Annotated in this window: 749 protein-coding genes, 10 tRNA genes, 1 rRNA gene, 3 other RNA genes, 7 pseudogenes and 1 other annotated feature; of the genes and pseudogenes, 380 read left to right on the top strand and 390 right to left on the bottom strand. The window is 67.2% G+C overall.

Annotation, left to right across the window (positions count from 1 at the left end; translation table 11 throughout):
- The 6 genes from ABIC35_RS00005 to tkt all read right to left on the bottom strand — a co-directional run.
- Window positions 1–84 (bottom strand): 16S ribosomal RNA (locus tag ABIC35_RS00005); the annotation flags it as partial.
- 529 nt (window positions 85–613) lie between these two features.
- Window positions 614–1,312 carry a thiamine phosphate synthase gene (gene thiE / locus ABIC35_RS00010; RefSeq protein WP_121078069.1) on the bottom strand — a complete coding sequence of 233 codons (699 nt, stop codon included), beginning with the start codon at window positions 1,310–1,312 and terminating at the stop codon, window positions 614–616.
- Between the two features lie 142 nt (window positions 1,313–1,454).
- Complete coding sequence (locus tag ABIC35_RS00015) at window positions 1,455–2,372, bottom strand: class I fructose-bisphosphate aldolase (RefSeq protein WP_121078071.1); 918 nt, start codon at window positions 2,370–2,372, stop codon at window positions 1,455–1,457.
- A 296-nt stretch (window positions 2,373–2,668) separates the two neighbouring features.
- Window positions 2,669–3,859: a phosphoglycerate kinase gene (locus ABIC35_RS00020; RefSeq protein ID WP_121079504.1), complete on the bottom strand. Its 1,191-nt coding sequence runs from the start codon at window positions 3,857–3,859 to the stop codon at window positions 2,669–2,671.
- Between the two features lie 361 nt (window positions 3,860–4,220).
- Window positions 4,221–5,225 (bottom strand): type I glyceraldehyde-3-phosphate dehydrogenase, encoded by a 1,005-nt coding sequence (gene gap, locus ABIC35_RS00025; RefSeq protein WP_121078073.1) that lies wholly within the window; start codon window positions 5,223–5,225, stop codon window positions 4,221–4,223.
- On the bottom strand, window positions 5,222–7,189 hold the full coding sequence (gene tkt, locus ABIC35_RS00030) for a transketolase (protein ID WP_121078075.1): 1,968 nt from the start codon (window positions 7,187–7,189) through the stop codon (window positions 5,222–5,224). The genes gap and tkt overlap by 4 nt, the downstream gene beginning before the upstream one ends.
- A gap of 135 nt (window positions 7,190–7,324) precedes the next feature.
- Here tkt and ABIC35_RS00035 point away from each other — a divergent pair, with 135 nt between their 5' ends.
- The 5 genes from ABIC35_RS00035 (at window position 7,325) to ABIC35_RS00055 (ending at window position 8,815) form a co-directional block, all read left to right on the top strand.
- The gene (locus ABIC35_RS00035; RefSeq protein ID WP_354278132.1) at window positions 7,325–7,552 is read left to right on the top strand and encodes a hypothetical protein; all 228 of its coding nucleotides are present in this window, start codon (window positions 7,325–7,327) and stop codon (window positions 7,550–7,552) included.
- Window positions 7,552–7,860 carry a cell division protein ZapA gene (locus ABIC35_RS00040; protein ID WP_121078079.1) on the top strand — a complete coding sequence of 103 codons (309 nt, stop codon included), beginning with the start codon at window positions 7,552–7,554 and terminating at the stop codon, window positions 7,858–7,860. Before ABIC35_RS00035 ends, ABIC35_RS00040 begins: the two co-directional genes overlap by 1 nt.
- Before the next feature lie 13 nt (window positions 7,861–7,873).
- A non-coding RNA gene (gene ssrS, locus ABIC35_RS00045) (6S RNA) lies at window positions 7,874–8,033 on the top strand.
- Between the two features lie 21 nt (window positions 8,034–8,054).
- Window positions 8,055–8,609: a 5-formyltetrahydrofolate cyclo-ligase gene (locus ABIC35_RS00050; protein WP_183049500.1), complete on the top strand. Its 555-nt coding sequence runs from the start codon at window positions 8,055–8,057 to the stop codon at window positions 8,607–8,609.
- On the top strand, window positions 8,606–8,815 hold the full coding sequence (locus ABIC35_RS00055; protein WP_121078081.1) for a DUF2842 domain-containing protein: 210 nt from the start codon (window positions 8,606–8,608) through the stop codon (window positions 8,813–8,815). The genes ABIC35_RS00050 and ABIC35_RS00055 overlap by 4 nt, the downstream gene beginning before the upstream one ends.
- A 166-nt stretch (window positions 8,816–8,981) precedes the next feature.
- Here the strand turns inward: ABIC35_RS00055 and ABIC35_RS00060 are convergent, their stop codons facing one another.
- The 4 genes from ABIC35_RS00060 to ABIC35_RS00075 all read right to left on the bottom strand — a co-directional run bounded on the left by ABIC35_RS00060 (window position 8,982) and on the right by ABIC35_RS00075 (window position 12,203).
- Window positions 8,982–10,628 carry a M28 family metallopeptidase gene (locus ABIC35_RS00060; RefSeq protein ID WP_121078083.1) on the bottom strand — a complete coding sequence of 549 codons (1,647 nt, stop codon included), beginning with the start codon at window positions 10,626–10,628 and terminating at the stop codon, window positions 8,982–8,984.
- Window positions 10,629–10,712: 84 nt separating this feature from the next.
- Window positions 10,713–10,789: transfer RNA gene (locus ABIC35_RS00065), tRNA-Asp, on the bottom strand.
- Window positions 10,790–10,859: 70 nt separating this feature from the next.
- Window positions 10,860–10,936 (bottom strand) — tRNA-Asp (locus tag ABIC35_RS00070).
- Window positions 10,937–10,982: 46 nt separating this feature from the next.
- A complete protein-coding gene (locus ABIC35_RS00075; protein WP_436286767.1) occupies window positions 10,983–12,203 on the bottom strand; it encodes an AI-2E family transporter in 1,221 nt (406 codons plus the stop codon).
- 130 nt (window positions 12,204–12,333) lie between these two features.
- Between ABIC35_RS00075 and ABIC35_RS00080 the strand changes: the two genes are divergently transcribed.
- A complete protein-coding gene (locus ABIC35_RS00080) occupies window positions 12,334–13,809 on the top strand; it encodes an FGGY family carbohydrate kinase (RefSeq protein WP_121078086.1) in 1,476 nt (491 codons plus the stop codon).
- Here the strand turns inward: ABIC35_RS00080 and ABIC35_RS00085 are convergent.
- Entirely contained in the window at window positions 13,802–14,305 is a 504-nt protein-coding gene (locus tag ABIC35_RS00085) for a DUF2306 domain-containing protein (RefSeq protein ID WP_183049423.1), read from the bottom strand. The genes ABIC35_RS00080 and ABIC35_RS00085 overlap by 8 nt on opposite strands.
- Before the next feature lie 137 nt (window positions 14,306–14,442).
- Between ABIC35_RS00085 and ABIC35_RS00090 the strand changes: the two genes are divergently transcribed.
- Window positions 14,443–15,252 carry a LytTR family DNA-binding domain-containing protein gene (locus tag ABIC35_RS00090; RefSeq protein WP_121078090.1) on the top strand — a complete coding sequence of 270 codons (810 nt, stop codon included), beginning with the start codon at window positions 14,443–14,445 and terminating at the stop codon, window positions 15,250–15,252.
- 69 nt (window positions 15,253–15,321) lie between these two features.
- Here ABIC35_RS00090 and ABIC35_RS00095 read toward each other — a convergent pair whose 3' ends face one another.
- Complete coding sequence (locus ABIC35_RS00095; RefSeq protein ID WP_121078092.1) at window positions 15,322–18,021, bottom strand: TonB-dependent receptor; 2,700 nt, start codon at window positions 18,019–18,021, stop codon at window positions 15,322–15,324.
- A gap of 164 nt (window positions 18,022–18,185) precedes the next feature.
- Here ABIC35_RS00095 and ABIC35_RS00100 point away from each other — a divergent pair, with 164 nt between their 5' ends.
- Window positions 18,186–18,986, top strand: a complete 801-nt coding sequence (locus ABIC35_RS00100; RefSeq protein ID WP_121078094.1) for a DeoR/GlpR family DNA-binding transcription regulator — start codon at window positions 18,186–18,188, stop codon at window positions 18,984–18,986.
- Between the two features lie 144 nt (window positions 18,987–19,130).
- Here the strand turns inward: ABIC35_RS00100 and ABIC35_RS00105 are convergent, their stop codons facing one another.
- On the bottom strand, window positions 19,131–20,894 hold the full coding sequence (locus ABIC35_RS00105; protein WP_121078096.1) for a class I adenylate-forming enzyme family protein: 1,764 nt from the start codon (window positions 20,892–20,894) through the stop codon (window positions 19,131–19,133).
- Window positions 20,895–21,038: 144 nt separating this feature from the next.
- Between ABIC35_RS00105 and ABIC35_RS00110 the strand changes: the two genes are divergently transcribed.
- From ABIC35_RS00110 to ABIC35_RS00135, 6 genes are all read left to right on the top strand, one after another.
- Entirely contained in the window at window positions 21,039–22,262 is a 1,224-nt protein-coding gene (locus ABIC35_RS00110; protein ID WP_121078099.1) for a serine hydrolase domain-containing protein, read from the top strand.
- Window positions 22,263–22,318: 56 nt separating this feature from the next.
- Window positions 22,319–24,343: a 3-hydroxyacyl-CoA dehydrogenase NAD-binding domain-containing protein gene (locus ABIC35_RS00115; RefSeq protein ID WP_121078100.1), complete on the top strand. Its 2,025-nt coding sequence runs from the start codon at window positions 22,319–22,321 to the stop codon at window positions 24,341–24,343.
- A 166-nt stretch (window positions 24,344–24,509) separates the two neighbouring features.
- Complete coding sequence (locus ABIC35_RS00120) at window positions 24,510–25,697, top strand: acyl-CoA dehydrogenase family protein (RefSeq protein ID WP_121078102.1); 1,188 nt, start codon at window positions 24,510–24,512, stop codon at window positions 25,695–25,697.
- 164 nt (window positions 25,698–25,861) lie between these two features.
- Entirely contained in the window at window positions 25,862–26,986 is a 1,125-nt protein-coding gene (locus ABIC35_RS00125; protein ID WP_121078104.1) for an acyl-CoA dehydrogenase family protein, read from the top strand.
- Window positions 26,986–27,861: an acyl-CoA thioesterase gene (locus ABIC35_RS00130; protein ID WP_121078106.1), complete on the top strand. Its 876-nt coding sequence runs from the start codon at window positions 26,986–26,988 to the stop codon at window positions 27,859–27,861. The genes ABIC35_RS00125 and ABIC35_RS00130 overlap by 1 nt, the downstream gene beginning before the upstream one ends.
- Before the next feature lie 146 nt (window positions 27,862–28,007).
- On the top strand, window positions 28,008–28,625 hold the full coding sequence (locus tag ABIC35_RS00135; protein WP_354278136.1) for a CAP domain-containing protein: 618 nt from the start codon (window positions 28,008–28,010) through the stop codon (window positions 28,623–28,625).
- Between the two features lie 7 nt (window positions 28,626–28,632).
- On the opposite strand, the gene mutL is transcribed toward ABIC35_RS00135, so the two are convergent.
- Window positions 28,633–30,471, bottom strand: coding sequence for a DNA mismatch repair endonuclease MutL (gene mutL / locus ABIC35_RS00140; RefSeq protein ID WP_121078110.1), 1,839 nt, complete (start codon window positions 30,469–30,471; stop codon window positions 28,633–28,635).
- A gap of 153 nt (window positions 30,472–30,624) precedes the next feature.
- Here mutL and ABIC35_RS00145 point away from each other — a divergent pair, with 153 nt between their 5' ends.
- The 10 genes from ABIC35_RS00145 (at window position 30,625) to cyoD (ending at window position 40,819) form a co-directional block, all read left to right on the top strand.
- Window positions 30,625–31,665: a rod shape-determining protein gene (locus ABIC35_RS00145; RefSeq protein ID WP_064313791.1), complete on the top strand. Its 1,041-nt coding sequence runs from the start codon at window positions 30,625–30,627 to the stop codon at window positions 31,663–31,665.
- A 16-nt stretch (window positions 31,666–31,681) separates the two neighbouring features.
- Complete coding sequence (gene mreC, locus ABIC35_RS00150; protein ID WP_121078113.1) at window positions 31,682–32,581, top strand: rod shape-determining protein MreC; 900 nt, start codon at window positions 31,682–31,684, stop codon at window positions 32,579–32,581.
- Window positions 32,581–33,090, top strand: a complete 510-nt coding sequence (mreD, locus tag ABIC35_RS00155) for a rod shape-determining protein MreD (RefSeq protein WP_121078115.1) — start codon at window positions 32,581–32,583, stop codon at window positions 33,088–33,090. Before mreC ends, mreD begins: the two co-directional genes overlap by 1 nt.
- A gap of 3 nt (window positions 33,091–33,093) precedes the next feature.
- Window positions 33,094–35,121 (top strand): penicillin-binding protein 2, encoded by a 2,028-nt coding sequence (gene mrdA / locus ABIC35_RS00160; protein WP_121078117.1) that lies wholly within the window; start codon window positions 33,094–33,096, stop codon window positions 35,119–35,121.
- Window positions 35,121–36,239 (top strand): rod shape-determining protein RodA, encoded by a 1,119-nt coding sequence (gene rodA / locus ABIC35_RS00165; RefSeq protein WP_121078119.1) that lies wholly within the window; start codon window positions 35,121–35,123, stop codon window positions 36,237–36,239. Before mrdA ends, rodA begins: the two co-directional genes overlap by 1 nt.
- A gap of 99 nt (window positions 36,240–36,338) precedes the next feature.
- Window positions 36,339–36,414 (top strand) — tRNA-Lys (locus tag ABIC35_RS00170).
- A 31-nt stretch (window positions 36,415–36,445) separates the two neighbouring features.
- A tRNA-Lys gene (locus ABIC35_RS00175) sits at window positions 36,446–36,521 on the top strand.
- A gap of 327 nt (window positions 36,522–36,848) precedes the next feature.
- On the top strand, window positions 36,849–37,763 hold the full coding sequence (gene cyoA, locus ABIC35_RS00180; RefSeq protein ID WP_121078121.1) for a ubiquinol oxidase subunit II: 915 nt from the start codon (window positions 36,849–36,851) through the stop codon (window positions 37,761–37,763).
- Window positions 37,764–37,766: 3 nt separating this feature from the next.
- Window positions 37,767–40,436, top strand: coding sequence for a cytochrome o ubiquinol oxidase subunit I (cyoB, locus tag ABIC35_RS00185; RefSeq protein WP_183049426.1), 2,670 nt, complete (start codon window positions 37,767–37,769; stop codon window positions 40,434–40,436).
- A complete protein-coding gene (gene cyoD, locus ABIC35_RS00195; protein WP_121078123.1) occupies window positions 40,433–40,819 on the top strand; it encodes a cytochrome o ubiquinol oxidase subunit IV in 387 nt (128 codons plus the stop codon). The genes cyoB and cyoD overlap by 4 nt, the downstream gene beginning before the upstream one ends.
- A gap of 73 nt (window positions 40,820–40,892) precedes the next feature.
- Here cyoD and ABIC35_RS00200 read toward each other — a convergent pair whose 3' ends face one another.
- The gene (locus ABIC35_RS00200; protein ID WP_147425894.1) at window positions 40,893–41,414 is read right to left on the bottom strand and encodes a hypothetical protein; all 522 of its coding nucleotides are present in this window, start codon (window positions 41,412–41,414) and stop codon (window positions 40,893–40,895) included.
- Between the two features lie 203 nt (window positions 41,415–41,617).
- On the opposite strand from ABIC35_RS00200, the gene ABIC35_RS00205 reads away from it, so the two are divergent.
- Entirely contained in the window at window positions 41,618–42,751 is a 1,134-nt protein-coding gene (locus tag ABIC35_RS00205) for a DUF2252 family protein (RefSeq protein ID WP_436286768.1), read from the top strand.
- A 52-nt stretch (window positions 42,752–42,803) separates the two neighbouring features.
- Here the strand turns inward: ABIC35_RS00205 and ABIC35_RS00210 are convergent.
- Window positions 42,804–42,893, bottom strand: a tRNA-Ser gene (locus ABIC35_RS00210).
- Window positions 42,894–43,107: 214 nt separating this feature from the next.
- Here ABIC35_RS00210 and hspQ point away from each other — a divergent pair.
- The 5 genes from hspQ to ABIC35_RS00235 all read left to right on the top strand — a co-directional run bounded on the left by hspQ (window position 43,108) and on the right by ABIC35_RS00235 (window position 45,634).
- The gene (gene hspQ, locus ABIC35_RS00215) at window positions 43,108–43,488 is read left to right on the top strand and encodes a heat shock protein HspQ (RefSeq protein ID WP_093297460.1); all 381 of its coding nucleotides are present in this window, start codon (window positions 43,108–43,110) and stop codon (window positions 43,486–43,488) included.
- Between the two features lie 136 nt (window positions 43,489–43,624).
- The gene (gene rplU, locus ABIC35_RS00220) at window positions 43,625–43,930 is read left to right on the top strand and encodes a 50S ribosomal protein L21 (RefSeq protein WP_064313799.1); all 306 of its coding nucleotides are present in this window, start codon (window positions 43,625–43,627) and stop codon (window positions 43,928–43,930) included.
- Window positions 43,931–43,960: 30 nt separating this feature from the next.
- Window positions 43,961–44,230, top strand: coding sequence for a 50S ribosomal protein L27 (rpmA, locus tag ABIC35_RS00225; RefSeq protein WP_064313800.1), 270 nt, complete (start codon window positions 43,961–43,963; stop codon window positions 44,228–44,230).
- A 174-nt stretch (window positions 44,231–44,404) separates the two neighbouring features.
- Window positions 44,405–44,950, top strand: coding sequence for a GNAT family N-acetyltransferase (locus ABIC35_RS00230; protein WP_183049427.1), 546 nt, complete (start codon window positions 44,405–44,407; stop codon window positions 44,948–44,950).
- A 96-nt stretch (window positions 44,951–45,046) separates the two neighbouring features.
- Window positions 45,047–45,634, top strand: a complete 588-nt coding sequence (locus tag ABIC35_RS00235; RefSeq protein WP_354278139.1) for a TetR/AcrR family transcriptional regulator — start codon at window positions 45,047–45,049, stop codon at window positions 45,632–45,634.
- A gap of 14 nt (window positions 45,635–45,648) precedes the next feature.
- Here the strand turns inward: ABIC35_RS00235 and ABIC35_RS00240 are convergent, their stop codons facing one another.
- The 10 genes from ABIC35_RS00240 to obgE form a co-directional block, all read right to left on the bottom strand.
- Window positions 45,649–47,145 carry a SulP family inorganic anion transporter gene (locus ABIC35_RS00240; RefSeq protein ID WP_121078131.1) on the bottom strand — a complete coding sequence of 499 codons (1,497 nt, stop codon included), beginning with the start codon at window positions 47,143–47,145 and terminating at the stop codon, window positions 45,649–45,651.
- A gap of 56 nt (window positions 47,146–47,201) precedes the next feature.
- Window positions 47,202–47,257 (bottom strand) — a sequence feature (sul1 is cis-regulatory element that is thought to sense ions involved in sulfur or methionine metabolism; They are found in Alphaproteobacteria).
- Between the two features lie 61 nt (window positions 47,258–47,318).
- Window positions 47,319–47,765, bottom strand: a complete 447-nt coding sequence (locus ABIC35_RS00245) for a VOC family protein (RefSeq protein WP_121078134.1) — start codon at window positions 47,763–47,765, stop codon at window positions 47,319–47,321.
- A 52-nt stretch (window positions 47,766–47,817) separates the two neighbouring features.
- Window positions 47,818–49,782, bottom strand: coding sequence for an ATP-binding protein (locus ABIC35_RS00250; protein ID WP_121078135.1), 1,965 nt, complete (start codon window positions 49,780–49,782; stop codon window positions 47,818–47,820).
- A gap of 44 nt (window positions 49,783–49,826) precedes the next feature.
- Window positions 49,827–51,029: a serine palmitoyltransferase gene (spt, locus tag ABIC35_RS00255; protein WP_121078137.1), complete on the bottom strand. Its 1,203-nt coding sequence runs from the start codon at window positions 51,027–51,029 to the stop codon at window positions 49,827–49,829.
- A gap of 5 nt (window positions 51,030–51,034) precedes the next feature.
- Complete coding sequence (locus ABIC35_RS00260) at window positions 51,035–51,277, bottom strand: acyl carrier protein (protein ID WP_066720263.1); 243 nt, start codon at window positions 51,275–51,277, stop codon at window positions 51,035–51,037.
- Window positions 51,278–51,360: 83 nt separating this feature from the next.
- A complete protein-coding gene (locus ABIC35_RS00265) occupies window positions 51,361–52,914 on the bottom strand; it encodes a hypothetical protein (protein WP_121078139.1) in 1,554 nt (517 codons plus the stop codon).
- 35 nt (window positions 52,915–52,949) lie between these two features.
- Complete coding sequence (locus ABIC35_RS00270) at window positions 52,950–53,855, bottom strand: NAD-dependent epimerase/dehydratase family protein (RefSeq protein ID WP_121078141.1); 906 nt, start codon at window positions 53,853–53,855, stop codon at window positions 52,950–52,952.
- Window positions 53,852–54,997, bottom strand: a complete 1,146-nt coding sequence (proB, locus tag ABIC35_RS00275; RefSeq protein WP_121078143.1) for a glutamate 5-kinase — start codon at window positions 54,995–54,997, stop codon at window positions 53,852–53,854. The genes ABIC35_RS00270 and proB overlap by 4 nt, the downstream gene beginning before the upstream one ends.
- Window positions 54,998–55,039: 42 nt before the next feature.
- A complete protein-coding gene (locus ABIC35_RS00280; protein ID WP_121078144.1) occupies window positions 55,040–55,780 on the bottom strand; it encodes a suppressor of fused domain protein in 741 nt (246 codons plus the stop codon).
- Between the two features lie 51 nt (window positions 55,781–55,831).
- Window positions 55,832–56,887, bottom strand: coding sequence for a GTPase ObgE (gene obgE / locus ABIC35_RS00285; protein WP_121078146.1), 1,056 nt, complete (start codon window positions 56,885–56,887; stop codon window positions 55,832–55,834).
- A 191-nt stretch (window positions 56,888–57,078) separates the two neighbouring features.
- Here obgE and lptF point away from each other — a divergent pair, with 191 nt between their 5' ends.
- The 4 genes from lptF (at window position 57,079) to ABIC35_RS00305 (ending at window position 61,181) form a co-directional block, all read left to right on the top strand.
- Entirely contained in the window at window positions 57,079–58,290 is a 1,212-nt protein-coding gene (lptF, locus tag ABIC35_RS00290) for an LPS export ABC transporter permease LptF (RefSeq protein WP_183049428.1), read from the top strand.
- The gene (gene lptG / locus ABIC35_RS00295; RefSeq protein WP_121078148.1) at window positions 58,287–59,384 is read left to right on the top strand and encodes an LPS export ABC transporter permease LptG; all 1,098 of its coding nucleotides are present in this window, start codon (window positions 58,287–58,289) and stop codon (window positions 59,382–59,384) included. Before lptF ends, lptG begins: the two co-directional genes overlap by 4 nt.
- Before the next feature lie 38 nt (window positions 59,385–59,422).
- Window positions 59,423–60,517 carry a hypothetical protein gene (locus tag ABIC35_RS00300; RefSeq protein ID WP_121078150.1) on the top strand — a complete coding sequence of 365 codons (1,095 nt, stop codon included), beginning with the start codon at window positions 59,423–59,425 and terminating at the stop codon, window positions 60,515–60,517.
- A 118-nt stretch (window positions 60,518–60,635) separates the two neighbouring features.
- Window positions 60,636–61,181 (top strand): PEPxxWA-CTERM sorting domain-containing protein, encoded by a 546-nt coding sequence (locus ABIC35_RS00305; RefSeq protein ID WP_121078152.1) that lies wholly within the window; start codon window positions 60,636–60,638, stop codon window positions 61,179–61,181.
- Window positions 61,182–61,226: 45 nt separating this feature from the next.
- Here the strand turns inward: ABIC35_RS00305 and ABIC35_RS00310 are convergent, their stop codons facing one another.
- A complete protein-coding gene (locus ABIC35_RS00310) occupies window positions 61,227–62,018 on the bottom strand; it encodes a polysaccharide deacetylase family protein (protein ID WP_121078154.1) in 792 nt (263 codons plus the stop codon).
- Between the two features lie 124 nt (window positions 62,019–62,142).
- A complete protein-coding gene (locus ABIC35_RS00315; protein WP_121078156.1) occupies window positions 62,143–63,249 on the bottom strand; it encodes a fatty acid desaturase family protein in 1,107 nt (368 codons plus the stop codon).
- A 151-nt stretch (window positions 63,250–63,400) separates the two neighbouring features.
- Here ABIC35_RS00315 and ABIC35_RS00320 point away from each other — a divergent pair, with 151 nt between their 5' ends.
- Complete coding sequence (locus tag ABIC35_RS00320) at window positions 63,401–64,558, top strand: N-acetyltransferase (protein WP_121078158.1); 1,158 nt, start codon at window positions 63,401–63,403, stop codon at window positions 64,556–64,558.
- Window positions 64,559–64,607: 49 nt separating this feature from the next.
- On the opposite strand, the gene ABIC35_RS00325 is transcribed toward ABIC35_RS00320, so the two are convergent.
- The 8 genes from ABIC35_RS00325 to ABIC35_RS00360 all read right to left on the bottom strand — a co-directional run bounded on the left by ABIC35_RS00325 (window position 64,608) and on the right by ABIC35_RS00360 (window position 71,890).
- A complete protein-coding gene (locus tag ABIC35_RS00325; protein ID WP_121078160.1) occupies window positions 64,608–64,871 on the bottom strand; it encodes a hypothetical protein in 264 nt (87 codons plus the stop codon).
- Window positions 64,872–64,966: 95 nt separating this feature from the next.
- The gene (locus tag ABIC35_RS00330; RefSeq protein ID WP_147425895.1) at window positions 64,967–65,245 is read right to left on the bottom strand and encodes a hypothetical protein; all 279 of its coding nucleotides are present in this window, start codon (window positions 65,243–65,245) and stop codon (window positions 64,967–64,969) included.
- A gap of 223 nt (window positions 65,246–65,468) precedes the next feature.
- Window positions 65,469–66,239, bottom strand: coding sequence for an exodeoxyribonuclease III (xth, locus tag ABIC35_RS00335; protein WP_121078164.1), 771 nt, complete (start codon window positions 66,237–66,239; stop codon window positions 65,469–65,471).
- Between the two features lie 10 nt (window positions 66,240–66,249).
- Entirely contained in the window at window positions 66,250–66,594 is a 345-nt protein-coding gene (gene erpA / locus ABIC35_RS00340; protein ID WP_121079512.1) for an iron-sulfur cluster insertion protein ErpA, read from the bottom strand.
- A 40-nt stretch (window positions 66,595–66,634) separates the two neighbouring features.
- Window positions 66,635–67,810, bottom strand: coding sequence for a M23 family metallopeptidase (locus tag ABIC35_RS00345; protein ID WP_121078166.1), 1,176 nt, complete (start codon window positions 67,808–67,810; stop codon window positions 66,635–66,637).
- 123 nt (window positions 67,811–67,933) lie between these two features.
- Window positions 67,934–68,737: a ferritin-like domain-containing protein gene (locus ABIC35_RS00350; protein WP_354278141.1), complete on the bottom strand. Its 804-nt coding sequence runs from the start codon at window positions 68,735–68,737 to the stop codon at window positions 67,934–67,936.
- Complete coding sequence (locus ABIC35_RS00355) at window positions 68,734–69,204, bottom strand: peroxiredoxin (protein ID WP_121078168.1); 471 nt, start codon at window positions 69,202–69,204, stop codon at window positions 68,734–68,736. The genes ABIC35_RS00350 and ABIC35_RS00355 overlap by 4 nt, the downstream gene beginning before the upstream one ends.
- A 10-nt stretch (window positions 69,205–69,214) precedes the next feature.
- Window positions 69,215–71,890, bottom strand: coding sequence for a bifunctional [glutamine synthetase] adenylyltransferase/[glutamine synthetase]-adenylyl-L-tyrosine phosphorylase (locus ABIC35_RS00360; RefSeq protein ID WP_121078170.1), 2,676 nt, complete (start codon window positions 71,888–71,890; stop codon window positions 69,215–69,217).
- Between the two features lie 88 nt (window positions 71,891–71,978).
- Between ABIC35_RS00360 and ABIC35_RS00365 the strand changes: the two genes are divergently transcribed.
- Window positions 71,979–72,170: a hypothetical protein gene (locus tag ABIC35_RS00365; RefSeq protein WP_147425896.1), complete on the top strand. Its 192-nt coding sequence runs from the start codon at window positions 71,979–71,981 to the stop codon at window positions 72,168–72,170.
- A 3-nt stretch (window positions 72,171–72,173) separates the two neighbouring features.
- On the opposite strand, the gene ABIC35_RS00370 is transcribed toward ABIC35_RS00365, so the two are convergent.
- From ABIC35_RS00370 to ABIC35_RS00380, 3 genes are read right to left on the bottom strand one after another with little or no spacing between them, the layout of a single operon-like run.
- Window positions 72,174–72,506 carry a 2Fe-2S iron-sulfur cluster-binding protein gene (locus ABIC35_RS00370; protein ID WP_121078172.1) on the bottom strand — a complete coding sequence of 111 codons (333 nt, stop codon included), beginning with the start codon at window positions 72,504–72,506 and terminating at the stop codon, window positions 72,174–72,176.
- Entirely contained in the window at window positions 72,503–73,621 is a 1,119-nt protein-coding gene (locus ABIC35_RS00375; RefSeq protein ID WP_121079516.1) for a cysteine desulfurase family protein, read from the bottom strand. Before ABIC35_RS00375 ends, ABIC35_RS00370 begins: the two co-directional genes overlap by 4 nt.
- On the bottom strand, window positions 73,618–74,694 hold the full coding sequence (locus tag ABIC35_RS00380; protein ID WP_121078174.1) for a cysteine desulfurase family protein: 1,077 nt from the start codon (window positions 74,692–74,694) through the stop codon (window positions 73,618–73,620). The genes ABIC35_RS00375 and ABIC35_RS00380 overlap by 4 nt, the downstream gene beginning before the upstream one ends.
- A gap of 92 nt (window positions 74,695–74,786) precedes the next feature.
- Between ABIC35_RS00380 and ABIC35_RS00385 the strand changes: the two genes are divergently transcribed.
- Complete coding sequence (locus ABIC35_RS00385) at window positions 74,787–75,443, top strand: alpha/beta hydrolase (protein WP_064313821.1); 657 nt, start codon at window positions 74,787–74,789, stop codon at window positions 75,441–75,443.
- Window positions 75,444–75,456: 13 nt separating this feature from the next.
- On the opposite strand, the gene ABIC35_RS00390 is transcribed toward ABIC35_RS00385, so the two are convergent.
- The 4 genes from ABIC35_RS00390 to ABIC35_RS00405 form a co-directional block, all read right to left on the bottom strand.
- The gene (locus tag ABIC35_RS00390) at window positions 75,457–76,344 is read right to left on the bottom strand and encodes an alpha/beta hydrolase (RefSeq protein WP_121078176.1); all 888 of its coding nucleotides are present in this window, start codon (window positions 76,342–76,344) and stop codon (window positions 75,457–75,459) included.
- Between the two features lie 233 nt (window positions 76,345–76,577).
- Window positions 76,578–76,766 carry a hypothetical protein gene (locus tag ABIC35_RS00395; protein ID WP_121078178.1) on the bottom strand — a complete coding sequence of 63 codons (189 nt, stop codon included), beginning with the start codon at window positions 76,764–76,766 and terminating at the stop codon, window positions 76,578–76,580.
- Window positions 76,748–76,960, bottom strand: a complete 213-nt coding sequence (locus ABIC35_RS00400; protein ID WP_121078180.1) for a hypothetical protein — start codon at window positions 76,958–76,960, stop codon at window positions 76,748–76,750. The genes ABIC35_RS00395 and ABIC35_RS00400 overlap by 19 nt, the downstream gene beginning before the upstream one ends.
- Complete coding sequence (locus tag ABIC35_RS00405) at window positions 76,932–77,900, bottom strand: threonine ammonia-lyase (protein ID WP_121078182.1); 969 nt, start codon at window positions 77,898–77,900, stop codon at window positions 76,932–76,934. Before ABIC35_RS00405 ends, ABIC35_RS00400 begins: the two co-directional genes overlap by 29 nt.
- Before the next feature lie 155 nt (window positions 77,901–78,055).
- Here ABIC35_RS00405 and ABIC35_RS00410 point away from each other — a divergent pair, with 155 nt between their 5' ends.
- Both ABIC35_RS00410 and ABIC35_RS00415 read left to right on the top strand, forming a co-directional pair.
- A complete protein-coding gene (locus ABIC35_RS00410; protein WP_121078184.1) occupies window positions 78,056–79,282 on the top strand; it encodes a type III PLP-dependent enzyme in 1,227 nt (408 codons plus the stop codon).
- 200 nt (window positions 79,283–79,482) lie between these two features.
- A complete protein-coding gene (locus ABIC35_RS00415) occupies window positions 79,483–80,562 on the top strand; it encodes a 1,9-bis(guanidino)-5-aza-nonane synthase (protein WP_121078186.1) in 1,080 nt (359 codons plus the stop codon).
- 270 nt (window positions 80,563–80,832) lie between these two features.
- On the opposite strand, the gene ABIC35_RS00420 is transcribed toward ABIC35_RS00415, so the two are convergent.
- Complete coding sequence (locus ABIC35_RS00420) at window positions 80,833–81,609, bottom strand: SDR family oxidoreductase (protein WP_121079519.1); 777 nt, start codon at window positions 81,607–81,609, stop codon at window positions 80,833–80,835.
- 102 nt (window positions 81,610–81,711) lie between these two features.
- Here ABIC35_RS00420 and ABIC35_RS00425 point away from each other — a divergent pair, with 102 nt between their 5' ends.
- Window positions 81,712–82,113: a winged helix-turn-helix transcriptional regulator gene (locus ABIC35_RS00425; RefSeq protein ID WP_121078187.1), complete on the top strand. Its 402-nt coding sequence runs from the start codon at window positions 81,712–81,714 to the stop codon at window positions 82,111–82,113.
- A gap of 1 nt (window position 82,114) precedes the next feature.
- On the opposite strand, the gene ABIC35_RS00430 is transcribed toward ABIC35_RS00425, so the two are convergent.
- Complete coding sequence (locus tag ABIC35_RS00430) at window positions 82,115–83,161, bottom strand: extracellular catalytic domain type 2 short-chain-length polyhydroxyalkanoate depolymerase (protein ID WP_147425897.1); 1,047 nt, start codon at window positions 83,159–83,161, stop codon at window positions 82,115–82,117.
- Between the two features lie 212 nt (window positions 83,162–83,373).
- Between ABIC35_RS00430 and ABIC35_RS00435 the strand changes: the two genes are divergently transcribed.
- Window positions 83,374–84,219, top strand: a complete 846-nt coding sequence (locus ABIC35_RS00435) for an alpha/beta hydrolase (RefSeq protein WP_121078191.1) — start codon at window positions 83,374–83,376, stop codon at window positions 84,217–84,219.
- Window positions 84,220–84,271: 52 nt separating this feature from the next.
- On the opposite strand, the gene pspF is transcribed toward ABIC35_RS00435, so the two are convergent.
- Window positions 84,272–85,318: a phage shock protein operon transcriptional activator gene (gene pspF / locus ABIC35_RS00440; RefSeq protein ID WP_121078193.1), complete on the bottom strand. Its 1,047-nt coding sequence runs from the start codon at window positions 85,316–85,318 to the stop codon at window positions 84,272–84,274.
- 404 nt (window positions 85,319–85,722) lie between these two features.
- Between pspF and pspA the strand changes: the two genes are divergently transcribed.
- The 9 genes from pspA (at window position 85,723) to ABIC35_RS00485 (ending at window position 89,287) form a co-directional block, all read left to right on the top strand.
- Window positions 85,723–86,391: a phage shock protein PspA gene (pspA, locus tag ABIC35_RS00445; protein WP_121078195.1), complete on the top strand. Its 669-nt coding sequence runs from the start codon at window positions 85,723–85,725 to the stop codon at window positions 86,389–86,391.
- A 3-nt stretch (window positions 86,392–86,394) separates the two neighbouring features.
- The gene (gene pspB, locus ABIC35_RS00450) at window positions 86,395–86,667 is read left to right on the top strand and encodes an envelope stress response membrane protein PspB (RefSeq protein WP_121078197.1); all 273 of its coding nucleotides are present in this window, start codon (window positions 86,395–86,397) and stop codon (window positions 86,665–86,667) included.
- A 1-nt stretch (window position 86,668) separates the two neighbouring features.
- The gene (pspC, locus tag ABIC35_RS00455; RefSeq protein ID WP_121078199.1) at window positions 86,669–87,040 is read left to right on the top strand and encodes an envelope stress response membrane protein PspC; all 372 of its coding nucleotides are present in this window, start codon (window positions 86,669–86,671) and stop codon (window positions 87,038–87,040) included.
- A 26-nt stretch (window positions 87,041–87,066) separates the two neighbouring features.
- Window positions 87,067–87,357, top strand: a complete 291-nt coding sequence (locus tag ABIC35_RS00460; protein WP_121078201.1) for a hypothetical protein — start codon at window positions 87,067–87,069, stop codon at window positions 87,355–87,357.
- Window positions 87,358–87,374: 17 nt separating this feature from the next.
- Entirely contained in the window at window positions 87,375–87,704 is a 330-nt protein-coding gene (locus ABIC35_RS00465; protein WP_121078203.1) for a hypothetical protein, read from the top strand.
- A 14-nt stretch (window positions 87,705–87,718) separates the two neighbouring features.
- On the top strand, window positions 87,719–87,985 hold the full coding sequence (locus tag ABIC35_RS00470; protein WP_121078205.1) for a hypothetical protein: 267 nt from the start codon (window positions 87,719–87,721) through the stop codon (window positions 87,983–87,985).
- A gap of 196 nt (window positions 87,986–88,181) precedes the next feature.
- The gene (locus ABIC35_RS00475) at window positions 88,182–88,460 is read left to right on the top strand and encodes a hypothetical protein (RefSeq protein ID WP_121078207.1); all 279 of its coding nucleotides are present in this window, start codon (window positions 88,182–88,184) and stop codon (window positions 88,458–88,460) included.
- A 24-nt stretch (window positions 88,461–88,484) separates the two neighbouring features.
- Complete coding sequence (locus tag ABIC35_RS00480) at window positions 88,485–88,733, top strand: hypothetical protein (protein ID WP_121078209.1); 249 nt, start codon at window positions 88,485–88,487, stop codon at window positions 88,731–88,733.
- A gap of 149 nt (window positions 88,734–88,882) precedes the next feature.
- A complete protein-coding gene (locus ABIC35_RS00485) occupies window positions 88,883–89,287 on the top strand; it encodes a SufE family protein (protein WP_121078211.1) in 405 nt (134 codons plus the stop codon).
- Window positions 89,288–89,464: 177 nt separating this feature from the next.
- Here the strand turns inward: ABIC35_RS00485 and ABIC35_RS00490 are convergent, their stop codons facing one another.
- The 10 genes from ABIC35_RS00490 to ABIC35_RS00535 form a co-directional block, all read right to left on the bottom strand.
- Window positions 89,465–89,764, bottom strand: a complete 300-nt coding sequence (locus tag ABIC35_RS00490) for a (2Fe-2S) ferredoxin domain-containing protein (RefSeq protein WP_121078213.1) — start codon at window positions 89,762–89,764, stop codon at window positions 89,465–89,467.
- On the bottom strand, window positions 89,761–90,297 hold the full coding sequence (locus tag ABIC35_RS00495; RefSeq protein WP_121078215.1) for a J domain-containing protein: 537 nt from the start codon (window positions 90,295–90,297) through the stop codon (window positions 89,761–89,763). Before ABIC35_RS00495 ends, ABIC35_RS00490 begins: the two co-directional genes overlap by 4 nt.
- A 58-nt stretch (window positions 90,298–90,355) precedes the next feature.
- Window positions 90,356–90,734: RNase P RNA component class A (gene rnpB / locus ABIC35_RS00500), an RNA gene on the bottom strand.
- Between the two features lie 41 nt (window positions 90,735–90,775).
- Window positions 90,776–91,351, bottom strand: a complete 576-nt coding sequence (locus ABIC35_RS00505) for a hypothetical protein (RefSeq protein WP_354278146.1) — start codon at window positions 91,349–91,351, stop codon at window positions 90,776–90,778.
- An 81-nt stretch (window positions 91,352–91,432) separates the two neighbouring features.
- Window positions 91,433–92,134 carry an N-acetylmuramoyl-L-alanine amidase gene (locus ABIC35_RS00510; RefSeq protein WP_121078217.1) on the bottom strand — a complete coding sequence of 234 codons (702 nt, stop codon included), beginning with the start codon at window positions 92,132–92,134 and terminating at the stop codon, window positions 91,433–91,435.
- 43 nt (window positions 92,135–92,177) lie between these two features.
- On the bottom strand, window positions 92,178–93,029 hold the full coding sequence (locus tag ABIC35_RS00515; RefSeq protein WP_354278149.1) for a CheR family methyltransferase: 852 nt from the start codon (window positions 93,027–93,029) through the stop codon (window positions 92,178–92,180).
- Complete coding sequence (gene cheB, locus ABIC35_RS00520; protein ID WP_354278151.1) at window positions 93,026–94,111, bottom strand: chemotaxis-specific protein-glutamate methyltransferase CheB; 1,086 nt, start codon at window positions 94,109–94,111, stop codon at window positions 93,026–93,028. The genes ABIC35_RS00515 and cheB overlap by 4 nt, the downstream gene beginning before the upstream one ends.
- A gap of 25 nt (window positions 94,112–94,136) precedes the next feature.
- Window positions 94,137–94,502, bottom strand: coding sequence for a response regulator (locus ABIC35_RS00525; protein ID WP_121078221.1), 366 nt, complete (start codon window positions 94,500–94,502; stop codon window positions 94,137–94,139).
- Between the two features lie 77 nt (window positions 94,503–94,579).
- Window positions 94,580–95,008 carry a chemotaxis protein CheW gene (locus ABIC35_RS00530; RefSeq protein ID WP_121079524.1) on the bottom strand — a complete coding sequence of 143 codons (429 nt, stop codon included), beginning with the start codon at window positions 95,006–95,008 and terminating at the stop codon, window positions 94,580–94,582.
- Window positions 95,008–97,326, bottom strand: coding sequence for a chemotaxis protein CheA (locus ABIC35_RS00535; protein ID WP_121078223.1), 2,319 nt, complete (start codon window positions 97,324–97,326; stop codon window positions 95,008–95,010). The genes ABIC35_RS00530 and ABIC35_RS00535 overlap by 1 nt, the downstream gene beginning before the upstream one ends.
- A 132-nt stretch (window positions 97,327–97,458) precedes the next feature.
- Between ABIC35_RS00535 and ABIC35_RS00540 the strand changes: the two genes are divergently transcribed.
- From ABIC35_RS00540 to arsB, 3 genes are read left to right on the top strand one after another with little or no spacing between them, the layout of a single operon-like run.
- A complete protein-coding gene (locus ABIC35_RS00540; RefSeq protein WP_121078225.1) occupies window positions 97,459–97,788 on the top strand; it encodes an ArsR/SmtB family transcription factor in 330 nt (109 codons plus the stop codon).
- A 10-nt stretch (window positions 97,789–97,798) separates the two neighbouring features.
- Window positions 97,799–98,227: an arsenate reductase (glutaredoxin) gene (arsC, locus tag ABIC35_RS00545; protein ID WP_121078227.1), complete on the top strand. Its 429-nt coding sequence runs from the start codon at window positions 97,799–97,801 to the stop codon at window positions 98,225–98,227.
- Window positions 98,227–99,249: an ACR3 family arsenite efflux transporter gene (gene arsB / locus ABIC35_RS00550; RefSeq protein WP_121078229.1), complete on the top strand. Its 1,023-nt coding sequence runs from the start codon at window positions 98,227–98,229 to the stop codon at window positions 99,247–99,249. Before arsC ends, arsB begins: the two co-directional genes overlap by 1 nt.
- Window positions 99,250–99,257: 8 nt before the next feature.
- Here arsB and ABIC35_RS00555 read toward each other — a convergent pair whose 3' ends face one another.
- Both ABIC35_RS00555 and ABIC35_RS00560 read right to left on the bottom strand, forming a co-directional pair.
- Entirely contained in the window at window positions 99,258–99,902 is a 645-nt protein-coding gene (locus ABIC35_RS00555; protein WP_121078231.1) for a histidine phosphotransferase family protein, read from the bottom strand.
- Between the two features lie 246 nt (window positions 99,903–100,148).
- Window positions 100,149–100,292, bottom strand: a complete 144-nt coding sequence (locus tag ABIC35_RS00560; RefSeq protein ID WP_121078233.1) for a lmo0937 family membrane protein — start codon at window positions 100,290–100,292, stop codon at window positions 100,149–100,151.
- A gap of 136 nt (window positions 100,293–100,428) precedes the next feature.
- Between ABIC35_RS00560 and ABIC35_RS00565 the strand changes: the two genes are divergently transcribed.
- Complete coding sequence (locus ABIC35_RS00565; protein WP_121078235.1) at window positions 100,429–101,079, top strand: DsbA family oxidoreductase; 651 nt, start codon at window positions 100,429–100,431, stop codon at window positions 101,077–101,079.
- Between the two features lie 91 nt (window positions 101,080–101,170).
- Window positions 101,171–102,031: a hypothetical protein gene (locus ABIC35_RS00570; protein WP_121078236.1), complete on the top strand. Its 861-nt coding sequence runs from the start codon at window positions 101,171–101,173 to the stop codon at window positions 102,029–102,031.
- 147 nt (window positions 102,032–102,178) lie between these two features.
- Here the strand turns inward: ABIC35_RS00570 and ABIC35_RS00575 are convergent, their stop codons facing one another.
- Window positions 102,179–102,580, bottom strand: coding sequence for a M67 family metallopeptidase (locus ABIC35_RS00575; RefSeq protein ID WP_354278154.1), 402 nt, complete (start codon window positions 102,578–102,580; stop codon window positions 102,179–102,181).
- An 18-nt stretch (window positions 102,581–102,598) separates the two neighbouring features.
- Here ABIC35_RS00575 and ABIC35_RS00580 point away from each other — a divergent pair, with 18 nt between their 5' ends.
- The 3 genes from ABIC35_RS00580 to mtgA all read left to right on the top strand — a co-directional run bounded on the left by ABIC35_RS00580 (window position 102,599) and on the right by mtgA (window position 105,326).
- A complete protein-coding gene (locus ABIC35_RS00580; RefSeq protein WP_121078239.1) occupies window positions 102,599–103,555 on the top strand; it encodes an RluA family pseudouridine synthase in 957 nt (318 codons plus the stop codon).
- A 60-nt stretch (window positions 103,556–103,615) separates the two neighbouring features.
- Window positions 103,616–104,521 (top strand): RNA polymerase sigma factor RpoH, encoded by a 906-nt coding sequence (gene rpoH / locus ABIC35_RS00585; RefSeq protein WP_121078241.1) that lies wholly within the window; start codon window positions 103,616–103,618, stop codon window positions 104,519–104,521.
- A 61-nt stretch (window positions 104,522–104,582) separates the two neighbouring features.
- Window positions 104,583–105,326 (top strand): monofunctional biosynthetic peptidoglycan transglycosylase, encoded by a 744-nt coding sequence (mtgA, locus tag ABIC35_RS00590; protein ID WP_121078243.1) that lies wholly within the window; start codon window positions 104,583–104,585, stop codon window positions 105,324–105,326.
- A 125-nt stretch (window positions 105,327–105,451) separates the two neighbouring features.
- Here mtgA and ABIC35_RS00595 read toward each other — a convergent pair whose 3' ends face one another.
- The 6 genes from ABIC35_RS00595 to ABIC35_RS00620 form a co-directional block, all read right to left on the bottom strand.
- Window positions 105,452–105,712, bottom strand: a complete 261-nt coding sequence (locus ABIC35_RS00595) for a hypothetical protein (RefSeq protein ID WP_121078245.1) — start codon at window positions 105,710–105,712, stop codon at window positions 105,452–105,454.
- A 71-nt stretch (window positions 105,713–105,783) separates the two neighbouring features.
- Window positions 105,784–106,107 (bottom strand): YbaB/EbfC family nucleoid-associated protein, encoded by a 324-nt coding sequence (locus tag ABIC35_RS00600; RefSeq protein WP_121078246.1) that lies wholly within the window; start codon window positions 106,105–106,107, stop codon window positions 105,784–105,786.
- Complete coding sequence (locus ABIC35_RS00605; protein ID WP_121078248.1) at window positions 106,104–107,765, bottom strand: DNA polymerase III subunit gamma/tau; 1,662 nt, start codon at window positions 107,763–107,765, stop codon at window positions 106,104–106,106. Before ABIC35_RS00605 ends, ABIC35_RS00600 begins: the two co-directional genes overlap by 4 nt.
- A gap of 11 nt (window positions 107,766–107,776) precedes the next feature.
- Window positions 107,777–108,610: a CPBP family glutamic-type intramembrane protease gene (locus ABIC35_RS00610; protein ID WP_121078250.1), complete on the bottom strand. Its 834-nt coding sequence runs from the start codon at window positions 108,608–108,610 to the stop codon at window positions 107,777–107,779.
- A gap of 90 nt (window positions 108,611–108,700) precedes the next feature.
- An RNA gene (gene ffs, locus ABIC35_RS00615) (signal recognition particle sRNA small type) lies at window positions 108,701–108,798 on the bottom strand.
- Window positions 108,799–108,850: 52 nt separating this feature from the next.
- Window positions 108,851–108,979 carry a hypothetical protein gene (locus ABIC35_RS00620; RefSeq protein ID WP_354278157.1) on the bottom strand — a complete coding sequence of 43 codons (129 nt, stop codon included), beginning with the start codon at window positions 108,977–108,979 and terminating at the stop codon, window positions 108,851–108,853.
- 166 nt (window positions 108,980–109,145) lie between these two features.
- Between ABIC35_RS00620 and ABIC35_RS00625 the strand changes: the two genes are divergently transcribed.
- Window positions 109,146–109,856: a carbonic anhydrase gene (locus ABIC35_RS00625; RefSeq protein WP_121079526.1), complete on the top strand. Its 711-nt coding sequence runs from the start codon at window positions 109,146–109,148 to the stop codon at window positions 109,854–109,856.
- 15 nt (window positions 109,857–109,871) lie between these two features.
- On the opposite strand, the gene ABIC35_RS00630 is transcribed toward ABIC35_RS00625, so the two are convergent.
- The 3 genes from ABIC35_RS00630 to ABIC35_RS00640 form a co-directional block, all read right to left on the bottom strand.
- Window positions 109,872–110,522: a sigma-70 family RNA polymerase sigma factor gene (locus tag ABIC35_RS00630; protein ID WP_121079527.1), complete on the bottom strand. Its 651-nt coding sequence runs from the start codon at window positions 110,520–110,522 to the stop codon at window positions 109,872–109,874.
- A gap of 96 nt (window positions 110,523–110,618) precedes the next feature.
- Window positions 110,619–110,756, bottom strand: coding sequence for a hypothetical protein (locus ABIC35_RS00635; protein WP_164521758.1), 138 nt, complete (start codon window positions 110,754–110,756; stop codon window positions 110,619–110,621).
- Window positions 110,757–110,820: 64 nt separating this feature from the next.
- Window positions 110,821–111,618, bottom strand: coding sequence for a response regulator (locus ABIC35_RS00640; protein ID WP_121079529.1), 798 nt, complete (start codon window positions 111,616–111,618; stop codon window positions 110,821–110,823).
- Window positions 111,619–111,890: 272 nt separating this feature from the next.
- On the opposite strand from ABIC35_RS00640, the gene ABIC35_RS00645 reads away from it, so the two are divergent.
- The 3 genes from ABIC35_RS00645 (at window position 111,891) to ABIC35_RS00655 (ending at window position 114,046) form a co-directional block, all read left to right on the top strand.
- On the top strand, window positions 111,891–112,061 hold the full coding sequence (locus tag ABIC35_RS00645; RefSeq protein WP_354278159.1) for a NepR family anti-sigma factor: 171 nt from the start codon (window positions 111,891–111,893) through the stop codon (window positions 112,059–112,061).
- A 12-nt stretch (window positions 112,062–112,073) separates the two neighbouring features.
- Window positions 112,074–113,642 (top strand): sensor histidine kinase, encoded by a 1,569-nt coding sequence (locus tag ABIC35_RS00650; protein ID WP_121078253.1) that lies wholly within the window; start codon window positions 112,074–112,076, stop codon window positions 113,640–113,642.
- A gap of 269 nt (window positions 113,643–113,911) precedes the next feature.
- Window positions 113,912–114,046: an entericidin A/B family lipoprotein gene (locus tag ABIC35_RS00655; RefSeq protein WP_121078255.1), complete on the top strand. Its 135-nt coding sequence runs from the start codon at window positions 113,912–113,914 to the stop codon at window positions 114,044–114,046.
- A 43-nt stretch (window positions 114,047–114,089) separates the two neighbouring features.
- Here ABIC35_RS00655 and tatC read toward each other — a convergent pair whose 3' ends face one another.
- The 12 genes from tatC to ABIC35_RS00715 form a co-directional block, all read right to left on the bottom strand.
- On the bottom strand, window positions 114,090–114,887 hold the full coding sequence (gene tatC / locus ABIC35_RS00660; RefSeq protein ID WP_121078257.1) for a twin-arginine translocase subunit TatC: 798 nt from the start codon (window positions 114,885–114,887) through the stop codon (window positions 114,090–114,092).
- Window positions 114,884–115,345 carry a twin-arginine translocase subunit TatB gene (locus tag ABIC35_RS00665; protein ID WP_121078259.1) on the bottom strand — a complete coding sequence of 154 codons (462 nt, stop codon included), beginning with the start codon at window positions 115,343–115,345 and terminating at the stop codon, window positions 114,884–114,886. Before ABIC35_RS00665 ends, tatC begins: the two co-directional genes overlap by 4 nt.
- Window positions 115,346–115,444: 99 nt before the next feature.
- Complete coding sequence (locus tag ABIC35_RS00670) at window positions 115,445–115,678, bottom strand: twin-arginine translocase TatA/TatE family subunit (RefSeq protein ID WP_121078261.1); 234 nt, start codon at window positions 115,676–115,678, stop codon at window positions 115,445–115,447.
- Between the two features lie 106 nt (window positions 115,679–115,784).
- Complete coding sequence (gene scpB, locus ABIC35_RS00675) at window positions 115,785–116,384, bottom strand: SMC-Scp complex subunit ScpB (protein ID WP_121078263.1); 600 nt, start codon at window positions 116,382–116,384, stop codon at window positions 115,785–115,787.
- Window positions 116,381–117,115, bottom strand: a complete 735-nt coding sequence (locus ABIC35_RS00680; protein ID WP_121078265.1) for a segregation and condensation protein A — start codon at window positions 117,113–117,115, stop codon at window positions 116,381–116,383. The genes scpB and ABIC35_RS00680 overlap by 4 nt, the downstream gene beginning before the upstream one ends.
- Before the next feature lie 153 nt (window positions 117,116–117,268).
- Window positions 117,269–118,273, bottom strand: a complete 1,005-nt coding sequence (gene nagZ / locus ABIC35_RS00685; protein WP_121078267.1) for a beta-N-acetylhexosaminidase — start codon at window positions 118,271–118,273, stop codon at window positions 117,269–117,271.
- 41 nt (window positions 118,274–118,314) lie between these two features.
- A complete protein-coding gene (locus tag ABIC35_RS00690; protein WP_354278161.1) occupies window positions 118,315–119,034 on the bottom strand; it encodes an SPOR domain-containing protein in 720 nt (239 codons plus the stop codon).
- Window positions 119,034–120,758, bottom strand: coding sequence for an arginine--tRNA ligase (gene argS, locus ABIC35_RS00695; RefSeq protein ID WP_121078269.1), 1,725 nt, complete (start codon window positions 120,756–120,758; stop codon window positions 119,034–119,036). The genes ABIC35_RS00690 and argS overlap by 1 nt, the downstream gene beginning before the upstream one ends.
- Window positions 120,759–120,960: 202 nt before the next feature.
- Window positions 120,961–121,374: a hypothetical protein gene (locus ABIC35_RS00700; protein ID WP_121078271.1), complete on the bottom strand. Its 414-nt coding sequence runs from the start codon at window positions 121,372–121,374 to the stop codon at window positions 120,961–120,963.
- Window positions 121,364–121,783 carry a DNA/RNA non-specific endonuclease gene (locus ABIC35_RS00705; protein ID WP_121079533.1) on the bottom strand — a complete coding sequence of 140 codons (420 nt, stop codon included), beginning with the start codon at window positions 121,781–121,783 and terminating at the stop codon, window positions 121,364–121,366. The genes ABIC35_RS00700 and ABIC35_RS00705 overlap by 11 nt, the downstream gene beginning before the upstream one ends.
- 769 nt (window positions 121,784–122,552) lie before the next feature.
- Window positions 122,553–123,707, bottom strand: coding sequence for a DUF1501 domain-containing protein (locus tag ABIC35_RS00710; RefSeq protein ID WP_183049429.1), 1,155 nt, complete (start codon window positions 123,705–123,707; stop codon window positions 122,553–122,555).
- A gap of 4 nt (window positions 123,708–123,711) precedes the next feature.
- Window positions 123,712–125,202 (bottom strand): DUF1800 domain-containing protein, encoded by a 1,491-nt coding sequence (locus tag ABIC35_RS00715; protein WP_121078273.1) that lies wholly within the window; start codon window positions 125,200–125,202, stop codon window positions 123,712–123,714.
- Window positions 125,203–125,441: 239 nt separating this feature from the next.
- Between ABIC35_RS00715 and ABIC35_RS00720 the strand changes: the two genes are divergently transcribed.
- Window positions 125,442–125,723 carry a hypothetical protein gene (locus tag ABIC35_RS00720; RefSeq protein ID WP_093297561.1) on the top strand — a complete coding sequence of 94 codons (282 nt, stop codon included), beginning with the start codon at window positions 125,442–125,444 and terminating at the stop codon, window positions 125,721–125,723.
- Window positions 125,724–125,814: 91 nt separating this feature from the next.
- On the opposite strand, the gene ABIC35_RS00725 is transcribed toward ABIC35_RS00720, so the two are convergent.
- Window positions 125,815–126,078, bottom strand: a complete 264-nt coding sequence (locus ABIC35_RS00725) for a hypothetical protein (protein ID WP_121078275.1) — start codon at window positions 126,076–126,078, stop codon at window positions 125,815–125,817.
- A gap of 258 nt (window positions 126,079–126,336) precedes the next feature.
- Here ABIC35_RS00725 and ABIC35_RS00730 point away from each other — a divergent pair, with 258 nt between their 5' ends.
- Together ABIC35_RS00730 and ABIC35_RS00735 are read left to right on the top strand one after the other, a co-directional pair.
- Window positions 126,337–127,152 carry a TorF family putative porin gene (locus ABIC35_RS00730; RefSeq protein ID WP_121078277.1) on the top strand — a complete coding sequence of 272 codons (816 nt, stop codon included), beginning with the start codon at window positions 126,337–126,339 and terminating at the stop codon, window positions 127,150–127,152.
- 93 nt (window positions 127,153–127,245) lie between these two features.
- Window positions 127,246–128,151 (top strand): hypothetical protein, encoded by a 906-nt coding sequence (locus ABIC35_RS00735; protein ID WP_147425898.1) that lies wholly within the window; start codon window positions 127,246–127,248, stop codon window positions 128,149–128,151.
- 15 nt (window positions 128,152–128,166) lie between these two features.
- On the opposite strand, the gene ABIC35_RS00740 is transcribed toward ABIC35_RS00735, so the two are convergent.
- From ABIC35_RS00740 to ABIC35_RS00845, 22 genes are all read right to left on the bottom strand, one after another.
- Window positions 128,167–129,333 carry a deoxyguanosinetriphosphate triphosphohydrolase gene (locus ABIC35_RS00740; RefSeq protein ID WP_121078281.1) on the bottom strand — a complete coding sequence of 389 codons (1,167 nt, stop codon included), beginning with the start codon at window positions 129,331–129,333 and terminating at the stop codon, window positions 128,167–128,169.
- Between the two features lie 38 nt (window positions 129,334–129,371).
- On the bottom strand, window positions 129,372–131,156 hold the full coding sequence (locus ABIC35_RS00745) for an SPOR domain-containing protein (RefSeq protein ID WP_121078283.1): 1,785 nt from the start codon (window positions 131,154–131,156) through the stop codon (window positions 129,372–129,374).
- 84 nt (window positions 131,157–131,240) lie between these two features.
- Window positions 131,241–132,725: a cell division protein FtsZ gene (ftsZ, locus tag ABIC35_RS00750; protein ID WP_121078285.1), complete on the bottom strand. Its 1,485-nt coding sequence runs from the start codon at window positions 132,723–132,725 to the stop codon at window positions 131,241–131,243.
- 112 nt (window positions 132,726–132,837) lie between these two features.
- On the bottom strand, window positions 132,838–134,100 hold the full coding sequence (ftsA, locus tag ABIC35_RS00755; protein WP_064313874.1) for a cell division protein FtsA: 1,263 nt from the start codon (window positions 134,098–134,100) through the stop codon (window positions 132,838–132,840).
- Window positions 134,100–135,068 carry a cell division protein FtsQ/DivIB gene (locus ABIC35_RS00760; RefSeq protein ID WP_121078287.1) on the bottom strand — a complete coding sequence of 323 codons (969 nt, stop codon included), beginning with the start codon at window positions 135,066–135,068 and terminating at the stop codon, window positions 134,100–134,102. Before ABIC35_RS00760 ends, ftsA begins: the two co-directional genes overlap by 1 nt.
- Complete coding sequence (locus ABIC35_RS00765) at window positions 135,065–135,985, bottom strand: D-alanine--D-alanine ligase (RefSeq protein WP_121078289.1); 921 nt, start codon at window positions 135,983–135,985, stop codon at window positions 135,065–135,067. Before ABIC35_RS00765 ends, ABIC35_RS00760 begins: the two co-directional genes overlap by 4 nt.
- Window positions 135,982–136,875 (bottom strand): UDP-N-acetylmuramate dehydrogenase, encoded by an 894-nt coding sequence (gene murB / locus ABIC35_RS00770; RefSeq protein WP_183049430.1) that lies wholly within the window; start codon window positions 136,873–136,875, stop codon window positions 135,982–135,984. The genes ABIC35_RS00765 and murB overlap by 4 nt, the downstream gene beginning before the upstream one ends.
- Window positions 136,876–137,008: 133 nt before the next feature.
- Window positions 137,009–138,421 carry a UDP-N-acetylmuramate--L-alanine ligase gene (gene murC, locus ABIC35_RS00775; protein WP_121078291.1) on the bottom strand — a complete coding sequence of 471 codons (1,413 nt, stop codon included), beginning with the start codon at window positions 138,419–138,421 and terminating at the stop codon, window positions 137,009–137,011.
- Window positions 138,418–139,572, bottom strand: coding sequence for an undecaprenyldiphospho-muramoylpentapeptide beta-N-acetylglucosaminyltransferase (gene murG / locus ABIC35_RS00780; protein ID WP_121078293.1), 1,155 nt, complete (start codon window positions 139,570–139,572; stop codon window positions 138,418–138,420). The genes murC and murG overlap by 4 nt, the downstream gene beginning before the upstream one ends.
- Window positions 139,569–140,801: an FtsW/RodA/SpoVE family cell cycle protein gene (locus ABIC35_RS00785; protein ID WP_121078294.1), complete on the bottom strand. Its 1,233-nt coding sequence runs from the start codon at window positions 140,799–140,801 to the stop codon at window positions 139,569–139,571. Before ABIC35_RS00785 ends, murG begins: the two co-directional genes overlap by 4 nt.
- Window positions 140,798–142,192 (bottom strand): UDP-N-acetylmuramoyl-L-alanine--D-glutamate ligase, encoded by a 1,395-nt coding sequence (gene murD / locus ABIC35_RS00790; RefSeq protein ID WP_121078296.1) that lies wholly within the window; start codon window positions 142,190–142,192, stop codon window positions 140,798–140,800. The genes ABIC35_RS00785 and murD overlap by 4 nt, the downstream gene beginning before the upstream one ends.
- Complete coding sequence (mraY, locus tag ABIC35_RS00795; protein WP_121078298.1) at window positions 142,189–143,262, bottom strand: phospho-N-acetylmuramoyl-pentapeptide-transferase; 1,074 nt, start codon at window positions 143,260–143,262, stop codon at window positions 142,189–142,191. The genes murD and mraY overlap by 4 nt, the downstream gene beginning before the upstream one ends.
- A complete protein-coding gene (locus tag ABIC35_RS00800; protein WP_121079539.1) occupies window positions 143,250–144,635 on the bottom strand; it encodes a UDP-N-acetylmuramoyl-tripeptide--D-alanyl-D-alanine ligase in 1,386 nt (461 codons plus the stop codon). The genes mraY and ABIC35_RS00800 overlap by 13 nt, the downstream gene beginning before the upstream one ends.
- Window positions 144,632–146,047: a UDP-N-acetylmuramoyl-L-alanyl-D-glutamate--2,6-diaminopimelate ligase gene (locus ABIC35_RS00805; protein ID WP_121078300.1), complete on the bottom strand. Its 1,416-nt coding sequence runs from the start codon at window positions 146,045–146,047 to the stop codon at window positions 144,632–144,634. The genes ABIC35_RS00800 and ABIC35_RS00805 overlap by 4 nt, the downstream gene beginning before the upstream one ends.
- Entirely contained in the window at window positions 146,044–147,747 is a 1,704-nt protein-coding gene (locus tag ABIC35_RS00810; protein WP_121078301.1) for a peptidoglycan D,D-transpeptidase FtsI family protein, read from the bottom strand. The genes ABIC35_RS00805 and ABIC35_RS00810 overlap by 4 nt, the downstream gene beginning before the upstream one ends.
- A complete protein-coding gene (locus ABIC35_RS00815) occupies window positions 147,744–148,427 on the bottom strand; it encodes a hypothetical protein (RefSeq protein ID WP_121078303.1) in 684 nt (227 codons plus the stop codon). Before ABIC35_RS00815 ends, ABIC35_RS00810 begins: the two co-directional genes overlap by 4 nt.
- Window positions 148,427–149,374, bottom strand: coding sequence for a 16S rRNA (cytosine(1402)-N(4))-methyltransferase RsmH (gene rsmH, locus ABIC35_RS00820; protein WP_121078305.1), 948 nt, complete (start codon window positions 149,372–149,374; stop codon window positions 148,427–148,429). The genes ABIC35_RS00815 and rsmH overlap by 1 nt, the downstream gene beginning before the upstream one ends.
- Window positions 149,371–149,853 (bottom strand): division/cell wall cluster transcriptional repressor MraZ, encoded by a 483-nt coding sequence (locus ABIC35_RS00825; protein WP_121078307.1) that lies wholly within the window; start codon window positions 149,851–149,853, stop codon window positions 149,371–149,373. Before ABIC35_RS00825 ends, rsmH begins: the two co-directional genes overlap by 4 nt.
- 489 nt (window positions 149,854–150,342) lie before the next feature.
- Window positions 150,343–150,630, bottom strand: coding sequence for a hypothetical protein (locus tag ABIC35_RS00830; protein WP_121079541.1), 288 nt, complete (start codon window positions 150,628–150,630; stop codon window positions 150,343–150,345).
- A gap of 97 nt (window positions 150,631–150,727) precedes the next feature.
- A complete protein-coding gene (locus ABIC35_RS00835; RefSeq protein ID WP_121078309.1) occupies window positions 150,728–151,708 on the bottom strand; it encodes a cysteine synthase A in 981 nt (326 codons plus the stop codon).
- Window positions 151,709–151,754: 46 nt separating this feature from the next.
- Complete coding sequence (locus ABIC35_RS00840) at window positions 151,755–152,084, bottom strand: Mpo1-like protein (RefSeq protein WP_121078311.1); 330 nt, start codon at window positions 152,082–152,084, stop codon at window positions 151,755–151,757.
- A gap of 71 nt (window positions 152,085–152,155) precedes the next feature.
- Window positions 152,156–152,791 carry a PEPxxWA-CTERM sorting domain-containing protein gene (locus tag ABIC35_RS00845; RefSeq protein ID WP_354278164.1) on the bottom strand — a complete coding sequence of 212 codons (636 nt, stop codon included), beginning with the start codon at window positions 152,789–152,791 and terminating at the stop codon, window positions 152,156–152,158.
- A gap of 209 nt (window positions 152,792–153,000) precedes the next feature.
- On the opposite strand from ABIC35_RS00845, the gene ABIC35_RS00850 reads away from it, so the two are divergent.
- The 5 genes from ABIC35_RS00850 to ABIC35_RS00870 all read left to right on the top strand — a co-directional run bounded on the left by ABIC35_RS00850 (window position 153,001) and on the right by ABIC35_RS00870 (window position 157,119).
- Window positions 153,001–153,504: a hypothetical protein gene (locus tag ABIC35_RS00850; protein ID WP_121078315.1), complete on the top strand. Its 504-nt coding sequence runs from the start codon at window positions 153,001–153,003 to the stop codon at window positions 153,502–153,504.
- A 30-nt stretch (window positions 153,505–153,534) separates the two neighbouring features.
- A complete protein-coding gene (locus ABIC35_RS00855; protein ID WP_121078317.1) occupies window positions 153,535–153,933 on the top strand; it encodes a DUF1801 domain-containing protein in 399 nt (132 codons plus the stop codon).
- Window positions 153,930–154,448 (top strand): DNA-deoxyinosine glycosylase, encoded by a 519-nt coding sequence (locus ABIC35_RS00860; RefSeq protein WP_121078319.1) that lies wholly within the window; start codon window positions 153,930–153,932, stop codon window positions 154,446–154,448. The genes ABIC35_RS00855 and ABIC35_RS00860 overlap by 4 nt, the downstream gene beginning before the upstream one ends.
- 100 nt (window positions 154,449–154,548) lie before the next feature.
- Entirely contained in the window at window positions 154,549–155,880 is a 1,332-nt protein-coding gene (locus ABIC35_RS00865) for a sensor histidine kinase (protein ID WP_147425900.1), read from the top strand.
- A 111-nt stretch (window positions 155,881–155,991) separates the two neighbouring features.
- Entirely contained in the window at window positions 155,992–157,119 is a 1,128-nt protein-coding gene (locus ABIC35_RS00870; protein WP_121078322.1) for a glycoside hydrolase family 43 protein, read from the top strand.
- Between the two features lie 497 nt (window positions 157,120–157,616).
- Here ABIC35_RS00870 and ABIC35_RS00875 read toward each other — a convergent pair whose 3' ends face one another.
- The 4 genes from ABIC35_RS00875 to ABIC35_RS00890 all read right to left on the bottom strand — a co-directional run bounded on the left by ABIC35_RS00875 (window position 157,617) and on the right by ABIC35_RS00890 (window position 161,919).
- The gene (locus ABIC35_RS00875) at window positions 157,617–157,844 is read right to left on the bottom strand and encodes a hypothetical protein (protein WP_121078324.1); all 228 of its coding nucleotides are present in this window, start codon (window positions 157,842–157,844) and stop codon (window positions 157,617–157,619) included.
- Window positions 157,841–158,287: a hypothetical protein gene (locus ABIC35_RS00880; RefSeq protein WP_121078326.1), complete on the bottom strand. Its 447-nt coding sequence runs from the start codon at window positions 158,285–158,287 to the stop codon at window positions 157,841–157,843. Before ABIC35_RS00880 ends, ABIC35_RS00875 begins: the two co-directional genes overlap by 4 nt.
- A gap of 192 nt (window positions 158,288–158,479) precedes the next feature.
- A complete protein-coding gene (locus ABIC35_RS00885) occupies window positions 158,480–160,225 on the bottom strand; it encodes a hypothetical protein (protein ID WP_121078329.1) in 1,746 nt (581 codons plus the stop codon).
- The gene (locus tag ABIC35_RS00890) at window positions 160,225–161,919 is read right to left on the bottom strand and encodes an Hsp70 family protein (RefSeq protein WP_121079543.1); all 1,695 of its coding nucleotides are present in this window, start codon (window positions 161,917–161,919) and stop codon (window positions 160,225–160,227) included. Before ABIC35_RS00890 ends, ABIC35_RS00885 begins: the two co-directional genes overlap by 1 nt.
- A 328-nt stretch (window positions 161,920–162,247) precedes the next feature.
- Here ABIC35_RS00890 and ABIC35_RS00895 point away from each other — a divergent pair, with 328 nt between their 5' ends.
- The 7 genes from ABIC35_RS00895 to ABIC35_RS00925 all read left to right on the top strand — a co-directional run bounded on the left by ABIC35_RS00895 (window position 162,248) and on the right by ABIC35_RS00925 (window position 169,387).
- On the top strand, window positions 162,248–164,734 hold the full coding sequence (locus tag ABIC35_RS00895; protein WP_354278165.1) for a TonB-dependent receptor domain-containing protein: 2,487 nt from the start codon (window positions 162,248–162,250) through the stop codon (window positions 164,732–164,734).
- A 151-nt stretch (window positions 164,735–164,885) separates the two neighbouring features.
- A complete protein-coding gene (locus tag ABIC35_RS00900; protein WP_183049431.1) occupies window positions 164,886–165,461 on the top strand; it encodes a hypothetical protein in 576 nt (191 codons plus the stop codon).
- A gap of 335 nt (window positions 165,462–165,796) precedes the next feature.
- Window positions 165,797–166,417: a hypothetical protein gene (locus ABIC35_RS00905; protein WP_147425901.1), complete on the top strand. Its 621-nt coding sequence runs from the start codon at window positions 165,797–165,799 to the stop codon at window positions 166,415–166,417.
- A gap of 142 nt (window positions 166,418–166,559) precedes the next feature.
- On the top strand, window positions 166,560–167,660 hold the full coding sequence (locus ABIC35_RS00910) for a DUF47 family protein (protein WP_183049432.1): 1,101 nt from the start codon (window positions 166,560–166,562) through the stop codon (window positions 167,658–167,660).
- A gap of 6 nt (window positions 167,661–167,666) precedes the next feature.
- On the top strand, window positions 167,667–168,680 hold the full coding sequence (locus ABIC35_RS00915; RefSeq protein WP_121078334.1) for an inorganic phosphate transporter: 1,014 nt from the start codon (window positions 167,667–167,669) through the stop codon (window positions 168,678–168,680).
- Between the two features lie 11 nt (window positions 168,681–168,691).
- Window positions 168,692–168,922: a hypothetical protein gene (locus ABIC35_RS00920; RefSeq protein ID WP_121078336.1), complete on the top strand. Its 231-nt coding sequence runs from the start codon at window positions 168,692–168,694 to the stop codon at window positions 168,920–168,922.
- A gap of 75 nt (window positions 168,923–168,997) precedes the next feature.
- On the top strand, window positions 168,998–169,387 hold the full coding sequence (locus tag ABIC35_RS00925; protein WP_121078338.1) for a winged helix-turn-helix domain-containing protein: 390 nt from the start codon (window positions 168,998–169,000) through the stop codon (window positions 169,385–169,387).
- A 599-nt stretch (window positions 169,388–169,986) separates the two neighbouring features.
- Here the strand turns inward: ABIC35_RS00925 and ABIC35_RS00930 are convergent.
- Complete coding sequence (locus ABIC35_RS00930; RefSeq protein ID WP_121078339.1) at window positions 169,987–170,211, bottom strand: hypothetical protein; 225 nt, start codon at window positions 170,209–170,211, stop codon at window positions 169,987–169,989.
- 570 nt (window positions 170,212–170,781) lie between these two features.
- Between ABIC35_RS00930 and ABIC35_RS00935 the strand changes: the two genes are divergently transcribed.
- Entirely contained in the window at window positions 170,782–171,180 is a 399-nt protein-coding gene (locus ABIC35_RS00935) for a hypothetical protein (protein WP_183049433.1), read from the top strand.
- A 47-nt stretch (window positions 171,181–171,227) separates the two neighbouring features.
- Here ABIC35_RS00935 and ABIC35_RS00940 read toward each other — a convergent pair whose 3' ends face one another.
- A complete protein-coding gene (locus tag ABIC35_RS00940) occupies window positions 171,228–171,749 on the bottom strand; it encodes a hypothetical protein (RefSeq protein WP_121078341.1) in 522 nt (173 codons plus the stop codon).
- A 222-nt stretch (window positions 171,750–171,971) separates the two neighbouring features.
- Between ABIC35_RS00940 and ABIC35_RS00945 the strand changes: the two genes are divergently transcribed.
- The 3 genes from ABIC35_RS00945 (at window position 171,972) to aat (ending at window position 173,918) form a co-directional block, all read left to right on the top strand.
- Window positions 171,972–172,361, top strand: a complete 390-nt coding sequence (locus ABIC35_RS00945) for a hypothetical protein (protein WP_121078344.1) — start codon at window positions 171,972–171,974, stop codon at window positions 172,359–172,361.
- A gap of 85 nt (window positions 172,362–172,446) precedes the next feature.
- Window positions 172,447–173,181, top strand: coding sequence for a ParA family protein (locus ABIC35_RS00950; RefSeq protein WP_121078346.1), 735 nt, complete (start codon window positions 172,447–172,449; stop codon window positions 173,179–173,181).
- On the top strand, window positions 173,181–173,918 hold the full coding sequence (gene aat, locus ABIC35_RS00955; protein ID WP_121078348.1) for a leucyl/phenylalanyl-tRNA--protein transferase: 738 nt from the start codon (window positions 173,181–173,183) through the stop codon (window positions 173,916–173,918). Before ABIC35_RS00950 ends, aat begins: the two co-directional genes overlap by 1 nt.
- A gap of 35 nt (window positions 173,919–173,953) precedes the next feature.
- On the opposite strand, the pseudogene ABIC35_RS00960 reads toward aat, so the two are convergent.
- The 4 genes and pseudogenes from ABIC35_RS00960 to ABIC35_RS00975 all read right to left on the bottom strand — a co-directional run.
- Window positions 173,954–174,379, bottom strand: a pseudogene (locus ABIC35_RS00960) (DUF2155 domain-containing protein); the annotation flags it as partial.
- Window positions 174,376–174,768, bottom strand: a complete 393-nt coding sequence (locus ABIC35_RS00965; RefSeq protein ID WP_121078350.1) for an NADH:ubiquinone oxidoreductase subunit NDUFA12 — start codon at window positions 174,766–174,768, stop codon at window positions 174,376–174,378. The gene ABIC35_RS00965 and the pseudogene ABIC35_RS00960, both read right to left, overlap by 4 nt.
- Window positions 174,769–174,819: 51 nt before the next feature.
- Window positions 174,820–175,404, bottom strand: coding sequence for a cold-shock protein (locus ABIC35_RS00970; protein WP_121078352.1), 585 nt, complete (start codon window positions 175,402–175,404; stop codon window positions 174,820–174,822).
- Between the two features lie 65 nt (window positions 175,405–175,469).
- Window positions 175,470–176,012, bottom strand: coding sequence for a regulatory protein RecX (locus tag ABIC35_RS00975; RefSeq protein ID WP_121078354.1), 543 nt, complete (start codon window positions 176,010–176,012; stop codon window positions 175,470–175,472).
- Window positions 176,013–176,133: 121 nt separating this feature from the next.
- Here ABIC35_RS00975 and ABIC35_RS00980 point away from each other — a divergent pair, with 121 nt between their 5' ends.
- From ABIC35_RS00980 to ABIC35_RS00995, 4 genes are all read left to right on the top strand, one after another.
- Complete coding sequence (locus tag ABIC35_RS00980) at window positions 176,134–177,900, top strand: fatty acyl-AMP ligase (RefSeq protein ID WP_121078356.1); 1,767 nt, start codon at window positions 176,134–176,136, stop codon at window positions 177,898–177,900.
- 140 nt (window positions 177,901–178,040) lie between these two features.
- Entirely contained in the window at window positions 178,041–180,404 is a 2,364-nt protein-coding gene (locus ABIC35_RS00985) for a putative bifunctional diguanylate cyclase/phosphodiesterase (RefSeq protein ID WP_121078358.1), read from the top strand.
- Window positions 180,405–180,525: 121 nt separating this feature from the next.
- On the top strand, window positions 180,526–181,074 hold the full coding sequence (locus tag ABIC35_RS00990; protein ID WP_121078360.1) for an FxDxF family PEP-CTERM protein: 549 nt from the start codon (window positions 180,526–180,528) through the stop codon (window positions 181,072–181,074).
- 144 nt (window positions 181,075–181,218) lie between these two features.
- A tRNA-Trp gene (locus tag ABIC35_RS00995) sits at window positions 181,219–181,295 on the top strand.
- Window positions 181,296–181,335: 40 nt separating this feature from the next.
- Here the strand turns inward: ABIC35_RS00995 and ABIC35_RS01000 are convergent.
- The 3 genes from ABIC35_RS01000 to galA all read right to left on the bottom strand — a co-directional run bounded on the left by ABIC35_RS01000 (window position 181,336) and on the right by galA (window position 187,190).
- The gene (locus tag ABIC35_RS01000; RefSeq protein WP_121078362.1) at window positions 181,336–182,349 is read right to left on the bottom strand and encodes a heme-binding protein; all 1,014 of its coding nucleotides are present in this window, start codon (window positions 182,347–182,349) and stop codon (window positions 181,336–181,338) included.
- 39 nt (window positions 182,350–182,388) lie between these two features.
- Window positions 182,389–184,302 (bottom strand): flavin monoamine oxidase family protein, encoded by a 1,914-nt coding sequence (locus ABIC35_RS01005; RefSeq protein ID WP_121078364.1) that lies wholly within the window; start codon window positions 184,300–184,302, stop codon window positions 182,389–182,391.
- Between the two features lie 389 nt (window positions 184,303–184,691).
- Window positions 184,692–187,190: a beta-galactosidase GalA gene (gene galA, locus ABIC35_RS01010; RefSeq protein WP_121078366.1), complete on the bottom strand. Its 2,499-nt coding sequence runs from the start codon at window positions 187,188–187,190 to the stop codon at window positions 184,692–184,694.
- A gap of 157 nt (window positions 187,191–187,347) precedes the next feature.
- On the opposite strand from galA, the gene ABIC35_RS01015 reads away from it, so the two are divergent.
- Window positions 187,348–188,913: an alpha-L-fucosidase gene (locus ABIC35_RS01015; RefSeq protein WP_121078368.1), complete on the top strand. Its 1,566-nt coding sequence runs from the start codon at window positions 187,348–187,350 to the stop codon at window positions 188,911–188,913.
- A 6-nt stretch (window positions 188,914–188,919) separates the two neighbouring features.
- On the opposite strand, the gene ABIC35_RS01020 is transcribed toward ABIC35_RS01015, so the two are convergent.
- On the bottom strand, window positions 188,920–189,702 hold the full coding sequence (locus tag ABIC35_RS01020; protein WP_121078369.1) for an IclR family transcriptional regulator: 783 nt from the start codon (window positions 189,700–189,702) through the stop codon (window positions 188,920–188,922).
- 246 nt (window positions 189,703–189,948) lie between these two features.
- Here ABIC35_RS01020 and ABIC35_RS01025 point away from each other — a divergent pair, with 246 nt between their 5' ends.
- From ABIC35_RS01025 to ABIC35_RS01040, 4 genes are all read left to right on the top strand, one after another.
- Window positions 189,949–190,110: a hypothetical protein gene (locus tag ABIC35_RS01025; RefSeq protein ID WP_183049434.1), complete on the top strand. Its 162-nt coding sequence runs from the start codon at window positions 189,949–189,951 to the stop codon at window positions 190,108–190,110.
- Window positions 190,111–190,249: 139 nt separating this feature from the next.
- Window positions 190,250–190,786 carry an RNA polymerase sigma factor gene (locus ABIC35_RS01030; RefSeq protein ID WP_121078372.1) on the top strand — a complete coding sequence of 179 codons (537 nt, stop codon included), beginning with the start codon at window positions 190,250–190,252 and terminating at the stop codon, window positions 190,784–190,786.
- Entirely contained in the window at window positions 190,783–191,733 is a 951-nt protein-coding gene (locus tag ABIC35_RS01035; RefSeq protein ID WP_121078374.1) for a FecR family protein, read from the top strand. Before ABIC35_RS01030 ends, ABIC35_RS01035 begins: the two co-directional genes overlap by 4 nt.
- Window positions 191,734–191,857: 124 nt before the next feature.
- Complete coding sequence (locus ABIC35_RS01040) at window positions 191,858–194,830, top strand: TonB-dependent receptor (RefSeq protein WP_354278166.1); 2,973 nt, start codon at window positions 191,858–191,860, stop codon at window positions 194,828–194,830.
- A gap of 59 nt (window positions 194,831–194,889) precedes the next feature.
- On the opposite strand, the gene ABIC35_RS01045 is transcribed toward ABIC35_RS01040, so the two are convergent.
- The 3 genes from ABIC35_RS01045 to ABIC35_RS01055 all read right to left on the bottom strand — a co-directional run bounded on the left by ABIC35_RS01045 (window position 194,890) and on the right by ABIC35_RS01055 (window position 197,846).
- Entirely contained in the window at window positions 194,890–196,377 is a 1,488-nt protein-coding gene (locus ABIC35_RS01045; protein WP_183049435.1) for a PQQ-dependent sugar dehydrogenase, read from the bottom strand.
- Window positions 196,378–196,462: 85 nt separating this feature from the next.
- Window positions 196,463–196,921 carry a hypothetical protein gene (locus tag ABIC35_RS01050; protein ID WP_183049436.1) on the bottom strand — a complete coding sequence of 153 codons (459 nt, stop codon included), beginning with the start codon at window positions 196,919–196,921 and terminating at the stop codon, window positions 196,463–196,465.
- A 61-nt stretch (window positions 196,922–196,982) separates the two neighbouring features.
- Window positions 196,983–197,846 carry an NPP1 family protein gene (locus ABIC35_RS01055; protein ID WP_121078380.1) on the bottom strand — a complete coding sequence of 288 codons (864 nt, stop codon included), beginning with the start codon at window positions 197,844–197,846 and terminating at the stop codon, window positions 196,983–196,985.
- A gap of 391 nt (window positions 197,847–198,237) precedes the next feature.
- On the opposite strand from ABIC35_RS01055, the gene ABIC35_RS01060 reads away from it, so the two are divergent.
- Window positions 198,238–198,774, top strand: coding sequence for a PEPxxWA-CTERM sorting domain-containing protein (locus ABIC35_RS01060; RefSeq protein WP_121078382.1), 537 nt, complete (start codon window positions 198,238–198,240; stop codon window positions 198,772–198,774).
- A gap of 24 nt (window positions 198,775–198,798) precedes the next feature.
- On the opposite strand, the gene ABIC35_RS01065 is transcribed toward ABIC35_RS01060, so the two are convergent.
- Window positions 198,799–200,730 (bottom strand): glycoside hydrolase family 127 protein, encoded by a 1,932-nt coding sequence (locus ABIC35_RS01065; RefSeq protein WP_121078384.1) that lies wholly within the window; start codon window positions 200,728–200,730, stop codon window positions 198,799–198,801.
- Window positions 200,731–200,867: 137 nt separating this feature from the next.
- Between ABIC35_RS01065 and ABIC35_RS01070 the strand changes: the two genes are divergently transcribed.
- From ABIC35_RS01070 to nusG, 3 genes are all read left to right on the top strand, one after another.
- On the top strand, window positions 200,868–201,497 hold the full coding sequence (locus tag ABIC35_RS01070) for a DedA family protein (protein WP_121078386.1): 630 nt from the start codon (window positions 200,868–200,870) through the stop codon (window positions 201,495–201,497).
- A 351-nt stretch (window positions 201,498–201,848) separates the two neighbouring features.
- A complete protein-coding gene (gene secE, locus ABIC35_RS01075) occupies window positions 201,849–202,046 on the top strand; it encodes a preprotein translocase subunit SecE (protein ID WP_121078387.1) in 198 nt (65 codons plus the stop codon).
- Window positions 202,047–202,063: 17 nt separating this feature from the next.
- Entirely contained in the window at window positions 202,064–202,603 is a 540-nt protein-coding gene (gene nusG / locus ABIC35_RS01080; RefSeq protein WP_121078389.1) for a transcription termination/antitermination protein NusG, read from the top strand.
- An 86-nt stretch (window positions 202,604–202,689) separates the two neighbouring features.
- Here the strand turns inward: nusG and ABIC35_RS01085 are convergent, their stop codons facing one another.
- From ABIC35_RS01085 to ABIC35_RS01100, 4 genes are all read right to left on the bottom strand, one after another.
- Window positions 202,690–203,385 (bottom strand): GNAT family N-acetyltransferase, encoded by a 696-nt coding sequence (locus ABIC35_RS01085; RefSeq protein ID WP_121078391.1) that lies wholly within the window; start codon window positions 203,383–203,385, stop codon window positions 202,690–202,692.
- 2 nt (window positions 203,386–203,387) lie between these two features.
- Complete coding sequence (locus ABIC35_RS01090) at window positions 203,388–204,533, bottom strand: acyltransferase family protein (RefSeq protein ID WP_121078393.1); 1,146 nt, start codon at window positions 204,531–204,533, stop codon at window positions 203,388–203,390.
- 148 nt (window positions 204,534–204,681) lie between these two features.
- Window positions 204,682–205,290 carry a general stress protein gene (locus ABIC35_RS01095; RefSeq protein ID WP_121078395.1) on the bottom strand — a complete coding sequence of 203 codons (609 nt, stop codon included), beginning with the start codon at window positions 205,288–205,290 and terminating at the stop codon, window positions 204,682–204,684.
- Window positions 205,291–205,317: 27 nt separating this feature from the next.
- Complete coding sequence (locus ABIC35_RS01100; protein WP_121079550.1) at window positions 205,318–205,629, bottom strand: hypothetical protein; 312 nt, start codon at window positions 205,627–205,629, stop codon at window positions 205,318–205,320.
- 171 nt (window positions 205,630–205,800) lie between these two features.
- Here ABIC35_RS01100 and ABIC35_RS01105 point away from each other — a divergent pair, with 171 nt between their 5' ends.
- From ABIC35_RS01105 to ABIC35_RS01130, 6 genes are all read left to right on the top strand, one after another.
- Window positions 205,801–206,883: an AI-2E family transporter gene (locus ABIC35_RS01105; RefSeq protein ID WP_183049437.1), complete on the top strand. Its 1,083-nt coding sequence runs from the start codon at window positions 205,801–205,803 to the stop codon at window positions 206,881–206,883.
- 173 nt (window positions 206,884–207,056) lie between these two features.
- Window positions 207,057–207,869, top strand: a complete 813-nt coding sequence (locus ABIC35_RS01110) for a PEPxxWA-CTERM sorting domain-containing protein (RefSeq protein WP_354278168.1) — start codon at window positions 207,057–207,059, stop codon at window positions 207,867–207,869.
- 216 nt (window positions 207,870–208,085) lie between these two features.
- A complete protein-coding gene (locus ABIC35_RS01115) occupies window positions 208,086–209,042 on the top strand; it encodes a YiiG family protein (protein ID WP_354278169.1) in 957 nt (318 codons plus the stop codon).
- 167 nt (window positions 209,043–209,209) lie between these two features.
- On the top strand, window positions 209,210–209,641 hold the full coding sequence (rplK, locus tag ABIC35_RS01120) for a 50S ribosomal protein L11 (RefSeq protein WP_093297642.1): 432 nt from the start codon (window positions 209,210–209,212) through the stop codon (window positions 209,639–209,641).
- A gap of 4 nt (window positions 209,642–209,645) precedes the next feature.
- Window positions 209,646–210,338 (top strand): 50S ribosomal protein L1, encoded by a 693-nt coding sequence (gene rplA / locus ABIC35_RS01125; RefSeq protein WP_121078399.1) that lies wholly within the window; start codon window positions 209,646–209,648, stop codon window positions 210,336–210,338.
- Window positions 210,339–210,703: 365 nt separating this feature from the next.
- Window positions 210,704–213,346: a TonB-dependent receptor gene (locus tag ABIC35_RS01130; protein WP_121078401.1), complete on the top strand. Its 2,643-nt coding sequence runs from the start codon at window positions 210,704–210,706 to the stop codon at window positions 213,344–213,346.
- A gap of 111 nt (window positions 213,347–213,457) precedes the next feature.
- On the opposite strand, the gene ABIC35_RS01135 is transcribed toward ABIC35_RS01130, so the two are convergent.
- On the bottom strand, window positions 213,458–213,700 hold the full coding sequence (locus ABIC35_RS01135; RefSeq protein WP_121078402.1) for a hypothetical protein: 243 nt from the start codon (window positions 213,698–213,700) through the stop codon (window positions 213,458–213,460).
- Between the two features lie 1,169 nt (window positions 213,701–214,869).
- Between ABIC35_RS01135 and ABIC35_RS01140 the strand changes: the two genes are divergently transcribed.
- From ABIC35_RS01140 to ABIC35_RS01150, 3 genes are read left to right on the top strand one after another with little or no spacing between them, the layout of a single operon-like run.
- A complete protein-coding gene (locus tag ABIC35_RS01140; RefSeq protein ID WP_121078404.1) occupies window positions 214,870–215,988 on the top strand; it encodes a LysM peptidoglycan-binding domain-containing protein in 1,119 nt (372 codons plus the stop codon).
- Complete coding sequence (locus tag ABIC35_RS01145; RefSeq protein WP_147425909.1) at window positions 215,883–216,416, top strand: hypothetical protein; 534 nt, start codon at window positions 215,883–215,885, stop codon at window positions 216,414–216,416. Before ABIC35_RS01140 ends, ABIC35_RS01145 begins: the two co-directional genes overlap by 106 nt.
- Window positions 216,388–217,107, top strand: coding sequence for a hypothetical protein (locus ABIC35_RS01150; RefSeq protein WP_121078408.1), 720 nt, complete (start codon window positions 216,388–216,390; stop codon window positions 217,105–217,107). The genes ABIC35_RS01145 and ABIC35_RS01150 overlap by 29 nt, the downstream gene beginning before the upstream one ends.
- A 295-nt stretch (window positions 217,108–217,402) precedes the next feature.
- On the opposite strand, the gene ABIC35_RS01155 is transcribed toward ABIC35_RS01150, so the two are convergent.
- From ABIC35_RS01155 to ABIC35_RS01170, 4 genes are all read right to left on the bottom strand, one after another.
- Window positions 217,403–220,279 carry a TonB-dependent receptor domain-containing protein gene (locus tag ABIC35_RS01155; protein ID WP_121078410.1) on the bottom strand — a complete coding sequence of 959 codons (2,877 nt, stop codon included), beginning with the start codon at window positions 220,277–220,279 and terminating at the stop codon, window positions 217,403–217,405.
- A 472-nt stretch (window positions 220,280–220,751) separates the two neighbouring features.
- A complete protein-coding gene (locus ABIC35_RS01160) occupies window positions 220,752–221,339 on the bottom strand; it encodes a hypothetical protein (protein ID WP_147425911.1) in 588 nt (195 codons plus the stop codon).
- Window positions 221,340–221,971: 632 nt separating this feature from the next.
- On the bottom strand, window positions 221,972–222,463 hold the full coding sequence (locus ABIC35_RS01165) for a hypothetical protein (protein ID WP_147425913.1): 492 nt from the start codon (window positions 222,461–222,463) through the stop codon (window positions 221,972–221,974).
- 433 nt (window positions 222,464–222,896) lie between these two features.
- The gene (locus tag ABIC35_RS01170; RefSeq protein WP_183049438.1) at window positions 222,897–223,655 is read right to left on the bottom strand and encodes a hypothetical protein; all 759 of its coding nucleotides are present in this window, start codon (window positions 223,653–223,655) and stop codon (window positions 222,897–222,899) included.
- Window positions 223,656–224,217: 562 nt separating this feature from the next.
- On the opposite strand from ABIC35_RS01170, the gene rplJ reads away from it, so the two are divergent.
- On the top strand, window positions 224,218–224,733 hold the full coding sequence (gene rplJ, locus ABIC35_RS01175; RefSeq protein WP_121079556.1) for a 50S ribosomal protein L10: 516 nt from the start codon (window positions 224,218–224,220) through the stop codon (window positions 224,731–224,733).
- Window positions 224,734–224,793: 60 nt separating this feature from the next.
- Window positions 224,794–225,171, top strand: coding sequence for a 50S ribosomal protein L7/L12 (gene rplL, locus ABIC35_RS01180; protein WP_121078416.1), 378 nt, complete (start codon window positions 224,794–224,796; stop codon window positions 225,169–225,171).
- Window positions 225,172–225,256: 85 nt separating this feature from the next.
- Here rplL and ABIC35_RS01185 read toward each other — a convergent pair whose 3' ends face one another.
- The 6 genes from ABIC35_RS01185 to ABIC35_RS01210 form a co-directional block, all read right to left on the bottom strand.
- Window positions 225,257–225,955, bottom strand: coding sequence for a hypothetical protein (locus ABIC35_RS01185; protein ID WP_147425915.1), 699 nt, complete (start codon window positions 225,953–225,955; stop codon window positions 225,257–225,259).
- A gap of 451 nt (window positions 225,956–226,406) precedes the next feature.
- On the bottom strand, window positions 226,407–226,937 hold the full coding sequence (locus tag ABIC35_RS01190; protein ID WP_121078420.1) for a hypothetical protein: 531 nt from the start codon (window positions 226,935–226,937) through the stop codon (window positions 226,407–226,409).
- Window positions 226,938–227,059: 122 nt separating this feature from the next.
- Window positions 227,060–227,617 (bottom strand): hypothetical protein, encoded by a 558-nt coding sequence (locus ABIC35_RS01195; protein ID WP_121078422.1) that lies wholly within the window; start codon window positions 227,615–227,617, stop codon window positions 227,060–227,062.
- Between the two features lie 192 nt (window positions 227,618–227,809).
- Entirely contained in the window at window positions 227,810–229,717 is a 1,908-nt protein-coding gene (locus tag ABIC35_RS01200; protein ID WP_121078424.1) for a CocE/NonD family hydrolase, read from the bottom strand.
- A 127-nt stretch (window positions 229,718–229,844) separates the two neighbouring features.
- The gene (locus tag ABIC35_RS01205) at window positions 229,845–231,158 is read right to left on the bottom strand and encodes a hypothetical protein (protein ID WP_121078426.1); all 1,314 of its coding nucleotides are present in this window, start codon (window positions 231,156–231,158) and stop codon (window positions 229,845–229,847) included.
- Window positions 231,159–231,368: 210 nt separating this feature from the next.
- Window positions 231,369–233,660: a TonB-dependent receptor gene (locus ABIC35_RS01210; RefSeq protein ID WP_121078428.1), complete on the bottom strand. Its 2,292-nt coding sequence runs from the start codon at window positions 233,658–233,660 to the stop codon at window positions 231,369–231,371.
- 373 nt (window positions 233,661–234,033) lie between these two features.
- Between ABIC35_RS01210 and rpoB the strand changes: the two genes are divergently transcribed.
- Together rpoB and rpoC are read left to right on the top strand one after the other, a co-directional pair.
- Window positions 234,034–238,179 (top strand): DNA-directed RNA polymerase subunit beta, encoded by a 4,146-nt coding sequence (rpoB, locus tag ABIC35_RS01215; RefSeq protein ID WP_121078430.1) that lies wholly within the window; start codon window positions 234,034–234,036, stop codon window positions 238,177–238,179.
- A gap of 162 nt (window positions 238,180–238,341) precedes the next feature.
- Window positions 238,342–242,625 (top strand): DNA-directed RNA polymerase subunit beta', encoded by a 4,284-nt coding sequence (gene rpoC, locus ABIC35_RS01220; protein ID WP_121078432.1) that lies wholly within the window; start codon window positions 238,342–238,344, stop codon window positions 242,623–242,625.
- Between the two features lie 105 nt (window positions 242,626–242,730).
- Here the strand turns inward: rpoC and ABIC35_RS01225 are convergent, their stop codons facing one another.
- Window positions 242,731–243,807 (bottom strand): carbohydrate porin, encoded by a 1,077-nt coding sequence (locus ABIC35_RS01225; RefSeq protein ID WP_121078434.1) that lies wholly within the window; start codon window positions 243,805–243,807, stop codon window positions 242,731–242,733.
- A 204-nt stretch (window positions 243,808–244,011) separates the two neighbouring features.
- Here ABIC35_RS01225 and ABIC35_RS01230 point away from each other — a divergent pair, with 204 nt between their 5' ends.
- Window positions 244,012–245,808, top strand: a complete 1,797-nt coding sequence (locus ABIC35_RS01230; protein ID WP_354278172.1) for a methyl-accepting chemotaxis protein — start codon at window positions 244,012–244,014, stop codon at window positions 245,806–245,808.
- 303 nt (window positions 245,809–246,111) lie between these two features.
- Entirely contained in the window at window positions 246,112–247,140 is a 1,029-nt protein-coding gene (locus ABIC35_RS01235) for a right-handed parallel beta-helix repeat-containing protein (protein WP_121078436.1), read from the top strand.
- Window positions 247,141–247,289: 149 nt separating this feature from the next.
- On the opposite strand, the gene ABIC35_RS01240 is transcribed toward ABIC35_RS01235, so the two are convergent.
- On the bottom strand, window positions 247,290–247,664 hold the full coding sequence (locus ABIC35_RS01240) for a response regulator (protein WP_121078438.1): 375 nt from the start codon (window positions 247,662–247,664) through the stop codon (window positions 247,290–247,292).
- A 115-nt stretch (window positions 247,665–247,779) separates the two neighbouring features.
- Window positions 247,780–248,028, bottom strand: a complete 249-nt coding sequence (locus ABIC35_RS01245) for a DUF6894 family protein (RefSeq protein WP_183049439.1) — start codon at window positions 248,026–248,028, stop codon at window positions 247,780–247,782.
- Window positions 248,029–248,357: 329 nt separating this feature from the next.
- On the opposite strand from ABIC35_RS01245, the gene ABIC35_RS01250 reads away from it, so the two are divergent.
- Complete coding sequence (locus ABIC35_RS01250; protein ID WP_121078441.1) at window positions 248,358–248,726, top strand: response regulator; 369 nt, start codon at window positions 248,358–248,360, stop codon at window positions 248,724–248,726.
- A 9-nt stretch (window positions 248,727–248,735) separates the two neighbouring features.
- On the opposite strand, the gene ABIC35_RS01255 is transcribed toward ABIC35_RS01250, so the two are convergent.
- Genes ABIC35_RS01255 through modA form a run of 3 tightly spaced genes read right to left on the bottom strand, consistent with a single transcriptional unit; the run spans window position 248,736 to window position 250,816 of the window.
- A complete protein-coding gene (locus ABIC35_RS01255; protein ID WP_121078443.1) occupies window positions 248,736–249,350 on the bottom strand; it encodes an ATP-binding cassette domain-containing protein in 615 nt (204 codons plus the stop codon).
- A complete protein-coding gene (gene modB, locus ABIC35_RS01260; protein WP_121078445.1) occupies window positions 249,340–250,029 on the bottom strand; it encodes a molybdate ABC transporter permease subunit in 690 nt (229 codons plus the stop codon). Before modB ends, ABIC35_RS01255 begins: the two co-directional genes overlap by 11 nt.
- Before the next feature lie 10 nt (window positions 250,030–250,039).
- The gene (modA, locus tag ABIC35_RS01265; RefSeq protein ID WP_121078447.1) at window positions 250,040–250,816 is read right to left on the bottom strand and encodes a molybdate ABC transporter substrate-binding protein; all 777 of its coding nucleotides are present in this window, start codon (window positions 250,814–250,816) and stop codon (window positions 250,040–250,042) included.
- Between the two features lie 245 nt (window positions 250,817–251,061).
- On the opposite strand from modA, the gene ABIC35_RS01270 reads away from it, so the two are divergent.
- Genes ABIC35_RS01270 through ABIC35_RS01280 form a run of 3 tightly spaced genes read left to right on the top strand, consistent with a single transcriptional unit; the run spans window position 251,062 to window position 253,633 of the window.
- The gene (locus ABIC35_RS01270; protein ID WP_121078449.1) at window positions 251,062–251,844 is read left to right on the top strand and encodes a hypothetical protein; all 783 of its coding nucleotides are present in this window, start codon (window positions 251,062–251,064) and stop codon (window positions 251,842–251,844) included.
- Entirely contained in the window at window positions 251,841–253,040 is a 1,200-nt protein-coding gene (locus ABIC35_RS01275) for a M48 family metalloprotease (RefSeq protein WP_354278173.1), read from the top strand. The genes ABIC35_RS01270 and ABIC35_RS01275 overlap by 4 nt, the downstream gene beginning before the upstream one ends.
- Window positions 253,040–253,633, top strand: coding sequence for a hypothetical protein (locus tag ABIC35_RS01280; RefSeq protein WP_121078451.1), 594 nt, complete (start codon window positions 253,040–253,042; stop codon window positions 253,631–253,633). The genes ABIC35_RS01275 and ABIC35_RS01280 overlap by 1 nt, the downstream gene beginning before the upstream one ends.
- A gap of 40 nt (window positions 253,634–253,673) precedes the next feature.
- Here the strand turns inward: ABIC35_RS01280 and ABIC35_RS01285 are convergent, their stop codons facing one another.
- On the bottom strand, window positions 253,674–254,717 hold the full coding sequence (locus ABIC35_RS01285) for a glycosyltransferase family 2 protein (RefSeq protein WP_121078453.1): 1,044 nt from the start codon (window positions 254,715–254,717) through the stop codon (window positions 253,674–253,676).
- On the bottom strand, window positions 254,714–257,224 hold the full coding sequence (locus tag ABIC35_RS01290; protein ID WP_121078455.1) for a DegT/DnrJ/EryC1/StrS family aminotransferase: 2,511 nt from the start codon (window positions 257,222–257,224) through the stop codon (window positions 254,714–254,716). The genes ABIC35_RS01285 and ABIC35_RS01290 overlap by 4 nt, the downstream gene beginning before the upstream one ends.
- A 372-nt stretch (window positions 257,225–257,596) precedes the next feature.
- Between ABIC35_RS01290 and ABIC35_RS01295 the strand changes: the two genes are divergently transcribed.
- Window positions 257,597–260,074, top strand: coding sequence for a TonB-dependent receptor domain-containing protein (locus tag ABIC35_RS01295; RefSeq protein ID WP_121078457.1), 2,478 nt, complete (start codon window positions 257,597–257,599; stop codon window positions 260,072–260,074).
- A 67-nt stretch (window positions 260,075–260,141) separates the two neighbouring features.
- On the opposite strand, the gene ABIC35_RS01300 is transcribed toward ABIC35_RS01295, so the two are convergent.
- The 3 genes from ABIC35_RS01300 to ABIC35_RS01310 form a co-directional block, all read right to left on the bottom strand.
- Window positions 260,142–260,882, bottom strand: a complete 741-nt coding sequence (locus tag ABIC35_RS01300; RefSeq protein ID WP_121078458.1) for a hypothetical protein — start codon at window positions 260,880–260,882, stop codon at window positions 260,142–260,144.
- Between the two features lie 88 nt (window positions 260,883–260,970).
- Complete coding sequence (locus tag ABIC35_RS01305; RefSeq protein WP_354278174.1) at window positions 260,971–261,288, bottom strand: hypothetical protein; 318 nt, start codon at window positions 261,286–261,288, stop codon at window positions 260,971–260,973.
- A gap of 151 nt (window positions 261,289–261,439) precedes the next feature.
- Complete coding sequence (locus tag ABIC35_RS01310; RefSeq protein WP_354278175.1) at window positions 261,440–262,039, bottom strand: hypothetical protein; 600 nt, start codon at window positions 262,037–262,039, stop codon at window positions 261,440–261,442.
- Window positions 262,040–262,179: 140 nt separating this feature from the next.
- Between ABIC35_RS01310 and ABIC35_RS01315 the strand changes: the two genes are divergently transcribed.
- From ABIC35_RS01315 to ABIC35_RS01325, 3 genes are all read left to right on the top strand, one after another.
- The gene (locus tag ABIC35_RS01315) at window positions 262,180–262,380 is read left to right on the top strand and encodes a hypothetical protein (protein ID WP_121078462.1); all 201 of its coding nucleotides are present in this window, start codon (window positions 262,180–262,182) and stop codon (window positions 262,378–262,380) included.
- Window positions 262,381–262,832: 452 nt separating this feature from the next.
- Window positions 262,833–263,648 carry a transferrin-binding protein-like solute binding protein gene (locus ABIC35_RS01320; protein WP_183049440.1) on the top strand — a complete coding sequence of 272 codons (816 nt, stop codon included), beginning with the start codon at window positions 262,833–262,835 and terminating at the stop codon, window positions 263,646–263,648.
- Between the two features lie 342 nt (window positions 263,649–263,990).
- On the top strand, window positions 263,991–264,992 hold the full coding sequence (locus tag ABIC35_RS01325) for a hypothetical protein (RefSeq protein WP_121078466.1): 1,002 nt from the start codon (window positions 263,991–263,993) through the stop codon (window positions 264,990–264,992).
- Between the two features lie 181 nt (window positions 264,993–265,173).
- Here ABIC35_RS01325 and lepA read toward each other — a convergent pair whose 3' ends face one another.
- A complete protein-coding gene (gene lepA / locus ABIC35_RS01330; RefSeq protein WP_121078469.1) occupies window positions 265,174–266,982 on the bottom strand; it encodes a translation elongation factor 4 in 1,809 nt (602 codons plus the stop codon).
- A 162-nt stretch (window positions 266,983–267,144) separates the two neighbouring features.
- On the opposite strand from lepA, the gene ABIC35_RS01335 reads away from it, so the two are divergent.
- Window positions 267,145–268,107, top strand: coding sequence for a CsgG/HfaB family protein (locus ABIC35_RS01335; RefSeq protein ID WP_121078471.1), 963 nt, complete (start codon window positions 267,145–267,147; stop codon window positions 268,105–268,107).
- 103 nt (window positions 268,108–268,210) lie between these two features.
- Here ABIC35_RS01335 and ABIC35_RS01340 read toward each other — a convergent pair whose 3' ends face one another.
- The 3 genes from ABIC35_RS01340 to pnuC form a co-directional block, all read right to left on the bottom strand.
- On the bottom strand, window positions 268,211–270,490 hold the full coding sequence (locus ABIC35_RS01340; RefSeq protein ID WP_121078473.1) for a TonB-dependent receptor: 2,280 nt from the start codon (window positions 270,488–270,490) through the stop codon (window positions 268,211–268,213).
- Window positions 270,491–270,665: 175 nt separating this feature from the next.
- Window positions 270,666–271,190: an AAA family ATPase gene (locus ABIC35_RS01345; protein WP_121079563.1), complete on the bottom strand. Its 525-nt coding sequence runs from the start codon at window positions 271,188–271,190 to the stop codon at window positions 270,666–270,668.
- Entirely contained in the window at window positions 271,187–271,741 is a 555-nt protein-coding gene (gene pnuC, locus ABIC35_RS01350) for a nicotinamide riboside transporter PnuC (RefSeq protein WP_121078475.1), read from the bottom strand. Before pnuC ends, ABIC35_RS01345 begins: the two co-directional genes overlap by 4 nt.
- Before the next feature lie 187 nt (window positions 271,742–271,928).
- Here pnuC and ABIC35_RS01355 point away from each other — a divergent pair.
- Window positions 271,929–272,005, top strand: a tRNA-Pro gene (locus tag ABIC35_RS01355).
- An 85-nt stretch (window positions 272,006–272,090) separates the two neighbouring features.
- On the opposite strand, the gene ABIC35_RS01360 is transcribed toward ABIC35_RS01355, so the two are convergent.
- From ABIC35_RS01360 to ABIC35_RS01375, 4 genes are all read right to left on the bottom strand, one after another.
- Window positions 272,091–273,455 (bottom strand): tetratricopeptide repeat protein, encoded by a 1,365-nt coding sequence (locus tag ABIC35_RS01360; RefSeq protein WP_121078477.1) that lies wholly within the window; start codon window positions 273,453–273,455, stop codon window positions 272,091–272,093.
- 263 nt (window positions 273,456–273,718) lie between these two features.
- Window positions 273,719–275,008 (bottom strand): OmpP1/FadL family transporter, encoded by a 1,290-nt coding sequence (locus tag ABIC35_RS01365; protein ID WP_121078479.1) that lies wholly within the window; start codon window positions 275,006–275,008, stop codon window positions 273,719–273,721.
- 48 nt (window positions 275,009–275,056) lie between these two features.
- Entirely contained in the window at window positions 275,057–275,464 is a 408-nt protein-coding gene (locus ABIC35_RS01370; protein ID WP_121078481.1) for a DUF2147 domain-containing protein, read from the bottom strand.
- A gap of 146 nt (window positions 275,465–275,610) precedes the next feature.
- Window positions 275,611–276,336 (bottom strand): S8 family peptidase, encoded by a 726-nt coding sequence (locus ABIC35_RS01375; RefSeq protein ID WP_183049441.1) that lies wholly within the window; start codon window positions 276,334–276,336, stop codon window positions 275,611–275,613.
- Between the two features lie 132 nt (window positions 276,337–276,468).
- Between ABIC35_RS01375 and ybaK the strand changes: the two genes are divergently transcribed.
- Entirely contained in the window at window positions 276,469–276,942 is a 474-nt protein-coding gene (ybaK, locus tag ABIC35_RS01380) for a Cys-tRNA(Pro) deacylase (protein ID WP_121078485.1), read from the top strand.
- Between the two features lie 3 nt (window positions 276,943–276,945).
- Here ybaK and ABIC35_RS01385 read toward each other — a convergent pair whose 3' ends face one another.
- The 4 genes from ABIC35_RS01385 to ABIC35_RS01400 are packed head-to-tail and all read right to left on the bottom strand — an operon-like array spanning window position 276,946 to window position 280,061.
- Window positions 276,946–277,542 (bottom strand): hypothetical protein, encoded by a 597-nt coding sequence (locus tag ABIC35_RS01385; RefSeq protein WP_121078487.1) that lies wholly within the window; start codon window positions 277,540–277,542, stop codon window positions 276,946–276,948.
- Between the two features lie 52 nt (window positions 277,543–277,594).
- Window positions 277,595–278,479 carry a general secretion pathway protein GspK gene (locus ABIC35_RS01390; RefSeq protein WP_121078489.1) on the bottom strand — a complete coding sequence of 295 codons (885 nt, stop codon included), beginning with the start codon at window positions 278,477–278,479 and terminating at the stop codon, window positions 277,595–277,597.
- Window positions 278,476–279,030 carry a type II secretion system protein GspJ gene (locus ABIC35_RS01395; protein WP_121078491.1) on the bottom strand — a complete coding sequence of 185 codons (555 nt, stop codon included), beginning with the start codon at window positions 279,028–279,030 and terminating at the stop codon, window positions 278,476–278,478. Before ABIC35_RS01395 ends, ABIC35_RS01390 begins: the two co-directional genes overlap by 4 nt.
- Window positions 279,027–280,061 carry an ABC transporter substrate-binding protein gene (locus tag ABIC35_RS01400; protein WP_121078493.1) on the bottom strand — a complete coding sequence of 345 codons (1,035 nt, stop codon included), beginning with the start codon at window positions 280,059–280,061 and terminating at the stop codon, window positions 279,027–279,029. The genes ABIC35_RS01395 and ABIC35_RS01400 overlap by 4 nt, the downstream gene beginning before the upstream one ends.
- Before the next feature lie 83 nt (window positions 280,062–280,144).
- Here ABIC35_RS01400 and gspN point away from each other — a divergent pair, with 83 nt between their 5' ends.
- Window positions 280,145–280,777 carry a type II secretion system protein N gene (gspN, locus tag ABIC35_RS01405; RefSeq protein WP_121078495.1) on the top strand — a complete coding sequence of 211 codons (633 nt, stop codon included), beginning with the start codon at window positions 280,145–280,147 and terminating at the stop codon, window positions 280,775–280,777.
- A gap of 35 nt (window positions 280,778–280,812) precedes the next feature.
- Here the strand turns inward: gspN and ABIC35_RS01410 are convergent, their stop codons facing one another.
- The 4 genes from ABIC35_RS01410 to gspL all read right to left on the bottom strand — a co-directional run bounded on the left by ABIC35_RS01410 (window position 280,813) and on the right by gspL (window position 285,264).
- On the bottom strand, window positions 280,813–282,039 hold the full coding sequence (locus ABIC35_RS01410; protein ID WP_121078497.1) for a type II secretion system F family protein: 1,227 nt from the start codon (window positions 282,037–282,039) through the stop codon (window positions 280,813–280,815).
- A 149-nt stretch (window positions 282,040–282,188) separates the two neighbouring features.
- On the bottom strand, window positions 282,189–283,655 hold the full coding sequence (locus tag ABIC35_RS01415; protein WP_121078499.1) for a GspE/PulE family protein: 1,467 nt from the start codon (window positions 283,653–283,655) through the stop codon (window positions 282,189–282,191).
- Window positions 283,652–284,152 (bottom strand): type II secretion system protein GspM, encoded by a 501-nt coding sequence (gene gspM / locus ABIC35_RS01420; RefSeq protein ID WP_121078501.1) that lies wholly within the window; start codon window positions 284,150–284,152, stop codon window positions 283,652–283,654. Before gspM ends, ABIC35_RS01415 begins: the two co-directional genes overlap by 4 nt.
- Entirely contained in the window at window positions 284,149–285,264 is a 1,116-nt protein-coding gene (gene gspL, locus ABIC35_RS01425) for a type II secretion system protein GspL (protein WP_121078503.1), read from the bottom strand. Before gspL ends, gspM begins: the two co-directional genes overlap by 4 nt.
- A 93-nt stretch (window positions 285,265–285,357) precedes the next feature.
- Here gspL and gspG point away from each other — a divergent pair, with 93 nt between their 5' ends.
- From gspG to gspD, 5 genes are read left to right on the top strand one after another with little or no spacing between them, the layout of a single operon-like run.
- Window positions 285,358–285,780, top strand: a complete 423-nt coding sequence (gene gspG, locus ABIC35_RS01430) for a type II secretion system major pseudopilin GspG (RefSeq protein WP_220667369.1) — start codon at window positions 285,358–285,360, stop codon at window positions 285,778–285,780.
- Window positions 285,780–286,283, top strand: coding sequence for a GspH/FimT family pseudopilin (locus ABIC35_RS01435; RefSeq protein ID WP_121078507.1), 504 nt, complete (start codon window positions 285,780–285,782; stop codon window positions 286,281–286,283). Before gspG ends, ABIC35_RS01435 begins: the two co-directional genes overlap by 1 nt.
- The gene (gspI, locus tag ABIC35_RS01440) at window positions 286,280–286,630 is read left to right on the top strand and encodes a type II secretion system minor pseudopilin GspI (protein ID WP_121078508.1); all 351 of its coding nucleotides are present in this window, start codon (window positions 286,280–286,282) and stop codon (window positions 286,628–286,630) included. The genes ABIC35_RS01435 and gspI overlap by 4 nt, the downstream gene beginning before the upstream one ends.
- On the top strand, window positions 286,627–287,418 hold the full coding sequence (locus ABIC35_RS01445; RefSeq protein WP_121078510.1) for a type II secretion system protein N: 792 nt from the start codon (window positions 286,627–286,629) through the stop codon (window positions 287,416–287,418). The genes gspI and ABIC35_RS01445 overlap by 4 nt, the downstream gene beginning before the upstream one ends.
- Window positions 287,419–287,433: 15 nt before the next feature.
- Entirely contained in the window at window positions 287,434–289,521 is a 2,088-nt protein-coding gene (gspD, locus tag ABIC35_RS01450; protein WP_354278176.1) for a type II secretion system secretin GspD, read from the top strand.
- Here the strand turns inward: gspD and ABIC35_RS01455 are convergent.
- From ABIC35_RS01455 to ABIC35_RS01465, 3 genes are read right to left on the bottom strand one after another with little or no spacing between them, the layout of a single operon-like run.
- A complete protein-coding gene (locus ABIC35_RS01455; RefSeq protein ID WP_121078512.1) occupies window positions 289,515–289,946 on the bottom strand; it encodes a hypothetical protein in 432 nt (143 codons plus the stop codon). The two genes, gspD and ABIC35_RS01455, sit on opposite strands and share 7 nt — an antisense overlap.
- On the bottom strand, window positions 289,943–290,398 hold the full coding sequence (locus tag ABIC35_RS01460; RefSeq protein ID WP_121078514.1) for a hypothetical protein: 456 nt from the start codon (window positions 290,396–290,398) through the stop codon (window positions 289,943–289,945). The genes ABIC35_RS01455 and ABIC35_RS01460 overlap by 4 nt, the downstream gene beginning before the upstream one ends.
- Window positions 290,395–290,991, bottom strand: a complete 597-nt coding sequence (locus ABIC35_RS01465) for a hypothetical protein (protein WP_354278177.1) — start codon at window positions 290,989–290,991, stop codon at window positions 290,395–290,397. Before ABIC35_RS01465 ends, ABIC35_RS01460 begins: the two co-directional genes overlap by 4 nt.
- 117 nt (window positions 290,992–291,108) lie before the next feature.
- Between ABIC35_RS01465 and ABIC35_RS01470 the strand changes: the two genes are divergently transcribed.
- The gene (locus tag ABIC35_RS01470) at window positions 291,109–293,583 is read left to right on the top strand and encodes a PhoX family protein (protein WP_121078518.1); all 2,475 of its coding nucleotides are present in this window, start codon (window positions 291,109–291,111) and stop codon (window positions 293,581–293,583) included.
- Between the two features lie 54 nt (window positions 293,584–293,637).
- Here the strand turns inward: ABIC35_RS01470 and ABIC35_RS01475 are convergent, their stop codons facing one another.
- The 4 genes from ABIC35_RS01475 to ABIC35_RS01490 all read right to left on the bottom strand — a co-directional run bounded on the left by ABIC35_RS01475 (window position 293,638) and on the right by ABIC35_RS01490 (window position 297,690).
- Window positions 293,638–294,393, bottom strand: coding sequence for a MerR family transcriptional regulator (locus tag ABIC35_RS01475; RefSeq protein ID WP_121078520.1), 756 nt, complete (start codon window positions 294,391–294,393; stop codon window positions 293,638–293,640).
- Between the two features lie 111 nt (window positions 294,394–294,504).
- Window positions 294,505–294,876 carry a hypothetical protein gene (locus ABIC35_RS01480; protein ID WP_354278178.1) on the bottom strand — a complete coding sequence of 124 codons (372 nt, stop codon included), beginning with the start codon at window positions 294,874–294,876 and terminating at the stop codon, window positions 294,505–294,507.
- Window positions 294,877–294,982: 106 nt separating this feature from the next.
- Complete coding sequence (locus ABIC35_RS01485; RefSeq protein ID WP_121079569.1) at window positions 294,983–296,236, bottom strand: amidohydrolase family protein; 1,254 nt, start codon at window positions 296,234–296,236, stop codon at window positions 294,983–294,985.
- A gap of 53 nt (window positions 296,237–296,289) precedes the next feature.
- The gene (locus ABIC35_RS01490) at window positions 296,290–297,690 is read right to left on the bottom strand and encodes an amidohydrolase (protein WP_121078522.1); all 1,401 of its coding nucleotides are present in this window, start codon (window positions 297,688–297,690) and stop codon (window positions 296,290–296,292) included.
- A gap of 302 nt (window positions 297,691–297,992) precedes the next feature.
- On the opposite strand from ABIC35_RS01490, the gene ABIC35_RS01495 reads away from it, so the two are divergent.
- On the top strand, window positions 297,993–300,620 hold the full coding sequence (locus tag ABIC35_RS01495) for a PAS domain S-box protein (RefSeq protein ID WP_354278180.1): 2,628 nt from the start codon (window positions 297,993–297,995) through the stop codon (window positions 300,618–300,620).
- On the top strand, window positions 300,620–301,234 hold the full coding sequence (locus tag ABIC35_RS01500; RefSeq protein ID WP_121078526.1) for a response regulator transcription factor: 615 nt from the start codon (window positions 300,620–300,622) through the stop codon (window positions 301,232–301,234). The genes ABIC35_RS01495 and ABIC35_RS01500 overlap by 1 nt, the downstream gene beginning before the upstream one ends.
- Before the next feature lies 1 nt (window position 301,235).
- Here ABIC35_RS01500 and ABIC35_RS01505 read toward each other — a convergent pair whose 3' ends face one another.
- Window positions 301,236–301,583, bottom strand: a complete 348-nt coding sequence (locus ABIC35_RS01505; RefSeq protein ID WP_354278181.1) for a hypothetical protein — start codon at window positions 301,581–301,583, stop codon at window positions 301,236–301,238.
- Between the two features lie 92 nt (window positions 301,584–301,675).
- A complete protein-coding gene (locus ABIC35_RS01510) occupies window positions 301,676–302,941 on the bottom strand; it encodes an alginate export family protein (protein WP_183049442.1) in 1,266 nt (421 codons plus the stop codon).
- Between the two features lie 360 nt (window positions 302,942–303,301).
- On the opposite strand from ABIC35_RS01510, the gene ABIC35_RS01515 reads away from it, so the two are divergent.
- The gene (locus tag ABIC35_RS01515) at window positions 303,302–305,191 is read left to right on the top strand and encodes a methyl-accepting chemotaxis protein (protein WP_354278182.1); all 1,890 of its coding nucleotides are present in this window, start codon (window positions 303,302–303,304) and stop codon (window positions 305,189–305,191) included.
- A 443-nt stretch (window positions 305,192–305,634) separates the two neighbouring features.
- On the opposite strand, the gene ABIC35_RS01520 is transcribed toward ABIC35_RS01515, so the two are convergent.
- Window positions 305,635–306,021 carry a flagellar biosynthesis regulator FlaF gene (locus ABIC35_RS01520; RefSeq protein WP_121078532.1) on the bottom strand — a complete coding sequence of 129 codons (387 nt, stop codon included), beginning with the start codon at window positions 306,019–306,021 and terminating at the stop codon, window positions 305,635–305,637.
- A gap of 113 nt (window positions 306,022–306,134) precedes the next feature.
- Between ABIC35_RS01520 and ABIC35_RS01525 the strand changes: the two genes are divergently transcribed.
- The 14 genes from ABIC35_RS01525 to ABIC35_RS01590 all read left to right on the top strand — a co-directional run bounded on the left by ABIC35_RS01525 (window position 306,135) and on the right by ABIC35_RS01590 (window position 318,196).
- The gene (locus ABIC35_RS01525) at window positions 306,135–308,555 is read left to right on the top strand and encodes an HAD family hydrolase (RefSeq protein ID WP_121078534.1); all 2,421 of its coding nucleotides are present in this window, start codon (window positions 306,135–306,137) and stop codon (window positions 308,553–308,555) included.
- A gap of 93 nt (window positions 308,556–308,648) precedes the next feature.
- On the top strand, window positions 308,649–309,533 hold the full coding sequence (gene motA / locus ABIC35_RS01530) for a flagellar motor stator protein MotA (RefSeq protein ID WP_121078536.1): 885 nt from the start codon (window positions 308,649–308,651) through the stop codon (window positions 309,531–309,533).
- Window positions 309,508–309,828: an STAS domain-containing protein gene (locus ABIC35_RS01535; protein WP_066720975.1), complete on the top strand. Its 321-nt coding sequence runs from the start codon at window positions 309,508–309,510 to the stop codon at window positions 309,826–309,828. Before motA ends, ABIC35_RS01535 begins: the two co-directional genes overlap by 26 nt.
- A complete protein-coding gene (locus ABIC35_RS01540) occupies window positions 309,825–310,190 on the top strand; it encodes a response regulator (RefSeq protein ID WP_121078538.1) in 366 nt (121 codons plus the stop codon). Before ABIC35_RS01535 ends, ABIC35_RS01540 begins: the two co-directional genes overlap by 4 nt.
- Entirely contained in the window at window positions 310,187–312,469 is a 2,283-nt protein-coding gene (locus ABIC35_RS01545; protein WP_121078540.1) for a chemotaxis protein CheA, read from the top strand. The genes ABIC35_RS01540 and ABIC35_RS01545 overlap by 4 nt, the downstream gene beginning before the upstream one ends.
- Window positions 312,466–312,960 carry a chemotaxis protein CheW gene (locus ABIC35_RS01550; RefSeq protein ID WP_093297749.1) on the top strand — a complete coding sequence of 165 codons (495 nt, stop codon included), beginning with the start codon at window positions 312,466–312,468 and terminating at the stop codon, window positions 312,958–312,960. Before ABIC35_RS01545 ends, ABIC35_RS01550 begins: the two co-directional genes overlap by 4 nt.
- On the top strand, window positions 312,957–313,835 hold the full coding sequence (locus ABIC35_RS01555; protein WP_121078542.1) for a CheR family methyltransferase: 879 nt from the start codon (window positions 312,957–312,959) through the stop codon (window positions 313,833–313,835). Before ABIC35_RS01550 ends, ABIC35_RS01555 begins: the two co-directional genes overlap by 4 nt.
- A gap of 5 nt (window positions 313,836–313,840) precedes the next feature.
- Window positions 313,841–314,893, top strand: a complete 1,053-nt coding sequence (locus tag ABIC35_RS01560) for a protein-glutamate methylesterase/protein-glutamine glutaminase (protein ID WP_121079573.1) — start codon at window positions 313,841–313,843, stop codon at window positions 314,891–314,893.
- 2 nt (window positions 314,894–314,895) lie between these two features.
- Entirely contained in the window at window positions 314,896–315,285 is a 390-nt protein-coding gene (locus ABIC35_RS01565) for a response regulator (RefSeq protein ID WP_175488075.1), read from the top strand.
- Window position 315,286: 1 nt separating this feature from the next.
- The gene (locus tag ABIC35_RS01570; RefSeq protein WP_121078544.1) at window positions 315,287–315,811 is read left to right on the top strand and encodes a chemotaxis protein CheD; all 525 of its coding nucleotides are present in this window, start codon (window positions 315,287–315,289) and stop codon (window positions 315,809–315,811) included.
- Complete coding sequence (locus tag ABIC35_RS01575; RefSeq protein WP_121078546.1) at window positions 315,811–316,143, top strand: hypothetical protein; 333 nt, start codon at window positions 315,811–315,813, stop codon at window positions 316,141–316,143. Before ABIC35_RS01570 ends, ABIC35_RS01575 begins: the two co-directional genes overlap by 1 nt.
- Before the next feature lies 1 nt (window position 316,144).
- Window positions 316,145–316,990: an OmpA family protein gene (locus tag ABIC35_RS01580; RefSeq protein WP_121078548.1), complete on the top strand. Its 846-nt coding sequence runs from the start codon at window positions 316,145–316,147 to the stop codon at window positions 316,988–316,990.
- A 9-nt stretch (window positions 316,991–316,999) separates the two neighbouring features.
- Window positions 317,000–317,446 carry a hypothetical protein gene (locus tag ABIC35_RS01585; protein ID WP_121078550.1) on the top strand — a complete coding sequence of 149 codons (447 nt, stop codon included), beginning with the start codon at window positions 317,000–317,002 and terminating at the stop codon, window positions 317,444–317,446.
- 108 nt (window positions 317,447–317,554) lie between these two features.
- A complete protein-coding gene (locus tag ABIC35_RS01590) occupies window positions 317,555–318,196 on the top strand; it encodes a PilZ domain-containing protein (protein ID WP_121078552.1) in 642 nt (213 codons plus the stop codon).
- Between the two features lie 20 nt (window positions 318,197–318,216).
- On the opposite strand, the gene ABIC35_RS01595 is transcribed toward ABIC35_RS01590, so the two are convergent.
- Together ABIC35_RS01595 and ABIC35_RS01600 are read right to left on the bottom strand one after the other, a co-directional pair.
- On the bottom strand, window positions 318,217–319,218 hold the full coding sequence (locus ABIC35_RS01595; protein WP_121078554.1) for an SGNH/GDSL hydrolase family protein: 1,002 nt from the start codon (window positions 319,216–319,218) through the stop codon (window positions 318,217–318,219).
- Between the two features lie 158 nt (window positions 319,219–319,376).
- The gene (locus ABIC35_RS01600) at window positions 319,377–319,793 is read right to left on the bottom strand and encodes a flagellar assembly protein FliX (protein ID WP_121078556.1); all 417 of its coding nucleotides are present in this window, start codon (window positions 319,791–319,793) and stop codon (window positions 319,377–319,379) included.
- Window positions 319,794–319,877: 84 nt separating this feature from the next.
- On the opposite strand from ABIC35_RS01600, the gene ABIC35_RS01605 reads away from it, so the two are divergent.
- The 4 genes from ABIC35_RS01605 to ABIC35_RS01620 all read left to right on the top strand — a co-directional run bounded on the left by ABIC35_RS01605 (window position 319,878) and on the right by ABIC35_RS01620 (window position 322,506).
- A complete protein-coding gene (locus ABIC35_RS01605) occupies window positions 319,878–320,981 on the top strand; it encodes a flagellar basal body P-ring protein FlgI (protein WP_121078558.1) in 1,104 nt (367 codons plus the stop codon).
- Window positions 320,981–321,292 carry a rod-binding protein gene (locus ABIC35_RS01610; protein ID WP_121078560.1) on the top strand — a complete coding sequence of 104 codons (312 nt, stop codon included), beginning with the start codon at window positions 320,981–320,983 and terminating at the stop codon, window positions 321,290–321,292. The genes ABIC35_RS01605 and ABIC35_RS01610 overlap by 1 nt, the downstream gene beginning before the upstream one ends.
- Window positions 321,289–321,714: a flagellar protein FlgN gene (locus ABIC35_RS01615; protein ID WP_121078562.1), complete on the top strand. Its 426-nt coding sequence runs from the start codon at window positions 321,289–321,291 to the stop codon at window positions 321,712–321,714. The genes ABIC35_RS01610 and ABIC35_RS01615 overlap by 4 nt, the downstream gene beginning before the upstream one ends.
- A gap of 279 nt (window positions 321,715–321,993) precedes the next feature.
- A complete protein-coding gene (locus ABIC35_RS01620; RefSeq protein ID WP_147425919.1) occupies window positions 321,994–322,506 on the top strand; it encodes a PEPxxWA-CTERM sorting domain-containing protein in 513 nt (170 codons plus the stop codon).
- An 85-nt stretch (window positions 322,507–322,591) separates the two neighbouring features.
- Here the strand turns inward: ABIC35_RS01620 and ABIC35_RS01625 are convergent, their stop codons facing one another.
- Window positions 322,592–323,008, bottom strand: coding sequence for a flagellar basal body protein (locus ABIC35_RS01625; protein WP_121078566.1), 417 nt, complete (start codon window positions 323,006–323,008; stop codon window positions 322,592–322,594).
- 3 nt (window positions 323,009–323,011) lie between these two features.
- Window positions 323,012–325,810, bottom strand: coding sequence for a hypothetical protein (locus ABIC35_RS01630; RefSeq protein ID WP_121078568.1), 2,799 nt, complete (start codon window positions 325,808–325,810; stop codon window positions 323,012–323,014).
- Window positions 325,811–325,900: 90 nt separating this feature from the next.
- On the opposite strand from ABIC35_RS01630, the gene ABIC35_RS01635 reads away from it, so the two are divergent.
- The 3 genes from ABIC35_RS01635 (at window position 325,901) to ABIC35_RS01645 (ending at window position 328,759) form a co-directional block, all read left to right on the top strand.
- Entirely contained in the window at window positions 325,901–326,935 is a 1,035-nt protein-coding gene (locus tag ABIC35_RS01635) for a flagellar motor switch protein FliG (protein WP_121079575.1), read from the top strand.
- A gap of 13 nt (window positions 326,936–326,948) precedes the next feature.
- Window positions 326,949–327,596 (top strand): FliH/SctL family protein, encoded by a 648-nt coding sequence (locus ABIC35_RS01640; RefSeq protein ID WP_121078570.1) that lies wholly within the window; start codon window positions 326,949–326,951, stop codon window positions 327,594–327,596.
- A 68-nt stretch (window positions 327,597–327,664) separates the two neighbouring features.
- Window positions 327,665–328,759 carry a catalase family protein gene (locus ABIC35_RS01645; protein ID WP_121078572.1) on the top strand — a complete coding sequence of 365 codons (1,095 nt, stop codon included), beginning with the start codon at window positions 327,665–327,667 and terminating at the stop codon, window positions 328,757–328,759.
- A 42-nt stretch (window positions 328,760–328,801) separates the two neighbouring features.
- Here the strand turns inward: ABIC35_RS01645 and ABIC35_RS01650 are convergent, their stop codons facing one another.
- Complete coding sequence (locus ABIC35_RS01650; RefSeq protein ID WP_147425921.1) at window positions 328,802–330,412, bottom strand: hypothetical protein; 1,611 nt, start codon at window positions 330,410–330,412, stop codon at window positions 328,802–328,804.
- A gap of 130 nt (window positions 330,413–330,542) precedes the next feature.
- The gene (locus ABIC35_RS01655; protein WP_121078576.1) at window positions 330,543–331,316 is read right to left on the bottom strand and encodes a polysaccharide deacetylase family protein; all 774 of its coding nucleotides are present in this window, start codon (window positions 331,314–331,316) and stop codon (window positions 330,543–330,545) included.
- Window positions 331,317–331,509: 193 nt separating this feature from the next.
- Here ABIC35_RS01655 and fliF point away from each other — a divergent pair, with 193 nt between their 5' ends.
- The 6 genes from fliF (at window position 331,510) to ABIC35_RS01685 (ending at window position 339,138) form a co-directional block, all read left to right on the top strand.
- A complete protein-coding gene (gene fliF / locus ABIC35_RS01660; RefSeq protein WP_121078578.1) occupies window positions 331,510–333,114 on the top strand; it encodes a flagellar basal-body MS-ring/collar protein FliF in 1,605 nt (534 codons plus the stop codon).
- An 11-nt stretch (window positions 333,115–333,125) separates the two neighbouring features.
- On the top strand, window positions 333,126–333,485 hold the full coding sequence (fliN, locus tag ABIC35_RS01665; RefSeq protein WP_121078579.1) for a flagellar motor switch protein FliN: 360 nt from the start codon (window positions 333,126–333,128) through the stop codon (window positions 333,483–333,485).
- A complete protein-coding gene (locus ABIC35_RS01670; protein WP_121078581.1) occupies window positions 333,485–334,816 on the top strand; it encodes a sigma-54-dependent transcriptional regulator in 1,332 nt (443 codons plus the stop codon). The genes fliN and ABIC35_RS01670 overlap by 1 nt, the downstream gene beginning before the upstream one ends.
- A gap of 23 nt (window positions 334,817–334,839) precedes the next feature.
- Window positions 334,840–336,921 carry a flagellar biosynthesis protein FlhA gene (gene flhA, locus ABIC35_RS01675; RefSeq protein ID WP_121078583.1) on the top strand — a complete coding sequence of 694 codons (2,082 nt, stop codon included), beginning with the start codon at window positions 334,840–334,842 and terminating at the stop codon, window positions 336,919–336,921.
- Window positions 336,922–336,997: 76 nt separating this feature from the next.
- Window positions 336,998–338,461 carry a flagellar hook-length control protein FliK gene (locus ABIC35_RS01680; RefSeq protein ID WP_121078585.1) on the top strand — a complete coding sequence of 488 codons (1,464 nt, stop codon included), beginning with the start codon at window positions 336,998–337,000 and terminating at the stop codon, window positions 338,459–338,461.
- Between the two features lie 17 nt (window positions 338,462–338,478).
- Window positions 338,479–339,138, top strand: coding sequence for a flagellar hook assembly protein FlgD (locus ABIC35_RS01685; protein WP_121078587.1), 660 nt, complete (start codon window positions 338,479–338,481; stop codon window positions 339,136–339,138).
- Between the two features lie 645 nt (window positions 339,139–339,783).
- On the opposite strand, the gene ABIC35_RS01690 is transcribed toward ABIC35_RS01685, so the two are convergent.
- The 6 genes from ABIC35_RS01690 to ABIC35_RS01715 all read right to left on the bottom strand — a co-directional run bounded on the left by ABIC35_RS01690 (window position 339,784) and on the right by ABIC35_RS01715 (window position 344,153).
- Entirely contained in the window at window positions 339,784–340,185 is a 402-nt protein-coding gene (locus ABIC35_RS01690; RefSeq protein ID WP_121078589.1) for a hypothetical protein, read from the bottom strand.
- Between the two features lie 143 nt (window positions 340,186–340,328).
- Entirely contained in the window at window positions 340,329–341,183 is an 855-nt protein-coding gene (locus ABIC35_RS01695; protein WP_121079577.1) for a flagellin, read from the bottom strand.
- 235 nt (window positions 341,184–341,418) lie between these two features.
- Complete coding sequence (gene flgH / locus ABIC35_RS01700) at window positions 341,419–342,168, bottom strand: flagellar basal body L-ring protein FlgH (protein WP_121078590.1); 750 nt, start codon at window positions 342,166–342,168, stop codon at window positions 341,419–341,421.
- A gap of 11 nt (window positions 342,169–342,179) precedes the next feature.
- Entirely contained in the window at window positions 342,180–342,608 is a 429-nt protein-coding gene (gene flgA, locus ABIC35_RS01705) for a flagellar basal body P-ring formation chaperone FlgA (protein WP_121078592.1), read from the bottom strand.
- The gene (flgG, locus tag ABIC35_RS01710; RefSeq protein WP_121078594.1) at window positions 342,608–343,390 is read right to left on the bottom strand and encodes a flagellar basal-body rod protein FlgG; all 783 of its coding nucleotides are present in this window, start codon (window positions 343,388–343,390) and stop codon (window positions 342,608–342,610) included. The genes flgA and flgG overlap by 1 nt, the downstream gene beginning before the upstream one ends.
- A gap of 22 nt (window positions 343,391–343,412) precedes the next feature.
- Window positions 343,413–344,153, bottom strand: coding sequence for a flagellar hook-basal body complex protein (locus tag ABIC35_RS01715; protein ID WP_121078596.1), 741 nt, complete (start codon window positions 344,151–344,153; stop codon window positions 343,413–343,415).
- Window positions 344,154–344,270: 117 nt separating this feature from the next.
- Here ABIC35_RS01715 and ABIC35_RS01720 point away from each other — a divergent pair, with 117 nt between their 5' ends.
- The 4 genes from ABIC35_RS01720 to ABIC35_RS01735 are packed head-to-tail and all read left to right on the top strand — an operon-like array spanning window position 344,271 to window position 346,817.
- The gene (locus tag ABIC35_RS01720) at window positions 344,271–344,819 is read left to right on the top strand and encodes a flagellar basal body-associated FliL family protein (RefSeq protein WP_121078598.1); all 549 of its coding nucleotides are present in this window, start codon (window positions 344,271–344,273) and stop codon (window positions 344,817–344,819) included.
- Window positions 344,816–345,835: a flagellar motor switch protein FliM gene (fliM, locus tag ABIC35_RS01725; RefSeq protein WP_121078599.1), complete on the top strand. Its 1,020-nt coding sequence runs from the start codon at window positions 344,816–344,818 to the stop codon at window positions 345,833–345,835. Before ABIC35_RS01720 ends, fliM begins: the two co-directional genes overlap by 4 nt.
- Window positions 345,832–346,239: a DUF6468 domain-containing protein gene (locus ABIC35_RS01730; RefSeq protein WP_121078601.1), complete on the top strand. Its 408-nt coding sequence runs from the start codon at window positions 345,832–345,834 to the stop codon at window positions 346,237–346,239. The genes fliM and ABIC35_RS01730 overlap by 4 nt, the downstream gene beginning before the upstream one ends.
- Entirely contained in the window at window positions 346,239–346,817 is a 579-nt protein-coding gene (locus ABIC35_RS01735; RefSeq protein ID WP_121078603.1) for a MotE family protein, read from the top strand. The genes ABIC35_RS01730 and ABIC35_RS01735 overlap by 1 nt, the downstream gene beginning before the upstream one ends.
- A gap of 156 nt (window positions 346,818–346,973) precedes the next feature.
- Here the strand turns inward: ABIC35_RS01735 and ABIC35_RS01740 are convergent, their stop codons facing one another.
- Entirely contained in the window at window positions 346,974–347,390 is a 417-nt protein-coding gene (locus tag ABIC35_RS01740) for a hypothetical protein (RefSeq protein WP_121079579.1), read from the bottom strand.
- 89 nt (window positions 347,391–347,479) lie between these two features.
- Between ABIC35_RS01740 and ABIC35_RS01745 the strand changes: the two genes are divergently transcribed.
- Window positions 347,480–347,692 carry a hypothetical protein gene (locus ABIC35_RS01745; RefSeq protein WP_354278183.1) on the top strand — a complete coding sequence of 71 codons (213 nt, stop codon included), beginning with the start codon at window positions 347,480–347,482 and terminating at the stop codon, window positions 347,690–347,692.
- Window positions 347,692–349,518 (top strand): hypothetical protein, encoded by a 1,827-nt coding sequence (locus tag ABIC35_RS01750; RefSeq protein WP_121078607.1) that lies wholly within the window; start codon window positions 347,692–347,694, stop codon window positions 349,516–349,518. The genes ABIC35_RS01745 and ABIC35_RS01750 overlap by 1 nt, the downstream gene beginning before the upstream one ends.
- On the opposite strand, the gene ABIC35_RS01755 is transcribed toward ABIC35_RS01750, so the two are convergent.
- The 3 genes from ABIC35_RS01755 to folK all read right to left on the bottom strand — a co-directional run bounded on the left by ABIC35_RS01755 (window position 349,508) and on the right by folK (window position 352,441).
- Complete coding sequence (locus tag ABIC35_RS01755; protein ID WP_121078609.1) at window positions 349,508–351,673, bottom strand: TonB-dependent receptor; 2,166 nt, start codon at window positions 351,671–351,673, stop codon at window positions 349,508–349,510. The genes ABIC35_RS01750 and ABIC35_RS01755 overlap by 11 nt on opposite strands.
- Before the next feature lie 203 nt (window positions 351,674–351,876).
- Window positions 351,877–351,952: transfer RNA gene (locus tag ABIC35_RS01760), tRNA-Lys, on the bottom strand.
- Window positions 351,953–351,964: 12 nt separating this feature from the next.
- Complete coding sequence (gene folK, locus ABIC35_RS01765; RefSeq protein ID WP_121078611.1) at window positions 351,965–352,441, bottom strand: 2-amino-4-hydroxy-6-hydroxymethyldihydropteridine diphosphokinase; 477 nt, start codon at window positions 352,439–352,441, stop codon at window positions 351,965–351,967.
- A gap of 23 nt (window positions 352,442–352,464) precedes the next feature.
- Between folK and ABIC35_RS01770 the strand changes: the two genes are divergently transcribed.
- The gene (locus ABIC35_RS01770; RefSeq protein ID WP_121078613.1) at window positions 352,465–353,070 is read left to right on the top strand and encodes a uracil-DNA glycosylase; all 606 of its coding nucleotides are present in this window, start codon (window positions 352,465–352,467) and stop codon (window positions 353,068–353,070) included.
- Here the strand turns inward: ABIC35_RS01770 and ABIC35_RS01775 are convergent.
- From ABIC35_RS01775 to flgE, 3 genes are read right to left on the bottom strand one after another with little or no spacing between them, the layout of a single operon-like run.
- Window positions 353,057–353,962, bottom strand: a complete 906-nt coding sequence (locus ABIC35_RS01775; RefSeq protein ID WP_121078615.1) for a flagellin — start codon at window positions 353,960–353,962, stop codon at window positions 353,057–353,059. The two genes, ABIC35_RS01770 and ABIC35_RS01775, sit on opposite strands and share 14 nt — an antisense overlap.
- Window positions 353,963–353,975: 13 nt before the next feature.
- Complete coding sequence (flgK, locus tag ABIC35_RS01780; protein ID WP_121078617.1) at window positions 353,976–356,081, bottom strand: flagellar hook-associated protein FlgK; 2,106 nt, start codon at window positions 356,079–356,081, stop codon at window positions 353,976–353,978.
- 28 nt (window positions 356,082–356,109) lie between these two features.
- On the bottom strand, window positions 356,110–357,432 hold the full coding sequence (gene flgE, locus ABIC35_RS01785) for a flagellar hook protein FlgE (RefSeq protein WP_121078619.1): 1,323 nt from the start codon (window positions 357,430–357,432) through the stop codon (window positions 356,110–356,112).
- Window positions 357,433–357,629: 197 nt separating this feature from the next.
- On the opposite strand from flgE, the gene ABIC35_RS01790 reads away from it, so the two are divergent.
- The 10 genes from ABIC35_RS01790 to ABIC35_RS01835 all read left to right on the top strand — a co-directional run bounded on the left by ABIC35_RS01790 (window position 357,630) and on the right by ABIC35_RS01835 (window position 366,447).
- Window positions 357,630–358,034 carry a flagellar biosynthesis repressor FlbT gene (locus ABIC35_RS01790; RefSeq protein ID WP_121078621.1) on the top strand — a complete coding sequence of 135 codons (405 nt, stop codon included), beginning with the start codon at window positions 357,630–357,632 and terminating at the stop codon, window positions 358,032–358,034.
- 13 nt (window positions 358,035–358,047) lie between these two features.
- Window positions 358,048–359,415 (top strand): flagellar protein export ATPase FliI, encoded by a 1,368-nt coding sequence (gene fliI, locus ABIC35_RS01795; RefSeq protein WP_121078623.1) that lies wholly within the window; start codon window positions 358,048–358,050, stop codon window positions 359,413–359,415.
- Window positions 359,412–359,843 (top strand): hypothetical protein, encoded by a 432-nt coding sequence (locus ABIC35_RS01800; RefSeq protein ID WP_121078625.1) that lies wholly within the window; start codon window positions 359,412–359,414, stop codon window positions 359,841–359,843. Before fliI ends, ABIC35_RS01800 begins: the two co-directional genes overlap by 4 nt.
- Window positions 359,840–360,901 (top strand): peptidoglycan-binding protein, encoded by a 1,062-nt coding sequence (locus ABIC35_RS01805; protein WP_121078627.1) that lies wholly within the window; start codon window positions 359,840–359,842, stop codon window positions 360,899–360,901. The genes ABIC35_RS01800 and ABIC35_RS01805 overlap by 4 nt, the downstream gene beginning before the upstream one ends.
- Window positions 360,902–361,137: 236 nt before the next feature.
- On the top strand, window positions 361,138–362,193 hold the full coding sequence (locus tag ABIC35_RS01810; RefSeq protein ID WP_121078629.1) for a sigma factor-like helix-turn-helix DNA-binding protein: 1,056 nt from the start codon (window positions 361,138–361,140) through the stop codon (window positions 362,191–362,193).
- A 97-nt stretch (window positions 362,194–362,290) separates the two neighbouring features.
- Entirely contained in the window at window positions 362,291–362,767 is a 477-nt protein-coding gene (locus ABIC35_RS01815; RefSeq protein WP_354278184.1) for a hypothetical protein, read from the top strand.
- A gap of 92 nt (window positions 362,768–362,859) precedes the next feature.
- Window positions 362,860–363,516 carry a dTMP kinase gene (locus ABIC35_RS01820; protein ID WP_121078631.1) on the top strand — a complete coding sequence of 219 codons (657 nt, stop codon included), beginning with the start codon at window positions 362,860–362,862 and terminating at the stop codon, window positions 363,514–363,516.
- A 117-nt stretch (window positions 363,517–363,633) separates the two neighbouring features.
- A complete protein-coding gene (locus tag ABIC35_RS01825; protein ID WP_121078633.1) occupies window positions 363,634–364,746 on the top strand; it encodes a fumarylacetoacetate hydrolase family protein in 1,113 nt (370 codons plus the stop codon).
- Window positions 364,747–364,754: 8 nt separating this feature from the next.
- Window positions 364,755–365,552: an SDR family NAD(P)-dependent oxidoreductase gene (locus ABIC35_RS01830; protein WP_121078635.1), complete on the top strand. Its 798-nt coding sequence runs from the start codon at window positions 364,755–364,757 to the stop codon at window positions 365,550–365,552.
- A gap of 1 nt (window position 365,553) precedes the next feature.
- On the top strand, window positions 365,554–366,447 hold the full coding sequence (locus ABIC35_RS01835) for an SMP-30/gluconolactonase/LRE family protein (RefSeq protein WP_121078637.1): 894 nt from the start codon (window positions 365,554–365,556) through the stop codon (window positions 366,445–366,447).
- Between the two features lie 43 nt (window positions 366,448–366,490).
- Here ABIC35_RS01835 and ABIC35_RS01840 read toward each other — a convergent pair whose 3' ends face one another.
- From ABIC35_RS01840 to ABIC35_RS01855, 4 genes are all read right to left on the bottom strand, one after another.
- On the bottom strand, window positions 366,491–367,123 hold the full coding sequence (locus tag ABIC35_RS01840) for a TetR/AcrR family transcriptional regulator (protein WP_121078639.1): 633 nt from the start codon (window positions 367,121–367,123) through the stop codon (window positions 366,491–366,493).
- A 225-nt stretch (window positions 367,124–367,348) separates the two neighbouring features.
- Window positions 367,349–369,127, bottom strand: a complete 1,779-nt coding sequence (locus tag ABIC35_RS01845; RefSeq protein ID WP_354278308.1) for an IlvD/Edd family dehydratase — start codon at window positions 369,125–369,127, stop codon at window positions 367,349–367,351.
- A gap of 58 nt (window positions 369,128–369,185) precedes the next feature.
- The gene (locus tag ABIC35_RS01850) at window positions 369,186–370,592 is read right to left on the bottom strand and encodes a sugar porter family MFS transporter (protein ID WP_121078643.1); all 1,407 of its coding nucleotides are present in this window, start codon (window positions 370,590–370,592) and stop codon (window positions 369,186–369,188) included.
- Window positions 370,593–370,708: 116 nt separating this feature from the next.
- Entirely contained in the window at window positions 370,709–371,755 is a 1,047-nt protein-coding gene (locus ABIC35_RS01855) for a LacI family DNA-binding transcriptional regulator (protein ID WP_121078645.1), read from the bottom strand.
- 169 nt (window positions 371,756–371,924) lie between these two features.
- Between ABIC35_RS01855 and ABIC35_RS01860 the strand changes: the two genes are divergently transcribed.
- On the top strand, window positions 371,925–374,324 hold the full coding sequence (locus ABIC35_RS01860) for a glycoside hydrolase family 3 N-terminal domain-containing protein (protein WP_121078647.1): 2,400 nt from the start codon (window positions 371,925–371,927) through the stop codon (window positions 374,322–374,324).
- Window positions 374,325–374,363: 39 nt separating this feature from the next.
- Here ABIC35_RS01860 and ABIC35_RS01865 read toward each other — a convergent pair whose 3' ends face one another.
- On the bottom strand, window positions 374,364–376,187 hold the full coding sequence (locus ABIC35_RS01865) for a glycoside hydrolase family 9 protein (RefSeq protein WP_354278186.1): 1,824 nt from the start codon (window positions 376,185–376,187) through the stop codon (window positions 374,364–374,366).
- A gap of 12 nt (window positions 376,188–376,199) precedes the next feature.
- A complete protein-coding gene (locus ABIC35_RS01870) occupies window positions 376,200–378,356 on the bottom strand; it encodes an alpha-glucuronidase family glycosyl hydrolase (protein ID WP_220667370.1) in 2,157 nt (718 codons plus the stop codon).
- Between the two features lie 112 nt (window positions 378,357–378,468).
- On the opposite strand from ABIC35_RS01870, the gene ABIC35_RS01875 reads away from it, so the two are divergent.
- Window positions 378,469–379,623 (top strand): endo-1,4-beta-xylanase, encoded by a 1,155-nt coding sequence (locus tag ABIC35_RS01875; RefSeq protein ID WP_121078649.1) that lies wholly within the window; start codon window positions 378,469–378,471, stop codon window positions 379,621–379,623.
- 82 nt (window positions 379,624–379,705) lie between these two features.
- Window positions 379,706–380,713, top strand: a complete 1,008-nt coding sequence (locus tag ABIC35_RS01880; RefSeq protein WP_121078651.1) for an AAA family ATPase — start codon at window positions 379,706–379,708, stop codon at window positions 380,711–380,713.
- A 33-nt stretch (window positions 380,714–380,746) separates the two neighbouring features.
- Here ABIC35_RS01880 and ABIC35_RS01885 read toward each other — a convergent pair whose 3' ends face one another.
- Window positions 380,747–381,097, bottom strand: a complete 351-nt coding sequence (locus tag ABIC35_RS01885; protein ID WP_121078653.1) for an ArsR/SmtB family transcription factor — start codon at window positions 381,095–381,097, stop codon at window positions 380,747–380,749.
- Between the two features lie 236 nt (window positions 381,098–381,333).
- Here ABIC35_RS01885 and ABIC35_RS01890 point away from each other — a divergent pair, with 236 nt between their 5' ends.
- Window positions 381,334–381,894 (top strand): alpha-ketoglutarate-dependent dioxygenase AlkB, encoded by a 561-nt coding sequence (locus ABIC35_RS01890; protein WP_354278188.1) that lies wholly within the window; start codon window positions 381,334–381,336, stop codon window positions 381,892–381,894.
- Between the two features lie 33 nt (window positions 381,895–381,927).
- On the opposite strand, the gene ABIC35_RS01895 is transcribed toward ABIC35_RS01890, so the two are convergent.
- From ABIC35_RS01895 to hemN, 3 genes are all read right to left on the bottom strand, one after another.
- A complete protein-coding gene (locus ABIC35_RS01895; protein WP_121078657.1) occupies window positions 381,928–384,522 on the bottom strand; it encodes a TonB-dependent receptor in 2,595 nt (864 codons plus the stop codon).
- A gap of 353 nt (window positions 384,523–384,875) precedes the next feature.
- Window positions 384,876–388,190: a glycosyltransferase gene (locus ABIC35_RS01900; RefSeq protein WP_121078659.1), complete on the bottom strand. Its 3,315-nt coding sequence runs from the start codon at window positions 388,188–388,190 to the stop codon at window positions 384,876–384,878.
- Window positions 388,191–388,312: 122 nt separating this feature from the next.
- Window positions 388,313–389,635, bottom strand: coding sequence for an oxygen-independent coproporphyrinogen III oxidase (gene hemN / locus ABIC35_RS01905; RefSeq protein WP_121078661.1), 1,323 nt, complete (start codon window positions 389,633–389,635; stop codon window positions 388,313–388,315).
- 90 nt (window positions 389,636–389,725) lie between these two features.
- Here hemN and ABIC35_RS01910 point away from each other — a divergent pair, with 90 nt between their 5' ends.
- Window positions 389,726–389,980: a hypothetical protein gene (locus ABIC35_RS01910; RefSeq protein ID WP_121078663.1), complete on the top strand. Its 255-nt coding sequence runs from the start codon at window positions 389,726–389,728 to the stop codon at window positions 389,978–389,980.
- Window positions 389,981–390,055: 75 nt separating this feature from the next.
- Here ABIC35_RS01910 and ABIC35_RS01915 read toward each other — a convergent pair whose 3' ends face one another.
- Entirely contained in the window at window positions 390,056–392,902 is a 2,847-nt protein-coding gene (locus tag ABIC35_RS01915) for a TonB-dependent receptor domain-containing protein (protein WP_354278189.1), read from the bottom strand.
- 388 nt (window positions 392,903–393,290) lie between these two features.
- On the opposite strand from ABIC35_RS01915, the gene paoA reads away from it, so the two are divergent.
- The 7 genes from paoA to ABIC35_RS01950 all read left to right on the top strand — a co-directional run bounded on the left by paoA (window position 393,291) and on the right by ABIC35_RS01950 (window position 402,644).
- Complete coding sequence (paoA, locus tag ABIC35_RS01920) at window positions 393,291–393,935, top strand: aldehyde dehydrogenase iron-sulfur subunit PaoA (protein WP_121079587.1); 645 nt, start codon at window positions 393,291–393,293, stop codon at window positions 393,933–393,935.
- Window positions 393,932–394,882: an FAD binding domain-containing protein gene (locus tag ABIC35_RS01925; RefSeq protein WP_121078667.1), complete on the top strand. Its 951-nt coding sequence runs from the start codon at window positions 393,932–393,934 to the stop codon at window positions 394,880–394,882. Before paoA ends, ABIC35_RS01925 begins: the two co-directional genes overlap by 4 nt.
- 3 nt (window positions 394,883–394,885) lie before the next feature.
- Window positions 394,886–397,093 (top strand): aldehyde oxidoreductase molybdenum-binding subunit PaoC, encoded by a 2,208-nt coding sequence (paoC, locus tag ABIC35_RS01930; RefSeq protein WP_121078669.1) that lies wholly within the window; start codon window positions 394,886–394,888, stop codon window positions 397,091–397,093.
- A gap of 209 nt (window positions 397,094–397,302) precedes the next feature.
- Window positions 397,303–398,643, top strand: a complete 1,341-nt coding sequence (locus tag ABIC35_RS01935; RefSeq protein WP_121078671.1) for a chloride channel protein — start codon at window positions 397,303–397,305, stop codon at window positions 398,641–398,643.
- A 46-nt stretch (window positions 398,644–398,689) separates the two neighbouring features.
- Complete coding sequence (gene otsB / locus ABIC35_RS01940; RefSeq protein ID WP_121078673.1) at window positions 398,690–399,448, top strand: trehalose-phosphatase; 759 nt, start codon at window positions 398,690–398,692, stop codon at window positions 399,446–399,448.
- The gene (locus tag ABIC35_RS01945; RefSeq protein WP_121078675.1) at window positions 399,445–401,238 is read left to right on the top strand and encodes a glycoside hydrolase family 15 protein; all 1,794 of its coding nucleotides are present in this window, start codon (window positions 399,445–399,447) and stop codon (window positions 401,236–401,238) included. The genes otsB and ABIC35_RS01945 overlap by 4 nt, the downstream gene beginning before the upstream one ends.
- Window positions 401,235–402,644: an alpha,alpha-trehalose-phosphate synthase (UDP-forming) gene (locus ABIC35_RS01950; RefSeq protein ID WP_121078677.1), complete on the top strand. Its 1,410-nt coding sequence runs from the start codon at window positions 401,235–401,237 to the stop codon at window positions 402,642–402,644. The genes ABIC35_RS01945 and ABIC35_RS01950 overlap by 4 nt, the downstream gene beginning before the upstream one ends.
- Here ABIC35_RS01950 and ABIC35_RS01955 read toward each other — a convergent pair.
- On the bottom strand, window positions 402,595–403,689 hold the full coding sequence (locus tag ABIC35_RS01955) for a mechanosensitive ion channel family protein (protein WP_121078679.1): 1,095 nt from the start codon (window positions 403,687–403,689) through the stop codon (window positions 402,595–402,597). The genes ABIC35_RS01950 and ABIC35_RS01955 overlap by 50 nt on opposite strands.
- Window positions 403,690–403,839: 150 nt before the next feature.
- On the opposite strand from ABIC35_RS01955, the gene ABIC35_RS01960 reads away from it, so the two are divergent.
- Complete coding sequence (locus ABIC35_RS01960) at window positions 403,840–404,067, top strand: hypothetical protein (protein WP_121078681.1); 228 nt, start codon at window positions 403,840–403,842, stop codon at window positions 404,065–404,067.
- Window positions 404,068–404,163: 96 nt separating this feature from the next.
- Here the strand turns inward: ABIC35_RS01960 and cydX are convergent, their stop codons facing one another.
- Genes cydX through ABIC35_RS01975 form a run of 3 tightly spaced genes read right to left on the bottom strand, consistent with a single transcriptional unit; the run spans window position 404,164 to window position 407,049 of the window.
- Window positions 404,164–404,280: a cytochrome bd-I oxidase subunit CydX gene (gene cydX / locus ABIC35_RS01965; protein WP_121078683.1), complete on the bottom strand. Its 117-nt coding sequence runs from the start codon at window positions 404,278–404,280 to the stop codon at window positions 404,164–404,166.
- Window positions 404,281–404,292: 12 nt separating this feature from the next.
- Window positions 404,293–405,438, bottom strand: coding sequence for a cytochrome d ubiquinol oxidase subunit II (gene cydB, locus ABIC35_RS01970; RefSeq protein ID WP_121078685.1), 1,146 nt, complete (start codon window positions 405,436–405,438; stop codon window positions 404,293–404,295).
- Between the two features lie 21 nt (window positions 405,439–405,459).
- The gene (locus ABIC35_RS01975) at window positions 405,460–407,049 is read right to left on the bottom strand and encodes a cytochrome ubiquinol oxidase subunit I (protein WP_121078687.1); all 1,590 of its coding nucleotides are present in this window, start codon (window positions 407,047–407,049) and stop codon (window positions 405,460–405,462) included.
- A gap of 118 nt (window positions 407,050–407,167) precedes the next feature.
- Here ABIC35_RS01975 and ABIC35_RS01980 point away from each other — a divergent pair, with 118 nt between their 5' ends.
- From ABIC35_RS01980 to ABIC35_RS01995, 4 genes are read left to right on the top strand one after another with little or no spacing between them, the layout of a single operon-like run.
- Window positions 407,168–408,700 (top strand): ABC transporter ATP-binding protein/permease, encoded by a 1,533-nt coding sequence (locus ABIC35_RS01980; protein ID WP_121078689.1) that lies wholly within the window; start codon window positions 407,168–407,170, stop codon window positions 408,698–408,700.
- A complete protein-coding gene (locus ABIC35_RS01985; protein ID WP_121078691.1) occupies window positions 408,697–410,274 on the top strand; it encodes an ATP-binding cassette domain-containing protein in 1,578 nt (525 codons plus the stop codon). Before ABIC35_RS01980 ends, ABIC35_RS01985 begins: the two co-directional genes overlap by 4 nt.
- A 46-nt stretch (window positions 410,275–410,320) precedes the next feature.
- The gene (locus ABIC35_RS01990; RefSeq protein ID WP_147425923.1) at window positions 410,321–410,668 is read left to right on the top strand and encodes a hypothetical protein; all 348 of its coding nucleotides are present in this window, start codon (window positions 410,321–410,323) and stop codon (window positions 410,666–410,668) included.
- A 53-nt stretch (window positions 410,669–410,721) separates the two neighbouring features.
- A complete protein-coding gene (locus tag ABIC35_RS01995) occupies window positions 410,722–412,716 on the top strand; it encodes a TonB-dependent receptor (protein WP_121078695.1) in 1,995 nt (664 codons plus the stop codon).
- A 21-nt stretch (window positions 412,717–412,737) separates the two neighbouring features.
- Here ABIC35_RS01995 and ABIC35_RS02000 read toward each other — a convergent pair whose 3' ends face one another.
- From ABIC35_RS02000 to ABIC35_RS02015, 4 genes are read right to left on the bottom strand one after another with little or no spacing between them, the layout of a single operon-like run.
- On the bottom strand, window positions 412,738–413,745 hold the full coding sequence (locus ABIC35_RS02000) for a nucleotidyltransferase domain-containing protein (RefSeq protein WP_121078697.1): 1,008 nt from the start codon (window positions 413,743–413,745) through the stop codon (window positions 412,738–412,740).
- Window positions 413,742–414,593, bottom strand: coding sequence for an HprK-related kinase A (locus ABIC35_RS02005; RefSeq protein WP_121078699.1), 852 nt, complete (start codon window positions 414,591–414,593; stop codon window positions 413,742–413,744). Before ABIC35_RS02005 ends, ABIC35_RS02000 begins: the two co-directional genes overlap by 4 nt.
- On the bottom strand, window positions 414,581–414,856 hold the full coding sequence (locus tag ABIC35_RS02010; protein WP_121078701.1) for an HPr-rel-A system PqqD family peptide chaperone: 276 nt from the start codon (window positions 414,854–414,856) through the stop codon (window positions 414,581–414,583). Before ABIC35_RS02010 ends, ABIC35_RS02005 begins: the two co-directional genes overlap by 13 nt.
- A 10-nt stretch (window positions 414,857–414,866) precedes the next feature.
- Window positions 414,867–415,256: a hypothetical protein gene (locus ABIC35_RS02015; RefSeq protein WP_121078703.1), complete on the bottom strand. Its 390-nt coding sequence runs from the start codon at window positions 415,254–415,256 to the stop codon at window positions 414,867–414,869.
- 82 nt (window positions 415,257–415,338) lie between these two features.
- On the opposite strand from ABIC35_RS02015, the gene ABIC35_RS02020 reads away from it, so the two are divergent.
- The 10 genes from ABIC35_RS02020 (at window position 415,339) to ABIC35_RS02065 (ending at window position 425,310) form a co-directional block, all read left to right on the top strand.
- Window positions 415,339–416,544: an ATP-binding protein gene (locus ABIC35_RS02020; RefSeq protein ID WP_121078705.1), complete on the top strand. Its 1,206-nt coding sequence runs from the start codon at window positions 415,339–415,341 to the stop codon at window positions 416,542–416,544.
- A gap of 88 nt (window positions 416,545–416,632) precedes the next feature.
- Window positions 416,633–417,664, top strand: coding sequence for a substrate-binding domain-containing protein (locus tag ABIC35_RS02025; protein WP_121079589.1), 1,032 nt, complete (start codon window positions 416,633–416,635; stop codon window positions 417,662–417,664).
- Window positions 417,665–417,704: 40 nt separating this feature from the next.
- Window positions 417,705–419,081: a phosphate ABC transporter permease subunit PstC gene (gene pstC, locus ABIC35_RS02030; protein WP_121078707.1), complete on the top strand. Its 1,377-nt coding sequence runs from the start codon at window positions 417,705–417,707 to the stop codon at window positions 419,079–419,081.
- Complete coding sequence (gene pstA / locus ABIC35_RS02035; protein WP_121078709.1) at window positions 419,074–420,375, top strand: phosphate ABC transporter permease PstA; 1,302 nt, start codon at window positions 419,074–419,076, stop codon at window positions 420,373–420,375. The genes pstC and pstA overlap by 8 nt, the downstream gene beginning before the upstream one ends.
- Window positions 420,375–421,151, top strand: coding sequence for a phosphate ABC transporter ATP-binding protein PstB (gene pstB, locus ABIC35_RS02040; protein WP_121078711.1), 777 nt, complete (start codon window positions 420,375–420,377; stop codon window positions 421,149–421,151). Before pstA ends, pstB begins: the two co-directional genes overlap by 1 nt.
- A complete protein-coding gene (gene phoU, locus ABIC35_RS02045; protein ID WP_121078713.1) occupies window positions 421,151–421,852 on the top strand; it encodes a phosphate signaling complex protein PhoU in 702 nt (233 codons plus the stop codon). The genes pstB and phoU overlap by 1 nt, the downstream gene beginning before the upstream one ends.
- Window positions 421,853–421,861: 9 nt before the next feature.
- Window positions 421,862–422,554, top strand: coding sequence for a phosphate regulon transcriptional regulator PhoB (gene phoB, locus ABIC35_RS02050; RefSeq protein ID WP_121078715.1), 693 nt, complete (start codon window positions 421,862–421,864; stop codon window positions 422,552–422,554).
- Window positions 422,555–422,679: 125 nt separating this feature from the next.
- Window positions 422,680–423,132: a hypothetical protein gene (locus ABIC35_RS02055; protein WP_121078717.1), complete on the top strand. Its 453-nt coding sequence runs from the start codon at window positions 422,680–422,682 to the stop codon at window positions 423,130–423,132.
- A 103-nt stretch (window positions 423,133–423,235) separates the two neighbouring features.
- On the top strand, window positions 423,236–424,126 hold the full coding sequence (locus ABIC35_RS02060; RefSeq protein ID WP_121078718.1) for an SDR family NAD(P)-dependent oxidoreductase: 891 nt from the start codon (window positions 423,236–423,238) through the stop codon (window positions 424,124–424,126).
- Between the two features lie 71 nt (window positions 424,127–424,197).
- Window positions 424,198–425,310: a hypothetical protein gene (locus ABIC35_RS02065; protein ID WP_121078720.1), complete on the top strand. Its 1,113-nt coding sequence runs from the start codon at window positions 424,198–424,200 to the stop codon at window positions 425,308–425,310.
- Between the two features lie 38 nt (window positions 425,311–425,348).
- Here the strand turns inward: ABIC35_RS02065 and ABIC35_RS02070 are convergent, their stop codons facing one another.
- On the bottom strand, window positions 425,349–425,687 hold the full coding sequence (locus ABIC35_RS02070) for a DUF2794 domain-containing protein (protein WP_121078722.1): 339 nt from the start codon (window positions 425,685–425,687) through the stop codon (window positions 425,349–425,351).
- On the bottom strand, window positions 425,687–426,376 hold the full coding sequence (epsC, locus tag ABIC35_RS02075) for a serine O-acetyltransferase EpsC (RefSeq protein WP_121078724.1): 690 nt from the start codon (window positions 426,374–426,376) through the stop codon (window positions 425,687–425,689). Before epsC ends, ABIC35_RS02070 begins: the two co-directional genes overlap by 1 nt.
- Window positions 426,377–426,531: 155 nt before the next feature.
- Here epsC and ABIC35_RS02080 point away from each other — a divergent pair, with 155 nt between their 5' ends.
- Both ABIC35_RS02080 and ABIC35_RS02085 read left to right on the top strand, forming a co-directional pair.
- Window positions 426,532–427,305 (top strand): sulfite exporter TauE/SafE family protein, encoded by a 774-nt coding sequence (locus ABIC35_RS02080; RefSeq protein ID WP_121078726.1) that lies wholly within the window; start codon window positions 426,532–426,534, stop codon window positions 427,303–427,305.
- Between the two features lie 88 nt (window positions 427,306–427,393).
- A complete protein-coding gene (locus tag ABIC35_RS02085; protein WP_183049444.1) occupies window positions 427,394–428,629 on the top strand; it encodes an acyltransferase family protein in 1,236 nt (411 codons plus the stop codon).
- Here ABIC35_RS02085 and ABIC35_RS02090 read toward each other — a convergent pair.
- On the bottom strand, window positions 428,614–429,207 hold the full coding sequence (locus tag ABIC35_RS02090; RefSeq protein WP_121078730.1) for a hypothetical protein: 594 nt from the start codon (window positions 429,205–429,207) through the stop codon (window positions 428,614–428,616). The genes ABIC35_RS02085 and ABIC35_RS02090 overlap by 16 nt on opposite strands.
- A 155-nt stretch (window positions 429,208–429,362) precedes the next feature.
- Here ABIC35_RS02090 and ahpC point away from each other — a divergent pair, with 155 nt between their 5' ends.
- From ahpC to ABIC35_RS02105, 3 genes are all read left to right on the top strand, one after another.
- Window positions 429,363–429,926 (top strand): alkyl hydroperoxide reductase subunit C, encoded by a 564-nt coding sequence (gene ahpC / locus ABIC35_RS02095; protein ID WP_066722263.1) that lies wholly within the window; start codon window positions 429,363–429,365, stop codon window positions 429,924–429,926.
- A 131-nt stretch (window positions 429,927–430,057) separates the two neighbouring features.
- Window positions 430,058–431,638 (top strand): alkyl hydroperoxide reductase subunit F, encoded by a 1,581-nt coding sequence (gene ahpF, locus ABIC35_RS02100; RefSeq protein ID WP_121078732.1) that lies wholly within the window; start codon window positions 430,058–430,060, stop codon window positions 431,636–431,638.
- A gap of 107 nt (window positions 431,639–431,745) precedes the next feature.
- The gene (locus ABIC35_RS02105) at window positions 431,746–432,648 is read left to right on the top strand and encodes a hydrogen peroxide-inducible genes activator (protein WP_354278190.1); all 903 of its coding nucleotides are present in this window, start codon (window positions 431,746–431,748) and stop codon (window positions 432,646–432,648) included.
- Between the two features lie 33 nt (window positions 432,649–432,681).
- On the opposite strand, the gene ABIC35_RS02110 is transcribed toward ABIC35_RS02105, so the two are convergent.
- From ABIC35_RS02110 to ABIC35_RS02130, 5 genes are all read right to left on the bottom strand, one after another.
- Window positions 432,682–432,984 (bottom strand): ribbon-helix-helix domain-containing protein, encoded by a 303-nt coding sequence (locus ABIC35_RS02110; RefSeq protein WP_121078736.1) that lies wholly within the window; start codon window positions 432,982–432,984, stop codon window positions 432,682–432,684.
- Between the two features lie 33 nt (window positions 432,985–433,017).
- On the bottom strand, window positions 433,018–433,455 hold the full coding sequence (locus tag ABIC35_RS02115) for a molybdenum cofactor biosynthesis protein MoaE (RefSeq protein WP_121078738.1): 438 nt from the start codon (window positions 433,453–433,455) through the stop codon (window positions 433,018–433,020).
- Window positions 433,452–433,709: a molybdopterin converting factor subunit 1 gene (gene moaD, locus ABIC35_RS02120; protein ID WP_121078740.1), complete on the bottom strand. Its 258-nt coding sequence runs from the start codon at window positions 433,707–433,709 to the stop codon at window positions 433,452–433,454. Before moaD ends, ABIC35_RS02115 begins: the two co-directional genes overlap by 4 nt.
- A complete protein-coding gene (gene pgsA, locus ABIC35_RS02125) occupies window positions 433,709–434,263 on the bottom strand; it encodes a CDP-diacylglycerol--glycerol-3-phosphate 3-phosphatidyltransferase (protein WP_121078742.1) in 555 nt (184 codons plus the stop codon). Before pgsA ends, moaD begins: the two co-directional genes overlap by 1 nt.
- A 169-nt stretch (window positions 434,264–434,432) precedes the next feature.
- Window positions 434,433–435,119: an APH(3') family aminoglycoside O-phosphotransferase gene (locus ABIC35_RS02130; RefSeq protein WP_354278192.1), complete on the bottom strand. Its 687-nt coding sequence runs from the start codon at window positions 435,117–435,119 to the stop codon at window positions 434,433–434,435.
- Between the two features lie 111 nt (window positions 435,120–435,230).
- Here ABIC35_RS02130 and ABIC35_RS02135 point away from each other — a divergent pair, with 111 nt between their 5' ends.
- Window positions 435,231–436,526: an MFS transporter gene (locus tag ABIC35_RS02135; RefSeq protein ID WP_121078744.1), complete on the top strand. Its 1,296-nt coding sequence runs from the start codon at window positions 435,231–435,233 to the stop codon at window positions 436,524–436,526.
- A 6-nt stretch (window positions 436,527–436,532) separates the two neighbouring features.
- Here the strand turns inward: ABIC35_RS02135 and ABIC35_RS02140 are convergent, their stop codons facing one another.
- From ABIC35_RS02140 to rnr, 3 genes are all read right to left on the bottom strand, one after another.
- Window positions 436,533–436,697: a hypothetical protein gene (locus ABIC35_RS02140; protein ID WP_183049445.1), complete on the bottom strand. Its 165-nt coding sequence runs from the start codon at window positions 436,695–436,697 to the stop codon at window positions 436,533–436,535.
- Between the two features lie 123 nt (window positions 436,698–436,820).
- Complete coding sequence (locus ABIC35_RS02145; protein ID WP_121078746.1) at window positions 436,821–437,831, bottom strand: LacI family DNA-binding transcriptional regulator; 1,011 nt, start codon at window positions 437,829–437,831, stop codon at window positions 436,821–436,823.
- A 132-nt stretch (window positions 437,832–437,963) separates the two neighbouring features.
- Entirely contained in the window at window positions 437,964–440,207 is a 2,244-nt protein-coding gene (gene rnr / locus ABIC35_RS02150; protein WP_121078748.1) for a ribonuclease R, read from the bottom strand.
- 130 nt (window positions 440,208–440,337) lie between these two features.
- Here rnr and ABIC35_RS02155 point away from each other — a divergent pair, with 130 nt between their 5' ends.
- Window positions 440,338–440,484, top strand: coding sequence for a hypothetical protein (locus tag ABIC35_RS02155; RefSeq protein WP_183049446.1), 147 nt, complete (start codon window positions 440,338–440,340; stop codon window positions 440,482–440,484).
- Here the strand turns inward: ABIC35_RS02155 and ABIC35_RS02160 are convergent.
- Window positions 440,468–441,067, bottom strand: coding sequence for a TIGR02466 family protein (locus tag ABIC35_RS02160; protein ID WP_121078750.1), 600 nt, complete (start codon window positions 441,065–441,067; stop codon window positions 440,468–440,470). The two genes, ABIC35_RS02155 and ABIC35_RS02160, sit on opposite strands and share 17 nt — an antisense overlap.
- Window positions 441,067–442,311: a threonine ammonia-lyase gene (locus ABIC35_RS02165; RefSeq protein WP_121078752.1), complete on the bottom strand. Its 1,245-nt coding sequence runs from the start codon at window positions 442,309–442,311 to the stop codon at window positions 441,067–441,069. Before ABIC35_RS02165 ends, ABIC35_RS02160 begins: the two co-directional genes overlap by 1 nt.
- Window positions 442,312–442,368: 57 nt before the next feature.
- Between ABIC35_RS02165 and ABIC35_RS02170 the strand changes: the two genes are divergently transcribed.
- Together ABIC35_RS02170 and ABIC35_RS02175 are read left to right on the top strand one after the other, a co-directional pair.
- Window positions 442,369–444,024: an amidohydrolase gene (locus ABIC35_RS02170; protein WP_121079591.1), complete on the top strand. Its 1,656-nt coding sequence runs from the start codon at window positions 442,369–442,371 to the stop codon at window positions 444,022–444,024.
- A gap of 4 nt (window positions 444,025–444,028) precedes the next feature.
- Window positions 444,029–444,676 carry an HPP family protein gene (locus ABIC35_RS02175; protein WP_354278194.1) on the top strand — a complete coding sequence of 216 codons (648 nt, stop codon included), beginning with the start codon at window positions 444,029–444,031 and terminating at the stop codon, window positions 444,674–444,676.
- A 118-nt stretch (window positions 444,677–444,794) separates the two neighbouring features.
- Here ABIC35_RS02175 and ABIC35_RS02180 read toward each other — a convergent pair whose 3' ends face one another.
- The 4 genes from ABIC35_RS02180 to ABIC35_RS02195 form a co-directional block, all read right to left on the bottom strand.
- The gene (locus ABIC35_RS02180; protein ID WP_121078754.1) at window positions 444,795–445,190 is read right to left on the bottom strand and encodes a diacylglycerol kinase family protein; all 396 of its coding nucleotides are present in this window, start codon (window positions 445,188–445,190) and stop codon (window positions 444,795–444,797) included.
- 104 nt (window positions 445,191–445,294) lie between these two features.
- Window positions 445,295–446,002: a response regulator transcription factor CtrA gene (gene ctrA / locus ABIC35_RS02185; protein WP_066722241.1), complete on the bottom strand. Its 708-nt coding sequence runs from the start codon at window positions 446,000–446,002 to the stop codon at window positions 445,295–445,297.
- A 134-nt stretch (window positions 446,003–446,136) separates the two neighbouring features.
- A complete protein-coding gene (locus ABIC35_RS02190) occupies window positions 446,137–447,207 on the bottom strand; it encodes an AI-2E family transporter (protein ID WP_121078756.1) in 1,071 nt (356 codons plus the stop codon).
- Window positions 447,204–448,115, bottom strand: coding sequence for a LysR family transcriptional regulator (locus ABIC35_RS02195; RefSeq protein WP_121078758.1), 912 nt, complete (start codon window positions 448,113–448,115; stop codon window positions 447,204–447,206). Before ABIC35_RS02195 ends, ABIC35_RS02190 begins: the two co-directional genes overlap by 4 nt.
- A 113-nt stretch (window positions 448,116–448,228) precedes the next feature.
- Here ABIC35_RS02195 and ABIC35_RS02200 point away from each other — a divergent pair, with 113 nt between their 5' ends.
- The 11 genes from ABIC35_RS02200 (at window position 448,229) to ABIC35_RS02250 (ending at window position 462,500) form a co-directional block, all read left to right on the top strand.
- A complete protein-coding gene (locus tag ABIC35_RS02200) occupies window positions 448,229–448,927 on the top strand; it encodes a pirin family protein (RefSeq protein ID WP_121078760.1) in 699 nt (232 codons plus the stop codon).
- Window positions 448,928–448,978: 51 nt separating this feature from the next.
- The gene (gene wrbA, locus ABIC35_RS02205; RefSeq protein WP_121078762.1) at window positions 448,979–449,581 is read left to right on the top strand and encodes an NAD(P)H:quinone oxidoreductase; all 603 of its coding nucleotides are present in this window, start codon (window positions 448,979–448,981) and stop codon (window positions 449,579–449,581) included.
- A 122-nt stretch (window positions 449,582–449,703) separates the two neighbouring features.
- Window positions 449,704–450,363 carry an RluA family pseudouridine synthase gene (locus tag ABIC35_RS02210; protein WP_121079595.1) on the top strand — a complete coding sequence of 220 codons (660 nt, stop codon included), beginning with the start codon at window positions 449,704–449,706 and terminating at the stop codon, window positions 450,361–450,363.
- A complete protein-coding gene (gene arfB, locus ABIC35_RS02215; protein WP_121078764.1) occupies window positions 450,356–450,757 on the top strand; it encodes an alternative ribosome rescue aminoacyl-tRNA hydrolase ArfB in 402 nt (133 codons plus the stop codon). Before ABIC35_RS02210 ends, arfB begins: the two co-directional genes overlap by 8 nt.
- A gap of 170 nt (window positions 450,758–450,927) precedes the next feature.
- Window positions 450,928–451,410: a GAF domain-containing protein gene (locus ABIC35_RS02220; protein WP_121079597.1), complete on the top strand. Its 483-nt coding sequence runs from the start codon at window positions 450,928–450,930 to the stop codon at window positions 451,408–451,410.
- Window positions 451,411–451,684: 274 nt separating this feature from the next.
- Window positions 451,685–454,393, top strand: a complete 2,709-nt coding sequence (locus ABIC35_RS02225; RefSeq protein ID WP_121078766.1) for a TonB-dependent receptor — start codon at window positions 451,685–451,687, stop codon at window positions 454,391–454,393.
- A 69-nt stretch (window positions 454,394–454,462) separates the two neighbouring features.
- Window positions 454,463–456,796 (top strand): alpha-N-acetylglucosaminidase, encoded by a 2,334-nt coding sequence (locus ABIC35_RS02230; protein ID WP_121078768.1) that lies wholly within the window; start codon window positions 454,463–454,465, stop codon window positions 456,794–456,796.
- Window positions 456,793–457,941, top strand: coding sequence for an acyltransferase family protein (locus ABIC35_RS02235; protein WP_121078770.1), 1,149 nt, complete (start codon window positions 456,793–456,795; stop codon window positions 457,939–457,941). The genes ABIC35_RS02230 and ABIC35_RS02235 overlap by 4 nt, the downstream gene beginning before the upstream one ends.
- Before the next feature lie 114 nt (window positions 457,942–458,055).
- On the top strand, window positions 458,056–460,818 hold the full coding sequence (gene cphA / locus ABIC35_RS02240; RefSeq protein ID WP_121078772.1) for a cyanophycin synthetase: 2,763 nt from the start codon (window positions 458,056–458,058) through the stop codon (window positions 460,816–460,818).
- On the top strand, window positions 460,811–461,707 hold the full coding sequence (locus ABIC35_RS02245) for an isoaspartyl peptidase/L-asparaginase family protein (RefSeq protein ID WP_121078774.1): 897 nt from the start codon (window positions 460,811–460,813) through the stop codon (window positions 461,705–461,707). The genes cphA and ABIC35_RS02245 overlap by 8 nt, the downstream gene beginning before the upstream one ends.
- Entirely contained in the window at window positions 461,700–462,500 is an 801-nt protein-coding gene (locus ABIC35_RS02250; protein ID WP_121078776.1) for a cyanophycinase, read from the top strand. The genes ABIC35_RS02245 and ABIC35_RS02250 overlap by 8 nt, the downstream gene beginning before the upstream one ends.
- Before the next feature lie 9 nt (window positions 462,501–462,509).
- Here ABIC35_RS02250 and ABIC35_RS02255 read toward each other — a convergent pair whose 3' ends face one another.
- Entirely contained in the window at window positions 462,510–463,109 is a 600-nt protein-coding gene (locus ABIC35_RS02255; RefSeq protein WP_121078779.1) for an alpha/beta hydrolase, read from the bottom strand.
- 162 nt (window positions 463,110–463,271) lie between these two features.
- Here ABIC35_RS02255 and ABIC35_RS02260 point away from each other — a divergent pair, with 162 nt between their 5' ends.
- From ABIC35_RS02260 to bfr, 7 genes are all read left to right on the top strand, one after another.
- Window positions 463,272–466,184, top strand: coding sequence for a sensor histidine kinase (locus ABIC35_RS02260; protein ID WP_183049447.1), 2,913 nt, complete (start codon window positions 463,272–463,274; stop codon window positions 466,182–466,184).
- 113 nt (window positions 466,185–466,297) lie between these two features.
- Window positions 466,298–467,329: a sensor histidine kinase gene (locus ABIC35_RS02265; RefSeq protein WP_183049448.1), complete on the top strand. Its 1,032-nt coding sequence runs from the start codon at window positions 466,298–466,300 to the stop codon at window positions 467,327–467,329.
- Window positions 467,330–467,395: 66 nt separating this feature from the next.
- Complete coding sequence (locus tag ABIC35_RS02270) at window positions 467,396–467,788, top strand: DUF3052 family protein (protein ID WP_121078783.1); 393 nt, start codon at window positions 467,396–467,398, stop codon at window positions 467,786–467,788.
- A gap of 102 nt (window positions 467,789–467,890) precedes the next feature.
- Complete coding sequence (locus tag ABIC35_RS02275; RefSeq protein WP_354278195.1) at window positions 467,891–468,544, top strand: nitroreductase family protein; 654 nt, start codon at window positions 467,891–467,893, stop codon at window positions 468,542–468,544.
- Between the two features lie 9 nt (window positions 468,545–468,553).
- Window positions 468,554–469,798: a DUF418 domain-containing protein gene (locus tag ABIC35_RS02280; protein WP_183049449.1), complete on the top strand. Its 1,245-nt coding sequence runs from the start codon at window positions 468,554–468,556 to the stop codon at window positions 469,796–469,798.
- Window positions 469,799–469,831: 33 nt separating this feature from the next.
- Complete coding sequence (locus tag ABIC35_RS02285) at window positions 469,832–470,002, top strand: (2Fe-2S)-binding protein (protein ID WP_010545522.1); 171 nt, start codon at window positions 469,832–469,834, stop codon at window positions 470,000–470,002.
- A 70-nt stretch (window positions 470,003–470,072) separates the two neighbouring features.
- A complete protein-coding gene (gene bfr, locus ABIC35_RS02290) occupies window positions 470,073–470,555 on the top strand; it encodes a bacterioferritin (RefSeq protein ID WP_093298639.1) in 483 nt (160 codons plus the stop codon).
- Window positions 470,556–470,626: 71 nt separating this feature from the next.
- Here bfr and der read toward each other — a convergent pair whose 3' ends face one another.
- From der to ABIC35_RS02330, 8 genes are all read right to left on the bottom strand, one after another.
- Window positions 470,627–471,994, bottom strand: coding sequence for a ribosome biogenesis GTPase Der (gene der, locus ABIC35_RS02295; RefSeq protein WP_183049450.1), 1,368 nt, complete (start codon window positions 471,992–471,994; stop codon window positions 470,627–470,629).
- A 124-nt stretch (window positions 471,995–472,118) separates the two neighbouring features.
- Window positions 472,119–473,450: an outer membrane protein assembly factor BamB family protein gene (locus tag ABIC35_RS02300; RefSeq protein ID WP_121078787.1), complete on the bottom strand. Its 1,332-nt coding sequence runs from the start codon at window positions 473,448–473,450 to the stop codon at window positions 472,119–472,121.
- The gene (locus ABIC35_RS02305; RefSeq protein WP_121078789.1) at window positions 473,447–474,163 is read right to left on the bottom strand and encodes a tetratricopeptide repeat protein; all 717 of its coding nucleotides are present in this window, start codon (window positions 474,161–474,163) and stop codon (window positions 473,447–473,449) included. The genes ABIC35_RS02300 and ABIC35_RS02305 overlap by 4 nt, the downstream gene beginning before the upstream one ends.
- A gap of 73 nt (window positions 474,164–474,236) precedes the next feature.
- The gene (gene panB / locus ABIC35_RS02310) at window positions 474,237–475,097 is read right to left on the bottom strand and encodes a 3-methyl-2-oxobutanoate hydroxymethyltransferase (protein ID WP_121078791.1); all 861 of its coding nucleotides are present in this window, start codon (window positions 475,095–475,097) and stop codon (window positions 474,237–474,239) included.
- Window positions 475,098–475,145: 48 nt separating this feature from the next.
- Complete coding sequence (locus ABIC35_RS02315; protein WP_354278196.1) at window positions 475,146–475,577, bottom strand: hypothetical protein; 432 nt, start codon at window positions 475,575–475,577, stop codon at window positions 475,146–475,148.
- Window positions 475,578–475,661: 84 nt separating this feature from the next.
- Window positions 475,662–476,009 carry an ArsC family reductase gene (locus ABIC35_RS02320; protein WP_121078795.1) on the bottom strand — a complete coding sequence of 116 codons (348 nt, stop codon included), beginning with the start codon at window positions 476,007–476,009 and terminating at the stop codon, window positions 475,662–475,664.
- A gap of 6 nt (window positions 476,010–476,015) precedes the next feature.
- Entirely contained in the window at window positions 476,016–476,426 is a 411-nt protein-coding gene (locus ABIC35_RS02325; RefSeq protein ID WP_121078797.1) for a GNAT family acetyltransferase, read from the bottom strand.
- A 7-nt stretch (window positions 476,427–476,433) separates the two neighbouring features.
- The gene (locus ABIC35_RS02330; protein WP_354278197.1) at window positions 476,434–477,696 is read right to left on the bottom strand and encodes a YceI family protein; all 1,263 of its coding nucleotides are present in this window, start codon (window positions 477,694–477,696) and stop codon (window positions 476,434–476,436) included.
- A gap of 272 nt (window positions 477,697–477,968) precedes the next feature.
- Here ABIC35_RS02330 and ABIC35_RS02335 point away from each other — a divergent pair, with 272 nt between their 5' ends.
- From ABIC35_RS02335 to ABIC35_RS02350, 4 genes are all read left to right on the top strand, one after another.
- Window positions 477,969–478,934, top strand: a complete 966-nt coding sequence (locus ABIC35_RS02335; RefSeq protein WP_121078801.1) for a proline iminopeptidase-family hydrolase — start codon at window positions 477,969–477,971, stop codon at window positions 478,932–478,934.
- Between the two features lie 81 nt (window positions 478,935–479,015).
- Window positions 479,016–481,091, top strand: a complete 2,076-nt coding sequence (locus ABIC35_RS02340; protein WP_121078803.1) for an outer membrane assembly lipoprotein YfiO — start codon at window positions 479,016–479,018, stop codon at window positions 481,089–481,091.
- A 22-nt stretch (window positions 481,092–481,113) separates the two neighbouring features.
- Window positions 481,114–481,800: a DUF3142 domain-containing protein gene (locus ABIC35_RS02345; protein WP_354278198.1), complete on the top strand. Its 687-nt coding sequence runs from the start codon at window positions 481,114–481,116 to the stop codon at window positions 481,798–481,800.
- A gap of 110 nt (window positions 481,801–481,910) precedes the next feature.
- Window positions 481,911–482,849, top strand: a complete 939-nt coding sequence (locus ABIC35_RS02350) for a hypothetical protein (RefSeq protein WP_354278199.1) — start codon at window positions 481,911–481,913, stop codon at window positions 482,847–482,849.
- A gap of 16 nt (window positions 482,850–482,865) precedes the next feature.
- On the opposite strand, the gene ABIC35_RS02355 is transcribed toward ABIC35_RS02350, so the two are convergent.
- The 8 genes from ABIC35_RS02355 to ABIC35_RS02390 all read right to left on the bottom strand — a co-directional run bounded on the left by ABIC35_RS02355 (window position 482,866) and on the right by ABIC35_RS02390 (window position 498,721).
- Window positions 482,866–484,617, bottom strand: a complete 1,752-nt coding sequence (locus tag ABIC35_RS02355) for a ShlB/FhaC/HecB family hemolysin secretion/activation protein (protein ID WP_121078807.1) — start codon at window positions 484,615–484,617, stop codon at window positions 482,866–482,868.
- A 3-nt stretch (window positions 484,618–484,620) separates the two neighbouring features.
- Window positions 484,621–490,323 (bottom strand): MBG domain-containing protein, encoded by a 5,703-nt coding sequence (locus tag ABIC35_RS02360; RefSeq protein WP_121078809.1) that lies wholly within the window; start codon window positions 490,321–490,323, stop codon window positions 484,621–484,623.
- Between the two features lie 374 nt (window positions 490,324–490,697).
- Window positions 490,698–491,345 carry a DUF6445 family protein gene (locus ABIC35_RS02365; RefSeq protein ID WP_121078811.1) on the bottom strand — a complete coding sequence of 216 codons (648 nt, stop codon included), beginning with the start codon at window positions 491,343–491,345 and terminating at the stop codon, window positions 490,698–490,700.
- On the bottom strand, window positions 491,342–492,058 hold the full coding sequence (locus ABIC35_RS02370; protein WP_121078813.1) for a SapC family protein: 717 nt from the start codon (window positions 492,056–492,058) through the stop codon (window positions 491,342–491,344). Before ABIC35_RS02370 ends, ABIC35_RS02365 begins: the two co-directional genes overlap by 4 nt.
- A gap of 17 nt (window positions 492,059–492,075) precedes the next feature.
- Window positions 492,076–493,611: a tryptophan halogenase family protein gene (locus ABIC35_RS02375; RefSeq protein ID WP_121078815.1), complete on the bottom strand. Its 1,536-nt coding sequence runs from the start codon at window positions 493,609–493,611 to the stop codon at window positions 492,076–492,078.
- 106 nt (window positions 493,612–493,717) lie between these two features.
- Window positions 493,718–496,897: a TonB-dependent receptor gene (locus ABIC35_RS02380; RefSeq protein WP_354278200.1), complete on the bottom strand. Its 3,180-nt coding sequence runs from the start codon at window positions 496,895–496,897 to the stop codon at window positions 493,718–493,720.
- A 124-nt stretch (window positions 496,898–497,021) separates the two neighbouring features.
- The gene (locus ABIC35_RS02385) at window positions 497,022–497,999 is read right to left on the bottom strand and encodes a FecR family protein (RefSeq protein ID WP_354278201.1); all 978 of its coding nucleotides are present in this window, start codon (window positions 497,997–497,999) and stop codon (window positions 497,022–497,024) included.
- A complete protein-coding gene (locus ABIC35_RS02390; protein ID WP_354278202.1) occupies window positions 497,996–498,721 on the bottom strand; it encodes an RNA polymerase sigma factor in 726 nt (241 codons plus the stop codon). Before ABIC35_RS02390 ends, ABIC35_RS02385 begins: the two co-directional genes overlap by 4 nt.
- A gap of 20 nt (window positions 498,722–498,741) precedes the next feature.
- Between ABIC35_RS02390 and ABIC35_RS02395 the strand changes: the two genes are divergently transcribed.
- The 9 genes and pseudogenes from ABIC35_RS02395 to ABIC35_RS02435 all read left to right on the top strand — a co-directional run bounded on the left by ABIC35_RS02395 (window position 498,742) and on the right by ABIC35_RS02435 (window position 509,838).
- Window positions 498,742–499,185, top strand: coding sequence for an RrF2 family transcriptional regulator (locus tag ABIC35_RS02395; RefSeq protein ID WP_121078819.1), 444 nt, complete (start codon window positions 498,742–498,744; stop codon window positions 499,183–499,185).
- A gap of 59 nt (window positions 499,186–499,244) precedes the next feature.
- A pseudogene (cysK, locus tag ABIC35_RS02400) lies at window positions 499,245–500,156 on the top strand (cysteine synthase A); the annotation flags it as partial.
- Between the two features lie 284 nt (window positions 500,157–500,440).
- Window positions 500,441–502,864, top strand: a complete 2,424-nt coding sequence (locus tag ABIC35_RS02405; RefSeq protein WP_354278204.1) for a TonB-dependent receptor — start codon at window positions 500,441–500,443, stop codon at window positions 502,862–502,864.
- Window positions 502,865–502,868: 4 nt separating this feature from the next.
- Window positions 502,869–504,266, top strand: a complete 1,398-nt coding sequence (locus ABIC35_RS02410) for an MFS transporter (RefSeq protein WP_121078823.1) — start codon at window positions 502,869–502,871, stop codon at window positions 504,264–504,266.
- An 18-nt stretch (window positions 504,267–504,284) separates the two neighbouring features.
- Window positions 504,285–505,226, top strand: a complete 942-nt coding sequence (locus tag ABIC35_RS02415; RefSeq protein WP_121078824.1) for a TauD/TfdA dioxygenase family protein — start codon at window positions 504,285–504,287, stop codon at window positions 505,224–505,226.
- Window positions 505,227–505,289: 63 nt separating this feature from the next.
- Window positions 505,290–506,945 (top strand): arylsulfatase, encoded by a 1,656-nt coding sequence (locus ABIC35_RS02420; RefSeq protein ID WP_121078825.1) that lies wholly within the window; start codon window positions 505,290–505,292, stop codon window positions 506,943–506,945.
- The gene (locus ABIC35_RS02425; RefSeq protein ID WP_121078826.1) at window positions 506,942–507,886 is read left to right on the top strand and encodes a formylglycine-generating enzyme family protein; all 945 of its coding nucleotides are present in this window, start codon (window positions 506,942–506,944) and stop codon (window positions 507,884–507,886) included. The genes ABIC35_RS02420 and ABIC35_RS02425 overlap by 4 nt, the downstream gene beginning before the upstream one ends.
- A gap of 151 nt (window positions 507,887–508,037) precedes the next feature.
- Window positions 508,038–509,585, top strand: coding sequence for a hypothetical protein (locus ABIC35_RS02430; protein WP_147425926.1), 1,548 nt, complete (start codon window positions 508,038–508,040; stop codon window positions 509,583–509,585).
- A gap of 10 nt (window positions 509,586–509,595) precedes the next feature.
- Complete coding sequence (locus tag ABIC35_RS02435) at window positions 509,596–509,838, top strand: hypothetical protein (protein WP_147425928.1); 243 nt, start codon at window positions 509,596–509,598, stop codon at window positions 509,836–509,838.
- Between the two features lie 42 nt (window positions 509,839–509,880).
- Here the strand turns inward: ABIC35_RS02435 and ABIC35_RS02440 are convergent, their stop codons facing one another.
- Window positions 509,881–510,096, bottom strand: coding sequence for a hypothetical protein (locus ABIC35_RS02440; RefSeq protein ID WP_147425930.1), 216 nt, complete (start codon window positions 510,094–510,096; stop codon window positions 509,881–509,883).
- Window positions 510,097–510,430: 334 nt separating this feature from the next.
- On the opposite strand from ABIC35_RS02440, the gene ABIC35_RS02445 reads away from it, so the two are divergent.
- From ABIC35_RS02445 to ABIC35_RS02455, 3 genes are read left to right on the top strand one after another with little or no spacing between them, the layout of a single operon-like run.
- Entirely contained in the window at window positions 510,431–511,627 is a 1,197-nt protein-coding gene (locus tag ABIC35_RS02445; protein WP_147425932.1) for a hypothetical protein, read from the top strand.
- Window positions 511,561–513,477, top strand: a complete 1,917-nt coding sequence (locus ABIC35_RS02450; protein ID WP_121078831.1) for a sensor histidine kinase — start codon at window positions 511,561–511,563, stop codon at window positions 513,475–513,477. Before ABIC35_RS02445 ends, ABIC35_RS02450 begins: the two co-directional genes overlap by 67 nt.
- On the top strand, window positions 513,474–514,115 hold the full coding sequence (locus tag ABIC35_RS02455) for a response regulator (RefSeq protein ID WP_354278209.1): 642 nt from the start codon (window positions 513,474–513,476) through the stop codon (window positions 514,113–514,115). The genes ABIC35_RS02450 and ABIC35_RS02455 overlap by 4 nt, the downstream gene beginning before the upstream one ends.
- A 9-nt stretch (window positions 514,116–514,124) precedes the next feature.
- Here ABIC35_RS02455 and ABIC35_RS02460 read toward each other — a convergent pair whose 3' ends face one another.
- The 4 genes and pseudogenes from ABIC35_RS02460 to ABIC35_RS02475 form a co-directional block, all read right to left on the bottom strand.
- Entirely contained in the window at window positions 514,125–514,736 is a 612-nt protein-coding gene (locus ABIC35_RS02460; RefSeq protein WP_121078832.1) for a hydrolase, read from the bottom strand.
- Between the two features lie 37 nt (window positions 514,737–514,773).
- Window positions 514,774–515,229 (bottom strand): cupin domain-containing protein, encoded by a 456-nt coding sequence (locus tag ABIC35_RS02465; protein WP_121078833.1) that lies wholly within the window; start codon window positions 515,227–515,229, stop codon window positions 514,774–514,776.
- Window positions 515,226–516,143 carry an alpha/beta fold hydrolase gene (locus ABIC35_RS02470; RefSeq protein ID WP_121078834.1) on the bottom strand — a complete coding sequence of 306 codons (918 nt, stop codon included), beginning with the start codon at window positions 516,141–516,143 and terminating at the stop codon, window positions 515,226–515,228. Before ABIC35_RS02470 ends, ABIC35_RS02465 begins: the two co-directional genes overlap by 4 nt.
- Before the next feature lie 202 nt (window positions 516,144–516,345).
- A pseudogene (locus ABIC35_RS02475) lies at window positions 516,346–517,269 on the bottom strand (LysR family transcriptional regulator).
- Window positions 517,270–517,385: 116 nt separating this feature from the next.
- On the opposite strand from ABIC35_RS02475, the gene ABIC35_RS02480 reads away from it, so the two are divergent.
- Window positions 517,386–518,132 (top strand): SDR family oxidoreductase, encoded by a 747-nt coding sequence (locus ABIC35_RS02480; RefSeq protein WP_121079612.1) that lies wholly within the window; start codon window positions 517,386–517,388, stop codon window positions 518,130–518,132.
- Window positions 518,133–518,197: 65 nt separating this feature from the next.
- On the top strand, window positions 518,198–519,205 hold the full coding sequence (locus ABIC35_RS02485) for an aldo/keto reductase (RefSeq protein ID WP_121079614.1): 1,008 nt from the start codon (window positions 518,198–518,200) through the stop codon (window positions 519,203–519,205).
- A 222-nt stretch (window positions 519,206–519,427) separates the two neighbouring features.
- On the opposite strand, the gene ABIC35_RS02490 is transcribed toward ABIC35_RS02485, so the two are convergent.
- Both ABIC35_RS02490 and ABIC35_RS02495 read right to left on the bottom strand, forming a co-directional pair.
- Window positions 519,428–520,438 carry a patatin-like phospholipase family protein gene (locus ABIC35_RS02490; protein WP_121078835.1) on the bottom strand — a complete coding sequence of 337 codons (1,011 nt, stop codon included), beginning with the start codon at window positions 520,436–520,438 and terminating at the stop codon, window positions 519,428–519,430.
- Entirely contained in the window at window positions 520,435–521,289 is an 855-nt protein-coding gene (locus tag ABIC35_RS02495; RefSeq protein WP_121078836.1) for an MBL fold metallo-hydrolase, read from the bottom strand. The genes ABIC35_RS02490 and ABIC35_RS02495 overlap by 4 nt, the downstream gene beginning before the upstream one ends.
- Before the next feature lie 161 nt (window positions 521,290–521,450).
- Between ABIC35_RS02495 and ABIC35_RS02500 the strand changes: the two genes are divergently transcribed.
- The gene (locus tag ABIC35_RS02500) at window positions 521,451–522,944 is read left to right on the top strand and encodes an MFS transporter (protein ID WP_354278309.1); all 1,494 of its coding nucleotides are present in this window, start codon (window positions 521,451–521,453) and stop codon (window positions 522,942–522,944) included.
- Between the two features lie 3 nt (window positions 522,945–522,947).
- Here the strand turns inward: ABIC35_RS02500 and ABIC35_RS02505 are convergent, their stop codons facing one another.
- Together ABIC35_RS02505 and ABIC35_RS02510 are read right to left on the bottom strand one after the other, a co-directional pair.
- Window positions 522,948–523,688 carry an SDR family oxidoreductase gene (locus tag ABIC35_RS02505; RefSeq protein WP_121078838.1) on the bottom strand — a complete coding sequence of 247 codons (741 nt, stop codon included), beginning with the start codon at window positions 523,686–523,688 and terminating at the stop codon, window positions 522,948–522,950.
- Window positions 523,689–523,690: 2 nt separating this feature from the next.
- A complete protein-coding gene (locus tag ABIC35_RS02510; RefSeq protein WP_121078839.1) occupies window positions 523,691–525,910 on the bottom strand; it encodes a hypothetical protein in 2,220 nt (739 codons plus the stop codon).
- 670 nt (window positions 525,911–526,580) lie between these two features.
- On the opposite strand from ABIC35_RS02510, the gene ABIC35_RS02515 reads away from it, so the two are divergent.
- The 7 genes from ABIC35_RS02515 to ABIC35_RS02545 are packed head-to-tail and all read left to right on the top strand — an operon-like array spanning window position 526,581 to window position 532,126.
- Window positions 526,581–527,054, top strand: coding sequence for a c-type cytochrome (locus ABIC35_RS02515; RefSeq protein WP_183049452.1), 474 nt, complete (start codon window positions 526,581–526,583; stop codon window positions 527,052–527,054).
- Window positions 527,051–528,010, top strand: a complete 960-nt coding sequence (coxB, locus tag ABIC35_RS02520) for a cytochrome c oxidase subunit II (protein WP_121078841.1) — start codon at window positions 527,051–527,053, stop codon at window positions 528,008–528,010. Before ABIC35_RS02515 ends, coxB begins: the two co-directional genes overlap by 4 nt.
- A complete protein-coding gene (locus ABIC35_RS02525; protein WP_121078842.1) occupies window positions 528,007–529,905 on the top strand; it encodes a cbb3-type cytochrome c oxidase subunit I in 1,899 nt (632 codons plus the stop codon). Before coxB ends, ABIC35_RS02525 begins: the two co-directional genes overlap by 4 nt.
- Entirely contained in the window at window positions 529,902–530,519 is a 618-nt protein-coding gene (locus tag ABIC35_RS02530) for a cytochrome c oxidase subunit 3 (protein WP_121078843.1), read from the top strand. Before ABIC35_RS02525 ends, ABIC35_RS02530 begins: the two co-directional genes overlap by 4 nt.
- Entirely contained in the window at window positions 530,516–530,842 is a 327-nt protein-coding gene (locus ABIC35_RS02535; RefSeq protein ID WP_121078844.1) for a hypothetical protein, read from the top strand. Before ABIC35_RS02530 ends, ABIC35_RS02535 begins: the two co-directional genes overlap by 4 nt.
- On the top strand, window positions 530,830–531,726 hold the full coding sequence (locus ABIC35_RS02540; protein ID WP_121078845.1) for a cytochrome c oxidase assembly protein: 897 nt from the start codon (window positions 530,830–530,832) through the stop codon (window positions 531,724–531,726). Before ABIC35_RS02535 ends, ABIC35_RS02540 begins: the two co-directional genes overlap by 13 nt.
- Window positions 531,716–532,126 (top strand): c-type cytochrome, encoded by a 411-nt coding sequence (locus ABIC35_RS02545; protein ID WP_354278214.1) that lies wholly within the window; start codon window positions 531,716–531,718, stop codon window positions 532,124–532,126. The genes ABIC35_RS02540 and ABIC35_RS02545 overlap by 11 nt, the downstream gene beginning before the upstream one ends.
- 199 nt (window positions 532,127–532,325) lie before the next feature.
- Here the strand turns inward: ABIC35_RS02545 and ABIC35_RS02550 are convergent, their stop codons facing one another.
- From ABIC35_RS02550 to ABIC35_RS02565, 4 genes are all read right to left on the bottom strand, one after another.
- On the bottom strand, window positions 532,326–532,847 hold the full coding sequence (locus ABIC35_RS02550; protein ID WP_121078846.1) for a hypothetical protein: 522 nt from the start codon (window positions 532,845–532,847) through the stop codon (window positions 532,326–532,328).
- 211 nt (window positions 532,848–533,058) lie between these two features.
- Window positions 533,059–533,502 carry a hypothetical protein gene (locus ABIC35_RS02555; RefSeq protein ID WP_147425934.1) on the bottom strand — a complete coding sequence of 148 codons (444 nt, stop codon included), beginning with the start codon at window positions 533,500–533,502 and terminating at the stop codon, window positions 533,059–533,061.
- Window positions 533,503–533,505: 3 nt separating this feature from the next.
- Entirely contained in the window at window positions 533,506–547,731 is a 14,226-nt protein-coding gene (locus ABIC35_RS02560; protein WP_354278216.1) for a beta strand repeat-containing protein, read from the bottom strand.
- A complete protein-coding gene (locus tag ABIC35_RS02565; RefSeq protein WP_183049221.1) occupies window positions 547,728–549,257 on the bottom strand; it encodes a ShlB/FhaC/HecB family hemolysin secretion/activation protein in 1,530 nt (509 codons plus the stop codon). Before ABIC35_RS02565 ends, ABIC35_RS02560 begins: the two co-directional genes overlap by 4 nt.
- Before the next feature lie 30 nt (window positions 549,258–549,287).
- Here ABIC35_RS02565 and ABIC35_RS02570 point away from each other — a divergent pair, with 30 nt between their 5' ends.
- Window positions 549,288–549,461: a hypothetical protein gene (locus ABIC35_RS02570; protein WP_183049222.1), complete on the top strand. Its 174-nt coding sequence runs from the start codon at window positions 549,288–549,290 to the stop codon at window positions 549,459–549,461.
- 512 nt (window positions 549,462–549,973) lie between these two features.
- Here the strand turns inward: ABIC35_RS02570 and guaA are convergent.
- The 12 genes from guaA to ABIC35_RS02630 all read right to left on the bottom strand — a co-directional run bounded on the left by guaA (window position 549,974) and on the right by ABIC35_RS02630 (window position 561,214).
- Entirely contained in the window at window positions 549,974–551,533 is a 1,560-nt protein-coding gene (gene guaA / locus ABIC35_RS02575; RefSeq protein WP_121071581.1) for a glutamine-hydrolyzing GMP synthase, read from the bottom strand.
- 49 nt (window positions 551,534–551,582) lie between these two features.
- On the bottom strand, window positions 551,583–552,284 hold the full coding sequence (locus tag ABIC35_RS02580; RefSeq protein ID WP_121071582.1) for a YoaK family protein: 702 nt from the start codon (window positions 552,282–552,284) through the stop codon (window positions 551,583–551,585).
- Between the two features lie 11 nt (window positions 552,285–552,295).
- Complete coding sequence (locus ABIC35_RS02585) at window positions 552,296–553,666, bottom strand: alginate export family protein (protein ID WP_121071583.1); 1,371 nt, start codon at window positions 553,664–553,666, stop codon at window positions 552,296–552,298.
- An 88-nt stretch (window positions 553,667–553,754) separates the two neighbouring features.
- Window positions 553,755–554,180, bottom strand: a complete 426-nt coding sequence (locus ABIC35_RS02590; RefSeq protein WP_121071584.1) for a DoxX family protein — start codon at window positions 554,178–554,180, stop codon at window positions 553,755–553,757.
- 2 nt (window positions 554,181–554,182) lie between these two features.
- Window positions 554,183–555,058, bottom strand: coding sequence for a VOC family protein (locus ABIC35_RS02595; RefSeq protein ID WP_121071585.1), 876 nt, complete (start codon window positions 555,056–555,058; stop codon window positions 554,183–554,185).
- Window positions 555,059–555,085: 27 nt separating this feature from the next.
- Window positions 555,086–556,939: an amidohydrolase gene (locus tag ABIC35_RS02600; protein WP_121078847.1), complete on the bottom strand. Its 1,854-nt coding sequence runs from the start codon at window positions 556,937–556,939 to the stop codon at window positions 555,086–555,088.
- A gap of 89 nt (window positions 556,940–557,028) precedes the next feature.
- Window positions 557,029–557,277: a XapX domain-containing protein gene (locus ABIC35_RS02605; RefSeq protein ID WP_121071586.1), complete on the bottom strand. Its 249-nt coding sequence runs from the start codon at window positions 557,275–557,277 to the stop codon at window positions 557,029–557,031.
- A 28-nt stretch (window positions 557,278–557,305) separates the two neighbouring features.
- Window positions 557,306–558,145: an alpha/beta fold hydrolase gene (locus ABIC35_RS02610; protein WP_121071587.1), complete on the bottom strand. Its 840-nt coding sequence runs from the start codon at window positions 558,143–558,145 to the stop codon at window positions 557,306–557,308.
- A gap of 84 nt (window positions 558,146–558,229) precedes the next feature.
- Window positions 558,230–558,886, bottom strand: coding sequence for a hydrolase (locus ABIC35_RS02615; protein WP_121071588.1), 657 nt, complete (start codon window positions 558,884–558,886; stop codon window positions 558,230–558,232).
- A 337-nt stretch (window positions 558,887–559,223) separates the two neighbouring features.
- Entirely contained in the window at window positions 559,224–559,886 is a 663-nt protein-coding gene (locus ABIC35_RS02620; RefSeq protein WP_121071589.1) for a response regulator, read from the bottom strand.
- Window positions 559,887–559,954: 68 nt separating this feature from the next.
- The gene (locus ABIC35_RS02625) at window positions 559,955–560,536 is read right to left on the bottom strand and encodes a M17 family peptidase N-terminal domain-containing protein (protein ID WP_121071590.1); all 582 of its coding nucleotides are present in this window, start codon (window positions 560,534–560,536) and stop codon (window positions 559,955–559,957) included.
- A 117-nt stretch (window positions 560,537–560,653) separates the two neighbouring features.
- Complete coding sequence (locus tag ABIC35_RS02630; RefSeq protein WP_121071591.1) at window positions 560,654–561,214, bottom strand: helix-turn-helix domain-containing protein; 561 nt, start codon at window positions 561,212–561,214, stop codon at window positions 560,654–560,656.
- A 255-nt stretch (window positions 561,215–561,469) separates the two neighbouring features.
- Here ABIC35_RS02630 and ABIC35_RS02635 point away from each other — a divergent pair, with 255 nt between their 5' ends.
- The 3 genes from ABIC35_RS02635 to ABIC35_RS02645 all read left to right on the top strand — a co-directional run bounded on the left by ABIC35_RS02635 (window position 561,470) and on the right by ABIC35_RS02645 (window position 564,353).
- Window positions 561,470–562,441, top strand: a complete 972-nt coding sequence (locus ABIC35_RS02635) for a FecCD family ABC transporter permease (RefSeq protein WP_121071592.1) — start codon at window positions 561,470–561,472, stop codon at window positions 562,439–562,441.
- Window positions 562,432–563,211, top strand: coding sequence for an ABC transporter ATP-binding protein (locus ABIC35_RS02640; RefSeq protein ID WP_121071593.1), 780 nt, complete (start codon window positions 562,432–562,434; stop codon window positions 563,209–563,211). The genes ABIC35_RS02635 and ABIC35_RS02640 overlap by 10 nt, the downstream gene beginning before the upstream one ends.
- An 83-nt stretch (window positions 563,212–563,294) precedes the next feature.
- Window positions 563,295–564,353 (top strand): hypothetical protein, encoded by a 1,059-nt coding sequence (locus ABIC35_RS02645; protein ID WP_121071594.1) that lies wholly within the window; start codon window positions 563,295–563,297, stop codon window positions 564,351–564,353.
- A 9-nt stretch (window positions 564,354–564,362) separates the two neighbouring features.
- Here the strand turns inward: ABIC35_RS02645 and ABIC35_RS02650 are convergent, their stop codons facing one another.
- Genes ABIC35_RS02650 through ABIC35_RS02660 form a run of 3 tightly spaced genes read right to left on the bottom strand, consistent with a single transcriptional unit; the run spans window position 564,363 to window position 566,763 of the window.
- Window positions 564,363–565,157, bottom strand: a complete 795-nt coding sequence (locus ABIC35_RS02650) for a LysR family transcriptional regulator (protein WP_121071595.1) — start codon at window positions 565,155–565,157, stop codon at window positions 564,363–564,365.
- Complete coding sequence (gene apaG, locus ABIC35_RS02655) at window positions 565,154–565,558, bottom strand: Co2+/Mg2+ efflux protein ApaG (protein WP_121071596.1); 405 nt, start codon at window positions 565,556–565,558, stop codon at window positions 565,154–565,156. The genes ABIC35_RS02650 and apaG overlap by 4 nt, the downstream gene beginning before the upstream one ends.
- Window positions 565,555–566,763 carry a trans-sulfuration enzyme family protein gene (locus ABIC35_RS02660; protein WP_121071597.1) on the bottom strand — a complete coding sequence of 403 codons (1,209 nt, stop codon included), beginning with the start codon at window positions 566,761–566,763 and terminating at the stop codon, window positions 565,555–565,557. The genes apaG and ABIC35_RS02660 overlap by 4 nt, the downstream gene beginning before the upstream one ends.
- A 125-nt stretch (window positions 566,764–566,888) precedes the next feature.
- Here ABIC35_RS02660 and ABIC35_RS02665 point away from each other — a divergent pair, with 125 nt between their 5' ends.
- The gene (locus tag ABIC35_RS02665) at window positions 566,889–568,193 is read left to right on the top strand and encodes a phospholipid carrier-dependent glycosyltransferase (protein ID WP_121071598.1); all 1,305 of its coding nucleotides are present in this window, start codon (window positions 566,889–566,891) and stop codon (window positions 568,191–568,193) included.
- Between the two features lie 84 nt (window positions 568,194–568,277).
- Complete coding sequence (locus tag ABIC35_RS02670; RefSeq protein WP_121071599.1) at window positions 568,278–569,393, top strand: NADH:flavin oxidoreductase; 1,116 nt, start codon at window positions 568,278–568,280, stop codon at window positions 569,391–569,393.
- Between the two features lie 176 nt (window positions 569,394–569,569).
- Here the strand turns inward: ABIC35_RS02670 and ABIC35_RS02675 are convergent, their stop codons facing one another.
- The 5 genes from ABIC35_RS02675 to ABIC35_RS02695 all read right to left on the bottom strand — a co-directional run bounded on the left by ABIC35_RS02675 (window position 569,570) and on the right by ABIC35_RS02695 (window position 574,077).
- Window positions 569,570–570,670 (bottom strand): glycosyltransferase, encoded by a 1,101-nt coding sequence (locus ABIC35_RS02675; protein WP_121071600.1) that lies wholly within the window; start codon window positions 570,668–570,670, stop codon window positions 569,570–569,572.
- Window positions 570,667–571,719: a 3-isopropylmalate dehydrogenase gene (gene leuB, locus ABIC35_RS02680; protein ID WP_121071601.1), complete on the bottom strand. Its 1,053-nt coding sequence runs from the start codon at window positions 571,717–571,719 to the stop codon at window positions 570,667–570,669. The genes ABIC35_RS02675 and leuB overlap by 4 nt, the downstream gene beginning before the upstream one ends.
- Before the next feature lie 58 nt (window positions 571,720–571,777).
- Entirely contained in the window at window positions 571,778–572,509 is a 732-nt protein-coding gene (gene recO / locus ABIC35_RS02685; protein ID WP_121071602.1) for a DNA repair protein RecO, read from the bottom strand.
- A 74-nt stretch (window positions 572,510–572,583) separates the two neighbouring features.
- Window positions 572,584–573,633 (bottom strand): NAD(P)-dependent alcohol dehydrogenase, encoded by a 1,050-nt coding sequence (locus ABIC35_RS02690; protein ID WP_121071603.1) that lies wholly within the window; start codon window positions 573,631–573,633, stop codon window positions 572,584–572,586.
- Window positions 573,634–573,672: 39 nt separating this feature from the next.
- On the bottom strand, window positions 573,673–574,077 hold the full coding sequence (locus ABIC35_RS02695; RefSeq protein WP_121071604.1) for a (R)-mandelonitrile lyase: 405 nt from the start codon (window positions 574,075–574,077) through the stop codon (window positions 573,673–573,675).
- Window positions 574,078–574,183: 106 nt separating this feature from the next.
- Between ABIC35_RS02695 and ABIC35_RS02700 the strand changes: the two genes are divergently transcribed.
- Together ABIC35_RS02700 and ABIC35_RS02705 are read left to right on the top strand one after the other, a co-directional pair.
- Window positions 574,184–575,077: a LysR family transcriptional regulator gene (locus ABIC35_RS02700; protein ID WP_121071605.1), complete on the top strand. Its 894-nt coding sequence runs from the start codon at window positions 574,184–574,186 to the stop codon at window positions 575,075–575,077.
- A gap of 67 nt (window positions 575,078–575,144) precedes the next feature.
- Window positions 575,145–575,627 (top strand): cupin domain-containing protein, encoded by a 483-nt coding sequence (locus tag ABIC35_RS02705; protein WP_354278228.1) that lies wholly within the window; start codon window positions 575,145–575,147, stop codon window positions 575,625–575,627.
- A gap of 49 nt (window positions 575,628–575,676) precedes the next feature.
- Here ABIC35_RS02705 and ABIC35_RS02710 read toward each other — a convergent pair whose 3' ends face one another.
- The 3 genes from ABIC35_RS02710 to purB all read right to left on the bottom strand — a co-directional run bounded on the left by ABIC35_RS02710 (window position 575,677) and on the right by purB (window position 580,199).
- Window positions 575,677–578,247 (bottom strand): HWE histidine kinase domain-containing protein, encoded by a 2,571-nt coding sequence (locus tag ABIC35_RS02710; protein ID WP_121071607.1) that lies wholly within the window; start codon window positions 578,245–578,247, stop codon window positions 575,677–575,679.
- Entirely contained in the window at window positions 578,248–578,793 is a 546-nt protein-coding gene (locus tag ABIC35_RS02715) for a biliverdin-producing heme oxygenase (RefSeq protein WP_121071608.1), read from the bottom strand.
- 89 nt (window positions 578,794–578,882) lie between these two features.
- Window positions 578,883–580,199 (bottom strand): adenylosuccinate lyase, encoded by a 1,317-nt coding sequence (purB, locus tag ABIC35_RS02720; protein WP_121071609.1) that lies wholly within the window; start codon window positions 580,197–580,199, stop codon window positions 578,883–578,885.
- A 130-nt stretch (window positions 580,200–580,329) separates the two neighbouring features.
- On the opposite strand from purB, the gene ABIC35_RS02725 reads away from it, so the two are divergent.
- The 4 genes from ABIC35_RS02725 (at window position 580,330) to ABIC35_RS02740 (ending at window position 582,679) form a co-directional block, all read left to right on the top strand.
- Window positions 580,330–580,791, top strand: a complete 462-nt coding sequence (locus ABIC35_RS02725; RefSeq protein ID WP_121071610.1) for an EF-hand domain-containing protein — start codon at window positions 580,330–580,332, stop codon at window positions 580,789–580,791.
- A gap of 42 nt (window positions 580,792–580,833) precedes the next feature.
- On the top strand, window positions 580,834–581,283 hold the full coding sequence (locus ABIC35_RS02730) for a PH domain-containing protein (protein ID WP_121071611.1): 450 nt from the start codon (window positions 580,834–580,836) through the stop codon (window positions 581,281–581,283).
- A 92-nt stretch (window positions 581,284–581,375) separates the two neighbouring features.
- Window positions 581,376–581,831 (top strand): carboxymuconolactone decarboxylase family protein, encoded by a 456-nt coding sequence (locus tag ABIC35_RS02735; protein WP_121071612.1) that lies wholly within the window; start codon window positions 581,376–581,378, stop codon window positions 581,829–581,831.
- Between the two features lie 56 nt (window positions 581,832–581,887).
- Entirely contained in the window at window positions 581,888–582,679 is a 792-nt protein-coding gene (locus ABIC35_RS02740) for a sigma-70 family RNA polymerase sigma factor (RefSeq protein WP_436286769.1), read from the top strand.
- Between the two features lie 10 nt (window positions 582,680–582,689).
- Here ABIC35_RS02740 and ABIC35_RS02745 read toward each other — a convergent pair whose 3' ends face one another.
- The 9 genes from ABIC35_RS02745 to ABIC35_RS02785 form a co-directional block, all read right to left on the bottom strand.
- Entirely contained in the window at window positions 582,690–583,010 is a 321-nt protein-coding gene (locus tag ABIC35_RS02745) for a 2Fe-2S iron-sulfur cluster-binding protein (protein WP_121071614.1), read from the bottom strand.
- Window positions 583,011–583,099: 89 nt separating this feature from the next.
- A complete protein-coding gene (locus ABIC35_RS02750; protein WP_121071615.1) occupies window positions 583,100–585,541 on the bottom strand; it encodes a TonB-dependent receptor in 2,442 nt (813 codons plus the stop codon).
- Window positions 585,542–585,736: 195 nt separating this feature from the next.
- A complete protein-coding gene (locus tag ABIC35_RS02755) occupies window positions 585,737–586,654 on the bottom strand; it encodes a Vgb family protein (RefSeq protein WP_354278310.1) in 918 nt (305 codons plus the stop codon).
- Between the two features lie 18 nt (window positions 586,655–586,672).
- Window positions 586,673–587,557, bottom strand: a complete 885-nt coding sequence (locus ABIC35_RS02760) for a sterol desaturase family protein (protein ID WP_121071617.1) — start codon at window positions 587,555–587,557, stop codon at window positions 586,673–586,675.
- Window positions 587,558–587,731: 174 nt separating this feature from the next.
- A complete protein-coding gene (locus ABIC35_RS02765) occupies window positions 587,732–588,064 on the bottom strand; it encodes a UrcA family protein (RefSeq protein WP_121071618.1) in 333 nt (110 codons plus the stop codon).
- Window positions 588,065–588,270: 206 nt separating this feature from the next.
- The gene (locus ABIC35_RS02770; protein WP_121071619.1) at window positions 588,271–588,645 is read right to left on the bottom strand and encodes a hypothetical protein; all 375 of its coding nucleotides are present in this window, start codon (window positions 588,643–588,645) and stop codon (window positions 588,271–588,273) included.
- A gap of 60 nt (window positions 588,646–588,705) precedes the next feature.
- A complete protein-coding gene (locus ABIC35_RS02775; RefSeq protein WP_121071620.1) occupies window positions 588,706–590,250 on the bottom strand; it encodes a tetratricopeptide repeat-containing sulfotransferase family protein in 1,545 nt (514 codons plus the stop codon).
- Window positions 590,247–591,164, bottom strand: a complete 918-nt coding sequence (locus tag ABIC35_RS02780) for a response regulator (protein ID WP_121071621.1) — start codon at window positions 591,162–591,164, stop codon at window positions 590,247–590,249. Before ABIC35_RS02780 ends, ABIC35_RS02775 begins: the two co-directional genes overlap by 4 nt.
- Window positions 591,154–592,716, bottom strand: a complete 1,563-nt coding sequence (locus tag ABIC35_RS02785) for an ATP-binding response regulator (RefSeq protein ID WP_121071622.1) — start codon at window positions 592,714–592,716, stop codon at window positions 591,154–591,156. Before ABIC35_RS02785 ends, ABIC35_RS02780 begins: the two co-directional genes overlap by 11 nt.
- Window positions 592,717–592,939: 223 nt before the next feature.
- Here ABIC35_RS02785 and ABIC35_RS02790 point away from each other — a divergent pair, with 223 nt between their 5' ends.
- Genes ABIC35_RS02790 through atzF form a run of 8 tightly spaced genes read left to right on the top strand, consistent with a single transcriptional unit; the run spans window position 592,940 to window position 602,927 of the window.
- On the top strand, window positions 592,940–594,019 hold the full coding sequence (locus ABIC35_RS02790) for a putative urea ABC transporter substrate-binding protein (protein ID WP_121071623.1): 1,080 nt from the start codon (window positions 592,940–592,942) through the stop codon (window positions 594,017–594,019).
- 13 nt (window positions 594,020–594,032) lie between these two features.
- On the top strand, window positions 594,033–594,848 hold the full coding sequence (locus tag ABIC35_RS02795; RefSeq protein WP_121071624.1) for an ABC transporter permease: 816 nt from the start codon (window positions 594,033–594,035) through the stop codon (window positions 594,846–594,848).
- Window positions 594,845–595,651 (top strand): ATP-binding cassette domain-containing protein, encoded by an 807-nt coding sequence (locus ABIC35_RS02800; protein ID WP_121071625.1) that lies wholly within the window; start codon window positions 594,845–594,847, stop codon window positions 595,649–595,651. The genes ABIC35_RS02795 and ABIC35_RS02800 overlap by 4 nt, the downstream gene beginning before the upstream one ends.
- Window positions 595,652–595,683: 32 nt before the next feature.
- Window positions 595,684–596,127 carry a CopG family ribbon-helix-helix protein gene (locus ABIC35_RS02805; protein WP_206364592.1) on the top strand — a complete coding sequence of 148 codons (444 nt, stop codon included), beginning with the start codon at window positions 595,684–595,686 and terminating at the stop codon, window positions 596,125–596,127.
- Entirely contained in the window at window positions 596,124–596,942 is an 819-nt protein-coding gene (locus ABIC35_RS02810; RefSeq protein WP_121071626.1) for an urea amidolyase associated protein UAAP1, read from the top strand. Before ABIC35_RS02805 ends, ABIC35_RS02810 begins: the two co-directional genes overlap by 4 nt.
- Window positions 596,942–597,577 (top strand): urea amidolyase associated protein UAAP2, encoded by a 636-nt coding sequence (locus tag ABIC35_RS02815; protein WP_121071627.1) that lies wholly within the window; start codon window positions 596,942–596,944, stop codon window positions 597,575–597,577. Before ABIC35_RS02810 ends, ABIC35_RS02815 begins: the two co-directional genes overlap by 1 nt.
- Window positions 597,574–601,176, top strand: coding sequence for an urea carboxylase (uca, locus tag ABIC35_RS02820; protein WP_121071628.1), 3,603 nt, complete (start codon window positions 597,574–597,576; stop codon window positions 601,174–601,176). The genes ABIC35_RS02815 and uca overlap by 4 nt, the downstream gene beginning before the upstream one ends.
- Window positions 601,173–602,927: an allophanate hydrolase gene (atzF, locus tag ABIC35_RS02825; RefSeq protein WP_121071629.1), complete on the top strand. Its 1,755-nt coding sequence runs from the start codon at window positions 601,173–601,175 to the stop codon at window positions 602,925–602,927. Before uca ends, atzF begins: the two co-directional genes overlap by 4 nt.
- A 6-nt stretch (window positions 602,928–602,933) precedes the next feature.
- Here the strand turns inward: atzF and ABIC35_RS02830 are convergent, their stop codons facing one another.
- Window positions 602,934–603,830 carry an MBL fold metallo-hydrolase gene (locus ABIC35_RS02830; RefSeq protein WP_436286764.1) on the bottom strand — a complete coding sequence of 299 codons (897 nt, stop codon included), beginning with the start codon at window positions 603,828–603,830 and terminating at the stop codon, window positions 602,934–602,936.
- 136 nt (window positions 603,831–603,966) lie between these two features.
- On the opposite strand from ABIC35_RS02830, the gene ABIC35_RS02835 reads away from it, so the two are divergent.
- Both ABIC35_RS02835 and ABIC35_RS02840 read left to right on the top strand, forming a co-directional pair.
- Window positions 603,967–604,911 (top strand): sterol desaturase family protein, encoded by a 945-nt coding sequence (locus tag ABIC35_RS02835; RefSeq protein WP_121071631.1) that lies wholly within the window; start codon window positions 603,967–603,969, stop codon window positions 604,909–604,911.
- Window positions 604,908–605,369 (top strand): hypothetical protein, encoded by a 462-nt coding sequence (locus tag ABIC35_RS02840; RefSeq protein WP_121071632.1) that lies wholly within the window; start codon window positions 604,908–604,910, stop codon window positions 605,367–605,369. The genes ABIC35_RS02835 and ABIC35_RS02840 overlap by 4 nt, the downstream gene beginning before the upstream one ends.
- Before the next feature lie 9 nt (window positions 605,370–605,378).
- On the opposite strand, the gene ABIC35_RS02845 is transcribed toward ABIC35_RS02840, so the two are convergent.
- Window positions 605,379–606,824 (bottom strand): family 43 glycosylhydrolase, encoded by a 1,446-nt coding sequence (locus ABIC35_RS02845; RefSeq protein WP_121078848.1) that lies wholly within the window; start codon window positions 606,822–606,824, stop codon window positions 605,379–605,381.
- A gap of 8 nt (window positions 606,825–606,832) precedes the next feature.
- The gene (locus ABIC35_RS02850) at window positions 606,833–607,498 is read right to left on the bottom strand and encodes an acetylxylan esterase (RefSeq protein ID WP_354278240.1); all 666 of its coding nucleotides are present in this window, start codon (window positions 607,496–607,498) and stop codon (window positions 606,833–606,835) included.
- A gap of 338 nt (window positions 607,499–607,836) precedes the next feature.
- Between ABIC35_RS02850 and ABIC35_RS02855 the strand changes: the two genes are divergently transcribed.
- The 5 genes from ABIC35_RS02855 to ABIC35_RS02875 all read left to right on the top strand — a co-directional run bounded on the left by ABIC35_RS02855 (window position 607,837) and on the right by ABIC35_RS02875 (window position 613,945).
- The gene (locus tag ABIC35_RS02855) at window positions 607,837–609,033 is read left to right on the top strand and encodes an alpha/beta hydrolase (RefSeq protein ID WP_220667305.1); all 1,197 of its coding nucleotides are present in this window, start codon (window positions 607,837–607,839) and stop codon (window positions 609,031–609,033) included.
- A 130-nt stretch (window positions 609,034–609,163) separates the two neighbouring features.
- Window positions 609,164–610,684: a TolC family protein gene (locus ABIC35_RS02860; RefSeq protein ID WP_121071633.1), complete on the top strand. Its 1,521-nt coding sequence runs from the start codon at window positions 609,164–609,166 to the stop codon at window positions 610,682–610,684.
- Window positions 610,681–611,685: an HlyD family secretion protein gene (locus ABIC35_RS02865; RefSeq protein ID WP_121071634.1), complete on the top strand. Its 1,005-nt coding sequence runs from the start codon at window positions 610,681–610,683 to the stop codon at window positions 611,683–611,685. The genes ABIC35_RS02860 and ABIC35_RS02865 overlap by 4 nt, the downstream gene beginning before the upstream one ends.
- On the top strand, window positions 611,682–612,809 hold the full coding sequence (locus tag ABIC35_RS02870) for an ABC transporter permease (RefSeq protein WP_121071635.1): 1,128 nt from the start codon (window positions 611,682–611,684) through the stop codon (window positions 612,807–612,809). Before ABIC35_RS02865 ends, ABIC35_RS02870 begins: the two co-directional genes overlap by 4 nt.
- On the top strand, window positions 612,806–613,945 hold the full coding sequence (locus tag ABIC35_RS02875; RefSeq protein WP_121071636.1) for an ABC transporter permease: 1,140 nt from the start codon (window positions 612,806–612,808) through the stop codon (window positions 613,943–613,945). The genes ABIC35_RS02870 and ABIC35_RS02875 overlap by 4 nt, the downstream gene beginning before the upstream one ends.
- On the opposite strand, the gene ABIC35_RS02880 is transcribed toward ABIC35_RS02875, so the two are convergent.
- Window positions 613,897–615,342: an alginate export family protein gene (locus ABIC35_RS02880; protein WP_121078851.1), complete on the bottom strand. Its 1,446-nt coding sequence runs from the start codon at window positions 615,340–615,342 to the stop codon at window positions 613,897–613,899. The genes ABIC35_RS02875 and ABIC35_RS02880 overlap by 49 nt on opposite strands.
- A gap of 10 nt (window positions 615,343–615,352) precedes the next feature.
- The gene (locus ABIC35_RS02885) at window positions 615,353–616,705 is read right to left on the bottom strand and encodes a dicarboxylate/amino acid:cation symporter (RefSeq protein ID WP_354278244.1); all 1,353 of its coding nucleotides are present in this window, start codon (window positions 616,703–616,705) and stop codon (window positions 615,353–615,355) included.
- Window positions 616,706–616,926: 221 nt separating this feature from the next.
- On the opposite strand from ABIC35_RS02885, the gene ABIC35_RS02890 reads away from it, so the two are divergent.
- Genes ABIC35_RS02890 through ABIC35_RS02900 form a run of 3 tightly spaced genes read left to right on the top strand, consistent with a single transcriptional unit; the run spans window position 616,927 to window position 620,503 of the window.
- Window positions 616,927–618,612, top strand: coding sequence for a sensor histidine kinase (locus ABIC35_RS02890; RefSeq protein WP_121071637.1), 1,686 nt, complete (start codon window positions 616,927–616,929; stop codon window positions 618,610–618,612).
- Window positions 618,609–619,877 carry a sigma-54-dependent transcriptional regulator gene (locus ABIC35_RS02895; protein ID WP_121071638.1) on the top strand — a complete coding sequence of 423 codons (1,269 nt, stop codon included), beginning with the start codon at window positions 618,609–618,611 and terminating at the stop codon, window positions 619,875–619,877. Before ABIC35_RS02890 ends, ABIC35_RS02895 begins: the two co-directional genes overlap by 4 nt.
- A gap of 20 nt (window positions 619,878–619,897) precedes the next feature.
- Window positions 619,898–620,503: a cysteine hydrolase family protein gene (locus ABIC35_RS02900; RefSeq protein WP_121071639.1), complete on the top strand. Its 606-nt coding sequence runs from the start codon at window positions 619,898–619,900 to the stop codon at window positions 620,501–620,503.
- Between the two features lie 53 nt (window positions 620,504–620,556).
- Here ABIC35_RS02900 and ABIC35_RS02905 read toward each other — a convergent pair whose 3' ends face one another.
- The 6 genes from ABIC35_RS02905 to ABIC35_RS02930 all read right to left on the bottom strand — a co-directional run bounded on the left by ABIC35_RS02905 (window position 620,557) and on the right by ABIC35_RS02930 (window position 626,630).
- Window positions 620,557–621,306, bottom strand: a complete 750-nt coding sequence (locus ABIC35_RS02905; RefSeq protein ID WP_121071640.1) for an acetoacetate decarboxylase — start codon at window positions 621,304–621,306, stop codon at window positions 620,557–620,559.
- A 159-nt stretch (window positions 621,307–621,465) separates the two neighbouring features.
- A complete protein-coding gene (locus ABIC35_RS02910) occupies window positions 621,466–622,035 on the bottom strand; it encodes a helix-turn-helix transcriptional regulator (RefSeq protein WP_354278247.1) in 570 nt (189 codons plus the stop codon).
- 515 nt (window positions 622,036–622,550) lie between these two features.
- Entirely contained in the window at window positions 622,551–623,375 is an 825-nt protein-coding gene (locus ABIC35_RS02915) for an HvfC/BufC family peptide modification chaperone (protein WP_121071642.1), read from the bottom strand.
- Entirely contained in the window at window positions 623,372–624,316 is a 945-nt protein-coding gene (bufB, locus tag ABIC35_RS02920) for an MNIO family bufferin maturase (RefSeq protein WP_121078853.1), read from the bottom strand. The genes ABIC35_RS02915 and bufB overlap by 4 nt, the downstream gene beginning before the upstream one ends.
- Window positions 624,303–624,968 (bottom strand): hypothetical protein, encoded by a 666-nt coding sequence (locus tag ABIC35_RS02925; protein WP_121071643.1) that lies wholly within the window; start codon window positions 624,966–624,968, stop codon window positions 624,303–624,305. Before ABIC35_RS02925 ends, bufB begins: the two co-directional genes overlap by 14 nt.
- A 24-nt stretch (window positions 624,969–624,992) precedes the next feature.
- Complete coding sequence (locus tag ABIC35_RS02930; protein WP_121071644.1) at window positions 624,993–626,630, bottom strand: ferritin-like domain-containing protein; 1,638 nt, start codon at window positions 626,628–626,630, stop codon at window positions 624,993–624,995.
- A 276-nt stretch (window positions 626,631–626,906) separates the two neighbouring features.
- Between ABIC35_RS02930 and ABIC35_RS02935 the strand changes: the two genes are divergently transcribed.
- The 7 genes from ABIC35_RS02935 to ABIC35_RS02965 all read left to right on the top strand — a co-directional run bounded on the left by ABIC35_RS02935 (window position 626,907) and on the right by ABIC35_RS02965 (window position 637,353).
- Window positions 626,907–627,764 carry a hypothetical protein gene (locus tag ABIC35_RS02935; protein WP_121071645.1) on the top strand — a complete coding sequence of 286 codons (858 nt, stop codon included), beginning with the start codon at window positions 626,907–626,909 and terminating at the stop codon, window positions 627,762–627,764.
- Entirely contained in the window at window positions 627,757–628,761 is a 1,005-nt protein-coding gene (locus ABIC35_RS02940) for a hypothetical protein (protein WP_121071646.1), read from the top strand. The genes ABIC35_RS02935 and ABIC35_RS02940 overlap by 8 nt, the downstream gene beginning before the upstream one ends.
- A complete protein-coding gene (locus ABIC35_RS02945) occupies window positions 628,758–630,461 on the top strand; it encodes a Dyp-type peroxidase (RefSeq protein ID WP_121071647.1) in 1,704 nt (567 codons plus the stop codon). The genes ABIC35_RS02940 and ABIC35_RS02945 overlap by 4 nt, the downstream gene beginning before the upstream one ends.
- Window positions 630,462–630,506: 45 nt before the next feature.
- Window positions 630,507–631,868 carry a cytochrome P450 gene (locus tag ABIC35_RS02950; protein WP_121071648.1) on the top strand — a complete coding sequence of 454 codons (1,362 nt, stop codon included), beginning with the start codon at window positions 630,507–630,509 and terminating at the stop codon, window positions 631,866–631,868.
- On the top strand, window positions 631,865–632,635 hold the full coding sequence (locus ABIC35_RS02955; RefSeq protein WP_121071649.1) for a glutathione S-transferase C-terminal domain-containing protein: 771 nt from the start codon (window positions 631,865–631,867) through the stop codon (window positions 632,633–632,635). Before ABIC35_RS02950 ends, ABIC35_RS02955 begins: the two co-directional genes overlap by 4 nt.
- 378 nt (window positions 632,636–633,013) lie before the next feature.
- A complete protein-coding gene (locus ABIC35_RS02960; protein ID WP_121071650.1) occupies window positions 633,014–635,374 on the top strand; it encodes a GH92 family glycosyl hydrolase in 2,361 nt (786 codons plus the stop codon).
- A gap of 11 nt (window positions 635,375–635,385) precedes the next feature.
- Complete coding sequence (locus tag ABIC35_RS02965; RefSeq protein ID WP_121071651.1) at window positions 635,386–637,353, top strand: glycoside hydrolase family 2 protein; 1,968 nt, start codon at window positions 635,386–635,388, stop codon at window positions 637,351–637,353.
- A 22-nt stretch (window positions 637,354–637,375) separates the two neighbouring features.
- On the opposite strand, the gene ABIC35_RS02970 is transcribed toward ABIC35_RS02965, so the two are convergent.
- On the bottom strand, window positions 637,376–638,656 hold the full coding sequence (locus tag ABIC35_RS02970; protein ID WP_220667307.1) for an MFS transporter: 1,281 nt from the start codon (window positions 638,654–638,656) through the stop codon (window positions 637,376–637,378).
- 315 nt (window positions 638,657–638,971) lie between these two features.
- Window positions 638,972–639,874 carry an SDR family oxidoreductase gene (locus ABIC35_RS02975; protein WP_121071654.1) on the bottom strand — a complete coding sequence of 301 codons (903 nt, stop codon included), beginning with the start codon at window positions 639,872–639,874 and terminating at the stop codon, window positions 638,972–638,974.
- Window positions 639,875–639,964: 90 nt separating this feature from the next.
- Here ABIC35_RS02975 and ABIC35_RS02980 point away from each other — a divergent pair, with 90 nt between their 5' ends.
- Complete coding sequence (locus ABIC35_RS02980; protein WP_121071655.1) at window positions 639,965–640,801, top strand: helix-turn-helix transcriptional regulator; 837 nt, start codon at window positions 639,965–639,967, stop codon at window positions 640,799–640,801.
- Between the two features lie 137 nt (window positions 640,802–640,938).
- Window positions 640,939–641,424 carry a hypothetical protein gene (locus ABIC35_RS02985; protein ID WP_121071656.1) on the top strand — a complete coding sequence of 162 codons (486 nt, stop codon included), beginning with the start codon at window positions 640,939–640,941 and terminating at the stop codon, window positions 641,422–641,424.
- 226 nt (window positions 641,425–641,650) lie between these two features.
- Here the strand turns inward: ABIC35_RS02985 and ABIC35_RS02990 are convergent, their stop codons facing one another.
- The 3 genes from ABIC35_RS02990 to ABIC35_RS03000 all read right to left on the bottom strand — a co-directional run bounded on the left by ABIC35_RS02990 (window position 641,651) and on the right by ABIC35_RS03000 (window position 645,815).
- Window positions 641,651–643,666: a response regulator gene (locus ABIC35_RS02990; RefSeq protein ID WP_354278254.1), complete on the bottom strand. Its 2,016-nt coding sequence runs from the start codon at window positions 643,664–643,666 to the stop codon at window positions 641,651–641,653.
- On the bottom strand, window positions 643,663–645,147 hold the full coding sequence (locus tag ABIC35_RS02995) for an ATPase domain-containing protein (protein WP_121071657.1): 1,485 nt from the start codon (window positions 645,145–645,147) through the stop codon (window positions 643,663–643,665). The genes ABIC35_RS02990 and ABIC35_RS02995 overlap by 4 nt, the downstream gene beginning before the upstream one ends.
- 479 nt (window positions 645,148–645,626) lie before the next feature.
- Complete coding sequence (locus ABIC35_RS03000) at window positions 645,627–645,815, bottom strand: hypothetical protein (protein WP_220667308.1); 189 nt, start codon at window positions 645,813–645,815, stop codon at window positions 645,627–645,629.
- 253 nt (window positions 645,816–646,068) lie between these two features.
- On the opposite strand from ABIC35_RS03000, the gene ABIC35_RS03005 reads away from it, so the two are divergent.
- Window positions 646,069–646,455 (top strand): response regulator, encoded by a 387-nt coding sequence (locus ABIC35_RS03005; protein WP_121071658.1) that lies wholly within the window; start codon window positions 646,069–646,071, stop codon window positions 646,453–646,455.
- Window positions 646,456–646,468: 13 nt separating this feature from the next.
- Here ABIC35_RS03005 and ABIC35_RS03010 read toward each other — a convergent pair whose 3' ends face one another.
- The 5 genes from ABIC35_RS03010 to ABIC35_RS03030 form a co-directional block, all read right to left on the bottom strand.
- The gene (locus tag ABIC35_RS03010) at window positions 646,469–647,959 is read right to left on the bottom strand and encodes a sensor histidine kinase (RefSeq protein WP_121071659.1); all 1,491 of its coding nucleotides are present in this window, start codon (window positions 647,957–647,959) and stop codon (window positions 646,469–646,471) included.
- 338 nt (window positions 647,960–648,297) lie between these two features.
- Entirely contained in the window at window positions 648,298–648,549 is a 252-nt protein-coding gene (locus tag ABIC35_RS03015; protein WP_121071660.1) for a hypothetical protein, read from the bottom strand.
- A gap of 378 nt (window positions 648,550–648,927) precedes the next feature.
- The gene (locus tag ABIC35_RS03020) at window positions 648,928–649,158 is read right to left on the bottom strand and encodes a hypothetical protein (RefSeq protein WP_147425790.1); all 231 of its coding nucleotides are present in this window, start codon (window positions 649,156–649,158) and stop codon (window positions 648,928–648,930) included.
- 180 nt (window positions 649,159–649,338) lie between these two features.
- Window positions 649,339–649,626 (bottom strand): hypothetical protein, encoded by a 288-nt coding sequence (locus ABIC35_RS03025; RefSeq protein WP_121071662.1) that lies wholly within the window; start codon window positions 649,624–649,626, stop codon window positions 649,339–649,341.
- Complete coding sequence (locus tag ABIC35_RS03030) at window positions 649,623–650,012, bottom strand: hypothetical protein (protein ID WP_121071663.1); 390 nt, start codon at window positions 650,010–650,012, stop codon at window positions 649,623–649,625. The genes ABIC35_RS03025 and ABIC35_RS03030 overlap by 4 nt, the downstream gene beginning before the upstream one ends.
- 290 nt (window positions 650,013–650,302) lie before the next feature.
- Between ABIC35_RS03030 and ABIC35_RS03035 the strand changes: the two genes are divergently transcribed.
- From ABIC35_RS03035 to ABIC35_RS03050, 4 genes and pseudogenes are all read left to right on the top strand, one after another.
- Window positions 650,303–650,938, top strand: coding sequence for a glutathione S-transferase (locus tag ABIC35_RS03035; protein ID WP_354278259.1), 636 nt, complete (start codon window positions 650,303–650,305; stop codon window positions 650,936–650,938).
- A gap of 22 nt (window positions 650,939–650,960) precedes the next feature.
- Window positions 650,961–651,338 (top strand): hypothetical protein, encoded by a 378-nt coding sequence (locus ABIC35_RS03040; protein ID WP_121071664.1) that lies wholly within the window; start codon window positions 650,961–650,963, stop codon window positions 651,336–651,338.
- 171 nt (window positions 651,339–651,509) lie between these two features.
- Window positions 651,510–651,701 (top strand): annotated as a pseudogene (locus tag ABIC35_RS03045) (IS3 family transposase); the annotation flags it as partial.
- A 160-nt stretch (window positions 651,702–651,861) separates the two neighbouring features.
- Window positions 651,862–654,906, top strand: coding sequence for a sensor histidine kinase (locus tag ABIC35_RS03050; RefSeq protein ID WP_183049225.1), 3,045 nt, complete (start codon window positions 651,862–651,864; stop codon window positions 654,904–654,906).
- Window positions 654,907–654,993: 87 nt separating this feature from the next.
- Here the strand turns inward: ABIC35_RS03050 and ABIC35_RS03055 are convergent, their stop codons facing one another.
- The 3 genes from ABIC35_RS03055 to ABIC35_RS03065 form a co-directional block, all read right to left on the bottom strand.
- The gene (locus ABIC35_RS03055) at window positions 654,994–655,449 is read right to left on the bottom strand and encodes a hypothetical protein (RefSeq protein ID WP_147425792.1); all 456 of its coding nucleotides are present in this window, start codon (window positions 655,447–655,449) and stop codon (window positions 654,994–654,996) included.
- 51 nt (window positions 655,450–655,500) lie between these two features.
- Window positions 655,501–655,881, bottom strand: coding sequence for a lysozyme inhibitor LprI family protein (locus tag ABIC35_RS03060; RefSeq protein WP_121071667.1), 381 nt, complete (start codon window positions 655,879–655,881; stop codon window positions 655,501–655,503).
- Window positions 655,882–655,995: 114 nt separating this feature from the next.
- The gene (locus ABIC35_RS03065) at window positions 655,996–656,625 is read right to left on the bottom strand and encodes a LysE family translocator (protein WP_121071668.1); all 630 of its coding nucleotides are present in this window, start codon (window positions 656,623–656,625) and stop codon (window positions 655,996–655,998) included.
- 238 nt (window positions 656,626–656,863) lie between these two features.
- Here ABIC35_RS03065 and ABIC35_RS03070 point away from each other — a divergent pair, with 238 nt between their 5' ends.
- Window positions 656,864–657,949, top strand: coding sequence for a methyltransferase (locus ABIC35_RS03070; RefSeq protein ID WP_183049226.1), 1,086 nt, complete (start codon window positions 656,864–656,866; stop codon window positions 657,947–657,949).
- 45 nt (window positions 657,950–657,994) lie between these two features.
- Here the strand turns inward: ABIC35_RS03070 and ABIC35_RS03075 are convergent, their stop codons facing one another.
- The gene (locus ABIC35_RS03075; RefSeq protein ID WP_121071670.1) at window positions 657,995–659,146 is read right to left on the bottom strand and encodes an N-acetyltransferase; all 1,152 of its coding nucleotides are present in this window, start codon (window positions 659,144–659,146) and stop codon (window positions 657,995–657,997) included.
- A 98-nt stretch (window positions 659,147–659,244) separates the two neighbouring features.
- Window positions 659,245–659,826, bottom strand: a complete 582-nt coding sequence (locus ABIC35_RS03080; protein ID WP_121071671.1) for an FMN-dependent NADH-azoreductase — start codon at window positions 659,824–659,826, stop codon at window positions 659,245–659,247.
- 95 nt (window positions 659,827–659,921) lie between these two features.
- Between ABIC35_RS03080 and ABIC35_RS03085 the strand changes: the two genes are divergently transcribed.
- Window positions 659,922–660,296: a winged helix-turn-helix transcriptional regulator gene (locus ABIC35_RS03085; protein ID WP_121071672.1), complete on the top strand. Its 375-nt coding sequence runs from the start codon at window positions 659,922–659,924 to the stop codon at window positions 660,294–660,296.
- 32 nt (window positions 660,297–660,328) lie between these two features.
- On the opposite strand, the gene ABIC35_RS03090 is transcribed toward ABIC35_RS03085, so the two are convergent.
- The gene (locus ABIC35_RS03090; RefSeq protein WP_121071673.1) at window positions 660,329–660,754 is read right to left on the bottom strand and encodes an Ohr family peroxiredoxin; all 426 of its coding nucleotides are present in this window, start codon (window positions 660,752–660,754) and stop codon (window positions 660,329–660,331) included.
- A 176-nt stretch (window positions 660,755–660,930) separates the two neighbouring features.
- Here ABIC35_RS03090 and ABIC35_RS03095 point away from each other — a divergent pair, with 176 nt between their 5' ends.
- Complete coding sequence (locus tag ABIC35_RS03095; RefSeq protein ID WP_121071674.1) at window positions 660,931–661,830, top strand: LysR family transcriptional regulator; 900 nt, start codon at window positions 660,931–660,933, stop codon at window positions 661,828–661,830.
- A 43-nt stretch (window positions 661,831–661,873) separates the two neighbouring features.
- Here ABIC35_RS03095 and ABIC35_RS03100 read toward each other — a convergent pair whose 3' ends face one another.
- A complete protein-coding gene (locus ABIC35_RS03100) occupies window positions 661,874–662,599 on the bottom strand; it encodes a hypothetical protein (protein WP_147425793.1) in 726 nt (241 codons plus the stop codon).
- Between the two features lie 413 nt (window positions 662,600–663,012).
- On the opposite strand from ABIC35_RS03100, the gene ABIC35_RS03105 reads away from it, so the two are divergent.
- From ABIC35_RS03105 to ABIC35_RS03130, 6 genes are all read left to right on the top strand, one after another.
- Window positions 663,013–663,921 carry an alpha/beta fold hydrolase gene (locus tag ABIC35_RS03105; protein WP_183049227.1) on the top strand — a complete coding sequence of 303 codons (909 nt, stop codon included), beginning with the start codon at window positions 663,013–663,015 and terminating at the stop codon, window positions 663,919–663,921.
- Between the two features lie 56 nt (window positions 663,922–663,977).
- Window positions 663,978–665,270: a cytochrome P450 gene (locus ABIC35_RS03110; RefSeq protein WP_121071677.1), complete on the top strand. Its 1,293-nt coding sequence runs from the start codon at window positions 663,978–663,980 to the stop codon at window positions 665,268–665,270.
- Window positions 665,271–665,679: 409 nt separating this feature from the next.
- Window positions 665,680–666,762, top strand: coding sequence for a GAF domain-containing protein (locus ABIC35_RS03115; RefSeq protein ID WP_121071678.1), 1,083 nt, complete (start codon window positions 665,680–665,682; stop codon window positions 666,760–666,762).
- A gap of 398 nt (window positions 666,763–667,160) precedes the next feature.
- The gene (locus ABIC35_RS03120; protein ID WP_121071679.1) at window positions 667,161–668,777 is read left to right on the top strand and encodes a GMC family oxidoreductase; all 1,617 of its coding nucleotides are present in this window, start codon (window positions 667,161–667,163) and stop codon (window positions 668,775–668,777) included.
- 88 nt (window positions 668,778–668,865) lie between these two features.
- A complete protein-coding gene (locus tag ABIC35_RS03125) occupies window positions 668,866–669,627 on the top strand; it encodes a winged helix-turn-helix domain-containing protein (protein ID WP_220667309.1) in 762 nt (253 codons plus the stop codon).
- A 64-nt stretch (window positions 669,628–669,691) separates the two neighbouring features.
- The gene (locus ABIC35_RS03130; protein WP_183049228.1) at window positions 669,692–670,231 is read left to right on the top strand and encodes a VOC family protein; all 540 of its coding nucleotides are present in this window, start codon (window positions 669,692–669,694) and stop codon (window positions 670,229–670,231) included.
- Window positions 670,232–670,307: 76 nt separating this feature from the next.
- On the opposite strand, the gene ABIC35_RS03135 is transcribed toward ABIC35_RS03130, so the two are convergent.
- Entirely contained in the window at window positions 670,308–671,261 is a 954-nt protein-coding gene (locus tag ABIC35_RS03135; protein WP_121071682.1) for a hypothetical protein, read from the bottom strand.
- Window positions 671,262–671,528: 267 nt separating this feature from the next.
- Between ABIC35_RS03135 and ABIC35_RS03140 the strand changes: the two genes are divergently transcribed.
- From ABIC35_RS03140 to ABIC35_RS03150, 3 genes are read left to right on the top strand one after another with little or no spacing between them, the layout of a single operon-like run.
- Window positions 671,529–671,999 carry a hypothetical protein gene (locus ABIC35_RS03140; protein ID WP_121071683.1) on the top strand — a complete coding sequence of 157 codons (471 nt, stop codon included), beginning with the start codon at window positions 671,529–671,531 and terminating at the stop codon, window positions 671,997–671,999.
- A gap of 40 nt (window positions 672,000–672,039) precedes the next feature.
- Window positions 672,040–672,369 (top strand): nuclear transport factor 2 family protein, encoded by a 330-nt coding sequence (locus tag ABIC35_RS03145; protein ID WP_121071684.1) that lies wholly within the window; start codon window positions 672,040–672,042, stop codon window positions 672,367–672,369.
- Entirely contained in the window at window positions 672,366–673,145 is a 780-nt protein-coding gene (locus ABIC35_RS03150) for an SDR family oxidoreductase (protein WP_121071685.1), read from the top strand. The genes ABIC35_RS03145 and ABIC35_RS03150 overlap by 4 nt, the downstream gene beginning before the upstream one ends.
- 87 nt (window positions 673,146–673,232) lie before the next feature.
- Here ABIC35_RS03150 and ABIC35_RS03155 read toward each other — a convergent pair whose 3' ends face one another.
- Window positions 673,233–673,916: a DoxX family protein gene (locus ABIC35_RS03155; RefSeq protein ID WP_354278268.1), complete on the bottom strand. Its 684-nt coding sequence runs from the start codon at window positions 673,914–673,916 to the stop codon at window positions 673,233–673,235.
- Window positions 673,917–674,191: 275 nt separating this feature from the next.
- Between ABIC35_RS03155 and ABIC35_RS03160 the strand changes: the two genes are divergently transcribed.
- Window positions 674,192–675,478, top strand: a complete 1,287-nt coding sequence (locus tag ABIC35_RS03160; protein ID WP_147425795.1) for a DUF418 domain-containing protein — start codon at window positions 674,192–674,194, stop codon at window positions 675,476–675,478.
- A gap of 43 nt (window positions 675,479–675,521) precedes the next feature.
- Here ABIC35_RS03160 and ABIC35_RS03165 read toward each other — a convergent pair whose 3' ends face one another.
- Window positions 675,522–676,298, bottom strand: coding sequence for a winged helix-turn-helix domain-containing protein (locus ABIC35_RS03165; RefSeq protein WP_121071688.1), 777 nt, complete (start codon window positions 676,296–676,298; stop codon window positions 675,522–675,524).
- Window positions 676,299–676,654: 356 nt separating this feature from the next.
- Entirely contained in the window at window positions 676,655–677,281 is a 627-nt protein-coding gene (locus ABIC35_RS03170) for a response regulator (RefSeq protein ID WP_121071689.1), read from the bottom strand.
- A gap of 290 nt (window positions 677,282–677,571) precedes the next feature.
- Here ABIC35_RS03170 and ABIC35_RS03175 point away from each other — a divergent pair, with 290 nt between their 5' ends.
- The 10 genes from ABIC35_RS03175 to ABIC35_RS03220 all read left to right on the top strand — a co-directional run bounded on the left by ABIC35_RS03175 (window position 677,572) and on the right by ABIC35_RS03220 (window position 684,988).
- Window positions 677,572–677,928: a hypothetical protein gene (locus ABIC35_RS03175; RefSeq protein WP_121071690.1), complete on the top strand. Its 357-nt coding sequence runs from the start codon at window positions 677,572–677,574 to the stop codon at window positions 677,926–677,928.
- Window positions 677,929–678,044: 116 nt separating this feature from the next.
- Window positions 678,045–678,818 (top strand): response regulator transcription factor, encoded by a 774-nt coding sequence (locus ABIC35_RS03180; RefSeq protein WP_354278272.1) that lies wholly within the window; start codon window positions 678,045–678,047, stop codon window positions 678,816–678,818.
- A gap of 135 nt (window positions 678,819–678,953) precedes the next feature.
- Complete coding sequence (locus tag ABIC35_RS03185; protein WP_121071691.1) at window positions 678,954–679,733, top strand: alpha/beta fold hydrolase; 780 nt, start codon at window positions 678,954–678,956, stop codon at window positions 679,731–679,733.
- 60 nt (window positions 679,734–679,793) lie between these two features.
- Window positions 679,794–680,336 carry a RidA family protein gene (locus tag ABIC35_RS03190; RefSeq protein ID WP_121071692.1) on the top strand — a complete coding sequence of 181 codons (543 nt, stop codon included), beginning with the start codon at window positions 679,794–679,796 and terminating at the stop codon, window positions 680,334–680,336.
- Window positions 680,337–680,652: 316 nt separating this feature from the next.
- Entirely contained in the window at window positions 680,653–681,417 is a 765-nt protein-coding gene (locus tag ABIC35_RS03195) for an SDR family NAD(P)-dependent oxidoreductase (protein WP_121071693.1), read from the top strand.
- Window positions 681,418–681,746: 329 nt separating this feature from the next.
- Window positions 681,747–682,211 (top strand): DUF1348 family protein, encoded by a 465-nt coding sequence (locus ABIC35_RS03200; protein ID WP_121071695.1) that lies wholly within the window; start codon window positions 681,747–681,749, stop codon window positions 682,209–682,211.
- Window positions 682,208–682,795 (top strand): TetR/AcrR family transcriptional regulator, encoded by a 588-nt coding sequence (locus ABIC35_RS03205; RefSeq protein ID WP_121071696.1) that lies wholly within the window; start codon window positions 682,208–682,210, stop codon window positions 682,793–682,795. Before ABIC35_RS03200 ends, ABIC35_RS03205 begins: the two co-directional genes overlap by 4 nt.
- Window positions 682,796–682,839: 44 nt before the next feature.
- Complete coding sequence (locus tag ABIC35_RS03210) at window positions 682,840–683,448, top strand: pyridoxamine 5'-phosphate oxidase family protein (protein WP_121071697.1); 609 nt, start codon at window positions 682,840–682,842, stop codon at window positions 683,446–683,448.
- Window positions 683,445–683,855 (top strand): VOC family protein, encoded by a 411-nt coding sequence (locus tag ABIC35_RS03215; protein WP_121071698.1) that lies wholly within the window; start codon window positions 683,445–683,447, stop codon window positions 683,853–683,855. Before ABIC35_RS03210 ends, ABIC35_RS03215 begins: the two co-directional genes overlap by 4 nt.
- 542 nt (window positions 683,856–684,397) lie before the next feature.
- Window positions 684,398–684,988: a PEPxxWA-CTERM sorting domain-containing protein gene (locus ABIC35_RS03220; RefSeq protein ID WP_354278276.1), complete on the top strand. Its 591-nt coding sequence runs from the start codon at window positions 684,398–684,400 to the stop codon at window positions 684,986–684,988.
- A gap of 431 nt (window positions 684,989–685,419) precedes the next feature.
- On the opposite strand, the gene copM is transcribed toward ABIC35_RS03220, so the two are convergent.
- The 4 genes from copM to ABIC35_RS03240 form a co-directional block, all read right to left on the bottom strand.
- Window positions 685,420–685,776: a CopM family metallochaperone gene (gene copM, locus ABIC35_RS03225; protein ID WP_121071699.1), complete on the bottom strand. Its 357-nt coding sequence runs from the start codon at window positions 685,774–685,776 to the stop codon at window positions 685,420–685,422.
- A gap of 75 nt (window positions 685,777–685,851) precedes the next feature.
- Entirely contained in the window at window positions 685,852–689,064 is a 3,213-nt protein-coding gene (locus ABIC35_RS03230) for an efflux RND transporter permease subunit (RefSeq protein WP_121071700.1), read from the bottom strand.
- Window positions 689,065–689,067: 3 nt separating this feature from the next.
- Window positions 689,068–690,219: an efflux RND transporter periplasmic adaptor subunit gene (locus tag ABIC35_RS03235; RefSeq protein WP_436286765.1), complete on the bottom strand. Its 1,152-nt coding sequence runs from the start codon at window positions 690,217–690,219 to the stop codon at window positions 689,068–689,070.
- Window positions 690,216–691,490, bottom strand: coding sequence for a TolC family protein (locus tag ABIC35_RS03240; protein ID WP_121071702.1), 1,275 nt, complete (start codon window positions 691,488–691,490; stop codon window positions 690,216–690,218). Before ABIC35_RS03240 ends, ABIC35_RS03235 begins: the two co-directional genes overlap by 4 nt.
- A gap of 139 nt (window positions 691,491–691,629) precedes the next feature.
- Here ABIC35_RS03240 and ABIC35_RS03245 point away from each other — a divergent pair, with 139 nt between their 5' ends.
- A complete protein-coding gene (locus ABIC35_RS03245) occupies window positions 691,630–691,860 on the top strand; it encodes a hypothetical protein (RefSeq protein ID WP_147425797.1) in 231 nt (76 codons plus the stop codon).
- A 373-nt stretch (window positions 691,861–692,233) separates the two neighbouring features.
- Here ABIC35_RS03245 and ABIC35_RS03250 read toward each other — a convergent pair.
- Window positions 692,234–692,309: transfer RNA gene (locus ABIC35_RS03250), tRNA-Thr, on the bottom strand.
- Between the two features lie 203 nt (window positions 692,310–692,512).
- Between ABIC35_RS03250 and ABIC35_RS03255 the strand changes: the two genes are divergently transcribed.
- Entirely contained in the window at window positions 692,513–693,781 is a 1,269-nt protein-coding gene (locus ABIC35_RS03255) for a PAS domain-containing protein (protein WP_121071704.1), read from the top strand.
- A 103-nt stretch (window positions 693,782–693,884) separates the two neighbouring features.
- A complete protein-coding gene (locus ABIC35_RS03260; RefSeq protein WP_121071705.1) occupies window positions 693,885–698,507 on the top strand; it encodes an NAD-glutamate dehydrogenase in 4,623 nt (1,540 codons plus the stop codon).
- A 41-nt stretch (window positions 698,508–698,548) separates the two neighbouring features.
- Here ABIC35_RS03260 and ABIC35_RS03265 read toward each other — a convergent pair whose 3' ends face one another.
- Window positions 698,549–698,992: an NUDIX hydrolase gene (locus ABIC35_RS03265; RefSeq protein ID WP_121071706.1), complete on the bottom strand. Its 444-nt coding sequence runs from the start codon at window positions 698,990–698,992 to the stop codon at window positions 698,549–698,551.
- Window positions 698,989–699,273 (bottom strand): BolA family protein, encoded by a 285-nt coding sequence (locus ABIC35_RS03270; RefSeq protein ID WP_121071707.1) that lies wholly within the window; start codon window positions 699,271–699,273, stop codon window positions 698,989–698,991. The genes ABIC35_RS03265 and ABIC35_RS03270 overlap by 4 nt, the downstream gene beginning before the upstream one ends.
- Window positions 699,274–699,308: 35 nt before the next feature.
- On the opposite strand from ABIC35_RS03270, the gene ABIC35_RS03275 reads away from it, so the two are divergent.
- Both ABIC35_RS03275 and ABIC35_RS03280 read left to right on the top strand, forming a co-directional pair.
- On the top strand, window positions 699,309–699,920 hold the full coding sequence (locus ABIC35_RS03275; RefSeq protein WP_121071708.1) for a J domain-containing protein: 612 nt from the start codon (window positions 699,309–699,311) through the stop codon (window positions 699,918–699,920).
- A 244-nt stretch (window positions 699,921–700,164) separates the two neighbouring features.
- Window positions 700,165–700,491 (top strand): annotated as a pseudogene (locus ABIC35_RS03280) (endonuclease domain-containing protein); the annotation flags it as partial.
- A gap of 26 nt (window positions 700,492–700,517) precedes the next feature.
- Here the strand turns inward: ABIC35_RS03280 and ABIC35_RS03285 are convergent.
- Genes ABIC35_RS03285 through ABIC35_RS03305 form a run of 5 tightly spaced genes read right to left on the bottom strand, consistent with a single transcriptional unit; the run spans window position 700,518 to window position 703,057 of the window.
- Complete coding sequence (locus ABIC35_RS03285) at window positions 700,518–701,297, bottom strand: VOC family protein (protein WP_121071709.1); 780 nt, start codon at window positions 701,295–701,297, stop codon at window positions 700,518–700,520.
- Window positions 701,298–701,316: 19 nt separating this feature from the next.
- Window positions 701,317–701,673 carry a DUF1428 domain-containing protein gene (locus tag ABIC35_RS03290; RefSeq protein WP_121071710.1) on the bottom strand — a complete coding sequence of 119 codons (357 nt, stop codon included), beginning with the start codon at window positions 701,671–701,673 and terminating at the stop codon, window positions 701,317–701,319.
- 12 nt (window positions 701,674–701,685) lie between these two features.
- Window positions 701,686–702,357, bottom strand: a complete 672-nt coding sequence (locus tag ABIC35_RS03295; protein ID WP_121071711.1) for a glutathione S-transferase family protein — start codon at window positions 702,355–702,357, stop codon at window positions 701,686–701,688.
- Window positions 702,358–702,375: 18 nt separating this feature from the next.
- Window positions 702,376–702,606 carry a DUF4287 domain-containing protein gene (locus ABIC35_RS03300; RefSeq protein WP_121071712.1) on the bottom strand — a complete coding sequence of 77 codons (231 nt, stop codon included), beginning with the start codon at window positions 702,604–702,606 and terminating at the stop codon, window positions 702,376–702,378.
- A 19-nt stretch (window positions 702,607–702,625) separates the two neighbouring features.
- On the bottom strand, window positions 702,626–703,057 hold the full coding sequence (locus tag ABIC35_RS03305; RefSeq protein WP_121071713.1) for a VOC family protein: 432 nt from the start codon (window positions 703,055–703,057) through the stop codon (window positions 702,626–702,628).
- 78 nt (window positions 703,058–703,135) lie between these two features.
- Between ABIC35_RS03305 and ABIC35_RS03310 the strand changes: the two genes are divergently transcribed.
- The gene (locus tag ABIC35_RS03310; protein WP_121071714.1) at window positions 703,136–703,816 is read left to right on the top strand and encodes a winged helix-turn-helix transcriptional regulator; all 681 of its coding nucleotides are present in this window, start codon (window positions 703,136–703,138) and stop codon (window positions 703,814–703,816) included.
- A gap of 73 nt (window positions 703,817–703,889) precedes the next feature.
- Complete coding sequence (gene cobS / locus ABIC35_RS03315; protein ID WP_121071715.1) at window positions 703,890–704,894, top strand: cobaltochelatase subunit CobS; 1,005 nt, start codon at window positions 703,890–703,892, stop codon at window positions 704,892–704,894.
- A gap of 149 nt (window positions 704,895–705,043) precedes the next feature.
- On the opposite strand, the gene ABIC35_RS03320 is transcribed toward cobS, so the two are convergent.
- The 5 genes from ABIC35_RS03320 to ABIC35_RS03340 form a co-directional block, all read right to left on the bottom strand.
- Window positions 705,044–706,033, bottom strand: a complete 990-nt coding sequence (locus ABIC35_RS03320) for a hypothetical protein (protein WP_121071716.1) — start codon at window positions 706,031–706,033, stop codon at window positions 705,044–705,046.
- 57 nt (window positions 706,034–706,090) lie between these two features.
- Window positions 706,091–706,642, bottom strand: coding sequence for a hypothetical protein (locus ABIC35_RS03325; RefSeq protein WP_121071717.1), 552 nt, complete (start codon window positions 706,640–706,642; stop codon window positions 706,091–706,093).
- 50 nt (window positions 706,643–706,692) lie between these two features.
- Complete coding sequence (locus ABIC35_RS03330; protein WP_121071718.1) at window positions 706,693–707,025, bottom strand: GFA family protein; 333 nt, start codon at window positions 707,023–707,025, stop codon at window positions 706,693–706,695.
- A gap of 42 nt (window positions 707,026–707,067) precedes the next feature.
- Window positions 707,068–707,751: a Fe2+-dependent dioxygenase gene (locus ABIC35_RS03335; RefSeq protein ID WP_121071719.1), complete on the bottom strand. Its 684-nt coding sequence runs from the start codon at window positions 707,749–707,751 to the stop codon at window positions 707,068–707,070.
- Window positions 707,752–707,892: 141 nt separating this feature from the next.
- Entirely contained in the window at window positions 707,893–710,289 is a 2,397-nt protein-coding gene (locus ABIC35_RS03340) for a TonB-dependent receptor (RefSeq protein ID WP_354278287.1), read from the bottom strand.
- A gap of 340 nt (window positions 710,290–710,629) precedes the next feature.
- Between ABIC35_RS03340 and ABIC35_RS03345 the strand changes: the two genes are divergently transcribed.
- On the top strand, window positions 710,630–711,586 hold the full coding sequence (locus ABIC35_RS03345) for an alpha/beta hydrolase (RefSeq protein ID WP_121071720.1): 957 nt from the start codon (window positions 710,630–710,632) through the stop codon (window positions 711,584–711,586).
- A 239-nt stretch (window positions 711,587–711,825) separates the two neighbouring features.
- On the opposite strand, the gene ABIC35_RS03350 is transcribed toward ABIC35_RS03345, so the two are convergent.
- Both ABIC35_RS03350 and cobT read right to left on the bottom strand, forming a co-directional pair.
- Window positions 711,826–712,074: a ribbon-helix-helix domain-containing protein gene (locus tag ABIC35_RS03350; protein ID WP_121078861.1), complete on the bottom strand. Its 249-nt coding sequence runs from the start codon at window positions 712,072–712,074 to the stop codon at window positions 711,826–711,828.
- A gap of 13 nt (window positions 712,075–712,087) precedes the next feature.
- Window positions 712,088–713,917, bottom strand: a complete 1,830-nt coding sequence (cobT, locus tag ABIC35_RS03355) for a cobaltochelatase subunit CobT (RefSeq protein WP_121071721.1) — start codon at window positions 713,915–713,917, stop codon at window positions 712,088–712,090.
- 202 nt (window positions 713,918–714,119) lie between these two features.
- Here cobT and ABIC35_RS03360 point away from each other — a divergent pair, with 202 nt between their 5' ends.
- On the top strand, window positions 714,120–714,971 hold the full coding sequence (locus ABIC35_RS03360) for a fumarylacetoacetate hydrolase family protein (RefSeq protein WP_121071722.1): 852 nt from the start codon (window positions 714,120–714,122) through the stop codon (window positions 714,969–714,971).
- A gap of 147 nt (window positions 714,972–715,118) precedes the next feature.
- Here the strand turns inward: ABIC35_RS03360 and ABIC35_RS03365 are convergent, their stop codons facing one another.
- Together ABIC35_RS03365 and mgrA are read right to left on the bottom strand one after the other, a co-directional pair.
- Window positions 715,119–715,580, bottom strand: coding sequence for a GreA/GreB family elongation factor (locus tag ABIC35_RS03365; RefSeq protein ID WP_121071723.1), 462 nt, complete (start codon window positions 715,578–715,580; stop codon window positions 715,119–715,121).
- Window positions 715,577–716,641 carry an L-glyceraldehyde 3-phosphate reductase gene (mgrA, locus tag ABIC35_RS03370; RefSeq protein ID WP_121071724.1) on the bottom strand — a complete coding sequence of 355 codons (1,065 nt, stop codon included), beginning with the start codon at window positions 716,639–716,641 and terminating at the stop codon, window positions 715,577–715,579. Before mgrA ends, ABIC35_RS03365 begins: the two co-directional genes overlap by 4 nt.
- Window positions 716,642–716,789: 148 nt before the next feature.
- Between mgrA and thrC the strand changes: the two genes are divergently transcribed.
- Window positions 716,790–718,181, top strand: coding sequence for a threonine synthase (gene thrC, locus ABIC35_RS03375; RefSeq protein WP_121071725.1), 1,392 nt, complete (start codon window positions 716,790–716,792; stop codon window positions 718,179–718,181).
- Window positions 718,178–719,047: a class I SAM-dependent methyltransferase gene (locus tag ABIC35_RS03380; protein ID WP_121071726.1), complete on the top strand. Its 870-nt coding sequence runs from the start codon at window positions 718,178–718,180 to the stop codon at window positions 719,045–719,047. The genes thrC and ABIC35_RS03380 overlap by 4 nt, the downstream gene beginning before the upstream one ends.
- A 15-nt stretch (window positions 719,048–719,062) precedes the next feature.
- Here the strand turns inward: ABIC35_RS03380 and ABIC35_RS03385 are convergent, their stop codons facing one another.
- The 3 genes from ABIC35_RS03385 to ykgO all read right to left on the bottom strand — a co-directional run bounded on the left by ABIC35_RS03385 (window position 719,063) and on the right by ykgO (window position 721,759).
- On the bottom strand, window positions 719,063–720,484 hold the full coding sequence (locus tag ABIC35_RS03385; protein WP_121071727.1) for a radical SAM protein: 1,422 nt from the start codon (window positions 720,482–720,484) through the stop codon (window positions 719,063–719,065).
- A gap of 520 nt (window positions 720,485–721,004) precedes the next feature.
- Window positions 721,005–721,625, bottom strand: a complete 621-nt coding sequence (locus tag ABIC35_RS03390) for an HAD family hydrolase (protein ID WP_121071728.1) — start codon at window positions 721,623–721,625, stop codon at window positions 721,005–721,007.
- Window positions 721,626–721,633: 8 nt separating this feature from the next.
- A complete protein-coding gene (gene ykgO / locus ABIC35_RS03395) occupies window positions 721,634–721,759 on the bottom strand; it encodes a type B 50S ribosomal protein L36 (RefSeq protein WP_010543750.1) in 126 nt (41 codons plus the stop codon).
- Between the two features lie 230 nt (window positions 721,760–721,989).
- Here ykgO and ABIC35_RS03400 point away from each other — a divergent pair, with 230 nt between their 5' ends.
- From ABIC35_RS03400 to ABIC35_RS03425, 6 genes are all read left to right on the top strand, one after another.
- Complete coding sequence (locus ABIC35_RS03400) at window positions 721,990–722,601, top strand: DUF4136 domain-containing protein (protein WP_354278293.1); 612 nt, start codon at window positions 721,990–721,992, stop codon at window positions 722,599–722,601.
- On the top strand, window positions 722,598–723,716 hold the full coding sequence (locus tag ABIC35_RS03405) for a M14 family metallopeptidase (protein ID WP_121071730.1): 1,119 nt from the start codon (window positions 722,598–722,600) through the stop codon (window positions 723,714–723,716). The genes ABIC35_RS03400 and ABIC35_RS03405 overlap by 4 nt, the downstream gene beginning before the upstream one ends.
- Complete coding sequence (locus tag ABIC35_RS03410; RefSeq protein WP_121071731.1) at window positions 723,713–724,171, top strand: GNAT family N-acetyltransferase; 459 nt, start codon at window positions 723,713–723,715, stop codon at window positions 724,169–724,171. Before ABIC35_RS03405 ends, ABIC35_RS03410 begins: the two co-directional genes overlap by 4 nt.
- A 94-nt stretch (window positions 724,172–724,265) precedes the next feature.
- Window positions 724,266–725,078, top strand: coding sequence for a hypothetical protein (locus ABIC35_RS03415; protein WP_121071732.1), 813 nt, complete (start codon window positions 724,266–724,268; stop codon window positions 725,076–725,078).
- A gap of 73 nt (window positions 725,079–725,151) precedes the next feature.
- A complete protein-coding gene (locus tag ABIC35_RS03420; RefSeq protein ID WP_354278296.1) occupies window positions 725,152–725,364 on the top strand; it encodes a hypothetical protein in 213 nt (70 codons plus the stop codon).
- Window positions 725,361–725,678 carry a hypothetical protein gene (locus ABIC35_RS03425; protein WP_354278298.1) on the top strand — a complete coding sequence of 106 codons (318 nt, stop codon included), beginning with the start codon at window positions 725,361–725,363 and terminating at the stop codon, window positions 725,676–725,678. The genes ABIC35_RS03420 and ABIC35_RS03425 overlap by 4 nt, the downstream gene beginning before the upstream one ends.
- A 39-nt stretch (window positions 725,679–725,717) precedes the next feature.
- On the opposite strand, the gene ABIC35_RS03430 is transcribed toward ABIC35_RS03425, so the two are convergent.
- The 7 genes from ABIC35_RS03430 to ABIC35_RS03460 all read right to left on the bottom strand — a co-directional run bounded on the left by ABIC35_RS03430 (window position 725,718) and on the right by ABIC35_RS03460 (window position 731,401).
- Window positions 725,718–725,939, bottom strand: coding sequence for a hypothetical protein (locus ABIC35_RS03430; protein WP_121071733.1), 222 nt, complete (start codon window positions 725,937–725,939; stop codon window positions 725,718–725,720).
- A 90-nt stretch (window positions 725,940–726,029) separates the two neighbouring features.
- Window positions 726,030–726,647: a response regulator transcription factor gene (locus ABIC35_RS03435; RefSeq protein ID WP_093294478.1), complete on the bottom strand. Its 618-nt coding sequence runs from the start codon at window positions 726,645–726,647 to the stop codon at window positions 726,030–726,032.
- Window positions 726,644–728,413 carry a PAS domain-containing sensor histidine kinase gene (locus tag ABIC35_RS03440; protein WP_121071734.1) on the bottom strand — a complete coding sequence of 590 codons (1,770 nt, stop codon included), beginning with the start codon at window positions 728,411–728,413 and terminating at the stop codon, window positions 726,644–726,646. Before ABIC35_RS03440 ends, ABIC35_RS03435 begins: the two co-directional genes overlap by 4 nt.
- Window positions 728,410–728,772, bottom strand: coding sequence for a response regulator (locus ABIC35_RS03445; protein WP_121078863.1), 363 nt, complete (start codon window positions 728,770–728,772; stop codon window positions 728,410–728,412). Before ABIC35_RS03445 ends, ABIC35_RS03440 begins: the two co-directional genes overlap by 4 nt.
- A gap of 134 nt (window positions 728,773–728,906) precedes the next feature.
- Window positions 728,907–729,551 (bottom strand): sulfite oxidase-like oxidoreductase, encoded by a 645-nt coding sequence (locus tag ABIC35_RS03450; protein ID WP_121071735.1) that lies wholly within the window; start codon window positions 729,549–729,551, stop codon window positions 728,907–728,909.
- A gap of 15 nt (window positions 729,552–729,566) precedes the next feature.
- Entirely contained in the window at window positions 729,567–730,943 is a 1,377-nt protein-coding gene (locus tag ABIC35_RS03455; RefSeq protein WP_121071736.1) for an FAD-containing oxidoreductase, read from the bottom strand.
- A complete protein-coding gene (locus ABIC35_RS03460; RefSeq protein ID WP_121071737.1) occupies window positions 730,940–731,401 on the bottom strand; it encodes a DUF4126 domain-containing protein in 462 nt (153 codons plus the stop codon). Before ABIC35_RS03460 ends, ABIC35_RS03455 begins: the two co-directional genes overlap by 4 nt.
- 163 nt (window positions 731,402–731,564) lie before the next feature.
- Here ABIC35_RS03460 and ABIC35_RS03465 point away from each other — a divergent pair, with 163 nt between their 5' ends.
- The 13 genes from ABIC35_RS03465 (at window position 731,565) to ABIC35_RS03525 (ending at window position 742,796) form a co-directional block, all read left to right on the top strand.
- Window positions 731,565–732,677: an S-(hydroxymethyl)glutathione dehydrogenase/class III alcohol dehydrogenase gene (locus tag ABIC35_RS03465; protein ID WP_121071738.1), complete on the top strand. Its 1,113-nt coding sequence runs from the start codon at window positions 731,565–731,567 to the stop codon at window positions 732,675–732,677.
- Between the two features lie 14 nt (window positions 732,678–732,691).
- Window positions 732,692–733,078 carry a VOC family protein gene (locus ABIC35_RS03470; protein ID WP_121071739.1) on the top strand — a complete coding sequence of 129 codons (387 nt, stop codon included), beginning with the start codon at window positions 732,692–732,694 and terminating at the stop codon, window positions 733,076–733,078.
- A complete protein-coding gene (gene fghA, locus ABIC35_RS03475) occupies window positions 733,078–733,914 on the top strand; it encodes an S-formylglutathione hydrolase (protein ID WP_121071740.1) in 837 nt (278 codons plus the stop codon). Before ABIC35_RS03470 ends, fghA begins: the two co-directional genes overlap by 1 nt.
- A 63-nt stretch (window positions 733,915–733,977) precedes the next feature.
- Window positions 733,978–734,898 (top strand): TraB/GumN family protein, encoded by a 921-nt coding sequence (locus ABIC35_RS03480; RefSeq protein WP_121071741.1) that lies wholly within the window; start codon window positions 733,978–733,980, stop codon window positions 734,896–734,898.
- A gap of 67 nt (window positions 734,899–734,965) precedes the next feature.
- Window positions 734,966–735,451, top strand: coding sequence for a DUF1440 domain-containing protein (locus ABIC35_RS03485; protein ID WP_121071742.1), 486 nt, complete (start codon window positions 734,966–734,968; stop codon window positions 735,449–735,451).
- Window positions 735,452–735,750: 299 nt separating this feature from the next.
- The gene (locus ABIC35_RS03490; RefSeq protein WP_121071743.1) at window positions 735,751–737,940 is read left to right on the top strand and encodes a sodium-translocating pyrophosphatase; all 2,190 of its coding nucleotides are present in this window, start codon (window positions 735,751–735,753) and stop codon (window positions 737,938–737,940) included.
- A 270-nt stretch (window positions 737,941–738,210) separates the two neighbouring features.
- On the top strand, window positions 738,211–738,429 hold the full coding sequence (gene infA, locus ABIC35_RS03495; RefSeq protein ID WP_003049127.1) for a translation initiation factor IF-1: 219 nt from the start codon (window positions 738,211–738,213) through the stop codon (window positions 738,427–738,429).
- Window positions 738,430–738,442: 13 nt separating this feature from the next.
- Window positions 738,443–739,012, top strand: coding sequence for a Maf family protein (locus ABIC35_RS03500; protein ID WP_121071744.1), 570 nt, complete (start codon window positions 738,443–738,445; stop codon window positions 739,010–739,012).
- The gene (locus tag ABIC35_RS03505; RefSeq protein ID WP_121071745.1) at window positions 739,005–739,955 is read left to right on the top strand and encodes a ribonuclease E/G; all 951 of its coding nucleotides are present in this window, start codon (window positions 739,005–739,007) and stop codon (window positions 739,953–739,955) included. Before ABIC35_RS03500 ends, ABIC35_RS03505 begins: the two co-directional genes overlap by 8 nt.
- A 5-nt stretch (window positions 739,956–739,960) precedes the next feature.
- Complete coding sequence (locus ABIC35_RS03510) at window positions 739,961–740,143, top strand: DNA gyrase inhibitor YacG (RefSeq protein WP_121078865.1); 183 nt, start codon at window positions 739,961–739,963, stop codon at window positions 740,141–740,143.
- 31 nt (window positions 740,144–740,174) lie between these two features.
- Window positions 740,175–740,250, top strand: a tRNA-Phe gene (locus ABIC35_RS03515).
- Entirely contained in the window at window positions 740,218–741,087 is an 870-nt protein-coding gene (locus tag ABIC35_RS03520) for a TonB-dependent receptor (RefSeq protein WP_183049231.1), read from the top strand. The genes ABIC35_RS03515 and ABIC35_RS03520 overlap by 33 nt, the downstream gene beginning before the upstream one ends.
- 29 nt (window positions 741,088–741,116) lie before the next feature.
- Window positions 741,117–742,796 (top strand): carboxylesterase/lipase family protein, encoded by a 1,680-nt coding sequence (locus ABIC35_RS03525; protein WP_121071747.1) that lies wholly within the window; start codon window positions 741,117–741,119, stop codon window positions 742,794–742,796.
- 386 nt (window positions 742,797–743,182) lie between these two features.
- Here ABIC35_RS03525 and ABIC35_RS03530 read toward each other — a convergent pair whose 3' ends face one another.
- The 5 genes from ABIC35_RS03530 to ABIC35_RS03550 form a co-directional block, all read right to left on the bottom strand.
- On the bottom strand, window positions 743,183–744,124 hold the full coding sequence (locus ABIC35_RS03530; protein ID WP_121071748.1) for an N-acetylglucosamine kinase: 942 nt from the start codon (window positions 744,122–744,124) through the stop codon (window positions 743,183–743,185).
- Complete coding sequence (locus ABIC35_RS03535) at window positions 744,121–745,260, bottom strand: SIS domain-containing protein (RefSeq protein ID WP_121071749.1); 1,140 nt, start codon at window positions 745,258–745,260, stop codon at window positions 744,121–744,123. The genes ABIC35_RS03530 and ABIC35_RS03535 overlap by 4 nt, the downstream gene beginning before the upstream one ends.
- The gene (locus ABIC35_RS03540; RefSeq protein WP_121071750.1) at window positions 745,253–746,536 is read right to left on the bottom strand and encodes a D-tagatose-bisphosphate aldolase, class II, non-catalytic subunit; all 1,284 of its coding nucleotides are present in this window, start codon (window positions 746,534–746,536) and stop codon (window positions 745,253–745,255) included. Before ABIC35_RS03540 ends, ABIC35_RS03535 begins: the two co-directional genes overlap by 8 nt.
- Before the next feature lie 69 nt (window positions 746,537–746,605).
- On the bottom strand, window positions 746,606–747,517 hold the full coding sequence (locus tag ABIC35_RS03545; RefSeq protein WP_121071751.1) for an EamA family transporter: 912 nt from the start codon (window positions 747,515–747,517) through the stop codon (window positions 746,606–746,608).
- A complete protein-coding gene (locus ABIC35_RS03550) occupies window positions 747,514–749,595 on the bottom strand; it encodes a glycoside hydrolase family 36 protein (RefSeq protein WP_121071752.1) in 2,082 nt (693 codons plus the stop codon). The genes ABIC35_RS03545 and ABIC35_RS03550 overlap by 4 nt, the downstream gene beginning before the upstream one ends.
- Before the next feature lie 136 nt (window positions 749,596–749,731).
- Between ABIC35_RS03550 and ABIC35_RS03555 the strand changes: the two genes are divergently transcribed.
- Window positions 749,732–750,835 (top strand): amidohydrolase family protein, encoded by a 1,104-nt coding sequence (locus ABIC35_RS03555; protein WP_121071753.1) that lies wholly within the window; start codon window positions 749,732–749,734, stop codon window positions 750,833–750,835.
- 49 nt (window positions 750,836–750,884) lie between these two features.
- Here ABIC35_RS03555 and agaR read toward each other — a convergent pair whose 3' ends face one another.
- The gene (gene agaR, locus ABIC35_RS03560; RefSeq protein ID WP_121071754.1) at window positions 750,885–751,679 is read right to left on the bottom strand and encodes a transcriptional repressor AgaR; all 795 of its coding nucleotides are present in this window, start codon (window positions 751,677–751,679) and stop codon (window positions 750,885–750,887) included.
- A 373-nt stretch (window positions 751,680–752,052) separates the two neighbouring features.
- On the opposite strand from agaR, the gene ABIC35_RS03565 reads away from it, so the two are divergent.
- From ABIC35_RS03565 to ABIC35_RS03575, 3 genes are all read left to right on the top strand, one after another.
- Complete coding sequence (locus tag ABIC35_RS03565) at window positions 752,053–754,935, top strand: TonB-dependent receptor (RefSeq protein WP_121071755.1); 2,883 nt, start codon at window positions 752,053–752,055, stop codon at window positions 754,933–754,935.
- A gap of 91 nt (window positions 754,936–755,026) precedes the next feature.
- Window positions 755,027–755,857 (top strand): aldo/keto reductase, encoded by an 831-nt coding sequence (locus tag ABIC35_RS03570; RefSeq protein WP_220667310.1) that lies wholly within the window; start codon window positions 755,027–755,029, stop codon window positions 755,855–755,857.
- Between the two features lie 5 nt (window positions 755,858–755,862).
- Window positions 755,863–756,351, top strand: a complete 489-nt coding sequence (locus ABIC35_RS03575) for a metallophosphoesterase family protein (RefSeq protein ID WP_121078867.1) — start codon at window positions 755,863–755,865, stop codon at window positions 756,349–756,351.
- A 19-nt stretch (window positions 756,352–756,370) separates the two neighbouring features.
- Here the strand turns inward: ABIC35_RS03575 and ABIC35_RS03580 are convergent, their stop codons facing one another.
- From ABIC35_RS03580 to ABIC35_RS03610, 7 genes are all read right to left on the bottom strand, one after another.
- On the bottom strand, window positions 756,371–758,329 hold the full coding sequence (locus ABIC35_RS03580; RefSeq protein WP_121071757.1) for a serine hydrolase domain-containing protein: 1,959 nt from the start codon (window positions 758,327–758,329) through the stop codon (window positions 756,371–756,373).
- Between the two features lie 2 nt (window positions 758,330–758,331).
- Window positions 758,332–759,471 carry a YkvI family membrane protein gene (locus tag ABIC35_RS03585; RefSeq protein ID WP_121071758.1) on the bottom strand — a complete coding sequence of 380 codons (1,140 nt, stop codon included), beginning with the start codon at window positions 759,469–759,471 and terminating at the stop codon, window positions 758,332–758,334.
- Entirely contained in the window at window positions 759,459–760,493 is a 1,035-nt protein-coding gene (locus tag ABIC35_RS03590) for a DUF1611 domain-containing protein (RefSeq protein ID WP_121078869.1), read from the bottom strand. Before ABIC35_RS03590 ends, ABIC35_RS03585 begins: the two co-directional genes overlap by 13 nt.
- 23 nt (window positions 760,494–760,516) lie before the next feature.
- The gene (locus tag ABIC35_RS03595) at window positions 760,517–762,820 is read right to left on the bottom strand and encodes a TonB-dependent receptor (RefSeq protein ID WP_121071759.1); all 2,304 of its coding nucleotides are present in this window, start codon (window positions 762,818–762,820) and stop codon (window positions 760,517–760,519) included.
- A gap of 72 nt (window positions 762,821–762,892) precedes the next feature.
- Window positions 762,893–764,161 carry a peptide MFS transporter gene (locus ABIC35_RS03600; RefSeq protein ID WP_121071760.1) on the bottom strand — a complete coding sequence of 423 codons (1,269 nt, stop codon included), beginning with the start codon at window positions 764,159–764,161 and terminating at the stop codon, window positions 762,893–762,895.
- Window positions 764,158–765,147 carry a dipeptide epimerase gene (locus tag ABIC35_RS03605; protein ID WP_121071761.1) on the bottom strand — a complete coding sequence of 330 codons (990 nt, stop codon included), beginning with the start codon at window positions 765,145–765,147 and terminating at the stop codon, window positions 764,158–764,160. The genes ABIC35_RS03600 and ABIC35_RS03605 overlap by 4 nt, the downstream gene beginning before the upstream one ends.
- Window positions 765,147–767,096 (bottom strand): serine hydrolase domain-containing protein, encoded by a 1,950-nt coding sequence (locus ABIC35_RS03610; protein WP_354278300.1) that lies wholly within the window; start codon window positions 767,094–767,096, stop codon window positions 765,147–765,149. The genes ABIC35_RS03605 and ABIC35_RS03610 overlap by 1 nt, the downstream gene beginning before the upstream one ends.
- Before the next feature lie 148 nt (window positions 767,097–767,244).
- Between ABIC35_RS03610 and ABIC35_RS03615 the strand changes: the two genes are divergently transcribed.
- The 4 genes from ABIC35_RS03615 to ABIC35_RS03625 all read left to right on the top strand — a co-directional run bounded on the left by ABIC35_RS03615 (window position 767,245) and on the right by ABIC35_RS03625 (window position 771,052).
- Window positions 767,245–767,940, top strand: a complete 696-nt coding sequence (locus ABIC35_RS03615; protein WP_436286766.1) for a helix-turn-helix domain-containing protein — start codon at window positions 767,245–767,247, stop codon at window positions 767,938–767,940.
- The gene (locus tag ABIC35_RS03620; protein ID WP_121071764.1) at window positions 767,937–769,250 is read left to right on the top strand and encodes a dipeptidase; all 1,314 of its coding nucleotides are present in this window, start codon (window positions 767,937–767,939) and stop codon (window positions 769,248–769,250) included. Before ABIC35_RS03615 ends, ABIC35_RS03620 begins: the two co-directional genes overlap by 4 nt.
- Window positions 769,251–769,669: 419 nt before the next feature.
- Window positions 769,670–769,771: a hypothetical protein gene (locus ABIC35_RS21695; protein ID WP_436286770.1), complete on the top strand. Its 102-nt coding sequence runs from the start codon at window positions 769,670–769,672 to the stop codon at window positions 769,769–769,771.
- A 159-nt stretch (window positions 769,772–769,930) separates the two neighbouring features.
- A complete protein-coding gene (locus ABIC35_RS03625; protein WP_121071765.1) occupies window positions 769,931–771,052 on the top strand; it encodes an extracellular catalytic domain type 1 short-chain-length polyhydroxyalkanoate depolymerase in 1,122 nt (373 codons plus the stop codon).
- A 92-nt stretch (window positions 771,053–771,144) separates the two neighbouring features.
- Here the strand turns inward: ABIC35_RS03625 and ABIC35_RS03630 are convergent, their stop codons facing one another.
- Window positions 771,145–772,293 (bottom strand): epoxide hydrolase family protein, encoded by a 1,149-nt coding sequence (locus ABIC35_RS03630; RefSeq protein WP_121071766.1) that lies wholly within the window; start codon window positions 772,291–772,293, stop codon window positions 771,145–771,147.
- A gap of 28 nt (window positions 772,294–772,321) precedes the next feature.
- The gene (locus tag ABIC35_RS03635) at window positions 772,322–773,230 is read right to left on the bottom strand and encodes an NmrA family NAD(P)-binding protein (RefSeq protein ID WP_354278301.1); all 909 of its coding nucleotides are present in this window, start codon (window positions 773,228–773,230) and stop codon (window positions 772,322–772,324) included.
- 89 nt (window positions 773,231–773,319) lie between these two features.
- Here ABIC35_RS03635 and ABIC35_RS03640 point away from each other — a divergent pair, with 89 nt between their 5' ends.
- On the top strand, window positions 773,320–774,204 hold the full coding sequence (locus tag ABIC35_RS03640; protein WP_121071767.1) for a LysR family transcriptional regulator: 885 nt from the start codon (window positions 773,320–773,322) through the stop codon (window positions 774,202–774,204).
- Window positions 774,205–774,261: 57 nt separating this feature from the next.
- Here the strand turns inward: ABIC35_RS03640 and ABIC35_RS03645 are convergent, their stop codons facing one another.
- The 3 genes from ABIC35_RS03645 to ABIC35_RS03655 all read right to left on the bottom strand — a co-directional run bounded on the left by ABIC35_RS03645 (window position 774,262) and on the right by ABIC35_RS03655 (window position 776,292).
- The gene (locus ABIC35_RS03645) at window positions 774,262–775,092 is read right to left on the bottom strand and encodes a SirB1 family protein (RefSeq protein WP_121071768.1); all 831 of its coding nucleotides are present in this window, start codon (window positions 775,090–775,092) and stop codon (window positions 774,262–774,264) included.
- A 39-nt stretch (window positions 775,093–775,131) separates the two neighbouring features.
- The gene (locus ABIC35_RS03650) at window positions 775,132–775,797 is read right to left on the bottom strand and encodes an HAD family hydrolase (protein WP_121071769.1); all 666 of its coding nucleotides are present in this window, start codon (window positions 775,795–775,797) and stop codon (window positions 775,132–775,134) included.
- A gap of 237 nt (window positions 775,798–776,034) precedes the next feature.
- Window positions 776,035–776,292 (bottom strand): hypothetical protein, encoded by a 258-nt coding sequence (locus tag ABIC35_RS03655; RefSeq protein WP_147425798.1) that lies wholly within the window; start codon window positions 776,290–776,292, stop codon window positions 776,035–776,037.
- A gap of 66 nt (window positions 776,293–776,358) precedes the next feature.
- On the opposite strand from ABIC35_RS03655, the gene ABIC35_RS03660 reads away from it, so the two are divergent.
- From ABIC35_RS03660 to ABIC35_RS03680, 5 genes are all read left to right on the top strand, one after another.
- The gene (locus ABIC35_RS03660; protein WP_121071770.1) at window positions 776,359–780,366 is read left to right on the top strand and encodes a GAF domain-containing protein; all 4,008 of its coding nucleotides are present in this window, start codon (window positions 776,359–776,361) and stop codon (window positions 780,364–780,366) included.
- Between the two features lie 73 nt (window positions 780,367–780,439).
- On the top strand, window positions 780,440–780,859 hold the full coding sequence (locus ABIC35_RS03665) for a hypothetical protein (protein WP_121071771.1): 420 nt from the start codon (window positions 780,440–780,442) through the stop codon (window positions 780,857–780,859).
- A 362-nt stretch (window positions 780,860–781,221) separates the two neighbouring features.
- Complete coding sequence (locus ABIC35_RS03670; RefSeq protein ID WP_121071772.1) at window positions 781,222–782,004, top strand: DUF1206 domain-containing protein; 783 nt, start codon at window positions 781,222–781,224, stop codon at window positions 782,002–782,004.
- Window positions 782,005–782,086: 82 nt separating this feature from the next.
- Window positions 782,087–782,884 carry a DUF1349 domain-containing protein gene (locus ABIC35_RS03675; RefSeq protein WP_121071773.1) on the top strand — a complete coding sequence of 266 codons (798 nt, stop codon included), beginning with the start codon at window positions 782,087–782,089 and terminating at the stop codon, window positions 782,882–782,884.
- Window positions 782,885–783,028: 144 nt separating this feature from the next.
- A complete protein-coding gene (locus ABIC35_RS03680; protein WP_121071774.1) occupies window positions 783,029–784,255 on the top strand; it encodes a glycosyltransferase in 1,227 nt (408 codons plus the stop codon).
- Here the strand turns inward: ABIC35_RS03680 and ABIC35_RS03685 are convergent.
- The 9 genes from ABIC35_RS03685 to ABIC35_RS03725 all read right to left on the bottom strand — a co-directional run bounded on the left by ABIC35_RS03685 (window position 784,227) and on the right by ABIC35_RS03725 (window position 796,503).
- Window positions 784,227–785,168: a fatty acid desaturase gene (locus ABIC35_RS03685; RefSeq protein WP_354278312.1), complete on the bottom strand. Its 942-nt coding sequence runs from the start codon at window positions 785,166–785,168 to the stop codon at window positions 784,227–784,229. The genes ABIC35_RS03680 and ABIC35_RS03685 overlap by 29 nt on opposite strands.
- Before the next feature lie 396 nt (window positions 785,169–785,564).
- Entirely contained in the window at window positions 785,565–786,374 is an 810-nt protein-coding gene (cobA, locus tag ABIC35_RS03690) for a uroporphyrinogen-III C-methyltransferase (RefSeq protein ID WP_121071775.1), read from the bottom strand.
- Window positions 786,367–788,952: a molybdopterin-dependent oxidoreductase gene (locus tag ABIC35_RS03695; RefSeq protein WP_121071776.1), complete on the bottom strand. Its 2,586-nt coding sequence runs from the start codon at window positions 788,950–788,952 to the stop codon at window positions 786,367–786,369. The genes cobA and ABIC35_RS03695 overlap by 8 nt, the downstream gene beginning before the upstream one ends.
- Window positions 788,949–789,275, bottom strand: coding sequence for a nitrite reductase small subunit NirD (gene nirD, locus ABIC35_RS03700; protein ID WP_121078875.1), 327 nt, complete (start codon window positions 789,273–789,275; stop codon window positions 788,949–788,951). The genes ABIC35_RS03695 and nirD overlap by 4 nt, the downstream gene beginning before the upstream one ends.
- 5 nt (window positions 789,276–789,280) lie before the next feature.
- A complete protein-coding gene (nirB, locus tag ABIC35_RS03705) occupies window positions 789,281–791,779 on the bottom strand; it encodes a nitrite reductase large subunit NirB (protein WP_354278302.1) in 2,499 nt (832 codons plus the stop codon).
- Between the two features lie 192 nt (window positions 791,780–791,971).
- Window positions 791,972–793,177, bottom strand: coding sequence for an alginate export family protein (locus tag ABIC35_RS03710; RefSeq protein WP_121071777.1), 1,206 nt, complete (start codon window positions 793,175–793,177; stop codon window positions 791,972–791,974).
- Window positions 793,178–793,234: 57 nt separating this feature from the next.
- Window positions 793,235–794,482, bottom strand: coding sequence for a nitrate/nitrite transporter (locus ABIC35_RS03715; RefSeq protein WP_121071778.1), 1,248 nt, complete (start codon window positions 794,480–794,482; stop codon window positions 793,235–793,237).
- Between the two features lie 225 nt (window positions 794,483–794,707).
- Window positions 794,708–795,922, bottom strand: a complete 1,215-nt coding sequence (locus ABIC35_RS03720; RefSeq protein ID WP_121071779.1) for a CmpA/NrtA family ABC transporter substrate-binding protein — start codon at window positions 795,920–795,922, stop codon at window positions 794,708–794,710.
- On the bottom strand, window positions 795,919–796,503 hold the full coding sequence (locus ABIC35_RS03725; protein WP_121071780.1) for an ANTAR domain-containing response regulator: 585 nt from the start codon (window positions 796,501–796,503) through the stop codon (window positions 795,919–795,921). The genes ABIC35_RS03720 and ABIC35_RS03725 overlap by 4 nt, the downstream gene beginning before the upstream one ends.
- A 925-nt stretch (window positions 796,504–797,428) precedes the next feature.
- On the opposite strand from ABIC35_RS03725, the gene ABIC35_RS03730 reads away from it, so the two are divergent.
- From ABIC35_RS03730 to ABIC35_RS03745, 4 genes are all read left to right on the top strand, one after another.
- Window positions 797,429–797,731, top strand: a complete 303-nt coding sequence (locus tag ABIC35_RS03730) for a PadR family transcriptional regulator (protein ID WP_183049233.1) — start codon at window positions 797,429–797,431, stop codon at window positions 797,729–797,731.
- Complete coding sequence (locus ABIC35_RS03735) at window positions 797,728–798,372, top strand: hypothetical protein (protein ID WP_121071782.1); 645 nt, start codon at window positions 797,728–797,730, stop codon at window positions 798,370–798,372. The genes ABIC35_RS03730 and ABIC35_RS03735 overlap by 4 nt, the downstream gene beginning before the upstream one ends.
- 144 nt (window positions 798,373–798,516) lie before the next feature.
- Entirely contained in the window at window positions 798,517–799,035 is a 519-nt protein-coding gene (locus ABIC35_RS03740) for a hypothetical protein (protein WP_354278303.1), read from the top strand.
- Window positions 799,036–799,142: 107 nt separating this feature from the next.
- On the top strand, window positions 799,143–799,502 hold the full coding sequence (locus tag ABIC35_RS03745; RefSeq protein WP_121071783.1) for a UrcA family protein: 360 nt from the start codon (window positions 799,143–799,145) through the stop codon (window positions 799,500–799,502).
- Between the two features lie 485 nt (window positions 799,503–799,987).
- Here ABIC35_RS03745 and ABIC35_RS03755 read toward each other — a convergent pair whose 3' ends face one another.
- Entirely contained in the window at window positions 799,988–801,655 is a 1,668-nt protein-coding gene (locus tag ABIC35_RS03755) for a GH39 family glycosyl hydrolase (protein WP_354278304.1), read from the bottom strand.
- On the bottom strand, window positions 801,652–802,935 hold the full coding sequence (locus ABIC35_RS03760; RefSeq protein ID WP_121071784.1) for a metal-dependent hydrolase family protein: 1,284 nt from the start codon (window positions 802,933–802,935) through the stop codon (window positions 801,652–801,654). Before ABIC35_RS03760 ends, ABIC35_RS03755 begins: the two co-directional genes overlap by 4 nt.
- A 27-nt stretch (window positions 802,936–802,962) precedes the next feature.
- Here ABIC35_RS03760 and ABIC35_RS03765 point away from each other — a divergent pair, with 27 nt between their 5' ends.
- The 5 genes and pseudogenes from ABIC35_RS03765 to ABIC35_RS03785 all read left to right on the top strand — a co-directional run bounded on the left by ABIC35_RS03765 (window position 802,963) and on the right by ABIC35_RS03785 (window position 807,678).
- Window positions 802,963–805,164: a penicillin acylase family protein gene (locus tag ABIC35_RS03765; protein ID WP_121071785.1), complete on the top strand. Its 2,202-nt coding sequence runs from the start codon at window positions 802,963–802,965 to the stop codon at window positions 805,162–805,164.
- Window positions 805,165–805,355: 191 nt separating this feature from the next.
- The gene (locus tag ABIC35_RS03770) at window positions 805,356–805,766 is read left to right on the top strand and encodes a toprim domain-containing protein (protein WP_147425799.1); all 411 of its coding nucleotides are present in this window, start codon (window positions 805,356–805,358) and stop codon (window positions 805,764–805,766) included.
- 654 nt (window positions 805,767–806,420) lie between these two features.
- Window positions 806,421–807,200 (top strand): GAF domain-containing protein, encoded by a 780-nt coding sequence (locus tag ABIC35_RS03775; protein WP_121071786.1) that lies wholly within the window; start codon window positions 806,421–806,423, stop codon window positions 807,198–807,200.
- Window positions 807,167–807,478 (top strand): annotated as a pseudogene (locus ABIC35_RS03780) (PAS domain S-box protein); the annotation flags it as partial. The gene ABIC35_RS03775 and the pseudogene ABIC35_RS03780, both read left to right, overlap by 34 nt.
- Window positions 807,475–807,678 (top strand): hypothetical protein, encoded by a 204-nt coding sequence (locus ABIC35_RS03785; RefSeq protein WP_220667312.1) that lies wholly within the window; start codon window positions 807,475–807,477, stop codon window positions 807,676–807,678. The pseudogene ABIC35_RS03780 and the gene ABIC35_RS03785, both read left to right, overlap by 4 nt.
- Before the next feature lie 636 nt (window positions 807,679–808,314).
- Here the strand turns inward: ABIC35_RS03785 and ABIC35_RS03790 are convergent.
- The 3 genes and pseudogenes from ABIC35_RS03790 to ABIC35_RS03800 all read right to left on the bottom strand — a co-directional run.
- A pseudogene (locus ABIC35_RS03790) lies at window positions 808,315–808,545 on the bottom strand (IS630 family transposase); the annotation flags it as partial.
- Window positions 808,546–808,683: 138 nt separating this feature from the next.
- The gene (locus ABIC35_RS03795; RefSeq protein WP_121071788.1) at window positions 808,684–810,018 is read right to left on the bottom strand and encodes a surface lipoprotein assembly modifier; all 1,335 of its coding nucleotides are present in this window, start codon (window positions 810,016–810,018) and stop codon (window positions 808,684–808,686) included.
- Between the two features lie 13 nt (window positions 810,019–810,031).
- A complete protein-coding gene (locus tag ABIC35_RS03800) occupies window positions 810,032–810,781 on the bottom strand; it encodes a hypothetical protein (protein ID WP_121071789.1) in 750 nt (249 codons plus the stop codon).
- Between the two features lie 931 nt (window positions 810,782–811,712).
- Here ABIC35_RS03800 and ABIC35_RS03805 point away from each other — a divergent pair.
- Together ABIC35_RS03805 and ABIC35_RS03810 are read left to right on the top strand one after the other, a co-directional pair.
- Complete coding sequence (locus ABIC35_RS03805; RefSeq protein WP_354278305.1) at window positions 811,713–811,934, top strand: hypothetical protein; 222 nt, start codon at window positions 811,713–811,715, stop codon at window positions 811,932–811,934.
- A 616-nt stretch (window positions 811,935–812,550) separates the two neighbouring features.
- On the top strand, window positions 812,551–814,077 hold the full coding sequence (locus tag ABIC35_RS03810; RefSeq protein ID WP_121071791.1) for a sialate O-acetylesterase: 1,527 nt from the start codon (window positions 812,551–812,553) through the stop codon (window positions 814,075–814,077).
- 58 nt (window positions 814,078–814,135) lie between these two features.
- On the opposite strand, the gene ABIC35_RS03815 is transcribed toward ABIC35_RS03810, so the two are convergent.
- The 3 genes from ABIC35_RS03815 to ABIC35_RS03825 form a co-directional block, all read right to left on the bottom strand.
- Complete coding sequence (locus ABIC35_RS03815) at window positions 814,136–814,966, bottom strand: aldo/keto reductase (RefSeq protein WP_121078887.1); 831 nt, start codon at window positions 814,964–814,966, stop codon at window positions 814,136–814,138.
- Window positions 814,966–815,916 carry an NADP-dependent oxidoreductase gene (locus ABIC35_RS03820; RefSeq protein ID WP_121071792.1) on the bottom strand — a complete coding sequence of 317 codons (951 nt, stop codon included), beginning with the start codon at window positions 815,914–815,916 and terminating at the stop codon, window positions 814,966–814,968. Before ABIC35_RS03820 ends, ABIC35_RS03815 begins: the two co-directional genes overlap by 1 nt.
- Before the next feature lie 191 nt (window positions 815,917–816,107).
- Window positions 816,108–816,731 (bottom strand): arylesterase, encoded by a 624-nt coding sequence (locus tag ABIC35_RS03825; protein WP_121071793.1) that lies wholly within the window; start codon window positions 816,729–816,731, stop codon window positions 816,108–816,110.
- Window positions 816,732–816,781: 50 nt separating this feature from the next.
- Between ABIC35_RS03825 and ABIC35_RS03830 the strand changes: the two genes are divergently transcribed.
- From ABIC35_RS03830 to ABIC35_RS03840, 3 genes are read left to right on the top strand one after another with little or no spacing between them, the layout of a single operon-like run.
- Window positions 816,782–817,483, top strand: a complete 702-nt coding sequence (locus ABIC35_RS03830; protein WP_121071794.1) for an ABC transporter ATP-binding protein — start codon at window positions 816,782–816,784, stop codon at window positions 817,481–817,483.
- Window positions 817,480–819,975 (top strand): ABC transporter permease, encoded by a 2,496-nt coding sequence (locus tag ABIC35_RS03835; protein WP_121071795.1) that lies wholly within the window; start codon window positions 817,480–817,482, stop codon window positions 819,973–819,975. Before ABIC35_RS03830 ends, ABIC35_RS03835 begins: the two co-directional genes overlap by 4 nt.
- A gap of 34 nt (window positions 819,976–820,009) precedes the next feature.
- The gene (locus ABIC35_RS03840; RefSeq protein WP_121071796.1) at window positions 820,010–820,348 is read left to right on the top strand and encodes a hypothetical protein; all 339 of its coding nucleotides are present in this window, start codon (window positions 820,010–820,012) and stop codon (window positions 820,346–820,348) included.
- A 704-nt stretch (window positions 820,349–821,052) separates the two neighbouring features.
- Here ABIC35_RS03840 and ABIC35_RS03845 read toward each other — a convergent pair.
- Window positions 821,053–822,249 carry an MFS transporter gene (locus tag ABIC35_RS03845; RefSeq protein ID WP_121071798.1) on the bottom strand — a complete coding sequence of 399 codons (1,197 nt, stop codon included), beginning with the start codon at window positions 822,247–822,249 and terminating at the stop codon, window positions 821,053–821,055.
- A complete protein-coding gene (locus tag ABIC35_RS03850) occupies window positions 822,246–823,280 on the bottom strand; it encodes an aldo/keto reductase (RefSeq protein WP_121071799.1) in 1,035 nt (344 codons plus the stop codon). The genes ABIC35_RS03845 and ABIC35_RS03850 overlap by 4 nt, the downstream gene beginning before the upstream one ends.
- An 86-nt stretch (window positions 823,281–823,366) precedes the next feature.
- On the opposite strand from ABIC35_RS03850, the gene ABIC35_RS03855 reads away from it, so the two are divergent.
- Entirely contained in the window at window positions 823,367–824,272 is a 906-nt protein-coding gene (locus ABIC35_RS03855; RefSeq protein ID WP_121071800.1) for a LysR family transcriptional regulator, read from the top strand.
- The last annotated feature ends 92 nt before the right edge of the window (window positions 824,273–824,364 follow it).

Here is an 824,364-nt window from a genome sequence, read left to right on the forward strand (position 1 = left end):
CTAGATCCGAAGATCTCGTTCGACTTGCATGTGTTAGGCATGCCGCCAGCGTTCGTTCTGAGCCAGGATCAAACTCTCAAGTTTGATGTTCCACCACATAGCCGCCGGAATGTGCGACCATGCAGCAGCTCATTTCTAGGAGCCGTTCCTGCACATTCTTGTGAAACCATTTAATCAGGCCGAAACCCAACCAAACAGCTTCCACGTATGGAAACGTGTAAGGACATGTATGAAACGGCTTGGCTTTTACCGAGCACCTTGCACCTAGAAGCTGCAAGACCCGGAGCCGCCGCCCACATGTCCCTTCATCTAAACCAACAATGTCAAAGAGCGACAAAAATCGACGCTGCGCCTTTCCCCTTTTTCTCGGGGCGGCCGCTGCGCCTGAATTTCGGTGACCGTCGCTGCGTTCCGGTGAGGAGCACCGCGTCGGTGGAGTGGCTTCTATGCGCGGTTCCCAACACCGTCAACGAGAAAATGAAACTTTCTGTCGTTTTCGTGACAGGCAGCCCTGAAATCCGCAGAAATCTGCGGTTTTTGAACCCCGATGATCCCGGCGGGAATGACCGTTTGATGACCATTCCCGCCGAATCAGCGGCGAATCGCGCCAGAATCAGCCCTGCATCCCCTGAATCGCGGCGAAGGCACGCACTGCTTCGGCTTCATCCCCACCCCAGACGGCATGGCTCACGGCAAGGAAGTCCGCGCCCGCCTGCACCAGCGGGCTCGCATCGGCCGGGGTGATTCCGCCGATCGCGACGCAGGGGATCTCGAACAGCGCCGACCACCAGGACAGGATCACCGGCTCGGGGCGATGCTCGGCGGTCTTGGTGGTCGTTGGATAGAAGGCGCCGAACGCGACATAGTCGGCCCCCGCCTCGCCTGCTTCCATCGCCAGATGCCGGCTGTCGTGGCAGGTCACGCCGATCTGGACATTGGGACCGAGGATCACGCGCGCCTCGCGCGCATCGCCATCCCCCTGCCCCAGATGCACGCCGTCTGCGCCGAGACGCTTGGCGAGGCTGACGCTGTCGTTGACGATAAAGGCGACCTCGGCATCGGCGCAGATGCGCTGCAGCGGCTCGGCAAGCTTGGCGGCCTGGTGCTGGTCGACATCCTTCACTCGGAACTGGAAGGCGGCGACCGGACCGGCATCGAGTGCGCGGCGCAGGCGGTCGGCAAAGCCGCCGGTCACGTCGAGCGGCGAGATCAGATAGAGCTGGCAGGGCGGGCGACGATCGTCGCGGACGAATTTCTCGGCAAAGCCTTCGAGGTTCGCTTCGTCTTCGAGATCTTCGAAGGGTTCGGACATGGGATACTCCGCTGCTGAAATGTCGGCGGAATGCTACCGCCTTTGTCGACGGGCCTTCCACCCCCTGTCCTTCGGGGTCAAGCAGCGGCAGTTATGCGGCGGCGCCGTCCGGGCGAACCCGTCGGCGCCGCCGGGGCAGGTTTCAGGCCTCCTCGCCCTTGTAGATCGTCACCAGCTTGTCGAGCATCGCCAGCGCTTCGGCGCGCGGGCGCTGGAAGGTGTTGCGGCCGATGATCGAACCCTGGCCGCCGCCGGCGAGAATGTCGCGGGCGTCCTGGTACACCGCATCCGCGCCCTTCGACGCGCCGCCCGAGAAGACGACGATGCGGCGGCCGGCGAAGCAGCTCTGCACGACATGGCGCACGCGGTCGGCCTGGTTGGACCAGTCGGTGCCCTCATAGAGCCTCTTGGCCTCGGCCTGCTCGATGTTCGCGGCGGGCAGCTTCACCTTGATGATGTGCGCGCCGAGCAGCGCCGCCATGTGCGCGGCATAGGCGCCGACGTCGAGCGCCAGTTCGCCTTCCTTGCTGAGCTTGCCGCCGCGCGGATAGGACCAGATCACCGTCGCGATCCCGACCGAAGCGGCCTGGGCGCGCATTTCCTTGATCTCTTCCATCATCTCGAACACGCCGTCGGCGCCCGGATAGATGGTGAAGCCGATCGCCGAGCAGCCGAGGCGCAGCGCGTCGTCGACGCCGCCGGTCACCGCCTGGTCGATGCCCGTCGCCCAGCTGTTCGAGCTGTTGACCTTGAGGATGGTCGGGATCTGGCCGGCAAAGGTGTCGGCGCCCGCCTCGATCATGCCGAGCGGGGCGGCATAGGCCGAAAGACCGGCGTCGATCGCGAGCTGGAAATGATAGTGCGGATCATAGGCGTCGGGATTGACCGAGAAGCTGCGCGCCGGGCCGTGCTCGAAGCCCTGGTCGACCGGCAGGATGATCAGCTTGCCGGTGCCGCCGAGCTTGCCCTGCATCAGGATGCGCGCGAGGTTCGCCTTCACCCCCGGATTGTCGGAGCCGTAATTGTCGAGGATCGCTTTGACGGCCGGTGTGATGCCCATGATGTCCCTCTGGATGGTGATACCGAAGGGTCCGTATCGCGCCCCTTCCCTTACGAAAAGGCTGACAACGTTGCCGAGTTGCTGCGGAGCAAAACTATTTCCGCAGCTGCGTAACAGCTCAAGCACCTGCCGCGGAATTGGTACTTCTTTGGTTCGTATAAGCTGTCTTATTGACGCGGTACCACTGCATCGAACCACCGACAGCCCAGCGAAGCCGAGAGAATCGCCTTGCCCGTGCAAACAAAAAGGGCGGGAACGCCGTCGCGTCCCGCCCTTCCCTGTCGGTGAAGACTGCCTCAGCGCGCCAGTGCGGCGACGCCGGGAAGTTCCTTGCCTTCCATCCATTCGAGGAAGGCGCCGCCCGCGGTCGAGACGAAGCTGAACTCGCCGCCGACGCCGGCTTGGTTGAGCGCCGCCACCGTGTCGCCGCCGCCGGCAACCGAGACGAGCTGGCTTTCCTTGGTAAGCGCCGCCGCGGTGCGGGCGAGCGAGACGGTCGCCGCGTCGAAGGGCGGGATCTCGAACGCGCCGAGCGGGCCGTTCCACACCAGCGTCTTGCAGGTCTTGAGCACGTCGGCGAGCGCCTCGGTGGCGGCGGGGCCGACATCGAGGATCATCTCGTCCGCCGCGACTTCGTGGACGTTGACCGTGCGCACCGGCGGGTTGGCGCGGAATTCCTTGGCCACCACCACGTCGTACGGCAGGTGGACGGTGCAGCCCGCGGCGTCCGCTGCGTCCATGATCTCCTCGGCGGTGCCGGTGAGGTCATGCTCGCACAGGCTCTTGCCGACATCGACGCCGCGCGCGGCGAGGAAGGTGTTGGCCATGCCGCCGCCGATGATCAGATGATCGACGCGTGCCACGAGGTGCTTGAGCACATCGAGCTTGGTCGAGACCTTGGCGCCCCCGACCACGGCTGCCACCGGATGCTCGGGGTTGCCCAGCGCCTTGTCGAGCGCGTCGAGCTCGGCTTCCATCTGGCGGCCGGCGAACGCAGGCAGCTTGTGGGCTAGGCCCTCGGTCGAGGCATGCGCGCGGTGCGCGGCCGAGAAGGCGTCGTTGACATAGAGGTCGCCGAGCGCGGCGAAGCGATCAACCACGGCGGGGTCGTTCTTCTCTTCACCGCCGAAGAAGCGAGTATTCTCGAGGAGCGCGATGTCGCCGTCATTGAGCGTCGCGACCGAGGCAGCGTCGCCCTCCCAGTCGATATAGCGGACCGAGCGACCCAGCACCTGCTCGAGCGGCTTGACGACCTGCGAGAGCGAGAATTCGGGATTGGGATTGCCCTTGGGGCGGCCGAAATGCGCGAGGATCAGCACCTTGGCGCCGCGGTCGGCCAGTTCGGCCACCGTCTGGATCGCGGCGCGCAGGCGCGTGTCGTCGCTCACCTTGCCGTCGGCCATCGGCACGTTGAGGTCCTCGCGGACCAGCACCCGCTTGCCGGTGATATCGCCCATGTCGTCGAGCGTCTTGAAAGTGCGCGCCATGCTGAACCCCTCGCTTTTGAATATCTGCGCGAGCGGCATCCTGTCGGCGGCACGCTCGCATCCTGCGCCTGTGCCATCGTTCGCCGTGCCGCCCCCGCCCCACCATCGTCATCCCGGCGCAAGCCGGGATCCATTGGCCTGGACGTCTTCGCTCCTGCCTCGCCGGAGTGACGAATGGATCCCGGCTTTCGCCGGGATGACAGAGGAAGCGCTGCCCAGCGACACGAAGGCCGCCTTGAAGATGGGAGGGGCTGATCCTCGGGCCGATCGCCCGTGCAGCCGTCCTCCCCTCCCCTAGCCCCTCCCGCGAGCGGGAGGAGAATTTAGAAAGTGCCCTCCGCCGAAGCGGAGGACTTCAGTCTTAGAGCCCGGCCATCACGGTCGCGGTGTCGACCATGCGGTTCGAGAAGCCCCACTCATTGTCGTACCAGCTGACCACGCGGACGAGCTTGCCGTCGATCACTGCGGTTTCCAGGCTGTCGACGGTCGACGAGGCCGGGGTGTGCACGATGTCGGCCGAGACGATCGGATCGGCGGTGTAGACCAGCACGCCCTTGAGCGGGCCGCTCTCCGAGGCCGCCTTCAGCACCGCATTGACTTCCTCGACCGAGGTGTCGCGCTTCGGCATGAAGGTCAGGTCGACAAGGCTGCCGTCCGGCACCGGCACGCGGACGGCCGAACCGTCGAGCTTGCCCTTGAGCTCCGGCAGCACCTCACCGACCGCGCGGGCAGCGCCCGTCGTGGTCGGGATGATCGACATCGCGGCGGCGCGCGCACGACGCAGGTCCGGGTGGATCTGGTCGAGGATCTTCTGGTCGTTGGTATAGGCGTGGACCGTGGTCATCAGGCCGCGCTCGATGCCGATCGCGTCGTTGAGAACCTTGGCGACCGGCGCCAGGCAGTTGGTGGTGCACGACGCGTTCGAGACGATGGTGTGCTCGGCAGTCAGCTTGTCGTGGTTCACGCCGTAGACGACGGTGAGATCGACATTCTTGCCCGGGGCCGAGATCAGCACCTTCTTGGCGCCGGCGTCGAGGTGCTTCTGGGCATCTTCACGCTTGGTGAAGAAGCCGGTGCATTCGAGCACGATGTCGACGCCGTTCTCGGCGTGCGGCAGGTTGGCGGGATCGCGCTCGGCGGTCACCTTGATGCGCTTGCCGTCGACGACGATGTCGTTGCCGTCGGCTTCGACCGTGCCCGGATACTTGCCGTGGATGCTGTCACGCGAGAACAGCCAGGCGTTCGACTTGGCGTCCGACAGGTCGTTGATCGTGACCAGCTCGAGGCCGCTTTCCGGGCGCTCGAGGATCGCGCGTGCCACCAACCGGCCGATACGTCCGAAACCGTTGATCGCAACCTTGGTCATGCCTGTTCTCCGTTCAGCTTAGCGATGATCTGCGGAACGATGGCGTCCGCAGTGAGACCGAAATGTTCGTAGAGCTTTAGATAGGGACCCGAAGCGCCGAAGCTATCCACGCCGAAGCGCAAACCATCGTTTCCGGTATAGCGCTCCCAGCCGAAGGTGGTGCCAGCCTCGATCGACACCTTGAGTGCATCTTGCGGCAGGATGTCGCGCTTATAGGCGGCGTCCTGCGCATCGAAGCGCTCGAAGCACGGGACCGAGACGACGTCGGTGCCGATGCCCTGGGCTTCCAGCGCCTCGCGCACGGCGACGGCGATCTCGACTTCCGAGCCGGTGGCATAGACCACCACCTTGCGCGGGGCTTCCGCCTCCAGCAGCGCATAGGCGCCGCGGGCCGAGCGGTTCTCGGCGGCTTCGGTGCGCAGCTGCGGCAGGTTCTGCCGGCTGAGCGCGATCAGCGCGGGACCGTCGGTCTTGGCGAGTGCTGCTTCCCACGCCTCGGCGGTCTCGACGACGTCGCACGGGCGCCAGACGTCGAGATTGGGGATGACGCGCAGGCTCATGAGGTGCTCGACCGGCTGGTGGGTCGGGCCGTCCTCGCCGAGGCCGATCGAATCGTGCGTCATCACATAGACGACGCGGGCGTGCTGGAGCGCCGAGAGGCGGATCGCCGCGCGGGCATAGTCGGCGAAGACGAGGAAGGTGCCGCCATAGGGGATCACGCCCCCGTGCAGCGCCATGCCGTTCATCGCCGCGGCCATGCCGAATTCGCGGATGCCGTAATTGACGTAGCGGCCGCCGTAATTGTCGGCGTCCAGCCGCTGCAGCCCCTTGGTCAGCGTGTTGTTCGAGCCGGTGAGATCGGCCGAGCCGCCGATGGTCTCGTCGAGGATCGCGTTGACCGCTTCCAGCGCCAGCTCCGACGCCTTGCGGGTCGCGACCTTTTGCGGATTGGCGAGCAGCTGCTCGACATGCGGACGGAGCAGGTCCGCCGGCACGTCGCCGCGGCGTTCCCAGCCGAGGCGATCCGGATGCGCGGCAAGGCGCTGCTTCCAGGCGGCGTGCGGCGCTGCGCCGCGGGCGCCGGCGGCGAGCCAGGCATCGCGGATGTCCTGCGGGATCTCGAACGCCGGATGCGTCCAGCCGAGCGCGGCGCGCGCTGCGGCGACTTCGTCCTTGCCGAGCGGCGAGCCATGGACCTTGGACGAGCCCTGCTTGTTCGGCGCGCCCTTGCCGATGATCGTGCGGCACTTGACCAGCACCGGCTTGTCGCTGGCGATCGCCTCGTCGAGCGCGCGGGTGATGTCCGCCGCGTCATGACCATCGCACTCGACGACGTGCCAGCCGGTCGCGCGGTAGCGTGCAGGGATATCCTCGACCGACGACAGCGAGACCGGGCCATCGATGGTGATGTTGTTGGCGTCCCACAGCACGATCAGGCGGTTGAGCTTGAGGTGCCCGGCGATGCCGATCGCTTCGTGGTTGATGCCTTCCATCAGGCAGCCGTCGCCGGCGATCACCCAGGTGCGGTGATCGACCAGATCGTCGCCGAAGGTGGCGTTCAGGTGCCGCTCGGCGATCGCCATGCCGACCGCCATCGCCAGACCCTGGCCCAGCGGGCCGGTGGTGCATTCGACGCCCGCCAGCTCGAAATTCTCGGGGTGGCCGGCGCAGGGGCTGCCGATCTGGCGGAAATTCTTGATGTCCTCCAGCGTCGGGCGGGCATAGCCGGTCAGGTGCAGCAGCGAATAGAGCAGCATCGAGCCATGGCCGGCCGACAGCACGAAGCGATCGCGATCGGGCCAGGCCGGATCGGCCGGATCGAACTTCAGATAGTTCTGGAAGAGGACGGTCGCGACGTCGGCCATGCCCATCGGCATGCCGGGGTGACCCGAATTGGCGGCTTCCACCGCGTCCATGGAGAGCGCGCGGATCGCATTTGCGCAATCGGCGAAGGATGCTGTCACGTGATATTCCCCGTTTGGTCGCGCACGCCTTTGGAAGCACCGGGCTTCCGCGTCAACCGTTCGGCGCAGGCGTTACGACTTGCATTAACCCTGCTGCCCTTGCCGCTGCGGCGAACCATGCTATCCGGCAGGATAATGTCCGACTTAGTAGCAGATCGTATCGAGCGAGCGCTGAAGCGTATCGAGGTCGCCGCGGCCGCGCAGTCGCAGGTGCGCGCCAAGCTTGAGACCCGCAATGCAACGCTGCGCGCCCGGATCGAGTCGGCGCTGGTCGATCTCGATGCGCTGATCGCCCGCGAGCGCGAGCTCGAGGCACAGCTGGCCGGTGACGACACCGACACGGCGGAAGAGGAGCAGGGCTGATGGCGGAGATCACGCTCCAGGTCGCCGGGCGCAGCTATTCGGTGTCCGCACGCGACGAGGACATGCCGCATCTGCGCGAACTCGAGGCCCGGATCGGCAGCCATGCCGATGCCGCGCTGCGCGCCGCCGGCGGGCAAAGCGGCGAGCGCACCCTGCTCTATCTCGCGCTGATCCTTGCCGACGCGCTGGACGAAGCGGAGAAGAAGCCGGCCCCCGCCCCCGCGGTTCCCGACGGGCTGTTGGAGCGGATCGCCGATCGGCTCGAAGCCGTCGCATCGGCCCTTGAGGAAAGCGACGCGACGTCCTAGATTAGGACCGTGGCGGGAACTGCCCGGTGCGAGCCTTAGCAATTATCCCTGAGGCTATAATCTTCATCCATGGGAGCTGTCCCTGTGCAGATCCTGGTCTGCAACACATGGTTCCCACCTGACGTTCTGTGCGTCGGTGGATATTCAGGCCAACGGCCCATGGTGGTTCCCGTCACACCTTGCCCGCAGATCCGATGCTGAGCGACAAGCCCGCCCTCCGGGCGCGACTTCGCGCCGCGCGCGACCTGTTCGCGGCGGAATCGAGCACCGCGATCCGTGCACCCGAAGCCTTTGTCGAGCGGCTGACGCCGGGGCTGATCGTCGCCACCTATTGCCCGGTGGGCAGCGAGGCCGACCCGACCCAGCTCGCCGCCGCCGCCGCCGAGCGCGGTTGTGCGCTGGCGCTGCCGCACGTGATCGATCGTGCCGCGCCGATCCGCTTCCTCGCCTGGGAAATGGGCGCACCGCTGGTCGCCGGCCCCTTCGGACTGCGCCAGCCGGATGCCGCCAGTCCCGAGGTGGCGCCGGACGTGATCCTGACGCCGCTGATCGGCTATGACCCACGGCTCAACCGCCTCGGCCAAGGTGCCGGGCATTACGACCGCGCGTTTGCGCGCTTCGAGAAGGCGTGGCGGGTGGGCGTGGCCTGGTCCGCCCAGGAAGTGCCTGCTTTGCCCGCTGATATCTGGGACGTGCCGCTCCACGCCGTGGTGACCGAACAGGGCATGCGCTGGCACGCCGAGCCATGAGCCCGAGCTGGCGCAAACCCGCCGGCGCGCTGGCGATCATCGGGCTGATCCTGGTTTGGGTTGTGCTGGTCGCGAGCTTCTCGGGACAGATCGGGCGGCTGCCGATCCTGGTGCAGACCTTGGTGTATCTCGCGCTGGGGATCGTGTGGATCCTGCCGCTCAAGCCGCTGCTGCGCTGGATGGAGACGGGGCGCTGGCGGGCGTGAGGCGCGGGGTGCCCCCTCCACCACGCCGCTAACGCGGCGCGGTCCCCCTCCCCCGCTTGCGCGGGAGAGGAAATGCTATTCTAGCGCCGCTGCCCTTTGCCGTTTCCTCTCCCGCGCAGCGGGGGAGGGGGACCGCCGCCGAAGGCGGTGGTGGAGGGGGCTTGCCTCAGCGCCGCTCTCGCACCGCCTTGAACTCGGACCCCGCCTTCCATGTCGGCCAAGCCGTCCCGTTCGCCAGTTCCGCCCCGATCGTGCCGAGCAGATCGATATCCTGCACCGCCCCGGCAAGGTTCCAGTCCGGCCCCCAGGCATCACACGCCTGGTGGTAGCACTGCCCGGTATAGGCATCGATCCACGCCTGCCCGGCAGCCACCCCGCCCTGCTTCAGGTCCGAGGCCCCCGCGATGCCCATCAGCAGCAGCGTCGGCACGCCCTGCTTGGCGAAGGAGAAATGGTCCGCCCGGTAGAACAGCCCGCGCTCGGGCAGCCCCTCCGGCGTCACCCGCCGCCCTTGCGTCGCCGCAACCCGCGCCATGTCGTCCTCCAGCGTGTTCTGCCCCTTGCCGACGAGCACCACGTCGTTGGCGAGCCCCGCGGTCTGCAGGATGTCGAGCGTCAGGTTGGCGACGGTCTTGGCCATCGGCACCACCGGATGCTGGGTATAATAAAGCGAGCCGAGCAGCCCCCGCTCCTCCGCCGTCCAGGCGGCGAAGACGACGCTGCGCTTGGGCGCCGGTCCCGCCTTCATGCTCCGCGCGATCTCGAGCAGCCCAGCGATGCCCAGCGCATCGTCGTTGGCGCCCGCGCGATAGATGCGGCCCTTCGCATCGGGCTTGCCGACGCCGTACGCGTCCCAGTGCGCGCCGAACATGACCGCCTCGTCGGGCCGTTCGCTGCCGGGAATCTTCGCCAGCACGTTGTAGCTGTCGACCTGCTCGGCGGTGACCGGCACGTCGGCGGTGAAGCGGACGCCTTCCAGCGGCACCGGCCGGAAGCTCGCCTTGCGCGCTTCGACCCGCAGCTTGGCGAGATCGAGCCCGGCGGCGGCGAACAGCCGCGTCGCCGCCCCGCCTTCCAGCCAGCCCTGCAGCGCCACGCTGGTCAGATCCTCGGGCTTGCGGACGATGTCGTAATTCTCGCCGCCGCTGCTCACAACGACGTTCCAGCCATAGCCGGCGCCGGGCGTGTCATGGACGATCAGCGCGCCCACCGCGCCGCGCCGGGCGGCTTCCTCGAACTTGTAGGTCCAGCGGCCATAATAGGTCATCGTCCGCCCGCCGAACTTGCCGGCGACAGGCTCGCCCTTTTCGGCGGAAAAGTCCGGATCGTTGACCAGGAACACCGCGACCTTGCCCTTCAGGTCAACGCCCTTGAAGTCGTCCCACTGCCGCTCCGGCGCGGTGACGCCATAGCCGACGAACACCACCGGGGCGTTCGCGATTCGCGCGGCGGCGTCGGGGCGAATCGTCGAGACGTAGAGATCCTTGGCCTGCTCGACCGGCATCGCGCCCCTGGGGCCGTCGAATCGCAGCGTCGCGGGCGCGCCCAGGCGGGTGTGGAGCAGCGGCACCTTCTGGAGCCACTGGCCGTCCGGACCTGCCGGCTCCAGCCCCAGCGCCTCGAATCGCGCGACCAGATAGCCGAGGGTGCGGTCCTCGCCGCGGGTACCCGGCGCCCTGCCCTCGAACGAATCCGAGGCAAGCGTGCGGACCGTCTGTTCGATTCGCGACGAATCGGCAGCGATCTGGGCCGTTGCAGGGAGAGCGGTGGTGGCGAGGAGCAGCGCGAGCGCGCGAACGGAAGTGCGGATCATCGCAGCGGCTTAGCGCAGAAGAGAGAGGGCCTGCAAAGGCCTGGCCTGCGCGCATGTCCCGCATTTCCGGGGAGATGCGCCGCATGGCGCGAGTGACGGGGCTCGAACCCGCGACCTCCGGCGTGACAGGCCGGCGCTCTAACCAACTGAGCTACACCCGCTTGCTACCAAGCGAGGAAATCTTGGACGGCCAATCGCCGCCGGATTCCATCTGGAGTCCCGCAAGGCGAGTGGCGCGAGTGACGGGGCTCGAACCCGCGACCTCCGGCGTGACAGGCCGGCGCTCTAACCAACTGAGCTACACCCGCTTGAGCCAAGCGAGGAGGCGGCACCTAGCCGCGTGTTTTCAGGCTGTCAACCGGATTGATCGAGGTTCGCGCGACGACGCGAACGAATGTCCGAAGGATCGCGCACCAGCGTGCCCTGCTCGAACAGGAAACCGGCGATATCGGGCTTGCCCGCGGCGTTGAGCACGGTCTGGATGATGATCAGCAGCGGCACCGCCAGCAGCGCGCCGGTGGTGCCCCACACCCATCCCCAGAAGCTCAGCGAGATCAGGATCATGATCGGGTTGATGGTCAGCCGGTGGCCGACGATCAGCGGCGTCACGACATTGGCCTCTACGAGGTGCGCGGCGATCATGATCGCCGGGGGCACCATCGCCGTACCGATATCGGCATAGGACATCAGGCCACCCACCGCGAGCAGCAGCGCCGCGATGACGGGCCCGATGTACGGGATGTAGTTGAGCAGCGCGACGAGGCCGCCCCACATCAGCGGCGTCGGCATGCCCATCAGCCACAGCGCGCCCGCGACGATCAGGCCGAGCGTGACGTTGATCAGCGTGATCGTGCCCAGATAGGCCGAGGTATCGTCGACCACGTCCTGGATCACCCTCGCCGTCGCCATCGCGCCGCCGAAGCTGGCGCGGCTGGTGATCGCGCGGCGGCGCAGCCGGGTCCAGCCGGCTAGGAAGAAGTAGATGACGAGAATCGCGAAGAACATCTCGATCAGCGCCGACGGGGCGGAGGTGGTGAACAGGTCCATCAGCGACGTCGGCGGCTGGGCGGCCTGCACCACCGGCTGGCGGACGGGCGCCGAGGCGAAGTTGTTGAGCGTCTTGTTCACGAACCGCTCGAGGTTCGAATAGAAGCGGATCAGCGGTTCCAGATTGTGCTGGATCTTGGGAATGCTCTCGGGCAGCCGGCGGATCCACTGCCAGGCCGGCACCACGATCGAGGCGAGCGCGACGTTCGCCGCGGTGAGGAACAGCAGCACGCAGATGAACGAGGCGATCGGCGCGGGCAGCCGGTGCCGCTCCAGCCATTCGAGCAACGGCACCAGCGCGATCGCGATCACCAGCGAGGCAGTGACCGGCAGGAAGAAGCGCGCGCCCGCCTGGAGCGCGAACGGCAGCGCCAGCACCAGCCCCATGCCGGCGATCAGCACCAAGGCGGCCATCAGCCGGTCGCGGCGCAGGCTGGGCGCGGGCTCCTCGCCCTGCCAGTCCTCCGGCAGATCGGCGGCCGCGATCGGATCGGGAACGCCCCCCGCCCCGCCGCCGTCTCCACCCATCGTCCCGGTACGCTGGTCCACGCAAAAATCCCCTTCTGGTACAGTGTAGAGGCGCGATTGTGTTGCGGCAATGCAAGGCTCTAACACGGCGCAATTGCGGCGGCATCTGTTGCCAGCTAGCCTCAATTGCATGGCCGAATTGCTTCTGGTGATCGACGAGGGCACCACCTCGACTCGGGCGATGCTCTTCACGCCTTCCGGCCAATGTGTTGCGAGTAGATCTGCAGAACTGACGCAGCATTATCCCGGGCCCGGCCTCGTCGAGCATGACGCGGCCGAGATCTGGCGGCAGAGCCATGCCTGCGCCGCGGCGATGGTGTCGCTGGCGGGCGGCCCGCAGCGAATCGCCGCCATCGGCATCACCAACCAGCGCGAGACGGTGGTGTTCTGGGACAAGGCGACCGGCGAGCCGCTTGCCCCCGCGATCAGCTGGCAGGACCGGCGCACCGCGCCCTTGTGCCAGGCGATGCGGGAAGCAGGCGAGGAACCGGGCATCCAGGCCCGTACCGGGCTGCTGCTCGACCCCTATTTCTCCGGCACCAAGATCGCCTGGGCGATGACAAACTGGCCGCACCTCAAGGCGTTGGGCGATCGGCTGGCGATCGGCACGGTGGAGAGCTGGCTGGTGTGGAAGCTCACCGGCGGGCTCCACGTCACCGATGCGACCAACGCCTCGCGCACGCTGCTGATGGGGCTGGGCAGCGGCGGTTGGAGCGATGGGCTGGTCGAGCAATTCTGCGTGCCCCGCGCGGCGCTGCCCGAGATCGTTGATTGCGCCGGCCGGTTCGGGGTGACCAAGGCATTCGGCGGGGCGATCCCGATCTGCGGGCTCGCCGGCGACCAGCAGGCGGCGACAATCGGCCAGGCCTGCCTGACCCCAGGCGACACCAAGGCAACCTTTGGCACCGGCGCCTTCGTGCTCACCAACGCCGGCACGCTCCAGCCCCGCTCGCGCCACCGGCTGTTGGCGACGGTGCTGTGGCAGCTGGGCGGGCGGCGCACCTATGCGCTGGAGGGATCGGTGTTCGTGGCCGGCAGCCTGGTCCAGTGGCTGCGCGATTCGCTGGGGCTGATTACCACCGCGCCCGAAAGCGAGGCGATCGCGCGCTCGGTGTCCGACAATGGCGGCGTCTATTGCGTGCCGGCCCTCACGGGCCTCGGCGCGCCCTGGTGGGAGCCGGACGCGCGGGCGGCAATCTCCGGGCTCAGCTTTTCCTCCGGGCGCGCGCACATCGTCCGCGCGGCGCTGGAGGCGATGGCGCACCAGAGCCATGACCTCGAAACCGCGTTCGCCGCCGATGGCGCGCAATGGGGCCGGCTGCGCGTCGACGGGGGCATGATCACCAACGACTGGATCGCGCAGGATTTGGCTGACATCCTTGCCCTCCCCGTTGATCGGCCGGACTTCGCAGAGACCACGTCGCTGGGCGCGGCAATGCTGGCGGGGCTGGGCTGCGGCATGTTCGACAGCCTCGACGATGCGGCAATGATGCGCGGCACGATCCGCACCTTCGAGCCGCAGATGGAGCCCGGCGTGCGGGCGGCGCGGCTGGCGGGGTGGCGGGATGCGCTCGCGCGCGTCGTGGCCGCGCCGGCCATCAGCTGAACAGCCAGCTGCCCAGCAGCCGGCCGGGGAGCAGCGTGAACAGCCCGGCGGCTGCCAACCCGAGATAAGTGAGCGACATCACCCGGCGGTGCGCCTCGATCCGGTGGCGGCGGGCGAGCACAATACCGCGCGGGATCATCACCAGCACCACCACCGACAGCAAATGGATCGGGCTGAGGCTGCCGGTCATGCCGCGCAACCCGAAGCTGGACACCGCCGCGACCAGCATCAGCGCCGCCCAGAGCTTGCCGAGCATGCGGTGCAGCGCATCGCCCTTGCGCCGGAGCAGCACATAGGCGCCGAGCGGCAGCGCCGGCAGCACGGCGACGAGATGCACGGCCAGCCAGAGGTTGCGCATGCTTGACCGGGCGACGGCGCCGCTTGCAAGGCCATGCACGAAGGCCAGCAGGATGGCACCACCGGCGATCACGCCCAGGGTGACGATCAGCCGGTCGCGCGAGGGGAGCAGGAAGCCGGGATGTGCAACGTCGTTCATCAGTATCTCCTTTCCCGCCATCATGCCGCGGGCCCGGTCGCGGGCGAGGGGCTTTGCGGGAATGGCGAAATCGGCTTCGCGAAAGGTGCCTCCTGCGCGCGGGTGTACCGTTCGCGAAGCATGAACGGGCACGCCGCATGATCGGCAAGCGCAGACTGCTCGCGGAGCTGGCCATTTTGGGCGGGCTGATCCTGGTGCTGGCGGCGCTCGGGCCGTTCGGATCCTACGCAACGCCGCTGGGCCCTCGCCTGCTGCATTGGGCGCTGTACCTCGTCACCGGGTATATCTTCTTTCGCCCGGTTATCGCCGCCGGGAGCGCGCTCGCTAGACAGACAGGGATGTCGCGGCGCATCGCGATTGCCGTGGCCTGCGTGTTCGGGGCATTCCCGACCAGCATCATCTTCGTCTTCGTCGCCGCCGGCCCGACATGGCGGTCGGTGACCGGCGCCGATCTCGCCAGCGCCTATCTGCAAACGCTGATCGTCGGTGCGACGGTGACGATCGTGCAGCTGCTCGCCGGGCGCAGCGCTGTACCAGCCGATGCCGCCCCCGGCCCCTCAGCCGCGCCGCTTCCCGATTCGCAACCGACCACGGCTGTCGACGCGACCGAGGAGGCCCTGCCCGCGCTGCTCGACCAGCTGCCGCCCCATCTTCGCGGGCCGATCCTCTGCCTCGAAAACGAGGACCATTATGTCCGCGTGCACACGGCGCAGGGCAGCGCGCTGGTGCTGATCCGGATGCGCGATGCCGTCGCCCAGCTGGAGGGCCAGGGCGCGCGCGTCCATCGCAGCTGGTGGGTTGCGCGGCGCGCGTTGGCCGGTGCCGTCCGCCAGGATCGCAACTGGAAGCTGCGGCTCGTCGACGGGCGAGAGGTGCCGGTCGCTCGCGCCAGCGTGCCCGATCTGCGCGCGCAGGGCTGGCTGGGCGACGAGCCGCCCGCCGCCTGACAGCACAAAAAAAGGCCGGCCCGGGGGCGAACCCCAGGCCGGCCAGGTGGATCCTCGGGGAGAGGAACGTCAGAACTTCACGCCGATGCCGGCGAAGTAGGTGGTGCCGCTGCGCGTTTCGTTGTGCAGGCGGTGGTAGATGCTGTTGTACTGGACCTCGGTCTCGTTGGTGAGGTTGATCGCGTCGAGCGTCAGCCGCACCCGGTCGGTCACGTTGAAGAAGGCGGCGGCATCGACATAGACGGTGCCGTCGAAGCCATCCTTGCTGGCCGCGTTCTTGCCGTCATAGGCGGTGCGCAGGTACGACGAACGATAGTTCATCGAGCCCCGGATCCCCCAGCGCTTGGTCTCGTAATAGAGCGTCGCGTTGGCGTTGGTGTTCGACAGGCCCGGGATCGGGCTGTCGACGCCCTTGTTAGGCGCGTTGGAATCGAGCAGCGTCAGGTTCGCCGCCATGCCCAGCTTGTCGAACGGCGCCGGCAGGAAGGTGAAGTTGGTCTGCGCGGCCATCTCGACGCCGGTGACATAGGCCTTGGCGAGGTTCACCGGCTGGGTGAACTCGGCGACGATCGTGCTCGGCGTCGCACCCGGCACCATCGAGGTAGGCAGGCCGGTGCTGCTGTAGGGCACGTTCAGCAGCGTCTGGCTGGCCACCAGGTTGCGGATGTCCTTGTGGAACACGCCCAGCGAGACGAGGCCGATCTTGCCGAAATACCATTCGGCCGAGGCTTCGACCGAATTGTCCTTGTACGGCTTGAGGTTCGGGTTGCCGATGCTCGCGGTGATCTTGCCGTTATCGGCATTGGCGCTGCCCGAGGCCGCGACCGAGCTGAGGCCCGGACGGTTGATGTTCTTGGCGGCGGCAACGCGGATCAGGAAGCTCGGCGTCACTTCCAGCGTGGCATTGAGCGTCGGCAGCACGCCCGAATAGCTCGAGCTGGTGACGTTGGTGCCGATCGGCGTGTCGTTGCTGTTGGTGACATAGCCGGTGCTGTCGAGATTGGTGAAATACGCCCGCAGGCCGATATTGCCGCGCAGGCGCATGCCGCCCACGGGCGCGTTCCACTCGAGCTGGCCATAGCCGGCGGTGGTCGCCTCGATCACCTTGTAGGTGTTCTCGATATCGGTCGCGCCCGCCACGGTGTGCGCCGCGTTGTAGGTCGCGAACGCCTTGGCATAGTCGCCGGTGATCCAGCTCGCCGCCTTGTTCTGGCTGAACACCACCGCATAGGGCGTGACCGGCGTGCCGGTGACCGCGTGGAACTGGCCGTCATTGTAGATTTCCGAGCCCGAGGTCTCGTAGCGGCGATAGCTGCCGCCGGCGCGCAGCGTGAAGACCTCGTTCAGCTTCAGCGCGGCGTTGCCCACGCCCTCCTTCAGACTGGTCTTGTTCCAGAATTCGCGGAAGTAGAATTCCTTGAACGTGTAGTTGGCCGGATCGGTGGTATTCCAGCGATAGGTGTTGGTCGCGCCGGTGCCGTCGGCGTCGTAGGTAGTGGTCATGCCGCCCTGCGCGCGCAGGTACAGCTTGTCGTCATACGGGGTGGTGTACTTCGAATCCTCATAGCCGACATGGCCGTCGAAGGTCAGGCTGTCGCTGGCTTCCCACTTGCCGGTCAGGGCGATCTGGTTGAACTTGTTCTTGTTGAGCGAGCGGCGATGCTCGCTGGCATAGGTCGCCTTGTCGACGCTGATCGCATCGACGAAGTTGGTGCTGTCCCAGTGGATCGAATTGATCTTCGAGCCGGTATCGAAGATCACCGAGCCCGAGGTGTTATCGGGCCGCGTCGCCAGATGATATTCGTCGCGATGGGTGGTGAACTCGCCGTGGAGCCCGTCGATCGTGAACAGCAAATTGTCCGCCGGACGCCACTGGGTGGCGAGCGTCAGGCCCAGCCGCTCCTGCTTGGCATCCCATACCGAGAGGCGGTTGCCCGAGGCGAACACCAGGTCGCCCGACTTGAACTTGGCCTGCTGGTCGGCGGTTAGCGCCGAGATGTCGAGGCCCTTGCCCAGGTAGCTGCTAATCTGGCTCGCGCTCAGTTGGGTGGGCGAATAGGTGTTGTAGCCCTGCTCCTCGGTCTTGCGCTTCGAATAGGCGACCGAGAGGAGGATGCCGAAGCGATCGCCCCAGTTCTGGCTGAGCATCGCGGCGACGCGCGGCTGCGCGTCCTTGGTGTAGCTGTTGGTGCCGAGCTTGGCCGAGATCGCGCCGGTCAGCCCCTGCTTCTGCTCAAGCGGCTTGGCGGTGAACAGGCCGACGGTGCCGGCCATGCCGCCCTCGGCCTGCGAGGCCTGGTAGCTCTTCTCCACCTCGACGCGCGAGAACAGCTCGGAGGCGAAGATGTTGAAATCGAAGGCGCGGTCGCGCGAGCGCTGGCCGCGGCTGTCCATCGCCGAGTCGACATTGCCCAGCACTTCCATGCCGTTGAGCTGGACGCGGGTGAAATCGGGGCCGAGGCCGCGCAGCGTGATGCGGCGGCCTTCGCCGGCCTCGCGGTTGATCGCCACGCCCGGCAGGCGCTGGATCGATTCGGCGAGGTTGAGTTCCGGGAACTTCGCCATGTCCTCGGCGACGATCACGTCCTTCATGATGTTCGAATCGCGCTTCAGATCGCGCGCCTTGGCGAGCGAGGCGATGTAGCCGTTGACGACGATCTCGCCGTCTTCCTGGGCCTGCGACACTGCGTCCTGCGCAGCGGCGGCCATCGAGATGCAGCTCGCGCCGACGGCCAGCGCGGCGAGCGCCGCGCGATAGATGAATGCCATAATGCCCTCCCTTGTGGCGTGTGGGGGCCTGCCTGCCCTGGCTGCCCCGCAGCGGCGCCTAGGTTCGGTTCATGACGCGTATGTGACATTGTATGTTGCTTTATGTGGATTTGAACGTTCTCGTGTGGGTTCTCGGCAGCGACCAACGCTGATACAGTCGCCCTATGGAAAGCTTGGACCTGCCCGTTCGGGCGCCCTCTACCCGCGCGACACAGGCCGCACGCCTCACCACGCTGCTCGAACTGCTCGAGCAGCGCGGCCAATGGTCGATCGGCGAGCTCGCCGAGCGGTTCGACGTGTCCGAGGAGACGATCCGCCGCGACGTGCGCCAGCTGGAACAGGCCGGGCGCGTGCAGAAGATCCATGGCGGGGTGTGCCTGCCGGGCGGGGTGCTGGAGCCGCCCTATCGCCAGCGGCTGCGCGACCAGGCCGAGGCCAAGCAGCGCATTGCCGAGCGCGCAGTGGCGCTGGTGCGGCCGGGCATGACGCTGCTGCTCGATTCGGGCACCACCACTTTATGGCTGGCCCGAGCACTGGGGCATGTGCGCGACCTGACGGTGATCACCAACAGCATGGAAATCGCCGCGCAGGTGCTCGGGCACGCGGGGCAGCGGCTCTATGTAGCGGGCGGCGCAGTCGATCCTGATTATCATGCCGCATTCGGCAGCGAGGCGATCGACTATTGCCGCCAGTTCGCGCCCGACCTGACCGTGCTGTCGATGGGCGCGGTCGATCCGGTGCGGGGCTTCCTCGATTTCGACGCGGGCGAGGCGGCGTTCAAGCGCAGCCTGCTCCCCCAGGCGCGGCGCGTCGCGGTGCTGTGCGATGCGACCAAGTTCGACAAGTCGGGCTTCGTGCATGTCGCGGGGTTCGGGGATGTGCACGATCTGGTAACAGACCAGGCACCGCCGGAGGAGATTGCGGCCGCGGCGGCGGCGGCGGGGACGTCGATACACGTGGTTTGAGGGGCCTTATCCTCCCCCGCCAGGGGGAGGTGGCAGGCGCAGCCTGACGGAGGGGGAGGAAGCCCTGCCGTCCATTGGCTGCTTACCGCCCCCTCCGTCGCCTTCGGCGCCACCTCCCCCTGGCGGGGGAGGATACGGAGGGCCTCACGCCGCCTTGTCGGTAAGGAACAGCGCCTTCAGATCCTTTTTCAGAATCTTGCCATTGGCATTCCGCGGCAGAGTCTCCGCCGAGAAGCGGATCGCCACCGGCACCTTGAACGCGGCGATCCGATCGCGAACAAAGGCCTGCAGCTCGGCCTCGGTCGCGCTCGTCCCCGGCGCGAGATGGACTACCGCCACCGGCTCCTCGCCCAGCGTGCGGTGCGGAATCCCGATCAGCGCCGCGTCGGTCACCGCCGGATGTGCGTAGAGCACGTCCTCCACTTCCGACGAATAGATGTTCTCGCCGCCGCGGATGATGATGTCCTTGGCGCGGTCGACCACATAGAGGAACCCCTCCTCGTCCAGCCGCGCTAGGTCGCCGGTGCGCACCCAGCCGTCGCGGAAGGTTTCGGCGGTCGCCTCGGGCTTGTTCCAATAGCCCTTTACGATCATCGGCCCCTTGGCCCAGAGCTCGCCGACCTCGCCGACCGGCAGTTCACTTTTGCCGTCGACATCCATGATCTTGAGCTCGGCGACTGGCACCGGCGGCCCGGCGCTGGTCGGCCGGGCGAGATATTCCTCGCCGAGATGGTGCGTCACCGTCGCCATCGTCTCGGTCATCCCCCAGCCATTGCCGGGAAGCGCGCCGAATTCCTGGAAGATGCGCTTGACCAGCTCGGGCGCTGAGGGCGCGCCGCCATAGGAGATGCTCTCCAGGCTGGAGAGGTCGTAGTTGTGCCGCTCGGGATGTTCGAGCAGCTGCCAGGCGATGGTGGGCACCCCGCCGGTCTGGTTGACCTTCTCGCGCTGGATGATCTCCATCGCCTCGATCGGCTCCCAGCGGCGCATGAACACCACCGTGCCGCCCGCCGCGATCAGCGCCATCAGCCCGGCGCTGCACGCAGTGACGTGGAACAGCGGGATCACCAGCAGCCCCACCTTGTAGGGTGGCGCGGCCGGCGGCACCTCGCCCCGACGCAGCATCGACCGCGCAACCGAATAGCCGGCGGTGAGGATGTTGGTCATCAGGTTGCGATGCGTGCCCACCGCGCCCTTGGGATTGCCGGTGGTGCCGCTCGTATAGAAGAGCGTGACGTCGTCGTCCGGCGCTATCCCAACTTCCGGGAAAGCGATGTCGGTCAGCTGGGCCCAGCTGTTGCAGGGCCCCAGGATCGATTCCAGCGCGACCGCATCGCCCTCGAGCGGCGAACAGGCGCGGCTCACCACCACCTGCTCCAGATCGGGCAGCGCCTTGTAGCAGCTCTTCAGCCGTTCGTGCCGCTCGCCGTCGACGAACAGCAGCTTCGCGCCCGAATCCTTCATGCCATATTCGAGCTCGGCGCCGGTCCACCAGGCGTTGAGCGGCACCAGGATCGCGCCGATGCTCACCGCGGCGAAGAAGATCGTCGGCCATTCGGGCAGGTTGCGCATCGCCAGCGCGACGCGGTCGCCCTTGGCTATTCCCTTTGCTTGCATCCAGGAGGCGAGATGACAGGTAGCGCGGTAGTTGGCCTCGTAGCTGACCCGCTCGTCCTGATAGATGGTGAAGGGCCGCTCGCCATAGCCGCGCGCCAGCCGCGCCAGAATCGCCGCGGTGGGCGGCGCGTTCTTCCACACGCGCGTGGGAACGCCGCGGATCTCCACGGTATCCATTTCGAACTTGGCGCCGGGCGCGGTGAGCATGGCGTCCACGGCGGCGAGCGGGGCTTTGGGCCAGTCGGGGGGCAAGGGCACGATCGGTTCAAGGGTCAAGGCAGCGCTCTCCATCGACTTTCTGAACTTTGGGTTTGGCTCGTTGACCAACCGATACACACGTTAGTGTTGATTTGCCGCGCGCTCAAGGCAATAGAAAGCGCGCACCCGGCAGAAGGTGCATTGAACCGAATTCGAACGAGAGGTATGCCGCCAAGCATGGAAGTCGACGACCCGATCGCCCATGGATTCGATGCCGCCCGGCTGGCGCGGATCGATGCCTTTGTGAAGACGCGTTATCTCGACACCGGCAAGCTGCCGCATGCGCAGCTGCTGCTCGCGCGCGACGGGCGGATCGTCCATTTCTCGCACCAGGGCGCGGCGCGGGAGGGCGGCGTGCCGGTCGACGAATCGACGCTGTTCCGCATCGCCTCGATGACCAAGCCGATCACCAGCCTCGCCTTCATGATGCTGCTGGAGGAAGGGCTGGTCGCGCTAGACACACCGGTGCACCATGTACTGCCCGAGCTGAAGGGCGTCGGCGTCTATGCCGGCGGGGGCAATGGCGATCCCTTCGTCACGAAGCCCACCGCCCAGCCGATGCGGATGGTCGACCTGCTGCGCCATACCGCCGGCTTTACCTATGGCTTCCAGGAACGCACGCCGGTGGACGCCGCCTATCGCGCCGGGCGGATCGAGAGCTGGCACGGCAACCTGACGCTCGACCAGTTCATCGCGACGCTCGGCACGCTGCCGCTGGAATTCTCGCCGGGCGAGGCCTGGACCTATTCGGTCGCCACCGATGTGCTGGGCGCGGTGGTCGAGCGGCTGTCGGGCCTGACGCTCGACCGCTTCTTCGCCGAGCGCATCTTCGCGCCGCTGGGCATGCACGACACCTTCTTTCAGGTGCCGGCTGACAAGGTGCATCGCCTCGCCGATTGCTGGACGATGAAGGAAGGCGAAGGGCGGGTGCTGTACGATCGCGGCGAGGCATCGGCCTGGTCGCGCTTCCCTCGGCTGACCTCGGGCGGCGGCGGGCTGGTTTCGACCGCGCTCGACTATCACCGCTTCAACACGCTGCTGCTGAACCGCGGCGAGCTTGACGGTGTACGGCTGGTCTCGCCCAAGACTGTGCAGCTGATGACGATCAACCACCTGCCCGGCGGCCGCGATCTTGCCAGCCTGTCGCGCGGACTGTTCAACGAGACGACCAACGCCGGCGTCGGCTTTGGCCTGGGCTTCGCGATCAACCTGGACGTCGCCAAGACCATGATCCCCGGCTCGGTCGGCGAATTCTACTGGGGCGGGATGTTCTCGACCGCCTTCTTCGTCGATCCCGTCGAGCGGATCTCGATGGTGTTCATGACGCAATTCTCGCCGTCGATGCTCTACCCGATCCGGCGCGAGCTCAAGACGCTGATCTATTCGGCGCTCACCCGATGAGCGCCCCTCACCCCCTCCCGGCCCCGGCCGGAACTGCGAACTAGGAGTTCGAACGCATGTCCGTGATTACCACCAGCCGTCAGGGCGATGTCCTGATCCTCACCTCCGACAATCCGCCGGTGAACGCGCTCGGCGCGGCGGTGCGGCAGGGGCTGCAGGCCGGCATCGAGGAAGCCAAGGGTGACGACAGCATCAAGGCGGTCGTCATCATCTGCGCCGGCAACACCTTCTTCGCGGGTGCCGACATCACCGAGTTCGGCAAGGCGATGGCCGAGCCGTCGCTGCCGGTGCTGGTCGACCAGATCGAGGCGCTCGACAAGCCGGTGATCGCCGCCGTCCACGGCACCGCGCTCGGCGGCGGCTGCGAGGTGGCGCTGGCGTCGCACTATCGCATCGCGGTGCCCTCGGCGAAGTTCGGCCTTCCGGAAGTGAAGCTGGGCATCCTCCCCGGCGCGGGCGGCACCCAGCGCATGCCGCGCGTCGCGGGCGTCGAAGTCGCGCTGGAGATGGCGACCAAGGGCGACCCGATCTCCGCGACCCAGGCGAAGGACGCAGGGCTTGTGGATCGCCTCGCGGGTGAGGACAGCCTGCTCGCCGATGCGGTTGCTTTCGCGAACGAGGTGATCGGCCAGCCGGTCTCGCGCTCCAGCGAGCGCCCGGTCACCATCGATGCGGAGACCTTCGCCAAGTTCCGCGCGACCAACGCCAAGCGCTTCCGCGGGCTCGACGCGCCGAACACGATCATCGACATCATCGAGCAGACCGCCGGCAAGCCCTATGCCGAAGGCGTCCAGGCAGAGCGCATGGGCTTCATGAAGCTGATCATGGGCCAGCAGTCGGCAGCACTCCGCCACATCTTCTTCGCCGAGCGCAAGGCCGCCAAGATCGACGGCATCGCCGACGACATCCAGCTGCGCGACATCAAGCGCGTCGGCGTGATCGGTGCCGGCACGATGGGCGGCGGGATCAGCATGAACTTCCTGTCGGCGGGCGTGCCGGTGACCATCGTCGAGATGGCGCAGGACGCGCTCGATCGCGGCACCGGCGTCATGCGCAAGAACTACGAGGCGACCGCCGCCAAGGGCCGCATGACCGCCGAGCAGGTCGAGAAGGCGATGGGCCTGCTCAAGCCCACGCTCAACTTCGACGATCTCGCGGAATGCGACCTGATCATCGAGGCCGTCTATGAGAGCATGGACGTGAAGAAGGACGTGTTTGGGCGCTTGGACAAGATCGCCAAGCCGGGCGCGATCCTCGCCTCGAACACCAGCTATCTCAACATCGACGAGATCGCCGCCGCCACCAGCCGTCCGCAGGACGTGGTGGGACTGCACTTCTTCTCGCCGGCCAATGTGATGAAGCTGCTCGAGATCGTCCGCGGCGCCAAGACCGCCGACGACGTCCTGGCGACCGCGATGGCGCTCAGCAAGAAGATCAAGAAGGTCGCGGTGATCGCGGGCGTCTGCTACGGCTTCATCGGCAACCGCATGCTGATGCCGCGTCAGGTGGAAGCCACCAAGATGCTGCTCGAAGGCGCCACGCCCGAGCAGATCGACAAGGTCCATGTCGCCTTCGGCATGCCGATGGGGCCGTTCCAAATGGCCGATCTCGCCGGCGTCGACATCGGCTGGCACCGCGATCCCAACCGCATCGAGAATATCCGCGACGCGCTCGCCGCCGAGGGCCGCTGGGGCCAGAAGAAGGGCGCCGGCTTCTACGATTATGACGAGAAGCGGCAGCCCTCGAACAGCCCGCGCGTCGCCGAGCTGATCGAGGAATGGCGCGGCAAGCTGAACGTGCCCAGCCACGAAATCACCGAGGAAGAGATCGTCGTCCGCACGCTCTACACCATGGTCAACGAAGGCGCGCTGATCCTCGCCGAGGGCATGGCCCAGCGGGCAAGCGACATCGATGTGGTGTGGGTCTATGGCTATGGCTGGCCGCCGTACCGGGGCGGGCCGATGTTCTGGGCCGACACCGAGGGCCTCAAGAAGATCGTCGAGGGCCTGGAGAAGTACGGCTTCGAAGTCGCCCCGCTACTCCGCGAAAAGGCGGAAAAAGGCGAGAAGTTCAACCGGTGATGCTCTGCTCTCCCTCTCCCAGCGGGAGAGGGAGGGAGGCGCGAAGCGCCGGAAGGGTGAGGGTGAGCGGGGATAACAGGCTAACATGGCCACCCTCACCCTCCCACCGCCTGATGGCGGCGGGCCCCTCCCTCTCCCAAGGGGAGAGGAGTTTGGATGGGAGAGGATGATGACCGAGCAGCTTGAGCAGTTCCGTATGGACACCCGCGCTTGGCTGGAGGCGAACTGCCCCGCCACCATGCGCCAGCCAATCCGGTCCGAGAAGGACATCGTCTGGGGCGGGCGCAATCCCGACTGGGCGCATCCCGACCAGAAGCTGTGGATGGACCGCATGGCCGAACGCGGCTGGACCGTGCCGGACTGGCCGACGGCATATGGCGGCGGCGGGCTCTCCCCGGCCGAGACCAAGATCCTGCGCGAGGAAATGAAGCGGATGGGCGCGCGCACCCCACTCAACAGCTTCGGCATCTCGATGCTCGGGCCGGCGCTGCTCAAATACGGCACCGAGGAGCAGAAGCTCGAGCATCTGCCCAAGATCGCCCGGGGCGAAATCCGCTGGTGCCAGGGCTATTCCGAACCCAATGCCGGCTCGGACCTCGCCGGCCTGCAGACCTGGGCCGAAGATGCCGGGGACCATTATGTCGTCAACGGGCAGAAGGTGTGGACCAGCTATGCCGACAAGGCCGACTGGATCTTCTGCCTGGTGCGCACCAGCAAGGAGACCAAGCAGGGCGGCATCAGCTTCGTACTGTTCGACATGGCCTCGCCCGGCGTCTCGACCAAGCCGATCCTGCTGATTTCGGGCTATTCGCCCTTCTGCGAAACCTTCTTCGACAATGTGAAAGTGCCCAAGGCGCAGCGCGTCCACGACGAGAACAAGGGCTGGGACGTCGCCAAATACCTGCTTGGCCATGAGCGCGAGATGATCTCGGGCATGGGGCTGGACCGGGCCGGCGGCAATCCGCTGATCGAGGGCGCGATCGCGACGATCGGCCTCGACAATCAGGGCCGGCTCGCCGATCCCATCCTGCGTGCCCAGATCGCGCTGTTCGAGGTGCGGATGCGTGCCTTCTCGGCGATGTCCGAGCGCTTTCTCGACGAACTCAAGGCCGGCCGCGCGCATCCCGCCCAGCCGAGCATGATGAAATATGTCGGCACCGAGCTGAACAAGCAGCGCCACGAGCTAATTATGAGCGCGGGCGGGTCGGACGCGCTGGAATGGGAGAGCGAGGCCTCGGCCAAGGGCGCCAAGCCGCGCGCCTGGCTGCGCACCAAGGCCAATTCGATCGAGGGCGGGACGAGCGAGATCCAGCTCAACATCGTCGCCAAACGCATCCTCGAACTGCCGGGCTGAGAGGCATGCTTTCCCTCTCCCGCCTGCGGGAGAGGGAGGGAGCCGCCGCCAGGCGGCGGAAGGGTGAGGGTGTGTGGGGCGAATGCGGCCCTTCCCTTCGCCCGACTCACCCTCACCCCGACCCTCTCCCGCAGGCGGGAGAGGGAGTTTTCAAGGGAAGATCGATGCCGCTCTACCTCAACGACGAACAGACGATGCTCCGCGACACCGCCCGCGACTTCATCGCCGAACACGCCCCGGTCCGCCACCTGCGGGCCCTGCGCGACGCCAAGGACCCGACCGGCTTCAGCCGCGACCTGTGGAAGCAGTTCGCCGAGATGGGCCTCACCGGCATCCTGATCCCCGAGACCGCCGGCGGCCTGGGCCTCGGCCATGTCGAGGCGGGCGTGGTGCTGGAGGAGATCGGCCGCAACCTAACCCCCTCCCCCTTCCTCTCCACCGCCGTCGCCGCGGTCGAGGCGCTGAAGGGCACCGGCCATGCCGAGCGCTGGTTTCCCGGCATCGCCGCGGGCGAGGCGGTGATCGCCATCGCACATGACGAGAAGCCCAAGTTCGGCCGCGCCGTCGCCCTCAAGGCAGAGCGCGCCGGCAACGGCTTCCGCCTGACCGGCACCAAGCGCTTCGCCCACCATGCCCATGCCGCCGACCTGATCCTCGTCACCGCCCGCACTGCCGGTAGCGACACGGACGCGCACGGCATCACCCTGTTCGCGATCGACCCCAAGGCCGCGGGCCTAGATCTCCGTCCCGAGCGCCTGGCCGATTCCAGCCTCGCTGCACACGCCAGCTTCGACGGCGTCGAAGTCACCGCCGATGCGGTGGTCGGCGAGATCGACGCCGGCGCCGATCCGCTCGGCCGCCTGCTCCGCGCCGCCGGGGCCGGTGCCTCGGCCGAATTGCTCGGCGTCGGCGCAGGCGCAAGCGACATGACGCTCGGCTATCTCAAGGAACGCAAGCAGTTCGGCACACTGATCGGCAGCTTCCAGGCGCTCCAGCACCGCGCCGCGCATCTCTACAGCGAGATGGAAGTTGCTCGCGCAGCGACGCTCAAGGCACAGCAGCTGCTCGATGCCGGCGAGCCCGCCGACGAGGCCGTCGCCATCGCCAAGGCGATGACCGGGCTTGCCACCACGCTCGCCGTGCAGGAGGGTATCCAGATGCACGGCGGGATCGGTATGACCGACGAATATGACATCGGCTTCTACATGAAGCGCGCTCGCGTGCTCGCCGAGATGTTCGGCGATTCCAACTATCACGCCAATGCGCTGGCGGAGGCAGCCGGCTACTGATGACCGACGCGAAATCCCCCGAAGACCTGGTCGCCGGCCTTACCGCGTTGCTCGACGTCGAAACGCTCGATACCGATCTCTATCGCGGTGCCCGCCAGCCGGGCGGCGTCGGTCGGGTGTTCGGGGGCCAGGTGATCGCCCAGGCGCTGCAGGCGGCGCAGCGCTCGGTCGAGGACGGCAAGGTCGCCCATTCGCTCCACGCCTATTTCATGCGGCCGGGCGACGAGGACTATCCGATCCTCTACCGCGTGGTGCGCGATTTCGAGGGGCGCAGCTTCGCCAATCGCCGCGTGATCGCGATGCAGAAGGGCAAGCCGATCCTCAACATGGCGGCGTCGTTCCAGCTCCCCGCCGAGGGGCTGCACCACCAGGATGCGATGCCCGACGTGCCCCCGCCCGAGGAGCTCCGCTCCGAGGCCGAATTGCGCGAAGAAATCCGCGACCAGATCCCGGAGAAGTTCAAGCGCTTCTTCCTCCGCGCCCGGCCGATCGAGATCCGCCCGGTCCACCCGCGCAACTGGTTCCAGCCCGAGCCGCGCGAACCGCGGCAATTTAGCTGGTTCCGCGTCGTCGCCCCCCTGCCCGACGAGCCCGCGCTCCACCGCGCGATGCTCGCTTATGCCAGCGACATGACCCTGCTCGGCACCTGCATGCTGCCGCACAGCGTCAGCTGGATGAGCGGTCAGGTGCAGACCGCAAGCCTCGACCATGCCCTCTGGCTGCACGAACCGTTCCGCTTCGACGAATGGCTGCTCTACGCCACCGATAGCCCCTGGGCCGGCCACACCCGCGGCTTCAACCGCGGCAGCATCTATGCGCGCGACGGCCGGCTGGTGGCGAGCGTGACCCAGGAAGGGCTGATCCGCACGGCGTAACGATTTGTCGCAAAGGCGATCGATTTCATCTCACGTGCGCAATTATTACGCTTGATTATCCACCGTTCATGCAGATAAGCCCTTAGCCGGGAGGTTTGGGGTTTTATCCTATGTCGTATCGCGTACTCGCGATATGCGCGCCTCTCGTGTCGCTTTTTACCGCGACGGCGCTGCATGCGCAGACACTTGAGGACGCCGTCCTCGCCCAGATCAACGCCGCCCGGTCCAATCCTCGTGCCTATGCCGAAAAGCTGCGGGAATATCGCAGCTATTTCGATGGCGCCGTCGTCTATATGCCTGGCGACTATAACGGCCTGCTCACGCGCGAGGGCACGGTGGTCGTCGACGAGACGATCGCTTTCCTCGAAAAGCAGGAGCCGCTGCCGCCCCTCACCCGGGCCGAAATCCTGGCACTGGCCGCGGTCGACTTCTCCCGCGAGCAGGGCGCGCTCGGCGCGCGCGGGCATCGCGGGGCCGATGGCAGCGATCCCGGCGTCCGCGTCAAGCGTCACGGCGGGGACGTCTTCGTCGGCGAAGCGATCGCATACGGTTTCGACGATGCAGAGCAGGTAGTGCGGCAGATGATCGTCGACGACGGCGTTCCCGATCGTGGCCACCGAAGGCTGTTGTTCGACGCCAAGCTCCAGTTCGCCGGAATCGGCTGCGGGCCGCACAGCAAAATGGAGCATATCTGCGTCGTCGACGTCAGCGCGACCAAGGACGGCCGCCCGGTGCGTCTCCGCTACGCCCTGCAGCAGCGCTGAGCGGCCGTCACTTCCGGCCGAACAGCTTCTCGATGTCGCCATGCGCCAGCTTCACCCAGGTGGGGCGGCCATGGTTGCACTGGCCCGAATGCGGCGTGACCTCCATCTCGCGCAGCAGCGCGTTCATTTCCGCGACCGAGAGGATGCGGCCGGCGCGGACCGAGCCATGGCAGGCCATGGTCGCGGCGACATGGTCGAGCCGTTCCTTGAGGCTCAGCGCCTCGTCAAAGCTGGCGAGTTCGTCGGCGAGATCGGTGACGAGGCCGTGGACGTCGCCGGTGCCGAGCGCGGCGGGCACCGCGCGGACCAGCATCGCGCGCGGGCCGAAGCGTTCGAGTTCGAGCCCGAAGGCGCGCAGTTCCTCGACGCGCGCTTCGAGCCGGTCGCAGCCGGGCTCGTCGAGTTCGACCACTTCGGCGAGGAGCAGCGCCTGGCTGGGCACGGTCCCCCCGGCCATGGCGCGGCGCATGCGTTCGAGCACCAACCGCTCGTGCGCCGCATGCTGGTCGACCAGGACGAGCCCGTCCTGCGCTTCGGCGACGATATAGGTCTTGGCGACCTGGCCCCGGGCGACGCCGAGCGGGAAATCGGTGGCGAGCGGGGCTTCGTGGCGCGCGGGTTCGGCGCGGGCCAAGGGGGCGGCGGCGAAGAAGGTTTGGAAGTCCCGTACCATCCCGGAATAGTGCCGTAGCCCCTCCCCTTCAGGGGAGGGGTTGGGGTGGGGCTGTGTCTCACCGAGACCAACAAATGGTCTGGAATCCCTCCACCCCAACCCCTCCTCCAAGGAGGAGGGGCTAGTGGTAGGAACACCCCCCGGCTGCCACAATCCCAGCGCCGCCTCGCTCGGCCGCTGCACGCTGCGGTGCCCGGCCGCATCGAGCGCGCGCCGGAGCCCGCTGACGATCAGCCCCCGCGCCAGCGCCGGATCGCGGAAGCGCACTTCGGTCTTGGCGGGGTGGACGTTCACGTCGACCACCTCGGGCGGCACGTCGAGGAACAGCGCCACCACCGGGTGCCGGTCGCGCGCAAGCATCTCGGCATAGGCGCCGCGCACCGCGCCGACGAGCAGCCGGTCCTTCACCGGGCGGCCGTTGACGAACAGATATTGGTGGTCCGCCACGCCGCGGTTGAACGTCGGGATGCTGGCGACCCCGCCGAGCACCAGCCCCTCGCGCTCGAAGTCAATCGCGACGCTGTTCTCCTGCAGCGCGCGGTCGGTGAGCGCCGCCACCCGCGCCGGTCGGCTCTCGCCGCCCTGCACGCTCAGCACCCGGCGCCCGTCATGCTCGACCGCGAAGGCGATGTCGGGCCGCGCCATGGCGAGCCGCTTCATCCCGTCGAGGCAGGCGGCATATTCGGCGCGGGTCGAGCGGAGGAACTTGCGGCGCGCGGGCACGCGCCCGAACAGCGCCTCCACCCGCACCCGCGTGCCCGGCGGCAAGGCGGCCGGTCCCTCGGCGATCCGTGCGCCGTTATCCACCGTCAGCGACCAGCCTTCGGCGCCGCGCACCCGGCTTTCCAGCGTCAGCTGCGCGACGCTGGCGATCGAGGGCAGCGCCTCGCCGCGGAAACCTAACGTCGCGACGTGCTCGATATCGTCGGTCGGCAGCTTGGAGGTGGCGTGACGCTCCAGTGCGAGGGCCATTTCGGGCGCCGCCATGCCGCAGCCATCGTCGATCACCTCGATCAATTCGATGCCGCCGCCGGCCAGCTTCACGGTGATCCGTGTCGCGCCTGCGTCGATTGCGTTTTCAACGAGTTCCTTGAGGGCGCTGGCAGGGCGTTCGACCACCTCGCCGGCAGCGATACGGTTAACAAGATGTTCGGGCAGTCGGCGTATTGACATGCCATCCGCTGTAGCCCAAGCGACGGCCTCCCGCGACCCGCATCCGCAAGACCCCAGGCCGGCGTCAAAACCGTCCCGGAAAAGGTTCGGGCCAAACACTTAGTGCGAGCAGCCGGACGGGGGGGCGCCCAACCCGGCAGGACGGATCAATAAATGGCTTTCTCCCGCATTTTCAAATTCATGTCCCACGACATGGCGATCGATCTGGGTACTGCGAACACCGTCGTATATCTGCGTGGCCGCGGCATCGTGCTGAACGAGCCGTCGGTGGTGGCGGTCGAGACGCTGAACGGCGTGAAGAAGGTCAAGGCCGTCGGCGACGACGCCAAGCTGATGATGGGCAAGACGCCCGGCTCGATCGAGGCGATTCGTCCGCTGCGTGACGGCGTGATCGCCGACATCGATGTCGCCGAAGAGATGATCAAGCACTTCATCCGCAAGGTGCACGGGCAGCGCCGCTTCATGCGCTGGCCGGAGATCGTGATCTGCGTGCCGTCGGGCTCCACCTCGGTCGAGCGCCGCGCAATCCGTGACGCCGCGTCGAACGCCGGCGCCAGCCAGGTCTGGCTGATCGAGGAGCCGATGGCCGCCGCGATCGGCGCCGACATGCCGGTCACCGAGCCGATCGGCTCGATGGTCGTCGACATCGGCGGCGGCACCACCGAAGTCGCGGTACTCAGCCTGCGCGGCCTCGCCTATTCGACCAGCGTGCGTGTCGGCGGCGACAAGATGGACGAGGCGATCGTCTCCTACGTCCGCCGCAACCACAACCTGCTGATCGGCGAAGCCACTGCCGAACGGATCAAGCAGGAAGTCGGCGTCGCCAAGCCGCCGGTCGACGGCATCGGCAAGACGATCCACATCAAGGGTCGCGACCTGGTCAACGGCGTGCCCAAGGAAATCCAGATCAACCAGGGCCAGATCGCCGAGGCGCTGTCCGAGCCGGTCAACACGATCGTCGAAGGCGTCCGCATCGCGCTGGAGAACACCGCGCCGGAGCTGGCCGCCGACATCGTCGACCAGGGCATCGTCCTCACCGGCGGCGGCGCGCTGCTGCATGGGCTGGACGAAGTGCTGCGCGACGAGACCGGCCTGCCCGTCACCGTCGCCGACGATCCGCTGACCTGCGTGGCGCTGGGCACCGGCCGCGCGCTCGAGGATCCGATGTTCCGCGGCGTTCTCCTCCAGGTCTGACGAAAGGCCAACGGCGATGGCGCCGCCACGGAATCGGCGCCCGGGGTTCTCGCGACGGGCGCAATATGGGCTGTTCTTCAGCTATGTGGCGGCGATCGGCCTGTTGCTGATCGGCGGCGGGCTCGTGCTGGTCTCGCGCTACAACCCGCATCTGTTCGGCCCGCTGCGCAGCACCCTCGCCGAGGTGACCACCCCGGTCTCCTCGGGCCTCGACACGGTGCGGCGCGGCGTGGGCAGCGTGCCGACGGCGATCGGCAGCTATTTCGGGGTGCGTGGCGAGAATGCGCGGCTCAAGCGCCAGATCGAGGCCGAGCATGCCGCGCTCCAGCGCGCGCTGGGCCTCGAGCGCGAGAACCAGCGGCTGCGCCAACTGCTCAAGGCGCGCGATGCCACGCCGGAGACGATCGTCGTCGCCCGGCTGGTCAATTCCTCGGCGTCCAGCACCCGCCGCTATGCCACGCTCAATGCGGGCAGCTGGCAGCGCGTCGGCCAGGGACAGCCCGTGCGCGACGGCGACGGGTTGATTGGCCAGGTGGTGGAGGCCGGGCCGAACGCCTCGCGCGTGCTGCTGATCACCGATCCGGACAGCACCATCCCCGTCCGCCGGGCGAGCGACGGCCTGCCCGCCATCGTCACCGGCAAGGGCGACGGGACGCTCGACGTGCGCGCCGCCAATGCCGCGGCCAATCCCTTCCGGCCGGGCGACCTGCTCGTCACCTCGGGCACCGGCGGCGTGTTCCCGCCCAACATTCCGCTCGGCAAGGTGAGCGCGATCGGCCGCGACTCCTCGGTCGTCACCCCCGCGAGCAACCCCGACATGGCCGATTTCGTGATGGTGCTGCGCGTGTTCCTGCCCGAGCCGGCGCCGCCGCCCCAGGCCTTCCCGACACCCGCCGCCACGCCCAAGGCCAAGTGATGGCGCTCGACCTCCAGCCGCTGGGAGTGCCCTCGCCGCGCCCCCGGGCGCGCTGGCTCGCACCGCTGTCGATCGCGCTTGCCTCGCTGGTGACGCTCCTGCCGGTGGTGGCCACGGTGCCCTTCCTGCCGCCCTTCGGCCTGCTGATGCTGCTTGGCTGGCGGCTGCTGCGTCCCGACGCGCTGCGCGTCTGGGTCGCCGCCCCGCTCGGGCTATTCGACGATCTGCTCAGCGGCCAGCCCTTCGGCTCGGCGATGTTCCTGTGGATGGCATGCATGTTGATCATCGACGTGCTAGAGACGCGCATCGTGTGGCGAAACTTCTGGCAGGACTGGCTGATTGCCGCGGGCGCGACCGCTTTCGTGCTGATCGCAGGGCGGTTCCTTGCGTCCCCCATCTCGGCCAAGGTCGATGCCGCGCTGCTGCTCCAGGCTGGCGCCTCGGCGATGCTGTTCCCGCTCACCTCGCGGCTGTGCGCCTGGCTCGACCGTGACGTGGTGAAGGCCTGAGCCATGGTGCGGATCACCGAAGCCGCCCAGACCTACAGCTTCTCCCGCCGCGCGGTGGTGCTCGGCGCGGCGCAGGGTGCCGTCGGCATGGTGCTGGCCGGGCGCATGGCCTGGCTGTCGGTCGTCGAGAACGAGCAGTACAAGCTCAAGGCCGAAAGCAACCGGGTCAACAACACGCTGATCCCGCCGCGCCGCGGCTGGCTGCTCGATCGCAGCGGCAAGCCGCTCGCCAGCAACCGCACCGATTTCCGCGTCGACCTGATCCCCGATCGCATCGTCGACAAGGACAAGCTGCTCGCCGAGCTGACCCGGCTGCTCAACCTCGCCCCAGAGGACTTGGCCCGCATCGAGACCGACCTCAAGCGCGCCGGCGGCTTCCGCCCGGTCCAGGTGGCGGAAAATCTCGACTGGGATCGCTTCGCCGCGGTGCTGGTCCGCCAGCCCGAACTGCCCGGCGTGGCCCCCACCCGCGGCTATGCACGCCATTATCCGCTGGGCGCGGGCGTCGGCCATCTGATCGGCTATGTCGGCACCGCCTCGGCCGAGCAGTTCAAGGCCGACAAGGATCCGCTGCTCGTCACCCCCGGCTTCAAGCTGGGCAAGGATGGGCTGGAAAAGACGCTGGACCACCGGCTGCGCGGCAAGCCCGGCGCCAAGCGCGTCGAGGTGACGGCGCATGGCCGTCCGGTCCGTGAGCTGGAGACACGCGCCGACACGCCCGGCGAGAGCATCAAGCTCACGATCGACTCCGGACTGCAGGAATATGTCGCGCGGCGGCTGGGCACCAATTCCGGCTCGGCGATCGTCATCGACGTGGCAAGCGGCGACATCCTCGCCATGGCTTCGATGCCCGCCTATGATCCCAACAGCTTCTCCGACGGCATCAGCCAGACCGAATGGAAGATGCTGTCCGAGGACGATCACGTCCCCTTGATGAACAAGGTGCTGCAGGGCCTCTATCCGCCCGGCTCCACCGTCAAGCCGATGAACGGCCTGGCGCTGATGGCGGCCGGGGTGAGCGCGCACGATCGTGTGGTCTGCTCGGGCGCGTTGCGCGTCGGCAACGGTGTGTTCCACTGCCACAAAAAGGGCGGGCACGGGCCGCTCGACCTCAAGAACGCGATCATGCAGAGCTGCGACATCTATTTCTACGAGATGGTCCGCCGCGTCGGCTATGATGCGATCGCGCCGATGGCCCGGATGCTGGGCATGGGCCAGAAATTCGATATGCCCTTCACCACCCAGCGCTATGGCACCGTGCCCGACAGCGCCTGGAAGCTGAAGAAATACCATCACCCCTGGACGGTGGCGGATTCGCTCAACGCCTCCATCGGCCAGGGCTATGTGCTGGCCAACCCGCTGCAGCTGGCAGTGATGGCCAGCCGGCTCGCCTCGGGCAAGATCCTAGTGCCGCGGCTCCTCTCGAACGGCCCCTCGGGCGCCCAGCCGCTGCCGGTGAGCGCGGAGGATCTCGCGATCGTGCGCGATGCGATGTACGGTGTGATCAATGGCGGCGGCACCGGGGGCGCTGCGCGGATGTACGTGGCCGGCGTTGCGCTGGCGGGCAAGACCGGCACCGCGCAGGTCCGCCGCATCACCATGGCGGAGCGCCGCACCGGCGTGCTCAAGAACGGATCGCTGCCGTTCAAGATGCGCGACCACGCGCTGCTCGTCTGCTTCGCGCCGCACGATAATCCCAAATATGCTGCGGCAATCGTGCTCGAGCATAACGGACACACCGTCCGCAACCTCGACACGCCGATGATCGGCCGGGACATCATGACCTATCTGTTCGACCGCGACCTTGCGATGAAGACGCTGGCCGAGGTGGAGCCCACCTGGGGTGGCGACTATACGACGCGCATGGCCGCGCAAGGCGCCGCCTTCCGCGCCGCGCAGGCTACCCCGCCGCCGCCCCCGCCCGAGGATACCGAGGAAGCGGCGAGCAGCCTCGCTGATCAGGCCGCCAACAGCACCGCCGATTCGACCAAGCGCGACGTCGCGCCCACCGGCAGCGTGGAGGGCGACTGATGGCGCGCCCCGGCAACGGCATCGTCCCCGTCCAGGTCGCACAGCTGCCGTGGAAGGTGCTATTCTTGGTGCTGGCGATCGGCGGCTTCGGGCTGGTCGTGCTCTATTCGGCCGCCGGCGGCAGCATCAAGCCCTGGGCGTTCAATCAGGGAATCCGCTTCCTGCTGTTCCTCGGCGTCGCGCTGGCGATGTCGCGCGTGCCGGTGCGGTTCTGGTCGCAATGGTCGCTCCCCATTTACGGCGCGCTGGTGGTGGCGTTGCTCGGCGTGGAGGCGCTGGGCAAGGTGGCCGGCGGCAGCCAGCGCTGGATCAGCCTCGGCGGCTTCCAGTTCCAGCCCTCCGAGTTGATGAAGCCGATGATCGTGCTCGCGCTCGCCCGCTTTTACGAGATGCTGCCGGCCAGCGAGACGCGGAAGTTCGTGGCGATCTGGCCGGCCTGCATCTTGATCGGGGTACCGGCGCTGCTCGTCATCATGCAGCCCGATCTCGGCACCGGGCTGATGATCACCGGCTGCGGCGTCATGGTGATGTTCCTGGCGGGCGTGCCGCTGCGGCTGTTCATCGCCGGCGCGCTGGCGGTGGCGGTGGCCGCCCCCCTCGCCTTCAACTTCGTGCTGCACGATTATCAGCGCAACCGCGTGTTGATCTTCCTAGACCCCGAGCGCGATCCGCTCGGCACCGGCTATCACATCACCCAGTCGAAGATCGCGATCGGCTCCGGCGGCATCTTCGGCAAGGGCTTCCTGCAGGGCACGCAGAGCCATCTCGACTATCTGCCGGAAGGCCAGACCGACTTCGCGCTGGCGACGATGATGGAGGAATGGGGCTTGGCCGGCGGCGTGTTCCTGATCGTCGCGTTCGGGATGCTGATCGCCTGGGGGATCGGCGTCGGCATGCGCGCCAAGACGCGGTTCGGGCGACTGACCGCGGCGGGGCTTTCGGGGACGATGTTCCTCTATTGCTCGATCAATATGGCGATGGTGATCGGGCTGGCGCCGGTGGTGGGCGTGCCGCTGCCGCTGATCAGCTTCGGCGGCACCGCGGTGATGACCTTCATGCTGTGCCTGGGCATCCTCCTCTCGATCGACCGCGACGGCCGCACCAAGACGCGCTGGTGATTTTTTCATTTTTGGGGTTTACAAGCCGCGAGAGGCGACGCTAAAGGCGCGCCTCCGAAGCGGCGGTGCCCCACCAAGGGCGCCATGCAGAAGCCGGATGGACACATAGCTCAGTTGGTAGAGCAGCTGACTCTTAATCAGCGGGTCCTTGGTTCGAGCCCAAGTGTGTCCACCACTTCTCCTTCTGCCCAGACGCCTTCCGGTATGGACACATAGCTCAGTTGGTAGAGCAGCTGACTCTTAATCAGCGGGTCCTTGGTTCGAGCCCAAGTGTGTCCACCACCTTCCCACATGCCTGATGATGCGCCGCGCTCAGCAGGGCAGTCTGTTTGCTCTTTTCCAGATCCTCGCCGGCTCTGCCCGCGCAACCCTGCCCGCGCCAATTTCCGCTGCATGACGACCGATATCTGCGCACGTTAGCTGCCACCGTTGCATCGCAACATGCGACCAGCGATGCCAATTCGATCCAAGACCCTTCCGGCACCGCCATGTCACGTTCGCGGCAAGCGAGGACGCATCCTCCTTAGACCGTCGCAACATGTCGAGGTGCATTTTGAGAAAGCAGCAAAGGCTCGCCCGATCGAGGCGGCGTGCCGGGGCCGGGCCGCTATGAACGCGCGCAACCCCAAACCCATCCTCCCCTTGCGGAGCACCGGCGCGGGCGCGCTCGCGCTTCTTCTTGGCGGGTGCAACCGCGGCGTCCTGGATCCGCAAGGGCCGATCGGCGTCGCCGAGAAGACGCTGCTGCTCAACGCCACCGGCATCATGCTGTGCGTGGTCGTGCCAGTGATGATCGCCACGGTCGTCGTCGCCTGGTGGTTCCGCGCGAGCAACACCAGTGCGCGCTACCGGCCGACCTGGGCCTATTCGGGCAAGGTCGAGCTCATCATCTGGTCGATCCCGGCGATGATCATCCTCCTGCTCGGCGGCGTCACCTGGCTCGCCAGCCACGAGCTCGATCCGGCCAAGCCGCTCGCCTCGACCCAGCCGGTGCTCGAAGTGGAAGTGGTGTCGCTCGACTGGAAGTGGCTGTTCATCTATCCGAAGCAGGGCGTCGCCAGCGTCAATCGCGTCGTCGTCCCCGTGGGCGCGCCGGTGCAAATGAAGCTCACCTCCGCCACGGTGATGAACAGCTTCTTCGTGCCGCAGCTCGGCGGCCAGATCTACACGATGACCGGCATGGTCTCGCAGCTGAACCTGATCGCGGATCGGGCGGGCAGCTATGACGGGCTTTCGTCGCAGTTCAGCGGCGAGGGCTTCTCCGACATGCACTTTCGCTACGAGGCGGTGCCGCAGGCGCGCTTCGATGCGTGGGTGGCCGCCGCCAAGTCCGCCGGTCCGACGCTGGATACGGCCAGCTATGTCGCCCTCGCCAAGCCGAGCGCGAACGTGGCCCCGATGACCTACGCCACGGTCGATCCGACGCTGTTCGGTCGCATCACCACCGGCAAGCCGATCGTGACCGCCGCGGTCGCTCCCCATTCCATGGCCGCCGACCACGGCGCCAGCAACAAGGGTTATTGACGGATGCTCGGCAAACTCACCTGGAGTGCCATCCCGTTCGCCGAACCACTGCCGCTGATCACCTCGGCGGTCGTGCTCGCGGTGATCGGGGGCGTGCTCGCCTGGATCACGGCAAAGGGCCATTGGGGCTATCTGTGGCGCGAATGGATCACCTCGGTCGATCACAAGCGCGTCGGCATTATGTACTTCCTGCTCGGGCTGATCATGCTGCTGCGCGGCTTTTCCGACGCGCTGCTGATGCGCACCCATCTGGCCATGGCCACGGGCGTCAACCAGGGCTACCTGCCGCCGGAGCACTTCAACCAGATCTTCTCCGCCCACGGCACGATCATGATCTTCTTCGTGGCGATGCCGCTGGTGATGGGGCTGATGAACTTCGTGCTGCCGCTCCAGCTGGGCGTGCGCGACGTCGCCTTTCCGACGATGAATTCGATCAGCTTCTGGCTGACCGCATCAGGCGCGCTGCTGATCAACGTCAGCCTGTTCATCGGCGAGTTCGCGCGCACCGGCTGGCTGGCCTATCCGCCGCTCAGCGAGCTGCAATTCTCGCCCGGGGTGGGCGTCGACTATTATCTATGGTCGGTTCAGATCTCCGGAGTCGGCACGCTATTGTCGGCCGTCAACCTGGTGACGACCATCCTCAAGATGCGCGCGCCGGGCATGAGCTATACCCGCATGCCGGTGTTCTGCTGGACCGCGCTCGCCTCGAACCTGGTGATCCTGGCGATCTTCCCGATCCTCACCGCCTGCCTCGCGATGCTGACGCTGGACCGCTATCTCGGCTTCCACTTCTTCACCACGGATGGTGGCGGCAGCGCGATGATGTTCGTCAACCTGATCTGGATGTGGGGCCATCCGGAGGTCTATGCCTTGGCTCTGCCGGCTTACGGCGTCTATTCGGAAGTCGTCTCCACCTTCTCGAGCAAGCCGCTGTTCGGCTATCGCTCGATGGTCAGCGCGTCGATGGCGATCTGCGTGCTGTCGTGCATGGTGTGGCTGCACCACTTCTTCACCATGGGTGCCGGCGCGGACGTCAACGCGTTCTTCGGTATCGCCACGATGATCATCGCGGTGCCGACCGGCGTGAAGTTGTTCAACTGGCTGTTCACCATGTATGGCGGCCGCGTCCGCTTCGAAGTGCCGATGCTGTGGACGCTCGGCTTCATGATCACCTTCGTGACCGGCGGCCTCACCGGCGTGCTCCTCGCGGTGCCCCCGGTCGACTTCATCGTCCACAACTCGCAGTTCCTCGTCGCCCATTTCCACCACGTCATCATCAGCGGCGTCGTGTTCGGGCTGTTCGCCGGCTATACCTACTGGTTCCCCAAGGCATTCGGCTTCCGCCTGCATGACGGATGGGGCAAGGCGGCCTTCTGGTGCTGGTTCTTCGGCTTCTACCTCGCCTGGATGCCGATGTACGTGATCGGCATGCAGGGCGCGACGCGCCGGATGCAGCATTACAACGACCCGAGCTGGCAGCCCTATGAGATCGTCGCGGCGTGCGGCGCACTGCTCATCCTGTGCGGTGTGCTATGCCAGGCGACGCAGCTGATCGTCTCGATCCGCAACCGCGACAAGCTGCGCGACGTGACCGGTGATCCGTGGGACGGCCGTTCGCTCGAATGGTCGACCACCTCGCCGCCCCCGGCGTTCAACTTCGCGGTGCTCCCCGACGTGCGCGGCGAGGAGGCCTATTGGGGCGTGAAGCAGCGCGCGATCGCCCAGCTCCAGCTGGACGAAGCGCCCGCCTACCAGCCGATCGAACTGCCGCGCGCGACGCCGATCGGCGTGATCACCGCCTTCTTCGTCAGCTTCGCCGGCTTCGGAATGGTCTGGCACATCTGGTGGCTGGTCGCGGCCAGCGTCGCGGCAGGCTTCGTCGCGCTCGCCACGTTCGGCTGGCGCCGCGAGGACGAGTTTGAGATCCCGGCGGCCGAAGTCGCCCGGCTCGACCAGGACCGGCGCGCGATCCGCACCGGCGCGCTGGCCGACGTGGCGCCCGACCGGCAGGAGGCCGCGCACGCCGCCCTTGCGCTCGAGGTCACCGACCCGCACCAGCTGGGGCATGCCGGGGCCGATACCAAGCCCGGCGTGCGCGACAACGGTCCTGCCAGCAAGACCGTGGTCGCCGGCTTCGGCTTCTGGGTGTTCCTGCTGACCGACATCGTGATGTTCTCGGCGCTGTTCGCCACCTATGCGGTGCTGGCCAACGCCACGGACGGCGGGCCGACCTCCAAGATGCTGTTCAGCCGGACGACGGTGGGCATCGAAACGGTCTGCCTGCTCTTCTCGACCTTCACCTGCGGCCTCGCCTTCCTCGCGGCAAAGCGGCGGAACGTCGGGGTTACCCAGCTGATGCTCGCGCTCACCGGCGTGCTCGGTGCCGCGTTCCTCTCGATCGAGCTGCGCGAGTTCGCCAGCATGATCGCGCAAGGCGCGGGCCCCTCGCGATCGGCCTTCCTATCGGCCTTCTTCACGCTGGTCGGCTGCCACGGCATCCATGTCGCCGCCGGTCTGGTCTGGCTGGTGTCGCTGGCCGCGCAGATCGCCACCCGCGGGTTCGAGCCGAAGGTGCAGCGCAAGCTGCTGTGCTTCAGCCTGTTCTGGCACGCCTTGGACATCGTCTGGGTCGCCGTCTTCACCATCGTCTATCTGTTTGGAACCAGCCTATGACCGACCATCCCACGCATGCCGGCCACACCGATGCGGCGCCCGGCGAAGAACAGGACAGCTTCCTCTCCGGCAGCGCCGGCTACATCATCGGCCTGCTGCTGGCGCTGGCACTGACCGCCACATCCTTCTGGGCGGCGGAATCCGGGGCGCTCTGGCGTCCCGGCGTGCCGATCGGGCTGTGCGTGCTGGCGGTGGCGCAGATGGGCATCCACCTGGTGTTCTTCCTCCACATCACCACCGCGCCGGACAGCACCAACAACGTCCTCGCGCTTGCCTTCGGAATCATCATCGTGATGCTGGTCGTCGTCGGATCGATCTGGATCATGGACAACCTCAACGCCAACATGATGCCGATGGAGCAGGTAATGGGCATGCAGTCCTGAAGCCGTCGCGGCCGGGTGGTCGGAAGCGATGTCGGCCGGAAGGTCCGATCGCCGCCTTCCGACCACCTGCCGCTTACATCATCCCCGGCGCCATCGGAACGGCGTTGCTGAAATCCAGGATGTCATTGACCAGCCCGTCCTTGAAGGCGAACAAGAATTCGAACCGTTTCTCCTGGCACATTCCCTGGAGCGAGATCACCATCCGCGAGGTTCCGGGCTCCCCCGTCTGATCGATGCTCTCGTCGATCATCTCGACGGCGCATGACGGCCCGGGCAGCGCATCGCGCAACTTCATGAACGCGGCCGCACCCTCGGGGTTCAAATACGGCCGCGCTGCCGCGAGACCCTTGGTGTAATAGGCCTCCATCAGGCGCCGAACCTGCTCGACATGCTGCATGTCGATGTTCGGGAACACATAGGCCGTCCGCAACGTCGACACCATCTTCGGCGGCGCGTCCTCCGCACGGGCTTCCGTCGCCAGCAGCATCAGCCCCAGCGCCAGAAGGCTCCCCTTACTTCGCTTCATCGCCTTCCCCTCTTGTACGACCTCCGGTGGATCGATCGCTTCACCTGGCCGAAGTGCCGCGAGGGCCACGGCCTGCCTAGAGGGCGCAGCGCCGCGCCTCCCCCGACCACCGCGTCCGGCTTGCCGTTCGTCGCAAGCTGGCACGATCAACCTCCGAGCAACAGTTCGTTACGTTTACCGATCTCGTGCGTTGCAGCATCATGGCCAAGAAACCCGCACTGCCCTCCGCCGCCGAACGCAACACCATCCTCGAAGCCAACCGCACGCTGAAAATGGCACGCTCGGCGCACGCCTATGTCCGCGGCAACACCGCCAAATTCTACGACTGGCTGGAGAGCTCGCCCGTTTCCGCGCGCGTGCCGCAGGGGCCGTCGATCTGGATCTGCGGGGATTGCCATGTCGGCAATCTCGGCCCCCTCTCCAACGGCGACGGCCGCGTCGAGGTGCAGATCCGCGACATGGACCAGGCGGTGATCGGCAATCCCGCGCACGACATGATCCGGCTGGGCCTGTCGCTCGCCACCGCGGCGCGCGGCGCCGATCTGCCGGGGGTCGTCACCGCGCAGATGCTCGAGGAGATGATGGAGGGCTATGTCGCCGCCATTCACGATCCCACCAGCGGCGATCCCGGCGTCGAGCCCGACGTGGTGCAGAGCGTCAAGCGCCGCGCGCTGGGCCGCCGCTGGCGCCACCTCGCCAAGGAGCGGCTCGACGCGGTGGAGCCCCAGATTCCGCTCGGCAAGCGCTTCTGGCCGATCGAGGACAAGGAACGCGCCGCACTGGAGGCCGCGCTCGCCAAGCCGTCGGTGCTGGGCACCGTGCTGGGCGCCGAAGACGCCGACGCGGCGCGCGAGATCAGGCTCGTCGATGCCGCCTATTGGATGAAGGGGTGCAGCTCGCTCGGCCTGCTGCGCTATGCCGCGATCGTCGCCCTTCCCGATGAGAAGGGCCGGAAGGGCTATGCGCTGATCGACCTTAAGGAAGCGATCGACCCGATCGCCCCCGCCGCGCCGGGTGCCGAGTTGCCCGAGGACAATGCCGATCGCGTGGTGGCGGCAGCCCGCGCGCTCTCGCCGCATCTCGGCAGACGGATGGCGCCGGTACGCATGCTGGGCCGCTCGCTGTTCGTCCGCGAGCTGGCGCCGCAGGATCTTAAGCTCGAACTCGACCAGTTCAGCCGCGGCGAAGCGGTGAAGTCCGCCCGCTACCTCGCCTTCGTCGTCGGCAAGGCGCATGCCCGCCAGATGGATACCGATGCGCGCGCGGCGTGGCTGGAGATCCTCGCCGAGGATCGCCGCAGCAACCTGGATGCGCCGTCCTGGCTGTGGGAGAGCGTCGTCTCGCTCGCCGGCCGCCACGAGGTCGGCTATCTGGAGCATTGCCGGCGCTATGCCGTCGCTGCGTGATGCTGTTTGGGAGAGCAGCGCCGCTCCGCCCAGCGCGTCGGCGAGGGCCCCATGGCGGAGAGGGAGGGATTCGAACCCTCGGTACGGTTACCCGCACAACGGTTTTCGAGACCGCCCCGATCGACCACTCCGGCACCTCTCCGCTAGGGAGGATACGCGCTTCGGGAGTGCCCGAGCAGCGTACCGGTCGCTGTGAGGCGCGGCCACTAGCGCAAAGTTTTGGGGGCCGCAAGCAGGGTATTTCAAGTTTTTTCGCGAAGGCGGAGACGGTGCGCGCGCCCCTGCCCCTTCCCGGATCGGGAACGCACCGCCGCGCCACCGTTGCCGTTGCGCCTCCGCAACCCTAGATTGGTGCCATGTCAGAAACCAATGGTTCGCTTCTTTCCATCGACTCGGGCACGCCGATGCCGCCGATCGCCAGCGCGCGCTTCGCCATCGGCGACGTGGTTCGCCACCGCCTGCTCGATTTCCGCGGCGTGATCTTCGATGTCGACCCGGTCTTCGCGAACAGCGACGAATGGTATGATTCGATTCCCGTCGACATGCGGCCGGCCAAGGACCAGCCCTTCTACCATCTGCTCGCCGAAAATGCCGATTCGACCTATATCGCCTATGTCAGCCAGCAGAATCTGGTGGCCGACGACAGCGACGAGCCGGTCGATCATCCCGGAATCAGCGGGCTTTTCGACAGCTTCGACGCGGGACGCTACCGGCTGAAGCCCAACCACCGCCATTAAGCGCGCGTGACTCGGAAAATCGCAGTTTCGTCTTGCGGAACGGTTGACATTCCTGCCCCCCTCGCATAGTTGCGCCCTTCCTCCTGCCGAGGTGCAACCTTGGCGGGCACATGCATTTGAACCAGAGAAGAGACCGATGTTCGCTATCGTGCGCACGGGCGGCAAGCAGTATCGCGTTGCCGCAGGAGACAAGATCGTCGTCGAGAAGCTCGATGGCGAAGCCGGTTCGTCGGTGACGCTGGGCGATGTCCTGCTGGCCGGCGAAGGCGGCGAGCTGAAGGCTACCGACGGTCTGACCGTTTCGGCCGAAATCGTCGCGCAGGCGAAGGGCGAGAAGGTCATCGTCTTCAAGAAGCGTCGTCGTCACAACTATCGCCGCAAGAACGGTCATCGCCAGCAGCACACGATCCTCAAGATCACTGCTATCGGCGCGGCCAAGTAAGCGACTGACGAGACACGAGGAGTATAGACAATGGCACATAAGAAGGCAGGCGGCTCGTCCCGCAACGGTCGCGACTCTGCTGGCCGCCGTCTTGGCGTGAAGAAGTTCGGCGGCGAGACGGTTCTCGCCGGCAACATCCTCGTGCGTCAGCGCGGCACCAAATTTTACCCGGGCGTGAACGTGGGCATGGGCAAGGACCATACCCTTTTCGCGCTCGTCGAAGGCCGCGTGTCGTTCAAGGAAGGCAAGCTTGGTCGCAAGTTCTGCTCCGTAGACATGATTGCCGAGGCAGCCGAATAACATCGGGTGACCGCACGGGTTGCCCACCAGGGCGACCCGGGTTCGGATGAACCAACCGAAAAAGGGAGACGGGTCGCCCCGGTCTCCCTTTTTTCATGCTCCCTGCAATCGCAGCGCAACACCTACACACCATGGAAACGGCGTGGGGAGCTGCAGGACCGAGGAGTGGTGGTCATGTTCGTGCGGACCCAGAGATTGACGTTACGTCCCGGCTGGCCTGAGGACGCCCCTGCCCTGGCCCGGGCTATCGATCATGAGGCGGTCGTGCGCAATCTGTCGCGCGTGCCCTGGCCCTATTCGATCGAAGCGGCCGAGACCTTCCTTGCGCATTGGACCGACACGCGCTTCCTGGTGTTCGAGCACCAGGGCGGCAGCGTGGCACTGATCGGCTGCGTCGGCATCGACAGCGCCGGGGACGAGCAGCATGAGCTCGGCTATTGGTTCACGCCGTCGGCCTGGGGCAAAGGCTATGCCACCGAAGCGGGACGCGGCGTGCTCGCGGCAGCGCGCGCATCGGGCATCCGGCGGGTGACCTCGCGCCACGCCGTCGACAACCCCGCCTCGGGACACGTGTTGCGCAAGCTGGGCTTCCAGCCGACCGGCCGTGTCGAGCCGATCTGGTCCAAGGGCCGCGGCTGCGAGATGGCGTGCATCGGCTTCGAGCTCGATCTCGACGCCGACGACTGCCGATCGGGCCCGGAACCCCGCCTCGCGGCGTAATGCTACCTCCGGCCTCTCCGCGACCACCGGGGAGGCCGCTTCCCCCGGCGCGCAAGCTCGACTAAGCCGGCAACATATGGACACAAGGCCAACAGTTTGACGAGCACCGTGGTGCGCCGGCGCCTCTCCCCTGAAGAATCGCGAGACGCGGCGCTGGAAGCGGCACGCGCGCTGCTGATCGAGGACGGGCCGCAAGCGGTGACGCTCAAGGCGGTCGCCGCGCGGATCGGGCGGACGCATGCCAATCTGCTCCACCATTTCGGCTCCGCGGCAGGGCTGCAAAAGGCGCTTGCCGCGAGCATGGCCGAGGCGGTGACCGCCAAGATCGGCGAGGCGGTGCTGCGCGCCCGCACGACCGACCATGACCTGCGCGAAGTCGTCGCCCTCACCTTCGACGCGTTCGGCCGCGAAGGCGCCGGCGCACTCGCGAGCTGGATGCTGCTCACCGGCAATCAGGATGCGCTCGATCCGATCCTGGAGGCGATCCACCGGCTGGTCGACCGGATCAGCGAAGGCGAGGACGCCCGCGCCCCGCTGCGCGAGGAAACGCTGCAGCTCACCCTGATGGCGCTGGGGGACGCGCTGCTCGGAGCCCCCATGGCCCGCGCCCTGGGCCTCCCCCGCGACAAGGCCCGCGAGCTGGCGGCGACGATGCTGCGCGCGCGGATCGAGGCGGCCGACTAGCCGCCCCGCCGCCGTCAGTGCGGCACCACGCCCAGCTCCACGCCGGTCTTGTCGTGCAGCGCGAACCGATCGACGATGTCGGCACTGGCACGGTTATAGCCGACCACCTCGACCGACCGCCCCTCGCGCCGCAGCCGCGCGACGATCTTGTCGAGCGCCGCGACGCCGGAGATGTCCCAGAAATGGGCCGCGGACACGTCGATCCGCACCGCGTCCGCGACGCGTTCCGCCTGGAACGCGCGAGTGAAGCGCTCGACCGAGGCGAAGAAGATCTCGCCCGCCACGCGGTAGGTCGCCACGCTGCCGTCGGCGGAAAGAACCCGCTCGACCGCGAACATCCGCTGCACCTTGCCGGCGAAGAAGATGCCCGAGAGCAGCACGCCCGCCAGCACGCCCATCGACAGGTCGCGGGTCGCCACGACGACCACCACCGTCGCCAGCATCACCGCAGAAGAGGTCGGTGGATGGCGGCGCAGATTGGCGATCGAGTTCCAGCTGAACGTGCCGATCGACACCATGATCATCACCGCGACCAGCGCCGGCATCGGCACCCGGCCCACCCAGGGGCCCAGCACCGCCAGCAGGAACAGCAGGAAGGCGCCGGCGACGAAGGTTGACAGCCGGCTGCGCCCGCCCGAGGTGACGTTGATCACCGACTGGCCGATCATCGCGCAGCCGCCCATGCCGCCGAACAGCGCGGCGACGATGTTGGCGCCGCCCTGCCCCGCACATTCCTGCCGCTTGTCGCTGTCCGTGTCGGTCATGTCGTCGACGATCTGCGCGGTGAGCAGCGATTCGAGCAGCCCTACTGCCGCCATGGTCAGCGCGGTGGGGAAGATGATTCGCAGCGTCTCCAGCGTCAGCGGCACCTGCGGCAGCGCGAAGCTGGGCAGCCCCTCGGGCAGCTTGCCCATATCCCCTACGGTGTGGACCTGCAGACCCAGCCCGATGCTGATCGCGCTGAGCACCAGGATGGCGACCAGCGGCGACGGGACCGCCTTGGTCAGCCGGGGGAAGCCGTAGATGATCGCCAGCCCGCCGGCGACCATGGCATAGGTCTGCCAGCCGACATGGGTGAGCTGGGGCAGCTGCGCCAGGAAGATCAGGATGGCGAGCGCGTTGACGAACCCGGTGATCACCGAGCGCGAGACGAACTGCATCACCAGATGCACCCGCAGCAGCCCGGCGGCGATCTGGATCAGCCCCATCAGGATGGTCGCGGCGAACAGATACTCGACGCCCTGTGCCCGGACGAGCGGGCCGACCAGCACTGCCACGGCGGCGGTCGCGGCCGAGACCATTCCCGGCCGCCCGCCGATCAGCGCGATCGTCATGGCGATGGCGACCGAGGCGTAGAGTCCCACGCGCGGATCGACGCCGGCGATGATCGAAAAGCCGATCGCCTCGGGGATCAGCGCCAGCGCGACGACGATGCCGGCCAGGATGTCACGGCGCGCGCCGGCGCCGTCCGTGCGCCATTGGCGCAGATAAGCAGAAAAATCGAAGGTCATTGAAAATCCACAACAGGGCACGTGGCGCCAGGCGGCGCGTCAGCTTCGGTGCGTGTTGTTGTCCGGCGGATCGGCGGCCGGAATAGCCACCCGGAATTGCACCGGGTCCTTGCGAATGCGGTCGCCATAGACGCTGGAAGCCCGGGAGGCAACATCGCCTCCGGTACGGCGCTTCAACGACTTAGGGGCTGCCAGAGCTCGATCTTCGTGCCGTCCGGATCGAGGATCCAGGCGAACTTGCCCGTCTCGTCGCTGGTCCGCTTCAGGATTTTCACCCCCTTCGCTTCCAGCCGCGCGACGATGGCGTCGAGATCGTCGACCGCGAAATCGAGCATGAAGCCGCGCGGTGACGGCGCGATCTGCGGGCTGGTCTCGCGGAGTACCGTCCACACCGCCACCGGTGGATGTTCCGGCGCATCGTAGCGCAGCATGGCACCGCCCCAAGGTTCGACGGCGATTCCCAGCACGTCGCGGTACCAGGCGGCCAGCGCCTTGGGATCCTTGCTGGTAACGAAGACGCCTCCGATGCCGGTGATGTGCCCCGCCTGCGCCTGCGCCGCGGCTGGCGCGAGGATCGCGACCAGCCCGGCCAATAAAATTCCGATTCCGATGCTGCGCATGCCGTCTTCCCGATCGAATCGAACGCACTGGATACGCCGTACCGCCCCGCGCCTACTCCGCCGCCTGCCCCATCCGCTGCGCTTCGCCCGCCACCGCCTCGCGCACGGCACGCGAGAGTGCCGCGACGGTGAACGGCTTGCGCAGCACCGGGCGGTCGCGAAGTTGCTCGGCGCTCGCCTCGCCGGTGAAGCCGGTGACGAACAGCACAGCGACGCCGTGCAGCGTCGCCTCGACAGCGGCGATCATCTCCGGGCCGGTCTGGCCGGGCATCAGCACGTCGGTCATCACCAGGTCGAGCGAGGCCATCGCCTCGATCGCGGTCGGGGCGTGCAGCGGATCGGCGCAGCCCACCGCGCGGTGGCCCAGTTCGCGCAGCGCGGCCAGGGTCGCCGCCAGCACGCGCGGATCATCCTCGACGACCAGGATGTCGTAGCTGTCGCCCGCCTTCTCCTCCGCCGCCTCGATCACAACGGGCGCGGCGGCGCTGCCGGTCAGCGCGCCCTTGTAGCGCGGCAGGTACAGCGTCACCGTGGTGCCTGCATCGGGCGCGGTCTCGATCGCGATGCCGCCGCCAGACTGGCGGACAAAGCCGAAGATCTGGCTGAGCCCCAGCCCTGTGCCCTTGCCCACCGGCTTGGTGGTGAAGAAGGGCTCGAACACGCGCTCCAGCACCTCCGGGGTCATGCCGCAGCCCGAATCACGCACCGCCACCGAGACATAGTCGCCCGCCGCGCAATGCCCGACCTCGTTGGCGGCGAGCCGCGATTCGCCGGTAGTGATCACCAGCGTGCCGCGCCCGTTCATCGCGTCGCGCGCATTGACCGCCAGGTTGAGCACCGCGTTCTCTAGCTGGTGGCGATCGACCCAGATCCGCCAGCCCATGCCGCGATCCTGCGCCTCCACCCGGATCGCATCGCCCAGCGTGCGATCGAGCAGGTCGCGCATGCCGCGGATCAGCGCGCCAGCATCGACCGGCTCGGGCGCCAGCGATTCGGAGCGCGAAAAGGCGAGCAGCTGGCGGGTGAGCGCGGCGGCGCGGTGGGCGCCCTCCATCGCATTGTCGAGATGGCGTGCGGCTTCGCGGGGATCGCTTTCGATCTGGCGCCGCGCCAGTTCCACCCCGCCCAGCACTACTGCCAGCATGTTGTTGAAATCATGGGCGATGCCGCCGGTGAGCTGGCCGACCGCGTCCATCTTCTGCGCCTGCCGGAGCTTGGCCTCGGCGACCTCGCGCTCACGCGCTTCCTCGCGCAGCTGGGCGGTGGCGGCAGCGACGGCTTCGCGCAATTGCCCGGTCCGTTCGCGCTCCCAGGCGGCGTCGGCATCGGCGAGGGCGCGGTCGCCCTGTGCCTCGATCGCCAGCCAGCCGAAGATGACCGCACCCAGCGCGATCACCAGACCGAAGCCGCTGAGCACGCGCGAGGCATAGCTGCTGTTCTCGATCAACTGCGCGGCGGCGCGCGTGCGATCGCGCAGCAGCCGTCGTTCCTGCTCGACGATATCGTCGAGGATCGCTTCGACCTGCTTGCGCGCCGGGCTCTCACGGACCTGGTAATAGGCGCCGTAGGCGTCGTTGTTGCGCTTGTAGGTGGTGTAGAGCGCGGTCGCGTCCAGCTCCTTGCCGCGCTCGGCGAACACGCGCTGGAGCTGGCGGACCTGGGCGAACAGCGTGGAGTTGTCGCCGGTCAACTGGCGCAGCCGCTGGAGCTGCTCGCCGGCCTTGCCCCATTGATCGCTATATTGCTGGCCCAGGTTACGATCGGCGCTCACCACATAGCGCCCCAGCGCCGCCTCGGCAGAGGCGATGCCGCCGGAAAGCTGGTTGGCGCGCAGGATTACTTCGAAGCTATGTTGCTGGAGCGCGATCGCCCGGTCGCGCTCGAGATCGGTGCGCTGCTGGATCAGGATCAGCGCGCCGAGCACGAGCACCCCGGCCACCGCCAGGGCACCCAGCAGGACCAGGCGCCAGTTCTTTGCGTGAACCGAACGCTCCAGAGACGGGATCGCTTCGCTCATCCGGGCCCGACTCTAGGCGCTTGGGACGAAAGTGAAAAGGCCGGTTAGGCGATGACGCCCACGGCCTGGCCGGCCGCGCGGAACATGCCCAGCACGCGCTCGATCTGCTCGGGGCGATGCTCGGCGCAGAGCGAGCAGCGCAGCAGGAAGGTGCCGGCCGGAGTCGCCGGCGGGCGCGCCATGTTGACGTACAGGCCGTTCTCCAGCAACGCCTGCCACATCATCACCGCCTGCTCCTGGTCCTCCAGGATCACCGCGACGATCGCGCTTTCCGCCGTTTCCGTGCCCAGCTTGAAGCCCATTTCCTTCAAACCGCCGTGCAGCGTGCGGGCGTTTTCCCACAGATGCGCGCGCTTGTTATGCGCGTACATCAGCTTGCGGATCGAGGTCGCCGCGGTCGCCACCACGCTGGGCGGCAGCGAGGCGGTGAAGATGTACGGGCGGCAGGCCAGCCGGATCGCCTCGAACTTCGGGTGGTTCGAGATGCAGAAGCCGCCGACGGTGCCGACCGACTTGGAGAAGGTGCCGACGACGAAATCGACGTCCGCTTCCAGCCCCTGGTCCTCGTACACGCCGCGGCCATTGGGGCCGAAAAAGCCCATCGAATGCGCTTCGTCGACCAGCACCATCGCGCCGTGCTTCTTGGCGACGGCGACCATCTCCTTCAGCGGCGCGATGTCGCCGAGCATCGAATAGACGCCCTCCAGCACCACCAGCTTGCCGGCTTCGGCCGGCAGGCGGCCGAGGCGCTTGTCCAGGTCCGTCACGTCATTGTGGCGGAAGCGGACGATCTCCGCATTGCCCTGCTTGCAGCCGTCATAGATGGAGGCGTGGCTGTCGGCGTCGAGGATGATGTACTCGCCCTTGCCGGCGAGCGTCGAGATCATGCCAAGATTGGCCATGTAGCCGGTCGAGAACACGATCGCGCCCGACACGCCGTAGAAGTCGCGCAGCGCCTGCTCGACTTCCATATGGTCACGGAAGGTACCGTTGAGCATGCGGCTGCCGTTGGTACCCGAACCGAACTGATCGAGCGCGTCCTTGCCGGCCTGGATCACGTCCGGATCGAACGTCATCCCCATATAGTTGTAGGTGCCGAGCAGGATCGTATCCTTGCCCTTGATCACCGCCTCGGTCGGCGACTTGACCTGCTCCATCACGATCGCGAACGGATCGATCACGCCGCTGTCGAGCAGCGCCTGGCGCTCGGCGATGAGGCCGTCGAACTTGCTCATCAGGTCGGTCATGGCGATCAGCCCTTGAGCTTCTGCACGGCGTCGACCAGCTGGCCGACATTCTCGATCTCGGCCTGCATGTTCATGGTGATGACGATGTCGAACTCGTCCTCGATCGCGGCGACGAAATCCATCACCGTCAGGCTGTCCCATTCGAGATCGCCGGCGAAGGTGGTGGTTTCGGAAAGCGCGACGCCCTTCTTGTTGAAGGGCTCGATCTGCGCGGCGACGATGTCGAAGATTTCTGCACGGTCAGTCATGCGGCCGGTCCTTAGATTGATCGGCCGCAGGTGCCAAGCGAATGCGGCGAAAGCGGGCCCGTGGCGGGGCAGTGCCCCAAAGGTCAGGCCGCCGCCGCCGCATCCTCGCTGCCCGCGGTGAGCATGCCGTGCACCCACAGGTCCATCTGCCGCGCGATCTTCTGGAGCAGGCCCGGGTGGAAATGGGTCACGTCCGCCATCTCGTCCTGGCTATCGAGCAGGTCCGCCACTTCAAGGACGAAGATGCGGCCGGGATTCTCGCGCGCCACCTGCCGCCAGATCGCGTTGAACAGCCGGCAGCGCTCGGGCGAATGGTTGAGGCCCAGGCGGTATTTCTCGATCGGCGCGTCCTCGGGAGGCAGCACCACCAGCATGCGCAGGTCGTTCTCCATCAAGTGGATGCACAGCCGCAGAACGCATTTCTGATAGATCCCGCGTTCCAGCAGGTGCCACTTCCCCGGCCATCGATTGTCCAGATAATCGATGGTAGCGCCATAGACGAGGAAGGGCGGAAAGTGCTGCGCCTTGTAGCTGTCGTCGTCCATCATCCGCAGCGCGAACAGCCGCGGATTGTTGTCGAAGTCGATCGCCGGGCGAAACCGGCTGTAATGCGCGATGCCGCCGGACTGGCAATCGAACATGATGCGGATGCCCGCCTCGCCTGCCGACTGGCCGCTGAGTTCGGCACGGATCGCGGCGCGGACTTCGGGCTCGTCAAAGCCATGGTCCTCGATCCAATCGGGCTTCACCCGGCTGAACCGCCCGTTGAACGTGCTGAAATCCGCGTTCGGCCAATTCACCCGGATCTTGTCGAGCGCATATTCCTCCAGCCCCATGTGCATCGCGCGACACGAGAAGGTGAAGTGCACCGGCCGCTGGTCGACGCGGTCGTACATCACGAAGCCGACGAGCCCGTAGCGGCCATATTTGTCCCAGGCGAAAATCGACCAGCTGTCGTGCCGGGTGACGTTGATGATATCCGCTTCGAGCTGGGCGGGATAGACGCGCGACTGGGTGTAGTTGAGCTGGTTGGCGCGGTTGATCAGCTCGGCGATGCGCGGCACGAACTCGAGATTGTCCATCAGGAACGGCGCGCAGGCGCACAGGCCGGAGGCACGCAGGAACGCCTCGTTGGACTGGCCCGCCACCGCGCCGCGGTCGCGCTTCTTGGCTTCGAGGATGCGATATTCGGCGACGCGGCTGCGCGTGCCGGTCTGCAGCGCGAGCAGGCCGGCGAGCTGTTCGTCGGCATCCGCGGCCGTTGCGTCGAGCGTCTGGATCTCGGGCAGTGCGTGGCGCACTTCGGCAAGATTGTGCGGGTTGTCGTCGATGAAGAGGACGTTGACCGCGCGCAGCTGCATGTCCGCGATGAGGCCGCGGATCGCCTCGGCCTTGGGGGTGAAGGCGATGTGCGGGAAGACGAATTCGTCCCACAGCCCGAACGCCTCCAGCCGCGCTTTCGCCGCGTCGAAGTCGTTCTTCGAGCAGATCGAGGAGACCACGCCGCGCGCGTTGAAGGCGCGGACCATCTCGGCGCGCCGCTCGAACAGCGCAACCGCATCGCCGTCGGCGAGCGTGCCCTGCCACAGCGTGTCGTCGAGGTCCCAGAGGATGAGCTTGATCGGGGCGTTCCACATGCCCCCTTTATAGAGTGGTTAAGCCCCGTTCGGGCTCAGAGCAGCCCCTTAGCCCGGTACCAGCGCGCGGTTTCCGCCAGCCCGGCCTCGGTCTCGACCTGCGGCGTCCAGAGGTTCGCGGGCGCACGGTTGGCCGGGTTCGCCACCCAGTCGGGATGGCAGAAATAGGAGACGCGATCGGGGGTGAGCTTGGCGCGCTTGCCGCGCAGTGCCCGGTCGACATAGGCGCCGCCCATCAGCACCACCCTGGGCAGCGACAATGCCAGCACCTTCCGCCCCACGGCGCGGCCGATCGCGCGGGCGAACTCCGGATGGGTCCAGCCCCCTGCCCGGCCATCATCAGGGTCGATCTCGCCGGGGAAGCGATCGGCTGCGGCGAGCGCCAGCAGAAGCCGGCCGAGATCGCCGACCTCGATCACCGAGATCCGGCCACCCGGCGGCAGCAGCGCCAGCCCGAAGCGGGCGACGCGAAACAGCTCCAGCATCTCCAGATCGCCCGGACCATAGATCGCCGGCGGGCGGACGATCGTCCAGTCGAGTCCCGACGCGCGCACCAGCTTGTCGGCCTCACCCTTGGACCAGCCATAGGCCGAAAGCTCGGGCTCACGGCTGGCGAGCGAGGAGACATGGACGTAGCGGCGCACGCCTGCCTGCCTGGTCGCGGCGAGCATGTTGGCGGTGCCGGTGATGTTGCCGTGCGCGAAGCCCTCGCGATCGGGCGCGTTGACCACCCCGGCGACATGGATGACGGCATCGGCACCGGTGCACAGCTCGGTAAGCGCCGCGGTCGCATCGAGATCGCCGCGGATCCAGGTCACACCGTCGCGCGCCGGCTGGTCGCGGCGGGTGAGCGCACGGACTTGATGCCCGGCCTCCAGCGCTAGCTCGATCAGCCGCGATCCGACGAAGCCGGTGCCGCCGGTGACGGCGAACACGCTCACAGCAGCGCCATGTGGCTGCGGTGGACCAGTGCCGCGCGCGGGGCATAGCCGAGGATCTCGACCAGCTCCTCGCTCCGCCGGCCGACAATGCGCGAGGCATCGACATGGCCATATTCGGCCAGCCCTCGGGCGAGATGCTTGCCGTCCGGCCCCACCACCACCACGAGATCACCGCGCGCAAAGCGGCCCTCGACACGGGTCGCCCCGGCCGAGAGCAGGCTGCGGCCTTCCTTCAGTGCCTGTGCCGCGCCTTCGTCGATATGGATCGCGCCCTTGGCGGTGAGCCCGCCGCGCAGCCACGCCTTGCGTGCCGCCGCACCCTTCTGTCCCAGGAACAGCGTGCCCCGCCGCGTCGCCGCGAGACGTGCCAGCGGATGCTCGACCCGACCATCGGCGATGGCGAGATGCGCGCCCGCGCTGGTCGCGATCCGCGCCGCCTCGATCTTCGACACCATGCCGCCCGATCCCATGCCCGAGGCCGAGCCGCGATCGGCCATCGCCTCGATCCGCTCGTCGATCACGTCGACCAGCTCAATCAGCTGCGCCTCGGGGTTGGTGTTGGGGTTGGCGGTATAGAGCCCGTCGACATCGGAGAGCAGCACCACACCCTCGGCGTTGGCGGCGCTGGCTACGCGGGCGGCGAGCCGATCATTGTCGCCGAAGCGGATTTCTTCCGTAGCCACCGAATCATTCTCGTTGATCACCGGCACCACGCCGAGGCGGAGCAGCCGGTCCAGCGTCGCCGAGACGTTGAGGTAACGCCGCCGATCCTCAAGGTCGTCGAGCGTCACCAGCATCTGCGCGGCGGTCATCCCCTGGTCGTGGAGCAGCTCGGCCCAGATGCTCGACAGCGCGATCTGGCCGGTGGCGGCGGCGGCCTGCGCATCCTCGAGGCTCGCCCGGCCGCCCTTGGGCAGCTTGAGCCGCCGCGCGCCGAGCGCGATCGCGCCCGAGGAGACGATGACGAGCTGCTGCCCCTCGCGCGCCCGGGCGCCGAGATCGGCGACCAGCGCCGCCAGCCAGTCGCGGCGGATCTGCCCCTCGCGGTCGACGAGCAGCGAGGAGCCCACCTTCACGACCAGCCGGCCGCAGGTCGAGGGGCTGAAACCGATGGCGTCGGCATGGCGGGCAAGCGCGGACATGGTAGCGCTCTTAGCGGTGCGGTTCGGCATCTGCCAAGCCGATCAGACGATCGATTCGCGCTGAAGGTCGCTGCAATGGCCGACGCCGGTTGCCTTGAGCCGCGCGATCACCGCGTCGCGGGTGTCGCTGTCGCCGGCGCGGATCTCGCCAAGCTCGGCGGCGGTAAGCAGCACCACGGGGACCGCGCGGACCGGGGAGAGCGGCATATCCTCGATCCGCGTGTCGAAATCGGGCTCGGGGCCGCCGATCATCACGCCGAGCACGTCGTCGGCGGTGAGGAAATGCGCGGGCAGCCGCGCGGCAATTGCCGCCGAGCTGGAGACGTTGGTGAGTTCGAGCGGGATCGGGCCGTGGCGTTCGAGCGGGCGCAGGATGCCCTGCTCCTCGGCAACGATCGCAGCCACCCGGCGCAGCACCTCGAGCATCCAGCCATCGCCTGCCACCTGCGCGGGCGCGCCCTCGCCTGGCCCCTCGACAAACAGCTCGATCTCGAAGCCGTTGGCCGTCGCGCTTTCATCGAACGGATCGGACAGGCCGTCGGTCGCGAGCAGGATCGCGTTGCCGCGGTGAATCAGCCGGTACGCCTCGTGCCCGCCCGGCCAGAGCGAACCGGCCGGCGCGGACGAAAGGATGCGGTCGCTCGCCGGGCCCAGTGCCGACCAGAACCGGCCGCGCGCCTCGGCCGAGCGTTCGGCGACGCTGGCGATTCGGTGTGGCTCAGGGCAGCTAACCGCCTGCGGCTTCGCACCAAATAGCCCACGCAACCAGCCGAACGCACCCATCCGCATCTCTCCCGAAAGGAATCAGGCGGGAAGCGTTGCCCTAGAAATGCGTCAGACCGGCGACCATTGAACAGGTTCTTCACCATCTTCGAAGCTTTCGTCGGCCGCACGGTTCTCGTTCGGGCCGATCACTTCGAGCAACTGGTCGAGCACCCAGTCGACGCCGGTACCTGCGGCGCCGGACAACGGAATGACTTGCGCGCCGCTCGCTTCTTCGAGTTCGGCCGAGAGCGCCGCGATCAGTTCGTCGTCGAGCGTGTCGATCTTGTTGAGCGCGACTACCACCGGCTTCTCGGACAGGCCCCCGCCATAGGCTTCCAGTTCGTCGCGGACGATGCGGTAGCTGGTCGCCACGTCCTCGTCATTGGCGTCGATCAGGTGCAGCAGCACGCGGCAACGCTCGATATGGCCAAGGAAGCGATCGCCAATGCCGGCCCCTTCGGCCGCGCCTTCGATCAGGCCGGGGATGTCGGCGACCACGAACTCGCGCTGCTTGTGGCGCACCACGCCCAGTTGGGGCCGCGTGGTGGTGAAGGCATATGCGCCCACCTTGGCCTGCGCATTGGTCACGGCGTTGATGAAGGTCGACTTGCCGGCATTGGGCAGCCCGACCAGCCCAGCATCGGCGAGCAGCTTGAGGCGCAGCCAGACCCAGGCTTCCTCGCTCGGCCAGCCGGTGCCGTGCTGGCGGGGCGCGCGGTTGGTCGAGGTCTTGTAGGTTGCGTTGCCGCGGCCGCCGTCGCCGCCGCGCAGGAAGACGATGCGCTGGCCTTCCTGAGTGAGGTCGGCCAGCAGCGTGCGCTCGTCATCGTCGGCGAGGATCTGGGTGCCGATCGGCACCTTGATCACCAGGTCTTCGCCGCCTGCACCGGTGCGGTTCGAGCCCGAGCCCCCGCTCCCGCGCGGGGCGCGGAAATGCTGGGTGTAGCGGAAGTCGATCAGCGTGTTGAGGCCGGCGATCGCCTCGAAGACGATGTCGCCGCCCTTGCCGCCATTGCCGCCGTCAGGGCCGCCATATTCGATGAACTTTTCGCGGCGGAAGCTCACGGCACCGGGTCCGCCGGCACCCGAGCGGACGAAAATCTTGGCTTGATCGAGGAAATGCATCGCGGGCCCATATACGTTCGGCGCAATTTCGTCACCCCCGGCAGCACCCCTGCCGGCAATGTGGCTAACGCCATGACACTTTCCGGGTGGCATCGGCGTTCAGCACGGCTATACGCGACCGGATCGTTTCCGCCCGTTTTCCGTTTCAGGGGCGCAAGGATCCAAGCTCTGAAGGACGTTCAGCGAACAGCATGAATTCGATCGATCGCTACATGGCGCGGCTGATCGCGGTGCCGCTGATCTCTACCCTGATCATCTCCGCGATGCTGCTCGTGCTCGATCGCATGCTGCGGCTGTTCGAGTTCGTCGCGACCGAAGGCGGCCCGGTGAGCGTGGTGTGGCGCATGCTCGCCAACCTGCTGCCCGAATATCTCGGCCTCGGCATCCCGATCGGGCTGATGCTCGGCGTGCTGCTCGCCTTCCGCCGGCTCGCCACCTCGTCCGAGCTCGACGTGCTGCGCGCGGTGGGCGTCAGCTACACCCGGCTGCTGCGCGTGCCCTATATGTACGCGATCGTGCTGGCGGCGGTGAACTTCGCGATCGTCGGCTTCGTTCAGCCCACCTCGCGCTACAATTACGAGCAGCTGCGCTTCGAGCTGCGCTCGGGCGCGCTGGGCGCCTCGATCAAGGTCGGCGAGTTCACCAGCTTCGGCTCGAAAATGACGCTGCGCATCGAATCGAGCCAGGACGAAGGCCGCGACCTGCGCGGAATCTTCGTCGAGATGACCAACAAGGACGGTACCCCGCTGGCGGTGACCGCGCAGAAGGGCCAGTTCCTCCGCTCGGACGATCCCGACACGATCATCTTCCGCCTGACCAACGGCACGCTCGTCCATTACGACAAGAGCTCGCCGGTGCCGCGCGTGCTGACCTTCACCACCCACAATCTGCCGATCCCGCTCCCGAAGTACGAGCAGTTCCGCAAGCGCGGCGACAGCAATATCGAGCGGACCCTGCCCGAACTGGCGGTGATCGGCCGCAACCGATCGGCGAACGAGATCGATCGCGAAACCAGCCGCTCGGCCTTCCATTATCGCATGGCGGAAGTGACGACGATGTTCCTGCTGCCGATGCTGGCGGTGGCACTGGCGATCCCGCCCAAGCGGTCGACCTCGATGCTCGGCGTGTTCCTGTCGATCCTGATGATCGTCACCTATCACAAGGTGAACGAATATGCGCAGGGCGTGGGCAGCCTGGGGCTGATCGATCCGATCATCGCGCTATGGGTGCCGTTCTCGATCTTCGCGGGGCTGACCTTCTGGATGTACTATACCGTCGCCTATGTGCCCGGCGGGCAGCCGATCGGCGCGCTGGAACGCGTCTTCGCCAAGACCGCCAAGCTGATCGGCCGGCTGCTGCCGGGGGCCAAGCGACGGCGCCGCAAGGCGGAGGCGGCGCGATGAGCCTGCGCGGCCTGTTCCCCTCGCCCACCGTGTCGCTGTACATGGCGCGGCTGTTCGTGTTCCGCACCTTCGCGCTGCTCGGCGCACTGGTCCTGGTGCTGACCTCGCTCGACCTGCTGACCGAAAGCGCGAACATCCTCGCCCATCCCGGCAACGGCAATGCAGAGATCCTGCGCTATGTGACGCTGCGCGTGCCGCAGATCATCTCGACCTTCCTGCCCTATTCGGTGCTGGGCGGCGCGATCTTCACGCTCGCCCAGCTCAACCAGAACAGCGAGATCATCGCGCTGAAGTCGGGCGGGCTCTCGGCCCATCAGGTGCTGGCGCCGCTGATGCTCTCGGGCCTGGTCGTCGCCGGCCTTTCCTTCGCGTTCAACGACCGCATCGTCAGCCGCGCCACCTCGACGCTCGAGCAGTGGAAAAAGGTGGAATATGCCCCGCTCCCGATCGATCGCGGCGACCGCGCCAATGTGTGGGTGCAGGCGAGCGGCAATCTGATCAACGTCCAGCAGATCAAGGGCAAGGGCGACGCGGCGCAGCTGTACGACATCACGGTCTACCAGCGCGACAAGGGCTCGCTTGCCTCGATCCTCACCGCCAAGCACGGCGTGCGCGCCGGCGACGGCTGGCGCGTCGACGGGGTCAAGCGCTTCGAAGTGGCGAGCGCTACGCTGACTCCGGTCGGCGACACGATCATCGGCCAGGGCGTGCGGCCGGACCAGTTCACCCTCGCCCATGTCGATCCCAATTCAAGCTCGTTCAGCGAGCTCAGCGTAGCGATCGGCGAACTGAAGGCCGCCGGCCGCCCAACCAAGGCGCTGGAAGGCTCGCTGTGGCACAAGCTGTCGGGGCCGCTCTCCGCCTTCCTGATGCCGCTGCTCGGCGGCGTCTCGGCGTTCGGCCTGGCGCGCTCTGGCAAGCTGTTCGTCCGCGTCGTGATCGGCATGGCGCTGGGCTTCCTCTATTTCGTCGCCGACAATTTCGCGCTGGCGATGGGCAATCTGGGCGCCTACCCGCCCTTCCTCGCCGCCTGGGCCCCGTTCCTGCTGTTCCTGATGATCGGCGAAGCCGTGCTGTTGCGGACCGAGGAATAGGCTATCCAGGCGGCGACACCCGCCTGAGGCCCCTTTCGATGTACCGACGCACCGTCCGCTTGCTCGCCGCCACCGTGCTGGCCCTTGCCCCTGCCGCCGCATGGGCCGCGCAGGAGCAGCTCTACCAAGGCAGCGTCGGCACGGCGCGGATCGTGATGACGCTCAGCGAGGACAAGGCCGAGGTGTCCGGCCAGTATTTCTACCTCAGTTCGCGGCTCGACATCGATCTTTCGGGCAGCGTCCGCGGCCAGACGCTCGATCTCGAATCGCGGGTGACCGGCGACAAGCTGCATCTGACCCGCACCGGCGCGACGCTCAGCGGCACGCTGACCACCGCCAAGGCGAAGCGCCTGCCGGTGGCCCTACGCCCGGCGGGCGCGCCGGAGGGGCTGCCGGCCGACCTCCCGCCCAAGCTGAGCGCCTATGAGCGGTGGCATTTGACAGGTCTGAAGCTCACCCCGCAGCAGGCGGAGACGATCAACGGCAAGACGATCCGTTGGTACCGCGAGCCGCTGTCCGGCATGCGCCTGTTCCGCATCGAGAGCGGCTATGCCGCACCGGCCCTGGCGGCGGTCAACCATGCGCTCGCCCGCAACCAGTGGCAGGACGTCTCCGCCTGGTTCGCCTGCATCGGCTATGAGGGCGGCCCCGGCACCGATGTCGCTGAGGCACAGAAGCCGTGGCTGGGCGCGAACCACATGAGCTATGTGTGGAACGCGAGCTGGAGCTGCGCCGGCACCGCGCATCCGGACTTCGCCACCGCCGGCCACAGCTTCGACATGCGTACCGGCCGCGAGCTCCAGCTCGACGACCTCCTCCACTTCGGATCGACACCGGTTCCCGCGGAAGAGAGCGATGCCTGGTACAGCTATCGCAGCAAGCGCTTCGCGCCGGGCGTGGTGGCGCTTCTCCGGCGCTATCATCCCGAGGAGATGACAAAGCCGGCCGAGGGCGACGAGGACGGCTGCGACTATTCGGATCCGGAAGTGTGGGACTTCCCCGGCTGGGCGCTCTCGGAAAAGGGCTTGTGGCTCGGCGCCTATTTCGCCCGCGTGCAGCGCGCCTGCGACGCGCCGGACTGGTCGATCCTTCCCTGGTCGGCGATGGGGCTGAAGCTGGGCGAGCGGCCTTGATCAGGCGGCCCTGACGGCACCGCCTACGTGCCCCTGGACTAACATGCAATTCCATGAATATATAGCGCCGGGGGCAAGTGGGAGCGGGAGAACCCGTTCCCAACACGGAAGAGGATTCATGCGAAAAGCGCTTCTAGGCGCCGGCGTGGCATTGCTGCTGTCGGGAACTGCCCATGCCCAACAGCATTTCAAATTCTCCGCACATCTGACGTCGACACCCGGCTCGGGCGTGGTGACCGGCACGTTCGACGGCACGTTGAACGGCAACCTGATCACCAATCTCTCGAACATCTATGTGTTCGTCGACGGCGCCGCGTTCAACAGCAACGGCGCGCTATACAACTTCGCCTTCAACCTGTCCGATACGTCATGGACCGGCAACGCTGCCGTCGCATCGCTGGACGGAACGCAGAACAACTTCCTGTTCTCCGATGGCGATGTGGCCAACTATCAGCCGTATACGGGCTATTTCTACAGCCTCTCAAACTATGTCGACATTGCAATCATGCAAAGTACGTCGGCTAACTTCTTCGCGAACAGCCCCAGCAGCTTCCGCGCGGAGCTGGTGCCGGAGCCGGCGAGTTGGACGCTTATGATCGGCGGCTTCGGGCTGGTCGGTGCCGCCTTGCGGCAGCGGCGGAGCATGCGCGTCCGGTTCGCCTGATCGCCCCGCGCCCTCCTGCCAAGCGGGGGAGCGCCGAGCCCCCGATCAGCGCGCAGGGTGCGCCTTGGCCCAGTCGAGCGCGCCCTGCAGCGTCGTGACCCAGACGTCGCTGCGATGCTGTGCCAGCCAGGTGACGAAGGCGCGGTGCTCGGTATCGGGCACGGCCGAGTAATCCCCGCCGACACCGTGGAACAGGAACACCGCCCAGCCGCCGCCCTGCTCCGCCTCGCGGACATAGGCGATCATCTTCGCCGCCGTCGCGCCCTCACCAAAGCCGCGCGCGGGCACGTGCATGGGATCGGCCTTGGCGACATCGGCGCGGGCATCCGCCGGTGTGTCGACGACGCCGCGGACATAGGTGACGGTGCCCGCCTTGCGCAGGTCCTCCAGATAGTCCTTGCCCCCCGCCAGGCTCTGCCCGCAGGGCGTCGCGAAGCCGTGGCGGTCCTTGCCGTCCAGCGCGCGAAGCAGCACGTTCTGCTGGGCGATCTCGCGGAGCATGCTGGCGCTGGTGTACGCCTCGCTCACATAGCGCGGATCGGCGGGATAGACGTCGTGCGTGCAGGGGTGGAAGATGGTGTGGTTGGCAAGCTCGTGCCCGCCCTTCGCCGCCGCACGCCAGCGCTCGACATCGGCTTCCTTCACATTGGCGAGGAAGAAGGTGCCCTTCAGCCCGGCAGCATCGAGCGCCGGGATGGCGTGATCGAGCTGCGAGTCGAGCGCGTCGTCATAGGTGAGCACAACCGCCGCCTTGGCGCCGTTCGGCCAGCGCGTCTGCGCAGCTGCCGGCATCGCCATCCACGCGCAAAGCACCGCTGCTGCGAAAACCCGTCGCATCGCCCTCTCCTCCGATCCTCACGCTAGCCTAGCCCAGGACCGGAGGCGCGCAAGGACGGCGCCCAAAAAGAAAAGGGCCGGCGCACCGCCCGGTGCCCGGCCCCTTGTCTGTCGCCTGCGCCGATCAGCGCTGGCGCATCGTGCCCTGCGCCAGCTTTACCACCAGTCCCGAGAGCGTCGGGTAATTGGCCTTGTGATAGACCGAGTCGGTCGACAGCGCCGCGACCAGGCGGCGATGCGCCGTGCCCAGCGCATGGTACGGCACCGCCGGCAGCAGGTGGTGCAGCGCGTGATAGCGCAGGCCCACCGGCGCCCAGAGATAGGGCAGCAAGCCCGGCTCCGGCACGTTGACGCTGTCGAGATACTGCGCGGTCACGGTCAGCGGCTCGCCTTCATTCTCCCACAGATGCGCGATCAGCGTGCGGACCTGGTTGATCACCGCCGAGCAGGCGACGATCGCGATGTAGACGAGGAAGGCACGCAGCGGCAGGATACCCGCCACGGTGATGCCGATCAGCGTGATCGCGAACAGGCTCGCGCCCAGCTCCTGCCAGAACCACTGGCGGCGGAACTCGCCCTCGGGCGCACGGCGCTCGAACTTCGGATTGATCTGCAGCCCCGAGTAGCGCGCCACGACGAGGCGGCGCAGCTTCGGCGAGAAGAGCGACAGCGGCGCCAGCACTGCGAAGCGGAGCAGCAGCCCGATCGGCATCAGCACCGAGACGAGCAGGAACAGCGGCAGCGTCCACGGCTTCATCAGCGCGAGCGGCAGATATTCGGGATCCTGATCGGTGCCGTAGCGGGTGCGGGCATGGTGGATCGTGTGGATGCCCTCGTACATGAACGAGGGCAGCAGCAGCGGCACGCCGACGAACGCATTCCACGCGGTGCGGAAGCCCGGCAGCAGCGAATGCTTGAGATGGGTGATCTCGTGGATGAACAGCTCGGCGCGGTAGAGCGCCAGCACCGCGACGATGCCACCAATCACCGCCACCCAGGGCGAGGCCGCGAACATCGCAGTAGCCATGCCGGCATAGCCGATCGCCGCCGAAAGGAAGCAGTCGGTCCAGTACATCGCCTTGTTGGGCGTGTGGAGATCGCGGGTCAGCTCCGCGGCGGCGCGCAGCATCGCGCGGTCGTCGGGTACGCCCGAGAGCCGGATGCGCGCGATCGTCGCCGAGATTTCGGCGTCCGGTGCGTCCGGATGATCGAAGGCTAGCGATTGGGTCATGGGTAGTGCCATTGGCCTTAGATAGTGGCTACAAGGTGGCATTACAGGGCCCGTAAAGGGCAAGGCGCTGCACTGCCGCGTATAGCTTGACAGGCGCCTCCCGAAGCAAGACTGCATTGCGCCACATCAAGTTTTTCTGGGGACACTGCACGTGGCAAGCGCCGATCTCACGGTCCGGCCCGTTTCGGGCAAGGCGGATACCAAGGCTTTCATCGAACTCGCCTACCGCCTGAACGGCGACGATCCCAATTGGGTCGCCCCCTTGCGCGACGAAGTGGCGGGGACGATCGATCCGAAGAAGAATGGCTGGTTCAGCCACGCCGAAGGCCAGCTGTTCCTCGCCGAGCGCGGCGGCAAGGTCGTTGGCCGCATCTCGGCGCATATCGACACGCTGGCGCTGCAGATGCCGCCCGAGCAGGGCTTCGGCCCCGGCACCGGCTTCTGGGGGCTGTTCGAGGCCGAGGACGCCGAGGTCGCCGCCGCGGTGATCGCCCAGGCCGAGGAATGGCTGCGCGCCAAGGGCATGACCAAGGCGCTGGGCCCGGTGAGCCTGTCGATCTGGGAAGAGCCCGGCCTGCTGGTGAAGGGCCATGACCATTCGCCGACCGTGCTGATGGGCCACCATCCGGCGCGCTACCAGGGCTGGATCGAGGCGCAGGGCTATGGCCCCGCCAAGAAGCTGGTCACCTATGAGCTGGATATCAGCAAGGAATTCCCGCCGATCGTGCAGCGCATCGTCGCCGCCGGCGAGAAGAATGCGCGCATCCGCATCCGCGAGGTGAACAAGGCCAAGTTCGCCGAGGAAGCCGCGATCATCCTCTCCATCCTCAACGATGCCTGGGGGGACAATTGGGGGTTCGTGCCGCTCACCCAGCCCGAGGTGGACGATGTTGGCAAGAAGCTGAAGCCGCTGGTGTTCAACGACCTGATCCGCATCGCCGAATATGACGGCGAGCCGGTGGCGTTCATGGTCACCCTGCCCGACCTCAACGAGCCGCTGAAGCCGCTCAAGGGATCGCTGCTGCCGTTCGGCTGGATCAAGCTGCTGCTGTGGCTGCGTCGCCCCAAGGCGCGGACGATGCGCGTGCCGCTGATGGGCGTGGTGAAGCGGCTGCAGAGCTCGCGCATGGCGAGCCAGCTGGCCTTCATGATGATCGAATATATCCGCCGCGCGTCGGTGGCCAACTATGGCGCGAGCCGGGGCGAGATCGGCTGGATCCTCGACGACAACCAGGGGATGATCGCGATTGCCGATGCGATCGAAAGTAAGATCAACCGCGAATATATGATCTACCAGAAGGCGCTGTAAGGTCCGCGGTGGCAGCGGGCGGTCTTCCCGCCCGCTGCCGGCCGACGGCTTAGCGGGTCGCCAGCGGGTCGATGCCGGTGTCCTTGATCCACTGATCGCGGGTCTTGCACTGGCGCGGCGGTGCGATGCGGGTGCCGGTCGGCGCCTCGGACTGTACGCAGACCCGGACCGAACCGGCCGCGGTCTTTGCAGCGCTTTCGACGCGCTTTTCCTTGTCCGATGCGGCGCTGGCCGGGACGGCGGCGATAGCGACCAGGGCGCAAGCGCCGAACAGGGTGGCGCCGATGCGAGCGGTACGAGCGAACTTGGTCATGTCTCTTCTCCTGAAATAGGCGTGCGGGATCGTTCCGCCGCACGCGATGCGGGGGTTGGTACGCGTCTTGAATTGTCAGCGGTGGTTGCGGGCGATCAGTACTCGCGGAAGGGGTCGTTGCCTTCGCGGATCCAGGCCTCGCGGGTCTTGCACTGCTTGATCTTCTTGTCCGAGCCGTCGGCCGCCTTGCGCTCGACGCACCAGACGAACCGTCGGGCGATCGGGTCCAGCGAGCGAAGGTCCTTCTTCGCGGCCGCCTTGGTCTGCTCGGGCTCCGATGCAGCCTGAGCCGATGCCGCCGCGGTGAGGGTGGTGGCGAGCAGCACGGCGGCCGGTATCAGGCCGAGGATTTTTGGTGTGCGAATTGCGCTCATGTCAGGTTCCTGTCTGCTTCAAGGGCCGACGCTCCTTCGCTTTCGCCGGTACCTCGAAGTATTGCAGGACCTGTGCCAGTTTCCACCGACGCTTGTTTTCAATGACTTAGCAGAATTCACCGAAGTGTCATGGTGCCATAATACGGCATAACTAGCCAAGGGTTGGCGCTACACGCCAACCGCGCCGCCACGTCGGAAGAAAAGAAAGCCGGCCGTGCCGTGCCTAGCGCAGCGTCACCCAGGTCGGCGCATGATCGCTGGCCTTTTCGCGGCCGCGATAGTCCTTGTCGACGCCGGCGCCGGTGAAGCGGTCGGCGGCTTGCGGGCTGAGCAGCAGATGGTCGATGCGGAAGCCCGCGTCGCGCTGCCAGGCGCCCGCCTGATAGTCCCAAAAGGTCCACACGCCGCCCTTGGGAAAGCGGGTGCGCAGCGCATCGGTCCAGCCCTGGGCGAGCAGCATGCGGTAGCGCTCGCGCGATTCCGGCTGCATCAGCGCATCCTCGGCCATGGCGCGCACCGAGAAGGTGTCGTCGTCGTTCGGAATGACGTTGAAATCGCCGGCCAGGATCGCCGGCCGCTCCTCGGCGAGCAGCTGTGCCGCGCGATCGTAGAGCCGGTCCATCCAGCGCAGCTTGTAGTCGAACTTGGGGCCAGGCTGCGGATTGCCGTTGGGCAGGTACAGCCCGCCGACGATCAGGTCGCCGACTTCGGCCTCGATATAGCGGCTATGCGCATCCTCGGGATCGCCTGCGAGGCCGCGTTGGCGCTCGACCGGCTGCTGGCCCTTGGCGAGGATGGCTACGCCGTTGAAGCCCTTCTGCCCGTGCCACACCGCGCCGTAGCCCGCCGCCTCGATCGCGGCGACCGGCAGAGTATCGTCGGAGCTCTTCAGCTCCTGCAGGCACACGATGTCCGGCTGCTGCTCGGTGAGATACTCGACCAGGCGATCGATGCGCGCCTTGATGCCGTTGACGTTGTAGCTGACGATTTTCAAAGGGCTGCGCTCAGATCGAGAAGCTGGTGCCGCAACCGCAACCGGATGCCGCATTGGGGTTGGTCACCGCAAAATGCGCGCCGCCGAGATTGTCAATGAAATCCACCTGCGCGCCGCGGACCAGGTCGAGGCTGACCGGGTCGACCACCAGCCGCACGCCGTCGACTTCGGCGACACTGTCATCAGCGTCCACTTCCTCGGCCAGGCCAAAGCGATATTGGAAGCCCGAACAGCCGCCGCCTTCCACCGAAAGCCGCAGAATGGCGGGCTTGGCCTGCTTGGCGGCGATCGCGGCGACGCGCGCCGCGGCGGCGGGCGTCAGCGCGATGGTGGGCTGGTCGATGGTCGTCGTCATGGGCGTCAGATAATGCGCCCATGCCCGTCCGGCAATGCGCTCAGCGCTGGCCGCGCGGACCGCCGACGCCGCCGGCAACCGGTGCCTGCGCGATATATTCGCCCGACTGGATGAACGGGATCGGATTGATCGCGCGACCGTCCAGACGGACCTCGTAATGGAGGTGCGTACCGGTCGAGCGGCCGGTCGAGCCCATCAGGCCGATGATCTGGCCGCGGCGAACGCGGGTATTGTCCGCCACCAGGATCTTCGAGAGGTGGCCGTAGCGGGTTTCCATGCCATGGCCGTGGTTGATCTCGACCAGATTGCCATAGCCGCCCTGGCGACCCGCGTGGGAGACGATGCCGTCCGCCGTCGCGTAGATCGGGGTCCCCATCTGGCCGGGGATGTCGACGCCGGCATGCATCGCCGCGGTGCCGCGGAACGGGTCCGAACGGACGCCGTAATGCGAGGTGAAGCTGACATGCTGCACCGGCTGCATCGACGGGATCGCGATCGTGCTCGATTCGATCGAGTCGAGCTTCTTCCAGGTCTCGAACAGCGAACGGAACTGCGCGTCGGCATCGGCGGTCGTCGCCGCAGCGGCGTCCTCGTCGCTGACCGGCTCATACGGGCCGCCCATGGCGACATTGACCTTGACGAAGCGGTTGGGCGCAAGGCCGAGATGCTGTATGCGCGCGGCGGCCTGGCGGACCCGCGCCTCGCCCACCTTCTGCGCCTGCGCGGCGAGCGCGACCTGGCGCGCCTCGACCTTGCGCAGCGGCGCGACGATCTCGTCGGTCAGCGCGCTGGTCTGCTGCGGCACCGCCTTGAGATCGGCTTCGAGTACCGAACGATCGGCCTTGCCCGAGACAACGGCGTTCAGCACCGCCTGGCGCTGCTCGATCTTGGCGGCCTGGAGCTTGGCGGCGTCCTTGGCGGCGGCGACTTCGGCGCGCATATGGGCAACCTCGGCGCGCATCGCGGCGACCTGCGCCTCGGGCGAACCCGCCACCGGCGCGGTATAGGCGATCGCTCCGGCCATCGCCTGCGACATGCCATAACCGGAGAAGAGCACGGTCAGCGTCGCGGCGGTGGCGAACAGCGCCTGCGAACGGCCGCCCACGCTGAAGCGGCGCAGCTTGCCGCCTTCGTGGAGAATCACATCGCGGGTGGTGAAGAAGTCCCGGAACTTGCGTGCGAATTCGTCGTTCTTGCGTTCAGACGGTACAGCCATGAGTCCCCGGCGCATTCATGGAAGCGAAGCCGGTGCGACCCGACCTTCTACTTCAGGATGATGCGGACGGATTGGGCAGCCCCTGACCTCGCCGTCCCGCTTGGGGACTCTTTTGGAGGATAATCAGCCAGCGGCAAGCGCTTGGTAGTAATCCCGCGTCAGACCGGCTGCTTCGCGCGCCGAGTCGTTGAACGGCGGCTTAACGGCCCCGTGAAAATGGGTGCGGACCAGCGCGTGCCAGGTCGTTTCGGGTGTGCAATCGTCGGCCTTGCAGGCCGACTCAAACCACTCCGTACCAGCCCTTACGTGACGTACCTCATCGGTGACGATGCGCGTCAGAATCTTCGATGTGACCGTGTCGCCGGCCGCCTCGAACCGCTCGATCGTGGCCGGCGTGACGTCCAGTCCGCGCGCTTCCAGCACCATTGGCACAACGGCCAAACGTGCCTTGACATCGTGTGCGGTTTCGCTCGCGGCATCCCACAGACCATCATGCGCGGGCAGCGCGCCATAATGGCTGCCGAGGCTGCGCAGCCGCCGGTCGAGCAGCGCGAAATGCATCGCCTCGTCGGCGCCGACGCGCATCCAGTCGTCGGTGAAGCCGGTCGGGAATTGTGCGCCAAAGCGGCCGATCAGGTCGAAGGCCAGGTCGATCGCGACGAATTCGATATGCGCCAGCGCATGGATCAGCGCGATCCGCCCGCGTTCGGAACCGCCCTTCCCGCGCTTGGGCATGCGGTTGGGCGGCAGCAGCTCGGGCGCTTCCGGCCGCGCCGGGCGATCCGGCATGGCGACGTCGAAGCGGAAGTCGAGCCGGCCCAGCCGCCAGTCGCGTGCGGCGGCGCGGGCCTTCATCACCTTGTCGATAGGGTCGGCGGCGTCGAGCACCGCCCGCACCGCTTCGCCCACGCTGCGTCGTTCGGTCACCCGAGCGCCTTTGCCGCTTCCAGCACCTCGGCGGCGTGGCCGGGCACCTTCACCTTGCGCCAGGCGCGGACGAGCTTGCCGGACGCGTCGAACAGGAAGGTCGAGCGCTCGATACCCATATATTTCTTGCCGTACATCGACTTCTCGACCCACACGCCCAGCGCCTCCATCAGCGCACCTTCATCGGTGGCGAGCGGCACGGTGAGGTCATACTTGGCGGTGAACTTCTGGTGTTTGGCGGGCGGATCCTTCGAGATGCCGAGGATATTCACCCCGAGCGCGGTGAACTCCGGCATCAGCGCGGTGAAGTCCTGCGCCTCGCGGGTGCAGCCCGAGGTATCGTCCTTCGGATAGAAATAGAGGACGAACGGCGCGCCCGCGCCCCATTCGGGAAGCGCGATGTCGCTCCCGTCCGCCGCTACCAGCACGCCCTTCGGGAGCGCGTCGCCCTGCTCGATGCTCATCATCTGGTCTCCGTCAGTTGCCGGCCTGAATATCGGCCCAGCATTGGCGCACCTCCTGCCGCGTCGCATCGAGCGTCGCAACCACCGCTTCCCAATCGGGCAGGCCGAGCGCGCGGGCGATCAGCGCGCGGGTGCGCTCGCCCGGCGGCTGTGCGTCGGGGGCGACGAGCCGGAGCGTGACCAGTAGGCGCGTGAGGAAATCGTGCGCCGGCCGCAGCGCCGGGGGCACGATCCCCTGCGCCACCAGCGCGTCGATCGCCTTGCCCAGCTGCGGATCGAAGCCGGTGCGATGGCAGAGCTGCTGGACGTGCACCGCGAACTCCAGGTCGACCAGCCCGCCGTCGAGCAGCTTGGCGTCGAGCGGGCCCGCCGGCGGCTTGTGCGCGGCCATATCGGCGCGCATCTTGGCGGCATCGGCGAGGATGTCGCGCTCGGGTCGTGCGCCGTGGAGCACACGGCGAATGATCGCCTGCACCTGCGCGCGCGCCGCCGCCGAGCCGAACACCGGCCGCGCGCGGGTGAGCGCCATATGCTCCCAGGTCCAGGCGTCCTTTTCCTGATAGGTCGCAAAGCCTTCGAGCGAGACCGACAAGGGCCCCTGGGTGCCCGAGGGCCGCAGCCGCGTGTCGACTTCGTAGAGCGGGCCGGCGGCGGTGGGCACCGAGAGCGCGGCCGTCACCCGCTGCGCCAGCCGGTTGTAATAGGTGACGGCGCCGAGCGGCCGCCGCCCGTCCGATTCCGCGGCATAGTCGCCGGTGAACAGGTAGATCAGGTCGAGATCCGAGGCGTGGGTGAGCGCGCCGCCGCCCATCCGCCCGAGCGCGAGGATCACCAGCTCGCTGCCGGGCACGTGGCCGTGCTGGCCGGCGAACTCCTCCACCGTGGCGGCCGTCAGCACCTCAATCGCGGCCTCGGCCACCCGAGCGTATCCGGCGGAGACTTCGAGCGGATCGCTCGCGCCCGCGACGATCTGCGCGCCGAGCGCAAAGCGTTTCTCGTTGACGATGCGGCGGACATGTTCGAGCCGCCATTGATAGTCCGCGCCGCGCTCGGCAGCCGCCATCGCCGCGACGAGCTCGGGCACGTCGCCCACTCGGGCGAGCGCGCTGGCATCGATCAGCCCGTCGAGCAGTTCCGCGCGGCGTCCGAGCTGCTCGGCCAGCGTCGGCGCATGGCTGAGGATCGCGCTGAGCAGCCGGGTGAGCGCCGGTTGCGCCTCGAGCAGGCGGAAGATATTCACCGCGCTCGGCAGCCGCTTGAGCATCGCGTCGAAGCGGGTGATCGCATGCTGCGGATCGGGCGCGTCGCCGAAGCCCGCCATCAGCGTCGGCAGCACCGCCTCCAGCGCGCTCTGCGCCGCCGGGCTGCGCAGCGCGGGATAGGTCGCGCCGCGCCAGCCCTCCACCACGCGGCGCGCGACGTCTGCATCGGGGAAGCCCGCCTGCGCCAGCCGCTCGCCCAACGTGTCGGGGTCACTCGGCAGCCCGCTGCCGCCCGCCTCGGCCAGCGCGTCGTAGATGCGGCCGACCCGCTCGACATGCGGCTGGAGCAGCGCGATCAGCGCCGCGCCGTCCGCCACCCCGTGCAGCCGCGCGACATGGTCGAGCGCCGCCGGATCGCTCGGCAGCGTATGCGTCTGGCGATCGTCGATCATCTGCAGGCGATGCTCGATCGTGCGGAGCAACACATAGGCCTCGTCGAGCGCCGCCGCCTCGCCCGCATCAATCCGCCCCGCCGCCGCCAGCGCCGCGAGCGCATCGCGGGTGGCGGGCACGCGCAGCGCGGGGTCTCGGCCGCCATGGATAAGCTGGTGGATCTGCGCGAAGAACTCGACCTCGCGGATGCCGCCCCGGCCCCGCTTGAGATCATAGCCGGGGCCGAAGCGCTGGCCCTGCTGGTAATGGTCGCGGATGCGGCGGGAGATCTCCTGGATCTCGCGGATCGTGCCATAGTCGAGCGCGCGCCGCCACACGAAGGGACGGATCGCATCGAGGAAGCTTTCGCCGAGCGCGGCGTCGCCACCGGCGACACGGGCGCGGATGAAGGCGGCGCGCTCCCAGGGCAGCGCTTGGCTCTCATAATAGCTGATCGCCGCCTCCACCGGCAGCGCGATCGGCGTCACCTCGGGCGAGGGGCGCAGCCGCAGGTCGACGCGGAGTACATAGCCGTCGCCGTCGCGCGCCTGGAGGATCTCCAGCACCCGCCGCGCGATCCGCACCGCCGCTTCCTCGGGCACCTCGCGCGCGCGGCAGGGCAGCGTCGCGGGGTCGAAGATCAGGATGGGGTCGATGTCCGACGAGTAATTGAGCTCGCGGCTGCCCTGCTTGCCCAGCGCGATCGCGGCAAAGCCCTGCGGTTCGGCATCGGGGGTGCGCTCGCGGATCGCGGCGCGAATCGCGCGGTCGAGCGCGTCGTCGGCAAAGTCGCTGAGCAGCCGCGTGGTGCGGCCGAAGTCATAGGCGCCGGAGAGGTCCCCGATCGCCGCTATCAGCGCCAGCCGCCGCCGCTGGATGCGCAGCGCCTGCGGCTCGGCCATGTCCCGGGTCGGGGCGGACGAGACACCTATCGGGTCGGCAAGCGCGGCGGCGGGGTTCTCCGCAATGTCGCCCTCGCGCCCCAAGACGACGCCAAGAAACGGGGAATGCTCGGAAATACGCGCCAGCGCGGCGGAGATGTCGGAATCGGTCACGCGGAAACCTGTCGTCCAAAAACCGTAAATCTGCGATGAAACGCAACTATCGCAAGCAACGAAAGCGCCCCAGGGCCGTTGGGGGAGCGTGGTTCAGACAACTCCCTCCAAGGCCCGGGCGGCAGACGCAGCGACACCCTGTCGCATCGAGCCGCCGCGTGCGTGCGACGGGATCGGTCGGGCGATCGCCAATGCCTATGCGCGCGACCTCGGCCTGCCGCAGGACATGGCGGTGCTGCTCGCCAGGCTGAACGACCGCGACCCTCGCTGCCACTGGTAGGCGTCACCGCCCCTGCATGTCCCGGTGGGCGCTCGGCATGCGCACCGTCAGCCCGTCCAGCGCCTCGGTGAGCAGGATCTGGCAGGCCAGCCGGCTGGTCCGCACCGCGCCCATTGCGAGATCGAGCATATCCTCTTCCGCCTCGCTCGCCGGCGGCAGTCGCTCGAAATCGGCGGGCGCGACGATCACATGGCAGGTCGAACATGCCATCTGCCCCTCGCACGTCCCCTCCAGCGGCTGACCGGCATTCTGCGCCACTTCGAGCAGCCGCGCGCCGGGCGGCGCCTGCACTTCCTGCACCGCGCCGCTCGCCGCTTCGAACCGCACCCGGATCATGCGGCTACCCGCTGGGCGTCGGCGGCGGCGCAAATACGGTCGAGTGCGGTCATCAATTCCTCCTCGGAAGTCATCCGGCCGAAGCCGATGCGGATACTGGAACGCGCCTGCGCGTCCGAAAGCCCAAGCGCGCGCAGCACATGGCTCGGCCGCCCCGAGCCGCTGGCGCAGGCCGAGCCGGCAGAAAAGGCGATGTCGCGCAGGTCGGACATCAGCAGGGCGACGTCGAGCCCGTCGCGGCGGAGGTTGAGATTGCCGTGATAGCGGTGGGTGGCGGAGCCGTTGAGGGTCCATCCTGCAGTCCCCCTACCGCTTGCGGGAGGGTGGGGGGATAGTTGGAGGCGCTCGGCGGCCAGTGCGAACAAGCGGGCGACATGGTCTGCGTCGGCCTCGGCTCGCATCGCCGCCACCTTGGCCGCAGCCCCGAACCCGGCACACAGCGCCGGCGACAGCGTCCCCGAGCGCCCGAGCGCTTCCTGCCCCCCGCCGTGCAGCAGCGGCGCCAGCGTCACCCCGTCGCGCACCCACAGCGCGCCGATGCCCTTGGGCCCGTGGATCTTGTGCGCGGAGATCGCCACCAGGTCGCACGCCGGCGGGATCGGCACCCGACCATAGCCCTGCACCGCGTCGCAGAGGAACAGCGCCCCCGCCGCATGGCCGATCTCCGTCAGTTCCGCGATCGGCTGAATCACCCCGATCTCGTTGTTGACCAGCATCGCCGCGACGAGCCCGGTGCCCGGCACGATCGCCGCACGGGCGACCGCCAGATCCACCAGCCCGTCAGTACCAACCGGCAGCACCGTCACCGGCCGCCCCGTCGCCGCCACCGTGTCCAGCACCGCCGCATGCTCGGTGGCCAGCGTGACGATGGGCCCGCTGGTGCCCTTGATCGCCCAGTTGAGCGCCTCGGTCGCGCCGCTGGTAAAGGCGAGGCTTCCCCCCGCCGGCAGCAGCGCCCCCACCTGCGCGCGCGCGACTTCCACCGCCGCCCGCGCCGCGCGGCCCGGCGCGTGCGGAGAATGTGGATTGGCGTGCAGCGCCTCCAGCCAGGGCAGCAGCGCGGCCAGCGCTTGGGGGTCGAGCGGCGTGGTCGCCTGATAGTCGAGATAGATCATGCCGCCCGCGCCCGTGCGTCCAGGAAGGTCGCGCGCCACAGTTCGGCGAAGCGATCGACTTCGGCCTCCGTGGTGCTCCGCCCGAAGCTGACCCGCGCGACTTCGCGCAGCGCAGGCTCGGTCCAGCCCATCGCGGTCAGCACATGGCTGGGCCGCATGCTCCCCGAGGAACAGGCGCTGCCCGCCGACACGGCGACACCCGCAAGATCAAAGCGGATCAGCTGCGCTGCGGAGGATACGCCCGGCATCCGATAGGCCCCGATCAGCGGGCTGCGGGGGCTCTCCGCCCCCACCACTTCGCCGCCCGCCGCAAGGATCGCCGCCTCCAGCCCCGCGCGCAGCCGGGCCATTTCCGCCATATCCTCGGGCACCGCCACGGCGGCCGCATAGCCGAGCGCGCCGGGCAGGTTCTCGGTCCCCGCGCGATAGCCCTTTTCCTGGCCGCCGGTCGGCAGCAGCACGCCCAGATCGCGGACCAGCAGCGCCCCGATCCCCGGCGGCCCGCCGCGCTTGTGGGCGGAGACGGCGACCAGATCGGCATGGCGCAGCACCTCGGCATCGGCATGCGCTGGCATCTGCGCGGCATCGACCAGCAGCAGCCCGCCCGCGCCGTGCACAATGTCGGCAATCGCCGCGATCGGCTGGCGCACCCCGGTCTCGCTGTTCGCCCATTGCACGCACACCAGCGTCTGGCCCTCGCCCTGCAGCGCGGCCGCCAGCGCATCCAGGTTCAGCAGCCCGCCAGCGGTCACCGGCAGCACCGTCGCGCCCTCGCCCAGCCGCAGCACGGCATCATGCTCCACCGCGGTGATGAGCCGCCGCTCGGCGACGCTCCGATTCATCGCGATCGCCAGCGATTCGCTCGCGCCGCTGGTCAGCAGCAGCTCGTGCGCCCAGCCATAGGCCGCTGCGATCCGGCGCCGGGCATCCTCCAGCACCGCCCGCGCTGCGCGCCCGTCGCCATGCGGCGAGGAGGGGTTCGCCCAGCGCTGCATGCCTTCGACCACCGCTGCGACTGCTTCCGGCAGCATCGGGGTCGTCGCGGCGTGATCCAGATAGAGTCGAGCGGCCAATGGCGTTCCAATTGCGTGAAGGGACCCGCTGCCTATATAGCGACCATGTTCCTGCGCTCCACCGCGCATCTCCCTATTGAACAGGATCCGCCTTGCCCGAAGTCATTTTCCCCGGACCCGAAGGCCGCCTCGAGGGCCGCTTCGCTCCCGCGCCGCGCCCGCGCGCACCGGTCGCGATGATCCTCCACCCGCACCCGAATGCGGGCGGCACGATGAACAACCGCATCGTCCAGGATCTCTACAAGACCTTCCAGCGTCGCGGCTTCGCCACGCTGCGCTTCAATTTCCGCGGCGTCGGCAAGAGCCAGGGCACCTTCGACAACGGCATTGGCGAGCTTTCGGACGCCGCCAGCGCGCTCGACTGGGTGCAGAGCTTCCACCCCGAGGCGTCGTCCACCTGGGTCGCGGGCTTCGGCTTCGGCGCCTGGATCGGCATGCAGCTGCTGATGCGCCGCCCGGAAATCCGCGGCTTCATTTCGGTCGCGCCGCCGGCGAACATGTTCGACTTCACCTTCCTCGCCCCTTGCCCCAGCTCGGGCATCATCATTCAGGGCGAGCAGGACGAGGTGGTCACGCCGGGTGCGGTGCAGAAGCTGGTCGACAAGCTGCGCACCCAGAAGCACATCACCATCCACCACGACACCATCCCGGGCGCGAACCATTTCTTCGAGCACGAGATGGACCAGCTGATGGGTTCGGTCGACCGCTATCTCGACATGCGGCTCGACCCCAACTGCCCGATCCGCTGAGGATCCTTGCGGCTCAGCGCGGCGCGAAGGTCGCGCTGAGCCAGCGATCGACCACGGCGGTGGCGGGATAGTCCGCCTCGCCCAGTTGCCGGTTCATCGCGACATGGCCACGCAGGCCCTGGCCCTCAAAGCCCTGCACCTCCACCTTCGATCCTTCCGCGCGCAGCGCCTTGGCGAGCGCTTCGGACTGGCGCGTGCCGTCCTCGCGCTGGACGTGCAGGATCAGGAACGACAGCACGTTCGGTCCTTTGGTATGCGCGATCGGCGACAGTGCGCGCTGCCGCGCGGGATCGCTGCCGAACGCCTCGGAATAGATCGGCCGCATGAAGCGTCCGGCCTCGGCCATCTGCGCGGGAACGTCATAGGCCGCACCGTCGAGCAGCACCACGCCGCGCAGCTGGTCCAGCATAAGGTCCTGCGCGTGCATGTAGCGCGGATCGGTGCCGACCAGCGCGGCGAGATGCGCACCCGCGCTATGCCCCATCAGCACCATGCGGCCCGGATTGAAGCCGAGCTCACGGGCATGCGCCACCAGCCAGGCGAGCGCGGCGGCCACGTCCTGCGCCTGCTGCTCGACGGTGGCACCGGGCACCAGCCGATAGTTGATCGTGGCAAACGCATAGCCCTCGCCGGTGAAATGCCGGATCTTGGCCGCCCCGGTCGCATTGTCCTTGGAACCATGCTCCCAGCCGCCGCCATGGACGAAGACGATCAGCGGCGGCGCGCTGCGGGTGGGGACGGTCGGCGGGTAGTAGTCCAGCTTCTGCTCGGGCGCGGCGCCATAGGCGAGATTGCGCTTCGGCGCGAAGGCGAAGGGCGTCGCCGGCGCGACCTGCTGCTGGGCGAGCACGGGCGGACCCGCGAGGAACAGTCCGGCTACCACCCATCCGATCGCGCGCATCCTGGCTCTCCTGCTGCGGGCGAAAGGTATCGCGAGGGGAATGGGCGGGTCGACTCGAAAAAGGTCGCAAGATGTAACGTGCCGAAGATCCTCCCCTGCAAGGGGAGGGGGACCGCGCCGAAGGCGCGGTGGAGGGGTGTCCTGGTTCAAGGCGTGGACGACGCTACCAGTGTGGACGCCCCTCCGTCATGCCTTCGGCATGCCACCTCCCCTTCCAGGGGAGGATTGAAGGATCAGACCGTCCAGATCAGCACGTTGGTCAAAATTACCAGCGCACATACCAGCATCAGCACGCCGCGCTGCCGGTCGCCGCGGCGGAGCACCGTCACCCCGCCCCAGGCGAGCGCGAACACCGCCAGCATGGCGATGCCCATCGTCAGCGGATAGAGGCCGGAAAGGCCGCTCAGGTCACCACCGCCCATACGGTCACGCCCGTGACGACGCAGACGCAGCAGCAGGCAGCTGCCGCCGCGAGCTTGGGATCGCTGCGATACGCGATCCGCAGCGCGAACCAGAGGAAATGGCCGAGCGCCAGCGTGCCGATGCTGGCGACTTGGGCGATTGCCCCGCCGATCGGATTACCGCGATCATTCCGTGCCCCCGAGCGCGCGCGCATAGTCCTCCTGGTCGACATTGCCGCCCGAAACGATCACCAGCGTTCCGAGTTCCGCGGATAGTTTTCCAGCAAGCAGTGCCGCGATTCCCGCCGCCCCGCCCGGCTCCACCACCAGCCGCAACTTCGCTGCCGCCCAGCGCTGTGCCGCCCGGATTTCAGCCTCGCTTACCGCGATGCCGGTCGCACCGCGCCGGGCAAGCACCTCGAAGGTAAGCGGAGAAACCCGCTGCGTCTGCAGCGAATCGCACGCCGTGGGCGGCGGATTGTCGCCAACCGGTTCGATCCAACCCGCTTCGAGACTCCGGCGCATGTCGTCCCAGCCTTCGGGCTCTACGGGGTAGATCTCCGCCTCGGGCAGCGCCAGCGCCAGTCCGGCGGAGAGCCCGCCGCCGCCGCAGGGCACCAGCACCCGAGTCGGGCCTTCCAACCCCGCCTCGGCCATCTGCTTCGCCGCTTCGATCCCGGCGCTCCCCTGCCCCTCGATGATCCAGGTATCGTCGAAGCTCGGCACCAGCGCGGCGCCGCGGGCGTGGGCGAGCTGCTCGGCGATCTTCTCGCGGCTTTCGGTGCGGCGATCATAGCGGACCACCTCAGCCCCAAGCGCCAGCGTCGCCTCCAGCTTCACCTTGGGCGCGTCGGACGGCATCACGATCACCGCCGGGATGCCCAGCCGCTTCGCCGCCCACGCGACGCCCTGCGCGTGGTTGCCCGAGGAGAATGCGACCACGCCCTTGTCGCGCACCCGTTCGTCCAACGCGGTCAGCCGATGCCACGCGCCGCGGATCTTGAAGGCGCCGATCGGCTGCAGGCTTTCCGCCTTGAACGCCACGGGCACGCCGCGCACCTCCTGCACCAGCAAAGGCGTCGGCGGGAGGATCGCCGCGACTTTGGCGGCGGCATCGCGGACCCCAGCGCGGGTGGGCTGTCGCAGAATCGTCACAGGGCATCCTCTCACCGTGAAAAAACGGACCCCGGAATCACTTTACACGGGGGTCCGACGCGCATATGTGCGCTCCTCCGCTGCCCCATGGGACTTCCAACCGCAAGGCAGCTTTTCGTCAATGTTTGCCTCACGGCATTTGGAGGTCCCTTGAGTTGCACAAGCATCATCGCGCGCTGGGGTTAGCGACCACCCTCGTCGGCACCACCCGAGTGGCCGACATCGCTAAGCTTCGTCCGGTCCAGCCGGTAACGCTCGTCCGCCCGCACGCCGCATCGCGTGCGGCCCGTTTCTTCGCCGAGAAGTTTCCGGGTCGCTCGATGTATGCCGTGAAGGCCAATCCCTCGCCGGATCTGATCCAGATTCTGTGGGAGAGCGGAATCACGCATTTCGACGTCGCATCGATCGCCGAGGTTCGCCTCGTGGCCGGTGTCGCGCCGGAAGCAACCCTGTGCTTCATGCACCCGGTAAAGGCTGAGGAAGCCATCGCCGAGGCGTATTTCGGGCACGGCGTGCGCGTATTCAGCCTGGACAGCATGGAAGAGCTGGACAAGATCGTTCGCGCCACCAAGGGCGCCACCGATTTAACGCTGTGCGTACGCCTCCGCGTCTCGTCGGATCACTCGAAGCTCAGCCTCGCGTCGAAGTTCGGCGTCGGCCCGGGCGAGAGCAAGGACCTGCTGATCGCGGTTCGCCAGGTGGCGGATGCCCTGGGCATCTGCTTCCATGTCGGCAGCCAGGCGATGTCGCCGGAAGCCTATGCCAATGCGATGGAGCGCGCCCGCGCCGCCATCGTCGAGGCGGGCGTCACCGTGGACGTCGTCGATGTCGGTGGCGGGTTCCCGTCCAGCTATCCCGGCATGGAGCCGCCGCCGCTCGAGCGCTATTTCGCGACGATCCACCGCGCCTTCGAAAGCCTGCCGATTTCCTATTCGGCGGAGCTGTGGGCCGAGCCGGGCCGTGCGCTGTGCGCCGAGTACAGCTCGCTGATCGTGCGCGTCGAGCGTCGTCGCGGCGACGAGCTGTACATCAACGACGGCGCGTACGGCGCGCTGTTCGATGCGGCGCATATCGGCTGGCGCTTCCCGGTCCGTCTGCTGCGCGAGCCGGATTCGAACGCCAAGGACATGGGCTTCAGCTTCTACGGCCCCACCTGCGACGACATGGATCGCATGGCGGGCCCGTTCGAGCTGCCGGCCGACATCCAGGCGGGCGACTATATCGAGATCGGCATGCTCGGCGCCTATGGTGCGGCGATGCGTACCGGCTTCAACGGCTTCACCGCCGGCGACACGGTGATCGTCGATGACGAGCCGATGGTCTCGCTCTACACCGGCGAAGACGAGGCGGCTGAGGTTTCCTCGAACGTCGTCAAGCTGTAACGCTGCAGCCGTAGCGAACGAAGATACTCCCCTCCCGCGTGCGGGAGGGGCTGGGGGTGGGCCCCCGATATCCTCGCGCCGGATCGCCGGTGGCGAGCGGGCGCCCACCCCCCGGCCCCCTCCCGCATGCGGGAGGGGGAGCAAGATGGGTTTCCGCGTCCCCTTTGAATGACGGCGGCCATGTGAAAATGGGAGTTCCCATGTCCGACAGCCTCACCAAGACCGCGGCGGCCAACGCCCCGATCAACGACAACCGCAAGGCCGAGCTGCTTTCGAAGCAGGTCAAGCACATCGACATCAAGAGCTTCGACGCGCGTCCGATCGTCGATGCGATGGCCGATATGAGCTTCACCAGCCGCGATCTCGGCCGCGCGACCAAGATCTACAACGACATGCTGGCCGATAAGGACTGCACGGTCTGCCTCGTGATCGCAGGCTCGACCTCGGCTGGCGGCTGCATGGACCTCTATGCGGACCTGGTGCGCAACAACATGGTCGACGTGATCGTCGCCACCGGCGCCACCATCGTCGACATGGATTTCTTCGAGGGCCTGGGCCACAAGCACTATCAGGCGCTCGAGATCCCCGACGACGACACGCTGCGCTCGCTCTACATCGATCGCATCTACGACACGTACATCGACGAGGAGCAGCTCCAGGACTGCGACTTCACGATCAACAAGATCGCGAACGAGCTGGAGCCCCGCGCCTATTCGAGCCGCGCCTTCATCCGCGAGATGGGCAAGTATCTGTCGGAGCACGGCAAGAAGGAAAACAGCCTCGTCAAGCTCGCCTATGAGCATGATGTGCCGATCTTCTGCCCGGCGTTCGTCGACAGCTCGGCCGGCTTCGGCCTCGTCAAGCACCAGGTCGACCAGATGAAGGCCGGCAAGCCCTACCTGATGATCGACGCGGTGGCGGACTTCCGCGAGCTGACCGAGATCAAGATCCAGGCGGGCACCACCGGCCTGCTGATGATCGGCGGCGGCGTGCCGAAGAACTTCATCCAGGACACCGTCGTCTGCGCCGAAATCCTCGGCCACGAGGACGTGGAAGTGCACAAGTACGCGGTGCAGATCACCGTTGCCGACGTGCGCGACGGCGCCTGCTCGTCCTCGACGCTGCAGGAAGCCGCCAGCTGGGGCAAGGTGAACACCGGCATCGAGCAGATGGTGTTCGCGGAAGCCGGTTCGGTGATGCCGCTGCTGGCCAGCGACGCGTACCACCGCGGCTACTGGAAGGATCGCGCCAAGCGCGGCTGGGCGAAGCTGTTCGCCTGAGCCTGAGCCGCACGGGGCGAGCACCGCTCGTCCCGAGACGGCGAAGGTCGGTCGGCGCGGCCCTGCCGCGTCCGACGTCGCGGGATTAACTCCCGCGACGGCCTGTCCGGAAAAACGAAGCGGCCGGGGAGCGATCCCCGGCCGTTTTTGCTGTGCTCTTTAAGCCCCTCCTCCTGGGAGGAGGGGTTTGGGGGTGGAGGGATTCCAGAACGCGGCTTGGTCTCGGTGAGACGCAGCCCCACCCCAACCCCTCCCCTAAAGGGGAGGGGCTTAAGAAGCCTCCACCGCTTCCCGCGCCGCCTGCACCATTGCGGTCAGCTGCGCGAGCGTCGCATCGAACCGCCCTTTGCGCTCGGCGAAACGCAGCGGCTTGACCCGCTCGACCAGGATCTCGGTCGGCGTCGGCACCTGCCCGAACAGCGCCATCACTTCGTCGGCGAAGTCGTCGAGCGGCTGGTAGGCTTCACGCTGGCTTTGCCCCGGGGTGATTTCGGTCTGCACGGCCGGCGGCGCCAGTTCGATCACCTCCACTTTGCCCTCCAGCGCGGTGCGCAGCGACACGGTGTAGCTGTGGATCGCCGCCTTGGTGGCATTGTAGGTCGACGCGATCACCAAGGGCACGAAGGCGAGCCCCGAGGTCACGTTGACGATCGCGGCGTCGGGCACCGACACCAGATGGTCGATCAGCGCGTTGGTCAGCCGAATCGGCCCGAGCAGGTTGGTGGTGATCGTCGCTTCCGCATCGGCGAGATCGCGGTGGGTATCGAGCGACTCGTAGCGCATGATCCCGGCATTGTTGATCAGGATGTTGAGCCCCGGATGCGCCGCCAGGAGCCGGCCCGCAAAGTCCGCAACGCCCTCCGCGCTCTCCACGTCGAGCGTCATGGCATGCATGTTCGCCCGCCCCTCGCATGCCGTCTGCAGCGCCTCAAGCCGCCGCCCGGCGACGATCACGGTGTTCCCCGCGTCGTGAAACCGATGCGCGAGTGCCTCGCCGATGCCCGAGCCGCCGCCGGTGATCAGGATGGTGTTGCCGCTGGTCTTCATCATAGCCTCCAGTGCTGATTGCTGGCGGCGATGTACGCCGCTAGGCTCCCAACGAAAGAAGGCACCCGAAAGATTTATACGCACCCGAAAGAGAGTGACCCGATGTCCGCGCCTGCCGCCACGCCCCATGCCGACTATCCCGAGCTTGATCCTCGCGTCGAAGCGCTGGTGACCGAGGTGATCGGCCGCGTCGCAGACAAATGGACGATGCTGATCCTCGAAACACTGACCGAGCAGGGCGAGTTGCGCTTCACCCAGATCGGCAAGGCGGTGCCTGGCATCAGCCAGAAGATGCTCACCCAGACGCTGCGCCAGATGGAACGCGACGGGCTGGTGATCCGCACCATTCACCCGGTGATTCCGCCGCGGGTCGACTATCGCCTTACCGATCTGGGCGGCACTCTCGCCGAAGCCTTTTGCGGCGTATGGATCTGGGCGGCGACCCATCTCGAACGGATCGAGGCGGCGCGGGCGGCATTCGACGCGCGCACCGCCAAAGAATAGCTCAGGGCTGCTGCTCCAGCCGGGCGAGCATCCGACGCACCGTATCGATCTGCAGCCCGTGGCGGAGCTGGAAGCCGAAGGGCTGGCTATAGCCCCACCAGTCCCAGCATCCTTTCGGATTGAGCTGCAGAGTCAGCGGGATGTTCCCCACGCTCGGCGAGCGGTCGACTTGGGGATACAGAACGATGATCCGATTGGTGTCGGCCCAGCGATCATAGCCGAGCTGCGCGTAGATCACGTCGCTGCCACCCAGCGAGTCGACGCTCTGCAGGCAACCGTGGAACACCACATGCACGCGGCAGCCGCGGCGACGGCGGCAGTCCTCGGGCACATAGGCATAGCCCGTGCGCGCCATCGCCGCCAAGGCGCTGCCATAGCGGGTCTGGTCGAACGCGATCGGCTTGGCGGAGAGCGCTGCGGCGGGGGCCGCCTTCAGCCCATAGATATGATCGAGGATCTCGTGGGGCTGGTCATAGGGCTGGCCATGATCGAGGCAGCGCACGACATAGCTCGCATCCGTGTCTTCGCACCGCCCGCCCACCGTGGCGGAGACGAAGGCGTGGCTCGCGGGCAGCGCATTGACATAGCGCAGCGCCGCGGGGGGCACCCGGGCAAGCCTGTAGAACTCAAAGACCGAGCGCATCACCGCCGGCACGACGATGCCGTCATGGCTGCCGCTGAACAGATACACCCGCTGGCGGGCAATATTGGCGACCGGGTCGATCACGGCGTCGCGTGCGAATCCGGTTACCGCGCGCCAGCTGTCGGCGGCGGACCAAGGCCGGCTCATGCAGCTCTCGATCAACACCTGAGGCCCCTGCCACGCGAACCGCGCGCCGCAATTATAGAGCCCGCCCGCCACCACGCCGACACCCATCACCTCGCTCGACCAGGCGACCGAATATTGCACCGCCATGAAACCGCCCGAAGAAAGTCCCGAGACGGAGACTTGGGTGCCATCCGCCCCCAGCGCCGGTAGTTCCTGGGCGGTGACAGCAGGTGCCCAGCACAAGGCAAGCAGCGACAGCAGCATGGAAAAGGCGCGCATCGTTCACCCCCCGGTGACCTTGAGGATCCGCGCCGCGACCGCTCCCCGGCAATCGCTGGACGCGTGTGCGACCTGATGTGCTTCTACCATGATTCGCTGCATCCGCGAAGACAAATCAGGCTTTCCCGCGATCCCCTCGCCAGTCGCGCAGCGCAACGCTATAGCGCTTGGCCCCAGTCTCCCGTGTACACCGTCATGATCAGGATCACCCGATGCTTCGCTCGCTGCTCCCGCTGCTATTGTTAACCATAGCGGTTCCCGCGCGAGCGCAAGATGAAAGCGCCGGACGACTGGCGGCGCCCTCCCCGACGACGCTGGTCGCCCATTATGGCGTCGATCCACAGCAGATAGGCGAACTGCGTCTCCCGCGGGGCAAGGGCCCCTTCCCCGTGGCGGTGCTACTCCATGGCGGCTGCTGGGACGCGTCGAAGGGCGATCTGCGCGATACCTCGCCCCTTGCCCAGGCGCTAGCGGCGCGCGGAATCGCGACCTGGAACATCGAATATCGCCGCACCGGCAACCCCGGCGGCGGCTGGCCCGGCACCTTCGAGGATGTCGCCGCCGCGACCGAGCATCTCGCGGTGCTCGCCCAGACCCAGCCGCTGGATCTCGCCCATGTCGCCATGGTGGGACATGACGTCGGCGCGCAGCTCGCCTTGTGGGTCGCCGCCCGCCCGAAGCTCATGGACGCGATCGCCGGCGCGATGGCGGTCCGGCCGGGGACGGCGGTCGCGATCGACGGCCCGGGTGCCGACGCGCAGCGCTGCGACGAAAGCGCCGCCGCCCGCTTCATGGGCGGCACGCCGGCGGAGAAGGCCGCGGCCTATGCGCTTGCCAACCCGCAGGCGCATCTGCCGTTCGGCGTTCACCAGCTGATCGTCGTCGGCGCGCTGGGCGCGCAGATGGCGCCCTATGTCCAGGCAGCGCTTGCCTCGGGCGACACGGTGGTGAAACTCGCGCCCGGCGGCGCGGACCACCGGAACGTCATTCAGCCCGACACGCCGCAGGGGAAGCAGGTGGCTGATTTCATTGCGGCGCAGGCGTTTGGCGACAGATAGCGCCATTTTATCGCGAACCGCTCGCAACAATATCGCGAGCGGTTCGCAATAATCATCCCCCAGCCCCCAGCAGATCGTGCCGTCGCAGAGCGTGGCGAAGCTGGTCATAGGTCAGCCCCAGCGCCTCGGCGGTGGCGCGCTGGTTGAAGCGATGCTCGGCCAGCGCCTGCGACAGCAGCTGCTTTTCGAACCGCGAAACCCGCGTCTTGAAGTCGCCGCCCAGATCCGCCGGCGCCGGGGGCGCGGCGGCGGGTGCGGCCGCAGCCGGGGCCGCCGGTTCGGCAGGCTTCTCCACCGGGCTCATCGACGAGGCCATCGGCCGTGGCCGATAGGGCGACGCGAAGGGGTCGATCTCGATCCGGTCGATAGGCCCGCCGCGATCCCAGCGATAGACCGCGCGCTCCACCACGTTGCGCAGCTCGCGGACATTGCCCGGCCAGTCATAGGACAGCAGCGCATCGAGCGCATGCGGCCCCCAGCCCGGCCAATCCTGCCAGCCCAGCTCGGAGGCCATGCGCCGGCCGTAGAACTCGGCCAGCACTTCCACGTCACCACCCCGGTGACGCAGCGGCGGCAATGTCACCACCTCGAAACTCAGCCGATCCAGCAAATCGGCGCGGAAGGTGCCCTTCTCTACCCGGCCCGGCAGATGCTCGTTGGTCGCCGCCACGATGCGCACGTCCACGCGCACCGGGCGGGAGGAGCCGATCCGGGTGATCTCGCCATATTCCACCGCGCGCAGCAGCCGCTCCTGCGCACCCATCGAGAGCGTGCCGAGCTCGTCGAGGAACAGCGTGCCGCCATCGGCTTCCTCGAAGCGCCCGGTGCGTGCCTTGGTAGCGCCGGTAAAGGCGCCGGCCTCGTGCCCGAACAATTCGGCCTCGATCAGCGTCTCGGGCAGCGCCGCGCAGTTCATCGTGACCAGCGGCTGGTCCCAGCGCGGGCTCAGGCGGTGGAGGCGCTCGGCGACCAGCTCCTTGCCGGTGCCGCGCTCCCCAATCACCAGCACCGGGCGATCCAGTGCCGCCGCCCGGCTCGCCTGTTCCAGCGCGTCGAGAAAAGCCGAAGATTGGCCGATGACCTGGGTGATCCGTTCCATTCCCCCAAGCTTGGCGAATTTTCCCAACTGTTAGCAAGCGTAATTTGCGCAACTACATTTGTGGTCGAATCAAAAACCGCAGTTTTCCGCCATTTCCAAAAACTGGCACGCCTCCTGCAAAGATGGAGGCAAGCCCGATGACGGGCATCAACTTCAACCTACCAAGGTTCAGGAACACGATCATGACCAACCAGATCCACACCCTCCGCAACGCCTTCGTGGCGGTTTCCTTCGCCTTCCTCGCCAGCGTGGTTCTCACCGCCGGCGCGGTGGCCCCGGCGATCGCCTGAGGCGGGCACACGAGGTCTCCCGGCACGACGTTCCCTCGCCGTGCCGGAGCCGCCGGGAGGGCCCCCATCCCTCCCGGCGGCACCCCCAAAGAACATACGAAGGAGCGCAATATCATGGGTATCTTCTCGCGAACCCGCGACATCATCGCCGCCAACGTTACCGACCTGCTCGATAAGGCCGAAGATCCGGCGAAGATGATCCGCATGATCATCCTCGAGATGGAGGAAACCCTGGTCGAGGTTCGCGCCAGCGCCGCCCGGACGATCGCCGATCAGAAGGAAATGCGTCGCCACATCGCGAAGCTGGAAAAGCTCCAGGAGAGCTGGACCGAGAAGGCCGAGCTGGCCCTGTCGAAGGACCGCGAGGACCTCGCCAAGGCCGCCCTGGTCGAGCGCCAGAAGGCCGCCGACATGTGCGACCAGCTGCAGCAGGAAATTGCCGTGCTCGACGACGCGCTCCGCGCTTCGGAAGAGGACATCAACAAGCTGCAGAACAAGCTGCGCGAGGCCCGCGTTCGCCAGAACTCGGTCGTAGCCCGCCTCGAAAGCGCGAACAACCGCGCCCGCTTGCGGGAAATGACCAACGGGTCGAAGATGCAGGACGCTTTCTCGCGCTTCGACATCCTCGAACGCCGCGTCGATCTGGCCGAAGGCCGTGCCGATGCGATGGGCCTGGGTGGCAACCCGAAGACGCTCGAAGAGGAAATCGCCGAACTCCGCTCGTCGGAAAAGGTCGATGCCGAACTCGAAGCGCTGAAGGCCCGTCTCAACAAGGGAGCCTGACGCGTGAACGACTTCCTCATCCCGGTCTTCATCTGTGCCATCCTCTTCCTCGGACTGCCCTGGATCGTCTTCCACTACGTGACCAAGTGGAAGCAGGCCGGGACAATCACCCGGGAAGACGAGAACCTTCTCGACGACCTCTACCGCACGGCGCGGATGCTCGAAGACCGGCTGATGACGGTCGAACGCATCATCGCCGCCGACAACCCCGACTATCGCCCGCTCTCGGCCCAGCGCCACGAGCAGGTGCCGTACGATCCTTCACGGAGGAACTGAGATGTCCGCTCGCACCAAATTCTATCTCGATCGCCAGAACCGCAAGTTCATGGGCGTCTGCGCCGGCCTGGCGGATTATACCGGGATCGACGTGACCTGGGTGCGAGTGGCCACCGTGCTGCTCACCCTTGCCACGGGGTGGGCCGCGCTGGGGTATTTCGTGATCGCCTGGATCGCGAACCCCAAGCCGGTAGGCCTCTATGACTCGCCGGAGGACGAGCGCTTCTGGCAGGGCGTCCGCTCGAGCCCCAAGCGCTCCACCGCCGAAGTCCGCTCGAAGTTCCGCGACATCGATCGCCGGCTCGCCGACATCGAGATGTTCTACACCAGCCGCAATACCCGGCTGGCCGACGAGATCGACAGCCTGCGCTGAGGCGCAGGCAACAGGGAGGCAGGACGATGAACTGGGGTGGTCCCGAATTCGTGATCGCGCTGATGGCGCTCTCCACCTTCGGGTGGCTCGCCAACAACTGGATCCGCGCCAAGCATGGCTATTCGATCAGCGACGATCACGGCGAGAATATTCACAAGGCCGACCCCGACGCCAATCGCAAGATCGGCCTGCTCGCAGCCGAGAACGAACGGCTCGCAGGCCAGATCAGCAGGCTGGAAGACCGTATTTCGGTGCTCGAACGGATCGCTACCGATCCCGCCGAGCGGACCGCCCGCGCCATCGACGCGCTGCGCTGAGACTGAGGAGAAGAACGATGATCGAAGTTGCCCTCGCCCCGTTTCTCCCCTGGATCATCCTGTCGGGCATCTCGCTCGGCTTCCTCGGGATCGTTGCGGCGATCTTCAACCAGTGGATCCGCATCAAGCACGGCTATCCGCTGGAAAATGCCTGGGGCAAGTCGGTCTATCCCCAGCGCAACGACGAGACGATCGAGCGGGTCAAGCTGCTCAGCCAGGAAAACGGCCAGCTGCGCGCCGAACTCGGCGCGGTGAAGGACCGCCTGGCCAATGTCGAGCGCATCGTCACCGACGGCGCGCACCAGCTCGATCGCGAGATCGACGCGCTCCGCAACCGCTCGAACTGAAAGGAACGCAAGCCATGCTTTCCCCCCTTCTCATTCCCATCCTCGGCATCAGCTGCGGCTTGGTAGCAATCATCGGCGGTGTATTCTTTCGTCCGCTGTTCAAGCTCTGGGAGCGCCGGATGGAGATCGAGGCGCAGATGACGGCAGAAAAGGCCGCGCAATACGCCGCACAGACCGCACGGCTGGAGCAGCGGGTCCAGGTGCTCGAACGGATCATCACCGATCGCGGCATGGGGCTCTCCGAAGAGATTGAGAAGCTGCGCGATGCGCCGCTGAACTGAAGAAACGTTTCCACCCTCTTCCAAGCAAGGAAATTTCGATGATTGTCATGCTCGCAGTGCTTGCCGCACTGTGCGGGGGAGCTATTGCCCTCGCTGAAAGCCGCGATCGCCCCCGCCGCCGCGCCCTCCGCGCTGCCCAGGCATCGCACGCAGGGAACTGAGGCGCCACGCGCGCCGGTTAGGGGAGTAAGGTGCAATGAACCCGTTCGAAATGGTCGTGGCCATCATCGTCGTGATCACGATCGGCAAGGTTCTCCAGGCGCGCTACGGCGTGATCAAGGGGGGCCGGGGCGACAGGATGGAAGGCCTGGCAAGCCGCGATCCCGCCGAGAAGTTCGAGGCCGACCGCCTCCGCGATGAGATCCGCGCCCTCAAGGAGCGCGTCCAGGTGCTCGAGCGCGTCATCACCGACAATGAAAACAGCCTGCGGCTCGACCATGAGATCGAGAAGCTGCGCGACAAGAACCGGATCTGAGCCATGTTTCTGGGAGCAAACCCCATGACCATCGACCCGCAAACCACCGTCACCCTCGCCGTCTCCGGCCTTGCCGGGCTCGGCATGATCACCGCCGCGGCATTGTCCGGCTGGCGCGGCTGGCTGGCGCTGAAGCACCGCGAGCTGGTCGAGCTCCGCCGCCCCGAGCCGACCGCCGCGACGATGCCCAGCCCCGCCTCGCGGATCGAGCTGGCCGACCTCAAGGAACGCATCCGCAAGCTCGAGGCGATCGCCGCCGGGGTGGACCTGTGAACCAGGCGACACCGCCGGTGGCGGAAACCCGGCCCGCGCCGGCGCCGGCGCGGGTGCCTCGCCCTCGGCTCGGCCTGCGCTACGACGCGCCTACGGCCAAGTAACCACGAGGCTGGAAAAGCGCGGCCGGTGCGGCTAGCGCGGACGCCATGACCAGCCTCGACGATCTCCAGGAAGAATACGGGTTTCTCGACGCCGACGATCGCTATCGCTTGCTGATCGATCTCGGCAAGGCGCTCGAGCCGATGCCCGACCCGCTCAAGACCGATGCGACGCTGGTGCGCGGCTGCTCGGCCTCGGTGTGGGTCTACCCCACGCGGACCGACGACGGACGGCTCCACTTCCTGGCAGATTCGAACGCGGCGATCACCAAGGGCATCATCGCGCTGGTGCTGCTGACCGTGCAGGACCGCAGCCCCGCCGAGATCCTGGCGACCGATATCGAAGGCGCGCTGGCGCCGTTCGACCTGAAGAACCAGCTCAGCTCGAACCGGACCCAAGGCATCCCCAACATGATCGCGCTGATCCGCGAAACGGCGGGGCGGTATGCCTGATCGGAAGTAAAGAGGCTCGCTACCCTTAGACGGTCGCCCCGGCGAAAGCCGGGATCCATTGGGGGCTATGCGTCCGTTCTTGCTGGCACCGAGTGGCGAATGGATCCCGGCTTTCGCCGGGATGACGAATAAGATGTATGGTGGTCCTGCCGACCGGCGCTCGAATGAGGGGAGGCCTCAGGAAAGCCCGAGCTCACGGCCGACCTCTTCCAGATCCGCGCCCTTCTTCACGATCAGCCACTCGCGTGCCTGCGCACCGTTGACCACGGTCACCGCACCGCCGGGGCATACCCCCAGGCACTTGGTCTCGACCACGCCGACCTCCGCCTTGCGCCCCTTGCCGAGGCCGAACTCCTTGCGCAGCGCCTTGGCGAGCGAGGTCTTGCCCTTCGGCCCGAAGCCGCCGCCGAGCTTCTTCGAACACTTCCCGCAGACCAGCACCGCATTGCCCCAGTTGGAGGCGACCAGCTGGCTCATTGCGGCTTCCACTGGCGCCGGTCCTCGGCGGTCCTGAGCACGTCGTATGCGGCCTGGATCGCCTGGAACTGCTTGGCAGCCGCAGCATCATTGGGGCGCACGTCCGGGTGATATTCCTTGGCGAGCCGACGCCAGGCACCGCGCACCGCCTCGAAGCTTGCGTCCACCTCCAGCTCCAGCACTTCCAGCGCCTTCATCTCGTCGCGCGAGCGGCTGCCGTCGCCGGGCCCGGCCCAGCTGTTGGTCGCCGAATGGGCGTAGCCGTTGGCGGTGCGGCGCTCATTGGCCTCGCGCTGCGCCGCCTCTTCCGCGGTCAACCCGGCGAAATAATCCCAGTTGCGGTTGTACTCCGCGGCATGTTCCTCGCAGAAATACCAGCGGTCCGGGTTGTTCGGCGACTTGGGCGCGGGCCGGTCGCCCGGTTTCTCGCAGCCGTCGCGGTCGCACAGCCGCACGCGCGCGGCTTCGCGCTCCGAGCCGTACTCGCGCCAGCGGGGAAAGCCCCAGTCCATCGATCGCGTGTGTCGCGCCATAGCCCGCCCAAATAGGGGCGCGGTCCAGCCTTGGCCAGTGCCCGCGCGCCGGAAGCAAAATGCCAGAGGGTCTGTAAGCCGGGTTCTGTCCACCCCCGAGGGGGATAGGCGACCATTCCTCTAGGCGACGGATTGCTCCGCCGCTCCAGCAACCAACCCGGACGACGCGCCGGAACGAGGCGCATGTGCCGTCCCTATTCGGTCTTGCTCCCGGTGGGGTTTACCAAGCCGCTTCCGTTACCGGTCGCGCGGTGCGCTCTTGCCGCACCCTTTCACCCTTGCCCTTACCCCGGCGAGCCGGGGCAGTGGGCGGTCTGCTCTCTGTGGCACTTTCCCTGGGGTCACCCCCGGCGGGCATTACCCGCCACCGTCGTTCCGTGGAGCCCGGACTTTCCTCCCCCTGCTTTTCAGCAAGCGGCGGCCGCCCGACCCTCTGGCGCGGTCCGCTCTAGCGGCTTCGCGCCGGGGCGCAAGCGGTTCAGCGTTCCGACGCGGAGGGCGCGCTTTGCGGGGGTGTCGAACCGCTGCTGCTCACCGTCGCGGTTTCTGCACCGGGGGTCTGCGCAGCAGCCTGTGGTGCCGCCTCAACCCGCTGCGCCGCAGCCTGCTCGGATGCGGCAGCGTCACGTGCCTTCACCTGCGCTGCCGAATCTTGCGTTTCGGCACGCGCGTCCTGCGCCTTCTTGGCGCTATCCTGATCCTTCGCCTGGTCCTTGGCCTTGTCGGCGGCCTGGGCGCGCTGCTCCTCGGGCTCTTCGCTCGGCTGGACCTTCACCGGCGCCATCGCGGTACCCCAGGCCTGCACGTCGATTCGCCACTGGGTGCTGGTCGTCCCCCCCGCGAGCGCGGCACGACGATAATCTGCGGCGACGCTCACTACCTTGTCGGCGCCTGCGACGCGCGCAACGCGATGCAGCTCCGCAGTCGCTTCGGCAGCCGTAGGTGCATTCATGATGCCGATGCCGGGCCCCTTCGCGTCACCGCGAACGAAGCTGGTCAGGCGGACGTGCACCGGGCCCAGCGGGGCCATTGCAGCGCGAATCGTGTTGCTCACCGTTCGTACCTCCGGCGTGCACCCAATCAAATTCCGCTTAGAATTCCGTAACCAAACATGGTTACCGGGCATCGATTCGCGTCAGTCCTCCCCTTGCGGCCGCGGCAGCAGCAGTGCGAGCAGGATGCAGCGGCATTCCATGTCGATCTCGCCGTCGATCAGCTCGGGGCGAAAGCGCCGCTGGAAGGCGGTGACCGCGGCGACCGGATCGGTCACGTCATAGCCGAACCGCTCCAGCGCCAGCATGAAGCCGCCTTCGGGCCAGCCGGGATCGACCAGATTGCGCGTCGGCCGCGGCAGCGCCAGTCGCAGGCGGGCAAGCGCATGCCAGTTGAACAACTCGCCCGGATCCTGCTTGCGCGCTGGCGCCACGTCCGAATGGCCGACGATGTTGCCGCGGGTGATACCGTGCCGCTCCTTGATGTCCGCCACCAGCGGGATGAGCGAGCTCATCTGCTCTGGCGTGAACGGCCGGTAGCCGAACTCATGCCCGGGATTGACGATCTCGATCCCGATCGACGCCGAGTTGACGTCGTCGATCCCGCGCCAGTGCGCGCGGCCGGCATGCCAGGCGCGCTTGGCCTCGTCGACCAGGCGGAAGATGCGGCCATCCTCCTCGATCAGATAATGCGCCGAGACCTGCGCCTCCGGATCCCGCAGCCGCGCCAAGGCCGCCTCGCCGCTCTCCATGCCGGTATAATGGAGCACGATCATCGAGACGGGGGAGAGGCGCTCACCGAAATTGGGCGAGGGCGCGTCGAGGATATCCAGGCCGCTGGTCATGCATTCTTCTACTGCACGCATCGGCGCTGACAATCCGCCCGGCTCAACCGGCCACCGCAAGCGGCGTCGGCTCGGCATCGGTGGCGCGGTAGAAGCCGCGAAAGGCCTCGCTGGGGGTGAAATGCTCGGTCAGCCCGATCACCGTCTCGCCCGCGCCGAGCACCAGCAGGCCGCCGGGCTGGATCGCCGTCGCCAGCCGGTCGAACACTTGGCGCCGCAGCGGCAGCGAGAAATAGAGCATGACGTTGCGGCACAAGATGATGTCGAACTTACCTGGCGGCGGCACATCGGCGGTGAGGTTCTGCTGGCGGAACTGGACGCGGCGGACCAGCTCCTGCCGCGCGACCCAGTCGCCGCCCTCGGTATCGAACCACTGGACCATCCGCCGCACGGGAAGCCCGCGCTGGATCTCGAACTGCGAATAGCGCCCTGCCCGTGCCCGGGCGAGCGCGGCGGGCGAGACGTCGGTGGCGACGATTTCGGGCGGCATCGGGAAGGCGTCGGCCTTCTCGTCGAACAGCATCGCCAGCGACAACGGTTCCTGCCCCGTCGAGCAGCCGGCGGACCAGATGCGCAGCCGGCGGTTGCCGATCGCCGCCTGCGTCGCCACCGCGGCCGCCGCGATCTGGTCGAGCACCGCGACGTCGCGGAAGAAGCTGGTTTCCTGGTTGAGCAGCACGTCTACCACCTGATCCGCCAGCTCCCCCGAACGCGCGCCGAGCAACTGCCCGACCAGCGCATCGAGGCTCGGCAAGCCCCGCTCGCGCAGCACCGGCTTCAGCGCCGTCTCGATCCGCCATGCGCGGTTGGCCGCAATCTGCTGGCCGGTACGCTGCTCGAGCAGCGACCCGATCAGCTGCATCGCTCCGCCGCTTGGCGCCATATGTTCGATCATCGCGCCCCTCCCCTGCCGATCAGTCGGCCGATCTCGTCGGGCGGCAGCACCGCGCTTGCCCGCCCTGCCGTCGCCACCGCGCCCGGCATGCCCCAGACGACCGAGCTCGCCTGGTCCTGCACCAGCACCTTGGCGCCGACCTCGACCATGCGTCCGGCGCCTTCGCAGCCATCGCGGCCCATGCCGCTCAGCACCACGCCCAGCGCCCGCGCGCCGAACACCTCGGCGATGCTGTCGAACATCGGGTCGACCGACGGCATGCAGCCGCTGCGCGCCCACTCCGTACTCAGACGGATGGCCGCGCCTTCCGAAGTGCGGACCACTTTCATGTGCGCGTCACCCGGCGCGATCACGATTCGGCCGGGGCGGATCCGCATCCGGTCGGTCGCGACGTCGCATGGCCGGCTGCCGAGCACGGCAAGCTGGGTGGCGAAATAGCTCATGAAGCTGGCTGGCAGATGCTGCGTGACCAAGATCGGCAGCTGGAAGCTCGCCGGGATCTGGCGGAAGAATTGGCTCAGCGCGTGGATACCCCCAGTCGAGGCGCCGACCGCGACGATCTGAAAGGCATCGAGCTGCACACTCGCGCTTGCAGGCCGCGGCGACGGGGCGGGCGGACAGGCGGCGCCCGGCTCCCCAGGCATGTCGAACAGCTTGGCCAGCCGCTCCTCCAGCACCTCGGCGAAGCGACCGCCGAACGCGCCGACGCCCGGCTTCACCAGCGTATCGGCGGCGCCCAGGGCCAATGCCTGCAGCGTCGTCGCCGCGCCCTCGTCGGCCGAGGAGGAGACGATCAGCACCTTCGCGCCCTTGCCCGCGGCAACCACGTCCGGCAGCGCGGTGAGGCCGTCGATGCCGGGCATGGCGATGTCGAGCAGGATGATGTCCACCGTCTCGCGCGCCAGATAGTCGAGCGCCGCCCGCGCCTCGCTCAGCGCCGCCGCTACCCGGAAGCGCTGCGTGCCTTCGATCATCCGGGTCAGCACCGAACGCGCGACGACCGAATCGTCGACGATCAGCACGCGCCCCGTGGCGGGAATGCGCGCTGGATCGACCGGCAGCTGAGAGGACTGGCTCGTCACGCGGGCGCGCTCCGGCGGGAGGAGGTCAGGCGACGCCGACGATCTGCAGCTTGCTTTCCAGCGTTTCGCGATCGAACGGCTTCATCACATATTCGTCGGCCCCGGCTTCGATCGCTGCGCGGATATAAGCCATGCCGTTCTCGGTGGTGCAGAATACCACCTTGGGGCGCTTCTCCAGCGCAGAGGTCTTGAGCGCACGCAGAAAGTCCATGCCGCTCATCACTGGCATGTTCCAGTCGAGCAGCACCACGTCCGGCGTGGCAGCAAGGCAGGAATCGAGCGCCTCGCGCCCGTCACCGGCCTCACGGACTTCGAAATCGAGGGTTTCGAGAATGTGCCGGGCGACTTTCCGGATCACTTTCGAATCGTCCACGACGAGGCACGTCTTCATGGGTCCCTGATCCCCTGGCAGGTGTCTTTGAAATTCCACTTTACCTGCAAAGGTGTAAGCTTCGCGTTAATCCGCGTTCACGAAAGCAGCGCCGATGCGGGGACCAACGCGGCGAGATCGACGACCAGGATCGGCTCGCCATCCCGCTCGACCAGCCCGCGCGCGGCGGTCCGCCAATTCCCTTCCAGCGCGATGCCACCGGCGAGCGGGCGCAGCTCGAAGGGTTCGACATCCTCCAGCGTGTCGACCAGCATCGCATAATGATGTCCGTCGATCGCGGTGATCACTGCGCGCCGGGCGAGCGTGCAGCCGTTCATCCCCAGCGCCGCCTCGGTATCGACGACGGTGACGACGCGGCTGCGCAGTGCGGCGAGCCCGCGCACCGCCTTGGCCGCGCGCGGCACCGCGGTCACCTCGCCGATATCGACCACCGATTCGACCTGGTCCGAATCGATCGCAACGGTACGCCCCGCCACTTCGGCGATCAGGTACAACTGGTCGGCCATCAGCACCCTCCCCGTGCGCCGACCCGCGCTTCGAGCGCGAAAAGCAGGCCCGCGCGATCATAACGATAGACGCTGTCGTCGCCCGGCTCGGCCTGGCGCTTGCGGCGCAGGCGAACCACCGGAGCAAGGGGCGTACCCGGATCGGCCGCATCGGCGGCGAGCACTACCGCGGGAATCTCGCCCGGCGCGAGGCTCCCGGCGACGCGGTAGCCTGCAGTCTCCAGCAACGGCCGGACGAAGGTCGCCAGCCAGCCGTCCTTGTCGCCCGCGAGTAGGCAGAGCGGCGCATCCTCGGCGGCGACACGATCGACATGCATGTCGAACACCCACAGCACGTCGAGTACCTCGATCTGCTCGCCCTCGACCAGCGCCACGCCCATGGCCGCGCCGGGCGAGCGTGCCGGGGCGATCTCGGCAGGGAGCGTCACGATCTCGATCGCCTCGTCGATGGCATAGGCGACTTCGGCATCCTCGTCCTTCAGCCGCAGCACGCTCAACCGCTCGCGACCGTCGAGCTGCCCCTGCATCGCCAGCGGCACGATCCGCCCGTCGATCGCCAGGCGGTGCGTGCCCGCCGCGAGCTGCACCTGCGCGGCCGACACCTTCTCGACACGATCAACCGCCGCCAGCGGCACGGCACGTCGGACGCCGTCGAGATCGTCGAACAACAAGGCCGGCATCCCGGGCGCGACCGCTTCCTCGACCACGTCACCGAACGCGGCGCTGAGGTCCCGGCTGAAATCTAGGCCGCCCACGCGCGCCATCCCGGCCGTATCGAGCAGCAGCATCGGCAGCCCGGAATCGGGCAAGGTCTGCCCGGCATAGATGCCGGTCGCCATCACCGCGGGCGAGGCGGGCTTGATCACCAGTTCCTCATTATCGAGCACCTCGTCGACGGCGAGCGCATAGCTCCCCGCCCCCGCCCCGACGATCACCAACATGCGCGGCCCATGCTGTTCGCGGTTCGGGCACAGCTCCAGCAGATGGCCCAGGTCGAGCAGCGGCATCCGCCGCTCCCGCACGGTGGCGATCGGGGTGCCGCCCAGTTGGTCGATGCGGATCGCCTCGCCGCGCTCGCTGACGATCTCCTCGATCGATTGGCGCGGGATGGCGAAGCGCTGCTTGCCCGCGCCGACGATGATCGCCGAGATGATCGACAGCGTCAGCGGCACATGGATGGCGATGCGCAGGCCCTTGCCGGGGACATTGTCCAGCTCGATCCGGCCGCCGATCTGGTCGATGCTCGCCTTGACCACGTCCATGCCGACGCCGCGGCCGCTGACCTCGGAAACGGTATCCTTGCTCGACAGGCCGGGGTGGAACATCAGCTCCAGCTTGGCCGCATCGCTCAGCGCATGCAGGTCGCGCTCGCTGCGGATGCCGCTCAAGGCAAGCTTCTGAATCAGCCGGTCGACATTCACGCCGCGCCCGTCATCGGCGATTTCGATGATGATCTGGTTGCCCGATTGTCGCGCGGAGACGCACAGCCGGCCCACCTCGCGCTTGCCCGCGGCGCGGCGCTCGGCCGGTGCCTCGATGCCATGGTCGATCGCGTTGCGGATGATGTGGACCAAGGGATCGCGCATCACCTCGATCATCTCGCGGTCGAGCTCGACGTCCGATCCCTCGATCTGCAGCGCCACCGACTTGCCAAGCCCCGCCGCGGTATCGCGCACCATGCGCGGCAGCGGCGAGAACAGCGCGTCGATCTTCTGCATGCGGGTGCGCGTGACCGTATCGCGCATCTCGCCGACGGTGAGCGAGAGCCGCTCCAGCGCCGCCTCGACCGTGGGATCGATCTCGCCGGCCCGCAACCGCCGGGCGAGCTCGTTGCGCGCCAGCACCATCTCCGACATGCCGCTCATCATCCGGTCGAGCAGGTCGACACCCAGCCGCACGCTGCGCGAGGGCGCCCGCTGTGCCACCAGCGTCGGCAGCACGATCTCCTCCGACCCTTCCGCCAGCGCGGCGATCAGCAATTCCTCGCCGCTGTCGTCGAGCGCGGCGCCGGCATCGATCGCCTCGACGATCTCGCCGATCCGGTCGACCACGCCCAGCACCGCATTGACCAGCGCCCGATCCGGCACCCGCGCGCCGTCGCGTACCTGCGCCAGCACGTCCTCGGCGGCATGCGCCAGCCGCTCCAGCCGCGGCAGGTCGAGAAAGCCGCAGCTGCCCTTCACGGTGTGGACGAAGCGAAAAATGGCGTCGAGCCGCGCCCGGTCGTCGGGCTGCGACTCCCAGGCGACGATCTCGCCCGAAAGCGCCTCGAGCGTCTCGCGCGTCTCGGCGATGAAGTCCTGCAGCAGGTCGTCCATGGGGCCCCGGTGGAAATTTCCGTCTGCCACCATGGCGACCGAGGGTTAATTCCGGGTTAGCCGCCGCAGGAGACGCATCGGCTATTCCCGATGCATCTTGCACCCACGCAAAGCATCGGATAATCCCGATGCATGAGTGAGGAAGATGCCCTGGTCGCGCTGGCCGCCTTAGCCCACCCGACGCGGTTGGCGACGTTCCGCCTGCTGGTGCGCCATGCCCCGGACGGGCTCCACACCGGCGCGCTGGCGGAGGCGATCGGCCTACCGCAGAGCACCTTTTCCACGCATCTCGGCGTGCTCGCCCGCGCGAAGCTGGTGACCGCCGAGAAGCAGGGCCGCCATTTCGTGCAGCACGCCGATCTCGCCCGACTGCGCGCGCTGATGGTGTTCCTCGCCCGCGATTGTTGCGAGGGCCGCGCCGAATTGTGCGCGCCCCTCCTCGAAGAACTCACCTGCTGCTGAGGGAAGCCCTATGTCGACCGACGTCATCATTTATCACAATCCGGACTGCGGCACCTCGCGCAACACGCTGGCGATGATCCGCAATGCCGGCATCGAACCGCATGTGATCGAATATCTGAAGACGCCGCCCGCCCGCGCGCTGCTGGCGCAACTGCTGGCGCGCGCCGGGCTCACCCCACGCGAGCTGTTGCGCGAGAAGGGCACACCCTATGCCGAACTCGGGCTCGGCGACCCGGCGCTCGACGACGACGCGCTGCTCGATGCGATGGAGGCGCACCCCATCCTGATCAATCGTCCCCTGGTGGTGACCCCGCTGGGCGTGGCGCTGTGCCGCCCTTCCGAGCGGGTGCTGGACCTGCTGCCGAGCGCGCAGCAAGGCGCGTTCGCCAAGGAAGACGGCGAGCAGGTCGTCGACGCCACCGGCCGGCGGATCGGCTGATGGGGACCTTCGAACGCTATCTGTCGCTGTGGGTGGCGCTGTGCATCCTCGTCGGCATCGCGCTCGGCCAGTTGCTGCCCGGTCCCTTCGCCGTGATCGCCGGGGCGGAGTTCGCCCAGGTCAACCTGGTCGTCGCCGGCCTGATCTGGCTGATGATCGTGCCGATGCTGCTCAAGATCGACTTCGCCGCGCTCGGATCGGTACGCCAGCATTGGAAAGGCGTTGCAGTCACGCTGTTCGTCAACTGGGCGGTGAAGCCCTTCTCGATGGCGCTGCTCGGCACCTTCTTCCTCGCCCATCTGTTCGCGCCGCTGCTGCCCGCGTCGGAGATCGGCAGCTATATCGCCGGGCTGATCCTGCTTGCCGCCGCACCCTGCACCGCGATGGTGTTTGTCTGGTCGAACCTGTGCGACGGCGAGCCCAACTACACGCTCAGCCAGGTCGCGCTGAACGACGTGCTGATGGTGTTCCTGTTCGCGCCGCTGGTCGGGCTGCTGCTCGGCGTCGCCTCGGTCAGCGTGCCTTGGGCGACACTGCTGCTATCGGTGCTGCTCTACATCGTCGTGCCCGTCATCGTCGCCCAGCTGCTGCGGCGCGCGGTGCTGGCGCGCGGCGGGCAGCCCGCGCTCGACCGGCTGCTCAAGACGCTCGCACCGCTGTCGCTGGTCGCGCTGCTGGCGACGTTGGTGCTGCTGTTCGGCTTCCAGGGCGCGGCGATCCTCGCCCAGCCGCTGGTGATCGCGCTGATCGCAGTGCCGATCCTCGTCCAGGTCTATCTGAACGCGGGCATTGCCTATTGGCTGTCGCGCAAGCTCGGCGTCGCCTGGTGCGTGGCGGCGCCGGCGGCGCTGATCGGCGCGTCCAACTTCTTCGAGCTGGCGGTCGCCGCCGCGATCTCGCTGTTCGGGCTGCGCTCGGGCGCGGCGCTTGCCACCGTGGTCGGCGTGCTGGTCGAAGTGCCGGTGATGCTGTCGGTCGTCGCGATCGTGCAGCGCACGCGCGGCTGGTACGAGCGGGGCTGAGCCCCCGCTCAGCCGATCGGGAAGGAGGCCCCGAACAGCAGCACTTCGGAATCGGGCGGGCTCACCTGGAGCTCGCCGCCATGCTGGACGACCAGCTCGTGCGCGAGGAACGCGGCCGCCGCGCGCGGGGTGATCGGCACTTCCTCGCGGCCGCCGGCAAGCGCGCCGCGCAGTTCGGGGTCGAGCACGATGCGCGGGCCGTCGGCGCGGATCACGATCTCGATCGTGCCGTCGGTCGTCTCGGCGCCGATATCGAGCTGGCCGCCGCGCACCAGCGCGTCGCCGCCGATCAGCGCGAGGTTGAGCAGCACCTTGATCGCCTGCTTGGCCATCACCGGCTCCTCGACCATCCAGCCGATCTTCACGCGGTGATTGTCGCCGAACAGCCCTTCGAGCGCGGCCTGCGCCTCGCGCGTGTCCACCGTCTCGCCGAATCCGCCCGCGGCGCCGAAGGCCAGGCGGAAGAACTTCAGCTTGTTGGCGCTCGCCCGCGCGCTCTCGGCCAGCAGTTCCAGGCAGCGCGCGCGCATCTCCGGATCATGTTCGTCGGCAAGCAGTTCCAGGCCATTGTTGAGTGCCCCCACGGGGCTCAGCAAGTCGTGGCACAGGCGCGAACAAAGCAGACTCGCGAATTCGGTAGGGCTGATATTCAAGTTGTGAGGCTCCAGCTGTGAATCCCCTTTGGCGCAGCGCGTGGGAAGCTGCAAGCATCGTGGCAGCAACCTCGCGCGATCGGTGGCACCTGTCGGACGACCCGGGATTGCGCGCTGCGGTCGCGATGAAATGCGCCGAATAGCTGCGCTTGCTGGTGGGGTAGAAAATCATCGTGGGGCGCGCGGCCCCGCATTCTTCGTGTGGCGAGGCCCGGCGGGCGCGAAAGCGTCCCGCCGGGCCCTGCGTCAGACCCTGCGGCCGGTGAACAGCTGGATCAGGCCGATCACGAGCGCGATCACGAGCAGGATGTGGATGATCCCGCCGGCGATGTGGAACGAGAAGCCGAGCAGCCACAGGATGACGAGGATTACGACGAGCGTCCAAAGCATGAATTCTCTCCCTGAAATTCGGACCGGTTAACGTGAGGAGGGGCAGGATCGTTCCGGCTATGCGCAGCGAGCGCAGACTTTTCAGACGCTTCGGTCTGGTCTAGCGCCGAACCTCACCCTTGCAGGAGCGCGCACCATGCCCCGACAGCTTACCATCGACTTCGTTTCCGACGTGGTCTGCCCCTGGTGCGTGATCGGGCTGAAGGGGCTGGAGGAAGCGCTGGCCCGCGCGAGCGACGTGGTGTCGGCGGAGATCCGCTTCCATCCCTTCGAGCTCAACCCGGCGATGGCGCCCGAGGGCGAGAACATCGTCGAGCATATCGGCCGCAAATATGGCGCGACGCCCGAACAGTCCGCCGGCACCCGTGCGATGATCCGCGAGCGTGCCGCCGCGCTCGGCTTCACCATCGCGATGGGGGACGAGTCCCGCATCTACAACACCTTCGACGCGCACCGGCTGCTCCACTGGGCCGGGCTGATCGGCGACCAGCATGCGCTCAAGATGGCGCTGTTCACCACCTATTTCACCGAGGGCAAGAACCCCGGCGACCGGGACGTGCTGCTCGCCGCCGCCGAACAGGCCGGGCTCGACCGCGACGACGCAGCACGCGTGCTCGACGAGGGGCGCTATGCCGAGGAGGTCCGCGCCGAGGAGGCGCTGTGGCAATCGCGCGGCATCCAGTCGGTGCCCGCCATCGTCATCGACCAACGCTATCTGATCTCCGGCGGTCAGCCGCCTGAAGCGTTCGAGCAGGCGCTGTGCCAGATCGCGACAGAAGCGCGCTAACCTGTAATTCCGGTTTTTTGTTACGGAATCGAATTGTTCCCAGTGAAAGTCGCATGCTAGCGAGCGAAACGTAGATTGGGGGTCGATACCAGTGCTTCAGGCGGCAACAACGGATCCGGAGGCGCTGCCTCCGCACTGGGTCGAGGTCGCCGCGCATCCGGCGTTCGGGGTGGCGGCGCGGTGCTTCGCCGCCAACATCCTTGCAGTGGCGGAGGCAGATCGCACGCTCGCCGCAGTGTTCAAGGATGCCGGCCATTACATCACGGCAATGTCGGCCGCCTATCTCGACAACCACGGCGGCCTCACCCTCACCCTGCTCCGCCAGATTTGCGCCGCCACCGGGCTGCTGACCGCCAATCGCGCCGCCGCGCTGATCGACTTCATGCAGCATATCGGCGTGCTCGCCCCCGCCGCCGACAATGGCTACCGGACGACCCCGGCCTTCCAGCGCGCCTGGTGCCGACACATCCAGGCCGCGCTGGAACCCGCCGCGATGCTCGATCCGGCGCTGGCGACGGTTGCGGAGGCGCTGGAAGACCCAGCGCTCTATCAGCACTTCCTCAGCGTTCAAGCGAGCCGGCTCTATGCGCTGGCGAGCGGACCGGACCCTTTCCCAAGCCTGCGCGCCTCGTTCCTACACCCGCTGGCGGGCTGCGCGATCCTCCACACGCTGGCGCTTGCCTGCACCGATGACCGGTTCACGCCGAATGAGGGCGCGACGGTCCCGCTAACAGAACTGGCCCGCAGGTTCGGCGTGTCGCAACCGCATGTCCGCCGGCTGCTCAAACGCGCGGAGGCGAACCGCTTCCTGCTGCATGACGGCCCCAGCCGCCGCGCCTTCCATCCCGAGGGCTTTCCGACGATCCGCTACCACTATGCCGCGCATCTCAGCGAGATGATCGAATGCGGACGGCTGGTGCTGGCGGCGGACCACGCTCCGGCGCTCGCTTGAGCGTTTCCTCCCCCGCCAGGGGGAGGTGGCGCCGAAGGCGTCGGAGGGGGAGGATGCCAGAACCTCGCGGCCGGCGTGCTTCCTCCCCCTCCGACCCGCTGCGCGGCCCACCTCCCCCTGGCGGGGGAGGAAACGCTCTTTCCGAACCTAGACGACGATCAGCGGTTCTTCCGCGAACCGGTCCCACAGCCCCGCTTCCCCGGCTCGCCAGCAGGTGACGTCCTGCCCGCCCAGGATCACCCACAATTTCCCGTCCGCCGCCGCCATCGCCGCGTCGGTGCGCGATGGGCTGGGATCCCCGCTGGGATGCGAATGCCAATAGCCGAGCAGCGCCGGCCCGCCCGCCCGCTCCGTGCGCAGCGCAGCAAACAGCGCCGCAGGATCGATCTCGAAGCGGATCTCCGGCACCTCGGAAACGTTTGCACACTCGGTGAAGCGTTCGATCCTGCCCCCTGCCCCAAGCAACAGCCCGCACGCTTCCCGCGGCGCCGCAGCGGCTGAAGCTTTTTTCATACCGTCCAGTATAGATCTTGAAATCGTAACGCCCATGCCCATTTCCGGTAAAACATGAATCAGGGGGTTTCCATCTTAGAAGCGCGGATCGCGGACGAGGCGCATGGCTGGCGGCTCGACCGTGCCTTGACCGATGCGCTGCCGACGCTCTCGCGAGAGCGGGTCAAGGCCCTGATCTCCTCCGGCGCCGTTACCGGCCCCGACGGTAATCTCGCCCGCGACCCCGCCCGCAAGGCCGTGGGCGGCGCGGTGTTCCAGGTCGTGGTGCCCGATCCCGCGCCTGCGCACAACGAAGCGCAGGACATCCCGCTCAACGTGGTGTTCGAGGACGAGCATCTGATCGTGATCGACAAGCCGGCGGGCCTGGTCGTCCATCCGGCGGCGGGCAATCTCGACGGCACGCTGGTCAACGCGCTGCTCCACCACTGCGCCGGCCAGCTTTCAGGCATTGGCGGCGTCGCGCGGCCGGGGATCGTCCACCGCATCGACAAGGATACCTCCGGCCTGATGGTGGCGGCCAAGACCGATCGCGCGCATGTCGGCCTCGCGGCGCAGTTCAAGGCGCACAGCATCGACCGGCGCTACCGGGCGATCGCCAGCGGCCGGGTGCTCGCCGCCTCGGGCACGGTGAACGCGCCGCTCGCGCGCTCGCCAAGCAACCGCAAGAAGATCGCGGTGTGTTCGCCCGGTCACGGCAAGCATGCGATCACGCACTGGACAAGATTGAACCAGCTTCGCGATGCGACGTTGATCGAATGTAGGCTGGAGACAGGACGTACCCATCAGGTACGCGTGCACATGGCGTCGATCGGCCACCCGCTGGTGGGTGATCCTCTATATGGAAGTATGCGTTCCACCCACCGCGGACTTCTGGCAACCTTGGGTTTCCAGCGCCAGGCCTTGCATGCGGCACGTCTCGGGTTCATCCACCCGATCAAAAGTAACGCTTTGGCGTTCGATAGCGTAATGCCTGCAGACATGCAGGAACTGTTCAACCAGCTTCTCGTATGAGTGTTGGGCGCCCGAGTCCCTCCGTTTGGACCGGCACCCGTTGGAAAGGGAGAAACGATCATGGCTAGCGGCAGCAACGTCCCCGCGACGATTCCGGCGCTTGGCGGCGAAGCGAGCCTCAATCGCTACCTGGCCGAGATCAAGAAATTTCCGATCCTGAGCTCCGAGCAGGAATATATGCTCGCCAAGCGCTTCCAGGAGCATGGCGACACCGATGCGGCGGCACAGCTGGTCACCTCGCACCTGCGTCTCGTGGCGAAGATCGCCATGGGCTATCGCGGCTATGGCCTGCCCGTCTCGGAACTGATCTCCGAGGGCAATATCGGCCTGATGCAGGGCGTGAAGAAGTTCGAGCCCGATCGCGGCTTCCGCCTCGCCACCTATGCGATGTGGTGGATCCGCGCCTCGATCCAGGAATTCATCCTGCGCTCGTGGAGCCTGGTGAAAATGGGCACCACCGCCGCGCAGAAGAAGCTGTTCTTCAACCTGCGCCGGATGAAGGCCAAGCTCGACGCGTTCGAGGATGGCGACCTGTCCCCGGAAAACCTCGCCAAGATCGCCACCGATCTGGGCGTGACCGAGGAAGAAGTCACCTCGATGAATCGCCGCATGGCGATGGGCGGGGATACCTCGCTCAACGTGCCGATGCGCGAGGATGGCGAGAGCCAGTGGCAGGACTGGCTGGCCGATGAAGGCCCGCTGCAGGACGAGGCCGTTGCCGACGCGCAGGAGGCGGATGTCCGCCACGACATGCTCGTCTCGGCGATGGAGGACCTCAACGAGCGCGAGAAGCACATCCTCACCGAGCGTCGCCTGACCGACGATCCCAAGACGCTCGAGGAGCTGAGCCAGGTCTATGGCGTGTCGCGCGAGCGCGTCCGCCAGATCGAGGTGCGCGCGTTCGAGAAGCTGCAAAAGGCGATGATGCGTCTGGCCGGCGATCGCCGCCTGCTCGCCGCCCACTGATCCGGCCGGCGGTTCCCGCAAGCGATTGCAGGAACCGCCCCGGCTGGGGCATGGCGGAAACGTGAGCAAGAATCGCGCCCGCCCCTCCTCCCCCCGCCGTTCCCCGGCCAAGGCCCGCAAGCCCTGGTGGCGCCGGCTGATCGTGCTGGGGATCCAACTCGTTCTCGGCTTCGTGCTGTTGTCGCTGCTGATGGTGACGGTCTACCGCTTCGTGCCGCCGCCCATCACCTGGACGATGATCGGCGACGTGTTTGCCGGGCACGGCGCCACCAAGGACTGGATGCCGCTCCGCCAGATCGACCCGAGCATGGCGCGTGCGGTGATCGCTGCGGAAGACGCACGCTTCTGCCAGCACAACGGCTTCGATTTCGCGGCGATCGAGAAGGCCTATCAGCGCAATGCCCAGGGCAATCACAAGATTCGCGGCGGCTCGACGATAAGCCAGCAGACCGCCAAGAACGTGTTCCTGTGGCAGGGCGGCGGCTATTTCCGGAAGGGCCTGGAAGCCTACTTCACGGTGCTGATCGAGAATATCTGGGGCAAAAGGCGGATCATGGAGGTCTACCTCAACGTCGCCGAGACCGGCATCGGCACCTATGGGGTGAACGCCGGTGCGATGCGCTACTTCCGCCATGATGCGTCGCAGCTCTCGGACCGCGAGGCCGCACTGATCGCCGCGGTGCTGCCGCTGCCCAAGAAGCGCGCGGCGATCGACCCGCGCGGGTTCACCCGGCGCTATGGCAACAAGATCAACGCACGGATCAACGTGGTGGCGGGGAACGGGCTGGATCGGTGCCTGAAGTGAGCGCCCTATACATTGTCATTCCGGCGAAAGCCGGGATCCATTCGCCACTCCGAGACAGCATGAGCCGCAGCGGCGAGGCCAATGGATCCCGGCTTCCGCCGGGATCACAGCTTTTCGGTTGAAGCTTACTTCGCCGAGTCCTTCGCCGCGTCGCCGACGTCCTTCGCGGCATCGCCGACGCTGCTCGCAGCGCTGGTCACCGCGTTAGTCTTGGCGTTCTCGCGGGCATTCTGGTTGAACAGGTAGAAGGCCCCGATCACCACCGCGATCAGCACCGCCAGCCCGATCAGCGCCATGCCGGCACCGCCGCCGCTGCGGCGCTCGATCACCGTGGTGTGGGTCGCGCGGTCGGTCGCCACGCCGTCTTCAACGATACGTTCGGCCATGATCGTCTCTCCTCGGTTACACTGGCGACAGCAACCGAGGGGACGAACTTATGGTTCCCTAAGCTATTGTCTCAGAACGGGAGCTTGAAGCCCGGCGGCAGCGGCAGGCCGCTGGTCATCTTGCTCATCGCTTCCGACGACGCGCTATCCGCCTTGACCCGCGCATCGTTGAAGGCGGCGACCAGCAGGTCCTCCAGCATCGCCTTTTCGGCGACGTTGACCAGCGAATCGTCGATCGCGATGCCGATGATCCGGCCCTTGGCGCTCGCCTTCACCTTGACCAGCCCGCCGCCCGACACACCCTCCACCTCGACCGTGTCGAGATTTGCCTGCGCCTTGGTGAGTTCGGCCTGGACGTTCTGCGCCATGGCCATGATTTCTTCGAGACTCTTCATCCGTCACTCCCGGTCTTGGTCCAGCCGATCAACTCGGCATCAGGAAAAGCTGCAATCGCGGCGGCGACGATCGGTGAGGCGAGCACTGCCTCGCGCTCCGCCGCTTCCTTCGCCGCCTGTTCCTCGCGCAGCGTCATCGCGGTGGCGCCTTCGACGAGGGTGATCTTCCAGTGCACGCCGGTGCTGTCCTTGAGCGCGCCGCCCAGCTCGCGCACGAAATCCTGCGGCAGCGGCCGCGCCGCGCCGAAATCGATCTCGCTGCCCTCGAAGCGCACCGGCCGCATATAGTCGCGCACGAACATCGCGAGCTGGAGGCGGCGATGCTCTTCCAGATGCTCGGCGAGCTCGGCGAGGTTGGTCGGCAGCACCGGCCCGGTTTCCTGCACCGTCGCCGGGGCCGGCGCGGTCGGCTCGGCAGGCGCAGCGGCGGCAGGAGCGCCCGCTGGCACCGCGATGCTGCCGCTGAGGATCTGCTTGGCCAACTCGCCGGGATCGGGAAGCTGCGCCGCGTGAATCACGCGCAGCAGCGCCATTTCGGTCGCCTCGATCGGCAGTGCCGCCTTGGCGACCTCGTCATGCCCGCGCAGCAGCAGCTGCCACAGCCGGTGAAGCGCCGGGAAGGACAGCCGGCTCGCCCAGCCTTCCATCGCCTCGCGCTCCTCGGTCGACTGGCCGGAGAGGCGGTGCGTGCCGAGCTTGACCAGGGTCACGCCGTGCACCGTCTCCAGCAGCGCCCGCAGCACCGCCAGCGGATCGACGCCCAGATCATATTGCGCCCGCAGCTCCGCCAGCGCCTGCTGCGCCAGCCCCTCGACCAGCGTCCCGAACAGTGCGCGGTTGGCGCCGCGATCGGACAGGCCGAGCATCTGGCGCACGGCTTCGGCCTTCACCCCCTCGCCTTCCAGACCCGCATGCGCGATCGCCTGGTCGAGGATCGAGAGCCCGTCGCGCGCCGAGCCTTCCGCGGCGCGGGCGACCAGCGCCAGCGCCTCGGGCTCCGCCTCGACCTGCTCGGCCTCGCAAACGCGCGCGAAATGCTCGGCGAGCAGTTCGGCCGGGATGCGGCGCAGGTCGAAACGCTGGCAGCGCGACAGCACCGTCACCGGCACCTTGTTCACTTCCGTCGTGGCGAACAGGAACTTCACATGCCCCGGCGGCTCCTCCAGCGTCTTCAGCAGCGCGTTGAACGCGTTCTTCGACAGCATGTGAACTTCGTCGATGATGTAGATCTTGTAGCGCGCCGAGACCGCCGCATAGCGCGACGCCTCGATGATCTCGCGCACGTCGTCGACGCCGGTATGGCTGGCGGCGTCCATCTCGATCACGTCGATATGGCGCCCCTCTGCGATCGCGCGGCAGGGCTCGCAGACGCCGCAAGGGTCGATCGTCGGCCCGCCCTGCCCGTCCGGACCGATGCAATTGAGCGCCTTGGCGATCAGCCGGGCGGTAGAGGTCTTGCCCACCCCGCGCACGCCGGTCAGCAGGAAGGCGTGCGCCAGCCGGTCGCGCTTGATCGCGTTGCCCAGCGTGGTGACCATCGCATCCTGACCGATCAGCGCGCTGAACGTCTGCGGCCGGTATTTGCGGGCAAGCACGCGATAGGCTTCGCCGCGCTGCGGCTGCGGGGGTTCGTCGAGGCCAAGCAGGGAATCGGACATCACGAACCTATCTAGGGACCCGCGCGGCGTTTGTCGAAGTCCGGCACTGTGATCGCGCGCCAGCCGGCGGGCGAGAGCAGTGCCCGGAGCAGCAGCGCCGCGCCCCACGTCATCACAATGGCGGAAAGCCCGGCCTGGAGCAGGGCCCCACCATCGGTTGCCGTGCCGAAATTATAGCCGGTGTGCCACAAGGCCGCCGCCAGCACGCTCCCGCGCGACGCGGCGCTCACCTGCGCCAGCACGAACCCGCCGAGCACCAGCCCAAGGCCGAAGCCGAAGACCAGCATCGCCGGCCCCATGCCGCGATAGGTCGCGACGATCCAGAACAGCGGCGCATGCCACACGATCCAGATCGCCGCCTGCGCCAGCACACCGCCGATCGCGCCGTAGCGTGCCTGCAAGCGGGGCAGCAGATAGCCGCGCCACCCCGCCTCCTCGCCATAGCCGTTCACCACCAGCACGACGGCGAACAGTGCGAGCGGCGGCAGCACCGGCAGTCCGCTGAACCGCAGCAGCGCGATGGCCTCGATCGGATGGCACATCCATGCCGCGGCAGCGCCAAACACGGCGATCAGGAGGAAGGGCGTGAGTGCGAGCAACCAGCCGCGCACCCCCTGGGGCAGCCCAATCAGCCGGCGGAGCCACGCCGCGCGCGCGGCTTTCGGCGCCGAGACCAGCACGCACACGCTGCCCGCAACCCAGGGGCGCAGCAGTCCACCGAAATGCGTCGGCAGCATCCCCGGCCGCACGACCACGCCGAGCAGTGCCATCGGGATCCAGATCGTCCAGGAAAAGCCGAACGCCAGCAGCAGGAACAGCCGGATTTGGCTCGAAGATCGTCGCATGCCCGCCCCTCCGCAGTGGAACGCACGGCATTTGCGGCCCAAGGCGCAGTCGCGCCATCGGGAGCTTCACGGATGCAGCGATGTGAGGTGATGGGTGGGAGCCGGAACGACCCGGGACGAAATCGTTACGGCTGCTTCCTTCCGGACCTGACCGGGTTGGCGACGATCCCGTCCGCCCGACTCCCGCGGCGCATATGGGGGAAGCGCGTGCGGGTGGCAAGAGCGCAATTGCGGCGCAGCTCAGGCCGCAAGTGCGAACAGTCGCCAGAGGACCAGCGTCAAAGCCAGGATCAGCGCCGTCGCAGCGATCACCGCTGCGGTGACAGGCCCGAAGCCGGTCTGATGAGGATTGGAACGGTCGAGTCGCATATGCCAGCCTCCGAATAGAGCGCGACGTTGCTCGCGTGGCCGATCTCCGCCCATACGGTAATTCCCGGACCGCCCCTCCTGTCAGGAGACTTTTTCTTCCACGATCAAAATACAAATGCTAATATCACGTAGTAGAGTCGTTGTGATCAACCAGACGGGGGTTAGGATGACCGACCAACTCAGTAGACGGCAGTGCTTCCTGGGCGCCGCAACCGCACTGGTTGCATCGACTTTTCCAGTTTCAGCGGACGCAAGATGGACGCAGAACAAGCCTGCACAGCAAGACAGCACTCGCCCGCGCACGCCGCAAGAAGCGCTGGCAAAACTGAAGGAGGGCAACAAGGCGTTCCTGGCGGATAAGGCTCGAGAAATCACAAGATCAGCAGCAAAATTAGCCGAGTCGCAGTCGCCCTATTGTGCTATATTGAGCTGTTCGGACAGTCGCGTCCCACCAGAACTGCTCTTCGGTGGCGGGCTAGGGGACATATTTGTCGTTCGCAACGCCGGCAACGTGCTCAGCACTGCAGCGCTCGGCTCGCTTGAATATGCAGTATGGCAGCTGAACGTGCCGCTGATCGTCGTGTTAGGGCACCAGAACTGCGGCGCAGTCTCCGGCGCACTACGCGTCGCCACGTCAGGCGACGATTTCCCAGGTGTGATCGGCAACATGCTGGAACCGATTCTGCCGGCCGCGATCGCGCATCGTTCGTCGAACAATGCATTGGAGAGCGCCACCAAGTTTCACGTTACGCGGATGGTTGGCGCGCTGCGCACACGGACAGACCCACTGCTACAGGAACCGCAACGGGCTGGCCGCCTACTCGTCACCGGGGCATATTACGAGATTGCCGACAAGCCAGTGCAGTTCTGGGACTAGTGATTATAGGCGATCTCAGCGCTCGCGGCTGAGATCGTCCACTTCGCCCATGATCGTGTCGAGCGCGGTGCGGCCGTCCTCGTTGAGCGAGGTCGAGCGGCGCGAGGGCAGCTGCCCTTCCGACATCAGCGCCTCAAGCGCGACACGGCCGCGAGCGACGCGGCTCTTGATCGTGCCGACCGCAACCTGGCAGATCTCGGCTGCCTCTTCGTACGCGAAGCCGCCCGCGCCAACGAGAATCAACGCCTCGCGCTGCGGCTGCGGCAAATGGAGCAGCGCGCGCTGCATGTCCGCCAGCTCGACATGGCGATCCTGGCTCGCGGGTGCTGCCAGCAGGCGGTCAGCGACCAGATCGTCCCATTCGCCCTTGAAGCGCGCGCGACGCATCTGGCTGAGATAGAGGTTGCGCAGGATGATGAAGGTCCAGGCGCGCATGTTGGTGCCGGCCTGGAAGCGCTTGCGCGCGGCCCATGCCTTCAGGAGGGTCTCCTGAACCAGATCGTCGGCGAGATCGCGGCTGCCCGACAGCGAGCGACCGAACGCGCGGAGATGCGGGATCACCTGTGCCAGCTGCGTCTTGAACTCGGGATCCGACAGCGAAACATGTTCCACCGGGGCCGCAGGCGTGCCCGGTTCGTCGTGATCCGTGTGGGTAGCTTCGGTCATGCAATCCCGATCGTTAGCGCGCAGGGCGTCGCGGTTCGTTGTCAAGCTGGGGTCGGACGGCTTGATGTCAAGCACCGTGCTGTGCAGCATTTGCCGTCAAACCAACAAGATAACAGCAAAAATCACAATGACCAACAGCGTGCCGATAATCAGCACGTAGCGCGTCACTCCCGGGGTCGTACCGGCGCGGGCGCGATCCGTGGAGAGGTGGGCGGGTTCGTCTTGCTCAGCCATGACATGCTAAACACCCGAAAACCGTTTTAGGTCCGTACCGGGTGGAACCCGCCCCATTTTACCATCACGCGGGGACAGTTGCCTCGTCGAAGAACAGTGCCTGGCTGATCGTCGCCTTCACCGTCTCGCGCTGGAAAGGCTTGGTGATCAGGAAGGTCGGCTCCGGGCGTTCGCCGGTGAGCAGGCGCTCGGGGAAGGCGGTGATGAAGATCACCGGCACCGCGAATTCAGCGAGGATGTCCTTCACCGCATCGATGCCCGAGCTGTCGTCGGCCAGTTGGATGTCGGCGAGCACCAGGCCCGGACGATCTTCCATGGCCAGCGCAACTGCCTCGTCGCGGGTGACGGCAACGCCGGTCACATCGTGGCCGAGGTCGCGGACGATCTGCTCGAGATCCATCGCGATCAGCGGCTCGTCCTCAATGATCATCACGCGGGTGCGCGTCTGGCGCTCGATCTCGGCAACCGCCTCGGCGACCAGTTCGGTCACGCGCGCGGACTGCTCGCCGATGAGATACGCAGCGTCCTCGGGCGGGAAGCCTTCCACCGTCGTCAGCAGCAGCGCCTGGCGCGATAGCGGGGTGAGGCGAGCGAGGCGCTTTCGGGCGATCGCCTCGGCATCGTTGCCCTGCTCGACCGCGTCGATGCTGTCGTCCCACTGGCTCGACTGCCAGATCACCTGGAAAGTGCGATACAGGCCGAGCCGCGCATCGACGTCGCGCGGGAACTGATCGGGCGCCTCGACGATCGCTTCGAGGGCGGCGCGGACATAGCGGTCGCCTTCGGCCTGGTTGCCGGTGAGCGCACGGGCATAGCGCCGCAGGAGCGGAAGGTGCGGCGCGAGTTGCTGACCAAGCGACATGAGCTGTGTATTCTCCATCAGGTTCGGGGGCGTTGTCGCCCCCGGCGGGCGGTATTTCAATCGATTCCGTCACCCGAAGAAGCCCCTCCCCGGATTTCGCATCGTGGGTGGAACAATCGAGGTGCTCTTTGGTTTCATCGTCCGGACCGCGTGGATGGTTATCGCGACGTCGGGTGCTTGCACTCGGCGTCGTTATCACTATTCGCGGTAGCGGTCACATCGTTCATTCGTCCGGGTGTCCGGACATTTTCCGGACCCTTAGGGGGGAATTGGTGCATTCCGCTAAAGATGATCAGGGCAAGCAGCCGCAGCCGGAGCAGGGGAGCGACAAGAAGCCGCGCCCCAATCCCGACGTGGGGGATGTATTGCGCCGTGCATATGACGAGACGCTGAACGAGTCGGTGCCGGATGACCTGCTCGACCTGCTGAAGAAGCTCGATTAAACGAATCCACCCATGAACGGCCTGGATTCTCCGCTCCGCGGCCGAGGCTTCTCGGCGGCGCTCGGGCGATTGCCCACGGGCGCCAAGGTTTTCCTGATTCTGGTCGGCGCGCTGCTGCCGCTGGCCCTCATTGCGCTGTTCACTACCCTGCAGACCACGCGCAGCGCCGATGACGAGGCGCGCGAGCGGCTGAGCGTCACCGCGCAGGAAAGCGCGGGCAATCTCGAGAATCTGCTCGCCAACCATGTCGCGCAGCTCGGCGAGGCGCTCGCCGCGCTCGAACGCAACCCTGACGACGCTCCCAGCTGCACAAGGCTCGCCGGCACCTATGCCGCGCAGGGCCAAGCGCATTTTGTCGTGCTCGATCGGCGCGGACGCACCCTGTGCGGGCGCGCCTTCGAGCAGATCCGCATGGCCGATACGCCCCGCAGCGATGTCGCCGCGCGAATCGTTCCGGGCGGGCTGCTGCTGCGGATCAGCGGAAGCGACGGCGCGACCGCCACGGCCTATTATCCGCGCGATCTGCTCGCGGGGCTCGCCCGGCCGAGCGGTTTCGTCCCCGAATATGGCGCGGCGCTGATCGGCCATGGTGATCGGCTGACGCTGCGGGCGCTCAAGGACAACGGCCCGCTCGATCGCGGCAAGAGCCTGCGCAGCAACCTCGGCGTCGACGATCTCGCGCTCGAGACCACCATGCCGGGCGCGCCGATCACCTCGCCGCTGGTGATCGCAACCGTGCTGCTGGTGGTGATGTGGATCGCCGCTGCCGCGATCGGCTGGTTCGTCGTCGACATCCTGCTGATCCGTCCCTTGCGCCAGCTGCGCAGCAGCGTCGCCAACTATCAGCCCGGCGACGTAATCGACACCGAGCGGCTGGGCCCCATCCCCGCGCAGGAAATCCGCGAGCTGGGCGACACGTTCAGCGAGATCAGCCGCACCGTGCAGGCGCACGAGGCCGATCTCGCCAAGGGGCTGGTCCAGCAGACCCGCCTCACCCGCGAGGTCCACCACCGGGTGAAGAACAACCTGCAGGTGATCTCCAGCCTGATCAACTTCCACGCGCGCGCCGCCCGGGGCGAGGAAGCGGCCAACGCCTATGCCTCGATCCAGCGCCGGGTCGATGCGCTCGCCGTGGTCCACCGCCACCATTATGCCGAGATGGAGGAAAATCGCGGGCTGGAACTGCGCTCGGTGATCGGCGAGCTCGCCGCCAATCTGCGCGCCACCGCGCCCGAGCAGTCACGCGGGCTGGGCATCACACTGGAAGTCGAATCGCTGCTCGTCACGCAGGACGTAGCGATCGCGGTGTCGTTCCTGCTCACCGAGATCATCGAGCTGGCGGTCAGCTGCAATCCGGCCGCGCAGATCCGCATCTCGATCAAGGCGCCCGAAGACGCCGATCGCGCCGTGCTGCGCGTCTCCTCGCCGGCGCTGGTGGGTGGTCCGGTCTTCGAGGGGCTGGTCGACAAGCGCTATGGCCGCGTGCTGCTGGGCCTCGCCCGCCAGCTGCGCACCCAACTCCACCATGACCCGCTGGTCGGCGCCTACGAGACCACGATCGCGATCACCGGACGCTTCTGAAAAAATCGTCCGAAGTGGTGGAACCCCGAGACAGGGGCGACGTTCTACACTTCGGATAGCGACCTTTGCCCCCCCGCTCTCGCTGTCCACGACATGGGCCCGGAAGCGTCTACCCTCCCCCCCCCCGGTGACGCTTCCGGGCCTACTTCCTTCCTGACATCGCCAGATTTAGATCGGCACAGCGCCTCTGCGCTGGACTGCAGGAACGTTTCCACGCGCGCCGCATTGAACCTTCCGTCCCGGCAAACGGGGAATGAAGGAGATTTTCGATGCGTAAACTCATCACCGCCGCCGCGCTCGCCGGTACCCTGCTGATCGCCGCGTGCAACACCGTGGAAGGCGCAGGCAAGGACGTTGCCTCGGCCGGCGACACCGTCGCCAACGCCGCCGACAAGTCCAAGTAAGCAGTTCAGCGAGCCCCTGCCGCACCCGCGGCGGGGGCTTCGCTCATTCGGCGGTCTGGGCCTCGCCCTCGGACTCCGCCACTTCCGCCTCGGTCGCCGCCGTGCGCTCGCGCCGCCGCCGGGTGAAGTAGATCGCGATCAGCGACAGGAAATACAGCCCGATCAGCGGGCCCGCCAGCAGCAGCTGCGAGCCGACGTCCGGCGGGGTCAGCACCGCCGCGATCGCCACCGAGGCGACGATGGCATAGCGCCATGCGCCCTTGAGCTGCTCATAGGTGACGATGCCGGCATGTTCGAGCAGCATCAGCAGCACCGGCAACAGGAACGAGATGCCGAAGCCGAAGATGAACTGCATGATGAATTTCAGATAGTTGTTCACGTCCGGCAGCGCGGTCTGCTCGACGCCGCCGAGATTGCCCTGGAAGCCCAGCAGGAACTTCAGCGCCACCGGGATCGCGACGAAATAGGCCATGCAGGCGCCGGCGGTGAACAGCAGCGGCGTGGCGAGCAGGAACGGCAGCAGCGCCTGCTTCTCGCGCCGGTAGAGCCCGGGTGCCACGAATTGCCAAAGCTGGTTGGCGATGATCGGGAAGGCGATCATCAGCCCGGCGAAGAACGCCACCTTCACCTCGACGAGGAAGCCGCCGAAGATATCGGTGTTGATGATCCTCGCCTGCCCCGCCGTCTTGAGCGGCGCGACGAGGAAGGAAAGGATACCGCGCGCGAAATAGAGGCAGCCGCCGAACGCCACCAGCAGCGACAGGATCGACCAGACCAGCCGCTTGCGCAGCTCGATCAGATGCTCGAGCAGCGGGGCCTGGGTGTCGTCGATCTCGCTCACGGCTGTACTTCGCTGGCAGGGGGTACGGGCTTGGAATCGTTGGCAGCGGGCTTCGGCGCGGAGACCTCTACCGGCGCCGGATCGGCATGGATCTCTGGCTGCGGCGTCATCACCGGGGCATCGCCGTCATGCGGGACATGGTCGTGCGGCGCAGGATCGTGCGAGACGGATTCGTGCGCGACATGCTCGATCGCGGGCGTTTCAGGCGCTGCGAGCGGCTGCGGCGGATATTGGCGCATGATCCGCTCATTCTCCGCCGCCCATTGCTTCTCCAGCTCGGCCAGCTCGGCCTCGCGGACCATCGAATCGATGCCCGAGCGGAATTGCCGCCCCACCGCGCGGGCCTTGCCGACCCATTTGCCGACGAAATGCATCGCCCGCGGCAGGTCCTTCGGCCCGATGAAGATGAGGGCGGCGATGGCCACGACCAAAAACTCGCCGGAATCGATATTGAACATTCTGTCGGCGCATCCACTCGCACGGCATGCGCCGGTTACCCCCGGCGCGCTGCGATCAACATCCGGGCCGCCGGGCCTTACCGGCGCCCCGGCAGGGGCTCAGCGATGCTCCTCGCGAGCGCGCTCGGCTTCCGGCGTATAGCCCGGCTCCGGTGCCGGCTTGCCTTCGATCCGGGTCGGCGGCGTCTGGGTATCGTCCTCGGCCATGCCCTTCTTGAAGTTCTTGATGCCCTTCGCGACGTCGCCCATCATGTGGGAGAAACGGCCGCCGCCCAGCAGAAGGATGGCGATGATGCCGACGACCAGCCAGTGCATCAGGCTGAAGCTACCCATGAGAATTCTCCTTGATATCCCGACCTATCTAAGGCCCGCGGCTCCCCACGGCAACGGCTGATCACCCTGTACCATGGTTGTACCGGCCGAATCCGGTATGACCCGCCTATTCGTCGTCCGTGACAGTTTCGCTTTCCGCCGCTGCCTCGGCCGCATCGAGCTGTTCCAAGGCGAGATCGACGGGGTCGAGCAGCCCCGCCGCCTTGAGGTCCTCGATCCCCGGCAGGTCACGCCGGCTGGCGAGGCCGAAATGGCTGAGGAAACCCGCCGTGGTGGCATACATCAGCGGCCGCCCCGGCACTTCGCGGCGCCCGGCGGGGCGTACCCAGCCCGCCTCCATCAGCACATCGATCGTGCCCTTGGAGATCTGCACGCCGCGGATCGCCTCGATCTCGGCTCGTGTCACCGGTTCGTGATAGGCGATGATCGCCAGCGTCTCGATGCCCGCGCGGCTCAGCTTGCGGCTGTCCTCGCGGTCGCGGCGGAGCAGATGGGCGAGATCGGCCGCGGTCTGGAAATGCCAGCGATCGCCGCGGCGGACCAGCTCGATGCCGCGCCCGGCATAGTGGTCGCCGAGCGCTGCGAGCGCCGCGCGGATGTCGACCTCGGGGCCGACATAAGCCCGAATCTCGTCGACGCTGAGCGGCGCTTCGGATGCGAACAGCACCGCCTCCACCGCGCGGATCGGATCCCCCGCATCGATCATATCGGGATCGCCTTGAGGTAGAGCGGCGCGAACGGCGCGTCCTGGCGAATCTCCAGCCGGCCCTGCCGCGCCAGCTCCAGCGCCGCGACGAAGGACGAAGCAAGCGCCGAGCGGCGAAACAGGTCGCTGGCGCCTTCGGGCAGGAAGCTTTCGATCACGTCCCAGTCGATGCGCGTGCCGAGCTGGGTGGAGAGCCGCTCCAGCGCCGCCTCCAGCGTCATCACGTCGCGGTGGGCGACGACGTGCATGACGGGCCGAGTGCGCGCGCTGATCCGGCCATAGGCGGCGATCAGGTCGTATATCTCGACTTCCCACTTGGCCTGGCGCTGGACGCGCAGGCCTTCGGGCGCGCCGCGCGGGAAGACGTCGCGCCCCATCCGATCGCGCGCAACCAGCCGGGCGCCTGCCTCGCGCATCGCGCTCAGCCGTTCGAGGCGGAGTTGCAGGCGCAGCGCCAGTTCCTCCGGGCTCGGGCTCTCGGCGGGGTTGCGGGGCAGCAGCAGCGCGGATTTGAGATAGGCGAGCCACGCCGCCATCACCAGATAGTCGGCGGCGAGCTCCAGCCGCAGCTCGCGCGCGGCGTGGACATAGGCGAGGTACTGCTCGACCAGCTCGAGGATCGAGATCTGGCGGAGGTCAACCTTCTGCGTGCGGGCGAGCGCCAGCAACAGGTCGAGCGGGCCTTCCCAGCCCTCGACCTCGATCTTCAGAATGTCGTCGCCCCCGTCCACCGGGTGGTCATAGGAGGGGGGAGCGGGCCGAGCAACAATAAGCCCCTCCTCCTTGGAGGAGGGGTTGGGGGTGGAGGGATTCCAGACCAGAAGTTGGTCTCGGTGAGACACTGCCCCACCCCAACCCCTCCCCTAAAGGGGAGGGGCTAAGGCCTAGCTCAGCCCCAGCAGCGCATCCCGCTTGGCCAGCAGCTCGGCGAGCGGCACGTCCTCCGCCTCGCCCACCGAGCCCGTCGCCCGTACCAGCCGATCGAGGCACACCGCCGGCGCATTCGGGATCCGGGATACGATCTCCACCATCTCGGGCATGCGCGCCCAGCAATCGAGCACCACGTCGCAGCCCGCCGCAAGCGCGCGCTCGGCCTTTTCGCCCGCGGTGCCCGAGAGCGCCTTCATGTCGATATCGTCGGTGAACAGCAGCCCGTCGAAAGCGATCCGCCCCCGGATAACCTCGCGGATCACCGTCGGAGAGAGCGTCGCGGGCAGCTCGGCGTCCCAGGCCTCGAACACGATATGCGCGGTCATCCCCATGGGCGCGTCGTGCAGCCGCTGGAACGGCAGCAGGTCCGCCTCCAGTTCCTCGGCGCTCGCCTTGACCCGCGGCAACTCCAGATGGCTGTCCACCATCGCCCGGCCATGCCCCGGCATATGCTTGATTACGCCAACCACGCCGCCGCGGTGCAGCCCGTCGAGCAGCGCGCGCCCGAGCGCCGCCACCCGCATCGGATCGCGCCCGAACGCGCGATCGCCGATCGCGGGGGTGCCGCCCTCCACTGCCACGTCGAGCAACGGTGCGCAGTCGACCGTCACGCCCGCCTCGCGCAGGATCGCGGCAAGCGCCTGGCCATTCGCCCGCGCCGCCTCGATCGCCGAGATCGGCGCGCGCTCGTACAGCGCGTCGAACGCCGCGCCCGCTGGAAAGGCCGGCCAGACCGGTGGCTGCATCCGCGCGACGCGGCCGCCCTCCTGGTCGATCAGGATCGGCAGGTCGCCACGCCCGCTCAAGCTCCGCAGCTCGTCGGTGAGCGCCCGCATCTGGGCGGCATCCACGCAATTGCGCTTGAACAGGATGTAGCCGAGCGGGTCCGCCTCGCGGAAAAAGGCGCGTTCGTCGTCGGTAAGCGTCGGGCCGGACAGGCCGAAGATCACGGGCTTCATAGGCGCAGGCCTAACCGATCCGGCTCGCCCCGCAACCCCTGTCAGCTCGCGACGAAGCAGTTCTCGCCGGCGACCTTCAGCTTGCCGCAGATCTCGCGCGCCTGGCCATTGCTGCCGGCGTTCACCCGCAGGCGGTACACGGTCTTGCCCTCGGGCGTGGCGAAGGGGACCACCAGCTTGCCGAGCGGGGCGAGATAGGCGAACCGCTTCGACATGCGCGTCCAGGCGATGTTGGCTGCGCCCTCGCTCGGGAAGGCCCCGAGCTGGACCAGCGCGCCTGCGCCCTCGCCTGCCGAACTTGCGGCCGCCACCTTGGGGGTGGGCGTCGGCTTGACGATCGTCGGCGCGGGCAGCGCGAGCGTCGCGCTGCTGCTCGCCTTGGGGCCGGTCTGCGGCGTCGCGCGCGGCTTCTGCCCTTCCACCGGCGCCTCGGGCAGCGCGCCGACATTGATACCCGCCTCGCTCGGCCCGCCCTGGCTGGTGCGGAAGACGATGTCGCCCTCGCCGTCGACTCGCATGCCGCCCGGCGTGTCCGGCCGCACCTTGTAGGGCTCGGCCGGCGCCGCGATCAGCGCGCCATTGCCGTCACGCGACGCACGATGCTTGAGCCAGTAATAGACGCCGCCCGCCGCGCCCAGCACGAGCAAGGCGAGGAAGACCGTAACGAACACGCGGCCCTGCCGCGGCTCCTCATAGGCCTCCTCCACCGTCTCCAGCCAGGGGAGCCGCTCGCTGTCGTCATACCGGCCGCGCATCGGCATCACATCTCCTCGACCGCCTCCACGCCCATCAGCGCGAGGCCGTTGCGGATGACCTGCTGGATCGAGCGACCGAGGAACAGCCGCGCGCGGGTCAGCGCCGGCTGGTCGGCCATCAGGAAACGGCGATCGGCAGAGTCGTTGCCCATATTGTAGAGCGCGTGGAATTCCGCCGCCAGATCATAGAGATAGAAGGCGATGCGGTGCGGCTCGCGGGCGCTGGCCGCCGCTTCGACCACGCGCGGGAACTGCGCAGCAAGCTTCGCCACGGCCAGTTCGCGCCCATCGAGCAGCGACAGGTCGGCCGTCTCGTCCAGGCTGATCCCGGCCTCGGCCGCGCGGCGATGCACCGATGCCACGCGGGCATGGGCGTACTGCACGTAGAAGACCGGGTTTTCCTTGGACGTCTCGAGCACCTTGGCGAAGTCGAAGTCCATCTGGGCGTCGGCCTTGCGGGTGAGCATGGTGAAGCGCACCACGTCCTTGCCCACTTCGCGTACCACGTCCGCCAGCGTGACGAAATTGCCCGCGCGCTTGGACATCTTCACCGGCTCGCCGGCGCGCAGCAGGCGGACCATCTGGACGAGCTTGACGTCGAAGCGGGTCTCGCCGCCGGTCAGCGCCTGCACCGCCGCGACGATCCGCTTCACCGTGCCGGCATGGTCGGCGCCCCAGATGTCGATCAGCTGGTCGGCCGACTGCGCTTTCTGGAAGTGATAGGCGAGATCGGCGCCAAAGTACGTCCACTGGCCGTTCGACTTCTTGATCGGGCGGTCCTGGTCGTCGCCAAACTGCGTCGAGCGGAACAGCGGCAGCTCCACCGGCTCCCAATCCTCGGGCGTCTCGCCCTTGGGGGCCTCCAGCACGCCGTCATAGACGAGGCCGCGCTCGCGCAGCCATGCCTCGGCCTGCTCCGGCTTGCCGGCGGCCTGCAGATCGGCCTCGGACGAGAACAGGTCGTGATGGATCCCGAGCAGCGCCAGATCGTCCTTGATCATGACGAGCATCGCCGCGACCGCGGTCTTGCGGAACAGCGCCAGCCATTCGCTCTCGGGCGCGTCGACATATTTGTCGCCATAATCGGCGGCGAGCTGCGCGCCGACCGGCTTCAGATAGTCGCCCGGATAGAGGCCCTCGGGGATCTCGATGGTCGCGCCCAGCGCCTCGCGGTAGCGCAGGTGCGCCGAGCGGGCGAGCACGTCGACCTGGCCGCCCGCGTCGTTGACATAATATTCGCGGATGACCTTGTGGCCGACATATTCCAGCAGGCTTGCCAGCGCATCGCCCACCACCGCGCCGCGGCAATGGCCCATGTGCATCGGGCCGGTCGGATTGGCCGAGACGTACTCGACGTTGACGGTCGTCCCCGCGCCCAGCGACGAGCGGCCATAGTCGGCGCCCGCGCGCAGGATCTCGGCGACTTCGCCGCGCCAGCTGTCCTCGTGCAGCGTCAGGTTGATGAAGCCGGGGCCGGCGACCGATACGGCCGCGACCTCGTCCAGCTTCTCCAGCTCGGCGACCAGCTTCTCGGCGAGCGCGCGCGGATTGGTGCCGGCGGGCTTGGCGAGCACCATCGCCGCATTGGTGGCGAGATCGCCATGGCTCGGATCGCGCGGCGGCTCGACCGTGATCGCGCGTCGCTCCAGCCCCGCAGGCAGATCGCCGGTGAGGACGAGCGCATCCAGAGCCAGATTCAGATGCGCGGCAAAACGAGCATAAAGCGTCATTGAGCAATCCAATGGGGAATGGGAGCGGCGGCTGTAGCGCAGTGGCGCGGCGCCGTCATCCCTATTGGGACTCGCGATCCTCTCCTGCAAGGGAAGGTGGCAGGCCGAAGGCCTGACGAAGGGGTGTCACCCGTCGAGGCGGAGGCGTGCCGCACCAGGGTCGACACCTCTCCGTCGCGCTTCGCGCGCCACCTTCTGAAGCTCAGAGCACGTAAGACGGCGCATTATTCTCCCAAGGTGGATACCGAACGGGCTTGTCGCCATAATAACGACGCAGCGCCTGTTCGCGCCGCTCCATCATGTCCTCGCTCCGGCTCGGATCGTCCGGATAGACGTAGGCAACCTCGAACCGCCCGTCGCGAACGAAGTATTCGATTTCTGACCATCGCTCCGGCCCCTCTTGCGCGTGCCAAAGTTCGAGCAGGACGTCGCTCCAGCGATCCAGATCCGGCCGTTGATACATAACGTGATCGCCACCATCCTTGTAGATCGAGGGCGAAATCATCTCCGGATCGACTTCAGCCTGGAGCAAGCTGTTTTCAATCGCATAAAGGGGGTCCGCCGCCAGCATCTGCCCGATCTGCGCCAGCAGACGCTCCGTCTCCTCAGTGGCCATGATGCCCTCTCCGCTCATTCGGCAGCTTCACACTGTTTTCACGTCCGTTGATGGTGAAAACGACGTCAATGGTTCTTGGCCGCTGTGACGTGCCACCAAAATGGGGTACGATCTTCACCGTTACTGCGCTTCCCGCCTTCTTTGCCCTCGCCCACTGATCTTCAAGAGCTCTGTATTTACCGCGGTTGACGTTTGCATCCTGCGCGAAATGGTTGATCGCTTCGGTCGGACCGTTAAAGCGCGGCGCAATGTAATGCCCGCCATCGTCCTTCGGCAGGCGATCGGTGCCACCGGCACTGCGTTGAAGATTTCTCGATCGAGGCTGCGGTGGCGCAAGAACTAACACGCCAGAAACTCGCCGAGTTCGCTCGCGCTCGTCGATTTCATAGTCATAGCCGTTGCGAAACACATGCCGCCAAGTTGGCTGATCGGATTGGCTGCCCAGGTCTGCACCGGAGTGATCTCTGTGGGTATCTGCGGAGCGCTTATCGACAGATGGAGCCTCCCAGCTCCCGCTAGCCCCTCCACCGCCAAAGCTCCCACCTCCGCCTAAAGCGCCGATGCTCGCGTCGTTCGGGATCGGCGGCCCTCGCCAACTGCCGCTAGACCCTCCACCACCTCCGCGCCCTCCACCACCAACGAATGCCCCTTCCCCAGACAAAGAAGGCGGATGAGGCGGAGGAGACGACAGTGGAGGAGAAGGAGGACGGAAATAATTGAGGTAGTACCGGTATCGCTTCTCTATCGCTTCTCGCCAATCCGGATCCCCCGGATGTTTGGCCAATTCGCTTGCTCTCCAAGCGTCCGCCTCTTCAAGCGACCTGATGGGCTCGAGCTTCGGATCGTCTCCATACGGCGGAACACGCTTCCGCTTCCGCTGCCGGGTGACGCCGGAGCCTCCCTCCGAGGTACTGCCAGTTCCTGCGAAGGTGAATCGACCATCGGAAGGATCATGCCAAGGGTTGAACTTGACTTCGATGGCATCGTCTTCATCAAGGCGCACATGTCGCCCCGTCCGCAACCAAATTGCAAAAGCTCGCCGTTGCTCCGTTGCTGTCTGCATGCGCATCCCCCCGTGTCTGCCGCCGGGAACATGTAGAACAAAACAGGAACTTTGTCAAGGTCGCGAAACGACCTCGTGGGATTACTCCTCCATTGCGGAGCAATCCGCCTCCCCCCTATCCCCGCACCAACCCCTCCATCCCCGCCGCCGCGGTCATCGCCGGGAACAGCGCCTTCGCCGTCCGCGTCGGGGCCAGCGCGAAGTGGCTGGAGACCGCGCTCGCGATCAGCACGTCGAGCGCCGTCGTCGGCTTGAGGTCGCGCCCCTCGTACAGCGCCACATCGCCCAGTCCCGGCCAGTCGGCCTGCACCCGGCCGCCCTGCACCGCGCCGCCGAGCAGCATCGCCACCGACCCGGTGCCGTGATCGGTGCCGCCGGTGCCGTTGGCCTTCACCGTCCGGCCGAACTCGGTCGCCACCACCACCAGCGTATTGTCCCAATGCGGCCCCAGCCCGGCTTTCAGCGCCGCGACCATCGCGTCGAGGCCCTTGAGCTGCCCGCTCAGCCGCCCGCGCTGGCCCGAATGCGTGTCCCAGCCGCCGGTCTCGATCATCGCGATCCGCGCACCGCCGCGGGCCGACAGCAGCTTGGCCGCCAGCGTGCCGGTGTCCGCGGCCTTCTTGCCGCCGTCGCTGCCGAGGTCGCCGGTGAGCATCCGCGTCGCCATCGCCTCCTGCCACAGCGGGTGGAGCTGCTTGTCGCCTTCGTACATCGCGGTCACCCGCGCGAGCAGGTCGTCCGAGGCCTCGGGCAGCGAGGAGGGCGCATAGCTGGCCACCTCCACGCTCCCGCGCAGCGCCATCGGCACCGCGGCGGCGAGCGCGATCGCCTTGTCGCCTTCGGGCAGCAGGCGGAGCAGCCGGTTCATCCAGCCGTCCTTGAGCTGATAGGCCGAGACGCCGCCGGTCTCGAGCACGTTTTGCCCATCGAAATGCGAGCGGTCACGGTACGGCGAGGCGACGGCGTGGACGAACAACGCCTGCTTCGACTGGTAGAGCGCGAGCGTGTTTGCCATCGCCGGGTGCAGCGCGAACATGCCGTCCAGCCTGGGCGCGCTGGCGAAATCGGCCGCTAGGTCGCCGCGCGCGCCGGCATAGGCCGGATCGCCGACGGGCGCGACGATGCCCAGCCCGTCGGCCGCGCCGCGCTGGATGAGGAAGACGAAGCGGCGCTCGGTCGGCGCGGCGGCGAAGGCCATCCGCGCGCCCAGCGGCGAGACCAGCAGCGCGGTCGCGCCGGCGGCGAGCAATTGACGACGGTGGAGCATCATGACGCTATCTCCGCAGGAACTCGGGTGCGACCAGCAGCAGTGCCACCCCCTGGCTGTTGCTTTCCGCCCGCGCGATCGATTGCGCGGTCGCGGGACTCAGTGCCTCGGGGAACATCGCGGCGGCGCGGGCGCGCGGGTCGATCTGGTCGCGCGTACGCTGCGCCATGCGCTCGGCGGCTTCCACCCGGCGCAGTACCGCATCGGGCCCGGCCCAGGCGCCGGCGACATCGTCCCACCCCGCCGGCGAGCCCGGCTTCCACACCGGCTGGCCGAGCTGATACATCAGCCCCGGCACCGCATTGGGCTGGAGCTGCTGGGTGCCGACCGCGCGCATCGCCGAGATCGACCATTCCCAGGGCGACTTGAATTTCACCGTCCCCGGCGCCCAGCATTCGGGCGAGGCGATGAGGGTGCGATAGAGGCTCGGCAGGTCGCCGCCGGTCTTGCGGAAATTCGCCTCCAGCCGCGCGACCAGCCTGGGCGGCGGATCGTCGCCGGCGAAATGGCGGGCGAGCTTGGTGGCGATATGGCGGGCGGTGGCGGGGTGCGTGGCGAGATGGTCGAGCACCGCCGCGGCCTGCGCCTCCCCCGCCTGCGGCCATTGCTGGCCGAGGATCGTACGGGTGCCGGGCTCGTGCATCGCATCGGCGAAGACGAAGTCGCCCGGACGGCCGCTGGCGCCGGTGAACTTCGCCACGGGGCCGCGGCCGAAGCCGGCGACCGTCCAGCCGGTCATCGCGCGGGCGAACTCGGTGACGTCGGCCTGACTGTAGCCGGTGCGCACGCCGAGCGTGTGCAGCTCCATGATCTCGCGCGCGAGATTCTCGTTGAGGCCGAGGTTGCGCCGCACGTTCGGCCGGTTGCCGGCGCGCACCGCCAGCGGGCTGTTCGGCCCCACCGACACCGCCTGGTCGAGGAACAGCAGCATCGCCGGGTGGCGCTCCACCGCGAACAGCATGTCGCGGAAGCTGCCCATCACGTGCGGGCGGATCGCCTCGAACTCGAACGCGCCGGCGAGGTTGGTCACCTCCATCTTGTCGCCCGAGACGGCGAAGTGATTGGCCCAGAAATGCACCAGCCGCTCGGCGAACGGTGCCGGCGACTGGATCGCGGCGAGCGCGCGGGCGGTGACGGCGCCGTTGTACACGTCGCGGCTTTGCTGGCCGAACTGCTTGCGCAGCGCCTCGGCGGGGTCGTCGCCGGTCTGGACGATCGGCGGCTGCGGCACGAGCGGCGCCATCGCAGCGGCAGGCTTGGTGGATATCGATAGCGCCGCTTCCGGCGGCGCGGTTTTCCGCAACCGCGAAATCTGCTCGCGATAGGCGGCGAATTGCGCGACCAGCGTGCCGCTCGCCGGCTGCCCCGCCATCGGCGGGGGTGCTGCCACATAGCGCTCCAGCTGCTGCGCCAGCCACGCGCGCGGCTCGGCGTCCAGGCTATCGTCCGGGCGCGCACCCAAACCGAAGCGATTCAACGCGATACTCATACCCGCCATCGGCTACACTCCGCTGACCGGTGCTCCGTCTACCGCGCGATTGTCGCAGGAGTTTGCCAGCGACCAACGGTTTGTCGCATCGGCGCGCCGTTCGTCCCGTGTCCGAACAGTTGCACGGACTGCAATCATGACCCCCGCGCTTTGCGGTTGTCGAATCTGCTGCAGCGCAACAAATTGTCTATCAAGAACATACGAAGGATGCCGATCTGGCTCTTTTGGACCCACGAAGGAGAAAGATCGTGACCCGTTTCACCATCGCACTCGCCGCTACCCTGTTCGCCGCCGCTCCCGCTTTCGCCGCCGACAATGCTGACGCGCGCAGCTTCACCCGTGATGGCGTGACCTACACCTACACCTCGACCACCAAGGGCGATGTGCAGGTCCTGGAAGGCGTCGCCAAGCCGGGCAACCAGAACTTCCGCCTCGTCGTGCGCAACGGCTGGGTCGACGGCAACGCCGCGGGCACCCGCGTCTCGTTCCGCGTCCCGAAGGTGACCAAGGTGCAGGTCGCGTCGCGCTAAGCGACGCCCCACCGGCTCCCGGAAAAATAAGAACCCCGCGGCCGCCTGGGCGACCGCGGGGTTTTCCGTTCTGGGGGGACGGAACTGAAAATTATTCGCTAGCGCCGACGGTGCTGCTGCCGGTCTCGCGGCGGGCCTCTTCGGCCGGGGACTTGCGGGTGGGCAGATACTGGTGCTTGCCGGCCTGGTGATGCGCCTGGGTGGCGGCGGGCTTGTGGTCCTTCATCCGCCAGGTGACGATCTGGCTCTTGCCCGCGGGCATCCAGACCCGCTCATGGGTTTCGTGCAGCGACTGGGCGGCCGCCGGCGCGGCGACCAGGGTCGCAGAGATCAGTGCGATGGTTGCGAGCTTCATGGTGGCGTTCCTTCATCGTGCGGTAGTTCTTGCATGAAGGAAATATACCTTCGCCGTTTCAACACGCTTGCGGCGCAGTAACAAAAGGTTGCTGCTGTAGCAGGATGGCGTTCAGCAACCTTTTCTTACAATCGAGCCAAGAAGCGGCAATGCTGCGGCGCGAAGATGCACTATCGGAGCGACAGGCTCGTCCTTGAGAACGGGTCGCCGCGCCGGCGCAGGCTGGAACTTTCACTCGCACCCGAGAGGAAAGTTTCCATGAAGATCCGTCTTGCCGCCGCAGCCCTGCTCGGCCTGTCCGCGCCCGCTTTTGCGCAGGAAACCGCCCCGCCCCCACCCGTCACCGTCTCCGGCAGCGTCGCGCTCGTCTCCGACTATCGCTTCCGCGGCGTCTCGCAGACCGACAAGGAAATGGCGATCCAGGGCGGCCTTACCGTCAGCCATGAAAGCGGCCTCTACGGCTCGCTCTGGGGCTCGAACCTCTCGGGCTGGGGGACGTTCGGCGGCGCTAATATGGAGCTGGACGTGGTCGGCGGCTACAAGCTGCCGATCGGCGGCGGCGCGGCGCTCGACGTGGGGCTCACCTGGTACATGTATCCGGGCGGCGCCTCCAAGACCGACTTCGCCGAGCCCTATGTCAAGCTGAGCGGCAGCATCGGCCCCGTCTCCGCGCTCGCCGGTGTCGCCTATGCCCCGCCGCAGCAGGCGCTCGGCAACTGGAGCAATACGCCCGAGAGCCGCGAGGGCGACAAGGAAGACAATCTCTACCTCTGGGGGGACGTCAGCACCGCGGTGCCGAGCACGCCGATCACGCTCAAGGCGCATCTCGGCTATTCGGACGGCAACAAGGGCCTCGGCCCCAACGGCACCAGCGTCGCGCCGACCGGCAGCTATGCCGACTGGCTTGTCGGTGCGGATCTGGCGCTGGGCAAGGTGGTGCTCGGCGTCGCCTATGTCGATACCAGCATCACCAAGCGCGACAGCGCATATCTGCTGCCCAATTTCTCGAGCTCCAAGGACGGCTCGACCATCGCGGGCAGCCAGGTGGTGTTTTCGGTGAGCGCAGCGTTCTGAGCGCGCGCCGGGGCTCTCGCGTGCGCAGAGAGCCCCGGCAAGGCTCCTACGCCCGCGCTTTACCGTGCGGCGTAGAGCCGATAGATCAACGGCATGCGCCGTTGCGGACCCACCCTCGTCCTGGCCCTAGCGCTTGCCGGATGCGGCAGTCCCGCCGCCGAGGTGCTTGCCAACGATGCCGCGCGCACATCGACGCGCGCGAGCAGCGGCGAGTCCGCCTACGCGGCGTGCCGCAACCGTGCTGCCGGCAATGCGGCGGCGCTGATTGCCTGCGCCGATGTCGCCATTGCGGCTGCCGGACAACCGGTCGACACACCCGAGGCCGCCACCGCCTTTCGCGCCGCACTCCGCCAATTGGGAGACGATGCGGCGCAGTCCGGCGGCGAGGCGGCGCGCGTGCTCTTCGCGCATCAAGCCGTGCACGTTGCACAGCGACGCGCGGAGCTACTATCCGGTGCCTTGCCACATACGACCACCGCCGCCGTGTCTCCAAAAGGCGACGCTACTTGGGCCAGAAGCCGCGCGATCAGCTGCCGTGCGCATCCCGTGCAGCAGTGCGCCGCGCGCTACGACGCACTGCTGCCGATGCTCCGACCTTCTCAGGCAAAGCATGCGACCACCTCCAGCGTCTCGCCCACGACAGGCCTGCCGCTGCCGAGCTGCGCGGCGCTCAAGGCCGAGGGCAAGGTGGGCAACGCGCTGGTCGACGCCTTCTACGCCCGCTATCCAAAGGCACTGGCCGGCAGCGACAGCGTGGAGACGGTGCCCCTCGATGCGGGGGCGCTCGACAATGTCGTGCGCTATGTCGTCTGCATCGCCGGGGCGACCGACTATGATCCCACCGTCGCCGAGAACGGACTGGCGCTGTTCGCCAGCAAGCGCCACGGTGCCATCGCCCGCCACGCGCTCGTAGCGCTGGCCCGAAGCTCGGATCCGGCAGCAGGTGCGGCCCGCCGCTTCGACGCGCAGATCAGCGGTTATCTGAAGAGCGCACGCTGATCGTCCGCTGAAGGTTTAGAACCCCTCGGGCAGGTCGATCGTGCCACACACCTCGCGATAACGGGCAATAGCGTAGCGGTCGGTCATCCCCGCGATGAAGTCGCCGATATGACGGCTGCGCCACGGCTCTTCCGCGGGCAGCGCGTCGCGCCATTCCACCGGCATCAGCGCCGGGTCCGCGGCATAGCCCGCGAACAGCCCGGACACGACTTGCCGTGCCGATGCCGCCGCCGCCAGCTGGCTCGGATGGTGGTAGAGGTTCGCATACATGAACCGCTTCAGCCCGCGCTCGGCATCGCGCATCGCGGGCGAGAAGCCCGCCAGGCAGCGCCCGGCCTTCCGCACATCGTCGACCGTCTCCACGCCCGAATCCGCGATCCGCGCCTTGGTTTCGCCGATGAAGTCGTTGACCATCAGCCCGATCTGCGAGCGGATCAGCTCGCCGGTCAGCCGCTTGGAGGATACGCCCGGGAACCGCGCCTGCACATCGGCCCAGGCCGCGGCGATCATCGGCACGGCCATAATCTGGTCGAGCGTCAGCAGCCCGGCACGCAGCCCGTCGTCGATGTCGTGATTGTCATAGGCGATGTCGTCGGCGATCGCCGCCACCTGCGCCTCGAGCGAGGGCCAGCTGTCCAGCTCGAGCGGGAATTCGGCATCCGCCGCCGCCAGCGCCCATTGCGGCTCGTGGATGGGACCATTGTGCTTGGCGAGGCCCTCCAACGTGTCCCAGGTCAGGTTCAGCCCGTTCCACGAAGGATAGGGGCTGTCGAGCAGGGTCAGCGTGCGGAGCGTATGGCCGTTATGGTCGAACCCGCCTTTCCCCGCCAGCGCCGCCTCCAGCGCATCCTCGCCGGCATGGCCGAAGGGCGGGTGGCCGATATCGTGCGCCAGGCACAGGGCCTCGGTGAGATCCTCGTTCAGCCCCAGCGCTCGGGCGATGGCGCGGCCGATCTGCGCCACCTCCAGGCTGTGGGTCAGCCGCACGCGGAAATGGTCGCCATCGGGGGCGAGGAACACCTGCGTCTTGTGGCGCAGCCGGCGGAAGCTGATCGAATGGATGATCCGGTCGCGGTCGCGCTGGAAGGCGTCGCGCGGGCCGCGCGCGCCGCCCCCAGCTTCGGGGTGCAGGCGGCCGCGCGTCCGGTCGGGCGTACAGGCCCAGGAGGAAAGCTGTTTCACCCGCGCGCCCTAGCCCAGCCGGACGGCCTTGCGAAGGGTCAAGGCGCGATCTTGGTGACCTTCTGCCCGGCCTCGCTGATGACGACGAACGCCGAGACGCCCTCCCCCGCCAGCTTGTTGACGAAGGCCTGCGCCTCGCCGCTGGTCTTGAACGGGCCGGTGACGATGCGGTTGGTCGCCTTGAACGGCATCCACCAGCCGCCGCGCGCCTTGAGCAGCTTGGGCGACTTGGCCGCGACGCCCTTCCAGGCGCGGTCGACGGTGGATTCGTTGGCGCCGCTCGCCACCTGCACCCAGACGCGCTCGGGATCGGCCTTTTTCGGATCCGGCTTTTTGGGCTCGGGCTTCTTGCCCTTGCCCGGCTTGGCGTCCTCGTCGTCCGCGGGCTTGGCGCCCTTCTTGGTGCCGGGCTTGGTGGGCTTGGCGTCGGCCTCCTCTTCGCCACGCGCACCCTTCTTGGCGCCCGGCTTGACCGGCTTGGCGTCCGCCTCGTCCTCTGCCTTGGCACCCTTCCGAGCGCCGGGCTTGGCGGGCTTGGCCTCTTCCTCGTCCGCGACGACCGGCCGCTTGGGCTCGGGCTTGGGCCGGACGGTGACGGTCGGCTTGGCGGCGACGACCGGCTTCGGCGCGACGGTGGTCGCGCGGGCCGCGGATGTGCGCTCGCTGGCGGGCACGTCGATATTCGCGATGATCGAGGCGAGCGGCGAATTCGCGGGCGCGACGTAGCGGACCTCGGGCTGCCGCGCCGGGGTCGGCTGAACGATCGGCCGGGGTGCGGGGCTCGGCTGTGGCACCGGCGTGGGTTGCCAGGTCGGTTGGGGCGTGGGCGTCGGTTGCGGCGCTGCCGGCTGGAGCGCGGGCTGGCTTGGCACGGCACGGGCGACGGGCGCCACGTCGGCCTTGGCGACCTGCACCGGGGCGGTCTTCGGCGTCGAAGCACCGCGACGCCCGCGCGTATCCGTGCGCACCGGTGCGGTGGCAGGCGCCACCGGCGCAGTCTGCGTGATCTGCACGGGCGCGGGGCCGGTATAGGCCGGCAGCGACGGCGCCATCCGCGCATCGGCAAGCCGCGCGGGCGTCGGGGTCAGCTCGCCGAAATGCACCGCAAAGGCACGGTCGGCAGGACCCAGCGTCGCGATGCGTCGGAAGAAGGGCAGCAGGTTCTTCCCCGCCGCGCCGGGCAGCACCGTGCCCGCGATCTTCTCGGCGCCCGCGACATCGCCGTTCATCGCCAGGATGAACGCGCGGTCGCGCCATGCCGCACGGTCCTGCGCGCGGAGCAGCGCGTCGAGCTCGCGCTCCGCCCCTGCACGGTCGCCGCTGATACCCAGCGACAGCGCATAGTGCCGCACCACGTCGTTCTCGCGCCTCGTCGCCAGCGCCAGCTTGTAATCACGCTGGGCGAGCAGCGGCTGGCCGAGCAGATCATAGGCGAAGCCGCGATCGGCGGCGAACTCGCGCGGATCGACGCCGCGCGATTCCGCCTGCTGGAACAGCTTCAGCGCCTCGCCCGGGCGCCCCTGCCGCACCAGCACCGCGGCGCGGTTGCTGGCAATGCGCGGATTGGTCGCCTCGATGTCTTCCGCCCGCTGGAGCAGCGCCAACGCGCCCGACAGATCGCCCAGCCGCGTGCTCAGCCGCGCCGCCGCGACCAGCGCCTCGATGTCGCGCGGGTTCTCGGCGAGCACGCGCATCTGCGTGGCGAGCGCATCGGCATCGGGATTGTGCGCCTGCACCACTTCGTTCTGCGCGAGCGCCGGATGTGCGCCGAGGAGCAGCGCCGACGCGAAGGCGCCGATGCCGAGATGTTTCTTGCTGATCATGTCGGGCTAACCGCTAGAGCCGCGGCGCTGAACCGCCGCTGACGGGGCAAGGGGTGGCCCGGCGAACCGTGCCACCCCTGCGCCTTACTGGTTGTTCTGGCTGCGCAGGAACCGCGGGATGTCGAGCGGATCCTTGTCCTCTTCCTCGGCGGCCTTGGTGCCACGCGAGGCCGAGGCCATGCGCTCGAACAGCGTGCCGCCGGTCTTGGGACGCGGGCGGGCATCGGCATCGTCGTCGCCGCCGGTCAGCCAGCGACGGCGGCCGGCCGGCGCCTCGGGGGCCGGTGCGGGCGCAGCGGCCGGTGCGGGCGTCGGCGCCGGGACCATCGTGTCGGCGCCGAGCAGCAGCTCGTCCGAGGCCGGGGCCGGCGGGGTCGGCTCGGGCGCCGGCGCAGGCGCGGCAGCGACCGGCTCGGGGGCCGGCGCGACGGGCGCAGGTGCCGGTGCTTCCTCGGCGACCGGCACGGGTGCGGGCTCGGGCGCGGCGGGTGCCGGCGCAGGTGCCGCTACCGGCTCCGGCGCAGCGGCCGCGGTGGTGCGGCGCGGCGTGGAGAAGGAGAAGACGCGCGGCTGCTCGGCCGGCGCGGCCGGGCGGTTCTCGACATTCGCGTCGATACCGGTGGCGACCACCGACACGCGGATGCGGCCTTCGAGCTCGGAATTGAACGCCGAACCCCAGATGATGTTCGCATCCGGGTCGACCAGCTCGCGGATATGGTTCGCGGCTTCGTCCACCTCGAGCAGGCGCATGTCCTCGCCGCCGGTGATCGAGACGATCACGCCCTTGGCGCCGTTCATGCTCACACCGTCGAGCAGCGGGTTGGCGATCGCCTTCTGGGCAGCGATCAGCGCGCGGTCGTCGCCGTCCGCCTCACCGGTGCCCATCATCGCCTTGCCCATCTCCTGCATCACCGAACGGACGTCGGCGAAGTCGAGGTTGATCAGGCCGGGCATCACCATCAGGTCGGTGATGCCGCGCACGCCCTGCTGCAGCACCTCGTCGGCCATCTCGAACGCTTCCTTGAAGGTCGTGTTCGCATTGGCGATCAGGAAGAGGTTCTGGTTCGGGATGACGATCAGCGTATCGACATACTTCTGGAGCTCTTCGATGCCCGCCTCGGCCGACTGCGCGCGGCGCTTGCCCTCGAAGGCGAACGGCTTCGTCACCACGCCGACGGTCAGGATGCCCATCTCGCGCGCCGCCTTGGCGATGACCGGAGCGGCACCGGTGCCGGTGCCGCCGCCCATGCCGGCGGCGATGAAGCACATGTGCGCGCCTTCGAGCGACTGCTGGACCTGCTCGATCGTCTCTTCCGCCGCCGCACGGCCGATCTCGGGCCGCGAGCCCGCGCCCAGGCCCTGGGTGATCTTCGCACCCAGCTGGATGCGCTGCGGGGCGACCGACTGCTTCAGCGCCTGCGCATCGGTATTGGCGACCAGGAACTCGACGCCCTGCACCTCGGCGCGGATCATGTTGGCGATGGCATTGCCGCCAGCGCCGCCTACCCCGATCACCGCAATCTTCGGCGTCAGTTCGTCCACGTCGGGCGGAAGGAAATCGATACTCATTCTATGGTCTCCCGTGGCAGCGCACGCGCACGCTGCACAGCCTGATATTCTCTGATGCACGAAGCGAAGCGACGACTCCAGCCATCCCTAGCACCCCGACACCCGCTTTTCTTCAATAATTCGCCCGGAACGCCGCGATCAACCGCTGGAAAAGCGCGCCCGGGCTCGCCCGCGTCACCAGCTGGTGCCGGCTGGGCTCCAGGGTGCGAAGGTCGATCGGATCGGCCGCGGCGAACTGGGTGAGCCCGGCCAGCGTCGAGAAGGCCGGACCGGCATGCGCATTGGGCATGGCGAGCAGCCCCCGCGGCCGCCCGACGCGGACCGCATTGCCCAGCGCCTGCTGGGCATAGTCGGCGATTCCCGCGAGCTCGGCACCGCCGCCGGTCAGCACGATCTGGCGGCCCACCGGCTCCTGGAAGTTGAGCTTCTTCAGCTCCTTCTGGATCTCGGCGACGATCCGCTCCAGCCGCTGGCGAATGACCGTGTTGAGGGCCGCCTTGGTGATGCGCGGCCCTTCGATGCCCTCGTCCGCGGTCGCGGGTGCGACGTCGATCGTCTCGCGATTGTCGCGCGGGGAAAGATTGGCCGAGCCGTGGAAGCATTTGGTCCGCTCCGCCCAGGCACGCGCGGTGCCGAAGGCGGCGGCGATGTCGTCGGTGATGTCGGCCGATCCCATCGGGATCGAGGCCAGCCCGGCCAGCACGCCCTGCGCGAATACGGAGACGTTGGTCACGCCCGCACCTATCTCGACCAGGGCGACGCCCAGTTCGCGCTCTTCCTCGGTCAGGCAGGCAAGGCCCGTCGCGACCGGCGCCGCGATGATCGAGCGGACCTCCAGATGCGCCGAGCGGACGCACAGGTCGAGATTGCGCACCGGCGAGCCATCGGTGGTGACGACATGCACGTCGACGCCCAGACGATCGGCATGCAGCCCCAGCGGCCGCTTGACGCCGCCCAGCCCGTCCACCGTGTAGCGCGTCGGCTGCGCGTGGAGCACCATCCGCCCCTGCGGATCGATCGCGCCGCGCCCGGCCTTGAGCAGATCGTCGATATCGGCCTGCTCGACCCGGTGGCCGCCCAGATCCGCCTCGACCTTGACGACGCTGGAGACCAGCCCGCCCGCCGAGAAGCTGACCCACACATCCTCGATGTTGAACCCGGCGATGCGCTCGGCCTGCTCCACCGCCTCGCGTATCGCGATCTCGGTGGCGTGCATGTCGGCGACATAGCCGCGCTTCACGCCCCGGCTCTCGCGCTGGCCGGTGCCGAGCACGATCAAATTGCCCTCGTCGGTCCGCTGCGCGATCAGCGCGGAGACCTTCGACGATCCCACGTCCAGCGCGGTGATCAACCCTTCGGGTGCTACTTTCGCCATTAGCCTTCCCCCGTGCCGGTGCCCGCCGGCGGCGGCGTTGTATTCGTTGGAGCGCTCGGTGCAGCCGTCGGCGCGGTGGAGACCGGCGGCGGCGGCTCGATCACGCCCTGCCGACGCACAACCAACTTGTTTGCGTCGCGCATGTCAAATCCGACATAGCCGCGGCCCAGCAGCCGCTGCGTTCCGTCGATCGCGACGAACTTCTTCAGCGCGGCGATCGCCTCGTCCTCGCCCTCGGGCAGCTGCAGCTTTTCACCCGAGGTGAAGAACAGATCCCAGCGCCGATTGCCGACCCAGCTGGTGGCTTTCACCAGCGGCTTGAGGCCCGGCTGCGTCTCCAGCAGATGCTTACGCGCGGCTTCCTGGGTGTTGGCGCCCTCGCCGATCAGCAGCGGCAGATCGGGCATCGCCTCCGGCGAGACCGGCTCCAGCGGCACACCCGAGGGATCGATCAGCATCAGCTGGCCGTGGTTCTGCCAGACCGCGGCGGGGGTCCGCTCCTCGATCGCGATGTGCAGCGTCGACGGCAGCCGCCGCGAAACGCGCGCATCCTTCACCCAGGGGAACTTCAGCAGCCGCTGGCGCACGTCTTCCAGATTGACCAGCGGCATCGCGCGCGAGTCCTGGTCGAGCACCTGCTCATAGACCGTCGCGCGGTCCATCCGCTTGAGCCCATCGATCTGGATCTCGTCGACCTTGAGGCCGGCATCGCCCACCGCCTGCGCGAAACCGACGCCGATCATCTGCGGCACGCCCGCGAGGATGCCGACGGTCAGCACCACCGCGGCGACTGCGCCGACGATGCTCCAGGTGGTGACCTTGTGCAGCGTCTCCGGGCTCATCGGCAGGCCCGCAATCGCCTGGTCGAGCACGCCCGCCCGCTGCGGCCGGCGCGCGGTGCCGCGCGGCTTCGGCTTCTCGCCGCGCCTTGTGGTCGCGCGCTGCGCTTGGGCGGGCCTGCGGCTCACAATGCCTCCTCGACGATCCGTTGCACGAGACTAGCATAGTCGATGCCGAGATGGCGCGCCTGTTCGGGCACCAGGCTGAGCGGGGTCATGCCCGGCTGGGTGTTGACCTCGAGCAGGAACAGCCCGTCGACGCCTTCCGTATCGTCCCAGCGGAAATCGGCGCGCGAGGCGCCCTTGCAGCCGAGCAGCCGATGCGCATCGAGCGCGATCCGCTTGCACGCCTCGGAGACATCGTCGGGGATCTGCGCCGGGAAGACATGCTCGGTGAGGCCATCCGTATACTTGGCGTCGTAATCGTAGAAGCCGTTCTTGGGCTTGAGCTCGGTCACGCCCAGCGCCTGGTCGCCCAGCACCGCGGTGGTCAGCTCGCGCCCGCGGATGAACGGCTCGGCCAGCAGTTCGTCGAACTCCTGCCAGGGCCCGCGCGCATCGGGGTGGATCGGGTTGCCGACATTGCTCTCGGTGGTGACGATCGCCACGCCCACCGACGAGCCCTCGTTGACCGGCTTCAGCACGTAAGGGCGCGGCAGCGGATCCTGCCGGTACAGCTCCTCGCGCGACACCATGCGACCGCCCGGCATCGGGATGCCCTGCGGCACCAGCGCCTGCTTGGTCAGCTGCTTGTCGATCGCGATGACCGAGGTGACCATACCCGAGTGAGTATAGCGGATGCCCATCAGATCGAGCATGCCCTGCACGCTGCCATCCTCGCCCGGCGTACCGTGGAGCGCGTTGAACACCACGTCCGGCTTCGCCTCGGCGAGCTTGGTGGCGACGTTCCGGTCCATGTCGATCCGGGTGACGCGGTGGCCCAGGCTCTCCAGCGCATCGGCGACGCCGTTACCCGACATCAGCGACACTTCCCGCTCAGCCGACCAGCCGCCCATCAATACGGCGATGTGAAGAGTTTCCGTCATTTACCCGCAACACCCACGCGCTGAATTTCCCATTCCAGTTCCACGCCCGACTGCGCCTTCACGCGTGCGCGGACGTCCTCGCCCAGCGCCTCGATATCGGCGCTGGTCGCTTCCCCCAGGTTGAGGAGGAAGTTGCAATGCTTCTCGCTGACCTGCGCGTCGCCGCGGCGCAGGCCCCGGCAGCCGGCCGCATCGACCAGCGCCCAAGCCTTGTGCCCCTCGGGATTCTTGAAGGTCGAACCGCCGGTCTTCGAGCGCAGCGGCTGCGATTCCTCGCGCGCGGCGGCGATGCGGTCCATCTCGGCCTGAATGTCCTCCGAAGGCTTGGGGAAGCCGCGGAAGGTGGCGCTGACCACGATCGCGCCCTCGGGCAGGCTGCTGTGGCGATAGGTGTAGCCGAGATCGGCATTGCTTAGCACGCGACGCTCGCCCGAGCGGAGCACGACCTCGCATTCCACAAGGATGTCGCAGGTCTCGCGGCCATAGGCGCCGCCGTTCATCCGCACGAAGCCGCCGACCGTGCCGGGGATCGAGCGCAGAAACTCGATGCCGCCAATCCCCCAATCGCGCGCCTTGGAGGAAACGAGGATGCCCGATGCCCCGCCGCCGCAGCGCAGGGTGGTCTCGTCGATCTGCTCGACCGCGGCGAAGACCTTGCCGAGGCGGATCACCACGCCGGGCACGCCGCCGTCGCGGACGATCATGTTCGAGCCGAGGCCGAGGCCCATCACCGGGGTCGCGGGATCGAGCGCGGCGAGGAAGCTCGCAAGATCGTGGGCATCGGCCGGCTCGAACAGCCATTCCGCCGCGCCGCCGCTCTTGAACCATACGAGCGGCGCGAGCGGGGCGTTCGGCGTGAGTTTGCCGCGAACGGGGGGCATGTCCGACATCAAAGCCCCTCCCCTTCAGGGGAGGGGTTGGGGGTGGGGCATGACGGAGAAGCGAGTCCTCCGCATGTGGCGGAGTCCCCCACCCCAACCCCTCCCCTGAAGGGGAGGGGCTTAAGAGTGAGAACCGCGTCGCTCACGCATCCCCCCGCGCAGCCGCGATCGCCGGTGCCAGCCCTGCCGCCCACTTCGTGATGTCGCCCGCGCCGAGGCACACCACCATGTCGCCCTCGCGCACCACGCCGCCGAGCGCATTTGCCAGCGCCGTCGCATCGGTGGTCGACGCCACCGCCCGGTGCCCGCGATGCGAGATCTGCTCGACCAGCGCATCGGCATGGACGCCCTCGATCGGCGCCTCGCCCGCCGGATAGACGGGCGCGACATACACCATGTCGGCGTCGTTGAACGCCTGGGCGAACTCGTCCATCAGATTGCCGAGCCGCGAATAGCGGTGCGGCTGCACCACCGCGATCACCCGGCCGCGCGTGCTCTCGCGCGCCGCCGCCAGCACCGCACGGATTTCCACCGGGTGGTGACCATAATCGTCGATGATCGCCGCCCCCGCGACTTCGCCCACCTTGGTGAAGCGCCGCTTCACCCCGCCGAACTTGGCGAAGCCCTGCTGAATCGTCGCATCCGGAATGCCCAGCTCCAGCGCCACGCCGATCGCGGCGAGCGCGTTCTGGACATTGTGGCGGCCGGGCATCGGCAGCTCGATATTCTCGATCGAGCGCGTCGAGCCGTCGCGATTGCGGATGATCGCCTCAAAGCGATTGCCTCCGGCATGCGGGGTGACGTTCACGCCGCGCACATCGGCGCTGGCCGCGAAGCCATAGGTCACGATCCGACGATCGCGGACGCGCGGGATGATCGCCTGCACTTCCGGATGGTCGAGGCACAGCAAAGCCGCGCCGTAGAAGGGCACATTCTCGACGAACTCGACGAACGCCGCCTTCACCCGATCGAACGAGCCGTAGTGATCGAGATGCTCGGGATCGATATTGGTGACGATGGCGAAGGTGCCGTCGAGCCGCAGGAAGCTGCCGTCGCTCTCATCGGCCTCGACGACCATCCAGTCGCCTTCGCCCAGCCGGGCATTGGAGCCGTACTGGTTGATGATCCCGCCATTGATCACGGTCGGGTCCACCCCGCCAGCATCGAGCAGCGCTGCGACCATCGAGGTGGTCGTCGTCTTGCCGTGGGTGCCCGCTACCGCAATGGTCGACTTGAGCCGCATCAGCTCGGCGAGCATCTCGGCGCGGCGTACCACGGGGATGCGGTTCTGATAAGCGGCTTCCACCTCGGGGTTGGTGCGCACGATCGCGGTGGAGACCACCACCACCGCCGCCTCGCCCAGATTCTCGGCGGCATGGCCGATCGTGACCGGGATGCCCCGGTCGCGCAGGCCCTGCACGACGTAGGAGTCCGCCACGTCCGAGCCCTGCACCTTGTAGCCGAGATTATGCATCACCTCGGCGATGCCCGACATGCCGATGCCGCCGATGCCGACGAAGTGAATGGTACCGATGTCGGTGGCGACGCCCTTCATGCGTAAGCAGGCCTTCCGTTCTTATTGGCTTTCTGCACCTTGCCCACCGGGGCGCGGGGTGCGTGGATCGATTCAACGAGGTCCGCCAGGTCGCGCACCGCGTCCGGGCGGCCTACGCCGCGCGCCCGCGCCGCCGCATTCTCCAGCGCCTTGGTGTCGAGCCCCAGCTTCTGCATCTGCTTGGCGAGTTCAGGAGCGGTGAAGGCGCGCTGCGGGATGGTGCGCGCGCCGCCGGCCTCGGTGATCTCGCGGGCATTGGCGGTCTGGTGGTCGTCGGTGGCGCTGGGCAGCGGCACCAGGATGGCGGGACGCCCGGCCGCGGTCAGCTCGGCGATGGTCGAGGCCCCTGCCCGCGCGATCACCAGATGCGCCCAGGCAAGCCGCTCCGGCATGTCGGGCAGATAGGTCGCCACCTCGGCCGGGATCTCGTGCTCCTGATATTTGGCACGGACCATCTCGATGTCCTCGAAGCGCGCCTGGTGCGTCACCTGCAGCCGGCGGCGGAAATGCACCGGCAGCAGCGCGAGCCCATCGGGCACCACCTGGCTGAGGATCGAGGCACCCTGGCTGCCGCCGGTCACCAGCACGCGGAACAGCCCGTCGTCCTCGATCATCGGATAGGGCTTGGCGCGCAGTGCCAGCACCGCCTCGCGCACCGGGTTGCCGGTGAGGTGGGTCTTGGTCTCCCAGCCGGGCTTCATCCGCTCGACCTTGTCATAGGAGGTGGCGATCGCCGCCACCCGCCCCGCGACCAGCCGGTTGACCCGGCCCAGCACCGCGTTCTGCTCGTGGATCACGGTGGGAATGCGCGCGCTGAGCGCCGCCAGCAGCGCCGGGAAGGCCGGATAGCCGCCGAAGCCGATCACCGCCGAGGGGCGCAGTTGCTTGTACAGCTTCCGCGCCATCGCCCGGCCGGCCATCATCTGCCGCGCCGCCTTCAGATACCCGATGGGCCCGCCGCCCAGCCGTCCGGCGGGCAGCACATGCGTCTCGACGCCCTCGAACAGGCCCGGAAAGCGCACGCCGCGCTCGTCGCTGACCAGCGCCACCTGATGCCCGCGCCGTGCGAGCTCCACCGCCAGCGCGGCCGCGGGCACCATGTGCCCGCCGGTGCCACCGGCAGCGAGGACATAACTACGGCGTTCGGTCATGCGGCTTTGCTCCAGCGGCCGGTATAGGGGGAGCGCTTCAGATACGGGTTTCGCCGCGTGAAAGCGAGCAGCAGGCCATAGCCGATCGAAAGCGCAATCATCGACGAGCCGCCATAGCTGATGAACGGCAGCGTCATGCCCTTAGACGGTGCGATGCCGGTGTTCACCGCCATGTTGATCAGCGCCTGCACGCCGAACTGCGAGGCAAGCCCCGCCGCCGCCAGCAAGCGGAACGGATCCTCCTCGTCTAGCAGCTTCATCAGCACGCGCACGACGATGGCGAGATAGAGCAGCACGATCACCGCGCAGGCGATCAGCCCGAACTCCTCGCCGATCACCGAGAAGATGTAATCGGTATGCGCCTCGGGCAGGCGGAACTTGATCTGGCCGCTGCCCGGCCCCGCGCCGAACAGCCCGCCCGCGGTCAGCGTGTCGTGCGCCATCTCCACCTGGTACCGATCCGCGAGCGCGGCTTCCTTGGTCGGGAACAGGAAATTGTCGATGCGCGTGCGCGCGGTACCGTAGAACAGATAGGCCGCGACCACGCCGCCGACCGCCACCCCGCCCAGCCCTGCGATCGCTGCGGGCGAGATGCCGGAGAGCATCAGCAGGATCACCCACACCGTGCCGAACAGGATGGTCTGGCCGAAATCGGGCTGGAGCATCAGCAGCACCGCGATCAGCGCGGTGATCGCGCCGGTGACGATCATCACCGGCAGCTCGGGATCCTTGGCGCGGAACGAGAGAATCCAGGCGGTGGAGACGATGAACAGCGGTTTCAGGAATTCGGATGGCTGCAGGTCCGAGATGCCGAGGCTGATCCAACGCTTGGCGCCGTTCACCTCATGCCCGACTAGCGGCAGCAGCATCATCAGCACCAGGAAGACCAGCGCCCCCGCCAGCGACAATCGCCGCGCCGCCGAGGTCGGCAGCATCGAGACGAGGATCAGCACCGGCACGCAGATGCACACCCACATCAGCTGGCGCCAGAAATAGTACATCGGCTGCACGATGTGCGCCGCGTCCGAATAGCGCCGCGCGGTGGCGGGCGAGGCGGCGGCGACCGCCACCAGCCCGATCGCGATCAGCAGCAGCGGCAGGAACAGCAGCACCCGGTCCACTTCCCAGAACCACATCCCCGCGCGAGACTTGCTGGCGCGGCTGAGCTGGTTCGAGATGCGCGGTAGGCCGGCGTGCTTCTCTTCCACGTCCCCGGACTGGCGGCTCACCCGAGCGCCTCCACGGCGGCACGGAAGGCATCGCCGCGATGTTCGAAGTCGCGGAACTGGTCGAACGAGGCGCAAGCCGGCGACAGCAGCACCGCCTCGCCCGGCTGGGCATGGGCGGCGGAGGCGCGCACGGCGGCTTCCAGTGTCCCGGACTGCTCGACGGGCATGTCGCCTTCGAGCAGGCGGGCGAACAGCGGCCCGGCTTCGCCGATGGTATAGGCACGCACGACATGGCCGAAGCCGGGGCGGCACGCCTCCAGGCTCTCGGTCTTGGCGACGCCGCCGAGAATCCAGTGGATGCGCGGGAACGCCGCGAGCGCAGGCGCGGTGGACTCCGGGTTGGTCGCCTTGCTGTCGTTGACGAAGAGCACGCCGTGCCGGCTGGCGATCCGCTCCATGCGGTGCGGCAGGCCGGGGAAGCTCTCGAGCCCCCGGTCGATCGCGGCGCGGTCGATGCCGAGCGCCTCGCAGGCGGCGATCGCGGCGAGCGCGTTCTGCGCGTTGTGCGGGCCCTGCAGCGCCGGCCAGCGCGACTGGTCCATGCACACGCCCGGCGCGATCTTGGTCACGTCCTCGCTGCGGCCGGAGAGCGCCACCTGCCGGGCGATGTTCGCCGAGGCGGCGTCGCCGATGCCGATAATGGCGGCGTGGCCCTTGGACTGCATGCCGAACAATCGGCCCTTGGCGGCGGCATAGCCCTCGAAGCCGTCATAGCGGTCGAGATGGTCGGGCGTGATGTTGAGCAGCACCGCGACGTCACAGTCGAGGCTGTGGGTCAGGTCGATCTGGTAGCTCGACAGTTCCAGCACATAGACGCCACCTTCGGGCAGCGGCTCCTGCCCGAGGATCGGCAGGCCGATATTGCCGCCGAGACGGGTGGGAATGCCGGCGGTCTCGACGATGTGATGGATCAGCGCGGTGGTGGTCGACTTGCCATTGGTGCCGGTGATGCCGACGACGCGGTGCGCCGGCAGATCGGCCCGCGCCTGTGCGAACAGCTCGATGTCACCGATCAGCGGCACGCCGGCAGCGCGGGCGTGCGCCGCGATCGGATGCCGGTTCAGCGGCACGCCGGGGGAGACGACCATGCCGGCAAAGCCGCTGAGATCGGATTCGAGAGGGTCGCCCATCTTAAGCCCCTCCCCTTCAGGGGAGGGGTTGGGGTGGGGCATGTCCGATTTACGCGCCAGCTCGCTGGTGGAGAGTCCCCCACCCCAACCCCTCCCCTGAAGGGGAGGGGCTTTAGCTAGCATCTCCCGCGCCGCTTCATTCGAATCCCAGCCCAGCACCCCCGCCCCACTGGCCAGCAGCGCGCGCACGGTCGCCGCGCCCGAGCGGGCGAGCCCGAGCACCGCGAAGCGTTTGCCGCGCCAGGCGGGGCTGGTGATCACCGCAGCTTGAGCGTCGCGAGGCCGGCCAGCGCCAGCACGAAGGCGATGATCCAGAAGCGGATCACCACCGTCGGCTCCGACCAGCCGAGCTGTTCGAAGTGATGGTGGATCGGCGCCATGCGGAACACCCGCTTGCCGGTGCGCTTGAAGAAGAACACCTGGATGATGACGCTCAGCGCCTCCATCACGAACAGGCCGCCGATGATGCCGAGCACCAGCTCATGGTGGGTGGTGACGGCAATCGTGCCGATCGCCCCGCCGAGCGCCAGACTGCCGGTATCGCCCATGAACACCGCCGCCGGCGGCGCGTTGAACCACAGGAAGGCGAGACCGGCCCCGATCATCGCGCCGCAGAAGATGGCGAGATCGCCCGCGCCATAGACGTGCGGAATGCCCAGATAGGTCGCGTAGATCTTGTTGCCGGCCAGATAGGCGATCAGCATGAACGCCATGCCCGCGATCACCACCGGCATCGTCGCCAGCCCGTCGAGCCCGTCGGTCAGGTTCACCGCATTGCCGAACGCCACGATCGTGAACGCCGCGAAGGCGATGTAGAAATAGCCGAGATCCGGGTGCACCCAGCTGAAGAACGGCACGTAGAGCTGGGTATTGCCCTCCGCGAAGATGATGATCCCGCTGGCGATGCCGGCGATGATGAACTCGCCGATCAGCCGCACCTTGCCGGAGACGCCCGCGGTCTTCTGCTTCCGCACCTTGTCGTAATCGTCGAGAAAACCGATCGCACCGAAGCCGAGCGTCACGAACATGCACGCCCAGACATAGGCGTTGCGCAGATCCATCCAGATCAGCAGCGCCAGCGTCAGGCTGGTCAGGATCATCAGCCCGCCCATCGTCGGCGTGCCGCGCTTGGCGAGGTGGCTCTGCGGCCCGTCGGTACGGATCGGCTGGCCCTTGCCCTGGCGCAGCCGCAGCCAGCCGATGAACTTCGGCCCGATCAGCAGCCCCAGCAGCAGCGCGGTCGCCACCGCCCCGCCGGTGCGGAACGACAGATACCGGAAGAGGTTGAGGACGCCGGGGAAGCCCAGCTGCTCCGCGATCAGATAGAGCATGATTGCCTTTCCGCCAGCGCCGCGACGATCGTCGCCAGCCGCACGCCGTTCGACCCTTTGATGAGAACCGCATCGCCCGGGGCGAGCATCGAGTCGAGCGCTGCCTTCGCAGCTGCGGCATCGGCCACATGGACGAAATCCAGCCGCCCCTCAAGCGCGGCCGCCAGCGGCGCCATCGCTTCGCCCACCAATATGGCACGGCTCACCCCGGCATCCGCGATCGGATCGGCGAGTTCGGCGTGGAGCGCATCCGAATGCACGCCCAGTTCGCGCATCTCGCCGAGCACGGCAAGTTTGCGGCCCGGTTCGGCGGCAAGCACCTTCAGCGTCGCGCGCATCGAGCTCGGGTTGGCGTTGTAGCTTTCGTCGATCACCAGCGCGGTGCCGTCGCCCACCGGCACGGTCATCCGCGCGCCGCGTCCGGCGAGCCCCCCGAGTTCGGCGAGCGCGAGGCCCGCGACCTCGAGGTCGCCCCCCACCGCATCGACCGCGGCGAGGATCGCCATCGCGTTCGACACCCAATGCTCGCCCGGCTGGGAGATGGTGAAGCTGAGCTCACGATCGCCAAAGCGCGCCATCACGAAGGTGCCGCCGCTGCGCGCGCGCATCGTCTCGACCGCGCGATAGTCGGCGCCCTCGCCCAGGCCGAAGGTGACGATCCGCGTCGCATAGGGCCGCGCGGCGTCGAGCAGCCGGTCGCGATAAGGGCTGTCATAGGGCACGATCGCGGTGCCGCCCGCGCCTAGCCCCTGGAAGATCTCGCCCTTGGCATCGGCAATGGCCTCGACGCTGTCGAAGAAGCCGAGATGCGCCGGCGCGATCGCGGTGACGATGGCGACGTGCGGCCGCACCAGCCGGGTCAGCTGCGCGAGCTCGCCGGCATGGTTCATGCCTATCTCGAACACGCCGTAGCGGGTGCTCTGCGGCATGCGGGCGAGGCTCAGCGGCACGCCGGTATGGTTGTTGTAGCTCTTCACCGAGCGGTGCGCGCAGCCGGGATCGATCCGGTCGAGCGCGGCGAACAGCGCCTCCTTGGTGCCGGTCTTGCCGACCGATCCGGTGACGCCGACGATCTTCGCCGAGGAGCGCTTGCGAGAAGCAGCACCAAGCGCGTTCAGCGCGGCAGTGGTGTCGGCGACGCGTACGCTGGGATGGTCGGTGGGGTCGGACACAACCGCGCCCGCCGCGCCCTGCGCGAAGGCCTGGTCGAGGAAGCGATGTCCATCGGTGCTCTCGCCTTTCAGCGCGAGGAACAGGTCGCCCGGGCCGACTTCACGAGAGTCGAAGGCGACGCCGGATACGGTGAAGTCGGCGGATGCGGTGCCATTCGTGGCAGCGGCGATCTCGTCGGAGGTCCAGAGCGTCGAGGTCACGCCGCGCACTCCCGCGCCACGGCGACATCGTCGAACGGCAGCACCATCTCGCCGACGATCTGGCCCTGCTCATGTCCCTTGCCGGCGATCAGCACGATGTCGTGCGGCTCGGCCATGGCAATCGCCGCGGCGATGGCCGCGCGGCGGTCGCCGATCTCGGTCGCCTCGGGTGCGCCCTTGAGGATCGCGCGGCGGATCTCGGCTGGGTCCTCGGTGCGCGGGTTGTCGTCGGTGACGATCGCCACGTCCGCGCCCGAAGCCGCCACCTGCCCCATCAGCTCGCGCTTGCCCGGATCACGGTCGCCGCCGGCGCCGAACACGAGGATCAGCCGCCCGTCGGTATGCGGCTTCAGCGCCGCGATCGCCGCTTCCAGCGCATCGGGCGTATGGGCATAGTCGACATAGACCGGCGCCCCATTGGCGGCGATCACCGCGCGCTCCAGCCGGCCGCGCACCGGCTGCAGGCGCGCGCAGTTGGCGAGCGTATCGCCAACGTCGCCGCCCGTCGCGATTACCAGCCCCGCCGCGGTCAGCGCATTCGCCGCCTGGTACGCGCCGATCAGCGGCAGCCGCACGGTGTGGAGCTTGCCCTCCGCCTCGATTTCCAGCGTCTGGCCGAGCAGCGAGGGCGTGCGGCCGACCAGCCGCAGCGTCTTGCCATGCTCGCCCACCGTGATGAGTCGGTTGCCGCGCATGCGCGCCAAATCCTCGACCTGCGGCGCGTGCGGGTCGTCCGCGCACACAACCGCGGTGCCGTCCTCGGCCAGCACTTCGGCGAAGAGCCGCATCTTGGCGGTGAAATAGGTCGCCATGTCGCCGTGATAATCGAGATGGTCGCGACTCAGGTTGGTGAACGCCGCCGCGCGCACGGGCAGCCCCTCCGTGCGATATTGCGACAGCCCGTGCGACGAGGCCTCGAACGCGACATGGGTCACGCCTTCGCGCGCCAGCCCGGCAACGTTCGACAGGAACGTCACGATGTCGGGCGTGGTAAGGCCGGTGGAGACGCGCTCGTCCGCCGTGGTCACCCCCAGCGTGCCGATCGAGGCGGCGTGGAAGCCCGCCATCCGCCAGAGCTGGCGGGTCATTTCGACCGTGGAAGTCTTGCCGTTGGTCCCGGTCACCGCCGCAGTGACGGCCGGGAACGGCGCGAAGAACTGCGCGGCAAGGTTCGCGAAGCGCTGGCGCGGATTGGCGTCGGCGATGTGCACCGCGCCTGCCACCTTCGCCTCGGGCCGTGCCACCACGGCGATGGCACCGGCCTGCACGGCGGCCTCGATATAATCCTCGCCGTTCACCCGCGCGCCTTCGAACGCGCCGAAGATCGTGCCCGGCGCCACCTTGCGGTGATCGATCGCGAATCCGGTGACGACCGCGTCGTCCGCGGTGCCCAGAAGTTGACCCAGTTTCATTCGGCGGTTGCTTTCGGCTCCGGGGAGCGATCGACCAGCGGCAGCAGCTCGCTTTCGTCGATGTCCTTGGCATTGTCGGGCGCGATGCCCAGGATGGCGCCCGTCCGCGCGATCACGCGCGAGACGACCGGCGCGATGGTCCAGGCCGCGGTGGTGCGCGGCGTGTTGGCATTGGCCTTGGGTGAGTCGAGCATGGCGACCACCACATAGCGCGGTGCGTCGACGGGGAAAGTCGCCGCGAAGGTGGAGACGTTGCGGTGATGGTCGTAGCCGCCCTCGCTCGCCGCCTCGGCGGTGCCGGTCTTGCCCGCGACGCGGTAGCCCGGCGCCTCGCCCTTGCGACCGGTGCCCTTGAGCACGATCAGCCGCAGCAGCTGGCGCATCCGGTAGCTGGTGGATTCCTGGAGCACCCGCTTGCCCTGCGCGGGATGCTCGGCGTCGACCTTCATCAGCGTCGCGGGATGCCAGATGCCGCCATTGACGATCGACGCATAGGCGGCGGCGAGGTGCAGCGGCGTCACCGCGATGCCATGGCCATAGGCGGTGGTCATCACCGTGATCCGCCCCCAGTTGGCCGGCCAGAGCGGGCGCACCGCGCCGATCTCGATGCTTGGCCGCTGGTCGAAGCCGAAGCGGCGGAACATGTCCTGCATCTTCTCCGCGCCCAGCTCATCGGCGATCCGCGCCGTCGCGATGTTGGACGAATAGATCAGCGTCTCGGGGATGTTGAGCCAGCGGAACTGCTCGTCGCCGCGATCGTCATGGATGGTGAAACGGCCCACCTTCATCGGCGCGGTCGCATCGAAGCGCCGCGACATCGAGGTGATCGTGCCGGAGTCAATCGCGGCTGCCACCGCGATGGGCTTGAAGGTGGAGCCGAGCTCGTAGACGCTCTGCGTCACGTTGTTGCGCGGGGGCGGGCCGCCCAGCTGGTTGGGGTTGAAGCTCGGCAGCGAGGCCATGGCGACGACCTCGCCGGTATGCACGTCGAGCACCACCGCCGCGGCCCCGCGCGCCTGCAGGTCCGTCATCGCGCGACCCAGTTCGCTTTCCAGCGCGGCCTGGACGCGGGCGTCGAGCGACAGCGTCACCGGCTTGCCACGCTGTGCGGGGTCGGTCAGTCGCGCCTCCAGCACCTTCTCCATGCCGGTGACGCCGTGACCCTTGTCGTCGAGATAGCCGAGCACATGCGCCGCCATGTCGGACTGCGGATAGAGCCGGTCGGTCTCGCGCTGGAACTCGATCGCCGGTTCGCCCAGCGCGTTCACCTGGTTGACCAGCTCCGGCAGCGCGCGGCGCTTGAGGAAGGCGAAGCCGCCGCCAGCCTTGAGCAGTGCATAATATTGCGATTCGCTGCGTTCGGGCATCAGCTCGGCGAGCTTCTGCGCCAGCGCGGCCTTGTCGCCGATCACCTGATTGGGGTGGATCGCGATCGTCCAGGCATCGATGCTGCGCGCGAGCGGCGTGCCGTTGCGATCGACGATGTCGCCCCGTGCCGGCACCAGCGCGTTGGACAGGTCGCGCGGGCTGGCGGGGCCCGCCGACAACGCCAGAAAGGCGAGCTTGACCAGGATCGCCAGCACGCCCGCGCCGAACAGGATCGAGAGGATCATCAGGCGCAACTGCGCCACCGCGACGAGCGCCTCGCGCCCCCCGCCCGAACCCCGCGAACGCGCGGGAGGGGCGACGACGACGATCATCGCTGCGCCGTTTGCTCGCGCTTCGCCACCCGGCGCAGGTCGCTGATCGTCGCGGCACTGAGCAGCGGGCGATCGGGCTGGGCCAGTCGGGCCTTGTCGATCTTGCGGATCAGCCGGTCGAGGTCCTGCGCGGGCTTGGTATCGGACTGCGCCACGCGGACCACGGTCGACTTGACGGGTGCAGCCTTGACCGGCGCGGCCGAAGCCATCGCCACCGGCTTCGCCGCGACGGGCTTGGCCGGCGCAACCGCAGCCGTCGCCACCGGCTTGGCCGCCGGGGTCGCGACGGGCGAAGTCGCGACTGCCGCGGTCTCCACCGGGCGCTGCCCGGTCGGGATCACGAGCGCGGCGGTTTCCACCTTGGCGGTGCCCGGCGCGGCCGCTGCCGGCTGCTGGTCGAGCGCGGCCAGCCCGCTGGCGCTGGCGAGATACTGCTGCGGCTGCGGCGCGTTCATCGCCAGCACGTCGCCGTTCCAGCGCTCGATCTGGGCCATGTTGGCGCGGGTGTCGAATTCGGTCTCCAGGCCACGGATGTCCTTGTGCGCCTGGACGATGGCGGAGTCCATCGCGCGCAGCTTCGCCCGTTCCGCCGCGCCGTGCGACGTCACCATATAGCAGGTCGGCGCAACGATGACGCCGCACAGGAACCAGCCAAGCCCCCTGAAGCCATACATAGCCATCACACCTTATCCTCACCGGACCACGGCGCCGCTTCGGTCCGCCGCGCGGCGCGCAGCGTTGCCGAACGGGCGCGTGGGTTACGCACCAACTCAGCCTCACCAGGGCGCACGGCCTTGGCAGGCGTTTCAAAACTCGGTTCCGCCCGCGGCCCCACCGCCGGACGATGCCGCGAACCCGCCGGCGTGCTGCCGCTGCGTTCGCGGAAGAAGCGCTTGACCAGCCGGTCCTCCAGGCTGTGGAAGGTCACCACCACCAGCCGCCCGCCGGGCTTCAGCACGCGCTCGGCGGCGACCAGCACGTCGGTCAGCTCGTCGAGCTCGCGGTTGATGTGGATGCGCACCGCCTGGAAGGTCCGCGTGGCGGGATCCTTCTTGTCGTGCGGGCGATGGCCGAGCGCACGACGCACCACCGCCGCCAGCTCCGACGTACGCGTCAGCGGCCGCGCCTCGACGATGAACTTGGCCACGCGGCGCCCGCGCGGCTCTTCGCCGAGGTGGAACAGCACGTCGGCGATCTCGCCCTCGTCGGCGCTGTTGAGCCAGTCGGCCGCGCTCATCCCCTCGCCTGCCATCCGCATGTCGAGCGGCCCGTCCTGCTGGAACGAGAAGCCGCGCTCGGCCTGGTCGAGCTGCATCGAGGAGACGCCGATATCGAGCACGACGCCGTCCACCGGCGCCAGGCCGCGTGCCTCCAGCTCTTCGGCCAGACGGCTGAACGGCGCATGGATCAGGGTGAGCTCGCCGTCGCTCTCCGCGACCAGCCGCGCGCCATTGGCGATCGCGGTCGGGTCGCGGTCGAACGCCGCCACCGCCGCGCCCGCACCGAGCATGGCGCGCGTATAGCCGCCGGCGCCGAAGGTGCCGTCGACATGGGTTTCGCCGGGCACAATCGCGAGCGCGTCCAGCACTTCGTCGAGCAGCACGGGGATATGGGGCGCGTCGGTCACATCGCCCCCTTTTGCTGCATCAGGTACAGGCAGATTTCCTTGAGTTCCGGATCGGCGGTCTCGCTCGCGAGCAGTTCGTCGGGCGCCCAGATGTCGAACGTGTCGCCGCTGCCGACGAAGAAGGCCCATTTCTGGATCTTCGCCTTGGCGCGGAAGAAGGGCGGCAGCACGAACCGGCCGCTGTCGTCGTACGGCGCCTTTTCGACCATGCCGAAGGCGCGGCGCTTGGGACGCACGCTGGGCTGCTCGCCACGATCGAGCGCCTGCTGGTCCAGCTTGTCGATGCGTTCGTACTTGGTCCGCGACCAGCCGGTATCGTGCGCGGAGAGGCACGGATCCTCCGCATGCACGCCGACGACGATCTGGCGGACGTCCGAATTGCGCTCGGCGGCAGCGCGCAGGTCTGCGGGTATGGCGACGCGACCCTTCTGGTCGACCGCCTGGAGCGCAAATCCTTCGAAGAGCTCCCTGTCTGCCACGCCAAACCCCAAGCCGGGCACGACTCTCCCGCCGCCGGAATCACGCGAAATCGTGCTCCGGCTGGTGCTGTTCGGGAGAAAGGGTTCGTGCCCCCCTTTAGTGTGCCCTTTTAATCACATTATAGGGCGGGAGACAACGGGACAGATGGGGACAGCACGGGAATTTCAACCACTGATCGCCACCCTTGGGCGTTTTTCGCGTAATGATCGCTATTTGTTCTCTATTCTCCCCCGCCGACGCGCGTATCCGTCCGGAAAAATCCCTAATCCACAGAAAGATGCGCAGATGACGGGAACCAACCCGGTCGACGTCAAACGCCCCACATGCGCCCAGCAAGCAACGGAAACTGCGGCATTTTTATCACCGCACCGGGAAGCGCGGAAATTCGGCATCCCAGCCGATCCCGGAAAGTGGGGCGATTTCCCCGGCGATCCCCGCACGGCGACTCCGGTGGGGGCACATCCCCGAAGCTGCCCGAGTCCCGAGGCTTATTTGCCTGCTGCGGAGTCCTGCCGGTGGGCCTGTTCGCGCGCCTGGGCGGCGGCGGCGGGATCGTCGGTGCTCGGCGCGACGCCGAGTTCGGCGAGCGGCTCGTCGCGACTGCGATCGGCGGCGCTGTTGTCGACCCCGGTCAGATTGGCGACGACCGAGGCGTTCGATGCCCCTGCCGCGCTCACCGGCGCCTCACGGTTCGCCTGGGAAAAGACCGCGAACGCCAGCACCATCAGCAGGACCACGGCCGCGAGTCCGGTCATGCCAACGCGGATGCGCTGCATGGCCTGGGCGTGATCCTGGGGCGAGCCTAGTTTCATGACTGTGGCATAAAAGTAACGCGCGCGGGGGCGCTTGTCGAGCGGTGCTGCCGTGCGGGGCTCATGCCGCCGGGGCCAGGAGCCCCTTCGCGGCCAGCCATTCGTCGTTGTACAGCGTCGAGAGGTAGCGGAAGCCGGTGTCGCACAGGATCGTGGCAATGCGCTTGCCCGGCCCCAGCGCCTTGGCGAGCCGCACCGCGCCCGCGACGTTGATGCCCGAGGACAGGCCGAGGCACAGCCCTTCCTCTTTGAGCAGCCGGCGAACCCAGATCATGCCTTCCTCGTCCGAGATGCGGAACTGGGTATCGATCGGCGCGCCTTCCAGGTTGCCGGTGATCCGCCCCTGCCCGATGCCCTCGGCAACCGACGAGCCTTCGCTGCGCAGCTCGCCACAGGCATAATATTCATAGAGCGCCGCGCCATGCGGGTCGCTGAGCGCGATGGTGATGGCCTCGTCCTTGGCCTTCAGCCCCAGGCCGACGCCTGCAATCGTGCCGCCGGTGCCCGCCGCGCAGGTGAAGCCGTCGACGCGGCCGTCCATCTGCGTCCAGATCTCCTCGGCGGTGCCATAGATATGCGCCTTGCGGTTCGCAGTATTGTCGAACTGGTTGGCCCAGATCGCATTGGGCGTCTCCTCGGCGATGCGGCGGCTGGTGTGGACGAAATGGCCGGGGTTCGAATAGGGCGCCGCCGGCACCAGCACCAACTCGGCGCCGAGCGCGCGCAGCGTGTCCATCTTCTCGCGCGACTGGGTCTCGGGCATCACGATGATCGTGCGATAGCCCTTGGCATTGGCGACCAGCGCAAGACCGATGCCCGTGTTCCCCGCCGTCCCCTCGACGATCGTGCCGCCGGGGGCGAGCAGGCCGCGCTCCTCGGCATCGTTGACGATGTAGAGCGCGGCGCGGTCCTTCACCGAGGCGCCGGGATTGGCGAATTCGCACTTGGCGAAGATGTCGCAGCCGGTTTCGTCGCTGGGGCCCTTCAGGCGGACGAGCGGAGTGTTGCCGATCAGCGCGAGCGTGTTCTGGGAAACGTGCATGGGCGCTAGATAGGGGGGCGCCCCCAGGCCACGCAAGCAACGCAATCTATTGCGCGACCCCGGCCTGCTTCAGATGCGGCCCTAGCCGCCCGCCGATCCACAGGAAGAACATCCGGTAATCGGAAGCGAGCGACCAGAGCGGATAGGTGAAGGTCGCCGGGCGGTTGCGCTCGACCCCGAAATGCGCGCCCCAGGCAAAGCCGTAGCCGGCCAGCGGGATGGCGATCAGCCACCAGGCGTTGAGCAGCAGCCCGGCGGCGAGGGCGGCGAAGGTCAGCGCGGTGCCGATATAGTGCAGCCTGCGCGTCGCAGGCTTGGCGTGCTCGCGCAGATAATGGGGCCAGAAGTCCCGGTAGCGGGTGATCGTACGGGCCATGGGGCGAGCATATCTGCTTTCGCCGCGCACCGGAAGGGGCCGGAGCGATGGCGCCCCGGCCCCCCTCGCACTCAGGCGAAACGCACGCGGACCTGGGTCCGCTGGCGCAGCGCCGCACCCAGCATGCCGAAGCCTAGGACCAGCATCGCCCAGCTCGCCGGCTCGGGCACCGCCGAAAGCGACGCGCTGAACCGCGCCGTAGCCTCGTCGTCATTGGCGAAGATCAGCGTGCCCGCGCTGGTCTGGAAGGCCGTGCCGAAGTTGAGGAAGTCGATCGGCAGGTTCGTCGCCGAGTTGATCCCGGTCTTGAGATCATAGCCCAGCAGCCCGGGGTCGCGCACGTCGATCAGATCGTTGCCGAACTGCTCGGCCTCGGTGAAGCCCACCAGCGCGCGCTGCCCGCCGCCGCTGCCCAGCGTCACGCTGAACGCGTTGAACTGGGTCGCGAAGCTGCCCGAGACGCCGTTGATAGTGAAGGACAGCGTCGCCGGTCCCGAATTGTACAGGCTGGGCCGGAAGTCGGGCCGCGGCTGGAACACGGTGTCGGTATCGGTGGCGAGCGACAGGACATAGTCGCTCAGCGTGAAGTCCTGCCCGTTCAGCGTGCCGCTGATCTGCCCGGAAAAGCTGTAGAGGATCGGTGCCGCCTGCGCGGTGCTGCCGGCCATCAATAGGCCGAGCGCCGCCACCATACTTGCCGTGCGCATGTTCTTTCCCCTCATCCTAAGGCCGGCCCTCCATTGCGGAGAGTGCTTTCGCCCAAGGCCATAACTGCGGGAAAGACTCGGAAATCCCTACACTTTTTCTTTGCAGCAACGCCATGCGGTGCGTCAAACGCGGTGAAGCAGGAAGCACATCGTTTGCCCCTCGCACGCGGCCCATGCCCTTCGCAGGATTCCTGCTAGAGGACCGCCCCATGATTCGCCCTACGGCCCTCTCCCTGCCCGCCCTCGCCCTGCTGCTGGCCGCCGCGGCGCCCGGCCTCTACACGCCCGCGCCCGGCAGCGCCGAGCGGCGCGCGATCGTGAAGGTGCTGCACCATGGCGACGACAGCCCCGAAGCGCGCTTCACCTTCGACACCTTCAAGGTATTCCACCGCGGCCCGCGCGCGCTCGCCTATGTCGGCGGCCGGGGCGCGGTCGGCGCCTTCGAGGCGCTGCTCGAGCAGGACGCAAAGGGCCGCTGGCGCGAGGTCTGGGGAGTCAGTGACGGCGGCAGCGACAGCTGCGAGGCCGGCGCGCGCCACTATGCCTGGGCGGTCCGCCTGATCCAGGGCTATGGCCTGGCGCCCGACACGCTGATCCCCGGCCTCACCCGCCTCGCGCGCGACCTTGCGCGCCAGGCGAAGACCGAGCCGGACCTGCAATGCGTCGGCGATCTCGAAGGCGGCCCCGAAGGCCCGGTCGAGCCCGACGCTTGACGCCGTGCCAGCGCGGCCTATCGGTCGGGCATGGCAGAGGCCGTCGGCACTTTCGACCAGATCGTCGCGCTCGCGCCCCGGCACGAAGCCCTGCTGCGCGCACTGCGGGCGCTTGCGTTCGATCTCCACCCGGGTCTCGTCGAAGTGTCCCGCCCCGGTGACCGCGCGGTGAGCTGGGGCTGGGGACCGAAGAAACTGTCCGAGGCCTATGCCTGCGCGCTTCCCTATCGGGACCATGTGAACCTCGCCTTCTATCGCGGCGCCGGACTGCCCGATCCGCACGGCCTGCTCCGCGGCACCGGCAAGGCGATGCGCCATGTTCCGCTCACAGCCCCTGAGCAGGTCGACGCGCCGGCGATCCGCGCGTTGCTGATCGCCGCGCGCGAGGAACGCCGACACGCACTGCGCCTCGACGCCGCGACCGCATGACCGAGCGCAAGCACAGCTTCCCGCCCGTCGTCGCGCCCGACACGCGGCTACTCGTCCTAGGCTCCCTCCCCGGCGAGCGCTCGCTGGCGGCGGCGCGCTATTATGCGCATCCGCAGAACCAGTTCTGGCAGCTGATCTCCCCCGCCGCCGGTCGCGACCTGGTGCCGCTCGCCTATGACGAACGTCTCGACGCACTGCGCGCCGCGCGGATCGGGCTGTGGGACGTCGTCGCCAGCGCGACTCGTCCCGGCAGCACCGACGCCGCGATGCGCGACATCGAAGCGCACGACATCGCCGCGCTTGCCGCCACCCTGCCCGATCTCCGCGCGATCGCGTTCAACGGCGGCACCGCCCAACGTCACGGCCTGCGCCAACTCGGGACAGCGGCCACGCGCTACACCATCCTCGGCTTGCCTTCGTCGAGCCCGCTGCATACCGTGGGCCTCGCGGCGAAAGCGCCAGCCTGGGCCGCACTTTCGGCCTATTCGCAACCGGTTACCTCTGCGAACGCTTAGCAATAGCAGTGCTCTCCGCGACTGTCTCGCAATAGAGTGATAGTCAGTAGCAATACGGAATGGCCGCTCCACAGGGCGAGGCATAGCCCTGTTGCACACCATGCTGAACCGCCGCAGTGCCCTTTTCCGCTCCAGCGGCCCGGCCACCGACACGGCGGAGGACGCCCCCTCCTACCGCTTCCTCGAACTGCTCGCGGTCAGCGCCAGCGACCTGCTCCAGGCCGAGGACCTTGCCCCCGCACTCGATCGCATCTTCGGACTGATCCGCAGCGAGGTCGAACTCGACGTATTCTTCCACTATGCCTTCGACGGCAACGGCCTGGATCTCGATGCATGGGCGGGCATCACCCCGGAGCAGGTGGTCGACTGGAGCCACGTCCCGATCGGCATCGCGATCTGCGGCGGGGTGGCGGAAAGCCTGACGCCGATGATCGCCCGCGACATCCAGCAATCGGACGATCCGCGGCTCTCCTACGCACGCGGCATGGGGCTAGACGCCTGCTTCTGCACGCCGCTGCTCCACAACAACGTGCTGCTCGGCACGCTCGCCTTCGGGCGACGCGGGCGCGCCACCTTCACCGATGCCGAGATCCAGTTCCTCCAGACGCTGGCAAGCTATGTCACGCTCGCCAAGCACCGCATCGGCGTCGACCAGGAACTGCGCGCGCGGCTGCAGGAGCGCGACCGGATGCTGGCGGAGCGGGTGACGATCGAGCGCCAGATGCTCGAGCTCACCCGCGCCAGCGCGCTCGGCTCGATCGCGGCGACGGTGGCACACGAGCTCAACCAGCCGCTCTCCGCCGCCGCCAACTATATGGCCGCGCTGCGCCTGTCGCCGGTAAGTGACGAGCGCACCCGCGACCTGACCGGCGCCGCCGAACAGCAGCTCCAGCGCGCCGGCGAGATCATCCGCCGCATCCGCCGGATGGTGCGCCAGAACGATCTGGTACTCGAAAACCGCTCGGTGACCGGGTGCATCGAGGAGGCGCTCAACCTCGTCCGCGCCGCCGCGCCGCTGCTGATGCCGCCGGTGACCATCCATGTCGCGGCCGAGGCGAATTGCGCGCGGTTCGACAATGTCCAGATCGTCCAGGTGCTCGCCAACCTGCTGCGCAACGCCGGCGAGGCTTGCCACCATCACGCGGATGCAGCCATCCGCGTCACCGCCGAGCGACAGGATCCGGAGGAAGTCACCATCCGGGTGATCGACAACGGCCCCGGCGTGCCGGCCGAGCAGCGCCATCTGCTGTTTCAGCCCGGCCTAGGCAAGGGCAGCAGCGACTCCGGCGGCGGGCTGGGCCTGGGCCTCGCCATCTCGCACCACCTGATCGAGGGCCATGGCGGCCGGATCTGGGCGGAGGAAACCCCGGGCGGCGGCGCGACCTTCGCCTTCACCATCCCGGCCGCACGCGAAGCAGACGCCGGCGCCTGAGCCGTCTGCGGCAACCGCGACGCCAAACCCCTTGCCGCAGGCGACGCCCGGATGGTAGCGCTATCGCAGATAGCAGCACGAGCTGCACCATCAGGACGAGAGGATAGGCTGTTGCGTCTTTCGCTGAAATTTTCGACGGCTGCGGCCGCCATTGCGCTGCTTGCCGGCTGCTCGGGCGGCAACACGGCAAAGAACGAGACCGCGGCGAACGCCGCCGCCCCGGCCAATGCGTCGGACGAGGCGCGCAGCCCGGACGGCAAGCGCTATCTCGCCCAGCCGCTGGTGAAGGACCTCTATTTCGCCGACCCGTCCGCGCACGTCTTCAACGGCAAGATCTATATCTATCCCAGCCATGACGTCGACATGGGCATCCCCGACGACGATCTCGGCAGCCAGTACGCGATGCACGACTATCAGGTGCTGAGCATGGATCGCCCGGGCGGCCCGGTGACGGTGAATCCGGTCGCGCTCGACCTCAAGCAGGTCCCATGGGCCTCCGAAAAGGCCTGGGCGCCCGACGCGGCGTTCAAGAACGGCACCTATTATCTCTATTTCCCCGCCAAGGATAAGCAGGGCGTGTTCCGCATCGGCGTCGCCACGTCCAAGTCGCCGGTCGGCCCGTTCAAGGCCGAGCCGCAGCCGATCCAGGGCAGCTATTCGATGGACCCGGCCGTCTTCACCGACGACGACGGCCAGAGCTATCTCTATCTCGGCGGCATCTGGGGCGGCCAGCTCCAGCGCTGGGCGACGGGCAAGTACGATCCCAAGGCCGGCGACACCGACCTCAAGAAGGACGACCAGCCCGCGCTTTCCGGCAAGGTCGCCCGCCTCGCGCCCGACATGAAGAGCCTCGCCGAGCCGCTCCGCGACGCGGTGATCCTCGACGAGAAGGGCAAGCCCGTGCTCGGCGGCGACCATGACCGCCGCTTCTTCGAGGCCGCCTGGATGTTCAAGCGCGGCGGCAAATATTACTATATGTACTCGACCGGGGACACGCACTTCCTCGCCTACGCTGTGGGCACGAGCCCCTATGGCCCGTTCAAGTATACCGGCCGCATCCTCGAGCCGGTGCAGGGCTGGACCAGCCATGGCTCGGTGTTCGAGTTCCAGGGCAAATGGTATCTGGCGTACCACGACACCCAGCTGACCAATAAGAACCACCTCCGCTCGGCCAAGATCACCGAGCTGACCTTCCGCCCGGACGGCACGATCGAGACGCTGAAGCCGTTCAACGACTGAGGCGAGGCGCGCTGCCGGTTCTTCCGGGGACCGGCAGCGGCCGACGTCCGCTTATGAAGAATGCGTTGCTGATTTATTGAGAGGAGCAACGCCTTGCGCGCGATAGTAGCCAATAGACAGCGGCTCCGGCGGAAGTTGGTGCGAAGCAGCTAGGCAGATCTCGCCCAATTCCACTGGTTCAGCATCACAATCATGGAATCCGAAACGGCGGAGCATAGAGCCCGTAGAGACGATGAAGAAGATGTTCACGCAGCGACATGTCCCAACTGCGCGCACGCCGCGGCTTAATCCAGACCACCGCGCCGCGATACGGCACTTCGAAACCGACCTTCAGATAGGCGGCGGCACGATGCCGAGGCGGCGTTGCGACGCACCAGTGCTCCTGTCGATGTCCCATGAGACCAAGGCACGGGCAGCAAGCACGGTCAGCGGCGGGTCGTGAGCTTCCATGTCGTCGCATAATTGAGCAGTAGCGGCAGAGCTGGCGTTGCAATGAACTAGGCCGGCCCGATGTAGCGGAACGTCAGCGGCAGATCTGAGCGATTGGTGACGGTGAAGCGATGCCAGGACTCATGCGCGTCGTTGCCCTCGCTATAGTCGATGCAAACCCGCAACCTCCGTCGCCACTGCGCTGTCAGGAATGTGTAGAATCCCGTGAGGCCGCCGATTAAATCAACCCAGCCGCCCGCCTCCTTAACGGTTGCGGCGATCGTGGCCCAGCTCATCCCCAGAAGTATCCGGCGGCCTGCAGGGCGAAGCCGAGCAGGATGAGGACCAGACCGCCATAGGTGACGCGCAGTGACATACGCGCCGTCTTCTCGTCGCTCTCGACCGTGGCCGCCATCATCCGCGCGACCGTGCCGACATGATCGGCGAGACCGTTGATTCCGTCCTTCACATCATTGAGACTGCGTTCTGCCGCGTCATGGTCGAAGGTCCCGGCGCTGGGAAGGAACTGTCCTTCGTCGCGGTAATACTCCCGGCAATCGCCCGAAACCGACTTTAAGAAGCACTCCATTCCGACCGCGCCATCGACCACCTCATTCAGCGCTGACAGACGGTCCGACGCGTCGATCCGCAATTTCCGTTGGACCCGAACGAGATCGGCGCCGAGCATGGTTACACCAACGAGATCGAGCACTAAGCCGCCCACGCTGAGCGCGATCATTCTGCAGACTTTCCGGCGAACCAACTGATGAGGCGATGTGGGCCTGCTCGCCAGATGGGATTGCCCGACTGAACCTTATCGACCCATATGCGGAACCGCTGATGGATATTCATGAAGCCCCCTTAGAAGGCACAATAGCAGGTCACACTAGGTCTGCTACTGGCCGACACCGGACGAAGCGCATGGCGCCCCTCACCCCCCGAACATCCCCCGCAGCAGCGTTAGCCCCAGCTTGTCGCGCCGCACCAGCGCGGCGTCGATCAGCGCGATCCGCGAGTTGCAGATCGCGAGCTGCGGCCCCTCGCGCTGCAGCGCCTGGTCGAACGCCGCGCGGTCTAGCCGGGCGCGGGCCATCGCATCCTCCAGCAGGGCCGGGGAAATGGTGTAGCGGCCGGTGTCCTTCACATCGTCGGCCGGCGGCATGCCGGTGCGGATCGCGCGGGCGAGCAGGCCGTAGCGCCGGTCGTGCAGATCGCTCGGCCCCGCACCGCTGTTGCCGCCGTCGATAAGGGCCACGCATTCCTCGGGCGCGGCGCGCTCGGCCCAGCGGAGGCGGGCCTCGTAATAGGCCGCATAGTCGAGCACCAGTTTCTCGTCGCCGTCGCGCAGCGCGCGCGTCATCAGCTTCGACAGGATACCGCCGACCCTTTCCACCAGCGTCTCGAACGCCAGATGCGGATCGCTGCCGCGCTGCGCCCGGGCGGTGTTCCATTCCCGCTTCAGCCGTGCGTAGAGCGCCGGATTGGCCGTCTGTAGTTCGACCACGGACAGCTCGCCATTGGTGAACCTGTTGAGCAGTTCCTCCAAGTCGTGATCAACGTCGACCAGATTAGGCATCGGCGGAACCACCGGTGCGTGGGCCGCTGAGCGTACGGCCCTATCTACCAAGTCCTGGTAGCGCTGGCGGCTGTCGTCCTCGCCTTGCCGCAACAGCATCGCGCCGAAGAAGAGCAGCAACGGCAGAAGCGAAGCCAGGCCGCGCAGGTTGAACGCGCGCGTCCGCTCGATCGGCTTGTCCAGTTCATTGTTGCACCGCCCACGATACCATTCGCCGAACGGATAGGCCGCCGCCCGCAGGCGCTGGCTGCGCTCGACCCACCAGTCGTGCGACGCTTCGTCGAGCCCGTTCACGATCGTCGGATGATAGGTCTGGCAATATGCGAGAATGTATTCGACCCGGGGGCCTGCCCTCCAGGCATCGATCCAGCCGCGTACGCCCGTCGGCGGCGGCTGCCGCAGCCGGCGCAGATATTGGTACATGCGACGGTTCTGGAGGCGCAGCTCGACCTCGAAGACCCGATCCCTGGAGCGCTGGAGGATCCAGTTGACCACCGGCGATCGGTGCAGTTCGGCATCGGCGCTGTCCCAGCGAAAATAGGCGATCGCCGGATCGATCAACGGGTCGCTGCGCGGGGTCCCCTGGGCGATGGTATCGGCGAAGAAGCCCTCGACATTGTCGGCATGCGCCAGGTTCTGCATCGCGGGGTCGGCGAGAATGTGCTCGACCAGCGCCGTCATCTCCTCCTGCGATATGCGGCGGCTGCGGTCGAACACCATCGCATGCAGCGCGTGCAGCGCCTCGAAATCGGCCTGCTCGCGCAGGTCCGGCGCAACGTCGGGCGCAGCAACATCGGGCGCCCGCGCCGCGGCGACCGGCTCGGGCGCGGCGGCATCCGCCACCGGCGCAGGGCTGTCGCCCGCGTCCGTGCGGACATCCGCGTCCACGGTCACGACCAAATCGGTTTTGCCTTCCTCGGGGGCTTCCGCCTGCGCCTGCTGCTCCGCCAGGTACATCGCCCAGTCGCGAGCGTGGCGCAGCGCGGCGAAGCCTTCGGGGTCCGTCTCCGGATCCATCGCCTTGAGCAGCCGCGCATAGGCCTTGCGAATCGCCCGGGTATCGTCGGTCGGGTCGATACCCAGCGTTCCCCACGGGCCCATCACAGGTAGCGCTCGCCTTCGATGGCATCCAGCTGCTCGGTCACCATCGCCATCGCCTCGGCGATCGCGCGGGGATCCTGGCTGGCGAGCACGCCTTCGAAATGTGCGAGCAGCTGCCCGGCCAGCGCCCGTCGCTCGCCGACGAAGGATTCGAAGCAGCGCTCGGCGCGGGCGATCAGCGCCTGATTGAGAGCCTGGTCGCGCGGGTGGATCTTGAGCGCGGCCAGCGCGGCGCGGCGTTCCTCCGCCTCGGCCGGATCCAATCCCTCGCCGTCGTTGATGACGACCAGCCGCTTCTCGCCGGTGGCGGGCACGGTCACGTCCACTTCGAGCAGCCCGCTCACGTCGTACGTGAAACGGCAGTCGATCGCGATCTCGCCGGCGGCGCGCGGCGGCACCGCGATCTCGACGCTGCCGAGCTGGATATTCGCCGCGACGGTGCGTGCCTCTCCCTGGTAGATGCCGAACTCCACCTTCTTCTGCTGCGCATGCGCGGTGACGAAGCGGTGGACGCGGCTAGCGGGCAGCACGGTATTGCGCTCGAGGATCGGCTGGAACAACCCGCCATGCGCAGTGCCGCTGGCATCGCGCGCCATCACGTCGACGCCGAGGCTGAACGGGCAGACGTCGGTCAGCCGGATCTCGTCCAGATCCGCCTTGCGCTCGCGTAGGCCGGCCTGCACCGCCGCGCCCAGCGCGATGGCGTGGTCGGGATGGACGGTGGCGTTGGGGAAGCGTGCGAACATCCGCGTCACCGCCTTGCGGACGATCGGCATTCGCGTGGCGCCGCCGACGAGCACGATCTCGCGCAGCGTGTCGGCGCGCAGCTTGCTGTCGCGCATCGCCCGCAGCACCGGTTCACGCAGCCGATCGAGCAGCGGCGCGGCGGCCGCTTCGAACTGCTCGGCGGTGATGGTGGTCGACAGCAGCTCGTCCTGCCAGACGATGTCGAAGGTCGCGGCTTCGGCCTCGCTCAGCGCGCGGCGGGTGCGCTCGGCGGCGGCGCGCGCCTGTTCGCGCAGCTTGGGCTGGCCGGGTCCCAGCGGCAGGCGCAGCCGCTCCTTGGCGATGCCGACGATGACTTCGTTGAAATCCTCGCCGCCCAGCCGGTTGTCGCCGGCCGAGGCACGCACCTCGATCACCCCATCGAAGATCTCGACGATCGAGACGTCGAAGGTGCCGCCGCCCAGATCGAAGACCAGGAAGGGATCGCGGTCCTCGCGGTCGGCGATGCCATAGGCGAGCGCGGCGGCGGTGGGCTCGTTGACCAGCCGCTCGACCTTGAGCCCGGCCAGTTCGCCCGCGCGGCGCGTCGCCTTGCGCTGGCGGTCGCTGAAATAGGCCGGCACGGTGATCACCGCGCTGGTCACTTCCTCGCCGCAATGGCGCTCGGCATCGGCCTTGAGGCTCTTCAGCACCAGCGCCGAGACTTCCTCGGCAGTGAACGACGTGCCGCCGAGCTGGATCGGCTTCTGCGTGCCGATCAGCCGCTTGAACGCGGTGGCGGTGCGATCCGGATGCACCGGCTGGCGATCGCGCGCCGCGCGGCCGACGAGCACCTCGCCGGTGTCGGTCAGGCTCACCGCCGAGGGCGTCAGAAACTCGCCCAGGCTGTTCGGAATCAGCTCGGGCCCGCCATCCCCCCAGCGCGCGATTGCGCTGTTGGTCGTGCCAAGATCGATACCTACAATCACGAAATCCCCCGCGTACGCCCCACGAACGAACATATTCTAGAGCGATTTCCGGGCAAGAACCGAAATCTGGCGCCGCTATCTCGACAAGCAGGTTAACCGCGTCGGCGCCACGCGTGCCCTTCCCCGCGGCGGGCCGACGGCCTCGCCCGCCGTGCCGGAACCTCGATAAATTAACTACGAAATCAGGTACATGGAGCAAATCTCCCTAGCGTACATGCCCGGAAGATGTCCGAAAGCCCCCAGTTACCCGCCGCGCCTATCCCCCGCCGACAGGGCGATGTTCAGGGTCGTTGCCCCCCAAACCAACTGCAAAGGGGTCGCACCTCCCATGAAAATGCTCCATCTGATGCTCGGCGGATCGCTCGCCGTGCTCGCCACGCCCGCCTTCGCCGGCACCGCGCCTGCCAACGCTGACAAGGCCCCGGCCGCCAAGCCCGCCGAACAGCAGGCGCCCGCCGCCGCGCCCAAGAAGGAAAGCTTCTCGACCGGCGTCGCCAAGGCCCGCGACCTGCTCGACAGCGCGATCTCGACCAGCTCGCTCGACGAAGACGATGTGCTCAAGCTCTCCCCGCTCTCGGTCTCCGACCTGCTGCGCGACCTGCCTGGCGTGCGCTCGGATGCCTCGCAGGGCGAGGGCTATGGCAACATCTCGATCCGCGGCCTGCCTATCGCCTCGACCGGCAGCAAGTTCGTCCAGCTGCAGGAAGACGGCCTGCCCGTGCTCGAATTCGGCGACATCGCCTTCGCCAGCGCCGATACGTTCATTCGTTTCGATGCGGCAGTGGGCGAAGTTCAGGCGATCCGCGGCGGCTCCGCCTCCACCTTCGCGTCCAACTCGCCGGGCGGCGTGATCAACTTCCTGTCGAAGACCGGCCTCAACGCCGGCGGCACCGTGCAGACCACGCTGGGCCTCGACAACCGCTCCTACCGGCTCGACTTCGATTATGGCGCGCCCATCTCGGACACGCTGCGCTTCAACGTCGGCGGCTTTTACCGCCGCGGCCAGGGCCCGCGCAGCATCGGCTATGACGGCCAGGACGGCGGCCAGATCAAGGTCAACGTCACCAAGACCTTCACCGGCGGCTATGTCCGCTTCTACGGCAAGTATCTGAACGACCGCACGCCGACCTACGGCTTCGTGCCGATGCAGGTCACCGGCACCGACGCGAACCCGTCCTACGCCAGCATCCCCGGCTTCGACATGAAGCGCGACACGCTGCTCAGCCGCAACTTCAACACCATCGTCGGCCTCGACGAGAAGAACGCGCTGAGCACCCAGAATGTGCGCGACGGCCAGCATCCGATCGTCAAGTCGGCCGGCGTCGAGGCGCAGTTCACCCTGGGCGGCTGGTCGATCACCGATCGCTTCCGCTATTCGGGGATCAGCGGCAGCATCGTCAGCCCCGAATTCATCCAGTACGCGCCGGCCCCGGCGGTGATGGGCCGCGTCGGCGGCTTCGGCGGCACGCTCACCTATGCCACCGGCCCCAATGCCGGCAAGGCGATCGCCAACCCGGCGACGCTCAACGGCAACGGCCTGCTCGCCGCCGCCACCTATGCCAGCAACAAGTTCAACAGCCTGGATGACGTGACCAACGACATCCGCGCGACGCGCTCGTGGAAGCTCGGCGAAGGCGAACTCACTGCCACCGGCGGCTTCTACAAGTCGCGCCAGAATATCGACATGACCTTCCTTTGGAGCTCGGTGATCGAGGACGTGGTCGGCGGCGGCAACGCCGCGCTGATCGACGTGCGGGCAGCCAATGGCCTGCAGATCACCCAGAACGGCTTCTACGGTTATGGCGCAGCGCTGCTCGGCGGCTGCTGCCGGCAGACGACCAACGCCAAGTACGATGTCAACGCGCCCTATGGCTCAGTCAACTACCGGATCGGCAAGCTCGCAATCGGCGGCAGCCTGCGCTACGACATGGGCCGCGCCCAGGGCACCTTCGCCGAAGCCCATGGCTTCTCGTCCTACGACATCAACGGCGACGGCACACTGTCCGATGCCGAGAAGCGCACCTCGCGCCTCAACCTCACCACGCCGGGGCTGATCGACTACAAGTACAATACGCTGTCCTACTCGCTCAGCGCCAACTACCGCGTCGCGCCGACCTTCTCGCTGTTCGGCCGGTTCAGCCGCGGCGGCCGTGCCAATGCCGATCGCATCGTCTCGTCGCGCTATATCGACTTCGCCACCGGCGGCCTGCGCCTGCCCAACGCCGCGGTCGACCACGTCACCCAGGCCGAGGGCGGGTTCAAGTACCGCACCGCCTCGACCATGCTGAACCTCACCGCCTTCTATGCGGAATCGCAGGACACCAACCTCGATCCGCGCAACGGCCAGCCGATCGACCGGCTGTACCGCGCCAAGGGCGTCGAGTTCGAGGGCGGCTACAATCGCGGCATCTTCGGGATCACGGCAGGCGCCACCTACACCAGCGCCAAGATCGCCCGGGACGGCGTGACCCCGAAGCTGGTCGGCAACACCCCGCACAACCAGGCACGGCTGATCTACGAGGTCACCCCGCAGATCAACGTCAACCGCTTCACGCTGGGCGCGGTGTTCATCGGCACCACCGGCAGCTACGCAACCGACGAGAACAGCCTGCGCATCCCGGCGTTCACGACGACCAACGCCTTCGTGCAGGTCCGCCCGACCGACCGGCTGCTGCTCTCGGTCAACGCCAACAACCTGTTCAACACCACCGCGATCACCGGCGTGCTGGACAGCACCATCCCGGCCGGCGGCATTGTCCAGGGCCGCACCCTGGCCGGGCGGACGGTGTTCGCCAGCGCCCGCCTCAACTTCTGAGCGGCGCAACGCCAGACAAGCGGATCGGGTGCACGCCCGATCACAAGGGCCGGGAGCGATCCCGGCCCTTTTTCGTGGCGCACACCCCCGCCTCGCCTCGCTTGCTACAGCTGCAACGCGCGCGAAGTCGCTTTGCAACGCAGCCGGCCCAGTGTGCGCGGCCGGCGCCGCATCCCGCGGCCGCACCTGCATTGGACGTTGCCATGTTTTTCAAGTTCGCGACGAGCACCAACGGATAGCGAGCTATGCGCGCAAGCTGGTGCAAGCCCCGCCGGCCGACAAGGAGCTGAACGGCTCCTGCTGGACCGCTGCCTATGCGGCGATGCGGCGGGCCGGTGCGATCACCCGGGAGCAAGAACAAAAAATGGTCGAGGCCTCTTCGGGCGGCAGTCTCGCCGTCCTCGGCTCCAACCAATTGCGGATCGCCAGCAGGGCCGATTTCTTGGCTATCTCCGCCGGGAAGATCATCGCATTCGTGCGTCCACGCGCGCCGGGCACGCTCCCCAAGCTCTCCCACGTCGCCATATCGATGGGGGCGGGCACCATTGCCGGCACGAACAACGCCATCGTCGGCGGCCCCTACAATTGGGGCATCACCGATCTGAACGCGATTCTGTTCGAGGACGGGCAAGCGCAGATCGCCGACATCGGCGGCCGGAGGGAGGCGTATACGGTGTACCTCATCACGTTCGAGCCGATCAAACACCCGCAGTGCGTCATCATGTGAACGCCGGGTCCACGACGACCGAAGCGCGGAACAAGTCCGCCCGATTGCTTGACGCAGCCGCGCCGACGCCATGCGCGGCGAGCGGAAAGGCACGGCGATCGCGCCCAGCGACCGCCGCCGTGCCGGTACCCGAGGCGTTCGTGCTCCCCGTCGAAGTCGCCCCCAAGATCGAGGTTCCACCCACTATCCCATTGTTCCGAACACCATCAGGGTTGCCCCGCCTTGCTCAGCGCACTGGCCGTGGCCGGCTGCCCGCGCCTGGCACAGGCGAACGGCCTTGGTCGCCGTTCCATCTTCACCTATGTCCGGTAAACGTCAGTCGATGAGGGTGCCCCATGCTCCGAGCATTTCCTCCCCTGCTGTTGTTCGGCGCATGCTGGGCCGCGAGCGGCGAGGGCTCGGCGCGCCGGCCGCCTGTCGCCGGCCTGCCCGACGGGGCCGCTTCAACGCGGGCAACGCCAGCCCCGGCCGCATCATCGATAGCGGGTGTCGCCGATTGCGATGCCGGCGCGCCGGAAAGCCAGTGCCAGATCGTCGGCAAGTGGCGGGTGATCAAGGTGTACAATCCCGGCAACAAGGACCAGATCGAGGACGACATGGGCATGGTCGGATCGAGCTTCACCGTCCTGGGGAACAGCGACGCCTCGGGCGCGATCCGCTGGGACGGGCCCGACAACGGCCAGTTCGATCATAGCGACGTCTGCACCGGCCCCTATCTGAGCCCCGCTGCCACGCCCCGGCCCGACGGCGCGCGGCCGACGCTGGCGGCGGCGTTGAAGGCATGGGGTGTCCCCGGCGACGCGGGCAAGGCCCGCCATCTCGGCTGCGACGAAGGCCATTGGGGGGTGCCGAGCGATTCCAGCGGCAAATGGTTCGGGCTGATACTGCCGATGGGGCGCCGCATGGCGTTCGAATGGTTCGACAAGCGGATGGCGCTCGCCGAACGAATTGGCTGACACGCGGAGGGGCGGAAGCAGGCCTCGCGCACACCTCTAAACGCTCCCCCATCCCCTCCCCGCTTGCCATCCCCGGCCAAGCTTGTAACACCGCGCGCGTCCTTCACCCACGGAGCCGCCCGCCATTCGCCAGATCGCCGCCTTGCCCTATCGTACCCTCGGCACCGGGGCCGATGCGTCCACACAGGTGCTGCTGGTCACTTCGCGGGGGACCGGGCGCTGGGTGATTCCCAAGGGCAATCCCGGCGCGGGGCTCAGCGCGCATGCCGCCGCGGTGCTCGAGGCGGAGGAGGAAGCGGGCGTGCAGGGCGTGATCTGCCCCACCCCGCTCGGCGCCTATCGCTACCGCAAGACGCGCGGCAACGGCGCCTCGGTGATGGCCGATGTCGAGGTGTTTCCCTTCTCGGTCACGCGCGAGCTCGATAGCTGGAAGGAACAGGACCAGCGCCAGCGCCGCTGGTTCGATCTGGCGGATGCCGCCAAGGCCGTCGACGAGCCCGATCTGCGCGAGCTGATCCGCTCGTTCGGGCCCGAGGAATTTCGCGCCGCCACCCGGCGCATGGGGGTGCTCGGCACCGTCGTCCACAAGTCAAAGGTCAATCGCATGTTTGCGTGGTTCCAACGCCTGTTGCCCAAAACGGGCAATTTCTTCGAGATGTTCGAGGCGCATGCCGCCACGGTGGTCGCCGGCGCCGATGCGCTCGCGCGGCTGCTGCAGGACGGCGGGCCCGACCACATCCGCGAAGTGATCGAGCGCGAGCATGACGCCGACGAGATCACCCGCCAGGTGCTCCAGACGGTGCGCGTCACCTTCCTCACGCCGTTCGATCGCGGCGCGATCACCGCGCTGATCGGATCGATGGACGATGCGATCGACGAGATGCAGGCGACGGTGCGCGCGATCGACCTCTACGAGATCCGCCATTTCGAGCCCGAGATGAAGGACATGGCAGGCATCGTCGTCGACGCCGCACGGCTGACCGCGGAGGCGATGCCGCTGCTGCGCGACGTGGCGAAGAACGGCGCCCGGCTGCACGAGCTGACCGAGCGGCTGGTCCGCATGGAAAGCCATGCCGACGACATCCACGCCGCCGGCCTCAAGCGCGCCTACAAGGAGCTGGGCCCGCAGGATCCGCTGAAGTTCGCGGTGATGCGCGAGCTGTACAAGCATCTCGAGCGGATCGTCGACGCGTTCGAGGATGTCGCGAACGAGATCGACGGCCTCGTCATCGATCACGCCTGATCCATCATGCACGAACTTGCCCTGCCGCTACTCATCGGGCTGATCATCGTCGCGCTGGCGTTCGATTTCCTCAACGGCCTGCACGATGCGGCCAATGCGATCGCGACGGTGGTCGCCACGCGGCTGCTCAAGCCGGTCCATGCGGTCGCCTTCGCGGCCTTCTTCAACTTCGCCGCCTATTTCGTCACCATCGCCTTCCCCAGCATGCACAAGGTGGCGGAGACGATCGGCAAGGGGCTGATCGACCAGAATCTGGTGACGCCCGCCGTGGTGTTCGGCGCGCTCGTCGGCGCGATGTTCTGGAACGTCGTTACCTGGATGAAGGGCATTCCCTCCTCGTCGAGCCATGCGCTGGTCGGGGGCATGGTGGGCGCGGGCGTGGCGCATGCCGGGTTCGAGGGCATCCAGTGGACCGGGCTCAACAAGACCCTGCTCGCCATCGTGCTCTCGCCCACGCTGGGCATGATCCTGGCGATGGCGATCATGCTGCTGACCAGCTGGCTGTTCCGCCGGGCCTCGTCGAACAAGGCCGAGCGCAGCTTCCGCGTGCTGCACCTGATTTCCTCGGGCGCATATTCGCTGAGCCACGGCCTCAACGACGCGCAGAAGACGATGGGCATCATCACCGTGCTGCTTTATTCGACCGGCTATCTCCACGGCAATTTCGAGGTGCCGCACTGGGTGGCGATCAGCTGCTATGTCGCGATCGCGCTGGGCACGCTGAGCGGCGGCTGGAAAATCATCGAGACGATGGGCTCGCGGATCACCAAGCTGTCGCAGCACCAGGGATTCAGCGCCTCGATGGGCGGATCGATCATCCTGTTCGGCGCGTCGTGGCTGGGCATCCCGGTATCGACCACCCACACCATCACTGGCGCGATCATCGGCGCAGGCACGGCCAGGCGGGCCTCGGCGGTGCGCTGGGGGGTGGCGAGCAATGTCGTGGTCGCCTGGGTGATCACCATCCCCGCCTCGGCGGCGGTGGGCGCGCTGTTCTACGCGCTGACCCGGCTGTTCTGAGGCGCTGAGGGTTGGAGCTGGTCTTCGCCCTCGCCCTCCTCCTTCTCGCGGCCCTGAGCTGGTTGCTGCTGTTGCGGCGCTGGGAAGCGGCGTTCGGCGCATTGCTGGCGCTGCTCGGCACGCTGCCGCTGCTCTTCCTGCTGCTGGGCGGCAGCTTCCGCTGGAGCGCGGCCCTGCTCTGCGTGCTGAGCGTCACGGCAGGCGGACTGGTGGTGGCGATCGCGTTGCGCGAGGTGCGCTAGCGCGGGCGCAGGATGGCGCCCGCAACCCTATCCTCCGCGTCGTCGCGACGCTTCCCGCCTCGATCGCCGACTGACATGAAGATCGGGCCGCTCTGGCTGAAACTGCAGATCGCCTGCGGCGACGCGCGCGCGCTCGGCCCCGGCAAGGCCGATCTGCTCGACGCGATTGCCGCGCATGGCTCCATATCGGCCGCCGCGCGCGGCATGGGGATGAGCTATCGCCGCGCCTGGCTACTGGTCGACGAGATGAACCGCTGCTTCGATCCGCCGCTGGTCGAGACGCTGCGCGGCGGCGGGCTGGAGCGCGGCGCCCACGTGACCGAAAGGGGGCTGGCGATACTGGAAGCCTTTCGCGAGATGGAACGCGAGGCAGCGGCGATCGCCGAGCGCCCCGCTTATGCCCGTCTCCGCGCGCATCTGCGAACGTCGCCCCGCGCAGCGGACAACCGAGACGCTACATCCTGAACGCATCAATGGGCGCCTTTGGCAGCGCGCGTGAATGTCTGAAAATGGGTGGCAAGCGGACGGTCAGATATTTTCTGAGGTCGGACCTTCAAGTCCTACTGGTTTGGATCCGCGCCTATCCTCAGCCAGCGCGACCGCTGCTATGAAGGGGAACATTAACTTGGCCGCGACTTCATGTGTCGCGGTGAAATACATTACACTGAACACGGGAATTTGAACGCCGAACTCAACGTAGATATCGTTCGCATGCGTCCAGTTTATTCCTAGCCCAAAAAACCCGAATAGTGACCCAACCATCCAAAGAGGCTTGAACTTAAGTCGCTGGGATTTTGAGATGCGAATCAGAGCGAAGATTTCCGTTGCAATGACAGCAGCGCCAAACGCTAGAAAGATTAATTGATATATCACCGTTCGCCCCCCTCTGGCAGCTCAGGGTAAACGATAGAAGCAATCTCCCGCCCAAGCAAATGCACGAAAGTGAGCTACGACAGTAACGGCAGCTTTCGCGATCAGCTAAAAGTGGCAGCTTCGATCCGAGCCTGCGCCGAATGTCCACTACTGGGGTGGGAGCCGCCCTGGCGGAAAATGGTGGAAGGGAGTCATTTCCCCCAGCTCATTACCGCAATCGCCGCTCCAAGCGCCGCCAACAGAATCCAGAACCAAGTGACCACCCAGAAGCAGCCCGGCGCCGTGGCGCGGCTCGTGTCGTACTCTGGCTCGAAGGTGCCGCTAACCCAGAACATATTGCCGGAGAAAACGCCCGCCAGCAGCACGATCGAAGAGAAAGAGGTCAACACCAATCCAACGATGACGGAAACGTTCATGCTGCATCATCACCATTCGACTGACCGTCCGCAACTGGGGCGGGAGCGGACCGGCTGCTTTTTCCTCCAAAGCGGACCGGCAGCTCCTAGCGCGGGCGCGGCGCTGAGCGGCTGAAAATGGTGGGAAGCTGCCGTTAGAGGATCACGCCTTGGCGATATGCCAGCTTTGCACTTCCATGCGCCTTCGCACCGCGTTTCGTAATTTCAAGGCCAATCTGCCCTCGGTCGATGCGGGTCAGCAGCACTCCTAGGCAGTCATACTTCCTCATGTCCAAGCCGGCGTCAGTTTCGACGTGAAGCTCCAGACGGTCTGGGTCAGGACCGAAGTTGCGAACAACGGCATCGCGTCCATAGAACCGCTCTACCGTTTCCTTGATGAACTCGCGCTCGCCTTCCCGGAGGGGAGCAGGTGTTCTTGGCGGGGCAGGCGGTGACGCTACGGGCATACGGTTGGATAGCCCAAACGCGAACGGCTGGAAATGGGGCGCTTTCGGTCATTCGGCGCGATCGGCGTCGGAATGGCTGAGTGTGGTGGATTGTGGACATCGGTCTCGCGAGTCAGAATGGCTTATGCCAACCTACATCCCTATCGAGACGGGCATTCCTCTACGAGCGGTAGCCAGCGACCTGCTTGCGTTCGTCTGGAAGACAGACGGGATTGCGGCGGACTTCAAGCTGCCAAATGATCCAGCGCATGTACTGCGTGTAAGCTTCGATCGTCCGTGCATCGTTCGACTATCAGACGAAATGGCGATTAGCACTGAGGAAGAAGACACACCGATTGACGGCTTGATCCCTAACCACTTCGCTTACCGCCTGGAGGGCGCTCGCTTTAGCCGATTTCAGTCGGAAACGTGGAAGGACATTTTCGGACCTGCAACTCACTACCAATTCGTGACCGGGTGGGGCTGCATGGATGTATTAAGTGGTGGCTCACCGTCGTTCTCGATTGTTGCACAAGGCTCTTAGCGTCCGCTCCTGGGCGGGAGCCGCCAATCGGACCTCGCCTTTTAGTTTCACTCATCGCCCAACTCCGCGCTGCTGTTGTTCCCAGCCTCATACGGCACCGCCAGCGCTTCGTTGTACATCTCGCGGCGGACGTCATCGATGTGCATCTTGTGCGCGCAGCCGTTCAGCACCTGGGTGCCGATCCGCACCTCAGCCGCCAGCGCCGCACCCTCGGCACAAGCCGAGGGGCGGAGGGTGATCGTCACCGGCACACCGTCGGGCGTCTGGGTGGGATAGGTCGCCACCCCCTGCGCCAGTCGCGGCGAGACCGGGTAGAAGGGCATCTGCTTGGCACCCTCCTGCTGGAACTGGATGCGGCCGGGGGCGAGGTCGAGCGCCCAGTCGCGGCCCTCCAGCGGACGGATCTGCAGCGGAGTCGACAGGTCGACGCCGCCCAGCATCGGGCCGGGCTGCACCGCGGCATTGGCGGGGTCCTCGGCGGCATTCTCGGTCGGGGTACCGCCACAGGCTGCGAGCAGCGCCAGCGGCATCAGGGTCCAGCCCCGCGTCCAGCAGATCCTCGGCTTCATGTGCATCCTCTCCCTCGGTCCTTCTCCCTGCGCAGCCGCGCACGGCGGGTCAAGCACGGTAAACGTCCCCTTTCCGTTACCCTCTGCAACCTCCACGACTGTCCAGCATGTCCGATCACGCGCAACAATGCGTCTGTTTCGTTGCGGCGCACCATTTCGTGTGACTCTGTTACCGGTTTTTGCTTGACGATGATTACCACCTAAGGAAAAGCACCCTACGCTATGAAAAACCCCTCCCCGATCGCACTCTCCGCCGCGGCACTGCTTTCGCTCGCCGCTTGCAACAACAAGCCCGAAGTGGTCGACAGCCGCGCGCCGGACCCCATGGCTTCGCAGCTTGCGAACGCCGCGCCGGTCGAAACGCCGCCGACGATCGAAAGCTCGGTGAGCTTCCGCTGCCAGCCGGGCAACACCCTGCTGTTCGTGGACTTCTTCAAGGAAGGCAAGATGGCCTCGCTGCGCGAGAAGAAGGATTCGATGAAGTCGGTCCTGCTGCACGCGCCGGAAGCCGGCAAGCCCTTCACCGCGGACGGCGGCTACAAGATCGACGGCAACGCCAAGGCGGCCAAGATCACCCTCGCCGACGGCTCGACCCACAGCTGCAAGGCGTAAGCCTGCACCTCCTCCCCAAAACAAAGCCCGGCGGCTATTTCCGCCGGGCTTTTTTCATGCCAGCTAGAGGGCGGAGGTGATTGGGGTGGCGACGATCGCGGTGTACAGCCTGAAGGGCGGCGTCGGGAAGACGACGCTGACGGTAAACCTGGCCTGGGCGTCCGCCGTGCGCTCATCCCGCCGCACGCTGCTCTGGGACCTCGATCCGCAGGCCGCCGCGACCTTCCTGCTCGGCGGCGACGCGGCCGGGCGGCATCAGGCACAGGCGATCTTCTCCAAGGACGTCGCCGCCGCCAAGCTGCTCCGCGCAACCGCGATCGACCGGCTGGCGCTGCTGCCCGCCGATACCTCGCTGCGCCAGCTCGACCATCTGTTCCACGCGCTCGACAAGAAGAAGCGGCTGCGCAAGCTGCTCGACGAGCTGACCCAGGATTTCGATCGTATCCTGCTCGATTGCCCGCCCGGCCTCACCGAAACCAGCGAGCAGGTGATGCGCGCCGCCGATCTGATCGTGGTGCCGGTGGTCCCGTCCCCGCTCTCGCAGCGCGCCTTCGAGGAGGTTGCGGCGCACCTCGCCCAGCGCGGCGCCAAGGTGCCGCTGATGCCGGTGCATGCGATGGTCGATCGCCGCCGCAAGCTCCATGCCGAGGCGCTGGAGCGCCAGCCCGACTGGCCGGTGATCCCGATGGCAAGCGTGATCGAGTCGGTCGCGGTGCAGCGGGCGCCCGTCGGCGCCTTCGCACCGCGCAGCGCCGCCGCGCGTGCGTTCACCGACGTCTGGCAGGCGATCGAACGTGCCCTGGCGGAGCGCGTTCACTGATGGTGTCGCACCGCCGCACGCCGCCCAAGGACCTCGACCCCACGCTGGTGCTGCGCGCCTATGCCATGGGCGTTTTTCCGATGGCCGATGCTCGCGATGCCGGATCGGTCTATTGGGTGGAGCCCAAGCTGCGCGGCGTGCTGCCGCTCGACGGCTTCCACCTCTCGCGCTCGCTGCGCAAGGTGGTGCTGTCGGATCGCTTCACGGTGACGGTCGACCGCGATTTCGCCGGCATGATCCGCCTCTGCGCCGAAAGCGCGCAGGATCGGCCCGAGACCTGGATCAACGGCGCGATCGAGCGCGCTTTCATCGAGCTTCACCGGCTCGGCTATGCCCATTCGATCGAGTGCTGGGAGGGCGATAGGCTCGCCGGCGGGCTCTACGGCCTGGCGCTGGGCCGCGCCTTCTTCGGGGAGTCGATGGTCACCCGGGTGCGCGATGCCTCCAAGGTGGCACTGACCCATCTCGTCGCACGGCTACAGGCCGGCGGGTTCCGCCTGCTCGACTGCCAGTTCATCACCGATCACCTCGCCTCACTCGGCGCGATCGAGATCCCCCGTGACGATTATGTGGCGTTGCTGGGCGCCGCGCTCGGCGATTCGACCGGCGCGGTGTCGTTGCCACCCTCGGCCGCCGGCGACCTCTTCGCGCTCGACGCGCCGGGCGACGAGGCCGGCACCGTGTCCGGCCCGCTGTCGCGGAAGGTCATCGCGCAGCTCTTGGGCCAGACGTCGTAGATCGCGTTCTGGACCACGTTGAGCGCCGGCTGTTCCTTGTAGAGCCAGCCGGAGAAGACGCGGTGCCAGCGCTGGTCCTCGCGGTGCACGTCCATCTGCACGAAGGCGCCGGTCAGCCGGTCCTGCTCCCAGGGGGCGGTGCGCTCGCAGGCGCGCAGGCGAACGGTCACCTGCCCGTCGATGCGCGCGGCCTGGCCGGGCTTCAGCGTGATCTCGCGCTCGACGCCGTTGCGCTTGTTGAGCACGCCCAGCACCGCGACGCGCTCGCGCATCGGCGTTGCCGCGGCCTCGACGACGGCATTGTCGGGCCCGGTGGATATGGTATCGACGCCCTGCGCGTCGCCGCCGCCGGTGATCACCAGCTCGTCGCCGGCATTGTCGCCGCCGGCAGCGCCGTTGCCGCTTCCGCTACCCGAACATCCGGCCAGCGCGAGCGCGAGCAGCGCCGCCGCAGCCTTCATGCGTCGGGGGTCCAGGCCTCGTAATCGCCGGTGGCCTTGGCGCGATGCGCACCCTTTTCGAGCGCGCCCGGCGGACGATAGGCGAGTTCGGTGCCGGTGAGATTCGGCTCGGCGGGCTTTTCCCACGCACGGACGGGCGGCAGCGATTCGTCGGGCGTCCCGTCGATCTGGTGCGACAGCCAGCTGAACCATTCCGGCGGAATGCGGCTGGCGTCGTTGGATCCCTTGTAGATCACCCAGCGGCGCGTGATGCCGTTGGGATCCAGCCCGCCCTCGAAATAGAGGTTACCGAGCGAATCCTCGCCGACGCGCTTCTTGCCGCGCAGTCCCATGCGAGTGCCGAACGTGGCGCCGTTCCACCAGGTGAAGATCGGAAAAGGAAGTCCCATGGCTCTGCCCGATACCGCCAAGCGCAGCGCTCGGCAACTCCCCTCAGCTGATCAGAGCGGTCTTTCGACCGCGACGGCCAGCGGCCCCTTCTCGCCCTCGACGATGCGGGCGCGCAGCGGCTGGCCGGGTTCGACTTCCTCGACCCCGGCACGGCGCAGCGTTTCCATATGGACGAAGATGTCAGCGGTATCGCTCGTGCGGACGAGGAAGCCATAGCCCTTCAGCCGGTTGAACCACTTCACCGATACCGGCTCGAACGGACCCGCATCGCCGATCAGCTTCAGCCGCTCCACCCGCTCGGTGGGGCGCTTGACCGGCTCGATCGCGGTGCTCAGGTCGATCGATAGGACCGATTTGGCCTGCAGCCCCCGCTGCCGCTGCACCGCCACGCACTCGATCCGCGCGCCTTCCGGCACACTGCGCCGGCCATGGTCCTGAAGGACCGAAAAATGGATCAAGATGTCGCCGACGCTGGGATCGTCTGCCACCAGAAAACCGAAGCCGCGCGTCACATCAAACCATTTGATGACGCCGCGATAGACCCGCTCGTCCACCTCGGAATCGCCCCCGAACCGAAGCTCCCCTTCGGATGTCTCCGGATAGTGTTCAGACGCCAGCTGTTGTTCAGCACGCATTATCGTTACCCCCACGCCCGTAACATTAACACAGCATTAGCGAGGAGGGGAATCGCTTTGTGCGATCAGGAATGTCCCGCTTCGAACGGGTCTTCCGGCGCCTCGCCTGGCTGCATCCGCAATATTCTATGCACAATCTCAGGCGGATGGCCCGCCCGTAAAAATGCGGCGACTTGCTTTTTGTGAAGATCGCGATCCGCAGGGGTAGCAGCGAAAGGTCCGAATCGGCGGCGACGCGCGAAAATGATCGCGCTGCGGTACGCGTCCGCCTCGATCGCTTCGGCCAGATCGGCGCTATCCTCGGCGTCGATGCCGTCGTGGCGCAAGGCCATCTCCACCCGGCGCACGCCCAGTCCGCGCCGGCCCAGCGATCGCACCCGTGCCTCCGCAAAGCTGCGATCGTCGACATAGCCGCGCGCGGCCATCCGCTCGGCCACCGCCATCGGATCGGGCGGGCCCTCCCCTTCCCATCCGCGCTCGCGCAGCTTACGCGTCAGATAGGCGGCCAGGCGCGCGCGCGTGGTGGCGAAACGCTCGACATAGCGCAGGGCCAGGCGGTCGAGATCGGCGGCGACGAGGGGTGGCTTGGAACGGGACGGTTGGGGCATGCGCCTTGATTGTGCCACACTGCCAACCGATTTTGAACGATACTGCGTAGCAGAGCGCATACGGAAAACTGCGTTGTGGGGGCACAACGACCTGCTACCTCACAGGGGCATGAGAAAAAGAATGGTATTGGACGAAACGGGATCGCTCGAAACGGTGGAACTGGCAGCGCTGGCGCCCACGCCCACGGAAGACACGCTCCCGCGCCGTTTCGCTGACTTCGAAACGCTGGGTGCCGCCCTCGATTACGCGGCCCAAGGTGTGCGCGGCTTCAACTTCCACGATGCGCGGGGCAAGCTGGTGCGGCCCTATCGCTTCGCCGAACTGCGTGCCGACGCGCTCGAACAGGCGCGCCGCCTGATCGCCGCCGGTATCCAGCCGGAGGACCGCATCGCGCTGATCGCGGAGACCGGGCCGGAATTCGCCGCGCTGTTCTTCGGCGTGATCTATGCCGGCGCCTGGCCGGTGCCGCTGCCGCTGCCGACCAGCTTCGGCGGCGCGCAATCCTATATCGACCAGCTGCGCGTCCAGCTCGAGAGCTGCGACCCGACGCTGCTGATCTACCCGCCCGAAATCGGCGCGATGTGCGCTGAGGCCGCGCGGCTGACCGACGTCGCCGCCAGCGACTGGGATGCCTTCTCGGCCAACCCGGCCCCCGAGGCGCCGCTGCCCCAGGCCAAGCCGGACGACATCGCGTACCTGCAATATTCGAGCGGCTCGACCCGCTTCCCGCACGGCGTTGCGATCACGCACCATGCGCTGCTCAACAATCTCGCGGCGCACAGCCACGGGATGGAGCTGGTCGACGCCGATCGCTGCATCTCCTGGCTGCCCTGGTACCATGACATGGGCCTGGTCGGCTGCTTCCTGTCGCCGGTCGCCAACCAGGTCTCGACCGACTACATGAAGACCGAGGATTTCGCCCGGCGCCCGCTGGCGTGGCTGGACCTGATCAGCCGCAACCAAGGCAACAGCATCTCCTACTCGCCGACCTTCGGCTACGACATCTGCGCGCGCCGCATGTCCAGCCAGACCAAGGCGAGCGAGCGGTTCGATCTCGCCCGCTGGCGCATCGCCGGCAACGGCGCCGACATGATCCGCCCGGACGTGATGCAGCGCTTCGTCGATGCGTTCGCCGATGCCGGCTTCAAGGCGACCGCCTTCATGCCGAGCTACGGCCTGGCCGAGGCGACGCTGGCCGTGTCGATCATGCCGCCGGGCGAAGGCATCGTCGTCGAGCTGGTCGAGGAGACCCAGCTCTCCGGCGGCACCGCACGCGCCGATCGCCCGCAGCGCTACCGCGCCGTGGTCAACTGCGGCAAGCCGGTGCGCGACATGGCGATCGAGGTCCGCGAGGAAGACGGCACGCCGCTCCCCGAAAAGGCGATCGGCAAGGTCTGGTGCAAGGGCCCGTCGGTGATGGTCGGCTATTTCCGCGACGAGGCCGCCACCGAGGCGTGCATGGTCGATGGCTGGCTGGATACCGGCGACATGGGCTATATGTCGGACGGCTATATCTACATCGTCGGCCGCGCCAAGGACATGATCATCGTCAACGGCAAGAACCACTGGCCGCAGGACATCGAATGGGCGGTGGAGCAGCTGCCCGGCTTCAAGCAGGGCGACATCGCCGCCTTCGCGATCACCACCCCCGGGGGCGAAGAGACGCCGGCGGTGCTGGTCCAGTGCCGCACCTCGGACGAGCAGGAGCGGCTGCGCCTGCGCGACGAGATCCGCGAGCGCGTCCGCTCGGTCACCGGCATGAACTGCGTGGTCGAGCTCGTGCCCCCGCGCACGCTGCCGCGCACCAGCTCGGGCAAGCTGAGCCGCGCCAAGGCGCGCAACCTCTATCTGAACGGCGAGATCAAGCCCTACGCGATCGCCGCCTGACACGCTTTTCGGCCGGGCCTTGCGCCCGGCCGGCAGGCCCGCGGCACCTGCCGGGGACCGTGCCGCGGAAATGGACCTATTCACCTCCATTTCAGCGCCACCCTAACTTCTCGCTAACCTGGCGCCTCTATGTAAGCGGCGTGAGTAGCTCCTCCACGACACCGTTGATTCAGCCGCGAGTCGACACGCGCGCACTGCTGGGCCTGAGCGATCCCAGCGACACGATCGACTGGCCGCGCCTGCGCGCCGCGCAGTTGCAGGCTGGTCGTCGTTCCGCGCTGCTGTTCTTCTCCGCCAATGTCGGTGCCGTTGCCATGGCGGCGCTCGCGCTGGCGCCGCTCGCGCCGCACACCCTGCTTGCCTGCTGGATGACGCTGGCACTCGGCACCACCGTCTGGACCACGCTGCGCCGGCTCGGCTGGCGCGAGGACAACGGCCTTACCGCGACGCTCAAGGACATTCGCCGCACCGCGCCCGAAGGCATCGCGATGGGGCTGGCCTGGTCGATCCTCCCGCTCGCCTTCGGCGCGATCGCCACGGCAAGGGCGAGCCTGGATCTCTGGGCCGCGACAACCGTGGTATTGATCGCCTCGGCGATGACGATGGGCGTGCTGCCGCTGGCCAGCCTGTCGTTCATCGGCCTGCTGGGCATCACCTGCATCGTCACGCTGCTGCTGGCCGGCGCGCCCTTCCTCGCCGGCGCCGCCGCCTTTCTCGTCCTGCTGCTGAGCTTCGGCAGCTATGCGCGCGCCCGGGCGCTCGTCCTGCTGCGCGCCAACCAGATGGCGCTGGCCGAGCGCGACCAGACGGTGAGCCTGTTGCTCCGCGAGTTCGAGGACGCCTCGTCCGACTGGCTGTGGGAAGTGGACGCGCAGCGCCGCGTCGTCCGCGCCAGCCCGCGGCTCGCGGCCTCGCTGGGGCTCGAGCCGGGCACGCTCGCCGGGCTGCCGCTGCTCCAGCTGCTCGCCGGCCCCGGCTGGGAAACCGGCAAGTTCACCCAGGAACTGCACGACCTCGCCGAGAAGCTGAAGCGCCGCGAGCCCTTCGCCGACCTGTCGATCCCGATCGACATCGAGGGCGATCGCCGCTGGTGGCAGATCTCGGCCAGCCCCAAGTTCGACGAGCGCGGCGCCTTTGCCGGGTTCCGCGGGGTCAGCTCGGATGTCACCGAACAGCGACGGGCGAGCGACCAGATCCACCGCATGGCGCGGTTCGACACGCTGACCGGCCTGCCCAACCGCCTCCACATCAACGAGGCGCTCGCCACCGCGCTGGCCGAGGCCGACAAATGGGGCGCGCGCTGCGCCTTCATGATGATCGATCTGGATCGCTTCAAGGCGGTCAACGACACGCTCGGCCATCCGGTGGGCGACCGGCTGCTCCAGCGCGTCGCGCGGCGGCTGCGCAGCCTGGTGAGCGAAACCGAGATGATCGGGCGACTGGGCGGCGACGAGTTCGCCGTGGTGGTCCGCGACGCGCGCGACACGGCGCGGGTCGAGGCGCTCGCCCAGACGATCATCGACACCGTGTCGCGCCCGTATGAGCTCGACCAGCACACCCTCTATATCGGCGCCTCGGTCGGCCTGGCGCTGGCACCGCGCGACGGCCGCACGGCGGAGACGCTGGTCCGCTCGGCCGATCTCGCGCTCTACCGATCGAAGGACAAGGGCGGCGGCGTGTTCCACGCCTATGAGCCGCAGCTCCATGTCGCCGCCGAGGAACGCCGCGTGCTCGAAATCGCGCTGCGCGGCGCGGTCGAGAAGGGACAGATGCAGCTTGCCTACCAGCCGGTGGTCAACGCCCGCACCGGCGGGCTGCTCGGTTTCGAGGCGCTGCTGCGCTGGACGCACCCGGAACTCGGCGCGATCCCGCCCTCAAAATTCATCCCCCTCGCCGAGGAAGCCCGGCTGATCGGCGCGATCGGCGAATGGGTGCTGCGCACCGCCTGCGACGAGGCCGCCCGCTGGGAGGAGCCCGCGCGCATCGCGATCAACGTCAGCTCCGAGCAGCTCCACAACCCGAGCTTCGCGACGCTCGTGGCGCAGGCGCTCGCCAGCTCGGGGCTGGACCCGGACCGGCTGGAGCTGGAAGTCACCGAAAGCGTGTTCCTGCGCGAAGGGACTGCAGCGGTGAGCGTGCTCGAACAGATCCTCGATCTCGGCGTGCGCCTCAGCCTCGACGATTTCGGCACCGGCTATTCCTCGCTGGGCTATCTCGCCCATACCCGATTCAATTCGATCAAGATCGATCGCAGCTTCGTCCAGAACGCCGCACGCGGCACCCGCGAGGCGATCGCGATCATCCGCGCGGTGGTGGCGCTCGCCGACAGCCTGGGCATGGCGACCACTGCCGAGGGCGTCGAAACCGAACAGGAACATGAGATGGTGCAAGCGCTCGGCTGCACGCGGGCGCAGGGCTTCTACTTCGGACGGCCATTACCCGTGCATGAAGCGCGACTAATCGTGTCTCGAAACGGTAAGGAAACGACCCGCGCCCGCGCGTGAGTTGCGGTGACCTGTTCCCGGATTGGGACATAACCCCTTTTTTTCGTTCGGAACTTCGGAACTTCCCAGGTGTCTTCGCCGCACTGCAATGGTTCACTTGCCGTTAAGGGAGACACCCCGAATGTATCGTACGCTTATGGCGGCGGCTGCCACCGCCGCAGCGCTTGTCGCTGTCGCACCTGCCCAGGCCCAGACCTATTTCGGCCCGGCCGACATGAATATCGCTACCGCAGCCGATGGCTCGATCTCGACCAGCTTCGGTCAGGCCGGCATCACCGCGGGCAACTTCACCCACATCTACCAGTTCACCCTGCCGACTGACGGCATGGCGAGCGGTTCGATCATCACCAGCGCGGTGAAGCTCAACAGCTCGAACGACCTCGACCTCAAGTCGGTGTTCTTCAACGGCGTCCAGCTGACCGGCTTCTTCGGCAGCGGCCTCAACGAGTTCGTCTTCGCCAACGCGGTGCCGATCAAGGCCGGCGTGCAGAACGAAATCACCATCAACGGCTTCTCGCGCGGCAACGGTTCGTACGGCGGCCAGGGCGTGTTCGTGCCGTCGGGCGTGCCCGAGCCGGCCGCCTGGGGCATGATGATCGGCGGCTTCGGCCTGGCCGGTGCAGCCATGCGTCGTACGCGCCGCACGCGCGTCACCTACGCGAACGCCTAAACCAAAAACCATCCTCGCCGTTGCAGAGGGGGCGCCGCCGCGGAACACCGTGGCGGCGCTTTCTTTTTGCCCGCGCAATTCGCGGCGGCGTGCATCTTGGCTCTTGCCCGAAGCGGAATCGACCGATAAAGGGGCGGACCGCACAGGGGTGTAGCTCAGCTGGTTAGAGCGTCGGTCTCCAAAACCGAAGGCCCTCGGTTCGAATCCGAGCTCCCCTGCCACTTCTTCTTATCCCACATCGCCGCTTTGCACGCCGCTTGCTCAGGCGCGGGCGAATAGTTGCAGCTTGTTGTTGGGCGTCGACTCCACCTTTTGGAGCGTGTTGATCGACACGTGCGGCCATTGGATCCGCCCCGGCAGGCCGGTGGTTCGCGAATCGAAATTCAGCATCACCACCTGCAGATATTGAAGCCGCAGCTTTGGCCGGCCGTTCGCGTTCTTCTCGGCAAGCTCCTGGATCCAGAAGGTCGAGCGCATCGACGAGGCATTGGCCTGTTTCACGATGAAGGGGATGTTGTGGATGCCGGCGGTCGCCGCTTCGCTGTCCACCGCCAGCGTGGTGGTGCGCACGATGTTCACGCCCTTGTTGGCCTGCCCCAGCAGCGCGGCGGGATGCACCGGATCGAACACGCCCTTGAAGGGGTGGTCGTGGAAATGCTTGTACGGCGCCAGATAGGGGCTGGAGAGATCCTGCTTCACCTTCAGCGGCAGCCCGCTGACATCGGGGATGATCGGCGCGCCCGGCGTCGGCGGCACGCTGCGGCCGAGCGCCAGCACCGAATCGCCGTGCGGGATCGAACCCAGCCGGGCGATGTCGAAGCCGTCGACGACATGGTCGAGCATGTTCAGCCACAGACCGGGTTCGTGGTGGATCGTGTTCCCCGGCGGGTGGGTCGGCCCCAGCACGTTGCTGTGGGGGAAGTCCTCGGTCGCGATCTGATCGATCACCTGCTCGTAATCGAGCGCGACCAGCGACTGGTCGGCCTGGGTGCCGGTGTCGCTCAGCCCGCGATTGGGTACGCCCTTGTCGACGAGGTCGAACACCAACGTCTCGTTATACTGGTTGAGCAGCAGGCGATAATCGAGCGTCGAGCCCGGCCGCGTCGCGAAGGGCAGCGCGATCATGTTCCAGCCATGCCCCTCCAGCCCGCCTTCATTCTTCCACACGCCGGGCAGCAGCGCGAGCGGCCCGAGCAGTTCGTCGCCGCGCAGCCCCGCGGAAAGGACACGGCCGCCATCCTTGAGCGCCATAAGCGTCGCCGCACTGAGCACCATCGGTCTTCTCCCATCAGCGTGAAACGGAACGCCGCGCCGTCAAATGCCTTCGACGAGCAGCCGCGTGTCGGGTAGCTTTTCGAGATAGGGGATCTGGAGATCGGGCCGCGCCATCCGCGTGAGCGCGTTGAGCGCCGCAGCGATCGCTCCCTCCTGCCAGCCGGGCAGCGACGAGAGCTGGTCGCCCACGACGAAGAATACCGGATCGGAAAGCTGCCCCTTGCGGTCGTACACGCCGGTGCCCTGCGCCAGATGGTTGAAGTGGCGCGCGGCGTCCTCGGGGCTGCCCACCGCCTGCCAATAGGCCCAGCCGCCCTTGATATAGGGCATGTTCTGCCACGCGATCGCAATGCCGTCATGCAGGCCGTCGCCGAACGCCTTGCCGAACTTGCGCGCGCCGGCGCGGGCGATGTCGAGCCGCTCGCCGACGTTCTTCTTGCCCCAGCTATAGGCGATCGAACCGAAATTATACGCGCCGGTCAGCACGCCCTTGCGATCGTGATAGGCGGTGGAGGGATACCAGATCTGGACGATCTCGTCGGCGCTCCAGCTGATCCCGCCGAAGATCGGCACCACGCCCTCCTCGGCATCGGGAGCGACCAGCGTGTCGAGCTTCAGCCCCGCGTCATGACCATGGGTGATGAGCTTGCCCTGCCACAGTCGTCGATCGGCCTGCCAGCCGACCTTGCTGGTCGCGGCCAGGAACTTGTCCTGATACTTGCCCTGCGCATCAACCCGCGGCCGCGCCTGGGCGGCGAACACCGCCCGCAATCCCTCTTTGAACGGAGTCTCGAAGCCCTGCGCGCTATCGACGGCGAGCAGCTTCTCCGACAGCAGCTTCTCGAGGAACGGCATGGCGAGGTTCGAGAAACAGTAATCGGCGCGATATTCGATCGTCTCCTCGCTGCCGATCTTGGCGACCTGCACGACGAATTCGCGCTTGGCGTCGTCCCAGTCGATCGCCGTCACCGGGCTGTTGAGGTGGACGGTGCCGCCGAGCGCCGCCACCTGCCGGGCGAAGGCGCGCTGCACCTGGTCCATGCCGCCAACCGGCTGGAAGATCGTCTGCTGCCACAGGAAGTCGCTGGGCTGGTAGAAGCGCGTCTGCGCCCAATATTCGGAGGCCAGCAGATCCTGGAGCTTGATCGCCTCGGCAATCTCGCCCGCGGCGACCCCGGGCAGCACGTCGAAGCCGGCGCGCGAGATCGCGTTCTCGAATCCGTCGGTGCCCGCGGTGGGGGCATAGCGGCCATGCTGGTCCAGCTCGCCGAAACTGATCATCAGGTCCTGGAACTTGGCCACCAGGGCGGGCTGTTCGGCGGGCGGAATGGCCAGCGTCGGGTCGGCGAGCAATTCCTTGGCATGGTCGTGCACGAGATGCGCAACCCAGCCGCGCAGATTATGGTCGATCTGCCGATAGACCTGCGGCCCCTGCAGCGGCCCCTCGTTCAGGTGAACGAGGTTGGACATCGAATTCATCACATAGACTTCGATGGCGACGCCGAACTCGCGCAGATAGTTGAGCAGCCGCTTGTGCGACGACGGGATGCGCCCCGGCCCGGCATTCAGATAGGGCTCCGAATCCCCGACCGGCCATTGGAAGCGGACAACCTGGGTTTCGCCCGGCTCGGAACCGAACAAGGCGTCGTCGCGATCCTCGGTCAGCGTGTCGCCGGTGCGCAGCGACAGGCAGCGACCGCCGGTACGGTTCTGTGCTTCGAGCACCGTCACCTCCATGCCGGTGCGGTGGAAGAGCAGTTCATAGGCGGTGGTCAGCCCGCCGACCCCGGCGCCCAGGATCAGCGCGCGCTTGCCGACGAAGCTGCCTTCGTCCAGCCGGACCGGCCCGGGCGTGATGCGCAACTGCTCGTTGGTCGCCTCCGCAAGCGCCGCCCAGGCCGCTGCCTGGGGATGCGCACGCAGATAGTCGGCGCGGCTGATCTTGTTCGACATGCCAATCCTCCCCCTTGTACGAGCGAAGCAGCAACACCCCCCGGCGTGCATTCACCCGTTCCGATCGCGCAATATAGCGACGCGCATCAGACTAGTATGCGCATGTAGTTCAACCGCCGGATTCGACGATCTTACAACAAAGATCGTAGCACGGGACTCGCGCGGCAACAACAACGCGGACTCATCATTTCGGATACAATGATCATGCCGCACAGAACCGGAATATAGCGGCCAAATCCTCTAGTTGTTCGCGCATTTATGCGGCGAGATAGGATCAACTTTGGGTCTATGTATTTTACGCAATCGTTTGGCCGACAGCGCGGCGCGCGAGTCGGCGCCGGCAGACGGCACCGCGCCGTCTGCCGTTCGCCCTGCTGCCGCCCCTTCGATCAGCTCGCGCGCACCGCCCGCAGCACGACCTTGCCGCCGAGCAGCGGCTCGGCCCGCGCCCCGTCTGCGACCGCGGCGACGGTGATCGTCCCCGGCCGCCCGGTCGATTGCACGATCACCTGGGCGAGCCCGTTGAACAGCGAGCGGCGCGGTTCCTTGTCGCTTTCCAGGCAGTTCTGGTTGCCATTGCCCACGCCGATGATCGCGCCGGGCCCCGAAACCGTGAAGGCGAGCTTGTCCATCGCCGTCGGCACCGGCCGCCCGCGCGCATCGAGCAACTCGGCCTTGAGCATCGCCAGGTCGCGGCCGTCGCCGGCGATGGTGGTGCGATCGGCGGTCAGCCGGATGGTGCGGCCGGGGCCGGTGGTCTCGCGCCGCTCGGTCAGCACCCGCCCGCCCTTGCGGCCGCGCGCCTCGATATATCCAGGCTGATAGGGCACCTTCCATTCGAGATGCCCCAGCGGCGGCACCTGCTGGCTGCCCAGGCTCCGCCCGTTGACCACCAGCTCCACGCTGTCGCAGTTCGAATAGACCCACACCGACACCGTCTCGCCCTCGCGGCCTTCCCAGTTCCAGTGCGGGAAGACGTGGAGCGACGGCTCGCTGCGCCACCAGGCGCGATAGTAATAATAGCTGTCCTTGGGGAAGCCGCACATGTCGACGATGCCGAACTGCGAGCTGATCGAGGGCCAGCCATAGGGCGTCGGCTCGCCGCGATAGTCGAAGCCGGTCCAGGCGAAGCCGCCCGCCGACCAGGGCTTGCCGCCATAGAGCTTCCACCACGCCTCGGGCGTCTGCCCCCAGGGCACCACGCCGTCATAGCTGTTGACCAGGTTGCGCGCCGGGTCGCTGGCATATTCGCCGCGCGTGGCGATCGCGCTCGACGTCTCCGAGCCGTAGACAGGTCGCGTCGGGTGCTTGGCGTGGAAGCCCTCGGGATATTGAACCTTGTAGTTGAAGCCGATGATGTCGAGCGGGTCGCTCACCCCCTGCTCGTTGTCGCCGTTGACCGCGGCGGAAACCGGCCTTGTGGGATCCAGCGCATGGCAGCGGCGCACCATCGTCGCGGCGATCGGCTTGCCCTGCTCGGCCATCTTGTCCTGGAGCAGCCATTCCTCGTTGCCGATCGACCAGAGGATGACCGCGGGGGAGTTACGGAAGCGCTTCACCATCACTTCCAGCTGCGCCATCGCCTCGGGGTTAGCGCTCATCTGGCGGGTCTCGCACATCACCAGCACGCCGGCGCGGTCGCACTCGGCAATCCATTCGGGCGTCGGCATATTGTGCGTCGTGCGCACCGCGTTGCAGCCCATTTCGCGCAGCACGTTCAGCCGGTAACGTTGGAGCGCATCGGGCAGCGCCGCGCCGACCCCGGCATGGTCCTGGTGGTTGCAGGTGCCCTGGAGCTTCATGCGCTTGTCGTTGAGGAAAAAGCCGCGATCGGCATCGAAGCGGAAGCTGCGCACGCCGAAAGTGACGCGATCGGCATCGCGCACCGCGCCGCCCGCCGCAAGCCGCGCGGTGGCGGTGTAGAGCACCGGGGTCTCGGTCGACCAACGCTGCGCCTGGGGCAGCGTCGCGCGGACCTGGGCTTCGGCGGTGCCGCCCGCCGCGACCGTCACCGCAGGGGCCGAGGCGCGGGCGACGACCGAGCCCGCGGCATCGGCGATGGTCCATTCCACCACCGCCTGTAGCGCGGCATCGCCGGCATTGGCGACCACTGTCGCCAGGTCGAGCGTCGCCCCCGCCCCCTCGGGCGTCGCGCGCACCACGCTGTCCCATTTGCCGAAATGGAGCGCGTCATGCTTGGTCAGCCAGACATGGCGGTAGATCCCCGCCCCTTCGTAGAACCAGCCGTCCCCCAGCGAGGCGTCGACCCGCACCACGATCACATTTTCCCCGCCATAATGCAGGAAGTCGGTCAGGTCGAAGCGGAAGGAGGTGTAGCCGTCGTTGTGGCGGCCGATATAGCACCCGTTCACCCACAGGATCGCGTCGCGCATCGCCCCGTCGAACTCGATCCAGATGCGGCGGCCGCGGTCAGCGGCAGGCACGTCGAAGCGGCGGCGATACCAGCCGATGCTGGTTTCGGGATAACGGCGGCCGAGCGGCTTGAAGCCATGGCCACGGTTGCTCGCATCGCCCTCGCCGCGGTCGTCGCGGACGAAGGGAAGCTCCACCGCCCAGTCGTGCGGCAGGTCGAGCGCGCGCCAGTCGGCATCGTCATAGTCGGTCTTGGCGAGCTTGAAGTCGCCGGTCTTGGCGAAGTCGCCCTGCCCCATGCCGAAGCCGAAGTCCTTGGCGGGATCGCTGCCATGGCCGAGGCTGAACCGCCAGCCGGTATCGAACGGCAGCATTTCGCGCGGCGCCAGCCCAACGTCGCGCGACGGCAGCGGCTCGGCGGGCGTCGCGGCACGCACCGCCTGGGGCAGCAGCGGCGCCGCGGCGGCGAGCGCGAGCATGGTACGGCGCGAAGGATCTAGCAGGTGTTCGGTCACGGTCGGGTCCCCTTTTTTGGCGGCCCGCCGAGGCCGCAAAACAACGGCTTCAACTCAAAAACTACGACAAATAGGCGCTTGCCACATGAAAATCGGCTTGCAAATATGCCAGCAACAGCGGCGCGCGAGACGGGCCGGGGCACCACAGGAGGAGCGGATGACCAACTTCACCAAGCGCGAGATACTGGCCGGATCGTTCGCGACCGCGCTGGCGGTCAAGGCGGGCACCGCCCGCGCGCAAGCGGCGGCACCGGCGAAGCTGCCGGGCGCGGACGTCACGCCGGTCGCGGCGCCGGGGCCGTTCAAGCCCACCGACGCCTCGCTCTCCACCTACAAGACGCCCGACTGGTTCCGCGACGCCAAGTTCGGGATCTGGGCGCATTGGGGCCCGCAGGCGGTCGCCGGCCAGGGCGATTGGTACGCCCGCTTCATGTACGTGCCCGGCCACCCCCATTACGAACACCACCTCAAGACCTACGGCCATCCTTCGGAAAAGGGCTACAAGGACATCATCCCGCTCTGGACCGCGGACAAGTTCGATCCGGAGGCGCTGGTGACGCGATACGAAGCCGCGGGCGCAAAGTATATAGTATCCATGGGGGTCCACCACGACAATTTCGACCTGTGGAACTCGCGCCATCACCGCTGGAACGCGGTGCAGATGGGCCCCAAGCGCGACATCGTCGGAGCGTTGCGTGCCGCCGCCAAGCGCCGCGGCCTGCGCTTCGGCGTGTCCGAGCATCTCGGCGCGAGCTATAACTGGTGGTATCCGAACCAGCTCTACGACCAGTTCTGGCCGAAGATGGGCGTGCCCTATGACGGCGCCGACCCGCGCTTCGTCGACCTCTATCACGGCAACCATGACGAGCCGTTCCTCAACCGGCCCGAGACCTGGTACACCAAGAACCCCGAATATCAGCGCCACTGGTTCGCCCGCATCCGCGACCTGGTCGACCAGTACCAGCCCGACCTGCTCTACTCCGATGGCGGCGTGCCGTTCGGCGAGATCGGCCGATCGATGGTCGCGCATCTCTACAACAGCAGCATCGCGCGCAGCGGCAAGCTGGAGGCGGTGTACAACCACAAGTCGCTCGGCTCGGGCGAGTTCAACAAGGCCTGGGGCGTACAGGATGTCGAGCGCGGCGTGCTGGACGGGATCGATCCGCTGCCCTGGCAGACCGACACCTCGAACGGCGACTGGTTCTACAACGAGGGCGACCGCTACAAGTCGACCGACGAAGTGCTCACCATGCTCGCCGACATCGTGAGCAAGAACGGCAACATGCTGCTCAACGTGGTGCTCCGCGCCGACGGCAGCCTGCCGCCGCAATCGGACCAGCTGCTGACCGAGCTGGCCGCCTGGATGGCGGTGAACGCCCCCGCGATCCACGGCAGCCGCCCCTGGCACATCTATGGCGAGGGCCCGACCAAGCCCAAGCAGGGCGCCTTCCAGGAGCGCGCCGCCTATACCCCGCAGGACATCCGCTTCACGGCGAAGGGCGAGACGCTCCATGCGATCACGCTCGGCGAGCCCAAGGGGCCGGTGGCGATCACGTCGCTCGCCCGCGGCAACCCGCACGAGCGGCGCAAGGTGCGCAGCGTCAAGCTGCTCGGCCATCGCGGCCGGATCGACTTCCAGCAGACCGATCAGGCGCTGGTGATCACGCCCCCGGCGACGCTGCCCACCCGCCACGCCAGTGTCTTCGCCATCACCTTCGGCTGAGGGTTTTCAGGCGGGCTGGTAGCCCAGCCGCTCGGAAATCCGCCCGCACGCGGCGCGCAGCTTCTCGCGCGCCGCGTCGCGGTCCATCACCTGCGAGCCGTCGATCAGCGCGAGGAACGGGATCGTCAGCGCGGCGACGATGCGGCGATCGAAGCCGAATATGGGGAAGCTGATGTCGGTGACGCCGAACGTCACCGGGCTCTCGCGGCTGTCATGGCCCTGCCGCTGCACCGTCGCCAGCCGTTCGGCGAGCCACGCGCGGTCGACCGCGGCGCCCTGCTCCGCCTCGGCGGCAGCGACCATCCGCTCGGCCAGCGCCGGGTTGGAAAAGGCGAGCAGCACCTGCCCCGAGCAGCTCCGCAGCAGGTCGATATGCGCCCCCACCTTGAGCGCAAAGCCGCGCGTGGCGGTCGATTCCTCGCGCGCGACTACCAGCCCGTGCCCGTCGCTCGCGACGACGAGATGGCAGGACTGCACCGTGTCGCGCGCCAGCATCTGCATCTCGGGCTGGGCGGCGCGGACCAGGTCCTGCGAGGGCGTCGCGCGCAGCGCCACGTCGAGCAGCTTGTACGCCACCGCATAGCGATCGGTCGCCTCGGAGCGGCGCAGATAGCCGAGTTGCTCCATCACCACGACGATGCGGAACAGCTCGCCAACCGAGCGGCCGAGATCGGCGGCCATCTCGCTGACCAGCGCGCCCTCGGGCCGGCCGGCGAGCAGCTCGATCACCTCGAAGCCCTTTTCGATCGCGGGGGCGGAATAGGTCTTTTTCGACGCGGTTCGCGCCATGGGAACTCCTGTTGGGTGGCCGCCTTCCCTCGCCCGAAAGCGGGCCGCGCGCAACGGGGCTCGCTTCGTCCCTCAAAGCGCCGGTCTCATCGCGGCGGCGTTGCTCCCGTCCGGCGCCGCGCCTTATCCACAAGGCTTCGCCACGAAGCAGCCTAAATGGCTGGAAACTTTCGATGAAGCGAACGTTAGATCAGGGTTAGTTCTGGGGAATGGATTTGTCGCAAGATGCCTGAAGGGGAACCCGTGGTGGCCGTAGCCCTTCTCACCGAACGCGACATCGAGCGTTACGGCAACGCGCTCAGCCGTTGCTATCGGATCGATGACTGTTCCGAATTCGATAGCCTCCTGCGCATGATCGACAAGGCCGATGCCGCGCTCGAGGCGCGCACGCGGGAGCGCACTTCCTAACATCCGACTGTCACGCCAGCTTCATCCAGAGCGGCTAGCCCTGCGCGAAACGCGGGCGATCTCAGGATGAAAGGGGGCGAATCGCCATGGCGACAAGCGGGTTGTGCGCCCAGCCTCCGTCCTCGGGCGAGGCGGGGCGATGAACGAGATGACCAGCCTGGCCGCGCACCGCCGCGCGGTATCGGAGGAAGTGGCGCTGCGCGACGCGCTGTTCCGCTTCGTCCAGGCGCGTCTCCGCGATTCCCACGAGGGCGAGGACATCGTCCAGGAAACCTATATCCGGCTGTACGACTATCGCCGCTCGCGCAGTGTTGCCGATGTCGGCGCCTTCTGCTTCGCGGTCGCCCGCAATCTGGTGTTTGATCATTTCCGCCGCCTGCGCGCCGCGCCCCGACCGGCCGAGTTGGCCGAGGACATCCCTTGCGCCCAGCCGCGCGCCGAGGAAGTGCTCGACTATCGCCAGCGGGTCGACATCCTGGTCCGCGCGCTCAAGGTGATGCCGCCGCTCCGCCGCGAGATCTTCCTGCGCCGCCGGCTCGACGGCGTGACGGTGGCGATCATCGCCGCCGACCTCGACATGACCGCCGCCGCGATCGAGAAGCATTGCGTCCGCGCGGTCGCCGATCTCCGCGCCGCGCTCGAACGCCGCGGCCTGCCGGGAGGCGCCGCACGATGAGCCTCAACCCTACCCGCCGCACCGCGCTGCACGACGCCGCCCGCTGGGCGATGCGCGAGGACGAGGCCGTGCTGCGCGATCCCCCGCCGCCTGCCGCCGCCGAGGTGCAGGCGATGCTCGACGATCGCGCGCTGTCCGACGCGATGGCGCAGCTGCCGCGCCTGTCCGACGCCGACATCCGCGCGCTGCGCACCCGCCGCCGTACTGCGATCGGCACCGGCGGGCTGCTCGGCATCGCCGCGGTGCTCGGCATCGGCGGCTGGCATGCGGGCTGGTACCGCGCCGCCGCCCCTGCGCCCCTCCATTACGAGACCGCCCGCGGCCAGATGCTGGACGTAAAACTGGCCGACGGCAGTTCGGTCCACCTCAACGGCGCGACCAGCCTCGACGTGACCCTCGAAGACCATCGCCGCAGCGTGACGATGCAGCGCGGCGAGGCCTATTTCGACGTCGCCCATCTGCCCGATCGCCCTTTCACCGTCCATGCCGGCGGTGCGGCGACCCAGGTGCTCGGCACCGCCTTCAATATCGACATTGCCACGGGCGGCGTGCGCCTCGCGGTCTATCGCGGCAAGGTGCGCTTCGGCGATGCAGCCGCCGCGGTGGTCGTCCCCGCCGGTTGGCGGACCCGATTTGCCGACGGCCGCACCCAGGCCCCGACCCGCTTCGATGCCGCGCAGAAGGACTGGCGCGACGGCTGGCTCGACATCGACGCGATGCCGCTCGGCGACCTGGTCGACGCGCTCAACCGCCGCGGCGGCCCGCTGGTCGCCCCGCCGCCGCCCAGCCTGCGTGGCCTCGCCGTCTCCGGCCGCTTCAGGCTCGACTCCCCGCAGGCGCTGCTCGACGCGATGGGGCTCGCCTATGGCTTCCGAACGACGCGCACGGGCGCCCAGCTGCGGCTCGAAGCCACGAGCGACAACGACACCAATCCGTCACGCCCATGACATTGAACCGTAACAAAATTCTTTTGTCCGGAAGCTGATCTGCCCCCGTCTTCCTCGCTAGCGGCGCACGTGCGCCGGAGCGGAGGGAAGACCAACAATGACTCGCATCCAGGGGATTTCACGCATGGCACTCGCCATCCTGCTGGCAGCGCCCGCGATCGCGCAGGCGCATGCCGCCGACGCGACGATGGCGGCGCAGCGCCGGTTCGACATCGCACCGAGCGATCTGCGCAGCGCGATCTCGCAATTCTCGCAGGCGACCGGCCTGCAGGTGGTGGTGGCGCCGAGCGCCGTCGCCGGCCGCCGCACCGCCGGGGTTCGCGGCGCCCTCACCGTCCGCGCCGCGCTCGACCAGCTGCTGCGCGGCTCGAACCTCAGCGCCGCGGTGCATGGCGGCATCGTCGTGCTGACCCCGTCGCGCGCCGCCGCCCCGGTCGCGCGCCGCGTCGCCCGCAGCGAAGCCCCCGCCCCGCTCGCCGCTGCGGCGCCGGTGCAGACCGCCCAGGCCGAACCGCAGGATCCGGACAATGCCGAGATCGTCGTCTCCGGCTATCGCGAGAGCATCACCGCCGCGCAGGAGCTGAAGCGCCGCGCCGTGGGTGCCGAGGACGACATCGTCGCCACCGATATCGCCGCCTTTCCCGACCTGAACCTGGCGGAATCGCTCCAGCGCGTGCCGGGCATCACCATCACCCGCGACACCGGCGAAGGCCGCCAGATCGCGCTGCGCGGCCTGGGCGCCGACTTCACCCGTACCCAGCTCAACGGCATGGAAGTGCTGGGCAACACCGCCTCGGGCATGGACAATCGCGGCTCGGTCAGCCGCTCGCGCTCGTTCGACTACAGCCTGTTCGCCTCGGAGCTGTTCAACCGCATCTCGGTGCAGAAATCCTATGCGGCCGAGCAGGACGAAGGCGGCCTCGCCGGCACCGTGCAGCTCACCACCGCCAAGCCGTTCGACTATAGCGGCAACAAGTTCGTCGTCTCGGCCAAGGGCCAGACCAACAGCAACGCCCCCGGCGTGACCCCGCGCGCGGTGGCGCTCGCCTCGGTCCGCTCGGGCGATTGGGGGGCCTTGGTCTCGGTCGCCTACAGCAAGATCAAGAGCAACGAGTATGGTTATCGCAACTGGGGCTGGGGGCCGACCAAGTATGGCGCGAAGAATATCGGCGCCGAGATCGACGCCGATACCCGCGCCAAGCTGCTCGCCGGCGTCTACCAGCCGACCGCCCAGTCGCCCTCGAGCTGGTACACCGATCGCCAGCGCCTCGGCGTGACCTCCTCGGTCCAGTACCACCCGGGCGATAATTTCAAGCTCGATATCGACTTCCTCTACGGCCGCCTCTGGGACCATCGCGACGATTATGCGCTGGCCACCGCGGGCAGCAACCCGCTGACCGGCTCGACCGTCAACGGCACCCAGGTGGTCCACAGCGCGGTGATCGACGACACCAACACCCTCCGCGCCGCCAGCTATACCGGCATCGACCTGCGCTCCGAGCACCACATCGTCGAGAACCGCACCGATTTCTATCAGGGCGTCGCCAATCTCAGCTGGAAGCTGGGCGACCGGCTGACGCTGCGCGCGCTGGGCGGCTATGAGGAATCGGATTTCGGCCAGCCGGTGTTCGACAAGGTCTTCATGGAGGCCAAGCAGACCGCGTTCAGCTACGACACGCGGCCGCAGATCCCGGTCAACACCTACGGCATCGCGATCACCGATCCGAACCTGTGGACGGTGCAGCGGCTCGACGTGCAGGAAAACAAGATCGTCAACCGCTACGCCAACGGCAAGCTCAGCGCCGACTATGATCTGGGCGACGGCCTGCTCTTCAAGGCGGGCGGCGCCTACAAGCACTTCACCAACAGCGGCTATACCTGGGCCAACAAGGTGTTCCACAACGTGCCGGCGAACATTCCGGTATCGAACGACCTGAAGCAGCTGGTCGGTCCCAAGACGCTGCTCCAGTACATCGTCGGCAATGTCGACGGCGTCTATGCCGCGATCGGCGACAAGCGCGACCTGACCGCCGCCAACCTCCAGGCCGGCAGCGACTACAAGGTCGACGAGAAGACCTGGAACGGCTTCGCGCAGGTCGATCTCGACACGGTGGTGGGCGGCATGCGGCTGCGCGCCAATGCCGGCCTGCGCTATTATTCGACCGACCTCACCTCGTCGGGCAATCTCGCGGTCGGCACCGCCTTCGTGCCGGTGGTGATCAAGGACAACAGCCATGGCTGGTTGCCCGCCGCCAACCTTGCGCTCGACCTGACCAAGACCCTGGTGTTCCGCCTCAGCGCCGATCGCAACATCAACCGCCCGGGCCTGGGCGACCTCGCCGCGGCGGGGTCGATCACGACACGCCCGAACGGCGGCAGCCTCAGCCTCGGCAACCCGTTCCTCAAGCCCTTCAAGGCGACCTCGGTCGAGACCTCGCTCGAATGGTATATGGACAGCAAGGGCTTCGCCTCGGTGGGCTTCTTCTACAAGAACATGGACACCTATATCTCGCCGAGCACGGTGACGATCCCCTATGGCCAGACCGGCCTGCCGCTGTCGCTGCTGATCCAGGGCCAGGACGCCAACACCCCCTATGACGTGAGCCAGCCGATCAACGGCCCGGGCGCGGACATCAAGGGCGTGGAAGTCGCGGTGCAGCACGACTTCACCTTCCTGCCGGCGCCGTTCGATCATCTGGGCGTCACCGCCAACGGCACCTGGTTCGAGGGCAAGCAGCAGGGCAAGGTGGGCAACAGCTTCGTCACGCTGCCGCTGTTCAACCTCTCGAAATGGGCGGCGAACGCGACGCTCTATTACGAGGATCAGCGCTGGGGCATCCGCGTCTCGGACGCCTATCGCAGCAAATATTACACTGGCCTCGGCACGGTGGGCAATGTCGGCGACTGGATCCGCGGCACCCACAATATCGACGCTCAGGCCCATGTGAACCTGCGCCCGGGCATCCGCCTGATCGCCGAAGGCATCAATCTCACCAACGTGCCGATCGAGCAGTTCGCCGGCGGCGCGATCGCCCGCCGCGTGGTCTACACGACCAGCGGCCGCACCTTCACGCTGGGCTTCAGCGCGGAGTTCTGAGGCGCGAAAAACCCGCCCCGGCGCGTGCCGGGGCGGGTTCGTTTCTGCCAAGCGGAAGGTCAGCTGGGGTCAACGCGGAACACGTCGCCGCCCGCATCGAGAATGTAAAACCACGAGGTTCCCCTCGAGCGGTTCATCGCGACCGGATGCGACAGGGTGCCAGCATCCGGCGCGAAATCAGCATCGCGGCGTTCGAACGCGTCAGGCGTGACGGTCTTGCCCGGTACGAGCGTGTTTCCCTTGACGGTGAAGATCGCCCCGCCGGTGTCGAAGAAAACATAGAAGTCGCTCGGCGTGCGCATATCTCCCGGACCTTCAGCGCCGGCGCCGATCGCCTGGCCGCTATTGCGCCCGCCGGTGCGATAATATTCCAGGACGGGATCGGTGAGGCCGGCCGGCGGCGTTGCCGCAACCGTCCGCGTTCCTTCCTTGAAGGGCCAGCCGAAATTGACGCCGCTCAGGGTCGTCGTAGACAGGAGGTTGAGTTCCTCAGCCATATCCTGCCCATGGTCCGATATGAAGATGCGGCTGCCCGAGGCGTAGGACTCCGAGCCCCCACTCGGCTGGTGCAGCCCCTTTGCGACCATCGACACGAGGAAATCTCTCAGCGCGGCCCCCGCGTAGGGATCGGGGTTGCGGGTGATGCGGAGCAGCTTCCCCAGCACCGAGCTGTCGTTCTGCGCGCTCCCCGTCGGATCGCCGCTGCCGCCTGCGTCGCCGGTCGCCGCGTACAAACTGCCGTCGACGGTAAAGCCTAGCCAGCCGCCCCCGGCATAGTTCGGTGCCAGTTCGCCTACCAACCCCCTCGCGTCCTCGTGCGTCCCGAACGCATCACGGGTGAAGCGGTTGATGATCAGGTACCCGCTATCGGAATGGTACATGGCAAAAAACGTGCCGTCACTTTTGAACGTCGATCCAACCGCAATCGCGAGCACCCCTTTCGGGCCGACGGTGGCGATGCGGGTAATAAGCGTCTTCGCGCCGGTCGTCGCATTGAGCTGGTAGATCGCGCCGCCCTTCTCCGCGACGAGTATCGTGCTGTCGTCCAGCACGCTGATCGCCACCGGCTGGACGAAGCCGGACCCGACCCGGCGCACCGCAATGCCCTCCTTATCATTGGTCACGGTGACGGTCAGGGCCAGCGTCGTGGTCGCCTTGCCGTCGCTCACCCCGATCTGCAGCTCATAGGCGTTGTTCTGGTCGGCGTCGGCCGGCTGATCGAAATTCGGCGAGGCGACGAACGCCAGCTGCCCCGCTGCCGTAATGGTGAAGCGGGCGGCATCGGCACCGCCTGCGATCGTGTAGGTAAGCGCGTCGCCATTGGGATCGGTCGCAGCAGCCTGATAGATTGGGCCGGTGACGTTCTCGACGACGCTGACGCTCGCGCCCGAGGTGAATGCCGGCGGCTGGTTGGCGGGCGGCTGGTTCACCGGCGGCTGCGCGGGCGGCGCGCTACCACTGTCGCCGCTGCACGCAGCAAGAACGAGCGCCAGAGCAGGCGCGACCATGCTCCCCGCATGCGCGAAGGAACGCCGTACGATGTTCATCTGATCCCCCAGGAAGATATGCCCAGATGCTGATATCCGCGCGGCAAGCTGGCGCGTCAATCTCTTGTTGGTGGCGCTTGGCGGATCAGTGCGCAGATGCCTGGGCGACCGCAAGGCGGATGTGGAACAGGTTCTCGGACACCTCCTCCATCTGCACCGGCCCGGTGGCGGCATAGCCCAGCCCCTCGACCGTGTGCGCAAGCCCGCCGAGCAGCATCGCCTGCCGCTTCTCCAGAAAGGCATCGTCAGTGGGCGGCGGGATCGTCGCGGTGACCGCGCAGCCGCGCGCGTCGCAGCCGAACGCCACGTCCCGCAACAGCGGATAGGCTTGGCGGACCTGCGCCTCGATCTGTGCGGGCGCCGCGGCGACCGCGACGGGACCGCGCATGGCCGGCGTCGGCGGTGCCGAGGAAGGCCGCGCGGTGATGGTGACCACGCCCTGCGCCGCGGGCGTCGGTGCGGACCCCGCCTTGCCGAGCAGCGCCCAGCCCGCGGCCAGTGCCGCCAGCGCCCCGCCGGCGACGAACAACCGGCTATGTTTCATGTCCTGTGCTCCATGGCCGATATCCCCGCGCCGCCCGGAGGCGACGCGGGCACCGATCCGATCAGCAGATCGTCGAACCGGCCGGGCAGCCCGGCGAGTCCGATCCGGCATCGACATCGGGGTTGAAGCCCGGGGTGATGCTGGTGTTGAGCGCCGCCTTCAGCGATCCGGCGAAGCGCGCGTCCTTGATCTCGAAGTTGCCGCTGCCGAAATCATAGTTGGCGATCGCGTTGCGCACGGCGAGCGAGGGATAGCCGTTCCAGCTGACCAGCGGCTGGACCACCCAGGTGCCGGTGCCGTTTTCGGGCGGCTCGTCCCCGCCGTCGGTCTTCGAGAAACGGAACAGGTGCGAGAAGCCCAGCGTCTCGTAGTGGAAGACCATCTTCACATGCTGGTTGCCGGTCGCATCGCTCTGGAAGCGGAGCTGGCCGTCCTTGGTCGCGCGCGTGTCCCACTTGCCATGGGAGTCGCGGGCGACGCCGACGACGCTGCTGTTGACGCCGGCATCGGTGGTCCAGACGATGATCGTCTCCCAGTCATAGGCGTGCGAGAAGTCCGACTGCCAGAAATAGGCATAGACCCGCGCGCAATAGCCGTTGTTGCAGCGGGTGCGGACATAGGCGTTGCTGGTGCGCAGATAGTCGGGGTTGCGGCACGAGGCCGGCGGCTTGGTCGCGTAGGTCGAGGCCTTGGGGCTGATCGCGCCCGAGGCGTTCACCGCGGGCACGTTGAAGCAGACATCGGTGTCGAAATCGAGCGCGGGCTGGAAGCGCTTGTCGAGCGCGGTCGCCAGCTCGGGCAGCGGCGCGACCGGTGCGGGCCAGCCCTGCGCATGCGCTGCCTGGAACGGCAGCACGGCAAGCGCGGCGAGCGCCGCCTTGGGCAGAAGATGACGGGTGGCGGCGGTTATACGTCCCTTGGTCATACGATCTCCATGCAGGTCCCAGAGCGGCTGCGCGTTACGTTCGTCCAGCCGCGAGGGACCGCCCGCGACCTGGAAGTTCAGGAAATCGAGGCGTACGGGCGTCGCGCCGATGCGCGGCCCGTCTCCGTGCTCAGCAGGAAGACGGGCTGATGTGCAGATCCGGACAAATTAAATTCGCGTGAGACGCGCTGCGGGAGCGGAGCGCGCACATCGCGGCTTCCGCAGCGGAACATCGCCTAACCGACTAATAACATTACCGCTTGCGTGCCGGTCATGGTAAACGCTGCGTCATGGCCAGCATGGCGCTCCGATCCCCGGAAGTCGACATGCGGGTTCGGCAGAAATTTGCGGCAAGGCCTGTGCATCGACCTGCGTTTTCATTGGGGGACATATGATAAGAAGCATCGCAGCGCTGGCTCTGGCCTTCCTCTCAACACCCGCTGTCGCCGCCACCTATGTCGGCACATCCTCAACAAGCACCGTGATCGATATACCAGGCCTTTCCACGCCAGGTACGTATCGCTTGGATTTCAGCTTTAGCCGTCCGATCTTCGTCGGATTTGAGTCTTACATCTATTATGAGTTTTCGTGGTATCGGGATGGAGAGTACATCGCGAGCGACGACGGCCCTGCCTTCTTCTCCTACTTCCCAGATGAGCCGATGCAGTCCGGTTCGGTATTGTGGACCGTTCTCGGCCCCTATCGTGGTTGGCAGGGCGACATTCTTGAAGTGGGCTATTACCGCGTCGACGGAAACCACTTGTCCTTTGGCGACTCGGACGATTCGAGCCCGTACAGCTATCGGGTCGACGTCACTTCCGTGCCCGAACCTGCAGAATGGGCGCTGCTGATCTCCGGCTTGGGCCTTGCCGGCGCGGCGTTGCGGCGTCGCGCCCGCACCGGCACCCGTTCGGCAGCGACCGCCTGATCGCGCAGCGCGCCGGCGCCGGCATCACGCCCGCGCCGGCGCCAGCTTCCAATAGGTGGCGTAGCGCTCGTGGGCGATGCGGTGATAGGGGATCAGCCGCACCGGCACGCCGTCCGCCGCAGCGAGGGTGAACTCCAGCGGCTTGGCGCCCGGCCGGATCGCCGCCGCCAGCGTGACCGGATCGCCCGCCAGCACCGGCACCTGCACCGGACCGTCATTGTAGCGGCCATATTCGCGCTCGTTGACGACGATGTCCGCCCCCTTCGCCAGCCCCTGCGCACCGAGCGCGCCCGCCAGCACCAGCGGGCCATAGGTGAACGCCACCACGTCCGGCGCGGCGGGGGCGCTTTCGATCCCGGGCTCCATCACCAGCTGCAGTTCGACCACGTCGCCGTCGCGCCAGCTGCGCGCGAGTTCGATCCGGCTGCCCGGCGCGACCGAACGTGCCGCGACCTGGCCGTTCACCCGCACGGTGGCGGTGCGGCTCCAGCGCGGATGGCGCAGGTTGAGGGTGACGTCGGTCGGCCGGGCCAGCTTCCAGCGCAGCGTCGTGCGCGGTTCCTCGGGGAAGCGGGTTTCCTGCACCAGCTCGGCACCCTTCTCGCGCCAGCGCACCGTCGAGGGCAGGAACAGGTTCACGAACAGCGCGCGATCGTCGTGGAAGTAGATCGAGTCCCGATACTTCACATGGTTTTCCATGCCGGTGCCGGTGCAGCACCAGAAGCTGTGTTCGGGGGTGTGGTAGAGCTTCATGTACCCAGGCCGTGCGCCCTGGAAATAGGTCGCCATGCCGCTGTCCGGGTCCTGCGAGGCGAGGATGCCGTTGAACAGCGTCCGCTCGTAATAGTCGGCATATTCGGGGCGCGGCTCATGGAGGAACAGGCTGCGGGTGAGCTTGAGCATGTTGTGCTGGCAGCAGGTCTCCGATCCCTTGGCCGAAAACACGTGCTTCTCGAAATCGGCCATCGCGAAGAAATGCTCGTTGTCGCCGTGCCCGCCGGTCGCGAAGGAACGCGTCTCCGCCACCGTCTTCCAGAAGAACGCCGCGGCATCCCGGTACGACGCATCGCCGGTGGTCTCGTAGACGCGGTGGAAACCGACCACCTTGGGCACCTGGGTGTTGGCGTGGAGCCCGTCGAGATGGTCGCGCGCCTTGGCGAGCGGGGTCAGCAGCGCCTTGTGCGAGAAGCGCTCGGACAGCGTGCGATAGTCCGCCTTGCCGGTCATCGCGTAGAGATCGGCATAGACCTCGTTCATGCCGCCATGCTCGGTCTCGAGCATCGCCTCGAACTCGGCGTCGGTCAGCGGCCGGCACGCCACCACGCCCCAGTCGGCGAGCCGGAGCAGCGTCGCACGCGCAGGTGCGCTGTCGGCGAGCAGCGCCCCGTCGCGCAGGCCCGCATACACCTTGTGCAGCGTGTACCAGGGCACGCCGCTGATCTTCTCGCCGCGCAGATGCGCCGCGACCACCGCCGCGCCGTTCGGGAACGCCGTGACGAGGCCGCTCTTGGCGGCGTCCTGGCAGGCGCCGAGCTCGGTCGCGATATAGTCGATGCGCTTCTTATATTCGGGCTTGGCCGTGGCGCGGAAGGCGAGCGCGCAGGCCGAGAGATAATGGCCGAGCGTATGCCCCTGGCAATGGATGTCGGCCCAGAGCGGGTCCGATTCCCAACCGCCATAGGCGGGCGCCTTGGGACTGAGCCCGGCGTTGACGCGGAACTGGTGGAGCAGCCGGTCGGGCTCGAGCCGCAGCAGATAGGCCTCGGTCGCACGCTGGGCGTGGAGGAAGGGGCCCTCGCCCAGCGTCACGTCCGCCATGTCGAACGGCTGGAGCTTCGCGGGCGCCGCCGGCGCGGTGTCGGCCGCGGCAGGAAGCGGCACGCCCAAGCCGCCGATCGCCACTGCGCCGCTGCCCGTACTTGCAAGAAAACCCCGCCGCGACGTTTCGATCGTCATTCCCGCAACCCTCTCCATGCGTGCGATTTACTCCGGGTTATCAGACCCCTTCCCTGCCGCCAACCCCGCTCGGCTTTTCGCTGCAGCGCGCAAAAAGCGGCTTCCCAAACGCGGCCGGCTGCCCCAACCAAGCGCGCATGGTCGAAAAGATTCTGGGCATCCTTGCCACCTTCACCATCTGGGTCATCTCGAGCGGGGGCTATCTCGGCATCGCCGTGCTGATGGCGATCGAGTCCGCGTGCATTCCGCTGCCGTCGGAGATCATCATGCCGTTCGCCGGTTATCTGGTTTCGACCGGCCGGTTCGACCTGTACCTGGCGGCGACCGCCGGTGCGATCGGCTGCAACCTCGGCTCGATCGTCGCTTACGAGATCGGCAAGCGCGGCGGCCGGCCGCTGGCGCTGCGCTGGGGCAAATATCTGCTGATCGGCCCGGGCGAAATCGACGCCGCCGACCGCTTCTTCGCGCGCTACGGCAGCATCGCGGTGCTGATCGGCCGGCTGCTGCCGGTGATCCGCTCGTTCATCGCCTTCCCGGCGGGCGTTGCGCGGATGAAGCTGGTGCCGTTCCATGTGTACACCTTTCTCGGCAGCTGGCCGTGGTGCTTCGGCCTTGCCTGGGTGGGCATGACGCTGGGCGAGAAGTGGGACAGCGATCCCCGCATGAAGGCGGCGTTCCACAGCGCCGACGCGCTGATCGGCGTGGTGCTGGTCGGGCTGGTGGCGTTCTATATCTGGCACCGCGTGCGGGGGATGAAGCAGCGCTGAGCTGCAGTTCCTTTGCCCAAGCCCCCTCCACCATTCGCTGCGCGAATGGTCCCCCTCCCCCGGAGCTGCGCTCCGAGGGAGGAGACGCTTTCTTCCATCGCCGTAAGCGTCTCCTCCCTCGGCGAAGCCGGGGGAGGGGGACCGCGCTGCGCCAGCAGCGTGGTGGAGGGGGCAAGCCGCACGCCCCACGCCCCGCAAACACCCCTCCCCAACCCCCGCTTGCGCTCCTCGACACGATCCTCTAGATACAGCCCCCTAGCCGACAGCTTGGGTGGATTGCACCGGTTCCTGAAAAGGACCGGGCAGCGGACCCATGCCCGAAGCGCCATTTTTCACACGAGGATAGCCCCAGTGGCGAAGACAAGCCCCGTCGAATTCATCAAGCAGGTCCAGACCGAGACCCGCAAGATCGCCTGGCCGACGCGCCGCGAGACGATCATGACCGGCGTGATGGTGATGATCATGACGACGCTGCTCGGCAGCTTCTTCCTCGGCATCGATTCGCTGTTCGACATGATCGTCAACGCCCTCCTCCGCCTCGCGCAGTAAGAGAAAGACCAACACCCATGTCGCGCTGGTACATCATTCACGCCTATTCCGGTTTCGAGGGCAAGGTCCGCGACCAGATCCTGGCCGACGCCACCCGCCTGGGCCTCGATCGCCTCGTCGAGTCCGTCGAAGTGCCGACCGAGACGGTCACCGAAGTGCGCCGCGGCAAGAAGATCCAGTCCGAGCGGAAGTTCTTCCCGGGCTACGTTCTCGCCAAGCTTGAGATGAACGACGACGTCTACCACCTGGTGAAGAACACGCCGAAGGTGACCGGCTTCCTCGGCAGCTCGGGCAAGCCCCAGCCGATCAGCGAGGCGGAAGCCGCGCGCATCCTCAACACCAAGGAAGAAGCGGCCACCGCGGCGCCCAAGGCCAAGCTGAAGGTCGATTTCGACATCGGCGACACGGTCAAGGTGATCAGCGGCAACTTCGCGACCTTCTCGGGCGTGGTCGAGGAACTCGACTACGACAAGAACCGCGTGAAGGTCTCGATCTCGATCTTCGGCCGCGCGACCCCGCTGGAGCTGGGCTTCGAGGACGTCGAACGCGTCAAGTAAGCCGGGCGGGCCTGCGGGCCCCTGCCATCACGAACACGAAGAAGCCGGGGCGCAAACCCCGGCTTTTTTGTTGGCGCGCCGCCCGTTCAGCGCGCCTCTTCGAGGCCCAGCCGAGTCATCTGCACCTCGCGGCGGAGCACGAACCCCAGCGAGCGATAGAGCGCGATCGCGCCGTCGTTGCTGGCATAGGCATGGAGGAACGGCACCTCGCCGCGTGCCAGGATGCGCGTAGCGACAGCGGAGAGCAGCACACGGGCATAGCCGCGCCCGCGCGCGTCCGGATGGGTGCAGACGCCGCTGATCTCGGTACCGCCGTCCGGCTTCATCCGCTCGCCTGCCATCGCCCGCAGGCGGCCGTCCTGCTCGATTCCCAGAAAGTCGCCAAGCTGGTGGGTGCGCGCGAAGAACGGCCCGGGCTCGGTAAGGGTGGCGAGCGCCAGCATCGCACCGGCATCGCTGTCGCCGAGGGGCCGGATCGGCACGTCCGGCAGCGTTCCGGGCCGCAGCTCGGCACAGACCATCTGCACGCCGAGGTCCTGTGAGACGATCCGCAGCCCCGGCCCGATCGGCGGGACAGACGCTTCGAGGAAGGCGACGTCGCCATGCGCTGCGACGAGCGCAGCCAGGTCCGCCAGCACCTCCGGCGCATGGGAGTCGATCGCGGCGAACACCCCGACCTCGGGATGGTAGCGGCGCGCGCCTCCCTGCACCACAGCGAAGGCCGCATGCCGCCCGTACAGCGCCGAGCGCGCGGGCAGGTCGAGCGGATCGACGGCGGTCATCGCTACGTCCCCGGCGCCGTGCGCGCCCCGGCGAAGCGCCGCAGCCGCGCCCGTACCGGCTCGTCATACAGCCGCAGCGCCAGCCAGCTGACGGCGACCACCAGCACGAAGACCCCTGCCCCCACCAGCAATAGGCTCGCGGCCGACGGCTTCGCGTTCAGCGCATAGTTCATGTACACCAGCAGGAACGGGTAATGCAGGATGTAGATCGGGTAGGAGATCCGCCCGGCGAGGGTGCACAGCGTCCGCTCGATCCCGCCGATCGCGGAATGCGCTCCGCACACCAGGATCGCCGGGAAGAGCAGCATCGCCACCGCCCCCTCGAACAGGCCGTTGCCGTGCGGGATCGCCTTGGGCACCAGCGGCGCGGCGAACACCAGCACCAGCACCAGGCTGAGCACGCCCCAGCCCAGCCGCAGCTGCGGCAGCCGCTCGCGGACGCGGTACAGCCACAGCCCCATGGTGAAGGAGAACGCCATCCGGGCGGGCGCGCCCCACCAGCTCAGCCAGTCCGAGCCCATGTCGATGCTGTTGCGGTGCCACAGCAGCCAGCCCAGCCACAGCGCCGCCGCGGCGGTCACTGCCCCCAGCGCCCGCGTGCCCAGCCGCCGCAGCACCAGCGCATAGGCGAGATTGCCGATATATTCCTGCAGCAGCGACCAGGCCGGGCTGTTCAGGCTGTGGGTGTCGGTCCAGCGGTTGGGCAGCACCGGGTGCGGCAGCAGCAGCAGCGCCAGCAAGAAATCGACGAGCACCACCGACAGCGGCACCAGCTTCTGGTTGGCCGCGAACGGATCGACCAGGAAGCTGATCAGCCCGAGCACCGCGCCCAGCAGCACCAGCGGGTGCAGCCGGATCAGGCGGATCCGCACGAACTGGAGGACCGACATCGCCGGCCAGCGCCCGTCATAGGCATAGGCGATCACGAAACCCGACAGGCCGAAGAAGAAATCCACCGCCATCGCGGCGTGATGCAGCCACTGGCCATCGTCCGCCCAGGCGATCGGCATGCCCATCAGGTGGAACAGCACCACCATCACCGCCGCCGTGCCGCGCAGCCCGTCGAGCACCTCGAAATGCGGCTTGCCCGTCGCGGTCGTGTCGGCGTGCGCGTCCGTGCCCGCTCCCGCGGATGCTGCGATATCCATGTCCGTGCTCTCCCCTTGCCACCAGCGTGGCACCGGCAGCCGGGTTAGGCAACCGCTAGAGGATTGCAGCAGAATGCAAAAAGCCGGGGACCAGGCCCCGGCTTTCCACTGCACGATGCCGGCGGCGCGATGCCGCCGGGCCGTCGGCTCAGAGTACCGTCGGTTCGCGATAGGCGCTGCGTTCGCGCTCGATCTCGTCGCGGGTATAGGCAGGCGCCTTGTCGTCGAACGCCGTCCAGCCCGACTGGCGATAGGCCGCGCCGCGCGTCGCCGCAGTCACGCCGCGACGGTTGAGCACCGCCTCGGCTTCCGGCGCCAGCGAGTCTTCCACGCGCGCGCTCACCAGCGTGCCGCCGCGGCGGACGCCTTCGGAATAGACGTTGGCATCGTCCTCGCTCTCGCCGGCATTCTTGAGCGCACCGACGATGCTGCCGGTGGCCGCGCCGCCGACGCCGCCGATCGCCGCACCTGCCGCGGTCGAGGCGAGCCAGCCCGCCGCCACGATCGGGCCGAGGCCCGGGATCGCCAGCAGGCCGAGGCCCGCGAGCAGGCCGCCCACGCCGCCCAGCGCCGCGCCGGTCGAGGCGCCGCGGCTGACGTCGCCATGCGCGTTGACGTCGCTCACGTCATGGTCGCCATGGGTGTTGTTGGCGATGATGCTGAGGTCGCTGTGCGGCACGCCCAGCCGCTCCAGCTCGTTCACCGCGGCCTTGGCATCCGAATAATCGTCGAACAGACGGGTAATGGTCCGGCTCATCGCATTTCTCCTGCAGAACTTATGGGGTTAGCGCGCGGTGATGTTGCCCTTGTAGTCGAGCGTCACGGTCACCTTCTTGCCGTTCTTCATCGCCATGCCCTGCCAGGCGCCATTCTCGGTTCCCTTGAGACCCGTGATGTCGGTATAGCCCGCCTTGGCGAGCCGGCCCTTGGCCTGGCTTTCGGTGAAGGAGCTGTGGCCCTTGGCCGGCGTGCCGACATGATGCGCGGTGCCGTCCTTAACCACCGGATTGTGCGAGCCGGCCTGGCCGCTGCTCTGCGCAGCCGCCCCCGTCGTCGCGAGGCCAAGCGCCGCGACGGCCATGATGATGTGCTTCATGTCCATTCCTCTCCAAAGATGACGCTCCACGCGCGCCGATCCCTCCCGGCGTCGTGGAGATTTGCTAAACGGGTGAAGGACTTGATTGGTTCATCGGGCTTGATCACGGCCCGCCGCTTGCCAGCGCCGCCACGCCTCGCCACTGTCCCCGCCGAACACCCGGGGGACCAGATGCCGCAGACGACCAAAGCCCAGACCCGAGCGCGCGTGGTGCTCGCCGCCGTCATTGCCGCCGCCGCGCTGTGGATCGGCATGGCGTTCGTACCGGCCGTGCTATGGGCGGGCGTACTCGCCATCGGGGTCGAGCCGCTCCGGGTGTGGCTGAGCGCCCGCCTGCCCCGCCCCACGCTCGTCGCCGCGCTGCTCACGCTGGGCGTGCTGCTGATCGTGCTGATCCCGCTGTCGATCGCGATCAGCCAGGCGCTGGTCGAGGCGCAATCGGTCGCCGCCTGGATCGCCGATGCCCGCGCGCACGGCGTGGCCCTGCCCGACTGGGTCGCCCGCCTGCCTTGGGGCCGCGAGCAGGTCACCGCTTGGTGGAGCCTCCATCTCGCCACCCCCGAGGCCGCCGCCGCGGAGTTCGGCAAGCTCGATCATTCGCTGTGGCGCAGCCATTCCGGCGCGCTCACCCACACGCTGATCCGCCGCGTGGTGGTGTTCGGCTTCACCCTGGTCGTGCTGTTCTTCCTGCTGCGCGACCGCGACAATATCGTCCGCCAGCTCGAGCGCGGCGCGACCCGCGCGTTCGGCGACGCGGGCGACCGGCTCGGCCGCCAGATCTTCGCGGCGGTGCGCGGCGCGGTGGACGGCATGGTGCTGCTGGGGCTCGCCCAGGGCATATTGATGTCGATCCTGTTCGTGATCGGCGGGGTGCCGCACCCGATCCTGCTCGGGCTGTTCTCGGGCTTCGCTTCGATCATCCCGTTCGGGCTGGCGGTGGTGCTGGTGCTGGCGCTGCTGCTGCTGCTCGCCAAGGGCGCGGTGATGGCGGCGATCATCGTCGGCGTGATCGGCTATGCGCTCAACTTCGTGATCGACCATTTCCTGCGCCCGAGCCTGATCGGCGGCACCACCCGCCTCCCCTTCGTGTGGGTGCTGATCGGAATCCTGGGAGGCGTGGAGACGATCGGGCTGCTCGGCCTGTTCGTCGGCCCCGCGTTGATGGCGGCGCTGGTGCTGCTGTGGCGCGAATGGGTGGCCGAGGGCGATATCGGCGGCGCTGAGGCGGGGCACACGGCGGAACTGCGGCCGTGATGTCGCGGACAGGGCCTATCCGGCGACAACCAAGAGCGTACCCACCAAGCACATCCTCGAAAACAAAGCCGATAAGCCACTGAAATATTCCGGTTAAGCAATCGTTAACCATGCTTGAGCCGATGCGATATGGCGCTACGGTCTCCCCTCCGTACGGAAACAGGGGATATCAGATGATTCGAGTTGCGATGGTAGCAGCGGCGCTGCTGCTAGGCACGGCTGCAGAGGCAAAGCCGTACAAGGTCACGATAACCGGGGGGTACTATGACTACTTCTCGGGCGGGACACAGGGCAGCGTGACGCTCCAGGCGATCATCAATGATCCGCCGGTGGTCACAACGGTGTACCCGGATGAGCCCGACTGCCTCGAATATTCGGGTTGCAACGGGTGGCGCTCCGTCACCAGCTTTGCCACGTATTTCGACACCAAGGTGGATGGCGCTCCCGCCGCCAAGTCGTACATGGATCTGACCCTGAACTGGCTAACGTTCGACGGGGATGAAGGCTATGGTATCAGCCACTTCAAATATCTGGACGTGAGCTTCAACGCCCTGTCGCTTCCTGCGCTGGCGGCAATCGCGAATCCCAGCATTGATGCGATTTGCCAAACCGCCTTCCAGCCGGCCGGCCCCTGCACCTCCATCACCACCTCGTCGCAGATGATTGCCAACGACAACCGGCTGATCGGCGTCGGCCGAGTCCTCATCCATGAGGATGCCACCAAGGACATCCTGAATTTCTCCCTCGGTGACGATGTTGATTTTCGGACCTTCGGGCTGTTTTCCGCGGTCCGCTGGAATGCGACGCCGCCTGCGGGATATAGCGGTGACGCGGAGACCTCCGGCGAGAATATCGTCGAGTTCAACACCTTCAGTTTCACGATCTCCCCGGTGCCGGAACCAGCCAGCTGGGCGATCATGCTCACGGGCTTCGGCCTGATCGGCGCCATGACGCGCAGACGAACCCGCGCGCTCGCCCACGCGTGACCCATTGCCGACTGCGCGGGATGCCTCTCGCGCAGTCGGGACGCGGAACCTCCCCTACACCTCGATAGTCTACCCCCTCCTCTCGGGGCAGCCACCACCGCCCGCCCTTGAACGCCGCGGCCGGGCCGGGCACAGGGCGCCCGCGGTGGCGCAACAGTCTTTTCTCCCAAGGACTTGGAGCCCCATCCTGTCAGTAACCAGAGTGAGGTGTATTTCGTGTTCAGGAAATTGCTCTGCGCCACGGCGCTCCCGGCCTGCGTGCTCGCGCTCTCCGCGTGCGGGACCAAGGGGGGCGACAATGCCAGCGCGCCCACGTCGGCCGCCGACCAGAGCGAGATGCAGAAATACAATGCCTATGTCGAAGCCGCCAACACGGCGCGCACCTCCTTCGCGGAGATCGGCGCCACCTATCAGCGCGACATCAAGCCGAAGCTCGACAGCGGCAAGAACCTCGACGATCTGTTCTTCCCCTCCGAACCCGGCATCGACCGGATCAAGGAGCAGCTCGACAAGGCGCTCGCGCTGAGCCCCGCCATGGCGGCGATCGACGGGGCGGCGCGCAGCTATAGCGCCGCACTCGCCAAGATCGCGCCGCTCTACCGCGACATGGAGAATTACGTCGAGGCGAAGCGCTACATGGGCGACAAGGGTGCGCATGGCCGCGAGGTGCAGCCCGCCCTGCTCGCCGCACTCCAGGAGGTCGCAACCGCCCAGGCCGCCTATGCCAAGGCGATCGACGCGGCCGACCGCGCACGCGTGAAGGCCGCGTTCGATGCGGCGAAGAAGGACTCGCTCGACTATTACCGCAAGGGCACGGTCTATTACCTCAAGGAGAGCATGGACCATGTCGGCGGCGTGCTCGACGGAAAGGGCCTGGGCGACCAGAAGGCGGCCTTCGCGGCCTCGCTCGACCGGTTCAACACCATCGCCGTGCAGTTCGACACCAAGGCGCGCGAGAAGGACAAGACGGCCTGCGCCAGCTTCATGACGCATGCCAATGCCTATCTCGCCGCCGGGCGCGACATTATCCAGCGCACCGACGACGGCACCTATGCGAAGGACCGCAACGGTTCCTCGTTCCAGATGATGAAGCCGCAGGCGGTGCAGGATGCCGAGACGCTGCTGCAGACCTACAACAACGTCATCAACGATCTCAACGTCCACCGCTGCTGACGATCGGCCGATCCACGCAAGGGGCTGCCGGCTTCCACCCCCGGCACCCCCTTGCTCCGCGCGCCACATTCGGCTAAGGCCGCGCGCTTCCAAGCACACAGCTCGGGAACCATGCGGGAGGCGGCCTCTGGTCGTCGCTTGTACCGCTCGACTTGAAAGAGAGTGACATGGCTAAGAAGATTACCGGCTATATCAAGCTGCAGGTGGCCGCCGGCGCCGCAAACCCCTCGCCGCCGATCGGCCCTGCTTTGGGTCAGCGCGGCGTGAACATCATGGAATTCTGCAAGGCGTTCAACGCCGCAACCGGCGACGTGGAAAAGGGCACCCCGCTCCCCACCGTCATCACCGTCTATGCAGACCGTAGCTTCTCGTTCGAGACCAAGACGCCCCCGGCGACCTATCTGCTCAAGAAGGCGATCAACCTGAAGTCGGGCTCGAAGGAGCCGGGCAAGGCTGTCGCGGGCAAGATCAAGCGTTCGCAGCTGTCGGAAATCGCCCAGGTCAAGATGAAGGACCTGAACGCGAACGACATCGAAGCCGCGACGAAGATCATCGAAGGTTCGGCCCGCGCGATGGGCCTCGAAGTGGTGGAGGGCTGATTCCATGGCAAAGCTGACCAAGAAGCAGAAGAGCTGGAGCGTCGACCCCATCAAGCTGCACGGCGTCGATGAAGCGATCGCGCTGGTGAAGCAGTATGCGACCGCCAAGTTCGACGAGTCGATCGAAGTCGCGCTGAACCTCGGCGTCGATCCGCGCCACGCCGACCAGATGGTCCGCGGCGTCGTCACGCTCCCGGCCGGCACCGGCAAGACCGTTCGCGTGGGCGTGTTCGCCCGCGGCGCCAAGGCTGAGGAAGCCCTGGCTGCCGGCGCAGACGTCGTCGGTGCGGAAGACCTGATGGAAGCCATCCAGGGCGGCAAGATCGATTTCGATCGCTGCATCGCCACCCCGGACATGATGGGCCTGGTCGGCCGTCTCGGTAAGGTGCTGGGTCCGAAGGGCCTGATGCCGAACCCGAAGCTCGGCACCGTGACCATGAACGTCGCCGAAGCGGTGAAGGCCGCCAAGGGCGGTCAGGTGGAATACCGCGTCGAAAAGGCCGGCATCATCCACTCGGGCATCGGCAAGGTGAGCTTCTCGAACGAAGACCTGCGCCGCAACTTCGACGCCCTCGTCGACGCGGTCGTCAAGGCCAAGCCAGCGGGCGCCAAGGGCAAGTACCTCCAGAAGGTCGCCCTGTCCTCGTCGATGGGCCCGGGCGTGAAGGTCGACACGGCAGAAGTCGCCGCGGCCTGATCCCTTCGGGACAAGCAAACGAAAAGGGCCGGGGAGCGATCCCCGGCCCTTTTTGCATCCGCGGGCCATAAGCCCTCTCCCGCATCCCCCTCACCCTTCCCATCGCTAGCGCGATGGGCCCCTTCCCTCTCCCACAAGGGGAGAGGGAGGGAGCCGCGAAGCGGCGGAAGGGTGAGGGGGGATGCTGGGCAGCAGGCAGCCAAGGTGATTTGCAAACGCTTCCACCACAACCCGTCACCGTAACGACCCAGTAACAAACCCCCGCCCCCGTTTCATCATGTTGCAATCAAACCGACACGGTGCCGTTCCGACTCCCCGTTAGGGCGCTCCCACAAGACCAATAAGGGTCCAGGGAGAATCCAGTCATGCAACCCCATTCCGCGCTGCTTCGCGCGACCTCGGCGCTCGCCCTCACGCTGGCGACGCTCGCCTCCGCTTATGCCCAGACGACGCCGCCGCAGGACGACACCACCGGCACCGACGAGATCGTCGTCAACGGCAGCTATGCCCGCAGCCTTGCCGCCGCGACCGAGGCGAAGCGCCGCGCCGAATATGGCCTGGATTCGATCAGCTCGACCGACATCGGCAAGTTCCCCACCCAGAACGTCGCCGAAGCGCTCCAGCTCGTCACCGGCGTCGCGATCACCCGGCCGCGCGGTGAAGGCCTGTACGTCTCGGTCCGCGGCCTCGGGCCCCAGTTCCAGAGCACGCTGCTCAACGGCCGCCCGGTCGCGCTCAACGACCTGATCGAGAATGGTGGCGCCAACGGCCGCCAGTTCCGCTTCGAGATGCTGCCCGCCGAGTTCGTCGCCAATATCGACGTGGTGAAGACCCCGACCTCGGACATGACCGAGGGCGCGCTGGGCGGTAACATCGACGTGCGCACCTTCCGTCCGTTCGACGTCGGCAACAAGGTCACCGCCAATCTGCGCGGCACCTACACCTCGCAGACCAAGAAGGTGAAGCCCAACGCCACGCTGATCGGCAGCCACACGTTCGGCGACACCTTCGGCATCCTGGTCGGCGCGCAGTACTGGGGCAAGGAGGTCCGCAACGACCGCTTCATGAACTTCGGCTGGAACCTCGACAAGTTCACCAAGCCCGCCCAGGGCGGCCTGCAATCGGGCCTCTACACCCCCACCCGCACCCGCCCGACGATCGAGACCGAGGATCGCAAGCGCATCTCCGGCCTGGTCTCCGCCCAGTGGCGCCCGACCCCCGAGCTGGAGACCACGCTCGACGTGCTCGCGACCCGGCTCGACGTCGCCTATGACGAGTTCGGCCTCGACATCTATCCCGACGATACCAGCGTCGCCGGCCACACGCCGGTGATCGTCCCCGGCTCGGTCAAGCTTCAGGGCAACACGGTGGTGGGCGCGACGATCAACGACGTCCGCTTCATGGCCAGCCGCGAATACAGCCTCAACCGCCACGACCTGCTGACCATCGGCCTCAAGCAGACCTGGAACCATGATCGCTTCCACGTGACCGCGAACCTCAACTGGTCGTCGGCGCACAGCTTCCACCCGAGCAACGCCGAGGGCACCGTGCGCAGCCGCGCGATGTTCTTCGCGCCGTTCACCTATGATGCCTCGGGCGGCTACAAGGTGCTGCCGACGATCACCACCACGGTCGATCCCAACAACCCGGCCAACTACCAGCTCTACACCTTCAACATCGCACCGAAGAACAGCAAGGACTGGGACAAGTTCGCCCGGCTCGACACCGCCTATGACGTGGGCGGCTTCCTCCGCAAGGTGGCGGTGGGCGCCGAGTATCACTGGCGCAAGCGCGATTACTGGCGCCGCGACTTCACCATGAACCCGCCCGCGGGCACACCGCTGAGCTCGCTCGGCGCCGGCGCCTACCAGCCGCTGCCCTATGACGATTTCCTCGAGAACGTCTCGGGCAACCTGCCGCGCACCTGGCTCGCCCCGGTGACCTCGGCCTATTACAACGCCTTCTTCACCAGCGCCGTCGCCAACGCGCCGCTGACGCCGAGCGACCAGGCCGCCTCGTTCAAGACCACCGAGAAGACCGCCTCGGCCTATGCGCGGCTCGACTATGGCACGATGCTGGGCGGCGTGGACATCCTCGGCAATGTCGGCATCCGCTACGTCCATACCGACCAGAACGCGACGGGCTTCCTGCGCGCCGGCAACGTGATCACCCCGGCCGCCTTCCCCAAGACGTTCAACGACTGGCTGCCGAGCTTCAACCTCAAGGCCGAGCTGACCAAGACGCTGGTCGCCCGCTTCGCCGCGAGCCGGGTGCTGACCCGCCCCAACGTGACCGACAGCGCGCCGCGCATCACCCTGTCGACCGACGCGCCGACCGCGAGCGGCGGCAACCCGCAGCTCCTCCCCTTCCTCGCCACCCAGTTCGACGGGGCGCTGGAATGGTATTTCAACCCGCGCGGCGCGCTCACCGGTGCGGTGTTCTACAAGGCGATGGACAACTACATCACCGCGCAGAACATCAACACCGAGATCCCCGGCCGCGGCACGGTGCTGCTCTCGACCCAGGTCAATGGCGGCAAGGCCAAGGTGTACGGCGTCGAGGCGGGCTACAACCAGGTGTTCACCTTCCTGCCCGCGCCGTTCGACGGGCTTGGCATGCAGGCGAGCTATACCCACACCTCGGTCAAGGCGACCTACACCGCCGGCGCACGCCCGATCGTCGACCAGCTGATCGGCCTGTCGAAGAACAGCTTCAACGTGGTCGGCTTCTACGAGAAGGGCCCGATCTCGACGCGCCTCTCCTATGTGTGGCGCGACCGGTATCTCTCGGGCACCGGCAGCACCACCCAGGCGCCGACCTACACCGCGCCGTTCGGCACGCTGGACGGCAGCATCGGCTACAAGCTGCTGCCCAACGTCCAGCTGAGCGTCGAGGCGATCAACCTGTCCGGCGCCAAGCTGTACACCTACAACGACGATCCCAACCGCTTCGGCGAGATCAACTATTACGGCCGCACCTTCCTGTTCGGGGTGCGCGCCGAGTTCTGATCGGGCACGCGATCGGAGAAAAGCGAAAGGGCCGGGAGCGATCCCGGCCCTTTTTATGTCGGGGCAGTCTTTGCGAGATACGACCGAATGTCCGAAACTGGTGGGAAGCAGTCATTGCCCCCAGCCACCCGCCAGTTCAGCTAATCCGCCCACCGCTAGACCGAAAAGCACCGCACCGACGAAGATTGCATAACCCTTGACTGCCTTTCGGCCATATCCGTCGCGATTCTCGGACGGTCGGAAGCCGTTGAGCCACATCGGGAAAAAGAACCAGAAACCATAGAACCAGGCGCCGACCGCCACGAACCATGCGATGATGAAAAGGATCAGCATGGCATGCGCGAATGAGGTCATCAGAGGATCATCGCTTCAGGTGCGAATGTCCGCAAGGGGGCGTAAGCAGACGGGCGGCTTTCCGGTGGGAGTGAGCGAGCGCGTCGGCACGTGGGGGCGCGCGAAATGCGCATCAAGCAACGGGTTACGACACGCGGGTCGCCGCATAGCAACCCGCGTGCCACTGCATCATCCTTTCTCAGATCGGACGGCTGTTCCTACCACCGCGCGAGCGCTTTGATCGACGATGTTGTGTGCCAATTGTTGCAACTCGGCCTGTAGCCGACGGTCGGCAACCTTTTCGCTTAGCCCATGTAGTGCAAGGCCGAGCGCCGCCTGATTGATAGGGAGATGGCCCCAACCGGGAGATTCCCAACCATGATTGAATAGGTACAGCAAAATGGGGTTCGTTACGGTGCTTATCGGAACGTGAAAGCCAACGTCTGCCATATGTCATCCTCCTCTAGTACGTACGTACATCCCGATCTTCTCGGTGCTTATTTGAGGCGACCATTGGGCGGGTTTCGACTCGCCGATCTTTTAAATAGCACGTCTGGCCAATATCGGATGCGGCCATTTTAGAGGATCTCAGATCGACAATAGGGCACGCGAGTGCTCGCGAGCGACGACGAATTCTCGATGGCAAAAATGGCGCGGGAGCCGCCATGGCGGGAAATGGGTGGGAAGCGGACATGGCCGCTTTTGGAGGAAGAAATCGGCATAGCAGCCGTTGAGCGAGCTCCGGCGCGGGGCACCTCCCGACCAGTTTTCGCCGTTCAGAGGTGACGTCGGGGAATGGCAGCGCGCGCGAACACTAGAGCGTTTTCACCTTGGGCGAAGACGCTCTAGGATTTCGATTGCCGCATTTTCCGAGTCGTTGACCGTAAACGGTCAACTTGAAAATGCTCTAGGCACTACGCGCCTTACGCTGTCCGTTGCGGCCGCACGGATCGCCGCCATGGCTGCCCCGTGCGCTTTTGAGGACCGATGGCCGGGAGGCGCAGCTAGCTCGGCATCCCAACCCACAAGAAATCTTTGCCCTCACCCGACATCACGAGCGTCGACCCGAGACGATTGTCCACGTGGTGAACAGAGCTTCGGGCATCTAAGCGTTCCGATGAGTTACAGGATGTCGGGTGCGTGGCACCTCGCTTCCTCCAATGCGCGAATCCGCCGCAGGAGGTTGAGCAATGCCCGAGATCAGTCGTGTGGGTGCGATCCCCGATCACCGCAGTTCCCCGTCCGGGGGTGCAAACGAACACGTCGTTCGGCGGGGGGACAGTCTGTGGAGCATCGCCCGGCACTATGGCGTGTCGCTTGGCCAACTGGAGAGCGCCAACCCCCAGCTCGCCCGTCATGACTTCATCCTGCCCGGTGACCGCATCCGCATTCCCGACCAAGGCGGCACCAGCCATGTGGTTCGCGCCGGCGAGACGATCAGCGGCATCGCCAGCCAGCACGGCGTTTCAACCCAGGCGATCGTGGATGCGAACGGCCTCAAGCACCCGGAACTGATCCACCCGGGCGACCGGCTTACCCTCCCCGCGGCACAAGGTCTACGCCACGCCGACCAGGCCCACACTGCAGCGACAGCGCACGCGGCGCCCACGTCGCGGCAGACCGCCAGCGACGTGCGCGCGATGTTCGACCCCGCGCTCGGCAGCCGGGCACGCGGCGCGGTCATCATCGGTCAGGCAGAGGGCACGCGCACGCCGAGCGGCGGCTTTCGCGCCGCCTATTACGGGCATGTCGATCCGGGCAACGGGGTCGGCAACCGCGGCTCCTTCTCCCTGCAGCATGCCGGTGATCTGTCACCCGATCAGGCCGATGCGCAGCAGCTCGCCCGCTTGAGCCGACAGATTCCCGCCTTCGAGACCGCCGCGCGTGCCGCCGGGCTGGACCCGAACAATGCGACGCTCGCGACCGGATATCTCGACCTGTACAATCAGTCGCCGACCGCCGCCGCCCGTTTTCTCGATCAGATCGGCACGTTGCGCGAGACGGGGGTCACGCGCCAGAGCGTCACCGAGCTTCGCATCCACGCCTATATCGATCGCGCGACCGGCGAACGTTTTCTGCTGCCGGGCGGCGGTCGTGCGGGATCGGGCTTCGTCAACATCGCGCGACAGGCGCTCGCCGCGAACCTACGGAAGCGGAGGTGCAACGAACGCTCCGCGCCGACCAGTCCCGCAGGATGCAGGACATGGACGCGGCCGTCACCACCGGCGAGCCGACCGGATCGGCGACGCCCCGCCCCGTGGCCGGTGATGCCGCATCGCGGTTCACCAGCAGCCCCGGGATCGATCTGACACCGGCGGCGACGCGAAGCGCCAACGCGCTGCATGACGCGGTCCAGTCGGCGACCGGCTACGCGATCCACGTGACCAGCGGCAGGCGTGGCCCCGATCGCCAAGCGGCGGCGATGTACGGCAATCTCGCGGACAACAGCTCGCCGCGCTACGCCAACCAGGCGGCCTTCAACGAGGTTCGAGACGCTTATCTCTCCGGCAAGCGCGACGGGCTGGGACGGGCAGCCATCGTCGACCGCATGGCCAAGGTGCTCCAGCGGCAGGTCGATCGGGGGGTGCTGATCTCGCGCCACATGTCGGACCGCGCGCTTGATATCCGCATGCCCCCGGCGGCGAGCCGCCAGGCCGTGGTGGCCGCGATACGTGACAATCCCTTGGTTCAGTCTGTAGGGATCGAGGATGACCACCTCCACGTCCAGCTTCGCTAGCGTTCTGCTGCGTGCCGCTGCCCCGGTCGCGCTGCTGCTCGCCGGCGGATGCGATCGGGCGAGCAGCGCACCGAACGCGTCCACGAGCAGCGAGACGCGGGTGCAGGTGCCCGTGCAGGCCAGCGCGGACACCCATGCCGCGGCGCGCCAGAGCGCGACCCCGGCCACGCTCTACACCACCGATCTGGCGAAGGCGGTAGCGGGGGCGAAGAAGGTGCCCTTCCCGACGGGCGTGGCGGGCATCGGCGGCATGGACTGTTCGCCTGCGACGCTACGAGGGACCGATCCGGCGTCCCGCGCCTTCACACTTACGCTTCCCGCCGACGCGTCCGCGCGCCGGCATGTGCTGGTGGTGGTTACGCCAGAACGTGGGCTGCTGGAGATATATACGCCCTACGAGGCGGATGCTGCCGAGGCGGACGACCTGCTCATCCCCTCGCAGGCGATCTCCTGGGCCAAGGCACGCACCCAAAACCGGTTCGCCGTCGATACGGACGATCTCGACGGTCTGCGACCCGGCGCGACCAAATCGGAAGCATTGTTCCTGGAGCCGGGCCGCTATCGGTTTGCGCTGATCAACGGCATGGATGCGGCGCTGCTTCAGGCCAACGGTACCTCGGTGACGGTAACTGCGGCCTGCTCGGTCGACTGGGCGCCGCAAGAAGCCGGTTCCGGCGGAACTTCGCCCTAATGTTCTCGTACAGTCCGGCCGCGGTTGCGCGCGGGCGAGAAGCCGACGCCGGACCGTGCAGGCTCGATGGTGTCCACGCCAGTCCTTGCGGCCCGGGCAACCGATAGAAGTGTTCGGCCAAATCCCCGCTGCTCGGCGTGCCCGGCGGCGGCGGCTGGTGATCGTCGGCACGCCCAGCGATCCGCGGACGATCGGGGGGACGATCCGCTTCCGGCTGTGATCGGGGCGGCGCCGAGGCACGAAAAAGGGGCCGGGATTGCGCCCGGCCCCTTCTCCCCTCCTCGGAAGCGGCGACTTACATCTTGTAGCTGAGGCGGATGTAGCCGAATTGGCCCGGCACGTCGTAGGTGGTCGGGTCGAAATTGTTCAGGCTGCAGCTGCTGCAGGCCGGCGGATCCTGGTTGAACAGGTTGTTGACGCCGAGGGTCAGCGCGGTGCGGTGGTCCATCCAGGCCGGCGAGAAGGCCAGCTGGATATCGCCGTAGAAGCGGCTGCCCAGCCGGTTCGCGCCGGCATTCTCGGTCACGCCGCTGATATAGCGGCCGGTGAAGGAGGCCGAGATGCCGCCGAGCGACCAGTCGATCGTGCCGTTACCCTTGAACTTGGGGAAGGCCTGGTCGGGGCTGCCGCGCTCGGTGCCCGCCCGCTCGATGACCACGGCGCCGTTGGAGGCGGCGAGCGTGTACTTCAGCAGCCAGGTGGCGTTGGCGGCGAGACCGAAGCTGCCGACGCCCGTCTCGGGCGAACGGTAGCGGAAGGTCGCGTCGATCCCGCGCGTCTTGATGCTGTCGAGATTGTCGAGCGTCGCGTCGATCTCGTTGATGATGCCGTTGCCGGTGCGGATCACCTGCGAGCAGGCGCTCGCGTCGCCGAGCAGCGCGCAGTTGTTGAGCTTCACATTGGCGTCGAGCGCGGCGATCGCGTTGGTCACCTTGATCTGGTAGTAGTTGACCTCGAGGCTGAGCGCGCTGGCGAAGCTGCTCGACCGCGCCCAGGCCGGCGAATAGACGCCGCCGAACAACAGGCTGCGCGACTTCTCCGGCTTCAGGTTGCGGTTGCCGCGGGTGAGCACCGGCAGCTGGCCGCCCTGGTCCTCGGCATAGCTGCCATTGGCCGGCACGCCGTTGGCGATGCAGTTGGCGCGGACCGTGGCGTTGGTCTGGAACAGGCCGCCCGCCGCGCTGGTGCAGGGGTCGTTCGCCGGAAGGTCGAAGCGCGAGCGATCGCCGAACAGCTCGCCCAGGCTCGGCGCGCGGAAGCCGGTCGCGTAGGAGCCGCGCAGCAGCACGTCGGCCACCGGCTTCCACAGCCCGATACCGGTATAGGTGGTGCTGCCGCCGCTGATCGAATAATCGGCATGCCGCACCGAGCCGTTCACCTCCAGCGAGTTGAAGAAGGGCTTGTCCTTGAGCAGCGGCACGCGCAGCTCGCCGTACACCTCGTTGGAGTGGTAGCGCCCGGCCGACGGCTTGGACGGGATGTCCGCGCCCAGGCCCGCGGCGATGATCGGATCGGGCGTGAAGCTGCCGAACTGCACGCGATGCTCATACCCCACCGCAAAGCCGATCGGCCCCGCCGGCAGATCGACCAGGTCGCCGCTGAGGTTGGCGGTATAGTCGAAGAGCTGCTGGTTGCTCTTATCCTTCTCGGTAAAGCCGATATAGTTGAGCATCGCCGGGGTGATCGTGCCCGCGCCGCCGAACAGGTTGAGCGGCACGCAGTCGCCGGTGCACTGCGCAATCGGCCCCAGCGCCCGCGCCACCCGGTCCGCGCGCAGGTTGCCGGTGAAGCTCTGGTGCGCATCGTTCACGCCGAACGCGGCGGTCGCGTCCCAATACCATTTGTGCGCGCCGACCTGGAACGAACCGTCGAGCGTCGCCGAGCCGGTGAAGGTATCGACATGCTGGTCGAACGTCCGCTGCCCGGCCTCGACCACGCGGCGCGCGAGGAAGCTGTAATTCTTGTTCGGCCCCGAACCCTGCAGCGTCACCCCGAACGGGTTGTACGGGTTGGTCGCATCCACCGACATCGTGTCGAACAGGCTGCCCGCGCCGTTGCCCGCATCGGGGCCGATGAACAGCGGCTCGAACGCCGCCTGGTTCTGCGAGTTGCGCCGGTTGTACGCCGCCTTCACGTGCAGGTTCACCACCGGGCTGAACTGCTGCTTGAAGCTGAACCACGCGCCGTAGCGCTCCGACGGCGTGAGGATATAGTTGTAGGGCGCGAAGTTGAACCGGTCCGCCGCGGTGAACGGCCGCAGATTGGCCAGCGTCGGGCTGCTGTTGGGCGGATTGGCGATGGTGAAGTTGCCGAAGGCGAGCCCCGGCAGCGGCCCGGCATTGGTGCGGGTATCAAAGCGCCCGTTGACCGCCGCGCTGCTGCACCCGCCGACCGGATCGGTACACGCGCTTTGCCCCGGATTGGGGAACAGCGAGATCGCGCGGTCGCCCGAGCGCACCGCCTCCTGCTTCACATAGGTGCCGCCGAACACGAAGTTGGTCGTCGGCCCCTTGATGCCGTAGCTCAGCGCATAATCCTGGGTGTGGCCGTCGCCCTGGCGGAAGGTGCCGAACTGCGCCGAGGCGCGCAAGCCGACCTGCTGTGCCACGGTGATGATGTTGACCACCCCAGCGATCGCGTCCGAGCCGTAGAGCGACGAGGCGCCCGACTGCAGCACCTCGACCCGGTCGATCATGTTGCCGGGGATGGTGTTGAGGTCGACCGTCGCGGGAATGCCGCTGCCGCTGGTGCCCGGCACATAGCGGATGCCGTCGACCAGCACGAGCGTGCGCTTGGAGCTGAGATAGCGCAGGTCGATCTCCGCCGAGCCCGCGCCGACGCCGCCGCCGTCGGGCGGGTTGCCGAGATTGCCGCTGTTGTTGACCTTGCTGTTCAGCCCGCCGCTGGCGCTGGGGATCCGCTGGAGCACATCGGCGATCGAGGACAGGCCGGTCCGCGCGACGCTGGACTGGTCGATGCGCACCACCGGGCTTTCGTCGGCGAGCGGATCGCGGCGGATGCGCGAGCCGGTGACGACGATCTCGCCCTGGGTGCCGGCATCGGCGGAGGCGCCGGCGGCGCTATCCTGCGCGAAGGCGGGCGTCGCTGCCATCCCCATGGCGAGCGCGAGTGCGGCGAGACTGCAGGTAGTACGTCGATACGATGCGTGCATATGGGTCCCCTCGATCCAAGCCGTTCTGTGCGACACCCTCTCGGTCATGCTTTGCAACAAAACTGACGCGTGGGATGGGCTTGGCAAGGGGGGATTGCGCGATTTGGTTAAAGATTGAAATTGTGTTGCCATGGGGACACGCCGTGGGATGAGCCTACCCCCCGCATTCTACCGCGCGTCGAGGAGGCGGAACGCCTGACTTTGGGACATTTCGAGGTTCGCACGCGACCTTTTGAATGGTGGCTTTTGCCGGGTCAGAAGGTCACGTGGCATGATCGTTTTCCGAGCGAAGGTGTCCACCGGTGGATGAAGTCGAACGGTGCATATTCCCCAATGGCGCTGGACTGCAGGGTGGATGTCGCGAGCTATCTTCTAACAATCCAGAACCTGACGCTTTCGTAGATGTCCTGTCAGCCACTCTGAAAGCTGTGCATGCAACCCGTTGCAACGCTTCCGCGCAACCGGGTGAAGCTCAATCCTTACGCAAGGTTACTTCCGCTTCGTAGTCCGGCTCCTCGATCTGGCCGTCCTCAGGTTCGCGATCTGCCACGTCGATTACCTCATCTAGGTCAGGATAGTAGCTGGCCGGCTCGTATGCCTCGTCCTTTGGCCAGTACCCGTGGTCCTTGAGCCGTACAATCCGGTCAACCGACCGCCACAGCATCGTGCTAAGGACCATCACCGGATCCTTGCCGAACACCTCTACACCACGCTCACGTAGGGCTTCGTACAATTCGCCACGGGGTACCGGTTTCCCTCGTTCTTGGATGATCTTAAGAGCCTCAGTCACGACGTAATCGCGAGGAGGGTTCCTCGGCTTACGCGGAGGAATTGGCACATCGCGACAAATCGGAAGGATCGTCGTATCCGCGCGCTCGGGTGGGCCCTGCACGTTATTCGTACGGCGCCATACGGCCAGAAATTGGTCCGTCACGGCGAGGTCGCTACGGAGCGCATCGCGTTCCCTGTGTAGGTTCTCAATCTGTGCATCGATCGCGCGCAATCGCTCCATGAGTTGGTCACGGAGTAGAGTTGGGTTCAGGGCGGGTACGTCGTCCACGTCGGCCTCCACGTGTAGGTTCACTAAGGCAATACACGCTTGGGCATACAGCGCAAGATACAGCACTTGCCCTTTGTATATTTCTGGATTATGATGGCGGTGCCGCGTGCGATAGCTTCAGTGCACGGGGCGACGCCCGCGAACCCTGAGGGGGTTCGCGGATCGTCTGTTTTAACTGTGTGTCTGCACAGCGGGGGTGCTCTGACCCCGCAGATTGGTAACTCGGGATGCTTGCGCTTCCCTTCGGGTCATCGGGCTGGTTGCAGCCAGTCCGTTTCCCACTGCTCATATTAGGGCAGCGATACCGGTCGCCGGGACGCCTTGCAGGGCGTCCTAGCGGCCTTTCCTATAACGCACTTTGCGTTGCGTGTCTAATTTGACGCTACAGAAAAGGCCTTAATAACATGTCTACCTCGAAGAAGCAGACCTCACCCTCGGTATCTACGCTGGCTTCCAACGTCCTCGCGGGACGCCTGTCGCCCAGCAAGGCTCAGATCGCTACACTCGCTGGCGCGGCTCTGAGCAACGACGAAACCAAGGGTCAGGGTCGCCGCCGATAAGCGGCTTCGATAACGTTATCGGAGAGGGGCGTGGCGAAAGCTGCGCCCCTTTTTTTCGGCCGCCGCGCGGGTTTAGCTCCCGCTATGGTACAGAATGATCGTGAGGATTGCAGCGAGCATCTTCCGGTGTCCTTCCTCCATTTGATCGTACTCCAACTGACCGCGCTCGATTGCCGCGCAAACTCGACCCGTAGCCGCGCGACGAAGGTGCTGCTGGTCGATATCATCGAAGCCGCCCCGCTCTAGTATGTGGAAATAGTCCGCTCCAACCCAGCGATTGCCCCGCTTTGTCACGCCTGATTGCGGGTGCGAGGCGAGGTAATTGGCAATGACGTCCTCGTCGTCATGATAGCGATCCGGTCGAAGGATCGCCGCGATACACTCGATCAGTTCGTTAAGGTTTTCAGCGAAGCTGCCTTCTTCTGGTTTATATCGCTTCGCATCGTGATCCCACATCAGTTCCCAATTGAGCCGAATATGGCTGAGCGGACGCAGCACCTCGTGATCAAGAAGGTCGCTCCAGGCGAAAAATGCGCGGCGGCGGCTGGCCGTAGATTCTATCATTGGTTAGGCTTTCTTTACGTTGCCTTTGAGATAGCGCGGGTAGCTAGACGCTGAACAGACGCCCGTCTCCCGCTGGACACTGCCCGAACGGCTATCCAGTTTTCCATCACTTTTGAGCTATTCAGGTGCCGACCGGAGCGTTTACCCGCCTCGCAGTTGGGATGTACGACAAACAGGTGTTTTCCCACAGCAGGTCACTCGCCCCTTCTCTCTCAATAAGTGGATAACTGGCACTGCTTCACGAAGCTGCACATCGTGTTCGCGCAGGGTGAGCGGCAGATATCAAGAGAAGCAGCCGTCCAAACCTTTGCTGAAGAACGGCGTGAGTTGGTCGGAAGCTAGCGCACCAATCAAACGGCAGTGCCGCACCCCTCGCAAGGGGGACCCTGCGGCACTGCCGGAGACGCGACGCGCCGGGCCCTGCGCGCCGCCCCTACCCCTTATCCCGCCGCAACCGCCGCTCCACCCGGTCCAGCTCCCGCGACAGCCGCGCCAGCGCCTGCTCGCGGGGGATGCGCGGCACGGCGAAGCCGGTGTGGGGCCGCCCCTCGACGATCTCCGGGCGGCGATAGCCGAGCAGCAGCAGCGCCTCGCGCGGAGTCATCCGGGTGAGCGGGTCGGTCTCGTCGATGGTCTCGCGCCATTCGCCCAGGTCCTCGCCGGTCGGGTCCAGCGAGCGCAGCGCATTGTCGAGCAGCGCGAGTTCGAGCCGCTCATAGCCCTCGGCCAGCGCCGCCTCCATCGCCCGGGCAAAGTCCGCCGAGCGCCGGCGCCGGGCATAGATGGCGTTCCAGCCGATGCCGGTCGCCTCTGCCGACAGCCGCACATTGGCGGTGGCGGCGAGATGGGCGAGGAAGCGGCGCTCGCCCTCGGTGGTCAGCACCCCCTTGGGGGCGCGGCGCACCTGCACCGCGCGGCCGCGCGAGGCGCGCACGCTATATTCGCCGCCGCCGGTGCGCGCGGCCTCGCCCTCCGGGGTGGGGCACGGCGCCCCGGCGGCGAGCTGCGCCTGGGCATAGGCGAGGGCTGCGTCCCATTGGCTCGCGAAATCGGGGTTGCGCGCGCGGCGCTTCTGGAAGGTCTTGCGCGTCTGCCCCGCTGCCTCGGCGGCCAGGGTGACGTTGGCGGTGCGGCGCAGCGCCTTTAGGAAGCGCTGGTTCTCGCGGGTACGATCGGCCCTGGTGCCGCGCATGTTGCCCTCCCTGTTGCCCCCGGTTGGTCGGCGGGGAGATGGGTGTTCCGCTTTTGTTCTGCAAGGGCAGCCTTCAGATCCTCCCCCGGAGGGGGAGGGGGACCGCCGCCGAAGGCGGTGGTGGAGGGGTGTCCCCGCTGGTAGGGACGTCCACCGCACCAGCGGTGACACCCCTCCGTCAGGCCTGCGGCCTGCCACCTCCCCTTGCAGGGGAGGATCGCATGCCCCCGCCCCACCCTTGACTTGCCCCCCGAATCCGCTATTGGGCGCGCTCCTTCTTCGGAAGGAATCCGTCCGAGACAGCGAGGGGCCGGGATTTGCCGGTCTTGAAAATACTCGCCTAGACGGGGACAGAATTTACCGGCGGCTTGGCCGGCCTCTAGCGCGGATGCGCGGGCGGCCCAAGCGTTCCGGGTCACGCCCCAGGGATTTCCCCGGCCTCGTGACGATCCTTCCCCTCGGACAATTTGAGCCTGGCCCGCGTTTCGTGCGCGGGTCGTGAACCGGGGTTGCCCCGTCCGCTTCGTGCGGGAAGGGCAGCCTCATGTATGAGGAGACCGGCATGGATCGTTCCCAGAAGGCCGACGCCGTTGCCGAGCTGAACCGCACCTTCAACGAGGTTGGCGTGGTGGTTGTCACCCGCAATCTCGGCATGACCGTCAAGCAGTCGACGGACCTGCGCAACAAGATGCGTGCAGCCGGCGCGACCTATAAGGTCTCGAAGAACAAGCTCGCCAAGATTGCCACCCAGGGCACCGATTATGCGGTGCTCGCGGACCTGCTGACGGGTCCGACGGCACTGTCCACCTCCGTCGATCCCGTGGCTGCGGCCAAGGTGGTCTCGGACTTCGCCAAGACGAACGACAAGCTCGAAATCGTCGGCGGCGCGATGGGCAATGTGCTGCTGGATCCGGCTGGCGTGCAGGCACTCGCCTCGCTGCCGTCGCTGGACGAGCTGCGCGGCAAGCTCGTGGGGCTCATCGCAGCACCCGCGACCAAGCTCGCCACGATCACCCAGGCACCGGCGGCGCAGATCGCCCGCGTGCTTGCGGCGTACAGCGAAAAGCAGGCTGCCTGAGCTTCGGCTTCGAGCGACCTTTATTCTATCCCGAAACTATTGAACTGATTGGAGTTTATCATGGCTGACCTTAACGCGATCGTCGACCAGCTTTCCGCCCTGACCGTGCTCGAGGCCGCTGAGCTCTCGAAGCTGCTCGAAGAGAAGTGGGGCGTTTCGGCCGCCGCTGCCGTCGCCGTTGCCGGCCCGGCCGCTGGTGGCGCCGCTGCCCCGGCTGCTGAAGAGCAGACCGAGTTCGACGTGATCCTCACCGGCGACGGTGGCAAGAAGATCAACGTCATCAAGGAAGTCCGCGCCATCACCAACCTGGGCCTCACCGAAGCAAAGGCGCTGGTCGAAGGCGCTCCGAAGCCGGTCAAGGAAGGCGTGTCGAAGGACGAAGCCGAGAAGATCAAGAAGCAGCTGGAAGAAGCTGGCGCGACCGTCGAGGTCAAGTAAGCACTTCCCAGCCGGTTTCAAGGCTTGGATATTGGAAGGAGGCGGCCCGGCAACGGGTCGCCTCTTTTCTTTTGTACCGATCAACTCACGGTTGCGGCGGCGCGTAGCGGATCGCGGCGAGCGCCGGTGGTGCCGGACGGTCCAACCAGATCGGGCCCGGCCGGGCGCCCTGTCCCGCCGCCCCGAGCAAGAAATCGGCGCCGAAGCGACGGAGGCTGAGGCCGCTGCGCCAGCGCAGGTCGCACAGCAGCATCGCGACGAACATGGGCCTGCCCCCGTGCGTCACCACGTGCAGTTGCTCCCGATGAAGAGTAAGCCGGGCCGGCAGCCGCAGTCGGCCGCCTGCCGCCACGTCCACCGGGCTGCCCTGGTTCTGCGGTGGCGGGCCGGCATGGAACGCTGCGCGCCAGCGATCCTGGTCTGGGCTGGCACTGATCAGCGCGAGCGCGGGCCGGAGTCCCTCGGCCGCTTGCGACGCTGCGTTGGCGACGTCGATTTCGAGGTCGAACACCACCGTCTCGGCCAAGAAGGCAATCTGGGCGGAGACGATTTCGATCGCGATCGGGTCGGCCGGGGATGAGAGTGCGGGACGCGGCGCGGCCGCTGCGGCCGGACTCGCCGGCGACGTCGCGGTCGGTTCGGGCGCTGCCGGGACCAGCCTTCTGCGGAACCACCATCCCGCTCCTGCCGTCGCCACCAAACCGAACGCGCCCAGCAGCAGCCACGACCAGTTGGACCGATCCTCGAGTGGCGCGGGCGGAGCCTGCGCCGCGGGCACGGTCACGGGCGCGACCGGTCTCGACATCGGGGGGACAGGCGGGCGCGGCTGGAGAGAAGATGTAGGCGTTGGTGTCGCCGCGGGGCTGGGCACCGCGTTAGGCGTGGCTTTGGGGCGCGGCTTGGGCACCGGGACCGTCACCGGCTGCACCAGTGGCGAGGACGTCGGCGATGGCGAGGGCGACGGCGACGGAGTCGGGCTGGGTGTCGGCGTGCCGGGCAGGCGAAATCGCTCCGGCAGCACGCCGGGGATCGTCTGGGGGGCAGGATCCGCAGCAGGCGCGTCCTGCGCCCAGCCGGGTGCGCCGAGCGCCCCCACCATAATCATCCCGAATGCTGCGCGATGCCTACCCCTGTTCACGCATCGAGATTGATCCGCCGAAGCTTAACGCCGCCTGCACCTGCAGCGCGCCCACCAGCCCCGCGCGACGACACGTTGGGTGTCGTCGTCGGATGGCTCAATTCTTGTGGCGGGCGGCGCGCGTCTCGTTGCGGATACGCTCGGAACGGGCGCGTTCCATCCGCTCGATCCGCTCGCGTTCAAGCCGCTCGCGATCCTCCCGCGCGAGTTCGTCGCGCTCGCGATCCTCCCGCGCCATGCGCTCGGCGATGCGCAGGCGGATGGCTTCCAGTTCGGGCGAAACTTCCTCGCCGGTCGTCTGCTTGCGGCGCGCATCATGGCGGCCGACAGCCTCTTCGGCAGCGATACGATCAGACCAGTGGCGGACCGGCAAGGGCTGCTTCTTGCCCTTTGGCTTGCGGTTCTGGATCCGAAGCATCGCGATACGATACATGCGAAACATCTTGCCGGCATGCAGACCGGTAAGCAGTGCCGCGAGCAGCGCCACGCCGATATAGATGCCGCTGTTCGGCTGCGGTGCCCGCAGCACCAGCAGCACCATCAGATAGCTGAGCAGCGTCATCAGCACGCAATAGGCGCCGAATTCCAACGACATCATCAGATAGTGACGGACGGTATTGGACTTCATGAACGCAATCCCCATCGACGGCCCCCTTCGCGTGCACCCCACGCACCGCCGCCGTTCTTTGGCACTGCATCATGAAGCAAGCGCGTTAATGAATCCTAACCGAAGGTGAAACGAACGCCGCTTCAGCTGCGGAAAATCGGAGGGCGCGCAGCCTCCTCCTCCTCGATTTCCTTCTGCAGCAGGCGATCGGCGATACGGCTGCGGATCGCCTCGACCGTCATGTTGGGATCGATGGTGAACTCTCCACCCTCCTCGTCCGGGTCGATCCCAAGCGCGGCACAGCGTTCGCGATAGGCTCGTTCCAGCACTTCCAGCCGTTCCAGCAGCCGCACCCGCTCGGCATCGCCGCCACGCGCCTCCAGCCGCTCGGCGGCGATCCGTTCGGACCAGCGCAGCGTACGCCGCTCCTCTTCCGTCATCTGCGCCAGTTCGATGACGAGATCGTCTGGGAACATCGCCAGGCGCCGCATCGCCCGCTTGTAGCGGCGGAACATCCGCACGGCATAGATTCCGCTGAACAGGGCCATGCCGATGCAGGTGTTGATGTACCAATCGGAATTGGCCTGCGGCGCATAGGTGACGAGCACGTACATCGCCGCGCCGATGCCCGTCATGAATAGGAAATAGACGAAGAACTCGATGGTCTCTCGAAGATACCCTCGAATAGCCGCGACGTTCATGGCCTGCTCCCGAAACACAGCGATGACATGGCTGTTTGTTCCGGGAGAGACTCAACCTGAATTTGCTTAAAAAATGATGCAGATACGCAGCAATTACTTCCGGATTTCTACCTAAGTCTAGGTACTTATCCGGAGCCAAGCAACGTCGGGAACAGAGCTCGCCCTCGCGCCTGCGAGGGCGAGCTCTGCGTTTCAGCGCGCCTTGGCCGCGCTCTGGTCGACCGGCACCACCGGCAGCAGCACCGAACTCGACTGCTTGCCGCCGTACAGGATAGTCACCGTCGCCTTCTGGTAGTCACCCGGCTTGGCGAAGAAGATGTTCTCCACATATTTCTGCGGGTTGCGATCATAGACCGGGAACAGGGTCGACTGGATCTGCACCATGATGCGGTGGCCGGGCAGGAAGGTGTGGTTCACCACCGGCAGACGGAACTTGTATTCCTGCACCTTGCCCGCCGGGATCGCCGAGGGGTGCTCGAACGAGTTGCGGTAGCGGCCGCGGAAGATGTCCATCGCGATCGGCAGCTGGAAGCCGCCCATTTCCTTAATGGTGGCGATCTCGTCGGGATAGACGTCGATCACCTTGACGACGAAGTCGCCGTCGGTGCCGGTCGTCTTGGCGAAGATGTCCGCCAGCGGCGTCCCCGACAGGCGCACCGGCTCCTTGAGCACCGGGGTCGCATAGGTCAGCACGTCCTGGCGGCCGTCGACGAAGCGCTGGTCGGTGACGAGATAGGTGCCCCAGCGGCCGTCGCTGAAGTTGATCGGGCGCGGCAGGTACGGCACCGGCTTGGCGGGATCGGAGACATAGCTGTCCTCCCCTGCCCCGGCCTTGTCGAAACCGGCGGCCTCGCCTGTGCCGAGGTATAGTGGCGTGAGCTGCGCGCCGAGCGGCCACTTATTGAGGAAGTCCCAGTGGTTCTCGCCGGTATTGTAGATGCTGGCGACCGGCGGGGTATATGCCGGCGAACCGTCCTTCAGGTGCGCGTTGAAGAACGGCAGCAGGATGTCGCGGCGGGCCTGGAGCGCGGTGTCGCCATCGAAGTTCAGCTCGCCGAGCTTCGAGCCGTTATAGTTGAAGCCCGAATGGCGCCACGGGCCCATCAGCAGGAAGTTGTTGGTCGCCTGGGGCGTCTTCTGCAGCTCCTCCCAGGCGTGGATCGCACCATACATGTCCTCGTGATCCCACAAGCCCTGCTCCCACAGCGTCGGCACGTTCGAGGGATTGGCGGCAAGGATCTTGTCGAGCGCCTGGCCCTGCCAGAAGGCGTCGTAGGACACATGCTGGCTCAGCTTCTGCCAGAAGGGCAGCTGGTCATAGCCGTACTGCTTCGCCCAGTCGCCCGCCGAGCCTACCTTGCGGAAGGTGTCGTAATCGTCCCAGCCGCCATTGGGCGGGGTCGGACCGCCGGCCTTGTAGCCGGTGATGCCCGAGATCCAGCCGATATTGGGCAGACGGAACGCGCCGTGGTGGAACCAGTCGTCGCCCATCCAGCCGTCGATCATCGGGCTTTCGGGTGCTGCGACCTTTAGCGCCGGGTGCGGATGGAGCAGCGCCATCACCACCGTCCAGCCTTCATAGGACGAGCCCAGCATGCCGACCTTGCCGTTCGATTCCGGCAGGTTCTTCACCAGCCAGTCGATCGTGTCCCAGGCATCGGTGGTGTCGTCGACCTTAGTGGGGTTGAGCGGCCCGACCGGCGGACGGGTCACGACGAAATCGCCCTCGGAGCGATACTTGCCGCGTATGTCCTGGAAGACGCGGATATAGCCGGCCTGGGTGAACACCTCGTCGCCCTGGGCCAGCACCGAGAGCATCTTGTTGCTGTCGGTGCGGCGGACGCGGTTGTACGCGTCATATGGCGTGCGGGTGAGCAGGATCGGCGCGTTCTTGGCACCCTTGGGGATCACGATCGTCGTGAACAGTTTGGTGCCGTCGCGCATCGGCACCATCACCTCGCGGCGGATATAGTCCTTCGAGCCTTCCGGCAGCACGAACTTGGCCGGGATGTCGTTGAAGGGTTGCGCCTGCTGTGCCTGGGCGGCCGGGATCAGCGCGGTCGTCGCGAGCGCGGCGAGAACGAAGGTACGAAGCTGCATAGTGTCTCCCCAGAGAACCGAGGCTCGAGGGGATAGTGTTACATTCGTAACATGGGAAGCCGGCACATGGAAAAGACCCGCGCTCCCTTTTGAGAGCGCGGGCCGGTTGAAGGTAAGGATTGGCCGATCAGGCGTGGGCGGGGGTGCCGAGCAGTTCGGCCTCGAGGTCCTCGACCAGATGCGGGCGGGTGGCGCCGATCGGACCCACCCCGTCCGCCGCCGGTGCGGCGCGGCCGATTCGGAAGGCGGCGCTGGTGCGACCCTCGCGACCGTCGGGCAGACGATAGCGCGCCTCGGCGACGACGACCGGGGTGAAGGTACGACCCAGCTCACCCTTCGGCACCGCGAGGTGCGCGTCGACGCGGGTACCGTCACCGGCATCGATCGTCACCGGCGGCACGTCGGCAGCCGGACCGTGGCTGGTGAGCAGCTGTTCCATCTCGCTCCCCTCGGCATCGGCGAGCAGGAAGGTCGAGATGCGCACGTCGCGGGCGGCCGTATCACCCGAGTTGCCGACCGTCAGCTCGATATCGACCAGCGCCTCTTCCTCGCTGGTGCCGGCACGCACCGGACGCAGGCCCAGCTCGAGCCACGGACGATTGGCGACCGGCGCGGGCGCGTCGACGACATGTTCGAGCACAGCCTCATCGGCTTCGGCCAGCTTGGCCTCGACATGGGCCTCGGCAACCGGCTCCGCGATCGGGTGGCGATCGGCGACCGGGGCCATTACCGGCGCGGCGGTGGCAGCGGCGAGACCGATGTCACTGCGCGGTGCTACCGGCTGCGGCGCGGGGCGCCGTGCCGCGGGCTCGGTGGTGGTTGCGGTCTCGCGCACCAGCAGGTCCTCGTCCGTGCGGCGGCGGCGAAGCAGGAAGACGGCTGCGGCGGCGGCGAGGATCACGGCGAGGCCGCCGAGGATCCAGGGGACCAGCGAGGTCGAACGGGTAGTCTCGGTGGTGGTCTCCGTCGTCTGGGTTACCTCAGCCGCGGGCGCGGCGGGTTGCGCGGCCGGCTCTGCCGGCTGCGGCTGTGCTACCTGTGCGGGCGCGGGGCTAGCCGCTTGCTGCGTGGGCGCCGTCGCGGGCTGCGCGGCGGGCGCTGCCTGACGCGGCTGGGCAGCGGCGCGAGCTTCGGTGCGCGGCGCGGTACGCTCGGCGCGCGCCGTGCGAACTGGAGCTGCATCGGTGGTCGAGGGCGCCTGGTTGGCGCTGCCGGCCATCTGCTGCTCGACCGAGGGTACCGACTGCACGACCGGTGCGGCCGGGGCCATGCGGACCTCGGGTGCCGGCGCAGCGGCCTGCGGCGCGGACGCCTCTACCGCCGGCGGCGGGGTCACCGTCTGCTGGGGCGCGGCCTCCTGGGCGAAGGCGGGGGTGGCAAGGAACGCGGCACTGATCAACAGTGCGGCGCGGGGGCGGAGCGGGGTCTGACACTGTTTCATGACGTGGGTTCAACGGATGGAACCCGGGATTCGGCCCCCCTTCTGCGGCGAACGGTGAGATCGACCCGACGAGCCGAGCCATTCACCACCCATTCAGGCATGGTTCTTGCCCGCGGAGCCCGCTGAAACATTGTAGCAACTCATTGAAAATAAAGGGGCTTGCCGCCCATTGGCGACAAGCCCCTCGCCTTCATCACACCGATGAAACGATCAGAAGCGACCGGTCAGCTGCACCCCGTAGAAGCGCGGTTCGCCCGGGATATAGGTCGGATCGTTGAACCCGCCGCCGGTGTTGCCGGCATCGAGCAGATACTTCTCGTTGGTGGCGTTGCGGACATAGCCGGCGACCTCGTAGCGGCCGTCGGCGAAGCTCAGGCCCGCCTTGACGTTCACCAGCGTCACCTTGTCCTGCGAGATCGCTTCCTTGTTCGGGATCTCGAAGAAGATCTTGCTGCGATAGGTCACGCTCGGCGTCGCGAAGACGCGGATGCCGTTGCCCACCGGCGCGTCGACCGTGAAGCCGGCCGCCCACTGCAGCCGCGGCTGCAGGCGGAAGCGATTGTTGGCATAGATGCCGTTCGACTTCTTGTCGTCGATCCCGCCGTCGATGAAGCCGGCATTGCCGAACACGGTCAGCCAGCTGACGGGGCGCAGCTGCCCTTCCGCCTCGAAGCCGAGATTGCTGGCGCTGCCGGCGCTCTCGGTGATGCTCGATCCCACCGGGCGGCCCGAGGGATCGTTGGCGTCGGTGACGGTACGGCTGATCTGGAAGTTGTCGTACTTCTGGTAGTAGACGCCCAGCGAGCCCGAGAAGATGCCCTTGGCGAGCTTCACGCCGCCCTCATAGTTCCACACCGTCTCTTCCGGGATGACCGAGGTGGACGTCGCCGCCTGGTTCACGGTCGGCGAGCGACGGCCCTTGGAGATCGTCGCATAGAGGTTGATCGCGTCGTTCAGGCGATACAGCACGTTGAAGCGCGGCAGGAAGGCCTGGAAGCTGTCCTCGCTCCACAAGGTGCCCTTGGTGGTCGTCTGGCCGGGGATCAGCGGCGCCTTGGAGAGCATCGAGTTGGGCGCGACCGAGACATAGCCCGACTTGCGCTGCTCGATCAGCGCGCGGATGCCCGCGGTCACCTCCAGCGCATGGATCGGCATCCAGGTCACTTCCCCGAACATCGAATATTGGTCGTTGATGCCCTTGTTGGTGAAGATCGAGCTGTAGGGGATCTGCGTCGCGGCGCCCTTGGTAAGGATCGCGGTCGCCTGCGCCGCGGTCACCACGCCCGCGGCGTTAACGCAACCCAGCGTCGGGACCAGGTTGGCCGCACACTGGAGATACACGCCTTCTTCGGTTGAGAAGGGCACTTCCTGGCGGTTATTCTCGTGGAACACGTTCAGGCCGAAGCTGGTGCGGACATGGTCGCCGGCATAGGCGAAGCGCGACTCATGGCTGATCTGCGAGCCATAGGCGCCCTCGGCGAATTCGAGCCACGGCGCTGCCGAACCGTCGGCGTCGAATACCTCGAACGAGTCGAACGAGCGATAGCCGTTGACCGTGGTGAAGCTCCAGCCGTCGCCCAAGTCGTAGCGCGCGGTGAGGTTCACGTCATAGACGTCGCGGGTCAGGCCCAGCTTGTCGGTGCCGAAGACCTGCTTCGCATAGGGCGAACCCGACAGATTGGCCGCGCCGAACGGATTGCCCGGACCCTGCGACGTGGCGAAGCGCTTCGAGATGAACGGCGTCCCGCTGTTGCGCTGGCGATCATAGGTACCGATCAGGTCGACGGTCAGCGCCGGGGTCGGCGTGTAGCGGACCGAGGCGCGCAGGCCGAGCTGGTTCTGCGCGTAAAGATCGCCCTGCGTCGGCGAGAGATTCTCGACATAGCCATCGCGCTTCTTCCACTCGCCGGCGACGCGCGCCGCAATCACGTCGTTGCCGACGTTGAGGTGGCCACCCACGAGATAGGCGTTGTAATTGCCATAGCCGGCGGTGAGTTCGCCCGACACGCCGGGCTTCGGCCGCGCAGAGAGGATGCTGACCGCGCCGATCGTCGAGGCGGTGCCGAACAGCGTCGCCTGCGGGCCCTTCACCACTTCGATGCGGTCGACATCGTAGATCGCCTGATAGGCGCCGCGCGAGCGCGAGATGTCGACGCCATTATAGTAGAGCGTGACGCGCGCCGCCTGCTGCGCCGAGCCGCTGTCCGAGGTGATGCCGCGGATCACGATGCCGGGGTTATTGGCGCTCTGCTCCTGGATGTTGAGGCCCGGAACATAGTTGGACAGCTCGTCGAGATCGTCGACGCCGATCCGCTTCATCTGCTCCTGCGTCACCGCGGTGATGGTGATCGGCACGTCGCGCAGCTTCTGCTCGAACTTCTGCGAGGTGACGATGATATCGCCCCCGAGCCCCTCGTCCTGCGACGCCTCCTGCGCGTGCACCGCCGTCGCCGAGACGGTGGCGAGCAACGCTGCGATCAGACCCGTTCTCTTGTAGTGCATTCTTGCCTCCCTTGGTCGGCAGGCCGGTTGGCGCCCGATTGTTAAGTCTTCACGGCGCAGCTGCGTCAGAATTGTTGCGGTTGCGTAAACTGCACATGGCCATTGGCGCAGCCGGGAACCTTTTCCGCGCCGCGGCCCGCGCCCTTTGACATCCCCTCCCCCACCCCCTATATCCCCGCTCTGGCCCTCTGATCGGGAAATGACGCGCCGTCGCGCAGCGCATCGTACGAATGGATCGGAACGGCTTGTCAGACGCCTGTAGAGCTGCCGAATCCCGAGCATCGGGGGTCGCGCGGCCTTTCGGCGTCGATTTGCACGTCCTGGCTCCCGGACAGGGGCACCGAGTTTACGGCTGACGAGGCAACACACACCTATGGCTACCAAGGCAATCGAGGGCGGCACGCTGAAGCGCCGCATCCGCAAGGTGTTCGGCGACATCCACGAAGTGGTGCAGATGCCGAACCTGATCGAGGTTCAGCGCGAATCCTACGAACAGTTCCTGCGGTCGGACCCCTCGATCGGCTATGTCTCCGGCCTCGAGAAGACGCTCCGCAGCGTGTTCCCGATCCGCGACTTCGCCGGCACCGCCGAGCTCGACTTCGTGACCTACGAGCTCGAGGATCCGAAGTTCGACGTGGACGAGTGCCGCCAGCGCGGCATCACCTATGCGGCGCCGATGCGCGTGACGCTGCGCCTCATCGTGTTCGAGGTCGATCCCGATACGGAAGCCCGGTCGGTGCTCGATATCAAGGAGCAGGACGTGTACATGGGCGACATGCCGCTCATGACCGAGAACGGCACGTTCTTCATCAACGGCACCGAGCGCGTCATCGTCAGCCAGATGCACCGTTCGCCGGGCGTGCTGTTCGACCATGACCGCGGCAAGACCCACGCTTCGGGCAAGTATCTCTTCGCCGCGCGCGTGATCCCGTATCGCGGTTCGTGGCTGGACTTCGAGTTCGACGCCAAGGACATCGTCAACGTCCGTATCGACCGCAAGCGCAAGCTGCCGGTCACCAGCCTGCTGTACGCGCTGGGTCTGACGTCGGAAGAGATCCTCAACTATTTCTACAACCGCGTCACCTTCCTGCGCGGTCCGAACGGCTGGCAGATCCCCTTCCAGGTGGAAAACTGGCGCGGTTCGAAGCCGATGTTCGACATCGTCGACGCCAAGTCGGGCGAGGTCGTGTTCCCGGCCGGCCAGAAGATCAGCCCGCGCGCAGCCAACAAGGCGGCGAAGGACGGTCTCGAGACGCTGCTGATCCCGACCGAGGAAATCTTCGGCCGCTACAGCGCCTATGACCTGATCAACGAGGCGACCGGCGAGATCTACATCGAAGCCGGCGACGAAGTCTCGGCCGAGAATCTCGAAAAGCTCGACAAGGCCGGCATCGACCGGATCGAGCTGCTCGACATCGATCACATCGCCACCGGTCCGTGGATCCGCAACACGCTCAAGGTCGACAAGGCCGAAGAGCGCCAGCAGGCGCTGTCCGACATCTACCGCGTCATGCGCCCCGGCGAGCCGCCGACGCTCGAGACCGCGGAATCGCTGTTCGCCGGCCTGTTCTTCGATCCGGAGCGCTACGACCTCTCGGCCGTGGGCCGCGTGAAGCTCAACATGCGTCTGGGCCTCGACACCCCGGACACCGTGACCACGCTGCGCACCGAGGACATTCTCGAGGTCGTCAAGACGCTCGTGAACCTCAAGGACGGCAAGGGCGAAGTCGACGACATCGACAATCTCGGCAATCGCCGCGTGCGTTCGGTGGGCGAGCTGCTCGAGAACCAGTACCGCGTCGGCCTGCTCCGCATGGAGCGCGCCGTGAAGGAGCGCATGTCGTCGGTCGACGTGTCGACGGTGATGCCGAACGACCTGATCAACGCGAAGCCCGCGGTTGCCGCGGTGCGCGAGTTCTTCGGTTCGTCGCAGCTGTCGCAGTTCATGGACCAGACCAACCCGCTCTCCGAAGTGACGCACAAGCGTCGCGTCTCGGCGCTCGGGCCGGGCGGTCTCACCCGTGAGCGCGCAGGCTTCGAAGTCCGCGACGTTCACCCGACCCACTATGGCCGTATCTGCCCGATCGAAACGCCGGAAGGCCCGAACATCGGTCTGATCAACTCGCTCGCGACGTTCAGCCGCGTCAACAAGTACGGCTTCATCGAGACGCCGTACCGCAAGATCATCGACGGCAAGGTGACCAACGAGGTCGTCTATCTGTCGGCGATGGAAGAGCAGAAGCACACGATCGCGCAGGCATCGGCCGAGCTCGACGAGAATGGCGGCTTCGTCGACGATCTCGTCTCGGCCCGCCAGGCCGGCGAATTCCTGATGGCGCTGCGCGATCAGGTGACGCTGATGGACGTGTCGCCGAAGCAGCTCGTCTCGGTCGCTGCCTCGCTGATCCCCTTCCTCGAGAAGGACGACGCGAACCGCGCGCTCATGGGCTCGAACATGCAGCGCCAGGCCGTGCCGCTGGTGAAGGCGGAAGCGCCCTTCGTCGGCACCGGCATGGAATCGACCGTGGCCCGGGATTCCGGCGCCGCGATCGCCGCCAAGCGTTCGGGCGTGGTCGACCAGGTCGACGCGACCCGTATCGTGGTCCGCGCGACGGGTGACGTCGATGCCAGCGAGAGCGGCGTCGACATCTACACGCTGATGAAGTTCCAGCGCTCGAACCAGTCGACCTGCATCAACCAGCGTCCGCTGGTGAAGGTGGGCGACATGGTGCAGGCCGGCGACGTGATCGCCGACGGCCCGTCGACCGAGTTCGGCGAGCTGGCGCTGGGCCGCAACGTGCTCGTCGCGTTCATGCCGTGGAACGGCTACAACTACGAGGACTCGATCCTGATCAACGAGCGCATCGTGAAGGACGACGTGTTCACGTCGATCCACATCGATGAGTTCGAAGTGATGGCGCGCGACACCAAGCTCGGGCCGGAAGACATTACGCGAGACATCCCGAACGTGGGTGAAGAAGCTCTGCGTAACCTCGACGAAGCCGGCATCGTGTATGTCGGTGCCGAGGTCGAGCCGGGCGACATCCTGGTCGGCAAGATCACCCCGAAGGGCGAAAGCCCGATGACGCCGGAAGAGAAGCTCCTCCGCGCCATCTTCGGCGAAAAGGCCAGCGACGTGCGCGACACCTCGCTGCGTCTGCCCCCGGGCGTGGCCGGCACGATCGTCGACGTCCGCGTGTTCAACCGTCACGGCATCGACAAGGACGAGCGCGCCCTGGCGATCGAGCGCGAGGAAATCGAGCGCCTGCGCAAGGACGCCGACGACGAACGCAACATCCTCAACCGCGCGACCTGGTCGCGTCTGCGCGAGATGCTGCTGGGTCAGGTCGCCACCGCAGCGCCGAAGGGCCTGAAGAAGGGCGTCACCATTGACGAAGACCTGCTCGACAGCGTCGACCGCCACGAGTGGTGGAAGTTCGCGGTGCAGGACGACACCATGCAGGGCAACCTGGAAGCGGTGAAGGGCCAGTATGACGAGGCCGTGAAGCGCATCAAGGACAAGTTCGAAGACCGCCGCGAGAAGCTGGAGCGGGGCGACGAGCTGCCGCCGGGCGTGCTGAAGATGGTCAAGGTGTTCGTGGCGGTGAAGCGCAAGCTGCAGCCGGGCGACAAGATGGCCGGCCGCCACGGCAACAAGGGCATCATCAGCCGCATCCTGCCGCAGGAAGACATGCCGTTCCTCGAGGACGGTACGCCGGTCGACTTCGTGCTCAACCCGCTGGGCGTGCCGTCGCGCATGAACGTCGGGCAGATCTTCGAGACCCATCTGGGCTGGGCCGCGCGCGGCCTGGGCCGGAAGATCGGCGACGCGCTCGATGCATGGCGTGCAGCCAACCCGAACCCGCAGGCCGGCGAACCGCCGGAAGCGGTCAAGGAGCTGCTCACCACCGTCTATGGCGACAACTACAAGGACGAGCTGAACCAGCGCACGACCGAACAGCTGGTCGATCTGGCACAGAACGTCCGCTCGGGCGTGCCGATGGCAACCCCGGTGTTCGACGGCGCGGTGGAAGCCGACGTTTCGGCGATGCTGCGCATGGCGGGCCTCGATGAGTCCGGCCAGGTGACGCTGTTCGACGGCCGCACGGGCGATGCGTTCGACCGCAAGGTGACGGTTGGGTACAAGTATGTGCTCAAGCTGCACCACCTGGTCGACGACAAGATCCACGCGCGTTCGATCGGGCCGTACAGCCTCGTCACCCAGCAGCCGCTGGGCGGTAAGGCGCAGTTCGGTGGGCAGCGCTTCGGTGAAATGGAAGTGTGGGCGCTCCAGGCCTATGGCGCGGCGTATACGCTCCAGGAAATGCTGACGGTGAAGTCGGACGACGTGGTCGGCCGCACCAAGGTCTACGAAGCGATCGTCAAGGGCGACGACACCTTCGAGGCCGGCATTCCGGAGAGCTTCAACGTGCTCGTCAAGGAAATGCGCTCGCTGGGCCTGAACGTCGAGCTGAAGAGCCAGGAAGAAGACGACGGTCTGGCCGAGGCGGCTGAATAAGAGAATGCACTCCCCCTCCCGCGTGCGGGAGGGGGCCGGGGGGTGGGCTCCCGGCCTGTAGCGGAGTGATCGGTTGAAACCGGGTGCCCACCCCTTCCCAGGCCTGCGGCCTGGGCCCCTTCCCCTCCCGCTCGCGGGAGGGGAGTTGAAGGACCAGATACGATGAACGAACTTACCAACTTCGCGAACCCGCTCGCCAAGCCGGAAACCTTCGACCAGATCCAGATCGGGATCGCGTCGCCGGACCGTATCCGCAGCTGGTCGTTCGGCGAGATCAAGAAGCCCGAGACGATCAACTATCGCACGTTCAAGCCCGAGCGTGACGGCCTGTTCTGCGCGCGCATCTTCGGTCCGATCAAGGACTACGAATGCCTGTGCGGCAAGTACAAGCGCATGAAGTACAAGGGCATCGTCTGCGAAAAGTGCGGCGTGGAAGTGACCGTCTCGAAGGTCCGCCGCGAGCGCATGGGCCATATCGAACTGGCCGCCCCTGTCGCGCACATCTGGTTCCTGAAGTCGCTGCCGAGCCGCATCGGCCTGCTGCTCGACATGCAGCTCAAGCAGCTCGAGCGCGTGCTGTACTTCGAGAGCTACATCGTCACCGAGCCGGGCCTCACCCCGCTCGAGAAGTTCCAGCTCCTCACCGAGGACGAACTGCTCGACGCGCAGGATGAATATGGCGAAGACGCCTTCTCTGCCGGCATCGGCGCGGAAGCGGTCAAGATCATGCTCATGGATCTCGACCTCGAGGGCGAGCGCAAGGAGCTTCTGGAAGAGCTGGCGACGACCAAGTCGGAGCTGAAGCCCAAGAAGATCATCAAGCGCCTCAAGGTCGTCGAGAGCTTCATCGATTCCGGCAACCGCCCGGAATGGATGATCCTCGACGTCGTGCCGGTGATCCCGCCCGAGCTGCGCCCGCTGGTGCCGCTGGACGGCGGCCGCTTCGCGACCTCGGATCTGAACGATCTGTATCGCCGCGTGATCAACCGCAACAACCGCCTCAAGCGCCTGATGGAGCTGCGCGCGCCGGACATCATCGTCCGCAACGAAAAGCGCATGCTGCAGGAAGCCGTCGACGCACTGTTCGACAACGGCCGCCGCGGCCGCACCATCACCGGTGCGAACAAGCGTCCGCTCAAGTCGCTGTCCGACATGCTCAAGGGCAAGCAGGGCCGCTTCCGTCAGAACCTGCTCGGCAAGCGCGTCGACTATTCGGGCCGTTCGGTCATCGTGACCGGTCCGGAGCTCAAGCTGCACCAGTGCGGCCTGCCGAAGAAGATGGCGCTCGAGCTGTTCAAGCCGTTCATCTACGCCCGTCTCGATGCCAAGGGTCTGTCCATGACCCTGAAGCAGGCGAAGAAGTGGGTCGAGAAGGAGCGCAAGGAAGTCTGGGACATCCTGGACGAGGTGATCCGCGAGCACCCGGTTCTGCTGAACCGTGCGCCGACGCTCCACCGTCTGGGCATCCAGGCGTTCGAGCCGGTGCTGATCGAAGGCAAGGCGATCCAGCTCCACCCGCTGGTCTGCTCGGCCTTCAACGCCGACTTCGACGGTGACCAGATGGCCGTCCACGTTCCGCTGAGCCTCGAGGCCCAGCTGGAAGCGCGCGTCCTGATGATGTCGACCAACAACATCCTGTCCCCCGCGAACGGCAAGCCGATCATCGTGCCGTCGCAGGACATGGTGCTGGGTCTCTATTACATCACCATGGAGAAGGAAGGCGAGCCGGGCGAAGGCATGCTGCTGGCCGACATGGCGGAGGTCCACCAGGCCCTCAACGCCGGCGCGGTCACGCTGCACACCAAGATCACCAGCCGCGTCCCGCAGACGGACGAGGACGGCAAGCAGTACCTCAAGCGCTACCAGACCACCCCGGGCCGCATGCTGCTCGGCGAGTGCCTGCCGCACAGCCACAAGGTGCCGTTCGACGTCGTCAACCGCCTGCTCACCAAGAAGGACGTGGGCGACGTGATCGACGAGGTCTATCGTCACACCGGCCAGAAGGAGACCGTGCTGTTCGCCGACGCGATCATGTCGCTGGGCTTCCGCCACGCGTTCAAGGCCGGCATCTCGTTCGGCAAGGACGACATGATCATTCCGGAAGCCAAGGTGGGTCTGGTCGACGAGACCAAGGCCTTGGTGAAGGACTTCGAGCAGCAGTATCAGGACGGCCTGATCACGCAGCAGGAGAAGTACAACAAGGTGATCGACGCCTGGAGCCGTTGCGGTGACCAGGTGGCCGCGGCGATGATGGACGAGATCAAGGCGGTCAAGAAGGACCCCGAGACCGGCCGTCAGAAGCCCGACAACGCCATCTACATCATGGCGCACTCGGGTGCCCGTGGTTCGGCGGCGCAGATCAAGCAGCTGGCCGGCATGCGCGGCCTGATGGCCAAGCCGTCGGGCGAGATCATCGAAACGCCGATCATCTCGAACTTCAAGGAAGGTCTGACCGTTCTTGAATACTTCAACTCGACCCACGGCGCCCGTAAGGGCCTCGCGGACACCGCGTTGAAGACGGCGAACTCGGGCTACCTCACCCGTCGTCTGGTCGACGTGTCGCAGGACTGCGTCGTCCTCGAGGACGATTGCGGCACCGAGCGCGCGCTGGAGATGAAGGCGATCGTGCAGGGCGGTTCGGTGATCGCCTCGCTCGGCGAGCGCATCCTGGGCCGCACCACGGCCGAGGACATCGTCGATCCGAAGACCAACCAGGTCGTGATCCCGGTCGGCACCCTGCTGGACGAGCCGATGATCGCGCAGATCGAAGCGCTCAGCACGCCTGCGGTGAAGATCCGTTCGCCGCTGGTCTGCGAAGCCAAGCTCGGCGTGTGCGCCAAGTGCTACGGGCGTGACCTCGCCCGCGGTACCCCGGTGAACATCGGCGAAGCGGTGGGCGTCATCGCGGCGCAGTCGATCGGTGAGCCGGGCACGCAGCTGACCATGCGTACCTTCCACATCGGCGGTGCGGCGCAGCTCAACGAGCAGTCGAACCTCGAAGCCCCCGTGGACGGCAAGGCCGAGTTCCGCGACCTGCGTCTGATCGAGGATCAGCGCGGCCGTCGCGTGGTGCTCAGCCGCTCGGGCGAGATCGCGATCATGGACATGGATGGCCGCGAGCTGGCCGTGCACAAGATCCCGTACGGCGCCTATGTGATGTTCGACGACGGCCATCTGGTCAGCGCCGGCGATCGCATGGCCGAATGGGATCCGTTCACCATGCCGGTGATCACCGAAACCGGTGGTGTCGTGAAGTATCAGGACATCATCGAAGGCAAGACCATGACGGAGCAGGTCGACGAAGCGACGGGCATCGCCCAGCGCGTCGTCACCGAATTCCGCGGTGCGGGCAAGAAGGAGGACCTGCGTCCTCGCATGACCCTCACCGGCGAGAATGCCGCCGAAGCCGCCCGCTACATGCTGGCGCCGGGCGCGGTGATCTCGGTCGAGGACGGTGCCACGGTGCAGGGCGGTGACGTTCTGGCCCGTGTGGCGCGCGAGTCCGCCAAGACCCGCGACATCACCGGTGGTCTGCCGCGCGTCGCCGAGCTGTTCGAAGCGCGCAAGCCCAAGGAAAATGCCATCATCGCGAAGGTCTCGGGCCGCGTGGTGTTCGGCAAGGACTACAAGGCCAAGCGCAAGATCGGTATCCAGCCGGAGGACGGCGGCGAGGTCGTGGAGTATCTGGTCCCGAAGTCGAAGGTGATCGACGTTCAGGAAGGCGACTACGTCAAGCGTGGCGACAACCTGATCGGCGGTTCGCCGGATCCGCACGACATTCTGGAAGTGCTCGGCATCGAGCCGCTGGCCGAATATCTGGTCAGCGAAATCCAGGAAGTCTATCGACTGCAGGGCGTGAAGATCAACGACAAGCACATCGAGGTGATCGTTCGCCAGATGCTGCAGAAGGTCGAGATCACCGATGGCGGCGACACCACGCTGCTGGCGGGCGAACAGGTCGATCGCGACGAGATGGACGAGCATAACGAGAAGCTCCAGCCGGGCCAGCAGCCCGCGCAGGGCAAGCCGATCCTGCTCGGCATCACCAAGGCGTCGCTGCAGACCCGCAGCTTCATCTCGGCCGCGTCGTTCCAGGAGACCACCCGCGTGCTCACCGAAGCCGCGGTGCAGGGCAAGAAGGACACGCTGCTCGGCCTGAAGGAGAATGTGATCGTCGGCCGCCTGATCCCCGCCGGTACCGGCGCGGGCATGGGTCGCCTGCGCGTCGCTGCAACCTCGCGCGATGCGGCGCTGCGCGTCGCCCAGCGCAAGATGCAGGAAGCCTCGCTCATCGCTCCGGCGAGCGCGGCGGAAGAGCATGCGGCCGAACTGGCCCGCAGCACGCGCGACGCAGGCGGCACCGGGGATGATCCCCTCGCGTCGGTGACCCCCTCGGGCCACGGCACCGATGCGGATGCCGGCGAGTATCTGAACGAGGCGGAATGATCCGCCCCGTTCGGGGGCTCCCAGCCTGACCGAACGTGACACGAACAGAGCCGCCGTCCGGAATGCCGGGCGGCGGCTTTTTCGTTGCAGGAAGGCCGCGTGCGATCAGATCGCGATCGTCAACCGCAGCATGCCGACCACCACCCCGCGCGCCTTCTCCACGCCGCCGCGATCGGCGATGAACTGAAGGTCCGGCTGGACGGTCAGCCATTTGGCGAGACGGTCCGAATAGGTCAGCTCGAAGGTGGTTTCGGCACGCGAGGGCCGCGTACCTTCGTCGAGCAGCATCGCCCGATACCCCGGGGTGGTCACGCCGCGGCTCATCCCGAACGATGCCTGGGAGTCCGGCCGGCGGGCGACGAGCCGCTCGATCAGGAACCCGGCCTGCCAGCCCCCCTGGAAGGGCGTGGCAGCCCCGCCCGACACCCCCGCACGGCCGAACGCGGTGAGCGATCGCTTGCCCTCCCCGCCCACCAGCTGCAGCTCGATAATGGCATAGCCGCCATGGTCGACACGCTGGAGCGGGACGCCGTCCACATTGACCTGGGTGTAGTCGTTATGCCGCTTGGTGTAGTGCCAGTAGCCGCCGGCGATCTTGAGACCCGGCCGCTCGACCCCGGCCTCGCCGGCCAGCAGAAGTCCGTGGCGGAAGCTGAAGTCGATGCCATGCGGATCGCCCAGACAGCCCGCCGCTGCGTTGAGCACCGCCGCGCGCACATAGCCGAGATGATCGAAGCGATGCTCCACCCGCACCGTCAGCGCGGTGGACGGGAAGATCGACGGTCCATTCGGTCCCGAGGCGGCGAGTTCGGACCCGGCGCCGAACGACGGTGAGATCAGCAGCCCCGCCGACCCATTGGCGTAGAACTCGCTGTTGAGATCATAGGCACCGGTGCGCAGCGTGGTGTGGCGGCCGATACGCTGCTCCACCCAGGCTTCGAACAGCCGAAGATGGTGGCTCGCCACCTCGATATTGTCGACGCCCTGCAGCGTGGCCGCCACATCGTTCGGGCGCCCGCCCATCGTGCTCATCACATGCACATGCGCCTTGGCGCCTTGCCAGCCGACCAGCCGCGCCAGATCGGCGTCCGCGGTGAGGTCGGTATCGTCGAGCACAAAGGTCCGGTCACGGTCGCCGCCGCGCGCCACGCTGGCGATATCGATCGTCTCCACCAAGTGCACGTCTACCGCCCTCTGGGCAAATACGTAGGTCGGCGCCGTACAACCCAGAACAAGGGCAAACAGAAAGCACTTCATCACCAAGCATCCCGTCACCCCTCGACCAGCGTTTTAGGATGAACGACTCTGCTTTACGGAATCTTGTCTATAATTTTTCTGGAGAGGATGCTTCTCATTGCGGACGCGTCACAAGCTTGGAGCGAAGTCGTGCAGTCGATCGCGTATTCAACACGTAAGCTAACGATCGCTATCATCCTGCTTTTCCTGCTGTGCGGTGGTACCGGGATCGTATCGTCCTGGATGCTGAGCAGGGCGCTCGACAAACAGGCGACCGCCTCGGCGCTGCTCCGCAACCATATGGAAGCGGACATGATGCACGATGCGGTGCGCAGCGACGTGCTGGCCATCCTCGCCTCGCGCGAGCCTGGCATCGGCATCAAGCTGGAGGATGCGCGCAAGGACCTCGACGAGCATCTCGGCACGCTGCGCAAGCGGATCGCCGAGGATGTGGCGTTCAAGGGCGACGCCGCGATCGAGGCCGCCGCCGCGAAGGTCGGTGATCCGATGGTCGCCTATGCCAACGCCGCCCAGCAGATCGCCGATGCCGTCGCCAGCAACCCTGCCGCGGCCAAGCGCCAGCTGCCCGGCTTCTTCCAGCAATTCTCGGTCCTCGAGGAATCCATGGCCGCCGCGTCGGACGCGATTGAGCGCTATTCCGACGGCACCGCGCGCGCCGGCGCGACGCTTGGCTGGATCACCACCGGCCTGCTGGTCGCCACGCTGGCCGCCGCGATCGCCGGCGCGCTGTACGGCGCGGGTCTCGCCCGCCGCCGCTTGGTCGTTCCGCTGATCAGCCTTTCGGACACGGTGGAGCAGCTGGTCGCGGAGCCGGGCATGCCTGTTCCCGAAACCGATCGCCAGGACGAGCTGGGCGCCCTCGCCCGCGCCATCGCGCGCTTCAACCAGCAGGTGGAAGCCGCCAACGCCGAGAAGCAGTCGACCACCGAACTGATCGTCGAAACCGTCGGCTCGGGGCTGCAGAGGCTGGCGGGCGGCGACCTCACCGCCCGTGTCGATGCCGATCTGAGCGGCCCCTTCGCCCGCCTCAAGCAGGACTTCAACCGTGCGGTGGACAGCCTGCGCGAGCTGATCGGCTCGGTGCACAGCGGCGCCGGATCGCTGCGCCGCGCCTCCACCGAGATCACCGCCGCCTCCGAGGACCTTGCCCGCCGCACCGAAGCCAATGCCGCGAGCCTGGAGACGACCACGGCCGAGATCAGCCAGATCGACGAGCGCCTGCGCACCTCGGTCCGCGCCGCCAGCGAGACGGTGGGCCGCGCCGACCAGACGATCGAGGCAGTCAGCTCCGGCCGTTCGCGCGTGAGCAACGCGGTGACCGCGATGAGCCGCGTCTCCGAAAGCGCCAAGGGCATCGACGCGGTGATCGAGGGCCTCGACAAGATCGCCTTTCAGACCCGGGTGCTCGCGATGAACGCCGCAGTCGAGGCCGGTCGCGCCGGCGAGGCGGGCCGCGGCTTCGCCGTCGTCGCCGACCTCGTCTCCGCGCTCGCCATGCGCGCCGAGGAGGAGGCCGGCCGCGCCCGCGACCAGCTGACCGTCACCCAGGTCGAGATCGGCACGGCAGTTGCCGCGGTCGAGGATGTCGACGGCGCGTTCAGCTCGATCTCGGAAAACGCCCAGTCGGTGCACAAGCTGCTCGGCCAGGTCGCCGCGGACAACCGCGTCCAGTCGGAGTCGATCTCGCGATTGAGCGAGACAATCCGGGTGATGGACAATTCCACCCAGCAGAACGCCGCGATGGTCGAGGAAACTTCGGCCGCCGCGCGCAACCTGATGGCCGAGATCGGGCAGCTGGTGGAGCATGCCGCCCAGTTCCGCATCGAAGGCGGCGCGGCCGCATCGTCAGCGCGGGGCTCGGGCCGCGCGTCCTATGCGCTGCCGGTGGCGAGCGTCGCCGCGATGAGCGAGGAAGCCTGGGTGTAGAGCGCTGGCGCGGCCAGGACGTGCTGCAGTTGCGGTCGGGCGGCGCCGCGGATCGAATTGCGCGTAGCTCGAAGTCCCGGACCATTGTAAAGCTGACCCAGGCCTAAACAATCTTCACGATGCGCGGCGGCAGCCCGGCTCCGCCGCACGATTCATGCTCAACGGCTTCCTTAAGGATATCATAGACGTCGGTGACACCGACGGTGATTACTTGGAGCTGTACCCATGTCACACTGTCTCGACACGACGACGGGCCATTCGATCGACACCATGCCCATCCGCCTTTGAACAAAGGGAAGACCCATGTTTGCGTTCCTCGCCTATCTCGCTGCCGCCGTACCTGCCCCCGCGGCCGCGCTGCAGGCCCAGGTCCTTACCGTCGCCACGCCGGCCGAACTGGCCAATGCGATCGCCCAGGCGAAAAGTGGCAGCGTCATCAAACTGGCGCCAGGCAATTATGGACAGCTCACCCTCAACGATCGGGTGTTCACCGCGGCAGTGACGATCACCAGCGACAATCCGAGCCGGCCGGCGCTGTTCACGCGGGTTAATCTCAACCGCTCGGTCAACGTCACCTTCTCCAAAGTAGAAATCTCGACGGTCCTTGGTGCGGACGACTACATGGTGCGTGTAGTCGATGGATCGAACATCACGTTCGACAACGTCTACATCCACGGCCTTATCGACGGCGCCGTCAAGAAAGACGGTAGTGCGATCAGCGTCGCGCGGAGCAACGGCTTCACTTTGTCGACATCCCGGTTGTTCGAGATCGCGGTCGGCATCCGCGTACGGCAGAGCAAGAACGTCGTTATCCGTGACAACGATATCAGCATGATTGGTATCGATGCCGTGGAGATCCCCGGCACCAACGGCGTGCAGATCGCTCGCAACAAGATTTCCAAGTTCCGCACCACCGATCCTTACCATCCCGACTCGGTGCAATGCTGGACGACGGGCGAGACCAGCGGCTGCAAGAACGTAAAGATTGTCGACAATCAGTTCTTGGGCGACTTCAACACGACCAGCGCTACATATCCCTATCCCCAGGGCGTCTTCTTCGGAGACGAAATCGGTGTCGGAGGATATGAGAACATTGAGGTCACCGGCAATCTGTTTGTCTGCCCCAACTGGCACGCGATCACCATCGGCAGCGCGCGCGGCACGATCATCCGGAACAACCGCATCTCAGCATGTGCCGGTGTGACGCCCTGGATCCGCGTGAACGACCCCACCATCGTGATCCAAGGCAACATCGCGCCGAGCTATTACATCAACAGCGACAAGCCCTCCCGACCGGCAGGGAATGACGTTGGCAGCGCCGCTGCGAAGTGAGGCCGTAAGCAGGGAGGGCGGCCGCATGCCACCAATATCAGTCGTTTGACACGAACAATGCCCGGCATCCGGGCCAGCGTTCTCCCGCCACACCACGCGCCGCGGTGCGCTCCAGAACATCGCTCTCGGTATGGCAGCCGCCGCTACGCCTACGCGGCGCGGCCGGCTTGCTGCCCGACGAGCTTGGCAAGCTGGGTAGGACGATAGGGTTTGGGCAGGAAAAGACTGTCGTCGGGAAGCTGGTCCGGCTCCAGCCATTGTTTGCCCGAAGTGACGATCACCTTCACGCGCGGGAAACGGACCGTGACGATGTCTGCCAGCTCCAGCCCGTCGATCGGCCCGGGCATGTTGATGTCGGTGAACACCACCGCGACTTCATGCTTCTCGAGAAGCGCGAGCGCCTCCATCGCGTCGGGCGCCTCCAGCACCTGGAAGCCGCTTTCTGCCAGTGCGTCCGCAGCAATCATGCGCACAAAGTTCTCGTCTTCGACGACGAGAACCGTGGGTTCTTCCGAGCTGGTCATAATTGCCTCCAGCACATCAACGTCCCAATGCACGGCCAGTTGCGTCTAAGGATTTTGCCAGAAGCTACTGTACCCGCATCGGAATCGACTTGAGAGAAGACTGCACGCACCGCCTTCAAGCGCCGTCGGGCACCACATGCACGCACTCCACGAACGGGACGGAGCGCAGAAGCTCGCCGGTCGACCGCACCACGTCGATGCGCCCGCGCAAATCGAGAAGGCCCTTGGACAGATCCTCGCAGAGAAGCGAACGGACGAACCCGATGGCGGTCCGCAGCGCCGCGTCGTCGTCGAGGAGGTTGGTCCCCTCGGGATCGAGGAGCCCGCCGTCACCGTCGTGCACGTGAAAATAGTAACGCTGCATCGCCGCGATCCAACTCACCACCGTGCGATCGCCAGAAGAGCCCGCCGAGGGGGGAGGCGGGCTCTTCCTTGTGCCACGCGGAGCTGGTGGGGGGATGCTCCGGCGCCGTTGCGACCCGGCTGGCCTGAAAGACTGTCCCGGTAGCGGCCTTCTGCCGAAATCCGGCGGGCTCGACAATTAGGTACTAAGACCATGTCTTGGAGAAACTAAGCGTTAGGAGCGTTCGACAGCATCATTCCCAGACAAGACGTGGTTAATGCGCGTCAAGTAAACTTAGGTTGTGGAACGAGCGCACCTCCATTTCATTCTCACCTGCTAAGGGAGCGAAGATGGGACACGAATTCTCCTCGACCATCCTTATCGTAGACGATGAGGATTACATCCGAATACTGGCGTCTTCCCTGCTTAAAGAGGAAGGCTTCCATGTTATTGAAGCATCCGGCACTGCGGAAGCGCTGGCGCTGGCAGCCAAGCACGATATCGACGTCCTGCTGACGGACCTGCACATGCCCGGCTCGCTCGACGGTTTGCAGCTGGCGGCGGAAATTCGCGCCACGGACCCGCTGGTGCATGTGATCATCTCCTCCGGAGACGATCCCTCGGTCCTCAAGGACGATGCACTGGGCGCCGTCTTCCTGCCGAAGCCGTACCGCCCCCACCAGCTGACCCGCGCCGTGCGCATGAACGCGATCGGCTGAGCGTCCCCCCTACTCTCCGAACGCCACGATCCGATCGCCCAGCCGCTCGGCCTCGCCGCGGTCGTGGGTGACCAGCAGGATCGGCAGGCCGATGCCGTCGCGCAGGCGCTCGAGCAGCGCCAGGATCTCCTCCCGCCGGGCGCGGTCGAGCGAGGCGAGCGGCTCGTCGAGCAGCAAGAAGTCTGGGTCGGTCAGCAGCGCCCGGCCGATCGCCACCCGCTTGGCCTCGCCGCCCGACAGCGTACGCGGCCAGCGATCGAGCAGGTGCGCGATGCCGAGCAAGCCGATCACCCGGTCCACGTCCACCGCCGCACCTTTTCGCCAGCCATAGAGCAGGTTGGCCCGCGCACGCAGGTGCGGGAAGAGCCGCGGCTCCTGGAACACATAGCCCGCACGCCGCGCCTCGGGCTTGAGGTCCACGCCGGTGGCGGCATCGAACAGCGTGCGCTCGCCCACCCGGATATGCCCGGCATCGGGGCGCAGCAGCCCGGCGACCATGTTGAGCACGCTCGACTTGCCCGCGCCCGACGGGCCGAACAGCACCGTTACCCCGGCACCGGGCTCGATGCGGCAGGCGATCTCGGTCTCGCCCAGCGTCCTGCGCACGTCGATGTCAAAGGACATGGGTGCCCCTGCCCGTCCGCCGCGCGACCAGCTCGGAGCCCAGCAGCGCGACAAAGGCGATGACGATCGACACCGCCGCCAGCCGCAGCACCTGCCCCTCGCCGCCCGGCACCTGCAGCGCCGAATAGATGGCGAGCGGCAGCGTCTCGGTCTCGCCGGGCACGTTGGAGACGAAGGAAATGGTCGCGCCGAACTCGCCCAGCGCGCGCGCGAAGCCAAGCACCGATCCCGCCAGCACGCCAGGCAGCGCCAGCGGCAGAGTGACGGTGGCGAAGGTCCGCACCGGCCCCGCGCCGAGGCTTCGCGCCGCCTGCTCCAGCCGCTGGTCTACGGCCTCCAGCGACAGCCGGATCGCGCGTACCATCAGCGGCAGCGCCATCACCCCGGCCGCGATCGCCGCGCCGCTCCAGCGGAACAGCACGGTCACCCCGAACCAGCGTTCGAGCAGCCCGCCGATCGGCCCCGCCGGCGCGAAGGCGAGCAGCAGCATCCAGCCGGTCACCACCGGCGGCACCACCAGCGGCAAATGGACCAGCGCGTCGAGGAGGAGTTTGCCGGGGAAGCGCCCGCGCGCGAGCAGCCAAGCCAGCGCGAAGGCCAAAGGCAGCACCGCCAGCACCGCCACGCCCCCCACCTTGAGCGAGAGCAGGACGATGCCCCATTCCTCGGCGCTCAGCACGCAGCCATGCTCATAATGGCGTGAAACCGTAGCGCGCGAAGATCGCCTTGCCGCGCGCGCTGATCAGGAAACGGCGAAACGGCTCGGCATCGGGGCTCGCCGCGGTCCTCAGCCGCGCCACCGGATAGCGGATCGGCGGATGGCTCGCCGCCGGGAAGATGCCGGCGATCCGTACCTTGGCGGAAGCGCGCGCATCGGTGGCATAGACGATGCCGAACGGCGCCGCCCCGCGCTCGACCAGCGCCAGTGCCGCGCGGACATTCTCGGCGCGCACCACGTGCGGGGCCAGCCGGTCCCAGGCGCCGATCTTCTGCAGCGCCGCCTTGCCGTAGAGCCCCGCCGGCACCGCATCGGGATCGGCCATCGCCAGCCGCGCCTGGCCGAGTGCGGCGAGCAGCGGCCCGGCGCGGTCGAGCGGCACAGTGCGTCGGTCCGCAGCCGCGCCGGCGAGGACCAGGCGATTACCCAGGAAAGCGACGCGCGTGCCGGGGGCTAGCTTGCCCGCCTTGTCCACCGCGTCCATCCACGGCTCGTCGGCTGAGACGAAGAGGTCCGCCGGCGCCCCCGATTGAATCTGCCGGGCGAGCGCCGAGGAGGCCGCGAAGGACAGCACCGGGCGCGCATGGCCCAGCCGCACCCAGGCATCGGCAGCGGCGTTCATCGATTCCTGCAGGCTGGCGGCAGCGAGCACCAGCGGGGGGCGCGGTGCGGCGTGCACGGGAACGGCAAGCGTGACGGCGAGCGCGGCCAGCAGCCAGCGGCGAGTCGGGGTCGGCGAAACGGGCATGGACGCGAAACCTCCGGGGGAGCGATGGGATCCGGTTCGCGGCTCGGCGGCAGCCTGTCAAGCAAGCCAGTCGTATAGCGCCTGGTCGGCCCGAGCATGCCGTAGCGTCATGCCTCGGCGCAGAAACGACCTCCAATAGATAACTCCATCTTAACGTCGGTCTTCGAGAAATGCAGTTGATGCCACGCAACTGGCGGTATTAAATCGATCCGATCACGCAGGGGCGCGTGACAAAAGGGGGCTTGATGAACGGCTTTACTAAGGCGGTCGCGATTGCGGCCGGCCTCTTTCTTTTCGCAGGTGCAGCACAGGCACAAGAACGCTCGGCGACCAAGCAGGGTTTCGAATTACCCGCGAAAAGCGGCAAGAAGATCCTGGTATTCCGCCCGTCGATCAGCGTAGGCGCGCAGTCGACCGGCGGCATGTTCGAACCCAACGGCGAATGGACGGAGAAGGCCAAGGCCAATCTCCAGGCGGCGCTGGCCAAGGTTCAGGCCTCGCTGGGCAATGCGGTGATCGTCGCGCCGGAGGCCTATGGAGAGGACGCGCAGGCACTGCAGGAGCATATGCAGCTGTTCGCCGCCGTCTCGGACGCGGTGATCCAGTACCAGTTTTTCATCGGCAACCGCCTGCCGACCAAGAAGCGCGACAACAAGAATGCGGTGTTCGATTGGTCGCTGGGCAAGGGCGTCGCCGATCTGCCGGGCGCCAAGGATGCCGATTACGGCCTCTTCCTGTTCACCAAGGACGCCTATGGCTCGACCGGGCGCAAGATGCTGCAGGTGTTCGCGGCGTTCGGCGGCATTTCGGTGAAGTCGGGCGTGCACCAGGGCTATGCCGGGCTGGTCGATCTGCGCACCGGCGACTTGCTATGGCTGAATGCCGACCAGGAAATGGGCGGCGACGTGCGCGAGGCCGAGGGTTCGGAGAAGCGCATCCACCAGCTGCTCGAGGATTTCCCCGGCAGCACCGCGCTCAAGGCGCAGACGGTTGCGCAGGCGGCCGCTCCTACGGCCCCGAAGCCATGAGCCGGCGCCGGATGCATGCGCTCGGCGCCGGCATCGGACTGCTCCTCGCCAGCCCCGCCGCCGCTCAGCAGGCAGCTTTGCTCCCGCCCTACGCAGGCGTGTACCAGCCCAAGGGCGTCGATGAGGTGGGCCTCTGGCACGAGGACGATGAGGACGAGCGCCAGCTCGCCGCCTCGAACGTGCTCATCCGCGACGAGCGGCTGACCGGCTACCTCAAGTCGGTGCTGTGCGACACGGTTGGCAAGGATCGCTGCGGCGCGGTGCGAATCTACGTCCTGCGCTGCCCCGTATTCAACGCCAGCATGTCGCCCAACGGCACGATGCGGGTGTATAGCGGGCTGTTCCTGCGCGTCCGCAACGAGGCCGAGCTGGGCATGGTGCTCGGCCATGAGTTCGGCCATTTCGAGCGGCGGCATAGTCTCGCGGGCTTCAGGGCCCGGCGCTCGGGGTCGGACGCGGCGGCCTGGCTGGCGGTGCTGGCAGGTACAGCGGCGACCTATACGACAATGTCGAGCTATCAGAATGTCCAGCTCGCGGTCTATGGCGGCATCTATCGCCATGATCGCGACCAGGAGCGCGAGGCCGATCGGCTGGGCGTCGCCTATCTCAACCAGAGCCACCTCCAGCCCCAGGCCGCCTCGGCGGTGTGGCAGCATGTGATGGAGGAAGCCGAAGCCTCGGCCAGCGCCAAGGGCCTCAAAAAGCCCAACTTCAAGGCGATCGCCTTCGCCGATTCCCACCCGCCCGATGCCGAACGCGCCGGCTATCTGGCCGCGCTCGCTTCGCCCGACGGTGCGGGTCGGGACGATGGTGCCGACCGTTATCGTGCGGCGCTGGCACCGTTCCTCGGCCAGTTCCTCGACGATCAGATCAAGCTGAACGACTTCGGCGCGAGCGACTATCTGATCCAGAACCTGGCGACGACGGGCTGGACGGGGACGCTGTGGTGCAAGCGCGGCGACCTCTACCGCACCCGCGGCAACCCGCGCGACCTGATCGCCGCCGCCGAGTTCTATGCCAACGCGGTCAAGCTCGATCCGACGCTGGCCGAGGCGCATCGCGGGCTGGGCCTGTCGCTGATGAAGACCGGCCGCGCGAGCGAGGCGCTGGTGCCGCTGCAAACCTATCTCAGCCTGCGCCCCGATGCGGCGGATGCGGGCATGATCAAGATGATGATTCCGGGGGAGTCCAAGTGATGAAGTTCAACACCCTGCGCGTGGCGCTCGCGCTCGCCGCCGCCGCCACCCTGTCCGTCCCCGCCGATGCGCACAAGCTGGCGGAGAAGGGCAAGGCCGTCACGGTCGCGGAGTCGACGCTGTCGGTCACGCCGACGCGCGACTGGAACCGGCTGTCGGGCAAGCCCGGCAAGCATGCCGAGGCCTGGACGCTGGACGGCGAACAGCTCGACGAAGTCACCTTCTACGCCGCGATCGAGCCCGGCGAGCCGCTGATCCGCGAGCGCAGCAAGAAGAAGGAGCCGCTGCCCAAGTTCCGCAAGGACATGCTGCTGGCGGAGGTGCCGGAGCTGCTGGAGCGCACCTACCGCACCGGCAAGGACGCGCGCGACTTCCAGCTGCGCGGCGCGACCCCGGGCAAGTTCCTCGGCCGCGACGGCGTGACCTTCGCCTACCTGGTGACCGACGCCGACGGGCTGACCCGCAAGGGCGAGGCGCGCGCGGCGATCGTCGACGGCAAGCTCTACATGGTCACCTTCGACGCGCCGCGGCTGCATTATTTCGACCTGCTGGCCGACGATGCCCGCGCGCTGATGGCCTCGGCGACGCTGTAACCACCCCCGTTCCTCCCCTGCGCGCCGCGGGGGAGGAACGCTAACCCCGGCGCGCGCGGACGGCGCCGATCAGCCCGCTCGTCGCGAGGTCGACGGGCCGGGCATCCTCCAACGCCGCCGCGGCCGGCCGCGCGGCCAGTGCATGGCGCAGCTTCAGGCGACCGGAGCGCACCGCCGCGCGGCACAGCCGCCACCACAGCCGCGAAATCTCCCGGTCCACCCGCGCAAGCGTCGCGGCATCGTGGCCCTGCTGCCCGAAATGCGCGCGAAGCACCGCGATCCCGTCGAACAGGCGCCGCAGCAGCGCGCGGTCACCGATCGGTGTCTTGGCCATCACATAGCGCACCAGCAGCCCGGCAATGTCCGGCGCGCCCTCGCCCAGCAAGTCGCGGTGCCGTGCGCGGAGCAGCGCTTCGGCATGGGCAGTCATCGTGCCGTTGAACACCTGCGAGGCACCACCGGCGTGCTGTCGATAGAGGGTCAGCACAGCGTCGATCTGGTCAATCCGGCCGAAGGCGCGCAGGCGGTGGTAGAGGTCGAAATCCTCGACATAGCGGCATTCGGGCCGCTCGAAGATCTCCAGCCGACGCGCAGCATCGGCGCGGAACAGCACCGAGGACCAGACCAGCGGGTTCTGCACCAGCATCAGCCAGTCGATCAGCCCGGGCGTCAGCGGCCGCACCCACTGCCCTGCCCGCACCCGCCCCTCGACCAGGCAATCGGTGGCGGTGCTGACCAGCACGGTCTCGGGATTCGCGTCGAGCCAGGCGACCTGCCGGGCGAACCGCTCGGGCAGGCAGAGATCGTCCTGATCGAGCCCGGCGATATAGCGCCCGCGCGCGGCGGCGAAGGCACGGTTGCGCGCGACCACCGGGCCGCCATTTACCGCGCTTTCGATCACGCGGATGCGCGGATCGCCCGCACCCCGCAGCACTGCAATGGTATCGTCGCGCGAGCCGTCGTCGACCGCGACCAGCTCCCAGTCGGCGAAGCTCTGCGCCTGCAGGCTCGCCAGCGTCTCGGGCAGCAGCGCGGCGCCGTTATAGGTCGCCATCACCACCGAGAGGGTGGGCGCGTCGCTCATGCCGCGGCGCGCGCGCGGTCGGCGAGGATCTGGTCGACGATCATCCGTCCGATATCGTTCTGCCACAGCCACAGCCCGTTGGCCTTGCCGCTGAAGCTCGCCTCGCCACCCAGCGGCCCGTCGGGAACATGGCCCGAGGCGAGCCCCAGGCCATAAACGCCGGGCACCACCCGCCCCTCGGCATCGAGCACGCGGCAGCGTTGGTCGACCAGCCGGGGCCGGCCGGGATGGTCCGCCATGAGCGAAATGCGCACGCCGTCGACGTCGTAAAGCGGCAGCGCGCGCGGGCGATAGCCGAGCGCGCCGATCACCACATCGGCGGCTTCGAGTTCGGCACGCATCGCCGCGTCTTTGTCGCTGGTCAGCCGGCACAGCGCCATGCGCGGATCGGGCGCGCGGCCGCCGATGCCGAGCATCCGCAGCACCAGTTCGCGCGCCTCCAGCCGGAAGCCGGCGAGGCGGTAGACGAAGCCGCTCAAGGGGCAGATGTCGTCCGGGCCGAAATCGGTGAAGCCATCGGCCTGCGCCTCCTCGGCCGAGCGGTAGAAGGGCCGTAGCGGCCGGCGATGGTAGAGCCGCAGCGCCCCTGCCCCCAAGGGCAGCGCCGGGCTCGCCTTGAGCAGCAGCACCGCGGCGGCCATCGCGCTGGTCGATCCGCCGACAATGGCGATGCGTGGCGCGCGGACGTCCGCCAGCCGCGCGCGCAGCCTGTCGAGCCCGCCCAGCCGAAGGAAGTCGTCGCCCAGCACCAGCCGGTCGTCCGCCAGGTCACCCAGCGGCGTGCCGGCGATCACCTCGGCGGCGACATGCGCGCGATCCTGATAGCCGCCGGTGGCGATCACCAGATTGGCGGCCCGCATCACGCGCTCGTCGCCGGTGAGCAGGTTGCGCACCCGCGCCGCCCAGTCGCCCTGCGGGGTGCGGCGCGCCTCCACCACCTCGGAGCGGGTCGCGACCACACCGCCATGCTGCGCCACCAGCGTGCCGAGTCGCGCGCCGGTCGCCTCCAGCAGCGGCGTCGAGCGCGCCAGCGGCACGCCCAGCCGCCCGGCATAGAGCGCCACCTCTCGGCCGGCAGGATGCTCGGTCAGCGCGGCGATGTCGCCATGCACATTGTCCTTCACCGCGGTGAGGAAGGTCTCCGCCGTGCTGTCCGAGGTGATCGCATAGCTGCCAATCTCGCCGCGCCCGAGCACTGCGTCGCGCTCGACGATCGCGAGACCCGTCTCGGCCAAGGTCACCAGCTGGTCGCCTTTGGTCGCGGCAGTGAGCAGTGCGGTGCCCGCGGGGCCGCCGCCGACGATCAGCGCCGAATGCACTGTCCGCCCGCGCCGCTCGACGCGCAGCCCGTCGAGCCCCGCGGCCCGGCAGGCATCGATCAGCGCGGTGCAGACGGTGTCCACATCCGCCTCGGTCATCCCGTCGGTGACCGGCAGCGACAGGATGCGCCCGGCAATGTCGTCGGCGACCGGCAGCGCGCGGTCGATCACGCAGCTGCTGCGGAACCAGGGCTGCTCGCCGAGATGCGGGCTGAAATAGTGGCCGGCGCCGATCCCCTGCTCGGCCAGCGCTGCGATAATCGCCGCGCGGTGCCCGGCGAAGGCGCGCGGCAGCAGCAGCGACTGGAATTGCAGCGCGGGCCGCGAGCCACGGAGCGCCTGGAATTGAAAGCCATGCGCATCGGCAAAGCCCCCCAACCGCTCCCGATAGACGCGGTCGAGCGCGGCACGATGCGCGGCGATCGCCTCCAGTTCCCCCAGCTTGGCCATGGCGAGCGCGCCGAGCACTTCAGGCAGCTTGCCGTTGAGCCCCGGCCCTTCCGCCGAGCGGGCGCCATCGAAGCCGAAATTGCTCATCCGCCGCAGCGTTTCGACGAGCGCGGTGTCGCCGCTATGGATCAGGCCACCCTCGGCGGTGGCGAACACCTTGGTGGCGTGCATCGAATACACGATCGGGAACGGCGCCCCCGCGCCGAACTGCTGTCCCTGCGCATCGGCCGCTCCCAACGAGGCCGCCGCATCCACCACCACGCCCACGCCGCGCGCGTGATAGTCGCGGTAGCGCGCCAGATCGAGGCTCGCGCCGAAGGTGGCATAGGGCACGACCACCGCGATCCGATCGCCATAGCGCTCGAACGCCGCTGCCTCGGCATCGGCGCGCATCGTCCAGTCCTCGGGGTCGATGTCGCAGAGCACCGGGGTGAGCCCTGCCCATTGTACCGCCTGCGCGGTCGCCGCGAAGGTGAAGGCAGGGACGAGCGCCAGCGCATCGCTACCCGCGCGCGGCCCTGCGGCGTGGCGGATCGCCAGCATCAGCCCGATCGTCGCATTGGCGACCGCGAGACATGCGCCCTGCCCGCCGAACAGCCGCGCCGTCGCCGCCGCCTCGAACCCGTGCACCACCGGGCCGCCGTTCGAGTAGGTGCCGCGCGCCTCGATGGCGCGGAGTGCGTCGGTCATCTGGCTCAACCGCGGCGGCTGCGGCGCGATCAGCGGCAGGCGCTGCATGTTACTCTCCCCGGATGCTGCTTCGCCGGAAGCGGCGGAGGGAGCGGACCATGGCAGAGCGGGCTTAGAAAACCGTAAAACGACGGCGACCCTCCTGCGGGCACCTCGCTGCACCCGCATTGGTTGGCGAAACGATGCCGATCCGGGCGCACCTCTTCACATCCCGCAACAACGCATGCCGAAGTAACGACTTTCCTGTCCAACTACTTTCATGACAGCGCCAGACATGCATCATGTTCATGCCTCCGGTTGACTACGTAAAATGCGGCATTTGCAAGTATAACCGCACCTTGCCGCAACCATTCCGGTTCAACTGCCGCCTATAAGGGCAGCAAGAGGGATCGCAGTCGAAACGAATTAAAGGGTGCACCGGTGAAGATTTCAGCGCTGCTGTTGACGCTAATCGCAACGACCTCGGTTTCCACGCAGGCATTGGCCCAGACCAAGGCCAGCCCGGACCGCGCGGCCAAGCCGCAGGAATCGCAACCCGCCGCCGAGAAGGAGGTCTTCTCCACCGGCGTCGCCAAGGGCCGCGACCGTCTGGACAGCGCCACCTCCACCAGCTCGCTCAAGGGCACCGAAGCGCAGAAGCTGGGCCCGGTCGGGCTCGCCGACATCCTGCGCACCATGCCGGGCATCCGCGTCGAGAACGGCGTGAGCGAGGGCAACAACAACTATACCGTGCGCGGCCTGCCGATCGGCTCGGGCGGCTCCAAATACGTGCTGCTCGAAGAGGACGGCCTGCCCGTCGTCGAGTTCAACGATCTGTTCAACATCGCCGGCGACAGCTTCTTCCGCGCCGATTTCAACATCGCGCAGATCGAGACGATCCGCGGCGGCTCGGCCTCCACCTTCGCGTCGAACTCGCCGGGCGGCCTGATCAACCTGATCTCCAAGACCGGCGATGTCGAGGGCGGTTCGATCCAGGTCTCAACCGGGCTCGATTATGACTCGAAGCGCGTCGACCTCGATTACGGTGCGCATCTCAGCAAGACGATCCGCTTCCATGTCGGCGGCTTCTACCGCGTCGGCGAAGGCCCGCGCGCGACCGGCATGACCTCGTTCAACGGCGGCCAGGTCAAGCTGAACGTCACCAAGGAATTCTCGAACGGCTATGTCCGGCTCTATGGCAGCCTGCTCCAGGATCGCGCGCCGAGCTATGCCACCTATCCGATCACGCTGACCGGCACCAACGACAAGCCGGTGATCGGCAATGTCCCGGGCTTCGATATCCTCAAGGATTCGATGTACTCGCCCAACGTGCCCACGCTGCTGACGCTGGACGGGCAGAACCAGCCCCGCGCCTTCGCGATCAAGCGCGGGCAGAGTGTCGAGTCCAAGTCGATCGGCTTCGAGGGCCAGTTCGACGTCGCCGGCTGGACCTTCACCGATCGTGCGCGCTTCTCGAAGAATTCGGGCGAGTTCCTGCGCGCCTTCCCCAGCACCGTCGCCCCGGTGGCGACGCTGGCGGCGTCGCTTGCCGGCGCGGGCGCCACGGCCACCTATTTCAACGGGCCGAACGCCGGCAAGGCGGTGTCGTCGACGGCGAACGGCAACGGGTTGCTCGCGAACTATTTCGCCAATGTCTACAAGCTCAACACGGCCGACCATTTCGCCAACGACTTCCGCGCTACCCGCGTGTGGAAGGTCGGCGCCGGCGACCTGACGACCACCGCCGGCCTGTACGTGGCAACCCAGAGCGTCGCGGTGGACGCGCTGCAGATCTCGATGGTGACCGATGTCGCCGGTGACGGCGCCAGCTCGCTGGTCAACCTCACCAACGCCGCGGGCGTCGCGCAGACCCAGGACGGCGTCTATGCCTATAGCCGCAATGGGCCCAAGCTGCGCCGCTCGTTCGACATGGATTACAGCTTCCTGGCGCCCTATGCCTCGGTGAACTATCATGTCGGCAAGCTCGCGATCGGCGGCAGCCTGCGCTACGATACCGGCCATGCCCGCGGGTCCATGGTCGGCGCCGATCTGGGCGGCGGTCGCAACGGCACGGTCAGCTACGACATGAACGGCGACGGCAAGCTGAGCGCGGCCGAAACCCGCGTCTCGGCGCTGCCGCTCGGCAATCCGGCGCCGGTGAATTACGACTTCCGCTATCTGAGCTATTCGGTGGGCGTCAATTATCGCGCCGCCGAGCCGCTGGCCTTCTTCGCGCGCTACAGCCGCGGCGGCCGCGTCAATGCGGACAAGATCCTGTTCACCAGCGCGATCGACAACGCCACCGGCAAGCTGGTCGAAGCGCGCCAGGCCTATGACGCGGTGAAGCAGCTCGAAGGCGGCGTGAAGTTCCGCAAGAACGGCATCACCTTCAACGCCACCGCCTTCCTCGCCTATGCCGACGACCACAACCAGCTCAACGGCCTGGCGACGCAGACCTATCGCAAGTACCGCACCTATGGCCTCGAGCTGGAAGGCGGCATTCGCCGCGGCCCATTCAGCATGACGAGCGGTGCGACCTACACCAAGGCGAAGATCACCAAGGACTATTTCGATCCGACGCTGACCGGCAAGGAACCGCGCCACCAGCCGGCGTGGACGCTGCAGGCGGCTCCGCAGATCGACCTGAAGTACGTCACCGTCGGCACCAGCGTGGTGGCGATCACCAGCAGCTATTCGCAGGACATCAACCAGCTCAAGATGCCCGGCTTCACCACCGTCGGCGCCTTCGTGATCGCGCACCCGACCAAGGCGATCGACGTCGCGCTGACCGGCACCAACCTGTTCAACGCCAAGGGCTTCCTCGACATCAACCAGGCGAGCATGCCCACCACCGGCATCGGCTGGGCACGATCGGTGCAGGGCCGCACGCTGGCCGCGTCGGTGCGCTTCAACTTCTAGGTCTTCGTCCCCCCGAAGAACCGCCTCGCCCGGTCGCTCCCCCAGCGGCCGGGCGTTTTCTTGCGGCTCAGCGCGCGGCGACCGACTGGACGTGGAGCGCGGGGAACACATCCTCGATCGGCTTGCTGTCGGGCAGGATGTACACATAGCCGCCCTTGCCCTTGTACATCGGGCTCAGCAGCTTGGCGTAGAAGCTCGACGGCACGTTGATGCAGCCGAAGGTGATGCGGTTGTCGTCGGGCGTCGGCGAGGCGAGCCGCTCGCGCCGCTTCTCCTTGCGCGCCGCGGCGCCCGTCGGCACCGGGTGCAGCGCGACCGAGGTGTAGTAGTCCACCCACAGCACCCGCTCCTTGCCGATCGCGAGGCCGAACCTGGCGAGATAGCGCCCGGCCGGCGTGGTCTTCTCGGCCGGGCCGATCTCGGAAAGCTGCTTGGCGCCGATCCCCGGGGTGGCATCGTCGCCCGGCGCGATGCCGATCAGCACCGGCACCGCCGCCAGCTGCTTGCCGCTCGCATCATAGAGGAACAGCGCGGCATGGGGCTTGTCGACGATCAGATAGGGCAGCCCGTGATTGTCCCCGGCCGAGGACACCCAGTCCTGCACCCGCAGCGCCTCAGCCGAGGGCTGGAGCTTGGGCGCGTCCGGCTTGGGCGCCGCAGCCTTGGGCTTGGCGGGCGCGTGCTTGCCCTTCTTGGGCGCCGCCTTCTTGGGCGCGGCGACCTTGGGTTTGGCATCCTGGAGGGGAACGGCGGCAGTGGGGGGAACGAGCAGCGCCAGCCCGGCCAGCGCGAGTAAGCCTTGGATCATCGATAGTTTCGCTCAATAAAAAGGGTGGCCGCCCCGAAGCGCGGCCACCCGAATACCCTGGCAAACTGCCGAGGCAGCAAGGTTCCGCTTAGTTGCGCGGACGCTTGCGCGGCTTGGCGTTCTGCTGCTGGACCTGCTGCGACAGCGCCTGCTGCTGCTGGTCGAGCGTGTCGACGCGGCCGTTGATCTGGTCGAGACGCTGGCCGTTCTGCTGGGCCTGGCCCGCAGCGGCCTGGGCCTGCGACAGCGCCTGCTTGGCGGTGCCGTCGGTCTCCTGGAGGCGCGTCTCGAGCGCATCGACGCGCTGGCTCACCGGCGCGATCTGCTCGCGGACATACTTCTTGGTGGCGCAACCGCTCAGACCCACCGCGCCGATCATCAGCATGGCAACCGGAGCAAACTTCATACCAGTACGCATATACACACCTTTCACTCGTTAAGAAAACTTAAGGCCGCTTCACCAAGCCGGAGCAACGGGCCCGCAACAATCCCGATTCGGTCCGGCTGTGCCGGATGTCCGTCGGACCGAGCCGAACGCAGGGCGAAACGTTCCCGCATCACCGCTTGCGCCTCGGCTTGGGGCGCTCGGCGAAGGGATCGCGGGGAATCCCGTCGTCGCTCGCCGCCGCCTTGGGCTGCCCGTGCTGGGTCGCGACGCAGCGCTGGAGCTCCGCCACCGCCGCCCCGCTGCCGTCGAGCGGCAGCCGCGCGACCGGCGTGGTGCCGCGATCGATGTGCAGCGCCTTGGAGCCGGCGAACGAAGTCGGGAATTTGGGATCGAACGCCGCGACGAAGCCCTGCTTGCCGTCCGCGACGATGCCGATCGCCTGGTGATTGGGGTAGCCGCCCTGGGTGAGGCGGAAGGTGAGCTTGAGCCGGTCCTGCGGGCGGATCGACCAATTCTCGTTGAGCACCGAGAAATGGTTGCTGCCGTCGCGGTCCATGCCCAGCAACAGCGTGGTGCCGCCGGGCTGGTCGAAGCTGCGGCTGATAAAGCAGCCCGATCCGTCCTTGCTGGCGGCGACCGTCCAGTCGCCGAGCTGCTTGGCGGCATAGCCTTGCGCGGCGGCCGGCGCGGCGCAGACCAGTGCCGCCGCGACTCCCGGAATCCCCCAGCGGCGATACCGCGCTGGCAGGGAAAGACGGGGATGCGACACGTTCTGACTCACGCTGGAAACCATCTGATAAGGACGGCCCCATAACGTTGGTCTGCCGGAATGGTTCATTCGGCGGCGGAACGATCGCGCGGCCGACACGCAGCGCGTGCCTCAAAACGGGATTCGCGGTAGAAGCGGCCATGGCCGATCCCCTCCCCACCCAGCCGCCCCGCATCGCTCTCACCGGGGCGTATGCAACCCTGCGCGTCGGCGACACGGTTGCACTGGAGGCGCGGATCACCACCGGCGGGCTGGTGGCGGTGGCGGCGATCGTCTCGGCTGCGCTGCTGGGGTCGGCAGTGATCGTGCGGGCGGCGCGGCGGGGTGGGGGCACGCGGTAGATGCCCCTCGACAATCTGCGTGCGGAGCAAAACAGGTGATGTCGAGGCAAAGGGACGAGTGCCATTTGGCGCTACTGAAGGACGCCACCCTACTCACGAACCCCAACGTTGCGCTGGCACAGCGGCGCATTTACGCAGGTTGAATAATTCAGGCCGGATGGGGATCCGGCACTTAGGGGGCTGAGCAGATGGAATATAAACGGGTTGTGGTGGCGTCCGTTTTGGCGCTTCACCTATCGGGCTGCGGCGGTGGGAGTGCCAATTCGGCGCCGGCATCGATTCCAGCTCCCGCTCCGGCCGCGACGCCCACGCCGACGCCTACGCCTACGCCTACGCCTACGCCTACGCCTACGCCTACGCCTACGCCTACGCCTACGCCTACGCCTACGCCTACGCCCGGACCTACCCCTGCTCCGGCACCGACACCAACGCCCGGTCCAACGCCCACTCCGGTGCCTACCCCGACACCCGCACCCACGCCGACGGTCAGATATTACAGTGGTCCCAACGCTGCGATCGACAGCGTAGGCCCGGTAGAAACCGCCAACGTCTATTCACCAAGCGTACTCAACGCGAATTATGTTATATCAACCAACGATGATTTTAAAACCATCAATGTGGAATATAATCCCGGCTCCACGCAGATTTTCACAGAACGCGATATTGTAGCTCAAATTGCCACGCCTCCGGGAGTGAACCATAAATCCTGGAGCGTTGTGGCGGCAGACGGCACTCGATCGAACTTCGATATGATCGGCTTCAAGGATTTGCCGTTAACCTACCTTCAGCTGAACGCGTTTTATCGCAAACCGCCGTCAGTTGATCAGGATCACTATACGTTCATCACCAGATTTGCGGCCGTCAGCAACGCATGGACGGACCCGACCGCTATGCCAAGAACGGGCTCGGCCACGTACTCTGGCATGTCTTATGGGATCGCGATCAATCCTAGCGCCTATCGCACCACCTCCCAGTTCCAGATGGCTGCCGATTTCTCATCCGGCCATTTGTCGGGCAACCTCAGCAATTTCAACTTCTATGACTTTGCCACCGGCCTCCCGGCATCCGTAAGCGGTACGGGATTGGATTTGACATTCGATGCAACCCTGAACGGGTCAAAGTTTTCGGATCGAATCAAGATCTCGGGGGTCTCCGCGGGACGAGTGGAAGGCCAGTTCGCTGGGCCCTCGGCTCAAGAAGTGGGCGGGTCTTACGGCGTCATGAATGCAGACTTTTCGTTGTTCGGCGTATTTGCCGGGAAAAAATAGGGCAAGTATATTTGCACCCAATGCAAATCTTCATCTTTGCGGTAATGTCGTGACCAGCCTACCCGTGCCAGTGCTGTGTTGCGCGCGCACTCGACGTATGCGGAAGTGGAGTTCGTACTGCGGCGGCCACCGCGATATGGCACGCGCCCCTCGACGAAGTGCCTGACGCGCAACCTGCACGGCTGGAATTCAGCGCGGTACTGCGCCCGTCGTGTCAGCTTCTGGCGCGACCGGTCTTCCCACTGTGTAAGGACCCGAGTCAGTCGAGAGCGGTGACCTAACACGTCATCTAGCGCAGTTTCCTTCTGTCCTACACGAACCTATTTGGTTATATGCGCGGACATGAAGAACCGCTCGAACCCCGACTTCGTCGTGCCGGACTTCACGCCGGTACCCCGCAAACACCGTGTCGACGGCTGGACGCCCGAGCGGCAGCGCGCGTTCATCGCCGCGCTCGCCGTCACCGGATCGGTCACTGCGGCGGCGCGGTCGATCAACATGGCCAAGGAGGGCGCCTATATGCTGCGCCTCCACCCCGAGGGCGCCGGCTTCCGCGCCGCCTGGGAGGCGGCGCTCACCGCCGGGCTCGATCGGCTTCAGGACATCGCGCTCGAACGCGCGATCGACGGCGTGCCGGTGCCGGTCTTCTACAAGGGCGAGCAGTGCGGCGAGAAGCGCTGGTACAATGATCGCCTGCTGATGTTCATCCTCCGCCACCGCAATCCCGAGAAGTACGGCGCGCCCGCCGCGCTGCCGCCCGGAACCCGCCATCCCGCCACGGTCGCGCGCGAGGAGGCCCCCACCCCCTGCCCGGTCTGCGCGCGGCGCAAGGCGGAATATATGGCGCTGGCCGAGCCCGACGCGAAGATGCCGGAGGAGATGCGCAAGGTCCTGGATACGCTGTTCACCCGCTATGCCGCCAAGGTGCGCAGCGAGCGCCAGCTGCGGCTGGAGGGCCGGATCGTCGCCGCCGACTATACGCTGCGCCAGCTCACCCATATCGAGCTGATCCTCGCCAATGCCGGCATGTCGGATGCGATGATCAGCTTGTTCACGACCGACTATGGCCCGCACGGCCGCGAGCAGGAATTCGCGCATCCGATGAGCGCGAAGCTCGACGCGATCCGCCGCAAGGTCTGGGCCGAATGCGGCGAGCCGGAGCGGCCGCCACTTCCGCTATATGCGCGGTCGCCGGGCACCTCGACGGTCAGCGGCCCCGACTGGGACGAACGCCGGCGCGCGCAACGCGACGCCGAACGCCGCATGGCCGCGGCGCAGGTCGAATGGGAAGCCGCCGCGCGGACGGACAGCTGGGCGGAATGGAAGGCGGCGCGGGGGCGGTGACCTAATCCCTCCCCGGTACGGGGAGGGGGACCGCACGGCGCAGCCGCGTGGTGGAGGGGCCGCGCCGGCAGGCGCGGGTCGGGTCGAGCGCGCAGGAACCCCGCCGCTTGCGCGGCGGCCCCTCCACCATGGACTGACGCCCATGTCCCCCTCCCCGTCCCGGGGAGGAGCTAAGGTTACCTTACTCTTCGCCCATCCGCAGCGCGGCGATGAAGGCTTCCTGCGGGATCTGCACGCTGCCGTACTCGCGCATCCGCTTCTTGCCTTCCTTCTGCTTGTCCAGCAGCTTCCGCTTGCGGCTGGCGTCGCCGCCATAGCATTTCGCTGTCACGTCCTTGCGCATCGCGGCGATCGTCTCGCGGGCGATCACCTTGCCGCCGATCGCCGCCTGGATCGGGATCTTGAACAGGTGGCGCGGGATCAGGTCCTTGAGGCGCTCGCACATGCCGCGGCCGCGGCTCTCGGCCGTCGAGCGGTGGACGATCATGCTCAGCGCGTCGACCGGCTCGTTGTTGACCAGGATGCCCATCTTGACGAGGTCGCCGGCGCGGTAGCCGATCTGCTCATAGTCGAAGCTGGCATAGCCGCGGCTGATCGACTTGAGGCGATCGTAGAAGTCGAACACCACTTCGTTGAGCGGCAGCTCATAGGTCAGCTGCGCGCGGCCGCCGACATAGGTGAGGTTCTTCTGGATGCCGCGGCGATCCTGGCAGAGCTTGAGGATGGGGCCCAGATATTCGTCGGGCATGTAGATCACCGCCTGGATCCACGGCTCCTGGATCTCCTCGATCCGGTTGGGATCGGGCATGTCGGCGGGGTTGTGGAGCTCGATCTCCTTGCCCTCGGCCTCGCCGGCGGACTTGGTGAGCTGCATCTTGTAGACCACGCTCGGCGCGGTGGTGATGAGGTCGAGGTCATACTCGCGCATCAGCCGCTCCTGGATGATCTCCAGGTGCAGCAGGCCGAGGAAGCCGCAGCGGAAGCCGAAGCCGAGCGCGGCCGAGGTTTCCATCTCGAAGCTGAACGACGCGTCGTTGAGGCGCAGCTTGGAGATGCTCTCGCGCAGCTTCTCGAAGTCCGCCGCGTCGACCGGGAACAGGCCGCAGAAGACGACCGGCTGGACTTCCTTGAAGCCCGGCAGCGCCTCGGCGGCGGGCTTCTTGGCGTCGGTCAGCGTATCGCCGACGCGGGCCTGGGCGACTTCCTTGATCTGCGCGGTGATGAAGCCGATCTCGCCGGGGCCGAGGTCGGGCAGCTGCTCGATCTTGGGGCGGAAGGCGCCGACACGGTCGACCAGATGGGTCGTGCCGGTCTGCATGAACTTGACCTGCTGGCCCTTCTTGATCGAGCCGTCGATCACGCGGACGAGGATGACGACGCCGAGATAGGGATCGTACCAGCTGTCGACCAGCATCGCCTTGAGCGGGGCAGCGGGATCGCCCTTGGGGGACGGGATGCGCTCGACGATCGCGTCGAGGATCTCGTCGATGCCGATGCCGCTCTTGGCGCTGGCGAGAACGGCGTTGGAGGCGTCGAGGCCGATCACGTCCTCGATCTCGGCGCGGACCTTCTCCGGCTCGGCCGAGGGCAGGTCGATCTTGTTGATCACGGGAATGATCTCGTGGTCATGCTCGATCGACTGGTAGACATTTGCCAGCGTCTGCGCTTCCACGCCTTGCGCCGCGTCGACGACGAGCAGCGCGCCCTCGCAGGCGGCGAGGCTGCGGCTCACCTCATAGGCGAAGTCGACGTGACCGGGCGTGTCCATCAGGTTGAGGACATGGCCCTTCCATTCCAGGCGCACGGTCTGCGCCTTGATGGTGATCCCGCGCTCCTTCTCGATGTCCATGTTATCAAGGACTTGCTCGGACATTTCGCGATCGGCCAGCCCGCCGGTGCGCTGGATCAGCCGGTCGGCGAGCGTCGACTTGCCATGGTCGATATGCGCGATGATCGAGAAATTGCGGATCTTGGTGATGTCGGTGGCCATGATTCCGCGGCCGATAGCAGGCTGCGGGCAAAAGCCAAAGTACCGGATTGCACGAGGTCGCAAGCGCGCTAGGCCGCGACGATCCATTCTGTTACGGACGCGACCGGGGGGCGGTCTTTTCCCACTTCGGACCGCCTGGTTGTACAGGGAGGTTTTAGTATCATGATGAAGCAGTTGCTCGGCGCCGCCGGGGCGATGGCATTGTGCGTGGGCGCGGTCCCCGCACTCGCCCAGAGCAAGCCGACCAAGACCCAGCGCACGCAGGAACAGGCGATGCAGGACGTGCCGCATTGCGCGCGCAAGCTGGGCACGCTGTCGATCGTCGACGGCGACGATCCCCGTGGCTGGACGCAATATTCGCTGGCGCCGCCGCAGAAGCTCCTCAAGGTGCTGGTGCAGCGCTCGGGATGCTTCAACCTCGTCGATCGCGGCTCGGGCCTGCAGGCGGCGCAGCTGGAGCGCAACATCGGCGGCGATCTCGGCCACCAGCGCGGCGCAAATGTCGGCCAGGGCCAGATCAAGGCGGCGGACTATGTGCTCGTCGCCGAGGTGCAGGCATCGAACCGCAACGCGGCGGGCAGCGGTGTAGCCGGCGCGGCCGGCGGCGTGATCGGCGGACCGATCGGCGGCCTGCTGGGCGGCATCAAGTCGCGCAAGATGGAGGCGAATACCGTCCTGTCGCTCACCAACGTCCGCACCACCGAGACGATTGCGACGCAGGAAGGCTATGCCTCGAAGAACAGCGTGAGCTGGGGCGCCGGCGGCGGCATCGGCTTCATCGGCGGCGGGCTGGGTGCGGTCGGCGGCGGCTATGACAATACTGATATCGGCCGCATCGTGACGCTGGCGTTCATCGACGCCTATTCGAAGATGGTCAACGAACTGGGCCTGGTACGGCCGGGCGACGAGGGCACCGCGCAGGCGGCGCCGACCAAGACCTTCACTGCCCAGGCGCCCGTCGCGATGCGCACCATGCCCGCCGCGACCGGCAAGGTGGTCCGCACGGTGCCCGTGGGGGCGATCCTCTACCCGACCGGCAAAAAGGACGGCCTGTGGTGGGAAGTCGCCGACGAGAACGACAATGTCGGCTGGGTGCTGAACACCAAGCTCGCGCCGTCGAACTGACCAGACGCGGATAAGGAAAAAGGGCCGTCGCGGAGATCCCGCGGCTGCCCTTTTCTCGTGCCCGCCGCACCTCCCCCGCCGGGGGAGGCACGGCCGGTTCGGCTTACTTGAACTTGCCGCTCAGCGAGACGCCGAACACGCGCGGCTCGTTGAGCACGGCGGCACGGTAGTTCTCGATCACGCCCTTCAGATTCTTCTCACCGGTCAGGTTGCGGATGAAGCCGGCGACTTCCCAGGCGTCGTTCTCGGCGGTGTAGCCGATCTTCAGGCCGCCTTCGAAGTTGCCGTTCGCGGTGAACTCCTTCGTCTCGTAGAGCACGAAGTTGGTGTAGCCCTGCAGGTTCCAGTCGGTCGCCAGGAACAGCTTGCCGCCAATGTCCATCGGAATGTCATACCGGGCGTTCAGGCTGACATTATATTCCGGCGCGTTGGGCAGCGGGTTGCCGTCGATCTTCGCCAGGAACAGCGAGCCCTGCTTGCGCAGCGGATCGAGCACGGTGCAGGTCACCGCGCCGCCGAACGCGCAGACCTGCGCCTCGAGGTTCTTGTCGTCGATCTCGCTGTGCAGCAGGCTCAGGCCGGCCTGGATCGACAGGTTGCGCACCGGACGCCAATCGGCATCGGCTTCCATGCCATAGGCCTTGGCCTTGTGGGCATTGAGCAGCACGCCGTTGCCGTTGAGGTCGTTGCCGTTCAGCTGGATGTCGTCGACCGTGTAGTAGAAGCCCGACAGGTTGAAGCGCAGCGTGCGGCCCAGCTGGGTCTTCACACCCGTTTCCCACGACAGGATCTTCTCCGAATTCGCGGTGGTGAAGTCCGAGTTGAACACCGCCGAACGGCCCTGGATCGTGGGACCACGGAAACCCTTGGCGACGCGGGCATAGACGCTGATGTCCGGATTGATCTCGTAGCGCGCGCTCAGGTCCCAACTCGGCTGGGTATCCGACAGGCGCACATGACGACGGCCGGTATAGGTAACGCCCCCCGCGATTGTGTCGGCGGTCTTCAGCAGGTCGGTGGTCTTGGTGTCCTCGGTCACGCGACCGCCGGCGGTGATCGTCAGCTTCGGCGCGAGCTCGTAGCTCGCCTGGCCGAACACCGCCCAGCTAGTGTTCATGTTGTGCAGCTGCACCCAGTTGTTCGGGTTGTTGGCGGTGCCGCTCAGGAAATAGGCGCGCTGGTAGAATTCGGTGATGTCGCGCGCGTCGAAATACATCGCGCCGACCTGCCACTTGAGCGGGCCCTCGCCGTTGCTGGCGACACGGAATTCCTCGGTCCACTGGTCGAGGCCCTTCACGCGGCCCATCGATTCGCCGAAGCCGGCATTGCCGAAATCGGGCGCTGCGCCGCCGTCGGTATCGCCGCGGCTATAGCCGGACAGCGTCTCGTAACCGGTGATCGAGGTCAGCGTGACCGGGCCCAGATCCCAGTTGATGTGCACCGAGCCGCCGGCGGTCTTGTAGTTCTGCGGGTTGTCGGCGCCTTCGTCCCAGCGCGCGCGGGTGAACTGCACGCCGTTGATCTGGTTGGAGCCGAGGTTCAGCGCGCCGCGGCGGAACACGGTGGCGGTGCCGTCATACCAGCGGGCATGGCCCGAGGCGAGGATCGACAGGCTCTCGTTCGGCGTCGCGAGCAGCTGGAGGCGCACGTCGCGCTCGTTGAAGCCGCCCGCGGCATCCTTGCGGCCAACGCGCGTCCCGTCGGCGCTGGGGCCGGTGTAGCTGTTGTCGATGTAATCGTCGCGGTGCTGGTACAGCCCGGAGATGCGGAAGGCGAGCTTGTCCTGGATGATCGGACCGCCGACGCCCGCATCGACATTGACGCTGTTATAGCTGCCATAGCTCGCCGTGCCGCGACCCTCGAACTGCTGCGACGGGCGGATCGAATCGAACTTGATGATGCCGGCCGTGGTGTTGCGGCCGAACAGCGAGCCCTGCGGACCACGCAGCACTTCGATCTGGTTCACGTCGAACACCGGGTTCGACTTCATCACGACATGCTCGAGGACGATGTCGTCCTGGATGATCGACACCGGCTGCGACGCGCCGAGGTAGAAATCGACGTTGCCGAGGCCGCGGATGTAGAAGCGCGGGAAGATGCGGCCGGTCGAGGATTCGACGTACAGGCCCGGCACCTTGCCCGAGAGCGCGAGCAGCGTGTCGTCGCCGCCCGCGGTATAGTCGCGCGCCTGCGATGCCGGCAGCACCGCGACCGAAAGCGGCACGTCCTGCTGGTTTTCCGGGCGGCGCTCGGCGGTGACGACGATTTCGCTCAGGCCGTCAGTCGCCTGCGTTTCCTGGGCAAAGGCGATGTCGGACGTCAACAGCGCGCCAAGGGCGGCGCCGATCAGCAGGCTGCGCTTGTCGCGCGCGAGATTCAGCATTGGTTTTCCCCGAATGGATATCTTGATCTTCTGTGTGGACGGCGCGCAAGAACGCAGCCCGGCCTTTCGCCGGCTGTCCTAACGACTTGATCTGTAGTTCCCCGTTGCCGTCGGGGGCGGCGCTAGGCTTGGATTGTGAACTTCCTGTGACAGAATTCCGGCGGCTGCCGGTTCCTCAGATCTGTTGCCCAAAAGCCTCGATTGCGGCGAGCGCGGCGGCGGTGCGCGCCTCCCCTTCTCCCTGCACCAGCGCCCAGGGCACGCCGCGGCGATCGAGTTCGGCGCGCGAGAGATCGAAGAAGCGCTGCCGCAATTCGCGGGTTCCGAACAGCCTTGTGCCGTCCGCCACCCAGGGCAGGTCGATGTCGAACAGCAGGTAGCAATCCGCCGTGCCCTGCCACGCATCGAACCAGGGATCGCGCGTGCCGAACAGCATGTCCGCCCACACCGCCGTCATCAAGGGATCGGTATCGAGGATCAGCGGCAACCGCGCCGTCTCCAGCATCATCCGGGTACCGGCGTCGTGCGTCTTGGCGATCTCGACCAGGTCGCGCATCGTGAAGTCGGTGCCGCGTGCCTCGGCATATTCGCGGCCATATTCGTCGAGCACGGTGCCGCCCAGCACCTCGGCCAGCCGCGCGGCGACGGTGGTCTTGCCCGTGCTTTCCGGGCCGTGAAGACAGATCGTACGGGGAATCATGCGCGGGCCCTGGTCCAGTCGATCGCTCCCCACACCGAAAGCGCGAGGAAAAGGCAATAGAGCCCGGCGGTCAGATGTAGCCCCTTGACCAGGAACAGCGGGATGGCGAGCAGGTCCACCGCGATCCACAGCGGCCAGCATTCCCAGGCGCGGCGCGACTGGAGGATCTGCGCGACGATGCTCAGCACCGCGATCGTGCCGTCCCACCAGGGAAAGGCCGCGTCGGTCAGCCGATGCATCAGCGCACCCCAGCCGAGCGCGGCAAGCGCGGCACCCGTCGCCCAGCCGAGCCGCGCGCGGTTGGACAGCCGGACCACCGGCACCTCCCCTGCCGCCGCCTTGGCCTGCCGCCAGTTCCACCAGCCATAGCCGTTGACGACGAAATAGAAGCCCTGGAGCAGCGCGTCGCTGTACAGCCGCGCCTGCAGGAAGATCCAGGCGTAGAGCGTCACCATCGCCAGCGCGAAGGGATAGTTCCACAGGCTCCGCCGCACGACCAGCGCGACATTGGCGAGCCCCAGCAGGGTAGCGACGGCTTCGATCGGCGACATTGGCGGCGAGGCTTATCGGTCCGCCGAGGGGCGGTCGAGAGCGAGAAACGGTGCAACGCGGAAAAAATGCACGTCCGTGTCTTTTTGCTGCAACGAACCGCTTGACGGCTCGGCCAACCCACCCTTATAGGCGCGCCTCCAAGCTCAAGCCGGTCTGCTCCCGAAAGCATTGTAGACCGGACTCCGTCGGGGAGTAGCTCAGCCTGGTAGAGCACTGTCTTCGGGAGGCAGGGGCCGGAGGTTCGAATCCTCTCTCCCCGACCATTACTTGCATTTGGGATACAGCGGGTGACCTTCGGGTCGCCCGCTACCCCTTTTCTCCCCTAGATCGAACGCCGGGCCGCGCGCCTCAGCCGCTTTCCAGCGGAATCAGGATCAGCGTGATCCGGTCATGGCCGACGGCGATGTCGAGCGTCTCGCCCGCGGTCACCTCGATCGGCGCGGGAAAGCTGTGCAGCACCTGCAGCCAGCCGCCGTCATGATAGCTGTTCGGGTGGTTGTCGAAGGTCACCCCGTCCCACAGATCGATGTGCATCCATTGGACGATGCCGATCGCGCGTCCGGTCGCGGTGACGGGGATGCGCAGCCGCGCGAGCGTCGCGTCGTGCTTCTTCTCGGTCAGGTCCAGCCGCACCAGCTCCAGATCGTCGGATAGCCGCTGCCAGCCGGTCATCGTGCCGTGGATCGGCAGGCGCTGGGGCGCGAAGGCGGTGAAGGCGGAGAGGTCGAATCCGGACACGTCACCGACAAAGGCGTACTCGGCGAGCGTGTCGCTGGCGACGAGGCAGCCCACCGCCGTGGCAGCGCGCGGGATGACGATGGCGTCGGGCGCGAGCAGGCGGCGATGCGCGTCCTCGAAGGTGTCGAGCACCTTCTCGGTCAGCAGATCACTCGACAGGATTTCGGAGACAAGGATGTCCGCCGGCGCATCGAGCTCGGCGCCGATGGCGAGCTCGGTCGATGGCTTGGCATGGACGGTGATGCGGTCCGCATAGCCGTTCTGCGCGACGATGGTCTGCGCCATCTCAGCGATCAGCGGCTCCATCTCGCAGGCAACGACCTTCCGCGCCCCTGCCCGCGCCGCCATCAGCGAGAGCAAGCCGCTGCCCGCACCGATGTCGAGCACCCGCGCATCGGGCCCGGCGACCGCGAGCGCTGCCTTGATCGCCGCCTCAAACGCATCGTTGCGGGGCACGTCGTTCATCATCGGGATATGCCAGAAGGGCACCGCGCCCGAGCCCAGGCGCCGAACCTGGTGCTGCAGGTGCAGATTTTCCGGCTGGAGCGCGAGCGCGCGGCGGAAGAGCCGCAGCGCCTCCAGATTGCGGCCGACATCGGCCAGCACCACCGCCAGGTTGCCCAGTGCGGTGGGGTTGTCCGGATCAAGCGCACAGGCACGCTCCAGCGGCGCGATGGCCTGATCGCTGCGGCCCAGCCAGTGGAGCGTCAGCCCCTTTTCGTGCAGCGCGACGGCGTGATCGGGTTCGATCGCGAGCAGCTCGTCCCACGCGACCAGCGCATCCTCGGGGCGCGAGAGCCGCCCGAGCAGGCCGGCCAGCAGTGGTAGGATCTCCACCGCGCGATAGCAATGCGCGAGCGCCGCGCGATAGCGCCGCTCGGCCGCCTCCAGATCCCCCTGCTCGTGCAGCGCCATCGCCTCGGCGAGCGCAGTACGGGCCTCGGTCAGGCGATCGGGGGACTCGAGGTCGGTCACGGGAACATCCTTAATAATTGGTTTCGATGCGGGTCGCTCGGGATAGGTGTTCGCGGGCGCGGGCGATAGTCCGGGGTTTTGGCTAACCTTAAGCCCCTCCCCTTCAGGGGAGGGGTTTGGGGTGGGGCTGTGTCTCACCGAGAACAACCCGCGTTCTGGAATCCCTCCACCCCCAAACCCCTTCTCTAAGGAGGAGGGGCTAAAAATGCGAACGCCGCCGGCCCTGGGCCGACGGCGTCGCACTTACTACCCTGATCAACCCGTCAGAACTGGACGCGGCCGCCCAGCGAGAAGACGAACGCCCGCGCATTGCGCAGTTGGCCTTGCGTCAGGATCGTCGAACCCGCCGCGATCGTCGCCTTGTCGATCGATGCATCGGCAAAGTCGACATAGTTGGCCGCCGCGTCGAGCACGATGTTCCGCGTGACCGCATAGGAGCCGCCCGCGCCGAAATTCCAGCGATTGGAATCGGGCACGCGCGCATCGCGCTGGCCGTTCTGGGTCGGCGTGGTCGCCCGCTGCACGCCCGCGCGCAGCGTCAGCGCCTGCGAGACCATATAGTCGACGCCACCGGCATAGCTCCAGCTCTCGCGGTAATTCTCCGGGATCGCCTGGTTGAGCGGCGCACCGAGACGGATCGCGTCGAACTTGTCCCAGTTATAGTGCACCACCTGGCCGTTGAGGGTCAGCCTGTCGGTCGCGCGCCAGCGGAGGCCGGCAATCTCCTGGGCGGGCGTGTAGAAGTCCGCCTCCACGTTCGACAGCGCCACGTTGCTCCTCTGAAGCGGCCCGACCAGCCCGCTTACCGTCAGGTCGCCTTTCAGCTTGTGGCGGATGGCAGACTTGTAGCTGAAGCCCGCGGTCACGCGGTCGCTGTGCATCTGGAAACCGGCACTCCAGCCCACATCCCAGCCGTCACCCTTCAGTTCCTGGCGACCATCGCCGAAACTTGCGGCGACGTTGGGCAGCGCGTTACTGAGCGTGGCATCGGTATATTCGACATTGGCCGCCGCGCCGACGCGCAGCCAGTCGGTTACCGAAATCGCGATCGAGGGCTGGATGTCGACGGTGCGCAGGCTGGTACGATCGGCGCTGTAGCGGGCCCAGCTGCTCGACGCATAATCTGTGGTGAAGCTGTACGGCGACGTCACCGCAAGGCCCAGCGCTACGCGGTGACCGAGCGGCAGGGCTACCGCGCCCGAGGGCAATACGCCGTTGTTGATCGGGTTGCGGCTGGTGCTGTCCCCGCCGATCGCGGTGAAGGGCTGGCCACCCGGGCGCTGGATCCGCGTGCCGGTATCCACCACATCGCCGTGCGGCAGGATCGCCGAGGCGTTGAGATTGACTTCGGTCCGCTCGACATCCGCGATTGCGGCGGGGTTCCACCACAGCGAGGCAGCCCCGGTATCGGCGACTTCGCCCGAAAAGGCGCGACCGGCACCGCGCGCCGACTGTTCCTGCAGATAGAAGGCCTGGGCATGGGCAGCGCCCGCAAAGCCGGCGCTGGCCGCCAGCGTGGTACCGGCGGTGAGGAGGAGGTGCAGTTTCTTCATGGTTTTTCTCACGCTACTGGGATTCGAAAACGGCGCCATGGCGCGGCGTCAGCGAACCCGGATCCAGGTCTGGGTACGGCAGAAGGGCTTGAACACGCAGCCGCGCAGCTTGAGCTGATCGGCACCCGCCAGGGTGATGTCGGCGCTATAGGTCTTGCCGTCCTCGGCATTGTAGATCTTGCCGCCGCTCCAGTTCGCGCCATCGGCGGTGAAGCCGCCCAGTATCTGCAGCCCCTTGAGCTGGCGGTTGCGCAACTGTGCGTTCGAATTCTTGGTATCGCGCAGATCGGGGTTGGTGCGCAGCGCATCCGAGGTAAGAATCCGCCCACAGATCGAAGGACCGCAGCGCTGGATCTCGACGATCGCGTTGCGCGTCTGGGTCTTCCAGCGGCCTTCGACACCCTCTCCGGCTTGCGGTGCTGCTACCAGCATCGCGACAAGCAAACTTATATACATACTTGTTTTTCCATTATCGCATGTTCCCGCCACGGTTTACCCGCAGCGAGGACAGACCTGGCGTATGTTTACGTTCCAGCCTCTCCTGGGCCGGAACCATACCCGATCCTCAAAGTTCCGCAATAACGGCTTTGTTTCCGAAAATTTCAGGCGGTGCGGCGGCGGTGGTTGGCGATCCGCCGCGCGGTCTCGATCGGCGCGGCGAAGGAGGTGCCGGTGCCGGTCACCGCGCGGCCATCGGCCAGCGTGGTCGGCACGTCGACGCCGCGCTGCCAGACATAGAGATAGCCCTGCGCCTGCGGCTCCGGCCGGTTGGTACCTGTCCAGGGCTGCCCGGCGGCGTCGAGCGCGCCGACCAGCACCGCATTGGGAAAGCCCTGCCGCGCCATGGCGAGGTTGCCCGGATGCGACAGCCCGTTGTTACCTGCCGCCAGCACCACGGTGATGCCTGCCGACGCGGCATCGTGGACGGCGGCGGTGATCGCGGGATCGTCGGCCAGCGCGAGCGAGATGTTGATCGCGTCCACCTTTAACTCGATCGCCTTGCGGATCGCCGCGACGATCGGCGCGGCGCTTGGCTGGCAAGGCGGATTGGCGCCCGGTCGGCAGCCGGCGGGGTCGTCGATCCGCAGCGACACGATCGCCACCTCGCCCGCCGCCGCGCGGCTGAGGATGGTGGCGACCATCGTGCCATGGTCGTAGCGCGGGCGGAAGGCGGGGCGGTCGGCGCCCGCCATGTCGTATTCGGCGATCAGCTTGCCGTGGAGCTCGGGCGTTTCCGCCACGCCGCTGTCGATGATCGCGACGCGCGGCGCCGCCGCCGGCGAGCTTCCCGCAACCGCTGCGAACAATGCCATCCCCAGCAGGCCCATGCCCACCTCCGCCCATCTTTGCCGAACCTCTCGGCACGCTAGGCGGCAAGCGTTAACAAGGACTTCATCACGCCCCAGGGCTTGCACGTAGGTCGCGCACATGCCACCGAGCCGTGATCGGGGAGCAAAACCATGTCCAAGGCCACCCGCGCCACGCGGATGCTCGAAACGGCGAAGATCGCCTTCACCGTACACATCTATGCCTATGACCCGGACGCCGACGCGATCGGGCTCCAGGCGGCCGAAGCGCTGGGCGAGCCGCCCGCGCGCGTGCTCAAGACGCTTATGGCCAAGGTCGACGGCAAGCCGGTGCTCGCCATCCTGCCCTCGGACCGGCAGGTGGCGATGAAGAAGCTCGCCGCCGCGATCGGCGGCAAATCGGCCGAAATGATGAAGCCGGCGGACGCCGAACGCCTCTCCGGCTACAAGGTCGGCGGCATCAGCCCGTTTGGGCAGGTGAAGGCGCTGCCGGCGGTGATCGAGGAAACCGCTGTCAGCGAGCCCTATGTCTTTATAAATGGCGGGCAACGCGGATTGCAGGTGCGCCTCGCCCCGCAGGACGCCGCAAATCTACTCCGAGCAACGGTAACCGGGATCACCGCCTGACGGTCAGAGCGGCTGCGCGTGACGTGCGGTGTCATGCAATAGAGCCACAACATGCTCGAGCAGCGCCGGCCGCCCCTTGGGCCCCTGCACCACCGTCGCATGAACATAGGCATGGACCTTCGCCCGCAACCTCGCCTCGGCACGCAGCCGCATCCAGTCGCTCGCCGGCCCGCCCCGCGCAAGGCCACCTGCGATCGGCAGTCCTGTCGCTGCGCCCCGTACCAGGCCGGTGAGCGCGGCGCCGCCCGCGGCTGCCCAATCGCCCAGTTCCTCCATCATGTCGCGCATCAGATTGGCGTCGACCGGCATCGGCTGCCATTGGAGATGGTGCAAGGCGATCGGCGCCAGCGCGCGATCGGCCTCCTCGATCACCCGTCGCGCCAAAGGATCGGCAACCTGGCGCACGACGGGGGCGATCCGCGTCGCGACGAAGCGGGTCTGCTCGATCAGTCCATCGCGCCAATCGGCCTGGGAGAGATCGGCATCGAAGCTCTCGACCAGATCGGCCGCCGCCTGCTGCAGCACCGCGCGCGCCATCGCGACGTGCAGGTCGCGCCAGCGGCGGATCTCGCCGCGACCGAACCATCGCATCAGCACCATGGGAAACCCGCTCGCATCATCGCGGCGATCAGACCAGAAAAGCCGGGCAATCTCAACGGCCGGTACCGAAGGCCGGCACGCCGGGCGGCACCGCAGCGTTGCGCCAGCGCTCGACCGGCACCGTTTCCAGCTTGCCGTCCTTGGTCCGGCGCCGCTGGATCAGCGTCGCCTCCTGCTGCGCGGTGCCGCCGATTGTCGCGCGGGTGCGCACCCAGAAGCTGCTCGACTTGAACGAGGTGCCCCAGGGAAGCGTCGCATGCTGGTCGTCGAGATCCTTGAGCGTCAGGAAGCCCTGGCGCGCGCGCACTTGCACCAGCCTGCCGGCGACCAGCGGATCCTTGAACAGCATCGCCATCAGTTCGGGCTCGGCGGCGTTGAGGTTGATCGTGGTGATGCCGGGCAGCGCGGTCACCACCTTCTCCAGCCGGTCCGCTACCTTGGGATCGAGCCCTGCGAGCCGCAGCGGGCGCAGGTCGGTCACCGGCCCCTGCAGGCGGACATACTGGATAGCGGCGACCACCTGTTCGGGCGGCATCTCGATCTCGTTGGCGATGTCCTGGAGCAACACCACCGCGCCCGCCTCGCCGCTGCGTACCGAATTGATGTTGAACCGCCCCTCGGCGTCCCCGATCGTGAGGTCGAAGGTACCCCCTTCGATCGGCGCTGCGGTGGCAGCGAGCTTGGCCCAGGGCTCGCGGGCATGATCGACATCGGGCGCGATCTCGCCGTCGCGGCGCAGCGCGACCAGCGCGGAAAGCTCGCCGCCGCGCACGACCGCCTGCGCCCGCGCCGCCTCGCGCATGCGCAGCCCGCGATCGAGCGCCAGTTCCTCGCGATCGATCATCAGCAGCACCAGACCGCTGGCGATCGCCACGAACATCAGCACGTTGACCAGGATCATCCCGCGCTCGTCGTCGCGGATCGGACGACGGCTCATTGCGGCTGCGGCTCCTGGGCGCGGAGCGGCAGGGTCACTACCCGGTGGAGCGCCACCGGGGTGCCACCCGGGCCTGCCGCCTGCACGTCGAGCGCGATCGCGCGCGGCCAGCGGGCCTTGGCCTCTTTGCTGTCGTCCACCGGCCAGCGATCGATCCAGGCGCCGTCCCAGAAGCGCCACCGGGCGGTGACCACGCCCGGCAGCAGCAGTTGCGGCGCGGGCGCGGCGCGGACCAGCGTTCCGCCCGCCAGCGCATAGCGCACCGTGGTCGCCGTGCCGCCGGTACCGGGGGCGCTGCGCACGAAGGAGAGCTGATCACCCCGCCCCTCGATCGGCCCGCTCGCCACTTGGTCGAGATCGCTGGTCAGCACGAACATCGTCCGCTGGAGCGCCGCGAGCCGGTCCAGTCGCGCCTCGGTGCGCCCGTTCACCCGCAGGATGCCGTCGACCAGGGCCAACCCCGCGACCGCGATCAGCGCGAACAGGCCGAGCGAGATCATCAATTCGATCAGCGTGAAGCCGGACTCGCCGGCTTCGGGCCGTCTGGTCACGAGCCCGAACTCACCGCCACGCTGGCATAGCCCTCGCGCGAGGCGACCACGATCGCGAAGTCGCGCGCCACCGATCCGTCGGTGCGGAAGCGCACCGGCCCGGTGACACCGTGAAAGCCCTTGGCGTCGACCAGCCCATTCATGTTCAGCGCATTGGCCTCGCGCAGCTTGTTGGCGACGCCGGCCGCATCATAGGCCAGCGCGGTGATCGTGCCCGGATCGCCGCCATTCTTGGCGGCAAAGGCCTGGGCGAAGGAGGAAAAGGCGCCCGGATCCGGGCAAGCCAGCCAGGCACCGTCGAGCGCCTCCAGCGCATCCGGCCGGTTGTCGAGCCCCTGCAGCGTGCCGAGCAGCTGCACACCGCTCCCCTTCAGCGCCCGCGCGGCGGCGAGCACGCCCTCGCCGCTCCCCGGCAGCAGCACCGCATCGGGGGCGTCGCCCGCCTGGGGCAGCGGCTCGCCCGGCTTCACCTGAAGGACGCGTAAGGACAGGCCGATCTCGCTCTCCATGCGCCCCGCGGCGAGGCTGGCGGCGGCGCACCAGGGCGAGCCGTCGTCGATCATCACCACCGATCGCACGCCGCGCGTCCGCGCATAGCGGAGCACCGCGCTGGTCACCTGCGCGGCGGTGATCCCGAAGATCCACACGCCGGGCTGGCGCAGCACCGAATCGTTGCTGAAGGAAATGATGGGCACGCGGTTCGCCACCGTGCTGCCGACGGCGGGCACTTCGGCGGCGGTGAGCGGGCCGAGGATCAGCGCGGGATGGCGGCGCAGCGCCTCGGCGGCGGCGCGCGCGGCACCCTCCGCGGTGCCGCCGGTATCGAAGGCCAGAACATAGTCGGCGTTTTCCGCGAGCAACGCCGCCTGCTGCATGCTACGGCCCAGCCCTGCTCGCGGTCCGTCGAGCGGGAGCAACAGGGCGATCGGACGCTTGTCCTTCTTCTCGCCCGCCCATGCGTTGGAGGATAGCGATGCCGCGGATAGGACGAGGCCCGAGGGCAACAGCCGCAGCAGGGACCGACGGTCCATTGCGAACTCCGGATTCAGCGAGTGAGGCACGGCGGCGTCTTATCCTCTTCGCCGGCTTGGGCATAGGGGCCTATGCGCTGGCGATGCTGGCCACCGCACCGGCGAGCCTGCTCGTCCGAAACGTGCCGTGGCGCAGCGGCGTGGCGGGGACGATCTGGAACGGCGAAGTGGGCGTGGCCGGGGGCAGCAAGCTGGAATGGCAGCTGGCGCCGCTCCGCTCGCTGACCAGCCTGGGGCTGGCGGCGGACTGGAAGGCGAGCGGACCGGATACCGATCTCGGCGGCCGCGCGCTGGTCCATCTGGGCGGGCGGACGGTGCTGGACCATGTGAGCGGCGCGGCGGATGCCAGCCTGCTCCAGGCGATCCAGCCCGACCTGCCCTTCACCTGCCAGCTGGTGATGCAGGTCGAGATGGCGCGGATCGCGGTGCGTGGTGGCAGCCAGATGATGGACGGCAAGGTGACCACCGACCCGGGCAGCTGCCGCCCCAAGGCGGGCGGAGGTTCGGCGGCCGTGCCGGCGCTGCTGCTGACCGCGGAGCATGTCGGCCCGCGCACGACCATCCGCCTGACCCCCGCGACACAGCGCCGGCAGCTGTTGCTGGACGCGGTGCTGGGCGAGGACGGGATGCTCGACCTCGGCATGAGCAAGGACGGCGCGGCAGCGCTGCCCTTCGTGGGCCTGCCGGGCGGGGCCAGGATTCAGGGGAAGATGTGACCTAAAAGCTCCCCCTGCGGGAGAGGGCTTTTGGCTCACACCCCCACCAGGTTGTTCAGGTTGATGATCGGCAGCAGGATCGCGAGCACCATCAACAGCACCAGCCCGCCCATCACCAGCAGCACCAGCGGCTCGACCAGCGCGACCAGCGTGGAGACCAGCGCATCCAGCTCGCGCTCCAGTTCGCCCGAGGCGCGGCCGAGCGCTGGCGCGAGTTTGCCCGAGCTTTCGCCCGAGGCGACGATCGCAACCAGCATCGAGGGGAAGATCTCCGCCTCCTGCATCGCCGCGCGCAGGCTGATGCCCTCGCGCACCCGCATCGCCACACCGAGCGCCTTCTCGCGGACGAAATGGTTGGGCGTCACCGCGGCGGCGGCATGCAGCGCCTCGACCAGCGGCACCGCGCTGCCCACCAGCGTCGCGAGGCTGCCGGCGAAGCGCGCGGCGTTCATCTGGCGGCTGAAGCGGCGGAACGGGCGCCGCTCGGCGAAGAAGCGGTGGACGCGCAGCCGGTTGGCCGGCATCCGCAGCCAGCGCCCGAACCCGATGATGCCGAGCCCGATCGCGATCAACAGATACAGCCCGAAGCCCTGCAGAAATGCACTGATTGCAATCAGCGCACGCGTCAGCAGCGGCAGGTCGGCCCCGCGCGAGACGAACACCTTCACGATGTCCGGCACGACATAGACCATCAGCAACACCATCATGCCGAACGACACCAGCGCCAGCAGCGCCGGGTAGAGCAGCGCCAGTTGCAGCTTCTGGCCGTTGGCCTGGCGGTTCTCGACGAACTCGGCGAGGTGATTGAGCACGTCGGTCAGCCGCCCCGAGGCTTCGCCCGCCGCCACCGAGGCGCGGTAGAATTCGGGGAAGGCCTTGGGGTGCTGGGTCAGTGCGGCCGCGAAGCTGCGCCCGTCGAGGATCGCGCCGCGCACGTCGAGCAGCAGCGAGCTGACCGCCGGCTGCTCCGACTGGCTGGCGACGAGGCGCAGCGCCTCCTCGATCGCAATGTCCGAGCCGACCAATGTCGAAATCTGCCGGGTGACGGTGGCAAGCGCGCGGGCGCTCACCCCGCTGCGGCCGAAGCGGGGCAAGGTGATCGACCCGATCGAACGGCCGCGCTCGGCGGCGGGTTCGACCGAAAGCGGCAGCAGCGCCTGCTCGCGCAGCAGCGCGCGGGCGGCGGCGGGGCTGGAGGCCTCGATCACGCCGCGCTTGGCGGCACCGGTGCGGTCGGCCGCGCGATAGGCGAAAGCGGGCATCTACATTCCTCCCCGGCACGGGGAGGGGGACCGCGCGGCGCAGCCGCGGGGTGGAGGGGGGCTTCCACGAGCGAGTCCGGTGGGGATACCCCCCTCCACCATGCTTTGCATGGTCCGCCTCCCCGTTCCGGGGAGGATCTGGGGTGCCCTCACGCCTCGTCCCTCACGACGCGGGCGACTTCTTCTACCGTGGTCACCCCGGCCTGGAGCTTGGCAACGCCGTCCTGAAGCAGGCTGGGGTTGTCGGCCCGCGCATGGCGTTCGATCTCCGCCTCGCTGGCGCCGTCGTGGACCAGCTTCTGAAACGCGTCGTCCACCGCGACGACCTCGTACAGCCCCGCGCGCCCTCGATAGCCTTCGTCATGGCACTGGTCGCAGCCGACCGCGCGCCATACCGGCGCCCCCACGGGCAACGCGCCGCCGAGCAGCAGCGAGTCCGCCTCGCTCGCCACGTCCTCGCGCCGGCAGCTCGGGCACAGCCGCCGCACCAGCCGTTGGGCACACAGCCCGACCACCATCGGCGCAAGCAGATAGCGCTCCACCCCCATGTCGATCAGCCGGGTCACCGATCCCACCGCGCTGTTAGTGTGCAGCGTCGACAGCACGAAATGCCCGGTCATCGCCGAGCGGACCGCCACCTGCGCGGTCTCCTGATCGCGGATCTCGCCGACCATGATCACATCGGGGTCCTGGCGCAGGATGGCGCGCAGGCCGCGGGCGAAGGTCATGTCCGTCCGCGGGTTGACCTGCGTCTGCGCGACGCCGGGCAGCTCATATTCGATCGGGTCCTCGACCGTCATCACATTGCGCTTGCGGTCGTTGAGCCGGGTCAGCGCGGTGTAGAGCGTCGTCGTCTTGCCCGAGCCGGTCGGCCCGGTGACGAGCAGGATGCCGTGCGGCCGCTCGAGCAGCCGGCCGAACACCGCCTGGTCGCGCTCGCTCATGCCGAGGCCGGACAGGTCGAGCTTGAGCGAGCCCTTCTCCAGCAGACGCAGCACCACCCGCTCGCCATGCTGGGTCGGGATGGTCGAGACGCGCGCGTCGACGTCGTGCCCGCCGATGCGCAGCGTCACGCGGCCGTCCTGCGGCACGCGCCGCTCGGCGATGTCGAGCTTGGCCATCACCTTGATGCGGCTTACCAGCAGCGGCGCCAGCGCGCGGGGCGGCTCGATCATGTCGCGCAGCACGCCGTCGACGCGGAAGCGGACGACGAGGCGCTTCTCCTGCGTCTCGACATGCACGTCCGACGCGCCTTCCTTCACCGCCTCCAGCAGCAGCGCGTTGATCAGGCGGATCACCGGTGCGTCGTCGCGCGTGTCGAGCAGGTCGTCGACGCTCGCCGCGCTGTCGGCGAGCGCGGCCAGATCCATGTCGCCGAGGTCGATATCGGCGGCGGCGCCCCCTGCCCCGCCATAGGCCTGGCCGAGCGCGGTATCGAAGGCCGCGCCTTCCAGCCGGACGAAGCGCGCGCCGGGTGCCAGCCGCTGCACTTCGAGCAGCCCGTCGAGCGGCGCATCGGCGCGGTGGACGCATTCGATGCCCGCGGGCGTCTCGCGCAGCAGCACGCCGTGGCGGCGGGCGAAGCTGTAGGGCAGGGTCGGCACGTCGAGGATCATTGGCTGAGCTCCACGGTGGCGGAGACATGGCCCGGCACACCAAGTCGCTGCAAAGTGACGCTGCGGATGCGCAAGTCACTGGTCGTGGTCACGTCGGCCAGCCAGTGGACGAGCGAGTCATAGCTCGCATCCGCCACGCTCGCGCGCACCCCGCCTGCGATCGGGGCGGTGGTCAGCGCGACGCCGAACGCGCCGGCGGACTGGGTGGCGATTACCTCGGGCGCGCCGGTGCGCCGCTGCGGCTTGACCGAGCTGAGCGAGCCGGCTGCGCGGATACGGGCGTTGAGCGTCTCATAGGTGCGGATATCGGCGAGCGCCGAGGCGCGGGCGCCCTGGATCGGCTTCACCACCCCGTACACCAGCACGATCACCGCGAGGAAGGCGGCGAGCCCTGCCAGCATCGCCCGCTCGCGCGGGCTGCGCGCCTGCCACCAGCCATGGGTGCGGGACAGGCCGGCGTCGAGCGTCGGCAGCTGGGTGCGGAGGAAATCGCTCATGCCGCGCTCGCCGTAATACGGATCGAGCCGTCTGGCGAGGCCGTCGCCTGCCCCTGGATGCGGCCGGCGCGCAGCGCCTCGGCAATCCGCGCCGCGAGATCGGGCGCACCGGGGTCGCACTCCATCGTCAGCACGCTGCCTTCGTAGCGTATCGCGCGCACTGCGATGCTCCCCGCGAGCGGATTGAGCGCGGACGACAGCCGCGCCAGCAGCGGCACGAAGCGATCGGGAGCGCGTGCCCCGCCGGTCGGCAGCAGGTCGGTCACCTTCGCCTTGAGATCGCCGGTCAGATCGCTACCTGGTGCCGCCACCGAGACCAGTGCACGGGTCTCCGCCGCCCTTCGATCTGCGATAACGCGTAGCATTAGCGCATCCCCACCGGCGATCAGCACGTGCGCCGCCACACCGATGCCGAGGATCCAGCCGAGCCGTCGCCAGCCGCTCGACACCCTTTCCCGCCGCGCCGCAAAGCCACCCTGCCGGAGATCGAGCTCGGCCACGGCAACCTCCGCCCGCGCCTCGTTGTCGCGCAGATCGGGTGTCGTGGCGTGCACTTCCAAATCGCCGCCGAGCGGCTCGCCCAGATGGTGGATGCGCGGCCGCCCAGCCGCTTCCCACGCCGAACCGAGCAAGGCCGCGGGCAGCGCAAAGCCGGTGCCGTCGGCGGCGAGTACCAGCGCACGGCCGTCGCGTACTTCCACCGCCCAGCCCTCCACCGGACGCGGCAGCAGCAGCACGTCGGGAACCATCGGCGCCGCGCCCAGGCCCTTCGCCTCGGCCAGCGCAACCCACTCGGCCATGGCCTCGGCGCGCACAACGCCCACCAAGTAGCGATGGGCCGCATCGGTCGGCGCAGTCCGGGCGCCGAGCGCCAGGTGAAGCGATTCGATCGGCTCGGCGACCTGGTCCTCGATCGCGAAGGGCAGCGCCGCCAGTCGCCTAGCGCGATTCGGCAACGGCAGGTCGATGGCGAGCAGCCGCACCCGCTCCGTCGGCACGAGGATGGTTGCGGGTCCCTCGGCGGAGACTATGATCAGGCGGTCGCCCGCCAGCGTCCACACACCCCCGGCGTGCGGCGGCGGCAGGTCCGGCGTTCGGGCGCCGTGTGTCACAGAAGCTTCATGGGTGGGACGCATGAGGCAGGGATGCGCATAAGTTTGAAACCATTTTGTGACATCGCATCGCAGCGCGCCCCGCGCAAGCTCTTGCCAGTAGGCGAGCACGAAGCCGGGCTGACGCTGATCGAGATGCTCATCGTCCTCGTGATCATCGCCGTGGTCGCGGGTCTCATCACCGCCAACGTGATCAACCGCCCCGACGAGGCGCGGGTGACCACCACCAAGGGCAACATCTCCAGCATCGAGGGCGCGCTGAAGATGTACCGCCTCGACAATGGCGATTACCCCACCACCGAGCAGGGCCTGAAGGCGCTGGTCGAGAAGCCCACCATCCCGCCGGTGCCGGCGAACTGGGCGCAGGGCGGCTATCTTTCCGCGCCGCCGCTCGACGCCTGGGGCAAGCCGTACGAGTACAAGTCCGAAGGCGGCGGCTTCACGATCCGCTCGTTCGGCAAGGACGGCAAGCCCGGCGGCGAAGGCGTCGACGCCGACATCGAAGGCAAGGGCTGATGTCAGCCGGGAGGGCCGGCAGCGTTGCGCGTCGCGCCTCCCAGGCGGGCATGACGCTGATCGAGATGCTGATTGTCCTCGCGATCATCGGGGTTGCCGCCGGCGCGGTGACGCTGGGGATCGGCGCGGCCACGCGCAAGCCGAGCGTCGAATCGGAAGCGCGCCGCCTCGCGTCGCGGCTGCAGGCAGCTGCCGACGACGCGATGCTCGGCGATCGGCTGGTCGCCTTCACCGCCGAGAAGCACGGCTATGGCTTTGCGACGATCGGGGCGAACGGCCGGATGGCGGCACGTACGGACGGCGCGCTTGCCCCGCACACCCTGCCCGGCGGCATCACCCTGACGCTCGACACCCGCCCGCCGGTGGTGCTCGGCGTCGATGGATCGGGCAAGCCGATGGCCGCATCGATCGACAATGGCAGCCAGCGCTGGCTGGTCCGCTATGACGGGCTGACCGCCAGTGCCCTCCCCGCCCCGACGCCAGTGCCGACGAAACCCCGATGAGCGACGACCGGGGCTTCTCGCTGATCGAGGCGCTGGTCGCGCTGGCGGTGCTCGCCATCGCCACGGTGGGACTGATGCGCACGGTGCAGACGCATATCGATTCGACCCGCGGGGTCGAGCGCCGCGCCGCCGCGATGTGGGTGGCGGAGAATCGCCTCGCGGAGCTGGAGGCCGGTATCGCCGGCGAACCGCAGGTAGAGATGCTGGGCGAACGCTGGCGCATTGCGGTCGACAAGCGCAGCACCCAGGATCCGGAAATCGTGCGCGTTCGCATCAACGTGTTTCCGCTCGCCGAGAAGACGCCGCTTGCATCGCTCGACGGCTTCGTGGACGGACGCAAGGGATGACCCGCCTCGCCCTCACCCCGCGCCAGACCCGCACCGCGCTCGATCTGCTGACCGGCGCGATAGTCGTCTCGGTCGCCGTGGCGCTCGCCGGGCTCACCTGGCGGATCGCGGGCCATGCCGGCACCGGCGCGATCACCGTGCCCTCGGGCCGCAGCGGCCCCGCCGTCGCGCCGGACATGGCGCCGGCGATCGCGCTCGCGCCGTTCGGCAAGCCAATGGTCGTCGATGCGCCGCAGCCGACCTCGCTGCCGCTGGAGCTGAAGGGGATCGTCGCGGCGATCCCGGCCGAGCTTTCGACTGCCTTCATTGCGGTGAGCGGCGCGCCCGCCACCGGATTTCGCGTCGGCCAGCAAGTCGAAGGCGCGACCATCGCCGCGATCCAGCGCGACCGGGTGCTGTTCGACAATGGCGGCCGCCGCGAGTTCCTCGCCTTCCCCGATCCCAGCCTGTCGCCCGAGCAGCGCCAGGCCGCCGCTGCGGCGCCCGCGGGCCAGGCGCCCCCGCCGGGTGCCGGCCCCGGCGTCCAGCCGCCGCCCGAACTGCCGGGCAACAGCGCCGCCGCGCTGCAGAAGCTCGGCGCCACCCAGGCCGCCGACGGCTTCCGCATCGGCGCCAACGGGCCGCCGGGGATGCAGCCGGGCGACGTGATCACCTCGGTCAACGGGACCCAGATGACCGACACCCAGGCGGCCAACGCCGCCTTCGCCGCCGCGCAGGCCGCCGGCTCGGCCCAGATCCAGATATTGCGCGACGGACGGCGGATCTCGCTCACCGTCCCGCTGCGTTAGATGAGAGAAAACCGCGTGAAGATTCGCCCCGCCCTCGCCTGCCTCGCGCTTGCGCCGATGCTCCTGGATCCGGTGCTGGTCGCCGCCCAAACCGCCGCTGCGCCGCAGGACGCCGCCGATGTGGTGATCAACATGCGCGGGGTGGAGATCGCCGACGTCGCCGACCAGATCTCGCGGATCACGGGCCGTACGCTGATCCTCGATCCGGCGGTGAAGGGCGTGGTGACCGTCACCTCGTCGAGCCCGCTGACGCCGAACGGGGTGTGGGATCTGTTCCAGTCGGTGCTGCGTGCCAACGGCTATGCGGCGGTCCGCTCGGGCCGCGCCTGGCGCATTGTTCCAGCCGCCAATGCGGTTCGCGACGGCGGCCTGCCCGCGCGCGGCATCGCCGGGCAGGAACTGATGACGCGGATGGTCCGCCTCTCCAACGTGCCCCCGGCCGATGCCGCGCGCATCGCCCGCCCGCTGGTGGCAAGCTTCGGCAGCGTCGAGCCGATCACCGCGCCGAACGCGGTCGTCATCACCGACTATGCAGACAATGTCCGCCGGATCGAATCGATCATCCGCCAGCTGGACGGCGGCGGCGGCGCGACGTTCGCGGCGATCGCGCTCAAGAACGGCAGCGCGCCTGCGGTCGCGCAGGCAGTGCAGAACGTGCTGGGCGGCGACCAGGGTGGAGGCACCCGCGTCGCGGCGGACGAGCGCAGCAACACGGTGATCCTGCGCGGCACTCCCGCCTCAATCACCGAAGGCCGGCGTATCGTTGCCTCGCTCGATCTGCCGGGCGGCTCGACGCCGATCACCCGCATGTTCCGGCTCAACTATGCTGATGCGGAGACGGTGACCGACGTGCTGCGCGGCGTACTGGGCTTGGGCGACAGCACCGACAATCCGGTGGCCAACAGCCTGTCGAACACCGGCACCAACCCGTTCGCGCGGCTGTCGAGCCAAAGCGCCCTGGCAAGCGGCGCCACCGGCATGTCGAACGGCACACCAGGTTCCTCGCTGCCTACCGGCACGGGCGTACAGGCGGCGACCGGCACCACGACGCCGATGATGCAGTCGACCAAGCCGCAGACGCCCAAGGGCTTCGCGACTCCCGACCTGACGGTACAGCCGGCGCCCGAGCTCAACGCCATTGTGGTGCGCGGAGCGCCGAGCGCAATCGCCTCGATCGAGCCTCTGGTCCGCGATCTCGATGTGCGTCGTCCACAGGTGCTCATCGAAGCCGCGATCGCCGAGATCACCGGCGACGATGCCGAGCAGCTGGCGGTGCAGATCGGCACCAGCGGCGCGGTGCTCGACCGGGTGACGGGTGCCGGCACCTCGTTCGATTCCGGCGGCGCCTCGCTCGGCGCGATCCTCACCGCGCTGGGCGTGCCCGCAGGCTCGCTGCTCGGCACGGGCGCAAGCGGGCTGACCGGCAATTTCAAGATTGGCGACAATTTCTCGGTGCTGCTGCAGGCGCTCGGCACCTCGACCCGCGCGAACCTGCTGTCGACGCCGCAGATCACCGTGCTGGACAATGTCGCCGGCGAGTTCATCGCGGGCCAGAACGTGCCGTTCGTCACCGGCTCGATCCTCACCAACTCGAGCGCGGCGACGCCGTACAACACGATCGAGCGCAAGGATGTGGGCATCACCCTGCGGGTGCTGCCGCGGATCAATGCCGGCGACACCATCCGCCTGCAGGTGAACCAGGAAGCCTCGTCGATCGCCAGCACCACGGTGTCGCGGGCGAGCGACCTGATCACCAACAAGCGCGCGATCAACACCACGGTGCTCGCCGACAACGGCTCGACCATCGTGCTCGGCGGGCTGACCAGCGACGACTATCAGGACGTGCGCCAGCAGGTGCCGGTGCTGGGCAACATCCCGCTGATCGGCGAGTTGTTCAAGGGACGCCGGGAACAGCACCAGAAGCGCACGCTGTTCATCTTCCTCAAGCCCACGATCCTGCGCGACGGCGCCGATGCGAGCGCGGCCGCCAAGGATCGCTATGCCCGGCTGCGCGCCGACGAAGCGGAGAATGCCAAGCGCAACAGCCTGCTGCTGGCGCCGCCGCCGGCACGGCTGAAGGTGGAGATCGACGGGATCTATTGAGCCGTCGGCTCGGGATCGGCGGTGGGCAGCGGCACCCGCGCCCGCTGCCCGCCCCGGCTGAACAGCGCTGCATCGATCGACAGCGATTCGAGCCGCCAGCCATCGACGCTGTCGCCGATCGCGAGACTGCGGCTGCTGCCCTGCGCAGTGCGGACCAGCGCGACCGCATCGCTGCCCAGCCGGCCGACGATGCCGGTCAGCTGCGGCGCATCGGCGGGGAGCGTTTCGCTCTCCGTTGTGGGCGCGGTGAACAGCGGCCGGTCGAAGACATGGGTGAGTGGCGGTTCGGCGGGTGCGCTCAGCGGCGGCAGAGCGTGCGACGTCCGGATTGTGCGCGTCGCGCCCGGCTGCAGCAGCGCGATCGGCAGCGCAACGGCCACCAGCGCCGCCGCTCCTAAGGCCAGAAGCTGCGCGCGCGGGATCATCGCACCGCTCCCACCAGCACGCCGCTGAGGCGCACGCCACCGCCTTCGGCCGGCTCGACGCGCCAGCTGCGGAAACGGAGCAGCGGCCGCTCGCGCTCGATCGCATCGGCAAGCGCGAGCACCGCCTTTTCGGGGCCCGAGACGCGGAGCTGCACCATTACCAGCGGCGGCGGGGCCGCCGTCGGCGCAAGCGCTTCGACCAGCACCCCGCCGCCATGCGCCAATCGCTCGACGCGGGCGCGGATCGCCGCGCTGGCATCAGCCTGCGAGAAGGCGAAGTCAGGCTTTAGAACAGGGGCACCCGCTGGCGCCGTCGCCATGCTCGCGACGACAGCAGCCCGTGCGGCGCGTGCCTTGGCAAGGCGTCCGAGCGCGGTCCCGGTCCAGGGCGCGAGCAGCGCGGCGAGCAGCAGCCCGATCAGCACCCCCCAGAGGATCGGCCGACGGCTCATGGCGCGACCTGTCGCAGCAGCACGAGCGTCCGCCCCTCACCTTCCTGCTGCCGGACATCGCGCAACCCGGCCAGGGCAGGCACCCGTCGCAACGCGCTGCGCAGCGCGTCGGGATCGCTGACCGATACTTCCAGCGCCAGCGCCCCGTCCGCGCCACGCTCGGCCCGCACCAACGCCGCATCGGCAGGCAGGGCCGCCGCCACGCCGTCGAGCAGCGCCGCCGGCCCGGGCCGCAGCATCGCGGCAGCAAGCACCCCGTGCGCTGCCTCGCGTCGCTGCTCGGTGATACGGCGCGGCGCCTGCGTCGCTTCCAACCGCGTCGTCTCCCGCTCCACGGCGTTCGCCAGCAGCATGGCACCCGTAAGCGTGGCGAGCGGGCCTGCCGCGATCAGCGCCGCCAGTACCGGGGTCACCCAGCGGCGACCGGCAGCTTCCGGCGCATCGGGATCGGCCCTGCGCCCCAGGCTACGCCGGTGGCGCGCCCAGGCGCCCAGACGCGCGACAAGGCTCGGCGGCGGCGAGGGATCGCTGGTTGCGGCATCCTGGGTCATCCGGCTGCGCTTAGCTTCGGATGCCACCTTGGCAAGTGTCACATGATCGCCGCCATGTGGCCTTCGATCCGTCACGCAAAAGGCATCACCGTTTCACGCGAGATCCCCATGGACGGTCGCGAACCGGGATGCCCACGCCCGGCAACAGAGGGGAATCCGATGACCGACCTGACCGAGTCGCCGTTCGGCTATAGCGACGGCGATGTGGACACCAATCGCAGCGACGCCGTAACGCTCAACGAACTCGCCGACCAGCGCTATTCGCGCCGGACGCTGCTGCGTGGCTCGAGCGCGATCGTCGCCGCGACGATGGGCGGCTCGCTGCTGGCGGCGTGCGACGACAAGAATTTCGGGAGCGATACCGCCCCCACCGTCTCGGCAGGATCGGCAATCACGACCTCGGCGGGGCGGATGGTTACGCTGACCGGTAACGCCACCGACGACAAGCAGATCGGCAGCGTCGCCTGGACTCAGATCGCCGGCCCCCAGGTCACCCTCGCCAACGCCACGACCAACACGGCGAGCTTCCTTGCCCCGGCGGTCACCGCCTCGACCGAGTTCCGCTTCCGTTTCGCCGCCGTGGATTCGCGCGGCCAGACTTCGTCCGCCGAGACCAGCGTGACCGTCGCCCCGCCGGCGCTGGGCTTCACTGCGGTCGCCAAGAACAAGCTGGACGTCGTCACCGTGCCCGCCGGCTATACCGTGGGCGTGATCAACCGCACCGGTGATCCGATCGCCGCCGGCGTCCCGGCCTATAAGAACGACGGTACCGACACCAATTTCGCCCAGCGCATCGGCGACCATGGCGACGCGCTCTGGTGGTACGGCCTTAGCGCCGACGGCACCGCCCGCGACGCGACCAGCTCCACGCGCGGCCTGCTCGTGCAGAACCACGAGAACATCAACCAGCAGTACTTGCACGTGAGCGGCGCCACCGCCCCCGGCGGCGTTCGCCCCGAGGCCGAGGCGCAGAAGGAAATCGACTGCCACGGAGTCTCGATCACCGAACTGAGCGAAGGCACCGGCCGCGCCTGGAGCGTGAAGCAGGATTCGTCGTACAACCGCCGCATCACCCCGGCGACCCCGATGGCGTTCAGCGGCCCGGCCAAGGGATCGAACCTGCTCAAGACGGTCTTTTCGCCCACCGGCGTGGCGGGACGCGGCACGATCAACAACTGCGCCAACGGCACCACGCCCTGGGGCACCGCGATCACCTGCGAAGAGAATTGGGCCGGCTATTTCCTGCGCAGCGGCGACACTGCCAACCGCTCGACCAAGGAGCAGACCGCGCTCAGCCGCTATGGCGTTACCAGCAGCAGCGGCAACTATGGCTGGGCGACCGTCGTCGCCAGCGACTCGGCCAACACGCTGTTCCGCCGCTGGGACGCACGCGCCGGCACGGGCACTGCCACCGACGACTTCCGCAACGAGCCGAACCAGTTCGGCTGGGTGGTCGAGATCGATCCCTATGCGCCGGCCTCGACCCCGCGCAAGCGCACCGCGCTCGGCCGTCTCGGCCATGAAGGCTGTTGGCCCGGCGCGTTCGCCGTCGGCAAGAAGCCGGCCTGGTACATGGGCGACGATTCGCGTCGCGAATATATCTACAAGTTCGTCTCGGCGACGGCGTGGGTCGCAGCCGATGCCAATGCCACCGATCGCTTGGCGATGGGCGACAAGTATATGGACGCCGGCACGCTGTACGTCGCCAAGTTCGCCGCCGACGGGACCGGCAGCTGGATGCCGCTGGTGTTCGGCCAGAACGGCATCGACGGCAGCAACGCCACCTATGCCTTTGCCGACCAGGCCGACGTGCTGGTCAACGCCCGCCTCGCCGCAGATGCGGTCGGCGCAACGCCGATGGACCGTCCGGAATGGACCGCGGTCAACCCGGTCACCGGCGAGATCTATGTGACGCTCACCAACAACACCGCTGCCGGCCGGCCGCTGAACGGCACCGACGCGGCCAATCCGCGCCATTACAACGATCCGAAGGGCCCGTCGCAATCGGCGCAATATGGCAATCCCAACGGCCATGTCATCCGCATGAAGGAAGCCGACACCGAGGCGACCAGCTTCACCTGGGACATCTATGCCTTCGGTGCCGGGACGGACCTGGACAAGACCAACATCAACCTCTCGTCGCTCGATGACAGCAACGACTTCTCCAGCCCCGACGGCATGGTGTTCGCCCGGTCGAGCCATGCCGGCGGCCAGGGCAAGCCGCTGATGTGGCTGCAGACCGACGACGGCGCCTATACCGACGTGACCAACTGCATGATGCTCGCCGCCCAGCCGGGCACGGTGGGCGACGGCGGCGCGCGTACGATCACCAACACCGGCGCGGGCGGCGCAACCGCCACCCAGGCGACCCGCATCGGCGCGGCGCCGGGGGCGAACCTGCGCCGCTTCCTCGTCGGCCCGGTCGAGTGCGAGATCACCGGCGTGGACTCGACGCCGGACGGCCGCACGCTGTTCGTCGGCATCCAGCATCCTGGCGAAGGCGCGATCAACCCGGCACAGCCGACCAGCCACTGGCCGGATAGCCAGGCCGGCGGCACCGTCGCCGCGACGGTGCGCCCGCGCTCGGCAGTGGTGGTGATCACCAAGAATGACGGCGGCGTCGTCGGCCTCTAAGGCTACAGCGATGCACGATCGGGGAGGTCCGGCGGACCTCCCCTTTCATCTCCGCTAGGCTCGGCAAGCGGCCTGGATGAACTGGAACACCTCGGCATCGAAGCCCGGATCGGCCTCACCCTGCCAGTTGCCCATATCGGCGTACATGCGCTGCACGCCTGCCTGCATCGCGGGCGTCGCCACCGCGTTGAACGGCGCCAGCAGCGCCTTCCACTCGACGACGAATGCCTGCGCCGCGGCACTGCCCGGATCTAGCGGCAGGGCCGCCTTGATCCGGCCGCCCAGTTCCTTCCACTGCGCGGCGTAGCCAGCCTGATCAAAACCTGCCGGCACGTCCGCCATTGTGGTGGCGAAGTCCGCCCGCTCCGCTTCGGTGAGATAGCGGGAGGCCAGCGTGTCCCACTGCGCCTTCTTGTCCATCTGTCGTTCTCCTTGTTCGATCAGCGAGCAGAAGGTCGCGACGTCGAGGGGCTCGCTGCGCTCGACGCGGGACTTGGTTTCGAGAAGCAGCGCGCGCGACCGTGCAATCGCCGCCGATTGCTGCTCCAGCACGGCAAGCTGGGCATCGATCAGCCCGGCAAGGTCTACCGAGCGCGAATGCAGCAGCCGCTGCACCTGCGCGAGGGTCAGCCCGGCGCGCTTCAGCGCGAGGATCTGGTGGAGGGTGGCGAGTTCGCCCGGCCCGTAATGGCGCCGGCCGGACGCGGTGCGCAGCGGCTTGAGCAGGCCGCGCGCCTCGTAGAAGCGCAGCGCCCGCGCGCTGATCCCTGTGCGACGGGCGACCTCGGCGATGTCCAGGGAGTCGATCATGGCGCTGCTATGCAGCTTGACGCTGCGTCAACTGCAAGCGCGATTTGGCGCCGATGCTGCACCGAGGCAGGCGGCCCCTTCCGACAGCCGGAAGGAACCACTGCGTCATCGTCACCGATCGGTGCGGCTGACGATCTTGGCCGTGCCGTCGGGCGTGATGGTGACCATGTGGGCCACGCCGCCGGTGCAGTTGGCGCGCCACATCGGGTTGCCATCCTGGTCGTCCAGGCGCTGCGAGCTTTCGACATGGTCGCACTTCAAGCCGGCATCCATGATCGCGCGGATAAAGACGACGTTGCGTTGCGCATCGTTCATCGCGATCACCTCGGCCGCGACATTGTTGCCGACCGCGCCGTTCTCGACCACCGCGTTCGCCTCGGCGGCATTGTCCGCCGCGGTGTTGCCGGTCGCCTCGCCGCCCTGGTGGCATGCCGCCAACGCCAGCGCCGCGAGGGTGGGGAGAAGGATATGTTTCCGCATCATTCGATACTCCTGATCGCCCGGCGCGCGCATTCCGCTGCGCCGGGCTCGTTCCACCTGACCGCCCAAGTTTCCGCGATCGTGAAGGTTCCGTATTGAACGCGTCTGATCAGCGCTGATACGCCTTGGGCAGCGCGCCTTCCTCCGGCTTCCAGTAGCGGTCGCGCAGCCGGGTCTGGCGGGTGGTGAGCGACTGCTCGATCCCGTCGACATACAGCTTCACCGGCATGCTGCCGATTTCCAGCGGATCGCCGTCCCACACCACCACGTCGCCGGCGCGGCCGGCCTTGAGCGAGCCATAGGCCTCGCCCATGCCCATCGCCTCGGCGGGCTTGGAGCTGATCGCCGCGAACGCCGCGTCCCAGCTGAGCCCCGTGGCACCGGGCACGCGGGTCAGCGCCACCAGGTTGCCGGCGAACTGCTTCTCCAGCCGCGCCTGGCGCGCCTCGTCGTCGTTGATCGTGCCGACGCCGACGAGCACGCCCGCCGCCTGCATCCGGCCGATGTTCGACTGGGTGGCGGCCAGCTGCTCGAAGCTGGCCGGCAGGTCGTTGAGTGCGTTGGCGAGCACCGGCACGCCGGCCGCGGCGATCTCCCTGGCCACCGTCCAGCCCTCGGTCGCGCCGACCAGCACCAGCTTCAGCCCCGGCGTCTCGCGCTTGAGCTGGAGCAGCACCAGGATGTCCGACGCGCGCTCGACATGGACGAGCAGCGGCACCTTGCCCTGCACCACCGCCGCCAGCGCCTCGGCATCGGCGCGGGTGAGCAGCGCATCCTTGCCGCGATCGGCGAAGCTTGCTGGGTTGCGGGCATAGTCGCGTGCTTCCAGCATCGCGTTGCGCAGCATCGCGATTGCTGCCGGGCGGCTGCCCCCGGCGACGCGGCCGCCGCTCTCGCCATATTCCATGAACTGGAAGGCGCGCGGACGGGCAACCGCGTGGAGATCGCTGCGGGTGTCGATCACCGCGCCCTGGCCGGCGAAGATCGAGCCCTTGCTGACGTCCGGTGCGACCACCGCGCGGGTGACGCCGTCGGCGCGGTTGATCGCGATCGGCGTCGCGCGCGGGTTGACCGCGGGCGTCACGTCGAGCGCGGCGTTGAACGGCGAGCTGCCCGCCGCCGCATCGTTGGTCACGCCGACGCCGTCGACCTCGACGATGCCCATCCGGGTGAAGCCGGCGAAGATGCCCGGCGTCACATAGCGCCCGGCGGCATCGACCACCGCGACACCCGCCGGCACCGCGACGCCGCGGCCCGCCGCGACGACCTTGCCGCCGCGCACCACCACCGTACCGCCCTCGACCGGGGCCGAACCATCACCGATCACCAGCTTGGCGTTGGTGATCGCCACATCCTGCGCCATCGCAGGCGCCGCGAGTGCCACACAGGCCGCCGCGGCGAGAAACAGGGTCTTGCTCACTTCACATCCCCCTCACCCGGCTGGCCGAGCTCGAAATCGGAAACCGGACGGCGCTTGGGATCCTTGGCGTCGTAGAGCAGCGCCCCGTCGACCCAGACCATTTCGGGCCGGGTGTAGACGCTGAACGGATTGCCGTTCCACAGCACAACATCCGCCATCTTGCCCGCGCGCAGGCTGCCGGTCTGGTCGGAAATGCCCAGCGCGATCGCCGGGTTGATCGACAGCCACTTCCAGGCGGTCGCCTCGGACACGTCGAAGCCGGCGCGCATCGCCGAGGCGCGTGCCTTGGCGACTTCCTGGTTGAGCCGCTGGATGCCGTTGGCATCGTCCGAGTGAATCATCCCGCAGGCGCCTTCCTTTTCGAGGATGGCGAGGTTCTCCGGCACCGCGTCGTAGGATTCCATCTTGAAGCCGTACCAGTCGGCCCAGACCGCGGCGCAGGTGGCGTTCGCCTTCAGCAGATCGGCAATCTTGTAGGCTTCCACCGCGTGGTGGAACGCCGAGACGTGGTAGCCGAACTCCTTGGCCATATCCATGACATTGGCCATTTCGTCGGCGCGGTAGCAGTGGTTCTGCACCCGGATCTCGCCTTCGAGCACGCCGCGCAGCGTGTCCATCGCGATGTCCCTGCCCGGTGCCTCGCCGCCGTCCTTCTCATACTTGTCCCAGCGGCGCTTGTATTCGGCCGCCTTGGCCCAGGTCTGGCGATCGACGGCGATGTTGCCCATCCGGGTGGAGGGCTCGCGGCCGCGGCTGCCATAGACGCGCTTGGGGTTCTCGCCGCACGCCATCTTCAGGCCATAGGGCGCGCCGGGGAACTTCATGCCCTGCATCGTGCGGGCATAGACGTTCTTGAGCACCACCGAGCGCCCGCCGAACAGGTTGGCGGAGCCGGGCAGGATCTGCAGCGTGGTGACGCCGCCATTGACCAGCGCGCGGCTGAAACCGGGATCCTGCGGCCATACGCTGTGCTCGGCCCAGACGTCCGCGGTGACCGGCGAGGTCGCCTCGTTGCCGTCGGAGAGCGCATCGACGCCCGGCGAGGGATAGTCGCCGAGATGGCTGTGGATGTCGATCACGCCGGGCGTGACGTACTTGCCCTGCCCGTCGATCACCGTCACGCCCGCCTCAGCGGTGAGGGTCTGGCCGATCGCGACGATCTTGCCGTCGCGGAACAGCACCGCGCCCTTATCGATCCGGCCGCCCTCGCCGTCGAGGATGGTGACGTTGGTCAGCAGCGTCGGCGCGCCCGGATAGCGGCGATAGGTGGAGGGATAGGGATCGTGATTATACCCCTTGCCGAGGCCCGGCCCCTTCTGTGCGGGCGTGGAGGAGGCGCTGGCGGGCTTGCCGCCGCTTCCCCCGCAGGCGGTTAGGGCGACGCAGGCGGCCGCCATGGCGAGGCTTCGGATCAAGCGTGACTCCCTGATGTTCTTGTGATGGTCCCCACCCAATTGATTGCCGGAGACATTCGCTTTGGCAAGCACCTGCACGATATGGATGACGAAATCGGCGGAAATCCGTGCATCTCCCTATGGCTTTTCGCGCAAAATTAATCGATGCTGAGCAAATCGTAGCCTCGGCTTCGACCTGTGCAGGGGCAGGTGGTTTGCACGTTGGAAGAATAGATCGTCACGCGGCGAACCAAATTGCGCCGGCCATACACGTCACCACGGCCATTGTTCTGGCCGCCATCGCGTTGTTGTGCGGCCTCGCCACGCTCGCAGGCTGGGCGTTCGGCATCCCGATCCTGCCTCGCTTCCTGCCCCATTCCTATCCGATGTGGCCGGTGGGTGCGATCGGCTATATCTTTGTAGCGCTGGGCGTATTGTTCGATCAGGCCCGACGGCCACGCCTGGCGCTTCCATTCTACCTGGCGGCGATGGCGGTGGGAGTCGTCGGCACGTTCCAGCCCCTGTTGGAACCCTGGATCGACATTGGCCGACTGGTCTTCGCCGATCGCGTCGCCGCGGTGCCGCTGCAGCATGCCGGGCGTCCAGGCGTCAACGCCATCGTCTTCCTGCTGATGTTGCCGATCGCGGCCTTCTCATCGCACAGCAAATGGCGGCTGCTGCGCGAGGTCGCCCCGCTGGTGGCGATCGCGCCGCTGGCACTGGCGCTGGCGTCAGCGACGGGGATGATGCTGTCCGACGACCCCTCGTCGGTGAACCTCAGCCTGCGGGCCTCGGTTCCCGGCACCATCATGGCACTGTCGCTCACCGCGGCGATCCTCCTCGGGCATTGGCGCATGGACTCGCAACAATCGAGCCGGATCGAGCGCTCCGACCCCGTCGCGATCAAGACGGTGGTGGCCGGCGCGATTCTGCTGCCCGCCCTCCCCGCAACGATCGAGCTGCTGCTGGAACGCGGCGCGCAGGGAGAGCCGATCGTGGGGCATCTGATCCTCGGCCTGTTCAACATCCTCGCGATCGGCCTGATCGCCTATTGGGCGGTGAACCGGGTGGGGCGCGAGCAGGTCGCCCGCGCCGAGCTGAGCCTTGCGCTCGATGGCGCGACCGTCGTGATGACCGATGCGCGCGGGCGGATCATCCACTGGTCGCTCGGCTGCCAGCAGCTCTATGGCTGGAACGAGGCCGAGGCGCTGGGCGAGAACCTGTACATGCTGCTCCGCGCCCAATGCCCTACCTGGAACAGCAGTTACGCCCTGCCCGACGCCGACGGCGCGCAGGAACTGATCGAGCAGCGCAAGGACGGCAGCGAACTCCATGTGATCGAACGGCTGCTGCGCTCCGCCACACCCACCCGCGGCGCGATCGTCGTTCACAGCATCCTAGACATTTCGGAGCGCGTCTCGGCGCTGCGCGCTTTGCGCGCGAGCGAGGAACGACTCGCCCAGGCGACCGCCGCGCACGAGCTCGGCATCTTCGACTGGGACGTCGGCAGCGACCACATCAACTGGTCGCCGGGCACCGAGCAGCGGCTGGGGCTGCCGCTCGGATCGCTCTCCAGCTTCGACTCCTGGAAGCAGCTGATCGACCCGGACGACCTGGAAAGCCTCCGCGCGACGGTGATCGAGGCGGTTGCCGAGCGCGCGGAACGCTTTTCCTTCCGCTACCGCCTCACCGGCTGCAAGGGCACCGAGCGAACGCTGGAGGGCTCGGCACGCTGCTTCTACAATTCCGCCGGCGACCTCATCCGCGTCGTCGGCGCCGCGCTCGACATCACCGAGCGCGACGAGCACGAAGCAGCCCTCCGCCGGCGCGAGGCGCAGCTGCGCACGGTGCTGGAGACGGTGCCGGACGCGATGATCGTGCTCTCGGGCGACGGATCGATCCTCCAGTTCAGCGCCGCCGCCGAGGAGCTGTGGGGCTATCGCGCCTCGGAGGTCGTCGGTCGCGACTTCACCATGCTGATCCCCGCCGACGAAGTGGAGACCGACCAGGAGGTGCTGCACCGCTTCGTCGCGACCGGCGAAGGGCTGGTCGGCGAAGTGCTGGTCGGCACCGCGCAGACCGCCGACGGGCGCCGCTTCCCGGCCGAGATGCGTGCCGGCGCCGCGCGTAGCGACGGGCATCTGCTGATCACCGTCTTCGTCCGTGATCTGACCGAGCGGGTTGCCACCGAGCAGCGCCTGAGCGCGCTCAACAACGAAATCGCGCACGTCTCCCGCCAGAGCGCGATGAGCGAGATGGCCGCCGATCTGGCGCATGAGCTCAACCAGCCGCTGAGTGCGACCGCCAATTTCCTCGCCGCCGCGCGCATGCTGATCGAGCGCGGCGAAGGCGGCCCGCGGGTCACCGATCTGTTGCGCATGGGCTCCGAGCAGACCCAGCGCGCGGGCGAGATCATCCGTCGCCTCCGCGCCTTCGTCGCCCGCGGCGAAGTGGAGATGCGAGTGGAATCGGTCGAGCGGACGGTGCGCGACGCGGTGGAGCTGGTGCTGGTCGGCACCGGCCATTTCAACCTGCGGGTGAGCTTCCATCTCGATCCCGCCGCACGCTTCATCCTGGCCGACCGTATTCAGGTGCAGCAAGTTCTGGTTAACCTGTTGCGCAATGCCGTGCAGGCATTAAAACTCGTCGAGCCCGATGATCGACAGATCACGATCACGTCCGAGAAGCTGCCCGACCAGATGATAGCGATCACAGTTACGGACAGTGGACCCGGCCTCCCCGAACATGTCTTGGAAACTCTTTTTTCGCGGTTCAGCACGACAAAGGGAGGCGCAGGCGGAATGGGTATTGGACTTTCGATCAGCAAACGCATTATCGAAGGCCATGGGGGGATGCTGAGTGCGGAAAACGCGCCGGGGGGTGGCGCGTCGTTCTGCTTTACCTTGCCTGGTATCGAAGAAGGTGAAGAATAATGACCCGAACGATCTACATCGTCGACGACGACGATGCCGTCCGCGCTTCGCTGCACAGCCTGCTCTCGGTCCGTCCGGACCTGATCGTGCGCGGCTATCGCTCGGGCGACGCATTTCTGGAGCAGGAGGCCGAGCTCGATCCGGGCGTAGTGCTGCTCGACTTCCATATGCCGGGTTCGAGCGGGCTCGACGTCCTGCTCAAGCTCGATCGCTCGCCGACCTTCGTGCCGATCGTTCTCACCGGTCAGGGAAATGTCGGCCTGGCGGTGCAGGCGATGAAGGCCGGCGCGCTGGACTTCATCGAGAAGCCCTATGAGGCCGAATTCCTGCTCAAGGTGATCGACCAGGCCTTCTCGAAGCTCGAGGAGGATGGCGAGGCCGCCGCGCGCACCGCGACCGCCGAAGCCAAGATCGCCAAGCTCTCGCCGCGCGAGACCGATGTGCTGAAGGGCCTGATCGAAGGGCGGTCGAACAAGATCATCGCCTATGAGCTCGACATCAGCCCGCGCACGGTGGAGATCTACCGCGCCAATCTGATGGAGAAGCTGGAAGTCCGCAGCCTGTCCGAAGCGCTGCGCATCGCCTTCGCCGCGGGGTTGTTCCCGAAAGGGTGAATTAGTGCACTGCCCCGCCATCGCGCAGCAAGGCGGCGATGGCGGCGGCAGGTTCCTCGGCGGTGACATGGTGCAGATGCGGCGCCGTCACCGCCTGGTCACCACCCAGGATGATCAGCCGGTGCCACAGCGGGTCCGCCACAAGGGCGGCCAGACCGCCGGGATGGTCCTCGGTGGCAGCCGCATCGGCGACCAGTACCGGCGCGGTGCCGCCCAGCCGGGTGATGCGGCCCGCGTCCACCTGCTCCATGCTCACCACATCGATGCCGGAGAGCGCCAGGCGCGCGGCGAGCATGCTGCGCAAGCTGGCTTCGCGTACCATCAGGATCACCAGCATGTTGAGCACCATCGCCATACGCCTTTGTTACGCGGTTGTTTCCGATCATATTCCGGATCGTAGCGGATAGCCACAGGTATCGCTTTGGTCCGGTCGTACCGCGTTCAGAACTTGAACACCAGATCGGCATAGCCATAACGGGCGTCGCCGCTGTGCGGGGCGTTCGGGGCGCTGGTGAGGAAGCGGCCCTTGGCGAGATACGCCGCGCCGATCTCGGCGCGCAGGCGATCGGGGATCAGCGAGCGGCGCACGCGCACTTCCACTTCGGTGCCGGCATGACGCCCCGAGGCGCCGGTCTTGTCGCGCACGCTGGTGAAGGCGAAGGTATCGGTGCGGTCGGCAAGCCAAAGCCCACGCACCGCGCCCATCAGGTCCAGCCGCTTGGAGGGCTTGGCCTCGATGCGGATGCCGGGCGAGACGAGGTTGGCAAGGCCGACCGGGCCGAACAGAGAGGTAGGGCCATAGTCGGCACGACGTGCGCCATACAGCAGATCGAAGCGGCCATAGGCGGCGTCGGGACCGTCACCGCTCGCGTAATCGATGAAGGCGGAGATGCGCGGCGTCCACTTCTTGGCGATGGTGTACCCACCTTCGATATGGACGAAGCCGGCACGGACCGGCAGATCCTTGCGGTCTGTCACCGCGTTGGTGAGACGCGCCTCGCCGCGCTGGAGCGCGGCTTCGCCCTCGATGTCGAACTTGCCCTTGGCGGGCGCGCGGCGGAGGCGGAGACCGAATGTCACCAGCCGGCGATCGCGGGTCTGATAGCCCGGGCGATCCTGCTCGGCGAGACGATAGACATAGCCGCCCACGCTCAGCTTGTGGCCGATATCGGCCAGATTGCCGTCGGCGCCGTAGAACACCGTCCCGGTGTTGACGTGATCGAGCTCGACCTTGTTGTCGTAGATCCCGTCCGGCGAACTGGGCAGCGCGTCAATGGGATGGGTCCAAAACAGGACCAACTCGTCCTTCTTCTTGGTACGGTACTCGACCCTGCCCCCCAGATAGGAGGGGAAAGTGTTCCCGAAATCGGCGCGTGCGATCAAGCGCTGGGCGCCGAAGGTCATGGTGAAGCGACCGGCCAGCGCGGTCAGGCTGTCCTTCTTGCCCAGAACATTATGCAGCTTGTAGCTCACGAACGCCTGGAGCGGCTCGACCGTGTTGACGTCGCTGGCCTTGACCGAACTGTTATGCCCTTCGCCGTAACCGCGGGCATCCATCAACTCACCGGTGACATTGAGGTCGTCCCAGTCGAGCTTGACGGCGACCAGCGTGCGCAGCGACGCGAAGGCGATGCGATCGTCGACCTTGGGGCGGAACTGGCCGTCGATGCCTTCCATCCGCGCGCGGACGCTGCCCTCGATACTCAATTTGGGACCGGCAGCTGCAGGTTCGGGCGCGGGTGTGACAGGTTTGGTTTGGGCATGCGCCGCGCCAGACACAAGAAGGAGCGCGAAGCCTATGCTCCGCAAAGAATTTCCGCGATTGCCAATGCCGTACACCTGCGTGCTCCTGCCGCCCCTCATTTATTGCACTTATAGGAAGGAACCGTTCGGCCGCTGCTGAGCGCGAGTGCGTACCCGGAGTTTTCCGGAAGTAGCTGGGCTGTCCATCCGTAATCGCCGCAGCCCGGGGCATCCAAAAAGTCACCTATAATAGGGACCACGTCGCTTGCGCGGCGCGCCCTAACCGCTTCGATGGAAGATCGAAGCTTGTGGATGGAACGCTACATGTTCGCATTTCTAGATGATTGGCCCCTGACCAAGAAAATGCTGGCGGCCTTCAGCTTTCTCGGCTTGCTCCTGGTCGGCCTCGCCATCAACGGCTGGGTGTCCAACCGCGACCTGACCAGCATCGCCCGCAAGCATGTCGAAGTCAGCGTCGCCGGTATGTCGAACATGACGGACGTGATCAGCGACATCAAAGAGATGCGGATCATCGTCTACAGCCACTACAATGCGCTGACCGACGAGGAGCGCGCCAAGCTGCAGAAGCGCCTGGACACCGCCTCCGACGAACTGGACAAGGATCTCAAGGGCTTCGCCGCTGTCGCCGATCCGGCTATGGCGAGTGACATCGCCAAGATGACGACGATCAAGGGCCAGCTCGACGACACCAACCGCCGCATCTTCGAGGCGGACGTCGCCGACAAGGACGCCGGGCTCAAGCTGATCAAGGGCGAAGGCAAGGAGCGTTCGCACGACGCGCTGGACCAGGCGCAGAAGATCCTCGACAGCCTCCGCAAGGCCTCCGAAGAAGCCAATACGCGCGGCAATTCTTCTGCATTTACTGCACTGATCCTGACGATCGGCCTGTCGCTGATCTCGCTCGCGGCGCTCGGCGTGGTGTGGCTGGTGATCAACCGCACCATCGCTCAGCCGATGGCGGCGCTCGCGCACGTCACCAAGACGCTTGCGGAGGGCGGCTCCGCAACGGTGCCGAGCCTAGGCCGCGGCGACGAACTGGGCGAGATCGCCCGCGCCGTCGAGCAGTTCCGCCTCTCGGCGCAGGAGCGCGCGCAGATCGACGCGCGTGCCGCCGCCGAGCAGCAGATGGTGACCAACACCGTTCGCGAGAGCCTGGTGCGCGTCGCGCAGGGCGACCTCACCGCCGACATTTCGGCGGATTTCCCGGCGACCTATGCCGAACTCAAGGCGAACCTCAACGAAGCGCTCGCCTCGCTGCGCGAACTGATCGGATCGGTGACCGATTCCACCCACCGCATCCGCACCGGCTCGAACGACATCGCCCAGGCGAGCGAAGACCTCGCCCGCCGCACCGAAGCGAACGCGGCCGCGCTCGAGCAGACCGCTGCCGCCGTCACCCAGATGGACCAGCGGCTGAAGGCAACGGCCACCGCCGCCAGCAGCACGGTGCAACGCGCCGACCAGGCGATCAGCGTCGTCTCGTCCGGTCGCAGCACCGCCGACGAAGCGGTGCAAGCGATGACCCGCGTTTCCGAAAGCGCCAAAGGCATCGACAGCGTCATCGAAGGCCTCGACAAGATCGCCTTCCAGACCCGCGTTCTCGCGATGAACGCTGCGGTCGAGGCCGGTCGTGCGGGTGAAGCGGGCCGCGGCTTCGCGGTCGTCGCCGACCTCGTCTCCGCGTTGGCGATGCGCGCCGAAGAAGAAGCAGGCCGCGCACGCGACCAGCTGACCGCGACCCAGGCCGACATCGTCACCGCCGTCGGCATGGTCGAGAAGGTGGACGGCGCGCTCTCCAACATCTCGAACGACGTCGGCGAGGTGCACCAGCTGCTCGGCCGCATCGCCAGCGACAACCAGGCGCAGTCCTCGGCGATCTCCGAGATTTCGGACACGATCGGCACGATGGACCAATCGACCCAGCAGAATGCGGCGATGGTGGAGGAGACCTCGGCCGCGGCCCGCAACCTCACCTCCGAAGTGGCATCGCTGGCCGAGCAGGCCGAACGCTTCAACATCGGCAAGACCGCGGTCGGCGCGCGTGCGCCCGCGAAGAGCGGCACGTCAATCGCCGCCCGCGCCAAGGGCAAGGCCAAATCCTCGGGCGGCAGCGGCTATGTCTCGCCGGTCAAGCCGATGGCCACGCCGGTAGCCGCCGCTTCGGCAGGCGCGGACGATTGGACATCGTTCTGATCGCCTGACGTCGCCTCGACACAAAAGATGGGCGCCCGGCCATGCCGCGGCGCCCATTTTTGCGTACGGCGGACCCCCTGCCGGCCGGATCTGGCGCCTCCCTGCCCTAACCCCATCCAGGAACCTGCGGCGCGTGACAGATGTGCGGGGCACTACGGCGCCTGTCCGCCGCCTTCGCAGGGCGCTTCATGGCCCTTTGGCTGCGTACGCGCATCTCGGATGCACGCCCGTTGCGACAGGCAGGCTCGCATAGCACCAAGCTGCAATGTGCGTCCCGCCACGGCGGCCACCCGCGGTGGTCCATCCATCGCACGGGCGGATGGCGCTCCGCGTTCGGGAGGACGGTGGACCTTCCACCTACCACCGTCCTGCTGCCGCATCCGGGCACGAAAAAGCCCCGGGGAATCACCCCGGGGCCATTTCGTTCGCGCTGCGACGAGGGATCAAGCGGCGGCGGCGGTCGCCTGCGGGACCGGCGCGCGATCCTGGAAGCCGAGGCCTTCCATGATCGTGCGGTTCACCTGGATCAGCTCCATGATGGATTCCCGCCCTGCGACCACGTCGCTGGTGAAGCGGTCGACCCACAGGCCCAGCGAAATGATCTTCGCGCGCAGTTCCACCGGCAAATTGTTGCCGCGGGCGCCGCAATCGGTGACGAAGGCGGTCCACATCTCGCGATTGCGGTACAGCGACGGCATCAACAGCGCGCCCTTCAGGCCGGCCTCATGTGCCGTCTGCATTTCCCCGGTGATCTCGCGCATCAGCCGCAGTTCCGCAGCACGCGGCGTCTCGGCCCGGCTCCGGGCAGCCTGATAAGCATTGATCGTCATTGTCGCTCCTTTGCTCCTGCCGCCATTGTAGGAAGATTTTGCCGGGTTGGTCCGTCGTCTTCCTATAAGATTCCTGCGTCCCCTCGGTGCGGGCGCTTTCCAGGGACAGTACCGTGACCGACTTCATCCTGCCGCATGCTTTGCCGTCCGCGTTCGACGGGCGTGCGAACGTCAAGCTGTTATCGCTCGACTGCTTCGACACCCTGCTCTGGCGCGACAGCCACGCGCCGATCGATATCTTCGGCGCGCTGCCGGGGATGACGGTACTGCAGCGGCAATGGGCGGAATCGCGGGCGCGCACCGCCGCGCTCGTCCAGCATCGCCACAAGGAAGTGACGATCGAGCAGATCTATCGCGAAGTGTACCCCAACGCACGCAAGGCGGAGATCCATGCCGCCGTCGCGCACGAACTCGACGCCGAGGCACGCCATTGCTTCGCGTTCCAGCCGACCGTCGCGCTGATCCGCGAGGCCAAGCGCCGCGGCATCGGGGTGATCATCGTGTCCGACACCTATCTCGATCCCAAGCAGCTGCGCGGACTGATCGCGCGCGCCGCGGGCGCCGAGGTCGCAGGCATGATCGACCGCGTCTTCTGCTCGTCCACCTATCACAAGTCCAAGTCCGAAGGGCTGTACGCGGATGTGCTGAAGGCGCTGAAATGCGCACCGGAAACGATCCTGCACATCGGCGACAACTTCAAGGCCGATGTCGACGGGGTGGCCAAGTTCGGCGTGCAGACGCTGCACCTCAAGCAGTTTTCGGAGACGACCGAGCAGCGGCTGCGTCTCGAATCCTCGATCAGCGGGCTGTTGCATGCCCGGCTGCCGGAAACGATCGCCGCGCAACAGCCGCACCGCGCCACGCTCGCCCTGGGCGAGCCGCGGATCGAGGATGCGGCGGAAGCGCTGGGCTTCTCGGTGATGGGGCCGATCTTCCACGCCTATGAGCGCTGGCTCCAGCAGGAGGCGGCGGCGCTGCAGGCGGAACGCGGCGGCACCGTCCACTGGCTGTTCATGATGCGCGACGGCCTGCTGCCGATGCGCATGCACCAGGTGGCGCAGCCCGACCAGCCCAGCCACGCTGTCGAGATCAGCCGCTTCACCGCGGTCGCCGCCTCGCTCACCGACGCGGAAGCGATCGAGCGCTATGTGCAGTTCGACATCGGCTCCACGCCGGAGAAGATCGCGCACCAGCTGCTGCTCCCGAAGCACGAGGCGGCACTTCTGCTGAACGGCCTGCCCAAGGACCGGTCCCGCCTGGTCACTTTCCTCGCAGAAACCCGCAAACCGCAGCGGGTGAAGCAGATCATCAAGGCAGGCCGGGGCTTTGCCGATCGACTAATCGCGCATGTGCGCCGCACGGTCGATCCGCAGCCGGGCGACACGCTGATGCTGGTCGACCTCGGCTATAACGGCTCGGTGCAGAACGCGATCGACTCGCTGCTGCGCGATCGCCTCGGCGTGCATGTCGCCGGCCGCTATCTGCTGCTGCGCGAACAGTTCCTCACCGGCTGCGACAAGAAGGGCCTGATCAGCGAAGCCGATTATGACGGCCATACATTGGAGGCATTCGCCACCAACGTGGCGGTGCTGGAGCAGATCTGCACCGCGGCGCAGGGCTCGACGGTGGATTTCGAACCCGACGGCACCCCGATCCGCAAGGCCAACAGCATCAAGGGCCGCCAGAGCGCGACCCGCGAACGCATCCAGGAAGGCACGCTCCGCTTCGAGCGCGAGCAGGCCGCGGCCCGGCTGCGCGGCACCCCGCTCGACGAGATGCCATTATGGCGCCACGCCGCCGCCGCGGTGCTCGGTCGCCTGATGTACCTGCCGCTGAAGCACGAACTGGCGGTGCTCGCCGAGTTCGAGCACGACATCAACGAAGGCGTGGATGACACCGTGGCGCTGTTCGACCCGGAGATCGCCCGGCGCGGGCTGCGCCAGCGCGGGCTGTTCTACATGAAGGGCTCCGAGCGGATGTTTCTGCCGGCCGAGCTGAACGGCGAAGGCATGCCCGTGAAGCTTGCCCTGCTCACCCAGAAGCGCTTCGGCATGCCGTTCAAATATGCCGACTTTGTCGACAGCTCGGTTTCGCTTCCGCTGATCGTCGCCGACGGCGTGAACGCCTCGACCGGGAACGTCACCGCCACGCCGACGCATGACGGCTATTATTTGGCCGCGATCCCGATCGGCGATTGCCGCTTCTCGGTGGGCGTGCAATTCGGCCAGCTGTTCGATTGGGTGCAGGTCGAAAGCGCTGTGTTCATGCCGGTCGAGCGGTTCCTTTCGGAACTCCAGCGACCCGGGGCCGACGAGATTCAGGCCAAGCCGTCGCTGGAGGGCATGACGCAGGTCGCGCCGCACCTGTTCCACTGCGCCGACGAATTCTCCTTCATGATGGTGCCCCCGCCGCCCCGTGCGGACGACCGCCCGATGATGCTGGCGCTGGTGTTCCGGCCCATCGCACGCCGCGAAATCGCATCTGCGGAAACGGTTCGGCAACCATCGCCGGTGCATGCACCCGGCGTGCGGTGAACCCGCACCTAAGCATTATCCCCGAAGGGACCGGTAGCCCCGGAAACCATCCTATAATTCTGGAAAGATCCAGGGAAAGATTTTGGGCTCATCATGCTGAACGCCGTTGGTTTCGTCATCATTCTCGGTTGCGTGTTCGGCAGTTTCATCATGTCGGGCGGCAAGTTCGGGATCATCGCTGAGGCGATGCCGCACGAGCTCATGGCGATCGGCGGCGCGGCGATCGGCGCCTTCATCGTCGGCAATTCGATGCCGACGGTGAAGAAGGCCGGCGCCGGCATCATGCGCGCCTTCAAGGGCGGTCGCTGGAAGGCTAGCGACTATACCGACCTGCTGACGCTGATGTTCACCCTGCTGACGCTGTTCAAGAAGAGCGGCGCCACCGGCATCGAGCCGCACCTGGACAAGCCGGAGGAGAGCGATCTCTTCAAGCCCTATCCGCGGCTGCTGAAGGACCATCACCTGATCGAGTTCCTCTGCGACTATCTGCGGATGATGACCGTCAACTTCGAGGATCCGCACCAGCTGGAATCCGCGATGGAAGCGGACATCGAGAAGCATCACCACGAGGAAACCCATCCGCAGCACTCGCTGCAGCTTATGGCCGACGGCCTCCCCGCCATCGGCATCGTCGCCGCGGTGCTCGGCGTCATCAAGACCATGGGCTCGATCGATCAGCCGACCGAGATCCTGGGCGCGATGATCGGCGGCGCGCTCGTCGGTACCTTCCTCGGCGTGCTTCTGTCCTACTGCGTGGTGGCGCCGCTTGCCGGCAAGCTGCTCGAGACGATCGAAGCCGACTCCAAGCCCTTCACCATCGTGAAGACCGCCATCGTTGCCTATGCCCAGAACCAGCCGGTGCAGGTCGCGATCGAAATCGCCCGTCGCATGACGCCCTCCGCGTACGCGCCGACCTTCCAGCAACTCGAAACCGCTCTCGACGAGGCCAAAAATGGACTTTCCCCTGCCACCGCTTGAGGCCGGCGCGGACAACGCGCTCGCGCTCCCCGCGCACGGAACCACCGTGACGGCCGCGGATCTTCAAACCCGCCTCATACAGGCGGTCGACGGCGACGGCCCGGTCGAGATCGATGCCTCGCAGGTCGAGAGCGTCGGCCAGGCGGTGCTGCAGCTGCTCGTCGCAGCCAAGGCCGAAGCCGACAAGCTCGGCAAGGCCTTCACCATCCTTAACCCCAGCACTGCCTTCACCGATCGTGTGAACCGTTGCCAGCTCGCAGCGGCGGTCGGCATTGATACCGGAGAACTTCTGTGACCAAGCTGATCCTTACCGTCGATGACTCCGCGAGCATGCGCATGCTGCTCAAGACGTCGCTGACCGCGCAGGGCTTTCGCATCGAGAGCGCGAACGACGGGCAGCATGGCCTGGAGCGCATGCACGAGGTCAAGCCCGACCTGCTCATCACCGACATCAACATGCCGAAGATGGACGGGTTCGAGCTGATCGAGGCCGTGCGCCAGGTTCCCGAATTCAAGGGCGTGCCGATCCTGGTGCTTTCGACCGAATTTTCGGACGAGAAGAAGCAGCGCGCCCGTTCCGCCGGTGCCACCGGCTGGATCACCAAGCCCTTCGAGGCCACTAAGCTGGGGGCGGCGATCCGCCGCGTTTGCCCGTGAGCGACGAATTCGACGATATCCAGGCAATCTTCTTCGAAGAGTGCACTGAAGGCCTCACGACGGCCGAGGAAGGCCTGTCGGCGATGCAGGGCGGCGACCTGTCGGGCGAGACCATCGCCGGCGTGTTCCGCGCGATCCACTCGATCAAGGGCGGCGCCGGCGCCTTCGGCCATTCGGACCTGACCGCCTTCGCGCACAAGTTCGAGAACGTGCTCGACGAGGTGCGTGCCGGGAAGATCGTCCCCACGCCCGGCGTGATCCGGGTGATGCTGAGCTCGTTCGACGTGCTGTCGGACCATGTCGAGGCGGCCAAGGGCAATGCGTCCCGGCCGAACGACGGGGCCGCGCTGAGCGCGCTCGAGCAGGTGCTCGCCAACAAGGGCGTGCCGGACGGCGACGCGCCGGCTGCCGCCGCGCCTGCCGCGGCAGCGCCCGCCCCCGCCGCCCCGGCGCCTGCGCCAGCGATGGAGGAAGAGGAAGACGAGTTCGGCTTCCGTCCGGTGGGCGTGTCGCTCGACGATCTGGACGGCCCGGATGATTCCGGCGGCTGGACCGTGCGCTTCAAGCCCTCGCGCGCCGCGCTGGCCAATGCCGGCGAGCCGCTGCTGACCGTGCGCGAGCTGGAGGGCCTCGGCGCCCGCGTCGACTCGGTCGACATCAGCACGCTCCCGGCGCTGCGCGAGATCGATCCGGAAGACAGCTACTTCACCTGGGTGATGCAGGCACCGGCCGAGCTGCCGGAAAGCGACCTCTCGGACTGCTTCGATTTCGTGGCGCCGGATTCGGTGATCGAGATCAAGCGCAACAGCGAGGATGTCGTCCTGCCGGAAGGCGCGGGCGAAACCGAAATGGACGGCGACGAGATCCCGTTCGTGCCGGTGACGGCCACGGTCGACGACTTCATGGATCTGGGCCCTGCCCCGGCGGCGCCGGCTCCGGCTGCCGCACCGGCACCTGCACCCGTGGCGGCGGCGCCTGAAGCCGCCCCTGCCCCTGCTGCGGCGGCGACTCCGCCGGCCGGCGGTGGCGGCACGCCGGGTGGCCCGGGTGGTGGCGGCGGCGGCGGTGGCGGTGGCGGTGGTCCGGCCAAGCCGGTCAACGAAGCCGCGCAGACCATCCGCGTGGACCTCGTCAAGCTCGACCTGCTGCTCAACCTGGTCGGCGAGCTGGTGATCCGCAACTCGATCCTGGCCGACCGGCTGTCGCCGGCCGATCGCCAGCGCGTCGAACTGCCCGAACTGGCCCGCCTCACCCGGCAGATCCAGGACAACGTCATGTCGCTGCGCGCCCAGCCGATCCGGCAGGCCTTCAGCCGCGTGCCGCGCATGCTCCGCGATCTTTCGGTCGAGACCGGCAAGCAGATCAACCTCGAGACGATCGGTGAGACGACCGAAGTCGACAAGGGCGTGATCGAGAAGATCGGCGATCCGCTGACCCACATGATCCGCAATGCCGCGGACCATGGTCTGGAAAGCGCCGAGGAGCGGATCGCGGCGGGCAAGGACCCCGCCGGCACGATCAAGCTGTCGGCCGAGCAGAAGGGCGCCCGGATCTTCGTTCGCGTCGCGGACAATGGCCGCGGCATCAACCGCGAGCGCGTCCGCGCCAAGGCCGTCGAAAAGGGCATCATCAGCGCCGATGCGGTGCTGACGAACGAGGAAATCGACCAGCTGATCTGCGCGCCGGGCTTCTCCACCGCGGAGAAGATCTCGAACATCTCGGGTCGCGGCGTCGGCATGGACGTGGTGCGCTCGAACGTGGAAGCCCTGGGCGGCCGCGTCGAGATCCACTCGGTGCCGGGCGAAGGCACGACCTTCACGATGATCCTCCCGCTCACGCTGGCCATTCTGGACGGCATGATCGTGCGGCTCGCCGGCCAGCGCTTCGTCCTGCCGCTGACGCACGTGCTGGAAACGATCCAGCCCGAGCCCGGCCAGGTGAAGCGCACCGCGCCGGACCACGAAGTGATCGACATGCGCGGCGAGTATCTGCCGGTGAAGCGTGCGACCGAGATCTTCGGCCTGAACGACGACCGCGCCATCGAGGACTCGCTGGTAGTGATCGTCGAGAGCGAAAGCTCGGGCAAGGTCGGTCTCGTCGTCGACACCATCGATGACCGCCGCGAAGTGGTGATCAAGAGCCTGGATCAGAACCTGCATCCGATCCGCGGCCTGGGTGGCGCGACCATCCTGGGCGACGGCTCGATCGCTCTCATCCTCGACATCGAGGCGCTGGTTTCCTCGCCTACTCGTTTCACGCCCAAAGGACTGGCAGCATGAGCACCCCCGATACCGCCAATGATCGCAAGATCGTAACCTTCTCGCTGGCCAAGCAGATCTTCGGGATCGACATGAGCGCGCTCATCGAAATCCGCGAATGGGACGAGCCGACGCCGCTTCCCAACGTCCCCAGCTTCATCAAGGGCGTGACCAACCTGCGCGGCAACGTGATCCCGGTGGTCGGCCTGGCCGAGCGCCTGGGCTGGGAGCCGAGCCAGCTGCATGCACGCTCGTGCATCCTGGTGGTCAACATCATGGGCAAGCAGGCGGGCTTCCTGGTCGACGAGGTCAACGACATCGTGGGCATCAACGTGGGCGAGATCCAGCCGGCACCGGCGGTCGAGACCGCGCTGGAGGAAAGCGTGATTGCAGGCCTCGTCCGCATCGCCACTCGCGCCAAGGACGGGACGCGTGACGAGAATGGCAGCATGGTACTGCTGCTCGATCTCAACGCGCTGAGCCTGACCAAGCATCTGGATCTCGCAGCATGAGCCCCGCCGGGGGCGCCGCCGCGGCGTCCGCCGGCGCCGGTAACGCGATGGCACCAGGCCAGAACGCGGAGCTTACGCCGCGCGATTTCCAGGCCATCGCCGCGATCATGTACGACGATGCCCGCATTTCGCTGAGCGAGGCGAAGACCACCCTCGTGCAGTCGCGCCTCGCGCGCCGGCTGCGCAAGTTCGGCCTGAACCGCTTCTGCGACTATGTCGACTTGGTGCACAGCGACGCGGAAGAACGCCATGCGATGGTGGTGGCACTCACCACCAACCACACGCACTTCTTCCGTGAGCCGCACCATTTCGACCATTTCCGCGAGACCGTGATCCCCACGCTCCAGCGGAAACAGGGTCCGATCCGGATCTGGTCGGCGGGCTGCTCGTCGGGCGAGGAGGTCTATACGATCGCGATGTGTTTGCTGGGCCCAAGCCGCAGCAGCGCCTCGTGGTTGCGCAATGCCGACGTCCGGCTGCTCGCCACCGACATCGCCCCGCACGTGGTCGAGTCGGTGCAGCGCGGGGTCTATGCGGAGAATGTCGCGGCGGGTGTGCCAGAGCCGTATCGCTCGACCTGGATGAAGCCGACGCAAGGCGGCTTCGTGATGGCCGAGGAAGCGCGGCAGATGGTCACCGCAAAAGTATTGAACCTGTTCGAGCCCTGGCCCCTCAAGGCCGCCTATGATGTCATTTTTTGCCGTAACGTCATGATCTATTTCGGAGATCCCGCGAAGGAAGAGCTGGAGCATCGCTTTGTCGAGCAGCTCGCCCGGGGGAGCTTCCTGTATATCGGTCACTCGGAACGGCTGATCGGCCCGGCCGCGAGCAAGATGCGCTCGTGCGGGCACACCATTTACCAGAAGCCGGAGTAATGGGCATGAAACCAGTCCGCACGCTCATCGTCGACGACAGCGCATCCATGCGCGCGACGCTGAAGCGCATGCTCTCGGCCGACCCCGAGATCGAAGTGGTCGGCATGGCGCCGGAGCCGTTCGCGGCCCGCGACATGATCAAGGCGCTCAACCCCGACGTGCTGACGCTCGACGTCGAGATGCCGGGGATGGACGGCCTGTCCTTCCTCGAGCGCATCATGCGCCTCCGGCCGATGCCGGTGGTGATGTGCTCCACCCTCACCGCCCGCGGTGCGGAAGTGACGATCGAGGCGCTGCGCCTCGGCGCGGTCGACTATGTCACCAAGCCGAGCGGCTCGCCCGACGACATCGAGCGCGATGCCGGCCTGCTATGCGAGAAGGTGAAGAGCGCGGCGCGCTCGGTCGCCCGCGCCGGCCCGCAGCGCCTGCCCGCCCAGCCGAGCGTCGCCTCGGCCGGCGGCGGCGGTGCCGCGGCCCAGTTGATCGCGATCGGCTCGTCGACGGGCGGCGTGGAAGCGTTGTTCTCGCTGCTGCCGGCGCTGCCGGAAGATTCGCCGCCGATCCTGATCGTGCAGCACATGCCGGCGACCTTCACGCGCAGCTTCGCGCAGCGCCTGAACGCCGAGTGCCGGGTCAACGTAGTGGAAGCTACGGATGGTGCCCAGGTGACCCCTGGAACCGTCTATATTGCACCTGGAGGCGAACGACACATGGAACTCCAGGGCGGTGCCAATGGCCGGATCAAGCTGATCCCGGGCAATCCGGTCACCGGCCATCGTCCCTCGGTGGACGTGCTGTTCCGCTCGGTCTCCAAACTGGGCGCCGGTGCCGTCGGCGTCATCCTCACGGGGATGGGCAGCGACGGCGCACAGGGCCTGCTGGAAATGCGTCGGGCGGGTGCCCGCACGCTTGGCCAGACCAAGGAAACCTGCGTGGTGTGGGGCATGCCCCGCGCCGCCAAGGAAGCGGGTGCAGTGGAGAAGGAGGTCGGCCTGTCGGCGATGCCGGAGGCCATCCTGAAAGCTTGTCGAGAAACGGTTAAGGTTGGGAGCGCATAACAATGCCCGCTGCATCACAAATCAAGGTGATGGTCGTTGATGATCAGACCAGTATGCGGGCGATGATCCGTCGTGCGCTGCAGGACCTGGGGTTCAAGGACGTTCGCGACAAGGCCAGTGCGCCGGAAGCGCTTTCGTCGATCAAGAGCGACCGCGTCCACCTCGTCATCTCCGACTACAACATGCCCGAGATGGACGGGCTGCAGTTCCTGGAGGCGGTTCGCGCCGACCCGGTGATCGGCAAGACCGTGTTCATCATGCTCACCGGCTCGTCCGACCGTGAGGTCGTGCAGAAGGCGGCGGCGCTGGGTGTGAACAACTATGTCGTCAAACCTTTCGCGCCGGCGGCGCTGAAGGAAAAGATCGAACGCGTCTTCGGCGAGCTGACCTGATATGCGCAGAGTTTCCATCGTACAGGGCGAGAACGCGGTTATCGCGGAGCCCCATGTCATGATTTCGACCCTGCTCGGGAGCTGCGTGGCCGCATGCCTCTACGACCCGGTCGCCAAGGTCGGAGGGATGAATCACTTCCTGCTCGGCGAGCCGGGAGCGGACCACAAGGTCTCGAATTCTGACATGGCACGTTACGGCGTGCATGCGATGGAACTGCTGATCAACAGCATGATGGCCAAGGGCGCGCTGCGCCCGCGGCTGCAGGCCCACCTGTACGGTGGCGCCAATATCATCTCCGGCCTGGGGGGCATCGGCGCGTCGAACGCGGCCTTTGCCCGCCGGTTCATGGAGACCGAAGGCATCACGATCGCACATTGCGATCTCGGCGGCACGCTCGCCCGCAAGGTCGAGTTCCTGCCGCACGAGGGCAAGAGCCGCTGCACCAAGGTGGCGGAGCGTGTCCAGGAACGTCCGGTCGCCCCCCTGCCTGTTGCCGCCCCCGACGGAGAATTGGAGCTTTTCTGATGTCGTGCCTGCCCATGTCGGAACCGTCAAACCCGCAAGCCCTGCCCGGCTACGACCCCTTCGCGGGCGTGCTGCACAGCGTGATGGCCGGCGAAATCCGCGAAATCAGCAAGAAGCTGGAAGGCCTGGCCGAGGTGCTCGTCTGCGACGAGCATTTCGCCGCCAATTATCTCGAGCAGCTCCAGGCGTTCGACTATCTGATCCAGCACGCCGACGAGTGCGTGAACCTGCTGGAGCGGATCGCGGGCGGCGAGGATTCGCTCTCGGCGATCAGCCATGTCCGTCTCGGCGCCGTCCAGGATCGCCTGCGCAACGCGCTGAAGGGTCAGTAACATGGCCCGCGGGGGGGACGTTCGGCCGATCATCGTCAAGAAGGTCAAGAAGGTCGCGGGCGGCCATCACGGCGGCGCGTGGAAAGTGGCCTATGCCGACTTCGTGACGGCGATGATGGCATTCTTCATGCTGCTGTGGCTGCTCGCCAATCCGGACAAGGACCGGCTGAAGGGCCTCGCCAAATATTTCTCGCCCACCGTCGCCGATAGCGGCCCCTCCACGCCGGTGGTCAACTCCGCGCCCGGCGCCGGCGGCCCGACCCGCCGTTCCGAGGCGGATCCCAGCCAGGCCAAGGGACAGCCCACCTTCGAGGTCACCACCGCGGGCTCCGCGCGCGGCGGCACCGCCGACGTGCCGGCAACGATGCGCGTCATGGCCTCCGAACTGATGGTCGCGCTGGAAGCGACGCCGCAGTCGCAGGGCAAGAAGAATGTCGACGTTCAGCAGGACCGGCAGGGCCTGCGCATCACGCTGATGGACACCGATCAGCAGCCGATGTTCAAGTCGAACACGGCCGAGCTCAATCCCTATGCGCGCACGCTGCTCACCAAGCTGGCGAAGAAGATCGCCACGGTCGGCGCGCAGATCGCCATCGAGGGCCATACCGATGGCGCGGGCGGGCAGAGCGACGCCAACTGGCTGCTTTCCGGCCAGCGCGCCCTCGCCGCCCGCTCGGCCTTGGTCGCCGGCGGCGTGACGCCCGATCGCTTCGCCGAAGTCGTCGCGATGGGCGCGACGCAGCCCGTCTATCCCGACCAGCCGAACCGCGCCGAGAACCGCCGCATCAGCATCGTCCTCAAAGGCCAGACCTCGGCGCTGCCGAGCGACTCCAGCTTCAAGTTCTAAGGGCCGCCCGTGAAGAAATTGCTGTTCCTCATCGTCGCGCTGATCGCCGGCCTCGCCGCGGGCGGCGGCACCGCCTATGCGATGGTGAAGATGCTCGGCATCGGCGTCGCCAAGCAGGAAGCCAAGGCCGAAGAGAAGGAAGAGCCCGGCAAGTTCGTGCCCACCGGCAAGGTGCTGGTGCCGCTGGTCTTCCCCGACGGCCATCTGGCCGGCTATGCCTCGATGGAAGTGCAACTCGAAGTCGATGAGGCCAAGGCCGACTTCGTTGCGCAGCGCATGCCGCTGCTGCTCCACGCCATCAACATGCGGACCTATCGCACCCCGATGGCGGCGGGCCCCGACGGCATGTTGCCGAACCTGGAAGGTTTCCGGAAGCTGGTCGATAGCTCGGCGACCGAAGCCTTCGGTCCGAAGGTCGTGCGCAAGATCGCGGTGACCAACGCCAATCCCGCCTGATCGTCGTATACGACATTCGTACGACTACCGATGCGAAGCTGAACGTCCGTTCATCCTATAATATGCGTAGGGGCCGCGACGTTGCGGCCCAGCGGGGAGAAGGACGCCGTGGGCGCAGCCGAACATCAGTTTGACCACAACAGCAGCGATCCCGGCCCCTGGGCCGAGCGTGCCCCGCGCACGGTGACGACGCTGATGGTGGGCAAGCTGATCTGCACCGGCGCCGGCGAACAGCTGTGCCGGGTCCGCAACATCTCCGCCACCGGCATGATGCTGGAAAGCCCCTTCCCCTTGCGCGAAGGCGATCGGATCGTCGTCGAGCTTCGCGGCGGTCCGGTGCTGGAAGGCGAGATCAAGTGGATCAGCGCCGGGCGCGCCGGCGTGCAATTTCACGAAGCGATCGATGTGGAGGAGGTGCTCGCCTCCGCCAAGGGCAGCTCGCCGGCTGCGCGCCTACGCCGCGCCGTTCCCCGCGCGCCGCGTTTCGCGATCGCCAGCAATGCGCGGCTCGTCTGCAACGGCGTGTCGCACAGCGTGGCGATGGAGAATATCTCGCAGAGCGGCGCCCGGGTTCGCCTGTCGAACCAGCCCGATCTCGAGCGGGTAATGACGCTGGTCGTCCCCGGTCTGACTCCGCGCAGCTGCACCGTCCGCTGGGCCGAAGACGACTCCGCAGGCGTCGCCTTCATCGAGATGATCCCCTATGCCGAGCTCTCCGCCTGGCTGAACGAGGTGCAGCCGCCGCGCTGAGCGGCGACCGCCCCCTTGCCTCACGCCAGCGCGATCGACGCCCGCCGGCGCCGCAGCGCTCCGCCGACAGCGGCGACGCCCACGATCAGCAGCACCCAGGTCTGCCCCTCCGGCACCGCGCTGATCCCCAGCTGCTGCACCAGCGCATCGGCGATCGCGCGATGTACTTGGGTGGTCGGGTGGATCGCGTCGAAATAGAGCGAGTTGCTGCAATTCGCCGTCTGGGCCGGGCCGCCGCCGATGATCTGACATGGCGTCGTCGTGTTCAGCGTGCCCGGCAGGCCGAAGCTGGCCGGCGAGTCGAGCAAGTCGTGCTCCACCGCGTACAGGTCAAAGAAGTCGGCGGTGACACCGGACACGCTGTTCAGTCCATCCGCCACGCTCCGCAACCCGTTGCTGATCTGCCGCGAGCGCGCGCTGAGCTCGTCGAGGCGGTCGGGCACGCCGCCCGCAAGGGCGACGGACGCCGGCAACAGGCCGATGTCGGGCGAGCCGACGATCGCGAAATGTCGCGCACCCAGCTGATAAAGTGCGGTCACCGCATCGTCGAAATCCGAGAGCGCCGAAAGGAAACTGACGGGCCCGCCGGTGAGGATCGTGTCGCGCACGTCGTTGCCGCCGAAGGTGAGCAGCACCAGTGCATTGCTGTCGATCGGCGCCGCGACCCTGCTCTGGTACAATCCCACCTGGCCGAGGAAGCTCGGGCTGCGCTCGCCCCGCACATACTGCGCGGTCGCGCCGCCGACGGCCATGTTCAGGCCCCCGGCATAGACCGGGGTCGCGGCATGCCCCGTGATCGCGAGGCTCAGATAATCGGCGAAGTTGAATCCGTTGGAAAAGCGTCCGCCGAAATAGCCGTCGTCGGGGCTCGCCACCGCGCCGCTCGTCGCGAGATAGGCGTTGCCGGAGTCGACCAGACTGTCGCCGAAAACGTAGAGGCCAGAATAGCTCGGCCCCGCATGCGCCGCCACGGGCGCCAGACACAGGGAGACAAACGCAAAAATTCGCGTGAAAGCCTTCATGACGGATCCCCTCTTGTTAACCACCCTTTAACCCGCCGACGCGGTTTATCCAAGGTGTTCATTTGGAGAACAGGCAGGATCTCAGTCGGATAAACAGCCTATACTGCGCCGCAGCAAATAGAGGCGACAAGCAGGAAGGATGCTCGCGGACGCGAAGCTCAGACCTGGATGTCGAGCTTCGCCAGTTCGACACGCACCCGCACGTCGATGTCGCGCATCAACGCAGCCAGTTCGGGCTCGGCCGGAGTCGGGACTGTTTCCGACCACTGCACGATCTCGCGCAACCGCGCGACGTTCGGCGTCCCCGCCACCAGCTCCTTGTGCAGTCGGTCAAGTGCATCGATTCCGCGCTCTACGTCACGCGCCTGCTTGCGGCGGCGTTCGGCGACCGGATTGTTGGCGGCGATCGCCACCAGCATCTGCACGCTGGTGGCCGGCACCGTGCCCGGCACGGGCTGCGGATGCGGCGCCGCGGCGACCTGTTCTTCCAAGCGGCTCGCCAGACTGGGCACAGACTTGGGCAACGCCGCCAGCAGGTTGCGCGCCATCATCGGTGAGAGGCTGTCGATACGCACGAAATCAGGTCCTCGCGAGCCGTCTTGGCTCTCCTCTTCCTATAAGACGAGTAGCGTTAATTTTCCACTTGGCCCGAGAGGTTTATGTATCGTCTCTCCGCATCGTTCCTGGCGCTCGCGCTGGCCTGTTTCGGCGCGCCCCAGGCGATGGCCCAGACCCGGATCAAGGACATCGTCGACGTCGAAAATGTCCGCGAAAACCAGCTGGTTGGCTATGGCCTCGTGGTCGGCCTCGCCGGCACCGGCGATCGTATCCGCAATGCCCCCTTCACCGAGGAATCGATGCAGTCGATGCTCGAGCGGATGGGCGTTAACATTCGCGGCACGCAGATGCGCACGCAGAATGTCGCCGCGGTCTCGATCACCGCGACCATGCCGCCCTTCTCGCGCAACGGTTCTCGGATCGACGTGCAGGTTTCCGCACTCGGCGACGCCACAAGCCTGCAGGGCGGCACGCTGATCGCCTCGTCGCTGCGCGCGCTCGACGGCGAGATCTATGCCGTGGCCCAGGGTCCGGTCGCCGTCTCCGGCTTCAAGGCGCAGGGTGCAGCCGCAAATGTCAGCCGCGGCGTCACCACCTCGGCGCGGATCGCCGGCGGCGCTATCGTCGAGCGCGAGGTGCCTTATCAGCTCCGCTCGGCGAACAGCCTCAAGCTCGCGCTCAAGAACCCGGATTTCTCGACCGCCGACCGTATCGCCCGCGCGATCAACGGCCGTTATCCCGGTGCCGCGCAGATGCTCGATCCCGCGACGGTCGAGCTGCGCCCAAGCAGCCAGTTCGCCGGGTCGGTGATCGATCTGGTCACCCAGGTGGGCGACCTCGAAGTGAAGGTCGATCAGCCAGCCAAGGTGGTGATCAACGAAGCCTCGGGCACCGTGGTGATGAACAGCGACGTGCGGATCACGCCGGTCGCGATCGCGCAGGGCGGCCTGACCATCTCGGTCACCGAAACGCCGCAGGTCTCGCAGCCTGGCCCCTTCTCGCAGGGGCAGACCACCGTGGTGCCGCGCACCCAGGTGCAGGTGAACGACGGCAACGGCGCCAGCCTGGCCGTAATCAACGGCTCGTCGCTCAAGGCGCTGGTCAGCGGGCTCAACACCCTCGGCGTCTCGCCGCGCGACCTGATCACCATCCTCCAGGCGATCAAGACGGCCGGCGCGCTCCAGGCCGAAATCGAGGTGCAGTGATGAACGACACGTCTCCCCTGCCCCAGGCAGCCCTTGCCGGGGCGACCACCCCGGCCAAGCCGATGCCCAAGGTGGACGCGAAGAACGCCAAGACCGCGCAGGAATTCGAAAGCGTGTTTCTGGGTCAGATGACTCAGCTCATGATGCAAAGTGTTCAACAAGACGAACAGTTTAGCGGTGGAAACGGCGAAGAGATCTTCCGCGGCGTACTTGCCGAGAAGCTCGGCGCCGCCATGGCGCGCCGCGGCGGAATCGGTCTCGCACCTGCCGTCCTCGACCAGATCCTCAAGCTTCAGCAAGGACAGAAATGATCACGCAGCTCGTCGATGCGATGCTCTCCCTCACCGCTTTGATGGAGGAAGAGAGCGAACGTTTGGCTCGCACGCCCTATATCCGCGAACTCGGCGAGATCGCCGATGCCAAGTTGCGGCTCGCCGGCCGCATCGAAGCGGAAGTCGCGCGGCTGAAGCGCGAGAATCCGGAAGATTGGCTGGAGACGCTGGAGCCGGAAGCGCGCGAGAAACTGTCCGAAGCAAGCCGCGCGCTGCGGGACGCTTCGGTGGTCAACTCGCGGATACTTTCCCGCCAGATCGAATTGTCTGCAGAGATGATGGCAGCCATTGCCTCGGAGGCCCAGCGTCTTACCGGCAGCCGCAGCACGACCTACAGCGCGTGCGGCGGACTGTACGGCATGGATGCACCTGCACCCATCTCCGTAAATGCACGTTTGTGAAGGTATTTTTGATTCGCGCTGTTCCTCGGCCTCTTCGCTGCGCCGCGGAATATTTCTGAGCCGTTGCAGCCGAGCAAAGCACTGAAACACCTCAGCATACCGACTTATGCTGTTGATATTTCACGATTTATAAATCGTGTATTTGATCTTAACTATAATCTGGCAAAATCTGCGCGTTCGTTTATAAAGAAAAGGACAGCGCGTATGGGAAGAAGAGTGTTTCCTGCCTGAACTCATCGGGCAGCTCCCAGCCGCTGTGTAAGCGTTAGGGAGGTGTGGATGAACAAGCTCAAGACTCTTATGATCGCGGCTGCGACGGCGGCTGGCGCACTCACCATGGCAGGCACCGCGCAGGCGACGACGGTCGTTTGCGTCGACTCCGCTGCAGCGGTTTGCAGCTTCGACGGCTTCGGCGGCGGCTGGAACAACGTCAAGGTCGCCAAGAAGACGACCGCGACGCAGTCCTTCGCGCTCTCGCTGAACGCACCGGGTGTTCTGCACGTCAGCATCTCGTCCTACTATCTGGACCTGGTGAGCCTGTCGTTCGGCGGCGTGACGCTGACCGGCATCAACAAGGGCGACGTCTATTCGTTCGCGGTGACCCCGTCGAACACGCCGCAGCTCCTGACGGTCGTGATGAAGAACACCAAGACCAAGGACTATGGGTACAGCTCGCAGATCGATTTCGCACCGGTTCCCGAACCGGCCGCGTGGGGCCTGATGATTGCGGGCTTCGGCATGGCGGGTGGCGCGATCCGTCGCCGTCGCACCGCGCGCGTCGCGATCGCCTGATCGAACGCATCGCCGTGAAAACGGAAAGGGCCGCGAGCACCCGCTCGCGGCCCTTTTTGTTGCCCGTCAGGCGGAGCGTTCGGCGTCAGCCGCCGCCCTTGCCCAGCGCGGTCTTCAGCAGCACCATCTGCTTGCGATAGATATTGGTCATCGCGCTGAAATCGGCCTGAACCTTGCCCATCTTGAGCAGCTGGTCTTCTAGCGTGACGTTGTTGCCGTCCGGCTTGGTCTCGGTCACGTCCTTGTCGAACACGATGCCGCTGCCCACCGGCTGCACCGCGCCGAGGTTCTTCATCGTGCCGGTCAGCTCGACACGGGGCTTGGCGATACTGATCCCGCCGGCGCCCTGCAGCAGATCGCCGAAATTGGGCTCGGACACGTCGCGCGACTTGTAGCCGGGCGTTTCGCTGTTCGCGAGGTTCTGCGCGATCACCTGCTGGCGCTGCGACAGATTCTGCATCCGCATCTGGATTGCGGAGAAGATGGTCGGCATCTCGGACATGGTTCAGAATCCCAAAAGGCTGGTGGCGGTGCTCGGGCCGGACTGCAGCCTCGAGAGCGCCGCCTGGTAGTTCTTCAGCTGGGCCTGTTCGATCGCGGTCGAACCGCCTTTCTTGCCGCCGCTCGACTTGCTGCCGTCGACGAACTGCGCCTTGCTGTCATCCCAATATAGAGAGCGATAGGCGGTCTGGGTCATCGAGATCGCATCTTTGATCTTGCCGAGCGCGGCCTTGGCATTGTCGACCGAAGCGAGGCTGAACGCTTCCGAGAGTTCGAGCCCGTAGGCGCCGCCCGGCTTGACCTTTGGCGCGGTGCCCAACGTCGCAGCCGCGTTGGCGATGCGCTGCGGCTCGATCCCCAGCTTCGAGAGCGCGTCCGCGTCCGCGCTGCCGGAGAGCAGTTCCATCTCGTGGCCCTGCTTCATCGTGATCCGCAGATACTGGACGCCGTCCACCGTCGTGGCGGTCACCGTTCCCTTGGACGCACCGATCATGCCCTGCATGCGATCCGCGATGGTCTTCAGCGTGTCGCCCTTCTCGATCGTCACACGACGGACGGCGAGATCATCCGCCTTGATCGAGAAATAGTCGCCCTCGCGTAGCGTCGTCTGGGTCGTGACCTTGTCGGACACCGTGGGGTTGAGCACGCCGCGGGCGAAACCCAGCGCCGAAAGCGCGGTGCTGCCGCCGACATCCGCCGATACCCGCACCGGCTCGGTGCGCGTCAGCGACTGGCCGAATTGGGTCGTGGTCCCGACAGCGCCGGTCGTGGCGTCGATCTGGGTGACGAACCCATCGACGGGCCCCCGCCGCGGGGCGCCGAGGTCGCCCGTCGTGCGGCCGCCCGCATAGATCTTGCCGTCCAGGAAGGCGACACTGTCGATCTGGTCGTCCTCGCCCGTACCGACATAGGTGGTGGTCGCGCTGGAGAGCGCCGAATCGATCCGCGTAACGAAGCCGTCGCGACCGCCACTCAGCGCGTTGGCCTGGGTGCCGGCGATCGCGCTGGCGGTGGCACCGCCCACCGCGATGCTGCCGTCCGCGCCCACCGCGAGCGCGCGGGCATCGGCGGTACCGAGGCTGATGCTGCCCAGCGTGGTCGACAGCGAATCCGACTGCAGCTTCATCACGCTCGCCTCGCCGTTGCTGGACACGAGTGCGAGAAGATTGCCGTCCTTGTCGGTCGCCAGGCTGGTGACCGTGTCGCTGCCGCCCGTATTGATCGTGCGCCGCTCGGCGATCTTGCCCTGCGCGTTGATCCGCACCACCATCGCATCGCCGCCATCCTGGTTAGCGGTGCGACCGGCGACGAACACGGATCCGTCGGCGCCGACGGTAACGGCGCGGGCACTGTCGCTGCCGCTGGACACGACGAGGGTGGAAAACTGCTCGTCGCCATTGGCCGCATATTTCGCGACCGCCATGTCGCCATCGGCGGTGATGCCGTTGAAGCTGCCGGTCACCGTACCGGCAACGACGACGCTACCATCCTGGCCGAGCGATACCGAGGCACCGGTCGCGGTGCCGGAGGCGCCCAGATTGCGCTGCCAGACGACCTTGCCGGAACTGTCCATCTTGGTGAGGAACAGATTGTCGTCGCCGGTGGAGAGGTTGGCGCCTAGGTCGCCCTTCGTGGTGCCGACTACATAGGTGAAGCCCTGCGCGTCCGTAACGCTCGCGGCCGCCGTGGTGCTGGCATAGGCGTCGCTGGTCTTGCTGGTCTCGAGCTTGAGCTTGCCATCGGCGTCCTCGACCGCCTTGGTGACGTTCGTGGTCTTCCCCGCGGCCACGTTCTGCTCGGTGCCCTGACGATCCACCGCTTGGATCGTCCCCATGTTCACCTTAGTATTGTCACCTGCCGGATCGTTCAGGCGGAACACCTGGGTCGCGGTGGGCGAATCCAGCGGAGTCTGGCCGGTCGTGACGACCAGCGAATCCTTGGCGCCGATCTGATCCAGGCTGACCTGTTCGATGCCGTCCGGGGTAGTGAGGTTGAGGCGCCACATCCCGTCCTCGAGCTCGGGCTCGAAGCGGGCATTCCACTTGCTTACCGGCTCGCCCTTGCTGTCGGTCAGCACGCTGCCGTCGCTCGTGTACATCGGGATCGAACTGATCTGCGCGTTGAGCGCCTGCGCCACCGAGTTGATCGTCGGCGGCTGGGGCCCGGTCGACAGATCGACGGTGAAGCTCTGCGACTGGGTGCCGCGCTTGATGTTCACGACGAACTGTTCGTTGCCGGTAAGGCCGGGCAGCGGATCCGACGCCTTCTTCACCAATGGCTTGCCGTTGGTTTCATACAGGTTCGTCGAAGCCAGCTCGCTGGTCTTGACGTTCGTGCTGGCCTTGCCGAAAGCGAGGTTCACCTTATCCGATGGCGACGAAACCAGATAGTTCTGCAGGTCCGACAGGCCCTTGGAGAACGCCTTCTGATACTGCGCGCGCTGCGCGTCCGACGTGGTCTTGTCGGCTGCAGCCTCGGCGAGCACGCGCAGCTTGTCCAGCGCCTTGAACGCGGTGAAGGTAGTCTTCACGTCGTCGGGGAGTAGATTGCCGCTGCTGTCGCTGGTCGCCGGCTGGACCAGGGTGCGGGATGCCAGGATCGAGGTAAGCTGGGACGAGGTGGCGTTGCCGTCCTTGTCCTTCCAGGGCGGGGCGGTGACGGCGGTGGTAAACTGCGCCTTGGCGGTCTTCACCGCCTTGCTCTCGAAGGTCGGGGCAGCGCTTGCGGCAGCGGCGGCGGCGGCGAACGCGTCCTGACCGGTGAGCAAACTCAGCCCGATAAGATTTGCGGATAAATTAACCATGATCCGATCCGTCCCTTCCCCATTTGAATCTATAATAGAGGAGAGCGCGGCCTTGCGGGTGCGCGCAGACCATTTTCTGCAGGGATGAGCATGGCTTCTGTCGCCACGGTGGGTGAACCGCCCGAACTGAAGAAATTCTCGGGGCCGCAACGCGCGGCTGCGCTGATGCTCGCGCTCGGCAAGGAACATGGCGCGCCGATCTGGGACCAGCTCTCCACCGACGAAATCAAGGAGCTTTCCTCGACGATCGCCAGCCTGGGCCGCATCCCCAGCGCCGTCGTCGAATATCTGCTCGTCCAGTTCACCGGCGAAGTGGCGAGCATGGCCTCGCTCCACGGCAGCTACGAGACGACCGAACGCCTGCTCGGCGGCATCCTGCCGGACGAGAAGGTGAAGGAGATCATGGAGGATATCCGTGGTCCCTCGGGCCGGACGATGTGGGACAAGCTGTCCAACGTCTCCGAGACCGTGCTGGCCGGCGCGCTCAAGCAGGAATATCCGCAGACCGTCGCGGTCATCCTCTCCAAGCTCCGCCCGGACCATGCCGCGCGCGTGCTCGCCGAGCTGCCGCGCGACTTCGCGGTGGACGTGATCATGCGCATGCTGCGGATGGACACGGTGCAGAAGGAAGTCATCAACCAAGTCGAGCAGACGCTCAAGACCGAGTTCATGACGAACCTCTCCCGCTCGCAGAAGCGCGATCCGCACGAGAGCATGGCCGAGCTGTTCAACTCGCTCGACCGCTCGACCGAGGAAGCGATGCTCACCGCGCTCGACGCCAAGGCGCCGGAAAGCGCCGAGCGGATCCGCGCCCTGATGTTCACCTTCGAGGATCTCGCCAACCTGCTGCCGCCGGCGATTGCGTCGATCGTACGCAACGCCGACAAGCGCGAGATGGCGCTGGCGCTGAAGGGTGCCCCGGAGCAGCTGAAGTCGATGTTCTTCAACGCGATGACCGAGCGCGCCGCCAAGCTGATGCGCGAGGACATGGCGGGCATGGGCCCGGTGCGTGCCCGCGATTGCGAAGAGGCCCAGTCGAGCCTCGTCCGCCTGGCCAAGGACCTCGCCGATCGCGGCGAGATCCTGCTGGTCGATCCCAAGTCCGACGACGCGATGATTATCTGAGGAGCATGGCAGCATGAGCATCCATGTCGAACGTTTCGCCTTCGACCGCGTCTTTTCGGCGCCGATCCCGGACAAGAAACTGGTCAACGAAGACGCGCTGATCGAGCTGGCGGCGCTGCGTGCCGAACTCGCGCTGCTCAAGGCCGATCAGCAGGCGGTGATCGATCGCGCGCGGGCCGAGGGCTTCGAGGCCGGACTCGCCCAGGCGCGGGCAGAGCGCGAAGTGGCGCTGCTCAGCGCGGTCGACGCGCTGCACGCCGGCATCGAGGTGATCGACGCCCAATTCACCGAAATCACCGAGCGGGTGACCAGCGAGGCGACCGAAGTCGCGCTCGCCGCCGCCGACCATATTGCGGCGCGCGCGATCGAACGCGCCCCGGGCGATGCGATCGACGCAGCGATCGGCCGCGTGCTCGGCCAGGTGGCGCGCGGCACCGAATTGCAGGTGCGCGTCCACCCCGATCTGGTCGACGACATCGAGGCAAAGATCGCAGACCGTCAGTCCAAGGATCGCCGCAAGCTGAGCCTCACCGTTGCGCCGGACGCGACGCTGGCGATGGGCGACGCGCTGATCAACTGGGACGAAGGGGGCCTCGCACTCAACGCCCAGCAGCGCCGAGAGGCGATCACTGCCGAGCTGGAAAGCCTGCTGCTCCACTGAGCGCCACTGACGGAACGGCAAAACGGGCGGACAGTTGAGCTCCTTCGAACCTTCGAAGGAAACCAGCCATGCCGCAGCCCGTCCGTTTCTCGCCGTCCGTCGAACAGCCCCAGCCCGACGAGGCGGAGACCGTCGCCGGGCTGAAGGGACAGTTCGAGAAGATCCTCGACACCACCTCCGAAGATTATCAGCACGCCGTCCGCTCGGTACACGCCAAGGGCCACGGCCTCGCGCGCGGCACCTTCACGATTGCGGACAATCTGCCGCCCGAACTCGCCCAGGGCCTGTTCGCGACGCCGGGCAGCCATGAAGCGATCCTGCGCTTCTCGACCAATGCCGGCGACATCCTCGACGATTCGATCCGCCTGCCCCGCGGCGTCGCGCTCAAGGTGCTTGGGGTCGAGGGCGAGCGCCTGCCGGGCAGCGAGGGCGACAGCACGCAGGACTTCGTGATGGTCAACGCCCCCGCCTTCGCCGCGCCCGACGCGAAGAAATTCCTCGGCAATCTTAAGCTGCTCGCCGGCACCACCGACAAGGCGGAAGGTGCGAAGAAGCTGCTCTCCGCCGTGCTGCGCAGCTTCGAAGCCGCGATCGAGGCGGTCGGCGGCAAGTCGGCGCTGCTCAGCAGCCTCGGCGGGGCCAAGCCGGTCCACCCGCTCGGCGCCACCTATTACAGCCAGACGCCCTATCGCTATGGCGACCACATCGCCAAGTTCCAGCTGGTGCCGGTCTCAGGCATCCAGGACTTTGCCGACGCGACGATCAACGCCACCGGCCGCCCGGATGCGATCCGCGAGGCGGTGAACGAATTGCTCGCCGAGCAGGGCGGCACCTGGGAGCTGCGCGTGCAGCTGTGCACCGATCTCGAGAAGATGCCGGTCGAGGATGCCTCGGTCGCATGGGACGAGGAAGAGAGCCCCTATCGCACCGTCGCGACGCTGCAGGTGGCGCCGCAGGCGGGCTGGGTCTACGGCGAAAGCGACCGGATCGAGGATCGGCTGTCCTTCGCGCCGTGGCACGGCCTTGCCGCGCACCAGCCGCTTGGCGGGGTGAACCGCGCGCGCAAGGAGCCCTACAAATTCTCGGCGGAGTATCGCGGCCGGTTCAACGGCTGCCCGATGCACGAGCCGCGCACGCTGGACGAGCTGAACGTCAAGGCCTGATCGGGAAGGGCCGCTCTGGCGACGGCCCCTCCCCCAGCGCGATCAGCTCTGGTGCGGATCGCGCGGACGTTCCGGCCGAGCGGGATGCTGCGGCTGCGGGTGTGACCGCGCCTGTTGCGCCCGTGCCGCAGCCTGTGCCCGCTGCTGCTGCGCCATCTGTACCCGCGCCTGCGCCTGCCGCTGCTCGGCCTGAGCACGCCCGGCCTGTTGCTGCCGGGCCTGCTGTTGCGCCTGCTGACGCTGCGCCGCCTGCTGCTGGGTGCGCTGTTGCGCCTGCTGACGCTGCAGCTGCTGGGCCTGCTGGACCTGACGCTGGCGCTGCGCTGCGGCCGCCCGTGCCAACTGCTGCGCATGTTGTTGATCGCGACGCTGCGCCGCCGCTTGCTGCATCCGCTGCTGCGCCGCGGCCTGCTGCTGCCTGCGCTGCTGGGCGGCTTGTTGCAGGCGCTGCGCCGCCGCCTGTTGCTGCCTGCGCTGCTCGGCCGCCTGTTGCGCGCGCTGCTGAACGGCCCGCTGCTGCGCTTGCCGCTGGGCAACCTGCTGCTGCGCCTCACGCTGACGAGCCTGTTGTTCGGCGAGCTGGCGCTGCTGTGCCTGGAGGTTCGCGCGCTGCTGCGACTGCTGCTGTAAGGCGAGCCGCTGCTGCGCCTGTGCCTGGCGCTGGCGCTGCGCCGCCTGCTGCTGGGCGATCTGCTGGACGCGGATCTGCTGCTGGCGCTGTGCCTCAGCTTGACGTTCGCCGCCGAACCAGTTGGGGATCCATCCGCGCTGCTGCTGCGGCGGCGGCACATAAGCGACAGGCTGCGGTGCCGGGGTGCGGAAGCCCTGGTTCTGCCACGCGGCGAAGCGCTGGGCGGCGACCGCACGGCGTTGACGTTCCTGCTGCCAGACCGCCTGTTCCTGTGCGGCATGGGCCTGGCGATAGGCCTGCCATTCGGCCTGGCGCGCCTGCGCCTCAGCCCACTGGGCATTGGCGGCGGCGATCTCCGCGCGCCGCGCCGCCCAGTTGGCCGCAACCACGCCGCGATGCTCGCGCTGTGCCGAGAGCTGGTAGAGATATTCCGCGCGGTCATAATAACGCGAGGCGATGTCGGCGCGGCCAACATAGGCATTCGCCGGCAGCAGGTCGCCGCCCGCGTCATACACCGCAACCAGATCGTCGCCCGAATAGGCGTAGCTATAGTCGGGATCGCGGACGAGATAGGGCTGATCCGCTCCGGCCTGATAGTAATAATAGCGATAGCCGCCATCGACCGGCTCGGCATAGCGGCGGTCGCCGACGCTGGTCTGCCATACCCAGGGCGAGACCCGGCCGTCGTCATAGGCATAATCGGGCGGCGCATCGCCGATCGCGTCGGCAACCCCCTGCGCGCGATCGAGATAGGCATAGGCGTCGCTGCGCCGCGCGACCTGCGCCACGCGCACCCGCCGCGTCGCGGGCAGCGCCTCTGCCGCCGGCGCGGTCGCGAGCGAAGTAGCGGCACCAGCCTGCAGCGGCACCGCCGCAGGCAGCGCCGGCAGCGCATCGGCCATGTTGGCCGTCGACGCGTTGCTATCTGCTTGCTGTACCGGCGTTCCCGGGCTGCACGCGGCCATCGCCATGGCCAGCATGCTGGCCGAGAGCATGGCGGGGCGTTTCCACAGATCGGACATGACAGCTCCTCACTTCCCGCCCCCTTGCTGCAGCTTCTGCCAGTTTCAGGCTGAACCTGCGCTGGAGCGGCCGTTCATCGGCCGTCAAACGCCCATTCATGGTTTCGGATGCGCAAGTGCCGGGCGCAGATCAGCCCGAAACGAGACGCCGCATCTGTTCGCCCACGGTGCGCACCGCGAGCCCGCTGGCCAGCACCATGTCGAGCAGCGCCTCGTGCTGCGCCGCGGTCACCGCCCCATCGCTCTCCGGGCCTGCGCCGACCTGGTGAAACACCAGGATCGCCCAGCGCCGCTCGTGCCGCGCCAGCTGGAGATAGTTGAACACGTCGAGCGGCTGCGCGTCATAGCCGACCGCCAGCGCCTGCAGCCGATAGGGATGCCGCCGCACCCAGCTCGCCGGGTTGGGCGGGCCCTCGCTGTTGCGCGCGCTCTCGATCCGCAACCGCTTGAGCAACGCCTCGTACCGCGCCCGCTCGACATTGGCGCTGCCGGGGCCGAGGTCGGTAACGTCGCAAGGATAGGCGAAGTCGCGCGGCCGCGCGGGTCCGACGACCTTGTCCAGCCACGCCTCCAGCGGCCGGAACTCCTTGTCGGCAAAGGCTTGCGGGCTCAGCGGACCGATATTGCACGGATGGTGCATGGTGTGCGCGCCCAGCTCATGGCCACGTGCCGGCAGCTTTTCCCAGTCGCCAACCCGGCCGACGATATTGTCCCAGGTGACGTAGAAGGTGCCGTGCAGGCCCCGCCGCTCCAGCGCCGGCGCCGCCACGTCAAGATGCGAGGGCAGCCCGTCGTCATAGGTCAGGCTCACGGCTCCGCCTTCGCCCTCCGCCGCCTGCGCGCACGGCGCGCCCAGCACGAGCGTTGCCAGCCCCGCCGCGAAGTGCCGCCTGTTCACCTGCATGTCGCCTCCATCCGTTGGCGATGCCCTTGGCCGCAGCCGCGTGCGCGCGCAACCATGCTTCCGTAGCTTCGCGTAAGTCGAACGACTGCTAGGCAAAAAATTCCCACCCGGCAGAAACTGCCGTTCCGCCCGCCTCCTATAAGTCCATTAACAAGGGGCACTCCGCGCCCCGTAGCTACTGCATGGGGCGGCTTTGGAAGCGATCAAGAATCTGGTGGCGCAACTCGGCACCAAGCGGCTCGCGATGATGGGGGGCGTGGCTTTCGCCCTGCTCGCGGCGCTGACTTTCGTGGCGATGAGCAGCTCCAAGTCGAACATGGGCTATCTCTACACCGACCTCGATCCCGCCGCGGCATCGACGATCACCGAGAAGCTCAAGGCGCAGAACGTCCCCTACACGCTCTCCGCCGACGGCACCGCGATCATGGCGCCCGAGGAAAAGCTCGCCGAACTGCGCATGAGCATGGCCAGCGAGAAGCTGGGCGGCAAGATCGGCTATGAAGTGCTCGACGAGGAGCAGCCCTTCGGCGTCTCCGCCAGCCGCGCCAAGATGAACGAGACGCGCGCCATCGAGGGCGAGCTCTCCAAGTCGATCCAGACAATCCAGAGCGTCACCGCCGCGCGCGTCCATATCGTGATGCCCGAGCGCGCCATGTTCGCGAACGAGAGCCGCAAGGCGACCGCTGCGGTCACCATCAAGACCAAGGGTCATATCGGCTCGGAGCAGGTCGCGGCGATCCGCTACCTCGTCTCCTCCTCGGTCCCCGAGCTTTCGCCCGACGCCGTCTCGGTCGTCGACCAGACCGGCGCGCTGCTCGCCCGCGCGGGCGATCCGGACACCGCCGCTGCCGGCGATGCCGACGAGCGCCAGCAGACCGTCGAAGGCAAGCTGCGCGACGAGATCGAGGCGCTGCTCCAGCCGATCGTCGGCGAGGGCAAGGTCCGCGCAGAAGTCTCCGCCCAGATCGACCGCGATCAGACCCGCGAGGAATCGAACGTCTTCGATCCCGACAAGCAGGTCGTCGCCCGTCAGGTGAGCGTCGAGACCGGGGACCAGAACAAGGAAAGCGACGCCGGCCCGCAGACCGCGTCGGTCGCCAACCAGATGCCCGATGCCAAGGCCAATCCGGGTGCCCCGGGCAGCTCGCGCCAGTCGGCCAGCAACCAGACCTCGGAAGACACCACCTATTCGAACAGCTCGACCAAGACGGTCACGCTGCGCTCGCCGGGCAAGGTTACCCGCCTCACCGTCGCGGTGATGGTCGATGGCGGCCCGAAGGGCTTGCCGGCCGACCAGATCCAGCGCCTGCAGCGCCTGGTGGAAAATGCCGTCGGCATCGATACCCAGCGCGGCGACAGCGTCGTCGTCGAGAGCATGCCCTTCTCGGCGGTGCCGGTCGACGAAGGCAAGGAGAGCCTCTTCTCCAAGCTGCCGATGGATCGGATCTGGACCTTCCTGCAGCTCGCCCTGATCGCTGGTGTCGGCCTGCTCGCCCTGCGCATGCTCAAGCCCAAGCCCGAGCCGCTGCCGATCGAGCCCGAGATGAACATGCTCGAGGCGCAGCAGCAGTCCGAAGAAATGCGGGCGCTGACCGCCCTCGCCGCGGACGGCGATCCCGACGCGCTCGAGAAGCTCGAGCAGATGCAGGTCAGCGAGACCGCGCTGCTCGATCAGGAAATCGCCCTCGCCCAGGTGGACGGGAGGATCAAGCTCTCCGCCCTCAAGCGGATCGGGTCGGCCATCGCGGCCAGCCCGCCCGAGGCCGCCTCGGTGATCCGCCAGTGGATGAACGCATAGGATTTTAGCAGATGACGATCGATCCCCACGACATCATCCCGTCGGACGGCAGCGAGCCCCAGCCCGCCCCCGCGCCCGATTTCCAGGATTTCGAACTGCCGGGCAGCATGCCCGAGGCCAATGGCGGCAGCGCCGGCCTCGAAGCCGTGCACGACGTGCCGGTCAAGGTGCAGGCAGTGCTCGGCCGCGCGCGGATGCCGATCGGCGATCTGCTCGCGCTCAGCTCGGGCACGGTGCTCGAACTGGATCGCCGCGTCGGCGAACCGGTCGACATCTTCGTGAATGATCGGCTGATCGCGCGCGGCGAAGTCGTCCTGATCGATAACGCGCTGGGCGTGACGCTCACCGAAATCGTGCGGCCCGATCGCTGATGGCCAGCCCGATCCGCATGCTCCTGATCGGCGCGCCTGGCAGCGAGTTCCGACTCGCCGCCGAGCTCGCCCGCAGCGCCGGCGCCGAAGTGGCGATGGCCGACACGCCCCAGGACGGGCTGGTCGAGCTGCGCCAGGGCGGTGCCGATCTGGTGATGATCGACGTCGAGGCGGACATCACCGCCTTCATGGCGAGCATCCGCGCCGAGCGCTTTACCATCGCCGTGCTGGCCTGCGGCATCGACGCGCCCGCCGAACGCGCGGTGGCGGCGATCCGCGCGGGTGCGCGCGATTACGTTCCCCTTCCCCCGCAGCGCGAGCTGATCGCCGCCGCCATCGCCTCGGTGGTCGAGCGCAAGGCGCCGGCCTGGATCGGCGGCCACCCCGCTCTCGCCCGCGCGCTCTCGCTGGCAGCCGGTGTGGCACCCAGCGCCGCCCCGGTGCTGATCACCGGCGAGAAGGGCAGTGGCAAGGAAATGATGGCGCGTGCGGTGCATGATGCCTCGGGCCGACCGCAGCCGATGCTGGTCGCCGAATGCTCCGGCGTCGCGCCCGACGTGCTCGAATCCGAATTGTTCGGCCACGAGGCCGGCGCCTTCCCCGGCGCGGTTGCGCGCCGTATCGGTCGGCTGGAGAAGGCCGGGCACGGCACCGTGCTGCTCCGCGAAGTCGGCATGCTCTCGCCCGCGCTGCAGGCCAAGCTGCACGATGTGCTGCAGAAGCAGCAGTTCCGCCGCCTGGCGGGCCACGAAAGCATTCCCTTCCACGGTCGGCTGATCGCGACCTCGAGCCTCAACCTCGATGCGCTGGTCGAAAGCGGCACCTTCCGCGCCGATCTGCTGGTGCGGCTGGGACTGGTACGCGTCGAGGTGCCGCCGCTGCGCGCCCGTGGCGAGGACATCATCGCCCTCGCCCGCTATTTCGCCAAGCGCCACGCCGAAGTCGACGGCCTGCCGCCGCGCGCGTTCACCGACGAGGCGCTGGCGCTGCTCCAGCGCTATGTCTGGCCGGGCAACATCCGCGAGCTGGACGAGACGGTGCACCGCGCCATCCTGCTCGGCCGCGGCGCCGCGATCGTGCCGGGCGACCTGGTGCGCGCCGACGGCACGCCGCTCGCCGAGCTCAACACAGAGACCAATCCCTTGGACATCAACAGCCTGGTCGGCCGCACGGTGGAAGAGGTGGAGCGCGAGCTGATCCTGCAGACGCTCGAGCGCTGCCACGGCAACCGCACCTCGGCGTCGAACATCCTCGGCATCTCGGTCCGCACGATGCGCAACAAGCTGCGCAGCTTCATCGACGCCGGCATCGCCGTCTCGCCCGCGCCCTGACCTCCAGTTTCCGGTAGCAGCCCATGCCTCCCGCCGTCCTGAAATTCCTCGATCGCATCGGCGCCAATCGCGACATGGCGCTTGCCGGCGGCGTGATCGCGATCATCGCGATGCTGATCCTGCCGATGCCCGGCTGGATGCTCGACATGGGCCTCGCCCTGTCGATCACCGTCTCGGTGATGATCCTGATGACGGCTTTGTTCATCGAGAAGCCGCTGGAGCTCAGCGCCTTCCCGACGATCCTGCTGATCGCGACGATGCTGCGGCTGGGCCTCAACCTGGCCTCGACCCGCCTGATCCTCGGCCATGGCCATGAGGGCCCCGATGCCGCCGGCGGCGTGATCGGCGCCTTCGGCGAGTTCCTGATGGGCGGCGAGACCATCATCGGCCTCACCATCTTCATGATCCTGGTGGTGATCAACTTCGTCGTCATCACCAAGGGCGCAGGCCGTATCGCCGAAGTCGCCGCGCGCTTCAGCCTCGACTCGATGCCCGGCAAGCAGATGGCGATCGACGCCGATCTCTCGGCCGGCATGATCAACGAGGAGCAGGCCAAGGCCCGCCGCGCCGAAGTGGAGGCCGAAAGCGGCTTCTACGGCGCGATGGACGGTGCCTCCAAGTTCGTGAAGGGCGATGCCGTCGCCGGCCTGCTGATCACCGCGATCAACATCGTCGTGGGTCTCGGCATCGGCGTGATCGAGCATGGCGTGCCGATCGGCGAGGCGTTCCGCACCTATACCGTGCTCACCGCGGGCGACGGTCTGGTCAGCCAGATTCCGGCGCTGATCGTGTCGACCGCGGCGGGCCTGCTCGTCTCGAAGGGCGGCGTTGCCGGCAAGACCGGCGCCGCGCTGGGCGACCAGCTCGGCCGCTACCCCAAGGCGTTCGGCATGGTCTCGTTCCTGATGGGCGCGCTGGCGCTGATGCCGGGCCTGCCCTTCATCCCGTTCGCCGCCTTCTCGGCGCTGTCGGGCTGGGTCGCCTGGGAAATGTCGCGCCGCTCCACCGCCAAGACCGCGCGCGAGCGGATCCAGGCGGCGCAGGAAGTCGCGCAGTCGCAGGCGGTCGAACAGCCGATCTCCGAGACACTGGCCATCGACGCGGTGCGCATCGAGATCGGCTACGCGCTGCTGCCGATGATCAACGACGATACCCGCGAACCCCGGCTCGACGACCAGGTGCGCGCACTGCGCCGCCAGATGGCGACCGAGTACGGCTTCGTGCTCCCGTCGGTCCGCATCATCGACAATATGGGGCTTAAGCCCAACGAATATGTCATCTCGATCAAGGAGACCGAGGCGGCCCGCGGCGACATCCGGCTGGAGAAGCTGCTGCTGATCAATCCGGGCGGCGGCTCGGTCGGCCTGCCGGGCGAAGTCACCAAGGAACCCGTGTTCGGCCTGCCCGCTTTGTGGATCGATCGCGAGCTGCGCGATGAAGCCGGCTTCCGCGGCCTGACCGTGGTCGATTGCGGCACGATCATCGCGACGCACCTGACCGAGCTGGTGAAGGAAAACATCGCCGATCTGCTCTCCTATACCGAGACGCAGAAGCTGCTGACCGAAGTCCACAAGGAATCGGAAAAGCTGGTGGCGGACATCATCCCGTCCAAGGTCTCGGTGTCGAGCGTCCAGCGCATCCTGCAGAACCTGCTCGCCGAGCAGATCTCGATCCGCGACATCCCGACCATCCTCGAGGGCATCGCGGAATCGGCGCCGCTCACCAGCAACCTGACCACGATCACCGAGCATGTCCGCAGCCGCCTTGCCCGCCAGATCAGCGCTTCGCAGGCGCGCGGCGACGCGATCCCGGTGGTGACGCTCTCGGCCGACTGGGACCAGGCCTTCGCCGACAGCATCCTCGGCGCGGGCGACGATCGCCAGCTGGCGATGGCGCCCTCCGCGCTCCAGCAGTTCATCGGCGCGGTGCGCGAGACCTATGACCGGCTGGCGCAGGACGGCGAGATTCCTTGCCTGCTCACCAGTCCGTCGATCCGCCCGTTCGTCCGCTCGATCATCGAACGCGTCCGCCCGGCGACGGTGGTGCTGTCGCAGAACGAGATCCACGCCCGCGCGCGCATCCGTGCGCTCGGCGTAATTGGCTGACCCGCAACGATCGTTCCGGCGATCGTCCTATAATGGTTTGGAACGGCCTCTTTCCGGCCGTGCATGAGGCGACTGCATGAACGTCACGAACATCGGCTCCCCCTTCGCAGCCCCCGTCCCCCAGGAGGGCGCTGCGAATGCGGCCGCCGGCGCCGGCTTCGCCGGATTGCTGGGCGGGCTCGGCGGGCCGACCGGGTGGGGCGCGCAGGGTCTCGTCTTTGCGGGCGGCGGCGCCACCGGACTGCTCGGCGCGCAAACCGGCGCACCGCTGCTGCCGGTCACGCCCGATGCGAACGCGCTGCCGGGCGACAAGCCGCAGGTGGGCATGACCCAGCTGCTCGCCACCGCCGCGCCGGGCGCCGTCACCCCGCCGGTCGCGACCGGCGGCAACCCGCTCGCCGATGCCATCGCCAAGGCGCTCGCCGATGCGCGCGGCAACGCCGAGGAAGCCACCACGACTCCCGGCGAACCCGCGAAGCCCGGCACCGCCGCGCCCACGCCGAAGCCGACCGCCGCCGACACCAAGCCGGAGACGACAGACCCGCTCGCCGAACTGCTGGAAGCAGCCGCACCTAAGCCGACCGAAGACGCCGCGCCCGCGCGTCCTGCAACGACCGTGAAGGTCGCCAAGCCCGCGCGCGGCGCCGGTGGCGACAAGAACGGCCTGGATCCCGCCGGCGCGCCGCTGCCCGCGCCGGAAGCGGCTACCCCGGTGGTCGTCCAGCCGGTCGCCGTGCCCATCGCCCAGCAGCAGCCGACCGCCCAGCCCGCCGCCACGCAGCAGCCCGCGGCGCAGAGCAAGACCAGCGGCGTGACCGGCCCGCGCTACGCCAAGGCGGACGCCATGACCGGCAACGACACCGCGCCCGCGCAGACCACCAACGAAAAGATGGCCGATCTCGCCGATGCCGTCGCCGCACGCCCCCATGGGGGTGGCAGCACCGATGGCGGCAGCGCCGGCGACCATGGCCAGCAGAATTTCGGCCAGCAGCTCGCCGCCGCGGACATGAACCATGGCGGCACCGGCGCGGTGCCCTTCCCCACCGCCTCTAGCCATGTCGCCCCCGCATCGAACGCAGCCCCCGCCGCCCCCGCCGCGGAGCCGGTGCTCAACGCCCGCGCCGGCGAGCTGGGCCGCAGCCTCGGCGTCGAGATCGCCCGCAAGGTCGATGCCGGCGAGGACACGCTGCGCGTCCGCATGAACCCAGCCGAGCTCGGTCGCGTCGAAGTCACCCTCGCCTTCGACGACAAGGGCCGCGTCCAGGCAACGATGCGCGCCGAAAGCCAGCACACCCTCGAACTGCTCCGCCAGGAAGCCCCCGATCTGGGCCGCGCGCTCGATCAGGCGGGCATCCGCAGCGACGCGAGCAGCTTCCGTTTCGAAAGCCGCGACGGCGGCACCAGCAGCGGCGGCAACGGCCAGCAGGCCTCGCAGCAGCAGTCGCGCGGCGGCAACCAGCAGTTCCACGACGAACCCGACGCCCAGACCGCGGCCTATCGCCCGGTCCGCAGCGACGGCCAGGTCGACCTCATCGCCTAACGCTCAGGAGTAGCGCCATGACTCTCGTCTCTTCCGCCACTGCCAATGCGGGGCAATCCGCCACGAACGATTCGTCGACCAAGCTGACGGCGGACTACAACCTGTTCCTTAAGCTGCTGACCACGCAGCTGCAGAACCAGGATCCGACCAATCCGATGGACAGCTCGCAGTACACCCAGCAGCTTGTGCAGTATTCGCAGGTCGAACAGTCGATCACCCAGAACAAGACGCTGAACTCGATCCTGTCGAGCCTCAACATGAGCTCGCTGACCTCGAGCACGGCGATGATCGGTCAGCCGGTGCAGCTGAGTTCGGACAAGGCGGGCCTCAGCGCCACGACCCCGGCGCAGTGGCAGTGGGATGCCACCAACCCGATCGACAAGCTGACCGCCACGATCACCGATGCCAAGGGCAAGACGGTCGAGAGCTTCGATCTCGACGTGAAGGGCAGCTCGGGCCAGTTCAGCTGGGACGGCAGCACCAAGAGCGGCACCAAGTACACCGATGGCCTGTATCAGCTGACGCTTTCCGGCACGACCACCGCCGGCGCGAAGATCAGCACCACCGCCACGGCCCTGGGCAAGGTGGAGGACGTCCAGATGCTCAATGGATCGCCGGTGGTATCCATCAATGGGGCCCAATACCCCACCAGCATGATCTTGAAGATCGCAAAGTAACCTTTGCGCTCCGTAGTATCGCCTAGGGACACAAGCTTAAGTACAAATCCTGTAGCAAGTTAGCCCAGGATTCGTTTCTCTCCCATCCGATTCTGCGATATAACGAAATCAGAAGCAGCGAGGACGTTCCGATCCCCTCACGATCCCCGCGCTTCCATATTTGCCGAGCCCCCCGCTCGGCATAGCGGCAGGCCAGTTCCCCCCAACTGGCCTGCCGCTCGCATTTTGAGGGCATCGCGCCCCCTCCCGCGGCATCCGCGTCGGCCATCGCCGGCATCGCCCCGAGCATGGCTCGGCCGCGTCACGCACGTTTCTCCTACATCGCCGCTGCTCCCCCGCAACCGCGTAGACGAGCGCCAGGCGGCATGCCCAGGCATAGGCAGATTGCAGCACCTGCCGGCGGCTTGGTCAGAGACGACGCTGCGCGGACGCGCGGACGGCCGGGCTGCCGCATGGAAGGTGGAAGGTCAGCAGCGCCGCGAAACGCCGACGTCGTTCCCGCGTAGCAGGGATCCCTGCGCCTGGAAGCTTAGAGAGCGATCCACGATTGCAGCGCCAATGAGTCCCCGCCTTGGCGGGGAGCGCGAGGCCCGGTGGGAATGACCCGTCGTCCCGCCGCAGCGGACGCACGACCGGCCATGGGGATCAGTGGATGCGCGCCTCGGCGCGGCGGGTCAGCTCGCGCGCATGCGCAGCGACGATGCACAGCTCGGCATAGAGACGGTCCCAGAAGGGCGCAGCGATCTCAAGGCTAGCGGCGCCTTCCTGGCTGAGCACCAGCGCAGCGCTGGGATCGAGTTCGAGCCGGAATCGCGTGGCGAACATGCCGTCGACATGCTCGTCGGGAAGGCCCTGCGGTACGGAGAGCCGTGCGGACATGATGTAGCCGGCGAGCACGTCCACGCCATAGCCATCGAGCAGGATTCGCGGCCGTCCGCCCAGATCGGGCCGTTCGACAACGATCAGCGCGCCCGAGGGATGCTCTTCGACGCTGACGCGCAGGCGCCCGCCAAAGGCATCGGTGATTTCGCGAATCCTCGGAAACAACGCCGATCTCCCAGTTTCCCATCATTATAGAAGCGGAAACCATATTACCCGCGATGAACGCGGGCAAAAAAAGAGGGCCGGGATGGCGTACCATCCCGGCCCTCCGCAAGCCTTCGGCCCCCCAGGGTTGGGGCCTTGGGCTATTAGCGGAACAGCGAAGTGATCGTCTGCGGCGCCTGGTTGGCGATCGACAGAGCCTGAACACCGAGCTGCTGCTTGACCTGCAGAGCCTGCAGTCGAGCCGATTCCTTCGCCAGATCGGCGTCGACGAGGTTGCCGATGCCGCCCTCGATCACGTCCGAGAGCTTGCTGGTGAAGGTCTGCTGAGCATCGATCTTGCGCGAAGCGGCGCCGAGCGTGCTGAGCGTGGTCTTCAGGTTGGCCGAAGTGGTCTTCAGCGTGTCGACCATCGTCTGCGCAGCGGCCTGGGTGTTGATCTGGCCGGTCGAAGCGACGGTGATCGTCGAGCCGCCGAGGTCCAGACCCTGGTTCGCCACGGTGAGCGAGTCCGGGTTCCAGTTGGTGGTCGACGTGTCCGAGTCCTGCAGCGACTGCAGCGCGGTCACCTGACCACCCGAAGCCTTCAGCAGGTTCGTGCCGTTGAAGTCCGAGCCGTTGACGATCGTGGTGATCTGGTCACGAAGCGCGGTGAAGTCCTTGTTCAGGGCGTCGCGGGTCGCGGTGTCGATACCATTGTCGGCAGCCTGCTTGGCCTTCGCCTGCATCTGGTTGACGATGTCGTTGATCTGCTCGGCGCCGGCAACGGCGACGTCAGTCACGCTCTTCGCGCGGCTGAGCGACGACGAAACCGCCTTCAGGCCGCCGAGGTCGCCACGCAGGCCACCAGCGATCGTGTAGGAAGCCGAGTCATCCTTGGTCGAGGACACGGACAGGCCGGTGTTGATGCGGCTCTGCGTGGTGGCCAGGTCCTTCTGGGTCGCAGTCAGGCTCTGGAGAGCCGCCATTGCGCCGACGTTCGTGTTAACCGAAAAAGCCATGATGATTTCCTTCTTGGAAAAAGAGCCGCTTCTGCGACCCGGGTCGGAACCGCCGACCCGCGACTGGGCGTGAATGCCCTGCACGTCCATTGTGGGAAGAAAATCGAACCGACCAAAATTCCCCTGAAAATTTTGATGGTTACCGGAAGATTAAGATAAACATCCGGTAAATGCGAAAAGGGCCCGCCGGGATTTCCGGCGAGCCCTTTCTTGTACGTTAGCCTGGAATCGAGCGTCAGAAGGGGAACAGCGCATCGTAGATCTGCTGGCCCCAGCGCGCCTGCTGCGCATCGGTCAGCTGCCCCTTGCCGCCATAGATGACGCGCGCCTCGGCGATCTGGCTGTGCTGGATCGAATTGTCGCGGGCGATGTCTTCGGGCCGGATGATGCCGGTGACGATCAGCTCGCGCATCTCGAAGTTCACGCGCACTTCCTGGCGACCGCGGATCATCAGGTTGCCGTTGGGCAGCACCTGGGTGACGATGGCGGCCATCGTCATGTTGATCGTCTCCGATCGGACCGTGGTGCCGCCGCCGGAGTATTTCGAGCCCGAGCTGGTATCCACCAGTTTGGACGGATCGCTGTTGGTCAGCTTCCTGATCGGGGTCTGCAAGCCCAGCAGGCTGGCAACGCCGGCCGATTCCGATCCGCCGCGGGTGCGCGAGGTATTGTTGCCGATATCGGCCTTGTCGGCGATCGCGATCTTGATCGTCAGGATGTCACCCACCCGCCCCGCGCGCTGGTCGCGGAAGAAGGCGCCGGCGCCGGTGCGGAACAGCGACGCGCTGGGTGCATTGGCCGGCTGCTCCGGGCGCACCCGGTTCGAGCGATCGAGCGGCGACGCGAGCGAAGGCTCGACATCGGGGGCATCGACCGGGTCCATCGTGGAGAGCTTGGGCGCCTTGCCCACTGCCTTCAGCCTGCCGACCGCACCGCAGCCCGAGAGCGTGGCGGTGAGCGCCAGCGCGAGAATGATCTTACGCATGTACCTATCCCTCAGGGAGTGGAGATCCGCACCGTTCCCGATCCGTCGACGACGCCGTCGAGCGTACGGTTGGTGGCAGTGACGACGATCCGCACCGGATCGCCCTGTGCACCGCTGCCCAGCGCACGGCCGGCAGCGGTGATGACCATTGCGCCGGAGACGATCCTGGCCGTCACCGGCTCGCCGCGCTTCACCAGCTGCGGCTTCATCACGTCGCCGCGGCGGAGCAGCGTGCCGGGGGTGAGGGCGCGCGATGCGTCCATCCCCACGGCGTCTTCCGGGCGGAGCGCGCCGCGCGCGCTCGCCTCGGGGCGGGTTTCGATCGAGAGGTCGCCCATCTCGATCCGTTCGCCACGCGCGACCGGCTGCTGGACCACCGCCACCGGCACGTCCTCGGCAGGCACCGCCACGCGCAGCAACAGGCCCAGCAGCGCGGACATCAGCGCAGCTGGCTGGTCGTCGCCAGCATTTCGTCGGCCGTCTTGAGCACGCGGCTGTTCATTTCATAGGCGCGCTGCGCGGTGATCAGCGAGGTGATTTCGGAGACCGGGTTGACGTTCGAGCCTTCGATGAAGCCCTGGGTCAGGGTGCCGATGCCGGTATCGCCCGGCGAGCCGACCGTCGGCTGGCCCGAAGCGGCGGTTTCGAGGAAGAGGTTGCCGCCCTTCGCTTCGAGGCCGTTCTCGTTCATGAAGGTGGCGAGCTGGAGCTGGCCGAGCTGCTGCGGCTGGGTGTTGCCGGCAACGGTCACCTCTACCAGGCCGGTCTTCGAGATGCTGACGTCGAGCGCACCCTGCGGGATGGTGACGCCGGGCTGCACCGGATAGCCGTCCTGCGTCACCAGTTCGCCCTGATCGGAGATCTGGAACGAGCCGTCGCGGGTATAGGCGGTGGTGCCGTCGGGCATCGTCACCTGGAAATAGCCCTTGCCCTGCACCGCCATGTCGTAGGGATTGTCGGTCTGCTGCAGCGAACCCTGCTGGTTGATGCGATAGACGCCGCCGGTCTTCACGCCGGAACCGATCTGGATGCCGGCCGGCACCTTGGTGTCGCCGCCGGTCGACGAGCCGGGGCGCGATACCTGCTGGTAGAGCAGGTCCTGGAACTCGGCGCGCTGCTTCTTGAACGCGGTGGTGTTCATGTTGGCGATGTTGTTCGAAATCACGTCGACGTTGGTCTGCTGGGCCAGCATGCCGGTCGCGGCGATGGAAAGCGTACGCATGGAGATTATCCCTTCGTGAAATTCAGCTGACGCGGCCGAGCTTGTCGATCGCGCTCTTGCGCAGGTCCGACATCGAGTTGGAGAGGCTCTGGCTGGTCTGGTAGGCGCGCAGGATCTGCATCATGTCGGTCGTCTCGACGATCGCGTTGACGTTCGATCCCTCGACGCCGCCGCTCACCAGCTTGGTCTGCGCCGCCGGCAGTTCGCGGCCGCCGGTGGCGGTGAACATGTCGTTGCCGCGCGGATCGACCACCGCCTCGCTGTCGAACACCGTCACCGCGATGCGGCCGAGCGGGCCGTTTTCGCCCATGACCGTGCCGTCCGGATTGACGTTGACCTTGCCGGCCTCTTCGGGCGGAACCTTGATCGGCTTGCCACCCTCGCCGAGGATGACCTGGCCGCCGGAGGTGGCGAGCTCGCCGCTCTCCAGCACCTTCACATAACCCGCGCGCGTATAGGCAGTGGTGCCGTCGCCGGCCTGCACCGCCAGATAGCCGGGTCCGTCGATCATCACGTCGAGCGGGTTGCCGGTCGGCTGGAACGCGCCGTTCGAGGCATCGTGGACCGCGCCGTAATCGAGCACGAACGATGTTTTCTCGGCGGCCTTTACCGCGCCGTCGGTCTGTTCCACATATTCGCGGAACACCGGCTGCTCGCGCTTGAACCCCACCGTATTCATGTTGGCGATGTTATTCGCCACCACATCCATCCGGCGCCGCAGCGCCTGCTCCTGGCTGAGGAGCACGTAAGAGGAGATGTCCACCGGACCGTCCTTCGAAAAATGGTCACTAGGCAGAAATTGCCGGGTGACGGTTCTATAATAGAGGGAAATCGGACGTGCGGACGCCGCGGCCGATAAATCGGAAGGTCCAGGGTTATTATGTCGGCCGAGATCGTCGAGGATAAGAGCGCGCAGGAGGCCCCGGCGCCCAACAAGAAGAAGAAGCTGATCATCATCGGCGCCGCCACCGTGGCCGCGCTGACGCTGGGCGGCGGCGGTGCCGCTTTCTTCATGGGCGGCAAGAGCGCGGCCAAGACCGAGGCGCATGGCGAGGAAGCCGCCGCCGCGGACGAAGGGCATGGCGAAGGCGACGCCAAGGAAGGCGGCAAGGAAGGCGAAGGCAAGGGCAAGTTCGTCGACGTGCCCACCGTCTCGGTCAACCTGCGCTCGCCGGACGGCGCGCCGCGCTTCCTCAAGCTGCATCTGATCCTGGTGCCCGGCCCCAAGACGACCGACGCGGCGCTCAAGGACAAGCTGCCGGTGGTGCTCGACGCCTATCAGCCCTTCCTGCGCGAACTGCGCCCCGAGGATCTCGGCGGTTCGGCGGCGGTGTACCGGTTGAAAGAAGAGCTGATGGTACGCGCCACCCGCGTACTCGGCCCCGGCATGGTCAAGGAAGTTCTCATTCAGGACCTGATCCAGCAATGATCGATCTAGACGATTTCGACCTCCCAGATCCGCCCGCGGCTCCGTTCGGCGACGATATCGGGAATTTCGGCCAGGCGGACATCGACGCGCTGTTCGGCGGCAGCGAACCGGTTCTGAAGAAGAAGGGCCTGCGCGCCGTTCTGGAATCGAAGGTCATCAGCCACGAACGGCTGCCGATGCTGGAAGTGGTGTGCGACCGCGTGGTCCGCAGCTTCGCCAGCTCGATGCGCAACATGACCTCGGACGCGATCGACGTGAGCCTGGAGGAAGTGACCTCGGCCCGTTTCGGCGAGTTCATGAACCGCGTGCTGCTGCCGGCGATGGTCGGCGTGTTCAAGATCGCGGAATGGGAAAGCTACGGCCTGATCACGGTCGAATCCGGCCTGATCTATTCGGTGGTCGACGCGCTGCTCGGCGGCCGCGGCAGCAACACGCCCAACGTGATCGATGGCCGCGGCTTCACCCCGATCGAGACTTCGCTGGTCTCGCGCGTGCTGGAAACGGCGCTGCGCGACTTCGCCGACGCGTTCGAACCGATCGAGCCGGTGAACATGAAGCTGGAGCGCATCGAGACCAACCCCCGCTTCGCCGCGATCGCCGCCACCTCGAACATTTGCGCCATCGCCACCTTCCGGGTGGACATGGACGGGCGCGGCGGCTGCATCACCCTGGTCTTCCCCTACGCCACGCTCGAGCCGGTGCGGCACAAACTGCTCCAGCGCTTCATGGGCGAAAAGAGCGGCCGCGACAGCATCTGGGAGGCGCACATGGCCTCCGAGGTCCGCAAGACCAACGTGACCGTCAACGTGCTGCTCGGCGAAAAGGCGCTGCCGCTTTCCGACCTGGAAGAGCTGCAGGTCGGCCAGACCATCGCCTTCGACAAGAGTCCCGACGACGCGCTCGACATGGCGTGTGGCGACATCAAGCTCGCCCAGGCCCAGATCGGACAGCGCAGCGGCCGCGTCGCCGTGCGCCTGGTCAACGACGTTTCCCGCACGAGGAAGAAAGTATCATGAGTATCGCGCTTTTCGCCAATGTGCTGACGATCATCCTGTGCGTGGCCGTGCTCGTGCAGAGCATGCGCATGATGCGCAGCCTTCGCGCCGTGAAAGAAGGCGCCCTTACCGATGTGGTGAAGGCGCTGGACAACGCAACGGTGCAGGCCCGCTCGGTGCTTTCCGACATGAAGGCAACGCTGGGCACCGATTGCGCGCGCCACGCGCGACTGGTGGAGCAGGCCCGCGACCTGCGCGACGAGCTTTCGGACATGATCGGCATCGCCGACAGCGCCTGCGAGCGCATCGTCTCGGCGGTGAGCCTCGCCAACGCGCTGCGCGTCGCCGGCGAAGAGGCCGCCGCCCAGGAAGCGGAAGCAGAAGCTTCGATCGACGACACGCCTGCCACGCGTGAGGCCGCATAATGGCGCGTCCCTCCCTGCTGCTGCTGATGGCGGCCGCCTCCGCGATCGCTGCGGTGGCCAATGCCGCCAGCATCGCCACCGGCGATCAGGACGGCACCAACAAGACCCGGCTCGGTAATTCCATCGAGCGCGACCTGAGCGCGCGCGATCAGGATGCCGCCAAGCGCCAGCGCGCACTCGACCTGCGCGAGCAGGCGGCCAAGGCCGCCGAGCAGCGGCTGGCGCAAAGCGTCGAGGCGCAGCAGAAGGATGCGACGGCGGGAACGCCGGGTGCGCCCGGGGCGCCCTCGCCCGCGGAAGCCCAGTTCGACGAGCTCGCGCGCATCTATCAGGCCATGAAGCCGGCCAAGGCCGCGGCGGTGTTCGAACAGCTCGACATGGAAGTGCAGATGAAGGTGGCGCAGCGCATGCGTCCGGCCTCCACCGCGGCGATCCTGGCGGCGATGTCGCCCAAGGGCGCGGCGTCGCTCAGCATGGCGCTGGCACGCAAGAGCGCGACGAAGCCGATGGCGCCGGCCGCAGCGCAGGCCGGTCCGGCCGTGGCCGGTCCCACCGGCCCGGCCCGCAAGCCGGGCTGAGGCGCCCTCGTTCCAATGCGGTCATCCCGGCAAAAGCCGGGATCCATTCGCCACTACGCATAGGCTCGAGCCGAACCGTAGAAGCCAATGGATCCCGGCTTTCGCCGGAATGACGTCGTTTGGGGTTTGAAATACGGGAGCTTGAGCCCCGAAGGATCAGTTCTGCGAGGCGCCCACTTCGACGATCAGCACGCGGCCGAGGTCCGGTGCAACGGTCTTGAGCGCGCCGGTCAGCGTCTTGTCGAGATCGGCGACGTTCACCGCGCGCAGCGCCGAGGCATCGAGTCGCGCGAATTCCACGCCCCCGGCGATCGCCGCCATGCGCAGGTTGGGCATCGCCTCGGCCAGCTTTTCGGCCGTCGCGGCGTCGTGCACCTCGAGCACAAGCTGGAAATTAAGCGTGCCGGCGACTCGGTCCGAATCGACGATCGGTACTGCGATCGGCTCCATCTTCACCAGATGCAGACCCTCGCCTTCGCCACCACCACCGGAGGCAAGCGCACGCCCTGCCGGCAGCGGCGAGACCGCAATTGCCACCAGTCCGAGCATCGCCAGCGTCTGCTTGCCGCGCACCAAATTTCTCCTGCTAATCGTATGGGTGCGGCCGCCGCTGCGGCCACGCACGTCCTATAAATAAGGGACAAGCACTTAACGGATTACAAATGAGCCACGATCAACGCCCTGCCCGGATGCGCGTCGTCGCCGATGCTGGCGCTCGCGGCAACGCCGTCGACACAAGCGAGACGCAGAACGGCGAGGTCGGCGAGGCTGGCGTCGCCGCGGGCGGACTGCCGATCGTGCCCGCCATGATCTTCATCATCGCCTGCATCATCGGCGGCGGCGTCGTTACCTATCTCATGGCCGGAGCCCATTGATGCGCCGTTTGCTGATCGTCGCACTGCTCGCCAGCACCGCCGCTGCCCCGCCCAGCGATCCCGCCCATGCCCCGGCCGATCATGGCGCCACCCCCGCGGCACCCGTGGCACCCGCGGCCGAGATGCCCGTCCCCGCAGCATCTGCCGCCGGCCGCCCGGTGCTGCCGCCCTTCGCCGCCACCCTCGCGCAGATGCCGATCGTCACCGACAGCCGCGACTGGCCCGAGCTGAGCGAAGAAGCGGCCTGGGACGAGATCATCCACGCCAAGCCGGAAACCCGCCAGCTCGCCCGCTGGCATTATGTCGGCTCGCTGATCCGCCGCGGCCTGGGTGCCGAGGCGCTGGGCGTGCTGGAAACGATGGAATCCGACGACGAGGATCTCGCGCTCGTCGCGCCGTTCCAGCTCGCCACCGGCGCCGCGCTGGTGATGATCGGCCATAACCGCGACGCGGTCGAAGCGCTGTCGCTGCCCGAGCTCGAAGGCAATGCCGAGGCTTGTGCCTGGCGGGTCCGCGCGCTGGCCGGCACGGGCGATGCCAAGGCGGCCGCCCGCCAGATCAATTGCGCCGTCCCCGCGATCAACGGCCGCACGCCGCAGGAGCGCAAGCCCTTCACCCTCGCCGCCGCCCGCGGCGCGATCGCCATCGGCCAGGGTCAGCCCGCCATCGCCTGGCTCAAGCTGTTCGGTGATCAGGACCCGCAGGCCAATCTGCTGCGCGGCAAGGCGCTGCTCGCCTCCGGCGATGCGGCCGAGGGTCTGTTCCGCCTGTCACGCGCCGAGCTGAGCGGCGGTCCGGAGATCCAGGCAGAAGCCAAGCTCGCGCATATCGAAGGCGACTTGAAGCTCCACCGCATCGATCCGGCTGAGGGCGTCAATCGCCTCGAAGCGCTCCGCTATGGCTGGCGCGGCGATGAGATCGAGGCCGGCGCGCTCCGCCTCGAATATCAGCTGGCGCTGGAGACCAACAATCGCCGCGCCGCGCTGCGCAGCGCCGCCACGCTGTTCCGCTTCTATCGTCCTGACGGCGATGCCGGCCCGATGCTCAAGCAGATCCAGACCTGGCTGGCCGAGATGCTCGCGCCCGACAGCGGTACCCCGCTGCCCGAGGCAGCCGGCCTTTACTGGGACTACAAGGAACTGGGCCCCGCCGGTGCCGAAGGCGACGCGCTCGCACTGCGCCTGGCCCAGCGGCTGCAGGATGCCGGCCTCTATCCGCGCGCGGCCGAGCTGCTCCAGTATCAGCTGATGCAGCGCCGGCAGGACGTGGCGCAGGGCCCGCTCTCGGTGAAGGTGGCGTCGCTGTTCATCCTCTCGGGCGACCCGGTGAAGGCGCTCGACACGCTCCACGCCACCGAGCAGGCGAGCTATTCGGACGCGATGCGCTTCGATCGCAAGCGGATCGAGGCGGTGGCGCTGTACAAGCTGGGTCGCGAGGATGCGGCGATGGCCGCGCTGGAGGGTGTGCCCGGCGGCAGCGGCGTGCGCAGCGAGATCCACTGGCGCACGCGCAACTGGGGCTCGTTCATCACCGAGAACGAAGCCACCCTGCCCGCCCCCGGCGCGATGACGCCGCCCGCCCAGGCGATCGTGCTCCGCCAGGCGGTGGCGCTGGCGATGCTCAACCAGGAAGCCAAGCTGCAGGCCCTGCGCGCCCGCTACGGCGCGGCGTTCAAGGCACTGCCCAGCGCGCAGGCGTTCGACCTTCTGACCCAGCCGTCGCCGACCGTCGATCCGGCCCGGATCAGCGCGGCCATGGCGGCGATCCCCGAAGCGAGCCCGACGGGCGCGATCGGGGACCTGATGGACGCGACGACTACAAGCTGAAGCGCAGCGTCGCGCGCAGGTCGCGGCCTGCGAGCGGCGCATAGTCCTTCAGATAGCTGCTCGCGCGGCGGGCCTCGACGTCGAACAGATTATTGGCGGACAGGGTCAACGTGGTGCCTGGCATCGTCGGAAACGGCTTCAGGCTGAGCGTGGCGTTGACCATGGTATAGGGTGCGGTGCGCGTCTCGAACGCGGCGATGCGGTTCTGCACGAACACGTGTTCCGCTTCCACCCGGCCGGTGATCCGCTCCGACTGCGCCTCGATCCCGCCCAGCACGCGCGGCGCCGGGATACGCGGCGCGGGGCCCTCGTCGACGATGTTTGCGTGGACGTAATCGCCCAGCGCATCGAGGTTGACGGTATAGTCGCCCAGCTGCGCCAGTCGCACCGATCCTTCCGCCTCGAAGCCATAATAGCGTGCGTCGCGCTGGGTGAACTGGAAGCAGGGCAGGTCGACGGTGCGCTCGCTGGGTGCCGCCGCTGCCTGGCAGACCGCCTGCGGCGCATGGTTGTCGCTGATATAGTTGGAGAACCAGTTGTAATAGGCCGAGGCGTCGAAGCTGTAGCCGTCGCCGTGCGCGTGCAGCGTCGCTTCGAGCCCCCAGCTCTTCTCCAGCCGGAAATCGGGGCTGCCCAGCTCATAGGCCTCGGTGCCGGCATGGGCGCCGTTGGCGAACAGCTCCTCGGCCGACGGCGCACGCTCGGTGTGCGACAGGTTCAGGCCGATCCGCAGGTCACGCGCGACCCCATAGGAGGCGCCGACCGAGCCCGACAGCGCCTGGAAGCTGCGCTTGCCGTTGAAGAAGCGCGTGTCGTCCAGCACCGGATTGGCCGAGAGATCGGTGAACTCGTAGCGCAGCCCCGCCTCGGCCTTGAGCGCGCCCATGTCGAGCTGCTGGAGCGTGAACAGGCCGACCTGCTGGGTCTTGTTCTTGGGCAGGAAGGCCTCGTCGCCCTTCACGTCGAAGTCGCGCGCGAAATATTGCACGCCGCTCGCACCCTTCCAGGCGCCGTGATCGGCCTGAACCAGCTCGAGACGGCCTTCGAGCCCCTTGTTGTAGAAGGCAGTGCCGACGCCGCCATCGGGCTCCAGCTCGAAGTGGCGATAGGCGGCATAGCCGGCGCGCAGCCGCACCTTCTGGAGAAAGCCGCCGCCGGTCTCCGCCTCGGCGCGCAAATCGAGCCGGTTCTGGACGACGCTCAGCCGCGGTGCTTCCTGGCCCTCCCCGGGCTGGGTCGCGAAGCGGATCGGCACGCCGTAGAGGCTGTCATAATGGCTATAGGCGATGCCGAGCGTGCCGGTATCGGTGATGATCGCGGCGCCGGCGCCCGCGGTCCAGGTCTTGGCGGCGCTGTTGGGCAGGCGGTTCTTCACCGCGGCATTGGCGGCGAAGTCGATCGGCTCGGGGTCGTTCGGGTCGGCGGGCAGCGCCGCACTCGCCAGCGCCTGACGGCGCTTTTCGGCGGTGAGTGCATAGCCGCCGATCTTCAGGTCGCTGGTCTTGGCATAGGAGCCGTCGGCATGCAGCACGAGATGGCTGCCCACCGCCACGTCCCCTGCCCCGCCGACCGAACGCTCATCCGCGGCCGAGCCATAGGTACCGATGCCGCTCAGCCGATAGCCCTTCTCCGGCACGCTGCGGGGAATGCGGCTGTCGATCACATTGACCACGCCGCCCATCGCCGACGAGCCGAACAGCAGCGCCGAGGGGCCGCGCAGCACCTCGACGCGCTCGGCGAGCAGCGGATCGATGATCACCGCGTGATCGGCCGAGGTATTCGACACGTCGATCGAGCCGATCCCGTCGGTCAGCACACGCACCCGCTCACCCTGGAAGCCGCGCAGGATCGGCCGCGAGGCGTTCGGCCCGAACGAGCTTGCCGACACGCCCGGCTGGCGCGCCAGCGTCTCGCCGATCGTCGGCCGCAGGTTGCGGGTCAATTCCTCGCCGGTGACGACCGACGTGCCGGACAGCACGTCGGTTTCGCTCAGCCGATAGGGCGCGGTGACGATGATCGCCGGCGGCTGCTGCGCGGTCTGGTCCTTGGCCTGCTCGGTCTCGGCGGGCGCGGGCGGTGCGCGATCAGGATCCGCAAACGCCGAAACGGGCAACAGCACGAGCGAGGAAGACAGGAGAAGGACGCGACGCGACATCAAATACCACTTTCTGAAGGGAGCGTTACGCGGGGATGTACCGGGGATGATATATGGTATCAAGGCAAATATATCGCAGTGCGGCAGAATGCGTCGGCACGCTGCGTGGCATCGCGCCGTGCCGTCTACGCAAACCACGGGCCGCCGCCCCCCGAATACGAGAGATGCCGAGCGCTGCAAAGGAATTGGTATCGAGGCTTCGGTGGTGGGTCCGCCGGGATTCGAACCCGGGACCTCTCGATTAAAAGTCGCTTGCTCTACCGACTGAGCTACGGACCCACATCCCGCCACCTAGGCGCAGGGGCGCCGTCGGTCAACCGCGTGCAGCAACGGAAGCGTCGTGCGCCCTGTCACCGGGTCACGCCATGTAGGTGCCACCTCCGCCAGCGGTGCCAGCACGAAGCGGCGCGTGCGATAGTGCCAATGCGGGATCGTCAGCGTCCGGCTGGCCCAGCAGCCGCCCGACCACAGCACGATGTCGATGTCGATTACCCGCGCGCCCCAGCGCTGCCCGCGGCGCCGGCCGAAGGCGCGCTCGATCCCCTTCAGCCGGCGCAGCAATGCCTCGGGCGCTTCGTCGGTCTCGACCTCGGCGACGGCATTGGCGAAACGACGGATCGAAGGGCCCACCGGCGCCGTCTCGTGGATGCGCGACACCGCGCGGACGCCGCCGATCGCGGCCAGCGCCGCCCGCACCTCGGCACGCGGGCCGCCATGGCGGCCGCGGCGGTTCGATCCCAGTGCGATGATGTAGCTTGTAACAAACACGCCCCCGCGCCTATCGCGGCCGCATGCTTACGCCAAGCCCCGAACCCGATCGCGACTGCCCGCTCTGTCCGCGCCTCGTCACGCTGCGCACCCAGTTGCGCGCCGAGCAGCCCGAATGGTGGAACGCGCCGGTCCCGATGCTCGGCGATCCGGACGCACCGATCGGGATCGTCGGCCTGGCCCCCGGACGGACGGGAGCGAACCGCACCGGCCGTGCCTTCACTGGCGACGATTCGGGCGTACTGCTTTTCGCGGTGCTGGAGAAGCTCGGGCTGGCGGAAGCGGGTGAACCCAAGGGGGTGCAGATCCTCAACGCGGTGCGCTGCCTGCCGCCGGAGAACCGCCCTACCCCGGCCGAGATCCACGCGTGCCGCCCGTTCCTCGCCGGGCAGTTGCGCGCGCGGATCGTCGTGGCGCTGGGCGAGATCGCGCACCAGTCGGCGGTGAAGGCGCTGGGCGGCAAGCTGCCCAAGGCGCGTTTCGCACACGGTGCGGAGCACCGCCTGCCGAAAGGGCAGACGGTGCTCGATAGCTATCACGTGTCGCGATACAATCAGAGCATCGGCCGGCTGACCGAGCCGATGCTGACTGCGGTGTTCGAGCGCGCGATCGCGCTCAGAGATATTTGACGAGGCTCAGGCTGGAGAGCTGCGAGAACACCGAGTAGCTCGCCTCGAGCACGGTCTTCTGCTGCGACAGGTCGATCGCGACCTGGCCGAGATCGGCGTCCTCATTGTCCTCGATCACCTGCTGCAGCAGCAGCGAACGATCTTCGCCCCGTGCGGTCAGATCCTCGATCTGGCTCTGCTTGCGGCCGTTGTCGGCGTTGACGGCGCTGAGCTGCTTGAGGCCCGAGTCCAGCTTGGTAACGACGCCCTGCAGCGCGGTGACCTGCGCGTCGGTAAGTTTGTCGCCGATCGGGCCGATCTGCGCCATCGCCTGATAGGCTTCATACAGGCCGGATCCGAACGAGCTGGCGTTGACGCCATATTGCACGTCCAGTCCATCGGCAACGCGCGCGGTGGCGAGGACATTGTCGTCATGGAAGGCCTGGGACGCCGGCACCGTCGCCGCATCGGCAAGCGTCGTGACCGAGAAGGGGGCGCCGTCGGTCTGCGATCCGCCGAACAAGGGCACGCCGCCTTCCGTCGCGTTCAACGAGGACCGCATCTGCGAGAAAGAGCTTTCCATCGCCTGCTGCAGGCCGGCCGAATTGCCGGTCCCGATAGCGGTCAGGATCTGCTTGCGCAGGTCCGTGTTGCTGGTCTGCACACCTTCGATATGCCCCTGATACAGCGACATGGTGGTGCCGACGCGCTTGGCGACGTTCGACTGCGCCTTTTGCTGCTCGAGCAGTGTGTGCGCGGAGAGATTGCGCACCGCCTCGGTGCCGAGCGAGGCGAAGTCGGTCGCCTTCTTGCCGGTGGACAGCTGCTTCTGCGTGATCGCGAGCTTTTCCTGCGCGCTCGAAATGGCGCTGGCCATGGTGCGCTGGAGCGGAATGGTGGCAACACGGGTCATGGGTCAGCTCCCCTTAACGGACCATCTGGAGAAGAGTGTCGTACATCTGCGACGCGGTGCTCATCACCCGTGCCGAAGCCGAGTAGCTGTTCTGCAGAACGACCATCTGCGACAGTTCCTCGTCGATGTTGACGCCCGAATAGCTGTCGCGCCGGTTGACCGCGTCGGCCTTGCGCGCGTCGGCATCGTTGAAGCGGTTCTGCGCCTGGCTGGCCTCCAGGCCGGCGCGGCCGAGCAGTGCGGTGGAGAATCGGCCGACGGTGACGACGCCGTCCTTGCCCAGGTCAATCGCGCTCGCCAGCTTGTCGGCAAAGGCGGTGGCGCCGCGGGTATCGCCCGCACCGACTGCCTTGCTGCCCACCGCAGCGCTGGTGTCGACGCGGGCCAGCGGTAGCTTCGACGGGGTATTGGCGATGTCGGTGCGGACCTTGGCGACGTCCAGGCCGCTGTTGATGCCGCTCAGGCCCGACAGCGCCGAGAAGCTTCGACCGCTGCCGAAGCGATCGGTAGAATCCGAAGCCATCGTCAGCGTGGCGCCGGACAGACCGCTCGCCGGATCGAAGCGGACGCGACCGCGGCTGTCGAGCGAGAAGGAACCGAACTTGCCGAGATCGCTGCCGTTAAGCTCGGTAACGATGTCGCCCATCGTGCCGCCGGTGGTCGGCTGCAGCGTATAGCTGGTCAGCGCCAGGCCCGAGGAGTCGCGCAGAACCACCTGCGCGGTCTGGCCGGTGGTGAAGCCGTGCGGATCCGCAGCGTTGAAGCCAGTCGGCACCAGCGTGCTGCTGTCGCTGCGGATCAGGTCGTTCATGCCGAAATATTGCGACACGCCGATCCCGGCGCGGCTGCTCGGCGCGGTCGCCGATTGCGAGATCGCCACGCCGTTGCCCGCGCCCGCGGCGGTGAAGCTCAGCACGCCGTTGGTGAAGCTGGCGGTCGCCGCACCGCCCAGGCCCGCGTTGATCGCGTTGACCATGTCGTTCACGGTCGCGCCCGGCCCGAGCGCGTCGAAATCGACTTCGGTCTTGGCGACCATCGTACCGGAGGAACTGGCGACCGAAAACGTCGCCTTGCCGGTGAAGCCCAGCCGATCGGTGCCGACCAGGCCGCTCTGCCGGCCGATGAGGCTGGCGGGCGGCGGCACAGTGGTGCCTTCGTTCGACACCGCGTTAAGCGCTTCGGACAGGCCGCTGAACGTGACGCCCAGCTGTTCGGAGAAGGACGGAAGCGCACGGTCGCGCAGGTCGAGCAGGCCGCCCAGCTTGCCGCCGACCGCCGCCGAATCGAGCTTCTCGCCGGTTAGTGCCCCCTGGGCGCCGTTCTTGTCCGCGAAGCGGATCGAAATGTCGGGATAGGTCGCCTGGGCGTTGCCGACGCCGCTGCCCTTGTTGGGGTAGTCGAGCTGGCGCAGCCGCGAGTCGAGCAGCATCTGGCCCGAGGTGGTCTCGATGATCACCCGGCCGTCCGGCTGGTCGCGGACGTTGACCGACAGCATGCCGCTCAGCTCTTCGATCGCGCTCATCCGCTGGTCGGCAGCGCCGCTGGCGTTGCGGCCGAGACCCGTCGCCTGCGACACGGTGCCGTTCAGATCATAGATGCGCTGGAGCAACGAGTTGATCTTGTCGACCGAATTGCTGACTTCGGATTCGACATCGCTGCGCAGCCCTTCGACGTCCTTGGTGATCTGCTGCATCGACGAGATCGCGTCCGAGACGTTGCCGATGAACACGGCGCTGGTCTGGGCGGACGATTGCGATCCCGTCATCGCGATCGCCGAGGCGTTGATCGCATCGAGGCGCGCCGGCAGGCCGGATTTGGAACCGGGCTCCCCAAGCAGCGACTGGAGACGATCGAGGTAGCTGGATTGCACCTCGGCCTTTCCATAGTCACCGGCCCGGCGGTAGACGGTCGCTTCCAGGAAGCGATCGGCCACGCGCTCGAACTCGCCGACGTTCACGCCGGTGACGGTGCCGCCCATCACCGAGGTCGAGAGATTGACCTTTTCGCGGGCATAGCCGGTGACGCCGACATTGGCGATGTTGTTCGACACCGCCTTCAATCCGGCCTGGGCAGCAGCCAGGCCGGAAGCGGCGGTTCCTAGGATATCGTTCAGCGCCATGTCGTGCGTCCCCCGGCCTCAGTCGTCGTCAGCGCTTCAGATCGCTGACTTCGCGCAGCATGTCGTCGACGGTCGTGATGATCTTCGACGATGCGCTGTAGGCGCGCTGGAAGCGGATCATGTTGGTGAACTCGCCCGCCAGGTCGACCGTGGAGGCCTCCAGCGTGTTCGACGAGATCTTGCCCGCGCCGAGCTGGCCCGGCGGGTTCATCGTCATCGAGCCCGAGGCGCGCGTCGACGTATAGGCATTGCCGGACAGGCGGGTAAGGCCGTTCGGGTTCGGGAAGGTCGCGATCGGCAGCTGGAACACCTGGCGGCTCGAGCCGTCGTCGAAGATCGCGCTGACGATGCCTTCCTTCGAGACTTCGGTCGCCGCAATGTTGCCGAGCACGCCGCCATTGGTGCCGCCCGAGACCAGCGACGAAGGCTGGCCGAACTGGGTGAGACCGTTGGTGGCGCCGTTCTTGCCCAGATCCAGCGTGATCGGCACCGAGCTGGCGCCGTTGGTGTAGTTGACGGTCAGCGGATCGAACAAGCCGGCGGTCGACGTCGTCGTGTTCAGGCTGCCGTCGCCGTTGAACGCAACGGTGCCGCTGCGCACCAGGCCGCCAACGGCGGGGGCACCGACGTCGGACGCCGGGTTCATGTACGTTTCCATCGCCCACTGGTTGGAACCAGTCTTGAGGAACGACATCTTCATTTCGTGGCTGCCGCCCTGCGAGTCATAGACCGTGAAGGAGCGGGTAAAGTCTGCCGGAATGGTGCCGCTCGCAAGCGCGCCGGCCGTGTAGGCGGGCTGCGGCGCAACCGGCGTGTACACGGCGTGATCCGACTGCAGATTGATGTGCGCCTGCAGCTTGTTGGTCGGCGCCGCGGTGCCGACCAGGTCGGTCAGGCGGACCGGGGTCAGCGTGTCGAGATTGCCGGTGTTGGTGTAGCCGCCGGTGGCGTCCAGGCGCCAGCCATAGAGATACAGGCCGGAGGAATTGCGCAGATAGCCTTCCTCGTCCGGCTTGAACGAGCCGGCGCGGGTATAGGCGACGGGGTCGCTGTCGTTCAGGCCGCTGCGGGTGATGAAGAACCCGCCGCCGTCGATCGCGAGATCGGTGCTGCTGCCGGAGGCCTGCAGCAGGCCCTGCTTGGAAACCTGTGCGAGCGGCGCTGCCGCCACACCACCTGCCGAATAGCTGGCCGACGTGCGGCCATCGGTCACCAGCGTGCGGAACTGGGCTTCGACGCCCTTATACGCAACGGTGTTGATGTTGGTGATGTTGTCGGCGACGGTAGCCATGGCACTCGACTGCGCGCTCAGCCCGGAAACGCCAGCGTAAAGAGCGGAATAGAGGCTCAAGTTCAAAACTCCTCGAGATGCCCGCGCGATCCCCACGCCGGCGACATCCTCATTGTAGAGGGCTGGCGGCTCCACCCAAATCAAAGGGGCGATTTTGCCGGTTACGATTGCAAGGCGGCAAAATTTGCCGGGTGTTTGCCCATTTGCGCACCGAACACGCCTATAAGTTGAGGAACGCTTATCGAAAGGCCTGTGCCATGCTTCGCATCACGCTCCGGGACGGTGAAAAGGCGATCGTCAACGGCGCGGTGTTGCGCGCCGTCGGCCGCACCCAGATCGCCGTCGAGAATATGGTATCGATCCTGCGCGGCCGCGAAGTGATGCGGCCCGAGGAGGCGACCACGCCCGCTCGCCAGCTCTATTTCGCGACGATGCTCGCCTATATCGATCCCGCTGGCCGCGATGCGCATCACGATGCCGTCGTCCAGCTGCTCAGCCTGCTGATCGCGAGCCTCGGCACCGCCGAGGCGCGCGAGCTGTGCATTCGCTTCGCCAACGATCTCGCCCAGGGCGAATATTACAAGGCGCTCGCCGCCGCGCGCGAGTTGATCGCGATGGAAGACGCCGCCGCGGCCGATACCGCCACTACGCAGGCGGCCTGAAGGAGCCCGCGCGATGCAGACGCTCGCCAGTGCCGCCCGCGCCATCAAGGAGATGGTCCCCGACCGTCGCTTCGGGCGCGTGGTGGCGGTGCGCGGCGCGCTCATCGAAGTGGAAGGCCTGACCGGCGTCGCGCAGATCGGCAGCCGCGTCGAGATCCAGTCCCCCAGCGGCAAGGTGGAAGCCGAAGTCACCGCGCTCGATCGCGGCGTCGCGCTGTGCCTGCCCTTTGTCGATCCGCAGGGCGTCGGCCTGGGTGCGGTCGCCGAGCTCGGCGCCGGCCAGTTCACCGTCCGCCCCTCCAAGGCCTGGCTCGGCCGCATGATCAACGGCCTCGGCCGCCCGGTCGACGGGCTCGGCCCGCTCGTCAACGGCGCCGATCCGCAGCCGATCAAGGCCTCGCCCCCCGCTGCCGCCGGCCGCTCGCGCGTGGCCGAGCGGATCGAGACCGGCGTGCGTTGCCTCGATACCTTCGTGCCCTTGTGCCGCGGCCAGCGTCTCGGCCTGTTCGCCGGCTCGGGCGTCGGCAAGTCCGTCCTGCTGTCGATGCTCGCGCGCTGGACCCAGTGCGATGTCGCCGTGATCGGGCTGATCGGCGAACGCGGCCGCGAAGTGCAGGAATTCATCGAGGACGATCTGGGGCCCGAGGGCATGGCCCGCTCGGTCGTCGTCGTCGCCACCTCGGACGAGCCGGCGCTGATGCGCCGCCAGGCCGCCTGGACCACCCTCGCCGTCGCCGAGCATTTCCGCGACCAGGGCCTCAATGTGCTCTGCCTGATGGACTCGGTGACCCGCTTCGCGATGGCGCAGCGCGAGATCGGCCTGGCCTCAGGCGAGCCGCCGGCGACCAAGGGCTACACTCCCACCGTCTTCGCCGAGCTGCCGCGCCTGCTGGAACGCGCCGGTCCGGGTGCGCCCGGCCAGGGCATGATCACCGGCCTGTTCACCGTCCTCGTCGACGGCGACGACCATAACGAGCCCGTTGCCGATGCGGTGCGCGGCATCCTCGACGGCCACGTCGTGATGCGCCGCGCGATCGCCGAGCGCGGCCGCTATCCCGCGATCGACATCCTCAAGTCGGTCTCGCGTACCCTGCCCCATTGCCTCGAGCATGAGCAGAACGAGACCCGCCTCGCCGCGCGCAAGCTCTTGTCGACCTATGCCGACATGGAAGAGATGGTGCGGCTGGGCGCGTACAAGGCAGGCTCCTCGCCCGACGTCGACCGCGCTGTCGCGCTCGCGCCCCGCATTGAGGCGCTGCTCAACCAGGGCAAGAACGACCAGGGCCATGCCGAGGCGGCGTTCGCCGAACTCGCTGCGATCCTTTCCGGCGAAGCGTCGGGCGATCCCGATCACGGCCATGACGTGGGTCTCGCCGCATGAGGACGCCGTTCGATACCGCGCTTCGCATGCAGCAGCGCACCGTCGACGACCTCAAGGTCAAGATCGGCACGGCGATCGAGCGCATCGCCGAGCTGGAGCAGCAAGGCCGCGACCTCGTCGCGCGCGTCCGCGAGGAGCGCGTGCTGGCGCATGCCCTGCCGTTCGCCTCGGATGCCTGGCTGGCCACCGCCAAACACGCCCAGGCGCGCATCGCCGAGGAAATCGTGGCCGAACAGGCGCGCCTGCTCAACCTGCGTGAGCTGGCGCGCGAAGCCTATGGCACGTTCCGCGCGATCGAAAGCGCCGCAGAACGTTTCCGCGCCGATGCCGAGCGCGAAGCCGAGGCCGCCGAACAGGCGGCGATCGACGATATTGCCGCGGCGCGTTTCCTGCGCGAGCGCAAGCGAATGCTGGTAAAGGCCGCATGATCCACCGTACCGACCTTGCCGCGCTCACGCCGGCGCAGCGCGCCAACGTGATCTACGCGCAGGCCCAGTCCGAACTCTCGACCCGGCTGTGGCGCGCTGCGATCGGCGATGGCGACCGCGACAACGACAAGACCCGCTCGCCGCTGGGCGGCGGATCGGACATGGCGATGGATTCGCTGCTGGAGCTGCTCGGCACCCAGGCGCCGAAATCGGCCAAGGGCAAGTGCAAGTGCCAGTGCGCCTGCTCGTGCAACGACGAGGATGCGCCCGACGATATAGCCGCGCTCGCCAAGCGTGCCCTGACCGGCGCGCATGCGGCAGCCGCAGTCGATCGGGGTACCCTGCCCGGCGCGGGCTCGATCGTTAGTGCGCTTTCCGGGGGCGGACCTGCCAAGGCTGGCGAGGCCGCGGGCCCGCTCGCGCTCGGCAGCAACGCCCGCTACGCCGATACCCTCGCCGCCGCCGAGGCGCGCAGCGGGATTCCGCGTTCCGCGATCGCCGCGATCGTCGATGCCGAAGCCGGCAAGGGGCAGGACGGCAGCTGGAACCCGCTGTCGCGCAACCCGCGTTCGAGCGCGGCAGGGCTCGGCCAATTCCTCAGCGGCACCTGGCAGACGCTTGCCGAACAGGGCGGCACCTGGCTGAACGACGTCGCGAAGGCGCGCGGCTGGCTGACTGAGAAGGGCAAGATCGATCCTTCGCGCCGCAGCGAGTTGCTGGCACTCCGCTACGATCCGCAAGCGTCGATCCTCAGCGTCGCCGATATGGCGAAGAACAATCTGCAACATTTCGAATCGGCGGGCCTCAATGTCCGCGCCGATTCGGAAACCCTCGCCAAGGCGGCCTATCTCGGCCACCATTTGGGGCTGGGTGATGCAAAGAAGTTTCTTGCCGGCAATATTGATGCAGAGCGTGCCCGCACGTTACTTGCCGCCCAGGTCGGCGGATCGGCGGCCGATCAGCGCATCGCGCATGCGGGCGATGCCACCCGTGCACATCGGCAATGGTTGCTCGACTTCATCGACCGCCATGTCCAGCCGGACAAGTTTTCCTCCTAAATCAGTGGCTTAGGCCATTTTTCGTGTGTTCGCACGCCTGTTGAACAGCGATTAACCATCATTTTTTCAGGCACTTGGCTCGCCAAGCGAATCGGCGTTGCTATAAAGATTGGGAGTGCGTTTGCGGGAAACTACCTAAGCCCCGGATTAGCACTCCTTTAAAGGTTTCAGACGAAATGTGTCTCCTGTCGACGGCGCCGAAACGATCGGACCGGCGCTGAACCAGGGGAATACAGATGTCGAAGATCACGATCGCTCTCGAGGCCGCAGTCCAAACCGTCATCGAGAACGCGCCGAAGGACGGCAAGCAGACCAATCGTCAGCGCGCTGAAATCGATCGCGCCTTTGCCCGCATCCTGAAGCTGATCGCGCCCCGCATCCGTCACTTCATCCGCCAGTACGGCCTGACCGCGCACTGGGACGACGCCGAGCAGTGCTGCGCCATTGCCGTGCACCGTGCTATCCAGGCCTATGAGCCGGAAAAGGCCCAGTTCACCACCTTCGTCAACTGGCAGATCCGCGGTGAGCTGCAGAGCCTGCGCTTCCGCCTGATGACCGACCAGCGCCCCTCGGCGAAGAAGGTCGAAGCCACCACCGTTTCGCTCAGCGCGATGGTCACCTCGGCGGACGGCGACGAAATGTCGCCCGAAGCGATGATCGAGGACGAGGACGCCCTGGAGCGCACCGAGAGCGCCGCCTCGGACTATCTCGCCGATGGCGCGATCGCCTCGCTGATCGAGGCCTATGTCGACCACCTTCGCAAGGTCGGCATCGAGCAGCTCCGCCGCCGCCCCCGCCCGAAGCGGGAAGAAGCAGCCCTTCGCCGCGAAGGTCCGCGTCTCCGCACCGCCACCCACGGCATCGATCCGGCCGAGCTGGAGAAGCTGGAAGCCAAGCTGGAGCGCGACCGCGAGATCGTCGCCCGCCGCGTGTTCCAGACCGCCACGCTCGATGACCTGTCGCTCGAGACCGGCGTTACCAAGGAGCGTGTCCGCCAGATCACCAAGCGCGCCGCCAAGGTGATCGCCGAGATCGCCGCCGCCGATCCGCGCTTCTCGGTGATGGCCGAATATGGCGAGCCCGCCACCGCCAAGCGCCGCCAGCCGGCTGCTGCCCGCAACGCCACGCCGATCCTGCCGGACGCCAGCCAGCCGCACAACCTGCTGTCCAGCGTCGTCGCAATCGACGCCGCGAGCATCGAAACGGTGGTCGCCGCCGAAGCGAACCGCGAGACCGTGGAAGCGATTGCGATCGCCGCCGCCCCGCTTGCGAGCCGCGCAGCACTGCATTGATACCCGATCGGAGCAAAAGCGTTCTATAAGGGGAGGGTAACCTTCCCTTCGGAACAACCCGATGCCCCGAAACTCCCAGACGATCGGCCGAGGTGCGATGCAGATGCTACCCCGGTCGAATTACAAGCTGACCGAACTGGCCGAGGAAATGGTGCGCTGCGCGCAACCGTTGCTCCCGGCCGGCGGTCGGCTTTTTCTGGGTCTGCAGCAGGAAACCAATGGCTCGCTGCGGATGATCTGGTGGCGCGGCGACGATTTCCGCCTTGTCGCTGAGATCGACGCCACCCCCGAGGGCTTCTGTCCCGAGGACAGCGACGAGGGCGCGCTGCAGGACGCGGCCGCTGCCTGCATCACCTATCTCTCCGGCCGCTGGCCCACCCCGCCCCGTCGGCTGGGCGTAATCACCGACGGCATCGGGGTCGCCTTCTCGCCCGCCCGCCCCGCCGTGGCCGAGCCCGGCTGGCTGATGGACCATGCCGGCGGCAAGGCTGCGCTCACCGCCATCCTGCCGCTCGACGGCGAAGGCCCCTGCGCGCTGCTGTGCGCGCCCCCGGAAACGGCTTCCTTTCATTGATCTTCTAATCCCTCTCCCGCTTGCGGGAGCGCAGCTTTCAGGCGTCCGGGAAGTCTTGATGACAACCTGCCGCAGCATGCTATGGCGCCCTAATGGGTGAACTCATCGCGATCGAGGGCGCCGACGGCGTCGGCAAGAACACCGCCTCGCGCGGGCTGTGCGCGGCGCTCCAGGCGTCGGGCCGTACCGCCACCGTGCTCGGCTTTCCGCGCTATGGTGAGACCGTCGCCGGCGTGACGATCGGCAAGATGCTCGCCGGCGAACTCCCCGTTCCTGTAACCCCGCACGCCGCCGCCGTGCTGTACGCGCTCGACCGGTTCGAGTGGCGCGACGCGCTGCTCGAGGCGCAGGCGACCCATGACGTGGTCGTGCTCGATCGCTACATCGCCTCGAACATGGCCTATCAGGGCGCCAAGCTGGGCGGCGACGAAGGCCGTGCGCTGATGGACTGGATCCTCGCGCTGGAGACCGGCCAGTTCGCCCTGCCCCGCCCGCGCCTGTCGATCTATCTCGACACGCCCTGGGACCTTGCCCGCGCGCTGATCCTGCAAAAGGCGCAGCGCAGCTATACGACCCGCAGCTTCGACGAATATGAGGCGGACATCGCGCTCCAGCAGCGCGTGCGCGGCAATTACCAGGCGATCGTCGCGGCCGATCTGCTCGGGCCGTGGAAGGTCGTCCGCGCCAGCGAAGACGGCGCGATGCGGGCGCCCGAGGCGATCGTCGCCGAAATTTTATCTTATATTTGAAACGGCGCTGAACCCGGCTATGCCCTTCTTGACATTTGCCTTGGCCGCACGCCAATGGTAGCGCTATCACAATTCGAAACGAGTTTGGTGAGAGGTCCCTTGGAAGCGCTTAGAGACATGCTGCCTGCCGATCATGCGCAGGCCATCCTGGTTGGTCGTGTGCAGACTGCTGCCGGCCCCAGCCCCGTCATCCTTCGCGACGGCCAGGTGATCGACGTATCGGCCACCGCGCCGACCGTCGCCGACCTGCTGGAGCGCGACGATATCGCCACGCTGAACGGCGAGGTGCTGTGCAGCGTCGACGCGCTCGGCACCGATTCGGCACCGGCGATCCTCGCGCCCGTGGACCTGCAATGCGTGAAGGCCTGCGGCGTCACCTTCGCGGTCTCGGCGCTGGAGCGCGTGATTGAGGAACGCGCCCGCGGCGATTCCGCCAAGGCCGCCGAGATCCGCGGCGACCTGGAAGCCAAGGTAGGCTCGGGCATCCGCTCGGTCGTCCCCGGCACGCCGGAAGCCGCCAGCCTCAAGGCCGCGCTGATCGATGCCGGCATGTGGTCGCAGTATCTGGAAGTCGCGATCGGGCCGGACGCGGAAGTGTTCACCAAGGCGCCGGTGCTGTCCTCGATGGGCTGGGGCGCCGAGATCGGCATCCGCTCGGACAGCGACTGGAACAACCCCGAGCCGGAAATCGTGCTCGCGGTGGACCGCAACGGCCAGATCAAGGGCGCGGCGCTCGGCAACGACGTCAACCTGCGCGACTTCGAGGGCCGCAGCGCGCTGCTGCTCGGCAAGGCGAAGGACAACAACGCCTCGACGTCGATCGGCCCGTTCATCCGCCTGTTCGACGACAATTTCACCATGGACGACGTGCGCAGCGCCGTGGTCGACCTCACCATCGACGGGCCGGAGGGCTATCGCCTCTCGGGCACCAACAAGATGAGCGAGATCAGCCGCGATCCCACCGATCTCGTCCGCCAGACGCTGAGCGAGCACCAGTATCCGGACGGCTTCGCGCTGTTCCTTGGCACGCTGTTCGCGCCGGTCCAGGACCGCGACCATCCCGGCCGCGGCTTCACCCACAAGCCGGGCGACGTCGTCCGCATCTCGACGCCGAAGCTCGGCACGCTCGTTAACCGCGTCACCACGTCCAAGGCCGCTGCGCCCTGGACGTTCGGCATCCGCGATCTGATGCGCAACCTCGCCGCCCGCGGCCTTCTCTCCAACGCGTAAGGGTGTCCATGTCCCAAGCCGATCTCCAGCAGGGCCCGATTCCGGCCGCTGAGCGTGCCGTCTATCCGAGCCTGAAGGGCAAGCGGGTCCTGATCACCGGTGGTGGTTCGGGGATCGGCGCCGGGCTGGTCGAAGGGTTCGTCCGCCAGGGCGCGGACGTGACCTTCTTCGATATCGCCGAAGACGATTCCAAGGCGCTGGTCGCCAGCCTGTCGGACGCCGCGATCGCGCCGCGCTTCTACAAGGTCGACCTCACCGACGTCCGCGGTGCGCAGGCGCAGGTGCAGGCGCTGATCGAGGCTGAGGGCGGCTTCGACGTGCTGCTCAACAACGCCGCCAACGACGACCGCCACACGATCGAGCAGGTGACCCCGGAATATTGGGACAACCGCATGAACGTGAACCTGCGCCACCAGTTCTTCATGGCGCAGGCGGTGATCCCGGCCATGAAGGCCAAGCGCGCCGGCGTGATCATCAACCTCGGCTCGATCTCCTGGCACCTGGCGCTGGAGGAGCTGACGCTCTACCAGACCGCCAAGGCGGCGATCGAGGGCCTCACCCGCAGCCTGGCGCGCGAGCTGGGCCCGGACGGCATCCGTTCGGTCTGCATCGTCCCCGGCAACGTCAAGACGCCGCGCCAGATGAAATGGTACACGCCCGAGGGCGAGGCCGAGATCGTCAAGGCGCAGTGCCTGCCCGGCCGCCTGGTGCCCGACGATATCGCCGCGCTGGCGCTGTTCCTTGCATCCGACGATGCACGCCTGATAACGAGCCACGAATTCTTCGTGGATGCAGGCTGGAGATAAGATGACCGACAAGGTGGTGGTTTCGGCGCCGGAGAGCGTGTGGGGGCTCGCTGCCCCGCTTCTCGAAGGTCCGGTGTGGGTGGAGCGCGACGCCGCGCTGTGGTTCGTCGACATCAAGAGCCACAGGATCCACCGCTATGATCCCGCCACCGGCGACAAGCAGAGCTGGGATGCGCCCGCCCAGGTGGGCTTCGCGCTCCCGGCGGCGAGCGGCGGCTTCGTCGCGGGGCTGCAGACCGGGCTCGCCAAGTTCGACCCCGCCGACGGCAGCTTCACCCCGCTGGTTGATCCCGAACCCGGCCTGCCCGGCAACCGCCTGAACGACGGCACCGTCGATTCCGAAGGCCGCCTGTGGTTCGGCACGATGGACGATGGCGAGAGCGACGCCAGCGGCGCCATCTACCGCCTCGCCGCGGACGGGACCTGCGTCGCATCGACCCCCAAGGTGTCGATCACCAACGGCCCGGCGGTCTCGCCTGACGGCAAGACGCTCTACCATGTCGATACGCTCGGCCAGGTAATCTACGCCTGCGACATCGCCGCAGACGGCACGCTGGCCAATCCCCGCGAATTCGTCCGCATCGCCGAGGGCGAAGGCTTCCCCGATGGCCCGTGCGTCGACAGCGAAGGCTATGTGTGGGTGAGCCTCTACGCGGGCTCCGCGGTACGCCGCTATTCGCCGGCGGGCGAACTGGTCGAGACCGTGCCCTTCCCGGTCGATGCGATCACCAAGATCGCGTTTGGCGGCCCGGACCTGAAGACGGTCTACGCCACCACCGCCAACAAGCACCTCTCCGCCGAGGACAAGGCCGCCCGGCCGACCTCGGGCGACCTGTTCAGCTTCCGCGTGACGGTGGCGGGCCAGCCCGCACCGCTGATCCGCGTCGGCGCCTGAGACCAAACTCCGCCCCCAGCATCGCTGGGGGCGGAGTTAGATTTTATTGGAACATCGCCTTGGTCAGCCCGGCGATGCCGGTGCGGACGCGCTCCCAGCCGGCTTCCTCGCTGAGGTCCAGCCCGAGGAACCGCCCGTTCTGCGCCCCCGACAGCACTAGTTGCTGGATCGCCGCGATCAGGAGGGCATTGAGCACGGGCGCGTCGATCCCCGCCGGCCGCTGCAGCGTGCCGCGCTCGCGGGCGATCCACGCGCTCAGCGCCTTGCCGCGCGCCTCGGTAAAGGCCGCGGCGAGCTTGGAGGGGGCGGAAAGCTCCCAGGCGAGGATCTTCTGCGCCAGGGTATCGCTGCGCAGCGCATCGAGCAGCGCCACCGCGACTCGCGCCATCATCTCGGCATAGGTTGCGGGGGGCGGCACGTTCTCGGGGCGCACCAGCGCGGTTTCCATCCAGGCGGAGACGTCGGCGGCGATCGCCTCGGCAAGGCCGTCCATGCCGCCGAAATAGCGGTAGATCAGCTGCTTGTCATAGCCCGAGGCGCGCGCGATGGCGTTCACGCCCCAGCGGGCAAAGCCCTGTTCGGCGAGCAGCGTCTTGGCCGCCGCCAGGATCACGCCCCGCGTGTTCGCCGCATTGCGCGGCCGCTTCGCCGGTGCCGTCTCGTCCACCCCGTCCATCCCCTGTTGTTGGCGATGGTTAACTATCACTGCCGAGTGACACTTGCCATCTCCGGAATGGGCCGGAGGCGGCAGTTTTGGTGGACGGTACGTGGCTGGTGGTGAGTCAACCTCACCCTCCCACTGCCTTCGGCAGCGGGCCCCTCCCTCTCCCGCAGGCGGGAGAGGGAGGGAGTCGCCAAGCGCCGGAAGGGTGAGGGTGAGTCAGGCCTCCACCCCACCCCATCAATGGTTATGCCGCGGCACCTTCAGCCCAGTCCCACGATACTTGGTCGCAAACTCCAGCACGCCGCCCTCGTGCAGCTGGCCCGACTTCTCGCGGTACAGCTCTTCCCACGGCGTGTTGCTCGGCGGGATCGGCGGGGCAGGCTCGCCCTTGCGCCGCGCGATCTCGTCGGCCTCGACCAGCGCGTCCACGCGGCCTGCATTCAGGTCGATCCGGATCACGTCGCCGGTGCGTAGCCACGAAAGCCCCCCGCCCGCCGCGCTCTCCGGCGAGGCGTTGAGGATGGAGGGGCTGTCCGACGTACCCGACTGGCGGCCGTCGCCCAGCGTCGGCAGGCTCTGAATGCCCTTCTGGAGCAGCGCGTCGGGCGGCTGCATGTTCACGACTTCCGCCGAGCCGGGCCAGCCCAGCACGCCCGCGCCGCGGATCACCAGAATGCAATTGTCGTCGATGGCGAGCGCGGGATCGTTGATCCGATGGTGATAATCGTCCGACCCGTCGAACACCACCGCGCGGACCTCGAACACGCCCTCCTGCCCGGGGGTGGAGAGATAGCGGGCGCGAAACTGCTCGGAGATCACGCTGGTCTTCATAATCGCCATGTCGAACAGGTTGCCGGTGAGCACCAGGAACCCGGCCTTCTCCATCAGCGGCTTGTCGAGCGGGAAGATCACGTCCGCATCGAGCACCCGCGCGTCCGCCACATTCTCCGCCATCGTTTTGCCGGTGCAGGTCGCGACGCTGCCGTCGAGGATGCCGGCGTCGACCAGCAGCTTGAGCACCGCGGGAATGCCGCCGGCGCGGTGGAAGCGCTCGGACAGATACTGGCCCGCCGGCTGCATGTTGACGATCAGCGGCAGGTCATAGCCGGTCTGCCAGTCCTCCGCCGTGATCGTGATGCCAGCATGCGCGGCCATCGCGTTGAGGTGCGGCTGGGCGTTGGTCGAGCCGCCGATCGCGGTGAGCAGCTTGATCGCGTTGAGGAAGCTCTGCTTGGTCAGGATCTTCGACGGGCGCAGGTCCTCATAGGCCATTTCGACGATGCGCTTGCCGGTCTCGTACGCGATCTGGCCGCGCTCGCGATAGGGCGCCGGGATCATCGCGCAACCGGGCAGGCTCATGCCCAGACCCTCGGCCATGCTGTTCATCGTCGAGGCGGTGCCCATGGTGTTGCAATGGCCGGAGGACGGCGCGCTCTCCATTGCGCGGCGGAGGAACTCGGACTCGTCGATCTCGCCCGCCGCCATCTTGCGGCGCGAGCGCCAGATCACCGTGCCGGAGCCGACCAGCTCGCCCTCATGCCAGCCGTCGAGCATCGGCCCGCCCGAAAGGACGATGGCCGGGATGTCGACGGTGGAAGCCGCCATCAACGACGAGGGCGTGGTCTTGTCGCAGCCGGTCGTCAGGATCACCGCGTCGATCGGATAGCCGTTGAGGATCTCGACCAGCCCGAGATAGGCGAGGTTGCGATCGAGCGCCGCGGTCGGCCGCCGGCAATTCTCGAAGATCGGGTGGAGCGGGAATTCCATCGGGATGCCGCCCGCCGCGAGGATGCCTTCTCGGGCGCGCTTCACCGTCTCCAGATGGATGCGGTTGCACGGCGCGATGTCGCTGCCCGACTGGGCGATGCCGATGATCGGCTTGCCCGAGGTCAGCTCCGCGGGCGTGATGCCGTAGTTCATGAAGCGCTCGAGATAGAGCGCGGCCATGTCGGCGCGACCGGGGGCGGCGAACCATTCGCGCGATCGGAACGGACGGACGGGCGTGCGGGTCACGATTCAAACTCCCAGAAAACAAAAAAGCCCCTCCCCGGAGGGAGGGGCCGGGTAAAGGCTTTTACCCCTCCATCGCCTCGAGTTCCTTGCCCTTGGTTTCCTTGATGAACTTCAGGACGAGGAAGAAGCTGACCGCCGCGCAGACGGCATAGAAGGTGTAGCTGGCCGCCAGGCCGAGCTTGGACGCCATCACCGGGAAGCTCTGCGCGATCAGGTAGTTGGCGAACCACTGGGCGAAGCCGCACACCGCCAGCGCCGAGCCGCGGATCTGGTTCGGGAACATCTCGCCCAGCATCACCCACATCACCGGGCCCCAGCTGACGTTGAAGAAGATCACGTACAGATTGGCAGCGATCACCGCAGTCTTGCCGAGATCGGGCGAGAGGACGAGCTTGCCGGCCGCGTCGAGCGAGCCATGGCCGAAGGCATAGACGAGCACGAACAGCGTGACCGCCATGCCGGCCGAGCCGATCAGCAGCAGCGGCTTGCGGCCGATCTTGTCGACCAGGCCGATGGTGACGAGGCAGGCGGCGATCGAGACCGCGCCCGAGACAATGTTAATGAGGAGCGAGTCCGCCTCGGTGAAGCCCGCCAGCTGCCACAGCGTCGAGCCGTAGTAGAAGATCACGTTGATGCCGACGAGCTGCTGGAACACCGCGATCACCAGGCCCGCCCACAGGATGGTGCGGATCTTGCCGGTGCGCGGGTCGATCAGGTCGCGGAAGCTCGGGCGGTGATCGGCGGTGAAGCTGGCACGGATCTCTTCCAGCTTGGTGCGCGCGGTCTGCGGGCCGAACAGGTCGGTCAGCACCTTGGTGGCTTCCTCGGTACGGCCCTTGGCGACCAGGAAGCGCGGGCTTTCCGGAATGAAGAACAACGCGACGAGGAACACCGCCGCCGGCAGCGCCTGCATCAGGTACATCCAGCGCCAGGCTTCCAGGCCCGCCCAGAACTTGTTGGTCGAGGCACCGGCCGCACCGGCCAGGTAATAGTTGACCACGAACGCGGCCGTGAGGCCGGAGATGATCATGATCTGCTGCACCGTCGTCATCCGGCCGCGGATGTTCGCGGGCGCGACTTCGGAGATATAGGCGGGCGACAGCACCGAGGCGGCGCCGACCGCGATACCGCCGGCGATGCGGGCGATGACGAAGAGCGTATGGTCGTGCGCGAAGCCCTGGACGAGCGCGCCGACGAGGAACAGCAGCGCGGCGAGCCGCATCACGTTGCGGCGGCCCATCTGGTCCGCCAGCGTGCCGGCGAAGAAGGCACCCGCAACGCAGCCGATCAGCAGCGAGCCGACGGTGAAGCCGAGCCCGGCCTCGTCGAGCGCGAATGCCGCCTGCAGGCCCGGCTGGGTGCCGTTCACTGCGCCGCTGTCATATCCGAAAAGCAATCCGCCGATCGTAGCTACGGCCACGATGGCGCCGATCAGGCCGATATTGGCCCGCTCCGCCGTCTGATTCATCCGATCCCTCTCCTAGCCCGGGAAGTTGGGCCGATTTGTTAGCGGTAACGCTGGCCCGTGCAACCAGGAAAAGCAAGCCGACAGGCGCGCATGCGCAAGATTCTGCCAGCGTTGTCCTATCGCCGGGGCGGCGGCGCGCAGGATTCGCGCACGATGAGCTGATGTGCAAGCACTTGTTCCGGCTCGTCGATCTTGCCGCCGGGGCGAAGCTCATCGAGTAGCATCGTCAGCGCCGCCTCCGCCATTGCCGCGATCGGCTGGCGGACGGTGGTGAGCTCGGGCCACATGGTGGTGGCCAGCGCAGTGTCGTCGAACCCGACGACGCTCAGGTCCTGCGGCACGTGCAGCCCGCGACGATGCGCCACGCCCACCGCCGCCGCTGCCATGTCGTCGTTGCTGGCGAAGATCGCGGTCGGCGGGTTGGGCAAATCGAGCAGCGCCTCGCTTGCGACGATGCCGGAGCGGAACGTGAAATAGCCCTGCTCCACCGGCATCGATGCGAGGTCGAGCCCTGCCTCCTCGATCGCCGCACAGAAGCCCCGAAACCGCTCGGCGCTGGAGGTCTGGTTGGGGTTACCGCGGATGAAGCCGATATGGCGGTGGCCCATGTCGAGCAGGTGCTTGGTCATCGCGCAGGCGGCGGCGAAATCGTCAATCCGGACGTTGAGGCTGCCTTCGGGCGGCAAGCCCATCGCCACCGACACCCAAGGAATGCCCGCCGCCTCCAGCTCGTCGCGCACCGCAGTCACCTCCGAGAGCGGCGGCGGCAGGATCACGCCCTGCACGTGCGTCTGCACGAAACCGCGGGTCGCCTCGGCCTGTTCCTCGGCGCGTTCGCCTTCGCACGCTTCGAGCACGAGGTGGCAGCCTGCGCGCCGCGCGGCGGCCAGCGCGCCGATCAGGAACTGCGAGAGATAGGCCGCCGACGGGTTGGAGTAGAGCAGCCCGATCTGGGTCGCTTCCCCTGCAGCCAGGCTGCGCGCGGCACTGTTCGGCGAATAGTTGAGCTTGGCAATCGCCGCGAGCACGGCTTCCCGAGTCGCTTCGCGCACATTGGTGCCGCCATTGACGACGCGCGACACGGTCATGGCGGATACGCCTGCCTCGCGGGCCACGTCCTGTACGGTGATGCTGCCCCGGCTACGCCGGCTTGGTTTGGTCATCCCCCCTCCTGCACGAACGCTTAAGTGCGCGCTATCACGATTGCAATCGTTCGCGTGCCATTACCCCGCGCCGGTTGACCGGCATCGTTACGCCCCCTTATAGCTGATAGCGCTACCACCATGGCAAGAGGCGATGGCAGAATCGTCGCCCGCCTTCAGGGAGAGGAACATGCGCTCATTCCGTCGCGTCGCCGCGCTTGCCATTGCCGCGAGCGCTCTGACCCCCTTCGTCGCCGTCCAGCCTGCCGCCGCCCAGACCGAGCGTGCGGGCAAGCCGCTGTACAAGGACGCCAGTCAGCCGGTCGAGGCTCGGGTCGACGATCTCCTCGCTCGCATGACGCTGGAGGAGAAGGTCCAGCAGCTCCAGGCGCTGTGGCTCAACAAGGGGCTGATCCAGGACACCAAGGGCGAGTTCGATCCGGTCAAGGCCAGCGCCAACTTCCCCAACGGCCTAGGCATGATCTCCCGCCCCTATGACCGCCGCGGTGTCGCCGCCGGTCAGGGCGGCGCGGCCGGCGCGGTGGCGGGCGACGTCAACCGCAGCCCCGAGGAAACCGCGCGCTACGTCTATGCCGCGCAGAAATGGGCGATGGAGAAGACCCGGCTCGGCATCCCGATGCTGATGCACGAGGAGTCGCTCCACGGCCTGGTCGCCCCCGGTGCCACCAGCTTCCCGCAGTCGATCGGCCTCGCCAGCAGCTTCGATCCCAAGCTGGTCGAGAACATCTTCTCGATGGCGGCCAAGGAAGCGCGTGCCCGCGGCGCCAACCTCGTCCTCGCGCCCGTGGTCGACGTGGCGCGCGATCCGCGCTGGGGCCGCATCGAGGAAACCTATGGCGAGGACCCGTATCTCGTCACCCAGATGGGCCTCGCCGCGATCCGCGGTTTCCAGGGAACCACGCTGCCGCTCAAGTCCGACAAGGTGTTCATCACCCTCAAGCACATGACCGGCCATGGCCAGCCCGAGAATGGCACCAATGTCGGCCCCGCTTCGCTCGGCGAGCGGACGCTGCGCGAGGATTTCTTCCCGCCGTTCGAACAGGCGGTGAAGACGCTCCCCGTGATGTCGGTGATGGCGAGTTACAACGAGATCGACGGCATCCCCAGCCATGCGAACAAATGGCTGCTCACCGATGTGCTGCGCGGCGAGTGGGGCTTCCAGGGCGCGGTGGTCAGCGACTATTTCGCGATCCGCGAGCTGATCACCCGGCACCACATGTTCAAGACGCCCAAGGACGCCGCCCAGCGCGCGCTGGGCGCGGGTGTCGATGTCGAGACGCCCGACGGCGAGGCGTACACGCACCTCGTCGAACTGGTGAAGGAAGGCCGAGTCAGCCAGGGCGAGATCGACAATGCCGTGCGCCGCGTGCTGCGGATGAAGTTCGAGGGCGGGCTGTTCGAGAACCCCTATCCCGAAGTGAAGCTGGCGGCGGCGCGCACCAACACGCCCGAAGCTATCGCCCTTTCCCGCCAAGCGGCGCGCGAATCGATCGTACTGCTCAAGAACGCGCAGGGCCTGCTGCCGCTCGACGCCAAGGGCATCAAGCGGATGGCGGTGATCGGCACCCACGCCAAGGACACGCCCATAGGCGGCTATTCGGACCTGCCCAACCATGTCGTCAGCGTGCTCGAAGGCATGCAGGCCGAGGGCAAGGGCAAGTTCGCGGTCGACTATGCCGAGGGCATCCGCATCACCGATCATCGCGAATGGTCGAAGGACGCGGTGGCGCAGGTGCCGGCCTCGGTAAACGATCAGCTCCGCGCCCAGGCACTGGAGACGGCGAAGAACGCCGATGTCGTGGTGCTGGTGCTCGGCGGCAACGAGGCGGTGAGCCGCGAGGCCTGGGCGGACAACCATCTGGGCGACAGCGAGACGCTCGACCTGCCAGCGCCGCAGGACCAGCTCGCCAAGGAACTGATCGCGCTCGGCAAGCCCGTCGTGGTGATCCTGCTCAACGGCCGCCCCTATGCAGTGAACTACCTCGCCGAGAAGGCGCCGGCGCTGATCGAAGGCTGGTATCTCGGCGAGCAGACCGGCAACGCGCTCGCCGACGTGGTGTTCGGCCGGTACAATCCGGGCGGCAAGCTGCCGGTCTCGGTGGCGCGCAATGTCGGGCAGCTGCCGATCTACTACAACAAGAAGCCGAGCGCGCGGCGCGGCTATCTCTTCGGCGACACCAGCCCGCTCTACCCGTTCGGCTATGGCCTGAGCTACACCAGCTTCGACATCGCCGCCCCGCGCCTGCTCGCGCCGACGATCGGCATCGCCGACAAGGCGACGGTAGAGGTGGACGTGACCAATACCGGCAAGGTCGCCGGCGACGAGGTGGTCCAGCTCTACGTCCATGACGACGAGGCCTCGGTGACGCGGCCGGTGATCGAGCTCAAGCGCTTCGAGCGGGTGACGCTCAAGCCGGGCGAGAAGAAGACGGTGCGCTTCACGCTGACCCCGGACGATCTGGCGCTGTGGAACAGCCAGATGAAGCATGTGGTTGAGCCGGGGACCTTCACCATCTCCTCGGGGCCGGATTCGGCAACGCTGAAGAGCGCTACGCTGACCGTGCGCTAACGCGGCTCGGGGAGGGAGCAAGGCTCCCTCCCCTTTGGCTCAATCCTCCATCCAAGCCGCCACCCAGAAGAACGGCGCGTTCCAGTTGATCGCGACTTCGTTCAGCGCATAGGCATGAATAGCGTCGGCCCAGCAGGTCTGGGCGACGCACTTGCCCTTCAGCTGCATCGCCACCGTGTCGGCCATCGCCGTGTCGTTGGGCCCGCCCGAGAGCACGCCCGGCGGCGGCCCCGGCAGCTTGGCGTCGAGCGAATGCGCCCAGAAGCGGTGGTGCGGGTTCTGCAGCGACCGCGTGCCATAGCCGCTGACATAGGACCTCCCCATCGGGTTGCGCCCGAGCAGATAGTCGAGCGCGGAGACAATGCCTGCGCGGTATTTGGTCGCCCCGGTGAGATCGCTGGCCACGCCGAGCAGCATCGCCTGGCTCATCAGGTCGCCGTTCGATCCCCAAGGATAGCCCTGCGCCTTGTAGGGGATCGCATAGCCGTTCTGGCGGCGCTGCTCGAGGATGCCGTCCGCCGCCGCGATCAGCGTGCCGCGCAGCTTCTGGACCTCGGCATCGCTGAGGCCCGTCTTCACCTTCGCCAGGGTGATCGTGCCGAGCGGGGCGGTGAAGCTCCAGCTCGGCGCGCGCACCGCTTCGCCGAAATGCGGCGAGCCGGTCACCGCCTTGCGGAACGCCGCCTCGCCGGTGGTCGCGTACAGCTCGGCGGCGGCCCAGTAGAATTCGTCGCTCAAGCTCGAATCGCCATAGCCGCCGCTGCCGGTGAAGCTGCTGGTGGCATAGACCTGGGGATTGCGCTGCGCAGCGGCCCAGGCGCGCCGCGCCGCGATGAGGCAGCGCGCGGCAAAGGCATCGTCCACCCCGCGCCATAGCCGGGCGCACTGCGCGGCGGTTGCCGCCAAGTTGAGCGTCGCAGCCGTGGTCGGCGGATAGAGCAGCCGCGTCTCGCGGTCGTTCTGCGGCGGCGTGGGCAGCGTCGTCCAGTTGCGGTCGGCGACCTTCTGGTGGGCCATGCCGCCGGCGTCGATCTCGGCAAAGGGCGGGAAGCTCGGTTCCCAGGCCGGGCGGCCGGGCTTGGGGGCGCCGAGCGGGCCCGAGGGCACCCGCGTGCGCACGCCGTCCGCGATCTGCATCCGTAGCAGAAATTCCATTTCCCAGCGCGCTTCGTCGAGCAGATCGCTCACGCCGTTGCCGCTTTCGGGGATGCGCAGCGATCCGTCGGGGAAGGCCTTGGGGCGGCGTTCATAGGCGTTGAGCAGCGTCCATAGCGCGATGCCGCCGTTGACGACGTACTTGCCATGATCGCCGGCATCGTACCAGCCGCCGGTCACGTCGAGCGTGTAGCTGCAGCCCGGCCAGTTCGTGCCGCGCTCGTCGGCGCCGGAGAAGCAGCCCGCCACCTCGTGCGCATGCCCGGCCGGGCGGGCCCAGGCGGCGCCGGCGTACTTGGCGTCGATCGGGATGCCGGCGCGCTGCTGGTAGAAGAAGTTCGCGGCGTCGCGCGCGAGTGGCTTGTAGAGGTTCGGCGCGATTACGAAAGGATCGCTGGTCACCCCGGCGACCGACAGCCGATAGCCCTCCCCCGCACGGCGAAAGCCCGAAAAGTCGATCCGCTGCACCACCGCGCCCGAGCTCGCATCGGGGCCATAGACCAGCGTCTCGCCCTTGCCGATCGTCTTTCCGTCCGCATCCAGCAGCAGCCAGGGCAGCGCTTTCGTCCCTGCGCCCCGCACCACTGCCAGCTTCACGTCGGCGGGCTCGAACCCGACCTGATTGAGATCGATCACCGGCCGCCGCTGCGCCGCCGCCGGGCTTGCCAGCAGCATCCCGGCGAGCAGCCACCCGTTCCGCTTGCGCATCCCGCTCCCCTGTTATTTGCCGTTGCCCGGCGCGTGCGGCGTCCGGATGGCTTCGTAATAGTCGAGCGGATGCGGCGGGGCCAGATGGCCGGCGGGCAGCGGGCGCTTCGACAGCGACTGCCAGTACGCGATCGAGGCATCGCGCCACCACTGCGCCTCCTGCCCCTGGATGGCGAGGAAATCGCGCACCTCGGCCCAGCGGCGGGCGTCGACCTTGCCTTCCAGCCCGGCCCAGCGGCGCTGCATGTCCTCCACCGTGGCGATGCCGGTGTCGTAGTGGGCGATCAGGCTGTTCCAGAGCGTTTCGCCCGAACGCATCCGATAGTCCCAGGGGACATGGTGGAACCAGAGCAGCAGGCTGTCAGGCACCGTCTTCAAGTCACCCCAGCGCTTCGCCACCTGCGGCGCATATTGGCCGAGCGCGTTGGTGCCGGTGGGCGTGCGATCGAAGCCGATGCCGTTCGCATCGGCGCGGTGATAATAGGTGGGGTTCCATTCCGGCCTGGCGAGGTCCGACACCCAGGGCCCCGGGCCGTAATGATGGCCGGTCGCCATGACATGGCCGAGGCCGAGCGGGGTCATGTAGTTCACCACCGCCTCGCGCGATTCCAGCATCATCGCGACAACGGGATCGACCACCGCCGGATCGGGGCTCCAGGTCAGCCGCGCCCAGTCGCGGGCGATGTCCGCGGCCTTGGCGGCGGGATCCCAGGCGAGCCGGCCATAGGCGTACCAGTTTGCCTGATCAAACTGCGATCCGCTCCAGTTCACGTCGGTGCCGATATTGGCGACGCCCGCCATGCCGGTGAGCGCCTTGGGGGCGACCGGCGTCTCCAGCACCTTGGCGACGGTGCTGCCCGCGCACGGGCGGAAGGTGTCGCTTTCCAGCACCTCCTCCCACATCGTGCCGAGATAGGCGAGGTGGGTGGCGAAGCCGAGATATTCCTTGGTGATCTGCACCTCGAGCATCAGCGGCGTCTTGGGCATCGCGCCGAACAACGGGTGGAAGGGCTCGCGCGGCTGGAAGTCGATTGCGCCGTTCTTCACCTGGAGGAGGACGTTGTCGCGGAACTTGCCGTCGAGCGGCACGAACTCGTCGTTCGCCTGCTTGTGACGATCGGCGTCGTTATGCTCGGAATAGACGAAGGCGCGCCACATCACCACGCCGCCATGGGGCGCGAGCGCATCGGCGAGCATATTGGCGCCGTCGGCATGGCTGCGCTTATAGTCGGAGGGGCCCGGCTGGCCTTCCGAATTGGCTTTCACGAGGAAGCCGCCGAAATCGGGGACCGCCGCGTAGATCTCGTCCGCCTTCGCTTTCCACCAGGCGCGCACCACGGGGTCGAGAGGGTCGGCCGTTTTCAGGCCGCCGATCTCGATTGGGGCGGAGAAGCGCGCGGTCAGGTAGATGCGGATGCCATAGGGGCGGAACACCCCGGCCAGGGCCTTCACCTTCTGCAGATAGGGCGCGGTGAGGATGTCGGCATTGGCATTGACGTTGTTCGGTACCACCGCGTTGATGCCGATCGAGGAATTGGCGCGGGCATAATCGGTGTAGCGCGGGTCCTTGTAGCCGGGCAGCTTCTGCCAGTCCCACAGCGACTGGCCAGCATAGCCGCGCTCCACATAGCGATCGAGATTGTCCCAATGATCGAGCACGCGCAGTTGCAGCTTGGGCGCATCCTGCACGTCGAGGGCATCAATGGGCTGGCGGAGCTGGAGCAATTTGAGCAGGCGGAAGCTGCCATAGAGCAGCCCGGTGTCGCTATTGGCGGCGATCAGCGTTACCTTGGCGCCGCCGATGGTCGCGGTGCGGAGCAGGAAACCCTCGCGACCGAGCGCGGCGAGCGGCAGCTTCATGCCGGCGAGCAGCGGCGAGCCGGCGGTGGCGAGCACCACCCCGCCCTCGCCCTGCACCGCGCCCGCATGCGCCGGGGCGGAACCGATCATCCCGGCAAGCCCGCGGTCCAGCTCTTCGAGCGCCGCGCGCACCGTCGGCCGGCTGCTATCCGCCACCACATAGCGCAGCTTCGGCGCCACCCGCTGCACGGTACCCGCATCGAGCGGATGATAGCGCAGCCACAGGTCATAGCCGGTTTCGGCATGCCCCTGATTCGCAAAGGCAAACGCCGCCAAGATCCACAAAATCGCCTGATATGCTGCCCGCATTGCGCCCTCTCTCTGCCGCGATCGTTCGCGTTGTTGACAGGCGTGTAGCAGGCCGAACATGGTATCGCTACCAAGCACACGACGCCCCGAGGCGCGATCAGGAGAGGGTTTTATGGCCAACAAATTTCCCATCGACCGCCGCGCGCTGATCGCCGGTGCCGCTGCCACCGCCGCGCTGCCGCTGGCCGCCCGCGCGACCTCGCAGTTGCCGGGGCTGAACACCATCGCCGGGCAGAAGGCCATGCGGATCGGCTCCGCCTTCGCCTGGAGCCCGCCGGGCGCCGATGCCGGCTCCTTCGCCAATCCGCGCTACGCCGCATTGCTCCAGCGCGATTGCGGTCTGCTCGTGCCCGAGAACCAGCTCAAGTGGCAGGCCGTCCGCCCTGCCGCGGACAAGTTCGACTTCACCCACTTCGACGCGATGCTCGACTGGGCCGAGGCGCACCGCATGGCGATGCGCGGCCACACCTTGCTCTGGCACAAGAGCCAGTATTTCCCGCGCTGGCTGAACGATTATGGCTTCGGCGCCACGCCGCGACGCGAGGCGGAGCGGCTGCTCACCACCCATATCGATACGGTCTGCCACCGCTATGCCGGCCGCATCCACAGCTATGACGTGGTCAACGAGACGGTCGACGAGAAGACCGGCGCGCTGCGCGAGACCAGCCTGTCGCGCGCCTTTGGCGGCACCGTGCCGATGCTCGACCACGCCTTCCACACTGCCCGCGCCGCCGCGCCGCAGGCCCAGCTGGTGTACAACGACTATATGAGCTGGGAGCCCGGCAACGAGGCGCACCGGGACGGCGTGCTCCGCCTGCTCGAAGGCTTCCGCAAGCGCGGCGTGCCCGTCGATGCGCTGGGCGTGCAGTCGCATATCGAACCGGTCAGCGACGCCCCCGCCGGCGTGCTGGCGGCGCGGCAGGAGAAGCCGTGGCGTGCCTTCCTCGATGCCGTCACCGGCATGGGCTATGCGCTGCTGATCACCGAGTTCGACGTCGCCGACCAGCATCTGCCTACCGACATTGCCCTGCGCGACCGCCAGGTGGCCGACTATGCCGGGGTCTATCTCGACATCCTGTTCGGCTATCCGCAGCTGCGCGACATGCTGTTCTGGGGGATGTGCGACAAGTATAGCTGGCTGAACGGCTTCAAGCCGCGCAAGGACGGAAGTGCGCCGCGGGTGGCGCCCTATGATCGCGATTTCCGGCGCACGCCGCTGCACACGATGGTTGCGACGAAATTGATGAAAACCGCTACCCGGCGCTAACCTCGGTACGCTCCCGTTCAGATTTTACGCGTATAGGATAGACCGCATCGGCTGAGTCGCCGTCGGAACCAGGGAGAGGGCAATGGCCGCAGCGGCCGCGAAACGGCAAGGACCGGGCGGAGACCTCCCGCTCCCCAGCACGATCGACGTTGCGGCGCTCCACAGTCTCGCCGAAGCGACCGTGCGGGCCCATGGCCGCGCGACCGTCACCCCAGCCGGCGCCGCCTTCCGCCAGATGCTGATGGAGCGCGCCCGCACCAGCGCCCAGCGCAGCGCGCTCGCCCTGCTCGGCGCCGATATCGAGCGGCGCGCACGCGCCGGCCGGGTGCGGATGATCGACGATGGCGCGCCGGTCGATATCCTGTTCGATCTCGCCGGGCCGCTGGCCGCACTGCTGGCCGAGGGGCGCCCGACCGACGCCAACATCCTTGCCAATCGCTATCTGGATCTGTCGCCACAGGGCGCCACCGGCTGGGCGCTGCTGCCGCTGATGCTGTCACTGCAGACCGAGGATCCGGAAGCCGCCGACCGTTTTCTAGAGCCCTCCGCGCCGCAGCTGATCGTGATCGGTGGGCTTTCCGGCACCGGCAAATCCAGCCTGGCCCGGTTGCTAGGCGGGCTCTATGGGCGCCGGCCGGGCGCGCGGGTGCTGCGCTCCGACGTGTTCCGCAAGCGGCTCGCCGGTCTCCCGCCCGAAACGCGGCTGCCGCCGTCGCACTATACCCGCCGCAACGACGCCGAAACCTATGAGGCACTGTTCGAGTCAGCGGACGACCACCTCGCCTGCGGCTCGACGGTGATCCTCGACGCGGTGTTCCTCAATCGCAGCGAGCGCGAAGTCGCCGAGGCACTGGCGCTGCAGGCGCGGGTGCCGTTCACCGGCATCTGGCTGGAGGCACCCGATCGCGACCGCATCGCCCGGGTGAGCGCGCGGACGGGCGACGCCTCGGATGCAACGGCGGAGGTTGCACGCGATCAGGCGCGGCGGCCGGTGGGTGACCTGTTCGGCTGGCACCGGATGCGCGCGAACCGGGCGATGGAATTGATCGTGCCGGCAGCGCGCGCGGCCATCGAGCGGCCGCGTCGCTGAACGGGTCCGGCGGGCTCTGCCCGCCGGCGATACTCAGACGGTCTCGGGAACTTCCGGCTTGAGCAGGATGCCGCTCACGCTGTCATTGGCGCAGAACAGATCGTTCAATGCCTCGAGCATGCGGCGTGCCTCCGGGCTGGCCAGCGAGTAGAAGATCATCTGGCCGGCACGCCGGGCAGAAACCATGCCCTCGCGGCGCAGCAGGGCGAGTTGCTGGGAGACCGCCGTGTCGCGTGCGCCCGTCAGCCTTGCCAGCTCCCCTACCGATTTCTCGCCATCCACCAGGTGGCAGAGAAGCAGCAGGCGGCTGCGGCCGGACAGCGCCTTCAAAAATTGCGACGCGTGGTCGATTACCTCGATCATATCGTTCTTCACGGCGACCATGGCTATGCGTGTATCCTATGCCAAGCAACCCGTCACGCGGCAAAAAACCAAGGAAATTCATAAACCTGGATCAATATGAGACATCATATATACGCATCTTTTCTGCAATATGTCCCGCGCGACCTCCCCAGTTGGGAGCGTACCAGCGCTTCGAAGGTTGAGCCAGCATGACGGCACGCCAGGCAGATTTGTTTGAGGTTCCGGGGCCTTCCGGTCTGCGGACCCAAACGGATTTCTTGAACGATACCGAGGAGTTCGCCGCAATCGCGGCGATCGCCTCGGCAGGGCTCGAGCCCTTCCGCTTTCAGGGGTGGACCGGCAACCGCCGCACGACCAGCTATGGCTGGCGCTACGACTTCGAAGATGGCGGCTTCGCCCGCGCCGAGCCGTTTCCCGCATGGCTGGCGCCGCTCCGCGACCGCGCAGAAGCCTTTGCCGGCCTTGCCCCCGGGGCACTCGTCCAGGCGCTGCTGATCCACTATCCGGTGGACGCCGGAATCGGCTGGCACCGGGATCGTCCGGTGTTCGAGGAGGTGGTGGGCATTTCCCTCGGCGCCCCCGCCACGCTTCGCCTGCGTCGGCGCACCGGCCCGCGCGCCTTCGATTGCGCCGAGCAGTTCCTGGCGCCGCGCTCGATCTACTTGCTCTCGGGCGAGGTGCGCCACGCCTGGGAGCACAGCATCGCGCCGATGGCGGAACCGCGCTGGTCGATCACCTTCCGCGCGCTCTCCACGCTGGGGCTGCGCCAGACGCAGAACGGCCCGGACGGGGATCCCCGCCCGGGCCGCACTGGCTGATCGTCCCGCCGCCGGAGCGGCGGGATCATCGCATCAGAACTTGACGCTGGCTTCGACGCCCCAGGTCCGCGGGGGGTTGAAGTTGGCATAGTCGCCCAGGATGCCGCCGTAGCTGGTAGAGACCAACTGGCCGTTGGCGCCATAGTTGAGCACCGGCGACGAGTTGGCCGACGAGCGGCGGTAGATATAGGTGTGGTCGAGCAGGTTGCGCGACCAGACCGCGAAGGTGACCTTGTTGTGATCCGACACGGCGATGTCCGCGATCGCGATGCGGCCGTTCATGATGAAGGCGGCATTGGTCTTGGTCGGCTCGAGCTGGAAGCTGTACTGGCTGCTCGAATAGTTGCCGTCGAGGTGGAAGCGGATGGTCGCATCGCCGCCGCCGATCGGCAGGGCGTAGTCGATCGAGCCCGACGCCGCATGCTTCGGCGTGTAGACGATGTACAGCTGCTGCGCCGGGGCACCCGGGGTCAGCGGGTTCACCGCCGACGGGGCACGCCAGTAGGTATAGGCGTAGGAGGCGTTGAGCGTCAGGCCCTGCACCGGCGCCACCGTCAGATCCGCCTCGATGCCGCGGATCTTGCTGTCACCGGCATTGGTGGTCTGCTCGATATGGCTGCCGTTGGTCGGGCTCTGACCGTTCGTGTCGAAATAGTCGAAGTCGAACTGGGTGTTCGATCGGTCCATGATGTAGCCAGCAAGGTTCAGGCGCGCCTTGTGGTTCCAGAAGTCCATCTTGGCGCCGATTTCATACGACTTGACCGATTCCGGGCCGAAGGCGTTGAACTGGAGCGAACGGTCGTTCGCGCCGCCGGCGCGGAAGCCAGTCGCGTACTTGGCGTAGAGATGGATGTCCTGCGTCGCGTCGACCGCGACGTTGATCATCGGATCGAACCGGCTGACGCTGTTGCTGAAGCCGAACGGCGACACCGTGCCCGCCGTGACGAGGTCGGCGCGGTTGTTGACGACATAGAGCGTGCCGTGGCGCTTGTCCTTGGTCCAGCGGCCGCCCAGGGTAACGTGCACCACGTCGTTCAGCGAGTCCGGCGTGAAGGTCAGGTTACCGAACAACGAGTAGTTGTGGTCGGTCGCCTGGCTGGCGCGGGTGATGAACTGGCAGCTGTTGGCGAACTGCGGCACGGTGGTCGCCAGCGTGTTGTTGCACGACGGATCGAACTGCTGATAGCCCGAGTTCGCGCCGGTGATCGGGCTGGAATTGCCCGGGATCGGGCTGCGGATGGTGTAGGAGGTGCCGTCCGTGTTCCACTGGTTCGTCAGCGGCGTCGCGGCATATTCCGTGGCGTGTTCGGTGAAGTAGTAGGCGCCGACGACATAGTCGAACTGCGGCACGCTGCCGACCGCCTGGAATTCCTGGCTGAACTGGTGCTGGCGCAGGAACGACAGGCTATAGCGGCTGAAGGTGCCGGTGGTGTTGAGCGCGGTCGGGTTGGCCGTGTTCGGCACGAACGGCGCGAACGAGCTGCGCTCCGGTCCGCCCGAATTGTCCCACTGATCGGTGCTGACACCGCGCCATGCGGTGATCGAGCGCAGTTCCAGCCACGGGGCGGCGGTGTACTTCAGGTTCGACGAGACGCCGTGCGTGATGTCGACGCTCGGCTGCTGCGGCACGCCGACATCGGCTACGCGCTGGCGATCCGGGTGGACGCCGACCAGCGGCGCCTTCGGAGCGATACAGATCGGCTTGGTGCTGCCGGCGGCGATGGTGCCGCCGCAGGCGACGCCGTTCAGCTGCAGCGCGCCGGCGCTGTTGAACGTGCCGACCGCATAGCCGTTCGGGTTGTAGTTGACGAGCTGGCTGAACTGCGGGGTGTTCTCGTCCTTCGCATAGTCATAGGCGAAGTCGGCAGTGAAGTTGCTGATCGGCTTCCAGCGCGCCGCGACGCGGCCGCCCTTGCGATCATAATAGTTCCAGCCGGTCGAGCCCGTCAGCGGGTTATCCACCGTCGGGTCCTGGTGCTGGTACACGCCGTCGAACTTCAGCGCGACGTCGTGGAAGGCCGGCAGGTCGAGATGCGCGTCGACGCTGCGGCTGCCGTAATTGCCGACGCCGCCGTTGATGCGGCCGCCGAACTCGCCGGTGGGCGCGCGCGTGACGAGCGACAGCGCGCCGCCTTCGGTGTTGCGGCCGAACAGCGTGCCCTGCGGGCCCTTCAGCACTTCGATGCGCTCGATGTCGAACAGCGCGGCGTTGAGGCCCTGGGTCTTACCCAGTGCGACGCCGTCGATGTACACGCCGACGCCACCGTCACGCGCGGTCTGGTTCTGGTCGTAGGGGACGATGCCGCGGATGCCGATCGTCAGCGCCGACTGGCGCGCCTCGAAGGTCGCGACGCGCAGCGACGGCACGGTGCCGTCGGCGAGGTTGAACAGGCTCTGGACGTGACGGTCCTGCAGCGCCTCGGTGCTGAGCACGCTGATCGAGATCGGCGTCTTCTGCAGGTTGGTTTCGCGCTTGGTGGCGGTGACGACGATGTCGGCCAGGCCTTCGGGCTGCGCATTTTCAGCAGCCGGCGCATCGGCGGTCTGCGCCACGGCCGGGACGGCGGCGAGCGCCATCGCGGTGGCGCCGGCGAGCAGCGCAAGGCGGAAGGTGGAACGATCGAGCATGAAAGCTTTCCCCGAGGTAGGTGGTATGTGGTTCGGGGGGCGCCCTAGGCACGCGATTTGGCAGGTTTGTTACACCCGGCGCCGCACGCTTGACGCGCCAATTTCATATTCACTTCATGTTGTGAATTCCGCGTGGGAATCCGCGGTGGGAGAAGGTTACCGCAGGGCATGCGGCCCAGTGTTAACGCCGCGAAAAACTTTCCCACAACGCCCGAAAAGCCGAAAGTGATGCAGTAAGGACACGGATTCCTTGGTGCTCAAGACGGCGCAATGGAGCGGAATCGGAAGCGCCCGCCCCGCCGGATCGGGCGGAACGGGCGCGTCGGAAGTTTCTGCTCTCGCAGCGTGGCGGGTTATTCGGCGGCAGCCGGGCCGGCGGCACCGACTCGGCCGGTGCGCTCCAGCTTGCCCCAGCCGACAAACCAGCCGCCCAGCGCCGAGCTGATCGCGCGCAGCACCACCCAATACATCAGCTGGCGATAGACGAAGCGCTGCGCCACCAGCAGCAGCGCCGGATAGCGGATCCGCCGGCTGTTGAGCCGGTAGGCAACCCAGCCGCAGCCCACATCGATCGCGGTGAAGGCGACCCAGTAGATCGCCATGGTGCCCACGTCGCCGCGGGTCTGCTCCCAACCATGCTGGGCGATCCGCACCGCGGTGGCGAAGATCGCCGAGACCAAGGCGAGGTCGATCAGCGGCGAGATCGCGGCGAAGATGATCTGGAACACCCAGGCCTGGGGCAGTCCGATCCAGGCGAGCCCGCGCGCCTGCTTGTCGCGATACAGCCCACGATGCTTCCACAGGCACTGGAGCGTGCCGAACGCCCAGCGATAGCGCTGCTTGGCGAGCGCCTTGAAGCTCTCCGGCGCCTCGGTCCAGGCCACCGCATCGGGATCATAGGTGACCCGCCAGCCCGCGCGCTGGATCGCGATGGTGAGGTCCTGGTCCTCGGCCAGCGTATCCTCGGGATAGCCGCCCACCGCATCGAGCGCCGCACGCCGCCAGGCGCCGACCGCGCCCGGCACGACGGTGATGGCGTTGAACCCGGCAAGCGCACGCCGCTCCAGATTCTGCGCGGTGATATACTCCACCGCCTGCCACCGGGTGACGAGGTTGACCCGGTTGCCAACTTGCGCGCTGCCCGCCACCGCGCCGATCTTGCCGTCGGCGAACCAGCGGGCAAGACGACCGATCGTCTCCGGCTCGAACTGGGTGTCGGCGTCGAGCGCGATGATCACCTCGCCCTTCGCCTCGCGCAGCGCGCGGTTGAGCGCCGCCGCCTTGCCGCCATTGACCAGGGTGAGCAACGTCACCCGCGGATCGTCGCCGAATGCCGCCGCGACGATCTCGCTGGTCCGGTCCTTGGAGCCGTCGTCGGCGACGATCAGCTCGATCGCCGGATAGTCGCTGGCGAGCACCCGGCGCACCGAGGACTCGATCACCCGCTCCTCGTTATAGGCCGGGATGATCACCGAGACGGTGGGCGCGAATACCGGCGGTTCGCCGCGTTCGCGCATCCGCTGGCGGAGCGCCAGCCCAGCGAGGATCACCGCGCGGGCGATGCCCAGCGTGATCGCGATGAAGAACATCCAACGCAGTCCCGAGGCGATCGCCGCGAGCGCGACGAAGATCGCCACGTCCGCCCGCACCGCCAGCAGGTCACTGCCGCGGATCGGCGGCATCACCGCGTCGTAGGAAAGGCCGGCGAGCTTCGAGACCGGCACGAAGGTATAGCCCCGCGCCCGCAGCTCGCGGATGATGACCGGCAGCGCCTGGATCGTTTGCTCGCGATTGCCGCCGCCATCGTGGAGCAGCACGACGTTGGTGGAATGGTCCGGCGCGGCGCCCGCTACGTCGGTCAGCACGCCCTGGATGATCGCATCGACGCCCGGCCGTTTCCAGTCGTCCGGATCGACGTGAAGGCCGACCACCGTATATCCCTGCTTCTGCGCGACCACAGCAGGATCGAGTTCGTCGGGCGTGGTCGGCTCGGCGTCCCCGAAATAGGGCGCGCGGAACAGCCGCATGCCGCGGCCGGTATAGGCCTGCACCAGCCGCTGAGTGGCGTTCAGCTCCAGCGCGGTGCTCGCCGCCGAGGTGGTGGCGAGGTTGGGGTGGGTATAGGTGTGGTTGCCCAGCTCATGCCCCTCGGCCACCAGCCGGCGCAGCAGCAGCGGGTGCTGCAGCCCGTTCTCGCCGATGATGAAGAAGGTCGCGGGCACATGCTCGGCCTTGAGGATATCGAGGATGCGCGGGGTGTAGGTGGGGTCGGGACCGTCGTCGAAGGTCAGCGCGATCTCGTTCTTCGAGGCGCCGGTGCGCATCACGACATAGGGCGTCGGCAGCTGCGGATACTGCACGTCGCGGATCATGTTGGCGGCATCGAAGCTGATCGCGCGCTCGCCCACCGTCGGCGTCGAAGTGACGCGCAGGATCTCGCCAGGGCCCTCCACGTCGACATTGGTCGCGGGCACGATCCGGCTCAGGTCCGGCCGGCCGCCATGGCGATAGGCGAGCAGCGCGGTCCACACGCCGGCATCCTCGGTGCCCAGCCGCCACAGGCCGACGCTGCCGACGCCGGCGGCGCGCACCGCCTGCAGCTGGTTCCAGGTGGCGGTGGCGTCGACCATCCAGATCTCGTGGTGCTTGCCGCCCTCGTCATAGGCGAAGGCGCTGTTGCCGCTGGTCTTGTCGAAGGTGACTTTGGCGTCGCTGTCGCGCGCCGCCGACCAGGCCTCTTCGATGCTCATCGCATCGGTGCCGTCGCCGTGATAATCATAGGCATAGCTGGCCAGCGCCACGATCAGCTTGCTGGCGCCGACCTTGGCCACGGCATTGCGCAGCTCCTCGACGAACCAGGGCTGCGAGGCGATCGGCCCAGCCGTGCCGCCCTGCCAATGCTCGTCATAATCCATCAGGATCACGCGATCGGTGACCGCGGCAAAGCGCTTGAGGTCCCAATTGGTGTCGCCCGCAGGCACGGTGACGGCGAGCGTCTTGTCCTTGGGCATCGCCTTGTTGATCTGGTCGAGCAGCTGGGCATAGCCCGGCAGCGAGCCAGGCTGCAGGCTCTCGAAGTCCATCACCAGGCCAGGCAGGTTGCGCGCCTTGACCATGGCGGCGAGGTCGCGCGCCAGCTTCGCCCGCGCCGCCGGGCTGGCCATCAGCCTGGCCGAGCCAGCCGTGTCCCAGGCCTCGTCGGACACGTTCTGCACCATCGGCAGCACGCGCGGACGGCGCGGCGCGGCGGCGACGATGCTGGCGAACTTCGGATCGTCGAGCACCTGCATCGCATGGTTCGCCCCGGTCACCGAGACGAAGGCGGGCACCACCCAGTCGAGATCGCCGATGTTGCGGCGGAGCGAGTCGGCGCTGGCCGGATCCCAAGGCACATAGAAGCCGACGGTGAGCGGGGCGCCCGGTTTCTTCGCCGAGCCGCCGGGCAGCCAGCGCTGCGAGCGCGGCTGGCCGCGCGCGCTCAGCGAGCGCAGGGCTGCCGGCTTGGCATTTTCCCACCGTACCGGCAGGTCCTGTGCGGGCGGCACGTTAACGATGGTGGCGGCAAAAACGATCGCGGCGAGCAGCACGCCGCCGATCAGCGCGAACACCGTGCGCATCGTCCAGCGCTTGCGGCTGCCGGTAGGGTCGAAGAATACGGGACGCGACATCGATGCTCTTTCGAAACGCGCGAAACTCTGCCCGGCGCGTGGCGGGTCCGCGCCTTATAAGAGCCCATATTAACCGACGCTATACTATGACGGCTGGGTAGATTCCCTGAGAGGGTATGGGGTCACACCGCGCTGCTGAAGCGGGTGGCGGCCGGTCCGCGATGGCTGTCCAGCGCGCTGGCGATCACCCGTGCATAGGGCAGTGCCTCGGGTGCCAGCAGCAGCACGCTCCCTTCCCAACGCACCAGCTTCAGCGCCGCGAACCGCGCGAGCCGCAGCGCGATCGCCGCGCGACCGGCGATGCCACCCAGGTCGGCGCGCCCCTGACAGAGCAGTTCCTCGATCGCCGCCGCCCGCCACTGATCGTCCACCGAACGCCGCACCCCGCGCGCCGCCGCGAACCGGCTGGACGAGACCGCCATGTGCCAGCGGCCGGCATTCTTCTCGTTCTGCACCAGCAGATCGGGAAACTGGCTGATCGCGCTGGCGCCCAGCCCGATCAGCACTTCCGCCTCGTCCTCGGTGAAGCCCTGGAAGTTGCGCCGCAGCCGGCCCTCGCGCGCCGCCACGGCCATCGCGTCACCAGGCTTGGCGAAATGGTCGAAGCCGATCGCGGCATAGCCGTCCCCCACCAGCTTGGCATGCGCGAGGGCAGCTTGGGCGAAGCGGGCCTCGGCATCGGGAAGCGCCGCAGCATTGATGCGGCGCTGGCGCGGAATCAGGTGTGGTACATGGGCATAACCGAACACGGCGAGCCGATCGGCGCCCATCGCCACGCTCTCGTCGATCGACTCTGCGAGTGCCTGGTCGGTCTGGCCGGGCAGGCCGTACATCAGGTCGAAATTGATCGACTCGATGCCGGCGTGGCGCAGCAGATCGACGGTCACGGCGATGTCGGCGCGCGGCTGGACGCGGCCGATCGCCGCTTGGATGGCAGGATCGAACGTCTGCACGCCGAGGCTGACGCGCGACGCGCCGGCTTCCGCCAGTGCACCAGCCCAGGCCGCGTCGAAGCCACGCGGATCCACTTCCACGGACAGCACCGGCGCGCCGGCGCCGAACGCGGCCTTGGCCTGCGCCACCAGAGAAAGGAAAGCCTCCGGGGCGATGGCATTGGGGCTACCGCCACCGAACGCGATGCGCCCCACACGCCCCCGCCCGCCCAGCCGCCGCGCGACCAGCTCGATCTCTTCCGAGAGCCGAGCGAGATAGGCGTCGAGCCGCGCGGTGCGGTTGGCCGCGCCGGTGTTGCAGCCGCAATACCAGCAGATCTCGTGGCAGAAGGGGATGTGGAGATAGAGCGACAGCTCGGCATCCGGCTCCACCCGATCGAGCACGGCGGCCATGTCCGCCGGCCCGACGCCGTCGTGGAATTCGGCCGCGGTGGGATAGCTGGTGTAGCGCGGCACCGGCGTGGCGAGCAGATCGGGATGATAGGTCCACATGCTCCTGCGCATGCACCGCTGCGCGGAGGCCGTCGCTTGGGAATGTCCCGTATCCTTGCCGCGTAGGGCCCGGAGGCGTAGGCGCGGGCCATGCAACTCGACGACCAGCTAGTCCGCTATTTCGGCACCGCCGACCTCGGCACCCTCACCCCGCCCGCGCTCGCCTCGGGCATCGAGCGGATGAAGGTCGATCTCGGCCTGGAAACCGATCGTGCCCGCCGCTTCGCGCTGTGGGCGCTGCTGTTCATGCTCGGCAACGCGCCCGATCTCGACGTGACCTTCGAAGACGAGGCCGATCGCGAGGCCGCCCGCAACTTCATGGACCTGTCCGACCAGCAGGACTGAGCCCGACACAAAAGCGGCGGACCTTTCGGCCCGCCGCTCCAGGTGTTGGGAGACATTTATGTTTTTAGGAACGCATCAGAAGGTAAGGCGCGCACCCAGCGTGTAGGACCGGCCGATCGGATCGTAGATCGTCGGGAAGGTGTTGCCGCTGTTGTACGACGTACCACCGACCCCGGAACCGACCAGCGGCGGGTCCTTGTCGAGCAGGTTGTTCACCGTCAGGTTCAGGCTTAGGTTCTTGGTCGGCCGCACGCCGAACGACAGATCGAAATAGTCGTAGGCAGGGATGCGGGCGAACTGCGGCAGGATGCTGCCGATCGGGTCTTCCAGGCTGACATGGCTGATGTGGGTCCACAGCAGCGAGGCGTCGAAGCCCGGACGATCATAGGTCAGGCGACCGTTCCAGCGCAGCTTGGCACGCGGATTGGTGCAGCCGCCGGCGCTGTAGCGACCGGTGCAGTTCCGATTGATCGAGTTCGGGTTCGCCTGGAAGCGATAATAATCGAGCCAGGTGCCGTTGAAGCCGATCGTGATCGCGCCGCTGTCCTTGATGCCGATGTCGTCCAGCAGCACGCGCTGGTTGACGCCGAGATCGATGCCGGCCGTACGGATCAGACCCAGGTTCGAATAGGTCAGGATCACGCCCGGGGTCTCGCCCGCGCCGTTGAGCGTGCCGGTCAGCGGATTGCGGCGGATCAGCGCGCAGAACGCGTTGTTCGTGAAGCTCGGGTTGAGCGTCGCCGAATAGCAGCCGTTCAGGATGTCGGCCTGTGCCGGCTGGGTGATCGCGTTCGAAACCTTGATCCGGAAATAGTCCACCGTCGCGGAGAAGCCCTTGAGGAAGGTGGGCGTGAACACGCCGCCCAGCGTCAGGGTCTTGGCCTTCTCCACGTCCAGGTCGCGGTTGCCGGCGGTGGTGTTGTTGATCTGGCCCGAGCTCGGCTGCGCGATCGAACCGAGCGTGGCTGCCGGCGCGCCTGTGGCGACGCAGAGCGCCCCCAGCGGCGCATTGCTCAGCACGCCGGTGCCGGCGCACACGTCACGCGTCAGGTTGCCCAGGCCCTGCACCGGCGACTGGAACAATTCCTGGATGTTGGGCGAGCGGACCGCGACCTGATAGGTGCCGCGGAACTTGAAGCCTTGCACCGGTTCCCAGGTGCCGCCGGCCTTCCACGTCGTGCTGCCGCCGGTGGTGGTGTAATCGGAATAGCGGATGCCCGCTTCCGCGGTCAGCTTGTAGAGGAAGGGCTGGTTCTCGATCAGCGGCGCGATCAACTCGCCGAACACTTCCTTCACGCTGTAGCGGCCGGTATCCGGCGGCGTGCGCGCGCCGGTGCCGAGCACTTCGCCCTGCACCTGCGACGGGCCGTCGGGCTGGCTGGCAGCGCTGATCTTGCGATATTCGCCGCCGGCCGCGAAGGCGATCTTGCTGGCGGCGAGCGGCGACGCGAACAGGTCGCCGGAGATGCTGCCGGTGACGACCGTCTGGCGCACCTTGCGGTTGATGATCGCATCGAGGTTGATGAACGCCGCCTGGGCCGAGCTGATCGAGCCGTTCGGCCCGAACAGGTTGAGCGCGGTGCAGCCGTTGCTGGTGTCGACGCAGCGGATCGTGCCGCTCGCATCGCGATAGGCGCGCAGCGCCTGCTGGACCTTGCTGAACGAGCCCCAACGCTGGCGCGTCTGGTTCTGCGTCGTCTCGCCATATTGCGCCGAAAGGTCGTACTTCAGGCCCGTGGTGATCTCGCCGCGGAAGCCGCCCTGGATCTGGAACATCTGCGATTCGAACAGGTTGCCGCGGGGACCGAACTCGGTGAAGCGGCGCTGCGCGACCACCGGGATTTCGCGATAGCCGGCCGTGCCGGGGCCGCCCTGTACCGCCGCCGCCGTTGCGCAGTCCGCCGCCGAGATCTTGCTCGCGGTGCAGAGCTGATTGCGGATGCCCACCGGCAGATAGGGGTTGTTCAGGCCCAGCTGATAGGTGTTGTTGAACGTGCCCGAGGAGGCGAGCTGGGTCGCGATCTGGTTCCGCGTGAACATCGCCGAGCCGTAGAACTCGATCGCATCGGTGATCTTGTAATAGCCCGCCGAATAGGCGTTGATGCGGTCGAGCGGCGTCTGGAAATAGGTGCCGATATTGGTGTTGTAGGTGTCGTTCGCGGTCGCCGACTGGAGCAGCCCGGTCGTCGGGTTCACCACCGCACCGAAATCGCTGGGGCCGAGGCCGAGCGCAGCAACCCCGGGCGAACCGAAGATCGTCACCTGCGCCGTGCTGGAACCGGCGAACGCGCCGGTGGTCGAGCTGATCGGCACTGCGCTGATCTTGCGATCGAGGTGCAGCAGCGGATCGGCCTTGGTGTAGCCGATGCTCAGCACCACGTTGCCGCGACCGTCTGCGAAGTTGCCGCCCACGACAAGGTCCGCCTTGAAGCGCTGGCTGTCGCCGCGCTCGGACACGCGGTAGCTGGCCGAGGCATCGATGCCCGAGAAGTCGCGCCGGGTGATGAAGTTGACGACGCCAGCAACTGCGTCCGCGCCATAGGTTGAGGACGCGCCGCCGGTGAACACTTCCACCCGCTGCAGCAGGGCGACGGGAATGTTGTTGGTGTCGGTCAGGCCGTCGAGGCCATAGGGCACCAAGCGGCGGCCATCGAGCAGGACCAGCGTGCGCTGCTCGCCGATGCCGCGCAGGTTGAGCGTCGACGACCCGTCCGAGCCGTTGTTGACGCCCGCGCCGATCGACGGGCGGATTGCCGGCAAGTTGCGCAGCAAATCGTCCGCGGTGCCGGGCTGGCGGAAGGTGATTTCCTGCTGGCTGATCACGTTGACCGGGCTGGCCAGCTCGAGATCGGGTCGCGAGATGCGCGTCCCGGTGACGACGATCTCGCTGGCCGGTTCTGCCTGGCTATCCGATTCAGGCACGCTTTGTTGCTGCGCATAGGCCGGCGCCGCAATGCTTACGACCAGCATCGTGGACGCAAGCAGACAGGTTCTGAGGGTAGACGACATCAAAAGCCCCTTGTTTGAAATTTTCTCCGCAGCTGGCGCAACTTTCGTGCGCCTTCGCTTTGCGGCATGTCTGCACGATACGTCGTTAATGGCAACGCTCTGGACACGCGCGGAAACAAAATGTCACGTAACTGTTGCGTATTTGCAATGGTTACAATTGCAGTGCCCTCGGGGACATTTGCGGCGGCTTGGCAAAGCCGATAGATGCAACAGGTAGTTGCGCGTTGCCCGTGTCGCCGCCGGAACCACTTCGATGCTCAGGCGATAGAGGCGCGGGCGCATGCAGACAGGGGATGCCAAGATGGATAATCCAGGCGATATCGGCGTATCGCGACGGGGGTTGCTGACGAGCGGCGCAGGCTTCGCCGCCGTGACGGCCTTGCCCGCGAGCGCCAGCAACAAGGAACCGGTAGCGCCGATGGAGACGCCCCCCACCCTTCCCGTCCAACTCAAGGTCAACGGCAAGGCGACCGAACTGACCGTCGACACCCGGACGACGCTGCTCGACGCGCTGCGCGAGCACCTGCACCTCACCGGCACCAAGAAGGGCTGTGACCATGGCCAGTGCGGTGCCTGCACGGTGATGGTGAACGGCCGGCGGATCAACTCCTGCCTCAGCCTGGCGGTGATGCACGACGGCGACAGCGTCACCACCATCGAAGGCCTGGGCACGCCCGAGGACCTGCACCCGATGCAGGCCGCCTTCGTCCGCCACGACGGCTATCAGTGCGGCTATTGCACGCCGGGGCAGATCTGCTCGGCGGTGGCGGTGCTCGACGAGATCAAGGCCGGCATCCCCAGCCATGTCGCCGCCGACGTCGCTGCCTCGCCCGCCTTCTCCGAAATGGAGATCCGCGAGCGGATGAGCGGCAATATCTGTCGCTGCGGCGCCTATTCCAACATCGTCGAGGCGATCCGAGAAGCCGCGGGGCGGAGGCAGGCATGAAGGCGTTCGAATACACCCGCGCGAGCAGCCCGGCCGACGCAGCAGCGCTTGCCGCCAAGACCCCCGGCGCCAAGTTCATCGCCGGCGGCACCAATCTGCTCGACCTGATGAAGCTCGAGATCGAAACCCCGGCGCATCTGATCGACGTCAACAAGCTGGCGCTCGACCGGATCGAGGAAACCGCGGACGGCGGGCTGCGCATCGGTGCGCTGGTGCGCAACACCGATCTCGCCGCCGACAAGCGCGTCCGCCGCGACTATGCGGTGCTGACGCGGGCGATCGTCGCGGGCGCGAGCGGCCAGCTGCGCAACAAGGCGACCACTGCCGGCAACCTGCTCCAGCGCACCCGCTGCCCCTATTTCTACGACCCCAACCAGCCCTGCAACAAGCGCAAGCCCGGCAGCGGCTGCGCGGCGATCGGCGGGTTCAGCCGCCAGCTGGCGGTGATCGGCACCAGCAAGGCATGCATCGCCACCTATCCAGGCGACATGGCCATCGCGATGCGGCTGCTCGACGCAACCGTCGAGACGGTGAAGCCCGACGGCAGCACCCGGAAGATCGCCATTGCCGACTTCCACCGCCTGCCGGGCGACACGCCGCATATCGACAACACGTTGCAAACCGGCGAGCTGATCACGGCGGTCACCCTGCCCAAGCCGCTGGGCGGCAAGCATTTCTACCACAAGGTGCGCGACCGCGCGTCCTATGCCTTCGCGCTCGTTTCGGTGGCGGCGGTGGTGCAGAAGGACGGCACCGGCCGGGTCGCCTTTGGCGGCATGGCGCACAAGCCGTGGCGGGTCGAAGCTGCCGAGGCTGCGCTGCCCAAGGGCGCTGCCGCGACTGCAAAGATCGCCTTCGCCGGCGCGACGCCGACGCACGACAATGCCTTCAAGCTCCAGCTGGCCGAGCGCACGCTCGCCGCGGTGCTGAGCGAAGCAAGGGGCTGAGCCATGAAGTTCGATACCCCCGCCACGACCAACCCGATCGACCGCCTCAAGTTGGTCGGCAAGGCCACCGACCGGATCGACGGCCCGCTCAAGACCACCGGGCGCGCGCCCTATGCCTATGAGCGGCACGATGTCGCGCCGGGCGCGGCCTATGGCTATGTGCTCGGCTCGGCGATCGCCAAGGGCCGGATCACCGGCATGGATCTCAGTGCGGCCAAGGCTGCGCCCGGCGTGCTGGCGATCGTCACCGCCGAGAATGCCGGCAAGCTGACCAAGGGCAATTTCAACACCGCCAACCTGCTCGGCGGGCCCGAGATCGAGCATTACCACCAGGCGATCGCGCTGGTGGTGGCCGAGACCTTCGAGCAGGCGCGTGCCGCATCGTCGCTGATCCGCGTCGACTATGCGCGCGGCAAGGGCCGGTTCGACCTCAAGGCGGAAATGGCGAGCGCCACACTTCCGAAGGAGGGCTTTGGCGGCCCGGCCGAAAGCAAGGTCGGCAATTTCGACGGCGCCTTCGCCAGCGCCCCCGTTCAGCTCGACGCGCGCTACACCACGCCGGACCATTCGCACGCGATGATGGAGCCGCATGCCTCCACCGCCAAGTGGGACGGCGACCAGCTGCTGCTGTGGACCTCGAACCAGATGATCAACTGGGGCAAGGGCGATGTGGCGCGCACGCTGGGCCTGCCCAAGGAAAAGGTGCGGCTGATGTCGCCCTTCGTCGGCGGCGGATTCGGCGGCAAGCTGTTCGTGCGCACCGATGCGATCCTCGCGGCGCTTGGTGCCAAAGCGGCCGGGCGGCCGGTCAAGGTGTCGCTCCAGCGTCCGCTGATCGCCAACAATACCACGCATCGTCCCGCGACGATTCAGCGCATCCGCATCGGCACCACCAAGGACGGCAAGATCACCGCGATCGGCCATGAAAGCTGGTCGGGCGACCTGCCCGGCGGCGGCCCGGAGACGGCGGTGGGCCAGACCCGCCTACTCTATGCCGGCGAGAACCGGCTAACGACGATGCGTCTGGCGGTGCTCGACCTGCCCGAGGGCAATGCGATGCGTGCGCCCGGCGAGGCCCCAGGCCTGATGGCGCTCGAGATCGCCATGGACGAGATGGCCGAGAAGCTCGGCATGGACCCGGTGGCGTTCCGCGCGATCAATGACACCCAGGTCGATCCCGAGGCGCCCAACCGCCCCTTCTCGCAGCGCCAGCTGGTCCAGTGCATGCAGATCGGCGCGGAGAAGTTCGGCTGGGCCAAGCGTGCCAAGGCGCCGGGTGCCGTGCGCGAGGGCCGCTGGCTGATCGGCATGGGCATGGCCGCGGCGTTCCGCAACAACCTCAACGGCAAGTCCGGCGCGCGCGTTCGGCTGGACGGCAAGGGCGTGGTGACGGTCGAGACCGACATGACCGATATCGGCACTGGCACCTACACGATCATCGCCCAGACCGCGGCGGAGATGATGGGCGTGCCGTTGGAAACGGTGGTGGTCCGGCTGGGCGATTCCAGCTTCCCGGCCTCGGCGGGCTCGGGCGGGCAATGGGGCGCCAACAGCTCGACCGCGGGCGTCTATGCCGCCTGCGCGATGCTGCGCGACAAGGTGACCGCGGCGCTCGGCTTCAATTCGGCCGATGTGGTGTTTGAGGACGGCAAGGTCCGCGCGGGCAATCGCAGCGTCGCGCTGGCGGATGCGGCCAAGGGCGGCGAGTTCGTCGCCGAGGACTTCATGGATTACGGCGACCTCGCCAAGAAGTACCAGCAGTCGACCTTCGGCGCGCATTTCGTCGAGGTCGCGGTGGACGCCGCGACCGCCGAGGTGCGGGTGCGCCGGATGCTGGCCGTTTGTGCGGCCGGGCGAATCCTCAACCCCAAATCGGCGCGCAGCCAGGTGATCGGCGCGATGACGATGGGCGTCGGCTCGGCGCTGATGGAGGAACTCGCGGTCGACAAGCGCTTCGGCTATTTCGTCAACCACGACCTCGCCAGCTACGAAGTGCCGGTCCATGCCGACATCCCGCACCAGGAAGTGATCTTCCTCGACGAAACCGACCCCACCACCTCGCCGATGAAGGCGAAGGGCGTCGGCGAGCTCGGCCTGTGCGGTGTCGGCGCGGCGGTGGCGAACGCCATCCACAATGCCTGCGGCGTGCGGGTGCGCGACTATCCGGTGACGCTGGACAAGCTGCTGCCGGGGATGCCCGCGTTCGCGTGAGGCGCATCAATCCTCCCCTTTAAGGGGAGGTGGCGCGCGCCAGCGCGACGGAGGGGTGTCAACGGCTGAGACATCGTCCACCCCTCCAACGGGTACATCCCTCCGTCAGTCCTGCGGGCTGCCACCTCCCCTTGCAGGGGAGGATTGGGTAGCGCCCGACGATTTCCCCCGCTACAGCGCCCGCGGCGGGGGCCAGGCTGAGGGAGTGCATGGACCACCGCAACACCACCCGCCGCGTCCGCGCGATCGTGCGTCGGCACGGCCCAACGGCTCAGATCTGGCGGCGTCGCGTCGCGTTTCTTGGCGGTGCCATTGTCATCGGCCTCGTTGCCTTCGGGTTCGCGGAGGCCGCGGACTGGGCGGCACGACGCTTCACCACACTGGAGCGGACCTGGTGGTGGCTTCCCCTCCTTCTCACTCCTGCCGGCTTTGCGCTGTTCGCCTGGGCGACCCGCCGCTTCGCCCCCGACGCCACCGGCTCCGGCATCCCGCAGGTGATGGCCGCAACGCGCGACCCCGACGACGCGATGACCAGCCTCACCTCGGCCAAGACCGTGGTGCTGAAACTGATCCTCACCATCGGCGCGGTGCTGGTCGGAGCTTCGACCGGGCGCGAAGGACCCACCGTGCAGGTCGCCGCGTCGATCATGGGCTACGCGCATCGGCTCGCCCGTGTGCCGATCCGCGCCTCGGTGTTCATCGCCGGCGGCGCAGCCGGCGTCGCCGCGGCATTCAACACGCCGCTCGCCGGGGTTGCCTTCGCGATCGAGGAACTGGCCGCCGCCTATGAGCAGCGCATGGCGGTGCTGGTGATGGCCGCCGTGCTGATCGCGGGCATGACCAGCCTCGGCATCGCCGGGGACTATGTCTATTTCGGCGCGATGCGGAGCACGCTGCCGCTCGCGCAGGCGGTGCTTGCCGCCCCCGTCGCGGGCGTCGTCGGTGGTCTCGCCGGCGGCCTTTTCTCGCGGCTGATGCTCGCGGCCGGTGGATCGGACTGGCGGCCGCTGGTCGCCGTCCGCCGCCACAAGCTCATATTCGCCGCCGCCTGCGGGCTGGTGGTCGCCATCCTCGGCGTGACGACGGGGCTGACCTGGGGCACCGGCTATGATGCCGCCCGCGCCGCGATCACCGGCAGCGAGATCGCCTGGTGGTACGCCCCCGCCAAGTTCGCGACGACCCTCGCCACCGCCATCGCCGGCATACCGGGCGGCATCTTCGCGCCCTCGCTTTCCGTGGGCGCGGGCGTCGGTGACCTCGTCCGCCCGATGTTCCCAACCGCGCCGGGCGGGACGATTGTGCTGCTAGGCATGGTCGCCTATTTCACCGGTGTGGTCCGCGCCCCGCTGACCGCAGTGATCATCATCGCCGAGACCACCGCCAGCCGCGGGCTGATGCTGCCGCTGCTTGCTGCCGCGCTGATCGCCGACTTCACCGCGCAGCTGGTCTCGAAGGAACGGCTCTATCACGGCCTATCGCTGCGCTTCGGTACAACGCAGGTGCAGCATGAATCCGACGATCGGGGGAACGGATCGGTCCCGCGCGCGTAACGAACCTGTGGAGGCGCCCGGATTTTGGCGCCCGATGAGGAGTTGCATGCCCGACCGGGACCCCGTTCTGCTGATGCCGCCCCCGGCGGATCTGCTCGATAATGCCAGTCTGTTCCTCGATTTCGACGGGACCTTGGTCGAACTCGCCGACCGCCCTGACGGCGTGGTGGTCGCGCCCGTGCTGGTCGACCTGATCCGCGCGCTGGAGGAAAAGCTCGATGGCCGCTTGGCGCTGGTGAGCGGCCGCCCGGCGGGCGATCTGACCGCCCTGTTCGGCGACCATGCTCCGTCCGTCGTCGGCAGCCACGGCATGGAATTCCATTGGTCCGATGGCCGCCGCGACCAGGCCGAGCGTCCCGCCGGGCTCGTCGCAGCGCTGGCCGCGATGCGCGCCTTCACCGAGACCAACGAGGGCGCAATCCTCGAAGACAAGCCGCTGGGCGCCGCTGTCCACTACCGGCTGAACCCCGCGCTGGAAGCCGAGGCCATGGCGATGGGCGAACGGCTGGCGATCGAGCACGGCCTCTACCTCCAGCACGGCAAGATGATGGTCGAGGTCCGCACCGCGGGCGGCGACAAGGGCAGCGCGATCCGCACGCTGATGGCCGATCCGCGCTTCGCCGCGGGTCGCCCCGTTTTCCTGGGTGACGACGTGACCGACGAGCCGGGCTTCTCCGCCGTCGCCCTGCTCGGCGGCGCGGGCGTGCTGGTCGGCGACCCCCGCCCCACCGACGCGCGCTACCGCCTCGACGATGTATCGGGCGTGCTCGCCTGGCTGGCCGCTGCAACGGGAGTTCCCGCATGACGACGCTCGACCTCTGGCCGATCGGCAACTGCCAGGTCAGCGCGCTGATCGACCGCGCCGGCCGCTTCGTCTGGGGCTGTGTGCCCCGCGTCGACGGCGATCCACTCTTCTCGGCGCTGGTCGGCGGCGAGGAGCCCGAGGCCGGCTATTGGGACATCGCGCTGGAAGGCGTGGTCTCGGTCGAGCAGCGCTATTTGCGCAACGCCCCGATCCTGGTCAGCCGCCATACCGATGCGGCCGGCAACGCGATCGAAGTCACCGATTTCTGCCCGCGCTTCTCGCGCCTCGGCCGGGTCTACCGCCCGGTCGCCTTCGCCCGCATCGTCAAGCCGGTGGCGGGCAGCCCGCGCATCCGGGTGAAGCTGCGGCCCACCTGCGGCTGGGGCAAGAGCTGCAAGACCCGCATCGGCGGCTCCAACCATCTGCGCTACCTCGTCGAGCCGATGACGCTGCGCCTCACCACCACCGCCCCCGTCGGGATGGTGGACGAGGAGCGCGTGTTCCGCGTCGAGAAACCGCTGCACTTTTTCCTCGGCCCCGACGAGAGCTTCAGCGGCGACGTTGCCGAGACGGTCGACGACATGCTGCTCAACACCATCGCCGAGTGGCAGCACTGGGTGCGCGGCCTCGCCATTCCGCTCGAGTGGCAGGAGGTGGTGATCCGCTCGGCCATCACCCTCAAACTGTGCCAGCACGAGGAGACCGGCGCGATCGTCGCGGCGCTGACCACGTCGATCCCCGAACATGCCGGTTCCCAGCGCAACTGGGACTATCGCTACTGCTGGATCCGCGACGCCTATTACACGGTGCAGGCGCTCAACCGGCTGGGCGCGCTCGACGTGCTGGAGACCTATCTCGGCTATCTCCGCAACATCGTCGACGACGCCCGGGCCGAGCCGCGCGGCGGGCATATCCAGCCGCTCTACGGCGTGCTCGGCGAGGCGACGCTGGAAGAGCGCGAGGCGCCCGACCTCGCCGGCTACCGCGGCATGGGGCCGGTGCGCGTCGGCAACCAGGCCTATGAGCAGGTCCAGCACGACGCCTATGGCCAGATCGTCCTGTCCAACGTCCAGGCGTTCTTCGACCAGCGGCTGTACCGCATCGCCAGCGTCGAGGACTACGAATCGCTGGAGCGCGTCGGCGAGCGCGCCTGGCAATATCACGACTCGCCCGATGCCGGGCTGTGGGAGCTGCGCACCCGCCAGAGCGTCCACACCTATTCGGTGGCGATGTGCTGGGCGGCCTGCGACCGGCTCGCCAACGCCGCGCATGTGCTCAACCTGCCCGAGCGCCGCGACTTCTGGCAGCATCGTGCGGACACGATCCGCACGACGATCTTCGACAAGGCGTGGCGCGAAGAGACGGACCGCTTCTCCGCGACCTTCTCGGGCGACGATCTCGACGCCAGCTTGCTCCAGCTGCTGGAGATGCGCTTCCTGGCGCCCGACGATCCCCGCTTCGTCTCGACGCTGAAGGCAGTGGAGGAAGGCCTGCGCCGCGGCTCGACCATGCTGCGCTATGATACCGAGGATGATTTCGGCCTGCCCGAAACCGCGTTCAACTTCTGTACGTTCTGGTTGATCGAAGCGCTGCACATCACCGGCCGTACCGATGAGGCGCGCGCCTTGTTCGAGGAGATGCTGGGCAGGCGCACCGCCGCCGGCCTGCTCTCCGAGGATATCGACCCCGTCACCGGGGAATTGTGGGGCAATTATCCCCAGACCTACTCGCTGGTCGGCATGATCAATTGCGCCGTCCTGCTGAGCAAGCCCTGGAGTTCGATCCGTTGAGCCGCCTTATCGTCATCTCGAACCGCGTAACCGCACCCAACGGCTCCAACTCGGGGGCGCAGGGCGGCCTCGCCGTCGCCCTCGCCGCAGCCCTGCGCGAGAATGGCGGCATCTGGTTCGGTTGGTCTGGCGAGCAGACCGACCAGTTCACCGGCCAGATCAGCATGCAGCGGAATGAGGGCGTCACCACCGCGACCGTCGACCTCGAAGAGCAGGATATCGACGAATATTATAACGGCTATGCGAACCGCACGCTGTGGCCGCTGTTCCACTACCGGATCGACCTGGCCGAATATGAGCGCGGCTTCGCGGGCGGCTATCAGCGCGTCAACGAGCGCTTCGCCGAGACTGTCCGCCCGCTGATCGAGCCGGACGACGTCGTATGGGTGCAGGACTATCACATGTTCCCGCTCGGACAGGAACTGCGTCGGCGCGGCTGCAAGAACCGGATCGGCTTCTTCCTCCACATCCCCTGGCCGCCGCGCCGCCTCCTCTCCAGCCTGCCCAAGGCGCACGAGCTGATCGAGAAGCTGTTCGCCTATGACGTGATCGGCTTCCACACCCAGGAGTGGATGGAATCGTTCATCGACTTCGCCCGCGCCGAGATGGAAGCGGTGGTCCAGCCCGACGGCGTGCTGCGCATCGGCCTGAAGAGCGTGAAGCTGGTCGCCTGCCCGATCGGCATCGATGCCAAGGAGTTCGCGGCACTGGCCGAAAGCAAATCGGCGCGCGAGACCTTCGAGCAGATGCGCACCAGCTCGGTCGGCCGTTCGCTGATCGTCGGCGTCGACCGGCTCGATTATTCGAAGGGGCTGGAGGAGCGTTTCCTCGGATACGAGCGCTTCCTCACCACCTATCCGGAGCAGCGCAAGGAAGTGTATCTGCTCCAGATCGCGCCGCCGTCGCGCGCGACGGTGGAGACCTATCAGCGCATCCGCAATACGCTGGAGGGGCTGTCGGGCAAGATCAACGGCGCGCATGCCGATCTCGACTGGGTGCCGCTGCGCTACGTCAACCAGGGCTATCCGCGCGACGTGCTGGCGGGCGTGTACCGGGCCGCCAAGATCGGCTTGGTCACCCCTTTGCGCGACGGGATGAATCTGGTGGCGAAGGAATATGTCGCCGCGCAGGATCCCAAGGACCCGGGCGTGCTGATCCTCTCCAAGTTCGCCGGTGCGGCGATCCAGATGGAGCAGGCGCTGCTGGTGAACCCCTATAGCGCCGAGGAAGTCTCCGACGCGATCTGCCAGGCGCTCAACATGCCGCTGGAAGAGCGGATCGAGCGCTGGCAGGCGCTGAAGCAGGGCGTCGACGAACAGGACGTGATGTGGTGGCTCAAGAAGTTCACTGACGAGCTCAGGAGCGTCCCGATGGAGACGGAGACCCGGCTTCCGGTCGAGGCGTGAAGTCGAGCAGCCCGCGGGTGCGGACCAGCGCCTCGGGCATTTCGCTTCGGATATAGGCAAGCAGCCCTTCGCGGATATCACAGCGCAGGTCGAAGGCGGTCGAGGCATCCTTGGCCGTCATCAGCCCGCGCACCTCGATCGCCTCGGGCTTGGTGTCGGTCACCTGCAGGTTGCAGAAGCGGCCGTCCCAGCGCGGATTGGCCTTGACCAGTTCCTCCAGCTTGGCGCGCAGCCGGGGAATGTCGGCGGCAGGATCGAGATACCAGAACACGCTGCCGAGCAGTTGGCTGGTCTCGCGCGTCCAGTTCTGGAAGGCCTTCTCCAGGAATTGCGAGACCGGCACCACCAAGCGGCGTTCGTCCCACAGGCGGACGACGACATAAGTCAGGCGGATGTCCTCGATCCGGCCCCACTCGCCTTCGACGATCACCACGTCGTCGAGACGGATCGGCTCGGAGAAGGCCATCTGTATGCCGGCGATCAGGTTCTTGAGCGCGGGCTGCGCAGCGGCACCTACGGCAAGAGCAGCGAGACCGGCCGAGGCGATCAGCGTCACGCCGATGCTGCGCACGCTGGGGATGCTCATCAGCATCAGGCAGAAGGTGATCGAGAGCACGACGAACACGATCACGCGGTGAAGGATTGAAGCGCGGGTCCGCCGTCGCCGGGCGCGCAGGTTGTTTTCCACCGTCACGTCCGCGCGCAGCAGCACCCAGTCGAAGATCACACCCAGCAGCGCCACCAGCATCCAGCCGATCAGACCGGGCACCAGCAAGCCCGCCGCTTGCGCCCAGGCGCGGGTGCCGCTGGTGCCGAGGTCGAGCCCGGGCTGGATGAACGACAAGGCGATCGCCACCAGCAGCCACCGCGCCGGGCGGTACAAGCGGCGAATGACGATGTCGTCGAGCTGTCCCTTGCTATGCGCGGCGGCCCGCCGCCCCAGCGAGAACGCCAGACGATGCACCAGCAGCGCCACCGTGATCGCGGCGGCGATCAGCGCGATACTCGTCACCCAGCCGGGAAGGTCGGCAATCAACCGCTCCAAATCATGCTCCTGTCGTGATGGCTATGCCCGGGTAACGGGAGGCGGCGGCACTCGGTTCCGGTAGCGTAGGCAGGCACGGCAGGGCGGATCAGGCGTGCGTCCAGCGCAAGTGCCTGGTCCCGTAGCGATACACACCGTGACTTCTACGGAATGGCCGAAGACGGCGATAAACACGACATTAGGCAGGCAATGAACGAAACCCAAACCGAGTCCGGGTCGATGTCCTCCCTGCACCAGGCGCCTCTCACGAACCATTTCCGCCTGCGCGCCGAGCAGGAGCGGGACCGCGCGACTCGCGCACCCAACGAACGGCACAAGCGCCTGCACCTGGAGCTTGCGGCGATCTTCGAGCGCCGCGCCGAGGGCGGGCCGGTCTAGGGTTAAACGAGAAAAGGCCGGCCGATCCCTTGTCAGGATCGCGCCGGCCTTCGGGGCGGGGGGGCGGTCGCGGTGCGGCCGCCCCTTTCCTTGTGTTCAGTCGAGGACCGTCAGGTCCGAGTTCGGGTCCGAATGGAACTCGTGCCAGATGCCGTTGAGCACGGCGGCAGCGACGGCCAGGCAGACCCCGAGGATCCAGGCGAAATACCACATGGGTTTTACTCCTCAGTAGAGGTCGGGGTTGAGCCGCAGCTCTTCCCCGCTGACGCGGCCGAACATCACCTTGTACACCCAAGCGGTGTAGGCGAGCACGATCGGCAGGAAGACGAGCGTGCAGCCCAGCATGATGAACAGCGTGAGATGGCTCGACGAGGCGTTCCAGGCGGTGAGGCTGGAGGCAGGGTCGATCGCGCTCGGCAGGATGAACGGGAACATCGACAGGCCGACGGTGGCGATGATGCCGACATTGGCGATCGACGAACCGGTGAACACCAGCGCACTCTTGCGTCCACGGATCCCGATCAGCGCCAGCACCGGGCCGAGGAAGCCGAGCACCGGAGCGATCAGCATCCACGGATGGGCGCCGTAGTTGTTGAGCCATGCGCCCGGCGCCTTCACCGTCTGGATCAGATGCGGGTTTGACGGGCCGTTGGGATCGACCGCGCCGACCAGGCGATAACCCATGTCGCCATAGGCAACGAAACCGCCGCCGACCGCGAACAGCACGATTGCGAGGATCGCCGCGACGGTGCCGAAGCGCTGCGCACGCTCGACAACCGCGCCTTCGGCCTTGAGGCTCAGCCAGCCGGCGCCGTGCAGCACCAGCATCGCAACCGAGAGCAGGCCGGCGACGAGGCTGAACGGGGTGAACAGGCCGAGCAGCGTGCCTTCGTAGAAGGAGCGCAGATCGCTATCGAGCCGGAAGGGCGCACCGAGCAGCACGTTGCCCACCGCGACGCCGAAGACGAGGGCGGGCACGAAGCCGCCTACGAACAGCGCCCAGTCCCAGCGCGAACGCCAGGCGGCGTCGGGGCGCTTGGAGCGATACTTGAAGCCGACCGGACGCAGGATCAGCGCCGCCAGCACCAGGAACATCGCGAGGTAGAAGCCCGAGAAGCTGACCGCATAGACGAACGGCCAGGCGGCGAAGATGGCGCCGCCGCCCAGGATGAACCACACCTGGTTGCCTTCCCAGGTCGGTCCGACGGTGTTGATCACCATGCGGCGCTCTTCATCGGTGCGGCCCACGAACGGCAGCAGCGCTGCCGTTCCCAGGTCGAAGCCGTCGGTCAGCGCGAAGCCGATCAGCAGCACCCCCAGCAGCGCCCACCAGATGAGGCGCAGGATTTCATAATCGAGCGGGATGGACATGTTCTTTCTCCTTGCTCGCGCTCATTCCGCGGGAACGGCGTGGAGCGGCCGCGGATCGGGCGTGGTCGGCACCGGATCGTGGCGGGGTTGCCAGGGCTCGTAGGTCTCCGGCCCGTGCTTGATCGCCGCCAGCATCAGCCGGAACTCGATTACCGCCATCAGGCCGTAGAGCGCCGTGAAGCCGATGATCGTGGTCCAGAGCGCCGGTACGGTCAGGCTCGAGGTGGCGAGGAAGGTCGGCAGCACGCCGTCGACCGCCCAGGGCTGGCGCCCCACTTCGGCGACGACCCAGCCGAACTCGATCGCAAGCCAGGGCAGCGGGAGCACCCACATCGCCGTGCGCAGGAACCACTTGCGGTGGAAGCGGCGCGTATTGGCGTAGTAGAGCGCGGCGGCGAAGAAGGCGATGAAGAAGAAGCCCAGCGCCGCCATGCCGCGGAACAGCCAGAACACGGCCGGCACGTTGGGAACGGTCGACCAGGCGGCCCGATCCTTCTGCGCTTCGGTGGCCTGACGCGGATCGGCTACCCAACGCTTGAGCAACAGGGCATAGCCCAGGTCGCCCTTGGCGGTTTCGAACTTCGCCCGAGCGGCGACGTTCTGGCGATCGGTCTTCAGCGTCTGCAGCGCGTCATAGGCCGTCAGGCCGTTCTCGATGCGCAGCCGGGCCTTGCCCACCAGCGGGTAGATGCCTTCCACCTGGCCGGTCAGACTACGCGTACCGATCAGACCCAACACATAGGGCACCTTGACCTGGAAATAGGTCTCGCGGCCCTGGTTGGAGGGAAGGCCGAACACGGTGATGCCGGCGGGGGCCGCTTCGGTGTGCCATTCGGCCTCGATCGCGGCGAGCTTCATCTTCTGGTTGTCGGTCAGCGCATAGCCGCTCTCGTCACCGAGCACGACCACCGACAGCGAGGCCGCTAGGCCGAACGCCGCCGCCACCGCGAAGCTGCGCTTGGCGAGTTCCATGTGCCGGCCACGCAGCAGATAATAGGCCGAGATGCCGAGGACGAAGCCGCTGGCGCAGACATAGCCGGCGCTGACGGTGTGGACGAACTTCGCCTGCGCGACGGGGTTGAACACCACCGCCATGAAATCGGTGACCTCCATGCGCATCGTGTCCGGATTGAACACCGCACCCGCCGGGTGCTGCATCCAGCCATTGGCGACCAGGATCCACAGTGCCGACAAATTGGTGCCGAGCGCGGTAAGGAAGGTCACCAGAAGATGCTGGCGCTTCGACAGGCGATCCCAGCCGAAGAACATCAGGCCGACGAAGGTGGCTTCGAGGAAGAAGGCCATCAGGCCCTCGATCGCCAGCGGCGCCCCGAAGATATCGCCGACATAGTGCGAGTAATAGGACCAGTTGGTCCCGAATTCGAATTCCATCGTCAGCCCGGTGGCAACACCGAGGACGAAGTTGATGCCAAATAGCTTGGCCCAGAAACGGGTGATGTCCCTCCAGATCGGGCGATCGGTGACGACATAGACGCTTTCGGTAATGACGAGCATCACTGAAAGGCCCAGCGTCAACGGCACGAACAGGAAGTGGTACATCGCTGTCAGCGCGAATTGCAGGCGCGACAGTTCTACGACTGCCATATCCATAGTTTTGTCCTCAGCAAAGAGCCGGTGATCCGCGGCCTAGGCTTTGGTGTGGGCGACGCCTATGCGGAACATCCCCTATTCCTGTCGCAGCCGGAATGAGGCTTTAGCATTGGAGAATATGAACCTTCAGAAGCAGGCCGGGCTCGCCTGGATCATCGATTTGGGCGGCGCGGCACTGTTCGCTTGGGGCATTGCCGACGGCGTCGCCGCGGCAGCCGCCGGGCAGGCGGTGCCGGGCGCGGCGTTTGCGGCGATGCTCGGGGGCGAGCTGGTGCGCGCGGCGACCGCGTGGGCCGTGCCGGTGCTGGCGGTGCGCGGTGCGCAGGCGACGACCGCGCCGCTCCGCCGCAACCTGGTCGAGCGCCTGCTCGGCAGCGGCGCGGCACCGTCGAGCGGGCAGTCGGCGGTGCTGGCGATCGACCATGTCGCGACGATCGAGGGCTATGAGACGCGCTTCGTCCCCGCCCGGGTGGCGGCCGCCGCCGCGCCGCTGGTGGCGGTGGCGATCATCGCCTGCGCGAGCATGGTGGCGGCGGGAATCCTGCTGGGCACCCTCGTCCCCTTCATCTTCGGCATGATCCTGGCTGGCACAGCTGCCAAGCGCGCCTCGGAGCGCCAGCTCGAAGCACTGGGCGACCTATCCGACCTGTTCGTCGACCGGGTCCGCACGCTGCCGATCCTGCGCCACTTCGCTGCGGAGGAGCGGATCGCACGACAGGTGGGCGTCGCGACGCGTGAAGTTGCGGCGCGGACGGTGGCGGTGCTGCGCGTCGCCTTCCTGTCGAGCGCGGTGCTCGAATTCTTCTCGGCGCTCGCGGTGGCGCTGGTGGCAGTCTATTGCGGGTTCAGCCTGCTCGGCCTCCTCCCCTTCCCCGATCCCGAGACGCTGACGCTGCGCGAAGCGTTCTTCGCGCTGGCAATGGCGCCGGAGTTCTATTTGCCAATGCGGCGGCTGGCGGCGGCATATCACGACAAGCAGCTCGGCGAGGCCGCGCGCACGGCGATCTCGGCGGTGCCGGAGGTGGTGGCGCCTGCCGCCGTGCCGGGGGTGTTCGCGGGCGTAGAGGCGAAGGACCTGGTGATCGCTTGGCCGGGGCGGACGATCGGGCCGGTCAGCCTACTGATCGGGGGGACGACAGGCCTCGTGGCGCTGACTGGCCCCACCGGCAGCGGCAAGACCAGCCTGCTCGCCGCCATCGCGGGGCAGATCGCGGCGAGCGATGGCAGGCTGACGACGTCGTCCGCGGATCAGATCGCCTGGGCCGCGCAACACCCGCTGATCCTCCCCGGAACCCTGCGCGACAACCTCGCCCTCGCCGCGCCGGACGCCTCCGACGTTGAGCTGCTCGCCGCCATCGACCGCGTCGGGCTCGGCCCGATGCTCGCCCATCGCGGCGCCGGGCTGGACCTGCCGCTCGACCATCGCGGCTCCGGCCTGTCCGGCGGCGAGCGGCGCCGCCTCGGCCTTGCCCGCGCGCTGCTGGCGGATCGCCCGCTGCTGCTCGCCGACGAGCCCACCGCCGATCTCGATGCCGAAAGCGCCGCCGCGATCACCGCGCTGCTCCGCGACGTCGCCGCCGAGCGCGCGGTGATCGTCGCCACCCATGATCCGCGCCTGATCGCCGCCGCCGATGCCGAGGTGACGCTGTGAATCTCTTCCCCCTCGCCGCGCCCGAACGTCGCACGCTCCGCCAGGCGCTCGCCTGTGCGACCATCGCCGGGCTCGCCGCGATCCTGTTGCTGGCGCTGTCCGGCTGGTTCCTCACCGGCGCCGCCATCGCCGGGGCGAGCGGCGCGGCCGCGGTCGCGGCGTTCAACTATCTGATCCCCAGCGCCGCGATCCGCGGCCTCGCCATCCTGCGGACCGGCGGCCGCTACGGCGAACGCCTGCTTTCGCATCAGGCCGCGCTGACCGCCATGGCGGACCTGCGCGGCCAACTGTTCGGCAAGCTCGCCGCGCAGGACAGCCGCACCGCGCCCGACCTTGCCGGCGGCGACGCCAGCGCCCGCCTGATCGGCGACATCGAAGCGCTGGAAGACCTGGTGGTCCGCCGCCCGAGCCGCCCCGCCAGCCTCGCTGCCGCGCTGTTCGCGGTGGCGCTGGTAGCACTGGCCGGCTGGAAGGCCGCGCTTGCGCTGGCGCTGCTCCTCGCCGCGCTGCCGCCGCTGCTCACCCTTGCCGCGGGCCGCCTCACCGCCGGTCCGGCCGCCGAAGCTGCCGAAGCGCTGGGCGCCCTGCGCACCGCCTTCGTCGACTATGCCGCCGCCCGGCCCGAGATCATCGCCTATGGCCTCGCCCCGCGCGTAGCGGACACGATCGCGGACCTCTCCCGCCCGCTCGACCGCGCCCGTGCCGCACTCGCCCGCGGCGACGGCGCGGTGGCCGGGCTGCTCGCCGGCTATGGCGCGCTGACCGCAGCGATCGTCTTCGCCCTCTCCGACGCGAGTACGCCCGTCCGCGCGCTGGCGCTGCTCGCCTCCGCCGCATCGGTGGAGGCGATGGCCGCCTTTGCCCGCACCGCGCTGCGCCAGGCGAGCGTCGAGCAGGGCCTCGCCCGCCTCGCCACGCTGGCCGAATTGCCGGGCGCGCTCGTCGCCGTGCCCCCCGCCGACACCATCGCCGAGCCAATCACCCTCGGCAGCCACACGTTCGCGCCCGGCGCCCGCGTGGCGATCACCGGCGCCTCGGGCACCGGCAAGACGCGGCTGATCGAGGCGCTGGCCGGGCTGCGCGCGCCGGTACATAGCCTCGCGCTGGACGGCACGTCGATCGCGCAGTGCAGTGCCGACACGCTGCGCCGCCAGTTCGCCCTTGCCCCGCAGGACGCGGTGCTGATCGCAGGTTCGATTGCCGATAATCTCCGCGTCGCCCGCCCCGGCATCACCGAGGCAGCGATGTGGGAGGCGCTCCATACCGCCTGCCTTGATGCGACCGTACGCGCGATGCCCGCCGGGCTGGAGACCTCGCTCGCCGAGGCCGGCGGCACACTCTCGGGGGGAGAGCGCAAGCGGCTGTCGCTCGCCCGCGCGCTGCTCGCGGGGCGCCCATGGCTGCTGCTCGACGAACCCAGCGAGGGGCTGGATGCAGCGACAGAGGCGGAACTGGTCCACCGCGTCGATGCCTGGCTGCAATCGACCGGCGCCGGCCTGGTCCTCGTCTCGCACCGCCCGGCCCCGCTAGCCCTCGCCACGGACCGGATCGATATCGCCGCCATCGGCCAATGATATATTGAAACATACGCGATGCTGCAGTACGGCATTGCGGATGCGCATGTTCCGCATCCCTGGCCTGTTGGTCCGGCTGCTGCCGGCGCTGCTGCTGGCGTTCGCGCTGTGCTGGCAGGCGGGGATCGTCCGCGCGCATGTGCATCCCGGACAAGGCTGGGCCGCCGCGACGCATGCCTCTCACCACGCGCCCAGGCAGAGCGACGACGACGAGGATTGCCCGCTCTGCGACGAGGTCGCGTCAGCCTCCGCCTATCTCGCCTCCGTGCCGCCCACCGTCGCGCCGCCGCTGCCGGCAAGCGAATGGCACGCCGCGCTCGCCGCCGATCCGGCCCCGCGGCTCGTCCGCTCGCACGCCTGGCGCAGCCGCGCGCCGCCCGAACTCCGCGCCTGACCAACGATTGGCGTCGCCCAAGCGGCGCACCCCAGGTTCACGGAGTTTCCTTCATGCGTACTGCCCTTCTCACGGGCGCGGCGATCGTCGCGTTCGTCCCCCATGCCTTTGCCGACACCGATCCGCAGCAGGCCAACGACAAGAACATCATCGTCGTCACGGCCACGCCCTATGCCGTGGCGAGCGACGAGGTGCCGACCATCGTCACCCATGTCGATCGCGACCAGATCCTGCGCAGCGGCGGCGCGAGCATCAGCGACGCGCTGGCGCAGGATCCCGGCATTGCCGCCACCAGCTTCGCCAGCGGGGCCAGCCGGCCGATCATCCGCGGCATGGACGCGACGCGGGTGCGCATCCTGGAGAACGGCGCCAGCAGCTCGGACGTGTCGGACATCGGCCCTGACCATGGTATACCGGTCGATCCCTTCGCGGCGCAGAGCATCGAAGTCGTCCGCGGCGCCGGCACGCTGCGCTATGGCAGCCAGGCGATCGGCGGCGTGGTCAACGTGATCAACAACCGGGTGCCGATGAAGCTGCCGGACGCGCCCATTTCGGGCGAGGCGGAAGGCAGCTACGGCACCGTTTCGAACGTCGGCGAAGGCGGCGCGCTGGTCGATGCCAAGGTCGGTTCGATCGCGCTCCATGCCGACGGCTTCTACCGCGACGCCGGCGATTATGACACGCCGCTCGGCACCCAGCAGAACAGCTTCTTCCGCGGGCACGGCGCGTCGCTGGGCGGTTCCTATTTCTTTGGCGGCGACGATGCGAGCCACATCGGCCTGTCGGTCAGCCAGTATAATTCGAAGTACGGCATCCCCAGCGACACCACCTATATCGACATGCGCCAGACCAAGGTGATGTCGCGCGACGTGTTCGCGGTGAACGCCGGCCCGCTCAAGTCGGTCAACCTCGACGCCAGCTATGCCGACTATACGCATGACGAGAAGGAGCCGGACGGGACGATCGACACGACGTTCCGCAACAAGGAATTCGACGGCCACCTCGAGTTTCTGCTCAACCCGCTGGGCCCGATCCGCAACTCGGCGCTCGGCTTCGAGCTGCAGAACCGCAAGTTCTCGGCGATCGGTCAGGATAGCAGCTACCTGTTCCCCACCACCACCCAGAGCGAAGCCGCCTATCTCTTCACCGAGCTGCCGGTGACGGACATTCTCCACGTCCAGGCAAGCGGCCGCGTCGAGCATGTCCGCGAGGAGGGCACGCCCGCATCCGACGCCTTCACCGCGCGCGAGTTCACGCCGGTGAGCGGCGCGATCGGCGCGCTGCTCGATGTGGGCAGCCATGTGAAGCTGGGCTTCACGGGGTCGAGCACCGGCCGCGCCCCGGCGATCACCGAGCTGTTCGCCCGCGGCGGGCATGACGGCCCCAATACCTTCGAGACCGGTAATCCGAACCTGAAGATCGAGCGCGCCAACTCGATCGAGGCGACGGTGCGCGTGAACCTCGATCGCTTCCACTTCGACGGCAGCGCCTATTCGACCTGGTTCCACAATTACATCTATGGCGACCTGACCGGGCGCACCTGCGACGACGACGGCACCTGCGCGCTGAATGGCGACGGCGACCTGAAGGAGCTCAATTATCGCCAGCAGGGCGCGCATTTCCGCGGGCTGGAAGGCAAGGCGAGCTACGATCTGTTCCACCAGCATGATCGCACGCTGCAGCTCACCGCGCTCGCGGACTATACCCGTGCGACGCTGGACAGCGGCGGCAACGTGCCGCGCATCCCGCCCTATCGCCTGGGTGGCGGCGTGAACTGGCTGAGCCCTCAGCTCGACGCGGCGGTGCAGTTCGTCCATGCCGGCGAGCAGGACAAGTTCGGCGCGTTCGACACGGCGACGCCTGGCTACAACAATCTCAATGCCAATATTGCCTGGCGGCCGTTCAAGTCGCAGCCGGGGATCGAGTTCGCGATCGTCGGGCAGAACCTGACCGACGAGGTGCAGCGCAACGCCGCCTCGCTCAACAAGGATCTGGTGATCCAGCCGGGGCGCAATGTGCGGTTCATGGTGAAGATCGCGACCTTCTGATCGCGACGGGCATCGGCCGGTTCAGCCCGGCCGGTGCCCCTTGCACCATTTCGTCCAGAGATGCCGGGCGAGCATCGCCGGCGGCATCCGTAGTGCGTGCGAGCGGAGGTAGAAGCCGAGCTGCACCGCCTTGCGGGTCGACCGGCCCCAGGCGTCGCGCGCGGTCAGCCGGCGATGGAACAGCGGATCGAGCGCGCCCCAGCCCTGCCATGCCGGCGGGGCTTCGGTGCCGTAGAGACACACCGCCTGCCGCACGGCGCGGCGCATCGCGGCGCTCAGCCCGTGATGCGCGGCACGTTCTGCCAATCGGTCGAAGCCGAACTCGCCGAGCAGGCAGTGAATGTCCCACAAGTTGCGCATGCCGCCCGCGACGTCACCGTCGGCGAACAGATGCGCAGCGGCGTGGCAGAGCATGTCCTGCGGCCCCAGGATGCGCAGCCCGTTCTCCAGCGCGATGCTATCCGCCAGCAGCCCCGCCGCATCGGGGCGCATGCGCGCGGTGAGCGGCAGGATCGTGTGGTGGACGTCGATCATCTTGTCGCGGTCGCGGTGGATCAGCGGCGGCAGCTCGTGCATCCAGCGGCGGTAATAGGCGTCGTCATAGGGATCGGGCTTCACCCATTCCCAGCCCGCCGCGAGCAGCGCCGCCTCCACATCCTCGATGGCGTCGCGCGGCACGAGGATGTCGAGATCGCCGATCACCCGCCCGGTCGAAGGCGACAGCCCCGCCGCGGCATAGGCGGTACCCTTGAGCAGCACGATCGGCGCATCGATCCCGGCGAGCGCGCGCCGCGCCATCTCGGCTTCCCACAAGGCGGCGGTGCGGCCCTGTTCGGCCGAGGCGATGGCGTCTTCCACCAGCCGCGCCGCGGCCTGCGGCATCGGCAGCCCGGCGATGCGATGCGCGAGCGTGCCCGCCAGCTGCTCGGCGCGCGCGACCGCCCAGAGCGCGTTCCAGTCGGACGCGGCCAAGCCCTCAATCGCGCCGGGTTCGCGCAGCACGCGAGCGAGCAGCAGCGCCGGGTTCATGCCAGCGCCTCCACCATCGCCAGCGCCGTCTCGGCATCGGGATAGTCGATCGCGCGCGCGGGAACCGTCTGCACCAGCCGAGTCAACGCCTCGAACCCGCGCTCGGCGAGCGTGACATAGTTGGTGGAGGCCTGGGTGAGCCGGACGAATGCTTCGCTCGGCAGCACCGGACGCTCTGCCGGCTCGAAGCCGAAGCGCGGAAAGAGGATCAGGCTGGGTTCGGCGGGCACTTCCATGGCGGCGATGGCGCGCGCATCGGGCACCAGATGGCGGATCACGCCCTTGGGCGTGCCCTCCAGCAGCGGCCCGAAGCGCGCCTCCGGCAGCGCCCGCGCGACCACCGCGATCGCCTCGTTCTTCAGGCTGACCAGCCGCGGAAAGGCGTGCGCCTTCCCGGTGGCGCAATCGATCAGCGCGAATTCGTCGCCCATCAGCCGCCAGCCGCGCGCCATCAGCAGCGCGGCGAGCGTCGACTTGCCCGCCCCCGAGATGCCGGTCATCAGCACCGCGCGGCCGTCCCGCTCGACCATCGCGGCGTGGAGCAGCAGATAGCGCCGCAGCCCCAGCGCCATCTGCAGGTTCATCCCCATCTCGGCGGCGAGCAGCCCTTGGGAGAGCGGCAGCGGCGCGGCATCGGGGATCACGAAGTCGCCCGCGATATGGACCGAGGGCCGCAGCACCCGCCGCCACGGCCGCGCGGCGAACAGGTGCACGTTGAAGTCGGCGATACCGTCCTGCGGCGCCGGATAGTCGCGATAGAGATCATCAAGCGCGGCGATCGGCTCGTGCCAATGGCTGCCGATGCGGAAGCCCAGCGGGCCGATGCGGAGCAGCTTCAGATGGCGCATGTCCGCTCCACCAGCCCGGCCGCGACCAGTTCGTCGAGCCGCACCGCCAGCGCGGCGGGATCGGGATCGGCGAGGTCGAACCGCTCGCTCAGCACCGCCAGCAGCCCGGCCACGTCGCGCGGGCCTTCGCCGAGGATGTCGAGGATCTCGGGCACCGGCGCGTCGACGATATGGGTGATGCCCGAGGCGCGGTGATAGATCAGGGTCAGCGCATCCAGCGGCACGATACGCAAGGTCGCGGGATCGGCGGCGCGATAGAACACCGCCCGGCCCTCAGCCGCGCGGCATCTGCAGCGAGGCGAAGCAGGTGAAGCCGCTGGTCCCGCGCTGCAAGCGGCGGATATAGTTGGTATAGGCGCGGCTCGCCTGCGGATCGGTGCCCGGCAGCGTGCCGCCGTTGAGTGCGCGCTTGACGTCCTGCGCCTTGAAGTTGCGCCCCGGGGCCGGGAAGGCGCCGGGCGTGCGCGCCGGCACGACGCGACCGTCGGGCGCGATATAGCTGCCCGCGCGGCCCGGATCGGTCACCGGGATCTCGCACTGCATCACCGAAGCATTGGTCTGCGCCAGCGCCGGGCGGATCGAGACGATCGCAGCCGCGCTCGCCGCGCCGAGCATCAGCGCGCGCCGACGGGTCGGCAGGTCTTCGGATTTGGGATCGTCCATTGCCCTCTTCTTCTGCGCCCGCGCCCATTTCGCAATCGTAAATACGGGCTCGTCTTGGGACGATTGCACGCTAGAAGGCGCCATGCTTTCGGCCCATGGCTTCCGAATCAGCCTCGCACTGGGTGTCGCCGCGCTGTCGGCGGTCGTCGGGCTGTTGGCCGGGGGCGACCTGCAGCTGACCCTGGTGCTGCTGGTCGGCGCGGTCGCCGCGGTGCTGATCGTCGCGATCGGCGGCGATCCCGCGCCCGCCCCCCGCGACGATGCCACGGCAGCCGACCGCGATCCCGCCTTCGCCGAAGTGATCGAGGCCATTGCCGAACCGGTGCTGGTAATCGCCGCCACCCGCGTGATCGCCGCCAACGCCGCCGCCCGCTCGCTGCTCGGCAAGCATATCCTGGGCGAGGATGTCCGTCTGGCGATCCGCCACCCCGCCGCCGCCGAGCGCCTGCTCGATCCGGGCGAGGACCATAGCGCCCCCATTCACCTTGTGGGCCTCGGCACGCGCGAGCAGCGCTGGGAGATGCGCGTCCGCACGCTGGAGACGGGCGAGCGCGTCGTCCATCTCGTCGATCGCACCGGCAGCTATACCGCCGATCGGATGCGCGTCGATTTCGTCGCCAATGCCAGCCACGAGCTGCGCACGCCCCTCGCCTCGCTGCTCGGCTATGTCGAGACGCTGGCCGACGGCGCCGGCGAGGAGCCGGAGATCCGCGCCCGCTTCCTCAAGATCATGCACGACGAGGCGCGGCGCATGGACCGGCTGATCAGCGACCTGATCTCGCTCAGCCGGATCGAGGCGGAGAAATATCGCGCGCCGGCGGAGTCGGTGCAGCTCGCCGATCTGATCGACCAGGTCTGCACCGAGCTTTCCGGCAGCGCCCGTGCCGCCGATCTGGTGACCGAGATCGAGGCGGTGCCGCCGGTGCGCGGCGACCGCACCCAACTCAGCCAGTTGCTCCACAATTTGATCGGCAATGCGATGAAATACGGTCGCGCCGGCACGCCGGTGACCGTCTCGCTGCGCAGCGAGGGCGACACGATGGTCCGCTTCGCCGTCGCCGATCAGGGCGAAGGCATCCCCGCCGAGCATATTCCGCGGCTGACCGAGCGCTTTTATCGCGTCGATTCGGGACGCAGCCGCTCGCTGGGCGGTACCGGGCTGGGCCTCGCCATCGTCAAGCATGTGGTCGAGCGTCACCGCGGGCGCTTCGATATCGCGTCGACGGTGGGCGTCGGCACCACCGTCTCGGTGCGGCTGCCGATCGAACCGACTGTCATAAAGTCGTAACGCGATTACCGGATGGGCGGTGCGTGGGAAGCGAGGCGCAGACTCCGCGATCCGAAACACCGCCATCCTCGGGGAGCAAGAAGTGACGATGCTGGGTCGTCTAGCGCTGATCGCCTTCGGTACGCTCGCCTTGTCGGCGTGCGACGGCAGCGCCACGCGCGAAATCCGCGTCGTCGGCTCCTCCACCGTCTATCCCTTTACCACGGCCGTGGCCGAGGCGTTCGTCAACGCGCGCAGCGGCCGCAAGGCGCCGGTGGTGGAATCGATCGGCAGCGGCGCCGGCCTCCGCCGCTTCTGTGAGGGCGTGGGCGCGCAGTTCCCGGACATCGCCAATGCCTCGCGCCGGATGACGCGCAAGGAATATGATCGCTGCGAGCAAAACCAGGTCGGCGAGATCCTGGAGATCGTCATCGGCCTGGACGGCGTGGCGCTCGCCGAATCGAACCAGGGTCCGAAGCTCCAGCTCAGCAAGCGCGACGTCTATCTGGCGCTCGCCGCCAAGCCGCTCGGCAAGCCCAACACCGCGCGCACCTGGCAGAACGTGAACCCCAGCCTGCCCGCGATCCCGATCCTGGTGATGGGCCCGCCCTCGACCAGCGGCACCCGCGACGCGTTCGTCGAGCTGATGCTGGCGCCCGGCTGCCTGGAGGCCGATCCCAACGCCACGAAGCTCAAGGCCGAAGCCGATCCTTCGCACTATGACGCCGAATGCCGCCGCATCCGCGACGACGGCCCCTATGTCGACAAGGGCGAGAACGACAATCTGATCGTCCAGGGCCTGGCGCAGAACCCCAATGCGCTCGGCATCTTCGGCTATTCCTATCTCGAAGAGAACCGCAACCGCCTGCACGGCGTGCCGATCGAAGGCGTGGCGCCCAGCTATGCGACGATCGCCGACGGGCAATATCCGGGCGCGCGCCCGCTCTACCTCTATGTGAAGAAGCGCCACCTCAAGGCGGTCCCGGGGCTCAAGGATTTCCTGACGCTCTACACCACGCTTTGGGGCCCGGGCGGTCCGCTGGTGAAGCGCGGGCTGATCGCAGCGCCCGAGGCGATGCGTGCCGAGATGGCGAAGCGCGTGGCCGATCTCACCCCGCTCGATCCGGCCGCACTCAAGTGACGCCGCCTTTCGCCCCCCATTTCGCTGAGTTGCTCCGCCGGTGAACCCCTTCGCGTTACTGTTCCTGATTCTCGGCTTGGGGCTGATCGGCTGGCTGACGGCGCGCGCCCGTGCGCTGCGCTTCGATCGCGGTGGCGCCAAGCGGCTCCATTCGCTGCCGGCACAGCATGGCTGGTTCGTCGGCATGTGGACGATCCTGCCGCCGCTGCTGTTCCTGGTCGTCTGGTCGGGGATCAGCCCGGGGCTGGTCCGCCAGACCGTGCTGCAGAGCCCCGCCGCCACCGGCCTGTCCGACTTCGCCTTCGAGCGCGACTCGGTGCTCGCCCAGGCGCGCGCCGTGGCGAAGAACCCGTACGAGACAGAGGCCGATCCCCTCGCCCGCCAGCTCGCCCCGGTGGTGCGCGCCGCCAGCAGCCGCTATGCCTGGACCGGCACCGCAGCCGCCGTGCTGCTCGCTTTTGCCGGCGCCGCCTTTGCGCTCAGCCGCATCCGCGCCGATTTCCGCGCCCGCTCCAAGGTGGAGCGCACGCTGATGATGGGGCTGCTGGTCGCCTCGCTGATCGCGATCTTCACCACCATCGGCATCTTCGTCTCGCTCTTCTGGGAATCGCTGCGCTTCTTCGGCCAGGTGCCGATCACCCAGTTCCTGTTCGGCACCCATTGGAGCCCGCAGGTGATCGACGCGAAGGATCCCGGCGCCTCGCTCGGCGCGGTGCCGCTGTTCTGGGGCACCTTCTTCATCGGCGCGGTGATCGCGATGCTGGTCGCCATTCCGTTCGGGCTGATGAGCGCGGTGTACCTCACCCAATATGCCTCGCCGACCACGCGGCGCTGGATGAAGCCGACGCTGGAGATGCTCGCGGGCGTACCCACCGTCGTCTATGGCTATTTCGCCGCGCTTACCGTTGCCCCTGCCGTGCGCAAGCTCGCGGTGCTGCTCGGCGACCCCTTTGCCTCGTCCGAAAGCGCGCTGGCGGCCGGGCTGGTGATGGGCGTGATGATCATCCCGTTCGTCTCCTCGATGGCCGACGACTCGCTCGCTGCCGTGCCGACCTCGATGCGCGACGGCAGCCTGGCGATGGGCGCGACCACCAGCGAGACGATCTCGCGCGTGCTCGTCCCCGCAGCGCTACCGGGCGTGGTGGCGGGCGTGCTGCTCGCGGTGAGCCGCGCGATCGGTGAGACGATGATCGTGGTGATGGCCGCCTCGGGCGCCGCGACGATCACGCTCAACCCGCTGCAGAGCGCCACCACCGTCACCAAGCAGATCGTCGACCTGCTGACGGGCGAGGCCGAGTTCGACAGCCCCAAGACGCTCGCCGCCTTCGCGCTGGGCCTGACGCTGTTCGTGATCACCCTGCTGCTCAACATCGTCGCGCTGCGCGTCGTGAAGAAGTATCGCGAAGCCTATGAATAAGCCCGCCGCCCCGCTGGCCGAACGCCGGCCGACCGACTGGACGAGCCCGGCGATGCAGAAGCGCATCCGCCGTCGCTATGCCGCCGAACGTCGTTTCCGCGCGCTCGGCGCGGGGGCGGTGATCCTGTCGGCGGCGTTCCTCGGCTTCCTGCTGCTCACCATGGTGGCGCAGGGCTGGCGCGGCTTCACCGTCACCGAGCTGGCGCTGCCGATCGACCTCCGGGCCGACGGGCTCAAGATCGAGCGCGCGCAGCTCGCCACCCCCGCCGCCGATCTCGCCTTGGCGAGCGCGGGTCTGGAGGACGTGGTGGACAATGCCGCCACGCGCGCCTTCGGGACCGAGGGCCCGACCTATCTCGCCCCCAGCGCCTGGCTGGCGGTGCGCAGCGCGGTGAAGCGCGATCCGTCGCTGCTCGAGCGGCGCGCGACCGTATACGTCCCCGCCGCCACCGGTTTCGACCGTGCGCTGGCCGGCGACGGGGATCCGGCGATGGAAGCCGGGGTAGCCCGGCTGACCAAGCAGGGCGCGATCCGCCGCGGCTTCAACTGGACGTTCCTCAGCGAATCGGATTCGACCGACCCTGTCGCGGTCGGCGTGTGGGGCGCGCTCAAGGGTTCGCTGCTCACCATGGCGGTCACCTTCCTGATCGCCTTCCCGGTGGGCGTGCTCTCGGCGATCTATCTCGAGGAATATGCGCCCAAGAACCGCTGGACCGACCTGATCGAGGTCTCGATCAACAATCTCGCGGCGGTGCCCTCGATCATCTTCGGCCTGCTCGGGCTCGCGGTGTTCCTCGGCACTTGGCAAATCGGCGGTCATACGTTCGGCCCGATGCTCCCGCGCTCGGCGCCGCTGGTCGGCGGCGTGACGCTCGCGCTGATGATCATGCCCGTCATCGTCATCGCCAGCCGCAACGCGATCAAGGGCGTGCCGCCGTCGATCCGCGACGCCGCGCTCGGCATTGGCGCGAGCCCCATCCAGGTGGTATTCCACCATGTCCTGCCGCTGGCGATGCCGGGCATCCTCACCGGCACGATCATCGGCATGGCCCGCGCGCTGGGCGAGACCGCGCCGCTGCTGCTGATCGGCATGCGCGCCTTCATCGTCACCGCGCCGGGCGGCTTCACCGATCCGTCGACGGTGCTGCCGGTGCAGATCTTCCTCTGGTCCGACGAGGTCAGCCGCGGCTTCGTCGAGAAGACGAGCGCCGCGATCCTGGTGCTGCTCGCGGTGCTGCTCGCGATGAACGGGCTCGCCATCTACCTCCGCAACAAGTGCGAGACCCGCTGGTAATGACCGTCGCCTCCCCCGCCCCCCACAAGATGTCGGCCCGCGGCGTCAGCGTGTTCTACGGCCAGAAACAGGCCGTGAAGGACGTGTCGATCGACGTCGACATGGACAAGGTCACTGCGTTCATCGGCCCGTCGGGCTGCGGCAAGTCGACCTTCCTGCGCACCTTCAACCGGATGAACGACACCATCGCCAGCGCGCGGGTGAGCGGCGAGATTACGCTGGACGGCGCGGACATCTATGCCGACGACATGGACGTGGTGCAGCTGCGCGCCCGCGTCGGCATGGTGTTCCAGAAGCCGAACCCCTTCCCCAAGTCGATCTTCGAGAATGTCGCCTATGGCCCGCGCATCCACGGCCTGGCGTCGTCCAAGAGCGATCTGGAAGGCATTGTCGAGCGCTCGCTGAAGCGCGCGGGGCTGTGGGAGGAAGTGAAGGACCGCCTGTCCGACAGCGGCACCGCCCTTTCCGGCGGCCAACAGCAGCGGCTGTGCATCGCGCGCGCGATCGCGGTCGATCCCGAAGTGATCCTGATGGACGAGCCGGCCAGCGCGCTCGATCCGATCGCCACCGCCAAGATCGAGGAGCTGATCCACGAGCTGCGCGGGCGCTACGCGATCGTGATCGTCACGCACAACATGCAGCAGGCCGCGCGCGTCTCGCAGCGCACCGCCTTCTTCCATCTCGGCCAGCTGGTCGAATATGGCGAGACCGACAACCTCTTCACCGCCCCCCGCGAGGAGCGCACGAAGGACTATATCACCGGAAGGTATGGCTGATGGCAGGGGCCCACGAACATACGGTCAAGGCGTTCGATCAGGACATCAGCCAGCTGCGCGCGCTGATCTCGCAGATGGGCGGGCTTGCCGAACAGGCGATCTACGACGCGATGAAGGCGCTGCAGCGCGGCGACGAGGCGCTCGCCAAGACCGTCCGCAAGAAGGACAAGCAGATCGACGCGATCGAGGCCGAGCTGGAAAAGCTCGTCGTCCGCGTCATCGCGCTGCGCGCGCCGATGGCGGACGATCTGCGCGAGGTGATCGCCGCGCTCAAGATCGCCGCGGTGATCGAGCGGATCGGCGATTATGCCAAGAACATCGCCAAGCGCGTGCCGATGATTCATGCCGAGGGCGAGGAGCGGATCGAGGCGGTGTCGGTGCTGCCCGCGATGGGCCAGATCGCCGCCGACATGGTCCGCGCCGCGCTCGACGCCTTTTCGGCGCGCGATGCCAAGGCGGCGGCCGAGGTGCATGCCAGCGATACCGCGCTCGACGATTTCTACGATTCGATCTTCCGCACGCTGGTGACCTTCATGGTCGAGAATCCGCGCACGATCAGCCAGGTCGCGCACCTGCTGTTCGTCGCCAAGAATCTGGAGAGGATCGGCGACCACGCAACCAACGTCGCCGAAATGGTCTATTTTGCCGCGACCGGGCACTATCTCGCCGAGGCGGAAGCCGGCGAAAGCAGCGGGAGCTGAGGGGAACATATGGCACGGGTCAAGATGCTGCTGGTGGAAGACGATGCCGCGATCGCGGAGCTCGTCACCTGGCATTTCAAGCGCGAAGACTATGAAGTGAAGCACACCCCCGATGGCGAGGAAGCCCTGCTCCTCGCCAAGGAGGCGACGCCGGACATCGTGCTGCTCGACTGGATGGTCGAGGGGCTGTCCGGCATCGAGGTGTGCCGTCGGCTGCGTCGCATGCCGGAGACGGCGAACGTGCCGATCATCATGCTGACGGCGCGCGGCGAAGAAGAAGACCGCGTCCGCGGGCTCGAGACCGGCGCCGACGATTATGTCACTAAGCCCTTCTCGCCGCGCGAGCTGGTCGCGCGGGTCGGCGCAGTGCTGCGCCGCGTGCGCCCGGCACTGGCCGGCGAGGCGCTGACCTATTCGGACATCGAGATGGACACGGTGGGCCACAAGGTCCGCCGCGGCGGCGAGGTGATCCAGCTCGGGCCGACCGAGTTCCGCCTGCTCAAGCATTTTCTCGAGCATCCGGGCTGGGTGTTTTCGCGCGAGCGGCTGCTCGATGCGGTCTGGGGGCATGACAGCGACATCGAATCGCGCACCGTCGACGTCCATATCCGCCGCCTCCGCAAGGCGATCAATAGGGGCAATAGGCCGGACATCATCCGCACCGTCCGCTCGGCCGGATACGCGCTCGACGCGGGGAACTGAGCCGAAATCGGGGCGCGGCGGCGTTGGATTGCCGTGCCCCGACTCCTGCTTCTCGGAAACGTGGTTGCAACAATCCGCCGCGGCGGACGTTCGCACCTCGTCTTTCATGAAGAAGGAGACACACAATGAAGTGGATGCTTCTCGCCTCGGCGATGGTCCTTAGCGGCACCGCCATCGCGCAGGATATGCCGGCGCAGCAGACGACGCCGGACCAGACCCAGGCCCAGCCCGCCCCGCCGGCGGCGCCAATGCAGGGCCAGACGACCCCGCAGACCGATCCCGCCGCCCCGCCCGCCCCGATGAACGGCACGACCGGCGCCGGCGAAGCCACGCCGCCCCCGCCGCCCCCGCCCCCGCCGGGTTCGGGCGTGGCCCCCTCGCCGCCGCCGCCCCCGGGCACGACCGCGCCGGGCGCACCGCCTGCACCGCCGGCACCAGCTGACGCTGCAGCACCGCCGCCGCCCGCAGCGGCGCCTGCTCCGGCCGCTGCGGCCGCACCGCCGCCGTCTGATCCGGCAAGCTATCCGCGCTGCTCGCGTACCGTGAAGGACCATTGCCGCCAGCCCGGCGGCAAGTAAGTCCCATGCCTCCTCCCCTCCCGCCCGCGGGAGGGGAGCAAGGTTGGCGTCCTGGCCAACCTCCCCTAGGCTCTCCGCAAAACCTTGTTGGAGAGCATCGCCCATGACCATTCGCTTCGACAACCGCGTCGCCATCGTTACCGGTGCCGGCGGCGGGATCGGCCGCGCCTATGCGCTGGAACTCGCCAAGCGCGGCGCGCATGTCGTGGTGAACGACCTGGGCGCGAGCCGCGACGGGTCGGGCCATTCCGATGCCGCCCGCGCGGTGGTCGCCGAAATCGAAGCACTCGGCGGCGAGGCGATCGCCGACGGCGGTAGCGTCACCGATGCCGCGGCGATGGTCGCGATGGCCGAGGCAGCCAAGGCGCGCTGGGGCCGAATCGACATCCTGATCAACAATGCCGGCGTGCTCCGCGACAAGAGCTTCGCCAAGATGACGCCCGAGGATTTCGCCTTCGTCGTCGACGTCCATCTGATCGGCTCGGCCAATGCCACCAAGGCGGTGTGGGAGCCAATGCGCGAGCAGGGCTATGGCCGCATCCTGATGACCGCGTCCTCGACCGGGCTGTTCGGCAATTTCGGCCAGGCGAATTACGGTGCAGCCAAGCTCGGCCTCGCCGGCCTCACCAAGACGCTGCACCTTGAAGGTGCCAAGCACGGCATCCGCGTCAATACCATCGCGCCGGTCGCGGGCACGCGGATGACCGAGGACCTCTTCCCCGAAGCCGCGTTCGCTGCTTTTGCGCCGGAGCATGTCGCCCCCGCCGCGCTGTTTCTGGTGTCGGAGGACGCGCCCAGCAACATGATCGTCGGCGCCGGCGCGGGCTTGGTGCAGGCAGCCTATATCACCCTCACGCCAGGCGCGGTGCTGGCCGAGCCCACGCCGGAGTCCGTCGCCGCGCAATGGGCGCAGATCATCGACCGCACCCGCGAGATCGTGCCCGGATCGGGCGCCGAGCAGACCATGGCGATCCTCAGCAAATTGCAGCATTAGGCCCCGCGCATCACCGTATTGCATCAGCAATACACTCGTGGCATTCTTCTCGGCACGAAGGAGGATTGCCGATGTATAGCGAAAGCGAACTGGCAGGCGCCGTGGAGGCGGGGGCACTTACCCCCGATGCCGCGACGGCGTTCCGCAACTATGTCGCCGCCAGCCGGGCAACGCCCGCGGTGGACGAGGAGCATTTCCGGCTGCTGAGCGGCTTCAACGACATCTTCGTCACCATCGCGGCGGCGCTGATCCTGCTGGCGATCGGCAAGCTGGGCGGGAGCCTGGTGCAGGCGCTCGTCGGCAGCGGTCCCGAGCCGCGCATCGTCGGCGCGAACCTGATCGGCGGCGGCGCAGCCGTGGCGGCGACCAGCTGGATGCTGGCGGAATATTTCACCGCGCGGCGCCGGCTCGCCCTTCCCTCGATCCTGCTGCTGCTCGGCTTCGTCGCGGGCGCAGGCGCCACGATCGCCGGACTGATCGTGATCAACATCCCGTGGATCGAAACCGCGCTGCACATCACCACGGAACCCCAGCGCGAGCGGATCGCCGGCGTAATCGCGGCCGTTGCCGGCACGCTCACCGCCGTCGCCGCCTGGGTGCACTGGCGCCGCTTCATGGTGCCGATCACTGTCGCTGCCGGGGCACTGGCCGTGGTCGGGATTTCGGTTGGGCTGATCACGTCCCTGATCCCCGCTGCCAAGGAGTGGGTCAATGCGATCCTGCTGGTCGGCGGCATCGCGACGTTCATCGCGGCGATGCGCTGGGACATGACCGATCTCGAGCGCCGTACCCGTCGCGCCGACGTCGCCTTCTGGCTGCACCTCGCCGCCGCGCCGCTGATTGCGCACCCGGTGTTCCACATGCTCGGCGTGTTCGACGGCGAGATCGGCGCGCCGATGGCGGCGCTGGTCTTCGCGCTCTACCTGTTCTTCGCCTTCGTCGCACTGGCGGTGGACCGCCGCGCGCTGCTCGTCTCCAGCCTCGCCTATGTGCTGTGGGCGATGTACTCGCTGTTCCACCAGAGCGGCGCAGTCGAGCTGAGCGCGGCGTTCACCGGGCTGGTGATCGGGTCGGCGCTGCTGTCGCTCTCCGCCTTCTGGCACCCGATGCGCCGCGCCGCCGTCGGAATCCTTGGCGACTTCGCTCGCCGCCTGCCGCCGACCCAGCAGGGCGCGCTGGCCTGATCCTGATGCCGGCCCTCCTCGTGGGGAGGGCCGGTACCTTACTCTTCCACCAGCTTCATCAGCCGCCGCTCGACCGGCGCCAGCACCGGGCCCAGCTCATGCCCACGCTTGAGCACCGCACCGCTTTCGTTGATCAGCGCCCACATGCCCTGGCGGTTGCGCAGCGACGGCCGCTTCTCGATCCGGAATTCGGGCCGCTCGGCGGCGCGGCGGAAGGCGGCGAAGGCGGCGAAGTCTTTCTCGAACTGCATCGCATAATCGCGCCAGTGCCCGGCCGCGACCATCCGGCCGTAGAGATCGAGGATCCGGTTGAGTTCGAGGCGGTCGAAGCCGACCTGCTCAGGGCGCGCGAGAGGAAGCGGCGTGACGGTCCCCATCAGGCGCGGTCGCGCCGTTCGGCATCGGTCGCACGCTCGGCAATCACCGCGTCGAGCCGCTTGCGCAGCGTGTCGAGTTCGCAGCGCATCAATTCCAGCTTCTGGGTGGAGGGATCGAACACGTCGCTGCACGGCGTGCCATAGGGCACGAAATCCTTCTGCCAGGTCACCGCCTCGACCAACGTCGGCTTGGCGGGGATACCCACCATCACCGCGCCGGGTGCCACGTCCTTGGTGACGACGGCGTTGGCGCCGATCCGCGCCCGCTCGCCCACGGTGATCGGCCCCAGCACCTGCGCGCCCGAACCGATGATCACGCCGTCGAGCAGGGTCGGGTGGCGCTTGCCGCCCACGCCGTTGTCCGGGCTGGTGCCGCCCAGCGTCACGCACTGGTAGATGGTGACATTGTCGCCGATGATCGCGGTCTCGCCGATCACGACGAAGCCGTGGTCGATGAAGAAATTGTCGCCGATCGTCGCGCCGGGATGGATGTCGATCGCCGTCATCCAGCGCGCCCAGTGGTTGACCAGCCGGGCGAGGAAGAAGAAGCGGCGGCGGAACAGCGCGTGCGCGATGCGGTGATAGCCGAGCGCCCAGACGCCCGGATAGAGCAGGATTTCCAGCCGGCTGCGCGGCGCTGGATCGCGCGCATGAATCGAATCGAGATAGCGCTTGAGACGCTGGTACATGGCCGGACCCCTTTGCAGCCCGCAAAATAGGGGAGCATGGCCAAGATTTCCAGCATCGCCCCGCGGCATGCCGGTCCCGTTCATACACTATCGGGGTTGTGGGATTTGGCGGAACCCGCCATTTCGGGAGGAAGACCGCCGCAACAGGGGCATGGATGTTCGCCGGAATCACGCTCGCCGAAATGCTGCCCTATGTCGCCGTCGGTTTCGCCGCCCAGCTGGTGGACGGCGCGCTCGGCATGGCATTCGGGGTGATTTCGAGCACGCTGCTGGTGAGCGTGCTGGGCATCGCGCCTGCCACCGCCTCGGCCGGCGTCCATCTGGTCGAGACGATGACGACCGGGGTCTCCGGGCTCAGCCATGTCCTGCACCGCAACGTCAACTGGCGACTGTTCGCGCGGCTGCTGATCCCCGGCATTATCGGCGGCGTGCTCGGCGCCTATGTGCTGACGACGCTCGACGCCTCCGTGACTCGGCCGTTCGTGATGGCCTATCTCTCCGCTATCGGGCTCTATCTGTTGTTCCGCGCGATCCGCTTCGCCCCGCATCCCCGCGAGCCGAAGATCGTCGAGCCGCTGGGCCTAGCCGGCGGGTTCCTCGATGCGGCGGGCGGCGGCGGCTGGGGGCCGGTGGTGACCAGCAACCTGCTTGTCCAGGGCGCGCAGCCGCGCACGACGATCGGCACGGTGAACACCACCGAGTTCTTCCTGACGCTGACCATCTCGGCGACGTTCCTGTTCCATATCGGCGCGCAGGGCTTCACGCCCGATTTTTGGCACCCGGTATTGGGGCTGCTGATCGGCGGCGTGGTTGCGGCACCGTTCGGGGCGATGTTCGCCAAGCGCATGCCGGTGCGGCTGTTGCTGAGCCTTGTCGGCATCGTGCTGACCGCAACCAGCGCGTTCAGTCTCTATCGGGCGCTCGCCTGAACTCGTTTCGCGCGCGCCGCACGTGCAAAGCGGGTGGCCGCATGATACGCATGGCAGCGCTATCTCCGCGATGAGAGGTTTAACCGACGTGAGTCTTTCGGCCGACCCCTTCACGTTCAGCTTCTTCCTCTTCTATCCTCTTTCGCTCCTCGCCGCGGTACTTGCCGGCGGTGCGCTGCGGCGGTTCGGCTTTCCGGTTCCCATGGGCCCGCGCTTCGGCAATATCGACGGGCTGCGCGGCTTCCTCGCCCTGTCGGTGCTCAGCCATCATTTCTGGATCTGGACACACGTCGTCGTGTTCGGCCAGCCCTGGTCGGCGGCGAACCTGGCGATCGTCAATCAACTCGGCGCGGGCGCAGTGGCGCTGTTCTTCATGATCACCGGGCTGGTCTTCTACCCCACCGCGCTGAAGGGGATCGGCAACGTCTTCTGGCCGAAGGTCTATATCGGCCGTTTCTTCCGCATCGTGCCGCTGGTAGCGGTGTCGTTCCTGATCATCTCGCTGGTGATCATGCTGCGGACCGGCGCACGGCCCGATGCCGGCTATCCCCGCGCCGCGCTGGAATGGATCAGCGCGCATCGCGAAGTCCCGATCATGGGCTATGCCGATAGCGGGCTGGTCAACGCGCTCGTGCTCTGGTCGCTCTGGCAGGAATGGCTGTTCTACCTGATCCTGCTGCCCGCAGTTGCGCTGGCACTGCAGCTTGCCAAGGCGATGAAGCTGCCGAGCTGGACCGTGCCCGTTGGCGTACTGCTGGTAGGCATCGTCGCCCATTTCCTGCACTTCGCGCCGGGCCTGCTCTCCTTCTGGCCACTCTTCGCCGCGGGCATGCTGGCCTATGAGCTCTGCGCCCGTGATGCCGTCCGGCGCTGGCTGGCCTCACGGACCGCGGCGATCATCGCCACGCTGGCGATGATCCCGGCCGTGACGCTGTTCGACCATGGGCTTACCCCGGCCTTCTTCCCCTTCGCCTTCTTCTTCTGCTGCGTGGCAGCGGGAAACCGCTTCGGCGGCATCTTCTCGCTGCCTGGCGCTGCCGTCGTGGGGGAGGTATCGTTCGGCATCTATCTGCTCCACGGCATCCTGCTGAACGTGCTGTTCGTCGATGCGACGCCAATCGTTCAGGTGATCCCGGTGGCAGCGCTGCCGCTGCTGATCCCAGTGCTCGCGGTGCTGATCGTGTTGATCACCGCGGCCACCTATCTGCTGATCGAGCGCCCGGCATGGCGCTTCGGCAAGCGGGTCGGCGAGCGCCTGCGGCCGGCAGCCGCGCGCACCGCGGCCGGGACGGCGGAAACCGCCGGGGTTCAATCGCGCGGATAATAGCGCGTGGCGGTCAGCCGCGCAGATACCGCGCAACTCTTGGTGTCTCGATAGCCCGCCCCGCGCAGCGCCGTTCGAATCGCCGCGTCACCGAAGGACACGCCTTTACCCTTCGGATAAAAAGCCCACAAAGGCAGGCGCGCCGGCAGCGGTTGCGAGGCGATCAGCGCGTCGAGATCGGCGGACTGCTCGACCATGCCCAGGAGCACCGCCGCCTCATTCGGTGACGAGGCGCAGGCGCCGTCGATCGCCGCAACCAGTTCGGGTTCGGTAGCGGGTAGGCCGACCCAATATGCCCGGTCTCGTGCCAGCCCGAGCTTCTCGCGGAGCGACGGCGGCACTTGCTGGATCGCCGCCATCCACTTCGCCGCTGCAGACGCGCCGAGATGCAGCGCCACCGACTCTCCGGCATAGTCGAAGCATAGCAAGCCCGAGTCCATGCGAAGCGACTCCAGCCTTGATCGGGCGAAGTGCCGGCGAATGGCGCCGCGCAGGATCAGCGCATCTGCTTCCAGCAGCAGCTTCACCTCCCCCGCCGCGCTGCCGACTTCGGCTTGGACGATCGCTTCGCGCCCCATCGCAGCCTCCTGATTCCTCGACCGCCTCGATTAATGTTGCACCACTGAGTGATATACTCGATCAGCCCAAGCGGGTCTTCCAATTTCACAGACCCTGCGCGGCCGCCTATATCCGGCTTCGCAACAGCAACCCCCGTTCTGGAGGAACAACACTCATGGCTCTTATCGGCAGCACCATCAAGCCGTTCACCGCACAGGCCTACAAGGAAGGCAAGTTCGTCGAAGTCACCGACGCCGACGTGAAGGGCAAGTGGGCGGTCTTCTTCTTCTACCCGGCGGATTTCACCTTCGTGTGCCCGACCGAGCTGGAAGACCTGGCCGATATCTACCCGACCCTGCAGGGCATGGGCGTTGAAGTCTACTCGGTTTCGACCGACACCCACTTCAGCCACAAGGCGTGGCACGACACCTCGCCCGCGATCGGCAAGATCAACTACTACATGCTGGGCGACCAGAACCACACCATCTCGAACAACTTCGACGTTCTGCGTGCGGGTCAGGGCCTGGCCGACCGCGGCACCTTCGTGGTCGACCCGGACGGCGTGATCCAGATCATGGAAGTCACTTCGGAAGGCGTTGGCCGCAACGCCCAGGAACTGCTCCGCAAGATCAAGGCCGCGCAGTATGTCGCCGCCCACCCGGGCGAAGTCTGCCCCGCCAAGTGGGAAGAAGGCGCCGAGACCCTCGCGCCGTCGCTCGACCTGGTCGGCAAGATCTAAGACCCGATTCTCTTCGGAGGGTCACAGAGTACGGCGCCCGCCCCTGCCCCCCTTGCGGGCGCCGGTTGCGCCCCGGAGCGGATCCCCCCTCCGCTCCGGGGCGTTTTAGTAGAAGATACAGGAGTTTTCCCATGCTCGACGCCACTCTGACGCAGCAGCTCAAGGGCTATCTCGTGAACATCCGCGAGCCGATCGAGCTCGTCGCCAGCCTGGGCGACGACGCCAAGTCGCGCGAGCTGGGCGAGCTGCTGGCGGCCATCGCCGCGCTTTCCGACAAGATCGACCTCGTCCACGCCGACGACAAGCGCAAGCCCAGCTTCATGATCCGCCGCAAGGGCACCGATATCGGCGTCCGCTTCGCCGGCATCCCGATGGGGCATGAGTTCACCTCGCTGGTGCTCGCCCTGCTCCAGGTTGGCGGCCACCCCAGCAAGGCGGCGCAGGAACTGATCGAGCAGGTTCGCAACATCGAGGGCGATTTCAGTTTCGAGACCTATTTCTCGCTGTCGTGCCAGAACTGCCCGGATGTGGTGCAGGCGCTGAACCTGATGGCGGTGCTCAACCCCAATATCCGCCACGTCGCGATCGACGGTGCGCTGTTCAAGGAAGAGGTCGAGGGCCGCAGGGTCATGGCCGTGCCGACCGTGTATCTGAATGGCGAGCCCTTCGCCTCGGGCCGGATGGACCTCGAGCAGATCGTCGCCAAGATCGACACCGGCGCCGAAGCCCGCGCGGCCGAGAAGATCAAGCAGAAGGACCCGTTCGAGGTGCTGATCATCGGCGGCGGCCCTGCTGGTGCAGCCGCGGCGATCTACACCGCGCGCAAGGGCATCCGCGTGGGTGTCGCGGCCGAGCGTTTCGGCGGCCAGGTGCTCGACACCATGGGCATCGAGAATTTCATCTCGGTCTCGCACACCGAAGGCCCCAAGCTGGTCGCGCAGCTCGAGCAGCATGTGAAGGACTATGATGTCGACGTCATGAATCTGCAGCGCGCCGAGAAGCTGATCCCGGCCAAGCGCGAAGGCGGCCTGCACGAAGTGGTGCTGGCCAATGGCGCGAGCCTGAAGGCCAAGGCGGTCATCCTCTCCACCGGTGCACGCTGGCGGCAGATGAACGTCCCCGGCGAGGACGAGTATCGCAACAAGGGCGTCGCGTACTGCCCGCACTGCGACGGCCCGCTGTTCAAGGGCAAGCGCGTCGCGGTGATCGGCGGCGGCAACTCGGGTGTCGAGGCCGCAATCGACCTGGCCGGTATCGTTGCCCATGTCACGCTCATCGAGTTCGACAGCCAACTGCGCGCCGACGCGGTGCTGCAGCGCAAGCTCGCCAGCCTGCCCAACGTCAAGATTCTCACCTCGGCGATGACCACCAAGGTCAATGGCGACGGCGAGAAGGTCTCGGGTCTCAGCTACAAGGACCGCAACAGCGGCGCCGAGCATGACATCGAGCTGGAAGGCATCTTCGTCCAGATCGGCCTGGTGCCCAACACCGAATGGCTGAAGGACGCGGTGGCGCTCACCCAGCGCGGCGAGATCGAGATCGATGCGCGCGGCGAGACCAGCCAGCCCGGCATCTTCGCGGCGGGCGACTGCACCACCGTGCCGTACAAGCAGATCGTGATCGCGATGGGCGCGGGTTCGACCGCGGCGCTCTCGGCCTTCGATTACATGATCCGCCTGCCGGAAGAAGAACTTCAGGCTGTTGCCGCCTGAGCCCCTGCGCTCCCCTGGTCGCCCGGTGCGATCGGGGGAGCGGCTATTCACTTCCCATGTTCGATCCAGCCACTATATACCCGCTCGACCATCGAGAGAGGCGATCAGTGGCGCAAACTTACCTCCCTACCCTCAAGCAGCTGCAATATCTGGTGGCGCTGCATGACGCCGGCCATTTCGGTCGCGCTGCGGAGGCGTGCTTCGTTACGCAGTCGACCCTGTCTGCCGGCATCCGCGAGCTGGAGACGCTGATCGGCGTCGTGCTGGTCGAGCGTACCCGCCGGGTGGTCCGCTTCACGCCGCTCGGCGAGCGGATCGTCGAGAAGGCCCGCCGTGTGCTGCGCGAGGCGGACGAACTGGGCGACCTCGCCCGCGCTGCCGGCCGTCCGCTATCGGGCGAGATGCGGATGAGCGTCATCCCCACCATCGCGCCCTTCCTGCTGCCGCGCATCCTGCCCAGGCTCCGCCAGCAATATCCCGACCTGAAGCTCTATCTGCGCGAGGAAACCAGCGGCCAGGCCTGCGAGGCGCTGAACCATGGCCGCACCGATTGCGTGCTGCTCGCCTTGCCCTTTTCCTGCGGCGACGTGGAAAGCGCGCGGTTGTTCGACGACCGGCTGTTCGTCGCCTTCCGCGACGGTGAGATGGACCCGACCGCCACGATCCATCCCGATGCGATCGACGAGACGCGGCTGCTGATGCTGGAAGACGGCCACTGCCTGAAGGACCATGCGCTGGCCGCCTGCAACCGCCCGGAGATGCGCGCCGAGGCGACGATGCTCGGCACCTCGCTGCACACCATGGTGCAGATGGTCGACAACGGTCTGGGCGTGACGATGCTGCCGGAGATGGCGGTGGATGCGGGCATCCTGGAACACACCTCGGTCAAGGCGCGGCCGCTGGATTCCGCCAACGCCTCGCGCAACATCGCGCTGGTCTGGCGCAAGGCATCCCCGCGCGAGCGCGATTTCCGGCTGCTCGCGGACGTGCTGACGCAGGCCCGCGATTAAGCGAAAGCCGGGCTCGCCAGAATAGCTTTTCCGCTACTCGACGATCGACGACGTGGATGCGGCTCTCGCCAAATCTGCACGCCGCTGGTGAATACGCTCCAGTAAGCCTTCGCGGGTCACAAGGACATAACCCTCGTCCGGCGTCGCAAAGGCGCGCTGCAACTCTGCTTTGAGCGTGTTGAACATCTCTCGCTCCACCTGCTCCTTGTCGCGACGGATCAAGTGGCGGATGTATTCGCTGGCGTTTTCAAACAGGCCGTCCTCGCCCACGTTGCGTGCAACGAAGCCGCTGAGCTGCCCAGTGACGCGAATTCTGAGAGTTTTTGACGCCTTCACGTCTCCGCATATATCACACAAAACCTAGGACACCTACACCCAGCCGGCGGCAGCCTCCGTGTCTGTGGCGCGCGGTTCCACCCAGCGCGTGCCGCCCGCCAGCCATTCGCGCTTCCAGAAGGGCGCGTCGGTCTTGAGCCGGTCGATCAGATAGGCGCAGGCCTCCAGCGCCTCGCGCCGATGCGCCGCCGCGGTGCCTACGAAGACGATCCGCTCGCCTGCCGTCATGCGGCCGACCCGGTGGACGATGGTCACGCCGAGCAGGTTCCAGCGGTCGATTGCAGCCTCGGCCAGCGCGCAGAGCGCCGCTTCGGTCATGCCGGCATAGTGTTCCAGCTCCAGCGCCTCGACGCCGTCGTCGGTCCGTACCACGCCGGTAAAGGTTGCGACGCCGCCAGCGCCGCGCTCCTCCAGCGCCGCGACTTCGACGCCCAGCTCGATCGGCGCGGGATCGACGGAGACGCGGATCATCCGCCCGTCACCGGCGGGAAGATCGCGACTTCGCGTGCATTGCCCAGCAGCGCATCGAGCGGCACGAACCGCTGGTCGATCGCCGCGCGAAGCTTGGCCGGTTCGGCAAAGGCGGCGGCATGACCGTCGCTCTGCTGCGAAAGCCAGTCGATCAGGTCGGCGATGTTGCGCACCGCCTCGGGCGGATCGATCTTCTCCTCGCCGGCCCCGATCCGTTCGCGCACCCAGGCGAAGTAGAGCATCGAAATCGTCATCAGCTGTCCATATGGCTCAGGCCGACGCGGAGATAGTCCCAGCCGGTGATCGCCGTCAGCACCGCCGCGCCCCACAGGGTGGTGAGTCCCACCACCATCACCCAGCCCCAGTCCGGCACAGCGCCCGAAAGGATGAGTGCGCCCAGCGACACCAGTTGCAACGTCGTCTTCCACTTGGCGAGACGGGAGACCGGCACCGAGACCTGGATGCCGCCCAGAAACTCGCGCAGCCCCGACACCGCGATCTCGCGCAGCAGGATCACCAGCGCCGCGATGACGTGCCAGTCGGCGATCACGCCCTTGCCCACCAGGATCAGGATCACGGCCGCCACCATGATCTTGTCGGCGATCGGATCGAGGAACACGCCGAGCTTCGACACCGTCCCCTGCGCGCGGGCCAGATAGCCGTCGAAATAATCGGTGACGCCCATAAGGCAGTAGAGCGCGAACGCGATCGCGTATCCGACGGCCCAGTGTGGCCACCAGAGGAACCACACCAGCAGCGGCACCGTGAAGATGCGCGACAGCGTGAGAATGTTCGGCAACGTCAACATCGACAAAGCCCTAGCACCGGCTTCGGCGCAACGGGAGGGCCAAAGGTCCGGGCCTTCAGAAGAATTCGTCGAGCCGGAGATGGAAGTCGAGCTTGGCCGGATCGAGTGCAATTCCATAAGCTTGGAGCATCGCCTCGGCGGCCGCCTCGCCGAATTCCGTCAGGCTGTGTCAGAGGATCGCGAGATCCTGCCACGGGTCGGCGATCCCCACCCGTCCCAGATCGATGCAGCCGGTCACCTCGCCCTGCACCACGAGCAGATTGTCGAGCGAGAAGTCGCCATGCGTCACCGCCCGATCGAACGCGGGCGGAATGGCGGCGAGCATCTCGTCCCAAACCTCTCGCGCAGATCTGCCTAGCCGCGCTTCGTCGAACTCGTCTTCCTCGACCAGCCCTGCTTCCATCCTGTCCCTCCCCGCCGCGAGCCGCAGCGCGTGGCCGGCGTTGAACGGGCAGCGTTCGACCGGAATCGCGTGCAGCCGGCGCAGGAACCGGGCCAGCGATGCCGCCAGCGCCGGGGCAGCAGCAGGATCCTCCTCCAGCAGCTGATAGGCCGTTCGCCCCGGCAGCCGCCCGGTCAGCATCCAGCCGCCCCCCGACTCCAGCCCGAAGCCATGCAGCGGCGGCACGGGGAGGTACCCGCCGAGCCAGCGCAGCCGCGCCATTTCGTCGACCAGATCCGACAGGGTCTCTGCCCCCGCGATCTTCAGATAGAGGTCCTCCTGCCCCTCCAGCACCAGCCGATAGACCGCGCAGCCCGACTGGCCGACCTGATCGCGAAACCAGGTCCGCCCGGCTACCAGCGGGACGAGCCCCGCGGATACCGCCACCGGCTCGATCGCCACTTCCCTTCCCATGTTCCCCCCTCGTTCTGCACCATACCGATTAATCGATTGAAGCCGCGCCCGCCCCCCGGTATGCCGCCCCCTCACCGTGCGGAACACCGCAGCGAGGGGAGCTATTATCGAATGATCGGTGCGCTCGGGCTGATGAAGGAGCGCCGCTTCCTGCCCCTATTCATCACGCAGTTCCTGGGAGCGTTCAACGACAACCTCTTCAAGAACGCGATGATCTTTTTCGCGACCTACCAGATTTTCAACTCGGTGGAGCAGGAGACGCAGTTCAGCGCGATCGCCACCGGCATCTTCATCCTGCCCTTCTTCCTCTTCTCCGCGCTGGCCGGCCAGCTCGCCGATACGCATGACAAGGCGAAGATCATGCGGATCATCAAGGCGGCCGAAGTCGGCATCATGCTGATCGGCGCGGCGGGCATCTTCCTCAAGAGCCTGCCGCTGATGCTGGTCGCGCTGGTCGGCATGGGGGTGCACTCCACCTTTTTCGGGCCGATCAAATATGCGGTGCTGCCGCAACACCTGGCCGAGGACGACGTGCTGGGCGGCACCGGCATGATCGAGGCCGGCACCTATGTGGCGATCCTGTTCGGCACCATCGCCGGTGGTCTGATCAGTGCCCATGCCGCCGCCTTCGCGGTGATCGGCGTGGCGCTGGTCGGCTGGATCGCCTCGCTGCAGATCCCGCCCGCGCCGCCGCTGACGCATCTGGAGATCGACCTCAACATCTTCCGCGCCTCGGCCCGGCTGATCTCGGCGACGATGCATATCCGCCGGCTGTTCCTCGCGATCGTGTCGATCAGCGTGTTCTGGTCGATCGCGGCGGTGCTCGGCGTGCTGTTCCCGCCGCTGGTCAAGAACGTGTTCCACGCCCAGAAGGACGTGGCGAGCGTGTTCCTCGGCATCTTCTCGATCGGCATCGCGATCGGATCGGTGATCATCAACAAGCTGCTGAAGGGCAATGTGTCGGCGCGCTACTGCGTGCCCTCGGTGCTGGCGATGACCGTGTTCGTGATCGATTTCCACTTCACCGCCCGCTACTGGCCGGTCCACGAAGGGCCGCTGCTCAAGACGATGGACTTCGTCCAGATGCCGGCGGCGTGGCATGCGCTGGGCGACCTGATCATGATCGCCACCACCGGCGGCATGTTCGTGGTGCCGCTCTACGCCTTCCTGACCACCACGGTTGAAAAGTCCCAGACTGCCCGGACCGTCGCGGCGAACAACGTCGTCAATTCCGGCGCGATGGTGCTGGGGTCGGTCGGCATCTTCGCCTTCACCCGCATCCCGGGCGTCGCTGTCGAGGATGCGCTGTGGGTGGTCGCGGTGCTGGCGCTGGCCTCGGCCTGGTGCGCGCGCAAGCTGCACAAGGAAGGCGACGTGCCGCGCGGTCGCGACGTCTGCCCGGAGTAACCGGGCCTATAGCAGGAACGTGTAGAAGCAGACGAAGAAGGCGGTGAAGCTCAGCGCGAAGAGCTTCACGTCGCCGTCTTCGCTCGCCTTGCGCTGGCGCACGATCACCTGCCGCACATGGCGGCGGAACGGATGGCGGCGGGTGCCGCGAAGGGCAAACGGCTGCTGCATGGCACGAGGTTAACGCGCCGTTTACGATTTCGACCAGCGGCAACCATGGTTAACGGCGTCCCGGGGCGGGATGGCGACGTGTCGTTGTCGCGATCCTACCCGCAGGGAGGATCGTGGAGCACCTCAGCCCTTCGGCGCGGGGCCCGTCGTGGCGCGCACCATCAACTCGTGCTCCAGCATCACCTGCGGCGTCACCGCGTTCCCCGACAGCATCAGATCCGCGGCCGCATAGGCAAGCTCGCGCACCGGCTGGCGGATGGTGGTGAGCGGCGGCCAGACCGCACGCGCTAGGTCCGAATCGTCGAACCCCGCGATCGACATTGCCTCTGGTACTGCGATGTCCGCCTCGTGCGCGGCTGCCAGCGCGCCTGCGGCCATGTCGTCATTGCCCGCGAAGATCGCGGTCGGCCGCGGCGTGTGGCCGAACAGCGCCCGCGCCGCCGCACCGCCCGAGGCGAAGCTATAATCGCCCGCGATCACCAGCGCCGGATCGAAGGCGATGCCGTGCGCCTCCAGCTCCTGGCGATAGCCGGCCAGACGGTCGGCGGAGGAAACATGGCTCTCGGGGCCGCGCACGAAGGCGATCTTGCGGTGGCCGAGCTGGAGCAGATGGCGCGTGATCTCGCGCGCCGCCGCTACGTCGTTCATCGTTGTCGCCAGCCCGTGATCCTTGCGCAGCCCCGGCGCGATGCGGACATAGGGCAGCTTGCGCTTGTCGAGCGCCTCGATCAGCTCGGGCATCTCGGTCAGTGGCGGCGACAGGATCAGTCCGTCGAGATGCGCCTCGTCGACCAGCGCCAGCACATCGGGCACCATGTCGGGCGCGTTGCTGTCGATCGGCTGCATCAGCAGGCGATAGCCAAGCTCATGGCACCGCTCCATCGCACCCGACTGGATGTGGAAGACATAATAGGGGCTGGGATTGTCGTAGAGCAGCGCCACCTGGAACGAGCGCCGCCCTGCCAGCGTGCGCGCGGCATGGCTCGGCCGGAAGTTGAGCTGCGCCACCACTTCCTCGACGCGCCGCCGCGTCTCTTCGCTGACATGTTTTTCGTTGTTGAGCACGCGGGAGACGGTCTTGAACGACACGCCGGCGATCTTCGAGACTTCCTTGATCGTCGGACGGCCGGCCATTCTCACTCCTTCGCGACAAGCGTCATTTCGGCATTGCAACATGCTCTTTGCGACAGCTTGTAGCGCGGCCGTTCCGGCTTTGCACGGATTTTGGACAGCGCTGCCAGACCGCAGGCCCGGCAGCGCCTCGCCTCAGCGCTTACGCCCGTTGTGGCGGATATTGCCCGGGCGACCGCGGCGGTGGATCACCCGCTTGGGCGCGCCCTTGCCCGGCCTGCCGGTGCGCTGCGGACCACCCGCCGATCCCTTGCCGTCGGGCAGCTCGAAGCGCAGCGCGCCGGAGACGGGGTTCGCCTCCACCAGTCGCAGCTCGATCCGCTGGCCGAGGGTGAATTCCTCGCCGCTATGCTCGCCGACCAGCCGCTTGCCGGCTTCGTCGAAGTGGAAATATTCGGCACCCAGATCGCGCGCGGCGACCAGCCCGTCGCCGCCAATGCCTTCCACGGTCGCGAAGAAGCCGAAATTCTGCACGCCGGTGATCCGCGCCGGCATGATCTCCCCGACATGCGCGGCGAGATAGGCGGCGACATAGCGGTCGATCGTCTCACGCTCGGCCTCCATCGCGCGGCGTTCGAGCTGGCTGATCGACTGGCCGATCCGGTCCATGCTGCCGGCTTCCTCGGCCGTCAGCCCGCCCGGCCCCAGTCGATAGGCATCGACCAGCGCGCGGTGGACGATCAGATCGGCATAACGACGGATCGGCGAGGTGAAGTGCGCATAGGAGCCGAGCGCCAGGCCGAAATGGCCGACATTCTCGGGGCCGTAATAGGCCTGGGTCTGGGTGCGAAGCACCTGCTCCATCACCTGCGGGCGGAACTCCTCCTCGCCCACCCGATCGAGGATGCGGTTGAAGGTGGCCGGGCGGATCACCTGGCCCAGCGCGAACTCGATGTCGAAGGTTTTGAGATATTCCTTGAGCGCGGTGAGCTTCTCGCGCGCCGGCGGCTCGTGGATACGGTACATCACCGGCGTCTTCTTCGCCTCCAGCGCCTTGGCGGCGGCGACGTTGGCGGCGATCATGTAATCCTCGATCAGCTTGTGCGCGTCGAGCCGCTCGCGCGGCGCGACCGAAAGGATGCGGCCCTTCTCGTCGAGCACGATGCGGCGCTCGGGCAGGTCGAGGTCCAGCGGCTCGCGCTTGTCGCGCGCGGCGTTGAGCGCGTGCCAGCAGTCCCACAGCGGGCGGAGGGCAGTTTCGGTGAGCGGGTTCTCCAGCTCGCCGTCGATCGCCGCCTGTGCGTCCTCATAGGCGATATTCGCCGCCAGCCGCACCACCGCGCGGGTGAAGCGCCAGCTCTTGAGCGCACCGCTCTTGGTCACCTGCAAATGGCAGGCGAGCGCCGCGCGGTCGACGTCTTCCTTCAGCGAGCAGACGTCCGCCGACAGCACCTCCGGCAGCATCGGCACGACGCGATCGGGAAAATAGACCGAATTGCCCCGCTTGCGAGCTTCGCGATCCAACTCCGAACCCGGGCGAACGTAGAAGGACACGTCGGCGATCGCGACGATCGCCTTCCAGCCACCCTCATTGGCGGGATCATCGTCGGGGGTCGCCCAGACGGCATCGTCATGGTCACGCGCGTCTGCGGGATCGATCGCGACGATCCGCAAATGGCGCAGGTCTTCGCGTCCTTCGCCCAGCGGCTGCTTGGCGACGCGCTCGGCCTCCTCCAGCAATTCCTCGGAGAAGACATTGGGGATGCCGTGGCGGTGAATCGCGATCAGCGAGAAGCTGCGCGGGGCGAACGGATCGCCGAGCCGCTCGACCACCCGCGCGGTGATCCGCGGCGGGCGGCCGGCCTTTTCTGCCAGCACCAGGTCGCCGGGCTCGGCACCCCCGGCATCGGAGACCGGCCAGCTGCGCCGCTCCTTCTTCTCGACGCCCTGCAGCCAGAGCTTGCCGCCCTCCTCGTGGAGCACGCCCAGCATCAGCTCCTCGCCGCGGGCGAGCGTCTTCATCGGATGCGCGATCCAGCCGTTGCCGGCCTCTTCGGTGCGCGCGAGGATCCGGTCGCCCACGCCCAGCGCCGAGCGCTTGCCGCGCATCTCGCGGACGCGCAGGCGCGGTGCGGGGACATGCTCGGCCTCCCAGCGCTCGGGCACCGCCCATGTGGTGTCGCCATCCGCGTCGGTGATCCGCAGCACGGTCACCTTGGGCAGCCCGCCCATCTTGTGGAAGGCGCGGCCGGGGGCGACGTCGATCAGCCCCTCGTCGCTCATGTCCTTCAACAGCGCCTTGAGCAGGATCTTGTCCTGCGCGCTCAGCCCGAACGCCTTGGCGATCTCGCGCTTGCCGGCGGGCGTGTTCGAGGATGCGATGAAATCGAGAATCTGCTGCCGCGTCGGCAACCCTGCGCTTGTTCTGTTCTTAGCCATTGGCCCCCAACATAGGGGCGATCCGGCCAGACGTCACCTGCGGGCTCCGTAAAAGCGCGGGATGCACCATGGTAAGCGCCGCCTTCACTATAATGGACTGTGGATCCTGTGTGATTTGAGGAGTCCGTCCATGGCTATTTCGCGTTGTCTACTGATCGGTGCCGCGCTCGGCACCTGCGTCGCATTCGTTGCACACGCCACGAACCCGCATCCCGCCAAGCCCGTGCGCCCGGTGATGCAGGTCGCGGCGCTGGAGCGCGTTACCAGCGATAGTTGAAGCTGACGCTGATGCGCTTGTCCTTGCCATTCCCCGGCGGGACTTCGTGACGCAGCCAGCTTTCCCAGAGCAGCACAGTGCCGACCTCCGGCACCACTTCGATGAACGGCTGGAGCGATTCCGGCGCGTCGGGCCGCCGCGTCGGCGCCGCCATCATCATCGCCAGCCGCGGGTCCTCAAGCTTGAGCCCGCGCGCGCCCTGCGGCAGCGCCACGTAGACCGTACCCGACACCACGCCGTGCGGATGGATATGCGCGCCGTGCCCGCCCTTGCCGTCGAGCACGTTGACCCACAGGCTGTCGAGCTTGAGCTTGCGCCCGGCAAGATCGAACGCGCAGGCCTCGGCGAACTTGGCGACATGGCGGTCGAGCAGCCGCTTGAGATCGGCGAAGGCCGGGTCGCGGATCGGCAGGTCGTTTAGCGAGGCATAGCTGGTATAGCCGCGATAGTGATTCTCGCGGCACCAGCGGCGGCCGGCGCTGTCGTCCTCGGCCAGTTGCAGGCACGAGGCTTCGAGATCGGCGACCAGCGCGTCGTCGCCCAGCGGCTGCTGGTAGAGCAGGGTCGAAAACAGCGTGCGCATCAGGCGGACTCGACCATGCTCACTTCGTACTGGGCGCGGCGCAGCGCGGTGATCAGCCGGTCGAGATGGTTGCGATCGCGCGTCTCGCACTCGATGTCGGTCACCAGGCCCTTGGCGGGCAGCGAGGTGAACACCCGCTGGTGATAGACCTCGATGATGTTGACGCCCTGCTCGTGGAAGATCCGCGCGACATGGAACAGCGCGCCCGGGCGGTCCTGCAGCCGGATGCGCAGGCGGGCGAGCCGGCCCGAGCGGGCAAGGTCGCGCAGCAGCACATTCGCGAGCAGCCGCGTGTCGATATTGCCGCCGCACAGGATGGTGCCGACGGTCTTGCCCTTGAAGCGTTCCGGCTCCGACAGCAGCGCGGCGAGGCCCGCGGCCCCTGCCCCTTCCACCACCGTCTTCTCGATCTGGAGCAACAGGCTCACCGCCTCTTCCAGCCGGCGCTCGCCGACCAGCACGATATCGTCGACCAGCGCCTCGACGATCTTCGCCGTCATGTTGCCCGGATACTTCACCGCGATGCCCTCGGCGAGCGTGTCGCCCGCGCACGGCATCTCGGTGTGGTGCACGCGGTTGTACATCGACGGGTAGAGCTCGGCCTGGACGCCGAGCACCTCGATCGGCCGGTCCTGCGCCTTGGCGACCACCGACGCGCCCGAGATCAGCCCGCCGCCGCCGATCGGCACGACCAGCGTGTCGATGCCGGGCACGTCCTCGAGCAGCTCCAGCGTCGCGGTGCCCTGGCCGGCGATCACGCGGGGGTCGTCGAACGGGTGGATGAAGGTGAAGCCGCGCTCCGCCTCCAGTTCGCGCGAATGGGCATAGGCGGCGTCGAAGGTCTCGCCGTGGAGCACGACATTGGCGCCGTGCCCTTCGGTCTGGGTGACCTTCACGATCGGCGTGTTCTTGGGCATCACGATCGTGCTGGGGATGCCCAGGCGGGTCGCGTGGTAGGCGAGGCCCTGCGCATGGTTGCCGGCGGACGCCGCGATCACGCCCTTGGCGCGCGCTTCGGCATCAAGTTGGAGCAGCGTGTTAAGCGCGCCGCGCTCCTTATAGGCGGCGGTGAACTGGAGATTCTCGAACTTGAGGTACACGTTCGCGCCGGTCAGCTGCGAGAGCGTGCGGCTGTGCAGCGTGGGCGTGCGCACCACCGCGCCCGAAATTCGCTCGGCCGCCGCACGAACATCGGCGATGGACACGGGGAGCGATGCGGGCGCTGGTGCTGCTTTGGTAGCCATAGGCTTCCCGCCTAGACCATCTGGCGCGGCAGGGGAACAGGCCCTATGCCCTGGGCCATGTTCACGCGCCTCAAGCGGCTTGCCGCCGCCACCGCCCTGCTGCTCGCGCCCGCCGCCCAGGCCGATGGAATCGTTGACAATGTCAACGGCATCACGCTGGATGCCAAGGGCGCGGTGGTGCGCTTCGAGGCGCTGCAGATCGACCCCTATGGCAAGGTGGTCGCGGTCTATGCCAAGGGCCAGAAGCGGCCGAAGAAGCTGGTCTGGCGGCTGGACCTGAAGGGCGCGACGATCGTGCCCGGCATGATCGACGCGCACGGCCATTTCATGGGCCTCGGCTTCCAGCAGCTCCAGCTCGACCTCTCCGCCACCACCAGCCTCGACGACGCGCTCGCCCGCATCGGCGACTATGCAGGCAAGAGCCGGGCGAAGTGGGTGCTGGGCCGCGGCTGGAACCAGGAAGCCTGGAAGCTCGGCCGCTTCCCGACCGCCGCCGACCTCGATCGCGCGGTGAGCGATCGCCCGGTGTGGCTGGAGCGGGTCGACGGCCATGCCGGCTGGGCGAACAGCAAGGCGCTCGAACTCGCCGGCGTCACCGCCGCGACCAAGGACCCTGCCGGCGGCCGCATCGAGCGCGACGCCAGCGGCAAGCCCACCGGCGTGCTGGTCGATGCCGCGACCGAACTGGTCGCCAAGGTCGTGCCCCAGCCCACGCCGCGCGAGCGCAACGCTGCGTTCCTGGCGGCCCAGCAGAAGCTGCTCTCGCTCGGCATCACCGCGACGGCCGACATGGGCACGACGGTCGACGACTGGGAGACGATGCGCGGCATGGCCGATATCGGCCAGCTCCACCTTCGGATCATGAGCTACGCGCATGGGGTCGACACCGCGCTGCGCGTCGCGGGCGCCGGGCCGACGCCCTGGCTCTATGGCGACCGGCTGCGGATGGGCGGCATCAAGCTCTACGCAGACGGTGCGCTCGGCTCGCGCGGGGCGTGGCTGAAGGCCGATTACAGCGACGCGCTGGGCAACAAGGGGCTGGGCTTCCTCACCGACGACCAGCTGCTCAACCTGATGGCGCGCGGCGCGATGGACAATTTCCAGATCGCTGTCCACGCGATCGGCGACCGCGCCAACCAGCAGGTCTTGGACGCGATCGAGATCCTGTCCGAGACCTACAAGGGCGATCGCCGCTGGCGGATCGAACATGCCCAGATCATCGATCCCAAGGACCTGCCGCGCTTCGCCAAATACGGCACGATTGCCTCGATGCAGCCGGTCCATGAGACCAGCGACCGACTGATGGCGGAGGCGCGGCTGGGGCCAGACCGCCTCACCGGCGCCTATGCCTGGAAAACGATGCTGCGGAACGGCACGCACCTCGCCTTCGGCTCGGACTATCCGGTCGAGAGCCCCGATCCCTGGGCCGGCTGGGCGGCGAGCTTCACCCGGCAGGACGCGGCCGGAAATCCGCCGGGCGGCTGGCGCCCCGAGGAGAAGCTGACTCGCGAGGAAGGCTGGGCAGGCTTCACCATCGGCGCGGCCTATGCAGGCTTTGCCGACGACAAGATCGGACGGCTGGCGCCGGGCCTGTGGGCCGACTTCCTGATCCTCGACCGCGACCCGCTGTCCGTCTCGCCCGCCGAGTTGCGCGGCACCAAGGTGGTCGAGACCTGGGTCGGCGGCCGCCGTGCCTGGGGCGCGAAGCCCTAACCGCATGTTCCGGCTGGTCATGGCCGGCGCGCAGTGGCGCGACCGGATCGGCGCCGCACTGGGCGGCGCGATCGGCATCGGGGTGACCGCTTGGGTGTCGGCGCTCGCCGGATTCGATGGCACGACAGCGATCCTGCTGGCGGCGCCGATCGGCGCGTCGGCGGTGCTGGTGTTCGCGGTGCCGTCCAGCCCGCTCGCCCAGCCGTGGCGGGTGATCGGGGGCAACGGGATCTCGGCGCTGGTCGGATTGGCGGTGGCCTGGTGGCTGGGGCACGGCGCGCTCGCAGCGGGGGTCGCGGTGGGATTGGCGATTCTCGTGATGTCGCTGACCCGCAGCCTCCACCCGCCGGGCGGTGGCACGGTGCTGCTGCCGGTGCTGGCACCAGCGGTATTGGCAAAGGGGCTCGGCTTCGTGCTGCTGCCGATCGGAACGAACGCCGTGCTGCTGACGCTATGTGGGCTGCTCGTCCACCGCTTCACCGGGCATAGCTACCCCCACCGCGTGCAACCCGCCCCGCCCGCGCCGGGGTTGCGGCCGGAGGATATCGATGCGGCGCTGGAGGAAGCGGGCGAGGCATTCGACGTCAGCCGGGGGGACCTACTCGCGTTGCTCGCCCGCGCCGAACACCATGCGGCGGCACGACGCGAGTGAAGCCTCCTAAGCCCCTCCCCTTCAGGGGAGGGGTTGGGGTGGGGGATGACCGACGAGCAAAGGACTCGCTTCCAGTTCAGGCCCCACCCCCAACCCCTCCCCTGAAGGGGAGGGGCTTTTACTGGAGCACTCGTAGCAACGGCGGCCCCAGCGTCAGCAGCCCGATCGCCGCAGCCGCGAGCGATGCCACCAGCACCCCGGCGGCCGCCAGATCCTTGATTCGGCCGATCGCGGGATCGAAGTCCGGGCAGATCCGGTCGCAAAGGTCCTCGATCGCGGTGTTGAACGCCTCGGCCAGCCACACCAGCGCGATGGCGAGCACAAGCCAGCGCCATTCGCCGGGCGACAGCCGCAATGCCGCCCCGCCCCCCACCGCACATAGCGACGCAGCCAGATGCACCCGCGCATTATGCTCCTCCCGCACCAACACGCGCAGCCCCCGTGTCGCGTAGCGGAAGCTCTTCAGCCGCGACGCGATACTGAAGCCTTTTTGGCGGTCCTTGGAATCCTGCATCCGATCAGCGTGGCCGATCCGCCATCCGCCCGCCAGCCCCCAAACGAAAAGGCCGCCGCCACCCGAAGGTGACGACGGCCCTGCCCCTGCGTGATCTTGGAAAATCAGGCGACCTGGGTATCCGCCTGCATCGCCTCGTCCGGCTCGCGAAGCACATAGCCGCGGCCCCAGACGGTCTCGATGTAATTGTCGCCCTCACACGCCATGCTGAGCTTCTTGCGCAGCTTGCAGATGAAGACGTCGATGATCTTGAGTTCGGGCTCGTCCATGCCACCATAGAGATGGTTGAGGAACATCTCCTTGGTCAGCGTGGTGCCCTTGCGGAGCGAGAGCAGCTCCAGCATCGCATATTCCTTGCCGGTCAGGTGCACGCGGGCGCCGTCGACCTCGACGGTCTTGGCGTCCAGGTTCACCGCCAGCTTGCCGGTGCGGATCACCGATTGCGAATGGCCCTTCGAGCGGCGCACCACGGCGTGGATGCGGGCGACCAGCTCTTCACGGTGGAACGGCTTGGTTACGTAATCGTCGGCGCCGAAGCCGAACGAGCGCACCTTCGAATCCATCTCGCTGATGCCCGAGAGGATCAGCACCGGGGTCTGTACCCGCGCGGTGCGCACCTTCTTCAGCACGTCATAGCCGTGCATGTCCGGCAGGTTCAGGTCGAGCAGGATGATGTCGTAATCATACAGCTTGGCGAGGTCCAAACCTTCCTCACCGAGGTCGGTCGTGTAGACGTTGAACCCTTCGCCCGAAAGGATCAGTTCGATCGCCTTGGCTGTGCTAGGCTCGTCTTCGATCAGCAGCACGCGCATTGCCGGTTCCCCTGTCCACACCACACGACGTAGCCCCGATGCCCGACGCGCTGGACGCTTCATTAACCTAAGCGTCAATGAAGCCGAAAGGTTAATTTCTCGTAAGTCGGACGGTTCCGCAAGCCCCGGGGAATCTACGCATCGGGTTCGGACGTATCTGTCGAAACCGCCGGCCGCACGTCGATTTCCTCGCCGAGCACCTCGCGCAGATAGAGGCTGCGCACGAGCGTGAAGATCACCACCAGCAGCGCGGCGGAGAAGAACAGGCCGAACAATCCGAAAACGAATCCGATTCCGATGATCGCGAACAGGGTCACCGCGGGCGGGATCGCGATTACCCGGCTCTGCACGAAGGGGGTGAGAAAGTTGGTCTGAACGATTCGCACGCCGGCGAAGACCAGCAGGCAGCCGATCAGCGCGCCGGACCCGCCGGTGGCGGCAAGGCCCAGTGCCGGCAGCATCGCCGCGGTGGGGCCGACATAGGGGATGAACTCGCTGAGGCCCGCCAGCAGTCCCAGCGCCGCCGGGGACGGCACGCCCGCAATCCACAGGCCCAGCCCGACCAGCAGGCCCATGCTGGTCATCAGGATCAGCTGGGTGCGCAGCCACAGCCGCAGCGTGGTGCCCACGTCCGCCAGCGCGTCGGCAAAGGCGTCGCGGGTATTCCCCTTGGGGACGAGCAGCAGCAGCCCGCGTATGTACACGCCCGGATCGGCCGCCATGAACAGCGCGCCGACCAGCAGCAGCAACGCGTTGAGGAACAGCTCGAACGAGCCCAGCGCGAAGCCGCTCGCATCGCGCGCGACTCGGGAGCCGGCGAACGCCGCCTCGGCCGCGTCGTACAGCTTCGCCGCCACCGGGCTCTCCTGCGCCCAGGCCTTGAGCCGCGTGACCAGCTGCGGGATCGATCGCACCAGCGCCTCGACCTGCGGGCCGAACTGCACTGCGAACAGCCAGACGAGGAAAGCGATCGCTGCCAGCACCGTCAGCATCGCGCTCACCACCGACCAGCGCTTCGGCACGCCGAGCTGCGCGTAGCGATCGGCGATGGCGCGGATCACCACCGCGCCCAGCACCGCGCCGAAGGTGAGGATCAGCAGGTCGGCGGCGCGCACCAGCGCCACCACCACCGAGCCGACGGTGAGCAGGATCAGGACGCGGCGGATGAACCGCGCATCGGCATCATCGGGAACGAGTCGTTTCACGCGTGCCGAACGCAGATACTGCGCAAGCGCTCCGTGAGAAACTCGATCAGCGCCTCGACGCGCACCGGCCGCCGCGATCCCGGCGGGGTGACGAGGTGGAGCCCCACCGCGCCCGCCACCCAGTCGGTCAGCACCACCTCCAGCCGCCCTGCCGCAATCTCGGCATCGACAAGGAAGCCCGGCAGCCGCGCGATGCCCAGCCCGGCGCGCAGCGCCGGCAGCATCGCCTCGCCATTGTCGGTGCGCAGCGGCCCCTCGACGCGCACCGCGGCTTCCTCGCCCCCAGCCTTCTTGAAGCGCCAGACGCCCGGCGTCGCGGTGTTGGTGTAGATGAAACAGGCGTGGCGGGCGAGGTCGGCGGGATGCTGGGGGCGCCCGGCACGCTCGAAATAGCTGGGTGCCCCGACGACATGGATGTGCACCGGCCCCAGCCGCCGCGCACGCAGTGAGCTGTCGGGCAGCTCGGCGATGCGGATCGCGACGTCGATCCCCTCGCCGACGATGTCGACGAACGCGTCGGAGAGCGTCAGCTCCACCTTGATCTGCGGATGCGCGAGCATGAATTCGGCGAGCAGATCGGAGAGGTGCCGCGACCCGAAGGTCAGCGGCGCCGCCAGCCGCACCACACCCGAGGGTGCGCTGGCGCTCTCGAACGCGGCCTCCTCCGCCGACTGGCCGTCTTCCAGGATCCGCTGGGCATGTTCGGCAAGCTGCTGGCCGCTGTCGGTAAGCGTCAGCCGGCGCGAGGTGCGGTGGAACAGCGCGGTGCCCAGCCGCTCCTCCAGCCGGGTGATTGCCTTGGATACCGTCGCCTTGGAGACGCCCAGCGCCAGTGCCGCACCGCTGAACGAGCGATGCTCCACCACGCTGGCGAACACCGCCCAGGCCTCGAAATCCGGTAGCTTCATCCCCGCCTCTCCTGCTCGGGCAAAGCCATATCACGAAACGATCAGTTTCCAACGTTTCCGTTTACGCGCCGATGCCGATGCCTATCTTGGCGGCAACACATGGGAGATCAGCGATGATCGACAAACGCAGTTTCGAAAGTCTGGGCGGCGCCGATCACGGCTGGCTCAAGGCCAAGCACCATTTCAGTTTCGCCGACTATTACGACCCGTCCCGCATGGGCTGGGGCGCGCTTCGGGTGTGGAACGACGACGAGATCGCCCCCAATTCGGGCTTCCCGCCGCACCCGCACCAGAACATGGAAATCATCACCTATGTCCGTTCGGGTGCGATCACCCACCAGGACTCGATGGGCAACAAGGGCCGCACCGAGGCGGGCGACGTGCAGGTGATGAGCGCCGGCACCGGCGTGCGCCACGCGGAATACAACCTCGAGCCGGAGACGACCCGCATCTTCCAGATCTGGATCCTGCCGCGCGAGGCCGGCGGCCAGCCGAGCTGGGGCGCCAAGCCCTTCCCCAAGGGCGATCGCTCGGGCCGCTTCGTGACGCTCGCCTCGGGGTTTGCCGACGACAAGGACGCGCTGCCGATCCGCGCCAACGCCCGCGTGCTCGGCGCCACGCTGAAGGCAGGCGAGAGCGTCACCCACACGGTCGGCGAAGGCCGCCACGCCTATCTCGTACCCGCCGCCGGTGCGCTCACTGTTGACGGAGACGCGGTGAACGCCCGCGACGGCGCGGCGCTTTCGGGTGGCCGGACCGTTACCATCACCGCCGTTCAAGACGCCGAGATCGTTCTCGTCGATTCCGAATAACCGGGGCCACCTGCGCCCCTTTCTCCTCCACCCGCAACGGGAGTTTCTGCCATGACCAAGATCCTCGTTCTCTATTACTCCTCCTATGGCCACCTCGCGAAGATGGCCGATGCCGTCGCCGAGGGTGCACGCAGCGCCGGTGCAGAAGTGGACGTGCGCCGCGTCGCCGAAACCGCGCCGGCCGAAGTGGCGCAGGCCGCCGGCTTCCGCGTCGACGACAGCCATCCTCTGTTCGACGATCCCAACCAGCTCGCCCAGTATGACGGCATCATCGTCGGCGCGCCGACGCGCTTCGGCCGCATGGCCAGCCAGATGGCGGCGTTCTGGGACAAGGCCGGCGGCGTGTGGTTCCAGGGCCAGCTAAACGGCAAGGTCGGCGGCGCGTTCACCTCGACTGCCTCGCAGCATGGTGGCCAGGAGACCACGCTGTTCTCGATCCTGACCAACCTGCTGCACTTCGGCATGACGATCGTCGGCCTGGACTATGGCTTCCAGGGCCAGATGGGCGTGGACGAAGTGAAGGGCGGCACCCCCTATGGCGCGAGCACCATCGCCGATGGTGACGGCAGCCGCCTGCCGAGCGCGGTCGAGCTCGAAGGCGCCCGCTACCAGGGCCGCCGCATCGCCGAGACCGCTGCCAAGCTGAAGGCGTAATTCCCCCGAAGCGCGCGCCCGTAGCGTATCGCGCCGCGCTCGACGACGGCCGGAGCTCCCCCTGCTCCGGCCGTTTTCGTTTCGGGGCTCGCGAATTGCGCGCCGATCGCTATATCCCGCGCATGTTCAAGGACCGGGTACTCTTCATCGACGGCGAAGCGCTGATCATCGACAAGCCGGCGGGCCTCCCCGTCGATCGCCCGCGTGATCGCAGCGAGAGCCTGGAGGATCTGCTCGAGCAGCTGACCTTCGGCTTCGAGCGCCTGCCCGTCCCCGTCCACCGGCTCGACCGCGATACCAGCGGCTGCCTGCTGCTCGCGCGCAATCCCAAGGCGATGAAGCGCTTCGGCCAAGCCTTCGAGGCGGGGCAGGTGACCAAGCGCTATGTCGCGATTCTCGACGGCGTGCCCGAGCAGGAGAGCGGCGAGATCGACCTGCCGCTCGGCAAGATCTCCTCGATCGAGGAAGGCTGGCGGATGACCCATGATCCCAAGGGCAAGTCCGCGCGGACCCGCTGGAAGCGGATGGAAGTACACGACGGCCGCGCGCTGGTCGCCTTCTATCCCGAGACCGGCCGGACCCACCAGATCCGCGTCCATGCGCTGGAAGGGATCGGCATCCCCATCGTCGGCGATCCCGTCTACGGCCGCGGCGGCCCCGCGCTGATGCTGCATGCGCAGTCGATCACCGTGCCGCGCCCGGGCAAGCCCGACGTGCATGGCGACGCCCCCCTGCCCGCGCGCTTCCACCATATCGGCTTCGGCCGCCCGACGAATGGCTGAGATCCCCGACGCGGCGATCCTCGAGGAGAAGTTCCTCGCCGCGACGGGACCCGGCGGGCAGAACGTCAACAAGGTGGCGACCGCGGTACAGCTGCGGGTGGACGTGTTCCGGCTGGGGTTGTCCCCCTATGCCTATGAACGGCTGAAGGAACTGGCCGGTACGCGGATGACCTCGGCCGGCGAGCTGCTGATCACAGCGCGCCAATACCGCACCCAGGACGCCAACCGCACCGATGCCCGCCAGCGCCTCTCCGACCTGATCGACAAGGCGCATGAGCGCCAAGCGAAGCGGATCAAGACCAAGCCGAGCAAGGCGGCGAAGGCGCGCCGGGTGGATGCGAAGAAGGGCCGGTCGGCGGTGAAGGCGGGGCGGGGCAAGGTCAGCTTCGACTAGCGGCAGCAACGGCCATTAGCCGTCATCCCGGCGAAAGCCGGGATCCATTCGCCTCTCGGTCTCGGCAAGAAGCGCGACGTCGGCCCCAATGGATTCCGGCTTTCGCCGGAATGATGGTCACGGCGCACGCGCCCCTCGCACCGACCGCCGCAATCCCCTACATCGCGGCCATGTACAGCTTCGACATCACTGCCGACACCAAGGCCGAGCTCTATCGCGACCTTGCCGCCGCCCTCGATTCGCTGACCGCCGAGGAGCCCGATCCGATCGCCAACATGGCGAACGTCTCCGCGCTGATCGGCCAGTATCTGCCCGATCTCAACTGGGCGGGCTTCTATCGCAACGTGAAGGACGAACTGGTCCTCGGCCCCTTCCAGGGCAAGGCGGCCTGCATCCGCATTCCGTTCGGCAAGGGCGTGTGCGGCGCAGCCGCGGCGACGCGCGAGACCCAGCTGGTCGAGGACGTCCATGCCTTCCCCGACCATATCGCCTGCGACGCGGCCAGCCGCTCGGAGCTGGTGGTGCCCATCGTCCACCAGGGCGAACTGCTGGGCGTGCTCGATCTAGACAGCCCCCTGCCTGCCCGTTTCGACGCCGGCGATGCCGCAGGGTGCGAGGCCCTGATGCGCATTCTGGCGCCCCGCATCTCCTGAACCCTACCCATTTCGCCCAGGCTGCAGTTTCGCCGAACCTGTTGCGGTTCGGCGACACTCTTTTTTGCGCCTGAATTCCAGCCACTTCCTCGCAAATCCCGGATAACATCAGGCAAAGAGGTAATACCAACATTTGTTTTTGTATTGAATTGGCCTTGACACAATAAGACCGATACCGACCAATACCCCCGCAGCGCCCGATTCAGAGCATATGCCACGGGAGGGCGATGGGCGCCGCACCGGACATTGGGTTCAACCACTCGGGGGGTATGAAATGCCGACAGACCAAGACCTTCGCACGCCAGTGAGAACGATTGCGAAAAACATCCTGCTCGCCTCAGGATGCATTGCCGCGCTCAGCTTCGCCGCCGCCGCACAGGCGCAGACCGACAGCACGCCGGCGGGCCAGGACGACGGCGAGATCGTCGTCAACGGCATCCGCGCGTCGATCGACAACGCCATCGAGGCCAAGCGCAAAGACATCCGCGTCACCGACGGCATTTCGGCCGAGGATCTGGGCAAGTTCCCCAGCGAGAACATCACCGAAGCGATCCAGCGCATCTCGGGCGTGCAGATGTCGAACATCAACGGCCGCGGCGCGACGATCAGCATCCGCGGCCTGGGCCCGCAATATGCGCTGACCACCGTCAACGGCCAGACCTTCAAGAGCGCCGACTTCACCGACGGCTTCCGCTACGACATCATCCAGACCGAACTCGCCAACGCGATCGAGGTGATCAAGTCGCCGACGGCGGACATGGATGCCGGCGGCCTCTCGGGCACGGTCAACATCAAGACGACGATGCCGCTCGACTATAAGGAGCGCCAGCTGGTCCTATCGGTCAAGGGCCAGAATTCCGAATATGCCGGTGGCAAGATCACGCCGAAGATCAGCGGCAGCTATGTCGACCAGTTCGCCGACGGCAAGCTCGGCGTCTATGTCAACCTCGGCTACCAGAAGCTGAAGGACCGCGCCGACTATTTCTGGATGGACCGCTGGGCGACCCAGACGATCGCCGGCTCCAGCGTCTATGTCCCCCGCCGCCCGCGCTATCGCCGCATCGACCGCGATACCGAACGGCTGATGGGCAGCGGCGGCGTGCAGTGGCGCCCGAGCGACCGGATCGAGATCGATGCCAGCGCGATCTACGCCAAGGACATCACCGATTACGACGTGAACCAGCAGGTATTCCTGTTCAACACCGCACGGATTGCGGCGAGCAACGTCGTGAACGGCGTCGCCACCAAGGCGACCGCGACCAACTTCACCATGGAGAACAACCGCCAGCACGAGGACCGCAACCTCGTCAGCCAGGGCTATACGCTCTCGGGCAAGTGGACCGGCGACGATGGCTGGTCGGCGCGCACGGTGTTCAACTACACCAAGGGCAGCACCTATCAGCGCGAGGCCGCCGCGATCCTCGGCGTGAACATCCCGACCGCGACGATCGATTTCTCCAATCCGGACTCGGTGAAGTACAGCGTCGGCACCGATCTCTCGAGCGCCGCGCTCTATGCCCCGGCGACGCTGACCCGCAACGAGTACCCGAACGGCGCCACCCGCAAGATGGCGTCGAGCGAGACCTCGGGCCAGGCCGATCTTTACAAGGAAGTGTCCTTCGGGCCCTTCACCAAGTTCAGCGTCGGCGCCAAGTATCGCCACGAGATCTTCAGCCGCGACGTGAGCCGGCACGACATGATCGCGCTTGCCAATCAGCCCGCGCCGTCGAGCCCGATCTTCCCGAAGATGGCGACGACCAGCTACCCGGTCTCGGGCTTCCTCAACGGCGATTCAGGAATCCCCGGCGCCTGGATCGGCCCGGACCTCGGCGCCTATGACAAGGCGCTGGCCGCCGCCGGCATCACCGTGCCGGACATCTTCGCACCCGAAGCCAGCTACCATGTTGATCGCTTCATGCCGTCTGCCTATGCGATGGCGGACATCGACACCCAGCTCGGCGGCATGACGCTGCGCGGCAATCTCGGCGTGCGCTACGAGCACACCAAGCAGAAGGTGCAGGGCAACATCACCGCCCCGCGCACCGATGGCTATACCGAAGTGCAGCAGAAGGTCGGCGACTATGCGATCGAGCAGAGCTACGACAATGTCCTGCCCAGCCTGAATCTGGTGCTGGAGCCGACCCGCACCGTGCAGGTCCGCTTCGCCGCCGCCAAGGTGCTGGTCCGCCCGATCATGGATTCGAACACGTCCATGGCGCAGACCACCAGCAGCTCGCCCAACACCTTCCCGGCGAACACCAGCACGATCACCGTGGACCTGGGCCAGGCGGGTCTCAAGCCGCTGACCGCCAACCAGCTCGATCTCGGCGTCGAATGGTATCCCACTCGTTCGAGCACGATCGCGCTGAACGGCTTCTACAAGTGGATCAAGAACGGCACCTTCTCGCGCCTGATCTGCCCGACGTCGTTCAACGGCACCGCGCTCAGCACGGCGGGCAACGACTGCGTCGATGCCAAGGGCAACATCTACGACATCACCCAGACGCTCAACGATCCCAGCACCATCAAGGTGAAGGGCTTCGAGGTCAGCTGGAACCAGTCGTTCGATCGTCTCCTGCCGATGGACGGCTTCGGCCTGCTCGCCAACTTCACCCGGGTCTATCCGCAGAAGGTGGCGATCGGCACGGGCTACACGATCCGCAACCTGTCGAAGGTAACGTGGAACGTATCGCCCTATTGGGAGAACGAGCAGTTCAACATCCGCCTCTCGGTGAACCACCGCAGCAGCTATGAGCAGAACAGCGCGGACAGCTTCTTCGCCCGCGAAGGCCATGTCGTGAAGGGCCGCACCCAGTTCGACCTGAGCGGCGGCTATGCGCCAACCAAGTGGCTGAGCTTCGCGGCCGGGGTGATCAACCTCAACAACAGCCGCGAACAGGCCTATTTCCGGGATCCCGCCGTGTGGCAGGAGAGCAGCTTCTATGGTCGCAGCTTCTATCTGTCGGCCACGCTGAAGATGTAACAGTACCCGGGGGCGACGCCGTGACGACGGCGCCGCCCCCAACGCGTTTCGATGTCTGGAGAGCCTGACTTGGTCGTATCCGCCGCCCGCCGTCTTCCCCTTCTCAGCCCGGTCGCGGCCGCGCTCGTCCTCGCCACCCCCGCCGCGGCGCTGCCGGGCCGCCCGGTCCCCGCCGCCGCTCCCCAATCGCAGACCGTCGCCGCGCGCGCCGTGCTGGCGCGGCTTGGCGTCGATACCGCCAGCATCGACCTGGCGCTGGTCCCCGGCACCACCCCGCAATTCCGTGCCCGCACCGCCGCAGGAAGGCTGAGGATCGAAGGCACCTCGCCCGTCGCGCTGGTGCGCGGTGCGGCTCGCACCTTGGGCCAGGAGGGGAGCCTGTTCGTTTCGTGGGAGGGCGTCCGCAATCGCCCGCTTCGCTTGCGCGACCGATATGACAGCGGCGTGGTTGCCTCGCCCTTCTCGCTGCGCACCTATCTGAACACCTGCACCTATGGCTACACCACCCCCTGGTGGAACTGGGGCCGCTGGGAGCGCGAGATCGACTGGATGGCCGCGCACGGCGTCGACACGCCGCTGGCGATGGAAGGCCAGGAGTTCGTCTGGCGCGCGCTGTGGCGCGAGCAGGGCATGAACGACGGCCAGATCGCCGCGGGTCTCTCCGCCGCCCCCTTCCTGCCCTGGCAGCGCATGGGCAACATCGCCGGCTATCGCGCGCCGCTCTCGGCCAACTGGATCGAGAAGAAGCGCGTCCTGCAGCGCCAGATCCTCGCCCGGATGCACGCGCTTGGCATGAAGCCGATCCTTCCGGCCTTCTCCGGCTATGTGCCCGAGGCGTTCGCCAAGGCGCACCCGGAAGCAAAGATCTACCAGATGCGCCAGTGGGAAGGCTTCCCCGGCACCTATTGGCTCGACCCGTCCGACCCGCTGTTCGCCAAGCTCGCCGCGCGCTTCCTGCAGCTCTACACCGCGACCTATGGCCCGGGCGACTATTACCTCGCCGACGCCTTCAACGAAATGGTGCCGCCGATCGCCGAGGACGGCAGCGACGCCCGCGCCGCCACCTATGGCGACGCGATCGCCAACACCGCCGCCACCCGCGCGGCCGCGTTGCCGAAGGAGGTGCGCGACGCTCGGCTCGCGGCCTATGGCGAGCGGCTCTACCGCTCGATCACCGCCGCCGCGCCCAACGCGACCTGGGTGATGCAGGGCTGGCTGTTCGGTGCCGACAAGGCCTTCTGGACCCCCGACGCGATCGCCGCCTTCCTCTCCAAGGTACCCGACGAGCGGATGCTGGTGCTCGACATCGGCAACGATCGCTATCCCGGCATCTGGAACGCGACAAAGGCCTTTTACGGCAAGGGCTGGGCGTACGGCTATGTCCACAATTATGGGGGCAGCAACCCGGTTCATGGCGACCTGAATTTCTACCGCAGCGACATGACCGCCGCGCTTGCCAACCCCGGCCATGGCCGGATGCGCGGCTTCGGGCTGTTCCCGGAGGGGCTGCACAGCAACAGCATCGCCTATGCCTATGCGTATGACCTCGCGTGGGGCGAGATTGGCGCCAACGGCCAGGCCCGCCCGCTCGACGCCTGGATCGGCGACTATACCAAGGCCCGCTACGGCAAGACCTCGCCCGCGCTGGTCGCCGCCTGGGACAAAGCCATCGCCGGCGCCTATACCACCCGCTACTGGACCCCGCGCTGGTGGCACGAGCAGGCCGGTGCCTATCTGCTGTTCAAATTCCCCAGCCTCGACGGTGCGGACTATCCCGCTGCGCCGGGTGACCCGACGGCCCTCCGCGCCGGCATCGAAGCGCTGCTCGCCCAGGCGCCGCAACATGCGGGCGAGCCGCTTTACAACTACGACCTGGTCGACCTCGTCCGCCATTATGCCAGCGTGAAGCTCGACGACCGGCTCAAGACCGCGGTCGCCGCCTACAAGGCCGGCGACCTCGCCACCGGCGACCGCGCCACCGCCGCCGCCGAGAAGCTGGCGAAGGATGTCGACGCGATCGCCGGCAACCAGCAGGAAACGCTGGGCAGCTGGCTCGCCGACGCCGCCGCCTATGGCGACACCCCCGCCGAGAAGGCAGCGTTCGTGGAGCAGGCCAAGGCGGTCGTCACCGTCTGGGGCGGCACCGGCCACCTCTCGGACTATGCCTCGCGCGCCTGGCAGGGTCTCTATGCCGGCTATTACTGGCCGCGCTGGCAGCGCTTCCTCGCCGCCCAGCGCGCCGCCGCTGCCGCCCACACGCCCTTCGACGCCAAGGCCAGCGCCGCCGCAATCCGCGACTGGCAGGCCGCCTGGCTCAAGGACGGCAAGATGTGGGCTCGCCAGCGCCCGGCCGAGCCCTTGGCCCTTGCCCGCACGCTCCTCGCAGAAAGCGACGCACGATGACCGAGACCCAGGCCAACACCGTCGCCGCGCTCGCCGGCAAGCCGCGCTTCCTGGCGCTCGACGTGTTTCGCGGTGCCACGATCTTCCTGATGATCCTGGTCAACACCTCGGGACCGGGCGCGGCGCCCTACCCGCAGCTGGTCCATGCCAAGTGGTTCGGCTTCACGCTCGCGGACCTGGTGTTTCCCACCTTCCTGTTCGCGATGGGCAACGCGATGAGCTTTGCCTTCCGCAAGCCGGTGGTGACGGGACCATTCCTCGCCCGGCTGTTCAAGCGCGGCGCAATCATCTTCGTGCTCGGCTATCTGATGTACTGGTTCCCCTTCGTCGAGCAGGGCGCGCACGGCTGGGAACTCAAGCCCTTCGCGCTCACCCGCGTGCCGGGCGTGCTCCAGCGCCTCGCGCTCTGCTATGTGCTCGCCGCGCTGCTGATCCGCTGGCTCAAGCCCCGCCAACTGCTGCTCGCGGCGATCGCACTGCTGCTCGGCTATTGGGCGATCCTGCTGGCGTTCAGTCCGCCGGGCATGGCCTATGACAAATACCTCAATATCGGCACGCAGATCGACCTGTGGCTGCTCGGACCAAACCATCTCTACAAGAAGGATTTCGGCTTCGATCCCGAAGGCCTGCTCGGCACCCTGCCCGCCACCGTCAACGTGATCGCGGGCTATCTGGCGGGCCTCGCCATCGTCCAGGGCAGCGACCTCCGGCGGACCGTGAGCCGGATGGCGCTGGTCGGCGTCGCGCTGGTGCTGGCCGGGCTCGCTTGGTCGCCCTGGTTCCCGATCGCCAAGAAGCTGTGGACCGGCTCCTATGTGCTCCTCACCGTCGGGCTGGACCTGGGGCTGCTCGGCGGGGCGATCTGGCTGATCGAGATCGCCGGGTTCAAGCGCGGCACCCGCTTCTTCACCATCCTCGGCCGCAACCCGCTGGCGATCTACCTCTTCTCCGAGCTGTTCGTCACCGTCCTCGGCATGATCCCCGCGGGCGAGCATGGCGGCGCCTATGATGCGGCCGGTGTCGCCGTTTTCCAGGCGATCGCGCCGGGGCCGTCCGGCTCGCTGCTCTGCGCCTTCGCCTACACGATGCTGTGCTGGGCGGTGGGCTGGTGGATGGACCGCAAGGGACTGATCCTGAAGGCCTGACAAGGCAGTTTTATTTCAAATAGTTGATCCGCATCAGTCGGGGAACGCTGGGAAATCTGGGCCGTTGGAGCGGCTCAGGCACTGGTTCTCAGCGCCCCCTTCTAGAGGTCCACTATGACAGCGTTTGTGCAGCCGGCCGATTTCGTGCGCCCGGCTTCGGCGAACGGAATGCGGGTGCTCGAGCGGAGCGTCTATCGCGGTCCGCATCTGTTCAGTACGCGCCCGATGATCCGCATCCAGGTCGATCTGCGCGATCTGGAGCAATGGCCGAGCGACAAGCTTCCCGGCTTCACCGATGCCCTGCTCGCCCTGCTCCCCGGCCTCGGCGTGCATGGCTGCAGCTATCAGCGCCCCGGCGGATTCGTGGAGCGGCTGCGCGAAGGCACCTGGATGGGCCATATCATCGAGCATGTCGCACTGGAGCTGCAGACACTCGCCGGATCGCGCGTCACCCGCGGCAAGACGCGGTCGGTGAAGGACCGGCCGGGCGTCTACAACATCCTCTACACCTATCGCGACGAGACGCTGGCGCTTGCCGCTGGCCTCGCCGCGATCCGGCTGGTCGCCGATCTGCTGCCCGAGCCGCTTCGCAAGGTGGAGGGGCTGCAGCTGCTCGGTACGCCGCCGCTCGATGCGCCGCAGGACGTCCGCGCGATCATCGCGTCGCTGCAGGCGATCCTGAAGGCGAATGCGCTCGGCCCCACTACCCGCGCGCTGGTCGAAGCGGCGGAGCGCCGCGGCATCCCCGTCACCCGCCTCAACGAGCAGAGCCTGATCCAGTTCGGCCAAGGCAGCCGCCAGAAGCGCATCCGTGCCAGCATCACCGGCGATACCGCGCAGATCGCGGTCGACATCGCCGGCAACAAGGCGATGACCAAGCAGCTGCTCGGCGAGGCCGGGCTGCCCGTCCCGCGTGGCGTGGTCGTGCGCCGGGTGGAGGAAGCCCTCGCCGAGGCCAAGCGGCTGCGCTGGCCGGTGGTGGTCAAGCCGCTTGACGGCAACCACGGCCGCGGCGTGACCACCGGCATCGCCGACGAAGACGCGCTACGCACCGCCTTCGATCTCGCGCTCCAGCATGGCCGCCGAGTGATCGTCGAGCAGCAGGTGCCCGGCAACGACCACCGCATCTTGGTGGTGAACGGCAAGGTGGTCGCGGTGGCCGAGCGGGTGCCGGCGCAGGTGATCGGCGACGGCTTCCACTCGATCGCCCAGCTGATCGACGATCTCAACCAGGATCCGCGCCGCGGCATGGGGCATGAGAATGTCCTGACCCGAATCGTCACCGACGAGGCGATGCTGGCGCTGCTGGAGAAGAGCGACCGCACCCCCGCCACCATTCCCATGGCCGGCGAACAGGTAATCCTGCGCGACACTGCCAACCTTTCCACTGGCGGCACCGCGGTGGATCGCACCGACGTGATTCACCCCGCCAACCGCGCGATTGCCGAGCAGGCGGCGGCAGTGGTCGGGCTCGACGTGTGCGGGATCGACTTCCTCTCGCCGGACATTCGCCGCCCGCTCCGCGAGACCGGCGGCGGCATCGTCGAGGTCAACGCGGCGCCCGGCTTTCGCATGCATCTGGAGCCCTCCAGCGGCACCCCGCGCGACGTCGCCGCGCCGGTGATCGACATGCTGTACCCGCGCGGCAGCCGCAGCCGGATCCCGATCTTCGCGATCACCGGCACCAACGGCAAGTCGACGACGGCGCGGATGGTGTCCCGCATCCTGCAGCAAGCCGGCAAGAATGTCGGCATGACCTCGACCAGCGGCATCTATTTCAACGGCCATCTGATGGTCGAGGCCGATGCCAGCGGGCCGAAGAGCGCACGCACCGTGCTGCGCAACCCCGCCGTAGATGTCGCGGTGCTGGAGACGGCGCGCGGCGGCATCCTGCGCGAAGGGTTGGGCTTCGACGGCGCCGACGTCGGCGCAGTGCTCAACGTCACCGCCGATCATCTGGGGCTCAAGGGCATCGACACGGTCGAGGACCTGGCCAAGGTGAAGGGCGTGGTGGTTGAGAGCGTCGCGCGGCGCGGGCATTCGGTGCTCAACGCCGACGATCCGATGTGCCACCGCATCGCCCGCCATGCCCGCGGCACCATCGTCTGGTTCTCGCTGGCCGGCGGCCGCGACATGTCCGGCGATCTCCGCCGCCACATCGCCGAGGGCGGCATGGCGGTGGTGCGCGAGCCGGGCAGCTATGGCGGCTGCATCGTCCTCCACCGCGGCGGCGAACGCATCGAGGTGATGGCTGCGGCCGATATCCCCGCGACGCTGGGCGGAATCGCCGATTTCAACATCGCCAATGCCCTTGCCGCCGTCGCGATGTGCGCGGCGCAGCGGCTGTCGATCGACACGATCCGCGACGGGCTCAGCGCCTTCAGCATCTCGTTCGAGGATTCGCCCGGCCGGCTCAACATCCACGATGCGCATGGGCGTCGCCACATCCTGGACTATGCCCACAATCCGGCAGGACTGCAGGCGCTGGGCCAGGTGATCGATCGCATGCGCAGCCGCTACAACCGCGTGATCGGGATGGTGAGCATCCCCGGCGACCGGCGCGACTGCGACATCGTCGAGATGGGGCAGCTCGCCGGTGCGATCTTCGACGAGATCGTGTTCCGCGAGGCGCCCGACGGCCGCGGCCGCCCGCGCGGCGAGACCAACGGGCTGATGTCCGAAGGCGCGATGGCGGCGGGCGTGCGGCCCGATCGGGTCCACCGCATCGTCGACGAAATGGAGGCGGTGGACATGGTGCTGCAGCTCGGCCGCCCCGGCGACCTGCTCGTCATCATGCCCAGCGCGATCCAGGCGGTGTGGGACAGGATCGTCACCTTCCAGCCCGACGCGGCCGTCCGGGAGAAGCAGCATGCCTGAAGCAACCCGCTGGGCGATCATTGTCCATGGCGGCGCCAAGACGATCGATCCGGCGCTCCACGATCGCAACCGCGCCGGGACCGCCGCCGCCGCCGAAGCCGGCGCGGCGGTGCTGCGCGCGGGCGGCAGCGCGGTACTCGCCGCCGAAGCCGCGGTGCGGGTGCTGGAGGACGATCCGGTGTTCAACGCCGGCTTCGGCTCGGTGCTCACCAGCGACGGCACCGTCGAGATGGACGCGGCGCTGATGGAAGGTACCGAGCTGACACTGGGCGGCGTCGCGGGCGTGCGGCGGGTGCGCAATCCGGTCAGCGTTGCCCGAGCGATGCTGACCGCCCGCCCCGTGCTGCTTGCCGGCGAAGGCGCGGAGCGGTTCGCGGCGGACAACGGCATTGAGCTGGTCGAGCCCGATACGATGCTCTCCCGCGAAGCCCTCGCCTCGGAGAACAGCAAGGCGCACGACACCGTCGGCTGCGTCGCGATCGACACTACCGGCGCGATCGCCGCCGCCACCTCCACCGGCGGGCTGCCGGGCAAGCATCCCGGCCGGATCGGCGATTCGCCTGTCCCGGGCGCCGGCCTCTATGCCGACGACACGCTGGGCGGCTGCGCCTTTTCCGGCGATGGCGAGGCAATCCTGCGGACGATGCTCGCGGCGCAGGTGATGCACGCGCTCGAACGCGGCGGCTCGGCCGGCGAGGCGGCGGAACACGCCATTGCCCGCCTCGGCCGGGTCGGTGGCGAAGCGGGGGCGATCGTGATCGAGCGCTCGGGTGCGTTCGGCGTTGCCCATAACAGCGACCATTTCGCGCTGGCACTCCATTCCCATGGGCTCGATGCCCCGCGCGCGGGCGTCCACCGCGACGAATTGAAGGACGTGTTGCATGGCTGATTCCGGCGGACCGCTCATCATCATCGGCGGCCACGAAGACAAGGAAGGCGACAAGACCATCCTCAAAGAAGTCGCCGCACGGGTGAACGGCGGCAAGCTCGTCATCGCCACCGTCGCCAGCCACCAGCCCGACGGCTATTTCACCGCCTATCAGAAGGCCTTCGGCGCGCTGGGCGTCGACAACCTCGTCGAGCTCTACGTCCATGAACGCGGCGAGACGCTGGAGCAGGAGACGCAGTCGGTGTTCGACGATGCCGCCGGCATCTTCTTCACCGGCGGCGACCAGCTGCGCATCTCCAGCCAGATCGGCGACACCCCGGTCGAACGGATGGTGCGCGACATCCACGCCCGCGGCGGCGTGGTCGCGGGCACCTCGGCGGGCGCCTCGGTGATGAGCGAGACGATGCTGGTGAAGGGCTCCAGCGCCGAATCGCATCGCATCGGCGACCTCCACATGGCGCCGGGCCTGGGACTGGTGCGCGACGTGATCATCGACCAGCATTTCGCCGAGCGCGGCCGCATCGGCCGGCTGCTCGGCGCGGTGGCGCAGAACCCCCGCGTGCTCGGCATCGGCATCGACGAGGATACCGCGATCGTGCTGGAGGGCTGCTGCTTCCGCGTAGTGGGTGCCGGCGCGGTCACCATCGTCGACGGCTCGGGCGTCACCCGCTCGAACATCGCCGAGGCGAGCCCCGAACGGACGCTATCGATGCACGACGTCCGCCTGCATGTGCTCAGCCATGGCGACGAGTTCGACCTCGACCAGCGCCGCCCCCTTTCCAAGAAGGACTGAGCGCGAAGTTCAGTCCTGCTCGGGCGCCAGCACCGCCGCCAGCGCGTCGGCGGTCTGGGCGCGGCGCTCGACGATTCCCGCGGTCATCCGCAGGACGAGGTCGCGCGCGCCCTGCCAGTGGCTACCGCTGCGGCGGGCATGCGGCAGCTGGGGGAGGCCCCCCACTGCGCTGCCCCAGCCGGTGGCGAGGGCCTGCACCCGCTCCGCCACAGCCGTATCGGGCGTCTCGCCGCTCAGCAGCAGCGAGGGGAAGGGCAGCCGGATCTTGGGCGAGGCGAAATGCGCGGCATCGCCCTCCCCCGCGATCGGGTCGATCAGCAGCGCGCCCGCCACCCGCGTGATATAGTCGCGCGGCGACAGCCGGGCCCACCAGGTCGCGGCGAAGCAGCTCGCACCGTTCGCTACCAGCAGCACCGGCCGCTCGGCATGGAGGATCGCCGAATCGAGCTTGGCCGCCCACAGACTGCGTTGGCGCACCGTCTCTTCCGAATAATCGAGATGCGCATCGGCCCGCAGCGGCGCACCGAACAATGCCGAAAGCGCGCGGGCCGGGCCGTTGCCGGTGCTGATCACCGAAAATCGATCCAAGGGGGTCGTCACGAGCGTCATGGCGAGTCTTCCCGTGTGCTGGTCGAGCGAGGCTATAGGCTCCCCGCCGCACACGCAATGCGGTTCGTACGTTCGGGGTCGTGCCTGCCGCACGCTTCGCCGCGACCTCTTGCGGGGAGAACGTTCTCAGGGCACGGAATGCGCGGAGGCGATCGACGAGGGATGCGGCGGAGACGAACCTGGACGATGCTGCTGGTGCCGGCGATCCTCGCTGCCGCGCCCAGCCTCGCGCAGACGCCGCCCCAGCGCAGCATCGATCAGTACAATCTGCGCGCCTGGCACCTGGTCGACGGCGCCCCGCCGGACATCTGGGCGCTCGCCCAATCGCGCGACGGGTTCCTGTATCTCGGCACCGGTGCCGGGCTCTACCGCTTCGACGGCATCAGCTTCGAGCCGGTGGTGCCGCGCGTCGGCCGCTTCCCCTCGCGCAACATCACCGCGCTGCTCGCCGATCCGGACGGCAGCCTGTGGATCGGCCATTTCGACGGCCAGGTGTCGCACCTGCAGGGCGGCCGGGTGTCGAGCTTCGGCCCGCGCAACGCCGTGGTGGAACAGTTCGCGCGCGGACCGGACGAGACGATCTGGGTGGCGATGTCCGGTTTGGAGAGTGGGCTCTTCCGGGTCCGCCGGGACGCCATCGTCCGCGTCGGGGCCGACCTCGGCATGCCCCCGGGCCGGACTTCCAGCGTCGTCACCGGCCGCGATGGCGCCATCTGGGTCGCGACCGAAACCGACATCCGTGTGCTGCGCCCCGACACCTCCCGCTTCGTTCCAGTGGCGCGCAGCATGTATCGCGTGCGACTCGCCGTTGCGCCGGACGGACAGGTCTGGGCTTCGGGAAATCCTGCGGACGCGCCGTCCGCCCGCGCGGCGGGCATACGGGTCGCACCGCTCGCATCCGGCATGCACCCGCCCGCTGCCGACCGGATGACGTTCACCCGTGACGGGTCGCTGTGGCGGACCCTGTTTGCCGGCGGCGTGCTCCAGACCCGCGACCTCGGCAACGCTGCCCCGGTCTTCACCCGCCTCACCCCCAAGCAGGGCCTGCCCTCGCTCGTCGCGGTGCCGCTGATCGAGGATCACGAGGCCAATCTGTGGATCGGCACCAATCTCGGCCTGTTCCGGCTGCGCCCGGTCAGCGCCGCCACCGCGCTGCGGGTCGACGACACGGTGCTCGGCGGCTTCGAGCTGGCGGTGACGCAGGATGGCACCGTCTACGCCGCCAATCCGCACAATCTGTACCGCGCGCGCCCCGGCGAACCGCTGCGGTGGCTGCGCCGGTTCGACCAGGCGATCGCCATGATCGAGGCGGACGGCGCCGACCTCATCGTGTCGCTCCAGGACAGGCTGGTGCGGCTGCACGACAACCGCTTCGCTACGGTCCCCGCACCCGCCCTGCCCGGGCCAGCCTCCACCTGGGCGCGGCAGGGGGACACGCAGTGGATATCGGTCGAAGATGTTGGCGTGTTCCAGCTGGCCGGGGGCCGGTGGCGCCCGCTCGGCGCAGCCGATCAGCCGGCCAGCCGCATCTACACCGCGTCCGGCACCGGCGGCGGGACATGGTTCTACGGGCAGGATCGCCTGTACCGTCGCGACCAGGCTGGGCTGCACTCCATTCCCGGCGACAGGGTCGGGAGCATCGCACTGGTGTCCAGCGGACCCGCGGGCACGCTGATCGGCGGCGAACTCGGGCTTGCGCGGCTCGACCGGGGGCGCCTGCGCGCCCTCGCGGATGCCCGCATACCCGAGCTTGGCGGCATCACCGGCATCGTGCAGGCACCGGACGGCACGGTGTGGATCAACGGCGTGCGCGGCCTGGTGCAGACCAGCAAGGCGGCGCTAGACGCAGCCTTCGCCGACCCGCACGCCCCCCTGCAGCACCAGCTGTTCACCGCCGCCGATGGCCTGCCCGGCGTAGCCCAGCAAGGCGCGCCGAAGAGCACCGCGGTGCGCGGCGGCGACGGGCGGATCTGGGTGGCGGACAATGTCGGCATCGGCTGGATCGATCCCGCACGAATCGTCCACAACCTGCTGCCGCCCCCCGTCTCGATCCTGCGCCTGACCGCGAACGATCGCAGCTACGTCGACCCGCGCGACGTCGCCCTGCCGGCCGGCACCGCCAATCTGCGGATCGCCTATACCGCGCTCAGCCTCTCGGAGGCCGAGCGGGTGCGCTTTCGCTACCGTCTGATCGGGGTCGACCGCGGCTGGATCGACGCGGGTACCATGCGCGAAGCCTATTACGCCAATCTCGGCCCCGGCACCTGGCGCTTCCAGGTGATCGCCGCCAACAATGACGGGGTGTGGAACAGCGAGGGCGCGACGGTCACCGTCACCATCGCCCCGCACTTCTACCAGCGCTGGTGGTTTCGGCTGCTGGCGATCGGCGCAGGCGCGGGCGCGCTGTGGCTGCTCTACGCCTGGCGGCTGCGCGAGCAGATCGCCCGTACCCGCGCCCGCGCCGAAGCCCAGCTCGCCGAGCGCGAGCGCATCGCCCGCGAGCTGCACGATACGTTGCTTCAGAGCATGCAGGGGCTCATGCTGCGCTTCCAGGCCGCCGCCTATGCCACCGAGCCGGGCTCCAAGGCGCAGACCCTGATCGACAGTGCGCTGGAGCGCGCCGACGACGTGATGATGGAGGCGCGCGACCGGGTGATGGCGCTCCGCCGCATTACCGGCCCCGGCGATCCCCAGCCGCTGATCGACGAACTCGCCCGCTATCTCGAAGAGGAAGGCCTGGTCCTCACTGTCACCCGCGAGGGACCGCCGCTGCGCTTCCAGCCCGAGGAGCTGGAACACGTGCTGGCGATCGTGCAGGAGGCGCTGGCGAACGTCCGCCGCCATGCCGACACGCTGCTCGCGCAGGTGCGGGTGGACAGCCGCGACGGGCGGCTGCGGATCGAGATCGACGATCAAGGCCGCGGCATCCCCCCCGATATCGCCGCTGCCGGGGAACGCCCGGGCCATTATGGGCTCAAGGGCATGCGCGAGCGCGCGGCAGCATTGGGCGGCACACTGGAGGTTCGTCGCGGGGTGCCGATCGGCACCGTGGTTACCCTCACCGTCCCGCGGTGACGGGGCGCTTGCGTCTGCATTGTTTCTGAACGATGAGGGTAGCCGCTTGGCCGCTCCGATACCCCGGGAGCGATGCCGCGTCTGCGGGTCTGGACTGGGGCAACGGGTTGGCAATGAACTCCTACCATCGGACGCTGGAACATCTGCCGCTGCTCGAGAAGCGGCGGCCGCTGGCCTATGCGATCACCTTGGGGTTCTGCGTGGTCGCCTGGTGGCTGCGGCTGGTGCTGGATCCGTTCTTCCCGCCGGGCTTTCCCTACCTCACCTTCTTTCCGGCGGTAATCCTCGCTTCCTTCCTGTTCGGGCGAGGGCCGGGCATCGTCGCCGCGGTGTTGTGTGGACTGCTCGCCTGGTATTTCTTCATCCCGCCCTTCGGCAGCTTTGCGCTGGCCCGGGGAACGCCGGTGGCGCTGCTGTTCTATATCGGCGTGGTGGCCGTGGACATTCTGCTGGTGCACTGGATGCAGCTGGCCAATGCCCGGCTGATGGCGGAGCGCGAACGCAGCGCCAGCCTGGCCGCGCGCACCGAGATCCTGTTCGAGGAACTCCAGCACCGCGTTTCGAACAATCTCCAGATGGTCGGCGCGATGCTCGCGCTCCAGCGGCGCGGGGTCGCCGATGGAGAGGCCAAGCGCGCGATCGGCGAGGCTGCGGCCAGGCTCCAGCTGATCGGCCGCATCCAGCGACGACTGTACGGCAGCCGCGGCGAGCCGCTTGCGCTCGATGCGTTCGTCACCGCGCTGGTCGAGGATCTGGCCGAAAGCAGCGGCAAGCCCGGCATCCGCCATGTGGTGGAAGCGAACAGCGCGCTGCTGCTGCCGCCCGACCGCGCCATCCCGCTGGCGCTGATCGTCGCCGAGGGGATAGCCAACGCCATCGAGCATGGCTTCGCCGATCGCGAGACCGGGACCATCCTGGTCCAAGTCTGCGCCGAGGGCGGCCGGCTGTCGCTTTCGATCCGCGACGACGGCGCGGGCGTGGCGGAGAATTTCGACCTGGCCGAGGTGGACAGCCTGGGCCTGCGTATCGCGCGGAGCCTGGCGCAAGGCATGGACGCCGAACTGCGGATCATCCCCGCCCGACCAGGCACGCTGGTGGAGCTGCGCAACATCCCGATCGACCGCGCGGTGCAGCCGGCCGTCTGATCGCGATCAAGGCCGCTGGCGCCGGTCTGCCGCATCCTGTAGGTTGATCCAAGGAGGGCGGCGACGATGGAACAATGTTCTGGCACCCCGATGGCGACGCGGCTCGGCTTCAAGCCCGGCATGCGCGTTTGGTTTCACGACATGCCCGCGGCGATGCGCGCCGCGATCGCGCCCGAACGGGCGGCGCTGGAAGAGCTGGGCTGCGCCACCGATGGCGTGCAGGGCGTGCACCTGTTCGCCTCGCGCCGTGATCACCTGGAACGCGAGCTGGGCGCGCTGCGCGGGCTGCTCGCCAGCAACGGCTTCTGCTGGGTCTCCTGGCCCGAGCAGGAGGGCTCCTCCGAGCTGCGCGAAAACACCGTCGCCGATGTCGCCGCCGCGCACGGATGGGAGGCGAGCGACCGCTGTGCTTTCGAGGGCTGGTCGGGGGTCAAGCTAACCCCCGTGCTGCATAGGTAACGGTAAAAAGGCTCGACATATCCGCGGCTCCGCACAACAACCGAATAGACAAGTGCCGCACCTTCGGCGACCTTGTCGCCAATTTCCTCTATGAAACCTGATATGCGGCCCTGGAACCCTGACATCGATCTGCCGGACGACGCGCGGATCGCGAACGCCGCGGCCTTTTGCGAGCGCATGGCGACGCGCCACAGTTGCCGTAGTTTCTCCGAACGGCCGGTTCCGCGCGCAATCATCGAGACAGCGATTGCCGCCGCCGGCACGGCGCCGAACGGCGCCAACCGCCAGCCCTGGCACTTCGCTGCGCTCTCCTCGCCCGGCGCAAAGACCGCGCTGCGCGTGGCGGTGGAAGAAGAAGAGCGCAGTTTCTATGGCGGCATTGGCGGCAGCGAGTGGCAGGGGCTTACCCGCGAGCTCGGCACCACGGCCGACAAGCCCTATCTCGAAATCGCGCCCTGGATTATCGTTGCGTTCGGACAGACCAAGGCAAACGAAACCGATCGTTTCCCCAATCCCCATGTCACCGAAAGCGTGAGCATCGCCTGCGGCCTGTTGCTGACGACGCTGCACATGGCCGGGCTGGCGACGCTGGTTCATACCGCCACCCCCGCGCGCTTTCTCAACCGGTTATGCCGCCGGCCCGAGCATGAACGCCCGGTGATGCTGATCGTGACGGGCCACCCCGCCCCCGATGCGGCCGTGCCGGCGGCGGTGCTGGAGCGCAAACCATTGGATCAGATCGCCAGCTGGTTCTAAACGCCTGGGGTGCATCCCCCGATTTCCGCCCGCCTGCTTTCGCTCGATCTCGTCCGCGGCACCGCGCTGCTCGGCATCCTGCTGCTCAACATCGTCGGCTTCGGCATGCCCGAGGCCGCCTATTTCAATCCGCGCGCATATGGCGGCTGGCACGGCACCGATCTCGCCGCCTGGCTGGTCAACTTCCTGTTCTTCGACGGGCGGATGCGCGGGCTGTTCTCCTTCCTGTTCGGCGCCTCGCTGCTGATCGTCACCGACGCGGCCGAGGCGGCGGGGCGCGACCCGGCGCGGACGCATTATGCCCGGATGGGCTGGCTGCTGCTGTTCGGCCTCGCCCATCTCTGGCTGGTCTGGCACGGCGACATCCTCGCCCATTATGCGCTGGTCGGCATGCTCGCCTTTCCCTTGCGCAAACTGCCGATCGCGCGTCTGCTGAGCCTGGGGAGCGTGCTGGTACTGGTCAGCACCGCCTTGTTCGCCACCTTCGCGCATGATGCCTGGCGGATGTCGCTGCTTCCGCAGGCGACGCAGGGCGAATATGCCGCGCTGGTGAACGCGTTCGGGACACCGTCCGCGGCGCAGATTGCATCGGAGCTGGCGGTGCATCGCGGCGACTATGCCGGCATCGTCGGCCAGCGCTTCGGCGAATATGCGACCAGTCCGTTCGCGATGCTGACGCTCTACGGATGGGAAACGTTGGGCTACATGCTGTTCGGCATGGCGGCGCTGCGCAGCGGGCTGCTCAGCGCCGCGTGGCCGCGCGCAACCTATCGGCGCTGGTGGCTGCGCTGCTGGGCGATCGCCCTGCCCCTCTATGCGCTGCTTTCGATCTGGCTGGTTGAGGCAAAATTCAGCCTTTTCGCGGTGTTGATGGCGGCGGTGACGCTGCCCGGACTGGTGCGACCGGTAATGATCGTCGGTTGGGCATGCCTGATCCTGTACGTAGCACGACCCGACGGGTGGCTCACCCGCCGTGTGGCGGCAGCGGGTCGGATGGCGTTCTCCAACTATCTCGCGACCAGCCTGCTCTGCGTGTGGGTCTTCGACGGCTATGGCCTGGGCTGGTTCGGCCATCTCTCGCGCTGGCAGCTCTACCCGGTGGTGTTCGGCGTCTGGGCGCTGCTGCTGCTCTGGTCGCAGCCCTGGTTGACCGTCGTTCGCTACGGCCCCCTCGAATGGCTGTGGCGCAGCCTGGCGCGCGGCAGCCTGCAACCCATTCGCAATAGCCTTGCGAATCGCTCGCAATCGCACTAGATCCTTCGCAGCGAGAGAATCGAGGGACTGTCGATGGTCGTCTGCGTGTGCAATGCCCTGCGGGAACGTGAAGTGCGCGAAGCGGCGCGATCCGGTGCGCAGAGTGCCTGCCAGGCCTATCGCGCGCTCGGCTGCCAGGCCAAGTGCGGCCAGTGCGTCCCCTTCGCCCGTGCCATCATTGCCGAGGAACGGGCTGCCGCCTGAGCGCACTTCGCCGGTTCCGTCCCGATCGTTTCGCGGCTAGGTTGTCCGCCAGACGATAAGGGATTTGCACATGAAGGGCGACGCCAAGGTTCTCGAGTATCTGAACGAGGTGCTCAAGAACGAGCTCACCGCGATCAACCAGTACTGGCTGCACTATCGCATGCTCGATCATTGGGGCGTGCAGAAGCTCGCCGAATTCGAGCGCCACGAATCGATCGACGAGATGAAGCATGCCGACTGGCTGTCGGAGCGCATTCTGTTCCTCGACGGGCTGCCCAATTTCCAGCTGCTCGGTCGCCTGCGCATCGGCGAGACGGTGGAAGAACTGCTCCGCGCCGATCTGGCGCTGGAAGTGGAAGCGATTGCCGTGCTGCGCGACGCGATCCAGCATTGCGAGACCGTCCGCGACTTCGTCAGCCGCGACCTGTTCCTCAAGATCCTCGAGAGCGAGGAAGAGCATGTCGACACGCTGGAGCGCCAGTTCGACATGATCGAGCGCATGGGGCTGGAGAATTACATCCAGCTCAACAGCAAGCCGGCGGAAGCGGAGTAGGCGCCAGTCCTTCGTTTCATCCCCCTCCCGCCTGCGGGGGGGGCGTAAATGGCGGGAGGGGGGTTAGCCCCTCACTCCTTCTCGCGGTCAAACGGGTTCTTCGGCGCGCGGAGCACCAGCCGCACCGGCACCGCGCCGAAATCGAACTCGCGCCGCAGCCCGTTGATCAGATAGCGCTGGTAGCTCATCGGCAGCAGGTCCACGCGGGTGCCGAACAGCACGAAGCTCGGCGGCCGCGTCTTGTTCTGCGTCACATAGCGCGGCTTGATCCGCTTGCCGCCGGGGGCGGGCGGCGGATTGGCTTCGATCGCGCGCTCGAACCAGCGGTTGAGCTGGCCGGTCGACACGCGCCGCGACCAGGCGTCGCGCGTCTCGAACGCCACGCGCATCAGCGTGTCGATCCCCTTGCCCGTCACCGCCGAGACGGTGAGCAGCGGCACGCCCTTCACCTGCGCCAGCCCCTCGTCGAGCGCGCCCTTTACCCCGTTGAACAGGCTGGAGGCATTTTCCGCCACGTCCCACTTGTTGAGCGCGATGATCAGCGCGCGGCCTTCCTGCAGCACGCGATCGGCGATCTTGAGATCCTGCACCTCCAGCCCGCGCGTGGCATCGAGCAGCAGCACGACGACTTCGGCAAAGTCGATCGAGCGCAGCGTATCGGCGACCGAAAGCTTCTCCAGCTTCTCCTCGACGCGGGCCTTCTTGCGGAGCCCCGCGGTATCAACCAGCCGCACCTTGCGCGGCTTGTCCTCGAAATCGGTCCATTCATAATCGATCGAGATCGAATCGCGGGTGATGCCCGCCTCGGGACCGGTGATCATCCGGTCCTCGCCGAGGATGCGGTTGACCAATGTCGACTTGCCCGCGTTCGGGCGGCCGACGATCGCGAGCTTGAGCGGCGCGTCGGGGCTGTCGGGATCTTCCTCCGGTTCCTCGTCTTCCCGGTCGACATGCGGCAGCAGCGCCTCGAACAAATCGGCCACGCCCTCGCCATGCTCGGCCGAGAAGGGGATCGGGTCGCCAAGGCCCAGCGCCATCGCTTCCAGCACGCCCGATTCGCCCGCACGGCCTTCTGCCTTGTTGGCCATCAGCACCACCGGCCGATCGGTGGATCGCAGCCAGCGGGCGATTTCCTCGTCGAGCGGGGTCACGCCGGCGCGGGAATCGATCAGGAACAGCGAGACGTCGGCCTCGCGCACGGCTGCCTCGGTCTGCGCGCGCATCCGGCCGGGGAGCGTCGCCGCATCCTCGTCCTCATAGCCCGCAGTGTCGATCACCCGGAATTCGAGGCCGAGCAGATTGGCGTCGCCCTCGCGGCGATCGCGGGTGACGCCGGGCTGGTCGTCGACGAGCGCCAGGCGCTTTCCGACCAGCCGGTTGAACAGCGTCGACTTGCCCACATTGGGGCGTCCGATGATGGCGACGGTGGGCAAAGGCATGATCGATTCTCTAACGCAGTCGAAAGGGCGACGCAAAGTCGCCGGAAAAACGAGAGGGGCCGGAGCGCTGCGCCCCGGCCCCCTTGATGGATAGTCTGCCCGGGACGCGGCCGGGATAGCAGGCTCAGCGATAGGCGCTCAGGCGGCCCTTGTCGTCGAGCAGGTAGAGTGTGTTGTTGGCGATCACCGGCGCCAGCGACAGCGGATCCTTGGTCTCCTTGGTGGAGAGGACACTGCCATCCTTCGGCGAGACCGAGACGATCTGGCCCAGCGTGTTGATCAGCACGAGACGCCCACCGGCCACGATCGGGCCCTTCCAGGCGACCGGGTTCTTCAGCTTCTTCTCGTTCTTGTACTTCGTGAGCTGGACGATCCAGCGCGGCTTGCCGCTGCTGCGCGACAGGCAGAGCAGGCGCGCATCGTCGGTGACGACGAACAGCCACTCACCCACGGCATAGGGCGAGGCCAGGCCGCCGATGCTCTGCTCCCACAGCGTCGAGCCGCTGGTGATGTCCACCGCGACCATCCGGCCGCCCTCGCCCAGCGCATAGACGCGGCCCTGGTCGATCACCGGCTCGGCATCGATGTCCGACAGCGACGAGACCGAGGTGGTCATGGTGTTGCGGGTCAGCACGTCGCCCCACAGCGACAGGCCGTTCTCGTAGCGATAGGCGTTGAGCTCGCCCGAGGAGAAGCCGGCGATCACCGTCCCCTGGGCCGAGGCCGGGGCGGCGACGCCGAACACGCCCTGCGACTCAAGGCTGGCAGTCGCCGTCCAGGAAACATCGCCCTTGTCCTGGGTCAGCGCGAACAGCTGGTTGTCCTGCGTCACGACATAGACATTGCCGTTGGCGAGCGTCGGAGCACCGCGCAGGGGGCCGCCCGGGCGCTTGCGCCAGATTTCCTTGCCGTCCGCGACCTGCAGCGCGACCACGTCGCCCAGGCCATTCGACGCATAGACATGGTCACCGTCGACGCTGACGCCGCCGCCGAACAGCGCGCCGCGGCTGCGCTTGTCCTCACCGGTGCCGGTGCGGGCGTTCCACAGCTCGGAACCGGTATCGGCCGCCATGGCATGCACCGTGCCCGCCTGGTCGATCACGAACAGCTTGTTGCCCTCGATCACCGGCGAGGCGGCGAGGCGCTGGCTCTTCGACGGCTTGGCAACCTGGCGGGACCAGACGCGGGAAAGCGATTCGCCGAGCGCGAGATGGCCCATTGCCTTGGAGGCGCTACCGCCCGGCTGGTTCCAATTCTCGTTGACCGCTGCCTCGGGCAGCTGGACCTCGATGCCCGCCAGCGTCTTGTCGGCGGTGATGTCGTTCTCGGTCACCAGGATCGGCACGCGCTCGCCGAGCACGGGGGTCTTCTTGCCGCCGCCGCCCTTGAAGACGCCGCAGCCGCTCACCAGCGCGAGCGCGGCAACTGCCGTTACAACGCGAACCTTCGTGTTCATTTAGCTTGCTTTTCCTGGGTCTGAGCGGTCGTCGCGGTCGGCGTGACCGAAAGCGTCTTGGCGAGTTCGGCGGTGCGTTCGCGGATCGAATCCGGCACGCGGGGGCCGGCCTCGCTGAGCTGGCGATAGAGCTTCGCGGCCTCGCCGCGCTTGCCCGATTTCAGATAGGCGGCCGCCACCATCTCGCCGGCGGTACCGAACCAGGGCGAATCGGGATTGGCGAGCGTGCCGAGCCGCTGGATCACGTCCTGCGGGTTGATCGTGTCGAACTCGGCCTGGGTCTGACGAACCAGCGCCAGGTCGCGGAACGGCTGGGCGAGCTTGCTGTCGGTGACGATGCTGGCAAACTTGGCCGCCGCACCCTTCTTGTCGCCCTGCTGGAACAACAGGTTGCCCTGGGTGAAGCGTGCCATCGCGGCATAGCCGTCCTCGCCCTGCGCCAGCTTGTCGAGCCCCGGCTGGGCCTGGCCGACCTGGTTCTGCGCGGCGAGTTGGAGGGCTGCGTCATACTCCTCGCCGCGTGCCTCGGCGGCGGTGCGCTGGCTGTGATCGTAGAACAGCCAGCCGGCCACGGCGACGAGGAACGCCACCAGGCCCGCGACGGCCCAGACGCCATAGCGACGGCCGGCGCGGATCAGCTGATCGCGCCGATATTCCTCGTCGACTTCGCGAAGGAAGGCCTCGTCGGTGGTACCGGAAGGAGGAAGCGCCAAAATCTACTCCATGGGTCTGATGCGGCCGCGGACCTTAGCGCCGCGTGCCGGTAACGCAAATCGCCCTACTCCGTCAGTCCTTCGGCGCATAGACCTGATCCGGTCCCGGAAAGGCCCGCGACCGTACCTCGCCCGCATAGGTTTCAACCGCGGCGGAAATGCGGCCAGCCAGATCGTCATAGCGCTTCACGAAGCGCGGGGTGCGCTCGAACAGGCCGAGCATGTCCTCGGCGACGAGCACCTGGCCGTCGCACTGGGCCGAAGCTCCGATGCCGATGGTGGGGCACTTCACCGCCTTGGTAATCTCGACCGCGATCGGCTCGACCACGCCTTCGACCACAATCGCGAAGGCGCCCGCCTCGTCCATCGCCACCGCGTCACCGACCAGCTTGGCATGCTCCGCCTCGCTGCGGCCGCGCGCGCCATAGCCGCCGAGCACGTTGATCGCCTGCGGGGTCAGTCCGATATGGCCGATCACCGGGATGCCGCGCTCGTTGAGGAACTTGACGGTCGGGGCCATCGCCGCGCCGCCTTCGAGCTTCACCGCCGCCGCGCCGGTTTCCTTGAGCAGCCGCGCCGCGCTCTCGAACGCCTGCTGCGGCGAGGCTTCGTAGCTGCCGAACGGCATGTCGATGACGACCAGCGCATGATAGCTGCCCCGCACCACCGCCGCGCCGTGCGCTGCCATCATCTCGAGCGTCACCGGAACAGTGGACGGCAGGCCGTAGATCACCTGGCCCAGGCTGTCGCCGACCAGCAGCATGTCGCAGGCCGCGTCCATCAGCTGCGCCATGCGGACGGTATAGGCCGTGAGCATCACCAGCGGCTCGCCACCCTTGCGCTTGCGGATCGCCGGCACGGTCATGCGCTTCATCGGCGCAGGCGTGGGATTGGCGCGGCTGGTGGCGGTATCGAGCGTGAGCTGGTGCGACATGGCGCGCGGTCTAGCGGGTCGCGAGCGGGGTTGCCAGCCCGCTCCGGGTCAGCGCAGCCAGCCGCGCCGCGTCGCCATGCCGGCGAGCCAGATCTGGAAGATCGCGACGCCAAGGATGAAGGCGGGAATTACGAAGGCCTGCACCGGCCCCGAAAGGCCGCCGGTCGCGAACAGATAGCCGAACTGCACGATCACCGCCGCGAGCGAGACGACGTACAGGATGTTGGCCTTGCGCGAGCGGCGGAGCATGGCGAGCGAGCCGAGCAGGCTCGCGCCGACCCCGATCGCATAATCGACCAGGAACCACCGCGGAACCGCCTGATAATATTCCCAGTTCCAGAAGCTCGGCTCGCTGCCGCGGGGCAGCGACAGCGTCGCATGGGCATAGAAGACGAGGCAGCCGAGCAGCCCCCACAGGACCAGCATCGTTGCGACGGTGCGAAACCAGCTGGCTGGCCGTTGTCGAATATAAGACGCCATGCGATCCCAGTAACCCGTTTCGTTTATCGTGTTAATTTAGGATAAACACGGTGGTTAGGCCACGAATACGTTAATTTTTCGTGCTCAGAGCAACGCGCGGGCATAGCGTTCTGCCGCGAATCCGATCAGCAAACCGCCCGGATATTCCAGAACCGGACGTTTGATCATCGAAGGCTGCGCGATCATGAGCGCACGCGCCTTCGCCGAATCAAGGTCGTTCTTGTCCATCTCCGGAAGTTTGCGGAAGGTTGTGCCGGCGCGGTTCAGCAACGGCTCCCAGCCCTGCGCCGCAATCCAGTGGTCGAGCCGCGCAGGATCGACGCCCTCGGCCTTATAGTCATGAAACACATAGCGAATTGCGTTGGCATCGAGCCAGGCCCGCGCCTTCTTCATCGTGTCGCAATTCTTGATTCCGTAGAGCCCAATGGTCATGCACACTTAGTGGAGGAAACGGCCGAGGGTCACAACCGGCTGCACCTCCAGACCCAGCGCGCGATAGAAACCGACCGCCGCATCATTGCCTTCGCGGACCATCAACTGAAGCTTGGGGCAGCCCCGCGCGCGCAGCCAGGCTTCGGCGGCCGCCATCAGCGCCCGGCCATGCCCCTGCCCCCGCGCCGACTCGGCAACCGCCAGATAATAGACCCAGCCGCGATGCCCGTCCTCGCCCACCATCGCGGTGCCGAGCAGTACCGCATCGTCGTGGAGCAACAGGACCGCGGACGTCGCGCCCTGCACCGCGCGATCGAAATCGGCAGCCGGATCGTTCCAAGGACGCGTGAGCCCTGCCGCCTGCCACAGGGCAATCACGACGTCCCGATCGGCAGCTTGGGCTGCGCGAACCTCCATTCTCCGCCTACTTCGCGTCGGCGGAGAAGCGGAACGTCACGGCGATGGCGTCCGGGATGGTGCTGGGATCGCTCCACTGGCCCTTGCCGACCCCGAAGGCGAGGCGCTTCACCGTCGCGGTGCCGCTCGCCTGGGCATGGTCGCCGTCGATCTTGAGCGTGAAGCTTACCGGCATCGGCTTGCTCGTGCCGGCCAGCGCCAGCGTGCCATCAGCGATATAGCCACTCCCCTGCTTCCGTATCCGCGACGCGGTGAAGCGCGCTTTGGGATGCGCAGCAACGCCGAAGAAATCGTCGCCCTTCAGCGTGTCGTCGCGCTCCGAATCGCCGCTGCTCACCGAGGCGAGGTCGATGTCGACCGCGATCTTCGAATGGGCGAGGTCATCGGGGCTGAACTGGATGTCGGCGGTCCAGCGGGTGAATCGACCGTTGATCGTCTCACCGCTATAGATGGTGCGGAACGCGAGCGTGCCGCCTGGTGCGACCTTCCAGCTGCGCACCGGTGTGGCGGCATCGGTCGGCGAGGCCGACGGTGACGGCGTCGGCTCGGGGCTGGCCGAGGCTTCGGGAGTCGGAGTCGGGGCGGCCGGCACCTCGGGCGTCGAGCCTGGGGTGGGCAGCGGCTGCGAGGGCGTCGGCACCTCGGCATGGCCCTTGTACCGCCACGAACCAGCGAAGAACGCCGCGACACACGCCGCCAGCGCCACGACGACCGCAATCGACAGCGCCGGGCGCCGCGACAATGCCGACGGCATCATCCGCCCGATCACGTCGTCGCGGAGCAGATGGTGGCGCAGCGCGCCCGCCACGTGCAGCACGAACAGCCCGGCGAGCAGCCAACCGATCAGCCCGTGGATGGTCTCGGCCGGCTCGTTCCAGGCCGCGCCCAGCGGCAGGTGCGGCAGCGGGATCGTGCCGAACAGCAGCGTCGGCAGCTTCACCCGCGCGGTGGAGACGATGATCCAGCCGGTGATCGGCCCCAGGATCATCACGCCGTACAGGCCCCAGTGCACCGCGCTCGCGAGCAGCTTGAGCGCGGGTGCGCCCTCGGCCGGCGGACGCGCGACGAACAGGCGGGTCAGCAGCCGCGCGAGCGACAGCACCAGGATCAGGATGCCGACCGACTTGTGGAACTGGAAGGCGACGAAAAGCGAGGATTTCGGCAGATCCTCCAGCGCCCAGCCGAGCCCCAGCTGGAACAGCAGCAGCAGCGCCAGCGCCCAGTGGAGCAGGATCGCGATCCCGCTATATCGTTGTCTCAGCCCTGCCACTCCCAGCCTCGTCCTTCGGGAACGCGCGCAACCCGGTGCGGCGCACGGAAGCGCATGACCCGATGTCCGAGTCGATGGCGCAACGACCCGATGTTGCGCGCATCGCGGCCTGATCGGCAAGTGCACCCGCGGAAACGCTGGGTTGCGGGCACGAGGCTGGCGTAACCGACACCACCCGTACCTGCTTATAGGTGCATAAGCGTACGTGCCCGCGCAGATCGCGCTCGGGCGAAGGCGGAGGTCGCGCCGCCCCTGTAGAAGTGGATTGCACGATGTTCGAACCCTCGCGTCGCCAGCTCCTGTCCCTCGCCGCCGCCGGCGCATTGCTGCCTGCCGGCCGCGCGCTTGCCGTGCCGGATCTGCCGCGCGAGGTCCGTCGCATCACGGTCGCGGGCAAATACCAGGTGTGGACCGAGCGGGTCGGCACGGGCGCGACCAAGGTGCTGCTGCTCCATGGCGGCCCGGGCTTCTCGCACGACTATATGGACTGCTTCGCCGACTTCCTGCCGCAGGCGGGCTATGAGCTCTATTTCTACGACCAGCTCGGCTGCGGCCAGTCCGATCGGCCCGACGACACCAGCCTGTGGACGCTGCCGCGCTATCTCGACGAGGTGGAGGAGGTCCGCGCCGGGCTCGGGCTCGATCGCTTCGTGCTGGTCGGGCATAGCTGGGGCGGCATCCTCGGCATCGAATATGCGCTGCGCCACCCCGAGCGGCTCAGCGGCTTCGTCCTGTCCAGCATGACCGCCAGCTTCGCTGACTTCGCCGCCTATACCGGCCAGCTGAAGCAGGCCCTGCCCGCCCCGATCCGCCGGCAACTCGCCGCGCTGGAAGCGGCGGGCGAGCAAGGCGGCGAGGCCTATGGCAAGATCCTGCAGGACGAGCTCTACACCCGCTATATCTGCCGGCTGAAGCCCTGGCCTGCGCCGCTCACCCACAGCTTCGAGGTGGCGAACGGCACCATCTACAACCAGATGCAGGGCCCGAACGAATTCGTCGTCACCGGCAACCTGCGCAACTGGGATCGCTGGCACGACCTGCCGAACCTCCAGGTGCCGACACTGGTGATGGGCGCCCGCTACGACGAAATGAACCCGAAAAGCATCGAGCGCGAGGCGAGACTGATTCCCGGCGCGGAGCTGTTCCTCAGCAAGACCGGCAGCCACCTCACCATGTGGGACGACCAGCGGGCCTATTTCGACGCGATCCTCCGCTTTCTGGCGAAGCTGCGGCGCTGAGGGCGCCGATTACGGCGGCTATGGCGCCGCGCGCGCCACTGCGGTAGGCGCACGCCCGCGTGTTTCACGGGGGCGTATAGTATGATCCGGACGGTTCTCTTCCTCTTGCTAGGGCTGGGCGCGCTGTGGAGCGTACCTGCCCATGCGAGCGGCGATTACAGCTGCGGCCCCGCCTGGAAGCTCAACTACACCGCCTATAGCGGTTGCGACGACCTCGCGATGCTGGGCCCGCGCAATGACAGCCGGACCAATCTCGCGCTGCTCCTCGCGGACCTGCCCGGTGCCCCCCGCCTGGTGGCACCGGCCAAGCCTTCGGTGTTCCTGGACATCGCCCTGCTGATGCCGCGCTCCGCCGATGGCGGCAGCCCGTACTTCTCGGACGGGGAAGGATCGCGCTGCCGGAGCAACGTGGCGGGCGCGGCGCGCTTCGAGGCCGCGATCCGCGCCAATGCGAAGGTGCCCGAGCCCGAACGCACGGCCCTCATCGGCGCCCGAAAGGGGCTGGAGCCCGATTGTAGCCAAGGCACCGCTGGCACCGCCGCGCTCGTCGCCGCGGTGAACGGCGCGAAGTCGGAGGCGGGCAAGGCCTTCGCCGCCTATCTCGACGGCGCGGCCGCCTTCTACGCCGGCGACTTCGATGGCGCGGCGGCGCGGTTCGCGTCGCTCGACAGGGCCCGCGATCCGTGGCTGCGCGAGACCGCGCGCTACATGCTCGGCCGGGTCGCGGTGAACCGGGCGCAGGTCGACTATTACGACGATTATGGATCGCCCAAGGACGGCGCGAAGGTCCCGCCGAAGCTTGTCGCCGAGGCAGAGGCGGCGCTGCGCGGCTATATGAAGGCCTACCCCAAGGGCGAATATTTCTTCTCGGCGCGCGGGCTGCTGCGCCGTGTCTACTGGCTGGCGCAGGACCGGACGAAGCTCGAGGCGGAATATGTCGCGCTGTTCGCGCTGCCGGATGCGCAGCGCGGCATCGACGCGGTGTCGCTGGCGCAGGAGATCGACGCCAAGTTGCTCACGGGCGCGACCGCGGACACGTTGCACGATCCGATCCTGCTCGCCGCGTTCGACCTGATGCATATGCGCGCCGCAGAGGGTAGCGACCCGTGCTGCCAGCCGCTGCCGCATGCAGCCCTCGATGCCCAGCGCCCCAAGTTCGCCAGGAACCCCGCGCTGTTCGCCTATCTCCAGGCGGCCCATGCCTATCATCTCGGCGGGCAACCGCAGGAAGCGCTGCAGCTCCTCCCCGACGCTTCGCATCAGGCCAGTTTGAGCTATCTCGAGTTCAGCCGGCAGATGCTGCGCGGCATGGCGCTGGAAGCGCGCGCCGACCGCAATGTGCGCGGCTTTTGGGTCGACCTGCTGTCCGGCGCCAAGGCGCCTGGCCAGCGTCCCGTGGTCGAGCTGGCGCTGGCGCTGCACGAGGAACGCCATGACGGGCTTGCCCGCCTGTTCGTGCCCGATTCGCCGATCCGCTCGCAGGAAATCCGCGACCGGCTGCTGATGAATGTCGCCGATGCGAAGCTGCTGCGGCAGCAGGTACAGGCTGCGGGCGCCTCGGCGCACGAGCGCGACGTCGCGCTGTTCACGCTGCTCTACAAGGAAGCGACGCGCGGCTCGCACCGCGATTTCGTCGACGATGCGCGGCTGGTCCCGGCGAACGCATCTGCCGACGCAGACTATTATTTCGATTTCAGCGACGCCAAGCCGCTGCCCACCGCGTTGTTCGTCAAGGGCAAGAAGCTCGGCGACTATGGCTGTCCGGCCTTCCCCGAAACGCAACGCCGCCTCGCCGCGACGCCCGGCGACCCCAAGGCGATGCTGTGCCTCGGCGAGTTCACCCGGGTAAACGGCTTTGACGGGTTCTTCCTGGATAGCCAGCCTGCAAAGGACGAACTCGGCGGCACGCCGACGCGCTTCGCGGGCGCGCCCTATGCGCGTCTGGACGTCTATCAGGCGGTGATGGCCTCCCCAGCCGCCTCACCCGACGACAAGGCCTATGCGCTGTTCCGCGCGGTCAATTGCTACGCGCCCAGCGCGTCCAACGCCTGCGGCGGCGGGGGCGTCGAACTGGCGGTCCGCAAGGGTTGGTTCCAGCGCCTGAAGCGCGACTATCCCAAGTCGCGCTGGGCGCAGGAGCTACGCTATTATTGGTAGGCGTCTGAGGCTGCTGCTGGCGTTGCCGCTGCTGCTCTCGGCAACCCCGCCGCAGACGCCGCCAAGGGCCACGGTCGATGCCGGACGCTATGACGCCTTCTGGCTTTGGGCGGGGGTCAGGCCGCAGCCGGCACTTGCGCGCGCCCGCCGGATCTATCTGTTGCAAGGCGCAGTGGTCGGTGGCGATGCGCCGCGGCTGATCGCGCAGCGGCCGGCCATTCCGCGGATACGCCATGCCGAGCTGTGGATGGTGCTGCGGGTCGAAACGCTTGCCTGGACCCCGCAGATCGACGCGCAGCTGCTCGCAGCACTCCAACGCTGGCAGCGCGCGGGAAACCGGATGGCCGGTGTCCAGATCGATTTCGACGCGCGGACACGCCACCTCGATCGCTATGCCACTTTCCTCAAGACGCTGCACGCGAAGCTGCCTTCACGATACAAGCTGGGCATCACCGGGCTGCTCGACTGGAGCGCCAATGGCGACCCAGAGGCTCTGGCGAACCTTGCGGGTGTCGTCGACGAGGTCGTCGTGCAGATCTACCAGGGGCGGCACGTCATCCCCGGCTACCAGGGCTATGTCGCCAAACTCGACCGCCTGCCGATCCCCTTCCGCATCGGCCTGCTCCAGGGCGGCGAATGGACACCGCCCCCGGCGCTCGCCGCCAATCCCCGCTTCCAGGGCTATGTGGTCTTCCTGCTGAACCCGTGAGCCGCGCTCCCAAGCAGCAATCCCGGAACATCCGGAGCGCGTACGACGCTGCTGGCCGGGACGCCGCGACGAAGATATGGTCACACCCAACGACGTTGGGGAGTAACGGGATGAAGCTGGCAGCAGCGGTGGCGGCGCTCACCATGGGGGCACTGGCGATGGCGGATGCGTCCGCCACGCAGACATCGCAACAGGCCTATGAGGCCATGCCCGACACCACCGGCACCGGCCCCTACCCCGCCGTCAAGCGTACCGATCCCGGCTTGCCCGAGCATGTCCTTTATCAGCCCGCCGACCTCTCCAGATTGGGCAGGAAGAAGCTGGGCGTGCTGGTGTGGGGCAATGGCGCGTGCAGCGACGACGGCGCGAGCGTGCGCTTCCACCTCGCCGAGATCGCCTCGCATGGCTATCTGGTGATCGCCCCCGGCCGGGTGCTGACCGGCCCCGGCGCCCCGCCGCGGCCGCGGCCGCAGACGCCGCCCCCGCCCGGCCCGCTCGGCATCAAGACGACGACCGCGCAGGTCGCCGCCGGGATCGACTGGGCCCTTGCCGAGAATGCGCGGCAGGGCAGCCCCTTTTTCGGCCGCATCGATCCTCGGTTGGTCGCGGTCTCCGGCCATAGCTGCGGCGGCCTGCAGGCGCTGGAGATCGCCGCCGATCCGCGCGTGCACGCGGTGATCGTCCACAACAGCGGGGTGTTCAAGGACGGCACCAACCCGATCCGCGGCATCACCATCGACAAGGCGGCGCTGCGCCGGCTGCATACCCCGGTGCTCTACATCATGGGCGGCCCGTCGGACATCGCCTGGCCTAACGGCACCGATGATTTCGACCGGATCGACACGGTGCCGGCGATGCTCGCCAGCCTCGATGTCGGCCATGGCGGCACCTTCCAGGACACCAATGGCGGCCGGGTGACGCCGGTCGACGTCGCCTGGCTGGAGTGGCAGCTTCGCGGCGACGAGGCCGCCGCGCGCTGGTTCCGAGGCGCCGACTGCCGGCTCTGTACCGATCCTGCCTGGACGGTGCGCAAGAAGCGCATCGACTGAACGCGCTGCGGGCGCCTCAGAGCGCCAGGGTCGCCCGCACGTTTGCCCGCACATCGCCCGCGCGGGTTGCACCAAGCGTCTTCATCGCCACCCCGACATCGCCCGACACTGCGAGATCCCGGCCCAGCGCCCAGTCCGCGCCTGCCCCGGCGGCGCCGACGGGTCCCGCGTCGCCGCCGCGCAGGCGACCGGCATAGCCGCCGTCCAGATACAGCCAAGGCTCGAGCGCCGACGCCCATCGGCCCCGCCCAATCCGCAGCGGATCCAGCCGGAGCTCGTCGCGCAGCACCGCGCCGCGATCGAACGCGCCGTCGTCGAGCGTGTACGCCCGCACCTGCCCCCGTCCGCCGATGCCCAGCATTTCGGTCTGCGGCAGCGCGGTGCCGGTGAACTGCCAGTTCAGCTGATGGACCAGGCTGAAGCCCGGCAGCCGGGTGCGCCGCGAGAGCACGCCGCTGGCATAGGCGTAGTGCGCCTTGCCGAACTGGTGCTGCGAAGCCGCCTCGAACGCCGCCATGGTGTTGAACCGGTCGATCCCGCCGGGGCTGACATGCACGGCGATGTCGATCGCGGTCGAGCCCAACGCATCATTGGCCTGCAGCGCATAGCCCGCCGTGACCTGGCCTACATGGTAGCGCGACGTGGGCCGCACCAGCAGCGTGCCGAACAGCAGGTCGCTCGCCTGGGTCTTCCAGTCGAGACCGGCATAGACCTCGCCCCGCAGCCGCGACGCGACATTGGCCAGCGCGGTGCGGACGGTCAGGCCGTATTCGCGGGTATGCTGGCGCGAATCGAACGCCTCGAACGGCTGGTTGGAACGGATGTCGCCGAAATTCGCCTCGACGCTCGTCCGCGGCGCGAGCGTCATCCACAGGCGTCCCGCCTGGCCGACATAGCGGCTGCTGCCGCCGGGATGCGCGCCGAGCCCGGTCAAGCGCTGGCCCGAGGTGGTCAGCTGATAGCTGCCATAGCCGTCGTGCAGCCCCGGGAGGCGGGCCAGCGCATAGAGGAAATAGCGGCCGATGCCGGTATTCGGGCTGCCGCTGTTCGCATAACCGCCGCCGATCGCCCAAGGCCGCTCGCGGGTGGCGACATAGGTCACGTCCGTGGTGCCGACGCGCTGCCCCGGCTCGAAGACTGCCTCGACCCGGCGGAAGGGGTAGCGATTCAGCCAGTCGAGATCGTCGCTGAGCGCCTGCGCGTCGATCGTCGCGTCCGGGCGCTGGCGGATCCCCGCGGAAAGATGCGCAGCCTCGCCCGCGCTCGCCCCGGAGATGCGCGCCTGACCTAGCCGGAATTGCTCTACACGCAGCGTCAGCTGGCCCGAGGAAATCTCCTGCTCCGGCGCCGAGACATGCACGAACGGGCGGCCATGATTGCGATAGGCCTTGGCGATGGCGGCCTTGATCGCGCTGATCTCACGCTGCGACAAGGGCCGGCCGATGAAACGGCGCAGCCGATCGGTCAGCCACGGCGCGTCTTCGACCCCTTTGAGGCGGACGCCGCTGTCATCGGGCGCGGCAACCGCGTCGCCGGCGAGCAGCGTGATGCCGCGCAGCGTCACGCCCAGCGGCGTCGGGTCGGCAGCGGGGTCGACCTCGACTGGGGGCACTGGGGAAACCGGCTCCGGCTGGAGCGAAGGCGCCGGGTTGCGCTCGATCGCCTGCGCCAGCGCCGCATGCGGCAGCACGATGCCGCATAGCGGCGCGAGCCGAACGAGCAGGCGGGCGTTGGGCGCCAGGCGGCGCGCACGAGAGATGGTCTGCACGGTTCAGTTCTGCCGCTTGAAGAAGATGCCGGGAAAAGGTCGCATCGGAATGGGGCCATCCGTTCGCGGGCCGCGGCGTGCGCCATCCGCACCCCGCCAGACGGCCGCGGGGGCGCCGTCGCCGGCCAATCGGATCGACAGGGGCGTCGGCCGCACGTTGGGATCGCGCACGATCAGGCCGGTCGGCGCATTCTGGTAGACGATCGCATAGTTGGACAGCCCCGTCCCCGACGCGTTCGTCACGGCGATCGCATAGGGATCCGGATCATAGGGCGCTGCGGCGCCGAAGCCTTCGCTCCACAGCGCGACCCCGTCCACCCGGTCGCCATTGACCAGGCCGATCGCCTGGAAGCCGATGCCGCTGGGATCGAGCGCGGTGCCCAGCACCTTGCTGCTGTCCTGCGCCTGGATGATCAGCGGGCGCGGCGCCACAGCCAGCGTGCCGCCGGTGAAGCTGAGCGCATAGTTGGCGCTCGCGCTCAGCGTCCCCTGGCCGATCGCATAGCTGCCGACCGGGCTGGTCGCGCCGGCAGAGGTTTTCAGCGCGCCGGTCAGCGTGCCTTGCAGCGTATCCCCGTGCACCAGGCCGGCTGGGTCGACCGCATAGGCCAGCGTCGGCACGGCATCGCCGTACACCATGGTGCGGTCGCCTGCCGTCACGGCAAGCGTGCGCGGGGCGATCGAGAGGTCGGCGCCGACGAAGTTCAGCGCGTAATTGCTGCCGACGCGCAGCGTCCCTTGCTCGATCGCATAGCTGCCGGCCCCGCTCGTCGCGGTTGCGCGCGTCGCCAGCGCACCGCTCAGCGTTGTCTGCACGGTGTCGCCGTTGACCAGCGCCGCGCTGTCGACGCCATAGCTGAGCGTCGGTAGCGCATCGCCATACACGATCGATCGCGCATCCGCCGTCACGGTGAGCGGACGCGGGGTTACCGCCATTTTCCCGCCGACGAAGCTGAGCGTGTAGTTGCTGCTCGCCGCCAGCGTGCCCTGCCCGATCGCATAGCTGCCCACCGCGCCGGTCGGCGCAGCGCTTGTTGCCAGCGCGCCGCTCAGCGTATCCCCATTGGCCAGCCCTGCACCGCCCACCGCATAGGTGAGCGCCGGCACGCTGTCGCCATAGATCATGCTGCGATCGTTCGCGGTCACGGTCAGCGGCCGCGGAGTGACCGCCAGCGTCGCACCGGTGAAGCTCAGTGCATAATTGGCCCCGGCGCTCAGGCTGCCCAGGCCGATCGCATAGGTGCCGACTGCGCTCGCCGAACTCGCAGCGGTTCCCAGCGCGCCGGAAAGGGAGTCGCCGTTGACCAGCCCCGCGCCGCCCAGCGCGTAGGTGAGTGTCGGCAACGCATCGCCATAGACCATGCTGCGGCCGTTCGCGGTCACGGTCAGCGCCCGCGGGGTGACCGAGAGATTGCCGCCGGCAAAGTGCAGCGCATAGTTGGATCCGGCGGTCAGCGTACCCTGGTCGATCGCATAGTTTCCGACCGGGCTCGTCGAACCCGCGCTGGTCGCCAGCGCGCCAGCCAGCGTGTCGCCATTGACGAGCCCGGCGCCGCCCAGCGCATAGGTCAGCGTCGGGATGCCGTCGCCATAGACCATGCTGCGATCGTTCGCATTGACGGTCAGCGATCGCGGCGTCACCGACAGATTGGCCCCGGTGAAGCTCAGCGCATAGTTGGCGCTGGCTGCCAACGTTCCCTGCCCGATCGCATAGCTGCCGACCGGGCTCGTCGCGCCCGCACTGGTCGCCAGCGCACCGCTCAGCGCATCGCCATTGTCCAACCCCGCGCCACCCACATCGTAGGTCAGCGCGGGCGTGCCGTCGCCATAGACCATCGTTCGGTCCCGCGCCGTCACGGTCAGCGCACGCGGCGTAACCGACAGCGTGCCGCCGGTGAAGCTGAGCGCATAGTTGGCCCCGCCGCTCAGCGTGCCCTGGCCGATCGCATAGCTGCCGACCGGGCTGGTTACACCTGCGCCGGTCCCCAGCGCGCCGCTCAGCGTGTCGCCGTTGACCAGCCCCGCGCCGCCCAGCGCATAGGTCAGCGACGGGGCGGCGTTGCCATAGACCATGGATCGGTCGTCGGCACGCACGGTCAGCGCCCGCGGCGTCACGGCGATGCTGCCGCCTAGCATGCTCAGCGTGTAGTTGAGGCCGGCGCTCAGCGTACCCAGCCCGATCGCATAGGTACCCACGCCAGTGGTGGGGCTGACATTGGGCGCCAACGAACCGCTCAGCGTGTCGTGATACATCAGCCCCCCGCCGCCCAGCGTATAGCGGAGCGTGGGCACGGCGCTCCCATAGACCATCGTCAGGTCGTCCGCCGTCACCGTGAGCGCGCGTGGGGTGATAGACAGCGCGCCGCCGACGAAGCTGATCGCGTAATTGGGGCCGGCGTTGAGCGTGCCCTGCGTGATCGCGTAGCTGCCGACCCCGGTGAAATCGCTGCCGTCGGTTGCGAGCGCGCCCTTCAGCAGGTCGCCGTTGACGAGCCCAGCGCCACCGAGCCGGTAGCTGAGCGCGGGCACCACGTCGCCATAGACCATCGCCGCGTTTTCCGCCGTCACCGTCAGCGACCGCGGCGTCACCCGCACGTCCGCGCCGGTGAAGCGCACCCTGTAGTTGTTGCTGGCGCTCAGCGTGCCTCGCGTGATCGCATAGGTGCCGATGCCCGTCGTCGAGGTTGCGCTGGTCGACAGCGCGCCGGTGAGCGTGTCGCCATGGACCAGCCCGTCGCCGCCCAGCAGATAGGTGAGCGCCGGCACGCTGTCGCCATAGGCCATGGTCGCGCCGTTCGCCGTCACGTCGAGCACGCGCTCGCCGATGTGGAGGCTTGCCGTCATGTCGGCATAGACAATGTCATAGCCCGATTGGGTCGACGCCAGGCTGCCCGCGGCACGTACCGTGTAGAGGCCGGCATCGACGCAACTGCCGTTGCCGCCAGAACAACTATAGCCGAGGGTCCCGGTGATCAGCGCGGGATCGGCCGCCCGCCCGTCCGCGCCGCGAATGACGGCGCCGTAACGCGTCGCCTGGTTGGTGCCGTCATAGAGCACGCTTGCCGACAAGTCGCCGGTCAGCGAAACGGTCGCCGGCTTGAGGAAGGCCTTGAGCAGCGGCGCGGTGGCACCCTCGTAGATCCGCCAGGCCTTGTTCTGCCCGCCGCTCGAGTCGAGGTCCCAGTTATCGTAGGACATGGCGCTCTTGACCGACGCCGTACTGTACAACCCGCGGGCGGTGACGTCTGTCGTATAGAGGTTACCGTTCGCTCGATACTGGCCCGTCGCATTTACGTCCCAGCGGACCTCGGTCAGGGTTCCGACGCTGGCGCCCGCGATGCCCCCGCCCGTCGTAAAGTCTAGGGCCTTCACCTTTCCGGAGGCGTAGGCATATTCAATCACGCCCTCCGAATAGCCGACAAGCCCGCCGGCCTCCGTAGCGGCCGTAACATTGCCGGTGGCGTAGACGTTGCGAACAATCTGGTCCGCCGAGCCATCCCAGCTATTGACACCGATGAGCCCGCCGGCGTCCGCGACTGTCGCGATGACGTCCCCGGTGGCGTAGGATAGCTCGATCACGCCGCCAACATTTGCACCGACGAGACCGCCGATCTCCACCGACCCCTTCACGGCGCCGGTTGCGAAAGATCGCGAGATCGTGCCGGCATTATAACCGACCAGTCCGCCCACGGTGGGTCCGGGCACCCGTCCGGCCGCGGTAGCCAGATAGTACCGGTCCGCGATGACCGGCGCACTGGCGGAAGAATCGGTGATGGTGGCCCCGAAGGCATTGGAGCCTACCAAGCCGCCGACATTGCGCGCGCCCCAGACTTCCTGAGTCTCCGTAAGCTGGGCACCGATGATCTGGCCGAAATTTTCCCCGACCACCCCGCCGACGTTCGAGTTGCCGGTAGGGGCGGACTGTACCCACACATTCCGGATCGTGCCCCTATTGAGGCCGACCAGACCACCGATGTCCCCGCCGGCAGCTGTGGAAACGGAGGAGACAAGGCGGACATTCTCGATGGTGCCGTTGTTGGTACCCGCCAACCCGCCCATGAAACTGCTGCCGTTGTCGCTCCAATCAAAGATGTCGACCCGGCCGATCACCAGGTTTCGCACCGCCGATCCGCCATTGATCGTACCGATCAGGCCGACGTTCGTCGCCTTTGTGGGGCGGATCGTGAAGCTGTCGATGGTGTTCCCCAGCCCATCCAATACGCTGGCCAGAACGGGCACCGGGGTGTTTGTAAAGGCGGCGTATGGCAGGTTGTGCGCGAGCGCGAACGGCCCCGCGTTGCCGTTGATCGCCTTCAGTTCGTCCCAGGAATATAGGAGCTTGTAAGTCTCATCGTTGATGCGGAGCGCCTGCCCCGGCTGATTATCGGCGAAGCTGATGGCGCCTGCAGGCGCAAAGCCGATTTTGCCGCCCGTGCCGCCCTGATTGGTGCGCAGCACCACGGACCCCGGGCCGTTCACGGCGATCGGAGCATTCACCGCGATGCCGTGATAGGCGTTGAGCGTCAGCGTCGCCCCGGTGTTCCACGCCAGGCCGGCGTTGATCAGGATGTCGCCCGCGCCGTTCGCGTCGCCGTTGCCATAGGCACTGGCGCCGTTCGCGCCGGTGGTGAGCGTCACCCCGGTATTGTTGCCCAGCGTGGCGTTGATGGTGGACGCTGCCGCCGCATCGACGATCAAATCCTCGGGATCGATCAGCCAGGTGCCGCCGCTCGCGTCGATCGTCGAGGCATCGATGCGCAGCCGCGCACCCGAGGTCTCGATCGCGCCAGCATATCCACCCGCACCCTGTGCCCGGATCGTTCCCGCCACCTCGGTGCTGCCGGCGTCGCTGACCAGCCACACCTTACCGTCGCCGCGGCGGACCCCGGTGGCGTTGATCGTGCCGACGCTGTTTCCCGCCAGCGCATAGACATTGCCCTGCTGCGCGCGCAGCTCGACATTGGCGGCGGCGATCGTTCCGCCATTGGCCGCACTGGTCTGGGCGTCGCCATAGAGGACGGAGAACAGTCCGCCGGCGTCATGCGCGGCGTCGCGGAGCAGCACCTTGTTGCCGGCGATCATGCCGACGGTGCCGTTCGCGGCGGAGAGGCTGCCCTGGTTCTCCACCACCGCGCCGATCAGCGCGACATTGCCGCCGAGCGCGCCGACCTTGCCGAGGTTCACCACCTTCGCCCGCGAGGTGCCCGTGAAGGTCAGGCTGCCGCCCGCCAGGAACGCTGCGTCGGGGACGTCGAGCGTCGAAGCGATGAAGCTGCCGCCGGTATCGACGACGCCCCGTGCGCCGATGACGACGCCGTTGGGGTTGACCAGATACACCGATCCGGTTGCCCGCAGCAGCCCATCGATCGACGACACCGCGCTCCCCGTCACCCGGTTGAGCGTCGCGCCAGAGCCGTTCTCGATCAGCACGGCGCCCTTCTCGCCAATCGAGAAATCGGCCCAGTCGATGATCGCGCGGTCGCTGCCCTGACGGATCGTCATCGTGCTGCCCGCCTGACCGATCGTCGCCTGGCCCGCGACGACATTGCTCCCGCTCGGCAGCGTGCTCTGCGCTTGCGCGGCGAGCGGCAAGGCACCACCGAGGATCGTCGCACCGAGCAGCAGGCGGCGCACGTGGTGGTTCCCGTTGCGCGGCAGGATGGCCTCGCGATGGTCGACAAAGGCGGCGCGGCGGCGCGTCAGCATATTTTCCACTCGCTCACGAATGGAAGTGGCGTGCGACGCGCAGCCGCACCGGCACACATGGATTCAGGCAGGCAGAAGGCCGCGAATAGCGACGATGGCGCGCGCGCCCCGGCTGGCGCACCATCGTCGCCCCCCTGTTCGCCAGCGCGGACGCGCCTTCCCCCCGGAAGGCGACGTCCTTTCCCGCGCAGCATCATGCCCCCATGATCCCCGTTGTGCTCGCGCGGCAGGCCACCGTCGGGCTCGAGCCGTCAAGGCCACGCAGCAAGTCTGAGACGCGGTGGCAGGAGATTGAGATGTTTTGCAGCATCACGGCCGGAGCAGCCGCAGACAGGCCCCGCCCGGCTAGCGCCGAACGACGGCCGGTAACCGGATCAGGAGAATCGGAGCAGCGAGGTGATGGTCAGGCGCGGGCCGGTGGCCGCCATGTGCCAGGAGTTGGCGATGTCGCCGGCATGCAGGCAGTTGGCCGGATAGAAGATCAGGCGATTGAAGGCGAGCGGGGCCTGACCGATGCGGACGAATGCCGGACTGTCGCCATCGTGATAGACCTTGGGCGGAAGACCGTGAGTCTGGCCGTCCCTGGACAGTGCCTGTCGCCATAGCGGCAGGCGCTGGGCGGTGATCCGCTCGAAGCCAGTCATTCGGTGCCGGTAGAAGCTGGTTCCACCGTGCGGCGCAGCGCACAGATAATGGACCGCTGCCACGATCGCGTCCGAGCAGTCATCGAAATGAGGGATACGCTGGATCGGGGCAAGGCGCACCGGATCGTCGCTGGCTACCGCGAAGCTCGCCCGCAGGATGGCGGGATCGCTGCCGACCGCTGCGCCCCCCGTTTTCACCAGCCAATCGGCATATCCATCGGGCACCGGGGCGCGCAGGCCGGGATAGAGGTCGCCCTCCTCCCGCTCGAACGGCAGGCGCCTCGCCGCCTCCACCAACAGGCCGGGCGCAGGATGGGCATCGTCTACCTGCCAAAGCGGCACCTGCTCCGTCCCCATCCGCGTCGCCGCGACGGTCATGCCCCGGGGGCAAACCACGAAGCCTCGGTCGCGAGCCGGGCATTCTTGCGCCGCACCAGCCCCGCCACGTGATCGAGCGACAGCGCCATCGCCGCCAGCACCATCACCTGATCCCAATCGCCGAGCGCCGCCGCCTTCCGGCCCAGCGCACGCTCATCGATGCCGTACAGGCCGGACAGCGAGGCGGAAGTGCCGTTGTGAAAGGCGACTTCCAGCTTCACTTCGCTGACCAGCCGATGTTCGGTGACCAGATCGACCAGCACCGCGGTGGGCGCCTGCTCGGCTACCAGCTGACCGAGGATCGCCTGCACCGACTGGAGATAGGCGCTGTCGCTGCCGTCGGGCTCGACGATGCCGACTGGCCCGTCCGCGACGATCGCGGCGCTGTCGCTGTCGATGCAGACCTGCCCCTCCAGCGGACCGCTGCCGACGAAGAAGGGCAGCCGCAGCAAGTTGAGCGGCACGTGATCGGCATCGAACGTCGTGCCGTCCCAGAACAGATTCTCCTGCGGCTCCAGCCCGAGCAGCGCGGCAGGGTAGAACTGACCGGTCTCGCCGTCCTTGGCGAGGAAGACAGGGAACTGGCTCGCCACCTTGCGGATCTCGCCCGCGACCAAGGGCACAAGGTGGACGCTCGCCGCCGCCGCGAGCGCGCGGGGCGGATCCAGGCGCAGTCCTGCGTGGTCCTTGCGGGTGAGTTGCACCAGATTCATCGCGGGTTCTTTCAAGGTCAGACGGGCTGGAAGCGATACTGCGCCAGCTTGTCGAGCAGCGCGCGGTTGGTCGGCATCGCGGCACCCAGCCGCTGCTTCATCGCCGCGACGCGCTCGAACGCGTCCTCGGCGGCGTGACGAGCGGCGAGCGCATGCGCGCGCGGCGCGGTGCGGAACCCCATGCCGTAGAGGACATATTGGTAGCTCGCCGCCGGGAACATCTCGTGCGCGCTGGCGAAGTCATGCTCGCCGGGCGGGGTGTGGCGCCACAGCTCGAGCAGGTCCTGGAGCGGCTGCGGGATGGTCGCGGGATCGCGGTTGTCGCGCCAGAAGGCGGTGTCCTCGCGCTCGGACAACATATAGTGGAGCTTGAGGAACTCGATGATCCGGTCCCAGCGATAGCGGGTCATGTCGTTGAAGCGGCGCGCGACGATGTCCATTGCACTGCGGGTCGCGGGCATGGCGCTGGCGATATAGTCGGCCGAGAGCTCGATCAGCACCAGCGCCGAGGCCTCGAGCGGCTCGAGGAACCCCGCCGCCAGCCCGACCGCGACGACATTGTTCTTCCAGAAGGTTTCGCGGTGGCCGGAGCGGATCGTGATCTCGCGCGGGGTGAGGTCGGCGAAGGCGGGGCCGACATAGGCGGCGAGCGCCTCCGCCACCCGATCGGCACCTGCATGCCGGCTCGAATAGACATAGCCGACGCCGCGCCGGTTCTGCAGGCCGATGTCCCAGATCCAGCCATGGTCCTGCGCGGTGGAGACGGTGTGCGAGACGATCGGCGCGTCGTCAGTCTCGTAGGGCACCTGCACCGCCAGCGCGCGATCGATGAACAGCACGTCGCTGCAGTCGATGAAGGGCACCCCCAGCGTCTGCCCGAGCAGCAGCGAGGAAAAGCCGCTGCAATCGACGAACAGATCGGCGGCAATGCCCCCGTGCCGCTGGCCGATCACCGCGGTGACGTCGCCATTCTCGGCCTGCTCCACCTCGACGATATCGTCGTCGACATGACGGACGCCGAGCTTGCCGACGCAATGCTCGCGCAGCATCTCGCCCAGCCGCACCGCGTCCAGGTGATAGGCATAGTTGGCGACGCCGCCATATTCGGGCGAAGTGATCTGCTTGGGCGCGAGATGATGCTCGCAGAGGAACTCCTGGAAGCACACCGCATCGGAGAAGGACGGCGTGCCCGCATCGGCCGCCTGCGCGTTCCAGAACGGGGCCAGGTCAACAGTGGGGAAGCCCTCGGGCAGCACCAGCGGATGATAGTAGAAATCATCGGCCGCGCCGGTGCGCCAGCCGGCGAACTTGGCGCCCTGCTTGAACGAGGCCTTGCAGGTGCGCAGGAAGTCGGTTTCGGAAATGCCGATCTTGCGCAGGGTGTTGCGCATCGTCGGCCAGGTACCCTCGCCCACCCCGATGATGCCCAGCCGCACGCTCTCGACCAATGTGACCTGCAGATCGGGCCCGTGGCGCGCGGCGATCAGCGCCGCGGTGAGCCACCCGGCAGATCCTCCCCCGACGATGCAGACCGACTGTATGTGGCGACTCATCAGATCCCCGACATTCCTCTCTCGCGCATCGGTCTAGCATGATTGCACGGCTGACAAAGGAGGCCGGGCGGGAAATCCCCACCCGGCCCCGGACCCCCGTGCGGGATCAGAAGCTGATGCGCGCGCCCAGCTTGAACCGCCGACCGGTATCCTCGGCATTGAGGAACTGGTTGGCGTAATAGGCATATTTGAAGGCGATCGACTTGGTCAGGTTGGCCCCTTCGGCGAACACCGCGATTTGCGGGTTGATGTGGTAGGTGAGGCTGGCATCGACCTGCGAATAGGCGCGCACCTGGGTGACCGCCTGGCCGGCGCCATTGAGCGGCGGCGGCGCGAGATACTGGAGGAAGTGGTCGCGCCAGTTGAACGCAAGGCGTGCTTCGATCCCGTGCGCGTCGTAGAAGGCCACCGCATTGGCCGAGTTGGACAGCCCGGTCAGCGCGAACTTGTTGCGCAGGTCCTGCGGATCGAGATGGCGGTTGGAACCCACCAGCGTGCCGTTGAGCTGGAAGCCGAAGCCGGTGTCGCCGAACGCGTGCTGCCACGCGGCCTCCAGCCCGGTTACGGTCGCGTCCTGCCCGTTGACCGGTGCGGTGATGGTGAACTGCGCCGGCAGGCCGGTGGCCGGATCGAGCAGCGAGCCGGAGACCCCCGCGACCGGCCCGGTGGTCTGGTTGAGCACAATGAAATTGTTGACGTTCTTCAGATAGCCGCCGAGCGACACATAGCTCGACCGGCCGTAATAATATTCGAACGACACATCGAGGTTGCTGGCCTTGAACGGCTTGAGGTCGGCATTGCCGCGGCTGGCGGCGAAGTTGCCCGGGCGCAGCGTCACCAGCGTCGTCACCGGCGAGAGTTGCTCCAGCGTCGGCCGGGTGATCGTCTGCGATGCGGCGAAGCGGACGGTTAACGCATCCGAGACCTGCCACTTCAGCGCGATGTTGGGCAGGATGTCGGTGTAATGCGTGGTCCCAATCGACCGCGTCGTGCCGGACGCGGTCGAGCCGTACTGGGTCTGGTCGTTGGCGAGCTTGACCAGCGCGGTATAGGCGGTGGCCAGGCCGTTGACGTTGGTCGAGGTATCCTCGAACCGCACGCCCGCGACGATCGAGATCGGCCGGCCGGCAACGGCGCCGCGCCATTCGGTCTCGAGATAGCCGCCGATCACCCGCTCCTTGACGATGGTGTCGTTGACCAGCGGCGGCGCGAAGGTGAAGCCCGGCCCCTGCTGCGCGGTGATGGCGTTGAACAGCGTCGGGCCGTCGAAGGTCTGCCACTGGGTCGGCAGGCGGTTGGAGCCGCTCACCCCCGACAGAAAGTCGCTGCCGGCATTGAAGGTGGTGATCGCCACGCCCGAAGGCACCGGCAGATTGTAGCCGCACGTCGTGCAGCCGGTACCGCCGTCGTTGGAATAGAGCGACGTGTCCTTCTTGTCCTCGGACCAGTAGAAGCCGCTGCTCGCCTTCACCAGCCCTTCCAGACTGAAGCCCTTGTAGGTGAAGTCGGCGCGGCCCTGCTTCACCTCGTCGCGGATGCCATAGCCGCGCAGCAGCATCACGTGCTGGCACATCGGCTGGCCGTCGCCCACCACGGTGGTGCTGCCCGGCCGCCCGGAATCGGTGACGGCGCTGCCGCAGCGGCTGGCCGGGTTGGCGAAGGTTGGCAGGGTCTCCGTCTGCCAGGGCAGGCGCGCGCCGTCCGACTGATAACGCGACGAGCCGGTCAGATAGCCGAGCAGCGCCAGATAGGCTTCCTTGCCGCCATTGGGGTCTTCCTTGGCGAGCGAATAGGTGCCGTCGAGGCTGGCAGTGATGGTCGGCGAGACCTGCCACTCGACGTTGAGGCCGACGGCGCGTGTGTTGGTGCGCTTGTCGAACTTCTTGTCGTGAAAGTCGGTGGCGATGCCGCTCGCCTGGGTCAGGTCGATCGCGGTGCCGTTGGCGTCGGTCTTGACGTTGGTCAGGTTCGACGCGGTGAACCAGTGGCCGTAGGAGCGCGCATCGGTCTTGTTGGTGAACTTGGTGTAGAGGCCGTCGGCAGTCACCGTCACGGCGTCGCTGGGTCGATATTGCAGCACCAGCGTGCCGCCGATCCGCTCGCGATCCTCGCGGGTGACGCGGGTGTCGAAATTCTGCGGGATGAAGATGTTGCCCTGCGGGTTGCCGGCGCCGACCGCGCCCTTGCCGTCATTGACCTCCGCTGCGGGAATGGCCGGGTTGACCAGCCAGCCATCGGTCGCTGCCTGCTTGAGGCGGGTAAAGCGATGCTGGTAGCTGCCCGAGACCAGCACGCCCAGCGTGCCGTCGGCGAAGGTGTCGGCGAACAGGAAGGAGGCGTCCGGCGCGCTCTTCTTCGCGTTTTCGTCATAGTTGACGTCGACTGTCGCGCCGAATTTCAGCCCTTTGTAATCGAAGGGCCGCGCGGTCTTGATGTTCACCGTCGAGCCGACGCCGCCCGACTGGTAGCGCGCGGTCGAGGATTTATAGACTTCGACGCCCGAGACCAGCTCCGACGCCAGCGTATCGAAGGCAAAGGCACGGCCCGAGGCCTGGCTGGGGTCGGTGGGCGTGGCGACCTGCCGGCCGTTGACCAGAACCGTGTTGAACTCCGGCCCGAAACCGCGGACGGTGATGAAGGCGCCCTCGCCGCCCGAGCGGTCGATCGATACGCCGGTGATGCGCTGGAGCGATTCCGCCAGGTTGGCGTCGGGCAGCTTGCCGATGTCCTTGGTCGAGATCGCATCGACGATTTCCGATGCCTCGCGCTTGATTCCCCGCGAATTGTCGAGGCTGGCGCGCAGCCCGGTCACGACGATAGCGGGATCATCCTCGCCCGCCACTTGCGGCGCGGCGGCGGCGGTGGACTGGGAGGACGCAGGCGTCGGGGACTGCGCCTGCGCCCCCCCGCCCGGCGCCGACAGCGCGAGCTTCGTGCTTGTGGCGGGCACGAACTTGTCCGAGGTGGGTCGCGGAACGACGGCATAGGTGCGCGGGCCGGTCTGGCGCGCAACGAGGCCGGTGCCGGCGAACAGGCGATTGAGCGCGTCCCCGACGGTGTATTCGCCGCGCACGCCGTTGGTGCGGACCGATTGCGTCAGCCGGCGCGCCGCGATGATCTGCACGTCCGCCTGATGACCGAACAGCCCGATCGCCGTCTCTGCCGGCTGCGCCTCGATGGAAAAACGTTTGGTTTGCGTAGCAGCCTGTGCGGCCGCAGGCATCGCGACCATGCAGACGATGCTCGTGGACGCGAACAGCGCTCCACGCAACGTGGCGTTCGCCATGAAACCCCTCCCTGTTCATTCTACTTTTTGTCAGGTCTTTGCGACCTGTACACACCTAGAGACCCGGGGTTGGATTTTCCTTCGCGCAAATTCTTCCAAGATGCGGATTTTTTCGATCCGCCGATTACAGGGTCCGCGGCTTGGCCGCGCGCTGAATACGTATGAAGCGGGGATCGCTGGTGTTGACGGCGAGGTCGAGCGCGTTGCGGACCGCCTCGGCAAAGCCTTCGGGATCGTTGATGCGGAACAGCCCGTCGAAGCGCTCGCCCGCCGCATCGGGATCGGCGATGACGATCTGGCGATCGTTGTAGCGGTTGAACTCGTCCGCCGCATCGGCGAGCGTGGTGCCGTCGAGATCGATCATCCCGCTGCGCCAGGCGAGCGCGCGATCGACCGACGACGGCTTGTCCGTTTCATAATGGACGATGGCATGCTCGTTGATCAGCGCGCACTGCCCGGCGGTGAGGCGCACGCGCTGCGCCTCCTCCCCGTCCGACCAGGTCTCGACCACGCCTTCGGTGACCAGCACCTCGACGCCGTTGTCGCGCTTGCGCACCGAAAAGGCGGTACCGATCGCCTTGGCCCGCACTTTGCCCGAGGCGACGACGAACGGCCGGGCTGCATCCTTGGCCACTTCGAACCAGGCCTCGCCCTGCGCCAGCTCGACTTCGCGCGCGCGCTTGGCGATGCGCACCTGCAGCTCGGTGCCCGAATTGATCGTCATCACCGATCCGTCGACCAGCGGCACCCGCCGGATCTCGCCGACCTTGGTGACATAGCCGACCCCGCGCCCGGGGAGCAGCAAAGCGCCCGCGATCCCAGCCGCCGACGCTGCGAGCAGCCCGCCCAGCACGCCGCGCCGCCGCCAGCCCGGCGTACCGGTCTCCAGCGGCGCGTCTTCCTCCACGACGGCAACCTGTGGTTCGAGACGCGGCACCTGCCACAGGGCATGGGTGCGCAGCAGCAGGCCGTGACGGCGCGGGTCCTGCGCCAGCCAGCGCTGCAGCGCCGCCTCATCGGCCTCGCTCCAGCTGCCGCCGTCCATCCGCGCGACCCACAGCGACGCGGCTTCGTCATCGGCCAGGCGCTCCGGATCGTTCACAGGATGCCCGCCTTGCGACCGGTCTCGGGCGCCTCGGCTCCGGCTATCCCACCGGCAGCGGACCAGCCCTCGCGGATGGCGCGCACGCCGATCCAAACCTGCTTCTCCACCGCCTTCTCGGTCATGCCCAGGTGCGCGGCGATTTCCTTCTGCGACCAACCCTCGATCTTGCGCAGCTCGACGATGCGGCGGCAGCGCTCGGGCAAACCCGCGATCAGGGCCATCACCCGCTCATAGGCGAGGCGGGTCGCAACCTGCTCTTCGGGCGAAGGTGTCTGGGTATCGCGGAAACTCTCGATCTCGCTGATTGCTTCGAAGGGAACAACCTGCTGGCGCTTGAGCTTGCGCAGCAACAGGTTGCGCGCGATCGAGAAGAAATAGGCGTGCCCGCAATCGATGTGGTCGACCGAGTCCAGCGTCGCGATCCGGCAATAGGCTTCCTGCATCAGCTCATCCACATCCTCGGGCGCCAGCCGTCTGCGCGCGAACCAGGCGCGGATGCGGCCCTCGTGCGGAACGATCTCGCACGCGACCCACCGCGCCAATAGCTGGCGGCGCTCCAGCGCAGATTTCAGGTCGCGTGTCGCCGTTCCCTCCTTTGGCTGCGCGCGGATATTCTGTTTGCCCTCAGAGAGACCCAGGATAGCGAAATCCTTCGCGGCAGCGCGGTGATTTTTTGCGCTTGGCGCGCGCGGCGTGGCCCTCGCGTTGAAAATGCCCACCGATCCCCGCATAGCGGGACATGCTTTCGCAGAAGAGCCGCTACGCGATCCGCGCATTGCAACATCTTGCCGATCGCCACGGACAAGGCGTGGTCCCGCTCGCAGAGATGGTGGCCGCGCAGAACATTCCCGCCAAGTTCCTCACCGTCATCCTGTCCGAGCTGGGCCGCGAGGGGCTGGTGCGATCGCAACGGGGACGCGAAGGCGGCTATGTGCTTGTGCCGACGCCGGCCGAAGTGCGGATCGGCGACATCATCCGGCTGATGCGGGGATCGATCGCGCTGGTGCCCTGCGCCAGCCGCGATCCGCACGAGCATTGCGAGAATTGCGTGCCGGAATCCGCATGCCGGCTCCGCAGCCTGATGCTGCAGGTTCGCGACGAAACCGCCCGGATCCTGGACAGCGTGACGCTCGCCGACCCCTTCCCCACGGCCAATCTGGAATTGGCCGGAGGCAAGCCGTGATTTATTGCCTATTCTATTAGTAGGAATTACGCTCGCTGCGAATAATGGGGTAGAGCCACATGCGGGCAGCGAGCATCCTGGGCACGATCGGCAACACACCGCACATCCGGCTATCCCGGCTGTTCCCGGATGCAGAGGTGTGGATCAAGTCGGAACGCGGCAACCCCGGCGGATCGCTCAAGGACCGGATCGCGTTGGCGATGGTCGAGGCTGCCGAGCGCAGCGGCGCGCTGCTCCCGGGCGGCACCATCGTCGAGCCGACCAGCGGCAATACCGGCGTCGGGCTGGCGATGGTGGCGGCGGTGAAGGGCTATCGGCTGATCCTGGTGATGCCCGAAAGCATGTCGGTAGAGCGGCGCCGGCTGATGCAGGCCTATGGCGCGGAGGTTGAGCTCACGCTGCGCGAACAGGGCATGTCCGGCGCCATCGCCCGCGCCGAGCAACTGGCGGCAGCGGTGCCGGGCGCCTGGATGCCACGCCAGTTCGACAACCCCGCCAATATCGACGCGCATGCCCGCACCACCGCGATCGAGATCCTCGCCGATTTCCGCAACGAACCGATCGACGCGATCATCACCGGCGTCGGCACGGGCGGCCATATCACTGCGCTGGCAGAAACGCTGAAGATGGAATGGCCGGGGCTGCAGGTGTTCGCGGTCGAGCCCGCTGCGTCGCCGGTACTTTCCGGCGGACGCGCGGGGCCGCACCCAATCCAGGGCATCGGGGCGGGCTTCGTGCCCACCAACCTGCATGCGGACATGCTCGACGGCGTGCTCCAGATCGAAGCGGAGGCGGCCCTGTGGTTCGCCCAGGCGGCGGCGCGGCGGGAGGGGCTGCTCGTCGGCCCCAGCTCGGGCGCGACGCTGGCGGCGATCGCGGCGAAGCTCCCGGAGCTCACCGGCTTGCGGGTGCTGGGCTTCGCCTATGATACCGGCGAGCGGTACCTCTCGGTGCCCGGCTTCGTCGCCGAGGGCACCGACAACGCCGGACTTTCGACAACGCCCAAGCTGCACTTCGCGGCGGCCAAGCCAAACTAGGTTTCTAATCTCTACCCTTGAAGTAGACATAAGATACCACCACAAGGGAGGTGAGCTGATCCAGCAGAAACGCCGGGGCCGCTAACCCCTAACTCGTGGTCTCATAAGGCCGACGATCGCCATCGTGCCGCGCGAAGTTTCGGGCGCCTGCCGCGCCCGAAGATGACCCGTCGCGGCCGCTGCGGATCGATCGCCCACGACCTGCCAGGGAGATTCCATTGTCGCTTTCTTCGTCCGTGCCGGCATGGCTTGCCGGCGCAAGCCTCGTTGCGCTCTTCGCCGGTGCCGCCCAGGCCCAAACCGTGCAGTTGGCCGCCGTTGAACCGGCACGCGCGCCGGCCGCAGCGGACGAGCCCACCGACGCCGCACCCGTCGCCGATGGAGACGACATCCTCGTCACCGCCCGTCGCCGCAAGGAGCGCGCGCAGGACGTGCCGATCGCGCTCAGCGCGATCAGCGGCGAAACGCTGGCGGCGCGCGGCGACTATCGGCTTGATCAGATCCAGCAGCTGGTGCCCGCACTACAGGTGTTCAGCTTCAACCCGCGCAACACCAACATCAACATCCGCGGCCTCGGCTCCAACGTCGCGCTGACCAATGACGGGATCGAGAACGGCGTCGGCCTCTATATCGACGGCGTCTATTACGGCCGCCCGGGGCAGAGCCAGTTCGACCTGGTCGATCTCGAGCGCGTCGAGGTGCTGCGCGGGCCCCAAGGCACGCTGTTCGGCAAGAACACGACGGCGGGTGCGATCAACATCAGCTCGCGCCTGCCCAGCTTCGAGACCGAAGCGCAGGGCGAGGCGAGCTTCGGCGACTATGGCTACCGCCAGTTGCGCGGCTCGCTGAGCGGCCCGCTGCTCGCCGACATCGCCGCCGCGCGGATCAGTCTGGCCGAGACGCACCGCGACGGCTTCATTCACAATGTCACGACAGGCCGCGACGTCCATACTTACGACGACTTCACGGCGCGCGGACAACTGCTCGTCACGCCCTTGAGCGGCCTGTCGATCCGGCTGATCGGCGACTATTCGAACCAGCGCCAGCAATGCTGCATCAACCTGCCGGTCTCGGTCTTCACGAGCTACACCAATGGCGCGAGCATCGCCAACAACTGGCTCCAGCGCGCCGCCCGCGCCGGCTACACGCCGCTCCCCTTCGATCCGTTCGCGCGCAAGACCGACGCCAACTCGCCCTTCTACGCAATCATGGACACATGGGGGATCTCGGGCGAGATCGACTATGACCTGGGCGGCGCCACGATCACCTCCATCACCGCCGGGCGGCACTGGAACTGGTATCCGTCGAACGATTCCGACGTCACCCGGCTGTCGGTGAACCTCCAGAGCAACCAGCAGAATTTCCAGCGCCAGTTCAGCCAGGAAGTCCGCATCGCCTCTAACGGCTCCGCCCGTGTCGACTGGCTGATCGGCGGCTATTATTTCTGGCAGGTGGTGCGCGGCGTCGGGTCCGCGATCTACGGCGCGGATGCGCCCAACTGGCTGTACCCGACCGATGCGCCATTAGTCTCCGAGACGGCGGTCAACGGCTTCACCTCGCGCTCGCGCTCCGATCCGCACACCCGCAGCATCGCCGCCTTCGCGCAGACGAGCTGGCACATCAATCCGCGCCTGAGCCTCACCACCGGGCTGCGCTTCACCCATGAGGACAAATGGGGGAGCTATGTCTCGTTGCAGACCGACGGCAAGTCGCTCGCCGGGCTGACACCCGCGCAGGCCACGCGCGCCCAGGCGATCCGCAACGGCCTCGCCCCGCCCGCAAACTACAGCGTGAACGCCAAGGACGACAGCTGGTCCTGGCTGGCGACGCTGAGCTGGAAGCCGGTCGACGACGTGCTGCTCTACGCTACCAATTCGCGCGGCACCAAGTCGCAGGGGCTCAACCTCACCACCATTCCGGCAGGCGTCAGCGCCGTCGTCGATCCCGAGCAGACCGATAATTACGAGATCGGCCTCAAGTCCCAGCTGTTCCACCACACCCTCACCGCGAACCTCGCCGGCTTCTGGGCGGACGTGACCAACTACCAGACGACGATCGTCCAGCAGGTGATCGGTACCAACAGCTACATCAATTACATCGCCAATATCCCTAAGGTACGGTCGCGCGGGTTCGAGGCGGATGTGGCGTGGCAGCCGATCGCCGCGCTCGGCTTCACCGGCGCGCTGGCCTATACCGATGCCACCTATCGGAACTATCCGAACGGCCCGACGCCGGTGGAGGCACTCAACCCGACCACCGCGCAGCCCGGCGGGTCGCCGCTCCAGAACATGAGCGGACAGCGACTGGCCGGCGTGCCCAAATGGTCGGCGTCGCTCGGCACCGATGCCAGCCACGCGCTGACCGACCGGATCACGCTCTACGGCCATGCCGACTGGTCGTGGCGCTCCAACTATTACACCGTCGCCAGCAACAGCCGCTACGGCCTGGTCCCCAGCTATGACCTGGTGAACGCGCGCATCGGCGTGCGGCTGGACAAGGGCCGGCTCGACCTGTCGGTCTGGGCCCGCAATCTCTTCGACAAGAACTATTTCCAGACGCTCAGCGTCGCGAACACCGGGCTCGTCACGGCGATCCTCGGCGATCCGCGCACGCTGGGCGCCACCCTCCGGACGAAATGGTGAGCCCATGGCGACGATCCCCGCCCACGACACCCGGTTCCGCATCGCCTCCCCGCCGATCCGCGCCGACGAACCGCCGGCCTGGCGGCTGATCGGCTTCGCCTCGCTGGCGATCCCGATCGCGGGCGCAGGGCTGCCGCTGATCCTGTTCGTGCCGCAGCTCTACGCGAGCCATTACGGCCTCTCGCTGGCGACGATCGGGCTGATCTTCTTCCTCGGCCGCTTCTGGGACGTTGCCGCTGACCCGATCGTCGGCGTGCTGAGCGACCGCACGCGCAGCCGCTTCGGCCGGCGCAGGCCCTGGATCGCTGCGGGCGGGCTGCTCTTCGGCCTCGGCTCGGCGCTGCTCTTCTTCCCGCCCGCGACGGTGGCGCTGCTCTACCTCGCCGCCGCGCTCTTCCTCTTCTACGCCGGCTGGACGATGATCGAGGTGCCCTTTTCCGCCTGGGCGGGGGAGCTTTCCGGCGCCTATCACGGCCGCACCCGATCGGTGACCTTCCAGCAGACCGCGCAAGCTTCCGGTCTGTTGCTCGTGCTGATCCTGCCGACGCTGCTCGAACAGCTCCGCCCTGCCGATATCGCGCTTAAGCTCCATGTCGTCGGCGGCTTCATCCTGCTGACGCTGGCGCCCGCGCTGCTGCTGAGCCTCACCGCCTTCCGAGAGCCGCCCCGCCCGGCCCTGGAACCCCGCCCCGAAGGCTTCCTCCGCACCGCCAGCCTGATCCTGCGCGACCGGCTGCTGGTCCGCGTGCTCGCCTCGGACGTGGCGGTGACCGCCGGCCAGTCGATCCGCGCCGGCCTGATCACCTTCTTCGCGGTCAACTATATGGGCGAACCCGGTTGGGCGAGCGGACTCTACCTGTTCCAATTCGTCTTCGGCATCTTCGCCGCGCCGCTCTGGCTGCAGATCGGCCGCCGCCTCGGCAAGCGCGAGACCGCCATTGTTGGCGAACTCGTGCAGGTGGCGATCAACCTCGGCCTGTTGTTCGTCGTGCCGGGCGGGATCGGGCTGCTGCTGGCGCTCACCATCGCGCAGGGGCTGGCGCAGGGCTCGGGCAATCTCATGCTGCGGGCGATGGTCGCCGACGTTGCCGATCATCACGAGCTTGAGACCGGGCACAACCGCACCGGCCTGTTCTTCTCGGTATTCAGCCTCGCCACCAAGGCGGGGCCGGCGATCGGCATCGGCATCGCGCTGCCCTTCGTCGCCTGGATGGGGTTCAGCCCCAAGGGCGCCAACCCGCCCGAGGCGCTGGAGACGCTGAAATACGTCTTCGCGCTCGGCCCGGCGCTCGCCCACATCCTGTCCGCCGCCATCATCTGGCGCTTCCCGCTTGATGCGCAGCGCCATGCCACCATCCGTCGCGCGCTCGATGCGCGTGCCGCCGGCCAACTTCCCCTGTGACCCTGAAGGAGAATGCACATGACGATCCAGACGCATGACTTCCCCAACGCCGCCGACACCGAAAGCGTGCTCGACGTGCACCCCGTGGCCGGCCGGATCGGCGCCGAGATCCGCGGCGTGCGGCTGGGCGGCGACATCGACAACGCTACTGTCGAGGCGATCCGCGCGGCGCTCTACCGCCACAAGGTGATCTTCTTCCGCAACCAGTCGCATCTCGACGATGCCGCGCAGGAAGCCTTTGCCGAGCGCCTCGGCGACCCGCTCGCGCACCCGACGGTGCCGGTCGCCGCGGGCTCGCGCTTCCTGCTCGACCTCGACAGCAAGGAAGGCGAGGCCGCCTCGGCCTGGCATACCGACATCACCTTCCTGCCCGCCTACCCCGCCGCCTCGATCCTGCGCGCGATCACCATCCCGTCCGCCGGCGGCGACACGCTCTGGGCCAATGCGGTGACGGCCTACGAGACGCTGCCGGAGCCGCTCAAGGGGCTGGTCGAGACCCTGCGTGCGGTCCACACCAACGCCTTCGACTATGCCCAGCAGCGCCCCGAGGCGACCAGCGAGCAGGTACGCCGCCACCGCGAGGTGTTCGCGTCCACGGCCTACGAGACCGAGCACCCGGTGGTGCGCGTCCATCCGGTGACCGGCGAGAAGCTGCTGCTGCTCGGCAGCTTCGTGAAGAGCTTCGTCGGCTTCAGCCGCGAGGATTTCGCCCGGCTTTTCGGCATCCTCCAGGACCATGCGACCAAGCCCGAGAACACGGTGCGCTGGCGCTGGAGCCCGGGAGACGTGGCGATCTGGGATAACCGCGCCACCCAGCACCGCGCCATCGCCGATTTCGGTCACCAGCGCCGCACGCTGCGCCGCGCGACCATCGCCGGCGACGTACCGCGCGGGGTCGACGGCGCGCCTAGCCGGGTGCTCAAGCCCGAGCCGGTCGCCGCGCTCGAAGCCGCCGCCTGACTTCTCACCTCACTGCCGCGCTCCCAATCGGGGGGCGCGGCACTTTTTCGGAGATGCCAGACGATGCGCCTTCGCCTCGCCGCCCTGCTCCTGCTGCTGCTCCCATCGCCCGCCGTCGTTGCGAAGGACCAGCCCCGCCCCGCTGCGCCGCCCAAGCGCCCCAACATCCTGATCATCGTTGCCGACGATCTCGGCTATTCCGACCTCGGCGCGTTCGGCGGCGAGATCCACACCCCCAATCTCGATGCGCTTGCCGAACATGGGCTGCGGCTCACCGGCTTCCACGCCGCGCCGACCTGCTCGCCGACGCGGTCGATGCTGCTGTCGGGCACCGACAACCACCTCGCCGGCCTCGGCAACATGGCCGAGCTGATCGCACCCAACCAGATCGGCAAGCCCGGCTATCAGGGCTATCTGCCCGATGATGTGGTGACGCTTGCCGAGCGGCTGCGCGACCTCGGCTATTCGACGGCGATGTCGGGCAAATGGCATCTCGGCACGCGTCCGCAGGACGATCCGACCAAGCACGGCTTCGACCAGGCCTTCACCCTGCTTCAAGGCGGCGCGAACCACTTCGGCATCGACGCGACGGCAACGCCCCTGCCCGGCCAGGCGACCTATCGCGAGAACGGCGTCACCCTGCCCAGCCTGCCCACGGACTTCTACTCGTCCGATGCCTATGCCGCGAAGCTGATCGGGTTCCTGGGACATGCCGATCCGGCCAAGCCCTTCTTCGCCTATCTCACCTTCACCGCGCCGCACTGGCCGCTCCAGGCGCCGGCGGAGGACATCGCCAAGTATCGCGGCCGCTACGATGCCGGGTTCGAGGTCCTGCAGGCAGAGCGACTCAAGCGCCAGCAGGCGCTGGGTCTGGTGCCTACGGGCGTAAAGCCGCACCCCTTCGTGCTGCCCGACGGGGGCGACTGGGCGCACCTCTCGCCCACCGAGAAGCACGAGCAGGCACGGCTGATGGAAGTTTATGCGGCGATGGTCGACCGGCTCGACCAGAATGTCGGCAAGGTCATCGCCCACCTCAAGGCGACCGGGCAATATGACAACACCATCATCCTGTTCCTCGCCGACAATGGCGCAGAAGGGATCGATCTCGCGACCACCAAGCTGCCGACCATGGCGGCGCGGCTCAAGGCGGCAGACAACCGGCTCGACAATCTGGGCGCAGCGAGTTCCTACACTGCCTATGGCCCCGGCTGGGCGCAGGCGGCGACCACGCCGTCCTTCCTCTACAAGGGCTTCACCAGCGAGGGCGGCACGCGCGTCGCGGCCTTCCTTTCCTATCCCGGCTGGAAACGGCAGGGCGCGATCAGCCATGCCTATGGTACGGTGATGGACGTGGTGCCGACGCTGGTCGAGGCCGCGGGCGGCAGCTGGCAGGGCAGCAGCTATGGCGGGCGGACCGTGCAGCCGGTGCGCGGCGCGAGCTGGCTCCCCTATCTGCGCGGGACCGCCAAGGCGGTGCACGGCCCCGAGGAAATCGTCGGCACCGAATTGTTCGGCCGTCGCGCGATCCGCCAGGGCGACTGGAAAATCGTCGATCTCGGCGACGGCTGGAAGCTCTACAATCTCGCCGAGGATCCCGGCGAGACCCGCGACCGCGCCGCCGACCAGCCCGGCCGGCTGAAGACGCTGGTCGCCGCCTGGGACGCGTATGCCAAGGGCGCGGGCGTGGTGATGCAGTCCACCCCGGCGACCTTCCCGTGAAGCCGCTCGCACTCCTCGCGCTCCCGCCGCTGGTCGCGCTGCCGCTGCTCTGGGCGGCCCGCCCGGCAGCGGCACCCACTCCCGCCGGCCCGTCGCGGGTGTGCGAGGGCAGCCATCTCGACCGGCCGGTGCGCATCCCCGCCAGCCGCTTCATGATGGGCAGCAGCCGCTATTATCCCGAGGAAGGCCCGCCCACCGAAACCGAGGTGCCTGCCTTCGACATCGACGCGCACGAGGTGACCAACCGCCAGTTCGCCGCCTTCGTGATCGCCACCGGCTATCGCACCGAGGCGGAGAAGCCCGGCGGCGGCGCCTTCGTGTTCGTGCCGCCCAAAACGCCGATCGACGAACCCGATCCGCGCCGCTGGTGGCGCTTCGTCCCCGGCGCGACCTGGCGCCATCCCGAGGGTCCGGGCAGCAGCCTCGCGGGACACGAGGAGGAGCCGGTTGTCGCGGTCACCTTTGCGGATGCCCAAGCCTATGCCCGCTGGATGGGCCGCGCGCTGCCGAGCGAGGAGCAGTTCGAGGCGGCCGCGCGGGTCGGCATCCCGGACCCGGATGCCGAGCCCAACCCCGATCGCGCCAATTTCTGGCAGGGCAGCTTCCCGAACACCAACACGAAACGCGACGGCTACACGGGTCGCGCGCCCGCCGGCTGCTTTAAGCCCAACGGCGCGGGTGCCTATGACCTGATCGGCAATGTCTGGGAATGGACCGAGAGCTGGTACTTGCCCAGCCACGCCCCCTTCGCGGTCGGTGACGGATCGCCCGGCAACCCGAGCTTCGATCCCCGCCAGCCCGATGCCCGCGCGCGGGTGATCAAGGGCGGATCCTATCTCTGCGCCAGCAACTATTGCGCCCGCTATCGCCCCGCCGCCCGCCACGCCCAGGAAGAGACGCTCGCCGCATCGCATCTCGGCTTTCGCACCGTCAGCCGGTGACCCACGCGCTCGGCGGCGCCGATCACCGGCCCCGCCAGCGCTGCGCCTTCGGCGTCGGCCGAGGGACAAGCCCTTGCCGTCTAATCGAATCGCTGATGGCGGGGCCACCCGGAACGCCGCATGATCCTCGCGCGATCAAAGGAGTTCCGCGATGACATCGATAGGCGCGTCTCTCGCTGCAGGCGCTACGGCCGGAATAGGGCTGTCGCCGCCGAGCCCGCCCGATTGGGCCGCCGAGGTGCTGAGCTGGGCCTCCCCCGACGGACTGATCCTGCATGCCGCCCGCCCGCTGTTGGCCGCGGGGCTGCGCCAATCGGGTGCCGGTACTGATACGGATTGGGGGCAGAGCCTCCAACGCGTTCTCGACGATCCGCACGCGGTCGCATCGTTCCAGGCGGGCATGCGCCAGGGCGTCTATGAAGGCGGCAAGTCTCTCGTGGAGGGTGCCTGGGGCCTCGCGAAGGCCGCCTATAATGCCGGCCCCGCCGGATGGCTGGTCGATGGGGCGCAGCGCGTGGGCGTGCTGGGCGAGGTTCCGTCCTGGGTGCCCGATGCGAGCCGGGTGACCGATCAGGGCGCGGCGATCGGCGGCGCGATCACCGGCTATCTGCGCGACGTCGCGCAGGATCCGGCGAAGCTCGGCAACGACGTGAAAGGCTGGATCGCGGCGCATTGGAAAGGTCTCAAGGCCGATCATGCCGCCGCGGCGGCCAAGGGGTCCGCGGCGGAGGCCGAATGGTGGGGCAAGATCACCGGCCGCGCGACCTTCGAGGTTGCCGCCATGGTCGTGCCCGTGAGCAAGTTTGCGACGGTCGCGAAAGCCGGTGAAACGCTGTCTCTGGCGGCACGCGCCGGCACGGTCGGCAAGACCTTCGCCGAAGCGGCCAGGGCCGGCAAGCTCGACACGCTGTTCACCGCCGCCCGGCAGGCCGGCAAGACCGCCGAGCTCGTAGTGGAGGCGCGTGCTGCCGGGCGCCTGCCCGAGCTGGTTGCTGCTGCCCGCAAAACGCCCGGTGGCCTCGAGGCCATCGCAAACGAGGGCAAGCTTACGCTGCGCGACATTGCGGGCTTGCAGAAGAACGGTGGCCTGAGCGGCGTGGAGGCAGCGACGGCGCGGCGCGCGATCGCGAGCAGCACGCTGCAGACGATGCTCGAGCGCGCCCCCGCCGCCAAGGCCGAGGTCGATGCGCTGGCGGACAGGATCGCAGGCGCGTTCGGCGGCCGGGTCGCCATGGCGCCGGTGAAGAGCGAGGGTCGCGCGCTCGAGAAGATCATGGCGGACTATGCGGGGGACGCCAGCCGCATCAAGGATCTGGTACGCAACACGATCATCGTCGATGCCAAGGACATCGGACGGGTCGTGGCACGGCTGGAGGCCGCCGGCGCCAAGGTGAAGACCGTCGCCGCGGCCAGCGATCCGCTCGGCTACAGCGGCATCAACGCAACCATCGTCACCAAGAGCGGTCTCACCGCCGAGATCCAGGTGAACACCGCGAAGATGATCTTCGCCAAGGAAAGCGCCGGCAACGCTCGCGCGATCCTGGGAGACGCCAGCTACCAGGCGATCGCCCGCGAGGTCGGCGTGCCCGGCGGTCGCGGCCATACACTGTACGAACAGTGGCGGGCGCTACCCCCGGATTCGCCGCAGGCAAAGGCCATTGCTGCCGAGAGCCGCGCTTATTATGCCCATTTCCGCTGAGGAACGACGGATGACCGGAGTTAGGATTATGGAGAAGGGCGACTTCTTCCAGGAACGCGACCGCTACCTGTTCGAGCCGTTCGAGGAAGCGTTCTTCCACTGGGACCATCGCCGCCGGACCGTCCACATGAAGTTCGCTGGGCAGGATTTCGAAGTCGAGGTGCCGCACGACCATCGCATCTTCAACGATGCGATCCTGAGCGGCCGCGAGGTGGACAAGGCCGCCTATGACCGCGGCAGCACACAAGGCTGATCCCCGCGCCCGAGGCATGCTGCAAGGGACCAGCCGGGGCGGCTATCCCCCCGGGGTTCCGGTGAAACGCTGGACGAACGCCGGCCGGCCGACGTCGGGCATATCATCATAGGCGTGGAGGATGCACTGGCGCGGATCCGCTTCGCCGCCGAGCTGATGATGGACGATCTCGAGCCAGGTGGCGGCACGGATGTACTGGCCGCTGCCGAGCCGCCGCCCCTGAAGTTGGGCGCGCAGCATCTTGCGCCCCGCTGCCATCAGCGCGTTTTCGGCGAAGGACTGGAGGGCGCATAGTGGCAGCACAGCGCATAGCCGAGGTCAGGCGACATGAGCGTGCCGCCAAGCTTCATCGGCTTGGACCTGCCGGTCCATCGCTCGTACATCATTGCCCTTCGACAGCGTGCTGTGGCAGCCGCATGTGCGAGCCTTTTCCGGCGTGACGCGCGGCACGCTCCCCCCTGCTCGGTTGCTTCGCCCTTAGACAAATCAATCCTGTAGCGACGCTGGCAACTGTAGGCCGCACCTGATACGCCCTGATCACGCCGCATGATTTGCAGCGAGGGCAGCATCGGTGGGCTTGGGGGAGCAACACATGGCACGCCGGCGGGTATCGCGCTTTTGCCTGCACTCTACCAAACTGTGCTCCACGCTTGTCCGCACGATAGCCGTCACCGCGGCGGTCGCGCTGCCGATCGGATCCGCGCGCGCACAGATCGCACCGCCTGGTTTTGCTCGGTTCAAGCACATTGGCTGGGGCGTGGAACAGGGTGCGCCAGAGGGCGTGTTCCAGACAGCACAGGCCCCCGACGGGTATATTTGGATGACGGGCGACGGCCTGTACCGGTTCGACGGCGCGACGTTCGAGCGGATCGACTGGCCTGACGGCACGCCCTGGGAAAGGCTCGATCCGACCAGCCTGCTGGTCTCTCGACGCGGCGAGCTGTGGGTTGGCCTGAACGACAAGCCTGCCTTGGCGGTGTATCGCGGCGGACGGCTCGTGGATGCCGGCATGCCGCGCCCACCCGGCCCGATGGGGACAATGGCGGAGGGCCCGGACGGAACCATGTGGTTCACCTTCCGGCGGCGTGGTGCCCCGTTGCGACGCCTTCGTCACGGCCTCTGGTCCTCGATTCCCCTGCCACCCGGCGCGGTGACTGGTCTTGTCGCAATGCCGGACGGCTCTGTCTGGGCTGCCCTGACGCATGAGGACGGCCAGGATGGCGCCATCGCCTATCTGCCCAACGGTGCCAGCCGCTTCCAGTTGTTGCCCGACCGTATCAGCCCCTTACCTCGTCTCGCGCGCGATGCCAGCGGGGCCCTGTGGGTTTCGGATCGCGCGGGCACTCGCATGCTGATCGATGCGGTTGGCAAAAGAGCGTTGAATCCTGTCACCTTTCCTGTTTCCGCCAACATCCGCAGCGCCGGCTTCGTCTTCGATCGCGATGGTGGCCTGTGGCGAACGAGCGGGCGCAACGGCATCTCCTATGTTCCCCATGCCGCATTGGCGGCCGCTGGCCGCGCGCCCCTTCCCTACGCCTTCACCGCGGCCGACGGTTTGCGCTCGAACTTCACCTACCATCCGATGTCGATCGCGAGGGGAGCGTCTGGATCGCCACCGAAGCCGGGCTGGATCAATTCCGCCCGACCCGCGCAATACAGGAGTCCGCGATTCCCGCAGACCCCGTCGAGGGCCTCGCCATTGCTCGGGCCGCAGACGGGAACGTGTACATTGCCTCCCGCGGCGCGCTGTTCCGCATCGCTCCCGGCAGCAGTCCCGAAAAGGTGCTGACGCTCGACAAGGCACTTTTCGCGCTCTGCCCTGCGCGTGCCGACGGCGTGTGGGTCGTTCAAGCAACCCGGACGCTGCGCGTGGACGAAAGCCGCGTGGTTTTTCAGCAGCGTCACGCGAGCATCGGCGCACCGACCAACTGCGCCGAAGATCGATCCGGTCGCTTGTGGCTGAGTGACATGGCCGCCCCACTGCGCTGGCACGACCCTGCCGGTTGGCACGATGCACCCGGGCCGCTCCGGCAGCAGCATGCATGGGAAGTGGAAGCGACGCGATCGGGCGATATCGCCTTCAACGGCCTGCCCCGCTTGGGAATTCTTCGCGGCAATCAGTTCACTCTCCGCGGCAAGTACGGAGCCGCGACGATGGTGACGACCAGCGGGGACGACGTATTCCTCAGCGACTCGCAGGGACTTGTCCGGCTCCGCGGGACCACCATCACCCGATTGAACGACAAGCGCTTCCCTTGGCTGATATGGCTGCGCGGCCTGATGCAGACCAGGAGAGGCGAGACCTGGCTGGTGGCACGCTCCGGAATCTACCAAGTGGCAACTGCCGATCTCGATCGCGCCTTCGCCGATCCCCATGCGCCGTTGCCGTACCGATATTTCGACACGCAGGACGGTCTGATTAGCGCGGCGCAACATGCGGGCTTCAAGGGCACCCAGATTGTCGAAGGCGGCGACGGGCGGATCTGGTTCCTCAATCGCGAGGGGGCGGCCTATTTCGATCCGGCCGCGCTCACGCCCAATCCGCTGCCGCCCCCGGTTGCGATTCGGGTGCTGCGCAGCGGAACAGCCAGTTGGCGCGATCCCGTGAAGCTGACCCTGCCTGCCGGCACTCGCGCGGTGGACATCGGCTATGCGGGCCTGAGCTTCATCGTGCCCCAGCGCATGCGCTTCCGCTATCGCCTGGAAGGCATCGATACCGACTGGGTGGACGCTGGGGCGCGACGCCTCGCCAGCTACGCCAATCTCGGTCCCGGCACATACCGGTTCCAGGTCATTGCCGCCAACGCCGACGGCGTGTGGAATCGAACCGGTGCAACGCTGAACTTCGAGATCCGCCCCACCTTCTGGCAGAGCACACCCTTCAAGCTCCTGTGTGCGGTCGCGCTGCTCGGGCTGCTCTGGGGAACCTATGCCCTGCGCCTGCGAGTAGTCGCCGCACGTATCCGGTTGCGGATGACCGAGCGGTTCGAGGAGCGCGAGCGCATCGCACGCGAGCTCCACGATACGCTGTTGCAGGGGATCCAGGCGGTGACCCTGCGGTTCCAGCGCGTCGTCAACGAACTGCCCGACCAGCAACCGGCCCGGGGATCGTTGCTGCAGGCGCTTGACGTCGCCGATCAGGTGATCGCCGAAGGGCGCGACCGTGTCCAGGATCTGCGATCGCGGCAGCATGATGCACTGGCGCCGCTGTTGCGCGAAGCCGCGGCGCAGCAACTGTTCGAGCCGGGCGTGGAGATCGCCATTGCGGAACACGGCCGGCGACGCGCTATCGAGCCGCTTGCGCTAGACGAAATCGCCAGCATTGCCGGCGAGACGCTCGCCAATATCCGTCGGCATGCGGACGCGTCCAGCATCGAAATCGACATTCGCTACGGACGGCACCTGCGACTGCGCATCGTGGACGACGGCATCGGCATCGATCCGGTGGTTGCAGAGATCGGGACAGTTGGCCATTTCGGATTGCGCGGCATGCGCGAACGTGCCCGTAAGCTGCGGGCAACGCTTGCTCTTCGACCGCTTGCGGATCATGGTACCGAACTGGTGCTGACCGTCCCGGGACGGGTCGTGTATCTCCCGGAACGATTCAGTTGGTGGGCGCACATCAGGAGGGTGCGATGACGGCTGCTGCAATCATGACCAGACCGATCCGCGTACTGGTCGTCGACGATCACCCGATGCTCCGCGACGGCATCCACGGCTTGCTACTGGGCTGCAGCGACATGGAGCCGGTCGGTGAAGCAAGCAATGGTGCCGAAGCCGTCGCAAGATTCGCCGAGCTGGAGCCCGACGTGACTCTGATGGACGTGCGAATGGATGGCATGAGCGGAGTCGAGGCGATCCAGGCGATCCGCGCGCTGTCGCCCAAGGCACGCATTCTCGTTCTCACCACCTATGCCGGCGACGCCGCCGCCGTGCGCGCGATGCGGGCGGGCGCCTCCGGCTATCTGCTCAAGAACTGCGTGCGGACCGAATTGGCCGACGCGATCCGCGCGGTCCATGCCGGGCGTCGTGTTGTCTCCCCCGACATCGCCCATGCGCTTGCCGAGCACGCGCTCGATGAACCGCTGATCGAGCGGGAAATCGCGATCCTGCAACTGATCGGCGAAGGCCAATCCAACAAGGAAATCGCCCGCTCGCTCCAGCTCTCGGTCGATACGATCAAGGCCGGCGTCAAGATGATCTTCGAGAAGCTCGACGTCCACGATCGCACCCATGCTGCCATGGTGGCGGTGCGGCGGGGCTATATCGAACGCTGAGCTTCCGCCTCAAGGGTGGATCGACGCGAAGACGATGTCGCTGAAGCCCTCCACCGTCTCCCAGCGGTTCCAGTCGCGCTGGAATTCGCAGACCAGCTGGATCCAGGTGATCGGCCGGCCGCCCGCTTGCTGAATGCGGGCCAAGCCGGCCTCGTGCGCGACCCGCGACGTGCCGCCAACCGCGTCGACCACCGGATAGACGTCGAACCCCTCACGCAACGCGTCCAGCGCGGGAAACGCGAGACACACCTCGGTCCACAGCGCCACCATGATCAGCTTGCGTCGCCCACTCGCCTTTACCGCGGCGACGAAGTCCTCGTCCTCCCACGCATTGATAGAGGTTCGGTCGATGGGCGTGACGCCGGGTAGCACCTCCTGCAGCTGCCGGATGGTCGGGGCATTGCGGCCCGTCGCAACGTTGACAGTGGAGAGCACCACCGGCACGCCGTACAAAGTCGCCGACCGCGCCACCGCGACGACATTGGCGATCAGTTCCCGGCGCTCCATCGAAACGATCGAAGCGACCTGGACAGGCTGGAAATCGAATATCAGCAACGCCGCGTTCTTCGGCGTGAGCAGTTCGTCCGCTCGCGGGTCGCGAATGTGCTCGGGCGACGTCATGGCGATTCCTTCGTTTCGAGGAAGTGGGAGCGGCCCGTCAGGGCTTGGCGACATATTCGGTGTCGGTCGGCCCCCAGCCGGTGATGTAGACCACCGCCGGTTCATCGCGGGTCAGCGCGAAATGCGGATCGGCGGCCGGTTCGCTGTAGAAGCTGCCGGGCGGCAGGCGCTTGACCAGAACGGGATCGGCCTTGGTGCCGTAGCCGAAGTACCAGGTGCCGCTGACAACGATCGCGGTGCGCGCGTCGCGGTGGGTATGCGCCTGGATGCTGGTGTGCGCCGGCACGCGAAGCTCGATCGTGTACGACCCTTCCTTGGTCGGATCGCCGGCCAGCACCGTGGTGCGGATGCCCGCGAGCCCCGAGGTCCCCGGCCCCGCCCCTGCCTTGGGCAGCGCTTCGATTTCGGCGGGGGTCAGGCGGGTCTGCTGAGCGTGTGCCATAGGGACACTGCCAGCGGCGAGCAGCGCGAGGGCGACGAGCAACCGGCTCATCGACCGGCCTCCAGGAACGGCTTGACCAGCGCGACCGTGCCAGCGGGATTTTCCTCCATGATCCAGTGACCGGAATCGGGAACTACGCCCTCGGTCACATTGGTGGCGGCGGCCCGCATCACCACCGCCATCGTCAGGCCGAACGACTTGGCGCCGCCCAGCGCCAGCACCGGCATCTTCAGCTTGTTACCGGCAGCGAGCCATGCCCGATTGTCGGCGGCGTCCTGATCGAACGCCGCGAACTGCGCGAAGCCCGAATGCATGCCGCCCGGGCGGGCGTAGAGCGCCGCATAATGCTGGCGCGAGGCCTCGTCGAACCTGCCGGGGTTGGCCGAGAACTCGTTCCAGAAGCGATCGAGATAGATCCGCTCGCGCCCTGCAACGAGCCGCTCCATGTCCGGGCCGCCGAAGCGGAAGTGCCAAAGCAGCGGGTTCTTCAGGATCTCATCCCAGGAGCCGACGCCCGGCACCGGCGCGTCGATCAGTACGACGCGGCCGACCCGATCCGGCACCTGCGTGGCGAGCGCGAAGCCGACCATGTTGCCGATGTCGTGCGCGACGATGTCGAACGTCTGCACCTTCAGCGTGGCCAGCACGCCCCGCATGTCGCGGCCCTGGTTCATCTTGTCGAAGCCGCCGGCAGGATGCGCGGAAAGGCCCATGCCGCGCAGGTCCGGCACGATCACGGTGTGGTCCGCCACCAGCGCGGCGGCGAGCGGCGCCCACATGTCACCGCTCTCACCATAGCCGTGGAGCAGCAGCACGGCAGGCCCATGCCCGCCGATGCGGACGTGGAGCGTCGTCCCGTTGGTGGCGACCTCCTGCGTCTTGAAGCTGCTCGGATAGGCCGGGACCTGCGCCAGTGCTGGCGCGGCGATGCTGCACGCAGCAGCGAGCAAAAGGGATCTCAACATCGGAACGACGTGCCTCCACATCGGGTGATTTCGAGTGCCAGGCTGCGCTCGTGCGTCGCCGGGCTCAATGCCAAGGCGAGCGCTGAAAACTACCCGATCGGGTATTCGCGGGTGGCCGAAGCTTCGCCTATCGATCTCCAGTGCGACAGAGGCCGAAACCCTGCGAGGTACGCATCGCGATCGGTGTTGTTCGCGGCACGCCTCAGCCTGTCGGCGCTTCCCAAGGGAGCGCCCCTTGAAACGCGGCGGCCAGGAAATCGACCATCAGGCGCACCTTGGCCGAAAGATGTCGCCGGCTGGGATAGAGCGCGAGGATGTCGATATCGGGCAGCCGCCAGCCTGGCAGCAACGGCACCAGCGTGCCGGCACGAACATCGCCGCCGATCAGGAAATCCGGCTGCTAGGTGATCGCCTCGCCCGCAAGCGCGACGGCGCGCGCGGTGTCGCCGCTGTTGGTGCGCAAGCGGATGCCGACGCGCACTCGCGCTTCCCCGCCATCGGCGCCGAGGAAGGTCCAGGTCTCCGGCTCGGGCGCGTAGCCGTAGACCACGCAGCGATGTCCGGCGAGATCGGCCGGCACGTCGGGCGCGCCATACCGGGCAATATAGGCGGGCGAGGCGCAGACGATGTTGCGCGACGTCGCCAGCTTGCGCGACACATAGTGCTGCGATCCGCCGCGCGAGATGCGGATGCCGAGGTCATAGCCCTCCTCGACCAGATCGACGATGCGATCGGTGAGCGCGATGTCGAGTTCCACCTCGGGATGCAGCGCCATGAAGCGCGGCCAGAGTGGGGCGAGATGGCGAGCCCCGAACACCAGCGGCGCATTGATCCGCAGCCGTCCGCGCGCCCCGCTGGCGTTCGACGTCGCCGCCGCTTCGGCTTCGGCGACCTCGTCCAGGATGGTTCGCGCGCGCTCGTAATAGGCCTCCCCCGCCTCGGTCAGCGATACACGCCGCGACGTGCGGTGGAGCAGCCGCGTGCCGAGATGCGTCTCGAGCTCGGCGACGTAGCGCGTCACATTGGCGGGGGAGGTATCCAGCGCGTCGGCAGCTCGGGCAAAGCCGCCCCGGGCAACGACGGCGACGAACACTTCCAGGGCACGCAACCGATCCATCGAAGCCATCCTTCAGCTTTGCTGAATGAATGCAACACATCCTCCCCATCGATCAAGTTTCTCAGAAGACTATCTGGGTGGCTGTCGCCGACGATCGCCGCCGGCTCGCAACCAAGGAATCGATCATGAACCGTCTTGCCAACAAATTCGCCCTCGTCACCGGCGGCACCAGCGGCATCGGCCTCGCCACTGCCCGCCGCTTCCTCGAAGAAGGCGCGACCGTCGCCATCACCGGCACCAGCGAGGAGAAGCTCGCTGCTGCCAGGCAGGAACTGGGCGACGTGCGCACCATCCACGCCGATGCCGGGGACGTCGCCGGCCAGGCGGCGATCGCCGACATGATCCGCCAGGCATGGGGGCGCCTCGACACGCTGTTCGTCAACGCCGGCGTCGCCGATTTCCGCCCGCTCGAGGCGTGGGACGAAGCAGGGTTCGACCGCACCTTCGCGGTCAATGTGAAGGGGCCGCTGTTCCTCGTGCAGGCGCTGCTGCCGCTGTTCGCCAACCCTGCCTCGATCGTGCTCAACGGCTCGATCAACGCCCGGCTCGGCAAGCCGAACTCGATCGTCTACGCCGCGAGCAAGGCCGCGCTGATCTCGCTGGCGCGCACGCTGTCGGGCGAACTGATCGGCCGCGGCGTACGGGTGAACGTTGTCAGCCCCGGCCCGGTCTCCACGCCGATCTACGGCAAGCTCGGACTTTCCGAGAGCGATCTCGCGGGCATGAAGGACTATCTGATCGGCGCGATCCCGGCAGGCCGCTTCGGCGAGTCCGCGGAAATCGCCGATGCCGTCGTGCATCTCGCGTCGGACGAGAGCCGTTATACCGTCGGCAGCGAACTGATCATCGACGGCGGCATGAGCAATCTCTGATTCACGACCGCGGCGGGCATCCGATGGTGGACGCCCGCCGCTCCCGCAACTGGAAGGACCCCGACATGGCACTGGATACCATCCTGAAAGGCAAGCTCGGCTTCGGCACCGCGCCGCTGGGCAACATGTTCCGCGCAATTCCGGAGGCCGAGGCGCTGGAAACCGTCGCTGCCGCCTGGGACGCGGGCATCCGCTACTTCGACAACGCCCCCTTCTACGGCGCCGGCCTTGCCGAACTGCGCATGGGCGAGGCCCTCAAGGGCAAGCCGCGCGACGACTATGTGCTCAGCACCAAGGTCGGCCGCGTCGTGCTCGACGAGGTCGAGGATATCAGCCTGCGCGACCATGGCGAGAAGGGCGATGTTTTCGCGCACGGTCGCCCGAACAAGATGATCAACGACTATGGCTATGATGCCACACTGAAGTCGATCGAGGACAGCCTCACCCGGTTGCAGACCAGCCATGTCGAGATCGTCTTCGTGCACGACCTGGCGCAGGATTTCTGGGGTGACCAGTGGATCGCCCGCTTCGAGGAAGCCCGTACCGGCGCCTTCCGCGCGCTGGACCGCCTCCGCAGCGAGGGCGTGATCAAGGCCTGGGGACTGGGGGTCAACAAGGTCGAGCCGATCGAGATCCTGCTGGACCTTGATGAGCCGCAGCCCAACGCCTTCCTGCTTGCCGGCCGCTATACGCTGCTCGACCATAGCCGTGCATTGCAGCGGCTGATGCCGAAGGTACAGGAGCGCGGGCTCGGCGTGATTGTCGGCGGCCCATATAGTTCGGGCGCCCTCGTTGGCGGACCAAACTTCGAATATGCGCCTGCCTCTCCCGAAATCCTGGCAAGAATCGCGGCGATCAAGGCGATCGCCGATCGGCACGGCGTCTCGATGAAGGCGGCGGGTCTGCAATTCTCGCTCGCCAATCCTGCCGTCGCTGCGATCATCCCGGGCGCGAGCAGACCGGATCGCATCGCCGAAGATCGCACCGCTTTCGAGGCGGTGATTCCGGCGGCGTTCTGGAGCGAGATGCGCGCGGAAGGTCTGGTCGACCCGGCAGCCCCGCTGCCGGGTTGATCCCGTCAGCGCACGCTCTGCCGATGCCAATGACTTCACCGTCGAGTTCATGGGCCATGATGCAGCAACGCAGATGCTGGTCGGGCTTTTCCCAATGCCGCAGATCGGTGTCGCAGATGCCTGCCATGCGCACGAGCGCCTTCGCCTAGTTTGCGGCGGGCAGCGCGGGTTCTTCCACGTCCTGGTCGGTGAAGCGTCCGTCGACGGTCTTCAGCGCGGCTTTCATGGAGCATTCTCCGAATGGCCGGGAACGATGTGCAGACCGGGTCTGCCGATCGGCAGCGAACCGCCGACAAGACGGCGGAGGAGCTCCATGCCGTCGCGAAGGCCATGTTCCCAGCGCTGGCGCACCGAGGCGGGCGAGAAATCCATCGCCTTGCCCGCCACTTCCACTTGCTGGTCGGCATAGAGCAGCTGCGCCAGCGTGACCGAACAGTCGTCAAAAGCGGGATCGGTCGCATATTGCGCCTGCCAGCGCGCGATCGTACGCCGCGTCTGGCTGGCGAAGGTCAGGTCTTGCGCGCGTGCTGCCATGGCGCCCAGCGTAGCGGGCCGGCCGCTGCGCACCGGCAGCAGGTCTACCGCGATGCACAGCGTCGGGCGTGCGCAGGGTGTCGCCAGTACCGGATCCAGCGGCAGGTTGATTGCAAGGCCGCCATCCACGTACAGCCGGCCATCTACCGCAACCGACGGGAAGGCCGGCGGCAGCGCCGCGCTGGCGCGGATATGTTCAGTGCCGATGGAGCGATCCTGGGTGTCGAATGCGACTTCCGCGCCGCTCTCCAGATCGACGGCGACCGCCGTGTAGCGCGGAGCACCGGCGTTCAGCCGAGCGAAGTCGACGAGAGACTCCAGCGTCGCCGCGAGCGAGCCGGTATCGTACAGCGCAGGGGTGGGCGCGGCGAGCAGCGCAGTACCTAGCGGCCCGAACAGGCCGGGCCTGCCCCCCAGCAGCGTAGCACTTGTCTCCATCGTCCTGCGCCAGGTCTCGGGCCAAGCCTGCCACCAGTCGAAACCGTCCGATCGCCAGAAAGCGGCCAGTTTCTCCAGCGCGACGTCCCGTGCGTTGCCGACGAAGATCGCGCCGTTGATCGCCCCGACGGACGTGCCGATGATCCACTCCGGCGCGATGCCGCCCTCGTGCAAGGCCTGGAAGACGCCGGCCTGATAGGCACCCAGCGCATTTCCGCCGGCCAGCACCAGCACGACCCGGGCGTCGCGAAGGTCGATCAAAGCGGCCGCCCCGCCTGGCAGCGCTCCAGCTCGACCGCATCATGCGCGCAGGCGATCGAGACCTCCTCGCGACGCTCGATCGACAGCCGCCGCAGCCGCGCCTGGTTGTCCATGCGGCTCTCGGCATCGACCTCCATCAGCCGCTGATAGGCGCGTAAGCCAGGCGTGCAGCGCCGCCGCGCCTGGCGCATCTCGCCGCGGTAGAAGTAGGCGTCGCCCGCGTGGAGCAGCCAGCGCCTGTCGTCGCGCCGGACAGCCACGCCGGCATGGCCCCAGGTATGTCCGGGCAGCGGGACAAGCAGGATCTCGGGCGGCAGCCCCTCCAGGTCGCGTACCGCCTCGAAGCCGAACCAGCGCTCGCCTTGCGCACCATAGCCGCGCCACTGCTGGACGCCGTCCAGTTGCGGCAGGCGCCAGCGGTTGCGCGCGACCAGCCCGGCATGTGGGCCAGTAGCGTCGTCATACTCCCGTTGCATCACATGCACGACGGCATTGGGGAAATCCTCCAGTCCGCCGGCATGGTCGAAGTCGAGATGGGTAACGACGATGTGACGCACGTCGTCCGCGCGAAAGCCCAGCGCCTCGATCTGGCGGATGGCGGTTTCCGCTTCGTGGAGCCGGATGTTGAGCATCGTCCGCCAGGCGCGCGTGATGCGCGGCGCGCCGGGCCCATGCGGATGAGCGATGTCGCGCAGCCCATAGCCGGTATCGACCAGCACCAGACCATGCGCATTGGTCTCGATCAGCAGGCAGTGGCAGACCAGCCGCCCGAGCGGCGCGATCGAGCGCCCGTCGAACAACGCGCCGCCCAGCGGACAATCGGTGCCGCAATTAAGATGGTGGATGCGCATCCTTGCTCCTTGAGACTTGGCTGCAAAGCCTGATCCATCAACCTCCGAACCAGGAACATCGCCCCTCGCTCGGTTCGGAATTCGCCGAACTTTCTCGGTAACTTATGTTGCCCGTCGGGCCTCGCCGAGGCACCTCGCCATGCGCCGCACGTTGCCGCGTGATGGTCAGCCTGCAGCCGCAACGCGAAGTGTCGTCCGAGGAACGCGAGCGCGGGCTTCGCCTGCTCGTCACCGAGGCGATCTTCTCCGGCGGTACCGCGGCGCTGACCACCGGCGTGATCCTGACCGCCTTCGCGCTGCACCTGGGCGCGTCGAACGCGATGGTCGGTATCCTAGCGAGCGCGCCCTTTCTCGCGCAGTTGCTCCAGCTGCCGGCGATCGGACTCGTCGAGCGGCTGCGAGCGCGCAAGCGGATCGCGGTGTTCACCAGCCTGATTGGGCGGCTGATGCTGGCAATCATGGCGGTGCTTGCCTTTTTCAGCGGCACGCTGCCGCTGCTCGCCTTTCTCGCTGCGCAGCTGGTGTTGTGCGGGCTGGGGGCGATCGGATCCTGCGCCTGGAACGCCTGGATGCGCGACCTCGCCCCCGAGGAGCGGCTGGGCACCGTCTTCGCCAAGCGGACGGTGTGGCTGACCGCAATCAGTCTGCTGCTCGGGCTTGCCGCCGCGCTCGCGCTGGACTGGACGCGACCGGGGTCCTTCAACCGCAATCTGGTTTTCGCCGGCATGTTTGCGGCGGGCTGCATCACTGGCCTGATCAGCGCCCGCGTGGTCGCGAGCATGCCGGAGCCGCTGATGCCGCCAGCGCCGGGGCCGGTCGACCTCGGCGCCCTGCTGCGCCGCCCCTTGCGCGACGGCAATTTCCGGCGGCTACTGGTGTTCGTCGCCAGCTGGCAGTTCGCGGTCAACTTCGCGACGCCCTTCTTCACCGTCTTCATCGTCCGCCAGCTGCACTTCAACATCAGCTTCGTGATGGTGCTGAGCGTGGCAAGCCAGGTCGCCAACATCCTCGCGCTGCGCCTGTGGGGTACGCTGAGCGACCGCTTCGCCAACAAGTCGGTGCTGGCGGTGTGCGCGCCCGCCTATATCCTCGCGATCATGGCGATGGCGGGTGCCTCGCAATTCGCCGATCGCGGTGTGGTGAAGCTGTGGCTGGTCGGCCTACATCTGCTGATGGGCGCGACGATCGCCGGGGTGACGCTGGCCAATACCAACATCGCGCTCAAGCTCTCGCCGAAGGGCGCCGCGACCGCCTATGTCGCGACCAACGCGATGGTGACCGCCGCTGCCGCTGGCCTCGCGCCGATCCTAGGCGGCCTCCTCGCCGACTTCTTCGCGGCGCGCCAATTCGACTTGCTGGTGCGCTGGAGCAGCCCGAACGGCGTCGTCGCCCTGCCCTTCGCGCTGACGCGATGGGACTTCTACTTCCTGATCGCAGGGCTGATCGGGATCTATGCGATTCACCGCCTGTCGCTGGTGCAGGAGCATGGCGAGATCGAGCGGCGCGAAATGGTGGGGCAGTTGCTCAACGAGACGCGGCGCACCATCCGCAATATCTCCAGCGTGGCCGGGCTCCGTACCGCCACCGACATCCCCGCCTCGCTACTGCGCGACGCCCGGGCGCGAAGGCGGCAGCGGCGGGCGCAGCGGCCCTAACCCTCAGCTGGTCTTCTGGACCAGCGGCTCGATGCGCAGATTGACCACATCGCTTGCCGTCCCACGGGTGAGCACGAAGCGGATCGCCTCGGCGATTTCCTCCGCGTGCAGCATCTCGGCCCGCGCGACCGCCTCCGCCTTCTCTTCGTCACTACATTCCTGCATGTCGGTGTCGACCGATCCCGGCTGGATCACGCTGACCTTGATGTTCTTCTCCGCCACCTCCTTGCGCAGCGTCTCGGCAAAGGCCTGGATGCCGGCCTTGGTCGCGGCATAGACACTCTCGCCCTCGGCCTTGATCTCGGTGCTGATCGAGCCGACGAACAACAGATGGCCGCCGCCCTGCTTCTCCATGCGCCGGATGGCTGCCCGGGCGCAGGCCAGCGTGCCGGTTAGGTTGGTGTCGATGACGTAGCGCCAATCGGCATCGTCCATCTCGTGGATTGGCTGCGCGCCCAGTGCCGCGCAGGTGACCAGTATGTCTACACCGCCCAGTTCCGCATCGGCGGCTGCGAAGACGCTGTCGACGCCCTCCTTCGTCGCGGCGTCGGCGACGATCCCGATGGCCTTTTCGTGCGTCGCGGTCAGCGCGAGCGCCTCGTCGAGCGCTCCCTGGTACCGCCCGAAGGTGAGAACGCGCGCGCCCTCCTCCGCCAGCAGCGCGAGCGTCGCCCGGCCGATCCCGGTGGTCCCGCCGGTCAGGACGATGCGTTTGCCGGTCAAGGCGGTGGTTTCCAGCGTCATGGTCATTCCCAGGTGAGGATCAGCCGGCCGTTCGCCGGCACGACATAGTCAATGCGATCGTCGGAGATGCCGCTCGGGCGAATCGCGTCGCCACCGGCGGTGGTAAGGTTGCTCTTGGGCAACTTGCGCCGCTTCAGCCGCACCAGACGGACATTGGCGGTGGCCGTTTCACCGGCGTCGAGCTGGAGGGTCAGCGCCTGGTCGCCGGTGCGCTCCACCGACCGGACCAGCGAATCGCAGAACAACAGGAACGGCGCCCCATCGATGCGGTGGAACGCGCGCGAGGCGAAGATGAAGGCTGCACCCGTACCATACACCTCCTGTCCCACCTGCCCGGCCTGCTGCCCGTCCGGATAGAGATCCTCGAGCGGGAAGGAGAGGTTGCGATCGACATGCCCGTTCGCCTCACGCTGCTTCTCGGCGATGGCCTCCTTCGGCAAGGCGTCGGGATAGTAATACCAGGCGCGCGAGAGCACATATTTGCAATATTCGCCGATCAGCATCCGAGCTTCCGGATCGAGCTCCGGCCCGCCGTCATCGAGATAATGGCCGAATGCCACATAGCTGTCGAAGCATTCGTACATCGCCATGTACGGCGCATCCTGCAGGCAGGTGACCGCAAGGAAGGTCTCGTACGCAGCCGCATGGCCGATCTGGCTGTCCCAGATCACCGCATTGTGCAGGAAGCTGGCAAGATAGACGTAGCTCTGCTCCAGATATACGTCGCGATTGGTGATCCGCCACAGCCGCATGCAGGCGGCCGCGCCCCAGGCGGTGAGGTTCGCCTGATAGTTGATATCGAACCGCAGCCCCATCGCCGCATCGATCGCTGCCCGCGCTTCGTCGAGATAGCGTTTGTCGTCGGTGAGCTCGAAGGCCCGCAGCATCACCCAGGCATAGACGCCGCCGACATCGGTCTGGCCGCGGCCGTCGGCGGGCGCCTCGGCGGTGATCACGCTGAAGTCCGTGACATTATACTGGATGGGCCAGCGATAGTCGAAATGCCGGGCGGCGCGGATGCCATAGTCGAGCGAGCCAAGGAACAGCTCGCGCGCCGCGGCATCGCCGTCGAGCGCGAGGTGGCCGAGGTTCACCAGCGGATGATAGAGATACCAGCTGTCGACCGCATCGGCATCCTTGTCCTTGCCGACATTGGGCAGATAGCGCCGCAAGGTCTGGAGATCGGGATCGTAGAATTTTCGCAAGCCGCCCTTGAACTCCGCTTCCAGCGGATGCGGCTCGCCGCACCAGGTGCCCCAGTCGTGCAGCGCCGATATCACCGACATCTGCACCATGATGTCCGGATATTCGGCCGCCGTGTACGGATGGACGTAGCGGTGGCCATAGTGGCGGACGGTGGCTTCCGGCGCCTCCGCCAGGTCGCGCAGCGACCGTTCGGCCCGCTCGACCCAGTCGCGATAGGCCACCGGCGGCAGCTCGAGCATGCGATAGGCGGTGCCCAGCATCTGGAGGAACTGCCGCGCGGATTCGCGCTCGTGCGGCGGCGCTTCGTGGCGGAAGACGAGAATCGCATCCGACAGCGTGACCGTCTCGCCCGCCGCGAGTGCCACCTCGATAGGGTCCGCGTTCTCCGTCGGCACCGGCAGCTTGTAGCCGAGTTCGGGCCAGGCACCGCCGACCGCTTTGCAAGGCTTGGTGCCGGTCGCGCGGAAATAGGCGTTCGAAGCCGTCAGGTTCTGGACGTAGAGCACATTCCCGAAGGCGGGCTCGTCGATGCGGAAGTAGAGCAGTCCGGTGTTGATGCCCCGCTGCGACGCCTCGACCAAACCTTCTGCACGCAGCGGATCGTCGCCCCGGCCCAGCGGATAGAGATCGCGCGGGACGAACGGCAGCACCGTCAGCCCGGCGGGCGTGAACCGGGTGACGATCCGGATCTGCTCCAGCGCGTCCTGCGCAGCGACAAACGACAGGACATGTTCGCCCATCCGGCTCGTCACGCGCAGCCGCGCCGCCTCGTCGGGCGCCTTGCGCGCGACTGCGATATCGAAGGGTGCCGGGACGAACGCCGCCCGAACTGCCAGCCCGCCACTGCCGTCCCGGCGGATCACCGCGAAGACGGAGTCGCCGGTTGCCAGGATCTCCACATCGAGATCCCCGATCTCGAAGCTTGCGACGGGCGCTTCGGCCTCGCGCAGTGCATCGCGCAAGGTGAGAAGGTACGGGCTGGCCGGTTTTGCCTCGAGGATTGCCGTGTTCGGCATGCGCCTCTCCGATGAATGACAGGATCATGGGCAAAGATCGAAGGCGGCGCTGGTTCCGGCGATCGGCCGAGCTTCTAATCCAAGCTAGGATGTTTTTCGCAGGCAGGCGCAAGCAGCCTCCTCCCCTCGGTTCAGGAGCCAGTCCCCACCGAAACCGATCAGACAGCGCGATTTGGCTACTGTGCAGAAGGACGATGCGACCGGTGATCGGAACCGCCGGCTGGGCCCCGCTCGTCGAAGCGCCACGGAACAAGCGACGCGCTACGCTGCAAGCCGGTCACCGCGCGCATGCGGATCGTCCCTGCCGCTGTCGCACCGGACGCAAGATCTGGACGCCGCCCGGGCTTGCTCACCCAAGGTGGAGGTGCGCTGCACAATGTCATCGCTAAGCAGCTGAACGAATCCTATCGGACCCGGTGAGCGGGCAATGCTCAAGATATAGCAGCATCGCACCGCCAACTACCTCGTCGGCGGCTTCCGTCGTACCAAGGGGCGCGACCAAGCTGCTGCGCTGGCGACCAGACAAGGCGCCGGCACCATGCCGGATGGAGCAACTGGTCCATGAGGTTCGCCCAGCCGAGCTGTCGACGATCTCGCGCGCCCGCGCCTGACGCCCGACAAAACTAATATGTGTAATTGAAGGCGCTTGTCGGGCGCGCAACAAAACCGCGTGAACTCTCTCCGTCGCGCATTCCTTGCCGGTATGATCGCCTTGCCCGTTGCGAGTTGCAGCGCGGAGAGCCGTACCGCAGGCCCGGACCTGCCCCAGACCGCGCCCAACGGTGCGCAGGATCCGCGCGCGGCAGCCTATGAGCGCAACCTCTATCAGGTCGCGCAGGGTGGGCGCTATTTCACCTGGTATGGCTGCGGGAGCTGCCATGGGGGCAACGCGCGCGGCGCGCTGAACCTTAGCGACCGCCCATGGTTGCACGGCGGCGATCTCGATCAGGTCTATGGCTTCATCGCCGATCGGCACCCGGGCGCGCAGCCCGGCTATGCCGCCCGCATCCCGACCGAGCAGCTCTGGCAGATTACCGCCTATGTGCGGAACCTGCCGCGACTGACACCGGAGAGGCGGCGTCGCCAGGATCTCGACCAGGTCGGCGAGCCGCAGGGAAGCAACTGGTCGGGTCCGGTGCGTTGAACGGGCTGCAATCGGCACTGGCACCGGCGGGCGAACAGGCGGCAGGCATCCATGGCCTGTTCTGGTTGATGATGCTCGTCTGCGGCGCGATGTACCTGCTGGTGCTTGGTGGCGTCGCCTGGGCGCTGTGGCGTGCGGTGCGCCGGCGCCGCACGGCGGGCGAGCCGGCGATAAACCCGCCCGATGTGGGGCTCAATCGCGGCCTGCTCGGCTGGGCGGGGCTGATCGTGGTCGGGCTCACCGTGGTGATCACCGCGAGCTTCCTCGTCGAGCGCAACATCGCCGCGGCGCGTGCCCGCGATGCGCTGGAAGTGCGGGTGACCGGCCATCAATGGTGGTGGCGCATCCAGTATCGCGATCCGCGCACCGGCGGCTGGATCGAGACCGCGAACGAGCTCCATTTGCCGCTCGGCCGCACGACGCGCGTTGCGCTGGGATCGGCGGACGTGATCCACAGCTTCTGGGTGCCGAACATCGCGCAGAAGCTCGACGTGATCCCTGGCCGCATCAACCTGCTCGACCTCACCCCCACCCGCCCCGGCTGGTTCCGCGGCCAATGCGCCGAGTTCTGCGGCATCCAGCACGCGCACATGGCGTTCGACGTGAAGGTCGACCCGCCCGAGTCTTTCGATCGCTGGCTGGCAGGTCAGGCAAACGCGGCTGCCAAACCCGCCGATCCTGTCGCTGCGCACGGGCAGCGGGTGGTGACCGGCGGCCAGTGCGCGATGTGCCATGCCATCCGCGGCACCCCCGCCACGGGACGCGCCGGGCCGGACCTCACCCATTTCGGCAGCCGGCGCTCGGTGGCCGCGGGCACGCTGACGATGAGCCGCGGCGCAATCCAGGGCTGGATCGCCCAGCCCCAAGCGCTGAAGCCCGGCACGATGATGCCGCCGGTCGCACTTTCCGGCGCCGATGCCGATGCCGCGTCACGGTACCTGATGGGATTGCAATGACCGAGCCGCTCACCCCCGAACAGGCCGATCGGCTCGCCGTCTCCTGGCGGGACGCACCCGGGCTGTGGGGTTTCCTCACCACCGTCGATCACAAGCGGATCGCGGCGCGCTACATCCTCACCGTCGTGCTGCTGATGTTCCTCGCGGGCATGCTCGCGCTCGACATGCGGCTGCAGCTCGCCTGGCCGGACATGGGCCGAATGACGCCGCAGCTCTATAACGAGAGCTTCTCGCTGCACGGCTCGACGATGCTGTTCCTCGTCTCGGTTCCGGTGATGGAGGCGATGGCGATCTGGCTGGTGCCGCTGATGCTGGGCCAGCGCGCGCTTGCCTTCCCGCGGCTCGCCGCGTTCAGCTATTGGCTCTACCTCGGCGGTGTACTCATGCTGTGGGTGCCGCACGCCTTCGGCATCACGCCGGATCTTGGCTGGTTTGAATATCCGCCCCTCTCCGGCCCCGGCTATGGCCCCGGCCACCGCGTCGACATCTGGGCGCAGATGATCACCTTCACCGAGGTTGCGGCGCTCGCCGCCTCGGTGAACGTCGTCGCCACCGTCCTCAAGATGCGGCCGCCGGGCATGACACTGGCGCGCATCCCGGTGTTCGTCTGGTCGCAGGCGATCGCCGGGCTGATGACGATCTTTTCGCTGCCGGCGGTGATGCTCGTCACCAGCATGCTGATTGCGGATCGGCTCGTCTCGACGCAATTCTTCGCGCCCTCCGCGGGTGGCGACGTGATCCTTTTCCAGCACCTGTTCTGGTGGTTCGGGCACCCGGAGGTCTACATCATCTTCCTTCCCGCAGCGGGCTTCGTCTCGATGATCGTCGAGACCTTCTCGCGGCGCACACTGTTCGGCCATGTCGCGGTGGTGCTGTCGATGCTCGGTATCGCCGCGCTCGCCTTCGGGCTGTGGGTCCACCACATGTTCGCGGTCGGCCTGCCGCGGCTGGGCAACGACTTCTACACCGCCGCGAGCATGGCCGTGGCACTGCCCGCCGGCCTCCAGATCTTCTGCTGGATCGCGACCTTGTGGAGCGGCCGCCCGCGCTTCGACACGCCGCTGCTCTGGGTGCTGGGCTTCATCGCCACCTTCGTGATCGGCGGACTTTCGGGCGTGATGGCCGCCTCGGCCCCGCTCGACCAGCAGATCACCGACACCTATTTCATCGTCGCCCACTTCCATTACGTGCTGATCGGCGGCGCGATCTTCCCGCTGCTCGGCGCCTTCTGCTACTGGTATCCCAAGGCGACCGGGCGGCTGATGTCCGAGCGGCTGGGCAAGCTTGCCTTCTGGCTGATCGTCGGCGGGTTCAACCTCGGCTTCTTCCCGATGCACCTGCTCGGGCTCATGGGCATGCCGCGTCGGGTCTACACCTATAGCGAGGGCATGGGCTGGGGGCCGCTCAACCTCGTCGCGACGCTGGGCTCGGCGATCGCGGTGGCGGGCGGGCTGGTGTTCGTCGCCAATGCCTGGTGGAGCCGGCGGCATGGCGCCCCCGCCGGGCCGGATCCTTGGGGTGGGTCGACGCTCGAATGGGCGGTCCCCTCCCCGCCCCCGCAGCACAATTTCGATCATCTCCCCGTGGTCGACAGCCTCACCCCGCTCTGGACGCAGAAGGACGCGTTGCAGGTGATGACCGGCCTCGCCATCGAACGCCGCGAAGTGCTGGTCACCTCGGTGATCGAGGCGACGCCCGAATATCGGCAGAAGAGCCCCAAGCCGTCGATCGCGCCGTTGCTGTCGGCGCTGGCGGTGACGATCCTGTTCATCGGCAGCATCTTCACGCCCTGGGCGCTGGTGTGGGGGGCAGTGCCCGTCGCGGTCGCGCTGGTCGTATGGTTCTGGCCACAGCGCGAACGGGCGCGCACCGGGCCGCTGCGGGTGCGCCGATGAGCGACGCCCGCCCCTGCAAGGTCGTCGGCGACGTCTCCGACCTGCCCGAGAGCGCCAGCGGGGCCAAGCACCTCGTCTGGTGGGGCAATATCGGCTTCATGGCGATCGAAGGCACCGCCTTCGCGCTGGCGGCCGGCACGTACCTGTACCTGATGAGCCAGACGCAGGGCTGGCCGCCAGCCGGCACCCGCCCGCCCGATCTGTTCTGGCCGGCGGTGCTCACACTTGGCCTGTTCCTCAGCGAGATTCCCAATCTTTGGGTGCGCCGCCGGGCGATCGCCAAGGACGAACGGGGCGTTCGGTTCGGCACCCTGGGCATGACGATCCTCGGTCTGCTCCTGCTGATCCCGCGCGGCATCGAGTTCGCGCATCTCAACGTCCACTGGAGCGACAATGCCTATGGATCGCTGACATGGATGCTGATCATCCTCCACACCAGCCACCTGATCACCGACATCGGCGACACGGCGGTGCAGGCAGTGTGGCTGTTCACCCATGAGGTGGGCGACGACCAGTTCGCCGATGTGGAGGACAACGCCAATTACTGGACCTTCGTGGTGCTCAGCTGGCTGCCCGTCGGCGCGCTGATCTACCTCGCGCCGAGGTTGGGATGAGCCGCTGGGATCGCATCCGACCCTGGGCGGCGCTGCTCCTGCCGCCGCTGGCCTGGTATGTCTTCCAGCTTGGCCTGGGCAGCGTGCTGAAGGTCCGGTGTGCGCCCGTCGGCAACGGGCTCGGACTGGGGTGGGGCCTGGGCAGCCTGGCCATCTGCGCCGCGGCGATGGCGATCGCCTGGCCCTGCGCCAAGCCCGCCGGCGACCAGACGCCGCCGCGCGCCTGGCTTTCGCGCGTTGCGCTGCTGCTGGCCGCGATTTTCGCGCTGGCGATCGCCTTCCAGACGCTTGCCGTGCTGATCGTGCCGCCATGCGTCGGCTGAGCCTCGCCGCCCTCTTGCTCCTGCTCCCGGGCGTGGCGCTCGCCCATGCTGGACACGATCACGCCGCACCGACGGGCTGGACCTGGGATCCGGCGATTACCTTGCCGCTCTTGATCGCAGCAGTCGCATTCGGTCGCGGATGGCGCCGCCTCCACGCCCGCTCGACCGGCGGACGCGCGCGCCTGGAGCGGCGCGGCACCTGGTTCACGATCGGCTGGCTGGTGCTCGCGGGCGCGCTCGTCTCGCCCTTGCACGAAGCGGGCGAGCGGAGCTTCACCGCGCACATGATCGAACATGAGCTGATCATGCTGATGGCCGCCCCGCTACTGGTGCTGGCCGAGCCGCTCGCGACGATGCTCTGGGCCTTCCCTTCCGCCGCCCGACGCGCGCTCGGCGCACCGGGCACGGCGATTGCGCCCGCCTATCGCTGGGCAAGCGGCGCCGTAGTCGCGACGCTGCTGCAGGCGGCGGTGCTGTGGATCTGGCACATGCCGAGCCTGTTTGATCTCGCGCTCGCCAACGAAGCGTGGCACGCCGTCCAGCACCTCTGCTTCCTGGTGAGCGCTCTCCTCTTCTGGACCGCCATGCTCGGGCGACGGGGCGCAGGAGCCGGTGCTGCTGCCGATCGCGCGCTTGCCGGGCTGTGCCTGCTCGCCACCTCGATCGTCACCGGGGCGCTCGGCGCGCTGATGGCCTTCGCCACCTCGCCCTGGTACGCCGGCTATGCCCGACTGGCGCTTGCCCCTTTCGGCCTCAGCCCGGCCGAGGACCAGCAGGTCGCGGGGCTGATCATGTGGGTGCCGGGCGGACTCGTCCATCTCGGCGCGGCGCTGCTCCTCTTCCGCACCCTTATCGCCCCATCGAGGACCACCGATGCCCGCTGAGCTGCGCTTCGTCTATGGGATGACGGCACTCGCCACGCTGGCCGGCGTGTTGTCGGTCGCGGGAATCTATTACCAGGACAGCGCCCAGGCGCGCACCCATGCCGAGGCGATGACCGGCGGCAGCGTGCCAGCAGGCAAGGCCGCGATCGGACGCTACAACTGCGGCGCCTGCCACCGCATTCCCGGCATCGGCGCCGCGACCGGTGTAGCCGGTCCAGCGTTGAACGGTGTTGCGACCCGCAGCTTCATCGCTGGCATGTTGCCGAACAACCCCGCCAATCTCCAACAATGGATCCAGCAGCCCCAGCACGTAATGCCAGGCAACGCCATGCCCGACCAGGGCGTTCAGCCGCGCGACGCCCGCGACATCGCCGCCTATCTGTACACGCTGCGGCGCTAGGGTCGAGCGCTTGTAGACAGGCCTCACTCCCACTCTAACGTCAATGACCAACAAATCCGGCTATGTTTGAGTGCATTAATCTCTCGACCGGTAAACGGTGCCATGAAAAGTACCATGCCGAGAGTTTTCAGCAATTCGGCACCGTCTGCGCCGACGGATCACGGCATAGTGGCCATGCGCCCCGGTGCCCGGCAAGGCGCTAGACGAACGCCGGGCGGGCGACGTCGGGCATGTCGTCATAGGCGCGCAGGATGCACTGGCGCGGATCGGCTTCACGCCCAAGCTGATGATGGACGATCTTGAGCCAGGTGGCCGCACGAATGTACTGCCCGCTGCCGAGCCACCGCGCCTGGAGATGGGCGCGCAGCATCTTGCGCCCCGCCGCGACCAGCGCGTCCTCGTCGAAGGACTGGATGGCGGTATAGTGCCGGCACAGCGCATAGCCGAAGTCGCGCGGCTTGCGCGTGCCGCCAAGCTTCACCGGCCCGGACGTGCCGGTCCATCGCTCGTACATCTCGATGCCGGCCATGTAGATGTCGTTCTCGGGCCCGAACTCGACCTTGGCATGCGGCCCCGCCCCGAGCGCGAACGCGAGATCGTCGTCCAGCCCTTCGCGGACGATCTCGTTGGTCGGCCAGGGGCGCTCGGGGAAGCGCCACCGCGCTTCTTCGAAGCAGCGGGCCAGATCCCATTCGTAGCTGCTGTCGTTCCCGGAGAGCATCCAGCTGCCGATGGCCTTCGCCCAATGCAGCGTCGTGCTGGGCGTATTGGGGTCGGGAGCGGAGCGATGTTCATGAGAGCACCTGGCAGGAAACTCGCCACCATTGAGGTTACATGCTAGATGAACAATAGGTACTTTCAACTTTCACCGGTGCCAGCCATACTTAAATGCCGCCCGTCACGCGCTCATTGGAGAAAAGTGAGAGATCAAGCTACCATTCCATTTGCGAGATTGCATTCTCGTACTGGATTTGCGCATTGTACCTTTCATTCAAATTAAAATTTTCTAAAGCTTTTATAAATTCATCAGGAGGCAAATAACTGTGATCAGATATGTAGTGAAATATCATTGACGGAGAAGCATAAAATCCACCATCTCCATCTGGAATCCACAACTCTGTTGAGCCTATTTTTAATTTTGACCTTGCAAAATCGTCATCGCCACAAATATTACAAGGATGCACGCTTCTTATTTTATTGACATGAATATCAACTTCATTGGAGCCAATCATCATTTTTTCTAACTTTGACAACAAAGAGCGATCAACTTCTCCGACTCTGAATGGATGCTCCTCATCCAACCACCCGACAGTTCGCACTCCAGGAACAGCTATCTTAGTATAGTATTTGTATCCAGAAAGATCCTCAAAAAACATTTGTCACTTCCTTAGTTCTGTACATGCAGCCCATATCATACAACTCATTCCCGGCCGAAGTAGAGATTGAAGAGGAGTACTCTCTCCCACAGTCGTAGAATTCTTATATATCTTCAAACCATCAGGGGTCTTAAGGGTGTAATTTGGAATAGTGCTCCCCGGAAGATACGTCGTCATACCACTGATATCATCGGCAATTCGTCCATTATGTGCTGCCGCATTGGCAAGCCCCTCCCAATCCCCCAGTTCCATCAGCTGACCGGTTGTTTCTGCAATTCTGATCCCGTCCCGCGGCAGGGTAATAGCGGTACCGTCTGGCACAACGAAGTCTCCGGAGCCGAGTCGATATTCTCCATGCCCCGCGAACGCACGGCCAGAGCCGCCCTCGAGTACGGCCCCCGCGTGCGACAGCCCCTCCGAGCCTCCCAACCCTCTCTCGGCATTTAGTGCTGTCGAGCCGCCTACACTCGTGCCAAAGCTCGTTCCTTGGCCAACTACCCTTATCTGCCCGGCTGCCAAGCCAAGCACAAGATTGAAGCCGCCATACGTTAGCTCCGCAGCTTGAGGCGACAAACCTCCTTTTTCAACAAGCAAGGTTACGCCGGAAAGTGACTGCGGGGTACCTGTGCTCCACTTTCTCCAGCCCATGTAAAGTTGGTCTGCGCTCGTGGCCACTGTGCCAGCCGACGCGACCGCAGCAACACAACCTGCGCCACCAGTTTCAATACATGATGCCCCGCCAACGACAGTGCCGGCGGCGCCACCCGCCGCCCCGATCGCGGCTGTGACCATGTCCATTACGCCAGCATACTTCACCCCCTCCGGCGATCGAAAGAAGGCGTTGGCTCGCTGCATTCCACAGACGATGGGCGCCAACCCGTTGCAAGCCCGGGCATCATAGTTTTCTTGCGCATCAACAAACGCCACTTGCGCACTATAGATCCGCCCCGCAAGCTCGAGAACAGGATCTGTTTTCGTCTCACATGAAGAAGACGGAACAGACTTGCAGTTGTTATATTTTATTAACTCACTAGTGAGCTTATCAACGTTTCCAGAAAATCTAGCATCGGTCAAAATTTTATCTATTATCGCCTTAAACTCTGCATCGTTTTCCGAAAGCTCTTTGATAGTTCTTTTTGACTGCAAAACAGCCACGATAACGACTTTGCCGTTTGCGAGTCTTTCGGAATTATTCTGCGTCTCGAGATGCGCCGAAGTCACGGCGCTCTGCGCGTCCAAGCCGGCACCAGAGGCGACCGCTGCGACGATCGTCGCCACCAGATTGTCGCGTGCCTGCTGCTCCGCGAGCGTCAGCGGCTTGCCGTCCTTGTCGGTTGCCGTTGTCTTCCCGGTCTCGAGAAGATCGTTCAGCACGACCGCGGCCGCAGCCCCCATCGCCCCGCTGGCACAGTCGCCCGAGCCCCCGGCGGCGCTGCCGGCACAGCCGACCAGCCCCTGCAGCGCGGCGCGGGCCTCTTCGCTCTTCAGCGCGTCGGCGATTTCCTTGGCCTTGCTCGTCGCCAAGCCCTGCAGCACGTTGACCACCGCGCCCTGGACGAGGCTGGTGAGCGAGCCTGCGACGTCCGATCCGGCAGCGCCATTGATCGCCGTGAGCACGAGCCGCCCGGCGCCACCGGCACCCCAGATCGCATAGGGGTTGGACTTCGGATCCCTGTTCGGATTCTTTTCAGCCCATTTCTCGGCTTCGGCTGCTTGATGGCTCAGGAACGCCGTGGTCTCCGCCGCCAGCGTCTGCGCGGCCTGGAAGCCCTGGGCGATTTCCTGGCGCTTGGCCTCGTCGAACTGCTTGACGATCGCCCCGGCATTGGCGCCGCTGGTGTCGCGGCTGATCGTCTGGGCGAGCGCGGTGCTGGCGGCGTCGCCCGAGGTGATCGTGATCGTGCCGTTCGCAATCGCCGACCAGGTCGTGCCGGACTGGTCGCCGCTCGCCCCCATCGCCATCGGCGGGGTCGCCGTCACCTTGCCGATGCCCTTGGTCGGCACGGCCGGAAGCGGCGTGGCACCCTGCGGCGACGTCTTGCCGTCACGCCCCGCCAGCACGCCGCCGATACCGCCGCCGATCGAGGTCTGGCTGGCGTCCCAGGTCTCGCGGTTCTCGAGGTCGCTGGCGTGGAGCGTGCCGGTGGTCAGGCTGTTCTTCGACGGGTCCGCGGTGCTGGCGATCACCGCGCCGATCAGCGACGTGTCGCCGCCGACATGAATCGCAAAGCCCTGGTCGCCGGCATAGATGCCCGCCTGCTCGACCACGCTGGCGAAGTCGCCATTCTGCTTGCCGTTCGAGAGATTGCCCGAAACCGAGACCTGCCCCGTGCCGAGCGCGAAGCTCGCCCCCGCCGAGGCACTGTGCGCGCTGGACTGGTAGGTGCTGGTATCCTGCCGGCTGGCGATCGCCAGGCTGCCGGCATCGACCACCACCTTCCCGCCCGAGACGATCGCCCCGTCCAGCCCCAGCGCGCCCGGCGTGGTCAGCGTCGCGGTGCCGCCGGCGGTCAGCACGCTTTCGATGTTGGTGACCTGGGTGCCGGTATAGTTGCTGTTCGACGAGGAGAGGCCCACCGAGATGGTCGGGCTCAGCTTGGCGAGGCCGGACACGTTGTCACCATTCTTGTTGAGCTTGAGCTCCGAGGTGACACCCAGCGTGAAACCGCTGCTCTTGGCGTTGCCGCTCTGGCGGTCTTCTTCTTCCGCCGCCGCCAGCGTGATCGCACCGTTCGCCGCGAGGGTGAGGTTGCCCTTGGCATCGACGGTGGAGCCGCGCACGTCGATCGTGCCGGTAGCACCGGTGCCATTGGCGACGATCGTCACGTCGCGCCCCTTCACCGCGCTGCCGACCACCGTCTCGTCATGCGTGGTGTTGGTCGAGCTCGACTTGGAGATGCCGAAGGTGGCACCGACCGAGATGCCGAGATCGCCCGTGCCCTTCTTGATCGTGCTCGCGAGGTCCTCGCCCGCCTGATAGGCGTTGACCGCCGCCATGCCGCCGGCGAGCCCCGCCACCGCGGCGACGCGATCGTTGCCGGTGCTGGTTGCGAGCTGCGCCATGTCGGCGAGGTTGCCGACGCTCTGCAGCAGCTGGCTCTGCACGCCGATGGTAACGCCGACGCTCGAGGTCTTGGTGGTCTGGGTGGTGTCGCGCACGTCGAGCGCGTTGGCGATGGTGACCGAGGCGCCCTTGAGCAGCACGTCGCCGCCCGCCGCCACCTTGCTGCCGGTGATACCGAGCGCCCCGCCCGAGACAATCGTAAGGTCGCCCGCCTGGGTGCCGACCACCGATCCGGCCTGGGTCACGTCGGTGGTGCTGCCGGTGGTGCTGGTCTTGGCAACGCCGAGGAACAGCCCGCCGCCGCCCAGCGAGAAGCCGCTCTTCTTGGTCGAGGAACTGCTCTGCTCGGTATCGGTGGTGGCGAGCGTGCCGATCGTCACCGGGCCGCCGGCCGAGAGCGTCAGCCCGTTGGAAGCGACGAGATTGGCGCCGGTGATCGTCACCCCGCCGCTCGCTGTCACCGTGCCGGTGTCGCCCGACAGGGTGGAGGCGACTGCGGATTCGTCGTGCGTCGTCGTGCTGGTGCGCGTGGTGGTGGAGGAGAACAGGCCCGACTTCTTCGAGCTGGTGTCGACGCGCGCGTCGACCGTGTCCACCACCCCGGACAACGTGAGGCTGCCGACATCGACACCGAGCGCGCCGCCGGCGGTTACCGTCGCGCCGGCGATGTTCACCGCGCCGGGGCTGAGGAGCGTAAGGTCGCCGGCTGCGTCGATCGCCGAGAGCTGGTTGGTGGTGCTGGTCGCGCTGGTGGTGGTGTTGCTCTTCTTGCCCGTCTGTGCGCGCTTGTCGAGCGACGCGGTTTCCTCGGCGGAGACGATCTCGATGCCCTGCCCGCCATAGAGGGTGATGTCGCCCGTGGCCTTGTCGGTGGTCTTCACCGTGCTGCCGGTGATCGTAAGGTTGGCACCGCCGGCCAGGGTCACCGGCCCCGCCGCGGTGACGCTGGTGCCGACGAACTCGGTCGAGGTCGTGGTACTGCTGGCGTTAGTATATTTGCCGGTGCGTTCGGACTGGGTGGTGGTGGTCGTCGCACCGGTGCCGCCGAGCGACAGGTTGCCCCCCGCGCCGAGCGCGGCAGCGCCGCCGGCGCTGAGCGTCGCGGCATTGAGCGTCATGTCGCCGCCCGCCTGCAATAGCAGGTTGCCCCCCGCGGCGATCGTCGCGCCGGTGATCTGCTCGGTGGTGGTGGCGCTGTTCGACCAGTGGCGGCTGTCCTGGTAGGTGGAGGTCGCACTGTGGCTGGTGCTGGAGACGGTGCTGGTGACCAGGTCGCGGCCGGCCTGGAGCGTCACGCCGTTGTCGGCGCGGATCGTGCTGCCGCCGGCGAGCAGGATGTCGCGCGCGGCATCGGCGATCACCGAACCGCCCGCGATCGTCGCGCCGCTGGCGTTGACGATGTCGCCGCCCTTGGCCGCGAGTGCTACGATGTCCTTGGCCTGGATCGTGCCACTGTTCGTGATCCCGCCGCTGGCGGTGATCGAGACGCTGCTGCCCGCGATCAGCGCGCCGCCGGCTATTGCCTTGGCGTCGTTGGCGGCGAGATAGACGACGGGGACGAGCACGTCCTGCCCCTCGACCCTGCTCTGGACGTACCAGACCATCGGCTCGGTGAGCGCGGCGACCTGCTCGGGCGTCAGCGCGACGCCGAGCTGGAGGCCGAGCCCGGCCTGCGCCTTCTCGGCATTCTTGAGCAGGCCCTGATATTGGTCGAGCGCCGAGCCGAATTGGGAGAGCTGGGCCTGGCCGCTTTGCGCCTGCACCTCGCGCGAAACGAGCAACGCCTCGAAGAACCCGTCACCGAGGCGGGTGTAGGTGGTGGCGCGATCGGGCGAGACGCGGTCGAAGAACCATTTGGAATCGTAGAGCGCCGCTTCGGACGAGAGGGCGGGGTTGCTGCTGAACAGCGGGCCGGAGGCCGGGTTGGTGTTGTAGGTGAACAGCGAGGGCGAATTGCCGGTGAGGTTAAAGCTGGCGAGGAACCCGCCGAGGAAGCTGCCGAACGCTTGATTGGCGAGCGTCGGTGCACCGCTGCCGTTGAGGCCTGCGACAAGGCCGGGGACGATCGCCGAGGCGCCAGGCCGCATCGCGCCCGCGGCCCCGCCATTGCTGAGCGCGCCGCCGCCGATCGTCTGGTTGCCGAGCCCGATCGCCGCTGCGCCGCCCGCGCCGTCGCGCACTTGGCCGACGACCTGCGCGCCCTGGATGTTGCCGGTGCCGGGGCCGGACAGGTCCCCTCCGGCACCCGCGGACGGATCTAGGCCCGGGAGGTTGCCGATCTGCATGCCGTCCTTCGTTCGGCTCGCGGCGGCGACACTGCCACCGCCCCCGAGCCCCGCTACGGACACGGCGAGACTGCCCTGTCCCTTCCCGGCAAGCCCCCCCGCGCCGCCGCGGCCCGTCGCGGACGCGCCGCCTGCCGAGACGCCGCCGCCCGAGACACCACCCGCACCGCTCGCCGAAGCCGACGCGCCATTGCCGGCGCTGCCCGTACCGGGGGCCGCGGCTCCGGGCGCTCCAGGGGCGGCATGCTCGACGAGTTGGGACTCGGTGAAGCTATCGGTGCCGATGAGATTGTTGGCGATGTTCGGGACCTTGCCCGCTCGAATCGTGACCGTGCCACCCGCCCGGATCACCGTCGGGGCACCAGGCAATATGGAGTTTTGAGCACTTCCATTTTCGGCGACCTTGATGAGAAGGTCGCTGATGTTGCTTACGGTGCCAGATGCGGAAATGCTGATATTCCCGCCTGCAAGTATGCTTGAGTTTTGGTTGATTACATCTCGACCGCCATTGATGCTGATGTTTGATGCAGCCGAAATCGAAGAAGTTCCCGTTATATAATTTAGAACACTTTCAGACGCCTTGTATTTCTTAACAAATGTATGTCCAGACGATCCACCGCCAGCATCGGGGAATGTCGTCGTTACAACAAGCGTATCCCCGCCATCCTGCACTGAACTGACATCTTCAGCTCCGACCATCTCCCTCCAGGTCGAGCTTCCGTACTTTCTGTACATGGCAGTCCAATCCGCCATGTAGATCCCGTTCTCGTAGAGCTCGACATCTCCACCTGCTCCACCGCCGGTCAAAGAGAAGTTCTTGATCACGTTGCTCAACGAACCACCGGTCAGCGCGATCTGCACCCCGCCCCCCAGCGACTGGATCGTCGCCGACAGGTTCGCCACGTCGTGCGCGGTGATCGTGATGTCGCTCTGCGCGAGGATCAGGCCATGACTGCCATTGCCCTGATTATCGCCGACATAGTCGTTGGTCAGCGCGCCGCCGGCGGTGAGCGTCAGGCTGCTGCCCGCATAGATGGTGCCGACATTGTACAGCGATCCCGCCGCCTGGAGCGTCAGGCTGCCCGAGGTCGCCAGCAGGCCCGTGTTGCGGATGTTGGCCGCGCTGATCAAGTAATTGCCCGAGGGCGCGAAGCTGCCGCTGTTGTTGAAGTCGCCGCCGAGGAACAACCCGGCATTGTTCGCCTTGAACGCGCCCGCGGCGTTGACGAAGGCCCCCGCATCAGTCTGCGTCACGATGGTCGCCGCGGTGATCCCGCCATTGGCGCCGCGCGCATCGTTGACGATGCTGCCGCCCGCCGACTTGAGGAACACCACCCCGTCGGACCACAGGCTGCCCTGGTTGGTGAAGCTGCCGCCGGTCTGGATGTCGAGGTTCGCCGAGCCGCCGATGTCGCGCCCGACGCCGGTCGTGTTGCCCGCGCCGCCGCGCACCGTGATCGAGCCGCTGCCCGTCACCGTCGCCACGCCCGCCGCGATCGTCACCCGCCCGTTGGACGCGGTCGCGCCGGACAAGGTGATGTCGCCAACCGCGCGAAGCGACACCAGGCTCTGGCCCGAATTGTACCCGGCGAGGTTCAGCGCCGAGCCCGTGAGCGACAGGCTGGTGCCCGCGACGAACTGCGCGCCACCGGTCGACCGGATCTCGCTGCCCGCGTTGACGGTGAGGCTGCGGCCCGCCTGCACCGAGCCGTCAAGCATCACCCCGCCGCCAGTGGCGGTGAGGTTCAGGTCGCCCCCGGCGATCACCCCCATCTGTACGGCATTGCCCGCGCCGTCACCTACATAGCGCGCGCCGATGAGGAAATTGCCGGCGGTCAACGACAGATTGTTGGTGGCGACGAGCTGGGCCGAACCGTCAGCGATCACCGCGCCCGGCAGCCTCATCTGGAGGTTGTTGCCCGCGCTGATCTTGCCCGCGATCCGCGCGGAGATCGGCATGCCATTCACGTCATAGCCGACGCCGTTGATGCTCGCCGTGCCGCTGCCGGTGACGGCATTATTGCTGGTGAAGGTAACGTCGTGACCAGCCTGCACCAGGCCGGCGGCGCCCACCGCCGGGGTGCCGTCGATCAGCTTCAGGTCGTTGCTCGCGAGGAGTTGCCCCTCGATCGACAGCGCGCCGCCGGCGGTAGTGATCGTGACGTCGCGCCCTGCGGCGAGCCGGCCGGCTGCGCCGATGCTGGTGTTGCCTGCGGTCAGGGAGACGCTGCCGTTGCTCGCGGTCAGCGCACCCTGCAGGTTCAGCGACGCCAGGCTGCCGAGCATCGCGTCGCCGAGATAGCTAGCGAGCGTCGCCCCAACGTTCACCGTCAGCGAGGGCGCCCCGCCGTGAAGGCTCGACAGGCGAAGGTTGCCATTGGCGACATTGGCGCCGCCCACCGTCACGCTATCTGCGGTGAGCGACAGCGCGCCGGTGGCGGAAAGGGTGCCAAGGCTCGCTACGGTCACGCCGCGCAGGCTGACATTGCCGGCGGCGATGGTGGGGGTAGCCTGTGTCCCGCCTGCCCAGGTCTGGGACCCGACGGCAAGGATGAGGTTGATGCCGCTGGCAAGATCGATCCCGCCCGCTGCGGACAGGGTGCCCGACGATGCCAAGTCGCCGCTGGTGCCGATCGTCAGCGCCCCGCCGGTCGCGACGGTGCCGGCGTTGGAAAAGCTTGCCCCGGAGAGTGTCACGTCGCCGATGCTCTTGAGGCTGCCACCGCTAGCCACGGTCAGCGTCGGAACCGCCCAGTGGATCGCAGCGCCTGCTTCGGCGGTGCCGGTGATGGTCACGTTGCTCGCCGTCACGCCGAGCGTGCGATCGGCATGAAGTAAGCCACCCGCGGCCAGCGTCGCGGCGACCAGCGTCGCGTCGCCCCCCACCCCGCCCGCCGAAGCCGTCGCGACGATCGAGCCGGCGTTGGAGATGGTGTCGGCGCTGAGCGTCAGCGAGCCGCCGCTCGCACTGGCGCCCGAACCGCCGGCGAAGATGCCGCTCCCGGCGAGCGTATCGATGCCGCCCCCGGCGACGCCGAGGGTCAGGTCGCCCAGCGCAACGAGGCTGCCGCCGGATCGATAGCCGCCCCCGGTAAGCGCGATGCCGAGGTTGCGGTTCGACTGGAGCAGGCTTTCGGCGCCCAGCGTCAGGCTGGTGCCCGTGTAGCGGAAGTCGGCGTTGGTGATGGCCTGGCCGCCATCGAGCACCGTCACCGCGGCGGTGTTCAGCGTCAGCGCACCCGCCGCATAGACGCCGCCACCCTGATCGAGTGCACCGCCGAGCGTGACGCTTGCGCCCGCCAGCGTGACCGCGCCGTTGTTGGCCACGATCGCGCCGCGGGAGGTCAGCGCACCCGCGCTGGCCAGTGCGATGTTGCCCACCTTCGCGCCGGCTGCCGTCGACCCTGCGGTGATGGCACCGTCGTTGCCGAGCGCGCCGCCCGCCGACAGGCGGAGATCGCCCAGCGTCTCAAGCCGGGCGCCGTGCAGCAGCGCCACGTCGCCGCCCGCCGTCAGGCCGAGGTCGTGCGCGCTGGTGAGGCCGGCCAGCGTCGCGGCGCCGGCGATCTCGGCGACGATCCCCTCGCCCGCCGAGAGGTTGGTGCTGGTCAGGCGTTGCGCGGTAAGCGACAGGCTGCGCCCCGCCGCGACGCTGCCGTCATTGACCAGCGCGCCGCCCGCGCGGAGCGTCACCGCGCCGAGCGTCGACAGCGTCCGCGCCGCATCGGCGCCGGTGCGGTCGGCGCCGACATGGAGGTCGCCGGCCGCCGTCACCGACACGTCGTTGTTGGCGGCAAGCACGCCCAGCGCGCCGATCGCGCCGCTGCTCGCCAGGGTCAGCAGGCCATCACTGCCCGTGCCATATGCGGTGACGCGCGACGCGCCGCCCAAGGCCAGATCGCCGCCGGTCGCCGAGAGCTCGACGTTCCGGCCGTCAATGGTGCCGGTGAGATCGAGCCCGCCCGCCGTCGAGCGTGCCGACACCGCGCCGAGACCCACCAGGCTGCCGCCGATTTTGCCGCTATCCGCGACCAGCGCCATGTTCGCGCCTGCCGACATGGCGCCGCTGCTCGACAGCTGCTGCGCGGTGAGCGACAGGCTACCAGTCGCGCCGATCGCCCCGGCATGGGTGAATGCGCCACCCGAGGTGAGCGCTATCGCGCCGACCCCGGTGACCTGCCCGTCCGCTGCGGTGGTGCCCGCCTGCAGCGCGCCCTGCGCCTGTACGGTGAAGGCGCCCACGCTTTCGGCGGTGAGCGATTGCGCGGCGGCGAGCGTTCCGGCCACCATGACCGCGTTCGCCGAGCGCAGCTCGACCCGCTGCGCCGAGGCCTGCCCGCCCTGGAGCAGCGTGATATCGCCGGCGGTGCTGGCCAGCGACACGAGACCGTTGCCGCGGATCGTGCCGCCCAGCGATAGCCCGGCGCCCTGCAGCGAAACGTCGTCCAGCGCGCTGCTGGTCCCGCCATGGCTGAGCCTGCCGCCCGCCGACAGCCGCAGCCCGGCGTTGGAAGCGAGCGTCGCATTCTGCACGAGCGTTCCGCCGCTCGTCACGTCGATGCCAACCAGCCCGGTGAGCGTGCCGCCCAGCGTCGCATCCCCGCGTGCGGCCAGCGTCACCGTGCCATTGGCCTTGGCATCGCCGGTGGTGGTGAGCGTGGCCGCGTCGACGCGCAGTGCACGCAGCGCAACCAGCGTGCCGCCCAGCGTCACGTCTTGTCCGACTAGCCCGACGGCGCCCGTGGCGGTCGATGCCGCGGCAAGCTGCAACGCTCCGCCCGCGCTGATCGACAGGTCGCCGACGCTGGTCACCTGCCCCTGCGCGTCCACCGATCCGGCGGCAATCGTGCCCGCGAGATGCAGGTCGCTGGTGCCGATAACCGCGAGAGTTCCTCCGGCCACCAGCGTGCCGTTCGCTTCCAGCGATGCCGTGGAAAGCGCGAGCGCGCCCGATGCCTGGACGGTCGAGCCCAAGCGAAGCGTGGTCGCATCGGCCACGAGGCTGAGCTTCCCGGCACTGGCGAGGCTACCGGCAATGTCGACCGACCCTGCCGAGGCGGTGAGGTCGCCCAGCGCGGTGGTCGTCCCAGACAGCGTCATTGCATCGCCAGCGGCTAGGTCGAGGGTCCCATTACCCGCGATGGTACCGCCGAGCGTCAGCGCGGTGCCGGTGAAGCGCAGTGCGCCGTTGGCGGCGATCGCGCTGCCCGCCGCGGTGACCACCGCTTCGAGCGAGCGGAAACTCGCCGTGCCGCCCGACTGGATATCGGCGGCTGCGCCGACCGAAAGCGGACCGGCCGCGTCCATCGACAAGGCACCGGTAGCGAGCAGCTTGCCGCCCAACGTGGTCGCGCCGCCGCTGGTGAGCGCAAGCGCGCCGCCGCTCTGCGTGTCGCTGCCGCTGGAGAGCGACAGCGTCCGCCCGGTGATCGCCACGCCCCCGGTGCCGACCGTTGCGCCGGTGAGCGTCACGTCGCGCGCGCCGATTTGCAGCGCCCCGCCGGAAAGGGTGCCCGAAGACAGCAGATCTCCGGCGACCTGCACCTGCAGCCCGGTCTTGGCCGAAAGCGTGCCCGCATTGCTGAAGGCGCCGCCCCCGCCCAGCGTCAGGGTGCCGCCATTCGATGCAATTGTGCCGAGATTGGCGAGATCGTCCTGCACCATGATCGCAACCGGACCCGCCGCCGCCAGGCTGGCGAGCGAACCGACCTGCAGCGACCCCGCTTGGGCGGTGAGCGCGCCGTCGCTCCAGGCGGTGCCGCGCACCGTCAGAACGTGCGCGGCAAGCGCGGTGAGGTCGCCCTTTGCTGCGACCGTACCGGCAATCTCGATCTCGTCGGCCGTCAGCGTGACGGCGCCGCTAGACGCAAGCGATCCCGCGGATGGCGCCGTGGTAGCACCGAGCGTCGGCAGATTGAGCGCAACATCGCCAGTTGGCGTGCCGGTTGCGGGCAGCGTGGTCGAGCCGGTGCCGCTACCTCCGCTGGAACCGCCGGTGCCAGAACTACCACTATCGGGATCGGACCCGCCGCTGCCGGGCAGACTGCTCGGCGGTGTGCCACCCGAACCGCCGACAACCGGCGCTTCCGCCCCGATGCGCAGCCGCATCGCCGCGGTGAGCGCCACGTCCTTCGCGGCTTGGATGGTGCCTGCCAGGCTGAGATTGTCGGTCGTCGCGGTGATCGAGACCGAGTCGTTGGCCAGGATCTGCCCGGGAATGGCGACGGAGGCGGCGTTCAGTGTCAGGGCGCCACCGCTCGCCAGGGTGCCGCTCAGCACCGCCCCGGTCGCGGCGTCGATCCTGGTCGCGCCGCTTGCGCTCACGCGCCCGCCCAGCGCCAGCGCCTGGGCCGCGTGAATGTCGAGCGTCGCGTCGCTCTGCAGCGCGCCGATCAGCGAGAAGCCCGCGCCGGACAATGCCATGCCGCCTTTGGCATAGGTCGTCGACCCGGATGCGAGCGCTACATCCTCCGATGCGGTGACGGTGAGCGCGCCCTGCACCGACAGTGCCGCCGCCGATTGCAGCGACGCCGCCGCCAGCGTGGCGCGGCCGCCTGCATAGACGGTGCCCGCTAGCGTAACCGCCCCGCCAATGTGGATGTCGAGCGCGTCGCCGCTCTGGAGAAGCCCTGTGGACGTTAGCCCCGCGCTGGTGGACAGGCGCAGCGCGCCATCGGCGGCGATCTGCCCCGGGTTGCTGACGGCGCCCGTCGCTGCGAGCGTCAGGTCCTTACCACTGGCGATCAGCCCGGCGTTGTCGAGCCGCCCCAGATCGAGCCGCGCGCCCGCGCCGCTTTGCAGCACCGCGCCGGTGGTGAGGGTCAGGGTCGTAACCTTCGCCTCGATGTCGTGGAGGCTGGTCGCCGATCCGGTAAGCGCGAGGTCGCTACCGGTGATCCGCAGCCCCGTGGCCGCGGCCGTGGTCCCCGACAGGCGGAGCGACGGCGCGGTGAGCTGGACCGCGCCTTGCGCCTGCAGCGTGCCGGTGGCGGCGATAGCGCTGGAGGCATCCAGCGTCAGGTCGGCATTGCTGCCGACGCTGCCGTCGATGCGCAGGGTATCGGCCGCCAGCGCCAGTTCCCCGTTCGTCCCGACCTGACCAGCGATCGAAAGCTCGCCCGTCGCGCCCAACCGCGCTGCGCCCCCCGTCATCAGCGACCCGGTGAGATCGATCTTGCCGCCGGTCAAAGCGGCGTCCCCTGCCGCACTAACCGCGCCCGAAAGCGCAACGTCGGTACCGGTGATCCGCAGCGACGTGCCCGCGGCCGTTGCCCCAGCCAGATGCAGCGAAGGTGCGGTGAGCTGCAGCGCGCCTTGCGCCTGCAGCGTGCCAGTCGCGACGATCGCATTGACGGCGTCAAGCGTGAGATCGGCATTGCTGCCGACGCTGCCGCCGATTCGCAGGGTGTCGGCAGTCAGCGCCAGCGCCCCGCTCGAACCAATCTTCCCGCTCGTCGAAAGGTCCCTCGCTGCCGTCAACCGCGCCGCGCCGCCCGCCATCAGCGATCCGCTGAGGTCGATGGCGCTGCCCATGAGCGCCACGTCGCCGGCTGCGCTCACCTCGCCCGCCAGCGCCTGGCTTCCCCGCGTCCGAAGGGTGACCGAGGCTCCGGCAATCCGGCCGCCCGCCACCTCCCGCACATTGGCGCTGTCGAGCCGCAACGCACCACCCGAGGCCAATGTGGCCGTGCCGAGGTCGAGTGTGCCTGCAGCGTCGATCCACAGCGCACCGGTCCCGCTAAGCGCGCCGTTGGCGTCGAGCCCCGCGTAGATGCCGGTGCCGGGATCGACCGTGACGTCGCCGCCCGCACTAAATGTCACCGCACCGAGCGCACCGGCAAAATCGCCGCGCTGCCGGATCGCCTGCCCGGTCACGCTGAGCGCGCCGCCCGCATAGGTCTGCCCGGACAGCGTCACGCCGCCGCCGCGCGCGGCGATCGTCACGTCGCCAGTAGCCGTCGCCCCGGCAAGCGCGATCACGCCGTCGCTGGTGATCTTCAGGGCACCGTCGAGCGCCGCGACGGTGCCCTGCAGGTTTATGCCGAGGCCCGCCCCGGTCCCGATCAGCCGGATGCGGTTGGCGTACATGCCGCCGAGCACCGAGGAGTCGATCGCCACGCCGGTCCGCGCCCCCGCGCCTTCGGCACTGGCGCTGCGGCTCGCATAGTCGACCGTGCCGCTGCCGCTCGCGATCAGCAGGTCCTTGGCATAGAGGCTGGCATTGATGTGCGTCGCGGCCGCGATAATGTCGAAATAATCGACATTGCCGCCGAGCAGCCCCTTGCCCTCCACCGTAACGTCGCCGCCGTCGGCGATGCGGAAGCCGCTGAACGCGCCGTCCGCGCCGAAGCGCAAGGTCGCCGCCGCCAGGCTCACCCGGCTGGTGTTGATGAAGCCGCAGCCGTCGCAGGTGATGCCGGTCGGGTTGGCGATGACCAGCGCCGCGCGCTGCCCGAAGATCTCCATCGGCCCGGACAGCGTGGTGCGCACCCCGCCGGTCACTTCGTTGAGGATCAGCGACGCAGACCGGCCGTCCTTAAGGTTGGGATTGGCGATCAGGAATCCGCCGATCGCGCTGTTCCCCGTCGTCGGGCTGTTGGCGAAGATCAGGCCTTCCTTGCCGACCGACAGCCGCGTGAAGACGTTGTACGAGGTGCCGCTGGCATCGGGCGTGGCGATATTGACGATCGGCGTGCCGCCCGGCGTCACGTCCAGCCCGGTGCGGCTGTTGGCCGGCTGCAGCGGCGGCGTCGCGACGGGCGCGCTGGTCTGCGCCCGCGCTGGCGACAGCGCGGAGGTCGCGAGCGCCGCCAGGATCAGCGTGCGCAGGGCACCGCGGCGTGCGCGGGCGGAAGCGGTACGAGCGACGATCGTCTTCACAGCAGGATCCTGATGCTGGAGCTGAACAATGCCTTGGGATGTCGCACCCAGGCGGGCGCGGTGACCGGCACGGCCACGGTGAGTTCCGCCTGGAGATGGCGGCTGCGCGCCATCAGCCCCGCGCTCATCGACTGGAGCAGGCCGCGCTCGAACGGGTCGCCCGCGACCGGGCGGATGCCGCCCACGTCATAGGCGAGATAGCCCGAGAGGCTGGTGGCGAGGTGCGGCCGGGCATTGAGGACATCGACGATGCCGAAGCCGAGCTGCTCGCGCAACGACGCGCCGGTCCGCCCGGAAATGCCGTCGTCGCGGAAACCGCGCACGGTGGAGCTGCCGCCCAGGCTGAAGCGATTGGCGGGGAACAGGTTGTCGAACCCCCATTGCCCGCGCAGCACGACCATGTTGGTCAGCCGTGACGGGCCGATCGCGAACGGCGTCTGCGCCGCCGCATCGAGGGTGATCCGGTGGTAGCGTCCGGTGGCGCCCCCCGGCCCGGTATCGACGGTATGCGCGTCGAGCAGCCCCAGCCCCTGGTCATAGCCGCCGGAGAGGCTCAGCTGGGTCTTCGCCAGTCGGCGCTGCCAGTGCGCGCCCAGCGTGCCGGTGACGATCCGGTAGCTGCTCGACTGCAGCGCGATGCCCTGGACGAAGTTGCGCGTGTCAAGCAGCGCCAGTCCGCCAGTGAGCGAGAGCTTGGTCTTCGCATCGCGGAACACCATCCGCTCGAGCGTCGCCGAACCGGTATAGGTGCGGCCGCGCGTCGCGAAGCGCAGCCCGTTGCCGGACAGCACCGATCGATAGCTGGAAAAGCCGCTCGACAGCGACAGCGTCCACCAGCCGCGCGGCACCGAGACGAAGCCGCCATAGGCCAGGTTGCGTCTTTCGCCATCGTCGCTGGCGGCACCCTGGTGATAGATCGACCAGCTATCGGCGATGCCGAGCAGCGAATCCATGTCGAGGCTCTTGGTCGCCTGCCAGCGTCCGGTGCTGGCCGCGCCTTCGTTGTTGATCGACACCGAAGGACGGATCCACCGCCACAACGGCTGGCGGGTGATCAGGACGGTGCTGGTACCCGGCGTCTCGCCGGGTGCGATGTCGATCTTGGGATCGCCCTTGGCCATCCGGCCGAGCTGGTCGACCCCCTGCTCGAGCGCGCGGAGGTTGAGCCGATCGCCTGGTCGCGCTGGAAAGGCCGCCGCGATTTCGCCGCTACCATAGTGCTTGCCGCTGCCCTTGTCCTTGAGCCCGCCGAGGCGGCCCTCGATGACGGTGATCGTGAGGATGCCCGATTTCAGATCCTGCGGTCCGACCACCGCCCGGCTCGTCACGAAGCCGTCATGCACATAGCGATCGGTGATCGCGCGCAGCACGCCGTCGATCGCGCCGGTCGTGACGCAATCGCCGCGCAGGGTTGCGAGCACGCCCTCGAAGGTGCCGGCGCGGTAGTGGCTGGCACCGGCAAGGCGCACGTCGCGAACCGCTACACAGGCCCCGCCGTCCGCCACCGGAGCGGTTTGGGATTCCATGGTGTCGCCAGCGGGCGCCCGGGAGCGCGATTGTTCGAATTGCTCGGCACGGTCGCGCGCCTGTTGCTGCTGCTGTTCAAGGATACGCTGCGCTTCGCGATCGACCTGACCGGCCGATTGCGCCATCGCCGCCTGCGGCAGCAATATCCCGAGCGATGCAACGACTATACGCGTCGTCGACCACTGCCCCTCCAGTGTCGATAACTTCCCCACAAATTGGGAACTTAGAGAAATTTACTGATACATTCCAGTATGTTCGTAGTTACTACGTCAGTAACCAATCTTCACGTTGAATGAAAAAAGCATGATGATCGGCGATAGCCGATCTAGTTTGGCGCCGCGATGTGCTGGCTACCGCGCTACAAACGTCCTCCGCGGCAAGGACGGACAAACGCCCATCTGGGAATGCCGCACCCGTGCGCCGTAACCCGCGTTCTCAGCCTCCAACTTCACCTTGGGTGGAGTCACAACTGCGATCTTCGGAACGAAGGCCGAAGTCAAAGAGTCGTCACTGGACCTGCCGAGCCGACTCAGACCCATCCTTCGCAGCAGTGCGCCTCCACCAAAGATCACATCGCAGAATACTTGCCGAGGCTCCTGAAAGGAGCAGATAGACCGTTTCAATTAACCGTGCGACCGCCTATGTTACTTTCAAAAAAACCAAAGTATTTTTCCGGAAAGATCGCTTGATTATCAGCTAGCGTCAGAAGCTAGCCTCACTCCCACTCGATCGTGCCGGGCGGCTTGCTGGTATAGTCGTAGGTCACACGGTTCACGCCGCGCACCTCGTTGACGATACGGGTCGCCACGCGCGGCAGGAAACCACCGGGAAATTCGAAGGCCTCCGCGGTCATGCCGTCGATCGATGTCACCGCGCGCAGGGCCAGCACGCTGTCATAGGTGCGGCCGTCGCCCATCACGCCGACGCTGCGCACCGGGGTGAGTACTGCGAAGGCCTGCCAGATCGTGTCGTAGAGGCCAGCATTGCGGATCTCCTCGAGATAAATCGCGTCGGCCTTGCGCAGGATGTCGCAGCGTTCCTTGGTGACCTCGCCGGGAATGCGGATCGCGAGGCCCGGCCCCGGGAAGGGGTGGCGGCCGACGAACACGTCGGGCAGCCCCAGCTCGCGGCCCAGCGCGCGGACCTCGTCCTTGAACAGCTCGCGTAAGGGCTCGACCAGCTGCATGTTCATGCGGGCGGGCAGGCCGCCGACATTGTGGTGGCTCTTGATCGTCACCGAGGGGCCGCCGGTGAAGCTGACGCTCTCGATCACGTCCGGATAGAGCGTGCCCTGGGCGAGGAAATCGGCGCCGCCGATCTTCTTGGCCTCGGCCTCGAACACGTCGATGAAGGTCTTGCCGATGAACTTGCGCTTCGCCTCGGGGTCGGTGACGCCGGCGAGGCCGCCGAGGAACAGTTCCTCCGCATCCACATGGACAAGCGGGATGTGGTAATGCTCGCGGAACATGGTGACCACTTGGTCGGCCTCGCCTGCCCGCATCAGGCCGTGATCGACGAACACGCAGGTCAGCTGGTCGCCGATCGCCTCGTGGATCAGCACCGCGGCCACCGCGGAGTCGACTCCACCCGACAGGCCGCAGATCACCTTGCCGTCGCCCACCTGCGCGCGGATCTCGGCGATCTTGGCGGCGCGGAACTCGGCCATGGTCCAATCGCCCGACAGGCCGCAGACATGGCGCACGAAGTTCGCCAGCAGCTTGGCACCGTCGGGGGTGTGGACCACTTCGGGGTGGAACTGCATCGCGTAGTAGCGACGCTCGTCATTGGCGATCACCGCATAGGGTGCGCCGGGGCTCGCTGCGACCGGGCGGAAGCCCGGGGCCAGGTTCGCGACCTTGTCGCCATGGCTCATCCACACCTGGTGGGTCTCGCCGGTCTGCCAAAGGCCGTCGAACAGCGCGCAGCCATCGGCGATCTCGATAAAGGCGCGGCCGAACTCGCCGCTGTCGCCCTGCACCACCTGGCCGCCCAGCTGGTGCATCATCACCTGCTCGCCGTAGCAGATGCCGAGCACCGGCAGGCCGCTGTCGAAGATCTCTTGCGGCACGCGCGGGCTGCCTTCGTCGAGCACCGAGGCGGGCGAGCCGGAGAGGATGATGCCCTTGGGCTGCATCCGGGCAAAGGCCTCGGCGGCGGTGGTGAAGGGAGCGATCTCGGAATAGACCCCGGCTTCGCGAACGCGGCGTGCGATCAGCTGGGTCACCTGGCTGCCGAAATCGACGATCAGGATGGAGTCGGTGTGCTGGAGCGTCATGGCTGGCCGATAGGGAGCGATCGCGGGCCTGTCAAAGGGGGGCGGGCGATCAGGCGCGCAGCGGCTCGGCCGCGACCGGATGGCGGACGCAAGCAAGCGTGCCGACGAGCACAGTAAGTCCAGCGACCAGCAGCGGGATCGCAAGGCCGTAGCGATTGACCAGCACGGCCCCCAGGAACGCACCGAGCAGGATCGCCACCACTGCCGCAAGCCGTCGCCCGATATTGGGGTTTCGGCCGCCGGCGAAGTGCGAATCGGCGGCGATGCCGGTGAGCGTCAGTGTGAGCACGGTGGTGGTGAGATCGGGCACCTTGAGCTGGCGGATCGTCGCGTTGCGGAAGCCCATCGCGATCGCGGTCAGGGCGATGATCGCGAACACGCAGGTCTCGGGCAGGATGCCCATGGCGCCTGCCCAGGCGGCGACGCCCGCGGCGATGCCGAACAGCAGCGCCTCGGTCACCGCCGCCAGCACCAGCCAGCGCCGCAGCGGCTGCCCGGCGAGATGCGCGCCGACCTTGCCCGCCACCAAGGCACCGACGAGAAAGGAGGCCAGCGCCACGATATAGGGTGCGATCGTGAAGCCCGGCGTGCCCGCCGCCGCGAAGCCGAGGAACACGATATTGCCGGTCATGTTGGCGGTGAACACCTTGCCGAGCCCGAGCACACTCACCGCGTCGACCAGCCCGGTGGTGACGGAGAGCAGCAGGAGCAGCGGCGGAAGCGGGGAAGCGGCGGTCTTGGGGTCGGCCATGGCGGGTGTCCTTAGAATCGGAAATTGCTTTCCAGGCCGATCATCCGGATCGGGCGGGGCGCACCGGTTTCGCGCAGGAAGCGGCCGGCCTGGAAAAAGGAAAGCGAGGCGGAAAGCTCGAGCTCGGCGGTCGCCTGCCAGGCGATCGCGCCTTCGATCTGCTTGCCGATGAAGCGGGCGCGGCTGGTGCCGGGCGCGCGGAGCAGGTTGCCGGGGATGTCGTACACGCCGTCCGCCGTGCTGTAGCGCCAATAGGCGCTGCCGGCGATGCTGGCGGAGACGCCGCCGCCCAGCGTGCCGGCGATGCGCGGGTTGAGGTTGACCAGATTGTACGGGCCGACCGGCGACAGCTCGCCGAAATATTTGCCCTTGGGAAAGAGCGCGTTGAACGTGCCGAGCCGGCGATCCCCTGCATGGCCGTCGCCGCTGATGACGTTGAAGCGGAGCACCGCGTCCGGCGCGAAGGGCAGGTTCGGCAGCTTGCGGCCGAGCTCGGTGCCGAGCGTCCAGGCCGCGATCGGCTCGTCGGCGAAGCGACCGAACTGGGCGACGCCCTCCACATTCCAGTGCCAATTGGCGCGGGTGCCGTAGACGCGCGCGCCGACGCTGTGGCGCAACTCGCGGCCGGTGCTGTCGCCGAACTGCGCGATGCGGTTGCGATAGCCGAGATAATAGAGGTCGAGCCCCGGCAGCACCGCATAGGCGCCCCAGAGCTTCTTGGTCGGCGAGGTGCGATCGTCGAAGGTGCCGAGCCGGGGTGCCACCGGTGCGATGACAAACAGGCTGACCTTGGTCTGGCCGACCGCCACGATCCCGCGCACGCCATCGAACGCGAGCGGCACATTGGGGCCGTAGCGGGTGCCGACCAGCCGCTCGGTGCCGAGCGACAGCATCTGCCGCCCCCCGCGCAGGGTGACCGCACCGAGATCGAGCTCGGCAAAGCCCTGGAGCAAATCGGTACGCGTCTGGTCGACCGGGCCGGCGGTGGGGCGGACACCGGCGGCATAGGCGAGGATCGGCTGGGCGAAGGCGCGCAGCGGTCCGGCATGGAGATCGGCATAGGGCAGCACGCGGGTCCAGAGATACGCGTCGTCCGGCGAGGCCGCGTTGCCGAGCGCGTTATTGGCGAAGGATTCGCTGCGCAGCCGGAGTTCAATGCCGGTCGAGAGCCACGCATCGCCGCCGAGCGGGATGTATTTGAACGGGCCAGTCCAATGGTGCGCGCGCTTTTCGGCGTCGGCAAGATCGGACCAGTCCTCGTCATAGCGCGTGATGCTGAGCGTCGGCGCCTGCCAGGCTTCGGGGGCCGGGGTGGATGTGCGGGGGTCACCCTCACCCCTCCCACCGCCTGCCGCGGCGTGCCCCTCCCCTCTCCCTTCCAAGGGAGAGGGAGGAAGCGGCGAAGCCGCGGAAGGGTGAGGGTGATCCGGCACAAGCGTCCCCGCCACCAGCACCACCGCCGCGGCGAGGCTAGCCACGCCGCTTCGCCTGCTCCGCCACCAGCGCCGCCAGAACGAAACCGCCGATCAGGCCGAGATGCTCGAAGAACGCGTTGGTCGCGCCGAACCGCTCGGGGCCTGGCGGCATCGTCCAGAAGGCATTGGCGGTGAAGGCGGCGAGCAGGGTGAACACCCCCAGCATCCCCGCCCCCAGCCAGATCCAGCGGCCGGTTAGGATCAGCACCGGCCCGACCAGCTCCACCGCGATGGTCAGCGCTGCCCACAACGCGGGTGGGTGCATGCCGAAATGCGCCTGCTCCGCCACTGCGCCCGGCCAGTCGGCAAGCTTCACCAGCCCGCCGAGCAGATAGGCGCCGACCAGCAGCAGACGGGCGAGGAACCAGGTCGGTCGCCAGTCGAGAATGGCGTCGACGAAGCGCGGGTCGGGCGCATCCATGGTCACTTACCCGCCGGGCTGTGGATCTCGGCGATATAGCCGCCGGGGAAGCGCACGATCGCCGCACGGCCGCCGACCGCGGCATAAGGCTGCACCAGCGTCTCGACACCGGCGACCTTGGCCTTGGCGAGCGTCGCGTCCAGGTCGGGCACCGCATAGCCGGTCATGTCGCGGCCATAGGGCCAGGGCAGCAGGCCATCGGTGACGAACACCACCATCTTGCCATAGCCGCTGGTGATTGAGATGCGGCGGATCGTCTTACCGGGCTCGCCGACCTCGGCGCCGGGCGCGGCGCGGTCATCGGCGGTCACCTTGGCCTTGGCGTAGCCGACCCAGCTCTTCACGAAGCGATCGGCGACATCCTCGGTCAGGTAGATGCGGTTCTCCGGCACCGTCTCCAGCGGCATGTAGCTCGGCTTGGTGGTGTGCCAGTAGATCTGCATGTTCACCCCGCCCGGCCACTGGATCAGCGAATCGCGGCCGATCGGATCGGGGAAGGTCACCATGCGGCGGACGGCGCCGTGCTGCACGGCGGCCTTCACCGCGGCGTCGATATCAGTCACCAGGTAGCCGGTGCGCTCGTCGCCGAACGGGAACGGGATCGGCGTCTTGAACCCGAACACCGAGACGGTGCCGGCCGGCGTCAGCACCAGCTGCGACTTGGTGAGGCTGGTGGTGGGCGTCACCTGGAACACGCCCTGCTTGCTGGTCGTGCCCCCGAAGGTCGCCTGGAAGCTGGTGACAAAGCTGTCGAACTGGTCTTCCGGCACATAGACGTGCGTGGTGTCGTACTGGGGCCCGACCGAATAATCAGCCGTCTGCTGGGCGAGCGCCGGCGTGGCGATGACGAGGGCGGAGGCAAGGAGGAAGATACGCATGGCTGGCTCCTGAAAATGAAAAGAGGTTCAAACCGCCCAGCAGCCGCAGCCGAGCGCGCCCCAGAAGCTCTGGACGTCGGCGGCCGGCACCTCCGCACCCAGCGCGGCGGCATGGTCGTGGCCATGGACCGAGCAGCTGCTGTGGCAGGCACAGGCGGAGGCGAGCTGGGCGCGGGTCTCGGGCGACTGATGATAGCCGCCGAAGGTCGCGACCGGCGACCAGTCGGGCATCGGGCGGGGCAGCGCGGGGGCGAGCGGCGCATAGTCGCCGTCGCCATGCACCACCTGCCCGCCGAGCAGCGTCAGCACCGAGCGGATATGGGCGATCTGGTCCTCGGGCACCGAGAAATAGTCGGCCGAGAGTACCGCGAGATCGGCGAGCTGGCCGGCCTTGATCTGGCCCTTCTTGCCCACCTCGTTCGAGAACCAAGTGTTCTCGTGCGTCCACATGGCGAGCGCCTTTTCGCGGCTGACGCGGTTAGCGCCCGGATAGAGCTTGAGCCCGCCGACGGTGCGACCGGTCACCAGCCAGCTGAGCGACACCCAAGGGTTATAGCTCGCCACCCGCGTCGCGTCGGTACCGGCGCCCACCGGCAAGCCGGCGGCAAGCATCTTGGCGATCGGCGGCGTGCGCTCGGCCGCCTTGGCGCCGTAGCGCTCGACGAAATATTCGCCCTGATAGGCCATGCGGTGCTGCACGGCGATGCCGCCGCCCAGCGCCGCGATGCGATCGATATTGCGGTCGCTGATCGTCTCGGCATGGTCGAAGAACCAGTGGATGCCGGTCAGCGGGATGTCGCGGTGAACCTTCTCGTACACGTCGAGTGCGCGGCCGATCGTCTCGTCATAGGTGGCATGAAGCCGCCACGGCCAGCGATGCTCGGCGAGCAGGCGGATCACCGGCTCGAGATCGCCTTCCATGGTCGGCGGCATGTCCGGCCGGGCGACGCGGAAGTCCTCGAAATCGGCGGCGGAGTAGACCAGCATCTCGCCCGCGCCATTATGGCGATAGCTGTCGTCGCCCTGCCCCGGCGTCACCTGCTTCACCCAGCCGGCGAAATCGGCCAGCTCTTCCTTGGGCTTCTGGGTGAACAGATTGTAGCTGATCCGGACGGTCAGCTGGCCGTCGGCATGCAGCTTCTCGATGATCGCATAATCGTCGGGATAGTTCTGAAAGCCGCCGCCCGCGTCGATCACGCCGGTGACGCCCAGGCCATTTACTTCGCGCATGAAGTGGCGGGTGGAATTCAGCTGATACTCCTCCGGCAGCTTCGGGCCCTTGGCGAGCGTCGAATAGAGGATCGTCGCATTGGGATGCGCGAGCAGCAGGCCAGTGGGGTTGCCCGCGGCATCGCGGACGATCTCGCCGCCCGGCGGGTTCGGCGTGTCCTTGGTATAGCCCACCGCACGCAGCGCTGCCGCATTGAGCAGCGCGCGATCATAGAGGTGGAGGATGAAGACGGGCGTGTCGGGGGCGACGGCGTTGAGCTCGTCGATCGTCGGCAGCCTTTTCTCGGCGAACTGGTGCTCGGTGAAGCCGCCGACCACGCGCACCCATTGCGGCGCCGGCGTGTTGTCGACCTGGCGCTTGAGCATAGCCATTGCGTCTGCGAGGCTTGGCACGCCGTCCCAGCGCAGCTCCATGTTATAGTTCAGCCCGCCGCGGATGATGTGCATGTGGCTGTCGATCAGCCCCGGGATCACCCGGCGGCGGTGCGCGTCGATCACCTGTGCGCCCGGCGCGGCGGCGGCGCGGACCTCCGCCTCGCTGCCGACCGCGAGGAACTTGCCGTCGCGGATCGCGATCGCTTCGGCCACCGGGTTCTCCCGGTCGAGCGTCGTCACCTGGGCGTTGACGAGGATCAGGTCGGTAGCGGACATGCGGGCATTCCTTGCGAAGAGCGGCGTTGGCAGCAGCGCGCCGGCGGCGGTAGCGCCGGCGGCTGCGAGGGTCTGGCGGCGGGTGAGACTCATGCCTGGTCGTCGGGCTTCTTCACCGGCACGCCGAGGATCTGCTCGGCGCAGTCGGTGCGGATGTACGCGACGACGTCGTGGCCGGCGAAGAGCCGCTTGGCGATCGGCACCGCCTGCTCGCCGACGAGCATGCCAAGCAGGCCGATCAGCGCGATCGTCGGCGGGGCCGGCGACTTCACGCCGAGGAGGCTGTAGATGACGCCGACCAGCAGACCGACGGCGAGCGAGATCAGATAGGGCTTCATCTGCAGATCCTCCTCGGCGCGCGATCGATCAGCCGCGCACGAAGGCGAGGATGTCGGCGTTCAGCACGTCGGCATGGGTGGTGAGCAGGCCGTGGGGCATGCCCGGATAGATCTTCAGCGTCGGGTTCGGCAGCAGCTTGGCCTGCAGCTCGGCGCCCTGGTGGTACGGGACCACCTGGTCGTCGTCGCCGGCGAGCACCAGCGTAGGAACGGTCATCGCCTTCAGGTCGGCGGTCTGGTCGGTCTCGGAGAAGGCCTTGATGCCTTCGACATGCGCCTTGGCGCTGCCCATCATGCCCTGGCGCCACCAATTGTCGATCACGCCCGGATAGACCTTCGCGCCGTCGCGGTTGAAGCCGTAGAAGGGGCCGGCGGCGACATCGCGGAAGAACTGCGCGCGGTTCTCGGCCGTGCCCTTGCGGAAGCCGTCGAACACTTCGAGCGGCAGACCGCCCGGATAGGCTTCGGTCTTCGCCATGATCGGAGGCACGGCCGCGACCAGCACCGCCTTGGCGACGCGGCCCTGCGGGATGCCGTATTTGGCGACATAGCGCGCGACTTCGCCGCCGCCGGTCGAGTGGCCGATATGCACGGCGTTACGCAGGTTGAGATGCTCGGCGACGGCAGCGGCGTCGGCGGCGTAATGGTCCATATCATGGCCGTCGCTGACCTGCTCGGAGCGGCCATGGCCGCGACGGTCATGCGCGACGACGCGGAAGCCGTTCGCCAGGAAGAACAGCATCTGCGCGTCCCAATCGTCCGACGAGAGCGGCCAGCCATGGTGGAACATGATCGGCTGCGCATCCTTGGGACCCCAATCCTTGAAGAAGATCGAGACGCCGTCCTTGATGGTCACGGTGGAGGTCATGGGGGCATTCCTTGTCGTTGGGGGGCAGGAAAAAGGGAGGAGCCCGGCGGCAGAGGGGCAGGCGCCGCCGGGCCCGGGGGCAACTCAATGGCCTTCGGAAGCGCCGAACATCGTCTTGGCGTAGGTGACGCCGAGGCCGTAGGCGCCGCCCCACTGCTTCGCGATGCCGGTGGTCGATTCGTAGGTCTCGGTGCGCGCCCAGTCGCGCTGCAGCTCGAGCAGATACTGGAGCGAGGTCATCGGCACGGCGCCCAGCTGGATCATCCGCTCGACGGCACGCTCATGCGCTTCGGTGGAGACGTCGCCGCAGGCATCGGTGATCACATAGGCCTCGAAGCCCTGGTCGATCGCCGAAGCGACCGGCCCGACGATGCAGACGCTGGTCCAGAGACCCGCGAACACGATGCGCGGCTTGGCGATGCGGTTGACCTCTTCGATCACCGCCGCGTCTTCCCAGGTGTTCATCGAAGTGCGATCGAGCAGCTTCTGGCCCGGGAAGGCATCGGTCACTTCGTCGAACATAGGCCCGGAGAAGCTCTTGGCGGCGACGGTGGTCAGGATCGTCGGCACGGCGAACGACTTGGCGGCGCGGGCGATCAGTGCGGCATTGTTGCGCAGGATCGTCGCGTCGATCGACTTGGTGGCGAACGCCATCTGCGACTGGAAGTCGATCATCACGAGCGCGTGATTGGTCGGGGAAATCAGCGACTTGCCCGGCGTGGCGGTGGCGGTGAGGGTCATGGTACGGCTCCTGTTGCTGCCGGGGTCCGGCGTTGATGGGGACAGAATAGCCGCCGCGCATTTTCCGAAAACTCGGATAAGTTGATGCGTTACGTTCTATTCTCTCGAACAGTCAGCAGCCTGCCGGTCGGCGCCGGATCCCGAGCCGGCGCGGCGCAGCGGAGGCCGCCTGCACCCAAGGCCTAGGCCCGGCCCGCCAGGGAATATTGGATATGATTGATGCGAATCCCGTCCGGCACGCGCCGAAATGTCGGATTCGGCGCGCTGCGTCGTCGTCGGCCGGCAGTGCAGGAAAAGGCGCGGCGCCAGAGCGACATGGTCGCCCGCGCCGGGCATTCTACAGCTCGATCAGCCCGCGTTTGGCGGCGATCGTCACCGCATGGGTGCGATCATTGGCGCCGAGCTTGGCGAAAAGCGCCTTCATATGGCCCTTCACCGTCTCTTCGGAGAGTTCGAGCCGGGCAGCGATCTGCTTGTTCGAATTGCCCCAGGCCGCGAGCGTCAGCACCGAGACTTCGCGCTCGGTCAGGTCCTCGTCCAAGACGTGCAGCGCGATCGCAGTCGCCACGCTGGCATCGAGATGCTTGCCGCCGTGATGGACCGAGCGGATCGCCTCGAGCAGCTGGTTGCGCATGCTGGCCTTGAGCAGATAGCCCATTGCCCCTGCCCGCAGCGCCTTGATGGCGCGGCCGTCGCCAGAATAGGTGGTGAGGACGATGATCCGGGCATCCGGCGAGGCGGTGCGGATCGCGGTGATCGCCTCCAGGCCGGACATGTCCGCCATCTGCAGGTCCATCAGCACCAGATCGGGCTGGAGCCGGGCATAGGCCTCGATCGCCTCGGCGCCGCTGCTCGCCTCGCCGGCAATCTCCATGTCGGTCTGGGTGGACACGACGGCGCGCACGCCCTCGCGCAACAGCATGTGATCGTCGACCAGCAGGATGCGGATCGGCGCGGTGCCGCGTGCGGGCGCGCGCCCACTGGAAACCCTGGTCAACATCGTACGCGCACCAACTCTTGGAGGGAGCGCCGAGCATAGCAGCTTTGGCGGCGCTGCGCATCCATGGCTCAGCGCCACGCGGACAAGGCGTCGCGAAGGGCAGCGGTGGTAGAGACGGCGGCGCCGTTGCGGATGTCGAAGGTCCAATGCATCGGGAAGGCGTCGGCATCGTGCGCCTCGATGGCCGCGAGTGCGCCGCGCATCATCGCCGCGGCACTCGGCGCGACGAGCGCATCGGGCAGGTCGAGTTCGGACCAGCCGAGCAGGCAGCCGACCGAGGCGGCGCCGACCCGCAGTGCCGCGCGCATCGCCAGACCGGTCAGATTGCCCACCGCCTCCGGGTTGCCGGCAAGCGAGGCACCCATGCCGATCAGCATCAGCGTCGCGGCGCGGATCGGCGCCGCCGGCCGGGTGAGCATCAGCGTCTCCCCGAAACCGCCGGTGAAGATTCCGCCGTCGCGCAAGCGGGAAAGCGTGCCGTGCAGCGCATGATCGACCGCGTCGGCACCGCCGCGATGCGCTCCGACCACGTCCTTTTCCAGCATGCCGACAACGAGCAGATCGTCTTCGGCTGCGACGACGTCGATCTGCGCCACCGCGAACGAAACCCCCCGCCAGGCGCCGATCGCCAGCGATTGCCTGTTTGCCATCCCGATGCCCAGCTCCCTGCCCCCGCAAGCGTCTTCGAAACGGCGCACCATCCTGCCCGCCGCAAGGCACGCGCTGCCCTGCAACGCCGGCCCTTGTCTTGAAGAAAACTGCCGTGATCAGCCGCCCTGCTGCCACGCGCGCCGCCAGACGAGCGGCGTCGTGCCGACCAGCCGGCGGAACAGCCGGGTAAGGTGCGCCTGGTCGCTCAACCCGCAGGAAAAGGCGATCTGCGACAGTGTGTCGCGCGTGTCGCGCATCAACAGCTGGGCGCGACGGATGCGCTGGCGGATGATATAGGCGTGCGGCGTCTCGCCGGTGCTGATCTTGAAGGCGCGGCAGAAATGGCCGGTGCTCAGCTGCGCCACCTCCGCGAGCGTGGAGGTGAGGATCGGCCCCTGCAGATAGGAGTCGACATGCGCGGCGATACGGCGGAGCTGCCAGCCCGCGAGGCCGCCCTTGGCGACGCCGTCGGCGCGCATCGGCCCTTCCGGCAGCAAGTCCTCCGGCGCGTCGGCGCCGGGCGTGACGAGCAGGCTGGACAGCCGCTCCAGATAGCGCCGGGCGAGCGGCGGGTCCTCGTCGAGCGACCGCATCGCTCCCGCCAGCAGCGCGGTGAGTTCGGGGGTTCCGCCCGTCTGGGCCGGAGCAGCAACATCGATCAACGCCTGGTGGTACATGGTTCCATCCCGTCTTGCCGGGAGGACTGTCGCGCAGCTGCGGGCATGGCGGAATCGAACCTCCGCACGGCAGGACATTGCTTTGATTTGGGCTGGCTATACGAAGGTTTGGGGCCGCACCCCGCACTGCCCTTCCAAGGCGGAAGACAAGGTTTCGGTAGGCGTTCGCGATCGGAATGCTATGGGCGCATCCATGTCGATCGCGATCGCCCACCCTGCTGCAGCGCGCCCATGCCGCCGGCGGACCCTCGCCGCATGAACCGCGTGGCACTCAATGGCGGACTGGCGCTGCTGGTCGCGCTGCTGTTCGCCGGCTCGCTGATGGCGGGCAAGTTCTGGGTGCCGCCCGCCGCCTGGTTCAGCCACGATCCGCGCTGGTGGATCATCGCCGAGCTGCGCCTGCCCCGCGCGGTCCTGGGCCTCGCCATCGGTGCGGCGCTGGGGCTGTCCGGCGCGGTGCTGCAGGGCTTCCTGCGCAACCCGCTGGCCGACCCGGCGGTGGTCGGCGTGTCCTCCAGCGCCGCGCTCGGCGCGGTCGGCGCGATCGTGCTGCTCGGGAGCAGTGCCCCGCTGGTGCTGTTCGGCTGCGCGATGGCGGCGGCGTGCGGATCGATGCTGCTGCTCGCCGGGCTCGCCTGGCGGGCGGAGAGCGCGGTCGCCTTCATCCTTGCCGGCACGGTGCTCGCCAGCCTGGGCGCGGCGCTAACCAGCTTCCTGATCTCGATCGCGCCCAACCCCTATGCCACTGCCGAGATCCTCGACTGGATCATGGGAGCGCTGACCGACCGCAGCTATGCCGAGGTGCAGCTCGCCCTGCCCTTCATCGCGATCGGCTGCGGGCTGCTGTTCTTCACCGGCCGCGCGCTCGACGCGCTGACGCTGGGCGAGGCCGCTGCGCGATCGATGGGGCTGCGGCTGGAGCGCACCCAGCTGCTCGTCGTGCTCGGCACCGGGCTGGCGGTGGGGGCGAGCGTGGCGGTGACCGGAATCGTCGGGTTCGTCGGGCTGATCGTGCCGCATCTGCTCCGCCCGCTCGCCGGCGCGCGGCCCTCGGCGCTGCTGCTGCCCAGCGCGCTCGGCGGCGCCGCGCTGCTGCTGGCGGCGGACAGCCTGGTGCGGCTGTCGCCCGGACCCAGCGAAGTACGGCTGGGCGTCGCGATGGCGCTGCTCGGCACGCCCTTCTTCTTCGTGCTGCTCCTCAAGCTCCGGCGGTCGACATGGAACTGAGCGTCACCGATCTCGCGGTCAGCCTCGGCAAGCGGCGCGTGCTGCACGGGATCGACGCGGTGCTGCGGCCGGGCAAGGTCACCGCGATCCTCGGCCCCAACGGCTCCGGCAAGTCGACGCTGGTGCGGACGCTGGCCGGCTTGCTCGACCCCGATGCAGGACAGGTGAAACTGGGCGGCAAGCTGCTCGCCCGGCTGGAGCCGCGCGAGCGCGCCCGCCGGATCGGCTATCTGCCGCAGGAAGCCACGGTCCACTGGGACCTGCGCGTCGCCGACCTCGTCGCGCTCGGCCGGCTGCCGCACCGCGCGCCGTTCGCCGGCCTTTCCGCCGAGGATCGAGCGGCCGTCGACGCGGCGATCGAGACCACCGCCATCCGACCGCTCGCCGATCGGCTGGTCACCCAGCTTTCGGGCGGGGAGCGCGCCCGCGTGCTGCTTGCGCGGGTGCTGGCCGGCCAGCCCGACTGGCTGCTCGCCGACGAACCGCTGGCAAGCCTCGATCCCGTCCACCAGCTCGACCTGCTTGATCGGCTCCGCGCGCTGGCGGCGAGCGGCATGGGCGTGGTGATCGTGCTCCACGATCTGGTCCAGGCCGCGCGCGCCGCCGACGACGTGCTGCTGCTCCGCGACGGCCGCACCGTGGCGTTCGGCCCCGCCGAGGCCGCGCTCGCCCACCAGCCGCTGCGCGATGCGTTCGGCGTGGAAGTGATGGTGATCGGCGACGACCAGGGCCGGCTGCTGCCGGTGCCGATCGGGCGGGTGAGGACGTAGCGTAGCTCTTCGCTCGCTTGAAAAGAGCATGGCCCAACGCCGAAGCTGCCGTTACCATCCGCCTGACAATGGGGGAGAGGCTGATGGGCACGGGATCGATCGCGGCAGGGTTCGCCCTGTTTTTGGCCACGGGCGCTCTGCCGGTCAGCGCGCACGCGCAGACCTCGACCCTTGAAGTACCCGCCGCCAAAAAGTGGAAACATGCACAGACCGGCCTGATCGTCCCGCAGGCACCGGGAGGCCTGCCCCGCACCGAAATCACCAGCGAGGGCCAAGGCGAACTCGATATCGCCGTGCAGTTCGGCGATGTGAACAAGACCCGGGCGACCCTCTACCTGTTCCGCCCTTCCCTGATGAGCGTGCCGGTGTGGTTCGACCGCGTCGAAACCCAGATCCTGTTGCGAAGCGACTATGGCAACGCAGTTGCGGCCGACGCGCCGAGCGGGTTCGTCATGCCAGGCGGCGTCACCGCCAGTGCGCTTCGTCGGATCTACAAGCCTTCTAAACCGCCCTACTCGGCCACCGGCGCTGCGGTGCTGGCGCTGGGCGATTGGCTCGTCGTCGTGCGGATCAGTTCCGTCGAGCAGGCGCCTGCGCAACTCGATGCCACGATGTCGGCGTTGATCGCCGGCCTCGGCTGGCCAGCCGCGTCGGCAAAGATCCTCGAGGCGCCCGCCGCCGTCCCGGTCCAGCCCTGTGCCACGCCGCTACGCTATGACGCCAAGGCGAAGATGAAGAAGCCGGACATGGCTGCCGGCTTGCTAGGAGCGACCCTAGCGATGATGGGATCGAAGCAACCGAAAACGGAGGAGAACGCGGAGGAAGCAAGGCCGGCCACCTTCTGCCGTGACGGCGAACCGACCAAGGAATTCGGCGTTTATCGACACACTCCCGGGGACACCCAGGACTATGTCATTGCCCTCTCCGACGCGGGCCGCACGATCTCTGTGTACCCCGATCTCTTTTCCGATGCGAAGAAGCCCGGTTGTGCGGTCACGCTCAGCACCCTAGACCAGTCCTTCGTCTACCCGACTTTCGATCGACTTCCAGAACCGGCCAAGGTGATGCAGGCTATCGACAAGACGCAGCCAATTTCATCTACCACACGCGACAGTCAGACCATCAACATTCAGACGCAATAGCGGAGCACCTCAGGCCCCCAGCACGTCCACCAGCGTCTGCACCTTCTTCTGCCGCCATTGCGGCAGCGGCGCGACCAGCCAATAGCCGAGCCGCGAGGCCTTGGGCTCGCCGACAACGGCGACGCGGCCGCCCTCGATGTCGGCGCGCGCCAGTAGCTCGGGCACGGTCGCCCGGCCGAGCCCCTGCGCCGCCGCATCGATCGCGAGACCCGCATCGGCGACGCGAACCAGCGATCCGGCATCCTCCGCCATGCAGCCGGGCCAGGAGATGCGCACATCGATGCTGCCGCCGCCGGGCCGCTCGACCGTGACCATGCCGTCGCTTTCCAGCGCCTCGCCCTCATGCTCGCCGGGCCCCTCGCCCCAGCGGATGGCGAGATCGAGATTGGCCTCGGTGAAGTCGAGCGCGTCGTCGGCGGGGACCAGCACGAAGCGCAGGTCGGGATCAAGGCGGGCGATGTCCGACAGGCGCGGCATCAGCCATTTGGCGGTGAGGTCACGCGGAGCGGCGATGGTCAGCGACTTGGAGGATTGCCCCGCCTGCATCGCGCGCACCGCTTCCTCGAACTGCAGGAAGCCGTTGCGCAGCGCGGTGAGCCCGCTTTCTGCCTCGGGGGTGAGCTCCAGCCCCTTGGTGGTGCGACGGAACAGCACGACGCCGAGGGTATCCTCCAGCGCACGGATCTGCTGGCCGACGGCGGCGGGGGTCACCGCCAGCTCGTCCGCGGCGCGGGTGAAGGACAAATGGCGCGCGGCCGCATCGAGCACGCGCATGCCGTTCAGGGGAAGATGGGTACGCTTCATTGTTCGCCTGCCACGGCCGGTGCGATCAGCGAGAAGCGTGGGATGGTGACGTCGAACGCGTCACCGTCCTCGTCGATCATGTGGTAGCTGCCCTGCATCGAGCCGCTCGGCGTCGAGAGCGGGCAGCCCGAGACGTAATCGAAGCTCGCACCCGGCGCGATCATCGGCTGCTCGCCGACCACGCCCTCGCCCTCCACCGTGTGGCGCAGGCCCCGCCCGTCGGTGATGATCCAGTGCCGGGTGAGCAGTTGCACCGCCACCGGGCCTTCGTTCTCGATGCGGATGTGATAGGCCCAGAACCAGCGGCCGCGGGTCGGCTCCGATTGTTCGGGCAGGTAGGACACCGACACGCGAACGACCACGCCGCGCGTCGTCGCCTCGTCGGTGAAGAGCGCCTTCACAGCCCGGCGCCTCGCAGCGCCTGATCGAGATCGGCGATCAGGTCGTCGGCGTCTTCGAGACCGACATTGATGCGGATCATGCCCTCGGTGATGCCCATCTCCAGCCGCTTCTCCTCCGCCAGGCCCGAATGGGTGGTCGAGGACGGGTGCGTCATCAGTGAGCGCGAATCACCGATATTGTTGGAGATGTCGATCAGCTCCAGCCCGTCGAGCAGCGCGTGCGCCTGGGCGCGACCGCCATCGACTTCGAAGCTGAAGATCGGGCCGGCCGCCGCCATCTGGCGCATGAACAGGGCATGCTGCGGATGGCTGGGCAGCGCCGGGAAGTTCACGCGGGGCACCCGCTGCTCCAGGAAGCTGCCGACCTTGACCGCATTCTCGCTCTGGCGGCGGATGCGCAGGTCGAGCGTCTCCAAGCCCTTCAGCACCACCCAGGCGTTGAACGCGCTGAGCGTCGGCCCGGTGTTGCGGGTGAAGGGCAGCAGCGTGTTGGTGATGAAGTCCTCGGAGCCGCACACCGCGCCGGCCAGCACGCGGCCCTGCCCGTCCATCATCTTGGTGGCGGAATAGGCGACGACGTCCGCGCCGAAGTCCATCGGGCGCTGGAGGGCCGGTGTCGCGAAGGCATTGTCGACGACGGTGACGATGCCGTGCTTTTTCGCGATCGCGCAAACCGCCTCCAGGTCCACCACGTCCATCGTCGGGTTGGCGGGCGTCTCGAAGAAGAAGATCTTGGTGTTCGGGCGGATCGCGTCCTCGAACTGCTGCGGATCGCGCGCGTCGACGGTCGTGGTGGTGACGCCGAAGCGCGGCAGCAGGCTGTCGGTCAGCCAGCGGCACGAACCGAAGGCGGCGCGGCCCTGGACGATATGGTCGCCCTGGCTCACCTGGCAGAGAAGCGCGGCGGTCATCGCCGCCATGCCGGTCGCCATGGTGCGGCAGGCCTCGGCGCCCTCGAGCAGAGCGATGCGCTGCTCGAGCATCTCCACTGTCGGATTCTGGAGGCGCGAATAGGTCATGCCCGCCTGTTCGCCGGCGAAGCGCGCGGCGGCGTCGCCAGCGCAATCATAGGCATAGCCCGAGGTGAGGAACAGCGCCTCGCTGGTCTCGCCGAACTCGGAGCGCGCGGTGCCGCCGCGCACCGCCTGAGTCGCGGGTTTCCAGTTACGGGTTACGCTGGGATCCTGTCCGGTACGACGCTTCATGGGCGTTGCTTTGCGGCGCTTGGGGGCAGCGCGTCAACCTTTGCCTTGAGTCACGTGCCCTGTCTGCATTCCGTTTCGGGGAGGATTTTGTTGGACGCCGCCCGGGCCTTCGCTACCGTTTTCCCATGCGCCTTCGCCTATCGGCTCTCGCCACCCGTCCCTGGCTCGTCGCCCTTCTCCTCGGCCTCGCCGCGCAGCTGCTGTTCACGCTGCACATCGACCAGCCGGGCCAGATCATGTTCGACGAGGTCCATTATGTCCCCGCCGCCAAGACGCTGATCGAGCTCTCGGGCCCGCGCAATACCGAGCATCCGCTGCTCGGCAAGGAGCTGATCGGCGCGGGCATGGACCTGCTCGGCGACAATCCGTTCGGCTGGCGGCTGATGCCGACGCTGGCCGGCACCGCCACGGTGCTGGGTATCTTCACCTTCCTGTGGATCCTGATGCGCGGCCGGATGCGGGTGGCGGTCACCGGCGCGGTGCTGGCGATGCTCAACCAGAGCCTGTTCGTCCAGGCGCGCACGGCGATGCTCGACGTGTTCCTAGGCGCCTTCCTGCTGTGGGGCATGGTGTTCCTGCTCTGGGCGATGCACGGCACGCGCGGACAGGTGCGGTGGCGCTGGTGCGTCGGCGCCGCGCTGCTGGGCCTCGCAACCGCGGTGAAATGGGCGGCGGCGCCGTACATCGCGGTATTCGGACTCGCGCTGATCGCGGTCCGGCTGCGCGACGCCCGTCGCGCCCGCCGGCCGATCGCCGCTGCGCTGTTCTCGGGCGACCAGCCGCACTGGCCGGGGCTGTCGACACTGGCGGCGCTCGTCCTGCTTGGCGCGATCAGCATTCCGGTCTATTTCGCCACCTTTGCGCCCACCTTCTTCTACCTGACGGGAGCGACCGACGGGCTTCGCGGGCTCCTCCACCTCCAGCGCGAGATGTACGCGCAGCAGACCCAGGTGCTGCCCCACCATACCTACCAGTCCGAATGGTGGAGCTGGCCGCTGATGCTGCGGCCGATCTGGTTCTTCTACGAATGGGATCACGGCGCCCAGCGCGGCGTGCTGCTGATCGGCAATCCGGTGATCATGTGGAGCGGCCTGGTCGCGGTGCTCGCCAGCTATGTCCTGTGGTTTCGCACCAAGGCGTGGCGCCCCTTGGCGCTCGCGCTGCTGTGGACCTTTTCGGTGGCGATCTTCGCGATCATCCCGAAATCGCTGGGCTTCTACTATTACTACCATCTCTCGGCGCTCTTCCTGTGCCTGGTGCTGCCGGTGACCTTCCACCAGTTCGACCGGCTGCGCGCCAAGGGATGGGAGGAATGGTATCTGGCGCTGGCACTGGTCAGCTTCGGCTATTTCTACCCGATCCTCTCCGCCGCGCCGCTCAACGATCCGCAGAGCTTCACGTACTGGATGTGGTTACCGAGCTGGCGATAAATCGCGGCGCGGCCCCACGGCCATCTTGATCCGCGCGCGGCAGTCGCTAGCTTCACATCAGTTTCGAACTGCAACGGAGTTCCCATGACCGCGTCGACCGATGTCCTGTTCCGCCCGTTCCGCATCAAGTCGCTCGATCTGCCCAACCGGATCGTGATGGCGCCGATGACGCGGACCTTCGCGCCCGAGGGCATTCCCGGTGCGGCCAACGCCGCCTATTATCGCCGCCGCGCCAAGGGCGATGTCGGCCTGATCCTCTCCGAGGGCACGGTGATCGACCGCCCGGCCTCGCGCAACCATCCGAACATCCCCTTCTTCCACGGCGACGCAGCCCTTGCCGGCTGGAAGACGGTGATCGACGAAGTGCATGCCGCGGGCGGCAAGATGGCCCCGCAGATCTGGCACACCGGCTCGACCAAGGCGCAGACCGACTGGGTGCCCGCGGTCGACGTGGAGAGCCCCTCGGGCGTCGTCGCGCCGGGCAAGCCGCGCGGCGTGGCGATGACCGAGCAGGATATCGAGGCGACGATCGCCGCCTTCGCCAAGGCCGCGGCCGATGCCAAGCGGCTCGGCTTCGACACGGTCGAGATCCACGGCGCGCACGGCTATCTGATCGACCAGTTCTTCTGGGCGGGCACCAACACCCGCGAGGACGGCTATGGCGGCGCGACCCTGCCCGAGCGCTCGCGCTTCGCGGTCGAAGTGGTCAAGGCCGTGCGCGCGGCAGTGGGCCCGGACTTCCCCGTGATCCTGCGTCTTAGTCAGTGGAAGCAGCAGGACTATAGCGCCCGCCTCGCTACCACGCCCGACGAGATGGCCGCCTGGCTGCAGCCGCTGGTCGATGCCGGCGCAGACGTGCTGCACTGCTCGCAGCGCCGCTTCTGGGAGCCGGAGTTCCCCGAGATCGACGGCGAGAACGGCCTCAACTTCGCCGGCTGGGCGAAGAAGCTCACCGGCGCGGCGACGATCAGCGTCGGCTCGGTCGGCCTCTCGGGCGAGTTCATCGCGGCGTTCGGCGGTGAGACCTCGGAGCACAGCGATCTCGACAAGCTGGTGGAGCGGATGGAGCGCGACGAGTTCGACCTGATCGCGGTCGGCCGCGCGCTGATCAGCAATCCGGACTGGGCAAAGAAGGTCCAGGCCGGCGCGGGCCAAGAGCTGAAGGGCTTTAGCCCGGCAGAGCTGGCCGAGCTGGTGTAAGCAACGAACCTAAGCCCCTCCCCTTCAGGGGAGGGGCTGTGTCTCGCAGAGACCAACAGACGTTCTGGAATTCCTCCACCCCAACCCAGCATCAGGTGAACCGCGCCCCGCGCGGTTCAGGTCATGCCGGGGGCATGACCGACCTGATGCTCCAAGGAGGAGGGGCTAGTTTGTTACTAATACCGCCCCCACACGAACCGCGACGACAGCGCAAAATTCCACACCGCCGCCACCGCGATCCCGGCCAGCGCGGAGAGTCGCCAGTCGCCATGCTGGACATTGTGGAGGAACGCCGCGAGGCCGACATTGGCCGCCGCCCCCACCGCGCACACCAGGCAGAAGCTCACCCAGCCGCCCAGCAGCGCCGCCCCCTTGAGCCGCCGCTCGCGATAGGTCAGCGCGTTGTTGAGCAGATAGTTGAACGTCATCGCCACGATCGTCGCAACGATGGTGCCGGTCACGAAGGGCAGCCCTGCGATGCGGAACAGCAGGAACAGCACCGCCAGGTGCACTGCCGCGCCCACCGCGCCGATCGCCGAGAACATCGCGAAGCGCACCGGCACGACCTTGCCGAACATCCGATCGTAGAGCGCGATCAGATATTCCATAGCGACGACATAATCGAGCTTGCTCTCGCCCTCGGTGCGGACGCGGAAGGTGTAGGGCAGCTCGCGGAAGCGCAGCGGCTTCGGACTTGCGGTCATGATGTCGAGCAGGATCTTGAAGCCGATGCCCGAAAGCACCGGCACCAGCCCGCGCGCGATCTCGCTGCGGATCATGAAGAAGCCGCTCATCGGATCGGTCAGGTCGGCCTTGAGCACCTTGCGCGACAGCCTGGTCGCGAAGGCGGACTTTGCCACACGCTCGCTATCCCATTCGCCGGTGCAGCCGCCCTCGCAGAAGCGCGAGCCGATCACCACGTCGAGCGCGGCATCGGCCTGGAGCGCGTCGAGCATCTTGGGCAGCAGCGTCTCGTCATGCTGCAGATCGCCGTCGATCACCGCGACGCAGGGCGCCGCGGTGGCGCACATGCCTTCGATGCACGCGGAGGATAGCCCGCGCCGCCCGATCCGCTGGATCACGCGCACGCGCGGATCCTCTCGGCCGATGGCGCGGGCAGCGTCGGCGGTCCCGTCTGGGCTGTCGTCGTCGACGAAGATCGCTTCCCAGGCGCGGCCGGCAAGGGCCGCGTCCAGCTTGGCGATCAGGAGGGGAACATTGGCGCGCTCGTTAAAGGTGGGGATAACGACCGCAAGTTCGAGCAGGGTTTCGCTCACTGAAGCTCCAGCAGCACCGCGTCCCCCATCGCGGACGTTGAAAGATTGCCCCCGAGATCGGCCGTCCGCGCGCCCTTGGCGAGCGCTGCGGCAACCGCTTTTTCTATGCGTTGCGCCGAGGCTTCGTCGCTCAGCGAGTGCCGCAGCAGCATGGCTGCGGACAGGATGGCGGCGCAAGGATTGGCCTTGCCCTGCCCGGCAATGTCCGGCGCGCTGCCGTGGATCGGCTCATACATGCCGTTCGCGCCCGACCAGGCGGCGAGCGAGGCCGAGGGCAGCATGCCGATCGAGCCGGCGCACATGCTCGCCTGGTCCGAAAGGATGTCGCCGAACAGATTGCCGGTGACGATCACGTCGAACGTCGCCGGCGCGCGCACCAGCTGCATCGCGGCATTGTCGACATACATATGGGTCAGCTCGACCTCGGGATACTCTGCCCCCATCGCGGTGACGACGTCGCGCCACAGCTGCGACGTCTCGAGCACGTTCGCCTTATCCACCGAGCAGAGCTTCTTGCGGCGACGCTTGGCCATTTCGAAGCCGACGCGGGCAATGCGCGTCACTTCCTGCTCGTTATAGCTCATCACGTCATAGCCTTGGCGCAGTCCTTCGGCAGTGGTGCGCAGGCCCTTCTCGCCGAAGTAGACGTCGCCGATCAGCTCGCGGACGATGACGATGTCGAGGCCATTCACCACCTCGGGCTTGAGCGGGGAGGCATCGCCGAGCGCCGGGAACAGCGTGGCGGGGCGGAGATTGGCGAACAAGCCGAGCGCCTGGCGGATGCCGAGCAGCGCCGCTTCGGGGCGGAGGTGCCGCTCCAGCTTCTCGAAACGCGGATCGCCGATCGCGCCGAACAGCACCGCATCGGCGCGCTTGGCGAGCGCCAGCGTGGCATCGGGCAGCGGGTGGCCGGACGCGAGATAGCCGGCGCCGCCGACCGGCGCTTCCTCGAAGCTGAGGCCGAGATCGAGCGCCTCGAGCACCCGGCGCGCCTCGCGCGTCACCTCGGGGCCGATCCCGTCACCCGGCAGTACAGCAATCAACGGCATTCCGATCCCCACGCTAGCAGCATGTCCTGAGACGCGCGCTTAGCCGCCCTGGGGGTCTTCATGCAACCGCCCGCAACAATCGGTCGACCAGCCGGGCACGTGCCGCCATCAGATCGGCGCCCCGGCCGATCAGCAGGTCGCGCGCGAGGAAGTGGCCGGTGAGGCGCAGGCCGGCCAGGATGTCCTCCCAGTCCGCCGCGCCGCCTGCGGTGAGGAAATCCGGAAGCGCGAGCAGGCGAGTCTCGTAGCCGAGCGCCCCTGCCCGACTCACCGCGATACCGCTTTTGGGGCTGACATAGGCGAGGTCCTCGCTCGTACCCGTTGCCGCGCAGCGTTCCAGATCAAGACCGAAACCGAGTTCTGCAAGCAGCAGCAGCTCGTAGCGCACCAGCGCGACCGCCCAGCCGCGGGCAGCGGGTGCGGCCTCGATCGCATCGAGCACGCCGCCCAGCGCGGCATGGAGGCGGGGATAGGGGAGCCCTTCGGGAAGCGTCGCAGCGGTGAGCGCGGTTACCCAGGCGAGCGCTGCGGCGGGCAGCGGCTCGCCGAACATCGGGGCGCGGCTGTGGAGCAGTTCGACGGTGAGGCCGGCGAGCTGCTCCTCGGTCCGTGCGCGCCATTCGCCCTGGATGAGGTTCGCCGGTTGCAGCACCGGCCGCAGCGCCCGCGAACGCCCACCGCGGACATAGCCGGGCTGGACGCCATCGCTTTCGGTCAAAGCCCGCACGATCGCGCCATGTTCGCCGTGCGCGCGAACGCTGAGCAATATGGCTTCGGCGCGAAGATGCATCGCCGCGATGTAGGGCGTGCGCGGCGGAAAGGGAAATCACGGGGGCGACGCGGATGCCGCCCCCGCGGGAGGCCTCAGCCCATCGACGCGATATCGATGACGAAGCGGTACTTCACGTCGCTCTTGAGCATGCGCTCATAGGCAGTGTTGATCTCGTCGGCGCGGATCATCTCGATGTCGGCGACGATGCCGTGCTCGGCGCAGAAATCGAGCATCTCCTGCGTTTCGGCGATGCCGCCGATCAGCGAGCCGGCGATCGAGCGGCGTTTGAAGATCAACGCCGCGACGTTGGGCGACGGGTGCGCATGCTCGGGCACACCCACCAGCGTCAGCGTGCCGTCGCGCTTGAGCAGGGCAGTGAAGGCGTCGAGATTGTGGCTCGCGGCCACCGTGTTGAGGATGAAGTCGAAGCTGCCGGCATGCGCCGCCATCGCCTCGGCATCGCGCGAGACGACGACATCGTCCGCACCCAGCGCCAGCGCATCGGCGCGCTTGCTCTCCGAGGTGGTGAAGGCGACGACATGCGCGCCCAGCGCATGCGCCAGCTTCACGCCCATATGGCCGAGCCCGCCGATGCCGACGATGCCGACCTTCTTGCCCGGGCCGACCTGCCAGTGGCGGAGCGGCGACCAGGTGGTGATGCCCGCGCAGAGCAACGGCGCGACCGCGGCGAGATCCTGCTCGCCATGCCCGACCTTGAGCACGAACTTGTCGCTCACGACGATGCGCTGCGAATAACCGCCCAACGTGTGGCCGGGGGCGTCCGGCGTCGGGCCGTTATAGGTGCCCACAAAGCCGTTCTCGCAATATTGCTCCAGCCCCTCGTCGCACGAGGCGCAATGCTGGCAGCTGTCGACCATGCAGCCGACGCCGACCACGTCGCCCACTGCGAACTTCGAGACGTGCTCGCCGACCGCGCTCACCCGGCCGACGATCTCGTGACCCGGCACGCACGGGTACAGCGTGCCGTCCCATTCGGCCTTCACCTGGTGGAGGTCCGAGTGGCAGACGCCGCAATAGAGGATGTCGATCTGCACGTCGTGATCGCCGGGCGCGCGGCGCTCGATATCGATTGGTTCGAGCGGCTTGTCGGCGGCATAGGCGCCATAGGCTTTGGTTGCCATGATTGGGTGTCTCCTGGAGTGGTGGGGGTTCTGAAAGGTTCAGCGGGGGCCGGCGCGATAGGTTGCCTCGTCCACCGGCTCCATCCATTCGACCATCTTGCCATCCAGCGCTTCCTGGATAGCGATATGAGTCATCGCGGTGGTGGCGCTGGCACCGTGCCAGTGGCGATGGCCGGGCGGACACCAGACGACGTCGCCGGCGCGAATCTCGACGATCGCCTCGCCCTCGCACTGCGTCCAGCCGATGCCGGATAGGACGACTAGCGTCTGGCCCAGCGGGTGGGTATGCCAGACGGTGCGCGCGCCGGGTTCGAAGGTGACGCTGGCCACGCCGTGCCGCGCGGGCGCCGGTGCAGTGTTGAGCGGGTCGACCCTGACGCGGCCGGTGAACCAGTCGGCGGAGCCGGTCTGCGAGGGCTGGCTGCCGTTGCGCTTGAGTTGCATGTATGCTCCTGCCGGCGCGGGAAGTGCGCTTGGTTCAGAGATATGCCTGCCGCACTCCCTCGATTAGACGCTGGTATCTGCATGCAGTGCTGAATAGGGTTCAGCAATGAACCGCCAGCAGCTTTCCGAACTGACCGCCTTCCTCGCGGTCGCACGCCAGAAGAGCTTCACCCGGGCGGCGGCGCAGAGCGGGGTGACTCCCTCGGCGCTCAGCCATGCGATGCGCGGGCTGGAGGAGCGGCTGGGGGTGCGGCTGCTCCACCGCACCACCCGCAGCGTGAACCTCACCGAAGCAGGGGAGCGGCTGTTCGCGACGCTCGCGCCACGATTGGACGAAATTGAGGCAGAACTGGCGGCGCTGAGCGCGCTGCGCGACAAGCCCGCCGGTCTGGTGCGGATCAGCGCCGACGAGCATTCTCTCCATACGCTGCTCTGGCCGCGGCTGGAGCCGATCCTGCGCGAATTCCCCGACATCCGCATCGAGATCGACAGCGACTATCGACTGAAGGACATCGTCGCCGAGCGCTTCGACGCGGGCGTGCGCTTCGGCGACATCATCGCCAAGGACATGGTGGCGGTGCCGATCGGCCCCGAGGCGCGGATGCTGGCAGTCGCCTCGCCCGCCTATTTCGACCGCGCGGGGCGGCCGGAAGCGATCGAGGATCTGACGGCGCATGCCTGCATCAACCTGCGCCTCCCCACCTATGGCGGCCTCTATGCCTGGGAGTTCGAGGAAGAAGGTCGGGAGCGCAAGGTCTGGGTCGATGGCGCCCTTACCTTCTCTTCGGTCTTCCCGATCCTGCGCGCCGCGCTCGACGGGTTCGGCATCGCCTGCCTGCCCGATGCGATGCTGGCACCGCATTTGGCGAGCGGCGCGCTGGAGGCGGTGCTGACCCGCTTCTCGCCGCCCTTCGCCGGCTACCATCTCTATTACCCGAGCCGCCGCCAGCCCACCCCGGCCTTAGCGCTGCTGGTGGAGCGGTTACGCTGGCGGGGTTGATCGGGCTATGGCAGGTTGGCGGGGAAGAGACGTGAAGCGTTCTCAAGACCCTACAGGGAGAGATGTTGTGAAGATCCTGTCCAGCGCCCTCGCGGCGGCCACATTGCTGGTCGCCGCCCCCACCGCCGCGCAAACCGCTGCCGATCCCACCGCCTTTGCCGCCGCCAAGGACGTGCAGGCGCAACTCAAGGCGATGCTGGCCGAGATGAAGCCCGGTCAGGGCTTCGCCTGGAAGCCGCTGGTGCGTGACGGCAGCAACAACGCCGCGATCGAGATCTGGAAGAAGCCGGGCAAGCCCGCGGTTCACCCCGACCAAGCCGAATATGCGATCGTGCTCGAAGGTGCCGGCACCTTGGTTTCGGGCGGCACCATGCCCGATCGCGAGGTCCGCAACCCCACACTGGTGGAAGGCAGCCGCATCGAGGGCGGGACTACCCGCACCCTCGCACCGGGCGACGTGATCCTGGTGCCCGCGGGCGTGCCGCACTGGTTCGGCATCACCGGCGAGCGGCTGGTCCTGCTGGGGATCAAGCTGCCCAAGGGGGAGTAACCGCCAAAAATCCTCCCCGGGCCAAGCTCGGGGAAGAATTTTGGTCTTGTTACCGCCCGAGCAGCCCTTCCAGCATCCGCGCCATGTTCACCGCCGTGTAGGGCTTTTGCAGCACCGGCACCCCGGCATGGTCTTCGTCGAGCTGGAGCTGCTCGCCATAGCCCGTCGCAAACGCATAGGGCACGCCGTCCGCACGGAGACGGTCGGCGATCGGCAGGCTGGTCTCGGCGCCGAGATTGACGTCGAGGATCGCCACGTCGAACTGCTCCGCACCGATCTCTTCCAGCGCGGTGCCGATCGAGGCGGCGGTAACCACCCGCTCGGCGCCCATGCGCAGCAGGATGTCCTCGGCGTCCATCGCGATGATCAGGCTGTCTTCCACCAGCAGCACCGGGCCGCGCAGCACCGGCCGCATCTCGCCGCTTACGGGCACAGGAGCCGGCTCCTCCACGTCGCGGGCATGCTTCTCCGCTGCGTCGCCGTCGAGCACGACGTGCCGCGCCGGAATGCAGAACTCGGCCTCCAGCCCGGTCAGCGGGTAGCGCACCGTGGCCTTGCCGCCCAGATCATAGGGTACCGAGCGCTGGATGATCGTGGTGCCGAAGCCCTGCCGCGTCGGCGGCTGGACCACCGGACCGCCGCGTTCGCGCCACTCGATCCGACAGTCGCCCTGCGCATCCAGCTCCCAACGAACCGAAACCGTTCCGCTGTCCGACAAGGCGCCGTACTTGGCCGAATTGGTCATCAGCTCGTGGAACACCAGCGCCAGTGTCGAGAAGGCGGCCGGGCGCAGCAGCACCATCGGGCCGTCCTGATCGAGCCGTTCCGAACGGCCGCCGAGATAGGCCGCAGCTTCGGTACGCAACAGACGGCCGAGCGGGGCTGGGCCCCAATTGTCTTCGGTGATCTGGTCGTGCGCACGCGCCAGCGCCTCGATCCGGCCGTCGAGCATCCGGATATAGGTGGCGGTATCCATCCCCGGCGCGCGCGACTGGCGCACCAGCCCGCGGATCAGCCCCAGGATGTTGCGCACCCGGTGGTTGAGCTCGGCGATCAGCAGCTCCTGCCGCTCGGAGGCGCGCTGCCGCTCCTCCTGCGCGTCATCGGACAGGCGCAGCACCACCTCGATCAGCGAGGCACGCAGCACCTCGGCGATGCGCAGCTCGACCTCGGTGAAGGGCAGCGAGCGACCGCGCACTTCCTGGCTCCACAGCTCGAAGCTCTGCCGCGGCGTCAGGCGCGCGCCGTTGGGGCCCAAGTCGACCGGCTTGTGAGGATCGCCCGCCCAATTGACGGTGCGCACCAGTTCCTGGCGGAACAGCAGCACATAGTCGCGCGGGGAGCGGCTGATCGGGATCGCCAGCAGTCCGGCGCCGACATCGGCATAGTCAGCGGCCTGCGGCAACACTTCCGCCAGATGATCGGTCGCAAACACGCGTCCTGCCGCCATCGCGTTCAGCCGGCGCGTGATCGCGGCGAAGGAGGAAGGCGGCGGAGTGATGCCGCTGAACGCCACCTTGCCGCCGATCCAGATCGCGATGCCATCGCAGGGCACCACTTCGCGCAAACGGCTGCCCAGCCATTCCGGATCGTCGAGCAGCCCGCCGTCGCTCGCCACCGCGGCGAGCAGCCGGTCGCTGGTCGCGCGGGCCGCGGCTTCATAGGCCGACAGTTCCTTGCGCTCGCGACTCTCCAGCTTGAGCGCGAACATCTGGCCGAACAGCTCGGCCATCGAGCGCCGCTCGAAGCCGGGGCAGCGCGGGCCGCCATAATGGTGGCAGGCGAACAGGCCCCACAGCTTGCCCTCGACGATGATCGAGATCGACAGCGAAGCCTTCACGCCCATGTTCTTCAGATATTCGATATGGATAGGCGAGACCGAGCGCAGCACCGACAGCGACAGGTCGAGCGGCGCGCCGAACTCGTCGCGTCCCGGCACGATCGGCACGGGCTCGGCATGCACGTCGGCGATGATCCGGAACGGCGTGCGCAAATACAGCTTACGCGCCTGCTGGGGGATATCGCTGGCCGGATAGCGCAGGTCGAGGAAGCTGCCGATGCCGCTGCGCGCCGCCTCCGCCACCACCACGCCCGATCCGTCGCGCTCGAAGCGATAAACCATTACCCGGTCGAAGCCGGTCAGCGCCCGCACCTGCCGCGCGCCTTCGCGGAAGAAGTCGGCGATTTTGTCCTTCTCGTCCAGCCGTCCCATCATCGCGCGCAGGGTGCTGGCGGTGTCGCCGGCGGCATCCGAGGTGCAGGGCTCGCCCTCGACGACGATCGTGTCGCCGGTCATGTGCAGCGCCAGGTCGTAGGTGCGGCCGCGGGTGCGCAGCGCCTTGATCCCGAAGATCCGCTCCAGCGCATCGTCGCCGCGCAGCAGCGTCAGCCGGTTGCGCAGCGCGTGGATCGCATCGTCTTCCAGATAGTCGCTGGCATGGGTGCCGAGCATGTCCTCGGCCGACAGATCGAAATGCTGCGCGACGTTCGCCGAGGCGCGCTTGATCAGCCAGTCGCTCGAAAAGGCGATCAGGAAGCCGAACGGCTGGATCGCGCCCAGCTGATGGATCGGCTCGCGATCGCAGTTGGTCAGATCGACCTGGAAAACGCCATCGTCCACTTATGCAACCTTCGCCAGCCACTTCGTGCCGGCGGCCTCGAACCGCCCGAAGGTCTGGTTGGCGGCACTTACGGCAAGTTCCAAGAATTCCGGCGCATATAGGAGCGCATCGAGTTTTTCCAACAATTCCGGCCACATATGCGGCGGCTGGTGGCTACCCAGATAAGCGCGCGGCCAGCTGTCCGGCACGCTGCGCGCCAGGAACCGACCACCCAGCCGCGAGCCTTCGAGCACGTAAAGCATGCCCGCCATCGCGGCATCGGACGTAACGGAATCGGTGCTTTCGGGCGCGTCGATGGCGATACCCAGCGCGTCGAGATCGACCTGGATCACGCCTGCGCGACGGCGCTGCGGCCAGTCCGCAGTGATGGTTTCCGCACCGCCCTGGTCGAGCAGTGCCTCTACCGGCAGCAACGCTTCGGCATGCGCGGCGAGCAGCCCGGCATAGTCGTCGCGGCGGGCGAGATCGAAGCGGCTGAACAGCGCGTCGACCCGCGCATGCGCGGCGCCCGTGGCTTCCCGCAATCGGCGATGCGCGGCGTTCATGCGGATATATTGTTCAAGAGGAAAGGACCCACGGCAAGCAAAAATCGCAAGCCGTGGACCCGTTCCATTATGGCCGAAATGGCCTCAAATCACGCCGCACCGAAGACCCGTGCAAAGATCGTGTCGACATGGCGGTAGTGGTAGCCGAGATCGAACTTCTCCTCGATCACTTCGGGGCTCAGCGCCGCGGTGACTTCAGAGTCCGCCTTGAGCAGTTCCATCAGCGACAGTTCACCGTCGGACTCCCACACCTTCATCGCGTTGCGCTGGACGAGGCGATAGGCGTCCTCGCGGCTCACGCCGGCTTGGGTCAGCGCCAGCAGCACGCGCTGCGAGTGGACCAGCCCGCCCATGCGATCGAGATTCTTCTGCATCCGCACCGGGTAGACGAGCAGCTTGTCGACCACGCCGGTGAGGCGGGCGAGCGCGAAGTCGAGCGTGATCGTCGCATCGGGGCCGATATAGCGCTCGACCGAGGAGTGGCTGATGTCGCGCTCGTGCCACAGCGCGACATTCTCCAGCGCCGGGGTGACATAGCCGCGCACCATGCGGGCGAGGCCGGTCAGGTTTTCGGTCAGCACCGGGTTGCGCTTGTGCGGCATCGCCGAGCTGCCCTTCTGGCCGGGCGAGAAATATTCCTCGGCCTCCAGCACTTCGGTGCGCTGCAGGTGGCGGATTTCCACCGCGAGGCGCTCGATCGACGAGGCGATCACGCCCAGCGTGGCGAAGAACATCGCGTGGCGGTCGCGCGGGATCACCTGGGTCGAGACCGGCTCGACCGACAGGCCGAGCTTGGCCGCAACATGTTCTTCGACGCGCGGATCGATATTGGCGAAGGTGCCGACCGCGCCCGAGATCGCGCAGGTGGCGATATCGGCGCGCGCGGCGAGCAGGCGCGCCTTGTTGCGCTGGAACTCAGCATGCGCCTCGGCGAGCTTGAGGCCGAAGGTGACCGGCTCGGCGTGGATGCCGTGGCTGCGGCCGATCGTCGGCGTCATCTTGTGCTCGCGGGCGCGGCGCTCCAGCACTTCCAGCAGCGCGTCGATATCGGCCAGCAGCAGGTCGCTGGCGCGGGCGAGCTGGACCGCCAGGCAGGTGTCGAGCACGTCGGAGCTGGTCATGCCCTGGTGCATGAAGCGGGCTTCCTCGCCCACCTGCTCGGCCACCCAGGTGAGGAAGGCGATCACGTCATGCTTGGTCACCGCCTCGATCGCGTCGATCGCGGCGACGTCGATCTCGGGCTTGGTCGCCCACCAGTCCCACAGCGCCTTGGCGGCGCTCTGCGGCACCACGCCGAGGTCGGCGAGCGCCTGGGTGGCGTGCGCCTCGATCTCGAACCAGATGGCAAGGCGCGTCTCGGGCGACCAGATGTCGGTCATCGCGGCGCGGGCATAACGGGGGACCATGGCGTTCCTTCTATGCGGAATGGGAGTGCCCGGCAGCCCCGGGCGGGTCGCCGCCGCGCCTAGCAAGAACCGGCCACAGCGGCAACCGAACCCGCGCCCCGGCCGTTGTCACCGCTGAGGAGATCACCCGATGACGCCGCTATTGCTTGTCGCCGCCTTGCAGGTCACCGCCCCACAGCAGACGCCCGCCCAGCCCGCGCAGCATGGCCAGTCCTCCGCCCCTGCCGCCAACCAGGCGATGCCGGGGACTCAGCCCACCCCTGCCGACAAGCCGCTGCAAGGGGCGGAGGCACCGGGCACGCCGCCCCCCGCCGCCGAGGCCGCCCAGCCCACGCCCCGCCCCGATCCCGCCAAGCTGCCGGTCGAGGCCCAGTTCGCCCGCTATGACGCCAATGGCGACGGCGCGCTCGACAAGGCCGAATATGGCAGCTGGCTCACCGCGTTGCGCACCGCTAAGGATGCGGAGTTCAAGCCGGAAGCGCCCGAGGCCAAGGCGTGGATCGACCGCAGCTTCATCGGCGCCGACGCCAACCGCGACGACAAGATCAGCCGCGAGGAATGGGTGCGCTTCCTCACCCCCGTCGCCGGCTGACATCCCCGTTGCGGCGGCTGACGGCCCGGCTATGATGGCGGCATGGCGCAGCTGATCGATCGCTTCCAATCCTCCACCGCCGGATGGCTCAAGGGCTCGTTTGCCGGCTGGGCGACCGTGGCGCTGTGCTTGGTCGGCGTCGGCTTCGTCATTCTCGCGGTACGCTGGATCGGCAACAAGGCGACGCTGTACGAGGTCACCGAGGATCGCATCGTCCTCTATCGCGGCATCGTGCGCAAATCGATCGACGAGATCGAGCTGTACCGAGTGAAGGACGTGCGGCTCGACTATTCGATCGTCAACCAGATCTCGGGCATCGGCACGCTCACCATCACCTCGTCCGACGAGACCACGCGCGGCGGGCCGCTGGTGATCCGCGACGTCGAGTATGCTCGCGAGCGCCGCGAGAAGCTGCGCGAGCTGGTCAGCAACGCTCGCCGCCTGCGCGGCGTGCGCGAATTCGACATGGTGCAGGAAGACGCGCGCGGCTGACCCCAGCCGCACATTTTTTCGCGACGGCATGTCACACGCCGCCGCCTTGTCTCGTCAGGTCCGCGGAACCCGCAAGACAAGGACCTGCGATCATGACCGGACGGACCAACCCCTATGCTGCCGCGCCCGACTTACTGAAGGCGTGGCTCGATTTCTCCACCCGAGTTGCGCAGAGCGGGCTGGAAGCCTCGCTGCTCGAACTGGTGAAGCTGCGCGCCTCGCAGATCAACGCCTGCGCCAATTGCCTCAACATGCACAGCTACGAGGCGCGCCAGGCCGGCGAGACCGAACAGCGTATCGCCCTGTTGCCTGCCTGGGAGGAAGCCCCCTGCTACACACCGCGCGAACGCGCTGCGCTCGCCTGGGTCGATCATATCACGCTGATTGCGGACAAGCGTGCGCCGCAGCCGGTCTATGATGCGCTCGCCGCACAGTTCACCAAGGAGGAGCAGGTGCAGCTGACGCTCGCCATCACCGTGATCAACGGCTGGAACCGTCTTGCCATCGGCTTCGAGCTGTTCGCGCCGGAACTCGGCTGGAAGGCGTGAGCGACGCTGCCGCCTTCGACGCGCTGCGCCCGACGCTGCTCCGCGTCGCCTACCGCATGCTCGGCTCGATCGCCGATGCCGAGGATGTGGTGCAGGAGGCGTGGCTGCGCTGGACCGCCGAAGACCGCGCGGCGGTGCGCGTGCCCGAGGCCTTCCTGCGCCGCGTCGTCACCCGCCTCTGCCTCGACCAGCTCAAGTCGGCCCGGGCGCGGCGCGAGACCTATGTCGGGCCCTGGCTTCCCGATCCGGTGGTCGAGCCCGAACCGGCGGACGACGTCACGCTGCCGCTATTGCTGGCGCTCGAGCGGCTTTCCCCGCTCGAGCGTGCGGCATTCCTGCTCCACGACGTGTTCGACGAAAGCTTCGAGACGATCGCCGAGAGCCTCGGCCGCGATCCCGCCGCCTGCCGCCAGCTCGCCGCGCGGGCGCGCGAGCACGTCCGTGCCGAACGGCCGCGCTATCCCGTGGAGCGGGGCCATGGAATGGCGATCGCGGAGGCGTTCTTCGCCGCCTCGCGCGGCGGCGACGTCGCCGCGCTGGGTGCGATGTTGGCGGACGACGTCACCCTGCATTCGGATGGCGGTGGCAAGCGCCCCGCCGCGGGCCGGGTGATGCGGGGCCTCAGCGAGGTCACCCGCAGCTTCGCCGCGATTGCGCGACTGCTGCGCGGGCGGCAGGGCACCCTCCTCCACCTGGCCTATGTCAACGGGCTACCCGGCTTCGTCACGCGCGAGCCGGACGGGCTGCTGCAGACCACCGCCTTGCTGATCGACGACGGCAGGATCCGCGCCGTCTATGTGATGCGCAATCCCGACAAGCTGGCCCATCTGGACGGCGCATTGCACTGACGGAGGCCCGTCAGCCTAGGTCCGGCGCGATCTCCACCTCAAGGCCGTCGAGCGCCGGACCGAACGGGATCTGGCAGGAAAGCCGCGAGCCCGGGCGCCGCTGCTCGGCGCCGTCGAGCAGCGCGTCCTCGTCATCGCTCATCGGCGGCAGAAGCTCGGCAGAGGCGGGATCGACATAGACGTGGCAGGTCGCGCACGACAGGCCGCCGCCGCAAAAGGCCGGCAGTGCTTCGAAGCCCGCGTCTCGAATGATTTCCATCACGCTCAGCCCCTCCTGCGCAGCGACGACCATCTGGGCGCCGGCGGGCGGGGTAACCAGTAATTTCAGCATGTCTTGACCTTGAAGATAGGGAGCGGAAGGCGCGAGGGCGCCTCCCGCAGGGAGCAATCGCGGGGTGCCGCCCCGGCGGGCGGCACCGATCAGTAATGGATGCGGAAGTCGATCCCGACGCGCCGCGGGGTCAGCACCGATCGGGCATAATAGCGTTCAACCACCCCCGTGCGGGTCTGGTTGTACGAGCTGATGTCGTTGCTGATCGAGGTATAGGCATATTTGTTGAAGATGTTGTCGGCGAACAGGCCGACTTCGAACATCTTGTCGCGATAGGTCACCGAGGCGCGGTGCGTCATGTAATCGGGGATCGCCTCGCCAAAGCCGCGCAGGCCGACGCGCGAATAGACGTCGCCCATATAGGTCGCGGCCCAGTTGGCCTCGATCTCGCCGCCATGCGGCAGCGGATAGGTGTAGGTCAGCTGGGCACTGCCCGAATGCTTGGCCGAGCCCGGCAGCCGGTCCCCCTCCTTGGCGTCGTAGCGCACCCCCTGGCTTACGACGAGGCTGGCCACGTCCTCGGTCAGATGCGCGTCGGTGTAGGAATAGGTGCCCTGCAGGGTCAGCTGCGGCAGGAGCTTGAACGAGCCGGTGAATTCGACGCCCTTGGAGATCGCGGCACCGGCATTGGTAGTGATGCCGACGGCGCCGTTCACCGTCTGGCTGGGCACCTGCACGTCGCTCCATTTCACGCGGAACGCGTCCACGGTGAATTGCAGCCGCTTGTCGAACAGCGAGGCGCGCACGCCGACTTCAATATTGCGCGTCTTGTCCGGGCCGTAGACCAGCTCGTTCGGCAGCGCGCAGACATTCTGCCCCGGCGGCAGCGGGATCACGCAAGGGGCGACCCGGTTGACGCCGCCGATCCGGTAGCCGGTGCTGTACGTCGCATAGGCGAGCAGATCGGGGCTGAACTTGTACGAGGTGTTGGCCTTCCACACGAAGCCGTCGTCGCCGGTGCTGCCCGAGCGGACCCGGCTCGGCGCGAACTGGATCAGCGGGTAAGGCGTACGGGTGAGGCCTCCGCCGAACAGCGGCGTGTCGGTGCCGCCCGTCGCGGTGGCGTCGTACTTGAAGTAGCGGAGGCCGCCGGTCACCTGCCAGGCCGAGGTCGCGTGCAGCGTCGCCTCGCCATAGACCGCCTTCTCCACCGTCCTGGTGTTGACGAAGGAGATATATTCGAGGTCGTCGGGCCGGTTGACGCCCGCAAAGGCCGCGAAGCCCGGCGTATATTCCTGGCGGTCGCTCGCATATTTCAGCCGGTTGTAGAAACCGCCGATCACCCAGTTGACCGGCCCGCCATGCGAGGAAACGAGCCGCACCTCCTGGTTGAACTGCTTGTACTTGCGGTGGTTGTTGGCGAAGGACGAGAAGGCCGGGAACGCCTCATAGCCATAGTTCAGGTCGAGCAGCAGATCGGTGTTGTCGTCGACATTCTCGATCTTCTGCTCGGTATAGGCCGTGGTGCTGACCAGCTGCGCGACATTGAACAGGTTGATGTTGAACTCGGCCGAAAACAGGTCGGCGCTCCGATGGAACGGCTCGAGATAGCGCCATGGCCCCTCATAGTTACCGGTGCCCAGAACGCCGGCGCCATTGGCCTGGCGGCCGTTGGTCTTGGTGTCCTGGTGCGCATAGGTCAGGAACGCCTTCACGTTCGGGTTGTATTCGAGCAGCAGCGTATTGCGCGTGGTGAAGGTGTGCTCGAAATTGACGTCGTCCTGCCGCTTGAAGTTGCGCGCATAATCGGCGCGCGTGCCGAGCGAGGCGTCGGCGGCGGTGGTGCCGCGCACCGGCTGCGCATCCGAGATGCCCGGCTGCTGCAGCATATAATTGTAATCGATGAAGCCCGGATTGTCGTAATAGCCGACGACCGATCGCAGCGCGACATGATCGCTGAGGATCGGCACGTTGACGACCATATCGCCGATCCGACCCAGGTCACTGCTGTGCGACTGGGCATAGCCGCGGCCGTGCAGATCCACCGAGAAGCGGCTGGTGTTGGGACGGTTGGGCATGTAGCGCACTGCACCGGCCAGCGTGCCGAGGCCGTACAGCGTTCCCTGCGGACCAAGCAGCGTTTCAACGCGCGCGATGTCGATCAATTTGAAATCGAGGTAGAGCGGGACTTCGCCCAGATACACGCCAACCGCGCTATTGGCATTGGATCCGCTGACGCTGGTATCGCCGGATTCGATGCCGCGCAGAATGATGTTGCCGGTGCTTGCCGGACCGGTATCGACGATCGTCAGGCCGGGGGTGAAGGCAGCAAGGCCGCGCACATCGTCGATCCGCTGGCGAGCCAGCGTTTCTTCGGAGACGGCGCTGATGTTGATCGGCGCATCCTGCAGCGTGACGCTGCGCCGGCTGCCGGTGACGACGATCTCGTTGGCGCTACCGCCGCCCTGATCCTCCGCCTGCTGGACCGAAACGGTGCCTGCGCCTTCGGTCTGCGCCGCCGCGCGGGTCGCGCCGAAGCTTGCGAGAACGGTTGCACCCAATAGCGCCGCGCGGGAAATCGATCGTGCCACCCTAGCCCCCTTTTCTGATTTGGTCGCTGGCCGCCATGGCGGGCGGCTGGCTTGTGCTCGCAGACTTTGGGGAAAAGACCCGCGCCGCCATGGGGCGTTTGACGTACCGCATCGCAGCAATCCCGGACGGGGACGATGCGGAAACTCCGCGCACCTGCGGAAGGCGCGCGGCGTGCCTCACCCATGCGGTGCAACCTATCGCGCCGTCTCGCCGGACGCCGGCGCAAGGCTCCACCATGACAGCGTGTGGACGTCGTGCGCGCTGGTCCACACGCCGGTGCCGGCGAAGCGCAGCGCGCCGCTGCCGCTAGGCTTGCCGAGGCGGCCGAGGATCGCGAGCGTCTTGGGATCGATGGTGACGAAGGTCTGGTCGGCGGTGGTGCGCAGCCAGACCATGCCGCCGCCGGTATCGATGTCGCCGTAGAGCAGGTCCGCACCGACCTTCACATGGCCGGAGACTTCCACCGTGGCGGGATCGATCCGCGCGAGTGTCCCGTCACCCTGCTCCTGCACCCACACCGCCCCCTCCCCCGCGGCGAGGAAGCCCGGCTGCTTGCCGAGCTTGGTGCGTCCGGTCACCTGGTTGGTGGCGGGATCGATCCGCTGGAGCGATTGCTGGCCGCTGCTCACCGCCCAGACCGCATCGAATCCGAAGGCGAGGTAGTACGTGCCGGGGTCCACCACGATGGAGGCGACCACATGATTGTCGGCGGGGTCCACCCGAGCGACCTTGCCCGCATCGTCGCTCGCCACCCAGATCGATCCCGCACCTGCAACGACGTTCAATTCACCCTTGGGATTCGCGATACCGGTAGGGATCGCCGCCAGCAGCTTGGCGGTCTTGAGGTCGATGCGGTTGAGCGTGCCCTCCTTGCAGTCCGCGACCCACAGCGACCCGGCCGCGATCGCCATCGCCCCGCAGGGATGCGACATCGCCACCTCGGCCAGCTTGCCGCCGCGCGACCAGCGCTCGACGCGGCCCTTGTTGGTCGCCCAGACGCTGTCACCATCGACCGCGAGGAAGTCGGCGAAGCCGGGCACGGTGAGCACCTGCGCCTCGCGCGGCTGCGGGTCGGCATCTGCGGGCGCGGCGGCGAGCAGCATGGCGAACATCGGCATCCAGACCATCGCTCAGCCCGCCGCCACGTCGGTGGTGGGAGCCGGGCGCTGCTTCAGCCGGGCGAGGATCGGCTGGAACGGGAACAGCCATTGCTCGCGGATCGACAGCCGCCGCCGCTCGTCCTGGCCGACCACCGAGGCTTCGCCTTCCTTGTAGGTGCCGAAGATCCGGTCGAGCAGGATCAGCGAGTTGCCGTAATTGCAGCGCGTAACCTCATAGGGCACCGAATGGTGCAGGCTGTGGTGGCGGATCGTGGTGAAGACGAAGCTGTACCAGATCGGCGGATCCGCGTGGACATTGGCATGCGCGAAGCCGGAGACGACGCCCAGTACGCTCACGGCGCAGAAAATCGCGGTCAGCGGCAGGTCGAACAGCGCGACGACGCTGAGGCTGATCAGGAACAGCTCGATCGGATTGCCGACATAGCCCTTCGCGGCGTTGAGCTGGGTGATGTGGTGATGCGGAGCATGGGTCATCCAGAAGGGCGCCGAATTGTGCATCAGCCGGTGCATCCAATATTGGCCGAACTCGATCAGGAAGATCACCAGCGCCACCTGCGCCAGGAACGGCCACTGCATCAGCCACGGCGTCGCGATCCCCAACGACTGCTTGAGCGCGAGCAGCGGCGTATCGGCCAGCGTGCGCGATACCCAGGAAATCGCGGTCGAGCCGAGCACGACGTAGAACAGGTCGGTCCAGAACTCGCGCCAGTTCATCCGCCAGCCGGCATGCCGCTCGAAGACGAATTCGAGGCCCTGGATGTACAGCGTGATCAGCGCGGAGACGATCACGATCGTCCAGGGGTTGGCAAGGATGCCGGCGGGCGCGAAGGCCCAGAAGCAGACGACCGCCACCACAGTGGCCGGCGGTATGAGGTTCACGAGCCCTTTGGTCATGCGCTGTCGTCCCGATCGCGAGCGAGGCGATGCCGCCCCGTTTCGATCCGAAGCTAGCCATGCAAAGGATGCCAGCGCAGGTGGCCGAATGACGTAGCGTGCCCAAAAGCACGCGGCCGCGCGCATCCTTTCGGGACACACGCGGCCGGGAAAAGGCCGTTCAGGCGCTCGGGCTCAGCGCAGCGCGGCGACCTGCACGCCGCGGGCCTTGTTTACCTGGGCTACGCGGGCCTCGATCTGGCTGCGCACCTGCTCGGCGACATCGGCGCGGCACAGGCGGGCGCGCGCTTCGACATCGGGGTGGATGGTCGCGAGATTCTCGCCGCACACCGCGCGGGCAGCCTGGTCGACGCGGGTGGCGAGGCGCTGCTGGCCATCGGCGGTCGTGAGATCGAGCCCGGCGAGCGTCAGCGTCGCACTCGGCTGGCCGAAGCCGGTGTCGGACGGGGCCGCGAAGGCGGCGGTGCTGATCGAAAGGGCGGCGGCGGCCGCGACGAGCATCTTCATGGCAATCTCCTGCAACCAAGACCGCCTCACCCGAGCGGCTGAGGCGCATCTAGTCACAGAAACCATAAACGGCAAGTTGAAAAGCTATAAACAGGCTACGTAACTTCCGTATCACGCGATACGGCAAGTTTTGCAGCGCAGCAATCGTGTATTACAGCTTCAGCCTTTCTTCATACTTCAGGAACTAACTCCGTCATTATTACAAATCATCGCGCACGTACTACCAGCGAGGCGAGCTCGGTGGTGTACCCCATCAGGCCAACCGGCAGGCGGACGGTTTCCCGCCGCTCGACCTGCCCGGCCGCATCGACCACCGCCACGTCGAGCGTGCGGGCAAAGGGCGAGGCCAAGCCCCGCACCGCCGCCACCGGCACGCGGACTTCCCAGCCGCGCCCGCCGCTTGCCGCGACGGCCCGGTCGTTGATCGTGATCGTCTGGGCGGCGGAGCTGCGCGTTCCCCGGATCAGCAGGCAGTCGCCTTCCGAACAGCGCACCAGCTTGGCGGTCGGACGCGGGTCGGCATGCGCCGCCGGTGCGATCAGCAGCGCGGCGGCGAAGGCGAGACGGGAGAATACTGCCATGCGCGCCAGGCTGCCGGAGCGCGCCGCGGCGCACCATGCGCCGTTTGACGTACGCCGCGCTCAGTCGGTGGCGATACCGCGTTCGGCGAAATAGGCGGAGACGGGCGCCAGCACCGCTTCGTGTTTGCGCCAGCGCGCGACCGAGTCGCGGTAGATCGGGCGGCGGACCTGCGCCGCGCTCGGGGTGGAGACCGCCCCGCCCTGCGCATGGAACTCCAGGCACCGCTCCGACCAATCGAGCCCGCAATGCGCCAGCAGGCGACGGGTCGCACCTTCCTGATCGGCGACGATATCCTCGTAGCGCAGCTCCAGGATCCGCCCGGGCAGCGCCGCGCGCCACAGGGCCATCAGCCGCTCGAACCCGGCCACGTACGCGGCGATGTCGAGCAGGTCGTAACTATAGTCGTAATAGCGCGAGCCGATCGCGAACAGGTTGCGGAAATTGGCCAGCACCGTGTCCATCGGGTTGCGGCGCAGGCAGACGATCGCCGCGTCGGGCAGGGCGCGCGCGGCAATGCCGGCATAGTGGAAATTGCCGGGAAACTTGTCGACAAAGCGCCGCTCGGGCAGCCGCCGATGATGCGCCGCGCGCGCCAGATAGTCGCGCCCGATCGCGCCGAGATCGGTGCCGGCCGCCGTATGCAGCGTCTCGGGATCGAGCACCGTGCGGCTGCGCGTGCCCGAGGCGGCCTTTACCGCCAGCGGCAAGGCCTGGAGCTCGCCGACGCTCTCGACCGCCGGATGCGCGGCGAGGATTCGGTCGACCAGCGTCGTGCCGGTGCGCGGCATGCCGATGATCAGGATCGGCGCCTCGGCGGGTGCGTCCGTGACCGGCGCGGCGGCGAAGGCCGGCCAGCTTCCCGCCACTGCATCGACGATCGCCGCATCGCGCGCCGGATCATAGCCGAGGGCAGCTCGGTGCTCTGCGTTCACTTCCAACAAACAGGCCAGCGCCGCGTCGCCGCGGCCGATATCCTCCAGCTCCTTGGCCAGCGCATAGCCGGTGAGCAGCCGGTTGGGGCCGCGTGCGCGCTGCTTGGCCGCTTCCAGCCGGGCGACATGGTTGTGCGCCGCCCCCTGCTTGCGCAGCCCGGCGAGCAGATGATGGGCCCGGGCATCGTCCGGGCTGCGCGCAAGCAGCGTTTCCAACACCGCTTCGGCATCGTCCACACGCCCGAGAAAGCTCAGCGTTGCCGCGTGGTTATAAAGGAATGCGTCGTTCTCCGGCGCCAGCGCCACCGCGACCTCGAAATGCGGCAGCGCCGCCTCATGGTCGCCGAGCCGGGCATAGACGCAGCCGATCGTATCGCGCGACAGCGCATCCCCAGGCGGGTCAGCCTTTGCCGCTGCGAGCTGCACCGCCGCTTCGCCATCGCGCCGCACCAACGTGTAGAGCCGGGCGAGCTGCGCGCGATATTCGCCCCGCGGAGCTTCCGCCACCGCCGCTTCGATCTGCCGGATCGCCTCGCCGACCCGCCCCTGCTCCGCCGCGATCACGCCCAGCAGGAAGGCACCCTCGGCGGCCGGCAGCGCCGCCGAGGCGAGCCGCGTCGCCGCCTCGAAATCGCCCTGCTCCAGCGCCGCCCGCGCCGCCGCCGCGCTCATCCCGCGAGCGTCGCCACGGCGATCGCCGTCGCCGAAGCGCGGTTCTCAACGCCCATCTTCTGAAAGATCTGCTCGAGATGCTTGTTCACGGTGCGCGGGCTGATCTCCAGGATCTCGCTGATCTCGCGATTCTGCTTGCCGCGGCTGAGCCATACCAGCACCTCCGCCTCGCGCGAGGTGAGCCCGTGACGCTCGGCGAGGATGCGTTCGGCATCGCCCTCACGCTTTTCGGTGAGGCGGAACAGCCACTCGCGCGCGCTGGTCTGGCGCAGGAAGCTGCATTGGAGCGCGCTGTCGCCGATCTGCAGCGTCGCCTGCGCGCCCGGCGGCACCGCCGGATCCTGCAGCCGCCGCACGATCGCGGCGAGTTCGTCGGGCAAGTCCAGCGCCCGGGGCGACCAGTCGGGGAACAGCCGTTCGATGGTATCGGCGGCGAGCGGGGTCAGCCAGCCGGTCTGCCCCTCGCCATCGACCGCGAAGGACGGCCGCCCGGCCGTATCCAGCGCCAGCTGGCTGCTCTGCGCGATCCGGGCATTGGCGAGGTGCACCGATACGCGCGCCAGCAGCTCGTCCACCACGATCGGCTTGTGAACATAATCGACCGCCCCGGCATCGAGCCCGCGCACGACATGCTCGCTCTCGGTCAGCCCGGTCATGAAGATCACCGGCACGTGGCGAAAGCGGCCGTCCTGCTTGATCCGCCGCGTGGTGCTGAACCCGTCGAGCCCCGGCATCACCGCGTCCATCAGGATCAGGTCCGGCGTGCCATGCTCCAGCAGTTCCAGCGCCGCGAGCCCATCGACCGCGATCAGCACCGTCATCCCCGCCTGCTCCAGCGTCGCGGTGAGGAAGCGGAGCGATTCGGGGGTGTCGTCCACCACCAGGATCGTGGCGCCGGGATCGCTAGCCGACATCGTCGAGCGTCCTTGCCAGCCCGCGCAGATCGAACGCCTCCAGCTGCGGCCGCAGCCGCGCGACGAGGTCGGCGCTTTCGGGAACGTCCCTCTCCAAAGTCACGAGTGTCGTTTCAATTCCACGGACATGCCCGAGCTTCATAAAGCGGCGCAGCGCATCGAGATAGGGTGCCGCCGACTCGGGCAGTGCCATCGGTGGACTTGGGGTTGCTGCTACCGGTTCGGCATCCTCGACGATCCAGTTGAGCCCCAGCTGGCGCGCGATCATGTCGAGCAGCGCGTCGAGATCGACCGGCTTGGTGAGGAAGGCATCGTGCGCGCGGCGGCCGTCGCGACCGGCATGGAATTCATGCGCATTGGCCGAGACCATCACGATGCGCAGCCCCGCCCCGAAGCGCGCGCGCAGTTGGTCGGCGATGTCCCAGCCGCTGGTGCCCGGCATCTGGATGTCGAGCAGCACGAGATCGGGCGAACAATGCTCGGCGAGCGCGAGGCCCGCCGCGCCGCCGCTCGCCTCGAACACGGAGAAGCCGAGCGGGCGCAGCAGATGGTTGACCACGGTGGTCTGGGCGGGGCTGTCGTCGATCACCAGGATCGTCTTTTGCGGGCCCTCATAGCCGGTGACGCGGCGATAGGCCGCCGCGCCCGCGGGCGCCTCGATCGGCTCGGGTAGGAGGAGGCGGAGGAGGAAGCTGCTGCCCTTCCCCACTTCGCTCGTCACCGTCACCTCACCGCCCAGGATGCGCGCCAGCACGCGGGTGATCGCGAGGCCGAGCCCGATGCCAGGCTGCATCACCGTATCAGGCTCGCGGCCCCGCTCGAACGGCTCGAAGATCCGCTCCAGGTCCTCGGCCGGGATACCGGGCCCGGTGTCGCGCACCTCGATCGCGGCGCTCTGGCTGCGGTAGCGCACGGTCAGGGTCGCGCCGCCCTTGTCAGTATATTTGATCGCGTTGGACAGGAGATTGATCAGAATCTGCCGCAGCCGCTTTTCGTCGGTGCGGACATAGGCGGGCAGCCGGCCCTCGACGACATAGTCGAGCGATAGCCCCTTGGCCGAGGCCTGGACGCGGAACATCTCCACCACCTGGTCGAGCAAGGCAGGCAGCCGCACCAGTTCCTGCCGCACCTGGAGCACGCCGCTTTCGACGCGCGAGATGTCGAGCAGGCCTTCGACGAGGTTGGTGAGATGCTCGGCCGAACGGCGGATCACCCCGCCCGCCTCGCGCGGCGGTATCGAATCGCCGCGTTCGAGCAGTTGGGCATAGCCATAGATGGCGTTGAGCGGCGAGCGGATCTCGTGGCTCACCGCCACCAGATAGCGGGTCTTGGCGGCATTGGCGGCCTCGGCGGTTTCCTTGGCCTTGGCCAGCGCCGCCTCGGTTTCCTGATGTGCGGCAATCTCGGCGCAGAGCCGTTCGGTCTGCGCGCGACTCGCCTCCTCGGCGGCGCGATGGCCGTCGCGCGCTTTCAGGAACAGCCGGGCAAAAGTGGCAGCGACGGCCAGCGCGAGCCCCAGGCAGATCGTTCCAAGAATGCGCGCCATCGCCATGTCGGTTCAGCCCCTTCGCCTGCAAGGACGCGCGGCGGCAGCGCCCCGAAACCGGGGCTCTCCAGTGCCTGAATGACGCATTGCAGCATCACGATTTGGGGTGACACATGCCATACGACATGCCTATAAGTCGTATTACTGGATTGAGCAAACGTAATATCGGATGCGACCGTCCGGCGGCTGAAATTCGCGCTTTCTCGCGCTGCGAAGATGGGGGTCGATCATGACAAAATGGGTTTCCAAGGCGCGGATCGCGGTAGCGGCGGGCGCGATGCTGGCGACGGCGTCGTGCGGCGGTAGCGGCACTGCACCCAAGGCGCGCACCGAGTTCAATATTGGCTGGTCGATCTATGCGGGCTGGATGCCCTGGCCCTATGCCGAACAGGCCGGCATCGTGAAGAAATGGGCCGACAAATATGGCGTGAAGATCCACTTCACCCAGGTGAACGATTACGTCGAGTCGGTGAACCAGTTCAACGCCGGCAAGCTGGACGGCGTCACCGTCACCAACATGGACGCGCTCACCATCCCCGCTGCCGGCGGCAAGGATACCAGCGCGATCATCCTGGGCGATTATTCCAACGGCAATGACGGCATCGTCCTCAAGAACGCCAAGAGCCTCGCCGACATCAAGGGCCGCACCGTCTATCTCGTCGAGCTCTCCGTCTCGCATTACCTGCTCGCGCGCGGCCTCTCCACGGTCGGTCTCCAGCTTTCCGATGTGAAGACGGTCAATACCTCGGATGCGGACATCGTCGGCGCCTTCGCCAACCCGGCCGCCACCGCCGTGGTCACCTGGAACCCGCAGCTGACCGAAGTCGCCAAGCTGCCCGGCGCCACCAAGGTATTCGATTCGAGCCAGGTCCCCGCCGAGATCCTCGACCTGCTCGCCGTCGACACCGCGACGCTCAAGGCCAACCCCAATCTGGGCAAGGCGCTGGCGGGCATCTGGTACGAAACGATCCAGCTGATGCAGAAGAAGGACGCCGCCGGCGCCGCTGCCCGCGCCGCGATGGCCAAGCTCGCCGGGGCCACCCCGCAGGCCTTCGACGCACAGCTCACCACCACGCACCTCTATGCCACGCCGCAGGATGCGGTGGCCGCGGTCAAATCGCCGGCGATCGGCGCCACCATGGTGAAGGTGCGCGACTTCAGCTTCTCGAAGGGGTTGTTCGGCCAGGGCGCCAAGTCCGCCGACGCGATCGGCATTTCGGTGCCGGGCAAGACGATCGGCGACGCGAACAACGTCAAGCTGCGCTTCGACCCGACCTATATGGAGCTGGCCGCGGCCGGCAAGCTCTGAGGCCGGTCCGCTCATGCGCTGGGTGAACATCCGTCCCCGCCGCCGCACCGGCTGGCTGCTGGGGAGCCTGCCGCTGCTGCTGGTGGCGATCGTCTACCTCTTCGCCTCGGCCGCGCGGCACGCCGAGAACCCCTCGGACAAGCTGCTGCCCACGCCGGGCGCGATGGTCGAGGCGATGCACAATCTGCTCGCCCAGGCCGATCCTTTGAGCGGCCGGCTGCTCTTCTGGGCGGATACGCTGGCCAGTCTCGAGCGGCTGGGGATGGCGCTGGGCATCTGCGCGCTGTCGGCGCTGCTCGTCGGCATGGTGCTGGGCGTGCTGCCCGCCGCCCGCGCCACCTTCGGCGCCTTCGTCACCACCATCGCCGTGATCCCGCCGATCGCGCTATTGCCGATCCTGTTCATCGTCTTCGGGCTGGGCGACACCGCCAAGGTCGCGCTGATCGTGATCGGCGTAACGCCCTTCCTGATCCGCGACCTCGCCGACCACATCACCGCCATCCCGCAGGAACAGCTGATCAAGGCGCAGACGCTCGGCGCCAGCAGCTGGCAGCTCGCGCTGCGCGTGGCACTTCCCCAGGCGCTTCCCCGGCTGATCGCAGGCATCCGCCTCTCCCTCGGGCCCGCCTGGGTGTACCTGATCTCGGCCGAGGCGATCGCGTCCGACATCGGCCTCGGCTATCGGATCTTTCTCGTCCGCCGCTATCTCTCGATGGACATCATCATCCCCTACGTCGCCTGGATCTCGATCCTCGCCATCCTGATGGACGTGGCGCTGGCCCAGCTCAGCAAGCGCGCCTTTGCGTGGGCGCATGGAGCCGGCCGATGAGCGCGCTCCTCTCCTTCCAGAATGTTTGGCTCGAATATGGCGACAAGGTCGTGCTCGAACGCGTCGAGCTCGACATCATCGAGCGCAGCTTCGTTTCGATCGTCGGCCCCTCGGGCGCGGGCAAGAGCAGCTTCCTCCGGCTGGCGCTCGGCCAGGAACGGCCGACGCGCGGCAAGGTCCTCCTCGACGGCACGCCGCTGCCCGGCGAGTGCGGCCCCGATCGTGGCGTGGTGTTCCAGCGCTATTCGGTGTTCCCGCATCTGACCGCGCTCAGGAACGTGATGTTCGAACGCGAATGCGTCGGCGCGCCGCTCACCGCCCGGCTGTTCGGCGCCGCCCGCCGCCGCGCCCGCGACGAGGCCGCCGCGATGCTCGCCGAGGTGGGCCTGGGCGACGCGCTCGACCTCTACCCCGCCCAGCTTTCCGGGGGCATGCAGCAGCGGCTCGCCATCGCCCAGGCGCTGATCGCCCGCCCCCGCGTGCTGCTGCTCGACGAGCCGTTCGGCGCGCTCGATCCCGGCATCCGCCAGGACATGCACCGGCTGATCCTCAAGCTGTGGGAGGAGCATGCGCTCACCGTGCTGATGGTCACCCACGACATTTCCGAGGCGTTCAACCTCGGCACCCGCGTGCTCACCTTCGACAAGCGCCGCATCGATCCGCACGCCCCGCACCGCTTCGGCGCGACCGCCGTCTACGACCTCCACCTCACCCGCAAGCGGCGCGAGGCGATCGTCGAGGCGCAGCAGGAAGTATTACGATTGACAGAATCAGTAATAACCGGGAAAGAGGAATCATTGTGAAGGAACCGTCCTCCTCCCTCGCCCGGCTCAGCATGAGCCTGCCCGCCGAACTCTTCCGCCAGCTCGATGAAATGGTGGAAGACCGCGGGCTTCCCTCGCGCTCGCAGCTGATCGCCGAGCTGATCCGCGACGAGCTCGCCGAGCAAAGCGCCGCCTCGCGTCCCGAGGAGATGCTCGCGGGCACGATCACTTTGGTCTACCGCGCCGACCTCGGCCGGGTGCGCCACCAGCTGGCGCAGACCCAGGCCGAGTATCTGAAGGAAGTCATCTCCTCGCAGCATGTGTTTTTAGAGGACGATCAGTCGCTCGAGGTGCTGCTGGTCCAGGGGCCGGCACGGCGGCTGCGCGACCTGTGCGATGCGCTGCGCAAGGTACGCGGCGTGCAGCAACTCCGCCTCTTCACCACCACCGCGCTGCTGCCCCCGCTCCACGAGCAGGACGAGGCGGCGGCCCCAACCGGGAGCAAGGCGGCATGAGCACACTCGCCGACCCCAATGCCGCACGCGACCATGCACGCGCGATGGCCGGCACCGTCGTCGAGGCGATGCCGATCCTGCCGCCCCAGGCGGACGACCTGCCCCTGGGCGTATCGGCCGACGACCTCGTCTGGGAAGAGACGATCGCCGCGGGCGGCTATGCCAGCCGAGCGCTGTCGCGCGGCACCCGGCTGCGGCTCATCGACGTGCAGGGCGACGCGTGTGTTTCGCTCCAGCTGTTCAACGCCGCGATGCCCACCGAGCGCTTGAACGTCGCCGACACGGTGAAGGTGCAGTGGAACGCCTATCTCGGCGAGGGCAGCCTGTTTCTCTCGGACATGGGCCGCGTGCTCGCCAGCATCGAGCACGATGACGCCGGTACACATGACGCGTTCTGCGGCGCATCCAACGCCGCGTCGAACGCACGCCTTTACGGCGACGGCAGCAATTCGGGGCCGACCCCCAATGCCCGCGACCGGCTGCTGCTGGGTGCCGCCAAGCACGGCCTGAGTCGCCGCGACGTCCACCCCTGCGTGAACCTGTTCAAGGGTGTCCGCATCGCCGCCGACGGCACCACCGAACCGCAGCTCGGGCCGTTCGCGCCCGGCCGCAAGCTGGTGCTGCGCGCCGAGATGGACCTGATCGTCGTGCTCGCCAACTGCCCGCACGTCCTTGATCCGCGCCCCTGGACCGTCAAGCCGCTGCGCGCCACCGCCTGGCGCGGCCCGGTAACGGCCGAGGACGATCCGATCCGCAACGCGACGCCCGAGCGGCAGCGCGCCTTCCTCAACACCGAAGACTGGGTCCGCCGCTGATGGGACAGGATATGGCGCTTGCCGGCCTCACCGGCCGGGTAATCCATGACGAGATCGTCCCCGCCCGCGCCCCTTGGCTGCACCGGGTGAGGGCGGGCGAGACGCTCCGCGTCGTCGACCTCGAAGGCAACCAGGCCGTCGACTTCCTCCTCTACGCCACCCACGACGATGCCGAGCGCTACAGCGCGCAGGACACGATCGCGGCGCAGGCCAACATCTTCCTGCGCACCGGCAGCGTGCTGCGCTCGAACGAGGGCCGCCCGATGATGACGATCACCGCCACCGCGGTAGAGTATCACGACACGATCGGCGGTGCCTGCTCCTGCGAGTCCAATACCTTGCGCTACGGCCATTTCACCAAGGCGCAGCACGCCTGTGTCGACAATTTCCTGGAGGCCAATCTCCGCGACGGCCGCGGCAAGCGCGACATCGTCTCGAACGTCAATTTCTTCATGAACGTGCCGGTCGAGGCCGATGGTGCGCTGGGCATCGTCGACGGCATCTCGGCGCCCGGCCTGACCGTGGACTTGCGCGCAGAAATGGATGTGACCGTGGTCGTTTCGAATTGCCCGCAGATCAACAATCCCTGCAACGGCTTCAATCCCACCCCCGTCCGCATGATCGTCACCGCATGAGCGGGGTGCGCACCGTCCTGATCGCCAATCGCGGGGCGATCGCCTGCCGGATCATCCGCACACTCAAGACAATGGGCATCCGCTCGGTCGCCGTCTTCTCCGATGCCGACGAGGCTTCGCGCCATGTCGCGCTTGCCGACATCGCGGTGCGGATCGGCCCGGGCCCGGCGGCGGAAAGCTATCTCGACGTCGCCCGCATCCTCGCGGCGGCCAAGGAAACCGGCGCCGACGCGATCCACCCCGGCTATGGCTTCCTCTCTGAGAACGCCGCGTTCGCCGAAGCCTGCGAGGCCGCCGGCATCGCGTTCATCGGCCCGAGCCCGGACAGCATCCGCGCTTTCGGCCTCAAGCACAGCGCCCGCGCGCTGGCCGAGGCGGAGAACGTCCCCCTCGCCCCCGGCACCGGCCTGCTCGACAGTGTCGAGGCCGCGCTCGAAGCGGCGGAACGCATCGGCTATCCCGTGATGCTCAAGGCGACCGCCGGCGGGGGCGGCATCGGCATGCGCGTGTGCGCTGATGCCCAGGCGGTACGCGACGGCTATGCCGCCGTGGCGCGCCTCGGTGCGGGCAATTTCGGCGATGCCGGGCTGTTCCTCGAACGCTTCGTGCCCCGCGCGCGCCATGTCGAGGTGCAGATCTTCGGCGACGGCCAGGGCCGCGTCGTGGCGCTCGGCGAGCGCGACTGCTCGCTCCAGCGCCGCAACCAGAAAGTCGTCGAAGAGGCCCCCGCCCCGCATTTGCCCGAACGCGTCCGCGCGGCGCTGATCGAGGCGGCGGTGCGGCTGGGCCAGGCCGCGAACTACCGCTCCGCCGGCACCGTCGAGTTCCTCTACGATCCGGCGCGCGAGGACTGGTTCTTCCTCGAAGTGAACACCCGCCTCCAGGTCGAGCACGGCGTCACCGAGGAAGTGACCGGCGTCGACCTGGTCGAATGGATGGTGCGCGGCGCCGGCGGCGACTACAGCTTCCTCGACACCGCCGTCCCTGCGCCCAAGGGCTGGTCGATCCAGGCGCGGCTCTATGCCGAGGATCCGGCAGTCGACTTCCGCCCGGCCTCGGGCACGCTTACCGACGTCGCCTTCCCCGAAGGCGTTCGCGTCGAGAGCTGGGTGGAATCGGGCAGCGCCGTCTCCTCCTTCTACGATCCGATGCTCGCCAAGCTGATCGTGCATGGCGAGGACCGCGAGTCCGCCGTCGCGGCGATGCAGGCGGCGCTCGACCGCACCCGCTTCGCCGGGATCGAGACCAATGTCCGCTGGCTGCGCGACGTGGCCCGCAGCGAGGATTTCGTCACCGGCGACGTGTCGACGCGCTCGCTCGAAACCGTGGTCCACCGCCCGCAGAGCATCGTCGTCCGCTCGGCCGGCACCGCGACCAGCGTGCAGGATTATCCCGGCCGCGTCGGGCTGTGGGACATCGGCGTGCCGCCCTCGGGCCCGATGGACGCGCGCGCCTTCCGCCTCGGCAACATGCTGCTCGGCAACGACAGCACCGCGCCCGGGCTGGAGATGACCGCGACGGGCCCAACGCTCCAGTTCAACACCGCGACGCGCATCGTCCTCACCGGCGCCGACTTCGCCGCGACGCTCGACGGCAAGCCGGTCGAGCGCAACAAGCCGATCGCTATCACCGAAGGGCAGACGCTGGCGCTCGGCCGGGTCACCGGCGGGGGCATGCGCGGCTATATCCTGTTCGCCGGCGGGCTCGACGTGCCGAGCTATCTCGGCAGCGCCAGCACCTTCGATCTCGGCGAGTTCGGCGGTCATGGCGGTCGCGTGCTCCGCGTCGGCGACACGCTGCACCTGACGGACCACGCTCCCGCCGTGATCCCCGGCCCCCGTGCGATCGAGCAGGAGCAGCTCGGCCCCGACTGGACAATCCGCGTCCTCTACGGCCCGCACGGCGCGCCCGATTTCTTCGCGCCGGAGGACGTCGACACCATCCTCTCGGCCGAATGGAAGGTTCATTACAACAGCAACCGCACCGGCGTGCGGCTGGTCGGCCCCAAGCCGCACTGGGCGCGCAAGGATGGCGGCGAGGCGGGGCTCCACCCGTCCAACATCCACGATAACCCGTATGCGATCGGCGCGCTGGATTTCACCGGCGACATGCCGATCATTCTCGGCCCCGACGGCCCCTCGCTAGGCGGCTTCGTCTGCCCGTTCGTGGTGATCGCGGCGGATTTGTGGAAGGTCGGCCAGCTCGCGCCGGGCGACCGCATCCAGTTCGAGCAGGTCAGCCTCGACGAGGCCGATGCCGCCGCGCAAGCCGAAGAAGCGTGGATCGAAGGCCGTACCGCCACCGCGACCAGCCCCGCCAAGGGCGGCGGGCGCGACGCGATCCTGATCGACCTCCCCGCCAAGGGCCGCCGCCCGCGCGTGTTGTTCCGCCGCCAGGGCGACCGCAACCTGCTGGTCGAATATGGCCCGATCACGCTCGACCTCGAGCTGCGCCTGCGCGTCCATGCCGCGACCACCGCGCTCGCCGAACTCGCGCTGCCGGGCATCCTCGACATCGTGCCGGGCATCCGCTCCTTCCAGGTGCATATCGACGGCATCCGCCTGAAGGAGGCGGCGCTGATCGAGCGGCTGGTGCAAATCGAGGACGCACTCGGCGACCTCGAGGATTTCGTCATCCCCTCGCGCATCGTCCACCTGCCGCTCAGCTGGAACGACCCTGCGATCCACGAGACGATTCAGCGCTACATGCGCGTGGTCCGCGACGACGCGCCCTGGTGCCCGGACAATATCGAGTTCATCCGCCGCGCCAATGGCCTCGCCAGCGCCGAGGAGGTCCACCGGATCATCTTCGACGCCAGCTACCTCGTCTACGGCCTGGGCGACGTGTATCTCGGCGCGCCGGTCGCCACGCCGATCGACCCGCGTCACCGGCTGGTCACCACCAAGTACAACCCGGCCCGCACCTGGACGCCGCCCAACGTGGTGGGCATCGGCGGGGCCTATATGTGCATCTATGGCATGGAGGGTCCGGGCGGCTACCAGCTGTTCGGCCGCACCATCCAGGTGTGGAACACCTATCGCCAGACCGGCGCCTTCGCCGAGGGCAAGCCCTGGCTGCTGCGCTTCTTCGACCAGATCCGCTTCTTTCCCGTCAGCCATGAAGAGCTGACCGAATGGCGACGCGACTTCCCGCTTGGGCGCCGCGAGATCAAGATCGAGGAAACCGAGTTCCGACTCTCCGACTATCGCGAATTTCTCGCCGAGAACGCGCGGTCCATCGCCGCTTTCGAGAAGCAGCGCAACGCCGCCTTCGCCGCCGAGCGCGCGGACTGGGAACGCAAGGGCGAGTTCGACCGCGTCGCCAGCCTCACCGAAACCGCCGACGACAGCGCCGACGAAGCGGTGACGGTGCCTGAGGGTGCCGAGCTCGTCGAGGCACCGTTCGGCGGCAGCGTGTGGAAGCTGCTCAAGGAAGTCGGCGACCCGATCGACGCGGGCGAGACCATCGCTGTGCTCGAAGCGATGAAGATGGAGTTTCCGGTGACCAGCCCGGCAGCAGGCACGGTGGCGGCGCTCTATGTCGCCGAACGCCAGACCGTCACCCCAGGCTCGCCGGTGCTGGCGCTGGTGCGGGCATGACGGCGCTCGACCGGCTCTCGGTGGCGACCATCGCCGCCGAGGTGCAGGCGGGCCGCCGCAGCGCGGTCGCGGTGATCGAGGACGTGGTGGCGCGGCTCGACGCCTATGATGCGATCCAGCCGGCCGTGTGGATTTCGCGGTTCGACCCCGATGCGCTCCGCGCCGCTGCCGCTGCGGTCGATGCGCGTGTCGCTGCGGGCGAGACGTTGCCGCTGGCTGGCGTGCCCTTCGCGGTGAAGGACAATATCGACCTCGCCGGCCTCTCCACCACCGCCGCCTGCCCCGCCTTTGCCTATCAGCCCGAGCAGTCGGCGACCGTGGTCGCGAAGCTGGTGGCTGCCGGCGCGATCCCGGTCGGCAAGGCCAATCTCGACCAGTTCGCCACCGGCCTCAACGGCACGCGGAGCCCCTATGGCATCCCGCGCAACGCCTATAACCGCGCCTGGGTGAGCGGCGGGTCCAGCTCAGGCTCGGCCGTGGCGGTCGCCGCCGGGCTGGTCGCCTTCTCGCTCGGCACCGATACCGCCGGTTCGGGCCGCGTGCCCGCCGCGTTCAACCATCTCGTCGGGCTCAAGCCCAGCAAGGGCCGCTGGAGCAGCACCGGCCTCGTGCCTGCGTGCCGGACGCTCGATTGCATCACCGTCTTCGCCGGCACCACCGAGGATGCCGCGCTTGTCGACAGCATCGCCGCCGGCTTCGACGCGACGGATTCGCTCTCCCGTGACCTGCCGGACGTACCCCGCGCCCGTCGCCGCATCGGCGTGCCCCGCGCCGAGCAATGCCGCTGGTTCGGCGACATCGAGTCCGAATATCTCTACCGCCAGGCGCTGGCCGGCTTCAACGCCGAACTGGTCGAGATCGACCTCGCCCCGCTCGATGAAGCCGCGCGCCTGCTCTATGACGGCCCCTGGGTCGCCGAGCGCACCGCCGCACTGCAGGCCCTGTTGATCGACAACCCCGACGCGATCCACCCGGTGGTGCGCGAGATCGTGGAAGGCGGCTTCGGCTACAGCGCGATAGATGCGTTCAACGGCGCCTATCGCCTCGCCGAACTCGCCCGCCTTGCGGAGGCGATGTGGGAGCAGGTCGACCTGCTCGCCCTCCCCACCGCGCCGACCAGCTACCGCGTGGCGGAGATGCTCGCCGAACCGATCCGGCTGAACGCGAGCCTCGGCGCCTACACCAATTTCGTGAACCTGCTCGACATGGCCGCCATTGCCGTGCCCGCCGGCAGCTATGCCAGCGGCGTCGGCTTCGGGGTGACGCTGATGGGCCCGGCGGGCACCGATCGCGCACTGCTCGACGCGGCGAACGCACTTTTCCCCGCGCCGGCATCCCCGCCGCCGCTGGACCTGGAGGGACGGATGGAAACGGTGAAGCTCGCGGTCGTAGGCGCCCATCTCGAAGGCATGCCGCTCCACTGGCAGCTGACGTCGCGCGAGGCGAAGTTCGTCGAGTCGACCACCACCGCGCCGACCTACAAGCTCTACGCCATGGCGGAGAGCGTGCCGCCCAAGCCCGCGCTGGTCCATAGCGAGGACGGTGCGGCGATCGCGCTGGAAGTCTACGAGCTCGACATGGCCGCGTTCGGCAGCTTCGTCGCCGAAGTGCCGCCGCCGCTCGCGATCGGCACGGTCACGCTGGCGGACGGCAGCATGGTCAAGGGCTTCGTCGCCGAACCGCGCGCGATGACGGGTGCCGAGGATATCACCGCGCTCGGCGGCTGGCGCGCCTATATCGCGCGAGGCTGAGCGGCCTCAGTCGTTCGGCCGCGCGGGCACGGGGTAGACGATGAAATCCGAGTGCCGGTCGATCGCCGGCACCGGTCCCGCCTTCTCCACCGCGGCGCGGAGTTCCTCGATCACAGCGGGGGCCAGCGGCAACGGATGCTCGTCGGCATGCACCGGCGCTTCCATGGGATAGTCCTTCCCCGGCGTGGTCGTCATCTCGATATGCGCGCCGAGCAGCGCCCGGATCGGGTGCGTCTTCGCGAACGCCGCCAGCCGCCCCGCACTCGCGCGGAAATCGTCGAAATGGTTGAGCGGCACGTAAAGCCGCCCCGGATAGAGCATGTCGCCCGAGAAGAGCAGCCGCGTCCGCGCATCATAGACCATGATATGCGCCGGCTGGTGCCCCGGGGTCGCCAGCACGTCGAGGACCCGCCCGCCCAGGTCGAAGCGCGCCACGTCGCGCGGCCAATGGGTGAAGTGGAAGAACGACGCCACCTCGGCGGGCTTGAGCCCCACCACGTCGGTGTCCGGCTTGGCCCGGAACTCGTCGTCCCCGGCGTGATGGTCGCCATGGCCGTGCGAATGCGCGACCACCAGCCGGATCGCGCGGCCGCCGTGCCTAGCCTGCCAGTCGGCAATCAGCCGGTCCACCGTCGGCCGAACCTTGAGCCCGCCCGCGCCGGTATCGAGCAGCAGCGCGCGGTCGCGGCCGAAGATCAGATACAGGAACGGCGCCTCGAAATTGGTCTTTACCGATTGGCGGATCACGAAGGTGTCGCGGTCGATCGCCTGCACCTGCGTCTCGGGCTCGTTCGCCGCGGTGCCGTTGATCCAGGGCGCGAACGCCAGCGGCTTCGGGTCCGCCGCGCCAAGTAGCAGGGAAGCGCCAAGCGCGAGCGAGAAACAGCGTTGAATCCGGTTCATGCCGGCCATGCTGGGCCACCGTTCGGCGCCCCACAAGCCGCGAAATCCCCCGCTACGTCAAACGACTTACGGCGTGCAGCGCCCGTTTCGGTCATCTTCCCGTCATCGGAATCACGGGCGAGGACCGGGCGCGATCATGGATGCAGCTGTACCGACCAACTTCGAGGCAACCGGCGTGCAGGGCGGCCCGGTCAAGCGCTTCATCTTCACCTGGTTCCAGCCCGCAGTCCTCCTCGCGATGGTGCTGTTCTGGACCCTGGCGCCGGATTCGATCGCCAAGGCCTCGGTCGCGGTCGGCATCGGCATCGTCTTCAAGCTCTGCCTGCTCGGCATGGAGCGGATCAGCGAGCGCCATCGCCACTGGCGGCTGACCTGGAAAGAGCTCGCCAGCGATCTCTTCTATGTCGGCATGAGCTACACGCTGATCAAATATGCCGGCAAGCATTTCGGCGACGACGCGATCATCGATGCGATCAAGCATTATTTCCACTTCAAGACCGCCTGGGCCGCGCAGATCCCGATCCTGTTCCAGGCGCTCGCGATCCTGCTGATCTTCGATTTCTGCCAGTACTGGATGCATCGCGGGATGCACAACTGGACGCCCTTGTGGCTCACCCATGCGCCGCACCACCACATCACCCAGCTCAACGCGCTGAAGGGCTCCGTGGGCAACCCGATCGAGCTGTTCCTGATCGGCCTCAGCCTGGGCGGCTTCTTCGACTTCCTGCCCCGCGCCGCGCTGCTCGCCGGGGGCATCGGTATGGCCATCGGCGCCTATACCCATGCCAATATCCGCTTCAACACGCCGCGCTGGTGGTCCTTCCTGTTCAACACGGTGGAGCACCACAGCCTGCACCACTCGCCCGATTACGACAGCAGCCGGACCAACTACGCCAACACCTTCATCTTCATCGACCGGATCTTCGGCACCTGCCGCGACTCCGAGGCGGCGCATGTCGGGCTCGACGATTGCCGCCGGCTTGGGATCAAGGAGCAGATGGTCTACCCGTTCCGGCCGGTGGTCCGCTGGGCCAAGCAGTTGCGCGCGCCCCGCATGCCCGAAGCGGTGGCCGCCGAATGAGCTGGCTGCGCGCGATCGACTGGATCTGGCACGTCCGCGGCACCCTAGCGCTGCCCGCCCGCCCCACCTCCTTCCATGCGCTGGAGCCGGTGTTCGAGGAGCGCGGCACCACGCTGGAGCGCGGCCTCGACACGCTGATGTTCCACAAGGACAATCCGGACTCGCAGGACAAGCTCGCCTCGTTCGAGCATGGCACGCTGCAGTTCGTCGAGACCGAGGACGGCCCGGCGCTGCGCTACGACCTGACCAGCCATCCTCTGCTCTGGTGCTTCATCGCGCCTGCGCCTTTTGCCGCGCTGGCCTATGCCGCGCAGCCGATGCGCATCCCCGGCTATGTCTTCGCCGGTATCTTCGCGGCGCTGTACCTCGCCGGCCGTGTCATCGAGCAGCGCAACGCCCACAAGCTGTTCCGCGAACGCCTGCTCGGGACCGACACCGCCGAGGCGGTGCCGGCCTGACGAGACGCCTCAGGGCCGCTGGAAGGTCCAGCGACCGCTGTCGCTGGCAGGATCGAATGGCATCAGCGCGGGCGTGCTCCGCCCGATCGCGACCAGCGCCCTGGGGCGCTTGGCGTCCGCCTGCGCCTTGGGCTGGATGCGGTAGCTCCCATTGGTCAGCTGGTCGATCCGCCAGAGCTGCTCGGCCGCACCGGTGAAGGCAGGCACCGCCTGCACGGTACCTTCCGGCCCCACCGCCAGCGCACGCTCGGTGCCGGCAATGAGGATCTTGTAATAAGGCGCCCCGAACGCCCCGCCCGCGCCCTCCGCCGGGGCGATCGACCAGAGCTGGTGCGCGCGCATCATATAGTCGCCCAGGTCCACCTCGATTGCGCCCTCGGGCCAGCTGACGCGGTTCTCGGCGAGCGTCTGGTTAGGGATCGGCCCAGTCGGGTCGCCGGGCTTGGCGAAGAAGCTGCGACGGACATCGAACGGCATGCGGACGAAATCGACCGCAAGCTCCAGCGCCCCGCCGCCGCGCTCGGACTGGATCTCGTAGGTGCCGGCCGACAGGTTCTCGCCCGCCACCGGCCAGCCATCCTTCCATAGCAGCGGCAGGATGCCGAGCACGCTGCGCCCGCCGCGGTCGAGATCCGATTCGTAATGCATCGAGAATTTCTCGACGCCGTCGCCCAGGTCGAGCAGCCCGAAATGCCCCGAGCCATATTGCCGGCCGCGCCCCGCGACGACGAGCTTGCCGCCGCCCTTGAGCAGCGGCACGCCCATATTGTCGACGAACGGCCCCGTAGGGCTGCGCGATCGGCCGACGCGGATATTGTACGAGGAGTTCGGCCCGTCACAGCAGGTGCCATGGGTGCCGAGCAGATAATACCAGCCGTCGCGGTACATCAGCGCAGTGGCTTCCATGTCGATCGCGACGTCGACCGGCTGGCTGCCCGGCATCTTGTCCCCCGTTTTGGGGTCCAGCTCGAGCATGCGGATATAGCCGTAGTACGTCCCGTAGCTGAGCCACAGCCGCCCCTCCGCGAGGAGGAAGGCGGGGTCGATCGCATCGGCCGGCTCCAGCCCGTTGGTCGAGGCGACCACGCCGACATCGTGGAAGCCGAAGTCGGGCGATTTGGGATCGAGCGACTTGGTCCACATCACCTTGACGTTGCTGGCGTGCCCCCCGTTCATGCCGCCGCCGCCCACCGCATAGGCGACGTAGAAGCGATCGCCGATCTTGATCACGTCGGGCGCGACGCCGCCGCCGGGCCGCTCGCCGCCGCTGTGCCAGGTCCAGCCGTCCTCCGAGACGAGGCCCCCGCCCCGCGTACCGAAGGTCCACCAGCGGCCGTCGGAATAGGTGATCGTCGAAGGATCGTGGATGAACGGCTCGCCCGCCAGCTGGGCAGAGGCGGCCTGGGGCTGCGCGAGCAGGAACAGCGCGGCGAGCGGGAGGCTTGCGAACTTCATGGCGTTGCTCACTTCACGTCGATCGAGATGTCGCGGATCGGCTTGCCGTCTTCGTCGACGAAGCGGGCGCAGAAATCGCTGAGGCCGGGGCCGTTGATCACCGCGCCGCGCAGCACGTTGCGCCCTTTTCGCAGCGTGATCGGCCGCGAGACGACATCGTCCATCACCATCCGCCGGTCGCCATACAGCCCCGCCACCTCGCTGCCGTTCAGCCACCAGCGCGACGCCGAGTTGGAGCCCATCGCCAGCCGCACGCCACGCATCTCGCGGGGCGCATTGACCACCGTCACCGCCCAGAAGATCACGCCGTAAGTCGGCTTGCCGAGGCCCTGTGCCAGGTAAAAGAGCTTGATGTCGAACAGGCTGGAATCGAGCGCGTGCCAGCGCAAGGCACCGGGCGCGCTGTCGCCGTCGCGCGGCACGGCCTCGAACTTGCCGGGATAGGTGGCGGGCGCGATTGCTGCGCGGACATAGCTGGGGGTGAAGCCGGTGTTGGTGCGGTTGGGCTTCACCACCGGTTCGAGCAACAGCCAGCGGCGGAGAAAGCCATCCGCATCAGGCGCGATCGGATCGGCGGAAGCCGGGGTGAAATAGGGCGCGAGGCCGGTAGGCGGCGGCAGCTTCTCTTCCACCATGCCGGCGGTCTGCGCGTGCAGCGCGGCCGGTGCGGTCAACGCCAATGCCAGCGCGCACCATCGCGCAGCCGAACGGGGCCTGCCCATCGCCAATGTCTCCTCTCCGCGACGACTCGAACCGGTCGTCGTTGTTATCGGTAACAACATGGCTAGGCGGGGCCGCACTGCGCCGTCAACTGGCGAAACGATTGCCATGCGCGCACCAGGCGAACCCAAAGAACTTCCACCAGGTTTTCCAATGCTATAGCGATATTACGCAAGATACCGACAACGCGGCATCGCTGCTTGATTTTCTCCGACTAAACTGTCCTAATGTGTGCGCTAACATCCAAGGCTTCCGGCCCAAGACGCCGGCGGCACTTAGGGGAGGAACCGCCGTGAAGATCACGTATGCCGCCATGGCCGCGGCCATGCTCGCCGTGCACCCCGTCCAGGCCCAGACCGCGCCGGCGGCCTCGGCGCAAGCCGCGCCGGTGCCGATTGCCGAGGACTTCAAGCCCTCGACCCTCAACCAGCCCGGCCAGCAATATCCGCAGGTCAATTCGCAGGGCTATGTCCGCTTCCGCGTCGTCGCGCCCGAGGCGACGGCCGTGAAGGTGAGCCTGGGCCTGGGCGGCCGCGGCGGCACCACGCTCGCCAAGGCGGCCGACGGCAGCTGGACCGGCACGACCGAGGGCCCGCTCGACGAGGGCTTCCACTACTACCACCTGACGATCGACGGCGGCACCTTCAACGATCCCGGCACGCTCAATTTCTACGGCTCCACCCGCTGGGAGAGCGGCATCGAGATCCCCGCGCACGACGCCGACTTCTATGCGCTCAAGGACGTGCCGCACGGCCATGTCGAGCAGATCCTGTTCCCCTCGCCCAGCACCGGCGCCCAGCGCCGCGCCTTTGTCTACACGCCGCCGGGCTACGAGAAGAACGCCGGCACCCGCTATCCGGTGCTCTATCTCCAGCATGGCTGGGGCGAGGACGAGACGGCGTGGAGCAACCAGGGCCATGCCAATCTGATCCTCGACAACCTGCTCGCCGCGGGCAAGGCGCGGCCGTTCCTGATCGTCATGACCTACGGCATGACCAACGAGGTGCGCCCCGGCCAGCCCGGCGGCCTCGCCAGCTTCGACATCAAGCCGTTCCAGACCGTGCTGCTGAACGAGTTGGTCCCCTATGTCGACGCGCACTACCGCACGCTGGCCGACCAGAAGCACCGCGCCATGGCCGGCCTGTCGATGGGCGGGTTCGAGACCAAGCTGATCGCGCTCAAGAATCTCGATCGCTTCGCCTATATCGGCCTGCTGAGCGGCGGCACCGTCTCGCTGGAGGATGTGAACACCACGCCCGGCTATCGCGACAAGGTGAAGCTCACCTTCGTCAGCTTCGGCAGCCGCGAGCTGGAAGGCGGCCATTCGGGCCCGAAGGGCGGCCCCAAGGTCGATCCGCGCGCCAATGCCGAGGCGATCAAGGCGGCCGGCGTCCCCAGCGCCTTCTACGTCTCGCCGGGCACGGGGCATGAGTTCCAGACCTGGCGCCGCAGCCTGCACGAAATGGCGCCGTTGCTGTTCCGCGACTGAACGCTCCCGCCCGGGGCACCCGAGAAAATCGATTGCGCGCGCATTTCGCTGCAAATATGCGCAATCGCAGACAACGCCGTCGCGGGGGCACATCGCGGCGGCGTGCCGGGCAGGACAGGGGCGAAGCAGGGTGCGCAGCGGGAAGCGGCAGGATCTATACGTCGCGCGCAGCCGCTGGAGTGGCCCGGCCGCCCTCGCCCTGCTGCTTGCCTCGACCGGTACCGCCGTCGCGCAAGAAGCTGCCCCGCCCGCGCTCAGCTTCCAGGCCGCGCTCGCCCGGCTCGACAAGGCCTCGCCGGGGCTCAGCGGCGAGGACCATGCCGTCCGCGCCAGCGAGGACCTAGCCGCCGCCACCCGCACGCTGCGCCGCCCGGTGGTCACCGCTTCGGCGAGCGTGATCGAATATCAGAAGACGCTGTCGGTCGACCTGTCCGAACCCAAGGCCGATGCGCTGAGCGCGACCAACGGCTTTCTCGATCAGCTGGGCGGCCAGTTCTCCGGCGAGAGCGCGCAGATCGTCGCGCAGGTGACGCAGCGGATCGGCGCGGCGCTGCCCCGGCTGTTCGGGGCGATTCCCAATACGCTGGAGTTCCAGACGCGCGACACCGTGTTCCGCCCGGCGATCACCGCGGCGATGCCACTCTATACCGGCGGGGCGATCCCGGCGGTGCAGAAGGGGGCCGATGCGGCGGTGGGCATCGCCCGCGCCAAGCAGGCCGGCGGGCAGGACCTGTCGCGGGTCAATCTGGTGCGCGCCTATTTCGGCCAGAAGGTCGCGAGCCAGCTGACCGTCTCCACCCGCGAACAGCTCGAAGCCTTCGACCGGCACCTGTCCGACGCGCGCAAGCTGGAGGCGGAAGGCGTGCTCGCCCATGCCCGGGTGCTGGAGGTGGAAGTCGCGCGCAACACCGCCCAGCGCGCCCATGAACATGCCCGCAGCGAGGAGGCGATCGCCACCGACACGCTGGCGCGGCTGCTCGACCAGCCGCCGGGCGTCACCGCCTCGACCCCGCTGTTCGTCCATTCCGAGCCGCTGCCGCCGCTCCAGCGCTTCCTCGACGGCATCGACCAGTCGCCGCGCGCGCAGGGTGCCGATGCGGCAAAGAGCGCCGCGCAGGCCGGGGTCGACCTCGCCAAGTCGCGCTACCGCCCCCAGGCCTTCGCCTTCGGCAGCTACAACGCCAACCGCAACAATGCGCTGCCGACCGAGCCCGACTGGATCGCGGGCGTCTCGCTGCGCATGACCTTGCTCTCCAACTTCGATCGGCAGAAAGCGCTTTCCGCCGCGCGCGAGAACCAGGCCGCCGCCGCCGATGCCGCCGCACAGGCGCGCCGCGACGTGGCGGGCGAGATCGTCCGCGCCTGGAACATCGCCGAGGCGGCGCGCCGCTCCTTCCTGCTGCTCGACGCCAACCTCGCCGCCGCGCAGGAAAATCTTCGCGTGCAGCAGCTTTCCTTCCGCGAGGGCGAGGTCGCCTCGTCGGCGCTGATCGATGCCGAGGCGGCGCTTGCCACCGTGCGCACCCAGCGGCTCGCCGCGGCGTACGAATATGATCTGGGGCTGATGGCGCTGCTCGCCGCCAGCCACCGTGTCGACGAGTATAGCGACTTCATGGCGCGTGCCGATCGGCACGTGGAGGACCAGCAATGACCGACGAGACCGCGGCCCCGCCGCGCCGCAAGCCGCCCCTCCTTGCGATCGTGCTCGGCATCGCGGTGCTGGTGCTGATCGTCGGCGGGCTGTGGCTCGCCAACCGGCCCGCGCCGGAGCAGCTGCAGGGCATGGTCGATGCCGACGAGGTCAACGTCGCCACCAAGGCGCTCGCCCGCGTCGAGACGCTGGTGGCCGAGGAAGGCCAGCGGGTGCGTGCGGGCACGCTGCTCGCGACGCTGTCGAGCCCCGAGATCGCCGGCGGCAAGGCGCAGGCGCAAGGCGCGGTGGACGCCGCCCGCGCGATCGCCTCGGAGACCAACGAAGGCGCGCGGCAGGAAGACATCGCCTCGCTCCGCTCCACCTGGCAGGCGGCGCAGGCCGCGGCCGATCTCGCCGCGGTGACCAGCCGGCGCACCGCGAACCTCTATGCACAGGGCGTGGTCGCGGCGCAGCGGCGCGACGAGGCGGCAGCCGCGCGCGACGCCAGCGCCAAGCAGGCCGAGGCTGCCCGCCAGCAATATCTAAAGGCACTCGCCGGCGCCCGCCCGCAGAACAAGCAGGCCGCGAACGCGCAGGTCCGCATCGCCGGGGCGGCGCTCCAGACCGCCACCGCGCTCGGCCGCGAGACGCAGCTCGTCTCGCCGATCGACGGCGAGGTCTCCCGCAAGCTGGTGCAGCCGGGTGAGGTCGTCAGCCCGGTGATCCCCGCCTATCAGGTGCTCGACATCGACCATGCCTGGGTGGCGCTGACCGTGCGCGAGGATCGCTTCAAGGGCATCGCCATCGGCAAGCGGCTGCACGGCCACATCCCCGCGCTCGGCCGCGACGGCGACTTCGCGATATACCAGATCGCCCCGCGCGGCGATTTCGCGACGTGGCGCGCGACGCGGCAGGCCTCGGGCTATGACGTCCGCGCCTTCGAGGTGAAGCTGCGCCCGGCCGCGCCGGTCCCCGGCCTGCGCCCGGGCATGAGCGTGCTGTTCGACTGGCCGCAATGAGCGCCTTCGGCCGCGCCTTGCGGGCGGAGCTGCGCCATCTGGCGCGCGACCGCTGGGACCTGGCCGGGCTGACGCTGATCCCCGCGCTGCTGCTGTTCCTGATCGGCGCGATGTTCTGGCAGGGATCGATGCGGCGACTGCCGATCGTGGTGGTCGACGACGATCGCAGCTCGGCGAGCCGCGCCATCCTCCGCGCGATCGATGCGGCGCCGTTGGTCCATATCGTTGCGATGCGCGCCACCGAGGCGGAAGCGGTGGAGGAGGTCCGGCGCGGCCACGCCAATGGCTTCGTCCACCTGCCCAAGGATCTCGGCGCGGGGCTTGCCCGCCATCGCACACCGGTGATCCGCATCCTCTACAATGCCAGCTTCCTGTCCTCTGGCTCGCAGGCGGCGAGCGGCGCGGCGAGTGCGGTGCAAGCCGCCGCCGCGTCGCTGGTGGGCGACCAGCTTTCCGGCCACGCCCTGCCGCCCGACCCGACGCGGCGCTTCGCCGTCGAAGCAGTGCCGCTTAACAACGCCGCGTCGAGCTTCGAATGGTTCCTCAGCACGCTGATCTACCCGGCGGTGCTGCATCTGGTGGCGGCGGTGAGTTCCGCGATGGCGCTGGGCCGGGAACTGGAGGAGCGTTCGCTCGGAGGCTGGGCCGCGCGTAACGGCGCGATCCTGCCCGCGCTGTTCGGCAAGCTGCTGCCCTATGTCGCGGCGGCGAGCCTGTGGGGCGTCGCCTGGCTGCTGTTCGCGACGCTGGGGCGCGGTTGGCGGGTCGAGGGGAGCATCGCTGCGATCGTCGCAGCGCAGACGCTGTGCTACCTCGGCACCGCCGCGATCTCCGCGCTGCTGGTGGCGGCGACCCGCGAGACCGCCACGGCGCTGTCGGTCTGCGCGGTCTATGCCGGATCGGCGCTGGCCTATGCCGGCGCCACCCTGCCGCTCAACGGCGGCAGCGGCTTCGCGCGCTTCTGGAGCGAGGTGCTGCCCCTCACCCATTATCTCGCGCTCCAAACCGGCCATCTGGGCGGACAGGATCTCGCCACCATCATCCCCCCGATGCTGGCGCTGCTCGCCTATGTGCTGGTGCCGGGCATGCTCGCCTGGGCGCTGATCCGGCGACAGGCGCGATGAGCTTCATCGCTGCCTTTCGCGCGACTTGGGCGACGGTGCTGACCTCGCGCACCCTGCTCAGCACGATGCTGCTCGCGGTGGTGCTCTACGCCTTCTACTATCCCGCGCCGTACAGCCAGGAAGTCGCGCAGCAGCTGCCGGTGGTGCTGGTCGACGAGGATGCCAGCGCGCTTAGCCGCGAACTGGTCCGCAATCTCGAGGCGACCCGCGCCGTGATCGTGGTCGATCATGCCCCGAGCGTCGCCGAGGCGCAGGCGCGGCTCCGCGCAGGGAAGGCCGACGGCGTGGTGCTGATCGCGCGCGGTCTGCAGCGCCAATTGCGCACCGGCGCGCCGGGGGCCGGGATCGCGGTGTGGGTCAACGCCTCCTACCTCTTGCGCGCCAGCACGATCGGCGAGGCGGTGACCGAGGTGCTGCGCGATCTCGCCGTCGAGAAGCTCGACGTGCTGGGCCAGGTGGTACGGGCGGGTCCGCCCGTCACCATCGTGCGCGAGCCGATGTTCAACCCGACCGCTGGCTATAAGGGCTATGTCTTCCCCGCCGTGGCGATCGTCATCATCCAGCAGACCCTGTTGTTCGGCGTCGCCACCTTCCTCGGCGGGCGGCGCCGCGAGGGGCGCTGGCGAATGGGGCACGCCGAATATGCCGGCACCTGGGCGGCGTTCGCGTCTGTGGGACTACTGACCTGCCTGTTCCTGTTCGGTTTCATCTTCTGGGTGCAGGGCATCCCGCGCGACGAGAATGTCGCGGGGATGCTGCTCGCCGCGCCGTTGCTGGCGGCCGCGGTGGCCGGGCTGGGACTATGGCTCGGCAGCTATTTCGACCGCTCCGAGCGGGCGATGGTGATCCTCGCCCCCACCTCCGCGCCCTTCTTCTTCCTCAGCGGCACCGCCTGGCCGCTCGACCAGATGCCCGGCTTCGTCCGCGCGCTGGCGCAGATGATACCTTCGACCAGCGGCGTGAACGTGTTCGTGCCGCTCAACCAGATGCATGCCAGCCTTGCCGACGTGGCACCGGGCGTGCTCACGCTGCTGGCGCTCGCGCTCATTTATGGTGGCCTGGGCTGGTGGCGGATCGCCGGGCCGCGTCAAAAGCGGAAGCTGAGCCAGCCGGCAACGAAGTCCGAGCTCGCATAGCCCGCCTTGGTGAGCGCCGGCCCGGCGGCGAGATGCTCGTAGCGGCCGGTCAGCGACAGCCGCGGGGTCACCGCCCACACAGCCTGCACCCGCGCGACATCGGCGGTGCGGGAGTTGCGGATGTTCTGCGTCCCCGCAAAGGGCTGGCCGTTGGCGCGGTACACGGCGTCGTGCACATTGGCCCGCCACGCCCGCTGATATTCCAGGTTCAGCCGCAGCTTGGCGGTGGGCGAGAGGTTCAGCGTCGGCGCGAATGCCACCAGGTTGCTCGGCGTGAGGAACAGGCCGTAGCTGTAATAGATGTTGTTACCGAACGGCGCATAGGCGTTGCGGAGCTTGCCGTCGCCATAGCCGCCCCCGCCGCTGGCATAGTCGGCATGGAAGCCGATCCGCGGCGCGCGCTTGCCGGAGCCGAGCCGGACATTCTGCGCGAAGAAGCCCTGCCAGGCATCGATCTGCTGATCGCGCCAATAGCCCCATTGGTGATTGATCGACCAGTCGAGTGTCACCGGCCCCGCCTCGCCCCAGAGATGCGTGCCGAGATAGAAGCGCGAGCCCGGGCCGATACGGCCGCCCCAGGTGCCGACATTGTTGCGGCGGCGCCAGAAGAAGGGATCGAAATAGAGCTTGGCGCCGCCCACCCAGGCCTTGGGCACGACGAAGCCGAGGCTCACGCCCGAGAAGCGCCGCGCCGGATCGGTCACGTCGTCGTCGGTGCCGAGATCGCCATATTGGGTGGGCTTGAGGTCGAACACGTCCACCCGCACCGTCTTGCCCCGCGCCCAGCCGCGAAAGCCGTTGAGCGTGTAGCGGATCGTGTTGTTGTCGCGCTGCGAGACCAGCAGGTTGGGCCCGTCGATGAATTCCTGCCGGCCATAGCGTGCGCCGACATCGATGCCGGCCACCTCGCCCTTGGCCTCGACGAACTGCTGCTGCACCGCCACGTCGTTGCGCAGCGTCGCGGCGGGCGCGCCGAGTTCGACGCCGCTGATGCCGCCATGCGCCACCTCGGCATAGACGCGGAGATGCTCGCCGATATGGACATCCGCGCCGCCGACCAGCCGGACGATGTCCTGCCGCTGCGCGCGGCTGTCGCGCAGATTGGGGTTGGTGGTGTGGTTCATCCGCAACCGCGCCTCGCCGGAGAGGGTGACGTACACGTCCCCGTCGGGCGTCAGCTTGATGCATTTGAGCGCATCGATCGGATCGTCGCGCCTGGCGGGATCGCACAGCTTGCGCCAGTCCTCCGCCCAGCGGGAGAGGTTGTAGCCGCCGGTGGTGGCGCCGTCGCCGGCGGCAGCGGCCGGGTAGCCGGCGGTTTCGACGACCTGCGCGGCGGCAGGCATGCTCAGGGCGAGCGCCGGGGTGGCGCCCAGGACGCGGTACACGGTACGCATGGGAACTTCCTTATTCGGCCGGGACGGCGTCGGCAGGGCGCTGGTCGATCCGCAGCGCACGACCATGCAGCGCGGCATCGAGCGCCTCATGATCAAGCCGCCCTTCCCAGCGCGAGACGACCACCGTCGCCACCGCATTGCCGATGAAGTTGGTGAGGCTGCGGCACTCGGACATGAACCGGTCGACGCCGAGGATTAGCGCCATGCCCGCCACCGGCACGCTGGGGACGATCGACAGCGTCGCCGCCAGCGTGATGAAGCCCGCGCCGGTCACGCCTGCCGCGCCCTTGGACGACAGCATCGCCACGCCGAGCAGCAGCAGCTGTTGCTCGATCGAGAGGTGGACATTGGTCGCCTGGGCGATGAACAGGGCCGCTAGCGTCATGTAGATGTTGGTGCCGTCGAGGTTGAACGAATAGCCGGTCGGCACGACGAGGCCGACGATCGTCTTGGGGCAGCCGGCGCGCTCCATCTTCTCGATCAGCGAAGGCAGCGCGCTTTCCGAGGAGGAGGTGCCGAGCACCAGCAGCAGCTCGGCCTTGAGGTACGCGATCAGGCGCAGGATCGAGAAGCCCGCCATCCACGAGACCGCACCGAGAACGACCAGCACGAACAGGGCCGAGGTGAAGTAGAAGGTGCCGACCAGCATCGCGAGGTTGGCGAGCGTGCCGACGCCGTACTTGCCGACGGTAAACGCCATCGCCCCGAACGCGCCGACGGGCGCCGCCTTCATCAGGATCGCGACGACCTTGAACATCGCCAGCGAAATGTCTTCGAGCGCGGTGGTGATCCGCTCGCCGCGATCGCCGACCAAGGCCAGGCCGATGCCGAACAGGATCGCGACGAACAGCGTCTGCAGGATGTTGCCGCCGGTGATCGCCGAGAGGAAGGTGTCGGGGATGATGCCGAGCAGGAAGCCGGTCAGCGTGCTTTCATGCGCCTTGGCCGCATAGTCCGCCACCTTGCCCGCATCGAGCGAAGCCGGATCGATGTTGAGGCCTGCTCCCGGGCGTACGACATTGGCGACCACCATGCCGACGACCAGCGCCAGCGTCGAGAAGAACAGGAAATAGCCGAACGCCTTGGCCGCGACCCGGCCCACCGCCTTCAAGTCGCGCATGCCGGCGATGCCGGTGACGATGGTGAGGAAGATCACCGGCGCGATGATCATCTTGACCAGCTTGATGAACCCGTCGCCGATCGGCTTGAGCGCCTCGCCGGTAGCGGGGGCATAATGGCCGATCAGCACGCCCGCGACGATCGCAACGAGTACCTGGGCATAGAGATGCCGGTACCAGGGCAGCGCCCTGGCGGGGGCCGTCGCGTGCGCGGCGGCGTGGGACTCGGCGGGAATACGAACCATCACTTCCTCTCCTTCGGCCTCCGTTGTGCCGGTAGGACTCGATCGGGGCATATTCGATTGCGGGATCGTGCGGAGGAAGCAAAAAGCCACACAGAGCAAAAGCATTATATATCATAGTCTTAAAGATTGCCCGAGCCCGGCGATACGCAAAAATCGACACACGCCCGCCGTGCAAAGTGCAAAAACTTGCACATCCCGGCGCACTGACGGATAGCGGCGCGGTGACGCATCGCGACTCGCATTCCGCCTGGCGCTATTGGGCGCTCGCGGCGCTGCTCGGGCTGGCAGTTGCGCTGGTCGCCGGGTGGATCGCCGAGAGCCGAACGCGCGACACGCTGGTATCCGGCACCCGCACCAATGCCCAGCTCCGCGCCGCCCTGCTCGACAGCGAGATCGCCCGCTTCCGCCTGCTCCCGCTCGCGCTGGGCGACGACCGCGACGTCGCCGCAACGCTCGCAGGGGCGCCCCCGCGCGCGCTGAACGAGAAGCTGGAAAGCCTCGCCCGCACCACGGGTGCCGCTGCAATCTATGTGATCGGCGCCGATGGCCGCACCCGCGCCGCGAGCAACTGGCGGACGCTGCAGAGCTTCGTCGGCTCCGACTATCGCTTCCGCCGCTATTTTCGCGAGGCGACCAGCCGCGGCGAGGCCAGCCAGTTCGCGCTCGGCACGGTCAGCCGCCATTCGGGGCTCTATCTCGCTCGCCGCACGCCCACGAACGGCGTGATCGTCGTCAAGCTGGAGTTCGATGCGATCGAGGCGGCGTGGCGGCGCGCGGGCGGCGACACCTATGTCGAGGACCCCGCCGGACTGGTGCTCGTCGCCAGCGACCCCGGCCTGCGCTTCGCCGTCGCCCGGCCGATCCTGCCGGCGGTGCTGGCCGCGCTGCGCCGCGAGGCGGCACTGCCCGAAAGCTCTGCGCCGGTGCTGCTGCCCCCCGCCCGCGGTGACCTGATCGAAGCGCGCGTACCGACCAGCCAGCCGGGCTGGACGCTGGCGCTGCGCCGCGCGGTCGGTCCTGCCGTCGCCGCCGCGCAGCGGACTGCGGGGCTCGGCGCGCTAATGGCGGTGCTGGCACTTGCCGCTCTGGTCTGGGGCCTGCGCCAGCGCGCGACCCAGCGCCAGCGGCGCACCTCCGAACTCGAAGTCGCGGTCGCCGAGCGCACCGCCGAGCTCCGCCGCGAGATCGAGGAACGCGCCGCGCTCGAAGCCCGCGCTGCGGATCTGCGTGAGGGTCTGCGCCAGGCCAACCGGCTCGCCACCTTGGGCCAAGTCACCGCCAGCGTCGCGCACGAGACCGCCCAGCCCGTCGCCGCGATCCGCACCTATGCCGAGACCAGCGTCCAGCTCCTCGCCCAGGGCGCGACCGACATGGTGCGCGACAATCTGGAGACGATCCGCCGCCTGAGCGACCGGATCGGCGCGGTGACGGCGCAGCTGCGCGGCTTCTCGCGACGCCAGCCGGGCGAGGTCCGCCCGCTGCCGCTGGCCGAGGTGCTCGATGGCGCGCTCCTGATCCTCAAGGAGCAGTTGCGCACCGTCCGACTGGAGCGCCCGACGATCGGCAGCCATCTGCTGGTGATGGGGGGGCGCGTGCGGCTGGAGCAGGTGTTCGTCAACCTGCTCCAGAACGCTGCCGAGGCGCTCGCCGGCCGGCCCGATCCGACGATCACGATCCGCACGACTCTCGCCGACGGGCTGGTCTGGGTGCGCATCCAGGACAACGGCCCCGGGATCGCGCCGGACATCGCCGCGCGGCTGTTCACCCCCTTCGCCACCAGCCGCAGCAACGGGCTGGGTCTGGGGCTGGTGATCGCCAGCGACATCATGACTGATCTCGGCGGTAGCCTGCGCTGGCTGCCCGACGAAAGCGGCGCCTGTTTCGAGCTGGAGCTGCGCCGCGCATGAGCGTGCCCGTCGCCCTGGTCGATGACGATGCCGACTTCCGCACGGCGCTGATCCAGTTTCTGACTCTGGCCGGGCACGACGTCCGCCCCTTCGTCGATGCACCGGGCGCGCTTGCCAGCATCGATCGTGACTTTCCCGGCGTGGTCGTGACCGATGTGCGAATGCCGGGCATGTCGGGGGTCGACTTCTTCCATCGGTTGCGCGCGATCGATCCCGAACTGCCGGTGATTCTGATGACCGGGCACGGCGACGTCGCCATGGCGGTGGACGCGATCAAGGCGGGTGCCTGGGACTTCCTCACCAAGCCCTTCCCCGGCGATGCGCTTGGGGCCGCGCTGCAACGCGCCGGCACCGCGCGCACGCTCGCGCTGGAGAACCGGCGGCTGCGGGCGGCGACGAGCGAGAACGACACCGCATTGCTCGGCGAGGCGCCGGCGATCCGCCGGCTGCGCGAGATGGTCCCGGTGCTGGCCGATGCCGCGCTCGATCTCGTCCTCGAAGGCGCGACCGGCACCGGCAAGGAACTCTATGCCCGACTGGTCCACCACGCGGGGCGCCGTGCGCGCCATCGCTTCCAGGCGGTCGACTGCGCGGCCCTACCGCCGGGGATCGGGGCGCGCGAACTATTCGCCCGCGACGGGCTGGTCGCACGCGCCGATCGCGGCACGCTGTTCCTCGACCATCTCGACCTAGCCCCGCCCGAGCTCCACCACCGCCTAGCCCAGTTCGCCGAGGCGCGCACCGTCGCCACCGAGCAGCGCGATCCTGATCCCGTCGACGTCCGGATCATCGCGGCGATCGGCGAAGGCGGCGCAGCGGCGCTGCCGCCCGGGCTCTACCACCGGCTGGCGGGGGTGCCGCTGCGGTTGCCGCCGCTGGCCGAGCGGCGCGACGACGTGCCGTTGCTCTTCGCTCAGCTTGCGCTGAAAGCGGCGCAGCGCCACCGCCGCCCTGCCCCGCCGCTTTCCGAGGCCGCGCATGCCGCCGCCCGGCGCGACTGGCCCGGCAATGTCCGCGAACTCGAGCGCGCGGCGGAGCGCTTCGTCCTCGGCCTCGAGCCTGCCGCTGACATGGCGCCCCCGGAAGCCCAGCCGCTCACCGAACGGCTGGAAGCCTTTGAGCGCAGCGTGATCCTCGATGCGATCGCCGCGGCCGGCGGCGAGATCAACGCAGCGATCGCGGCACTGGGCCTGCCGCGCAAGACCTTCTATTACCGGGTCAAACGGCTCGGCATCGACCTGCGGCGTGCCCGCGGCGTGGAGTAGGGCAAGCAAGGAGACCGAAGGTGCGGCGTTTCGTCATCGTGGTGGATACCCAGGCCGATTTCATGCACGCCGATGGGGCGCTGTCGGTGGCAGGCGCCGAGGCGTTGATCGCGCCGATGCGGGCCTGGCTCGCCGCTCTCGATCCGGCGGAGACCGCGGGCGTGCTGTTCACCTTCGACACCCACACCGCCGAGCGCTTCGCCGGGTCGCCCGAGGCCGAGCAATTCCCGCTCCACTGCGAACGCGGCACGTCCGGCTGGGAGAATGTGCTCGACCTTGCCGCGGTAGCGCCGGGCATCCCGGTCTACCGGATCGAGAAGGGCGTGTTCGACATGTGGGCCGAACCCGATCTGGTAATCGCGGCGGTCGGCACCGGCGAAACCCAGCCACGCGACGCCTTCTTCACAGCACTGCGGGCGGAGGGCGTCACCGACCTGACCGTGATCGGCGTGGCCGCCGATTACTGCGTGCGCTGGGCGATCGACGGGGCGGTGGCGCGGGGCTTTACAGTCATGGTACCGGCGGCGCTCACCCGCGGCATTGCGCGGCCGATCGCGCAGGTGCTGGCCGAGGATTTCGCCGGCAAGCCCGTGCGGCTGGGCGAGGAAGCGCCCGCCGCCGCATAGGCGGACGCCCTCCCCGACATCACGCCGCCCGGACAGAACCCGCCATGTGCGGCTCAGCGGGTCGGCGTTGCGAGATAGTCGTGGACCACTTCGCCCGGCGCCAGGGTTAGATCGGCGAGGATGTGCGTCGCCGAGACCATTTCGAGCACCGGCAGCTTGGCGACGGGCGCGAGGCAGTGCGGATGGAGCTCCAAGCTTCCCGGCCCGGTCCAGGCACCCTTTACGACGACGTCCTGCGGGGCGTAGCGGACCAATTCGCACACCCGCGCGGTACCGTCGACATGCGGTAGCACCTTGAGGAGGAAGGTCGGCGTGGTCAGGAACTCGGCCACCTTATCATGGTCGAGCGTCTTGTACTTGTACGCCATGGTCGCGGTGGCGACGCGCACGCCGTTATAGTCGAGCGTGCCGACAATCGCGTCGTTGCGCACTTCGAGCTTGGGCTGCGCAAACATCTTCGGAAAACCCCACAGCTCGCGGCCCGAGGCGATGCCGGCCTCACTGTCGAGATACATGGCATGGGTGTAGCCGCCCGGCACGCCCTGGTAGCAGACCGGCAGCACCTGGCCGGACTCAGTATAGTCGCCGAGCCCGCTCGAATCCGGCATCTTGATGAATTCGTACTTCACGATCGGATCGGCCGGCATCAGCGGGGCCGGGATCACCTTGGCGAGCGCCTCGGGATCGGTGCGATAGGCAACGATCACGAATTCACGGTTGACGAAGCGGAACGGCGGCTTCGGATAGGCAGGGCTGCTGACGGGCATCGCATAGGCCGATGCGCGGATGTCTTCCTCGGTCATGATGGTCTCCTTGGGAGTGTTGGCAACAGGTCAGGCGTGAAAGCGGGCCGCGCCGCTCTCGTGAGCGCGGCGATCTCCTCGGCATCGAAGCCGAGGTCGTGCAGCACATGCGCGCCATGTTCGCCGAGCAGCGGCGCGGGCTAGCCCTGCGGCGTCCGGTCAAGGCTGCCGCTGGACCGGGCGCCTTCGCCCATTTTCCCGCGCAAAGGCGGCAGGGGTAGAGCCCAGCCGCTCGCGGAAGCGGCGGGTAAAATGGCTCTGGTCCGAAAAGCCGGTCATCAGTGCGATCTCGGCGAGCGGCAGATCGGTTTCGGTGAGGAGGCGCTGCGCATGGAGGATGCGGCGCGCCTCGACATAAGCGAGCGCGGTCGTTCCCGTGCTGCGCTTGAACAACCGCGAGAAGTGGAAGCGGCTTACCTTGATCAGCGCGGCGAGATCGGCGAGCTCGATGGTGCGATCGATGTTCCGGTCGATATAGTCGGTGATGCGGACGAGTTCAGCCCGACCCAGCCCCGCCGCCTGGCGGCAGTCCGGCACCGGCAGTGCCGCGTAGACGCTGGCCAGCTCGGATGCGAGCGCGCGCTGGATTGCATCCTCGACGTGCCGGGTCGACGCGGCGTGCTGGCAATCCAGCGTATCGAGCAGCCGCTCGACCAGGCGCCGCACCAGCGCTTCGCGTTCCGGCGCGGCATCGCTGCGCGCTACGACCGCGGGCGCGACTTCGGCCACCTGCGGGGGGCTTGAGCGCAGCCGGGCGCGGTACACCGGAAAGGGCAGTCGCCGATGCTCTGCGACCCTGGACGCCTCTGGCGTAAGAGTAACAGTCGCCAAGGCTTCACTGCGCATCGCAACCTCCTCAAGCTTGTTTCGGAGCCCCCTGTCGGATGCCCCTTCGCGAGCACGATCGCCCGATCGAAGCGTGCCGCCGCGGCGGCATGCTCAGCGCCACGGCGACAAGCCGGGGGGGGACGGTCAGGCTGGATTCCACAATGTCTTGCGGCGCCACACCGCCTCCATCAATGCCAGCGCGCACACGATCTCGCCGGCACACGAGGATCGCCAGGATCTCCGTGCTGGGCTGCCGATCCTGATCTCGCGGCCACCCTTGATAGGCGCTCCCCCCGGCGAACCAGGCGAAACGGCCCGAAGCCCCCCCTTCTCAAGACATGGTTCGTCATCCGGATAGTCTTTGGATGCGGGGCTTTTATCCGGGGGAGCTGAGGAACGAAGTTACTTGGCGTGACTCACGCCAGGCCTAACGGGGGTAATGCGGTGTTACGCCCCTGCCGCCCCCCGACGAAGATGCCTGCATCGACCCAGCGCGCACGGCTGCCCTCGTGCCACATTCGCTCGGCGTCCGCGGGATCGATCGCGTATTCCGCCGCAGTCCGCGCCAGAGCCGCGGCAACGTCCGCACCGGCGTGCATCGCTGCCAGGAATGCGAATTGCGGCGCGGTCAACGCGAGCGTCCGCACGACATAATCGCGGCGGACGAGGGCTACATGGCAGGTCTCAGGCAAAGGCAGCTGCGGCTTCTCGCCGCGGCGGACAGCATGGTAATAGCCGGGCACAGGGAAGCGATAGCGGCCGAGTGCGAAGGCAGATTGCAGCCGGAACCCGGCGTCGTCGCTCGCCGTCGTTGCAAACGGCCGCCCCTCGTTGCCGGACGCGTCGAACAACTGAAACACGGCATATTCGAACCGTGCCAGATCGATCATGAAATCGACCCAGTTCTCGGGCGCGCCCGCGTCGGGGCGGCTGGCCTCCATCCAGTCGGGGAAGCGGCGGCCGAGATCGTAGAGCGTATGGCGCTCGGGCGGGCAGTCGCGAAGATAGTCCGCGACGAAATCGTCGAACAGCCCAGGGCCGAGCGCATGGCAGAGCGCCGGGAACTGCTCACGCATGCAGGCGACGATGCGCAGGAAGTAACCGCGCTGATAGACGGCCAGTCCCGCCGCGGCGGATAGCCTGCCGTCGCTCGCAAAGAGGGCCTGCGCGGTGGCGGGGTCGGCGGCGGGATCAAGCAGCGCGGCGTGCATCCGGCGCTGCGCGTCCGCCAGTGCAGTCACGCGGCGTCCTCCAGCACGCTGATCGTGCCGGGGAGCAGAAAGCCCATCGGCCCGGAAACGCCCTCTCCTTCCGGTGCCGATACAGGCCGCGGCGCCGAGCCCGGCCCCGCCTCCATATGCTGCTCGGCCTTGCGAAGCTCGGCGAGGCAATCCTCGAAGCTCGGGATGCGATCGTCCCATTCCAGTAGCGTGGCGGCGCCGCCGGTGCGTTGCCATGCGGTGCGGAACAGCGCCCACACCTCGGGCCGCACCGGTCGATCATGGGTGTCGATCACATGGGTGCCGCAATCCTGGTGCCCGGCAAGATGCATCTGGACGACGCGGTCGCACGGAAACGCGTCGAGATAGGCGAACGGATCGGTGCCCGCGTTGAAGCAGCTCACATATACATTGTTGACGTCGAGCAGCAGCCCGCACCCGGTTTCCGCCGCCAATGCGCGCAGGAAATCGGGCTCGCTGATCGTCGAGTGGGCGAAGCGGACATAGGAGCTGGGATTCTCCAGGATCAGCGGCCGCTCGAGCACATCCTGCACCTGGCGCACGCGCGCGCTGACGTGCGCCAGGCTCTCCTCGGTAAGCGGCAGCGGCAGCAGGTCGTGCGTGTTGCGGCCGTGCACGCCGGTCCAGCACAGATGATCGCTGATCCAGGCGGGGCCGATCGCATCGGCCAGCCGCTTTAGCGACGCGAGATAGGCCCGATCGAGCGGATCGGTGCTGCCAATCGACATCGATACGCCGTGCAGCACCACCGGGTGACGCTCGGCGACGGCTTCCAGCATCGCGCGCGGCCGGCCGCCCGAGTCCATGAAATTCTCCGAGATCGCCTCGAACCAAAGGTCGTCCGGCGCGGCAGAGAGGATCGCATCGAAATGCACGTTGCGCAGCCCCAGGCCGAGGCCCAGGCGAGGCAACCCGGCGAGTGCATCGTCAGCTGCAGCCACCGGCACCGCTCATCGCGCTGGATCCGCAGGCGGTCATGTTGCCGCGCGACTCGTTGTCGTCCGAGATCCATAGATAGGTGGGGCCGGTCGCAGCAAAGGCCGCAGGCGGCGCGCCGAGGTTCGCCGGCAGCGGCTGGCCGGACGCGAGCTTGCCGTCGTGGCGCGCGGCAAGCAGCTCTGCCCGCGTCGCCTCCCAATTTGCCTCGAACACCGCGCGGGCGCGGAGCCACACGCTCTTGCCCCGATTGGGCCCGTTGGTGCTGAACCGCTCGGCATTGATCGGCGTCGCGCACGATCCCTGCGAGCGGCAGGCGTTGGCGCCGGGATTGTTCATCTCCTCGCCGGTACCGTAGAGGCCGCAGCCCCCCTGCCCCTTGCACTCATTCTGGACATGGCAGGTATGGTCGGTACCGGTGGCGCAATAGCCCTGCCCGGCACAGGCATTGGGCTCGCGCCCGGGCGCACCGAGCACGCCGAAGCGATCCGCACCCGCACAGGCGTTCAGCCCCATGCACGCATGGAGCGGAATCCCCTCGGGTTGCGGGCCGATGACGCCCGGCCCCGGAAAGACGGGTTCGTTCGCATAGGGATAGGGCGTGGGTACCGGGACGCCGGGCGAAGGCGTCGGCTTGGGCGTAGCGCAGGATGCCATGGCTTGTTCCTCGTGCGAGAGCGATCAGCGTTGCTGGGCGGCAGCCCAATAGGGGCCGACATCGGGCAGGTGCATCGGCGCGTTGTCCGTGCCCGTCTTGCAGATCGTGACGCCTACATAATAGATCACGTTCTGCAGCACGCTGACCAGTTCGTCGTCCGCCTTCTCGACCTTCGCCGCCCTGGCGGTGGCGCGGCCGGGCCGCTGCAAATGGCCTGGATGCTCTACGACCCGCCGCGGATCGTGCCGGTGGATCAGCGCATTGGCCGCCGCGATCGCCTTGTTGCCATAGGCGGTCAGCCCCTGAAAGGCATGCAGCCGATCGCCCAGCGATACATTCTCGAAGGTGGGACCCATGCACTTCCCCGCATACGCACCTTCGGGAATGGGGATCTGGCGGATCGTGCGGATATATTTGTCGAGCACCCAGATCATCGACCGGTGCAGACCTTCGTTGAAGAAAAGCTTCTGCTGCGCCGGCGGCACCAGGTAGATCGTCTCGGTCATCACCAGCATGTACTGGAAGCAGGCGCTGCAGAAATTGGCGATGTCGACATAATGCTCGGGATAGCTCGCCGCGACCGGGCTTTCGGGCATGTCGACCAGCAGCTTGGCATGGAGCAGTTCCTTGCTGGTCACGGCCGGCTGGATCACGTCGGTCGGCGGCGGTGGCTGAGACGGGCGCTGCTCGGTGGTGCCGGCATAGTCGGCGAACTGCGCCTGCAAGCCGAGGAACTTCACATAGTGGGATTCCTCTTCCTTCGAGGGATCGTCATAGGGGCTGGGGCCGATCTTGGGGATGGGCTTGCCCTCACCCTGGTCGCAGATCGTGTCGATCGCGGTCGCGGCGTCGCGGATCGAGCGAATCGCGATCAGCGGCGAGCGTCCGGCATGGCTGTCGTCTGCATCGGGATAGACCGCCGCCGCGGCCGCGCCCTGCATCGTGCCCGCCCAGCTGGCCGTCGCCGGCGGCGCGGGCTTCCACGGATCGAAGCCGCCAGAAGGATAGACGGTATCCACGTTGTTGGGCGAGTAATTATAGGGCTGGATCGCGCTCGCCATTGCGCCGCGTTGGAAATCGGAATCCGCCAGAAACTGCGTGTTCAGCAGGCAGCGAATATAGGAATAGAACTGCCCGATCGTATCCCAGTGTCGGTCCTGCGGCGACGCATCCCATTGCTCCGGATATTCGATCTGGAGAAAGTGCCAGAGCTGCTCGAAGCTCAGTTTGGCGAGCGGGATCAGCACCGCGGTGCGGCCGTCCGGCCCCATCGGCCCGCGCGGATTGTGATAGGGCAGCGGCGTGGGATAGGCGGCAGGCGCCTTGCCGTAGAGCTGCGGCATCACGCCCATCGACCACAGGATGTTGGCGGAGAGCGACATGTGGAGCATTTCCTCCACCGCCACGCTCATGAGGATGCCGCCCGCCTTGTTGGCATAGAGCTGGGCGTCGCTGATCGTCTCGCCGCTCTCGGCGTTCCGGACGAGCGAGTAATAGGTGTAGAGATAGATCGGGATCGTCGCGAGTTCGATCTCGACCGCGGTCTGGAGATCGCGCTTGAGCCGCGCGAGCACGTCTTCGCGGGTCCAGCTTCGATTGATTTCCGCGACGAACGCCTGCTCGGCGGGCGTCAGCGGGGTTACGGCATCACACACGTCCACGGGAGCCCCCTCCGGTCCGATCGATGCTGGTCCGGGAGCCAGAGAAGTGCGACGCCACCCCGGTTGCGGCGCCTTGTACGAAACAATACCGGATGGGGCAACGACAAAATACCCATTGCGGACCAGATGTTGCAGTAACGGCCACTTTGACCGAAAAATCTTGCAATTTCGTCGTAAGCAACTCTATGCTGCAGCCACATAAAGCCAGGTCGCACGATTAATGTAGCACACTTTTCCTATACGGATCTGTGCGTTGCTCCTCACGGGGGTGGACCAATGAGCAACCTGGCCGGCAAAGCCTATGGCATGAACGTCGTCACGCCCATGCGTCCCGTCGTTACCTGGCTTAACAATTTCATCTTCATGCTATCTCGTTGCCTGCCCTCGACATTGTCGGGCTTGCTGGGGCTGGGCTTCATTCACTTCGCGCGCTGGGTTATCATCCGCCGCGACCAATGGCCCCAGCTCGGCCAGCCTGCGGCCAAGCTCGACAACGACTACATGCTGTTCTGCAGCAACTTCAACGGCACCTGGGATCAGTATATCGATGCCTTTGCGGATGGCATCCCCGGCGGGCTGGACCTGTTCTGGTACTCGAGCACCAAATATCCGAATTCGATCCCGATCACGCCGTTCAAGGATTATATCCGCGCCAATCAGGTCGACACCAATTATTATTACAACGCGACGCCGGGCAGCGCCCAGCGCGACGTCAAGCTGGCGCTCGCGCTGTCGCACGGGCTGGCGCCGGTGGCGGCCAAGGCGGGCGTACTGAGCGATGCCGAGCTTGCCGCCGCCTTCGAACGCCTGCTGATCGCCAACCAGGGCGGGCTGGGCGCGCCGGGCTATGCGCCGATCGCGAGCTGCGACACCGCCGCTGCCGATCGCAACAGGGCCCGTTTCGAGCTGCGCCGCTGGGGCGAGAACGGTATCGGCGCGCTCGAGGCCAACCGCGATATGCATCCGGTCGACGAAGCGGCGATCGTCGCCTCGCGGGCGAACGACGACAAGGAAAAGCGTGGCGCGGTCCGTGCAGCGGTCGCGGAGGCCCTGCAGGCGCCGACGACCGGCACGCCGACCGATCCGCCCCCTGCGCATCCCGCGGGCCAGGCCGGGGAGAAGTCCGATGGCTAATATCGACGTCTGCACCTATTTCTTCACCGCGGTGGTGCCCGTTTGCAACGAAGGCATCGTCGAGCATGGCGGCATCAAGAGCTCACCGATTCACGTCGTCCGCGAAGTGCTGGAGACGCTGCCGACCGCGCTGCAATCGCACGCGACCGAGGAGATCGGCATCAACAGCCCGTTCGCGCGCAACCTGCGGACGCATTTCACCCGCTTCGTCATTCTCGACCAACCCTATTTCAACGGGCGCGATCACAGCGACGCGCTGGTCAACGTCATTCGGCGCACCAATCTGCTCGATCCGCAGCACGTCGATCAGATCACCTGCCCCTATATCTTCTGGACTATCGACTTCGATCTGCTCGACCCGAGCGGTGCAGGCGAGCCCCGCCGCTATCTGGAAGAGCTGTGGAGCCAGATGGAGCCCGAGCTCCGCTCGATCTTCCAATATTGCTACGAGTTCGAGAAGGTGACCGACGCGGCCGGATTTGCGACCTACATGCTGCGCTGTCAGGTCGAAACGACCATGCCGTTCCACGATTACTGGTATGTGCCGGTCAAGCTCAACGCGATCTCGATTCCACTGCTGGCGCTGCTCCCCGGCGCGGGCCTGTTGATGCTGCTTGGATCGCTGCTGGCGGCGATCCTGCGCGCGACCGGCTGGGCCTGGGCGGCCACGTTTGCAGACTGGGGCGGATGGGCGTGGATGCCCTGGGCCGGGCTCGCGCTGCTCGTGCTCGGGCTGGTGATCGACTATTACTGGATCCTGGCGAAGGGCCGGCAGCCCTTCCCCGCAGCGCCGGGCAGCGACCTGCGCAACGTGCTCAAGGCGCTGTACCTGCAACAGGCCTTCACCCGCTTCGCGATGGAGCAACTGCGCCGCGATCCCGCGACCTGGGGCGCCGCTTTCCGCACCTTCCTGGCCGAAACCCGGCCCGCCGACCTCGACGGCCCTACCCAGCCGGCCGGCGTGATCCGCAGCAAACTCCCGGGAGACGCGGCATGACCAACGCCATCAACGCCGCGCCGGAAGCAACCCTGCTCGACCTGGCCGACATCCAGGGCGGCATCCTGCGCACCTATGGCGACGGCTTTCCCAAAGGGCGCAACTTCTACCTCACCATCCGCAAGGCGGAGGAAGGTCGGCGCTTCGTCGAGCGACTTCTCCCCAAAATCACCACCGCCGCGCGCTGGAAGGATCCCAACCGCGAAGAGCCGCTCGTACGTACGCACAATCCGCGGGTGAAGGACATCGTCCGCGCCGAGGGCGTGCCCGATTACCCCGGGCGGGTGCAGCTGATGAAGCCCAAGGTGACGATCAACATCGGCTTCACCTTCCTGGGCCTGCTCGCGCTGGGCGTACCAACGCGCACGCTGCGCGGCATGCCCGATGATTTCATCGACGGCATGGAGGCACGCGCCGCCCTGCTCGGCGACGACGCGTTTCTCGACAAGCGCGACGCGGTGTGGCGCAAGTCCAGGGGCGAGAACCGCGTCCATATCCTCCTCACCCTCTACGCCCAGCAGAAGCCGGACGGCACCGCATGCCCCGAGCTGGACGAAGAGACCGAGACGATCGTCCGCTTCTGCGCGGAATCGCATGGCGGTGTGGTGCTGCTCGACGGCGTCGGCCTGAACAACGCGAAGTGGCAGGATCTCTCCGCCGTCATGCGCAAGGACGGCGATCATTATTGGCCCACCAACAAGGAGCATTTCGGCCTGTCGGACGGCTTCGGCGATCCGGTCTTCTCGGGGCAATTCTCGGGCGAGGCGGAGCAGGTGCGCGTCGCCGGCGGCGGGAAGCTGATGCCCGACGGCAGCTGGGAGCCGATCGCCACCGGCGAGTTCCTGCTCGGCTATCCCGACGAGGCCCAGGAAATCCCCGGCGCGGCGATGCCGATCGCGTTCAGCCGCAACGGCACCTTCATGGCCTATCGCAAGCTGCACGAGGCTGTCGGCACCTTTCATGCCTATATCGACGAACAGGCGAAGCGCTACGCCGCGATGTACGCCGTGCCGCACGAGGAGGCGGTGAACACCGTCAAGGCGAAGATGGTCGGCCGCTGGGAGGATGGCGTGCCGCTGATGGTCGCGCCCACCTATGCCGAATGGCAGGCGTTCCGCGCCAGGCTGGACAAGGCGCGCGCCGCCAAGGACAAGGCCGAGCTCGCCAAGATCGCGCTGCAGTTCACCAACTTCATCTACGCGTCGGATCCGGCCGGCGCGAAATGCCCGGTCACCTCGCATCTTCGCCGCGCCAATCCGCGCGATACGCTCGGGCCCACTTTCGACGCCAAGGGCATGTCGCAGGAGGGCTCGGCGATCATCAACCGCCGCCGCATCCTGCGGCGCGGCCTGCCCTATGGCCAATATGATCCGCAGGCGCCGACCGACGATGGCGACCATGGCATCATCTTCATGGCGATCTGCACCAATCTCTTCCGGCAGTTCGAGTTCGTGCAGCAGCAATGGATGCAGTACGGGCTCGATTTCAACGCGGGCAGCGATACCTGCCCGGTGATCGGCAACCATTTCGCCGCGGATGACCCCAAGCTGGTGATCGCGGTCGATCCCGAAGCGGGCAAGCTTCCCTTCATCTGCGACAAGCTGCCGCAACTCGTCGAGCCGCGGGGCGGCGACTATTTCTTCCTGCCCAGCATGACCGCGCTGCGGATGCTCGCGATGGGGATCATCGACCCGACCTGAACGACCGCGCAACCCCGACCTCACCCCTGCGACAGGAGATGCCCGGTGCAATGGCTGTTCAACTTGCCGATCGTGCTCTGGCGCCGGCTGATGCTGATCCTCCAGGGGCTGTGGGCGCTGCTCTGGCTGATCGGCAGCGGCATTGCCGCGCTGTTCGGTGGCGGCGGTACGATCGGCAGCCGGCTGGCGGCAACGATCGGGGGCCCCAAGGGGCTGCGCATGGTGTTCGCTGTGCTGCGACTGCTCCTGCCCAATCTCGTCCTCCACCGCGCCATCATCACCGCCTATCCCAGCAACGGCTTTACCGCGCTCGCGACACGCCGGGCGGATGTGATCGACATCCTGAGCCGCGATGCCGATTTCGGCGTGGTCTATGCGCCGCGCATGGAGATGATCACCGGGGGCGAGAACTTCTTCCTCGGCATGCAGGATACGCCCCGCTACACTCGCGACACCTCGAACATGCGGCTGGTGGTACGCCGCGACGACGTGCCCGAGATCGTCACACCCTGCGCTTCAGATGCCGCCAAGGCGCTCGTGGCGATGCTGCCCGGCGCGATCGACGTGCCCCAGGCGCTCACCATGCCGGTCGCGCAGAAGCTGCTCGACGTATATTTCGGCACACCCGGCCCGTCCGAAGCGGCGATGGCGGAATGGACCAGCCTGCTCTTCTGGTACCTGTTCATCGATCTCCAGGCCGATCCCGATCTCGATGCGCGCGCCACTGCGGCGGCGGCCAGTTTCCGCAGCTGGATGGACGGGCACATCGCGGCGCGCCGACAGGGGCCGCCCAAGGATGACGTGCTCGGCCGCTGCCTCGCCATGGGCGACGCGAAGCTGCCGGGCATGACCGATCTGGATGTTCGCAACAACCTGATCGGCCTGCTGATCGGCGAACTGCCGACGCTATCCGCCTGCGCCAATCTCGCGCTGGACGAGTTGCTCGATCGCCCCCGCGCGTTCGCCGCGGCCTGCGCTGCCGCGCGGGCTGGCGACGACGCGACGCTTTCCGCCTATGTGTTCGAGGCACTGCGCTTCCGCCCGCTCAACCCGCTGATCTATCGCCGGGCGATGCACGACACCGTTATCGCGGGAGGCAAGCTGCGCCGCCGGCGGGTCGCCAAGGGCACCATCGTGATGGCATCGAACCTGTCGGCGATGTTCGACCCGCTGGCGATCGCCGATGCCACCGCCTTCCGCACCGATCGCCCCTGGGAAGCCTATATGCTGTGGGGATCTGGCATGCACAGCTGCTTCGGCGCACACATCAACCGCGCCGTGTTGCCGGCGATGCTCAAGCCGTTGCTCGCCATGCCCAATCTGCGCCGCGCGAGCGGTGCACGGGGGCAGATCGACAAGGGTGACACACCCTTCCCCCAGCATTTCCATCTGGAGTTCGATGCATGAAGGCGCCGGGCGTACCTGCGACGATGTGGACCTTTCAGCCGATGATCGACAGCGAGACGACACGGCTTATTGCGCGCCACTATGGCCTGGACCTGACGGAACGCGACCATCTGCTGCTCTCCGCCCTTCTCCTCGCAAGGCTGTTCGGCGGCAGCGGAAAGGTCCCGCTGCTGCGGAGCAAGGGGGCCGCGCTTACCGGGCCATTTGCGGTCGCTCAGCATTTTGATGCGGCGCTACCGGCTGTCGACCGCCTGATCCCGAACACACCGCCGCTTTCCACCCAGGTGGCGAGTGACTGGCAGCGGTATAATGACGTGCTGGGGACCGCTGTCGCCGTATACGCCTATTTTTATCTGCTGCCCCAGCGGGCACTCATGCAGCCGATCTTCGCCGAGCCGGTCCCATGGATCGAGGCAACCCTGTTGCCGCTGACCTATCCGATCCTGCGCGCGATCATCACCTACGGCCTCAAGCTATCGCCGGCAGCGGCGGCGGCAGCGGCAGATACGATCCGGACCAGCTTCGACGCGACCGATGCCCGTATCGCCGACGGCCGGCGCTTTCTGGCGGGCGACCGGCTCACCCTTGGCGACATCGCGCTCTGCGGCGCCGCGGCACCGCTGCTGCTGCCGCGTGGCTATGGCGCGCTGATGCCGCCGATCGAAGCAATGCCCGCCCCGCTGCGCGGGCTTATGGAACAGCTGCGCGCGCGCCCCACCGCGGCCTTTGTCCAGCGCCTCTATGATTCCGGATTCGACGGTAGCTGAGCGCACGCTTTGGTTCGGCCGAGAAGCAGGTGGTGCAGGGTGCCTTCGCATCGTTCAGAGCCGCCCCGGGTCCAGCCGGCGGCCCTCGCCTGACGCGGCCGACGTACCCCCCGCAGCATCCGCTATGACCTGAATTGCACGATCTGCGGGGCGCATTCGCGAGCGGCACAACGCGTCTATCGCAGCCCTTGCAGACCTCCTTGGCGACACCCTAGCGTCGGCAACAGCTTGCGAGCCACTGTTCAGCGGAATCGCGACCATCGTTAATTGACAAATTGATTTACTTATTTGATGACAGGCGTGCGCTAGCGGGCGAACCGCCACGTTCAAAGGAACGGGCACTGCTCCGCGGTAATGCGGCAAGGAGAGGCCTGGGGAATGACACGAACCCGCTGGAAAACTGCAACGCGCCTGCGTCCGCCGCGGATTGCGCTGTTCGGCGCCGCTGCGTGGCTGGCATGGCTGCCCGTCGCGCAGGCGCAGGCGCAAGCACCCGTAGACCGCGCCAATCCGCTCGTCGGCACCGCGCCGCTCGACCGGCCCGAATGGATCGGCAACGCGCCGCCGGCCGGGGAACCGCTCTATTCTGGCATGACATCGCCCGGCGCGCGGCTGCCGCACAGCTCGGTTGAGGCAGCACCGGTCAACGTCAATGTCGAGCTGAGCTATCCCTGGGGCGTCCCCACGCCCTATTACTATACCAACCCGACGATGATCGGCTTTACCGGCGGCGGCGGCCCCACCTATGGCGCGCGGGCCCAGCCGATCCTCATGCCGGTGGTCGGAGACTGGACGGTGCCGCCGGTCTATACGGAGGCCACTTACGACAAGGCGCAGGAAACCGCCGCGCCCGGCTATTACTCGGTCTTCCTCAACAGTTTCCAGACTAGGGCCGAGCTGACCGCGACGCAGTGGACCAGCCTGATGCGGTTCACCTTCCCCGAAACGAAGCGCGCGCACCTGATCCTCAACCTGTCGGGGCGCGGCGGCACGGTGGAGATCGTCGGCGATCATCTCGTGCGCGGCATGGCGGCCGGCCCGCGCGAGGAGGATGTACGCGACGGCCGCTACTTCGTCGCCGAATTCTCCAAGCCGTTCGCCGCCCACGGCACCTTCCGCAAGGCGCCGGGCACCAGTCGCGGCTATGGCATCGGCGACAAGGACGTACAGCCCGGCGCCGCGCGGATCGAAGGTCAATTCGCCGGCGCCTATCTCGACTTCGCCACCCGCAAGGGCGAGACCGTGCTGGTCAAGATCGCGCACGGCACCAGCTATGCCGAGGCCGAGCAGCGGCTGCGTGCCGAGAACCCGGGATGGGATTTCGACGGCGTGCGCGCCAAGGCGCGCGCGGCATGGGCAGGGCTGCTTGATCGGGTGCAGGTGAGCGGCGGCACGCCCAAGCAGCAGATGCTGTTCTACTCGACGCTGTTCCAGTCCTTCACCAGCCCCCGGCTGGTCGCGCGCAAGGGCGAGCGCTTCACCGACGCAAAGGGCCAGGTGCAGACCGCCACCTATGACCGCTACGGCCCGGTGCCCTTCTGGGATACCGGCCGCAACCAGATCGTGTTGCTGGAGCTGATGGAGCCCGAGGTGGTGCAGGACATCATGCGCTCCGAGCTCGACATGGCGCGCGAGCGCGGCTTCATGAACACCTCGTTCCATGGCGACAATGCCGTGTTCCTGTACCTCGGCGCAATGAAGCGCGGCATCCCGTTCGATTATGCGGCCGCGTACGAATATCTCCGCCGCAACGCCACCGATCCCAAGGGCCCGCGTGACTATCTCGCGGAATATGACCGGCAGGGCTGGATCGCCGACGAGATTCCGCCGGGCAATCCCAGCCCGCCCTATGCCGGGGGCAAGGCGGGCGCGGCGACGACGCTGGAATATGCCTGGGACGATGCCGCCATGGCCGACATCGCGGCGCGGCTCGGCCACAAGGACGATGCAGCCCGCTTCGCCAAGCGAGCGCTGAACTATCGCAACGTGTTCGATCCGACGATCGGCTTCGTCCGAGGGCGAACCGCCGACGGCAAGTGGATCAGGCCCTTCGATCCGGCCGAGCCCTATTACAACTTCATGATGAAGGAGGCCTCGGGCTGGTCGACGCTGTGGCTGGCGCCGCAGGACGTGCAGGGCATGATCACCGAGCTTGGCGGCCGTGATGCATTCAACGCCAAGCTCGATGCGTTCTTCGCCACGCCCTACGCGCCCAAGGGCATCTGCCGCGACTGCACCGGCGTGATCGGCCAGTTCGTCCAGGGCAACCAGCCCGACCAGCACGCCCCCTATCTCTACGCGTGGAGCGGCCAGCCGTGGAAAACGCAGGCGCTGGTGCGCCAGGTGCTCGAGCAGCTCTATGGCAGCGACGCCAGCGGCTATGGCTATCCCGGCATGGACGATCAGGGCGCGACTTCGTCCTGGTATGTGATGAGCGCGCTGGGCTTCTACCCCGTGGACCCTTCGAGCGACGTCTATGTGCTCGGGAGCCCGATCTTCGATCGCGCGACGTTGAAGATGGGCAACGGCAAGGTGCTGGAGATCGTCGCCCGCAACAACTCGGCGGCCAATCGCTACATCCAGTCGGCGACGCTAAACGGCCGCTCGTGGAGCAAACCCTGGTTCCGCCATGCCGATGTCGCGAACGGCGCGCGGCTGGTGCTGACCATGGGGCCGAAGCCCAACACCGCCTGGGGCAGTAGCCCCGCCGACGCCCCGCCCTCGCTCTCGCGCCCTTGAGGAGCCGCCCCATGCGCAGCCTGATCTACGCCCTCGCTTTGGCGGCCCTGCCCGCATCCGTTGCCGCCCAGCCGGCATCGGCTCCGCACTCCGACGCGGTCTATACCGGCGCCATCACCACCCGCTGGGGCAAGGCGGTGACGCCCGACAATGCCTGGCGCAGCTATCCGCGGCCGCAATTCCAGCGGAGCGCGTGGCAGAACCTCAACGGCCTGTGGGACTATGCGATCACCCCCGCCGCGGCGCCGCAGCCGGTGCGGATGGACGGGCAGATCCTCGTCCCCTTCCCAGTCGAATCCCGGCTCTCGCGGGTGGCGCGCAAGGTGACGCCGGACGATCGCATCTGGTATCGCCGCAGCTTCACCGTGCCCAAGGACTGGGCCGGGCAGAACGTAATGCTCAACTTCGGCGCAGTCGATCACGACGCCCGCATCTGGGTGAACGGCGCGATCGTCGGCGCGCACCAGGGCGGGTTCGACAGCTTCGGCTTCGACATCACGCCCTTCCTGAAGCCCGGGGCCAACGAGCTGGTGGTGCAGGTCGCCGATCCGACCAGCGCCGGCAGCCAGCCGCGCGGCAAGCAGATCCTCGCGCCCGACGGCATCTGGTACACCGCGGTCAGCGGCATCTGGCAGACGGTGTGGCTGGAGCCGGTGTCCGCGCTCCACATCGACGACATCCGCGCCACCCCCAATATCGATACCGGCAAGGTAGATGTCGATGTCGCCCTCAGCGCCAGCGCGTCGGATACCGACGCGGTGCGGCTCAGCGTCCGGTCGGGCGGCAGGACCGTTGCATCGACGATCATGCGCGCCAACCGCCGGGCCAGCATCGCCGTGCCCGACGCGCATCTCTGGTCGCCCGAAGACCCGTTCCTCTACGATCTCGTTGCCGAGCTGGTGACGGTGCGTGACCCCTATGCCGGAGAACCGGAACGCGATCGCCGCGCCTATGACGCGCGCTTCACCAAGGGAGAGATCGACACCTATGCCGCCGCCCAGGTGACCGGCGCCCCGCGGGACCGGGTGAATGCCTATTTCGCGATGCGCAAGATCTCGGTCGGCCCCGGCACGGTGCCCGGTCAGCCGGCGCTGCTGCTCAACAACAAGCCCTATTTCCAGAACGGCGTGCTCGATCAGGGCTGGTGGCCGGACGGGCTGCTCACGCCGCCCAGCGAAGTCGCGATGCGCTATGACCTGGAGTTCCTGAAGCAGGCGGGCTTCAACATGGTCCGCAAGCACATCAAGGTCGAGCCCGCGCGCTATTATTACGACGCCGACCACATGGGCATGCTGATCTGGCAGGACATGCCCTCGGGCGGCGGCGAGGACCAGTTCGTCACCGGGTCCAGCCAGAGCCAGGCGGTGCTCTCGTCCGAGGTGATGGCCCAGCAGCAGGTCGAGCTGTCGCGGATGATCGGGCATCTCCGTGCCTTCCCGTCGATCGTGCTGTGGGTGGTGAACAACGAAGGCTGGGGCCAATATGACTCCGCGACGCTTGCCCGTTTCGTGAAGGGCATGGACCCGAGCCGGCTGGTCAATGCCGACAGCGGCTGGCTGGACGTCGCGCCCGGTGCGTCGGACGTGTTCGACATCCACACCTATGAAGATGTGCCCCATGTCCCCACCCGCCAGAGCGACCGCGCGATCGTGATCGGCGAATATGGCGGAGTCGGCCAGCCGATCGAGGGACATCTGTGGCGCAACGACAAGCGCTGGAGCTATCAGGTGACCAACGACTCCGCCGACTATCTCGCCCGCTATCGCCGCAAGTTCGCGGAGATCGTCCGCCAGGCCAGGGTCCATGGCCTCAGCGCCTCGGTCTATACCCAGACGACCGACGTCGAGGGCGAGATCAACGGGCTGCTGACCTATGACCGCGCCGTCGCCAAGGCCCCGGCCGAGGCGTTCGCGACGATGGCGAAGCCGCTGTGGGACACGGACCGCCCCGCGCGCGGTGGGAATGACGGACGCAAATAGCAGCGCCGGTCGGCAAGGGCGGTCAGTCGATGGAGCCGGCGCGCGCGAGCCGCAATGCCGCGACGGTTCCCACCCCGCCTGCGGCCGCGATGATCCAGCCCGGCGCCGCGAGCGCGCCGCTCGCCGAGATGAGGAGTGCGGCAGCGAGCGGCCCTAGGCCGCTCAACAGAGTGAAGCTGATGTTGAGCGACAGCGCGACACCGCTGAATCGGTGCCGGGGCGGAAACAGCTCGGCGAGCAGGAACGCGAAGGTGCCGTTCGCGCCGGCAACGGCCAATGCAAGGATCGGAAGCAGAATCACCAGTGACGCGGTGCCGCTGGCCAGGCGCTGGAAGGAAAGCGGCGCGCCAACCAGCAGCGCGGCCGAGGACAGCAGCAGCAGGCGATGCGGCCGGACTCGGTCCGCGAGCCACGCCGCCGCGAGCAGCGCCGCCGACATGACGAGGAGCGCGACGTTGACGGCGACCGCGATCTCGCCAGCCGGATACGACAGTATCTTGGTGAGGTAGGCCGGCATATATCCAAATAGCAGGCCATTGAAGGTCGCGGTGGGTGCGGTGAGCGCGACGCCGAGCAGGACCGATCGCGGCTGCAGCCACAGCACGTCGCGGACCGGCCGCCGGGCCACATCGCCGCGAAACGCCTCGAACACCGGCGTCTCCCGCAGGCGCCGGCGCAGCCACAGGCTGGCAAGTCCCAGCAAGCCGCCCAGCACGAACGCGACGCGCCAGCCGAAGCGCAACAGAGCGGCGTCGCCGAGCGTCAGCGTCAGCAGCAAATGGAGGCCGGAGGCCAGCAGCACGCCGACATTGACGAGCGCGAAGACGACGCCGCAGGCAAAGACCGGCCGGCGACGCACGCTCTCCACCACGAAGGTGATGGCGCCGGGCAATTCGCCACCGATGCACAATCCCTGCACGACGCGCAGCACCAGTAGCCCCATGGTGGCGGCGATGCCGGCGCCGGCATAGGTCGGCAGAAGCCCGATCGCGAGCGTACTGCCCGACATGGTGGCAACCGTGACCATGAACACGATCTTCCGGCCGTAGCGATCGCCATAATGGCTGGAGATCATCCCCCCGATCGGCCGCGCCAGATAGCCGGCGGCAAAAATCGCCAGCGCAAGCGTAAGGGCAAGGGGATCGTCCGCCGGGAAGAAAGAAGCAGCGATGGCCGGGGCAAAAATACCATAGACGATGAAGTCGAAATATTCGAGCGCGCCGCCGAGCGCAGCCAGCACCACCATCCGCCAGCTTTCGTCCGGTGCCCGCGTTCGGACATCGACCATCACGGGTTCACGCATTGCACATCCCTGTTCGGCTTGGCGGCCGCCCTCACGGCGCCCTTCCTGAGCGACTGTACCGTGCGCAACCCGGTTTTCGTGCGCATGTCATCCTCGTAACGGCTGGTTACGGGTGTAGCAGCCCGCCCACGGCCCGCAAACGAAGATGGCTTGAGGTCGCGCACCTGAACCGCGACCGTGACAAGACGCGCATCGATTCGGCGGCCATGCCTGTCATCGCCGCGCGCGTGCATCCGCACAAGATACAGCGCGATCGAAAATCCCGTGGAATACGGCCGGGCCGATGTTCCACGAACCCGTCGGCGCCTGCAGTGATCAAGCCGCTGCGGCGTCCGAATAGCGCATTGCGGCAAGATCGCTGAGGAGATCGGGGCCCTGTGGCTGCCATCCCAGGCGCTCCTGCGTCCACCTGCTCGACGCCGTCATGTCGAGTGCGGCGAATGGCGCCATCCAGCCGAAATGATGATCGGCCTCCGCCGAGGTGATCGAGCGGACCGGCAGCCCGGTGCCCTTGCCGATCGCCTCCGCAATGGCACGTGCATCGACGCCCTCCTCGGCAGATGCATGATAGCGCGCGCCCGGCTGCCCCCGTTCCAGCGCCAGGACATAAAGCTTTGCCACATCACGGATGTGCGCCGCGGCCCACCGCGTCGTCCCCTCGCCCAGATAGGCGATAGCGCCCGCTCGGCGCGCCTCGGCAACCAGCGGCGTGATCAGCCCTGCTCGGGTGGTGTCGTGCACCTGCGGCAGGCGGACCATACGCACGTCGATCCGCTGCGCAGCCAGTGCCGCGCCGGCCAGCTCGGTCGCGATGCGCGGATTGCCATGCGAGGGGTTGAGGATGTCCTCGGTCGCCGGCCCGCCCTCCAACGGGGTGCCGCTACCCACGCCGGAGGTAATCAGGATCGGCTTGGTCGTGCCCACGAGCGCCTCCCCCATTGCGGCGATGTTGCGCGCGTCCTTGCGGGTATTTTCGACAAAGGCCGCGAAGTTGTGGTCGAACGCGCAGTGGATGACCGCGTCGGTCGCTGCCGCGCCGCGGGCAAGCGTTTCGGGCTCTTCGAGGCTTCCCCGATGCACCTGAATGCCTGCAGCTTCTAGCTGCTGCGCCCCCGCATCGGAGCGCGCCAGCCCAAGCACCTGATGGCCGCGGTCGAGCAGTTCGGGAATGATGTGGGATCCGATAAAGCCGGTCGCGCCGGTGAGGAATATGCGCATCGAATTCTCCTTCCGGAAGCCATATCCCCTGCGCGAATAACCGGTTAAAGTAGTGACGTTATCCTAGTATAGCTTCCAACAGGATCTTCGATGACGAGTGATGCGCCCAATCCGCTCGGCGCCTATTTGCGGGATCGCCGAACCCGCCTGGATCCCGCTGCGTTCGGGTTCGCCGGCGGTCGGCGACGCACGCCGGGGCTTCGCCGCGAGGAAGTGGCGAGCCGGGCCAATATCAGCACAACCTGGTACACATGGCTCGAACAGGGGCGTGGCGGCGCGCCGTCCGCCGACGTGCTCGATCGCATCGCCAAGGGACTGATGCTGACAGAGCCCGAGCGCGAGCACCTCTACATGCTGGGGCTAGGGCATCCACCGGAGGCACGATACCAGCTGGTCGACGGCATCTCGCCGCGGCTGCAGCGCGTGCTCGACGGCATGGCCCTGAGCCCGGCGATCATCAAGACCGCGATGTGGGACGTAGTGGGCTGGAACCGTGCGGCGACGGTGCTGCTGACCGACTATGCGAAGCTGCCGCGCGAGGACCGCAACATCCTGCGGCTGATGTTCGGCAGCGACCGTGTGCGCGCGAGAAATGCCGATTTTGACAGCATGGCGCGCTTCGTTGTCGGCGCGTTCCGCGCAGACGTGGCGCGCGCAGGTGCCAGCTGCAGCGCCGAAGTCACCAGCCTGGTCGCCGAGTTGTGCCGCATCAGCCCCCTGTTCGAGGCGCTATGGGAGGACAACAACGTGGTGTCACACGGCGAAGGTGTGAAGCATATTCATCACCCGAAGGCGGGGCTTCTGGCGATGGAATTCTCTTCCTTTGCGGTGGAAGGACGGCCCGAGCTCGGCATGATCATCTACAATCCAGCCTCAGCAGCGGACGCCGCGCGACTACGAACGCTGCTTGACGTGCACGAAGACTGACGTTGGTGGATACGATGCCGGCGGCGGATAGCAAAGGTCGATCCGGCGCCGGTAACGGGGCGACCCGGCGAAGATGCGGCCGCGGACCCATCCTGTCCTTTCCGAGTTTTCCGCCGACAGCTCTGAAGGAGGTCGCGATGAAAACCCGGAACGCAGTGATCCTTGGTGGCCTTCTGGCCGGCGCCGTTACCACGGCGGCAATGTTCGCAGGCCGCAAGACCGGTACCCTCGGCAAGACCCTCGATCGCGATTCGGTCGACTGGATCGATGGCCTGACCGGATCACGCGCGGTGATCGGGGACGCAGGCACCAGCGCCGTCGAACTCGCGAACCACCTCAGTGCTTCCGTTGCCTTCGCCGCCTTGTACCCGCCAATGCGTCGGGCTCTTCCCTCCGTGCCGCCGGCGGTGCTTGGGGCGCTTTACGGGACCGCACTCTATGTCGTAAATATCGCCGGCGTCGCGCCCCTCCTCGGCATCACCGAAGGCGAGGTCAGGGCGGGATCGAGGAAGGCGGTCGAACGCTGGTCGGTCCACCTGCTGCAAACCATCGTCACCGCCCTGGCGATCGAGCATCTTGCCGACGATCTAGACCGACCATCGAGAGAAGTGGCCAAGGCCTGAGGGAACGGGTACGGCGCGCCGGCCTGTCCCGCGCATCACACGACGATCAGCCACAAGGCCGGACCTCGGGCCTGAACGCCGCGTGCTCGGCACAGCCACGCTGCGGGCAGCAAGCACCAACGCTGCTGCGGATGCATGCGCGCCGAGCGTATAGGCCTTGCTCAGCAGAATATGGCCAACGTCATTGCGCTTGGCCAACCGCGATGAGCAACGGCCCGGGTGCTGGCTATCGGGTCAGCGTTGGCGTGGCGATCAGTTGATCGATGGCCATCGCAATATCGACTTGCCGGAACGGCTTGGCGAGTTGCGGGAGCGGCAGATCCAGATCACCGCCAGCATAGCCGGTGACGATGAGGATCGGCATCTGCGGGTGCCCCTCCCGGATACGCTCCGCCACTTCCGCGCCGTTCATCCTGGGCATCATATAGTCCGATACCACGGCATCGATCTGGATACCGGTGCGCAGTTTCGCCAGCGCCTGCGCACCGCCGGCGGCTTCGTGCACCTCATGGCCAAGTTCGCGCAGCATCTCCGCCGTGCCCCGGCGAACCAGTTCCTCGTCGTCGATCAGTAGCAGCCGGAGCGGCCGCACCGGCTTGCGAGCGGCGGAAACCCGCGCCGTCGACAGGGCCGGCCCCGCGGTGGCGACAGGCAGATACAGGTCCGCACGGGTGCCTTGGCCGACGCTGCTCTGCAGCTCGAATGCCCCGCCGAGCTGCGCTGCCAGCCCGTGCACCATCGACAGGCCGAGACCGGTCCCTTTCCCGACATCCTTGGTCGAAAAGAAGGGCTCCACCGCCTTGGCGAGCGTCACCTCGTCCATGCCCGCGCCGGTATCGATCACCGAGATACGGATATAGGCACCGGGGTTGAGCTTGCTCGCCCTGTCGGGGCCGAGCACCACGCGATCCGCGGCGATGGTCAGCACGCCGCCGCCCTCCATCGCATCGCGGGCGTTGACGCAGAGATTCAGGATGGCGAGTTCGAGCTGGTTGGGATCTGCGATGCCGGCGGGCAGATCATGCACGGGCAGCATGCGCAGCTCGATCGCCGGCCCGATCGAACTGGCGATCAGGTCGCGCATTCCCTCGAAGAGTTGCGCGATGTCCACCGCGCGGGTTTCCAGGGCCTGCCGACGGGCGAAGCCCAGCAGGCGGCTGACCAGAATCTTGGCGCGCTCCGCCGACTGCAACGCGCCGTCCAGCAACCGTGCCGAACGGGGATCGTCGGCGCCGTAGCGCCGGTTCAGCAAATCCAGCGCGCCCGTGATCGGGGTCAGCAAATTATTGATATCGTGCGCGACGCCCCCGGTCAGCTGGCCGATCGTCTCCAGCTTCTGCGCTTCGTGCAGCTGGGCGATAACCGTCTCGCGCTCGGCGACGGTCGCGGTGACCCGCGCTTCCAGCCCCTCGTTCAGCTCGCGCAATTCCTGCTCGGCGCGCTTCCGCGCCGTCACGTCCTGGAAGATGACCGCGACCGCCTTGCGGCTGGAGGGTTCGATGCGGAATGCCGAGAGTTCCAACTGACGCCGGGTGGCGACCAGTTCGCGCTCGAACCGAATGGGTTCTCCGGAGACGAGCACCTGGCGGTACAGGGCAACCCACCCCTCGGCCTCATCGGGCACCATCTCGCGCACCTTCTGGCCGATGACGTTGGCGATGCCGGTGTGCCGCTCATATGCGGCATTGGCCTGGACGTGGACATAGTCGGAAAGCGCGCCTTCCGGGCCGTCGAGAAACTCGATGACGGCAAAGCCCTCGTCCATCGTGTCGAACAGCGTGCGATACCGAGCCTCACCCTCGCGCAGTTCGGTGAGGCGGCTGCGCGCCTCATATTGCCGCTTGCGCGCCCGCAGCGCCGACCGCGCCAGGCTGATCAGCGTGGTCGGATGGAAGGGGCGTTCGAGGAAGGTGACGTTGCCGAGGACCTCCAGATAGCGCACCGCAGCCGGATTGCGCTCGAGACCGCCGCCCCGGGTGGTGAGCAGCACGAAGGGCAGGTCCGACCATTCCTCCTGGTGCGACAGCCAGTCGGCGAGCGGATTGAGGTCGGCGCTGGTGATCGCCTCCTCCGTCACCAGCACGAAGGCCGCACCGGCATCCAGCTCCGTGATCAGCGCGAGCAGCGACGCGCAGGCGGTCGCTTCGATACCGCCTTCGCTCAACATCGCGGCGGCGATCGTGGCGTCCCGTCCGCGCGGGGCAAGCACCAATGCCCGCTCCGAAAACGTGCTGTGCTTCACGTTTCGGGATCGTCGAGCAGGGTCGCCTCGCCGACCATGACCGGCACCCCGCGGAGCACGCCCTGGAAGTTGGCCAGGGGCGGCCCGAGGGAGAGTCCGCGCTCGCCGATGCGATATTCGCGGATCGTGTCCTCGTGCGGCCCCGTGCGCTTCTTGACGACGGAAACCGCGCGCCGCACCCGACCCAGCGCTTCGAAATAACGCAGCAGAATGACGGTATCGGCTAGATAGGTGACGTCCACCGGCGACTTCATGTCCCCGACCAGGCCGTGCTGCGCCACCGTGAGGAAGGTGGTGGCGCCGCGGCGGTTCAGATACTGGAGCAGCTCGTGGACGTGGAGCACGAGGGCGTTCTCCCCCGGCATTGCCGCCTGATAGCCGTTGAGGCTGTCCAGCACGACGGTGCGCGCGCCATGGGTCTCGACGCAGACGCGCACCCGTTCGGAGAACTCGCCTGGCGTGAGCTCGGCGGCATCCACCTGTTCCAGCACCAGCGCCTCGGCGTCGATCATCGCCTGCAGGTCGATGCCCAGGCCCTTGGCCCGTTCGATCAGCAGCCCGCGCTCCTCGTCGAACACGAACATCGCCGCCCGCTCGCCGCGCGCGATGGCATTGCGCACGAAGGTGAGCGTCATGATCGACTTGCCGGTGCCTGCGGGGCCCAGCACCAGCACGCTCGAACCCCGCTCGACGCCGCCGCCCAGCAGCGCGTCGAACTCCGCCATGCCCGTGCCCAGCACCGTGCGATCAACGGGCCGCTTGTGTTCGGCCGATACCAGCCTGGGGAATACGCGAACGCCGCCGGTCTCGATCGCGAAATCATGGAAGCCACCACGGAACCGCCGACCGCGATATTTGATCACCCGCAGCCGCCGGCGCTCCGCCCCATATTCGGGGGCAAGCTCCTCAAGGCGCACGACGCCGTGCGCGATCGAGTGGACGGTCTTGTCGTTCGCGTCGGTGGTCAGGTCGTCGAGCATCAGCACCGTGGCGTTCTGCCGCGCGAAATAGTGCTTTAGCGCCAGGATCTGCCGGCGATAGCGGAGCGAGCTTTGCGCGAGCAGCCGGATTTCGGACAGGCTGTCCAGCACGACGCGATCGGGGCGGACGCGTTCGAACACGTCGAAGATGCGCCGGGTGGTCTCCCCGAGTTCCAGGTCCGAGGAGTAGAGCAAGCTCTGCTGCTGCTCCTCGTCGAGCAGGTTTTCTGGCGGTACCAGTTCGAACAGCTCAAGCCCCTCCAGGCCCCAGCCATGCGCCGTAGCGGTGGACCGCAACTCTTCCTCGGTCTCCGAGAGGGTGATGTACAGGCAGCGCTCGCCTGATGCCGCGCCCGCGCGCAGGAACTGCAGCGCGATCGTCGTCTTGCCCGTGCCGGGACTGCCTTCGAGCAGGAAAACGCGCCCCCGCTCCAGGCCGCCGCTCAGCACGTCGTCGAGACCAGCGATTCCGACGGTCGCTTGCAGGTCGGCTACAGTCATATGGTCTCCTGCGGAGCGTCCGGTAGCGGGTGCTTTGCAGGCGAGCCCGCCTCCCACTCGACGGCACGAAATTGCGTTTGCCTTCCGCTCGTTAGCAAGTGGGAGTCGATTGCGATAGACCCCCGGAGTTGTAGTGCCTGGGACAGGGTTCCGAGGCGCCTTTGTCCGGCGCTCACGTGCGCTTTGCGGCACTGATCGGCACCGTCTGGCCGATCGATGGATATGACCTGTTCAACTCGGCATATGTCTCGCCCTACGTGCCGTGAAAGCAGCGTTTGGCTATGGCACCCTGCTCATGGTGAAACACCGCTACGGACGGGCCAATGATGGGAGCCTGGCTGGGCATCGGGGACGAGGCTGGTGATCGCCGCCTCGGCCCAGCGCATCACTCGTTCGACCGGTGGGCGCACGAAATGGCGAACCTGCGGGGTGATGCGCTTCCTGATCCGCGCACCCGACGTTGACGCGCTGCCGCCTCGTCAGTGGCGCGGCAGCGGCTGATGACCTACCGGCAGATGGTACATGACAGCAAGGTCGTCGCGGCGATCCACGGCTTGTCCGCACATCGGGCAGACCTCGAAATGCCGCAGTTCGTCCGCCGCCCGGCTTTTCGCTGCCGCTCGGGAAGGGCGCACGTCGTGTAGAGGTACTGCTGCGAAATTCATCATCGACCATCCCCGGGTTAGCGTTTCCTTTACTTATAGAGGCTAACCGGTGTGATCGGGTATATCGCGCGAAATATGTTGTCGCGCAGGCGGAGCGCGCCCTTCTTTCGCAGAGCCAAGGACCTCGCCCGCGGCGGACAATCGGCCCTGGCGCCCTCGAACCCGGTGCCGGGGACGTTTGGCCGGCCGCATGACTTGTCATCGTCAGGGAACGGCCACGTCGCTGCAGCATTTTGCTGCAGATGAAAGCCGCGTCATGAAATCCGTACTGATCGTCGAGGACGAAATCTTCATTGCGATGGAGATCGAGCGGATCCTCCAGGATGCCGGCTATACAGTAGTCGCGATTGCGGCGGATCAAAGCGAGGCGCTCGCCGCCGCAGCGGCAGCGGACGTCGCCTTTGTCGATCTCAATCTGCGCGATGGCCCGACGGGCCCCGGGCTTGCGCACGAACTTGCGAAGACGTTCGGGGTGCGGATCGTCTATGTCACGGCCAATCCGAACCAGATCGAGCGACCGGCACCCACTGCCGTCGGCTATATTCGCAAGCCATTCTCCGAAGAAGCAATCGTTACGGCCGCCGCGATCGCGGCGCGGCTGGAGACGCCGGCAGTTGCGCACCAGGACGTGATCAGCCTTTAGGAGAGGGGCGCTGCTACCGGTGCAGCGCCGCGGCGGGGAGATCAAGCTCCAGCCGCAAGCCTTCGACCGCCCAATCCCGCGCGATCCGGCCACCCAATTGCTTGATCGCGCTGAGCTCGATCAGCTTGGTGCCGAACCCGTCGTTCGTTGGCGCGCTGACAGGCGGTCCGCCGCGCTCTCGCCATTCGATGCGGACACGCGCATCCGCGGCCATGATCGATATCTGCACATCGCCTTCGGGAGACGACAGCGATCCATATTTCGCCGCATTGGTCGCGAGCTCGTGAAACAGCAGCGCCAACGGCGTGGCGGAACGGTCGTCGATCGTTGCATCGTCCCCGACAATGACGATACGCCCGGCATAGGGGTCGAGCAGTTCGGCCAGCATGTCGGTCAGGCTGTCTTGCACGGCGCTTGGCCTTGATGCTTCGCTGTGCGGCCGCACAAAGTCATGCGCGCGCCCCAGCGCCAGGATGCGCTCCCGCAGATCCTCGGCTGCCGGCTTGATTTGCGGATGGTGGCGCGTGGAGAAGCTGATCAGCCCGCTGATCACCGCGAAGATGTTCTTGATGCGGTGACTGAGTTCGTGCGCGACGATCTCCCGCTGGGCCTGGATCATCTTCTGATCATGTATGTCGGTGCAAGTCCCAAACCAGCGGGTGATCGCGCCGTCCCGGTCGCGGATCGGAAGCGCCCTGCCCAGCGTCCAGCGATAGGTGCCGTCCGCATTCCGCAGACGATATTCGATCTCATAAGGCGCCCCGGTTTCCAGCGAGTGGCGCCAGGCAGACCAGGCTTTGGGCTGGTCCTCCGGGTGGAACATGCCGTTCCACCCCTCCCCGTCGGTCGATCCGGCCGGCATCCCGGTAAACGCGTACCAGCGTGCGTTGTAGTAATCGTGGAACCCATCCGGACGGGTCGACCAGACCATCTGCGGCATCGCATCCGCCAGGATCCGGAACTTGGCTTCCTGCTCGTCCAGCTCGCGGTCGGTGCGGCGTGATGCGCGCCGGGCATGCAGCAATGCCATGATGTTCGCAGCCAGCACGACCAGGCCGTCGCGCTGGAGCGCGGTCAGTCCGGCACGGGGCTCGCGGTCGATGACGCACAGTGCGCCGAGCTGGACCTGGTCGTCCGAGACGAGGGGGGCGCCTGCGTAAAACCGGATATGGGGGTCGCCGGTTACGAGCGGGTTGTCGACGAACCGGGAATCCTTGGTGGCGTCGGGAACGACCATGATCTCGGTACCGAGCATGGCATGCGCGCAGAAGGATGTCTCGCGCGGCGTTTCCCCGACGTCCAGCCCGGTTCGAGCGGGGAACCACTGCCGCTCGCTTTCGACGATGCTGACCAAGGCGATCGGCGCCGAGCACAGGGCCGATGCAAAATCGGTGATCCGCGTCAATTCCGCGCTGCCGATCAGCTCTGCCAACCCGAAGCCTTGAAGCGCCTCGTTCCGACCAGCCTCTTCCATGAAGTATGCGCTCTCGAATTCGTCGGTCATGCGCGGAGCGTCTTTTCCTATATTTCCGTGAGGCCAAAGAGCGTGCCACGTCGCGAAAACGTTGTCGGCGGCATCACTTGTCGGGAACTGCAGCTAATTCGAGCGGCATCAGAGCACCGTATTCTTCCTCTCGCGGCTTCGGACGCCAACCCGACGGCGCCTGCGCCATGATCCTTCTTTCGCGCGGCCGTTTCGAAGACCGCATTCGTTAACGGACTTGCATAGATCAGGTTCCTTTCGGTGCAGCGCACGCTGCGCCCGTTGGGAGCATCCGGGATCGGCGAATCCTGCTCGTTCGGGTTCCCGCCTGTGCCGCGCAGTGACGGGTTCTTGCCGGCTCAAGCGATTCCGTCGATGACCCCGGCGCCGCGGGGGGCATATTTCGCACCGGCGATAGCGCTGTAGGCCACGTCGTGGACTGCATTCCCGGTCCCCTCCAAGCGGACCGTGGCAACGTTGCGCTGCACGCGCACGACGGAGACAGGTTCATCGTGCCCCCTCAGGAACACCGACACGGTAGATCCATCGCCGAGTGCCAGCTCGACATTCTTGATGATTTCCTGACCAGCCACACCATCTTCTCCATGCATTGTGAAGTCTCCTCCGGTCCACAATGGACGTGGTACCGCTAACGCCCGTTAATGCTGGATGATGCGACGCAGCAACTTCTTAGGCGGCGACATGATGGTTAAACGGGTTGAAGCATGACTGCTTTATGCCATCTCCGCTGGAGGATGCGAATTAAGCGAACGCCTGCCGTAAACACGCGCTGGATTCGTTTCAGGATTGCTCCGGAAAATTGCCTGAGCGCCGCTTCACAGCTCCCCCAGCCGCCTCCATAGTCGGAGAATTAGCGGCTTCTACCTATCACGTCACTTGGACGGTTAGCGTGCCGCACGGTGCATGTAGTGTTGAGCGGCAAAGCCGCAGCCCCAGAGAGATCTGCGACGCATGCTCGTAAGGGACGGCTAGACGTCCTTGGCGGTCACCTGGATGGGCTCGGCGAAGTTCGGACCTTCGCGGTCGATGATGTTCCGCACGGCGCGTTCGATCGCGGCTCTGTTGGCGGTGAAGATTGCATGGGGAAGCGCGTGGGCGATGCCGGATTCGTCGAGTCTCTCCAGCGCGGCATGCTCGACCTCGACATGGACGCTACGGCTGGCACCTGCATTTCGGTAGGACCATCGTGCTTCCGTCATCGGCATCTGAAAAGCGACAATTCCCACGACGTTCCCTCTGCTGTTGCAAGAGGGGGTGCCTATCGTGTCTTCCATCCTCCACCTGCACTTAGGGAAATCGCGTAAGTTACCGGATGAGCACACCTATCGGAGTTCCGTCGCGCAATTGCCGGTTCGCCGCGCGCAGCACGCGCGCCGGGGTCAAACGTCTCGCACCGTCACCCGCACCGGCTGAACAAAGCTCGGCCCCTCGCGATCGATGATGCGGCGGGCTACCTGCTCGACGACCTGCCTGTTGCCGATCAGGGTCGGCGTCGTCACGTATTTGGCCGATCCGGAATAGCTCAAGCGGAGCAGCGCGCGAAGTTCCACCTCCACGTCCACAAGGCGGCCGGACGCCTCGTCCGCATAGGACCAGACGGGATGCCCAAGGGGCATCTGAAAGGTGACGGTGCCGGCGCTAAGCCGGACGACATCGGGCCCGCTCATCCCTGTTGCAGATCCCAGCGAGCGGCGACTTCGTCGATGGTTCGGAACGCCAAATCCTCGAGCCCCTCGGGCACGGCGACCGCCACGTCCCAATTATGCGGGAAAGGCCAGTCCGAGGCGGCAGGCCGCGGGAGGTGGAAGCCCAACTCCAGATCTTCGTCGCCTGCGCTAAGGCTTGCGGCCACCCGCTCCAGTTCGTCACGGATCTCATCTGCACTGTGCTGCGATCTGCTCAAAGCCCCAACCCCGGCTAACGCTGATTGCGCTTCCATCGGCCAACCCATGATGTTGATCGATATCGCATTTCTACTAGTCAGCCTCGACTCGCCGCAGACCTGCTCGCCGCCGTTACGCGCGCCCACCCCGACGACGCGGCGTAGCCCCACGTCCGTTAACCACGGCGGCGGCGAAAGACTGCTGGTGCCTTTATAGGTCCCGAGATGGATCTCGCGCAGGCCGATGCATCATCGGGACGTTCCAGAAACGGGCTCGCACCCACTTCAACGATGGTTTCGTCGGTACCGGTGCTTCCGCAAAAAAGTCGCCCATATCGGCCCAGGAACAATTTAGAGAAGGCATCATTTCTAGGAGCAGGCGCTCACCGGGGATGTCGATGCGTGAATTCGACCTATATTACTGGCCGGTGCCATTCCGTGGCCAGTTCCTTCGCGCCATTATGGCCTTCGCCGAGGCGCGATGGACCGAGCATGATGCGGACGCGATCGCCGCGTTGATGGATCGGCCTCCTGCCGAACAACCTATCGCGTTCATGGGACCCCCGATCCTCGTCGACCGGCAACGCGACTTCACTCTGTCGCAGATGCCGGCGATCGCCCTGTATCTCGGCGAACAGTTGCACCTGCTGCCCGCAGCGCCGGAAAGCCGCGCGCTCGCCGCCAAGGTGGCGAACGACGCCAACGATGTGATCGACGAGCTCACACTCGATGGCGGGCGCGAGATGTGGACGCCGGAAAAATGGGACGCCTTCGTACCGCGATTGCAAAAGTGGATGCGCATCTTCGAAGCGCTCGGCGAACGCCATGGCCTGACGGCCGATACAGGCTTTCTTCTCGGCACGGCGGAGCCTGGCGTCGCGGACTTGGTCACCGCCACGCTCTGGTCCACCATGGCAGATCGCTTTCCGAAGATTGCCAGGCTGGGCGAGCAGACGGCGCCCGCGATCTGGGGTCTTGCTCGCCGGCTGCAGGAAACGCCGCGCCTCGCCGCGCTGAAGCAGAAGAGCCTGTCCGACTATGGCGACGCCTATTGCGGCGGCGAGATCGAAGCGTCGCTGCGCAAGGTCGCCGGCTGACCATGGCGTGGCAAGCGCACCAATGCCCGCGACCATAGCTGATACGCCAACATACCCGGTTACCCCCGATGGCCGGTACTTCGTCGTGCGGGGGCGGCTGTGGCGGAGAGCCAACCCCACATTGTCGCAGGCGCTTCGAACGGAACTTGTCCGAGCGCTGATGGCGGCGCGGCGCGCGGTGGGCGTTGCGCGGCGGAAGCAGGACTCCGCGGGCGAGGCGAAGGCACGGGCGGCCGTGGATCACGCCAAGCGCCAGCTCGGCGAGCGCGGGCCGCCGTGGTGGGAGGACGGCGCTCCCGACTTCAACCGTCACCTCGCGCGCAACACGCCCTATGCCAACTGGTACGAGGGTCTGGAGGCTGCCCGCCCCGCCGACCGGGTGGGAGCAGACCGCAGTTGAGCGGCGCGTAGCGGCAGGTGACGCGCGGCGCGGTGGCGTCGCCGAGCGGGTAAAGAAGGCCGAGTTTAACAGCGGCAAGCGTGTCGGGGTCCCGACCGGACTTGATGACCGGCTCCACGCGCTGGAAAGAGAGGACCGTGAACGGCGGCAGGCCAACGAGATTCTCTGCGCAAGATGTGGCGGCAGATGCGGCGCGAAGGCTTCGATATTGCCCGATGCACGGTCGAGCGGCTGATGCGCGCTCTCGGCCTGCAAGGCGTGGTCCAGGGCAAGCCGGTGCGCACCACGGTTAGCGACAAGGCGGTGCCGTGCCCGCTCGACCAGATCAACCGGCAGTTCCACGCCCCAGCGCCTAATATGCTGCGGGCTGCCCGGCAGCGCAGAATGGGCTATCGCCTGCTTGGTCGTTAGGGGGATGGCTGTGGGGGACGATCGGGGTAGCCTGACTTCCGAAAGGCCGGATCAGGCGAGGCAATCGATGCGGGGTGGCAAGCGGCGATATAGGGAGCCAGCCTTTGCGGCGATGGTAGTTTCGCGCCTATGCATTCTGCTGGGCATCTTGGTGGCAGGCTTCGCGCATAGTCCGGCCTACGCACTCGATCCGACCCGCGACCTGAACCAATACAAGCACACGCGCTGGACGATCACCGAGGGGGCGCCGCAGGGTATTTATGGGCTCGTACAGGGGCCCGACGGCTATCTGTGGATCGGTGGATCGGAAGGGGTGTATCGCTTCGATGGCGTCACTTTCGAACCCATCCCGCTGGGCGTTCCGCGCGCCGAGAGCTGGCGCGTCACGGCGATGCTGGCGGCGCAGGACGGTACCATCTGGGTCGGCTACGACAATGGCAGGCTGGCGACATACCGCGGCGGTGCTTTGCACTTGGATGCATCGGTCCCCAAGACCGTGGCATTCACGCTCCGCCTTGCGCAAACGAACGACGGCGTGATCTGGCTTGCCGCCGGCTTGCAGAGCCGAGCGCTGTACCGCAGAGCAGGCGGGCGGTGGCAGGAAATCGGCACCGACTGGGGATTCCCAGACGATTGGGTGACCGACCTCACCACGACGCGGGACGGATCGCTATGGGTGACCACCAGCAAGGCGATCCTGCTTCTCAGAAAAGGCGCGCGCCGCTTTGAAAAGGTCGGAACGCCTGTCGGCCCGGCTGCAGTGAGCGAAGATGCAGCGGGGCGCATCTGGTTCTCAGACCGACGTGGAACCCATATGCTTTCGGCATCACTCGCCCGCGTCGGACCGGTCGTGGCGACGCCTGGAGCGCAAAGCGCATTCGACACCCGCTTCGATCGCGACGGGAATCTGTGGGGAATCAACGGCGCCGGTTTGTTTCGTATGCGCGCTCCGCGCGCTTGGGGCGATCGCCCGGTTTCGGAACGGGTCGAACGATTCACCGCGAAGGAGGGACTGACCTCGGACCTGGTCAATGCCTTTCTCGAAGATCGTGAAGGCAATATCTGGGTCGGCACCAGTCTGGGTCTTGATCGGTTTCGTCCCGCCAATGTCGTGGTAATGCCGTCGATAGGAACCAGGGCCGTATGGGGGTACGTCCTGCTGGGTGCACGCGATGGCACCGTTTATGTCGGCGCCAACGATGGCGTGTTCCGGATTCCACCTGGAGGGCGGCCAACACACATACCGGGCGCCGGAGGAGAAACGCACGATCTGTGCGAAGCGCACGACGGAAGCGTCTGGGCCATCCAGACGGGAAAGGTGCTGCGCATCCGGTCAGGCCGCATTGCCCGGCGCGACGGCCCTTTCGGCCGCGACCGACAATATTGCACCGTGGACAATGCCGATAACCTCCTGATCGGCAGCCCCGGTATCCCGGGAGCGCTGTACACCCTTCGCTCGGGCCGATGGCAGCGGCGCTCCTTCGCGACAGTGGACGCAACCCCGCAATACCTGATCATCAGGACGCAGCAGCCGTCCCTTGCTTCGCTCGGATCAGGCGCGCTCGTACGGCTGGATGATTTGGGAAGGAATGCAGTTCCAATCCACGACGAACGTCTGACCGACCTCAGCACGGTCTACGTGGGCACGAAGGACGTGTTATTCGGGCGGCAGTCCGGAATCAGCAGGCTGCGCGGAGGGCGCCTGCAAACTATCGGCACCGATCGCTTCCCCTGGCTGGTTGGCCCGTCTGGGTTTGTCGAGACACCCACCGGCCAAACCTGGCTGATCGCCAAAGCCGGGATTATCCGCCTGTCGTCCCAGGCGCTGGACCGGGCGTTCGCCGATCCCGCGGCGCCGCTTGAGGCGATGATCCTCGACATGGAGGATGGCCTCCCCAATGTTCAGTTTCGCGACGGCGACCGCAACGCCGTGCGCGGCGGCGACGGCCGGCTTTGGTTCACGACGACGGGCGGCGTCGTATGGGTCGATCCCGCCCGGCTGGTGCGCAACGCGCTCCCGCCGCCGGTTTCCATCCGCGCGATGACGGTGGCTGGAAGGCGCTATCGCAATCCTTCCAACATGCGCCTGGCCTCCGGAACGTCACAGCTGGCCATTCAATATGCCGGCCTCAGCCTATCGATACCAAGCCGGGTTCGCTTTCGGTATCGCCTCGAAGGCGTCGACGATGACTGGATCGACGCCGGGACACGACGCGACGCCTATTACACCAATCTGGGGCCCGGCACCTATCGCTTCCGGGTGATCGCGGCCAACAATGACGGGGTGTGGAACCGCGATGGCGCGACGCTCGAATTCACCATCCCTCCCACCTTCGTGCAGTCGGTCTGGTTCAAGCTGCTGATCGGACTCGGGGTGATCGGTATCCTCGCTGCTTCGTATCTGTGGCGGCTCCGGCAACTTACGGCGCGGCTGCAACATCGCTTTGATATCCGCATTGCCGAGCGCGAACGGATTGCGCGGGAGTTGCACGATACGTTGCTGCAAGGATTTCAGGGGCTGATGCTGCAGATAAAGGCGGGGGTGAACCGGCTGCCCGACGCTGCCGCGCGAAAGCCGCTGGACGAGGCGCTGAAGCAGGCGCAGGCCGTGCTCATCGAGGGTCGGGACCGCGTGCAGGAGCTTCGGACCCAGGATCGTGCCGGCGACCTGGCGCAAGCGCTGATCGATAGCGCGTCGATGGCCGCAATCAGGACCGGACCTGAGGTGCAGGTAACGACCGAAGGCGAACCGCGCGAGGTGCGCCCGCTGGTTCTGGAGGAAGTGCATCGGATCGGCGAGGAGGCCATACGCAACGCCCAAGCGCACGCAAATGCAGCGTCGATTTCCGTCTTGCTTCTATGGGGGCGGCAGAGCTTGCGGCTGTCGGTTTGCGACGACGGCGTAGGAATGCCTGCAGAGATACTCGCCCATGGTGAGCGCCCAGGCCATTTCGGGCTTCGCGGCATGCGTGAGCGCGCCGAGCGTATCGGCGGCAGGCTCGTCATAAGCAGCAGCGGGAGCGGCGGCAGATCGGGCGGCGGCACCGAAGTGGAGCTCGTCGTACCAGCACGCGCGGCATATCGTGATCAGCCGGGTCGTCGTCTGACGCGCTTCCGCACCATGTTGCGCGGCATTTGGCCGGGACGTCGCCGGTAGGGTCTTCGCCCACGCTTACTCTGAACGGCGATGATCATATGCCCTCCGGGACGTTCAGAGGAACAACCTCACGGCGGCCCCGCCGCCCTAGCTGGTCGCGCGCAGCCCTGGGGGCAGTTCGCGGATCGGGCAGTAGCGATAGGCGGTGTTTCCCTGCGAGCGTATCGTAAAATGGAGTGCATCCGGAATGTCGATCGTCTGCTGCTCGACAACGCGCTTCCCCGGGCCGGCACCGGTGTCGATGCAGGACTGGCTGACCTTGTACAGACTGCCATAGCCGCTGCGCCGCTTGGACAGGATCCGGGCGATGCAGGCGCGGCGGTGCACCGAACTGATGCCCTTGCCGTCGTAGCGCCTGATCGCGGCGTTCGGCGGCCTACTGCAACGCGCGCCCTCCGCGACGAAGATGCCCGGCTTCAGCTTGTTCACGCCGCCCGGCGGTGGCGTGCGATCCGCATCGGCTGCCGCCGGCTTAGCGATCAGCGAGGCGAGCGCCAGGAGCGCGATCGACGGCAATAGTCGGCGAACATTCGTTTGTGGCATGGTCGCCTCTTCAATTGGCAGGGATGGGATCGTACGTGCTTCGGACCGGCATCAACGCGGGCAGGCCAGGTCGCCTTCTTCGCATGCCGTGATCTTGCCGAGCTGCCGGATGCGCTGCTGGGTGAGTTCCTTCAGGCAGCTTGCCTCGACCATCGGATAGGCGGAGCCGCCCCGAACGCCCGCGGTTTCGAACGTGCACTGGGAGTCGCGAAACGCGATCCAGCTTCGCTGCGCGTTGCGGAGCAGGAGGCGCGACGCGGGCGAGAGTCGCGCGCTCGCAGCTTTGTATTGGGCGTTCAACGCCTGATCCGCGGCGCGCGCTTCCCGCGCTGCCGAAGCATTCGTGGCGGCTTGAGTCTGCGCCACCGACGGCGCGGTGGACAGCGCACATGCCATGGCCACGATGAGATTGCGAAAACCATATTCACGCATACAAGCTCCCTCTCATTCCACGCGTCGCAGAAGTCGGCGCCGACGCACCAATTATGAAAACGACCGGCGCACGCCTCCCGTCGCCCAGCCTCGGCCAAGCTGGCGAGGCCCCATTCACGCCGTCGTGGCGGCGTGGATCAGGCCGACACCCAACAGGACAAAAATACCGCCTGTAAGCCGGTCGATCGCCAGCACGGCGCGCGGGTTGGACAGCAACGGCCGGATGCCGCCGGCAAAGGCCGACAGGCCAAGAAACCAGAGCGTGGCGATCGCCACATGGACCAGCGCGAGCAGCCACGCGATTTCCGCATCTCCGTTCTGCGGCGCGAATTGCGGCAGCAGCGTCAGGTAGAAGATCCCGACCTTGGGGTTGAGGATATTGGTGGTGAAGCCCCGAAGCGCGGACGTGCGCAGCCTTGGCGCCGGCTGCTGGACGGAGCCGCCGACGATCATCGGGGGACGCTGCCGCAGCAGCAACGCGAGACCCGCGTAGCCCAGATAAAGGGCGCCTGCCACGCGAAGGCCGGCGCCTGCTATCGGCGCATCCTGGAACAGCTGTGCCAAGCCGAAAGCGGCCGCACTGCCCCAGCAGAAGCAGCCGATGGCCACACCCGCGGTCGTCGCCGCACCATGCGCGGGACCTTCGACCATCGCGGCGCGGAGGACGGTGGCCGTATCGAGGCCGGGCGCCATCGTCAGCAAGCTGGCGGTGATCAGATAGGTCAGGAAGAGATCGACGGTCACCGCAAACTCGCATGTTGAAGGAGGGCCGCCGAAGCGAATGCACACCCTGTCGCCGGTCTTCGTTTCTCGGCGGCTTCATGCGGGCCCAATCAGATGTCGAACGTAGCGCTGGCCCGCGTTTGCGATCGGCGCCGCCGCCATGATTTCATGCGTAGGCAACTTCCCTTGCGCGGACATGCAATCGTCAGACGCTTTCGATTTCTGGCGTTGCCAACCGGCAATGGAGTCAGACGCACACATGACCAGCATGACCCGCATCACCGCGGCCCTCCCCGACCACCAGGTCCTGCCGGCAGCGCCCGACATGGCGGCCAGCCCCGCTGCACAGACCCTGCCGATGCTGCACGCCTATATCCCGATGATGACGGCAAGCGCGCTGGCCACCGCCGGACGGATCGGCCTGTTCGAAGCGCTGGCCGGCGGTGCGCGGGAGGTGCGGTCCCTGGCCGAAACCCTCGGCATCAGCGTGGACGGGGCCGAACGGATCGTCGACTTCCTCGTCGCCGCCGGCTTCCTGCAGCGCGCGGGCATCTATGTCGCCAATGGCGACACGGCGGCGCAGTGGTTCACCAGCCAGGGCACGGTCGACTACAGTACCGGGCTTGCCTGGTCCTCCTATGCCTGGGGCATCCTCGAAGACCTCCCTGCCGCCATCGCCGAAGGGAAGCCGCGCCAGCGCCTGTGGGATCGCATGGCCGCGCAACCTGAGATGGGCAGCGGCTTCTCGCGCTACATGGCGTCCTTCGCCCAGCACCTGGCACCGGACGTGGTCGCCGCCGTCCCCCTGCCCGACAGGCCCTTGCGGCTCCTCGACCTGGGCGGCTCGCATGGCCATCATGCCATCAGCTTCTGCCATGCCCATCCCCGGATGACGGCAGTGATCGTCGACCTGGAGTCGGCGCTGACGGAAACGCAGGCGCGGATCGAACAGGCCGGCCTGGCCGATCGGATCACGCTCCGCGCCGCCGATCTGCGGGATCGGGATTGGGGGGAAGGATATGACGTCGCGCTGTACCTGTCGGTCGCGCACAACATGTCACCGGCCGAAAATCGCGCCAATTTCAGCCATCTTGCGCAGGTCACCACGCCGAACGGCGTGCTGATCCTGCACGACTATCCCCGTGAGACGACTCCCGCGCTGTTCGAGACGGCGTTCCGCCTCACCCTGCTGAGCGAGACCGGAACGCGAACCTATAGCTATGCCGAGCTCGGCAGCTATCTCGAAGCGGCGGGCTTTGCGGAGCACCAGCTCCAGGTGCTCGACCCTGCGGAGAAGGGCGCGTTGATCCTGGCCCGCAAGCGCCCCTTCCCTGCGTCCGGATGACGGGGCACCCGCCCGAGGGTGACCTACCGTCGGGCGGGCATGCTTTTACAAGCTGTCCTCGTAGATCTGGTAGACCTTGTTTATCCGGCTGCCGATCGTGGTGGCGATCGAGTTCATCCCCTGATTGTCCTCCAGGATCCACCCGATCTCGCCGCGCGACGCGCCGTAGTTGGCGACCGAGGCCTGGCGGATCGCCTCGATCATCATGAAGGCCAGCTGGCTGGCGAGGCGGGACGACTGCAATTCCTTGCGGACGCCCATCAGCGGCACGCGCATCGTGGTGACGCGGGGCTTGCGCAGCCACAGCAGCAGCTTGGCCCAGCCGAAGGGGAGCAGCTTGCCGTTGAGCGGCCGGATCGCCTCGTTGAGATCGGGCAGCGTGATCATGAACGCAACCGGCCGTCCATCGAGCTCGGCGATGCGGATCAGGTCGTTGAACACGATCGGCTTGAGCTTCACCCCCACGTCCTTGATCTCGGGCGGGGTGAGCGGCACGAATCCCCAATTGTCCGACCAAGCATCGTTGAGGATCTCGAGGATGATCGCGGCCTCCTCGTCGAAGCGGCGCTTGTCCACCTTGCGGACGACGATGCGAGGGTTGTTCTCCCCCGAACGGATGATGCGCTGGACGATCGGCGGGAACATGCGCGTGATATCGAGCTCATAGGTGCGCAATTGCTTGACGGGTTTGTACCCGGCAGCCTCGATCCACGCCCGGTATACCGGGCTATGATGCCCCATCATCACGGTGGGGGCCTGGTCGAACCCTTCGATCAGCAGCCCGGGCTCCTCCCAGATCGACATGCTGATCGGCCCGAGCGCGCGTGTCATGCCCTGCTCCCGCAACCAGGATTCGGCGCGGTCGAGCAGGGCGAAAAAGACGTCCTCGCCCTCCGCATCCATCAGGCCCCATTGGCCGACGCCCGGGCCGAAGCCCGACGCCGCCGGCATCTCGAGCGCCAACGTGTCGATATGCGCGGAGATGCGCCCGACGACGCGGCCATCACGATATGCGAGGAACAATTGCGCCTTGGCATGCGAGAACCAGCCGTTCTTCTCGGGCGTTATCAGCCCAAGCGCCTCGCCCTTGAGCGGAGGAACCCAGTAAGGATCCTCCGCGTACAGGCGAAATGGCAGTTCTATGAACGCTTTGCGCTCGCGCTTACTTGTCACCGGTGTGATGGATATTTTCGTCATGTAGACATGACTAGCCGCGTTGGCGACCTGGATCGAGCGATATAGGCTGGTGTACTGCCATTTCGTTTCTTCCGTAGCTCGATTACGGAATACTGGGATTACGCCACTGCCGGCTCGCTCGCATCTTCGACCTGCGCCACGGCGGCGAGGGCAGCGTCGATGGCGGCACGCCGCGGTTCGTCGCCCATCGCGACCCCCTCGGCGACGATGAACTGTGGTCGATCGATTCCGATAAAGCCAAGCATGGCGCGAAGATGCGTCTCGGCATGCTCCATCGCGGCTGCCGGACCTTCCGAATAGACACCCCCGCGCGACAGCACGACCACCGCCTTCTTCGCGGCGGCGAGGCCCTCGACGCCCCCGGCGCCGTAGCGGAACGTCTTGCCGGCAACCAGGATGTGGTCGAACCAGCTCTTCAGCTGGCTGGGGATGCCGAAGTTGTACATCGGGGCGCCCAGCACGAGGATGTCGGCCGCCACGAACTCGGCGAGAACAGCCTCCGCGGCCTCGGTGCCGAAGCGGGGCAAGGTGATGTGCGGAAGCGGCGTCGCGGCGAGATCCCGGTAGTCGACGGCGACCGCGCCGACATGCTGCCGATAGCGCTCGACCACGGCGGCGGAAAGCAACCGGGTGACCGACGTATCGCCCTGAATCGACGAGTCGAGATGAAGAAGTTGCATCGCTGACTATCCTGCTGTTGTTGGAATGCAGCGTGCCTACGGGCGGGTTGACCCTCGGCCAAGAACGCATATTTTCCTGACATGGTCACATCCATATGACTTCGCTGGACCCCGGTTCGCACCGCTGCGTCGAGCTTTCGCAGCATCTGCGCTGGATCGGCGACCGCTGGACATTGCCGATCGTCGTGACGCTGCAGCCCGGCGCACGTCGCTTCAACGAGCTGCGCCGCGCGGTGCCCGGCATCTCGCAACAGATGCTGACCCGCACCTTGCGCGCGCTGGAGCGTGACGGCCTAGTGTGCCGCGAGGTCTATCCCACCACGCCGCCCAAGGTGGAATATCGGCTGACCCAAATGGGCGCCTCGCTTGCCGCGCAGGGCCGCGAACTGGGCGGCTGGGTGGAAAGCCATCTGGCCAGCCTCACGGCGAGCCGCGCCGCGTTCGACGCCAAGGCGGAGGAAGAAGGCTGAACGGCGTCGCGATCCGCCGGCAGCGGGTCGCGTCAGTCGGCGATGCCGACGCGGATCGCCGCACCCTCGCGCGCGAGGTGCGAATAGGGGCAGATCTGGTCCGCCTCCTCGACCAGCTTGGCGGCCAAGCCCGGTTCCAGTCCCGGCAGGCTGACCGACAATTCCACCTGCAGCCCGAACCCTGCGCCATCCTCGCGCATGCCGATCCCCACCGCGGCGATCACGGCGCTTTCGTCGGTAAGGGCGAGCCGGCGTCGATTCGCCACGAAGCGAAGTGCGCTGAGGAAGCAGGCCGCATAGCTGGTCGCGAAGAGCTGTTCCGGATTGGTCCCGCTATCGTCGCCGCCCCCCAGCGCCCGCGGCGTGGCTAGCGTCAACGCAAGGGCACCGTCTTCCACCGTCGCACGGCCCGTCCGGCCGCCGACCACCCGCGCGCGCGTTTCGTAGAGGATGTTCATCACGGACTTCTCTCTTGGTCTGCAGGCGGATGCCACGGCACCCGGCTTCCTGGCGTCTGGGCCGTCCCCCCATCTCAAGGAAGCAGCGGCGCGTGCCTAGCTGTCCTCACATAGAGGGTTACCTATGCCGAGATAATCGGCTTATGGCGGGACGTAGCCTTTGGAAAAGCGGGACAGTGAGCAAGGACGGTCTCATCGAGCTGGAAGCGGTGATGGCGATCGCCCGACGTGGCTCGTTCCGCCAGGCCGCGCTGGAACTCGGCATGTCGACGAGCGCGCTGAGCAGCAGCATCGGCAAGATCGAACGCCAACTGGGCGTGCAACTGTTCAACCGCACGACCCGGAGCGTGTCGCTCACCGATGCCGGGCGCCGCTTCGTCGAGCAGGTGGGGCCCGCGCTCGAAGACATCCAGGAGGCGATGCGGACGGCGCGGTCGCAACAGGCGACGCCCTCGGGCACCATCCGGATCAATGCCTTCGCCACCGCGGCCCGGGAGGTCTTCGCCCCGCTGATCCTCGAATATCTGCGTCGCTATCCACAAGTGCATATCGACCTCGTGACAGAGGGGAAGCTCATCGACGTGGTCGACAGCGGCTTCGATCTCGGCATCCGCACCGCCGAGCTGGTGCCGACCGACATGATCGCCGTCCCGCTCGGGCCGGCCCGGCGGTTCGCCGTCGTCGCCACGCCGGACTATCTGGCGAAGCACGGATCGCCCAAGGCACCTGGCGACCTGCTCGGTCATCCCTGCATCCGCATCCGCCTCCCCAACGGAGCGCGCTATCGCTGGCAGTTCACGCGAAATGGGGAAACCCTCCATGTCGACGTCGCCGGGCCGGTCACGCTCGACGAACCGCATTTGGCGCGGATGGCGGTGCTGGACGGCATCGGCATCGGCTTCTTCATGGAATCGAGCGTTCTCGATGACATCGCTGCCGGCCGACTGATCCGCCTGCTGGAGGACTGGACGCCGCCCGGCGCGCCGCTGGCGCTCTATTATCCCGGGCGTCGCAACCAGTCCGCAGCGCTGAAGGCATTTATCGCGCTGGCACGCGCGATGTCCTCGACATCCTGAATAGGCCTGGGCCGCGACGTCGCTACGCCGCGGCCCCGGCGCATCAGAAGAAGAAGCGGAAGCCCGCGGTCGCGACCGCGTTGCTGTACCGCGTCGAAAGCACCGAATCGAGCGTACCCGCCGTCGCGTTGAAGCGTTCCACCTGATGCCGGGCGATGCGCGAATAGCGCACGTCGGTGGTCAGCTCGAGGCCGCCGCCCAGCGCCACCGAGGCGCCCGCGATGCCCTGCAGCGCGATCTTGCCCGAGACGCTGGTCGGGATGTTGATCTCCGGCCCCGCCGCGGGGACCAGGTAGCGCGTGTCATAGTCGATCGCGCCATGCCCGACACCGGCACCCAGCGTGAAGCGCAGGCGTTCGGCGATGCGCGGGGTATCGTAGAGGATATTGACCATCTCGGTCGTCACCGAGCGGCTGCCCTCCAGCAGCGTGCGCTGCTGGCCGTTGAGATCCAGCCGCTTGAGCGTGTTGCGGCTGGCCGAGAACTCGGCCTCCACGCGCGCGCGTCCCCAGTCGCCGGTGGCGGCCACGGCACCCAGCACCAGGCCGCCCGTCAGGCCGTCCTTGGCATCGGTTTCGATCACCCGGGGCAGGCCGGCGGGCGTGGTGCCGCGCAGGGTTTGTTCGCGGCCGAACCGGTCCCCCAGAAAACCGGCTACATAGATCGACCCGGCGGCAGGCTCGTCCTTCGAAGAACGATCCTGCGCAAGGGCGGGCATCGCGGCAAGCAGAGTGCCGGCAACAGCGGCAGCAGAAATCAAGATACGCACAAATCCTCCACGAACATTTATAGTCAAATACATGAATTGACCGGGTCTGATTAAGCATATGAGGATTTATGTTGAAGCAATAACCGCCTTCGGCAGTAACATTGCCGTATTATTAGAAATATTCGCGTAATAGTACGCTCAGCGCCGGCGCACTCCATTTGCAACACGTGGAAAAAACCTGCGTCACTGCGCTTAAGATGGAACCTGTACGTCGCCCTCGAATGAGGTGTAAGTCGTTACAATCGTATTCTTTAGGGCGTTGCTTGAAGCCTGAACGACACCAAACCGGCACAGATTGGCGTTGCGACCCGGAGCGCTCACCTGCGGAAGCTCCGCCCTGGCCCGGCGGCACCTGTCGCCGGGCCCTTTTTGCGACATGGCTGGATGTAGCCACGCGACTTGAAGGAACGACGATGCGACCGAGGATAAAGCTGACCAACAGGCTGTGGACCGCCTGTATCGCGGCCGGCATGGTCGCCAGCCTCCCGGCCATCGCGACCCCCCTCGCGCAGCCGCCTGCGGTCCAGAGCGGCGCCACCGCCATGGATCCCCACGGCGACTATGTCGAAAGCAAGGGCGCCCGCATCTGGTACGCCAGCATCGGGACGGGCACACCGGTCGTGTTGCTGCACGGCGGACTGACGAGCAGCCGCAGCTGGGACGCGCAGGTCCCGGCGCTGCTCGCGGCCGGGCATCGGGTCATCCTGATCGACAGCCGCGGCCATGGCCGCAGCACCATGGGTCCGCTGCCGCTCCGCTACGACCTGCTCGCAGAGGACGTGCTGGCGGTTCTGGATCATCTCCATCTGGCCAGGCCAGCGGTCATCGGCTGGAGCGACGGCGCGATCGTCGCCTTGCTGGTCACGATCCGCGCGCCGGAGCGGCTGAGCGCGGTCTATGCCTTTGGCGCCAACATGGACAAGGCGAGCGTGCGTCCCAATGCCGGCGATGCGCCGATCCTCGCGACGGTCGCCCCGCGTCTCGTCGCCGACTATGCCGCGCGCTCGCCGGATCCGGGCGGGTTCGGCCGGCTGCAACAGGCTGTCCGCGCGATGCAGGCGAGCCAGGAAGACATCGGGCCCGAGCAGCTCCGGCGGATCCGCACGCGCGTGACGATCGCCGGTTCGGAGGACGACGAGTTCATTCTGCCTGCGCATTTCCGCGCACTGGCCCAGGCGATCCCGTCTGCGCGGCTGGAGCTGTTCCCGGCCGCGGGGCACTTCATTCCGTGGCAGAACCCGGCGGTGTTCAACCGATCGCTGCTTAGGTTCCTGGACGGTACCGGCTCCGGTCACCCAAGGCGCGCGCCGCTACGTCGGTGACGACGGGGAGGCGAACTGTAGCGGGACGGTAGCCGAAGCGCCGGCATGCTGCGCGCATGACCCATGAGCAAAGCCCCGAGAACAGCGCCCCCGCTTCGAATGCGCAGCGCTTCGAACAGGATCTCCATCAGCTGCCGATCGCGGCGCTCGACGTCGCCCAGCCCGACCTGTTCGCCGCCGGGTTCGCGCCGCGCTACCTGGCCCGGCTGCGGCACGAAGCGCCGGTGCATTATTGCGCCGAGGGCCGGTTTGCACCCTATTGGTCGATCACCCGGCACAGCGACATCGAAGCCATCGAGCTCGACACCGAGACCTTTTCCTCGGCACATGCCAATGGCGGCATCACCATCGGATCGAGCGCCGGGGATCCGCAATTCTTCCCGGCCTTCATCTCGATGGACCCGCCGCGGCACGCGACGCAGCGCCGAGTGGTCGCGCCCGCCTTCTCGCCCGAGCGACTGGCGCAGATGGAGCCCCAGATCCGCGCCTGGTGCGTGGAGATCCTGGAAGCGCTGCCCCACGGCGAATGGTTCGACTGGGTCGACCGCGTCTCCATCGAGCTGACCGCACGCACGCTGGCGCTGCTGCTCGGCTTTCCCCAGGAACGATCGCGCGATCTGATCCGCTGGTCCGAGGCGATGGTCGCCCTCCCCGGACACCCCGCCTATTCCACGCCCGAGAACAAGATGCGGGTGATGAAGGAATGCTTCGACACCTTCGACGCGATCTGGGCGCAGCGGCTCGAAACGCCCGGCGGCGACGACCTCATCTCGCTGCTCGCCCGGGGAGAAGAGACCCGGCACATGCCCAAGCCCGAATTCTACGGCAATGTCCTGCTCCTGATCGTCGGCGGCAACGACACCACGCGCAACAGCATCAGCGGCAGCGTGGTGGCGCTCCACGCCTTCCCGGACGCGTTGCAGAAGCTGCGCGCGGACCGGGCGCTGCTCGCAAACCTGACCCCCGAACTGCTCCGCTGGCAGACGCCGATCGCCCATATGCGGCGCACGGCGACGCGCGATGTCACCATCGGCGACAAGCATATCCGTCGCGGCGACAAGGTGGTGCTGTGGTACCTCTCCGCCAATCGCGACGAGACGCTGTTCGAGCGAGCGGACGATTTCGTCCTCGAGCGCCACAACGCGCGACGCCATCTCGCCTTCGGGTTCGGCGTGCATCGCTGCATCGGCGCGCGACTGGCGGACCTGCAGGTGCGGACATTGTGGGAGGAAATCCTGCGCCGCATCCCCGCCTTCGACGTCGCTGCCGACCCGGTGCGTGTTCCGTCGACCTTCATCAACGGGTACCAGCAGGTGATGGTCCGGCTGCCGCAAGAAAGCGCAGCATAGCATTGCCACGGCTGGCGAGCGCCGTTCCTTTCTCAAGGAGCGGTCACCCAGTCGCAGAACGGCGAAAGATATATCAGGATCGCAAACATACGGTCCGCTTTCTGGCAGTCCCTCTGCAATATCGCGTGCGCCTTGTCTTCAGGCATGCCTTACCTCTTGGCAGGACCAGGTAGCGCCGCATTCCCCAATACGGACAACCCCTGCCTATCTTCAGAAGCGTGCGGAGACGAGTCTTACGGTTACGTCCGCAGCCATTTGCCCCACCACCACAGCTTACCGCACTTCCGCCACCGCTGACCGCTCTTTAAATTGCCGATTCTATCAATATATCGGTCCGGAACATCGCTCGAGCAGAGTGTCGAAGCCGCCTTGCGGTGGAGACGGATCCGGCGGTCAGGGAGTCGGAAGCTTGAAGAAGGACATTTTGACGACTGCCGATGCCGCGAAACTGCTCGGCATCTCGGTACGCACCGCGCAGGTGCTGATCGAAGGCGGAACGATCCCCTCCTGGAAGACGCCGGGTGGTCATCGCCGCGTCTATCATGCCGATGTCGTCGCGCTGATCGACAGCCGGCAGCCAGCCGCCGAAGCCGCGCCGTCCGCGATCCTCATCGTCGTGGCCACGAGCGACCGGCTGCCGGGCTATCGTGCCGCCGCCGAGAACGCCGCCGACTTCGCCATCGACTATTTCGACGACGTTCTCGCGGCACTGGTGGCGATCGGCTCCACGCAGCCGCACGGCATTCTCGTCGATTGCACCTCGGGGCTGAACAGCGAGGCATTGTTGCACAGCCTCGCCGCGAACAAGGCAATCGCCAGCACCCGGATTGTCGCGGTGGGCGAGGAAGGCGCGGTTCCCCCGGATCTGAGCGCAAGGATCAGCCGCGCCGCCACGCCGGCCGCGGCCCTGGCGCAGCTGCGCGGTTCCGTGTTCGCCGCGGAAGACAGCGATTTTAGCGACTGGGGCGTCGCCTTCCCGGTGTCGCAGGACGAGCGTCGCCGGCTCATGGCGGTCGAGCGCTCCGGGCTGCTGCATTCCCAGAACGAGGAGAGCTTCGACCGGCTTACCTGGCTGGCGGCCCAGAGTCTGGACGCGCCGATCGCGTTGCTGACCCTGCTCACGCCAACCAAGCAATGGTTCAAGTCGAAGATCGGCCTCGACATGGCCGACACCCCGCGCAGCTGGGCCTTTTGCAACCATACGATCCTCCAGCGCGACATCTTCACGGTGCCCGATCTGTCGGCCGATCCACGTTTCGCCGCCAATCCCGCCGTGGCCGGGGAGCCCGGCTTCCGCTTCTATGCCGGCGCGCCGGTGCTGGACGACGAAGGCTTCATCGTCGGCTCGCTGTGCGTGATCGATCGCAAGCCGCGGGTGATCGGCGAGCGGGAAGCCAAAACGATCCGGGCGCTCGCTGCGGTCGCCTCGGACGAAGTGCGGCTGCGGTCGCTGGATCGCAAGCTGCGGTCTGCAACACGCACCAAGCGATAAGTCTTCCCTAGCCCCTCCCACATCGACGCAGCAACGGCGTGCCGGTTTACGTCCGCGCGCCCTTTTTCGCGCCCCACAAGGATCGATTTGCCAGCAAGCCAGCCGCGATACTTCGGCTGGACGCGTCAATGTTACAGAGTTGTAGCCAAATTCCCAATCCGGCAGCATTGTCAAATTTGATAGAAATGATAATTGGGCGTCACCGAAGGCACCCACCTCAATCCAACCCCTTCGGAACACCGGTGCATCCAAGCCCCCGCTCGGCCGGCCGGTAGCGCGAACATGTCGAGAGCCACTTTCCTGCGGCGCGGTCCGCGGCGTGCGTTGCGCCGCCTCCGCACCGACGGGCGCGCGCGCCTCCCGCCTGCTTGCGCATCAACCATTCGAAGGAATTGCTGATGACCCATGCCCATCACGACGACGCGCACGATTTCCAACGCCGCGCAGCCGAGAACCAGGCCCGGCTGACCGCCGAGCTCAAGCCTAGTTATGACTTCATCGTCTGCGGCGCCGGCGCGTCCGGCTCCGTGGTCGCGCGGCGGCTGGCCGAGAATGAAGCGGTGCAGGTCCTGCTGATCGAAGCAGGCGGCAGCGACGAGGCCGAGGCCGTGCTCGATCCCGCCCAGTGGCCGACCAATCTCGGCAGCGAGCGCGACTGGGGCTTCACCGCCGAGCCCAACCCCCATCTCAACGGTCGCGCGCTGCCGATGTCGATGGGCAAGGGACTGGGCGGCGGCTCCAGCATCAACGTCATGGTCTGGGCGCGCGGCCATCGCAGCGACTGGGACCATTTCGCCGAGGAGGCCGGGGACGAGCGCTGGAGTTACCAGAACGTCCTCGACATCTATCGCCGTATCGAGAACTGGCAGGGCGCGCCCGATCCGCTGCGCCGGGGTTCCGGCGGCCCGGTCTGGGTCCAGCCCGCAGCCGATCCGAGCCCCGTCGCCCATGCGCTGCTCGACGCCGCGAACGAGCTGGGCATTCCCAGCTATGACAGCCCGAACGGGCGGATGATGGAAGGCGAAGGCGGCGTCGCGATCAGCGACATGCTCGTCCGCGACGGCCGACGCCACTCACTGTTCCGCGCCTATGTGCACCCGTATCTCGATCGCCCGAACCTCACCGTGGTGACCGGAACGACGGTCGAGCGGATCGCCTTCGAGGGGAACCGCGCCGTCGGCGTCGACATCGTGCGGAACGGCCAGCGCCAGCGCATCGGCGCCGTCCACGAGGTCGTCCTGTCGATGGGCGCGATGCAGACGCCGAAGGTACTGATGCACTCCGGCATCGGCGACGAAGCCGAGTTGCGCCGCGTAGGCATCCCGGTCCGCCAGCACCTGCCCGGCGTCGGCGCCAATCTGCAGGACCATGTCTCCTTCGGGTGCATCTGGGAATATGCCGACCCGATCGCGCCGCGCAACAGCGGCAGCGAAGCCACGCTCTACTGGAAGAGCCGCCCCGAGCTGACGTCGCCCGACCTGCTGTTCTGCCAGGTCGAGTTCCCGGTGCCGAGCGAGCGGACGGCGGCGCGCGGCGTGCCCGAGCATGGCTGGACGATGTTCGCCGGCCTGGCGCGTCCGCATAGCCGCGGGCGCCTGCGGCTGACCAGTGCCGATGCCGCGGCGCCGCTGCAGATCGATGCCAACATGATGTCGGACCCCGCCGACCTGCAGGCCGCGCTGGCCTGCGTCGAGCTCTGCCGCGACCTCGGCAACGCCGAGGCCTTCCGGCCGCTGGTGCGCGGCGAGGCGATGCCCGGCAAGCTCTCGCGGGATGCACTGAAGGAGTATGTGCGGGACGCGGCGGTGACCTATTGGCACCAGACCTGCACGGCCAAGATGGGCCGCGACAGCATGTCGGTGGTCGACGGGTCGCTGCGCGTCTACGGCATCGAAGGGCTGCGCATCGCCGACGGCTCGATCATGCCGCGCGTCGCCACCGGCAACACGCAGGCGCCCTGCGCGATCATCGGCGAGCAGGCCGCCGCCAGCCTGCGCGCGGCGCACCAGATCTGACGCCTTGCCATGAACCGTGCGCCCGCCCCGTGCGGGCGCACCCCCTGCTCCTGAGACCGGCGCCGTCGCGCCCTGCGGAGTTGACGCAATGTACCGCTTTCCCATGCGTGAATTCGCCGAACCGACCAACCTCCCCCTCAGCCTGGGCCGCATTCTCGTTATCGATGAAGACGAGCGCGCGCGCGATCGCATCACCGCGTATCTGCGCGATCATCGGTGGATCTCCGTCAGCGCAGGCGCGCGCGAGGTCGCCCACCAATTGCACAGCCGGCAGCTCAGCCTGATCGCCTTGAATGCGCGGCTGCAGAGCCGCAATGCGCTCGACGTGCTGCGGGAGATCCGAAGCCGCTCCAACGTTCCCGTGATCCTGTACGACGATCTCTGCAAGGACAGCGTTTCCGTCATTGTCGGGCTGGAACTGGGCGCCGACGATTTCATCGCGGGAACGCTGAACCCGGCCGAGCTGGTGGCCCGCGCCCGCGCCGTGCTGCGACGGCAGGAACTGGGCCGCGTCATCAGCGCGCCCCTGCGCGGCGGCTATCGCTTCGCGGGCTGGGAAATGCGGCATGCCGATCGCGCCCTCGTGGCACCCGACGGCAGCGAGATCGACCTCACCAAAGGGGAATACGGCCTGCTCGCCGCCTTGCTGGAGGCGCCCGGCCGTTCGCTGTCGCGGGTGCACCTGATGCGCGCCACGCGGGCGCATGACGACATTTACGACCGCAGTGTCGACGTCCAAGTCCTGCGGCTGCGCAAGAAACTGGCTGCGGCGCCGGGCGGCGAGACGCTCATCAAGACGGAACGCGGCTTCGGCTACCGGTTGGATGCCCAGGTCGAACCTTTGTTCTGACGCTCCCGCAGCACCCAGGCCGCAATATCATCCCAAACAATATTGGACGCGAAAGGATCTTCTCATGACACCTTCTGACCCTGACACGACACCGCTGCTTCCCGCACGCCTGCATCATGCCGCCTATGTTTCCTCCGACCAGGAACGGACCCGGCACTTCTACGAAGACATTCTCGGCATGCCGCTGACCGACTTCTGGATCGAGCGCGAGATCCTGGGCGGCGTCGAGCATGTATTCGCCCTCGCTTCCTACGGGCTCGCCGACGGCAGTTCGCTGTCCTTCTTCCACTTTGCCGATCCCGACCTCCAAGCGCGCTATGCCGCCAAGCCGCAGGGTTTGTTCGTCCATCTCGCGCTGAAGATCGCGCCCGAGCAGCAGGATGCGCTTCGCGATCGGCTGAAGGCGGCGGGCATCCCGGCGATGGAATTCGATCACGGCTATGCGCGCTCGCTCTATGTCGAAGATCCCGATGGCCAGACGCTCGAGCTTTGCGTCGATCCGGACCATCATGGCCAAGGCGCCAAGGAGAGTGCCCGCGATGCGCTGACTCGCTGGCTGGCGGGCGACCGGGTCCCGAACAACCACCTGCCGCGCGCCGCCTGAGCGGCCTGCACCCGAGCGGAAGCGTGCGCCGCTCGGGTGCCATCGGTCGTTCAGCTACACCCCTCGTGGTCCGCGGTCAGGATCCGTTCGACGCTGCCAGAAGGGCGGACACGCCGGCCATCCGGGCACGGACCGCCGGCGCTTCAAGGGGCTTGTAGGCGAAGGCAGTGGCGCCGTCCGCGCCGCGCACGACGATCCTGAGCGGGACGTGCCAGCGCGCCGAAAGCTGCTGCCAGGCGACGAGTTCCGCGAGGTCTTCCGAAGGCGCCACGCTCGCATAGAGCGAGACGAACGGTGTCGCCTGCAGCCCGCGATAGAGATTGGCCGCGTCCCCGATTGGCAGCTTCGCGCCTCCCCGCCAGGCGATGCCGTTGATCGGGTTGGCCGCCAGCTTCGGGGCGAGCGCCCTGCTCCCCTCCGCATCCCACGCCTCCTTGCGGAAGGCGGCATCCGTCCTCCGCGACAGGCCGAGCACGCCGTCGACGATATGCGTGCTCTCGTGGAGCAGGATATAGGGTGCAGCCGGCATCGCGCCGGCCTCGATCCGCACCGTCGTCCCCGATCCGTCGTCCGTGAACAGGCCCGCCTCCTTGCCACTGAGGAAACCCGTCAGCGTTTCGCCGAGCAGGCCAGCCCGCAGCGTGAGGTCGAAAAGCCCCTCCCCGCAGGCCGGCTCTGCCACGCTGGTGAGCGCGTTCCCCGCGCCCGACGATGCGTCGACGAAGCTGATGCGCCGGAGGTGCCGTTGCAGCACATCGCGGTGCAAGCGCGGCAACGCCGCGATGGCCGCGTCGACCGTCTTCCACTCCGCGTCCGTGAGGGTGTGCGGCCCGACATCCTTCGCCCCCGATCGCGTGAAGGCGTTCAGGATGTCCGGAGACGGCGCGCCGACGCGTGCCCGAAGCTGGCTTGCCGCGCTGAACGGTATGGCACATCGGCCCGATTCATCCCCGGCCTGCGGCTGCGCGGATGCAGCGGCCGCGAGCGCTAGCGGGGCTATCGAAATCGAGATGGCAGCGACAGGTTTCATGCGACGTCCGAATATTGGCGCTGCAGGAAGGTCCGCCGCCCGACGATCGTCAAGTCAGGACGCGTAGCGTATCGGCCAAAGCTGCAATTGTAGCCAAGAAGCGGAAGCGTGCTGGCGCATCGCGCGGGACGACTGCCACATTGTCCCATTTTCCCGCACGGCCCATCCCGGATCATCCGGCTTATCGCAACGAAGTAGGAGGACTATTTCCAAGCTTCGAGAGGCGGTCGCCGAAGCGCGCAGCCGCCACAGAACAGGTGATGCGACATGCAATATTATCAGGTGTTCATCAGCGCCGAGCAGACGATCCAGGCGCAGCGCATCCTCGATGCGCTCATGGCCAAGCAACTCGTCTCCGGCGGACCGATCCTCGGCGGCCCCGCCAAATTCCTCTGGAACTTCAAGGACAGCGACGTTCCCGATCACCTTCGCGAGAAGAAACTTCTCGTCGTGGAGCAGGATTACAAGTTCATCGTCACCTACACCCGCGAGGACTTGAAGGAAGCGCTGGTCGACGTGGCCGAGGCCGCCTCGCTGGAAGAGGTCTGCATGATCTCGTTCCTGCCGATGGAGCCCAACCGGGCGCTCCGCAGTCTGCTCGACGCCACCTTCGAGGGACGCGAGACCGAGGTGTCCCCCGACCCGGTCGACGCCGTCGCGGCGCTGACCTTCGTGCCCAAAGCAAGGATCCCGACGCGCACCAAAAGCTCCACCGGCCCCGAGGGCGCCCGTCGCTGATCCGCGCCGGCGAACCGAACCCCAGAGAAAGGAACCTGCCATGCCCCTTCCGCTTCCGCCCGCCATCGCGGCATATTTCAGCGCCGACAGAGCCGGTGACATCGATGCGATCCTCGCCTGCTTCACCGAAGACGCCTTGGTCCGGGACGAGGGCAAGGTGAACCAGGGGCATGACGCAGTGCGTGTATGGAAGGCCAAGTCTTCCGCCGCCTACAACTATGTCAGCGAGCCCTTTGCCGCCACCAGCGACGGTGACCAGACGATCGTCACCAGCCGCCTTACCGGCGACTTCCCAGGCAGCCCACTGGATCTGCGCTATTTCTTCACCCTGCGCGAGGGCAAGGTCGCCGCGCTGGAGATCAAGCCATGAACGCCTTCCTCGACTTTCAGGGCAAGACGGCCCTGGTCACCTCCGGCACGCGCGGCGCGGGCGCGGCGACCGTCCAGCTCCTCCGCGACCTGGGGGCGGAGGTGCTGACCACCGCCCGCACGCGCCCGGCGGACATCACCGAAGCGCAGTTCGTCGCGGCCGACCTCACCACCGCGAAAGGCTGTGCCGACCTCGCCGCGGCCGTGCAGGAGCGCCTGGGCACGCCCGACATCCTCGTCCACATGCTCGGCGGCTCCTCGGCCCCCGCCGGGGGCTTCGCGGCGCTGGATGACGACCAGTGGCAGCGCGAGCTCGACCTCAACCTGATGCCCGCGGTGCGCCTCGATCGCGCACTCTTGCCGGCGATGGTTGCGCGAGGCAGCGGCGTGATCGTCCATGTGACGTCGATCCAGAACCGCCTGCCGCTGCCGGACGCGACCACGGCTTATGCGGCCGCCAAGGCAGCGCTGTCGACCTACAGCAAGAGCCTGTCGAAGGAGGTGTCCCCGCGCGGCGTCCGCGTCGTGCGCGTCTCGCCCGGATGGATCGCGACCGAGGCATCGGTGCATCTCGCCGAACGGCTGGGTGCCGAGCATGGCGGCGGTGTCGAGGCGGGCAAGCAACTGATCATGCAGGCGCTTGGCGGCATCCCGATCGGCCGCCCCGCACAACCGGAGGAAGTCGCGAACCTGATCGCCTTCCTTGTCTCGGATCGTGCCGGCAGCATTACCGGCACCGAGCATGTGATCGACGGCGGCACCATCCCGACCGCCTGACGCCCGATGGAACAAGCGCCCGCCGACTCCGGGCTATCGGGCCGGTCGGCGGGTGCTGCATCTACGGGCGTGGCTATCGCGCCACGTTCACCGATGCGCCGGCCGCCGTTGAACGGCATGCGCGTGCGGCGCGGGCTCTGCGGCATCGCGTCGCGCAGACAGGATGGCGACCGCGAGCAAGCCGCCGATCATGCCGACATGCTCGCTCGAAACGTGCAGCGCGATCGTTCGGAACGGCTCTTCCGATATCGCCCAGAAGCGGTGGACCAGCAGGATGGTCAGGCCCGTGAACACGCCAAGCGCGCCCGCCCCCAGCCAGGTGGCCCGGTTGACGATGATGAGCCCCGATCCTGCCAGTTGCACGAAAATCGTCGCGATGTTGAAGCCGGCCGCAGGTTCGAGGCCGACGCGTGCCATCTCGGCCACGCCATCGTCGAACAGGAAGAGCTTGGACAGGCCGCTGGACCAGAAGGGCAGCGTCAGCAGGACGCGTGCGAGCCATGCCATCATCGGCGTGCGCAAAAGCTTCGTAATGCCGTGCTGCAAGTCGTGTCTCCAGTAGCGGGGCCGCGGGCGTCCGGACAGCAACTGTGTGTCCGCGTTGGCGGCATCGGGGTTCGATCGAAGTCGCCGATCCTGAAGATTCTCCAAGAATGCAGTCGTCATCGCCGAAGGATAATGCGCATGATGATAGGCACAAATACCTTCGAGGATAACGTCCCAAACTAGACGCCACCCACCGGATGACGGACGAGGATCAGGATCGAGCATTCGATCCGGCTAGCCAGTCGCCGCCACGACAAGACTACGGCACGTCCACGCTTGGCTACACCTGCAACGGAGGATCGCGGCGCCTTGCCGGATTTCAAGCCTCCGCCGACCGCGTTGCATTCGCGATGAAACCGCGACGGTCTGAAGCGCGAATGTAGCGGAGCCCCTCGCACGACGAGGTACCACCACAGGCAGAGTGACCTCGCATGATTTCGACATCCCATGGGAAGGCAGTCGCCGCCCCTCCTGTTGCCCCGGTTTCCAGATCCGAGCGAGTGCTGTCCCTGGACGTCTTGCGCGGCGCGGCGCTGCTCGGGATCCTGGTGATCAACATCCAGCTGTTCGCCGGCGCGCAAACCATCACATTCAACGTACCGCTTCGCGTCGTGGCGTTCACCGGACAGCATGCCGTTCTCAATGCAGCGGTGATGGTGTTTCAGTGGCTGTTCTTCGAGGGCAAGATGCGCGCCCTTTTCTCGATGCTGTTCGGCGCGAGCGCGCTGTTGCTGCTGAGCCGCCTCGAACGCCGCGAAGGTGCCGGCACGGCGGCGGACATTTTCCATCGGCGCAACCTATGGCTGCTGCTCTTCGGCCTTCTGCACGGCGCGCTGATCTGGGACGGCGACGTTCTGTTCTTCTATGCAACCGTCGCGCTGCTGGCGCTCTACCCGTTGCGCCATGTGGCCGGGAAACGGCTTGTCGGCATCGGCTTGGCGGTGGCCCTCGTCGGCGGCACCTTCGGCGTGTGGAATACGATGGGCGTCCCCGCCGCCTGGCCCGTCGCGCAGCTTGAGGAAAAGGCGCACGACGCGATCGCGAAAGGCGAGCGCCCCACCAAAGCGCAAGCCGAAGCCCTGGCCGCCGCGCAGGCGGAACGTCGCGACCAGATCGCCAAGATGCAGGCTGCGCCCGCCCCGGTGGCACGCGGGTACGTCGCTAGCATCCCGGCGGCCGCCTATCACGGCTTCGTGACGATGATCTTCGGCTCCGGTTGGATCCTGGAAACCGTGGGATTCCTCATCGCAGGCATGGGACTGTTCAAGACCGGCTTCCTGACCGGCCGCCTGTCCTCGACACGCTATGTCGCCATCGCCGTGCTGGGATACGCCCTTGCCTTCACGATCGTTCTGGCCGGGCTGGCACATGCCCATCGATACGGTTTCAGCAGCGCCGTGACGACGGTGGCGATGATGGCACCCTATGAACTCCAGACCATCCCGGCATCGCTCGCCCACGCGTCGATTGTCCTCCTGCTGGTGCGGCATGGTACGATGCTGCCCGTCCAGCGCGCCTTGGCGGCGGTCGGCAGAATGGCGCTGACCAACTATATCGCCACCAGCGCCATCTGCACCGGCATCTTCACCTGGACGGCCGCGCTGCCAAGGGGGATGCTCGAACAATATCAGATGATGCTGGTCGTCCTGTCGGTCTGGGTTTTCAACATTTCCTTCAGCCTGGTCTGGCTGCGTTTCTTCAGCTTCGGGCCGCTCGAGTGGCTATGGCGATCCCTGACCTATTGGAAGCTGCAACCGATGCTCCCCGTACGCAGCAGGTCCAGCTGAGCCGCCGCGATGATGTCGCTTGCGCTCGGCCCTTGCGGCAGAGTCAGAACAGCGTTTCGACCGGGGCGTCCAGCGCGTAGCCGACGCCCCGCTCGGTACGTATCAGCCCTCTGCCCGAGGGATGGCTTTCCAGCCTGCGCCGCAGCCGGAGGATCTGCACGTCGATGCTTCGGTCATACACATCCTCCTGCGTTCTGGTGGCGCGCATCAGGTGCAGCCGCGACAAGGTGCGGCCCGGCGATGCCAGCAGCGCCACCAGCAGCGCATATTCCCGCTTCGTCAGGCTGACGTTCGCGCCGTCGGGCGACCTCAGCTCGCGTGTCGCATTGCGGAGCTCCCACCCGCGAAAGGCATAGCCACCGCGGAAGCATGCAACGACGGAGCGACCGAGTTCCTGCCGTCGCAGGATCGCGCGCGCACGCGCCAGCAACACGTCGAGGTTGAGGGGCCCGCTCAGCACGTCGTCCGCCCCCAATTCGAGGGCGATGATCCGATCGACGTCGGCCTGTGGACCATCTGCGTACAGGATCAGGGGCACGTCCGAGCGGGTTCGGATCTGCCGCACCATGTCCACGCCCGCCACCGTACCCAAGCGCGCATTCAGCGCGATCAACCCGAACGACTGGCTGCGGATATGGCGAAGCACTTCGGCTGCACCGCAGCCCATCGGGGCGCATTGGCGATCGATAAGGTACGACAGGATCGTGTGGCGCTGGCCGAGATCTTCCTCGACGACAAGGACACGTCCGATCCTTGCAGAGGCGGTGGAGGAAACCGGATGTTCCATGTCTTCGTCGAAGGGCGCTACCGAATGGTACATGCCAGCAACCTCTCAGCGTCTTGGCGAGAGGCGGCCCGGCCGGCGGGCGGTGCGGATCGGGCTCGTGACACGCGCGCCGATAGATGTCGGGACGTACGGCGTACCGGATGTGCCTGCGCACGACGTTAAAGCTCGGCTCAGTACGGGTTGCGGCGAACGCGTCATTTCTGAAGTCCTTTATAACACCAAGGGCCTCGGGGATCGTCAGAAGGTGGCAAATGGCAGGGCGCGCGCCCATCGTGCGGGGCGGTTGGGCAGCTGCGAGATTTGCTGGGTTTGCGCACAGGCCGCTATACGAAACCGCGCCGCACCCTATCTCCGGGGATAGGTGGACAAGCGAAGCCGCAGGGCCTGCGCTACAGGGTGATGATTCCCCGTCGGAGCGCCGTGGTGACCGCCTGTGTCCGGTCGTTGACGCCGAGCTTCTGGAAGATCGTGCGCAGATGCGCCTTCACGGTCTGTTCGGAGACGGACAGCTCATGCGCAACGATCTTGTTCGCCTTGCCGGCCGCGACCAGCGCCAGGATGTCGACCTCCCGGGCACTCAGCGGCTCTTCGGCAGCGTGCAGGGCGATTTCCTGGGCCACGTCCGCCGGAATATAGCGTCGCCCGCCATGCACGGCACGAATGGCACGCAGCAATTCGTCGATCAGCGAGCTCTTGAGCAGATAGCCGGAGGCACCTGCCTTGAGCGCCTTTACCGCCTGCACGTCGCCGGGATAGGTCGTCAGAACGATGATCCGCGCCTGTGGGGCGCCGCTACGGATGCGCTGGATCGCCTCGATGCCCGAGAGGACCGGCATCTGAAGGTCCATCAGCGTGACGTCAGGCCGCACGCGCGCGAAGATCTCGACGGCCTCCGCGCCGTTCGCGGCCTCGGCAACCAGCGCGATGTCGGCTTCGGACGCGAGGATCCCGGCAATGCCCTGTCGCAACAGGACATGGTCATCGACCACCAGGACCCGGATCGGCGGCAATGTCATCGCGGGATCAGCCTGCGGATGCGGCGCGGCAGGCCGCGGACGCCGAAGCGCCTGGCAGCATGATCTTGGGATGCCGCACGCCTATGCACGCCACCTGTCGAGCGGGTTTGCAGCAGCAATCGCGTCAGCATTTCAACCCAGCCCCTATCACCCGAGCCATCCCCCTCGCCCCGAATCAAGAAACCAGCCTACCGCCCCGGTACGGTACTGGCACACCCCAAAAGACCCATCCGACAATACCTCGTCTCGGGATATCGGGAAGCAAGAGGGCCTGCTACCCGCTACGACGTATGCCATTGCTTTCCCCCCATTTTCCTGCGGGGCGGAGCGGCGCAGGCCTTCTGCTCCTGCGCCTTTCCGCCGCGCTTGCGATCCTCGCTGCTCCCGGGATTGCAGCAGCGGAAGCCCCGCGCTGGATCTGCACGGCGTTCGCGGCGTTCCTGATCCTCGGGCTATGGACCCGGGTGGCGGCAATCCTCTGTATCGGCGTAGTTTCGTTGGAGCTGATGCAAGGCGCGGATCCGGTAGGATCGAGTGCGCAATTTTTCGAGGCCGCTGCGATATTGCTGCTCGGCGCCGGTGCCTATTCCATGGATGCGGGCATTTTCGGCCGGCGGACGATCATCCTGCAGAGAGGCCGGGACTGAAGCCCCGCCCCACCCAAATGACGGATGCAACACTAGTCCTCCCTGGGGTGTCGCCGCCTGTTGCCGCGTGGGAAACTTCCGGCAGATCGAAGCGGGATGCGATGAAGGGTTAAGAGATGCATACGATCGACCGCATTGGGATGGAGATGCAATCCCCATCCAGGCCGAAGATTGGTAAAGGCGACAAGGGCCAACATGCGCCGTTAGGCGGCACGCAGGCGCCGTTGAAATACTCGGATGATCTCGATGACCGATGCACCGTCCCACTCGTCGTCGTCGTCGACGACGATGCCATGGTGCGGGACGTGGTCGTATCGCTCTTGGAAACCGTCGACATCGATGTGCTCGCCTTCGGCTCCGGAAGAGAGATGCTGCAGGCGGATCTGCCTGATCGTGTCGGCTGCTTCGTCCTCGACGTCCGCATGCCGGGCCTTAGCGGCCTCGACGTTCAACAGATCCTCCTCTCGCAGGGAAACAGGCGGCCGATCGTGTTCCTGACCGGCCATGGCGACATCGCGATGAGCGTGCAGGCGATGAAGCTGGGCGCAGTGGACTTCCTCACAAAGCCGTTTCGCCACCAGGCGCTTCTCGATGCGATCGCCCGCGCGACAGAGCAAGACCGTGACCGCCGCGCGGCAGAAGAAGTCGCCAATCGCCGCGCAGCGGTGCTGGCAACGCTGACACCCCGGGAACGTCAGGTGCTGCGCGGGGTGGTGATCGGACAGCTCAACAAGCAGATCGCACACGAACTGGGGATCAGCGAAATCACCGTCAAGCTGCACCGGGGGAGCATGATGCGAAAGCTAAGCGCGTCGTGCGTCGGCGATCTTGTGCGCTTGTGGGAGTGGGCTCCACACCCCGTCCACGAGCACCAGTTCGCACGAAGCTGACCTGCCGGTCCCGAGCAAGGCCGAACACCAGAATCCAATAAACATTATCGCGATAACCATTTTGCTCGACAGAATCGATAACGCCCCTTACGGACCTTTATCGCGATAATTGATACTGCACCAAAGGAGATTGCCATGAAGATCCGTCACGCCATTCTCGCTGCCGCCGCAACCGTCGGCTTCTCGGGCGCAGCGAACGCACAAGCCGTCAAGAACATCGTCCTCGTCCACGGCGCGTTCGCGGACGGATCGGGATGGAAGGGCGTGTATGAAGAGCTGACCGCGCGCGGCTATCACGTCAGCATCGTCCAGAATCCGTTGACGTCGTTCGACGACGACGTCGCTGCCACGAACCGCGTTGTGGCGCAGCAGGACGGTCCCACGATTCTGGTGGGCCACAGCTATGGCGGAAGCGTCATCACGCAGGCTGGCAGCAGCAACAAGGTTGTCGGCCTGGTCTACGTCGCGGCCTTCGCGCCGGAAGTGGGCACCTCCACGCTCGACCAATATGCCGAGGTAGCGCCGCCGCCGAACTTCGTCCCCGAAGAGACGGCGGACGGATTCGCCTTCCTCAACAAGCAGAAGTTCAAGGCGGGCTTCGCCGCCGATACCAGCGAGCAAGTCGGCGCGCTCCTGCGCGACAGCCAGGTCCCGGTGGCCATGGCCGCGTTGAAAGCGAAGGTGACCTTTGCCGCGTTCAAGTCGAAGCCCAGCTGGGCGGTGGTCGCCACCGAGGACGGCGCGATCGATCCCAAGCTGTTGCGCAGCACCGCACGCCGGATCGGCGCGGTCACCACGGAAGTGAAGGGTAGCCATGTCGTGTTCCTGACCCAGCCCAAGGCGGTCGCGGACGTGATCGATCAAGCCGCCAAGGGCGCACTGAACGCGAAGCCGCAGGCAGCCGCAGCCAAGTGATCGACGGCCAGCGCCGCGTCTCCCAGGAGGCGCGGTGCTTCCGCATCGAGGAGACATGCAATGCTGCTCAAAACCTGTCCGGCGGTGCTGCCGGCGATTCTGGCATGCGCCAGCCCTGCGGACGCGCAAGCCATCGAGCGGTTCGACCGCCACGCCACGCTGCCGATAGCAAGGACGGTGAAGGTGCCGCCGACGGCGGAGACGCTCTATCTGAGCGGCGAGGTCGCATCCCCCATCGCAGCGGCCGGGGCGCGCGGCGACGCTCCAGAATATGGCGACACCGAAGCGCAGACAGCGAGCGTGTTCCAAAAGATCGAGCAGACGCTGCGCGATCGCGGCTATGGTCTCCGCGACGTGGTGAAGCTGACGGTGTTTCTGGTGGGCGTTCCGGAGAAGTCCGGCCACCTGGACATGGAGGGGTTCACACGCGCCTATGTTCGATATTTCGGCACCGCCTCGCAGCCGAACCTTCCCGCCCGTTCGACGGTGCAGGTAGCCGGCTTGTCACGGCCGGACTATCTGGTCGAGATCGAAGCGACCGCCGCCAGGAGCGGGAATGCCATGCCTGGTGATCTTGAGAGATCCGCCATCAAGCACGACTGACCCCACGGTCGGCTGCGTTGCTCGCGCAGCCTGAAGCCCTGCGCGGCTTTACAGCTACTCGCCCGACAGGCAGCGGACCTTTCCAGGCGCCGCAGACAAGTTCCCAGGTCCGGCTTTCGATGCCCCGCCAGCCGCAGGCGAGCGGCGGCAGAGACAGCCTCGCATTCTTACAATGGCAGCGGACAAGCCCCTTGCCGACACACCTCCGTAAGGCGCGAACGCCATGCCACGGCTGGACCGGGCCTAAACGCCTTCCGGCGCAAGCGCGCGGTCTGTTTGAGAATTCGCAAATCGGGCGAGACCCAAGGGAAAGCACATGCAGCTGATAGTCGACAGCTTTCGCAGCGATCTGTTCGCGGGCAAGACGATCCTGGTTTCCGGCGGATCCAGTGGTGTTGGATTGGCTCTGGCGCGTGGATTTGCAGCGCTGGGCGGGCGGGTTATGGCGACCGGTACGTCCGAAGACAAACTCGCAGCCAACCGCGCTGATCCCGCCAATACGGGTGTCATGTTCACGCGTCTCGATGTGCGCGACAGAGCAGCGATCGTCAGCACCTTGTCGCAATTCGAGCGACTGGACGTGCTCGTCAACGCAGCCGGCATCCTGTCGGTCGACGCGCCATTCGACGAGGCCGTCTATCGCGACGTGATGGATGTGAACCTCAACGGAGCCCTGCGGCTCGCCTTGGCGGGTGAGCCGCTCCTCCGGCACTCCCGCGGATCCATCCTCAATATCGTTTCGATGGCATGTTTCACCGGGGGCCCCGCAATGCTGGCCTATACCGCCAGCAAGTCGGCGCTGAAAGGACTGACCCACACACTTGCGCACCGGCTGGGGCGCGATGGCATCCGGGTCAACGCCGTCGCCCCTGGCTTCCACAAGACAGAGATGTCGGCGCCCGTCTGGTCGGACCCGACAATGTCGGAACGCGTGGTCCGCCGCACGGCGCTGGGACGTTGGGGCGAAGTGGAGGACCTCGTCGGGCCAGCATTGTTCCTCAGTTCGCCAGCGGCAGCCTATGTGACGGGTGAAACGATGATCGCCGACGGCGGCTGGCTCACCGGATCTGGCCTTGACTGAGTCCACAGCGTTGCGCGGCGCTCGCACAGCGCGCTGCATCTGACGGTGGCGCGTGCCTATGCACGAAGTCGTGCGACGGCACGTAGAAGGCACGGTCCCCCGAGGCGGCGATCACTTTCTCGGCGAGGGGCACGATGTCGCGTTCGGACAGGGGCGCGGGATCGCAGGCCAGCGCTTGACAGCGCCCAAAGCAGGTTGTACCGATCGGTACAACACGGTGATTGGCAGGTGAAGCCGGTCGCACCGACGCTTTCTTATCACCGCGTTTCCAGCCCTCGCCTCGCGCTTCTGGCGCTTGCGAAGGCTCTTCCAAGGAAGAAGGAAATCCAATGTCTCGTCCCCCTCTGCCCCCATTCACCCATGAAACCGCCATCGAGAAGGTCCGTCTGGCCGAAGACGGCTGGAACACCCGCGATGCCGCGAAGGTCGCGCTTGCATATTCGCTCGACACCCGCTGGCGGAACCGCGTCGAGTTCGCCAATAATCGCGAGGAAGCGCAGGCATTCTTGACGCGCAAGTGGAACAAGGAACACGAATATCGGCTCATCAAGGAGCTCTGGGCATTCACCGGCAACCGCATCGCGGTCCGCTACGCCTATGAGTATCACGACGATAATGGGCAGTGGTTCCGTGCCTATGGCAATGAGAACTGGCTGTTCGCCGAGGATGGCCTGATGTCGAACCGCTATGCCTGCATCAACGAAATGCCGATCGCGGAATCGGATCGCCAGTTCCACTGGCCGCTCGGCCGCCGCCCGGACGATCATCCCTCGCTCAGCGACCTCGGTCTATGACCGGCAAGCGCGTCCTCACCACCCGCGAGAATGCGGTGCCCGCATTGGCAGAAGCGTTCCGCGAACATGGCTTCGAGGGCGCAAGCCTGGCGGTGCTGTCGAAGGCGACCGGCCTCGGCAAGGGCAGCCTCTATAACTTCTTCCCCGGCGGGAAGGAGGAGATGATGGAGGCGGTCCTTGCCGATATCGATCGCTGGTTCGCCGAAACCATCTTCGCACCGCTGGAGCAGGCCAAGGACCCGGCGGCGGCGGTTACGGCGATGCTCGACGCGGTGACGGCCTATTTCCGCTCCGGGCGGAGGGTCTGTCTTGTCGGCGCGCTCGGCCTCAACGTCGGCGGCGGCGCGTTCGCGGGGACGATCAATGGCTATTTCGGCCGCTGGATCGCGGCGCTGGCCCGTTGTCTCGAGGTCGCGAACGTTCCTGCCGCGTCGGCGGCGGAGCTGGCCGAGGAGGCCGTGTCCGGCATCCAGGGTGCGATCGTCCTGGCGCGGGCGCTGGGCGAGGATAGCACGTTCAAGCGCATCATCGATCGCCAGCGTGCCAGTTTGCTGGGTGCGATACGCGGCGGCGCAACTTCCTGAATGCCGGAGGCGTGACACCTCCGGCATCGACCTGAGTGTATCCTATGGCCCAGACCTATCTCCATCAAATGTTCGGCCCCGGCGCTCGTGCGCTGCAGACGGCGGCCGGATCCCGCACCGCCTATGCGCGCATGGAAAGCCAGGCCGGCGCGATCGATGCGCTGACGGCAAGAGAACTCGATTTCATCGCGGCGCGCGACAGCTTCTATATCGCAAGCGTGAGCGAAAGTGGCTGGCCCTATGTTCAGCACCGCGGCGGCCCTTCCGGTTTTCTGCGTCACATTGCCGGTAACAGGCTCGGCTTTGTCGACTATCAAGGCAACCGGCAGTATCTTTCGACGGCGAACCTCGCTGCGGATGATCGCGTCTCGCTTTTTCTGATGGACTATCCCGCGCGACGGCGACTCAAGCTGATCGGCCATGGGCGGACAAGCGACGATCCGGCGGAAATCGCCGGGCTGGTGCCCTCAGGATATGATGCGGTGCCGGAGCGCGTTTTCCTGATCGATGTTGTGGGCTTCGACTGGAATTGTCCTCAGCATATTACCCCTCGTTTCACCGAGGCGGAAATTTCAGCCGCGCATCAACCCCTCATCGACGAGCTCGCGCGACTGCGGGCCCGCGTTTTGGAACTGGAAGAAGCACGTGCATGACCGGCAGGCTAACCTGTGGCGTCCACCATGTGGGGCTTACCGTTCCCGATCTCGACGAGGCGCGGGCCTTCTTCTGCGATGTGCTCGGCTTCGACGTTGTCGGCGGCGCGCCCGACTATCCGGCAGTCTTCGTCTCCGATGGGGACGCGCTGATCACCTTGTGGCGCGCGGAGGACCCTTCGACAGCGCGCGCCTTCGATCGCCGAGCCAATATCGGCCTCCATCATCTTTCGCTCGCGGTGGCCGACGAGGATGCGCTGGCGGCGGCCTGGCGAAAGGTCAGCACCCATCCCGGCGTGACCGTCGATGTGGCGCCTCAGCCCACCCGACCTGGATCCACCACCCGCCACTTCCTGGTCTTCATCCCAGGCGGAATCAGGTTGGAGTTCGCGACCGCGCGCAAATGACAAAAAGGAGGAGCCAGTTTTGCGCTCTCGGTGGCGGCTTTCGGCTGAAACTGCCGTTCAGTGTTCGGGTGCTGAATGGCAAGGGCTGGTCGCGAACCGCCAGTGCGGGATTTCGTTTTTTGGTGGAAAGCGGACGTCCCGTTCTCGTGCGGCGGTCTCGTCAGCCGCCCTTAACGACGTGAGGTAGATTTGCGGGAGCGGGTCGGTCTGCAGGCGGACGCTGGCAGTGGGCGGCTGAGAGATCTTTCTCCCAGCTCTCGTACTGTTCGGAACTCTCCGGCGGCGAGGAGCGGCAGATCTCCGGCTCTCGGCTGTGACAGCCTGAGGCCGAAATGAGCACTACCCCTATGAGCGCAGCGGATACCCTTTTCATCCAAGCAATGTCACATGCGTCACGGTGTAGCGGCAAGTGGGTGGAAAGCTGCCGAACCGGCCGGGTGGAAAAGAATCGCGTGACGAGTTCTCTCGCCGCAGGTCGATTGTCATCTGGTGCGTAATCCATTAACCAATATTCGCAAATATTTGCGAACAGGGGAAAATCGATGAAACACTGGTTTACGGCGGCCGTGGCAACGGCAATCAGCTTGCTTTCTGTTCCTGTCGACGCACAAGTATTCACGGTAGATTTCTCACCAAATTCAGGATCGATGACCGACCATGGAACCTGGCTGTCTCACGGCTTAGAATTTCTCGCTTCCGACAGATTGGGAAAAAGAGTTAATATCGACATCGTCGATGGCGCGGTTCATATCCCCACTAATGGGGGTTTATTCATACATGATCCATGCTGTTCGGGTCCGTACGAATTTTCACCATTTATCTTGGTGCGATTTGATATAGACACCTCTGTTCCTTTTCTATTGAACGACGCATATAGCCGAGATCAAACTTACTATCCTGACAAATTTCCTGGCTACCAGACCTTAAGTCTTGGAAATTATTCTTTGCTCGTTGATGCCTTGATTAAACCAGGAGAGTATGATTTAGCAGTAGGCGATGCATTCGTTGACAACTTGACATTTGTGACCATCGTGCCTGAGCCCGCTAGTTGGGGGATGATGCTTGCCGGTAGCGGAATGGCCGGCGCGGCAATTCGTCGTCGGCGTCGCAAGACTGTCACTGCCGCCGCCTAAAGCAAGTGCATCTTCCCATTGAGGGCGGCCCGCTTCGGCCGCCCTTTTCCTTTACGTATCATGAGAGGAGATGCGGGGCCGCCTCAGCTTACGGCGGCGGGCAGATTAGCGTCAGAAGAATTGCGACATGCCCATTCTCGCCCTTCGGGGGAATGCCGCCCCCTCACGCGGTGCACGTGTCCTGCGTCTCAGCTCAACAACTACAGATCGCAGGAGATCGCGATGTCCGCTTGTGGGGCGTTAGCTGCCGACGCGTAAGCACGTTTCGAGCGCGCTACCGCCGATGGAGTGATCCGTGCTGCCAATGACCGCTTTCGGAGCGAGCGGTCGTTCCCGCCAACTGATGGGAACGGCTTCGGCTGGTCGACAGCCGCCTCACAATCCGTCCTTGTGGACTCGCGACTTTTTCGCACCTTGCTGATCGTTGGACATCAATGTCCTCCCTGCATCTGTGCGTCGGGAGAAACGCCGCGCGCTGCCAGCCAGCTGCGCATCTGCCGGATCTCGGCCGCCTGTGCCTCGATCACGCGCCTGGCGAGCGCGCGAACCTGCGGATCGGTGCCGTGTCGTAGCTCCACCTGTGCCATTTCGATCGCACCCTGATGATGCGGAATCATCGCCCGGAGGAAGTCGATATCGGCATACCCGGTACGGGGAATGCCCATATCGCCATGCCGGGCAGCGGGCACCGCTTGCGCGCTCGTGTTGCCGGACGAGGTCTGCTGGGGTTGGGTCGAGCAGGCGGAGAGAACGGCGGCTGCCGCAATGATCCGTAGCTTGAAGCGCATCTGTGGCTCCTGCGTTGGTGAGGTCGGTAAAAGTGCGTGCCCGACGCCGCCTAGGAGGCGCCGGGCACGCGAAGGTCAGTCGGCGTCTGCCGCGGCGGGATGATCGGCGCCGCGTTCGGGGCTGCGCTGGCCGAACCGGGCGTACAGCGTCGGCAGCACGAACAACGTGAGGAGCGTGGCCGAGATCAGCCCGCCGATCACCACCGTGGCGAGCGGCTTCTGCACCACCGCGCCCGCGCCATGGCCAAGCGCCATCGGCACGAAGCCGAGCGATGCGACCAGCGCCGTCATCGCGACAGGGCGCAGGCGCTGCATCGCGCCCGTCCGCGCCGCCTGCGCACGGTCCATCCCGGACCGGAGCAGGTCCTGGATCGAACTCACCATGACCAGGCCGTTCAGCACCGCGATGCCGGACAGCGCGATGAACCCGACCGCGGCCGAGATCGAGAAGTCCATGCCCCGCGCGAACAGCAGCAGCACCCCGCCGACGAGCGCGAAGGGCACGCCGGTGAAGACGATCGCCGCATCGCGGAGGTTGCCGAGCGCCCCGTAGAGCAGCAACAGGATCAGCACGAAGCAGGCCGGGACGACCAGCTTCAGCCGGTCGCTCGCGGACTGCAGGTTCTCGAACTGCCCGCCCCATTGGAGATAGCTGCCCGCCGGCAGGCGGACCTGCCGTGTGATCGCCGCCTGCGCATCCGCCACCACCGATCCCACGTCGCGCCCGCGCACATTGGCCTGGACGACGACGCGGCGCTTGCCGTTCTCGCGGCTGATCTGGTTCGGCCCGTCGACGACGCGGATGTCGGCGACGCTGGCGAGCGGCACGAACCTTCCGCCGGGAACCGGCACCGGGACCTGTTGCAACAGCGCCAGATCCGCCCGTTGCGCCTCCGAAAGGCGGATCACCACCGGGAAGCGACGGTCGCCCTCGAAGATCGTGCCGGAGGTCCGCCCACCGATCGTGGCGGTGACGGTGTCCTGCACGTCCTGCGCCGTGACGCCCAGCCGCGCCATCGCATCGCGATTGACCCGGATGTCGAGCATCGGCAGCCCGGTGGTCTGCTCGACCTTCACGTCGGCGGCGCCCGCCGTGCGACGAAGCACCCCGGCGATCTGCTCGGCGGTACGGTGCATCGTGTCGAAGTCGTCGCCGAACACCTTCACCGCGATGTCGCCGCGAACACCGGCGATCAGCTCGTTGAAGCGCATCTGGATCGGTTGGGTGATCTCATAGGCGTTGCCGGGGAACCGGCCGAGCGCCGTCTCGAAGCGCGCGACCAGTGCGTCCTTGGCGAGCCCGGGGTCGGGCCACTGGTTGCGGGGCTTGAGGATCACGAACATGTCGGTCGCGTTGGGCGGCATCGGATCGGAGGCGAGCTCCGCCGTGCCGGTTTTGGAGAAGACGAAGCGCACCTCCGGTTGCTTCGCCAGATAGCGCTCGAGCGGGACCTGCATCGCCTGGCTCTGCTGCACCGATGTTGCCGGGATACGCAGCGCCTGGATCAGCAGGTCGCCCTCGTCGAGCTGGGGCAGGAACACCTGGCCCAGGCTGGTGAAGGCCAGCGCGGCGACGACCAGGCTGGCGATACCGGCACCGACCGTCAGCGTCGGGCGGCGCATTGCCCGGTCGAGACCGGGTTCGTAGCGACGCTTCAGCCAGGAGACGATCCGGCCGTCCTTCTCTTCCACCCGCTTCGACAGCCAGATCGCGATCATGGCGGGCACGAAGGTGATCGAGAGGACGAAGGCGAACGCCAGCGCCAGGATGACGGTCAGCGCCATCGGCACGAAGGTCTTGCCCTCGACGCCGGTGAGCGTGAGCAGCGGCACATAGACCAGGACGATGATCGCCTGGCCATAGACCGAAGGTCGGATCATCTCGCGCGCCGCCTCGGCGACGGTTGTCAGCCGTTCGCCCCGGCCGAGCAGGCGTCCCTCCGCATGCTGCCGTTCGGCAAGCCGGCACAGCGCATTCTCCACGATGATCACCGCGCCGTCGACGATCAGGCCGAAGTCCAGCGCGCCCAGGCTCATCAGATTGGCCGCGACGCCGAGCCGAAGCATGCCGAACCCGGTGAGCATCATCGTCACCGGAATCACCAGCGCCGCGATGAGCGCCGCGCGGAAGTTGCCGAGCAGCAGGAACAGCACGACAACGACGAGCAGTGCCCCCTCCCCCAGGTTGCGGGCGACGGTGGCGATGGTCGCGTTGACCAGCGCGGTGCGATCCAGCACCGGCTCCACCACCACGTCCGGCGGCAGCGAGGCATTGATCGCCTTGAGCCGATCGGCGACCGCGGTGGCGACGCTGCGGCTGTTCTCGCCGATCCGCATGATCGCGGTGCCGACGACGACCTCGGTGCCATTTTCCGAAGCGGATCCCATCCGCACCGCCTGGCCCGGGCGTACGCTCGCGACCTGCGCCAGCGTGATCGGCACGCCTTCTCGGGTAGCGACCACGGTGCGGGCCAGTTCGTCCGTGTTGCGGATCAGCGCATCCGATCGCACCGCTAGCCCCTCCCCGTTGCGGGTGACGAAGCCGCCGCCGACGCTGGTGTTGTTCCGCTCCAGGGCCTGGCCGAGTTCGGTCAGCGTGATTCCGAGCGCGGCGAGCTTCTGGACCTCGGGCACCACCAGATACTGTTTGGCATAGCCACCGATCGAGTCGATGCCCGCCACACCCGGCACATTCTTGAGCAGTGGCGTGACGATCCAATCCTGCGCGGTGCGCAGATAGGTCGCCTTGTCCTCCTCGCTGACCAGCCGCTCGCCCTCGGGGGTGATGTACGAACCGTCGGGCTGTTCCCCGGGCTCACCGGGGCGGTGGCGATCATCCGCGCGGTGCTGGAGCCGCACGGTCCACATATAGACCTCGCCCAACCCCGTCGCGATCGGCCCCATTTCTGGGTTCACGCCGGCGGGCAGGCTCTCGGCGACACCCTGCAGCCGTTCCCCCACCTGCTGGCGGGCGAAATAGATGTCGGTCTTCTCCGAAAAGACCGCGGTCACCTGCGCGAAGCCGTTGCGGCTGAGCGAGCGGGTATAGTCGAGGCACGGAATACCGGCGAGCGCCGTCTCGATCGGGAACGACACCTGCTTCTCGACCAGCTCGGGCGAGAGCGCAGGCGCGCGGACGTTGATCTGGACCTGGTTGTTGGTGATGTCCGGAACGGCGTCGATCGGCAGGCGCGAGAGCGACCAGGCGCCGATCACGGCGGCGATGGCGGTGAAGAGCAGGACGAGCCAGCGCTTCTCGACCGCCCGTGTCACGATGGAGGCGATCATGGCTCAATCCTCCTCCGCCGCTTCGCCCTTGCCGAGTTCGGCCTTGAGCGTGAAGCTGCCGTTGGTGGCGATCCGCTCCTGGCCGGTCAGGCCCGAGCGGATGAGGACGGTCGCGCCGGCGGCATCGCCGAGCACCACCGGGGTCGCCTTGAAGCCCGTGGCGGTGCGGACGAAGACCATGGGCTTGCCCGCAACCGTCTGCACCGCGGTGGTCGGAACGCGGATCGCGGTGGAGCCGCCGCTGCCGGCAAGCTGGACCGACGCGGTGACCGGCTCGCCGACGCGCCAGATGCCCGCGCGATTGTCGAGCATCGCCACCACCGGCACCTGCCGCGTCTGCGGGTCGAGCGCGGGGGAAACGAAACGGACCGTCGCATTGGCCTGCCGACCGGGTGCGTTCACCGAAACCATGGCGCCGGGCCGTATCCGCCCCGCATCCTCGGGACGGAGATTGAGCGACAGGGAGACCTGCGCGAGATTGGCGATGCGGTAGAGCTCGGCATCGGCCGCCACCGTCTGGCCCAGCGTGACCGGGCGGGCGATGACCTGGCCCGCGATCGGCGCGACGATGCCGATCCGGTTGAGCCCCCCGCCCCCGCCGCCAGCCGCGGCGACCTGGCGCTGCGCCTGGGCAAGCGCGATGCGTGCCTCCGCCGCTGCGGTGCGAGCCGCGACGAGATCCTGCTCGGGCGAGACCCGCTCCGCGAACAGGCGCTGCTCGCGCGCCAGATTGACGTTGGCGAGGTTCAGCCGCGCGCGCGCCGCCGCGACGTCACCCTTCAGCTGGGCGGCCTCGCGGCTTTCGATCACGGCGATGGTCTCGCCGCGGCCGACCAATTGCCCGAGGTTGCGATGGAGCGCGACGACGCGCCCGCCGATCGCGGCAGAGACGATCTGGGTCGCCTGCGGATCGCCTTCGACGATCGCGGGTAGCTCGACGGTGCCGCCGCCGCCGAGGATCGGTCGCCCGATCTGGACGCCGGCCGCAGCGATCTGGTCCGCCGACAGCGTGACGGTGCCGTCATCGGCGTGGCCGTTGGCGCTGGCAGCGGCCGTGTTGCCCGAGGCTGGGGTTTGCTCACCCTTATCCGAGCCGCAAGCGCCGAGCAGGAGCGCGAGCGTGCAGGCGCTCGCGAGCATCAAGGTGCGCATCATTGGGTATCCCTGTTGAAGGCCACGGGGGCGGTCAGCCGCTCCAGCCGGGCACGTGCATTCTGATAGGCGGCCAGCGCCTCGATCGCGGCAAGCCGGGTATCGGCCAGCGTCCGCTCGGCATCGAGAAGATCGAGCTGGCCGAACTTGCCCTCGCGATAGCCGATACGGGCGATGCGCGCCGCCTCCTGCGCCGCGGCGAGCGCCGGGCCGGATGCCGCCCGCGCCGCGATTGCCGCGTTCGCGGCCTCGGCGGCAGCGGTGGTGATCGCCTGTTCGACATCGATCCGCGTCGCGCGGCGCAGCGCGTCCGCACGCCCGCGCTGCGCCCGCGCTTCGGCGAGGGCCGCCTTGCCGTTGTTGAACAGCGGGATCGGGACCGAGACGCTCAACACGGCGGCGAGATCGTTGGTCGCCTCCAGCCGCCGGACGGCCGGGCCGATGTTCAAATCGGGTACGCGACTGGCGCGCGCCAACCGGACCGAGGCATCGGCAATAGCAAGGTCCGCATCGGCAGCGGCAAGTGCCAGCGTCCCAGCTGCCTCGTGCGGCAGCGTCGGGCCGGACACGGTGGCAGGCAGCAGATCGAGCACACCGGTATCGAGCGCGTCGCCGATCGGGCGTCCGATCCGCCGCGCAAGGTTCGCCTGCGCCGCTTCGACCAGGCGCCCGGCACGCTCGGCCGCAGCTTCGGCATTGACCCGCGCTACACTTGCCCGCTGCTCCTCGAGCGGCGAGGCGCGGCCCGCGCGGACGCGAACATTGGCCGCCCGCAGTGCGTCGCCGGCGATCCGCACCTGGTCCCGCGCGACAACGAGCCGCCGCTCCGCCGCGACCGCCGCGATGTACAGCTCGGTAACGGCCACGCGAATATCGGCCGCCGCGATGACCGCCTCCAGTTCGGCGCGCGACAGCCGCGCTTCCGCCACGGCCACCCGCGCGCCGCGCTTGCCGCCGAGTTCGATCGGCACCGCGAGGCCGATCGTCGTTTCCGCGCTGCGAAGCCCGCGATAGGCGCCAGAGCCAGCGACATTCTCGACCTGCGCCTGCGCCACGGGATTGGGTCGCAGGCCGGCGGCGGTGCGTCCGGCGCGCGCGGCGGCGATCGACTGGACCGCCGCCTCCACGCTGGGCGCGGCACCGCCGGCCAGTGCTATGGCTTGGTCAAGGGTGAGGGCCGGCATCGGCTGCGATAGCGCCGCCGTGCGGGTTTGCGCCTGCGCCGTCGCGGCACAGGACGCCGCGGCCAGCAAGGCCGCGAACCATTTCTGCATCTTTCATGATCCTGACAGGAATTCCGAGCGTCGGCGCAGCGCCGGCGAGCGAATCCGGTCAGGCCCGCGGTGGTCGCGGAATCACGCTTGCCGGGATGCCGTTCAGCGCGTCCGCCACCATGATCGGGCGGATGCAAGCATGTCGATCGAAGAGCAGGCGTGGGAGCTCGGCGGTGGGAGTGCCGAGGTCGTGGCCATGGCAAAGACCATGGTGGTGGGGCAGCGCATTATCCCGGTCGGCGGGCACCTCGTCGCCGTCCCCGGGCAGGTGCTGGGTGATGGCGATACCAGCGACGCGCCCCCCCCGCCGCTTCCGCCGCATGGGCGACGCTCGCCCAACCGGCGAGCACCAGCATCAGGCAAGCGATAAGGGGCAGCAGCGCGCGCATCGCCGATGCCTGTACCAGCAATGGCCGGCGCTGTAACCCTCGGGGCGACCCTCTGGTCACAGCGGCCCAAGACACGCAAGCTTCGCAAACAAAGCGGCCGCATCCGGCTTCCTCTTCGCCGAAGTCGCTATTTGAACGTCGCGGCCAGCAGCCGGTCGAAGGATCGGTCGGACCGCCAGCGCTTCAGGAACAGCATTGGCCCTGCCCGGCAGCCACCGACGTAGCGCGCGCGGGGCCACGATTCGTGACCGCTTCTGCGTGGGCCACGGCGGAACAACATGAGAAAGTGTGGGACCGCGCTAGGCTGATTTTGCCGCAGTTCCGCGGTTTGCTAGCGAAGTTCTTGAGATGTACTGGTGCCGCTTACAGGACTCGAACCTGTGACCCCCGCATTACGAATGCGATGCTCTACCAGCTGAGCTAAAGCGGCGCCCGGTGCCGGGCGCTGGCTTGCCCGGAGGAGGGCGCGCTTACCAGCCGTTTCCGGTGCATGCAAGCACCTCCTTGCACGCCCGCCAACTTTCTTGCGTCCGCGGCTTTTCCTGATCCGCCTTTTACGCAGCATTTACCATGGACCCTGCAAAAGGCGCCGGATCAGCGTTTTCGGGCCCTTGCCCGCAGTGGAGCACCCGCATGAACATGGCTCGCGGCATCAATCGTCCGACCGACCCCGAGCCCGTGCCCGCGGCGGACGAGGCGATCGACGAACGCCCCGTGGCGATCGGCGGCGACGAGCGGCGGATGCATGTGCGCGCCTATAACCACTGGGTCTCGCTGCTGCGCGGCCGCCCCTACCCGGCCATCCACGATCTGGACCCGGAAAACATCGCCGATTTTGGCCCGAACAGCGTGCTGCTCGATTTCACCGCCGGCATCGAGAACCCCGCCATCCGCTATCTCGGCACCGCGCTGCGCGAGGAATGCGGGATCGAAGGGCCGATCGCCCATGTCGGCGAAGTGCCCAGCCGCTCGCTGCTCTCGCGCCTCACCGACCATTATCTGCAGATCATCGCCAACCGCGCCCCGATCGGCTTCGAGGCCGAGTTCGTCGGCCAGCGCGGGCACCAGATGTTCTATCGCGGCATCCTGATGCCGTTCGCGTCGAACCCCGAGGCGATCGACTTCATCTACGGCGTGATCAACTGGAAGGAAGTGGTCGACGCCGAGATGCAAGCGCGACTCGATGCCGAGATCGAGGCCTCGCGCCGCGCGGTGCCGCACCCCGCGCCGACCCAGTCGGTCTGGGCCGACGGCCCAAGTGCCGGGCTCGATTCGCCCGCCACCGCTGAACTGCCGCGCACCGAACTCGCCTCGCCGCTCGCCGACCAGCTCATGCTCGCGCGCGAATCGGCCGCCGCCGCCCGCGCCTCGGAGCTGCGCGGCCGCGCGGCGCTCTACCGCGCGCTCGATCGCGCCTATGGCTTTGCAATCGCGGCCGAGAAGGAGCCGGAGGGCTATGCCGCCCTGCTCGCCGAGGCGGGGATCGCCGGCCAGGCACGCGCGCCGATGACGCCGGTGGCCAAGCTCGTCTTCGGCGCCGACTATGACAAGACGCGGCTGGCCGAATTCGCCGCCGTGCTTACCCATGCCCGGCGGCTGGCGGTGCCGGCGGACGGGCTCGACGCCTTCCTCGAAATCACCCCCGGCGGGATCAAGGGTGTCGTCGCTGCCGAGCGCGAGCTGCGCGCCTCGGTGGCCGGCGAGCGCCGCCCTGCCGCGTTCGCCCGTGCGGTCGAGGCGCTGCGCCATCGGCCGCCGCTCGCCCGTGTGGCGATGGCGCCGGGCCAGGCCGAATTCGTGCTGCTGCTGGCCCGCGCAGGCGCGCAGGGCCTCGATATCATCGCCAAGCTGGAAGACGACGCGCAGCTGACCGATCGCGCCGTCCGCCGCGCGGCGGCCTGAGTCCCACTAGCTGAGTCTCACTGCGGCGGAGGGCGCTTCTGCGCCTTTCCTCCCGGTTTTTCCAGACTTGAGGTGGCCTTCGCCCGGGAGCATAGCCGCATCCATGAAGAACCTAGAAAAAAAGATCATGCAGGCTTTTGAGGATCGGATCTTCGAAGGTGCCCTGCCCGGAGAGCTGGAAGGACTGGACGACGCCGAGCGCACGGAAGTGGCGCGGTTCGTCGCGGAGACAGCGGCCGAACGCCCGCCGCAGACCGTGCGGCTCAATCTCGAAACCTATCAGGACGACGCCAGCCGCAAGATGCGGCTCGCCGTCATCAACGACGACATGCCGTTCCTGGTCGATTCGATCGCGGCGGCGATCGCCTCGTTCGACCTGAGCATCTTCCGCATCATTCACCCGATTTTGCCGGTCGAACGCGACGCCAAGGGCGTGGTGACCGATATCGGCGAGAAGGCGAAGGATTCGCAGCCCGAATCGATGATCTACATCGAAATGGAGCGCGCCGACGCCCGCACCCGCCGCGCGCTGACCAGCGAGATTGAGCGCGTGCTGGAGCATGTCCGCGACGTCGTCTCCGATTGGCGCCCGCTCCAGCAGGCGCTGTCGATCGACGGCGCCCGCGTCCCCTCGCGCGAAGGCGAGGCGCTGCTGCGCTGGTTCGCCGACGATGCGATGACGCTGCTCGGCCATGAGAAATGGTCGGTGAGCGGTGAGAGCACCGACCAGATCGGCCTCGCCCGCTACACCCATGACGTGCCGCTGCTCGCCGATACCTCGCGCAAGCTGGCGGTCGACTATTTCGAGATGGGCGGCGAGATTCCGCTGCTCCTCAAGTCCAACGCCACGTCCACCGTCCATCGCCGCGTGCCGCTCGACATCGTCGTCACGCCGCTGATGACCGGGCAGGAAGTCACCGGCCTGTCGATCCATTACGGGCTGTGGACCAGCCAGGCGCTCAACACCCCGCCGGCGATGGTGCCGATGCTGCGCGGCCGGCTGGAGATGCTCGAATCGAAGTTCGGCTTCGATCCCTCGGGCCATACCGGCAAGGCGATGACGCACGCACTCACCGGCCTGCCGCACGACCTGACCACCGCCTTCGATCTCGAAGCGCTGGAGAGCCTGGTGCTCACCGCCATGTCGGTCGCGGATCGCCCGCGTTCGAAGCTGGTGCTGGTGCGCAGCACGCTGGGTCGTCACCTCTTCGCCTTTGTCTGGCTGCCGCGCGAGCAGGTCGCCGCCGGCCACCGCGAGACGATCGGCAACATGCTGACCGAGGCCGCACACGCCAAGATGATCAACTGGTCGATCGCGCTGGAAGACGGCGTGCTGGCGCAGCTGCGCTACACGCTCGACCTGCGCGGCGACACGACGATGCCCGACGAGAACGAGCTCGACGCGCGCATCGCCCGCATGGTGCGCGGCTGGGCGCCGGCGGTGGAAGCGTGTTTGAGCGAGATCGCCGGCAGCGGCGCCGCCCGCCTGTCGCTGCGCCTCGCCAACGCCTTCCCCGATGTCTACCGCCTCACCCACACGCCCGAGGAAGCCGCGCAGGACATGGTGCGGATCGGCGGGCTCGAGGACGAGCATGCCCGCTCGGTGCGGATCGTGCCGCTGCAGGGCGAGCCGGGCAAATACCGGATCAAGCTGTACCGCCTGGGCGGCGCACTGGCGCTGTCCGATGCGGTGCCGGCCTTCGAGAATTTCGGCTTCCGCGTACTCGAGGAAGTGCCGACCGAGCTGACCAACGGCGCCTTCATCCACGACTTCAAGGTCGAGCCGGCAACCCCCAGCACGATGCTGGACCGCAATCCCGCTATCGTCGAGGCAGCGGTTGCCGCAGTGCTCGAAGGCCGCGCGGAGAACGACCTGTTCAACCGCCTGATCGTGGAAGCAGGCCTCAACCCGTCCGCCGTGGTGCTGCTGCGCGCCTGGTTCCGCTATCTGCGCCAGACCGGCATGCTCTATGGCCTCGGCACCGTGGTCGACGCGCTGCGCCGTGCCCCGCTCGTTGCGCTCGCGCTCGTCGACCGTTTCGAGGCGGCGCACAACCCTGCGCGCAGCGGCGAGGCCGATGCGGTCGCACTCGCGGAAAAGGCGATCGACGCGGGCTTGGCGCAGGTCAACGCGATCGACGACGATCGCATCCTGCGCCTGTTCAAAGGCGTGGTGCTGGCGACGCTGCGCACCAATGCCTTCGCGCCTGCTGGCGCCGAGGCGCTCGCGTTCAAGCTCGATTCGGCCAAGGTGCCGGGCCTGCCCGCCCCGCTCCCCTGGCGCGAGATCTGGGTGTACAGCCCGCGCGTCGAGGGCATCCATCTGCGCGCCGGCCCGGTCGCCCGCGGCGGCCTGCGCTGGTCCGATCGCCGCGACGACTTCCGCACCGAAATCCTCGGCCTGATGAAGGCGCAGCGCGTGAAGAACGCCGTCATCGTGCCGACCGGCGCCAAGGGCGGCTTCTATCCGAAGCACCTGCCCTCGCCCGCCGCCGATCGCGACGCCTGGCTGGCCGAGGGCACCGAGAGCTACCGCATCTTCATCCGCGCGCTGCTCTCGATCACCGACAACATCGTCGCGGGCGAGGTGGTGCATCCCGAGGGCGTGACGATCCTCGACGGCAACGACCCCTATTTCGTCGTCGCGGCGGACAAGGGCACCGCGACCTTCTCGGACGTCGCCAATTCGCTGGCGATCGAGCGCAATTTCTGGCTGGGCGACGCGTTCGCCTCGGGCGGCAGCGTCGGCTACGACCACAAGGCGATGGGCATCACCGCCAAGGGCGCCTGGGTCTCGGTCCGCCGCCACTTCCTGGAAATGGGCACCGACATCCAGTCGGAGCCGGTGACCGTCGCGGGCGTGGGCGACATGTCGGGCGACGTGTTCGGCAACGGCATGCTCCTGTCCAAGGCGATCAAGCTGGTCGCGGCCTTCGACCATCGCCACATCTTCCTCGATCCCACACCGGACGCGGCGAAGAGCTGGGAAGAGCGCGCCCGGATGTTCGCACTGCCGCGCTCGAGCTGGGCGGACTATAACCCCGACCTCATCTCCGAGGGCGGCGGCGTGTTCGCGCGCACCGAAAAGTCGATCCCGCTCAGCCCACAGGTGAAGGCGCTGCTCGACCTCGATGTCGACAGCATCGATCCCAACGGGCTGATGATCGCGATCCTCAAGGCGCGCGTCGGGCTGCTCTGGTTCGGCGGCATCGGCACCTATCTGAAGGCCGCGAGCGAGAGCAACGGCGAGGTGGGCGATCCCGCCAACGATCGCATCCGCATCAATGCCGAACAGGTCCGGGCCCAAGTGGTGGGTGAAGGCGCGAACTTGGGCGTGACCCAGGCGGCGCGTATCGCGTTCGCGCGCAATGGCGGCCGCCTCAACACCGACTTCATCGACAATTCGGCCGGCGTCGATTGCTCGGATAACGAGGTCAACATCAAGATCGCGCTCAACCGCGAGATGATCGAGGGCCGGCTCGGCTTCGAGGACCGCAACGCGCTGCTCGTGTCGATGACCGACGACGTGGCGCACCTGGTGCTGGAAGACAACCGCCTCCAGACGCTGGCGCTCTCCTTCATGGAGAATGACGGCGCGCTCGACCTGCCCAGCTATGTGCGGGTGATCGAGATTCTGGAGGCCAGCGGGCGGCTCGACCGCGGCGTCGAGGGCCTGGGCTCGAACGAGGACCTGCTGCGCCGCGCGCAGGATGGCCGCGGGCTCACCCGGCCCGAGCTGGCGGTGCTGCTCGCCTCGGCCAAGCTGGCGCTGCAGGACGCGATCGAGCAGGGCGAACTCGGCCATGATCCGGCACTGGTCGGCGATCTCCATGCCGCCTTCCCCAAGGCGATGCAGGAGCGCTTCGGCAAGGCGATCGACGAGCATCGCCTGCGCAATGAAATCGTCGCGACCAAGCTCGCCAATCGCGTGGTGAACCGCCTCGGCGTGCTCCACCCGTTCGAGCTGGCCGAGGAAGAAGGCGCGTCGATGCGCGACATCGCCGCGATGTTCGTCGTCGCCGAGCGGCTGCTCGGCCTGCCGGCACTGTGGGAAGCGGTGGAAACCGCCGAGATCAGCGAAGGCGCCCGTGTCGCGCTGCTCGACGAGCTGGCGGTAGCGGTGCGCGGACAGATCGCCGATCTGCTGCGCATCACGCGTCCGGGCGCCAGCCCGGCCGAAGTCATCGCGCGCCTGCAGCCCGGCATCGACGCGCTGGGTCGCGAGACCAGGAGCCTGATGCTCACCGAAGTGCGTGCCCAGGCCGATCGGATCTGCAGCAAGCTCACCACGGCGGGCGCACCGGCCGAGCTGGTCGACCGCGTCGTCCATGTGTTCGAGCTGGACGGCTGCATCGGTCTCGCCGATCTCGGCCAGCGCAGCGGCGTCGACGAGGTGGTGCTCACCCGCGCCTTCACCTCGCTCGGCCAGGCGCTGGGCCTCGACTGGGCGCAGGCGACCGCGGCGCGGATCACCACCGGCGATGTGTGGGAACGCCTGCTGATCGCCGGCCTGGCCCGCGACTTCCAGCAGCTGCGGCTCGACTTCCTCGGCCGCGTCGACGGGCAGGACCCGCAGGCGACGGTGGACGCGTGGCTCGCCGAGCACCGCGCCCGCGTCGACCAGTTCAGCGCGCTGGTGCGGCGCGCTCGCCAGTCGGCGGTGCCGAACGCGGCGATGCTGGCGCAGATCGCGGGGCAGGCCCGCGTGCTGCTCGGCCGAGAGTGAGGTCAGGACCCGCTGCGCCGTTCCGGCGCGGCGGGTACCCCCTAGACGTTCAGTGCCGTCAGCATCTCCAGCAGATCTTCCGGGAAGATCGGCTCGTCATGCGCGGCTATTTCATCCCGCGTGAACCAGCGCCAGCCGCGCATCACCCGCTGCTCAAGCGCCGTATGGCCGGCGGTATCGATCGCCTCGGCTTCGGTGCGGACGAGGAAATAGCGCTCGTCGGCCCAGACTGGCACGCCCTCGATCGTCACGAACTCGACGACGCGCTGGGCAACCTCCGGCCCGGGCTCGGCGCGGATGCCGGTCTCTTCCCATAGCTCGCGCCGGGCGGCGGCATCATAGCTCTCGCCCGGGTTCACCGCGCCGCCCGGCGTGCACCAGAAGGGCGGCCGGTCGCTGGGATCGAAGCGGAACAGCAGCACCCGTCCCGCGCCGTCGAGCAGCAGAATCCGCGCCGCCGGGCGCGCGACACGTTCCGTGCTCATTCGCCCGGCGCGGTCGCCTTGATCGCCAGCGCATGGATACGCGTGGCGAGCAGGTCGGCGAGCGCATGGTTGACCTTGCGCTGGCGGGCGACGCGGTTGAGCCCGGTGAATTCGGGGCTTTCGATGGTGACGGTGAAATGGCTTTCACCGGTGCCATCGTCGCCCAGGTGCCCGCGATGCTGGGCGCTGTCGTTGCTGACATGGAGCTGCGAGGGGGCGAGCGCGGTGCGCAGGCGATCGGCGATAAGATCGGCCAGAGGGCCGGTAGCGAGGTCGGTCATCGCGCCTATATAGGCGGTTTGTTCGAGGGAGTCGCGTGGCTAGCCGTCCGCCGAAAAAGGATCGTCCGAATGCCCGTTTCCATGGTCGCGTGGAAGCGGAGGGGAGATTGTGCGCAGAGCCGGGCTGCAATGCGGCCGGCGAATTCCGCGCGCCGCCGCTGGAAGGCGCGCGCAGCGGCTTCGACGGGCCGCCGCAATTCCGCTGGCTGTGCCTGGACCATGTCCGCGCGTTCAATTCGGGCTACAACTTCTTCTCGGGCATGAGCCCCGACGAGATCCACGAGGCACAGCGCCCGATCGCGGGCTGGGAGCGCGAGACCCGCGCGTTCAGCGCCAACCCCGACGTGCCGCCGCGCTGGGCCGATTTCGCCGACCCGCTCGACGCGATCGGTGCACGCTTCCGTGACCGGATGAAGGATCGCGGCGAGCGCAAGGACGGGCGGCCGCTCTCGGGCGCGGATCGCGACGCGCTGAAGGTGCTCGACCTAGAGATCGACTGCGACCGAACGGCGCTGCGCAAGCGCTATTCGGAGCTGGTGCGCAAGTTCCACCCGGACCGCAATGGCGGCGACCGCAGCCACGAGGCGCGGCTGCAACGGGTGATCGCGGCGTATCAGCAGTTGAAGGGGTCGGCGGCCTTCGCTTGAGGTTTCTCGGCGCGGGGAAGCCCCCTCCACCACGCCGCTGGCGCGGCGCGGTCCCCCTCCCCCGCTTCGCGGTGGAGGAAACGCTTTCTTCGGCGGCAGCCTCAGTGTTTCCTCTCCCGCGAAGCGGGGGAGGGGGACCGCCGCCGAAGGCGGTGGTGGAGGGGGCCAGCCGCGAATTTCGTTCTTTATTCGTTCCGCGAAATGCGGCATCCTCCAGCCGACCCAATCGGCAGGGAATCGCCCAATGCGTCTTCGTGGAACCCCGCGTACCCGCAGCCTAGCCCGCAAGCTCCGCCGCGAAATGTCCCCCGCCGAGCGCCGCCTCTGGCGCCATCTGCGCGGAGACCCCGAAGGCCTCCACTTCCGCCGCCAGCATTAGGCCGGCCCCTATATCCTAGACTTCTACTGCGCCCGCGCCCGCCTCGCGATCGAACTGGACGGCGCCGGCCACGCCCATGGCGACCAACCCCAGCATGACGCCCGCCGCGACACCTGGCTCGCCGCCTACGGCATCACCACGCTCCGCATCCCCGCCGAAGCCCTGCTCCACAATCTAGACGGCGTCCTCCGCCACGTTCTGGACACGGCACGCCGCCGTCACGCCGCAACGCCGCTTACCAGCCCGAACAGCGCCCCATCCGGATCGAGTGCCTGGACGATGCGCTCGCCGCCGGGCACGTCCATCGGCCCGTTGATCACCGTGCCGCCCGCCGCCTCGATCCGCCCTTTCGCCGCATCGACATCGTCTACCCGGACATAGAAGCCCCAGCCCGTCGGGCCTTCCGCCATACGAGGCATGATCGCGCCGATCGGCTCGCCGCCGTCATGGCCGATGAAGCTGTACTCACCGAGTTCGCCCATCGGCATCCCGCCCATCCGGGTGAGCCCAAACTGGCGATGGTAGAAGCCGAGCGCCGCCTCGGCATCGGGCGTATGCAGCTCGTTCCAACCGACATGGCTCATCCCACGCCGCTGATAGACGGTGCTGGTCGCCCCCTCGGTCGCCCCGCGCATCACGTAGAACGGAATGCCCTGCGGATCGGTGACCATCGCGATCCGGCCGACCCCGGGCGCGTCCCAGGCCGGCACCATCACCTTGCCGCCCTCGCCGACGATCGCTGCGACGCTCGCATCGACATCGTCGACACCGAAATAGGCGAGCCAGGTCGGGCTGGCCCCCGCCGCCAGCATCGCGGCGTCGAGCTGCAGCATGCCGCCGGCATTGCCGTCCGGCGCCACGATCATCCGATAGTCGGGCCCGCCCGGCGGCGGCGCGCCGACCTGCCAGTCCACCACCGCGCCATAGAAAGCCGCTGCCTTGTCCGCATCGCGCGTCATCAGTTCGTACCAGATGATTTCGCCCTGCCGATTGGTCATGTCTCACTCTCCCCTGCCGTCAGCCTTTGCCGCGATCGACGATCGGCTCGAATCCGCCCCAGAACATGCGCTTGCCGTCGAACGGCATCGTCCGCCCCTGCATCTCGGGGGCTTCCATCAGCTTGCCCCAGCCGCCATCGCGCGTCGGCTTGTCCGGCCACAGCACCCAGGCGAAGACCACGGCCTCCCCCTCCTCGGCCAGCGTCGCGCGGTAGAAGTCGGTAGCGGTGCCGTGCGGCACGTCCTCGCTCCAGGTCTCCATCACCCGCGTCGCGCCGAATTTGAGGAACAGCGCCGCCGTCACTTCGGAGAGCGCGCGATATTCTTCCTTTTTCGCCTCGGGCACCGGAATCACATATCCGTCGAGATAGGCCATGGTCGCACTCCTTCAGGCAGGTTCGGGCATTTCGATGCGCAATTCCGCCAGCTGCGCCTCGATCGCGGCAAGGAACGCGGGTCGCGCGAGGCAGCGCTGCTGATACGCGGCCAACAGCGGGTGCGCAGCGAGCATGTCGGTATGGTCGAGCATCCGCAACGCCGAGGCCATCAGCAGATCCCCGGCGGTAAAGCGCCCCTCCAGATAGTCGCGCGTCCCCAGCGCCGCAGCAAGCTGGCCGAGCCGCTTTTCGACATCCGCAACCAGGCTGGGACGGCGAAGCCGGGCCCATTCCTCGCCCTGCGCGAACCGGTCGACGGTGGCGAGTTCCATCAGCATCGGCTCGACGCTGTTGAGCGCCGCGACCGCCCAGCTGAGCGCCCGGGCCCGGCCGACGGCATCGCGCGGCAGCAGCGCCTCGGATCGCTCGGCGATATGCAGTACGATGGCGCCTGATTCGAACATGCGCACCGCACCTTCGCGATAGGCGGGCACCTGGCCGAAAGGCTGCTCGGCGAAATAGGCCGCCGGCCGCGCCACCGTGCTGACCGGATCGGTGCGATAGCCGATCCCGGCCTCCTCCAGCGCCCAGCGGACACGGAAATCGCGGACATAGCCACGGGCGAAATCGGGCACCCAGTCCAGGGTGACGATCTCGATGGGGCTTCCGGACTGAACAGGCATGCTATCCTCTCCTCTGATTCAGGCGTCACCCTCGCGCTTGGCACCCTTGAGCAGCGCGACGATCGCCATGGCGTGGCCGTGCCCCAGCCCGAACTCTTCCTTGAGATCGGCGACGATTGCCCCCGCCTTCACCCCGGCGCGCAGGCCGGACGCATCCGCCCAGCCCTTCTCGGTGGCATAGCTGCGGAAATCGTCGGGGCTGCGGCCGGTCTTGGCCTGGATGTTGTCGAGATAGGCCTGGAACGACATGGTCGGTCTCCTTCTCGGTTCAGGCCGGTTCCGCCTGCGCCATCGCTTCGGGCAGCGCGGTCATGTCCATATAGCCGGGCTCGAAAATGTGCCCGTCGGGGTCGCTGAAGGTGCGGCCGTACATGAACCCCATGTCCTGCGGGGGACGGACATCGCCGCCGCCACCCGCGGCGACTGCGGCTTCGACCATGCGATCCACCGCCTCCCTGCTATCGAGCATGATCGCGATCAGCACCTCGGTCACGGCGGTCGCATCGGCCACCGTCCGCGGGGTGAAGGTCTGGAAGAAGTCGAGGTGGAGCAGCATGAAGCTGAGCGTGTCCGAGAACACCATCGCGCTCGCCGTCGGCCCGCTGAACTGGGGGTTCTTCGTACAGCCGATCGCCTCGTAGAAGGCGGTCGCGCGCGGCACATCGGCCACCGGCAGGTTCACGAACACGGCGTTCGGCATCGCTTTCTCTCCCCTTCAGCGCGGCTTTCGAGTCGCACCCTGCTTGATTCGTGCCGCGTCTGATCCTAAAAAACAACCGTGAAGTTAGAAAATATAACCAATCCCAAACGCCGCTATGACGATGCCTGCGGCACCGCCCTCGCGCTGGAGTTCGTCGGCGAGCGCTGGGCGCTGCTGATCATCCGCGAATTGCTGCTCGGCCCGCGCCGCTTCGGCGAGATCCGCGCCGGGTTGCCGGGACTGAGCGCCAATGTGCTCACCCAGCGGCTGCAGGGGCTGGAAGCCGATGGAATCATCCAGCGTGAGAAACTGCCGCCGCCGGCCAGCGTGCAGGTTTATGCGCTCACCCCCTGGGGATACGAAGCAGAGCCGGTGGTGATGGCGATGGGTCGCTGGGCACTGCGCTCGCCCCGGCACGATCCCTCGCTCCCCTTCTCGCGCGTCTCGCTGATGCTGGCGCTGCGGATGCTGCTGCTGCCGGACAAGGCGGCGGGCTGGGCTGGCCGCATCGGCTTCCGGCTGGGCGAGGAGACCTATCGCGTCACCGTGCACGATGGCGCGCTGGCGATCGATCGCGGCACGCTCGCGGACACCGAGGCGGTGTTCGTCGGCGAACCCAACGACTTTCTGCCGGTGCTGTTCGGGGTCATGCCGCTGCCCATGGCACTCGCCGAGGACAGGTTCGTTGTCGAAGGCGACCTGGCCCGTGCCGCCGCCTTCGCCACCCTGTTCCTGCTGCCGCCCAAGATCGGCGCCTGAACCCTCCCCTTCGGACATGCGGTTGCAGTGCGGCAAACAAGCCACTAGGTCCGGTGCGACTGAAGGATTTGATATGGCCGACATCCCCAACACCCAGCCCGATAGCCGGGACTCCACGATCCTCGCCGCACCCGACAAGATGGTGAAGGTGCGCGACCTGTTCGGGATCGACATCGACATGGAAGTCCCCGCGTTCAGCGAGGCGGACGAGCGCGTGCCCGATCTGGACCCCGCCTATGTGTTCGATCCGGACACCACCCTCGCGGTGCTGGCCGGCTTCGCGCACAATCGCCGCGTGATGATCCAGGGCTATCACGGCACCGGCAAGTCCAGCCACATCGAGCAGGTGGCGGCGCGGCTCAACTGGCCGTGCATCCGCATCAACCTCGACGCGCATATCAGCCGCATCGATCTGATCGGCCGCGACGCGATCGTGCTCAAGGACGGCCAGCAGATCACCGAGTTCCGCGAAGGCCTGCTGCCCTGGGCGCTGCAGACCCCGACGGCGCTCGTGTTCGACGAATATGACGCGGGCCGTCCGGACGTGATGTTCGTGATCCAGCGCGTGCTGGAGACCGAGGGCAAGCTGACCCTGCTCGACCAGAACCGGGTGATCCGCCCGAGCCCGTGGTTCCGCCTGTTCGCCACCGCCAACACGGTGGGCCTGGGCGACACCAGCGGCCTGTATCACGGCACCCAGCAGATCAACCAGGGCCAGATGGACCGCTGGAACATCGTGGTCACGCTCAACTATCTGCCCGCCGCCACCGAGGCGCGGATCGTGCTCGCCAAGTCCGGCGAATATGACAAGCCGGGCGGCAAGGAGACGGTGGAGAACATGGTCCGCGTGGCCGAACTCACCCGCCGCGGCTTCATCAACGGCGACATCTCGACCGTGATGAGCCCGCGTACCGTGATCACCTGGGCGCAGAACGCGCTGATCTTCGGCGATATCGGCTTCGCCTTCCGCCTGTCGTTCCTCAACAAGTGCGACGATGCCGAGCGGGCGCAGGTGGCGGAATATTACCAGCGCGTGTTCGGCAAGGATCTGCCGGAGAGCGTGGTCGGGCGGGCGTAAGCAAACAGATCCTCCCCGCCAGGGGGAGGTGGCGCGCAAAGCGCGACGGAGGGTGAGGATGCCAGAACCTCCCGGGCCGTCGTGCTTCCTCCCCCTCCGAGCCGCTACGCGGCCCACCTCCCCCCGGCGGGGGAGGAAACGCTTGATGATTATGCCCGATGGCTATCGAGCCGCCAGCGCAGCGCGCGGACGAACGGCTCGGGATCGTCCAGCCGGAAGGCGATCGCAGAGCGAGGTCGCCGCCCCGGCAGCGGCTCGTGCAGCCGCAGCACCAGGTTCGGCCAAGCAAGCAGCCCCGCGTTGAGCGTCGCCTTGTCCTTCACCAGCGCGGAGTCGAAGCTGGTCTCGATACGCGCGATGGCGTTGTACGGCACGAACCGGTCGATCAACAGCCCGGCGCGCACCCGCACGCCCTCCGGCGTCAGCAGCACCGGGTACAGGCGGAACGACTTGATCAGGGCAATCATGTAGATCAGCCCGACGTCGCTCAGCACGAACAGCACATACGCAGCAAGTGCGCTCCAATGGGCGAGCAGCAGATGGTGGATCGCAACCTCGATCGCCTGCAGCGCGAGCAGCGTCACCGCCATCGGCGTCAGGTGCCGGTGATAGGCAAAGCTCTGGCACCCGGCAGGCACGTCCGGCGCCGCGCCCCAGCGGAACAGGCCGAGATGGAGCAAGCGCAGCTCGGCCGCCGCCAGCCGGACGAGCGGCGGCGGCAACAGCTCGGACAGGGCGGCGATCCAGCGCGCCTCGGCAGCTGTCCGGAAGCGGCCCCAGGCGGCACGGGCGCCCCAGCCGAGATGGACCACCAGCACGATCGCCATCGCGCCCGCCAGCATCGGCAGGCGCAGCAGCCCGCCCCGCACCACCGGTGGCGCCGCGACCAGCACCGCGAACACCGCCAGCGCGAGTCCAGCGACGATCTGCCGCGGAGCCGGACGGCGGCGCGGCGCGCGTACGATCAGCGACAGCAGCCGGCTGTCGCTCGCGATCCACAGGAAGAGCAACCCGGCAGCAAGCGGATGCGCGCTCGCCAGCGGTGTCCGCACGGCCCAACCCGCGAGGAACAGCGCCGCGATCGGGAGCAGCCGTGTCCATAGGTCTGAGCGGCGGGTCGCAAGCGGCGCGGCGGTCATCGGCCTTTCCCCAAGTTGGCGGCCCTGCATAGCAGGATCCGCGCCGATCCGCAGCGCTCAGGTCTGCAACCGGCCGGAACTGTCCTGCAGCAGCCAGAAGCGGGTGTAGCGCTGCAGCCGCGGCAGGATGATCCATTGCAGCGTCGCGGTGAGCAGCAAAGAGGAGGGCAGCAGCTGGAGCGGCAGCGGTGCGTCCTTCAGCACGGTGCGCACGCCCAGACTGACGAGCAGCAGCACCGGGAACACCGTCAGCCAAGTGGTGACGAAGCGCTTCCACTTGCTCGCGCTGGCATCGCTCGGCAAGTCGAAGGCGATGCGATCGCCGGCCTGGATCTGGCGCAGCGCCGTGGACCAGCGATCGGCGATCGCGACATGCGCGCGCACCGCGTCGCTGTCGTGCCAGGCCTCGGCGCTGTCACGATCCTCGAAGCGGAACAGCAGGTGCTGGAAGCCGGCGGTCTGGCCGAGGCGGACAGCCGCGCGATAGCCCGGTGCGGCCTCGGCCAGATCGTTGAGCGTAGCGGCCCAATCATCGAATCCCTGCTCGTGCCCGGCGCGAATGGCGCGGCTGGTGACGACGGTGGCGGTTTGCGCTGGATCGGCTGGCATAGGGGCAGAACGCCTCCGCGGGGCATCGCGTTGCCCTGGGCACCACCGCGTCAGTCGGCGTTATCGAACTTGCGAACTTCGATCCGCGTCTCGTCGAATCCATCCAGCAAGCGAGCGTTGATTCCCATCTTGCCAAAGTCCTCGCCCAGCGTCGCCCAATGGGTGCCGCAACCGCAGGCGGGACAATGATGAATGCCGATCATCCGGTCACCCCAGACATAGGCCACCGTCTCGCCGGTGATGCGCACCTGCTCCGGCGGGTAATAGGCGACGCGCCAGGCGGTCCGGCGGCAGAGCGAGCAGTTGCAGTCCGCCACCCATTCGGGCGCGCTCGACACCTCAAGGCGGATTCGGCCGCAATGGCAGCTTCCTTGCACGGGCATGGCCCACCCTACCGGTACGCACCGGCCGGCGGCAACCAGCGTCTACGCGTCTGCCCAGCGGCGCAGCAGATTGTGGTACACGCCGGTCAGCGCCACCACCTCGGCATGGCCCTGCCCGACTTCGCCGACCAGCCCCTGGATCGAGCGATCGAGGTCGAACAGGATCCGCCGCGCGCCGTCGTCGCGGACCATCGATTGGAGCCAGAAGAAGCTGGCGACGCGCGCGCCGCTGGTCACCGGCGTCACCCGGTGCAGGCTCGACGAGGGATAGAGGATCGCGTGCCCGGCGGGCAGCTTTACCGATTGCGCGCCGAACAGCCCCTCGATGAGCAGTTCTCCGCCCTGATAGGCCTGCGGGTCTTCGAGGAACACGGTCATCGACAGGTCCGAGCGCACGCGGAACTCGCTGCCGCGCTGGATGCGCACGGCGTTGTCGACATGCAGCCCGAAATTCTGGCCGCCCGCATAGCGATTGAACAAGGGCGGGAAGATCTTGAGCGGCAGCGCCGCAGCGATGAACAAGGGCGAGCGCGCCAGCGCATCCAGGATGATCGCCCCCGCCTCGCGCGCGGCTGGGTGGGTCTCCGGCAGCTGCTCGTTGCGCTTGGCCAGCGCCGCCTGCGGGCCCGAGGTGACGTTGCCGTCCACCCATTCCGCCGCATCCACCAGCGCACGCACGCGCGCAAGATCGGCGGGCGAGAGCAGATCGGGGATCGGGATCAGCATGCACACACTCCTGCGCGGGAAAACATCCTGCCCTATGATCGTCCCGCGCCTTGCGGGACATGCGCCAGATCAAGGGCGGAGAAAAGAAGCGGCCCCTCCCGGCCTGCACCGGAAGGGGCCAAGGCGTCGCGGCCTTCGCGATCAGAAGCGATAGTTGAGGCTCAGCACCGCCGAGCGGCCGTCGCCCGGGGTCGCCCAGCCATTGTTGCGGATGCGCGTGTAGTAGAGTGAGTCGGTCGCGTTCTTCACGTTCACCTGCGCCGACAGCGCACGGGTGATCTCGTAGGAGAGGAACGCGTTGTGGACCCAGTAATCGGGGCTGTAGAACACCTGGGTCGCGCCCGCCGCCGGCAGGTTGAGCGCCGCCTTGCCCTGATAGGTCACGCCGTAGCCGAGCGTGAGACCGATCGGCAGACGATAGGTGGTGAACAGGCTGCCCGAATGGTCCGGCGTGTACTGCAGCGCGGCGTTCTTGGCATAGTCGATCGTGCCCGCCGGGCTGTTCTTCGCAATGCCGCGCAGCACCGTGCTGTCCAGATAGGTGTAGTTGGCGGTGACCGACCATGCCTTGGTGATCTGGCCGACGGCGCCCAGCGCGATGCCATCGACCCGCGACTTGCCGTCGAGCTGCTGCTCGGGGACCAGCGGGTCGCCGGTGGCCACCTTGTAGTTGGTCCGCTCGTTGCGGAACAGCGCCGCGGTGAGCAGCAGGCGCCCGCCGAACACTTCCGCCTTGCCGCCGACCTCATAGTTGCGCGCGGTTTCCGGATCGACGTTGCAGGTCAGCGCGGTGCACGATCCGTTGACCGATGTCTTCGACGGCGTCTTCGAATTGCCATAGGCGACATAGAGGCTGATCGCCTTGACCGGCTTGTAGACCAGGCCCGCACGATACGAGAACAGCTTGTCGTTGTTGTAGAAGGTGGTGCCCGGCGTCACCTGGCCCAGCGTCGCCGTCGTGGTGGAGACGGTGTCGGCGCGGTAGCTGCCGTCGTTCGATTCCCAGCGCAGACCGCCGTTGATCTCGAAATGCTCGCCGAGCTTCATCGTGTCGAACAGGTAGACGGCATAGTTGGTCAGCTCGCCGGTCTGCCGCGCGCTTTCGATGAAGTTGATCGGGCCGGTATAGACGTTGCTGCCATAGGTCCGCGCGATGCCGCTCGCCGCAGCCGGACCTGCCACCACCGCGTTCGGATTGGCGATGCTGATCAGCGGGTAATAGAGCAGCGGATTAGTGCCGTCGGCATTGCGCAGCACATTGCCGGTGGAAAGCGCGAACTTCTCCCAGCTCGCCGAGGCGCCCAGCGTCACCGAATGCTCGATGAAGCCGGTGTTGAACCGCGCCATCAGGTCGACCTGGTCATAGGCGAGCTGGTTGCGGGTGTTGCGGGTGTTTCCGCGCGGGCCCGAGGCATAATAATAGCCGGCCGGCACCGTCAGCGTGCCCGTGGTCGCGCCGGTGAAGGCGACGGTGCACGGCGTGCCGGTGGGGGTGAGGCCGTTCGCCAGGCACCAGGTGCCCTGGGGCGGATCGACGATGCTGTGCTGGGTCACGTCCTGCCAGCGCGTGACGTTGCGGATCGTCACCCGATCGGTGAAGTGATGCTCGAAGGTCGCGGTCGCCTGGTCGACATTGCTCTGCTGCGTGTCGACGTTGCGGAAGCCGTAATAGCTGCTGCGGCTCACCCCCGGCAGCGAACCGCCCGCGACCGAGAAATAGGGCACGCCATATTGCGGCGTGTTGTCGTCTTCCTGGTGGAGATATTGCAGCGTCAGCTTGGTCGGGCTGTCGATGCCGATCGTCACCGCAGGCGCCACGCCCCAGCGCTTCATCGTCTCGACATCGCGGCCGGGCACGTCGTTGTCATGCTTCATCGCGTTGAGGCGGAAGGCGATCAGGTCGTTGACGCGCACGTTCGCGTCGACCGTGCCGCGGTAATAATTGTCGGTGCCGATGCCGCCCGAGGCGAGGATGCGGGTGTTCGCCTGCGGCTTCTTGGTGACCATGTTGATCGAGCCGCCGACCGAGCCCGCGCCGTTCTGCACCGAGTTGGGGCCGTTGACGACTTCGAGCTGCTCGAGGTTGAACGGATCGGTGCGGGTGTACTGGGCGCTGTCGCGGATGCCGTCGACGGTGATGTCGGTATTGGCCGAATAGCCGCGCAGGTTGATCGAATCGCCATAGCCGCCGCCGCCTTCGCCGGCACCGAAGGTGATGCCCGGAACGGTCGACAGCATGTCGCGCAGGGTGAGCAGGTTCTGTTGCTCGATCACCTCGTTGGTGAGGATGGTGATGGTCTGCGGCGTGTCGCGGACCGGGCGCGTCGCCTTGGGCGACTGCTGGTGGGGCGAATAGGGCTGGCCGTTGACGATGATGGTATCGCGATCCTGGGCGGTGTCGTCCGCTACGGCGTTGGTGGTCGCGCCGTCCTTCGCATGCTTGTCGTCGGCCTGGGCGGGCGCCGAGACGAGGAAGCCCACACAGGCAAGTGCAACGAATGCCGGCGCGCTGGCCAGCGTCGCGGAAGTGCGATTCACGTAATTCCCCTTTGAACGTCGTTACGCAGTCGCTTATTGCGACCTATTCGCATTGTCAATGCGACTGCGAGCGATTTGCATAAAGACCTATCGCAGGGTCGCTGGTTCGCGAAGCGCCGGGAAAGCACCTCGGAGTCGGCCTCTCTAGACAGAGTAAAGTACGCTGCCGACATCAGCGCGGCGCAGTGCTGGCATCGTCACATACGGCCGTTAACCCGTATTTATCTGATTTATTTCACCCAGCCTCGGCGGGAAGATCGGCCGAGGAGCATATTTAATTGTTGGACAAACGCGGCGTGCGTGCCGATACTCTGCCAAAGCAAATAATGGGGAGGATTGGATGCGTTCACGCTCGTTGAAACGTCGGCCCGCACTTGCGCTGTGCATGGGCCTCACGCTGGCTGCGCTGCTTGCGGTACCGCTGCCGGCGCTCGCGCAGAACGACAAGATGGCGGTGATCGCTACACCGTCGCAGCCCAGCGCGATCGAGCTGGGCACCGGCCCGCTGCCCGGCGCCACCGCGACCGAAAGCTGGCACAGCCAATATGGCAGCGTGTTCGCCCGCAACGTGACGGTGGCGACGCTCACGCCCTTCCTGCCCGATCCCGCCAAGGCCAACGGCACTGCGGTGATCGTGGCACCCGGCGGCGGCTTCACCTCGCTGTCGATGCAGAATGAAGGCTGGGATGTCGCCAAGGCGCTTGCCGCGCACGGCGTTGCCGCCTTCGTGCTGAAATACCGGCTCAACCAGACCCCACAGGACCTCGCCGCCTATGAGGCCGCGATGAAGGCACGCTTCGCCGGCGGTGGCGGCGGCCCGCCGCGCGGTGCCGATCCCAAGGCAATGATGGCCGGGATCGCCACCCAGGTGACCGACGCACGCGCAGCCTTCGCGCTGGTGCGCAAGCGCGCGGCCGAGTGGCATGTGCAGCCTGACAAGGTCGGCATGGTCGGCTTCTCGGCGGGCGCGATGCTCACGCTAGCGACCGCGCTTGACGGGCAGGATGCCAAGCCCGCCTTTATCGGCACCATCTATGGCCCGATGAGCAATTTTCCGGTGCCAGCGGACGCGCCGCCGCTGTTCATCGCGCTGGCCGCCGACGACCCGCTGTTCGGCAATACCGGCTTCGGGCTGATCGATAGCTGGCGCGGCGCCAAGCGGCCGGTGGAGTTCCACCTGTTCGAACAGGGCGGCCACGGCTTCGGCATGTACCCGAAGAAGACGACGAGCACGGGCTGGTTCGACGAGTTCGTTCGCTGGATGACGATGCACGACTGGATCAAGCCGGGGGCGTAAGCTGGACAGGGGGCTCACCGCCGCTAGGGCGGGGGACACGCCGTTGCACCCAAGTCCCCCTCACCCTTCCCACTGCCTTCGGCAGCGGGCCAGCATCGGGTCGGCGCGGGGCGCTGTTCACCCGATGCTCCTCTCCCACAAGGGGAGAGGGAAAAGTGGCGTCCTGCTCCCTCTCCCCTTGTGGGAGAGGGAGGGAGCCGCGAAGCGGCGGAACGGTGAGGGGGACACGGAATGGGTTGCTACACCCGTCGCACCCCCATCAGCCACGTCCGGATCGCACTGGCGAGGTTCGGCGGCTCCTCCGCGCTGATCCGCGCATGGTCGATCGCCGCGACCAGCGCGCTCAGCGGCAGCGCGGCGTCCACCGCCGCCGCTTCCAGCGCCGCCCAGAAGATCGGCTCGAGACTGATCGAGGTCGGATGCCCGGCGATGGTGATCGAGCGCTTTACCGGCCCGTGAAAGCCCCCCGGCGGTGCCGTGATCTCCAGCCCCACCGCGGCTTCACTCAGTGTCGAACAGCGCGGCCAGCTGCTCGACCATCGTGCCGGCAAGCTGCTCGGCATCCATGATCGTCACCGCGCGGCTGTAATAGCGGGTCACGTCATGGCCGATGCCGATCGCCGCCAATTCCACCGGCGAGCGCGCTTCGATCCAGCCGATCACCTGGCGCAGATGCCGCTCCAGATAGGAGCCGGAGTTCACCGACAGCGTCGAATCGTCCACCGGCGCACCATCCGAAATGACCATCAGGATCTTGCGATCCTCGGGCCGTGCGATCAGCCGGCTATGCGCCCAGAGCAACGCCTCGCCGTCGATATTCTCCTTTAGCAGCCCCTCGCGCATCATCAGCCCGAGCGACTTCTTGGCGCGGCGCCACGGCTCGTCGGCCTGCTTGTAGATGATGTGGCGCAGATCGTTGAGCCGGCCCGGCTGCGCGATCCGCCCCTCGCCCAGCCATTTCTCGCGCGACTGGCCGCCCTTCCAGGCGCGGGTGGTGAAGCCGAGCACCTCGGTCTTCACGCCGACGCGCTCCAGCGTGCGGGCGAGGATGTCGGCGCTGATCGCCGCGATCGAGATCGGCCGCCCGCGCATCGAACCCGAATTGTCGATCAGCAGCGTAACCACCGTGTCCTTGAACTCTGTGTCACGCTCGATCTTGTAGCTGAGCGACTGCATCGGGTTCACTACCACCCGCGCCAGCCGCGCCGCATCGAGCAGACCCTCGTCCTGGTCGAAGTCCCAGCTGCGGCTCTGCTGCGCCATCAGGCGCCGTTGCAGTCGGTTGGCGAGCTTGGTCACCGCGCCCTGGAGATGCACCAGCTGCTGATCGAGGTACGAGCGTAAGCGCTCCAGCTCGTCGGTATCGCACAGGTCGGTGGCGGCGACGACTTCGTCGAACTGGGTGGTATAGGGGCGATATTCGAAGCTCGGCGGCAGGTCGCTCCACGGGCGGTTGGGGCGGACGGGCATCATGCCCTCGTCGCCGTCATCGCCCGGCTCACCGTCGCCGTCGTCCATGCCTTCGGACTCTTGCTCCTGGTCGCCTTCCTCGCCCTGTTCGGACTCGCGCTGCTCGCCGCGCGCTTCGGTCTGGCCCTCGCCCTGCTGCTGCTGGGACTCGCCTTCCTCTTCGCCCTGTTCCTGCTGCTCTTCCTGGCCCTCTTCCTCGCCGCCGCCTTCATCGGCTTCGTCGGGGACCATTTCGCCTTCGGTCAGCTCCAAATCCTGGAGCAGCTTGGCGGCGAGCGCGGCAAAGGCGTTCTGGTCGTCGATCGCCATCGCCATGGCGTCGAGATCCGACCCGGCCTTCTCCTCGATCCAGTCGCGCACCAGCGCCAGGCCCAGCGCGGCGCTGGACGGCGATTCGCGGCCGGTCAGCCGCTCGCGCACCATCAGCCCCAGCGCGGTCGAGAGCGGCACTTCGTCGCGGGTGCGGGCGCGGCCGATCGGGTCCGAGCGCAGCCGCATCGCCAGCGCCTGCTCCAGATTGTCGGCAATCCCCGCATAGCCGCGCGAACCCAGCGCCTCGACGCGGGCGGTCTCGATCGCATCGTACACCGCGCGGGCGACCGGCTCGCGGGGTGCGGTGCGGCCGTGCAGGTTCGCATCGTGGTGGCGCATGCGCAGCGCGAAGCTGTCGGCAAAGCCGCGCGCCTCGGCGACCTGCTCGGGCGGCAGGGTGCGCGAGGGCATCGGCACCTTGACCGTCTTGCCGCTCTGGAACGGCGCATCGGCGGTAAAGCCGAATTCGAGTTCGTCGGCACCCGAAAGCGCGCGCGCGGTGCCCGCGAGCACGTCGCGAAGCCGGTCGAGAGGATTGTCCTGCGCCATCCCTCCCACATGCGCCGCATGGGCCAGAAGTCAAGGAATCCGGGTTGGAGGTGGACCATGGGACAGCCGCAGCACTGCGGAGCGGATCGGATTGTCCCCCGCCCTGCTCCCTTTATCCGACAAATGCGCAAATCACGCTTTGGCGGGGCGCCGGCCCGCGCTAGTGCGCAATCGTCTGTCTTTCCTGAATGAGGACGCTTGCATGAAGTTGCTTCGCTACGGCCCGCGTGGTGCCGAAAAGCCCGGCATCCTGGATGCCGAAGGCCGCATCCGCGACCTGACCGGCCTGGTGCCCGACCTGACCGTCGACGTGATCGAGCGGATCCGCGCGGTCGATCCCACCACGCTGCCGCTGGTCGAAGGCGATGTCCGCCTCGGCGTGCCGGTCGCCAATATCGGCAAGTTCCTCGCGATCGGCCTCAACTATGCCGATCACGCCCGCGAAGCTGGCCTCGAGCCGCCGCCCGAGCCGATCTTCTTCACCAAGGCAATCTCGTGCCTGACCGGCCCGAACGATCCGGTGATGATCCCCAAGGGCTCGCAGAAGAGCGACTGGGAAGTCGAGCTGGGCGTGATCATCGGCAAGACCTGCCGTTACGTCGACCAGGCCGATGCGCTGGACCATGTCGCGGGCTTCGTCCTCGCCAATGACGTGTCCGAGCGCGCCTTCCAGAAGGAGCTCGGCAGCCAGTGGGACAAGGGCAAGGGGTGTGATACCTTCGGCCCCGTTGGCCCGTGGCTGGTCACCCCGGACGAGATCGCCGACTGCCAGGCGCTCGACATGTATCTCGACCTCAACGGCAAGCGCATGCAGACCGGCAACACGTCGACGATGATCTTCCCGGTGGCGGAATGCATCGCGTACATGAGCCGCTTCATCACGCTGCACCCCGGCGACCTGCTGATCACCGGCACGCCCCCGGGCGTCGGCGAGGGCCAGAAGCCCGAGAAGATCTTCCTCAAGCCCGGCGACGTGATGGAGCTGGGGATCACCGGCCTCGGCACCCAGCGCCAGGACGTGATCGCGTTCGATCTGGCTAAGCTGGAGGGGTAATTCCCGCCATCACCCTCACCCTTCCGGCGCTTCGCGCCTCCCTCCCTCTTCCAAAGGGAGAGGGAATAAGCGCCCTCTCCCTTTGGGAGAGGGAGGGGACCCGCCGCCGCAGGCGGTGGGGAGGGTGAGGGTGACCTTGTAACCCCGCTAAATCGCCTCCACCCCGAGCACCTCGATCGCCTCGGCCTTCCCGCCGAAATCGACCTTCTCGCCTTCCTCCGCACCGAGCAACGCGTGCGCGAGCGGTGCCTGGAATGCCAGCCGGTCGGCCGCAGGGTCGGCCTCGTCATGGCCGACAATTTCGATCACCCGTTCGCGGCCGTTCAGCCGGATCCGCACCCGCGCGCCGATACCCGCCACGCCGTCTTCCAGCGGCGGCGCGATCTGCGCGGTGGCGGCGCGGGTGTTCCAGTAGCGGAGCTCGCGCTTGAGGGCCTCGCGTGCCTCGTCCTCGCCCTCAGCCTCGATCGCGGCCTCCAGCGCCGCGACCTTGCCCGCGATCAGCGCCGGCCCCGCCGCCGTGACCAGATTGGGCCCGGCCGGCAGCGGCAGCTCGAACTTGGGTTCCTTGTGTTCCTCGTCGCTCTCGCGGCGGAAGGCGACGCTCATCGTTGCGGCAGTTCCTCTAGCGTGGACGATACCTTCCAAAGATCGATCGCGCCTTCGGTTGCATGGGTGTCGATTTCGGCGAGCTCGTCGGCGGTGAAGCTGAGGTTCTTCACCGCATCGAGCGAATCGTCGAGCTGCTGCACCGTGCGCGCGCCGACCAGCGCCGAGGTAACGCGCGGATCGCGCAGCACCCAGGCGATCGCCATCTGCGCCAGCGTCTGCCCGCGCTTCTCGGCGATCGCGTTCAATGCGCGAATGCGGGCGATGTTCTCGTCCGAGAGCAGCCGCGTGTCGAGCGAGGTGCCGCCCTTGGCCGCGCGTGCATCCTCGGGCACGCCGTTGAGGTACTTGCGCGTCAGCATCCCCTGCGCCAGCGGCGAGAAGGCGATGCAGCCGGTGCCGAGGTCTTCCAGCGTGTCGAGCAGGCTCTCCTCGATCCAGCGGTTGAGCATCGAATAGCTCGGCTGGTGGATCAGCAAGGGCACCTTGTACTCGGCGAGGATCGCGGCGGCCTTCCGCGTCAGCTCGGGCGAATAGCTGGAGATGCCGACATACAGCGACTTGCCCTGGCGGTGGATTTGGGCGAGCGCGCCCATCGTCTCCTCCAGCGGCGTCTTGGGATCGACGCGGTGCGAGTAGAAGATGTCGACATAGTCGAGCCCCATCCGCTTGAGGCTCTGGTCGCACGAGGCGATGAGGTACTTCTTGCTGCCGCCGACATCGCCGTACGGTCCCGGCCACATGTCCCAGCCCGCCTTGGTCGAGATGATCAGCTCGTCGCGGTGGCCGGCGAGGTCGGTCGCCAGCACGCGGCCGAAATTCTCCTCGGCCGAGCCATAGGGCGGCCCATAATTGTTCGCGAGATCGAAGTGGGTCACGCCGCGATCAAACGCCCGGCGGAGCATCGCGCGCGCATTTTCGAACACGTCGGTGCCGCCGAAATTCTGCCACAGCCCCAGGCTGATCGCCGGCAGGTCGAGCCCGCTCACGCCGCAGCGGCGATAGGGCATGCGGCCGTCATAACGATCGGCATCGGCATGCCAGGGCTGGGGATAGGCCATTATCTCTCTCCATCGGGAAGGCTGTACGCAACGCGCCTATACGCATGGCGGGTCCGTCGCGGAACACCCGGACATGCCAACAATGACAAGCCGCCCCCAAGGACAGCTATCTTGTCCCGATCGTTGCCGCCGGGTAACGCGGGCGGCCATGCAGTATCACAGCACTCGCGGCGCCGCGCCCTCGCTGGGCTTTCGCGACGTCACCCTCACCGGCCTCGCCAGCGATGGCGGCCTCTACGTCCCGACCGAATGGCCGAGCTTCTCGGCCGAGGATATCGCCGCAATGCGCGGCCTCTCCTATGTCGAGACGGCGGTGCGGGTCATGCTGCCCTTCGTCACGCCGGACCTGAGCGAGGACGAACTCCGCCAGCTCTGCACCCAGGCCTATGGCCGCTTCTCGCACGCCGCGGTGACTCCGCTGGTCCAGATCGACCAGCAGCACTGGCTGCTCGAGCTGTTCCACGGCCCCACCCTCGCCTTCAAGGACGTGGCGCTCCAGCTGCTCGGCCTGCTGTTCGAGAAGTTCCTGGTGGGCACCGACCAGCACCTCACCATCGTCGGCGCGACCTCGGGCGACACCGGCAGCGCCGCGATCGACGCGGTGGCGGGGCGCATCGGCGTCGACATCTTCATGCTGCACCCGCAGGGCCGCGTGTCCGACGTCCAGCGCCGGCAGATGACCACGGTGCTCGCTCCGAACGTCCACAACATCGCGATCGACGGCAGCTTCGACGATGCCCAGGCGCTGGTGAAGGCGATGTTCAACGATCGCGATTTCGCCGGCCGCTTCCAGCTGAGCGCGGTCAACTCGATCAACTGGGCCCGGCTGATGGCGCAGGTGGTCTATTATTTCTACGCCGCCATCCGCCTCGGCGCGCCCGAGCGTGCGGTCGCCTTCTCGGTGCCGACCGGCAATTTCGGCGACGTGTTCGCAGGCTATGTCGCCGCGCGCATGGGGCTCCCCGTCGCCAAGCTGGTGGTGGCGACCAACGTCAACGACATCCTCCACCGTGCGCTGTCGGCCGGCGACTATTCGGCCGGCACCGTCACGCCGACCGCTGCGCCCTCGATGGACATCCAGGTCAGCTCGAACTTCGAGCGGCTGCTGGCCGACCTCGCCGGCGCGCCCGTGGCCGAGCAGATGCGCGGTTTCGAATCGACCCGCGCGATGCAGCTCACCAACGCCCAGCGCGAGGGCGCGTCGAAGCTGTTCACCAGCGACGCGATCGATGCCGACGGCATGAACGAAGCGATGCGCTGGGCCTGTGCCGAGGCCGCCCAGGTGATCGACCCGCACACCGCGATCGGCCTCGCCGCCGCGCAGCGCGCCGGTCTCGCACCGGACGTGCCGATCGTCACCCTCGCCACCGCCCACCCGGCCAAGTTCCGCGATGCGGTCGAGCGCGCCACCGGCGTCCGCCCGCACGTGCCGAACCGCATCGGCGACCTGTTCGATCGCCAGGAGCGCTACGACACCCTTCCCGCCGAATTCGGCGCGATCACCGGCTATATCGCCGAGCGGGCGCACGCGAAGGCATGAAGCTCGTCACCCTCACCGGCGAGCCCTGGGGCGACTATGGCCTGATCGATTCGGGCCATGGCCGCAAGCTCGAGCGCTACGGCGCCTATCGCTTCATCCGCCCCGAGCCCCAAGCGATGTGGGCGCCGGCCTCGGCCGAGTGGGACGCGCATGCCGAATTCGTCCCCGGCTCCGACGAAGATGGCGGCGGCCGCTGGGACTATCTCAAGCCCACCCCGCGCGAGGGCTGGCCGCTGGCATGGCGCGAGGTGCGCTTCACCGCCCAGACCACCCCCTTCCGCCATCTCGGCTTCTTCCCGGACATGGCGCCGGTGTGGGACTGGATGCGCGGCCGGATCGACGGGATGGACAGCCCTGAGTGCATGAACCTGTTCGGCTATACCGGGGTCGGCTCGCTTGCGCTGGCGGCCGCGGGCGCCAAGGTGACGCATGTCGACGCCTCCAAGAAATCGGTGATGGAGGGCAAGGCCAACGCCCAGCTTTCCGGCATGACCGACAAGCCGATCCGCTGGATGATCGACGACGCGATGAAGTTCACCGCGCGCGAGGTACGCCGCGGACGGCGCTATGACGGCATCATCCTCGATCCGCCCAAATGGGGCCGCGGGCCCAATGGCGAGGTGTGGAAGCTGGAAGAGGGCCTGCCGGGCCTAATCGACGACGTGGCCAAGCTGCTCGACGAGCATTCGCGCTTCCTGTTCCTCACCGTCTATGCGGTGCGCATGTCGGCGCTGGCGATTGGCGAACTGGTCCGCCAGGCGATGGCGGACAAGGGGGGTGTCGTTGAGGCCGGCGAGCTCACGGTGCGCGAGGAAGCCCGCGGGCTGGAGCTGCCGACGGCGATCTTTGCGCGGTGGAGCCGGTAACGCACCCCCTTGGGTTCAGGCGATTTCCGGCAAGAAGTCCGCGAGGTTGCCGATCAGGGCACGCTCGTCCCGTAGCCGCGGATCCGTCATCGCCGCGAGAAAACGCGGATGGTCGGGATGCTCGGGGAGGAATATCGCCTTCCGGGCATATTCTGCCTGGGAGAACGTGCCCCAATTGGTGATCCGGCCGAAATAGACGGCGTCGGCGCCCACGCGCTCGCACAGGCTGATCGCGTCGCCCATCTCGTGATAATTCTCGGCCTGCACGACGAAGCCAAGGTGGAAGGCATCGATATGCCCTTGGCGGCGGAGCTCGCCCGCGAAGGCAAGGTTCTCCTCCATCACGTCCCAGCGGGCACCGCGGCGCAGCGCTTCGTGCGTCTCCGCAGAGGCGCCATCGAGGCTGATCGACAGCAGTTCGACGCGACCGTGCAGCGCCGGGAAGCGGGCCCATTCCCGCGGCGTGAACAACATGCCGTTGGTCATCACATGGAACTTGAGGTCGGGATAGGCCTCGGGAGTCAGGCGCTCCATCAGCCGACGGAAGTTCTTGCTGGCAAAGGGGTCGCCCGAGCCGGTGATGGTGACCCGCCGGGCATCCTTGAGCATCGGCAGGATGACCCGCTCCTGCAGCGCGTCGTAGCGCGTGCGGGTGGCCTCGTCGGCCGCATAGGGCGCCGCGCGGCAGCTGGGGCAGCTCAGGTTGCAGGTCTTGTCATAGGCGAGGTTGACCTCTTCCGGGCCGCGATCGACCTTCGTCTCGCGCGCCTCGACCACCTGCTTCCATGCGGCGGAGCGGGCAGCCAGCTGCGCAGCGGGGATCAGCCCGTCGGACTGGATCGCCGGGCATGCCAGCTTGTCGCAATAGCGGTAGCTGCCGTCGTGCATGCTGGCCCGAATCGCCTCGGCCGACTCGGAATTCCAGACATCGCGCCAATCCCCCGCGGTCTGCAGATTGCCGATCGTCGGCTTAAGGAAACTGGCGCAGCAGAGGTGGCTGCTTGTTTCCAGCACTTCCAGCCGTTGGAAGGGCACCGGGCAGATCTTGCCCTCCAGCCGATATTTGGGATTGGCCGGGTCCGCCATGCCCTGCAGGTAGAACATCACGCCCGTCACCAGCGGCGACTGGGGATTGACCGCGAGCATCGGCGCCAGCAAGCCGATCGCATCGGCGACCGCGCCGCTATGGGCGGCGCCGAGCGCGAGGACGATCACCGCGGCCTGCACCATCGCCGGGTCTTGCCTGGCATAGACCTGCAGCGCCGTGCGGGCCTGCTCGGGAAGCCGGGGCACGGCGGCAAGGAACTGCGGAAACGCCGCCCAGAGCTCGGGCCGGTCGATATCCTCCAGCAGGTCCTTGGCGATGATCGAGAAAATCTCGGCTGCCTTCGCCGCTTCCGGATCCGTTTCGGTGCCGATGTGGGTGATCGCGTTCACTATGCCCCCGGTTCTTCAAGCTGTTCGATGCAGGCCAGGCTGGCTTCGGTCCTCGCATCGCGGGGCCGGCGGAATGGCATCTTCACACCGTAAGCGACGGAAGGTCCTGCCGGTTCGTACCTGCCCAAGCCTCTTTATAGGGCAATCAGCTCAGGGAAGCTTCGGAAGGCGATATTTGGTTAGCGCTGCCACGCCATTGCAGCGGCACAGGCGGTCCCCATATGTTCCGGACCGGCGACTGCCGGAACAACGCTCTTTGAACCTGCTGGAACGACGCGTCGCGAAAAGGCACCGCGAACGCCCAGCTGTGTGAACTTAGCGAAACGCGCATCCGTGTGAACTTTGGCAACTTAGCGAGCCACAATCGCTCGTCACAACACCTCACCCGCGCCGTCATCCTCGCGAAGGCGGGGGAGCCATTGGCGGTGAGGCCGCAACTCCGCCCCCGGCGCGCAGGCAAATGGATCCCCGCCCCCGCAGGAATGACGACCAATAGGCAGGAGGAAAAATCCGCCGGCCCTTAGCCGGCGAGTACGCCCAGCCGCACCAGCTCGGCACGGAACGGCTCGGCGCCGGTGAACACCACGCCGTGGATGCCCTGCGCCCGCGCGGCTTCGACATTCACCGGCAAATCGTCGACGAAAACCGCGTCCGGGCCCTTCAGGCCGAATCGCTCCAGCGCCAGCGCGTAGATGGCGAGATCGGGCTTTACCAGCTTCTCGTCGCCCGAGACGACGATGTCCTGGAAGCGGCCGAACAGCCAGTCGACCTGCGGCATCCAGGCCCGCCAGAACTCGCCGGAGAAATTGGTGATGCCGTACAGGGGCACGCCCGCCGAATCGAGTTCCTCGATCAGCTCGGCCATGCCGGGGATCGGCGGACCCAATTGGTCGCCGAACTGCGGCCCCCAGAGCGCGATCTTGTCGGCATGCTCGGGGTACAGCGCGCTCAGCTCCGCCGAGGTCTCGGCGAAGGGGCGGCCAGCGTCATGCTGGAAATGCCATTCCTTGGTGACGACTTGCGACAGAAACGCGTCGAGCGCCTGCTCGTTGTCGAACAGGCGCTCGTACAAACGCCGCGGTTCCCAAGGGAAAAGGACGTTGCCGACGTCGAAGATAACGGCGTGCGGCGCAGTCCCCACGTATGGGCTCAGCCCTGACGTGCCTTGAAACGCTTCTGCGTCTTGTTGATCACGTAGATCCGGCCACGGCGGCGGATCACGCGGTTGTCGCGGTGCCGCCCCTTGAGCGACTTCAATGAATTGACGATCTTCATGACCGATTCGCTTCTCAAATTATCTGGAATGCCGGAAAGAGCGGCTCGCCTATAAGCGCGGGGACGGGAAGTCAAGGCCGCGTGTGCCCCCATGTCGCCGAACCGCCGCCGATATGCAGCCGATCGCCGCGCTCGAACGTTCCACCGCCGATGGGCTGCGCAAATCCGCTCGACCCGGCCCGTGCCGGCAGGATAGACCCGTTGCGCCCACGAAACAGGAGTGCGTGTTCGTGAATCCGTATCTGCGTCTTGCCCTGCTCGCCACCCTGCCCGCGCTGGCCGCCGGCTGCACCACCACCGGCGCCCGCCCGCCGATCGACGTCACCCGCTATCACCTCAGCGAGCCGTTCGAGCGTACCACCGTCTCCGTCGTGCCGATGACCGGCGCGATGGACGTCACCCCCGAATTCCGCGCCTATGCGGACGCGGTGCAGGCGGAGCTGAACAAGCAGGGCTATGTCCCCGCCAGCAGCGATCGCCCGGCAGGCTATATCGCCTCGGTCTCCTTCACCCGTACTTCGCGCGGCGTGGTCCGCGAACCGTCGCCGGTCTCGGTCGGTCTCGGCGGCGGCAGCTTCGGCGGCGGCCGGGGCGGCGGCGTGGGGCTGGGCGGCAGCTTCTCCTTCGGGCTGGGCAAGCGCAAGCAGAACGAGATCCTCGTCTCGCAGCTCTGGGTGCAGCTGCGCCGCCGCGCCGGCGAGAACGTGATCTGGGAAGGCCGCGCCGAGACCACGGGCGTCGGCATCAAGGACAACCAGCCCGCCGCCACCGCCCAGCGACTCGCCGCTGCGCTGTTCAAGGACTTCCCCGGCGAGTCCGGGATCACTACGACGGTCAAATGAGCATCCAGATCAGCGCCGCGTTCGACAGCGGCAACATCCGCGTGGTCGCCATCGAAGGCGACCGGGTCGACTGCGAGATCGTCCTCGATCACCAGTCGGACTTCTTCCAGTGGTTCCATTTCCGCGTCGCGGGCGCGAAGGGGCGGACGCTGACCTTCCGCATCCTCAATGCGGGCAGCTCGGCCTATCCCTTCGGCTGGCCGGGCTACAAGGCGCGCTGGTCGGCCGACCGCGAATCGTGGCGGATGACCGATACCGACTATGCCGGCGGCGTGCTCAGCTTCACCCATCATTTCCAGACGGACCTCACCTGGTTCGCCTACTTCGCGCCCTATTCGATGGAGCGGCACCACGATCTGGTCAGCCGCATCGCGCTCCAGGAGGGCGTGACCCACCGCCAGCTTGGCACAACGCTGGACGGCCAGCCGATCGACTGCCTCAGCATGGGCGAGGGCCCGAAGCAGGTCTGGCTCTATGCCCGCCAGCATCCGGGCGAGAGCATGGCGGAATGGTGGATGGAAGGTGCGCTGGAGTTCCTCACCGACGAGGACAATGCGGTGGCGCAGGCGCTCCGCAGCAAGGCGACCTTCCACTGCGTGCCCAACATGAACCCGGACGGCTCGCGCCGCGGCCATCTACGCACCAACGCGGCGGGGGTGAACCTCAACCGCGAATGGCACACGCCGACGCCGGAGCGCAGCCCGGAAGTGCTGGCGGTGCGCAACGCGATGGACGAAACCGGCGTGCATTTCGCGATGGACGTCCACGGCGACGAGGCGATCCCCGCCAACTTCCTTGCCGGCTTCGAGGGCATCCCCAGCTGGACCGACGAACTAGGCGAGAAATTCTACGAGTTCGGCCGTCGCCTCGCGGCGCACACCCCCGATTTCCAGACCGAGCTCGGCTATGACAAGTCGCCCCCGGGCAAGGCCAACCTCGCCATGTCGACCAACCAGCTCGCCGAGCGGTTCGGCGCGGTGTCGATGACGCTGGAAATGCCGTTCAAGGACCATGACGCGAATGCCGACCCGGAGTTCGGCTGGTCGCCGATCCGCAGCAAGCTGCTCGCCCATGCCTGCCTCGAGACGCTGGCCGGGATGATCGACACGCTGTGATCACGATCCGGGAAGGCGGGCTGGACGAGCCGCAGGTGCAGGATCTCCTGCGCCTGCACGCTTCGGGCATGCTCGCCAACTCGCCGGCCGGGAGCTGCCACTTCCTCGACCTGTCGGGCCTCCAGGCGGCGGACATCACCTTCTGGAGCGCCTGGACGGGCGAGGACCTGCTCGGCATGGGCGCGCTCAAGCAGCTGGATGCGACCCACGGCGAAGTGAAGTCGATGCGCACCGTGCCGGCGCAGCTCGGCAAGGGCGTCGGCGCGGCGGTGCTGGAGCATATCCTGGCCGTCGCCTGGGCGCGCGGGCTGACGCGGCTGAGCCTGGAGACGGGCACCGCGCCGGCGTTTGAACCGGCGATCCGGCTCTACACGCGCTACGGCTTCGCCCCCTGCCCGCCCTTCGGCAGCTATGTGGAAGACCCGCATAGTCGTTTTCTCACGCTGGTGCTCTGAGCTTTCCGACCCACATCAGCCCGCCTCAACCCGTCATTGTCAGCGTAGCGACAAGCAGCTTCCCGGCCCCCGCGGCGAGTGGCATACCACGCCCATGCCGTTCCGCCCCCTACTCGCCCTGCTGGCGCTGGTCGCCGCCCCGCTGCTCGATGCCCCCGGCAAGGAGATCGTGCGCGAGGAGCGACGCGTCACCGTTGGCGGTGTGCAGGAGGTATGGCGGCTCATCTGGCGCGGGCCGCCGCATGACGCCGTAGACTGCGGCCCCCAGGACCCTGACAGCGCGGCGACTTGCCCGTGCAGCGGCATCGCCTATGCGCAGACCGGCGACCTGGTGCTGGAACGGCAGCGCCCAGGCGCCCCGCCAGAGCGGATGCGGCTGGCGCCCCTGTTCGCCGGCTCCGAGATGATGCCGAGCGAGGACGGTCTCGCCACCATCCCGCGCTGGCCGTACGATTCGAACGATGTCGCCCGCAAGGTGACGACGAAAGCCATCCGTGCACGGCCGGCGGTGCCGATCCTGAATCTCGCCGACTATGACCATGACGGCGTCGTCGGCGAATTCCTGCTCCAGATCGACACGCCTCCCTGCGGCAAGCAGTTGATGGTGGCGGTCGGCACGTCGCGCGCGCATCCCGGCCTTCATGCGCTGACCAGCGCCGAACACCCCGAACGACCCTTGGCGCTCTATCGCTGGCAATGGGAGGCGCTAGCCCGCAACCCGCGCCCTGCCGAGCTTGCCGACTGGCCTTGCGGCGATCACGGCGCCGAGGAGGAAACCAAGCTGCTGCTCCGCGCCGATCGCGGCGCGATCCATGCGACGCGGGTCACCGGCACCTGCCCCGACGACGGGCAAGAGAAGGGCCGCACCCGCTTTGTAAAGAAGGTGCTCGGACGGGAAATCCTGTAGCCGCGCCGCTCGACGCGCGGGCTTGGTATCGCAGGACGTCAAAGACGCAACCGCCAGCACGGGAGCATCCCCGATGACCCTCGACGACCTGGGACCGCGCCTCTGCATCCTCGGGCCGTCGAACAGCGGCAAGTCCACGCTGGCCTTCGCGATCGCCGCCGCGCGCGGGCTGCCGCCGATCCATCTCGATCAGCTCCACCACCTTCCCCATACCGACTGGCTCCCCGCCCGGCCGACGACTTCGTCGCCCTGCACGATGCGGCAATCCTCGGCGACCGCTGGGTGATCGAGGGCAACTATACCCGGCTGCTGTCGCAACGCCTCGCGCGGGCGACCGGCGTGCTGCTGCTCGACGTGCCGACCTCAGTCAGCCTCTACCGCTACGTCCGGCGCTGCTGGTTCGAACGCGAACGGCACGGCGCGCTTGCCGGCGGGCGAGACAGCGTGAAGTGGGACATGCTGCACCACATCCTCATCGCCACCCGCGCCAACCGCGCGCGCTATCGACGGATGTTCGAAGACATCACCCTGCCGAAGGCCCTGCTTGCCTCGGCCCGCGCGATCGACGCTTTCTACCGCGAGAACAATCTGCGCCGGTGAGCACGTTTGCCGAGAACCGGCCTTTCCCTGCCGCGCACCTCAGTCGAACAGCGACAGCGCCCCGCTCTCCAGCGCTTCGGGGATGGTCAGCCGATCGCCGCGGCTCACCTCATGGGTGGTGGGCTGCGGGACCAGGTTCCACGGCGTCACCACCGCGTCGCACCAGGCGGTGAACAGGCCCGACGACCAGGACCGCAGGCTCTCTTCCACTTCCGGCAGCACCGCTGCCATGGCGTTCGGTTCGCAGTGCATCGTCATCATTCCCGCTCCTCAGCGTGCGTGATTCCGTACTTTTCCCGAGTCCCTCGATTCTATCACGACCGCGCCAAAGATGCACGGCTGTGCAATCGTTTAACTTGCGCCCATGCCCGCTGCGAACGCGATTCTGAGCGCTTCGGACAGGCTCTTCGCGCCCAGCTTCGCCATCACATTGGCGCGGTGCACTTCCACCGTCCGCGCCGAGATGCCGAGGTCATAGGCGATGGTCTTGTTGGGATAGCCCTGCGCCAGCCCGTCCAGCACCTCGCGCTCGCGCACGGTCAGCGCGCCGAGCAGCGTCTCGGCGTCGGCGGCGCGGGTCTTGACGTCCTCGGCGGCCTCCAGCCGCTCGAAGCCGCGGTTGATCGCGTCGATCAGCGCGCGGCTCTCCATTGGCTTTTCGAGGAAGTCGACCGCGCCGGCCTTCATCGCCTTCACCGCCAGCGAGACGTCGCCATGGCCGGTCAGCACGATCACCGGCAGCGCAATGCCGCGCGCGTGCAATTCCTGCTGCACCTCCAGCCCGTCCATCTCGGGCATGCGCACGTCGAGCAGCACGCAGCCGGGCTCGACATGCCGCGCTTCCTTGAGGAACGCAACGCCCGAGGGCCAGGTCTGCACCGCAAAGCCCGAGGTCTTGAGCATGAAGCTGGCGGAACGGCGGACGCCATCCTCGTCGTCGACGATATGGACGAGGCGTTTGTCGGTCACACGGTATTCCCTTCTTCTACATGGACGAGGGTGAAGTGGAAGCAACTGCCGCCGCCCTCGCGCGGCTCCAGCCAGATGCGGCCGCCATTGGCCTCGACGATCGTGCGGCAAATAGAGAGGCCGAGGCCCATGCCGTCGGCCTTGGTGCTGTGGAAGGCGCGGAACAGGTCCTCGGCGACCTCTGCGGCGACGCCGGGGCCGGTATCCGCCACCGTCACCCGCACGAATCCAGGCGTCTCCAACCGGCTGGAGATGGTCAGCCGCCGCTCGGGCACGTCGGCCATCGCCTCGATCGCATTGCGCATCAGATTGATCAGCACCTGCTGGATCTGGATGCGATCAACCAGCACCGGCCCGGCGGCGGGATCGAACAGGAACTCCGCGACGACGCCCTTCTCGCGCGCGCCGATCAGCGCCAGCTTGCAGGCTTCGTCGACCAGGTCGGGGATCTGCTCGACGCTCTTCTCCACCTCGCCGCGGGCGACGAATTCGCGCAGCCGGCGGACGATGGTGCCCGCCCGCAGCGCCTCCTGCGCGGTATCGTCGAGCGCCTCGCGGATCATCGGCAGGTCCTCCGGATCGCCCGCGTCGAGCAGGTTGGAGACGCCGCGCACATAGTTCACCACCGCGGTGATCGGCTGGTTGAGCTCGTGCGCCAGGGTCGAGGCCATGGTGCCCATCGCGCTCACCCGCGCCGCGTGGATCAGGCCCGAGCGCAGTTCCTCGATCCGCTGCTCGGCGCGCTGTTTGTCGCTGAGGTCGCGGATGAAGCCGGTGAAGACGCGCTCGCCCTCGGTCATCGCCTCGCCGACCGACAGCTCGATCGGAAAGGTCGATCCGTCGCGCCGCCGCCCGGTGACGGTGCGGCCGGTGCCGATGATCCGGCGCTCGCCGGTTTCGAGATAGCGGCGGATATAGCCGTCGTGCCGCGCCCCATCGCCGGCTGGCATCAGCAGGCTGACATTGGCGCCGACCACCTCGTCCTCGGCATAGCCGAACATCCGCTCGGCGGCGGCGCTGAACGAGACGATGTTGCCGCGCTCGTCGATGATCACCATCGCGTCGAGCACGGTCGCCAGGATCGAGCGGAGATGGTTGGCGGCGGCGGTCGCCTGGCGCTCGCTGGCGCGCTGTTCGGTGATGTCGCGGATCACCTTGCCGAAGCCACGCAGCCGCCCGTCCGGGCCACGCAAGGGGGTGATCAGCACCTGCGCCAGGAACTCGCTGCCGTCCTTGCGGAGCCGCCAGTCCTCTTCCTCGAGTTTGCCGTCGCGCAGCGCGGCGTCGAGATCGGCGCGCGGCTTGCCCGCCGCCACCGCCGAAGCCGGATAGAACAGCCCGATGTCGCGACCGAGCACCTCGTCCTCGCGCCATCCCTTCAGCCGCTCGGCACCTTCGTTCCAGAAGGAGACGCGGCCCTTGGGATCGACGGTGTAGATCGCATAGCCGACCGCGCCGTCGATCAGCAGGTTGAGCTCGGCGGCAAGTTCGTCGGCGCGGTCGGCACGGCGGCGCGCATCCGCCTCCTCGGCACGCAGGCGACGACGCAGCGCGCGGCTATACGAGGCGAGCAGCAGGATCGCCGCGGCCCAGGCGAGCAGCACGCCGACCAGCACATAGCGCTCGCCACGGGACACCAGCGGCGCCAGCGCGAGGCCGGAGACGAGCAGCAACAGCGTCGCCATCGCCTCGGGAATGCGCCGCCGCACCCGATCGCCCAGCGTCACCGGCGCCGGTATGTCGAACTGCGGCAGCGGAAAGTTCATCGCGCGAGCGCGCCGAGCAGCTCGAGTCGGCCGACCGGCTTCTTCACCACATGCGCGAAGCCGGCGGCGCGGGCCTCGTCGTCGAGCTCGGCATGGCTCTGGCCGATCAGGATCGCCCGCCCCTTCCAGCCGCGCATGGCGAGCTGCCGGAGCAAGTGGATGGCATCGCCATCGGACAGCTCGCGCGCGATCAGCAGGGTGCGGATCTGGTCGAGCGTCGCTTCGGCCATCGCCGCGGCGGCGGAGGCGAAGGCGCGCACCTCCATCCCGCAGCCCTGGAGCAGCAGTTGCAGCGCGCGGCGCGAATCGTCCTGCGAATCGACCAGCAGCACGCGCTCGCGCGGGGCGCGGCTCGGCATGGGGACGCCCTCCTTCATGCACGCACCAGGGGCGGCAGGAAGAGGCACGAAAGGCAGACGCTAGAACGCATGGGGCCAAAATATGCGGCCCGCATCTGCAGCGTCATGCGGATAGCTACGTATTGGCGCTCGGCTTAGCGCGAATAGCGTTCCTCGGCCCAGGGATCGCCGCGCAGGTGATAGCCGTTCACTTCCCAGAAGCCCGGCCGGTCGCGCCCGATCACCTCGATGCGCGAAATCCACTTGGCGCTCTTCCAGAAATAGAGATGCGGCACCACCAGCCGCGCCGGGCCGCCATGGTCGCGGTGGAGCGGCTTGCCCTCCCAGCGATGCGCGACCAGTGCGTCGGGCGCGGCGAAGTCGGCGAGCAGCAGGTTGGTGGTATAGCCGTCATAGCCGTGGAGCATCACCGCCTCGGCTTCCTCGCGGGGCTCGACCATCTCCAGCAGCCGCGCCGTGGCGACGCCCGCCCAGCGATTGTCGTAGCGCGACCAGCTGGTGACGCAGTGGATGTCGCTGAGGCGCTCGTCGGTGGCGAGCGCCTCGAAGCTAGGCCAGTCGAGCGTCAGCGGCCGGGCGACCATGCCGTCGATGGTGAGCCGCCAGCGCTCGGGCCGCACCTCGGGCTGGCGGCCGAGATCGAGCACCGGCCAGTTGGTGACGAGATGCTGGCCGGGCGGCAGGCGCTCCGCCTCGGGGCGCGACGTGCGGCCGGTGAGGAACTTGCCCGCCTCGGCCCAGGCGCGCTTGGAGCGGGTAAGCTTGCTGTCCTCGTCCATCCGGTGCTTCCCTCGTCAGGCCGGCTTCCGCTCGCCGGCGATGGTCGGCAATAGCTCGGACACGGTCGGATGGATATGCACCGCGTGCGCGAGATCGGTGGCGGTGCCCTGCTTCACCATCAGGTCGAGCACGCCGTGAATCGCCTCGTCGCCGCTGGTGCCGAGGATCGCACCGCCGAGGATTTGGCCGCTGTCCGCATCGCTGACGAGCTTCATGAAGCCGAGCGATTCGTCCTTCTCCACCGCGCGGCCGACTCGCGTCATCGGCCGCTTGCCGACCTCGATGCGATGGCCCGCCTTCTTCGCCTCGGCCTCGCCCATGCCGACGCGGCCGAGCGGGGGATCGATGTAGAGTGCATAGGCGGGGATACGGTCGGTCACCTTGCGGTCGGCACCGTCGAGCAGGTTGTCGGCGACGATCTCGAAGTCGTTATACGCGGTATGGGTGAAGGCGCCGCGGCCGTTGCAGTCGCCCATCGCCCAGATGTGTTCGACATTGGTGCGCAGCCGATCGTCGACCTGCACATAGCCGCGCGCGTCGGTCGCCACGCCCGCCGCGTCGAGGCTTAGGTCGTCGGTGTTGGGCACGCGCCCGACCGCGAGCAGCACATGGCTGCCGAGCACTTCGGGGCTGCCCTCGTGGCAATCGACGCCGACCAGTACGTCCTCACCCTGCGCCGCGAAGCGGATGCACTCTGCCCCGGTGCGGACCGCGATGCCTTCCGCCTCCAGGATGTCGCGCACCGCGTCGGAAATTTCGGGATCCTCGCGGCCGATCAGCTTGGGGCCCTTCTCGACGATCGTCACCTCTGCGCCGAAGCGGCGGAACATCTGGCCGAACTCCAGCCCGATATAGCTGCCGCCGACCACCACCAGATGGCGCGGCACCGCGTCGAGCTTGAGGATCGTGCTGTTGGTGAGGAACGGCACGTCCTCCACGCCCGGCATGTCCGGCACCAGCGCACGGCCGCCGACGTTGAGGAAGATGCGATCCGCCTCCAGCACTTCGTCGCCCACCCGCACCCGGTGCGGCGATTCGAACACCGCCTGGCCGAAGAACAGCGTGCAATGCGCCATGCCGTCGATCCAGCGCTGCAGCGACGCCCGCGAGTCTGCGGAGATCTTGTCGGCCCGCGCGCGGACCTTGGCGAAGTCGATGCCGACCTCGCCGCCGATGGTCACGCCGAAATCGGCGGCGCGCCTTGCCATATGCGCGGCATAGGCGCTGGCGACCAGCGTCTTGGTCGGTTTGCAGCCAGTATTGACGCAGGTGCCGCCGAGCAAATGCCGCTCGACCAGCGCCACCGACATGCCCGCATCGCTCAACCGCCCGGCGAGCGGCGTCCCCGCCTGCCCTGCGCCGATCACGATCGCATCGAACTTGCGGCTCATAGCGAGGCCGCCACGAAGGCCGCGACGCCGATCGCCGCAAGATCCTCGACGAGCGCGGCAGGCAGGTCGGTACCGAAGGCGCGGCACAATCCCATCCGCGCCACATAGCCGCCGAAGGTGCCGATCACCGCACCGATGACGCCGGCGGCGAGGCACAAAGGCAGCGAACTCGCCGCCAGCCCGATCGCCGCACCGCACAGCGCACCCGAAATCGTCCGGCCGATGAACCCAGGCGGCGACTTGCGGCTGGGTGTGGTCGGCAGCTTGTCGGCGACATATTCGCCGATAGCGAGCGCCGTGAAGATCCACGGCGTGCCCCACCAGCCCATCCAGCCGAGCCAGGTGCCGCCGAGCGGCAGCCAGCCGGCATAGGCCGCCCAGGCGATCGCGGTCGGCGCGGTCATGGTGCGCATGCCGGCGACGATGCCGATCAACAGCGCGAGGACGAGGGGCGGCATCGGCAGGACTCCCAATAACGGCACCACCCAGCGCCTTTCTGCGCGCCTGCGCAACTGCACTTGGGTATGCCCCCGCCGCCAACGAAACGAACCGCCACGGGTTGCAACCCGCCACCGATTGAAGGATCAGGCGGCCCAACCAAGCCCATCAGGAGAACCGGCCATGAAGACCCGCGCCGCCGTCGCCTTCGAAGCGAAGAAGCCGCTGGAGATCGTCGAACTCGATCTGGAGGGCCCCAAGCCCGGCGAAGTGCTGGTCGAGATCATGGCCACCGGCCTGTGCCACACCGATGCCTACACGCTGGACGGCCTCGATTCCGAGGGCCTGTTTCCCTCGGTGCTGGGCCATGAAGGCGCCGGCATCGTCCGCGAGGTGGGCGCCGGCGTCACCAGCGTGAAGCCCGGCGACCATGTGATCCCGCTCTACACGCCGGAATGCCGCCAGTGTAAGTCGTGCCTCAGCGGCAAGACCAACCTGTGCACCGCGATCCGCGCCACCCAGGGCAAGGGGCTGATGCCGGACGGGACCACCCGCTTCAGCTACAAGGGCCAGCCGATCTTCCATTACATGGGCTGCTCGACCTTTTCGAATTTCACCGTGCTGCCCGAGATCGCGGTGGCCAAGATCCGCGAGGACGCGCCGTTCCAGACGAGCTGCTATATCGGCTGCGGCGTCACCACCGGCGTCGGCGCGGTGGTCAACACCGCCAAGGTGCAGGTCGGCGAAACAGTCGTCGTGTTCGGCCTCGGCGGCATCGGCCTCAACGTGATCCAGGGCGCACGCCTCGCGGGTGCGGGCCAGATCATCGGCATCGACGTCAATCCGGACCGCGAGGAATGGGGCCGCAAGTTCGGCATGACCCACTTCCTCAACACCAAGGGCATGTCGCGCGAAGCGATCGTCGCCAAGGTGGTCGAGCTGACCGACGGCGGCGCCGACTATAGCTTCGACGCGACCGGCAACACCGAGGTGATGCGCACCGCGCTCGAATGCTGCCATCGCGGCTGGGGCGAATCGATCATCATCGGCGTGGCCGAGGCGGGCAAGGAGATCAGCACCCGCCCGTTCCAGCTGGTCACCGGCCGCGTCTGGAAGGGCACCGCGTTCGGCGGCGCCAAGGGCCGGACCGACGTGCCGAAGATCGTCGACTGGTACATGAACGGCAAGATCGCGATCGACCCGATGATCACCCACGTGCTGACGCTGGAAGAGATCAACAAAGGCTTCGACCTGATGCATGCGGGCGAGAGCATCCGCAGCGTCGTCGTCTACTGAGAGGAGCGCAAGCGATGTTCACCCATGTGATGCTCGGCGCCGACGATATCGACGCGGCCAAGGCCTTTTACGACGCGACGCTGGCCGCGCTCGGCGGGCCGGAAGGCGTGGTGGATGAGCGCGGGCGCGTCCATTACACGCATGACGGCGGCCGTCTGATGATCACCCGCCCGATCAACGGCCAGCCGGCCAGCTGCGCCAATGGCAGCACGATCGGCTTCCACGCCAAGAGCCCCGAGATAGTCGATGCCTGGCAGGCCGCGGGCCTGGCGCATGGCGGCACCGCGATCGAGGATCCCCCGGGCATCCGCGAGGCGACCGGCGGCCGCAAGCTCTACCTCGCCTATCTGCGCGATCCGGCCGGCAACAAGATCTGCGCCGTCCACCCGGTTCGCGGTTGATGGAAACGCTGTCGACGCACAAGGCGTTCGGTGGGGTGCAGGGCGTGTATCGCCACGCCTCCGCCGCGACGGGCACGCCGATGACCTTCTCGGTCTATGTGCCGCCGCATGCCGAGGGTGCGAAGCTGCCGGTGCTCTGGTATCTGTCGGGCCTCACCTGCACCCACGCCAACGTCACCGAAAAGGGCGAGTATCGCCGCGCCTGCGCCGAGGCTGGGGTGATCTTCGTCGCGCCGGACACCTCCCCGCGCGGCGAGGGCGTGATCGACGTGCCCGACTATGATTTCGGCCAGGGCGCCGGCTTCTATGTCGACGCGACCGAGGCCCCTTGGGCCGAGCATTTCCACATGCGCAGCTATGTCGAGGACGAGCTGCCCGCGCTGCTCGCCGAGCAGTTCCCGATGGCCGACCTGACCCGACAGGGGATCACCGGCCATTCGATGGGCGGGCACGGCGCGCTGACCATCGGCCTGCGCAATCCCGAACGCTTCCGCAGCGTCTCGGCGTTCGCCCCGATCGTCGCACCCAGCCAGGTTGGCTGGGGTCAGAAGGCACTTGGCGGCTATCTCGGCGACAACCCCGCGGCATGGCGCACCCATGACGCCGTGGCGCTGATCGAGGACGGCGCGCGCCTGCCCGAGCTGCTGGTCGACCAGGGCGATGCCGACAGCTTTCTCGTGGACCAGCTCCGCCCCCAGCTGCTGGCCGATGCCTGCGCCGCCGCCGGCATTCCGCTGACGCTGCGGCTCCAGCCCGGCTACGACCACAGCTATTATTTCGTCTCGACCTTCCTCGCCGAGCATGTCGCCTGGCATGCGGCACGCCTGAAAGCGTGATATGAGACCAGCACACCGGTGCGGCGCGGGGCCGCACCGGCCCATAAGGGGGAGTTTTCCGGCGTGAAGTTGAAGTCGCTGTTCGCCGTCGCCGCCGCGCCGCTAGCGCTGCTGTTCAGCCCGCTTGCCCTCGGCCAGGCCGCCCCGGCCGCGGCGCCCGCCGTGCAGAGCCGCGCGGCCGATCCGGCCTTGTGGGTGGTCAAGGATGCCGACACCACCATCTATCTGTTCGGGACCGTCCATGTGCTCAAGCCCGGGCTCAGCTGGTTCGATTCGGCGGTAAAGTCGGCGTTCGACAAGAGCGACACTTTGGTGCTCGAGCTGATCGAGCCCGATCCCGCGACGATGCAGGGGCTGCTGGTCAAGACGGCCATGGCGCCGGCGGGGTCGAAGCCGATCGCCGAGCAGCTGCCGGCCGACAAGCGTGACGCCTATCTGAAGGCGATGGCCGACATCGGCGTGCCGCCCGCGGCCTTCGACATGCTCCAGCCCTGGGTCGCCGGCATCACGCTCAGCGTCGCGGGCCTTCCCAAGCTCGGCTATGATCCGGCCAGCGGCGCGGAGAAGGTGCTGACCGCCGCCGCCAAGGAAACCGGCAAGCCGATCGTTGGACTGGAAACAGCCGAGCAGCAGCTCGGCTATTTCTCCAGCATGCCGCAGTCGCTCCAGATCGCCTTTCTCGCGTCGGCGGTGGACGATTACCCGAAGCTCGGCACCGAACTCGGCAAGATGATCGATCAATGGGCAGCCGGCGATCCCGAGGCGTTGGGCGCGACGATGAACGAAGGCATGCGCGACACCCCCGACCTCGCCCGCATTCTGCTGACCGAGCGCAATGCGCGCTGGGCGAAATGGATCGAGGCACGGCTCCAAAAGCCGGGAACGGTGTTCTTGGCAGTAGGCGCCGGCCACCTGGCCGGCACCGACAGTGTCCAGGCGTTCCTCGCCCGGGATCAGGTGAAGGCGGAGCGCGTCCGCTACTGACGATCCCGGCGGCGCGCGCTTCCCCTCCGATGCGGCCGCGTGTCGCATCCCTTTTGGAGCAATTCGCATGGCATCGAATCCCCGTCCCCTGATCGGCCTGCTCGCGGGCGTTACCGCCGGCCTGGTCGCCTCGGCCGCTATGGCCGCGTTCCAGAACCAGGCGAGCAAGCTGATCCCCGAGGAGGATCAGAGCGACGGCGATCCGGCAACGGTGAAGGCCGCCGATGTGGTGGTCGAGGCGACGACGGGCGACAAGGTGCCGGAGCCCTATCGCGAGGCTTCGGGCCAGGCGGTGCATTACATTGTCGGCGGTGTGCTGGGCGGCATCTACGGGCTGATCACCGAATATCGGCCGGAAGCGGCTTCCGGGTTTGGCGGCGCGTATGGGGTGGTCACCTCGGCACTGCTCGACGAGGGCGCGGTGCCGGCGCTGGGGCTCGGCAGCGGGCCCACCGAGACGCCGGCCTCGATCCATGCGTACGGCGCGGCGTCGCACCTCGTCTACGGCGTGGTGCTGGAAGGCGTGCGGCGGATCATCGCCGGCGTGCGGTGATGGCTACCCCTCCCTCTCCCGGGGGGAGGGAGGGGCCCGCTGCCGGAGGCAGTGGGAGGGAGAGGGGGCGATTTGCGGCGCAAATCGCGCGGCGGCTGTGCCGCCGCTCACCCTCTCCAAGCTGCGCTAGGCGCATGCGCGCCAAGCTCCGCTATCCTCCCCCTCGAGGGGGGAGGATGAAGGTTAAACCCAACCGCCTTGCGCTCACCCCCTATTGCTATACCCTCCCGGGTCGCGGACGAGACCGGATACACCCGGCGTGCGCCGCGACCCGCAATTGCAGGGGAGGATGTCACTCTATGACGATCGTCTATTTCGCCATCGTCTGCGGCCTGATCGCCGTGGCCTATGGCTTCATCACCAGCCAGCAGGTGCTGCGTGCACCGGCGGGCAACGCCAAGATGCAGGATATCGCCACCGCGATCCAGGAAGGCGCCAAGGCCTATCTGACGCGGCAATACACCGCCATCGCCGTGGTCGGCGTCGTGGTGGGTGTCGTGCTGTTCCTCACGCTGGGGTTGATCCCCACCATAGGCTTCCTGATCGGCGCGATCCTGTCCGGCGTGGCCGGGTTTGTCGGCATGAACATCTCGGTCCGCGCCAACGTCCGCACGGCCGAGGCGGCGCGGGGCAGCCTGCAGGGCGGGCTCACCCTCGCCTTCCGGTCGGGCGCGATCACCGGCATGCTGGTGGCGGGCCTCGGGCTGCTCTCGATCGCGGTGCTGTTCTGGTATCTGGTGGACATGGCGCACCATGCGCCGGGCGATCGCATCGTCGTCCTCACCCTTTCCACGCTCGCCTTCGGCGCCTCGCTGATCTCGATCTTCGCGCGGCTGGGCGGTGGCATCTTCACCAAGGCGGCGGACGTCGGCGCCGATCTCGTCGGCAAGGTCGAGGCGGGCATTCCGGAGGATGACCCCCGCAATCCAGCCGTGATCGCCGATAATGTCGGCGACAATGTCGGCGATTGCGCCGGCATGGCCGCCGATCTGTTCGAGACCTATGTCGTGACGCTGGGCCTCACCATGGTCACCATTGCGCTGCTGCTGCGCGGCGTCGATGCGGCGCTGCTCACCCGGCTGATGGCGCTGCCGCTGCTGGTCGGCGGCGTGTGCATCATCACCTCGATCCTCGGCACGTACATGGTACGCCTGGGCGCCAACCAGTCGATCATGGGCGCGCTCTACAAGGGCTTCTGGACCACGGTGATCCTCTCGGTGCCGGCGATCTACGGCGTCACCCACTATGTGCTGGGCGGCCGGATGCAGGATTCGATCGCCTCGCTCGGCGAGCCTAGCGCGCTGCTCGACGGCAGCACGCTCTCCGCCGATGCCGTGGCTGCCGCCGCGGCGATGCCGACCGTCACCGGCATGGGGCTGTTCTGGTGCATGATGATCGGCCTGGCCGTTACCGGGCTGCTGGTGTGGATCACCGAATATTACACCGGCACCAACTTCCGCCCGGTGAAATCCATCGCCAAGGCCTCGGTGACCGGCCATGGCACCAACGTCATCCAGGGCCTCGCGATCAGCCTCGAATCGACCGCGTTGCCGACGCTCGTCATCGTCGTCGCGGTGATCGCCACCTATCAGATCGCGGGCATTCTCGGCGTGGCCTTCGCCGCAACCTCATTGCTGGCGCTGGCGGGCATGGTGGTCGCGCTCGATGCCTATGGTCCGGTGACCGACAATGCCGGTGGCATTGCCGAGATGGCGGGGCTGGAAGACGAGGTCCGCCACAAGACCGACGCGCTCGACGCGGTGGGCAACACCACCAAGGCGGTGACCAAGGGCTATGCGATCGGCTCGGCGGCACTGGCGGCGCTGGTGCTGTTCGGCGCCTACACGACCGACCTCGACCATTATCGCGACGCGCTGAGGCTGACCGGACCGGTCAACTTCTCGCTCTCCAACCCCTACATCATCGTCGGCCTGCTGCTCGGCGCGCTGCTCCCCTATCTGTTCGGCGCGTTCGGCATGACCGCGGTCGGCCGCGCTGCCGGATCGGTGGTCGAGGATGTCCGCGCGCAGTTCCGCGACAATCCGGGCATCATGGCGGGCACCAGCCGGCCCAACTATGCCCGCACGGTGGACATCGTCACCAAGGCGGCGATCCGCGAAATGATCGTGCCATCGCTGCTGCCGGTGCTGAGCCCGATTATCGTCTATTTCCTGATCGCCGCGGTGGCGGGCAAGGAACAGGGCTTCGCCACGGTGGGCGCGATGCTGCTGGGCGTGATCGTCTCGGGCCTGTTCGTCGCCATCTCCATGACCAGCGGCGGTGGCGCCTGGGACAACGCGAAAAAGTACATCGAGGACGGCAACTATGGCGGCAAAGGCAGCGATGCCCACAAGGCCGCGGTGACCGGCGACACGGTGGGCGATCCGTACAAGGACACGGCGGGGCCTGCGGTCAATCCGATGATCAAGATCACCAACATCGTAGCGCTGTTGCTGCTCGCGGCGCTGGCCGGCGGCGGCACGCACTGACGCAAAGATCCTCCCCGGAACGGGGAGGGGGACCATGCGAAGCATGGTGGAGGGGGAGCACAGCGAGGGAATCGCCCGTGGAAGCCCCCCTCCACCACCGCCTTCGGCGGCGGTCCGCCTCCCCGTACCGGGGAGGATCTTGTACGCTTGCCCCCATCTCCCCACATCCCACACGAAGACGCGCGCCCGTGCCGCGCCGCCTTCCCTTTTTCCTTCCAGCGCTGTAAGGGCGACGCACTTTTACGCGCGCTAATCCCTGAGAGGCATTTTTTGGCCAAAGAAGAACTGCTTGAAATGCGTGGACAGGTTGTGGAGCTTCTCCCCAACGCCATGTTCCGCGTCCGGCTCGAGAACGACCATGAGATTCTCGGCCACACCGCCGGCAAGATGCGCAAGAACCGCATCCGCGTGCTGGTCGGCGACGAGGTGCTCGTCGAGCTGACCCCGTACGACCTGACCAAGGGCCGCATCACCTATCGCTTCAAGTAAGCGGGTGCCGCCCATGCGGCTCGTGCTCGCTTCCACTTCGCCGCGACGGCTCGATCTGCTCACCCGGATCGGCGCCGCGCCCGATCGCGTTGCGGCTCCGGACGTGGACGAGGATGTCCGCCCCGGCGAGCTGCCGCGACCCTATGTGCTGCGCGTCGCGACCGCCAAGGCGCATGCGGTCGACCGTGCCGCGGACGAGATCGTCCTGGCCGGCGACACCACCATCGCCGTCGGCCGCCGCATCCTCGGCAAGCCCGCGGACGAAGCCGATCTGCGCGGCATGCTGGCGCTGCTATCCGGCCGCCGCCACCATTGCCTTTCGGCGATCTGCGTCATCGGCCCGGACGGCAAGGCCCGCACCCGCGTCTCCGACACCGTCGTCGCCTTCAAGCGCCTGAGCGACGCCGATATCGACTGGTACGTCGCCAGCGGCGAGGGCATGGGCAAGGCAGGCGGCTATGCCATCCAGGGCAAGGCCGAGGCCTTTGTGCGCTTCCTGTCCGGCAGCCATTCGGGCGTGGTCGGTCTGCCGGTGTTCGAAGCGCGCGCGCTGCTCGCCGGCGCCGGCTATCCCCTTGGCTGAGTGGCTGTACGAGGCGGGGATCGGCGAGAACCGCGCCGCCCTCGTTTCGCGTGGGCTGATCTGGAAGGCGCGGATCGAGCTGGCGGGCACCCGCCCCCACGTCGGTGCGATCTGCGCGGCAAGGCTCACGGACAAGTCCACCGGCAAGGTAGCGCTCGACCAGGGCGGCGAGGCGCTATGCGATCCGCTCCCCAAGGGCGTCACCCAAGGCGCAGCCCTGCGCGTGAAGATCGTCCGCGAGGCAATCCCCGAGCCCGGCCGCGCCAAGCTCCCCAAGGCCGTCCCGGCGCCCCCTGAGGCGCCGCTGGGCGACGGACAGGACCTGCTCGCCCGGATCACCGCCACCGACCATCCGGTGCGCCTCTTGCGCCCCCACGAGGCCGACGCGCTGGAAGAGGCGGGCTGGTCCGAACTGCTCGACGAAGCCTATACCGGCGAGATCGCCTTCCCCGGCGGCGCGTTGCGCATGTCCCCCACCCCGGCCATGACGCTGTTCGACGTGGACGGCTCCGGCGCGCTCGAACCGCTGTCGATCGCCGCCGCCCACGCCGTCGCTCGCGCGATCGAGCGATTCGGCATCGGCGGCTCGATCGGCATCGACTTCCCCACGCTCAGCAGCAAGGGCGCGCGCAACGCGGTCGCCGAGGCGATCGACGCTGCACTCCCCCAGCCCTTCGAGCGCACCGCGGTGAACGGCTTCGGCTTCCTCCAGATCGTCCGCCGCCGCACGCGACCTTCGCTGCCGGAGCTGCTCCACGCCGATCCGGTCGGCGCCGCCGCCCGCGCCGAGCTGCGCCGGCTGGGACGCCTTCCCCCGCCGGTGCCGGCCACCCATATGGTGGATGCCCGAATCGCCCGCCGCCTGGCGCGCGAGCCCGACTGGACCGAAATGCTGGCCCGCCGCATGGGTGGCGCGGTCCAGTTCGTGACCCCCAAGGAGTGATCCCCATGCCCCGCGACGCCTGCCCGATCTGCGGCAAGCCCGGCACCGCCGAGTTCAAGCCCTTCTGCAGCCGCGGCTGCAAGGATCGCGACCTGCTGCAATGGCTGGGCGAGGGCTACCGCGTGCCCGGCGAGCCGGCGCAAACAAATGTGCAATCGGGGCTGGACAGCCACGAATTCCCCGACTAACAGGCGCGCTCCCCGGCGGTTCCGCCGGTGTGCCCGGGTAGCTCAGTTGGTAGAGCATGCGACTGAAAATCGCAGTGTCGGCGGTTCGACTCCGTCCCCGGGCACCATCCACCTCTACCACCTGGTCCGCGGGTGTCGACTTCGCGCCGAAGACATCCGGCTTCCGCGCGTCGGTGACCTATTACAACACCCACTACAGCAACCAGATCGTTGGGCAGAATACCGGCCTGTTCCTGTCGAACCCGACCTTCGCCCCGCTCTACAGCCGCTACATCATCCCGGTGAACAATCCGGCGACGTGCGTGAGCGGCAATCCCGCCACCTATGATCCGGTGCTGGCCCGCTTCATCGCCGGCCATCCGGCGCTCTACAACGTACCCGTGCTGGGCGCCTGCTCGGTCAACGTCATCGTCGACGGGCGTTCGGCCAATGCCGCGACGACCTTCCAGGACGGCATCGACGTGCAACTGAGCTACACGCTGCAAACCGGAATCGGCCGCTGGTTCGTCAGCGCCAACGCCACGCGGATCCTGAACCAGACACTGCAGACCGTCGCCGGCGGGATAACCCAGGACGTGCTCGACACCTATTACTATCCGGTCAGCCTGCGTGGCCGCGGGCAGATCGGCTGGAGCAAGTCGGGATTCGGGGTGAACCTGTTCGTCAACTATGTCGGCAGCTACACCAATACCATCCCGCTGCCCGGGCAGCCGCAATCGGAGGTGCCGTCCTGGACCACCGCCGATCTCGGCATCAGCTATGCCGTTCCCAAGGGCAACAGGCTGCTCGGCGGGCTGCGCCTCGGGCTCAACGTGCAGAACGTCACCAATGAGGATCCCCCGATCGTCCTGACCCGTGCCGGCAGCAATTTCGGTGCCTATGATCCGTCGAACGCCAATATCCTCGGGCGCACGTTCAATTTCCAGATCACCAAGAGCTTCTGATCATGAGACTTATCACGGGAGATGCGAGCATGAAGGCATGGATGACGGCGCTGGCCTGCGGGGCGGCGACCTGCGCGATCCCCACCGCGACGGTGGCGCAGACGAGCGCGCCGGTGGCTACTACCGAGACGGGCAAGGTGCAGGGCGCGATCGAGGACGGTGTGGCCAGCTGGAAGGGCATTCCCTTCGCCGCACCGCCGGTCGGACCCTTGCGCTGGCGCGCGCCGCAGCCGGCAGCGAACTGGCAGGGAGTCCGCCCCGCCACCGAGTACAGCCATGACTGCATGCAGAAGCCCTTCCCCAGCGATGCGGCACCGCTCGGCACCACGCCGGCCGAGGACTGCCTGTACCTCAACGTCTGGAAGCCCACTGGCGCATCGGCTACCGCCAAGCTGCCGGTGATGGTGTGGATCTATGGCGGCGGCTTCGTGAACGGAGGCGCCTCGCCACCCACCTATGCCGGTGCCAACATGGCGAAGCAGGGCGTCCTGTTCGTCAGCTTCAACTACCGCGTCGGGCGGTTCGGCAGCTTCGCCCTGCCCCAGCTCACCCGCGAGAATCCGGACGGCGGGCTGCTGGGCAACTACAACTTCATGGACCAGATCGCCGCGCTCAAATGGGTGCAGAAGAACATTGCGGCGTTTGGCGGCGACCCGTCGAACGTGACGATCATCGGCGAGAGCGCAGGCGGCATGTCGGTCCACACGCTGGTCACCTCGCCCTTGTCGCGCGGGCTGTTCAGCAAGGCGATCGTGATGTCCGGCGGCAACGCCCAGACCGCGAAGAACGCGACGCTCAAGGATGCAGAGGCGATCGGCGAAAATCTCGCCCGCGCACACAATATCGACCCCGCCGCGCCCGACGCGCTCGCCAGGCTGCGCGCGCTCAGCGCCGAGCAGGTGACCGACGGCCTCAGCATGATGGAGCTGTTCCAACCCAAGTCGGGCCCGCGCACCTATGGCGGCCCGATGCTCGACGGCAAGCTGCTGGTCGACCAGGAAAAGGCCTATGCCAGCGGCAACTTCGCGAAAGTGCCGATGCTGATCGGCGCGACCAGCGCGGACATGGGCGGCAAGTCCGGCTTCATGATCGCCGGCGCGCGCGAGGCGAGCGCGATGGTCGCCGCGCAGAAGGTGCCGGTGTGGGAATATCGCTTCTCCTATGTCGCGGACTCGGTCGGCCAGCCGGGTGCCGGCCATGCGACCGATATCCCGTTCTTCTTCGACAATGCCCGCATCAAATATGGCGCGGCGACGACGCCGAAGGACGAGCAGGTCGGCAAGACGATCAGCGCCTATCTCGCCAATTTCGCCAAAAAGGGCGATCCGAATGGCGCGGGCCTGCCGGCCTGGCCGCGCTTCACCGCATCGGGCGACGAGATCCTCGACTTCGCCGCGGACGGCAAGGCGTTGGCGGCGCGCGACCCCTGGGGCGCGGAGATCGACGACCTGCAGGCTCGCACCAAAGCGGCGCTGTCTTCGGGCAAGTACAACAGCCTGACCACGCCGCTGGGCAAGATGCTCGACGACCCCGCCGCCCGTGCGGTGCTCGCCAAGCATCTGCCGCACATGGTCAAGAACCCGCAGATCGACATGGCCCGCGGGCAGACGCTGGTCGGCATCCAGGGGTATTTCCCCGCCCTGCTTACCGATGCCAAGCTCAAGGCGATCGATGCGGATCTGGCGACGATACCCACGAAGCCGAGCTAATCCTCGGCCCCTGATATCCTGCGCCTTCAAGAACGCGGCAGGCGCGGCACCAAGCACCGCGCCTGCTGCGAAGTCTTGAGGGCACGAAGCACGTATGGTCCGCTTGGCACGAGCTCGGGGGCCGTCTCATACCCGCGCAGCCTCGACGGCGAGACGAGCACCTCTACCCGGTCTCGTCGGATAGCGCATTGTCGATGCAGTCGGCGAGTTTAATGCCCCGGCGAAACACCCGATCGAACGGCCGCGACGGCGCGCGCTGCACCGCTTCTTCGAAAGCTGTCCGGCGGGCCGTTAGATGGACGAAGCCTCGATTCGTCGACGGCAGTCGGCCTGACTGCAGTAGGCGCACCAGCGGGAGAACCCGGCCGTGGCCCACCGAACGGTGTTCACACCTTTTGGGCTCCAGCCCGTTCAAGCAAAACCGCATATAGGGCGGCGCCGACTCCGGGCTCGTGCAGCGGGGCAACAACCTCGTAGCGCCCGGCACGGGCAAGGCTATCGAGAAAAGGCTGACGCACCGCGTCCAAATTCGTCAGCACCCCACCCGACCAGGACAGCAGCACCGTTTCCTCCACTGCAAATCCAAGCTGCTCGCGAAGCGCCTGCGCGATGGCAGCCAGCTCGGCACCGGCGCGATCGAGAACCGCCAGCGCGTGGGCATCGCCCGCCTGGGCTGCGCGGGAGACGAGCGGCGCCAGGCCCGCGATCTCGTCGCGCCCCATGCCGCGATCACCCATGACACGCGCACAGATGTCAAGATCCTTCGGCAGTTTGAGCGCGTCGCGGAACGCCTGCCAAAGCGGGGTCTTGGTCAAGCGCCCGTCGCTCATCCGGGTAAACAGGTTGAGGCCTTGGACCGCGATCCAGTAGGCTGAACCCTCGTCGCTGAACACTTCGCCCCAACCGCCGGCCCGCGCCTTGCGGCCCCGCCGCTCGCCATAGCCGATCGAGCCAGTGCCGGCGACGAGATTGATGCCGTCTGCGCAGGCGAGCGAGCCCGCCCAGCCACACACCATGTCATTGTCGCAGGCGTAGCGATCGTGACCCAGCAGCCGGCCGCACGCAGCGTCGAGCAGCGGATCGATCGCCGCATCCTCTCCAAAAGCCGGAAGCCCGAAAAAGGCATGGCCGAGATCACCGGGAGCAATCCCCGCCTCGCCGCACACCGCAGCGATACCCTCCTCCAGCCGCGCCACCGCAACGTCCAGCCCCACTTGCAAATGGTAGGTCGTGCCCGTCAGCGCGCGGGCGACGACCTTGCCGTCTGCTTCGATAAGGACGAACTCCGTCTTGGTGCCGCCGCCATCGACGCCGAGAAACAGCGTCATGCGACCAGCGTGTGAATTCGTACGCCCTGCACGACGCGGTTCACCGTACCGGCGGCGTTCGGCTGGTCCGGGGTGCGGCCAAGCCGCAGCGAGCAGTGTAGGCCGTACAGCTGCGCAAAGACGATGTAGGGAAAGAGCAGGTCCGCATCGGCAAGATCTGCGGCATGCTCCACCAGCAGCGTCTCGCCGTCGGTGTCCCGCGCGGCAATGACGAGCACCTCGCTGCAATGACCGTCCGCACGCAATTCCTCGACGATGTCGAGGTCGTAGCGCCGGGTCAGCGGATCGTTGGAGACGAACACCACCACGAGCGTGCGCGGCGTGACGATCGTCTTCGGGCCGTGGCGAAAGCCGAGCGACGAATCGAACAGCGTCGGCACCGCTCCGTCGGTGAGTTCCAGCAGCTTGAGCGCGGCTTCGCGGGCAAGACCCTGGAACACGCCGCTCCCGAGATAGACGACGCGCTCGAAGTCGCGCGCCGCGAGCGAGGCCGCCACCGCTTCCGAGCGTCTGAGCATCGCCTCCACGGCACGCGCGATTTGTTCCACCCGCGCGTCCATCCCACGCCCGGTGAAGATGGACAGCGCCGCCAGCAGCATCGCGCTGAAACTCGACGTCATCGCGAAGGCGCGGTCATGCGTCTCCTCAGGCAGCAGCACGACATGGTTGTTGCCCGAGGTGCGCCGCGACAAGGCGCCCTCTGCATTGCAGGTGATCACGAGGTGGTGGACCGAGGCGATGCGCGCGTCCGCCAGTTCCACCGCAGCAACGCTCTCCGGGCTGTTCCCCGAACGACCGAACGATACCATCAACGTCGGTCGAGCGGCATCGAGATACAGATGCGGCGCGCTGACGATGTCGGTCGTCGCCACCGCTTCCACCGGCCGGCCGAGCGTCGCCGACAGCCAGGGGGCGAGGCAGTCGCCGATGAAGGCGGAGGTGCCGGCGCCGCAGAGCATGACCCGCAGGTCGGGCTGGTCGAGCAACGGGCGCACGAATGCCGCGATCTCGGCGTGGTGCGCGTCCAGCAGCGCCTGGGTGGCGCGCAGGGTGGCGGGCTGCTGGAGGATTTCGCGCCGGGTCCAGCTTTCCGAGCTGGCGGGCGGCTGGGCGTCCGCCGGGATCGTGTCACGCATTGGGGTTGCAGGCTCCATAATAGGCATCGAGCGTCGCGCCGATCTGCGCGACGATGAGGTCTTTGGGGTCGCGCGTCGCCGTTCCGGCCCGCACGGCGGCATAGGCAACGGGCATGTACTGGCTGAGCAGCGGCAGAGGCGGCACGGCGTCGCGCAGATTGTCGAACAGCCGCGCCTGCGCGTCGGCGATCTCGGCGTCCGGCCAGTAATAGCGGATGCGATCGCTTAGCGAATATTGAAGCTGGAGGTCGAGCGCGTGGCCCGCATCGTGATAATATTTGCGCCAGTTGGTCGGCTCCGCCTTCATCCGCGCGATCGCGGTGGCGCGCAGATTGGCGCGCTTTTCCGGCGCGACCGTCTCCTGCTCGATGGCATCCAGCGCCCATAGCGCCTCGCGCAGTGCAAAGGTGACGCCGGGGCCAACCTTCAGGATGGCGAAATGGTCGCGCACCAGCGCGGCGAGCGCGCCGGCGGTCTGATAGTCGGTCGAATGCGCCTCGAACACAATATGGTCGACCGGCACGATCGCATCGCTGAGTGCGATGGCGGCGGCGGGCTGATAATCGACCACCTTCATATGATCGAACTCGACGCCCGGCTGAACGACGGTGGCGATCACGCGCTGCCACGCATCCGCCAGCCCCATTTCCGCGAACAGGCTGCGATGCATGTCGAGCGTGGCGAGCGCTGCATCGGGCGTGGTCACCGCCAGCGTCTCGAGATCCTCCGCCGCGCCGCCGGGCACCGGCACTTCGGTACCGATCACATAGACCGGCGCGTCGGCGGGATCGCCGGTAAAGGCATCCTCGGCGACCCGGCACAGCCGGGCTGCCCGCTCGGCGATGGTGCGCTCGGGCAGTGGCGCCGGATCGCCGGCGCAAGACATCGAGCAGTCCAGGTGGATCTTGGCGAATCCGGCGCGGACATAGGCGGCAATCATCACCTCCGCCTTGGCCATGGCCGCTTCCGCCGGCAGGCTGGTCCAGGCGTTGGGGCCGAGATGGTCGCCGCCCAGCACGAGCCGCGCGCGCGGAAAGCCGACGCGGTCGGCAATGCCTTCCACGAAGGCGCGGAAGTCGGCCGGCAGCATGCCGGTGTAGCCGCCGTCCTGGTTCACCTGGTTGGACGTCGCCTCGATCAGCACGACCGGCGTTTCGTTCCGTAGCGCATGGGCGAAGGTCGCCTCGATCACCAGCGGATGCGCCGAGCAGACCGAGGTGATGCCCACCGGCATTCCGCGCTTGTGCTCGGAAACGAGATTTCGAATCAGCTGCATCCAAGTCTCCTTTCCCTGCGCTATACGGCGGCACAAAATATAACGCAATAAAGAGATGGAAAACGAAACTTATGAGCTCTCCGCTGCGGCTTGGCTGGCGCCGTCGGGCTCCACCGCGAGCAGCAGCGATGCCGCGACGGCGAGCACGATGCCGACCAGCTTGATCGAGCCCGGCATGACCCCGAGCGCGACGAGGGAGATGATCGCGGTCGCGAGCGGCGCGCCGGCATTGGTGAGCGGCGCGACGATGATCGCCTTGCCGTAGCGAAAGGCGAACACCAGCGTCAGCGCGCCGATCGCGTTGAGAACCTGAATCACTGCCGCCAGACCGGGCCCGTCGAGCCCATAGTTGATCGGCCGGCTGAAATCAGTGAGCGCCAACGCGACTGGTACCAGCGCCAGCCCGGTCACCGTCATGTAGAAGAAGATGCTTTCGCCCGACATGATGCGGTTGGCGGACTTCATGAAATAGGCCTGCAGCCCCCAGCACAGCATCACGATCAGCGCGAGCACGAGCCAGCCGCCGCCCTGTGCACTCCCGCCGGGCGCGAAATCGAAGGTCGGAAGCGCGAGCAGCGCCAGCACGATGCCGACGGCGCCGAGCCGCCCGGTCCGCTCCCCCATGAAGAGGAAGGAGAGCGCGATCGTCACCACCGGCGACAGCGAGATCACGGGAAAGATCAGGTAGGCAGGCCCGCGCGTCACCGCATAGAACAGCACCATCTGCCCCCCTGCCCCGAGCGCGCCGATGGCAAAGCCATAGGCGATGGCGCGCGGGTTCAGGTCCAGCTTCCACTTGGCGAGGGCGAGGACGATCAGCGCGGGCGGGACCATCGTTAGCGCCCAGACGCAATAGACCAGCGTCTCGGGAAAGCCATACTGGGGAGAAAGACCGGAAAACGCCCCCCAGATGCCCCAGAGCAGCACCGTGGTCATCGCATTGAGCAGCCAGGCTCGGCTGCTGGCAGCAGGCGCCGTCATGCAGCAGCCTTCCCGTCGACGGGTGCGGTCTCGAGCACGAGGAAATGGGTGAAGCGCGCAGGGAGCATCGCCTCGGGGCTGCTGACGGTGCCGAGCAACTGGCCGGTGAAGCTGTCGGTCACGCGGTGCCGGCCCGGCGGCAGTCCGCGCAGCGCAACGGGTCCGGACCAGCTATCGGCATAGAAGGCATAGTGCATGCGCCCATCCTTGCGGACAGCATGGCCCTCGGGCTTGTCGAAGCCGATGTCATAGAGCCCGCCGAGATACTCGCCCTTGGGCAACATGTTGGCGCGATACAGCGCGATCCACTTGCGCCACAGCGCCTCCTTCGCCGGGTTCAGGACGATGCCGCCCGGCGGCAGCGGGTCGGTGGTGTTTACCGGGTCGAGCGGCCAGGTGAACTTGGTCGAGAGCACCGCGCCGATGCCATAGTGGCTGGCGAAATCATCATGCCGGTCGCTCAGCTCGACATGATCCCCGGCGAACGGCGCGGAGGGGCCCATCATCGCCTTGAACGTCTTGCCCTTGAGGCGGACCTGCCAGGACGAGGTCGGATCCGAAGCGGGCGTGTGGTTCATGCCCGGCATGTTGTGGAAGGCGAAGGCATCCCCGCAGGGGCAGATTTCCATCACCGCTTCAGGGTTGATCGAGATCGCCTCGTCATAGAGCGCCTTCCAGAAATCCTGGAGGTTCTCGTAGGATTCCTCCGGCCGCTTGTGGTTGTGCGCGGGGTTGTAGCAGGGGGCGACGCCGTTGAGGTGCTGGCCGTCGAGCTTCAGCCCCTCGAAGCCCCAACCCAGAATGCGGCGAACCTGCGCGCGGAAATAGTCGACTACCGGCGGATAGGCCGGGCAGAGCGTGAACGCATCCCAGAAGCTGACATTCTGCGCCGCGCCGTTGCGATCGAGCAGCAGCATGTCGGGATGGTCGCGCAGCAGATCGGTGCCCGGGTCGGCGGCGAGCGGCGCGAGCCACAGGCGTGGGCGCATGCCGGCCGCGCGGATCTTCGCAACGAAAGCCTTCATGTCCGCGTCGCCGCGCGGGAACTTGATAGGATCGAGCTTCCAATCCCCTTCCGAGGTCTGCCAGCCATCGTCGAGTACCGTCCATTCGAGGCCGATCTCGCGCGCCTTGCCCATGGCGGCGAGCACTTCGGGAATCTTGAAGTCGCGCCCATAGCCCCAGGCGCACCACACCGGCGCATAGCTCGGCTCGGGTATTGCGGGTGCGGCAATCCCCCGCTGCGCCATCAGGCGGCGATAGGCGTCCAGCGGGCGGAAATGATCGCCGCCATGCACCATCATGAACACCGGCGGCAGTGCGAGCGTGCCTCCCGGCGGCAGCACCGCCGCTTCATCCCCGGCGATGCCGATGCGCGTGCCGCTCGGCTGGCCGGCTACCGGCAGCGACACAAGCCGCGGCACCGTATCGATATGGCCGACGGCAATGCCGGCGTCGCGTCGCCACACGACCGCGACAGGGGTGCCGCCGCCATAGTCGGTGGCGTTCATCCCCATGAAATTGCGCTGGCCGGTGCCGGGGCGGATCGGCTGCACCCAGTCCCGCCGATCGGGATAGGAGGCGCCGGAGAAGCTCCAGGCGCCGTCGGGATGCGCCAGCAGATCGTGGGTCGCCGCCTGCCATCCGGCCACCGCGAGCGGCGCCGCGCGGGTGTTGCGATAGCGGATGTCAAGCAGCGCAAGGCCAGGATAGGCGCTGAGGAACGTGACCGAGATCCGTTTTTCGATGCCGCCCTGCGCGGTGCCGCGCAGATGGTGGACGCGGCCGCCGGGCACGGTCTCCTGGCTATGGTCGACCAGCAGGAAGCGATCGACGATCCGCTGGTCCTCCAGCCAAAGCGCCTCGCCCGGCTCCATTGCGGTGAGCGCCTTGCCGCCCTTCGAAACGCGCGAGTGCATGCCGGCATCGAACTCGAGGGTGAGTACCCCGTCGTCCAGCGCCAGGATCGGCGCCTCCTTGAGCGTGATCCGGGCAGCGGCCGGTGCGGCCACGACCAGCGCGGCGGTACCCGACAGCCTGGCAAGGAGGCTGCGACGGGTCAGCAGGGAATGGGACACGGAACGAACCTCTCACGAAACGCCGCCTGGAGTGTCGAGCATGCGGCTTTTGCGAGAATGTGCCCGAAGGTTAGCGCTTGCGCAAATCAAAACGCAACATAGTGTGAAGTTCGTTACGTTTCGTTTGGAGAGTATCATGCGCCTTTCGACGAGTCTGATCCCCATTGTCGTGTTTGCGCTCACCGGGGCGGCGCCCGCACCCTCCACCTATAGCGAAGCCGATTTCGTCCGCGTCGCCAAGCTCGACGCGCATGTCCATGCCAATCGCGATGCACCGGAGTTCCTCGCCATCGCCCGCAAGGACGGCTTCGAGCTGCTGTCGATCAATGTCGACTATCCCGATTTCCCGCCCCTCCCCACCCAGGCGGCGATCGCCTACAAGATGCACGCGGCCGATCCTAAGCGCTTCCACTTCGCCACCACCTTCTCGATGGACGGCTTCGGCGGCAAGAACTGGACCGCACAGGCGATGCGCCAGGTGGATGCCGGCTTCGCGCACGGCGCCGTCGCGGTGAAGGTGTGGAAGAATATCGGCATGATCGCCAAGGACTCGGCCGGCGAGCGTGTGTTCCTCGACGATCCGCGTTTCGACGCAATCATGGCGCATATCCAGGCACGCGGCGTGCCGCTGATCGCGCATCAGGGCGAGCCGAAGAATTGCTGGCTCCCGCTCGACCAGATGACGACGGACAATGACCGCACCTATTTCAGCGAGCATCCCGAATATTACATGTACCGCCATCCGGAGGAGCCCCGCTACGAGCAGTTGATGGCGATCCGCGACCGCTTCGTGGGCCGGCACCCGAAGCTGGCCTTTGACGGCGCCCATATGGCCAGCCTGGAATGGAGCGTGGACGAACTTGCCAAGTTCCTCGACCGCTATCCCAATGCGGTGGTCGATCTTGCCGCGCGGATGAGCCAGGTGCAGGTCCAGTCCAACGCCAACCACGCCAAGGTGCGCAGCTTCTTTATCAAGTATCAGGACCGGCTGATGTACGGCACCGACCTGACCGACAGCCCGCCCGATCCCAAGGCGCGGGCGCAGAACCCGCCGACGACCGGCAATTTCACCAAGGAAGCGGATGATGCGTGGCGTTCCGACTGGCGCTACCTGGCCACGCCGCTGACGCAGCCCATCGCCGCGATCAAGGCGGAGGCGCCAGGCCTGGCGCTGCCGCGCGCGGTCATCGACAAGATCTACTACGCCAATGCACGGCGGTTCTTCCACCTGAAGGGATAACGGCCTGGGCCGCGTCCGGCAGGCGACACGCCCTGCCGGACCGCGGCGCTCACGCCTCGTGGATCTCGAACCCCAGCCGCTGGGCCGCCGCGTGGATGTCGGCGGGCACGTCGCGATCGGCGATGAGGTGGTGGATCTCCTCCACCGTCACGATCCGGTGCAAGCAGACCCGACCGAACTTGGAGACGTCGGTGACCGCGATTACCTCCCGTGCGGCCTCGACCATCTTGCGGTTCAGCAGCGCCTCGGGCTCGTAATGGGTGGTGATGCCGCATTCGATGTCGAACCCGTCGACGCCGAGGAAAAGCTTGTCGACACGCAGATTCTCGAGTGCCGCCACGGTCTGCGCGCCGTAAAAGGCGCGGTTCTTCCGGCGCAGCATCCCGCCGAGCATGAAGATATTCAGCCGCTCCTTGGCAGCCAGCACCGACAGGATGTCGAGATCGTTGGTGAGAACAGTGATGTCCTCGTCGTCGGGCAGGAACCGGGCGATCTGCAGCGTCGTCGTACCGGAATCGAGCACGATCGACTCGCCAGGGGACACCATCGAAGCCGCGAGCTTGCCGATGCGCATCTTCTCGTCGGCATGGCTCGACCGCTTGACCTCGACCGCCGGCTCGGCGGTCACGTTCACCGCATCGGCGCTGATCGCACCACCATAGGAGCGCTGCATCACCCCCCGCGTTTCGAGATAGCGCAAGTCCTTCCGGATGGTTTGCATCGAAACCCCGAAGCGTTTCGCGAGCGGCGCAACCTGTACGCTGCCCCGTTCGCGCACCATCGCGCTGATCTGCAGCCGTCGCTCGCTCGTGTCGCGGACGATGCCGCCGTCTTCCTTGCCCACCTGTCTGTACCTATCGTCCTCGGCGTTGGCGCCGCTGTGCCTTCGTTATGTCCCGCGCACCCTTGTCGGGGAAGCCGACAGTTTCGCCTGTCCCTTGTCGAGCAGCGCAGTGCCGCTCGCTGGTGCAACGTGCTGGTCGATCGCATCGACTATGGGCGGTTGAACCGGAGCACGGTACAAAACGAGCGGCCGCACCGCAATGGTGTGGCGGTGTATCATGGCGCGCCCACGCCCAACACAACCGAGCCACGAAATATGTCACGTTTCGTTTTAAAGCGTTTGACATCTTTCTTTCGCGCAAGCTAGCAAAGCGCAACAAAGCGATCGTTCAGCGGGTCGTGCTGACAGCTGCTTGCGAGAGGGAGGAAGTACCATGGGCAAGGCTCCAACATGGCGCATGATCGTGCGCACGGGCATCAGCATCGCAGCGCTGGCCGCCGGGACGCACGCGACGGCGCAGACCACGCAGCAAGATCAGGGCGCAACAGCCGGAGCGGGCCAGACGGATCCCGGCTCGACCATTCAGTCCGGCCCCGGCACCAGCGGTGACGCGACCACCACCACGGTTGCGACCGGCGACGAGATCGTCGTCCGCGGCGTGCGCGGTAGCCTGCTGCGATCGATCGACACCAAGCGCTACGCCTCCACCATCGTTGATGCCATCTCGGCCGAAGAACTCGGCAAGTTCCCCAACCGCAACGTCGCCGAGGCATTGTCGAATATCCCCGGCGTGACCGTGGGCCGTGACGGTCGGGGCGAAGGACGCAGCGTCACCGTACGCGGCCTAGGGGAGAATTTCGCCCTTACCACGCTGAACGGTCGCGTGCTGCCCACCGATGGCCCCGATCGTTCCTTTGCCTTCGACGTGCTGCCTTCCGAAGTGATCTCGGGCGCCGAGATCCAGAAGGCGGCCCAGGCCTCGCAGCTGGAAGGCAGCATCGGCGGCAATATCGACCTGCGCACGGCCCGCCCTTTCGACCATCGCGGCTTCCATGCCGCCGGGTCGCTCGAAGGCCAGTACAACCAGTTCGCCAAGAAGGGCGGGATCAAGGCGTCCGGCGTCGTCAGCACCACCTTCGCTAACGAGACGATGGGCATCCTGGTTTCGGGAACGTACAACAAGTACAAGTTTCGCACCGACAATCTCGGCGAATATTCGAGCAACGACATCTACGACATCGTCACCTCGCCCAACGGTCAGCGCAGCGTCGTCAACGCGCCCGACGGCGGCGGCGTTATCGAGCCCTATTTCTACAGTGTCGGCTATGTGCAAGGCGAGCGCGAGCGCTGGGGCGGATCGACGGCCTATCAGTGGAAGCCGTCGGACAAGTTCGAACTGCGCCTCGACGGCATCTACAGCAACTACAAGGACACCGAGCACAACCACCGCGTCTCGGTGGGCCTGACGCCGTTCGATGACAACGGCAACGTCCGCTACGATCTCGACAATGTGAAGATCGACAGCAACAAGGTCTTGACCAACTATACGGTCAACAATGCCACCATCGACGTGCTGTCGACCGACGAGCCGCGCAATTCCGTCACGTACCAGCTCGGCGGCCATATCGACTGGAAGCCGCTGGAGAAGCTGAGCGTCGCCGCCGACCTGGCGTACGGCAAGGCCACCAACAACACTGGCGGACAGAATCGCTTCGTCGTGGTGGGCATCCCCGGGTCGCGCGCCCAGGTGACGACCCGCGACAACGGCATTCCGGACCTGCTCCTGACCATTCCCAATGCCGATGGTACCGTCACCAACCGCACGCTCGACCAGGCGGGCAATGGCGATCTGCGCGCCCATTATATCGGCATCCAAGGGCAGAACATCGCCGATCGCAGCACCAGCGCCAGGCTCGACCTGACCTATGCGGCCGACAACGGCCTGCTGCGTTCGATCGCGTTCGGCGGCGTCTATACCGATCGCAAGAAGACGGTCGACGTCATCGACAACCAATATACCACCGCCAACAATTTCGGCGGCTATCCCTTCGCGCTGTCGGCGATCGGGGCGAACGTGGTGCAGGCGCCTGAGTTCACCAACATCCTGCCGAACCTTTCCGGCAACTTCCCCCGTGCGATCCCCGCGTTCGACATCGACACCTATCTGTCTTCGTTGTCCAAGGCGGAAAACAATCCCAATGTCCTCAATCCGCAAACGGGCGAGCCGTATCCGACCGGCTATGCCACGCAAAGAATCGTGCCCGACCAACTCGCTTCCTATGCGATCATGGAGCGGACCTGGAACGCCTATGTCCAGTTCAATGTCGGCGGTGAACGCTGGCGGGGCGATTTCGGCCTGCGCTATGTCAACACCACGGTCGACTCCCTCGGCTATGGCACAACCGTGCGCAGCTATCAGGTTGTCGGCGTGGGCACCGCCAATGTGGTGTTCAACCCGATCGCGCCAATCTCCGGCGGCGGCAGCTATCAGCGCCTGCTTCCCTCCGCGAACTTCGCCTATGATATCGCCGATGGCTTGCGGGTGCGCCTAGCCGCGTCGCAGGCGATTTCGCGGCCTACCTTCGGGGAGCTTTCGTCGGCGAAGGATTACTCGGCCGCGCAGTCCAATACCCCGGTGGTTACCGACGCCGGCAACCCGAACCTGAAGCCGGTTTCGGCGGATCAGGCGGACATCTCGCTCGAATATTACCCGAACCGCCGCGTCGCGCTCACGCTGGCGGGATTCTACAAGCATCTCACCAACTTCGTAACGACGCAGGCCGTGGCGTTCGACCTTGTGCCGACCAATCAGGTCGCGGGGGCGCCGGCGAGCTTCCCGTTCACTGAACTCACCTATGTCAATGGCGATGGCGCGACAGTGTATGGCATCGAGGCTGGCGGCCAGTACTTCTTCGACAACGGACTCGGCTTCCAGGCGAATGCGACCTACAATCGCTCGCGCGCCAAGCGTGCCGGCCTGCCGACGACCGATTTGCAGGACGCGGTGCCTTTTTCGGCGAACGCCAAGATCTTTTACGAGAAGCACGGCATCAACGCGTCCGTGTCCTACCAGTATCAGTCCAGCTTCACGTCGTCCCAGTATAGCTACATCAATACGCTGGCGATCAAGCAGGTGCCTTATCACGAACTGGCGGCAAGCATCTCCTACGACATCCTGCCGCAGGTGACCCTGTATGCGCAGGGATCGAACCTGCTCGACACGGCGACGCGGCGGTATTCCGGCTATACCAATGTACCGGCATTCTACGAATATACCGGCCGGGCCTTCTTCTTCGGCGTGCGCGCGCGCCTCTGATCAGGCGCAGCCCCGATGTTCGGCGCGATCGCTGTCGATGCGGCCACAATCGTCCCCGGGGCGTTGACCGGCAAGGCGGATGGAGAGCGCGATGCGGACGGTCTTGTTACCCGGTGGCGATCCGGTGCCTGCGTTTGGCCAGGGCACGTGGCGGATGGGCGAGCGACCGGCGCATCGCGCGGACGAGATCCGCGCGCTGCGCGAGGGCGTCGCGCTCGGCATGAGGCTGATCGATACCGCCGAGATGTATGGCGATGGCGCGGCCGAGAAACTGATCGGCGAGGCGCTCGGCACGGTGCGCGACCAGCTGTTCCTGGTCAGCAAGGCCTACCCGCAAAATGCCGGGCGCGAACGCCTCGCCGTCGCGTGCGAGAACAGCCTCCGGCGGCTCGGCACCGATCGGCTGGACCTGTATCTGCTACACTGGCGGGGTAGCGTGCCGCTCGGCGAAACCGTGCGGGCGATGGAAGCGCTACAGGCCGCGGGGAAGATCCGCCATTGGGGCGTCAGCAACCTCGATGTCGACGACATGGAGGAACTGGTTGCCGCCGGCGGCAATGCCTGCGCCGTGAACCAGCTACTATACAACCTGGCGCGCCGCGGCCCCGAGTACAGTCTGCTCCCCTGGCTCGAGGCGAACGACATCCCGGTGATGGCCTACAGCCCCGTCGAGCAGGGCCGCCTGCTGACGAATGCTACGCTCCGGCAGGTGGCCGAGACGATCGGCGCGACGCCCGTTCAGGTGGCGCTGGCATGGGTGATGCGCCGCGACGACGTGATCGCCATCCCGAAAGCGGGAACGGTGGCCCATGTTCGCGAAAATCGCGCGGCGGCCGATCTCGTTCTGTCGCAGGACGACCTCGCCCGACTCGACGCCGCCTTCCCGCCCCCAGCCGCACGTCGCCCGCTCGAGATGCTTTGATCGCGATGGCGCTATTCTTCACTGCCGATACGCATTTCGGCGACCATCGGACGATCAACATCCATCGTCGGCCCTTCGCGACGGTCGCGGAGATGGACGAGACGCTGGTAGCTGGGTGGAATGCGATCGTCGATCCAAGCGACACGGTGTGGCACCTCGGCGACGTCGCGCGCCGTCCTGCCGATGTGCCTGGGCTGCTGGCCCGTCTGAACGGCGTAAAGCATCTGCTCCGCGGCAACAACGATCCGCCCGCGACGGGCGAAGCCGCGGGATGGTCGAGCGTGGGCGACTATGCAGAGCTGGAGGTCGACGGGCAGTCGCTCGTGCTCTGCCATTACCCGTTCCGAAGCTGGAATGGGCAACATCGTCGCACCATCAACCTGCACGGCCACAGCCATGGCAAGCTCAAGCCGATGCTGCGCCAGTTCGACGTGGGCGTGGACGCGCGAGGCTTCCTGCCGGTCTCGCTGGCGCAGCTGCTTTCGACCGACTAGCTGGGGCGACCGCCTGTGCTCAATAGTTGAGGCTCCACCCGATTAGGTGTGCCACCGCCGCGACCCAGAGGATGCCGGCCAGCGCCAGCGCCACCAGCGCAGCACGCACGCGCATTCCCCAGCCGAAGGGTTGGCGGAACATTTCGACCAGGTTCCACACGCCGGCGCCCGCTGCGGCGACCGGTACGATCGCGGCAATCTGGAGCAGGCGAATCGGCGTGTCGAGCGTGGCATTATAGGCGTCGACATGCTGGCCGAGGATCGGCGCGAGGATCGCATACCAGCCTGCCAGATAGGCCAGATCGGCGATCGCGCCGATCCGCACCAGCAGGCGGGTCGATGCCGCGCGGCCCGTCGCGGCCGGCGGCGCACCGAAGCGCCGGCGGATCCACCACGCGACGGGCCACATCAGCACGGTCAACACCAGCACCAGCAGCGACAGGCCGAGGATCGACTGGAAAACGGTGGAATTGCGGGAGAAGGGCACCGCCTGCAGCACGCCTACCGGGTTCTGGCTGTCGACGATCGCGCGGCGCCCGCCGAGTTCGGTCACGCGCAGCAGGCGACTGCCATCGACCTCGCGCCAAAGGCCATGCGCGATTTCCCGGAAACGTTTACCCTCGATCGACGACACGCCGATCGTGCCGTCGGGGTTGGCGGTCACCTGGTCCTGCTGCAACAGGTAGAACAGGCTGATGAACCCGGTCTCGACCCGGCGCGTGCTCTCATAATGCCCGGCCAGCGCCTGCGCATCCTGCGCGGCGCTCCCGATCGCCGGCTGCATCGGCACGGGCGGCGCGGGGAAATACCGATCCATGAACAGGTCGAACAACCGCTCGCGCACGCCGTACACGGCGTCGTTCTCGCCGCGACTGCTGAAACTCACGAAGATGCCGACCTTCTTCTCCGGCAGCAGGTTCAGGTCGGTGTGAAAGACAATCGTGTCGCCGCCATGCCCGATCACCGGTGTGCCGTTGCGCATCATCCAGAATAATCCGTGCGCCATGGTGTCGAACCCCGGCACCGGCGGCGTCGAGGGCTGGTGCAGGAAGGCGGTGGTCGCGGGCTTCAGGATGGTTGCGCCGCCATAGCTGCCGCCGCCCAGCTGCATCAGCATAAAGCGCGCCATGTCGTCGGCCGTGGTGGCCACGCTGCCGGCAGGTGCTGTTCCCACCAGCTCATAGGGCTGCGCCGGACCGTCGCTCGTCGCATAGCCCTTGGCGGCCAGGGGCGCGAGCTGCGGCGGCAGCGGCTGCGCGAAGGTTGTGTGCGTCATGCCCAGCGGATCGGTGATATGGCGTGCGACATAGGCTTCGAACGGCTCGCCCGAGACGCGCTGGACGATATAGCCGGCCAGAGCCACGCCATAGTTGGAATAGGCCGGCGCTTCGCCGGGGGCGAACAGGAAGGGGCGCGTATTTTCCTTCAGATAGCGTTCGGTGGTCTTGAGCAGCTTGGGATCGCTTGCGAGCAGGTCCTTCAGCCCCTCCTCGAAGCCGCCGCGATGCTGCATCAGGTCGTTGATCGTCACCGCCCGCCCCGGCGCAGTGATGCGAAAGTCGAGATAGCGGTTCACATCGGCGTTGAGGTCGATCCTGCCCGCCTCGACCAGCTGCATCACCGCGGTCCAGGTGAGCAGCTTCGAGGTGGAGCCGATGCGCATCAGCGAACGCCGCGGATCCATCGGCGTCTTCGCCGCGACATCCGCATAGCCATAGCCCTTCTCGAACAGCACCGCGCCGTCCTTGACGATCGCGACCTGCGCGCCGGCGATCTTTCCGGCCTTGAGCGCGGCGGGCATGTAGCCGTCGAGCCAGGCCCCGACGTCCGCCTCGGTGAGCTGCGGCGTCGGCGCCGGCACTGTCGGTGCGGGCGCCGCATCGGCGGCGGGCGCCGCGGGCGGCGCGACCGGCGGCGGCGTCACCTGGGTGGCGGCGACGAGGAGCGTCGCAAGCAGCGCTATCAGGGGCTTCTTCATCCTCATCCTCTCGGTTCGCCTGGCAGGTTTTTCGGGATCAAGTGCCCGACCGCGCCGCGCCGCAGCAGCGTCGCGACCAGCAGGGGCACGACGTAGACCAGGATCAGCAGCGCCGCGAGCAGGCGGTACCCGCCCGCGATCAGCCCGACGAGCCCGACCCGCTCGGCCAGCAACATGCACGGCGCCAGCAATGCCAGCGCGAGCAGTGCCCGCGTCCCCGGCAAAAGGTCGGCACGGCCACGTGCTCGCGCGATCCGCTCGTTCACCGCGTGCACCGCCCCCGTCCCGCTTTCGAGCAGCGCGGCGAAGATCATCAGCTGGAAGCCGAGGTGGAAGAGCGGGTGGCCGAGCCGCACCAGCATATAGTCCGACGGGAGCACCGCACTGGCGATCTCCGGCAGGAAGGCAGTCATGCAGACGAAGAAAAGCAGGGCCGGCAGCATGGCGAGCGGGCCGGCGATGGCGCCGGCGATCACCGCGTCGCGACCGGAGCGGATATGGCGCGTGACCGGTAGGACGATCACCGCGCCGACGATATTGTAGCCCGCATAGGTAACGCCGCCGAGCGCCCAACCGGCGCCGGGGCCTTCCGTCGTCGCGAAGGCCGCCTCGATGCGGTGCCCGATGTTCGTCACCGCAAGCACCAGGAACAAAGCGTAGGTGGCGTAAAGCAGTACTGAGACCCAGAGGAACACGCGCTCCACGCTGGCATTGCCCCAGGCGACGCAGACGACGATTCCGATCAGCAGCGCCAGCGTGCCGACCAGGGGCTGCACGCCAAGGACAGCCGCACCGATCTCCCCCGCAGCCGCTCCGAAGATCGCGAGAACGACGACGATGAACAACGCATAGGCAGCCTCGAACGCCACCCATCCACGCCCGAGCAGCGCCTGGAAGAAGGTGCGATAGTCGTGCGCGCCGATCGCATGGGCAAGGCGGAAGGTCGCCGCGGCGACGACGCTCCAGATCAGGGTCGCCAGCAGCATCGCGAGCACCCCGCCCCAGGGCCCGGCGGGCAGGAAGAATTCGGCGAGCTCGCGCCCTGTCGCATAGCCGCCGCCGATGACTACGGCCTTGAACGCCAGTCCCGGCAGCACGAACCGCCGGAGACGGTCGGCAGCGGTGGCGTTCAGGCCGCGCATGCATCGAGCAGGCGCTGGAACGGCTCGCCGCCGCGGATCGGATCGGCGGCGGGAAGCCCCAGCCGCTTGGACGTCCGCGCGATTTCCTCCGCCGCCTCGTCCGCGCCCATCCCCGCCGTGTTGAGGCTGATGCCCGCGCACCGGATCGCCGGATTGGTCAGCTGCCCCAAGGCGATCGTCTGCGCGATCACCGCCTCGATTGACGGGACCGCATAGCCTGGCGTTCCCAGAATCTGCGAACGCCCCGGCTGGTGGCAAACGACGAAAAGATCGGGCTGGCTGCCGTGCAGCAGCGCGAGCGACACCGCCGCATAGGCGGGATGAAACAGCGAGCCCTGGCCTTCGATCACATCCAGATGCTGCGGGGGCGCATTCGGACTCAACAGCTCCGCCGCGCCGGTCGCGAAGTCCGCAACCACCGCGTCGATAGCGATGCCCTCTCCCGCGATCATGATGCCGGTCTGCCCGCTCGCACGGAAGCGCGCGTCCATGCCCCGCGCCTGCAAGCCGCGCGCGATCGCCAGCGCCGCGTATTTCTTGCCGAGCGCACAATCGGTGCCAACGGTCAGCAGGCGGCGCCCTGTACGCTTGAGACCGCTGGCGATCGGCAGGCCCGCCGGCGGCACCCGCACGTCGATCAGCCGAACCCCCGCCCGCGCCGCTGCCTCGCGCAGCGGCGCGATCTCCGCCAGCCGGGTATGGAGCCCCGCGATGATATCCAGCCCCGCCGCCACTGCGTCGAGCAGCGCCGGCAGCCAGGACTCCGGGACGACGCCGCCCTGGTTGGCCACCCCGATGACCATCGAGCGTGCCCCGCCCGCCACCGCCGCCGCTGGCGACATCCGCGGCAGGCCGGTGGTCACCGTCGCATCGGGCAAGGCGTATTCGGCCAGACATTTGTCGCCGGCCCAGTCGCGAAGCCCAAGCGCGGTCTTGGCGAAGCCCGGCTCCACGGCGTCCCCCAGGAACAGTAGATACGGCGCTTCCAGGACGTGCACCGCAGACGCGGGCGGCCCGGACATCGCGCTCCTGGCAAGATCCATCGTCAAAAACTCAGCCCCAGCGTCGCGCCGATCGTGCGCGGCTGGATCGGGCTTACCTCGATGCCCCCATTGGGCCGCGTCCGGTACGTGCCGGCGGCGACGAGCCCGCGCGCATTGCCGAGGTTGCGGGCATAGACGGAAAGGTCGAAGCGCCCCAGTGTCGCCCCCGCGCGAAGGCTGGCGGTGCTGTAGCCATCGAACGTCAACCGCCGGCCATAGACGTCCCGGTAGGCCGCGTCGAAATTGCCCGGCCGATCGCTGACCGTCGAAAGATCCGCGCCGACATAAGGTTTCGCATCGCCCCAGTCCCAGCGATATTCCGCCGAGACATTGGCGTTCCACCGCGGCGCGAATGGCAGCTGGTCGCCGTCCAACCCGCCATTGGCGGTATCCCCGCGCAGCCGCGAGTGATTATAGGCGGCCGTCGCCGTCACGGTGAAGCCGCGGATCGGCCGCAGCGTCGCGGTCGCCTCGAAGCCGTGCACCCGTGCGCCGCGACCATTGGCGTCGGCGGTGATCGGACCGGCGTCGGACTGGAAGGTGGCAACGATCAGCGTCTTGTCCCAATCGAGATAATAGGCCGAGAGATCGATGCCGAAGCTGCGGTCTGCGGTCTCCGCGCGGATGCCCGCCTCATAGCTCATCAGCGTGTCGGCATCCGTTTTGGTGGGGTAGTCGGCGGGAGCACCCGGCGGCACGACATTGGGCCCGCCGGGACGGTAGCCCTTGGCGACGCGCGCATAGAGTTCGCTGTGCGGCGCGAACTCGAACCGCGGCGCGGCGGACCAGGTGAACACGCCTTCGGACGATTCGACGCGGCTTTCCGATCGGCCGCCGAACAGGATGCCGTCGAGCAATTGCGTCGTACGCTGGTCGTTATGGCTGTAGCGACCGCCCAGGGTGAGATCGAACCGGTCGCCGAAATGCACCGTCGCGCTGCCGAACCCGGCATATTCCTTGTACACCGAATCCAGCTGCGCGAGCGCGAGATCGGAAAAGCCGGGGATCGGCGGGACCGGCGTCACGGCCCTGCCCGTTGCATTGTCGTAGGGGAAGTAACGCTGATAGAGCTGCCCGGGCTCGCGCGTGAAATAGCCGCCGACGAGCCAGTCCACCCGCCCCGTGCCATTGGATGCGAGCCGCACTTCCTGGGTGAATTTCTTTTGCGTCGACCGGTTGGGATAATAGATCCCATAGGCGTCCGGCGACAGGCCGAACACGCCCGCCGACGCAAGCTGCGCCAGCGTCAGGCCGTCGCCCACATCGTTATACGAGACGTCGCTGCGGTCGGTTGCCACCTGGCGGCTGTAGCTCGTAATCGAAGTAAGCGTCGCGACGCCGAAGTCATAGCTGAGCGTGCCGGTGTAAAGGCGATAGCGGACGCGGTTCTGGTCGGGAAACAGCTGGTAGCGAACCTCGCCGCCGCCCGTGGGCGCGCCAGTGAACGGGTCGGTGGTAATGGGCTGGAGCGTCGCCGGATCTGCATCGAAGGCGTTGCGCCCCTCGACATCGATATTCTGCAGCACCGCAGTCAGCCGCAGCGACAGGCGATCGGTCGGCTGGACGAGCAGCGACGCGCGGCCGCCATAGCTGTCGGCCCGGTTGATGTTGTCGCCGGGCATGCCGATCGCGTCGATATAGCCGCCGGTCCGACGGTAGAAGCCGCTCGCGCGCAATGCCATCTTGTCGCCGAGCGGTACATTGAGCACGGCATTGCCCGAATAGCCGATATCGCCGCCCTTCACCGTCTCGATGCCCGCCTGCCCGCGCGCCTGCCATTCGCCCAGTTTTGGTGCGACGGTGACATATTTGACGACACCGCCCAGCGAGTTTGCACCGTACAGCGTGCCCTGCGGCCCGCGCAGCACCTCCAGCCGCTCGACGTCAAACGTGTCGAAGTCGCCGGCAAGCGTCGCGCCGTTGGTCTGGCTGGTGCTCGAACCGAAGGGGGTATCGTCCAGATAGACGGCAACGGTCGGACTGGCCCCGCCCGCATTGATGCCGCGCAGCACGACGCGAGTCTCGCCGGGATTGCCGGATTCGAACGAGAGCCCGGGCACCAGCGCGGCATAATCGGCGATGCTGCGCGCCTGACGCTGCTCCAGCGCCTCTCCGCCCAGCACCGACATCGATTGCGGCACCTGCGACAGCGTCTGCTCGCGCTTCTGCGCCGTCACGATAATCTCGTCGGCAGCGGCCGCGCCCCCGTCCTGCCGCGCTTCGGGAAGCGACTGCGCTGCAGCCGCGCCGGCCGCGAGAAGCGCCACGACACTGGTAGCCGTTGCGGTTCGACGGATGCTCCTCATGGCAGCTCTCCCAATGTAATTTGCTGATCAGGATGCTAATGTCCTGATCAGAGAATAGTCAACCTGCTTCTGCTATGTTTTTGTTACAGCGACCCTGCGCGATGCGGGATCGATCATCGCGAGCAGCAGCGCAGCCAGGGCAGCCAGGGCTGCCAGCAGCACGAAAAAGGCACCATGGCCGAGGTGCGTCCACAAGGTCCCCACCAGCCCCGCGGCAAGGCTGCCGCCGAAGGTGGCGAGGTACCAGGCTGCGACGGTGGTCGCGCCGAGGCCCGCTGGCGCCAGGCGGGCAAACAGGCCCAAGCCGGTCGGCAGAATGTGCAGCTCGCCAAAGGTCAGCAGCGCGAAGAAGAGGGCGAGCCAAAACCAGTGCGCTCGTCCCCCCATGGCCGCCAGCGCGGCGAGCATCAGAAAGGCAGTAGCAACCAGCAGCGCGCCCACGGCCATCCGCCGCACCGGGCGATCGACACCGCCCCGCTCCGCCCGGCGGCGCCAAAGCACCAGCAGAAACGGCGTCATCGCCATTACGAACAGCGGATTGAGCGACTGGAACCACGTCATCGGGATCATCGCACCTCCGGCGTGGCGATCGACGCCGATGTCGGCCCAGAGCGCTACCGTGTTGCCGGCCTGTTCATAGGCGGCGCGAAACACCGTGACGCACAACGCCACCGCGACCAGCAGCAGCACCACGTCGCGCGGGAAACGGCCGCCGGGCTGCGGCGTCTCGGTCCGCAGCGTGGGCACCGGTGTCGGCAGATAGCGCTGGCCCCAAAGATAGATGCCGAGCCCGACCACCATCCCCACGCCCGCCGCGCCAAAGCCATAGTGCCAGCCCAGCCACTCGCCGAGCGTCCCGCAGATCAGGGGGGCGAGGAACCCGCCGATGTTCACGCCGAGATAATAGACATTGTACGCCCAGCCCACGCGGGGGTCGCCGGGCGCGTAGAGATCGTCGATCTGGCTCGGCAGGCTCGGCAGGAACAGGCCGTTGCCCAGCGCGATGGTGATCAGCGCGGCATAGAAGAGCGGCTCGAACGCCATCATGAAATGGCCGAGCGCCATGATCGAGCCGCCCAGCAGGATCGCGCGCCGCTTGCCGAGCAGGCGATCCGCGATCACACCGCCCAGAATCGGCGTGAAATAGGCGCAGGCGGTGTAGGCGCCGTAGATCAGCGACGCCTTGCCCTGCGAGAAGAGCAGCTGCTTGGTCATGTAATAGACCAGCAGCGCGCGCATGCCGTAATAGGAGAATTGCTCCCACATGTTGGTCAGGAACAAGACCGTCAGCCCGCGCGGCTGACCGAACCAGCTGGGGGCAGCGGCGCCCTCGGTGGTCATCCGCCCCACACCTCGGCGCCGGCGAACAGCGTGCCGTTTTCGTAGACGACGCTCGGCGCCCGGTCCTCGGCAAGGAAGATCGGGCCGTCCAGATCGACCAGATCGGCGATCTGCCCGAGGACGAAGCCCGGCGCAGTCGCGAGGCTCGAGGCGATCATCGTGCCGACCATCACGCCCAGCCCCCGCCGCCGCGCCTCAGCCGCCATCAACAGCCCCTCGGTAAGGCCGCCGCATTTGTCGAGCTTGATGTTGACGACATCGAACCGTCCGCTGGCGCCAGCCACATCGGCCAGCGTCAACAGGCTCTCGTCGCCAGCCAGCGGGATGGCGGAGCGATAGCCGTCGAGATCCGCCTCCGCCCCACGGGCGAGCGGCTGCTCCAGCAGCGAAACGCGGTGCGGCACCAGTCCTGCCACCAGCGCGTCGAGCGCATCGCGACGGAACCCCTGATTGCCGTCAACGCCGAGCCAGACGTCGGGCCGCGCCGCCCGGATCGCGGCGACCCGCGCCAGGTCGAGCGCCAGGTCGCCGGTCAGCTTGACCTTGATCGACCGCGCCTGCGCATAGCCGCGGGCCGCTGCCGCCATCGCTTCGGGCGTGTCGGCGCTGACGGTGAAGGTCGTGACGATCGGCTTCGGCGGCGCGTCGAGCCCGGCCAGCCGCCATATCGGCTGGCCCGTGCGCCGGGCCTCCAGCTCCCACAGCGCCGCATCCACGGCGTTGCGCGCGCCGCCTGCGGGCATCAGCGCGCGCAGGGCCTCCCGCGTCGGGCCCGCCTCGATGGCCGGACGTGCCGCCTCGATATCGGCAAGCATGTGCGGCAGATCGTCGCCGAGATAATAGGCGCCCGCCCCCTCGCCCCGCCCGCGATGCGTGCCGTCGTCGAGCGTGACGAGCAGCACCTCGGCCACGTCGAACACATAGCCCGCGATGCGGAACGGCTGCGCCAGCCGCAGCGAGACGGTTTCGGTGGTCAACCGCAGCATCAGTAGTGCACCGTGATCGCGAGGAGATGGAAGGCCCATGCCATCCACAGCAGCACCAGCGTCGCGAGCAGCACCAGCACTGCCCAGAGCTTGCGCGTCCAGCGCCGCCCGTCGCGGAAGGCGAGCCACAGGTTCCAGCCGCTGATCCCCACCGCACCGACGAACACGACGGCGCTGGCGATCTGCGCGAGCACCAGCACCGCGTCGGCCGGCGCGACGTCGCCGAACAGGACCGAGATCAGCCAGAACCAGCAGACGAGCATCAGCAGATCGGCCAGCGCCATGATCCGGGCGGCACGCGCCACCCGCAGCGACCATCCGCCGAGCGTCGACGCAGCCTGGGTACGGCGGCGGAGCCACCAGCCGGCGGGCCAGGCGAGCACCGTCAGCAGCAGCACGGCGATACTCGCATAGATGGCCGGCACCAGCCACGCGGCGGAACGATAGGCCGGCACCCGATTCCAGACCATGAAGGGGGAGACGAGGTCGAAGCTCCAGCGGACCGGCTTGCCGTTCACCAGTTGCGCCGCCAGCCGGTCATGCCCCGCGACATCGCGCCACACAAATGGTGCGATCTCGACCCAGGTGATCGGCACACCGTTCGCGCCCTTGACCGACGGGATGACCAGCCGGCCCTTCGCATCGGTGGTCACTTCGGCCTGGCCGAACAGATTGAGGATGTCGACGAAGTTGGTAAAGGAGCCGCGGCTGACCTGCCACTGCCCCGCCATCGCCTGCGCATGCTGCGCGGCGGTCGCTGCATCGACGCGGCCGTCACGGATCGTGGCGGGGAAATAGCGATCGGCGAAATCCTGGAACAGCTGGCCGCGGATGACGTGCGCGGCGCCGTCGCGCCCGGCGGAGTTGAAGGACACGTACAGCCCGGTCCGCTCCGCCAGGAACAGGTGCAGCGAGGTGTGCATCTGGTTGGTATCGCCCAGATGCGCGATGACCTTGCGGCCGTTGATATCGGTGTCGAAGAAGCCGAGCTCCATCCGGTTGAGCGGCGGGATCAGCGCGCGCGGATCGATCTTGCCCAGCGGGCTGGCGTGCATCAGCGCGGCCGTCTCCGGCCGCAGGATACCGCGTCCCTGCTCCAGATGCGCGATCATGAACTTGGCCATGTCCAGCCCCGAGGCCGACAAGGCGCCGGCAGGGGCAGGCACGACGATCTCGAACGGCTTGGCCGCCTCCGACGCGACCGGATAGCCCTCGGACGCCAGCGGCCGCAGCTGCGCCGGCAGCGGCTGGCGGAAACTCGCGGTGCGCATGTCGAGCGGGCGGAAAATCCGCTGCTCGACATAGTCGTCGAACCGCATGCCGGAGACGCGCTCGACGATGTATCCGGCCAAGGTGCTGGCCCAGTTCGAATAGGCCGGTGTCGTGCCGGGGGCATAGACCCGGGCCGGCACATGGCGTTTCAGATAGGCGCCGATCGGCTCCACATCCGCCGGATCATAGGTGATCAGCTTCTTGTTCGCCTCTTCGAAACCCGCTGTGTGCGTCAGGATCTGGCGCATCGTGATCGGCTTGCCCTGATAGGCGGGGATGCGGAAATCGAGATAGCGGTTCACGTCGGCGTCGAGGTCGATCTTCCCCGCCTCCACCTGCTGCATCACCGCCGTCCAGGTGACGAGCTTCGAGACCGAACCGGGGCGGAACAGCGTCCGGGCCGGATCCACGGGCAAGCGCTTGGCGATATCGGCGAAGCCATAGCCGCGCGCCGCGATCACCTGCCCGTCCCGCACCACCGTTACCACCGCGCCGGCGATGTCGCCGCTATGCAGCGCATAGGGCATATAGCCGTCCAGCCAGGCGGTGACGTCCTCTCCCGTCAGCGCATGCGCCCCCCGCCCGGCGGGCGGCGCGACCTGCCCGACGGCGTTTGGCACGATCGGCGGCTTCGCAGGCTTGGGCTCCTGCGCCGGTGCGGCGAGGCCGATGGACATTGCGGCGACCACACCGAGCAATCTCAGAGTTCGAACGACCGTCCCCATTGCCGAGACCCCTTCGCTTCGATACTGTATATCAGCATCCTGATCAGGACAGTTTTATCCTGATTAGGCCAATCGTCAACGGCCTATGGAGACTGCCGCCTTGCCGACATCAACCGCGACGCTGGGAACGCTCCTTAAGGGGCTTCGCGCGCGAGAAGGCTGGACGCTCAAGGAAATGAGCGCGAAGTCGGGTATTCCCGTCTCGACCCTGTCGAAGATCGAGCACGATCGCCTCACCCTCACCTATGACAAGCTCCAGGCGCTGGCGCAGCGGCTGGGCATGCGGATGACCGACCTGTTCGCCGAGAGCCAGGAGGAGACGTCGTCGGTCCAACCGGTCACCGCGCGCCGCAGTCTCGGCGATGTCGCGCATGCCGTCCGTGTCGAGACACCGAACTATGACTATTATTATCTCTGCACCGAATTGCGCCGGAAGCGGATGATCCCCGTAATCACCAAGATCCGCGCACGCTCGGCCGAACAGTTCGGCGAGCAGGTGCGCCACTCCGGCGAGGAGTTTCTGTACGTGCTCAGCGGGCGCGTGGAGGTGCAGACCGAATTCTACGATTCGGTGATCCTCGAGCCGGGACAGGCCATCTATATCGATTCGAGCATGGGCCACGCCTATCTCGCCGCCACTGGCTGCGAAGAGGCCGAAGTGCTGGCGGTGATGTCGAGCGCGGAGGAGGAACTGATGGAATCGCTGTTGCACCTGCACCACGGGCAGCAGGAAGGCGGTTCCGAGAAGCGGAGCCGGTCGACCGCGCCGACCAACGGCAGCAGCGGCCCGCGGTGAAGGCGGCGTTGCTCCTCGCCTTCGCGGTGGCGGCCGCCACGCCGGCCTTCGCCCAGAACGAACCGGCGCGGGTGGCGCGCATCCTCCGCACCACGCCGCTGATCGACGGCCATAATGACTGGCCCGAAGTGTTGCGCGAGCGGCAGGGCGACGCGCGGTGGACGAGCGACCTGCGCGATCTCGCGGCCAGCAAGCCCGCCTATGATACGGACGTTGTCCGGCTGCGCCGCGGCATGGTCGGCGGGCAATTCTGGTCGGTCTGGGTGTCGCCCGCGCTTCCGGGCAAGGAGCAGGTCGAGCAGACGCTCGAGCAGATCGATCTCGTGCGATCGCTCGCGGATCGTTATCCCGACGTATTCGCGCTGGCGCGCACCGCCGCGGACGTGCGCCGCATCCATGCCGCGGGACGCATCGCCTGCCTGATCGGGGTGGAAGGCGGCGGCCAGATCGACGGCAGCCTGTCCGTGCTCCGCACCTATGCGGCGCTGGGCGCGGGCTATCTGACGCTGACGCATTCGCGGGCGATCGAATGGGCGGATTCCGCGACCGATGATCCCAAGCATGATGGGCTCACCGATTTCGGCCGCAAGGTGGTGCTGGAACTCAACCGTCTCGGCATGCTCGTCGACCTGTCGCACGTCAGCGAGAAGACGATGCGCGACGCGCTGGCGGTGACGCGGGCGCCGGTGATCTTCTCGCATTCGAGCGCCCGCGCGATCGACGACCATCCGCGCAACGTATCGGACGCAGTGCTGAAGCTGGTCGCGCAGAATGGCGGCGTGGTGATGGTCAACTATGCGCCGGCCTATGTCTCCGAAGCTTATCGCCGCTGGTCAGCGGATGCGCTCGCCGAAAAGGCGCGCCTCAATTCCCCGCCCTATGACGGGATCGACATCGGCCAACCCGACAAGGCGGCGGCGGATTATGCCGTCTGGCTAGCCGGCCATCCCGCACCGACCGTGACGCTGGCGCAGGTGGCGGACCATGTCGAGCACATCGCGAAGGTGGCCGGGGTCGACCATGTCGGCTTGGGCTCAGACTTCGACGGCGTGGGCGAGACACTGCCGCAGGGGCTCGGTGATGTGTCCACCTATCCGGCGTTACTTGCCGAGCTTATGCGCCGCGGCTGGAACGATGCGGATATCGCCAAATTGGCCGGCGCGAACGTCCTGCGCGTGATGGAGTCTGCGGAACGTGTCAGAACTCAATTGAACGGCATCAGTTCTGCTGACTTGTATTCGCAACCCAATAAGCCCGAAGGGCTTACTTCTCAGCAGATCGCGCAGCTTCTTTCTCGGGACGATAGCTGACAATTGTCGTAAATCGTAGGTAGGTCACGGAATCATACCGACCACCGTTTGCGATGACGGTATATCGCACGGTATCTAGGCTGGCGCCACCTTGCACAAACCCTTGATTTAATTACGATTTTTTTCCGCGTTCGACTCCGTCCCCGGCACCATCCATCTCTCCGTACCGTTCTATCAACGTTCAAAAATACGCAGATTTGCGTGGTTTTTACGGTATCTGATCCACGCAAGTCGGGGTGAAGAGACCGTCATGCTCACCGACGCGGCCGTCCGCCGAATGTAACCGCGGGACAAAGCCTTCAAGACTCAGGACAGGCACGGCATATACCTCCTCGTTCAGCCTGCGGTGCTCGGTACTGGCGGCCGGACTATCGACATGACGGCAAACGCGGTAGCTGATCGGTTTCGCCAACCCGCTGATCGGCACTCGGCCGATCGAGGATATCAGCGCGCCTGAGCTGCTCACCGTATTGCGGACCGTAGAGGCCCAAGCGAAGGGAGTAACGCCGTCCGGGCTGTAGGTGCGGCGGCGCTACAGGCTTGTAGCGATTGTGAATTTTCGCGCCGCTCGCAGCCTGGCGAAATACGAATGTCAGGCTTGCCGCTGGCGTAGGCGTCACCATATGCCGCAGTGCAACATGATTCTGCCCATCGGGTAGATGTTGCGCAGGAGCCGAGATATGCGCACTTCCATCCTCGGCATGATCGCCAGCACCACCGGCGGAACGACCTCGGCAGACAGGCTCACCGACCTCGGCGGGTTCGGCAGCAATCCGGGCGCCTTGCGCGCCCGCATCCATGTGCCGGAGCGACTGGCGGACCGCCCTTCGCTTGTCGTCGTATTGCACGGCTGCACGCAGACTGCGGCGGGCTATGATCACGGATCGGGCTGGTCGCGACTGGCCGATCGACATGGTTTCGTGCTCCTCTACCCGGAGCAGCACCGCACCAACAACGCCAATCTCTGCTTCAACTGGTTTGAGCCGGGCGACATCGAGCGTGGCAAGGGCGAGGCACTGTCGATTCATCAGATGATCGAGGCCGTCGTCGTCGCGCACGGCATCGACCGCGGCAGCATCTTCGTAACCGGCCTGTCGGCAGGCGGCGCGATGGCGTCGGTAATGCTCGCGACCTACCCGGAGACGTTTGCGGGCGGTGCGATTATCGCCGGCTTGCCTTATGGCTGCGCGTCCAACGTGCAGGAGGCGTTTGGCGCGATGCGCGCGCGCGGCAAAACGCGGCCCGATGCGCTGGCCGCGCTCGTCCGGCGCGCGTCGGATCATGCCGGGCCGTGGCCCAAGGTGTCGGTCTGGCACGGCAGCGGCGACACCACGGTGAACCCGGACAATGCTGACGCCATTGTCGAGCAATGGCTGCCGCTTCATGACATTTCCGGGAGTCCGTCCACGACCGATGTTGTCGATGGCTACCCGCACCGCGCCTGGCGCGATGCCGAGGGGCACATCGTGGTGGAGGCGTACGACATCACCGGGATGGGCCACGGCACCCCGCTCGACACCAAGGGCACCAACGCCCTCGGCGCTGCAGGCCCGCACATGCTCGACGTGGCAATCTCGTCGTCGCAGCGGATCGCTGCGTTCTGGGGGCTGACCGCAAGCACCATTGCGCAGCCGGAGGCGGCCGCGCACGTCCAAGATACGGGTTCGGCGGCTACCGCGGCCGGCGTTGCGCGCCGTGTTACGCGGGCGCGACGACTTCACCCGGAGCCGCAGCCCGCGGCTAAAATCGACATAGGCAAAATCATCAACGACGCGCTGCGCGCCGGCGGTCTATTGAAATAGCGTCAGTCCTTTCGAGTCCTGCCAGCCCTGACCCGCCGACGGCGAAGTCTGCGATCGAGAAGCGACGTAGCGACTGCGCGATCCAACGCGGGTTAAATCGTTGCGAAGGTCGCGCGCACATCGGCCAGCAAGGCCTCCGGGTTCTCCATAGCGGCGAAGTGACCGCCCCGCGAGGGCTGACCAAAGTGGCGCAAATCCGTGAATCGCCGCTCCACCCAGCGCCGGGACAGCCGCACCGCCTCGCCTGGGAAGATGCTGACCCCCGCCGGCAGCGCGATCGGCTCGCCCGGAAGGCCACCCGCAGCCTGAGCATTCTCCCAGTAGAACCGCGCCGAACTCGTGCCAGCGTTGGGAAGCCAGTACATCATGATATCGTCGAGCATGTGATCGAGCGGGATCACATGCTCGGGCTTGCCGCCACTTTCGGTGACGTCCTGGAAGAGTGCATAGATCCAGGCGGCCAGGCCCACGGGCGAATCGGCCAGGGCGAAGCCAACCGACTGCGGCCGCGTGTTCTGGAGCTTCATATAGCCCGACTGCTCTCGATCGTACCGCTGCATGCCGGCAAGCATCGCTCGCTCCTCCGGCGTTGCCTCCGCGATTTCCGCCTGCGTGGGTTGAAACAGGACCATGTTGAGGTGGATGCCCTGAAGACCCGGGGCCTGCATATGCGCCAGTACGGTGACGACGGCCGCTCCCCAGTCGCCGCCCTGCGCAACCCAGCGATCGCCATAGCCCAGCCTGCGCATCAGTTCGGCATAGGCGCACGCGACGCGGCCGACATTCCAGGCGGGCTCGGTGGGCTTGTCCGAGAAGCCGAACCCCGGCATCGAGGGGATGACGAGATGGAAGGCGCGCTGCGCCGCTCCGCCGTACGCGGCGGGATCGGTCAGCGGACCAATCATCTCGCGAAACTCAAGGATCGACCCGGGCCAGCCATGGGCGAGCAAGAGCGGCACCGCGTCGGGTTCCGGCGAACGAATGTGAAGGAAGTGGATGCCCAGGCCATCGATCCTGGTCCGACTGCTCCCCCACCCATTGATCCGGGCTTCGGCCGCACGCCAGTCATAGCCATCCTGCCAACGTGCGACCAAGTGACGAATGGCATCCAAGGCCGGGCCTTGGCTACCGTCGCGCACGGTGCCGCTGTCGGGCCAGCGGGTCAGGGCGAGGCGATCGGCGAGGTCCGTCAGCGCCGCCTGCGGAACGCTGATCGGGAATGGTGTGACGATGTCTGCCACGGTGGCGGTCTCCTGATGGAATGCGAGGTTATGCGAGCGTGGAGGCAAGGACGGCGGAGGCACTGGTCCAGTCCCTCTTGCCGTAGCGGCCGTTGTCGAGGTCGTGCAGCTTGCCCCGCCCGGTCGCCATGTCGCGGAGATATTGCATGCCTTGCCACGCCGGGAACGGCGCGTCGCTTTCGGGGGTGAGGGCACGCGCCACGGTGATGAGCGCGCTCAGACGAGCGGTGCCACCGGCGCGAAACAGACGCCAGCAACGCCCGTCCATCTCGGTCAACAGCTTGGCCAGTCCCCGCGAGCTGATCTGATCGCCCGATATCCGCAGGTAGCGCGGCGCATCGGAATCGAGTGCGGTATCCGCGGTGAAGCTGGCTACGTCGTCCTTGGTGGTAAAGTCGAACAGCTGGTCTGCATCGCCCCAGAAGAGCACGCGTCGAAAGCGATGCAAGACGATCGGCGCCTCGCCCTTCAACAGCTCCGCGAAGGGCCCATTGAGGATCGAGGTGGCACGGATCGGCGCAGCATCCACCCGCGCGGCGAACTGGCGGCGAAGGTCCATGTTGCGGTTGTCGCCCGGGCGGGTTGCCCGGTAATCCAGGCAGAAGTCCGTGGGAATGAATCGCGGCACGCCAGCCGCCACCGCAGCGTCAAGCAGGCGCCCCTGCGCATCCAGGATCACGGGCGCCGTGCCGTTGAGCGCGGACACGACGCAAATGGCGCCGCCAAGGGCGCGCGTGAGCGCAGCGCTGTCTTCGAACGCAACGGGTAGCTGGTCGATGCCGCGGCGCGCCAGCCTGTCCGACGGCCGGCGCACCAGCGCCCGCACCTTCACATTCCTGGCCATCAGGGCATTGACAATGCTGTCGCCCAAGTCGCCAGAGGCACCGGCCACAACGACCAGAGGTGAACTTTCCATTCCGCGCATCGCCTGCTCCATCTGCGTCTCGCCGACGGAGATAGTCGTTGCAAATCTTGACGATTAGACTGCCTGATCGGAACAGGACGTTGCTTGAAATGGAACAAGGAATGGATCTTTCCGATCTGCGTGCGTTCGTGCGCATAACCGACCTGATGAGTGTTTCCGCGGCTGCGCGTGCGCTTGGGCTGCCAAAGTCGGGCGTGAGCCGCGCGCTTGCGCGGCTTGAACGGGACCTTGGAACGCTGCTGGTCGACCGCTCGACGCGCCACCTGCGCCTGACCGATGCGGGAACGCTGTTCCGGCCGCATGCGCTGCGCATCCTCGCCGATGTCGAGGAGGCGACCACCGCGATGGATGGTCTGGGAGGGATCCCGGCCGGCACCTTGCGGGTAAGCCTGCCCTATACGGTCGCAACCGCGCTCGTCGCCCCCATGCTGCCCAAGTTCATGGCGGCCTACCCTCAGGTCTGTGTCGTGCTGGCGGTGGAAAACCGGTTTGTCGACATGCCGGCCGAAGCAGCGGACCTGCTGATCCGCGTAGGACCGCTGGTGGACAGCGATCTCATCGCGCGGCGGCTCCTCGTCTCGGAGTCATGGCTGTGCGCGAGCCCAGGCTATCTGGCGGCACATGGCAGTCCGGCAGGCGTTGCGGATCTCGCCGCGCACACGCTGATCGGATACAGCGAACGGCCGATGTCGTATCGGGATGACGTTGCAGACGAGCCCGGCTGCATCGAGTTGACGCCGTCCGTCGCCATCTCCGATTCCGCTGCCCTCCTCCCGATCGTCCTGGACGACGCCGGGATTGCCAAACTCCCGGACTTTCTTGCCGCGCCGCACATCGCCGACGGTCGGCTGATCCGGCTATGGCCGGGGGCTTCGGGGGATCAGACCGTGCTTCATGCAGTCTACCCAAGTCACCGCAGTTTGTCAGCGAAGGTGCGGGTGTTCATCGACGCACTGATTGCCGACCTCGGCTCGTGGCGCAGCTAGCGATCCACGACGCGGGGAGCCCGGCCGGGGATCCAATGCGGGTGTTTCGGGACAGGATCAATCGCGCCCGCTGAGCGAGTCCAGCGCCGAACAGATATGCGTGCGAAGCGCCGGATCTCGAGTGATTTCCAGCATCGCGCTGAGGCTGGAACGGGCGCCGCTCACATCGCCCGCGTGCAACAGCAGGCGGGCTCGCTCCCACCAGCCCTGGCCATGGGCCGGTGCGATCACGGTCATGCGTTCGTACAGCGTCGATGCTCGGGCGGTGTCGCCCGCAGCTTCCGCCCTGCTGGCCTGGTTCATCAGCAGCCGCACCAGAACCAATCGGTTCGACATGGGCGTGACGTGTTCGATCGTGGGGACCCTCGCCGGCCCCAGAACGCCTCGCAGCAGCGCGGCCAGTTCGTCCGCCGCAACCACCCGTCCGTCGTTGAACGGGTCGATCAGCACGGCGTCCGTTTCCGAGCCGACGCGGGCGAGCACGTGGCCGGGTGTATTCAGCGGGTCCACCCGCCAGCCGAGCCGCCGCGCGGCGGCGGCGTAGAGGATGGCGAGGCTCACCGGCAGCCCGCGCCGGCGATCGATGACGCGGAGAAGATCGGCGTTGGCCGGATCGTCATACCGGCTCCGATCGCCGCTGAACCCGAAGGTCCCCGCCATCACACGGGCGAGCGCCTGGGCACGTTCCTCTACCGTCTCGGCATCCGCGCCTGCCGCTGCCAAGCGTTCGGTGAAGTCGTTGAGCTCGGTCACATAAGGGGCAAGATCGGTTTCGGGGTGATCGAGTGCCGCCAGCTGGAGCGCAGCCGCGTCCAATTCAATCGCCTCGTCTTCCATAAGGCCGAGCTGGAGGATCGTGTCGGTGGACGCAGAGGTGGCCAAGATCATCTTCCTCCTTGCAAGATTGGGTTCGGAGCCCCCGCCGGATCAGCGAGCGATCAACGACTGCGCAACCTCGCGCAGCAGGTGCGCCACGTCGTCATACAGCGCCACTGCGCCCGCTGCGAGCAACGCGTCGTCGGCAAATCCGCCCGATCGCAGGCCGATCGCGGCGATGCCGCACTTGCGGGCTGCTTCGACGTCGTAGGGCGTATCCCCGACGACAAGCACCTCGTCGGGCGCAAGGGGTGCGACCTTTTCGAGCGCAGTCGCGAAGATGTCCGGCGCCGGCTTGGTCCGCTCCACATCGTCCGCGCTGGTCGTCTCGGAAACGAGAGCGTGCGCATCGAGCAACCCGAGATAATGCTCGAGCTCAGCCGTGGAGGCGGATGAGGCGAGCACGACGCGCAGCCCGTCGGCATGGACCCGCGCGAGGATTTCGTGAGCATCGGCGAAAGGCTCGACCCGATCCAGGAACTTGGCCTTGAAGATCGCGCCATGGGTCTCGCCGAGCTTTTCCTGGCCAGCCTCATCGAGATCCGGGAGCAGCGCGGGGACCAGCATGTCGGTGCCCTTGCCAATCTGGTCGTGGATCACGTGCGCCTCGAAGCGCGCGCCGATCGTCGCGAACGCCTCTTCCCACGCGGCGACATGGAAGTCGTTGCTATCCACAAGGGTGCCGTCGATATCGAACAGAACGGCTTTGATCGGCATGAGTCACCTGCGCCAGAAATAGGGCCAGCGATGCGGTGATCGCCGTGCCAGACGAACCGAGCGCATCGGCTCGGCCAAGGTTCCCGCAAACGAGCACGGCATTGGCCGCGTGCCGGCCGCGCAAAACACGAAGGGCCGCCCCATCGCTGGAGCGGCCCTTCCATTGCCTGCCACGGAAGGCGGGAGGTCAGAGGCGGCAAGCCTCGACGAGGTTCGCCATGCCCACGGAATCTGCCTTCAGCGGCGTGTGACAATGAGACATTCGACCACCTCCTTTCTGTTGTTGAACAAGGCCGAGGATATCGGCGCGCAACAAGAAATTTCAAGGATTGCAATCAGTTGATCTAAATCATCGTTTCCTTGAACGACGGGCTCCGCTAGCGTGGCGAACATCGGCTGGCCGGGAGGCAAGCCATCCTCTAAGGACAGGCCGAGCGACAGGCATCGCACCGCATCCATGCTGAACCAACCGCGCATCGAGGGGTTCTCCAGCACGGGACCGGCGCCTCGCTGAGGTCGCCACGGTTTCATTCATCCAACTGAGCAAGGGGACGATCGATCGTGGCACAAGCGCGGGCGGAGAGCTTCATCGACAGCCTGCCCAGGTCCGATGGTGCGCTTGGCCGCCTCGTAGCTCGGCACGATTGGTCGCGCACGGCGATCGGGCCGATCGAGCGCTGGCCCGAAAGCCTCAAGACGACCCTAGGGGTCATCCTCCTGTCCCCCGTCCCCATGGCGCTGCTGTGGGGCGAGAACGGGGTCATGCTCTACAACGATGCCTATGCCGTACTCGCCGGGGGACGGCACCCTGCCCTGCTCGGAACCGAGGTCCGGGAAGGCTGGCCGGAAATCGCCGACCTCAATGATCACGTCCTGCGAGCTGGGCTGGCGGGCGGCCGCCTCGCCTATCGGGACCAGGCATCGTGGCCGCACCCGCACGGCACGCCGGAGCAGGTCTTCATGAACCTCGATTATTCTGCGGTACCGGGAGAAGATGGTCGGCCGGCGGGCGTGCTCGTGATCGCGGTAGAGACGACACAGCATGTCGCGGCGGAGCAGCGCGTGCGTGAAAGCGAGGGGCGCTATCGGCAGATCGTCGAAGGCGCCGAGGACGTCGCGATCGCCACCGTCGATGAGCATGGCCATGTCACGAGCTGGAACACCGGTGCCCAGCGCATCACCGGCTTCGACGAGGAAGACATTCTCGGCAAGTCAGGTGCGGCCATCTTCACGCCCGAGGACCGCCTCGCCGGCGCACCCGACCATGAGCTGAACCGCGCCCAGGCCGATGGCCGGTCGCTCAACGAACGCTGGCACGTACGCAAGGACGGCAGCCGGTTCTGGGGGTCCGGGCTCACGATGCGGCTCGACCAGCCGGGCGGCGGATATCTGAAGATCTTTCGCGATCGCACGGCCGAGCACGCGGCGGAAGCGCGACTGCGTCGCCGTTCCGAACAGCTCCAGGAGCTTGCCGAGACGGCCTATGCGGTAGCGCGTGCGCCGACGCTGGAGGCGACGCTCGACGAAATCACCCGCGCCGCGCGCACGATTGTCGGCGCGCATCAGGCGGTCGTCAGTCTGACCCAGGACGACGATTGGTCGCAGGTCATTCCCTATCTCGATCTGAGCGAGAAATATGCCGAATGGCGCGGGTACGCCACACCGGCGGACGGCTCGGGCATCTATGCGCTGGTCTGCGAGACCAATCGCCCGGTACGGCTCACCCAGGCCGAACTCGAACGCCATCCGCGGTGGCGCGCCTTCGGTGCCCATGCCGAGGAGCACCCGCCGATGCGCGGCTGGCTGGCGGTGCCGCTCGTCGGGCGCGACGGCCGCAATCTTGGCCTCATCCAGCTGTCGGACAAGGAAGACGGATCGGAGTTCGACGAGAACGACGAAGCGATTACCGTGCAGCTCGCCCGCCAGGCGGCCGACATCATCGAGCGCGGCCGGACCCAGGCAGCGCTCGCGGCCGAAGTCGCTGCCCTGGGGCGCCTGCAAGAGGTCAGCACCCGCCTGATCCGCGATGAATCGCCGCAATCGGTTTACGACGCGATTCTCACTGCCGCCACCGACCTGATGGGATCGGAACACGCCAGCATCCAGATGCTGAACCCGTCCGGCGACCTCGATCTGCTGGCGCACCGCGGCTACGACTCCCGCTCGGCCGCTTATTGGCAGACCGTCCGCGCAACCTCGGGCAGCACGTGCGGCCTCGCGTTGATGTCGGGACAGCGCGTGATCGTGCACGACGTGGAGGACAGCGGTCTGGCCGCGGAAAGCGGCGACCTGCAATCCTATCGCTGGTCGGGGATTCGCGCGGTGCAGACGACACCGCTTCTGTCGCGGTCGGGCAAGCCGCTTGGCATGCTGTCGACGCACTGGAAGCGCCCGCATACCCCTTCGGAACGCGACCTTAAGCTGTTCGACGTACTCGCCCGTCAGGCCGCCGACGGGATCGAGCGGGTGACCGCCCAGGCCGAACTGCGAGAGAGCCAGGCGCGCCAGACGTTCCTGCTCTCGCTGTCGGACATGCTGCGCACGCTGAAGTCGCCGGTGGAAATCGCCTCCGCGGCCGCGCAGCAGATTGCGGAGCAATATGGCCTCAGCCGGGTCTTCTACGCGGAATTTTTCGGAAGCCTGATGAAGGTGGAACGCGATTATACGCGGGGCGTCGACTCGATCGTGGGGGAACATGAGCTGGCGGCGTTCGGCGAACCGCTGCTGCGTGCCTATCACGAGAGCCCGGTTGTTCGGATCGACGATGTCCGTACCGATCCGAGACTTGGTGACGATGCGCGCGCCGGGCTGCTTGCGCGGCAGGTCGGCGCCTATCTCGACGTGGTGTTGTTCGAGGACGAGCAGTGGGTGAGCGTGCTGGCGATGCAGAGCCCCACGCCGCGCAGCTGGTCTCCGGCAGAAGAGGAACTGTTCCGCGAAATCGGTCAGCGGGTAAAGACCGCGATTGAGCGCGCTGCTGCCGAGGATCGGCTTCGCGAGCTGAACGAGACGCTCGAACGACGCGTCGCCGAGGCGCTGGCCGAAAGGAAGCTGCTTGCGGACCTCGTCGAGGGCACCGACGCGTTCGTGCAGGTGGTCGACCACGATTATCGCTGGCTCGCGATCAACCGGGCCGCCACCGACGAGTTCGAGCGCATCTATGGCGTTCGGCCCAAGGTTGGCGATTCGATGCTCGATGTTCTTGCGGGCAGACCAGAGCATCAGGCGGCCTTGCAACCTGTATGGGAGCGCGCGCTAGCAGGGGAAGAGTTCACGGAAGTCGCCGAGTTCGGTGATCCGAGCCGGGACCGCCGCTTCTACGAGATGAAGCACAACCTGCTGAAGGACGCCAATGGCGTGCAGATCGGTGCCTACCAGTTCGCGTACGACGTCACCGAGCGAATCGCCGAGCAGCAGCGGCTGGCGGAAGCCGAGGAGGCACTGCGCCAGAGCCAGAAGATGGAAGCGATGGGTCAGCTGACCGGCGGCGTCGCGCACGACTTCAACAACCTGCTGACGCCGATCGTCGGCTCGCTCGACATGCTGCAACGCCGGGGTATCGGGAACGAGCGTGAGCAGCGCCTGATTGCGGGGGCGGTACAGTCGGCAGAACGCGCCAAGACGCTCGTCCAGCGGCTGCTCGCCTTCGCGCGGCGCCAGCCGTTGCAGCCTGTCGCGGTCGACGTCGCCAAGCTCGTCCATGGCATGGGCGATTTGGTCTCGAGCACGAGCGGACCGCAGATCGAGGTCGTGCTGCAGGTCGCCGACGATCTGCCCGCCGCCAAGGCAGATCCGAACCAACTCGAGATGGCGCTGCTGAACCTTGCGGTAAACGCGCGGGATGCCATGCCCAAGGGCGGCGTGCTGCGAATCTCAGCCGCGGTGGAGAAGGTCGGTCGCGGGCACCGTTCGGGGTTGAAGCTCGGTACCTACGTCAAGCTTTCGGTGGCGGATACGGGCGCGGGCATGGACGAGGCGACGCTGGCGCGCGCTATCGAGCCGTTCTTCTCGACCAAGGGCGTGGGCAAGGGAACTGGGCTCGGCCTGTCCATGGTACATGGCCTCGCCTCCCAGCTCGGCGGCGCGCTGACGATCCAGAGCGAGCCTGACCGCGGCACGACCATCGAGCTTTGGCTACCGCAGAGCGCGAAGATACCGCAGGCGTCGGAGCAGTCGGGCGATCACAGCCTTGTTCCCATGGTGCGCGGGGTCGCGCTGCTGGTCGACGATGAGGAACTGGTGCGGATGAGCACCGCCGACATGCTCACCGAAATGGGCTATGCCGTCGTCGAGGCCGCTTCCGGTGAGGAAGCGATGCGCATGCTCGAGAAAGGTGTGACGTTCGACCTGCTCCTGACGGACCATTTGATGCCTGGCATCACTGGAACCGATCTGGCGCGCATGGTCCAGGCGGCGCGGCCCGACGTGCCTGTGCTGCTCGTATCAGGTTATGCCGAGGCAGAGGGGGTTGATCCCGACCTGCCCCGGCTGATCAAGCCGTTCCGGAAGGATGAACTCGCGTCCAGCCTGGCCCAGCTGCCAAGCAATTTAAGCGCAACACCGGCGTAGATGTAGATCAACACTATCGTTTGGATCGAACGATCGAGGCGGATGTTCTGGTGAAGACAGGAAGGAGGCGAGCATGTGGGCGCCCCAACCATTTTTCCAGAACGCTACCATCTTGCTGGCCACCCAGCAGAGCTTTTGCGCATCCTATCTGGCGCAGGCGTTCTCAATGTTCGGGCTGCAGACGGACGGCCCCTTCGCGGATGAAGCAGAACTGCGAGCCTGGCTCGATGCCTCACCGTTTGCGCCTGCGGCTATCATTTTCGCCGCCGACTGGCTCGGCACCCCAGAAGCCCCGCTGCCGCCTTGGCTGGCGCAGCGGAATATCCCGCATCTCCTGGTAGAGAACGCGCCTTGGCAAAACGCGGGGGCAGGCCTGCAACCGGCGTTCATCTGGCCCTATGCCGCGTTTCAGGTCGTAGAGGCGCTGCAGAATGCCGTCGCGCGGTCGATGGGCCTGCTGGACCCGTTTCCGGCGGAGCGGCAGCCTGACTAAAGGCGCGCGTCAGACAGGCAAAGCGATGGGAAGGCGGCAAGGCGGCCGCGCTCAGCTAGACATCAGCGCGGCTCGCCTGCAGCAGGCAGCTAACCAACTCTGAACCATGCGAGCATCGGCGGTACCGGCATTCCGTGGCAGCTTCCTGAGCGCGGCGGTAGGTATAAACACCGTGCTCGCCCTGGCAGGCAATCGCACCGCCGTGTGAAACATCAACAGCGATGGCGGTTAGCGCGTCAGCGCGCTCCAGCCAGCCAGATCTCGCACCAGGCCCGCGTCGTTAATGCGTCAGTTGATTTCGACCTGTCCGCGGAACGGGCCATTGGAGGCGGCGTTGCTGGGATGTGAGGGAGATAGGTACAATGGAAGTGAACGCGCGGCTGACGAAATTGACCCGACTGGGATTTGCAGTGCGCGGGCTTCTGTACATCGTGATCGCGTTGCTCGTCATCATGACGGGGCGAGCAGAGGACCCCAGCGGCGCGCTGCAGTACCTAGGGGAAGGTGGTGGTAAGCTGCTGCTGATCGTGATGACGGCCGGTCTGCTCGCCTACAGCCTCTGGCGACTGAGCGATGCTGCGTTCGATATCGAACGCCATGGCTCTGATCGAAAGGGCGTGATGCAGCGCATCGGCGCAGCGGCAAGTGGCATCGTGCACCTTCTCCTCTCCTGGCAGGCCATCCGCCTGATCCAGGGCGTGGCGTCGGCGGGCGATGGCACGCAGGAGGGCGCCCGCACGGCATTGCACCTGCCCGCCGGCGGCGCGCTTGTGATCGCCGGCGGCGTGATCCTTCTCGCGATCGGCATCATCCAACTGGTCAATGCCGCGAGGGCCACATTCCTGCGACATCTGGAACGGAGCATTGCGTGTCGGCCCTGGGTGCAGTGGAGCGGACGCGCGGGCTATGCCGCCCGAGGCTGCGTCTTTGCGATCTCCGGATTCTTCCTTCTGCTAGCAGGTTTGGACGAGCAGGCGAGCGAAGCTGGCGGAACGGCGCAGGCGCTGACCTGGCTCGACAGCCCATTTGATATCTTGGTGGCAGCGGGCCTGTTGGCCTTTGGTGTCTTCGGTCTGGTCGAGGCGCGCTACAGGGTTCTGCATGCGGTGCCCGTCGAGCGTCTGATGCAGCGGGCCAAGATCTAAATGTTCGCTCCGGTCAGCACTTGTGCGTGGTTCCTAAAGCAGACATGCTCTGCTGCGCACCGGGGGGGGATAAGAACGTTCAATGCACACGGCTTTTAGAAGCTTCGCATGGAAGGCAGCCTTGCTATCGAGCATGATGCCGCTGCTGGTCAGTGCCGCATCCCAAGCACATGCTGTTCGCCAACTTTCTCCGCAGCCCACGAGCGCCGCTAACAGCGCCATGGGCATGCCCGTTTCCGGCGCGGTGCCGGGGAGGATCGGGACGCCATCTCCTGGCATTTTGCCGAAGCGGCTGCGAACACTGCCCTTCGCGTTGACGCTCGTCGGCCGAGCCGACGACGTACTTGTCTCCGAAGATAGTCTCACCTTGGTGGCACCCAAAGGCAGCGACCTTTTTGCGCCGGCCGACGCGCCGCCAAAGGACAGTGCGCCGCGAGTAACCTTCACGCCCCAAGGGGACTTCATCTTCTCAGCGCGCGTGGCGCGGCCCGAGAACGGGAAGTATGAAGGGGGCGCACTGATTATCGCGACCTCAACCGATCGATGGGCGAAAGTGCTTTTCGAGCGACTGAACGATACGACGCATGCCGTCAGTTCGAGCGTGGCGGCGCCTGTGAGCGACAATGCGTACCACATGCGACTTCCTGCCAGCGCAGCCGCTGTATGGCTCAAGATCGTGCGTGTTGGCGGATCGGTGATGCTCTACGCCTCCGAGGACGGCAGCCGGTGGCAGATCCTTCGGGACTTCCCGCTTTCTCGTTCCGCGACGGTAGAGGTAGGTTTCGTGAGTCAGTCGCCCGACGGTGATCACTACGCCGCACGGTTCAGCGACATCCGCTACGAGGCGAAGTCGCTGAAGGATTATTGGCAGGGAACGTGATTCTGGAGCGTTGTTGATTATCCTCATCGCTCCGTCAGCCATCGCGATCCTTGGCCGCTCGCGACGCGTGTGTTGACGCGGCGTGGGGGCGATGCTGGCCTCGTGTCATAAAATGTTCGCCACACGGGATGCAACCAGTCGCCGATGACACATCTCGCCATCATCACGGCACCCTTGCCCGGGCATCTGAACCCTGTTCAGATACTGGCCCGAGCGCTGATTGATCGCGGTTGGCGGGTCTCGCTCGTGCATTTGGACGCCACGCGACGGTACGTCACGGAACCGGCCATCGACTTCCACCCGCTGCCGAGCGGAACAGAGGCGGCGCTGGACGCATATCTCGCGACGTTGAAGGAGCCGAATGGACCCGCCGGTCTCCGGCGCATGATCGATGCCACGGCGGAGATGACGGACAGGCTGCTGGCGGAGGCGCCAGGGGTGCTGGAACGGATCGGTGCCACCGCTATTCTGGCGGACGCAGTGGAGCCTGCCGGCCCGCTTATCGCTGACAGGCTCGGCCTTCCGCATGCTGTCGCGGTCACGGGCTTGCCGCTTTTCGGGGAAGCCAATGTGCCGCCGCCTTTCGTCGGCTGGCGCTACCGCCCGAATGCGCTGAGTCGGTTCCGGAACCGCTCCGGCTACGCCGTCACCAAATGGCTGATGCGGCCGGTGGCGCAGGTGCTCGATACACGCCGTAGGGAATGGAACCTCGCGCCCACCCGTACGACGCCGCGCGTACAGGTGGCGCAGTGCCCAAGCGGACTGGACTTCCCCCGCCGCCATTTGCCGCCGGAGTTCCAGTACGGCTCTCCCTGGCGGGCTCCTGAAAGCGCCGCGCCGATCCTGCCGCGCGACGGACGTCCCCTCATATTCTGCTCGCTCGGCACGCTCCAGGGCGCCCGTCGACAGCTCTTTGCCAAGATGGCGATCGCGTGCGCAGCGATCGGCGCAAGAGCCGTAATCGGCCATGGCGGCGGACTTTCGCGCGCGGAGGAAATCGCGCTGCCGGGAGATCCGCTCGTGCGTGCCTTCTGGCCACAATCGGCGATCCTCCAGCAATGCGCTGCTGCGGTGCTGCACGGCGGATTCAACACGGTCCTGGATGCGCTTGCCGCGAGCGTGCCGATCGTGGCGCTGCCGATCGGCTTCGAGCAGCCTGCTACCGCGGCTCGACTGGCCCGCCTCGGGGCAGCTCGCGTGCTGTCCCCGCGCCGACTCGGGGTCGCCGAACTGGCGAGCGCACTGCAACAGGTCGTTCTTGAGCCGGCTTATCGGGATGCCGCAAATAGCATCGCCGCCGAGATCAAGGCCGGCGGAGGTGCTGCCGAGGCAGCGACAGCGATCAGCGCTGCTTTAGGCGCTGGCGCCTGAAGGCCGGTAGTCGCCACCACGGGGTGCCGGGACTGAGGTGATGCTCATGGTGATAGGCGCCGAAGTTGAAACAGGTGATGAGCGACAGCGTCGGCCCCAGCGCGTTGCTCCGCGCATGATGGGCATCGATAAAGGGTTCGGCATCGTGCCGGTGCGGCAGATATGTGCCGAAAACGAAGAGCTGCCCCAATGCCAGAAGCGCCGGCACCGCCCAGAAGATGACGATGTTGAGCAGCGAAGCGCCCAGCAGCAGATAGGCAAGGGCTACCACGGTGATGCGGGCAAGCTGGGCATGGGTGTAGTACGTCCGGAAGAACGAACCGAACCACGGCAACAGGAGACGCGGGGCGTCGGCGTGAAAATCCGGGTCGTCGACAGTGCCCGGCGAAGCATGGTGTGCGTGGTGCTTGGGCAGCAGCACGGCATAGGAAAGCCCGGCATAGAGTGCCAGGCACAGTGTTCCCACCCTGGCATTCCACTCCGGCCGGCCCGGCGCGAGCGAGCCGTGCATGCAATCATGTGCGATTATGAACAGTCCCGTGCTGAGCCAGGCCTGCAACAAGATGAAAAGGACAGCGAAGGGAGCGACGGCGACGCTCCAGCTCCAGAAGAAAATGCACCCGAGGTGTATGCCGAGCCAAGCGGAGCAAATGGCTGCTGCTATCCACAGGCTTTGCGTGGTCTCATGTTCGCGAGGCGCCTCAAAAATCACAGGGTGCGGCCCAATCGCTTTGTCATACGAGCGCACCGCGGCTTGGCACGATTCGGACGTGACACGAGAAAGTATCCCTGCATCCCCTGGCGGCCCGGCAGTTGCCACCGCCCACTGCCGTGATCTGATTGGCGACACATCTATGCTCAACGCGAGGAAGCCGCACCGGGTCCATATAGCGCATCCTATTCCGACCAGCACTGCAACATGATCGAACGAGGCCGTCTGATGCGGCAACTAGCGATCTGCTTTACCAGACGCGTTTGACGGATGACGGGGGCGCGCCGCCGCGAGTTGATATGGCGGGTGGCAATCAGTCGCGCTTGCCGGCCCGAGATCTTCCAGTTTCCTCGCCCACCGACTGAGAGCCGCCGTTCGATGTACTACCAAAGTGCGGACTGAAGTCGAGAGCGTCTCGACCAGTGCGCTCAGAGGAGCTTCCCTCACACGAGGCTGTCCGAAATCACCTGTTTGTAGTACATTCGTTACGACAAGCAGGTTTTCCGTCACTCCGTAGAAGCAGTGGCTGGGTTTGGGACTTCCTGCCATTCCAATGGGTCGGATCAAACGGCCATTTCGCCCGAAAGCGGACGCCCGTCAGGCAGCCACCTCTTGGAGGGCGTCCTCACCACCATCGGTTATACCTGATCCAGCGGTATCCACTTGTGTGCTGTTCACAACCGCAACTGCCTCTCCCACGAGGATGAGGGTTGGTTGATCGTTGGCAAAGCCGGATACGGCGATGTGCAGAAGGTCAAGGCGCGTATGGAGCAGCCGCTCGCTGCCCAGACTGACATCGCAGGCAATGAGCACCGGTGTGGCGCCGGATAGCCCCGCCGTCTGAAGGTTGCGGCTGATCTCGGCCGCTGCGCTGCGCCCCATGTAGAAGACGGTGGTGCAGTGCCGATCGGCCAGCGCTGCCCAGTCCAGGTCGAGCGGCGCGACGCCTCGCTTGTGCGCGGTGGCGAACTGTACTCGCCGCGCCAGCCCTCGCAGCGAGAGCGACACGCCGGCAGAAGCGGCGGCCGCGCTGGCGGCGGTGATGCCTGGGCAGATCCGCACCGGCACTCCCGCCTGGACGAGCGCCGAACATTCCTCCATCGATCGGCCGAAGATCGAGGGATCTCCGCCCTTCAGCCGCACCACGCGCTCGCCACCCAGCGCCGCGGCGACGAGCAGGTCGTTGATCGCCCCCTGTTCCTTGGAATGCCGCCCGGCACGCTTGCCCACCGGTACCTGCCGCGCCGATGCCGGGATCAGCGCCAGAACGCCTTCGCCCACCAGCGCATCGTAGAAGACGATCGAGGCGGTGCGGAGCAGCCGTTCGGCCTTGCGGGTGAGCAGATCGGGATCGCCGGGGCCGGCACCGACCAGCCAGACGCTGCCAGCGGGGAATTCGTCAGCCATGCGCGGCCTCCTTTGGCATGTCGTTGAGAATGCGGGCAAGCGCCGGGCGGCACGATCCACAATTGGTTCCCGCCCCCAGTGCCGCCCCGATCGCGGCAACGTCCTGCAGGTGCTGGTCGCGGATCGCCGCGGTGATGCTGTGCAGGCCCACGTCGAAACAGGCGCAGACGACGGGCCCGCGATCGCTCCTGCGGCCTGGCGCGCGGCCGGCGAGCACCTGCAGGCCTTGCGGCTGCTGCAACTGGCCGATCAGCCAGTCGCGGCTCGGCAATTCCCCATGGCGCGTGATGAACAGCACCGCCGCCAGTCGTCCGTCGCGCAGCACGCCCACCCGCAGGCTGCCACGCGCAGGATCGCTCGCCTCGATCCGCTCCCCGGGAGGCAGCGCCCGGTCGAACCCGGTTGGCGCCCCCGTCCCGGCCAGCTCGTAGAGCACGCCGCCCCGCACCGCCACCCGCGTCGCCCACAGGCAATCCGGGGCGGGCGCGTCGCCATGCACGATCAGGAAACCGCGCCAGTCGACCACCACCGGTGCCACCCGCGCGGGCGCAAGCTTGAAGCCGGGCTGGCCCGAATGCGGATCGGCGAGATCGCGGGCGAGCAATCCCGTGCGCCCACCGCGGGATTGCTGGTCCGTCCAATGGATCGGCGTGAACAGCTCGCCCCTGCGCTGCCCGATGCTATGGGTCGCGCGGAACAGGCTTTCGCCCTGCGGCGTCGTCACCCGCGCGAGCGCGCCATCGGCGATGCCGAGGGCGGCGGCATCCTCCGGGTGGATCTCGACCAGCGGCTCCTCACGGTGCCGGGCGAGCGTGGGCGAGAGGCCGGTGCGCGTCATCGTGTGCCACTGGTCGCGGTACCGGCCGGTGTTGAGCGTCATCGGCCAGTCGCGCAGCGGCGCGTCGAGCGGGCGCTGTGCCACCGGCACCAGCTGCGCCCGGCCGCTCGCTGTCGGAAAGCGGCCATCGGCGAAAGGCGCCACGGCCCATTGGAAGGGCGCCATGTCCGCATAGTCCTGGTTGCCGATCGCCGCCTTGGCCGTGAGGTCGAGCAGGCGCGCGCCTCGATTGCGATAGGCGGTCAGGCGGGCATGTTCGCGCCAGATGTCGGCGGGACGATCATAGGCAAAAGCGGTGCGGAACCCCATGCGCCGTGCCACCTGGCTGACGATCCACCAATCGGGCTTCGCCTCGCCGGGGAGCGGCAGGAAGGCGCGCTGGCGGCTGATCACGCGCTCGGAATTGGTGACGGTGCCATCCTTCTCGCCCCAGGCGGCGGCGGGCAGGCGGACATGCGCATGCACGCTGGTGTCGGTCTCGGCAACCACATCGGACACGACGACGAACGGGCACGCGGCCAGCGCTTCGCGCACCCGGCCGGCATCGGGCATCGAGACGGCGGGGTTGGTCGCCATGATCCACAGCGCCTTGATCCGCCCCTCGCCCACCGCCCGGAACAGATCGACCGCCTTGAGGCCCGGCTTGGTCGCCATCCGCTCGGCAGCCCAGAAGCGGCCGACCTCGGCGACGTCTTCGGCACCGAAGCCGCGATGCGCCGCCAGCGTCGAGGCAAGCCCGCCCACCTCGCGGCCGCCCATCGCATTGGGCTGGCCGGTGATCGAGAAGGGCGCGGCACCCGGCGTGCCGATGCGGCCCGTTGCGAGGTGGAGGTTGAGAATCGCGTTGACCTGATCGGTGCCGCGGATCGACTGGTTGATACCCTGGCTGAACAAGGTCACCGTACGGGGATGTGCGGCGAACAACTGGTAGAAACGCTGGAGGTCGGCGGGGGCGAGGTCGCAGGTCTGGGCGGTGGACCAGAGGTCGTGTCCCTGCCCCAGCGCGTCCCAGAAGCCTTCGGGCACGTCGAGGTTCGCGGCGTCGGCAAGACCCTCGGCCCGGCAATGCGCGAGCAGGCCGTTGAACAGCGCGACGTCGTTGCCAGGGCGGACGGCCAAATGCAGGTCCGCCTCCTCTGCGGTCTCGGTGCGGCGCGGATCGATCACGACGAGCTTGGTGCCGCGCTCGGCGCGTGCTGCCATGATGCGCTGATAGACGACCGGATGGCACCAAGCGGTGTTCGACCCCACCAGCACGATCAGGTCGGCAGCATCGAGATCAGCATAGCTGCCCGACACCACGTCCTCGCCGAACGCGCGCATGTGCCCGGCGACCGCGCTCGACATGCACAGCCGCGAATTGGTGTCGATGTTCGCCGATCCGATGAAACCCTTCATCAGCTTGTTAGCGACGTAATAATCCTCGGTTAGCAGCTGGCCCGAGACATAGAAGGCGACGCTGTCCGGCCCATGCTCGGCGATTGCCTCCCGAAAGCGCCGGGCGACGAGATCGAGCGCCTTGTCCCAGCTGGCACGGCGGTCGCCGATCATCGGATGGAGCAGCCGACCCTCCAGCCCCACCGTCTCGCCGAGATGCGTGCCCTTGGAGCAGAGCCGGCCGTGATTGGCGGGATGCTCCGGATCGCCCTCGATGCGGACGGCGCGCTCGCCGGTGACGGTCGCGCGGATGCCGCAGCCGACCCCGCAATAGGCGCAGGTGGTGCGGACGGCGTCGCTCACGCCGCCGCCCGCACCGGCATGGCGAGCAGGATGCGCTCGCCCTCCATTCGCACCGGCACCACCGGCGTGCAGCCGGCATCCTCTCCCAGGGCAGCCCCGGTCGCGAGCGAAATGCGCATATTGTGGAGCGGGCACGCCACCGCATGGCCATGCACGATCCCCGCGCTCAGCGGCCCGCCCTTGTGCGGGCAGCGGTCGATCAACGCGAAAACGCTATCGTTATGGGTGCGGAACACCGCGATGGGCTCGCCACCCAGAGTCAGGGTGCGGCTGCCCCGCAGCGGCAGGTCGGCAAGGGTGCCGATATCGATCCAGTCGGTCATGGGCATCACTCCGCGGCGGCGAGAAGGTGCTGGTGGAGGCCGGCATCGGCACCGGCGACGCGTTCGGCCCAGGGATCGTCCTGGCTGAAGGACTGCGAATGCCAGAAGCGCGCGGCCAGCGCGTCGCGGCCGGCCTCGTCCTCGACGACGCGGGCCTTCACATAAGCTAGCCCCACGCGCTCGATCCACGGTGCGGTGCGCTCCAGATAGCGCGCTTCCTCGCGATAGAGCTGCACGAAGGCGGCGGCGTAGTGCATCGCCTCCTCTTCGGTCGCGACCTTCACCAGCAAGTCGGTCGCGCGGACATGGATGCCGCCATTGCCGCCGACATGGAGCTCGTAGCCGGAGTCCACGCACACCACGCCGAAGTCCTTGATCGTCGCCTCGGCGCAGTTCCGCGGGCAGCCGGAGACTGCCATCTTGAACTTGTGCGGCATCCAGCTGCCCCAGAAGCCCCGCTCCAGCTTGATGCCGAGCCCGGTCGAATCCTGCGTGCCGAAGCGGCACCATTCGGAGCCGACACAGGTCTTCACCGTGCGGAGCGCCTTGGCATAGGCATGACCCGAGACCATCCCCGCCGCGTTGAGGTCGGCCCAGACGGCAGGCAGATCCTCCTTGCGGATGCCGAAGATGTCGAGCCGCTGGCCGCCGGTGACCTTCACCATCGGCGCGTTGTACTTCTCCACCACATCGGCGATCGCGCGCAGCTCGGTGGGGGTGGTCACCCCGCCCCACATGCGCGGCACCACCGAATAGGTGCCGTCCTTCTGGATGTTGGCGTGGAGCCGCTCGTTGACATAGCGGCTCTGCTGGTCGTCGACATAGTCGCCGGGCAGCGCGCAGAGCAGGTAATAGTTGAGCGCGGGGCGGCACGAGGAACAGCCATCGGGCGTCGACCAGTGCAGCGTCTGCATCACCTCGGGGATGGCACGCATCCTCTGCTCGACGATCGCGCGGCGTACCTCGTCATGGCCATAGGTCGTGCACTTGCACATTGTCTTGGGGCCGGACTGGACTTGGTCTCCCAAGGTCAGCGCCAGCAAATTCTCGACGATACCGGTGCACGACCCGCAACTGGCCGAGGCCTTGCAGCCGGCCCGCACCGCGTCGAGGCTGCGCGCCCCGCCGTTGATCGTGGCGACCACTTGCCCCTTGGACACGCCGTTGCAGCCGCAGATCTCGGCATCGTCCGAGAGCGCCGCAACGGCCGCCTTAGGGTCCAGCTGCCCCCCTCCCGAGGCGAAGGCCTGGCCGTAGATCAGCACGTCGCGAATGGGGCCGACATCCTCGCCCTTCTTGAGCAGGTCGAAATACCAGCCGCCGTCGCTCGTGTCCCCGAACAGCACCGCGCCGATTACGCGGTCGTCCTTCAACACCACGCGCTTGTAAATGCCGCGCGCCGCATCGCGTAGCACGATATCCTCGCACCCCTCGCCGCCGGAGAAGTCGCCGGCCGAGAACACATCGAGCCCGGCCACCTTGAGCTTGGTCGAAGTGACCGAACCGCGATACGGATTGGCGCGCGCGACCAGCCCGTCCGCCAGGCTGCGACACATATCCCACAAGGGCGCGACCAGCCCGTAGCACTGCCCGTCATGCTCGACGCATTCGCCGACCGCGAGCACGTTCGCATCGCTGGTCACCATATGATCGTCGACGTGGATGCCGCGACCCACCGCCAGCCCGGCCTCGCGCGCAAGCTTCACCGAGGGGCGGATGCCCACCGCCATCACTACCAGCTTGGCGGGGATCACGCGCCCGTCCTTGAGCTGCACGCCTTCGACCCTGCCGTCGCCGAGGATCGCGGCGGTGTCCGCGCCGGTGAGGATGGTCTGGCCGCGCGCCTCGAGCGCGGACTTGAGCAGCCAGCCGGCCGCCTCGTCGAGCTGGCGTTCCATCAGGGTCGGCATCAGGTGGAGCACGGTGACCTTCATGCCGCGCAGGGTGAGGCCGTGCGCCGCCTCCAGCCCAAGGAGCCCGCCGCCGATCACCACGGCATCGCCGCCCTCGCCCGCTGCCGCCAGCATCGCGTCGACATCGGCCATGTCGCGGAAGCTGATCACGCCGGGCAGATCGTGCCCCGGCACCGGGATGATGAACGGGTCCGAGCCGGTGGCGATCAGCAGCTTGTCATAGCCGGTGATGCGTCCCGACCGTGCGGTGACGGTCCGCGCGACGCGGTCGATCGCCACCACCGGGTCGCCGGCGACCAGCTCGATGCCGTGCTGGGCGTACCAGCCATAATCGTTGATCACGATCTCCTGGAACGTCTTCTCGCCGGCCAGCACCGGCGACAGCATGATCCGGTTATAGTTTACATGCGGCTCGGCGCCGAAGATGGTGACGCGGAAGCGCGTGCCGTCGCGCGCCAGCAGCTCCTCCACGGCGCGACACCCGGCCATGCCATTGCCGATCACCACCAGATGCTGGGGCGTCTCGGCCGCCGGGGCCGCCTCGGCGGGGCTTTCATCGGCAAGGATTGCCGTGGCTTCGAGAAACTCCATCCGCTTCGCTCCAAAACGAAAAAAGCCGCCATCCGGCGCCCGGTCTGGTGAACCGAGCGCTGGATGGCGGCTTTGCCATCAACAGGACCACGTTTTGCCCATCTTCGGGCTGGCGTGGCTATGTGGGGAAGGACAGCCTTGTCCTTCGCATTGCACATAACGCGATTCGTGGAACCGCTCAAGCGATTCCGCTCAGTAACTCCAGTCGATTTGCAGCCAGAACTTGCTGGTATCGGTCGCCAGCCGGTCGGCCTCGTACCGGGCATAGCGCGCCGAGAGCAGCGTCTTCTTCACCTTCACCGTGGCGAGCAGATCGATTTCGTCGCCATAATGCTGGTCGAGCCGATCGCTTTCAAAACGATGCCAGGTCGCCTGCAGCGTCAGCGCGTCCACCTTGCCCAGCTTCTTCCAGCCATAGCCGCCGCCGGCATAGAGATCGCGGACGCCGTTGGCCGGCGTGGTCAGGAACTTGTCGGCCCAGCCCTGAAACTTGAAGTTGGTGCCGAGCGGCATCTGGAAGCTGGTCAGCGCCGCGCCCTTGTCCGCGCCCAGCACTTCATAGCCGGTGTTCAGCTTCCAGCCGCGCAGGTCGAGCGTGGCATCGGCCAGCCAGTATTCGGCGGTGTAGCGATTGGGGTTGCGGTGATAGTCCGACTGGGTCGCCCAGCTGAGCTGGTAGCTGAGCTTCACCTTCGGCGCCAAGCCGCGGCTGCCCGCCAGCCGCCCGCCATAGGTCTGGCTGGCCAGCCGATAGCCCTGCACTTCCGGCTCGTCCTGGTCGATCAGATAGGCGAAGCCGGTCAGCGTGCCGATCGGTGTCGCCAAGCCGAGATTGGCGAACACATTGTCGCCGCCCACCCCGCGCTGCCGCGCGCCACGCCCGTCGGTGCCCCAGATCGTCCGCACGTCCCAGGCATACGTGACGTCGAGCTTCACGCCCTTCAGCGGCACCAGCTCGGCGCGCACCGCATCGAAGGTCTGAGCATTGTTGCGAAAGCCGACATTGCCGACGAAGCGCTCGTCGTCCAGCGCAATCCGCTGGCGGCCGGCGGTCACCGTTAGCGGCGCGGTGCGGTATTGCAGCTGCGCGCGGTAGATCGCGACGTCCTGCGGATCGGCGACCAGCGGCCGGTTCGCGGCACCGTGCAGACCGTCATCATAGTTGCCGACCAGCGCCAGATTGCCCTGCGCCTCGCCCAGCACGGCCCAGGGGCCGCTGCTGAGTTCGGCACCGGCGCGTACGCGCAGCGTCCAGGCGTCGGCGGCCTGCGCCAATCCGTCCTGATCGACATGCTCGTAGCGGGTACGCGTCTCGATCAGCGGCTTCATCGCGATGTCTTGGGCACAAGCCGGCCCGGCGACGGCCAGCGCGGCCGCCGTGCAGAAGATGGTTCGCATGGAATTCCCCCAAAGCAGGGCGGCGCGGGTCGTGCCGCGCCGCCCTCCCCTCCCGATTCAGATACGCGCGCCGGTCGTCCAACGGGCGCGCCACGAGGCTTTGACCAGCATCAGCCCCAGCAGCGCGACCAGCGCCAGCCCGGCGAAAATCAGGAAGCCCGGCGCAAAGCTGCCCGCCAGCTGCTTGGCCAGGCCCAGCGAGGACGCGAGGTAGAAGCCGCCGATGCCGCCGGCCATGCCGACCAGCCCGGTCATCACGCCGATCTCCGCCTGGAAGCGCTGCGGCACCAGCTGGAACACCGATCCGTTGCCGGTGCCCAGCGCGAGCATCGCGACGACGAAGCAGCCGAGCGCCACCGGCAGCGTCGGGGCGACGCTCACCCCCGCCAGCGCGGCGGCGGCCACCAGGAACACGCCCGTCAGCGCCTTCACCCCGCCGATCCGGTCCGCCAGCGCGCCGCCCATCGGCCGCACCAGCGAGCCCGTAAAGACGCAGCCCGCGGTGCAATATCCCGCGACCACGGTGCTCAGCCCGAACTGATCGGTGAAATAGATCGGCAGCGAGGCCGCGAGTCCGACAAAGCCGCCGAAGGTGACGGCATAGAAACCCATCAGCCACCACGCATCTGTCGACTTCAGCGGGTGGAGATACTCGATCAGCGTCTTGGGCGCGGGCGGGTTCGGCGCATCCTTGGCCAGCGCCAGATAGAGCAGGAAGACGATCCCCAGCGGAATGCAGGCGAGCCCCAGCACCGCATTCCAGCCGAACAGCTTGGCGAGCGCGGGCGCGAACAACGCCGCCAGCACCGTGCCCGAATTGCCCATGCCGGCCAGCCCCATCGCCTTGCCCTGATGCTCGGCCGGATACCAGCGACTGGCCAGCGGCAGCGCGATCGCGAAGCTTGCCCCGGCAAAGCCCAGGATCACGCCCAGCGCCTGCGTGCCGCCGAAGCTGTTCACGCCGAGCATCCAGGCGGAGAGCAGTCCTCCGATCACGATCATCTGGCTGATCGCGCCCGAGCGCTTGGGCCCGATACGATCGACCAGCAGGCCATTGACGACGCGAAGGAGAGCGCCCGCCAGCGTCGGCGTCGCCACCATCAGCCCCTTTTGCGCGGCGGTGAGGTGCAGCGTCCTGGCGATGTCCGGCGCCAAGGGGCCGAGCAGCACCCACACCATGAAGGCGAGGTCGAAATAGAGGAAGGCGGCGACCAGCGTGGGCCAGTGCCCGCTGTGCCAGAAGCTGCCGTCGCTCGCCTTGGTAGCCCGTGTATCCAAACTTCGATCCAGAAATGCCGTTGCCATGCTGACTTCCCCAATGCCGATCTGAAAAGGACAAGAAAAAAGCCGCTCGCCGGACGTTCGCATGGTGCGAAATCCGGTCAGCGGCTTTGCTGCGTTCAGAGGGGGAGGCAGGCCCCGGCGTTGGGGTGCCCTCCCGATGGTCGCGCTTCCTTGTGCGACTCCGGGATCATCGCGCGGTTTGCGGCTTGCTGCAAGTGCGAAATTGGGGCGAAATCGCCCTTGGCTTTACCCGCGCGGGGCCCCGAACCCCGCCAGATAATCGTGGAGCCGCTCGGGATCGAACACGCGGCCGTCGAAAAATCGATCCGGCCCCAAGGTCAAGGCGCCGCGATGCGCCCCGACCCCGATCGGCGCGGACACCGCGCCCTCCAGTTTCATGCTCGCCCCCGGCATCGCCTCGCCGCTAGCACCCAGCGCGCGGCGGTACACGTCGGGTCGGAACACCGCGCCGGCCGCCGCCTCGGCCTCGGCGCTCGGCTCGGCCTGCTTCCAGCGGACGAGCTGCGAATAGATCCACAGCGCTTGGCTGCGCCACGGGAAGGCGGTCGCCTCGCGGTGGAACAGCAGGAAATCGGGTTGGTCCACTGCCGGGGCATCCGCGCGCGGCACCACCTGCCCCGCCAGCCCCGCTTCGATCAGCTCCGCCGGTTCGCCGACATAGGCGTCGCGTGCCAAAAGGGCCGCCAGTTCGCCGCGCTTCTGCGGATCGTCGCACCAGCGCGCCGCCGCCGCCAGCGCCACCAGCAGCCGGTCTACCGTCTCGGCATTGCCTTCCATCCAGTCGGTGCGCAGCGCGAGCACCTTCTCGACGCCGCGCTGCCAGATCCGCGCGCCGATCGCGACCGCTTCGGCCAGCCCCTGCGCGATCGCCGCTGCCGGCCAGGGATCGCCGGCGATGAAGCCGTCGATCTCGCCCAGCCGCATCGCCTCCACGGTGAGCGAAGGCGGCAGCACGCGCAGTACCACGTCGCGATCGGGATCGATGCCGACGCTGCCCAGCCAGTAGCGGAGCATCAGTGCATGGCCCGAGAAGCGATGGACGATGCCGATGATCGGCTTGCGACGGAACAGGCCGATCGCGCTGGCGAAATCATGGCCCGTGCCCAGCGGATCGGCCAAGCGCGCCGGCAGATCCTGGTCGAGCGCCGCGGCGAACTCGCCCGACATTACCAGCATGTTGCCGTTGCTGTTGAGCTTGAACGGCGCCGAGAGCGCGGCGGGCTGCTGGCTCAGCCCCAGCGTCACCGCCACGGCGAGCGGGGCGAGCATCTGCGCCGCTTGCACCTGGCCATAGACCAGTCGGTCGCGCAGCGTTGCCCAGCTGGTGGTGCGCACCAGTTCCAGGTCGATGCCCTGGGCCTCGGCGAACCCCTTCTCGCGCGCGGCGACCAGCACGGCGCTGTCGGTGAGTGGCAGGAACGCCGCGCGCACCGGCGTCATGCCGCACCTCCGCCGAGGAGGCTGCTCGCGGTGATCAGCGCCTCTGCGACATCGACGAGCCGGCGGCCTTGGTTCATCGCCGTCGAGCGCAGCAGCGCATAGGCATCGGCTTCGTTCAGTCCGCGCTGTGCCATCAGGATCGCCTTGGCCTTATCAATCGTCTTGCGGTTGGCCAGCGCCGTGCGCGCCTCGTCCAACTCGCTCTGCATCCGGGAAAAGGCGGTAAACCGCCGCACCGCCAGTTCGAGGATCGGCTTCACCCGATCCTTGCGCAGCCCGTCCACCACATAGGCGGACACGCCGGCATCGATCGCCGCGCCGATCATCGTGTCGTCGGACTGATCGACGAACATCGCGATCGGCTTGGAGAGAGCGCGGCTGACGAGCAGCATTTCTTCGAGCGTATCGCGGCTGGGGCTGCCCAGGTCCATCAGCACGACATCGGGCGCCATACGCTCGATCCGCGCGACGAACGCGCCGCGCGGCGGCACGAAATGGATGTCGTCGTAGCCCGCTTCGCGAAGGCCCTCTTCCAGAACCGACGCCCGCGCCCCGCTGTCATCAACAATGACGATCCGCACCCCATCGCCTTTCGCAGTTGCGGAAGGAACTGGCAGCAAAGCGCCGGGGCGTCAAACGGTAGGCGGCCAAGCAAGTGAGCCGCGAATATCATCGGCGCGGGTTCAAACGCAGCGGGTCACCCATACCAGCAGCCCAACGCGAACGCAGCTTCTCCGACTACAATCGGCACTCTTAACGGCTCGCGAATGGCCCCTTGAGGCGTGAGTCAACACGCTCCCGTTGCTTGACGACGACCGGATCTGATCGCCAGCCGACGCTCACCGCCTGCTTGAGCGTTGTTCTGCGCCGCTGCTTGAGGCCGACCCTTCGACTTCCTGCATATGGCGCTACGGATATTCCACTGTGCCTGCCAGAAAGCGGACACTGCCAAGCTCCCCAGCAAAGCCCGAATGAACGTGTTGGAGCGGGTAAGCCTCGCCCGGCACCTGATCGGTAATCAGGATTTCCCTCGATCTCGGTCGAGAATGGAAGGCGCCTGCCCAGATCTATCAGCCACTATATGCCGAGCCCGCTAATGCCGTGCGGCAGCAAACGCGAAGAGAACTTTGAAGATTGAACTGGCGGAAGCCGTGCTCTCGATTCGGCTGAACATCGGTCCAGACAGAGAGGCAGCAGTCAACCAACTTCAGACGTTCCCCACACACGCCCATCGACTGTTCTTTCCAAAACCCGCCACTGCGCGTCCATGAGCGATGTACCCGAAGTCGATCGCTCAGGATTCTCGAAGCGCGTTTTGAACAATGCGCTCGCCGTGGTGATCGCCTTTCGCGGCCGGCGATACTAGCTTTACGATGGTCGGAGGCGGGCCGCCGATGCGTCTGGTCCGGACGACCGCATCGCTGCCGGCCTCGGGCAACGACCATTGATGCGATCGACGTGGCACCTGCGGTTGACTCATAAATCTACATATGTTGATATGATCCCATGGCCCGTAAACGACAGCCCTCGAAGCAGATGTGCCGCCTCCTCGAAGCGTTCTCGGAAACGCACGGTGAATGGCGGCATGGATACGACCTGATGAAGGCCACCGGCCTGCTGTCCGGGACACTGTATCCGCTGCTGATGCGGATGACGGAGCAGGGGCTCGTTGAGGCCGAATGGCGCGAGCCGGCCCAGCCAGGACGACCGGCGCGCCATGCCTACCGCCTGACCTCGGCAGGCGTCGCCCTTGCACGCGACCTCGCCGGCAGTGCGCCGGGCCAACCGTTCAAGGGAGCGCTGGCATGAAAGCATTGATCGCACGCGCGCTGCTCCGCCTGGCAGCCGCTTGTCTCGGCGAGCGCAAGCGCGACTGGGCTATGGCGATGGAAGCGGAGCTGGACACGGCGATCGCCGAAGGTGCGCCGCTGCAGTTCGCATTCGGATGCCTCCTGGCGGCAGGGCGCGGGCTGTTTGCGGCCGAGGAAGGACAATTCGTCCTCGCCAGCTATGCCGTGGCGATCGGGGTGCTGCTGCCGATGGCGGCGCTGCAGATCGGCTGTGCGCTGTTCGGGCTGCCCTATCTCTATCCCGGCAGTCACGGGCTGGGCGGCGCGCTGATCGACGGCGGGCTGCAGGAGAGCCTGCTGCGCGGTGTCTACCAGGCAGCGATCCCGTCGCTGGCACTGCTGCAGCTATTGATCGGGCTAGGGCACCTTCGGATCGCCTGGGTGGTGCTGGAGCGCGATTGGGCGGCTGCGCTTCGATGGGGCAGCCTGAGTCTGGCCGCATCGGCGACGCTGGTGACGTTCCTGAGCGTGTTGTTCATCGATGGCCGACAGGCGCTGCTCCAGGGCGGGGTACTGGCGATTGAGCTGACGATCATTGCCAGCGTAGCGCGCTGGCACGCGCATTTCTCTCCCGGGTCGGCGCCGAACCCAGCGCGGTAAGCGCTTCGTACGGCAACAGAGATCGAAACGATCTTCGGGTGCACCGCCCCGAAGCGCGAGGCCGCGTGGCCGCAAGCGGTGCCGTGAAGCGACGCGTTCGTCGCTGCGGAGCCCCCGCCGCACCTCGGGGCAAGGAGAAGATGCATGCGAACCGCAAGCCCGCGTTTTATCCTGTGCTGTTCGGCGACAGCCTTGTTCCTGTTGGCGGGCGCGCCGGCCGCCGCAGGGCCGGACGATCCCGCTGCCGCCAGCCGCTCTCCTTTCCTTGGAACCTGGGAGCTGGACCTCGCCCGGTTGCCTGCCAACTATGGTCCGCCGCCCCGCCAGGTCCTCTACACCTTTGAAGATGTCGGCGCTGGTCAGTGGCGGACAAGCATCGACATTACCGCGCCCGACGGCAGCGTCCGGCACATGGCGGTGCGCTACGCACGCGACGGATCGGCTTCGGCGGGCGAAGGCGATCCGTCGGAAGCGGACAGCGCCGCCATCAATCAGCCAGCGTCCAACGTGCTGGTCATGAGCCTTGCGAAGAACAAGATACTGGGCTCGGTACGGGTCTATGCCGTCTCATCGGACGGCAAGGAAATGACGGAATCTGCGGCGGCGGCGGACGCCGGTGGAGCACCCTTCGTCAGGAACTTTCATTTCCGCCGCCTTAGGTGAGCCCGCTGCCTGAGCACGGACTGATGTAAACCCGGCTCGGCCTAATCGCCCGGGAACCAGGCGGCTAATCTACGGAGCGATCGACGCCAATCAAAGCGGAGAAGATCATGAAGTTGTTGGTGCTCCTCAGCGCCACGCTGCTGCCGGCTTGCGCCAGCGGCACGTCGGCGATGGTATTCTCGCCACGCATGCTAGTCGCATATCGCGATCTGCGGCTTGATACCGCAGCCGATCGCGCCAAGCTGGTACGCCGGGTTGACCGTGCTGCTGCCGCCTTCTGCAAGGCCTACGACCCGATGGGCCCGGAGACGAGGTTCGATGCACGGCTGGCGAGTGGGCGGCACTGCCCCGGCGCCGCCGCTATCTTACTGGCACAGCATATGCCCGCGAACGTCCGACGAGCGTATCGCGCGGGGCGTCGAGAACGAAATGGAAGCGCAATGCCGGCGATGATCAAGCCGAAGTAAGCCACGCCCTACCAGGAGCAGTTCAACGACAGAAGCCGCAACGACAGTGCTCCCCTCCCGCGGTCAGGCGGCGGACAAGCTTCTGCTGAAAGCGGCCACAGGACGTTTCAATCGCCACATCGGCCGCCGCGTCGTGAAATCGCTATTCTACACCGGCGGCTCGCGCCTAACCTCTGACATTCGGGCGCGTGACCGATACGGGCTCTCATGCGTGCACCACCTCGCCCCGCCTGGAGACATCCTCGGACCCGATCGGTGCGATCCTGCCGACGGACCGGTCGCCAATCGACCATCGAGCCAGCCGCAGGGTGGGCAACCCGACCGCCATCATGCGACGTACCGGTTGCGCCCTTCGCGGGCGATAATCTTCAAGCAGCTCTCGGGGATCGATTTACGCTGGCAGAGCGGCGGATCGCGCGGCCAAAGGCGGGGTGCGTCTAAACGCGCGAAGCCGGCGGGCAGGATCATGCCATCGTGGGCGAGCGCTAAACACCGTTTTGCGGCGCCACGATTAGCAGCGAGATGCCTTGCCGCGGCAGACGAAAGCGGAGCGTCGAACCCGGTAGCGGTATTGACGCTGAGTCGATCGTCGCCAGTGCGGCAGCCTTGAGCAGCGCCGCGCGCTGGGCGTCGCTGGGCGCGATCGGCGATCCCATCACGCGCCAAGCCGCGAAGGCATTCGAATGTGCTCCGTCGATACGATAGTGCATCAGCCGGGCCCCCTTGGCGAGCGCCCGGGGCAGGCCGCGAAGCTGCAGCGTCACCGCCGCATCGGGACCGGGCACGTCGTCGTCATGATAGTGCCAGACGAGGATCGACAGCGTGTCGCCATCGATGCTGGCCATGCTGCCGATATCGGGATCGCCGCGCACGCCGTCTTGCAGCACCGTATCGAGCGGCGCCTGATGGTCCGAGGCAGCGTGGACATAGTGGCCACGCATCTTGGCCAGCAGCTTGAACAGGTTCATCACTGGCAGGTCGATGCCGGCGGAGGTGAGCTGGCGGAACCCGGCGAAGGGCGGCTGGTCCTCGAACTCGAACGCCCAGGAGAGCACGCCTTCCAGCGTCAGCCCCCGTCGGGCGGCGAGCGCCTGGAGGCGGGGGAGCGCGGCGGCGGTGTAGCTCGAATACATGGGGCCGTTGCGATAGGCGTTGGCCGGGCCCTGGCAGGCGGCGCAGCCCTCGGGATCGGATTCGCCGATGACGATCGGCTTGGTCCGTCCCATCGGATCGGCGGCGATCGCGGCAAACTCGTGATCGGCGGCGCGCAGATGCGTATTAAGCCCCATCCGCACATGGCTGCCCGGCCCGTCCCCGACGACGACCGGCTGGCCCTTGGCATGGAAGGACAGGAAATCGGTGGGCGTGCCGGCCGCCTTCACATGGGCGAGGAACGCGACGAGGAAGTCGTCGCCCGCCCCGGCGCTGTCCGGTCCGCCGACGCGTGCCTCGGGCAGCGCCCGCCGCACGCCGCGGATCGCATGATCGTGCAGGCGAAAGAATTCCTCGCGGGTGCCGCCCCAATAATATTGCGGCAGATTGGCTTCGTTCCAGGTCTCGAAATACCAGCTGGCCACCTCGGCACGGCCATAGCGGGCGACGCAGTGGCGCACCCATTGATACACCAGCTCCTCCCACTTCGCATGGTCGCGCGGCGGATAGGCCCAGCCGGTGCGCAAGGTGCCGCTGCCGGGGCGCCAATCATGCTGGTACGGCTGGGGCCTGGTCGACATCGCCTCGGGCATGAAGCCAAGCTCGACATAGGGCTTTACCCCGCGCGCCCGATAGGTGTCGAAGATGCGATCGACGATCGTCCAGTTGTAGATCGGGCGGCCTCGCGCATCCTCACGGTAGATGCCGGTCGAGCCCCATTTGAGCGCCGGCGTGCCGTCGCCCGAGGTGAACAGATTGTGGGTGCGAAAATAGACGCGATCGGGCAGCAGCGCGCCGAGCGTGGCGAGCGTCGTCCGGCCGTCCTTCATCGTCGCGTAATTGGGCTCGTCGGCGCCGAAGAAGCGCCAGAGCGGCCGCACCGGTCCTTCGTCCCGCGCCGCATCGACCGCGATGGCCACGGGGATCGGATCGGGATCGGCGGCGGCGAGGCCCGGCAGAAGGGCGGATGCAGCGGCGATCGCCAGGAGCAGCGCCTTCACTTGGCCTGCTCCAGCGGCACGATCTTGCCGCCCTTCATCACGAAGCGCACCGCCCGCACCGCCTCGATGTCGCGGGTGGGATCGCCGGCGACCGCGACAAGATCGGCGAACAGACCGGGCTTCACGCTGCCGAGCCGCGCGGCCTCCCCGGACCAGCGGGCGTTGCCCGAGGTCGCGGCCAGCAGCACGTCGACCGGACGCATGCCGGCAGCGGCGAGCAGCAACATCTCGCGGGCATTGTCGCCATGCGCATAGACGCCGACATCGCCCCCAACGCAGATCGGCACCCCGGCGCGGAGCGCAAGCCGGAAGCTCTCGCGATTGGCGCGGACGGTAGCGGGTGCGGGCTCCGCGCCGTTCCAGCCGCGATAGCGCGACGTCGCGTCGGAAGCGGCAAGTGTCGGGCAGAGCGCGATCTTCTTCGCGGCCATTGCGGCAAAGAGTGCGGGTGTGCCGCCATAGCCATGCTCGATCGTATCGACTCCCGCCTCGATCGCACGGCGCATGCCTTCGGCCGTGGCGGCGTGGACCGCCACCGGGCGCCCGGCGTCATGCGCGGCGGCGACAGCGGCCTTGATTTCCTCAAGGCTCAGCGTGGGGCGGCTCTCCTCGCCGGCACGCCAGCGATAATCGGCATAGAGCTTGATCCAGTCCGCGCCCGCCGCGATCTGGCGGCGCACCGCGGCGACCATCTGCTCGGGGCCGGAGACTTCCTCGGCACCCTGCGGCACCTCCACGCCGGGCTCGAACCCCTTCGGGCCATAGGCGCCGAGCGCGACGATCGCCCGCGTCGCCACCTGCAGCCGCGGCCCCTCGACGATCCCCTGGTCGATCGCCGCCTTCAGCCCGACATCGGCATAGCCGGCACCTTCGGTGCCGAGATCGCGCAGGCTGGTGAAGCCCGCACGGAGCGTCGCACGCGCCTGCGCCACCGCGCGCGCCGTGCGAAGCGCCAGCGGCTCGTGCAGCACCTGATCGTCCCAGCTCGCCTCGTTATAGGGGTGGAGGAAGAGATGGGCATGGCCCTCGATCATGCCGGGCATCAGCGTGTCGCCGCCGAGCGCGATCACCGCCGCGTCGGGCGGGACGGCAAGATCCGGGCCGACCGCCACGATGCGCTCGCCGCGCACCAGCACCTGCCAGCCGGGATGCGTCTGGCCGTCGACCGCGTCGAACACCGCCATCGGCTTGAGCAGGATGGCAGGCGCCTCGGCCTGTTGCGCGCCCGCCGCGCCGCCCAGCGCCAAGGCTGCAAGAGCCGCGAACCAGTGCTTGGCCATCCGCTCCCCCCATTCTAGTCTGCGGTCATGGATACGCTGATCCGGCGCGCACGCAATCCGTTGCTTCTATTGGCTTTGCTCGGCACCACCGCCGCTGCGCCAGATCCCGAGCGAGCGCGCTGGCAGGCGCAGGCAGAGCGGGTGACGATCACCCGCGACGATTGGGGCATCCCCCACATTCACGGGCGGAGTGACGCCGACGCGGTGTTCGGCATGAGCTATGCGCAGGCCGAGGATGATTTCGCGCGGATCGAAGCGAATTATCTGACCGCGCTCGGCCGCACCGCCGAAGCCGATGGCGAGGAGGCCCTGTGGGGCGATCTGCGCCAGCGGCTGTTCGTCGATCCGGCAGCGCTGCGGCAGGACTATGCCCGGAGCCCCGCCTGGCTGCGCGCGCTGATGCAGGCCTGGGCCGATGGCCTGAACTTTTATCTCGCCACCCATCCGCAGGTGAAGCCGAAGGTGCTGACGCGGTTCGAGCCCTGGATGGCGCTGAGCTTCACCGAGGGCAGCATCGGCGGCGACATTGAGCGGGTCTCGCTGAGCGACCTCAAGAGCTTCTACGGCAGCCCCACGCCGCCGACACCTGAGGAACGAGGTGTCGTGCCGCGCGAACCCTCGGGCTCGAACGGCATCGCGATCGCGCCGAAGCTGACGGCGGACGGGCGCGCACTACTGCTGATCAACCCGCATACCAGCTTCTATTTTCGCTCCGAAGCCCAAGTAACCAGCGACGCCGGGCTGAACGCCTATGGGGCGAGCACCTGGGGGCAGTTCTTCGTCTATCAGGGCTTCAATGCCCAGGCGGGCTGGATGCACACCTCCGCCACGGTCGACAATGTCGATGCCTTTGCCGAGCGGATCCTGCGCAAGGGCGATGGCTGGGCCTACCGCTATGGCGACGAGATGCGGGCGGTGCAGGCGCAGGCGGTGACGCTGCGCTATCGCAAGCCCGACGGATCGCTGGGAGAACGGCGCTTCACCACCTGGCGGACGCATCACGGGCCGATCGTGGCGGCGAAGGACGGGCGCTGGATCGCCATGGCGCTGATGTGGCGCCCGATCCCTGCGCTCGAGCAGAGCTTCCTGCGCACCAAGGCCACCGATCTCGCAAGCTATCTCAAGGTTGCCGAGCGCAAGGCCAATTCCTCCAACGACACCCTCTTCGCCGATGCCAAGGGCGAGATCGCTTTCCTGATGCCGCAGTTCATGCCGGTGCGCGACGATCGATTCGACTATACCAGGCCCGTCGACGGCAGCGATCCGGCCACCGACTGGAAGGGCCTGCACAGCCTGGCGAGCCTGCCCAGCGTGCTGAACCCGAACACGGGCTGGGCGCACAACACCAACGACTGGCCCTGGCAGGCGGCAGGCCCCGACAGCCCGCGGGCGAAGGACTATCCACGCTATATGGATCAGGTGGGCGGCAATGCCCGCGGCGTGCACGCCGACCTGCTGCTGACGGGCAAAAGCGGCTGGACCGCCGAGAAACTGCGCGCGGCGGCCTTCGATCCCTATCTGCCCGCCTTCGCCCGGCTGGTGCCCGATCTGGTGAAGGCATGGCGGGCGCTGCCGGAGGCGGACCCGCGGCGCGCGGCGCTCGCAGCGCCGATCGCGACGCTGGCGGGCTGGGACTATCGCTGGCGCGCGGATTCGGCCGCGACCAGCCTCGCCATTTTCTGGGGCGACCAGCTGTGGCGCGAGGTCGGCAGCTTCGCGCAAGCGGAGCGGCGCAACGTGCCCGATTACATCGCCGCCAAGGTCGACGCGCCGACCCAGCTCGCGGCGCTGTCCGCCGCGGTCGATCGGCTGTCGCGCGACTTCGGGACGTGGCGGACGCCCTGGGGCGAGATCAACCGCTTTCAGCGGCTCGACGACACGCTGCAGCCGCATTTCGACGATGGCCGGCCATCGACGCCGGTGCCGTTCACCTCGGCGCAGTGGGGCAGCCTCGCCTCGTTCGGCGCCAAGGCATGGCCGGGTACCAAGCGCTATTACGGCACCAGCGGCAACAGCTTTGTCGCGGTGGTATCGTTCGGGCGGCGGGTCGAGGCGTCGGCGGTGATGGCGGGCGGGCAGAGCGGCGACGCCGCATCGCGCCACTTCGCCGACCAGATCGATCGCTATGCGGCGGGTGCGCTGCGAAAAGTGTACTTCTACCCGGACGAACTAACTGGCCACGTCGAGCGCCGCTACCGGCCGGGTGATCCGGCCGCGCTGGGGCGCTGACGTTTTCGGCTGCACACGACGACAATATGTAAAAGTAGGGGCTGATAGCCATGCCATAGGGCGGTCTGGCCCTCCTGCTTGTATTTCTTTTGGGAGCTCGCCGGGCAAGTAGAACGGCGCGAGGCCAGAGGAGCCCCTTCTCTACCAGGACCTGCTCGCCAGCTTGGTGAGTCCGGCACTCAGCTCGATGGTTGTCGATCGAAAAGCGGAAAAGGGCCGGCTGGAAGGCACCGGTGATGCATCCGGGGGGGAATGGCACGGCAACCAATGCCGTTCTTCCTTCGCCTGAGGCGCTGCTGAAGCAGTTCCGTACGAAGGTGGCGGACCTACGGGCAGCGCTGGATAACGATGCCGCGTCACCAGAAGCTGCGGAGATCCTGTTGCGCCTCATCGAAAGCGTAATGACCTACCCCGACGAGCCGAATGGTACGGAGGAGGGAGTGGCTGCGAGGATGTGGGATCTGTTGCCGTATGCCACAAACGACAACGCCGCCCGTGAGAGCGGCGTGCGCGTTTTTCGGAGTTGGTTGCGGGGCAGGACTTGGCCGTTGAAGAACTGGTTTTCAAGTTCAACGCAGCCCATTGGTCAAAGATACAAGTGACAAAGAGAAGCAAGCGCTCGTTGATCGCTGAAGGTCGGCGGTCATCGTAGCAACATCTCAACAACTCACCGGTTCACTTCATGCGTATGATCAAGCTAGCGATCGCCGCCCAAGGGCTTTCGGATTAGTTGCCGCTCGCCACACCATGCATGGTAGCACCCCAACCGACGGACTGATGTCATGCATCCCGATCGGCGGAACATGGCTGAAAATGGTGAGGCCTGTCGTTCGACGTCGATTCGTAAGGGCAAGTAAGCCCCAAAAGGCGGCGTTCGTTTGCGGCGGCAACCGACCAGATCCGGTCATTCCAATAAACCGGCTTGAACGTCTGCTACTGACAGAAGCTGCCCATTTGATGCTTCGGACGAACCCTACGAAGAGGTCCGCCTTTCGCCACGCCGAAGCTTGGATGCCCTCCATAATCAGACAGTGGTTCGATATAGCGACAACGATGGAAGCCGTCGTCGGCCGAGGAAAAGATGCAGGCTAAAACCGCCTCCGCCCCGCCGCCGCTGATTCGATAGCCACTGCTCCAGGAGCAGGCAGCCACAGTCCGTGGCACGACGGCTGTGCCGGGCTATGCCCTCCAACCTGTGTCGTAGCGAAAAACCTCTTGTTTTGCCTACCGTTGCCGCAACTCGATAAGGCATATGCATGAACGAAGTTTGCGATCGCACGTCAGAGGACGTTCCGGCTGTCCAGCGACTGGAGAGGCCGCTCGGCGAAAGCGAGGACCGGCTGGCCTTCTTGCTGGGCCTAAGCGGTGCCTTGCGGCCTCTAACCGATCCGGTCCAGATCCAGGATGTCGCGGCGCGCAAGCTCGGGGAACATCTCAAGGTCGATCGCTGCGCCTATGGAAAGATCGACGACGCGGGCCAGGTCGTGACGGTTCCTCGCGATTATCACGCCGACAGCTTGCCATCAGTCGCGGGAAGATACCGTATCGAGGAATACGGAACAGCGACGCTGGAGATCATCCGCCGGGGGGACACGTTCCTCGTCGAGGACGCGCAGACAGATTCCCGCCGCGCCGATCCGGACATCCAGCAAGCCTACGCCGCCATGCGGGTTCGCTCCGCGGTGGTGATGCCGCTGGTCAAGGCTGGGCGCTTCGTAGCGCTTCTAACCTTGCAGAAGAATGCCCCTCATGTCTGGTCAGCATTGGAGCTTCAGATCATCGCGGACGTGGCCGACCGCACATGGGCGGCGGTGGAGCGCGCACTGGCCGAAACGCAGCTGCGCACGAGCGAAGAACAATATCGAGATGCGCTCAATTCCATGGCGGAAGGTTTCGCCCTTTTCGATGCTGACCTCACGATCCTGGAGGTCAATCTGAAACATCTCGGCTTCTTGGACGCAGCCGGGAGGATCTTGTCGGGCACAGTTTTGCCAATTGGCTCTCGGACAACGAGGACTCTCCACCAGGCAGGATGATCAAGCGCGTCCTGCGCGACCGGGTGCCCGTCGTTACGGAACATTCCTACCTTCGATCGGACGGCAAGATCATATGGTTGGACGCCAGAGCCTATCCGACCTCCCATGGGCGGGTTGGCTGCCTGTGGCGCGATATCACCGACCGCAAGCGCGCCGAAGCCGCACTGCTCGAGAGCGAGGCGCGTCAGCGTGCATTGATCGAGAGTGTTCCGCAACTCGTGTGGCGGGCCTCGCCGCTGCCATTCGTCACCAGATGCCGGCAGCGAAGGCCGCGATGACAGAGGGGCTGCGCGCGCAGATAGGGCGCATCGAGCAGGCGCTGCCGGCGGTGCCCGCAGCCGAGAAGCGCAGCGCGGCGATCGGCAGCTGGGCAGCCGTGGTGGGGGCCGTCATCCTGGCTCGGGCGGTCGACGACCCCCAATTGTCGGACGAGGTTCTCGAGCAGACGCGCGCATGGATCGACGCCGGCATCAAGTAGGTTGGCGCGCTTTGCCGATTATGGGATTCGCCCGCGACGTGTCTGCCGGGTCCTTACGTCGTTGGGCCTTCGATACGGCAAATTCGGTCTGACTGAAGCCTTCCCTCGTTTGTGACGTTCTCCGCGAATTCGAGGGCGGTTTGCTTTCAGGAAAACTGCCGATCCGCACGACAAGCTGGAACGACTGTTTTGTCTCACTTTTCACCGTCGCCAGCGGGTAAGCTCCGAACGCGCGCGCCTCTGGTGCCGGCACCTCGCGGGGAGCAAGCACGGCTAGGATCATTAACTACACAACCGCCCTTACCAATAAAGTCTAACACCCTCCAATTCTTTCTCGAATTAGCATTCGTGACCGCCGCATGGCAACATCGCGTGGCCTAATAGGACGAGTCGGAGCTGAAATCATCAGCTATTTCGGAGTCGAACCCACCCCGCCTTGGCAAGTGACGGTATATCGCACGGTATCTAGGCTGACGGTACCTTGTTCAAATATCTGAAATAATTTCTGTATTACAATCAGTTCGACGCCGTTCCCGGCACCATCCACCTCTCCGCAGACACCAGCAACGTTTGTTTGTCGCTTCAATCATAAGAGGTGAAGTTCGCTTTCATATGTGGTCACATCCTCGAGAGCCGTATGCGCAGGCCAGCGACCAGCGTTGTGGTCTTGCGATGGCCATGCGGGTAGCCCATCCGCAATCGCTCGCCCTTGGCGCAGCGCTCATGGCTTCGGCTCATGTTTGTCGCGGTCCAGGACTCGTCGATGAACGCGAGGCGTTCGGGCTCGAGATTGATCTGGCCGTCGAAGCAGCGCTGGCGCTGCCTCAGGACGTCGGGACGGTCTTGCTCGATCGCGTGCCCGGTTCGCGGCAGCCGAGCACACACCGCGGCACCAGCTCAGCCATGTTTCGTGCTCGCCCTCGAGGATGTGTCTCATTGCCGATGCTATAGTTTCGAGCGAAAAGCAAAGCTTTCAGCTACAGTATCTCCGTGGAGGACTGCCGATCAAAATCCCCGCGTAATACCAAACTCCGTAGAAAATCTTCGGAAGTCATAGATTCGGACGGTGGACCAATTGCGCTCGTACCCGAACCGGAACAAGGGAGAAAATCCGGCGACGTGAACTTTTCTCCAGATTGCACCGGCGCCGCCACGTACGTACCAATCAGCACGCCGATCGGGGAAGATGAAGAGCCGCGCATCTGCGGTCAACCGCGCTGCCGTCGCGCTCGCAAAGAGGGTGATCCGGCCAGCATCATGCCAATACACGCTGGAGAACGCGCCGGACTTCGTTGCGTAGCCGGCGTCTTCGGCAGTTTGCCGGTTGGCAGACAAGGTCACACTCGCTCCCGATCGAACCGTGAGCGCGCGTTCATAGGTGACCGCAGCAGTGTAAATCATCCCGTTCTGCAGACGGCTTCCCTTATAACGCACCCGGTTGACGCTGGCCGACGCATCGAGCTGGGCGCGGCGCCCCGCAGGATGAAGCCAGTCGAAATTGACGCTTTGCGTGCGCGCATAGATCTGGCCGCCATACCAGCGCCATGTGTAGCCGGCTGAAGGCGTCAGTCGGTCCGCCGCGCTGCGATACTCGACGCCGACTTGCGCAGAACCCGAGATGTCATTGAACTGACTGGCGCGATACAGCGTGGCCTGGCTCGACAGGCGGGGCACCAACGTTATGTCTTTCCCAACGTCCAGGCGCATATAGCCCTGGCTCGCTTCCTTCAAACCGGTCCCCGACCGCTCTCGGGCATCGCGCGAAAGGTTCAGTGGCGCGATCACCGTGTCGAGCGTCGTGGCGCTGGTCGCGCGATTGATGTTGCTGTCCGGCGCAAGTGCCAACTCAAGCGAGCCGCCAAGGGGCTTGCGTGAACGCAGCGCTTCGACATAGCGGTTTACCGCCACGGCGACATTCGGGGGCAGCGATCCGGCCTGAATCTGACGCAAGGCGCGTCGGGCACCGACGGTGTCGCCGGTTTGAGCCAGTAAGGAGGCATATTCCAGCCGCACCGCTGCTGCGTCAGGCTTCTCGTCCAAAAGCTGGCGAAGCCACACAAGGGCGCCGATTCGGTCGCCGCGTTTCAGTAGCAAGTGGGCGAGCCGTACCCGAGCTTCAGCGCGAAAATCTGGGTTTCGATCCCTCGTCAACGCCTTGAGAAGTTCGATCGCCTGATCCTCGTGGTCCGCTTCCGCCAGCTTTTGGGCCGTCGCGAACATCTGGTCAGGGGTCAACGACGTCTGGCAGCGCTCGTTGGCGCGCGGTGCGCAGCCGGGTTGCGCCGCCCCTGGGCTCAAAGCCAGGGGCGACGCTTGTATTGCGATGATGGCAGTCAACATTACCGGAGGCGGATCAGTTCTTCTTACCCGCCGCGACGCCGACTGCGTTATAATTGGATCCGCTTACTGCAAAGGTGTAGCCGAATTCCTCTGCGTTGGGACCGAAGAACTTTCCGCCCCAACTGCCGGTCCCCGATCCGCTCAGGTTACCGTTCAACGGCGACCCGTTCAGAGTGAACGAGCCTGCGGAGCCCGCGTAGTTCTGGGTGCCCAGGCCGGCGCGGCCGTTCGCATCCACGCCGGTGAAGCTCAGCGTCGTCGAATAGGCCCCCTTTGCGAAATCCGCCGTAAGGGTGGAAGTGCCGTTCAGGACGTAGAGCTGGCCTGCGCTATCCTGCGCGCTGCCGGCCACCAACCCGGAATAGCTGGCCGAGCCGGTCGTCGGGAGGTTCGAAGTCTGGACACCGAAAACATATGCCTGCTGTACAGACGTTTTCAACGACGGATCCATCTGCGCGAAGGCGAAGCTGGTATAGGTCAGCGTAAGAGGGTTGCTGGCGCTGTTATAGACGACAATCAGATCTTTGGCGCCGGGCGACCGCGGATCGGAAACCTTGAAATAGGAATAGCCAGGGACCGCACCTGCCACCATCGCATCGGACGTCAGACTCAGCGGGGTCGAGCTCGAGTCCGTCGAATAGAAGGTGTAGAGTCCGCTGGCCGCGTCATAACTGATCGCTTCCTTCAGCCCGGATGCGCCCGTCGCGCTGTAGTTTCCTTTGATTGGACCAGCGGATGCTGCCGACTGCACCTGAGTCGGCATGACGAGTGCCTGGGTCGCGGGTGCCGGCGTTGGCGTTGGCGTAGGGCTTGGCGTTGCCGGAGCCGGCGTCGGCGTCGGAGTTGGTGTTGCGACCGGCCCTTGCGCCGCCGGAGGCGCTGAATTTATTCCCCCGCCGGAGCCGCCGCAAGCCGCAAGCGAAGCGGCCATGATCAAAGCGGCGTTGGTTCTGTAAGCACGCACATAAGCCCCATTTTGTACTCTTTGCCTCCCCTCGCCGTACACACAATCGGAAATAGATCAACATTTTACGTCACATTTACTATATAGAAAGCTTTATTCATACAGTTGCGCAGCCTGCCATCACTACGCCTCTCACACATTTACTATATCTTAACTTTAGCTTTCCCCACGCGAACTGAGTCGGCGAGGAATCCCAACGGCGGGCTGACGTGATTCACGTTTCCTGCTGGTGGCAGGAGGCCAGCATGTATGGCACGCACGCTTGCACAGGATCTTCGGGACCGGGTTGTCACCGAATGATGGCGATCCGGGCTGCCACGCGGCGGTGACTCGTTTTGGGGTAAGCGTGTGGAGGGGAACGCCAAGTCAAGTTGACCTCTATGGGCACGGCGACATCTATGTCGCTTCGCCGATAAGAGGTGAAGTTCGCTCCCACATGTGGTCACATCCTCGTGGCCCACGGAAATCCGCCATTTTCCTGGCGAATCGCGTAATGGCCTTATGGGAAGGCGTCGGGAAGGCGCTGAGACGGCAAGAAAATCTGCGAAACGTCCGTTTCAGGTTCCCGAGGTTCGTTCGCACCCGGCTGAGCGCTCCGTCAGCTGCTTTGCCCGCCAGAAACCCATCGAAAGCGGCAGTAGAGTACCTCGCTCATATTCACGACAGGGAGGCTACCGTCGCGGCGGTCGTCGCGCTCAACAGCGCGGATCGTTCTTTAACGGAGCACCGCATGGTGTTCGGGCACGCGATCGTCGGGATCGTCGACTCCACGCTGCGCCAATATGCGCATCTCGACGATACCGGCTCGCAGACCGACGGACTGACCTACGATCCGTCGCTCGAGCCGGCCGGGCGCAGGAACGGCGCGTCGGGCGCGCAGGACGATCGCTGGGCGTTCACGACGGACCTTCCTGCCAACACCTCATGGTCGCGGCGGGGCTCGCCGGTGTGAGCCAGGCGCTGGCCGAGAGCGATCCGGCGACGGCCGTCGACTATCGGGCGCAGCTCGTACCGCGGGTTCGCGCGAGGAAGGCGAAGTTCGATCAGGATCACGCGAACAAGCCGTTCGGCCTGCCGATCGCCACCGGATCTGAGCGGGCTCCAATCAGGTGGTCGCCTTCGGTACGACGATGTACGTGCTGCACAAGGCGTTCCCAGAGCTGGTCGCCACCCGGTATACGCTAGATGCGACCGACCTTATGCTGTGGGGCGGCATCCGGCCAACAACCTGTCCCTGGTCTCGACCGTCGGCACCACGTCGAAGCTGGTCGGCTATGGCCATAACCGCGCCGACTACAGCTTCATCCCCGGCGGTCTTGTCCCCGGCGTACCGATCGTCAAACCCGATTTCTCGGGGCGAAGACCGATGGGCCGTTCCTGCGGTTCGAGAAGGACTATACCGTCAGGACCACCTCCGCCTATGCCCTCGCCGCCCGCGCGGCGATGGCGGCATCGGAGGAGGCGAACTAAGGACGGGCGGTCCGCCGCGTTGCAAAGCCCGATACTTCCGTGCTCAAACACCAAGGCTCCGTCACGGCCGCCAGCCTGACGCGATAGGAAACACGTCGATGAAGAAGCGCCTGCTCGTTGCCGCCTTGCTCGTAGCCGCTACCGCCTCTCCCGCCGGTGCGCAGCTCAAGCTGCCCCATCTCTTCAGCGACCACGCCGTTCTGCAGCGCGATCGACCGCTGCACGTCTGGGGCTGGGCACGTGCAGGGGCGACCATCACCGTCTCCCTCCACGGCCAGCGCGCAACGGCCACTGCCGACCGGCTCGGCCGCTGGGAAGTCTGGCTGAAGCCTGAGTCGGCGGGCGGGCCCTATGTGCTCACGGTCGATGGCGGCGTGGCCGAAGGGCGAGCGCAGGTGCAGGATGTGATGCTCGGCGATGTATGGTTCGCGTCGGGTCAGTCGAACATGGAATTCCCGCTTAAGGGCTTCACAGGCGCGCCGTTGAACAACGGCGCCGCCGAGATCGCCGCCGCGACCAACCCGCGCATCCGGCTTCTCCGCCTCGAGCACAAGAGCAGCACGACCCCCCTCCGCGACATCGACGCGACCTGGACGACGACCACCCCCGCCACCGCGACCGACTTTTCGGCGATCGGCTATTTCTTCGCGCGGGAAATCGCCGCGCGCGAGAAGGTGACGGTCGGCGTGATCGACTCCACCTGGGGCGGCACGCCCGCCGACAGCTGGGTTTCGACGGACGCGTTCGCGAGCGACGCAACGCTCGCCCCCGCACTCGACGCACGCGCCCGCTTCCAGCAGGAACAGGCCGACGCCGATCTCGCCCTTGCGGCCGAGGCGCGCGAGGACGCCGCGATCCGCGCGTCCGGGGGCACGCCGCCCTCGCACCCATGGCACCCGCCCGAGGAGGCGTATCGGCCGTCATCGCTCTACAACGCGATGGTGGCACCGTTTACGGGCTACGGCATCAAGGGCGTGATCTGGTACCAGGGCGAAACCAACAGCAACGTCGCGCGCGCGCCTTATTATGCGGATCTCTTCCGTGGCCTGATCACCGACTGGCGGCACAATTTCGCGCAAGGGGACTTCCCGTTCCTTTACGCGCAGATCTCGTCGTTCAACTCGCCCGCCGAGGAATGGGGTCTGGTGCGCGACGCGCAGCGCCGGGCGCTGGGGCTGATCAACACCGCGATGGTCGTCACCACCGACGTCGGCGACCCGGACAATGTGCATCCGGGCGACAAGCAGACGGTCGCCGCCCGGCTCGCGCTCGCGGCGCGGGGCATCGCCTATGGGGAGCGCGTCACCTATCAAGGCCCGCTGTTCCGCCAGGCGACCGGCGAGACCGGCGGGATGCGGATCTGGTTCGATCACGCCGACGGCCTGACCAGCCGCGGCGCACCCGTGCCTGGCTTCGAAATGGCCGGAGCGGACCGCAACTTCGTCACCGCGACCGCGCGGATCGACGGCGAGACGGTGGTGGTAAGCGGCGCCGTGCCACAACCCCGCTATGTCCGCTACAACTGGAGCGGCGTCGTGCGGGGCAACCTGTACAATGGCGCCGGACTGCCCATGTCGACCTTCACCTCCGAGGAGCGGATCCAGGGGCATCTCGCCTTCCCCTGAGCGGGGTCACCTGCCCAAAGCCGAGCGCGCCGGCAGCCTCCGTTGCGTCGGGCGATCGCTACAGCATTTTCAATCGGCTTGGCTTGGACGGTGCAGGGAAAGCCCGGTCAAGGGCGGCGAGCACATCGTCGTCGAGGCGGAGATCCGCGGCGCCCGCATTCTCGCGCACATGCGCCGCCGTTCCCGCCTTCGGTATTGCGATCAGGTTCTTTCTGCGGAGCAGCCATGCCAGTGCGACCTGCGCCGGCGTCGCGGAGAGCGCGTCGGCGATCTCCTGGAGTGCAGCGTTTCCGACCAGCCCCCCCTGTTCGACCGGACTATAGGCCATGGCGGTCATCCGCCGGTGGTCCAGCCAGGGAAGCAGGTCGAACTCGGGGCCGCGGCGCCCGAGATTGTAGAGGATCTGATCGGTCGCGCAGTCCTCCCCGCCCGCCGCGACGAGCTCCGCCATATCGTCCCTGTCGAGATTGCTGACGCCCCAGTAGCGGATCTTCCCGGCCTCGCGCAGCGCGTGCATCGCATCGATCGTCTCGGCGAAGGGTACGCTGCCGCGCCAGTGCAGCAGATACAGGTCGATGCGGTCCGTGCCGAGCCGGCGAAGGCTGGCCTCGCACGCCTTTGGGAGCCGGTCGCGGCCCGCATTCTGCGGATAGGCCTTGCTCACGATGAACAAATCGTCCCGCCTGTCGCCGAGCGCTTCGCCGATCAGGGTCTCGGCTGCGCCCTCGCCATACATCTCGGCCGTGTCGATGAGCGTCATGCCCGCGTCCACGCCCGCACGCAGCGCCGCGATTTCGGCAGTGCGCAGATCCCGGCGTTCGCCCATCTGCCACGTGCCCTGGCCGAGGGCAGCAACGGTGGCGCCGCCGGGAAGCGTGACCGTGCCGATCACTCGGCGAGGTCCAGAATGACCTTGCCACGGGGATGCTCCTCGCGGGTGAAGCGTTGCGCCTCGCGGATGGCATTGAGGGGAAAGCGCTTCGCGATTTCCACGCGCACCTGCCCGTCGGCGATCAGGCCGAGCGCCTGCTCGAGTTCGGCCGCGTCGGGATCGGCATGCCAGCGCGGCACCGTGCGGATACCGAGCTCGGCCGCCTTCTTTTCATCCGGCTCCAGCGTAGACACGAGGATGCCGCCCTTCCGGAGCGTGGTGAACGAGCGCGCCTGGGTCTCGCCGCCCTGGGTGTCGAACACCATGTCGAGGTCCGTGGCGATATCCTCGAAACGCTCCTTCTTATAATCGATCGCCGTGTCCGCGCCGAGCGCGCGCACGAAATCGAGGTCGCGTTCGGAAGCGGTGGCGAACACGGTCGCTCCCTTCCAGCGGGCGAACTGCACGGCCATGTGGCCGACACCGCCGGCCCCGCCATGGATCAGCACGCGCTGGCCCGCCTCGAGCCCGCCATGGTCGAACAGCCCCTGCCATGCAGTCATCGCCGCCAGCGGCAGCGCACCGGCGACCTCGGTGTCGACGCCGTCGGGCACCTTCGCGAGTTCGCTGGTCTTCACCACGACGCGCTCGCCCTGCGCGCCGCGGTCCGGCCCGATAAAGGCGCAGACCCGGTCGCCGACCGCCCATTCTCCGCTCTCGCTGCCGACCGTCTCGATCGTGCCGGCCAGGTCGCGCCCCAGACCGAATGGCAGCTTGTCCGCGCCCATCGGCGGATATTTCCCTTCGGCCGTCTTCCAGTCGACGGGATTGATGCTGGCGATCGCGACGCGAACCACAACCTCGTCGGCAGCCGGTGCGGGTACAGGTATCGTCGCCACCTGGACGACCTCCGCGCCACCGAATTTCTCAATCCATATAGCGCGCGTCGTTCCGGCTTCGGTGGTCATGGTCGTCTCCAATGGAATCACGCCCTCAACGCCTGCAGGGTCATGGCGGCTCCTGCCGCCTCGACTTTTGCGGTAGCGGGCGGTGCCGGAAGCCATGTCGGGCGTGGTCCATACAAGGAGGGAGACCGTTTCGCCCCTGCCACAGCGAGGCACGTGAAGTCGAAGCTAGGCGCGCGCGATATGGCGTCCAATCATCCCGCGTGTGCCGCCGAACCGCGCAGCGCCTTCCGCACCTCCGGCAAGATGCGGCCGACGATGATATCGACGCCCCGTGCGTTCGGATGCATTCCGTCGGCCTGGAGCAGCGCCCGGTTGCCGGCCACGCCGTCGAGGAAGAAGGGGTAGCGCGCTACGCCATATTTCTTCGCGAGCGCGGGGTAGATGCCGTCGAAGGCGCGCACATAGTCCGGCCCCAGGTTCGGCGCGGCGCGCATGCCGGCAAGCAGCACGGGAATGCGCCGATTACGCAACTCGGTGAGAATCGCTTCGAGGTTGGCCTGGGTCTGCGACACTGGGAGCCCCCGCAGCATGTCGTTCGCACCGAGTTCGACGATCACTAGGTCGGGCGTCGTGCCAAGTCCGCGTAACCCCCAGCGCAGGCGCGCGCGGGCCTGTGCGGCCGTGTCGCCGGCGACCCCGCCATTGCGGACCGTTGCCGCCAGGCCTGCACGGCGCAATGCCGCCTCCAGCCTGGCGGTGAAGCCCGAGGCGGGCGGGAGGCCATAGCCGGCGCTGAGGCTGTCCCCGAACGCCCAGATCACCGGCGCGCGCGGCGCGGCATCGGCAACCGGCGCAAATACCAGGACCGAGAGCATCGCGAGATGGACAATCCCCCGCAACGCTCCATATCGCTTCGGGCGTGACCATGGCTTCATCCCCCTCCGATAGCGCGCTTATCGACGCGCGCAACGTTTCGCTGTCGCTGGGGAAGGCGTCCGCCCGGGTGGACATCCTGCGCGGGATCGACCTGCACGTGTCCACGGGCGAAAGCGTCGCGCTGCTCGGGCCCTCGGGATCGGGCAAATCCTCGTTGATGGCAGTCCTCGCCGGGCTGGAGCGCCCGAGCGGCGGCATCGTCTCGGTTGCCGGACTGGATTTCACCGCGCTGGACGAGGACGCGCTCGCCGTCGCGCGGCGCGGACGCATCGGCATCGTGCTGCAGGCCTTCCACCTGCTGCCGACGATGACTGCGCTGGAGAATGTCGCCGTGCCGCTGGAACTGGCGGGCACGCGAGACGCTTTCGCGCGCGCCGAGGCCGAGCTGGCCGCCGTCGGTCTCGCGCACCGGATCGGCCATTATCCCGCGCAGCTCTCCGGCGGCGAGCAGCAGCGGGTGGCGATCGCGCGGGCGCTGGTCGGGCGCCCGGCCCTGCTGTTCGCCGACGAGCCCACCGGCAATCTCGACACCGCCACCGGCGCCGCGATCATGGACCTGCTGTTCGAGCGGCACGCGGCCAGCGCCACGACGCTGTTCGTCATCACCCACGATCCCGCCCTCGCCGCGCGGTGCGCGCGCGTCGTCTCGCTCGCCGACGGGCGCATCGCCTCCGATAGGCCGCGCGCATGAGCGTCGCCTGGCGGCTTGCGCTGCGCGACCTGCGACGCGGCGGACGCGGGCTGGTGCTGCTGATCGCCTGCCTTTTCCTCGGCACCGCCGCGCTCGCCGGCATTGGCAGCCTCGCCGCGAGCATGATCGCTGCCCTCGATGCCAACGGCCGGCAGATCCTTGGCGGCGATGTCGAGTTCACCGTCTCCCAGCGCCGCGCCACCGTGGCGGAGCTTGCCGCCTTCGCATACGCGGGCCGCGTCTCCGAAACAGTGTCGATGCGCGCGATGCTTCGCAAGCGCGCCGACACCCCGGCGATGCTGATCGACCTACGCGGGACGGACGCGGCGTGGCCGCTGGTCGGGCGCTTCCGGCTCGCGCCGGGTGCGCTGTCCGGCCGCCCGCGAGGTCGCGAGATCGCCATCGCGGCAGCAACGGCCGACCGGCTGGGCGTGAAGCCTGGCGATCGCGTGCGGCTTGGCTCGGCATGGCTGCGGGTGATCGGGATCATCGCCGAGGAGCCCGACCGGCTCGGCGCGGGGTTCACGCTCGGGCCCCCGGCGCTGGTCGACCTCGCCGGGCTCGACGCGACCGCGCTTGTCCAGCCCGGCAGCCTCTACGAAAGCCATTACCGAATCGCGCTCGCCAGGCGTGCGGAAGCGGCCGAGGTGCAGAAGCGCCTGCTCGCTCGCCTGGCAGGCGCCGGCTGGACGGCGCGGACCAGCGATCGTGCCGCCGGTGGACTACGGCGCGGCATCGATCAGTTCGGCCAGTTCCTGATGCTGGTCGGGCTGGCTGCGCTCGCCATTGCCGGCGTGGGCGTGGGGAGCGGTGTTGCGGCCTATCTGGCTGGCAAGACCCGGATCATCGCCACGCTCAAGGTGCTCGGCGCGACTTCCGGCACGATCGCTTCGATCTTCCTTGCGCAACTCGGGGCAGTCTCGGCGCTCGGGATCGGCAGCGGCCTGCTGGTCGGCGCGGCCGTGCCCTGGCTGCTGACCCGTCTCGTCGGCGTATCGCTGCCGGTTCCGCCGCGCCTTGCGCTTTACCCGGTGCCCCTGGCCACCGCCGCGATGCTGGCGCTGCTGGTGGCGCTGCTGTTCGCGCTGCCCGCGCTCGCCCGAGCACGCGACGTGCCGGCGGCGACCTTGCTGCGCGACGCGCTCGGCACGGGGCGCCGGCCGTCGGCGATCGTGCTTGGGGTGATGGCGCTGCTGGTGGCGGCGCTGGTCGCGCTTGCCGTGCTGACCGCGTCGGACCGGCTGCTTGCGCTGGGCTTTGTCGGTGCAGTGGCGGCGCTCATCGGGCTCTTGTGGAGCTTCGGCCTCTCCATCCGGTTCGCCGCCTCGAAACTTCCGAGGCCGCACACTCCGCTCCTGCGGTTGGCGATCGCCAATCTGCATCGCCCCGGCGCGCAGACCGATCGGCTGGTGGTCGCCCTTGGGCTGGGCTTCTCGCTGTTCGTCGCGCTGGCGGTAATCGATGCGAGCCTCGACGCCGAACTGCGCAATGCCGCCCCGGCCAAGGCCCCCCGCTTCTTCGCGATCGACCTGCAGCCGGAGGACGCCGCGACCTTCGCCCATACCGTTCGGAGCGTCGCGCCGGGCGCAGAAATCGAGACGCAGCCGTCGCTACGCGGATCGGTCGTCGCCCTGCGCGGCCAACGGGTCGCCGACATGAAGACGCTGCCCGACGGCGTCTGGGTGCTGCGCGGCGACCGGACGCTCACCTGGTCGGCCACGCTGCCGCCCCGCAATGCCGTCGTCGCGGGACGATGGTGGCCGGCGGACTATCGCGGTCCCCCGCTCGTCTCGCTGGAGGACAAGGCGGCCGCGGCACTCGGCCTCAAGGTCGGCGACAGCATCACCGTATCGGTGCTCGGCGTCGACGTGCCGGCGCGGATCGCAGCCTTGCGCAAGATCGACTGGGGCGGGCTCGGGCTCAACTTCGCCATCGTCTTCTCGCCCGGCTATATCGAGGAAGCGCCGCACAGCCTGCTCGCGAGCATCTATGCCGAACCTGGCCGCGATGGCGCAATCATGCGCAGCGTCGGGGCCGCACTCCCGTCGGTCACGCTGATCCGCGTCGGCGACGTCATCGGCCAGCTCGGCGCGGTGCTCGGCCAGATCGGGGTGGCGATCCGCGCGGCGGCGGCGGTGACGGTGGCGGCGGGGATCGCGGTGCTGATCGGCGCCGTCTCCGCCTCGGCGCGCGCGCGGCGCTACGATGCGGTGATCCTCAAGCTGCTCGGCGGTAGCCGCCGCCAGGTGCTGGGCGCTCAGGCGCTCGAATATGCGATGCTCGCCGCGGCCCTGGTGCTGGTGGCGGTCGGGGTAGGCACGGGCGCCGGATGGTATGTCGTGACCCAGGTGTTTGCCATCGCCTGGGCGCCACGCTGGGACATCGTCGCCGCGACGATGGTGGCCGCCGTCGCAGCGACCCTCGGCATGGGGATCGTCGGCAGCCTCCCTGCCCTTCGCGCCCGCCCGGCCGCGGCGCTGCGCGGCCTGTAGCGGCCGCTCGCCAAAGCAGGTAGGAGCGCTGCCCATGAACCGCAGACAGTCGAAGAAAGACCCCTATGGCGAGCTGCTCCGTGCGGAGGAGCCGCCCGAGGCACCGGTGTTGTGCTGGCTGTGCGGCCGGCCAATGGGCAAGACGAGCGTCTGGCACCATCCCGTGCCCAAGAGCCGCGGCGGCCGCGACGTGGTGCCGATGCATGCGATCTGCCAGCAGACGCTGATCGCCAACTTCACCAATGCCGAACTGCAACGCCACGGCGCCGATGTCGACGCACTGCTGGCCAATCCCAACGTTCGAAAGTTCGTCGACTGGGTGGCGAACAAGCATCCCGATTTCACCGCCACCATTGCGAAAAAGCAGCGCTGACCCGTGCAGCGCCGGCCGCATCACTCGTTTTACACCACGGCAAAGGCGATGCATCTCGCTGGGCGGTCGTTCCCATCAGCGGTTGAGAATGACCGCTCGGACCGAAAGCGGCCATAGGCGGCCGTGTTCGCCAGTGGCGGCAACGCCGTGACATCGTGATTCCACATTGGCTGCTCGCGCCCCAGATGCCGACGTAACCGCCCATGGTAAAGCGCCAGGATGCCGGCGGTAGAAGCCTTTGACCACGTAGACGCTTTGGAACCGCTATTTGTGGCGGAGTTCGAGTTTCTGCCACGCGTCGGCGAATACCTCTCGATAGATACCCCGCCTGGCTATTTTTTTAGATACTACAAGGTCGTTGAAATTTGGCACCGGCGAGGCACGGAGGGTGGTGCATTTCGCGCTTGCATACGCCTTGAAGAGGACGACTGAAGAACGTCCGCTTCCCACCACAATGCGAAATCCGCACCTACCGCTGCCCGCACAGCGTGCGCCGTTCCCCGCCCTCTTTACGATGGCAGATCCTGACAACAGCTGCCATTGCCAATACCTCCATTCGTCGGGCAGCACCGCGCTCAATCTCGATCATTCGAGATGGCGTCGAGCAATCCCGAAACAGCCTTTGCTGATCAGCAGCTCGTGGTTATCAAGCTGGCATTTCTGCCGAGCGACGCCCGACGTCGAGGGTGCGGAGGCCGTGAACGTCATCCCTTATCGGCGGCGGCTCGGGGAGCGCATTGCAAGTCGGGTTGCCGCGCAGCTTTATGGCGGCTGGTCGTCCAAAGCGCCAGCAGCCCCATCAGCGATGTTGCGGCGCCTGCCAGTGCGACGGCCGGATAGCCAAGGCCCGCGGCGATCACGCCGCCCCCTAGCGCAGCACCCGACGCATTGCCGAGGTTGAACGCACCGATATTGACCGCCGAGGCGAGGTTCGGGGCGTCCGCTGCCGCGGTCATCACGCGAACCTGCAGCGGCGGCACCAGCGCAAAGCTTGCGACACCCCACAGCAAGATCAGCACCGCGCTCGGGCCAGCCTGAGGCATCAGCAGGGCAAAGGCGAAGAGTATGGCGGACAGGCCTGGCAGCGTGATCAGCAAGGTGCGATCGACCGAGCGATCGGCGAAGCGACCGCCCAGCCAGTTGCCCGCGGTCAGCCCTAGGCCATAGAGCACCAGCATCGCGGTGATGAAGCCCAGCGACGCGTGCGTCGCGTCGCGCAGGATCGGCGTGATGTAGGTAAACACAGTGAACATCGCGCTCGACCCGATCACCGTCAGCGCCAGCGCCCCCAGCACCTGCTTGCGGGTAAGCACCCGGAGCTCTGCCAGGATGTTGCCACCGTCGGGCGCAGGGAGCGCAGGCAAGGTCATGCGAAGCGCCGCCATCGTCAGCACGCCCAAGCCGGCGATGCCCCAGAAGGAGGCGCGCCAGCCGAGATGCTCGCCTGCCCAGGTGGCGAGCGGCACGCCCGCCACGTTTGCGATGGTCAGCCCCATGAACATCGAGGCGACCGCGCTGGCCCGGCGCTCGCGCGCCACCAGCCCCGCCGCCACGACCGATCCGACCCCAAAAAAGGCACCATGATTGAACGAGGTGAGCACGCGCGCGACGAGCAGCAGGGCATAGCTGTCGGACAGGGCCGCGAGCAGGTTGCCCGCGGTGAAGATGCCCGCGAGGCCGATCAGCAGCATCCGCCGCGGCACCCGGCCGGTGGTAAGCGTCATCAGCGGCGCGCCGATCATCACGCCCAGTGCATAGGCGCTGATCAGCAGCCCTGCCGCGGGGATGGATACCCGCAGATCCTTCGCGATGACGGGCAGCAGCCCCATCGGTGCGAATTCGGTCACGCCGATGCCGAACGCACCGACGGCAAGGGCCAGCAGGCCGAACTGGTTCTTCATGCGAGCCTCGGGGCCAGGCGGGCAAAGCCCTCCTGCTGGCGATAGGGGGTGTGCGGATCGGGCGGCAGCACCTCGCTGGCGCGATCGAGCGCGGCGATCTGCTCCGCGCTCAGCGCCCAGCCGACGGCGCCCAGATTCTGGCGCAGCTGCGCCTCGTCGCGCGCGCCGATGATCACCGACGATACGGTTGGGCGCTGCAGCAGCCAGTTGATCGCGATCTGCGGCACGGTCTTGCCGGTCTCCGCGGCGACCACTTCCAGCGCATCGACGACGCGGTAGAGATGCTCGGTCTCGACGGGGGGCGCGAACTGTTCGGTCGCATGCAATCGGCTGCCTTCAGGGACCGGACGATCGCGCCCGATCCTGCCGGTCAGCCGGCCCCAGCCGAGCGGGCTCCAGACCAGCGCGCCCACGCCTTGGTCGGCGGCAAGCGGCATCAGGTCCGCCTCATAGGCGCGGCCGATCAGCGAGTAATAGATCTGGTGGGCGACGAGCCGGGGCCAGCCATGGCGCTCCGCCACCGCCTGCGCCTTCATCACCTGCCACCCGGGATAGTTGGACGCGCCGACATAGCGGACCTTGCCCGCCGCGATCAGCAGGTCGAATGTGCGCATCACTTCCTCGGTCGGCGTGGACGCATCGAAGGCGTGGAGCTGGAGCAGATCGATATAATCGGTGCCCAGCCGGCGCAGCGCATCCTCGACGGCACGGATCAGGCGGGCGCGCGAGGCGCCCCAGTCCTGCGGGCCGTCGCCCATCGGCAGCCCGGTCTTGGTCGAGATGAGCACCGCGTCCCGGCGGCCGCGGATCGCCTCGCCCAGGATTTCCTCCGATGCGCCGCCCGAATAGACATCGGCGGTATCAAACAGCGTCACGCCGGCATCGAGGCAGATGTCGATCAGCCGCCGTGCCTCGGTCGCATCGCTCTGGCCCCAGGCGCTGAACAGCGGCCCCTGGCCGCCGAAGGTGCCTGCGCCGAAGCTGAGCGCGGGCACCCGCAGCCCCGATCGTCCCAATTGCCGATATTCCATGATCACCGTCCTGTTGCTTGGTCCGGGCAAAGATGGACGGCCTGGCAGCGGCGGTGTAGCTGGAGCGAACGCGAAGGATTTGTGCAATGGACGCAAAGCTGAACGGCGGCAGCGATCGGGCGCATGCGCTGGCGCTGTTCTCCGCGGTGATCGAGCAGGGCAGCTTTTCGGCTGCGGCCCGGCAACTCGGCATGAGCGCATCGGCGGTGGCGCGCGCGGTCGACCGCATCGAGGCGCGGCTGGGCGTGCGCCTGCTGCTGCGCTCCACCCGCGCGCTCTCGCTTACCGCCGAAGGTCGCGCCTATCTGCAGGCGGCGCGGCGGATCCTCGCCGACCTCGACGACGCGGAGCAGCAGATTGCCGACCAAGGCAGCCCGCGCGGGCGGTTGCGGGTCAGCGCGGCGCTGTCGCATGGGCGCCTGTGCGTTGTGCCGCTGCTCGGCGACTTTGCCGGGCTTTACCCCGAAATCCTGATCGACATCGCATTGACCGATACGCTGGTCGACATCGCCGCCGGGCAGGCGGACGTCGCGGTGCGGTTCGGACCGCTGCCGGACAGCTCCCTCACTGCCCGCAAGCTCGGCGAGACCCGGCGCGTGATCGTCGCCGCGCCCAACTATCTCGCGCGCCACGGAACACCGCAGGTCCCCGAGGACCTATTCGCCCATAATTGCCTGAACTTCAGCTTTCGTCGTTCCGAACCCGTCTGGCCGTTCCGCCGCGATGGCCATGACTTCGCGCTGTCGGTGCGCGGTGGAGTCGAGGCCAACAATGGTGAGACGCTCGGGCAGCTGGCGGCAATCGGGGTCGGCATCGCGCGCGTGGGGGCCTTCAGCGTGGCCGAGGAGATCGCAAGCGGCGCGCTTGTGCCGCTCCTCGAGGCGTTCAACCCCGGCGACGTCGAACAGATCCACGCGGTATTCGTGGGCGGACCGAATGTGCCGGCGCGGGTGCGCGTATTCGTAGACTTCCTGGCCGCCAACCTACGCTAGAGCAATTTCACATTGACCGTTGATATCCAGCGGCCTGGAAGAAGTTGGCACATTGGCAGGGCGGGAAGCGATCAAGCAGTTCGCCGATGCGC

It is taken from the genome of Sphingomonas trueperi (assembly GCF_040545965.1).
In the GTDB taxonomy this organism is placed as follows: Bacteria; Pseudomonadota; Alphaproteobacteria; order Sphingomonadales; family Sphingomonadaceae; genus Sphingomonas; species Sphingomonas trueperi_C.

Excerpts from the sequence above, each read along its gene's own strand:
- ABIC35_RS02430 (WP_147425926.1), top strand. The coding sequence starts at position 508,038 with ATGACATCGATAGGCGCGTCTCTCGCTGCAGGCGCTACGGCCGGAATA.
- ABIC35_RS02870 (WP_121071635.1), top strand. The coding sequence starts at position 611,682 with ATGAGCGCCTTCGGCCGCGCCTTGCGGGCGGAGCTGCGCCATCTGGCG.
- ABIC35_RS02495 (WP_121078836.1), bottom strand. The coding sequence starts at position 521,289 with ATGCGCATCCACCATCTTAATTGCGGCACCGATTGTCCGCTGGGCGGC.
- ABIC35_RS03680 (WP_121071774.1), top strand. The coding sequence starts at position 783,029 with ATGACACATCTCGCCATCATCACGGCACCCTTGCCCGGGCATCTGAAC.
- ABIC35_RS01140 (WP_121078404.1), top strand. The coding sequence starts at position 214,870 with ATGCCCGAGATCAGTCGTGTGGGTGCGATCCCCGATCACCGCAGTTCC.
- ABIC35_RS00630 (WP_121079527.1), bottom strand. The coding sequence starts at position 110,522 with ATGACCGAAGCTACCCACACGGATCACGACGAACCGGGCACGCCTGCG.
- ABIC35_RS01385 (WP_121078487.1), bottom strand. The coding sequence starts at position 277,542 with ATGGTGCTGATGCGATGGTTCGGTCGCGGCGAGATCCGCCGCTGGCGC.
- mgrA (WP_121071724.1), bottom strand. The coding sequence starts at position 716,641 with ATGGCCTATCCCCAGCCCTGGCATGCCGATGCCGATCGTTATGACGGC.
- ABIC35_RS01865 (WP_354278186.1), bottom strand. The coding sequence starts at position 376,187 with ATGCGCAAGCGGAACGGGTGGCTGCTCGCCGGGATGCTGCTGGCAAGC.
- ABIC35_RS00625 (WP_121079526.1), top strand. The coding sequence starts at position 109,146 with ATGACCGACCAACTCAGTAGACGGCAGTGCTTCCTGGGCGCCGCAACC.
- ABIC35_RS00395 (WP_121078178.1), bottom strand. The coding sequence starts at position 76,766 with ATGGGCGGTGGTGACCTGAGCGGCCTTTCCGGCCTCTATCCGCTGACG.
- ABIC35_RS01620 (WP_147425919.1), top strand. The coding sequence starts at position 321,994 with ATGAACAAGCTCAAGACTCTTATGATCGCGGCTGCGACGGCGGCTGGC.
- ABIC35_RS02200 (WP_121078760.1), top strand. The coding sequence starts at position 448,229 with ATGATCGACAAACGCAGTTTCGAAAGTCTGGGCGGCGCCGATCACGGC.
- ABIC35_RS01570 (WP_121078544.1), top strand. The coding sequence starts at position 315,287 with ATGCGCAGAGTTTCCATCGTACAGGGCGAGAACGCGGTTATCGCGGAG.
- ABIC35_RS03420 (WP_354278296.1), top strand. The coding sequence starts at position 725,152 with ATGACCCTCGACGACCTGGGACCGCGCCTCTGCATCCTCGGGCCGTCG.
- pstA (WP_121078709.1), top strand. The coding sequence starts at position 419,074 with ATGAATAAGCCCGCCGCCCCGCTGGCCGAACGCCGGCCGACCGACTGG.
- argS (WP_121078269.1), bottom strand. The coding sequence starts at position 120,758 with ATGACGCTTTATGCTCGTTTTGCCGCGCATCTGAATCTGGCTCTGGAT.
- hspQ (WP_093297460.1), top strand. The coding sequence starts at position 43,108 with ATGTCAGAAACCAATGGTTCGCTTCTTTCCATCGACTCGGGCACGCCG.
- ABIC35_RS03535 (WP_121071749.1), bottom strand. The coding sequence starts at position 745,260 with ATGCGTGACACGATCCCGGCGGACGCCCAGCCGCCCGCCAGCTCGGAA.
- ABIC35_RS02485 (WP_121079614.1), top strand. The coding sequence starts at position 518,198 with ATGGCACTGGATACCATCCTGAAAGGCAAGCTCGGCTTCGGCACCGCG.
- ABIC35_RS00105 (WP_121078096.1), bottom strand. The coding sequence starts at position 20,894 with ATGGAGAGCGCTGCCTTGACCCTTGAACCGATCGTGCCCTTGCCCCCC.
- ABIC35_RS03320 (WP_121071716.1), bottom strand. The coding sequence starts at position 706,033 with ATGACCGCCGCGCCGCTTGCGACCCGCCGCTCAGACCTATGGACACGG.
- ABIC35_RS02000 (WP_121078697.1), bottom strand. The coding sequence starts at position 413,745 with ATGAACCCGGCGCTGCTGCTCGCTCGCGTGCTGCGCGAACCCGGCGCG.
- ABIC35_RS02250 (WP_121078776.1), top strand. The coding sequence starts at position 461,700 with ATGGCTGATTCCGGCGGACCGCTCATCATCATCGGCGGCCACGAAGAC.
- ABIC35_RS03180 (WP_354278272.1), top strand. The coding sequence starts at position 678,045 with ATGCATACGATCGACCGCATTGGGATGGAGATGCAATCCCCATCCAGG.
- ABIC35_RS01500 (WP_121078526.1), top strand. The coding sequence starts at position 300,620 with ATGACCCGAACGATCTACATCGTCGACGACGACGATGCCGTCCGCGCT.
- ABIC35_RS02630 (WP_121071591.1), bottom strand. The coding sequence starts at position 561,214 with ATGTACCACCAGGCGTTGATCGATGTTGCTGCTCCGGCCCAGACGGGC.
- ABIC35_RS01000 (WP_121078362.1), bottom strand. The coding sequence starts at position 182,349 with ATGGTGCTCAGTGCGGCGACGCTTATGGCGCTCAAGGATGGCGGCCGT.
- ABIC35_RS03855 (WP_121071800.1), top strand. The coding sequence starts at position 823,367 with ATGGACGCAAAGCTGAACGGCGGCAGCGATCGGGCGCATGCGCTGGCG.
- ABIC35_RS02935 (WP_121071645.1), top strand. The coding sequence starts at position 626,907 with ATGAGCAACCTGGCCGGCAAAGCCTATGGCATGAACGTCGTCACGCCC.
- ABIC35_RS01070 (WP_121078386.1), top strand. The coding sequence starts at position 200,868 with ATGGTCGAAAAGATTCTGGGCATCCTTGCCACCTTCACCATCTGGGTC.
- ABIC35_RS03335 (WP_121071719.1), bottom strand. The coding sequence starts at position 707,751 with ATGCTGATCCCGATCCCCGATCTGCTCTCGCCCGCCGATCTTGCGCGC.
- ABIC35_RS02370 (WP_121078813.1), bottom strand. The coding sequence starts at position 492,058 with ATGAATCTGGTGCAACTCACCCGCAAGGACCACGCAGGACTGCGCCTG.
- panB (WP_121078791.1), bottom strand. The coding sequence starts at position 475,097 with ATGTCGCACCAGCTCACGCTCGATACCGCCACCAGCCGCGCCAATCCC.
- ABIC35_RS03325 (WP_121071717.1), bottom strand. The coding sequence starts at position 706,642 with ATGCCAGCCGATCCAGCGCAAACCGCCACCGTCGTCACCAGCCGCGCC.
- ABIC35_RS02510 (WP_121078839.1), bottom strand. The coding sequence starts at position 525,910 with ATGCCGAACACGGCAATCCTCGAGGCAAAACCGGCCAGCCCGTACCTT.
- ABIC35_RS02955 (WP_121071649.1), top strand. The coding sequence starts at position 631,865 with ATGAAGGCGCCGGGCGTACCTGCGACGATGTGGACCTTTCAGCCGATG.
- ABIC35_RS02445 (WP_147425932.1), top strand. The coding sequence starts at position 510,431 with ATGGCACGCCGGCGGGTATCGCGCTTTTGCCTGCACTCTACCAAACTG.
- ABIC35_RS03580 (WP_121071757.1), bottom strand. The coding sequence starts at position 758,329 with ATGAAGAAGCCCCTGATAGCGCTGCTTGCGACGCTCCTCGTCGCCGCC.
- murC (WP_121078291.1), bottom strand. The coding sequence starts at position 138,421 with ATGAAGGGCGTCGCCACCGACATCGGTACCATTCACTTCGTCGGCATC.
- ABIC35_RS01825 (WP_121078633.1), top strand. The coding sequence starts at position 363,634 with ATGCTGCCTGCCGATCATGCGCAGGCCATCCTGGTTGGTCGTGTGCAG.
- ABIC35_RS03760 (WP_121071784.1), bottom strand. The coding sequence starts at position 802,935 with ATGGCCAAGCACTGGTTCGCGGCTCTTGCAGCCTTGGCGCTGGGCGGC.
- ABIC35_RS00060 (WP_121078083.1), bottom strand. The coding sequence starts at position 10,628 with ATGATCCGCACTTCCGTTCGCGCGCTCGCGCTGCTCCTCGCCACCACC.
- ABIC35_RS02410 (WP_121078823.1), top strand. The coding sequence starts at position 502,869 with ATGGCGACGATCCCCGCCCACGACACCCGGTTCCGCATCGCCTCCCCG.
- ABIC35_RS01505 (WP_354278181.1), bottom strand. The coding sequence starts at position 301,583 with ATGGTGCTCAACATGCTGGTGATCCTGATGGTACGCGAAGCCAGCTTG.
- ABIC35_RS03235 (WP_436286765.1), bottom strand. The coding sequence starts at position 690,219 with ATGATGCGCACCTTGATGCTCGCGAGCGCCTGCACGCTCGCGCTCCTG.
- arsB (WP_121078229.1), top strand. The coding sequence starts at position 98,227 with ATGGGGACCTTCGAACGCTATCTGTCGCTGTGGGTGGCGCTGTGCATC.
- ABIC35_RS01640 (WP_121078570.1), top strand. The coding sequence starts at position 326,949 with ATGAGCATCCATGTCGAACGTTTCGCCTTCGACCGCGTCTTTTCGGCG.
- ABIC35_RS02225 (WP_121078766.1), top strand. The coding sequence starts at position 451,685 with ATGCCGACAGACCAAGACCTTCGCACGCCAGTGAGAACGATTGCGAAA.
- ABIC35_RS03260 (WP_121071705.1), top strand. The coding sequence starts at position 693,885 with ATGAAGAACCTAGAAAAAAAGATCATGCAGGCTTTTGAGGATCGGATC.
- ABIC35_RS01055 (WP_121078380.1), bottom strand. The coding sequence starts at position 197,846 with ATGACCAAGGGACGTATAACCGCCGCCACCCGTCATCTTCTGCCCAAG.
- pnuC (WP_121078475.1), bottom strand. The coding sequence starts at position 271,741 with ATGTCGCCGATCGAAGCCGTCGCTACCCTGCTGGGGCTCGCCAATGTC.
- ABIC35_RS01615 (WP_121078562.1), top strand. The coding sequence starts at position 321,289 with ATGATCACGCAGCTCGTCGATGCGATGCTCTCCCTCACCGCTTTGATG.
- ABIC35_RS02610 (WP_121071587.1), bottom strand. The coding sequence starts at position 558,145 with ATGACCTCCACCGTGACCATCAAGGACGGCGTCTCGATCTTCTTCAAG.
- ABIC35_RS00390 (WP_121078176.1), bottom strand. The coding sequence starts at position 76,344 with ATGCGCGCGATCGGATGGGTGGTAGCCGGACTGTTCCTCGCGGGTCCG.
- ABIC35_RS03525 (WP_121071747.1), top strand. The coding sequence starts at position 741,117 with ATGAAGGCATGGATGACGGCGCTGGCCTGCGGGGCGGCGACCTGCGCG.
- ABIC35_RS01565 (WP_175488075.1), top strand. The coding sequence starts at position 314,896 with ATGCCCGCTGCATCACAAATCAAGGTGATGGTCGTTGATGATCAGACC.
- ABIC35_RS02785 (WP_121071622.1), bottom strand. The coding sequence starts at position 592,716 with ATGGCGATGGCGCGCATTCTTGGAACGATCTGCCTGGGGCTCGCGCTG.
- ABIC35_RS02210 (WP_121079595.1), top strand. The coding sequence starts at position 449,704 with ATGTTCAAGGACCGGGTACTCTTCATCGACGGCGAAGCGCTGATCATC.
- ABIC35_RS03110 (WP_121071677.1), top strand. The coding sequence starts at position 663,978 with ATGACCCATGAGCAAAGCCCCGAGAACAGCGCCCCCGCTTCGAATGCG.
- ABIC35_RS01810 (WP_121078629.1), top strand. The coding sequence starts at position 361,138 with ATGTCGAAGATCACGATCGCTCTCGAGGCCGCAGTCCAAACCGTCATC.
- ABIC35_RS01750 (WP_121078607.1), top strand. The coding sequence starts at position 347,692 with ATGCGCCGTTTGCTGATCGTCGCACTGCTCGCCAGCACCGCCGCTGCC.
- ABIC35_RS03265 (WP_121071706.1), bottom strand. The coding sequence starts at position 698,992 with ATGAGCACGGAACGTGTCGCGCGCCCGGCGGCGCGGATTCTGCTGCTC.
- ABIC35_RS00125 (WP_121078104.1), top strand. The coding sequence starts at position 25,862 with ATGCCGCTCTACCTCAACGACGAACAGACGATGCTCCGCGACACCGCC.
- phoU (WP_121078713.1), top strand. The coding sequence starts at position 421,151 with ATGGCAGGGGCCCACGAACATACGGTCAAGGCGTTCGATCAGGACATC.
- ABIC35_RS03075 (WP_121071670.1), bottom strand. The coding sequence starts at position 659,146 with ATGACGAAAATATCCATCACACCGGTGACAAGTAAGCGCGAGCGCAAA.
- ABIC35_RS02080 (WP_121078726.1), top strand. The coding sequence starts at position 426,532 with ATGTTCGCCGGAATCACGCTCGCCGAAATGCTGCCCTATGTCGCCGTC.
- ABIC35_RS01435 (WP_121078507.1), top strand. The coding sequence starts at position 285,780 with ATGTCAGCCGGGAGGGCCGGCAGCGTTGCGCGTCGCGCCTCCCAGGCG.
- ahpF (WP_121078732.1), top strand. The coding sequence starts at position 430,058 with ATGCTCGACGCCACTCTGACGCAGCAGCTCAAGGGCTATCTCGTGAAC.
- ABIC35_RS01375 (WP_183049441.1), bottom strand. The coding sequence starts at position 276,336 with ATGGGCCTGCTGGGGATGGCATTGTTCGCAGCGGTTGCGGGAAGCTCG.
- ABIC35_RS00055 (WP_121078081.1), top strand. The coding sequence starts at position 8,606 with ATGAGCCCGAGCTGGCGCAAACCCGCCGGCGCGCTGGCGATCATCGGG.
- ABIC35_RS03485 (WP_121071742.1), top strand. The coding sequence starts at position 734,966 with ATGGCATCGAATCCCCGTCCCCTGATCGGCCTGCTCGCGGGCGTTACC.
- flgA (WP_121078592.1), bottom strand. The coding sequence starts at position 342,608 with ATGTCCGCGCTGCTGGGCCTGTTGCTGCGCGTGGCGGTGCCTGCCGAG.
- ABIC35_RS00085 (WP_183049423.1), bottom strand. The coding sequence starts at position 14,305 with ATGAACGACGTTGCACATCCCGGCTTCCTGCTCCCCTCGCGCGACCGG.
- ABIC35_RS00540 (WP_121078225.1), top strand. The coding sequence starts at position 97,459 with ATGAGTGAGGAAGATGCCCTGGTCGCGCTGGCCGCCTTAGCCCACCCG.
- ABIC35_RS00610 (WP_121078250.1), bottom strand. The coding sequence starts at position 108,610 with ATGCGACGATCTTCGAGCCAAATCCGGCTGTTCCTGCTGCTGGCGTTC.
- ABIC35_RS02875 (WP_121071636.1), top strand. The coding sequence starts at position 612,806 with ATGAGCTTCATCGCTGCCTTTCGCGCGACTTGGGCGACGGTGCTGACC.
- ABIC35_RS02415 (WP_121078824.1), top strand. The coding sequence starts at position 504,285 with ATGACGATCCAGACGCATGACTTCCCCAACGCCGCCGACACCGAAAGC.
- ABIC35_RS03245 (WP_147425797.1), top strand. The coding sequence starts at position 691,630 with ATGTCGATCGAAGAGCAGGCGTGGGAGCTCGGCGGTGGGAGTGCCGAG.
- ABIC35_RS00925 (WP_121078338.1), top strand. The coding sequence starts at position 168,998 with ATGAAGATCGGGCCGCTCTGGCTGAAACTGCAGATCGCCTGCGGCGAC.
- uca (WP_121071628.1), top strand. The coding sequence starts at position 597,574 with ATGAGCGGGGTGCGCACCGTCCTGATCGCCAATCGCGGGGCGATCGCC.
- ABIC35_RS03290 (WP_121071710.1), bottom strand. The coding sequence starts at position 701,673 with ATGGCCTATCTCGACGGATATGTGATTCCGGTGCCCGAGGCGAAAAAG.
- ABIC35_RS03365 (WP_121071723.1), bottom strand. The coding sequence starts at position 715,580 with ATGAGCGTCGCCTTCCGCCGCGAGAGCGACGAGGAACACAAGGAACCC.
- ABIC35_RS02555 (WP_147425934.1), bottom strand. The coding sequence starts at position 533,502 with ATGTTTTTTGAGGATCTTTCTGGATACAAATACTATACTAAGATAGCT.
- ABIC35_RS01595 (WP_121078554.1), bottom strand. The coding sequence starts at position 319,218 with ATGAAGGCTTTCACGCGAATTTTTGCGTTTGTCTCCCTGTGTCTGGCG.
- ABIC35_RS02565 (WP_183049221.1), bottom strand. The coding sequence starts at position 549,257 with ATGGAATCCCAAACCGCTCCGGTGGCGGACGGCGGGGCCTGTGTAGCG.
- ABIC35_RS00470 (WP_121078205.1), top strand. The coding sequence starts at position 87,719 with ATGCTTTCCCCCCTTCTCATTCCCATCCTCGGCATCAGCTGCGGCTTG.
- ABIC35_RS03090 (WP_121071673.1), bottom strand. The coding sequence starts at position 660,754 with ATGAACATCCTCTACGAAACGCGCGCGCGGGTGGTCGGCGGCCGGACG.
- ABIC35_RS03665 (WP_121071771.1), top strand. The coding sequence starts at position 780,440 with ATGTGGGCGCCCCAACCATTTTTCCAGAACGCTACCATCTTGCTGGCC.
- ABIC35_RS00565 (WP_121078235.1), top strand. The coding sequence starts at position 100,429 with ATGCCCCGACAGCTTACCATCGACTTCGTTTCCGACGTGGTCTGCCCC.
- ABIC35_RS02625 (WP_121071590.1), bottom strand. The coding sequence starts at position 560,536 with ATGGCAAACAGGCAATCGCTGGCGATCGGCGCCTGGCGGGGGGTTTCG.
- ABIC35_RS01155 (WP_121078410.1), bottom strand. The coding sequence starts at position 220,279 with ATGCACGCATCGTATCGACGTACTACCTGCAGTCTCGCCGCACTCGCG.
- ABIC35_RS00530 (WP_121079524.1), bottom strand. The coding sequence starts at position 95,008 with ATGGCCGACCAGTTGTACCTGATCGCCGAAGTGGCGGGGCGTACCGTT.
- ABIC35_RS01650 (WP_147425921.1), bottom strand. The coding sequence starts at position 330,412 with ATGTCCGATCTGTGGAAACGCCCCGCCATGCTCTCGGCCAGCATGCTG.
- ABIC35_RS03545 (WP_121071751.1), bottom strand. The coding sequence starts at position 747,517 with ATGACGGCGCCTGCTGCCAGCAGCCGAGCCTGGCTGCTCAATGCGATG.
- ABIC35_RS00845 (WP_354278164.1), bottom strand. The coding sequence starts at position 152,791 with ATGCGCACGGCAAGTATGGTGGCGGCGCTCGGCCTATTGATGGCCGGC.
- ABIC35_RS02115 (WP_121078738.1), bottom strand. The coding sequence starts at position 433,455 with ATGATCCGCGTCTCCGTCGATCCCGCGCCGATCGAGCTGGGCGTCGAA.
- rplK (WP_093297642.1), top strand. The coding sequence starts at position 209,210 with ATGGCTAAGAAGATTACCGGCTATATCAAGCTGCAGGTGGCCGCCGGC.
- ABIC35_RS03240 (WP_121071702.1), bottom strand. The coding sequence starts at position 691,490 with ATGCAGAAATGGTTCGCGGCCTTGCTGGCCGCGGCGTCCTGTGCCGCG.
- hemN (WP_121078661.1), bottom strand. The coding sequence starts at position 389,635 with ATGTGGACCTATCATCCCGATCTGCTCGCCACGCCGGTGCCGCGCTAC.
- ABIC35_RS02180 (WP_121078754.1), bottom strand. The coding sequence starts at position 445,190 with ATGCAGGATTCCAAGGACCGCCAAAAAGGCTTCAGTATCGCGTCGCGG.
- ABIC35_RS01280 (WP_121078451.1), top strand. The coding sequence starts at position 253,040 with ATGAAGTTCAACACCCTGCGCGTGGCGCTCGCGCTCGCCGCCGCCGCC.
- thrC (WP_121071725.1), top strand. The coding sequence starts at position 716,790 with ATGCAGTATCACAGCACTCGCGGCGCCGCGCCCTCGCTGGGCTTTCGC.
- ABIC35_RS01535 (WP_066720975.1), top strand. The coding sequence starts at position 309,508 with ATGGACTTTCCCCTGCCACCGCTTGAGGCCGGCGCGGACAACGCGCTC.
- ABIC35_RS02700 (WP_121071605.1), top strand. The coding sequence starts at position 574,184 with ATGAACCGCCAGCAGCTTTCCGAACTGACCGCCTTCCTCGCGGTCGCA.
- ABIC35_RS00945 (WP_121078344.1), top strand. The coding sequence starts at position 171,972 with ATGAAAAACCCCTCCCCGATCGCACTCTCCGCCGCGGCACTGCTTTCG.
- ABIC35_RS02265 (WP_183049448.1), top strand. The coding sequence starts at position 466,298 with ATGAACTCCTACCATCGGACGCTGGAACATCTGCCGCTGCTCGAGAAG.
- der (WP_183049450.1), bottom strand. The coding sequence starts at position 471,994 with ATGCCTTTGCCCACCGTCGCCATCATCGGACGCCCCAATGTGGGCAAG.
- ABIC35_RS00230 (WP_183049427.1), top strand. The coding sequence starts at position 44,405 with ATGTTCGTGCGGACCCAGAGATTGACGTTACGTCCCGGCTGGCCTGAG.
- ABIC35_RS01695 (WP_121079577.1), bottom strand. The coding sequence starts at position 341,183 with ATGGCTTTTTCGGTTAACACGAACGTCGGCGCAATGGCGGCTCTCCAG.
- scpB (WP_121078263.1), bottom strand. The coding sequence starts at position 116,384 with ATGATCGATGCGGGGGATCCGATCCGCGCGGTGGAGGCGGTGCTGTTC.
- ABIC35_RS02320 (WP_121078795.1), bottom strand. The coding sequence starts at position 476,009 with ATGACCATTGGGCTCTACGGAATCAAGAATTGCGACACGATGAAGAAG.
- ABIC35_RS03270 (WP_121071707.1), bottom strand. The coding sequence starts at position 699,273 with ATGACCGACCTCGCTACCGGCCCTCTGGCCGATCTTATCGCCGATCGC.
- ABIC35_RS03295 (WP_121071711.1), bottom strand. The coding sequence starts at position 702,357 with ATGCCTGTTCAGTCCGGAAGCCCCATCGAGATCGTCACCCTGGACTGG.
- ABIC35_RS02650 (WP_121071595.1), bottom strand. The coding sequence starts at position 565,157 with ATGAAGCGTACCCATCTTCCCCTGAACGGCATGCGCGTGCTCGATGCG.
- ABIC35_RS03330 (WP_121071718.1), bottom strand. The coding sequence starts at position 707,025 with ATGCCCGTGCAAGGAAGCTGCCATTGCGGCCGAATCCGCCTTGAGGTG.
- ABIC35_RS03145 (WP_121071684.1), top strand. The coding sequence starts at position 672,040 with ATGCCCCTTCCGCTTCCGCCCGCCATCGCGGCATATTTCAGCGCCGAC.
- ABIC35_RS00880 (WP_121078326.1), bottom strand. The coding sequence starts at position 158,287 with ATGATCGCGCTCAGCGTGGGCGGCTTAGTGCTCGATCTCGTTGGTGTA.
- ABIC35_RS03155 (WP_354278268.1), bottom strand. The coding sequence starts at position 673,916 with ATGCTCGATCCTGATCCTCGTCCGTCATCCGGTGGGTGGCGTCTAGTT.
- ABIC35_RS03645 (WP_121071768.1), bottom strand. The coding sequence starts at position 775,092 with ATGATCTTGGCCACCTCTGCGTCCACCGACACGATCCTCCAGCTCGGC.
- ABIC35_RS03120 (WP_121071679.1), top strand. The coding sequence starts at position 667,161 with ATGACCCATGCCCATCACGACGACGCGCACGATTTCCAACGCCGCGCA.
- mreD (WP_121078115.1), top strand. The coding sequence starts at position 32,581 with ATGGCGCTCGACCTCCAGCCGCTGGGAGTGCCCTCGCCGCGCCCCCGG.
- ABIC35_RS01745 (WP_354278183.1), top strand. The coding sequence starts at position 347,480 with ATGAGCCACGATCAACGCCCTGCCCGGATGCGCGTCGTCGCCGATGCT.
- ABIC35_RS03765 (WP_121071785.1), top strand. The coding sequence starts at position 802,963 with ATGGATACGCTGATCCGGCGCGCACGCAATCCGTTGCTTCTATTGGCT.
- ABIC35_RS01100 (WP_121079550.1), bottom strand. The coding sequence starts at position 205,629 with ATGAAGCACATCATCATGGCCGTCGCGGCGCTTGGCCTCGCGACGACG.
- ABIC35_RS02670 (WP_121071599.1), top strand. The coding sequence starts at position 568,278 with ATGACCGCGTCGACCGATGTCCTGTTCCGCCCGTTCCGCATCAAGTCG.
- ABIC35_RS01605 (WP_121078558.1), top strand. The coding sequence starts at position 319,878 with ATGTATCGTCTCTCCGCATCGTTCCTGGCGCTCGCGCTGGCCTGTTTC.
- ABIC35_RS01195 (WP_121078422.1), bottom strand. The coding sequence starts at position 227,617 with ATGAACGTCGCGGCTATTCGAGGGTATCTTCGAGAGACCATCGAGTTC.
- ABIC35_RS02245 (WP_121078774.1), top strand. The coding sequence starts at position 460,811 with ATGCCTGAAGCAACCCGCTGGGCGATCATTGTCCATGGCGGCGCCAAG.
- ABIC35_RS03220 (WP_354278276.1), top strand. The coding sequence starts at position 684,398 with ATGAAACACTGGTTTACGGCGGCCGTGGCAACGGCAATCAGCTTGCTT.
- ABIC35_RS00885 (WP_121078329.1), bottom strand. The coding sequence starts at position 160,225 with ATGGGCCCGTGGGGAACGCTGGGTATCGACCCGACCGACGATACCCGG.
- ABIC35_RS00595 (WP_121078245.1), bottom strand. The coding sequence starts at position 105,712 with ATGGCCGAACGTATCGTTGAAGACGGCGTGGCGACCGACCGCGCGACC.
- ABIC35_RS00120 (WP_121078102.1), top strand. The coding sequence starts at position 24,510 with ATGATGACCGAGCAGCTTGAGCAGTTCCGTATGGACACCCGCGCTTGG.
- ABIC35_RS00620 (WP_354278157.1), bottom strand. The coding sequence starts at position 108,979 with ATGCGACTCGACCGTTCCAATCCTCATCAGACCGGCTTCGGGCCTGTC.
- ABIC35_RS01250 (WP_121078441.1), top strand. The coding sequence starts at position 248,358 with ATGGGACACGAATTCTCCTCGACCATCCTTATCGTAGACGATGAGGAT.
- ABIC35_RS00515 (WP_354278149.1), bottom strand. The coding sequence starts at position 93,029 with ATGATCGAACATATGGCGCCAAGCGGCGGAGCGATGCAGCTGATCGGG.
- ABIC35_RS03850 (WP_121071799.1), bottom strand. The coding sequence starts at position 823,280 with ATGGAATATCGGCAATTGGGACGATCGGGGCTGCGGGTGCCCGCGCTC.
- ABIC35_RS03575 (WP_121078867.1), top strand. The coding sequence starts at position 755,863 with ATGGCGCTATTCTTCACTGCCGATACGCATTTCGGCGACCATCGGACG.
- ABIC35_RS01235 (WP_121078436.1), top strand. The coding sequence starts at position 246,112 with ATGTTTGCGTTCCTCGCCTATCTCGCTGCCGCCGTACCTGCCCCCGCG.
- ybaK (WP_121078485.1), top strand. The coding sequence starts at position 276,469 with ATGTCCAAGGCCACCCGCGCCACGCGGATGCTCGAAACGGCGAAGATC.
- ABIC35_RS00865 (WP_147425900.1), top strand. The coding sequence starts at position 154,549 with ATGCTGAACCGCCGCAGTGCCCTTTTCCGCTCCAGCGGCCCGGCCACC.
- ABIC35_RS00510 (WP_121078217.1), bottom strand. The coding sequence starts at position 92,134 with ATGACCAGCGGCCTGGATATCCTCGACGCGCCCTCGCCCAATTTCGGT.
- ABIC35_RS01960 (WP_121078681.1), top strand. The coding sequence starts at position 403,840 with ATGGCCGAAGACGGCGATAAACACGACATTAGGCAGGCAATGAACGAA.
- purB (WP_121071609.1), bottom strand. The coding sequence starts at position 580,199 with ATGGTCCCCCGTTATGCCCGCGCCGCGATGACCGACATCTGGTCGCCC.
- mreC (WP_121078113.1), top strand. The coding sequence starts at position 31,682 with ATGGCGCCGCCACGGAATCGGCGCCCGGGGTTCTCGCGACGGGCGCAA.
- ABIC35_RS02835 (WP_121071631.1), top strand. The coding sequence starts at position 603,967 with ATGGATGCAGCTGTACCGACCAACTTCGAGGCAACCGGCGTGCAGGGC.
- ABIC35_RS00420 (WP_121079519.1), bottom strand. The coding sequence starts at position 81,609 with ATGAAGACCAGCGGCAACACCATCCTGATCACCGGCGGCGGCTCGGGC.
- ABIC35_RS01400 (WP_121078493.1), bottom strand. The coding sequence starts at position 280,061 with ATGGACCGTCGGTCCCTGCTGCGGCTGTTGCCCTCGGGCCTCGTCCTA.
- ABIC35_RS01365 (WP_121078479.1), bottom strand. The coding sequence starts at position 275,008 with ATGAAGAAACTGCACCTCCTCCTCACCGCCGGTACCACGCTGGCGGCC.
- ABIC35_RS01900 (WP_121078659.1), bottom strand. The coding sequence starts at position 388,190 with ATGTCGCGTCCCGTATTCTTCGACCCTACCGGCAGCCGCAAGCGCTGG.
- ABIC35_RS03450 (WP_121071735.1), bottom strand. The coding sequence starts at position 729,551 with ATGGACGAGGACAGCAAGCTTACCCGCTCCAAGCGCGCCTGGGCCGAG.
- ABIC35_RS02460 (WP_121078832.1), bottom strand. The coding sequence starts at position 514,736 with ATGACGTCGCCCGAGCACATTCGCGACCCGCGAGCGGACGAACTGCTC.
- ABIC35_RS03570 (WP_220667310.1), top strand. The coding sequence starts at position 755,027 with ATGCGGACGGTCTTGTTACCCGGTGGCGATCCGGTGCCTGCGTTTGGC.
- ABIC35_RS01445 (WP_121078510.1), top strand. The coding sequence starts at position 286,627 with ATGACCCGCCTCGCCCTCACCCCGCGCCAGACCCGCACCGCGCTCGAT.
- ABIC35_RS03175 (WP_121071690.1), top strand. The coding sequence starts at position 677,572 with ATGCCATTGCTTTCCCCCCATTTTCCTGCGGGGCGGAGCGGCGCAGGC.
- ABIC35_RS00020 (WP_121079504.1), bottom strand. The coding sequence starts at position 3,859 with ATGGCGCGCACTTTCAAGACGCTCGACGACATGGGCGATATCACCGGC.
- ABIC35_RS01240 (WP_121078438.1), bottom strand. The coding sequence starts at position 247,664 with ATGACCAGCTCGGAAGAACCCACGGTTCTCGTCGTCGAAGACGAGAAC.
- ABIC35_RS00535 (WP_121078223.1), bottom strand. The coding sequence starts at position 97,326 with ATGGACGACCTGCTGCAGGACTTCATCGCCGAGACGCGCGAGACGCTC.
- ABIC35_RS01340 (WP_121078473.1), bottom strand. The coding sequence starts at position 270,490 with ATGCTGAATCTCGCGCGCGACAAGCGCAGCCTGCTGATCGGCGCCGCC.
- ABIC35_RS01775 (WP_121078615.1), bottom strand. The coding sequence starts at position 353,962 with ATGACCCGTGTTGCCACCATTCCGCTCCAGCGCACCATGGCCAGCGCC.
- ABIC35_RS02580 (WP_121071582.1), bottom strand. The coding sequence starts at position 552,284 with ATGGCCGACCCCAAGACCGCCGCTTCCCCGCTTCCGCCGCTGCTCCTG.
- ABIC35_RS03255 (WP_121071704.1), top strand. The coding sequence starts at position 692,513 with ATGAACATGGCTCGCGGCATCAATCGTCCGACCGACCCCGAGCCCGTG.
- ABIC35_RS03445 (WP_121078863.1), bottom strand. The coding sequence starts at position 728,772 with ATGCCGAGCCGCGCCCCGCGCGAGCGCGTGCTGCTGGTCGATTCGCAG.
- ABIC35_RS02220 (WP_121079597.1), top strand. The coding sequence starts at position 450,928 with ATGTACAGCTTCGACATCACTGCCGACACCAAGGCCGAGCTCTATCGC.
- ABIC35_RS02025 (WP_121079589.1), top strand. The coding sequence starts at position 416,633 with ATGCTGGGTCGTCTAGCGCTGATCGCCTTCGGTACGCTCGCCTTGTCG.
- ABIC35_RS03360 (WP_121071722.1), top strand. The coding sequence starts at position 714,120 with ATGAAGTTGCTTCGCTACGGCCCGCGTGGTGCCGAAAAGCCCGGCATC.
- flgG (WP_121078594.1), bottom strand. The coding sequence starts at position 343,390 with ATGCGTACGCTTTCCATCGCCGCGACCGGCATGCTGGCCCAGCAGACC.
- ABIC35_RS00715 (WP_121078273.1), bottom strand. The coding sequence starts at position 125,202 with ATGGCGGGTATGAGTATCGCGTTGAATCGCTTCGGTTTGGGTGCGCGC.
- ABIC35_RS02755 (WP_354278310.1), bottom strand. The coding sequence starts at position 586,654 with ATGTTCGCCATGCTGCTCGCCGCCGCGCCCGCAGATGCCGACCCGCAG.
- ABIC35_RS03490 (WP_121071743.1), top strand. The coding sequence starts at position 735,751 with ATGACGATCGTCTATTTCGCCATCGTCTGCGGCCTGATCGCCGTGGCC.
- ABIC35_RS00840 (WP_121078311.1), bottom strand. The coding sequence starts at position 152,084 with ATGGCCCGTACGATCACCCGCTACCGGGACTTCTGGCCCCATTATCTG.
- ABIC35_RS02130 (WP_354278192.1), bottom strand. The coding sequence starts at position 435,119 with ATGGGAAGGGAAGTGGCGATCGAGCCGGTGGCGGTATCCGCGGGGCTC.
- gspN (WP_121078495.1), top strand. The coding sequence starts at position 280,145 with ATGCTGGCCACCGCACCGGCGAGCCTGCTCGTCCGAAACGTGCCGTGG.
- ABIC35_RS00465 (WP_121078203.1), top strand. The coding sequence starts at position 87,375 with ATGATCGAAGTTGCCCTCGCCCCGTTTCTCCCCTGGATCATCCTGTCG.
- ABIC35_RS00250 (WP_121078135.1), bottom strand. The coding sequence starts at position 49,782 with ATGAGCGAAGCGATCCCGTCTCTGGAGCGTTCGGTTCACGCAAAGAAC.
- ABIC35_RS03125 (WP_220667309.1), top strand. The coding sequence starts at position 668,866 with ATGTACCGCTTTCCCATGCGTGAATTCGCCGAACCGACCAACCTCCCC.
- ABIC35_RS03825 (WP_121071793.1), bottom strand. The coding sequence starts at position 816,731 with ATGCTCTCGGTCCTGGTATTTGCGCCGGTTGCCGATGCCGCGCCGCGC.
- ABIC35_RS00345 (WP_121078166.1), bottom strand. The coding sequence starts at position 67,810 with ATGGCTGTACCGTCTGAACGCAAGAACGACGAATTCGCACGCAAGTTC.
- ABIC35_RS03715 (WP_121071778.1), bottom strand. The coding sequence starts at position 794,482 with ATGGCAACGGCATTTCTGGATCGAAGTTTGGATACACGGGCTACCAAG.
- pspC (WP_121078199.1), top strand. The coding sequence starts at position 86,669 with ATGTCCGCTCGCACCAAATTCTATCTCGATCGCCAGAACCGCAAGTTC.
- ABIC35_RS01015 (WP_121078368.1), top strand. The coding sequence starts at position 187,348 with ATGACCAACTTCACCAAGCGCGAGATACTGGCCGGATCGTTCGCGACC.
- ABIC35_RS02745 (WP_121071614.1), bottom strand. The coding sequence starts at position 583,010 with ATGCTGAAATTACTGGTTACCCCGCCCGCCGGCGCCCAGATGGTCGTC.
- ABIC35_RS03800 (WP_121071789.1), bottom strand. The coding sequence starts at position 810,781 with ATGCCGACTCAGGTGCAGTCGGCAGCATCCGCTGGTCCAATCAAAGGA.
- ABIC35_RS00525 (WP_121078221.1), bottom strand. The coding sequence starts at position 94,502 with ATGAAGACGTGCCTCGTCGTGGACGATTCGAAAGTGATCCGGAAAGTC.
- ABIC35_RS03210 (WP_121071697.1), top strand. The coding sequence starts at position 682,840 with ATGGCCCAGACCTATCTCCATCAAATGTTCGGCCCCGGCGCTCGTGCG.
- ABIC35_RS01170 (WP_183049438.1), bottom strand. The coding sequence starts at position 223,655 with ATGCGCGGCACCAGGGCCGATCGTACCCGCGAGAACCAGCGCTTCCTA.
- ABIC35_RS01860 (WP_121078647.1), top strand. The coding sequence starts at position 371,925 with ATGCGCTCATTCCGTCGCGTCGCCGCGCTTGCCATTGCCGCGAGCGCT.
- ABIC35_RS01630 (WP_121078568.1), bottom strand. The coding sequence starts at position 325,810 with ATGGTTAATTTATCCGCAAATCTTATCGGGCTGAGTTTGCTCACCGGT.
- ABIC35_RS01895 (WP_121078657.1), bottom strand. The coding sequence starts at position 384,522 with ATGCTCGATCGTTCCACCTTCCGCCTTGCGCTGCTCGCCGGCGCCACC.
- ABIC35_RS02525 (WP_121078842.1), top strand. The coding sequence starts at position 528,007 with ATGACCGAGCCGCTCACCCCCGAACAGGCCGATCGGCTCGCCGTCTCC.
- ABIC35_RS00260 (WP_066720263.1), bottom strand. The coding sequence starts at position 51,277 with ATGACTGACCGTGCAGAAATCTTCGACATCGTCGCCGCGCAGATCGAG.
- ABIC35_RS02530 (WP_121078843.1), top strand. The coding sequence starts at position 529,902 with ATGAGCGACGCCCGCCCCTGCAAGGTCGTCGGCGACGTCTCCGACCTG.
- fliM (WP_121078599.1), top strand. The coding sequence starts at position 344,816 with ATGATCGATCTAGACGATTTCGACCTCCCAGATCCGCCCGCGGCTCCG.
- ABIC35_RS00240 (WP_121078131.1), bottom strand. The coding sequence starts at position 47,145 with ATGACCTTCGATTTTTCTGCTTATCTGCGCCAATGGCGCACGGACGGC.
- ABIC35_RS02175 (WP_354278194.1), top strand. The coding sequence starts at position 444,029 with ATGTTCCGGCTGGTCATGGCCGGCGCGCAGTGGCGCGACCGGATCGGC.
- ABIC35_RS01875 (WP_121078649.1), top strand. The coding sequence starts at position 378,469 with ATGGCCAACAAATTTCCCATCGACCGCCGCGCGCTGATCGCCGGTGCC.
- ABIC35_RS01490 (WP_121078522.1), bottom strand. The coding sequence starts at position 297,690 with ATGGCGGCCGCCTGCGTCGCCCTAACCGCCTGCGGGGGAAGCGGCGGC.
- ABIC35_RS02365 (WP_121078811.1), bottom strand. The coding sequence starts at position 491,345 with ATGACCGTCGCGGCGACGCGGATGGGGACGGAGCAGGTGCCGCTTTGG.
- ABIC35_RS02270 (WP_121078783.1), top strand. The coding sequence starts at position 467,396 with ATGGAACAATGTTCTGGCACCCCGATGGCGACGCGGCTCGGCTTCAAG.
- ftsA (WP_064313874.1), bottom strand. The coding sequence starts at position 134,100 with ATGGCGAAAGTAGCACCCGAAGGGTTGATCACCGCGCTGGACGTGGGA.
- ABIC35_RS02090 (WP_121078730.1), bottom strand. The coding sequence starts at position 429,207 with ATGGGGCGCGAAGCGATCGTCCAAGCCGAAGTCGGCAGCGCGGCGGGG.
- ABIC35_RS01790 (WP_121078621.1), top strand. The coding sequence starts at position 357,630 with ATGCTTCGCATCACGCTCCGGGACGGTGAAAAGGCGATCGTCAACGGC.
- ABIC35_RS02535 (WP_121078844.1), top strand. The coding sequence starts at position 530,516 with ATGAGCCGCTGGGATCGCATCCGACCCTGGGCGGCGCTGCTCCTGCCG.
- ABIC35_RS00300 (WP_121078150.1), top strand. The coding sequence starts at position 59,423 with ATGTACCGACGCACCGTCCGCTTGCTCGCCGCCACCGTGCTGGCCCTT.
- ABIC35_RS01840 (WP_121078639.1), bottom strand. The coding sequence starts at position 367,123 with ATGGACGGGGTGGACGAGACGGCACCGGCGAAGCGGCCGCGCAATGCG.
- ABIC35_RS01105 (WP_183049437.1), top strand. The coding sequence starts at position 205,801 with ATGCCGCAGACGACCAAAGCCCAGACCCGAGCGCGCGTGGTGCTCGCC.
- cobS (WP_121071715.1), top strand. The coding sequence starts at position 703,890 with ATGGCCGACATCCCCAACACCCAGCCCGATAGCCGGGACTCCACGATC.
- ABIC35_RS02255 (WP_121078779.1), bottom strand. The coding sequence starts at position 463,109 with ATGACGCTCGTGACGACCCCCTTGGATCGATTTTCGGTGATCAGCACC.
- ABIC35_RS02805 (WP_206364592.1), top strand. The coding sequence starts at position 595,684 with ATGAGCCTGCCCGCCGAACTCTTCCGCCAGCTCGATGAAATGGTGGAA.
- ABIC35_RS01040 (WP_354278166.1), top strand. The coding sequence starts at position 191,858 with ATGGCACTCGCCATCCTGCTGGCAGCGCCCGCGATCGCGCAGGCGCAT.
- ABIC35_RS02600 (WP_121078847.1), bottom strand. The coding sequence starts at position 556,939 with ATGTCCGCTACCGACCTGATCCTCGTCAACGCCCAGGTGACGACGCTC.
- erpA (WP_121079512.1), bottom strand. The coding sequence starts at position 66,594 with ATGACGACGACCATCGACCAGCCCACCATCGCGCTGACGCCCGCCGCC.
- ABIC35_RS01635 (WP_121079575.1), top strand. The coding sequence starts at position 325,901 with ATGGCTTCTGTCGCCACGGTGGGTGAACCGCCCGAACTGAAGAAATTC.
- ABIC35_RS03640 (WP_121071767.1), top strand. The coding sequence starts at position 773,320 with ATGGATCTTTCCGATCTGCGTGCGTTCGTGCGCATAACCGACCTGATG.
- ABIC35_RS02595 (WP_121071585.1), bottom strand. The coding sequence starts at position 555,058 with ATGCGTATCTTCCTCCTTGCCTCCGCCCTCGTCATCGCCACGCCGGCG.
- ABIC35_RS00145 (WP_064313791.1), top strand. The coding sequence starts at position 30,625 with ATGGCTTTCTCCCGCATTTTCAAATTCATGTCCCACGACATGGCGATC.
- ABIC35_RS01945 (WP_121078675.1), top strand. The coding sequence starts at position 399,445 with ATGACGACGCTCGACCTCTGGCCGATCGGCAACTGCCAGGTCAGCGCG.
- pspF (WP_121078193.1), bottom strand. The coding sequence starts at position 85,318 with ATGGAACGGATCACCCAGGTCATCGGCCAATCTTCGGCTTTTCTCGAC.
- ABIC35_RS01935 (WP_121078671.1), top strand. The coding sequence starts at position 397,303 with ATGGACCACCGCAACACCACCCGCCGCGTCCGCGCGATCGTGCGTCGG.
- cyoB (WP_183049426.1), top strand. The coding sequence starts at position 37,767 with ATGCTCGGCAAACTCACCTGGAGTGCCATCCCGTTCGCCGAACCACTG.
- ABIC35_RS02970 (WP_220667307.1), bottom strand. The coding sequence starts at position 638,656 with ATGCGTGAACCCGTGATGGTCGATGTCCGAACGCGGGCACCGGACGAA.
- ABIC35_RS02730 (WP_121071611.1), top strand. The coding sequence starts at position 580,834 with ATGGCGCAGCTGATCGATCGCTTCCAATCCTCCACCGCCGGATGGCTC.
- ABIC35_RS00370 (WP_121078172.1), bottom strand. The coding sequence starts at position 72,506 with ATGATCCGGGTGCGGTTCGAAGCGGCGAGCGGCGCGGTGCAGGAAGTG.
- flgH (WP_121078590.1), bottom strand. The coding sequence starts at position 342,168 with ATGCGTAAGATCATTCTCGCGCTGGCGCTCACCGCCACGCTCTCGGGC.
- ABIC35_RS01480 (WP_354278178.1), bottom strand. The coding sequence starts at position 294,876 with ATGATGCGGAAACATATCCTTCTCCCCACCCTCGCGGCGCTGGCGTTG.
- atzF (WP_121071629.1), top strand. The coding sequence starts at position 601,173 with ATGACGGCGCTCGACCGGCTCTCGGTGGCGACCATCGCCGCCGAGGTG.
- ABIC35_RS01925 (WP_121078667.1), top strand. The coding sequence starts at position 393,932 with ATGAAGGCGTTCGAATACACCCGCGCGAGCAGCCCGGCCGACGCAGCA.
- pspA (WP_121078195.1), top strand. The coding sequence starts at position 85,723 with ATGGGTATCTTCTCGCGAACCCGCGACATCATCGCCGCCAACGTTACC.
- cyoD (WP_121078123.1), top strand. The coding sequence starts at position 40,433 with ATGACCGACCATCCCACGCATGCCGGCCACACCGATGCGGCGCCCGGC.
- ABIC35_RS00560 (WP_121078233.1), bottom strand. The coding sequence starts at position 100,292 with ATGCTTTGGACGCTCGTCGTAATCCTCGTCATCCTGTGGCTGCTCGGC.
- ABIC35_RS02545 (WP_354278214.1), top strand. The coding sequence starts at position 531,716 with ATGCCCGCTGAGCTGCGCTTCGTCTATGGGATGACGGCACTCGCCACG.
- ABIC35_RS01460 (WP_121078514.1), bottom strand. The coding sequence starts at position 290,398 with ATGAGCCGTCGGCCGATCCTCTGGGGGGTGCTGATCGGGCTGCTGCTC.
- ABIC35_RS01165 (WP_147425913.1), bottom strand. The coding sequence starts at position 222,463 with ATGATAGAATCTACGGCCAGCCGCCGCCGCGCATTTTTCGCCTGGAGC.
- ABIC35_RS02795 (WP_121071624.1), top strand. The coding sequence starts at position 594,033 with ATGCGCTGGGTGAACATCCGTCCCCGCCGCCGCACCGGCTGGCTGCTG.
- ABIC35_RS02440 (WP_147425930.1), bottom strand. The coding sequence starts at position 510,096 with ATGGCAGCGGGGCGCAAGATGCTGCGCGCCCAACTTCAGGGGCGGCGG.
- ABIC35_RS01580 (WP_121078548.1), top strand. The coding sequence starts at position 316,145 with ATGGCCCGCGGGGGGGACGTTCGGCCGATCATCGTCAAGAAGGTCAAG.
- ABIC35_RS00640 (WP_121079529.1), bottom strand. The coding sequence starts at position 111,618 with ATGTCGCTTGGTCAGCAACTCGCGCCGCACCTTCCGCTCCTGCGGCGC.
- fghA (WP_121071740.1), top strand. The coding sequence starts at position 733,078 with ATGGAAACGCTGTCGACGCACAAGGCGTTCGGTGGGGTGCAGGGCGTG.
- ABIC35_RS01200 (WP_121078424.1), bottom strand. The coding sequence starts at position 229,717 with ATGCAGCTTCGTACCTTCGTTCTCGCCGCGCTCGCGACGACCGCGCTG.
- ABIC35_RS03035 (WP_354278259.1), top strand. The coding sequence starts at position 650,303 with ATGGCCTTCGCCGAGGCGCGATGGACCGAGCATGATGCGGACGCGATC.
- ABIC35_RS01520 (WP_121078532.1), bottom strand. The coding sequence starts at position 306,021 with ATGACGATCAATGCTTATCAGGCTGCCCGGAGCCGGGCCGAGACGCCG.
- nagZ (WP_121078267.1), bottom strand. The coding sequence starts at position 118,273 with ATGAAGCCCGTGATCTTCGGCCTGTCCGGCCCGACGCTTACCGACGAC.
- ABIC35_RS03460 (WP_121071737.1), bottom strand. The coding sequence starts at position 731,401 with ATGCCGCCCCTCGTCCTCGCGCTGTTGATCGGCATCGTCGCCGGCATG.
- ABIC35_RS00700 (WP_121078271.1), bottom strand. The coding sequence starts at position 121,374 with ATGGCCACTGAGGAGACGGAGCGTCTGCTGGCGCAGATCGGGCAGATG.
- ABIC35_RS03165 (WP_121071688.1), bottom strand. The coding sequence starts at position 676,298 with ATGTACCATTCGGTAGCGCCCTTCGACGAAGACATGGAACATCCGGTT.
- ABIC35_RS02715 (WP_121071608.1), bottom strand. The coding sequence starts at position 578,793 with ATGAACGCCGCGCATCGCCGATTGCGGGAAGCCACGGGCGCCGCGCAT.
- ABIC35_RS02865 (WP_121071634.1), top strand. The coding sequence starts at position 610,681 with ATGACCGACGAGACCGCGGCCCCGCCGCGCCGCAAGCCGCCCCTCCTT.
- ABIC35_RS03020 (WP_147425790.1), bottom strand. The coding sequence starts at position 649,158 with ATGACGGAAGCACGATGGTCCTACCGAAATGCAGGTGCCAGCCGTAGC.
- ABIC35_RS01670 (WP_121078581.1), top strand. The coding sequence starts at position 333,485 with ATGGCCAGCCCGATCCGCATGCTCCTGATCGGCGCGCCTGGCAGCGAG.
- rplL (WP_121078416.1), top strand. The coding sequence starts at position 224,794 with ATGGCTGACCTTAACGCGATCGTCGACCAGCTTTCCGCCCTGACCGTG.
- ABIC35_RS00980 (WP_121078356.1), top strand. The coding sequence starts at position 176,134 with ATGGTATTGGACGAAACGGGATCGCTCGAAACGGTGGAACTGGCAGCG.
- ABIC35_RS01800 (WP_121078625.1), top strand. The coding sequence starts at position 359,412 with ATGAGGACGCCGTTCGATACCGCGCTTCGCATGCAGCAGCGCACCGTC.
- ABIC35_RS00130 (WP_121078106.1), top strand. The coding sequence starts at position 26,986 with ATGACCGACGCGAAATCCCCCGAAGACCTGGTCGCCGGCCTTACCGCG.
- ABIC35_RS00575 (WP_354278154.1), bottom strand. The coding sequence starts at position 102,580 with ATGGGCGTTACGATTTCAAGATCTATACTGGACGGTATGAAAAAAGCT.
- ABIC35_RS00100 (WP_121078094.1), top strand. The coding sequence starts at position 18,186 with ATGGAAAGCTTGGACCTGCCCGTTCGGGCGCCCTCTACCCGCGCGACA.
- rplU (WP_064313799.1), top strand. The coding sequence starts at position 43,625 with ATGTTCGCTATCGTGCGCACGGGCGGCAAGCAGTATCGCGTTGCCGCA.
- ABIC35_RS01755 (WP_121078609.1), bottom strand. The coding sequence starts at position 351,673 with ATGTCGCGTCGCGTCCTTCTCCTGTCTTCCTCGCTCGTGCTGTTGCCC.
- ABIC35_RS01730 (WP_121078601.1), top strand. The coding sequence starts at position 345,832 with ATGAGTATCGCGCTTTTCGCCAATGTGCTGACGATCATCCTGTGCGTG.
- ABIC35_RS02790 (WP_121071623.1), top strand. The coding sequence starts at position 592,940 with ATGACAAAATGGGTTTCCAAGGCGCGGATCGCGGTAGCGGCGGGCGCG.
- ABIC35_RS01475 (WP_121078520.1), bottom strand. The coding sequence starts at position 294,393 with ATGATCGACTCCCTGGACATCGCCGAGGTCGCCCGTCGCACAGGGATC.
- cyoA (WP_121078121.1), top strand. The coding sequence starts at position 36,849 with ATGAACGCGCGCAACCCCAAACCCATCCTCCCCTTGCGGAGCACCGGC.
- ABIC35_RS01835 (WP_121078637.1), top strand. The coding sequence starts at position 365,554 with ATGACCGACAAGGTGGTGGTTTCGGCGCCGGAGAGCGTGTGGGGGCTC.
- ABIC35_RS02005 (WP_121078699.1), bottom strand. The coding sequence starts at position 414,593 with ATGCGCCATCTGAAGCTGCTCCGCATCGGCCCGCTGGGCTTCCGCATC.
- ABIC35_RS01370 (WP_121078481.1), bottom strand. The coding sequence starts at position 275,464 with ATGTATATAAGTTTGCTTGTCGCGATGCTGGTAGCAGCACCGCAAGCC.
- rpoB (WP_121078430.1), top strand. The coding sequence starts at position 234,034 with ATGGCTACCAAGGCAATCGAGGGCGGCACGCTGAAGCGCCGCATCCGC.
- ABIC35_RS02845 (WP_121078848.1), bottom strand. The coding sequence starts at position 606,824 with ATGAAGTTCGCAAGCCTCCCGCTCGCCGCGCTGTTCCTGCTCGCGCAG.
- copM (WP_121071699.1), bottom strand. The coding sequence starts at position 685,776 with ATGCGCTTCAAGCTACGGATCATTGCGGCAGCCGCCGTTCTCTCCGCC.
- ABIC35_RS00990 (WP_121078360.1), top strand. The coding sequence starts at position 180,526 with ATGTATCGTACGCTTATGGCGGCGGCTGCCACCGCCGCAGCGCTTGTC.
- ABIC35_RS03530 (WP_121071748.1), bottom strand. The coding sequence starts at position 744,124 with ATGACGCTGTTTCTCGGCGTCGATGGCGGCGGCACCAAGACGGAGTTC.
- ABIC35_RS03015 (WP_121071660.1), bottom strand. The coding sequence starts at position 648,549 with ATGCATGGAGAAGATGGTGTGGCTGGTCAGGAAATCATCAAGAATGTC.
- ABIC35_RS02985 (WP_121071656.1), top strand. The coding sequence starts at position 640,939 with ATGAAAACCCGGAACGCAGTGATCCTTGGTGGCCTTCTGGCCGGCGCC.
- ABIC35_RS03070 (WP_183049226.1), top strand. The coding sequence starts at position 656,864 with ATGACCAGCATGACCCGCATCACCGCGGCCCTCCCCGACCACCAGGTC.
- ABIC35_RS02660 (WP_121071597.1), bottom strand. The coding sequence starts at position 566,763 with ATGAAGCGTCGTACCGGACAGGATCCCAGCGTAACCCGTAACTGGAAA.
- cydB (WP_121078685.1), bottom strand. The coding sequence starts at position 405,438 with ATGTCCATCCCGCTCGATTATGAAATCCTGCGCCTCATCTGGTGGGCG.
- ABIC35_RS00435 (WP_121078191.1), top strand. The coding sequence starts at position 83,374 with ATGCTTCGCTCGCTGCTCCCGCTGCTATTGTTAACCATAGCGGTTCCC.
- aat (WP_121078348.1), top strand. The coding sequence starts at position 173,181 with ATGGTGTCGCACCGCCGCACGCCGCCCAAGGACCTCGACCCCACGCTG.
- ABIC35_RS00745 (WP_121078283.1), bottom strand. The coding sequence starts at position 131,156 with ATGATCAGCAAGAAACATCTCGGCATCGGCGCCTTCGCGTCGGCGCTG.
- ABIC35_RS03675 (WP_121071773.1), top strand. The coding sequence starts at position 782,087 with ATGCACACGGCTTTTAGAAGCTTCGCATGGAAGGCAGCCTTGCTATCG.
- ABIC35_RS00815 (WP_121078303.1), bottom strand. The coding sequence starts at position 148,427 with ATGGCTATGTATGGCTTCAGGGGGCTTGGCTGGTTCCTGTGCGGCGTC.
- ABIC35_RS03670 (WP_121071772.1), top strand. The coding sequence starts at position 781,222 with ATGGAAGTGAACGCGCGGCTGACGAAATTGACCCGACTGGGATTTGCA.
- ABIC35_RS02725 (WP_121071610.1), top strand. The coding sequence starts at position 580,330 with ATGACGCCGCTATTGCTTGTCGCCGCCTTGCAGGTCACCGCCCCACAG.
- ABIC35_RS02830 (WP_436286764.1), bottom strand. The coding sequence starts at position 603,830 with ATGAACCGGATTCAACGCTGTTTCTCGCTCGCGCTTGGCGCTTCCCTG.
- ABIC35_RS03005 (WP_121071658.1), top strand. The coding sequence starts at position 646,069 with ATGAAATCCGTACTGATCGTCGAGGACGAAATCTTCATTGCGATGGAG.
- ABIC35_RS02135 (WP_121078744.1), top strand. The coding sequence starts at position 435,231 with ATGATCGGTGCGCTCGGGCTGATGAAGGAGCGCCGCTTCCTGCCCCTA.
- ABIC35_RS03085 (WP_121071672.1), top strand. The coding sequence starts at position 659,922 with ATGACTTCGCTGGACCCCGGTTCGCACCGCTGCGTCGAGCTTTCGCAG.
- ABIC35_RS03600 (WP_121071760.1), bottom strand. The coding sequence starts at position 764,161 with ATGACCACCGAGGGCGCCGCTGCCCCCAGCTGGTTCGGTCAGCCGCGC.
- ABIC35_RS03510 (WP_121078865.1), top strand. The coding sequence starts at position 739,961 with ATGCCCCGCGACGCCTGCCCGATCTGCGGCAAGCCCGGCACCGCCGAG.
- ABIC35_RS03010 (WP_121071659.1), bottom strand. The coding sequence starts at position 647,959 with ATGACCGACGAATTCGAGAGCGCATACTTCATGGAAGAGGCTGGTCGG.
- gspM (WP_121078501.1), bottom strand. The coding sequence starts at position 284,152 with ATGAGCGATTTCCTCCGCACCCAGCTGCCGACGCTCGACGCCGGCCTG.
- ABIC35_RS02640 (WP_121071593.1), top strand. The coding sequence starts at position 562,432 with ATGGAACTGAGCGTCACCGATCTCGCGGTCAGCCTCGGCAAGCGGCGC.
- ABIC35_RS03080 (WP_121071671.1), bottom strand. The coding sequence starts at position 659,826 with ATGCAACTTCTTCATCTCGACTCGTCGATTCAGGGCGATACGTCGGTC.
- ABIC35_RS03565 (WP_121071755.1), top strand. The coding sequence starts at position 752,053 with ATGGGCAAGGCTCCAACATGGCGCATGATCGTGCGCACGGGCATCAGC.
- ABIC35_RS01190 (WP_121078420.1), bottom strand. The coding sequence starts at position 226,937 with ATGAAGTCCAATACCGTCCGTCACTATCTGATGATGTCGTTGGAATTC.
- ABIC35_RS02760 (WP_121071617.1), bottom strand. The coding sequence starts at position 587,557 with ATGACCAAAGGGCTCGTGAACCTCATACCGCCGGCCACTGTGGTGGCG.
- ABIC35_RS03300 (WP_121071712.1), bottom strand. The coding sequence starts at position 702,606 with ATGTCGTTCCAGGCCTATCTCGACAACATCCAGGCCAAGACCGGCCGC.
- ABIC35_RS02980 (WP_121071655.1), top strand. The coding sequence starts at position 639,965 with ATGACGAGTGATGCGCCCAATCCGCTCGGCGCCTATTTGCGGGATCGC.
- ABIC35_RS01485 (WP_121079569.1), bottom strand. The coding sequence starts at position 296,236 with ATGGCGCAGGATGTGGCGATCACCAACGCCAAGCTGGTGATCGGTGAT.
- gspI (WP_121078508.1), top strand. The coding sequence starts at position 286,280 with ATGAGCGACGACCGGGGCTTCTCGCTGATCGAGGCGCTGGTCGCGCTG.
- ABIC35_RS02590 (WP_121071584.1), bottom strand. The coding sequence starts at position 554,180 with ATGGATGCGCCCGACCCGCGCTTCGTCGACGCCATTCTCGACTGGCGA.
- ABIC35_RS01555 (WP_121078542.1), top strand. The coding sequence starts at position 312,957 with ATGAGCCCCGCCGGGGGCGCCGCCGCGGCGTCCGCCGGCGCCGGTAAC.
- ABIC35_RS01880 (WP_121078651.1), top strand. The coding sequence starts at position 379,706 with ATGGCCGCAGCGGCCGCGAAACGGCAAGGACCGGGCGGAGACCTCCCG.
- ABIC35_RS01020 (WP_121078369.1), bottom strand. The coding sequence starts at position 189,702 with ATGGCGCGAACCGCGTCGAAAAAGACCTATTCCGCCCCCGCGATCGAA.
- ABIC35_RS02800 (WP_121071625.1), top strand. The coding sequence starts at position 594,845 with ATGAGCGCGCTCCTCTCCTTCCAGAATGTTTGGCTCGAATATGGCGAC.
- ABIC35_RS00400 (WP_121078180.1), bottom strand. The coding sequence starts at position 76,960 with ATGCGCGCGCGCTCGGGGGCACGGAATGATCGCGGTAATCCGATCGGC.
- rplJ (WP_121079556.1), top strand. The coding sequence starts at position 224,218 with ATGGATCGTTCCCAGAAGGCCGACGCCGTTGCCGAGCTGAACCGCACC.
- ABIC35_RS00330 (WP_147425895.1), bottom strand. The coding sequence starts at position 65,245 with ATGAGCGCAATTCGCACACCAAAAATCCTCGGCCTGATACCGGCCGCC.
- ABIC35_RS00690 (WP_354278161.1), bottom strand. The coding sequence starts at position 119,034 with ATGCCGATGCGCGGCCGGTATGACGACAGCGAGCGGCTCCCCTGGCTG.
- ABIC35_RS02905 (WP_121071640.1), bottom strand. The coding sequence starts at position 621,306 with ATGACCGAGGAAGACATCCGCGCATCGGCCTATGCGATGCCCGTCAGC.
- ABIC35_RS02375 (WP_121078815.1), bottom strand. The coding sequence starts at position 493,611 with ATGAGTCGCCACATACAGTCGGTCTGCATCGTCGGGGGAGGATCTGCC.
- cobT (WP_121071721.1), bottom strand. The coding sequence starts at position 713,917 with ATGGCGCAGGACAATCCTCTCGACCGGCTTCGCGACGTGCTCGCGGGC.
- ABIC35_RS00425 (WP_121078187.1), top strand. The coding sequence starts at position 81,712 with ATGTCCGCGCCTGCCGCCACGCCCCATGCCGACTATCCCGAGCTTGAT.
- ABIC35_RS01685 (WP_121078587.1), top strand. The coding sequence starts at position 338,479 with ATGACTCTCGTCTCTTCCGCCACTGCCAATGCGGGGCAATCCGCCACG.
- wrbA (WP_121078762.1), top strand. The coding sequence starts at position 448,979 with ATGACCAAGATCCTCGTTCTCTATTACTCCTCCTATGGCCACCTCGCG.
- ABIC35_RS02775 (WP_121071620.1), bottom strand. The coding sequence starts at position 590,250 with ATGAGCGCGGCGGCGGCGCGGGCGGCGCTGGAGCAGGGCGATTTCGAG.
- ABIC35_RS02170 (WP_121079591.1), top strand. The coding sequence starts at position 442,369 with ATGTTCACGCGCCTCAAGCGGCTTGCCGCCGCCACCGCCCTGCTGCTC.
- proB (WP_121078143.1), bottom strand. The coding sequence starts at position 54,997 with ATGTCCGCGCTTGCCCGCCATGCCGACGCCATCGGTTTCAGCCCCTCG.
- ABIC35_RS02965 (WP_121071651.1), top strand. The coding sequence starts at position 635,386 with ATGCGCAGCCTGATCTACGCCCTCGCTTTGGCGGCCCTGCCCGCATCC.
- nirB (WP_354278302.1), bottom strand. The coding sequence starts at position 791,779 with ATGGAGTTTCTCGAAGCCACGGCAATCCTTGCCGATGAAAGCCCCGCC.
- ABIC35_RS01050 (WP_183049436.1), bottom strand. The coding sequence starts at position 196,921 with ATGAAACATAGCCGGTTGTTCGTCGCCGGCGGGGCGCTGGCGGCACTG.
- ABIC35_RS03650 (WP_121071769.1), bottom strand. The coding sequence starts at position 775,797 with ATGCCGATCAAAGCCGTTCTGTTCGATATCGACGGCACCCTTGTGGAT.
- ABIC35_RS01550 (WP_093297749.1), top strand. The coding sequence starts at position 312,466 with ATGAGCACCCCCGATACCGCCAATGATCGCAAGATCGTAACCTTCTCG.
- ABIC35_RS02020 (WP_121078705.1), top strand. The coding sequence starts at position 415,339 with ATGCTTTCGGCCCATGGCTTCCGAATCAGCCTCGCACTGGGTGTCGCC.
- ABIC35_RS01990 (WP_147425923.1), top strand. The coding sequence starts at position 410,321 with ATGTTCCGCATCCCTGGCCTGTTGGTCCGGCTGCTGCCGGCGCTGCTG.
- ABIC35_RS03585 (WP_121071758.1), bottom strand. The coding sequence starts at position 759,471 with ATGCGCGGCCTGAACGCCACCGCTGCCGACCGTCTCCGGCGGTTCGTG.
- recO (WP_121071602.1), bottom strand. The coding sequence starts at position 572,509 with ATGCATCTTCGCGCCGAAGCCATATTGCTCAGCGTTCGCGCGCACGGC.
- ABIC35_RS02765 (WP_121071618.1), bottom strand. The coding sequence starts at position 588,064 with ATGAAGATGCTCGTCGCGGCCGCCGCCGCCCTTTCGATCAGCACCGCC.
- ABIC35_RS02195 (WP_121078758.1), bottom strand. The coding sequence starts at position 448,115 with ATGAAGCTACCGGATTTCGAGGCCTGGGCGGTGTTCGCCAGCGTGGTG.
- ABIC35_RS00485 (WP_121078211.1), top strand. The coding sequence starts at position 88,883 with ATGACCAGCCTCGACGATCTCCAGGAAGAATACGGGTTTCTCGACGCC.
- ABIC35_RS03590 (WP_121078869.1), bottom strand. The coding sequence starts at position 760,493 with ATGTCCGGGCCGCCCGCGTCTGCGGTGCACGTCCTGGAAGCGCCGTAT.
- ABIC35_RS01150 (WP_121078408.1), top strand. The coding sequence starts at position 216,388 with ATGACCACCTCCACGTCCAGCTTCGCTAGCGTTCTGCTGCGTGCCGCT.
- ABIC35_RS02480 (WP_121079612.1), top strand. The coding sequence starts at position 517,386 with ATGAACCGTCTTGCCAACAAATTCGCCCTCGTCACCGGCGGCACCAGC.
- ABIC35_RS00875 (WP_121078324.1), bottom strand. The coding sequence starts at position 157,844 with ATGAGCTGGGCCACGATCGCCGCAACCGTTAAGGAGGCGGGCGGCTGG.
- ABIC35_RS00860 (WP_121078319.1), top strand. The coding sequence starts at position 153,930 with ATGACCGAGCGCAAGCACAGCTTCCCGCCCGTCGTCGCGCCCGACACG.
- ABIC35_RS00655 (WP_121078255.1), top strand. The coding sequence starts at position 113,912 with ATGCGTAAACTCATCACCGCCGCCGCGCTCGCCGGTACCCTGCTGATC.
- moaD (WP_121078740.1), bottom strand. The coding sequence starts at position 433,709 with ATGACGATTTCGATGCTCTACTTCGCCTGGGTGCGCGAACGGATCGGG.
- rplA (WP_121078399.1), top strand. The coding sequence starts at position 209,646 with ATGGCAAAGCTGACCAAGAAGCAGAAGAGCTGGAGCGTCGACCCCATC.
- ABIC35_RS01030 (WP_121078372.1), top strand. The coding sequence starts at position 190,250 with ATGAACGAGATGACCAGCCTGGCCGCGCACCGCCGCGCGGTATCGGAG.
- rpmA (WP_064313800.1), top strand. The coding sequence starts at position 43,961 with ATGGCACATAAGAAGGCAGGCGGCTCGTCCCGCAACGGTCGCGACTCT.
- ABIC35_RS00280 (WP_121078144.1), bottom strand. The coding sequence starts at position 55,780 with ATGGGTGCGTTCGGCTGGTTGCGTGGGCTATTTGGTGCGAAGCCGCAG.
- ABIC35_RS01145 (WP_147425909.1), top strand. The coding sequence starts at position 215,883 with ATGGACGCGGCCGTCACCACCGGCGAGCCGACCGGATCGGCGACGCCC.
- ABIC35_RS00090 (WP_121078090.1), top strand. The coding sequence starts at position 14,443 with ATGATCGGCAAGCGCAGACTGCTCGCGGAGCTGGCCATTTTGGGCGGG.
- ABIC35_RS03135 (WP_121071682.1), bottom strand. The coding sequence starts at position 671,261 with ATGAAACCTGTCGCTGCCATCTCGATTTCGATAGCCCCGCTAGCGCTC.
- ABIC35_RS00605 (WP_121078248.1), bottom strand. The coding sequence starts at position 107,765 with ATGTCCGATTCCCTGCTTGGCCTCGACGAACCCCCGCAGCCGCAGCGC.
- ABIC35_RS01655 (WP_121078576.1), bottom strand. The coding sequence starts at position 331,316 with ATGCAGGTGAACAGGCGGCACTTCGCGGCGGGGCTGGCAACGCTCGTG.
- ABIC35_RS02435 (WP_147425928.1), top strand. The coding sequence starts at position 509,596 with ATGACCGGAGTTAGGATTATGGAGAAGGGCGACTTCTTCCAGGAACGC.
- ABIC35_RS00810 (WP_121078301.1), bottom strand. The coding sequence starts at position 147,747 with ATGATCGTCGTCGTCGCCCCTCCCGCGCGTTCGCGGGGTTCGGGCGGG.
- ABIC35_RS01290 (WP_121078455.1), bottom strand. The coding sequence starts at position 257,224 with ATGCAGCGCCTGCCGCTGATCGCGCCGCAGCCGCCGCGGTTGAGCCAG.
- ABIC35_RS01255 (WP_121078443.1), bottom strand. The coding sequence starts at position 249,350 with ATGTCCTTTGACATCGACGTGCGCAGGACGCTGGGCGAGACCGAGATC.
- ABIC35_RS03205 (WP_121071696.1), top strand. The coding sequence starts at position 682,208 with ATGACCGGCAAGCGCGTCCTCACCACCCGCGAGAATGCGGTGCCCGCA.
- ABIC35_RS02605 (WP_121071586.1), bottom strand. The coding sequence starts at position 557,277 with ATGAAGCCCTATCTGATCTCGCTCGCCGTCGGTCTGCTGGTCGGCGTC.
- ABIC35_RS01870 (WP_220667370.1), bottom strand. The coding sequence starts at position 378,356 with ATGCGGGCAGCATATCAGGCGATTTTGTGGATCTTGGCGGCGTTTGCC.
- ABIC35_RS01390 (WP_121078489.1), bottom strand. The coding sequence starts at position 278,479 with ATGAGCCGTCGTCCGATCCGCGACGACGAGCGCGGGATGATCCTGGTC.
- ABIC35_RS00965 (WP_121078350.1), bottom strand. The coding sequence starts at position 174,768 with ATGGGACTTCCTTTTCCGATCTTCACCTGGTGGAACGGCGCCACGTTC.
- ABIC35_RS01135 (WP_121078402.1), bottom strand. The coding sequence starts at position 213,700 with ATGACCTCATTCGCGCATGCCATGCTGATCCTTTTCATCATCGCATGG.
- ABIC35_RS03595 (WP_121071759.1), bottom strand. The coding sequence starts at position 762,820 with ATGAGGAGCATCCGTCGAACCGCAACGGCTACCAGTGTCGTGGCGCTT.
- ABIC35_RS03200 (WP_121071695.1), top strand. The coding sequence starts at position 681,747 with ATGTCTCGTCCCCCTCTGCCCCCATTCACCCATGAAACCGCCATCGAG.
- ykgO (WP_010543750.1), bottom strand. The coding sequence starts at position 721,759 with ATGAAGATCGTCAATTCATTGAAGTCGCTCAAGGGGCGGCACCGCGAC.
- ABIC35_RS02665 (WP_121071598.1), top strand. The coding sequence starts at position 566,889 with ATGCGCCTTCGCCTATCGGCTCTCGCCACCCGTCCCTGGCTCGTCGCC.
- ABIC35_RS02380 (WP_354278200.1), bottom strand. The coding sequence starts at position 496,897 with ATGGCGAACGCCACGTTGCGTGGAGCGCTGTTCGCGTCCACGAGCATC.
- ABIC35_RS00480 (WP_121078209.1), top strand. The coding sequence starts at position 88,485 with ATGACCATCGACCCGCAAACCACCGTCACCCTCGCCGTCTCCGGCCTT.
- ABIC35_RS00075 (WP_436286767.1), bottom strand. The coding sequence starts at position 12,203 with ATGGGTGGAGACGGCGGCGGGGCGGGGGGCGTTCCCGATCCGATCGCG.
- ABIC35_RS03605 (WP_121071761.1), bottom strand. The coding sequence starts at position 765,147 with ATGCTGCGGTTGACCACCGAAACCGTCTCGCTGCGGCTGGCGCAGCCG.
- ABIC35_RS02810 (WP_121071626.1), top strand. The coding sequence starts at position 596,124 with ATGAGCACACTCGCCGACCCCAATGCCGCACGCGACCATGCACGCGCG.
- ABIC35_RS00305 (WP_121078152.1), top strand. The coding sequence starts at position 60,636 with ATGCGAAAAGCGCTTCTAGGCGCCGGCGTGGCATTGCTGCTGTCGGGA.
- ABIC35_RS00035 (WP_354278132.1), top strand. The coding sequence starts at position 7,325 with ATGTCCGACTTAGTAGCAGATCGTATCGAGCGAGCGCTGAAGCGTATC.
- pstB (WP_121078711.1), top strand. The coding sequence starts at position 420,375 with ATGACCGTCGCCTCCCCCGCCCCCCACAAGATGTCGGCCCGCGGCGTC.
- thiE (WP_121078069.1), bottom strand. The coding sequence starts at position 1,312 with ATGTCCGAACCCTTCGAAGATCTCGAAGACGAAGCGAACCTCGAAGGC.
- ABIC35_RS01575 (WP_121078546.1), top strand. The coding sequence starts at position 315,811 with ATGTCGTGCCTGCCCATGTCGGAACCGTCAAACCCGCAAGCCCTGCCC.
- ABIC35_RS01275 (WP_354278173.1), top strand. The coding sequence starts at position 251,841 with ATGAGCCGGCGCCGGATGCATGCGCTCGGCGCCGGCATCGGACTGCTC.
- ABIC35_RS00080 (WP_121078086.1), top strand. The coding sequence starts at position 12,334 with ATGGCCGAATTGCTTCTGGTGATCGACGAGGGCACCACCTCGACTCGG.
- ABIC35_RS03720 (WP_121071779.1), bottom strand. The coding sequence starts at position 795,922 with ATGACGCCGGTGCGCGCGGCGTTCCTGCCACTCACCGACAGCGCCGTG.
- ABIC35_RS02065 (WP_121078720.1), top strand. The coding sequence starts at position 424,198 with ATGTATAGCGAAAGCGAACTGGCAGGCGCCGTGGAGGCGGGGGCACTT.
- ABIC35_RS01980 (WP_121078689.1), top strand. The coding sequence starts at position 407,168 with ATGAACCTTCAGAAGCAGGCCGGGCTCGCCTGGATCATCGATTTGGGC.
- ABIC35_RS03230 (WP_121071700.1), bottom strand. The coding sequence starts at position 689,064 with ATGATCGCCTCCATCGTGACACGGGCGGTCGAGAAGCGCTGGCTCGTC.
- epsC (WP_121078724.1), bottom strand. The coding sequence starts at position 426,376 with ATGTACCAGCGTCTCAAGCGCTATCTCGATTCGATTCATGCGCGCGAT.
- gap (WP_121078073.1), bottom strand. The coding sequence starts at position 5,225 with ATGACCAAGGTTGCGATCAACGGTTTCGGACGTATCGGCCGGTTGGTG.
- rpoC (WP_121078432.1), top strand. The coding sequence starts at position 238,342 with ATGAACGAACTTACCAACTTCGCGAACCCGCTCGCCAAGCCGGAAACC.
- ABIC35_RS02735 (WP_121071612.1), top strand. The coding sequence starts at position 581,376 with ATGACCGGACGGACCAACCCCTATGCTGCCGCGCCCGACTTACTGAAG.
- ABIC35_RS00830 (WP_121079541.1), bottom strand. The coding sequence starts at position 150,630 with ATGCAGCGCATCCGCGTTGGCATGACCGGACTCGCGGCCGTGGTCCTG.
- ABIC35_RS01610 (WP_121078560.1), top strand. The coding sequence starts at position 320,981 with ATGAACGACACGTCTCCCCTGCCCCAGGCAGCCCTTGCCGGGGCGACC.
- ABIC35_RS03625 (WP_121071765.1), top strand. The coding sequence starts at position 769,931 with ATGCGCACTTCCATCCTCGGCATGATCGCCAGCACCACCGGCGGAACG.
- ABIC35_RS02960 (WP_121071650.1), top strand. The coding sequence starts at position 633,014 with ATGACACGAACCCGCTGGAAAACTGCAACGCGCCTGCGTCCGCCGCGG.
- nusG (WP_121078389.1), top strand. The coding sequence starts at position 202,064 with ATGTCGCGCTGGTACATCATTCACGCCTATTCCGGTTTCGAGGGCAAG.
- ABIC35_RS03795 (WP_121071788.1), bottom strand. The coding sequence starts at position 810,018 with ATGTTGACTGCCATCATCGCAATACAAGCGTCGCCCCTGGCTTTGAGC.
- ABIC35_RS02015 (WP_121078703.1), bottom strand. The coding sequence starts at position 415,256 with ATGGACGATCCCAAATCCGAAGACCTGCCGACCCGTCGGCGCGCGCTG.
- ABIC35_RS02620 (WP_121071589.1), bottom strand. The coding sequence starts at position 559,886 with ATGTTGACCAGGGTTTCCAGTGGGCGCGCGCCCGCACGCGGCACCGCG.
- ABIC35_RS02455 (WP_354278209.1), top strand. The coding sequence starts at position 513,474 with ATGACGGCTGCTGCAATCATGACCAGACCGATCCGCGTACTGGTCGTC.
- ABIC35_RS01720 (WP_121078598.1), top strand. The coding sequence starts at position 344,271 with ATGTCGGCCGAGATCGTCGAGGATAAGAGCGCGCAGGAGGCCCCGGCG.
- ABIC35_RS00895 (WP_354278165.1), top strand. The coding sequence starts at position 162,248 with ATGAAAATGCTCCATCTGATGCTCGGCGGATCGCTCGCCGTGCTCGCC.
- ABIC35_RS03835 (WP_121071795.1), top strand. The coding sequence starts at position 817,480 with ATGAGCGTCGCCTGGCGGCTTGCGCTGCGCGACCTGCGACGCGGCGGA.
- ABIC35_RS01645 (WP_121078572.1), top strand. The coding sequence starts at position 327,665 with ATGCCGCAGCCCGTCCGTTTCTCGCCGTCCGTCGAACAGCCCCAGCCC.
- ABIC35_RS01065 (WP_121078384.1), bottom strand. The coding sequence starts at position 200,730 with ATGACGATCGAAACGTCGCGGCGGGGTTTTCTTGCAAGTACGGGCAGC.
- ABIC35_RS00375 (WP_121079516.1), bottom strand. The coding sequence starts at position 73,621 with ATGATCTATCTCGACTATCAGGCGACCACGCCGCTCGACCCCCAAGCG.
- ABIC35_RS00635 (WP_164521758.1), bottom strand. The coding sequence starts at position 110,756 with ATGGCTGAGCAAGACGAACCCGCCCACCTCTCCACGGATCGCGCCCGC.
- bfr (WP_093298639.1), top strand. The coding sequence starts at position 470,073 with ATGAAGGGCGACGCCAAGGTTCTCGAGTATCTGAACGAGGTGCTCAAG.
- ABIC35_RS03540 (WP_121071750.1), bottom strand. The coding sequence starts at position 746,536 with ATGCAGCTGATTCGAAATCTCGTTTCCGAGCACAAGCGCGGAATGCCG.
- ABIC35_RS02995 (WP_121071657.1), bottom strand. The coding sequence starts at position 645,147 with ATGACTGTAGCCGACCTGCAAGCGACCGTCGGAATCGCTGGTCTCGAC.
- ABIC35_RS01085 (WP_121078391.1), bottom strand. The coding sequence starts at position 203,385 with ATGACCGCCGTCGATCCGCTCGACCTGCCCGCGCGCTCGGCGCTGTAC.
- ftsZ (WP_121078285.1), bottom strand. The coding sequence starts at position 132,725 with ATGAGTATCGATTTCCTTCCGCCCGACGTGGACGAACTGACGCCGAAG.
- ABIC35_RS00905 (WP_147425901.1), top strand. The coding sequence starts at position 165,797 with ATGCTCCGAGCATTTCCTCCCCTGCTGTTGTTCGGCGCATGCTGGGCC.
- ABIC35_RS03440 (WP_121071734.1), bottom strand. The coding sequence starts at position 728,413 with ATGAACTTTCCGCTGCCGCAGTTCGACATACCGGCGCCGGTGACGCTG.
- ABIC35_RS03805 (WP_354278305.1), top strand. The coding sequence starts at position 811,713 with ATGGTGTTCGGGCACGCGATCGTCGGGATCGTCGACTCCACGCTGCGC.
- mrdA (WP_121078117.1), top strand. The coding sequence starts at position 33,094 with ATGGTGCGGATCACCGAAGCCGCCCAGACCTACAGCTTCTCCCGCCGC.
- ABIC35_RS01515 (WP_354278182.1), top strand. The coding sequence starts at position 303,302 with ATGTTCGCATTTCTAGATGATTGGCCCCTGACCAAGAAAATGCTGGCG.
- ABIC35_RS02300 (WP_121078787.1), bottom strand. The coding sequence starts at position 473,450 with ATGAACACGAAGGTTCGCGTTGTAACGGCAGTTGCCGCGCTCGCGCTG.
- fliN (WP_121078579.1), top strand. The coding sequence starts at position 333,126 with ATGACGATCGATCCCCACGACATCATCCCGTCGGACGGCAGCGAGCCC.
- ABIC35_RS03380 (WP_121071726.1), top strand. The coding sequence starts at position 718,178 with ATGAAGCTCGTCACCCTCACCGGCGAGCCCTGGGGCGACTATGGCCTG.
- pgsA (WP_121078742.1), bottom strand. The coding sequence starts at position 434,263 with ATGTTGACGTTGCCGAACATTCTCACGCTGTCGCGCATCTTCACGGTG.
- lptF (WP_183049428.1), top strand. The coding sequence starts at position 57,079 with ATGAATTCGATCGATCGCTACATGGCGCGGCTGATCGCGGTGCCGCTG.
- ABIC35_RS00940 (WP_121078341.1), bottom strand. The coding sequence starts at position 171,749 with ATGAAGCCGAGGATCTGCTGGACGCGGGGCTGGACCCTGATGCCGCTG.
- ABIC35_RS00115 (WP_121078100.1), top strand. The coding sequence starts at position 22,319 with ATGTCCGTGATTACCACCAGCCGTCAGGGCGATGTCCTGATCCTCACC.
- ABIC35_RS02695 (WP_121071604.1), bottom strand. The coding sequence starts at position 574,077 with ATGCAACTCAAGCGCAACGGCAGCCAGCCCTCGCAGACCGGCTCCGCC.
- ABIC35_RS02165 (WP_121078752.1), bottom strand. The coding sequence starts at position 442,311 with ATGGCTACCAAAGCAGCACCAGCGCCCGCATCGCTCCCCGTGTCCATC.
- ABIC35_RS00730 (WP_121078277.1), top strand. The coding sequence starts at position 126,337 with ATGAAGATCCGTCTTGCCGCCGCAGCCCTGCTCGGCCTGTCCGCGCCC.
- ABIC35_RS00665 (WP_121078259.1), bottom strand. The coding sequence starts at position 115,345 with ATGTTCAATATCGATTCCGGCGAGTTTTTGGTCGTGGCCATCGCCGCC.
- ABIC35_RS02350 (WP_354278199.1), top strand. The coding sequence starts at position 481,911 with ATGAAGCTGGCAGCAGCGGTGGCGGCGCTCACCATGGGGGCACTGGCG.
- ABIC35_RS00460 (WP_121078201.1), top strand. The coding sequence starts at position 87,067 with ATGAACTGGGGTGGTCCCGAATTCGTGATCGCGCTGATGGCGCTCTCC.
- ABIC35_RS03140 (WP_121071683.1), top strand. The coding sequence starts at position 671,529 with ATGCAATATTATCAGGTGTTCATCAGCGCCGAGCAGACGATCCAGGCG.
- leuB (WP_121071601.1), bottom strand. The coding sequence starts at position 571,719 with ATGCCGTTGATTGCTGTACTGCCGGGTGACGGGATCGGCCCCGAGGTG.
- ABIC35_RS03195 (WP_121071693.1), top strand. The coding sequence starts at position 680,653 with ATGCAGCTGATAGTCGACAGCTTTCGCAGCGATCTGTTCGCGGGCAAG.
- fliI (WP_121078623.1), top strand. The coding sequence starts at position 358,048 with ATGCAGACGCTCGCCAGTGCCGCCCGCGCCATCAAGGAGATGGTCCCC.
- flgK (WP_121078617.1), bottom strand. The coding sequence starts at position 356,081 with ATGGCGCTGAACGATATCCTAGGAACCGCCGCTTCCGGCCTGGCTGCT.
- ABIC35_RS02140 (WP_183049445.1), bottom strand. The coding sequence starts at position 436,697 with ATGCAGCAGCCGTTTGCCCTTCGCGGCACCCGCCGCCATCCGTTCCGC.
- ABIC35_RS01300 (WP_121078458.1), bottom strand. The coding sequence starts at position 260,882 with ATGATCCAAGGCTTACTCGCGCTGGCCGGGCTGGCGCTGCTCGTTCCC.
- ABIC35_RS03745 (WP_121071783.1), top strand. The coding sequence starts at position 799,143 with ATGAAGTTGTTGGTGCTCCTCAGCGCCACGCTGCTGCCGGCTTGCGCC.
- ABIC35_RS02645 (WP_121071594.1), top strand. The coding sequence starts at position 563,295 with ATGGGCACGGGATCGATCGCGGCAGGGTTCGCCCTGTTTTTGGCCACG.
- ABIC35_RS03170 (WP_121071689.1), bottom strand. The coding sequence starts at position 677,281 with ATGACATTGCCGCCGATCCGGGTCCTGGTGGTCGATGACCATGTCCTG.
- ABIC35_RS02895 (WP_121071638.1), top strand. The coding sequence starts at position 618,609 with ATGAGCGTGCCCGTCGCCCTGGTCGATGACGATGCCGACTTCCGCACG.
- modA (WP_121078447.1), bottom strand. The coding sequence starts at position 250,816 with ATGCCCGTTTCGCCGACCCCGACTCGCCGCTGGCTGCTGGCCGCGCTC.
- ABIC35_RS01095 (WP_121078395.1), bottom strand. The coding sequence starts at position 205,290 with ATGAGCCGGACCATTACCCGTCTGTTCGACGATTATTCGGATGCCAAG.
- ABIC35_RS02470 (WP_121078834.1), bottom strand. The coding sequence starts at position 516,143 with ATGTTGAGATCCCTTTTGCTCGCTGCTGCGTGCAGCATCGCCGCGCCA.
- arfB (WP_121078764.1), top strand. The coding sequence starts at position 450,356 with ATGGCTGAGATCCCCGACGCGGCGATCCTCGAGGAGAAGTTCCTCGCC.
- ABIC35_RS00040 (WP_121078079.1), top strand. The coding sequence starts at position 7,552 with ATGGCGGAGATCACGCTCCAGGTCGCCGGGCGCAGCTATTCGGTGTCC.
- phoB (WP_121078715.1), top strand. The coding sequence starts at position 421,862 with ATGGCACGGGTCAAGATGCTGCTGGTGGAAGACGATGCCGCGATCGCG.
- ABIC35_RS02880 (WP_121078851.1), bottom strand. The coding sequence starts at position 615,342 with ATGCGTACCGTGTACCGCGTCCTGGGCGCCACCCCGGCGCTCGCCCTG.
- ABIC35_RS00415 (WP_121078186.1), top strand. The coding sequence starts at position 79,483 with ATGTCCGACAGCCTCACCAAGACCGCGGCGGCCAACGCCCCGATCAAC.
- ABIC35_RS01090 (WP_121078393.1), bottom strand. The coding sequence starts at position 204,533 with ATGGATATCGCAGCATCCGCGGGAGCGGGCACGGACGCGCACGCCGAC.
- paoC (WP_121078669.1), top strand. The coding sequence starts at position 394,886 with ATGAAGTTCGATACCCCCGCCACGACCAACCCGATCGACCGCCTCAAG.
- lepA (WP_121078469.1), bottom strand. The coding sequence starts at position 266,982 with ATGGCCACCGACATCACCAAGATCCGCAATTTCTCGATCATCGCGCAT.
- ABIC35_RS02055 (WP_121078717.1), top strand. The coding sequence starts at position 422,680 with ATGAAGTGGATGCTTCTCGCCTCGGCGATGGTCCTTAGCGGCACCGCC.
- ABIC35_RS01805 (WP_121078627.1), top strand. The coding sequence starts at position 359,840 with ATGATCCACCGTACCGACCTTGCCGCGCTCACGCCGGCGCAGCGCGCC.
- ABIC35_RS01855 (WP_121078645.1), bottom strand. The coding sequence starts at position 371,755 with ATGACCAAACCAAGCCGGCGTAGCCGGGGCAGCATCACCGTACAGGAC.
- ABIC35_RS02160 (WP_121078750.1), bottom strand. The coding sequence starts at position 441,067 with ATGCGCACGCTGTTTTCGACCCTGCTCTACCAGCAGCCGCTGGGCGAC.
- ABIC35_RS01305 (WP_354278174.1), bottom strand. The coding sequence starts at position 261,288 with ATGAAGTTTGCTCCGGTTGCCATGCTGATGATCGGCGCGGTGGGTCTG.
- ABIC35_RS01975 (WP_121078687.1), bottom strand. The coding sequence starts at position 407,049 with ATGGATATGGCAGTCGTAGAACTGTCGCGCCTGCAATTCGCGCTGACA.
- ABIC35_RS02360 (WP_121078809.1), bottom strand. The coding sequence starts at position 490,323 with ATGCTGACGCGCCGCCGCGCCGCCTTTGTCGACCATCGCGAGGCCATC.
- otsB (WP_121078673.1), top strand. The coding sequence starts at position 398,690 with ATGCCCGACCGGGACCCCGTTCTGCTGATGCCGCCCCCGGCGGATCTG.
- ABIC35_RS00935 (WP_183049433.1), top strand. The coding sequence starts at position 170,782 with ATGCCAACCTACATCCCTATCGAGACGGGCATTCCTCTACGAGCGGTA.
- ABIC35_RS02885 (WP_354278244.1), bottom strand. The coding sequence starts at position 616,705 with ATGGTTCGTATTCCCGCCGAGTCCCACGCCGCCGCGCACGCGACGGCC.
- ABIC35_RS01315 (WP_121078462.1), top strand. The coding sequence starts at position 262,180 with ATGGCCGATCCCCTCCCCACCCAGCCGCCCCGCATCGCTCTCACCGGG.
- ABIC35_RS00735 (WP_147425898.1), top strand. The coding sequence starts at position 127,246 with ATGCGCCGTTGCGGACCCACCCTCGTCCTGGCCCTAGCGCTTGCCGGA.
- ABIC35_RS02690 (WP_121071603.1), bottom strand. The coding sequence starts at position 573,633 with ATGGCAACCAAAGCCTATGGCGCCTATGCCGCCGACAAGCCGCTCGAA.
- ABIC35_RS02940 (WP_121071646.1), top strand. The coding sequence starts at position 627,757 with ATGGCTAATATCGACGTCTGCACCTATTTCTTCACCGCGGTGGTGCCC.
- ABIC35_RS03000 (WP_220667308.1), bottom strand. The coding sequence starts at position 645,815 with ATGATGAATTTCGCAGCAGTACCTCTACACGACGTGCGCCCTTCCCGA.
- ABIC35_RS02540 (WP_121078845.1), top strand. The coding sequence starts at position 530,830 with ATGCGTCGGCTGAGCCTCGCCGCCCTCTTGCTCCTGCTCCCGGGCGTG.
- ABIC35_RS03345 (WP_121071720.1), top strand. The coding sequence starts at position 710,630 with ATGCGTTCACGCTCGTTGAAACGTCGGCCCGCACTTGCGCTGTGCATG.
- ABIC35_RS03845 (WP_121071798.1), bottom strand. The coding sequence starts at position 822,249 with ATGAAGAACCAGTTCGGCCTGCTGGCCCTTGCCGTCGGTGCGTTCGGC.
- ABIC35_RS03305 (WP_121071713.1), bottom strand. The coding sequence starts at position 703,057 with ATGCCGAACGCCGTGTTCGTGAACCTGCCGGTGGCCGATGTGCCGCGC.
- obgE (WP_121078146.1), bottom strand. The coding sequence starts at position 56,887 with ATGCATTTCCTCGATCAAGCCAAGATTTTCGTCCGCTCGGGTGCCGGC.
- ABIC35_RS00110 (WP_121078099.1), top strand. The coding sequence starts at position 21,039 with ATGGAAGTCGACGACCCGATCGCCCATGGATTCGATGCCGCCCGGCTG.
- mraY (WP_121078298.1), bottom strand. The coding sequence starts at position 143,262 with ATGCTCTATCTGATCGCGGAGCAGCTGGGCTTCCCCGGCGTCCTCAAC.
- ABIC35_RS00975 (WP_121078354.1), bottom strand. The coding sequence starts at position 176,012 with ATGCCCCAACCGTCCCGTTCCAAGCCACCCCTCGTCGCCGCCGATCTC.
- ABIC35_RS02615 (WP_121071588.1), bottom strand. The coding sequence starts at position 558,886 with ATGACCCTCACCGCCACCGCCACGCCGGGCAAGTCGCTGATTTCCCCG.
- ABIC35_RS01325 (WP_121078466.1), top strand. The coding sequence starts at position 263,991 with ATGAAGAACCGCTCGAACCCCGACTTCGTCGTGCCGGACTTCACGCCG.
- ABIC35_RS00495 (WP_121078215.1), bottom strand. The coding sequence starts at position 90,297 with ATGGCGCGACACACGCGATCGATGGACTGGGGCTTTCCCCGCTGGCGC.
- ABIC35_RS03730 (WP_183049233.1), top strand. The coding sequence starts at position 797,429 with ATGGCCCGTAAACGACAGCCCTCGAAGCAGATGTGCCGCCTCCTCGAA.
- paoA (WP_121079587.1), top strand. The coding sequence starts at position 393,291 with ATGGATAATCCAGGCGATATCGGCGTATCGCGACGGGGGTTGCTGACG.
- ABIC35_RS03040 (WP_121071664.1), top strand. The coding sequence starts at position 650,961 with ATGCCCGCGACCATAGCTGATACGCCAACATACCCGGTTACCCCCGAT.
- ABIC35_RS01035 (WP_121078374.1), top strand. The coding sequence starts at position 190,783 with ATGAGCCTCAACCCTACCCGCCGCACCGCGCTGCACGACGCCGCCCGC.
- ABIC35_RS03055 (WP_147425792.1), bottom strand. The coding sequence starts at position 655,449 with ATGCCACAAACGAATGTTCGCCGACTATTGCCGTCGATCGCGCTCCTG.
- ABIC35_RS03465 (WP_121071738.1), top strand. The coding sequence starts at position 731,565 with ATGAAGACCCGCGCCGCCGTCGCCTTCGAAGCGAAGAAGCCGCTGGAG.
- cobA (WP_121071775.1), bottom strand. The coding sequence starts at position 786,374 with ATGGCTGACGAATTCCCCGCTGGCAGCGTCTGGCTGGTCGGTGCCGGC.
- ABIC35_RS00015 (WP_121078071.1), bottom strand. The coding sequence starts at position 2,372 with ATGGGCATCACACCGGCCGTCAAAGCGATCCTCGACAATTACGGCTCC.
- ABIC35_RS00205 (WP_436286768.1), top strand. The coding sequence starts at position 41,618 with ATGGCACGCTCGGCGCACGCCTATGTCCGCGGCAACACCGCCAAATTC.
- ABIC35_RS02340 (WP_121078803.1), top strand. The coding sequence starts at position 479,016 with ATGATCCGGACGGTTCTCTTCCTCTTGCTAGGGCTGGGCGCGCTGTGG.
- ABIC35_RS02420 (WP_121078825.1), top strand. The coding sequence starts at position 505,290 with ATGCGCCTTCGCCTCGCCGCCCTGCTCCTGCTGCTGCTCCCATCGCCC.
- ABIC35_RS02780 (WP_121071621.1), bottom strand. The coding sequence starts at position 591,164 with ATGTCGGCTAGCGATCCCGGCGCCACGATCCTGGTGGTGGACGACACC.
- ABIC35_RS03215 (WP_121071698.1), top strand. The coding sequence starts at position 683,445 with ATGACCGGCAGGCTAACCTGTGGCGTCCACCATGTGGGGCTTACCGTT.
- ABIC35_RS01415 (WP_121078499.1), bottom strand. The coding sequence starts at position 283,655 with ATGATCCTCGACGTGCCGACCCTGCCCTACAGCTTCGCCCGCCGCCAC.
- ABIC35_RS02840 (WP_121071632.1), top strand. The coding sequence starts at position 604,908 with ATGAGCTGGCTGCGCGCGATCGACTGGATCTGGCACGTCCGCGGCACC.
- ABIC35_RS00725 (WP_121078275.1), bottom strand. The coding sequence starts at position 126,078 with ATGAAGCTCGCAACCATCGCACTGATCTCTGCGACCCTGGTCGCCGCG.
- ABIC35_RS03050 (WP_183049225.1), top strand. The coding sequence starts at position 651,862 with ATGGTAGTTTCGCGCCTATGCATTCTGCTGGGCATCTTGGTGGCAGGC.
- ABIC35_RS03130 (WP_183049228.1), top strand. The coding sequence starts at position 669,692 with ATGACACCTTCTGACCCTGACACGACACCGCTGCTTCCCGCACGCCTG.
- ABIC35_RS02770 (WP_121071619.1), bottom strand. The coding sequence starts at position 588,645 with ATGGCAGTATTCTCCCGTCTCGCCTTCGCCGCCGCGCTGCTGATCGCA.
- ABIC35_RS00765 (WP_121078289.1), bottom strand. The coding sequence starts at position 135,985 with ATGACGGAAACTCTTCACATCGCCGTATTGATGGGCGGCTGGTCGGCT.
- ABIC35_RS01285 (WP_121078453.1), bottom strand. The coding sequence starts at position 254,717 with ATGAGCGACGCGCCCACCCTCTCGGTGGTGATGGCGACCTATAACGGC.
- ABIC35_RS02325 (WP_121078797.1), bottom strand. The coding sequence starts at position 476,426 with ATGGAGGTTCGCGCAGCCCAAGCTGCCGATCGGGACGTCGTGATTGCC.
- ABIC35_RS03105 (WP_183049227.1), top strand. The coding sequence starts at position 663,013 with ATGCGACCGAGGATAAAGCTGACCAACAGGCTGTGGACCGCCTGTATC.
- rnr (WP_121078748.1), bottom strand. The coding sequence starts at position 440,207 with ATGGCTAAGAACAGAACAAGCGCAGGGTTGCCGACGCGGCAGCAGATT.
- ABIC35_RS01345 (WP_121079563.1), bottom strand. The coding sequence starts at position 271,190 with ATGATTCCCCGTACGATCTGTCTTCACGGCCCGGAAAGCACGGGCAAG.
- ABIC35_RS01680 (WP_121078585.1), top strand. The coding sequence starts at position 336,998 with ATGAACGTCACGAACATCGGCTCCCCCTTCGCAGCCCCCGTCCCCCAG.
- ABIC35_RS00970 (WP_121078352.1), bottom strand. The coding sequence starts at position 175,404 with ATGCGTGCTGAACAACAGCTGGCGTCTGAACACTATCCGGAGACATCC.
- ABIC35_RS03785 (WP_220667312.1), top strand. The coding sequence starts at position 807,475 with ATGACAGAGGGGCTGCGCGCGCAGATAGGGCGCATCGAGCAGGCGCTG.
- ABIC35_RS01270 (WP_121078449.1), top strand. The coding sequence starts at position 251,062 with ATGAACGGCTTTACTAAGGCGGTCGCGATTGCGGCCGGCCTCTTTCTT.
- ABIC35_RS00490 (WP_121078213.1), bottom strand. The coding sequence starts at position 89,764 with ATGAGCCAGCTGGTCGCCTCCAACTGGGGCAATGCGGTGCTGGTCTGC.
- ABIC35_RS03735 (WP_121071782.1), top strand. The coding sequence starts at position 797,728 with ATGAAAGCATTGATCGCACGCGCGCTGCTCCGCCTGGCAGCCGCTTGT.
- ABIC35_RS00050 (WP_183049500.1), top strand. The coding sequence starts at position 8,055 with ATGCTGAGCGACAAGCCCGCCCTCCGGGCGCGACTTCGCGCCGCGCGC.
- ABIC35_RS02315 (WP_354278196.1), bottom strand. The coding sequence starts at position 475,577 with ATGGCGTCTTATATTCGACAACGGCCAGCCAGCTGGTTTCGCACCGTC.
- mutL (WP_121078110.1), bottom strand. The coding sequence starts at position 30,471 with ATGTCAATACGCCGACTGCCCGAACATCTTGTTAACCGTATCGCTGCC.
- ABIC35_RS00855 (WP_121078317.1), top strand. The coding sequence starts at position 153,535 with ATGGCAGAGGCCGTCGGCACTTTCGACCAGATCGTCGCGCTCGCGCCC.
- ABIC35_RS02145 (WP_121078746.1), bottom strand. The coding sequence starts at position 437,831 with ATGGCCGGCCGTCCGACGATCAAGGAAGTCTCGAAGATCGCCGGCGTG.
- ABIC35_RS02395 (WP_121078819.1), top strand. The coding sequence starts at position 498,742 with ATGCTTTCGCAGAAGAGCCGCTACGCGATCCGCGCATTGCAACATCTT.
- ABIC35_RS00930 (WP_121078339.1), bottom strand. The coding sequence starts at position 170,211 with ATGAACGTTTCCGTCATCGTTGGATTGGTGTTGACCTCTTTCTCTTCG.
- ABIC35_RS02505 (WP_121078838.1), bottom strand. The coding sequence starts at position 523,688 with ATGACGCTGGAAACCACCGCCTTGACCGGCAAACGCATCGTCCTGACC.
- ABIC35_RS01770 (WP_121078613.1), top strand. The coding sequence starts at position 352,465 with ATGCTTACGCCAAGCCCCGAACCCGATCGCGACTGCCCGCTCTGTCCG.
- rpoH (WP_121078241.1), top strand. The coding sequence starts at position 103,616 with ATGGCTAGCGGCAGCAACGTCCCCGCGACGATTCCGGCGCTTGGCGGC.
- ABIC35_RS02740 (WP_436286769.1), top strand. The coding sequence starts at position 581,888 with ATGCTCGGCTCGATCGCCGATGCCGAGGATGTGGTGCAGGAGGCGTGG.
- guaA (WP_121071581.1), bottom strand. The coding sequence starts at position 551,533 with ATGACGCTCCAGCACACCGACTCCATCCTGATCGTCGATTTCGGCAGC.
- murB (WP_183049430.1), bottom strand. The coding sequence starts at position 136,875 with ATGTCGGACATGCCCCCCGTTCGCGGCAAACTCACGCCGAACGCCCCG.
- ABIC35_RS02260 (WP_183049447.1), top strand. The coding sequence starts at position 463,272 with ATGCGGCGGAGACGAACCTGGACGATGCTGCTGGTGCCGGCGATCCTC.
- ABIC35_RS03415 (WP_121071732.1), top strand. The coding sequence starts at position 724,266 with ATGCCGTTCCGCCCCCTACTCGCCCTGCTGGCGCTGGTCGCCGCCCCG.
- ABIC35_RS02465 (WP_121078833.1), bottom strand. The coding sequence starts at position 515,229 with ATGAGCCGGTTGCTCGTCGCCCTCGCGCTGCTCGCCGCTGGCAGTGTC.
- ABIC35_RS03830 (WP_121071794.1), top strand. The coding sequence starts at position 816,782 with ATGGCTTCATCCCCCTCCGATAGCGCGCTTATCGACGCGCGCAACGTT.
- ABIC35_RS03455 (WP_121071736.1), bottom strand. The coding sequence starts at position 730,943 with ATGAGCCGCAAGTTCGATGCGATCGTGATCGGCGCAGGGCAGGCGGGG.
- ABIC35_RS03025 (WP_121071662.1), bottom strand. The coding sequence starts at position 649,626 with ATGAGCGGGCCCGATGTCGTCCGGCTTAGCGCCGGCACCGTCACCTTT.
- ABIC35_RS03840 (WP_121071796.1), top strand. The coding sequence starts at position 820,010 with ATGAACCGCAGACAGTCGAAGAAAGACCCCTATGGCGAGCTGCTCCGT.
- flhA (WP_121078583.1), top strand. The coding sequence starts at position 334,840 with ATGCCTCCCGCCGTCCTGAAATTCCTCGATCGCATCGGCGCCAATCGC.
- ABIC35_RS01885 (WP_121078653.1), bottom strand. The coding sequence starts at position 381,097 with ATGGTCGCCGTGAAGAACGATATGATCGAGGTAATCGACCACGCGTCG.
- ctrA (WP_066722241.1), bottom strand. The coding sequence starts at position 446,002 with ATGCGCGTGCTGCTGATCGAAGACGAGCCTAGCACAGCCAAGGCGATC.
- ABIC35_RS00430 (WP_147425897.1), bottom strand. The coding sequence starts at position 83,161 with ATGCGCGCCTTTTCCATGCTGCTGTCGCTGCTTGCCTTGTGCTGGGCA.
- ABIC35_RS01005 (WP_121078364.1), bottom strand. The coding sequence starts at position 184,302 with ATGTCGAACAAGATCAGCCGCGCCGACTATCTGCGTGCGCATCCCCAG.
- ahpC (WP_066722263.1), top strand. The coding sequence starts at position 429,363 with ATGGCTCTTATCGGCAGCACCATCAAGCCGTTCACCGCACAGGCCTAC.
- ABIC35_RS00600 (WP_121078246.1), bottom strand. The coding sequence starts at position 106,107 with ATGAAGAGTCTCGAAGAAATCATGGCCATGGCGCAGAACGTCCAGGCC.
- ABIC35_RS02945 (WP_121071647.1), top strand. The coding sequence starts at position 628,758 with ATGACCAACGCCATCAACGCCGCGCCGGAAGCAACCCTGCTCGACCTG.
- ABIC35_RS01410 (WP_121078497.1), bottom strand. The coding sequence starts at position 282,039 with ATGCCCGCTTTCGCCTATCGCGCGGCCGACCGCACCGGTGCCGCCAAG.
- nirD (WP_121078875.1), bottom strand. The coding sequence starts at position 789,275 with ATGACCGACTGGATCGATATCGGCACCCTTGCCGACCTGCCGCTGCGG.
- ABIC35_RS03635 (WP_354278301.1), bottom strand. The coding sequence starts at position 773,230 with ATGGAGCAGGCGATGCGCGGAATGGAAAGTTCACCTCTGGTCGTTGTG.
- ABIC35_RS03810 (WP_121071791.1), top strand. The coding sequence starts at position 812,551 with ATGAAGAAGCGCCTGCTCGTTGCCGCCTTGCTCGTAGCCGCTACCGCC.
- ABIC35_RS00850 (WP_121078315.1), top strand. The coding sequence starts at position 153,001 with ATGATTCGCCCTACGGCCCTCTCCCTGCCCGCCCTCGCCCTGCTGCTG.
- ABIC35_RS00310 (WP_121078154.1), bottom strand. The coding sequence starts at position 62,018 with ATGCGACGGGTTTTCGCAGCAGCGGTGCTTTGCGCGTGGATGGCGATG.
- ABIC35_RS02060 (WP_121078718.1), top strand. The coding sequence starts at position 423,236 with ATGACCATTCGCTTCGACAACCGCGTCGCCATCGTTACCGGTGCCGGC.
- ABIC35_RS02925 (WP_121071643.1), bottom strand. The coding sequence starts at position 624,968 with ATGGCATCCTGCGCTACGCCCAAGCCGACGCCTTCGCCCGGCGTCCCG.
- ABIC35_RS01335 (WP_121078471.1), top strand. The coding sequence starts at position 267,145 with ATGATGAAGCAGTTGCTCGGCGCCGCCGGGGCGATGGCATTGTGCGTG.
- rodA (WP_121078119.1), top strand. The coding sequence starts at position 35,121 with ATGGCGCGCCCCGGCAACGGCATCGTCCCCGTCCAGGTCGCACAGCTG.
- ABIC35_RS00670 (WP_121078261.1), bottom strand. The coding sequence starts at position 115,678 with ATGGGTAGCTTCAGCCTGATGCACTGGCTGGTCGTCGGCATCATCGCC.
- ABIC35_RS01245 (WP_183049439.1), bottom strand. The coding sequence starts at position 248,028 with ATGCAGCGTTACTATTTTCACGTGCACGACGGTGACGGCGGGCTCCTC.
- ABIC35_RS01830 (WP_121078635.1), top strand. The coding sequence starts at position 364,755 with ATGTCCCAAGCCGATCTCCAGCAGGGCCCGATTCCGGCCGCTGAGCGT.
- ABIC35_RS00835 (WP_121078309.1), bottom strand. The coding sequence starts at position 151,708 with ATGCACGTTTCCCAGAACACGCTCGCGCTGATCGGCAACACTCCGCTC.
- murG (WP_121078293.1), bottom strand. The coding sequence starts at position 139,572 with ATGACCGAACGCCGTAGTTATGTCCTCGCTGCCGGTGGCACCGGCGGG.
- ABIC35_RS03190 (WP_121071692.1), top strand. The coding sequence starts at position 679,794 with ATGCTGCTCAAAACCTGTCCGGCGGTGCTGCCGGCGATTCTGGCATGC.
- ABIC35_RS01130 (WP_121078401.1), top strand. The coding sequence starts at position 210,704 with ATGCAACCCCATTCCGCGCTGCTTCGCGCGACCTCGGCGCTCGCCCTC.
- ABIC35_RS01060 (WP_121078382.1), top strand. The coding sequence starts at position 198,238 with ATGATAAGAAGCATCGCAGCGCTGGCTCTGGCCTTCCTCTCAACACCC.
- ABIC35_RS01045 (WP_183049435.1), bottom strand. The coding sequence starts at position 196,377 with ATGAACATCGTACGGCGTTCCTTCGCGCATGCGGGGAGCATGGTCGCG.
- ABIC35_RS02335 (WP_121078801.1), top strand. The coding sequence starts at position 477,969 with ATGTTCGAACCCTCGCGTCGCCAGCTCCTGTCCCTCGCCGCCGCCGGC.
- ABIC35_RS02285 (WP_010545522.1), top strand. The coding sequence starts at position 469,832 with ATGGTCGTCTGCGTGTGCAATGCCCTGCGGGAACGTGAAGTGCGCGAA.
- ABIC35_RS01995 (WP_121078695.1), top strand. The coding sequence starts at position 410,722 with ATGCGTACTGCCCTTCTCACGGGCGCGGCGATCGTCGCGTTCGTCCCC.
- ABIC35_RS03470 (WP_121071739.1), top strand. The coding sequence starts at position 732,692 with ATGTTCACCCATGTGATGCTCGGCGCCGACGATATCGACGCGGCCAAG.
- ABIC35_RS00355 (WP_121078168.1), bottom strand. The coding sequence starts at position 69,204 with ATGATGAGCATCGAGCAGGGCGACGCGCTCCCGAAGGGCGTGCTGGTA.
- ABIC35_RS00580 (WP_121078239.1), top strand. The coding sequence starts at position 102,599 with ATGAATCAGGGGGTTTCCATCTTAGAAGCGCGGATCGCGGACGAGGCG.
- ABIC35_RS01470 (WP_121078518.1), top strand. The coding sequence starts at position 291,109 with ATGACCGACCTGACCGAGTCGCCGTTCGGCTATAGCGACGGCGATGTG.
- ABIC35_RS03555 (WP_121071753.1), top strand. The coding sequence starts at position 749,732 with ATGCGCCTTTCGACGAGTCTGATCCCCATTGTCGTGTTTGCGCTCACC.
- ABIC35_RS03775 (WP_121071786.1), top strand. The coding sequence starts at position 806,421 with ATGAACGAAGTTTGCGATCGCACGTCAGAGGACGTTCCGGCTGTCCAG.
- ABIC35_RS00710 (WP_183049429.1), bottom strand. The coding sequence starts at position 123,707 with ATGATGCTCCACCGTCGTCAATTGCTCGCCGCCGGCGCGACCGCGCTG.
- ABIC35_RS00650 (WP_121078253.1), top strand. The coding sequence starts at position 112,074 with ATGAACGGCCTGGATTCTCCGCTCCGCGGCCGAGGCTTCTCGGCGGCG.
- ABIC35_RS01625 (WP_121078566.1), bottom strand. The coding sequence starts at position 323,008 with ATGTCCGAGATGCCGACCATCTTCTCCGCAATCCAGATGCGGATGCAG.
- ABIC35_RS00245 (WP_121078134.1), bottom strand. The coding sequence starts at position 47,765 with ATGCGCAGCATCGGAATCGGAATTTTATTGGCCGGGCTGGTCGCGATC.
- ABIC35_RS03285 (WP_121071709.1), bottom strand. The coding sequence starts at position 701,297 with ATGACCAATCGGCAGGGCGAAATCATCTGGTACGAACTGATGACGCGC.
- motA (WP_121078536.1), top strand. The coding sequence starts at position 308,649 with ATGCTGAACGCCGTTGGTTTCGTCATCATTCTCGGTTGCGTGTTCGGC.
- ABIC35_RS03430 (WP_121071733.1), bottom strand. The coding sequence starts at position 725,939 with ATGATGACGATGCACTGCGAACCGAACGCCATGGCAGCGGTGCTGCCG.
- ABIC35_RS00315 (WP_121078156.1), bottom strand. The coding sequence starts at position 63,249 with ATGACCCAATCGCTAGCCTTCGATCATCCGGACGCACCGGACGCCGAA.
- ABIC35_RS03500 (WP_121071744.1), top strand. The coding sequence starts at position 738,443 with ATGCGGCTCGTGCTCGCTTCCACTTCGCCGCGACGGCTCGATCTGCTC.
- spt (WP_121078137.1), bottom strand. The coding sequence starts at position 51,029 with ATGACCGACCTGATGAGCAAGTTCGACGGCCTCATCGCCGAGCGCCAG.
- ABIC35_RS02635 (WP_121071592.1), top strand. The coding sequence starts at position 561,470 with ATGAACCGCGTGGCACTCAATGGCGGACTGGCGCTGCTGGTCGCGCTG.
- ABIC35_RS03185 (WP_121071691.1), top strand. The coding sequence starts at position 678,954 with ATGAAGATCCGTCACGCCATTCTCGCTGCCGCCGCAACCGTCGGCTTC.
- ABIC35_RS01210 (WP_121078428.1), bottom strand. The coding sequence starts at position 233,660 with ATGCACTACAAGAGAACGGGTCTGATCGCAGCGTTGCTCGCCACCGTC.
- ABIC35_RS00095 (WP_121078092.1), bottom strand. The coding sequence starts at position 18,021 with ATGGCATTCATCTATCGCGCGGCGCTCGCCGCGCTGGCCGTCGGCGCG.
- arsC (WP_121078227.1), top strand. The coding sequence starts at position 97,799 with ATGTCGACCGACGTCATCATTTATCACAATCCGGACTGCGGCACCTCG.
- ABIC35_RS01735 (WP_121078603.1), top strand. The coding sequence starts at position 346,239 with ATGGCGCGTCCCTCCCTGCTGCTGCTGATGGCGGCCGCCTCCGCGATC.
- ABIC35_RS02500 (WP_354278309.1), top strand. The coding sequence starts at position 521,451 with ATGGTCAGCCTGCAGCCGCAACGCGAAGTGTCGTCCGAGGAACGCGAG.
- ABIC35_RS00475 (WP_121078207.1), top strand. The coding sequence starts at position 88,182 with ATGAACCCGTTCGAAATGGTCGTGGCCATCATCGTCGTGATCACGATC.
- ABIC35_RS02815 (WP_121071627.1), top strand. The coding sequence starts at position 596,942 with ATGGGACAGGATATGGCGCTTGCCGGCCTCACCGGCCGGGTAATCCAT.
- ABIC35_RS01560 (WP_121079573.1), top strand. The coding sequence starts at position 313,841 with ATGAAACCAGTCCGCACGCTCATCGTCGACGACAGCGCATCCATGCGC.
- ABIC35_RS01820 (WP_121078631.1), top strand. The coding sequence starts at position 362,860 with ATGGGTGAACTCATCGCGATCGAGGGCGCCGACGGCGTCGGCAAGAAC.
- ABIC35_RS01110 (WP_354278168.1), top strand. The coding sequence starts at position 207,057 with ATGATTCGAGTTGCGATGGTAGCAGCGGCGCTGCTGCTAGGCACGGCT.
- ABIC35_RS02975 (WP_121071654.1), bottom strand. The coding sequence starts at position 639,874 with ATGCGCATATTCCTCACCGGCGCGACCGGCTTTATCGGATCCCACATC.
- cydX (WP_121078683.1), bottom strand. The coding sequence starts at position 404,280 with ATGTGGTATTTCGCCTGGATCCTCGGGGTCTGCCTGGCCGTCGCTGCC.
- ABIC35_RS02275 (WP_354278195.1), top strand. The coding sequence starts at position 467,891 with ATGCGGCCCTGGAACCCTGACATCGATCTGCCGGACGACGCGCGGATC.
- ABIC35_RS03060 (WP_121071667.1), bottom strand. The coding sequence starts at position 655,881 with ATGCGTGAATATGGTTTTCGCAATCTCATCGTGGCCATGGCATGTGCG.
- ABIC35_RS03405 (WP_121071730.1), top strand. The coding sequence starts at position 722,598 with ATGAGCATCCAGATCAGCGCCGCGTTCGACAGCGGCAACATCCGCGTG.
- ABIC35_RS00915 (WP_121078334.1), top strand. The coding sequence starts at position 167,667 with ATGCACGAACTTGCCCTGCCGCTACTCATCGGGCTGATCATCGTCGCG.
- cphA (WP_121078772.1), top strand. The coding sequence starts at position 458,056 with ATGACAGCGTTTGTGCAGCCGGCCGATTTCGTGCGCCCGGCTTCGGCG.
- ABIC35_RS01455 (WP_121078512.1), bottom strand. The coding sequence starts at position 289,946 with ATGATCCCGCGCGCGCAGCTTCTGGCCTTAGGAGCGGCGGCGCTGGTG.
- ABIC35_RS00265 (WP_121078139.1), bottom strand. The coding sequence starts at position 52,914 with ATGTGGAACGCCCCGATCAAGCTCATCCTCTGGGACCTCGACGACACG.
- ABIC35_RS02070 (WP_121078722.1), bottom strand. The coding sequence starts at position 425,687 with ATGGGGACCGTCACGCCGCTTCCTCTCGCGCGCCCTGAGCAGGTCGGC.
- ABIC35_RS03150 (WP_121071685.1), top strand. The coding sequence starts at position 672,366 with ATGAACGCCTTCCTCGACTTTCAGGGCAAGACGGCCCTGGTCACCTCC.
- ABIC35_RS02235 (WP_121078770.1), top strand. The coding sequence starts at position 456,793 with ATGACCGAGACCCAGGCCAACACCGTCGCCGCGCTCGCCGGCAAGCCG.
- ABIC35_RS03820 (WP_121071792.1), bottom strand. The coding sequence starts at position 815,916 with ATGACCACCGAAGCCGGAACGACGCGCGCTATATGGATTGAGAAATTC.
- ABIC35_RS03610 (WP_354278300.1), bottom strand. The coding sequence starts at position 767,096 with ATGTCCATCGGCCTCGCCGCACCGGCGCAGGAGCCCAAGCCTGCGAAG.
- lptG (WP_121078148.1), top strand. The coding sequence starts at position 58,287 with ATGAGCCTGCGCGGCCTGTTCCCCTCGCCCACCGTGTCGCTGTACATG.
- ABIC35_RS02550 (WP_121078846.1), bottom strand. The coding sequence starts at position 532,847 with ATGCTCTCCGGGAACGACAGCAGCTACGAATGGGATCTGGCCCGCTGC.
- ABIC35_RS01205 (WP_121078426.1), bottom strand. The coding sequence starts at position 231,158 with ATGAAACAGTGTCAGACCCCGCTCCGCCCCCGCGCCGCACTGTTGATC.
- ABIC35_RS00325 (WP_121078160.1), bottom strand. The coding sequence starts at position 64,871 with ATGACCAAGTTCGCTCGTACCGCTCGCATCGGCGCCACCCTGTTCGGC.
- ABIC35_RS03710 (WP_121071777.1), bottom strand. The coding sequence starts at position 793,177 with ATGCGAACCATCTTCTGCACGGCGGCCGCGCTGGCCGTCGCCGGGCCG.
- ABIC35_RS00805 (WP_121078300.1), bottom strand. The coding sequence starts at position 146,047 with ATGAAACTGGGTCAACTTCTGGGCACCGCGGACGACGCGGTCGTCACC.
- ABIC35_RS01850 (WP_121078643.1), bottom strand. The coding sequence starts at position 370,592 with ATGAATCAGACGGCGGAGCGGGCCAATATCGGCCTGATCGGCGCCATC.
- ABIC35_RS01910 (WP_121078663.1), top strand. The coding sequence starts at position 389,726 with ATGCAACTCGACGACCAGCTAGTCCGCTATTTCGGCACCGCCGACCTC.
- ABIC35_RS03740 (WP_354278303.1), top strand. The coding sequence starts at position 798,517 with ATGCGAACCGCAAGCCCGCGTTTTATCCTGTGCTGTTCGGCGACAGCC.
- ABIC35_RS01815 (WP_354278184.1), top strand. The coding sequence starts at position 362,291 with ATGCAGATGCTACCCCGGTCGAATTACAAGCTGACCGAACTGGCCGAG.
- ABIC35_RS02155 (WP_183049446.1), top strand. The coding sequence starts at position 440,338 with ATGGCTATTTCGCGTTGTCTACTGATCGGTGCCGCGCTCGGCACCTGC.